General features: G+C 66.9%; 939 protein-coding genes, 13 tRNA genes and 1 riboswitch (2 of these 953 cut by a window edge). Of the genes, 494 read left to right on the top strand and 458 right to left on the bottom strand.

Going from position 1 to position 890224, the window contains the following annotated elements:
- A protein-coding gene (locus NJQ98_RS12070) for a ribonuclease H-like domain-containing protein (RefSeq protein WP_262179023.1) crosses the window boundary here: on the bottom strand, nt 1–377 show its 5' portion. It extends 358 nt beyond the left edge of the window; only the first 377 of its 735 coding nucleotides appear in the window; its start codon is at nt 375–377; its stop codon lies beyond the left edge, outside the window.
- A 172-nt stretch (nt 378–549) separates the two neighbouring features.
- Between NJQ98_RS12070 and NJQ98_RS12075 the strand changes: the two genes are divergently transcribed.
- The gene (locus tag NJQ98_RS12075) at nt 550–927 is read left to right on the top strand and encodes a universal stress protein (protein WP_262179025.1); all 378 of its coding nucleotides are present in this window, start codon (nt 550–552) and stop codon (nt 925–927) included.
- On the opposite strand, the gene NJQ98_RS12080 is transcribed toward NJQ98_RS12075, so the two are convergent.
- Nucleotides 924–1652, bottom strand: coding sequence for an AAA family ATPase (locus tag NJQ98_RS12080; protein ID WP_262179026.1), 729 nt, complete (start codon nt 1650–1652; stop codon nt 924–926). The genes NJQ98_RS12075 and NJQ98_RS12080 overlap by 4 nt on opposite strands.
- A 124-nt stretch (nt 1653–1776) precedes the next feature.
- Here NJQ98_RS12080 and NJQ98_RS12085 point away from each other — a divergent pair, with 124 nt between their 5' ends.
- The gene (locus NJQ98_RS12085) at nt 1777–2604 is read left to right on the top strand and encodes a DUF6517 family protein (protein ID WP_262179028.1); all 828 of its coding nucleotides are present in this window, start codon (nt 1777–1779) and stop codon (nt 2602–2604) included.
- Here the strand turns inward: NJQ98_RS12085 and NJQ98_RS12090 are convergent, their stop codons facing one another.
- The 6 genes from NJQ98_RS12090 to NJQ98_RS12115 all read right to left on the bottom strand — a co-directional run bounded on the left by NJQ98_RS12090 (nt 2605) and on the right by NJQ98_RS12115 (nt 7244).
- Nucleotides 2605–3021 (bottom strand): HIT family protein, encoded by a 417-nt coding sequence (locus tag NJQ98_RS12090; RefSeq protein WP_262179029.1) that lies wholly within the window; start codon nt 3019–3021, stop codon nt 2605–2607.
- A gap of 46 nt (nt 3022–3067) precedes the next feature.
- On the bottom strand, nt 3068–3691 hold the full coding sequence (locus tag NJQ98_RS12095; RefSeq protein ID WP_262179031.1) for a uracil-DNA glycosylase: 624 nt from the start codon (nt 3689–3691) through the stop codon (nt 3068–3070).
- A gap of 8 nt (nt 3692–3699) precedes the next feature.
- A complete protein-coding gene (locus tag NJQ98_RS12100) occupies nt 3700–5031 on the bottom strand; it encodes a glutamate-5-semialdehyde dehydrogenase (protein WP_262179032.1) in 1332 nt (443 codons plus the stop codon).
- The gene (gene proB / locus NJQ98_RS12105) at nt 5024–5863 is read right to left on the bottom strand and encodes a glutamate 5-kinase (RefSeq protein ID WP_262179034.1); all 840 of its coding nucleotides are present in this window, start codon (nt 5861–5863) and stop codon (nt 5024–5026) included. The genes NJQ98_RS12100 and proB overlap by 8 nt, the downstream gene beginning before the upstream one ends.
- Nucleotides 5856–6629, bottom strand: coding sequence for a pyrroline-5-carboxylate reductase (gene proC / locus NJQ98_RS12110; protein ID WP_262179035.1), 774 nt, complete (start codon nt 6627–6629; stop codon nt 5856–5858). The genes proB and proC overlap by 8 nt, the downstream gene beginning before the upstream one ends.
- Nucleotides 6630–6881: 252 nt before the next feature.
- Nucleotides 6882–7244 carry a DUF7344 domain-containing protein gene (locus NJQ98_RS12115; RefSeq protein ID WP_262179037.1) on the bottom strand — a complete coding sequence of 121 codons (363 nt, stop codon included), beginning with the start codon at nt 7242–7244 and terminating at the stop codon, nt 6882–6884.
- 144 nt (nt 7245–7388) lie between these two features.
- Between NJQ98_RS12115 and ileS the strand changes: the two genes are divergently transcribed.
- Nucleotides 7389–10592 carry an isoleucine--tRNA ligase gene (gene ileS / locus NJQ98_RS12120; protein WP_262179039.1) on the top strand — a complete coding sequence of 1068 codons (3204 nt, stop codon included), beginning with the start codon at nt 7389–7391 and terminating at the stop codon, nt 10590–10592.
- Between the two features lie 4 nt (nt 10593–10596).
- Here the strand turns inward: ileS and prs are convergent, their stop codons facing one another.
- The 4 genes from prs to NJQ98_RS12140 all read right to left on the bottom strand — a co-directional run bounded on the left by prs (nt 10597) and on the right by NJQ98_RS12140 (nt 14940).
- Nucleotides 10597–11451 carry a ribose-phosphate diphosphokinase gene (gene prs / locus NJQ98_RS12125; RefSeq protein WP_262179041.1) on the bottom strand — a complete coding sequence of 285 codons (855 nt, stop codon included), beginning with the start codon at nt 11449–11451 and terminating at the stop codon, nt 10597–10599.
- A 270-nt stretch (nt 11452–11721) separates the two neighbouring features.
- Nucleotides 11722–12600: an HVO_0234 family beta-propeller protein gene (locus tag NJQ98_RS12130; protein WP_262179043.1), complete on the bottom strand. Its 879-nt coding sequence runs from the start codon at nt 12598–12600 to the stop codon at nt 11722–11724.
- On the bottom strand, nt 12597–13934 hold the full coding sequence (gene hemL, locus NJQ98_RS12135) for a glutamate-1-semialdehyde 2,1-aminomutase (RefSeq protein ID WP_262179045.1): 1338 nt from the start codon (nt 13932–13934) through the stop codon (nt 12597–12599). Before hemL ends, NJQ98_RS12130 begins: the two co-directional genes overlap by 4 nt.
- 172 nt (nt 13935–14106) lie before the next feature.
- Complete coding sequence (locus NJQ98_RS12140; RefSeq protein ID WP_262179047.1) at nt 14107–14940, bottom strand: formate/nitrite transporter family protein; 834 nt, start codon at nt 14938–14940, stop codon at nt 14107–14109.
- Between the two features lie 549 nt (nt 14941–15489).
- Between NJQ98_RS12140 and cynS the strand changes: the two genes are divergently transcribed.
- The gene (cynS, locus tag NJQ98_RS12145; RefSeq protein WP_262179049.1) at nt 15490–15927 is read left to right on the top strand and encodes a cyanase; all 438 of its coding nucleotides are present in this window, start codon (nt 15490–15492) and stop codon (nt 15925–15927) included.
- A 119-nt stretch (nt 15928–16046) separates the two neighbouring features.
- On the opposite strand, the gene NJQ98_RS12150 is transcribed toward cynS, so the two are convergent.
- Nucleotides 16047–18482, bottom strand: coding sequence for a DUF2309 domain-containing protein (locus tag NJQ98_RS12150; protein WP_262179051.1), 2436 nt, complete (start codon nt 18480–18482; stop codon nt 16047–16049).
- A 270-nt stretch (nt 18483–18752) separates the two neighbouring features.
- Here NJQ98_RS12150 and NJQ98_RS12155 point away from each other — a divergent pair, with 270 nt between their 5' ends.
- Both NJQ98_RS12155 and NJQ98_RS12160 read left to right on the top strand, forming a co-directional pair.
- Nucleotides 18753–20201, top strand: coding sequence for a proton-conducting transporter transmembrane domain-containing protein (locus NJQ98_RS12155; RefSeq protein ID WP_262179053.1), 1449 nt, complete (start codon nt 18753–18755; stop codon nt 20199–20201).
- A 281-nt stretch (nt 20202–20482) separates the two neighbouring features.
- A complete protein-coding gene (locus NJQ98_RS12160; RefSeq protein ID WP_262179054.1) occupies nt 20483–22249 on the top strand; it encodes a nitrite/sulfite reductase in 1767 nt (588 codons plus the stop codon).
- Nucleotides 22250–22494: 245 nt separating this feature from the next.
- On the opposite strand, the gene NJQ98_RS12165 is transcribed toward NJQ98_RS12160, so the two are convergent.
- The 5 genes from NJQ98_RS12165 to NJQ98_RS12185 form a co-directional block, all read right to left on the bottom strand.
- The gene (locus NJQ98_RS12165; RefSeq protein ID WP_262179055.1) at nt 22495–23481 is read right to left on the bottom strand and encodes an arsenic resistance protein; all 987 of its coding nucleotides are present in this window, start codon (nt 23479–23481) and stop codon (nt 22495–22497) included.
- A gap of 77 nt (nt 23482–23558) precedes the next feature.
- The gene (locus NJQ98_RS12170) at nt 23559–24200 is read right to left on the bottom strand and encodes a chemotaxis protein CheC (RefSeq protein WP_262179056.1); all 642 of its coding nucleotides are present in this window, start codon (nt 24198–24200) and stop codon (nt 23559–23561) included.
- Between the two features lie 99 nt (nt 24201–24299).
- Nucleotides 24300–24758 carry an HTH-type transcriptional regulator Lrp gene (gene lrp, locus NJQ98_RS12175; protein WP_262179057.1) on the bottom strand — a complete coding sequence of 153 codons (459 nt, stop codon included), beginning with the start codon at nt 24756–24758 and terminating at the stop codon, nt 24300–24302.
- A 10-nt stretch (nt 24759–24768) separates the two neighbouring features.
- Entirely contained in the window at nt 24769–25131 is a 363-nt protein-coding gene (glnK1, locus tag NJQ98_RS12180; protein ID WP_262179058.1) for a nitrogen regulatory protein GlnK1, read from the bottom strand.
- Nucleotides 25124–26458 (bottom strand): ammonium transporter, encoded by a 1335-nt coding sequence (locus NJQ98_RS12185; protein WP_262179059.1) that lies wholly within the window; start codon nt 26456–26458, stop codon nt 25124–25126. The genes glnK1 and NJQ98_RS12185 overlap by 8 nt, the downstream gene beginning before the upstream one ends.
- 437 nt (nt 26459–26895) lie before the next feature.
- Between NJQ98_RS12185 and NJQ98_RS12190 the strand changes: the two genes are divergently transcribed.
- Nucleotides 26896–28488 (top strand): methyl-accepting chemotaxis protein, encoded by a 1593-nt coding sequence (locus tag NJQ98_RS12190; protein WP_262179060.1) that lies wholly within the window; start codon nt 26896–26898, stop codon nt 28486–28488.
- Nucleotides 28488–29810 carry a sensor histidine kinase gene (locus NJQ98_RS12195; protein ID WP_262179061.1) on the top strand — a complete coding sequence of 441 codons (1323 nt, stop codon included), beginning with the start codon at nt 28488–28490 and terminating at the stop codon, nt 29808–29810. The genes NJQ98_RS12190 and NJQ98_RS12195 overlap by 1 nt, the downstream gene beginning before the upstream one ends.
- On the opposite strand, the gene hemB is transcribed toward NJQ98_RS12195, so the two are convergent.
- Entirely contained in the window at nt 29811–30791 is a 981-nt protein-coding gene (hemB, locus tag NJQ98_RS12200) for a porphobilinogen synthase (protein ID WP_262179062.1), read from the bottom strand.
- 85 nt (nt 30792–30876) lie between these two features.
- Here hemB and NJQ98_RS12205 point away from each other — a divergent pair, with 85 nt between their 5' ends.
- The gene (locus NJQ98_RS12205; RefSeq protein ID WP_262179063.1) at nt 30877–31512 is read left to right on the top strand and encodes a DedA family protein; all 636 of its coding nucleotides are present in this window, start codon (nt 30877–30879) and stop codon (nt 31510–31512) included.
- Between the two features lie 17 nt (nt 31513–31529).
- On the opposite strand, the gene NJQ98_RS12210 is transcribed toward NJQ98_RS12205, so the two are convergent.
- The gene (locus NJQ98_RS12210; RefSeq protein WP_262179064.1) at nt 31530–32459 is read right to left on the bottom strand and encodes a hypothetical protein; all 930 of its coding nucleotides are present in this window, start codon (nt 32457–32459) and stop codon (nt 31530–31532) included.
- Nucleotides 32460–32643: 184 nt separating this feature from the next.
- On the opposite strand from NJQ98_RS12210, the gene NJQ98_RS12215 reads away from it, so the two are divergent.
- Together NJQ98_RS12215 and NJQ98_RS12220 are read left to right on the top strand one after the other, a co-directional pair.
- Nucleotides 32644–33264 carry a conditioned medium-induced protein 4 gene (locus tag NJQ98_RS12215; protein WP_262179065.1) on the top strand — a complete coding sequence of 207 codons (621 nt, stop codon included), beginning with the start codon at nt 32644–32646 and terminating at the stop codon, nt 33262–33264.
- A gap of 42 nt (nt 33265–33306) precedes the next feature.
- A complete protein-coding gene (locus NJQ98_RS12220; RefSeq protein ID WP_262179066.1) occupies nt 33307–33966 on the top strand; it encodes a CRISPR-associated protein Cas4 in 660 nt (219 codons plus the stop codon).
- Here NJQ98_RS12220 and NJQ98_RS12225 read toward each other — a convergent pair.
- The 3 genes from NJQ98_RS12225 to NJQ98_RS12235 are packed head-to-tail and all read right to left on the bottom strand — an operon-like array spanning nt 33963 to nt 35388.
- Nucleotides 33963–34577, bottom strand: a complete 615-nt coding sequence (locus NJQ98_RS12225) for an L-threonylcarbamoyladenylate synthase (protein ID WP_284438605.1) — start codon at nt 34575–34577, stop codon at nt 33963–33965. The genes NJQ98_RS12220 and NJQ98_RS12225 overlap by 4 nt on opposite strands.
- A gap of 32 nt (nt 34578–34609) precedes the next feature.
- Complete coding sequence (locus NJQ98_RS12230) at nt 34610–35125, bottom strand: redoxin domain-containing protein (RefSeq protein ID WP_262179067.1); 516 nt, start codon at nt 35123–35125, stop codon at nt 34610–34612.
- Nucleotides 35125–35388, bottom strand: coding sequence for a glutaredoxin family protein (locus NJQ98_RS12235; protein WP_262179068.1), 264 nt, complete (start codon nt 35386–35388; stop codon nt 35125–35127). Before NJQ98_RS12235 ends, NJQ98_RS12230 begins: the two co-directional genes overlap by 1 nt.
- Nucleotides 35389–35488: 100 nt before the next feature.
- On the opposite strand from NJQ98_RS12235, the gene NJQ98_RS12240 reads away from it, so the two are divergent.
- Complete coding sequence (locus tag NJQ98_RS12240) at nt 35489–36859, top strand: hemolysin family protein (protein ID WP_262179069.1); 1371 nt, start codon at nt 35489–35491, stop codon at nt 36857–36859.
- 39 nt (nt 36860–36898) lie between these two features.
- Here NJQ98_RS12240 and NJQ98_RS12245 read toward each other — a convergent pair whose 3' ends face one another.
- Nucleotides 36899–38098, bottom strand: coding sequence for an inorganic phosphate transporter (locus NJQ98_RS12245; RefSeq protein WP_262179070.1), 1200 nt, complete (start codon nt 38096–38098; stop codon nt 36899–36901).
- 265 nt (nt 38099–38363) lie between these two features.
- Here NJQ98_RS12245 and NJQ98_RS12250 point away from each other — a divergent pair, with 265 nt between their 5' ends.
- Complete coding sequence (locus tag NJQ98_RS12250; RefSeq protein WP_262179071.1) at nt 38364–39608, top strand: inorganic phosphate transporter; 1245 nt, start codon at nt 38364–38366, stop codon at nt 39606–39608.
- A gap of 199 nt (nt 39609–39807) precedes the next feature.
- Here NJQ98_RS12250 and NJQ98_RS12255 read toward each other — a convergent pair whose 3' ends face one another.
- Nucleotides 39808–40518, bottom strand: coding sequence for a DUF5828 family protein (locus NJQ98_RS12255; protein WP_262179072.1), 711 nt, complete (start codon nt 40516–40518; stop codon nt 39808–39810).
- 150 nt (nt 40519–40668) lie between these two features.
- On the opposite strand from NJQ98_RS12255, the gene NJQ98_RS12260 reads away from it, so the two are divergent.
- The 3 genes from NJQ98_RS12260 to upp are packed head-to-tail and all read left to right on the top strand — an operon-like array spanning nt 40669 to nt 42620.
- Nucleotides 40669–41154: a hypothetical protein gene (locus NJQ98_RS12260; RefSeq protein WP_262179073.1), complete on the top strand. Its 486-nt coding sequence runs from the start codon at nt 40669–40671 to the stop codon at nt 41152–41154.
- Nucleotides 41155–41196: 42 nt separating this feature from the next.
- A complete protein-coding gene (locus NJQ98_RS12265; RefSeq protein WP_262179074.1) occupies nt 41197–41889 on the top strand; it encodes a type 1 glutamine amidotransferase domain-containing protein in 693 nt (230 codons plus the stop codon).
- A gap of 53 nt (nt 41890–41942) precedes the next feature.
- Nucleotides 41943–42620, top strand: a complete 678-nt coding sequence (upp, locus tag NJQ98_RS12270) for a uracil phosphoribosyltransferase (protein ID WP_262179075.1) — start codon at nt 41943–41945, stop codon at nt 42618–42620.
- Nucleotides 42621–42817: 197 nt separating this feature from the next.
- Here the strand turns inward: upp and NJQ98_RS12275 are convergent, their stop codons facing one another.
- The 5 genes from NJQ98_RS12275 to hisB are packed head-to-tail and all read right to left on the bottom strand — an operon-like array spanning nt 42818 to nt 45175.
- Entirely contained in the window at nt 42818–43423 is a 606-nt protein-coding gene (locus NJQ98_RS12275; protein WP_262179076.1) for an IMPACT family protein, read from the bottom strand.
- A gap of 32 nt (nt 43424–43455) precedes the next feature.
- Nucleotides 43456–43800 carry a 2Fe-2S iron-sulfur cluster-binding protein gene (locus tag NJQ98_RS12280; RefSeq protein ID WP_262179077.1) on the bottom strand — a complete coding sequence of 115 codons (345 nt, stop codon included), beginning with the start codon at nt 43798–43800 and terminating at the stop codon, nt 43456–43458.
- 41 nt (nt 43801–43841) lie between these two features.
- A complete protein-coding gene (locus tag NJQ98_RS12285; protein ID WP_262179078.1) occupies nt 43842–44042 on the bottom strand; it encodes a hypothetical protein in 201 nt (66 codons plus the stop codon).
- A gap of 41 nt (nt 44043–44083) precedes the next feature.
- A complete protein-coding gene (trpY, locus tag NJQ98_RS12290) occupies nt 44084–44587 on the bottom strand; it encodes a TrpY family transcription regulator (RefSeq protein ID WP_262179079.1) in 504 nt (167 codons plus the stop codon).
- Nucleotides 44588–45175: an imidazoleglycerol-phosphate dehydratase HisB gene (gene hisB / locus NJQ98_RS12295; protein WP_262179080.1), complete on the bottom strand. Its 588-nt coding sequence runs from the start codon at nt 45173–45175 to the stop codon at nt 44588–44590.
- A 111-nt stretch (nt 45176–45286) separates the two neighbouring features.
- On the opposite strand from hisB, the gene NJQ98_RS12300 reads away from it, so the two are divergent.
- Entirely contained in the window at nt 45287–46216 is a 930-nt protein-coding gene (locus NJQ98_RS12300; protein WP_262179081.1) for a hypothetical protein, read from the top strand.
- 57 nt (nt 46217–46273) lie between these two features.
- On the opposite strand, the gene leuS (NJQ98_RS12305) is transcribed toward NJQ98_RS12300, so the two are convergent.
- The 3 genes from leuS (NJQ98_RS12305) to NJQ98_RS12315 all read right to left on the bottom strand — a co-directional run bounded on the left by leuS (NJQ98_RS12305) (nt 46274) and on the right by NJQ98_RS12315 (nt 50185).
- Nucleotides 46274–48955: a leucine--tRNA ligase gene (leuS, locus tag NJQ98_RS12305; RefSeq protein ID WP_262179083.1), complete on the bottom strand. Its 2682-nt coding sequence runs from the start codon at nt 48953–48955 to the stop codon at nt 46274–46276.
- A gap of 65 nt (nt 48956–49020) precedes the next feature.
- Nucleotides 49021–49857 carry an arsenite methyltransferase gene (locus tag NJQ98_RS12310; protein ID WP_262179085.1) on the bottom strand — a complete coding sequence of 279 codons (837 nt, stop codon included), beginning with the start codon at nt 49855–49857 and terminating at the stop codon, nt 49021–49023.
- On the bottom strand, nt 49850–50185 hold the full coding sequence (locus NJQ98_RS12315; protein ID WP_262179087.1) for an ArsR/SmtB family transcription factor: 336 nt from the start codon (nt 50183–50185) through the stop codon (nt 49850–49852). Before NJQ98_RS12315 ends, NJQ98_RS12310 begins: the two co-directional genes overlap by 8 nt.
- Nucleotides 50186–50302: 117 nt before the next feature.
- Between NJQ98_RS12315 and NJQ98_RS12320 the strand changes: the two genes are divergently transcribed.
- Together NJQ98_RS12320 and NJQ98_RS12325 are read left to right on the top strand one after the other, a co-directional pair.
- Nucleotides 50303–50959: a lactate utilization protein gene (locus NJQ98_RS12320; protein WP_262179089.1), complete on the top strand. Its 657-nt coding sequence runs from the start codon at nt 50303–50305 to the stop codon at nt 50957–50959.
- A 129-nt stretch (nt 50960–51088) separates the two neighbouring features.
- A complete protein-coding gene (locus tag NJQ98_RS12325; protein ID WP_262179091.1) occupies nt 51089–52273 on the top strand; it encodes an inorganic phosphate transporter in 1185 nt (394 codons plus the stop codon).
- A gap of 4 nt (nt 52274–52277) precedes the next feature.
- Here NJQ98_RS12325 and NJQ98_RS12330 read toward each other — a convergent pair whose 3' ends face one another.
- The 3 genes from NJQ98_RS12330 to NJQ98_RS12340 all read right to left on the bottom strand — a co-directional run bounded on the left by NJQ98_RS12330 (nt 52278) and on the right by NJQ98_RS12340 (nt 53558).
- Nucleotides 52278–52709: a universal stress protein gene (locus tag NJQ98_RS12330; protein ID WP_262179093.1), complete on the bottom strand. Its 432-nt coding sequence runs from the start codon at nt 52707–52709 to the stop codon at nt 52278–52280.
- 89 nt (nt 52710–52798) lie between these two features.
- Nucleotides 52799–52871 (bottom strand) — tRNA-Gln (locus tag NJQ98_RS12335).
- 90 nt (nt 52872–52961) lie between these two features.
- Nucleotides 52962–53558, bottom strand: coding sequence for a homing endonuclease associated repeat-containing protein (locus NJQ98_RS12340; protein WP_262179096.1), 597 nt, complete (start codon nt 53556–53558; stop codon nt 52962–52964).
- 86 nt (nt 53559–53644) lie between these two features.
- Between NJQ98_RS12340 and NJQ98_RS12345 the strand changes: the two genes are divergently transcribed.
- The 3 genes from NJQ98_RS12345 to NJQ98_RS12355 are packed head-to-tail and all read left to right on the top strand — an operon-like array spanning nt 53645 to nt 55388.
- Nucleotides 53645–54253 (top strand): IMP cyclohydrolase, encoded by a 609-nt coding sequence (locus tag NJQ98_RS12345; protein ID WP_262179098.1) that lies wholly within the window; start codon nt 53645–53647, stop codon nt 54251–54253.
- Between the two features lie 53 nt (nt 54254–54306).
- Entirely contained in the window at nt 54307–55002 is a 696-nt protein-coding gene (locus NJQ98_RS12350; protein ID WP_262179099.1) for a metallophosphoesterase family protein, read from the top strand.
- Between the two features lie 53 nt (nt 55003–55055).
- Nucleotides 55056–55388 (top strand): DMT family transporter, encoded by a 333-nt coding sequence (locus tag NJQ98_RS12355; protein ID WP_262179101.1) that lies wholly within the window; start codon nt 55056–55058, stop codon nt 55386–55388.
- Nucleotides 55389–55621: 233 nt separating this feature from the next.
- Here the strand turns inward: NJQ98_RS12355 and NJQ98_RS12360 are convergent, their stop codons facing one another.
- A complete protein-coding gene (locus NJQ98_RS12360) occupies nt 55622–56797 on the bottom strand; it encodes an aspartate kinase (RefSeq protein WP_262179103.1) in 1176 nt (391 codons plus the stop codon).
- Nucleotides 56798–56933: 136 nt separating this feature from the next.
- On the opposite strand from NJQ98_RS12360, the gene NJQ98_RS12365 reads away from it, so the two are divergent.
- Nucleotides 56934–57335 carry a hypothetical protein gene (locus NJQ98_RS12365; RefSeq protein ID WP_262179105.1) on the top strand — a complete coding sequence of 134 codons (402 nt, stop codon included), beginning with the start codon at nt 56934–56936 and terminating at the stop codon, nt 57333–57335.
- A gap of 204 nt (nt 57336–57539) precedes the next feature.
- Here the strand turns inward: NJQ98_RS12365 and NJQ98_RS12370 are convergent, their stop codons facing one another.
- Together NJQ98_RS12370 and NJQ98_RS12375 are read right to left on the bottom strand one after the other, a co-directional pair.
- The gene (locus NJQ98_RS12370) at nt 57540–58496 is read right to left on the bottom strand and encodes a YndJ family protein (protein ID WP_262179107.1); all 957 of its coding nucleotides are present in this window, start codon (nt 58494–58496) and stop codon (nt 57540–57542) included.
- Nucleotides 58493–59164, bottom strand: coding sequence for a DUF4166 domain-containing protein (locus NJQ98_RS12375; RefSeq protein ID WP_262179109.1), 672 nt, complete (start codon nt 59162–59164; stop codon nt 58493–58495). The genes NJQ98_RS12370 and NJQ98_RS12375 overlap by 4 nt, the downstream gene beginning before the upstream one ends.
- 200 nt (nt 59165–59364) lie before the next feature.
- Between NJQ98_RS12375 and NJQ98_RS12380 the strand changes: the two genes are divergently transcribed.
- Nucleotides 59365–59895, top strand: coding sequence for a type IV pilin domain-containing protein (locus NJQ98_RS12380; protein WP_262179111.1), 531 nt, complete (start codon nt 59365–59367; stop codon nt 59893–59895).
- Nucleotides 59896–59955: 60 nt separating this feature from the next.
- Here the strand turns inward: NJQ98_RS12380 and thrC are convergent, their stop codons facing one another.
- The 4 genes from thrC to NJQ98_RS12395 all read right to left on the bottom strand — a co-directional run bounded on the left by thrC (nt 59956) and on the right by NJQ98_RS12395 (nt 63751).
- Complete coding sequence (gene thrC, locus NJQ98_RS12385) at nt 59956–61335, bottom strand: threonine synthase (protein ID WP_262179113.1); 1380 nt, start codon at nt 61333–61335, stop codon at nt 59956–59958.
- Between the two features lie 304 nt (nt 61336–61639).
- The gene (locus NJQ98_RS19240) at nt 61640–61903 is read right to left on the bottom strand and encodes a PH domain-containing protein (protein WP_489146082.1); all 264 of its coding nucleotides are present in this window, start codon (nt 61901–61903) and stop codon (nt 61640–61642) included.
- A 59-nt stretch (nt 61904–61962) separates the two neighbouring features.
- A complete protein-coding gene (locus NJQ98_RS12390; protein ID WP_262179115.1) occupies nt 61963–62757 on the bottom strand; it encodes a hypothetical protein in 795 nt (264 codons plus the stop codon).
- A 595-nt stretch (nt 62758–63352) separates the two neighbouring features.
- Entirely contained in the window at nt 63353–63751 is a 399-nt protein-coding gene (locus NJQ98_RS12395) for a helix-turn-helix domain-containing protein (RefSeq protein ID WP_262179117.1), read from the bottom strand.
- A gap of 392 nt (nt 63752–64143) precedes the next feature.
- On the opposite strand from NJQ98_RS12395, the gene NJQ98_RS12400 reads away from it, so the two are divergent.
- Entirely contained in the window at nt 64144–64872 is a 729-nt protein-coding gene (locus NJQ98_RS12400) for an SDR family oxidoreductase (RefSeq protein WP_262179119.1), read from the top strand.
- A gap of 141 nt (nt 64873–65013) precedes the next feature.
- On the opposite strand, the gene argF is transcribed toward NJQ98_RS12400, so the two are convergent.
- The 12 genes from argF to NJQ98_RS12460 form a co-directional block, all read right to left on the bottom strand.
- Nucleotides 65014–65907, bottom strand: coding sequence for an ornithine carbamoyltransferase (argF, locus tag NJQ98_RS12405; RefSeq protein WP_262179121.1), 894 nt, complete (start codon nt 65905–65907; stop codon nt 65014–65016).
- A gap of 2 nt (nt 65908–65909) precedes the next feature.
- Nucleotides 65910–66965 (bottom strand): [LysW]-lysine hydrolase, encoded by a 1056-nt coding sequence (locus tag NJQ98_RS12410; protein WP_262179123.1) that lies wholly within the window; start codon nt 66963–66965, stop codon nt 65910–65912.
- A complete protein-coding gene (locus NJQ98_RS12415) occupies nt 66962–68089 on the bottom strand; it encodes an aspartate aminotransferase family protein (protein WP_262179125.1) in 1128 nt (375 codons plus the stop codon). The genes NJQ98_RS12410 and NJQ98_RS12415 overlap by 4 nt, the downstream gene beginning before the upstream one ends.
- Nucleotides 68090–68132: 43 nt before the next feature.
- Nucleotides 68133–68969, bottom strand: a complete 837-nt coding sequence (locus tag NJQ98_RS12420) for an acetylglutamate/acetylaminoadipate kinase (RefSeq protein WP_262179127.1) — start codon at nt 68967–68969, stop codon at nt 68133–68135.
- A 19-nt stretch (nt 68970–68988) separates the two neighbouring features.
- Nucleotides 68989–70026, bottom strand: a complete 1038-nt coding sequence (gene argC / locus NJQ98_RS12425; RefSeq protein WP_262179129.1) for an N-acetyl-gamma-glutamyl-phosphate reductase — start codon at nt 70024–70026, stop codon at nt 68989–68991.
- The gene (gene lysX, locus NJQ98_RS12430) at nt 70023–70919 is read right to left on the bottom strand and encodes a lysine biosynthesis protein LysX (RefSeq protein WP_262179131.1); all 897 of its coding nucleotides are present in this window, start codon (nt 70917–70919) and stop codon (nt 70023–70025) included. The genes argC and lysX overlap by 4 nt, the downstream gene beginning before the upstream one ends.
- A 69-nt stretch (nt 70920–70988) precedes the next feature.
- Nucleotides 70989–71153, bottom strand: coding sequence for a lysine biosynthesis protein LysW (gene lysW, locus NJQ98_RS12435; RefSeq protein WP_262179133.1), 165 nt, complete (start codon nt 71151–71153; stop codon nt 70989–70991).
- A gap of 162 nt (nt 71154–71315) precedes the next feature.
- A complete protein-coding gene (gene argH / locus NJQ98_RS12440) occupies nt 71316–72803 on the bottom strand; it encodes an argininosuccinate lyase (RefSeq protein ID WP_262179135.1) in 1488 nt (495 codons plus the stop codon).
- A 4-nt stretch (nt 72804–72807) separates the two neighbouring features.
- Nucleotides 72808–74091, bottom strand: a complete 1284-nt coding sequence (locus NJQ98_RS12445; RefSeq protein ID WP_262179137.1) for an argininosuccinate synthase — start codon at nt 74089–74091, stop codon at nt 72808–72810.
- Between the two features lie 315 nt (nt 74092–74406).
- The gene (locus NJQ98_RS12450) at nt 74407–75138 is read right to left on the bottom strand and encodes a DUF7345 domain-containing protein (RefSeq protein ID WP_262179139.1); all 732 of its coding nucleotides are present in this window, start codon (nt 75136–75138) and stop codon (nt 74407–74409) included.
- 3 nt (nt 75139–75141) lie between these two features.
- On the bottom strand, nt 75142–75888 hold the full coding sequence (locus tag NJQ98_RS12455; RefSeq protein ID WP_262179141.1) for a hypothetical protein: 747 nt from the start codon (nt 75886–75888) through the stop codon (nt 75142–75144).
- A 111-nt stretch (nt 75889–75999) separates the two neighbouring features.
- Complete coding sequence (locus NJQ98_RS12460) at nt 76000–77049, bottom strand: helix-turn-helix transcriptional regulator (RefSeq protein ID WP_262179142.1); 1050 nt, start codon at nt 77047–77049, stop codon at nt 76000–76002.
- A gap of 89 nt (nt 77050–77138) precedes the next feature.
- Between NJQ98_RS12460 and NJQ98_RS12465 the strand changes: the two genes are divergently transcribed.
- The 5 genes from NJQ98_RS12465 to NJQ98_RS12485 all read left to right on the top strand — a co-directional run bounded on the left by NJQ98_RS12465 (nt 77139) and on the right by NJQ98_RS12485 (nt 82676).
- Nucleotides 77139–77327: a DUF7554 family protein gene (locus NJQ98_RS12465; RefSeq protein ID WP_262179143.1), complete on the top strand. Its 189-nt coding sequence runs from the start codon at nt 77139–77141 to the stop codon at nt 77325–77327.
- 91 nt (nt 77328–77418) lie between these two features.
- Entirely contained in the window at nt 77419–77931 is a 513-nt protein-coding gene (locus tag NJQ98_RS12470) for a 2'-5' RNA ligase family protein (protein ID WP_262179145.1), read from the top strand.
- Nucleotides 77932–78125: 194 nt separating this feature from the next.
- Nucleotides 78126–78548 carry a PPC domain-containing DNA-binding protein gene (locus tag NJQ98_RS12475; protein WP_262179147.1) on the top strand — a complete coding sequence of 141 codons (423 nt, stop codon included), beginning with the start codon at nt 78126–78128 and terminating at the stop codon, nt 78546–78548.
- Complete coding sequence (locus NJQ98_RS12480; protein WP_262179148.1) at nt 78549–82163, top strand: DNA polymerase II large subunit; 3615 nt, start codon at nt 78549–78551, stop codon at nt 82161–82163.
- Nucleotides 82164–82466: 303 nt separating this feature from the next.
- Nucleotides 82467–82676, top strand: coding sequence for a hypothetical protein (locus NJQ98_RS12485; protein ID WP_262179150.1), 210 nt, complete (start codon nt 82467–82469; stop codon nt 82674–82676).
- Nucleotides 82677–82681: 5 nt separating this feature from the next.
- Here the strand turns inward: NJQ98_RS12485 and serA are convergent, their stop codons facing one another.
- The gene (gene serA / locus NJQ98_RS12490; RefSeq protein WP_262179152.1) at nt 82682–84268 is read right to left on the bottom strand and encodes a phosphoglycerate dehydrogenase; all 1587 of its coding nucleotides are present in this window, start codon (nt 84266–84268) and stop codon (nt 82682–82684) included.
- 88 nt (nt 84269–84356) lie between these two features.
- The gene (locus NJQ98_RS12495; protein ID WP_262179154.1) at nt 84357–84524 is read right to left on the bottom strand and encodes a DUF7556 family protein; all 168 of its coding nucleotides are present in this window, start codon (nt 84522–84524) and stop codon (nt 84357–84359) included.
- A gap of 367 nt (nt 84525–84891) precedes the next feature.
- Between NJQ98_RS12495 and NJQ98_RS12500 the strand changes: the two genes are divergently transcribed.
- The 5 genes from NJQ98_RS12500 to NJQ98_RS12520 all read left to right on the top strand — a co-directional run bounded on the left by NJQ98_RS12500 (nt 84892) and on the right by NJQ98_RS12520 (nt 91251).
- The gene (locus NJQ98_RS12500; RefSeq protein ID WP_262179155.1) at nt 84892–85737 is read left to right on the top strand and encodes a CBS domain-containing protein; all 846 of its coding nucleotides are present in this window, start codon (nt 84892–84894) and stop codon (nt 85735–85737) included.
- A complete protein-coding gene (gene glyS, locus NJQ98_RS12505; protein WP_262179157.1) occupies nt 85734–87506 on the top strand; it encodes a glycine--tRNA ligase in 1773 nt (590 codons plus the stop codon). The genes NJQ98_RS12500 and glyS overlap by 4 nt, the downstream gene beginning before the upstream one ends.
- A gap of 1 nt (nt 87507) precedes the next feature.
- Nucleotides 87508–88098 carry a diacylglycerol/polyprenol kinase family protein gene (locus tag NJQ98_RS12510; protein ID WP_262179159.1) on the top strand — a complete coding sequence of 197 codons (591 nt, stop codon included), beginning with the start codon at nt 87508–87510 and terminating at the stop codon, nt 88096–88098.
- A 75-nt stretch (nt 88099–88173) separates the two neighbouring features.
- The gene (locus NJQ98_RS12515) at nt 88174–90618 is read left to right on the top strand and encodes a DEAD/DEAH box helicase (RefSeq protein ID WP_262179161.1); all 2445 of its coding nucleotides are present in this window, start codon (nt 88174–88176) and stop codon (nt 90616–90618) included.
- Nucleotides 90619–90705: 87 nt separating this feature from the next.
- Nucleotides 90706–91251 (top strand): redoxin domain-containing protein, encoded by a 546-nt coding sequence (locus NJQ98_RS12520; RefSeq protein ID WP_262179163.1) that lies wholly within the window; start codon nt 90706–90708, stop codon nt 91249–91251.
- Here the strand turns inward: NJQ98_RS12520 and NJQ98_RS12525 are convergent.
- Nucleotides 91248–92036: an Sjogren's syndrome/scleroderma autoantigen 1 family protein gene (locus NJQ98_RS12525; protein WP_262179165.1), complete on the bottom strand. Its 789-nt coding sequence runs from the start codon at nt 92034–92036 to the stop codon at nt 91248–91250. The genes NJQ98_RS12520 and NJQ98_RS12525 overlap by 4 nt on opposite strands.
- A 172-nt stretch (nt 92037–92208) precedes the next feature.
- Between NJQ98_RS12525 and mdh the strand changes: the two genes are divergently transcribed.
- Complete coding sequence (mdh, locus tag NJQ98_RS12530; RefSeq protein WP_262179167.1) at nt 92209–93123, top strand: malate dehydrogenase; 915 nt, start codon at nt 92209–92211, stop codon at nt 93121–93123.
- Between the two features lie 12 nt (nt 93124–93135).
- Here the strand turns inward: mdh and NJQ98_RS12535 are convergent, their stop codons facing one another.
- From NJQ98_RS12535 to NJQ98_RS12545, 3 genes are read right to left on the bottom strand one after another with little or no spacing between them, the layout of a single operon-like run.
- Nucleotides 93136–93792, bottom strand: a complete 657-nt coding sequence (locus tag NJQ98_RS12535) for a Zn-ribbon domain-containing protein (protein ID WP_262179168.1) — start codon at nt 93790–93792, stop codon at nt 93136–93138.
- Nucleotides 93792–94175: a DUF2073 domain-containing protein gene (locus NJQ98_RS12540; RefSeq protein WP_262179170.1), complete on the bottom strand. Its 384-nt coding sequence runs from the start codon at nt 94173–94175 to the stop codon at nt 93792–93794. The genes NJQ98_RS12535 and NJQ98_RS12540 overlap by 1 nt, the downstream gene beginning before the upstream one ends.
- A gap of 4 nt (nt 94176–94179) precedes the next feature.
- Entirely contained in the window at nt 94180–94821 is a 642-nt protein-coding gene (locus NJQ98_RS12545; protein ID WP_262179172.1) for an Era-like GTP-binding protein, read from the bottom strand.
- A gap of 1227 nt (nt 94822–96048) precedes the next feature.
- Between NJQ98_RS12545 and NJQ98_RS12550 the strand changes: the two genes are divergently transcribed.
- Nucleotides 96049–97593, top strand: a complete 1545-nt coding sequence (locus NJQ98_RS12550; RefSeq protein WP_262179174.1) for a Cdc6/Cdc18 family protein — start codon at nt 96049–96051, stop codon at nt 97591–97593.
- Between the two features lie 76 nt (nt 97594–97669).
- Here NJQ98_RS12550 and NJQ98_RS12555 read toward each other — a convergent pair whose 3' ends face one another.
- Nucleotides 97670–98323 carry a S26 family signal peptidase gene (locus tag NJQ98_RS12555; RefSeq protein ID WP_431357502.1) on the bottom strand — a complete coding sequence of 218 codons (654 nt, stop codon included), beginning with the start codon at nt 98321–98323 and terminating at the stop codon, nt 97670–97672.
- Between the two features lie 104 nt (nt 98324–98427).
- On the opposite strand from NJQ98_RS12555, the gene NJQ98_RS12560 reads away from it, so the two are divergent.
- The 3 genes from NJQ98_RS12560 (at nt 98428) to NJQ98_RS12570 (ending at nt 101955) form a co-directional block, all read left to right on the top strand.
- Nucleotides 98428–99996 carry a DNA-directed DNA polymerase II small subunit gene (locus NJQ98_RS12560; protein WP_262179176.1) on the top strand — a complete coding sequence of 523 codons (1569 nt, stop codon included), beginning with the start codon at nt 98428–98430 and terminating at the stop codon, nt 99994–99996.
- 347 nt (nt 99997–100343) lie between these two features.
- The gene (locus NJQ98_RS12565; protein WP_262179178.1) at nt 100344–101636 is read left to right on the top strand and encodes an O-acetylhomoserine aminocarboxypropyltransferase/cysteine synthase family protein; all 1293 of its coding nucleotides are present in this window, start codon (nt 100344–100346) and stop codon (nt 101634–101636) included.
- Nucleotides 101637–101817: 181 nt separating this feature from the next.
- On the top strand, nt 101818–101955 hold the full coding sequence (locus tag NJQ98_RS12570; RefSeq protein ID WP_262179180.1) for a hypothetical protein: 138 nt from the start codon (nt 101818–101820) through the stop codon (nt 101953–101955).
- 3 nt (nt 101956–101958) lie between these two features.
- Here NJQ98_RS12570 and serB read toward each other — a convergent pair whose 3' ends face one another.
- The gene (gene serB / locus NJQ98_RS12575) at nt 101959–102591 is read right to left on the bottom strand and encodes a phosphoserine phosphatase SerB (RefSeq protein WP_262179182.1); all 633 of its coding nucleotides are present in this window, start codon (nt 102589–102591) and stop codon (nt 101959–101961) included.
- 174 nt (nt 102592–102765) lie between these two features.
- On the opposite strand from serB, the gene NJQ98_RS12580 reads away from it, so the two are divergent.
- Nucleotides 102766–103320 carry a DoxX family protein gene (locus NJQ98_RS12580; protein WP_262179184.1) on the top strand — a complete coding sequence of 185 codons (555 nt, stop codon included), beginning with the start codon at nt 102766–102768 and terminating at the stop codon, nt 103318–103320.
- Nucleotides 103321–103457: 137 nt separating this feature from the next.
- Here NJQ98_RS12580 and NJQ98_RS12585 read toward each other — a convergent pair whose 3' ends face one another.
- From NJQ98_RS12585 to NJQ98_RS12595, 3 genes are all read right to left on the bottom strand, one after another.
- Entirely contained in the window at nt 103458–104081 is a 624-nt protein-coding gene (locus NJQ98_RS12585) for a hypothetical protein (RefSeq protein ID WP_262179186.1), read from the bottom strand.
- A gap of 83 nt (nt 104082–104164) precedes the next feature.
- Nucleotides 104165–106360: an ATP-dependent DNA helicase gene (locus tag NJQ98_RS12590; protein WP_262179188.1), complete on the bottom strand. Its 2196-nt coding sequence runs from the start codon at nt 106358–106360 to the stop codon at nt 104165–104167.
- Nucleotides 106361–106415: 55 nt separating this feature from the next.
- A complete protein-coding gene (locus NJQ98_RS12595; RefSeq protein ID WP_262179189.1) occupies nt 106416–107390 on the bottom strand; it encodes a cation diffusion facilitator family transporter in 975 nt (324 codons plus the stop codon).
- Between the two features lie 66 nt (nt 107391–107456).
- Here NJQ98_RS12595 and NJQ98_RS12600 point away from each other — a divergent pair, with 66 nt between their 5' ends.
- From NJQ98_RS12600 to NJQ98_RS12610, 3 genes are read left to right on the top strand one after another with little or no spacing between them, the layout of a single operon-like run.
- Nucleotides 107457–107966 carry a metallophosphoesterase gene (locus tag NJQ98_RS12600; RefSeq protein WP_262179191.1) on the top strand — a complete coding sequence of 170 codons (510 nt, stop codon included), beginning with the start codon at nt 107457–107459 and terminating at the stop codon, nt 107964–107966.
- 59 nt (nt 107967–108025) lie between these two features.
- On the top strand, nt 108026–108157 hold the full coding sequence (locus tag NJQ98_RS12605; protein WP_262179193.1) for a DUF7859 family protein: 132 nt from the start codon (nt 108026–108028) through the stop codon (nt 108155–108157).
- Nucleotides 108158–108200: 43 nt separating this feature from the next.
- Nucleotides 108201–109280, top strand: a complete 1080-nt coding sequence (locus NJQ98_RS12610; RefSeq protein ID WP_262179195.1) for an aminopeptidase — start codon at nt 108201–108203, stop codon at nt 109278–109280.
- 24 nt (nt 109281–109304) lie between these two features.
- On the opposite strand, the gene NJQ98_RS12615 is transcribed toward NJQ98_RS12610, so the two are convergent.
- Nucleotides 109305–111671: a methyl-accepting chemotaxis protein gene (locus NJQ98_RS12615; protein ID WP_262179197.1), complete on the bottom strand. Its 2367-nt coding sequence runs from the start codon at nt 111669–111671 to the stop codon at nt 109305–109307.
- Between the two features lie 167 nt (nt 111672–111838).
- Between NJQ98_RS12615 and NJQ98_RS12620 the strand changes: the two genes are divergently transcribed.
- Entirely contained in the window at nt 111839–112213 is a 375-nt protein-coding gene (locus NJQ98_RS12620; protein WP_262179199.1) for a YccF domain-containing protein, read from the top strand.
- Here the strand turns inward: NJQ98_RS12620 and NJQ98_RS12625 are convergent.
- The gene (locus NJQ98_RS12625) at nt 112210–113052 is read right to left on the bottom strand and encodes a DUF1109 domain-containing protein (RefSeq protein WP_262179201.1); all 843 of its coding nucleotides are present in this window, start codon (nt 113050–113052) and stop codon (nt 112210–112212) included. The genes NJQ98_RS12620 and NJQ98_RS12625 overlap by 4 nt on opposite strands.
- 100 nt (nt 113053–113152) lie before the next feature.
- Nucleotides 113153–114181 (bottom strand): radical SAM protein, encoded by a 1029-nt coding sequence (locus NJQ98_RS12630; protein WP_262179203.1) that lies wholly within the window; start codon nt 114179–114181, stop codon nt 113153–113155.
- Nucleotides 114182–114323: 142 nt separating this feature from the next.
- Here NJQ98_RS12630 and NJQ98_RS12635 point away from each other — a divergent pair, with 142 nt between their 5' ends.
- From NJQ98_RS12635 to NJQ98_RS12655, 5 genes are all read left to right on the top strand, one after another.
- Nucleotides 114324–115646, top strand: a complete 1323-nt coding sequence (locus NJQ98_RS12635; RefSeq protein WP_262179205.1) for an MFS transporter — start codon at nt 114324–114326, stop codon at nt 115644–115646.
- 103 nt (nt 115647–115749) lie between these two features.
- The gene (locus tag NJQ98_RS12640; RefSeq protein ID WP_262179207.1) at nt 115750–116850 is read left to right on the top strand and encodes a DUF373 family protein; all 1101 of its coding nucleotides are present in this window, start codon (nt 115750–115752) and stop codon (nt 116848–116850) included.
- On the top strand, nt 116850–117146 hold the full coding sequence (locus NJQ98_RS12645; RefSeq protein WP_262179210.1) for a hypothetical protein: 297 nt from the start codon (nt 116850–116852) through the stop codon (nt 117144–117146). The genes NJQ98_RS12640 and NJQ98_RS12645 overlap by 1 nt, the downstream gene beginning before the upstream one ends.
- Before the next feature lie 153 nt (nt 117147–117299).
- The gene (locus NJQ98_RS12650) at nt 117300–119057 is read left to right on the top strand and encodes a sensor histidine kinase (RefSeq protein WP_262179212.1); all 1758 of its coding nucleotides are present in this window, start codon (nt 117300–117302) and stop codon (nt 119055–119057) included.
- Nucleotides 119058–119187: 130 nt separating this feature from the next.
- A tRNA-Arg gene (locus NJQ98_RS12655) sits at nt 119188–119262 on the top strand.
- Between the two features lie 310 nt (nt 119263–119572).
- On the opposite strand, the gene NJQ98_RS12660 is transcribed toward NJQ98_RS12655, so the two are convergent.
- Complete coding sequence (locus tag NJQ98_RS12660) at nt 119573–121141, bottom strand: globin-coupled sensor protein (RefSeq protein ID WP_262179215.1); 1569 nt, start codon at nt 121139–121141, stop codon at nt 119573–119575.
- 164 nt (nt 121142–121305) lie between these two features.
- Between NJQ98_RS12660 and NJQ98_RS12665 the strand changes: the two genes are divergently transcribed.
- Nucleotides 121306–121758 (top strand): TRAM domain-containing protein, encoded by a 453-nt coding sequence (locus NJQ98_RS12665; RefSeq protein ID WP_262179217.1) that lies wholly within the window; start codon nt 121306–121308, stop codon nt 121756–121758.
- Nucleotides 121759–121798: 40 nt separating this feature from the next.
- A complete protein-coding gene (locus NJQ98_RS12670) occupies nt 121799–122581 on the top strand; it encodes an SDR family oxidoreductase (RefSeq protein ID WP_262179219.1) in 783 nt (260 codons plus the stop codon).
- Between the two features lie 262 nt (nt 122582–122843).
- Here NJQ98_RS12670 and NJQ98_RS12675 read toward each other — a convergent pair whose 3' ends face one another.
- Entirely contained in the window at nt 122844–123071 is a 228-nt protein-coding gene (locus tag NJQ98_RS12675) for a hypothetical protein (protein WP_262179221.1), read from the bottom strand.
- Nucleotides 123072–123119: 48 nt separating this feature from the next.
- Entirely contained in the window at nt 123120–123407 is a 288-nt protein-coding gene (locus NJQ98_RS12680) for a DUF7091 family protein (protein WP_262179223.1), read from the bottom strand.
- Nucleotides 123408–123576: 169 nt separating this feature from the next.
- Between NJQ98_RS12680 and NJQ98_RS12685 the strand changes: the two genes are divergently transcribed.
- Nucleotides 123577–124518 (top strand): replication factor A, encoded by a 942-nt coding sequence (locus NJQ98_RS12685; protein WP_262179225.1) that lies wholly within the window; start codon nt 123577–123579, stop codon nt 124516–124518.
- The gene (locus NJQ98_RS12690; protein WP_262179227.1) at nt 124519–125127 is read left to right on the top strand and encodes an RPA family protein; all 609 of its coding nucleotides are present in this window, start codon (nt 124519–124521) and stop codon (nt 125125–125127) included. It abuts the gene before it with no gap.
- A gap of 21 nt (nt 125128–125148) precedes the next feature.
- On the opposite strand, the gene NJQ98_RS12695 is transcribed toward NJQ98_RS12690, so the two are convergent.
- Nucleotides 125149–125565, bottom strand: a complete 417-nt coding sequence (locus NJQ98_RS12695) for a VOC family protein (RefSeq protein ID WP_262179229.1) — start codon at nt 125563–125565, stop codon at nt 125149–125151.
- A 111-nt stretch (nt 125566–125676) separates the two neighbouring features.
- Here NJQ98_RS12695 and NJQ98_RS12700 point away from each other — a divergent pair, with 111 nt between their 5' ends.
- Complete coding sequence (locus NJQ98_RS12700; protein WP_262179231.1) at nt 125677–126114, top strand: DUF8146 domain-containing protein; 438 nt, start codon at nt 125677–125679, stop codon at nt 126112–126114.
- 88 nt (nt 126115–126202) lie between these two features.
- Here the strand turns inward: NJQ98_RS12700 and NJQ98_RS12705 are convergent, their stop codons facing one another.
- The 3 genes from NJQ98_RS12705 to NJQ98_RS12715 all read right to left on the bottom strand — a co-directional run bounded on the left by NJQ98_RS12705 (nt 126203) and on the right by NJQ98_RS12715 (nt 128045).
- Nucleotides 126203–126658 carry a DUF5814 domain-containing protein gene (locus tag NJQ98_RS12705; RefSeq protein ID WP_262179233.1) on the bottom strand — a complete coding sequence of 152 codons (456 nt, stop codon included), beginning with the start codon at nt 126656–126658 and terminating at the stop codon, nt 126203–126205.
- Between the two features lie 231 nt (nt 126659–126889).
- Nucleotides 126890–127360, bottom strand: a complete 471-nt coding sequence (locus NJQ98_RS12710) for a DUF3592 domain-containing protein (protein WP_262179235.1) — start codon at nt 127358–127360, stop codon at nt 126890–126892.
- A 127-nt stretch (nt 127361–127487) separates the two neighbouring features.
- Nucleotides 127488–128045: a sugar O-acetyltransferase gene (locus tag NJQ98_RS12715; protein ID WP_262179237.1), complete on the bottom strand. Its 558-nt coding sequence runs from the start codon at nt 128043–128045 to the stop codon at nt 127488–127490.
- Nucleotides 128046–128170: 125 nt separating this feature from the next.
- Here NJQ98_RS12715 and NJQ98_RS12720 point away from each other — a divergent pair, with 125 nt between their 5' ends.
- Nucleotides 128171–128326 (top strand): hypothetical protein, encoded by a 156-nt coding sequence (locus tag NJQ98_RS12720; RefSeq protein ID WP_262179239.1) that lies wholly within the window; start codon nt 128171–128173, stop codon nt 128324–128326.
- 265 nt (nt 128327–128591) lie between these two features.
- On the top strand, nt 128592–128849 hold the full coding sequence (locus tag NJQ98_RS12725) for a hypothetical protein (protein WP_262179241.1): 258 nt from the start codon (nt 128592–128594) through the stop codon (nt 128847–128849).
- Nucleotides 128850–129047: 198 nt separating this feature from the next.
- Here the strand turns inward: NJQ98_RS12725 and NJQ98_RS12730 are convergent, their stop codons facing one another.
- Complete coding sequence (locus tag NJQ98_RS12730; RefSeq protein ID WP_262179244.1) at nt 129048–129854, bottom strand: aldo/keto reductase; 807 nt, start codon at nt 129852–129854, stop codon at nt 129048–129050.
- 102 nt (nt 129855–129956) lie between these two features.
- On the opposite strand from NJQ98_RS12730, the gene NJQ98_RS12735 reads away from it, so the two are divergent.
- A complete protein-coding gene (locus NJQ98_RS12735) occupies nt 129957–130685 on the top strand; it encodes a competence/damage-inducible protein A (RefSeq protein WP_262179246.1) in 729 nt (242 codons plus the stop codon).
- A gap of 264 nt (nt 130686–130949) precedes the next feature.
- On the opposite strand, the gene NJQ98_RS12740 is transcribed toward NJQ98_RS12735, so the two are convergent.
- Nucleotides 130950–131243: a hypothetical protein gene (locus tag NJQ98_RS12740; RefSeq protein ID WP_262179248.1), complete on the bottom strand. Its 294-nt coding sequence runs from the start codon at nt 131241–131243 to the stop codon at nt 130950–130952.
- Between the two features lie 154 nt (nt 131244–131397).
- Between NJQ98_RS12740 and NJQ98_RS12745 the strand changes: the two genes are divergently transcribed.
- Nucleotides 131398–131799 (top strand): DoxX family protein, encoded by a 402-nt coding sequence (locus NJQ98_RS12745; RefSeq protein ID WP_262179250.1) that lies wholly within the window; start codon nt 131398–131400, stop codon nt 131797–131799.
- A gap of 117 nt (nt 131800–131916) precedes the next feature.
- Here NJQ98_RS12745 and NJQ98_RS12750 read toward each other — a convergent pair whose 3' ends face one another.
- The 7 genes from NJQ98_RS12750 to NJQ98_RS12780 are packed head-to-tail and all read right to left on the bottom strand — an operon-like array spanning nt 131917 to nt 140135.
- Entirely contained in the window at nt 131917–133911 is a 1995-nt protein-coding gene (locus tag NJQ98_RS12750; protein WP_262179251.1) for a beta-galactosidase, read from the bottom strand.
- The gene (locus tag NJQ98_RS12755; protein WP_262179253.1) at nt 133908–134684 is read right to left on the bottom strand and encodes an SDR family NAD(P)-dependent oxidoreductase; all 777 of its coding nucleotides are present in this window, start codon (nt 134682–134684) and stop codon (nt 133908–133910) included. Before NJQ98_RS12755 ends, NJQ98_RS12750 begins: the two co-directional genes overlap by 4 nt.
- A 1-nt stretch (nt 134685) precedes the next feature.
- Nucleotides 134686–135834, bottom strand: a complete 1149-nt coding sequence (dgoD, locus tag NJQ98_RS12760; RefSeq protein ID WP_262179255.1) for a galactonate dehydratase — start codon at nt 135832–135834, stop codon at nt 134686–134688.
- A 1-nt stretch (nt 135835) separates the two neighbouring features.
- Nucleotides 135836–136960: an ABC transporter ATP-binding protein gene (locus tag NJQ98_RS12765; RefSeq protein WP_262179256.1), complete on the bottom strand. Its 1125-nt coding sequence runs from the start codon at nt 136958–136960 to the stop codon at nt 135836–135838.
- A gap of 3 nt (nt 136961–136963) precedes the next feature.
- A complete protein-coding gene (locus NJQ98_RS12770; protein ID WP_262179258.1) occupies nt 136964–137809 on the bottom strand; it encodes a carbohydrate ABC transporter permease in 846 nt (281 codons plus the stop codon).
- Nucleotides 137802–138926 (bottom strand): carbohydrate ABC transporter permease, encoded by a 1125-nt coding sequence (locus tag NJQ98_RS12775; RefSeq protein WP_262179260.1) that lies wholly within the window; start codon nt 138924–138926, stop codon nt 137802–137804. Before NJQ98_RS12775 ends, NJQ98_RS12770 begins: the two co-directional genes overlap by 8 nt.
- A gap of 18 nt (nt 138927–138944) precedes the next feature.
- Nucleotides 138945–140135, bottom strand: coding sequence for an extracellular solute-binding protein (locus tag NJQ98_RS12780; protein ID WP_262179261.1), 1191 nt, complete (start codon nt 140133–140135; stop codon nt 138945–138947).
- A 444-nt stretch (nt 140136–140579) separates the two neighbouring features.
- On the opposite strand from NJQ98_RS12780, the gene NJQ98_RS12785 reads away from it, so the two are divergent.
- The 3 genes from NJQ98_RS12785 to kdgK1 all read left to right on the top strand — a co-directional run bounded on the left by NJQ98_RS12785 (nt 140580) and on the right by kdgK1 (nt 144804).
- Nucleotides 140580–141305, top strand: coding sequence for an IclR family transcriptional regulator (locus tag NJQ98_RS12785; protein WP_262179263.1), 726 nt, complete (start codon nt 140580–140582; stop codon nt 141303–141305).
- 279 nt (nt 141306–141584) lie between these two features.
- Complete coding sequence (locus NJQ98_RS12790) at nt 141585–143723, top strand: alpha-galactosidase (RefSeq protein ID WP_262179265.1); 2139 nt, start codon at nt 141585–141587, stop codon at nt 143721–143723.
- A gap of 127 nt (nt 143724–143850) precedes the next feature.
- Nucleotides 143851–144804, top strand: a complete 954-nt coding sequence (kdgK1, locus tag NJQ98_RS12795; protein WP_262179266.1) for a bifunctional 2-dehydro-3-deoxygluconokinase/2-dehydro-3-deoxygalactonokinase — start codon at nt 143851–143853, stop codon at nt 144802–144804.
- A gap of 18 nt (nt 144805–144822) precedes the next feature.
- Here kdgK1 and NJQ98_RS12800 read toward each other — a convergent pair whose 3' ends face one another.
- The gene (locus tag NJQ98_RS12800) at nt 144823–145473 is read right to left on the bottom strand and encodes a bifunctional 4-hydroxy-2-oxoglutarate aldolase/2-dehydro-3-deoxy-phosphogluconate aldolase (protein ID WP_262179267.1); all 651 of its coding nucleotides are present in this window, start codon (nt 145471–145473) and stop codon (nt 144823–144825) included.
- A 110-nt stretch (nt 145474–145583) separates the two neighbouring features.
- Entirely contained in the window at nt 145584–145793 is a 210-nt protein-coding gene (locus NJQ98_RS12805) for a hypothetical protein (RefSeq protein WP_262179268.1), read from the bottom strand.
- A 133-nt stretch (nt 145794–145926) separates the two neighbouring features.
- Between NJQ98_RS12805 and NJQ98_RS12810 the strand changes: the two genes are divergently transcribed.
- Complete coding sequence (locus NJQ98_RS12810; RefSeq protein WP_262179269.1) at nt 145927–146604, top strand: class I SAM-dependent methyltransferase; 678 nt, start codon at nt 145927–145929, stop codon at nt 146602–146604.
- 14 nt (nt 146605–146618) lie between these two features.
- On the opposite strand, the gene NJQ98_RS12815 is transcribed toward NJQ98_RS12810, so the two are convergent.
- Nucleotides 146619–147386 (bottom strand): outer membrane protein assembly factor BamB family protein, encoded by a 768-nt coding sequence (locus NJQ98_RS12815; protein WP_262179270.1) that lies wholly within the window; start codon nt 147384–147386, stop codon nt 146619–146621.
- On the opposite strand from NJQ98_RS12815, the gene NJQ98_RS12820 reads away from it, so the two are divergent.
- From NJQ98_RS12820 to NJQ98_RS12830, 3 genes are all read left to right on the top strand, one after another.
- Nucleotides 147387–147929, top strand: a complete 543-nt coding sequence (locus NJQ98_RS12820) for a hypothetical protein (protein WP_262179271.1) — start codon at nt 147387–147389, stop codon at nt 147927–147929.
- A gap of 176 nt (nt 147930–148105) precedes the next feature.
- Nucleotides 148106–148849, top strand: a complete 744-nt coding sequence (locus NJQ98_RS12825; RefSeq protein ID WP_262179273.1) for a ZIP family metal transporter — start codon at nt 148106–148108, stop codon at nt 148847–148849.
- Between the two features lie 125 nt (nt 148850–148974).
- Entirely contained in the window at nt 148975–149694 is a 720-nt protein-coding gene (locus NJQ98_RS12830) for a halocyanin domain-containing protein (RefSeq protein ID WP_262179275.1), read from the top strand.
- Nucleotides 149695–149781: 87 nt separating this feature from the next.
- Here the strand turns inward: NJQ98_RS12830 and NJQ98_RS12835 are convergent, their stop codons facing one another.
- Entirely contained in the window at nt 149782–153519 is a 3738-nt protein-coding gene (locus tag NJQ98_RS12835; protein ID WP_262179276.1) for a PAS domain S-box protein, read from the bottom strand.
- Between the two features lie 224 nt (nt 153520–153743).
- Here NJQ98_RS12835 and NJQ98_RS12840 point away from each other — a divergent pair, with 224 nt between their 5' ends.
- The 3 genes from NJQ98_RS12840 (at nt 153744) to NJQ98_RS12850 (ending at nt 155394) form a co-directional block, all read left to right on the top strand.
- A complete protein-coding gene (locus NJQ98_RS12840) occupies nt 153744–154049 on the top strand; it encodes a DUF7344 domain-containing protein (protein ID WP_262179278.1) in 306 nt (101 codons plus the stop codon).
- A gap of 165 nt (nt 154050–154214) precedes the next feature.
- On the top strand, nt 154215–154832 hold the full coding sequence (locus tag NJQ98_RS12845) for a class I SAM-dependent methyltransferase (RefSeq protein ID WP_262179279.1): 618 nt from the start codon (nt 154215–154217) through the stop codon (nt 154830–154832).
- Nucleotides 154833–154881: 49 nt separating this feature from the next.
- Entirely contained in the window at nt 154882–155394 is a 513-nt protein-coding gene (locus NJQ98_RS12850) for a DUF8108 domain-containing protein (RefSeq protein ID WP_262179281.1), read from the top strand.
- Here the strand turns inward: NJQ98_RS12850 and NJQ98_RS12855 are convergent.
- Both NJQ98_RS12855 and NJQ98_RS12860 read right to left on the bottom strand, forming a co-directional pair.
- Nucleotides 155391–156242, bottom strand: a complete 852-nt coding sequence (locus NJQ98_RS12855; RefSeq protein ID WP_262179282.1) for an eIF2B alpha/beta/delta subunit family protein — start codon at nt 156240–156242, stop codon at nt 155391–155393. The two genes, NJQ98_RS12850 and NJQ98_RS12855, sit on opposite strands and share 4 nt — an antisense overlap.
- A gap of 59 nt (nt 156243–156301) precedes the next feature.
- Complete coding sequence (locus NJQ98_RS12860; protein WP_262179284.1) at nt 156302–157483, bottom strand: site-2 protease family protein; 1182 nt, start codon at nt 157481–157483, stop codon at nt 156302–156304.
- 97 nt (nt 157484–157580) lie between these two features.
- Here NJQ98_RS12860 and NJQ98_RS12865 point away from each other — a divergent pair, with 97 nt between their 5' ends.
- The 12 genes from NJQ98_RS12865 (at nt 157581) to NJQ98_RS12920 (ending at nt 169756) form a co-directional block, all read left to right on the top strand.
- A complete protein-coding gene (locus NJQ98_RS12865) occupies nt 157581–159614 on the top strand; it encodes a DEAD/DEAH box helicase (RefSeq protein ID WP_262179286.1) in 2034 nt (677 codons plus the stop codon).
- A gap of 161 nt (nt 159615–159775) precedes the next feature.
- A complete protein-coding gene (locus tag NJQ98_RS12870) occupies nt 159776–161314 on the top strand; it encodes a hypothetical protein (RefSeq protein WP_262179287.1) in 1539 nt (512 codons plus the stop codon).
- Nucleotides 161315–161386: 72 nt separating this feature from the next.
- On the top strand, nt 161387–163246 hold the full coding sequence (locus tag NJQ98_RS12875) for an SLC13 family permease (protein WP_262180992.1): 1860 nt from the start codon (nt 161387–161389) through the stop codon (nt 163244–163246).
- A gap of 56 nt (nt 163247–163302) precedes the next feature.
- Nucleotides 163303–163375: transfer RNA gene (locus tag NJQ98_RS12880), tRNA-Pro, on the top strand.
- A gap of 126 nt (nt 163376–163501) precedes the next feature.
- Nucleotides 163502–164068, top strand: coding sequence for a metal-dependent hydrolase (locus tag NJQ98_RS12885; RefSeq protein ID WP_262179289.1), 567 nt, complete (start codon nt 163502–163504; stop codon nt 164066–164068).
- A 136-nt stretch (nt 164069–164204) separates the two neighbouring features.
- Nucleotides 164205–166301: a minichromosome maintenance protein MCM gene (locus tag NJQ98_RS12890; RefSeq protein WP_262179290.1), complete on the top strand. Its 2097-nt coding sequence runs from the start codon at nt 164205–164207 to the stop codon at nt 166299–166301.
- Entirely contained in the window at nt 166301–166573 is a 273-nt protein-coding gene (locus NJQ98_RS12895) for a DUF7854 family protein (protein ID WP_262179292.1), read from the top strand. The genes NJQ98_RS12890 and NJQ98_RS12895 overlap by 1 nt, the downstream gene beginning before the upstream one ends.
- 39 nt (nt 166574–166612) lie before the next feature.
- A complete protein-coding gene (locus NJQ98_RS12900) occupies nt 166613–167167 on the top strand; it encodes a DUF7504 family protein (protein WP_262179293.1) in 555 nt (184 codons plus the stop codon).
- A gap of 44 nt (nt 167168–167211) precedes the next feature.
- A complete protein-coding gene (locus NJQ98_RS12905) occupies nt 167212–167547 on the top strand; it encodes a DUF7855 family protein (protein WP_262179295.1) in 336 nt (111 codons plus the stop codon).
- Nucleotides 167544–168362, top strand: coding sequence for a DUF7856 family protein (locus NJQ98_RS12910; protein ID WP_262179297.1), 819 nt, complete (start codon nt 167544–167546; stop codon nt 168360–168362). Before NJQ98_RS12905 ends, NJQ98_RS12910 begins: the two co-directional genes overlap by 4 nt.
- Before the next feature lie 33 nt (nt 168363–168395).
- On the top strand, nt 168396–169094 hold the full coding sequence (locus NJQ98_RS12915; protein ID WP_262179300.1) for a DUF7857 domain-containing protein: 699 nt from the start codon (nt 168396–168398) through the stop codon (nt 169092–169094).
- The gene (locus tag NJQ98_RS12920; RefSeq protein WP_262179303.1) at nt 169091–169756 is read left to right on the top strand and encodes a MinD/ParA family ATP-binding protein; all 666 of its coding nucleotides are present in this window, start codon (nt 169091–169093) and stop codon (nt 169754–169756) included. Before NJQ98_RS12915 ends, NJQ98_RS12920 begins: the two co-directional genes overlap by 4 nt.
- Here the strand turns inward: NJQ98_RS12920 and NJQ98_RS12925 are convergent.
- Complete coding sequence (locus NJQ98_RS12925; RefSeq protein ID WP_262179305.1) at nt 169735–170595, bottom strand: transcription initiation factor IIB; 861 nt, start codon at nt 170593–170595, stop codon at nt 169735–169737. The two genes, NJQ98_RS12920 and NJQ98_RS12925, sit on opposite strands and share 22 nt — an antisense overlap.
- Before the next feature lie 170 nt (nt 170596–170765).
- Between NJQ98_RS12925 and NJQ98_RS12930 the strand changes: the two genes are divergently transcribed.
- From NJQ98_RS12930 to NJQ98_RS12940, 3 genes are all read left to right on the top strand, one after another.
- Nucleotides 170766–171260: a DUF7858 family protein gene (locus NJQ98_RS12930; protein WP_262179307.1), complete on the top strand. Its 495-nt coding sequence runs from the start codon at nt 170766–170768 to the stop codon at nt 171258–171260.
- A gap of 91 nt (nt 171261–171351) precedes the next feature.
- A complete protein-coding gene (locus NJQ98_RS12935; RefSeq protein WP_262179308.1) occupies nt 171352–172872 on the top strand; it encodes a glutamate-cysteine ligase family protein in 1521 nt (506 codons plus the stop codon).
- On the top strand, nt 172872–173099 hold the full coding sequence (locus NJQ98_RS12940; RefSeq protein WP_262179310.1) for a hypothetical protein: 228 nt from the start codon (nt 172872–172874) through the stop codon (nt 173097–173099). The genes NJQ98_RS12935 and NJQ98_RS12940 overlap by 1 nt, the downstream gene beginning before the upstream one ends.
- Here the strand turns inward: NJQ98_RS12940 and NJQ98_RS12945 are convergent.
- The 5 genes from NJQ98_RS12945 to NJQ98_RS12965 are packed head-to-tail and all read right to left on the bottom strand — an operon-like array spanning nt 173085 to nt 176498.
- Entirely contained in the window at nt 173085–173528 is a 444-nt protein-coding gene (locus NJQ98_RS12945; protein WP_262179312.1) for a TIGR00725 family protein, read from the bottom strand. The two genes, NJQ98_RS12940 and NJQ98_RS12945, sit on opposite strands and share 15 nt — an antisense overlap.
- 42 nt (nt 173529–173570) lie before the next feature.
- Nucleotides 173571–175055 carry a class III poly(R)-hydroxyalkanoic acid synthase subunit PhaC gene (gene phaC, locus NJQ98_RS12950; RefSeq protein ID WP_262179315.1) on the bottom strand — a complete coding sequence of 495 codons (1485 nt, stop codon included), beginning with the start codon at nt 175053–175055 and terminating at the stop codon, nt 173571–173573.
- Between the two features lies 1 nt (nt 175056).
- A complete protein-coding gene (locus tag NJQ98_RS12955; protein ID WP_262179317.1) occupies nt 175057–175599 on the bottom strand; it encodes a poly(R)-hydroxyalkanoic acid synthase subunit PhaE in 543 nt (180 codons plus the stop codon).
- 43 nt (nt 175600–175642) lie between these two features.
- Complete coding sequence (locus tag NJQ98_RS12960) at nt 175643–176194, bottom strand: hypothetical protein (RefSeq protein ID WP_262179319.1); 552 nt, start codon at nt 176192–176194, stop codon at nt 175643–175645.
- A gap of 7 nt (nt 176195–176201) precedes the next feature.
- Nucleotides 176202–176498, bottom strand: a complete 297-nt coding sequence (locus NJQ98_RS12965) for an AbrB/MazE/SpoVT family DNA-binding domain-containing protein (RefSeq protein ID WP_262179321.1) — start codon at nt 176496–176498, stop codon at nt 176202–176204.
- Nucleotides 176499–176797: 299 nt separating this feature from the next.
- On the opposite strand from NJQ98_RS12965, the gene NJQ98_RS12970 reads away from it, so the two are divergent.
- A complete protein-coding gene (locus NJQ98_RS12970; protein WP_262180993.1) occupies nt 176798–177346 on the top strand; it encodes a MaoC family dehydratase in 549 nt (182 codons plus the stop codon).
- Between the two features lie 7 nt (nt 177347–177353).
- Here the strand turns inward: NJQ98_RS12970 and NJQ98_RS12975 are convergent, their stop codons facing one another.
- The 3 genes from NJQ98_RS12975 to NJQ98_RS12985 form a co-directional block, all read right to left on the bottom strand.
- Nucleotides 177354–178205: an alpha/beta fold hydrolase gene (locus NJQ98_RS12975; protein ID WP_262179323.1), complete on the bottom strand. Its 852-nt coding sequence runs from the start codon at nt 178203–178205 to the stop codon at nt 177354–177356.
- Nucleotides 178206–178607: 402 nt separating this feature from the next.
- Nucleotides 178608–179099 (bottom strand): KEOPS complex subunit Cgi121, encoded by a 492-nt coding sequence (gene cgi121 / locus NJQ98_RS12980; RefSeq protein WP_262179325.1) that lies wholly within the window; start codon nt 179097–179099, stop codon nt 178608–178610.
- Nucleotides 179099–181510 carry an ATP-dependent DNA helicase gene (locus NJQ98_RS12985; RefSeq protein ID WP_262179327.1) on the bottom strand — a complete coding sequence of 804 codons (2412 nt, stop codon included), beginning with the start codon at nt 181508–181510 and terminating at the stop codon, nt 179099–179101. The genes cgi121 and NJQ98_RS12985 overlap by 1 nt, the downstream gene beginning before the upstream one ends.
- A 110-nt stretch (nt 181511–181620) precedes the next feature.
- Here NJQ98_RS12985 and NJQ98_RS12990 point away from each other — a divergent pair, with 110 nt between their 5' ends.
- The 7 genes from NJQ98_RS12990 to NJQ98_RS13020 all read left to right on the top strand — a co-directional run bounded on the left by NJQ98_RS12990 (nt 181621) and on the right by NJQ98_RS13020 (nt 188886).
- Nucleotides 181621–181866, top strand: a complete 246-nt coding sequence (locus NJQ98_RS12990; protein ID WP_262179329.1) for a ferredoxin — start codon at nt 181621–181623, stop codon at nt 181864–181866.
- A 47-nt stretch (nt 181867–181913) separates the two neighbouring features.
- A complete protein-coding gene (locus tag NJQ98_RS12995; RefSeq protein WP_262179331.1) occupies nt 181914–183392 on the top strand; it encodes an MATE family efflux transporter in 1479 nt (492 codons plus the stop codon).
- A 241-nt stretch (nt 183393–183633) separates the two neighbouring features.
- Entirely contained in the window at nt 183634–184182 is a 549-nt protein-coding gene (locus tag NJQ98_RS13000; RefSeq protein ID WP_262179334.1) for a KH domain-containing protein, read from the top strand.
- A 178-nt stretch (nt 184183–184360) separates the two neighbouring features.
- Entirely contained in the window at nt 184361–185356 is a 996-nt protein-coding gene (locus NJQ98_RS13005; protein WP_284438613.1) for an ATP-binding protein, read from the top strand.
- Between the two features lie 182 nt (nt 185357–185538).
- Entirely contained in the window at nt 185539–187221 is a 1683-nt protein-coding gene (gene thsA / locus NJQ98_RS13010; RefSeq protein WP_262180995.1) for a thermosome subunit alpha, read from the top strand.
- Between the two features lie 279 nt (nt 187222–187500).
- On the top strand, nt 187501–187920 hold the full coding sequence (locus tag NJQ98_RS13015) for a hypothetical protein (protein WP_262179338.1): 420 nt from the start codon (nt 187501–187503) through the stop codon (nt 187918–187920).
- 87 nt (nt 187921–188007) lie between these two features.
- Nucleotides 188008–188886: a DMT family transporter gene (locus tag NJQ98_RS13020; RefSeq protein ID WP_262179340.1), complete on the top strand. Its 879-nt coding sequence runs from the start codon at nt 188008–188010 to the stop codon at nt 188884–188886.
- A gap of 52 nt (nt 188887–188938) precedes the next feature.
- Here NJQ98_RS13020 and NJQ98_RS13025 read toward each other — a convergent pair whose 3' ends face one another.
- Complete coding sequence (locus tag NJQ98_RS13025; protein WP_262179342.1) at nt 188939–189430, bottom strand: pyridoxamine 5'-phosphate oxidase family protein; 492 nt, start codon at nt 189428–189430, stop codon at nt 188939–188941.
- Nucleotides 189431–189547: 117 nt separating this feature from the next.
- On the opposite strand from NJQ98_RS13025, the gene NJQ98_RS13030 reads away from it, so the two are divergent.
- Entirely contained in the window at nt 189548–190498 is a 951-nt protein-coding gene (locus NJQ98_RS13030; protein ID WP_262179344.1) for an AEC family transporter, read from the top strand.
- Here the strand turns inward: NJQ98_RS13030 and NJQ98_RS13035 are convergent.
- The 3 genes from NJQ98_RS13035 to lrp (NJQ98_RS13045) form a co-directional block, all read right to left on the bottom strand.
- Nucleotides 190495–192015 (bottom strand): MATE family efflux transporter, encoded by a 1521-nt coding sequence (locus tag NJQ98_RS13035; protein ID WP_262179346.1) that lies wholly within the window; start codon nt 192013–192015, stop codon nt 190495–190497. The genes NJQ98_RS13030 and NJQ98_RS13035 overlap by 4 nt on opposite strands.
- Entirely contained in the window at nt 192012–192608 is a 597-nt protein-coding gene (locus NJQ98_RS13040; protein WP_262179348.1) for a TetR/AcrR family transcriptional regulator, read from the bottom strand. Before NJQ98_RS13040 ends, NJQ98_RS13035 begins: the two co-directional genes overlap by 4 nt.
- Before the next feature lie 120 nt (nt 192609–192728).
- Nucleotides 192729–193184, bottom strand: a complete 456-nt coding sequence (lrp, locus tag NJQ98_RS13045; RefSeq protein WP_262179351.1) for an HTH-type transcriptional regulator Lrp — start codon at nt 193182–193184, stop codon at nt 192729–192731.
- A gap of 126 nt (nt 193185–193310) precedes the next feature.
- On the opposite strand from lrp (NJQ98_RS13045), the gene glnA reads away from it, so the two are divergent.
- Nucleotides 193311–194663: a type I glutamate--ammonia ligase gene (gene glnA / locus NJQ98_RS13050; protein WP_262179354.1), complete on the top strand. Its 1353-nt coding sequence runs from the start codon at nt 193311–193313 to the stop codon at nt 194661–194663.
- Nucleotides 194664–194673: 10 nt separating this feature from the next.
- On the opposite strand, the gene NJQ98_RS13055 is transcribed toward glnA, so the two are convergent.
- Complete coding sequence (locus tag NJQ98_RS13055) at nt 194674–195564, bottom strand: phosphatase PAP2 family protein (protein ID WP_262179357.1); 891 nt, start codon at nt 195562–195564, stop codon at nt 194674–194676.
- Nucleotides 195561–196790: a YihY/virulence factor BrkB family protein gene (locus tag NJQ98_RS13060; protein WP_262179360.1), complete on the bottom strand. Its 1230-nt coding sequence runs from the start codon at nt 196788–196790 to the stop codon at nt 195561–195563. The genes NJQ98_RS13055 and NJQ98_RS13060 overlap by 4 nt, the downstream gene beginning before the upstream one ends.
- 194 nt (nt 196791–196984) lie before the next feature.
- On the opposite strand from NJQ98_RS13060, the gene NJQ98_RS13065 reads away from it, so the two are divergent.
- Nucleotides 196985–197392: a hypothetical protein gene (locus tag NJQ98_RS13065; protein WP_262179363.1), complete on the top strand. Its 408-nt coding sequence runs from the start codon at nt 196985–196987 to the stop codon at nt 197390–197392.
- Between the two features lie 13 nt (nt 197393–197405).
- On the opposite strand, the gene NJQ98_RS13070 is transcribed toward NJQ98_RS13065, so the two are convergent.
- Together NJQ98_RS13070 and NJQ98_RS13075 are read right to left on the bottom strand one after the other, a co-directional pair.
- Nucleotides 197406–198509, bottom strand: a complete 1104-nt coding sequence (locus NJQ98_RS13070; protein ID WP_262179366.1) for a tRNA (guanine(26)-N(2))-dimethyltransferase — start codon at nt 198507–198509, stop codon at nt 197406–197408.
- 127 nt (nt 198510–198636) lie between these two features.
- Nucleotides 198637–200316 (bottom strand): sensor histidine kinase, encoded by a 1680-nt coding sequence (locus tag NJQ98_RS13075; RefSeq protein ID WP_262179368.1) that lies wholly within the window; start codon nt 200314–200316, stop codon nt 198637–198639.
- 235 nt (nt 200317–200551) lie between these two features.
- On the opposite strand from NJQ98_RS13075, the gene NJQ98_RS13080 reads away from it, so the two are divergent.
- Nucleotides 200552–200899: a hypothetical protein gene (locus NJQ98_RS13080; RefSeq protein ID WP_262179370.1), complete on the top strand. Its 348-nt coding sequence runs from the start codon at nt 200552–200554 to the stop codon at nt 200897–200899.
- Nucleotides 200900–201181: 282 nt separating this feature from the next.
- Here the strand turns inward: NJQ98_RS13080 and NJQ98_RS13085 are convergent, their stop codons facing one another.
- From NJQ98_RS13085 to NJQ98_RS13100, 4 genes are all read right to left on the bottom strand, one after another.
- Entirely contained in the window at nt 201182–201895 is a 714-nt protein-coding gene (locus NJQ98_RS13085; protein WP_262179372.1) for an acetoacetate decarboxylase family protein, read from the bottom strand.
- Nucleotides 201895–202737: an SDR family NAD(P)-dependent oxidoreductase gene (locus tag NJQ98_RS13090; RefSeq protein WP_262179374.1), complete on the bottom strand. Its 843-nt coding sequence runs from the start codon at nt 202735–202737 to the stop codon at nt 201895–201897. The genes NJQ98_RS13085 and NJQ98_RS13090 overlap by 1 nt, the downstream gene beginning before the upstream one ends.
- A gap of 75 nt (nt 202738–202812) precedes the next feature.
- Complete coding sequence (gene hisH / locus NJQ98_RS13095) at nt 202813–203463, bottom strand: imidazole glycerol phosphate synthase subunit HisH (protein WP_262179376.1); 651 nt, start codon at nt 203461–203463, stop codon at nt 202813–202815.
- 72 nt (nt 203464–203535) lie between these two features.
- The gene (locus tag NJQ98_RS13100; RefSeq protein WP_262179378.1) at nt 203536–203664 is read right to left on the bottom strand and encodes a hypothetical protein; all 129 of its coding nucleotides are present in this window, start codon (nt 203662–203664) and stop codon (nt 203536–203538) included.
- 129 nt (nt 203665–203793) lie between these two features.
- Here NJQ98_RS13100 and NJQ98_RS13105 point away from each other — a divergent pair, with 129 nt between their 5' ends.
- Nucleotides 203794–203943 carry a hypothetical protein gene (locus NJQ98_RS13105; RefSeq protein ID WP_262179380.1) on the top strand — a complete coding sequence of 50 codons (150 nt, stop codon included), beginning with the start codon at nt 203794–203796 and terminating at the stop codon, nt 203941–203943.
- A gap of 68 nt (nt 203944–204011) precedes the next feature.
- Here the strand turns inward: NJQ98_RS13105 and NJQ98_RS13110 are convergent, their stop codons facing one another.
- The 4 genes from NJQ98_RS13110 to NJQ98_RS13125 form a co-directional block, all read right to left on the bottom strand.
- A complete protein-coding gene (locus NJQ98_RS13110) occupies nt 204012–204599 on the bottom strand; it encodes a uracil-DNA glycosylase (RefSeq protein ID WP_262179383.1) in 588 nt (195 codons plus the stop codon).
- Nucleotides 204600–204653: 54 nt separating this feature from the next.
- Nucleotides 204654–205208 carry an endonuclease dU gene (locus NJQ98_RS13115; RefSeq protein WP_262179385.1) on the bottom strand — a complete coding sequence of 185 codons (555 nt, stop codon included), beginning with the start codon at nt 205206–205208 and terminating at the stop codon, nt 204654–204656.
- Nucleotides 205205–205396 (bottom strand): DUF5786 family protein, encoded by a 192-nt coding sequence (locus NJQ98_RS13120; RefSeq protein WP_262179387.1) that lies wholly within the window; start codon nt 205394–205396, stop codon nt 205205–205207. Before NJQ98_RS13120 ends, NJQ98_RS13115 begins: the two co-directional genes overlap by 4 nt.
- Before the next feature lie 127 nt (nt 205397–205523).
- Nucleotides 205524–206243 carry a ThuA domain-containing protein gene (locus tag NJQ98_RS13125; protein ID WP_262179389.1) on the bottom strand — a complete coding sequence of 240 codons (720 nt, stop codon included), beginning with the start codon at nt 206241–206243 and terminating at the stop codon, nt 205524–205526.
- Between the two features lie 558 nt (nt 206244–206801).
- On the opposite strand from NJQ98_RS13125, the gene NJQ98_RS13130 reads away from it, so the two are divergent.
- Together NJQ98_RS13130 and NJQ98_RS13135 are read left to right on the top strand one after the other, a co-directional pair.
- Entirely contained in the window at nt 206802–207410 is a 609-nt protein-coding gene (locus tag NJQ98_RS13130) for an MBL fold metallo-hydrolase (protein ID WP_262179391.1), read from the top strand.
- Nucleotides 207411–207460: 50 nt separating this feature from the next.
- A complete protein-coding gene (locus tag NJQ98_RS13135) occupies nt 207461–207706 on the top strand; it encodes a hypothetical protein (protein ID WP_262179393.1) in 246 nt (81 codons plus the stop codon).
- A 22-nt stretch (nt 207707–207728) separates the two neighbouring features.
- On the opposite strand, the gene NJQ98_RS13140 is transcribed toward NJQ98_RS13135, so the two are convergent.
- Nucleotides 207729–207878, bottom strand: coding sequence for a 50S ribosomal protein L40e (locus NJQ98_RS13140; protein ID WP_262179395.1), 150 nt, complete (start codon nt 207876–207878; stop codon nt 207729–207731).
- An 84-nt stretch (nt 207879–207962) separates the two neighbouring features.
- Here NJQ98_RS13140 and NJQ98_RS13145 point away from each other — a divergent pair, with 84 nt between their 5' ends.
- Complete coding sequence (locus NJQ98_RS13145) at nt 207963–209027, top strand: enolase-like domain-containing protein (RefSeq protein ID WP_262179397.1); 1065 nt, start codon at nt 207963–207965, stop codon at nt 209025–209027.
- A gap of 159 nt (nt 209028–209186) precedes the next feature.
- Here NJQ98_RS13145 and NJQ98_RS13150 read toward each other — a convergent pair whose 3' ends face one another.
- On the bottom strand, nt 209187–209702 hold the full coding sequence (locus NJQ98_RS13150) for a DUF367 family protein (protein ID WP_262179399.1): 516 nt from the start codon (nt 209700–209702) through the stop codon (nt 209187–209189).
- Between the two features lie 127 nt (nt 209703–209829).
- On the opposite strand from NJQ98_RS13150, the gene NJQ98_RS13155 reads away from it, so the two are divergent.
- The 3 genes from NJQ98_RS13155 (at nt 209830) to NJQ98_RS13165 (ending at nt 212396) form a co-directional block, all read left to right on the top strand.
- Entirely contained in the window at nt 209830–211416 is a 1587-nt protein-coding gene (locus NJQ98_RS13155; RefSeq protein ID WP_262179401.1) for a redoxin domain-containing protein, read from the top strand.
- A complete protein-coding gene (locus tag NJQ98_RS13160) occupies nt 211409–211795 on the top strand; it encodes a nuclear transport factor 2 family protein (RefSeq protein ID WP_262179403.1) in 387 nt (128 codons plus the stop codon). The genes NJQ98_RS13155 and NJQ98_RS13160 overlap by 8 nt, the downstream gene beginning before the upstream one ends.
- A gap of 178 nt (nt 211796–211973) precedes the next feature.
- Nucleotides 211974–212396: an NUDIX hydrolase gene (locus NJQ98_RS13165; protein ID WP_262179405.1), complete on the top strand. Its 423-nt coding sequence runs from the start codon at nt 211974–211976 to the stop codon at nt 212394–212396.
- Here NJQ98_RS13165 and serS read toward each other — a convergent pair.
- On the bottom strand, nt 212393–213775 hold the full coding sequence (serS, locus tag NJQ98_RS13170) for a serine--tRNA ligase (protein WP_262179407.1): 1383 nt from the start codon (nt 213773–213775) through the stop codon (nt 212393–212395). The genes NJQ98_RS13165 and serS overlap by 4 nt on opposite strands.
- Before the next feature lie 171 nt (nt 213776–213946).
- Here serS and NJQ98_RS13175 point away from each other — a divergent pair, with 171 nt between their 5' ends.
- The 4 genes from NJQ98_RS13175 (at nt 213947) to NJQ98_RS13190 (ending at nt 217934) form a co-directional block, all read left to right on the top strand.
- Entirely contained in the window at nt 213947–214192 is a 246-nt protein-coding gene (locus NJQ98_RS13175) for a hypothetical protein (RefSeq protein ID WP_262179409.1), read from the top strand.
- Nucleotides 214193–214260: 68 nt separating this feature from the next.
- A complete protein-coding gene (locus NJQ98_RS13180; RefSeq protein ID WP_262179411.1) occupies nt 214261–215163 on the top strand; it encodes an MBL fold metallo-hydrolase in 903 nt (300 codons plus the stop codon).
- Between the two features lie 157 nt (nt 215164–215320).
- Entirely contained in the window at nt 215321–217267 is a 1947-nt protein-coding gene (locus tag NJQ98_RS13185; RefSeq protein WP_262179414.1) for a cation:proton antiporter domain-containing protein, read from the top strand.
- A 79-nt stretch (nt 217268–217346) separates the two neighbouring features.
- Entirely contained in the window at nt 217347–217934 is a 588-nt protein-coding gene (locus tag NJQ98_RS13190; RefSeq protein ID WP_262179416.1) for a DUF5789 family protein, read from the top strand.
- Nucleotides 217935–217997: 63 nt separating this feature from the next.
- Here NJQ98_RS13190 and NJQ98_RS13195 read toward each other — a convergent pair whose 3' ends face one another.
- From NJQ98_RS13195 to NJQ98_RS13205, 3 genes are all read right to left on the bottom strand, one after another.
- Entirely contained in the window at nt 217998–219131 is a 1134-nt protein-coding gene (locus tag NJQ98_RS13195) for a thiolase family protein (RefSeq protein ID WP_262179418.1), read from the bottom strand.
- Between the two features lie 74 nt (nt 219132–219205).
- Nucleotides 219206–219676, bottom strand: coding sequence for a pyridoxamine 5'-phosphate oxidase family protein (locus NJQ98_RS13200; protein WP_262179420.1), 471 nt, complete (start codon nt 219674–219676; stop codon nt 219206–219208).
- 80 nt (nt 219677–219756) lie between these two features.
- On the bottom strand, nt 219757–221319 hold the full coding sequence (locus NJQ98_RS13205; RefSeq protein ID WP_262179422.1) for an HVO_2922 family protein: 1563 nt from the start codon (nt 221317–221319) through the stop codon (nt 219757–219759).
- 117 nt (nt 221320–221436) lie between these two features.
- On the opposite strand from NJQ98_RS13205, the gene NJQ98_RS13210 reads away from it, so the two are divergent.
- Nucleotides 221437–222786 carry an ATP-binding protein gene (locus NJQ98_RS13210; RefSeq protein ID WP_262179424.1) on the top strand — a complete coding sequence of 450 codons (1350 nt, stop codon included), beginning with the start codon at nt 221437–221439 and terminating at the stop codon, nt 222784–222786.
- Between the two features lie 18 nt (nt 222787–222804).
- On the opposite strand, the gene NJQ98_RS13215 is transcribed toward NJQ98_RS13210, so the two are convergent.
- Entirely contained in the window at nt 222805–223239 is a 435-nt protein-coding gene (locus NJQ98_RS13215) for a universal stress protein (protein WP_262179427.1), read from the bottom strand.
- Nucleotides 223240–223344: 105 nt separating this feature from the next.
- Here NJQ98_RS13215 and NJQ98_RS13220 point away from each other — a divergent pair, with 105 nt between their 5' ends.
- The 3 genes from NJQ98_RS13220 to NJQ98_RS13230 all read left to right on the top strand — a co-directional run bounded on the left by NJQ98_RS13220 (nt 223345) and on the right by NJQ98_RS13230 (nt 224974).
- Nucleotides 223345–223632 carry a hypothetical protein gene (locus NJQ98_RS13220; RefSeq protein ID WP_262179429.1) on the top strand — a complete coding sequence of 96 codons (288 nt, stop codon included), beginning with the start codon at nt 223345–223347 and terminating at the stop codon, nt 223630–223632.
- An 85-nt stretch (nt 223633–223717) separates the two neighbouring features.
- Nucleotides 223718–224593, top strand: coding sequence for an MBL fold metallo-hydrolase (locus NJQ98_RS13225; protein WP_262179431.1), 876 nt, complete (start codon nt 223718–223720; stop codon nt 224591–224593).
- Between the two features lie 78 nt (nt 224594–224671).
- The gene (locus NJQ98_RS13230; protein WP_262179433.1) at nt 224672–224974 is read left to right on the top strand and encodes a hypothetical protein; all 303 of its coding nucleotides are present in this window, start codon (nt 224672–224674) and stop codon (nt 224972–224974) included.
- On the opposite strand, the gene NJQ98_RS13235 is transcribed toward NJQ98_RS13230, so the two are convergent.
- Nucleotides 224975–225919: a DUF5787 family protein gene (locus NJQ98_RS13235; protein WP_262179435.1), complete on the bottom strand. Its 945-nt coding sequence runs from the start codon at nt 225917–225919 to the stop codon at nt 224975–224977.
- A gap of 120 nt (nt 225920–226039) precedes the next feature.
- On the opposite strand from NJQ98_RS13235, the gene NJQ98_RS13240 reads away from it, so the two are divergent.
- The 6 genes from NJQ98_RS13240 to NJQ98_RS13265 all read left to right on the top strand — a co-directional run bounded on the left by NJQ98_RS13240 (nt 226040) and on the right by NJQ98_RS13265 (nt 229456).
- Nucleotides 226040–226444, top strand: a complete 405-nt coding sequence (locus NJQ98_RS13240) for a response regulator (protein ID WP_262179437.1) — start codon at nt 226040–226042, stop codon at nt 226442–226444.
- A 72-nt stretch (nt 226445–226516) separates the two neighbouring features.
- On the top strand, nt 226517–227749 hold the full coding sequence (locus NJQ98_RS13245) for a translation initiation factor IF-2 subunit gamma (RefSeq protein ID WP_262179439.1): 1233 nt from the start codon (nt 226517–226519) through the stop codon (nt 227747–227749).
- Entirely contained in the window at nt 227746–228123 is a 378-nt protein-coding gene (locus tag NJQ98_RS13250; protein WP_262179441.1) for a PIN domain-containing protein, read from the top strand. Before NJQ98_RS13245 ends, NJQ98_RS13250 begins: the two co-directional genes overlap by 4 nt.
- Before the next feature lies 1 nt (nt 228124).
- A complete protein-coding gene (locus NJQ98_RS13255; RefSeq protein ID WP_262179443.1) occupies nt 228125–228703 on the top strand; it encodes a DNA-directed RNA polymerase in 579 nt (192 codons plus the stop codon).
- On the top strand, nt 228703–228900 hold the full coding sequence (spt4, locus tag NJQ98_RS13260; RefSeq protein WP_220588471.1) for a transcription elongation factor subunit Spt4: 198 nt from the start codon (nt 228703–228705) through the stop codon (nt 228898–228900). The genes NJQ98_RS13255 and spt4 overlap by 1 nt, the downstream gene beginning before the upstream one ends.
- A 1-nt stretch (nt 228901) precedes the next feature.
- Complete coding sequence (locus NJQ98_RS13265) at nt 228902–229456, top strand: GTP-dependent dephospho-CoA kinase family protein (RefSeq protein WP_262179447.1); 555 nt, start codon at nt 228902–228904, stop codon at nt 229454–229456.
- Nucleotides 229457–229572: 116 nt separating this feature from the next.
- Here NJQ98_RS13265 and NJQ98_RS13270 read toward each other — a convergent pair whose 3' ends face one another.
- Together NJQ98_RS13270 and NJQ98_RS13275 are read right to left on the bottom strand one after the other, a co-directional pair.
- Nucleotides 229573–229728: a rubrerythrin-like domain-containing protein gene (locus NJQ98_RS13270; RefSeq protein ID WP_262179449.1), complete on the bottom strand. Its 156-nt coding sequence runs from the start codon at nt 229726–229728 to the stop codon at nt 229573–229575.
- Between the two features lie 116 nt (nt 229729–229844).
- Nucleotides 229845–230876, bottom strand: coding sequence for a methyltransferase domain-containing protein (locus tag NJQ98_RS13275; protein WP_262179451.1), 1032 nt, complete (start codon nt 230874–230876; stop codon nt 229845–229847).
- A gap of 227 nt (nt 230877–231103) precedes the next feature.
- On the opposite strand from NJQ98_RS13275, the gene NJQ98_RS13280 reads away from it, so the two are divergent.
- The 3 genes from NJQ98_RS13280 (at nt 231104) to NJQ98_RS13290 (ending at nt 233429) form a co-directional block, all read left to right on the top strand.
- Nucleotides 231104–231664, top strand: coding sequence for a TATA-box-binding protein (locus tag NJQ98_RS13280; protein WP_262179453.1), 561 nt, complete (start codon nt 231104–231106; stop codon nt 231662–231664).
- Nucleotides 231665–231761: 97 nt separating this feature from the next.
- The gene (locus tag NJQ98_RS13285; protein WP_262179455.1) at nt 231762–232151 is read left to right on the top strand and encodes a DUF7473 family protein; all 390 of its coding nucleotides are present in this window, start codon (nt 231762–231764) and stop codon (nt 232149–232151) included.
- Nucleotides 232152–233429, top strand: a complete 1278-nt coding sequence (locus NJQ98_RS13290) for an MFS transporter (RefSeq protein WP_262179457.1) — start codon at nt 232152–232154, stop codon at nt 233427–233429. It abuts the gene before it with no gap.
- Nucleotides 233430–233455: 26 nt separating this feature from the next.
- On the opposite strand, the gene hisG is transcribed toward NJQ98_RS13290, so the two are convergent.
- Both hisG and NJQ98_RS13300 read right to left on the bottom strand, forming a co-directional pair.
- Nucleotides 233456–234304, bottom strand: coding sequence for an ATP phosphoribosyltransferase (gene hisG / locus NJQ98_RS13295; protein WP_262179459.1), 849 nt, complete (start codon nt 234302–234304; stop codon nt 233456–233458).
- Between the two features lie 43 nt (nt 234305–234347).
- The gene (locus NJQ98_RS13300) at nt 234348–235547 is read right to left on the bottom strand and encodes an MFS transporter (protein ID WP_262179461.1); all 1200 of its coding nucleotides are present in this window, start codon (nt 235545–235547) and stop codon (nt 234348–234350) included.
- Nucleotides 235548–235652: 105 nt separating this feature from the next.
- Between NJQ98_RS13300 and NJQ98_RS13305 the strand changes: the two genes are divergently transcribed.
- The 5 genes from NJQ98_RS13305 to priL all read left to right on the top strand — a co-directional run bounded on the left by NJQ98_RS13305 (nt 235653) and on the right by priL (nt 240695).
- Entirely contained in the window at nt 235653–236957 is a 1305-nt protein-coding gene (locus NJQ98_RS13305) for an amidohydrolase (protein WP_262179463.1), read from the top strand.
- Between the two features lie 125 nt (nt 236958–237082).
- Nucleotides 237083–237874 (top strand): carboxypeptidase-like regulatory domain-containing protein, encoded by a 792-nt coding sequence (locus NJQ98_RS13310; protein ID WP_262179465.1) that lies wholly within the window; start codon nt 237083–237085, stop codon nt 237872–237874.
- Between the two features lie 44 nt (nt 237875–237918).
- Nucleotides 237919–239196 (top strand): adenosylhomocysteinase, encoded by a 1278-nt coding sequence (locus NJQ98_RS13315; RefSeq protein WP_262179467.1) that lies wholly within the window; start codon nt 237919–237921, stop codon nt 239194–239196.
- A 153-nt stretch (nt 239197–239349) separates the two neighbouring features.
- Entirely contained in the window at nt 239350–239535 is a 186-nt protein-coding gene (locus NJQ98_RS13320) for a DUF7534 family protein (RefSeq protein ID WP_262179470.1), read from the top strand.
- An 83-nt stretch (nt 239536–239618) separates the two neighbouring features.
- Complete coding sequence (gene priL, locus NJQ98_RS13325; protein ID WP_262179472.1) at nt 239619–240695, top strand: DNA primase regulatory subunit PriL; 1077 nt, start codon at nt 239619–239621, stop codon at nt 240693–240695.
- Here the strand turns inward: priL and NJQ98_RS13330 are convergent.
- On the bottom strand, nt 240692–240901 hold the full coding sequence (locus NJQ98_RS13330; protein ID WP_262179474.1) for a DUF7472 family protein: 210 nt from the start codon (nt 240899–240901) through the stop codon (nt 240692–240694). The two genes, priL and NJQ98_RS13330, sit on opposite strands and share 4 nt — an antisense overlap.
- A 134-nt stretch (nt 240902–241035) precedes the next feature.
- On the opposite strand from NJQ98_RS13330, the gene NJQ98_RS13335 reads away from it, so the two are divergent.
- Nucleotides 241036–241668 carry an SWIM zinc finger family protein gene (locus NJQ98_RS13335; protein ID WP_262179476.1) on the top strand — a complete coding sequence of 211 codons (633 nt, stop codon included), beginning with the start codon at nt 241036–241038 and terminating at the stop codon, nt 241666–241668.
- 200 nt (nt 241669–241868) lie between these two features.
- Here the strand turns inward: NJQ98_RS13335 and hjc are convergent, their stop codons facing one another.
- The 4 genes from hjc to NJQ98_RS13355 are packed head-to-tail and all read right to left on the bottom strand — an operon-like array spanning nt 241869 to nt 244794.
- Nucleotides 241869–242387, bottom strand: a complete 519-nt coding sequence (hjc, locus tag NJQ98_RS13340) for a Holliday junction resolvase Hjc (protein WP_262179478.1) — start codon at nt 242385–242387, stop codon at nt 241869–241871.
- Nucleotides 242388–242438: 51 nt separating this feature from the next.
- Nucleotides 242439–243089, bottom strand: coding sequence for a cell division protein CdpA domain-containing protein (locus tag NJQ98_RS13345; protein ID WP_262179480.1), 651 nt, complete (start codon nt 243087–243089; stop codon nt 242439–242441).
- Nucleotides 243090–243125: 36 nt separating this feature from the next.
- Nucleotides 243126–243998 (bottom strand): alpha/beta fold hydrolase, encoded by an 873-nt coding sequence (locus NJQ98_RS13350; protein ID WP_262179482.1) that lies wholly within the window; start codon nt 243996–243998, stop codon nt 243126–243128.
- A gap of 52 nt (nt 243999–244050) precedes the next feature.
- Nucleotides 244051–244794, bottom strand: a complete 744-nt coding sequence (locus tag NJQ98_RS13355; RefSeq protein WP_262180996.1) for a DNA polymerase sliding clamp — start codon at nt 244792–244794, stop codon at nt 244051–244053.
- 144 nt (nt 244795–244938) lie between these two features.
- Between NJQ98_RS13355 and NJQ98_RS13360 the strand changes: the two genes are divergently transcribed.
- From NJQ98_RS13360 to NJQ98_RS13370, 3 genes are all read left to right on the top strand, one after another.
- The gene (locus NJQ98_RS13360) at nt 244939–245550 is read left to right on the top strand and encodes a hypothetical protein (RefSeq protein WP_262179485.1); all 612 of its coding nucleotides are present in this window, start codon (nt 244939–244941) and stop codon (nt 245548–245550) included.
- Nucleotides 245551–245810: 260 nt separating this feature from the next.
- Nucleotides 245811–246791 carry a hypothetical protein gene (locus NJQ98_RS13365; RefSeq protein WP_262179487.1) on the top strand — a complete coding sequence of 327 codons (981 nt, stop codon included), beginning with the start codon at nt 245811–245813 and terminating at the stop codon, nt 246789–246791.
- A 194-nt stretch (nt 246792–246985) separates the two neighbouring features.
- A complete protein-coding gene (locus NJQ98_RS13370; protein ID WP_262179491.1) occupies nt 246986–247780 on the top strand; it encodes a 23S rRNA (uridine(2552)-2'-O)-methyltransferase in 795 nt (264 codons plus the stop codon).
- Between the two features lie 107 nt (nt 247781–247887).
- On the opposite strand, the gene NJQ98_RS13375 is transcribed toward NJQ98_RS13370, so the two are convergent.
- The 3 genes from NJQ98_RS13375 to NJQ98_RS13385 are packed head-to-tail and all read right to left on the bottom strand — an operon-like array spanning nt 247888 to nt 250992.
- Complete coding sequence (locus tag NJQ98_RS13375; protein WP_262179494.1) at nt 247888–248574, bottom strand: queuosine precursor transporter; 687 nt, start codon at nt 248572–248574, stop codon at nt 247888–247890.
- Nucleotides 248561–248737 carry a CopG family ribbon-helix-helix protein gene (locus NJQ98_RS13380; protein WP_262179496.1) on the bottom strand — a complete coding sequence of 59 codons (177 nt, stop codon included), beginning with the start codon at nt 248735–248737 and terminating at the stop codon, nt 248561–248563. Before NJQ98_RS13380 ends, NJQ98_RS13375 begins: the two co-directional genes overlap by 14 nt.
- A gap of 44 nt (nt 248738–248781) precedes the next feature.
- Entirely contained in the window at nt 248782–250992 is a 2211-nt protein-coding gene (locus tag NJQ98_RS13385) for a twin-arginine translocase subunit TatC (protein WP_262179498.1), read from the bottom strand.
- A gap of 108 nt (nt 250993–251100) precedes the next feature.
- Between NJQ98_RS13385 and tatC the strand changes: the two genes are divergently transcribed.
- Both tatC and NJQ98_RS13395 read left to right on the top strand, forming a co-directional pair.
- Nucleotides 251101–252513 carry a twin-arginine translocase subunit TatC gene (gene tatC / locus NJQ98_RS13390; protein ID WP_262179500.1) on the top strand — a complete coding sequence of 471 codons (1413 nt, stop codon included), beginning with the start codon at nt 251101–251103 and terminating at the stop codon, nt 252511–252513.
- Nucleotides 252510–253121, top strand: coding sequence for a histidine phosphatase family protein (locus NJQ98_RS13395; RefSeq protein WP_262179503.1), 612 nt, complete (start codon nt 252510–252512; stop codon nt 253119–253121). The genes tatC and NJQ98_RS13395 overlap by 4 nt, the downstream gene beginning before the upstream one ends.
- A 243-nt stretch (nt 253122–253364) precedes the next feature.
- On the opposite strand, the gene NJQ98_RS13400 is transcribed toward NJQ98_RS13395, so the two are convergent.
- The 3 genes from NJQ98_RS13400 to NJQ98_RS13410 form a co-directional block, all read right to left on the bottom strand.
- Entirely contained in the window at nt 253365–254177 is an 813-nt protein-coding gene (locus tag NJQ98_RS13400) for a twin-arginine translocation signal domain-containing protein (RefSeq protein ID WP_262179505.1), read from the bottom strand.
- A 202-nt stretch (nt 254178–254379) separates the two neighbouring features.
- Entirely contained in the window at nt 254380–255240 is an 861-nt protein-coding gene (larE, locus tag NJQ98_RS13405; RefSeq protein ID WP_262179507.1) for an ATP-dependent sacrificial sulfur transferase LarE, read from the bottom strand.
- 95 nt (nt 255241–255335) lie between these two features.
- A complete protein-coding gene (locus NJQ98_RS13410) occupies nt 255336–256598 on the bottom strand; it encodes an outer membrane protein assembly factor BamB family protein (RefSeq protein WP_262179510.1) in 1263 nt (420 codons plus the stop codon).
- A 186-nt stretch (nt 256599–256784) separates the two neighbouring features.
- Between NJQ98_RS13410 and NJQ98_RS13415 the strand changes: the two genes are divergently transcribed.
- The 3 genes from NJQ98_RS13415 to NJQ98_RS13425 all read left to right on the top strand — a co-directional run bounded on the left by NJQ98_RS13415 (nt 256785) and on the right by NJQ98_RS13425 (nt 261024).
- The gene (locus tag NJQ98_RS13415) at nt 256785–258764 is read left to right on the top strand and encodes a MutS-related protein (RefSeq protein WP_262179512.1); all 1980 of its coding nucleotides are present in this window, start codon (nt 256785–256787) and stop codon (nt 258762–258764) included.
- A gap of 257 nt (nt 258765–259021) precedes the next feature.
- The gene (locus NJQ98_RS13420; RefSeq protein ID WP_262179514.1) at nt 259022–260149 is read left to right on the top strand and encodes an ORC1-type DNA replication protein; all 1128 of its coding nucleotides are present in this window, start codon (nt 259022–259024) and stop codon (nt 260147–260149) included.
- Between the two features lie 44 nt (nt 260150–260193).
- Nucleotides 260194–261024: a hypothetical protein gene (locus NJQ98_RS13425; protein WP_262179516.1), complete on the top strand. Its 831-nt coding sequence runs from the start codon at nt 260194–260196 to the stop codon at nt 261022–261024.
- A gap of 1 nt (nt 261025) precedes the next feature.
- Here NJQ98_RS13425 and NJQ98_RS13430 read toward each other — a convergent pair whose 3' ends face one another.
- The 4 genes from NJQ98_RS13430 to eif1A form a co-directional block, all read right to left on the bottom strand.
- Nucleotides 261026–261811: a DUF7089 family protein gene (locus NJQ98_RS13430; protein ID WP_262179519.1), complete on the bottom strand. Its 786-nt coding sequence runs from the start codon at nt 261809–261811 to the stop codon at nt 261026–261028.
- Nucleotides 261812–261907 carry a hypothetical protein gene (locus tag NJQ98_RS19150; protein ID WP_431357503.1) on the bottom strand — a complete coding sequence of 32 codons (96 nt, stop codon included), beginning with the start codon at nt 261905–261907 and terminating at the stop codon, nt 261812–261814.
- Between the two features lie 121 nt (nt 261908–262028).
- Nucleotides 262029–263003 carry a serine/threonine-protein kinase Rio1 gene (gene rio1 / locus NJQ98_RS13435; protein ID WP_262179523.1) on the bottom strand — a complete coding sequence of 325 codons (975 nt, stop codon included), beginning with the start codon at nt 263001–263003 and terminating at the stop codon, nt 262029–262031.
- Between the two features lie 41 nt (nt 263004–263044).
- Nucleotides 263045–263332, bottom strand: coding sequence for a translation initiation factor eIF-1A (gene eif1A / locus NJQ98_RS13440; protein WP_220588516.1), 288 nt, complete (start codon nt 263330–263332; stop codon nt 263045–263047).
- A 114-nt stretch (nt 263333–263446) separates the two neighbouring features.
- Between eif1A and NJQ98_RS13445 the strand changes: the two genes are divergently transcribed.
- Together NJQ98_RS13445 and NJQ98_RS13450 are read left to right on the top strand one after the other, a co-directional pair.
- Nucleotides 263447–263860 carry an SCP2 sterol-binding domain-containing protein gene (locus NJQ98_RS13445; protein ID WP_262179527.1) on the top strand — a complete coding sequence of 138 codons (414 nt, stop codon included), beginning with the start codon at nt 263447–263449 and terminating at the stop codon, nt 263858–263860.
- A 115-nt stretch (nt 263861–263975) separates the two neighbouring features.
- Entirely contained in the window at nt 263976–264164 is a 189-nt protein-coding gene (locus tag NJQ98_RS13450; RefSeq protein WP_262179529.1) for a DUF7470 family protein, read from the top strand.
- An 82-nt stretch (nt 264165–264246) separates the two neighbouring features.
- Here the strand turns inward: NJQ98_RS13450 and NJQ98_RS13455 are convergent, their stop codons facing one another.
- Both NJQ98_RS13455 and NJQ98_RS13460 read right to left on the bottom strand, forming a co-directional pair.
- On the bottom strand, nt 264247–266640 hold the full coding sequence (locus NJQ98_RS13455; protein ID WP_262179532.1) for a bacterio-opsin activator domain-containing protein: 2394 nt from the start codon (nt 266638–266640) through the stop codon (nt 264247–264249).
- A 513-nt stretch (nt 266641–267153) separates the two neighbouring features.
- Nucleotides 267154–267224, bottom strand: a tRNA-Gly gene (locus tag NJQ98_RS13460).
- A gap of 151 nt (nt 267225–267375) precedes the next feature.
- Between NJQ98_RS13460 and NJQ98_RS13465 the strand changes: the two genes are divergently transcribed.
- The 4 genes from NJQ98_RS13465 (at nt 267376) to NJQ98_RS13480 (ending at nt 272349) form a co-directional block, all read left to right on the top strand.
- On the top strand, nt 267376–268209 hold the full coding sequence (locus NJQ98_RS13465; RefSeq protein ID WP_262179534.1) for an NAD+ synthase: 834 nt from the start codon (nt 267376–267378) through the stop codon (nt 268207–268209).
- Nucleotides 268210–268387: 178 nt separating this feature from the next.
- A complete protein-coding gene (locus NJQ98_RS13470) occupies nt 268388–268777 on the top strand; it encodes a DUF7383 domain-containing protein (protein WP_262179536.1) in 390 nt (129 codons plus the stop codon).
- A 176-nt stretch (nt 268778–268953) separates the two neighbouring features.
- Entirely contained in the window at nt 268954–270627 is a 1674-nt protein-coding gene (gene thsB / locus NJQ98_RS13475) for a thermosome subunit beta (RefSeq protein ID WP_348533576.1), read from the top strand.
- 393 nt (nt 270628–271020) lie between these two features.
- Nucleotides 271021–272349 carry a glycerate kinase type-2 family protein gene (locus NJQ98_RS13480; RefSeq protein ID WP_262179538.1) on the top strand — a complete coding sequence of 443 codons (1329 nt, stop codon included), beginning with the start codon at nt 271021–271023 and terminating at the stop codon, nt 272347–272349.
- Here the strand turns inward: NJQ98_RS13480 and NJQ98_RS13485 are convergent.
- The gene (locus tag NJQ98_RS13485; RefSeq protein WP_262179540.1) at nt 272346–272534 is read right to left on the bottom strand and encodes a hypothetical protein; all 189 of its coding nucleotides are present in this window, start codon (nt 272532–272534) and stop codon (nt 272346–272348) included. The genes NJQ98_RS13480 and NJQ98_RS13485 overlap by 4 nt on opposite strands.
- Between NJQ98_RS13485 and NJQ98_RS13490 the strand changes: the two genes are divergently transcribed.
- Nucleotides 272533–273519, top strand: a complete 987-nt coding sequence (locus NJQ98_RS13490) for an ornithine cyclodeaminase family protein (RefSeq protein WP_262179542.1) — start codon at nt 272533–272535, stop codon at nt 273517–273519. The two genes, NJQ98_RS13485 and NJQ98_RS13490, sit on opposite strands and share 2 nt — an antisense overlap.
- A gap of 5 nt (nt 273520–273524) precedes the next feature.
- Here the strand turns inward: NJQ98_RS13490 and NJQ98_RS13495 are convergent, their stop codons facing one another.
- Nucleotides 273525–273731, bottom strand: coding sequence for a DUF7535 family protein (locus NJQ98_RS13495; protein WP_262179544.1), 207 nt, complete (start codon nt 273729–273731; stop codon nt 273525–273527).
- Between the two features lie 97 nt (nt 273732–273828).
- On the opposite strand from NJQ98_RS13495, the gene leuS (NJQ98_RS13500) reads away from it, so the two are divergent.
- A complete protein-coding gene (gene leuS / locus NJQ98_RS13500; RefSeq protein WP_262179547.1) occupies nt 273829–276498 on the top strand; it encodes a leucine--tRNA ligase in 2670 nt (889 codons plus the stop codon).
- 76 nt (nt 276499–276574) lie between these two features.
- On the top strand, nt 276575–277852 hold the full coding sequence (locus tag NJQ98_RS13505; RefSeq protein WP_262179549.1) for a DUF7282 domain-containing protein: 1278 nt from the start codon (nt 276575–276577) through the stop codon (nt 277850–277852).
- On the opposite strand, the gene NJQ98_RS13510 is transcribed toward NJQ98_RS13505, so the two are convergent.
- From NJQ98_RS13510 to pheA, 3 genes are all read right to left on the bottom strand, one after another.
- Nucleotides 277831–278301: a peroxiredoxin gene (locus NJQ98_RS13510; protein WP_262179552.1), complete on the bottom strand. Its 471-nt coding sequence runs from the start codon at nt 278299–278301 to the stop codon at nt 277831–277833. The genes NJQ98_RS13505 and NJQ98_RS13510 overlap by 22 nt on opposite strands.
- A gap of 1 nt (nt 278302) precedes the next feature.
- Nucleotides 278303–278704 carry an Hsp20/alpha crystallin family protein gene (locus NJQ98_RS13515; RefSeq protein ID WP_262179554.1) on the bottom strand — a complete coding sequence of 134 codons (402 nt, stop codon included), beginning with the start codon at nt 278702–278704 and terminating at the stop codon, nt 278303–278305.
- 62 nt (nt 278705–278766) lie between these two features.
- A complete protein-coding gene (gene pheA, locus NJQ98_RS13520) occupies nt 278767–279579 on the bottom strand; it encodes a prephenate dehydratase (RefSeq protein ID WP_262179556.1) in 813 nt (270 codons plus the stop codon).
- A 142-nt stretch (nt 279580–279721) separates the two neighbouring features.
- Between pheA and NJQ98_RS13525 the strand changes: the two genes are divergently transcribed.
- Nucleotides 279722–280117: a hypothetical protein gene (locus NJQ98_RS13525; protein WP_262179559.1), complete on the top strand. Its 396-nt coding sequence runs from the start codon at nt 279722–279724 to the stop codon at nt 280115–280117.
- A 31-nt stretch (nt 280118–280148) separates the two neighbouring features.
- Here NJQ98_RS13525 and NJQ98_RS13530 read toward each other — a convergent pair whose 3' ends face one another.
- The 7 genes from NJQ98_RS13530 to NJQ98_RS13560 form a co-directional block, all read right to left on the bottom strand.
- The gene (locus NJQ98_RS13530) at nt 280149–280979 is read right to left on the bottom strand and encodes an aldo/keto reductase (RefSeq protein ID WP_262179561.1); all 831 of its coding nucleotides are present in this window, start codon (nt 280977–280979) and stop codon (nt 280149–280151) included.
- 50 nt (nt 280980–281029) lie between these two features.
- Complete coding sequence (locus NJQ98_RS13535) at nt 281030–281653, bottom strand: hypothetical protein (protein WP_262179563.1); 624 nt, start codon at nt 281651–281653, stop codon at nt 281030–281032.
- Nucleotides 281654–281758: 105 nt separating this feature from the next.
- A complete protein-coding gene (gene lpdA / locus NJQ98_RS13540) occupies nt 281759–283174 on the bottom strand; it encodes a dihydrolipoyl dehydrogenase (RefSeq protein WP_262179565.1) in 1416 nt (471 codons plus the stop codon).
- A gap of 54 nt (nt 283175–283228) precedes the next feature.
- Nucleotides 283229–284239: a lysylphosphatidylglycerol synthase transmembrane domain-containing protein gene (locus NJQ98_RS13545; RefSeq protein WP_262179567.1), complete on the bottom strand. Its 1011-nt coding sequence runs from the start codon at nt 284237–284239 to the stop codon at nt 283229–283231.
- A 1-nt stretch (nt 284240) separates the two neighbouring features.
- Nucleotides 284241–285116 carry a polysaccharide deacetylase family protein gene (locus tag NJQ98_RS13550; RefSeq protein ID WP_262179568.1) on the bottom strand — a complete coding sequence of 292 codons (876 nt, stop codon included), beginning with the start codon at nt 285114–285116 and terminating at the stop codon, nt 284241–284243.
- Complete coding sequence (locus NJQ98_RS13555) at nt 285109–285465, bottom strand: DUF2304 domain-containing protein (protein WP_262179570.1); 357 nt, start codon at nt 285463–285465, stop codon at nt 285109–285111. Before NJQ98_RS13555 ends, NJQ98_RS13550 begins: the two co-directional genes overlap by 8 nt.
- A gap of 2 nt (nt 285466–285467) precedes the next feature.
- On the bottom strand, nt 285468–286145 hold the full coding sequence (locus tag NJQ98_RS13560; RefSeq protein ID WP_262179572.1) for a glycosyltransferase family 2 protein: 678 nt from the start codon (nt 286143–286145) through the stop codon (nt 285468–285470).
- A 95-nt stretch (nt 286146–286240) separates the two neighbouring features.
- On the opposite strand from NJQ98_RS13560, the gene NJQ98_RS13565 reads away from it, so the two are divergent.
- Nucleotides 286241–287779, top strand: a complete 1539-nt coding sequence (locus NJQ98_RS13565) for an alkaline phosphatase family protein (protein ID WP_262179574.1) — start codon at nt 286241–286243, stop codon at nt 287777–287779.
- A gap of 42 nt (nt 287780–287821) precedes the next feature.
- Nucleotides 287822–288436, top strand: coding sequence for a DUF309 domain-containing protein (locus NJQ98_RS13570; protein WP_262179576.1), 615 nt, complete (start codon nt 287822–287824; stop codon nt 288434–288436).
- Nucleotides 288437–288513: 77 nt separating this feature from the next.
- On the opposite strand, the gene NJQ98_RS13575 is transcribed toward NJQ98_RS13570, so the two are convergent.
- The gene (locus NJQ98_RS13575) at nt 288514–289584 is read right to left on the bottom strand and encodes a type II glyceraldehyde-3-phosphate dehydrogenase (RefSeq protein WP_262179578.1); all 1071 of its coding nucleotides are present in this window, start codon (nt 289582–289584) and stop codon (nt 288514–288516) included.
- A 177-nt stretch (nt 289585–289761) separates the two neighbouring features.
- Between NJQ98_RS13575 and NJQ98_RS13580 the strand changes: the two genes are divergently transcribed.
- Complete coding sequence (locus NJQ98_RS13580) at nt 289762–290715, top strand: aminopeptidase (RefSeq protein WP_262179580.1); 954 nt, start codon at nt 289762–289764, stop codon at nt 290713–290715.
- A 75-nt stretch (nt 290716–290790) separates the two neighbouring features.
- On the opposite strand, the gene NJQ98_RS13585 is transcribed toward NJQ98_RS13580, so the two are convergent.
- On the bottom strand, nt 290791–291201 hold the full coding sequence (locus NJQ98_RS13585; RefSeq protein ID WP_262179582.1) for a DUF1648 domain-containing protein: 411 nt from the start codon (nt 291199–291201) through the stop codon (nt 290791–290793).
- 112 nt (nt 291202–291313) lie between these two features.
- On the opposite strand from NJQ98_RS13585, the gene NJQ98_RS13590 reads away from it, so the two are divergent.
- Nucleotides 291314–291967, top strand: coding sequence for an HVO_0476 family zinc finger protein (locus tag NJQ98_RS13590; RefSeq protein WP_262179584.1), 654 nt, complete (start codon nt 291314–291316; stop codon nt 291965–291967).
- A 66-nt stretch (nt 291968–292033) separates the two neighbouring features.
- Entirely contained in the window at nt 292034–292762 is a 729-nt protein-coding gene (locus NJQ98_RS13595) for a protein-L-isoaspartate O-methyltransferase family protein (protein WP_262179585.1), read from the top strand.
- Here NJQ98_RS13595 and NJQ98_RS13600 read toward each other — a convergent pair.
- The 3 genes from NJQ98_RS13600 to NJQ98_RS13610 all read right to left on the bottom strand — a co-directional run bounded on the left by NJQ98_RS13600 (nt 292759) and on the right by NJQ98_RS13610 (nt 294053).
- A complete protein-coding gene (locus tag NJQ98_RS13600; protein ID WP_262179587.1) occupies nt 292759–293205 on the bottom strand; it encodes a DUF7382 domain-containing protein in 447 nt (148 codons plus the stop codon). The genes NJQ98_RS13595 and NJQ98_RS13600 overlap by 4 nt on opposite strands.
- A gap of 99 nt (nt 293206–293304) precedes the next feature.
- Entirely contained in the window at nt 293305–293670 is a 366-nt protein-coding gene (gene crcB / locus NJQ98_RS13605; RefSeq protein ID WP_262179589.1) for a fluoride efflux transporter CrcB, read from the bottom strand.
- Entirely contained in the window at nt 293664–294053 is a 390-nt protein-coding gene (locus NJQ98_RS13610; protein WP_262179590.1) for a CrcB family protein, read from the bottom strand. Before NJQ98_RS13610 ends, crcB begins: the two co-directional genes overlap by 7 nt.
- 3 nt (nt 294054–294056) lie before the next feature.
- Nucleotides 294057–294140: riboswitch (Fluoride riboswitch) on the bottom strand.
- Between the two features lie 82 nt (nt 294141–294222).
- Between NJQ98_RS13610 and NJQ98_RS13615 the strand changes: the two genes are divergently transcribed.
- Together NJQ98_RS13615 and NJQ98_RS13620 are read left to right on the top strand one after the other, a co-directional pair.
- Nucleotides 294223–295329 (top strand): aminotransferase class V-fold PLP-dependent enzyme, encoded by a 1107-nt coding sequence (locus NJQ98_RS13615; RefSeq protein WP_262179593.1) that lies wholly within the window; start codon nt 294223–294225, stop codon nt 295327–295329.
- Nucleotides 295330–295374: 45 nt separating this feature from the next.
- Complete coding sequence (locus NJQ98_RS13620; RefSeq protein WP_262179595.1) at nt 295375–296658, top strand: eIF2B alpha/beta/delta subunit family protein; 1284 nt, start codon at nt 295375–295377, stop codon at nt 296656–296658.
- Between the two features lie 47 nt (nt 296659–296705).
- Here the strand turns inward: NJQ98_RS13620 and NJQ98_RS13625 are convergent, their stop codons facing one another.
- Nucleotides 296706–297404, bottom strand: coding sequence for a cyclase family protein (locus tag NJQ98_RS13625; protein WP_262179598.1), 699 nt, complete (start codon nt 297402–297404; stop codon nt 296706–296708).
- A gap of 39 nt (nt 297405–297443) precedes the next feature.
- Nucleotides 297444–298190, bottom strand: coding sequence for an MBL fold metallo-hydrolase (locus tag NJQ98_RS13630; protein ID WP_262179599.1), 747 nt, complete (start codon nt 298188–298190; stop codon nt 297444–297446).
- 234 nt (nt 298191–298424) lie between these two features.
- Here NJQ98_RS13630 and NJQ98_RS13635 point away from each other — a divergent pair, with 234 nt between their 5' ends.
- A complete protein-coding gene (locus NJQ98_RS13635; RefSeq protein ID WP_262179600.1) occupies nt 298425–299975 on the top strand; it encodes an alpha,alpha-trehalose-phosphate synthase (UDP-forming) in 1551 nt (516 codons plus the stop codon).
- On the top strand, nt 299972–300772 hold the full coding sequence (gene otsB, locus NJQ98_RS13640) for a trehalose-phosphatase (protein ID WP_262179601.1): 801 nt from the start codon (nt 299972–299974) through the stop codon (nt 300770–300772). The genes NJQ98_RS13635 and otsB overlap by 4 nt, the downstream gene beginning before the upstream one ends.
- 133 nt (nt 300773–300905) lie before the next feature.
- Here the strand turns inward: otsB and NJQ98_RS13645 are convergent, their stop codons facing one another.
- The 7 genes from NJQ98_RS13645 to NJQ98_RS13675 form a co-directional block, all read right to left on the bottom strand.
- The gene (locus NJQ98_RS13645; RefSeq protein WP_262179603.1) at nt 300906–301943 is read right to left on the bottom strand and encodes an AbrB/MazE/SpoVT family DNA-binding domain-containing protein; all 1038 of its coding nucleotides are present in this window, start codon (nt 301941–301943) and stop codon (nt 300906–300908) included.
- Nucleotides 301944–301948: 5 nt separating this feature from the next.
- Nucleotides 301949–302833, bottom strand: coding sequence for a phosphate ABC transporter ATP-binding protein PstB (gene pstB, locus NJQ98_RS13650; protein WP_262179604.1), 885 nt, complete (start codon nt 302831–302833; stop codon nt 301949–301951).
- 4 nt (nt 302834–302837) lie between these two features.
- Nucleotides 302838–304541 carry a phosphate ABC transporter permease PstA gene (pstA, locus tag NJQ98_RS13655; RefSeq protein WP_262179606.1) on the bottom strand — a complete coding sequence of 568 codons (1704 nt, stop codon included), beginning with the start codon at nt 304539–304541 and terminating at the stop codon, nt 302838–302840.
- Nucleotides 304541–305473: a phosphate ABC transporter permease subunit PstC gene (gene pstC / locus NJQ98_RS13660; protein ID WP_262179608.1), complete on the bottom strand. Its 933-nt coding sequence runs from the start codon at nt 305471–305473 to the stop codon at nt 304541–304543. Before pstC ends, pstA begins: the two co-directional genes overlap by 1 nt.
- Before the next feature lie 23 nt (nt 305474–305496).
- Entirely contained in the window at nt 305497–306498 is a 1002-nt protein-coding gene (locus NJQ98_RS13665; RefSeq protein WP_262179610.1) for a PstS family phosphate ABC transporter substrate-binding protein, read from the bottom strand.
- Nucleotides 306499–306692: 194 nt separating this feature from the next.
- Nucleotides 306693–307181 carry a DUF8154 family protein gene (locus tag NJQ98_RS13670; protein WP_262179612.1) on the bottom strand — a complete coding sequence of 163 codons (489 nt, stop codon included), beginning with the start codon at nt 307179–307181 and terminating at the stop codon, nt 306693–306695.
- Nucleotides 307174–307857 carry a nucleotidyltransferase domain-containing protein gene (locus tag NJQ98_RS13675; RefSeq protein ID WP_262179614.1) on the bottom strand — a complete coding sequence of 228 codons (684 nt, stop codon included), beginning with the start codon at nt 307855–307857 and terminating at the stop codon, nt 307174–307176. Before NJQ98_RS13675 ends, NJQ98_RS13670 begins: the two co-directional genes overlap by 8 nt.
- Nucleotides 307858–308151: 294 nt before the next feature.
- Here NJQ98_RS13675 and NJQ98_RS13680 point away from each other — a divergent pair, with 294 nt between their 5' ends.
- From NJQ98_RS13680 to NJQ98_RS13710, 7 genes are all read left to right on the top strand, one after another.
- Entirely contained in the window at nt 308152–309375 is a 1224-nt protein-coding gene (locus NJQ98_RS13680) for an FAD-dependent oxidoreductase (RefSeq protein WP_262179617.1), read from the top strand.
- A 159-nt stretch (nt 309376–309534) separates the two neighbouring features.
- On the top strand, nt 309535–310098 hold the full coding sequence (locus NJQ98_RS13685; protein WP_262179618.1) for a GNAT family N-acetyltransferase: 564 nt from the start codon (nt 309535–309537) through the stop codon (nt 310096–310098).
- A gap of 88 nt (nt 310099–310186) precedes the next feature.
- Entirely contained in the window at nt 310187–310885 is a 699-nt protein-coding gene (locus NJQ98_RS13690) for a CDP-alcohol phosphatidyltransferase family protein (RefSeq protein WP_262179620.1), read from the top strand.
- Nucleotides 310882–311559: a CehA/McbA family metallohydrolase gene (locus NJQ98_RS13695; RefSeq protein ID WP_262179622.1), complete on the top strand. Its 678-nt coding sequence runs from the start codon at nt 310882–310884 to the stop codon at nt 311557–311559. The genes NJQ98_RS13690 and NJQ98_RS13695 overlap by 4 nt, the downstream gene beginning before the upstream one ends.
- A gap of 10 nt (nt 311560–311569) precedes the next feature.
- Nucleotides 311570–312271, top strand: a complete 702-nt coding sequence (locus tag NJQ98_RS13700; RefSeq protein WP_262179624.1) for a TVP38/TMEM64 family protein — start codon at nt 311570–311572, stop codon at nt 312269–312271.
- Nucleotides 312272–312330: 59 nt separating this feature from the next.
- Nucleotides 312331–312987: a metal-dependent hydrolase gene (locus NJQ98_RS13705; protein WP_262179625.1), complete on the top strand. Its 657-nt coding sequence runs from the start codon at nt 312331–312333 to the stop codon at nt 312985–312987.
- A 181-nt stretch (nt 312988–313168) separates the two neighbouring features.
- The gene (locus NJQ98_RS13710; protein WP_262179627.1) at nt 313169–313507 is read left to right on the top strand and encodes a hypothetical protein; all 339 of its coding nucleotides are present in this window, start codon (nt 313169–313171) and stop codon (nt 313505–313507) included.
- Here NJQ98_RS13710 and NJQ98_RS13715 read toward each other — a convergent pair.
- From NJQ98_RS13715 to cmk, 8 genes are all read right to left on the bottom strand, one after another.
- The gene (locus tag NJQ98_RS13715) at nt 313504–313929 is read right to left on the bottom strand and encodes a rhodanese-like domain-containing protein (protein WP_262179629.1); all 426 of its coding nucleotides are present in this window, start codon (nt 313927–313929) and stop codon (nt 313504–313506) included. The genes NJQ98_RS13710 and NJQ98_RS13715 overlap by 4 nt on opposite strands.
- Nucleotides 313930–314001: 72 nt before the next feature.
- A complete protein-coding gene (locus NJQ98_RS13720) occupies nt 314002–314544 on the bottom strand; it encodes an NUDIX hydrolase (protein ID WP_262179631.1) in 543 nt (180 codons plus the stop codon).
- On the bottom strand, nt 314541–315011 hold the full coding sequence (locus NJQ98_RS13725) for a hypothetical protein (RefSeq protein WP_262179633.1): 471 nt from the start codon (nt 315009–315011) through the stop codon (nt 314541–314543). Before NJQ98_RS13725 ends, NJQ98_RS13720 begins: the two co-directional genes overlap by 4 nt.
- Entirely contained in the window at nt 315011–315424 is a 414-nt protein-coding gene (locus NJQ98_RS13730) for a DUF5809 family protein (RefSeq protein WP_262179636.1), read from the bottom strand. The genes NJQ98_RS13725 and NJQ98_RS13730 overlap by 1 nt, the downstream gene beginning before the upstream one ends.
- Before the next feature lie 24 nt (nt 315425–315448).
- A complete protein-coding gene (locus NJQ98_RS13735) occupies nt 315449–315850 on the bottom strand; it encodes a DUF5810 domain-containing protein (RefSeq protein WP_262179639.1) in 402 nt (133 codons plus the stop codon).
- Nucleotides 315851–315882: 32 nt separating this feature from the next.
- The gene (gene rimI, locus NJQ98_RS13740; protein ID WP_262179641.1) at nt 315883–316383 is read right to left on the bottom strand and encodes a ribosomal protein S18-alanine N-acetyltransferase; all 501 of its coding nucleotides are present in this window, start codon (nt 316381–316383) and stop codon (nt 315883–315885) included.
- Between the two features lie 214 nt (nt 316384–316597).
- A complete protein-coding gene (locus tag NJQ98_RS13745) occupies nt 316598–317680 on the bottom strand; it encodes an aminopeptidase (RefSeq protein ID WP_262179644.1) in 1083 nt (360 codons plus the stop codon).
- 43 nt (nt 317681–317723) lie between these two features.
- Nucleotides 317724–318341 (bottom strand): (d)CMP kinase, encoded by a 618-nt coding sequence (gene cmk, locus NJQ98_RS13750; RefSeq protein WP_348533577.1) that lies wholly within the window; start codon nt 318339–318341, stop codon nt 317724–317726.
- Nucleotides 318342–318429: 88 nt separating this feature from the next.
- Between cmk and gnd the strand changes: the two genes are divergently transcribed.
- From gnd to queC, 6 genes are all read left to right on the top strand, one after another.
- Nucleotides 318430–319329, top strand: a complete 900-nt coding sequence (gnd, locus tag NJQ98_RS13755) for a phosphogluconate dehydrogenase (NAD(+)-dependent, decarboxylating) (protein ID WP_262179646.1) — start codon at nt 318430–318432, stop codon at nt 319327–319329.
- Between the two features lie 136 nt (nt 319330–319465).
- Nucleotides 319466–320047 carry a 2Fe-2S iron-sulfur cluster-binding protein gene (locus NJQ98_RS13760; protein WP_262179648.1) on the top strand — a complete coding sequence of 194 codons (582 nt, stop codon included), beginning with the start codon at nt 319466–319468 and terminating at the stop codon, nt 320045–320047.
- Nucleotides 320048–320293: 246 nt separating this feature from the next.
- Entirely contained in the window at nt 320294–320692 is a 399-nt protein-coding gene (locus tag NJQ98_RS13765; RefSeq protein ID WP_262179650.1) for a helix-turn-helix domain-containing protein, read from the top strand.
- 87 nt (nt 320693–320779) lie between these two features.
- On the top strand, nt 320780–321229 hold the full coding sequence (locus tag NJQ98_RS13770) for a 6-pyruvoyl trahydropterin synthase family protein (protein ID WP_262179652.1): 450 nt from the start codon (nt 320780–320782) through the stop codon (nt 321227–321229).
- The gene (locus NJQ98_RS13775) at nt 321229–322014 is read left to right on the top strand and encodes a 7-carboxy-7-deazaguanine synthase QueE (RefSeq protein ID WP_262179654.1); all 786 of its coding nucleotides are present in this window, start codon (nt 321229–321231) and stop codon (nt 322012–322014) included. Before NJQ98_RS13770 ends, NJQ98_RS13775 begins: the two co-directional genes overlap by 1 nt.
- Nucleotides 322015–322035: 21 nt before the next feature.
- A complete protein-coding gene (gene queC, locus NJQ98_RS13780; RefSeq protein WP_262179657.1) occupies nt 322036–322731 on the top strand; it encodes a 7-cyano-7-deazaguanine synthase QueC in 696 nt (231 codons plus the stop codon).
- Here queC and NJQ98_RS13785 read toward each other — a convergent pair.
- The 4 genes from NJQ98_RS13785 to NJQ98_RS13800 all read right to left on the bottom strand — a co-directional run bounded on the left by NJQ98_RS13785 (nt 322725) and on the right by NJQ98_RS13800 (nt 324895).
- Nucleotides 322725–323108 (bottom strand): methylglyoxal synthase, encoded by a 384-nt coding sequence (locus NJQ98_RS13785; RefSeq protein WP_262179659.1) that lies wholly within the window; start codon nt 323106–323108, stop codon nt 322725–322727. The two genes, queC and NJQ98_RS13785, sit on opposite strands and share 7 nt — an antisense overlap.
- Before the next feature lie 39 nt (nt 323109–323147).
- Nucleotides 323148–323414, bottom strand: coding sequence for a HalOD1 output domain-containing protein (locus NJQ98_RS13790; protein ID WP_262179661.1), 267 nt, complete (start codon nt 323412–323414; stop codon nt 323148–323150).
- A 116-nt stretch (nt 323415–323530) separates the two neighbouring features.
- Nucleotides 323531–324193 (bottom strand): helix-turn-helix domain-containing protein, encoded by a 663-nt coding sequence (locus NJQ98_RS19085; protein ID WP_262179663.1) that lies wholly within the window; start codon nt 324191–324193, stop codon nt 323531–323533.
- 234 nt (nt 324194–324427) lie between these two features.
- Nucleotides 324428–324895 carry a deoxyuridine 5'-triphosphate nucleotidohydrolase gene (locus tag NJQ98_RS13800; protein ID WP_262179665.1) on the bottom strand — a complete coding sequence of 156 codons (468 nt, stop codon included), beginning with the start codon at nt 324893–324895 and terminating at the stop codon, nt 324428–324430.
- A gap of 134 nt (nt 324896–325029) precedes the next feature.
- Between NJQ98_RS13800 and NJQ98_RS13805 the strand changes: the two genes are divergently transcribed.
- Both NJQ98_RS13805 and NJQ98_RS13810 read left to right on the top strand, forming a co-directional pair.
- Nucleotides 325030–327006, top strand: a complete 1977-nt coding sequence (locus NJQ98_RS13805) for an aconitate hydratase (RefSeq protein ID WP_262179667.1) — start codon at nt 325030–325032, stop codon at nt 327004–327006.
- A gap of 101 nt (nt 327007–327107) precedes the next feature.
- On the top strand, nt 327108–327302 hold the full coding sequence (locus NJQ98_RS13810) for a DUF8144 family membrane protein (protein ID WP_262179669.1): 195 nt from the start codon (nt 327108–327110) through the stop codon (nt 327300–327302).
- A gap of 246 nt (nt 327303–327548) precedes the next feature.
- Here NJQ98_RS13810 and arlJ read toward each other — a convergent pair whose 3' ends face one another.
- The 18 genes from arlJ to NJQ98_RS13900 all read right to left on the bottom strand — a co-directional run bounded on the left by arlJ (nt 327549) and on the right by NJQ98_RS13900 (nt 343586).
- The gene (gene arlJ, locus NJQ98_RS13815) at nt 327549–329297 is read right to left on the bottom strand and encodes an archaellar assembly protein ArlJ/FlaJ (RefSeq protein ID WP_262179671.1); all 1749 of its coding nucleotides are present in this window, start codon (nt 329295–329297) and stop codon (nt 327549–327551) included.
- 2 nt (nt 329298–329299) lie between these two features.
- Nucleotides 329300–330973, bottom strand: coding sequence for an archaellum flagellar ATPase motor FlaI (flaI, locus tag NJQ98_RS13820; RefSeq protein WP_262179673.1), 1674 nt, complete (start codon nt 330971–330973; stop codon nt 329300–329302).
- A 14-nt stretch (nt 330974–330987) separates the two neighbouring features.
- The gene (gene arlH / locus NJQ98_RS13825; protein WP_262179674.1) at nt 330988–331749 is read right to left on the bottom strand and encodes an archaellum protein ArlH; all 762 of its coding nucleotides are present in this window, start codon (nt 331747–331749) and stop codon (nt 330988–330990) included.
- Nucleotides 331746–332195: an archaellum stator protein ArlG gene (arlG, locus tag NJQ98_RS13830; RefSeq protein ID WP_262179675.1), complete on the bottom strand. Its 450-nt coding sequence runs from the start codon at nt 332193–332195 to the stop codon at nt 331746–331748. The genes arlH and arlG overlap by 4 nt, the downstream gene beginning before the upstream one ends.
- A 1-nt stretch (nt 332196) precedes the next feature.
- Nucleotides 332197–332628, bottom strand: a complete 432-nt coding sequence (gene arlF, locus NJQ98_RS13835; protein ID WP_262179676.1) for an archaellum stator protein ArlF — start codon at nt 332626–332628, stop codon at nt 332197–332199.
- The gene (locus tag NJQ98_RS13840; protein WP_262179678.1) at nt 332612–334192 is read right to left on the bottom strand and encodes a FlaD/FlaE family flagellar protein; all 1581 of its coding nucleotides are present in this window, start codon (nt 334190–334192) and stop codon (nt 332612–332614) included. Before NJQ98_RS13840 ends, arlF begins: the two co-directional genes overlap by 17 nt.
- A gap of 244 nt (nt 334193–334436) precedes the next feature.
- A complete protein-coding gene (locus NJQ98_RS13845) occupies nt 334437–334958 on the bottom strand; it encodes a chemotaxis protein CheD (RefSeq protein ID WP_262179681.1) in 522 nt (173 codons plus the stop codon).
- Nucleotides 334958–336175, bottom strand: coding sequence for a chemotaxis protein CheC (locus NJQ98_RS13850; RefSeq protein WP_262179683.1), 1218 nt, complete (start codon nt 336173–336175; stop codon nt 334958–334960). The genes NJQ98_RS13845 and NJQ98_RS13850 overlap by 1 nt, the downstream gene beginning before the upstream one ends.
- The gene (gene cheY / locus NJQ98_RS13855; protein WP_262179684.1) at nt 336176–336535 is read right to left on the bottom strand and encodes a chemotaxis protein CheY; all 360 of its coding nucleotides are present in this window, start codon (nt 336533–336535) and stop codon (nt 336176–336178) included. It lies immediately after the preceding gene.
- A gap of 152 nt (nt 336536–336687) precedes the next feature.
- Complete coding sequence (locus NJQ98_RS13860) at nt 336688–338628, bottom strand: hypothetical protein (protein WP_262179687.1); 1941 nt, start codon at nt 338626–338628, stop codon at nt 336688–336690.
- On the bottom strand, nt 338625–339092 hold the full coding sequence (locus NJQ98_RS13865) for a hypothetical protein (protein ID WP_262179689.1): 468 nt from the start codon (nt 339090–339092) through the stop codon (nt 338625–338627). The genes NJQ98_RS13860 and NJQ98_RS13865 overlap by 4 nt, the downstream gene beginning before the upstream one ends.
- A 41-nt stretch (nt 339093–339133) precedes the next feature.
- A complete protein-coding gene (locus NJQ98_RS13870) occupies nt 339134–339691 on the bottom strand; it encodes a DUF7500 family protein (RefSeq protein WP_262179691.1) in 558 nt (185 codons plus the stop codon).
- Nucleotides 339692–339767: 76 nt separating this feature from the next.
- Nucleotides 339768–340406 (bottom strand): flagellin, encoded by a 639-nt coding sequence (locus NJQ98_RS13875; protein WP_262179693.1) that lies wholly within the window; start codon nt 340404–340406, stop codon nt 339768–339770.
- Between the two features lie 240 nt (nt 340407–340646).
- On the bottom strand, nt 340647–341291 hold the full coding sequence (locus NJQ98_RS13880) for a flagellin (RefSeq protein ID WP_262179697.1): 645 nt from the start codon (nt 341289–341291) through the stop codon (nt 340647–340649).
- Nucleotides 341292–341504: 213 nt separating this feature from the next.
- Entirely contained in the window at nt 341505–341780 is a 276-nt protein-coding gene (locus NJQ98_RS13885) for a DUF7521 family protein (protein ID WP_262181002.1), read from the bottom strand.
- A gap of 93 nt (nt 341781–341873) precedes the next feature.
- Nucleotides 341874–342209 carry a winged helix-turn-helix domain-containing protein gene (locus NJQ98_RS13890; protein WP_262179699.1) on the bottom strand — a complete coding sequence of 112 codons (336 nt, stop codon included), beginning with the start codon at nt 342207–342209 and terminating at the stop codon, nt 341874–341876.
- A gap of 144 nt (nt 342210–342353) precedes the next feature.
- Entirely contained in the window at nt 342354–343079 is a 726-nt protein-coding gene (locus NJQ98_RS13895; protein WP_262179701.1) for an RAD55 family ATPase, read from the bottom strand.
- A gap of 72 nt (nt 343080–343151) precedes the next feature.
- Entirely contained in the window at nt 343152–343586 is a 435-nt protein-coding gene (locus NJQ98_RS13900) for a chemotaxis protein CheW (RefSeq protein ID WP_262179703.1), read from the bottom strand.
- 170 nt (nt 343587–343756) lie between these two features.
- On the opposite strand from NJQ98_RS13900, the gene NJQ98_RS13905 reads away from it, so the two are divergent.
- From NJQ98_RS13905 to ddfA, 7 genes are all read left to right on the top strand, one after another.
- Nucleotides 343757–344830 (top strand): protein-glutamate methylesterase/protein-glutamine glutaminase, encoded by a 1074-nt coding sequence (locus tag NJQ98_RS13905; RefSeq protein ID WP_262179705.1) that lies wholly within the window; start codon nt 343757–343759, stop codon nt 344828–344830.
- On the top strand, nt 344830–346806 hold the full coding sequence (cheA, locus tag NJQ98_RS13910; RefSeq protein WP_262179707.1) for a chemotaxis protein CheA: 1977 nt from the start codon (nt 344830–344832) through the stop codon (nt 346804–346806). Before NJQ98_RS13905 ends, cheA begins: the two co-directional genes overlap by 1 nt.
- Nucleotides 346803–347609 carry a CheR family methyltransferase gene (locus NJQ98_RS13915; RefSeq protein ID WP_262179709.1) on the top strand — a complete coding sequence of 269 codons (807 nt, stop codon included), beginning with the start codon at nt 346803–346805 and terminating at the stop codon, nt 347607–347609. Before cheA ends, NJQ98_RS13915 begins: the two co-directional genes overlap by 4 nt.
- Nucleotides 347606–348838 carry a HEAT repeat domain-containing protein gene (locus NJQ98_RS13920; RefSeq protein WP_262179711.1) on the top strand — a complete coding sequence of 411 codons (1233 nt, stop codon included), beginning with the start codon at nt 347606–347608 and terminating at the stop codon, nt 348836–348838. The genes NJQ98_RS13915 and NJQ98_RS13920 overlap by 4 nt, the downstream gene beginning before the upstream one ends.
- Nucleotides 348839–348909: 71 nt before the next feature.
- Nucleotides 348910–349776: a CheF family chemotaxis protein gene (locus NJQ98_RS13925; RefSeq protein WP_262179713.1), complete on the top strand. Its 867-nt coding sequence runs from the start codon at nt 348910–348912 to the stop codon at nt 349774–349776.
- Nucleotides 349777–349897: 121 nt separating this feature from the next.
- Nucleotides 349898–350563 (top strand): helix-turn-helix domain-containing protein, encoded by a 666-nt coding sequence (locus NJQ98_RS13930; protein ID WP_262179714.1) that lies wholly within the window; start codon nt 349898–349900, stop codon nt 350561–350563.
- A 223-nt stretch (nt 350564–350786) separates the two neighbouring features.
- Entirely contained in the window at nt 350787–351056 is a 270-nt protein-coding gene (gene ddfA, locus NJQ98_RS13935) for a DdfA family disk-determining factor (protein ID WP_262179716.1), read from the top strand.
- A 40-nt stretch (nt 351057–351096) separates the two neighbouring features.
- Here the strand turns inward: ddfA and NJQ98_RS13940 are convergent, their stop codons facing one another.
- Both NJQ98_RS13940 and tenA read right to left on the bottom strand, forming a co-directional pair.
- Entirely contained in the window at nt 351097–352605 is a 1509-nt protein-coding gene (locus NJQ98_RS13940) for a sodium:solute symporter family transporter (protein ID WP_262179718.1), read from the bottom strand.
- A gap of 94 nt (nt 352606–352699) precedes the next feature.
- A complete protein-coding gene (tenA, locus tag NJQ98_RS13945) occupies nt 352700–353365 on the bottom strand; it encodes a thiaminase II (RefSeq protein ID WP_262179720.1) in 666 nt (221 codons plus the stop codon).
- Nucleotides 353366–353471: 106 nt separating this feature from the next.
- On the opposite strand from tenA, the gene NJQ98_RS13950 reads away from it, so the two are divergent.
- Entirely contained in the window at nt 353472–354398 is a 927-nt protein-coding gene (locus NJQ98_RS13950; protein ID WP_262179721.1) for a thiamine-phosphate synthase family protein, read from the top strand.
- A gap of 246 nt (nt 354399–354644) precedes the next feature.
- On the opposite strand, the gene NJQ98_RS13955 is transcribed toward NJQ98_RS13950, so the two are convergent.
- The 4 genes from NJQ98_RS13955 to NJQ98_RS13970 all read right to left on the bottom strand — a co-directional run bounded on the left by NJQ98_RS13955 (nt 354645) and on the right by NJQ98_RS13970 (nt 357020).
- Nucleotides 354645–355523, bottom strand: a complete 879-nt coding sequence (locus NJQ98_RS13955; protein ID WP_262179723.1) for a CheF family chemotaxis protein — start codon at nt 355521–355523, stop codon at nt 354645–354647.
- Between the two features lie 98 nt (nt 355524–355621).
- Nucleotides 355622–356050 carry a DUF7112 family protein gene (locus NJQ98_RS13960; protein ID WP_262179726.1) on the bottom strand — a complete coding sequence of 143 codons (429 nt, stop codon included), beginning with the start codon at nt 356048–356050 and terminating at the stop codon, nt 355622–355624.
- A 25-nt stretch (nt 356051–356075) separates the two neighbouring features.
- Nucleotides 356076–356462: a 30S ribosomal protein S6e gene (locus NJQ98_RS13965; RefSeq protein ID WP_262179728.1), complete on the bottom strand. Its 387-nt coding sequence runs from the start codon at nt 356460–356462 to the stop codon at nt 356076–356078.
- Nucleotides 356463–356597: 135 nt separating this feature from the next.
- Nucleotides 356598–357020 carry a dCTP deaminase/dUTPase family protein gene (locus NJQ98_RS13970; RefSeq protein ID WP_262179730.1) on the bottom strand — a complete coding sequence of 141 codons (423 nt, stop codon included), beginning with the start codon at nt 357018–357020 and terminating at the stop codon, nt 356598–356600.
- A gap of 121 nt (nt 357021–357141) precedes the next feature.
- Here NJQ98_RS13970 and NJQ98_RS13975 point away from each other — a divergent pair, with 121 nt between their 5' ends.
- Nucleotides 357142–357573, top strand: a complete 432-nt coding sequence (locus tag NJQ98_RS13975) for a DUF5807 family protein (RefSeq protein WP_262179732.1) — start codon at nt 357142–357144, stop codon at nt 357571–357573.
- A gap of 2 nt (nt 357574–357575) precedes the next feature.
- Here NJQ98_RS13975 and NJQ98_RS13980 read toward each other — a convergent pair whose 3' ends face one another.
- The 3 genes from NJQ98_RS13980 to NJQ98_RS13990 are packed head-to-tail and all read right to left on the bottom strand — an operon-like array spanning nt 357576 to nt 359687.
- Entirely contained in the window at nt 357576–358025 is a 450-nt protein-coding gene (locus NJQ98_RS13980) for a hypothetical protein (protein ID WP_262179734.1), read from the bottom strand.
- 58 nt (nt 358026–358083) lie between these two features.
- On the bottom strand, nt 358084–359157 hold the full coding sequence (locus tag NJQ98_RS13985) for a DHH family phosphoesterase (protein ID WP_262179736.1): 1074 nt from the start codon (nt 359155–359157) through the stop codon (nt 358084–358086).
- A gap of 59 nt (nt 359158–359216) precedes the next feature.
- The gene (locus NJQ98_RS13990; protein WP_262179738.1) at nt 359217–359687 is read right to left on the bottom strand and encodes a universal stress protein; all 471 of its coding nucleotides are present in this window, start codon (nt 359685–359687) and stop codon (nt 359217–359219) included.
- A 103-nt stretch (nt 359688–359790) separates the two neighbouring features.
- Between NJQ98_RS13990 and NJQ98_RS13995 the strand changes: the two genes are divergently transcribed.
- Nucleotides 359791–360228, top strand: a complete 438-nt coding sequence (locus NJQ98_RS13995; RefSeq protein ID WP_262181005.1) for a universal stress protein — start codon at nt 359791–359793, stop codon at nt 360226–360228.
- Here the strand turns inward: NJQ98_RS13995 and NJQ98_RS14000 are convergent.
- On the bottom strand, nt 360225–360746 hold the full coding sequence (locus NJQ98_RS14000; protein ID WP_262179739.1) for a GNAT family N-acetyltransferase: 522 nt from the start codon (nt 360744–360746) through the stop codon (nt 360225–360227). The two genes, NJQ98_RS13995 and NJQ98_RS14000, sit on opposite strands and share 4 nt — an antisense overlap.
- Nucleotides 360743–361114: a universal stress protein gene (locus tag NJQ98_RS14005; protein WP_262179742.1), complete on the bottom strand. Its 372-nt coding sequence runs from the start codon at nt 361112–361114 to the stop codon at nt 360743–360745. The genes NJQ98_RS14000 and NJQ98_RS14005 overlap by 4 nt, the downstream gene beginning before the upstream one ends.
- 116 nt (nt 361115–361230) lie before the next feature.
- Between NJQ98_RS14005 and NJQ98_RS14010 the strand changes: the two genes are divergently transcribed.
- Both NJQ98_RS14010 and NJQ98_RS14015 read left to right on the top strand, forming a co-directional pair.
- A complete protein-coding gene (locus NJQ98_RS14010; RefSeq protein WP_262179743.1) occupies nt 361231–361881 on the top strand; it encodes a DUF5806 family protein in 651 nt (216 codons plus the stop codon).
- On the top strand, nt 361871–362287 hold the full coding sequence (locus NJQ98_RS14015) for a hypothetical protein (RefSeq protein WP_262179745.1): 417 nt from the start codon (nt 361871–361873) through the stop codon (nt 362285–362287). Before NJQ98_RS14010 ends, NJQ98_RS14015 begins: the two co-directional genes overlap by 11 nt.
- Nucleotides 362288–362337: 50 nt before the next feature.
- Here the strand turns inward: NJQ98_RS14015 and NJQ98_RS14020 are convergent, their stop codons facing one another.
- Nucleotides 362338–363753 (bottom strand): dihydroorotase, encoded by a 1416-nt coding sequence (locus NJQ98_RS14020; protein WP_262179748.1) that lies wholly within the window; start codon nt 363751–363753, stop codon nt 362338–362340.
- 24 nt (nt 363754–363777) lie between these two features.
- A complete protein-coding gene (locus NJQ98_RS14025; RefSeq protein ID WP_262179751.1) occupies nt 363778–364458 on the bottom strand; it encodes a lipoyl protein ligase domain-containing protein in 681 nt (226 codons plus the stop codon).
- Nucleotides 364459–364651: 193 nt separating this feature from the next.
- On the opposite strand from NJQ98_RS14025, the gene NJQ98_RS14030 reads away from it, so the two are divergent.
- Nucleotides 364652–365473: a DUF8155 domain-containing protein gene (locus NJQ98_RS14030; protein WP_262179752.1), complete on the top strand. Its 822-nt coding sequence runs from the start codon at nt 364652–364654 to the stop codon at nt 365471–365473.
- 5 nt (nt 365474–365478) lie between these two features.
- On the opposite strand, the gene NJQ98_RS14035 is transcribed toward NJQ98_RS14030, so the two are convergent.
- Nucleotides 365479–366051 carry a cysteine hydrolase family protein gene (locus NJQ98_RS14035; RefSeq protein WP_262179754.1) on the bottom strand — a complete coding sequence of 191 codons (573 nt, stop codon included), beginning with the start codon at nt 366049–366051 and terminating at the stop codon, nt 365479–365481.
- A 75-nt stretch (nt 366052–366126) separates the two neighbouring features.
- Between NJQ98_RS14035 and NJQ98_RS14040 the strand changes: the two genes are divergently transcribed.
- From NJQ98_RS14040 to NJQ98_RS14085, 10 genes are all read left to right on the top strand, one after another.
- On the top strand, nt 366127–367584 hold the full coding sequence (locus NJQ98_RS14040; RefSeq protein ID WP_262179755.1) for an Hvo_1808 family surface protein: 1458 nt from the start codon (nt 366127–366129) through the stop codon (nt 367582–367584).
- Complete coding sequence (locus tag NJQ98_RS14045) at nt 367577–368896, top strand: Hvo_1808 family surface protein (RefSeq protein ID WP_262179757.1); 1320 nt, start codon at nt 367577–367579, stop codon at nt 368894–368896. The genes NJQ98_RS14040 and NJQ98_RS14045 overlap by 8 nt, the downstream gene beginning before the upstream one ends.
- A gap of 149 nt (nt 368897–369045) precedes the next feature.
- Nucleotides 369046–370197, top strand: coding sequence for a nicotinate phosphoribosyltransferase (locus NJQ98_RS14050; RefSeq protein ID WP_262179758.1), 1152 nt, complete (start codon nt 369046–369048; stop codon nt 370195–370197).
- Nucleotides 370198–370506: 309 nt separating this feature from the next.
- A complete protein-coding gene (locus NJQ98_RS14055) occupies nt 370507–371778 on the top strand; it encodes a sugar ABC transporter substrate-binding protein (RefSeq protein ID WP_262179760.1) in 1272 nt (423 codons plus the stop codon).
- Between the two features lie 27 nt (nt 371779–371805).
- Nucleotides 371806–372744 carry a carbohydrate ABC transporter permease gene (locus NJQ98_RS14060; protein ID WP_262179761.1) on the top strand — a complete coding sequence of 313 codons (939 nt, stop codon included), beginning with the start codon at nt 371806–371808 and terminating at the stop codon, nt 372742–372744.
- Nucleotides 372741–373661, top strand: a complete 921-nt coding sequence (locus tag NJQ98_RS14065; protein ID WP_262179764.1) for a carbohydrate ABC transporter permease — start codon at nt 372741–372743, stop codon at nt 373659–373661. Before NJQ98_RS14060 ends, NJQ98_RS14065 begins: the two co-directional genes overlap by 4 nt.
- Before the next feature lie 5 nt (nt 373662–373666).
- Nucleotides 373667–374800 (top strand): ABC transporter ATP-binding protein, encoded by a 1134-nt coding sequence (locus NJQ98_RS14070; RefSeq protein WP_262179765.1) that lies wholly within the window; start codon nt 373667–373669, stop codon nt 374798–374800.
- Nucleotides 374801–375189: 389 nt separating this feature from the next.
- A complete protein-coding gene (gene glpR, locus NJQ98_RS14075) occupies nt 375190–375960 on the top strand; it encodes an HTH-type transcriptional regulator GlpR (RefSeq protein WP_262179767.1) in 771 nt (256 codons plus the stop codon).
- Between the two features lie 113 nt (nt 375961–376073).
- The gene (locus NJQ98_RS14080) at nt 376074–376358 is read left to right on the top strand and encodes a DUF6360 family protein (protein ID WP_262179768.1); all 285 of its coding nucleotides are present in this window, start codon (nt 376074–376076) and stop codon (nt 376356–376358) included.
- 58 nt (nt 376359–376416) lie between these two features.
- Entirely contained in the window at nt 376417–376716 is a 300-nt protein-coding gene (locus NJQ98_RS14085) for a CPCC family cysteine-rich protein (protein ID WP_262179771.1), read from the top strand.
- Here NJQ98_RS14085 and NJQ98_RS14090 read toward each other — a convergent pair.
- Both NJQ98_RS14090 and NJQ98_RS14095 read right to left on the bottom strand, forming a co-directional pair.
- Entirely contained in the window at nt 376713–377567 is an 855-nt protein-coding gene (locus NJQ98_RS14090) for a ZIP family metal transporter (RefSeq protein WP_262179772.1), read from the bottom strand. The genes NJQ98_RS14085 and NJQ98_RS14090 overlap by 4 nt on opposite strands.
- A gap of 56 nt (nt 377568–377623) precedes the next feature.
- Nucleotides 377624–378760 (bottom strand): site-2 protease family protein, encoded by a 1137-nt coding sequence (locus NJQ98_RS14095; protein ID WP_262179775.1) that lies wholly within the window; start codon nt 378758–378760, stop codon nt 377624–377626.
- 139 nt (nt 378761–378899) lie between these two features.
- Between NJQ98_RS14095 and thiE the strand changes: the two genes are divergently transcribed.
- Nucleotides 378900–379547: a thiamine phosphate synthase gene (gene thiE / locus NJQ98_RS14100; protein WP_262179776.1), complete on the top strand. Its 648-nt coding sequence runs from the start codon at nt 378900–378902 to the stop codon at nt 379545–379547.
- A 6-nt stretch (nt 379548–379553) separates the two neighbouring features.
- Here thiE and NJQ98_RS14105 read toward each other — a convergent pair whose 3' ends face one another.
- Entirely contained in the window at nt 379554–379802 is a 249-nt protein-coding gene (locus tag NJQ98_RS14105; protein WP_262179777.1) for a glutaredoxin family protein, read from the bottom strand.
- A 78-nt stretch (nt 379803–379880) separates the two neighbouring features.
- Between NJQ98_RS14105 and NJQ98_RS14110 the strand changes: the two genes are divergently transcribed.
- Entirely contained in the window at nt 379881–380813 is a 933-nt protein-coding gene (locus NJQ98_RS14110) for an oxidoreductase (RefSeq protein ID WP_262179778.1), read from the top strand.
- A 48-nt stretch (nt 380814–380861) separates the two neighbouring features.
- Nucleotides 380862–381947, top strand: coding sequence for a CNNM domain-containing protein (locus NJQ98_RS14115; protein WP_262179779.1), 1086 nt, complete (start codon nt 380862–380864; stop codon nt 381945–381947).
- A gap of 172 nt (nt 381948–382119) precedes the next feature.
- Here NJQ98_RS14115 and NJQ98_RS14120 read toward each other — a convergent pair whose 3' ends face one another.
- On the bottom strand, nt 382120–382422 hold the full coding sequence (locus NJQ98_RS14120; RefSeq protein ID WP_262179780.1) for a cupin domain-containing protein: 303 nt from the start codon (nt 382420–382422) through the stop codon (nt 382120–382122).
- Between the two features lie 106 nt (nt 382423–382528).
- Here NJQ98_RS14120 and NJQ98_RS14125 point away from each other — a divergent pair, with 106 nt between their 5' ends.
- Nucleotides 382529–382687 (top strand): ribbon-helix-helix protein, CopG family, encoded by a 159-nt coding sequence (locus NJQ98_RS14125; protein WP_262179781.1) that lies wholly within the window; start codon nt 382529–382531, stop codon nt 382685–382687.
- A 39-nt stretch (nt 382688–382726) separates the two neighbouring features.
- On the opposite strand, the gene NJQ98_RS14130 is transcribed toward NJQ98_RS14125, so the two are convergent.
- The 4 genes from NJQ98_RS14130 to NJQ98_RS14145 form a co-directional block, all read right to left on the bottom strand.
- Complete coding sequence (locus NJQ98_RS14130; RefSeq protein WP_262181006.1) at nt 382727–383959, bottom strand: MBL fold metallo-hydrolase; 1233 nt, start codon at nt 383957–383959, stop codon at nt 382727–382729.
- Between the two features lie 61 nt (nt 383960–384020).
- The gene (locus tag NJQ98_RS14135; RefSeq protein WP_262179783.1) at nt 384021–385970 is read right to left on the bottom strand and encodes a PAS domain S-box protein; all 1950 of its coding nucleotides are present in this window, start codon (nt 385968–385970) and stop codon (nt 384021–384023) included.
- A gap of 405 nt (nt 385971–386375) precedes the next feature.
- On the bottom strand, nt 386376–386657 hold the full coding sequence (locus NJQ98_RS14140) for a WNWW family protein (RefSeq protein WP_262179785.1): 282 nt from the start codon (nt 386655–386657) through the stop codon (nt 386376–386378).
- 308 nt (nt 386658–386965) lie between these two features.
- A complete protein-coding gene (locus tag NJQ98_RS14145; RefSeq protein ID WP_262179787.1) occupies nt 386966–387820 on the bottom strand; it encodes a sulfurtransferase in 855 nt (284 codons plus the stop codon).
- Nucleotides 387821–388077: 257 nt separating this feature from the next.
- On the opposite strand from NJQ98_RS14145, the gene NJQ98_RS14150 reads away from it, so the two are divergent.
- Nucleotides 388078–388857 (top strand): sulfurtransferase, encoded by a 780-nt coding sequence (locus NJQ98_RS14150; protein WP_262179789.1) that lies wholly within the window; start codon nt 388078–388080, stop codon nt 388855–388857.
- Here NJQ98_RS14150 and NJQ98_RS14155 read toward each other — a convergent pair.
- Together NJQ98_RS14155 and NJQ98_RS14160 are read right to left on the bottom strand one after the other, a co-directional pair.
- The gene (locus NJQ98_RS14155; RefSeq protein ID WP_262179791.1) at nt 388854–389855 is read right to left on the bottom strand and encodes an AI-2E family transporter; all 1002 of its coding nucleotides are present in this window, start codon (nt 389853–389855) and stop codon (nt 388854–388856) included. The genes NJQ98_RS14150 and NJQ98_RS14155 overlap by 4 nt on opposite strands.
- Before the next feature lie 107 nt (nt 389856–389962).
- Nucleotides 389963–390643, bottom strand: a complete 681-nt coding sequence (locus NJQ98_RS14160) for a class I SAM-dependent methyltransferase (RefSeq protein ID WP_262179793.1) — start codon at nt 390641–390643, stop codon at nt 389963–389965.
- A gap of 78 nt (nt 390644–390721) precedes the next feature.
- Between NJQ98_RS14160 and NJQ98_RS14165 the strand changes: the two genes are divergently transcribed.
- From NJQ98_RS14165 to NJQ98_RS19155, 4 genes are all read left to right on the top strand, one after another.
- Nucleotides 390722–391111, top strand: coding sequence for a hypothetical protein (locus NJQ98_RS14165; protein WP_262179795.1), 390 nt, complete (start codon nt 390722–390724; stop codon nt 391109–391111).
- A 32-nt stretch (nt 391112–391143) separates the two neighbouring features.
- On the top strand, nt 391144–391584 hold the full coding sequence (locus tag NJQ98_RS14170; protein ID WP_262179796.1) for a DUF2391 family protein: 441 nt from the start codon (nt 391144–391146) through the stop codon (nt 391582–391584).
- 103 nt (nt 391585–391687) lie between these two features.
- The gene (locus tag NJQ98_RS14175; protein WP_262179798.1) at nt 391688–392266 is read left to right on the top strand and encodes a DUF7090 family protein; all 579 of its coding nucleotides are present in this window, start codon (nt 391688–391690) and stop codon (nt 392264–392266) included.
- A gap of 63 nt (nt 392267–392329) precedes the next feature.
- Nucleotides 392330–392485 carry a DUF7563 family protein gene (locus NJQ98_RS19155; protein ID WP_220588552.1) on the top strand — a complete coding sequence of 52 codons (156 nt, stop codon included), beginning with the start codon at nt 392330–392332 and terminating at the stop codon, nt 392483–392485.
- A 40-nt stretch (nt 392486–392525) separates the two neighbouring features.
- Here NJQ98_RS19155 and glmM read toward each other — a convergent pair whose 3' ends face one another.
- Nucleotides 392526–393842: a phosphoglucosamine mutase gene (gene glmM, locus NJQ98_RS14180; protein WP_262179800.1), complete on the bottom strand. Its 1317-nt coding sequence runs from the start codon at nt 393840–393842 to the stop codon at nt 392526–392528.
- Between the two features lie 102 nt (nt 393843–393944).
- Between glmM and rpiA the strand changes: the two genes are divergently transcribed.
- The gene (gene rpiA, locus NJQ98_RS14185) at nt 393945–394625 is read left to right on the top strand and encodes a ribose-5-phosphate isomerase RpiA (protein WP_262179802.1); all 681 of its coding nucleotides are present in this window, start codon (nt 393945–393947) and stop codon (nt 394623–394625) included.
- A gap of 73 nt (nt 394626–394698) precedes the next feature.
- Here the strand turns inward: rpiA and NJQ98_RS14190 are convergent, their stop codons facing one another.
- On the bottom strand, nt 394699–394866 hold the full coding sequence (locus NJQ98_RS14190) for a DUF1931 domain-containing protein (RefSeq protein ID WP_220588548.1): 168 nt from the start codon (nt 394864–394866) through the stop codon (nt 394699–394701).
- Between the two features lie 304 nt (nt 394867–395170).
- Here NJQ98_RS14190 and larB point away from each other — a divergent pair, with 304 nt between their 5' ends.
- From larB to NJQ98_RS14210, 4 genes are all read left to right on the top strand, one after another.
- On the top strand, nt 395171–395941 hold the full coding sequence (gene larB / locus NJQ98_RS14195) for a nickel pincer cofactor biosynthesis protein LarB (protein WP_262179805.1): 771 nt from the start codon (nt 395171–395173) through the stop codon (nt 395939–395941).
- A gap of 109 nt (nt 395942–396050) precedes the next feature.
- Complete coding sequence (locus tag NJQ98_RS14200; protein ID WP_220588546.1) at nt 396051–396200, top strand: DUF7563 family protein; 150 nt, start codon at nt 396051–396053, stop codon at nt 396198–396200.
- Between the two features lie 27 nt (nt 396201–396227).
- Nucleotides 396228–396542 (top strand): GIY-YIG nuclease family protein, encoded by a 315-nt coding sequence (locus NJQ98_RS14205; RefSeq protein WP_262179809.1) that lies wholly within the window; start codon nt 396228–396230, stop codon nt 396540–396542.
- Nucleotides 396543–396621: 79 nt separating this feature from the next.
- Nucleotides 396622–398010 carry a phosphohexomutase domain-containing protein gene (locus NJQ98_RS14210; RefSeq protein WP_262179811.1) on the top strand — a complete coding sequence of 463 codons (1389 nt, stop codon included), beginning with the start codon at nt 396622–396624 and terminating at the stop codon, nt 398008–398010.
- Between the two features lie 7 nt (nt 398011–398017).
- Here NJQ98_RS14210 and NJQ98_RS14215 read toward each other — a convergent pair whose 3' ends face one another.
- The 3 genes from NJQ98_RS14215 to NJQ98_RS14225 all read right to left on the bottom strand — a co-directional run bounded on the left by NJQ98_RS14215 (nt 398018) and on the right by NJQ98_RS14225 (nt 399486).
- A complete protein-coding gene (locus NJQ98_RS14215) occupies nt 398018–398302 on the bottom strand; it encodes a HalOD1 output domain-containing protein (protein WP_262179813.1) in 285 nt (94 codons plus the stop codon).
- 66 nt (nt 398303–398368) lie between these two features.
- A complete protein-coding gene (locus tag NJQ98_RS14220) occupies nt 398369–399034 on the bottom strand; it encodes a helix-turn-helix domain-containing protein (RefSeq protein ID WP_262179815.1) in 666 nt (221 codons plus the stop codon).
- Between the two features lie 77 nt (nt 399035–399111).
- Entirely contained in the window at nt 399112–399486 is a 375-nt protein-coding gene (locus NJQ98_RS14225; RefSeq protein ID WP_262179817.1) for a GNAT family N-acetyltransferase, read from the bottom strand.
- Nucleotides 399487–399660: 174 nt separating this feature from the next.
- Between NJQ98_RS14225 and NJQ98_RS14230 the strand changes: the two genes are divergently transcribed.
- Entirely contained in the window at nt 399661–400065 is a 405-nt protein-coding gene (locus NJQ98_RS14230; protein WP_262179819.1) for a DUF5788 family protein, read from the top strand.
- An 8-nt stretch (nt 400066–400073) separates the two neighbouring features.
- On the opposite strand, the gene samp2 is transcribed toward NJQ98_RS14230, so the two are convergent.
- Nucleotides 400074–400274, bottom strand: a complete 201-nt coding sequence (samp2, locus tag NJQ98_RS14235; protein WP_262179821.1) for a ubiquitin-like small modifier protein SAMP2 — start codon at nt 400272–400274, stop codon at nt 400074–400076.
- Nucleotides 400275–400463: 189 nt separating this feature from the next.
- On the opposite strand from samp2, the gene NJQ98_RS14240 reads away from it, so the two are divergent.
- On the top strand, nt 400464–400850 hold the full coding sequence (locus NJQ98_RS14240) for an SHOCT domain-containing protein (protein ID WP_262179823.1): 387 nt from the start codon (nt 400464–400466) through the stop codon (nt 400848–400850).
- Between the two features lies 1 nt (nt 400851).
- On the opposite strand, the gene NJQ98_RS14245 is transcribed toward NJQ98_RS14240, so the two are convergent.
- From NJQ98_RS14245 to NJQ98_RS14255, 3 genes are all read right to left on the bottom strand, one after another.
- Nucleotides 400852–402630: an ArnT family glycosyltransferase gene (locus NJQ98_RS14245; protein WP_262179825.1), complete on the bottom strand. Its 1779-nt coding sequence runs from the start codon at nt 402628–402630 to the stop codon at nt 400852–400854.
- A 90-nt stretch (nt 402631–402720) separates the two neighbouring features.
- On the bottom strand, nt 402721–403488 hold the full coding sequence (locus NJQ98_RS14250; RefSeq protein WP_262179827.1) for a DUF7537 family lipoprotein: 768 nt from the start codon (nt 403486–403488) through the stop codon (nt 402721–402723).
- A 357-nt stretch (nt 403489–403845) separates the two neighbouring features.
- A tRNA-Arg gene (locus NJQ98_RS14255) sits at nt 403846–403918 on the bottom strand.
- A 134-nt stretch (nt 403919–404052) separates the two neighbouring features.
- On the opposite strand from NJQ98_RS14255, the gene NJQ98_RS14260 reads away from it, so the two are divergent.
- The 4 genes from NJQ98_RS14260 (at nt 404053) to NJQ98_RS14275 (ending at nt 407628) form a co-directional block, all read left to right on the top strand.
- The gene (locus NJQ98_RS14260; RefSeq protein WP_262179829.1) at nt 404053–404556 is read left to right on the top strand and encodes a hypothetical protein; all 504 of its coding nucleotides are present in this window, start codon (nt 404053–404055) and stop codon (nt 404554–404556) included.
- 133 nt (nt 404557–404689) lie between these two features.
- Nucleotides 404690–406129, top strand: a complete 1440-nt coding sequence (locus NJQ98_RS14265; RefSeq protein ID WP_262179831.1) for a single-stranded DNA binding protein — start codon at nt 404690–404692, stop codon at nt 406127–406129.
- Between the two features lie 53 nt (nt 406130–406182).
- Nucleotides 406183–406620: a histone gene (locus NJQ98_RS14270; protein WP_262179832.1), complete on the top strand. Its 438-nt coding sequence runs from the start codon at nt 406183–406185 to the stop codon at nt 406618–406620.
- Complete coding sequence (locus NJQ98_RS14275) at nt 406621–407628, top strand: histone deacetylase family protein (RefSeq protein WP_262179834.1); 1008 nt, start codon at nt 406621–406623, stop codon at nt 407626–407628.
- On the opposite strand, the gene cca is transcribed toward NJQ98_RS14275, so the two are convergent.
- Nucleotides 407607–408995 (bottom strand): CCA tRNA nucleotidyltransferase, encoded by a 1389-nt coding sequence (cca, locus tag NJQ98_RS14280; RefSeq protein ID WP_262179836.1) that lies wholly within the window; start codon nt 408993–408995, stop codon nt 407607–407609. The genes NJQ98_RS14275 and cca overlap by 22 nt on opposite strands.
- Before the next feature lie 93 nt (nt 408996–409088).
- Here cca and NJQ98_RS14285 point away from each other — a divergent pair.
- The 4 genes from NJQ98_RS14285 to NJQ98_RS14300 all read left to right on the top strand — a co-directional run bounded on the left by NJQ98_RS14285 (nt 409089) and on the right by NJQ98_RS14300 (nt 411702).
- Nucleotides 409089–409161: transfer RNA gene (locus NJQ98_RS14285), tRNA-Asn, on the top strand.
- Nucleotides 409162–409332: 171 nt separating this feature from the next.
- A tRNA-Ile gene (locus NJQ98_RS14290) sits at nt 409333–409407 on the top strand.
- Nucleotides 409408–409761: 354 nt separating this feature from the next.
- The gene (locus tag NJQ98_RS14295; protein WP_262179837.1) at nt 409762–410604 is read left to right on the top strand and encodes an alpha/beta fold hydrolase; all 843 of its coding nucleotides are present in this window, start codon (nt 409762–409764) and stop codon (nt 410602–410604) included.
- 171 nt (nt 410605–410775) lie between these two features.
- Complete coding sequence (locus NJQ98_RS14300) at nt 410776–411702, top strand: hypothetical protein (RefSeq protein WP_262179839.1); 927 nt, start codon at nt 410776–410778, stop codon at nt 411700–411702.
- Here NJQ98_RS14300 and NJQ98_RS14305 read toward each other — a convergent pair.
- A complete protein-coding gene (locus tag NJQ98_RS14305) occupies nt 411699–412619 on the bottom strand; it encodes a M48 family metallopeptidase (protein ID WP_262179840.1) in 921 nt (306 codons plus the stop codon). The genes NJQ98_RS14300 and NJQ98_RS14305 overlap by 4 nt on opposite strands.
- A gap of 37 nt (nt 412620–412656) precedes the next feature.
- Nucleotides 412657–412854 (bottom strand): hypothetical protein, encoded by a 198-nt coding sequence (locus NJQ98_RS14310; RefSeq protein WP_262179842.1) that lies wholly within the window; start codon nt 412852–412854, stop codon nt 412657–412659.
- Nucleotides 412855–413089: 235 nt separating this feature from the next.
- Here NJQ98_RS14310 and NJQ98_RS14315 point away from each other — a divergent pair, with 235 nt between their 5' ends.
- Nucleotides 413090–413770, top strand: a complete 681-nt coding sequence (locus tag NJQ98_RS14315) for a helix-turn-helix domain-containing protein (protein WP_262179844.1) — start codon at nt 413090–413092, stop codon at nt 413768–413770.
- Nucleotides 413771–413779: 9 nt separating this feature from the next.
- Here the strand turns inward: NJQ98_RS14315 and NJQ98_RS14320 are convergent, their stop codons facing one another.
- The 3 genes from NJQ98_RS14320 to NJQ98_RS14330 form a co-directional block, all read right to left on the bottom strand.
- Nucleotides 413780–414112 (bottom strand): DUF7344 domain-containing protein, encoded by a 333-nt coding sequence (locus tag NJQ98_RS14320; protein WP_262179846.1) that lies wholly within the window; start codon nt 414110–414112, stop codon nt 413780–413782.
- Between the two features lie 344 nt (nt 414113–414456).
- Entirely contained in the window at nt 414457–416190 is a 1734-nt protein-coding gene (locus NJQ98_RS14325; RefSeq protein WP_262179848.1) for an excinuclease ABC subunit C, read from the bottom strand.
- Between the two features lie 33 nt (nt 416191–416223).
- Nucleotides 416224–416832 carry a hypothetical protein gene (locus tag NJQ98_RS14330; protein WP_262179850.1) on the bottom strand — a complete coding sequence of 203 codons (609 nt, stop codon included), beginning with the start codon at nt 416830–416832 and terminating at the stop codon, nt 416224–416226.
- A gap of 79 nt (nt 416833–416911) precedes the next feature.
- On the opposite strand from NJQ98_RS14330, the gene NJQ98_RS14335 reads away from it, so the two are divergent.
- The 4 genes from NJQ98_RS14335 (at nt 416912) to ligA (ending at nt 421396) form a co-directional block, all read left to right on the top strand.
- On the top strand, nt 416912–417400 hold the full coding sequence (locus NJQ98_RS14335) for a hypothetical protein (RefSeq protein WP_262179851.1): 489 nt from the start codon (nt 416912–416914) through the stop codon (nt 417398–417400).
- Between the two features lie 78 nt (nt 417401–417478).
- A complete protein-coding gene (locus NJQ98_RS14340; protein WP_262179853.1) occupies nt 417479–418588 on the top strand; it encodes a pyridoxal-phosphate-dependent aminotransferase family protein in 1110 nt (369 codons plus the stop codon).
- Nucleotides 418589–418643: 55 nt separating this feature from the next.
- Nucleotides 418644–419213 carry a hypothetical protein gene (locus NJQ98_RS14345; RefSeq protein ID WP_262179855.1) on the top strand — a complete coding sequence of 190 codons (570 nt, stop codon included), beginning with the start codon at nt 418644–418646 and terminating at the stop codon, nt 419211–419213.
- 38 nt (nt 419214–419251) lie between these two features.
- The gene (gene ligA / locus NJQ98_RS14350; RefSeq protein WP_262179856.1) at nt 419252–421396 is read left to right on the top strand and encodes an NAD-dependent DNA ligase LigA; all 2145 of its coding nucleotides are present in this window, start codon (nt 419252–419254) and stop codon (nt 421394–421396) included.
- On the opposite strand, the gene NJQ98_RS14355 is transcribed toward ligA, so the two are convergent.
- Genes NJQ98_RS14355 through NJQ98_RS14365 form a run of 3 tightly spaced genes read right to left on the bottom strand, consistent with a single transcriptional unit; the run spans nt 421397 to nt 423862 of the window.
- Nucleotides 421397–422617, bottom strand: a complete 1221-nt coding sequence (locus NJQ98_RS14355) for an ABC transporter permease (protein ID WP_262179858.1) — start codon at nt 422615–422617, stop codon at nt 421397–421399.
- Nucleotides 422614–423537: an ABC transporter ATP-binding protein gene (locus NJQ98_RS14360; RefSeq protein WP_262179859.1), complete on the bottom strand. Its 924-nt coding sequence runs from the start codon at nt 423535–423537 to the stop codon at nt 422614–422616. The genes NJQ98_RS14355 and NJQ98_RS14360 overlap by 4 nt, the downstream gene beginning before the upstream one ends.
- Before the next feature lie 52 nt (nt 423538–423589).
- The gene (locus NJQ98_RS14365; protein WP_262179860.1) at nt 423590–423862 is read right to left on the bottom strand and encodes a DUF7967 family protein; all 273 of its coding nucleotides are present in this window, start codon (nt 423860–423862) and stop codon (nt 423590–423592) included.
- Nucleotides 423863–423978: 116 nt separating this feature from the next.
- Between NJQ98_RS14365 and NJQ98_RS14370 the strand changes: the two genes are divergently transcribed.
- From NJQ98_RS14370 to NJQ98_RS14380, 3 genes are read left to right on the top strand one after another with little or no spacing between them, the layout of a single operon-like run.
- Nucleotides 423979–425265, top strand: coding sequence for an O-acetylhomoserine aminocarboxypropyltransferase/cysteine synthase family protein (locus tag NJQ98_RS14370; protein WP_262179861.1), 1287 nt, complete (start codon nt 423979–423981; stop codon nt 425263–425265).
- A 1-nt stretch (nt 425266) separates the two neighbouring features.
- Entirely contained in the window at nt 425267–426463 is a 1197-nt protein-coding gene (metX, locus tag NJQ98_RS14375; protein WP_262179862.1) for a homoserine O-acetyltransferase MetX, read from the top strand.
- Nucleotides 426464–426497: 34 nt separating this feature from the next.
- A complete protein-coding gene (locus tag NJQ98_RS14380; protein WP_262179864.1) occupies nt 426498–426803 on the top strand; it encodes a DUF7130 family rubredoxin-like protein in 306 nt (101 codons plus the stop codon).
- Nucleotides 426804–426837: 34 nt separating this feature from the next.
- Here NJQ98_RS14380 and NJQ98_RS14385 read toward each other — a convergent pair whose 3' ends face one another.
- Nucleotides 426838–427284, bottom strand: a complete 447-nt coding sequence (locus NJQ98_RS14385) for a hypothetical protein (protein ID WP_262179866.1) — start codon at nt 427282–427284, stop codon at nt 426838–426840.
- Between the two features lie 80 nt (nt 427285–427364).
- On the opposite strand from NJQ98_RS14385, the gene NJQ98_RS14390 reads away from it, so the two are divergent.
- Nucleotides 427365–428243, top strand: coding sequence for a ketopantoate reductase family protein (locus NJQ98_RS14390; protein ID WP_262179868.1), 879 nt, complete (start codon nt 427365–427367; stop codon nt 428241–428243).
- On the opposite strand, the gene NJQ98_RS14395 is transcribed toward NJQ98_RS14390, so the two are convergent.
- From NJQ98_RS14395 to NJQ98_RS14405, 3 genes are all read right to left on the bottom strand, one after another.
- Nucleotides 428240–429265, bottom strand: a complete 1026-nt coding sequence (locus tag NJQ98_RS14395; protein ID WP_262179870.1) for a lysylphosphatidylglycerol synthase transmembrane domain-containing protein — start codon at nt 429263–429265, stop codon at nt 428240–428242. The two genes, NJQ98_RS14390 and NJQ98_RS14395, sit on opposite strands and share 4 nt — an antisense overlap.
- 1 nt (nt 429266) lies before the next feature.
- Nucleotides 429267–430769, bottom strand: coding sequence for a sulfatase (locus NJQ98_RS14400; RefSeq protein ID WP_262179872.1), 1503 nt, complete (start codon nt 430767–430769; stop codon nt 429267–429269).
- Nucleotides 430770–430854: 85 nt separating this feature from the next.
- Nucleotides 430855–431232: a NifU family protein gene (locus NJQ98_RS14405; RefSeq protein WP_262179874.1), complete on the bottom strand. Its 378-nt coding sequence runs from the start codon at nt 431230–431232 to the stop codon at nt 430855–430857.
- Between the two features lie 209 nt (nt 431233–431441).
- Here NJQ98_RS14405 and NJQ98_RS14410 point away from each other — a divergent pair, with 209 nt between their 5' ends.
- From NJQ98_RS14410 to ribB, 5 genes are all read left to right on the top strand, one after another.
- The gene (locus NJQ98_RS14410; RefSeq protein WP_262179876.1) at nt 431442–431588 is read left to right on the top strand and encodes a hypothetical protein; all 147 of its coding nucleotides are present in this window, start codon (nt 431442–431444) and stop codon (nt 431586–431588) included.
- A gap of 87 nt (nt 431589–431675) precedes the next feature.
- The gene (gene twy1 / locus NJQ98_RS14415) at nt 431676–432659 is read left to right on the top strand and encodes a 4-demethylwyosine synthase TYW1 (RefSeq protein ID WP_262179878.1); all 984 of its coding nucleotides are present in this window, start codon (nt 431676–431678) and stop codon (nt 432657–432659) included.
- An 82-nt stretch (nt 432660–432741) separates the two neighbouring features.
- Nucleotides 432742–433647, top strand: coding sequence for a DMT family transporter (locus NJQ98_RS14420; protein ID WP_262179880.1), 906 nt, complete (start codon nt 432742–432744; stop codon nt 433645–433647).
- A gap of 72 nt (nt 433648–433719) precedes the next feature.
- Nucleotides 433720–434418, top strand: a complete 699-nt coding sequence (locus tag NJQ98_RS14425; RefSeq protein ID WP_262179882.1) for a DUF120 domain-containing protein — start codon at nt 433720–433722, stop codon at nt 434416–434418.
- Nucleotides 434405–435073 (top strand): 3,4-dihydroxy-2-butanone-4-phosphate synthase, encoded by a 669-nt coding sequence (ribB, locus tag NJQ98_RS14430; protein WP_262179885.1) that lies wholly within the window; start codon nt 434405–434407, stop codon nt 435071–435073. The genes NJQ98_RS14425 and ribB overlap by 14 nt, the downstream gene beginning before the upstream one ends.
- Nucleotides 435074–435101: 28 nt before the next feature.
- Here ribB and NJQ98_RS14435 read toward each other — a convergent pair whose 3' ends face one another.
- Nucleotides 435102–436136 (bottom strand): hypothetical protein, encoded by a 1035-nt coding sequence (locus NJQ98_RS14435; RefSeq protein WP_262179887.1) that lies wholly within the window; start codon nt 436134–436136, stop codon nt 435102–435104.
- A gap of 211 nt (nt 436137–436347) precedes the next feature.
- Between NJQ98_RS14435 and NJQ98_RS14440 the strand changes: the two genes are divergently transcribed.
- The 3 genes from NJQ98_RS14440 (at nt 436348) to NJQ98_RS14450 (ending at nt 440832) form a co-directional block, all read left to right on the top strand.
- Complete coding sequence (locus tag NJQ98_RS14440; protein ID WP_262179889.1) at nt 436348–437370, top strand: hypothetical protein; 1023 nt, start codon at nt 436348–436350, stop codon at nt 437368–437370.
- Between the two features lie 178 nt (nt 437371–437548).
- A complete protein-coding gene (locus NJQ98_RS14445) occupies nt 437549–439732 on the top strand; it encodes a DUF7282 domain-containing protein (RefSeq protein ID WP_262179892.1) in 2184 nt (727 codons plus the stop codon).
- Between the two features lie 167 nt (nt 439733–439899).
- Complete coding sequence (locus tag NJQ98_RS14450; RefSeq protein WP_262179895.1) at nt 439900–440832, top strand: branched-chain amino acid transaminase; 933 nt, start codon at nt 439900–439902, stop codon at nt 440830–440832.
- On the opposite strand, the gene NJQ98_RS14455 is transcribed toward NJQ98_RS14450, so the two are convergent.
- The gene (locus NJQ98_RS14455) at nt 440829–441485 is read right to left on the bottom strand and encodes a DUF502 domain-containing protein (protein ID WP_262179898.1); all 657 of its coding nucleotides are present in this window, start codon (nt 441483–441485) and stop codon (nt 440829–440831) included. The genes NJQ98_RS14450 and NJQ98_RS14455 overlap by 4 nt on opposite strands.
- Before the next feature lie 236 nt (nt 441486–441721).
- On the opposite strand from NJQ98_RS14455, the gene NJQ98_RS14460 reads away from it, so the two are divergent.
- From NJQ98_RS14460 to NJQ98_RS14475, 4 genes are all read left to right on the top strand, one after another.
- Complete coding sequence (locus NJQ98_RS14460; RefSeq protein ID WP_262179901.1) at nt 441722–442267, top strand: CDP-2,3-bis-(O-geranylgeranyl)-sn-glycerol synthase; 546 nt, start codon at nt 441722–441724, stop codon at nt 442265–442267.
- A 68-nt stretch (nt 442268–442335) separates the two neighbouring features.
- Entirely contained in the window at nt 442336–443481 is a 1146-nt protein-coding gene (hemC, locus tag NJQ98_RS14465) for a hydroxymethylbilane synthase (protein WP_262179904.1), read from the top strand.
- Nucleotides 443478–444263 (top strand): uroporphyrinogen-III C-methyltransferase, encoded by a 786-nt coding sequence (gene cobA, locus NJQ98_RS14470; RefSeq protein WP_262179906.1) that lies wholly within the window; start codon nt 443478–443480, stop codon nt 444261–444263. Before hemC ends, cobA begins: the two co-directional genes overlap by 4 nt.
- Nucleotides 444263–445015, top strand: a complete 753-nt coding sequence (locus NJQ98_RS14475; protein WP_262179908.1) for a uroporphyrinogen-III synthase — start codon at nt 444263–444265, stop codon at nt 445013–445015. The genes cobA and NJQ98_RS14475 overlap by 1 nt, the downstream gene beginning before the upstream one ends.
- A gap of 24 nt (nt 445016–445039) precedes the next feature.
- On the opposite strand, the gene NJQ98_RS14480 is transcribed toward NJQ98_RS14475, so the two are convergent.
- On the bottom strand, nt 445040–445765 hold the full coding sequence (locus NJQ98_RS14480) for a PspA/IM30 family protein (protein WP_262179911.1): 726 nt from the start codon (nt 445763–445765) through the stop codon (nt 445040–445042).
- 315 nt (nt 445766–446080) lie between these two features.
- Between NJQ98_RS14480 and NJQ98_RS14485 the strand changes: the two genes are divergently transcribed.
- The 4 genes from NJQ98_RS14485 (at nt 446081) to NJQ98_RS14500 (ending at nt 448848) form a co-directional block, all read left to right on the top strand.
- Nucleotides 446081–446611 (top strand): hypothetical protein, encoded by a 531-nt coding sequence (locus NJQ98_RS14485; RefSeq protein ID WP_262179914.1) that lies wholly within the window; start codon nt 446081–446083, stop codon nt 446609–446611.
- A 49-nt stretch (nt 446612–446660) separates the two neighbouring features.
- Nucleotides 446661–448115, top strand: coding sequence for a RecJ family nuclease (gene recJ / locus NJQ98_RS14490; protein WP_262179917.1), 1455 nt, complete (start codon nt 446661–446663; stop codon nt 448113–448115).
- Nucleotides 448116–448229: 114 nt separating this feature from the next.
- Nucleotides 448230–448466 (top strand): hypothetical protein, encoded by a 237-nt coding sequence (locus tag NJQ98_RS14495; RefSeq protein WP_262179919.1) that lies wholly within the window; start codon nt 448230–448232, stop codon nt 448464–448466.
- Nucleotides 448467–448527: 61 nt separating this feature from the next.
- Nucleotides 448528–448848 (top strand): DUF5783 family protein, encoded by a 321-nt coding sequence (locus NJQ98_RS14500; protein ID WP_262179921.1) that lies wholly within the window; start codon nt 448528–448530, stop codon nt 448846–448848.
- A 21-nt stretch (nt 448849–448869) separates the two neighbouring features.
- On the opposite strand, the gene NJQ98_RS14505 is transcribed toward NJQ98_RS14500, so the two are convergent.
- Nucleotides 448870–449895 carry a hypothetical protein gene (locus tag NJQ98_RS14505; RefSeq protein WP_262179923.1) on the bottom strand — a complete coding sequence of 342 codons (1026 nt, stop codon included), beginning with the start codon at nt 449893–449895 and terminating at the stop codon, nt 448870–448872.
- Nucleotides 449888–450820, bottom strand: a complete 933-nt coding sequence (locus NJQ98_RS14510) for a S49 family peptidase (RefSeq protein WP_262179924.1) — start codon at nt 450818–450820, stop codon at nt 449888–449890. The genes NJQ98_RS14505 and NJQ98_RS14510 overlap by 8 nt, the downstream gene beginning before the upstream one ends.
- Before the next feature lie 132 nt (nt 450821–450952).
- Between NJQ98_RS14510 and NJQ98_RS14515 the strand changes: the two genes are divergently transcribed.
- Complete coding sequence (locus NJQ98_RS14515; RefSeq protein ID WP_262179926.1) at nt 450953–452926, top strand: heme-binding protein; 1974 nt, start codon at nt 450953–450955, stop codon at nt 452924–452926.
- Nucleotides 452927–452957: 31 nt separating this feature from the next.
- Here the strand turns inward: NJQ98_RS14515 and NJQ98_RS14520 are convergent, their stop codons facing one another.
- Both NJQ98_RS14520 and sufU read right to left on the bottom strand, forming a co-directional pair.
- Nucleotides 452958–453725, bottom strand: a complete 768-nt coding sequence (locus NJQ98_RS14520) for a class I SAM-dependent methyltransferase (RefSeq protein WP_262179927.1) — start codon at nt 453723–453725, stop codon at nt 452958–452960.
- Nucleotides 453726–453779: 54 nt separating this feature from the next.
- Nucleotides 453780–454208, bottom strand: a complete 429-nt coding sequence (gene sufU / locus NJQ98_RS14525; RefSeq protein WP_262179929.1) for a Fe-S cluster assembly sulfur transfer protein SufU — start codon at nt 454206–454208, stop codon at nt 453780–453782.
- Nucleotides 454209–454398: 190 nt separating this feature from the next.
- On the opposite strand from sufU, the gene NJQ98_RS14530 reads away from it, so the two are divergent.
- Nucleotides 454399–454833: a hypothetical protein gene (locus NJQ98_RS14530; protein WP_262179930.1), complete on the top strand. Its 435-nt coding sequence runs from the start codon at nt 454399–454401 to the stop codon at nt 454831–454833.
- Nucleotides 454834–454894: 61 nt separating this feature from the next.
- Here NJQ98_RS14530 and NJQ98_RS14535 read toward each other — a convergent pair whose 3' ends face one another.
- Nucleotides 454895–456142 (bottom strand): aminotransferase class V-fold PLP-dependent enzyme, encoded by a 1248-nt coding sequence (locus NJQ98_RS14535; RefSeq protein ID WP_262179932.1) that lies wholly within the window; start codon nt 456140–456142, stop codon nt 454895–454897.
- 229 nt (nt 456143–456371) lie between these two features.
- Between NJQ98_RS14535 and NJQ98_RS14540 the strand changes: the two genes are divergently transcribed.
- Nucleotides 456372–456890, top strand: a complete 519-nt coding sequence (locus tag NJQ98_RS14540) for a carbohydrate-binding protein (protein WP_262179934.1) — start codon at nt 456372–456374, stop codon at nt 456888–456890.
- Here the strand turns inward: NJQ98_RS14540 and NJQ98_RS14545 are convergent.
- On the bottom strand, nt 456887–457177 hold the full coding sequence (locus NJQ98_RS14545; RefSeq protein ID WP_262179936.1) for a DUF424 domain-containing protein: 291 nt from the start codon (nt 457175–457177) through the stop codon (nt 456887–456889). The genes NJQ98_RS14540 and NJQ98_RS14545 overlap by 4 nt on opposite strands.
- Nucleotides 457174–457905 carry a tetratricopeptide repeat protein gene (locus NJQ98_RS14550; RefSeq protein WP_262179938.1) on the bottom strand — a complete coding sequence of 244 codons (732 nt, stop codon included), beginning with the start codon at nt 457903–457905 and terminating at the stop codon, nt 457174–457176. Before NJQ98_RS14550 ends, NJQ98_RS14545 begins: the two co-directional genes overlap by 4 nt.
- Before the next feature lie 82 nt (nt 457906–457987).
- Between NJQ98_RS14550 and thpR the strand changes: the two genes are divergently transcribed.
- Nucleotides 457988–458551: an RNA 2',3'-cyclic phosphodiesterase gene (gene thpR / locus NJQ98_RS14555; RefSeq protein WP_262179940.1), complete on the top strand. Its 564-nt coding sequence runs from the start codon at nt 457988–457990 to the stop codon at nt 458549–458551.
- 81 nt (nt 458552–458632) lie between these two features.
- The gene (locus NJQ98_RS14560; RefSeq protein ID WP_262179942.1) at nt 458633–459445 is read left to right on the top strand and encodes a ZIP family metal transporter; all 813 of its coding nucleotides are present in this window, start codon (nt 458633–458635) and stop codon (nt 459443–459445) included.
- Here NJQ98_RS14560 and NJQ98_RS14565 read toward each other — a convergent pair.
- Nucleotides 459438–459953 carry a hypothetical protein gene (locus NJQ98_RS14565; protein WP_262179944.1) on the bottom strand — a complete coding sequence of 172 codons (516 nt, stop codon included), beginning with the start codon at nt 459951–459953 and terminating at the stop codon, nt 459438–459440. The genes NJQ98_RS14560 and NJQ98_RS14565 overlap by 8 nt on opposite strands.
- A gap of 140 nt (nt 459954–460093) precedes the next feature.
- On the opposite strand from NJQ98_RS14565, the gene NJQ98_RS14570 reads away from it, so the two are divergent.
- The 4 genes from NJQ98_RS14570 (at nt 460094) to NJQ98_RS14585 (ending at nt 461412) form a co-directional block, all read left to right on the top strand.
- Nucleotides 460094–460246, top strand: coding sequence for a 50S ribosomal protein L39e (locus NJQ98_RS14570; RefSeq protein ID WP_220588816.1), 153 nt, complete (start codon nt 460094–460096; stop codon nt 460244–460246).
- Nucleotides 460246–460524, top strand: coding sequence for a 50S ribosomal protein L31e (locus NJQ98_RS14575; RefSeq protein ID WP_262179948.1), 279 nt, complete (start codon nt 460246–460248; stop codon nt 460522–460524). Before NJQ98_RS14570 ends, NJQ98_RS14575 begins: the two co-directional genes overlap by 1 nt.
- A gap of 3 nt (nt 460525–460527) precedes the next feature.
- Nucleotides 460528–461193, top strand: a complete 666-nt coding sequence (locus tag NJQ98_RS14580) for a translation initiation factor IF-6 (protein WP_262179950.1) — start codon at nt 460528–460530, stop codon at nt 461191–461193.
- 90 nt (nt 461194–461283) lie between these two features.
- Nucleotides 461284–461412, top strand: a complete 129-nt coding sequence (locus tag NJQ98_RS14585) for a zinc ribbon-containing protein (protein ID WP_262179952.1) — start codon at nt 461284–461286, stop codon at nt 461410–461412.
- A gap of 16 nt (nt 461413–461428) precedes the next feature.
- Here the strand turns inward: NJQ98_RS14585 and NJQ98_RS14590 are convergent, their stop codons facing one another.
- A complete protein-coding gene (locus NJQ98_RS14590) occupies nt 461429–461761 on the bottom strand; it encodes a DUF5658 family protein (protein WP_262179954.1) in 333 nt (110 codons plus the stop codon).
- A 149-nt stretch (nt 461762–461910) separates the two neighbouring features.
- On the opposite strand from NJQ98_RS14590, the gene rpl18a reads away from it, so the two are divergent.
- The 4 genes from rpl18a (at nt 461911) to NJQ98_RS14610 (ending at nt 464948) form a co-directional block, all read left to right on the top strand.
- Nucleotides 461911–462084, top strand: a complete 174-nt coding sequence (rpl18a, locus tag NJQ98_RS14595) for a 50S ribosomal protein L18Ae (protein WP_262179957.1) — start codon at nt 461911–461913, stop codon at nt 462082–462084.
- The gene (gene pfdA, locus NJQ98_RS14600) at nt 462081–462545 is read left to right on the top strand and encodes a prefoldin subunit alpha (protein WP_262179959.1); all 465 of its coding nucleotides are present in this window, start codon (nt 462081–462083) and stop codon (nt 462543–462545) included. The genes rpl18a and pfdA overlap by 4 nt, the downstream gene beginning before the upstream one ends.
- A 7-nt stretch (nt 462546–462552) precedes the next feature.
- Complete coding sequence (gene ftsY / locus NJQ98_RS14605; protein ID WP_262179961.1) at nt 462553–463863, top strand: signal recognition particle-docking protein FtsY; 1311 nt, start codon at nt 462553–462555, stop codon at nt 463861–463863.
- 164 nt (nt 463864–464027) lie between these two features.
- The gene (locus tag NJQ98_RS14610) at nt 464028–464948 is read left to right on the top strand and encodes a DUF4397 domain-containing protein (protein WP_262179963.1); all 921 of its coding nucleotides are present in this window, start codon (nt 464028–464030) and stop codon (nt 464946–464948) included.
- A 99-nt stretch (nt 464949–465047) separates the two neighbouring features.
- Here NJQ98_RS14610 and NJQ98_RS14615 read toward each other — a convergent pair whose 3' ends face one another.
- The 5 genes from NJQ98_RS14615 to NJQ98_RS14635 form a co-directional block, all read right to left on the bottom strand.
- The gene (locus NJQ98_RS14615) at nt 465048–465698 is read right to left on the bottom strand and encodes a bifunctional 4-hydroxy-2-oxoglutarate aldolase/2-dehydro-3-deoxy-phosphogluconate aldolase (protein WP_262179965.1); all 651 of its coding nucleotides are present in this window, start codon (nt 465696–465698) and stop codon (nt 465048–465050) included.
- Nucleotides 465699–465753: 55 nt separating this feature from the next.
- On the bottom strand, nt 465754–467520 hold the full coding sequence (locus tag NJQ98_RS14620; RefSeq protein WP_262179967.1) for a methyl-accepting chemotaxis protein: 1767 nt from the start codon (nt 467518–467520) through the stop codon (nt 465754–465756).
- A gap of 97 nt (nt 467521–467617) precedes the next feature.
- Nucleotides 467618–467992, bottom strand: a complete 375-nt coding sequence (locus tag NJQ98_RS14625) for a cupin domain-containing protein (protein WP_262179969.1) — start codon at nt 467990–467992, stop codon at nt 467618–467620.
- 47 nt (nt 467993–468039) lie between these two features.
- Nucleotides 468040–468948 (bottom strand): AEC family transporter, encoded by a 909-nt coding sequence (locus NJQ98_RS14630; RefSeq protein ID WP_262179971.1) that lies wholly within the window; start codon nt 468946–468948, stop codon nt 468040–468042.
- A gap of 62 nt (nt 468949–469010) precedes the next feature.
- Nucleotides 469011–470261, bottom strand: coding sequence for a DUF7096 domain-containing protein (locus NJQ98_RS14635; RefSeq protein WP_262179973.1), 1251 nt, complete (start codon nt 470259–470261; stop codon nt 469011–469013).
- 155 nt (nt 470262–470416) lie between these two features.
- Between NJQ98_RS14635 and NJQ98_RS14640 the strand changes: the two genes are divergently transcribed.
- From NJQ98_RS14640 to NJQ98_RS14670, 7 genes are all read left to right on the top strand, one after another.
- On the top strand, nt 470417–471505 hold the full coding sequence (locus NJQ98_RS14640) for a helix-turn-helix transcriptional regulator (protein WP_262179975.1): 1089 nt from the start codon (nt 470417–470419) through the stop codon (nt 471503–471505).
- 332 nt (nt 471506–471837) lie between these two features.
- Complete coding sequence (locus NJQ98_RS14645; RefSeq protein WP_262179976.1) at nt 471838–473400, top strand: ABC transporter substrate-binding protein; 1563 nt, start codon at nt 471838–471840, stop codon at nt 473398–473400.
- Nucleotides 473397–475271, top strand: a complete 1875-nt coding sequence (locus tag NJQ98_RS14650; protein ID WP_262179978.1) for a HAMP domain-containing protein — start codon at nt 473397–473399, stop codon at nt 475269–475271. Before NJQ98_RS14645 ends, NJQ98_RS14650 begins: the two co-directional genes overlap by 4 nt.
- An 84-nt stretch (nt 475272–475355) precedes the next feature.
- Nucleotides 475356–476198, top strand: coding sequence for a polyprenyl synthetase family protein (locus tag NJQ98_RS14655; RefSeq protein WP_262179980.1), 843 nt, complete (start codon nt 475356–475358; stop codon nt 476196–476198).
- 109 nt (nt 476199–476307) lie between these two features.
- Nucleotides 476308–476868, top strand: a complete 561-nt coding sequence (locus tag NJQ98_RS14660) for an AAA family ATPase (RefSeq protein ID WP_262179982.1) — start codon at nt 476308–476310, stop codon at nt 476866–476868.
- A complete protein-coding gene (locus NJQ98_RS14665; protein ID WP_262179984.1) occupies nt 476865–477281 on the top strand; it encodes an RNA-binding domain-containing protein in 417 nt (138 codons plus the stop codon). The genes NJQ98_RS14660 and NJQ98_RS14665 overlap by 4 nt, the downstream gene beginning before the upstream one ends.
- Nucleotides 477278–477886 carry an HAD family hydrolase gene (locus NJQ98_RS14670; RefSeq protein WP_262179986.1) on the top strand — a complete coding sequence of 203 codons (609 nt, stop codon included), beginning with the start codon at nt 477278–477280 and terminating at the stop codon, nt 477884–477886. The genes NJQ98_RS14665 and NJQ98_RS14670 overlap by 4 nt, the downstream gene beginning before the upstream one ends.
- Here the strand turns inward: NJQ98_RS14670 and NJQ98_RS14675 are convergent.
- From NJQ98_RS14675 to NJQ98_RS14685, 3 genes are read right to left on the bottom strand one after another with little or no spacing between them, the layout of a single operon-like run.
- A complete protein-coding gene (locus tag NJQ98_RS14675; RefSeq protein WP_262179988.1) occupies nt 477883–478437 on the bottom strand; it encodes a hypothetical protein in 555 nt (184 codons plus the stop codon). The genes NJQ98_RS14670 and NJQ98_RS14675 overlap by 4 nt on opposite strands.
- A gap of 39 nt (nt 478438–478476) precedes the next feature.
- Nucleotides 478477–479532 carry a molybdopterin-dependent oxidoreductase gene (locus NJQ98_RS14680; RefSeq protein ID WP_262179991.1) on the bottom strand — a complete coding sequence of 352 codons (1056 nt, stop codon included), beginning with the start codon at nt 479530–479532 and terminating at the stop codon, nt 478477–478479.
- A gap of 24 nt (nt 479533–479556) precedes the next feature.
- Nucleotides 479557–480495, bottom strand: a complete 939-nt coding sequence (locus NJQ98_RS14685; RefSeq protein WP_262179993.1) for a lamin tail domain-containing protein — start codon at nt 480493–480495, stop codon at nt 479557–479559.
- 102 nt (nt 480496–480597) lie between these two features.
- On the opposite strand from NJQ98_RS14685, the gene NJQ98_RS14690 reads away from it, so the two are divergent.
- A complete protein-coding gene (locus NJQ98_RS14690) occupies nt 480598–481461 on the top strand; it encodes a CBS domain-containing protein (RefSeq protein ID WP_262181008.1) in 864 nt (287 codons plus the stop codon).
- A gap of 13 nt (nt 481462–481474) precedes the next feature.
- Here NJQ98_RS14690 and NJQ98_RS14695 read toward each other — a convergent pair whose 3' ends face one another.
- Entirely contained in the window at nt 481475–482515 is a 1041-nt protein-coding gene (locus tag NJQ98_RS14695) for a nucleoside recognition protein (RefSeq protein WP_262179995.1), read from the bottom strand.
- 123 nt (nt 482516–482638) lie between these two features.
- Here NJQ98_RS14695 and NJQ98_RS14700 point away from each other — a divergent pair, with 123 nt between their 5' ends.
- Nucleotides 482639–482965, top strand: coding sequence for a DUF7130 family rubredoxin-like protein (locus NJQ98_RS14700; protein WP_262179996.1), 327 nt, complete (start codon nt 482639–482641; stop codon nt 482963–482965).
- Between the two features lie 74 nt (nt 482966–483039).
- On the opposite strand, the gene NJQ98_RS14705 is transcribed toward NJQ98_RS14700, so the two are convergent.
- Both NJQ98_RS14705 and NJQ98_RS14710 read right to left on the bottom strand, forming a co-directional pair.
- Nucleotides 483040–483558 carry a magnesium transporter gene (locus NJQ98_RS14705; RefSeq protein ID WP_262181010.1) on the bottom strand — a complete coding sequence of 173 codons (519 nt, stop codon included), beginning with the start codon at nt 483556–483558 and terminating at the stop codon, nt 483040–483042.
- A 43-nt stretch (nt 483559–483601) separates the two neighbouring features.
- A complete protein-coding gene (locus NJQ98_RS14710; protein WP_262179998.1) occupies nt 483602–484180 on the bottom strand; it encodes a magnesium transporter in 579 nt (192 codons plus the stop codon).
- A 157-nt stretch (nt 484181–484337) separates the two neighbouring features.
- On the opposite strand from NJQ98_RS14710, the gene surE reads away from it, so the two are divergent.
- Nucleotides 484338–485225 (top strand): 5'/3'-nucleotidase SurE, encoded by an 888-nt coding sequence (gene surE / locus NJQ98_RS14715; RefSeq protein WP_262180001.1) that lies wholly within the window; start codon nt 484338–484340, stop codon nt 485223–485225.
- A gap of 66 nt (nt 485226–485291) precedes the next feature.
- Here surE and NJQ98_RS14720 read toward each other — a convergent pair whose 3' ends face one another.
- The 4 genes from NJQ98_RS14720 to NJQ98_RS14735 form a co-directional block, all read right to left on the bottom strand.
- Complete coding sequence (locus NJQ98_RS14720) at nt 485292–487109, bottom strand: bacteriohemerythrin (protein ID WP_262180003.1); 1818 nt, start codon at nt 487107–487109, stop codon at nt 485292–485294.
- Nucleotides 487110–487170: 61 nt separating this feature from the next.
- A complete protein-coding gene (locus NJQ98_RS14725; RefSeq protein WP_262180005.1) occupies nt 487171–488556 on the bottom strand; it encodes a signal recognition particle protein Srp54 in 1386 nt (461 codons plus the stop codon).
- Nucleotides 488557–488940: 384 nt separating this feature from the next.
- Nucleotides 488941–489753, bottom strand: coding sequence for a manganese catalase family protein (locus tag NJQ98_RS14730; protein WP_262180007.1), 813 nt, complete (start codon nt 489751–489753; stop codon nt 488941–488943).
- A gap of 226 nt (nt 489754–489979) precedes the next feature.
- Complete coding sequence (locus NJQ98_RS14735; RefSeq protein WP_262180008.1) at nt 489980–490600, bottom strand: methyltransferase domain-containing protein; 621 nt, start codon at nt 490598–490600, stop codon at nt 489980–489982.
- Between the two features lie 134 nt (nt 490601–490734).
- Between NJQ98_RS14735 and ahaH the strand changes: the two genes are divergently transcribed.
- The 11 genes from ahaH to NJQ98_RS14790 all read left to right on the top strand — a co-directional run bounded on the left by ahaH (nt 490735) and on the right by NJQ98_RS14790 (nt 501038).
- Nucleotides 490735–491067 carry an ATP synthase archaeal subunit H gene (gene ahaH, locus NJQ98_RS14740; protein ID WP_262180010.1) on the top strand — a complete coding sequence of 111 codons (333 nt, stop codon included), beginning with the start codon at nt 490735–490737 and terminating at the stop codon, nt 491065–491067.
- Nucleotides 491054–493291, top strand: a complete 2238-nt coding sequence (locus tag NJQ98_RS14745; RefSeq protein WP_262180012.1) for a V-type ATP synthase subunit I — start codon at nt 491054–491056, stop codon at nt 493289–493291. The genes ahaH and NJQ98_RS14745 overlap by 14 nt, the downstream gene beginning before the upstream one ends.
- A 203-nt stretch (nt 493292–493494) precedes the next feature.
- Nucleotides 493495–493746: a F0F1 ATP synthase subunit C gene (locus NJQ98_RS14750; protein WP_262180016.1), complete on the top strand. Its 252-nt coding sequence runs from the start codon at nt 493495–493497 to the stop codon at nt 493744–493746.
- A gap of 22 nt (nt 493747–493768) precedes the next feature.
- Entirely contained in the window at nt 493769–494353 is a 585-nt protein-coding gene (locus tag NJQ98_RS14755; protein ID WP_262180018.1) for a V-type ATP synthase subunit E, read from the top strand.
- Nucleotides 494350–495426 (top strand): V-type ATP synthase subunit C, encoded by a 1077-nt coding sequence (locus tag NJQ98_RS14760; RefSeq protein ID WP_262180020.1) that lies wholly within the window; start codon nt 494350–494352, stop codon nt 495424–495426. The genes NJQ98_RS14755 and NJQ98_RS14760 overlap by 4 nt, the downstream gene beginning before the upstream one ends.
- Nucleotides 495423–495749, top strand: a complete 327-nt coding sequence (locus tag NJQ98_RS14765) for a V-type ATP synthase subunit F (RefSeq protein WP_262180022.1) — start codon at nt 495423–495425, stop codon at nt 495747–495749. The genes NJQ98_RS14760 and NJQ98_RS14765 overlap by 4 nt, the downstream gene beginning before the upstream one ends.
- Before the next feature lie 3 nt (nt 495750–495752).
- Nucleotides 495753–497513 carry an ATP synthase subunit A gene (locus NJQ98_RS14770; protein ID WP_262180024.1) on the top strand — a complete coding sequence of 587 codons (1761 nt, stop codon included), beginning with the start codon at nt 495753–495755 and terminating at the stop codon, nt 497511–497513.
- Nucleotides 497513–498928 carry an ATP synthase subunit B gene (locus NJQ98_RS14775; RefSeq protein WP_262180027.1) on the top strand — a complete coding sequence of 472 codons (1416 nt, stop codon included), beginning with the start codon at nt 497513–497515 and terminating at the stop codon, nt 498926–498928. Before NJQ98_RS14770 ends, NJQ98_RS14775 begins: the two co-directional genes overlap by 1 nt.
- Before the next feature lie 100 nt (nt 498929–499028).
- Nucleotides 499029–499778 carry a bacteriorhodopsin gene (locus NJQ98_RS14780; protein WP_262180029.1) on the top strand — a complete coding sequence of 250 codons (750 nt, stop codon included), beginning with the start codon at nt 499029–499031 and terminating at the stop codon, nt 499776–499778.
- Between the two features lie 159 nt (nt 499779–499937).
- Complete coding sequence (locus NJQ98_RS14785; protein WP_262180031.1) at nt 499938–500627, top strand: V-type ATP synthase subunit D; 690 nt, start codon at nt 499938–499940, stop codon at nt 500625–500627.
- Between the two features lie 18 nt (nt 500628–500645).
- Nucleotides 500646–501038: a DUF6276 family protein gene (locus NJQ98_RS14790; protein WP_262180034.1), complete on the top strand. Its 393-nt coding sequence runs from the start codon at nt 500646–500648 to the stop codon at nt 501036–501038.
- 197 nt (nt 501039–501235) lie between these two features.
- Here the strand turns inward: NJQ98_RS14790 and prf1 are convergent, their stop codons facing one another.
- Entirely contained in the window at nt 501236–502492 is a 1257-nt protein-coding gene (prf1, locus tag NJQ98_RS14795; protein WP_262180036.1) for a peptide chain release factor aRF-1, read from the bottom strand.
- Between the two features lie 319 nt (nt 502493–502811).
- Between prf1 and NJQ98_RS14800 the strand changes: the two genes are divergently transcribed.
- Nucleotides 502812–503639 carry a MinD/ParA family ATP-binding protein gene (locus NJQ98_RS14800; protein WP_262181012.1) on the top strand — a complete coding sequence of 276 codons (828 nt, stop codon included), beginning with the start codon at nt 502812–502814 and terminating at the stop codon, nt 503637–503639.
- Between the two features lie 132 nt (nt 503640–503771).
- On the opposite strand, the gene argS is transcribed toward NJQ98_RS14800, so the two are convergent.
- From argS to pyrH, 5 genes are all read right to left on the bottom strand, one after another.
- A complete protein-coding gene (argS, locus tag NJQ98_RS14805; RefSeq protein ID WP_262180038.1) occupies nt 503772–505508 on the bottom strand; it encodes an arginine--tRNA ligase in 1737 nt (578 codons plus the stop codon).
- 49 nt (nt 505509–505557) lie between these two features.
- Nucleotides 505558–507327 carry a site-2 protease family protein gene (locus tag NJQ98_RS14810; RefSeq protein ID WP_262180040.1) on the bottom strand — a complete coding sequence of 590 codons (1770 nt, stop codon included), beginning with the start codon at nt 507325–507327 and terminating at the stop codon, nt 505558–505560.
- A gap of 89 nt (nt 507328–507416) precedes the next feature.
- Nucleotides 507417–507827 (bottom strand): DoxX family protein, encoded by a 411-nt coding sequence (locus NJQ98_RS14815; RefSeq protein ID WP_262180042.1) that lies wholly within the window; start codon nt 507825–507827, stop codon nt 507417–507419.
- Between the two features lie 54 nt (nt 507828–507881).
- Complete coding sequence (gene lysS, locus NJQ98_RS14820; RefSeq protein ID WP_262180044.1) at nt 507882–509525, bottom strand: lysine--tRNA ligase; 1644 nt, start codon at nt 509523–509525, stop codon at nt 507882–507884.
- Nucleotides 509526–510212: a UMP kinase gene (pyrH, locus tag NJQ98_RS14825; protein WP_262180047.1), complete on the bottom strand. Its 687-nt coding sequence runs from the start codon at nt 510210–510212 to the stop codon at nt 509526–509528.
- 335 nt (nt 510213–510547) lie between these two features.
- Between pyrH and NJQ98_RS14830 the strand changes: the two genes are divergently transcribed.
- The 3 genes from NJQ98_RS14830 to NJQ98_RS14840 all read left to right on the top strand — a co-directional run bounded on the left by NJQ98_RS14830 (nt 510548) and on the right by NJQ98_RS14840 (nt 512351).
- Complete coding sequence (locus NJQ98_RS14830) at nt 510548–510796, top strand: DUF7123 family protein (RefSeq protein ID WP_262180049.1); 249 nt, start codon at nt 510548–510550, stop codon at nt 510794–510796.
- A gap of 82 nt (nt 510797–510878) precedes the next feature.
- Nucleotides 510879–512087 carry a site-2 protease family protein gene (locus tag NJQ98_RS14835; RefSeq protein ID WP_262180051.1) on the top strand — a complete coding sequence of 403 codons (1209 nt, stop codon included), beginning with the start codon at nt 510879–510881 and terminating at the stop codon, nt 512085–512087.
- 141 nt (nt 512088–512228) lie between these two features.
- On the top strand, nt 512229–512351 hold the full coding sequence (locus tag NJQ98_RS14840) for a hypothetical protein (protein ID WP_262180054.1): 123 nt from the start codon (nt 512229–512231) through the stop codon (nt 512349–512351).
- A 6-nt stretch (nt 512352–512357) separates the two neighbouring features.
- Here the strand turns inward: NJQ98_RS14840 and thiL are convergent, their stop codons facing one another.
- Complete coding sequence (thiL, locus tag NJQ98_RS14845; RefSeq protein WP_262180056.1) at nt 512358–513224, bottom strand: thiamine-phosphate kinase; 867 nt, start codon at nt 513222–513224, stop codon at nt 512358–512360.
- A gap of 93 nt (nt 513225–513317) precedes the next feature.
- Here thiL and NJQ98_RS14850 point away from each other — a divergent pair, with 93 nt between their 5' ends.
- From NJQ98_RS14850 to hisS, 5 genes are all read left to right on the top strand, one after another.
- Nucleotides 513318–514355, top strand: a complete 1038-nt coding sequence (locus tag NJQ98_RS14850) for a lysylphosphatidylglycerol synthase transmembrane domain-containing protein (RefSeq protein ID WP_262180059.1) — start codon at nt 513318–513320, stop codon at nt 514353–514355.
- A gap of 99 nt (nt 514356–514454) precedes the next feature.
- Nucleotides 514455–514916, top strand: coding sequence for a 30S ribosomal protein S19e (locus tag NJQ98_RS14855; RefSeq protein ID WP_262180061.1), 462 nt, complete (start codon nt 514455–514457; stop codon nt 514914–514916).
- 50 nt (nt 514917–514966) lie between these two features.
- On the top strand, nt 514967–515314 hold the full coding sequence (locus NJQ98_RS14860; protein ID WP_262180063.1) for a DNA-binding protein: 348 nt from the start codon (nt 514967–514969) through the stop codon (nt 515312–515314).
- On the top strand, nt 515315–515905 hold the full coding sequence (locus tag NJQ98_RS14865; protein WP_262180065.1) for a DUF7411 family protein: 591 nt from the start codon (nt 515315–515317) through the stop codon (nt 515903–515905).
- Between the two features lie 72 nt (nt 515906–515977).
- Nucleotides 515978–517276 carry a histidine--tRNA ligase gene (gene hisS, locus NJQ98_RS14870; protein WP_262180068.1) on the top strand — a complete coding sequence of 433 codons (1299 nt, stop codon included), beginning with the start codon at nt 515978–515980 and terminating at the stop codon, nt 517274–517276.
- Here the strand turns inward: hisS and NJQ98_RS14875 are convergent.
- Nucleotides 517271–517780 carry a GNAT family N-acetyltransferase gene (locus NJQ98_RS14875; RefSeq protein WP_262180070.1) on the bottom strand — a complete coding sequence of 170 codons (510 nt, stop codon included), beginning with the start codon at nt 517778–517780 and terminating at the stop codon, nt 517271–517273. The genes hisS and NJQ98_RS14875 overlap by 6 nt on opposite strands.
- Nucleotides 517781–517879: 99 nt before the next feature.
- On the opposite strand from NJQ98_RS14875, the gene truA reads away from it, so the two are divergent.
- The 5 genes from truA to NJQ98_RS14900 all read left to right on the top strand — a co-directional run bounded on the left by truA (nt 517880) and on the right by NJQ98_RS14900 (nt 523152).
- Nucleotides 517880–518695 (top strand): tRNA pseudouridine(38-40) synthase TruA, encoded by an 816-nt coding sequence (gene truA / locus NJQ98_RS14880; RefSeq protein WP_262180073.1) that lies wholly within the window; start codon nt 517880–517882, stop codon nt 518693–518695.
- Between the two features lie 69 nt (nt 518696–518764).
- Nucleotides 518765–520555, top strand: coding sequence for an oligoendopeptidase F (pepF, locus tag NJQ98_RS14885; RefSeq protein ID WP_262180075.1), 1791 nt, complete (start codon nt 518765–518767; stop codon nt 520553–520555).
- 92 nt (nt 520556–520647) lie between these two features.
- The gene (pan2, locus tag NJQ98_RS14890; protein WP_262180077.1) at nt 520648–521868 is read left to right on the top strand and encodes a proteasome-activating nucleotidase Pan2; all 1221 of its coding nucleotides are present in this window, start codon (nt 520648–520650) and stop codon (nt 521866–521868) included.
- Between the two features lie 362 nt (nt 521869–522230).
- Nucleotides 522231–522701, top strand: coding sequence for a pyruvoyl-dependent arginine decarboxylase (locus tag NJQ98_RS14895; RefSeq protein WP_262180080.1), 471 nt, complete (start codon nt 522231–522233; stop codon nt 522699–522701).
- 97 nt (nt 522702–522798) lie between these two features.
- A complete protein-coding gene (locus NJQ98_RS14900; RefSeq protein WP_262180082.1) occupies nt 522799–523152 on the top strand; it encodes a DUF5811 family protein in 354 nt (117 codons plus the stop codon).
- Nucleotides 523153–523223: 71 nt separating this feature from the next.
- Here the strand turns inward: NJQ98_RS14900 and NJQ98_RS14905 are convergent, their stop codons facing one another.
- The 10 genes from NJQ98_RS14905 to infB all read right to left on the bottom strand — a co-directional run bounded on the left by NJQ98_RS14905 (nt 523224) and on the right by infB (nt 532004).
- Nucleotides 523224–523544, bottom strand: coding sequence for a hypothetical protein (locus NJQ98_RS14905; protein WP_262180085.1), 321 nt, complete (start codon nt 523542–523544; stop codon nt 523224–523226).
- Between the two features lie 354 nt (nt 523545–523898).
- A complete protein-coding gene (locus NJQ98_RS14910; RefSeq protein WP_262180088.1) occupies nt 523899–524432 on the bottom strand; it encodes a hypothetical protein in 534 nt (177 codons plus the stop codon).
- A gap of 273 nt (nt 524433–524705) precedes the next feature.
- A complete protein-coding gene (locus NJQ98_RS14915) occupies nt 524706–525755 on the bottom strand; it encodes a hypothetical protein (protein ID WP_262180091.1) in 1050 nt (349 codons plus the stop codon).
- 37 nt (nt 525756–525792) lie between these two features.
- Nucleotides 525793–526065, bottom strand: a complete 273-nt coding sequence (locus NJQ98_RS14920) for a hypothetical protein (RefSeq protein WP_262180094.1) — start codon at nt 526063–526065, stop codon at nt 525793–525795.
- A 13-nt stretch (nt 526066–526078) separates the two neighbouring features.
- Nucleotides 526079–526261 carry a DUF8015 family protein gene (locus NJQ98_RS14925; protein ID WP_262180096.1) on the bottom strand — a complete coding sequence of 61 codons (183 nt, stop codon included), beginning with the start codon at nt 526259–526261 and terminating at the stop codon, nt 526079–526081.
- A 74-nt stretch (nt 526262–526335) separates the two neighbouring features.
- Nucleotides 526336–526512, bottom strand: coding sequence for a DUF7987 family protein (locus tag NJQ98_RS14930; protein WP_262180098.1), 177 nt, complete (start codon nt 526510–526512; stop codon nt 526336–526338).
- Between the two features lie 76 nt (nt 526513–526588).
- Nucleotides 526589–528274: a GMC family oxidoreductase gene (locus tag NJQ98_RS14935; protein ID WP_262180099.1), complete on the bottom strand. Its 1686-nt coding sequence runs from the start codon at nt 528272–528274 to the stop codon at nt 526589–526591.
- Nucleotides 528271–528849, bottom strand: coding sequence for a gluconate 2-dehydrogenase subunit 3 family protein (locus tag NJQ98_RS14940; protein WP_262180101.1), 579 nt, complete (start codon nt 528847–528849; stop codon nt 528271–528273). The genes NJQ98_RS14935 and NJQ98_RS14940 overlap by 4 nt, the downstream gene beginning before the upstream one ends.
- A complete protein-coding gene (locus NJQ98_RS14945; protein ID WP_262180103.1) occupies nt 528842–529762 on the bottom strand; it encodes a hypothetical protein in 921 nt (306 codons plus the stop codon). Before NJQ98_RS14945 ends, NJQ98_RS14940 begins: the two co-directional genes overlap by 8 nt.
- A 436-nt stretch (nt 529763–530198) precedes the next feature.
- On the bottom strand, nt 530199–532004 hold the full coding sequence (gene infB / locus NJQ98_RS14950) for a translation initiation factor IF-2 (protein WP_262180104.1): 1806 nt from the start codon (nt 532002–532004) through the stop codon (nt 530199–530201).
- Nucleotides 532005–532242: 238 nt separating this feature from the next.
- Here infB and NJQ98_RS14955 point away from each other — a divergent pair, with 238 nt between their 5' ends.
- Together NJQ98_RS14955 and NJQ98_RS14960 are read left to right on the top strand one after the other, a co-directional pair.
- Nucleotides 532243–532482 carry a PRC-barrel domain-containing protein gene (locus tag NJQ98_RS14955; RefSeq protein WP_262180106.1) on the top strand — a complete coding sequence of 80 codons (240 nt, stop codon included), beginning with the start codon at nt 532243–532245 and terminating at the stop codon, nt 532480–532482.
- Nucleotides 532483–532941, top strand: coding sequence for an NOB1 family endonuclease (locus NJQ98_RS14960; RefSeq protein ID WP_262180108.1), 459 nt, complete (start codon nt 532483–532485; stop codon nt 532939–532941).
- Here NJQ98_RS14960 and NJQ98_RS14965 read toward each other — a convergent pair.
- The 3 genes from NJQ98_RS14965 to NJQ98_RS14975 all read right to left on the bottom strand — a co-directional run bounded on the left by NJQ98_RS14965 (nt 532938) and on the right by NJQ98_RS14975 (nt 535344).
- Complete coding sequence (locus tag NJQ98_RS14965) at nt 532938–533084, bottom strand: CopG family transcriptional regulator (protein ID WP_262180110.1); 147 nt, start codon at nt 533082–533084, stop codon at nt 532938–532940. The genes NJQ98_RS14960 and NJQ98_RS14965 overlap by 4 nt on opposite strands.
- A 74-nt stretch (nt 533085–533158) precedes the next feature.
- Entirely contained in the window at nt 533159–533953 is a 795-nt protein-coding gene (locus NJQ98_RS14970) for a CPBP family intramembrane glutamic endopeptidase (RefSeq protein ID WP_262180111.1), read from the bottom strand.
- Nucleotides 533954–534048: 95 nt separating this feature from the next.
- Nucleotides 534049–535344 (bottom strand): glucose-6-phosphate isomerase, encoded by a 1296-nt coding sequence (locus tag NJQ98_RS14975; RefSeq protein WP_262180113.1) that lies wholly within the window; start codon nt 535342–535344, stop codon nt 534049–534051.
- A gap of 91 nt (nt 535345–535435) precedes the next feature.
- Between NJQ98_RS14975 and NJQ98_RS14980 the strand changes: the two genes are divergently transcribed.
- The 4 genes from NJQ98_RS14980 (at nt 535436) to NJQ98_RS14995 (ending at nt 539107) form a co-directional block, all read left to right on the top strand.
- Nucleotides 535436–535957, top strand: a complete 522-nt coding sequence (locus NJQ98_RS14980; protein ID WP_262180115.1) for a DUF8056 family protein — start codon at nt 535436–535438, stop codon at nt 535955–535957.
- 100 nt (nt 535958–536057) lie between these two features.
- Nucleotides 536058–536525, top strand: a complete 468-nt coding sequence (locus NJQ98_RS14985) for a DUF5812 family protein (protein WP_262180117.1) — start codon at nt 536058–536060, stop codon at nt 536523–536525.
- A gap of 150 nt (nt 536526–536675) precedes the next feature.
- Nucleotides 536676–537545, top strand: coding sequence for a protein translocase subunit SecF (secF, locus tag NJQ98_RS14990; protein ID WP_262180119.1), 870 nt, complete (start codon nt 536676–536678; stop codon nt 537543–537545).
- On the top strand, nt 537542–539107 hold the full coding sequence (locus NJQ98_RS14995; protein WP_262180121.1) for a preprotein translocase subunit SecD: 1566 nt from the start codon (nt 537542–537544) through the stop codon (nt 539105–539107). Before secF ends, NJQ98_RS14995 begins: the two co-directional genes overlap by 4 nt.
- Before the next feature lie 120 nt (nt 539108–539227).
- Here NJQ98_RS14995 and rnhB read toward each other — a convergent pair whose 3' ends face one another.
- The 4 genes from rnhB to NJQ98_RS15015 form a co-directional block, all read right to left on the bottom strand.
- Nucleotides 539228–539863, bottom strand: a complete 636-nt coding sequence (gene rnhB / locus NJQ98_RS15000) for a ribonuclease HII (protein WP_262180123.1) — start codon at nt 539861–539863, stop codon at nt 539228–539230.
- A 132-nt stretch (nt 539864–539995) separates the two neighbouring features.
- A complete protein-coding gene (locus tag NJQ98_RS15005; protein WP_262180125.1) occupies nt 539996–540388 on the bottom strand; it encodes a DoxX family membrane protein in 393 nt (130 codons plus the stop codon).
- A gap of 124 nt (nt 540389–540512) precedes the next feature.
- Nucleotides 540513–541790: a tRNA pseudouridine(54/55) synthase Pus10 gene (locus tag NJQ98_RS15010; RefSeq protein ID WP_262180127.1), complete on the bottom strand. Its 1278-nt coding sequence runs from the start codon at nt 541788–541790 to the stop codon at nt 540513–540515.
- Nucleotides 541791–541928: 138 nt separating this feature from the next.
- Nucleotides 541929–543083: a mechanosensitive ion channel family protein gene (locus NJQ98_RS15015; RefSeq protein ID WP_262180129.1), complete on the bottom strand. Its 1155-nt coding sequence runs from the start codon at nt 543081–543083 to the stop codon at nt 541929–541931.
- Between the two features lie 94 nt (nt 543084–543177).
- Between NJQ98_RS15015 and NJQ98_RS15020 the strand changes: the two genes are divergently transcribed.
- From NJQ98_RS15020 to NJQ98_RS15030, 3 genes are read left to right on the top strand one after another with little or no spacing between them, the layout of a single operon-like run.
- Nucleotides 543178–543990: an undecaprenyl-diphosphate phosphatase gene (locus tag NJQ98_RS15020; protein ID WP_262180131.1), complete on the top strand. Its 813-nt coding sequence runs from the start codon at nt 543178–543180 to the stop codon at nt 543988–543990.
- 37 nt (nt 543991–544027) lie between these two features.
- The gene (locus tag NJQ98_RS15025) at nt 544028–544684 is read left to right on the top strand and encodes an HAD family hydrolase (RefSeq protein ID WP_262180132.1); all 657 of its coding nucleotides are present in this window, start codon (nt 544028–544030) and stop codon (nt 544682–544684) included.
- A gap of 55 nt (nt 544685–544739) precedes the next feature.
- Nucleotides 544740–545606 carry a CheF family chemotaxis protein gene (locus NJQ98_RS15030; protein ID WP_262180134.1) on the top strand — a complete coding sequence of 289 codons (867 nt, stop codon included), beginning with the start codon at nt 544740–544742 and terminating at the stop codon, nt 545604–545606.
- Nucleotides 545607–545971: 365 nt separating this feature from the next.
- Here the strand turns inward: NJQ98_RS15030 and NJQ98_RS15035 are convergent, their stop codons facing one another.
- From NJQ98_RS15035 to NJQ98_RS15065, 7 genes are all read right to left on the bottom strand, one after another.
- Nucleotides 545972–546202 carry a DUF8119 family protein gene (locus NJQ98_RS15035; protein ID WP_348533582.1) on the bottom strand — a complete coding sequence of 77 codons (231 nt, stop codon included), beginning with the start codon at nt 546200–546202 and terminating at the stop codon, nt 545972–545974.
- 7 nt (nt 546203–546209) lie between these two features.
- The gene (locus NJQ98_RS15040) at nt 546210–546671 is read right to left on the bottom strand and encodes a universal stress protein (RefSeq protein WP_262180138.1); all 462 of its coding nucleotides are present in this window, start codon (nt 546669–546671) and stop codon (nt 546210–546212) included.
- 2 nt (nt 546672–546673) lie between these two features.
- Entirely contained in the window at nt 546674–548353 is a 1680-nt protein-coding gene (locus NJQ98_RS15045; RefSeq protein ID WP_262180140.1) for a VC_2705 family sodium/solute symporter, read from the bottom strand.
- Complete coding sequence (locus NJQ98_RS15050) at nt 548350–548787, bottom strand: DUF4212 domain-containing protein (protein WP_262180142.1); 438 nt, start codon at nt 548785–548787, stop codon at nt 548350–548352. The genes NJQ98_RS15045 and NJQ98_RS15050 overlap by 4 nt, the downstream gene beginning before the upstream one ends.
- Nucleotides 548788–548844: 57 nt before the next feature.
- Entirely contained in the window at nt 548845–550815 is a 1971-nt protein-coding gene (acs, locus tag NJQ98_RS15055) for an acetate--CoA ligase (protein ID WP_262180144.1), read from the bottom strand.
- Between the two features lie 64 nt (nt 550816–550879).
- Nucleotides 550880–552571, bottom strand: a complete 1692-nt coding sequence (locus tag NJQ98_RS15060) for a bacterio-opsin activator domain-containing protein (RefSeq protein WP_262180146.1) — start codon at nt 552569–552571, stop codon at nt 550880–550882.
- Nucleotides 552572–552717: 146 nt separating this feature from the next.
- Nucleotides 552718–554658, bottom strand: coding sequence for an acetate--CoA ligase (locus tag NJQ98_RS15065; RefSeq protein WP_262180148.1), 1941 nt, complete (start codon nt 554656–554658; stop codon nt 552718–552720).
- A gap of 137 nt (nt 554659–554795) precedes the next feature.
- On the opposite strand from NJQ98_RS15065, the gene NJQ98_RS15070 reads away from it, so the two are divergent.
- From NJQ98_RS15070 to glmS, 3 genes are all read left to right on the top strand, one after another.
- On the top strand, nt 554796–555656 hold the full coding sequence (locus NJQ98_RS15070; RefSeq protein ID WP_262180150.1) for a CheF family chemotaxis protein: 861 nt from the start codon (nt 554796–554798) through the stop codon (nt 555654–555656).
- Nucleotides 555657–555973: 317 nt separating this feature from the next.
- The gene (gene glmU / locus NJQ98_RS15075) at nt 555974–557164 is read left to right on the top strand and encodes a bifunctional sugar-1-phosphate nucleotidylyltransferase/acetyltransferase (RefSeq protein ID WP_262180152.1); all 1191 of its coding nucleotides are present in this window, start codon (nt 555974–555976) and stop codon (nt 557162–557164) included.
- Nucleotides 557164–558954: a glutamine--fructose-6-phosphate transaminase (isomerizing) gene (gene glmS / locus NJQ98_RS15080; protein WP_262180154.1), complete on the top strand. Its 1791-nt coding sequence runs from the start codon at nt 557164–557166 to the stop codon at nt 558952–558954. The genes glmU and glmS overlap by 1 nt, the downstream gene beginning before the upstream one ends.
- Nucleotides 558955–558961: 7 nt before the next feature.
- Here the strand turns inward: glmS and NJQ98_RS15085 are convergent, their stop codons facing one another.
- The 6 genes from NJQ98_RS15085 to NJQ98_RS15110 form a co-directional block, all read right to left on the bottom strand.
- On the bottom strand, nt 558962–560077 hold the full coding sequence (locus tag NJQ98_RS15085) for a DUF4330 domain-containing protein (RefSeq protein ID WP_262180156.1): 1116 nt from the start codon (nt 560075–560077) through the stop codon (nt 558962–558964).
- Nucleotides 560078–560151: 74 nt separating this feature from the next.
- Complete coding sequence (locus tag NJQ98_RS15090; protein WP_262180159.1) at nt 560152–561573, bottom strand: sugar transferase; 1422 nt, start codon at nt 561571–561573, stop codon at nt 560152–560154.
- A gap of 206 nt (nt 561574–561779) precedes the next feature.
- On the bottom strand, nt 561780–562892 hold the full coding sequence (locus NJQ98_RS15095; protein WP_262180162.1) for a glycosyltransferase family 4 protein: 1113 nt from the start codon (nt 562890–562892) through the stop codon (nt 561780–561782).
- A complete protein-coding gene (locus NJQ98_RS15100) occupies nt 562889–564517 on the bottom strand; it encodes an alkaline phosphatase family protein (protein ID WP_262180163.1) in 1629 nt (542 codons plus the stop codon). Before NJQ98_RS15100 ends, NJQ98_RS15095 begins: the two co-directional genes overlap by 4 nt.
- Nucleotides 564518–564846: 329 nt before the next feature.
- On the bottom strand, nt 564847–566001 hold the full coding sequence (locus tag NJQ98_RS15105; protein ID WP_262180165.1) for a hypothetical protein: 1155 nt from the start codon (nt 565999–566001) through the stop codon (nt 564847–564849).
- Between the two features lie 122 nt (nt 566002–566123).
- Nucleotides 566124–567263, bottom strand: coding sequence for a glycosyltransferase family 4 protein (locus NJQ98_RS15110; RefSeq protein ID WP_262180167.1), 1140 nt, complete (start codon nt 567261–567263; stop codon nt 566124–566126).
- Nucleotides 567264–567299: 36 nt separating this feature from the next.
- Here NJQ98_RS15110 and NJQ98_RS15115 point away from each other — a divergent pair, with 36 nt between their 5' ends.
- Nucleotides 567300–568874, top strand: coding sequence for a flippase (locus NJQ98_RS15115; protein WP_262180169.1), 1575 nt, complete (start codon nt 567300–567302; stop codon nt 568872–568874).
- A 52-nt stretch (nt 568875–568926) separates the two neighbouring features.
- Here the strand turns inward: NJQ98_RS15115 and NJQ98_RS15120 are convergent, their stop codons facing one another.
- Together NJQ98_RS15120 and NJQ98_RS15125 are read right to left on the bottom strand one after the other, a co-directional pair.
- Nucleotides 568927–569841 (bottom strand): sulfatase-like hydrolase/transferase, encoded by a 915-nt coding sequence (locus NJQ98_RS15120; RefSeq protein ID WP_348533578.1) that lies wholly within the window; start codon nt 569839–569841, stop codon nt 568927–568929.
- Nucleotides 569842–570026: 185 nt separating this feature from the next.
- The gene (locus tag NJQ98_RS15125) at nt 570027–570233 is read right to left on the bottom strand and encodes an alkaline phosphatase family protein (RefSeq protein ID WP_262180173.1); all 207 of its coding nucleotides are present in this window, start codon (nt 570231–570233) and stop codon (nt 570027–570029) included.
- A gap of 134 nt (nt 570234–570367) precedes the next feature.
- Here NJQ98_RS15125 and NJQ98_RS15130 point away from each other — a divergent pair, with 134 nt between their 5' ends.
- Nucleotides 570368–571255, top strand: a complete 888-nt coding sequence (locus tag NJQ98_RS15130) for a glycosyltransferase family 2 protein (protein WP_262180175.1) — start codon at nt 570368–570370, stop codon at nt 571253–571255.
- A gap of 2 nt (nt 571256–571257) precedes the next feature.
- Nucleotides 571258–572196: a hypothetical protein gene (locus NJQ98_RS15135; protein ID WP_262180177.1), complete on the top strand. Its 939-nt coding sequence runs from the start codon at nt 571258–571260 to the stop codon at nt 572194–572196.
- Between the two features lie 11 nt (nt 572197–572207).
- Here NJQ98_RS15135 and NJQ98_RS15140 read toward each other — a convergent pair whose 3' ends face one another.
- The 3 genes from NJQ98_RS15140 to NJQ98_RS15150 form a co-directional block, all read right to left on the bottom strand.
- On the bottom strand, nt 572208–573194 hold the full coding sequence (locus NJQ98_RS15140; RefSeq protein WP_262180178.1) for an SDR family oxidoreductase: 987 nt from the start codon (nt 573192–573194) through the stop codon (nt 572208–572210).
- 113 nt (nt 573195–573307) lie between these two features.
- Nucleotides 573308–574063, bottom strand: coding sequence for a UTP--glucose-1-phosphate uridylyltransferase AglF (aglF, locus tag NJQ98_RS15145; RefSeq protein ID WP_262180180.1), 756 nt, complete (start codon nt 574061–574063; stop codon nt 573308–573310).
- A gap of 41 nt (nt 574064–574104) precedes the next feature.
- The gene (locus NJQ98_RS15150) at nt 574105–574677 is read right to left on the bottom strand and encodes a metal-dependent hydrolase (RefSeq protein ID WP_262180182.1); all 573 of its coding nucleotides are present in this window, start codon (nt 574675–574677) and stop codon (nt 574105–574107) included.
- Between the two features lie 216 nt (nt 574678–574893).
- Here NJQ98_RS15150 and NJQ98_RS15155 point away from each other — a divergent pair, with 216 nt between their 5' ends.
- The 3 genes from NJQ98_RS15155 to NJQ98_RS15165 are packed head-to-tail and all read left to right on the top strand — an operon-like array spanning nt 574894 to nt 577281.
- Nucleotides 574894–575169 (top strand): DUF8044 family membrane protein, encoded by a 276-nt coding sequence (locus NJQ98_RS15155; RefSeq protein WP_262180184.1) that lies wholly within the window; start codon nt 574894–574896, stop codon nt 575167–575169.
- Entirely contained in the window at nt 575170–576252 is a 1083-nt protein-coding gene (locus NJQ98_RS15160; RefSeq protein ID WP_262180186.1) for a DUF4350 domain-containing protein, read from the top strand.
- A gap of 6 nt (nt 576253–576258) precedes the next feature.
- Complete coding sequence (locus NJQ98_RS15165) at nt 576259–577281, top strand: AAA family ATPase (RefSeq protein WP_262180187.1); 1023 nt, start codon at nt 576259–576261, stop codon at nt 577279–577281.
- A gap of 393 nt (nt 577282–577674) precedes the next feature.
- Here the strand turns inward: NJQ98_RS15165 and NJQ98_RS15170 are convergent, their stop codons facing one another.
- From NJQ98_RS15170 to NJQ98_RS15180, 3 genes are all read right to left on the bottom strand, one after another.
- Complete coding sequence (locus NJQ98_RS15170) at nt 577675–578589, bottom strand: DUF7982 domain-containing protein (protein WP_262180189.1); 915 nt, start codon at nt 578587–578589, stop codon at nt 577675–577677.
- Nucleotides 578582–578959 carry a DUF8163 family membrane protein gene (locus tag NJQ98_RS15175; protein WP_262180191.1) on the bottom strand — a complete coding sequence of 126 codons (378 nt, stop codon included), beginning with the start codon at nt 578957–578959 and terminating at the stop codon, nt 578582–578584. Before NJQ98_RS15175 ends, NJQ98_RS15170 begins: the two co-directional genes overlap by 8 nt.
- Nucleotides 578960–579020: 61 nt before the next feature.
- Nucleotides 579021–580430 (bottom strand): DUF58 domain-containing protein, encoded by a 1410-nt coding sequence (locus tag NJQ98_RS15180; protein WP_262180192.1) that lies wholly within the window; start codon nt 580428–580430, stop codon nt 579021–579023.
- 94 nt (nt 580431–580524) lie between these two features.
- On the opposite strand from NJQ98_RS15180, the gene NJQ98_RS15185 reads away from it, so the two are divergent.
- The 6 genes from NJQ98_RS15185 to NJQ98_RS15210 all read left to right on the top strand — a co-directional run bounded on the left by NJQ98_RS15185 (nt 580525) and on the right by NJQ98_RS15210 (nt 588606).
- On the top strand, nt 580525–582648 hold the full coding sequence (locus NJQ98_RS15185; protein WP_262180194.1) for a hypothetical protein: 2124 nt from the start codon (nt 580525–580527) through the stop codon (nt 582646–582648).
- A gap of 69 nt (nt 582649–582717) precedes the next feature.
- Complete coding sequence (locus NJQ98_RS15190; protein ID WP_262180196.1) at nt 582718–583737, top strand: DUF1616 domain-containing protein; 1020 nt, start codon at nt 582718–582720, stop codon at nt 583735–583737.
- Nucleotides 583738–583830: 93 nt separating this feature from the next.
- Nucleotides 583831–585126 (top strand): glycosyltransferase family 2 protein, encoded by a 1296-nt coding sequence (locus NJQ98_RS15195; RefSeq protein WP_262180197.1) that lies wholly within the window; start codon nt 583831–583833, stop codon nt 585124–585126.
- A gap of 11 nt (nt 585127–585137) precedes the next feature.
- The gene (gene wecB, locus NJQ98_RS15200) at nt 585138–586253 is read left to right on the top strand and encodes a non-hydrolyzing UDP-N-acetylglucosamine 2-epimerase (RefSeq protein WP_262180199.1); all 1116 of its coding nucleotides are present in this window, start codon (nt 585138–585140) and stop codon (nt 586251–586253) included.
- A complete protein-coding gene (locus NJQ98_RS15205; RefSeq protein WP_262180200.1) occupies nt 586250–587551 on the top strand; it encodes a nucleotide sugar dehydrogenase in 1302 nt (433 codons plus the stop codon). Before wecB ends, NJQ98_RS15205 begins: the two co-directional genes overlap by 4 nt.
- A gap of 8 nt (nt 587552–587559) precedes the next feature.
- Nucleotides 587560–588606: a DUF354 domain-containing protein gene (locus tag NJQ98_RS15210; RefSeq protein ID WP_262180202.1), complete on the top strand. Its 1047-nt coding sequence runs from the start codon at nt 587560–587562 to the stop codon at nt 588604–588606.
- 42 nt (nt 588607–588648) lie between these two features.
- Here the strand turns inward: NJQ98_RS15210 and NJQ98_RS15215 are convergent, their stop codons facing one another.
- Together NJQ98_RS15215 and NJQ98_RS15220 are read right to left on the bottom strand one after the other, a co-directional pair.
- On the bottom strand, nt 588649–589563 hold the full coding sequence (locus NJQ98_RS15215; RefSeq protein ID WP_262180203.1) for a glycosyltransferase family 4 protein: 915 nt from the start codon (nt 589561–589563) through the stop codon (nt 588649–588651).
- 60 nt (nt 589564–589623) lie between these two features.
- Entirely contained in the window at nt 589624–590742 is a 1119-nt protein-coding gene (locus tag NJQ98_RS15220) for a glycosyltransferase (protein WP_262180205.1), read from the bottom strand.
- Nucleotides 590743–591480: 738 nt separating this feature from the next.
- Between NJQ98_RS15220 and NJQ98_RS15225 the strand changes: the two genes are divergently transcribed.
- The 5 genes from NJQ98_RS15225 (at nt 591481) to NJQ98_RS15245 (ending at nt 598967) form a co-directional block, all read left to right on the top strand.
- Nucleotides 591481–592710 (top strand): hypothetical protein, encoded by a 1230-nt coding sequence (locus tag NJQ98_RS15225; protein ID WP_262180207.1) that lies wholly within the window; start codon nt 591481–591483, stop codon nt 592708–592710.
- A 993-nt stretch (nt 592711–593703) separates the two neighbouring features.
- A complete protein-coding gene (locus NJQ98_RS15230; RefSeq protein ID WP_262180210.1) occupies nt 593704–594336 on the top strand; it encodes a hypothetical protein in 633 nt (210 codons plus the stop codon).
- 6 nt (nt 594337–594342) lie between these two features.
- Nucleotides 594343–595584 carry a BNR repeat-containing protein gene (locus NJQ98_RS15235; protein ID WP_262180212.1) on the top strand — a complete coding sequence of 414 codons (1242 nt, stop codon included), beginning with the start codon at nt 594343–594345 and terminating at the stop codon, nt 595582–595584.
- 1620 nt (nt 595585–597204) lie between these two features.
- Nucleotides 597205–597510, top strand: a complete 306-nt coding sequence (locus NJQ98_RS15240) for a hypothetical protein (RefSeq protein WP_262180214.1) — start codon at nt 597205–597207, stop codon at nt 597508–597510.
- Nucleotides 597507–598967 (top strand): hypothetical protein, encoded by a 1461-nt coding sequence (locus NJQ98_RS15245; RefSeq protein ID WP_262180216.1) that lies wholly within the window; start codon nt 597507–597509, stop codon nt 598965–598967. Before NJQ98_RS15240 ends, NJQ98_RS15245 begins: the two co-directional genes overlap by 4 nt.
- Nucleotides 598968–599019: 52 nt before the next feature.
- Here the strand turns inward: NJQ98_RS15245 and NJQ98_RS15250 are convergent, their stop codons facing one another.
- Entirely contained in the window at nt 599020–601389 is a 2370-nt protein-coding gene (locus NJQ98_RS15250; RefSeq protein WP_262180218.1) for an STT3 domain-containing protein, read from the bottom strand.
- A 139-nt stretch (nt 601390–601528) separates the two neighbouring features.
- Between NJQ98_RS15250 and NJQ98_RS15255 the strand changes: the two genes are divergently transcribed.
- Complete coding sequence (locus NJQ98_RS15255) at nt 601529–602521, top strand: transposase (RefSeq protein ID WP_262180219.1); 993 nt, start codon at nt 601529–601531, stop codon at nt 602519–602521.
- Nucleotides 602522–602553: 32 nt separating this feature from the next.
- Here NJQ98_RS15255 and NJQ98_RS15260 read toward each other — a convergent pair whose 3' ends face one another.
- The 5 genes from NJQ98_RS15260 to NJQ98_RS15280 form a co-directional block, all read right to left on the bottom strand.
- Nucleotides 602554–604065 (bottom strand): oligosaccharide flippase family protein, encoded by a 1512-nt coding sequence (locus tag NJQ98_RS15260; protein ID WP_262180221.1) that lies wholly within the window; start codon nt 604063–604065, stop codon nt 602554–602556.
- Nucleotides 604066–604070: 5 nt separating this feature from the next.
- Nucleotides 604071–605369 (bottom strand): polysaccharide pyruvyl transferase family protein, encoded by a 1299-nt coding sequence (locus tag NJQ98_RS15265; protein WP_262180223.1) that lies wholly within the window; start codon nt 605367–605369, stop codon nt 604071–604073.
- Between the two features lie 46 nt (nt 605370–605415).
- The gene (locus NJQ98_RS15270) at nt 605416–606510 is read right to left on the bottom strand and encodes a nitroreductase family protein (protein ID WP_262180225.1); all 1095 of its coding nucleotides are present in this window, start codon (nt 606508–606510) and stop codon (nt 605416–605418) included.
- Between the two features lie 113 nt (nt 606511–606623).
- Nucleotides 606624–607130, bottom strand: a complete 507-nt coding sequence (locus NJQ98_RS15275; RefSeq protein WP_262180227.1) for a histidine kinase — start codon at nt 607128–607130, stop codon at nt 606624–606626.
- A 28-nt stretch (nt 607131–607158) separates the two neighbouring features.
- A complete protein-coding gene (locus NJQ98_RS15280; protein ID WP_262180228.1) occupies nt 607159–607302 on the bottom strand; it encodes a hypothetical protein in 144 nt (47 codons plus the stop codon).
- A 38-nt stretch (nt 607303–607340) separates the two neighbouring features.
- Between NJQ98_RS15280 and NJQ98_RS15285 the strand changes: the two genes are divergently transcribed.
- From NJQ98_RS15285 to NJQ98_RS15295, 3 genes are all read left to right on the top strand, one after another.
- Nucleotides 607341–608654, top strand: coding sequence for an RNA-guided endonuclease InsQ/TnpB family protein (locus tag NJQ98_RS15285; RefSeq protein WP_284438595.1), 1314 nt, complete (start codon nt 607341–607343; stop codon nt 608652–608654).
- Nucleotides 608655–608856: 202 nt separating this feature from the next.
- Nucleotides 608857–609093 carry a hypothetical protein gene (locus tag NJQ98_RS15290; RefSeq protein ID WP_262180230.1) on the top strand — a complete coding sequence of 79 codons (237 nt, stop codon included), beginning with the start codon at nt 608857–608859 and terminating at the stop codon, nt 609091–609093.
- Nucleotides 609090–609443, top strand: coding sequence for a type II toxin-antitoxin system PemK/MazF family toxin (locus tag NJQ98_RS15295; protein WP_262180232.1), 354 nt, complete (start codon nt 609090–609092; stop codon nt 609441–609443). The genes NJQ98_RS15290 and NJQ98_RS15295 overlap by 4 nt, the downstream gene beginning before the upstream one ends.
- A gap of 78 nt (nt 609444–609521) precedes the next feature.
- On the opposite strand, the gene NJQ98_RS15300 is transcribed toward NJQ98_RS15295, so the two are convergent.
- The 3 genes from NJQ98_RS15300 to NJQ98_RS15310 all read right to left on the bottom strand — a co-directional run bounded on the left by NJQ98_RS15300 (nt 609522) and on the right by NJQ98_RS15310 (nt 613175).
- Nucleotides 609522–611177: a histidine kinase N-terminal 7TM domain-containing protein gene (locus tag NJQ98_RS15300; RefSeq protein WP_262180234.1), complete on the bottom strand. Its 1656-nt coding sequence runs from the start codon at nt 611175–611177 to the stop codon at nt 609522–609524.
- Between the two features lie 197 nt (nt 611178–611374).
- Complete coding sequence (locus NJQ98_RS15305) at nt 611375–612298, bottom strand: UbiA family prenyltransferase (protein WP_262180236.1); 924 nt, start codon at nt 612296–612298, stop codon at nt 611375–611377.
- A 94-nt stretch (nt 612299–612392) separates the two neighbouring features.
- Nucleotides 612393–613175 carry a formate/nitrite transporter family protein gene (locus NJQ98_RS15310; RefSeq protein WP_262180238.1) on the bottom strand — a complete coding sequence of 261 codons (783 nt, stop codon included), beginning with the start codon at nt 613173–613175 and terminating at the stop codon, nt 612393–612395.
- 192 nt (nt 613176–613367) lie between these two features.
- Between NJQ98_RS15310 and NJQ98_RS15315 the strand changes: the two genes are divergently transcribed.
- Together NJQ98_RS15315 and NJQ98_RS15320 are read left to right on the top strand one after the other, a co-directional pair.
- Complete coding sequence (locus NJQ98_RS15315; RefSeq protein WP_262180240.1) at nt 613368–615206, top strand: ArnT family glycosyltransferase; 1839 nt, start codon at nt 613368–613370, stop codon at nt 615204–615206.
- A 136-nt stretch (nt 615207–615342) separates the two neighbouring features.
- Nucleotides 615343–616308, top strand: a complete 966-nt coding sequence (locus NJQ98_RS15320) for an AAA family ATPase (RefSeq protein ID WP_262180242.1) — start codon at nt 615343–615345, stop codon at nt 616306–616308.
- Here NJQ98_RS15320 and NJQ98_RS15325 read toward each other — a convergent pair.
- The 4 genes from NJQ98_RS15325 to NJQ98_RS15340 are packed head-to-tail and all read right to left on the bottom strand — an operon-like array spanning nt 616280 to nt 619627.
- Entirely contained in the window at nt 616280–616966 is a 687-nt protein-coding gene (locus NJQ98_RS15325) for a DUF7519 family protein (RefSeq protein ID WP_262180243.1), read from the bottom strand. The two genes, NJQ98_RS15320 and NJQ98_RS15325, sit on opposite strands and share 29 nt — an antisense overlap.
- Nucleotides 616954–618243 (bottom strand): DUF58 domain-containing protein, encoded by a 1290-nt coding sequence (locus tag NJQ98_RS15330; protein ID WP_262180245.1) that lies wholly within the window; start codon nt 618241–618243, stop codon nt 616954–616956. The genes NJQ98_RS15325 and NJQ98_RS15330 overlap by 13 nt, the downstream gene beginning before the upstream one ends.
- Nucleotides 618240–618818 carry a DUF7269 family protein gene (locus NJQ98_RS15335; protein WP_262180247.1) on the bottom strand — a complete coding sequence of 193 codons (579 nt, stop codon included), beginning with the start codon at nt 618816–618818 and terminating at the stop codon, nt 618240–618242. Before NJQ98_RS15335 ends, NJQ98_RS15330 begins: the two co-directional genes overlap by 4 nt.
- Nucleotides 618815–619627 (bottom strand): DUF4129 domain-containing protein, encoded by an 813-nt coding sequence (locus NJQ98_RS15340; RefSeq protein WP_262180249.1) that lies wholly within the window; start codon nt 619625–619627, stop codon nt 618815–618817. The genes NJQ98_RS15335 and NJQ98_RS15340 overlap by 4 nt, the downstream gene beginning before the upstream one ends.
- Nucleotides 619628–619785: 158 nt before the next feature.
- On the opposite strand from NJQ98_RS15340, the gene aglM reads away from it, so the two are divergent.
- The gene (gene aglM, locus NJQ98_RS15345; protein ID WP_262180250.1) at nt 619786–621090 is read left to right on the top strand and encodes a UDP-glucose 6-dehydrogenase AglM; all 1305 of its coding nucleotides are present in this window, start codon (nt 619786–619788) and stop codon (nt 621088–621090) included.
- 1 nt (nt 621091) lies between these two features.
- On the opposite strand, the gene NJQ98_RS15350 is transcribed toward aglM, so the two are convergent.
- From NJQ98_RS15350 to NJQ98_RS15360, 3 genes are read right to left on the bottom strand one after another with little or no spacing between them, the layout of a single operon-like run.
- Nucleotides 621092–622060: an NAD-dependent epimerase/dehydratase family protein gene (locus tag NJQ98_RS15350; protein WP_262180252.1), complete on the bottom strand. Its 969-nt coding sequence runs from the start codon at nt 622058–622060 to the stop codon at nt 621092–621094.
- Complete coding sequence (locus NJQ98_RS15355) at nt 622053–622988, bottom strand: NAD-dependent epimerase/dehydratase family protein (protein WP_262180254.1); 936 nt, start codon at nt 622986–622988, stop codon at nt 622053–622055. The genes NJQ98_RS15350 and NJQ98_RS15355 overlap by 8 nt, the downstream gene beginning before the upstream one ends.
- The gene (locus tag NJQ98_RS15360; protein WP_262180256.1) at nt 622985–624157 is read right to left on the bottom strand and encodes an NAD-dependent epimerase/dehydratase family protein; all 1173 of its coding nucleotides are present in this window, start codon (nt 624155–624157) and stop codon (nt 622985–622987) included. The genes NJQ98_RS15355 and NJQ98_RS15360 overlap by 4 nt, the downstream gene beginning before the upstream one ends.
- 158 nt (nt 624158–624315) lie before the next feature.
- Between NJQ98_RS15360 and NJQ98_RS15365 the strand changes: the two genes are divergently transcribed.
- The 4 genes from NJQ98_RS15365 (at nt 624316) to NJQ98_RS15380 (ending at nt 627592) form a co-directional block, all read left to right on the top strand.
- Nucleotides 624316–624388, top strand: a tRNA-Pro gene (locus tag NJQ98_RS15365).
- Between the two features lie 109 nt (nt 624389–624497).
- On the top strand, nt 624498–626111 hold the full coding sequence (locus NJQ98_RS15370; protein WP_262180258.1) for a hypothetical protein: 1614 nt from the start codon (nt 624498–624500) through the stop codon (nt 626109–626111).
- A gap of 153 nt (nt 626112–626264) precedes the next feature.
- Nucleotides 626265–627032, top strand: a complete 768-nt coding sequence (locus tag NJQ98_RS15375) for a Nif3-like dinuclear metal center hexameric protein (RefSeq protein WP_262180260.1) — start codon at nt 626265–626267, stop codon at nt 627030–627032.
- Nucleotides 627029–627592 (top strand): SprT-like domain-containing protein, encoded by a 564-nt coding sequence (locus NJQ98_RS15380; protein WP_262180262.1) that lies wholly within the window; start codon nt 627029–627031, stop codon nt 627590–627592. The genes NJQ98_RS15375 and NJQ98_RS15380 overlap by 4 nt, the downstream gene beginning before the upstream one ends.
- Nucleotides 627593–627596: 4 nt before the next feature.
- Here the strand turns inward: NJQ98_RS15380 and NJQ98_RS15385 are convergent, their stop codons facing one another.
- Both NJQ98_RS15385 and NJQ98_RS15390 read right to left on the bottom strand, forming a co-directional pair.
- Nucleotides 627597–627764 (bottom strand): hypothetical protein, encoded by a 168-nt coding sequence (locus NJQ98_RS15385; RefSeq protein ID WP_262180265.1) that lies wholly within the window; start codon nt 627762–627764, stop codon nt 627597–627599.
- Between the two features lie 73 nt (nt 627765–627837).
- The gene (locus NJQ98_RS15390) at nt 627838–629025 is read right to left on the bottom strand and encodes an MFS transporter (protein ID WP_262180267.1); all 1188 of its coding nucleotides are present in this window, start codon (nt 629023–629025) and stop codon (nt 627838–627840) included.
- A 90-nt stretch (nt 629026–629115) separates the two neighbouring features.
- Between NJQ98_RS15390 and NJQ98_RS15395 the strand changes: the two genes are divergently transcribed.
- Complete coding sequence (locus NJQ98_RS15395; RefSeq protein ID WP_262180269.1) at nt 629116–630120, top strand: deoxyhypusine synthase; 1005 nt, start codon at nt 629116–629118, stop codon at nt 630118–630120.
- Nucleotides 630121–630126: 6 nt separating this feature from the next.
- Complete coding sequence (locus NJQ98_RS15400) at nt 630127–630960, top strand: glycerophosphodiester phosphodiesterase (RefSeq protein WP_262180270.1); 834 nt, start codon at nt 630127–630129, stop codon at nt 630958–630960.
- A gap of 60 nt (nt 630961–631020) precedes the next feature.
- On the opposite strand, the gene NJQ98_RS15405 is transcribed toward NJQ98_RS15400, so the two are convergent.
- Nucleotides 631021–631269 (bottom strand): hypothetical protein, encoded by a 249-nt coding sequence (locus NJQ98_RS15405; protein ID WP_262180272.1) that lies wholly within the window; start codon nt 631267–631269, stop codon nt 631021–631023.
- 225 nt (nt 631270–631494) lie between these two features.
- Here NJQ98_RS15405 and NJQ98_RS15410 point away from each other — a divergent pair, with 225 nt between their 5' ends.
- Nucleotides 631495–632682: a redox-regulated ATPase YchF gene (locus NJQ98_RS15410; protein ID WP_262180274.1), complete on the top strand. Its 1188-nt coding sequence runs from the start codon at nt 631495–631497 to the stop codon at nt 632680–632682.
- A 316-nt stretch (nt 632683–632998) separates the two neighbouring features.
- On the top strand, nt 632999–633808 hold the full coding sequence (locus NJQ98_RS15415; RefSeq protein ID WP_262180275.1) for an alpha/beta fold hydrolase: 810 nt from the start codon (nt 632999–633001) through the stop codon (nt 633806–633808).
- A 210-nt stretch (nt 633809–634018) separates the two neighbouring features.
- Here the strand turns inward: NJQ98_RS15415 and NJQ98_RS15420 are convergent, their stop codons facing one another.
- Nucleotides 634019–634975 (bottom strand): TIGR03557 family F420-dependent LLM class oxidoreductase, encoded by a 957-nt coding sequence (locus NJQ98_RS15420; RefSeq protein WP_262180277.1) that lies wholly within the window; start codon nt 634973–634975, stop codon nt 634019–634021.
- A 278-nt stretch (nt 634976–635253) separates the two neighbouring features.
- Between NJQ98_RS15420 and NJQ98_RS15425 the strand changes: the two genes are divergently transcribed.
- Nucleotides 635254–635745 (top strand): YciE/YciF ferroxidase family protein, encoded by a 492-nt coding sequence (locus tag NJQ98_RS15425; protein ID WP_262180279.1) that lies wholly within the window; start codon nt 635254–635256, stop codon nt 635743–635745.
- 2 nt (nt 635746–635747) lie between these two features.
- On the opposite strand, the gene NJQ98_RS15430 is transcribed toward NJQ98_RS15425, so the two are convergent.
- The gene (locus NJQ98_RS15430) at nt 635748–636980 is read right to left on the bottom strand and encodes a hypothetical protein (protein ID WP_262180281.1); all 1233 of its coding nucleotides are present in this window, start codon (nt 636978–636980) and stop codon (nt 635748–635750) included.
- A gap of 107 nt (nt 636981–637087) precedes the next feature.
- On the opposite strand from NJQ98_RS15430, the gene NJQ98_RS15435 reads away from it, so the two are divergent.
- The 3 genes from NJQ98_RS15435 to NJQ98_RS15445 all read left to right on the top strand — a co-directional run bounded on the left by NJQ98_RS15435 (nt 637088) and on the right by NJQ98_RS15445 (nt 640010).
- Nucleotides 637088–637819 carry a 5-formyltetrahydrofolate cyclo-ligase gene (locus tag NJQ98_RS15435; RefSeq protein ID WP_262180283.1) on the top strand — a complete coding sequence of 244 codons (732 nt, stop codon included), beginning with the start codon at nt 637088–637090 and terminating at the stop codon, nt 637817–637819.
- Between the two features lie 53 nt (nt 637820–637872).
- Entirely contained in the window at nt 637873–639762 is a 1890-nt protein-coding gene (locus NJQ98_RS15440; protein ID WP_262180285.1) for an ATP-binding protein, read from the top strand.
- A 71-nt stretch (nt 639763–639833) separates the two neighbouring features.
- Complete coding sequence (locus NJQ98_RS15445) at nt 639834–640010, top strand: hypothetical protein (protein WP_262180287.1); 177 nt, start codon at nt 639834–639836, stop codon at nt 640008–640010.
- A gap of 7 nt (nt 640011–640017) precedes the next feature.
- Here the strand turns inward: NJQ98_RS15445 and NJQ98_RS15450 are convergent, their stop codons facing one another.
- The 4 genes from NJQ98_RS15450 to NJQ98_RS15465 form a co-directional block, all read right to left on the bottom strand.
- A complete protein-coding gene (locus tag NJQ98_RS15450; RefSeq protein ID WP_262180289.1) occupies nt 640018–641424 on the bottom strand; it encodes a dihydrolipoyl dehydrogenase family protein in 1407 nt (468 codons plus the stop codon).
- Nucleotides 641425–641523: 99 nt separating this feature from the next.
- On the bottom strand, nt 641524–644034 hold the full coding sequence (locus NJQ98_RS15455) for an efflux RND transporter permease subunit (protein WP_262180291.1): 2511 nt from the start codon (nt 644032–644034) through the stop codon (nt 641524–641526).
- An 85-nt stretch (nt 644035–644119) separates the two neighbouring features.
- Complete coding sequence (locus NJQ98_RS15460) at nt 644120–646597, bottom strand: efflux RND transporter permease subunit (protein WP_262180293.1); 2478 nt, start codon at nt 646595–646597, stop codon at nt 644120–644122.
- 6 nt (nt 646598–646603) lie between these two features.
- Complete coding sequence (locus NJQ98_RS15465) at nt 646604–648187, bottom strand: COG1361 S-layer family protein (protein ID WP_262180295.1); 1584 nt, start codon at nt 648185–648187, stop codon at nt 646604–646606.
- Between the two features lie 276 nt (nt 648188–648463).
- Between NJQ98_RS15465 and NJQ98_RS15470 the strand changes: the two genes are divergently transcribed.
- The 3 genes from NJQ98_RS15470 (at nt 648464) to NJQ98_RS15480 (ending at nt 650770) form a co-directional block, all read left to right on the top strand.
- On the top strand, nt 648464–648637 hold the full coding sequence (locus NJQ98_RS15470) for a hypothetical protein (protein WP_262180297.1): 174 nt from the start codon (nt 648464–648466) through the stop codon (nt 648635–648637).
- Nucleotides 648638–648639: 2 nt separating this feature from the next.
- On the top strand, nt 648640–649764 hold the full coding sequence (locus tag NJQ98_RS15475) for a DUF7973 family transport facilitator (RefSeq protein ID WP_262180299.1): 1125 nt from the start codon (nt 648640–648642) through the stop codon (nt 649762–649764).
- Between the two features lie 229 nt (nt 649765–649993).
- Nucleotides 649994–650770 (top strand): TetR/AcrR family transcriptional regulator, encoded by a 777-nt coding sequence (locus NJQ98_RS15480; protein WP_262180301.1) that lies wholly within the window; start codon nt 649994–649996, stop codon nt 650768–650770.
- Between the two features lie 68 nt (nt 650771–650838).
- On the opposite strand, the gene NJQ98_RS15485 is transcribed toward NJQ98_RS15480, so the two are convergent.
- Nucleotides 650839–651417, bottom strand: a complete 579-nt coding sequence (locus NJQ98_RS15485; protein ID WP_262180303.1) for a response regulator — start codon at nt 651415–651417, stop codon at nt 650839–650841.
- A 117-nt stretch (nt 651418–651534) separates the two neighbouring features.
- Between NJQ98_RS15485 and NJQ98_RS15490 the strand changes: the two genes are divergently transcribed.
- The gene (locus tag NJQ98_RS15490) at nt 651535–652140 is read left to right on the top strand and encodes a hypothetical protein (protein WP_262180305.1); all 606 of its coding nucleotides are present in this window, start codon (nt 651535–651537) and stop codon (nt 652138–652140) included.
- On the opposite strand, the gene NJQ98_RS15495 is transcribed toward NJQ98_RS15490, so the two are convergent.
- The gene (locus NJQ98_RS15495) at nt 652141–652716 is read right to left on the bottom strand and encodes a response regulator (protein ID WP_262180307.1); all 576 of its coding nucleotides are present in this window, start codon (nt 652714–652716) and stop codon (nt 652141–652143) included.
- Nucleotides 652717–652844: 128 nt separating this feature from the next.
- On the opposite strand from NJQ98_RS15495, the gene NJQ98_RS15500 reads away from it, so the two are divergent.
- Nucleotides 652845–653132 carry a DUF8006 family protein gene (locus NJQ98_RS15500; protein WP_262180309.1) on the top strand — a complete coding sequence of 96 codons (288 nt, stop codon included), beginning with the start codon at nt 652845–652847 and terminating at the stop codon, nt 653130–653132.
- Here the strand turns inward: NJQ98_RS15500 and NJQ98_RS15505 are convergent, their stop codons facing one another.
- A complete protein-coding gene (locus NJQ98_RS15505) occupies nt 653133–653984 on the bottom strand; it encodes an NAD(+)/NADH kinase (RefSeq protein WP_262180310.1) in 852 nt (283 codons plus the stop codon).
- A gap of 106 nt (nt 653985–654090) precedes the next feature.
- Here NJQ98_RS15505 and NJQ98_RS15510 point away from each other — a divergent pair, with 106 nt between their 5' ends.
- The gene (locus tag NJQ98_RS15510; RefSeq protein WP_262180312.1) at nt 654091–655233 is read left to right on the top strand and encodes a KaiC domain-containing protein; all 1143 of its coding nucleotides are present in this window, start codon (nt 654091–654093) and stop codon (nt 655231–655233) included.
- Nucleotides 655234–655305: 72 nt separating this feature from the next.
- A complete protein-coding gene (locus NJQ98_RS15515; protein WP_262180313.1) occupies nt 655306–655749 on the top strand; it encodes a universal stress protein in 444 nt (147 codons plus the stop codon).
- A gap of 62 nt (nt 655750–655811) precedes the next feature.
- Here NJQ98_RS15515 and NJQ98_RS15520 read toward each other — a convergent pair whose 3' ends face one another.
- Together NJQ98_RS15520 and NJQ98_RS15525 are read right to left on the bottom strand one after the other, a co-directional pair.
- The gene (locus tag NJQ98_RS15520) at nt 655812–656243 is read right to left on the bottom strand and encodes a universal stress protein (protein WP_262180315.1); all 432 of its coding nucleotides are present in this window, start codon (nt 656241–656243) and stop codon (nt 655812–655814) included.
- 131 nt (nt 656244–656374) lie between these two features.
- On the bottom strand, nt 656375–658189 hold the full coding sequence (locus NJQ98_RS15525; protein WP_262180317.1) for an ATP-binding protein: 1815 nt from the start codon (nt 658187–658189) through the stop codon (nt 656375–656377).
- 89 nt (nt 658190–658278) lie between these two features.
- Between NJQ98_RS15525 and NJQ98_RS15530 the strand changes: the two genes are divergently transcribed.
- Both NJQ98_RS15530 and NJQ98_RS15535 read left to right on the top strand, forming a co-directional pair.
- On the top strand, nt 658279–659070 hold the full coding sequence (locus NJQ98_RS15530) for an endonuclease/exonuclease/phosphatase family protein (protein WP_262180318.1): 792 nt from the start codon (nt 658279–658281) through the stop codon (nt 659068–659070).
- A 55-nt stretch (nt 659071–659125) separates the two neighbouring features.
- Nucleotides 659126–659458, top strand: a complete 333-nt coding sequence (locus NJQ98_RS15535; RefSeq protein WP_262180320.1) for a DUF7113 family protein — start codon at nt 659126–659128, stop codon at nt 659456–659458.
- Here the strand turns inward: NJQ98_RS15535 and NJQ98_RS15540 are convergent.
- The gene (locus NJQ98_RS15540) at nt 659455–660705 is read right to left on the bottom strand and encodes a DNA double-strand break repair nuclease NurA (protein ID WP_262180322.1); all 1251 of its coding nucleotides are present in this window, start codon (nt 660703–660705) and stop codon (nt 659455–659457) included. The two genes, NJQ98_RS15535 and NJQ98_RS15540, sit on opposite strands and share 4 nt — an antisense overlap.
- Nucleotides 660706–660831: 126 nt before the next feature.
- Between NJQ98_RS15540 and NJQ98_RS19090 the strand changes: the two genes are divergently transcribed.
- Complete coding sequence (locus NJQ98_RS19090; protein WP_262180323.1) at nt 660832–661746, top strand: sodium:calcium antiporter; 915 nt, start codon at nt 660832–660834, stop codon at nt 661744–661746.
- Here NJQ98_RS19090 and NJQ98_RS15550 read toward each other — a convergent pair whose 3' ends face one another.
- Nucleotides 661747–662136 (bottom strand): DUF7522 family protein, encoded by a 390-nt coding sequence (locus tag NJQ98_RS15550; RefSeq protein ID WP_262180325.1) that lies wholly within the window; start codon nt 662134–662136, stop codon nt 661747–661749.
- 120 nt (nt 662137–662256) lie between these two features.
- Between NJQ98_RS15550 and gpmI the strand changes: the two genes are divergently transcribed.
- Complete coding sequence (gpmI, locus tag NJQ98_RS15555; RefSeq protein ID WP_262180327.1) at nt 662257–663816, top strand: 2,3-bisphosphoglycerate-independent phosphoglycerate mutase; 1560 nt, start codon at nt 662257–662259, stop codon at nt 663814–663816.
- Here the strand turns inward: gpmI and NJQ98_RS15560 are convergent, their stop codons facing one another.
- The 4 genes from NJQ98_RS15560 to nadA are packed head-to-tail and all read right to left on the bottom strand — an operon-like array spanning nt 663817 to nt 667977.
- Nucleotides 663817–664470 carry an RNA 2'-phosphotransferase gene (locus NJQ98_RS15560; RefSeq protein ID WP_262180329.1) on the bottom strand — a complete coding sequence of 218 codons (654 nt, stop codon included), beginning with the start codon at nt 664468–664470 and terminating at the stop codon, nt 663817–663819.
- 38 nt (nt 664471–664508) lie between these two features.
- The gene (nadC, locus tag NJQ98_RS15565) at nt 664509–665354 is read right to left on the bottom strand and encodes a carboxylating nicotinate-nucleotide diphosphorylase (RefSeq protein WP_262180331.1); all 846 of its coding nucleotides are present in this window, start codon (nt 665352–665354) and stop codon (nt 664509–664511) included.
- Nucleotides 665354–666859 (bottom strand): L-aspartate oxidase, encoded by a 1506-nt coding sequence (locus NJQ98_RS15570; protein WP_348533579.1) that lies wholly within the window; start codon nt 666857–666859, stop codon nt 665354–665356. The genes nadC and NJQ98_RS15570 overlap by 1 nt, the downstream gene beginning before the upstream one ends.
- Nucleotides 666856–667977: a quinolinate synthase NadA gene (gene nadA, locus NJQ98_RS15575; protein WP_262180334.1), complete on the bottom strand. Its 1122-nt coding sequence runs from the start codon at nt 667975–667977 to the stop codon at nt 666856–666858. Before nadA ends, NJQ98_RS15570 begins: the two co-directional genes overlap by 4 nt.
- A 238-nt stretch (nt 667978–668215) precedes the next feature.
- Here nadA and hmgA point away from each other — a divergent pair, with 238 nt between their 5' ends.
- The 6 genes from hmgA (at nt 668216) to NJQ98_RS15605 (ending at nt 675475) form a co-directional block, all read left to right on the top strand.
- Nucleotides 668216–669427 (top strand): hydroxymethylglutaryl-CoA reductase (NADPH), encoded by a 1212-nt coding sequence (gene hmgA, locus NJQ98_RS15580; RefSeq protein WP_262180336.1) that lies wholly within the window; start codon nt 668216–668218, stop codon nt 669425–669427.
- An 84-nt stretch (nt 669428–669511) separates the two neighbouring features.
- Complete coding sequence (locus tag NJQ98_RS15585; protein ID WP_262180338.1) at nt 669512–670000, top strand: Lrp/AsnC family transcriptional regulator; 489 nt, start codon at nt 669512–669514, stop codon at nt 669998–670000.
- Between the two features lie 151 nt (nt 670001–670151).
- Entirely contained in the window at nt 670152–670613 is a 462-nt protein-coding gene (locus NJQ98_RS15590) for an NAD-binding protein (protein WP_262180340.1), read from the top strand.
- A complete protein-coding gene (locus NJQ98_RS15595; RefSeq protein WP_262180342.1) occupies nt 670610–672784 on the top strand; it encodes a universal stress protein in 2175 nt (724 codons plus the stop codon). The genes NJQ98_RS15590 and NJQ98_RS15595 overlap by 4 nt, the downstream gene beginning before the upstream one ends.
- A 41-nt stretch (nt 672785–672825) precedes the next feature.
- Nucleotides 672826–673338 (top strand): gamma carbonic anhydrase family protein, encoded by a 513-nt coding sequence (locus NJQ98_RS15600; RefSeq protein WP_262180344.1) that lies wholly within the window; start codon nt 672826–672828, stop codon nt 673336–673338.
- Nucleotides 673339–673540: 202 nt separating this feature from the next.
- The gene (locus NJQ98_RS15605; protein ID WP_262180346.1) at nt 673541–675475 is read left to right on the top strand and encodes a glutamate-cysteine ligase family protein; all 1935 of its coding nucleotides are present in this window, start codon (nt 673541–673543) and stop codon (nt 675473–675475) included.
- Here the strand turns inward: NJQ98_RS15605 and NJQ98_RS15610 are convergent, their stop codons facing one another.
- Nucleotides 675476–676267, bottom strand: a complete 792-nt coding sequence (locus NJQ98_RS15610; protein WP_262180348.1) for a hypothetical protein — start codon at nt 676265–676267, stop codon at nt 675476–675478.
- A gap of 30 nt (nt 676268–676297) precedes the next feature.
- On the opposite strand from NJQ98_RS15610, the gene NJQ98_RS15615 reads away from it, so the two are divergent.
- The gene (locus NJQ98_RS15615) at nt 676298–676771 is read left to right on the top strand and encodes a redoxin domain-containing protein (protein ID WP_262180350.1); all 474 of its coding nucleotides are present in this window, start codon (nt 676298–676300) and stop codon (nt 676769–676771) included.
- 38 nt (nt 676772–676809) lie between these two features.
- Here NJQ98_RS15615 and NJQ98_RS15620 read toward each other — a convergent pair whose 3' ends face one another.
- The 4 genes from NJQ98_RS15620 to NJQ98_RS15635 form a co-directional block, all read right to left on the bottom strand.
- Nucleotides 676810–677859, bottom strand: coding sequence for a dipeptide epimerase (locus tag NJQ98_RS15620; protein ID WP_262180352.1), 1050 nt, complete (start codon nt 677857–677859; stop codon nt 676810–676812).
- Nucleotides 677856–678866, bottom strand: coding sequence for an N-acetyltransferase DgcN family protein (locus NJQ98_RS15625; RefSeq protein ID WP_262180354.1), 1011 nt, complete (start codon nt 678864–678866; stop codon nt 677856–677858). Before NJQ98_RS15625 ends, NJQ98_RS15620 begins: the two co-directional genes overlap by 4 nt.
- Before the next feature lie 312 nt (nt 678867–679178).
- On the bottom strand, nt 679179–680072 hold the full coding sequence (locus tag NJQ98_RS15630) for a Vms1/Ankzf1 family peptidyl-tRNA hydrolase (RefSeq protein WP_262180356.1): 894 nt from the start codon (nt 680070–680072) through the stop codon (nt 679179–679181).
- A 50-nt stretch (nt 680073–680122) separates the two neighbouring features.
- A complete protein-coding gene (locus tag NJQ98_RS15635) occupies nt 680123–680482 on the bottom strand; it encodes a DUF5802 family protein (RefSeq protein WP_262180358.1) in 360 nt (119 codons plus the stop codon).
- 259 nt (nt 680483–680741) lie between these two features.
- On the opposite strand from NJQ98_RS15635, the gene NJQ98_RS15640 reads away from it, so the two are divergent.
- From NJQ98_RS15640 to NJQ98_RS15655, 4 genes are all read left to right on the top strand, one after another.
- Nucleotides 680742–680912, top strand: a complete 171-nt coding sequence (locus NJQ98_RS15640; protein WP_262180360.1) for a hypothetical protein — start codon at nt 680742–680744, stop codon at nt 680910–680912.
- Between the two features lie 137 nt (nt 680913–681049).
- Nucleotides 681050–681685 (top strand): DUF1405 domain-containing protein, encoded by a 636-nt coding sequence (locus NJQ98_RS15645; RefSeq protein WP_262180362.1) that lies wholly within the window; start codon nt 681050–681052, stop codon nt 681683–681685.
- A 94-nt stretch (nt 681686–681779) separates the two neighbouring features.
- The gene (locus NJQ98_RS15650; protein WP_262180364.1) at nt 681780–682925 is read left to right on the top strand and encodes a hypothetical protein; all 1146 of its coding nucleotides are present in this window, start codon (nt 681780–681782) and stop codon (nt 682923–682925) included.
- 50 nt (nt 682926–682975) lie between these two features.
- Nucleotides 682976–683623 carry an ArsR/SmtB family transcription factor gene (locus tag NJQ98_RS15655; RefSeq protein WP_262180366.1) on the top strand — a complete coding sequence of 216 codons (648 nt, stop codon included), beginning with the start codon at nt 682976–682978 and terminating at the stop codon, nt 683621–683623.
- Here the strand turns inward: NJQ98_RS15655 and NJQ98_RS15660 are convergent.
- Nucleotides 683620–684078: a DUF8526 domain-containing protein gene (locus NJQ98_RS15660; protein WP_262180368.1), complete on the bottom strand. Its 459-nt coding sequence runs from the start codon at nt 684076–684078 to the stop codon at nt 683620–683622. The two genes, NJQ98_RS15655 and NJQ98_RS15660, sit on opposite strands and share 4 nt — an antisense overlap.
- Nucleotides 684079–684211: 133 nt before the next feature.
- On the opposite strand from NJQ98_RS15660, the gene gatD reads away from it, so the two are divergent.
- The 4 genes from gatD to NJQ98_RS15680 all read left to right on the top strand — a co-directional run bounded on the left by gatD (nt 684212) and on the right by NJQ98_RS15680 (nt 688397).
- A complete protein-coding gene (gatD, locus tag NJQ98_RS15665; protein WP_262180369.1) occupies nt 684212–685459 on the top strand; it encodes a Glu-tRNA(Gln) amidotransferase subunit GatD in 1248 nt (415 codons plus the stop codon).
- A gap of 116 nt (nt 685460–685575) precedes the next feature.
- Entirely contained in the window at nt 685576–686808 is a 1233-nt protein-coding gene (locus tag NJQ98_RS15670; RefSeq protein WP_262180371.1) for a potassium channel family protein, read from the top strand.
- On the top strand, nt 686805–688073 hold the full coding sequence (locus tag NJQ98_RS15675; protein ID WP_431357504.1) for a TrkA C-terminal domain-containing protein: 1269 nt from the start codon (nt 686805–686807) through the stop codon (nt 688071–688073). The genes NJQ98_RS15670 and NJQ98_RS15675 overlap by 4 nt, the downstream gene beginning before the upstream one ends.
- A 48-nt stretch (nt 688074–688121) precedes the next feature.
- Nucleotides 688122–688397 (top strand): ubiquitin-like small modifier protein 1, encoded by a 276-nt coding sequence (locus NJQ98_RS15680; protein ID WP_262180373.1) that lies wholly within the window; start codon nt 688122–688124, stop codon nt 688395–688397.
- Between the two features lie 107 nt (nt 688398–688504).
- Here NJQ98_RS15680 and icd read toward each other — a convergent pair whose 3' ends face one another.
- Nucleotides 688505–689767 carry an isocitrate dehydrogenase (NADP(+)) gene (gene icd, locus NJQ98_RS15685; protein ID WP_262180375.1) on the bottom strand — a complete coding sequence of 421 codons (1263 nt, stop codon included), beginning with the start codon at nt 689765–689767 and terminating at the stop codon, nt 688505–688507.
- A 152-nt stretch (nt 689768–689919) separates the two neighbouring features.
- On the opposite strand from icd, the gene NJQ98_RS15690 reads away from it, so the two are divergent.
- Nucleotides 689920–690771 carry an isoaspartyl peptidase/L-asparaginase gene (locus tag NJQ98_RS15690; RefSeq protein WP_262180377.1) on the top strand — a complete coding sequence of 284 codons (852 nt, stop codon included), beginning with the start codon at nt 689920–689922 and terminating at the stop codon, nt 690769–690771.
- A 51-nt stretch (nt 690772–690822) separates the two neighbouring features.
- A complete protein-coding gene (gene map / locus NJQ98_RS15695; RefSeq protein ID WP_262180379.1) occupies nt 690823–691719 on the top strand; it encodes a type II methionyl aminopeptidase in 897 nt (298 codons plus the stop codon).
- 285 nt (nt 691720–692004) lie between these two features.
- Here the strand turns inward: map and NJQ98_RS15700 are convergent, their stop codons facing one another.
- On the bottom strand, nt 692005–692202 hold the full coding sequence (locus NJQ98_RS15700; RefSeq protein WP_262180381.1) for a DUF7835 family putative zinc beta-ribbon protein: 198 nt from the start codon (nt 692200–692202) through the stop codon (nt 692005–692007).
- 237 nt (nt 692203–692439) lie between these two features.
- Here NJQ98_RS15700 and NJQ98_RS15705 point away from each other — a divergent pair, with 237 nt between their 5' ends.
- The 3 genes from NJQ98_RS15705 (at nt 692440) to NJQ98_RS15715 (ending at nt 694440) form a co-directional block, all read left to right on the top strand.
- Nucleotides 692440–692997 carry an HIT family protein gene (locus tag NJQ98_RS15705; RefSeq protein WP_262180383.1) on the top strand — a complete coding sequence of 186 codons (558 nt, stop codon included), beginning with the start codon at nt 692440–692442 and terminating at the stop codon, nt 692995–692997.
- A gap of 24 nt (nt 692998–693021) precedes the next feature.
- Entirely contained in the window at nt 693022–693936 is a 915-nt protein-coding gene (locus tag NJQ98_RS15710) for a cation diffusion facilitator family transporter (RefSeq protein ID WP_262180385.1), read from the top strand.
- Nucleotides 693937–694053: 117 nt separating this feature from the next.
- Entirely contained in the window at nt 694054–694440 is a 387-nt protein-coding gene (locus NJQ98_RS15715; RefSeq protein ID WP_262180387.1) for a DoxX family protein, read from the top strand.
- Nucleotides 694441–694454: 14 nt separating this feature from the next.
- Here NJQ98_RS15715 and NJQ98_RS15720 read toward each other — a convergent pair whose 3' ends face one another.
- The 3 genes from NJQ98_RS15720 to deoC form a co-directional block, all read right to left on the bottom strand.
- A complete protein-coding gene (locus NJQ98_RS15720; protein WP_262180389.1) occupies nt 694455–695738 on the bottom strand; it encodes a tRNA (N(6)-L-threonylcarbamoyladenosine(37)-C(2))-methylthiotransferase in 1284 nt (427 codons plus the stop codon).
- A 101-nt stretch (nt 695739–695839) separates the two neighbouring features.
- Entirely contained in the window at nt 695840–696091 is a 252-nt protein-coding gene (locus NJQ98_RS15725) for a hypothetical protein (protein ID WP_262180390.1), read from the bottom strand.
- Nucleotides 696064–696705 (bottom strand): deoxyribose-phosphate aldolase, encoded by a 642-nt coding sequence (deoC, locus tag NJQ98_RS15730; protein WP_262180392.1) that lies wholly within the window; start codon nt 696703–696705, stop codon nt 696064–696066. Before deoC ends, NJQ98_RS15725 begins: the two co-directional genes overlap by 28 nt.
- A gap of 83 nt (nt 696706–696788) precedes the next feature.
- On the opposite strand from deoC, the gene NJQ98_RS15735 reads away from it, so the two are divergent.
- Entirely contained in the window at nt 696789–697622 is an 834-nt protein-coding gene (locus NJQ98_RS15735; RefSeq protein WP_262180394.1) for a DUF63 family protein, read from the top strand.
- A 6-nt stretch (nt 697623–697628) separates the two neighbouring features.
- Here NJQ98_RS15735 and NJQ98_RS15740 read toward each other — a convergent pair whose 3' ends face one another.
- Nucleotides 697629–697853, bottom strand: a complete 225-nt coding sequence (locus NJQ98_RS15740; protein ID WP_262180395.1) for a hypothetical protein — start codon at nt 697851–697853, stop codon at nt 697629–697631.
- 80 nt (nt 697854–697933) lie between these two features.
- Here NJQ98_RS15740 and NJQ98_RS15745 point away from each other — a divergent pair, with 80 nt between their 5' ends.
- Nucleotides 697934–698659, top strand: a complete 726-nt coding sequence (locus tag NJQ98_RS15745; protein WP_262180398.1) for a guanosine phosphorylase — start codon at nt 697934–697936, stop codon at nt 698657–698659.
- Between the two features lie 43 nt (nt 698660–698702).
- Nucleotides 698703–700157: an HPP family protein gene (locus tag NJQ98_RS15750; protein WP_262180400.1), complete on the top strand. Its 1455-nt coding sequence runs from the start codon at nt 698703–698705 to the stop codon at nt 700155–700157.
- A 54-nt stretch (nt 700158–700211) separates the two neighbouring features.
- Here the strand turns inward: NJQ98_RS15750 and NJQ98_RS15755 are convergent, their stop codons facing one another.
- Nucleotides 700212–701381 carry an NAD-binding protein gene (locus tag NJQ98_RS15755; RefSeq protein WP_262180401.1) on the bottom strand — a complete coding sequence of 390 codons (1170 nt, stop codon included), beginning with the start codon at nt 701379–701381 and terminating at the stop codon, nt 700212–700214.
- Nucleotides 701382–701493: 112 nt separating this feature from the next.
- Between NJQ98_RS15755 and NJQ98_RS15760 the strand changes: the two genes are divergently transcribed.
- Both NJQ98_RS15760 and NJQ98_RS15765 read left to right on the top strand, forming a co-directional pair.
- A complete protein-coding gene (locus NJQ98_RS15760; protein WP_262180403.1) occupies nt 701494–702018 on the top strand; it encodes a DUF5817 domain-containing protein in 525 nt (174 codons plus the stop codon).
- Nucleotides 702015–702359, top strand: a complete 345-nt coding sequence (locus NJQ98_RS15765) for a hypothetical protein (RefSeq protein ID WP_262180405.1) — start codon at nt 702015–702017, stop codon at nt 702357–702359. The genes NJQ98_RS15760 and NJQ98_RS15765 overlap by 4 nt, the downstream gene beginning before the upstream one ends.
- 34 nt (nt 702360–702393) lie before the next feature.
- On the opposite strand, the gene NJQ98_RS15770 is transcribed toward NJQ98_RS15765, so the two are convergent.
- The 3 genes from NJQ98_RS15770 to NJQ98_RS15780 all read right to left on the bottom strand — a co-directional run bounded on the left by NJQ98_RS15770 (nt 702394) and on the right by NJQ98_RS15780 (nt 704983).
- Complete coding sequence (locus NJQ98_RS15770; protein WP_262180407.1) at nt 702394–702951, bottom strand: DUF7504 family protein; 558 nt, start codon at nt 702949–702951, stop codon at nt 702394–702396.
- Nucleotides 702951–704480: a DUF7125 family protein gene (locus NJQ98_RS15775; RefSeq protein ID WP_262180408.1), complete on the bottom strand. Its 1530-nt coding sequence runs from the start codon at nt 704478–704480 to the stop codon at nt 702951–702953. Before NJQ98_RS15775 ends, NJQ98_RS15770 begins: the two co-directional genes overlap by 1 nt.
- A 71-nt stretch (nt 704481–704551) precedes the next feature.
- Nucleotides 704552–704983, bottom strand: a complete 432-nt coding sequence (locus NJQ98_RS15780; protein ID WP_262180409.1) for a universal stress protein — start codon at nt 704981–704983, stop codon at nt 704552–704554.
- Nucleotides 704984–705131: 148 nt separating this feature from the next.
- On the opposite strand from NJQ98_RS15780, the gene NJQ98_RS15785 reads away from it, so the two are divergent.
- The 3 genes from NJQ98_RS15785 to NJQ98_RS15795 all read left to right on the top strand — a co-directional run bounded on the left by NJQ98_RS15785 (nt 705132) and on the right by NJQ98_RS15795 (nt 713252).
- Entirely contained in the window at nt 705132–705704 is a 573-nt protein-coding gene (locus NJQ98_RS15785) for an HTH domain-containing protein (RefSeq protein ID WP_262180411.1), read from the top strand.
- A gap of 56 nt (nt 705705–705760) precedes the next feature.
- Nucleotides 705761–707689 (top strand): threonine--tRNA ligase, encoded by a 1929-nt coding sequence (gene thrS, locus NJQ98_RS15790; RefSeq protein WP_262180413.1) that lies wholly within the window; start codon nt 705761–705763, stop codon nt 707687–707689.
- 235 nt (nt 707690–707924) lie between these two features.
- Nucleotides 707925–713252, top strand: coding sequence for an Ig-like domain-containing protein (locus tag NJQ98_RS15795; RefSeq protein WP_262180415.1), 5328 nt, complete (start codon nt 707925–707927; stop codon nt 713250–713252).
- A 97-nt stretch (nt 713253–713349) separates the two neighbouring features.
- On the opposite strand, the gene NJQ98_RS15800 is transcribed toward NJQ98_RS15795, so the two are convergent.
- The gene (locus NJQ98_RS15800) at nt 713350–714189 is read right to left on the bottom strand and encodes a PspA/IM30 family protein (protein ID WP_262180417.1); all 840 of its coding nucleotides are present in this window, start codon (nt 714187–714189) and stop codon (nt 713350–713352) included.
- A 94-nt stretch (nt 714190–714283) separates the two neighbouring features.
- On the opposite strand from NJQ98_RS15800, the gene NJQ98_RS15805 reads away from it, so the two are divergent.
- The 5 genes from NJQ98_RS15805 to NJQ98_RS15825 all read left to right on the top strand — a co-directional run bounded on the left by NJQ98_RS15805 (nt 714284) and on the right by NJQ98_RS15825 (nt 718129).
- Complete coding sequence (locus NJQ98_RS15805; protein ID WP_262180419.1) at nt 714284–714862, top strand: dienelactone hydrolase family protein; 579 nt, start codon at nt 714284–714286, stop codon at nt 714860–714862.
- A 52-nt stretch (nt 714863–714914) separates the two neighbouring features.
- Nucleotides 714915–715112, top strand: coding sequence for a hypothetical protein (locus tag NJQ98_RS15810; RefSeq protein WP_262180421.1), 198 nt, complete (start codon nt 714915–714917; stop codon nt 715110–715112).
- 124 nt (nt 715113–715236) lie between these two features.
- A complete protein-coding gene (gene pyrG / locus NJQ98_RS15815; RefSeq protein ID WP_262180423.1) occupies nt 715237–716904 on the top strand; it encodes a glutamine hydrolyzing CTP synthase in 1668 nt (555 codons plus the stop codon).
- Nucleotides 716904–717821, top strand: a complete 918-nt coding sequence (gene guaA / locus NJQ98_RS15820; RefSeq protein ID WP_262180425.1) for a glutamine-hydrolyzing GMP synthase — start codon at nt 716904–716906, stop codon at nt 717819–717821. Before pyrG ends, guaA begins: the two co-directional genes overlap by 1 nt.
- Nucleotides 717818–718129 (top strand): DUF7126 family protein, encoded by a 312-nt coding sequence (locus NJQ98_RS15825; protein ID WP_262180427.1) that lies wholly within the window; start codon nt 717818–717820, stop codon nt 718127–718129. Before guaA ends, NJQ98_RS15825 begins: the two co-directional genes overlap by 4 nt.
- Nucleotides 718130–718148: 19 nt before the next feature.
- On the opposite strand, the gene NJQ98_RS15830 is transcribed toward NJQ98_RS15825, so the two are convergent.
- The 4 genes from NJQ98_RS15830 to NJQ98_RS15845 all read right to left on the bottom strand — a co-directional run bounded on the left by NJQ98_RS15830 (nt 718149) and on the right by NJQ98_RS15845 (nt 721929).
- Nucleotides 718149–718823, bottom strand: a complete 675-nt coding sequence (locus NJQ98_RS15830) for an MBL fold metallo-hydrolase (protein WP_262180429.1) — start codon at nt 718821–718823, stop codon at nt 718149–718151.
- 45 nt (nt 718824–718868) lie between these two features.
- Nucleotides 718869–719693, bottom strand: coding sequence for an aldo/keto reductase (locus tag NJQ98_RS15835; protein ID WP_262180431.1), 825 nt, complete (start codon nt 719691–719693; stop codon nt 718869–718871).
- Nucleotides 719694–719743: 50 nt separating this feature from the next.
- Nucleotides 719744–720706: a WD40/YVTN/BNR-like repeat-containing protein gene (locus tag NJQ98_RS15840; RefSeq protein ID WP_262180433.1), complete on the bottom strand. Its 963-nt coding sequence runs from the start codon at nt 720704–720706 to the stop codon at nt 719744–719746.
- Between the two features lie 197 nt (nt 720707–720903).
- The gene (locus NJQ98_RS15845; protein WP_262180435.1) at nt 720904–721929 is read right to left on the bottom strand and encodes a molybdopterin-binding protein; all 1026 of its coding nucleotides are present in this window, start codon (nt 721927–721929) and stop codon (nt 720904–720906) included.
- 120 nt (nt 721930–722049) lie between these two features.
- On the opposite strand from NJQ98_RS15845, the gene NJQ98_RS15850 reads away from it, so the two are divergent.
- The 3 genes from NJQ98_RS15850 (at nt 722050) to NJQ98_RS15860 (ending at nt 724572) form a co-directional block, all read left to right on the top strand.
- A complete protein-coding gene (locus NJQ98_RS15850) occupies nt 722050–722211 on the top strand; it encodes a hypothetical protein (protein WP_262180437.1) in 162 nt (53 codons plus the stop codon).
- Between the two features lie 173 nt (nt 722212–722384).
- Complete coding sequence (locus NJQ98_RS15855; protein WP_262180439.1) at nt 722385–722687, top strand: DUF7977 family protein; 303 nt, start codon at nt 722385–722387, stop codon at nt 722685–722687.
- 112 nt (nt 722688–722799) lie between these two features.
- Nucleotides 722800–724572 carry a histidine kinase N-terminal 7TM domain-containing protein gene (locus NJQ98_RS15860; RefSeq protein WP_262180441.1) on the top strand — a complete coding sequence of 591 codons (1773 nt, stop codon included), beginning with the start codon at nt 722800–722802 and terminating at the stop codon, nt 724570–724572.
- A 19-nt stretch (nt 724573–724591) separates the two neighbouring features.
- Here the strand turns inward: NJQ98_RS15860 and idi are convergent, their stop codons facing one another.
- From idi to NJQ98_RS15885, 5 genes are all read right to left on the bottom strand, one after another.
- Nucleotides 724592–725152, bottom strand: coding sequence for an isopentenyl-diphosphate Delta-isomerase (idi, locus tag NJQ98_RS15865; protein WP_262180443.1), 561 nt, complete (start codon nt 725150–725152; stop codon nt 724592–724594).
- A gap of 123 nt (nt 725153–725275) precedes the next feature.
- Nucleotides 725276–726157 carry a DUF4013 domain-containing protein gene (locus NJQ98_RS15870; RefSeq protein ID WP_262180445.1) on the bottom strand — a complete coding sequence of 294 codons (882 nt, stop codon included), beginning with the start codon at nt 726155–726157 and terminating at the stop codon, nt 725276–725278.
- A 315-nt stretch (nt 726158–726472) separates the two neighbouring features.
- A tRNA-Ile gene (locus NJQ98_RS15875) sits at nt 726473–726546 on the bottom strand.
- 101 nt (nt 726547–726647) lie between these two features.
- Complete coding sequence (locus NJQ98_RS15880) at nt 726648–727196, bottom strand: FxsA family protein (protein ID WP_262180447.1); 549 nt, start codon at nt 727194–727196, stop codon at nt 726648–726650.
- Between the two features lie 216 nt (nt 727197–727412).
- Nucleotides 727413–728783 (bottom strand): cytochrome P450, encoded by a 1371-nt coding sequence (locus NJQ98_RS15885; RefSeq protein ID WP_262180449.1) that lies wholly within the window; start codon nt 728781–728783, stop codon nt 727413–727415.
- Nucleotides 728784–729021: 238 nt separating this feature from the next.
- Here NJQ98_RS15885 and NJQ98_RS15890 point away from each other — a divergent pair, with 238 nt between their 5' ends.
- Nucleotides 729022–730635: a DUF255 domain-containing protein gene (locus NJQ98_RS15890; protein ID WP_262180451.1), complete on the top strand. Its 1614-nt coding sequence runs from the start codon at nt 729022–729024 to the stop codon at nt 730633–730635.
- A 49-nt stretch (nt 730636–730684) separates the two neighbouring features.
- Nucleotides 730685–731491, top strand: coding sequence for a TrmB family transcriptional regulator (locus NJQ98_RS15895; protein ID WP_262180453.1), 807 nt, complete (start codon nt 730685–730687; stop codon nt 731489–731491).
- A gap of 14 nt (nt 731492–731505) precedes the next feature.
- On the opposite strand, the gene mptA is transcribed toward NJQ98_RS15895, so the two are convergent.
- From mptA to ahbB (NJQ98_RS15910), 3 genes are all read right to left on the bottom strand, one after another.
- Nucleotides 731506–732438, bottom strand: coding sequence for a GTP cyclohydrolase MptA (gene mptA, locus NJQ98_RS15900; protein ID WP_262180455.1), 933 nt, complete (start codon nt 732436–732438; stop codon nt 731506–731508).
- A 109-nt stretch (nt 732439–732547) separates the two neighbouring features.
- Complete coding sequence (locus NJQ98_RS15905) at nt 732548–733162, bottom strand: response regulator (RefSeq protein ID WP_262180457.1); 615 nt, start codon at nt 733160–733162, stop codon at nt 732548–732550.
- A gap of 78 nt (nt 733163–733240) precedes the next feature.
- The gene (gene ahbB, locus NJQ98_RS15910; RefSeq protein WP_262180459.1) at nt 733241–734329 is read right to left on the bottom strand and encodes a siroheme decarboxylase subunit beta; all 1089 of its coding nucleotides are present in this window, start codon (nt 734327–734329) and stop codon (nt 733241–733243) included.
- Nucleotides 734330–734438: 109 nt separating this feature from the next.
- Here ahbB (NJQ98_RS15910) and NJQ98_RS15915 point away from each other — a divergent pair, with 109 nt between their 5' ends.
- From NJQ98_RS15915 to NJQ98_RS15940, 6 genes are all read left to right on the top strand, one after another.
- Nucleotides 734439–735524, top strand: coding sequence for an anthranilate phosphoribosyltransferase (locus NJQ98_RS15915; RefSeq protein ID WP_262180461.1), 1086 nt, complete (start codon nt 734439–734441; stop codon nt 735522–735524).
- A 46-nt stretch (nt 735525–735570) separates the two neighbouring features.
- Entirely contained in the window at nt 735571–736488 is a 918-nt protein-coding gene (locus NJQ98_RS15920) for an alpha/beta fold hydrolase (RefSeq protein ID WP_284438643.1), read from the top strand.
- A gap of 208 nt (nt 736489–736696) precedes the next feature.
- Nucleotides 736697–737245: a peptidylprolyl isomerase gene (locus tag NJQ98_RS15925; RefSeq protein ID WP_262180465.1), complete on the top strand. Its 549-nt coding sequence runs from the start codon at nt 736697–736699 to the stop codon at nt 737243–737245.
- A 43-nt stretch (nt 737246–737288) separates the two neighbouring features.
- Nucleotides 737289–738062 carry an MOSC domain-containing protein gene (locus NJQ98_RS15930; protein WP_262180467.1) on the top strand — a complete coding sequence of 258 codons (774 nt, stop codon included), beginning with the start codon at nt 737289–737291 and terminating at the stop codon, nt 738060–738062.
- An 87-nt stretch (nt 738063–738149) separates the two neighbouring features.
- Nucleotides 738150–738491 carry a ferredoxin gene (locus tag NJQ98_RS15935; protein ID WP_262180468.1) on the top strand — a complete coding sequence of 114 codons (342 nt, stop codon included), beginning with the start codon at nt 738150–738152 and terminating at the stop codon, nt 738489–738491.
- 111 nt (nt 738492–738602) lie between these two features.
- Nucleotides 738603–738687: transfer RNA gene (locus NJQ98_RS15940), tRNA-Leu, on the top strand.
- An 82-nt stretch (nt 738688–738769) separates the two neighbouring features.
- On the opposite strand, the gene NJQ98_RS15945 is transcribed toward NJQ98_RS15940, so the two are convergent.
- Nucleotides 738770–739558 carry a DUF4397 domain-containing protein gene (locus NJQ98_RS15945; RefSeq protein ID WP_262180470.1) on the bottom strand — a complete coding sequence of 263 codons (789 nt, stop codon included), beginning with the start codon at nt 739556–739558 and terminating at the stop codon, nt 738770–738772.
- A 302-nt stretch (nt 739559–739860) separates the two neighbouring features.
- On the opposite strand from NJQ98_RS15945, the gene NJQ98_RS15950 reads away from it, so the two are divergent.
- From NJQ98_RS15950 to NJQ98_RS15960, 3 genes are read left to right on the top strand one after another with little or no spacing between them, the layout of a single operon-like run.
- Entirely contained in the window at nt 739861–740139 is a 279-nt protein-coding gene (locus NJQ98_RS15950; RefSeq protein ID WP_262180472.1) for an ArsR/SmtB family transcription factor, read from the top strand.
- Between the two features lie 54 nt (nt 740140–740193).
- Nucleotides 740194–740478, top strand: coding sequence for a DUF8036 family membrane protein (locus NJQ98_RS15955; protein ID WP_262180474.1), 285 nt, complete (start codon nt 740194–740196; stop codon nt 740476–740478).
- Between the two features lie 42 nt (nt 740479–740520).
- Nucleotides 740521–741033 carry a DUF5813 family protein gene (locus NJQ98_RS15960; protein WP_262180476.1) on the top strand — a complete coding sequence of 171 codons (513 nt, stop codon included), beginning with the start codon at nt 740521–740523 and terminating at the stop codon, nt 741031–741033.
- Nucleotides 741034–741091: 58 nt separating this feature from the next.
- Here the strand turns inward: NJQ98_RS15960 and NJQ98_RS15965 are convergent, their stop codons facing one another.
- Nucleotides 741092–741322, bottom strand: coding sequence for an Lrp/AsnC family transcriptional regulator (locus NJQ98_RS15965; protein ID WP_262180478.1), 231 nt, complete (start codon nt 741320–741322; stop codon nt 741092–741094).
- A gap of 2 nt (nt 741323–741324) precedes the next feature.
- Nucleotides 741325–742011, bottom strand: a complete 687-nt coding sequence (locus NJQ98_RS15970) for a potassium channel family protein (protein ID WP_262180480.1) — start codon at nt 742009–742011, stop codon at nt 741325–741327.
- 136 nt (nt 742012–742147) lie between these two features.
- On the opposite strand from NJQ98_RS15970, the gene NJQ98_RS15975 reads away from it, so the two are divergent.
- Together NJQ98_RS15975 and NJQ98_RS15980 are read left to right on the top strand one after the other, a co-directional pair.
- Entirely contained in the window at nt 742148–742378 is a 231-nt protein-coding gene (locus tag NJQ98_RS15975; RefSeq protein WP_262180482.1) for an Lrp/AsnC family transcriptional regulator, read from the top strand.
- 52 nt (nt 742379–742430) lie between these two features.
- Nucleotides 742431–742748 (top strand): DUF7991 family protein, encoded by a 318-nt coding sequence (locus tag NJQ98_RS15980; RefSeq protein ID WP_262180484.1) that lies wholly within the window; start codon nt 742431–742433, stop codon nt 742746–742748.
- On the opposite strand, the gene tmk is transcribed toward NJQ98_RS15980, so the two are convergent.
- Nucleotides 742749–743333 (bottom strand): dTMP kinase, encoded by a 585-nt coding sequence (tmk, locus tag NJQ98_RS15985; protein WP_262180486.1) that lies wholly within the window; start codon nt 743331–743333, stop codon nt 742749–742751.
- Nucleotides 743334–743495: 162 nt separating this feature from the next.
- Between tmk and NJQ98_RS15990 the strand changes: the two genes are divergently transcribed.
- The 8 genes from NJQ98_RS15990 (at nt 743496) to NJQ98_RS16025 (ending at nt 751041) form a co-directional block, all read left to right on the top strand.
- Complete coding sequence (locus NJQ98_RS15990) at nt 743496–744398, top strand: complex I NDUFA9 subunit family protein (protein ID WP_262180488.1); 903 nt, start codon at nt 743496–743498, stop codon at nt 744396–744398.
- A 244-nt stretch (nt 744399–744642) separates the two neighbouring features.
- A complete protein-coding gene (locus tag NJQ98_RS15995) occupies nt 744643–745827 on the top strand; it encodes a tubulin/FtsZ family protein (RefSeq protein ID WP_262180490.1) in 1185 nt (394 codons plus the stop codon).
- The gene (locus tag NJQ98_RS16000) at nt 745805–746590 is read left to right on the top strand and encodes a hypothetical protein (RefSeq protein ID WP_262180491.1); all 786 of its coding nucleotides are present in this window, start codon (nt 745805–745807) and stop codon (nt 746588–746590) included. Before NJQ98_RS15995 ends, NJQ98_RS16000 begins: the two co-directional genes overlap by 23 nt.
- A complete protein-coding gene (gene cofC, locus NJQ98_RS16005) occupies nt 746590–747201 on the top strand; it encodes a 2-phospho-L-lactate guanylyltransferase (protein ID WP_262180493.1) in 612 nt (203 codons plus the stop codon). Before NJQ98_RS16000 ends, cofC begins: the two co-directional genes overlap by 1 nt.
- Nucleotides 747202–747253: 52 nt before the next feature.
- Complete coding sequence (locus NJQ98_RS16010; protein WP_262180495.1) at nt 747254–747817, top strand: J domain-containing protein; 564 nt, start codon at nt 747254–747256, stop codon at nt 747815–747817.
- A gap of 42 nt (nt 747818–747859) precedes the next feature.
- On the top strand, nt 747860–748537 hold the full coding sequence (locus NJQ98_RS16015) for a phosphoglycolate phosphatase (RefSeq protein ID WP_262180497.1): 678 nt from the start codon (nt 747860–747862) through the stop codon (nt 748535–748537).
- A gap of 215 nt (nt 748538–748752) precedes the next feature.
- Nucleotides 748753–750378 carry a GTPBP1 family GTP-binding protein gene (locus tag NJQ98_RS16020; RefSeq protein ID WP_262180499.1) on the top strand — a complete coding sequence of 542 codons (1626 nt, stop codon included), beginning with the start codon at nt 748753–748755 and terminating at the stop codon, nt 750376–750378.
- Nucleotides 750379–750426: 48 nt separating this feature from the next.
- Nucleotides 750427–751041 (top strand): NAD(P)-dependent oxidoreductase, encoded by a 615-nt coding sequence (locus NJQ98_RS16025; protein WP_262180500.1) that lies wholly within the window; start codon nt 750427–750429, stop codon nt 751039–751041.
- On the opposite strand, the gene NJQ98_RS16030 is transcribed toward NJQ98_RS16025, so the two are convergent.
- The 3 genes from NJQ98_RS16030 to NJQ98_RS16040 are packed head-to-tail and all read right to left on the bottom strand — an operon-like array spanning nt 751035 to nt 752803.
- Nucleotides 751035–751514 (bottom strand): double winged helix-containing putative transcriptional regulator, encoded by a 480-nt coding sequence (locus tag NJQ98_RS16030; RefSeq protein ID WP_262180502.1) that lies wholly within the window; start codon nt 751512–751514, stop codon nt 751035–751037. The genes NJQ98_RS16025 and NJQ98_RS16030 overlap by 7 nt on opposite strands.
- Nucleotides 751514–752449 carry a methenyltetrahydromethanopterin cyclohydrolase gene (mch, locus tag NJQ98_RS16035; RefSeq protein WP_262180504.1) on the bottom strand — a complete coding sequence of 312 codons (936 nt, stop codon included), beginning with the start codon at nt 752447–752449 and terminating at the stop codon, nt 751514–751516. The genes NJQ98_RS16030 and mch overlap by 1 nt, the downstream gene beginning before the upstream one ends.
- Nucleotides 752450–752473: 24 nt before the next feature.
- Nucleotides 752474–752803, bottom strand: coding sequence for an MTH1187 family thiamine-binding protein (locus NJQ98_RS16040; RefSeq protein ID WP_262180506.1), 330 nt, complete (start codon nt 752801–752803; stop codon nt 752474–752476).
- A gap of 101 nt (nt 752804–752904) precedes the next feature.
- Between NJQ98_RS16040 and NJQ98_RS16045 the strand changes: the two genes are divergently transcribed.
- Nucleotides 752905–753465, top strand: coding sequence for a response regulator (locus NJQ98_RS16045; RefSeq protein WP_262180508.1), 561 nt, complete (start codon nt 752905–752907; stop codon nt 753463–753465).
- A gap of 313 nt (nt 753466–753778) precedes the next feature.
- Here NJQ98_RS16045 and NJQ98_RS16050 read toward each other — a convergent pair.
- Nucleotides 753779–753850, bottom strand: a tRNA-Gly gene (locus NJQ98_RS16050).
- Between the two features lie 286 nt (nt 753851–754136).
- Here NJQ98_RS16050 and NJQ98_RS16055 point away from each other — a divergent pair.
- From NJQ98_RS16055 to NJQ98_RS16195, 29 genes are all read left to right on the top strand, one after another.
- Nucleotides 754137–754982, top strand: a complete 846-nt coding sequence (locus NJQ98_RS16055) for a putative RNA uridine N3 methyltransferase (RefSeq protein ID WP_262180510.1) — start codon at nt 754137–754139, stop codon at nt 754980–754982.
- A gap of 4 nt (nt 754983–754986) precedes the next feature.
- Nucleotides 754987–756003: a 50S ribosomal protein L3 gene (gene rpl3p / locus NJQ98_RS16060; protein WP_262180512.1), complete on the top strand. Its 1017-nt coding sequence runs from the start codon at nt 754987–754989 to the stop codon at nt 756001–756003.
- A 3-nt stretch (nt 756004–756006) separates the two neighbouring features.
- Nucleotides 756007–756747: a 50S ribosomal protein L4 gene (gene rpl4p, locus NJQ98_RS16065; protein WP_262180514.1), complete on the top strand. Its 741-nt coding sequence runs from the start codon at nt 756007–756009 to the stop codon at nt 756745–756747.
- Complete coding sequence (locus tag NJQ98_RS16070) at nt 756744–757001, top strand: 50S ribosomal protein L23 (protein WP_262180516.1); 258 nt, start codon at nt 756744–756746, stop codon at nt 756999–757001. The genes rpl4p and NJQ98_RS16070 overlap by 4 nt, the downstream gene beginning before the upstream one ends.
- A gap of 2 nt (nt 757002–757003) precedes the next feature.
- Nucleotides 757004–757726 carry a 50S ribosomal protein L2 gene (locus tag NJQ98_RS16075; RefSeq protein WP_262180518.1) on the top strand — a complete coding sequence of 241 codons (723 nt, stop codon included), beginning with the start codon at nt 757004–757006 and terminating at the stop codon, nt 757724–757726.
- The gene (locus NJQ98_RS16080) at nt 757723–758145 is read left to right on the top strand and encodes a 30S ribosomal protein S19 (RefSeq protein ID WP_262180520.1); all 423 of its coding nucleotides are present in this window, start codon (nt 757723–757725) and stop codon (nt 758143–758145) included. Before NJQ98_RS16075 ends, NJQ98_RS16080 begins: the two co-directional genes overlap by 4 nt.
- A 2-nt stretch (nt 758146–758147) precedes the next feature.
- Entirely contained in the window at nt 758148–758609 is a 462-nt protein-coding gene (locus NJQ98_RS16085) for a 50S ribosomal protein L22 (RefSeq protein ID WP_262180522.1), read from the top strand.
- Nucleotides 758609–759529, top strand: a complete 921-nt coding sequence (locus tag NJQ98_RS16090) for a 30S ribosomal protein S3 (protein ID WP_262180524.1) — start codon at nt 758609–758611, stop codon at nt 759527–759529. Before NJQ98_RS16085 ends, NJQ98_RS16090 begins: the two co-directional genes overlap by 1 nt.
- The gene (rpmC, locus tag NJQ98_RS16095; protein ID WP_220589132.1) at nt 759529–759747 is read left to right on the top strand and encodes a 50S ribosomal protein L29; all 219 of its coding nucleotides are present in this window, start codon (nt 759529–759531) and stop codon (nt 759745–759747) included. The genes NJQ98_RS16090 and rpmC overlap by 1 nt, the downstream gene beginning before the upstream one ends.
- Nucleotides 759747–760034 (top strand): ribonuclease P protein component 1, encoded by a 288-nt coding sequence (locus tag NJQ98_RS16100; protein ID WP_262180527.1) that lies wholly within the window; start codon nt 759747–759749, stop codon nt 760032–760034. The genes rpmC and NJQ98_RS16100 overlap by 1 nt, the downstream gene beginning before the upstream one ends.
- A complete protein-coding gene (locus NJQ98_RS16105) occupies nt 760025–760351 on the top strand; it encodes a 30S ribosomal protein S17 (RefSeq protein WP_262180529.1) in 327 nt (108 codons plus the stop codon). The genes NJQ98_RS16100 and NJQ98_RS16105 overlap by 10 nt, the downstream gene beginning before the upstream one ends.
- Nucleotides 760351–760749 (top strand): 50S ribosomal protein L14, encoded by a 399-nt coding sequence (locus NJQ98_RS16110; RefSeq protein ID WP_262180531.1) that lies wholly within the window; start codon nt 760351–760353, stop codon nt 760747–760749. The genes NJQ98_RS16105 and NJQ98_RS16110 overlap by 1 nt, the downstream gene beginning before the upstream one ends.
- Before the next feature lie 4 nt (nt 760750–760753).
- The gene (gene rplX, locus NJQ98_RS16115) at nt 760754–761116 is read left to right on the top strand and encodes a 50S ribosomal protein L24 (protein ID WP_262180533.1); all 363 of its coding nucleotides are present in this window, start codon (nt 760754–760756) and stop codon (nt 761114–761116) included.
- Nucleotides 761113–761817 (top strand): 30S ribosomal protein S4e, encoded by a 705-nt coding sequence (locus NJQ98_RS16120; protein WP_262180535.1) that lies wholly within the window; start codon nt 761113–761115, stop codon nt 761815–761817. Before rplX ends, NJQ98_RS16120 begins: the two co-directional genes overlap by 4 nt.
- The gene (locus tag NJQ98_RS16125) at nt 761814–762347 is read left to right on the top strand and encodes a 50S ribosomal protein L5 (RefSeq protein WP_262180537.1); all 534 of its coding nucleotides are present in this window, start codon (nt 761814–761816) and stop codon (nt 762345–762347) included. The genes NJQ98_RS16120 and NJQ98_RS16125 overlap by 4 nt, the downstream gene beginning before the upstream one ends.
- Entirely contained in the window at nt 762344–762505 is a 162-nt protein-coding gene (locus tag NJQ98_RS16130) for a 30S ribosomal protein S14 (RefSeq protein WP_262180539.1), read from the top strand. The genes NJQ98_RS16125 and NJQ98_RS16130 overlap by 4 nt, the downstream gene beginning before the upstream one ends.
- 2 nt (nt 762506–762507) lie before the next feature.
- Complete coding sequence (locus NJQ98_RS16135; protein WP_262180541.1) at nt 762508–762900, top strand: 30S ribosomal protein S8; 393 nt, start codon at nt 762508–762510, stop codon at nt 762898–762900.
- 2 nt (nt 762901–762902) lie between these two features.
- Nucleotides 762903–763439 carry a 50S ribosomal protein L6 gene (locus NJQ98_RS16140; protein ID WP_262180543.1) on the top strand — a complete coding sequence of 179 codons (537 nt, stop codon included), beginning with the start codon at nt 762903–762905 and terminating at the stop codon, nt 763437–763439.
- A complete protein-coding gene (locus NJQ98_RS16145; RefSeq protein WP_348533580.1) occupies nt 763439–764146 on the top strand; it encodes a 50S ribosomal protein L32e in 708 nt (235 codons plus the stop codon). The genes NJQ98_RS16140 and NJQ98_RS16145 overlap by 1 nt, the downstream gene beginning before the upstream one ends.
- A complete protein-coding gene (locus tag NJQ98_RS16150) occupies nt 764146–764595 on the top strand; it encodes a 50S ribosomal protein L19e (protein WP_262180544.1) in 450 nt (149 codons plus the stop codon). Before NJQ98_RS16145 ends, NJQ98_RS16150 begins: the two co-directional genes overlap by 1 nt.
- Nucleotides 764595–765158: a 50S ribosomal protein L18 gene (locus tag NJQ98_RS16155; protein ID WP_262180546.1), complete on the top strand. Its 564-nt coding sequence runs from the start codon at nt 764595–764597 to the stop codon at nt 765156–765158. The genes NJQ98_RS16150 and NJQ98_RS16155 overlap by 1 nt, the downstream gene beginning before the upstream one ends.
- A complete protein-coding gene (locus NJQ98_RS16160; protein ID WP_220589145.1) occupies nt 765155–765793 on the top strand; it encodes a 30S ribosomal protein S5 in 639 nt (212 codons plus the stop codon). The genes NJQ98_RS16155 and NJQ98_RS16160 overlap by 4 nt, the downstream gene beginning before the upstream one ends.
- Nucleotides 765793–766257, top strand: a complete 465-nt coding sequence (gene rpmD, locus NJQ98_RS16165; protein WP_262180548.1) for a 50S ribosomal protein L30 — start codon at nt 765793–765795, stop codon at nt 766255–766257. Before NJQ98_RS16160 ends, rpmD begins: the two co-directional genes overlap by 1 nt.
- A complete protein-coding gene (locus NJQ98_RS16170) occupies nt 766257–766751 on the top strand; it encodes an uL15m family ribosomal protein (protein ID WP_262180550.1) in 495 nt (164 codons plus the stop codon). Before rpmD ends, NJQ98_RS16170 begins: the two co-directional genes overlap by 1 nt.
- A 9-nt stretch (nt 766752–766760) precedes the next feature.
- On the top strand, nt 766761–768236 hold the full coding sequence (secY, locus tag NJQ98_RS16175) for a preprotein translocase subunit SecY (protein WP_262180552.1): 1476 nt from the start codon (nt 766761–766763) through the stop codon (nt 768234–768236).
- Between the two features lie 78 nt (nt 768237–768314).
- Complete coding sequence (locus NJQ98_RS16180) at nt 768315–768911, top strand: hypothetical protein (protein ID WP_262180553.1); 597 nt, start codon at nt 768315–768317, stop codon at nt 768909–768911.
- On the top strand, nt 768908–770038 hold the full coding sequence (locus tag NJQ98_RS16185; protein ID WP_262180555.1) for a tyrosine-type recombinase/integrase: 1131 nt from the start codon (nt 768908–768910) through the stop codon (nt 770036–770038). The genes NJQ98_RS16180 and NJQ98_RS16185 overlap by 4 nt, the downstream gene beginning before the upstream one ends.
- Nucleotides 770039–770078: 40 nt before the next feature.
- Nucleotides 770079–770411 (top strand): hypothetical protein, encoded by a 333-nt coding sequence (locus NJQ98_RS16190; protein WP_262180556.1) that lies wholly within the window; start codon nt 770079–770081, stop codon nt 770409–770411.
- On the top strand, nt 770395–770643 hold the full coding sequence (locus NJQ98_RS16195; RefSeq protein WP_262180558.1) for a DUF433 domain-containing protein: 249 nt from the start codon (nt 770395–770397) through the stop codon (nt 770641–770643). The genes NJQ98_RS16190 and NJQ98_RS16195 overlap by 17 nt, the downstream gene beginning before the upstream one ends.
- 610 nt (nt 770644–771253) lie before the next feature.
- On the opposite strand, the gene NJQ98_RS16200 is transcribed toward NJQ98_RS16195, so the two are convergent.
- The 3 genes from NJQ98_RS16200 to NJQ98_RS16210 all read right to left on the bottom strand — a co-directional run bounded on the left by NJQ98_RS16200 (nt 771254) and on the right by NJQ98_RS16210 (nt 775607).
- Nucleotides 771254–771667, bottom strand: coding sequence for a hypothetical protein (locus tag NJQ98_RS16200; protein ID WP_262180560.1), 414 nt, complete (start codon nt 771665–771667; stop codon nt 771254–771256).
- A 30-nt stretch (nt 771668–771697) separates the two neighbouring features.
- A complete protein-coding gene (locus tag NJQ98_RS16205; RefSeq protein WP_262180561.1) occupies nt 771698–772291 on the bottom strand; it encodes a hypothetical protein in 594 nt (197 codons plus the stop codon).
- 784 nt (nt 772292–773075) lie between these two features.
- Nucleotides 773076–775607, bottom strand: a complete 2532-nt coding sequence (locus NJQ98_RS16210) for a hypothetical protein (RefSeq protein ID WP_262180563.1) — start codon at nt 775605–775607, stop codon at nt 773076–773078.
- A 625-nt stretch (nt 775608–776232) separates the two neighbouring features.
- On the opposite strand from NJQ98_RS16210, the gene NJQ98_RS16215 reads away from it, so the two are divergent.
- On the top strand, nt 776233–776742 hold the full coding sequence (locus NJQ98_RS16215) for a hypothetical protein (protein WP_262180564.1): 510 nt from the start codon (nt 776233–776235) through the stop codon (nt 776740–776742).
- Nucleotides 776743–776854: 112 nt separating this feature from the next.
- Here NJQ98_RS16215 and NJQ98_RS16220 read toward each other — a convergent pair whose 3' ends face one another.
- Nucleotides 776855–777052, bottom strand: coding sequence for a hypothetical protein (locus NJQ98_RS16220; protein ID WP_262180566.1), 198 nt, complete (start codon nt 777050–777052; stop codon nt 776855–776857).
- 71 nt (nt 777053–777123) lie between these two features.
- On the bottom strand, nt 777124–777390 hold the full coding sequence (locus tag NJQ98_RS16225) for a hypothetical protein (RefSeq protein ID WP_262180567.1): 267 nt from the start codon (nt 777388–777390) through the stop codon (nt 777124–777126).
- A 287-nt stretch (nt 777391–777677) separates the two neighbouring features.
- On the opposite strand from NJQ98_RS16225, the gene NJQ98_RS16230 reads away from it, so the two are divergent.
- Together NJQ98_RS16230 and NJQ98_RS16235 are read left to right on the top strand one after the other, a co-directional pair.
- The gene (locus tag NJQ98_RS16230; protein WP_262180569.1) at nt 777678–777917 is read left to right on the top strand and encodes a hypothetical protein; all 240 of its coding nucleotides are present in this window, start codon (nt 777678–777680) and stop codon (nt 777915–777917) included.
- A gap of 153 nt (nt 777918–778070) precedes the next feature.
- Nucleotides 778071–778586: a hypothetical protein gene (locus NJQ98_RS16235; RefSeq protein WP_262180570.1), complete on the top strand. Its 516-nt coding sequence runs from the start codon at nt 778071–778073 to the stop codon at nt 778584–778586.
- A gap of 372 nt (nt 778587–778958) precedes the next feature.
- Here the strand turns inward: NJQ98_RS16235 and NJQ98_RS16240 are convergent, their stop codons facing one another.
- Nucleotides 778959–779243, bottom strand: coding sequence for a hypothetical protein (locus NJQ98_RS16240; RefSeq protein ID WP_262180572.1), 285 nt, complete (start codon nt 779241–779243; stop codon nt 778959–778961).
- A 251-nt stretch (nt 779244–779494) separates the two neighbouring features.
- Between NJQ98_RS16240 and NJQ98_RS16245 the strand changes: the two genes are divergently transcribed.
- The gene (locus NJQ98_RS16245) at nt 779495–779737 is read left to right on the top strand and encodes a DUF433 domain-containing protein (RefSeq protein ID WP_262180574.1); all 243 of its coding nucleotides are present in this window, start codon (nt 779495–779497) and stop codon (nt 779735–779737) included.
- Between the two features lie 255 nt (nt 779738–779992).
- On the opposite strand, the gene NJQ98_RS19095 is transcribed toward NJQ98_RS16245, so the two are convergent.
- The 3 genes from NJQ98_RS19095 to NJQ98_RS16255 all read right to left on the bottom strand — a co-directional run bounded on the left by NJQ98_RS19095 (nt 779993) and on the right by NJQ98_RS16255 (nt 781429).
- On the bottom strand, nt 779993–780586 hold the full coding sequence (locus tag NJQ98_RS19095; protein ID WP_348533581.1) for a site-specific integrase: 594 nt from the start codon (nt 780584–780586) through the stop codon (nt 779993–779995).
- A 313-nt stretch (nt 780587–780899) separates the two neighbouring features.
- The gene (locus NJQ98_RS16250) at nt 780900–781211 is read right to left on the bottom strand and encodes a hypothetical protein (RefSeq protein WP_262180575.1); all 312 of its coding nucleotides are present in this window, start codon (nt 781209–781211) and stop codon (nt 780900–780902) included.
- A 2-nt stretch (nt 781212–781213) separates the two neighbouring features.
- Complete coding sequence (locus tag NJQ98_RS16255) at nt 781214–781429, bottom strand: hypothetical protein (RefSeq protein WP_262180577.1); 216 nt, start codon at nt 781427–781429, stop codon at nt 781214–781216.
- Nucleotides 781430–781508: 79 nt separating this feature from the next.
- On the opposite strand from NJQ98_RS16255, the gene NJQ98_RS16260 reads away from it, so the two are divergent.
- Complete coding sequence (locus NJQ98_RS16260) at nt 781509–781982, top strand: hypothetical protein (protein ID WP_262180578.1); 474 nt, start codon at nt 781509–781511, stop codon at nt 781980–781982.
- Between the two features lie 186 nt (nt 781983–782168).
- On the opposite strand, the gene NJQ98_RS16265 is transcribed toward NJQ98_RS16260, so the two are convergent.
- The 8 genes from NJQ98_RS16265 to NJQ98_RS16300 all read right to left on the bottom strand — a co-directional run bounded on the left by NJQ98_RS16265 (nt 782169) and on the right by NJQ98_RS16300 (nt 787397).
- Nucleotides 782169–782747: a hypothetical protein gene (locus NJQ98_RS16265; protein ID WP_262180580.1), complete on the bottom strand. Its 579-nt coding sequence runs from the start codon at nt 782745–782747 to the stop codon at nt 782169–782171.
- Between the two features lie 31 nt (nt 782748–782778).
- A complete protein-coding gene (locus NJQ98_RS16270; protein ID WP_262180582.1) occupies nt 782779–783264 on the bottom strand; it encodes a Cdc6/Cdc18 family protein in 486 nt (161 codons plus the stop codon).
- Between the two features lie 135 nt (nt 783265–783399).
- Entirely contained in the window at nt 783400–783663 is a 264-nt protein-coding gene (locus NJQ98_RS16275) for a hypothetical protein (RefSeq protein WP_262180583.1), read from the bottom strand.
- Nucleotides 783664–783804: 141 nt separating this feature from the next.
- The gene (locus tag NJQ98_RS16280; protein ID WP_262180585.1) at nt 783805–784071 is read right to left on the bottom strand and encodes a hypothetical protein; all 267 of its coding nucleotides are present in this window, start codon (nt 784069–784071) and stop codon (nt 783805–783807) included.
- A 141-nt stretch (nt 784072–784212) separates the two neighbouring features.
- Nucleotides 784213–784431: a hypothetical protein gene (locus NJQ98_RS16285; RefSeq protein WP_262180586.1), complete on the bottom strand. Its 219-nt coding sequence runs from the start codon at nt 784429–784431 to the stop codon at nt 784213–784215.
- 89 nt (nt 784432–784520) lie between these two features.
- Complete coding sequence (locus NJQ98_RS16290) at nt 784521–785072, bottom strand: TATA-box-binding protein (protein WP_262180588.1); 552 nt, start codon at nt 785070–785072, stop codon at nt 784521–784523.
- A gap of 131 nt (nt 785073–785203) precedes the next feature.
- Nucleotides 785204–786184 (bottom strand): hypothetical protein, encoded by a 981-nt coding sequence (locus NJQ98_RS16295; RefSeq protein ID WP_262180591.1) that lies wholly within the window; start codon nt 786182–786184, stop codon nt 785204–785206.
- 55 nt (nt 786185–786239) lie between these two features.
- The gene (locus NJQ98_RS16300; RefSeq protein WP_262180593.1) at nt 786240–787397 is read right to left on the bottom strand and encodes a site-specific DNA-methyltransferase; all 1158 of its coding nucleotides are present in this window, start codon (nt 787395–787397) and stop codon (nt 786240–786242) included.
- A 317-nt stretch (nt 787398–787714) separates the two neighbouring features.
- Here NJQ98_RS16300 and NJQ98_RS16305 point away from each other — a divergent pair, with 317 nt between their 5' ends.
- Nucleotides 787715–788635 (top strand): hypothetical protein, encoded by a 921-nt coding sequence (locus NJQ98_RS16305; protein ID WP_262180595.1) that lies wholly within the window; start codon nt 787715–787717, stop codon nt 788633–788635.
- Nucleotides 788636–789240: 605 nt separating this feature from the next.
- Here NJQ98_RS16305 and NJQ98_RS16310 read toward each other — a convergent pair.
- The 5 genes from NJQ98_RS16310 to NJQ98_RS16330 form a co-directional block, all read right to left on the bottom strand.
- On the bottom strand, nt 789241–791784 hold the full coding sequence (locus NJQ98_RS16310) for an extracellular solute-binding protein (RefSeq protein WP_262180597.1): 2544 nt from the start codon (nt 791782–791784) through the stop codon (nt 789241–789243).
- Between the two features lie 166 nt (nt 791785–791950).
- A complete protein-coding gene (locus NJQ98_RS16315; RefSeq protein ID WP_262180599.1) occupies nt 791951–794188 on the bottom strand; it encodes an amino acid permease in 2238 nt (745 codons plus the stop codon).
- On the bottom strand, nt 794181–794621 hold the full coding sequence (locus tag NJQ98_RS16320) for a universal stress protein (RefSeq protein ID WP_262180601.1): 441 nt from the start codon (nt 794619–794621) through the stop codon (nt 794181–794183). The genes NJQ98_RS16315 and NJQ98_RS16320 overlap by 8 nt, the downstream gene beginning before the upstream one ends.
- Nucleotides 794622–794679: 58 nt before the next feature.
- Nucleotides 794680–796368 (bottom strand): potassium transporter TrkG, encoded by a 1689-nt coding sequence (locus tag NJQ98_RS16325; RefSeq protein ID WP_262180603.1) that lies wholly within the window; start codon nt 796366–796368, stop codon nt 794680–794682.
- Between the two features lies 1 nt (nt 796369).
- A complete protein-coding gene (locus tag NJQ98_RS16330) occupies nt 796370–797053 on the bottom strand; it encodes a potassium channel family protein (protein WP_262181017.1) in 684 nt (227 codons plus the stop codon).
- Between the two features lie 131 nt (nt 797054–797184).
- On the opposite strand from NJQ98_RS16330, the gene trkA reads away from it, so the two are divergent.
- From trkA to phoU (NJQ98_RS16350), 4 genes are all read left to right on the top strand, one after another.
- On the top strand, nt 797185–798516 hold the full coding sequence (gene trkA / locus NJQ98_RS16335; protein ID WP_262180605.1) for a Trk system potassium transporter TrkA: 1332 nt from the start codon (nt 797185–797187) through the stop codon (nt 798514–798516).
- A gap of 63 nt (nt 798517–798579) precedes the next feature.
- On the top strand, nt 798580–800118 hold the full coding sequence (locus tag NJQ98_RS16340) for a TrkH family potassium uptake protein (protein ID WP_262180607.1): 1539 nt from the start codon (nt 798580–798582) through the stop codon (nt 800116–800118).
- A gap of 48 nt (nt 800119–800166) precedes the next feature.
- Nucleotides 800167–800832: a phosphate signaling complex protein PhoU gene (gene phoU / locus NJQ98_RS16345; RefSeq protein ID WP_262180609.1), complete on the top strand. Its 666-nt coding sequence runs from the start codon at nt 800167–800169 to the stop codon at nt 800830–800832.
- Nucleotides 800833–800939: 107 nt separating this feature from the next.
- Nucleotides 800940–801620 carry a phosphate signaling complex protein PhoU gene (phoU, locus tag NJQ98_RS16350; RefSeq protein WP_262180610.1) on the top strand — a complete coding sequence of 227 codons (681 nt, stop codon included), beginning with the start codon at nt 800940–800942 and terminating at the stop codon, nt 801618–801620.
- Nucleotides 801621–801683: 63 nt separating this feature from the next.
- Here the strand turns inward: phoU (NJQ98_RS16350) and radB are convergent, their stop codons facing one another.
- Nucleotides 801684–802403 (bottom strand): DNA repair and recombination protein RadB, encoded by a 720-nt coding sequence (gene radB, locus NJQ98_RS16355; RefSeq protein WP_262180612.1) that lies wholly within the window; start codon nt 802401–802403, stop codon nt 801684–801686.
- Between the two features lie 45 nt (nt 802404–802448).
- Complete coding sequence (locus tag NJQ98_RS16360) at nt 802449–803279, bottom strand: hypothetical protein (RefSeq protein WP_262180614.1); 831 nt, start codon at nt 803277–803279, stop codon at nt 802449–802451.
- A 115-nt stretch (nt 803280–803394) separates the two neighbouring features.
- Here NJQ98_RS16360 and NJQ98_RS16365 point away from each other — a divergent pair, with 115 nt between their 5' ends.
- Nucleotides 803395–804165 (top strand): hypothetical protein, encoded by a 771-nt coding sequence (locus NJQ98_RS16365; protein ID WP_262180616.1) that lies wholly within the window; start codon nt 803395–803397, stop codon nt 804163–804165.
- A 15-nt stretch (nt 804166–804180) separates the two neighbouring features.
- Here the strand turns inward: NJQ98_RS16365 and larC are convergent, their stop codons facing one another.
- Both larC and NJQ98_RS16375 read right to left on the bottom strand, forming a co-directional pair.
- Nucleotides 804181–805482, bottom strand: a complete 1302-nt coding sequence (gene larC, locus NJQ98_RS16370; RefSeq protein WP_262180618.1) for a nickel pincer cofactor biosynthesis protein LarC — start codon at nt 805480–805482, stop codon at nt 804181–804183.
- A 101-nt stretch (nt 805483–805583) separates the two neighbouring features.
- Nucleotides 805584–806000 (bottom strand): universal stress protein, encoded by a 417-nt coding sequence (locus NJQ98_RS16375; RefSeq protein ID WP_262180620.1) that lies wholly within the window; start codon nt 805998–806000, stop codon nt 805584–805586.
- A 282-nt stretch (nt 806001–806282) separates the two neighbouring features.
- Between NJQ98_RS16375 and NJQ98_RS16380 the strand changes: the two genes are divergently transcribed.
- Complete coding sequence (locus tag NJQ98_RS16380) at nt 806283–808508, top strand: CDC48 family AAA ATPase (RefSeq protein WP_262180622.1); 2226 nt, start codon at nt 806283–806285, stop codon at nt 808506–808508.
- Between the two features lie 393 nt (nt 808509–808901).
- Complete coding sequence (locus NJQ98_RS16385) at nt 808902–809498, top strand: twin-arginine translocation signal domain-containing protein (RefSeq protein ID WP_262180624.1); 597 nt, start codon at nt 808902–808904, stop codon at nt 809496–809498.
- A gap of 3 nt (nt 809499–809501) precedes the next feature.
- Here the strand turns inward: NJQ98_RS16385 and NJQ98_RS16390 are convergent, their stop codons facing one another.
- Nucleotides 809502–810638, bottom strand: coding sequence for a CBS domain-containing protein (locus NJQ98_RS16390; protein WP_262180626.1), 1137 nt, complete (start codon nt 810636–810638; stop codon nt 809502–809504).
- A gap of 108 nt (nt 810639–810746) precedes the next feature.
- Here NJQ98_RS16390 and NJQ98_RS16395 point away from each other — a divergent pair, with 108 nt between their 5' ends.
- Together NJQ98_RS16395 and NJQ98_RS16400 are read left to right on the top strand one after the other, a co-directional pair.
- Nucleotides 810747–811046 (top strand): lycopene cyclase domain-containing protein, encoded by a 300-nt coding sequence (locus NJQ98_RS16395; RefSeq protein ID WP_262180628.1) that lies wholly within the window; start codon nt 810747–810749, stop codon nt 811044–811046.
- Between the two features lie 112 nt (nt 811047–811158).
- Nucleotides 811159–811644, top strand: coding sequence for an HTH domain-containing protein (locus tag NJQ98_RS16400; RefSeq protein ID WP_262180629.1), 486 nt, complete (start codon nt 811159–811161; stop codon nt 811642–811644).
- Here the strand turns inward: NJQ98_RS16400 and NJQ98_RS16405 are convergent.
- Both NJQ98_RS16405 and NJQ98_RS16410 read right to left on the bottom strand, forming a co-directional pair.
- Nucleotides 811641–811988, bottom strand: coding sequence for a hypothetical protein (locus tag NJQ98_RS16405; protein ID WP_262180632.1), 348 nt, complete (start codon nt 811986–811988; stop codon nt 811641–811643). The genes NJQ98_RS16400 and NJQ98_RS16405 overlap by 4 nt on opposite strands.
- Nucleotides 811989–812243: 255 nt before the next feature.
- Nucleotides 812244–812318: transfer RNA gene (locus tag NJQ98_RS16410), tRNA-Val, on the bottom strand.
- Between the two features lie 174 nt (nt 812319–812492).
- Here NJQ98_RS16410 and trpD point away from each other — a divergent pair.
- Genes trpD through trpG form a run of 4 tightly spaced genes read left to right on the top strand, consistent with a single transcriptional unit; the run spans nt 812493 to nt 816356 of the window.
- Nucleotides 812493–813488, top strand: a complete 996-nt coding sequence (trpD, locus tag NJQ98_RS16415; protein ID WP_262180635.1) for an anthranilate phosphoribosyltransferase — start codon at nt 812493–812495, stop codon at nt 813486–813488.
- Nucleotides 813485–814132, top strand: a complete 648-nt coding sequence (locus NJQ98_RS16420) for a phosphoribosylanthranilate isomerase (protein WP_262180636.1) — start codon at nt 813485–813487, stop codon at nt 814130–814132. The genes trpD and NJQ98_RS16420 overlap by 4 nt, the downstream gene beginning before the upstream one ends.
- Nucleotides 814129–815742 carry an anthranilate synthase component I gene (trpE, locus tag NJQ98_RS16425; protein ID WP_262180638.1) on the top strand — a complete coding sequence of 538 codons (1614 nt, stop codon included), beginning with the start codon at nt 814129–814131 and terminating at the stop codon, nt 815740–815742. Before NJQ98_RS16420 ends, trpE begins: the two co-directional genes overlap by 4 nt.
- A complete protein-coding gene (trpG, locus tag NJQ98_RS16430) occupies nt 815739–816356 on the top strand; it encodes an anthranilate synthase component II (protein WP_262180640.1) in 618 nt (205 codons plus the stop codon). Before trpE ends, trpG begins: the two co-directional genes overlap by 4 nt.
- Here the strand turns inward: trpG and NJQ98_RS16435 are convergent.
- Nucleotides 816353–816541 (bottom strand): DUF8029 family protein, encoded by a 189-nt coding sequence (locus NJQ98_RS16435; RefSeq protein ID WP_262180642.1) that lies wholly within the window; start codon nt 816539–816541, stop codon nt 816353–816355. The genes trpG and NJQ98_RS16435 overlap by 4 nt on opposite strands.
- A gap of 582 nt (nt 816542–817123) precedes the next feature.
- Here NJQ98_RS16435 and NJQ98_RS16440 point away from each other — a divergent pair.
- Nucleotides 817124–820258: an adenosylcobalamin-dependent ribonucleoside-diphosphate reductase gene (locus NJQ98_RS16440; protein WP_262180643.1), complete on the top strand. Its 3135-nt coding sequence runs from the start codon at nt 817124–817126 to the stop codon at nt 820256–820258.
- A 67-nt stretch (nt 820259–820325) separates the two neighbouring features.
- Here the strand turns inward: NJQ98_RS16440 and NJQ98_RS16445 are convergent, their stop codons facing one another.
- The gene (locus tag NJQ98_RS16445; protein WP_262180645.1) at nt 820326–820616 is read right to left on the bottom strand and encodes a DUF7526 family protein; all 291 of its coding nucleotides are present in this window, start codon (nt 820614–820616) and stop codon (nt 820326–820328) included.
- Between the two features lie 80 nt (nt 820617–820696).
- Nucleotides 820697–822214 carry a molybdopterin-dependent oxidoreductase gene (locus NJQ98_RS16450; RefSeq protein ID WP_262180647.1) on the bottom strand — a complete coding sequence of 506 codons (1518 nt, stop codon included), beginning with the start codon at nt 822212–822214 and terminating at the stop codon, nt 820697–820699.
- 96 nt (nt 822215–822310) lie between these two features.
- Here NJQ98_RS16450 and NJQ98_RS19100 point away from each other — a divergent pair, with 96 nt between their 5' ends.
- Both NJQ98_RS19100 and NJQ98_RS16455 read left to right on the top strand, forming a co-directional pair.
- Nucleotides 822311–822430 (top strand): HVO_2523 family zinc finger protein, encoded by a 120-nt coding sequence (locus tag NJQ98_RS19100; RefSeq protein WP_324663887.1) that lies wholly within the window; start codon nt 822311–822313, stop codon nt 822428–822430.
- A gap of 131 nt (nt 822431–822561) precedes the next feature.
- Nucleotides 822562–824784, top strand: coding sequence for a PAS domain S-box protein (locus NJQ98_RS16455; RefSeq protein ID WP_262180649.1), 2223 nt, complete (start codon nt 822562–822564; stop codon nt 824782–824784).
- Here NJQ98_RS16455 and NJQ98_RS16460 read toward each other — a convergent pair.
- Both NJQ98_RS16460 and NJQ98_RS16465 read right to left on the bottom strand, forming a co-directional pair.
- A complete protein-coding gene (locus tag NJQ98_RS16460; RefSeq protein ID WP_262180651.1) occupies nt 824759–825421 on the bottom strand; it encodes a TVP38/TMEM64 family protein in 663 nt (220 codons plus the stop codon). The genes NJQ98_RS16455 and NJQ98_RS16460 overlap by 26 nt on opposite strands.
- A 79-nt stretch (nt 825422–825500) precedes the next feature.
- Nucleotides 825501–825680 (bottom strand): DUF7317 family protein, encoded by a 180-nt coding sequence (locus tag NJQ98_RS16465; RefSeq protein ID WP_262180653.1) that lies wholly within the window; start codon nt 825678–825680, stop codon nt 825501–825503.
- A 182-nt stretch (nt 825681–825862) separates the two neighbouring features.
- On the opposite strand from NJQ98_RS16465, the gene NJQ98_RS16470 reads away from it, so the two are divergent.
- Entirely contained in the window at nt 825863–826276 is a 414-nt protein-coding gene (locus NJQ98_RS16470; RefSeq protein WP_262180655.1) for a DUF5830 family protein, read from the top strand.
- Between the two features lie 114 nt (nt 826277–826390).
- On the opposite strand, the gene NJQ98_RS16475 is transcribed toward NJQ98_RS16470, so the two are convergent.
- Nucleotides 826391–827314 carry a DUF7115 domain-containing protein gene (locus NJQ98_RS16475; RefSeq protein ID WP_262180657.1) on the bottom strand — a complete coding sequence of 308 codons (924 nt, stop codon included), beginning with the start codon at nt 827312–827314 and terminating at the stop codon, nt 826391–826393.
- 108 nt (nt 827315–827422) lie between these two features.
- Here NJQ98_RS16475 and NJQ98_RS16480 point away from each other — a divergent pair.
- A tRNA-Met gene (locus NJQ98_RS16480) sits at nt 827423–827567 on the top strand.
- A 136-nt stretch (nt 827568–827703) separates the two neighbouring features.
- Here NJQ98_RS16480 and NJQ98_RS16485 read toward each other — a convergent pair.
- Together NJQ98_RS16485 and NJQ98_RS16490 are read right to left on the bottom strand one after the other, a co-directional pair.
- Entirely contained in the window at nt 827704–829416 is a 1713-nt protein-coding gene (locus NJQ98_RS16485; RefSeq protein WP_262180659.1) for an FG-GAP repeat protein, read from the bottom strand.
- A 238-nt stretch (nt 829417–829654) separates the two neighbouring features.
- The gene (locus NJQ98_RS16490; protein ID WP_262180661.1) at nt 829655–830035 is read right to left on the bottom strand and encodes a nuclear transport factor 2 family protein; all 381 of its coding nucleotides are present in this window, start codon (nt 830033–830035) and stop codon (nt 829655–829657) included.
- Between the two features lie 105 nt (nt 830036–830140).
- Between NJQ98_RS16490 and NJQ98_RS16495 the strand changes: the two genes are divergently transcribed.
- Nucleotides 830141–831181 (top strand): zinc-dependent alcohol dehydrogenase family protein, encoded by a 1041-nt coding sequence (locus tag NJQ98_RS16495; RefSeq protein WP_262180663.1) that lies wholly within the window; start codon nt 830141–830143, stop codon nt 831179–831181.
- Between the two features lie 123 nt (nt 831182–831304).
- Here NJQ98_RS16495 and NJQ98_RS16500 read toward each other — a convergent pair whose 3' ends face one another.
- The gene (locus NJQ98_RS16500; protein WP_262180665.1) at nt 831305–831874 is read right to left on the bottom strand and encodes a response regulator transcription factor; all 570 of its coding nucleotides are present in this window, start codon (nt 831872–831874) and stop codon (nt 831305–831307) included.
- A gap of 157 nt (nt 831875–832031) precedes the next feature.
- Here NJQ98_RS16500 and NJQ98_RS16505 point away from each other — a divergent pair, with 157 nt between their 5' ends.
- From NJQ98_RS16505 to NJQ98_RS16520, 4 genes are all read left to right on the top strand, one after another.
- Nucleotides 832032–832445: a DUF8009 family protein gene (locus NJQ98_RS16505; protein ID WP_262180666.1), complete on the top strand. Its 414-nt coding sequence runs from the start codon at nt 832032–832034 to the stop codon at nt 832443–832445.
- Between the two features lie 204 nt (nt 832446–832649).
- Nucleotides 832650–832892, top strand: coding sequence for a DUF8028 family protein (locus tag NJQ98_RS16510; protein ID WP_262180668.1), 243 nt, complete (start codon nt 832650–832652; stop codon nt 832890–832892).
- A gap of 99 nt (nt 832893–832991) precedes the next feature.
- The gene (locus NJQ98_RS16515) at nt 832992–833654 is read left to right on the top strand and encodes a ribonuclease H family protein (RefSeq protein ID WP_262180670.1); all 663 of its coding nucleotides are present in this window, start codon (nt 832992–832994) and stop codon (nt 833652–833654) included.
- 224 nt (nt 833655–833878) lie between these two features.
- Nucleotides 833879–834130, top strand: a complete 252-nt coding sequence (locus NJQ98_RS16520) for a DUF8015 family protein (protein WP_262180671.1) — start codon at nt 833879–833881, stop codon at nt 834128–834130.
- A 21-nt stretch (nt 834131–834151) separates the two neighbouring features.
- Here NJQ98_RS16520 and NJQ98_RS16525 read toward each other — a convergent pair whose 3' ends face one another.
- Nucleotides 834152–836407, bottom strand: coding sequence for an NADP-dependent malic enzyme (locus NJQ98_RS16525; RefSeq protein WP_262180673.1), 2256 nt, complete (start codon nt 836405–836407; stop codon nt 834152–834154).
- A 196-nt stretch (nt 836408–836603) separates the two neighbouring features.
- Between NJQ98_RS16525 and NJQ98_RS16530 the strand changes: the two genes are divergently transcribed.
- From NJQ98_RS16530 to NJQ98_RS16550, 5 genes are all read left to right on the top strand, one after another.
- Nucleotides 836604–837095, top strand: a complete 492-nt coding sequence (locus NJQ98_RS16530; RefSeq protein ID WP_407045726.1) for a COX15/CtaA family protein — start codon at nt 836604–836606, stop codon at nt 837093–837095.
- A 77-nt stretch (nt 837096–837172) separates the two neighbouring features.
- Nucleotides 837173–837955, top strand: coding sequence for a basic amino acid ABC transporter substrate-binding protein (locus tag NJQ98_RS16535; RefSeq protein ID WP_262180676.1), 783 nt, complete (start codon nt 837173–837175; stop codon nt 837953–837955).
- Nucleotides 837956–837959: 4 nt separating this feature from the next.
- On the top strand, nt 837960–838634 hold the full coding sequence (locus tag NJQ98_RS16540; RefSeq protein WP_431357505.1) for an amino acid ABC transporter permease: 675 nt from the start codon (nt 837960–837962) through the stop codon (nt 838632–838634).
- Nucleotides 838631–839374 carry an amino acid ABC transporter ATP-binding protein gene (locus tag NJQ98_RS16545; RefSeq protein ID WP_262180680.1) on the top strand — a complete coding sequence of 248 codons (744 nt, stop codon included), beginning with the start codon at nt 838631–838633 and terminating at the stop codon, nt 839372–839374. Before NJQ98_RS16540 ends, NJQ98_RS16545 begins: the two co-directional genes overlap by 4 nt.
- A complete protein-coding gene (locus tag NJQ98_RS16550) occupies nt 839371–840342 on the top strand; it encodes an amino acid ABC transporter permease (protein ID WP_262180682.1) in 972 nt (323 codons plus the stop codon). The genes NJQ98_RS16545 and NJQ98_RS16550 overlap by 4 nt, the downstream gene beginning before the upstream one ends.
- 7 nt (nt 840343–840349) lie before the next feature.
- On the opposite strand, the gene NJQ98_RS16555 is transcribed toward NJQ98_RS16550, so the two are convergent.
- Nucleotides 840350–841825 (bottom strand): replication factor C large subunit, encoded by a 1476-nt coding sequence (locus NJQ98_RS16555; protein ID WP_262180683.1) that lies wholly within the window; start codon nt 841823–841825, stop codon nt 840350–840352.
- Nucleotides 841826–841940: 115 nt separating this feature from the next.
- Here NJQ98_RS16555 and NJQ98_RS16560 point away from each other — a divergent pair, with 115 nt between their 5' ends.
- The 3 genes from NJQ98_RS16560 to NJQ98_RS16570 are packed head-to-tail and all read left to right on the top strand — an operon-like array spanning nt 841941 to nt 843897.
- Nucleotides 841941–842507 carry a DUF7978 family protein gene (locus tag NJQ98_RS16560; RefSeq protein WP_262180685.1) on the top strand — a complete coding sequence of 189 codons (567 nt, stop codon included), beginning with the start codon at nt 841941–841943 and terminating at the stop codon, nt 842505–842507.
- 51 nt (nt 842508–842558) lie between these two features.
- On the top strand, nt 842559–843134 hold the full coding sequence (locus NJQ98_RS16565; RefSeq protein ID WP_262180686.1) for an archaellin/type IV pilin N-terminal domain-containing protein: 576 nt from the start codon (nt 842559–842561) through the stop codon (nt 843132–843134).
- 55 nt (nt 843135–843189) lie between these two features.
- Entirely contained in the window at nt 843190–843897 is a 708-nt protein-coding gene (locus NJQ98_RS16570; protein WP_262180688.1) for a helix-turn-helix domain-containing protein, read from the top strand.
- A gap of 89 nt (nt 843898–843986) precedes the next feature.
- Here NJQ98_RS16570 and hmgB read toward each other — a convergent pair whose 3' ends face one another.
- Nucleotides 843987–845324, bottom strand: a complete 1338-nt coding sequence (hmgB, locus tag NJQ98_RS16575; protein WP_262180690.1) for a hydroxymethylglutaryl-CoA synthase — start codon at nt 845322–845324, stop codon at nt 843987–843989.
- A 308-nt stretch (nt 845325–845632) separates the two neighbouring features.
- Between hmgB and NJQ98_RS16580 the strand changes: the two genes are divergently transcribed.
- Nucleotides 845633–848461 (top strand): BGTF surface domain-containing protein, encoded by a 2829-nt coding sequence (locus NJQ98_RS16580; protein WP_262180691.1) that lies wholly within the window; start codon nt 845633–845635, stop codon nt 848459–848461.
- A gap of 89 nt (nt 848462–848550) precedes the next feature.
- Nucleotides 848551–849930 carry a hypothetical protein gene (locus NJQ98_RS16585; RefSeq protein ID WP_262180693.1) on the top strand — a complete coding sequence of 460 codons (1380 nt, stop codon included), beginning with the start codon at nt 848551–848553 and terminating at the stop codon, nt 849928–849930.
- 1 nt (nt 849931) lies between these two features.
- On the opposite strand, the gene NJQ98_RS16590 is transcribed toward NJQ98_RS16585, so the two are convergent.
- From NJQ98_RS16590 to pdxS, 4 genes are all read right to left on the bottom strand, one after another.
- The gene (locus NJQ98_RS16590) at nt 849932–852037 is read right to left on the bottom strand and encodes an Ig-like domain-containing protein (protein WP_262180695.1); all 2106 of its coding nucleotides are present in this window, start codon (nt 852035–852037) and stop codon (nt 849932–849934) included.
- 43 nt (nt 852038–852080) lie between these two features.
- The gene (locus tag NJQ98_RS16595; protein WP_262180697.1) at nt 852081–852662 is read right to left on the bottom strand and encodes a DUF2150 family protein; all 582 of its coding nucleotides are present in this window, start codon (nt 852660–852662) and stop codon (nt 852081–852083) included.
- Nucleotides 852663–852858: 196 nt separating this feature from the next.
- The gene (locus NJQ98_RS16600; protein ID WP_262180698.1) at nt 852859–854058 is read right to left on the bottom strand and encodes a mechanosensitive ion channel family protein; all 1200 of its coding nucleotides are present in this window, start codon (nt 854056–854058) and stop codon (nt 852859–852861) included.
- A 61-nt stretch (nt 854059–854119) separates the two neighbouring features.
- Nucleotides 854120–855028: a pyridoxal 5'-phosphate synthase lyase subunit PdxS gene (gene pdxS, locus NJQ98_RS16605; protein ID WP_262180700.1), complete on the bottom strand. Its 909-nt coding sequence runs from the start codon at nt 855026–855028 to the stop codon at nt 854120–854122.
- Between the two features lie 155 nt (nt 855029–855183).
- Between pdxS and NJQ98_RS16610 the strand changes: the two genes are divergently transcribed.
- The gene (locus NJQ98_RS16610) at nt 855184–855951 is read left to right on the top strand and encodes a DUF1405 domain-containing protein (protein ID WP_262180702.1); all 768 of its coding nucleotides are present in this window, start codon (nt 855184–855186) and stop codon (nt 855949–855951) included.
- A 9-nt stretch (nt 855952–855960) separates the two neighbouring features.
- Here the strand turns inward: NJQ98_RS16610 and NJQ98_RS16615 are convergent, their stop codons facing one another.
- The 10 genes from NJQ98_RS16615 to NJQ98_RS16660 all read right to left on the bottom strand — a co-directional run bounded on the left by NJQ98_RS16615 (nt 855961) and on the right by NJQ98_RS16660 (nt 866862).
- A complete protein-coding gene (locus tag NJQ98_RS16615) occupies nt 855961–856752 on the bottom strand; it encodes a hypothetical protein (protein WP_262180704.1) in 792 nt (263 codons plus the stop codon).
- 68 nt (nt 856753–856820) lie between these two features.
- Nucleotides 856821–857621 (bottom strand): hypothetical protein, encoded by an 801-nt coding sequence (locus NJQ98_RS16620; protein WP_262180705.1) that lies wholly within the window; start codon nt 857619–857621, stop codon nt 856821–856823.
- A 70-nt stretch (nt 857622–857691) separates the two neighbouring features.
- Entirely contained in the window at nt 857692–860355 is a 2664-nt protein-coding gene (locus tag NJQ98_RS16625) for a valine--tRNA ligase (RefSeq protein WP_262180707.1), read from the bottom strand.
- Nucleotides 860356–860668: 313 nt separating this feature from the next.
- Nucleotides 860669–862195: a sodium:solute symporter family protein gene (locus NJQ98_RS16630; protein ID WP_262180709.1), complete on the bottom strand. Its 1527-nt coding sequence runs from the start codon at nt 862193–862195 to the stop codon at nt 860669–860671.
- A complete protein-coding gene (locus NJQ98_RS16635) occupies nt 862188–862406 on the bottom strand; it encodes a DUF3311 domain-containing protein (RefSeq protein WP_262180711.1) in 219 nt (72 codons plus the stop codon). The genes NJQ98_RS16630 and NJQ98_RS16635 overlap by 8 nt, the downstream gene beginning before the upstream one ends.
- Before the next feature lie 115 nt (nt 862407–862521).
- Entirely contained in the window at nt 862522–863430 is a 909-nt protein-coding gene (locus tag NJQ98_RS16640) for an HFX_2341 family transcriptional regulator (RefSeq protein WP_262180712.1), read from the bottom strand.
- Nucleotides 863431–863505: 75 nt separating this feature from the next.
- Nucleotides 863506–865398: a choice-of-anchor I family protein gene (locus NJQ98_RS16645; RefSeq protein ID WP_262180714.1), complete on the bottom strand. Its 1893-nt coding sequence runs from the start codon at nt 865396–865398 to the stop codon at nt 863506–863508.
- 199 nt (nt 865399–865597) lie between these two features.
- Complete coding sequence (locus tag NJQ98_RS16650; RefSeq protein WP_262180716.1) at nt 865598–865867, bottom strand: DUF7571 family protein; 270 nt, start codon at nt 865865–865867, stop codon at nt 865598–865600.
- A gap of 76 nt (nt 865868–865943) precedes the next feature.
- Entirely contained in the window at nt 865944–866339 is a 396-nt protein-coding gene (locus NJQ98_RS16655) for a YgaP family membrane protein (RefSeq protein WP_262180718.1), read from the bottom strand.
- Between the two features lie 40 nt (nt 866340–866379).
- Entirely contained in the window at nt 866380–866862 is a 483-nt protein-coding gene (locus NJQ98_RS16660) for a peroxiredoxin family protein (RefSeq protein ID WP_262180720.1), read from the bottom strand.
- A 220-nt stretch (nt 866863–867082) separates the two neighbouring features.
- On the opposite strand from NJQ98_RS16660, the gene dnaG reads away from it, so the two are divergent.
- On the top strand, nt 867083–868369 hold the full coding sequence (dnaG, locus tag NJQ98_RS16665) for a DNA primase DnaG (RefSeq protein ID WP_262180721.1): 1287 nt from the start codon (nt 867083–867085) through the stop codon (nt 868367–868369).
- On the opposite strand, the gene NJQ98_RS16670 is transcribed toward dnaG, so the two are convergent.
- Both NJQ98_RS16670 and NJQ98_RS16675 read right to left on the bottom strand, forming a co-directional pair.
- Entirely contained in the window at nt 868366–868788 is a 423-nt protein-coding gene (locus NJQ98_RS16670; protein ID WP_262180723.1) for a GNAT family N-acetyltransferase, read from the bottom strand. The two genes, dnaG and NJQ98_RS16670, sit on opposite strands and share 4 nt — an antisense overlap.
- A complete protein-coding gene (locus tag NJQ98_RS16675; RefSeq protein WP_262180725.1) occupies nt 868785–870134 on the bottom strand; it encodes a DUF92 domain-containing protein in 1350 nt (449 codons plus the stop codon). Before NJQ98_RS16675 ends, NJQ98_RS16670 begins: the two co-directional genes overlap by 4 nt.
- A 162-nt stretch (nt 870135–870296) precedes the next feature.
- Here NJQ98_RS16675 and NJQ98_RS16680 point away from each other — a divergent pair, with 162 nt between their 5' ends.
- Nucleotides 870297–870905: an undecaprenyl diphosphate synthase family protein gene (locus NJQ98_RS16680; protein ID WP_262180727.1), complete on the top strand. Its 609-nt coding sequence runs from the start codon at nt 870297–870299 to the stop codon at nt 870903–870905.
- Nucleotides 870906–871029: 124 nt separating this feature from the next.
- Here NJQ98_RS16680 and uppS read toward each other — a convergent pair whose 3' ends face one another.
- The gene (uppS, locus tag NJQ98_RS16685; protein WP_262180729.1) at nt 871030–871944 is read right to left on the bottom strand and encodes a polyprenyl diphosphate synthase; all 915 of its coding nucleotides are present in this window, start codon (nt 871942–871944) and stop codon (nt 871030–871032) included.
- Between the two features lie 105 nt (nt 871945–872049).
- On the opposite strand from uppS, the gene NJQ98_RS16690 reads away from it, so the two are divergent.
- From NJQ98_RS16690 to NJQ98_RS16725, 8 genes are all read left to right on the top strand, one after another.
- Entirely contained in the window at nt 872050–872244 is a 195-nt protein-coding gene (locus NJQ98_RS16690; RefSeq protein ID WP_262180732.1) for a cold-shock protein, read from the top strand.
- A 73-nt stretch (nt 872245–872317) separates the two neighbouring features.
- On the top strand, nt 872318–872728 hold the full coding sequence (locus NJQ98_RS16695) for a DUF5778 family protein (protein WP_262180734.1): 411 nt from the start codon (nt 872318–872320) through the stop codon (nt 872726–872728).
- 129 nt (nt 872729–872857) lie between these two features.
- On the top strand, nt 872858–873919 hold the full coding sequence (ahbB, locus tag NJQ98_RS16700) for a siroheme decarboxylase subunit beta (protein ID WP_262180735.1): 1062 nt from the start codon (nt 872858–872860) through the stop codon (nt 873917–873919).
- Complete coding sequence (locus NJQ98_RS16705) at nt 873919–874566, top strand: precorrin-2 dehydrogenase/sirohydrochlorin ferrochelatase family protein (RefSeq protein ID WP_262180737.1); 648 nt, start codon at nt 873919–873921, stop codon at nt 874564–874566. The genes ahbB (NJQ98_RS16700) and NJQ98_RS16705 overlap by 1 nt, the downstream gene beginning before the upstream one ends.
- Nucleotides 874563–875897, top strand: a complete 1335-nt coding sequence (hemA, locus tag NJQ98_RS16710; RefSeq protein WP_262180739.1) for a glutamyl-tRNA reductase — start codon at nt 874563–874565, stop codon at nt 875895–875897. The genes NJQ98_RS16705 and hemA overlap by 4 nt, the downstream gene beginning before the upstream one ends.
- Nucleotides 875898–876358: 461 nt before the next feature.
- The gene (locus NJQ98_RS16715) at nt 876359–876637 is read left to right on the top strand and encodes a 4a-hydroxytetrahydrobiopterin dehydratase (RefSeq protein ID WP_262180740.1); all 279 of its coding nucleotides are present in this window, start codon (nt 876359–876361) and stop codon (nt 876635–876637) included.
- A 1-nt stretch (nt 876638) separates the two neighbouring features.
- Nucleotides 876639–877022 carry an LWR-salt protein gene (lwrS, locus tag NJQ98_RS16720; RefSeq protein ID WP_262180742.1) on the top strand — a complete coding sequence of 128 codons (384 nt, stop codon included), beginning with the start codon at nt 876639–876641 and terminating at the stop codon, nt 877020–877022.
- A 49-nt stretch (nt 877023–877071) separates the two neighbouring features.
- Entirely contained in the window at nt 877072–877701 is a 630-nt protein-coding gene (locus tag NJQ98_RS16725; protein WP_262180744.1) for an HAD family hydrolase, read from the top strand.
- A gap of 86 nt (nt 877702–877787) precedes the next feature.
- Here the strand turns inward: NJQ98_RS16725 and NJQ98_RS16730 are convergent, their stop codons facing one another.
- Together NJQ98_RS16730 and NJQ98_RS16735 are read right to left on the bottom strand one after the other, a co-directional pair.
- The gene (locus NJQ98_RS16730) at nt 877788–878294 is read right to left on the bottom strand and encodes an arsenate-mycothiol transferase ArsC (protein ID WP_262180746.1); all 507 of its coding nucleotides are present in this window, start codon (nt 878292–878294) and stop codon (nt 877788–877790) included.
- A gap of 207 nt (nt 878295–878501) precedes the next feature.
- Nucleotides 878502–879431: a molybdopterin-binding protein gene (locus tag NJQ98_RS16735; protein WP_262180748.1), complete on the bottom strand. Its 930-nt coding sequence runs from the start codon at nt 879429–879431 to the stop codon at nt 878502–878504.
- Nucleotides 879432–879522: 91 nt separating this feature from the next.
- Here NJQ98_RS16735 and NJQ98_RS16740 point away from each other — a divergent pair, with 91 nt between their 5' ends.
- The 4 genes from NJQ98_RS16740 (at nt 879523) to NJQ98_RS16755 (ending at nt 883216) form a co-directional block, all read left to right on the top strand.
- A complete protein-coding gene (locus NJQ98_RS16740) occupies nt 879523–880296 on the top strand; it encodes an E3 ubiquitin ligase family protein (protein ID WP_262180750.1) in 774 nt (257 codons plus the stop codon).
- Between the two features lie 78 nt (nt 880297–880374).
- Nucleotides 880375–880731 (top strand): Hsp20/alpha crystallin family protein, encoded by a 357-nt coding sequence (locus NJQ98_RS16745; protein WP_262180752.1) that lies wholly within the window; start codon nt 880375–880377, stop codon nt 880729–880731.
- Between the two features lie 88 nt (nt 880732–880819).
- On the top strand, nt 880820–882520 hold the full coding sequence (locus NJQ98_RS16750) for an ABC1 kinase family protein (RefSeq protein WP_262180754.1): 1701 nt from the start codon (nt 880820–880822) through the stop codon (nt 882518–882520).
- A gap of 45 nt (nt 882521–882565) precedes the next feature.
- Nucleotides 882566–883216 carry a DUF3267 domain-containing protein gene (locus NJQ98_RS16755; RefSeq protein WP_262180756.1) on the top strand — a complete coding sequence of 217 codons (651 nt, stop codon included), beginning with the start codon at nt 882566–882568 and terminating at the stop codon, nt 883214–883216.
- Nucleotides 883217–883224: 8 nt separating this feature from the next.
- On the opposite strand, the gene NJQ98_RS16760 is transcribed toward NJQ98_RS16755, so the two are convergent.
- The 3 genes from NJQ98_RS16760 to NJQ98_RS16770 are packed head-to-tail and all read right to left on the bottom strand — an operon-like array spanning nt 883225 to nt 885888.
- Nucleotides 883225–883776, bottom strand: coding sequence for a hypothetical protein (locus NJQ98_RS16760; RefSeq protein ID WP_262180758.1), 552 nt, complete (start codon nt 883774–883776; stop codon nt 883225–883227).
- On the bottom strand, nt 883777–885117 hold the full coding sequence (locus NJQ98_RS16765) for an NRAMP family divalent metal transporter (RefSeq protein WP_262180760.1): 1341 nt from the start codon (nt 885115–885117) through the stop codon (nt 883777–883779).
- Nucleotides 885118–885888 carry a phytanoyl-CoA dioxygenase family protein gene (locus tag NJQ98_RS16770; RefSeq protein WP_262180761.1) on the bottom strand — a complete coding sequence of 257 codons (771 nt, stop codon included), beginning with the start codon at nt 885886–885888 and terminating at the stop codon, nt 885118–885120.
- Between the two features lie 126 nt (nt 885889–886014).
- Here NJQ98_RS16770 and NJQ98_RS16775 point away from each other — a divergent pair, with 126 nt between their 5' ends.
- The 6 genes from NJQ98_RS16775 to NJQ98_RS16800 form a co-directional block, all read left to right on the top strand.
- Entirely contained in the window at nt 886015–886395 is a 381-nt protein-coding gene (locus NJQ98_RS16775; protein WP_262180763.1) for a translation initiation factor IF-5A, read from the top strand.
- On the top strand, nt 886395–887198 hold the full coding sequence (speB, locus tag NJQ98_RS16780; protein ID WP_262180765.1) for an agmatinase: 804 nt from the start codon (nt 886395–886397) through the stop codon (nt 887196–887198). Before NJQ98_RS16775 ends, speB begins: the two co-directional genes overlap by 1 nt.
- Nucleotides 887199–887234: 36 nt before the next feature.
- On the top strand, nt 887235–887996 hold the full coding sequence (locus NJQ98_RS16785) for a LolA-like protein (protein ID WP_262180767.1): 762 nt from the start codon (nt 887235–887237) through the stop codon (nt 887994–887996).
- Between the two features lie 38 nt (nt 887997–888034).
- Nucleotides 888035–888700 carry a DUF8528 domain-containing protein gene (locus NJQ98_RS16790; RefSeq protein ID WP_262180769.1) on the top strand — a complete coding sequence of 222 codons (666 nt, stop codon included), beginning with the start codon at nt 888035–888037 and terminating at the stop codon, nt 888698–888700.
- Between the two features lie 40 nt (nt 888701–888740).
- Entirely contained in the window at nt 888741–889337 is a 597-nt protein-coding gene (gene trmY, locus NJQ98_RS16795; RefSeq protein WP_262180771.1) for a tRNA (pseudouridine(54)-N(1))-methyltransferase TrmY, read from the top strand.
- Between the two features lie 171 nt (nt 889338–889508).
- On the top strand, nt 889509–890224 hold the 5' portion of the coding sequence (locus NJQ98_RS16800; RefSeq protein WP_262181019.1) for a hypothetical protein. The gene runs 1330 nt beyond the window's last position; the window shows 716 of its 2046 coding nt (coding positions 1–716); its start codon is at nt 889509–889511; its stop codon lies off the right edge, out of view.

An 890224-nucleotide genomic window follows, 5' to 3' on the forward strand; every position in this document is an offset into this window, starting at 1 on the left:
AGGTTCCCGGCGGTGAGGTCGTCGCCGGCGACGAGCGTCTCGGTCTCGCCGGCCTGGTGCAGTGAGACGGTCGTCACCTGATTGCGGCGCTCGTCCAGCCCGGTGGTCTCGATGTCGAAGAAACACGCGCGGTCGTCGAAAGTCTCGTAGAGGCGCCACTGCTCGCTGCTGGGGAACTGCCGGTCGAAGTAGGCCACGTCTGCCGCGTCGAGGTACTCGCGACCCTCGGCGATGAACTGGTCGATACGGTCGCCCCGCTTCCCGCCGACGACACCCGGTTCGAACTCGTCCCAGTGGGTGACACCCTGCTCCCAGATGGACCGCTCTGTCTGCTCGCCGACGCCGTCGACCCCGATGAAACTGTTCTCGACGCGCACGTGCTCCGGTAGTGGCGGGTGCGTATGTAAACCTCTCGGGTAGCGGGGAAACGACCGCAGGGAGCTTCCCCCGAATCGCGAGCGGGGAGGAACGACCCGCGAGCAGCGGCGAAGCGCCCTCGAAACCGAGCGGGCCGAAACCCCGAAAGGCTCGGGCCGCCCAAGGGGAGCCATGACCGACTACCTCGTCGCCACCGCCTCGGTCCACGTGACCGCCGCGGCGGCCGACTACCTGCAAGCGCGCCTCGACCCGAGCGAAGACAGCGTCGTCGTGGTCGGCGTTCGGGAACCCGGGCGCCACGAGCGCGACGCCGGCGACGCGGCCAACGTCGCCCGGTCGCGGCTGGCGGCGGCGATACCCGAAACCGAGGTCCGGGAGGGCGACGCGACGACCGAACTGCTGGCGGCACTCGACGACCACGACCCCGACGTGGTACTCGTCGGGGCCAACGCCGGGACCGAGGGGGCCAGCGGCGTGGGCTCGACGGCGACGGCGCTGCTTGCGGACGCCGACCGGCCCGTGGTCGTCGTGCCGCTGCCCGAGCTCTAGCCGAGGCGGTCGAGCAGCCCCGGCTCCTCGAAGTCCAGGTCCAGGTCGACCTCCAGCAGTGCCTCGACGGCAGCGGCGACGGCGGGAGCGAGCGCCGACTCCGGGTCGAGCGCGTCCGGCCCGACCGGGTCGCCGGCGGGGAGGGCGTGGTCGGCGCCCTCGACGCTGACCGCGTCGGGGGCGTCGGTTCGGGTGGCGACGACGGCGTCGGCAGGGGCGTCGAGGTCCCGCAGCCGCCCGCGCTGTCTGGGCAGCAAGTCGGCGCCCCGCCGGGTCGCGGGAGCGACGAGCGCGTGCCGGTCCACCGCCGTGAGCGCTTCGACGGCCGGATTGGCCGCGACGGGCGGAACGTCCACCAGTACGTGGTCGAACCGGTCGGCGGCGTCGGCGACGGCGGTTCCGAGGGCCCGCGCGGCGTCGGGCGCCTTCGCGCGGGCGAGGCGTTCGAAGGGCGCGTGGGCCGGGCAGAACGACACCCGCCCCGGCACGTCGTAGTCGGCGTCGTACAGCGCGGTCTCGAAAGCGGTCTCGCCGACGGCGACGGCGGTCACGTCGTCGGTGATTCGGCCCCTGACGTGGGTCGCGAGCCCCTGTGTCCCGAAGGCGGCGTCGAGCACGGCGACCGAGCGGCCGGCCCGGCCCAGCGTCGCCGCCATCTCCACGGTCGTTCTGGTCGTCCCGGCGCCGCCGGCAACGCCGACCAGCGCGAGCGTCGGTGTGCTCATACTATAGTCGAGACTCCCCCTGAAATAAAAAGTTCAGTACGGCGGCGCGTATGGTTGTGTTCCTGATTGATAAGAATACTTATCATATACTCGGCCGTATAGCGGTATCAAGTGGAAACCAAACATGACAGGTGAGCAAAATAGCGGTACGTGGGACCGACGGACGTTTCTCCAGCTGACGGGCGCCGCGGCCGGTGCGGGGCTGCTCGCGGGCTGTAGCGAGGTGACAGACCAGGAGTTCGTCGCCGACGCGGTCGTCCTCCCGGAAGACGACCAGGAGGCACTCGGGTTCGCCCCGGTCGCCGAGCGGACCGAGCGCCGGGAGTTCTCGGAGACCGTCGGCGGACAGGACGTGACGGCGACAGTGGAGAGCGCCGTCTCGGTGTACGTGTCTGCCGACGTCGATATCGATTTCACGACCGAAACCGGGACGGCGACGGGGACGGCGACGAACGGGACCGGCTCGGTGGACGACGTGAGCGCCGAAACGCTCTCGGGTGGCCAGCTCAGCGTCGGCGTGCTCAGCACGCCCGCCGCGACCATCGCCGGCGAGTCGCTGAACCCGCTGGCCCGGCTGGGGCTGGCGGACCTGCTGACCAGCGACCAGGCGGAGTCGTTCCTGACCGCCGCCGGCGTCGGCGAGGGCGACGGCGTCGACTGGCAACGGGGCCCGACAGAGCTCTCGACGGCCGATGGGACCCTGCTGGAGCAGGACGTGACGGTCGAGACCCACGCCGGCGTCATCAGCGGCGAGACGCCCAACGCCACCTACCTCCACATGGCCCGCGTGGAAAACGACAACAGCGTCGTCATCGCGGTCGGCATCCAGAGCTTCGACGTCGAGGACACCTCGAAAGAGCTCGTCGGCCCGGACGGCTACATGAGCGAGAGCGAACTCGAAGAGGCCCGCTCGACGGTGGTCGGCGTCGACGAGGCCCTGGTCGTCGAGTAGCTACCCGCTGATTTCGGCCGCGATGTCGTCGAGTTCCTCGTCGCTCAGGTCGGGCCGGTCGCTGACCAGCGCGTGGATGGGGCGGCCGCCGTCGTCCTCGAACCGGGGGACTATGTGGCCGTGGACGTGGGGAACCTCCTGACCGGCGGCCTCGCCGTTGTTGAACGCCACCGTGCTCGCGGGCGCGTCGACGGCGTCCTCGACGGCCGGCGTCAGTCGGTGCAGCACCGACATGACCTCGCTACCCAGTTCTTCGGGGAGAGCGTTCAGCGACTCGTGGTGGTCCTTGGGGATGACGAGCGTGTGCCCCGGCGCCAGCGGGTTCGCGTCGAGGAAGGCGAGCACGTCGTCGTCCTCGTACACCGTTCTGCTGGGGATGTCACCGGCGACTATCTGACAGAAGATGCAGTCGTCCATGGTCGTCGGTGCGGCCGGCGCGGCCATGAAAGTTTCTCCGCGGCGGTCACCCGTCCGTCGCCCGCTTGACGGTCGCCCCTATCGCCTCGACGTACCCCTCGTAGCTGTACCCCAGCCGCGAGAGCCACACCTCCTGATAGCTCGGGTGGAGCAGGGGAACGACCGGAACACCGAGCGCGTCGCTCCCCCGCGGTTCCAGCACGCTGTCGAGAAAGCCGTCCAGTTCGTCGCCGTCGAGGGCGAAAACCGTCTCCGTGGCGTGCTTGCCGGTCGTGACCACCGCCTGCGGCGTGACGGCCTCGACTTCCGCGACGAGATAGGGCCGGCAGTTGGCCAGTTCCTCGCCCGTCGGGTCCCGGTTCCCCGGCGGATGGCATTTGACGGCGTTCGTGTAGTAGCAGTCCTCGTGGCCGAAGCCGGCGTCCGAGAGGAGAGACCGTATCTTCCGGCCCGAGGCGCGGGAGGTGTAGGCCATCCCCGTCAGGTTGCCGCCCCGCCACTGGTCGGCTCCGGGGTCGCCCTCGGCGGGGGCCTCACCGACGACGACCACGTCGGCGTCGAGCGGTCCGTTCCCCCAGGAGAGACAGGTCCGGCTCTCGACCAGTTCCGGACAGCGGCGGCAGTCGGCGGCGAGGGCGTTCCGGCTGTCGTCGTCGGGAAACGGCGGCATCCAGCGAGTTATTCGTCGGCCAGCTGTCCCGGCGTCCACTCGCCGTCGAACTCCCGGTGGGTAAAGGGCAGCGCGTCCTCGCCGGCGTAGCTGGCGACGAGCTGGCCGTCGCCCTCCAGGTAGTACTTGTAGGTCGTCAGCCCCTCCAGGCCGACGGGCCCGCGGGCGTGAATCTTGCCCGTCGAGATGCCGACCTCGGCGCCGAGGCCGTAGCGGTAGCCGTCGGCAAAGCGGGTCGAGGCGTTGTGGAAGACGCTGGCGGCGTCGATGCCGGTCATGAACGTCTCGGCGGCGTCGGCGTCCTCGGTGACGATGGACTCGGTGTGTTTCGAGCCGTTCTCGTTGATGTGGTCGACGGCGTCGTAGACGTCCTCGACGACCTTGATGGCGAGTTCGAGGTCGCCGTACTCCGCGCGCCAGTCGTCGTCGGTGACAGGGTCGACGTCGACGACCTCGCGGGTCGCTTCGTCGCCCCGAAGGGTAACGCCCTCCTCGCGGTAGCGCTCCACGGCGCCCGGGAGGAAGTCGGCGGCCACGGCCTCGTTGACCAGCAGCGTCTCGACGGCGTTACAGACCGCGGGGTACTGGACCTTCGCGTCCAGCGCGATGTCCTCGGCCATCGCCAGGTCGGCCGCCTCGTCGACGTAGACGTGACAGACGCCCTCGGTGTGTCCGAGCACCGGAATCTGTGTGTTCTCCTCGATGTAGGAGACGAACTCAGAGGAGCCACGGGGCATCACGAGGTCGACCATGTCGTCCATCGAAAGCAGGCGGTCGACCTCCTCGTGGGCCTCGATGAGGGTGGCCCAGCCCTCGGGCAGGTCGGCCGCGGCGTCCATGATGGTCTCGTACAGCACCCGGTTGGACTCGCTGGCCTCGCTGCCGCCCTTGAGGATGACGGCGTTGCCGGATTTGAGCGCCAGGGCGGCTATCTGGACCAGCGCGTCGGGCCGGGACTCGAAGATGGTGCCGACGACACCGATGGGGACCGAGAGCTTGTACAGTTCGAGGTCCTCGTCCAGTTCCCTGGCAGCGAGGGTCTCCCCCAGCGGGTCGTCCTGTCCGGCGACGGACTCGACCATCCCGGCGATGCTTTCTAGCTTCCCCTCGTCGAGTTTGAGCCGGTCGACCAGCGCCTGCGTGTACTCGCCCTCGGCGAGCATGGCCTCGGCCTCCTCGACGTCGGTCTCGTTGGCCGCGAGGATGGCCTCGCTGTTCTCGCGGATGGCGTCGGCGATGTCGGCGAGGGTGGCGTTTCGCCGCGCCTCGTCGACGTTCGCGAGCCGCAGCGCGGCCCGGTTGGCCTGTCGAACCTGTTCGTGTGTGTCTGTCTCAGTCATCTACCTCTCCGTTGATAGGGACGAATATTGTGCCCACCGATTCCGCGTCGGCGACCCTTCGGAGCACGTCCGGCTCGGCCGACCCCGCGATGACCGCGGGGATGCCGTGTTCGGCCACGTCGCGGGCGCCGCGGACCTTGGTCCGGATGCCGCCGAAGCCGCCGGTGGCGCTCTCGCTGACGATGTCCTCGACGGCCCCGTAGTTGCGGCCGACGGCCTCGATGCGCTCGGCCCCGGAATCCTCCTTCGGGTTGCCGGTGTAGACGCCGTCGACGTCGGTGAGCGTCACCAGCAGGTCGACCTCGACGCCGACGGCGATAGAGGCCGATATCATGTCGTTGTCGCCGATGCGGAGCTCCTCGGTGGCGATGGCGTCGTTCTCGTTGATTATCGGGACGATGCCCCAGTCCAGCAGGGTCTCGACCGTGTTGCGGAAGTTGGTGAACCGCTCGGGGTTGTCGAGGTCGTGTTCGGTGATGAGAATCTGGGCGACTTTCCGGTCGTAGCGCTCGAAGCTCTCGGTGTACCGGCGCATCAGGTGGCTCTGGCCGACCGTCGAGAGCGCCTGGGACTCCTCCAGGGTCCCAGTGTCCTGACCCACCCCGACGCGACCGATACCGGCCCCGACCGCGCCCGAGGAGACCAGCAGGACCTCCTTGCCCCGCGAGAGCAGGTCCTCGATGTCGTCGACCAGCTTGTCGAGCTTGGCGTCGTCGAGGTTCGACTCGTCGTCGGTCAGGGAGTTCGTCCCGGCCTTGACGATGACCCGCTCGGCGTCGGCGGCCAGCGTCCGGGTCGCGGCGAGCGTCCCGTCGGAGACGCCGTCACTCATCGTCGAAGTCGGCCGCCAGCTCCTCCGAACGGCGTTCGGCGGCGGCGACGGCGTCTTTCAGCGCCGTGTCGGCGTCGCTGTCCCACAGCACTTCCATGCCCTCGATGGTCGTCCCGTTGGGCGAGCAGACCGCGTCGATGAGCTCGTCGGCCGAGCGGTCGTCCCGCAGCACCGTCTCGGCGGCGCCCTTGAACGTCTGGGCGGCCAGTGTCTGGGCCTCCTCGTGGTCGAGTCCGCCCGCGACGCCGGCCTCGGTCATGGCCTTGATGAAATAGAAGACGAAGGCCGGCCCGCTCCCGTTGACCGCCGTGGCGATGTCCATCCGCGACTCCTCGATTTCGGCGAACTCGCCGACGTCCGCCAGCAGGGCGCGGACCTCGTCGGTGAGGTCACCGGTCGCGGCGGCGGCCATGTCGCGCGTCTCGGCTGCGAGGTTCGGCATGATGCGTACGACGCGGGCGTCGGTGCGGGCCTGGACGAAGTCGGTGGGGACGCCGGCGGCGATGGTGACGAGCGTCTGGTCGGCCGAGAGGTCGAGGTCCGCGAGGACGGCCTCGACGATGTCGGGCTTGACCGCGACGAAGACCACGTCCGCCTCGGCCGCTTTCGAGATGTCGTCGGTCGTCTCGTCGGCGTAGTCGGCCACCGCGGCGAGCGCGTCCGGGTCCAGGTCACACGCGACGATAGTGTGTCCCCCGGCCTTCGAGAGCCCGGTGACCAGCGCACTGCCCATGTTCCCGCAACCGATGACGCTCGTATGTACCATTGGTAGTAGCTCAACACACGAACGACAGATAGTAACTACGTTTTCCTCCGGCGACGTGGCGCGAACCAGCCGGAGTGGTGTGCCACGGTCCGTACACGGTCGGGACGAGCTCCGAGAGCCCGTCTCACCCGCCCGCCGGCGCGGCCGCGCTGGCGAGCCGGCAGTGTACGGCGTCGGTTCCGCCGCCGGAACCGCGCGTGGTCCCGCCAGCGGTCGACGGGTAAGCGGGGGCGCCGCTCCGTCCGGGTAGCGTTACCGACCGTTCCAGTCTTCCAGGGCCTCGACGACGGGCATATCGAGCCACTCCTGGCCTTCCAGAGGCAGGTCGTCGCTCGAAACCACCCGCCGCTGTGGGTCGTACCGGACCAGTCCGGCGGCCGAGAGCGGCGGGATATCGACGTGGTGGAGCCGTACCTTGGCGCGCTCGCGCTCGGACTCCGTGACCGCCTCGGTCGACTGCTCCGCCCCGTCCGCGGCGAGTTGGCCGGCGAGCCAGTCGAGCGGGACCGCGCCGTCGGCCTCGCTTACCCGTGCGAGCAGGACTCGTCGGCGGCGGCTGCCAAGGAGGTCGAACGGGTTACCCGCGTCGTCGGCGAGTGGCGGTTTTGATAGCATCACATAGAGGGACGCCGCGTATCGGCATGAGTTCCCTGCCGGAAGAATCAGAGCCGCAAGTGGTACCGACGGTCGGCACCGCTGGTCCGTGCCGCGGGCGGTGTAACCGATTCCCCTTTAATGCCGGCGGCGAATAAGCCCGGTATGGAACGGTTCGCCGCGGTCGACGACCAGTACGACCCCGAGAGCGTGGAGTCGGGGGTCTTCGACTACTGGGACGACGTCGACGCCTACGAGCAGACCAAGCAGCACCGGGCCGACGGGGAGGACTTCTTCTTCGTCGACGGGCCGCCCTACACCTCCGGGGCCGCCCACATGGGGACGACCTGGAACAAGACGCTGAAGGACTGCTACATCCGCTATCTCCGCATGCAGGGGTACGACGTGACCGACCGGCCGGGCTACGACATGCACGGCCTCCCCATCGAGACCAAGGTCGAGGAGCGCCTGGACTTCGAGAACAAGAAGGACATCGAGGAGTTCGGCGAGGAGAACTTCATCCAGGAGTGCAAATCCTTCGCCAACGAGCAGTTAGAGGGACTCCAGAGCGACTTCCAGGACTTCGGCGTCTGGATGGACTGGGACGACCCCTACAAGACGCTCTCGCCGGAGTACATGGAGTCGGCCTGGTGGGGGTTCCAGCAGGCCCACGAGCGCGGGCTGGTCGAACAGGGCAAGCGCTCCATCAACCAGTGTCCCCGGTGTGAGACGGCTATCGCCAACAACGAGGTCGAGTATCACGACGTCGGCAAGCCATCTATCTACGTGAAGTTCCCTCTGGCCGAACGTGACGGCTCCCTCGTCATCTGGACGACGACGCCCTGGACCATCGTCGCCAACACGTTCGTCGCCGCCGACGGCGACCTCGAATACGTCGGCGTCGACGCCACGAAAGACGGCGAGACAGAGCGCCTCTACCTCGCCGAACCCTGCGTCGAGGACGTGCTGAAGGCCGGCCGCTACGACGACTACGAGGTCGCCGAGGAACTCACCGGAGAGGACCTCGTCGGCTGGGAGTACGACCACCCGCTGGCCGAGGAAGTGCCCGACCACGCGCAGGCCGAGGGGTCCGGCCAGGTGTACACGGCCGACTACGTCGAGGCCGACCGCACGGGGCTGGTCCACTCCGCGCCGGGCCACGGTGAGGAGGACTTCGAGCGCGGGCAGGAGCTCGACCTCGAAATCTTCTGTCCGGTCGACAGCGACGGGACCTACACCGACGCTGCGGGGAAATACGCCGGCGCCTTCGTCCGCGACGCCAACGACGACGTCATCGCCGACCTCGACGCGAACGGCTACCTGCTCTCCAGCGAGCAGGGCCACACGGTGCGAGAGGGACAGTGCTGGCGCTGTGACACCGATATCGTCCGCATCGTCACCGACCAGTGGTTCATCACGGTCACCGACATCAAAGACGAGCTGCTTGAGAACATCGAGGATTCGGAGTGGTACCCCCAGTGGGCCCGCGACAACCGCTTCCGCGATTTCGTCGAGGAGGCGCCGGACTGGAACGTCTCCCGGCAGCGCTACTGGGGGATTCCCATCCCCATCTGGCTCCCGGAAGACTGGAGCGGCGACATGGACGACGCCATCGTCGTCGGCGACCGCGAGGAGCTCGCCGAGCGCGTCGACCAGGACATAGCGCCCGAGGACGTGGACCTCCACAAGGGGACCGTCGACGAGCTGACCATCACCGAGGACGGCACCACCTACAGCCGCGTCGGCGACGTCTTCGACGTCTGGCTCGACTCCTCCGTCGCGACGTGGGGCACTGTCGACTACCCCGCCGAGACCGAGGGCTTCGAGGAGCTGTGGCCCGCCGACCTCATCATGGAGGCCCACGACCAGACCCGCGGCTGGTTCTGGTCCCAGCTGGGCATGTCGACGGCGGCCACCGGCGAGGTTCCCTACAAGCAGGTGCTGATGCACGGCTACGCCAACATGCCCGACGGCCGCGGGATGTCAAAGTCAAAGGGTATCCTCGTCGACCCCCACGAGGTCATCGAGAAACACGGCCGGGACCCGATGCGGCTGTTCCTGCTGTCGGTGAACGCCCAGGGCGAGGACATGAACTTCTCGTGGGAGGAGACCGGCGAGATGCAACGGCGGCTCAACATCCTCTGGAACGTCGCCCGCTTCCCGCTACCGTACATGCGGGCGGACGGCTTCGACCCCGAGGAGACGACGGTCGAATCGACGCGTGACTCGCTCGAACTCGTCGACGAGTGGGTCCTCTCGCGGCTCCAGACCGTGAAGTCGGCCATGACCGACCACATGGACGACTACGAGAACGACAAGGCCGTCGGCGAGCTGCTCGATTTCGTCGTCGAGGACGTCTCCCGCTTCTACATCCAGGTCGTCCGCGAGCGGATGTGGGAGGAGGAAGACAGCGGTTCGAAGCAGGCCGCCTACGCCACGCTGTACCGCGTGCTTGAGGAAGCGGCCGCGCTCTTTGCGCCCTTCACGCCGTTCGTCGCCGAGGAAGTGTACAGCTCGCTGACCGGCGACGCGGGCCACCCGACGGTCCACATGTGCGACTGGCCCGAGGCCGACGACTCGCTCCACCAACCCGAACTGGAAGACGAAATCGAGGTGGTTCGGGAAGTCGAGGAAGCGGGCTCGAACGCCCGCCAGCAGGCCGAGCGGAAACTGCGCTGGCCCGTCACCCGCGTCGTGGTCGACACCGACAGCGACGCCGTGGCCGCGGCCGTCGAGTCCCAGTCGGCCATCGTCGCCGACCGGCTCAACTCGCGTGCAGTCGAAGTGGTGGGCGCCGGCGACCAGTGGGGCGAGCTCCGCTACTCGGCCGAGGCGGACATGAGCGAACTCGGTCCCGCCTTCGGCGACGACGCCGGCCGCGTGATGAACGCCATGAACGAGGCCAGCATCGACGAGCCGTCCCTGGCGACGCTCCAGGAGTCGGTCGTCGATACGCTGGGGGAGGAGGTCGAGCTGACCGAGGAGATGGTCACCTTCCGCCGGGAGACGCCCGAGGGCGTCACCGGCACGGAGTTCGAGGCGCTGGACGGCGGCGGCGTCGTCTACGTCGACACGGCGCTGACCGAGGACATCGAGAGCGAGGGGTACGCCCGCGAGGTCATCCGCCGCGTCCAGGAGATGCGCAAGGACATGGAGCTGGACATCGAGGCCCGCATCGTCGCGGACCTCGCCATCGACGACGAGCGCGTGGACGGTCTCGTTCGGGAACACGAGGACCTCATCAAGGAGGAGGTCCGGGCCGACGAACTCGACGGCGTCGAGGGCGGCCACCGCAAGACGTGGGACGTGGAGGGCGTGGAGATGGAGATAGCGATTGCGCCCGTCGCGGCGGCGGAAGCGTCCGAGTAGGGCGTTAGAGTTCTCCTGCGACCACGGGCGCGGCGCTGACCTCGCTGACCGCCCGCTCCAAGGTATCGGTGCCGTAGACGGCTTCGACGCCGGCGCTCGATAGCTTCGTCAGGGCGTTGCTCGCGAGCATCGGGTGGACGCAGGTGACGAACACGCGCTTGGCGTCGCGGTCGCGCAGGACGGCGACGGACTCGCTCATGGTCGAGCCGGTCGCGATGATGTCGTCGACCAGCACCACGTCCCGCCCCGCGACGGCGGCGTCGCTCGGGCGTATCTCGATGTCGCCGCTGTCGTAGTCGCGGTCCTTCTCGAAGAAGTCCGTCTCGCCCCCGCCGTACTCGTCGCGGACGGTCGTGGCGAGTTCGACGGCGCCCTCGTCGGGCGAGAGAAAGAGCGGGTCCGTGAGGTCGGCCGGCAGGGGGTCGGCCAGCACCGACGCGGCGTCGACGTGGGTCGTCGGCACGGTGAAGAAATCACAGACAGCGGGCTCGTGTGGGTTGACCGTAATCACGCGGTCGGTCCCCGTCGAGACGGCGCGGGCCACCGCCCGCGAGGAGACCGGCTCGCCCGGTTTGAACGCCTGGTCCTGGCGGGCATAGCCCATGTACGGCAGGACGGTGACGACCTCGCTGGCGCCGGCCTCGCGGACCGCGTCCTGGAGCTGGAGCACCTGGACGTGGGCGTCCGAATCGACCGTCGAGGCGACGACGACCGCGCGCTCGCCCGCGACGGCCTCGGGGACGCGGACGACGTGCTCCCCGTCGGCGAACTGTTCGTACTCGACCCGTCCCAGCGGCTCGTCGGCCGCCTCGGACAGCGCCGCCGCAAAGGCCTGTGTCTCCGCGCCGGGGATAATCATGTGTGGGGGGTAACTGGCCGGGCTAAACCGCTTTTCGATTCTCGGGCCGATAACCGTGTGGAGGTTCGTCGGTATGAACTCCAGCGCCACTGCAAACAGACAGAAAGCCCCACGGCACTGGCGGCCGCTCAGCGACATCTCCTCGCTTCGCTCGGAGAGGGGTCGCTGAGGCGACCACGGCACGCGCCAGCGCCGTGCCTCTTTCGGTCCCGCCCAATCGGTTGTGTCAACAGCAGAGACCCGTCGGCCGATTCACCGACTGAAAGCCACTCAGGCCACCGCCACGCCGACGACCTCGGGCACACCCAGCGACCGGGACCGCCAGCCGCCCCGACCGTCGGCGGTGGCGTCGTCGGCCGTGTTCACGAGGAAGGTGCCGTCCGCCGTGATGGCGTAGGTGTCGTCGCCGTAGGCCACGTCGACGACCCGCTCGCGAACCGGGAGGTCGCAGGGCTGCCAGTGTGGCTCCGGGCCGGCGCCGGCGCGGTCGGTCAGTTCGTAGAGCGTGTCCACGTCGGCGGCGTGTACACGCCCCACGTCACTTGCTTCGGGGGGCCGGCTCCGGCCGTCGTCGGTCGCGACGAGGCCGTGAGCGCCGGACCGAACGGCCGCCCAGTTCTCCCTGGGGCCGACGGTGCCCTCCTGGGGGTCGCGCCTGTAGAGCCCGTCGGCGGTGGCGGCGAAGGGACCGGCCACGTCGGCGGCGTCGTGGAGCCCCAGATACGCACAGCCGGGCAGCCCGTAGACGCCGTCGGCGGCCGCGACGAGGTCGTCGGAAAGGGCCCGCACGTCGGCGACCTCGCCCATCTCCCACCACTCGCCGTCGTCGTAGCGGGCGACCCGTCCCTCGCCCGCGGCGACCAGCCCGTCGGCGTCGTATCCCACGGCCGTCGCTGGGCCAAAGCCCGTCGGCTCGAAGCCCTCGTCGGTCGATATCAACACCGCCTCCTCGGTGGCGACCGCTATCTCGCCGTTCGCGCCGGCGATGTCACGGGCCGCACAGCGGTGGGCGAGGGTGAACCGGCCTATCTGCCCGCCGGCGGTCTCGACGCGAGTCACGCCCAGGCCGGAGCCGACGTAGGCGTGGGTCTCCGGGCGCGTCTGGCCGTACATCCGCTTTTCGGACAGCGTGAGGACGTCGTCGGTCATATGGCCGTTTTGTAGGCTTCCAGCGTTTCCTCGATGTCTTCCTCGGTGTGGGCGTCACAGACGAACTGGGACTCGAACTGGTTGGCGGTGAGGAACACACCCTGCTCTTTCATCGCGGGCCAGAAGAGCCGCTCCCAGCGCTCGGTCTCGGCGCGTTTCACGTCGCCGCCGTTCTTCGGGCAGTGGTCGTAGCGGGGACAGGACTCGCGCTGTCGGCAGCCGGCCTCGCAGTGGCCGTCGAAGCTGTCCGGGGCGTCGCGCGTGAAGATTACCTTGAACATCGAGTCCGTCCCGACGACCGTGTACTGTGGCGCCTGGTCTTCGAGGATGTCCTGCAGGCCCGAACGGAGCCGGTCGGCCAGCCCGTTGACGTGGTCGTACACGTCGTTTTCGGCCGCGTACCGCAGGGTTTCGAGGCCGGCGGCCATCCCGACCGGGTGGCCGGAGTAGGTGCCGGACTGGAACACGTCGCCGGCGGGGGTGAACTGCTCGATGATCTCGCTTTTCCCGCCGACGGCCGCCACCGGGAAGCCGCCGCCGACTATCTTCCCGAGGGTGGTGATGTCGGGGTCGACGTCGAACTTGCCCTGGGCACACTGGAGCCCGCCGACGCGGAAGCCGGTGATGACCTCGTCGAAGATGAGGAGCGAGCCGTGGTCGTCACACAGCTCTTCGAGCGTCTCGTGGAACCCCTCGACGGGGTGGACGATACCGTAGTTCCCGAGGATGGGCTCGGTGAGGACGGCGGCGATGTCGTCGCCGTGTTCGGCGAACACCTCCCGGGCGGCCTCGCTGTCGTTGAACGGAATCGTCAGGGTGTGGTCGGCGAAGCTCTCGGGAATCCCGGGACTGGAGGGGGTGGTGTGGTCGCCCTCGCCCTCGACCAGCGTGGACTCCTGGGCGCCGTGGTAGCCGCCCTGCATCACGACGATCTTGTCGCGGCCGGTGTACCCCCGGGCCAGCCGGACCGCCGAGACGGTCGCCTCGGTGCCGGAGTTGACGAATCGGGTCATCTCGACGCTCGGGACGTGGCGGGCGACGAACTCCGCGAGTTCGACCTCGACCTCCGTGGGCGCGCCGTACATCGGCCCCTCGGCGGCCCGCTGTTGGACCGCGGACTGGACGGCTTCGGGCTGGTCGTGACCCAACAGCAGCGGGCCGTACCCCATCACGTAGTCGATGTAGCGGTTGCCGTCGGCGTCGACGACGTAGCCGCCGTCGCCCTTCTCGACGAAGAAGGGGTAGGGACGGATGGCCCGCACGGAGGAGTTGACGCCGCCGGGCATCACGGAGAGCGCCCGGTCGTACAGGTCGCGTGACTGCTCGTGGTTCATACCGCCGGCTTTGGCGGCAGGGTGAAAGAAACTGTTGGGTCAGCGGGCCGTCGTGTCGTGGTCGGAGCGGACCGGTTCGCGGGCAGTTCGTCGTCGGTACTTCGCGACGCCGGGCCCGTCAGTCGGACCGGTCGTCGCCACAGCGCAAAAGGCGTCCGCGCCGAAGCGGCGGTCAGTCGTCGCTGATAGTCGTCCCGGTGACGACGTTGTCGTCCATGCTCCAGTCCCACTCGAAGCCGTACGAGGAGGAGATGTAGTAGTACGCAGCGCCCATGAACAGGACGCCGCTGGCGACGTTGCCGACGGTGACGACGGCCAGGTTGTACCCCATGCCGGCCCAGGAGACCGCTTCGGCGCCCGGGGCGGCGACGTTGGCGGCGAACAGGATGGTCATGTTCGCGACGCTGTGTTCGTAGCCCGACCCGATGAAAGCGAGCAGGCACCACCAGATCATGATGAGCTTCGCGGACGTGTTCTCCAGCTGGAAGTTGCTCCAGACGGCCAGACAGACGAGCCAGTTACACAGCATCGCCCGCAGGAACAGCGGGACGAGGTCGCGGGTCATCTTCGCGCCGCCGACGGCCTCGAGCAGCGGTGCCGCACTGCCCAGCACGCCGGCCTGCCAGGCCATCGCGCCCACGAGGATAGAGCCCAGGAAGTTCCCGACCCAGGACCAGGTCCACACCTTCAGGGTGCCGGACCCGTCGACGCGGCCCGAGAGCAGCCCCATGGTCATGATCATGTTGTTCCCGGTGAACAGCTCGGAGCCGGCGACGATGACCAGGCTCAGTGCTCCGCCGAAGACGGCGGCCATGACGAACCCGCGCATGGGTTCGAACGCGGTCTCGAACATTGCACCGCCGAAGAGGAACGTCATGACCACGATGAGCCCGAGATACGCCCCGGCCATCGCGGAGTGAATGATGTACGCCGGAAGGCTCTTCTCTATCAGTTCTACCTGTGCCGCAGCCGCCTTGCTAATCGAAGTGACGCTCTCCTGGTACATCTACGCTCCCCCCTCGGGCGTGTATGAAAAAGTCGAATTTTTCTCGCTTATATCTGGGCGTTCATCTGAATTTGATGCCGATAACCCATCGATGAGATGGCTAACTCCGGTCATTGTGCAACAAAAGTCTCTTCGGAAGAGGTGATATATAAACGTAGTTCTTCGATAGGGTTTCAGACTTTAGAATATACTAGGAGTATGGTCATATATACCGCCAACCTCAGCCAGATAGGGCCTGAATTTCTGTTTTATCCATATTTCTCTCCAAAGAGAGTAAATATAGATATTCTAAGTCAATCCACAGCGTCGCTTCCCATCTCGGCCCGTCTCGCGGCTGTGAGAGAGCGTTTCGGATGATAGGCATCCATTTCTATCTAGTTCGCTAGTATAATATGGTTAAACTGTGCCCATGTGTTGTCTGTATTTCCACCGCTATTAGGAGAATTCTTTAATATCACCAATCTCACCCTCCACCCGGGACATCGTCCCAGAACGCAACCTATGACAGTAGACCGCACTGATATGGAGCCGTACTCGGACCGTGGGGAAATGCGAAGCAAGATTATCGCCGCCAAGGAGGAGGAGGGGCTCAAGTTCTCCGACCTCGAAGAGATAACCGGAATCGACAAGACGTACATCGCCTCTGCCGTCTACGACGGCGCAAGCACAACGGAGGACGAGGCGCTGGCCATCGCCGAAGCGCTCGGTCTCGAAGGTGACAAAGACGTCGTCAACGGTCTCCAGATGCCGCCGATGAAAGGCGAGGAGGAGCCGACCATCCCGTCGGACCCCGCGCTGTACCGATTCTACGAGGTCCCACAGGTGTACGGGCCCGCGATGAAGGCGATCATGCACGAGGAGTTCGGCGACGGTATCATGAGCGCGATCGACTTCGAAGTCAGCGTCGACAAGGAGATTCAGGACGGCGAGGAACACGTCGTCATCACCTACGACGGCAAGTTCCTCCCGTACAAGAAGTTCCCGTAACCGAACAGCTGAGCAGTTTTTTCGGCTCGATACGCGGCCGGACAGCGGCGTCGCTGTGCGGTATCGACTGCAAAACGGCGTGAGACGCGTACTACGATAGTCGGAGCCGGCGTCCCGTCTCAGTCCGTACTCGGGACCGTTATCCTGGTCGTGAGCGTCGCGTCCAGCGGCTCCCACTCCATGCCCGGCTGGTACCGGAAGGTGGTGTCGTCCTGCGTGGGGTCGATGACCAGCAGGGAGAGCCAGTTGTTGTCGAGCAGCGCCGCCAGGTCGGCGTTGCGGTCGAGGATGTCGGTGACGGTGTCGACCGGCGCGTGGATGACCGTCGAGAGCCGGACGGGCGTGTGGTAGGTCGTCCGGTCGTCGGCGTACAGCGACTGGAGGGGCAACCCCATCTGCAGGTCGCCGCCGTTGCCCTGCAGGACGCCGACGTTGCCCACGGCGTTGTGGGTCGTCTTCGAGCCGCTCCCGTAGGTCTCGTTGTCGACCGTCGAGAAGTAGTACTGGGCGTTTATCATCTGGCAGACGACCAGCGGCCCCGCCATGATGTTCTCCAGGGCCTCGCCCTCCGGGTCGTTGTTCCAGTCGTAGGAGTGGAGGAACGACCGACCGTCGAGGTCGACATCGGCGGTCAACGCCCGGGGCCCGATGACGAAGCCGGCGTTGCCGGACAGCCCGATTTCGGGCCGGGGCTGGGCCCAGTCCTCCGTGCGGGTCTCGACCTCACGGACGCCGTCGTCAGCGTCGACGTCCAGCGTCTCCAGTCGCTCCTCGGCCGCGCCGGCCTGGGCCCGTTCGAGGTCCTCGCGGAGGTCGCCGACGACGGTCCGCTGGCGCTCGGTGAGGTCGTGGCCCTCGGTGTAGACGGTCACCTCGTCGGTCGTGGTGTTGTGCCGGCCGGCGAGGAAGACGGTGTCGTCCGGGACCTCGATACCGCGTTCGGCGAGCCGCTCGCGGACCTCGGGGTCGTTGCAGATGCTCGCGAGCACGCGCGCGTTCGGCGTGCCGGGGCTTCCGGAACAGGCCCCGCAGTCGATGCTGGACTTGTAGGGGTTGTTGACCGTCTCGCTCTCGTGGCCGGTGAACACGACCACGGGGGCGAAGTCGTCCCAGCCCATCAGGTCGAAAGCCGCCTCGGCGTAGAAGACCTTCTGGTCGGTGGAGATACCCATGGCGGGGGAGCGCTCGTCGTCGTCGTCCGGCTCATCGAGCGTCACCGACGAGAACCGCGCGGGGTGGTCCGGGCCGAGGCGCCCCCGCGCGTCGTGGACTTTCGACGGGAACAGCGTCCGGGACGCGAGCGCGGCCCCGAAGAACGTCCCGGAGGCCTCGACGAAGCCGAAGGCCGCGGCCAGGTCGTTTTTCAGGGCCTTGAGGAACTTGTTGCCGTCCGCCTTCAGCCGGTGCCAGCGCTCGTAGGACGCCGTCGCCGGGTCCTCGGCCGGCGGCCGCTCGGTGACGTGGTGTTTCGGGTCGACCATCACCGGGCAGGAGTCGGTCTGGACCTTGGACTCGTGGCCGCTGTACTCGATGGGGACGCCGAAGAAGCCGGCGTACCCGTGGGTCTCGTAGGCCCCGGTCGCTTCCAGGTGTCGCCGGATTATCTCCGACCGGGTGTCGATACAGAAGACCAGCTGGGCGTCGGGCCGGTCGGCGTCCAGTTCGGTGTTCGACGCCGCCAGCCCCTTGTTGATGTCCTCCAGCAGGTCCTCCTGATAGCTGCGCTCCCAGGCCGTCAGCCATATCTCCTGGAGGCGGAAGTCCGCCTGTTTGGGCCGCTCGGCGCCGTCGGTCTCGGGCAGTATCTCCGCCCCCATGTGCTTTGCCAGAATCAGCCGGACGGCGAGGTAGTCCGTCAGCGTGACCGGGTACTCGTCCTGCCAGGGGTTGTTGTTCGCCTCGGCCCGCTGTTTGATGAGACCGACCCAGCCCGGCAGCGCGGCCAGGTGGTGCTCGAAGATGGCCTCCCACTCGTCCTCGTCGTAGGCGCTGAGGACGGCATACAGGGCCTCCATGGCCGTCTCGGGCGCGTCGCTCAGCTGCTCGCGGTAGTACGTCGCGACGCTGGTCTCGGACTCCGGTATCCGCCTGTCGTAGGGCGCAATCTGACGCCAGGACTGGTAGAAGCCTCGCTCGCGGTCGGGCATCGGCCAGCCGGCCTGCCCCTGGTCGAGGAAGGCCGCCAGCCACTTCGAGCACAGTCGGTTCAGCCGCTCGTCGTGGACGTCGGCGGTCGAGCGCTCCGCCTCCTCGTGGGCCATCCGCCGCAGGAGCATCCCGGGTTCGTCGTCGATACCGTGTTCGTCGAGCAGGTCGTTGAGGACGGTGGCGTCTATCTCGCCCGACTCCCAGGCCCGCCGGAACTGGTCGGCTGTCGGGTAACCGCGCCCGTCGAACAGCGCCTCGGCGTCCTCGACGGCCTGCCGGAAGGGCCTGTCCTCGAACCCGGAGAGGGGGTTGGCGGCCACGTCGGAGTACAGCGGCCAGACCCGACCCAGGCGGTCCGCCGCGTTATCTATATGCGTCCGAACGGTCGTCGGGTCGATATCAACCATCGTATAGATTACACCAGTTGTACTTGGAAACCGTGAGCCGTATCTTAATATCTTCGCATATATGTAGTCGTATCCGGCTGAATTCCTAAAACAACTCAAAGGCACTAGAGTGCCTTCGAACCGGGAACACCGCCGAGACACACGTCGCACAGTCTGTACAATGGTCGTCCACCGTTTCGGCCAGATACCTCCCATTTTAGGAATTATATCACCATATGCCAGTCAGGTACAGAAATTTTAAACGTATAAGTGGTTATCCTCCGATATCTGATGACCAGTACTAGTCAACAGTACAGCGCCGTCCCGGTCGTCTCGACGACCCTCGTCTGGACGCTGTTTGTCGGGAGCGTCGTCCTCGTCGCAGCCACCAGCTGGTTCAGCATCGAACTCGCGGCCGAGCCGCTGGTCCGCATCGACGGCCTGACGAAGGTGATGTGGGTCGCAGTGACATTCTTCAGCGGTATCGTCCAGAGCTTCTCGCGCCGGTACATGGCGGCAAACAGGGACGTGGACCTGTTTTTCGCGCGCATCATGCTGTTTACCGTCGTAGTGATGGGGCTGGTCGCGGCCGACCACGTCGTTCTGTTTCTGGCGCTGTGGACGATAATGGGCCTGCTGATGGCGGAGCTCATCGGACACGTGGACGCCTGGCCCCAGGCGCGGGCGGCCAAGCGCCTCTCGCGGCGGTACTTCCTCGCCGGGAGCGTGCTGCTGGGCGTCGGCCTGCTCGCGCTGTCGGCGGGGGCCGAGAGCGGAACTATCTCGGGGATACTGGCGTCGGTCGACTCGCTGCCGCGGTCGACGCTGCTGTTGGGCGCGGCCCCCATCCTGCTCGGTGCGCTCGTCCAGTCGGCGCTGGTCCCGTTCCACGGCTGGCTGCTCTCCTCGATGACGGGACCGACCCCGGCCTCGGCCATCATGCACGCCGGCTTCGTCAACGCCGGCGGCGTCCTGCTCGCGCGGCTGGCCCCGGTGTTTGCGGTACAGCAAAACCTCATGTTGCTCATCGTCGCCCTGGGCGCGATAAGTTCCATCGCCGCGCAGGCGATGATGCTCGTCAAAGCCGACTACAAGGGTCGGCTGGGCTGTTCGACCGTGGCCCAGATGGGATTCATGATACTGCAGTGCGGGCTGGGCTTTTTCGCCGCGGCGGTGGCCCACCTCATCATCCACGGGTTCTACAAGGCGTATCTGTTCCTCTCGACCGGTTCACAAGTGGTCAAGAAAGCGCCGAAAAAGAAGAAACACGGCTACCCCGCCGTCGTGACCACCGGCGTGGCGCTGCTGACGGCCGTCGCCGGCGGCGCGCTGTTTGCCGTCCTCACCGGGAAAGGGACCGCGCTCACCGACACCGGCATCTTCCTCGCCGTCATCGTCGTCGTGAGCGTGTTCCGCGGTGCGACCGAGCTGCTGGAGAACAAATCGCTGCCGGCCATCGTCCGGCTGGGCGGGATGCCGCTTGTCATGCTCCCGGCGCTGACGCTGTACGCGGGCGTGTACAACGGCGTCTACACCCTGTTGCACGACCTGCCGATGGTCAAGACGGGCATGGCGATGACGCCCGCTCACTGGGGGCTGTTGGGCCTGTTCCTGCTGGGCCACCTCGCGGTCCAGCTCGGCTGGCTCCAGCGGAGCCGGCGCCTCTACGTCACGCTGCTGAACGCGGCACAGGCCGACCCCGCCACGATTCCGGGCCAGGCCGGCGAGTACGAGAACTGAGCGCCCCGAACGGGGTCGTCGGTCCGCAGACGTCCAGTCTCCTACCGTTTTCATCGCGAACAGCCGCGTCAGCACCGAATGGACGTATTTCACACACTACCCCCATATACCTTAAACACTCATAGGCCGCTATAATTTTGAAAAATCAGATGAATGCCCGAATTAAATTACGAATGTGTTAAGGGATAGGTTTTTACTTAGTTGGACAGATGGTTGAGTCGAGAATAGTCGCACAGAGTTAAACACCGCTGTGCCAGATTTCACTTCCGAGGTCACCAATAATGGGAAACAAATCCGAGCTAATCAAAGACGAGATGTACGGCGACGAGGTGCGGGAAAAGCTAGAGGAGTTCGCGGCGGAAGGGTGGGAGAACATCCCGGAGGAGGAGCGCGACAAGTGGTTCAAGCGGTTCAAGTTCTGGGGCGTGTTCCACCACCGCGGCGGCCAGGAGTCGTACTTCATGATGCGGCTGACAAACTGCGGCGGCGTGCTGGAGCCGGGTCAGCTCCGCGCCGTCGGTGAGGTCGCGGAGGAGTACGCCAGCGGCCCCGTCGACAACCCCGAGTTCGGCGACGCGTGGATCGATTTCACTACCCGCCAGTCCATCCAGCTCCACTGGCTCAAGCTCGAAGACATCCCCGAGATATGGGAGAAGCTCGAAGGCGTCGGCCTCTCCTCCCGGTCGGCTGGGGGCGACACGATGCGGAACATCTCGGGCTGTCCGGTCGCGGGCAAGGGCGAGGAGTACATCGAGTCCCGGCCCATCCTCGACGAGATTCAGGAGACCATCCGCGGGGACGACGACCTCTCTAACATGCCCCGGAAGTTCAACATCTCGGTGTCGGGGTGCAAGCAGGGGTGTGCCCAGGACGCCATCAACGACATCGGCCTCGAACCGGCCCGCAAGTTCATCGACGGGGAGGAGGTCAAGGGGTTCAACATCCGCGTCGGCGGGGGGCTGGGCGGCCGCGAACCGCGCAACGCCCGCCCGCTGAACCTGTTCATCGAGCCCGAACACGCCGTCGAGACCGTCCGTGAGTTCGTCGAGTACTACCACGAGAACGGCGACCGGACCAACCGCTCGAAGAACCGCGCTCGCTTCTTCGTCGACGAGCACGGCACCGAGAAGATCCGCGAGGACTTAGACGAGCGCCTCGACTTCGAGTTCGAGACCGCCGGGACGGACTTCCGCGGCGAGTACACCTACAACGCCGGCAAGAACACGGAGTACGGTGCCCACGACCACGTCGGCGTCTACGACCAGAAGGACGACAAGAACTACGTCGGGCTCTCGGTTCCGGTCGGTCGGCTCCCCGCCGAAGACGTCGTCGAACTGGCCGACCTGGCCGAGGCCTACGGCTCGGGCGCGGTCCGGCTCACCCGCCGGCAGAACCCGCTCATCATGGACGTGCCGGACGGCAACCTGGCGAACCTGCTGAACGAGCCGTTCCTGGACAAGTACTCCCCTGAGCCGAACCCGTTCACGCAGGGCGCCGTGGCCTGTACCGGGACGGAGTTCTGCTCGCTGGCGCTCACCGAGACGAAGGCCCGGATGGCCCGGATGCTGCGCTGGCTGGGCGACAACGTCGAACTGCCGAGCGACGTCGACCGCATCAAGATGCACTACTCGGGCTGTACCGCCGACTGCGGGCAGGCCATGACCGGCGACATCGGGCTCCAGGGGATGCGCGCCCGCAAGGACGGCGAGATGGTCGAAGCCCTGGACGTCGGCGTCGGCGGCGGGATGGGCGAGGAGGCGGAGTTCACCGAGTGGGTCCGCCAGCGCGTCCCGGCCGACGAGGTCCCCGGCATGATTCGCAACATCGCCGAGGCCTACGCGGCGCTGCGCTCGGAGGGCCAGACCTTCAGCGACTGGGTCGCCGCCACCGGCCACGAGACGCTCGTCGAACTCGCCGAACCCGAGGAGGTCGAGGGGTACGAGGACCCCTGCCTCAACGACGCCAAGCAGTCGTGGTACCCCTTCGAGGACGGCGAGAGCCCCGCACCGACGGACGCCAGCGGCGACCCCATCTCGGCGGACGACTGACCATGGACGAGCCCGAGTCACCCGAGGCGGAGCCGGACGGGCCGGCGACACACGCCCAGGAGGCGGCCTACGACGCCGCGCCGGAACTCATCGAGTAGACGGGCCATCGCGGCCCGTCAGCGCGGTCACCGGTCCGACACCGGAACCCCGGCGAGACAGCTCGTGTCCACCTGTGCCGTCGGTACGTCTTTTCGCGGTTCAGTCGAACCAGCCCCACGCTCGTCTACAGCCCGATAGCGACGCTTTCAGTCTCCCCGGTTCACAACGGTGTCGGGGACCAGATAGCGGGGCACGACCCGCGTCAGCACCACCATCCCCGACAGTTCGACGAGCGTCTGGGTCACGACGACGGCCGGGGCGAGCGCGTATCCCGGGGGCAGGGCGAGCGCGAGCGGCAACACGACCAGCGAGTTCCGCGTCACCGAGGTAAACAGGAGCGCGCGACTCTCGCCGGCGTCCATCCCGAGAGCGCCGGCGGCGAGTCGCCCGAGCAGGGGCATGATGACCAGGAACGCCACGTACACCGGGACGACGGCTGCTATCTGCCCGATGGCGTCGCGGACGCGGGGGAGCTGGGAGGCGATGACGACGAACAGCGTCGCGCCCATCATCGGCACCGGGAGCCACTCCATGGCGTCCTGCCACGCCGCGCCGCGGGCGGACCGCTCGGCGACGGACTCGGTGGCCCACGCGAGCGAGAGCGGCAGGGCGATTATGACGACGAACGCCTCGACGAAGGGGCCGGCCTCGATGAACTCGGCGACCCGCTGGCCCATGAACAGCCAGAGGTACAGCGGGAGCACGAGCAGTTGCACGACCATCAACACCGGCGTCGCGGCGGTTATCTGCTCGGCGTCGCCGCCCGCGAGCTCGGTGAAGGTGATGACGTAGTCGATACACGGCGTCAGCAACACCATAAAGACCCCGACGAGAACGACCGGCTCCTGCGGGAGGAGCCGCGTGAGTCCGAACACGACGGCCGGGACGACGAGGAAGTTCATGCCCAGCGCCGCGAGCATGAACCGGCCGTTCCGGAACGCCCGCCGGATGCGGACGAACGGAATCTCCAGGAACGTGACGTAGAGCAAGACGGCGAGAACCGGATTTATCAGCGGTTCCAGCCGCCCGCTCGCCCCGAGTCGCCCGAGACCAACCCCGATGGCGAGGACGACGGCGACGGCGTACAGCGGGACCTGATTGTGCTGAACCCACTGCTTGGAGAGCCGTGTCATGTGTGACCGGGGCCTCGCATACACCGGCGACTAGCCGTGGAGCGGCAAAGTCACACTGATATCCGCGTTCGGTCCCGTCAGACCAGGTCGTCGGCCTTCGTGTCCGCGGCCACGTCCGTATCGAGGTCGATGCCCTGGATGAGTTCGACGAGGTCCTCGAGTTCGGGGAAGGTGTAGACGGTCATCCCCAGGTCGCCGCCCTCGACGGTTATCTGTGAGTCGATGACGAAGACGAGTTCGGAGTCGGGCCAGCCGCCCATCTTCTCGATGATGTTACCGGCCGGACCGAGCACGAAGGTCGGCGTCCCCATGTCGATGGTCGTATCGAGGACGTTCGCCCAGCCGTCGATGAAGCCGCTGGTCATGATGTTGCCGATCTCCTGCATGGCCGACCGCTCCATCTCGGAGAACCCCTCGTCGTCGCCGTCCCCGCCCATGCCGCCCATCATCGCCCCCGCCAATCGCTTGCTGTCGGCCGGGTCGAGCATGAACAGGACGTAGCCGTAGGGCGGCTGGTTCAGCTCGACGTAGATGCCGACCTGCCGCTCGTCGCCGATGTGTGTCGTGACGTCGTCGATGTCGAGAAAGTTAATCTGAGAGGTGTGGACCGAGGCGTCCAGTCCCGTCAGCTGCCCGAGGTGGTCGGCGACGGTCTCCGACCCCTCCTTCGCCATCTGATTGAAGAGGTCGAGCTTTCGCACGTCGACTTGCAGGCCCATACCCCCACCGAACGGGGCGACCGGCTTAATCCCACCGTCGTCGCTATCAGGACTGGAAAACGGAGAACACACGTTGCCGGCGCGCTGGCGCCGGCACCGTTACTCGCCGGTGTCGTCGACCGGGAACTGTTCGTGTTCGCGGACCGTGTTCAGCACCACCGACGTAGAGGCGGTACGGATGTCCGGGTCGGTCAGCAGTTCCTTGATGTGTGCGTTCATCTCCTCGGTGTCTCGGAACTTCCCGACGGCGACGATGTCGTGGCTACCGGTCACCTCGTACACCGCGACCATGTTGTCGAGGTCGCGGAGCCGCTCGGTCACCGTCTCGAGCCCGCTGCCATCGACCGACAGCTGGAAGACGGCAGTCACGTCGTACCCCAGTGCCTCGTAGTCGACGCGAGCGGTGTACTCCTCGATGATACCGGTCTCGACCAGCTGGTCCATCCGTCGCGACACCGTCGTCGCGGCGACACCGGTCTCGGCGGCGACATCGCGGGCACTCGCCCGACCGTCGCGGAGTAGGGCGTTCACCACCTGTCTGTCGATATCGTCGACCATCGACCGCCGCTCAGACTGCCTCGGGACCGGTCTTCCCTGTTCGGACCTGGTAGGCGTCGTCGACCGGGAGGACGAATATCTTCCCGTCGCCTTTCTCGCCCGTGTGAGCGCCGTCGGCGATGGCTTCGACCACGTCGTCGGCGGGGATGTCCGCGACGACCGTCTCGATTTTGACCTTCTGGTGGAGGTCGACGACGTACTCCTCGCCGCGCCACTGCCCCTTCTTGGCGGGCTGGGAGCCCCGCCCGGAGACGTTGGTCACTGTCAGCGAGGGCGCGCCGACCTCCGCCAGCGCCTGCTTCACGTCGCCGAGTTTGTCCGGCCGAATCATTGCCATTACCATCTTGATTTCGGATTCGTCAGTTTCAGTCATCGTTGGAACCTCCGTCAGTTCGCACGTCTTCAGTCATCATACCACCGTCGGCGACGACGCTGTCACCGGAGCCGAATTCGGGGTACGTCTCGACGCCGTGTTCGCTGACGTCGAGCCCTTCCTGTTCGTGTTCGGGCGTGACTCGGGCCTGGCCGATGGCCTTGAGCACTGCCCAGACCGCAGCGGTCGCGACAATCGTCCAGGCGGCGATAGCGGCGACGCCGATGAGCTGGGCGATGAAGGCGTTCGCGACGGAATCGACGGCGCTTGGCACGGCGACGAAGGGGAACATGAGCGTCCCGAGCACGCCGGCGCTCCCGTGGACCGGGAAGACGGCACAGACGTCGTCGATCTTGAGGCGCTTCTCGACGAAGCTGAAGACGATGGGGAGCTGCGCGCCGGCCAGCCCGCCGACGAGGAACGCGCCCCACCAGGTGGTGGTGTCCGGAATCGCGGTGATGCCGACCAGCCCGGCCAGCAGCCCGTTTGCGACGTAGAGGGTGTCGACCTTGCCGGTTCGGGCCCAGGCGACGGCGGCGGCGCCGATGGCACCGCAGGCCATCGCGATGGTCGTCGTCATGGCGACGCGACCGACAGTGGCGAAGGCCCCGAGCGTAAGTTCACCCGCGTCGTTCAGCGCGAACACCGTCGCGGCGGTCCCGACGTTGAAGCCGTACCAGCCGAACGCGAGGATGAGCGTCCCCAGCACGGCGAAGGTCAGCGAGTGACCGGGGATGACGTTCGCGCTCCCGTCATCGTTGTACCGGCCCATGCGCGGCCCGAGGACGTAGGCGGCGGTGAGGCCGGCGATGCCGCCCATGCCGTGGACGATCATCCCGCCGGCGAAGTCGTGGAACGCCTCGCCGCCGTAGCTGATGTACGCGCCGGACCACGTGATACCCGTCACGAACGGGTAGATGACCGCGGCCAGCAGGAACGTGTAGGTCACGTACGCGCGGAGCTTCGCGCGGCCGGCGACGGCCCCGGAGACGATGGTCGCCGCCGTCATCGCGAAGACGGCGCCGAACAGCCAGCTGACCCAGCTGTTGGGGTCGGAGGTCTGGAAGGCCGGGACGAAGCCGCCCCCGCCGACCAGCGACGAGAAGCCGGCGCCGATGAGGAAGAACACCGTCACCCCGACCGACCAGGTGAGCAGGTTCTTCGTGAGCTGGTTCGCGACGTTCTTCGAGCGCACCTGCCCCGCCTCGAGCATGGCGAAGCCGGCGTGCATGAAGAAGATCAGGAACGTTACGACTAGGACCCACAGGAGGTTCACTCCCGTGACGAGCGTTTCGAGTTCCGCCGTTTGCAGTGGTTCGAGTACCATGATTTCTGTGTTATTGCGTTTGAACGTCCAACTTTATCGGCGCAAGCACCAACTTCGTCAAGTCGTTCACGAGAAAACCTCTGGCCAGAACACTACATAAAGATTTGCTTTACGAAATAGCAGTTTGAGCTGTTTAGGTAGACAAACGTCCGGACTATCACATGATATAATGCATTTAAGGTTGTTCTCCGTCAAGAAACTCGGTATCTGTCTACTTGGAATTTGGACGTTCGTAAACCGCGATTTCTCCGGTTCGAGGCCATAGCGGGGTGTTTCGCTTGCGCGCACCGGGGGACGGATGTTGCCAGCACCACCAGCGTTATGCCAGTAGAAAAGTCTGTTTCTTTTGAGGAAATGCCCGGATTGGACCCACATCGCTCGGAAATTCCGCCGTACAGTGACGATATAGGGCACATCTACCGGGTAGGATTGGAAAAATGGATGGAACTGTTGCCGACGATACGGTAGAGTCGAACGACGAGCGAACTGTCGCGAACGCACAGGGCGCACTCGACGTGGTACAGACCGCCTCGGTGACCGTCGACGAGGAGCTTGCGGCTATCGACCAGCGGGCGAGCGAGCAGGCGAGCGACGCGGCGTGGGTCGTCGAGGAGATATCCACGCTCTCGGCGACCATCGAGGAGATAGCGGCGACCAGCCGGGAGGTCAGCGAGCAGAGCGAGCAGGCGGCCACGGAGGCCGCCGAGGGCCGGGAAGCGGCGGCAGCGGCGATAGATACCATGTCGGACGTGCAGGCGGTAAGCAGTGCCGTCGCCCAGGAGGTCGAGTCGCTCCGGGAGCGTATCGACCGCATCGCCGACGCGCTGGCCGGTATCGACCGCATCGCCGACCAGACGAACATGCTGGCGCTGAACGCCTCGATCGAGGCCGCCCGGAGCGACGGCGACGCCGACGGCTTCGCCGTCGTCGCCGACGAGATCAAACAGCTCGCAAGCGAGTCCCAGCAGCAGGCCGAGGAGATAGAGGAGGCGCTGTCGGCCGTCCGGACGGCGACCGACGAGACGGTCTCGGAGCTGGAGACCGCCGCCGAGGAGATAGAGAGCGGCGCCGACCAGGTCGCGGACGCGATGGCGAGCCTCGACGCGGTCGCCGACACCGTCGAGGAGACCGCGGACGGCATCACCAGCGTCTCCGACGCGACCGACGAGCAGGCCGCCACCAGCGAGGCCATCGCGGAGCGCTGTGAGACGCTGTCCGAGCGCGCGACCGCCATCGACGACGACCTCGCCTCGATACGTGGGGCCCGCTCCGAGCAGACGGCGATGCTCGGGGAAATCGACGGGCTGCTCGACGATATCGACGCCGACCGCCGCGCCGGGCTGGCCGAGCGCCCGCGGCTGGCGACCGGTATCCCCGGGCTCGACGACTGCTGTGGCGGCGGGCTTGTCGTCGGGGGGCAGGCGGTGCTGCGGTACGGCCCCGAGGCGGACGTCGACGGGGCGCTCGCACAGCTCTGTGCGACGGCCGTCGCCGCCGGCACCGGCGTGTCGCTGATGCCGACGCCGACCCTCGACAGGGAGACGCTGGCGAGCGCGTTCGGGGGGACCGACCGCTCGCTGGCCGACGCGCTGTCCGACGACCGCCTGTTCGTCCTCGACGCCTTCGGGACGTGGCGCGACGAGTACAACGTCTTCGACATCGAGCGCCGGTCGCTGGCGTCGGTCAACGAGACGACCGTCGAGCGGCGGACCGCCCCGCTGCTGGTCGTCGGCAACATCGAGGGGGAGGTCGCCACCGTCGGCGAACAGGCCGCACGGGAGGCGCGCTACGAGAACGACGACGGCGTCTTCGCGGCCGAGGACACCGTGCTCAACGTCGTCGCCGACGACGCCGTCCCGGAGACGCTGTCGGCCTTTTACGTCGGGTCGGCCGACCAGACGCTCACGCTCGCCCGGGCGGACGGGCAGCTGTCGGTCGAACTCGACGCGGGGTCGGTCGGAGCGGACGGCACCAGACGGCCGGCCTCGACCGTCCCCGAGCCGCCGTTCCTCCGCGTCGAGGCGCAGTGATGTTCGGCGTCGACGGGGCGGGCACCATCGGCTTCGCGACCGAGTCGTTCGCGTCGCGGCTGGACACGACGCCGGCCCGCCTCGCGGGGACGCGGTTCGGGGCCGTCGTGGCGCCGGACAGCGACGACCCGCTCGCCGACGTCGAGACGCTGCGCGGGCGGCCGGCCGGCGAGACGCGGCGCTGTCGGGCGTTCGTCCGCCGGGGCGAAGAGCCGGTCGCGGCGACCTTCGAGTTCGCCGCCACCGAGGGACGGCAGGTCGTCGGCACCGTCCGGGAACGGACCGAGCAGTACCGACACCTCTTCGAGCAGAGCCACGACGCCATCGTGCTGTTCGAGATAGTCGACCGGTGTCCGGTCGTCCGCGCCGTCAACGCCGCCTTCGTCACGACGTTCGGGTACGGCCGCAGCGACATCGTCGGGGAGTCGCTCAACGAGTTCATCGTCCCGGACGAGCGCTGGAACGAGGCGACCGACTACGACCGGCGGACCGCCGCCGGCAAGACGAACCACGCCGTCGTCAGCCGGAAGACCGTCGACGGCCGCCGGGAGTTCGTCTACCGCGGACTCACCTACACGACGGCCGACGACCGCCGGTACGGCTTCGCCATCTACAGCGACGTGACCGACGACCGCCGTCGCCGCCGTCGGCTACAGGTGCTGCACCGGGTGTTGCGCCACAACATCAGAAACGACCTCTCGGTGGTCATCGGGACGGCCGACTACATCGAGCGGGCGAGCGGCGAGGCGAACCACCGCGAGGCCGCCGCGCGCATACTCACCGCCGCCGAGCGAATCGCCTCCATCAGCGAGCAGGCCCGCGCCGTCGAAGTCGCGCTGTCGAATCGGTCCGACAGGGCGATAGACGCCGCGGAAGTGGTCCGGTCGGTCGTCGAGACCTACGACGGCATCCGGACGACCGCGCCGACGGCCGCGCCGGTCACCGGCGGGGTGGCGGTGTACAGCGCCGTCGAGAACCTCGTCGAGAACGCCGTGGCCCACACCCCCGAGGGGACGGCCGTGCGGGTGACCGTCGCCGACGAGGGCGACGAGTGGCGCATCCGAATCGCCGACGAGGGACCGGGAATCCCGGCCATCGAGCGGGGCGCGGTCTTCGACGACGAGGACATCACGACGCTCAGCCACGGCACCGGGCTGGGGCTCTGGCTGGCCCGCTGGGTCGCCGAGTCGGCCGGCGGTGCGCTCCGGTACGACCGCGACGACGGCTGGACGGTCGTGACGCTGGTGCTCCCGCGGGCCGACGATAGCGACGACGTGCTCAGCCCGCACAGCGTCGAGTTCGACCCGAACGCGACGTACTGATTACAGCCGGTCGGCGATGTCCTCGGCGAAGTAGGTGAGGATGAGGTCGGCCCCGGCCCGCTTGATGGAGAGCAGTGACTCGTAGGCCACCTCGTCGAGTTGCAGCCACCCCTTCTCGGCGGCGGCGTGTAGCATGGCGTACTCCCCGGAGACGTTGTAGGCGGCCACGGGGTGGTCGTAGTCCTCGCGGACCTGGGCGACCACGTCGAGGTACGGCAGGGCGGGCTTGACCATCAGCACGTCCGCGCCCTGGGAAACGTCGAGTTCAACCTCGCGGCGGGCCTCCCGCGCGTTGGCGGGGTCCATCTGGTAGTGGCGCCGGTCGCCGAAGGCGGGCGCGCCGTCGGCGGCGTCCCGGAAGGGGCCGTAGAAGGCCGACTCGAACTTCGCGGCGTAGCTCATGATAGGCACCTCGCTGTGGCCGTCGGCGTCGAGCGCCTCGCGGATGGCGCCGACCATCCCGTCTAGCATCCCGGAGGGAGCGACCATGTCCGCCCCCGCGCGTGCGTGACTCACCGCGATGTCCCCGAGCAGGTCGAGGGTCTCGTCGTTGCGAACGGTCAGGTCGGGGTCGTCCTGTGCGTCTTCCTCCAGCAGTCCGCAGTGGCCGTGGCTGGTGTACTCACAGAGGCAGACGTCCGTGATGACGTAGGCGTCGGTCGAGTCGGTGATTCGACGGACCGCATCCTGGACGACGCCGTCCTCGGCCCAGGCCCGCGAGCCCCGCTCGTCTTTCGACTCGGGGATGCCGAAGACCATGACGGCCTCGACGCCCGTCTCTATGACCTCCTCGACGCGGGCGACGCTCTCCTCGACCGGCACCCGTTCGTGGCCCGGCATCGTCTCGATGGGGACCCGCTCGTCGGCCGTCGCGTCCACGAACACCGGGGCTATCAGGTCCGACGCCGATACCTCCGTCTCCCGCACCAGGGGCCGCACGCCGTCGGTCCGGAGCCGGCGTGGGCGACGCGTCATATCCATGTGCGGGTGTGTGGCCCTGAGAGGCATGAACCCACCGCTCGCCGGAACGCAACTGATATGTCGCCGACGGGATATGTTCCGGTCGATGGTACCCGACAGCCCGGCGGCCACCGCCCGGGGCCCGGTCAGAGCGGCCGTCGAGGACTACGGCCTGCTGGTCGTCGCCGGCCTCTTCGCCGCTCTGGGCGTCGCCGGTATCGCGCTGTACGTCGCCGACCCGGGCGCCGCCGAGTCGCTGTTGGAACGGTACGGGCTGGTGGCGCTGCTGTTTGCCTTCGTCCTCGAAGGCGCGATGTTGCTGTATTTCGCGCCCAGCGAGGCGCTCGTCCCGGCGGCGGTCACGGTCCTCGCCCAGCGGGGCGAGGGGTACCACCTCCCGACGGTCCTCGCCATTCTGCTGGTGGCCGTCGTCGGCGCTACCGTCGGCCAGACCACGCTGTTCCTGCTGGCGAAGCGGGGCGGTCGGGAGTGGCTGCTGGAGCGCCCGTGGTTCCGGGTCGACGAAGCGCGACTCGACCGCTTCGGCGAGGCCTTCGACACCTACGGTGTGCTCGCTGTCCCCGCGAGCAACACGCTGCTTTTCACCCGCGGCATGTTGACCGTGCCCGCGGGGATTGCGGGCATGACGACCCGCCGCTTCGTCGCCCTCTCGGCGCTGGGAACCCTCTCGTTCGAGCTGTTGCTCGCGGGGGCCGCGATGGGCGTTCTCGAACTGCTCTAGGCGCGGTGCGTACCGGCTCAGGCGCCGCCGTAGTACTCGCCGGCGTCGCGGGTGCCGGTGATGATGCCCTTCCGGCCCTCCTTGGCGTAGTCGACGCCCTCGACCGCCGCAAACCGGGCGCCCACCCCCTCGGAGCTGTTGTCGTTGGCTTCCACGTACGCCTCCAGCGCCGCCGTGTCGACGTCCCGCGGGCGGTCGTAGAGGTAGACCCACTTCTCCTCGACGGTCGCCCCGTCGACGACGCTGCGGGCGCCCTCGGCGACCAGGTTCTCGAACCGGCCGCTCCGGGCGGCGGCCGACTCGGGTTCGTCCATGGTTCTGCCGCCGACCAGCGTGGCCGCCCCCAGTTCCGCGACGAGCGTCGCCATGTCCTCGTTCGCCTCGGCGTAGCGGTCCACGTCGCCGGTCGCCGCGTCGACCACCGCCTCGATGCGGCTCGTGGGGTCGACCGACTCCGTGCCGTACCGGTCCACCGCCGAGACGAGCAGCGTCCCGTCGGTGACGGCGACCACCCTCCCCGCGTCGGCGTTGCGGTACCGGGCGTACCCCTTGTACTCGCCCGCGCGGTCGTACCCCGCCCCCTGCAGGTCCGAGACGGCGGCGTCGCGGTCGAACTCGGCGGTGACGACGTCGACCGGTCCGGCGGTGACGACGGCCGTGGCCTCGTCCCAGCGCATATCGACGGGCTCCCACGTCCGCTCGAAGACGGTCGGTTCGCCGCCGAGGTTCTCCAGCTGGGCCGCGAGGGCCCCCAGGTCGTAGTAATCAAAGGAGTAGTGGGCCACCTCGTCGACGGCCGACGGCGCCGGGAGCCACTTCGTGAACACGTCCGTGTCGCCGCCGTCGGACCCGAGCAGCGCCGAACAGCCGGCGCTGGCCGCCGCGGCGCCGGCCGCGGCCACACTCCGCCGGAGCATCGCCCGCCTCGTCAGCGTACCGCGGGACATAGCCTGGAGGATAGCTGCGAGCCAGTTGACGCTTGTGATACGGCGAGGACCGTCCCCGGTGGTCCGCTCCCGCCGTTCGGCCCGCGCCGCCGCCCCGACAGCGTCGGACCGGAGGGAGCCGACGGGACGGGCCCGCCGAGCTACCAAACAGGTATATATGCCGGCGTGGCAAGTTCAAGGTCGAATGGACGAGAAAACCGAGCACCTCCGAGATATCTTCATGGACGTCTCCGACGAGGGGTCGGTGACGGAGTCACAGACGGCCGGACGGGGGTCGCTGACCGACGCCGACGAGGCGACGGTCAGGGCGCGGCTGGGCGAGACCGTCGCGCGGATGCGCGAGCGCTACGAGTTCCGGACCGACCTCGACGACGAAGCGCTGGTCACGCTGGTCCGGGAGTTCTACGGCGGCAGCAGCGACGGGGCGATGGCCGACGAACTCGGCGTCGACGAGGCGGCCGTCGTTGAGGCCCGGCTGGACTTGCATCTCCTTCGGGAAGCCGACGACGACGTCACCTTCGACGCGGCCGCGTTCCGGAAACGCGTCGTCGAGGGAGACGCGACCGACGACGACCTGGCCGCGGCGTTCGACACCGACGCCGAGACTGCCGCCCGCTATCGCCGCGTGGTCGAGGCCCAGCAGGCCGCTCGGCAGGTGAGCCGGCGCTTTACCAGCGCGTTCGAGGACGCGCTGGCCGAGGCGGGCCTGGCCACGCAGCTGACCGCAGCCACCCGGGAGACGGGGCTGGACGAGGCCACCGAGGACATCGACTCGCTCGACTCCGACGCCGACGTGTCGATGTGAGCGGGCGAACTTTTTTGACCCATCGTGGGACCAGCCCGGGCCATGGCCGACCACACCTTCCGCGAGCTGGAGACAGCGGCCTACTGCCCGCGAAAACTCTACTACCGCCGCCGGGACGGGGCGCCCGACGTGCCGGCGGAGGTCGAACGAATCAGACGGCTGGCCCGCGAGTACGAGCGCCTGCTGACCGACGACGCGGCGCTACTCGCGGCGCCCGTCGAGCCCGACCCCGCCACCGTCCGCGAGCGGTTGCGGGCGGCGCGGGACCGCCTCGACGAGTGGGACGGGCTGGCCGACCCCGCCGAGACGGACGTCTACCTCGGGGGCAAGGACGCCCGCGGCGTCGCTCACAAGCTCGTCGAGACCGACAGCGGGACCGTCCCCTCGCTGGTCTTCACCGGCCGTCCGCCCGAACAGGGCATCTGGGAACCCCAGAGCGTGCGGCTGGTCGCCGCCGCGAAGGCGCTGTCCTGGGAGCGCGAGCGGGCGGTCGAGCGGGCCATCGCCGAGTACCCGGCCTACGGCGTCGTTCGAGCGGTGGAGGTGACGGCGAGGCGAAGCGGGCAGTACCGGCGGGCCCTGCGGGTCGCCGAGAGCATCGACGGCCCACCCAGCAGAGCCGACAGCGACGCCAAATGTGACCCCTGTGAGTTCCGCGAGAGCTGCGGCGTCACCACGCGGTCCCTGCGGTCGCTCCTCTAGTGGTCGGCCAGCCACTGCTCGACGGCGTCGGCCTCGGCTCCCCGGCGGTGAATCGTGTCCGCCTCGACGTCGACGACGGTCGAGCCGGTTCCGCCGGTCTCGCCGCCGTCGAGGACCACAGCCGCCATCTCGGTGATGGCGTCCAGCTCGCCGACGGTGGTGGCGCTTGGCTGTCCGCTGACGTTCGCGCTGGTCGCGGTCAGGGGCGCGACCGCTTCCAGCAGCGCAAGCGCCACGAGGTGGTCGGGGACGCGGACGCCGACGCGGGGGGCGCCGGCGGTCAGCGCGTCGGGCACCGACGCGCGGGCCTCGGTGACGACGGTGACCGGCCCGGGGAGGAACGTGCGCATGAACCGCTCCTCGCGGTCGGTCGGGTCGACGTAGTCGAGCGCGCTCGCCACGTCCGGCACCGCGAGCGAGACGGGCTCGTCGCGGTCCCGGCCTTTCGCCTCAAACACCCGCTCGACGGCGTCGGGGTCGGTCGCGTCGGCGGCCAGCCCGTACACCGTCTCGGTCGGGTAGACCACGAGCTCGCCGTCGCGGATGGCCGCCGCCGCGTCGTCGATGTCCGCGGCCGCGTCGAACGCGGCCGGGTCGACGGCGTCCGTCAGGTCGCTACCGTCGCCCGCTCCGCTGTCGTCGCTCACAGCTGCGCTTCGACGGCGTCGTAGTCGGGGAAGGCGGGCCACTCCTCGCCCACCCACGCGTACTCGACTGTGCGGTCCGAGTCGAGGAGGAAGACGGCGGGCCGGGGCTCGGCGAGGCCCTCCATCCCGTCGATGTCCATGTCGATGCCGTAGGCCTCGGCGACTCCGTTTTTCGGGTCGGAGAACAGCCGGGCCTGCCCAGCGACGCCGCGTTCCTCGAGCAGGTCCTTGTGGGCGTAGGGCGTCGAGATGGAGACGCCGACGACGGTGGCGTCCTCGTGCCACGCCCGGTCCCGGACCTCGTTCCAGAGGTACGTCGCCGGGAACGCCCCGTCCATCGGGTGAAAGAGGACGAGAACGGGGTCGTCGCTCTCGGCACAGACCGCCGAGAGCGAGGTGTCAGCCCAGTACTCGTCGTTGACCAGCGGGCGGGTGAAGTCGGGCGCCTGTTCGCCCTCCTCGGGGTGGTCGGCCGGCCCCAGTTCCACCACGTCGAAGTCGAATTCGGCCATCAGGCGACCCCCTCCTCGGCCTGTCCGTACGTCCGCTCCAGATACGCGACGATGTTGGCGCTCTCGCTCATCGTCACGCCCGTGGATTCGTCGACGATAGCGGGAACGGTCCGCTTACCGGTGAGCCGCTTGACCGCGTCGCGCTCGGAGTGCATCGGTTCGATGAACCGCGACCGGTAGGAGAGCCCGAGGTCGTCGAGCGTCCGGACCACCCGCTCACAGAACGGACAGGCCTGCAGCCGGTAGAGTGTGATGTCGCTCATACGGCCACAGGTAGGAGCGAGACACCCCTAAGGGCTTCGCCACGGAGCGCAAGCGGTGACGACAAGGCTTAATCCCCGGCGAGGACAACTCCGACCGTTGATGGCCTCACCCACGGCGGTCACGTTGTCAGCGGTGCCGCTCCAGACGTTCGACGTCGTCGGCGTCGCCGTTCCCGAAAGCGCCGTCCTCGTCGGCGGCATCGTCACCATACTCCTTCTCATCGTCCTGTCGGCGTTTTTCTCCTCCTCGGAGATAGCGATGTTCTCCCTGCCGGCCCACCGGACCGAGGCGCTTGTCGAGGACGGCGTCCCCGGCGCACGCACGCTCAAGGCGCTCAAATCCGACCCGCACCGTCTCCTCGTGACGATTCTCGTCGGGAACAACCTCGTCAACATCGCGATGTCCTCCATCGCGACGGGGCTGCTCGGCTTTTACCTCTCGCGGGGGCAGGCCGTGCTCGCGGCGACCTTCGGCGTCACCGCCATCGTCCTGCTGTTCGGCGAGAGCGCCCCCAAGAGCTACGCCGTCGAGAACACCGAGTCGTGGGCGCTTCGCATCTCGAAGCCGCTGCAGGTCTCGGAGAAGGTCCTGCTCCCGCTCATCCTCTTTTTCGACTACCTGACCCGCGTCGTCAACAAGATAACCGGCGGCCGGTCGGCCATCGAGACCTCCTACGTCACCCGCGAGGAGATACAGGACATCATCGAGACGGGCGAGCGGGAGGGCGTCCTGGACGAGGAGGAACGGGAGATGCTCCAGCGCACGCTCCGGTTCAACGACACCATCGCCAAGGAGGTGATGACCCCGCGCCTGGACATGACCGCCGTCGCCAAGGACGACTCCATCCGTGAGGCCCTCGAAACGGCCATCCAGAGCGGCCACGCCCGCCTGCCCGTCTACGAGGGGAGCCTGGACAACGTCATCGGCGTCGTCCACATCCGCGACCTCGTCCGGGACTTAGACTACGGGGAGACGTTCGCCGAGGACATCGTCCTCGAAGACCTCATCGAACCCACCCTCCACGTCCCCGAGTCGAAGAACGTCGACGACCTGCTGACCGAGATGCGGGCCGAACGCCTGCATATGGTCATCGTCATCGACGAGTTCGGCACCACGGAGGGGCTGGTGACGATGGAGGACCTCACCGAGGAGATCGTCGGCGAGATACTCGAAGGCGAGGAGGAAGAGCCGATCGAGTACATCGGCGACGACACGGTCACGGTCAAAGGCGAGGTCAACATCGAGGAGGTCAACGAGGCGCTGGAGCTTGAGCTCCCCGAGGGCGAGGAGTTCGAGACCATCGCCGGCTTCATCTTCAACCGCGCCGGCCGGCTCGTCGAGGAGGGCGAGACCATCACCTTCGAGGGCGTCGAGATACGCATCGAGCAGGTCGAGAACACCCGCATCATGAAGGCCCGCATCGTCAAGCTCGATTCCGAGGAAGGGACAGAGGAAGCCCAGGTCGAGTAGGGACGGCGCCGCGAGCGCTCGATACTCGTGAGGTACTAGTCAGACGACCGAATCGACGGCGAAGAAGACGCCGTACGAGAGCGCGAACGCGAGGACGAGCGAGCCGAGCCACGCCAGCACCGTCTTGCCCATCTTCCCGCGGCTGACCTCGCCGTCGCCGGCCGCGGCGCCGGAGCCGACGATGGCCGAGACGATTATCTCGTTGAAGGAGACCGGCAGCCCGAAAAACACCGCCGTCTGGGCGATGAGGAAACTCGGGATGAGCGCGGCGATAGAGCGCCGGGGGCCGAGCGAGGAGTAGTCCTGGGCGATGGCCTTTATCATCCGCGGGGCGCCGGTCCAGGAGCCGATGAGCAGGCCGAGCCCGCCGAACAGCAGGACGCCGGTGATGGGGATGACCGACGCCGGCCCGGTGTCCAGCAGCGGGAGCAGCGGGCCCAGCGCGAGCCCGACCTGGCTCCCGCCCGCGGAGAACGCGACCAGGCCGCCGAGTACGAGCAGGAAGTGCCGCTGGCCGGCCGCGGTGTCGGCTTGAACATCTCGGTAGAGCAGGCCTCCGCCGAGCAGCGCCGCCAGGAGCGTGACGGCGGCTATCGTCGGTAGTATCGGCGTCCCGAGCGTCCGGCCGACCGCTCGCGCGACGGAGGCCTGCGCGGAGCCCGGCGCGAGCAGGACGAAGCGGACGTTCGCGAGCAGCGCGGCGACGAGCGCTCCCAGCAGTGGGACCACCACGTCTTCGGGGACGGACTCGTTGCGCAACAGCGAGGCCGTCGCGTAGGCGATGCCGCCGCCGACGAAGGGGACCGCGACCCACAGCGAGACGATTTCGACGTACTTGGCCGTCGCCGGCTGGCCGCCCATCGCCAGCCCGACGCCGACGACGGCGCCGGTGACGGTAAAGGCCGTCGCGATGGGGTAGCCGGTGAAGATGCCGAAGGCCACCAGCAGCGCCGCGGTCACGAGCGCGACGATGGCCGCTATCGCGGAGAGCCCGCCGCCGTCCGGGAAGAGGACGAGGCCGCCGCCGACGGTCTCGGTGACGTTCGCACCCTGTAACACCGCGCCGGCCAGCCCGAGGATACCGACCAGAAAGCCGGCCCGCATCACGGATATCGCGTTGGCGCCGACCGCCGGCGCGAAGGGTGTCGAGCCGGAGGAGCCCGCCCCGATAGCCCAGGCCATGAACAGGCTCGCCGCCGACGCCACGATCAGCGTCACTAGTACGCTCGTCGCTACCATCTACACCGGCGTTTGCCCTACCGACGCATCAGCCTACCGTTCCCTGCATCATCTCCACCCGAAGCGGAGGGGTGAGAGGTGGTGACATGCCACAGTCGAAGAGTGGCACCGGTCGGTGTACTGCCGCGGTGGGAGTCTGCGCGATGACGGCCACCAGGCGCCGCCCGGCATCCGTGTGTATGAGACAGCGGCCAACGGAGACCGCCTGTCGGTCGGTGGTGTCAGAAACTATAACACTGAGTCCGATGATGTTGACGCAACTACGATGGTAGAACTTCTGACCGTCGTCGGTATCGCCGTCGCTGTGTTTGTCGGGTTCAACATCGGCGGGTCATCGACGGGCGTCGCGTTCGGTCCGGCCGTCGGCTCACGCCTCGTTCGGAAGACGACTGCGGGCGCCCTGTTCGTTGGCTTTGGCTTTCTCGGAGCGTGGACCGTCGGCCGGAACGTCATCGCGACGATGAGCAGCAGTATCGTGCCGGCGACGCAGTTCACGCCCATCGCAAGCGTCGCCGTTCTGTTTTTCACCGGCGCGTCGCTGCTGGTGTCGAATCTTTACGGCGTCCCCGCCTCGACCTCGATGACCGCTGTTGGCGCCATCGTCGGACTCGGGCTGGCCTCGGGCACTCTCAATCAGGCGCTGATGTTCGTCATCGTCTCGGCCTGGATCGTCGCCCCGCTGGTGTGTCTGGTCATCGGGGTCGTGGTCGGCCGCTATCTGTACCCGTATCTCGACCGCTATATCGCGTTCACGACGTTCAGGCTCCACTTCATCCAGCTCGACCGGTCGGGCGTCGTTCCCCGGCCGTACGTAAACCGGAACGCGTCGCTGCAGGATACAATCGGCTCCCTATCGGTGGTCGTCATCGGCTGTTATATGGCGTTTTCGGCGGGGGCGTCGAACGCGGCAAACGCCGTCGCCCCACTGGTCGGTACGGGAGGGTCGCTCACCGTCGACCAGGGCGTCCTGCTCGCGGTGGCGGCCTTCGGGCTGGGGAGTTTCACAATCGCCCGGCGCACGCTGGAGACGGTCGGGGACGATATCACGGAGCTGCCGATTCTCGCGTCGCTGATAGTCTCCGTGGTCGGTGGGACGGTCATCACAGTGCTCTCGTACTTCGGAATTCCAGCGAGTCTGGCAGTCAGTACGACATCGACAATCATCGGGCTCGGCTGGGGCCGGGCGAGCCGTGCGGCGACACTGGCCGAGCTAGCGAAACCAGCGCCTGAGGGGCCGAGTCTGGACGTGACGACCGGCGCGCTAGTCACGTCGCGGGCCGAGGACGCCCCCGCCGGGCCGACGATCGGGGATATCGCCCGACACGAGCAACCGGCCGAGAAGCCAGACGAGACGCCGGCGGTCCCGGATGTCGGCGCGGAGGGGCCGGCAGACCTCGACGAGCGGAGCCTCTTCGACCCGGCGGCGGCCAAGCGTATCGTGCTGATGTGGGTGTTGACGCCGTCGCTGGCGATCGTCGCCTCGTATCCGGTGTTTGTGTTCTTGCTGTGACGGACGGTTCGACAAAACGACGGCGGCGAGCTTCGTACGATATCGCTTCTCGGACCCCAGACCGATGCCGGCGGCACAACCGCCGCTTAGTTCGATTTGGCGTCGGCGATGCCGGAAGCCGACGTTGCTCGCACGGCGACGAGCTTAGTTCGACTTCGCCTCTCGAACACCAAACCGACGCCGAACAGATGAACTGCTCTTAGTTCGACTTCGCATCGGTTTCCTCGCCCGGCTCGACCGCCTCGACGCCCTCGGCGGCCTCGACCGCGTCGGTCACCTTCTCGGTGTCGACGTGCCAGCGGTCGACGTCGGAGTCGTAGTCGGCCAGCCGGTTCGAGACGCGCACCTTCAGGTCGTCGTCGTTGACGTTGACCTCGAAGACGTACTCGGGTGCCTCCTCGTCGCCGATGCGCTGGAGGTTCGCGCTCACGAGTGGGTTGTCGAAGTAGTAGGGCGCAATCTGGGTCATCACGTTGCGATAGACGGTGTCCTCGACCTTGCGCAGCGCCTTCCGGCCCGCGGAGTCGGCCGCGCGGGCGACGTAGTCGACCGATTCGCCCCACTTGTCGATGGCCTCGTCGGGCTCGTCGAGGCTCTCGTAGGACTCGGTGAGCTTCTCGCCGGCCTTCTGGAGGTCCTCGTCGGGGTCTTTCCCCGCCCGCTCCCCCTTGCCCTCGTCGATGCTCGCCTGCTCGGCCGTCTTCTCGTTGACGTCCTCATCGAGGCGCTCGTGGCTCTTCGGCCGCCACTCGTCGAACTCTTCGAGGGCCTCGTCGTCGATGTCCGTCTCGACGGAGTCGTCCTCGAACAGCTCCTTCAGTGCCTGCGTGATGCGCTCGCCGTGCTCGACGACGTCGACCCAGCCGCCGTGTGTCTTGAATCCAGAGACGCTCTCTTCGATATCTGCCATTGTAGAAGGTACGGACGGTGTGGTACCGTGTGGTCGGTAGTTGACGCTGGGGCTGGTTAAGCGTTTCCGCCGTCGCCCGGGCGGTCGACGCGACGGAGGAGTCAGCGGTGCGTGCGAACACTTATCCGACAGATATCGGTATGCAGTCGCATGCTTCCGCGTCGTCGACTGCTGGCACTGACCGGGTCGTTGATAGTCGGAGCGGGCTGTAGCGGGACGAGTTCCGAGAGCGGTCCGCAAGTGGTGTGTGACTCCGGCGTCCTCGCCGGCGGCGGGGAGGTCGTCTTCGGGCTGACGCCGCAGGTGTCCAGCTACGGGCGAAGCGACAGCCCGGTCGTCGAACTGACCGTGCCGGTCCGGCAGTCGGTGCTGACCGAGGAGAACGTCGACCGCATCGAGATTCGGCGCGGCGGGGAGACCGAGTACATCGTTCCGGTCAACCCCGAGAACGACGAGCCGGTCGGCGACAGCGGGCGCTACGACGTCGACGACGTCGTCGAGTACACCCAGTCGCTGGGCCACGTCCCGCAGAACGGCCGGCCATGGTTGGTCGCGTTCGACGCCGAGGGCGAACAACTGGACGAGCTCCGAATCGAGTTTCGCTGTTACCGACGGCCCGAGCGACAGACGAGCTAGAGGTTGTTGCGCTTATCAGTCTCGCTCCCATATCCGATAGCGATGCCATCCGCACTGTTCGTAGTCAGCGAAGAGGGGTACTGGGGCGAGGAATGTATCGAGCCGCTCACGACACTCACCGACGCCGGCGTCGACATCGAGGTCGCGACGCCGAGCGGGTCGCCGCCGGTCATCGACGAGCGCTCCGTCGACCCCGAGGAGGTCGGCGAGGAGACGGCCGAACACGTGATGGAGGTCCACGAGAGCGACGAGCGGCTCAACGACCCCTCCCCGGTCGCACAGGTCGACGCCATCGACTACGACGCCGTCGTCTTCCCCGGCGGCCACGGCACCGCGTGGGACGTCAACCAGGACCGGGACGCCCGCCGGCTGCTGCGGGACGCCGTCGCCCACGAGGACGGCAAGGCGCTGGTCGTCTGTCACGCCGTCGGGATTCTGGCCTTCACCCGGGAGAGCGCCGGCGACTTCCTCGTCGACGGGCGCTCGGTCACCGGCTTCCCCAACGAGTGGGAGGAGGGCATCGTCGACGACAACGGCGTGATGCCCGACGGCCGCAAGCTCCCCTACTGGGTCGAGGACGAGGTCATCGCCGCCGGCGGCGACTGGGACGCCGAACTCGACGACGACACCAGCGTCACCGTCGACGGCGACCTCATCACGGCCCGAGGCCCCCCCTCCTCGGCCGAAGCGGCGCGGACGCTGCTCGAGGAGCTGGGCGTCGAGCAGCCGGCCTGAGGCTGGCGCGTCGCTGTCGTCAACGTTTACTTCCCACCCGTCAAGGCCACCGTATGGCACTCGAACAGCGCGGTGACGCCTCGATAGTCACCCACGCGCTCGCGCAGGACGAACTTTCCCGACTGCGCGAGAAGGAGACCGAACAGGTCGAGTTCCGGAAGGGGCTCGTCCGGCTGGGACGGCTCTGTGGCTACGAGATCATCGACGGGCGCATGGAGACCGAGTACGTCGAGATAGAGACCCCCCTGACCACGACGATGGGCGAGCGGGTGACGGGCCTGGACGACGTGGTCATCGTCAACGTCCTCCGGGCGGCGACGCCGTTCGTCGAGGGGCTCCTGAAGGCGTTCCCCCGCGCCCGCCAGGGCGTCATCTCGGCGAGCCGGGACGAGTCCGCGGGGATGGACGACGACGGCGAGTTCCCGATCTCCGTCGACTACGTCAAACTGCCCGACATCGACCCCGAGGACACCGTCATCGTCGCCGACCCGATGCTGGCGACGGGGTCGACGATGTCCACCGTGCTCTCCTACATCACCGAGCAGGAAGCCGACCCCGAGCGTCTGATTGCGCTCTCGGCGGTAGCCGCTCCGCCCGGTATCGTACGGGTCTCGGAGTCCGTCCCCGAGGCCGACCTGCTGACCGTCGCCATCGACGACGAACTCAACGAGGACGGCTTTATCGTGCCGGGACTGGGCGACGCCGGGGACCGAGCGTTCCGGACGACCTGAGCCGTCGAGCACTGCGAGGCCCGCGCGGCGGGAGTCGAAACGTCTTTGAGGCGGGTCGGACTACGGATAGCACTGCGACGGTTCGCCGACCGTACAACCCCCTTGCTTCTGCTGGAAACCGATAGACTGCGGACGTATTTCTCTCCAGTTGAAACAATTGTCGTGACCGAGACGGGTGTGGCGGCGACCGGCCTCGGTCAAACGTCGACGTCGATGTCGGCCCGGCCGCTGGTCGCGCTGCGGACGCGGTCCCGCAGTTCGCTCCCCTCAGCTGTCGGTACCCGGACCGCGAACGTCACCTCGGCTCCGTAGTCCGCGGTGAACTCCACGTCGGCCGACTCCAGCAGTCCGCGGACGCTGCCGGAGTCGTCGTATTCGACGGTTATGTCGAACCGCTCGTGGGGGACCGACTCGACGACGCCGGCGGCGTCGACCCCCTCCTTGACCGCCCGCGAGTACGCCCGTGCCAGCCCGCCGACGCCGAGGTTCGTCCCGCCGTAGTAGCGGGTGACCACGGCGGCGACGTTCTCTATCTCGCGTTGCTGGAGGACGTTCAGGGCCGGCTTGCCCGCGCTGCCGCTGGGTTCGGCGTCGTCGCTCGAATACTCCCGGAACGGGGAGGCCCGCACCCGGTAGGCCGGGACGTTGTGGGTCGCGTCGGCGTAGTCGGCGCGAATCTCGTCGACGAACGCCTCGGCCGCGTCGACCGTCTCCGCGGGGGCGACGTGGCCGATGAACTGAGAGCCCTGCACCTCGAAGCTCGCGGCGGCGCGCTCGGCGACGGTCCGGAAGCGCTCTGTCACACCGGCCGGTTGGGCCGGCGGGCGAATAGCCCTTACCGTTGGGCGCTCCCGCCGCGCTCCCGGCTCCCCCACACCCGCTTGTCGAGCAGCCGTACGGCCATCCCGTCGCGTACCCGGAGCTGGCAGGACAGCCGGGGATAGCCAAAGCGGTCGGCCAGGTCGTCGTGCCAGTGGTCGGCCTCGGGCGGCTCGGCCAGCCGGACGCCGCAGGTCGCACAGAGCCCGCGGCCGCCGCAGTTGAGCCCCCGGGCGTAGCGGCCGTGCGGGGTGATGTCGGCGTCGAGGAGGACGTCACGGAGGACAGCCCCCTCGGATGCCGTCAGTTCGACCCGCTCGCCGTCGGGCGTCTCGACGGTGATGGTGACAGGGACAGACACATCAGACGGTGGGCCCGCGAGCGGCAAAAGCCCACAGGTCGCTATGGCTCGAAGCGGTCGTCTTCCAGTTCCTCGACGCGGCGTTCGAGTTCGGCGATGCGCTTCTGATAGCCGCGCTTGCCGTCGAGGAAGTTGTAGACGACGACGATGAGCAACACGGGCAGGGCGAGGTAGACGACAAGCACCAACAGCAGGATGACGAGCTCGGGACCGCCGGGCAGTCCCATCTGGAGGAGGGCCATAGGCGGCCTACCGACAGAGCGCGAATAGGTCTTGTGCCCGGTCAGGCCAGTTCGATGGTCCGGACGAACGACATCTCGCGCAGTTCGTTGATGAGGTCGCCGGGGAGCACTTCCTCGGTGATGACGTAGAGCCGGGGGTCGTCGGTGAACTCCGGGTCCTCGCTGAGGACCTGCCGGATGGAGATGTCCCGCTCGGCGATGGCCGCCGTCACCCGCGAGACGATGCCCGACTCGTCGGCCGCCCGCACGGAGATGGTGACGGCGGTGAGGTCGAGCACGGGCGCGAGGTCGAGGAGGCTCGGCACGGCGGAGATGTTGCGGAAGATGCGGCGCAGTTCGTCGTCGGCGAGGATGGCGTCGGTCGTGGCGTTGACCACCCGGCGGTCGACGCCGGCCTCGCGGGCGATGCCCGTGTTGGGAATCTCGATGCCGCCCGAGACGACGCGCCCGTCCTCGTTGACCGAGAACCCCCGTTCGAGCAGCAGGCGGATGACGGCCTGCTGGCCCGGGGAGTCCTCGAACTTCCCCATTATCTCGTCGAACATCTACAGCTCGCCTTTCGTGCTGGCCACGTCGCCGCGGCGTTCGTCGAGTCGGGTCGCGTCGTCCAGGGCCCGCGCGAGCCCCTTGAACAGCGCCTCTATCTCGTGGTGGGCGTTCTCCCCGGAGACGCCACAGTGCAGCGTCAGCCCGGCGTTCATCGCCAGCGAGCGCCCGAAGTGTTTCGCCATGTGGCTGGTCATCCCGCCGACCTCGGCCTGGGAGAACGCCCCCTCGAACTCGTAGTACGGGCGCCCGGAGATGTCGACGACGACGCTGGCGACGGCCTCGTCCAGGGGCACCTTCCGGTCGGCGAAGCGGACGATGCCGCGTTTCTCACCCAGGGCCGTCTCGAAGGCCTCCCCCAGCGTGATGGCCACGTCCTCGACGGTGTGGTGGTCGTCGATGTCCAGGTCGCCGTCGCACTGCACGGTGAGGTCGAACAGGCCGTGCGTCGAGAACGCGTCCAGCATGTGGTCGAAGAAGCCGATACCGGTGTCGACGGTCGAGTCGCCGTCGCCGTCGATGTCCAGGGTCACCTCGATGTCCGTCTCGGCCGTCTCCCGGGTGACGGCCGCCGTGCGGTCGGTCATACCCGGAGTTGTGCGGGCCGCCTATTTGGGGATTGTGTCCCACAGAGAGTCACAAGCTATATTCGGTGCGCAACAAATTACGGACGTAGTTACGGGAAATATTGTAGCAAGATGGTGCCACGAGACTCCGTGAGCGACCGGCGCCTCCTGGTCGCCGGCGCCCTCGCCGCCCTGGCCGTTACCGCCGCCCACAGCGTCGTCTACACCGGTGTGGCGTCGTTCGGCCCGAGCGAGTTCGTGGTGCCGGGCGAGGGCGGGCCCGCGGGGGTCGCCCTCGCCGTCCTCGGAACCTGGGTTACGGGAGCGTTGTGGTACGTGCCGTATCTGGCGGTCGTACTCCGGTTCCTCGCCGAGCCGAGCGGAGAGAGCGCCCTGACCGGAGCCATCATCATCTACGCCGCGGGGCTGCTGTTCGCCTGGGTGCCGACGCGGGTACTTGGTACCGAGGCGACGCTCGCGACGGCGGTTGTCCCGCTGGGCGACGTGGCCGCGTATCTCGCGGTTGTGGCGGCGGTGTGGCTCGCCTACCACGGCGGCGCCGAGCGGGTCGTCGAGGGCGTCTCCCACCCTGTCGCGGCAATCGGTTCGGACGCGCGGCTGACCCCCGACCTGCCCCTCCAGCGCGGCCTCTTCGCCGCGACGGCCGCCGCAGCGCTCGGGACCGGCGGACGGGTGCTGACCGGCGTCCTCCACGAGCAGGTACGGGCCGCAACGACGACGGGGTTCGGGGTCAGTTTTACCACGGGCGTCGGCGTCCCGCCCGAACGAGTCCCCGTGGAACTGGCGTTCGAGGCGGCGTTCCTGCTCGGGGTCGTACTGGTCACCGGCCCCCGGCTGAAGTGGCGGACCGTACTGAAAGCGGTAGGCGTCGTCGTCGGCGTGCAGGTGACGGCGGCGCTCCTGAACGCCCTGTTCGTCGACATCGAACTCGTGGCGAGTGGGCTGCTGTTGCGACCGGTGGCCGGAGCGGGCACGCTCCTCGCCGTCGCCGCCGCCGTCTGGCTCGCCTTTCACGACGGCCTCGAGCGGGTCGGGCTGTAGCGGGCGGCCGCGACAGCAGGACCGGACGGGGGCGGCCGGGCCGCGGACGGCGAGAGCTCAGGAGATGTGAATCGCGGGCTTGTTCGGTTTGGCCTTCGCGGCCAGGTCGTCGTCCTCGGTCGCCCGCCGCACCGTCACCTCGGCGCCGAACTCGTCCTCGAAGAGCCAGGCGGCCTGCTGTAGCACGTCGAGTTCCCGCTCGCCGTCGACGATGGGTTCGAGCCCCTCGCTCCGGTCGGCGAGGTCGGCGGCGTAGTCCGCTGCGGCGTCGCCCCGTTCCTGCATCGACTCCCGACCCATGATTTCGCCGACGATGGCGTCGTCGGGGTCGGCGGCCTGGGCGATGCGGTAGGCCTCGTACTTCCACTCGGCGGCGACGGCGAGCTCGATGTGGTCGGGGTCCGAGATGTCGACGACGTCGGTGATGTCGCGCACGTCGGCCAGCGTCGTCCGGACGAGCCCCCGCTCGATGCGGTGGTCGTCGACGTCCCGGAGCGGCTCGGGCCAGTCGGCCTCGGCGACGAGCCCGTCCTCCTCCAGCAGGTGCCACAGCTCCTCGGCCAGATAGGGGGCGATGGGTGCGAGCAGTTTCGCCAGGGTCCGCAGGCCGCGGCTGTAGGCGAACAGGTAGGGAGGCTCGTACGCCGCGTACCGGCGCAACAGCCGGGCGAAGCGCTGGAGTTCGCCGACGACCCGGTGGTATCGGAAGCGGTCGTACTCCTCGGTGACGGCGGCGACGGTACGGTCGATTTCGCGTTCGAGATAGGCGTCGTGGGGGTCGCTCTCGGTGCGGACTGGCGCGGTCTCCTGGGAGCGTCGGCGTCGCTCGCGCCCCTCGGCGAACTCGGCGACCATCCCGTAGACGTCCTGCTGGAACTCGTAGGCCGTCGAGACGTCCTTGACCGTCCACTCGAAGTCCTGGGCGGGGTGGGCCGCCGAGAGGACGAACAGCCGGGTGGTCTCGGCGCCGTACTCGTGGGGCGCGACGGCGTTGCCCGCGGACTTTGACATCTTCTTTCCGCTGTGGAGGACGGTTCCCTGGTTGATGAGCCGCTCGACCGGTTCGCGCCGGTCCAGCAGGCCGAGGTCCGCGAGCGCCCGCGCGAAAAAGCGGATGTACAGCAGGTGCAAGACGGCGTGTTCCTCGCCGCCGACGTAGACGTCGACGGGGAGCCACTCGTCGGCGACCGCCTGGTCGAAGGGCGCGTCCTCGAAGTGCGGCGAGAGAAAGCGCAGGAAGTACCACGACGAGTCGACGAAGGTGTCCATCGTGTCCGTCTCGCGGGTGGCCTCGCCGCCACAGTCCGGGCACGCGGTCCGCTTCCACTCCTCGGCGGCGTCCAGCGGGTTCCCGGTCGTCTGGACGTAGTCGGGCAGTTCGACGGGGAGGTCCTCGTCGGGGACAGGGACAGCCCCACAGTCGTCACAGTGGACGATGGGAATCGGCGTCCCCCAGTAGCGCTGGCGGGAGATGAGCCAGTCCCGGAGCCGGTAGGTCGTCGCCTCCTCGACGCCGTCGTGGTCGAGCAGGCGCTCCCGGGCGGCCGTGCTGGCCAGTCCGTCGTACTCGCCGCTCGCGGTCAACATGCCGTCCTCGGTGTAGGGGTCGTCGGGCAGGTTCGTGCCGCTGCCGTCGACGGGTTCGACGACCTGCGAGAGGGACAGGTCGTGGCGGTCGGCGAAAGCGTGGTCCCGGTCGTTGTGGGCGGGCACGCCCATCACCGCGCCGGTGCCCACGTCGTCCAGCACGTAGGCGGCGACGTAGACGGGAATCTCCGCGCCGGTGAAGGGGTGGGTCGCGGTCACGTCCGTCTCGACGCCGGAGAGCCCGGCGTCGTCGGTGTTGGCCACTTCCTCCAGGTAGGTCGCCACGTCGTCGTCTCTTTCCGCGAGGTCGCTCACGAGGTCGTGTCCCGGCGCCAGCGCGAGGTAGGTCGCGCCGTAGACGGTGTCCAGCCGCGTGGTGAAGGCCGAGACCTCGCCGTACTCGCCCACGTCGAAGGCGACGCGGGCGCCCTCCTGACGGCCTATCCAGTTTCGCTGGCTGTCCCTGACGCCGTCGGGCCACCCGTCGAGGTCATCCAGCCCGTCGTAGAGCTCGTCGGCGTAGTCGGTGATGGTGAAGAACCACTGGTCGAGGTCGCGCTGGGTGACGGGGGTGCCACAGCGCCAGCAGACGCCGCCGGCCGCGTGGGCGTGGGCAGCCCCCTCGTCGGTCTCGACCTGCGCGTCCGCGAGGACGGTCTCGCAGTCCGGACACCAGTTGACCGTCGCCGAGTCGTACTCGACGAGTCCCTCGTCGTGTAGCCGGGTGAAGAGCCACTGGTTCCAGCGGTAGTAGTCGGGGTCACAGGTCGTTATCTCGCGGGACCAGTCGTAGCCAAAGCCCATCTCCGCCAGGTCGTCGCGCATCCGCTCGATGCAGGCGCGGGTCCACGATTCGGGGTCCGTGTCGCGCTCGTAGGCCGCATTCTCGGCCGGGAGGCCGAAGGCGTCCCACCCCATCGGGTGGAGGACGTCGTCGCCGGCCATCCGCCGGTAGCGGGCGTGGGCGTCGGTGATGGCGTAGTTCCGGACGTGGCCCATATGCAGCGAGCCCGAGGTGTAGGGGAACATCCCCAGGACGTAGGTCGTGTCCTCGCCCCCCGCTCCCCCCGAGGGCGTCCCGTAGACCCCCTCTCGCTCCCAGACGTGCTGCCAGTACTCCTGGACCCGTGCGTGGTCGTAGCGGCGCGACATTCGATAGTGGGAGTGGGTCGTCGTGCCACATGAGTGTTCGGCTCACGGCGGCGCCGACCCGCCGCTCACTCGGGCTTTCGCGCCTCGATGGTCGCGGAGACGAGGTAGTCGCTGGGGTCGTAGTCGTCGGCCCACTCGCGGATGAACCGCTCGCTGTCGTCCTTCGGGGCGATGTCGACGGCCTCGAAGCCGGCCTCGGCGAGCATCCGTTCGAGCGCGTCGACGGTCGCCGCGCCGGCGACACACGCCGACAGCGAGTCCGGGTCGCGGGTCACGTCCGGGGGGAACGGCGCCGTCTGCACCACGTCGGCGATGGCGAGTCGCCCGCCGGGGCGGAGCACCCGGAACGCCTCGCGGAACACCTGTGGTTTGTCCGGCGAGAGGTTGACGACGCAGTTCGAGATGACCACGTCGACGCTGGCGTCGGGGACGGGGAGGTGTTCGATTTCCCCGAGGCGGAACTCGACGTTGGCGGCGTCGTTCTCCCCGGCGTTCTCGCGGGCTTTCTCGACCATGTCGGGCGTCATGTCGACGCCGACGACGCGGCCCTCGGGCCCGACGGCGTCGGCCGCGAGGAAGCAGTCGAAGCCGGCGCCGGACCCGAGGTCCAGCACCGCTTCGCCGGGGTCGAGGTCCGCGATGGCCTGCGGGTTCCCACAGCCGAGCCCGAGGTTCGCGTCGCCGGCCACGGCGTCGACCTCGTCGTCGTCGTAGCCGAGTTCGCGCGCCGTCGCGTCGGCGTCTCCGGCGGTGCCGTCCGTTCCGTCACAGCACCCATCGCTGTCGTCGGGTTCGGGGTCACAGCAGCCGCCGCTGTCGGTGGCGATGTCCGCGTATCGCTCGCGAACGATACGGCGCTGTTCGCCGTCGGTTCTGTCGGTCGGGGTGTCGGTGTCAGTCATCGGTGTGTAGGGTTTCCAGCAGCGCCTCGGCCGCCGGAGTCAGGTCGTAGTAGCGCCAGCGGCCGTCCTTCTCGCGGGTGACGAGGCCGGCGTCGAACAGTTTCGACAGCGCGTGGCTCACGGCGCTCTGGCTCAGCCCGACGGCCTCGGGGAGCTCACAGGCACAGACGGCGCCGTCGGCGGCCGAGAGCAACAACAGCAGTTCGTATCTGGTGTCGTTGGCGGCGCCGGAGAGCAGGCGCACGTCGGCGGCGAGTTGCTCGTCGGCCACGTCGTGTGTCAGCGGACCACAGCAGCTTCGGGCGTCGGGCGGTTCGGTCGTTCCCATCGAGTGTATGTATGAGCATATGTTCATATAACGTTTCGCCCCGATGGTGGCGTCAGTGTTACCCGGTAACAGCGGTGTCCGGGAGCGCTTATCGGCCGGGGACGCCATTCTCACCACATGGCATCGAACAAGGACGGCTACGCCGAGACGGTCGACTACGACGAATCACTGGACCAGCACCCGACGGACGAGGAGCTCGACGCCGCCGTCGAGAGCCTCGAAGAGCGCGGCTTCGACGTGGTCGTCGTCGACGACGCGGACGCGGCACTGGATGAACTCACATCGCAGATTCCGGCCGGTGCCGGCGTGATGGACGGCCACTCCACGACGCTGGAGGAAATCGGCTTCATGGACCACCTCATGGAGGGGGACCACGACTGGGACAACCGCCACGCCGAGGTGTACGGCATCGACGACGACGCCGAGCGCCAGCGCGCCCGCCGCGAGGCCCAGGCCAGCGACTACTTCGTCGGGAGCGTCAACGCCATCGCCGCCACCGGCGAGCTCGTCGCCGCCGACGCCTCCGGCAGCCGCGTCGGGGCCTACCCCTTCGCCGCCGCGAACCTCCTGCTCGTCGCCGGCACCAACAAAATCGTCGACGACCTCGACGCCGCGCTCGACCGACTGGAGAACGTCGCCTACCCGCTCGAAGACGCCCGCGCACAGGACGCCTACGGCGCCGGGAGCATGATAGGCAAGCAGCTCATCTACCGGCAGGAAGCCGAAGAGGGCCGCACGACGCTGGTCCTGGTTCGGGAGTCGCTGGGGTACTAGACGGGGAGCTCCCCACTCTCCGGACAGCAGGGTGACAGGGACCCAGCCGTAGCGAGGCGCGAACGCTTATCGGGCCCGCGCGTGAACGAAGCCCATGCAGCGCCGGCACGCTGGGAGCCCTGACTTGCCGTGGTAGATATCCTCTTCTGGGCGCTCGTCGCCGTCGCCACGGTGACGGGGCTGGTCACCGCGTGGACGCTGGGCGCAAACAGCAACTCCCCGCCCTTCGCACCGGCCATCGGCGCCAACGCCATCTCGACGATGCGAGCGGCCTTTCTCATCGGTATCCTCGCCGCGCTGGGGGCGCTGACTCAGGGCGGCGCCATCTCCGAGACCGTCGGTGCGGGACTAACCGAGGGGGTCACAATCACCTCGCTTGCGGCCACAGCCGGTCTGCTGACCGCGACGCTGTTCATGGCCTTCGGCATCTACAGCGGCTACCCCGTCCCCGCCGCGTTCGCCACGACCGGCGCGATGGTCGGCGTCGGGCTCTCGCTCGGCGGCGAACCCGTCTTCGGCACCTACCGGCGCATCGCCCTCTTCTGGGCGCTCGTCCCGCCGGTGTCGGGCGGACTGGCCTACCTCACCGCCACGATACTGCGCCGGGACGACATCCCCGAGACCGTCGGGGTGCCGCTGCTGGCGGCCGTCGTCGGCGGCATCGTCGCCAACGTCCAGTTGAGTATCGTCCCCGCGCCGCCGGGCGAGACGCAGAACTCCCTGGCCGGCCTGGCGGCCATGGTGGTCCCGCTGCCCGGCGTCACGGTCGCCGCGACGCTGCTGCTGGCCGCCGTCAGTTTCGCCTACATCCGACGCAAGACGCAGGCCTCCGTCGACGACGGCATCAGGACCTTCCTCGTGGTGCTTGGCAGCGTCGTCGCCTTCTCCAGCGGCGGGAGCCAGGTCGGGCTCGCGACCGGCCCGCTGGAGAACCTCTACACGGCCGAACTGGGGGTGCCGGGTGTCCTCCTGCTCGGGCTCGGCGCCGTCGGGATTCTGGGCGGCGCGTGGATGGGCGCGCCCCGCCTCCTCCAGGCCACCGCGCGTGAGTACGCCCAGCTGGGCGTCCGTCGCTCCATCGCCGCTCTGGTGCCCGGCTTCATCATCGCCCAGACCGCCATCGCGCTGGGCATCCCCATCTCGTTCAACAACATCATCATCTCCGGCGTCATCGGCGGCGGGCTGGCCGGCGGCTCGGCGGGCGTCTCCCGGCGGAAAATCGGCGTCACCGTCGGCTTCTGGCTCGTCACGCTGGTCACCTCCATCGTCGTCGGCTTCGCGCTCTACCGGGCGCTCGCGCTGGTGCTCGCGTGACTCGCTACCGGACGACCGTCACCGTCACCGGCGCCTCGCCCACGACGGCCGTCGCTACCGTCCCGAGGAGCCGCCGCGCGATGGCGTTCCGGGCCCCGCCGTGGCCACCCATCACCACGTGGTCGACGTCGGTGTCGTCGACGTACCCGAGGATGGCGTCGGCCGGGTCGCCCGTCTCCACGGCCGTCTCGACAGTTCTGTCGACGGCGGCGGCCTGCTCGCGGGCCCGTTCGACGAGCCGGTCGGCCCGTTCGCTCGCCGCCCCGCGGCGGGCCTCGCCCGGCTCCAGTACGCCCCCCTCGCTCATCGAGCCGTCGAGCGGCACGACGACGTTCAACACGGTGACCCGACAGTCGAACGTCTCCAGAGCGTGTTCCAAGGCGTCGTCGGCCAGCGGCGACCCGTCCAGCGGGACGAGTACGTGAGCGGGCGGCATGGGTGTACTGGGTCGGCGAGGGACAAGTAGCCGATGGCTGGCGTGGGACGCCAGCGCCGTCACTCGGGGATTCGTTCGCGGAAAGAGAGTAGTTCCACCAGGATTCGAACCTGGGTCGAAGCCCCCAGAAGGCTTCAGGATTGGCCGCTACCCCATGGAACTTTGACAGGTTCGTCGCCGGCCGCAGTTGGCGACGTGTATACCAAAATACCCGTGTGTCGTATTTCAGTGTTGCGGAGTGGTCGGGTTGTGTCATTCGTCGGCATTCCGCATCTCGTTGCCGCCTGTCCGAACGGCGTCGGGAACCTCGTAGTGTTCCTTTCTGTGGCAGTTCGCACAGAGGAGGTCGCACTTTGCAATCTCGGTACGGAGTTTCTCCTTCGAGTAGCCGTGTGTGACCATCTCGCAGATAGTCATCTCTTTCTCGGTGTCGTCGCGATGGTGATAGTCGAGACACGCCGGGTCATCTTCACCACAGCGTACACACCCAGTACTCTCGTACTTCCGTTCGTACACCCAGGCACGATGACGGGCGCGCCTGTCCAATGTCCGTTCGCGGTTCCAGTCCCGGTTCCTGTAGTGCCAGCGCTGGTCCTGGCTGAGTTCGGCCCACTCTAGACCGTCGGGCAGGTCGACATCGTCCGGTTTCGGGTCGACACGTGTCCCCGTCGAGGTGTTCGTCGCCAGCCCGGCCGCCTCCTTCGCGGCGTTCCACCCGCCCATCACGCGCTGGATGGTCGCCGAGGCGGGCGTCAGCCCCAGGTCCTCGTAGGCCGCTTTGCTTGGGGACTCGTCCAGCCGGTCGGCCGCCTCGCGCAGCGCCCGGATGCAGTCGTCCTCGCTCGTCACGGCGGGGGTGGGCTCGCCCCCGTACTTCAATATTCGGCGCGAAACACATCGACACGGCTTTGCCACGCTGGGCGCGAAAGCCCTGTATGTACGTCGGACGCTTCGTCGTCGTCGGCCCAACGGTCGGCGCGTACCGTGTCTCCTCGCGCTCGTTCCCGAACCGCCAGGCAGTGCGGCGAGCGGATACCGTCACCGTCGAGCCGACGCCGGACGCCCCCGAGACGGACAACCCCTACATCTCCTACAACGGGGTGCGACTCACCGAGCGGGGCGCGGTCGTGGGCAACGGCTCCCACGTCGACCCCATCGCGGAGAAGCTCGAACTGGGGTACCCCGCGCGGGACGCCATCGCCGAGGCGCTGCTCGCGCTGGACTTCGAGAAGGACGACTACGACACGCCGCGCATCGCGGGTATCGTCGGCGTCGACGCGTCGGACCCGACGACCCGGGCCGACGGGCCGGGCGCGGTCATCGGCACCGTCCGCCGGGACGCGCTCCTCGTCGAGGAGGTCACCGAGCCGACGCTCGTGGCGACCTACGAGGAGGACAGCCCGACGGCCTTCGACCTCGGGGCAGAGACCGCCGAGGCGGTCGCCCGCGAGGTGTACGACCACGAGTTCGAACACGCCGTCTGTTCGGCCGGCGTCGCGGGCGAGGCGGGCGAGTTCGACCTCTCGGTGTACAACGGGGCGTAGGTCGCCCGAACGATGGCGGACACTCAAGGCCCCACACCGGGTAGTGACACAGTATGAAGGTTGGCGTCGTCTCCGACATCCACGGCAACCGCGTCGCCCTCCGGGAGGTGCTCGCCGATATGCCCGCGGTCGACCAGCTGGTCTGTGCCGGCGACGTCGTGGGGTACAACCCGTGGCACGCCGACTGCGTCGACGCGATGCGGGGCGAGCCGGCGGCGCTGCCCGACGACCCCTGGCCGACCGTCCCCGTCGCGACGGTGATGGGCAACCACGACCGCGCGGTCGCCGGCGAGACGCCGTTCGCGTTCAACGGGATGGCACAGGCCGGCGTGGAACACGCGAAAGCCCAGCTTGACGACGAGCAACTGGCGTGGCTCGCCGACCTCCCGGACGAACGGCTGCTGTTCGAGGACCGGGTGAAAGTCGTCCACGGCCACCCCGATGACCGCGACCACTACACGTACCCCGGGGAGTTCGGGCCGGAGCTGCTCGACGGCGAGGCGCTGTTGATTATGGGTCACACCCACCACCAGCACCACGAGGTGTACGACGAGGGCATCGTCTGCAACCCCGGCAGCGTGGGCCAGCCCCGCGACGGCAACTACCGGGCGGCCTACGCCGTCGTCGACCTCGACGAACGGGTCGTCCACGAACACCGCGTCGACTACGACACGACGGCGGTCATCGACGCCGTCGAGGACGCCGACCTCCCGCAGGAAATCGGCTTCCGACTGACGCAGGGTCGCTGACCCACTGGACCGACATATTTACCCTTTCGGCGGAAGCATCGGCCGGCTGACGGATGAACCCGTACGCCCTCCTCCTCGCCGCGATACTGTCGGAACTGGCCGGCACGACCGCTCTGAAACTCTCCGACGGCTTCTCGAAGCCGTTGCCCAGCCTCGTCGTCGTCGCCGGCTACGGACTGGCGTTTTACCTCCTCTCGCTGACGCTCGAGGAACTGCCCGTCGGCCCCGTCTATGCGACCTGGGCCGCGCTGGGCATCGTCGGCGTGACGGTCGTCGGCGTCGTCGGCTTCGGCGAACGGCTCGACGGGCCGGCCATCGTCGGGCTCGCGTTCATCCTCGCCGGCGTCTACTGCCTCAACGTCGTCTCGGAGATATCCGTACACTGAACGCGTGGCGTCTGGCCGTGAGCGGCCTGCGTGCCGCGAAGACGGGGGAGGGCAGGCAGTCGGCGGGTTTTGAAACGTCAATCGGTGGTGGACATCCGGCGGCGAAGCCGCCGGTTCGAACGCAACGTGCGGACTGGAGCACCGCTTTGTGGCGCGAGAGGAGCACGCAGCGATTGTCCCCTGTTTTTGACGAGTGAGAGCGCCGTCGGCGCTGAGAGGTCGCAGAAAGTGGCCTAGAAGACGCCCTGGACGAGTTTCAGGGCCTGCTCGCGGTCGTCCCACGGGACGAACACGGAGACGGAGGTCGCGGAGGTGACCACGTCGTAGATGTGGATGTGGGCGTCGGCGAGCGGGTCGATGACGCGGTAGGGGAGCGCGTGCTCGCTCGGGTCGCCGCCGGTGACGCGGATGACGGCGATGCCGTCCTCGACGGTGACGGAGGAGAGGGTGTCGTCGTCGACGATGCGGTCGTGCAGCAGCGTCTCGACCTCGTCGGCGTCGTCCTCGCCGACGTAGAAGGTCAGCGAGTCCATGCCCGAGGAGTTGGCGTCGATGTTGATGCCTGCGTCGCCGATGGCGGAGGCGAGGTCGGCGAGGATGCCGGGGCTGTTGCGGATGGCGCGACCGGCGACGGTGACACAGGCGACGGGCCCCTCGTGGAGGTCGATGAGGTTCTCGAACTCGCCCTCGATGGAGGTGCCGCCGGTGAGGAGGTCGCCGTGCTGGTAGTGGGCGACGCGGACCACGAGGTCGGCGCCCTTGTACGAGAGTGCGGAAGGAGCGACGACTTCGGCCCCGCGGAAGGAGAGCGAGCGGAGCTCGTCGACGCTGATTTTGCCGACGTTGCGGGCGCCCTCGACGACGCGGGGGTCGCCGGTCATGACGCCCTCGACGTCGGTGACGATGACGACCTCGTCGGCGTCCATGTAGTTGCCCAGCATGACGGCGGTGGTGTCGGAGCCGCCCCGTCCCAGCGTCGTCACGTTGCCCTCGTGGTCCTCGGCGAGGAAGCCGGTGATGACCGGGACGACGTCTTTCATCTGGCCCGCCAGCGCGTGGGCCCGTTTCTTCGTCTCCTCGACGTCGACCTCGCCGTACTCGTCGGTGATGATGGGCCAGTCCTCGCTGCCGGGTTCGAGGAAGACGGCCTCGATGCCGCGGGCGTTCAGCGCGCCCTTGAGCATCCGGACGGAGATGCGCTCGCCCATTGAGACGATCTCCGCGCGGTCCTCGTCGGCGGCGTTGTACTCGATGTCGTCGAGCAGTTCGTCGGTCGTGTTACCCATCGCCGAGGCGACGACGCCGACCTCGTGGCCCTGCTGGACTGCGGCGGCGATGGAGTCCGCGGCCCGGTTGATACGGTCGCCGCTTCCCAGACTAGTGCCGCCGAACTTCGCGATTACGCGCATTCGACCACCCTGTGTCCGTGAGTCATGCACGCGGGTTTGCCGTCGCTCGGGATAACTGTGTTCATCTTCCTTGCCCCCGGTCAGCATGGGACCGGGCGACACACCGTTTATTTGCGTGGGGCACACAGTGTCTGGCATGGAGATACGTGACGCCGTCGAGGCCGACGCCGGGCGTCTCGCCGAACTCGCGGACAGTCCGCCCGACGTGATGCGTAACCTCGTCCACGACCGGACGGTCCGGGTGGCGACCGAGGGCGAGGAGGACGTCGTGGGCTTTGTCAGCTACGACGCCAAGCAGGGGACGGTCCACGTGACACAGCTCGCCGGCTCGACGGAAGTCTGTGAGCGCTTGCTAAAAGAGCCGATAACCTTCGCCCGGCGGGAACACATGGCCGTCGAGTTGCTCGTCCCGGCCGACGAGTCCGATGTCGAGGCCGCCGTCGAAGCCACCGGCTTCACCGATTCGGGGTCGGGGCCGAAGTTCGCCGGGGAGTCGACGGTCCGGTATCGGCTGGAGCCCGAGGCCGCGGAGCAGTAGCGAGACGCCGACCAGCGGGAGGCGTCTCCGAAACAGCGAGCGGGGAGAGCGAGGGGTGAGCGGGGCGAACGCCTCGAAAGCGAACGGTGAAACCGTGAGCGGAACGACCCGCGAGTAGCGAGGACCCGAACGGAGTAAGGGACCTCGAAGTGATGCGGCGAACATAGTGAGCCGCGGAACAGCGGCGAGGAAGCGACGGTACCCCTACGGAACTTCGAGTCGCCAGCCGACCAGCCCCAGCAGCGCGAAGCCGAAGGCGTTGAGCGAGCCGTGCAAGGCGACCATCGTGGCGATGTCGAGACCGAGGGCCAGTCCGGAGAAGGTGGCGACGCCGTAGCCCAGCGCCAGCGCCATCGACAGCGGGAGCGCCACCGCCGACGCGCCAAGCAGGACGGCCTGCCGGCGGGACCGAGTCGGCGCGATACGGAGCAGGACAAACCAGCCAAACAGCGCGACGGCGACGGTGAAGCCACCGACGGCAACCACCTCGATGAGCGGCGAGAAGGAGATGCCGATGGCGATGATGGCCGGCCCGGCGAGAATCACGCCGACGAGAGAACGCCACAGTGGGGAGTCGAGATGGCCGCTGCGACCGGTGAGACCGGTGACAACGGGCAGGACGAAGCCGGCGTAGTGGAAGTGGACGGCCGTCAGGAGGATGATGGTCGGGCCGAAGTAGAAGGTGATATCCAGGTGGTACAGCAGCAGGGCGACGGCGGCGACGGAGACGTACGCCAGCCCGGCATCGATGGCCGTCTCGGGCAGCGCGACGCCGCCCCGCTCCGCGGTCCGAGCGAGCGCGGCCAATCCCAGCAGGCCGGTGACGAGGAGCCACGGGGCGGCCAGTGCGGCGGCCACGGGGCCGACCACATCGAGCGCGAGCGAGGCGGTGAGGAGGAGCGCGCCGACGGGCTGGCACCACACCGCCGCGCGGAGGCAGCGGCCGGCGGGACCCGGGAACGGGCCGTGGCCGGCCATGCCGACACCGAGCGGGACCAGCACCAGTGGCGCGAGTGCGAGCGCCCGCGGGACGGTGCCGAGCGCACCGGCGGCCACGGCCGCGACCCAGACGACGGCGCCGAGGCCGGCGCTCAGGTCGGGGACGGCGACGCCGCCGATAGTCGGAACGGCCCCGGTGTCGTCCCGCCGGACGACGCTCATACCGGCGGGAGTTTCGGGAGCCCCGCCATCGGTTTGAGCCGCTCGACGGCGGAGTCTTCGCGGGCCTCGCTGGCCTGTGTGAACGTCCCGCGGTAGCTGAGGACGTGGCCCGCGAGCGGGTTCTCGACGGTCGCCAGCACGTGGTAGCGCTCGCCGGCCTCGTCGTAGCGGTCCCGGACTTCGACGCCGGCCGCCACCGCGTCGGGCAGCGCGACGTAGCGGCCCTTGCGGTGGAGCCACTGCCGGCCGGCCTCGACGACGAGCGCGCCGTCCTCGACGCGGGGGTGCAGTTCCGTCGCGACGAGGCCGCCCCTGCCGAGGTAGTCCAGCAGCCGCTCGTTTTCGGCGTCCCAGACGGTCACGCTGTCGAACCGGCGGCGGGTACCGTCGAAGTTGAACACCCTGCGGGTCGTCATCGCCTCGTGCCCGCTCAGTTCGTAGCCGGCCGTGGTCACCGCAAACCGGATGTCGTGGCCGGCCTCGGGGAACAGCATGTCCCGGCTCGTCATCGCGTACAGCGCGGGCAGCGTGTGGACCCCGCGGGTGATGTCCATCCGGCCCCGGCCGACGGTGACGCCGTCACCGGGGCCGAGACTGTACCGCTCGCGGACCTTCGGATGGAGGTCGTCGGCCGCCGCGCCCAGCGCCCGCTCGTAGACGCCGGTCATACGTCCGTCCAGGTGCCGGCGGCGGTCGTCGACGTGGCGCTCCGCGGACTGGTGTGTGGGACCATCGTACGCCTTGATTTCGGTCCGGCGGCGGATAAAATTGTGTGAGGAGACACCGCAGGGCCTCGTGGCCGGCCGCCACGGTCAGACGGCTGTCGAAAGTTATTTTTCGGCATATGACAGATTATGCATGAGAGCTAATGCGTGAGGGGGACTCGCGGGGCGTGGCGTCGCTTATCGGAGTGTTGCTGATGGTCGGGGTCGTGGTCATCGTCGCCGCGGCGATGACAGTCTTCGTCTTCGACATCGGCTCCGGGGTGGAGTCGCCGGCCCCGAAGATGGACACCGACTACGAACTCGTGGCCGACGGCGGCGAGCGGACCGTCGCGATTACGCTCACGACCGGCGACGCGGTGGCGACGGAGAAACTCTACGTTGTCGGTTCGAAGGATATCGACATCGGCGGGGCGCCGGGGAGTTCCACGCCGGCACAGGAGCGGTACTCGTCGGAGCGGGAGACGTTCACGGAGTCCAGCGGCGGGAACCCGCCACAGGTCGGCATCGGGGAGACGTGGGACGCCGGCGAAACGGTGTACGTCGACCCGGACGGCGGCATCGATGGGGTCAGGATTACGGTCTACTGGACGAGCGAGTCGGTCGAGGGCATCAATCCGGGCCAGCCGGAGGGCGAGTACTCCTACAAGGTCAGCGAGTTCACGGTCGAGGGGTGACCGGCCCGGGTCGTCCCGACGGCGACACGTGCGACGGGACGCCACGCCGACGCAGAACCGTCACTCCTTCGAGCGGAGCTTCCGGTAGAGGTACGCGACGCCGAGCCCGCCGGCGAGCAGCGCCAGCGGCGAGGTAGCTGCCTTCGACGCCCGTTCGCGAACTGACCGGCCGACGGAGGACGACGCGCCGATGTGGTCGAGCACCGCTTCAGTGCTGTTTGCGACCGGTTCGGGGTCGTTGCCGGCCGCGGCGGCCGCGTCGGGGTCCTTGAGGAGATGGCCCGTCGTCAGGCAGACGACCGACTCGTCGGCCCCGATAACGCCCTCCTCGCGGAGCTTGTGCAGGCCGGCGATGGAGGCCGCGGAGGCCGGTTCGACGCCGACGCCCTCTCCGGCTATCTCGCGCTGGGCGTCGGTTATCTCGTCGTCGGAGACGGCGACGGCGGTGCCGCCGGTCTCCCGAATCCCGGGCAGCGCCTTCGGGGCGTTGACGGGGTTGCCGATGCGGATGGCCGTCGCGATGGTTTCGACGTCGTCCCAGCGGCGGACCTCGTCGTTGCCCTCCTCGACGGCCTCGACCATCGGCGCCGCGCCCTCGGCCTGGACGCCGGTGAGCTTGGGCACCTGGTCTTCGGTGATGGCGCCCGACTTGACGAGCTCGCGGAAGCATTTGTACAGCGCGGCGGTGTTGCCCGCGTTGCCGACGGGGAGGACGATGCGGTCCGGGTACTCGCCGTAGTCCTCGTAGTGTTCCTCCATGATTTCCAGGCCGATGGTCTTCTGGCCCTCCAGACGGAACGGGTTCAGCGAGTTCAGGAGGTAGGCCTCGCCGCGCTCGGCGAGGTCCTGGACGATGTCGAGACACTGGTCGAAGTTGCCGTCGACCTCGAGGATGCGGGCCCGGTGGAGAGCCGCCTGGGCTATCTTGCCTGCGGCGACCTTCCCCGCCGGCAGCAGGACGAGCGTCTCGAGCCCGGCGCGGGCGCCGTAGGCCGCAAGCGCCGCGGAGGTGTTGCCCGTCGAGGCACACGCCAGCCGGTCGACGCCGACCTCCTGGGCGACCCGGACGCCGACAGTCATTCCCCGGTCCTTGAAGCTCCCGGTGGGGTTCATCCCCTCGTGTTTCACGCGCAGGCTGTCGACGCCGGCCGAGTCCTCGATACGCGGGACGCGATGCAGCGGCGTGTTCCCCTCCGGGAGCGTGACGCCCACGTCGAAGGGCAGGGCGGCGTGGTAGCGCCAGACGCCCGACCCCTCGCCCTCGAAGTCCTCGAAGGTCGGCAGGTCGCCGTAGCGCACTTCCAACAGCCCGTCGCAGTCGTCGCAGGTGTAGCGGATGTCGTCGAACGGGGCGAACGTCTCCCCACACTCGATGCAGGTGAGCCAGACGCCGTCGTCGGCCTCCGGGGGTACGTCGTCGGTGAGTTGCAGGTCGGCCATTACCGGAGGGACGGCCCCATCGGGCAAAAGTCGGACGGTTACGGGCTGGAAGCGTCGGTCTCGTCGGGCGGCGATGAACAGGCGGAACACTGGTAGCGACGGCTCCGCCGGCACATCGCCTCATAGTGATCCGTGTGCCGATTTACCGGGATGCGCCGACCCCGAGGTCAGTGCTATCCGGAAATAGTTAACAATAACCATAATCACGGTGCATCTGGCTACCACCACACGCCAAATGCACGGCGAAGTTCCGGATTTCGACGGGTTACTTGAAGCCGGTCTCGACCCCCAGCACAGGACTGGACTACCGCATAGACGGACTTCGGTCAGCAACATCGGCAAGTCGAATTTTACCGAGCCCCTGGTTCAGTGAGAGGGTCCCAAATCTAAAGACTGATTGAATAGGGTTCTGCCGGAATTGGTGATTCCGGAGTTTGTCGAACCGTATCGCTTTCGAATAGGCCCGGAAGAAGAGTTGATACTCGCGCTCGGTGTGGGTTTCAGTAATAATATAGGCCGTCTTCTCTCGAAGGAATATCCGCACTATAGCGGATAGACAGGAGTGCACCGGCCGATAGCCGAACAGGTTTCCTCACCAAGCAGCGGCCCGGACTAATCGTGATAGTCTCAGGCTGGGTCGAAGGTCAAAGAGCTTCCCCTGGTGTGGTTATTGATTCTAAACTGTCGGTTTGTCTCCGAACCGAAAGCCTGTGCCGGAGTAGCTTGAACGCTAACGTCTCTTGTCAGGAATCGCCCGGCCGTGCTACCACTCGTCCCTCCGCCATGACCACTTGACTCTATACTCAGTCCATTACCAGACAACTGTTGGGGGTCAGTCACCTGTGTTGCGGACGTATTAGCAATTACCCCCGCAGTTTGGATCGCTTCTTCGCTGCTCGGGAATCCGCTTTCGTCGTTCGGGTCAACAGATATTAGCGTCTCGTTGAATGTCCCGATTTCAATCGTGTAACTGTTCGGCGGGGTGATCTCTAAAATCCATTCATACCGACCGGGCTCGATATCTGAATCGGAGAAATTGAATTCGAAGACGCCATCATCTGGCCGAATTGTCGGCGTGACTGTCTCTTCGCTATTTGGATAAGATAACCGCAGTGTACGGTCCCACTCCGGTTGAACTGACGGGTGGTAGGTAATATACGCCGCCTCCGCTGATTGTTGGAGTTCGTATTGATATCCATATATGAGTATTTCTTCGTCACTTGAGGCGATTTGTGACCCATTTTCGAGGAGATCAAACGAGTATCTCGCACATGCCTGCTCCGACATTATATTGACGTTTCCGCGCCACGTACCCGGAATCTCTACTCTCTTGTCTGTTTGCGCGTTTAGCAATGAATCATCTTCAAGCTCCCCGTCGTCAAAGTAATCCATGTAGAATTTCCTGATATCGTATGTGCCCACCGAGTCCTCACCCGAGGACGGTTCTCTTTCTTCATCAGTGGCGGTTGGGGTATCGTCATTTTGAGCGCCAGGAGTTCCGGTACTACTCTCGCCCTCACTGTTGAAACGGAGACAGCCAGTAAGTCCAGCTATCCCAGTGGCGCCTCCTAAACGCAGGAAACGCCTCCGTGTAGAATTAGTCACTATGCACCGGTATTCAATACCAAAACACAATATACTTTTTCATCTTCCAATTCAATTACATAGATAGAGTGGCCGTAACTGAGGTTCACAGTACACTCGTCGGCCTTCGGATTCACATCTATCCGCTGTATCTTGCACGGCGATTCTGATGGTTTACTGAGAGTAAGCGCTCTTCGCCAGCCACTATATTACAGGTGCTGACCTAACCACGACTAATTGGATAAGTCGTTACTGTTGAAATTGCTTTGTATCAAATTTGTGTGGGAAACCTGCCGCTCACTAGACCTGCGCAGCGAGCGGTTGGTTCATGAAAACGTGTCCGGAACGAATGAAGCTGTTACGCTGATATGAAAGCTGGATTCAACACGGTGTCCGTAGTGGCTAAGGAGCGGTGTGACAGGGCTAGCCCCTATTAGGTGCCGTCGACAGGCGTCCCACCATCGAAGGCATCGATTCGGTCGTGGACCGCCGACGCCCACGCTTCCAGGGCCTCGTGCAGCAGCTCGCGGGCCTCGTCGAGCGGCGTCGCGGTGTACTGGTAGACGTGGCCGCCGCCGTCGAGCAGGCGGCGTTCGCGCTCGGCCAGCCCCTTCTCCCGCAGCGTCGACAGCGAGCGGTTGACGTTCGACCGGTCCCGCTCCAGCGCGGACGCGAGCTCCGCGACGGTGCTGCCCGGCGCGGACAGTAGCGTCCGGTACGTCCGGACCTCGTGGCGGTGGACGCCGAAGACACACGCCATCACCTCCGCGAGGTCCGGCTCCTCGGTGGCCATCAGGTCGCGGAACTGCTCGGGCGAGGGGTCGAGGCTCATATGCGGGCCGGTAGGGCCGCCGGGCGCATAAACGGGGCCGTTACTTCGGGCTCACCCGCTCTCGGCGCGGTTGCGCTGTCGCCACAGCCACCGTCGCATCGCCTCGCGCGTGCGGGTTCCGTGACAGCGGGGCCGAGAGCGTAGCCGCGGAAAAGTGTGCTGAAATGTCACATCAATAGCAAAAAGGGTAGTGTTTCGACTGGAACACCCGTGAGTCCCGGTCCCGAACGGCGTGGCGCGGGAACTGTTTCGAGTGGAAACGGAGGGTTGGGCGGCGAATCCGTGCCGTCTCGTGTGAGAGTCACTCACAAACGTAGCCGAAAGGGCAGCGTTTCGGGTGGAGACGCCGCGCCGACAGAAGTTCTATGGGCGTCTCGGTCGGGGATGGGACCATGGGAGACCAGACTGTGCTCGTGACCGGCGCGAGTTCGGGTATCGGCGCGGCGACGGTCCGTCGGGTGGCCGCGGACGGGGCCGACGTGGCCCTGCTGGCGCGGAGCGAGGCCCGGCTGCGGGAGCTGGCCGACGCCGTCGCCGCCGACCACGGCGTCGAAACCCACGTCGTTCCGGCCGACGTGCGCGAGTCGCCCGAGGTCGCGGCCGCCGTCGAGTCGACGGTGGAGGCGCTCGGCCCGCTCACCGGCGTTGTCGTCAACGCCGGGTTGGCCCGGGGGAGCGAGGTCGAGAGCATGACCGACGACGAGTTCCTGACGATGCAGCGGGTCAACGTCAACGGCGCGTTCTACACCGTCCGCGAGGCGGTGCCCCATCTCCGCGAGACGGCCGGCAACGTCGTCTTCATCGGGAGCTTCGCCGGCAAGTACCCCCGGCCGTTCAACCCGGTCTACGCCGCGACCAAGTGGTGGGTCCGCGGGTTCGCGATGAGCCTCGCCGCACAGGTCGGCGAGGAGGACATCGGCGTCACCGTCGTCAACCCCGCGGAGGTCCGCACGGAGTTCGAGAGCGCCGACGGCACCCCCTTCGCCGAGGTGTTCGAGGAAGGCGAGGTGACCGAACCGGAGGAGGTCGCCGACGCCGTCGCCTTCGCGCTCGGGCAAGCGCCGCCGACGACGGTCAACGAACTCGACGTGTATCGGCGCGACAAGTTCTCGCACTTCTAAAGAACCTTTTTCTGCGTCGGGTGCGCTCGCTTCGCTCGCGCACCACTCCTTGAAAAACGTTCGCGAAAAAGGCCGGAATCTCGCTACGCTCGATTCCGGTGAAGCGCGGCGCGAAGCGCCGCGTATGCTCTGTCAGCAGTGCTAGTCCTGCTCAGACAGCCACGCCAGCAGCCCCTTCTGGGCGTGCAGGCGGTTCTCGGCCTGGTCCCAGACGACAGCGTTGTCGCTCTCGATGGCGTCGTCGGTGACCTCCTCGCCGCGGTGGGCGGGCAGGCAGTGCATCAGCGTGCGGTCGCCCAGTAGCTCCGTCGTAATCTGGAACCCGTCGAACTCCGCGAGTTTCTCCTCGCGCTCGTCCTCCTCGCCCATGCTGACGAAGACGTCGGTGTAGACCACGTCGGTCCCGGAGACGGCCGCCTCGGGGTCGTGGGTCGTCTCGGGGGCGGTGCCGAGGTCCCCGGCGCGGGCCAGCACGTCGTCGTCGACCTCGTACCCCTCGGGCGTGGCGACGGTGAGGTCGAGGCCGACCATCGCCGCGCCCAGGACGAACGACTGACAGACGTTGTTGCCGTCGCCGACCCAGGCCACCGAGACGTCGTCGAACCCGCCGAACCGCTCCCGCACCGTCAGCAGGTCCGCCAGCGTCTGGCAGGGGTGGGCGTCGTCGGTCAGGGCGTTGATGACCGGCACGTCGCTGTATTCGGCCAGTTCCTCGACGTCCCCGTGGTCGTAGACGCGGGCCATCACGAAATCGACGTACCGGGCCAGCGCCCGGGCGGTGTCCTTGACGGGCTCGCCGTGACCCAGGTGGATGTCGTCGGGGCCCAGGAAGATGGCGTGTCCCCCAAGCTGTGTCATCCCGGTCTCGAAGGACACTCTGGTCCGGGTCGAGGGCTTCTCGAATATCATCCCCAGCGTCTGCTGGTCGAGCAGGTCGCTGGCGTCCTCGCCGTCCGGGCCCTTTATCGCGGCGGCGCGGTCCAGGACGGCGGTCAGTTCATCGGTCGTGAGGTCGTCGACATCGAGCAAGTGCATGGTTACAGCAGGCGTTCGGTCACGTCCGTGAGGACGCTCACCGCGCGGTCGTACTCCGCGAGGCGGATGTGTTCGTTCGGCGCGTGGTCGAGGTCGGAGTCGCCCGGCCCGTAGGTGACCATCGGGCAGTCCCAGGCCTTCGCGTAGACGTTCATGTCGCTGGTCCCGGTCTTGCGAAGGAGCGTCGGGTCGCCGCCGTGGTCGCGGATTGCCGTCCGGAACGCCCGGCCGACGCTGGTCCGCGGGCTCTGCATCACGGGTTCGATTTTGTCGTCCCAGTTGACGGTGCCGTTGTCCAGATGGCCGTCGGCCATCTCGCGTATCTCGTCGGTCGAGTACTCGGGGGGGACCCGCAACTGGACGCGCATGGTTGTCTCAACCGAGAGGCCGTCGTCGGAGATCCCGCCGCGGAAGTCGACGGGCTTGCAGGTGACCCGCTCGAAGACGGGGTGCCACTCGTCCCTGGCGAACTCGTCCTCGACGGCGGCCCACCAGTCCATCGCGTCCTGGATGGCGTTGTTCTCCGGGCGCGAAGAGTGACCGGACTCGCTCGTGGCGACGTAGGTGCCACCGAGCAGGCCCCGGTAGCCCAGCGTGATGCCCTCCCAGCCGGAGGGTTCGCCGTTGATGACCGCGCCGGGCTCGCTGTCGCGGTCCTCGACCAGGTAGTGTCCGCCCTTCGAGTCGACCTCCTCGCCGACGACGCCGACGAAGGAGGCCCCGGTGCGGACGGCGGCGACGGCCATCGAACACAGCGGCCCCTTCGCGTCGACGGAGCCACGGCCCCACAGCACCTCGCCGTCGTCGGTCTCCTCGACCCGCACCGGGATGTCGCCCGGGACGGTGTCGATGTGGGAGGTCAGCAGGACGCCGTCGTCGGCCGGCGCGCGGACGTTGCCGACCCCGTCGAGCCACACCTCGCGGTCGTGGGCCTCGAAGAAGGCCACGAGGCGCTGGGCGGCCTCGCGTTCCTCGCGCGAGACGGAGGGGATGCGGACCACGTCCTCCAGCAGGTCCCGGGCCTCCGTGTCGGCCTCGTGGGCCTGGGCTTCGCTCATCCCACCACCTCGGCCATGGCCTCGACCACCTCGTCGGCGTGTGACTCGTCGATGGTCAGCGGCGGGAGCAGGCGCACGACCGTGCGGCCGGCCGGCAGCGCCAGGATGCCGTGGTTCAGCGCGAGCTGTTTCAGGGCCTTGTTCGCGCCCCGACCGACCTCGACGCCGACCATCAGCCCCTCGCCGCGGATGTCGCGGACCTCGTCGCCGATGGCGGCCGTCAGCTCCGTCTGGAGGTAGTCGCCCACCGCGGCGGCGTTCTCGGGGACGCCTTCTTCGACGATGGTCGAGACGGTCGCGCCGGCGGCCGCGGAGATGACCGGCCCGCCCGAGAACGTCGAGGCGTGGGAGCCGTAGTTCTCGGCGATCCAGTCCCGACACAGCGTCGCGCCGACGGGCAGGCCGTTTCCGAGTCCCTTGGCGGACGTTATCATGTCGGGGGCCACGTCGGCCCGCTGGGAGTTCCACAGCGCGCCGGTGCGGCCCATCCCGGTCTGGACCTCGTCGAAGATGAGCGCCGCGCCCGCGTCCTCGGTTATCTCGCGGGCGGCTTCGAGGTAGCCGTCGGAGGCGGGGTTGATGCCGCCCTCGCCCTGGACCGGCTCGACGATGAAGGCCGCCGTGTCCTCGTCGACGGCCTCGTCGAGCGCCTCGCTGTCGTCGTAGGGAACGAACTCCACGTCGCCGATGAGCGGCTCGTAGGGCTCCTTGTACTTGTTCTTCCAGGTGGTCGCGAGCGACCCCATGGTGCGGCCGTGAAAGCCCTGCATCGTGGCGACGATTTTGGAGTTCCCAGTGGCCGACCGGGCGAACTTCAGCGCCGCCTCGTTGGCCTCCGTCCCGGAGTTACAGAGCCAGGTCTTGTCGATTGGGTCGGGCGCGGTGTCGGCGAGCAGGTCGTACAGCGCCGTCCGCTCGGCGTTGGGGTAGGAAGCCTGGACGTACGTGATTTGCTCCAGTTGCTCGGCAACGGCGGACTGGACGGCCTCGTGGCCGTGGCCCAGCGGGACGCAGGCGTAGGACGCGCCCATGTCCAGATACTCCGTGCCGCTGTCGTCGTAGACGTAGGCGCCGTCGCCGCGCTCGATGCGAATCGGCTTCTCGTTGAAGACGAAACCGCTCACAGCGACGCACCTCCGGCGGCGTCGACACGTGTCGTGTACACAGTCATTGTTCCTCCGTTACAGCCCCGGCCTTGATATGTGTCCCGTCACCGTCCAGCGCCGACAGAATCGGCTCGTCGGCGTTGGCGTCGGCGACGACCACCTCGCCGGCCCCGCCGGTGAGGGCCTCCCGGGCGGCCATAATCTTCCGGCCCATGAACCCCTCGGCGGCGGCCTCCAGGTCGGCCCAGTCCTCGCCCGTCTCGACCGATTCGATGAGCGTCGACGGGTCGTCGGGGTCCCCGTAGACCCCCTCCACGTCGGTCAGCAAGACCAGCGTCGCGTCGAGTTCGCCGGCTATCGCGGCCGCCGAGCGGTCGGCGTCGGTGTTGACGGGAACGATTTCCCCGTCGTCGTCTCCGGCCATGGGCGGTGCGGCAACCGGGGTGTATCCGTCACCGAGCAGCGACCGGAGCAGGTCGCCGTTGACCCGCTTGATGGTGCCGGAGTGGTCCCCGCGGCGGATTTTCTTCTTGCCGTCCTCGACCACGCGGACGGCGGATTTGCGGGGGCCGTAGAGCAGCTTCCCGTCGACGCCGTTGAGGCCGACGGCGTCGACCCCCTCGCTCTGGAGGCCCGCGACGAGCTGGGTGTTGAGGTGACCGAAGGCCATCTCGAACACCTCCATCGTCGCCTCGTCGGTGAAGCGGCCGACGACGCCGCTCGGCGTCTCGACGTACTCCGGGTCGATGCCGAGCCGTTCGAGCGTCTCGTCGACCTTGGTGGAGCCGCCGTGAACGACGACGACCTGTTTACCCTGCTCGACGAGCGATGCGACGTCCGCCAGCGCGCCCGCGGGGTCGACCGCACGAGCGCCGCCTACCTTGATTACTACGGTCATGAAAAGCTCTGTCCAGGTGTCAGGGTGCGCCGACGGGGTGGAGCCCCTGGAACTCCAGCCCCGCCGTCTCCTCGATGCCGAGCGCGACGTTCGCGGCGTGGACGGCCTGGCCGGCCGACCCCTTCATCATGTTGTCGATGGCCGAGAAGACGACCAGTCGCTTGTTGCCGGGGTCGAGTTCGAAGCCGACCTCCGCGCGGTTCGTGCCCGCGACGGCCTTCGGCTCGGGGTAGCGGTAGACGCCGCCACCGCCGGAGACGAGTTCGACGAACGGTTCGTCCTCGTACTGGCCGCGATAGGCGCCCCAGAGGTCCCCCTTCGAGACCGGGCCGTCGGGGAAGACGTGGCAGGTCGCGCTGGCGCCGCGGACCATGTCCACCGCGTGGACGGTAAAGGAGACGTCGACGCCGAGGAACTGCTGAATCTCGGCCTCGTGGCGGTGGCCCGTCGGGGCGTACGGGCGGACGACGCCCGAGCGCTCGGGGTGGCTGGAGGCCTCGCCGCCGCCGGCGCCGCCCTCGCTGGAGCCGACCTTCACGTCGACGACTATCTGCTCGTCGCCGCTGAGGACGCCGTGCTCGAACAGCGGCAGCAAGCCCAGGATGGTCGCCGTAGCGTTGCAGCCGCCCGACGCGATGAGGTCCGCGCCTTCGAGGTTCTCGCGGTTGAGTTCGGGCAGCGCGTACTCGCTGTCGGCCAGCAGTTCCGGACGGACGTGGCCGTCGTACCACTCCTCGTACTGGGCCTCGCTGTCCAGCCGGAAGTCCGCCGAGAGGTCGACCACGGTGTCGGCGGCGTCCTGGAAGTCGTCTATCTGTTCCATCGAGACGCCGTGGGGCGTCGCCGCGAACAGGACGTCGACGCTCTCCAAGTCGCTCGGGTCCGAGAAACGGAGGTCCGAGTGCCGGAGGTTCGGGTGCTGGTGCCCGATTGTCTTGTTCGCCTTCGAGCGGCTGGTGGCCTGTACGAGTTCGAACTCGGGGTGGCCGTCCAGCAGGCGAAGCAGCTCGCCGCCGGTGAAGCCCGAGCCCCCGACGACGCTGGCTGAGTAGGTCATGCTGTCGTCTCTGTACCGCTCTCGCTTCCCGCCTTCGATTCGAGCCAGTCGACGACCTTCGCGGGCACGTCGACGTCAGCGACCTCGTTGAGCGCCTTGAACTCGACGGTGTGGTTGACTTCGTGGACGGTGTAGTCGTCCGGCTCTGGGTCGTCTTCCGACACCCCGACCTCCATCAAGTCGATACCGAGCAGGCCGCCGCCGACCGCGTCGGAGGCTTTCTCGACCAGTTCCAGCGCGCGGTCGTCCAGTTCGAAGGGGTCGGTCTCGGCGCCCTTCGCCGCGTTGGTGAGCCAGTGGTCCGACGAGCGGACCATCGCCGCTATCGGCTCGCCGTCGACAGCCAGCACGCGGATGTCGCGGCCGGGCTTGTCGACGAACTCCTGGACGTAGAATATCTTGTGCTCGTAGTGGCCGAGCGTCTCCTTGTGTTCGAGGATGGCCTCGGCCGCGTCGCGGGAGTCGATTTTCGCCATCAGGCGGCCCCACGAGCCGACGACCGGCTTCAGGACGCAGGGGTAGCCGAAGTCCTCGATGGACTCCAGCGCGGCGTCCTTGGTGAATGCCACGTCGGTGTCGGGCGTCGGGACGCCCGCCTCGACCAAGGCGAGGCTGTTTTTCACCTTGTCCGAACAGACCTCGGCCACGTCGGGCCCGTTGACCACGGGCACGTCGTAGGCCCGCGCGAACTTCGTCGCGTAGACGGACCGGGAGGTCGAGAGACAGCGGTCGACGACAAGGTCGAGGTCCTCGAAGGCCTCGGGGGCCTCGCTGATGTTGAACTGCTGTTTGCGGACGTCTATCTTCTCGATGTCGTGGTCGCGCTCGCGCAGTTCCGAGAGCAGGAGCTTCTCGTCCTTGCGGATACGCGAGTAGAGGAGGCCGATGTTCATGCTGTTGGCTCCGTGAAGTCGTGGGTCACGGTGTCACGGCGATTGGTCGGCCGCGCCACCGGGGACACCTCACTCACCCCAGTCCTCTTCGAGCTCGGGAGCGCTGTCGAGCTCTACGGGGTCGGTACCGATGACTTCGAGCTCGGCGCCGCAGGTGGAACAGTCGACGATCTCTCCGACTTCGAGGCTGTCGTGCAGGGAGACCTCCGCCCCGCACTCGATGCAGTCTGCCATTGTACCTGTCTATGACCCACGTACCCACTTAAATCCACCGGACTTGTCAAGTAAAATTACACACCTACACGCCGCTCTAGAGGAGTAACAAGCCCGTCATCCGCATGTGACCGAATTCAATATCAGGTTTCTGGTATAATTGCCCCGAGGAGGGGTCGTCGTTTACACATACGTCTCGACCTCCGCCTGTAGGCGGTCGCGTGCGCCCGAAACCGTCGCCTCGGCCGCGTCGAGCCGGTCGCCGTGGTTCGCCAACACGTCGTCGGCGGCCGCCAGCTGGTCGGCGACCGCCTCGGGCGCCGGCCCGCCCCGGGAGTCCCGCATCGCGACACTCTCGGTCGGGTCGAGCGCGCGTTCGACGGCCTCGCGGTCGACGTACTGGTCGAGCGGGGCGTCGAGCACGCCCTGGGCGACCGCCGAGAGGGCGTCGTAGTCGGGGGCGTCCGCGTCGGCGTCGAGGTCGGCCGCGGCCTCCGCGACGACTTCGTGGGCCGTGCGGAACGGGACCCCGGCCATCGCCAGCAGGTCGGCGACGCCGGTCGCGGTGGCAAAGCCCGCCGTGGCGGCGGCTTCCAGCCGTTCGGCCGGCCAGTCGGCCGTCGCGACGGCGCCCGCGGCCACCTCGACGCTCTCCGTGGCGCTGTCGATGGCGTCCCAGGCGTGGCGCCCGGCCCGCTGCAGGTCGCGGTTGTACGCGCGGGGCTGGCCCTTGAGGTTGGTCAACAGCCCGTTGAGCCCGGCGGTCGCGTCGCCGGTGCGTCCGCGGACCAGTTCCAGCGTGTCCGGGTTCTTCTTCTGGGGCATGATGGAACTGGTCGAGGCGTAGTCATCGTCGAGTTCGACGTGGCCCTTGCTGGCCATCACGACCACGTCCTCCGCTAGCTGGGAGAGCGTCGTCGCCAGCCCGGCCACGGCGCTCGTCGTCTCGACGAGGAAGTCCCGCGTCGCGGAGGCGTCCATCGAGTTCTCCGCGACCGAATCGAAGCCCAGCAGCTCGGCGGTGCGCTCGCGGTCCACGTCGAAGGGCGTCCCGGCGAAGGCCGCCGCCCCGAGCGGGTTCTGGTTGATTCGCCCGTAGGCATCGAGCAGCCGCGCCGTGTCCCGCTGGAGGGCCTGCTCGTAGGAGAGCGCCCAGTGGGCGACGGTCGTCGGCTGAGCGGGCTGGAGATGCGTATATCCCGGCATCACCGTCCCGGTCTGTGCGCGGGCCACGTCGAGCAGCTGTTCGCGGGCGCCCAGGAGCGTCCCGACCAGTTCGAGCACGTCCGAGCGCAGGCGGTAGCGGATACAGGCCGCCACCTCGTCGTTGCGCGAGCGGGCGGTGTGCATCTTCCCGCCCTCGGGCCCGACGCGGTCGATGACCGCGCTCTCGATGGCCTCGTGGACGTCCTCGCCGTCGGCCAGTGCGCCGTGGCCGGCGTCCTCGATGTCGTCGAGGGCAGTCAGAATCTCGCCGGCGGTGTCGGCCTCGACGACGCCCTGCTCGACGAGCATCACGACGTGGGCGCGGTCGACGGCCAGGTCGGCCGCGAAGATGCGCTCGTCGTCGGCGAGCGAGGAGAGAAACGAGCGGGCGGGGCCGCCGCTGAAGCGGTCGCGGCGGACGGCCCCGCTCGCGGCGTCGCCGCCGTCCGTTTCGTCCTCGCTCATCCGTCTAGTCCTCCTGTCCGGTCTCGCTCGCGGTTTCCGGGGTCGTCCCCTCGGCCTCGCTACCCCCGTCCGCGGCGGCCTTCCCCGACTTCGCGTCTTCGAGGATATCGTTGGCCAGGCGGGACTGGAAGCCGTGGTACTTCGCGACGCCGGTGGCGTCCTGCTGGGTGATGCCGCCGGAGACCGCTTCCTCGTTGAACGAGGCCGCGGACTCGCTGTAGACGGCGTAGTCGGACTCGCGCGAGACCGGGCGGCAGTGGCCGCCCTCCATCTTCACCGTCACGGTCCCGGTGACGCGCTCGTTCGTGTCGTCGATGAAGGCCTCAAGCGCGCTGACGAGCGGGGCGTCGACGAGCCCCTGGTAGGCCTTCTGGGACCACTGCTGGTCGACCTGGACCTTGAACTGGCGCTCCTCCTGGGTGAGGACGAGCCCCTCAAGGGCCTCGTGTGCGGTGAGGAGGACGGTCGCCGCGGGGTGTTCGTAGTTCTCGCGGACCTTCAGGCCGAGCATGCGGTCCTCCATCATGTCCGTGCGGCCGATGCCGTGGGCGCCGGCCCGCTCGTTGAGCTGTTCGACCAGCTCGACCGAGCCCAGCTCCTCGCCGTCGACGGCGACGGGCTCGCCGTCCTCGAAGGCGATGTCGACGAGTTCGGGCTCCTTCCCGGAGGGGTTCTCGGTCCACTTGTAGATGTCGTCGGACGGTATCTCGGCGGGGTCTTCGAGTTCGGAGCCCTCGATGGAGCGGCTCCAGAGGTTCGTGTCGATGGAGTAGCGGCCGCCGTCGCCGCCCTCGACGGGGAGACCCTTCTCGCGGGCGTACTCGTTCTCCCACTCGCGGGTCAGACCGAGTTCGCGGACCGGGGCGATGACCTCCAGGTCCGAGTCGCGCCAGATGGCCTCGAAGCGCAGCTGGTCGTTGCCCTTGCCGGTACAGCCGTGGGCGATGCCGTCACACCCCTCTTCCTCGGCGACGGAGAGGATGGCCTTGGCGATGACCGGGCGCGCGAGCGCGGTCCCGAGCGGGTAGCCCTGGTAGTCGGCGTTGGCCTTCACGGCCTGCAGGCAGAGGTCCGCGAACTCCTCTTTGGCGTCAACGACGTACTGCTCGACGCCCAGCGCCTCGGCGGTCTCCTCGGCCTCCTCGAACTCGTAGTCGGGCTGGCCGACGTCGACCGTGACGCCGATGACCTCGTCGTAGCCGTACTCCTCTTTCAAGAGCGATACGCAGACCGTCGTGTCGAGCCCGCCCGAGAAGGCGAGCGCGACGGTGCCGTTTCCGTCTGTCATGGATGGGTAGTCGTTTGTTACCGTGGTGTGACTGTCGGTTTGGAGTGACGAGCCGGACAGCCGACCGGCCGTAGTCTGAGACGAACCGAACCGTCGAGAGGAGAAGTAGTAGTGGGCCTAACGGAGGGCCCGCCGTCGGGTCGGGAGAGAATGGGACCCGGCGCTGGCGGCTGCGAGCGCGCCAGTGTCGAACGGCCGCGTCATATACCAGCGACTACCGTAGTTCGCGTACAAATAGCTTCCGAGTCCGCGAGGCCGTGTCTCTAGTTCACACACGGACCGTCAGAGACGGGACCGGGTCGACACTGTGCCGTCTCAGTCGCGACGGCCGGCAAACAGCCCGGCCGCCGCCAGGGCCGCAAGCGCGCCGACGGCGCCGAACCCGGGTCCGCTCCCGCCGGTCGTCCCGGCCGCAGTCGCCGTCGGGCTCGGCGCGGGCGTCCCGTCGGGCGCCGTCGACGACGTGGCGACGACGCTGAGACCGTCGAGCTCCGCGTCGGCGGCGTAGACGAGACGGCCGTCGCTGCTGTTGGCCGGCCCGGGCGAGACGCTCGTCACCTGATACCCCGCCGGGAACACGACGACGAGCGGGCGGTCGAGCCCGTCGCTGCTGGCGAAGGGCTCGCCGAACGTCAACAGCCCGTCTTCGGCCGCCGCGAGCCCCGTCCACGTGACCGAGTAGGTCGCGACGCCGGTCGCGTTCGTCCGTGAGAGCGTCAGCGAGCTGTTGGTCACGGCCATCTCGCGGTCGGTCCGGGCGGACGTGTTCTCGGCGAGCGACTGCCAGCGGGCCGTCTGTCGCTGCTCGTAGGCGTCTCGGGCCGTCTCGTTGCTTCGGAGGTCGTCGAAGGCCGCCTGCTCGCTCTCGTCGTCGAGGTCGTACGTCGAGACGAGCGTCAGCCGCGCGTCGCCGTCGGCGGCGAGGTCGACGGTCAGCGACGGCTCGGGCGGCGCATCAGTCTGGGCCGCCGCGGCCGGCCCCGCGACTGCACCGACCAGCAGCGCGCTCAGAGCGACACTCGTCAGCAGTGTGTGGCGGCCGGACATTAGCTAGTCTTGGCCGTCCGGACTGGTAGTCTCATTGGTTCCGGTGGAACTGTCGCCGTCGGCGGGCCCCGGCTCGTCGGGGGTCGACGGCGCCGTGTCGCCAGTCCGGTCCGCTCCGTTTTCGGTCCGGTTGCCGGGCGCCCCGGTCCGGTCGTCGGGGCCGCCCGCCTGTCCGACTCCCTCACCGGCGATACCGCGCGCGATTTCGGCCGTCTCCGGTCCCGTGAGGTTCGCGGTGCGGTCCGAGAGCGTCCGGATGGCGGTGGCGTTGACGCCGTTGGCCTCGAGCGTCTCGGCGGGCAGCCCGCTCGCCGTCTCGTTGGTCCGGTCGACCATGCGCTCGGCGTTCCGGCTCTCCGCGACCAGTCCGGCGATGCGGGCGCGGTACTCACCCTGGCTCAGGGTGCCGTTCGCGCGGGCCTGTTCGAGCGCCTGACGCCGGTCTTCGAGGGCCGCGACGCGCTCGCTCGTCCTGTTGAGCTGGTCGGCCACGACGGCGGCTTTCGCGTCCGAGCTGTTGGCCCGGGCGACGCGGATGCCGTAGGCGCGGTCCGCTATCTCGCCGTCGAGTTCGGCCTCGCCGACGGCGACGACGCCCGAAAGCTGGGCGCCGGGCGCAACGCTCTCGTTGCCGGTCGTGTTCTCGCTTGCCTGTTCAGTGTCGGTCTGTTGGGCCATGACGAATGGCACCGCCGTGAGCGCACCCACCACGAGTACCAGCGCGACCACGGTCGAAATCGTCCGTCTCATCTCACTCGGGCATTGGCCCCGTATCAGTATATAAACCGCCGACGGTCAGCCCGGTTTGCGGACGATTAAGCCGAATTAAATCGCCCGACAGCGGCGAGTCGAGGGACGGTGTTACGAGTCGTCGTCCACGTCGGTCAGGTCCGTGTCCGGGAGCGTCACGACGTTCTCCCGGCCGATGCGGAACGTCTCCAAGTCGCCGTCCTCGCGGAGGCCGCCGACGACCTGGCTGGTCTTTGCGGCCGTCCAGTCCAGTTCGCTCGCGACGCGCTGTTGCTTGATGCGGCCGCCGTTCTCGCGGAGGAGTTTGAGCACCTGCTCCTCGTTGCTGAGCAGCTCCGCGGGCGGTGTCTCGTCGGTGTCGGCGGTTCCGCCCGCGCCGTCGTCCGTCGCTGGCGTGTCCGCGGCCGTCTCGTCGGCGACCGCGTCGTCGCGGACGTACCGGTAGACGCCGTAGCCGCCGGCGGCGAGTATCAGAACCGCGACCACGGCGAGGAGCGCGTCCACCAGCCCCGAGCCGCCGACAGCGTCCCCGAAGGGCTTGGACTCGTTGGTGACGACGACGCGGGGTTCGTCGTCGCCGAATGACTGGGGCCCGCGCCACGTGACCGACCGGTCGCTCCGCTCGTCGGCCGACGGGCGGACGCTCGCGCGCCGGTACTCGTCGGGCCACTGCATCGTCAGGGTCGCGTTGCGGTCGAGATACAGCCCGGCGACGGCGTCCCCGGCCCGGATGTGGGTGTCGTTGACCGCCGCGAAGTTCGTCCACCGGAACTCGTAGGTGACGACGCCGTAGGACTGGCCGACGTCTTCCCGGGTGGTCTCGACGGAGACGTTGTCGACGGCCATCTCCCGCCCGGTCGCGTTCTCGCCGGCCCGGGCAGTCCGGGTCATCCGGTCGCGGAACCTGTCGGTGTAGACCGATTCGTTCGCCCGGATGTCCGCCCGCAGGTCCTCGAAGGCCTGCGTCTCGTTGTCGTCGGTCAGACGGACGCGGTAGTCGATTGTCCACACCGCGTCGCCACTCGCCGTCACGTCGGCGGTCATCACGACCACGTCGGCGTCGACGGACTGCTGGGCGAGGCCGCCGAAGGCGGCGCCGGCCGCCGTCGGCGCCAGCGCCGCCGCCAGCAACAGCCCCAGGACGATACCCACTCGTCGCATTCGTGTTCCCGTTTTCCCGTCACCGACTATATGGCTTGTTGCCGCGAGCGGGCCACAAGGGGTTTGCCCGTCTGCCGGAAAGACCCTGTATGGACCGTGGGAAACTCGACGTCGACACGCTGCTCAAGATTCTGCTCGTGCTCATCGTCGTCTGGATAGCGCTGGAGGTCATCGGCGAAGTGCTCGGACTGTTCGCTGCGGTGCTCGGGCCGCTCCAGCCGCTACTGGGCCTCGTGTTGATTGTCCTTATCGTGCTCTATCTGACCGGCCGGCTCTGAGCGGAGCCACCGGCACGGCGAGGGTCGGGAGACCACAGCGTCTCCAGAAACTGAACGCGCTCCTTTTGTCCCCGCCGCGCCTGCCCCCGGTGTGTACAGTCTGAACGTCTCGCTGCCGTCGTCGGTCACCTCGCTCGCGGGCCGGCTTGCGCGTGACCTCCCGCGGGCGCGGTCCAGACCGCGCGGGGAACACACGCTGGTGGTCAAGCGACTGGGCAGTGGCGACCACGCGGCCTACGCCCGCATCGAGGCCCGCGCCCGCGACGCCGTCCGGGGGACCGATCCCTTCGGCGTCCGCGTCACCGGCGTCGACTGCTTCGAGACGGCCGAGACCGGCCCCTCGCCGGTCGTCTATCTGGCCGTCGAGAGCCCGCAGTTGCGGGCGCTCCACCAGCGGCTCTGCGACGAGTTCGACCCCGTTGCGGGGATGGAAGGCCCGGACGACTACGTTCCCCACGTGACGATAGCCCGGGGTGGCGACCCCGAAGCGGCCCGGCGGCTGACCGAGCGGGAGATAGAACCCGTCGAATGGGCCGTCGAGGAACTGGTCTTTTTCGACGCCGAGCGGGGCCAGTCGGTGAGTCGGGTGTCGCTCCCGGCGTGAGCCGATTTGTCGGAGAGTCGGTCCGGGCTGTGGCGAACAGGCGGCACACGAGGACCCGGAGCGTCGTGCCGCGCACCCGCGTTCCGCTCCGGGGCAGTGGTCAGCGCATAGTCGGAGGTGGTCCCGCCATCACCCATGAACCTCCGGAGGCGACGTAGCAACGCTTTTGCCGCCGCCCACCCTCGGCATCACGTATGGATTATCGGTCCGTCGAGACTTCGGAGGAGTACGTCTGCCGGCTGGACCACGGCGCGGACTGGCGCGCCGAAATCGAGTCGCTGGCCGACGACGAAGGAATAGACGCCGCGTTCTTCTACGGCCTGGGGGCCGTCAAGGACGCCGAGGTGTGGTTCTACGACCAGGACCGGATGGAGTACGACTCGATGGTCTTCTCGGAGCCGCTGGAGGTCGCCGCCTGTATGGGGAACGTCTCGTGGCTCGACGGGGAGCGGTTCGCCCACACCCACGCCGTCCTCTCCCGTCCCGACGGCGAGGCCATCGCGGGCCACCTCAACAGCGCGACAGTCTGGGCCGGCGAGCTGTACGTGCGCGCGTTCGACGCGGAGCTGGAGCGAGTCCACGACGAGCCGACCGACCTGGACCTCTGGGAGCTGTAGATGCGCGAGGCCGACGAGCGCTACTTCGAGACGCTCGAAACGGAGCTCGACTCGGCCATGCGCGTCGCCGAGCGCGCCCGCGAGCGCGGCGGCGACCCGAAGCCGGAGGTGGAGATTCCGACCGCCCGCGACATGGCCGACCGCGTCGAGAACATCCTCGGCATCGACGGCGTCGCCGAGCGGGTCCGCGAACTCGAAGGCGAGATGTCCCGCGAGGAGGCCGCCCTCGAACTCGTCGACGACTTCGTCGAGGGCACCGTCGGCGACTACGACACCCGCGAGGGGAAAGTCGAGGGCGCGGTCCGCACCGCGGTCGCCCTGCTGACCGAGGGCGTCGTCGCGGCCCCCATCGAGGGCATCGACCGCGTCGAGTTGCTCGAAAACGACGACGGGACGGAGTTCATCAACGTCTACTACGCCGGCCCGATTCGCTCCGCCGGCGGGACGGCACAGGCGCTCTCAGTCCTCGTCGCCGACTACGCCCGTGCGCTGCTTGGCATCGAGCAGTACAACGCCCGCGAGGAGGAGGTCGGCCGCTACGCCGAGGAGATAGACCTCTACGACAAGGACACCGGCTTGCAGTACTCGCCCAAGGAAAAGGAGACGAAGTTCATCGCCGAGCACATGCCGATTATGCTGGACGGCGAGGCCACCGGCGACGAGGAGGTGTCGGGCTACCGGGACCTCGAACGGGTGGACTCCAACTCCGCCCGCGGCGGCATGTGTCTGGTGCTGGCGGAGGGTATCGCGCTGAAGGCGCCCAAGATTCAGCGCTACACTCGCAACCTGGACGAGGTCGACTGGCCCTGGCTCCAGGACCTCATCGACGGCACCATCGGCGAAGACAGCGAGGCCGACGAGGGGGAGGACGCGGACGACGGGGGCGACGACGCGAGCGAGGATGGGGCCGACGATACTGACGAGCGGGCCGGCCCGCCACGGGTCGACCCGGCCAAGAAGTACCTCCGGGACCTCATCGCCGGCCGCCCCGTCTTCTCCCATCCCTCCAAGTCCGGGGGCTTCCGCCTGCGCTACGGCCGCGCCCGGAACCACGGCTTCGCGACCGCCGGGGTACATCCGGCGACGATGCATCTCGTCGACGACTTCCTCGCCACCGGGACGCAGATAAAGACCGAGCGCCCGGGCAAGGCCGCCGGGGTCGTCCCCGTCGACAGCATCGAGGGGCCGACGGTGCGGCTTGCCAACGGCGACGTGCGCCGCATCGACGACGTGGAGACGGCCCGCGAGATCGGCAACGGCGTCGAGAAGATTCTGGACCTGGGGGAGTACCTCGTCAACTACGGCGAGTTCGTCGAGAACAACCACCCGCTCGCGCCCGCGTCCTACACCGTCGAGTGGTGGGAGCAGGACTTCGAAGCGGCGGGGGCCGACGTACAGGCGATGCGGGACGACCCGGGCGTCGACCTCGCAGAGCCCAGCGCCGCCGAAGCGCTCGACTGGGCCAGCGACTACGACGCGCCGCTGCACCCCAAATACACCTACCTCTGGCACGACGTGACCATCGAGCAGTTTGAGGCGCTGGCCGACGCCGTCGAGTCGGCCGACGTGACAGCCACCGACGGGGCCGTCGTCGAGTCCCCGGAAGCGAGCGATGGCGACCTCGTCCTCGAAAACACCGACCTCGTCCGGCAGGCGCTCGAACGCCTGCTCGTCGAACACACCCAGGAGGACGACCGCCTGGTCGTCTCCGACTGGCTCCCGCTGGTCCGGACGCTGGGGTTCTCGCGGTCGCTCTCCCGGGACTGGACCCCCGACGACATCTCCGAACACGCCCGGACCTACGGCGAGCAGGAGGCCGCCGACGCCATCGGCTACGTCGACGACGAGCTGGGCGACACGGCTGGTCGCAACGCCATCGAGGCGGTCAACGAGATATCCCCGTTCGAGGTCCGCGAGCGGGCGCCGACCCGCATCGGCAACCGGATGGGTCGGCCCGAGAAATCCGAGCGCCGGGACCTCTCGCCCGCGGTCCACACGCTCTTTCCCATCGGCGAGGCCGGCGGGGCACAGCGAGACGTGGCCGCCGCGACGAAGCACTCGGACTCGATGACGGAGACGCCGGGCCGCGTCGAGGTGGAAGTGGCCAGACGGCGCTGTCCCGACTGCGGCACCGAGGGCTACGAGGCCCGCTGTCCCGACTGCGACGCCATCGCCGAGACCGTCTACGTCTGCCCGGACTGCGAGATGGAGGTCGAACCCGACGAGTCGGGTCGCGCGGAGTGTGACCGCTGTGAGACGCTGGCCTCCCCGACCCAGTACAGGGAACTGGACCTCCAGGAGAGCTATCGGGACGCGCTACAGAACGCCGAGGAGCGCGAGACGGCCTTCGAGACGCTGAAGGCCGTCAAGGGGCTCACGAGCGAGACCAAGCTCCCCGAGCCGATGGAGAAGGGCATCCTCCGGGCGAAACACGACGTCTCCGCGTTCAAGGACGGCACCGTCCGCTACGACATGACCGACCTGCCGGTGACGGCGCTCAGACCCGCGGAGCTCGACGTCGAACCCGAGCGCCTGCGGGCGCTCGGCTACGAGACCGACATCCACGGCGACCCCCTGACCCACCCCGACCAGCTGTTCGAGCTGAAGGTCCAGGACATCGTCCTCTCGGAGGGGGCGGCCGAGCACATGCTCCAGACCGCCGCCTTCGTCGACGACCTGCTGGAGCAGTACTACGGTCTCGACCGCTACTACGAGTTCGACGACCGCGACGATTTGGTGGGCGAGCTCGTCTTCGGGATGGCCCCACACACCAGCGCGGCGACAGTCGGCAGAGTTGTCGGATTTACGTCAGCTGCCGTCGGGTACGCGCATCCGTACTTTCACGCGGCTAAGCGGCGCAACTGCGACGGAGACGAAGACTGTGTGATGCTTCTCATGGATGGTTTGTTGAATTTTAGTAAATCCTATCTTCCTGATAAGAGAGGCGGCCGCATGGACGCCCCGCTCGTGATGTCCTCGCGTATCGACCCGAGCGAAATCGACGACGAGGCCCACAACATGGACATCATGGAGCGGTACCCGCGGGAGTTCTACGAGGCGACCCGTGAACTCACAGACCCGGCGGAGGTCGAGGACATCATGACCATCGCCGAGGAGACGCTTGGCACCGACCGCGAGTACACCGATTTCCGCCACACGCACGACACCTCGGACATCGCGGCCGGACCGGACCTCTCGGCGTACAAGACGCTGGGGTCGATGGAGGAGAAGATGGACGCACAGCTGCATCTCTCGCGGAAACTGCGAGCGGTCGTGGAATCGGACGTGGCCGAGCGCATCATCGAGTATCACTTCCTGCCCGACCTCATCGGGAACCTCCGGGCCTTCTCCCGCCAGGAGGTCCGCTGTCTGGACTGCGGCGAGAAGTACCGCCGGATGCCCCTGACCGGCGACTGCCGGGAGTGTGGCGGTCGCGTGAACCTCACGGTGCATCAGGGGTCGGTCAACAAGTACATCGACACCGCGATTCGGGTCGCAGACGAGTTCGGCGCCAGAGACTACACCAAACAGCGGCTCAAGATTCTGGAGACGAAAATCGAGTCGGTGTTCCAGAACGACCACAACAAGCAGTCCGGCATCGCCGATTTCATGTGAGCGGGTCAGGAGGTGAGCGCGGTCCGGCGTTTATACCTCATGTTGGAGACATGAGCATGTATCAAACCGGTTCACGCGACGGCGCTGCCTGCTCGCGCTCGGGGTGAGCGGACTGGCGGGCTGTGCACAGTACAAGGTGGGGTCGGGCGGGACGACGGAGCTCCGACTGGTCGTCCCCCAGACGCTATCCGGCGCCGAGGCCGTCGCGCTCTGATACGGCGGCTTTCCAGGTCAGGCCGCAAGACGGGCGTCTGCCGGTCGTCCGATGGGTGCTTTTGGCGGTCCAATCGCATCGTAGTTGGTATGACAACGCATCCCGAGCGAGTGGCGACGCCCCGGTCACCGGGCCTCCCCGAAAACCGCGAACGGCCGTCGGTTTCGACCGCCGTCAGAGAGCTACAGATAGCTCTCCTGGAGTGTCGCGTGGCCGCCTTAGAACAGCAACTCGAAGCCGAACGGGAGAAACGCCAGGCCGTCGTCGACCGGTACGAGCGACTGCTGGCGGAGCGGTGACCGCGTTACTCGTCGCCCAGGGCGACGTAGGTCGTCTCGATGATGCGGTCGTCGGCGTTGAGTCGGTCGATGAGGTCGACGGCGGGCTTCTCGTCCAGGTTGTAGATGGAGAGCGCCTCCCCGCCGATGGTCTCGCGGCCGTTGAACATCCCGGCGATGTTGATGTCGGCCTCGCCTAGGGCGGTGCCGATGAAGCCGATGGTACCCGGTTCGTCACGGTTGCGGACGACGAGCATGTGCCCGTGGGGGACGGCCTCGATGCGGTGGCCGTCGATGCGGACGATGCGGGACTCCTCGCCGCCGAACTGGGTCCCACAGACCGACACCGACTCCTCGCCGTCGGAGACGGTGACGGTGATGAGGCTCTGGTAGTCCTCCGCCGAGGAGGTCTTTGACTCGGTCACGTCGATGCCGCGCTCCTCGGCTATCTGGGGGGCGTTGACGGCGTTGACCTGGATGTCCGAGGGGGTGAAGACGCCCTCCAGCGCGCTGGCGGTGACGTACTCGACGTCCTCGTCGGCGATGTCGCCGGCGTAGGTGACCTCGACGGAGCTCATGTGGCCGTCGAACAGCTGGACGGCGATGCGACCCGCCGTGGAGGCGAGTTCGAGGTACGGCTCGACGGCCTCGAAGGTGGCCCTGTCGAGCGAGGGGGCGTTGAGCGCGTTGGCGACGGGCTGGCCGTTGGCCGCGGCGATGATCTGCTCGGCCGTAGAGGTGGCGACGTTCTCCTGGGCGGCCTCGGTCGACGCCCCGAGGTGGGGTGTGACGATGACGTCGTCGACATCGAGCAGCGGGGAGTCCTCGGCGAGGGGCTCCTCGGCGAAGACGTCCAGGGCAGCGCCGTTGAGGATACCGTCTTCGACGGCTTCGGCGAGGGCGGGCTCGTCGATGATACCGCCGCGGGCGCAGTTGACGACGTAGCCGCCTTCGAGCAGGGCGAGCTCCTCCTCGCCGATCATGTTCTCGGTCTCGGGGGTCAGCGGCGTGTGGATGGTGACGAAGTCGGCCGCCTCCAGGCAGTCTTCGAGGTCGTCGGCGAGCCTGGCACCGAACTGCTTGGCCCGCTCCTCGCTGATGTAGGGGTCGAAAGTGACGATGTCCATCCCCAGGCTGCCGAGTCGCTTGGCGACCTGCTGGCCGACGCGGCCGAAGCCGACGACGCCGAGGGTCTTGTTGTTGACCTCGGTGCCGAGGAACTCGCCTTTGGCCCAGTCGCCGCCTTTGAGGCGGTCGTGGGCCTGTGGGATAGAGCGGGCGGTAGCGAAGGCCATCGCGACGCTGTGTTCGGCGGCGGCGCGGACGTTACCGTCGGGGGCGTTGGCGACGATGACCCCGTGGTCGGTGGCGGCGTCGATGTCGATGTTGTCGACGCCGATGCCGGCCCGACCGACGATGATGAGGTCGGGCGCCGCGGCGAGCACCTCGTCGGTGACCTCGGTGCCCGAGCGGACGATGAGCGCGTTGGCGTCCGAGACCGCATCGAGCAGCGCCTCGCCCTCGACGTCGTAGGCTGTGACTACCTCGTGGCCCGCCTCGCGTAACCGGTCGAGCCCGGCGTCTGCGATGGGGTCCGTGACGAGTACCTTCATACCGGACCGAACTTACTGGGGCGGCATAACGCTTGTTTTCTCGGCGCGGCGTGGCCACTGTCGGCGAGCAAATCGGAAAAGTCCGGAGCTACCGCCACTCGGGGAGCGAGGCGGCGTCCGCGAGCGGGAGTGTCATGTACGCGTCGTCGGTCGAGACGTCCGCGATGACGAACGTATCAGTCGGCCCTTCCTCGACGGAAGCCATGACCTCCGATTCGGCAGCAACCTGCGTTGGGGCAACCGTATCCGGCTCCATGCATGTGAATATGTAACACCCGTATATAAAAACTACGAAATCCGCGGAAGGCGCGGCGGTAGTATCAGGGTTTTGAACAGTCCCGGGGGAGGCTCAGCAACCGAAGCGGGGGCGTGTTTCGACCCCACACGCCCCCTATCGGGCGTTACAGGCGGCCAGCCGTTCCCAGCGAGGATATTCATCCCTGCGTCTGCGTGCCCGCCGTCACGTCGACAGCGCAGCTTACCGTTCGAAACGCCGGCGGACGAGCGGCGCTGTCGTGTGGATTCCCACACGTAGCCGGCGCCGACGGGACGGGTTCGAGCGCGACGGCCCGACGAGCCCGATGTTAACTACTTAGTAGGTGCGGGGCGGAGCTTTGGCCAGTATGAACGTCGCAGACGCTATGACGCCGCGCTCGGAGGTCGTCACGGTGGAAATTCCGGGCACCCGTGACGACGTGCTGGAGTATCTGCAGAAGCGGGCTTTCTCGTCAGTTCCCGTGATCAAAGAGACCGACGACGGCGAACAGTTCCGCGGACTCGTCTCCCGGGACGCCCTCATCAACCGGCCCGACGAGGACCAGCTGGCCCTGCTGGTCGATGAGGTCCCGACCATCACCGCCGACGCCACCATCGAGGCGGCGGCCGAGCTGATGCTCGCGGAGGGGGAACGCCGGGTGCCGGTCGTCGACGGGCGCCTGGAGGGAATCATCACGGTGACTGACATCGTCCACGCCATCGCCAACGGCGACACCGTCGGCGACAGCGAGGTCGGCGGCCTGGCCCGCAGCGATATCAACTGTCTCTACGCCGGGAGCCCGCTGACCGTCGCCGAACGGGAGCTGTCCTACGCCGAAGTGCCCTACGGCGTCGTGCTCGACGACGACGGGGACATGGCGGGGATGCTCACCGTGGTCGACATCATCGAGGTCGCCCGCGTCGTGGAGGGCGAGGACGACACCGGCGACTCCATCGCCAACCAGGACGACGACTGGGCCTGGGAGGGTATCAAGGCCGTCGGCGGGCGCTACATGCCCACGCGCAACGTCGAGATACCGGTCGAACCCGTCCGGGAGTTCATGACCGGCGACGTCGTCACCGTCAGCAAACGGCGCACCGCCAAGGAGGCCGCACAGCTGATGATAGAGCACGACATCGAGCAGATTCCGCTCGTCTCGGGCGACGAGCTCGTCGGTATCGTCCGTGACGTCGACCTGCTGGAGGGGCTATGAACGAGGGCGAGCGCCTGACCGAGCTGGCCAAGCGGCGGGGCTTTTACTTCCCCGCCGCGGGCGCCTACGGCGGCGCCGCCGGCTTCTGGACCTACGGGCCACAGGGCGCCGCCCTGAAGGACAACGTCGAGGACGCCTGGCGCGACCGCTTCGTCGTCCAGGCCGGCCACCAGGAAATCTCGGCCCCGGACGTGATGCCCGAACCCGTCTTCAAGGCCTCGGGCCACCTGGACGGCTTCGACGACATGATAATCGAGTGCGGGGAGTGTGGCGCGACCCACCGGGCCGACCACATCGTCGAGGACAACACGGATATCGAGGAGGCCGAATCGCTCCCCAACGAGGAGGTCATGGAGATCATAGCCGACCACGACATCCCCTGTCCCTCCTGTCAGGCGTCGCTGGCCGACGAGCCGGTCGATAACTTCAACCTGATGTTCGAGACGAACATCGGGCCGGGCACGTCCTCGCCGGGCTATCTGCGCCCCGAGACCGCCCAGGGCATCTTCGTCGAGTTCCCCCAGCTCTCGGAGTACGCCCGGAACCAGCTCCCCTTCGGCGTCGCACAGATAGGCAAGGCCTATCGCAACGAGATATCCCCCCGGAAATCTCTCGTGCGCGTGCGCGAGTTCACGCAGGCCGAACTGGAGCACTTCGTCGACCCCGAGGAGGACGAGCCGCCCCTCGAACAGGTGGCGGACGTGACCCTCCCCCTCTACTCGGGCGAGAGCCAGGAGGCCGAGGACGGCGGCGTCGAGCGACTGACGGTCCGCGAGGCCGTCGACGAGGGGGTCATCACCAGCGACTGGGTCGCCTACTACCTGGGCGTCGCCCGTGACTGGTACGAGCGCATCGGTATCGACATGGACCGGTTCCGCTTTCGCCAGCACCTCCCCGGCGAGCTCGCTCACTACGCCTCGGACTGCTGGGACGCCGAGGCCGAGATCGACGGCGACTGGATAGAGATAACCGGCTTCGCCTACCGCGGCGACTACGACCTGCAGAAACACGCCGAGCACTCCGGCGAGGACTACACCGTCTTCAAGCAGTACGACGAGCCGGTCACGGTCGAGCGCCCGACCGTCGACCCGGACATGAGCTATCTCGGGCCGGAGTTCGGCGGCGACGCGGGCGCGGTCGCGGACGCACTCGAAGCGCTCGCCGAGACCGACCCCGATGCCTTCGACGGCGAGGACGTGACGGTCGAAGTAGACGGCGAGGAGGCGACCGTTCCAGTCGAACAGACCGGCTTCAGCGTCGAGGAAGTGACCGAGAACGGCGAACACATCACGCCCCACGTCGTCGAGCCGTCCTTCGGCGTCGGCCGGCTCATCTACACCGTGTTGGCCCACGCCTACCGGGAGGACGAGGTCGACGGCGAGGAGCGGACCTACCTCGAACTGCCGCCCGAGCAGGCCCCGACCACGGTCGGCGTCTTCCCGCTGATGGACCGGGACGGACTGGGCGAGTACGCCCGGGAACTGGCCGAGGCGCTCCGGCGGGCCGGCCACTCGGTCACCTACGACGACTCGGGCGCCATCGGCCGGCGCTACCGGCGCCAGGACGAAATCGGCACGCCCTACTGTGTCACCGTGGACTACGAGTCCATCGGCGAACCGAAAGACGGCGAGGACCCAGACGACCTGCGGACCGACACCGTCACGCTCAGGGAGCGCGACTCCACGGCACAGAAACGGGTCTCCATCGACGGGTTGGCCGAGACCGTCGGGCGTCTCGTCGACGGCGACGTCGCCTTCGACGACCTGTAAGATGGCCGACGAGGTCGCCCGCCGGCTCGTTCACGTGACGGGGTCAGCGGTGCCGCTTGGCTACCTGTTCGGCGGCGACCTCGTGGGCTGGCGGGTCGTCCAGCTGTTTCTCGCCGTCGCGCTGGTCCTCGTCGTCGTGCTGGAGTTCCTCCGGCTGTCGGTCGGGCTCGACTGGGCCATCTACGACCGGCTCACCCGCGAGTACGAACAGGACAACCCGGCCGGCTACGCGCTGTACATCGTCGGCATGGCCGCGGTGGCCGGCGCGGTCGACGTCGGGCTCCCGACAGACGTCGCCGTCGCCGCGATGTTCATGCTGGCCATCGGGGACCCCATCAGCGGCCTGCTCGGGTCGGCCGACGCCAGCAACGTCAAACAGGCGTGGGTGTTGCTCGTGATGTTCGGGGTCTGTACGCTGCTTGCCGCCCCGTTCGTCCCGACCGCGGCGGCGGTGCTCGGCGGGGTCGCGGCCACCTTCGCAGACGGGGTCAAACCGACCGTCGCCGGCTACGTCGTCGACGACAACTTCTCGATTCCGGTGTTCGGCGCCGCCGCGATGTGGGTCGGTGTCGTCGCCGTTCCGGGGCTCTGAGGCCCGACAGCGCCCCGCTTCAGTTCCGCCGCGGTACCTGAACCCTTAACCTCCGGCGGGGACTACGCCACGCCAATGGCGACCACCGTCGACGGCGAGCACCTTGAACACCCGCTGGTCACCGATGGGTTCCTGGAGAACCGCCGGTACCAGGTCGAACTCGCCGACACCGCGAGCCGGGACCACACGCTGGTCTGTCTCCCGACCGGGCTGGGCAAGACGGCCGTCTCCCTGCTGGTCACGGCCCGGCGGCTCCACGATGTCGGCGGGAAATCCCTGCTGCTCGCGCCGACGAAACCCCTCGTCCAGCAACACGCCGAGTTCTACCGCGAGGCGCTGACGGTTCCCGACGACGAAATCGTCGTCTTCACCGGCGAGGTCCGCCCCGACGACCGCGCCGCCCTCTTCGAGGACGCCACCGTGGTCATCGCGACCCCGCAGGTCGTCGAGAACGACCTCGTGGGCAACCGCATCGACCTCACACGGGTAACGCACTGCACCTTCGACGAGTGCCACCGGGCGACCGGCGACTACGCCTACAACTACATCGCCGACCGCTACCACGCCGACGCCGCCGACCCGCTCGTCACCGCGATGAGCGCCTCGCCCGGGGACGACGAGGAGGGGATACTGCAGGTCTGTGAGAACCTCGGGCTCTCCGAGGTCGCGGTGATGACCGAGGACGACGCCGACGTCGCCGAGTACACCCACGACACGGACGTGGACTGGAAGCGAATCGACCTGCCGGAGGTCGTCGTCGAGATACGGGACGGCATCAACGAGGTGGTCGCGGACCGGCTGGACCAGCTCCGGGAGCTCGGCGTCACCAACAAGTCATCGCCGGACCTCTCCGAGCGGGACATCCAGGGGATGCAGGCCGAGCTCCGCAAGCTGATGAACAACGACCAGAGCGAGGGGTACCAGGGGATGAGCCTGCTGGCCGAGATCCGGAAGCTGCGGACCGCCGTCACCTACGTCGAGACCCAGAGCGTCGAGTCGCTGCGCCGCTACTTCGAGCGGCTGAAGGAGGCCGCCCGCTCCTCGGGGGCCTCGAAGGCCGACCAGCGCCTCGTCAGCGAGCCCAAAATCCGGGAGGCGATGCGGAAAGCCGAGAGCTACGACGACCTCCACCCCAAGTTCCGGCGGACCCGGATGCTGCTTGCCGAGACGCTGGGCATCGAGAACGGCGAGCGCGTCATCGTCTTCACCGAATCCCGTGACACCGCCGAGACGCTGGTCGATTTCCTCTCGGACCACTTCACCACACAGAAGTTCGTCGGACAGAGCGACACAGACGGCAGCGAGGGGATGACACAGACCGAACAGCAGGAGACCCTAGAGCGGTTCCGGAACGGGGAGTTCGAGGTGCTAGTCTCGACCTCCGTCGCCGAGGAGGGACTGGACGTACCGGAGGTCGACCTCGTCCTCTTCTACGAGCCGGTGCCGACGGCGATTCGGGCCATCCAGCGCAAGGGCCGGACTGGCCGCCAGGCGGAGGGTCGCGTCGTCGTCCTGCTCGCGAACGACACCCGTGACGAGGCCTACTTCTGGAAGGCCCGCAACGACCAGAAGCGGATGGCCAAGGAGTTAGACGAGCTCAAGAGCGTCGCCGGGGAGCTGTCGGCCGAGCTGGACCAGACCGGGCTGGACGACTACGAGGACAGCGAGGGGGACGGAAGTGGTACCGCGACGGAAACGGCCGCGAACGGTACCAGCGCCGACGACGGCCAAGCGGGGCTGGACGCGTTCGCCGGCCAGGACATGACCGCAAGCGAGAGCGACGACGCCGAGGCGACCGAAGCTGACGCTGCCGACGGCGATGACGGCGAGAGCGACGGGGTCGTCGCCAAAGCCGGTGGCGACGCCGACGATATCGAAATCGTCGCCGACCAGCGCGAACTGGACTCGACCATCGCCCGGGACCTCTCGACCCGGGACGGTGTCGAGACGCGCCTGGAGACGCTGGCCGTCGGGGACTACGTGCTCTCGGACCGCGTCGCCGTCGAGCGAAAGACCGTCTCGGACTTCCTCGATACGCTGACCGGCGGCGACCGATCGATGTTCGAGCAGGTCGGCGACGCCGCCCGCAACTACGCGCGGCCGGTGGTCGTCATCGAGGGCGGCGACCTCTACGGCGAGCGCAACGTCCACGCGAAATCCATCAACGGCGCGCTGGCGTCGCTGGCCGTCGACTTCGGCGCGAGCGTCCTCCGAACCGACGACCAGGACGAGACCGCCGACCTGCTCGAGACTATCGCGACCCGCGAGCAGGACGACGGCGACCGAACGGTCAGCGTCCACGGCGAGAAACAGGCAAAGACCGTCGCGGAACAACAGGAGTACGTTGTCGCCTCGGTCGCCGAGGTCGGTCCGGTGACCGCCCGCAGCCTGCTCGAACAGTTCGGCAGTGTCGAGGCGGTGATGACCGCGACCCACGACGAACTGCTCGACGTCGACGGCATCGGCGAGGTGACGGCCGAGCGAATCCGCTCGGTCGTCGGCGGCACGTACGACCCCTGATTTCCATACCGGAACGCCGCGCCGTCCGCCGGCTGATGGGAACGTTGATTTGACAGCGCGAGCCACTCGAACGCGGAGGAGTAGACCGTGGGCGAACGCGAGAACCATCGACTCGACTTCGAACTTCCGAACGTCGGGCGCGGGAGCGAGACGGTACAGTCCTGCGAACTGCTCGGCGACGGCGACTCCCTGCTCGTGGTGTTGCTGGGCAGCCACTACTGTTCACGGTCCCGAAAACTCGTCCGGGCGCTGTCCGAACGCCACGACGCCTTTTCCCGGCGAGCCACGACGGTTGTCCCCGTGTTGCCCGACATCCGCGAGCGTGCCAGGCTGTGGGACCGGCAGTACGGCCTGCCGTTCCCGATGTTGGTCGACCCGAAACCCGACGGGGAACGCGAGACGACGAGCCGGGGCGGCGCCGACGGGTTCGGGGCGTTCGGACCGCTCCAGGAGTCGGTCGAATCGCTCCCGGCGGTTGCGCTCTGTCGCGGCGACGACGGCGGACTCTCCGTCGTCGCGACCGAAACCGAAGCGACGCTGGACGTGCCGGTCGTCGAGTCGCTGCTGGGCTTCGTCGACCGTCACCGGCCCGCGGACCCAAGGCCGGCCGACGACGCGGCAGTAGACAGCTAGAACCGGACGGCGTCGAGGGCTTCGGCTGCCTCGCGGGCCGCACCGAGATGTTCGCGGGCGGTCCGCGGGTCGTCGCTCTCTGCGGCCCGCTGTGCGAACCGGTGGACCGTCTCCGCGAGCAGCGACTCGGCCGCCGACAGCTCCGCAGTCACCGAGTCGTCGGCGCTGCCACGGCGTCGGAACGGGGCCGAGGAGCGGGCCGTTGGTGAGGCGCCCGGCTCCGTCGCCGAGTCAGCCGAGCGAGTGTCGGTCCCTTGCGACCCGACGTCGCCCGCCGGCGCCCGGTTGGGGTCGGCCGAAGGGACCTCCCGCGTGGCGTCCCTGTCGGCGGCCGGCGGGTGTCCGGCGGCGTCGGCGGTTTGCTGGTCGGCAGCCGACGGCTCTCCCCCGGCGTCGCCGGCCGCGTCCGCAGTGTCGGCGCTCGCGTCCGCAGCACCGCTCGCCGGGGCCGCTGGGTCCGTCCCGTCCTGCGCAGCGGCGGCCCCGTCCTGCCCGTCGCCGAACTGGACCGTCGCGTCGTCGCTCGGGTCGGTCACCTCGATGTGGTCGCCGTCGGCGTCCGCCCCCGACTGGTCGCGAGCGACCGGTTTCTGGCAGGTGGGACAGAACTCCTGGCCGTCGTAGCGGAAGATGGGGTCCCCACAGTCCGTGCAGTGGGCGTTGGTCATCGTCGCGCCCTTCAGCAGCAGCTCGCTCATCTGCTCGGTCGCCTCGCGCTTTTGCTCGTCCTCGCCGTACTTCTCGCGGAGTTTCTCGCGTTCGGCTTCCTTGTCGAAATCGCTCATGTACGTGGACAGACGGGCGAACGGATTAGGGCTTGCGGGGGACGGTTGCGGCCAGCGGTGGAGGGGTCGGTTGAGCCGGCGCGGGCGAAGGCGACTGGGACGCATCGGACGGGTGCAACAAGGGAGAGAAAAAGAAGCGTTTACCTCCCCGCGGCCCCGAATCCGACTCGGTATGACAAAGGTAAGCATTGTCGGTGCGGCCGGAACCGTCGGTGCCGCCGCGGGCTACAGTATCGCGCTACGGGACATCGCCGACGAGCTCGTCTTCGTCGACATCCCGGACAAGGAGGAAGACACCGTCGGACAGGCCGCGGACACGAACCACGGCATCGCCTACGACTCCAACACCACGGTCCAACAGGGCGACTACGCCGACACCGCCGGCTCCGACGTGGTCGTCATCACGGCCGGCATCCCGCGCCAGCCCGGCCAGACCCGCATCGACCTCGCGGGCGACAACGCGCCCATCATGGAGGACATCCAGTCCTCGCTCGACGAGCACAACGACGACTACGTCTCCCTGACCACCTCCAACCCCGTCGACCTGCTTAACCGCCACCTCTACGAGGCCGGCGACCGGTCGCGCGAGCAGGTCATCGGCTTCGGCGGCCGGCTGGACTCGGCCCGTTTCCGCTACGTTCTCGCCGAGCGCTTCGACGCGCCGACGACAAACGTCGAGGCGACCATCCTGGGCGAGCACGGCGACGCACAGGTCCCCGTCTTCTCGAAAGTCCGGGTCGACGGCCGCGACCCCACCTTCTCCGCCGACGAGCGCGAGGAGATTCTCTCCGACCTCCAGGAGTCCGCGATGGACGTCATCGAGCGCAAGGGCGCGACCCAGTGGGGCCCGGCACGGGGCGTCGCCCACATGGTCGAGGCCATCCTCCGGGACACCGGTGCGGTGTTCCCGGCGTCGGTCAAGCTAGAGGGGGAGTTCGGCCACGAGGACACCGCCTTCGGCGTCCCGGTCCGGCTTGGCAGTGACGGGGTCGAGGAGATAATCGAGTGGGACCTGGAGGACTACGAACAGGAGCTGATGGCCGAAGCCGCCGAGAAGCTCGAAGAGCAGTACGACAAAATCTCGTAGGGCGGTCGGCGGCTACTCCCGGATGGTCTCGGGCACCTGAATGGAGTAGTGGCCGTCCTCCTGCAGGGCGACGATGTACTCCTCGCGGTCGTACAGCTCCATCAGGTTCAGCTCGTACTGGCCGGGTTCGACGACCTTGATGGACTCGAACTGGTCGTTGAGCTCCTCGCGAAGCTCGCTGAGGTCCGGCCGGTCGCCGTCGTCGTCGGTCGGCGGTTCGACCGACGCCGCCGAGTCGGCGCCCGCCGGCTCGAACTCGCGGTCGCCCTCGCCCGTGTGGTCGGGCAGTTCGTCCGGGGAGACGACTTCCCCGCGAGCGCTCGCCTGCGCGGAGTTCTCCGTTCCGGCCGCGCCGGCGTCTATCTGGCCGTCCGTCCCGGTCGGCTCGGGGTCGGTCCCGCTATCGGTGTCGGCGCCGACTGTGGGTTCGCCGCTCGAACCGCCGACGATGTCCCGCACCGTCGCCGCCGTCTGCCCGACCGTCTTGGCGACGGTGCTGTTTCCGCCGGGAGGCTCCGGCGGCTCGGGCGGCTCCTCCGCCGTGGGCGAGCTATCGCTCCCCTCAGGCCGGAACTGGAACTTGTTGCCGCCGCAGTTCGGACAGCCCGACAGCATCTCCTGTGAGCCGTCCTCGAACCCGCGGCCGCAGTTCGTACACTGATGTGGCATTATTTCCGGGAGACCAGCGCGCTGATGAGGTTCTTGTCCTTGTGGAGGGTCTCTATCTGGTTGGCCGGCCCGATGACGGTGAGTTTCTTCGTCGACTCCTTGCCCATGATGCGGTCAAGCAGACTCGCGTCGGCCGCCTCGGATTTGGGGTAGGTCTCTATCTCGATACCGTTGAACTCGTCGGGGCTTATCTCGGTCATCGTGACCTCGATGAGTTTGGACTCCTCGTCGGGCGAGAGGCCCTCTTCGAGGATGACGATGTTCCCGTCGCGCACGCCGTCGAGAATGAGCCGAATCTTCTCCATGGAGGTCAGGCCGTCCATGCGCTCCCCGCTGATGAGGTCGATCTGGACGCCGTCGCTTGGGTCTTTGACTTCTGCCATTATATCACCCGAAGTACTCCGCTATCTTGTCGTAGACCTCGTCCATGTTGTCCCCTTCCAGGGCCGACAGCGGGATGGTCTCGTGCTGTGGGTAGGCGTTGCGGATGCGCTGGACCGACGAGTCCTCGAGGTCTATCTTGTTCGCGAGAATCAGGACCGGGAGGTCCTGGCTCTCGATGATACCGATGAGCATCGTGTTGACCTGCGTGAACGGGTCCGTCGCCGAATCGAGCACGTAGATGACGCCGTCGACGTCCTCGCGGAGCCAGTGCATCGCCTCGGCGACGCCTTCGGTGGCCTCGCGGGAGCGACGCACCGCGTCGTCTTTCTCCATGTCGTGTTCGAGGAACTCGGTGTAGTCGACCTTCGTCGTCACGCCCGGCGTGTCGACGATGTCGATTGTCACCTTCTTGCCGTCGCGCTCGATTTCGACGTTCTCCTTCCGGCGGGCGCGACGGGTCTCGTGGGGCACGTGGCTCTCCGGGCCGACGGCGTCGCCGGTCCAGTCGCGCGCGATGCGGTTCGCGAGGGTCGTCTTGCCCGCGTTGGGCGGTCCGTAGATGCCGATACGCTTCGGGTCTTCCTCCGAGAACAGCGTCGATGCCGCCCTCGAAATGCTGTCTTTGAGATTTGTGAGCAGTCCCATCCTATCCTCCCGCCGCCCGGACGTGCCGGTATGGCGGCTTCTACCTCCAAGAGATGCGGGAATTCACTTAAGACTACGTCAGACAAATAAAACTTAGTTGACAGTACTTGTGGCGGGGAACAACGAAGCAGGTAGGGGCAGCCGAGACGGCCGTTCCACGCGAAACAGGGGGTGAACTGGTACGTAACTGGCGGCAGCGCTTCGGGTAGAACGGCTCGTCTGGAATCCAGACCTGAGACCAGTCAGCTGCGGACGTGAAATCAGCGGTGCTGGAAAGGACCGAGACAGCGGCTGGGAATTCACGGCCACCTGGCACACGATAGGGAGCGATGCGGTGGAAATATCGAGCCGGACGGGAAACGGGGGAGTCAGGTGCCGGGAGGGGTCGGACGAGAGATAGTCCCTCGCTGTCACGGGCGAGGCCGATACAGTACGGGAAACGCCAGCCGCAGACCGGGAGGGAGCCGTGACCGGCCGGGACGGATAGAGAGGGATGCCCCCCACCCCTTCGTTTCAGGTGGAACGGGGAACAGGCCCGGGAGGGGTCCGGCGCGACAGCAGTTTAGGGGGAGTGATGAGTCGAGCGGACGCGAGCGAAACTATGGATTACAGGCTGGAAACTATCTCTAGGAATAGTCTAGAATAAGAAGAGTAGAATGAGTGTTCTTTTCTTTCTAGTACGGTTTTGGTTGTGTAGTATGTGTTATAAATCTTTCCTAGACTAGACGGACACTGCAGTTCACGCTGACCCCCACCCACCCTTCTTCTCCGTTCCACCCGAAACGAAGGGGTGGGGGGGTCTAGTGGATATCGTGGTCATCGTTTCCATCTCTCATTCAGACACGCCGGAACAATCCCCTACTGACGAACCTGCGGCGATGCCGGTCTCCCCACTCACTGGTTCGACCCGCCCCGAGTTCCAGTGCAACCACATATCGAACTGAACCGGGGATGGTACTGGTATCGCTCCCCGGAACGGCGCGGGTAACCCGCTAGTGGTCCGTCTAGCGGCGCTGAGCGGTTCTGAGACCCCCGTTTCCCCTCCAGTCGAACTGTGGCTTGGACCGAAATATTTAATATCTATTCAGCCACGGGTTCATGTGGTTCAACTGGACGCACCTGCGCGCGTGGTCACTCCCAGAGGGTGGCCGAAACGCGCTCCTCACGTCCGATACAGCGGTTCGCAGGCCTCACTCCACCTGAAATGGTGGGGTCAACTTCCCGAGTATGACTGATTCAAACGACGACCCGGAGGCGACTATCGATCCGGACGAGGACGGCGGCGATCCGACAGCGCTCGGTTCGACAGACGACCAATCGGTGCCGGACCTCGACGATGTCGTTCTCGACAATCTCGACACGGGCACGGGCGAGGCCTCCGACGAGGCCTCCCGCGGCCTCTTCGACGACCTGCTCGAGGGCGAACCGATATTCGAGAACAAGGAGGTCCTGCGACCGTCCTACACGCCCCACAAGCTCCCACACCGAGAGGAGCAGATAAACAACATGGCGACCATCCTCGTCACCGCGCTCCGCGGGGACACGCCCTCGAACATCCTCATCTACGGGAAGACCGGGACGGGCAAGACCGCGAGCGCAAAGTTCGTCAGTGAGGAACTGGAGACCACGTCACAGAAGTACGAGGTCCCCTGCGAGGTCGAGTACATCAACTGCGAGGTGACGGACACCCAGTACCGGGTGCTCGCACAGCTCGCGAACAAGTTCATCAACAAGAACATAGACGTCATCGACGAGCGCATCGACGAGCTTGAAGACCTCCGGTCCCGGGCGCGGGAGGACGCGAGCGAACTCTCCGACACCGACTACGACTCGCTGTCGGCCCTCGATGCGGCCATCGACGACCTCGAAGCGGAGAAAGACGAGTTCGAGGAGGTCCCTATGACCGGGTGGCCCACCGACCGCGTCTACAGCTCCTTCTTCGACGCCGTCGACTACCACGAACGGGTCGTCGTCATCATGCTCGACGAGATAGACAAGCTCGTCGAGAAGTCGGGCGACGACACCCTCTATAACCTCTCGCGAATGAACTCCGAACTGGAGAACTCCCGTGTGTCCATCATGGGCATCTCGAACGACCTGAAGTTCACCGACTTCCTGGACCCGCGGGTCAAGTCCAGCCTCGGCGAGGAGGAGATCGTCTTCCCGCCCTACGACGCCAACCAGCTGCGGGATATCCTCCAGGCCCGTGCCGACGTGGCGTTCAAGGGCGACGCGCTCACCGACGACGTCATCCCGCTGTGTGCGGCCTTCGCCGCACAGGAACACGGGGACGCCCGCCGGGCGCTGGACCTCCTCCGCACCGCCGGCGAACTCGCCGAGCGCGACCAGATAGACGACGTCGAGGAGGACCACGTCCGCCAGGCCCAGGAGAAAATCGAACTGGACCGCGTGGTGGAGGTGGTCCGCACCCTCCCCACCCAGTCGAAAATCGTCCTCTTTGCCATCATCCTGCTGGAGAAAAACGGCGTCCACAACATCAACACCGGCGAGGTGTTCAACATCTACAAGAACCTCTGTGCGGAGATCGACGCCGACGTGCTGACACAGCGCCGCGTGACCGACCTCATCTCCGAACTCGACATGCTCGGCATCGTCAACGCCGTCGTCGTCTCGAAGGGCCGCTACGGCCGGACGAAGGAGATATCGCTGTCAGTCCCGACCGAAGAGACCGAGGCCGTCCTGCTCAGCGACTCCCGACTCGGCGATATCGACGACGTCCAGCCGTTCGTCCAGGCCCGCTTCGACAACTGACGCCCGGTCGAGCTGAAACCTCACGCGCCGATTGCACCGCTGTTGTAAATCGGCTACGCTTGCGTTCCACAGAACCCTAGCCGGCCGTCGCGGTGGTCGGCTGTGCGGCCTGATTCCAGCCCAGTCGAATCTCGCCGAGCAGCGGGACCCGGTACTCGGCGGTACCGATGACCCACTCCGGTTTCACGGGCTCGCTGATAGGGTTCGAACCAATCTGGTCGTACTTTCTGTTCGACAGCTCGTTGTCCCCTTTCGTGATGAACCCGGCGTGTGGTGCCGGGCAGTTAGTCAGCTCCGAGCAGTTGTCCGCGTCCCCGATGAACTCGGGTTCGGCGCGGCTGTACCAGTTTTCGCCGTCTTCGACGTACAACATCGCCCGGTGGATGATCGGCGTCCGCCGCTCGCTTCCGTCGGGCTTGTAGACGATAACGTCCCCCCGCTGCTCGAAGCGAACGTATTCCTCACCGCGCTGGTTCGTCACGACGCCGTGGACCGCGTTCGGGCCCGCGAATCGCTCTTCCTCCATCACGAACACGAGGTCGCCCTTCTCGATGTGAGGGTCCATACTCGGGCTCTCGATGGCGACGAGCGGCGGCCAGACCCCGCTGACGGCAAAGAGCAACAGACCGACGAGGAGCACGGCGCCGGCGCTCCCGACAATATCCATCCCGTACTGGACGAACTGCGGGGGCTCCTCGCCACTCGAAGGCGGCCCGTCGTCGCCGGACATTCGTACACGCCCGTAGCGGGAGGCGAGCAATCAACGTTCCGTTGTCGCAATCCGCTCCGGTACCGTCCGCTAGTCTTTTGCTGACCGACGCGTTGAGAGCTACTGTGCCACTCTCGACCCCGGCCCGTATCGTCAGCGAGCTGGCCAGCCGCGGCTACAACGCCGAGCCGGAGGCCGTCACGCGGCTGGCCGGGGCGCCGGAGTCCGAGACAGCGCTCGAACGCGCACTGGAAACGATGCCCGACGACGCGCTGAAGCTCACCGCCGACCACGTCGATTCGGTCCTGGACCGGTCGGAGTCGCGGGCCGATGCCACATCTACACCCCGGAGCGATGTCGATAGTGGGGCCGAGAACCTCACTACCGAAGACCCCTCTGTTTCAACTGGAGCCGCGGGCCCGGAGTCGACAGACAGCGGAAACGTCGCTCCAGTTGAAACGAAGGGGTCTCGCGACGTCGACGTCTCCCAGCGGGCCATCGAGGTCGCCAACGACATGACCGGCGACTCGACGGGGACCGGGGAGTACAACGATTTCGTCCAGGTGTTCCGTGACCGCTACGAGAAGCTCGCGAGCAAGCTTCGGGGCCGGGTCAACCACCGGCCGACCGACGCCATCGAGAACATGGGCGGGGGAAGCGAGGCCGCGCTCATCGGGATGGTCTCCGATATCCGCTCGACGGCCAGCGGCCACTGGCTGGTCGAACTGGAAGATACGAACGGCACCTTCCCGTGTCTCGTGATGAAAGACCGCCCCATCGCCGACCTCGTCCAGCAGCTACTGCTCGACGAGGTCATCGCCGTCGACGGGACCCTGGCCGACGACGCCGGAATCCTGTTCGTCGACTCGCTACATTTCCCCGACGTCCCCCGGACCCACTCCCCCTCGACCGCCGACCGGCACGTCCAGGCCGCGCTCATCTCCGACGTCCACGTCGGCAGCCAGGAGTTCATGGCCGACGCCTGGCACCGGTTTACCGACTGGCTCCACACCCCCGAAGCCGAGCACGTCGAGTATCTGCTCATCGCCGGCGACATGGTCGAGGGCGTCGGCATCTACCCCGAGCAGGACGAGGAACTGGACATCATCGACATCTACGAGCAGTACGAGCAGTTCTCGGAGTACCTCAAGGAGGTGCCCGCGGACATGGAGATACGGATGATTCCGGGCAACCACGACGCCGTCCGGCTGGCCGAACCCCAGCCCGGCTTCGACGAGGAGCTCCGCGATATCATGTCCGCCCACGACGCCTCCATCCACTCGAACCCGGCCCTCGTCACCGTCGAAGGGGTCACTATCCTGATGTACCACGGCGTCTCGCTGGACGAGGTCATCGCGGAGCTCCCCGACGAGAAGGCCAGCTACGAGGAGCCCCACAAGGCGATGTACCAGCTCCTGAAGAAGCGCCACGTCGCCCCCCAGTACGGCGGCCACACTCGGCTCGCACCCGAAGACAGGGACTACCTCGTCATGGAGGAGGTCCCCGACGTGTTCCACACGGGCCACGTCCACAAACTCGGCTGGGGGAAGTACCACAACGTGCTGGCGCTGAACTCCGGGTGCTGGCAGGCCCAGACGGAGTTCCAGAAGTCCGTCAACATCGACCCCGACGCCGGGTTCGCCCCGATTCTCGACCTGGACACGCTGGATATGACGGTCCGTAAGTTCACCTGAACCTTTTTCCTCGTCGCCCTTCCTTGCGAGCCTTCGGCTCGCTGCGGGAGGGCTCCTCGAAAAACGTTCGCGAAAAAGGCCGGAATCGGCGTGTGGCGCCGATTCCGGGGAAACCGCTCGCTGGTGACGAGCGGTATGCTGGTGGACAGCCTGCCTTTCCCCGTCTTCGCGCGATGGAACGCGCTCACGGCCACAGCGTCGGTGTCCCAGTACGGTCGTCGTCACCCGTGGATGCCCCGGCCGAGTGTTGTCATCAACTGACCCGCAAATTCGCCGCAATCGGCGACCACCGGCCGCTGTCGCCGCCCAGTAGGGAATTAAGGGGGTAGCCGTTCAACGTCCGCTGTATGAGCGACGACGACCACGGATTCGAGACGGACGCCCTGCACGTCGGCCAGGAAGAGCCGGACAGCGAAGCCCGCGCCCGGGCGCCGCCCATCTACCAGACGACCTCCTACGTCTTCGAGGACGCGGAAGACGCGGCCGCCCAGTTCGCACTCGAAAAGCCGGGCCACATCTACTCCCGGCTGATGAACCCCACCGTCGGGCAGCTTCAGGAGCGACTGGCCGCACTGGAAGGCGGGGTCGGTGCCGTCGCCACCGCGTCGGGGATGGCGTCGCTCAATCTGGCGACGTTCCTGCTCGCGGACGTGGGCGACAACGTCGTCACCGCCTCCTCGCTGTACGGCGGGACGTACACCTACTACACCCACACCGCGCCCCGAAACGGCGTCGAGACCCGCTTCGTCGACACGCTCGACTACGACGCCTACGAGGAAGCCATCGACGACGACACGGCCTACGTCCACTGTGAGACTATCGGCAACCCCGCACTGGTAACCCCGGACCTCCAGCGCCTGGCCGACATCGCCCACGACCACGGGGCGCCCTTCTTCGTGGACAACACGTTCGCGACGCCGTATCTCTGCAACCCCCTCGAACACGGCGCCGACCTGGTCTGGAACTCCACGACCAAGTGGATTCACGGCCACGGCACCACCGTCGGCGGCGTCCTCGTCGACGGCGGCTCGTTCCCCTGGGACGAGTACAGCGACAAGTACCCGGAAATCGCCGGCGACAACCCCGCCTACCACGGCGTCAACTTCGAGGAGCGCTTCGGCGACGCCGCCTTCACCTACGCCGCCATCGCCCGCGGACTGCGCGACCTGGGCTGCCAGCAGTCCCCCTTCGACGCCTGGCAGACGATGCAGGGCTTGGAGACCCTGCCCGCGAGAATGGACCGCCACTGCGACAACGCCATGGCCGTCGCGGAGTTCCTCTCCGACCACCCCGAGGTCTCGTGGGTCACCTACCCAGGCCTCGACGACCACGAGACCCACGAGGCCGCAAGCGAATACCTGGACGGCGGCTACGGCGGCATGATAACGTTCGGCCTCGACGCCGGCTACGACGCCGCCCGCTCGACCGTGGAGTCGACCGAGATAGCGAGCCTGCTCGCCAACGTCGGCGACGCGAAGACGCTCATCATCCACCCCGCGAGCACCACCCACCAGCAGCTCACCGAGGAGGAACAGGCCGCCGCCGGGGTCACCGACGACATGGTCCGCCTCTCCGTCGGGACCGAAGCCGTCGACGACATCATCGCCGACCTCGACCAGGCTATTACCGCGTCGTCGTAGGCGGGCCCGCCTTCTCGCTGCCGCCGTTTCCCGCGTCGAGCGGTCTGCTACGCTGTCTCATCTCACCAGAATCGGGTCTTTTTGTGTCTATGCGTACAACTCGGCCCATCGGAATCTGTGGTACCAAAGAAATAAGTCGAATTAGGCCCAAATATTGTCACACAAATCGGAGCTGTCTCCCATGCCCGTGCTCGAACGCCTCACGAACACGCTGGGCCGGAGTAAGTCCTACGTCTGTCGGTTCTGTCGGCTCACTTTCGACCGGGAGCGACGCAACTGTCCGGCCTGTGGCTGTGGCCCGATAGAGCCCGACCGCTGAGAGTTACAGCACGCCCCGCTCTTCCAGCAGCACGTACAGTTCGTCCATCGTCGAGACGGTCACGTCACACGCCGGTTCGACGGCCGGTTTCGGCTCGAAACCGATAGCCAGGCCGGCCACTTCGAGCATCGGCAGGTCGTTCGCCCCGTCGCCGACGGCGATGGTGTCCTCGCGGTCCTCGCCGACGATGGCCGTCGCCACTTCTAGGGCGTCGTCTTTCGTCCCCTCGATGAGCGGGCCGCGGACGTTCCCCGAGAGCTTCCCGTCGACGACGGGCAGGCGGTTCGCGACGATGGCGTCGACCTCGACCCCCTCCTTTTCGAGTGCGGCGTCCACCCCGCGGTCGAACCCGCCGGTGAGGATGGCGACGTAGTGGCCCGCCTCGCGCAGCGCCGCGATGACCTCGGCCGCGCCGGAGCGGAGCTCCACGTCGTCGAAGGCGGCCTGGGCCTGCTCGTCGGGGAGGTCCGCAAGCAGTTCACACCGCTGGCGCAGGCTCTCGGCGTACTCGATTTCGTTGTTCATCGCCCGCTCGGTGATGTCGGCCATGTCCTGGGCGGTGCCGTTCTGGTTGCCCAGCAGCACGGTCATCTCCGAGTCGGAGAGGGTGCCGTCGAAGTCGAAGGCGACTAGCATTGCCCGGTGATTACGCCCCGGGGGTTTCAAACTATCCGGTTTGCCCCGCTCGTACGGACCGTTGTAGCGATGCACCGGCCTGTGTCGACGCTCGCTAACAGCGCCTAGTCAACTCTCGGATAGTTAAAATATAGCTACCAACATTTATTAGCTCCCGTGTTAGTCCATACCACAATGTCGTCACAGGAAGTCCAACTCCGGAGCACCGTCGCGGGATTCACCGCGGAGGGGAAGCTACACACACTGAGCGTCTGGTTCATCCTCGCGCTGCGGTTGATGATGGGACTCGCGTTCTTCCAGAGCGGTTTCGATAAGGTGGTCTCCGGAAGCTTCAGTGCCGCAGGCTATCTACAGAACGCGCCGCCATCCAACGGCAGCCCCGCGGCTGACCTCTTCGTTTCGATGGGGAACACGCCGTGGTTCGTGGACTTCGTCAACGTCGCCGTCCCGTGGGGAGAGGTTCTCATCGGCCTCGGCCTCGTATTCGGCGTACTGACGCGTCTCGCGGCGTTCTGGGGCGCGTTCCTGATGCTGCTGTTTTACCTCGGGAACTGGGATATCGCCCACGGCTACATCAACGGTGATTTCGCGTATATGCTCGTCTTCCTCTCGGTCGCCGCCTTCGGTGCCGGCCGCGTTCTCGGCCTCGACCAGTACATCGAACAGTACGACATCGGCGGACAACCGCTCGTCGAACGGTATCCGTGGACTCGGTACCTCCTCGGGTAACGGGTACTCTCCCCCTTCAAAACGGTCTCCAGGAGTGACCAGCGTTAGATACGCGGCTCTGCTTGCCGATTCAGCCGCGCCAGTTCGGGCCGTAATTCTGTGTCGAGAAATCCCGCTCCCGAGTCCCGCTTCCCGTCTCAGAGGAACAGTCCGAACGGCGCGGCGACCACGCCGAACAGCGCGAAGGCGTAGACGGCGTCTATCCAGAGGAACTCCAGTGCGTTGAACAGCATGGAGACGGCGACAAGCGGGTAGCCGACGAACCGCAGGAGGCTGTCCGTCTCCTTCGACCGGTCCCACAGCGCGTCGGTCGGTTCGGCGTTCGGGAAGGCGTGTGCTGCGACCGCGAAACCGGGGTAGAACCCGGCCCACCAGGCCAGCCCGCCCGTTCCCTCGACGATACCCGCGAGCTGCAAGGCGACGAACCCGCCAAACAGGCAGAGAGCCAGCAGCGTCGTCACGAAAAAGGGCCCCAGAACGACGCCGAACAGGTCCGAGTACTGCCCGACGGCCCCGTGGTTCGTGAACGCCTCGACCCGCTCGTCCTCTCCGGGCGACTCGCCGGGGTCGAGAACCCGCGAGACCTCCGCCAACGCCGCTTCCGTGTCCGGAATCTCGTCCAGATTCACGTCGTCGTCGACGGCCAGCCGCGCGGACGGCACGCCGTATGACTCGTCGAACCGCTCCTGGACGATGCCGTTGACGATCATCCCGGGGAAAGTTACGATATTGAACACGAGACCGACGAGCCCGAACACCATATGGCCTGCCTAATCAGGCCCGACTGTATTAATATTTACTATGGAAACAAGATGAAAAATGGCGCTCGGCTCGTCGGGGGCGACTACGGCTTCGGCGGCGGGCCGTCGTAGGCGTCCATGTCCTGATAGAAGTTCAGCAGCGCGAACTTGAGTTTCTCGGGGCCGATGTCGACCATCTCCGTGCGCTCCTCGGGCGGGAATCGCCCCCGGACGGCGTAGTCGTGCATCTCCATCTCGGCGGCCTCGGTGTAGCGCTTGTCCAGCAGGATGCGCGCGCCGAAGTCCTCGGGCGAGCGGACTACCCGGCCGACGGCCTGGCGGGTCTTGCGGACGGTGGGTATCTCGACGGCGTAGCGCCAGCCGGCGTCATCGCCGTCGACGGGTTTCCCGTGGTCGGTCTCCCCGAACGCGGTCTGGTAGGCGTCCTGAACCGCCTCCATCCGGTCGTCGAGGTGGGGGTAGGGGACCCCGAGGACGACGACGGTCCGGGCGTCGTCGCCGTCGTAGCTCACGCCCTCGCCCAGGGTGCCCCACAGCGAGGTAAAGAGAACGGCGCCGTCGTCGTCGGTGAAAGCCGACCGCAGGTCGCGGGCTTGCTTGCCCGGTTCGTCCAGGTAGCGGGTCCCGCTGACGGCGACCATCTGGTGGTAGCGTTCGGCCTCGCTGTAGGAGGGGCAGAACACGAGCGTGTTGCCCGGCGTAAAGCGGATGATGTCTTCGAGCGTCCGCGCTATCGTCCGCTGGGTCTCGGGGTCGTCGCGTTCGCTGGAAAACAGCGCGGGCCCGGAGACGGCGTAGGTCCGCCGGCGCTCCTCGGGGAACTGGTCGCCGTAGGCCATCGTCACGGGGTCGTCCAGCCCGACGACGTCCTCGGTCACGTCGAACGGGCGCAGCGTCGCGCTCATCAGGACGGCGGCGTGTAAGTCGTCGAACAGCTCGCGGGTCACCCGCTCGGGGATGCAGGTGTAGAGTTCGGCGCGGCCGTAGACCTCGCCCGAGGATTCGTCCCGGCGGACGCTGACGACGGGGTACTGCCCCGTGGCGTCCGACTCCGAGAGCCAGTCGGACAGAAAGCCGGCGGCCTGGAGCGTCTGGCACTCCTTGCGGGTGTCCAGCTCCCCCTCCTTGAACTGCTCCTCGTAGCGCTCGTCCAGTTCCCGCCCCAGGTCCAGCGCGTGGTCGACCTCCTCGTGAAAGCCCGGCCCGCTGTAGTTCCGGAAGAACGCGAGCGTCAGGTCGTCCTTCCGGTCGTCGTTGGCGATAGTGATGTCGTCCCAGTGTTCGTCGACGGCCTCGCGGTCGCCGAAGCCGAAGCTGTCCTCGTAGGTCTCGGCCAGCGCGTCCCGGAACGTCCCCAGCACGTTCACGGCGTTCTCCGCGCGGGCGTCCTCGACGCCCGACAGCTCCTCTATCGCCTGGTCGAGCGTGTTCTCGGTGAGGGTCCGTCGGGCGTGGTCCCGCGCCGCGGACTCGACGTTGTGGGCCTCGTCGAAGACGGCGATGATGTCCTCGGGGTCCCGGCCGATCCAGCGGAAGAACTGCTCGCGGATGGTCGGGTCCAGCAGGTGGTGGTAGTTGCAGACGACGAGGTCGACGCCCTCCATCCCCTCCTTGAGCAGCTCGTAGCCACACATGCCGCGGTCGCCGGCGTACTCGTAGACGTCGTCGGGCGTGCGCACGTCGTCGTAGAGCCAGGCGTAGAAGTCGCTGGTGTCGACGGTGAGGTTGCGGTAGTAGTGGTCACACGTCGAGCGCTCGGTTTCGAGTTCCTCCATCTCCTCTTGGAGGTCCCGCAGCTCCTCGACGACGGCGTTTCTGGCCTCCATCGCCTCGCTGTCACCCTCTTGGCCCGCCGCCAGCAGCTCCCCCTCGCGGTCCTCAAGCTGGGCGATGTCGGTCTCGACGTCGACGAGTTCCCGCGTGGTGTCCCGCAGCGCCTGACACTCCTCGTAGTCTACATCGATGTGACACATCGACCCCTTTCCGCGGAAGACGACCGCGCGCAGTCGCTCCTGCTGGGTTATCGCGCGGGCGTCCTCGACGAACTGGCGCATCTGCTGGTGGACGTTGGTCGTGATGACGACGGTCTTGCCGGTCTCGCGGGCGTGTTCCAGCGCCGGCACGAGCGAGGCGAGCGTCTTCCCCGTCCCGCAGGCCCCCTCGAAGAGGACGTCGTCGCCCTCGTCGAGGGCCTCGTAGATGGTGGCCATCGCCTCCCGCTGGTGGTCGTAGGGCTCGTCGTAGGGGAAAAAGCGCAGATAGCCGTCGTCGGTCGTCACTGGAGATGGGTTGGCCGTTCTCGGGCAAAAGGGTTCGGCTCGGGACGGCGGCAGTTCAGGCCGCTTCCGGCTCGATGTACACTTTCCGGATGTCGCCGTTCGCGGCCGTCAACTCGTCTTCGATAGCCGTTATCGCGTCGTCCATCGCCCCGGTTTCGAGCCCGTCGACAAAGGCGATGTCCGCCGAGACGATTACCTCGTTGGGGCCGAAATACACCGTCCGGAAGTCGACGATGGAGTCGACGTGCTCGTTGGCGGTGATGATGTCACGGAGGCGCTTGCCCTCGTCGGCCGGGAGGCTCTCGCCAAGCAGGAGCCGCTTGTTCTCCCAGGCCAGCGCCAGCGCAAAGCCCATCAGCATGACGCCGATGAGGACCGCCGAAATCTGGTCGTAGACGGGGTTGTCGGTCATCTGTGCGAGGACGAGCCCGACCAGCGCGATGATGATACCCACGAGTGCGATGGTGTCCTCGGTCAGCGCGGTCAGGGTGGTCACGTCGCTGGTCTTGCGGAACGCCTCGCGGTAACTGTCCCAGTCGTTGCGGTCCATCTGGCGTTGCATCTCCGCGCGGGCCTTTATCAGCGCGTAGGTCTCGAAGGCGAAGGCCCCCAGCAGGACGGTGTAGTTGACCCACAGCGGGTCGAGCCACGCCGGCGGCGTGAAGCTGAGAAAGAGGAACTCGACGGCCTCGCCCGCCTCGGGGCCGGCGTGGCCGCCGTGGGCCGTCAGTTCGTTGTACCCGTGTTTCAGGCTCTCCCAGCCCGCGATGCCGAACAGGAACACGGAGACGAGAAAGCTGTAGAAGAACTGCGACTTGCCGTAGCCGAAGGGGTGCTGTCGGTCGGCCTCCCGGCCCGAAAACCGGATACCGATGAGGAGGAACACCTGGTTGCCGGTGTCGGAGATGGAGTGGTAGGTCTCCGAGAGCATCGCGGCGCTCCCCGTCAGCAGGAAGCCGAAGAACTTCAGGATGGCAATGGCTCCGTTGGCGACGAGCGCGGCCATGACGACTGATTTGCTGCCTGCCATTACTCCCGACTCACGAGGACGAGTGAAAGTGGTTCTGGATTTACGTCTCCAGCCGAAAGGAAGCGCATGCTCACCGTCATCTCCGACACCCACGGCACCGACGAGCACCGTCTGACCGGGCGCACGCTCGATGCGGTCCGGGACGCCGACCGCGTCGTCCACGCCGGCGATTTCACGACCAAAGCCGTCTACGACGCCATCGACGCCGAAGCGAGCGCGCTCACCGCCGTCGCCGGCAACAACGAACGCCCGGCGCTTCGCGAGCGACTGCCGACCGAGGCGTCCGTCGAGTGGAACGGCTACCAGATTCTCGTGGTCCACGGGCACCGACACTCCGACACCGCACTCGGCGTGCTGGCCCGACAGGAAGCCGCCGACATCGTCGTCGTCGGCCACTCCCACCGCCCCGAAATCGGCGAGCTGGACGGCCGCCTGCTGGTCAATCCCGGGAGCTACGCCGACCCGCGCCGCTACCGCCCGGCACACGCCGAACTCGACACGGAAGACGGCACCCTCCGGGTCCGACTGCGTTCGCCCGACGGCGAGAGCTTCGAGACGGTCACGCGGCCGCGCTGAGAGACGGCCCCGGGGCGCTCCCCGAAACCTCTTTGTCCGGTGGCCGTCAACCGCCGGCTATGATAGAGGTCGGGCTGCTCACCTGGGTGCTTCTGGCCCTCGTCCTGGGCTTTTTCTTCTTCATGTACCTGATGGTCCGCCGGACCATCCTCGGGTTCAAAGAGGGGATGCGGGGCGACCGCGAGAAGTAGCCGCCGTCGAAAACGGTTTGGGCCCGTCGCCGGACTCACACGTATGGACCCGCGAATCCGCGAACACGCGTCCGTCATCGTCGACCACTCCATCGACCTGGAGGCCGGCGACGACCTCGTCATCGACGCCCACCCCGTCGCCGAGGACCTCGTCGTCGCGCTCCACGAACTCGCCGCCGACCGCGGCGCGAACCCGCTGGTCGTCCAGGACCGCCTGGGCGAGCGCTACCAGCGGGCCTTCCTCCGGAACCGCGAGGAGTTCGAGACGCCCGGCCACATGGAGGCGCTGTACGAGGCCATGGACAAGTACATCGCCATCCGGGCGAACGCGAACGTCACCGAGACCAGCGACGTCGACCCCGAGACCAACGCCGCCTACCAGCAGGCGATGCAACCGCTGCTCTCCGAGCGGCTCTCGAAGCCGTGGTGTCTCACGCAGTACCCCGCCGCGGCCAACGCCCAGCTGGCGGGCATGTCCACCGAGGCCTACGAGGACTTCGTCTGGGACGCCGTCAACAAGGACTGGGACGCGGTCCGTGAACACCAGTCCCAGATGGTCGACATCCTCGACCCCGCCGACGAGGTCCGCATCGTCTCCGGCGAGACCACCGACGTGACGATGTCCGTCGCCGGCAACCCGACGCTCAACGACTACGGCGAGAAGAACCTCCCCGGCGGCGAGGTGTTCACCGCGCCCGTGGCCGACAGCGTCGAGGGCGAGGTGCTGTTCGACAAGCCACTCTACCACCAGGGACGGGAGGTTACCGACGTGTTCCTCCGCTTCGAGGCCGGCGAAGTCGTTGAGCACAGCGCCGGCAAGAACGAGGCCCTCCTGTCGGAAGTGCTCGACACCGACGAGGGCGCGAGCCGCCTGGGCGAACTCGGCATCGGGATGAACCGCGCCATCGACCGTTTCACCTACAACATGCTGTTCGACGAGAAGATGGGCGACACCGTCCACATGGCCGTCGGGCGGGCCTACGAGGACACCGTCGGCGAGGACAACGAGCAGAACGACTCCGCGGTCCACGTCGACATGATAGTGGACATGTCCGAGGACTCCTTTATCGAGGTGGACGGCGAACGCGTCCAGGAGGACGGGACGTTCGTCTTCGAGGAGTAGTCTCCGCGCGACCAGTGGCGCGGTTCAGTCGCCGCTCCCGTCACCGACTATCCGGGTAGACTCGTCGGTGCCGTCTCCGTCGACCGTTGCCGCCTCCGGGCCCGTCTCGGCCGCGGCCGGGTCGAACACGTCTGTCTCGGCGGTTGTCGTCCCGTCGATTTCGAACGTCGCCAGCAACTGCGTGAGTTCGCTCGCCCGCTCCGAGAGCTGTTCCACGTCCGATTCGACGCGTTCGACGGCGCTCGCCTGTTCGGTCGTGGTGTCGGCGACCCGTCCGGCCTGCTCGGCGGTCCGGTCGCTGATGTCGCCGACCGTCTCGACCATCGAAACGACTTCCTGCGTGGAGCCGGCCTGTTCGTCGGTCACGCCGTCTATCTCCCGCATTCCGCTCGTCGCCGCTTCGATGTCGTCCACGATACCGTCGAACGCGGTCAGGGCGTCACCGACCGTCTCCGTCCCGGTGTCGACTTTGCGCTGGGCCTCGTGCATCTCCTCGACGGTTCGCTCGACCTGCCCGCGCATCCGTTCGATGGACGACTCGATGTCCCCAGTCGCCTCGACCGTCCGGTCGGCCAGGGTCTTCACCTCGTCGGCGACGACGGCGAACCCGTCGCCGTCTGTCTCCGCACGGGCCGCCTCGATGTTGGCGTTGAGCGCCAGCATCGTCGTCTGGTCGGCGATATCGGAGATGAGGTTTGTGACTGTCTCGATGTCGCTCATCGCCGCGTCCAGTTGCTCGACCTCCGCGACGGCCTGGTCGGTCGAGGCCGCTATCTCGTCGAGCGTGTCGGCCGCGCTGGTTGCGGCGGTTCGTCCCTCGCGACTCCGGTCGAGCGCCTCGTCGGCGCGCCGCCGGACCGTGTCGGCGGTCGAGGCCATCTCCTCGACGGTCGCCGAGAGCGACTCCATCTCGCTCCAGACGGTCTGGAGCTCCTCTGACTGGTGGTCGGCCTCGTCGGCCATCTCGACGACGGCGCTTCGGGCGGCTTCGCTGTGGTCGTGGACCGACGCGACGGTGGCCGAGACGTCGCTGCTCGCCGACTGGACGGCCTCGCTGAACGACCGCACCTCGTGGATGGTCGCCTCCCACTCGTCCATCATCTCGTTGTACGCGGTCGCGATTCGGGACATCGCGTCCGTCTCGGCGTCGGTCGGCAGCCGCCGGGTGAGGTCACCGTCGGCACAGGCCGCCATTACCTCGCTGTACTGGCCGGCCTGTGATTCCAGTCGCTCGTTCAGTTCTACCGCCTCCTCACGGGCCTGCTCGGCGTTCGAACGCGCGTCCTCGGCCCGCTCGCGTTCGACCTCCGCCTCGTCGATTTTCTCCCCGAGGGACCGGCGCATCTCGTCGAGACCGGTGTACACGGCCCCGAACTCGTCCCGCCGGCTACTCTCGATGGCGCTGTCGAGGTCCCCGTCACGGAGTGTCTCCGTCTTCTCGGCGAGGTCGTTGACCGACCGAATCGTGTTCCGGCCGATAGTCACGCCGATAGCAGCGAGACCCACTAACAGCGCACCGACCAACCCGAGTATCTGCCTGGAGACGGTGTTTCGGAGCGCGTACGCCTCCGATGTCGGCTGTCTGTTGGTTACGACCCACGGCATCTCGCTGACCTGCGCGTGCGCGACAGCCACGTCTTCCCCGGCCGTCTCGGTGTGGAAGCCGGACGCCTCTTGGCCGAGATTCGCACCGATTGGGTCCCGGGTGAGCAGCGTCTCCCGGTCTGACGATAGGATGACCGTCCCGCTGGCGTTGACGACCGTTACCGTCGTTTGCAACTCGTTTTCCTCGTGCGTCCCGACGGTCTGTTCGGAGAGTCGGGCCAGGTCCACGACCGCGAGGACCACCCGACTGTCGTGGCTGGGCGTCGTCGCCGTGACGAGGACCGCGGGGGTCCCGTCCGCCGTCCGGAACGGGTCCGAGTACGTCGTCCCGGTCTGGCTTCCGTCCCGATTTGCTGTCGCTCTCAGCTGTTCGGAGACGTTCGCCTCCAGTGTCCCACCGGATGTGACACCCGTACCGTCGCCGGTACTGACCACCACTGTCCCCGATGTCGTATTCACCAGATGGGTCCCCGCAATCGCGTCGCGCTCGGATATCCGGGTGAGGAGATCTGACGTTTGGTGCGCGTCGCCCGACCGAACAGCCGCCGTCCGCGTGACGGAAACGAGCTGCTGGTCGGTCAGCTTGTGCCAGTTGTGTAACTGGTCCGCTTCGCTATCGGCGGTCGCTGTCAGATGCTGCTGGGTCTCCGTCGTAATCTTCGCATCAACGGTCGTGTATATCGTCAGACCGATTCCGCTCGTCAACAGCGCGACTGTCACGAGCGCGAGTACGAACTTCGCTCCGTAGCTCCCACGTATATCCAGCGTTCCTCGTAACGAGCTCACAGATGCGACTGTGCGAAGCCGTTATATTATGGTTGATATTACAGGTATTTATCTCTCTATATCCGGTACGTACCGCCGTCGTATCCCCGGAATAACGGAGGCTATTTCGCCTGTTTACCGCCGTAGCTGACAGGAAGCTTATGCGCTCTGGTCGTCTACTGCCCGGTATGAGCGACTCCCCCTCACTGCTCGTCCGCGCCGTCTGGTTCGTCTTCGTTGGCTGGTGGCTGACCGGCCTCTGGCTCTCCGTCGCCTGGTTCCTGAACGTCACCATCGTCGGCATCCCGCTGGGTATCAAGATGATAAACAAAGTGCCGTTCGTCCTCTCGCTGAAGCAGCGCGACCGGCTCGTCGACGGGGCCGAGCGCCGGTCGCAGTACTCCGTCCCCGTGCGAGCGGTGTGGTTCGTCTTCGTCGGCTGGTGGGCCAGCGGCCTCTGGACCGGCGTCGCCTACGCCCTGACGCTCTCTATCGTCGGCATCCCGCTGGCGGTGTGGATGTACAACAAGCTCCCCTTCGTGGTCTCGCTGTACAGCTACTAGTCCAGCCGTCGGTCCTCGCTGTCGACCGAGACCAGCAGCGTCGGCCGGTCGCGCTGGGCGCTGCAATCGCTGCCCCGCTCGACGGCGTAGGTCATCGGCTCGGTCCGGTTGCGGTCTATCTGGAGGTCCGCGACGATGGGGAAGGTCCGCGTGGTGTCGCCGGCGATGGTGTCGGGCTGTGCGTAGCCCGGGTACTCGTAGGAGAGGTACGGTTCGCGGTCCGGCATGGTGTCGCCGCCGACCAGACAGCCACTGAGCGACGGGAGCGAGAGCGCCCGGGTGAAGACGAAGTTGTTACTCGCTGTCAGCGTCCCGACCCGTCGTTCCCGCTCTCCGTACGGGTTTGGCCCATCTTCGACCGGTTGGACGGTGACCGACGACTCTGTCGTCAGGTCGTACGTCACGTCGCCCCCGACGGCGTCGACGCCGACCAGCGCGACGCTGACGAGCAGGAGTCCCACCGCGACGCCGACGGCCTGCCGGCGCGGGACTGTTATTATCCCCTCCCGAAGCAGATACCCCAGTGCGACGAACAGGGCGGCCGAAAACGCCAGCAGCGCGAAGGTTCCCGTCTCGCTCGGCCCGTATCGGATGACGACGTAGCCCACGAAGACGATGTAGCTGACCCCCGCCAGGGCGAAGGCCACCACGTCCAGTACGTCGCGCTTGACCGTGAGGCCGGCGAGGAACAGGGCGACGAACAGCAGGAACAACAGCGCCGCCTTGACCGTAATCGAGAGTGTGAACACGACGTCGCGCGAGAAGTACAGGAGCGCCGCGGCGGCGAAGACCACGCCCAGGGCGTACAGTAACTTCCCGCTGTCGATTGCGAGTTTCATGGAGGGTTCGTTTCGAGGTAACGAACCGCTAACATATCAAGGCCACTGCTCCCGCCCCCGGTACGCGAGTCGCTGCTCACGGCGACGAAGCGCAGTACAATCAGTCGTCGGCGGTCGCCCGGCCGCTACCGGTTCCGCCCGACAGCGGAGTCCGTTCGACTACGGTCCCGTCGTAGGTCGGGTACTGCTCGACGAGTTCGCCCTTGGGCACGTCGCCGTCCTCGACCATCTCCTCCAGCAGCCACCAGGCGAGCTCGACGTGGTCGCTCTTGACGGCGTAGAACTCCTCGGGGACGCCCAGCTCTTTCAGTCGGGCCTCGCCGACCCACGCCTTCCCGTAGACGAGCGTGCCGTCCTCGGTGACATCGTCGAACTCCCGGCGGATGTTCTTGGCCATCCGTTTGAGCCGGGAGCGGTGCTGGGCGGCGTCCTTGAAGACGCTGGTACAGAAGTACACCTTCTCGTGGTCGCCCATCTGTTCGAGGATGTCGTGGGAGCCCTCGACGGCGCTCATGTGGTCCTCCTTGAGCTCGAACCCCTCCTCCTGCATCCGGCGGTAGTTCCCGTCGGACATCTCGAACTCGTTGATGTTACAGAAGTCCGCGGCGCCCTCGTCGAGGAACTCCAGGAACTCCGGTTCGGCGCGGATACCGGGAATCTCGAAGGCCGGCGTCAGCCCCTCCTCGCGGGCGATATAGAGGATCTCCTCCCACTCGGTCCCGTGCATGTCGCCCCACAGTTCCAGGGGCGGGTGGAAGCGAATCTCGTCCAGTCCCGCCTCGGAGAGCCGGCGCATGTTCTCGCGGCCGCCGGTGATACCCGTGTACAGGTGGGTGTGGTGGTCCCCGCCGAACTCGTCTTTCAGCAGTTCCAGGTAGTGACAGGTCCGGTCGAGCACCTCCTGTGGCTCGCCGCCGGTGATGGAGGTCCCCAGCGCGCTCATGCGCTTTGCCTCCTCGATGACGTCGCTGTCGTCCTCGACGGGACGCTCGTTGGCGTACATCTGGGTGACGTTCTTGCGGTTCTCCCCGAGGGGGCAGTAGAAGCAGTCCCGCTGGTCGCAGTAGCCGTAGACGAACAGCACCATCTTCCCGCCTTTGGCGCACTGTTCGCAGCCCTCGGAAATCATCGTATACGGCTAGAACCGCGCCCAGCGGGAAAAAGCGTGCGCATCGTCCCGGCCGTGGTGTGGGTCGGCATGGGACGGCAGCGGTACCCGCCACCGCTCGCCTTCCCGCGGCCTTATTCCGACAGCACTCCCATGCACCCGCATGGACGCCGCCGCCCGCAGACGCGGGCTCGCCATCGTGCTGGCCGTGGTCTTTCTGGACCTGCTCGGCTTCGGCATCATCATCCCCATCCTCCCCTACTACACCCGCTCGTTCCCGGGCGGGACGGAGTTCGTCATCGGCCTGCTGGCGGCGTCGTACTCGGCGACGCAGTTCGTCTTCGCGCCGCTTCTGGGGTCGCTGTCGGACCGCGTCGGCCGCCGACCGGTGCTGGTGGTCTCGCTGCTTGGCTCCGTCGTCGCCTGGACGGTCTTCGGGCTGGCCGAGGCGCTGTGGCTCCTCTTTCTCGCCCGGATGCTGGCCGGCGCGATGGGCGGGAACCTCTCGACGGCACAGGCCTACGTCGCCGACGTGACGCCGCCCGAGCGACGGGCCACGGCGCTCGGCTACATCGGCGCCGCGTTCGGGCTGGGGTTCATCTTCGGGCCGGGCATCGGCGCAGTGTTGAGCTTCGACGCGACCATCGCCGCCGTCGACGCGCTCGCGCCCGCCGCCGTTCCCATCACCCGCTTCTCGCTGCCGAGCTTCGCGGCCGCCTTCTTCAGCCTCTGTGGCGTGGTCGTCGCGCTGGCCTTCCTGCCCGAGTCCCGCACGCCCGACGGCGGAGCGCCCCGCGGCGACCGCACCTCCGCCGTCGCCCAGCTCCGGGCCGCCGTCGCTACGCCGGGCCTGCGGGAGCTGTTGACCGCCTTCTTCCTCGTCTCCGTCGCCTTCTCGGGCGTCACGGTCATGTTCATCCCCTACGTCGCCGACATCTACGGCTACACGGCGGCCCAGAGCGCGCTGCTGCTCACGTACATCGGGCTGCTCGCGGTCCTCACACAGGGCGTGCTCATCGGGCGTCTGACGGCTCGCTACGGCCCGGTCCCGCTGGCTGTCGCGGGCGCGATGCTGCTCGCCGTCGCCACCGGCCTGCTCCCGTTCTCCCGGCCGCTCGGCGGACTGCTGCCGGACCTCTCGGGGCTCGTCCCCGTCCTCACGCCCGACCTGCTGGGGCTGCTGGCGGTGTTGACTCTGCTCCCGGTCGGCAACGGCGTCCTCTCGGTGACGCTGACGGCGCTGGTCTCCCGGCGGGCCAGCGCGGACCTGCAGGGGAGCGCCTTCGGCGTCACGCAGGGCGCGGGCAGCCTCGCCCGCACCGTCGGCCCGCCGGTGATGGGCGGGCTCTACGCCGGCGTCGGCTACTGGGCGCCCTTCGTCGTCGGGGCCCTCCTGCTTCTCCCGGTCGTCGCGCTGGTCGCCCGGCTGGGCAGGGACGCGGCCGCGGCCGACGCCCGGCCGGCCGACCCGGGCCACGTCAGATAGACACGCCGTCGGCGTGTCGCCGGTCCAGAGCGGCGCGGCGTCGCGAATGCGAACGCGTGGCGCGCCCGAAGACAGTTAAACGACGCCGGCGTACAGCCGACCAATGCTGCTGGTGCTGTGTGTGGACCTGGACGACGACCTCGGTCGCAAGACCGACATCGAGACGCCCGTCGTCGGTCGCGACAACGTCGTCGACGCAGCCGTCGCACTGGCCAGCGCGGACCCGGAGGACTCGGACGTGAACGTCCTCTTCGAGGGGGTCCACATCGCCGACGAGATAGACGACGAGCCGGTCGAGGTCGCGGCCGTCACCGGCGTCGACGCCGGGGACGTGGCCGCAAACCGGGCCGTCGGCGAGGAGGTCGACACCGTGCTGGCCTCGCTGACGGCGAGCGAGGACGTCCGGGCCCTGGTCGTCACCGACGGGGCCCAGGACGAGTCCGTGGTGCCGGTCATCCGCTCGCGCATCCGCATCGACGGCGTGCGCCGCGTCGTCGTCCGCCAGGCACAGGACCTCGAATCGATGTACTACACTATCAAGCAGGTGCTCGACGACCCCGAGACCCGCGGGACGATTCTCGTACCGCTCGGTATCCTCCTGCTCATCTACCCGATGACCATCGCCGTCGAGTCGCTCGGCTATCCGGGGTCGGCGCTGGGCATCATCTCGGGGCTGCTCGGGCTGTACGTCCTCGGGCGCGGGCTCGGCGTCGAGCGCATCCTGGACAAGGCCGTCAGCCGCGCGACGTCGGGCTTTTACGGCGGCCGCGTCACCATCATCACCTACGTCGTCGCCGCGGCCCTGCTCGCCATCGGCGGCGTCAGCGGCGTCAACACCTACGAGGCCCAGCCCAAACCCCTCTCGGCCGTCGAGGTGCTCGCGTCGCTGGTCAACGGCGCCGTCCAGTGGTTCGCCGCCGCGGGTATCACCTCCAGTCTGGGCCGCGTCACGGACGAGTACCTCCACGGCGTCTTCGAGTGGCGCTATCTCAACGCCCCCTTCTACGTGCTCGCCATCGGCGGCGTGCTCCACGGGCTCTCGGCCTTCTTCCTCGGCAGCCGCACGCTGGAGTACCTCGCCGTCGTCCTCACCGGCGGCACGCTGCTGGGGCTCGCGAGCACGCTCGCGTTCGCCATCGCCGAATCCCGGCTGGAGGGCGCCAAGCGCCACAACCAAGGCCCCAGCGGCCCCTCCTCCGAGTGATGTACGTCTCCCGTGCCGTCAGGAGCCTCCGCGAGGACCCCATCGAGGGCGAGTCAGTCGCGCTCGCGCTGACGACCGCCGACGACGCCGACGTCGAGGCCGTGGCCGCGGCCGCCGAGGCGGCCGGCGCGACTGTCGAGCGCCGCCTCCAGTTCGACGACCTCGCCGTCTCGGTGGCCCACGAGGGGATAGCCGACGTCTGTGCCATCGACGGTATCGACGCCGTCGAGACGACCGACGCCATCGCCATCACGACCGAGGCGGCGACCGACGAGGACGTCGAACTCGACGGCTGACCCTCGGCCGTCTCGTCCCCGCGACCGTCGCAGTATACCGGCCCCTGGCGCCCGATACGCCGGTATCGTGCCGTTGTTTAGCTCGGTAACCGGTGATAACTCACCGCGCTCCGAAGTCGCAACTAATTCATATTCGTTGACTAATAATGCCGTATGAGCGCGCTCACCCATCCCGTCGTGGTGCTGGGGGGACTCTCGACGGCGCTCGCGCTGTGTCTCGCCGCGGTGACGTGGCACCAGCGCGAGACGCGGGGCGCGCGGACCTACACGCTGTTGCTGGTCGCGCTTGCGGTCTGGACGGCGCTCTACGTCGGGCAACTGCTGGTGCCCACGGCGGCGGGCAAGCGCCCCTGGTTCGTCGCCCGCCACGCGATGGGGCCGCTGTTTGCCGTGGCGTTCTGGCTCTTTACCGCCCGGTACACCGACCGCCACGAGATGCTCGACCGCCGGCTGCTGGGCCCCATCGCCGCCGCCGGACTGGCCTTCGTCGGCCTGGTCCTCCTGAACCCCGGCGGGCTGTACTGGTCGGCGCTCTCGCTCGACCCGATGGGACCGCTCCTCCTGCTCGAACTCACCCTCGGCCCGCTGTTCTGGCTCAACTGCGTCTACATCTTCGGCGTCGTCGCTGCCGCCCACGTCGTCATCGTCTCGGCCTGGAAGCGGACGTTCGACAGTTACCGCCCGCAGCTGCTCGTGATGACCGCCATCGGCTGCGTCGAGTTTGCCCTCGCCGTCCTCTTTCTCTCGGAACACACCGCGCTGCTACCGGCGCTGAACCCCTGGCCCAACGTCCAACTCATCAGCTACGGGGCCATTATCGCCGCCCTCCCTATCGGCTGGTCGTACGTCAACGGCTTCTTCTTCGACCGCCGGCCCCTGGCCCATCGGGCCGTCATCGAGAGCATGGACGACGCCGTCTACGTCGTCGACCGCGAGGGGACGATTCGCTACACGAACCCGCTGGGGAACCGACTGGTGGGGCGCCCGCCCGACGCCGACGCCCCGACCGCCCCCGCCGCCGAGGTCTTCGCGGCTCGGCCGACGCTCCTGTCCTGTTACGAACAGGCCGGCGACGCCGTCGACGACGCGACCCTGGCCTGCGAGATAGACGGCGAGCAGCGCTTTTACGACATCCGCGTCTCGACGATTACCGACTCCATCGGGGAGCCGTCCGGCGCCGTCGTCGTCGGCCGCGACATCACCGAGGAGCGCCGCCAGCGCGGGCAGCTCCGCGTCCGCACCGCGCAGCTCGAACGCCAGAACGAACGGCTGGACCAGTTCGGCCAGTACGTCTCACACGACCTGCGCAACCCCATCCAGGTCGCCTCGGGCTACGTCGAACTCGCCCGCGAGACGGGGGACCTCTCGCGGCTGGACGACATCGACCGCGCCATCCGCCGGATGAGCGAGATGGTCGAGGACCTCAGGGAGCTGACCGCCGTCGACCGCGACACCCTCGACGTGGAGCGGGTCAACGTCGCCCGGGCCGCCCACACCGCCTGGGCGCACGTCGACACCGACGGCGCCACGCTCCGGGTGCCCGAAAACGACATCATCCTCGCCGACAGCGACTACCTGCTCCACGTCTTCGAGAACCTCTTCCGGAACTCGATAGACCACGGCCGCCCCGACGAGGCCGCCGACGCAATCGGCGACGGCGGCGCGCTCACTGTCACCGTCGGCCCGCTCGATAACGGCTTCTTCGTCGCCGACGACGGCGTCGGCATCCCCGAGAGCGAGCGCGACGCCGTCCTCGACCACGGCTACACCACGGACGACGGCGGCACCGGCCTGGGGATGGCTATCGTCCGCACTGTCGCTGACGCCCACGAGTGGGCCGTCACCGTCACCGAGAGCGAGTCCGGCGGCGCCCGCTTCGAGTTTCACCACGTCGAGGTGCCGGGAGAGTGATGACACGTTCGACTGCGGTCCATCTGCCCGCACGCCGGGCCAGTGCCCCGGCGTACGCGCTACCCGAACTGTCCGACGCAGCCGCCCGATTCGCACGGTTTTTGACGGTGCCCCGTTTTGTCCTCCGTGTGGGCACATAGCTCAGCCCGGATAGAGCGTCGGACTTCTAATCCGACGGTCGTGGGTTCGAATCCCACTGTGCCCGTCGACCTTTTTCGGCGTCGGGTTCGCGCTCCACGCGAACCACTCCTTGAAAAACGTCGATGAAAAAGGCCGGCATCTCGCTCCGCTCGATGCCGGTGAACCGCGCTCGCTTCACTCGCGCGGACATCCCGGCGGGGATTCGGTACCGTGTTTTGAACACTGTGGTACGGTACAACTTGACGAGTACACCGGTTGGATGGGGACAGCAGTGACGCGGGCGATCGGCGTCGACCAATCGTCGTTTGACCAACTGACACGACACTTCTGACGGAGGAGCGATACCCCGTCTCCCCCTCGGAGTTCGGCTACTGTCACTCCGTCAGCCGCCGCACGGTCTGGGACACCTCCTCTATCGTGGCGGCCTGTTCCTCGTTGGCGGCGGCGATCTGCTTGGCCTCGTCGGCGACGGTGTCGGCCTGTGCGACGAGTTCGTCGAGCATACTCGCGACCTCCTCGGTGCTCGCGGCCTGTTCGTCGGTCGCATCGGAGACCTCGCGGATGCCCTGGGCGGTTTCCTGGACGGCCTCGGCGATGTCGTCGAGCAGTTTCATCGCTTCTTCGACGCGCTCGATGCCGGCCTCGATCTGCTCGGTCGTCTCGTCTAGGCTCTCGACGGTGTCTTCGGTGTCGTCCTCGATGGCGCCGACGAGGGTCTCTATCTCCTGGGCGCGCTCCTGGGAGTCGCCGGCCAGTGACTTGACCTCGTCGGCGACGACGGCGAAGCCGCTCCCGGCCTCGCCGGCGCGGGCGGCCTCGATGGAGGCGTTCAGCGCGAGGATGTTGGTCTGCTCGGCGATGTCATTGATGACCTCGACGACGGCGTCGATTTCCCCGACGCGGTCCTGCAGTTCGTCGACGTCTTCCGAGACCTCGTCGACGGCCTCGCCGACGTCGTCCATCACGCCCATCGCATCGTCGGCGGCGTCCTGGCCGTCCTCGGCGAGGTCGCGGGCCCGTTGGCTGCTACCCTCGACCTCGTTGGCGCTGGCGGCGACCTCCTCGACGGTGGCGCTCATGTTCGACACCTCGCTCGCGATGGACTGGATGCGCTCGGACTGGTCGTCGGTCAGGTCGGATATCTGCTGTGAGGACCGGGTGACGTCGCCGGCCGAGTCACGGAGCTCGGCCATCGGGGTTTCGAGGTCCTCCTCGACCTCCGTGGCGAGCTTTTGGTGGCGCTCGATCTCCGCTTCGAGCTGCTGGCTGTAGGAGTGGATGTACGTGTCCGCGACGACCTGCATGTCCAGATTGATGATGCGCAGGACCGACATGATGTCCTCGCGGAGATCGGCGATTCCCTCGTCGACCACGTCCTGGACGATATCCAGGGTGTCTCCGGGCGCGCCCGCTTCGGCCGTGGCGGTACCGCCGTCCGTCGCGGCGTCGCCAAGCGCCGCTTCGACCTGCTCCGTGATGTGCTCGCTCGCCCGCTCGGTGAGCAAGGGGAGGATGAGGTCGTAGTAGACCCCGTACTGACCGATGTACTGTTTCATCGGCATCTCGAGGATGTCGTGGAGCTTGCCGATGCGGGCGCGGTTCTTGAAGTACTCCTCGTCGTACTCGCCGTCGGTGAGCGTCACGAAGTACGCTCGCTGAGTGTCTTTCAGGGCGTCGACGGCTTTCGGCGACCGGCCGATGACCTCCACCGTCTCGTCGTACTGTGTGAGGTTCTCGTAGAACGCGTCGGCGATGGCGTCCGCGTTGTCCTCGAACAGCGGTTGGAGGGACTCGAGGCGCCGTCTGTCGGCCGCGTCGAAGTTGATGAACTCTTTCCGCCAGTCTATCTCGCTGCGGTCCAGGCCGATCTCCTCGACGAGCGAGTCGATGTCGACCTGGTCGTTCAGCCCGCCCTGCCCGAACATCGCCGTGTAGTCTGTCATGGGGGCACAGACTGGCCTCCGATATTTATACCTGCGTCGCGGATATTCACGATTGATACCGACGGGGGGTTCGACGGCGGGGCCGGCGTGGCCCTCTCCGCGGCGATATCCGTCCCGTCTGGCAGGTCGCAAGCGTTTTGCCGGCGGCCGGTGTACGCCGGGATATGGCCGATTGTCCGCTCGCCGACGACTGCCCTAGCTTCACAGAACGCATCGAGGGGATGGGGTGTACGCACTACGGCGATCGCGGGGGTGCCGAGTGGTGTAACCACTACAACCAACCCATCTCGGACCTGAAGAGCCAGCCCGTCAAGCCGGGCCAGGAGGTCGTCGTCGAAGTGGACGATATCCACGAGAGCGGGGCCGGCGTCGGCCGGACCGAGGACGGCTTCATCGTCATGGTCGACGGCGTCCTGCCGCCGGCCAGGTCGAAGGTCCAGATAACCAAGGTGCGGTCGAACCACGCGCGAGCGGACGAAATCGAGCGGCTGGAGCTCGAGGACGGCGAGGGTAGCGAAGACGCCGACGACGCGGACGAGGAGGGCGGCTACCAGGGCGACGATGACGACGAGGACGACGAGCGGCTGGGCAGCCGCGACAACTTCTGGGGCAGCTAGGGCACGGACTTTTTTGCCCGACTCCCCCGTCTATGCGGACATGGACCTCGAACTGGCGGGCAATGCGGTGTTGTGTACGGCGGCGACGAGCGGACTCGGACGGGCCAGCGCCGAGCGGTTCGCACGCGAGGGCGCGGACGTGGCGGTCTGTGGAACGACACCGGAACACGTCGCGGAGACACGCGAGGCCCTCGAAGGCATCGGTGACGGCGACGTCCTGGCCGTCGAGGCCGACATCACCGACCCCGACGAGATAGAGGCGCTCGTCGAGGAGACCGTCGACCGGTTCGGCGGGCTGGACCACGTCGTCACGAGCGCGGGCGGCCCCGCACCCGGCCCGTTCATGGAGACGACCGAGCGCCAGTGGTACACCGCCTACGACCTGCTGGTGATGAGCGTCGTCTGGACGACGCGGGCGGCCTACCCCCACCTCGAGGCCTCCGACGCCGGGACCGTCGTCAACATCACTTCGAGCTCGGTCCGGGAGGTCATCGACGACCTCGTCCTCTCGAATGCCGTTCGGCGAGCGGTCATCGGTCTGATGAAGACCCAGGCCCGCGAGTTCGCCCCCGAAGTGCGGGTCAACGCCGTCCTCCCGGGCACCCACGAGACGCCGCGAATCGAGGAAATCGTCGAGTCCGGCGTCGAGCGCGGCGAGTACGACTCCTACGAGGAGGGCCTCGAAGCGTGGTCCGACGCGCCGCTGGGGCGGGTCGGTCAGCCCGAGGAACTCGGCGACGTGGTCGCGTACCTCTCGTCGGCCCGGTCGTCGTACGTCACCGGGACCGCGCTGGCCGTTGACGGTGGCATGATGCGGAGCTAGCGAGGAAGCGACCGAAGGGAGCTTCCTCGTAGCGGAACGGGGAGCGTAGCGACCCGTGGAGCAGGCGGGAGACCGAAGGGAGCTTCCTCGTAGCGGAACGGGGAGCGTAGCGACCCGTGGAGCAGGCGGGAGACCGAAGGGAGCTTCCTCGTAGCGGAACGGGGAGCGTAGCGACCCGTGGAGCAGGCGAGACCAGCAGCTCTGCGGCTCACTCCGTTCACCGCGTCGCTTTCGAGGGTCCTCCCGGTGGTCGGACCCTCGCCTACTCCGGCGGCTGGAACCGGTCGCGGGCGGCGCCGTCGCCGGTCGCGAGCTGCCACACCAACAGTCCGAGACAGACCAGCGCGACGGCGGCTGTCGCGATGTAGCCGGCGCTGCCGACGGCAAACAGCTGGTCGGGAAAGAGCGCGGCGAGGACGAGCAGGCCGACGGCAGCGAGCCCGGACAGCAGCGGCACGACCGTGAGCCAGAACTGCCGGAGGACACCCATACCCGCCCACTCGCCGGCGACTGTAATGTCAGTTTTGACAAGAAGCTGTCACCACGTCTCGATGGTACCCTCGTCGATGTCCTCCACACAGCCCTGGCAGTCGGGGTGGTCGGGGTCGAAACACTCCGGCCGGGCCCGCTCGTCGAGCGAGACGGCGCGGCGGTCGGCGTGGCGGCGACAGACGATGCGCGCCCGCCCGTCCTCGTCCCGCGGGAGTCCCGCCATCGCGGCCCGTTTCCCGTCGCTGAAGGCGCGTTTGGCCTCCGAGAGCTGGTTTCCGACCGACCGGAGGCTCCCGCTGATGAAGCGTCCGAGGCGGTCGTCGTCGTCGGCCATACCCACGCTATCGGCCGCCGGCAAATCAATCTTCCCGACGGGGCCAGCTGCTCACCAGTTGGCCGTCCCCGGCTTTCACTTTCACCACGCTAAACGAGAGTTTATAACCGAAGCCGACCAACCTTCGGGTGTCTCCCACCGAAAAACAAAGCGGAGACAGTGAAAGCCAATGTCAGAGACAGATTTGCGTACCCACGCCGAAGAGATACACGAGCAGTTTTCCGACCAGCTAGATATCGACGTCGACGACGTCGAGGAGCGACTTGACACGCTGGTCAACGAGTACAAGGTACCCGCGACCGAGGCCCGGCGCAGCGTCGTCAACACCTACCTGGACGAGGCCGGGATGGAGCGCGACCAGCTCGGCGGCGGGAACGGCGGCAACGAACAGGTCGACCTCGCGGACGTCGACGCCCCCGAGGAGTGGGTCGACATCCGCGCGACCGTCGTCGAGCTATGGGAGCCCCGCGCCGACGCCGTGGCCCAGGTCGGGCTGCTGGGCGACGAGACGGGCACCATCAAGTTCACCAAGTGGTCGAAATCCGACCTGCCGGAACTGGAGGAGGGCAAGTCCTACAGCCTCCGAAACGTCGTCACCGACGAGTACCAGGGCCGGTTCTCGGTCAAACTCAACCGGACGACGACCATCGAGGAGCTGGACGAGGAGATAGCGGTCGGCGACGACAGCGTCGAGGTCGAGGGCGCGCTGGTCGACATCCAGTCGGGCTCGGGGCTCATCAAGCGCTGTCCGGAGGAGGACTGCACTCGCGTCCTCCAGAACGGCCGCTGTAGCGAACACGGCGAGGTCGAAGGGGAGTTCGACCTCCGAATCAAGGGCGTCTTAGACGACGGCGAGGAGGTCACGGAGGTCATCTTCGACGAGGAGGCCACGGAGAAACTCACCGGCATCACCCTCGAAGAGGCCAAGGAGATGGCGATGGACGCGCTCGATACGACCGTCGTCGCGGACGAGATGCGCGCCGACATCCTCGGGCGCTACTACAGGGTCACTGGTCCGACCTTCGGACGCTACGTCCTGGCGGACGAGCAGGAGCGGCTGCGCGGGCCCGTGGATGCGGACGAACTACTCATCAAAGCGAGGTCGATATAGATGGCTACTACCCCAACCCGCGAAGTCGCCCGGCGCGTCTTCGCACGAGAGTTCAACGACGCGAGTTACACGTTCAAGGAGTCCGACGACGACCGAGCGCCGGTGTACGTCCTCCTGCCGACTGGCCAGCGGGCCAACCGCGTGTTCCTCGTCGGCACCCTCACCGAGACCGAGGACGTCGGCGAGGACAGCGAGTACTGGCAGGGGCGGGTCGTCGACCCGAACGGCGACACGTTCTTCATGTACGCCGGGCAGTACCAGCCCGACGCCGCCTCGATGCTGCGCGAGCTGGAGCCGCCGGCCTACGTCGCCGTTGTGGGCAAGCCCCGAACCTACGAGACCGACGAGGGCGACGTGAACGTCTCGGTGCGCCCCGAGTCCATCTCGGAGGTCGACGAGGCGACGCGTGACCGCTGGGTCGTCGAGGCGGCCGAGCGGACCCTCGAACGCATCCGACGCTTCACCGACGCCGACCCGGAGGGCCCGGACGTCGACGAGTACGTCCGGATGGCCCACGAGGAGTACGGCGACGACGTGGAGCCGTACCGCCAGTCCGTCGTCGGCGCCTTAGAGAGCATGGAAGACGCCGCGGAAGCCAGCGCCGACTGACGGTCCGTCGCGCTCGGTTTTTCAGAGTTCGAGCAGCTCGAGCAGCGTGCCGTCGGGGTCCCGGATAAAGCAGATACGGGTCCCGCTCTCGGTGGTCTGTGGATCGGCGATGGGCTCGACGCTCTCGGGCAGCGAGTCGTACACCGCGTCGAGGTCGTCGACCTCCAGCCCGAGGTGGTTCGCTCCGGGCTGATTGAGTTCGGTCTCGGCGGCCCGCTCGCCTTCGGGCGTGTACTCGACGAGTTCGATGCGGGCGTCGCCGGCCTCCAGGTGGGCAAACTGCGCGCTCGCGCCGTCGATACCCACGCCGGTGGCGAACGCCTCCCCGCCGACGGCGAACTCGCTCAGCACCTCGAGGCCGAGCGTGTCGCGATAGAAGGCGATAGCGCGGTCGAGGTCGCTCACGGTGACGGCGAAATGGTGTGCGGTCGGGTCCATACCGTCGCGTCGTGGCGGCGCTGGTAAACCGTTTCGCGTGTCGTTGCCTGCTGTAGCGTGCGAGCGTCTGACAAACGATTATATACCAGGGGAGACGAGTAGGACACAACGATGGGGAACAAGAACAAGACTATCTCGTTCCGGGTCAGCGAGGACAAGTTCGAGACCCTCCGGGAGATAGCGGAGGAACGCGACATCTCGCTGTCGGCGGTCTTTCGCGACTACGTCGACACGCTCGTCGACCACGACGGGCAGGTGACTGTCGCGCCGGACCACGAGATCGAGGCCGCAAACGCCGAGGAGACCAACGCCGAGAGCTTCCCGCCGAAAGTCGAGGTGCCAAAGAGCTTCGTCCGCGAGCACGAGCGCCTCGAACTGGAAGCAGAACACCTCCGCGAGCAACTGGAGGAACACAAGCGCTACGTCACCAAACTGCGCACGCAACTGGACGAGATGGACCAGGACGAGGTCATCCACCTCGAGGACTTAGACGAGGGCGAGGAGGAGGACGCCTCCTACCGCATCGGCAGCTTCGACGACGAGTACTAGCTCGGGTTGACTGGCTGTTTTCGGCCGTCACTGGCCTGTCGATTCCGGATTCCTTCTCGGCCGTCTCCACAGGCCCACGCGACGGCGCCTATCTGGCCAGGTTGTTTCGGCGCTCGCCGGCCAGTCGCTCCATCTCGCGGTTGCCGTCCACGCCCGCGAGCGTCTCGATGGCTTCCAGCGTTCGGATGCTGTTGTCCAGAAAGGAGAGGACGTCGCCGGGGTAGGCATACAGCATGTAGTCGTCGGTCATCACGTCGACGATGGCGTCCGGCCCGAGCCCCTGTTCGCGCAGTTCCAGCAGGTAGGTCATGAACTTCCGCTCCGGGCAGCCACAGTGCGGGGCGGCCTGGCACTCACAGTCCATGAAGTCCTCCGCGAAATCCAGCACCCGCTCCCGGGAGGCGTCGTCGAGCTTCGCCAGCCCCTCGCCCTGGAAGAGGATGTCGAGCGTCGCCCCCTTGAACGCCCCTTTCGGGAAGCTCGTCTCCAGCTGGGAGGCGAGCTGCTGGTGGTTCTTGACGTATATCTTGTCCGTGATAGCCACGCGTAGCCGTCCGTAGTCGCCGGGCGAGTAAAAGCGTCCCGGGACGGCTCACCGGCGTCACGACCGCGGAACGGAGACGTACCGCAGGCGACACCGTAGGAGCTCCGCTCTCGCTCGCGCGGGGCACTATCTACACGCCTCCTGTAACGCGGCACCGGTGGGGCAGGCGCCCGCCACTGAATCGACCGGGGTTCCCCGTGACCGGGCGGGGACAGCCGAATACCGGTCACCCTAGTTCCTGACCACGGAGACCGCGGTCCCAAGCAGGAAGAGTGCGCCGAACCCCATCACGAGCAACGGCTTGTCGCTCTGCTCGTGTTTGAGGTACGCGTTTCCGGGGGCCGACGGTCGGACGTAGGCGTCTACGGTCTGGCCGGCCGCGTACCCGTCGAGTTGTGCTCTCGCCTCGGATTCGCTGTCGAACTCCCGTGGCAACTCACCGGGATAGACGTTCGTGGAGGTGTATCGCTCGCCGTCGTAGGTGTAGTTGAACGTCACGCGCGGGGTGTAGCTCGTCCCGTGTTGCTTCTTGGTAGACTCGACCCCGGTCGAGATGACAGTCGCTTCGACCGTCTCCGACGAGCCCAGTGCGGTCGATTGCGCCGCGTAACTGTACCCCCCGTAGCCGAGCGTTCCGAGTCCGAGAAGCACCGCGAGCGCGACCTGAAGCGTTCCGGACGGGCCGTTGAAGCTAAGCTCCATGTATGGGCGGGGACGCGATGGGACCGTAAAACCGGCTGCTGTTTCCCCGCTGCAACGACAGCCCAGTCTCCGGTCGTGGTGGCGTCACGCTGTGGGGTGGACACGCCACTCGTCGCGGGGCCGTTCGTCAGTCCAGCTCTCTGACGACTTCCGCGGGGTTTCCCCGAACGACGACGTCGTCCGGGACGTCCCGGGTGACTACGGCCCCCGACGCCACCACCGACCGGTCGCCGACCTCGACGCCGGGATTGAGGACGGCCTGGCCCCCGATCCAGACGTCGTCGCCCACGGTGACCGGTTTGCCGTACTCCTTGCCCTCGGCTCGCTCGACCGCGTCGAGCGGGTGGGTCGCCGTGTAGACGTGGACGGACGGTCCCAGCAGACACCGGTCCCCGAACTCGATGGCACAGACGTCGAGGAAGACACAGCCGAAGTTCGCGAAAAAGCGGTCACCGACGCTGATCTGGTCCCCGTAGTCACACCGGACGGGCGGCTCGACGGTCGGCTCCTCGCCGACCTCGCCGAACAGCTCGTCGAGGAGCAGCAGTCGGCTCTCCCGGTCGGTCGCCGCCGTCCGGTTGTACAACCGGACCAGTTCCCGCGCGCGCTCCCGTGCGGCGACGAGTTCCGGGTCCCGCGGGTCGTACAGCTCCCCGGCGAGCATCTTCTTTTTCTCGGTGGGCATACGAGTCATTTCGGCGACGAACGGATAGCACTGGTGTCCGCTATCCGGTCCCGTGCGGAGCGGTCACGCACAAACCGCTGTCTGAGCCTCTTGAGCCCTTACCCAATACCCAGTTGACAGTCGACATGATGACACGAAGACTGTCTGTCTCCCTCGTTCCGGTCTCGGTGACGATAGCGGGCTGTTCCGTCGTCCAGAGCCAAAGCACACCGACGGCGGAACCGACTGGTGTTTCACCCGACGAGATACCGGGCGTTTCGGACGGGACGATGACGACGTGAGGTGCGTGCTGGTCTGAGGTCGGCCGCTCCCGGCCGACTGTCCGAGAACTGCCGTTGCGGGGCCTCGTTGGACGCCGCTTCTCGTGTCTTCTATGAGATTCGTGAGTGTCGCCCGCCACCCATGTCTGACAGGTACTGGACACTACGTTCGGACTCTTGACATTCAGTTGTCTGGTCAGCGACCGACTCTACGGTCTGTTTTTAATTTTTACTCGAATTCGTGTCAGAGCACGTTTATTACCCTCTGGCCTCCAGTGGGAGGTAGATGCCACAGTACCAGATCGAGGAAGACATCCTCGACTACCTCTCGACTGCGGGACCCGCGAACAAACGATTCATCCGCCGAGCGCTGGCCCAGCAGTGGGAGGTTCGAATTACGTACTCGATGCTTGAACCCCTGCTGGAAAAGCTGTGCGAAGAGGGCGTCCTGTCCGCCGACCAGTCCGGCTCCATGGTCAGATACGACGTCAGTTACGAACGGAAACGCGACCTCTCGGCCAGCAAGGGTCGCATCAACGCCTGACAAACGGGACCTCTCTGGTTCAAAGCGGGCACTCCTTTCTCGCCGGCCGCCAGTCGCTTTCGTCTACCAGTCGCCCTCGCCGCCACCCCGCCGTCTCGTACAGCTGCGCGCCCGTGTCCGTGCGGGGACGAGGGACCCGACCGTGATACCTGGCCCCCACCTGCTGGCGCTGTCAGCGCACCGCCGTCGCCCCGGTACTCACCACGGCGCGAAGTCGGGGTCGATGAGCCGCTCGTCGTAGTCGAGACCGTCGATTCGTGACAGCTCCTCATCGTCGAGCGTGAGCTGCTGGCTCTCCCAGTTCGCCCGGATGTGGGCCTCACTGGTCGCCTTCGGAATCGCGACGATGTCGCGCTGGCGGAGCCACGCCAGCGCGACCTGCACCTCGCTGGCGTCGTGCGCGTCGGCGATTTCGGTCAGCTCCGGCACGTCGGCCACCTTCCCCCGGGCGATGGGCGCGTAGGCGACGACGGCGACGTCCTCGTCCTCGCAGTACGCCCGGAGCTCGTCCTGCTGGAGGAGCGGGTGCAGCTCGACCTGGTTCGCGACGATGGGCGCCGCGGAGTGCTCCTGTGCGGTCGCCATCTGCTCGGGCGTGAAGTTGCTCACGGCGACGTTCTCGACAAGCCCCTCGTCGTAGAGCTCGTTGAACGCTGCCATCGTCTCGTCGGCCTCGTAGCTCCCCGCCGGCCAGTGGACGTAGAGCACGTCGACGTAGTCCAGCCCGAGCCGGTCGAGGCTCGCCTCCGCGGCGGGGACCACGTCGTCGCCGGCGAGGTCGTCGTACCAGAGCTTCGTCGCGACGACGACCTCCTCCCGGGGCACCGACGCGGCCTCGATGCCGGCGCCGACCGCCGCCTCGTTGTCGTAGTACGCCGCGGTGTCGATGTGACGATACCCCATCTCCAGGGCCGTCCTGACGCTCTCGGTCGCCTGCTCGCCCGTGTTCTTGTACGTGCCGAGACCGAGCGCCGGCAGCCCGTTCGTGACGGTTGGAACGTCCATAGCCGATGGTCGGTACGGAGGCCCGTTAGCCCCTCGATTTCGACTCGAACCGACGGCCACCCGGCCAAACGCTTACCACTGCCAGACCCTCAGAACGAACGGATGGATGTCGCACTGCTCACCGTCGGCGACGAACTGCTGGCCGGTGACACGGAGAACACGAACGCGTCGTGGCTGAGCCGCCAGCTGACGGCGGCGGGGGCGACCGTGACTCGCGTGCTGACCGTGCCCGACAGCGAGCCGGTCATCGCCGACGCCGCCGCCCGGTATCGCGAGGCGTTCGACGCGGTCATCGTCACCGGCGGTATCGGCGGGACGCCCGACGATGTGACGAAAGCCGGCGTCGCACAGGCCTTCGGTCGCGACCTCGTCGTCCCCGCGGACGTCCGGGCGCATCTCGAAGCGAAGGCCGACCAGTTCGCCGCCGACAACCCCGAGATGGTCGACCGCTACGACATGGACCTGGACCTCGACGCGTGGGCGTCGGTCCCCGAGGGCGGCCAGGCGCTGCTGACCGACGAGAGCTTCGCCGTCGGCTGTGTCGTCGAGAACGTCTACGTCCTCCCCGGCGTCCCCGAGGAGCTGAAAGCGATGTACGCGACCGTCGCCGACGCGTTCGGCGGCGACCGCACGACGGAGACCATCTACACGCCGGCGCCGGAGGGCGCCCTGGTCGGGGCGATTACGACCGCCCGCGAGCGGTTCGACGTCGCCGTCGGGAGCTACCCCCGGAAAGCCGACGCGCCGGGCCGGGTGAAAGTGACCGGCGACGACCCGGCCGCCGTCGCCGACGCGGCGGCGTGGCTCCGCGAGCGAATCGAGACGGAGTGAGCGGCCGCTCCCGCCCCCAATCGGGGACTCGGCCGTGTCGCTGGTGGCGGGTCTCGTGCGATGGCGGCGCACAGGGGGGTCCGTTCCGTAACGTATTTCTGTGCCAGCGAAGTACCTCAGAACGCCTTAGCCAGCGTGTCCGGGCTGGGGTAGTGGCATCCTTTAGCCTTGTGGTGGCTAAGAGGCGGGTTCAATTCCCGCGCCCGGACCTCCTACTGTTTCACACCGATAGCCTCCGGTCTCGCATGCGACCGCTCGTCGGGATTACCCCGAGTCGGGCGCCTCGTGTTCGCTGACGACGGTGACGACCTGCAGCGCCTTCCGGGAGGCGTCGTCCTCGCCGTCGACGAGGGTGACGGGCACGCGGACGCTCTGGATGAGCCACTCGTCCGTGTCGTCCTGGCCCATCCGGACGCTGCTCCCCGGCACTTCCGACTCGGCGAGTTCTGCCGCCCAGTCCGGCGTTTCGAGGTCGTCCAACTCGTCGCCGTCCCGAAACCGCACGTGGTAGTGGTCGCCGTGCTCCTCGACCGCTTTCACCGTCAGCTGTGAACTCATGTCAACACAGTGGCGCTCCGCGCGGATAGCCGGACGACTTGCGAGTGCAACCCCGCCGCCTGCCCCCGACAGCGCTCCCGGACCGCGGGCGCGACACGCACAGCCGACGGACGCCCCAAACTGCCTTCACTGCCGTCGCCGTAGCGGCCGACAGATGTCCCGTCGCCTGGCGCCGCTCAAACGCCCGCTACTGTATCTGATGGCTCCCGCGTACGTCGTCGCGGGGCTCCTCCATTTCGTCGTCCCCGGGCTGTACGCCCAGATTGTCCCTCCGATGTTGCCCGCGCCGCTCGCGCTCGTCTACCTCTCCGGACTCGCGGAAGTCGCGGTCGGTCTCGGGCTCCTGTGGCCGCCCACCCGGCGGTACGCGGCGTGGGCGACAATCGCGCTTCTCCTCGCTGTCTTCCCCGCGAACGTCTACATGGCGACCAGCGGAGTCGTCGTCTCGGGGATGCCGGGCGGGGGCGACCCGTCCCCGCTCGTTCGCTGGGGACGGTTACCGCTCCAGGGCGTCCTGATACTGTGGGCGTACTGGTATACGGACGCGGAGTCCTGACGGGCCTGTCGTCTGTGCTAGTCGAGTTCAACGGGCACAATGCTCCAGATACTGGATTCGTCCGTTTCGAACATGGTGTTCGAATCCGGTGGACCCGCCGGCGAGGCGGGGCTCTCCTCAGTCGAGTGAGAGTTCCGCCGTCGTTCCCTCGTATATCGCCGCGTCGAAGGCGCCGACGGTCTCGCTACCGACGACCCAGCGGGCGTCGTCGGGGACCGAGACGGTGACCGGGTCGCTCGTGAAGTTCGTCACCCAGGTGTAGCCGTCGCGATGGGCGGCCCTGACACCGCTGGGCAGCCGCTCGGAGTGGGCCACGTCCGCCCGCTCCAGCATGTCCGAGACCACCGCGTCGGCGAGCCCGCTCTCGGGCCAGACGCCGCAGTAGGCGGCGTGACCCGCGCCGAACTCGTGTTCCGTGACCGCCGCACGACCGTCGCCGACGCCGCCGACGTGTGAGCCGACGGCGCTGGCGTCGTCGGGGTCGAGCCACTCGGCGAAGGTGCGGTAGCTGTAGGTCTCCCCGTCGTAGGCGACGCGCCGGTCCAGCTGCTCGGGGACGGACTCGTGCTGGTCGACGGTCGCGCCGACGAGGTCCGAAAGCGGGCCGGGCGCGGGCGCGTCGGGGAGCTTGTTGAAGCGGTCCTTGGCGCCCGAACGGACCGTGAGCAGGAGCTCCGTCCCGTCTTCGACCTCGGCTTCGAGCGCCCCGGCGAGCTCCTCGTCGACGAGGTGGAGCGCGGGTGCGACGATGGCGTCGTACCCCGAGAGGTCCCGGTCGGGGTGGACGACGTCGGCCTGGACCGACCGGGCCCGGAGCGCGGCGTAGAACTGGCGCATGTGGGTCCAGTACTCCCAGTCGGGGGCGTGGGGCTGGATGTTCGTCGCCCAGAGGTTGTCGTACTCGTGCAACACGGCGACGTCGGCGTCGACCGGGTCCAGGTCCAGCTCGGCAAGCTCCGTGGCCGTCCGGTCGGCGTCGTGGTAGCCCCTGTCGGGCGAGCCGTCCTGCTTGCGGAGGCCCGCGTGGTACTGCTCTTGGCCCTCCCGGCAGCGGCGCCACCGGAAGTACAGCACCTCGTCGGCGCCGTGGGCGACGGCGTGATGGGCCCACAGCCGCATGGCTCCCTCGCCGGGCTGTGGGGCATAGGGCGGCCAGTTCACGTCGCCTGGCTGTTGTTCCATCACCCAGAACGGCTGCTGTTTGGCCCCGCGGTAGAGGTCGTGGTTCATCCCGACCTGGTCCGGGTCGCCGGCCCGCAGTTCGTCGGCGCTGGCGGCCCCGGGCCGTCGGTCCTGGGCGAACCCGGTGGGGTAGGAGTCCCACGTCATCAGGTCCAGGTCGTCGGCAAAGCGGTAGGCGTCACAGGAGTCGAAATCGCCCATGAAGTTGTGGGCGACGAACCAATCGTCGTTTGCCTCCCGCAGTAGCTCCGAGTGGATGGCGTTGTAGTCGACGGCGCTCTCGGCGCTGAACCGGTAGTAGTCCAGCAGCCGCGAGGGGTGGTGTTCGGCGGCCGTGTGCCGCGGCGGGTCGACCTCGTCGAACGACCGGAGGTGCTGGCTCCAGAAGCTCGTCCCCCAGGCCTCGTTGAGCGACTCGACGTCGCCGTAGGTGTCGCCGAGCCACTCCCGGAACGCGGTCGCGCAGTCGTCACACCAGCACCGAATCGTCTCGTGACAGCCGTACTCGTTGTCGGTCTGCCAGCCGGCGACGTGGGGGTTGTCCGCGAACCGCTCGGCCATCGTCGAGACGATACGGCGGGTCTGGTCGCGGTACTCCGGGGAGTTGAAGCAGTAGTGCCGGCGGCTCCCGTAGTGTCGGGTAGTCCCGTCGGGCTCCTCCTGGAGTATCGAGGGGTGCTCGTCGACGAGCCACTTCGGGGGCGTCGCCGTCGGCGTACACAGCACCGCCTCCATCCCGTGGTCGCCGATTATCGAGACCGCCTCTTCGAGCCACGAGAGGTCTATCTCGCCGGGCTCGGGCTCGATGCGGGACCAGGAGAACTCGCCCATGCGGACGTAGTCGAGGCCGGCCTCGGCCATCTGCTCGACGTCCCGCTCCCAGCGCTCCCGGGGCCAGTGCTCGGGGAAGTAACAGACGCCGACAGTCATCGTTCCTCCCGGTAGTCCGGCAAGAAGTCGTCCTGGAGGACGGCCGTGCGCCCCCCGTCGACCGTTATGGTGCTCCCCGTGACGAACGCGGCGTCGTCGCTCGCGACGAACGCGACGGCGCCGGCGACGTCCTCTGGCGTTCCCAGTCGTCCTGTCGGGTGGATGCTCTCGAGTTCCCGGCGGCGCTCCGGCTCCATATCGCCGGTGGTCCGGTCGACTTCGACCCACCCGGGCGCGACGGTGTTGACCCGGATTCGCGGGCCGAAGTCGACGGCCATCGCGCGGGTCATCCCGTTGATGCCCGCCTTGACGGCGTTGTACGGGAAGATGTCGGGCGTGGTCGCCATCGAGTGGTTCGAGGACATGTTGACGATGGCCCCCGACTCCATGTGTTCGTAGGCGTGTTTCGCGGCCAGCCAGAACGCCCGGAAGTCCGTCTCGACGACGAACGACCAGTCCTCTATCGTCGCCTCGTCGGCGCCGGTGTAGGTCTCGACGCCGGCGTTGTTGACCAGCACGTCCAGGCCGCCGAACTCGGCGACGGTCGCCTCGACGAGCGTCTCGATGTCGTCGGGCTCGCGCATGTCGGCCCGGACGAAGCGGGCGGTTCCGCCGGCCTCTCGGATGGTCTCGACGACGTCTTCGCCGTCGTCCTCGGAGCGACCCGAGACGACGACGCTCGCGCCCTCGGCCGCGAGCCGTTCGGCGACGCCGGCGCCGATGCCTCTGGTCGAGCCCGTGACGATAGCGGTAGTATCTTCGAAGCGGTTCATCTTACCACTCCGCGACGCTCCCGTCGTCGTGACGCCAGACCGGGTTGTGCCAGTTGACCTCGCCGGCCTGCATCCGGACGTAGCTGTGGTCGATATCGATACCCAGTCCCGGCCCCTCGGGCAGGTCGACGTAGCCGTCACGGTAGTTGAACACCGAGGGGTCCTTGAGATAGTCCTGCACGTCGCTGGTCTCGTTGTAGTGGATATCGAGGCTCTGCTCCTGGATGAGCGCGTTCGGCGAGCAGGCGTCGACCTGGAGACAGGCCGCCAGTGCGATGGGGCCCAGCGGGCAGTGGGGCGCCATCGCCACGTCGTAGGCCTCCGCCATCGAGGCTATCTTCTTGACCTCGGTGATGCCGCCGGCGTGCGAGAGGTCGGGCTGGATGATGTCCACACAGCCGTCCTCGAAGACCTCCTTGAAGTCCCACCGGGAGAACATCCGCTCGCCGGTCGCGATGGGGGTGGTCGTGTGACGCGCGAGCTCCGGGAGCGCGTCGTTGTGCTCGGGCAACACCGGCTCCTCGATGAACATCGGGTCGTACGGCTCCAGGGCCGCGGCGAGTTTCTTCGCCATCGACTTCGAGACGCGGCCGTGGAAGTCGACGCCGATGTCTATCTTCTCGCCGACGGCGTCCCGGACAGCGGCGAGGCGGTCCTCGGCGGCACGGACGGCCGACGGGGAGTCGACCCGGCGGAGTTCGGCCGTGGCGTTCATCTTCAACGCGGTAAAGCCCTCCTCGACTTTCTCGCGAGCGGCGTCGGCGACGCCTTCGGGCCGGTCCCCGCCGACCCACTGGTAGACCCGCATCCGGTCGCGGGCCTTCCCGCCGAGCAGTTCGTAGACGGGCATGTCGTGGTGTTTCCCCTTGATGTCCCACAGCGCCTGGTCGATACCGGCGATGGCGGACATCAGGACGGGACCGCCGCGGTAGAACCCGCCGCGGTACATCGTCTGCCAGTGGTCCTCGATGCGCATCGGGTCCTTCCCCAGCAGGTAGGTGTCGAGCAGTTCTTCGACGGCCGTTCTGACGGTGCGAGCGCGGCCCTCGACGACTGGTTCGCCCCAGCCGACGATTCCCTCGCTCGTCTCGAGACGCAGGAACAGCCATCGCGGCGGCACTTCGTAGAGGTCGTAGTCAGTGATAATCATGTTACTCAGGTTGTGCGACGTAGTCTTGGACGGAGACGTCGGTCTCGTCGGTCATCGTCTTCAGCGACTCCCCGGTCTCGGGGTCGAAGAGGTACAGCGCCGTCTCCTCGAAGCCGAACTGGACGGTCTCGTCGGGGCTCGGCCGCAGGCTGGCGTCGATTCGGGCGGTCAGGTCGACGTCGCCGAGCTCCATGTAACAGAAGTTCTCGTTGCCCATCTGCTCGACGACGGTCACCGACGCCGCGATGCCGTCCTCGACGAGGGTCATGTCCTCGGGCCGGATGCCCACGCGGACGCGGTCGTACCCCTCGACCGGAGTCGGGTCGTCGAGCTGGTAACTGAATCCGCCGGGCCCCGTCAGGCGGCCGTCCTCGACGGTCGCGCTCATCAGGTTGATCGACGGGGAGCCGATGAAGTTCGCGACGAACTCGTTGTTCGGGGTGCGGTAGACCTCCTCGGCGGTGCCGACCTGCTGGAGCTCGCCGTCGTCCATGATGGCGATGCGGTCGCCCATCGCCATCGCCTCCGTCTGGTCGTGAGTGACGTAGACGGTGGTGACGCCGAGCTCGTGTTGCAGCTCCTGGAGCTCGGTCCGCATCTGGGCGCGAAGCTTCGCGTCTAAGTTACTCAGCGGCTCGTCCATCAGGAACACCTCGGGGTCCCGGACGATGGCCCGCCCCAGCGCGACGCGCTGTTGCTGGCCGCCCGAGAGCGCCTTCGGCTTCTTTTCGAGGAGTTCCTCGATGCCGAGCATCTCCGCGGTGTCCCGGACCCGGCGGGTTATCTCCTCGGAGTCGAGCTCCGTCGAGAGCCGCAGCCCGAACCCGATGTTGCGCTCCACGTTCATGTGGGGGTACAGCGCGTAGTTCTGGAACACCATCGCCACGTCGCGGTCACGCGCACGGAGGCCGGTGACATCCTCGTCGTCGAACGTGATGGTGCCTGACGTTACCTCTTCGAGTCCGGCGACGCTGCGCAGCGTCGTCGTCTTGCCACACCCCGAGGGACCGACCAGGACGAGGAACTCCCCGTCCCGGATGGTCAAATCGAGGTCGTTGACGGCGACGATGGTGCGCCCGTTGTCGCTGAACTCCTTTCGTACCGTGTCGAGATTGATTTGTGCCATTGATTACTCCTTGACCGAGCCTGCGAGAATCCCGCTGACGAAGTGGCGCTGGAGGAACAGGAACACCAGGAACAGCGGGATGATGCTGAGCGCCGCCGCGACCATGATCTGGTCGTAGTAGACGCGCTGGGCGCCGACCAGTTCGTTGATAGCCACCGGAATGGTGTACTTGCCCTGTTCGAGCACGACCAGCGGGTACAGAAAGAGGTTCCACTGGAACAGGAACAGGACGATGGCCAGGGCCGCCAGCGACGACTTCATCGTCGGGAGCGCGATACGGTAGTAGAGCTGGAACTCCGTCGCCCCGTCGATGCGCGCCGACTCCAGCAGGGCGTCGGGAATCTGTCTCATGTTCTGGCGCATCAGGAAGATGCCCAGCGGGTTGGCCGCCCACGGCAGGATGATGGCCCAGTAGGAGTTCGAGAGCCCCATCTGGGAGATCATCAGGAACAGCGGGATGACGAGCAGCTGGATAGGCAGCGTCAGCGTCGCCAGAATCGAGTAGAATATCGGCTCCTTGAACTTGAACTCGTACTTCGCGAAGGCGAACCCGCCCATCGAACACAGCACGAGCGACAGGAGGGTGTAGACGACTGCGATGAACACCGAGTTCCCGATGCTCTGGATGAAGTCGACGCTCTCGCGGGACTGCAGCGCGTCGAGATTCGCCAGGAAGTTCGAGCCGGGCAACAGCTGGATGTCGGTTCCGGCCGAGAGGAACGCCTGTTCGGGTAGCGTCGAGGCGACGACAATCCAGTAGATGGGAACGACCATCAGCAGCGTCGCCAGCAACACGAAGGTGTAGCCGAGGAACCGCCAGGCGGCCTCGTCGCGACTGAGATTACGCATCGGAATCACTCCCGATGCGGAGCTGCGCGATAGACAGCAGGGCGACGATACCCACCAGCACGACGGTCATCGCGCTGGCGTAGCCGAGCTGGAACTGCTGGAACGCGATGTTGTAGATGTACACCACCAGCGTCCGGGTGGCCGACAGCGGCGCGCCCCCCTGGGAAATTATCAGCGGTTCGGAGAACAGCCGGAAGGTCCCGATAGTCGAGGTGACGACCACGAACAACAGGACCGGGCGCAGCTGCGGGAGCGTGACGTAGCGGAACTTCTCCCAGCGGCTCGCGCCGTCTATCTCGGCGGCCTCGTAGAGCTGCTTCGGGACGCTCTGAAGCCCCGCCAGCAGGATAATCATGTTGTAGCCCGTCCAGCGCCAGGTGACTGCGCCGACCAGCGATACGCGCGGCCAGAAGCCGGTGCCAAGCACCGACTTGAGCGGGCCGGGCAACAGCGCCGTCCCGCCACTGAGCCACGGTATCGTCGGGAGCCCGACCATCTGGAAGACGCTGTTGACGAGCCCGTTGTCCTGCAACAGCAGCAGGAAGACCGTGGCGTACGCGACGAGGTTGGCGGCGACCGGTAGCGCGATAGTCGTCCTGAACAGCCCCTTGAACCGCATCCAGGAGGCGTTCAGCGCGAGCGCGAGCGCCAGGCCGAGAACGATCATCAGCGGCACCTGCACGAGGAGGATAAACGTCGTGTTCGCCAGGGCGTTTTGGAACAGCGTATCGCCTAGCAGCCGCTGGTAGTTCTGGAGCCCGACGAACTCCAGTTGGGCCATCCGCGTCAGCCGGTACTGTATCGGTCCGACGTCGATCCAGAACAGCGTCGTAGTGCTGATTCCCTCGTAGGTGTGAAAAGACAGGAACACCGTATAGAGGACCGGGAACAGCAGGAACGCGCTGAACAGCACGAAAAACGGTGCCAGGAAGAGGTACGGGACGCCGACCGAGAACGGCAGCTTGTCGGCGGCCGCGCGCGTCCGGCGTATCTGTCGCTGTCGGAGCGGACGGACGGCGTCTATCACCGACTCCCACACCGGGGCGACGGCCTCGCCGGCCCGCTCGCGGACCGCGTCGAATTTGTCCCTAACCGGGTCTGAATACTTGGTTGACATGAAAGGGTGGTGTCGGTGTTACGCGAGGTCCCGACCGGTCCGGTCGGCGACCTGCTGTGCTGCCGTGTCGACAGCCTCTTTCGGTGAGATCTGCCCGTTGATCATGCGGTCGAACTCGCTGTTGATGGCCTTGGTGATCTCGGGGGTGTCGGTGGTGTATTTGTAGGTGGGGATGTTCGGCGCGATTTCGGCGAACAGCCGACCGGCGGCCTGTCCGCCGAGGAACTCCGACCCCTGGTCGAAGACGTCCGACTCGTAGGCGGGCTTGTAGGCCGGGAAGAGGCCGTACTCCTCGTACATCGTGACCTGCTGTTCCTTCGTGCCGAGCGCGAACTGCATGTAGTCCCAGCCTCGCCGGGCCTTGGCCTCGCTGACCTGGTCGGCGATGATGAGGTTCGAACCGCCCCAGTTGGTGGCGCGATTGCCGCCGGACTCGTAGGCCGGCGGGCGCATCACTCGCCACTTCCCGGCGGTGTCCCCGACTTCGGATTTCAGTGTCCCCTCCAGCCACGCGCCGCTCAGTATCGTGGTGATTGTCCCCTCGCTGGCGCGGCTGAACCACTCGCTGGACCAGGAGGCGACGCTGGACGTGATTCCGGCGTCGTGTGCCTCCTTCATCTGGCGAGCGACGCGGAGGGACTTCTCGGAGTTGATGTTGACCGCACCGCTGTCGGTGAAGGGAAGCCCGCCCAGTTGACGGAACATCATCCGCCAGACGCCGTCGTAGTCGTTGGGCGGTAGATTCAACATCGCGACGTCGTCGGGCAACTTCTCGCCCTCCGCGATGAACTCGTCCCACGTCTCGATACCGTCCATGTCCAGTCCGTGTTCATCTGCCACGTCGTTGCGGTAGAACGCGGCGACCGGGCCGACGTCCCACGGGAGCGCGTACGTCCCCCCGTCCTTGGTGAGCGGCCCCCACTTCCCGGAGACGAACTCGTCCCGGATACCGGCGTCGTCGATCCAGTCGCCGATGTCGCGCAGGCCGCCCGTGTCGACCCAGGCGGCCGCGTCGACGCTCTCCATCGTGGCGACGGCCGGCGCGCCCGACCCCGAGAGAACACGCGACCGGAACTTGTCTTTCATGTTCGAGCGACCGAACTGCTCGACGGTGATGTCGCCGCCGTGTTCTTCCTCGTAGGGTTCGTCGACGGTGTCCAGGGCCTTCGCTGCCACGTCCCAGCTCCAGGCCGTGGCGCTCGAGGCCATATCCCCGTTGGAACCGTCAGGGCCTGACTGGTCGCCCGTACCACAGCCGGCCAGGCCCGCGAGTCCAGCCGCACTCAGTTGTAAGACGCGTCGTCGGTCGAGTCCGCTATTTGAGTCAGTCATCGGCGCTAGTCTCATCCATGATAGTACATTATTTAAGAGTTTTGCTAATTAGGTAGTGGGCAGGTAATCCCGACGCCGTATGGCACTTTTCGTTAATTTGGGCCCGGTGATTATCGATATAGATAATATTTCTTATCATTCGTGTTGTTCACCGATAGTGAACAAACGGTCTGTCGACCCAGCGAAGATATGGGTGTATCGGGACATAAAGTCGCTCACGCGGCGTTTCTCGGGATTTCACCGAGTCTATGGGCACGGCGGCGGACAGCACTCCGTTCACTCTTGACGAACAATTATCCCTCACGCCGCCTATAGCCGACTATGGACGAGTCGTACCCAGTACAGGCGACCGCGACGACGATACGGGTCACCGAGGCGCTGCTCGAGCGAAATCAGGCGGGCGTGACGGAACTCGCCACGGCGCTCGACCTCTCGAAGGGGGCCGTACACAACCATCTCCAGACGCTCCACCGCATGGAGTTCGTCGTCCGCGACGGCCGTCAGTACCGGGTCAGCTCCCGGTTTCTCGACGTCGCCTCGCGCGCCCGCGATGGGAACCCGGTGTACCGCGCCGCCCGGGGCGAGGTCGCCCAGCTCGCCCGCTCCAGCGGCGAGGTGGCATCGCTGGTCGTCGAGGAACACGGGAAGGCGGTGTACGTCCTGGTCACGGGCGGGGAGGACGGACAGACCGCCATACGCGAGGGCCGTCGGCGCCCGCTCTACACCGACGCCGCCGGGAAGGCGATTCTGGCACACCTGCCCGAAGACGAGGTCCGGGACCTCACCGGCACCATACCCGAGGACGAGACGGCGCTGTCCAGGGAACTGCGGACGGTCCGTGAACAGAGCGTCGCCTTCGACCGCGAGGAGCGGGCGGACGGGACGCGGAGCGTGGCCGCTGCCGTGACGACCGAAGACGGGCGGCCGGTCGGCGCGGTGTGTGTCTCCGGGCCCGCCAATCGGATGAGCGGGAAACGGCTCGAAGAGGACATTACCGGCCTTGTTGTCAGCAGCGCGAATAGTATCGCAGTCGACCTATCGAAATAGCTAGTTGTGTAGATATTTGCCGATATACGGCGGCCCACTGAAAGCCTGTTCAGCAGTTCTGAACGAAGCTGATATAACAATACTTGAGATGCCTACGGACACTCTAGCTAACGCTGTCGAACCCTATGAGACGGACCCGGAGAAAAGCGTTCACGTATACTGAACGAATTCGATTATTTTCCCGGCGAACGCTGATATCAGTCTGACTACGCAAATATCCGAAAACCGGAGGCATACGCCCTCCAAACAGCTATTACGGTTCGACTACGGTGGTGGCGTATGGTTCAGGTCGACGTGGGCGGGACGGTCCTTCAGTTCGCGCCCGAGACGGCTCGCGTATCGCTCCGTGCGGACGGGACGACACTGGCGTCCGGCCGGGTCGTCGCCGAACTCGGCACCGACCGGTATCCGCGTACCGATAGCTATCACGTACAGACCGACGGGGACGGCGCGCGGGTGCGCTACGACGACGCCGCCGGGACGACGGTCCGCCTCGGCGAGGCGGCCAGAGGGGCCACCCTGACCGTGAGCGTGGCCAACGAAACCGAGACGCCGCGGTCGGTCGGTCGGCTGTGTCCGCTCGCGGCCGACGACCTGTCGTTCGGGCCGGAGACCCGGCTCTACCGGCACGGCTACCAGTCGTGGACGCCGACGGCGACGCTCCCGGTCGAGGCGTCTTTCGCGCCGATCGAACCGGCCGACGTCCCGATGATGACCGACGTCGACGCGCCGCGGACGACGAGCCACTGCCACATCGGCCTGGCCGACGGCGAGCGCCGCCTGACGGCGGGGTTCCTCGACCACTCCGAGTACGTCACCCGATTCGACTACGAGCGCGGGGACGGCGTCGAGTCGCTGACGGCGGTTTCCCCGGGCGACGGCGTCTCGCTGGCCCCGGGCGAGCGCGCGACCAGCGCGCCGCTGTGGGTCGACGCCGCCCGGCCGGTCGACGACGCGCTGGCCGCGCTGGCCGAGCGGACCGGCGAGCGGATGGACGCCCGCGTCGGCGAGTGGGTCCCGACGGGGTGGTGCTCGTGGTACCACTACTTCACCGAGGTGACCGCGGACGACGTCCGGTCGAACCTCGCCGAACTCGACGAGTGGGGGCTCCCGGTGGACCTGGTCCAGCTCGACGACGGCTACCAGACCGCCTTCGGGGACTGGCGAACGCTGGCCGATGGGTTCGAAGATATGGCGGCGCTGGTGGGGGACGTCCGCGACGGGGACTACACGCCCGGGCTCTGGCTCGCGCCGTTTTTCGTCCAGGAGGACGCCGACCTCGTGGCGTCTCACCCCGAGTGGCTCGTCACCGACGGCGACGGTGAGTTCGTCTCGGCCGGCGAGCGCCACGGCGAGATGTACGGGCTGGACCTGACCCACCCCGAGGTGCAGACGTGGCTCCGGGAGACGTTTCGGACTATCGTCGACGAGTGGGGGTTCGAGTACCTCAAACTCGATTTCCTCTACGCCGGGGCGTTGCCCGGCGAGCGGTTCGCCGACGTGACGCGGGCCGAGGCCTACCGCGAAGGGCTGGCGGCGATTCGGGAGGCCGTCGGCGAGGAGACGTACATCCTGGGCTGTGGGGCCCCGCAGGGCCAGAGCGTCGGCCTCGTCGACTCCATGCGCGTCGGTCCCGACACGGCCGAGTACTGGGCCCGCGAGGGCGAGTCCGATAGCGAGCCGGCTCACGAGAACGCTATCCGGAACGTACTCAACCGTGATTACCTCCACCGGCGGTGGTGGGTCAACGACCCGGACTGTCAGCTCGTCCGGGAGACGACCGAGCTGTCGCCGGCCGAGCGGGAGTCGTTCGCGACGCTGGTCGCACTGACCGGCGGCGCGAACGTGTTCAGCGATAGGATAGCCGACATCGGCGCCGACACCCGCTCCCTACTGGAACGCTCGCTCCCACCGGTACGGGCGGGCGCGGTCGAGGGCGTCGGCCGGACGGAGTTCCCCGACAGACTCGTCTGTGAGCGGGCGGCCGACGGCGGCCGCGCGGTCGCGCTGTTCAACTGGACCGACTCCCCCGAGACGCTGTCGCTGTCGCTGACCGACGACGAGCGCGGCTGGGACGCGTTCGAGGGCGAGGCCGTCCCCGCCGGCGGGACGGTCGAGCGGACGGTCCCGGCCCACGGCTGTCTCCTCGTCCACGTCGCGCCCGCGAGCGACCGCCCCCACCTGCTCGGCGCCGACCACCTCGCCGGCCTGGGCTCGCGCCTGGAGCGGGTCGCCTGGAGCGCCGACGGCGCGGCGGGACAGCTCTCTCTCACAGTCGACGCGGCGACGCCGCAGTCGGTCACGGTCGCGGTCCCCGACGGCTGGACCCGCGCCGGCGTCGACGGTGCGGGCGCGGCGGACACGTGTACGGTCACGGTCGGGCCGGGGCCCGCGACGCTCTCCTTCGAGCGGAGCTGAGCGCCTGCCGCTCGACCGGGCGATTCCGCCCGCGCCGGGGCCCCGCGGTGTCCCGTACCGCTCCCGACGGGCGCGCCGAGAACCGGAACCGGGCAGTTTTATACGCGGTCTGCTGTCCCTCATTACTATGGTCGACCTAGTGACGTTCGGCGAGACGATGCTTCGCTTCTCGCCGCCGGACGACGAGCGCATCGAGACGGCAGACCGGTACGGCGTGCGTGCCGCGGGCGCGGAGAGCAACGTCGCCGTGACGGCCCAGCGGCTGGGCCTCGACGCGGCCTGGACCTCGAAACTGCCCGACTCGCCGGTCGCCCGACGTGTCACCGGGGAGCTTCGCAGCCACGGCGTCACCGTCGACGTGGCCTGGAGCGACGACGGCCGCCAGGGGACGTTCTACCTCGAAACGGGCGAGCAGCCCCGCGGGAACACCGTGATTTACGACCGCACCGACGCCGCCGTCACGACCGCGACGCCACCGGAACTCCCCGTGGCGGGAATCGAAGACGCGGCGGGATTCCACACGACCGGCATCACGCCGGCCCTCTCGGACACGCTCTCGGAGACGACGGCGACCCTGCTTGAGACCGCGCGCGAGGCGGGGACGACGACGAGTTTCGACTGCAACTACCGCTCGAAGCTCTGGTCGCCCGCGGAGGCCAGGGAGACCCTCACCGGGCTACTGGACGACGTCGACGTGTTCACCGTCGCGGAGCGGGACGCCCGCGAGGTGTTCGAAAAGTCGGGGGAGCCCGCGGACATCGGGCGCGAATTCGCGGAGACGTACGACCTCGACGTGGCGATTCTCACCCGCGGGACCGACCCGGCGCTCGCGGTCACCGGGGACGCCGTCTACGAGCAGCCGACCTTCGAGTCGACGGACGCCCATCCGGTGGGGACCGGCGACTCCTTCGTCGGCGGGTTCCTCTCGCAATACCTCGACGGACAGAGCGTCCCCGACGCGCTGGAATACGCCGCGGCGACGGCCGCGTTCAAGCGGACCGTGCCCGGCGATATCGCCGTCGTGAGCCCCGAGGAAGTCGAATCGGTCATCGGCGGCGACACCGCGGATATCTCCCGGTAGCGAAGCGGGGGAACGATATCAGTTCCGCGCGTCTTCGACGGCCCGGACGAACGCGGCCGCCGACTCGCGGACGCCGTCCATGTCGCCGTTCTCGATGGCCTCGTAGTCGACCAGCGCCGAGCCGGCGCCGACGGCCATCGCGCCGGCGTCGAAGTAGCCGGCGACGTTGTCCGTCGAGACCCCGCCGGTCGGCATGATGGGCACGTCGCCCAGCGGGCCCTGCAGCGCGCCGACGTGGTCCGGACCGACGGTCGACGCGGGGAACATCTTCAGCACGTCCGCGCCTGCGGCCATCGCCCGGTCGGCCTCGGTCGGCGTCATCACGCCGGGGATGGCGACGACGCGCTCCCGATTGCACACCTCGATGACCTCTTCGCTGACGTTCGGGGCCAGCACGAACTCCGCCCCGGCTTCGATGACGTTTCGGGCGGTCGCGGCGTCCCGAACCGTTCCGGCACCGACGACCGCGTCGGTGTCGGCCAGCGCCCGGTCCACGGCGGCGATTAGCTCCGAGCACCGCTTCGCGTCCGCGGTCAGTTCCAGCGCGGAGACGCCGCCCTCGTGGATTGCACGCGCGACTTCGACCACGTCGTCCTCGGGGATATCACGCATAACGGCGACCACGCCGCTATCGACGATACGTTCCATTACGTGCTGTTTAGTCGGCACGTCTGGGCGGATGCGTAGCAACAGTAAAGCTTCCCCGCTCTCCGCCTACAGGGGCCCTGTCGGCCCGTACCGTCGGTGTGGCGCCCCGTACTCGGCGGCGATGGCCCGTTTCAGTCGCTCTCGAACTCCTCGTTGAGCGCTTCGAGCCTGGCCTGTAGGTCCCACACGTCCTGGGTGAGCGCCTCGATGGACGCGCTGACCTCCTCGCTGTTGCTCTCGGTCGCGGCGGCCCAGAGGAGGTCTTCGGCCTCGTCGAGATACCCGTCGGCCAGCTGGAGCGCTCGAAGCACGTCCGGGTCGGGCGGTGGCGGGTCCCCCATGAACAGTACAGTGGACTCCGGGGTCAAGTCCGTTCAGGTAGGCCCGATATTTGTCGGCTCGGTCGCGGCCGCGGTGTGGCGCCACGGCGGGCACGGACAGCCTATATGTCCCCGGCGAACGGGGATACGACCGATGGTCCCACAGCGCCGTTCGAACGGTACGACGGACAGCCACGCGGGCGGGCCGGCCCGTCCGCTGTCGAGCGAGGACGTCGCCGCCCTCTACGACGGGCTGGCCGCCCAGTACGACCGGTGGGACTGGGCCAACCGGCTGTTCTCCGGCCCGCTCCGGAAGCGGGCGTTCGCCGACGCGGGCGGGCGGGTCCTCGATGTCGCCTGCGGGGCGGGGACGAACTTCCGGTATCTCCCCCCTACCGCCCAGCTGGTCGGCGTCGACATCAGCGACGAGATGGTCGAGGCGGCGCGGGACGAACTCGACGCTATCGGCCGCGGCGGGACGGTGTACCGGATGGACGCCGAGGCGCTACAGTTCCCCGACGACAGCTTCGATACGGTCGTCTCGGCGCTCTCGACGTGTACGTTCCCCGACCCGGTGGCGGCCCTCTCGGAGATGGCGCGCGTCTGTCGCCCCGACGGGCGGGTGTTGCTGCTCGAACACGGCCGCAGCGACGTCGAACTCGTCGGGCGATTTCAGGACTGGCGCGCCGACGCCCACTACGAGCGACACGGCTGTCGGTGGACCCAGGACCCGCTCGCACACTTCGAGGCGGCGGACCTGACCGTCGTCGAGAGCGAGTCGTTCCTCCTGGGGATGATTACTGTCATCGAGGCCCGGCCCGGGTCGGCGTGAAGACGACGGCGCCCTCACGCCCCGCCGTCGCCGACCCGGAACGTCTGCAATCCCCGTGAACTGGCGACGAACAGGTGGCCCGCGGCGACGACCGGTGAGGCGTACGCCGAGACGGCGCCCGTCGTGTTCTCCCAGCGCGTCCGGTCCGGACCGAACAGCCCGCCGGTCTCCCGGCGGAACGCGCGAACGTCGTCCGACGCGACGACGACGCTGTCGTCGGTGACGACCGGCGCGGCGGTGCCCTCGCTCGGGAGGTGGACCTGCCAGTTCGTCTCGCCCGTCTCCCCGTCGAGTTCGTGGAGGTCGCTGTCGATGACGTAGACGTCGCCGGCGTCGACGGCGGCGGCGGCCCGGCTGTGGAGGTCCCGGCGCCAGCGGACCGAGCCGTCGGGCCCGGCGGCGACGGTCTCCTGCCACCCGGTCTGGATGACGCCCCCGTCGTCGGCGACCGACGCGGCGTACGGCGTATCGACGGCGACGCGCCAGCGTTCGGAGCCCGTCTCGCGGTCCAGTTTCACGAGGGCGTCCCGGTCGGGGACGTAGACGGCGTCGGCGGTGACGGCGGGCGCGACCTGTGTCGCGGTCTCGTCCCCGAGGTTGTACTCGTCGTAGACGAGCGGCTCCAGCGACTGTCGCCACCGTTCGGTCCCGTCGGGAGCGAGTCTGACGCAGGTGGTCGAACTCCGGGCGTAGAGGTCGCCGCCGGCGACGGTGACCCCGTAGGTCAGCTCGCCGCCGAGACGGTACGTGTCGAGGACTGCCCCGCCGGCGAGCGCCGCCACGTGTACGCTGGCGCGCCTCCGGTCCTCGTCGCCCGCTGGCTCGGCGCTCGTCGGGACGTAGAGGCGGGCGGGTTCGGGGGCTATCGCCGGGACGCCACACGCCTCGCCGTCGAGGTCCCGGGACCACTGTTCGGTGCCGTCGGCCGCGACGGCGACGACGCGCTGGTCGGTGGCGAAGTACGCGACGCCGTCGTGGACGACCGGGGGACGTACGCCCAGTTCGCGGGTTCGAGGAGCCGGGCGTCACCGGGCTCCGGGGCGCCGCCGGGGACCCGGTTCGCGTTCGTCGGCCCGTTCCCGTACGAGTGCCAGTCGCCGCCGTGGAACGCCGCGGTGTCGTCCTCGCGGAGGGCGTTACATCCGGCGAGCGACCCGGTCAGCGCGGTTCCGAGGGCTGTGAGAGCGGCCCGACGCGACGGCCCCCGTCGGGACGGTTCGGAGTCGGTGGGCGGCGGGCGTGCGGGCGACAGGTGGGGCGAGGGCACGGGGTACCCGTCAGGTGCCGTGAACAAAGGACTTCCCGTCGATTCGATCGCGATTTGACCGACGACTGGGCCGCCGCGGCCGACGCTGTTGCGCGCCGGGACGCCGCTGTCGGTCGGGATACCGTCGGCGCCGCCAGAATTATTGGATAACAATGATTAATTCATAAACATGAATCTCCCAGCCGACGGTGTCGTCGCCCATCACCGCCGACCGCTCGCCCGCCGGACGGACCGATGACCGGCCCGCTCGCGGCGCTGCTCGCACAGTCCGGGGGGACGACCGGCCTGCTCGCGAACCCGTGGTTCTACGCGGCGTTCTCGGCGCTGTCGCTCGTCGCCGGCGCCGCCGTGGGTATCTGGATGGCCCCCGAGCAGCGGTGGCAGGCGGCGCTGCTCGCCGTCGGCGGGGGGTCGCTCGTCGTCTCGCTCGCCTTCGAGCTGTACGACCCCGCGGTCCGGAACATCGGGCCGTGGCAGGCCTCCGGATACTTCCTCGTCGGCGTCGCCGTCTTCGGTACTCTCGACATCCTCATCGACGACCGCTCCAGCGACCAGACCGAGGAGCGGGGCTGGGGGCTGTGGGCGAGCGTCACGACCGACGGGATTCCGGAGAACGCCGCCATGGGGTCGCTGCTGGTCGGGAACGTCTCCGGCGCGCTGTCGTTCCTGTTTGCCCTCTCGGTCACGAACACCTCCCAGTCGATGATGTCGGGGACGAACATGTCGAAAAACCGGGGCGATTGGCGGACGATGGGCGCGTGGGCCGTCACCGCCGTCGTCGTCGGCGGCGCCGTTCTGGTCGGCTACTGGGTCCTGCCGCCCCTGCCGGACTACTGGATAGGCGCGACCCGCTCTTTCGCCGGCGGCGCCATCCTGGCGTCGCTCGCGGCCGAAATCTACCCCGACGCGTACGAGGAGGCCGGGCCCTACATCACGCTGGCGACGGCCCTGGGGTTCCTCGGAACCTTCCTCCTGTGACCGCCGTCCATGATGGCTGTCTCCGGGGCCGGGCGTTCGATGCGGTCGCCATCGGCCTAAACACTACCGCGAGGAATAGTTAACTATCCAACATATACAGGGCGGTCGGAACCCTACCGATGCGCATGGCATCCCGGACGACGACTGTGTCCCGGCGGGCGTTCCTGCTGACCAGTGCGGGCGCGACGGCGACCGCTGTGACCGGTTTCGCGGCCGCACAGGCGGAGTCACCCACGGACGGCACCACTCCGACAGGCACCGAGGGCGGCGGGAACGCCACCGAGGCCGGCTCGCCCGGCGGCGGTGGGGGTGGCCCGCCGGACTTCGGCGGCTTCCTCGACCCGGTGGGGAACTTCGACGGCAGCGTGGTCGACGCCCGCGGGCAGGGGCAGGTGTCGGTGACCGTCGGCGCCGAGGGCAACGGCGGGAACTTCGCCTTCGACCCGCCCGCGGTCCACGTCGACAACGGCGCGACGGTGGTGTGGGAGTGGACCGGGGAGGGCGGCGGCCACAACGTCGTCTCGGATGGCGAGGGCCCGCTCGACTCGGGCGACCCCGTGAGCGACGAGGGGGAGACCTACGAGTACACGTTCGACTCCGACGGCATCTACAACTACGTCTGTGTCCCCCACGAGGGACAGGGCATGAAGGGGTCGGTCGTCGTCGGCACCGACTACCCGACGGCCAGCGCCGGCGGTGGCGGCGGGGGAAGCGGCGTGCCACAGCTCCCGGACGGCGCGAAGACGCTGGGCGTCGCGACCACCGTCGTGATGGCGGCGACGCTGGGGCTGACCTACGTGTTCATGCGCTTTGGCGGCGACTACGAGATGCCCGGCGACGAGTAGCCACACAGCGGTCCCGGGGTCGACAGACCCGTCCGCTCGCGGCGTACCGAGCCGGTGGCGTCCCGATATGCTACCCGCTTCGCGCGCTCAGGTCGCTGTCTCACCCGGGGTGAACACCCGCGCGAACACCTTCCGCTGGGCCTTCCGCATGTGGCTGTGGAACGTCGCCGCGGCGATGTCCAGCGACGAGGCGACCTGCTCGCCCGAGGCGGCTCGCGGCCACTCGAAGAACCCGGCGTGGTACGCGGTCTCCAGCACCGTTCGCTGCCGGTCCGTCAGGTCGGCGAGCAGTTCGCGCTGCATCCTGTCGCTTGCGTCCCGTCGCCTGGTTATCTGCTGGCGTTTGCGTAGCTGGACCGTGGGGTAGGCGCTCTCGAGCCGCTCGACGACCTGGCGAACGTCGACGCTCGTCGGGATGTGGACCGTCATCCGGTAGTCGTCGTCCTCGATGACCGCCGCTTCGACCGAGCCGCCGACCGAGGCGATGGTCGAGAACGCCGGCGGCGCCGACAGCAGGAGTTCGAACGGCTGCTCGGCCCCGGTCCCGTCCTGTACGGTGAGGCGCTCCCAGTGGGGCACCCTGTCGACGAGCGACCGCAGGTAGTCGACCGAGTCGTCCGTCACGCTGCCGTAGACGATGAACTCGTCGTCGCCGAGCGATATCGAGTGGCGGAGCCGCGCCGCCCCAGACGGCTGGCTGTCGACACCAAACGCCTCGGAGACGTCCGGCACGAGGAAGTGGAGTTCCACCATCTCGTCGCTCATCAGCGCCTGCTTTCGCTCCGTCGCCGCGATGGCGTGGCCGACGATGTCGCCGAGCTGTTCGATGACCGCCCCCTCCTGGCCGGCGAAGGCGTTCGGGCGGGCGGCGTAGACGTTCAGGGTCCCGTACATCGTCCCCTCGTGGCTGATGGGGATGGCGGCCGACGACTGGAAGCCGTACTGTTCGACGTGGTCCCGCCACGGGTCGTAGCTGGGGTCGGACCCGACCGCTGTGGTCGCCTGCATCTCGCCCGTCAGGAAGGCCCGCCCCGTCGCGCCCCCGCTCCGCTCGTCGTCGGGGTCGACCGAAATGACGGTCTCGTCGAGGTACCCCTCGATGCCCGCCTCGGTTCGGACGGCGACGGTCTCCGAGGGGGCGTCGACTTCGCCGACCCAGGCCAGCACGTACGACTCCGAGTCGACGAGATACTCACACACCGTCGCTTCGATTTCCTCGCGCGAGGACTGGTCGATGACGGCGGCCGTCACCCCGCGGACGACCTCGTTGAGGCTGTTGAGCGCGGCCAGCTGTTCGCGCTGGCGTTCGAGCTCCCGCTGGCGTTCGACGTGGTCCGTGATGTCCCGGACGACGCCGACACGCTCCGGGCCGGTGGCCGTCGCGAGCGTGTTGAACCTGGCCTCGGTCCGGATAGTGGTTCCGTCCGGGCGCACCACCGACGTCTCGATGCTGCCGGTCTCGCGCTCGCCCACCCGAATCTCGGCGTCGATTTCTCTGGCCCGCTCGATGACCGACGCGTCGAGGATGTCCGCCTCGACGAGCGACTCGACGGTCCGGCCGACGAGCTCCGCCGCCGGGACGCCGACCAGGTCGCCGTAGGCGTCGTTGACGAAGGTGAACTCGCCGTCCTCGGCGACGGTGTAGATGCCGTCCTCGACGGCCTCGACGATGCCCTCGTAGCGTCTGAGTTCCCGCTCGCGCTCGCGGCGCTCGGTCACGTCCCGGACGACGCCGACGCTCCCGGACCCCGCCCGCCCGGGGTCGAGCAGGGCGAATCGCGCCTCGACGGGGACCGTCCCGCCGTCGGCGGTGGTGAGTTCGGTCGCCAGGGTCGCGACCGATTCCTCGTCGCTCCGGAGTTCCTCGCGCAGTCGGTCACCGCTGTCGAGTGCCGACTCCCCGGCGACCGTCGACACGTGGGCCCCCAGCAGTTCGTCGCGGTCGTACCCCGTCAGTTCGCAGTAGGCCTCGTTGACGAGGACGAACTCGCGGGCCTCGTCGATGACGTAGACGCCGTCGCCGATGGTCTCGATGGCGAGTTCGTACTGTTCGAGCTCCTGTTCGCGCTCGCGGCGCTCGGTGACGTCGCGGAAGTACACCGACAGCCCGCTCTCGGAGGGGTACGCCGACACCTCGAACCAGGTCGAGAGCGGCGGGTAGTACTCCTCGAAGGTGACCGACTCCTGTGTCGACACCGCCCGCTCGTACTGCTCCTGAAAGGCGGTGTCGACGGCCTCGGGGAAGGCCTCCCAGAGACTGCGCCCGAGCAGTTCGCCGACCGACTGGTCCAGTAGGGCCGTCGCCTGCTCGTTGGCGTGGACGAACCGCCACTCCTCGTCGACGGCGAAGAAGGCGTCGTCGATGCGACCGAACACCTCGCGCAGTTCGTGGTCGAGTTCGTCGCGCTGGCGCTCCAGCTCCCGCATGGTCAGTTTGAGTTCCGTGATGTCCTCGCCGACGACGATGACGCGCTCCAGGGCGCCGGACTCGTCGGTGAGCGGCGTCGCGCTGAGCCGTACCCACCGGCGTTCGCCGTCGGGCGTGTCGTGGCCCACGAGCCGGTCGGTGGCCGGTTCCCCGGTCTCCAGCACGATGTTGACGGGGTGGTCCGCGGCGGGCAGGGGGCCTCCGTCGGCGTCGTAGAACGCTTTGTCGGCCGGGCTAAACGTCGAATCCTCGCTGACGCCGAGCATCTCCCGGCTCTCGGCGTTCATGCGGTCCAACGAGCCGTCGGCGTCGAAGACAGCCAGCCGGACCGGCGCGGTCTCGAACAGCCGCGCCGTGAGGTCCCGCTCGCGGCGCAGCGCCTCCTCGCGCTCGCGGCGCTCGGTCATGTCGCGGGTAATCTTCGCGTACCCCTCCAGCGTCCCGTCGTCGTCCCGGATGGCCGTGATGGTCACGTTCGCCCAGAACCGGGACCCGTCGGCGTGCAGGCGCCACCCCTCGTCCTCGACGGCCCCCGCCTCGGCCGCGGCCGCCAGGTTCGCCTCGGGCACGCCCGCGGCGCGGTCCTCGGGGGTGTAGAACGTCCCGACGTGTTCGCCCAGAATCTCGGCGGCGTCGTACCCCTTGATGCGCTCGGCGCCGGCGTTCCACGTCCGGACGCGGCCGGTCGCGTCGAGCTTGAAGATGGCGTACTCCTCGACGGCGGTCACGAGCGAGTCGAACTGCCGCTCCCGCCGCTCGTGGGCCCGCCGGAGACGCGCCCGCTCGGTGACGTCCTCGTACAGGTCGACGCGGCCGCCGGCGACGACCCCGGTCTCGACCGGTTCGCTGTGGTGTTCGACCCGCCGCGCCTCGCGGCCGTCCGCGGCCGTCACCTGCCACTCGGAGCGCTCGCCGGTGTCGTCGGGCGCGAGCGCTCGTTCGGCGAACGCCCCGCCGTCCTCGACGGTCGGCGCGATGACTTCCTCGACCAGCGTCCGGTAGCTCGTCCCGAGGGCGCTGTCGTGGTCGAACCCGAAGTATCGCTCGGCGGCGTCGTTCACCCACACGACGTGGTCCCCCGAGTCCCGGACGACCACGCCCACCCCCGTCCGGTCAAGTACGTCCGCCGCGATGGAGCTGACGACTGCCGGCCAGTCCCCGGCGGAGCCCCCGCCGGCCGTGGCCGGGGCCGGTCGCCACCAGACGCGCCCGCTCGCGCCGACCTTCTTCGTCTCCAGTCGGCCGTGTTCGACCAGTCGCTCCAGGCGCTCGTACGTGCTCCGCCGCCCCAGTCCGACCCGCTCTGCGACCTCGCTCGTGGCGAGGGGCGCCCCGGCGACGTCGAACAGCGCGAGCGTCTCCCGGAGCGTCTCGGTCAACGGTTGGCCTCTCATCATGAAACAAATGTTACTGCTGCGACAAGTACTCTCCGGCGACGGAGGCCACGCAGCCGGTGTCTCCGGGTACGGAACTGGCGTGCAACGGTAACCAAGTTCCTGTCATCCGAACGTAAGTACGGTGGACCGACCGGCCGGCGCGCCGCCGCGGCCCCCTAGTATCTTCTAGGCTACCCTTAGGCCCGCGGCGGCCTTCGATAGAGGTACGGTAAACACATCACACCATGAACGACGCTTCCCTGCAGCAGACGACTGGTATCAGCTACGACGACGCCGGAACGGCCGCCATCACGACGCACGGCCGGCACAAACTGCTGTCCGACGAACGCCGACACACCGCGCTCCGGGTGCTCGACGAGGGGCCGCTCCCGATGGCTCTCGGGGAGCTGGCCGACGCCGTGGCAACGGACGAGGCCGCGGACGCGGACGCTGTCGGCGTCGCGCTCCACCACAAGCACCTGCCGCTGATGGCCGACCTCGGCGTCGTCGACTACGACCCTGCCACGCGGCGTGTCAGCGGCCCGCGGTAGGCCACGCTGTCGCCGATTGCTGCCCGTCCCCGACACACCGGCCGCCGAGCGAGCCACCCGCACTGAAGACGACCGACGCACGTGCCCCTTTTTCTTCCCGGACGCGCGAGCGATTCGCCCGCCGGGACCGCCAGCTTATTTAGCGCCAGCGGCCTCCCCGACGGTATGGACCCCGAGGACGTGCGTCGGGACTGGGCCGAGCGGACGGGCAAGTACTCCCCGGAGTACTACGCCGACATCGGACCCAACGAGGTCAGCGAGACGCTGCGGGACGTGCTGGGCCACTACGTCACCGAGGACGCCGCCATCCTGGAGGTCGGCTGTGGCTCCGGGCGCCACCTCGAACGGCTCCGCCGGCAGGGGTACGGGAACCTCACCGGCATCGACATCAACGAGGACGCATTCGACGTGTTGCGCGAGCGATACCCCCGCCTCGCCGAGACCGGCCAGTTCCACGCCGGCGCCGTCGAGGACCTTGTCGGGGAGTTCGACGACGGCGCCTTCGACGTTATCTACACCGTCGAGACGCTCCAGCACATCCACCCCGAGGACACCTGGGTGTTCGAGGAACTCGCCCGACTCACGTCTGACCTGCTGATAACGGCCGAAAACGAGGGCAACAGCCCCCAGCGCGGGCGGGGCGAGACCGCCGTGAGCTACGTCGACGACGAGTTCCCGCTGTACCACCGCAACTGGAAGACCGTCTTCTCCGAGCTGGGGCTGGCACAGCTGATTCGGGAGCCGACCGACCGGGACACGATTCGCGTGTTCCGGACGGTGTGATACGGGGCCGGCGTCAGGGTTTATGCATTCGCCGTGACAACCGGCGGGTATGTCGCCCTCCAGTACCGTCGAACTCGCGGACGCGGTCTCCGAGGTGCTCTACGCGCTCGCCGGCTGGCTCCTCGTCGGACTGGGCGCGGTCGGCGTCGTCGTCGCCGTCCTCTCCGTCGCCAGCGGCACCGCGTCGAGCCTCATCCTGTCGTCGATTGTGGTGTTGCTCTCGCTGTGTCTGGTCGCTTTCGGCGTCTTCGTCAACCCCGGGTTCCGCCGCCGGCTCGACCGCCGCCGCTCGCTCGGGCAGTTCGGCCGCTCCCGCGTGGTCGAACACCGCGTTCTGCGTCCCGGCGAGGACAGGACGGACCGCTGTGTCGACTGTGGTGCCCGTGTGACCGAAGGGGAACTCAGGCGCTACCGGGAGGAGTTCTGTCTCGCCGGCCTGCCGGTGTACACCCACAGCGAGGGGGAAAACGCGTACTGTCTCGACTGTGCGACGACCGATTCGTCGGACGCGACGGCGCCGGCGGACGAGCGGGCGCGGGCGGAGCCGCTGACGGAGTCCTAGAACTCCATGACGGCGTTCTCGGTGACGACCGAGTCGATGAGCCGCGTCGGCGTCGCGTCGTAGCCGGGGTTGGCGATATCGAACCCCTCGGCCGGTTCGAGCATGACCTCGCTGCCCGGGCGGAACGTGTTCTCGAAGTTGAAGCCGCTGCCGATGAACTTTGAGGAGGACCCGACCGCCGTGACGGGGACGCCGTGGCTGGCGGCCGAGGCGACGACCGAGTGGGTCCCGATGCGGTTGTACAGCACGTCGTCGATGAGGCAGTTCATCCCGATGAGGACGCGGTCGACCTCCTCCAGGTAGTGGCCCGCGGCGCCGTCGGTGATGAGCGTCACGTCGACGCCGTCGCGCTCGGCGAGCTGTCGGGCGGTCTTTCGCCCGAGAAACCGGGGCCGCGACTCGGTGACGAACGTCTCGACCGTCTTCCCCGCACCCACTATCTCGTCGAAGGTGGTCATCACCGTCGAGGAGTTCTCGTGGGTCAACAGGACGTCCCCGTCCTCGACGAGGTCGGCCGCGCGCTCGGCGGCGCGTTGCTTGCTCGACTCCACCTCTTCGACGATGTCGTCGATGGCCCCGACGAGCGCCTCCTTTGCCGCCTCGACGGTGTCGGCGTCGGACCCCTTGACGGCCTCGACGATGCGCTGCTGGGTCGTATAGAGGGGGGCGTGGGAGCGGTTGGCGCGCTGGAGGGCGCTGGAGTTGCGCTCGACGACGCGGTAGAAGTCCTCGACGGTGTGGCACTCGCGCTCGGTCAGCTCGCGCAGCGCACGGGCGGCCTTGACGGCGACGATAGAGGAGCTCTGGGTCTGCATCTCCTCTATCTCCCTGACTGTTTCGTCTATCATGCACGTACATGCGGCTGTCGGGAATAAGGACCTTCCCCCATCGCTTGCCGAGCGTCTACCTATGACTCCGTCCGGCGCGGACTTCTCCCGAGCCCGGCGTCCTCGCTGGACCGCAGGATAGACAGCGCGGTCATGATGTCAGAGCGGGTGAGCAGCCCCTGGAACTCGCCGGCGGCGTCGGTGACGACCAGCCGGCCGACGGAGTTGTCCTGTAGCTCGCTCAGCGCGTCCATCACGTCGAGTTCGGGCGCGACGGTCACGAGGTCGGTGGTCATCACGTCGCCGACGGTGTAGGCGTCCCGCTCGACGTCCCGGACCGCGCGGGCGTCCTCCAGCGTGACCAGGCCCACCACCTCGCCGTTGACCTCGACCGGATAGCCGGTGTGGCGCTCCCGGAACATCGTCTCGATGAGCTCGCGGACCGACACCCTCGGCGTGACCGTGGTGACGTGGGCCGCCGGCGTCATCACGTCCCTGACCTGCACGCCCTCAAGGTCGGCCCGCATCGTCGTCTCGCGGGCCTCGCCCGCCGCGCCGACGTAGATGAAGAAGGCCAGCCCGGCGAGGAAGATGTTGCCGGCGACGAACAGGCCAAACAGGCCCAGGAGGATGGCAAACACCTTCCCGACCTCCGCGGCGATTTCGGTCGCGCGGGCGTAGGGGCGGGTCCGGGCAAGCAGCGCCCGGAGCACCCGCCCGCCGTCCATCGGGAACCCCGGGAGCATGTTAAAGGCCGCCAGCGCGACGTTCATCACCGCGAGGTAGGCGAAGACGAAGCGGGCGGACTCGACGACGGCCGACCCGGTGCCCGGCAGGACGGCGAAGGCGGCATACGAGAGCGCGCCCAGGGCGACGCTGACGACGGGGCCGGCGACGGCGATGGCGAGCTCCTGTCGCCAGTCCTCGGGCATCTCGGTCAGCTGGGCGACGCCGCCGAAGAGCCACAGCGTGATGGAGTCGATGGGGAAGCCGTAGCGTATCGCCACCAGCGAGTGGCCCAGCTCGTGGAGGACCACGCCGGTGAAGAGACCGACGGCGGCGACGACCCCCAGCACCCAGACCAGGCTCCCGCCGGTCAGCACGGCCGGGTCCAGCCCGGCCCCGAGCGAGTCGTTCAACAGCCCCGCCGTCTGCTCTATCTGCGTGCCGATAATCCACGCAAAAAGCGGCAGGACGAGCAGGAAGGTGAGGTCGAGCTGGATGGGGATGCCGAAGGCGCGCCCGATGCGGAACCGTCGCATAGCTGTCCGTTGGCGGCGGATAGTGATAAGCGCCGGTGGCCCGCCGGGCCGACTCGTCCCGAGCCAGTAAAGTAGCTCCCCCGCCGTAGTGACACCCGTGTCGAAGCAGGCTGCGGAGGTCGAGACGCTCTTCCTTCACGAACACGGCGACGACGTCCGTGTCGTCGCCCAGCGCGACGGCTCGCGGCTCTTTCGCGCGGTCCTCGAACTGAAGGAGACCGACGCGGGCCCCCGTCCCCGCCGGCTCCGCATCGAGGACGGCTCCGGCGAGCAGCTGCGCTCGCCCGACCAGTTCGTGGAGCTGGCCCGCCGGGCGACCCGCATCCGCATCTCCCAGCAAACCGGTTCTATCGCCCGCGAGCGCATCAAAGAGATGCTCGACGGCTACCAGCTCGACGCGAAGGTCGTCCGGACCTGTCGGTTCTGTGCCTCGGCGGGCCGGTACTCGCCGATTACGAGCGAGACGGCTATCGAGGCCGACGGGGAGTCGATTTGCCCCGAGTGTGCCAGCCAGGAACTCGACCGGCAGCTGGCGTTCGACGGCCAGATTACCGGCGACGCCCGCGAGCGGCTGGAGGAGCTCCTGCTGGAGGTCCAGGACTTGGACCGCATCACGAACCTGCTGTCGGGCCAGCTCGACCCCGACCTGACGAAGTTCGACGAGATATCCGCGACGACCGAGGACGTAGAGCCCGTCCGCGTCGACTCGCTGGGGCTGCACCCGGGCATCCAGGACCACCTGGAGTCCCGGTTCGAGACGCTGTTGCCGGTCCAGAGCCTCGCGGTCGAACACGGCGCGACCGACGGCGAGGACCAGCTCGTCGTCTCGGCGACGGCCACGGGGAAGACGCTCGTCGGCGAGATGGCCGGGCTCGACAGAGTCCTCAACGGCGAGGGGAAGATGCTCTTTCTCGTCCCGCTGGTCGCGCTGGCCAACCAGAAGTACAACGACTTCCAGGACCGCTACGGCGACATGGTCGAGGTCTCCCTGCGCGTCGGCGCGAGCCGCATCGCCGACGAGGGCGGCCGCTTCGACCCCGACGCCGACATCATCGTCGGTACCTACGAAGGCATCGACCACGCGCTCCGGACCGGCAAGGACCTGGGCAACGTCGGCACCGTCGTCATCGACGAGGTCCACACGCTGGGGGAGGACGAGCGGGGCCACCGGCTGGACGGGTTGATTTCCAGGCTGAAGTACTACTGTGAGGAAGCACAGACCGACACCCAGTGGATTTACCTCTCGGCGACGGTCGGTAACCCCAGCCAACTGGCGAAGAAGCTCCGCGCGAAACTCATCGAGTTCGAGGAGCGCCCGGTCCCCATCGAGCGCCACGTCACCTTCGCGGACGGCCGCGAGAAGATAGAGACCGAGAAGAAGCTGGTCAAGCGGGCATTCGACTCGAAATCGAGCAAGGGGTACCGGGGCCAGACCATCATCTTCACCAACTCCCGGCGGCGCTGTCACCAGATATCCCGGAAGCTGAACTACTCCTCGGCGCCGTACCACGCCGGGCTCGACAACCGGAAGCGAAAGCGGGTCGAGAAGCAGTTCGCCGACCAGGAACTCGCCGCCGTCGTAACGACTGCCGCACTCGCGGCCGGGGTCGACTTCCCGGCCTCGCAGGTCGTCTTCGACTCGCTGGCGATGGGTATCGAGTGGCTCACCGTCCAGGAGTTCAGCCAGATGCTCGGCCGCGCCGGCCGGCCCGACTACCACGACAAGGGGACCGTCTACGTCCTGGTCGAACCGGACTGCACCTACCACAACAGCATGGAGATGACCGAGGACGAGGTGGCGTTCAAACTCTTGAAGGGGGAGATGGAGCCCGTCATCACCCGCTACGACGAGGGCGCCGCCGTCGAGGAGACGCTGGCGAACGTCACCGTGGCCGGCAAGGCGGCCAAGCGGCTCAACGACCGGATGGTCGGCGAGGTCCCCACGAAACACGCCCTGGGGAAGCTCCTCGAATACGAGTTCATCGACGGGCTGGAGCCGACGCCGCTCGGCCGGGCCGTGACCCGACACTTCCTGGCGCCCGACGAGTCGTTCCAGCTGCTCGACGGCATCCGCAAGGGGAGCGACCCCTACGACATCGTCGCGGAGATGGAGCTGCGCGACGAGCACTGATGCGCAGGTCGTCGACAGTCGGCAGTGTTTAGTTACGAGATAGAGACAGCAAACAGCCAGCCGGGGCTTTCTGGCTCTTTGAGTCATTTCCTGCTAAAGTAAACACTGACCGTCGACAGTCGGTCCGTACCTTCATGTGGCCCCGCAGTCTTGCGGTGTGCATGGGGCTGTTCGATAGCATCCGGCGCGTGGTCGGCGGCGGAGACGACGACGCCGACGACGCGGCGACCCAGCCTGACCTGGTCGACACGCGCGACATCGACGTCTCGGCGCTCCGCGAGCGGGCCGAGAGCGTCGCCGGCGAGGTCGGGGTACTCGACTTCTCGCTTTCCTCCCTGGCTCGGTTCGACGACGCCATCGACGAGGGCTACGACGAGGACCTGGCCACGTCAGACCGACCGGGGGCCTACGCCACCGACACCGTCCGCTTTGGCTGTTATCTCGGCGAAGTGCTCGTCCGGGTCTACGACGGCGAGTGGACCCGCAACCCGGACTGGGGGGTCACCATCGCCGGGCCCGGCGGCACCACGACCGTCGACGTCTTCGACGTGGCGGAGCGGTCGATAACCACCGGCGCGGTGTTCGCCGCCGTGGCCGACCGGGCCGCTACCGCGGCCGGGCTCGACACAGCCGACGCCGCTCCGTCGGCCGGCGACGACGGCACGGACGCGACGCCGGCCAAGGGCGATACCGACGGCGAGCCGGCGGCTGGGGAACCGCGTGTAGACGACCGGACTGTGGACACACCGGGCGACGACACCCCGGAAGTCGGGACCCCGGACGGCGATGGACCGACGGCCGAGGCGTCCGGCAGCGACGAACCGATTTCCGAGGCGTTCGAGGACAATGAACCGCCGGCCGACAGCCCGGACACGGGCGTCGGTCCCGACCCGGCCGAGGCCGACCCGACCCCGAGCGACGCGGCCGATGGCGACGATGCCGAGCCGCTCATCGAGGAGGCGGAACCGGGCGACACCGCGGCGGACGAGGCGACCGACACGGCGGCCGCGAACGGCGAGACGGCGACCGGTGACGGGCCGTCCACCGCCGACGGCTCGCCGTTCGGGGACGACGCCAACTCGGGCGACGGGACCGACCGGGATACCTCGCCGTCGCTGTTTGACGACGCGGCCGCCGGGGCGGGCCCGACGGTCGACGACGCCCCATCGGCCGAGGACGGGCCATCGCTCTCCGAGGTCGACGACGCAGACCGGGACGACGGGGCGACCGCCGACGCCGACAGCGACGAGGCGACCGCCGACAGCGCCGATACGGGGCCGGCGGCCGGCGACGACCTCCGGGAGCCCTACGCCGAGGCGGCCGAGGAACTCGCCTCCTTCTGGACGGAGTACGACCTCGACTACACGCCCGAGTCCTTAGAGCGGCTCGACGCCCTGGTTAGCGCCGAGTGGGACGACGACCGGTTCGACGACGCCGAGTTCGGCAGCGACGACTCCTTCGACGACCGCGTGTTCACGAGCGTCTCCACGGAGCTCGGCGGCTACTTCGGCGAGGTGCTCGTCCGGGAACTCGACGCCGAGTGGAGCGACGGGACGGCCACCGACGCCGTCGTCGTCGAGGGTGCCGACGGCCCGCTGGCCATCCCGGTGTTCAAGGTCGCCGGCACCTCCATCACCCAACAGCCGGTGTTCGCCCGGAGTTACGCCTCGCTGCTCTCCGACCTGGACGCCGACGGGTAGCCGACAAACCCCACGTTTTTCCCCCAGCCTGCCGAGCCCAAACCTGTGTCGCTGCCACCGATTACGCCCGCGATGGCGTTCGTCTTCGCGCTGATACTCGCGGCGCTCGTGCTCTTTGCGACCGAACTCGTTCCCGTCGACGTGACGGCTATCGCGGTGATGGTGGCGCTGCTTTCGGCCGAGCCGGTGACGGCGACGTTCGCCGACCTCGGGCTGCTCGCCGAGCCGCTCTATGTCCTCCACCAGCCCGGCGACGACATCTCCCCGCTGGCCCAGGGGCTGTCGGGGTTCGCCTCGACGGCGACGATTACGGTCCTGGCGATGTTCATCCTCTCGGACGGCGTCCAGCGGACCGGTATCGTCCAGCTGCTGGGCGCGAAACTCGCCGCCCTGACCGGCGACAGCGAGACCAAACAGCTGGGCGCGACGGTCGGTCTCGTGGGCCCTATCTCCGGGTTCATCAACAACACCGCCGCGGTCGCCATCCTCCTCCCGATGGTGACCGACATCGCACACGAGGGGAAGACCTCCCCCTCGAAGCTCCTCCTCCCGCTCTCCTATGCCTCGATGTTCGGCGGGATGCTCACGCTCATCGGCACCTCGACGAACATCCTCGCCTCCCAGCTGTCGGCGGAGCTGCTCGACCGCCCGTTCTCCATGTTCGAGTTCACGCAGCTGGGGCTCATCGTCACCGCCGTCGGCACCGTCTACCTGCTCACGGTCGGCCGGTGGCTCGTCCCGAGCCGAATCCCGGTCCGCGAGGACCTCACCGAGGAGTTCGAGATGGCGGACTACCTCACCGAGGTGGTCGTCCGCGAGGACTCGCCCATCGTCGGCCAGACGGTCCGGGAGGCCCTGGCCGAGACCGACCTCGACGTCGACGTAGTCCAGCTGGTCCGGGACAAACGGACCTTCCTCGAACCGCTCGACCAGAAGACGATACGCGCCGGCGACGTCTTCGCCGTCCGAATCGACCGGGACACGCTCGTCGAACTCCTCGACCTGGACGGGCTCGACGTGATTCCCGACGTGACCGTCGACGACGCCGAACTCGAACGGGCAAGCGACCGGCAGAACCTCATCGAACTCGTCATCGCGCCCGGCTCCGCCCTCGTCGGCGAGACGCTGGCCTCGTCGAACTTCCGCCAGCGCTACGACGCCACGGTGCTCGCGCTGCGACGCGGCCGCGAACTGTTCCGCCAGCGGATGGACCGCGTCCGGCTGAAGGTCGGGGACACGCTGTTGGTCCAGGCGACGGTGGACAGCATCGACCGCCTCGACGTGAACCGCGATTTCATCGTCGCCCAGGAGGTCGAACGCCCCGACTACCGCAAGTCGAAGATCCCCGTCGCCGTCGGCATCGTCGCCGCCGTCGTCGCCGTCGCGGCCCTGACCCAGGTCCACATCGTCGTCTCGGCGCTGGCCGGCGCGCTCGCGATGGTACTGACCGGCTGTCTCCGGCCCGGTGAACTGTACGACGCCGTCCAGTGGGACGTCATCTTCCTGCTGGCCGGGGTCATCCCGCTCGGCATCGCCTTACAGGAGACCGGCGGCGCCGACCTCATCGCCGACCTGTTCGTCCTGGCCGCACCGGGGCTGCCCGCAATCGTCGTCCTCGGGCTGATGTACGTCGTCACCGCCCTGTTGACCAACATCATCTCGAACAACGCCTCGGTCGTACTGATGATTCCCGTCGCCGTCCAGGCCGCGGGCCAACTGGAAGCCAACGCCTTCGCGTTCGTCCTCGCCGTCACCTTCGCCGCCTCGACGGCGTTCATGACGCCCGTGGGCTACCAGACCAACCTCCTGGTATACGGCCCCGGCGGCTATCGGTTCACCGACTACCTGAAGGTCGGCGCGCCGCTGCAGGCGGTCTTTGCGGTCGTGACGACGCTCGGCATCGCCTACTTCTGGGGCCTTGCCCCGGCGTGACACGGCAGGGAAGGCAACGAAACCCTTTACTCGCTGACGGGCACACGTCCGAGTACGGGATCGTGGGGTAGCTTGGTAACCTTCGGGCCTTGGGTGCCCGTGCCCCTAGTTCAAATCTGGGCGATCCCATCCACTTCTCGGAGCCACGAACAGCCGGGAGCGGTGTGGCCGGCAATCGTGTCGGAGCTGAGCGACACCGGCGCAATTGTGTTGGAATAACAACACGTTTCTACGTGCGCCCCCTCGTCGGTACCAATGGTAGACGTCCTCGGCCACCTCGGAATGGCGCTGCTCTGGCTCGCACCCGTCTGGTACTTCATCGGCCACCGCCGGACCGCGGCGCTGGTCATCGGCGGCGGGTTCTGGTTCGGTATGCTCCCGGACATCGACCTCCCGCTTTCGGCCTGGGTCGACGGGATTCACCACCACGGTGTCGTTCACACGGTGCTCGCGGTCGCGATACTCGCGGCGGTCATCGGGCCGCTGCTGGGGCTGGTGTTCGCTCGCATCGGGACCCGAACGGACTCGACGTGGTTCTACGCGCCGGCACGGGAGCGGGCAACGGCTATCGGCGTCCTCACCGTCCTGGTCACGGGGCTCGCCCACCTCTTTGCCGACATCCTGTCGGCGCCCGACGTCTCGACGCGAATCGAGCCGCTCTGGCCGGTCGTGGAGGGCCCCATCGTCATGGTGGACGTACTCTGGTACCAGTCGTGGTGGGCGACCTGGGGGCTGTTCGTCCTCGGCGTCGCGGTCAACGGGCTGGCGTGGTACCTGACTGACGGCCGGGACGAGCCGCCGGCCGGGACGCCCGTCAAGTGACCGCTGGCCCGCCGTAGCGGCCCATCGCTCCGAGGGTCCCACTCACATTTCGGCTCCGGAGTCGGGCCCGACACACCACTTTCACCCCGGCATACCAACCTTCTTAGGTCATCCCGCACAAACCCTGTACACTCAGATGGCGACCGCCGAGAACACCGAACTCATCGACCGTTTCGAGGAGTTCTACCGCAACTACTACCGCAACGAGATCGGTGAGCTCGCCCAGAAATACCCCAACGACCAGAAGTCGCTGTACATCGACTGGGACGACCTCTACCGCTTCGACCCGGACCTGGCCGACGACTACCGCACGAAGCCGAGCCAGCTCCAGGAGTTCGCCGAGGAGGCGCTGCGCCTCTACGACCTGCCCGTCGACGTCTCGCTCGGGCAGGCCCACGTCCGTGTCCGAAACCTCCCCGACTCGGAGGACATCCGCGACATCCGACACGAACACCACGGCAACCTCATCTCCGTACAGGGCATCGTCCGGAAGGCGACGGACGTGCGGCCGAAAGTGACCGAGGCGGCCTTCGAGTGCCAGCGCTGCGGGACCCTCACCCGGATTCCGCAGGCCGCCGGGGACTTCCAGGAGCCCCACGAGTGCCAGGGCTGTGAACGACAGGGCCCCTTCCGGCTCAACACCGACCAGTCGCAGTTCATCGACGCCCAGAAGATTCGGGTCCAGGAGTCGCCGGAGGGGCTGCGCGGCGGCGAGACGCCCCAGTCCATCGACATCAACGTCGAGGACGACATCACCGGCGTCGTGACCGCGGGCGACCACGTCCGCGCGACGGGCATCCTCAAGCTCGACCAGCAGGGGTCGGACCAGGACAAGTCCCCGATGTTCGACATCTACATGGACGGCGTCAGCGTCGTCATCGAGGACGAGCAGTTCGAGGACATGGACATCACCGACGCCGACAAGAAGGAGATCGTCGAACTCTCCAACGAGTCCGACATCTACGACCAGATGGTCGGCGCCATCGCGCCCTCCATCTACGGCTACGAGAAGGAGAAGCTCGCGATGATGCTCCAGCTCTTCTCGGGGGTGACAAAGGAGCTTCCCGACGGCTCGCGTATCCGTGGGGACCTCCACATGTTGCTGATAGGGGACCCCGGGACCGGGAAATCGCAGATGCTGTCCTACATCGAACAGATCGCGCCCCGCTCCGTCTACACCTCGGGGAAGGGCTCTTCCAGCGCCGGGCTCACCGCGGCCGCGGTGCGCGACGACTTCGGCGACGGCCAGCAGTGGACGCTGGAGGCCGGCGCGCTGGTCCTCGCAGACCAGGGTATCGCCGCCGTCGACGAGCTGGACAAGATGAGCCCGGAGGACCGCTCGGCGATGCACGAGGCGCTCGAACAGCAGCGCATCAGCGTCTCGAAGGCGGGTATCAACGCGACGCTCAAGAGCCGCTGTTCGCTGCTGGGCGCGGCAAACCCCAAGTACGGCCGCTTCGACCAGTACGAACCCATCGGCGAGCAGATAGACCTCGAACCCGCCCTCATCTCCCGGTTCGACCTCATCTTCACAGTGACGGACAAGCCCGACGAAGAGAAAGACCGGGACCTCGCGGAGCACATCGTCCAGACCAACTACGCCGGCGAGTTGCACACCCACCGAACGAACACCCCGACCTCGAACTACTCCGAGGAGGAGGTCGACACCGTCACCGACGAGGTGGCCCCGACCATCGAACCGGAACTGCTGCGGAAGTACATCGCCTACTCGAAGCGCAACTGCTTCCCGACGATGACCGAGGAGGCCAAGACGCGCATCGAGGACTTCTACGTCGACCTGCGGATGAAAGGCCAGGACGAGGACGCGCCGGTGCCGGTCACCGCTCGAAAACTGGAGGCGCTCGTCCGGCTGGCCGAGGCGTCGGCCCGCATCCGCCTCTCGGACACCGTCGAGGAGTCAGACGCCGACCGCGCGGTCGACATCGCCCACTACTGCCTGAAGGAAATCGGCGTCGACCCCGAGACCGGCGAGTTCGACGCCGACGTGGTCGAGACGGGGACCTCCAAGAGCCAGCGCGACCGCATCCAGAACATCCGCGGCATCATCAACGACATCGAGGACGAGTACGACGAGGGCGCGCCCATCGACGTGGTCGTCGAGCGCGCCGAGGAGGTCGGCATCGACGAGTCCAAGGCCGAACACGAGATAGAGAAGCTCAAACAGCGCGGCGAGGTGTACGAGCCCCGCACCGACCACCTCCGGACCACCTGATGGACCGCATCAGCGCACTCCGGAACGTCGAGGACGCGCTGGCGGCCTTCGAAGACGGCGAGTGCTCGCTGTCGGAGCTAGAGGCAGACGTTCGCGCGATTCTCAGGACCTACGCGGCCGACTTCGAGGGCGACCTGCGGGCCTACCGGGCCAGCGACGACGGCTCGGCGGACGGGCTGGTCGTCCTCGCGCCTTCGGCGCCGGAGGCCCGCGACAGGGTCGCCGCGCTTGTCGACGAGCCCGGCGACTTCTCCGTCTCGCCGGTCGAGTAGGGAAAGCTGTTTTACTGCCGGACGGCGAGCCCCTATCCGATGAGTTCGCTCCGCGAGGCGGTCGGTGACGCCGCCGTGACGCTGGTGTGTACGTCGTCGATGGGACCCGTGCGTCGCGTCGACCCGCTCTCGACGACACCGGAGACGACCGTCCTCTGGGTCACCTACAGCCGCCCGCCGGCGGACTGTGCCGAGCAGTTCCGCGCGGCCGGCGCGTCCGGGTCGCTGTCGGTCATCGCCGTCGGCGATATGCCGGCTGACGCCGACGACGTGTCCGTCAGGTCGGTGTCGACGCCCGATGACCTGACCGGGCTGGGAATCACGCTCAGCCAGGCGGTCTCGGCCCACGAGGCGCCTGTCGTCTGCTTCGATTCGCTGACCGCCCTGCTCCAGCACGTGGCGGTGGAGACGGCCTACGAGTTTCTCAACGCCCTCACCGGCCACCTCTATGCGGCCGACGTCGAGGCGTACTTCTATCTCGACCGCGCGCCCTACGACAGCCGAACCGTCGACGCACTCGCGTCGCTGTTCGACGCTGTCGTCGAGGGCGGGGACGGGGCGTGGTCGGCCCGGCGCCGCCGATTGTTGCAGTAGCGAAAAACTAAATTTTAACTTCCCTTCGACACACACTCCAGTTCGTGCTGCTGGTCGTCACGTATACGCGCGAGGCGCGCCGCGACCTGCGAAACGTCTGTCGGGCACACGAGGGGTCGGTCGTTCGCCACTTCGGACGGGCCGCGCTGCTGTCGGCGACGGAGTTCGGGGCGTTCCAGGCGCTCAGGCTCCGCGAGAAACACGGTCTCGACGTCCAACTGGAGCGCGTCCGCCCGTTCGAGCCCGAGGACGCCCCGGCCCGCGTCCGAGCGGCGGCCCGGGCCTACGAGGCCCGCGAGGCCGACTCGACTCCTTACCGACAGTTCGCCGCGGGGCGGGACCTCCCGACAGCCGAACAGCTGCGCGGTGAGACGCTGTGAAGCTCTACGTCCGCGGGACGACATACGAGGGGCGGGCCGTCGACCTGCGCTGTCGGCCGGTCGCGGGCGGGGACGTGGCCGGGGCGGTTCGGGGCGTCCGGTCCCTGCCGGCCGTCGACGCTCCCGCCCCCGGGCCGGTGTACGACTACTGCGGCCGCGTCCACCCGGCGATGGGACTCCGGACTAAGACGGCAGTGGCCGCGGCCGCCCGGTCGCGGGGCCACCGGACGACTCACGACGACGCGCTCGCCGAACTGCGGGAGCGGCTGGCCGACCTCGACCGGGCCGAGCCGACCCTGCCGCGAGCGCGGGAGCCGATAGACGACGACGCCGTCGCCACGCTCCGAGAGCGGGTCGCGGCGACGCGCGGCCGGCTGGAGGCGCGGGAGGCCCTGGGCGCGGAGACGGAGGCGGTCGAACAGCGGGTGCGAGAGGCCGCGCGGACGCTGGCGGAGCGGGAGACCGAACGCGCCGCCGCCGAGCAGAGCCGCCGGCAGCGACGCGACCGGGCCCGCGAGTACAGGGACCGGCAGGCACGGCGCCGGCGGCTGGCCGACCGGCTGGCGAACCGCCGGCGCGACGCCCGCCGTGAGCTCCTCGAGCGCGTCAGCGACGCGTTCGCGGCCGCCCTCGACGCCGTCCCCGGCCCGGTGCCCGCCGATACCGACGACCCGCTCGACGCGCCGCCGGTCCCGGCCGCGCTGGCGACCCTCCGGCTCGCCCGTACCGACGCCCCGGTCGTCGTCGAGACCGACCGCTTCCCGAGCCCGACGGCCGCCGCCGACTGGCTCGATGCGCCGGTCGTCCGGTGCTGAGATTTAAATCCGAGCGGGCGACCACCGCCCGCCATGGTTACGTTCGACTGTTCGGCCAGCCGCCACGACGGGGTGACGCTGGTCACCGTCCATCTCCGGCGTCTCGACGTCCCGACGCGGGTGACCGTTCGGAACTGCCTCGACGGCCCGGTGTGGCCCCCGCGGAGTGAGGGGCTGCCCGAGGCCGGCTGGTCGGAGACCGGGTTCTCAGGCGTCCTCGCGCCCGGGGCACACGCGCTCGGGTACGCGACACCGGCTCAACCCGAGGGACAGCCGGCCGAGCTCGCCGACGCCGTCGCGGTCCCTGAAGCGGACCCAATCGGAGCGAGGTCGGGCGGTCCAGCCGACGTGGTCCGCGAGCTGGGTGACCCATTGCCGCCGGCCGACGCCGTGCCGGCCGTCGAACCGAGGGAGTCGCCGGTAGCCACGGCGGAAGCGTCGTCGGCTCCCGGCGCCGAGGGAGACCACCCCGTACGGCTCCCGTCGGCGGTGGAGCCCTGGCTAGCCGAGATGGAGCGCCGGGTCGACAGCGCCGAGGCGCTCGCGGCCGCCGAAACCCTCCCCGAGGCGACGGCGGCGGTACGGGGCGCGGGCGGGCTGGCCGAGGTGCGGGCGCTCGCCGACGACGGGGACGAGCGCCGGCTCAGGCTCGTCGCCCGGCGGGCGCGACGGCTGGCCGACCGGCGCGCGGGGGCGACGATACCGGTCGAGACGCTTTCGACGCTCGCATGATCGTCGCCGTCACCGGGGGCAAGGGCGGCGTCGGCAAGTCGACGGTCGCGTACAACCTCGCGGCCCAGCTCGACGGCTGCGTCGTCGACGGTGACCTCGCCATGGCGGACCTGCCGGCGAGTCACGGGCCGGACCTCCACGACGTGCTGGCGGGGCGAGCCACGCCCGCCGAGGCCGTCTGCGAGGACGGGCCAGTGACGATACTCCCCTGTGGCCGGACGCTCGCCGGCGCCCGGGCGGTCGATTCGACGCGACTGGCCGACGTGCTCGAAACGCTCGACCGCGCCCACCGCTGGGTCGTGGTGGACTCGCCCGCCGGACTGCGCGCGGACGTGGGTCTCCCGCTCGCAGTCTCCGACGCGGCGGTGCTGGTGACGACCGGCTCGACGGCGGCGCTGGCCGACGCGTTGCGGGTCCGCGAGCTCGCCAGGGAGCTGGACGCCGGGCTCTGCCGGGTCGTCCTCAACCGAGCCGGTCCGGAACCGGCGACTGCCACCGTCGCCGACCGGTTCGGGGCGCCCGTCGTCGCCGTTCCCGACAGCGAGGCCGTCGCGACGGCCCAGCGACACGGCCACCCCGTCAGCCGGACTGCGCCCGACTCCACCGCCGCCAGCGCTTTCGAGGCGCTCGCGGCCGCCGTCTACTCCTGTAGCTCCGTGTAGGTCGCCCGCAGCGTCACCGGCGTCACGTCGGCCACGCCCGCGGCTTCGGCCTGGGTCAGCTCGCCGCCCCGTTCCTGTGCCGCGGTGTAGAGACACGCCGCGGCGACGCCCGCGGGGTTGCGCCCGCCGATGAGCCCGCGGTCCCGGGCCTCGCCGACGAGGCCTTCGGCGCGACTACGGGTCTCGTCGGGTAGAGACAGCTCGCTCGCAAAGCGGGGGACGTACTCCCGCGGGTCGATGGGGCCGGTCGGCAGCCCCAGCTCGCGGTTCAGGGCGTCGTAGGCCGCCCGAAGCTCGTTGGGCTCCGCCCGGGCGGCCCGACACAGCTCCTCGACGGTCCGGGCGACGCCCTCGGTGCGGCAGGTGGCATACACTGCCGCCGCGGCAAACCCCTCCAGCGACCGGCCTTGGAGCAGGTCCTCGGTCTGGGCCGACTCGAAGAGGACGCAGGCCCGGTCGCGGATGGCCGCCGACAGACCCAGCGAGCCGACGATGCGGCGAATCTCCGTGAAGGCGTACACCTGGTTGCGCTCGCGCTTGGAGCTGACCTGGGCTCGCCGGTGTTGGCGGCGCAGTCGAGCCATCTGCCGTCGCTTGCGCCCCTTGAGCCGCGTCGACCGGCCGATTTCCGTCGAGAGCCCGCGGTCGTGGCGGGACCGAGTCAACGGCGCGCCGGTCCGGGCGCTGTCGGTCTCGTCGTCCTCGAAGCTTCGCCACTCCGGGCCGCGGTCGATGCTGTCCTCGCTGACGACTAGCCCACAGTGGACACACACCGTCTCACACCCGTCCTGTTTCAGCGACCCGTCGCATTCGGGACACCCTGACGTTACGGTAGCCATACTCGAAGCTACGGCAGCCAGGTGGGTTAAAAAACCGACGCTGATGGCGGTCTCGGGCCGATTTCGCCTCGATGCACCTACCGGTTACCGGTAGGTAAATCCCCCTGCCGGCTCGGGTCTCGCCCGCGCGAACGCCACCGTTAAATTCCGCGCCGCCGAACGAGATACCAATGGGGCTCGCCGACATTGCCGCCGGCATCGAGGTGACCGACAGCCAGCGCGACCGCGGCGTGGCGGCCGTCGACGACACCGACGACTCCCTGGCCGAGCGGCTGGCGCCCTTCGCCGACCGGCTCCCGTGTTCGCCGGCCGACGCCGCGACTATCGTCGACGCGTACGCGAGCGGTCGGGCGGTCGACGACTGTGGCCACGTCGCCGAGGTGCCGCCCGTGACTGCCGCAAAGACGCTGCATCTACTCGGCGAGCGGGTCTCGCCGGTCGGCCCGACGGGGCGTGACGTCGTCGCCGACTGGCTCGACGGCCGGCTCTCCCGCAGCGACGCGATGGCGCTTGCCGGCGTCGGCGAACGCACCTTCGCCCTGGCGGCCTACGTCGAGAGCACGGACCGGCTGCCGGAGGCCCGGGACGCGGTCGAAGGGGCGCTGGAGACGGAGGAGGCGGACCCGCTGGGCGAGGCGCGCAGTGACGTCGGCGAGCTACTGTGACTTCTCGTGGGAACGCCGCCCCGTTTCGTCTCGGTTGTGTAACTCTCGCGACTGGACCACGTTTTTGACCCCCCGCCGAGAATCCGGTGGTATGTCGGCATCCGAACTGGCAGCGGCGGTGGGTCGGGCCCTCGACGTGGACGGTGAGGCGTTCCACGAGCGGGCACGCGAAGAGGCTGCTCAGCTCAAAGAGGAGGTCCGTTCGGGCACGTTCGACAACTCCGAGGCCATCGTCGGGATGGAGCTTGAGCTGTACGCCGTCGACGACCGGACCGACGCCCTGCGGCGGATGCCCCGCCATCTGCTCGAGCTCATCGGCTTCGAGAAGGAGCTCGGGCTCCACAACGCGGAGATGCAGACCAGCCCGCAGCCGCTGAACTCCCACGGACTGGCCGCCCAGCGCAACGAGCTGAAGGCGTCGTTGCTGCCGGCCCAGCAGCGCGTCCAGAGTGAGGGCATCCGGCTGGTCTCGGACGGGATGTGGACGGTGCCGCCGAACGGCGAGACCGCCCGCGAGTACCTCTGTGACTGTGTCGAGGAGGACGGAATTCGCATCGGGACGAACATGACCGACGCGGTGCGGTACCACACGATGGCCAACACGGGCTACCCGTCGGCGTTCGAACTCGACGCCCCGCACGTCTCGCTCTCGGCCGAGACCGTCATGCCGGAGTCGCTCATCACCTCTATCCAGCCCCACTACCAGATTCCCCACGCGCCGGACCTGCCGGAGTACTTCACCTACGCCCTGCGCATCGCCGCCCCGGTGCTCGCGCTGAGCGTCAACTCCCCCTTCTTCCCGCCGGACCTCTACGACGACGCCCCCGACGCTGACATCGTCGCCGACGCCCACATGGAGAACCGCGTCGGCGTCTTCGAGTCGGTGCTGAACCCGGCCGAGGGGGACTCGACGCCGCCGAAGGTGTGTTTCCCGCCCGACTTCGACACCGTCGAGGACGTCATCGACGACATCGTCGAGGACGACACCATCGTCCCCCGGCGGCTCCAGTCGGGCACCCGATTCGACGACGACTTCGTCCACTTCCGGCACAAACACGGCTCCTACTGGCGGTGGGTCCGTCCCGTCTTCGAGGGGCCCACGCGGTCGGCGGCCAACGCCCGTATCGAGTTCCGGCCCTTGCCGGCCCAGCCCACCGTCGACGACGCCGTCGCCTTCGAGGCGCTGGTCGCCGGCCTGATGGAGAGCCTGGTCCAGTTCGAACACCCCATCCAGTCACAGGACTGGGAGACCGCGCGGGAGAACTTCTACGCGGCCACCCGAGACGGACTCGACGCGGACATCGAGTGGATAACCGCCGACGGCACGACGACCACGTCGACCGACGAGATATACGGCGAACTGTTCGAACACGCCCGCGATGGGCTGGAGGGGCGCGGGCTCTCGACTGAGGCCGCCCACGAGTACCTCCGGCCGCTTCGCGAGCGCGCCGACCGACGGATGACGCCCGCCCGCTGGAAACACGACTACGTCCGAAAGCGCGTCGAGGAGAACGTCCCGCTGGCGGAGGCCATCTGGGGGATGCAGGCCGCTTACATCCGCCAGCAGGAGGAGACGCTGCTCGATGGCACCTTCCTCGACTGGTTGGAGTGATGAGACTCGCCGACACCGAACGGACCGCCCTGTGGGTGGCGAGCGGGCTGGCCGGCGTCGTCCACCTGCTCGCTCCGGGCGTCCTGCTCCGCCTCGCCAGCCGGGCCTACCGGCTGGTGCTGGCCGTCGAGTTCGACCCGAAACCGGGGGCGAAACGACGCGTGCGGCTGGTTGGTGTCGCCTTTCTCGCCGTCGCCGTCGCGCTCCGTCGACTACTGGAGCGCTGATTCGACGTAGTCGACGGCCTCATCGGCGGTCTCGACGTGTTCGATACCTTCGAGGGAATGAGTACCGATGCCGGCCACGGGCCGGTCCATATCCAGGGCGTGGCCCAGCTCCGAGAGCGTCCCGGTGCTGCCGTCGACGGCAATAACGGCGTCGCCGTTCAGCACGACCAGCACGTTCCGGGCGTTGCCCATCCCCGTCGCGATGGCTGTCTCGACGTGGTCGTTGGCGGTTGTCCGGTCTTCGTTCGGGAGGATGCCGATGGTGTGTCCGTCCGCCTCGCGGGCGCCCGCACAGACCGCTTCCATCACGCCGCCGAAGCCGCCACAGACGACCTCGTGCCCCCGCTCGCCGAGCAACCGACCCACCTCGCGAGCCTGTTCGTACTCCTCGTCGGTAACTGTCGAGCCGCCGATGACGGAGACGCGCATGCGTCGGCTACCGGACGGGAGATAGAAAAGAAACCGCTTCGCCTACAGTTGGTCGAGCCAGTCCTGGGCCTGGGACGGTGAGGCGTTGGTGATTTCGGCCAGTTCGGCCGGGTCGTACTCCGACAGGTCCTCGACCGTCTCGATGCCGGCGTCGCGGAGCCGGTCGGCGTAGGTCGGCCCGATGCCGGAGACGGTGTCGACGCCGTCGGAGAGCTCCCCGCTCTCGGCGGCCGCGGCCTGGTCGACCGCGTCCTCGGAGTCCGCTTCCTCGGCTTCGGTGTCCGCGTCGTCGTCCACTTCGACCTCGACGGCGTCGTCGGCCGCTTGGGCCGCCTCGCTGGCGGCGTCGGCGACCTCCTCGACGGCGGACTGGGCCTCGTCCTCGGGGGACTCGACCTCGATGTCGACCTCCTCGCTGTTGCGCTCGCTGTACCACTCGGCCACGTCGGGCCACAGTTCGGCGTGGGTCGAGGAGGAGACCGAGAGGCCGATGTGGCCCGTCGAGAACTCCATGATGGTCGTGTCGTCGCTGGGGATGACGTCGTTGAACGGCTTCGAGGCGTCCGCCGGGACGAGGTGGTCGTACTCGCCCATCAGCTGGAGGACTGGCATGTCGATGTTCTGAATGTCGACGTGCTTGCCGTCGAGCTCCAGCTCGTTCCTGTAGAGCTTGTTGTCCTGGTAGATGTCTTCGAGGAACTGGACGTAGGTCTCGCCGGCGACGTCGATGCCGTCGCCGAGCCACTTCTCCATCCGGCCGAAGTTCTCCACGAAGTCCTCGTTCTCCATGTTCTCGGCGAAGCGGACGTACTTCGAGACGTAGTTCTCGACGGGGTCCATCAGCGCGAAGCCGATGTCGAGCATCTCCGCGGGGACGTTGCCGAAGGTGTCGGTCACGTCCGAGGGCTCGTAGTACTCGCCCGCGCCCCACTCTTCGAGGACGCCGCCGGTCTGGTCGAAACAGAGGCCGGCGGCCATCAGCCCGAGGGTGTTGACCTTCTCCCCGTGGAGGGCGCTGTACATCACCGACATCGTTCCGCCCATGCAGTAGCCGAGCAGGTTGATGGCGTCCTGGCCCGAGCGCTCCCGCACCACGTCGACGCAGTTGTCGATGTAGCGGTTGACGTAGTCGTCGAGCGTGAGGTGCTTATCGAGCCGCGAGGGCTCGTTCCAGTCGATGAGGTAGACGTCGTGACCGCCCTCCAGCAGACGCCGCACTACCGACCGCTCCTCCTGGAGGTCCAGGATGTACGGGCGGTTGATGAGCGCGTAGACGATGAGGATGGGGACCGACTCCTTCTCGTCCTCGTCGACCTCGATGCCGGCGGCCTCGGCGTCGTAGTGGAGGAGTTCGAGCTTGTTCTCCTCGTAGACGACCTCGCTGGGCGTCTGACCGACCTCGACGGACTCCATCAGTTCGAGCCGCTCGTCGGCGATAGACGACTTCTCGACGGTGTCGGTCATCGCTTCGAGGGACTTGCGCTGCCAGTCGAGCGCGGCCGTAAACGGGTTGTAGTTGCTGGACATGTTACTCCAGTTGCTCGATGATGCGGTCGAGCTTCTCCTCGACCGCGTGCTGTCGGCGTTCGAGTTCGACCAGGCGCTCGGCTACCTCGTCCATGTTCTCCTGTGTGGGAAAGCCCATCTGAGCGATGGCGTCCTGGGAGAGCTCCTCGGCCTCCTGTTGCATCTCCATCATCGACTCGACGAGCTGGCCGTTGGCCGCGGCGAAGGCCGACGTGCCCATCACCTGCTTGAACGCCTCGTTGGCGGACTTGAGCCAGATGTCGCGGAACTCGGCCGGGTCGACGTCCTCGCCCTGCGCGGCGGCCGTCGACCGCTCGACCATCTGTTCGGCGGCGTCGACCCACTCCTCGTAGGCCCGGTTGTACCCCTGCAGCCCCTCGGACATCTCCTCTTCCTTCGGGATCGAGTCCTCGACGGCGTCGGCCCACGACTCGACGAAGGCGGCCTGTGCCTCCATGTTCTGCTCCATGGAGTCGGCGACCGCCGTGTTCATCTCCTCGACCATCTCCGCCCACTCCTCTTGCATCTGGTTTGTATCGCTCATTGGTGTACTATGGTCCTGTAACGCACAAAAAACGGCTGGTTGGTTACGCCTCGACGGCGTCGGCGGCCTGGGCCTGCACTTCCTCGACCTGCTCCTGTATCTCCTCGACCTGCTCCTGGACCTCCTCGAGCTGGTCGCCGAACTGCTCGGCGACCTCGACGGACTGGGACTCCAGCTCCTCGTGGGCCTCGACGAGCATGCCGACCTGCTCGTCGACGGCCGCGACGTAGTCCTCGGTCATCTCGTCGTAGGCCTCGACGCCCTCGACCATCTCGCTCTCGACGTTGTCGAAGACCTCGGCGTGGTTCTCCAGCAGGAAGTCGTACTGCTCGTCGACGGTGGCGCGGAGCTCGTCGATGGTGCCGGTCATGCCGGGGACGGTGGCCTCGACGGCGTCGAGGTAGCTGTGGAAGGCGGTCTTCGAGAGCTCGACGCTGCGGCGCTGGGCCGACTCCTGGGTGTCGAGGCTGTCGATGAGCGCCTCGTTGACGTTCTGCTGGAAGCTCACTGTCTGCTCCAGGGCCTTCTGGCTCTGCTCGATAGTCGCGCGCTGCATCTCGAAGGCTGTCGTGACGGGGGTGGTGTAGTCTACCATTGTTGTGTTACTCCGTGTTGTTGCTGACCGGGAGGACGACGGTCTGGACGATATCGCCTTCCTCGATGCCGAGCGCCTCGCGCTCCGCGTCGGGGATGCTGATTCGGCCGCCGCTCTGGACGCGGGTTTTGAACGTCGCCATCTGGCTCATCGCGCCCAACTGATTCATATCGAACGTCGGCATGCCGCCGTTGGCGAACAACTGCTTCATCATCTGTTGCTGCTGTTCCATCGCGTTCTCGCTCGCCTGCTGCATCCCCTTGAACATCGGGGGCCACATCAGACCATCGTCCTCTTCGGCCATCGGTATCAGACACTACTCCGTTCAATGACTTAAAACTTTCCGTGATTTACCATCTGCTACCATTGAATGGTACTGAGTGGTAAGCGGTAAGCTGCGGCCACGAACGCCCCGCTCGCCCTCGCAGCAGGCGTTATCTGAAAACAATACTGCCGTTGAGGCGCGGTAGAAGCCGTCTCCTGGCCGTCGAGTGAAATCTATCACCAAGGTTTAATAGCCCGACCGCTAAACAGGATTCATCAATGAGTTCTGAACCGTTGCGGAACCCACTGCTCGATACGTGGACAGAGACCTCTTCTCACATGTTCAACAGCGTCGTCGCGGCCAACCGAGCGGCGTTTGCGGCGTTCGGCGTCAACCCCGACGAGGACCTCCCGTCGCCCGCCGAGCGCATCGAACCCGACGAGGACCTCCCGGAGTGGCACGTCGCCATCTCGGAGGACCACCCCGACCGGCTCGGCGTCGGCGACACCGTCGAGTTCACGAAGACCATCTCGGACAACGACGTCAAGCAGTTCGCCGCCGCCAGCGGCGACACGAACCCGCTCCATCTGGACGACGAGTTCGCCGAGGGGACCCGCTTCCGTGGCCGCATCGCCCACGGCACGCTCGTCGGGAGCCTCATCAGCGCCGCGCTCGCGCGCCTGCCCGGCCTGACCATCTACCTCTCCCAGGACCTGGAGTTCCACAACCCCGTCCGCATCGGCGACCGCCTCACCGCCGAGTGCGAGATTGTCGAGGACCTGGGCGACGAGCAGTACCGCCTCACCACGCGCGTCAAAGAGGACGACACGGTCGTCATCGACGGCGAGGCCGTCGTGCTCATCGACGAACTCCCGGACGACAGCTAACTACGTCTCACGTTCCCGCACAGAACGACCGCACCGTCTCGTTGAACCACTCCGGGCGCTCCCGGGGCGGGCAGTGGCCGCAGTTTTCTACCAGTTCGAGCCTGCTGTTCGGTAGTTTCGACGCCGCCCGCCGGGACCACGACGGCGGAAACAGCGGGTCCTCGTCGCCGTGAATCAGCAGCGTCGGCGCCGTCAGCTCCCCCAGCCGGTCCGCGTAGTTCGTCCGGAAGCCGCTCGTCAGGAACTCGCTGCGCTGCCAGCGCCGCATCGCGCGCACGGTCCGGCGGTCGACGACGCTGTCCACGTCGTCGACCAGTTCCCCGGGCGGCTCGGTCGCACCCATGCTCCGGAGGCCTGTCCGAATCGCCGGCTTCGACGTGCTCACGCCCTGCCAGACCATGTTCCCCAGCAGCGGCGTCTGAAACAGCCCGCTCGCCGCCGTCCGCCAGTAGGCGTCCCCGCCCAGCCCGTAGCTGTTGACCAGCACGAGCCGCTCGACGCTCCCGCCGTCCAGCGCGTGGCCCAGCGCCAGCGCCCCGCCCATCGACAGCCCCGCTATCGCGGGCTCGTCCACGTCTATGGCGTCCAGAAACGCCTTCACGGCCGCCAGGTAGTACGGCGTCGTGTAGGCGCGGTCCGGCTTGTCGCTCTCGCCGTGCCCCGGCAGGTCCGGCGCGTAGACGGTCCGGTCGCCGGCCAGCGCGGGCAGTGCGTGGCGCCAGGAGACCGACGCGGCGTCCAGCCCGATTCCGTGCAGAAAGACCAGCGGCGGCCCGCTCCCGCCGGTCCTGTAGTGTATATCCACGTCGTCGCCATCGACGGACAGCTCGACGCGCTCCGATGCGATCTGGGAACTCATTGCTCAACTTCGGGGGCCGCGTCGGATGAGACTTTCTGGAGTGTGGCTAGCACAACACATATAAGTCAAACGAACGACAGGTACGCTGACGCTCAGACACTGTGCCCACCTCGGTCGCCGGCCGAACGCTAGGGCCGCTTCCGATTATTTCTTCCGTGGGTATTATTTGCCGAGGTGCTATTTCCCCGGTTTACGACGGTTCTCGCCGTTCGACTCTAGATTGCGGTCGCATCGCGACCCGTGAACGGCATCGCAGGCTAACAAATTCCTTTGAGAGAATCATTTGAATAGGCATGCTATCTCTCTCACCGGAACTACGCTACCGCCGTGTTCGCGGACGCCGTGGAACTGCGGTTCGGGGAACCGCGCCCCCCGGTCGCCGAGCGGTCCGCCGTAGCACGCTCACTTCTCCACGACCAGCAACGCCACCCGCTCGCGGACGGCGTCGGCCAGCGTCCCCTCCGTCGCGGCCAGTTCGTCGTCGCTCACGCCGAAGAAATCGCGTACGCGTCCGTCGTCGTAGTCCCCGAGCGTCTCGGCGGCGGTGAGCCGTTCGCGGAGGTCGTCGGCCGCCCGCTCCTCGTCCCCCTCACCCACGACGACCGCCACGACCGGACACTCGCCCTCGCCGACGCCCATCTCCAGCGCCCGGTTTATCTGTCGGCGGCCGGCCGCGTACAGCAGTATCTCGACGCCGAAGTCGTCGGCAATCGTCTCGCCACGCTCGCGGGCGCGGGCGGCGAGGTCGACCGCCCGCTCCAGATGCGCGCGGTCCACGACGTAGCGGGCGTCGAAGGCCTGGACCGTTACGCCGTGGGCCTCGCCGATGGCGTCGAGTTCGCCCACGAACGCGCCCACGTCGTCGATGTCGGCCCGCCCCTCGACGACCTCCATCAGAAGTCCCCCAGGCTGGACTGGTCTTCCTCCGGCTCGTCCTCGTAGTCCTCCTCGCCGTCGCGGGCCGACGGCTCGTCGACTTCGACGTTCGGGTCGGGCTCGACGCCCTCCATCGAGGGGTCCCGGTGGCCGGCGTTCTCAAGGACGTTCTCGGCGGTCTTGCGGCGCCCGCGCAGCGCGGCCAGCACGACCGGTTTCGCGGCGTCGCGCAGCGCGGCGCGGTCGCCGATGCCGGCCTCGAACAGCCGACGGGCGCGCTTGCGGCCCACGCCGCGCACGCCGGCGAGGTCGACCAGCTCCTCGCGGACGCCGTGTTCGACGCGGATGCGGGCCTCGCTGATGGCCCGGGCGGCATCGGAGTCGACCTCGCCGGCCAGCGACTCGGCGGCCCCCAGCAGCCACTGGGCCGTCTCGACCTTCCCGCGGATGTCGCCCGGGCCGACGCCGTAGCGGTCGGTGATGGTCTCCTCGTCGACCTCGCTGGCCCAGTCCTCCAGCAGGCGGGCCGTCTTCAGCGCCGAGAGCCAGTCCTCGAAGCGTTCGTCCTCGAACTCGGAGGGCGTCGGTCCGAGGAGTTCGTCCTCGCGCTCGTACAGCTCCATCTCGTACTCCTCGCGGTCGCCCGACCGCAGGTAGAGCTGGTACATGTCGGGGGTCCGCGAGACGAGGTGGTACAGCCCCAGCGCCGAGATGTCGTCGGGGTCGATGTCGGCGTCGCCCTCGCTCTCCCCGGCGAGCTCGCTCGCCGTGGTGAACGCGCCGTCGGCGTCCTCCGTGTCCGGCCCGTCGCTCGCCTCGGGCTCGCCGCCGTGGCGCGCCCAGTACTCCAGCCCGTCGACGATCTCCGCGGCGCTCATCGGGTCCAGATACAGCCGCGAGACGGTGTGGCCCAGCGAGGTGGCATCGAGTTCACCCGCATCGACGTCGAGGAAGCCGTTGCGCTCCAAATACGTCAGCACGTCGTCGACGACCCGCTCCAGCCGGCCGCTCTCGTCGGTCTGGCTGGCATAGAGGGTCTGTTCGAGGAACTCCAGGAGCCCGCTTCGCGACCGCGCAAAGCCGGAGGAGACGGTCGCGAGGATGTGCGTCCTGAGGGCGGGCTCGGCGGCGAGTTTCGAGCGGACCGGCTCGGGGTCTGCCCAGACGTACCGCTCGAACAGCTCGTCGAGTTCGTCGTGACTGCTCGCCACCAGCACCGCTTCGCCGTAGGGGTCCAGCCCCGGGCGGCCGGCCCGCCCCATCATCTGGTGGACCTCAAGCACCGAGAGGGGGGCCATCCCGCCGGCGCTCCCGTCGTAGCGGCGCCAGTCCCGGACGACGACGCGCCGGGAGGGGGTGTTCACCCCGGCCGCGAGCGTCGGCGTCGCACAGACGACCTTCACGAGGCGGTCCTGGAAGGCCTGCTCGACGAGTTCGCGGTGGCCCCTGGCGAGACCGGCGTGGTGGAACGCGGCGCCGTCCGCGACGGCGTCGGCCAGGTCGTCGCTCGTCTCCGTGTCGCTCACGTCCCGTATCTCGTCGGCGATGTCGGCGAGCTGTGCCCGCTCGTCGCTCGTCAGGTGCGGCCGGACCGTGCTCCCGAGCCGGCCCGCGGCGGCCTCCGCGTTCCGGCGGGAGTTGACGAACACGAGCGTCGAGCCCCCCTCCTCGACGGTCCCGTCCTCGCCCTGTTTGTCCTGTAACGTGTCCCGGACGATGGCCGCGGTGGGCTTCTCGTTGTTCTGGACGGCGAGCCGTTGCTGGCTCCCGTCCTCAAGATGCAGGGCCTGCCCGTAGTGAACCCCCTTCTGGAGCTCGATGGGCCGCCAGTCCGAGTCCACCAGCTCGGCGTCGAGCCAGCCGGCGAGCTCGTCGGCGTTGCCGATTGTGGCCGACAGCGCCACCGTCTGCAGGTCCGGATTGAGCCGCCGGAGTTTGGCCAGGGTCACTTCGAGCGTGGGGCCGCGCTGGCTGTCGTCCACCAGGTGTACCTCGTCGCTGACGACACAGGTCAGGTCCTCGAGCCACGGCGCGTCGTTACGTACCAGGGAGTCGACCTTCTCGCTGGTGGCGACGACGATGTCACAGTCGCCGAGCCAGCCGCCGTCGGACTCGTAGTTGCCCGTCGAGACGCCCACAGAGAGCCCGTACTGCTCGAACTGCTCGAACTCGGCCTGCTTCTCGCTGGCCAGCGCCCGGAGGGGGACGATGTAGAGGGCCGTCCCGCCGCGGGCGACGGCAGACAGCATCGCCAGCTCGGCGACGAGGGTCTTGCCACTCGCCGTGGGGATGGCCGCGACGATGTTCTCGCCCTCGGTCACCCCGCGCTCGACGGCCTCGGCCTGGGGTGGGTACAGCTGTTCGATGCCGCCGGCGCGTAGATGCTCGGGGAGCCAGTCGGGCACGCCCGGCAGGTCCGCAACGTCCATTGGTCCGTCGTTGGGCCCCGCTCCGATTTAAACTGTCGTCATCAGTTGCGGCCCGGTCCCGCCCGAGCCCCGAGGATAACGCCTTTGTCTGTCACCGGCAAAGCCAGCGTATGCGAATCGAGTACGACCGGGACACCTGCATCGGGATGTTCCAGTGTGTCGCGGAGTGGGACGCGTTCGAACGCGACGAGGACGCCGGCAAGGCTGTCCTGGCCGGCGGCGAGGAGACCGACGAGGGCCTCGTGGTCCGCGACGTGCCCGAGGACGCCGAGTTCGACGCGAAGTTCGCCGCGCGGGCCTGTCCGGTCGAAGCCATCGCGGTCTACGACGACGACGGCGAGCAGCTGATTCCCTGACACCGGAGCCGAAAGTCATTGGTGGCTGTCGGCCCCAGCACCGATAGATGGACAGCCGTTCGCTCGGCTCGCTGCTTGCCCGACTCGTTCGCGCCGTCCCGGCGCTGCTTTCCCGCGCCGGCCTCGTCGACCGCCGGAAGGCCACGGAGGCGACGGACCTCGCCGCGCCGGTGATGGTCACCGGCGGGTTACGCATCCTCCTTCGGCTCGCGGACTTCCTGATGGTCGGCATCGCGCTGGGTGACGCGGCCATCGCCGGCCTGGAACTGGGCTTTCAGTACTACTTCGTCGGCTTCGGGCTCTCGCTCGCGGTCTCCTCGGGGACGATTAGCGTCGTCTCGCGGCTCCAGGGGAGCGACCGGCCGGGGCGTGCGAACCTGGCGGTCAAGCAGTCGCTGTGGCTGGCGCTCCTGATTTCGGTGCCGCTGACGCTGGTCTCGTGGCTCTACCCCGAGGCGCTGGTGGGCGTCCTCTCGGGGGACCGGACGACGGTCGACTACGGCGCGACCTACCTCTCCATCGTGATGCTGTCGATGGCGCCGCGGTTCTGGAGCATGGTCGCCTCGCGGGCGCTGGCCGGCAGCGCCGACACCCGCACGCCCATGTACGTCCGCCTGTTGACGCTGCCGACGAACATCGCCCTCAACGGCCTGCTCATCTTCGGTCCGGGCCCGTTCCCCGAACTCGGCATCGCCGGGGCCGCCTGGGGCACGGCCATCGCCAACACGCTCGCGGCGGCCATCTTCATGGGGCTCCTGCTGTCGGGCCGCTACGCGGTCCAGCTACCACTGAGCGGCCCGCAGGTCGACCTCTCCTTGCTCCGGGAGATAGTTCGGGTGGCCCTGCCGCTGTCGGGGATGCGGCTGCTCCAGACGTTCGCGCGCTTCCCGTTCCTCTTCATCCTCGGCGTGCTCGGGACGCCGACGCTGGCGGCCTACGCCATCGGCCGGCGCGTGATGCTGCTCGCGCTCATGCCCGCGTGGGGGTACGCGACGGCCGCCTCGACGCTGGTCGGCCAGCACCTCGGCTCCGGTGACGCCGAGTCCGCCACGGAATACGGCTGGCAGACGCTCAGAGTGGCGCTGGCGGTCCAGCTCGCCGTCGCCGTCGTCCTCGTGGTCTTCGCCCGCCCCATCGTCTCGCTCTTCGGGACGGAGTACCCCGCGCTGGCCGCCCAGTTCGTCCGCGTGTTCGGCCTGCTCGTCGCCGGCTTCTCGGTCTCCCGGACGATGCGCGGGAGCCTCCGGGGCGCCGGCGACACCCGCTGGCCGCTCTACGGCACGATTCTGGGTGGCTACTGCTTCCGGCTCCCCGTCGCGATGCTCGCTCTGCCCGCCGGCTTCGCCGTGACCGTGCCGCTCGTCGGCCTCTCGGTCTCGCCGGGGCTGGGACTCGGGCTTCCGGCCATCTTCGTCGCGCTCGTGGGCGACTTCTACCTCAAAGCCGCGGTGAACACGGGCCGGTTCTGGACCGGCAAGTGGCGCGACGTGGCCCGGCAATCCGCTGTGGGTGCCGGTGACGATTAGTGCTGCTCCTCCCGGAGCCATCCCCTCCTTCTCGGCAGCGACAGACAACCAGAAAGCCCCGCCGTCGGTCGGCTGGTCCACGGGGCGGGACTGAAAAGGGGCTTTCCGGCCGTTCTGAATCAGATTCTTGGTCCCGAAGCAACTGTCTCTGTTCGCACCTCCGACACAGACACACCCACGCACAGGCGGCGCCAGCGCCGAAGTCTTAAACAGGCAGAACCCCCTATCCGTAGGCATACTTATGAAACACGTGAAGATTCCGCAGGACCGTATCGGTGTGCTGATCGGCGAGGGCGGTGCGACGATGCGGGAGATAGAGGAGCGCGCGGAGGTGCGTCTGGACATCGACTCCGAGGACGGCACCGTCAAGGTCGACACCGTCGGCGACCCCGTGACGGCGCTGAAGGGGCCGGACATCGTCAAGGCCATCGGCCGCGGGTTCAAGCCCGAGGACGCGCTGGCGCTGCTGGACGACGACATGATGATGTTCGAGCTGATAGACATCGAGGCCGCGGCCAGGAACCAGAACGACCTCCGGCGCCAGAAGGGGCGGCTCATCGGCGAGGGCGGGCGGACGCGCGAGCTGATGCAGGAGCTGACCGGCGCCGCGGTCGTCATCTACGGCTCGACGCTGGGTATCATCGGCGGCCCGGAGCAGGTCGACGCGGTGCGGGAGGCCGTCGAGATGCTCCTTGACGGAGCCCCCCACGGCTCGGTGTACTCGTTCCTCGAACGCAAGCACAACGAGATGAAGCGCAACGAGATCGAGTACCACCAGTTCACCGGGTGAGCGGCGGCCGGCGCCGTCGAACTGACAGCTCAGCGCCTCGCCGGCGTTTTTTCGCGAACCGGGCGTAACATATAACCCTCCGAGCGGCCAACACTTTTGCCAGACAACCGTGGCCAAGGACACAGACGGGGAGGGCGGGACCACCGAGACGGAGGGCGGCCGGACCGTCACCGAAGTGATGGACCGACTGGAGACGCTCCGCGGCGAGGAAGACGACCGCTCGGTCTCGACGGACGAGGGCATCCTGCTCGACCAGCTAGAGGAGGTCGAGAGCCGGCTGCTGGCCTTCGGCCAGGGGCTGGGCGGGGAGCCCGACGACGTCACCGACCTCCCCTTCACCGAGGAGGCCGGGCTGGACCACATGCCGGAACCGCTCTACGTCCGCCACGACACGGAGATGCTGAACCAGGTCACCTCGTGGCTGCTACAGGACCAGCATATCGGGCTGGTCAGCCCCTACGGAACGGGGAAGTCGGCCTTCCGCGAAATCGTCCTCCGGGACCTCGCGAAACACGACGACTTCGTCGTCACGCATCTGGACAACCCCCGGGAGACGACGGCCCGGTCGCTGTACCAGACCATTCTGGAGGCGGCCTACTCGGCGGGCTACTCGGTCAACGCGGGCCATTACTCCCAGGTCCGCAACGGCATCCCGTGGGCGACGGCGGAGGCCAAACAGGCCGTCCACGAAGTCGTTGGTCGCGTGCGGGAAGACGGGAAGACGCTCCTCCTGGTCGTCGACGAGATAGAGGTCCTCACCGCCGACCTGCTGTCGCCGCTGCAGGTGGCCGGCGACGCCGGCGTCCGGCTGTTCCTGACCGGGACCCCGGAGGGCAAGCGCCGCGTCGCCGAGATCCGCGGGACGCTGGACTCGCGGCTGCGTTACTACGAGAACATCGACCCCTTCTCGCCCGACGACATCGCCGAGTACGTCGCCCGCTCGCTGGCCTACTTCCGGGACGAGCCCTACACCGGGCAGGCGCCGGACCTCTTCACCCGCGAGGCCATCGAGGACATCCACGAACGGACCGAGGGCAACCCCCGCGAGGTCCGCATCGAGTGTCGCGAACTCTTCACCCGCGCCGCCTTCGTCTGGTACCGGACCGGCCAGGACATCGACCGGATTCAGGTGACGCCCGAACTCCGCCACCGCCGCTTCGGGATGGGATACTGAGCCCGTTCGCGGTGACATTCCCGAAACCGGGCCGACAGACCGCACAGATGGCTATATAAATAGGGTGAGACAATCCCTCTCACACCACACCTCGGGGCCGCAGTGCCGGGGTTGCCCATCCGCCACCACAACTTTTATATAGAATCACTTTCAATCATCGTGTGACTATGGCTCAACAGCAGATGGGCAACCAGCCCATGATCGTACTTTCCGAGGAGTCCCAGCGGACATCCGGAAAGGACGCCCAGTCGATGAACATCACGGCCGGCACGGCCGTCGCCGAGGCCGTTCGGACCACGCTCGGTCCGAAGGGTATGGACAAGATGCTCGTCGACAACTCCGGGTCGGTCGTCGTCACGAACGACGGCGTCACCATCCTCGACGAGATGGACATCGAGCACCCGGCCGCCAACATGATCGTCGAGGTCGCCCAGACCCAGGAGGACGAGGTCGGGGACGGCACGACGACGGCGGTCGTCATCGCCGGTGAACTGCTGTCGAAGGCCGAGGAGCTCCTCGACCAGGACATCCACGCCACCATCCTGGCCCAGGGGTACCGCCAGGCCGCCGAGAAGGCGAAGGAAATCCTCGAAGAGAACGCCATCGACGTCGACGCCGACGACACCGAGACCCTCGAGAAGGTCGCCGGCACCGCGATGACCGGCAAGGGCGCCGAGTCCTCGAAGGACCTGCTCGGCGAGCTCGTCGTCCGCGCGGCCCAGGCCGTCGCCGACGACGACGGCACCGTCGACACCGACAACATCCAGATCGAGACCGTGGTCGGCGGCGCCACCGACGAGTCCGAACTCGTCGAGGGCGTCATCATCGACAAGGAGCGCGTCCACGACAACATGCCCTTCGCCGTCGAGGACGCCGACATCGCCCTGCTGGACACCGCTATCGAGGTTCCCGAGACCGAACTCGACACCGAGGTCTCGGTCACGGACCCCGACCAGCTCCAGGAGTTCCTCGACCAGGAGGAGAAACAGCTCAAGGAGTACGTCGACCAGATCGCCGCGACCGGCGCCGACGTCGTCATCTGCCAGAAGGGCATCGACGACATGGCCCAGCACTACCTCGCACAGGAGGGCATTCTGGCCGTCCGACGCGCCAAGAAGTCCGACATCGAGGCGCTCTCGCGCTCGACGGGCGCCCGCATCGTCTCGAACATCAACGACATCGAGGCCGACGACCTCGGCTTCGCGGGCTCGGTCGCCCAGAAGGACATCGCCGGCGACGAGCGCATCTTCGTCGAGGACGTCGAGGACGCCAAGGCCGTCACGATGATCCTCCGCGGCGGCACCGAACACGTCGTCGACGAGGTCGAGCGCGCCATCGAGGACTCGCTCGGCGTCGTCGCCGCCACGCTGGAGGACGGCAAGGTCCTCCCCGGCGGCGGTGCCCCCGAGACCCAGCTCGCGCTCGGTCTGCGTGACCACGCCGACTCCGTCGGCGGCCGCGAGCAGCTCGCTGTTGAAGCCTTCGCCGACGCCATCGACGTCATCCCGCGCACCCTCGCCGAGAACGCGGGCCACGACCCCATCGACTCCCTCGTGGACCTCCGCAGCAAGCACGACGGCGGCAACCAGACCTTCGGTCTCGACGCCTACACCGGCGAAGTCGTCGACATGGAGGAGGACGGCGTCGTCGAGCCGCTCCGCGTCAAGACCCAGGCCATCGAGTCGGCCACCGAGGCCGCCGTGATGATTCTGCGCATCGACGACGTCATCGCCGCGGGCGACCTCAAGGGTGGCTCCGGCGACGACGACGACGAGGAAGGCGGACCCGGCGGACCCGGCGGTGCCGGCGGCATGCCCGGCGGCGGCATGGGCGGCATGGGCGGCGGCATGGGCGGCATGATGTAAGACCACTTTTTGCAACTCCCTCGGGCGGCTTCGCCGCCCTCGGTCGTGCAAAAACGTGGGGAAAAATCGCAGCGTGCTCCCTTCGCGCCTTCGGCGCGGCGGTCCGCGCGCTGCGGTTGAACCGCGGCCTTCGGCCGCGGACATCTGCCCTACCGCAGTCCGCACCGCTCGCTAACCGATTTCTCTCTTTGCGCTTCGATACCCCCTCGCTAGTCGCTGAGTTCGCCTACCAGTCGCTTCACCGACACCGATTTCATCGCGGCGAGCCATCGGCCGGCTATGAGCGGAGTCCCGGACGCGGGCAGGTACTTCCCCGAACGGCCGCCGACGTGGCTCGAAGTCGGGCTCACCCTGCTCGTGATGGCAACCGTCGGGCAGACACTCCTCGCCGGTGACGTGACCTCCTGGCCCGCCTTCGCCGTCGGCTTCCTGCTGTTCGCCGTCGCGGTCGGTCCCGTGGCGAACAGTCCCGTCGGCGACCGCGTCGGGCAGTGGTTCCGGGCCATCGGACTGGTCGGTCGCGTCGTCGTCATCGGGCTGTTCCTCGCTGTCGTCACCGTACTGTCCCGCACGGCGTGGGTCCCGTACGCGCTGGTGAGCGATGCGGGAACCGGTGGCCTCCTCGCCCTCATGCTGTACATGGTGGGCTATCTGGCCCGGGCCGGCGGGGTCGAGGGGTGGACGAGCGGGACCGACTGAGGACGAGTCCTCGCACCTCGACACATGGGGGCCGGTTCGGCAAACAGCAGGTTCAAGCGCGGGACACACCTGTCACGACGCAGGTAGATGGCTGTCGACCTACTCGGTGCCGGACTCGCGGCGCTGGCGACGGTCGGGCTCGCGGGCCAGAGCATCGCTGTCCGGCAGGCCGCCAAAGAGCGGTCCATCACCGACCTCGTCGCCGTCGTCTTCGTCGTCAACCTCCTCGTCTTGCTCCCGGCGACCGCCGTGTTGTCCTACCCGGACTTTGGCTTGACGCCGCGGGCCGTCGCCGCCTTCGCCGTCGCCGGGCTGTTGGGGTCGCTGCTCGCCCGGGCCGCGCTCTTCGTCGGCATCCACCGGCTGGGGGCGAGCCGTGCCGAGCCGCTGAAGTCGACGTTTCCGCTGGTGGCCGTCGGCTCGGCCGTGCTGGTGCTTGGCGAACCGCTGACGCCGCTACTCGTCGTCGGCGTGGGGCTGCTCGTGGCGGGAGCCGCCGCGGTGTCGGGCGACGCCCGCGCCAGCGTGGCGACTGCCTCGGGGGCCGACATCGCCTTCCCGCTGGCCGCGGCGCTCTTGCTCGGCATCGACCCGGTGTTCACCAAGGTCGGCTTCGCCGAGGGGACGCCGCCGCTGGTCGGCGTGACCGTCCGCGTCCTCGCGGCCGCGGGCGGTTTCGCCGGTTATCTCCTCTGGCGGCGGCTCCGCGGCCGGGGGTACCGTCCGGCGCGACCGACCCGCGCCGCGCTCCTCGCCGGCGTCGCCAACACGGTGTACCTGTCGGCGTATCTGGCCGCCCTCTCACGCGTGTCCGTCTCGCTCGTCGCGCCGGTGCTGGGTGCGAGCCCGCTGCTCGTCCTGCTTGGCTCGCTGGTTCTGACCCCGGACGACGAGCAGGTGACCCCGCGGCTCGGCGCGGCGGTCGCGGTCCTGGTCGCCGGTGTCGTCCTCGTCCTGCAGGCGTGACCCCCGCGTATCGCGATAGTCGCGCCGAAGCGGCCCAGCGCGGACGACGGGCTCACTCCATCTGTCCTTCGGAGGACGGCTCCCGAAGCTCGGGCGGCAGTTCGAGCTGTTTGATACCCGCCCGCTCCTCGATGTCGAACCGGTAGATTGCGGTGGTCCGGGACTCGGCGGCGCGCTCGAACAGGTCGGGGCGCCAGGAGGGGTCCATCCGCTCTTCGAGGGCCTCGCGTTCGGCGTCCGAGACCGCCTCGACGGTCCCAGTCAGGAGCACACTGCGCCAGTTGAACGTCGTCTCGACGCTGTAGACCAGAAACCGCGCGGCGTCGGCCGCCTCAGTCAGCCGCCGTTTCTCGCTCTCGCCGGCCAGCACGTAGACGAAGTACAGCGCGTCCTCCCCGTCGTACCAGTAACTCAGCGGCCGCATGCTCGGTGCGCCGTCGGTCGGGAGCGCGAGCACGCCGACGCTTCGGGACGAGAGCGTCCGCCGGATATCGTCGTCGTCCATCCGATGCATGCCGAACGTGTCAAGTTCGTCAACAGTCATGGGCCGATGTTCGTGTTACGCTATGATAAGCTCTAGCGGGCGGGACGGCGGTCGTGCCTCACGGGTGGGCGCAGTCGAGTCGAAACTGTTCTGCCCCTCGCCGTGGGACAGTCACCAGTGTCGCTGCTTGGCATCTTCGGGACGGCTATTCTCCCCATCGTCGCCGTCGCGGGCGTGGGCTACGCGCTGGGCCGGTTCAAAGGCGTGGATGCCGACGCCCTGAACACCGTCACCGTCTACGTGCTCGCGCCGGCGCTGGTCATCCACAGCCTGGCCACGTCCGAACTGGCCGGCGGGACCATTCTCGCCGTCGCGGGGGCCGTCGGGCTCTTCACCGCCGCGATGATTGCCGTCGGCGAGGCGGTGGGGCGGCTCTTCGGCCACCGGGAGCCGATGCTGGGCGCGTTCGTCCTCGTCACCATCTTCCCCAACACCGGTAACTACGGCATCCCGCTCGCGGACTTCGCCTTCGGGCCGTCCGGGCGCAGCGTCGCGGTCCTGGTCACCGCTATCGAGGCCGTGTTGATGTACACTGTCGGCATCTACATCGCGGCCAGGGGCGGCGAGAACGCCCCGCTCACGGACATGAAGCGGGTGTTCGGCGTGCCGCTGGTGTACGCCGTCGTCGTCGCGCTGGCGGCCCGCTACGCGGGTGTCGTTCCGCCCGCGGACTCGGCGCTGATGCAGACCCTGGAGATGGCCGGCAACGCCTCGATTCCCGTGATGCTTCTCATCCTCGGGATTCAGCTGGCCGGCGTCAACCTTGAGGGGACGCTTCGGCCCGTGGCGGCCGCGGGCGCCCTGCGCTTGCTGCTCGCGCCGCTGGTCGCGAGCGCGGCGGTCCTGCTTGCCGGCGTCTCGAACCCGACTGTCGCCCGCACCGTCGTCCTCCTGCTGGCGACGCCGACCGGTGTGACGACCATCATCCTCGTCGGCGCGTTCAGCGGTATCGGCGACGGGCTGGCGCCCGGCGAGTTCACCAGCGCGACCGTCTTCGTCACGACGGTCCTCAGCGTCGTCACGGTGACCGGCCTCGTCGCGGCGCTGGAAGCGGGCTGGCTCGTCTAGTCGTCCGCGACGGCGGCCTCGGGGTCGGCTCGCGGGTCGGCGTCGCGCCAGGTGCCCCGGGTGAACCACGCGACGGCGATGACCGCGGCGACGACGTTCGAGACGCCGAAGGCAAGCCAGATACCCCGCTCGGCCAGCGAGAACGCCAGCGCGTCGACGACGGCCGTCCCGAGCGCGGCCGACACCGCAAACAGCGGGTCGGCCGCCCAGGCCGGCACGGCGACGGGGCGGGACATGACCCACGCGACGGGGAGCCGAACGACTCCTAGCATCGTCACCGCGAGCGCCGCCGCGGTGAGGGTCTTCCCGGCGCCGCGGAACCCGCCCGAGTAGGCCCGCACGATGCCGATGAAGCCGAACGTCGGGGCGACCCACTGGAGGAACTCGGCGCCGATACGGACCACCTCGGGGTCGTCGCTGAACACGCTGACGACCGCGGGCGCGGCGAAGATGGTGGCCACGCCCAGGACGGAGAGCAGGACGAAGGAGACCTTCGCGGCGAAGTGGTTCGCCGTCGCCGCCCGGTCCGGGTGGTCGGCCCCGAGGTTCTGGCCGGTCATCGTCTCGACGCCCCGGTCCATCGCGATGGCGGGCATGAACACGAGCGAGAACACGCGGATGCCGACGCCGAAGGCCGCGACGACCGTGACCGAGAACGTCCCGACGATAAAGAGCATCGCGTTGACCGACAGCGCGCGGCCGGTCCCCTCGATGGAGGCGGGGATGCCGATGGAGAGCAGCTTCTTCAGGTAGGTGAAATCGGGCACCATGTCCCGGAGGTTGACCTGGATGCCGCGGTCCCCGCGGAGCATGATGGCGATGCCGACGGCGAAGGCCAGCCCCCGCGAGAAGATGGTCGCGACGGCGGCCCCGACCACGCCCAGCTCGGGGAACGGCCCCCAGCCGAAGATGAGGAACGGGTCGATGACGATGTTCAGTATCACCGTCCCCAGCATGACGAGCATCGGCGTGATGGTGTCGCCGGCGCCCCGCATCAGCGCGATGAACACGAAGAAGCCAAACATCGTCGTCAGCCCCAGCGAGACCACCTGCAGGTAGCCCGTCGCTCCCGGGAGCACCTGCTGGGAGGCCCCGAGCACGCGCAGGAAGTCCTCGACGAAGAAGTAGCCGACCCCGCCCAGAACCAGTGAGCCGACGACTGCGAACGTGAGCGTCTGTGAGGCGACGTATTCGGCTTCGTCGTGCTCCTCGGCGCCGGTGTGTTGGGCCACGAGGACGCTCCCCGCCACCGACAGGCCCATCCCCAGCGAGATGAGCAGGAATATCATCGGGAACGCAAAGGAGATGGCCGCCAGCGCCTCTGTGCTGTACTGGCCGAGCCAGAAGGTGTCGGCGAGGTTGTAGGCGACCTGCAGGAGGTTCGTGATGACGATGGGGAAGGAGAGATACAGCAGCGGCTTCCCGATGGGGCCGCTGGTCAGCTCCAGCTCGTCCTGGCCCTTGAACAGGCCGTCAAGCCGCTCGACCAGGGCGCTGAGGCGTTCGCGGGCTGTCATGCCGACAGCTCCGCCGGGTCGGCGAGTAGGTTCGTCTCCACGTAGTCGGCGAGCATCCGCTGGCTACACTCGACCGGCCGGCCGGCGGTGACCCGCCGGGTCGACGTGCCGGTCAACACCGTCACGATGAACCCCGCGGTGTCGGCCGGGTCGATACCCGGGTCGAAGGTCCCGTCCGCGACGCCGGCCTCCAGAATCCCGGTCAGTTCGGCGACGAGGTGGTCGTCGAGCCGCCGCAGCCGCTCGCGAAATCCCTCTTCGTAGGGCGCCTGGGCGCGGATTTCGAGGACGGCCGTCTCGAACTCCTCGCGGTCGTCGTCGGGGTTTTCGAGCACCGCCTCGATGAGGGCCAGCAGCTCCTCGTGGGGGTCGTCGCCCTCGACGTCGTCCGTGAGCGCGACGAATCGGTCGTAGAGGTCATCGAGGAACGCACACAGCAGGTCATGTTTGCTGTCGTAGTGGTAGTGGAGCGCGGCTTTGCTCTTCGAGGACTCGTCGGCGATGTCCTGCATCGTCAGATCCGCATAGCCGTACGAACAGAGCGCGCGATAGGTCGCATGCATTATCTCCGTGGCGGCGTCTCCGTCACTCATTGTTCTCACTAACTGACTGGTCAGTCATGTACCCATTGATTCCCCGCGACCGCGGGCTCGGTCACGGACAGCGTCGCCGCTCTGTGGTCGGCGTCGTCCCCGGCCGGCGGCCGGCTCGCCCTATCGCATGTCGAGGTCGAACTGCTCGTGTTCGCTGGCGGTGTTCAACACGACGGAGGTGTTCGACTCGTTGATCTCGGGGTCGGTGAGCAGCTCCTTGATCTGTGCGTTCATCCCGTCGGTGTCGCTGAACTTGCCGACGGCGATGATGTCGTAGTCGCCGGTGACCTCGTACACCGATATCATCTGCTTGTGGTCTTTGAGGCTCTCGGTCACGTCGGGCAGGGACGACCCCTCGACCTTGAGCTGGATAATCGCCGTGACGTCGTAGCCCAGCGCGTCGTAGTCCACCTTCGGGGTGTAGCCGTTGATGATGCCCTCGTCCTCCAGGTCGGAGAGGTGGTTCGAGACGGTCGTCACCGACACGTCGAGGTCCTCGCCGAGGCTTCGCAGGCTGGCGCGGCCATCGCCCAACAGGGCATTCACTAACTTGCGGTCGAGATTTTCATACGTCATTACATCCACTCACGGTAGCGGGGGATTAGAATTTTACGAATGTCCAACTGCGGCCGAGCAGGCCGAAATCCTTGCGCATAACGGCAGGGTTTTAGTATTAGCAGTGTTCCTTCCCGGTGTCCAAGCATGACAAGCGAACTTTCCGCTGAGGCAGAGGAGGTACTCGACGAGATCGAAGAGAACAACGTCGATTTCCTGCGCCTTCAGTTCACGGACATCCTCGGTACAATCAAGAACGTCTCGATTACGGCCGAACAGGCCGAGAAAGCATTCACGGAGGGCATCTACTTCGACGGCTCCTCCATCAATGGTTTCGTCCGCATCCAGGAGTCCGACATGCGTCTGGACCCGGACCCGTCGACGTTCGAGATTCTGCCGTGGAGAGAGAACGTCGAGGGCGGTTCCAGCGCACGGCTCATCTGTGACGTCATCGACACCTCGACCGGCGAGCCGTTCTCGGGCGACCCGCGACGCGTCCTGAAAGACGCCGTCGCCCGCGCCGACGAGATGGGCTTCGACGTCAACGCCGCGCCCGAGCCGGAGTTCTTCCTGTTCGAGGAGGACGAAGACGGCCGCGCGACGACGAAGACCAACGACGCCGGCGGCTACTTCGACCTCGCGCCGAAGGACCTGGCCTCCGACGTGCGCCGTGACATCATCTACGGCCTCGAAGACATGGGCTTCGACATCGAAGCGTCCCACCACGAGGTCGCCCAGGGCCAGCACGAGATCAACTTCACCTACGACGACGCCCTGTCGACGGCCGACAACGTCGCCACCTTCCGGTCGGTCGTCCGCGCCATCGCGGCCGAGCACGACCTGCACGCGACGTTCATGCCGAAGCCGATTCCGCGCATCAACGGCTCGGGCATGCACACCCACATCTCGCTGTTCCAGGACGGCGAGAACGCCTTCTACGACGAGGACGGCCAGTTCGGCCTCTCGGAGACGGCACAGAGCTTCATCGCCGGTATCCTCGACCACGCGCCCGCCATCGCGGCTGTCACGAACCCGACGGTGAACTCCTACAAGCGACTGGTCCCCGGCTACGAGGCGCCCGTCTACGTCGCCTGGTCCGACCGGAACCGCTCGGCGCTCATCCGCAAGCCGGCCGCCCGCACGCCGGCCGCCGCGCGTATCGAGGCCCGCTTCCCCGACCCGTCCTGTAACCCGTATCTGGCCTTCGCGGCGCTCATCCACGCCGGGCTGGACGGTATCGAGCGTGACCTCGACTGCGACGACCCCGTCCGCGAGAACATCTACGAGTTCGACGAGGAGAAACGCGAGGACTACGGCATCGAGACGCTGCCGACGAACCTCGGCGAGGCCATCGACGAACTCGAAGAGGACGAGGTCATCAGCGACGCGCTGGGCGAGCACGTCTACGAGAACTTCGTCGAGGCGAAGCGCCAGGAGTACAAGGACTACCTCGTCGACGTCTCCCAGTGGGAGCTCGACCAGTACCTCGAGACGTTCTAACGCGGCAAACTCACGCCTTTTTTGCGACGCGCTCGCCGACCAGCGGCAGCGCCAGCGCCCCCGCCGTCCCGACGGCGACGAGACCGCCCACCACCGGGTCCGGCGGCCCGACCAGTACGACGCCGGCGGCGATAGCGCCCAGCCAGACGGCCCCCAGTACCGACGTGACTGCCCCACCACGGCGGGTCGGCTCCGGGACTGGCTCTAGGACCGTCCACGCGACCAGCCCGCCCACGCCGAGCCCGACGGCCCCGGCGGTGTCGCGGGTGAGCCCGCCCGCGACGACGCCGGCGACGGCCACGACCGTCACGAACGCGAACAGCCGCGCCGGCGTCCGCAGCCGAGTCACGGCCAGCCAGAGGGCCCCGGCGGCGATGGCCGCCCCCGCGACCACGTCGACGAGGTAGTGGACCCCGAGGACGAGCCGCGAGAGCGAGATGACTGCGACGGCCGCGGCCGCGACCGCGTAGCGCTGTCGGCGCCGGCCCACCCGCAGCGCCCACGCGAACCCGCCCCAGACGAGCACCGCCGAGGTCGCGTGGCCGCTCGGGAAGCCGTAGCCGCGGCCGGTGACGACCGACTCGTAGAACGGCCTGACGGGCCACGGGAGGTCGGCGGCCGCCGCCACCACCGCGGCGTTCGGCGGCCGCGGGAACGCGAAGACGGCCTTCAATCCGAGGCCGACGGCGGCGGCAGTGGCCACCAGCCCGACGACCATCGCGCCCCGCTCGCGGGTGAGGCCACGGCCCAGCCACGGTGTGGCCGAGCCCAGCCAGTAGGCGAGCAGGCTCGCGACCGCCAGAAACCAGAAGTCACCGAGTTGGGTGAGGACGGCAAAACAGACGAGGACCGCAGTCGGCAGCTCCGTGAGCAGTTCCGTGACGCCGACGCCGCGGCTCATCCACGCCAGTCTCGCACCTTGTCCACCGCGATGCCCGGCAGCCCGGTGACGCGGATGCCCAGGCCCACGACCACCATCACGACGTACAGTCCCAGCGTCGACAGCCAGACGACGAGCATCGCGAGCACCGCCCAGACGCTCTTCAGATAGTAGAACGCGCCCAGCGTCATAATCGTCCCGTACAGCAGGACGAGATAGGGGCCCCAACCGCGAGCGTGTCCCCGACGCATCCGCCGGCGGACGTACTGTTTGAGGTCGCTCTCGACGTCGTCGCGGTGGAGCGTCCGCTCCTCGACGTCGTCGCGGAACGCCTCGAACTCCTCGCGTAGCTGTTCGAGCTCCTCGTCGGTCAGGTCGTCGACCCCCCCGGTCTCCGCGGGCGGGGGCGTCTCGCTGTCGTCGTCCTCGCTCATCGCTTTGTCGGACAGTCGAAGGGACTCCTGTTGTAATTGCCGGTCCGCCCCGCCGCTCAACACGGCGTTGAGGACGGCGCCGAGCAACAGGAGCTGGCCGGCGAAGTAGAACCACGTCACGAGCAGGAGGACGCCGCCGATGACGCCGTAGAGCTGGAAGCTACCGGCGACGGAGGCATAGAGGCCGAAAACCGTCGCGAGTACCGTCCAGCCGACGGCCGCGAACACCGTTCCGGGGAACACCCCTCGGACCGTCGTCTTCGTGTCGGGAAAGAGGTAGTACAGCGGGAGGAAGGCGACGACGAGGATGGGGACCAGCGCCAGCCCGCCCAACGCGACGGTGACCCCGAAGACGGCGCCGAGCGAGCCGACGACGGCAAACCCCACGAGCGCGAGCGCGATGCCGCCGAGGGCCGCGGTCGCGTCGACGACGCTGTCGAGAAACCCCCCGACATCGTGGGTCCCGTAGATGCGCGAGAAGGCCGTATCGACGCCCCGGAACACCTTCAGCGCCCCCCAGACCATCACGACGAGGCTGACCAGGGTCGCCCCGCCCCGACCGGTCGCGTTCGTGAGCGCCGTCCCGAGCAACCGGGCCGCCTGGGGCGTCAGCGCCTCGCCGACGGCCGAGACGACCTGGTTCGCGAAGGCGGTCCCGCCGAGGAAGGTGGCGACGGCGAGCCCGAGCAACAGCAGCGGCAACAGCGAGACGAACATGTAGTAGGCGATGCTGGCGGCCAGAAAGGAGACCTGTTGGGTCCGGACGGCACTCACGAGCTCCCGGCCGACGGAGACGGTGCGGTTCCGGTTCACAGTTGTCCCACGAACGGCCGGCACATATATCGTGACAATCGAACCGCTTACATGGGACGCTGTGACCGGAGCTGTCGCGTTTCGACGGCGCCGCCTGTCTCGGTGTCCGTGGCTGCCCTCGTCGGACGCGTCGGAGCGGCGGGTCCGACTGCAGTTTACACAGCGCTTATGTCCCGCCGCGCCGACCTGAACCCATGGAGACGGCGATACGAACGGGGGCGATGCAGGTGACGGTGCTGTGTCTCGTCGCCGCCGGGACGCTGCTCGCGCTGGGCGCCGCCGGGGTCCCGGCCTCCCCGGCGCTGGTCGTCTTTCTGGTCGCGCTGTCGGCCGGGCTGTACTACACGCGGCCCGACGCCACCGCGGGACGCGTCCTGGGTCTCGACGTCGACAGCCTGCTGTCGGCCCTGTGGCTGACCCCGGCGCTCGCGGCGGTTCCCGTCCTGCTGGAACCGACCGCTTCGGCCGAGGAACTCGGGGCGCTGGGCGGGGTCATCGGGCTGGTCGGCATGCTGAACTACTTCCTCCGTCCGGTGTATCTGCTCGGCTACTCGCTCGTCGAGACGGTCCGTCGGTGGGGAGGCAAGTCGGTCGAGCGCTGACGGGCGCGGGGGGTCACTCCGCCGTCGACTCGCGTATCTCGGCCACGTCGGCGTCGGTCTTGAACGTGGTCCCGCCGTAGTGGGTGCGGGAGGCCGAAAAGCCCGCGTCCCGCAGTTTCTCGTTGAACGTCTCCATCGCCTCGGCGCCCCGACCCCAGCGCTTGCAGAGGCGGTGCTGGTCGTAGTGGGTCGGCGTGTCGAGTTCGCCCGCGAGCGTGGCACACAGCTCCCGCGCCTTCTCGGCGGTCCCCATCTCCTCGGTGACCCGCTCGGCCACCGACCGGACGAACTCCGGCTCGCACGTGCGGGCCAGCCAGATGGGGCCGGCGGTCTGGACGTGTTCCCCGCAGTGGGGACAGTCGTCGGGGGCGTCGGCGATGAGGCCGCGCTCTGCCTCGCGCCAGAGACAGCGCTGGCAGTAGTAGACGTGGCCCAGGTCGTCGATGCAGTCGTTGGCGACTTTCGCCCCGTGGTCGAACTCCAGGTAGGTGCGGACGTAGTGGTTCGTCGCGTGGCTCATAATGGGGCGGGCGGCGATGTCGTAGCGGGCGGCGGTCCGGACCATCGCCGACAGCAACACGCGCATCCCCATCTCGGGGTGGAACTCCGTGTTCCGCGGGACGGCCCCGTAGCTGCGGACGCCGCTCTCGAAGTGGGCGCCACACAGCGGCGCGGTGTCGGTTGCCGTGACACAGAGCAGGTGTTTCGTCCCCTGGACGGCGGCGTCGGCAAAGGGAATGGGCGTCCCGAAGGGGTCCAGGTCGACCACGTCGAAGGCCTCGCTGTGCATGAGCACGTTGGCGTTCTCGTGGTGGACCGTCCCGTCGAGGTCGTTGGCATCGAGGTTCGACCGACAGAGCGCCACCGCTTCGTCGTCGATATCACACAGGCTCGTCTCCCAGCCGTCGGCCGCGGCCCGCACTCCGCGGATACCGCTGGCCGCGGTGGCGTCGAGATACGACCCGACCCGCGGCGTCCGCTCCCGGTAGGCCCGCAACGCCGCCACGGTCAGGTCGCGGTTCAGCTCCTGGACGGGGTTGAAGAACACGTCCGCGCCCTTCCCCGCGTCGGGCTGTTCGGGGACCGTAGCCGTCACTTGCCCTTCGCTCACTCGCATACCTGAGCGTGCCCGCGGCGACCGTTAAGTCGTTCGAAGGTGCGCTGGGCGTGGGTGTGCCGGGCGCGGCCGGCTCGGTCGGGCGCGATGCGTACAGCCGGCCGGCTGTGCGCCTCGCTCGTTGTACCTAGCGAGTGGACGCAGTAACTTCCTCACCCACCACCGGCAGCCGGACGGTCACCCTCGTCCCGTCGCTCACGTCGAAGTCGAGGTCGGCACCGAGCGTGGTCGTCGCCCAGCTGACCAGCCAGAGCCCCATCCCGCTGCCGTGGGACAGGGGCGTCTCCTCCCCTCGGTCGAGCACGCCGAGCTCGTGGTCGGGGATTCCGCTACCGTCGTCCGCGATGGACAGGGCCACCTCGTCGCCGTCGACCGCCGCCCGCACCGTCACGCTGGCGTCGGGGACGTGCTGGAGGGCGTTCTCGACGAGGTTCTCGACGACGACGCCGAGCAACACGGGCTGGCTCCGCACGGTCAGCCCGTCCGGGACCTCGACCGTCACCGTCCCGCCGTAGTCCGCCGACAGCGAGTCGACGGTCTCGGCGACGAGCCCGGCCAGGTCGACCGGTTCGAGGTCGGCGTCGTCGGTGCCCGCCTCCGAGAGCGTGCGGGCCTTATCGCCCGAGGCGACGAGCCGGTCGACGGCCCGCTCGATGGTCGCGGCGTGGTCGGCCGCGTCGCCGTCGAGGGTCTCCGAGAGCAGTTCGGCGCGGGCCTGGATGACGACGCTCTCGTTGCGGACGTTGTGTCTGAGAAAGCGGTTGAGCACCTCCAGGCGGCGCTCCCGTCGTATCTCGTCGGTGATGTCCTGGAAGACGGCGGTGTACCCCAGGCGGGTCCCGCCGCCGTCGGTCAGCTCGGTCTGGCCGAGCTTGTACTCCCGGCGGCGGCCGCCGTTTGCCACCCCGAAGCGGTCGTCGTCCTCGCCGGGGACGAACCGGTCGCCGTCGATGCGGTCGTCCAGCCTGTCGGTCAGCGTCGCCCGCTTACCGACCCCGAGCATCGCCTCCGCGGCGGGGTTGAGGTTGACGATGCGGCCCGCCACGTCGACGATGGCCACCGGCGTCGCGATGTCGTCGATGGCCGCCCGCTCGCCCGCTCGGCGGGTGGCGGGGTGGAACTCGAACATGTCGCTGCGGACGAACGCGTAGGTGTCGAGCGCGATGTGGGGCAGGAAGGCCAGCGTCGTGAGGTTGACCGCCGGCCCGATGCCGAGCGCCCACGCCAGGACCGCAAGCCCCGGCGGAATCGGGCTCAGACCGACCGCGATGGCCTCCCGGCGATACAGGGGCCCGTAGCTGAGGACGGTGTCGAAGACGAGCATCGTCCCGAACGTGACAAAGAGCATCGCCGCGAATATCGCGAGATAGCCCAGCGGCGCAATGGTGTAGTCGACGACCGTTCCCGCGTCGGCCGTCGCCACGGCGGCGTCGGTCCACAGCAGCGAGTGCGCGCCGTTCGAAAGCGCCAGCACCGTCACCGCCGCCGGAACGAGCCCCAGCCCCCGGAACGTCACACTCTCAAGCGTCGCCCGGCGTCCGGTGTACCCCAGCGCGAACCCGACGAAGACGTAGCCGAGCCACACCAGACAGCCCCACGTCGTCGCCTCCAGCGCGAGCCGAACGACCGGCCTCGACACCAGCAGCGCCGCGCCGTAGACGGTCGACCAGACGGTGATGATGCCGATGGTGGCGACGAACCACTTCGCGCCCGGCTTCGCCCAGTGTTCGCGAAGCTGGGCCAGCAGATACAGCGACCCCACCCCCGACGCGAACGACCCCAGCGCTACCCACGGGACGTCGGCCATGAGCTATCCACGTGTTCTCGACTGTTTACCCTTCCGGGCTAGCAACCAGGCCTGAAAACGGCCGGACGAACGCGGACAGCCGGATAGCAACGCCGGTCGACACAACGGCCGGAAAGCCACGCTGAGCCAAAATCGGGCCTTCTGGCTGTATTCGCTCCGAGCACCCCTACCCGCCGGAGACTCCGCCCTTTCCCGGAGACGACGCTGTTTTGTCGGGGCTATCCGTAGCGAGCGTGTGACCGCCGTCGAGGAGTGGGTAGACCGGCTAGCCGACGCCGGGGAGCTGACCCCCGACGTAGTGACGGCCATCGTCGACGTCCACGGCGAGCGCGGCCGCCGGGCCATCGAGGCCGTCGGCGAGAGCCGCGTCAAGCGGTACCGGGACTTCACGGTCGTCGTCGGCTACGAGGACGAGTACATCGTCGAGGACGGCCAGTGTGACTGCGCCGACGCCGAGTACAACCTCGATAGGGACGACCCCGAGCAACTGTGCTGGCACGCCATCGCCGTCCGCGTCGCCGACGCCATCGACGCCGTCGACCACCACGACATGTGGTACTCCGACGTCAGGGACTTCCTATAGTACCTTTTTGCTGCGGGGGGTGTCCTCGGGCCCTCGGCCCTGTGGGCACCCCAGCTTGCAAAAATCTACGCTAAAAAGGCCGGAATCGCGGACTCACGGCTTCGCCGTTCGTCAACGCGGTCGCAAGCGACCGCGCTTGCGGCGATTCCGGTGAAACCGCTCGCTACGGCGAGCGGTATGCTCACCGCGACGGCCTTCCCTTCCCCGTCGACGCTCGGCTGCGACAGCCGTCGCAGCCCTCGCGCCCGGCCGCTACGACCGCAGACCCCCTCCAAAACCTTCTCACGTAACCGGCTGCCCGAAGCCGTAGGTAACCGTGCCCTCGAAGGCAAACATGGCGATAGCGCGGTCGCCGAGGTTCAGGTCACGCAGCGTCGCCGACCGGTCGTGGGTTCCGACCAGCAGCTCGAAGTCCTCCGACAGCGGTCGGACGCCGAAGCGACCGTCCACCCCGACGGCGAACTGTTCGAGCCGCCCGTCCCGGACGGCATAGCCGGTCGTTTCGAGAGACGCGGGCCAGCTCCGCGGACGGGCGATATCGACCGTCAAAACGTGGTCGCCGTCCTCGATGACGCTGGTCGTCCGGCGGCCGCCCGCGTCGTGGTGGGCGATGCGCGCGACGGTCTTCGGAAGCCCCCACACGTCGTCGCCGAGCGCGCGGGCCGGCTCGGTCGTCACCGGCAGCGAGTGGACGTAGCCACCGTAGTCGCCGGTCGCGAGCGGGACCAGCGGCGGGGACGGCTCCCGGGGCGTCGCGGCAAGCACCACCGCGAGCTCGTCGTAGGGACGTACCGCGCCGTCGCCGATGCGGTGGTACTCGACGGCCAGCACGGTGACGACGCCCCGGCCCGGCGTGACGCGGACGGGGGCGAGCCCGTCGGGGAGCAGACTGCCGACGGCGTCGCTGTCAGCGGGGAGCACGAGCCCGGTTACCGTCGCCGCCGTCTCCAGCGGAACCGTCACCGTCTGGCCCGTCGAGAGCGTGGTGTGGCTCATCACAACCACCTGTCGAGCCGCGCGGTCACGCGGCCGAACCGGCGCGTTATCGGGTCGACGACCCGCTGGGGGAGCCACTCGGTCCACCGGACGAACTTCGCGAACCGGCCCACCGGATAGCGAGCGCTGGGGTTCTCGTCCGTCGCCGCGTCGAGAACCGCCGCCGCGACGGCCTCGGGCGCCGCGGCCAGCGGGCCGCCGTCGAGGGTCCACCCGTCTTCCAGCGACTCGTACACCCCGTCGTAGTCGGGCGTCCGGTCGTCGGGGAGCCCCGAGCGCGCGCTGTCTGCGAAGGCCGTCTCGACCCACGCCGGCTCGACGAGCGCCACGTGGACCGGCGTGTCCGCCAGCTCCATCCGGAGCGCGTCGCTCATCGACGACAGCGCGGCCTTGCCGCCGCTGTAGGCGCCCAGCCCCGGACAGGCCCGCCGCGCGAGGACGCTGGAGACGTTGACGATGCGGCCGCCGCCGTCGCGCATCTCCGGCAGGACGGCCCGAGAAAGCCGGTGTGGGCCGTGAACGAGCACGTCGAAGACGTCCCGGCCCGCCTCGACCGGCACGTCCTCCAGCGGTCCCGACGCCGCGTAGCCGGCGTTGTTGACCAGACAGTCGAGTCGCCCCGCCTCGGCCAGTATCCCGTCGACGACAGCCTGGCACTGCTCGTCGCTGGTCACGTCGAGCGCCCGCGTCCGACAGCGCTCGCTCACCCGGTCCGGGAGCGGCGTCTCGATATCGGTCGCGTAAACGGTCCACCCGTCGTCGGCGAAGGCGAGCGCCGTCGCCGCGCCGATGCCGGAGCCGGCACCGGTCACCAGGACGACGGGGTCGGCGTCGGCTGTCATACCCGGACCGAGTCCCGGCCGACACAAGAATCCATCTCCGTCACCGGCCGCGACCGCCCCCCGCAGCCGACGTGACTACCGCCGGTCGAGACAGTAGTCGACGTAGTTCTGGAGAATCCGCAGCCCCGTCTCCCCCGATTTCTCGGGGTGGAACTGGGTCCCGAAGACGTTGCCCTCCTCGTTGGCGACGATGGAGGCGAAGTCGGTCCCGTAGTCGGTGGTGGCGACGACCGCCTCGTCGTCCTCGGGGACCGCGTAGTAGGAGTGGACGAAGTAGGCGTACTCCCCGTCGACGCCCTCGACGAGGGGGTGGTCCCGTTGCACGTCGAGCTCGTTCCAGCCCATGTGCGGGACCGTCTGGTCCCGCGAGAAGCGGACGTTCTTCCCGGGGACGAGGTCGAGACCCTCCGCGTCGCCCTGGCCCTCGTGGTCCGCCTCCTCGCTCGTCGTCAGCAGCATCTGCATCCCGAGACAGATGCCGAACAGGGGCGTCCCCGCCTCGGCCTCCGCTTCCAGTGCCTCGCGGAAGGGGCCGGCGTTGTCCATCCCCTCGGCGAAGGCCCCGACGCCGGGCAGGACGATGCCGTCGGCGCTGTCGAACTCCTCGGGGTCCGCCGAGAGCGTCACCTCGGCGCCGGCCCGTTCCAGCCCGCGGGTCACGCTCCGGAGGTTCCCGAGCCCGTAGTCGACGACGACCACCTCCGCGGCCGTCTGTCTGGCGTTCATGCGCGTAGGTACGCCGAGGCCGGCTAAGTGGCTTCCCCTTCGGACAGCACTTGCAGTGCGCCGTCGACCCGTTTAGCACGCAGTCGATTCGACGACTTCGACGGTCCGGTCGCCGTCTGGCTGGTTGCACCCAGCCACCACGGCCAGCCCGACCGGGAGCAGCAAGCGGAGAAGCTGCCGGCGGGAGTGTGTGGTCCTCATATACCGGACAGTGACACGGTGAGAATATGTCTTCTTGCGGGGCGAATCCAGCACGTAGCGGTGGACGGTACGTCTGCTTACTGCCCGAAACAGATGACTAACGATATTCGCCGGTGCCGAGTGGAGGGTATGGCGATTCGAACGACGATAGGATGGTCGCTCATCACGTCCGGAATCGTGACGCTCCTGCTCGCGTATCTGCCGTACCCGTCCGTCTATTGGGGTATCGGCCTCCTCGTCGTCGGCATCTTCATCTTCGTCACCCGCCGGCTCTACTGACAGCGGGTGAACGGACTCGGAGAACGGCCGCACGGTCCGTCCCACGGACCCCGTCTCGACGCCTGGGCTCAGAAGTCCCCGAGCCGCTTCTGTCCGCTCTCCCCGTCGGTGAACTCCGCGGCCTTCTCCAGGGTCGAGCGGAACGTCTCCTTCTGGCTCGGGTCGTACAGCGTCGCGGCCGGGTGGACACAGACCATCACCGGCTGCGGGCACCCGGCGACGGTCATATCCGTCACGTCGCCGGCCTCGCCCGTGACCGCCACGTCCCGCTCCAGCAGGTGTTCGCCGGGGACTTTCCCGAGCGTGACGACGAGTTCGGGGTCGACCCGCTCTATCTCTGTTTCGAGGTAGCCCCGGCAGTTCGCCAGCTCCTCCTTGTGGGGGTCGCGGTTCTCCGGCGGACGACAGCGGACGCAGTTGGTGATGCGCACGTCGCCTCGGTCCAGCCCCACGTCCCGGAGCGTCTCGTCCAGTACGTCGCCGCTCCGGCCGACGAACGGCTCGCCCTGCTCGTCCTCGTTGGCGCCGGGGGCCTCGCCGACGAACAGCAGGTCGGCGTCGGCGGGACCGACGCCGTTGACGATGCGCGAGCGCGACTCACACAGCGCCTCGCAGCGCCGGCACTCGGTCACGGTCAGCCCGTCCATGTTGCTCATGGGTGGCGGTTGGGGCCGGGCGGTATCAAGCTCCCGGGAACGTTACAGGCGCTCTCAGCGCTCGCGCTCCGCCGCCGCCCGCGCCGCCAGCCGGGCCACCCGGAGCGGTTCCGGCCGCCCGCCCTCGGGCGTGTAGGCTCGCACGATATCTGCTGTCTCCTCCGGGTCGAGACCGACGCTGCGGACGAACACCGCCTCGCCGTTGACCGACAGCTCGCGGCGGTCGGGCAGGGCGCGGTAGGTCGCCAGCCGGTCCTCGACGACCGCGTCGCTGTCGAAGGCGTCGCGAATCGCGTCGGCGAGCCCCGGCGAGGGCTCGAAGGATACCGACACTACCGGCAGTCCGGTGTGGTCGGCGACGGCGTCGAGGTCGAACAGGTTGAACCACGCCGGCGCGATGCCGGCCAGGAACACGTAGCGCAGGTCCTCGCGGTCGAGGCGGTCGAAAAGCTCACAGACGGCGGCCGTGGCGTCGCTCCCGCCGACGGCGCAGGTCCCGAAACGGAAGCCGTCGACTACCCGGTCGGCCCGGACGACGGCCCCGGCGAGGTGACTCAGCCGCTCCCGGTCCGACGCCGCGATGCCCAGCGCGCGTCGGCCCGGTTTCACGTGTTCGTCGTTTCGTCCTCCTTGATGTCCTTCAGCCGGTCGAGCAGTTCGTCGTTCGACGCGGTGAACTCGAACTCGACGTCCCCTTGATGGGCGTCGCCCTCCGTGTCGAGCCCATCGTCATCGTCGAAGTCCGTGTCGTACTCCTGGTTTTCCTGTTCCGACTCGTCGTAGCTCCCGAACCCCATTGCATGTACAACTATGCAGTTCAGGGTCAAAAATCGCTCGCCGAACCGCCTGACGGCGCTCGCGTGTGCGCACGCGGACGCGAGCGGCCGCCGCCGAACGACCGGACTACCCCGTCGAATGGGCGGACTACCGCGACTCCGGGGCCTCGACGTTCCGGTTGCCGCCGTGGGCGTCGGCGCCCTCGCTCGGCGCGGCCCAGCGGACGGCGTTGTCCAGTACCGTCTGGATGTCCTCGCGGTGGTAGATGGGGTAGGTCTCGTGGCCCGGTCGGAGGTAGAACAGCTTCCCGCGGCCGCGGCGGTACGTACAGCCGCTGCGGAACACCTCGCCGCCCTCGAACCAGGAGGTGAAGACGAGCCGGTCCGGTTCCGGGACGCCGAAGGGTTCGCCGTAGGTCTCGGTCTCCTCGATGACGACGGACTCGCCGAGCCCGTCGACGATGGGGTGGCCGGGGTCGGTCACCCAGAGCCGCTCGCGCTCGTCGCCCTCGCGCCAGGTCAGGTCACAGGGCGTCCCGAGCAGGCGTCTGAAGGGTTTTGAGGCGTGGGCCGAGTGGAGGACGAGCAGCCCCATCCCCCCGTTGACGCGCTCGACGACCCGGTCGACGACGGCGTCGTCGACGGCATCGTGGGCGGTGTGGCCCCACCAGACCAGCACGTCGGTGTCGGCGAGCACCGACTCGGTGAGACCGTGTTCGGGCTCGTCGAGCGTCGCCGTCCGCGTATCGTGGCCCCGCTCGGCGAGTGCGTCCGCTATCGCCATGTGGATGCCGTCGGGGTAGACCTCGGCGACCGCGTCGTCCTCGCGCTCGTGGATGTACTCGTTCCAGACTGTGACTGATGGCATGGCTACGCTTGGGCCGGTGTGTGGCTAAAGGTAGTGCTTGCCTGTGGTGGCAGCTACTGTGACACTCGGCCCTACTCGCTTGCTTGTAACTGTCTGTGACCGCAACGCTACGCTTCCTTCTCTCTCGGAAGCCCTCACCCGCTCGGCGCGGCTGTGCGGGATATCCTCGCGGCGCTCGGATAGGGCCCGCGCAGCCGCGCCGACCGCGTTCGCCCTTCCAGTCCGCCAGGCACAGCGGGCCTGCCCTTCCCCGACTCAGCCGATGAAACGGCTTCGCGGCCGGGAGTGCGCTCCGTCGCACGACTCGGGGAAAGGCAGGCTATCGGGGTCGTCCCTGGCGGACTGAAAGGGCGAGACGGCTGGCGGGCGCTGTGGCGGCACTACCGAGCGAGGTATCCGTCACAGCGCCCGCGAGCTGTCGAGGGCTTTCTAGCGGTAAGTAATCGCAGTATCGACTGAGGCTACGTCGGTTCCTAGCGAGCAGTCGGGAGTCCGAACAGCCACGAGCGCCCCGAGACGTGCTAGACACTCAAGCGCGTCCCGCCACACGGATTGGACATGGAGGTCCACAACGTCACCGCCGACGCAGAGACGTTCACCTGTAACGCTTACCTCGCGCTGGGCGAGCGGACCACGCTGGTCGACGCGGGGGCCTGGGGCGGCGTCGTCGACGCCGTCCGCGACCACACCGACGACCTCGACGCGGTCGTCCTGACCCACCAGCACGGCGACCACGTCCAGGAACTCGACGGCGTCCTTTCGGCCTTCGACGCGGAGCTGTACGCCTACGCCGAGCACCCGCGCCGGGACCGCGCTATCGACGACGGCGACGAACTGCTCGTGGGCGACGAGACCTGCGAGGTGGTGTACACGCCCGGCCACGCCGACGACCACGTCTCGCTGGTCTCGGCGAACTCGCTGTTCTCGGGCGACGTGGTGGTCCACGACGACGGCGCCTTCGAGGGCGGGTCCTTCGGCCGGACCGACCGGCCGGGCCAGTCGCGCGAACGCGAGATAGAGAGCATCGAGCGGCTGCTCGACCGGATGCCCGACGGCGTCGAGGGGATGTACTCGGGCCACGGCGGCGTCTTCCACGGCGACGTCCGGGGCATCGTCGAGAAAGCGCTGGAGCGGGCCCAGCGCCGCGAGCCGAAGTACCCCGAGTGACGGCTCGATATCGGCGTAAGCTTCTACATATCGGAAGAGAAGGGTCGCCCATGTATCGGCGGACACTCGCCGGCTCGGGCCTGGCCGCCGCCGGGCTCGTCCTGGCCGATATCCAGCTCGTCCACGCTATACAGCGGACGGACATCGCGGTCGACGCCGCCCCCCTTCGCCGCGATGGGGCTGGCCTACGCCGGCTACTGGCTGGCGCGCGAGACACCGTCGAGGAGACGGCGGCGCGGGTCGTCGCTCACGCGACGGTTCGGCTGGGCGAGCTCGCCGCTCGGCCGGAGGGGTAGCGGGAAACAGAGAACGGGAAAATCAGGCGGAGCGGGTCTCTTTGGCCTTCGGACGGAGGTTGCCGTAGCCGCACTTCCGGCACTGCTGGGCGCGCTGTGGGTTGCGGGCGTTACATCGCATGCAGATCTGCTTGTTCAGGATTCGGTCTGACGCTTGCTCGAAACTGGCCATATCCTGGGTTCCCTGTCCGTGCGTTTAAGCTTTGAGTTTCGGGCCGACGCAGTTTTTTACCCGGTCGGTCCCTCTCTCCTGGCTATGTACGACCGCGTTTCGGACCTCCCCCTGACCGTCCGGGACTGTGCCTTCGAACTGCGCGAGCGGGCGACCTCCAGCGGGTTCGACCGCGCGACGACCACTATCGCGCTCTCGGGCGACGGCGAGACGGGGCGGGGCGAGGACGTGACCTACACGAACGAGGCCCACCACGCGCTGGCCGACCACGCGGTCGACCTCTCGGGCGAGTACACGTTCGACGAGTTCTCCGATACGCTCGACGACGCCGACCTCTGGCCCGAGCCGCCCGACGAGGAGCGCTTCCGTCACTACCGCCGCTGGGGCTTCGAGAGCGCGGCGCTGGACCTGGCGCTCAAACAGGCCGACACGTCGCTGGGCGAGGCGCTCGGGCGGGCCTACGACCCCGTCGACTTCGTTGTCTCGACGCGTCTGTCGAACCCACAGGACGACGAGCCACCGACGACCGACCGGCTCGACGCCCTGCGCCGGATTCACGACGACCTGGCGTTCAAGCTGGACCCGACGCCCGACTGGGACGGCGACCTGCTCGCCTCGCTGGCCGACTACGACGTTCGCGTGCTGGACCTGAAGGGGCTCTACGAGGGGACCGAGGTCGACATCGAGCCGGACCCCGATTTCTACCGCCGGGTCGCCGACGCACTGCCCGACGCGCTGCTGGAGGACCCGAACCTGACCGACGACACCCGCCCCGTCTTCGAGGGCCGGGAGGAACGCGTCACGTGGGACGTGCCCATCACCGGCGTCGAGAGCATCGAGGCGCTCCCGTTCGAGCCGTCGGTCCTCAACATGAAACCGTCCCGCTGTGGCACCGTCGAGTCCGTACTCGACACCATCGCCTACTGCGAGCGCGAGGGCATCCAGCTGTACGGCGGCGGGCAGTTCGAACTCGGCGTCGGCCGGGACCACATCCAGGCGCTGGCGTCGCTTTGCTACCCGGACTCGCCGAACGACGTCGCCCCGGGCGGCTACAACGACCCCGAGGCGGGCGCGGGGCTGCCGTCCAGTCCGCTGGCACCGCCGGCCTCCCCCAGGGGTATCGGGACCGGTTTCGGCCCTGACACGTGATGGGTGGGTTACATTACTTCCGGCGTGGTACTGTCTCACATGTACTGTCCAGACTGCGACAGGAAAATCGAGGACGAACTCGAAGCCCACGCCCGCCACGCGTGTCCGTACTGCGGCGCGGGGCTGCTCGAACCGACGGCGCGATAGCCCAGCGGGCGGCTACTCCTCGACGAGGTAGTCGTCCTGCACCGCGACGACCTCGGCCGAGTCCGCGCAGTCGGCGTACCGTTTGAGGGGCTCCTCGTTGAGTTCGAGGAAGGTGTGGCCCCAGGAGAACTTCGAGAGTATCTCCTCGGCCTGGGCCCGCTCGCCGAGGATACAGAGCGCGCCGGCGAACGCCTCGACGGTGTTTAGCTGGAACGGGGTCCCGTAGTTGACGGGGTTGCCCGCGACGAGGAAGGGCAGCGACCGGTGGACGCCCTGGAGGTCGAACGCCTCCCGCTCGGCGGTCTCCCAGGAGCAGTCCAGCGCGACCAGCCGCCCGTGGCGGGCGCCGTCGCCCGCGGTCGGCGCGTCGGCGGGCGAGAGCGCCTGGTCGGCGAAGGGGTTGAGGACGATGCCCGGCGGCGTCGAGCGGGTCGCTCGGTGGAGTTCGGCCAGGTCGAACCGGGCCAGCTTCCGGGCGCTGCATTTGTCGGGGTCGTCGTCGCCCTCGTAGCGAACGTGCAGGTCCACGGTGGCCCTACTGCGGCGGCGGGCAAAAGCCGCTCGGTACCCCGACGGCCGCCCAGCGCCGTCGAGGACCGTTTTCTCGCTCGATTTCGCACCAGCGCTTAAGTGTCGACGGACCGATTGTCGTCGTGTGCTTTCCGAGGGGGCGGACGCTCCGGGGTTCGAGCTGCCGGCACTCGTCGACGGCGAGGAGCGACGCGTCGCGCTGTCGGAGTATCTCGGCGACGACGCCGTCATCCTCGCGTTCTACCCGGCCGATTTCAACCCCGCCTGCGACGAGGAGTCCTGTGACCTGGACCGGCTCGACCTCTTTACGATGCAGAAGGACGTACGCATCCTCGGTATCAGTCCGGACTCGGTGTACAGCCACCGGGCCTTCACGGCCCAGTACGACCTCACGGTCCCGCTGCTGGCCGACACGGACGGCGAGGTCGCAAAGCGCTACGACGTCGACTTCGTCGACGACATCGGCCAGTCGCTCATCGAGCGGGCCGTCGCCGTCGTCGGCCACGACGGGACCATCACGTACAGCTGGTCCACCGACGACATGACGGAGCTGCCCGCGGTCGAGGAGATAACGGACGCGCTGGCGGAGACGGGCGGCGACGACACCGCCTTCGCCCGTTATCGGGTCGGCCACGCCCACTACACGGAGGGGCGTCGGGCCTTCACATCGGCGATGGAGGCCTTCCGGCAGACGGAGTGGGTGATGGCCCAGCACGACTTCCAGCAGGCCCGCGAGGAGTTCGAGGCGGCCGCCGACCGGTTCGACACCGCCGTCCGCTTCGTCGACGACGGGTCGCTGACCCCCATCTACGAGGGGGCACACGAGAAGGCCACCGCCCTGTGGCAGGCCGCCGACTGGCTGGTCCAGTCGGCCAGCGCCTACTCCAGCGGCAGCGGCAGCGAGGGCGAGGAGCTACGAGACGACGCCGAGATTCCCCTCTCGACGGTCCGGGAGTACCGGGAACCCCCCGACCCCGACGGCGAGTGGCCCCCCGAGATGGAGACTCTGGAGAAAGACGAGCCCGACGACGCCACCGTCCTGCCGACGGAGGCCGACGACGAGGACGCCGCGCTGACGGTCGACATCGACGCGGCGGCCGAGGCGACCGACGCCGAGGCGACCAGCGACGAGACGGGAGCCGAGCCGGCGCCGGACCGGCGGCGCGAGCCCGGGACCGCCGACGGCGCGCCGACAGCCGCAGCCGACGGCGAGCCGGTCGAGGACGACATCGACGACGAGGAACTGGCCGAGATTCAGGCCGAACTCGCCGCCAACCACCCCGACTCGGAGCCCTCGGCGGCGGAGGTGACCGAGGAGTCGACCGCCATCGTCGAGGCGCCGCCGATGGGCGACGCCGACGACGAGACTGACGAGAGCGACGGCGTCCCCGAGAAATCCACGTCTATCGTGGACCCGCCCGCGGGCGCGTCGGCCGACGAGGCGGATACGGCGTCGGAGCATGGCGACGAGCCCGGGGCGGCCGGCGACACGACTGACGGCCCGGCTCCCGACGCCGGGGACGGCCGCGCCGACGAAGCCACTGCGATGGAGTCCGAGGGGCCGGACACCGACGACGCGCCCGACCTCTCGCTCGAACTGGCCGAGCCCGACCCCGAGCCCATCGACGCTGACGACCCGCCGGCCGACGAGTCGGAGGCGGCGTCGGACGAACCGAGCGAGGCCGACGGGGGAGCCGGCGCCGATGAGTGACCCGCCGACGGCGCCGACCGCCCAGGCCCGGGCGTACTACCGCGCGCTGGACGAGGCCGACTACGACCTGCTCGCGGCCCTGCTCGCCGAGGAGTTCGTCCACGACCGACCCGACCGCACTATCGAGGGCCGGGAGCGGTTCGTCCGGTTCATGCGCGAGGAGCGGCCCCAGACCGACACCACCCACCCCATCGACGCGGTGTTCGAGGCCGAGGGCGCCGGGCGCGGACCGGGCGACCACTCCGACCGACGGCCGGACGGCACCGTCGCAGTGCGCGGGCGCCTGCTCGATGCCGACGGCGTGCCCATCGTCGGCTTCGTCGACGTCTTCGCGTTCGCCGCCGGGGGGATTAGGCGGGTCGAGACCTACACGCGGTGACGGGGACAAGACATATATCGGACTGGCCGCGATTTCAGACACCACATACCATGCGTACCGACAGCATACCCCGCTCGGTAGGGGGACGATGGCGGCGGCTGCGGTCGTTCAGGCTCCCAATAACTATCTCCTACTCCCCGGAGTAACGGCCATGGTGAACGGGTCCGCGTCGCGACAGATGGGTGAGCCACTCGCCGGGCGGTTCGAGCCGCGAACGGGCGCGAAGGCGCTGGTGACCGCTGAGGACGCCGTGTTGCTCGTACAGGAGCGCCACGCCGACGGCTCGCCGTTCTGGACGCTCCCCGGCGGCGGCGTCTGCGACCACGAGTGCCCCGCCGAGGGACTCGAGCGGGAGCTGGCGGAGGAACTCGACTGTCGGGCGCGAATCGACGACCCCGTCTCGACGTTCTGGTACGCCCACGACAGCCTGGCCGCGCCGCTGTCGGTGTACACGGTGTTCGACTGCTCGCTGCTCTCCGAGCCGGCGCCAAACCCCGACGAGGGGGTCTTCGAGGCCAAGTGGGTCGAGCCCGAGGCGCTGCCGCCGGCGACGCTCCCGCAGGTCCGCTATCTCTGTTCGGACGCCGTCGCGAGCGACTAGTCCCGCTCGCCCGACCCGACGGCGCTCTCGCCGATTGGCGCCGACCCCTCGATTACTTCCTGACCGCCCATGTAGGGCCGGAGCGCCTCCGGGACGGTGACGGTGCCGTCCTCGTTCTGGTAGTACTCCAGAATCGCGACCATCACGCGGGGCACGGCCAGCCCGGAGCCGTTGAGCGTGTGGAGGTAGTCGGCCGACTCGTGGCGCTCGGGCCGGTAGCGCAGGCCGGCCCGCCGGGCCTGGAACCCCTCGAAATTCGACACGGAGGAGACCTCGAGCCAGCGCCCGCCCACGTCGGGCCCGTCGTCCATGTCGTCGCCGGGCGCCCACACCTCGATGTCGTACTTCTTGGCCTGGGTGAAGCCCATGTCGCCGGTACACATGTCCAGCACGCGGTAGGGCAGGTCGAGTTCGTCCAGCACGGCGCTCGCTTCGTCGAGCAGCCCCTCCAGGCGGTCGTAGCTGTCCTCGGGTCGGACGAAGTTGACGAGTTCGACCTTGTGGAACTGGTGGACCCGGACGTAGCCGCGGGTCTCGGTGCCGTGTTCGCCGGCCTCCCGCCGGAAGTTCGGCGAGAAGGCCTGGTGTTTCACCGGCAGGTCGTCGTCCAGCAGAATCTCGTCGCGGTACATGTTGGTGACCGGGACCTCCGCCGTCGGCAGCAGCCAGAGGTCGTCCTCGTCGATGTCGTCGTCCTGGCGGGCGCCGACGCGGTAGGCGTCCTCGTCGAACTTCGGGAGCTGGCCGGTCCCCTCCATCGACGCGGAGTTGACGGGAATCGGCGGCAACACGTCCGAGTACCCCTGCTCGCGGTGCACGTCGAGCATGAACTGGACCAGCGCGTGTTCCAACCGGGCGCCCTCGCCCTTGACGAACTGGAAGCCGCCGCCGCTGACCTTCGCGCCCCGCTCGAAGTCGAGGATGTCGAGCTCCTCGCCGAGGTCGTAGTGGGGAACCACGTCCTCGGGCAGGTCGCGCAGGTCGGCAAAGCCCTCGCGGTAGCGCTCGACGTTGTCGCTCTCGTCCTCGCCCGTCGGCACCGACTCGTGTGGGACGTTGGGAATCTCAAGTAGCGCGTCTTCGAGTCGCGATTCGAGTTCGTCCGCCCGCTCCTCGACCTGCTGTAGCTCCTCTTTCAGCTCGCTGGACCGTTCGATGGCCTCCTGGGCGGCCTCCTCCTCGCCCTCCTGTTTCAGCTCCCCGATTTTCGAGGACACTTCGTTGCGTTCCTGTCGCAGCCCGTCGCCTTTCGCCTTCAGTTCGCGCCACTCTTCGTCGATGGCCAGAACCTCGTCGAGGTCCACGCCCGTGACGCCCTTGCGCTCGATGGCGTCACGCACCGTCTCGGGGTTCTCCCGGACGAACTGTCTCGATAACATGGTCGCCGGTTCTCGACGGTCGAAATTAGGCGTGTCGGTCCTAGCAGGAGCCGTGTGAGTCGGCCGTGCTCCCGGATTCGTTTGTTGCCTCTGATGGTGGCACTCGGCCGCCGTCGCACGCAGCCCCAAACCGGATACGTCTGGCCGTCGACTGTTCACCGGAAACGTTCAATGAGTGTACTGGATTCGTTCGGTGCGTTGGTCAGTAGTATCATCGCGTCAATCGTCCTGCTGGTGTTTGCCATCGTGAGCTTCTTCGTCACGGTGTTTATCGTCCAGGTCGGCGCCGGGCTGGCCGGCTACTCGCCGAGTGGCGACTTCATCGTTCTCTCCGCGGCGATTCTGGCGACCGGCGCCATCGTCGCCGGTGCGACGCCGATGTCGAGCCTCGCCGGCGTTGAAGAGAGCGAGCGGTAACGGCCGACGCTCCCGCCGGAGTGCTGGCGGGACACAACCGTTTTCCACCCCGGCAGCCACGTTTCGGTATGGCAATCGGTGACGTGTACGACGCCGAGGACTGTGCGGACGTCCACTACGTCGACACAGGGATGTACGACGCGCCCGAATACGGCTCGGTGTATATTATCGACGCCGAGCGGCCGGCGCTCGTCGATACGGGTATCGGCACCAACTACGAGACCATCCTCGATGCGATGGACGAGGTCGGTATCGCCCCCGAAGCGCTCGACGTGATGGCGCTGACACACGTCCACCTCGACCACGCCGGCGGGGCGGGCTACCTGGCGGAGGCGTGTCCGAACGCGACGGCGTACATCCACGAGTTCGGCGCCTCCCACCTGGCGGACCCGACGCGGCTCTGGGAGGGGACCAAGGAGGCCGTCGGCGACCAGGTGCAGTACTACGCCGAGCCGAAACCGGTGCCCGAGGACCGCATCGTCGAACTCACTGACGGCGACGAAATCGACCTGGGCGACCACACGCTCGAAGCCCACCACGCGCCGGGCCACGCGCCGCATCAGGTGATATATCACGACCCCGCCATCGACGGCGTGTTCGCGGCCGACGCCGCCGGCCTCTTTACCCCCTCGGTGGGCGAGATAAACGTAACGAGCCCGCCGGTGAACTTCGACCTCGACGGGGCGCTCGCCGATATCGAGACGATTCGGGAGCTCGACCCGTCGACGCTGCTGTACGGCCACTTCGGGGCCGAGCGGACGGGCGACCGGCTCGACGAGTACGCCGAGAAGCTGGACGCGTGGGTCAGTGCCGTCCGCGAGAAACGCGCCGAACTCGGCGACGACGCGGCGGTCGTCGACCACTTCATCGAGACCCTGGAGATGCCCGCCGTCTGGGGCGACCACAAGGCCCGCGAGGAAATCGCGTTGAACGTCCGCGGCGTGCTCGTGATGCTCGACCGCGCGGAGTGACCGCCGGCCCCTGATTCGTCCTGGCGGTTTCTGCGACACTGACGTGGGCGACCGTGGGATACTCCCAGCACGAGCCCTGTCGCTGGGTTTCGGGTTACCGGAAGTGAGTGCGTTTATAAGTTCCGCTGCCGTTGGGCCGAACAGATGGAGGACAGTAGTGGCTGGTAGTTCCGGACTCCTGATTCCGCTGGTAGCCGGCATCATCGGCCTGGGCGTGGTGGCGCAGGTGCTGGCCGCACGCCTGCAGGTGCCGAGCATCATCTTCTACCTGCTGGTCGGTGTCACTATCGGGCAGCCGGGTCTGGGTATCATCGGTCGGGGCACCTTCGGCAACGCCTTGCCAGGTATCGTCGGGCTGGCGGTCGCTATCATCGTCTTCGAGGGGGCCTACCACCTCCGCTTCGAGCGGATTCGTGAGGCCCCGGCGGCGACCTTTCGGCTGGTGACGCTGGGCGCGGCCATCGCGCTCGTCGGCACCGCGGTCGCCGTCTACTTCGCCTTCGACTCCCCCGCGGTCACCTGGGAACTGGCCTTCCTCATCGGCGCCCTGCTGGTCGCGACGGGGCCGACGGTCATCACGCCAATCCTGCAGGTCGTCCCGGTGCGGGACCGCGTGGCGACGGCGCTGGAGACCGAGGGTATCGTCAACGACGTGACCGCCGCCATCATCGCCGTCGTCGTCTTCGAGACTATCAACCCCGCCACCGAGAGCGACGGCCTCCTGCTCGCCTTTACCGAACGGCTGGGGACCGGGCTGCTCATCGGTCTCATCGTCGCCGGCGTCCTCTACTACGCGCTGCAGTACGTCGACCTCTCGCCGGGCGACGCGCCCCGCAACGCCCGCTTGCTGACGCTCGCCGGCGCGCTCATCGCCTACGCCGCCGCAAACACCCTGGCGACCGAGGCGGGCGTCGCGGCGGTCGCGACCGCCGGCATCGCCCTCGGCAACACCGACCACCCCTACGAGGCCGACATCGAGTCGTTCAAGGGCGACATCACGCTGCTTGTCCTCTCTTTCGTCTTCATCGCGCTGGCGGCCCAGCTCAGCCTCCAGTCGCTCATCGACGTGGGGCTTGCGGGTATCATCGTCGTCGTCGCGGTGGCGCTGGTGATACGCCCGCTGCTCGTCTTCGTCTCGACCGTCGGTGACCGCTTTACCCGCCCGGAGAAGCTGTTCATCAGCTTCGTCGGGCCGCGGGGTATCATCCCCGCGTCGGTCGCGACGCTGTTCGCCGTGGAGCTGAACGACGAGGCCGCCGTGCTTCGCGAGGAGGCGGCGGAACTGAGCGGTGCGGAGGCGGCGCGGCTCACGGCCGAGGCCAGCACGCTGTCGAGCCAGGCGGATATCCTGCTCGGGACCGTCTTCCTGGTCATCTTCGCGACGGCGATGCTGGAGGGCGGGCTGGCGCGGACGATCGCGGAAAAACTGGATGTAATACCAATGCGAGTCATCATCGTCGGCGGCGGAAAGGTGGGCCGGTCGCTCGCCACGCGCCTCGAAGACCGGGGCGAAAACGTCGTCATCATCGAGGAGGACGAACAGGCAGTCGAACGCGCCCGCAACGAGGGGTTCGCCGTCGAAATCGGCGACGGCACGGACACCGACGTCCTCCGCTCGGCCGGGGCGGAAAACGCAAAGACAGTCGTGGCCGCGACCGGCGACGACGACGCGAACCTGCTGGTCTCGCAGCTGGCCAGCTCGAAGTTCGACGTCGAGCGGATCATCGCCCGCGCGAACAACCCGGACAACGTCGAGGCCTTCGAGGACCTCGGCGTCCGTACCATCTCCTCCGCCATGGCGACGGCGTGGGCCATCGACAACCAGATCGAACGCCCCGCCATCGCCCAGTGGATGACCGACGTCGGACGCACCGGCGACGTCCAGGAGGTCGAGGTGAAAAACCCCGACCTGCTGGGGAAGCCGGTCCGCGAGGTCGGGCCGATGCTGCCCGAGGCCTGTCTCATCGCCCTGGTCAGCGGCGACGACCACGAGGAAGCCGAGGTCCCCACCGCCGACTACGTCCTGCAGGAGGGCGACATGGTGACGCTGCTGGGCCGTCGCGAGTCGGTGCGTGACGGCATGACGCTGGTCTCACAGACGTAGCGGCCGGAGTTTTCTGCCGTCGCCCGCGGCTTGCATATCCAGCCACAGGGTTATCAGGTTGGGAATCCAAAAGTTCAGGATGGCAGACAATAAAGACGGGCGAGACAAGCAGGCCGACGACGAGCGGCGACGACAGCGCAAGCGCGACATCGTCGCGGAGCTGGAACGGGGCGACGAGACGGAGCCGCCGCTGGAACCCGAGGCGCTCGACGAACTCGAACCGGAGCTGGAGACGCTGACGTTCCCGGCGACGGGGGCCGACGTTGTCGACGCGGTGGGGGACCGACCGCTCGGACCCGCGACTATCGCGGACTTCCTCCCCGAGACCGACACCGAGACGTTCGAGGACCCCGAGGCGGTGCAACTGCGTCTCCAGCGCCCCACCATCGCGGGCGCGATGAAGCGGGTCATCGAGGCCAACGCGACCGTCTCGAACGACCGGCTGCCCGACTCCCAGCGGGAGGCCTACGAGCGGACCTTCCGGGAGCTCAGGGACATCGACGCCGTCGACGAGGACGAGGCCATCGGGACCGTCGCGGACTGGGCCGTCGAGCAGATAGACGAGAAGGGGAAAACCCCCGGGTCGCGGGCGGTCCGCCGGCAGGCCGCGAAGGTCTGCCGGGCGAACGGTTACGAGGTCCGGAACGACGAGTGGCTGGGCGTCTGAGCCGCGGGCACTCGTCGTAGACTGTTTCGGGCTATCGCCGATTCCGGCGTCGGCGAATAGGTATCAGTTCCGGTGGAACTCGATGGCCGCGCCCTGTCCGAAGCCGACGCACTCGGTCGCCAGTCCGAGTTCGGCGTCCCGCCTGTTCATCTCGTGGACCAGCGTCACCGGGAGCCGCGCGCCCGAGGCCCCCAGCGGGTGGCCGATGGCGATGGCGCCGCCGTTGACGTTGAAGCTGTCGTCGTCGAACCCCAACTCACGCTGGCAGTAGACGGTCTGGGCGGCGAAGGCCTCGTTGAGCTCGACGAGGTCGTAGTCGCCGGGCGCCCGGCCGGTCCGCTCCGTGAGCTTGCGAACCGCCGGCACCGGGCCGATGCCCATCACCGTCGGGTCGACGCCGACGACCTCGTGGGCGCCGACTTCGGCCAGCACGTCCAGCCCGTTCTCGTCGGCGAACGCCCGGCTGGTCACGACCAGGCCGGCCGCGCCGTCCGAGACCTGCGAGGCGTTGCCCGGCGTCACCGTGCCGTCGGACTTGAATACCGTCGGGAGGCCGGCGAGCGTTTCCAGCGACGTGTCCCGGCGGATGCCCTCGTCCTCGGTGACTTCGCCCTCGTCCGTCTCGATTTCCACCAGCTCGTCGTCGAAGCGACCCGAGTCCGTCGCGTCGGCGGCCCGCTCGTGGCTGCGTAGCGCGTACTCGTCCTGGCGCTCCCGGCTCACGGCCTCGGTCTCGGCGACCTTCTCGGCGGTCATCCCCATCTGGAGCTCGCCGACGTTGTAGTGTTCGGCCAGGCGCGGGTGGACGTTGTGGGTGTTCTCGCCCATCGGGACCCGCGACATCGACTCGACGCCGCCCGCGATGAGCACCTCCCGCTGGCCGGCCGCGATGGCGTCGGCGGCCCGCATCAGCGCCTCCGCGGAGGAGGCACACCAGCGGTTGATAGTCGACGCGGGGACGCGCTCGCCGAGGTCCGACAGCAGGGCGATGACCCGGGCGACGTTGTTGCCCTGTTCGCCCCGCTGCTGGGCACAGCCCCACAGCAGGTCGTCGACGGCGTCGGGGGCGACGCCCGTGCGGTCGAGTAACTCGTTCACCAGCGGAACCGAGAGGTCCTCGCTGCGGACGCCCGCCAGCGCCCCGTCTTCCTTGCCCTGTGGGGTCCTGGCGGCGGCGACGATAACCGGTGTTGACATGGCCGCTACAACGACCGCGGTCGTGTTAAACCCTCACAAACTCGGCGCCACGGGGGAGCCGTTGTCGGCCCGCCTCAAGCGTCCGTGGCCGGGTCGAACCCGGGCGGGAGCCCGGTGTGTTTGTAGCCGCTCCACTCCTCGACGCCGAACCGGTAGACGGCCACCGCCTCGGTCTCCATGGCGGCCTCGACGACCGCCGGGCGCCACGCCGTCGCAAGCACCGAGTCGATGTCGTCCCACTCGCTTTCGGGGACGGCCTCGACGGTTCCGGAGAGCAGGACGCTCTCCCAGTTGAACGGGCTCTCGGCGGCATAGACCAGAAACCCGGCGCGGTCGGTCGCCTCGATGAGCGTCCGCTTGCGGCTGTCGGGACCGCCGACGAACGCGAAGTACAGCGTCGACCCGTCGTCGTACCTGAACGACATCGGGAGCAGATACGGGGTGCCGTCGGTCGGGAGCCCCAGCACGCCCATCTTTTGGTTCGTCAGGAACGCCCGAATGGCGCCGTCGTCCATCTCGGTCAGCTGCATCCTTTCAATTGTCATATGAATGGAACTTCGGCGCAACGGAGAATAAGTGGTTCGGCGGTTCCCGGCCCGCGGGAGCCGACACCGCAAACGTCGATTTACTCGGACTGCTCGGCGCCGGGCCCGTGGCGCTTGACCCGCTCGATGCTCTCGACGGCGGCGCTTCGCTTCGGGAACCCCTGGCCGCCGTCGGCCATGATCTGCCCGTTTCGGTGGCGCAGGCGCCAGCGCCACTTCCCGCCGTTGTCCTCGTATATCTCGAAGGCGGCGTTGCCGACGGTCAGCAGGTCCGCGTCGGCGGCGTAGCTCTGGACTCGCTCGACGGCCCTGACGGCCTTGTTACGCTCGGTGTACCCCTCGCCGCTGTCGGCGACGATACCCTCGTCGTCGGTGAGCCGCCAGCGGAACTCCCCGCCGCTGTCCTCGTACACCTCGAAGCCCTCCCCGACGGTCGCGTCGGGGGCGAGCGTCCTGACTTCGTCGGCGGCGCGGCGGGCCGCGGCCCGCGTCTCGTACCCCTCGCCGCTGTCGCCCAGAATCTCGCCGTTCTTGTGGAGCAGGCGCCAGCGATAGCGGCCGGCCCTGTCAGCGTACACCTCGAAGGCGACCGGGTCGACTCGCAGGTACGCCGCGCCGGGGACGTAGGCGCGGACGCCCTTGAGCGCCCGCCGGACGTTGGACTTCGAGGCGTACCCCTCGCTGCCGTCCGCCAGCACGTTCCCGTTGTCGTGACGCAGCCGCCAGCGGAACTCCCCGCCAGCGTCCTCGAACAGTTCGAAGGTGGCCTGGCTCTCGGGAGCCGGCACTTCGGGGACGTCCTCGACCGTGTCGTCCTCCGTGGCGTCCTCCAGCAGGACGACGGCGCCGCCGGCGGCGTTGGTCTGGACGCTTCGCAGCCCCTGCATCGCCTTCTGGCGCGAGGCGTACCCCTGTGCGCTGTCGGCGATGACGTTGCCGTTGCGGTGGCGCAGGCGCCAGCGGTACTTCCCGGCCTTGTCCTCGAACATCTCGAAGGTGGCCTTGCTCTCCATCGCGGCGGCGATGGCCGCCTGTGCGGTGTCGAGTTCGGCCTCGGTCGCGTCGACCAGCGCCGAGAGGTCCTCCCGGGCCGACTCGCTGGCGGTCAGCTCCTCGGCCAGTTCCGCCCGCTCGACCTCGGACTGGGCGGCCGTCTCAGTGGCCTGTTCGGCCGCCGCCGTGGCCTCGGCGGCGGTCTCCTGGGCGCGCTCGTAGGCCTCCGCTCGCCCTGTCAGCAGGGGCGCGACGACGGCGCCGACCGCCGCCAGCGCCAGCCCGCCGATGTACAGCGTGACCGCGGGGTTCCCCTCCGGGCCGGACCAGCCGGCCGGGTAGATGAGAGAGAACCACAGCGTCGCGGCCAGACAGACCAGCGCGGCCGTATACGAGACGAACAGCGCCGTCCGCGACAGCGGCAGCCGCATCGTCGGGCCGACGAAGAGCGCGACCACGCCGACCGCGGCGAAGACGTAGCCGAACTCCCGGAGCCCCGACCGCGAGGGCGAACCGTAGAACAGCGCCAGTCCGAGGACGCCCAGCACGATACCCACCACGAACAGCCAGTAACCGTACACTTCGTCGTCCGTGGTCGGTGTCCCGATACGACCGCGATACACCCTAGATAACGGTCCATCTGATGCCATAGTTCCTTTTTCACACACCAGGGATATAACTACTACTGTTGTCATGTCAACACAAAATACTGTTCGCGCGGGACGCTTCGAGTCACTTATGCCCATCCCGGGGTAACATGCGTGGGAATGAGCAATCCGGAACTGGACGTCGTGGAGTTCCTGCTGACGACGACTATCTACAGCGAGCGACGGGACCTCGACCCCGACGACCTGCCGCCGGCCTACCGGGCGGTGTTCTGGAGCGACGGCGACATCGAGCGGCCGCTGTCGGCGACGACGTCGACGGCGCGGGAAGCCACCGGCGTCGAGCGGCCCTGGAGCGCCGTCTCCGGGCTGATGTTCACCGACCGGGACGACTTCTCCGGCACGCTCTCTTTCACCGACCGGGACCTCGCCGAGGAGTGGTTCTTGGAGCGGGCGGACGCGGCCGCTATCGAGGCGAATCCGGTGCTCGCGGCCGAGTACGGCGACGACTACGACATCGACTACGATGCCGCCCGCCAGGGGAACCGCCCCGCGCGAGCGGACCGCGCCTTCATCGACGCGATGCTCGAAGAGGCCTTCGACAGCGACGACGAGGACGACGAGGAGATGCTGGACCTCGTCGACGTCCGCGCTCCCGCTGAGGTCGAGACCACGCTGCACGACCTCGTCCTGACTCCCGACCAGGAGGGCGAGATACAGAAGATCGTCAAGGCCATCGAACACCGCGACTACCTGGCCCGTATCGGCCTGCGCGAGATCGGCAAGCTCCTCTTTGTCGGCCCGCCGGGCACCGGCAAGACCAGCGTCGCGCGGGCGCTGGCCCACGACCTCGACCTCCCCTTCGTCGAGGTGAAGCTGTCGATGATTACGAGCCAGTACCTCGGCGAGACGGCGAAAAACGTCGAGAAGGTCTTCGAGGTGGCAAAGCGGCTCTCGCCCTGCATCCTGTTCATGGACGAGTTCGACTTCGTCGCCAAGACCCGCTCGTCGGACGAACACGCCGCCATCAAGCGCGCGGTCAACACCCTACTGAAGAGCATCGACGAGATATCGCTGATTCAGGACGAGGTCCTGCTCATCGGCGCGACGAACCACCCCGACCAGCTCGACGCCGCGGCGTGGCGCCGCTTCGACGAGATCGTCAACTTCCCCAAACCGGACCGCGACATGCGCGCCGACATCCTCCGCATCGTCACCCGGCAGATGGACATCACCGACTTCGACCCGAAGACGCTGGCCGACCTCACCGAGGGCCTGACCGGCAGCGACCTCCGGATGGTGCTGCGCGAGGCGGTGCTGGAGGCCCTGACCGAGGAGCGGACCACGCTCACCCAGGCGGACCTGGAGGACGCCATCAAGGACTTCGAGGAGCGTGACAACCTCAAGAACATGGACATGATAGACGGTGACCACGACGCCCTGGTCGCGGGCGGGGACTTCACCGACGGGGAGGGCGCGGCCTCCGACGGCGGACACGACCACGACCACTGACGGCGATACCGACCGTCGCTACTTGCTTCTGACCAGAACCACATCGTAGCTGCTGTCGGTGGCGATGCGGTTGCCGACGCTCGACGCCGTCGTCGTGAGGCGGCCGGCGCTGTCGGAACCGACGAACACCATGTCGGCGCCGTTTCGCTTGGCTATCTTCCGGACCGGCTTTGCGATGCGGTTGGCCGTGACGCTCCGGCTGCAGCTCTCGTACTCGAAGGCCGCGTCGGGCGCGATATCGGCGACCTGCTCGCGCAGCGCCGTCACGACCGTCGCCATATCGAAGGGCTCGCCGGCGGCCAGCCAGCCGCGCTCCCGGGCGTAGGCGGCGTTGTTCTGTGGGATGACGCTCACCACGAGCAGGTCCTCCCCGAGCGCGTCGGCGAACTCGCGGGCGCGTTCGAGCGCGGCGACGGTGCGCGGCGCGCCGTCGAAGGGCACGACGAAGGTCATATTCGCCGGCACGGCGAGCACCGAAATATATCCCTCGGCTCGCGCCGTGGCGGCTGTGTGCTCGCCTCAGTCGTAGCTTATCTCCCCCCGCGACGAAATACTGGTATGACAGACGACGCAGCGACCGAGGACGTGTTCACGGAGCCCGACGACACCAGCGACGACTGGGTCGACGTGCGCATGACCGACCCCGAGACCGGCGAGTGGGACATCGACGTGGTCGTCGCCGAGGGGCGGGTGGCGTTTGTCGACCTCCGAATCGAACCGTCGCTGCTCGCCGGCTTTATCGACTGCCTCGTCGACGACGTCTCCGACGCGCGTGCCCGGGAGATTCTGGTCGAGGCGGTCCGAAAGCGCGGTATCGAGCCGGCCGACCTGGCGACCGAGGAGTGACCATGGAGAATCCGCCCGCCAGGCGGACGTTTCCACGAGCGTACAGCCGGCAGTATTAGGGGCGTCGCCCCGGGAGTGTCCACCGATGGAGGTCACGCTGTTGGGCACCGGCGACACGACGGGCACGCCGACCGTCGGCTGTGACTGTGACACCTGCGAGCGCGCTCGCGACCCCGACGACCGGCTCCGCGACGCGCTGGCCGCCCGGGGCGTGGACGCGAGCGACGGCGTCGAGCGGTCGCGCTTTTCGGTCTACGTCGAGAACGAGGCGACCGGCGAGACGCTGCTCGTCGATGTCGGCCCCGACTTCCGCCACCAGTTCCTGCGGGAGGGGGTCGCCCTGCCCGACGCCGCCGTCGTCACGCATGTCCACTTCGACCACCTCGACGGGCTGGGCAACGCCTATCGGCTGTTCGACGACCTGCCGGTGTACGCGGCCGACGAGACCGACCCCGTGACCGGCGAGAGCGTCGCCGGCGGTATCAGAAGCCGCTACGACTACCTCGACACCGTCTCGGTTCACCCACAGACCCCGTACGAGCCCTTCGAGGTGGCCGGCTTCGAGGTGACGCTCGTCCCCGTGGCCCACCCGCCGCTGCTGTGTTACGGCCTGCGCATCGAGGAGCCCGGGACCGGCGCCGTCCTGGCCATCTCGGGCGATACCTGCTACGACGTGCCCGACCGCTCCCGCGAACTGCTGTCGGGCGCCGACCTGGCCCTGGTCGAGGGACTGATTCACGCCGAGGCCTGCGACCACCACCCGAAAGGCGGTGCCCACCACGACGAGAACGGGGTCCCGCGGACTTTCGGCACGAAACACATGACCCTTGAGGGCGCCCGCGACTTCGCCACCGGTATCGCGCCAGACGACTACCGCATCGTCCACACGGCCCACTTCGTCCCGGCCGAACGGGCCTTCGCCGACGACATCGCCGTCGACGGCGAGCGCTTCTCGCTGTGACTCCGGCCACCGGACCGGTCGTATCGGTCGGTGAGCCGTCCCCGGCACCTTTGTACGATGCTCGGTAAACACCACGCCATGGAACGCCGTGGAATCGCGGAGGCGGGCGGTGCGGCGCTTGTAAGTGCGCTACTCGCCATCGCGGCGCTGTGGCTAGCCGTCGGCTACGTCGACTGGGTACTGGTCGCCAGCACCGCCATCGGGGTCGCCATCGCGGCCGCGGCCAACTACCGCGCCCGGACCGGCCACGCCGACGCCGTCGCAACGGAGGCGCCCGAGGTGACCGCCGACAACTTCGAGGACCACACCCCGGTCACGGCCGGCGACGGCGGTACCGAGGGAATCGAAGCGGAGCCGTCGGTCGAGGACGGCCGCACGTAGTCAGGTGAACCGGTCCAGCCCCGACTGCCGACGCCGGAACCCGTCGGGGTCGGGCTCCCACGGCGAGCGCTGGGCCCGTAGCTCGTCGGCGTCGACCGCCGGCGGGTCGGCCGCCTCGTACCCGCCACAGTCGGCGCCACACTCCTCGCTCGCCCGGACGGGGCGGCCCTTCCACGCACACTGCGGGAGCCCGTCCCCGTCGGGCGAACACTGGGCACACGCCGGATAGTCGAAGGTCCGCCACCCCTTCGCGTAGGCCCGCTCGGCCAGCCGCGTCCGGGCGCTCGCTTTCTCCGCAGTGGTCACCGGGCGCACGTCGGTCCGGCCGGGGTGGCCCTCGATGCGCTCGACGCCCGGCCCGTCGGTCGGGAGCTGCGTCGCCTCCCGGACCACCTCCCGCTCGCCGCTGTCGGGGTCGAACCGCCAGATGCCGACTTCCTCGGGGATGCGGTTGAGGTGGGCGCGGGTGACGTAGTCGGCCGTCGCCAGCACCACCGAATCGACCAGCGCCAGCGACACGTCGGTCCGGAGCTGGGCTTCGAGGTCGCCCGGGCGGTCGAGGTCGGGCTTGTTCTCGACGGCGGTGACGCGGTCGACCCAGTCCGGGTAGCGGGCGGTCTGGCGGACGTACGTCCGCCCTCCGCGACGCTCCCGCTCGAAAAAGCCCCGCTCGACGGCGAGTTCGACGGCCCGCTCGGCCCGGTCGGGGTGGCAGTCGAAGGCCGCCTTCCAGTACCGGGCCCGCCCCGTCCCCGCGTCGGACTCGATGGCCGCCGTCGGGATGCGGTCGGGCGTGATGGCGGCCCGTGCCGGAACGTCGCCCTCGACGACGACGGTGTCGAGGATGCGCCGCCCGTGGACGTGGCCGCCGAGCTGGCGACTCACCAGCCGCTCGTCCCTTTCGAGGGACGCACACAACGCCAGCTCGAATCCGAACTCCCGCACGGGGGGAGAGAGGGGCCGCCCGGGCAAAAGCTGTGCGCTCACCCCGCCGACCGCACGCAGTTTCAGCGCGTGAATGCGCCGGGGACGGTTTATACTTCCACGCTCCCGACCCCCGAACGAATGGGGGAGAGCGGACAGGCGGACGGGACACAGGCGGCCCCGGCGCACCGCGTGCTGGTCGTCGACGACAGCGAGGCGCTCGCGGCCGCCGTCGCGGAGTCGCTGGAACACGTCGACGGCGGGCTCCGGACCGCCTACACCACCGAGCCGGCGGCGGCGGTGTCGCGGCTCCGGGAGGGCCGTTTCGACTGTCTCGTCACGGACTACGAGATGGGCGACACCGACGGGCTGGCGCTCGTCGACCGGGACACGACCGACACGCCCTTCGTCGTCTTCACGCAGCGCCGCGATGAGCGCCTCCGGACTGCCGTCGCGGACCGCGGGGGCGCCTACCTGCAGAAGGGGGCCGGCCGCGAGCAGTTCCGCCGTCTGGCGACGCTGGTCCGCGGGCAGCTTCCGGACTGACCCCGAACGGCGGGGCGAAACAGCAGGTTTATCAGTCGCACGGGGCGAATCTCCACCAAGATTACTCCCGAGATGACATCAAACAACCAACCGGAGGTGAACATCGGACTCGTCGGCCACGTCGACCACGGGAAGACGACCCTGGTACAGGCGCTGTCCGGCGAATGGACCGACCAGCACTCCGAGGAGATGAAGCGCGGAATCTCTATCCGGCTCGGCTACGCCGACGCCACTTTCCGTCGCTGTCCCGAGGAGGACGAACCCGAGGCGTTCACCGTCTCCGAACACTGCGAGGACCACGACGTCGACACCGACCATCTCCGGACGGTGTCGTTCGTGGACGCGCCCGGCCACGAGACGCTGATGGCGACGATGCTGTCGGGGGCCGCTATCATGGACGGCGCCGTACTCGTCGTCTCCGCGACCGAGCCCGTCCCGCAGGCCCAGACCGAGGAACACCTCTCGGCGCTGGACATCATCGGCATCGACAACATCGTCATCGCCCAGAACAAGGTCGACCTCGTCGACGAGGAGCGGGCGATGCAGAACTACGAGCAGATTCAGGAGTTCGTCGAGGGCACCGTCGCCGAAGGCGCGCCGGTCGTCCCCATCAGCGCGGGCCAGGAGGCCAACATCGACCTGCTCATCGACGCCATCCAGCGGGAGATTCCCACCCCCGAGCGCGACCCCGACGCGGACGCCCGCATGATGGTCGCCCGCTCGTTCGACATCAACCGCCCGGGCACCACCTACGAGGACCTGCTGGGCGGCGTACTGGGCGGCTCGCTCGTCGCCGGCAAACTCGAAGTCGAGGACGAACTCGAACTCCGCCCCGGCCGCGAGGTCGACGAGGGCGGCAAGACGGAGTGGCGCCCGGTCGAGACGGACGTCCGCTCCCTGCAGGCCGGCGGCGACTTCGTCGACGAGGTCACGCCCGGCGGACTGCTCGGCGTCGGGACCGGGCTCGACCCCTCGATTACGAAAGGCGACGCGCTGGCCGGTCAGGTCGCCGGCCCGCCCGGCAGCCTGCCGCCGACCCACGAGCAGTTCACGATGGACGTCGACCTGCTCGAACGCATCGTCGGCGACGACGGCGGCGAGGTCGAGAAGATATCGACCGGCGAGCCGCTGATGCTCACCATCGGCACCGCGACGACCGTGGGCTCGGTCACGAGCGCCCGCGACGAGGAGTGTGAGGTCGCGCTCAAACGGCCGGTGTGTGCCGAGCCGGGCGCGAAAATCGCTATCAACCGTCGCGTCGGCACCCGGTGGCGGCTCATCGGCGTCGGCACACTGCGTGGATGATAGTGCTGGACACGAACGCACTCATGATGCCGGTCGAAAGCGAGGTTCGTCTCTTCGACGAACTCGACCGGCTGCTGCCCACCGCCGACGGCTATCTCGCTCCCGAAGCGGTCCGTGACGAACTCGACAAACTGGCCGACGGGGCCGGGAAAGAGGCGACGGCGGCGTCGGTCGGTCGGGACCTGCTCGACCGCTGTACGCTCGCCGCGACCGGGGCCGACTACGCCGACGACGCCGTGCTCGAACTCGCACGGCGAGACGACGTGACACACGCCGTAACGAACGATAACCCCCTCAAACGCCGCCTGCTCGACGCGGGGATTCCAGTAATTAGTTTAAGGGGCCGGAACAAACTGGATATCACTCAACCATAATATGTACAAACGGGTACGCCTACGCGATACAGTCGAAGTGCCGCCGCGCCACCTCGCGGACGTCAGTCCGGGGATGGTCAAGAAGCTCCTGCAGGACAAACTGGAGGGTCGGATGGACGAGGACGTCGGCAGCGTCGTCTCCGTCATCGAGGTCCACGACATCGGTGACGGCGCGGTCCTGCCGAACAAGCCCGGCGTCTACTACGAGGCCGAGTTCGACGCCCTGACCTTCGACCCGCAGATGCAGGAGGTCGTCGACGGCGAGGTCGTCGAGGTCGTCAACTTCGGGGCCTTCGTCGGCATCGGTCCCGTCGACGGCCTGCTCCACGTCTCCCAGATTTCCGACGAGTATCTGGCCTACGACGAGGAGAACCAGCAACTCGCCTCCAGAGAGTCCAACCGCACGCTCGGCGTCGGCGACGCCGTCCGGGCCCGCATCGTCACCAAGAGTATCGACGAGCGCAACCCGCGGGACTCCAAGATCGGCCTCACGGCAAAGCAGGTCGGCCTGGGCAAGCACGGCTGGCTCAAGGAGGAGCGCAAGAAGCGAGAGGGCCCAGCGGAAGCCGGTGATAGCTGATGGCCGATAGATTGGTCTGTCGCGACTGTCACCGCGTCCAGGGCGCCGAAATCGAGAGCCAGTGCGAGGCCTGTGGCGGCACCTCGCTCACGGAGGACTGGGCGGGATACGTCGTCATCGCCCACCCCGAGGAGTCCGACATCGCCGCCGAGATGGAAGTGACGAAACCGGGCCAGTACGCGCTGAAAGTCCGCTAACGTGGCCGACGTTCTCCTCGACCTGCCCCGCGAGCTTCGGAGCGAACTCAAGGAGCCGATGGGCGACATCTACACCGACACAGCGGCGCTGCTTTCCGATGCCGGCGCCCCGCTCGTGGCCGTGGGGGACATGGTCACGTATCACCTCCTGGAGGCCGGGCGAGTCCCCGACCTCGCCTTGGTCGACGAGCGGACCAAGCGGTCGGCGGTCGAGGACGACGTGACCGCCGCCATCACCGGCTTCGACCGGACCGTCGCGGTCGACAACCCGGCGGGGACGCTGACCCACGAACTCCTGGCGGCGATGCGCGACGGCCTGGACGGCGACGGGACGACGCTCGTCGACGTGGAGGGCGAGGAGGACCTGGCGGCGCTGCCGGCCGTCCTCATGGCCCCGGGGACGGCCAGCGTCGTCTACGGACAGCCCGACGAGGGGATGGTGCTGGTCGCGCCCGACGGGGGCGTTCGTGAGCGTGCGCGGTCGATTCTGTCGCGGATGGACGGGGACCCGGACGCCGTTTTCGAACTGGTCGAGCGGGCCGGCGAGGACTCCTAGCCGCGGTTGTCCGCCCACCGATGGGGACTGCTTTTCCACTTAGCGGGGCTTCCGGCGGATAGCGTAGGTAGAGCGCAAAAACTTCGGGAGAACCGGGCGACCGGAAACGGGTCCGATTACTGCGGGCGGGGGACCGAGAGGTTCTGCATCTCGACCCCACACCGGTCACAGCTCACCGTCGAGCGCTCGCTACAGAGCCGACTGCCGCAGTCCGGGCATTCGAACAGCTGTTCCTCGTCGTCACAGGGAGCGGGGTCTGACCACCGTGGCATACTCACTCACACATGTCCGGTCCGGAAGCTTAAACATTGTTACCATTCCGCAACGGTGGACGTTCGTCCAGGAAAATTGAACGGACGGTCACTCCCGGCCGCCGGCGGCCGTGTAATCACGCCAGCACGTGGACGTGCCTGACCAGCGACCGGTGGACGCGGCGTTCGAACCGGTCGGTGACGGTCCAGCCGGCCTCGCGCGCGAGGTGGGACCAGTCGCGGTCGGCCACCAGCACGCACCGGGGAGCGATTCGTCGGGATTCGGCGAGCGCGCCGGAGACGAGGGGGGCGAGGTCCCCCTCGATGCGGGACTGGCGGCCGTAGGGGGCGTCGAAGACGACGGCGTCCGCGGCGCCGTCGGCGAGGGGCAGGCGGGCGGCGTCCGCGCGGACGAGGTCCCAGCCGCCCGGGTCCGGATACGCGCCGCCGGGATGGCCCGGACCGTCGAGGACATGCCGGAGGTTCTCCCGGGCGCCGCGGACCATCTTGGCCTGTGCGTCGCCGCCGACCGCGCGGGCGCCGACGAGGCCGGCCTCCAGCAGGAGCCCGCCGGTGCCACACATCGGGTCGACGACGGTCGCCCCCGGTCGCGCGCCGGCGACGTTCACGAGCGCCCGGGCCTCCAGCGGGGCCATGCTGCCGGGCTGGAAGAAGGGGCGGTCGGTGGGCCGGCGGCTCCCGAAGTCCCGGCGCGACTCGACGGCCTGCCAGCCGAGCGCACAGCAGGGCCCGCCCGCGTCGCCGGTCTCGTCGTCGCCGGCGGGGTCCGCGAAGTACGCGTAGAGGGTGTGGTCGGGGCGCTCCAGGTCGACGGCGAAGCCGCGGTCGGTGAGGACGCCGCCCAGCGCTCGCTCGGCCCGCTGGGTGTCGATACCCGCGCTGGCCCGCACGTCGACGGCCCGGACCGCGACGGTGCCCTCGCGGTCGAGCGCGGCCGCTTCGAGGACGGCTTCCGCGCTCCCGATATCGGGGTCGCCGGTCCCGACGAGCTCGCAGGCCCGGTGTGTGTAGGCGAGGTGGCGGGCGCGGTCGGTGACGCCGCGGGCGGTGGCGAGGCCGGGCGCGAGCGGGGCCACGTCGCTCGCCGCGCTCGCGGCCTCGCGTCGCGCGAAGGGGTCGTCCTGTCCGCCGAGTTCGAGGACGTACACGCTCTGGCACTGTTCCCGGGGCGGTATCAGCGTGCCGGTCCGCCGCGGTCGGCGCCCGAACCCGGGGACGGCGCGTGGTCCAGCCGACGGGACGGCCCGTCTGCCGACGTGGCACCGGCCGGAATGACTGTCGTATTTAAAACGATTTATTATAGGGGATACCCTGATAACTGGCAATCCATGCCATGAACCTTTATAAAGGTTAAATACGTGTTTTAAGTCGAGATATGGTTGACCCCAAGGAGACCATCAACATCGAAAACGTCGTCGCCTCGACCGGTATCGGCCAGGAGCTCGACCTACAGAGCGTGGCGATGGACCTCGAGGGTGCCGACTACGACCCTGAGCAGTTCCCCGGACTCGTCTACCGCACGCAGGACCCCAAATCCGCGGCGCTAATCTTCCGTTCGGGCAAAATCGTCTGTACCGGTGCGAAGTCGACGGACGACGTCCACCAGAGCCTGCGCATCGTCTTCGACAAGCTCCGTGAGCTACAGATTCAGGTCGACGACGACCCCGAAATCGTCGTCCAGAACATCGTCACGAGCGCGGACCTGGGTCGGAATCTGAACCTCAACGCCATCGCCATCGGGCTGGGCCTGGAGAACATCGAGTACGAGCCCGAGCAGTTCCCCGGCCTCGTCTATCGACTCGACGAGCCCGACGTGGTCGCCCTGCTCTTCGGTTCGGGCAAACTCGTCATCACCGGCGGCAAGAAGCCCGACGACGCCAAGGAGGCCGTCGACAAGATCGTCTCCCGGCTCGAAGAGCTCGGCCTGCTGGACTGAGACCGCGAGACGCCACGACGGACGACGCCACACGGTGCGCGGCGTCAGTCGGCGCCGTAGCACAACGCACAAACACTGGCGTGCCCAACCGTCGGGTATGCTCCAGGCCGGAACGCCGAGTCTGACGGGCGGCGGCGTCCTCGCAGTCATCGTCACACTCCTGCTGACGTGGCTGTTCTACGCCGTCACCCTCCATCTGGCGGCGACTTTCTTTATCGGGGAGACACCGACACAGCTGGCTGCGAAAGCCGCCCTCGTCCCCGCCGTCGTCTCGATGTTGCTCCAGCAGTGGGGCGTCGCCTCGGGACTGGTCTCGCCCAGCGTCGGCGTGCTCGTGGTCGTCGTCGCCACGCTCGTCGCCGACGGCATCGCTATCAGCCTCTCCTATCGGCTCTCGACGAGTTCGACGGCGCCGCTCGTCGCGCTCCACCTGGCCTTCGCCGCGGTGCTTGGCTTCGCACTGAACAACATCTTCGGGCTCATATAAATGGACAGCAACGACCGCGCTATCGTCTCGTTCACCGGGCTGGCCCACGCGCTGGTCCACACCTACGAGCTCTCCGTCCCAATCTTCGTCGTCGTCTGGCTCACCGAGTTCCCCGTGACGACCGCCACGCTGGGCACCGCCGTCGCCGTCGGCTACGGCCTGTTCGGCGTGGGGGCGCTACCCGGCGGCGTGCTGGCGGACCGCTACGGCTCGAACACGCTCGTCACCGCCTGTCTGGTCGGGATGGGCGCCTCGTTCCTGTTGCTCTCCGTCGCGCCCTCGGTCCCGGTCATCGCCGTCGCGCTCGGCCTGTGGGGCCTCGCGGCCAGCGTCTACCACCCGGCCGGGCTGGCGCTCATCTCGAAGGGCGTCGAGGCCCGGGGGACCGGCTTCGCCTACCACGGGATGGCCGGCAACGCCGGCATCGCGCTGGGACCGCTCGTCACCGCCCTGCTCCTGCTGGTGGTCGACTGGCGCGTCGTCGCCGCCCTGCTCGTCCTCCCGGCGGTCGCCGCCGTGGCCTACGCCCGCACCGCCGAGTTCGACGAGACGGCCGCCGTCGACGCGGCCCCGGAACCCGCGAGCGACGGCGGCGACTCGACGACCGGCGCCCCGGACTCGCTCGCGGAGTTTCTGACCGACAGCCGCGCGCTCTTCACCGCGGGCTTTACCCTCGCGATGCTGGTCGTGATAGCCAACGGGCTGTTCTATCGCGGCGTGCTCACCTTCCTCCCGGACGTGCTCGGGGACTTCCTCCCGCCACTGGGCGACGTGGTCGGGCTGTTCGCCGACAGCCCGCTCGCCGCGGAGTTCGACCTCGCCTCGTACCTGTACGTGGCGCTGTTGACCGTCGGTATCGGCGGCCAGTACGCGGGCGGGAAGCTCACCGACCGCATTCCGACGGCCGCCGGGATGGTGGCTGTCTTCGCCGGTCTCGCGGTGGTCGCTGTGTCCTTCGTCCCCGCCGCTCGGATCGGGGTGGGGCCGCTGCTCGCGGTCAGCGCCGTGCTTGGCTTCCTGCTCTTCGCCCTCCAGCCGCTCTATCAGGCGACCATCGCCGAGAACAGCCCGCCGGGCGGCCGGGGGCTCTCCTACGGCTACACCTACCTCTGTTCGTTCGGGGTGGGCGCGGCCGGCGCGGCCGTCTCGGGATATCTGCTGTCGACCGTCGGCGTGAACGGGACCTTCCTCGGGCTCGCGGTGTTCCCCGCGCTCGGGTTCGGCTTCGCGCTGGCGCTGTGGCGGCTGGGCCGGCGCGACACCGGGCGCTCAGCCTGAGTCCCGGACCGGGGCGACAGGCGCCGTCACTCGACTAAGCGTTCGATTTCGGTCACCAGCACGTCGCGCGCGCCGACCTGCTTGAGGTCGTTGATGGTCTCGAAGACGTGGCTGTCGTCGACGACGGCGTGGACGGCCACGTCGTCGCTGCCGGCGATGTCCATCACCGTCGGGCCGCCCATCCCCGGGAGGACCTCCTTCACGTCCGACAGCGCCGACTCGGGGACGTTCATCATCAGGTACCGCTTGCCCTCCGCCGACAGCACCGACTGCAGCGCCATCCGGACCTGCTCGACCTTCTCGTCGTCGGCCACGTCCTCGCGGGCGAACAGCCGCACGGAAGAGGCGAGCACCTCGTCGATGATGCCCAGCTTGTTCATCCGCAGGGTCGTCCCCGTCGAGGTGATGTCGATGATGGCGTCGGCGATGTCGACGTGGGGCGTCAGCTCCGTCGCGCCGGAGACCTCGGTGAGTTCGACCGACACGTCGAGGTCGTCGAAGTAGCGCCGGGCGATGTTGGGGAACTCCGTGGCGACGGTGCCGCCGTCCAGGTCGTAGACGGTCTCGATGTCGCCCTCCTCCGGCGCGGCCAGGACGAGCCGACAGCTCCCGAACTCCAGGTCCAGCAGCTCCGCCAGGTCGCCGACCTCGGACTCCCTGACCTGGTCCAGCCCGGTGATGCCGATGTCGGCGGCGCCGTCCGAGACGTACTCCGGGATGTCGGCGGCGCGGGCGTACAGTATCGTCACCTCGGGGTCGACGGTGTCGGCGTACAGTTGACGGTCGGCCCCGTCGACGATGTGGAGGCCGGCCCGTTCGAGCAACTCTTCGGCCGGCTCGTGCAAGCGACCCTTGTTGGGGACGGCGATTCGCATACTGTGACTGGGAGGGGGCGGGTCTACTGTCTTTCCCTCTCCGCTAGTCGCGCCGCGGCAACAGGAGAAAGAGCCCGCCGGCCAGCAGCGTCAGCCCGGCCATCACGTAGAACGAGAGGTCGAACAGCCCGCGGTCGGCAAAGAGGCCCACGAGCGTCGACCCGGTCGCACCCACCGAGAAGAAGCCCGTTCGCAGAAGCCCCCAGCCGGTGCCCTCCACGGCGTCGGGGAGCAAATCGACGATGTAGGCGTTGGTCAGCGGTCCCGAACACATCCGGACGCCGATAGCCGCGGCGGCCAGGCTCAGGACGGCCCGCCCCGAAAGCAGGGGCAAGAGCGCCAGCGGGACGGCGCTGACCACCGCGATGCCGACGAGGACCCTGGGCGAGCCGTAGCGGTCGGACAGCCGGCCGGCCACTGGCTGGGAGACGGCGCCGCCGACGAACAGCCCGGAGAGAATCGCCCCGGCGGTCCCCTGCGTGAGACCGTGCGTAGTGACGAGATACGTCGTCAGAAACGCCGTGACGGCCTGAAAGACGAGCAACATCACCATCGCGCCGCCGACGGCCAGCGCCAGCCGCCGGTCGCCGAGGCCGGCGACGACCGCCCGGAGGTCGGCCCACAGCGACCGTTGCTCCGTGGCCGTCTCCCGGTCCGAGACGCTGAGCCACAGCGCGCCGGCGACGAGCAGAAAGAGCGGGGCGACGGCCGCCAGCCCGGCCCGCCAGCCGTAGCGGGTCGTGACGACGGCGGCGGCGAGCGGGAGGACGGCCGAGCCGACGGAGCCGGCGGCCATCACGGTCCCGAAGGCGACCCCCTCGCGGGCGTCGAAGGTCCGAGAGAGCAGGGTCCCGCGGGGCGGCCCGTAGAGCCCGGTCCCGATGCCGAAGCCGGCGGTGGCGAGGACGAACAGCGCGTACGTCGGCGCGACCAGATAGCCAAGCAGTCCGATGCCGGACAGCAGCGCCGACCCGACCAGCAGCGTCCGCTCGCCGACGCGGTCGATGTACACCCCCGCCGGGAACTGCATCGCCGCGTAGGTGAGCCAGAGGACGGTGACCGCGATGCCGGCCCGCGTGTTCGAGATGCCGAACTCCGCGCGGATGGTCGGGAGGACGGCGGGGACGACAAAGCGCATCCCCAGCACGAGGAACCACCCGGCGGAGACGGCCGCGAGCAGGCGGTAGGGGTTGCCGGCCCGCGAGTCGCTGACGACGCCACGAACTCGGTCGGTGACACCCATCGGATAGCCACGGGGCTTCGACCGGAAAGACGCTGACGAAAGGGACGTGACGCCGACAGCGCGGAACCCGGCCGAACTAAGAGCGGCCGTTCCCAACCTCGCCCCATGACGGAGCTCCTCGTCACCGGCGGCCAGGTCCTCAGACCGGATATGACCGTAGAGCGCGCGGACGTACTCGTCGACCAGGACCGCGGCGACATCGTCGCCGTCGACGACCCCGGAGAACTGTCCGGCGACGACGAACTCGACGCCGGCGACGGCCTCGTCGTCCCCGGGCTGGTCAACGCCCACACCCACGTCGCGATGACCCTGCTTCGGGGCTACGCCGACGACAAGCCGCTCGACGCCTGGCTCCAGGAGGACATCTGGCCCGTCGAGGCCGAACTGACGGCCGAGGACGTCCGCGTCGGCGCGGAACTCGGCCTGGTCGAGATGATTCGGTCGGGGACGACGGCCCTCTCGGACATGTACTTCCACGTCGACGAGATAGCGGCGGCCGTCGAGGACGCGGGCCTGCGGGCCTTGCTGGGCCACACCGCCGTCACCGTCGCCAAGGACGACGAGGGGGCGCGGGCGGACATGCAGGCGAGTCTCGATACGGCGCTGGAACTCGACGGCGCGGCCGGCGGCCGCATCAGGACCACGTTCCAGCCCCACAGCCTGACGACCGTCGGGGAGGAGTACCTCCGGGAGTTCGTCCCGGAGGCCGTCGAGGCCGGTCTGCCCATCCACCTGCACGCCAACGAGACGACCGACGAGGTCGACCCGCTCGTCGACGACCACGGCGTTCGGCCGCTCGAATACGCCGACGACGTGGGGCTCATGGGGGCGGACACCTTCCTCGCCCACTGCGTCCACGTCGACGAGACGGAAATCGACCTGCTGACCGATACCGGGACGGGGGCGGTCCACTGTCCGGCCTCGAACATGAAACTCGCGAGCGGGATGGCGCCGGTTCAGGAGCTGCTCGACGCCGGCGTCACCGTCGGGCTGGGAACCGACGGCGCGGCCTCGAACAACGACCTCGACATGTTCGACGAGATGCGCGACGCCGCGATGGTCGGCAAGCTCGCCGCCGACGACGCGAGCGCCGTCCCCGCCGAGACGGCCGTCGAGATGGCGACCGCAAACGGTGCCGACCTGCTCGGCTTCGACTCGGGGCGCATCGAGGCCGGCGCGAACGCCGACCTCGCGGTCGTCGACCTCGACGCCACGCACCTGACGCCGGCCCACGACCTCGTCTCGCATCTGGCCTACGCCGCCCGCGGCAGCGACGTGTGCCACACGGTGTGTGACGGCACCGTGCTCATGCGGGACCGCGAGGTCACCGTCCTCGACGAGCGGGCGGTCCGCGAGCGGGCGAGCGACCACGCCGCGGCGCTGGTCGAGCGGGCGGCCGAGGAAGGTTAAACGCTCATAACTGTCGATAAACGCTCTAACGGCTTTTGAACGGTTCATACCTGGACGGCAAACCGGGTGAACGGACTGAACGGGATTGGGGGTTTAATCAGATGTCCGTCCAGCGTAGACGTGTGATGCATACCAGACTGTTCGCAGTTATGGCCACGATGGGGTTGGTCCTGTTCGCGCTGGGACCGGGGGCGGCGACCGTCGCGGCCGACACCGCCGGCAACGACGCGCTCGACGTGTCGGTCGACCAGACCGACGCCGAGCCGACCGTGACGGTGACCGACAACGGCACCGCGGTCGAGAACGCCACCGTGACCGTCGAGGCGCTCGACAACGGTACGTACGAGGGCACCAGCGGTAACTACTCGACCGACGCGAACGGGACGGCGACACTTCCCGAGCCGACGGAGAACGTCTCCGTCGAAGTGACTGCGACTGCCGAGGGGGCGACCGGCTCGACGACGGCCGACCTGACCGTCTCTGCGGGCAACGAATCCGTCGGCTTCGGCGCCCAGGTCTCGGCGTTCGTCGAGTCGCTGCTCGCGGGCAACACGACCGGCGTCGGCCAGCAGGTCGCCGACTACGTGACCGAGAACAACCCGGGCAACGCGCCGGCGTGGGCCGGCCCGCCCGTCGATGACGACAAGCGCGGCCCGCCCGAGCACGCCGGTGGGAACGACAACGAGACCGAGGGCGACAAGCGCGGCCCGCCCGAACACGCCGGTCCGTCCGAAGATAGCGACGACGCGGACGACAACGAGACCGAGGGCGACGAGCGCGGTCCGCCCGAGCACGCCGGCCCGTCCGAAGATAGCGACGACGCGGACGACAACGAGACGGATGCTGACGACGACAGCGGGACGGAAGACGACGACAGCGGCGGGCCGCCGGAACAGGCTCGCGGCAACGGCAACTGACTGGCTTCGGTAGCGTTTTACGAACTCTCTCCTTCCTTCCGGGCATGACAGCGCCCATCTCTGAGCGACTCGACGACGTCGACGCGGCCCGCGAGTCGGGCCGTCGGAAGATGGACTGGGCAGCCCAGCACATGCCCATCTGCGACGCACTCGCCGCCGAGTTCGAGGCCGACCAGCCCTTCGCCGGCGAGCGAATCGGCATGGCGATGCACGTCGAGGCGAAGACGGCCATCCTGGCCGAGCTCCTGGCCGCCGGCGGCGCGGAGGTCGCCATCACCGGCTGTAACCCCCTCTCGACGCACGACGACGTGAGCGCCGCGCTCGACGCCGTCGACGGCGTCACCTCCTACGCCGAGCGCGGCGTCGACGACGAGGCCTACTACGACGCTATCAAGGCCGTCATCGACCACGAGCCGACCATCACCGTCGACGACGGGATGGACCTCGTCGCGGCCATCCACGAGGAGTACCCCGAGCTCATCGACACCATCGTCGGCGGCGCGGAGGAGACGACGACCGGCGTCCACCGCCTGCGTGCGATGGACGAGGACGGCCAGCTCGACTACCCCGTCTTCGCCGTCAACGACACGCCGATGAAGCGCCTCTTCGACAACGTCCACGGCACCGGCGAGTCCTCGCTGGCGTCGATTGCGATGACGACGAACCTCTCGTGGGCCGGCAAGACCGTCGTCGTCGCCGGCTACGGCCACTGCGGCAAGGGCGTCGCCAAGAAGGCGAGCGGCCAGAACGCCGACGTCGTCGTCACGGAGGTCGAGCCCCGCCGCGCCCTGGAGGCGCACATGGAGGGGTACGACGTCATGCCGATGGCCGAGGCCGCCGCCGAGGGCGACGTGTTCATCACGACGACGGGCAACCGCGACGTCATCGTCGAGGAGCACTTCGAGGCGATGCAGGACGGCGTCCTGCTGGCCAACGCCGGCCACTTCGACGTGGAGATTGACCTCGACGCCCTCTCGGACCTCGCGGTCGACAGCTACGAGGCCCGCGACGGCGTCCAGGCCTACGAGCTGGAAGACGGCCGGCGGCTGAACGTGCTCGCCGAGGGCCGACTCGTGAACCTGGCGACCCCCATCGCGCTCGGTCACCCGGTCGAGGTGATGGACCAGAGTTTCGGCGTCCAGGCCGTCGTGGTGCGCGAACTGGTCGAGAACGGCGGGGCCTACGAGGCCGGCGTCCACGACGTGCCCGACCGGCTGGACAAGGAGGTCGCGGAGATCAAGCTGGAGGCCGAGGGCGTCGAGTTCGACGCGCTGACCGACACGCAGGCGGAGTACATGGACTCCTGGCAGCACGGGACGTAGGTGCTCGCGCTTGGCGCGAGCACCGAACAGCCGAACGGGAACAGCGTGACCCGCGGAGGGGCCCGGCGAGACGCGCACGGGGAGCGACCGTCTGCCCGTTCAGCGGCGTCGTCGCGGGAACACATACGGTTCGGCGCCCGACTGAACGTATCAATGGCCGGAAAACTCCTGGTCGAATTCTTCGCGGTCGAGTCCCTCCTGATTATGGGTGGGTTCTTCGTCGCCGCGTTCCTGCTGCCGCCCGACCCGTACTCACAGCTCCTCTCGACGGTGGTGATTCTGGCGGTGACGCTCCCGCTCTCGTACTGGCTGGTCTACAGGCGAGGAATCCCGTCCTGATGTCGCCCCGAAAGCGGACCCGCTGTGCTGACCGCTGACCCCGGGACGGCAATTTTATTCGGCCCGGCGCGCAAGCGGTGTCCATGCAGCCCCTCCACGCGCGTTACCCGTTCCTGGCCGCCGCCCGCGAGGCCGTCGAGACGGCGGCGGTCGACCTGGGCGAGGTGGTCGCGACCGACGACGCCGTCACCCAGCGGGCCGTGGAGCGGGTCGAACACGCCATCACCGACGGGACGGTCGGCGAGCCACACCGGCGGACCCGCGTGGAACTGCTCTCCTATCCGGTCGCGCGGGTGCTCGTCTCGCTCGTCGATACACACGTCTGTACCCGCAAGTACGCCCAGGCCGAGGCCGAGACGGCCCAGGAGCGGTTCAGCGAGGAGTTCGCGGCGACGACGGAGTTCAAGTCCACGAGCACCGAGCGGGTGAGTCTCGACCAGCTGCTCGCCGAGTTCGACCTCGCCAGCGCCGTCACCGACGCCGACGGCGGCTACTGGGTCGAGGTGGGGACGTATCTGGACCTGGCGGCCGACCAGCGCGGGGACCGCTGGCGGCTGGTCAACCGGCCGCTGGCCGACGGACGGGTCCGCATCGCCGCCGACGAACTCCACGTCCTGTTGAAGCAGGCCATCCGCCACCGGGTCGCGGAGGGGCTCCCGTTCCAGGTGCCCGACCCCATCGCCGACGAGCTCGGCGACGAGGTCGAACGCTTGAACGAGGTGCTCGCGGAGCTCGACCTCACACGGGAGATAGACACCGTCGTGCCGGAGCTGTTCCCGCCGTGTATGCAGGCGCTGCTGGACCAGGTCCAGAAGGGCGAACACCTCGAACACCACTCCCGCTTCGCCATCGCCGCCTTCCTGACGAGCATCGGGATGACGACCGACGAGATCGTCGACCTGTTCAACGTCAACCCCGGGTTCGGCGAGGAGGCGACCCGCTATCAGGTCGACCACATCCGCGGGGACACCAGCCCGACCGAGTACTCCACGCCGGCGTGTTCGACCATGCAGTCCTACGGCGACTGTGTCAACATGGACGACCTCTGTGAGCAAATCTCACACCCGATGGCGTACTACGAGCGGAAGATAGACGACGCCGACGACGAGGAACTGGAGGACTGGCGCGACGAGAACAGCGACGACGAGGCCGAAGCTTAGAACTGCTGGCGTTCCAGCCAGATACCCGCTCCGAGCATCACGACGACGAAGAGCCCGATAGCGCCGACCAGTGCGGTGCCGCCCTGCGGAGTCAGCCCCCCGTTCGCCGAGTAGGTCGAGGCGACGTAGACGGTTGCGCCGACGAACGTCACGAGGGCGATGGCCGAGATGACGACCTGTACGATTGCCTCCCGCTCGATTTCCATATCCGGCGATATCCCCGGGGCGGGCAAAAGGGTGTCGAAGCGCCCGACCCCTCCGTACCGCCGAGAGATTTAGGGTCGTTCGGGCCCTACGTTTCGACTGGACACACCGCGAAAAACAGCCGTGTCCGCCCGCTATGACCCTGATTCACCCCTCGGACGACACCGAGCCGACTGCACTGGCACCCGACCCCGAGAGACTCGACGCCCGGTCCCGCCGCGCCTGGACCGAGCGGATGGCCGTCGACCGTCGCGAGGACGACACGTACGCCGTCACCACCGAGAGCGGCCACACCTACCGCGTCGACCTGCGCGAGCACAGCTGTAGCTGCCCGGACCACCGTATCCGCGGCGAGCAGTGCAAACACCTGCGGCGGGTCGCCATCGAGATAACCGCCCGCAGCGTCGCCCCGCCGGGCCGCGAGCGGGCGCGCTGTGATGTCTGTGGCCGTGTCACGTTCGTCCCCGAGGCGGCGTCCCCGCCCCACCGCTGCCGGCACTGCCGGCTCGTCGCCGGCGATATCGTCCTCGACCGCGAGACGGGCAAGCGCCTCGTCGTCGCCCGCGTTCTCGACGAGCGGGCCGACGAGCGCGTCGTCGAGGCCACCGGGGAGACCGTCGCGGAGTACGAGCGAAACGACGGTTACCCCGCCGACGACCCAGTCGTCGAGGCGACGTATCTGAGCGACGCCCGGGGCTCGAACCCCTCCCGGCGCTACGCGTTCCCGCGGTCGCGGCTGGAGCGGACCGACGAACAGCGCATCGAGTGATACCGACGGCTGTCTCAAACTGAGGTAAGTCACTACCGATTATCTTCACGAGCCGCCAGCATGACCGCTCGACACGGGGACGCCGCCGTCGGCGCGTCGACGCTTCTGGGCGGTTCGACGCACCACGAGTCGGTTCGGCCCACCCCCGCGACGGCGGCATGCGTTCTGGCACCGGTATCCCGGATAAACCTTCGTCGGCGCTACAGCATCTCGGCCGCCTCGTCCTTCGAGAGGTCGCCCCGCTCGAACGCCGAGAGGACGTCCAGGACGGCCTGGTCCGGGCCGCTCTCCTCGGCCACCTCGTCGAGCGTGACCTTCTCCGTGTTGCCGACGAACTCCTCGAAGTCGGTGCCGTCGGCCAGCGCCGTCTCCTTCTTGACCCGGTAGTTCCCGCCGTCGGTCGTGTAGAGCTCGCCCGGGTGGAAGAAATACCAGTCCTCGCGGTCGAAGCGGGCGGCGACGCGGGGTTTCGCGCCGAAGTTCCGCGCGAAAAAGAGCAGCGCCTCTATCTCCTCCCCGTCCAGGTAGATGGGGTCGCCGGCGCTTGATTTCGCCTCGATAGCGTAGAACGTCTCCCCGTCGCCGGTCAGCACATCGGGCAGTTCCCGCTCGGTGGCGCTGCCGCTCGCCGGCGCCCGCATCACCGCGAAGCCGGCCTCGTCGAGTGCGTTGACCAGTTCCCGCTCGCGGCGGTCCCCCTTCGCGTTCGAGTTTGCCATTGCCCGTCGTTTCGTCGTGGCACGTAAAAACGCCTCGCGGTTCCGTCCGGCCTACGACGGTCCGTCCGCGTCGTCGCTGTCCCGCTCCGACCGGAGTCCCGCCCGGGACTCCAGTTCCCGAATCACCTGCTCACTCTCGCCGCCGTCGCTGCGAATCGCCGCCGCGTAGCGCTGGTACTCCTCGCGGGAGACGGTCACGGTCTTCGACTCGCCCCGGCGGGTCAGCTCCAGCCGGACCATCCCCTGTGGGTTGTTCCGGGTGCGGAAACTCGCCATCGCGGTGAAGACGAACCAGAACGCCAGGGCGGCCCCGAGGAAGTACGCCATCGCCGTCTCGAAGGCGAGCGTCTCCGCGCCGGTGGTCCATCGCTCCGGGTAGGCCACCTGGAAGAGGGCGACGCCGACCAGACAGAGCCCGGCGCCGACGAGGACGCCAACGTTTTCGCGCCGCGAGGACGGGAGGACGGCCACGACGCCGAGAAACATCGCCGGGATGCCCAGCCCGCCCAGCGTCCCGGCGAGCTTCTCGGCGGCCCGGAGGTCGCTCGCGCCCAGCCACCCGCCGACGGGCGTCGTCACGACCAGCAGGCCGAACACGACCGCGAGCGCCCCCACGACACAGAGCGTGGCCCCGGCGAAGACGCGACGCGGGTCCCGCCCCTCCCAGCGGCGGCCGCCGTACGCGTCTCCGAGCTGCTCCATGCGAATTCGTTGTGTCCCATCCCACAAAACGGTACGTCAGACGGGCGTCGGACCCCGGAGCGCGCGCCCCGCGGCCAGACAGAGCGTCCCCAGGTGGTCGCTGTCGACCCGTTCGAGCGTGGCGTCGGGGAGCCGGTCGGCGAGTGCCTCGCCGGTGGCCGGGGCGACGTTGGTGTCCCGCCGGCCCTGCAAGACGGCGACCGGGACCGAGACCGCGTCGAGTTCGAACGGCCACGGCTCGGCGAGCAGACCGAGTTCACGGACGACGCCGCCCGGCCCGCGGCTCGTCGCCGCCAGCACGTCGGCCTGGACCAGCTCGGCGACCTCGTCGGTCGTGAGCGCCTCGGTTTCGGGCGGCGTGTCCGCGACGAGGTCCAGCGCCGCGTCGGGGCCCTGTCGACCGAGCGCCCACCGCTGGAGCCGGACGAGCGGCGCACACAGCCGCGGGACGTGTCGGGCCAGTGCCCCCATCGCTCGCTGTGCCCGGCCCCTGTCCCCGACGCCGGGCGGCCCGCTCCCGCTGACCACCGTCACCGACTCGACGGCGTCCAGCCGGTGACAGGCAAGCGCGAAGGGAGCCCCGCCGGAGAAGCCCACCACCCCGGCCGCGTCGGCGTCGAGACGGGCCAGCAGCGCGGCGGCGTCGTCGGGCCAGTCGGCGATGCCCCTATCGGCGTTGTCGGAGTCGCCGATACCCGGCCGGTCGGGGGCGATGAGGCAAACGCCGCGCTCGGCGGCGGGGGCGTCGAGCAGCCGCCCGAGCAGCCGCGAGCCGGGCGTCCCGTGACAGAAGAGGACGGGGCGGCCGGTCGGGTCGCCGTAGGTCTCGTAGGCGAGCCGCCGGCCGTCGAGAGCGAGATACTGTGGGTCGGTCGACCAGTCGCCGGCAGTCGGTTCGGCGGGGACCATACGTCGTCGTACCGGAGAGCCGCGGAAAAAGCCTGAGCCTCGGTGGTGCGGGTTACTCGCTCTGGATGCGCGGCGCGAGCATGTAGGTGACCCGCCCCTGGCCCTCGGCGAAGTCGAAGTGCATCTTGACGGGGAACTCCTCGCCCAGTTCCATCTCGACCTCGGCGTCTTTCGGGATGGCCTTGTTCATGTTCTTCAGGTAGTCAAGGGAGAACAGCGAGTGGGCGTCACCGGGCGTGAGGTCGATGAGGTCCTCCTGTGTGAGTTCGAGGTGGACGTCGTCGGTGTCGCCCTCGGCGTCGACGTAGAACAGCTCGTCGGTCGCGTCGACGCCCAGCGCGATGTGGTCGCTGACCATGTCCGCGGCGGTCACCGAGCGGTTGATGTCTTTCCCCTCGATGACGATGTGGGCGGAGAGGTCGAGGTCGGGGAGGTCGGGCTCCTGGCGGATGGAGTCGGGGTCGATGAGTGCGAGCGTGTACTCCAGGCCGTCGATGGCGATGTGGAGCTTGCGCGTCTCCTCGTCGAGTTCGAGGTGGACGAGCTGGCCCGAGTCAGCCATCCCGGCGATGTCCTCCAGCCGGGAGAGGTTGACCCCGATGAGGCCGCCGTCGGTCTCGTAGGACTCGAAGGCCGCCGCGTCGAGTCGCAGATCGACCATGCCGACGTTGGCCGGGTCGACCGCCCGAATCTCCAGCCCGTCGTCTTCGAGGTGGATCTTGCACTCGTCCACCAGCACGCTCACTGAGTCGAGAGCCGACTTGAGCGTGTCCGCACTCACGATGGCGTTGAACATCTTGAACCGGGCTACGCCCCCATGCATTAAAAAGTCCCTCATTGAATCCGCGTGCGCGCGGGGGCGGGCCGGACACAGCGGGCGACGGGGTGGTTGCGACTGCAGGCACCGCCCGTATCCGACCGGCACGACAAGCGAGAGTGAATGACCGACCCAGTCGACGAGAGGACGCGCCGGTGGAGCCGTCGGGCAGTGCTCCGGTCAGTCGCTGTCGGCGCTGGGGCGCTCGGAACTGCCGGCCTCGCCGCGGGCCAGACGGAGACGGACGGCGGCGGCGACCAGGGCGGGCAGCAACGGGCCGTCATCCCCGAACAGCAGCAGTACGACCAGACGGTGACGGGCTTTTTCATCCACATCGGTCCCGGCGTCGACCCGACGGAGGCCGGCGTCGCCGACCAGTGCGATTTCGTCGACTGGGCCGACGACGAGACGCTGGCCTACGACGCCCAGCTCATCGACCGGAAGGCCGACCCCGAACAGACGCAGATAACGCTGTATCTCCACGAGCGCGTCGAGGTCGAGCCCGGGGCGCTGTTTATCATCAACAACCGCGAGCAGTGCCGGAGCGGGTACCTCGGCATCTACCTCGAACCGGTCGGTATCAACCTGGCACAGCTCCGGAGCCGGGACTTCACGCCGAACCCCGAGACCCAAGATGGCGGGGGCGGTGTCGGCGCCGCAGGCCCCGGCATGGGCGTCGCCAGCGGGCTGGCGGGACTGCTCGGGACGGGCTGGCTGCTGGGTCGGCGGCGCTGACACCGGCGAAGCGACACCGAGAGCAGAGTATGATACTCCCCTGGCCCGCCGGGGGCGACGGCCACTGTTTGCGAACAGAAAGCTGAGGTTTGTTATGTCAGCTCCCACTCACTAACTGGCGTTCTCAGCCGGTAGGCGTTTGTTTTTATCAGTAAATCTAGTGCAAACAGTAATATCTAAGCCGATGATTTTCCACCAACTATCCGCAGACGAGTACCGAACCGCATGCAAGCGGTACGTACATAGATAAGATACGTATCATGACTCGACGAAGTTCCACGACGGACGAGAATAGTCTCAAACGACGGACATTCTTTACGACGGCTGGGGCCGCAGCGATATTCGGCCTCGCCGGGTGCAGCGGCAGCAGCCCCGACGAGACCGGTTCCGACTCCGGCGACGGTGACAGCAGCGGCGGCGACGGAAGTACCGACGCCCGCGCTGACGGTCCGTTCGGCGATATCGGGTTCGAGGACGGCGAACTGACCGTCGGTATCAGCGACGACGCGGTCGCCGCGGTGAACGCGTTCTGGGAAGACGAGCTAATCGGGAGCGAGGAGGTCCCCACGGGTGCCTCCGAAATCACGGTTTTCAGTGCCGACCGGACCTTCCACGGCGAAGCGGTCAGACTGGTCGCCGTCGACGACGAGGACAACGAAATCGACTCGACGACCGAGTCTTTCGCCGCCGACCCGTCGGTGAGCCGCGTGCGGTCGCAGGCAGCCAAGAACGACCGTCCGATGACCGAGGAGGCCGCCAACGAGTACAGCGGGGAGTTCACTACCGCGCTTGTCACCATAGAGAACGCGGGCGACGGCCCCCTGTTCGTTCCACAGTGGGGCTTCAAACCGGACACGAGCGTCTACCTCACCGACGGTGTCGCGACCGTCGCGCCCGCCGGCGCGGCCGACGACCGGCTGTCGGACCCCTCCGACCACGTGCTCGTTCCCGCCGGCGGCACCGCCGAAGTCGTGCCGTTCTTCCCGAACCCCCGACACCTCTACTTCGAGCCCGACAGTGGCGGGGAGAACGAGGAGTGGCCCGAGTCCATCCGGAGTATGGGCGAGTGGCCGGACGGGTATGCCGACGGCGACGAGGTCGACGTCCCGGTGACCATCGAGGACGACCGCGGCGAGCGAGTCACGGACACCGTGACCGTGACCTACAGCGGCGGGATGTTCGACATCGGCGGCCCGGCCGCAGCGGCGTATACGCCCGGAAGCGTCACCACCAGTAACTGACTCCGTTTTGCACGGGTCCCGACGGCCCGTCCCGCAATCGTAGCAGGGAACGCCCGTCCCTGCCGTGTTGCCCCGCTCACGTTCGGAGTTGAGCGCCAGCCCCCATCCGATGTACCTTTCCGGTTCCGCGGCGTCATCTCCAGTATGAACTGGAATTCGCCAGCAGTTTCGACAGGGGATTCGGTGAAGTAACGATGTCCGGTAAGGACGAATACTACAACAAAGCCAAACAGCAGGGGTACCGCGCCCGGTCGGCCTACAAGCTCCAGCAGCTGGACGACACCGCCGGCCTGCTCGGCGAGGGCCGCACGGTCGTCGACCTCGGCGCGGCTCCCGGGGGCTGGCTGCAGGTCGCCGCCGAACGCGTCGGCGAACGCGGCACCGTCGTCGGCGTCGACCGCCAGCGCATCGAGGACCTGGAGAACCCGGAGCCGACCGTCGAATACGTCCGCGGGGACATGACGGAAGAGTCGACGAAACAGAAGGTCCGCGACGCTGTCGGCGGCAGTTCGGACGAACTCGGCGGTCCCGTCGACGTGGTCGTCTCGGACATGGCGCCGAACATGAGCGGCGACTACGACCTGGACCACGCCCGCTCGGTCCACCTGGTCCGACAGGCCTTCGAGGTCGCGACCGACCTGCTCGGCTCGGGCGGGGACTTCGCGGCGAAGGTGTTCGACGGGCAGGACCTGCAGGACCTGAAGGCCGACATCGAACCGGAGTTCGAGTACGTCCGCGAAGTGCGCCCGGACGCCTCGCGTGACTCCTCTTCGGAGCTGTATCTCGTCGCCAAACACCGACTGACCGCGCCGGTCCGGGCCGGCGACGTGGTCGAGGTGACCATCGACGACATCGGCGAGGAGGGCGACGGCATCGCGAAGGTCGAGGACTTTACCGTCTTCGTCAGCGGCGTCGAGGAGGGCGAGACGGTCGAGGTGCGCATCGACGACGTGAAACCGCGCTTTGCCTTCGCGCAGCCGGCAGAATAGTCTCGCCACTTCTCTGCGGTCCGTTATCGAGGGTCTTCGCTACTGCTCGCGGGTCGCTTCGCTCCCCGCTCGCAATCCGAGACATCTCCCTCCGGTCGATGTCTCGCTTACCACGGCGACGGGCGGGCGGCCTGGTCGCGGGCACGGGCCGCGGCGACGACGGCGTAGACGAAGGGGGTGTCACCCAGCGCGATGGCGAGTTTCAGGAGGTACTGGCCGACGACGAGCGACAGCGCCGCCGGGAGCGAGAGCCCCTGTAGCAGCACGAACCCCACGCCGACGAAGATGACCGTATCGACCAGCTGGCTGGTCGCCGTCGAGCCGATGTTGCGCAGCCAGAGGTGGTCACCGCCCGTCGCGTCGCCCAGCGCGTGAAAGAGGACGACGTCGAGGTTCTGGCTGACGACGTAGGCGGCGAGGCTGGCGGCGACGATGGCGGTGCTCGAACCCAGCACCGCGCGGAACGCCGCGGGGTCGACCTGCTGGCCCGGCAGCCCTGGCGCGAGGATGGTGGACCAGACCAGCGCCAGCAGGACGAAGTTCATCGCGAAGCCGACGTTGACGACGATGGTCGCGGCCCGTCGCCCGTACAGCTCCGCGTAGCAGTCCGACGCGAAAAACGTCAGCGCGTACGCCAGCGCCGCCCCCGGAAGGACCAGCCCGTCGCCGACGACCGGCAGCGCGACGGGCAGCGAGAAGGCGAGCAGCTTCGAGGCGGTGACCTGGGCGACCACCAGCGACGTGACGAAGAGGCCGACCAGGCCCACGCGCAGGGGGTCCTCACTGCTCGTCATCGAGGCGCCCCTGTCGCTCGTCGATGTCGTCTAGCAGGTCCAGCGTCTTGCGGACGGAGGCCCGAATCGCCTCGCTGCGGTTGACGAACTTCCCGTCCTCGCCGACGTGGCCGTCCAGGTCCTCGAGGAGTTCAGCGGGCACTTCGACGCTTATCTTGGGCATATCTGGAGAATACTGCCGGCCGGCTTAAATCAGTCGAAGCGGTCCTAATCGGCCGGTTCGCCCCGTCCCTTCGGGGTCCGGCGACCGCCCAGCGTGTACACCCACAGGATTGCCAGGCCGAGCAGGTACGCGAGCGAGACGGGGATGCCGACCAGGAACATGGTGAAGATGCCTTTCGGCGAGAACAGCGCCGAGAGCGTGACGATGCCGATGACGACCTCGCGCCAGCGGTCGTACATCAGGCTAAAGGGGACGATTCCGCCGCGGTGGAACAGGAACATCGTGATGGGTATCTCCGCGAGCAGACCGATGCCGACCGTGAGGAAGAACACGAGCCAGCCGAAGCTGCTGATGCGGTAGGAGATTATCATGTTGGCCTGCAGCTGGTCGCGGGCGATTGCCGAGATAGTCACCGGCGCGACGTAGAGGAAGCCGACGAGGCTGCCGACGGCGAGCGCGCCGAAGAGCGACCCGCCCCAGACCAGCAGTATCTTCCGGTCGCCGACGACGAACCCGCGCTCTTTCAGCGCCGGCCACGCGAAGTAGGCCACGAGCGGGATTATCGAGACGGCCCCGACGATGGTCGAGAACTTCACGATGAAGACCAGATGTTCGACCGGGTGCAGCGTCACGATGTTCACGCCGGCCTGCATCTCCTCGGGGAGGCGGCCGACGAACACTTCCCGGATGACCCCGATGCCGCCCTGGTAGAGAAAGAGGAAGACGCCGGCCAGCACGGCGCCGAACAGCCCCAGTATCCAGAACGCCTTCGAGAGCAGCGAGTCGAGGATGAAGCGGATGTCGTAGTAGTAGCCGCCGATGTCGTCCTCGGTGGTCTCCTCCTCGGTGAAGGCGTCGGCCATCCCCGCCGTGGTCGAAGCGAGGACGTTGTCGCTGTCCTCGGACTGGTCGTCCGCCGTGTCCCCTTCGCCGCCCGTCTCGGGCGCGTCGGGCCCGCCGTCCTCGTGGACGGCGTCCCAGCGGTCGAGGACCGCCTGGGCCTTCTCCTCGTCACCGCTCGACAGCGCCCGGTCGGCGTGGCCCAGCGCTTCCTCCTCAGTCATGACCTCGAAGGCCTCCTCGGGGGCGACCCTGACCGCCGAGGCGTCAAGTTCGCCGATGTCGATGGCGGTCGGGTCGCCGTGGCGCCGGCCGGCGGGGACGGCGCTTTCCGAGAGCGCCTGCAGGACGTGGTAGTACAGCACGACCGCCGCGCCGGCGAGCCCGATCACGGCGCCGATGGCGACCGCGGTCTCCGCCGTCGAGAGGCCGAGCAGGTCGGGCCTGGCGAGGTTCCCTTTCAGGCTCTCCGAGTAGGGCGCGGCGGCGGCGTCGATGGCCCGGAGCGCGTCGAAGGCCGACGTGGTCAACAGGAGGTATATCCCGCCGCCGACGGCCACGAACGCGCCCAGGATGGTGTTCCACTGCTCGCGGGCGACCCGGCGGGTGCTGATGAGGTCGCCCGACCGTTTGACCGTCACCGCGAGCTTCGAGAGCGCGAGGCTGAAGCCGTAGAGGCCACACAGCGGCATGGCCCACATAATCTGCGTGAAGGGGTCCGGCGGGGAGAAAAGCGCCCCGAACCCGAAGATAGCGAGGACGGCCAGGCGCCACTTCTCCCGGAACGTCTCGTAGGGGACGATACCCGTGTACGAGAGGATGGTCATCATCAGGGGGAGCTGGGCCGCCAGGCCGAACGAAACCGCGAGCAGGAAAACGAACTGGAACCACTTGACGATGGAGTACTGCGGGGTGAACCCGGCGGCCAGCGCGTTGCCGGCCAGGAAGTTGAACATTATCGGGAAGAACAGCTCGTAGGCGTAGGCGACGCCGACGGCGAACAGCCCAAGGCTGATGACGACGAACAGCGCGCCCTTCCAGGCGGGGATATGTTCGGTGGGCCACCAGCCCCGGCGTCGGAGCCCGTCGCGGCCGAAGAATATCAACAGCGGCACCGCCATGAGAATCCCGATGACGGCCCCGATTTTCACCTGCAAAAGGATGACGTCGAAGGGCGTGATAGCGGCCGTGCTGGTAGCCTCCCGGGTCGCTGCGTTCATCTGGGAGTACAGCAGGTCCGAACGGAGTCTCTCCCACCCCCCGTACTGCAGGGCCATGATGGTCCCTATCATGCCGACGACGAAGACGATGAACACCTTCTGGAGGTTCGACTGGGCGGCCGATAGCATCGAACCCAGCGTCTCACGGCCGCTCTGGACCGTGCGAACGGTGTCCTCGTCGATAGCGCTCGACATCTCTCGTGTGGGTAGCCGACTGACCGTTATCAATTTGTTCATGGCCCGCGCGGGCCGGCTTCGCTCGAAAAGAAAGTTTACAACGACCTCCCGCTAAACGCGTCCCAGATGGGTAACGACGTGGACCGCTCGGGCTTCGACGGGGACATCTCACGCCACGAGAGCGATATCTACCCGAGCCTGGACCCCCGCGGGGCCCCGGCGCCCGCCGGCGACGCGGGAGCGACCGGCCCCGAACCTGCGCCGGAACCGGGCGCGTCGGACGGGGCCTTCGACGGCGCCCCGGACGACGAGGAGATGCCCCTTGCGGACCACGTCGAGGAGATGGCGACCCGGCTGTTCATCGTGCTCGCCGTGATGGCCGGGGTTGCCGTGCTCGCCCTGCCGGCCTCGGACGAGCTCATCAACTTCCTGTGGTACTCCTTCCTCGACGGGCCGGCCGAGAACTGCGCCCGCGTCGCCGTCGACGCCCAGCCGGGCGGTCAGGCGGCCGGTCCCGCCGGCGCCGACTGCCCGCACGTCTACAGTCCGCTCGCGCTCATCCTCGCGCGGCTGAAGGTGGCCTCGCTGGTGGGGCTCGTCGTCGGGCTGCCGGTGTTCGTCTACGAGACGTATCTGTTCATGCGCCCGGGGCTGTACCCCAACGAGCGCCGCTACTACCTGGCCGCGGTGCCCACGAGCCTGGTGCTCGCGGCCGTCGGCGTCGCGTTCGCGTACTTCCTCGTCCTGCGGGCGATGTTCGACTACTTCATCACCTACTCCGACCGGGCGGCCGACCTCGCGTTCGGCCTGGGTGAGACGTTCAACCTCATCATCCTGATGCTGGGCTTCTTCGCCATCGTCTTCCAGATTCCGCTGTTCGTCATGCTGGCCATCATGATGGGTATCGTGACCCGCCGGTGGCTGGTCCAGCGCCGGCTCTACTTCTGGGGCGCCTTCGCGGCCATCGCCTTCGTCTTCAGCCCGGACCCGACCGGGATGGCGCCGCTGATGGTCGCGGTGACGATGATCGGCCTCTTCGAGGGGACTCTGCTCCTGTTGAAGTGGACCGGCACCAGCTCCCCGATGCCGACCGCCGGGGACGTGGCCAAGCGCCGGCCCTACGCCTATCTCCTCTTTGCCCTCGTCGGCTACGTCCTCAGCCCGCTCCCGGTGCCGACGGGCTACTACGGCGCCCTGCCGAGCTCGGTCACGGGCCCGCTCGCCGAGGTCGGCTTCGCGCCCTCCATCCTGGTCGGCGGCGGGCTCATCCTCCTCTTCGAGCTGACGGCCTACCTCAACAAGAACTACTACGGCAGCGCGCGGCTGTGGCGGGGCCTCCGCCGGGTCCGCCTGCCGGTCTGGACGGTCGCCATCGTCGTCGGCTACCTCTCGACGCCGGACCCGACCCTGTTCCGGCTCGTCGACCAGTTCGGCCTGGCGCCGACCGCGGCCGCCGGGGTCGCCCTGGCGCTGCTCCTCGTCTTCGAGGGCGGCCTGCTGGTCGCCCGGCGCAGGTCGAGCGGGGGCGCCGAGCGATGACGACGCTGCTGCTCGTGCGCCACGGCGAGACCCCCTGGAACCGCGAGGGGCGGGTCCAGGGGTGGGCCGCTACGGGGCTGACCGACCGGGGCCACGAGCAGGCCCAGGCGCTGGGGGCGTGGCTGGCCGACGAGTACGACGTGGACCGCGTCGTCGCCTCGGACCTGCGACGGACCCGCGAGACGACCGACCACCTGCGTGCGGCCGGCGACGGCCTGCCGGACCCGACCGTCGACCGGGCGTGGCGTGAACGGGGCTTTGGCGTCTACCAGGGCTTTCTCGCCGAGGAGCTGTTCGAGCGCGAACCGGACCACGCGTCCGGCGACAGCGTCTCCGCGCTCGCCGCCGCCCCCGAGGGCGCCGAGGGCATCGACGAGTTCTGTGCCCGCGTCGAGTCGGCGTGGGCGGGACTCCGGGAGCGGGTCGACGACGGCGAGACCGCCCTGCTGGTGACCCACGGCGGCGTCGTCAAGGTCGTGCTGTCGCTCGTCACCGGACGCTCGCGGGCCGCGGCGCTGACCGCCCACTCCCCGCCGAACTGCTCCGTGACGGAGATACGATTAGACGACGGGGACGCATCTGTCAGTCCAGTACGGAACGGTTTCTAGGAGCAAGCACGGTGTCACGGGACGACAAACGGGTTGACGTGTGCTACCGGTCTCGCTTCGCAAAGATGGTAGAATTACAGCTTTGTTGTCATCTATGCGCTTGTTGTTCAGCTTGTGACAAATGATGTGTTCAGCGACGAATCCGATGCGGTGTAAAACCGAACTAGCGACTCACTTCTGTACGCAGATTATCCACAAACTATACCCAAACGAAATCATTTTGATTATACACAGCGCGACTGATTACTCCTCTTTGGCTTCCCAGACGGCGTTGTCCTTGTTCTGTCCAGTATCGAGGTTGACGCTCAGGCCGGCGGCGCTAATGCCTATATTACTGATACCTTCTAGGTTGGCGATAGAACGCGTGTGGGTCCAGTCTGCAAATATCCGACGCGTTTCGACATCGTCGTCGTCAATGTTCATATTACAACCGACCGTCACCTCCCATCCGTCACCGACTGGGTCACCAGCGTTGTCCTCGTTGTGAGCGACATCGTCATATTCGACTGCGACACCATTTCCACTGATGTCTCCCTTCGTCGGGTTATCCGTCGGCGTGTAAATGTACGTAAGCGGATAGCCGTACTCACTTTCGGGCACCCGGTCGAAGTGATCGGTCGGCCAGTACAGACCAATAACGTCGTTAGGTGGCTCGGCTTCCCCCGCATATCCGTCTTCGTGAATCGTTAGTTCCAAATCACACCACGCGTCGTCTGTCGACTCATACGTGTAGAGGTCGAGATCACCATGACATTTAGTCAGGTCGTAGCTTTCGCGGTCGATTTCTTTCTCCGAGTCGCTTTTCGTGGGCTGAACCTCTTTGGTTGCACTAGTGTTGTAACCCTTGAATCCGCGTTCTTTCAGGTACTCGTCGAACTTTTCGCTGTCGCCGGTCTCTTTTCGCAGTTCTAGTGCTTCTTTATAGATCTCTTCTGGCTTTTTCGAAGTTTGGCGACGTCGGCCAAACGCCGAACCTGCAGGAACCGTAACAGTCGCTGCACCGACTCCGAGACCTTTGATGAACTGTCGTCGATAACTCTTGCCCTTATCGGACATTGCAATTACATTATGAGATAGAATGTTATTTAAAACTTACTGTGAAAAATACAATTAATACACGATAACATATATACTACCGTCTTTGATAGACTAATTTTACGGTGTAGAACACTGTAACAATCTACGTTCAACAGATAGGGGAAGTCGAAAACGGCTACAGTCAGAGACGAGAAATTGTGGTTGGCTGGCAGTTGGTTCACTACTCCGCGCTCGGATACTCCTGGCCGAACACGTCGCTCACCACGTCCTCGCCTCGCTGCTCGTCCGCCGGACTGACACTTCCCGTCCGATAGCCGTGCAGGTCCAGCGTCACGTGGTCGAACCCGCAGTCTTCAATGTGGTCGCGGGCGGCACGGACGAAGTCGGGGTCGAGCGCGGCCTCCAGCTCGCTTTCCCCCACTTCGATACGGGCCAGCCCGTCGTGGTCCCGGACCCGGAACTGCTCGAATCCCCACGTTCGCAGCAGGCGCTCGGCCTTCTCGACGCGGGAGAGGCGTTCCTCGGTCACGTCCAGCCCCGTGGGGATGCGCGAGGAGAGACAGGCCATCGAGGGTTTGTCGGCGACCGAGAGGTCGTACTCGCGAGCGATTTCCCGGACCTCGTCTTTCGCGATACCGTGTTCCAGCAGCGGGGAGTACGCGTCCAGTTCCTCGACGGCGCGCAGGCCCGGCCGGTGGCCCTCGCCGGCGTCGGAGGCGTTGGTGCCGTCACAGACCACGTCGATGCCGAGTTCGCGGGCGCGGTCGTACATCGCGCCCAGCCGCATCGAGCGGCAGTGATAGCAGCGCTGGTCGTCGTTGGCGACGAAATCGTCGCTGTCCAGCTCCGAGAACTCCACGAGCTCGTGGCGGATGCCTATCTCCTCGGCGACCCGCACCGCGTCGTCGAGCTCCGCGGCCGGCAGCGTCTCGGACTTGGCGGTACAGGCGACGGCGTCGTCGCCGAGGGCGTCGTGGGCCAGCGCCGCCACCACGCTGGAGTCGACGCCCCCGGAGAAGGCTATCAGGACACCGTCCCGGGCGGCGAGGTCCTCACACACGGTCTCGGCGACAGCAGTCATGGGCCACGCTACTCGGCCAACGGCCAAAACGCCTTCGCGTTCGCGGTCGACGCGTCGGGGGCCGTCCCGGCCGGCGAGCGGGCCGTGGGCGACGACTAGGCGTCCTCGGCCGCGATGGCCGAGAGCGTGTCGTTGTAGTTCCCGACGTAGACGACGCCGTCGACGACCGCCGGCGGCGACCGAATCATGTTGCCCGTGTCGACGGTCCAGCGCTCGGCGCCGTCGCCGGTCGCCAGCGCACGGACCTTCCCGTCGCCACAGCCGGCGTAGACGGTGTCACCGACGACGCTGAGCTCGGCCATCAGCCAGTCGCCGGGCCGGTATCGCCACTGCTCGCCGGCGGTGGCGGCGTCGAGCGCGAAGATGTTGTCGTGGCTGGTCCCGAGGTACGCGGTGCCGTCGGCGACCGCGACCGTCGGTCCGTGGGGGGTATAGCTCTGGTAGCGCCACTGCTGGGTCCCGTCGGCGGTGTCGAGCGCGTGTAGCGTCCCTTCGGTCCGATTCGTCGTGCTGATGTAGACGAGTCCGTCTGCCACCGTCGGCGCGTTGTAGACGTAGCGGCCGGTCCCGAACTCCCACCGCTGGGTCCCGTCGGCGGCGTCGAGCGCGTACGCCCGCTGGTCGAGGCTACCGACGTAGACGGTGCCGTCGGCGACCGCCGGCGAGGCCTGGACGCGCCCCCGGGTCCGGAAGCGCCACTGCTGGGTCCCGTCGGCGGCGTCGATAGCGTAGACGTGCCTGTCGTCGCTGCCGACGTAGACGGTGCCGTCGACGACCGCCGGCGAGGACTGGACGGCGTCGCCCGTCTCGAAGCGCCACTGCTCGGTGCCCTCGGCGGCGTCGATAGCGTAGACGTGCCCGTCGTCGCTGCCGACGTAGACGGTGCCGTCGACGACCGCCGGCGAGGACTGGACGACGGTGCCCGCGCCGAAGCGCCACTGCTCGGTGCCCTCGGCGGCGTCGACGGCGTAGACGTTCCCGTCGTAGCTCCCGACGTAGACCGTGTTGTCGACGACCGCCGGCGACGTCGCGATGATGTTGTCGGCCCGGAACTCCCACCGCGTGGTGACGGGCGCCGTGGGCCCCGTCTCCCCGGCCGCCGCCCGGGTACGCGCGGGGTCGGCGCCGAACATCGGCCACCCGCTTATCGTCGCCTCGTCGATGGGCCCTGGCTCCGGCGTCTCCTCCGGGGGGTCGGTCGGTCCCTCGGTCGGCGTCTCGGGTCCCGACGATGTCGCGGTGCCGGCATCGGTCCCCGACGGCGTCCCCGTCTCGGTCGTGTTACAGCCCGCGAGCCCTGCCCCGCCGGCGACGCCCAGCGATAGCAGATATTCGCGCCTCGTCGGTCGTCGTGCCATGCGGGCCCTCAGTCGGCCGCCCGCTTAAACTATCTGTCTAGAAATAGATATTATCCCGCGCTCGGCGGCACCCCCTCGCATCCACTGCCCGTCAGTCCGACGCTCACGGCAGCGAACACCGACGAATCGTTCCACTGGCGCCCGTCACGCGAGGTTTTTTCTCGTCGGCCGCGAATGGCCCGACAGATGGAGCTCGAATCGGTACCGGGGGTCGGGGCGAAGACGGCCGAGGCGTTGCGCGAACTCGACGACCCCGAACGCGCACTCAGCGAGGGCGACGTGGCCGCGCTCTCGCGGGCGCCGGGCATCAGCGAGGGGCGGGCCGCCCACATCGCCCGGGGCGCGATTCGGGCCGAACACGACGACCCCGGCGGCTTCGCCGCCACGCCGCGGGCCCGGGAGCTGTACGAGACGGCGCTTTCCCTGTTACAGGAGCGCACCGTCACCGACTACGGCGCCAAGCGCCTGGAGACGCTGTATCCCAGCGGCGCCCGGAGCCGCATCGACGAGGTCCGCGCGTTCACCGAGCGGGCGCTCGCCCGCGAGCCGACGCCCGCGGTCCGCGAGGCCCTCGCCGGCGTGGCACCGCTCGCAGAGCCCGGCGACGTGCGGGTCCGGGACCGCTGTCTGGCGACCGGCGACGCCGAGACCTACGCCGCCGCCCAGTCCGCGATTCCGGAGGTGAGCGTCGAACTCGTCGACGACGCCCGCCAGCTCGCCGAACTGGCCCGCTCGTACGCGACCGTGGTGGTGCTGGACGAGGCCTTCGCCGGCGTCGACGTCGAGGGGGACGTACGCGTCGAACCAGACGCGCTGGAGGAGCCGGCCTCGGTCGTCCCCGAGCGCGTGCTCACGTTCTTCGCCCGGAACCGCGACGCGGTGCGGGCGGCCATCGCGGTCCACCGCGCGGCCGCCCTCGAACCGCCCTGTGACCTCGACGCGCTCGACGACGCGCTGGACCAGCTCGACGCCGACGGGAGCGTCCGGGGCGACGAGGAACTGGACCGGCTCTCGACGGCAGTCGACGACCTGGACGCCGCCGTCTCGACCGCCGAGAGCGTCGCCAACGACTACCTTCGGGAGGCCATCGAGGAGCGGGACGTGACCATCGAGGGGACGGACCTGCTGTCGCTGGTCGAACGCGGCGCGGGCGTGGACTCGCTGCTCGACCGGGAGCTGGCCGACGAGTACGCCGCCGCCGTCTCCCGGGCCCGAGACCACCTCGTCGACGCGCTCGACCTCCGGGAGACGGAGTCGATGGCCCGCCGGGCGTTCCCCGACGAGCCTACCTACCCCGTCGAACGCGAGGAGCGCGTCGTCTCGCGGCTGCGCGAGGAGCTGACGGCAGCGCGTGACCGGCGGGCGACCCAGCGCAAGCGGGAGCTCGCGGACGACCTGGCGGCGCTGCGGCCGGACGCCGAGGCGCTCGTCGAGGCCGCGCTCGAACTCGACGTGGAGCTCGCGGTCGCCCGCTTCGCCACCGACTTCGACTGCACGATGCCCGAACTGACCGACGAGCCGGGCTTCGCCATCGAGGGTGGCCGGTCGCCCCTGCTGGATGTCCCCTTCGACGAGGTCGAACCCATCGACTACGGCGTCGACGGCGTCACCGTCCTCTCGGGGGTCAACAGCGGGGGCAAGACCTCGACGCTCGACCTCGTGGCGCTGGTGACCACGCTGGCCCATATGGGGCTGCCCGTCCCCGCCGAATCGGCCCGAGTCGGACGTATCTCGGAACTCCACTACCACGCCAAGACGCAGGGGACACTCGACGCCGGGGCCTTCGAGACCACTCTCAGGGACTTCGGCGAACTCGTCACGGAGATAACGGCCGACCGCCCCGTCCTCGTACTCGTGGACGAACTCGAATCGATTACGGAGCCCGGCGCCGCGGCGACCATCATCGCCGGCATCCTCGAATCCCTGGCCGAGCGGGAGGCCGCCGGCGTCTTCGTCTCCCACCTCGCCGAGGACATCCTCGAAGCCGCCGAGGCCGACCTCTCCGTCGACGGCATCCAGGCCAAGGGGCTCGTCGACGGCGAGTTGCGCGTCAACCGCTCGCCGGTGAAGGGGGAGCTGGCCCGCTCGACCCCGGAGCTCATCGTCGAGAAACTCGCCGAGGACGGCGACGGGTTCTACGGCGGGCTGTTAGAGAAGTTCGAGTAGTGCGAGGGATTGAGCGAAGCGAAATCCCTCGGATGAGCGAGCGGCGAAGCCGCGAGCAGACCGAGGAATCTCCCTGCGGTTGATTCTTCCAAAACGACCCGGTGAGCGACCCGCGGGACCGACGCCACGCATTCCTCGCGCAGACGACGTTGCCCGGACGGCAGGCCCGGCTCCTTGGGACCCCGCTGCCCCCCATCAGCGCCACGTTCTCGTTCGGTGGCAAATGGTTAAGTGGGCAGCGAAGCTCGGTGAAAGTGATGAGCGACAATCCTGAGGAGGACATGCTCGGGTGGGACGAGTCCGTCTTCAGGGACGAACACGTCTTCGAGATAGACTGGGTACCGGAGACGTTCAGACACCGCGAGACGCAGATGGAGACGCTGAAGTACGCGCTCCGTCCGGCGGTCCGCGGGTCCCGTCCGCTGAACGTCATCGCCCGGGGCCCGCCCGGCACCGGCAAGACCACCTCGACCCAGATACTCTTCGACGAGCTGACCGCCCAGACTGACGTCCAGGCGGTGCGGGTCAACTGCCAGGTCGACTCGACGCGCTATGCCGTCTTCTCCCGCCTGTTCGCGGAGATATTCGACTACGAGCCCCCCTCCTCGGGCATCTCGTTCAAGAAGCTCTTCTCCCAGATAACGGACAAGCTCGTCGAGCGCGACGAGGTGCTCGTCGTGGCGCTGGACGACGTGAACTACCTGTTCTACGAATCGGAGGCCAGCGACACGCTGTACTCGCTGCTGCGCGCACACGAGGCCCACTCGGGCGCCCGCGTCGGCGTCATCTGTGTCTCCTCGGACCTCGAACTCGACGTCATCGAGGAACTGGACACCCGCGTGCAGTCCGTCTTCCGCCCCGAGGAGGTCTACTTCAACAAGTACGGCCAGGCCGAGATCGTCGACATCCTCGACGAGCGGGTCGAGCGCGGCTTCAACGAGGGCGTCGTCGGACCCACGGTGCTCGACCGCGTGGCCGAACTCACCGAGCAGCAGGGCGGCGACCTGCGGGTCGGTATCGACCTCCTCCGGCGGGCCGGGATGAACGCCGAGATGCGCGCCTCCCGTTCCGTCGAACTGGAGGACGTGGAATCGGCCTACGACAAATCGAAGTACGTCCACCTCTCGCGCCGACTGCGGGAACTGTCGGACTCGGAGCGGGCCTTGGTCGAGGTCATCGCCGACCACGACGGCAAGCAGGCCGGCGACATCTACGACGCGTTCAACGACAAAAGCGGGCTGGGCTACACCCGCTACTCCGAGATAATCAACAAGCTCGACCAGCTCGGCATCATCGACGCCGACTACACCGAGGTGGAGGGGCGCGGCCGCTCGCGCCAGCTGACGCTCAACTACGACGCCGACGCCGTGCTGGAACGACTCTGAGAACGTACATTTAAGTACGATACCGCGGCCAAGCCCGGCCCACCATGGACCGGCGAACGTATCTCACCGCGCTGGGCGCAACCGTAGCGGCCGTCAGCGGCTGTAGCGAGGGAAACAGTACGGAGACGCCAGACGGGGACACGGCGGCCGACGGGACACCGACCGAACGGGGAACGCCCCAGCCCGACCCGGCGCCGACCGTGACCGACGCGGGACTCCTGCTCGACCGCGGGGAGTACGACTCCCTCGGCGATGTCGACAGCGTCGGTCGGGGCGCCCCGCTCGTCGTCGGCGTGGAGTACGACCTCCCGGCCAGCGGGGGCAGCGCCCGCGGACTCGCCGAAGCGCGTATCTTCGACGCCGACGGCACCCGTCTCGACACCTCCACGAACGAGGTGGACATCGTCGCCGACGGCGACAGCGTGAGCCGCCGGGCCTGGTTCAGCTTCGGCACCGCTGACTGGGAGCTGGGCAGCTACACCGCGGAGGTGGTCGTCAACTCCGAGAACTACGGAACCTCGACCTCGACCGAGGTGGCCGCCGAACTCGTCGAGCCGCTCGGCGAGGGGGAGGTCGAGATGGCCATCGCCGAGTTCCCGGACGACGCCGCCGCCGCAGAGGAGTTCGACTGGACGCTCGAGTTCCGGAACCTGAGCGACCGCGACAGCAGCGTCGTCACCGATACCGTCACGGTCGGCCCCGTCGGGGCTGACCCCGTCGACCTCGATATCTCGTACCGCGAGACCGTTCCGGCCGGCGGGGCGACACAGGTCGAGCGGGCGGCTGTCCGAATCAACTATCCGGGCACGTACACCTATCGCATCGACGCACTCGACGCCGAAGTCAGTTTCACCCTCCAGCCGCCGGAGGAGTGACCTACTCCAGCTGTTCGAAGGTCTTCTCGGCCCACCGGACGGCGTAGTCGGCCCCGTGGTCGTCGTAGGCCGCGGTGTCCAGCGCCGCGAAGGGGGCGGGAATCTCCAGTCCGTGTTTGACGGCGCTACAGGCCAGCTCCGCGGCGGCGGCGAAGTCGGTCCGGCCCTGGGCCAGCTCCGTCGGCAGGTCCGACAGTCGGGGCTTCAGGCGCTCGCCGGCGTCGACCCAGGCGTCGTGCAGATCGGGGTAGTCCTCGGTCCACGTCTCGAAGGCCGCCCGCGTCTGTCGCCCGAGGTAGGCGTCGTACAGCGCCACCGCGAGCTGGTAGGTGCCGCTGGGGCCCAGCCGGGAGTCGGTGAGCGCTGCGAGCTCCTGATACCGGTCGCCGAAGAACTCGATGAACTGCTCGGGCTCGCCGAGGCTCGCCTCCACGATGGCCTCCGCGACGAGGAAGTCCACGAAGGCGTCGGGGGACGTTTCGAGGCGGGGCTTGACGATGACACAGGCCGGCTCGGTCTGGGTCGTCCAGGCGACGCCGCCGTCGCCGGGCAGCCCGATAGTGAAGTCGCTCCCGGCGTAGCGATGGAGCTGGTCCGGGGCGCTCTCGGGGACCCACGACGGGTCGAGCGCGAGCGGGTCGACCGAGTCGGTCACCAACAGCAGGTCCTCGGCGGCCCCGGGGTCCAGCGTCTCGAAGTCCGTCGCACTGTTCAGGACGACGGTCTCGGGCGCGTAGGCGTCACGGACAGCGGCCACGTCCCCGTCGAGGGCGCGCTCGCTGAACATCTACGCCGAGAACACGACGAGGTTCGCGACGATGGCGACCGAGAGCAGTGCGGCGATAGCGATGGTACCCAAGACGATTTTCGTTGCCGTACTCATGTGGATGGCTATCGCAGGCCGGACATTAAACCTTGAGAAAACCGTCTCCCTTGCGACTGTTCGCAAACGCTCCCTCCCGCGGGACCACAGGCCCCACGACCCTCGCGGAGCCGCTGCCCGCTCACTCCCGTTGCTCTTCGAGCGTCCCCTGCGGGACGGCGTCGTCGTCGCTGCCGGGCGCGGTGCCCTCGCTGTCGTCGGGGGTCGCGTACTCGCGGACGTACGCGAGCAGCTCCTCGGGGGTCGTCTCGACGCCCTGGCGGGCGAAGAAGTTCGCGACGTTGCGGCAGTCCCGTTCGAGGAAGTCGTCGGCGTTGGGGTGGTGGACGGTGACGGCCTGCCCGAGGTCGATGATGTACAGCTGTCCCTCGTGGAAGACGATGTTGTACTCCGAGAGGTCCCCATGGACCAGCCCGGCGTCGTAGAGCCGCCGGAGGTACTCCTTGACGACCTCGTAGGCGGTGTCCGGGTTCTCGATGTGGACCTCGCTGAGCCGCTTGGCCCGCCCCGCCTCGGTGCCCAGATACTCCATGACGAGGACGTTGCGCTCGACGGCAATCGGCTCCGGCGTCCGCACTCCGGCCCGGCGGGCGCGCTTGAGGTTCGAGGACTCCTTGCGGACCCACGCGGTGACGACCTTCTTCTTGTCCGAGCCGATGCCCTCGAAGCGCGGGTCGCCGTCGAGGTAGCCGCGCATGTCCTTGAAGTCGGAGGCGTTGATGCGGTAGACCTTGACCGCGACCTCGTGGCCCTGTGGCTCCTCGCTCTCCCCGTCCGAGGCGCCACGCGCCTGGCTGCCCGCCAGCGCGGTGTAGACGTTGGCTTCCTTGCCGGTCGAAATCGGGCCCCCGAAGGCGTCGATGTGGCCGTCCTGGACGAGCTTGTACAGCGCGCCGTAGGTGGCGTCGTCGAAGACGCTGGCCTCGACCTTGAACTGGTCGGCGTCCTTGATCCGCTCCCGGAACTCGCTGAACTCCCGGTCGCGCTTGCGGGCGATCCGGTCGGCGTCGGTGTCGCTGACATCTATCTCCTCCCACTCGTCGCCGACGCCGTCGACCTCGTCGGTCTCGAGCAGCCCGAAATCGCTGTCTGTCACGTCCGGTCACCCGTCGACGCTGTGGCGCGGTGCATTCGGCGCTACTCCTTGATGTGTCCCTCCTCGCGGAGTTGGTCTGCGTCCTGTTTCTCGTAGCGCCAGGTGATGTCGGCCTTCTCGTCCTGCCAGTCCCACGGCTCGACGAGGACCACGTCGTCCTCGCGAATCCAGATGCGTTTTTGCATCTTGCCCGGAATCCGGGCTGTGCGTTCCACCCCGTCCATACAGCGCACTTTCACGCGGTTCGCCCCGAGCATGTTGGTGACGACGGCGAACACCTCGCTGTCGTCCGGCATCCGCAGGTCCTTCCGGCCCTCGTTGTCACTCATACGCGGGTGTTCGGTCCCGGGAGGGTTAAGTTTTGTACGATTGCGTGTGGCGCCCGCTCGATGGGTCGGCGGGATGTCAAAAGGCCCAAGACCCGGCCAACAGAACGGCTGTCAATGACACTGACACTGCCGGCTGACGCCGCCGCGTGGGCCGACACGTGGCGCGGCCGCATCAACGACCGGGAGGACTTTGCGGCCGCCGCCGCCGACTTCGAGGCGACCTTTCTGTTCGAGATACGGGCCGACGACCGCTACGACGGCGACCCCGTTCGCTTCCTCGTCAGGCTCGCGGACGGCGCCTGCACCGAGGCGGCGCTGGCTGCGGCGGACGCCGACCACGACTTCGCCATGCGTGGCCCCTACGACGCCTGGGTCGACCTGCTCTCGGGCGAACTCGACGTCTCCGAGTCCGTCATGGACGGCACCTTCGACGTGGCCGGCAACACGATGACGCTGCTGCGCCGCCAGGACGCCGTCTCGGAGATGGTCGCCGCCGCCCAGTCAATCGACACCGCCTTCGAGTATTAGCGGCGCTTCAGCGCGGCACCGCAGCCGCGCTGAGCCACTGTCCCGTGTGGCTGCCCTGCCGCCCGGACCCGACGCCCTTCGACGGGCTTTTTCGACCGACGGTCGGAACTCGGGTATGCTTGACAAACTCGGAGTCGCCGGCGTCGCCGGCATCGTCGTCCTGTTTGCGGGTATCGGTCTCGTCGCCTGGGAGAGCCTGATTCTGGCCGCCGGGCTCGCGCTGGTGGTGAGCGGGCTGGGGCTGGTCGTCTACGGACTGGTGACCAGCCTGCTGTCCTCGTTCGGGCTGGGCGGGATGCCCTGACGTTCGGTCCCCGTCGCACGCCCCACGGCTCCGGCGGTCGCCGTTCCGCATGGAGGTTCTTCACTGCGTTCAGAACCTCGCGCTACTCGAACAACTCCTCGTACACCTTCTGCTGTGCGGCCCGGAGATGCTGGTGGTAGGTGGGCCGGGAGATATCCATCGCCTCGGCGAGTTCGTCGCCGTCGACCTCGCGGGGCCAGTCGAAGAAGCCGCCGAGATACGCGGTCCGCAGCGCCGTCTCCTGTCGGTCGGTAAAGCGCTCGGAGAGCGAGGCCTGGAACTCCTGTTGGGTCTGGACCGGCCGCTCGTGCTCGTGATAGCCGACGAGGTCGGTGCCGTCGTAGTTGTCCTCGACCAGCGAGAACACCTCGCGGGCGTCGCCCTCGTAGGGGAGTTCGATGGTGTAGCGGGTGACGCCGCTCTCGCCGGTTATCTCCTTTGGCACCGCGCCGTGGTCGACCAGCGTGGCCAGCAGCGACTCCCCCGTGGTGACCTCGAACAGCGCCGACCCCTCGTGTTCCGCCACCTTCGTCGCGCTGCGGACGGCGCTGTCGTCTTCGAGCGCCGTCAGGAGGGCCTCGCTCTCGCCGCCCTCGGCGTCGAGATACATCCGCAGCGAGCCGTCGGCCTGCGTGACAGTCCCGACAGAGGTCAACACCGCATCGGTCGACGCCGAGAGCCGGCTCAACAGCAGCTCCCGGTCGTTGACGGTGAACTCTAGCTCGATTACCTTGTCCGCCGACAGTATCTTCCCGCTCTCGATGGCGTTGATGGCGTTGGCCACGGCCCGCCCCAGCGCCTCCAGGACGACCTGTTCGCGGTCGTCGAAGGCGTCGGGGCGGTCCGAACAGACGAACAACACGCCGTAGGTCGAGTCGGTGTAGGAAAGCGGGACGGCCATCAGCGACTCGACGCCGGCCTCGCGTGCCCGCGAGACCCACTCGCTGTCGACCGCGCCGAGGTCGTCGATTATCTCGCTGTCGCCCTCGGCGAGCGCCGTCGCGCCCGGCGCGCCGTCGTCGAGCGCCAGCGACTCCTCGGCCAGCGTCGCCTCGCCGGCCCACTCGCTGACGTCGAGGCGACTGCCCCGCACCGCCGGACGGCCGATACAGGCGAATGTGTACGGCTCCGTCGCGGCGAGTTCCGCACAGACGCCGGCCTCGACGGCCTCCCGCGTCGTCGCCTCGACCAGCACCTCGACGGTGTTCTCGATGAGGCCGTTGATGCGGTCGAGGACGGTCGCGATGCGCTCTCTGGTCTCCCGGACCTCCTGTTCGCGCTTCGCGCGGTTGCAGGCGGCCGCGGCGTTGGTCGCAAGCAGCGCGACGACCTGCCGGTCGATGTCGTCGAAGGCGTCCTCGTCGGTCGAGAACACGCTCAGGGTCCCGTGGACACCGACCGGCACGTACAGCCCCGAGCCGACGGTCGTCCCGCTCCCGTCGAGTTCGTGGGTCGTCCCGTAGTTCGCCGTCTCGCCGGAGGCGAACACTTCCCCCGCCTCCCCCTCTTCGAGGCTGTACACCGGCCGCTCACCCAGCGTCTCGACGACCGCGTCGGTGGCCGCTTCCGGCCGGAGGACCTCCTCGTCGGCGTCGTACAGCCGGACGACGGCCATCTCCAGTCCGAGCACCCGTTCGGTCGCGGCGGCGACGATGCTCGAAACGGCCTCGCGGCTCGGCGCCTGCATCAGGCTCCTGGAGGTCTCCTGCAGCGCCGAGAGCAGCTCTTCGCGGCGCTTGCGCTCGGAGATGTCCCGGATGACGCCCGCCGTCCCGCGGAAGTCGCCGTCGGGGCCGTACAACACCGTCATGTGGTCCTCACAGGCGACGGTCTGTCCGTCGGCTCGCCGAAGCTCCAGCTCGAAGGTCGTCTCCACATCGTCGCCGCCCGACGACGAGAGCAACTCCCGGAGCTGTGACTCGGCGAACGTGACCGTCTCGCGGTCCTTGATGAGGATGGTGTGTTCGCCCAACAGCTCCTCGATGTCGTAGCCCGTCAGCTCCGCCAGCGCCTCGTTGGCGAAGACGAACTCCCCCTCGTCGTCGAGGGCGTACACCCCGTCGTCGAGCGCGTCGATGACCTCGCTGTGGCGGTCGAACGCCCCCATCGCCGTCGGGGTGTTCTCGCTCGTCACCGACGCGATGCGGTGGGCCAGCACGTCGTACTGCGCGTCGCCGCCCGGCCGGACGTACGCCAGCGTCTCGTCGGCCAGTACCTCGCGAACGCGCTCCGGGCTCCCGTCGGCGAACACCACCACCGGCAGCGTCGGCCGTTCCGCCCGCAGGGCCGTCACCAAGTCGGGCAGGTCGAACACCAGGCTGACGACACAGTCGACACTGCCGACCGACTCGGCGGCCGTCCCGCCGGTCGCCGTCCGGACGTCCAGTCCGTCCTCGGTGCCGTCGAGACCCGCCGCCGTCTCCGCAACCCACTCTTCGCCGTCCCCACAGACGAGGACGGTTTGCCCGCGGTCCATGCCTAACTGGTTAGCTACTCTGCCACAAGAATGTGCGGGTCAGGCCCCGCTTCGGACACTCCTCTCGGGTATCCGCGGATGACAGCCACCACAGAGCCACTCCTCGCGCCGAAACGTCATCGTCTCGGTCGGTCGCCGGTGTTTCCAGAGCTGGCCCGATTCGTCGTTGCAGTTGTCACAGCCTACCATGAGTGTAGTTACCGTGTGCGGTGTTATTTGGCATAAATCTCCCGTCTAGATATGTTTAAGCACTCCTAACTGGGCGGGCGCCCGTTCCGTCGACAGGCGTGAACAACCGCTGCGTGGTCGCGACTATCGGACGGTAGACGGCCGCCGGGAGTGCGCCGTCCGGGAATTGAACCCGATGCCAGACCTCGCTTCGCTCGGTCTGCCGTGCTTCAATTCCCGCGGACGAGTTCGCTCGTCGCGTCCGTTTCTCGCAGAAATGCGCCGTCCGGGAGTGAGCAACCGCTGTGCGGTTGCGAACATCGGACGGCAAACGACCGCAGGAAATGCGCCGTCCGGGAATTGAACCCGGGCTCTAGCCTTGGGAAGGCTATGTCCTACCACTGGACCAACGGCGCGCTTCACCCGAAACGTCACACGGCGCGCACTTGAACGTAGCGTTTCGGCCGCTGTGGACACTGGGGCCGAAACCGGCCGGGTCACTGGACGCGCGTCCGAAAATACCGCCCCGACAGGTGGCTATTTGTCGGCTGCGGCCCAGGTTTCGGTATGGCTGACGCCGAAACCGTCATGCGAGCGACGGACCCGCTCGACCTCACCTTCTCCGAGGCCGAACTCGAGGCGCACCGCGAGCACATCACCGCGTTCATCGAGGACCAGCTCGACGCCGCGGGGGTCGACCGTGTGGTGATGGGGCTGTCGGGCGGTATCGACAGCACGCTCGTCTCCCACCTCGCCGTCGAAGCGCTGGGGGCCGAGGCCGTCCACGGGCTCGTCATGCCCAGCGAGGTCAACGCGGCCGACAACATGAGCGACGCCGAACGCGTCGCCAACGACCTGCTGGGCATCGACTACGACGTCATCGAAATCAATCCGCTCGTCGACGCCTTCCTCGACGCCTACCCCGACGCCGAGGGCGACCAGCTCGCCGTGGGGAACCTCCGGGTGCGCTGTCGCGCCGTCCTGAACTATCTCGTGGGCAACCACGAGAACGCCCTCGTGTTGGGGACCGGCAACCGAAGCGAGGCGCTGGTGGGGTACTACACGAAGTACGGCGACGGCGCCGTCGACTGTCACCCCATCGCGGGGCTGTACAAACAGCAGGTCCGACAGCTGGCCAAACACGTCGACGTCCCCGACGACCTCGCCGAGAAGACCGCGAGCGCCGAGATGTGGTCGGGCCAGACCGACGCCGGCGAGATGGGGATGACCTACGACACGCTCGATTCGATTCTGGCGCTGCATATCGACGGCGGCGTGCCGAAGGACGCCACCGCCGACCACATCGGCGTCCCGCCCAGCGTCGTCGACCAGGTCCGGGAGATGTACGAGTCCAGCGCGCACAAGCGTGCGATGCCGCCCGGCCCCGACCCGCTGTACTGAGCTGTTGCTGACGGATTCGTCGCTTCCGTTGTGAGTAGTTGGGGGCTTTCTGGCTGTTCGCAGTGCTGTCAGCATCCACTGCTGACGTGGCTTTCCTGGCCGATCACAGCGTCACTTGCGTCCGGTTGTTCCTGCTAGCGCCACCGTCCTTTATCTGCCAGCGCTCCGACGCTCCGGTATGTCACATCGCGCGAACTACGCTCGCTGCTCGTTCCAGCAACTCCTCGGCCCGTCGGCGGACTCGCTCGACGTGTCGTGGGCGGAGTTTTCCGGCGACAGCACCGACCAGGTCACGTTCACCGTCCCGACCGACGCGCCGGTCGAACCGTACGTCGAGATGCAGGTGTACGATGTCGGCGAGTTCAGCCACGAGATACGGATTAACGGGACCGAACTGACCGGTTTCGACATCGCGCCGGGGGAGGGGTGGCAGTACTGGATGGACACCGTCGCGGACACGCAGCTCCAGCAGGGGGAAAACACCCTCCAGTTCCGGCGCGACCGGGACACCGACGACGCGTTCATCGTCGGGACGGCCGTCGTCAACTGGAAGGAACCCGTCGAGTGAGTACTTAAAACGACGCCGCCGGGGACCCCGAACTGTGATATGCTGTCACACGGGTTCCCGTCGGTCCGGCCGTAGTGTCGCGGTTTTCGGGTCAGTGACGGGCTCCCTGACGCCAGTCCGCTCGGCCCGATAACCCCTACTTTTATATAGAACCACAGACAATCAATCAGTTGATTATGAGTCAGCGCCAGATGCAGGGCCAGCCGATGATCATCCTGGGAGAGGACTCCCAGCGGATGAAGGACAAGTCTGCGCAGGAACACAACATCTCGGCCGCCCGAGCGGTCGCCGAGTCCGTACGCTCGACACTCGGGCCGAAGGGGATGGACAAGATGCTCGTCTCCTCGACGGGCGACGTCACCGTCACGAACGACGGCGTCACCATCCTCCAAGAGATGGACATCGACAACCCGACGGCCTCGATGATCGTCGAGGTCGCCGAGACCCAGGAGGACGAGGCCGGTGACGGCACCACCTCCGCCGTCGCCATCGCCGGCGAGCTCCTGAAAAACGCCGAGGACCTGCTCGACCAGGACATCCACCCGACGGCCATCATCAAGGGCTTCGACCTGGCCGCGACGGAGGCCAAGGCCGCCGTCGAGGACATCTCGACCGAGGTCGACCCGGACGACGAGGACCTGCTCCGGAAGGTCGCCGAGACCTCGATGACCGGCAAGGGCGCCGAGCTCAACAAGGAACTGCTCGCACAGATTATCGTCGACGCGGTCAACGCCGTCACCGTCGAGACCGAGGACGGCGAGCACGTCGTCGACCTCCAATACCTGAACATCGAGACACAGACTGGCAGCGCCGCCGGGGAGTCCGAGCTGCTCGAAGGCGCCGTCGTCGACAAGGACCCCGTCCACGAGGAGATGCCGACCAGCGTCGACGACGCGAAGGTGCTCCTGATGGACACCGCCATCGAACTCGAGGAGACCGAGGTCGACGCCCAGCTCTCGGTCGACGACCCGAGCCAGCTCCAGAACTTCCTCGACAAGGAAGAGGAGCAGCTCAAGGAACTGGTCGACCAGGTCGAGGCCACCGGCGCCAACGTCCTGTTCTGCCAGAAGAACATCGACGACATGGCCCAGCACTACCTCGCCCAGAAGGGCATCCTCGCCGTCAAGCGGGCCAAGAAGTCCGACATCGAGTTCCTGAAGGAGGTCCTGGGCGCCAACGTCGTCTCGGACCTCGACTCGGCCAGCGAAGCCGACCTCGGGCACGGGTCGGTCCGCCGTGACGAGGCCGACGGGCTGTTCTACGTCGAGGGCTCCAACGAGGACGCCCACGGCGTCACCCTCCTGCTGCGGGGCTCGACCAACCACGTCGTCGACGAGCTCGAACGCGGCGTCCAGGACGCGCTGGACGTCGTCGCCGCCACCGTCACGCAGGGCCAGGTCCTGGGCGGCGGCGGCGCCCCCGAGGTCGAGGTCGCGCGGCGGCTGCGCGACTTCGCCGACGGCGTCGAGGGCCGCGAACAGCTCGCCGTCGAGGCCTTCGCCGACGCGCTGGAAATCGTCCCGCGCACGCTGGCGAAAAACGCCGGCCTGGACGGCATCGACACGCTGGTCGACCTGCGGGCCGCCCACGAGGACGGCGAGGTCAGCGCCGGCCTGAACGTCTTCACCGGCGACGTCGAGGACACCCTCGAAACCGGCGTCGTCGAGCCGGCCCACGCCAAGCGACAGGCCATCTCCTCGGCTGCGGAAGCCGCGAACCTCGTGCTCAAGATCGACGACATCATCGCCGCGGGCGACCTCTCGACCTCCGGTGACGGGGACGAGGGCGGCCCCGGCGGCCCAGGCGGCGCCCCCGGCGGTATGGGCGGCGGCATGGGCGGCATGATGTAGGCGAATCGCGGTAACGGGATTCGTCGAACAGTCGAACGGCGAAGCCGCGAGCAAAGCGGGGGTTCCCCCGAACCCTCAAATCTCGCACTCCGCCGTCGTAGCACGGACCAATCTCTTCAAACGAGCGCACTCTAACCCGCGACGGTGCCGGGTCTACGCGCTGTCTCCGGTGGTCGCTCTCTTCGTGACCACTGCGCTTCTCGTCAGCGCCGGCACGCTCCCCAGCGACCCGTACTCCGGACCCAAGTATTACCAGTTCTAGGAGTATATCTCGACTATGAACGCAACAGGGCGCCCCGACTGGCCTGTCGACGCCGTCCCGGTGGGGCGAGAGCCCCCGTTTTCCGGCCGGGACTGCTCGAACAGCGACGCCACGACAGTGGGTAGCGACCTATGATCGAGGACGCCGAGCGGCTCGCCGAAAACGAGGACCGCGAGACCGCGCTCCGGTGTATCGAGGCCGGCATCGAGGCGGGCCACCCCCGGACGGTCGTCCGGGAGGCGGTCACGCTCGACGGCGACGTCCTCCGGGTGGCCGACGCGACGTACGACCTCGGCGACTACGAGGAACTCGTCGTCCTCGGCGGCGGCAACGCCGCGGCTCACGTCGCCGTCGCGCTCGAAGGCGAACTCGGCGACCGGCTCGACCGCGGCGTCGTCGTCACGGACGACCCCACGGAGACGGAGCGTGTGACGGTTCTGGACGGTGACCATCCCGTGCCGAGCGAGCGCGGCGCCGACGCGACCCGGGAGCTGCTCGCGGCGGCGGACGCGGCGGGCGAGGACACGCTCGTCCTGGCGGCGATAACCGGCGGCGGCAGCGCGCTCATGGTCGCGCCGGCCGGGGACGTCTCGCTCTCGGACCTCCAGGACACGACCGATGCCTTGCTCGCGAGCGGGGCCGACATCCACGAGATAAACGCGGTTCGCAAACACCTCTCGGCGCTGAAGGGCGGTCGGCTGGCGCGTCGCGCCGCCCCCGCGACGGTCGTCTCCCTGATTCTCAGCGACGTGGTCGGGAACGACCTGAGCGTCATCGCGAGCGGCCCCGTCGCCCCCGACGAGTCGACGTTCGCCGACGCCCTCGGTGTCCTCGACCGGTACGACGTCGACGCGCCCGACGCCGTCAGGGCCCGCCTCGAGCGTGGCGCCGCGGGCGAGCTAGACGAGACCCCGACCGCGGACGACCCCGCGCTGGCGGCCGTCTCGAACCACGTCGTCGCCGACGGCATGACGGTCCTCGATGCGGCCCGGTCGGCGGCGGCCGAGCGCGGTTACGACCCGCTCGTGCTCTCCTCGCGGGTCCGCGGCGAGGCCCGCGAGGCGGCTACCACCCACGTCGCCATCGCGGAGGAGATACGGGCGACCGGCACGCCCGTCTCGCCGCCGGCCGTGGTGCTGTCGGGCGGCGAGACGACGGTGACGCTCCGCGGGGACGGGTCGGGCGGTCCGAACCAGGAGTTCGCGACGAGCGCGGCGCTCGAACTCGCCGGCGGCGAGGGGAAAATCACCGTGGCGGCCGTCGACACCGACGGCATCGACGGCGCGACGGACGCGGCGGGCGCACTGGTCGACGGGACGACCGTCGACGACCCCAACGCGGCCCGGGAGGCCCTCGCGGAAAACGACGTGTATCCGTATCTCGAATCCCGTGGGGCCCTCCTCATAACGGGGCCGACCGGGACGAACCTCAACGACCTGCGGGTCGTGGTCGTCGACTAGAGGACCAGCCCCGCGGCGTTCCGGAGGACGACGATCCAGACGATACTCGAGACGCCGAGTACCAGCGTCGCGAGCGTCCACGCCTGGTAGGCCGTCGCCGTCTCCATGTCGGAGAACTCAGTGATGATCCAGAAGTGGGAGCCCTCGTCGGAATTTAAGTACGACCGTTCCCCACACTCACCCATGCAGACGCTGTTGCTCGGTCCCGACGACGTGAGCGAGTACGCCGACCTCCCGTCGGTCATCGACGCCGTCGCCGACGCGTTCGCCGCCGATTGGCGCGGCGACACCGTCATGCCGGCGAAGTCCTACATCGACCTCCCCGAGTACAACGGGGACTTCCGGTCGATGCCGGCCTACGTCCACGCCGGCGACTGGGACGCCGCGGCGGTCAAGTGGGTCAACGTCCACCCCGACAACCCCGTCGACCACGACCTGCCCACGGTGCTGGGGACGCTCATCTACTCCGACCCCGAGACCGCGTTCCCGCTCTCGGTGATGGACGGGACCAACCTGACCCGCTTGCGGACCGGCGCGGCCGCCGCGGTGGCGACCGACCACCTCGCCGTTCCGGACGCGGACTCGCTGGGGCTGGTCGGGGCGGGCGTGCAGTCCTACACGCAGCTGGAGGCCATCACCACCGTCCGGGACATCGACCGGGTGGTCGTGGCCGACCGCGACGCCGAGAGACAGCGCGCGTTCGTCGACCGCTTCGACGACCGGTTCGACGCCCGTGCGGGCTCTATCGCCGACGCCGCGGCGTGTGACGTGCTCTCGACGATAACGCCGGTGGAGTCGCCTATCGTCGACCGGGCGTGGCTGGGCGACCGCACCCACGTCAACGCCATCGGGGCCGACGCCGCCGGCAAGCACGAACACGACGACCAGACGCTGCTGGACGCCAAACTCGTCATCGACGACTACGAGCAGTGTACCCACTCGGGCGAAATCAACGTCCCGTGGAGCGAGGGCGCGCTCACCGGGGACGACATCTACGGGGAACTGGGCGCTATCGTCGCCGGCGAGCTCCCGGGCCGCGAGCCAGGGGACGGCATCACGCTCTTTGACTCGACCGGGCTGGCGGTTCAGGACGTGGCCGCTGCCCACGTCGCCTACGAGAACGCCCGCGCGGCCGGCGCGGGAACCGACTTCTCGTTAGTCGGGCGCTGACGCCGCTACTGTCCCAGCGACCCGCGGACCGTGTCGATGAGCCAGACGACGACGAGGACGGGGAGGACGGGCAGTAACAGCACGAGCAGGCCGAGGAGTATCACCCAGCCGATGGCGTCCATCTGCGCGTCGGGATGGGTGCCCGACGGCGGCGTCACCGTTCGGAGTGGCTCCGGGAGCCGGGACCCGTCCGCGTTGTCGGCATCACTCATACTAGGTGATATGTCTGTAGTACTGATAAGACTGCGGCCGACCGCCCGGGTCCCGTGAAGGGAAAGCTATAGCAACGTCGGTGTCCGACCCACTATCATGACTACGACCGGCGAGGAACCCGAGCGGACGTTCGACCACGCCGAGGTCGAGCCCCGCTGGCAGTCGGCCTGGGACGAGGCCGACGTGTTCCGCATCGACGACGACGCCACGGACCCCGAGTACGTGCTGGCGATGTTCCCTTACACCTCGGGGCAACTGCACATGGGCCACGTCCGCAACTACACCATCACGGACGCCTTCGCCCGCTTCGAGCGGATGCGCGGGGAGGACGTACTCCACCCGATGGGGTGGGACTCCTTCGGGCTGCCCGCCGAGAACGCCGCCGAGGAACGGGACACCAACCCCCGCGACTGGACGATGAAATGCATCGACCAGATGCGCGACCAGTTCGTCGAGATGGGCTTTGGCTACGACTGGGAGCGCGAAATCGCGACCTGCGAACCGGAGTACTACCGGTGGAACCAGTGGCTGTTCAAGCGCTTCCGCGAGGAGGGGCTGGTCGAACGGCAGGGCGCGGAACTGAACTGGTGTCCCTCCTGTGAGACCGTGCTGGCCGACGAGCAGGTCGAAGGCGAGGCCGAGCTCTGCTGGCGGTGTGACACCCCCATCGAGCACCGCGAGATGGACCAGTGGTTCCTCACTATCACCGACTACGCCGAGGAGTTGCGGTCCGACCTGGACGACCTGGAGGGGTGGCCCAACAACGTCCGGGAGATGCAGCGCAACTGGATCGGCAAGCAGGAGGGCGCCAGCGTCGCATTCGAGGTCGGCAACTACGGCGCGGTCGACATCTTCACGACCCGGCTGGACACTATCCACGGCGCGACCTACTTCTCGCTGGCGCCGGGCCACCCCGTCGCCCAAGAGATTGCCGAGGACAACGACGAGGTCGCCGACTACGTCGAGATGGCCCAGGCGGCCGACGAGGACGACCTGGACGTGACCTCCGGCGTCTTCACCGGCGAGTACGCGACGAACCCGGCCACCGGCGAGGAGATTCCGGTGTACGTCGCCGACTACGTCCTGACCGACGTGGGGACGGGGGCGCTCTATGCCGTCCCGGCCCACGACGACCGCGACCACGAGTTCGCCACCCACCACGACATCGACATCCAACAGGTCGTCGAGCCCGCTCCCGACGCCGACGTCGACCCCGAGGACGTGGACGTACAGGAGGAGGCCTACACCCCGGACGGCGTGCTCGTCAACAGCGGCGAGTTCGACGGGCTCGAAAGCGCCGAGGCCCGCGACCGCTTCGTCGAGGAGTTCGACGGTGAACACCGCACGGAGTACAACCTCCGGGACTGGGGCATTTCCCGCCAGCGCTACTGGGGCACCCCCATCCCGATGATTCACTGCGATGACTGTGGCTACGTCGAGGTCCCCGACGAGGACCTCCCCGTGGAACTGCCGGAGTTCGTCCACACCACCGGGAACCCGCTGGACGCCGCCGAGGAGTGGAAACACGTCGACTGCCCGGCGTGTGGGGCCGACGCGGTCCGGGAGACCGACACTATGGACACGTTCGTCGACTCCTCGTGGTACTTCCTGCGGTACGTCTCCCCCGACCTCGATTCGGCTCCCTTCGACACCGAGCGGGCCAGCGACTGGATGCCCGTCGACCGCTACGTCGGCGGCATCGAACACGCCGTGATGCACCTGCTGTACGCCCGCTTCTTCACGAAGGTGCTCGACGACATCGACCTCGTCGAGGGGGTTCGCGAGCCGTTCCTGAACCTCACTAACCAGGGGATGGTGCTGGGGGAGGACGGCAACAAGATGTCGAAAAGCGGCGACAACGGCGTCTCGCCACAGCGCATCATCGACGAGTACGGCGCCGACACCGCCCGCCTGTTCATCATGGAGGCCGCCCAGCCAGAGAAGGAGTTCGCCTGGAGCCCCGAGGGGGTCCAGTCGGCCCACAGCTTCCTGCAGAACGTCTACCGGCTGACCGGCGAGTTCGCCGAGGGAGAAATCGAGTTCGGGACGGACGGGGAGATAGCCGACTACGTCGCCCGCGAAATCGACGCGACGGCCGCCCGCGCCACCGAGGAGTACGAGCGGTTCCGCTTCAACCACGCGCTGCAGGCCACCCGCGAACTGGTCTCCTTGCTGCGGCGCTACCGGGAGGCCACCGACCCCGACGAGGCCACCTTCGAGCGCGGGCTCGTGACCGCCGCCAAGCTGCTGGCGCCCGTCGCGCCCCACGTCGGCGAGGAGCTGTGGGAGCGCCTGGACGGCGACGGGCTCGTCGCCGAGGCCGACTGGCCCAGCGCCGACGCGCCCGACCAGTACGCCATCGAGCGCCGCCTGGTCGAGAACACCCGCGAGGACGTCCGCGACATCGTCGACACCGTCGGCATCGCGGACCCCGAGACCATCACGCTCGCGGTGGCGCCGGCCTGGAAACACGACGTCGTCTCGATAGCCCGCGAGGCCGACAACGTCGTCCCCGCCGTGATGCAAAACGAGGAGCTCCAGCGCCACGGCGAGGCCGCCGCCGACTTCGCGAAGACCCTGGCAGGGCGGGCCAACATCGACGAACACCTGCCGCCCGAGCGGGAACTGGCCACACTGGAACGTGCGGCGTGGCTCATCGAGCGGGAGTTCGGTGCCGAGGTGGTCGTCCAGTCGGCCGACGCGGCCGACGACAGCCTCGCCGCGAAGGCCGAGCCCGGCCGGCCGGCCATCGACATCCAGGAGTAGAACGGCTGTCGGGCGGTCCGGCTTCGGCCTGCTCCCTCCCACCAGACACTTTACCGACGAGTTAGTTACCAGGCATGTGCTCAACAAGCGTCAGTCCGTGCCGATTCTTCTCGCTGTGGTCCTCGTGGCGACAGTCGCCGTCGGTACCGTGCTCGCACAGCAACAGTCCGTGACCGTCGATGCGACACCGTCCGGCCCGAGCGAGGCCGAGTCGACCCACGCCGTCACGTTCTCCGTCGGTGACAGCGCCGTCGCGGGCGCGGCGTGGGACGACGTCCGCATCGACTACAGCGTCGACGCCCCGAGCGCCGACGTCTCGAACGTCGGTGCCAGCTCCATCGAGCGGGTCGGCATCGACCGCAACGACGACGCCCCCGGCTCGCAGGTCGACGTCCGCGCCGAGACGATTTCGGAAGTCACCGGCCAGGCGGACGGTAACGCCCTGCAGATAGCGCTGGGCGGGGCGCTCACGCTCCGGCAGGGCGACGAACTCGTCGTCGTCATCGGGCCGGTCCAGAACCCCCAGAACGCCGGGACGGCCGACGTCGAGGTGACGGTCAACACGCAGGCGGCGGCCGTCTCCCGCACCGGCTCGGTCACGTACGAACAACACGACGCCACCACGACGCTCACCGACCAGTCGAGCGCCGGCGACACTGTCGTCGTCGACCGGGTGAACCTCTCGGAGGGCGGCTTCGTCGCGGTTCAGAACACCACCGGCGCCACCCCCGGCGCGGTCCGGGGCACGTCGGCGTACCTCGAACCCGGCGTCCACGAGGACGTCGAGGTGACCCTCGACACGCCGCTGGACGGGACCCAGGACCTCGTCGCACAGCCCTACACCGACAGCAACGCCGACCGCGACTTCGACTACGCGTCCTCCGGCGGCGAAGTCGACGGACCGTACCGCAACGGCGACGACAACGTCATCGGGTCGTCGACGGCGACGGTGACGTACGACCCCGACGCCGCGGCGACCGAAACCGCCACCGACGGCGGTACGAGCGGCGGCAGCACCGACGACGGTACGAGCGGCGGCAGCACCGACGACGGAACGACCGAAACCGCCACCGACGGCGGTACGAGCGGCGGTAGCACCGACGACGGCACGACCGATAGCGGCACCGACGACGGTACCAGCGACGGGACCGCGACCGACAGCGCCACCGCCACTGGGACCTCAGACGGGTCGACGACGGCCGCCTCGCCCGCCGGTACGCCCCAGATGTCCGCGACCGACGCGGGCGGGGTCCCGAGCGGGAGTTCCATCGGCGGCGTGTCGGTCCTCCTCATCGCGGCCGCCCTCCTCGCGCTGCTGGGGGCCGCGGCGACCTATCTCTCCCCGTCCGACTGAGCCGTCTCCAGCAGTCCGGTTTCGCCTAAATCGCGGAGCACGTCCTCCGCGTGGCCCTCGGGGCGGACCCCTTCGTACAGCCCGACGACCTGGTTGTGGGCGATGACGAACGTCGTCCGCCGGGCGTGGCCGTCGGTCAGCTCGACGCCGAAGGCCTCGGCGACGTTCCCGTCGGGGTCCGCGAGCAGGTCGAAGGAGAGGTCCTCGCTCTCGGCGAACTCGCGGTGGCTCTCGACGCCGTCGGTCGAGACGCCGTAGACCGAGACGCCGTACTCCTCGTAGCGCTCGGCTTCGGCCTCGAACTCCCTGGCCTCGGTGGTACACCCCGGAGTGTCGTCTTTCGGGTAGAAGTACAGCACCGTCGGCGTCGCGAAGTCCGGCCGGACGGCGTCGCCGTGCTGGTTGTCCGCGATGACGTCGGGGACGCTCTCCCCGGGTTCGAGCGCCATCTCAGTTCACCGGGATGTCCGTCCCGCTCTCGTCGTCGGTGGCCTTGGGGAGCGTGACGGTGAGGACGCCGTCCTCGTAGCTCGCGGCCGTCTCGCTTTCGGTGACCGGCTCCGGGAGGCTGACGGTCCGTGAGACCGACTGCCGTCGCCGCTCGCGCTGGACGAAGCTCCCGTCGCTCACTTCGCCCTCCTCGGTCCGGTCGGCGCTGATGGTCAGCGTCCGTCCCTCGGCGAGCTGGACGTCGATGTCGTCGCTGTCGTAGCCCGGGAGGTCCGCGCGGACGACGAAACTGTCGCCGTCGTCTATCACGTCGGTCGGGACGGTCCCGGCAGCGACGCCGAACTGGTCGCCCAGCACGTCGAAGGCGCGCTCTATCTCCGATAGCGGGTCGCGGTCGCTCATGAACGGGCGTAGACGCTCGCGGAACTTAAGCGCTGGAGCGCCACGGACCGCAAACGCCCGGCCTAGTCGATGACGGTCTCGGTGTCGTAAGACCCGAGATGGCGGACCCAGCCGTTCTCGGCCAGCGTCTCGATGTCTTCGAGCGCCTTCTGCGTGCGCTCCTCGTAGAGGCCGGCGGCCACGTCGATGTGGAAGACGTAGTCGCCCAGCCGCTCGCCGCTGGGGCGGGATTCGACGCGGGTGAGGTTGATGTCGCGGTCGGCGAAGGGTTCGAGCAGCTCCAGCAGGAGGCCGGGGTAGTCGGCGTTCGGGTAGACGATGAAGGAGGTCTTCCCGCCGCCCTCGGCGCGCTCGCTCGCCGGCGCGACGGCGACGAAGCGGGTCGCGTTCGAGGACTGGTCCTGGATGTCCTCGGCGAGCAACTGCAGGCCGTCGCCGGCGTTGTCGGGGTGGCCGATGGCGGCCACGTCGGGGTCCTCGCGGGCGCGCTCGACGCCGCGGGCGGTGGAGGCGACGGCCTCGACGTCGACGCCGGGGTAGTGTTCGTCCAGCCAGCCCCGACACTGGGCCAGCGCCTGGGCGTGGCTGGTGACCAGCGAGAACGAGTCGTCCTGTGCCAGCAGCGCGTGGCGGATGGGCGTGATTATCTCGCGGACGACGGCCACGTCGTGGGCGGTGAAGGCGTCGAGGGACTCCGTGACGGAGCCCTCGATGCTGTTCTCGACGGGGACGACGCCGCGGTCGGCCTCGCCGTCGGCGACGGCCTCGACGATGGCGGTCATCGATTCGGCGAAGTCGATGTCGCCGTCGTCGGCGACCGCCCGGGCGGCCCGGTGGGAGTAGGTCCCCGAGGGGCCGAGCGTGATAGTCGTCATGTGAGCCGCTACTTCGCTCGGGGACAAAAGAGCGGTGGTAGCGCGCCTGCTGCCCGCGTCGACGGCGTCCCGTCTGTCGGGGGCGAGATACCTACTCTGTAAGGTGGCGCATGCATATTCATGTACGGAGTACGCTACTCGTATGTCTGAATCCACGGGCAGTCTCCCGAATCCCAGCGAGTACGAGTGGTCGTTCGAACAGCGCGGCGGCGTCGGCGTCTGGTTCATGCAGGGCTGGCGGGGCTTCGCCGACGAGGACCTCGACGCGGCGAGTACCCACTACCGCGAGCGCGGGAGCCGGGCCGACATCGAGGCGACGCTCGCGGTGTTTGGCGACGACACGAACCTCCCCCGCGAGACCCAGGAGTACATGGCCGAGGCGTGGTCGGAGAACGGCGAGTACACTGACGTCGACAAGGTCGGCTTCGTCTCCGAGGGCACCACGGCGATGGCGGTGAAATCGAAGATGGACATCCCCGACGCCGACATCGAGAGCTTCGGCGACCTCGACGCCGCCGTCGAGTGGGCGCAGGGATAGCCCGTCGGGCCGGCGGCGGTGGGGAGCCGAGCTACCGCAGCGTCGCCAGCTCGTCGTCGCTCAGCTCGATGTCGGCGGCGGCGACGTTCTGTTCGAGATGTTCGAGGCTCGCGGTCCCCGGAATCGGGAGCGTCACGTCCGACGATTCCAGGAGCCACGCCAGCGCGATCTGGTACGGCGTCGCGTCGTGGCGCTCGGCGATACCGTCGATGCCGTCGACGTCGTCCAGTTCCCCGGCCGCGAGCGGGAACCACGGGATGAAGCCGATGCCGTAGTTCTCACAGGCGTCGAGTACGTCCTGTGTGTCCCGGTTGGCGACGTTGTACTGGTTCTGGACCGTCGCTATCTCGACGATGTCGCGGGCCCGGTCCAGCTGGTCGACGCTGACGTTCGAGAGGCCGACGTGTTCGACCAGCCCCGCGTCCTTGAGTTCGGCCAGCGCGTGGACGGAGTCCTCGAAGGCGGTGTCCGAGTCCGGGCGGTGCAGCTGGTAGAGGTCGATGGTGTCGACGCCCAGGCGGTCCCGCGAGCAGAGGTACGCGTTGCGCAGGTAGTCGGGGTCGCCGTGGGGGAGCCAGTCGGCGTCGGTGTTGCGCAGCAGGCCTCCCTTGGTCGCTATCACGAGGTCGTCGCGCTCGGTGTCGAGGGCCTCGCCGATGAGCCGCTCGGAGACGCCGGGGCCGTAGGAGTCGGCCGTGTCGATGAAGTCCACGCCAAGCTCCACGGCGCGGCGGACCACCTCGCGGGCGTTCTCCACGTCGTCGGGCTCGCCGATGACGTCCTCGCCGGTGATGCGCATCGCGCCAAAGCCGAGGCGATTGACCGTCAACTCGCCGCCGATGTCGAAGGTATCGTCGGTCATCGCTTCGGTGTAGGCGGGACGGCCTGAAATGCGGCCGGGTCGGTACGCCGTCAGTCGCGGCGCGCCTGGGACAGCCGGACGGAGAGGTAGCCGCCGGCGTAGAAGAGGACGACGCTGGCGACGAAGGCCACGAGCGAGACGGCGACGACCGGCAGCCCCATTCCGGAGGCCACGAACGGATTGGCGCCCACCGTCTCGACGTAGGCCCCGACGGCCGGTCCGCCGCCCAGCCCCACCGCGAAGAGAGCGACGGTAAGCAGGATGGCCAGGCCGCCGGTACCCAGGCCGACGTACCGCGCGAAGTCCTCGATGTCGAGCATCGTGTGGGCCTGGGACTCGGTCAGGGGCCTGCGCCGGATGCGGTACAGCGCCGTGCCGACCAGCAGCGCCGCCCCGAGTAGCTCCAGGACCCCGCCGAAGACGCCGAGCAGCAGGACCTTCGGCGAGGCGACGGCCGGGTCCGTCGCGGGGAGGTAGCCGGCGACGCTCGTCGGAAACAGTCCGTACATCGGTAACAGCGCGACCAGCGTGGCCAGCAGCGCGCTCTGGAGCATCAGCGTCCGCGGGACCGACTGGCGGAGAAACGAGTGCCGCTGGTAGCGGACTCGCTCGTACGTGCTTCCCGAGAGGATGGCGCTCGCGATGTGGTCGTGGGTCTCGGTGTCGGTAGTCATAGGTGTTGCCGGTTCTGGCAGAGCTTTTTCAAGCGTGATTATAACCTTTGTGTCTGGCCCGGAAAACGCCGTCGTGGGGCCTGTACGGTGGGTTCCGCCTGGCTACTACCTGGTATGAATCGCCTCGCCGCGGGCGTCCCTGGCGGCCTCGTGGACGGCTTCGGAGAGCGTGGGATGGGTGTGGACGGTCCCCGCGATGTCTTCGAGCCGGGCGCCGAGCTCGATGCCCAGCGACAGCTCCGCGACGAGTTCGGAGGCCTCTGGGCCGACAATTTGGGCGCCCAGCAGGAACTCCGTGTCCGCGTCGGCGACGATTCGGACGAACCCCTCGCGCTCGTCCAGCGTCAGGGCCCGGCCGTTGGCCCGCAGGGGCATCCGGCCGACGACGGGGTCGAAGCCGGCCTCGCTCGCCTCGGCCTCGGTCAGCCCCACCGTCCCGATTTCGGGGTCGGTAAACACCGCCGCCGGAATCGCCTGGTGGTCCAGCGCCGCCGGCTCGCCCGCCGCGACCTCGGCGGCCACCTCGCCCTCGGCCATCGCCTTGTGGGCCAGCATCGGCTCGCCGGCCACGTCGCCCACGGCGAAGACGCCGTCGAGCTCGGTCCGCGCCCGCTCGTCGGTCGCCAGGAACCCGTTCTCGTCCGGGTCGAGGCCGACGTTTTCGAGGCCAAGGGTGTCGGTCACCGGCTCGCGGCCCACGGCGACGAGGCAGCGGTCGGCGTGGTACTCCGTGACCGCGTCGTCCTCGTCGGTCGTCGCCACGCGGATGCGCCCGTCGTCGAGGTTCTCCCAGTCGCTCGCGGCCTCGCCGAAGGCGAAGTCGACGCCCAGCGCCTCGGCCCGCTCCCGGACTATCGCCGAGATGTCGTCCTCGTAGCCCGGCAACACGTCTTCCAGCATCTCCACGACGGTGACCTCGGCGCCCAGCTTCGCGAACACCGTCGACAGCTCCATGCCGATGTAGCCCGCCCCGACGACGAGCAGCTCGTCGGGCACCGTCTCCAGGGCCAGCGCCTCCCGCGAGGAGAGGATTCGCTCCCCGTCGAACGCGAAGCCGGGGACCTCGATGGGCCGGCTCCCGGTAGCGACGATAGCGTGCTCGAACGCGATGGGTTCGGGGTCCCGGTCCTCGCCGCCGTGGGCAACCCGTACCGTTCCCTCGTCGACGAACTCGGCGGTCCCCTCGACCAGCGTCACGCCCGCCGACTTGCACAGCGACTCGACGCCCCGTGTCAGCCGCGTGACGACGCCGTCCTTCCACTCGGCCATCGCCGTCATGTCGACGGCCGGGTCCGCGAAGACGCCCATCTCCTCCGCGGCCCGGGCGTCGTGGGCGACGTCGCTCGCCGAGATGAGCGCCTTCGAGGGGATACAGCCGTGGTTCAGGCAGGTCCCGCCGTAGGCGTCCCGCTCGACCAGCGTCGTGTCCAGGCCGAGCCTCGCCGCCCTGATGGCGGCGACGTACCCGCCCGGACCCCCGCCGATGACCAGTACCTCCGTCGTCTCGTCTCCGTCGACCATACTCGAAGCTGGACGGCTAACGGGATAAAAGAGGCGAGGGCGGTACGCCCCGTCTCACAACACGGACAGGTCCATATCTAGCGTGGGGTACCAGCCGGCGAGGGCGGGCAGGTAGACGCCGAGGAAGCGGTCGAGGAAGATGACGGGGATGACGACCGCCTCGGGGACGCCCAGACCGACGAAGACGGCGGTAGCGGTCGCCTCCGTGACGCCGATGCCGCCGGGCGTCAGCGGGAGGAGCGTGATGCTGTAGGCCGTCACCAGGTAGAGCGGGAGCACGAGCGGGTCGACCGTCGCGCCGAAGGACAGGAACAGGAGCCACACCCGAACCCCGGGGGCGACGACCAGCGCCCCGGCCCACCCGGCCCCGTAGCGCAGCCATATCTTCGGGTCCGTCGAGATACGACCGAACGCGTCGGCGGAGGCCTCGGTCACCTCGGGGAGCGCGCGGATGCGGTCGGCCAGCGCCGGGCCGACGCGGGGGACGCGCCCGGCCAGCGAGGCCAGGACGCCGACCAGCCGGTCCAGCGCGGTGAGGTTCATCCCGGCCAGCAGGACGACGAGGCCCGCTCCGAGATACAGCGCCGTCGACAGCCCGAGCAGGAGTAGGAGACCGGTCGGGACCCGGCCCGCGATAGCGACCAGCCCGACGGCCGAGACGAGGCCGTAGTAGACGGCGTAGATGCCGGTGTGGGCGCCCGCGGCGGCGGTCGCGTCGCCGTAGCCGATGCCCGTCTCGGCCTTCAGGATGAAGGGGGCGGCCAGCCGGCCCGAGAGCCGCGAGGGGAGGAGCTGGTTGACGAAGTTCACCGCCAGGTCGACGCGGCCGGCGGTCAGCAGGGACACGCGGGCGAAGGGCGCGACGACGGCCCGCCAGGTGTCGAACCGTGAGACGACGCCGCCGACGGTGACCACCATCAGGGCGACGAGGACGGCGGGGTCGGTCGCCCGGAGCCTGGTGGCGACCGTGTCGAGGTCGACCTGCGAGAGGAGGAAGGCGAGCGCGGCCAACCCGACGCCGTACTGCAGGGCCGACACCGCGATATCTCGCCGGCTCGTCGACACGTCAGTCCTCCCGTCGGCCCGCTCCGCGAGTCGCTGGGGCCCAGCCGGGGACGGCGTCGTCGAGGACCGACCGGGCAGTGACGAAGTCGAAGGGCTGGTCGAGGATGTAGGAGACGGCGTCGCGCATCCACTCGCCGGTGTGGTAGTAGACCCGCGAGGGGACCCCCTCGACCCGCGGGAGGCCCACGAGCTCCCACGGGTGGACGTACAGCACCGGAGCGATACCGCGCCGGGCGAGCAGGCGCATCCCGAGCGCGGTGTACCGGGGGCCGAAAAAGCGGAGCCACGTCCCCGTCAGCGGGAGCCGCAGGCCCGGCATCACGCTGGCGGGCAGTTCGGCCAGACCGGCGGGGGCGTCGGGGTCGACGGCGGTCGCCGGCGCCGGGCTTTCGAGTTCGTACTCGCCCCCGTACCAGCCCGGAATGGCGCGGCTCGCGACGATACTGGAGTCGTAGCCATACCCCGTTTCGGCCAGCAGGTCGAAGTGGTCGTCGGTGATGTCGAAAGCCGGCGCGCGAAAGCCCGTCACGGACCGGCCGGTGAGCGATTCGAGCCGGTCGCGCGACGTTTGCAGCTCCTCGCGGCGCCGGTCGGCGTCGAGGTCGGAGAGGAGCTCGTGTGAGGTGGTGTGTGAGCCGATTTCGAAGCCGGCGTCGGCCAGCGCTTCGATGTGGTCGGGGTAGCGGTCGACGAGCGAGGCGACGACGAAACACGTCGTGCTCGCGTCCCGCTCGGCCAGCGTCTCCCGGAACCACTCCAGCCCGTTCAGGCCGATACCCTGTTGGTCGGTCGTCCCGGACGCCGAGCGGTAGGCGGGCGTCTGGTCGAACAGCTCGACGTCGATGGAGAGGACCGCGCGGCCGACGGTGTCACTCATCGCGGAGTTCCTCGACCTCGCTGCGCAGCAGGCTGACCTCCTCGTTGAGCCGCGAGAGGCGGTCGTAGAGCTTCCCGATGCGGTTGAACAGGTAGGTCGCGACCACGAACAGCGTGAGATTCGAGATGACCAGGATGGCGCGGGCCTTCAGCTCCAGCCCCAGGACCGTCGCGACGACCTGGAAGACGTTGGGGAAGACGGCGACGAAGATGAGGCCGCCGCCGATGGCGAGCGAGACCACGAAGAGGGCGATGGCCTCGCGGCCCTGTTTTACCAGCATGTAGCCGTTGACGAGGAAGGCGATACCGACGACCAGCGCCATGAAGTTGACGAGGGTGTACTCGGCCATAGTTAGCGAAAGAGCAGCACGCGGAGGATGGTGTCGGTCATCCGAATCGGGTACAGCGCGAAGGTGTCGAGGGTGAACTGGGACTCGCCTTCCTCCCGTGTGGGCATCTCCGTGGACACCTCGGTGATGCGGTAGCCGCCTTTGGCGGCCTCCAGGGTCTGTTCGATGGCCCAGTGTTTGTCCCCGCGGTGGAGGATATCGGCGAGCATCGACACCCGGTAGACGCGGAACCCGCTGGTCACGTCCGTGATTTCGATGTCACCCAGACGGTTGACCAGCCGGGTGAAAAACTGGATGCCGACGTTGCGGGTCGCGGAGTAGTCCTGATAGCTCTCGTTGAGATAGCGGCTGGCGATGACCATGTCGTAGCCGCCGGTGGCCACGTCCACGAGTTCGGGAATCTTGGCCGGGTCGTGCTGGCCGTCCGCGTCGACCTGGACGACCCAGTCGTAGTCGTGTTTGATCGCGTACTGGTAGCCGGTCCTGACCGCGCCGCCGACGCCCGTGTTGAAGACGTGCTCGACGACGGCGGCGCCGTGGTCGCGAGCGATAGCGGCGGTGTCGTCGCTCGACCCGTCGTCGACGACGACGACCTTGTCGACGTACTCCCCGGTCTGGTCGATGACCGGTCCGATGGTCTCGGATTCGTTGTACGCGGGAATGACGGCGACGGTACGCACTATTTGCCCGGTATTCAGCAGCCGTATATATGCGTTGTGTCATGCCGTCGTCACAGACGGAAAGACCTATTGGCGCGCTCTCGGGGAGTTTGGATATGACGCGGACGTTCGTCGTCGGGCTCGACGGCGCGAGCTGGCGGCTGCTGGACCCGTGGATAGCGGCCGGCGACCTGCCGAACCTGGCCGAGTTACGGGCCGACCACACCTGGGCAGAGACCGAGAGCTGTCTCCCGCCCGTGACCTTCCCCAACTGGAAGTGTTACTCCGCCGGGAAGGACCCCGGCGGGCTGGGCGTGTTCTGGTTCGAACACATCGACCTGGCGAACGAGCGCATCGACGTGGCCAAGGGCGGCGACTTCAAGACGGCGGAGCTCTGGGACTATCTGGCCGACGACGGCCAGACCCCCGGCGTCGTCAACATGCCGACGATGTACCCGCCACGCGATATCGGCGGCCCCGTCGTGGCCGGCGGCCCCGACGCCGTCCAGGGGGAGTACCGCTCCATCGACAGCGGCTACGCCGCCCCCGAGGGGCTGGAAGCGGAGTTAGAGGAGCTGTTCGACTACCGGGTCCATCCGGACCCGCTGCTGTCGGGCAACGACGAGCGCGGCGCCGAGGTCGACGCCATCCTCGACGTCATGGAGAGCCGCTTCGAGGTGGCACTGCATCTCTTAGAGGAGAAGGACCTGGAGTTCGTCCACGTGACGCTGTTCTACCTGAACGTCCTCCAGCACTTCTTCTGGGACGACGAGCCGACCAAGCGGGCGTGGGAGCTGGTCGACGAGTGGCTCGGCGAACTCGCCGCGATGGACGACCTGAACCTCGTCCTGATGTCCGACCACGGGAGCGGCCCGACGACGACGGAGTTCTACATCAACGAGTGGCTCGCCGAAAACGGCTACCAGGCCCACGAGCGGACCGTCGAGGACTTCTTCCGGCCGCTGGGACTCACCCGCGAGAACGTCCTCGGGGTGGCGAAGAAGGCCGGCGTCGTCGACCTGCTGGCCAAGACCGTCCCCGAGTCCATCCAGCAGTTGGTCCCCCAGAGCGCGGGGGCCAAACGCGCCCGGAAACTGGAGGCCATCGACCTCGAACACACGCAGGCCGTCGCCAGCGGCCAGGGCCCCATCTACCTGATGCCCGGTACGCCCGAATCCGTTCGCGACCAACTCATCGAGGACCTGCGGGCCGTCGAGGACAGCGAGGGACCGGTGTTCGACGGCGTCTACCGCGGCGAGGAGGTCTACAGCGGCGAGTATGTCGACGAGGGCCCCGAAGTCGTCGTGGACATGCGCGACGGCGTCCACGTCAACGACGGCATCGGCGGCGGAGAGATACAGACCGCGCCGGACCGCTGGGCCGCCGAAAACACCCGCAACGGCATCTTCCTCGCCAGCGGGCCCGACTTCACCAGCGAGGGCGAAATCGACCAGATCAGCATCACGGATATGGCGCCGACCATCCTGGCCGCCCACGGCGTCGACATCCCCACCGACATGGTCGGCGAAGTGCTGCCCATCCACAGCGAGACGCCCGAGGTCGGCGAGCGCGACCCGATAGACATCGGCGCCCGCGGCGAGGGGACCAGCGAGGAAGTCGCCGACAGGCTCCAGCAGCTGGGCTACATGGAGTAGCAGAGCCGGGGCTTTTCAGCGCGCACCCTCTTATCTTCGGACATGCACGCCCCCCTCCGGGCCGGCCTCGCCGTCTACAACGCCGGCCGGTACCACGCCGCTCACGACGCCTGGGAGGACCACTGGCTCGACCTCGACGAGGGCGACGACGAGCGCCTCCTCCACGGGCTCATCCAGTTCACCGCCGTCGTCCACCACGGGACAGACGGGAACCGCTCGGGGGCCGAGGGGTTGGCCGAGAGCGCCGAAGAGTATCTGGCGGCCCTGCCCGCCGACTACCGCGGCGTGAACCTCGACGACGTGCGGTCGTTTCTCGCGCGGGTGACAGCGGACCCGAGCGCAATCGACTGGGACGACCCGCCGACGCTGACACACGAGGGCCGCGTCGTGGGCTACGAGAGCCTCGATTTCGAGGCGTCGGTCGTCGCCGCCCGCGTGCTCGCCGAGGCCGAGGGCTACGACGAGAGCGTGGTCGAGGACGCCGTCACGTACGCCCGCCGGGAACTCGACGACCGGGGCGAGGGGCACTTCGTCGGCCAGCTGTTCGCGTTCGTCCAGGAGACCGAGAACCGACCGTTCGTCTACGCCCACCTCTCGAACCACGTCGAGCGGGAGCACCAGAAGGACGACGACGTGGCCGGGCTGTTCGACTCGTAACCGCTGGCCGGAGTACAGTGAGCGCTCGTTACACGTCCCGCGCGTAGCCAAAAGACCGAGAGAGCGACCGGGAACAGCTAGTCGTCCGCGGTCCCCTCGACCCGTGGAGCCCCGGCGTCGTGCTGGACGAGCCCCTGGCCCACCCCGAGCGCCTCGTCGGTGCGCCGGACGCTCTGTTCGGCGCTCGCGGTCCGCCCGGAGAGCGCCCTGACGGCGTCGATGTTCTCGGGGACCACGTCGGCCTCCTGGTGGATGGCCTGGAACAGATACAGGTCCCGGCCCTCGACGGTGACGGACTCCGCCCAGATGCAGTTCTCCCAGACGTCCCCGCGCGGGCGGCCGGCGTCGCGGGTGTACTCCTTGAGTTTGCCGGCGCCGTCGATACCGAGCGTCTCGGGGATGAGAAACAGGCGGGATTCGTCGGCCAGCAGGTCCCGGACTTCGGCGGCGGTGGGTTCGGACTCCAGCGTGACGTTGACCGAGTGGGTGTGCATCTGCGTCGTCGGCACCTTCATCCCCATCGTGTCGATGGCGAGGTCGGGAAACACCGTCTGTACGTCGGGGCCGTGGTGGGAGGGAATCTCGACGGGGTCCGGGAGGGTGTCGTTGATTGGGCCGCGGCCGGTCTGGCCGGGGTCGCCCCCGCGCCGGACCAGCGTCACGCGGGCCTTCTCGATGCCGTACGACTCCGAGAGCGGCGCGAACAGCCGCGAGAGCCCGGTCGTGTTACAGGAGACCACGCGGGCGGTGTCGGCGCCGACGGCGGCGTCGTAGTTGGCCCGCGCGTTGAAACTCACGTCGGCCACGTCGGCCGATTCCCCGCCCTGGAAGATGGCCGGGGTGTCGTGGTCGGCGTAGAGAGCGGCGTTGGTCTCGCCGACGCCGCCGGGCGTGGTGTCGACCACCACGTCGCTGGCCTCGACCATGTCCCGGACCGTGCCAGCGGTGTCGAGCCCCGCTACGTCGAAGGGGCCGCCGCCGTCCTCGCCGGCCGCGAAGAGGTCGTAGCCGCGGTCTGCGGCGATGGTCGCCTCGAAGTTCGGCGACCGTTTGGCGACGCCGGCGACCGTCATATCTGGCTGGACACGCACCGCGTCGGCGACCCGTTTGCCGATCGTGCCGAAGCCGTTGACGCCCACATGGAGCATGGAAGTGGGTTGCGGGCGGGAGGATATATTATTTGTGATTAATAATGATATAAACTTACTCGGTTTGTTGTACCCGACGCACGGAACACCGCCAGCCCCATCTTTTGTCCATAAACCGATAGTTTCTTGCGGGTCGCTCCCACCAAGAGTTAATCCGTCAGGGGACAACCCCTCTGCATGGACAACTCCTCGCTCCGTCGACCCGCAGAAACCGCCATCAAGCAGTGTCTGGACCTCCGACCCGGCGAGTCGTGTGCGGTCATCACCGACGACAAGCGCAAGGCCATCGGCGAAGCGCTCTATCGCGTCGCCGGCGAGATCACCGACGACGCCGTCTTCGTGCGCTACCCGCCGGGCGAGCAACACGGCGAGGAGCCCCCGCGCCCCGTGGCCGGTGCGATGCGGACCGCCGACGTGGTGTTGGCCCCGACGACGAAGAGTCTGACCCACACCGAGGCCCGCAGCGACGCCAACGCCGCCGGCGCCCGCGTCGCGACGCTCCCGGGCATCACCGAGGGCGTCTTCCTGATGGGACTGGACGCCGACTACGAGGCCATCGAGGGCCACTGTCAGGACGTGCTCGCCCAGGTCGACGGCGCCGAGGAGATACGGGTCACGACGCCCCAGGGTACCGATATCACCTTCGGTCTCGGGGCCCGCGAGTGGCACCTGGATACGGGTATCGTCCACAACGCGGGCGAGATGTCGAACCTCCCCGCCGGCGAGGTGTTCATCGCGCCCGAGACCGCCGACGGCACCTTCGTCGTCGACGGGACGATGCGTCCCCACGGGAAACTCGACGACAAGCTCCTCTCTTTCGAGGTCGAGGACGGCTACGTCACCGACATCTCGGACCCGGAGATACGCGAACAGGTCGAGACGGCCGCCGAGGAGGTGGGCCGGGACGCCTACAACCTCGCCGAACTGGGCATCGGGACCAACGTCGCCGTCACGGACCTCGTCGGCTCCGTGTTGCTCGACGAGAAGGCGGGAGGGACTGTCCACATCGCTGTCGGCGACGACCACGCCATCGGCGGGGACACCCACGCGCCCATCCACCTCGACGGCATCCTGACGGAGCCGACGGTGTACGCGGACGGCGACGAAATCGAACTGCCCCGCGGCGAATAAGCCGCCGCGGATGCCCCACCGCAGCTGAACGGCGAGCGGCCCGGGCTTTGCGTTTGCCGGCGAGGTTGCTCGCGGTCATCCCGGGGCGTACCTCTCGCGCCAGAGCGTGTAGCCGACCAGCAGCGCCGCGAAGACGAGCGACCCGGGGAGGAGCCCGTCGAGTGGGACCGCGTACCCGGCGTTCCAGGCGAGGACGAGGACGTGGACGACACCCAGAAACGCCGTCGTGGCGAGGACGACCACGGGGCCGGTCTGTGGGTCCGAGGGCGGGTCCGCCGCCATGGCGGCCCGCATCACGATTACCGTTGCCAACATGACGGCCGGGAGTACGGCGACGCCGACGGCTTTCGGGACGTAGTTGTCGGGGGCGCCCGACGCCGAGAAGTGGATAGCGACCTCGGCGGGCAGCCGAGGCCAGAGGGCGACCCCGGCGGGGGCGACGAGTCCGACGGCGAGCCCGTCGGCCCGGGACCATGACGGCGACATCACCGGGGGTTCTCGCGGCACGGGCAAATGGATTACCCCGGACAGTGGGAAGGCAAACCACGCGCAGCGCCGGTGCGACGACCATTTAGGCCCGCGCTGAGAAGGGACGTACATGAGCGACGCCACACCCGGGGAGCGCATCGGGCTCCCCTGTCCGGCCTGTTCGCCGGATATCGAGACCGTCCACGAGGTACTGAAGCCCGGCGGCCACGTCACCGTGCGCTGTACGGAGTGCGACCACGTCCACAAGGAGGCGCTGCCAGACGACACCACCCTCCAGCGCGATGTCGTCGTCTCCCAGGACGGCGAGTCCTTCAAAGCGCAGGTCGACGTGCCGGAGGGCGAACAGCTGGCCGTCGGCGAGGAGTTCCTGCTGGAGACCGAGGAAGCGGTCGTCTCCGCCCGTATCACGAGCCTCGAGACCGACGAGGGGCGCACCGAGGAGGCCCCGGTCGAGGACGTCGGGACCATCTGGTCGCGCGCGGTCGGGAACGTCGCGGTCAACGTCACGATGCACCCGAAGGACGGCCGCCACGACGAGACCGAGAGCTTCAAGCTCCAGGTCCCCGGCGACTACGAGTTCACCGTCGGCGAGACCGAGGAGTTCCGCGACGAGGAGTTCACGGTCGAGGGCATCCACGTCCGCGACGACGCGACGGGCTACGAACACGAGAAGCTGGATTTCGACGGCGACATGGTGTTCGCCAAGGACATCAACCGCCTCTACGTCCGCGACGAGTCCTCGACGGCCTGGTCGGCCTGGTAATCGACTGGTTGCGGGGTAATCGCCGTCGGGCGCGCCATTCTTATAGCTCCGGCGGGAACCCAGACCATGGACCCAGCGGTGCTCCGGGGCGACATGGTCGACAGCCTGCAACACGAGAGCAAGGGCGTCGTCCAGAGCGAGTGGCTCTCGGCAGCGATGCGGTCGGTCCCGCGCGAGGCCTTTGTCGGCGAGCAGCAGGCGTATTCGGACCGCCCGTTCGAGCGACTCGGGACCCGCGTCCTCTCGCCCAGCACCGCGGCGCGACTGCTGGAGGCGCTCGCCCCGGAGGACGACGACGAGGTGCTCGTCGTCGGCGCCGGCGTGGGGTACACCGCCGCCGTGCTGGCAGAGCGGGTCGGCGCCGCCCGCGTACAGGCCGTTGACATCACCCGCCGGCTCGTCTACGACGCGCGGTCGAACCTCGCCGAGGTGGGACACGAGGCCGTTCTGGTCGACCGGCGCGACGGCGCCGAGGGGCTCCCGGAGTACGCCCCGTACGACCGGATTCTGCTGGAGGCGGCCGCCGTCGAGCCGCCCCGGGCCCTGCTCGACCAGCTGGCGACCGACGGCCGGCTCGTGATGCCGCTGGGCACGAACGAGCAGACGCTCGCTATCGTCGACGCCGACGGGCGGGCCGAGCGCCTGGGCACTGTCGCCTTCCAGCCGATGCTCGTCGAGGGCGAACAGGCCGACACGGTCGAGCGCAACCGGACCCGCCGCGAGGACCGTGAACACGCCCAGCGCTCGGCCCAGTCCCGGGCCGGCTGGGAGCAGGACTGGATCGACTGGGACTAGCCGTTTCTCACCACCAGTAGCTCCGTGTTGGACTGCTCGTCCCGGTAGTTCCCGCTGGAGGGCGGTTTCACCGAGAACGTCACCGTCCCCTCCTGCTGGTTCGGTCCCAGCGACGGGTCGACCGACAGCGCCGCCTCGCCGTCGTCGCCCGTCGTGGCCGTGGTAACGCTGTCGAGGGTCGCGGTACCGCTCTTTGCGACGACCGTCGCGTCCGCGACCGGCGACCCCTTCGGGTCGACGACGGTGACGGTCACGTCGGTGTCGCCGGGCCCGGTCACCTCGGGGTCGGGTTCGACGTCCACCTCGGTCACCTGAATCGTCCCGAGCCCCGAGATGGTGCTCATCATCACCCCGAGACAGGCGACGCCGACGACCAGCGCGATGACCAGCCTGATGGGGAGTCCCTCTATCGCCCGTTCGTCACGCCACAGTGAGTGAGGCATGGGCCGGGCTGGTCGCGGGTTGGTACTTGAACCGTCGGGCGAAGGCCCAAGGGCGATGGCGGGACCAGACGAAGGGCTACGAACGGCCCGCGCGGCGGCTTACAGCCCGGCGAGGGCGACGACCCCCCACGCCAGCCCGATGGCCGCCATGGCGCCGACCAGGTTCGCGGCCGCGTTGACCCCCGCCCGCAGTCGCTCGCCCGACTCCCACAGGCGGACGGTGTCGAACGAGAACGAGGAGAACGTCGTGAACGAGCCGCAGGCGCCGGTGCCGACGAGGAGGAGGAGCTCGGTGTCGAGGCCGGCGAACGTGACCAGCCCGAGGACGAAGCTCCCGACGACGTTGACGGTGAGCGTCCCCAGCGGGAACCCCTCGACGTCGACCGCCGACCCCAGATAGTGCCGGCAGAGGGCGCCGATAGCGCCGCCGGTCCCGACGAGGTGGGCGGGGTCGATAGTCACCATCGCTGCTCCCTCCGTTCGACGGCGGCGACCGCTTGGCGAGCGACGAGCACGCCGCCAAAGCCCAGCGCGTAGCTCGCGAGGACGTTCGCCACGGCCCACTCCGGGGTCAGCGCGGTCTCGACGGCGAACGTGCTGTAGGTGGTAAACGAGGAGAGGAAGCCGGTCGTCGCGGCGAGTTTGGTCTCGTCGGCCAGGACGCCGAGATGTATCGCCTCGTACAGCAGACAGCCCAGCGCGAAGCTCCCGAGGGCGTTCACGATGAGCGTCCCCTGCAGCCCGGGGACCAGCGAGCCGACGAAGTACCGGAGGTTCGAGCCGGCGAAGCCGCCGATGCCTATCAGCACGACCGTTTCGACCGTCAGCAGTGGATGTGACTCTGTCATGGGCGGATAACAGGAGTCATCAGCCGGGTCCGGCGACGGGAGCGGTCCAGGCGGTTGGGGCGGGCGGACTCCATCGCCCGTGTGGGCCCACTGTTTCGCGAGTCCGCGTTTAGCCGTTCCGGAATCGAGGGGACACAGCGCTGAAGGCCCCATGGCGCGACGTTCGGATATGGACCCCGCGGAGCTTCGCGCGGCGATACCCGCACTCGACCGCTGTACGTACTGCAACACGGGCGCGAGCGGCCCCAGCCCGCGCACCGTCGTCAGGGCGGCGACGGACTTCCTGGAACACCACGCCTTCGAGGCGCCCGGCGGCGAGGGACCCTACACTGTCGCCTTCGACGCCCTCGAAGCCGCTCGCGAGGTCGCCGCCGGCCACCTCGGCGCCCGCCCCGCCGACGTGGCCTTCACCCGCTCGACGGCCGACGGCATCAACCTCGTCGCCGGTGCTATCGACTTCCAGCCCGGCGACGTGGTCGTCCGCACCGACCTCGAACACCCCGCCGGGACGCTGCCCTGGGACCGGCTGGCAGACACCCACGACATCGAGGTCCGGGTGCTGGAGACCGAGGCCGGACGCGTAGACCTGGACGAGCTGAAAGCCGCCGTCGACGGCGCCCGACTGCTTCTCACCAGTTCGCTGACCTGGAGCCACGGCACCCAGCTACCGGTCAGCGAGATGGTGGACATCGCCCACGACGCCGGGGCGCAGGTGCTCGTCGACGCCGTCCAGTCGGTCGGGCAACACCCGGTCGACGTGGGCGAGTGGGGCGCCGACTTCGTCGCGACGGCGGGTCACAAGTGGCTGCTGGGCGTGTGGGGCAGCGGCATGCTGTACGCCGACCCCGACGCCCTCGACTCGCTTCGCCAGACCCGCATCGGCTACCGCAGCGTCCAGGAGATGGGCGCCGACGACTACGCCTACCACGAGGGCGCCCGCCGCTTCGAGGTCGGCACCACGTCGCCGGCGCCCTACGTCGCGCTCGCGGAGGCCATCGAGACGATGGAATCGGTGGGGCTCGACACCGTCGAATCGCGCGTCGCGGGCCTGACCGACCGGCTGAAGGAGGGGCTCGGCGACCGGCTCTTGAGCCCCGAAGGGTACGAATCCGGGCTCGTCACCTTCGAGGCCGACGACCCCGAGGCGACCGTCGAGCGCCTGGGCGAGCAGGGTATCGTCGTCCGGTCGCTCCCCTACCCCGAGGCCGTGCGGGCGTCGATTCACGTCTTCAACACTCCCGGGGAAATCGACGCGATACTCGACGCAGTGGCGTAGCCGGCGGGCCCGTAGCTTGATTGATGCGCCGGCCCTCGCGGCTGTATGGACGGACCGGTCGTCACCTGCTTCCTGCGCAACGACGGCGAGATACTGCTCCTGCGCCGGAGCGACGGCGCCGGGCGCTCTCGGGGCCAGTGGGACGGGGTGGCCGGCCCAGTCGAGCGCGACGACGGCACCGAGCGCGACCCCGAGACGGCCGCACGCGCCGAAATCGCCGAGAAAACCGGCTTGGCCGACGCCGTCACGCTCGTCCGGCCGGGCGAGCCCGTCCCCGTCGAAGACGGCGAGCGACGCTTTCCGGTTCACCCGTTCCTGTTCGACTGTGACTCGCGGGCCGTCGAAGCCGACGACGGGACCGCCGAGTACGAGTGGGTCCACGCGCCCGAAATCCTGCGCCGCGAAACGGTCCCGTGGCTGTGGGCCAGCTACGACCGCGTTCGGCCCCGGGTAGCGACCCTCGCCGACCGGACGCACGGCTCGGCGTGGCTCTCCCTGCGCGCGCTCGAAACGCTCCGCGACGAGTCGGCGCTGGCGGGGCTGAACCGAGACGGGGCGGGAGAGACGAGCGAGCGCGACGGCGACGGCTGGTCGGCGCTGGCCGACCTCGCCCGCCGCCTGCGGGGCTCTCGCCCGTCGATGGCGGTGCTCGAAAACCGCGTGAACCGCGTGATGACCGCGGCGATAGACGAACGGACTGCCGAGGCCGTCGAGCGGGCCGGCCGCGGCGCCATCGCCCAGGCCGTCGACGCCGACAGCGAGGCCGCCCGACTGGCCGTCGACGCCGTTGGCGAGCGGGTGGCGACGCTGTCGCGGTCGGGGACCGTCGCGGCGGCGCTCCGGGCGGCCGACCCCGAGGCCGTGCTGGTGGCCGAGTCCCGGCCCGGCGGCGAGGGCGTCGGTGTCGCCGAGTCACTGGCCGACGCGGCGGCCGTGACGCTGACCACGGACGCGGCCTTCCCGTTCGAACTCGACGAGTGGGACGCCGACACGCTGGTCGTCGGCGCGGACCGGGTGTTGCCCGACGGGCGCGTCGTCAACAAGGCGGGCACCCGCGGGGCGGCGCTGGCGGCGGCCGAGGCGGGCGTCGACTGTCTGGTCGTCGCGGCCAGCGACAAGGTCGCCGCCGACGGCGAGTACGACCTGGAGCCCCGCGACCCCGACGAACTGTACGACGGAGACGCCGACGTGACCGTGGCGAACCCGACCTTCGACGTGACGCCGGCCGACGCGGTCGCGTCGGTCGTGACCGAGCAGGGACAGCTCTCGACGGACGAAGTGGCGGCCGTCGCGGCCGCTCACCGGGAGTGGACGGCGTGGGACCGGTAGCCCCCGGCGAGGCGACAGCGACGAGCGCACCTGTCGCGCCGACGCCGTCAGTCCCAGCGGGCGACTGCTCGCACGGGCCCGCCGTCGCCCTCGGCGAGCGCGAGCGGGAGCGCGGTGAGTTCGAACCGCGCCGGAACGCTGTCGAGGTTCGTCAGGTTCTCCGCGATGAGCCGGCCGTTCCCGAGCAGTTCGTGGTGGGCGGGGACGCCCGCGTCGGGGTGGTCGGCGGGAATCTGCGGGTCGTTACTCGCCCCGTCGGTCGCGTGCGGGTCGTCACTCCCGCTCGCACCGTCTGCCGGCGTCGGGTCGACGTTGAGCGCGTCGGTGGCCACGTCGTACCCCTGCTCGACGCAGTGGCGGGCCGCGTCAGGCGTGAGGTAGGGGTGGTCCAGATACTTGGGTTCGCCCCAGTGGCGGTCCCAGCCGGTCCACAGGACGACCGCACCGGCGTCGACCGTCGGCAGGTCCGCGGGCCGAATCGGTTCGCGCGCGCCGCGGTCCCGGAGGTCCACGCGCACGGCGTCCCGGACGAACCGCGAGACGGGCAACTCGTCGAGCGTGGCGCCGTCGGGTTCGGTGTGGCTGGGCGCGTCGACGTGGGTGCCGGTGTGGCTGCCACACGAGAGCGCCGAGACGCGGTAGCCGTCGGCGGCCATCGTCGCGTGGCTGTCGATAGTGACAGCGGGGTCGCCGGGATAGACTGGCATCCCCGACTCGATAGGGTGAGAGAGGTCGGCAACGGGCATACGGGACGTGGCGGGGCCGGGCGGGTAGGTGTGGCGGGTTCAGCGCTCGTCCAGCACGACGGGAATCCCCGATTCGGCCACGTCCGCGGCGAACTCGCGGGCGTCCGCTTCGAGGTTGGAGAAGGTGTTGTAGTGGACCGGCATGACGAGGCGGGGCTCGATGGTCGCCGCCAGCCCGGCGGCCTCGTGGCGGTCCATCGTCGCCCGCGGGCCGATGGGCGGACAGAACACCGATGTCTCCAGGGTGCGATGGCCCGGCAACACGTCGCTGTCGCCGGGGTAGTAGACGCGGGTCCCGTCGACCTCGACCATGAACCCACAGCCGAAGCCCTCGGGGTGGTAGGGCGTGCCGTCGGGCAGCGTGTGCTTGCCGTCGGGCTCGTTGTGGGCCGGCGAGGTCCAGATGGGGACGCCGTCGACCTCCAGCTGTGACTTGGCGTCGACCTCGCGGACCTCGTAGGGGAGGTCGACGATAGAGGGCAGGTCCCGCTCGACGTCGCGGCCGTCGATGCCCTCGAAGGCGACGATAGTGGTGTCCTCGTTCGCGACCCGCTCGATGCCGTCGGGGTCGTAGTGGTGGATGTGGGTCACACAGACGATGTCGGCGTCCTCGGCGCGGTAGTCGGTCGACGGCGGGTGGCCGATGCCGTCGGCGTGTGGCTCCCACTCCCCCGTGAGGACGCCGTAGCGCCCGGGGTCGGTGTACACCACGCGGTCCTCGCCGGCGATGCGTATCGTGGCATACCCCAGCCAGTCGATAGTCAGGCCCTCGTGGCGGACAGTCATTGCCGGTAGTTCGTGGTGCCACCGTCATAAACCGGTGGTTTTGCCGCTGCCGGCTGTACCGCACTTACGGCACGAACGGGCGGCCGGCAGCGCGGCGCGGTGGGGAAGGTAGCGCGCCGGTTTCCCCCGGCTGGCGACGCTGTGGACGGTAGCGGAACGCTACCGGGTGTCTGGCCGATGGTGGCAGCTGCAAGCCGTTCGTATATATCAGCTCGCCTCCACAACTTACGTCAGATGACTAACAGTAAGGCCGGCTCGGACACGGACTCCGACCCGGAGGCGACCACGTCGACCGACTGGGCGAACGCCATCGGCGACGGTGGACTCGTCGTGGTCTCGAACCGCCAGCCGTACAGCCACACATACGACGGGGACGACATCGCCGTCGAAGTCCACGCGGGGGGCCTGACGGCCGGGCTGGACCCGGTGATGCAGGCGGTCGGCGGGACGTGGATCGCGTGGGGGGACGGCGACGCCGACCGGGAGGTCGTCGACGAGAACGACTGCGTGCCGGCCCCGCCCGACGACCCCGGCTACACGCTCCGCCGCGTCTGGCTTGACGACGACGAGGTCGACGACTACTACTACGGCTTCAGCAACCAGGTGCTCTGGCCCATCTGTCACTCGGCGCTGACGAACGTCACGGAGTGGGAGCGCTACTGGGAGCAGTACCAGTCGGTCAACGAGCGGTTCGTCGACGCCGTCGCGGACCACGCCGACCCGGGCGACATCGTCTGGTTCCAGGACTACCACTTCGCGCTCGCGCCGGCTATCGCCCGCGAGCGGCTCGACGACGACACCGTGTTGATGCAGTTCTGGCACATCCCCTGGCCGGCCTGGGACACCTTCCGGGGCTGTCCCCACGGCGAAGCGATAGTCGAAGGGGTACTCGGCAACGACCTGCTCGTCTTTCACGTCCCCCGCTACCGGGAGAACTTCCTGCACTGCGTCGAGCGGGTCCTCGACGACGCGACCGTCGACCACGAGACCGGGACGGTGCGCTACGACGGCGGGACGACGCAGGTCACGGAGTTCCCGATGGGCGTCGAAGTGGACAAGATAGCCCGGCGGGCGCGCTCCGCGGAAGCCGACGAGTTCTGGGCCGACTTCACCGAGAAGTATCAGGTCGCGGACACCGTCGCCCTCGGCGTCGACCGGCTGGACTACAGCAAGGGCATCCCCGAGCGGCTTCGGGCCCTGGAGCAGTTCTGGGAGCGCAACCCCGAGTGGCGGGGGAAACTCACCTACGTCGAGAAGGGCAGCGAGACACGCTCGCGGATTGACTCCTACCAGCAGGTCCAGGACCAGATAGAGGCCGGCGTCGAGCGCGTCAACGACCGCTTTGGCACCGACGACTGGACGCCGGTCCTCTCCTTCGACGAGTACATCTCGCCGACGGCGCTGGCGAGCCTCTACCGTCACAGCGACCTGGCGCTGGTCAGTCCGATTCGGGACGGGATGAACCTCGTCGCCCAGGAGTACGTCGCGGCCCAGGTCGACGACGACGGCGTGCTCATCCTCAGCGACCAGGCGGGCGCGGGCAGTATACTCGACGCCGCGCTGCTGGTCACGCCCCAGAACACCGGCGCCTTCACCGACGCCATCGAGCGCGCTCTCACGATGCGCGGCGCGGAACGGCGCGCCCGGATGCAGCGCCTCCGCGAGCAGGTATCCGAGAACGACCTCGCGACGTGGACGGGGCTGAACCTGCGGGCGGCGATGGCGCTGCGGGACGGCGACGGCTCCGCGACCGAACCGGGGCTCCCGACCGGAGGCCAGCCGTGACGGCCCCGGTCGCGGACGCCAACAGTGTCGACCGACGGCTCGGCGGGGCCGACGGGCTGCTCGTCGCGCTGGACTTCGACGGGACGCTCGCGCCCATCGAGGACGACCCGGACGCCCCCGAGATAACGCCGGCCAACCGGCGAGCGGTCGAGCGGCTCGTTTCCCGCCCGGACACGCTCGTCGCCGTCGTCTCCGGCCGCCAGCTCGCCGACCTCCGGCCCCGAGTCGGCATCGAGGGGGTCCGCTACGTCGGCAACCACGGCCTGGAGTACACGGTCGACGGGGAGCGGGCGGTCCACCCCGAAGCCGAGGCGCGGACGGACGACCTGCGGGCCGCCCGCGAGGAGATAACGGCCCGGCTGGCCGACATGGAGGGGGTCCACGTGGAGGACAAGGCGGTCACCCTCACCGTCCACTACCGGCGCGCACGGACCGCCTCGCCCGGGGACGTCGCGGCCGTCGTGGACGACGTGGTCGACCCAATCGAGGGGCTGGAGACGGGCAGCGGCAAGATGATAGTCGAGGTCAAGCCGACCGTCGACTGGCACAAGGGCGCCATCGTCGAGCGCCTGCGCGACGAGGTGCCAGAGAGCTGGGGGACGGTGTACGTCGGCGACGACACCACCGACGAGGACGCCTTCGAGGTGCTCGGTGCGGGTGATCTCGGGGTGGTGGTCGGCGAGCACGCGACCGCGGCCGACTACCGCGTCCCGACCCAGTCGGCGGTGTCGGAGCTGCTGACCCGGCTCGCCGGCGTCCTCGACGGCGAGACGCCGGACGAGGTGTCCACAGAATAGCGCCTGTCGAGGTGGTTTTCGGAGAACGAGCGGAGAACTCCGCGTCAGCGGACGCGTATCACTCCGCCCGGACAGTCGGAAAACCCACGCCGGGGACGGGCGGGGCGGTTACTCCCGACGCCACACTCGCTGGCTACTCGACGTCCATCCCGGCCGACGAACACCGCTCCCGAAGCAGCGACTGCAGGCCGACCTCGGCTATCTGTCCGGCCGCCTCGGCCGTCCCTCGGACGGCGTCGACGGCGTGTGTGAGCCGGTAGTCGGCGGCGTCGGTCTCGAACAGCCGCCGGTCGAACTCGTCGATGTCGGAACACAGCCGGTCGCGCTCGTCGAGGAGCCCCTGGACGGCCTCGGGCGCGTCGTCGGCCCCGCCCGCGGTCTCCCCGTTGCCGTCGAGGACCACGCCCACCGCGTCCTGGACCAGGTCGCGGCTGCGGTCGGCGAGGGTCTCGACATCGTCAATTACTTCGGCGTCGACGGGCTCGTCCAGCCGGTCGGCGACGGCCTCTATCCGGTCGGCGTGGTCGGCGACGCGGGCGAGTTCGCGGGCGGTGACCCACCGGTCGAACAGCTCCGGCCGGGTCAGTCCCAGCGCGTCCATCACCGACAGCGAGTCCAGCCCGCGCTGGAAGTAGTGGTCGACCATGGCGGCGATGCGGTCGGTGCCGTCGGCCTGTCCGGCCGGGGCGTCGGCCGACGCGGTCGTCAGCGCGGCCGTGGCCTCCCGGTGGGCCGACAGCGCCGCGAACTGGAGCTGTCGGACCGACTGCGTTATCGACACCTCCTCGACGTCGAGCAGCGAGCGGACCTGCATCCCGTCGTCGCCCGACTCGGTGACGGTGACGCCGGTCAGGGTCCGGGTGACCCGGTCGACCCGGCGGTGGGTCGACTCGGTGACGCCGTCGGAAGAAACGAGTTCGACGCTGTCGACGCCGGCGGTGTAGGCCGCCCGGAGCGTCCGTTCCAGCGCCGCCGGGTCGGCGTCGTCGACCGACAGCGTCAGCGGCTCGCTCTCGCTCTCGACGCCCGTCTGGACGACGAGCGTGCCGTCGATGTGGCTGTGCAGGGCGACGACCGCACCCGGTTCGATGTCGGCTGCGGTGGCCCACTCCTTGGGCAGGGAGACGGTGTAGGTGCCGCCGCCGACCTGCTGTATCTTGCGTGTCTCCATCGCGCTCATCCGAACTTGCCGGTGATGTAGTCCTCGACGCGCTGGCTCTCGGGGTTCTCGAATATCTTGTCCGTGTCGTCGAACTCCACCAGCTCACCGCCGGTGAGGAACACCGCGGTCGTATCCGATATCCGGGCGGCCTGTTGCATGTTGTGGGTGACGATGACGACGGTGTACTCCGCGGCCAACTCCTCGATGAGGTCCTCGATTTTCGAGGTGGCGATCGGGTCAAGCGCCGAGGCTGGCTCGTCCATCAGGATGACCTGCGGGTCGACGGCGATGGCACGAGCGATGCAGAGACGCTGTTGTTGCCCACCCGAGAGGTCCAGCGCGGACTCGTCGAGGCGGTCCTTGACTTCGTCCCACAGCGCCGCCTTCTTCAGGGACTCCTCGACCACCGCGTCCATGTCGACATCGCGGTCCTGTATCCGGAGCCCGTAGGCGACGTTGTCGTAGATGCTCTTGGGGAAGGGGTTGGGGTGCTGGAACACCATCCCGATGCGTCGGCGCAGCGCGACGGGGTCGACGTCGTCGTCGTAGACGTTCTTACCGTCGAAGGTGAGGTCGCCGTCGATTCGGGCCACGTCGATGAGGTCGTTCATGCGGTTGATACACCGCAGGAACGTGGACTTGCCACAGCCCGACGGCCCGATCATCGCAGTGACCTGGTTCTCCGGAATCTCGAGGTTGACGCTCTGCAAGGCCTGTGTCTCGCCGTAGAACACGTCGAGGTCTTTCGACCTGATGACGGTCTCTCCGTTCATTGTCGGCCGGTCACTGGTGTTATCGACCGAGATGGACTGCTCGACGAGCGGTTCGCTCGTCGGGTCCTCGGTCTCGGACGGCTGTGTCTCTGTGCTTGCGGCCGCGTTCGCGTTTTCGTTTGTCATGATGTCAGGCCTCCCGCTGGTACTTGTTCCGGATGAGAATCGCCGTCCCGTTCATTATCAACAGGACGACGAGCAGCGTAACGACGCCGGCGGCCAGCACGCCGTGTCGGATTTCGGGTTCGAGATTCGTCGACCACGCGAATATCTGCCGGGGCATCGCCGGGAGCAGGTCGAAGAAGCCACTCGGTGCGAGTCGGACCGACGAGGCCGCACCAATCATCAGCAGGGGGGCCGTCTCACCGATAGCGCGCCCGACCGCGAGGATAGTCCCGGTCAGGATACCGGGTATCGCCTGCGGGAGCACGACCGACCGTGTCGTCTGCCAGCGGGTCGCCCCCATCCCGTAGGCGGCCTCCCTGTGGGAGTCCGGAACGGCCCGGATGGCCTCCTGTGCTGAGATGATGACGATGGGGAGGATGAGTATCCCGATGGCCAGTCCGCCGACTATCACCGAACCGGTCGGCATCGTCAGCACCCGGACGAAAAGCGTCAGTCCGAGCAGCCCGTAGACGACCGACGGGACGCCGGCGAGGTTGCCGATGTTGATTTCGATGAGCGTGATGAATTTCCCCATGAGACCGCTGTCGGGCGCGTACTCCTCGAGATAGATTGCAGCGCCGACACCGACGGGGAACGTCGAGAGGGCGATGACGATGAGCATCATCACGGAGCCCACGATAGGCGGGTAGAACCCGGCCTCGGCCGGCGTCCGCGAGTGCGCACTGGTGAGAAAGCTCCAGTCGAGCCAGGGGTCCGGCGGGGCGAAGCCGAACAGGTCGACCAGCAGCGCCCCCAGCACCACCCCGCCGACGAGTATGAGTGGGAAGGTGAGCCCGGCGATGCCCTCGCGACGACGAACCACGCCCTCGACGTAGACGGCGACCGGGAGCAGACAGAACGTGACGAGCAGCACCCACCCCGTCGCACCGATACCGGACACCGGCCCGACGAGCGGGGCGAGCGCCGAGGCGGCGACAGCACCGCCGACGAACGCGAGTCCCGCCTTCCGATTCGCCCGCTCTCTGGCGACGTAGCCGCCGAGGGCGGCGCTAACGGGCACGGTGATCGACAGCATGACCATAATCCACTGGAGGGGGACGACCGGCGTCAGCAGGATAGCCTCGCGGAGACTCAGGAGCCGAAAACCGAACTCGACGGGGAGTCCCAGCGCCGACAGTGCCATGTTGAGCGCCATCGTGACCTCTGCCGGCGGCACGCCGAGTATCGTCACGACCGGGGCGCCGAACAGCACGGCCATCCGCTCGGCCGCGGCCCGCGGTCGGTACCGGGCGTGGGCGACGATGATGCCGGCGGCCACGAGCACCGACACCAGCAGCGCGAACATCTCGACTGCGGTAACCAGTCCGATGTCGAGCACGACGGCGAAGACGGCGGCACCCAGCACGCCCACGACCGGCAGTCCGGTCGTCGCGTACGCGACCTCGCCCGCCGGGTCGTCGCGCCGGTAGTAGAAGAGCGCGGCCGAAACCGACGGGACGACCAGCGTCAGGAAGAAAACCAGATGCCAGCCGGGGTCGGCCGAGAACGGCCGCAGCGCGTCCGCGGAGACGTACAGCAGCAACACGAGCACCGAAACGAGTGCGAAGGAGACGGCCGCCAGACAGGTGGCCTCGAAGGCGACGCCGCGGAGGCGACTGACCTGGCCCGTGTCGCCGGCCCAGTCGACCCCCTGTTCGGGCGTCGCCATCAGTTGTACTCCTCCCGGTACCGCGCGGCGATTCTGTTGCTAGCGAGGTTCATGAGGAACGTGATGACAAACAGCGTCAGCCCGATGGCGAACATGCTCTTGAAGCCGGGGCCGCTGACGTTGTCCGCGGAGTTAATCTGTATCATCGCGGCCGTCATCGGCTGGTTCCCCTGCCAGAGGTTCTGGAGCGGGTTCGCGAAGTCGAAGAGCCGCGACCGGCTCCCCATCGCGACGGCGACGATCATCGTCTCGCCGATGGCCCGCGAGAGCGCGAGGATGAACGACGAGAAGATGCCCGAGACCGCGGCGGGGATGACCACCCCGGTCGAGACCTCGTACTTCGTGGCTCCGATGCCGTACGCGGCCTCCCGCAGCGAGTCCGGGACGGCGCTCATCGCGTCCTCGCTGAGGCTGGAGACCATCGGGATAATCATGATACCGACCATCAACGACGCGCTGAGGACGTTGAACGTGTTCAACGGCAGGCCAAAGATTCGCAGGAACGGCGTCACGTAGACCAGCGCGAAGATACCGTAGACGACCGTCGGAATGCCGGCCAGTATCTCCAGCGCGGGTTTGAGTATGGAGCGTGCCCGCTCGCTGGCGTACTCGCTGAGGTAGACAGCTGCTGCGACACCGATCGGGAGCGCGATGGCCGCTGCGATTATCGTCACGAGCAGCGTCCCGGTCAGGAGTGGCAACACACCGAACTCGTTGCGCGGGAGCAGCCACGTCGTCCCGGTGAAGAACTCGACCGGACTGACCATCGTGAAGAAGTCGATGGCGTCTTTCGCCAGCAGGAAGACGATACCCACGGTTATGAAAATGGAGGTGGCCGCACACGTGAACAACAGATATCGGTACAGTCGCTCACGCGCCTCTCGGCCCGCGGGTCTGGACGTAATTGCGTCGGCGGTCGTATCTGTACTCATAATAAATGCGGAAAGGAGCGCGCTTACTCGCCGTCGGTGCTGGTGCCGCTGGTGTTGTACTCTTCGAGTTTCGAGAGGTTCTCGTCGCGCAGGTCCGTGCTGGACGGGACGTAGCCGATCTCCTGGACCGTGTCAGTCTCGGCGTTCTCGAGGAAGTACTCGACGAAGGCGTACACCTGGTCTTTCTCCTTCAGCGACGACTCCGAGGCGTAGATGAACAGGGGCCGCGCCATCGGGTAGGAGCCGTCCTTGGCGTTGGCCAGGCTCGGCTCGGTGCAGCCACTGCCGCCGTCAACCTGAAGTGCTTTGACGTCGTCGGAGTTGGACTTGTAGTAGGCGTAGCCGAAGTAACCCATCGCGTACTCGTTGTCCTGAATCCCCGCGACGATGGTCTCGTCGTCCTCGGTCGGCTGGTGTCGGGCCGTGTGCTGGTAGTCCTCGCCGACGATGTTCGAGTTGAACCAGTCGTAGGTCCCCGACGTCTCGGCCGGACCGTACAGCACGATCTCCTCGTCGGGCCACTCGTCACGCACGTCGGACCAGTTCTGGGCGCCGCCGTCTCGCCATATCTGGGACATCTCCTCGGGTGTCACGCAGTCGACCCAGTCGGCGTTGTTGTTGACCGCCATGGTCAGCGCGTCGCCGGCGACCTGGAACTCGACGGGCTCGACGTTGTTCGAACCACACTGCTCGACTTCGCTGTCCTTGATGGGACGGGAAGCGCCGTTGATGTCGGACTCGCCGGGACAGAAGAAGTTCTCGAACCCGCCACCGCTCCCGGTGGAGTCAACCGTGACGTTGACCTCGGAGTGTTCCTCCATGAAGCTCTCGGCGAAGGTGTCCGAGATGGGGAAGACGGTACTGCTCCCTTTGACGATAACGTCGCCGGAGAGCCCTTCGGACGACTCCTCACCGCTCGTGTTTTCGGTACACCCGGCCACTGCTCCGGCGCCAGCGACGCCGGTTGCCGCGATAAATTTCCGCCGTGAAATGCTGTCTGAGAGCCGCTGTGGGTCCTGCGTCATCACCAGAAACAGGCGCAAGGAGTATTAAACTCGTTTATAATAGGGGTATAGTAGGGTATGAGGGTACAGTAACAATAGTGAGGGATACGAGCGGTACAGTCCCCTCAATAGTGTACAGACCTCTCCCGATAGCTATTGAGACGGCGCCGGTCGAACGCGGCCTGTGCGTGATGTGCCGAGGACCAACGGCCGTGCTACTTACAGAGGCACTCGTGTCGCTGTGAAGACCGGCCGACAACGAAGGCGTGGACCTCCTGTGCGAGTGCGTACATCGTCTCGGCACGCTCCGCCGCCGCGAGACCGTCCTGATAGTACGTCTTCGCCCGGTGGTTGCGCCACAGGTCAGCGAGGTCGTTCGCTACCGACTCGTCGAAGATACCGGCTGAAGCCGCCTCCCGATACACGCCTGGATGCGTACCGGGCAAGTCTGTCGGCTCGATCGTCCCGCGTTCGAGAAGTCGAAACTCCACCGTACGCTCCATGGCTACAAAGGAAGCCTCGATGACGAGCGTGTAGTAGTCCTGCTCCTGTAGCGCCTCCGCACCCGCGAGTAGCCGACACGCCTTCCGGAGTTGGAGCAGCGCGGCGTCGGACACATTGAGCCCCGTTTCGATGTCGGTCGGACGCCGGTCGAACGCGGCCTGTGCAGTGTCGAGGAGCTGTTCGATACGCGTGCTACTCATCGCTGTACACCGCCTTGCGAATCGCCTGGAGCCGCTCGCTACTGACCACCGTGATACCCTCATCGAATATCTCACGGAGCTTCGAGCCCGCTCGGGTGGCGCTGTCGACGGACTCGACGTACGGCTCGAAGGCGAATCGGTCGCCGTCGAACCGTTCCTCGGAGAGCTCACTCACCACGTCGGTTGTGTGTCGGCGGGCACTCGTTCGGTCGCCGTCGACGACGACGAACAGGTCGATGTCGCTCCGCCTGTCGGCCTTGCCACGGGCGACGCTGCCGAAGACGACGACACCGACGAGGTCGTTGATGTCGTCACTCGCATCGAATGCATCCCGTACGTGCTCGACGAACGCCCGAATCGGGTCGTGGAACTCGGTCTGTTCGATAGCCAGTATCGGGTCGTCCTTCTGCAGGCGCTCGGGATCGATAGAGACGTAGTTGCGCTGTGGCGTCTCACGGACGCGAACGACGCCGAGGCCATCGAGCAGGTCGACAGCCCGCCAGACCGTCGAGCGGGCGGCACCCGTCGCGTCGACGAGTTCGGGAATCGAAAACTCCGTCTCGTGGGCAGCCACCAGAAGATCGAGTATCTCGTCGGCCGCACTGAGGCGGAACACGTCGGTCTCAGTGCCAACGTCGATACAGACCGTAGCCGGCTGTTTCGTTAGCTCGGACACTGTCCGATTATATGCAGCGACATATAATGTAAGTTGCGTTGGCTGCCGTCGAACTACTGGTCGGCACCATAATCTGCGTTCTACACATCTGCCAACAGACGAGTTTTTCACGGGGGACGGTGTACAACGCAACGGTGGCGATGACGAGCAGTTACCCCCGCTGAGCCCCTTGTGACGATAGTTTCAACTGAGCCACCATTCCGAGACCGGACAGCGGCGCCCTCGCCGGGAGACCTACTCGATGGTCGCCATCCCGTCGGTAGAGTGATGTGTCAACTACACTAATTAGACGCTATGCCACACGAAACAGACGTACTCGTCGTCGGTGGCGGCGCCACCGGGACCGGTATCGCCCGTGACCTCGCCCTGCGGGGGGTCGACACGACACTGGTCGAACGGGGCGGCATCGGCAGCGGGACGTCGGGGCGCTCCCACGGGCTGCTCCACAGCGGCGCTCGCTACGCCGAGGCTGACCGGGTGGGCGCCGAGGAGTGCCTCCAGGAGAACGATATCCTCCGGGACATCGCCGGGGCCTGCATCCGCGACACCGGCGGGCTGTTCGTCCAGCTCGAAGGCGACGACCCCGACTACTTCGAGGCGAAGCGGGCGGCCTGCGAGGACATCGGCATTCCGACCGAGACGCTCGACGGCGACGAGGCCCGCGAACTGGTCCCGGACCTCAGCGAGGCGACCGTCCGGGCGATGACCGTCCCCGACGCGGTCATCTATCCCTCGCGGCTCTGTGCGGCCAACGCGGCCGATGCCCGCGACCGGGGCGCGACGATACACACGCACGCGCCCGTCGAAAATATACAGCGCGACGACGGGACCGTCACTGGCGTCGAGGTCGGCGGGAGCGTCGACGACACCGTCGCGGCCGACTACGTCGTCAACGCGACCGGGGCGTGGGCGGGCGAACTGGCCGGGATGGCCGGTCTCGACGTCGAGATGCAACCCAACCGCGGCGTGATGGTATCCGTCGAGTACGACGGCCTCGACCCGGTGTTGAACCGCTGTCGGGACCCGGACGACGGCGATATCGTCGTCCCCCACGGCGGCGAGGTGGTGCTGGGGACGACGAGCATCGATGTCGACGACCCCGACGACTACGAGACTGACCGGACCGAGGTCGAGCGGACGCGAAGCGAGTGCGGGGCCATGCTGCCGCCGGTGGAAGACGCGCCCGAAATCCGGACCTGGTGGGGGGTTCGGCCGCTGTACGCGCCCGACGAGCAGGCCCGGGGCGGCCGCGGCATCTCGCGTGGCTTCTTCCTGCTGGACCACGCCGAGGACGGCGTCGAGAACATGGCGAGCATCGTCGGCGGGAAGCTGACCACCTACCGACAGATGGCGGCGGCGGCGGCCGACCTCGCCTGTGTGCGGCTGGGCGTCGACGCCGAGTCCACGACCGCCGACGAGCGGCTCCCCCACGTTGAGGACCCCGAGCGGTTGGACGCGGTCGTCGCCGAGTTCGACGGCCAGGGACCGACCGACGAGGACATCGTCGGCGCCGGGTGAGTACGACGAGCCCCGCCCGATACCGGCGAGGGCTGGACTACGCGTCGGGGAGCGCCTTCGACACCGAGCGCGGGACGCATCTACGACACCGACGGGCAGGGGGCGCGAGCGCCGGTCCACCCGAGCGCTTATCAGCCGTCCCGCTGAGCGCCCGGGTAGATGGTGGAACTCTGGCGGCTGACGCGGAACCGCTACGGACGGGCCTGCTACGACCGGCTCCAAGCGATGGGTGTGACCGCCACGGTCATGACCGAGTACGTCGCCGCACTCTCCGGCGAACCGGGGGCGGCCGACGGCGGGTCGCCGACCGTCGAAGCGTGCGACCCCGACCGGGTGACACCGCTCGACGCCCCGACCGACGACCTGGTCGACGGAGAGGCGGTACTCGCCGCGTTCGACGGGGCGACGCCGCTTGGCTACCTGTTCTACTCCGTCGACGCGACCCACCACATCCACCCGCTCGAACGTGACCTCGAATTCGAGGGGGCGTATCTCCGGCGGGTGTACGTCGCCCCGGAACACCGACAGCGGGGCGTCGCGTCGGCGCTCGTCGCCGCGGCCTGCGAGCGCGCCCGGCAGCAGGATGCCCGGCGGGCGACCGCGCTGGTCGCCAGGGACAACGTCCCCTCCAGGGCGCTGTTCGAGGCCCACGGCTTCGAGGCGGTCCGCGACCGGCGATACGTCCGTGTCGGTCCGTTTGCATACCGCTCGCAACCCGCATAGAGCGGACAGTAGATATATAGATATCTCCTAAGTAAATATTTCTCAGAGTGGTTTTATAGTTGAGGGGTACGGAGCATCGGACACGCCGATGTCAGGGGAACTGCGAGAGGCGATCCGCGGCGCGAGAGAGCGAGTCGAAGCCACTGACCGGGTCGTCGTCGAGCGCGGCGAGCGGACGAACGTGGTGGCACAGCTTACCGGTGCGGACTACATCAGCCTCGCTGCGCTGTTCGTGGGGTGGGCCAGCGCGCTCCTGTTCCTGCGGGGGGAGCCCAACCTGGCGCTGCTGGCGATGTTCGGGGCGTTCGGGCTGGACAAGGCGGACGGCTGGTACGCCCGCCGGGCCGGCGTCTCCTCGCCGTTCGGCCGGCGCGTCGACTCCTTCATCGACATCTTCGCCTACCTCGTCCCCGGCGCGTTGCTCTACCACGTGGCGATGGCCCCCAACGACCTCGCGAGCCTCGTCGTCGGCTTCCTGGTGCTCGCCTTCGGCGGGCTCAGACTGATTCGCCACAGCAGCGAGGGCTTTGGCTCCGACGAGGGGACGAGCTACTACCACGGGACGACCGTGGTCCACACGAACTTCGTCGTCGTCGCCAACTACTTCCTGCTCTCGCTTGTCGGCCCGTGGAACGGCTGGCTGGCGGGACTGCTCGTCTGTGCCGTCTGCCCGCTGATGGTTTCGGACTACAAGGCCTACAAGACGACGGCCAGCCACGTCCTGGCCGGCCTCGGCGCGGCGTCGGCCGCCGGCCTCGCGGTGGCGCTGGAGTGGGGGCTCCTGTGAGCCGGACCGTCACCGTCGACACGCACCTCCACACGGTCGCCTCCTACGACAGCGAGATGTTGCCCGAGCAGCTGCTGCGCCGGGCCGAAGCGGTGGGGCTCGACGGCGTCGTCGTCACCGACCACGACACGGTCGAGGGCGCCCACGTCGTCGCCGACCTCGCGGCCGACTCGCCGGTGACCGCCATCGTCGGCTGCGAGGTGTCGACCGCCGATGGCCACCTGCTCGCTATCGGGGTCGAGGAGGCGCCGGCCTCGGACGAACCGCTGGCGGCCACGGCCGAGCGAATCCGAAAACGGGGCGGCGTCGCGGTCGTCCCGCACCCGTTCCAGCGCTCCCGCCACGGGGCGAGCGCGGACGCCATCGACGGCGTCGACGGCATCGAGGTGTACAACGCGCTCACGCTGGTCAACCTCCGCAACGAGCAGGCGACGCGGTACGCCCGGGCGGCGGACTATCCGGCCTTCGGCGGGAGCGACGCCCACCGCCCCGGCGGCATCGGGCTGGCGGCGACGGAGGTCGAGCTTCCGACGGGGTCGGGCTGTACCGCCGACGCCGTTCTCGACGCGCTCCGGGCTGGCCGAACGGCCGCCGTCGGCCGGCGCACCTCCACGTGGCAGTACGTCACGCGACTGGTCGCCACCGCCCGGTACAACGCCTCCTCGCCGCTGTGACCAGCCACGGATGACCGACGGCGATAGGGAGCGGACGGTCGTCTTCGACTCCGCGGCCGCCCGCCGCGGCGCGCTCCTCCGGGCCGGCGCGCTCGCGGTCGGTGTCCTCCTCGCGGCCGCCGCCGTCCACGCCGTCGTGCCGGTGGCGGACCCGGCGTGGGTCCGGACCCGCGTCGCCGCGCTCGGCCGGCTCGCCCCGCTGGCGTTCGTCGCCCTCCAGGCGGCACAGGTCATTTTGGCCCCTGTCCCCGGACAGCTACTGGGCGGCGTCGGGGGCTACCTGTTTGGCACAGCCCACGGGACCCTCTACAGCATGACCGGCGTCCTGCTGGGCAGCGCCGCCGTCTTCGTCGCGGCCCGGTCGTACGGTCGCCCCTACGTCGAGCGGGTGGTCGACGCCGACGCGCTCGACCGCTGGGACGACCTGGTCGGGCGGACCGGGGTCGCGGGTCTGTTCGTCCTCTTTCTGTTCCCGACCTTCCCCGACGACCTGCTCTGTTTCGTCGCCGGCCTCACCGACATCCGCCTGCGGACCTTCCTCGCCGTCGTCCTCGTCGGCCGAACGCCGTCGTTTCTCGCCGTGGCCTACGCCGGCGGCGAGCTATCGAGCGGACAGCTCCTGCCCGCGGGGGCCGCCCTCGCGCTGCTCGGCGTCGCCACAGCGGCCGTCTACGCGCTCAGGGACCGACTCGGGCTCGCCGACAGCGGCTAGGGTGAGGGCGCTGCCGGTTGTTTATATCTATCGAGCCGTACGTAGTACTCGATAGCCGAATGATGGCCCTGACCCACGGCGCCGCGAGCGTGGCGCTGGTCGCGCTCGCCACGCCGATTTTGGGCGACTACGCCGGTCCGCCGCTGCTGCTGGCGGCGCTGGTCGGCGGACTGGCCCCCGACGTGGACCTGCTGGCCGACCACCGGAAGAGCCTCCACTACCCCGTGGGCTACAGCGTCTTCGCGCTCGGCGCGCTGGGCGGCCTGCTCGCGACCGGCGCGGCGCCGCTCGCGCTCGCCGCCGTCGCCGTCGGGGCGGCGGCGCTCCACGCGTGGTCGGACGCCCTCGCCGGCAGCGTCGAGGCCGAACCCTGGAACCCGACCACCGAGCGGGCGGTGTACAACCACGCCCTCGGTCGCTGGCACCGGCCCCGCCGGTACGTCCGCTACTCGGGCGCGCCGGAGGACGGCCTGCTCGCGCTCGCGGCCGCCGGGGTCGCTATCGCGTCGCCCGCGACCGGGCCGACCGCCGAGGCCGGGCTCTGGTGGCTCGCCGCCGTCGCCGCCGGCTACGCCCTCACGCGGCGACGGCTGGCGGGCCTCCCGGGCAGCGTCGCCTCGCTGCTCCCGCCGCGGCTGGTCGGGGCGCTCCCGTCGGTCCGCGTCGACGAGACCGACAGCGGCGCGACGACGCTGTCTATCCGATTCAGGCCCTGAACCCGCCCGCTTCGGGTGGAGAACCGCCGGACGCGGACGCGGTCCCGGTCCGCTTTCACGGTGACGAAACCGCCCCCAGTTCCCTATTGAGCCGTCCGAACCGGACCGGAGTAGAAAATAATGGCATGGGAGGAACGATTATATGCGCCCATCATAGTGCACTACACAGATACATACTACTATGATACGGATTGAGCACAGCGACGTGCGAACGGTCCCCTCGTTCGAGGGGATTCAGGTGGAAGACGACGAGTGGCGCCTCGACCCCGAGAAGTACCGGGCGTTCACCGAGTCGGTCACCGGTATCGCGCTGACCGAGGAGCTCTCCGCGGCGGACTGTTATCGCATCGGCAACCTGCTGGAGGCGTTCGTCGCCGAGCGAAAGCGCGACGGCGAGTGGAACGACTCGCTGGTCGAGCGGTATCCGGATATCGACTCGCTCGAAGAGATAGTCACCCTGGCCCAGTTTCTCCGGACCTGCCACGACCAGTGTCCGGACGCCCGGGCCCGCTGTAACTAAAACGGCGCGTCCGGCCCCTCGTCGGCGTTCTCGCCCTCCCCGCTGTCGGCGCGCGTCGTGTCTGCGCCCGCCCCGCTGTCGGCGCGCGTCGTGTTTGCGTCCGCCCCGTTATTACCGTCGTCGAACGGTCCGTCCCAGCCCGACAGCCCGGGCTCGAAGCTCTCGACGCGGCCGGTAAAGCCCTCGTACGACGCGATGAGCCGGGCGGCCTGGACGCTTGACTTCCCCTTCGGACAGACCGTGACGACCCGCTCCACGTCGTCGAACCGCTCGACGCTGTCGACCAGTGAGCCGAGCGGGACGTTCTCGCTCCCGGGGATGTGGCCCCGTCGGAACGCCGCCGGCGAGCGGATGTCGATTATCCGCGCGTCGTCGGCGTCGAGCAACTCCCGCATCTCCTCGGTCCCGATTTCGCCGTCCATGTTCGTTCGTGGCCGTCGAGCGGTAAATCCGCTCCGGAGTGGACCAGCGCCCGGTAGCCGACAGCGGACGGGTCAGATGAGTCCCTCGGCCTGTGCGAGCAGGACGCCCTCGATGGTGGCGTCGTTGGCCGGCTCGCGCCTGGCGACGGCCAGCGCGTCGTCGATGGGGACCGTCGTCACCGAGAGGAACTCGTTGTCGTCCAGCTCCTGTTCGGTCGGCGTGAGCCCCTCGGCGAAGACGATGGCCCGCCGGTGGCGCATGACGCCGGTCGCACAGTCGAACGACTCCAGCAGCGAGACGCCCGCCGGCTCGAAGCCGGTTTCCTCGCGGAGCTCCCTGGCGCCGGCGGTCGTGTAGGACTCCCCGTCCTCGACGATGCCGGCGGGGAGTTCGAGACACTGCTGGCGGACGGTCGGGCGGTACTGGTCGACGAAGACCAGCTCGTCGCCGGTGCGGGCGACGACGACGACGGCGTCGGGCAGGTCGGCCCAGTAGTACTTCTTCTCGGAGCCGTCGGGCTGGCGCACGCGGTCGTAGCCGCCGGTGTACCAGCCGGTCTCGTACTCGGCCGCCGATTCGAGAACGGGCCACTCGTGGGTCGGGTCGCGGCTCATGGGCTCTGTGTTACCGCCAGCCGGTAAACGGTTCCGTCGCTGCGCACGCGGACCGCGTCGCCGTCGGCGGCCCCGGGGTACTGCTGGACGAGGGAGTCGTACTCGTCGAAGGGCGAGTGGGTGAACGCGCCCTTGAAGCCGACGGGGCCCCGGTAGTAGGCGCTCGACCGGCCCGCGCTGTCGGCCGTCGCGTTGGCCAGCGCCTCGGTCGCGTAGGGGTAGCGCCGGTCCGAGATGTTGGCGGCGTCGACGGCGCTGGAATCGTTCGTAGCAGTTGCGGTGCCGTCCGGCGTGGCAGCCCCACCGCCGGCGCCCGTCGCGTTCGCCGCGGTGTCGTTGCCGACCGGCGTCGCGGTCATGTAGTAGGGGTCGCCGCTCTTGAGAAAGCCCGGGAGCGCACCCAGCGCCAGCAACAGGACGGCGACGGCGCCCATCGCCAGCAGGAAGTTCCGGGTGACCCGGCGCATCAGACGACCTCGCTGTAGATGCGCCCGAAGGCCTGCCGCCGGAGGGTGCCGACGGCGGCCTCGCGCTCGGACTGGTAGGTCGCCGCGACGGCCTCGTCGGCGAAGTCGGGCGCGTGCCAGACGACGTTGTCGACGTTCTCCGACCCGATCACCTCGACGGCGTGGTCGGCGTCGGCCCGCCACGCCTCGAACTCCTCGCGGCTGCCGACCGTGACCGAAAGCGACTCGGCGAAGAGCACGTCGCGGGCCGTCTCGACGACCTCGCCGGTGACCCGCTCCCGGTACTCGTCGGCGTCGAGCCCCATCGCCTTCGCGACTTCCTTGACGACGACCTGTGCGGTCGAGCCAAGCGACTCGTAGCGGTCACGCGCCGCGGCGGCTGTCGTCGGCGAGAACTGCCCCTCGGTCTCCATGCCGGGGCGTAGGCGCTCGCGGGATTACTCGGTTTCGTCTTCGGCGTCGTCGCCGTCCGTCTCCGCCGGTGCCCCGGCGTCGTCCAGCATCTCCTTTGTCAGTTCGCGGGCCTCCTCCAGCACCGCGGCGTCGTCGTCGCTCATCGACCGGTCGCGGTGGCTGTCGGCGCCCGGCGGCAGGTCGTCGGCGTGGTCGTGGTCCGCCACGCCGCTCTCCTCGAACACCTGCGGGAACTCCCGCTCGTCGGCGTGGTCGACCACCCGCTCGGCCAACTCCATCTCGCCGAGCTGGCCCCACTCGGTGACGTGGTCGTCCAGCCACGTCTCGTGGTCGCCGCCGCCGGTCAGCGCGGTGAACGCGAGGTGGTTCGCGAGGTGCGTGGCGTCGGCCTGTGGGTCGTCACAGACCGGGCAGGCGTATCCCATGCTACCGGACCCCAGGCGCCCGAGCCGTATAATCAGGTCGAATTCGATAGCAGCCGGACCATCACCAGGGCGTCCTCGCCGTTGCTGTAGTAGTTCGGGATGGTCCGGCGGTGTTCGAAGCCGAACTGGCGATAGAGGCGGAGCGCGCCCTCGTTGTCGGCCCGCACTTCCAGCTTGACTGACGCCACGCCGACCGACGAGAGCAGTTCGAGCGCCCGCCGCAGGAGCGCCGTCGCCACGCCCTCGCGCCGACAGTCGTCACGGACAGCCAGGTCCTTGACGTGGCCCAGCGGCGTCCCGTGGTTCGGCACCGTGTCGGCGATGACGTAGCCGGCGACCCGAGCGTCGTCGGCGTCGGTCTCGGCGACGAGAAAGCCCGCCTCCCCCAGATAGCTCTCCAGCGCCGAGAACGGCCAGGGCTGTGGAAACACCGACTGCTCGATGCGGTGTACCCCCAGCAGGTCCGCCCGTTCGGCCGTGCGAATCCGGATGTCGGAGGGGGTCTCGGGCCCGTCCGACGACACCGTCGTCACGAGCGGTGGTATGTGTCGCCGGCACATATGTGTTATCGCCGTGGGGCGATACGACCCGGCCAATCGGCCGGAACCTTCTTTACTACCACTGTCGAAAGTCCGGGCGCACCCGTTTTGGGTGCCACCACCCCCCACCCCCACCCCTTTCGCGGACCGTTCGAGTTACCACCTGAGCCACAGCGTCGCCCGTCGCACGGACGGCCCACGCCGCCGCTCACTCCCAGACGAACCGCCCGTCTTCCTGTACCGTCTCGCCGTCGACCTCCAGCAGCGACCCCTCCCCCATCGTCGTGATGAGGTCCTCGTGGACCGCGCTGTCGTTGCCCGCCTCGCCCGCCGGCAGGCAGGCGTCGTAGGCCCGGCCCAGCGCGAGGTGGACGGTCCCGCCCATCTTCTCGTCGAAGAGGATGTTGTCGGTGACGCGGTCGACGCCGCGGTTCATCCCGATGCCGAGTTCGCCCAGCCGGCGCGAGCCGCCGTCGGTCTCCAGGACCTCCTCGACGACGTCGGCGCCCTGCTCGGCCTCGAAGTCGACCACGACGCCGTCCTTGAAGGTCAGCTTCACGTCCCGGACCCGGCGGCCCTGTATCGTCATCGGCACGTCGAAGGTGACGACGCCGGCGGTGTCGGCGGGCGCGGTGAAGACCTCCCCCGACGGGAGGTTATGCGAGTCGTAGGCGACGCTGGCCGCGGAGTTGACCGCGGTTCGTCCGCCGATATCGAGCGTGAGGTCCGTCCCCGCCGAGCGGATGCGGACCGTCTCGCCCGCGTCGAGGATGTCCTTCAGTCGGGCTTGCTCGTCGGCCAGCGCTTCCCAGTCGCGCAGGGTCGCGTCGTAGACGAACTCCTGATACGCCTCGTAGGACATCCCGGCCTGCTGAGCCATCGCCCGCGTCGGATGTTGCGTGGAGACCCAGTCGGTGTCGAGGCGGGCCTCCCGGATGTCCTGTCGGGCCTTCGAGTGGGCCCGGCGAACGTCGCCGGGCACGTCGGCGCTCCCGGCGGTGTTGTTCGACCCCTTCAGAATCAGAACGCTGTCGGCGCGTTCGTACAGCGCCAGTTCGTAGGCCGGGTCGCGCTCGAACTCGCCGTCGTGAGCGGTGAGGTAGGCCCGCTGGAGCTCCGGCGAGCGGTACGTCGACAGCAGGTTCGCGTCTTTCTCGCCCAGTTGCTCGGCCACGGCGACGCCCAGCTCGTGGGCGCCCTCGCCGACCTCGACGACGACGTCGTCGCCGGCCTCGATGCGGGCGCTCCACTCGACGAGCGTGCTGGCGTGGTCGCGTACGCGGTCGTCCATGTGGGACCGAGCGGTCGCGGGCCCGAAAGCGTACCGCTCCGATTTACGCTTCGATGTCGACCGGGGTGGTCCCGAACGCGCCCTCGTCCGCCTCGGGGTCGTACTCCTCGATGGCCGTCCGGACGAGTTCGAAGACGCCGCCCTGGCTCCACCGGGCGGTGTTCAGGTGGAGGTCGTACAGCTCCAGGTCATCCACGTCTATCTCGTAGTACGACTCGTAGCGCCCGGCCTCGCCGACCTCGCGGACGCCCATCTCGGCGGCGGTCTCCTCGCGGTCCCTGATGCGGTCCATCCGCACGTCTTCGGGGGCGTCGAGGTAGATACGCAGGTCCGCGCGGTCGCCGGCCAGCCAGCCGGCCAGGCGCGATTCGAGGATGAAGGGTTTGTTCGCCGTCCCCCACTGCTCGGCGATGCTCCGGAGCCGCTGGTCCAGGGCCCGGTCTATCTCGTCGGACTCCTGTGCTTCCGCGCTCAGCTGGGTGATAGTCATGTCCCGCTCCTCGGCGATGTCCCGGAAGATGTCGCCGCCGGCGACGTACGGGCAGTCCATCGCCTCTGCGAGGCGGGTACACAGCGTCGACGCGCCACAGCCGGGCGGGCCCGACACGGTGATGAACAGGTTCGTGTCTATCAGCGGTGTCCCGTAGCCTTGTTCGCTCATGGGCGCTCCATCGACGTGTACAGTGAAAGAAGACGCGGTTTCGGAGCCGAATCGCAACCCCTACCTGCCCGGTCGCTGAGTCCCCGGTATGGAACTCGGCGTCATCGGACTCGGACGGATGGGGCGTATCGTCGTCGACCGCGCGCTCGGGGCGGGACACGACGTGGTCGTCTTCGATATCGACGAACAATCCGTGGCGGACGCGGCCGACGCCGGCGCGCGCCCGGCCGACTCTATCCCGGACCTCGCCGAGTCGCTGTCGGGCGACAAGCGCATCTGGCTGATGGTGCCGGCGGGCGACCCCGTCGACGCGGCGCTGGACGAGCTCGACCCCTACGTCGACCGCAACGACATCGTCGTCGACGGCGGCAACTCCCACTTCGAGGACTCGATTCGGCGGGCGGCGAAGACCGAGGCGGCGTATCTCGACTGTGGCACCTCCGGCGGCCCCGCCGGCGCGGAACTGGGCTTCTCGCTGATGGTCGGCGGCAAGCAGTGGGCTTACGACGAGCTCGTTCCCGTCTTCGACGCCGTCGCCACCGGACCGGACGGCCACGACCGCATGGGGCCGTCCGGGTCGGGCCACTACGTGAAGATGGTCCACAACGGCGTCGAGTACGCGCTGATGCAGACCTACGGCGAGGGGTTCGAACTGCTGGCCAACGGCCGCTACGACCTCGACCTCGAAGCGGTCGCGAACACCTGGAACAACGGCGCGGTCATCCGCTCGTGGCTGCTGGAGCTGTGCGAGGAGGCGTTCCGCGAGGAGGGCAACGACCTCGGCGACGTGGCCGACCGCGTCGAGGGCGGTTCGACGGGCACCTGGACCGTCCAGGAGGCGCTCGAACAGGAGGTTCCGGTGCCGCTCATCTACCAGGCGCTGGGCGAGCGCTTCGGCTCGCGGGCCGACGACGGCCGCTTCTCCCGCCGGCTGGCCAGCCGGCTTCGGTACGGGTTCGGGCGCCACGAGGTCCCGCGTCGGGAGTGAGCACTCCGGATGCGGTTGTGAACGCCGACGGTCGCCCGGCGCAAGTGGCACAGACGCCGGACCCACACCGGTCTCGGGACAGTGTGGCGACCGAAAAAACAACAGCTAATTAAATCAGTACTCCAAAGCCACCGGTATGGTATCATTCGTAGGCGTCCTTTCCGGGCTCTCGCTTACCCTCATCGTCGTAGCCCTACACTACGCGAAGGGGACCGGCTGGGAGGCTTCGGAGGACATCTCGCAGGAGGTCCTCGAACAGCGCGCCGCGACGGTGCCGGAGACCGACTTCCCGGAGCCGTACAACCGTTCCATCGGCGGCGGCGGCGCGGCGGCCATCCCGGCCGGCGAGGCCGAGGGCGAACTCGGCGAGGCCGAGGAAGCGGAGGAAGACGCCGGCTTCGACCCGGACGACATCGCCGAGGACGAGGTCGAGTACTACGAAATCGAGTTCGCGAAGGAGGGCGAGACCATCGAGGTCGCCAGCAACGAGAACCTGCTGGAGGCCGGCGAGGACGAGGGCTGGGACCTCCCCTACGCCTGCCGCGAGGGCCAGTGTATCTCCTGTGCCGGGCAGATATCCGACGGGCCGGCGGAGGAGTACGTCCGCCACAGCAACAACGACTCCCTGATGGACGACGACATGGAGGAGGGCTACTGCCTGACCTGTGTGGCCTACCCCACCCAGGAGTTCACGCTCGAAACCAGCGAGTCGCCGTAACTGCGGGCCGCTCTTGGGGGACTGCAGCGACAGTCTACCCGGCGGCTTCGCCGAAGCGATACCCGGATAGCCGGCGTTCGCGCGACTTTGCCACAATCTGCCGGAGGATACTGACACCGAATAGCGACTGCGCTGTGCCAGCGCCCGGGCGGTGTACAAGAGTGTGCATCAGCAAGTTCATACTGTATTAATTGTTTTTGAAAAACATATATTAGGGGTGTCAGCGAAGGGAGAAACAACGAGTACATGACCGCTCCAGAGAACCAAGCGGCCTGGTTAGACTGTTTCGCCGGCGAGCCCGACATCGACTATCCGCCCCCCGACGACCTGTTCAGGGCGCTGGCCAACCGCAAGCGCCGACGGCTGCTGGCGGCGCTCCCGGCCGAATCGACGACAACGCTCGACGAACTCACGGACATCATCCTCGGCTGGTACGACGCCGGCGACGGTCCCGCCGACGCCGACGAGCGGGCGAAAGTCAGAATCGAACTCGTCCACGCGCATCTCCCGCTGCTCGCCGACGCCGGGCTGGTCACCCGCGAGGACGGGGGGATAACGCGTCCCGCGTATTCGGAACCGGTCGAGAAACTGGTGGCGTTCGCCGACGAGTACGACGCGGTGGTGGAACCCGAGTCCCGTTGTTGAGCTTCGGGCGGACCCAGCCGGTTGTGTCGAACTCCCACACCGTTGGCCTGCCGAACGACTTATACCGGCGTCGGATAATCACGGGATATGCCCCAGCGAATATCACAGTCGGCCGACCCGGTCGCGGCGGCGGGCGAGCGGGCGCTCGTCGTCGGTGGCGACCGGCCAATCCGCATCTCGGCGGGCCACCGGCTCATGCACCACGACGGGAAGTGCTCGCGCCCGCACGGCCACAACTACGAGGTCACCGTTCGTGTGACGGGCGAACTCACCGACGAGGGGTGGGTCGTCGACAAGGGCGACGTGACGACCGTCATCGACGAGTGGGACCACCGGTTCCTGGTCGAACGGGGTGACCCGCTGGTCGAGGCCTTCGAGGCGAGCGGCGACGGCGACGCCCTGGTGGTGCTCGACCACCCGCCGACGGCGGAGGTGATGGCCGCCATCCTCGAAGAGCGGCTGACGGCCCGGCTCCCCGACACTGTCTCCGATGTGCGCGTGACGGTGCGGGAGACGAGCGAGCTCTGTACCCGCTGATGCCGGTCGCCAGCGACACCGACGGGCTGGACGGAACCGCCGACCGGGACAGCGAGTCGGCCGACGGGGACCTCCCCGTCAACGAGCTGTTCTGCTCGCTGCAGGGCGAGGGGCGGCTGTCGGGCGTCCCGAGCGTCTTCGTCCGCACGAGCGGCTGTAACCTCCGCTGTTGGTTCTGTGACTCCTATCACACCTCCTGGGAACCGACCGGCGAGTGGTACGGCGTCGCGGACCTCGTCGCCGCGGTCGGCGAGTACGACGCCGACCACGTCGTCCTGACCGGGGGCGAACCGCTGGTCCACGAGTCGAGCGTCGACCTGCTGGAGGAACTGGCCGCCCGGGGCTACCACACCACCGTCGAGACCAACGGGACCATCTATCGGGACGCCCCCATCGACCTGGCGAGCGTGAGCCCGAAACTCGACTCCAGCACGCCGACGCCCGACCGCGACCCGAAAGGCGACGGCGAGTGGGCCGACCGCCACGCGGACCGGCGGCTGGACGTGGAGACGCTCGCGAGGTTCGTCGAGGCGTACGACACGCAACTGAAGTTCGTCGTCACCGGGCCTGAGGACATGGCCGAAATCGAGGGGCTGGTCGGTCGCGTCCGTCGCGCGGCCGACGTGCCGGTGCCTGACAGCGCCGTCCTGCTGATGCCCGAAGGGCGGACCCGCGAGCAACTGGACGAGACCCGCCGCGTCGTCGCTGACCTGGCCCTGGAGCACGGCTACCGGTACACGCCGCGGCTCCACGTGGACCTCTGGAACGACGCGCCGGGCACCTGACTACCCTTTGCTACCGCTACGATGACAACCAACGACACCCGCGCTGTCGTGCTCGCCTCGGGCGGCATGGACAGCGCCACGGCGGCGTACGAGGCACAGGCACGCGGCTACGAGGAGCTGTATCTCCTGCATACGAGCTACGGCCAGAACACCGAACAGCGCGAGTTCGAGTGCGCCCGCGCCCTGGCCGACCACGTCGACGCGGCCGACTTCTGTCACGTCGAGACGAGCCACCTCCAGCGGATAGGGGGGTCGTCGCTCACCGACGACGGGATGGACGTCGCCGAGGCCGACACCGACAGCGACGAGATACCCAGCTCCTACGTCCCCTTCCGGAACGCGAACCTGCTGTCGATGGCGGTGTCCTACGCCGAGGCCAGCGACTGCGGCGCGGTCTTCATCGGCGCCCACAGCGAGGACTTCTCGGGCTATCCCGACTGCCGACCCGCCTTCTTCGAGGCCTTCCAGCAGGTCGTCGACGTGGGGACGAAACCGGAGACGGACATCGAACTGGTCGCGCCCTTCGTCGAGTGGTCCAAGACCGACATCGCCGAGCGGGGCCTGGAACTGGGTGTCCCCTACGCCGACACGTGGAGCTGCTACCGCAGCGACGAGCCCGCGTGTGGCACCTGCGATGCCTGCGCGTTCCGGCTGCAGGCGTTCCAGGCGCTCGGGGAGCGCGACCCCATCGAGTACGAGCGGCGGCCGGACTACTGAACGCCGTCGTCGCGGGCGAGTCCCTCGATGATGTACTCGCCCGCGGACCGGCAGGTGGCCAGGGGAACGTCGTGGACGTCACAGATACGCACCAGGGCGCCGATGTCGGGCTCGTGTGGCTGGGCCGTCATCGGGTCCTGGAGGAAGACGACGCCGTCTACCTCCCCCTCGACGACCTCCGCACCGATCTGGGTGTCCCCGCCGATGGGGCCGCTCTCCTTGCGTTCGATGTCCAGGCCCGTCTCGGTCGCGATGCGCTGGCCTGTCGTCCCCGTCGCGACCAGGTCGAACGTCGCGAGCACGTCCTCGTACTCCTCGACGAGGTCTATCATCGTCGGCTTCTCGTCGTCGTGGGCGATGAGCGCGACTCGTGTCACGTTTGACGGGTCACCGCGTGGCGATATAGGCGTGCTGGATTATGCCACCGTCACGTCGCCGCCAGCGGTCACGGTGACCTCCCTGCCCTCGATGTCGAAGGTAACGGTGTCGTCGTCGCCGTCGCCGACGACCGCTCGCAGCTTCGCCGCGTCGACGTACGACCCGATGTAGTCGATGTCGTCCTCCGTGAGGTCGGTCGCGTCGAACAGCGCCTCGGTGATGACGGCCTCGGCCGGCTCGGGGCTGACCCACTCGTCGCTGTCGTGACCCCGTATCATGTACACTGTCCCGTTCTCCGAGTTCATGTACTGGACTACACACCACACTCACATAATTGGAGACGAGCGGATTCACAGCGTGAAACAGCCCGTGAGGGGCGCGGCGGCTGGTGACCCCCGCTCCGACGACAACCTCTCTCCGGTCAGTGCTGGCGCGAGCCGATGGAGGGACGGGCGGGCGCGGCGAGCGTGTTCGCGACGAGCGTCTGTGTGCCCCGCCGGAGTCGCTCGGAGGCGGCCTGGCTGGAGATGTCAAGCTGCGCGGCGAGGTCCGACAGCGAGGCGTTGCGCGGGACGGTGTAGTAGCCCCGTTCCAGCGCGAGCAACAGGACCTCCCGCTGTGGGTCGGTCACGCCGAACTGCGTCGACGCCTCGTCCTCGTCCTCGCGCATCCGCTTTACTTCCACGTCGAAGCCGTCGGCGACGAGGTCCTCGCGGAACGTGAGCAGGGAGCTCCGGTCGGGGAACCGGGCCTGGACGACCCACTCGCCGTCGACCAGGTCCGCCCGGACCAACATCCCGTCGGCCGTGAGGAGACCGCGGCTCATGGCGTCCAGCGGCTCGTCGGCCGTCGTGATAACGTACCAGTGACCCTCTGCTTCCGGCCCCAGATGCGACGTCGGGCCGGCGGTGTCGTCGCCGGCCAGCGCCGCGTCGACGGTGTCGCGGTCGGCCACATCGACCCAGACCGACGCCCGGCAGCCGCCGTCGATGCGGTGGAGGCGCTGTATCGAGACGGCGCCGTCGGGTAGTCGACCCGCGGCCGCTCGAAGGAACCCTGTCTCTATGTGAAATGTGACTATCACGTAACAGATTGCGACTGCGACTTATATAAAACTCTGGCAAACGGCGACGGCCGAACCGGCCGTGTGGGGCGAGCCGAAACGGGTTATGTCAGAGGCACCAATCGCCCGACTCCGCCGCCACCAGTCGATTATACTCGTCGATAGTACTTAAATTAGCGGCCCGGGGTGGCACCCAGTCACACGGCGGAGCGGGCGGGAGACGGGCGCACAGCCGCGCTGGTCGTCCTTCCTCGCTCACTCCTCGATATTTTCCCCCTGATAGCTCCCCTCGTAGGTCTCTTCGTGGGCCGCTTCGGCGAGGACTAGCTGGGCGATGCGCGCGCCGGCTTCGAGCTCGATGGGGTGGTGGACCTGCAGCAGTCCCTCGCCGCGGCCCTCGTAGCCCGCGTCCCAGACGGCGGTGTTCAGCATACAGGAGTTACGCAGCAGCGACGACCGGGGGTAGAGAAAGCCGACGTGCCCGTCGGGGATGACCACGCGGTCGCCGTACTCGACGACGTAGCCGCCGGTATCGAGGGCGTAGACGCCGTCCTCGGGCTCGATTTCACGCCGGCTCCCGACCGTTTTCCCCTCCCGGCCGACGCGGCCGGGCTCGACCTGTTCGTACACCGCGCCCAGCGTCAGGTCGACGCCGTTTGGCTGTATCTGTGCGTCAGTGAGGTCGTCGAGCCTGTCCGCGACGAACCGTCCGCTCTCGAACATACCGTCGCTGACACCGCAACGGCGAAAACGCTACCGTTCGACATCCGGAAACCACCGCCGGGGGTTGTCGGATGATGAAAAATAGGGAGGGATACGCGGGATTTATACCGGCGCGCCGTCGATTGGCGGACGTTATGGGACAGACGCTCACGGAAAAGATTCTCGACGACCATCTCGTCGAAGGGGAACTCACCCCCGGAGAGGAGATCGGTATCGAAATCGACCAGGTGCTGACACAGGACACGACGGGAACGCTCGTCTGGCTGCAGTTCGAGGCCCTCGGCCTCGAAGAGGTCCAGACCGAGCTGGCCGCCCAGTACTGTGACCACCAGACCTACCAGTTCGACTTCAAGAACACGGACGACCACCGATTCCTGCGCTCGGCCGCCGGTACCTTCGGTGCGCACTTCTCGCGGCCCGGCAACGGTATCTGTCACAACGTCCACAAGGAGAACTTCGCCGCGCCCGGCAAGACGATGCTCGGCTCGGACTCCCACACGCCGACGCCCGGTGGCCTGGGCGAACTCGCCATCGGCTCCGGTGGCCTCGACGTGGCCGTCGCCATGGGTGGCGGCGCCTACTACATCGAGATGCCCGAGGTCGTCAACGTCCGACTCGAAGGCGAGCTGCCCGAGTGGGCCACCGCCAAGGACGTCATCCTAGAGCTGCTCCGTCGCCTCTCGGTCAAGGGCGGCGTCGGCAAGGTGCTCGAATACACCGGCCCCGGCGTCGAGACCCTCTCGGTGCCCGAGCGGACCACCATCACCAACATGGGGACTGAACTCGGCGCGACCTCCTCGATCTTCCCGACCGACGAGAACACGAAGGACTACCTCGAACGGCTCGGCCGCGAGGACGTCCACGTCGACATCGGTCCGGACGAGGACGCCGAGTACGCCGACGAGATCGTCGTCGACCTCTCGGAGCTCGAACCCCTCATCGCCAAGCCCTCCATGCCGGACAACGTCGTCCCGGTCAGCGAGGTCGCCGGTGAGGACGTCGACCAGGTGATGATCGGTTCCTGTACGAACGGCGCCTACGAGGACATCCTCCCGGGCGCGAAGATGCTCGAAGGGCGCAACATCGACAAGAAGACCGAGATGATCGTCGCCCCCGGCTCCAAGCAGGCCTCCGAGATGCTGGCCCGCGAGGGCTGGACCGCGGAGATGATGGCCGCCGGCGTCAACTTCTCGGAAGCGACGTGTGGTGCCTGTATCGGCATCGGCCACGTCCCCGCCTCCGACTCGGTGTCACTGCGGACCTTCAACCGCAACTTCGAGGGTCGCTCCGGCATCGAGGACGACAACGTCTACCTCTGTTCGCCGGAGGTCGCCACCGCGGCGGCAATCAAGGGCGAAATCGTCGACCCGCGCGACCTCGCCGAGGAACTGGGCGACCTCGAGGCCCCCGGCCTGGAGATGCCCGACCAGTACATCGGCAGCTCCGAATCGGACCTCATCGCGCCCGACGAGGCCGTCGACGACGAGCTCATCAAGGGCCCGAACATCGGCGACGTGCCGCTGAAAGACCCCCTCGAGACCGAGGTCGGCGGTGAGGCCCTCCTGAAGATGGAGGACAACATCACCACGGACCACATCATCCCGGCCACGCAGGACATCCTGATGTACCGGTCGAACGTTCCGAAGCTCTCGGAGTTCACGCTCTCGCGAGTCGACGACACGTTCGCCCAGCGCGCGCTCGACGCCGACGGCGGCGTCCTCGTGGCAGGCGAGAACTACGGGCAGGGCTCCTCGCGCGAGCACGCGGCGCTGTGTCCGATGTATCTCGGTATCGAGACCGTCCTCGCACAGAGCTTCGCCCGCATCCACAAGGCGAACCTCTTCAACTTCGGTATCGTCCCGCTCACCATCGACGAGGACACCTACGAGAAAATCGAGCAGGGCGACGACGTCGAAATCGTCGACGACGCCGCCGAAGCGGTGCGCTCCGGGCAGGAGGAGTTCACCATCCGCGTCAACGACGACTGGGAAGCGTCGGGCTACCTCGATGCCTCCGACCGCGAACGCGAGATTCTGGCCGCCGGTGGGAAGCTCTCCCACACGAAGGCCCAGCACGAGGACGAGGGCGGCGCCGCGCCCGCGGACGACTAACGGCGGAACTCACAGCTTCGATTTTTCTTTCGCAGAATTCGTGAGCGTCGGCGCTGTCGGCTGACCGAATCTATTTGTAGCGGACCGGATAACCGACTGGTATGGCCGAGACGTTCGTCGAACTCGTCGAGGAGTGGCAGACGGGCGCGCTCTTCGTATTCGCCACCGTCATCGGCGGCGGCGTGCTGGGTATCGTCGCCGCGTCTTCTTTCGGACCTGTCGCCGGCCTCGTCGGCTTCGTCGCCGGGGCTGTCGTCGTGTTCGCGGTAATTTCCTATCTGCTGTACGGTCGCTGACTGCTGTGGCCGTGCGCGAGTGGCATGGCACTGCCACGCCCGAGCGAAGACGGGGAAGGGCAGGCTGTCGCGGAGCGGGAAGTACCCAGAGCATCCAGCGGCTGTGCCGCCGGTTCCACCGCGGCGAGCCGACTACCGCGCCAGCGGCGCGACAGGAGGCGAAGCCGCGATCTTTCCCCACGTTTTTGCCGTGGAGGCGTGTCGAGCGCCGCCGCGCTCGACCGCTGGAGCGTGCAAAAAGTGGTTTCAGATTTGCAGGAACTGCGTCACCAGCCACTTCGTGAAGGTCCCGGTGACCCCGCCGATCCAGGCCAGCAGGACGAAGTGGAGGTAGGTGTTCGCCTTGTGGCCGCCGTCGATGGTCCGTATCATCAGCGCCGACAGCATGGCCGAGAACATGATGATGACGACCAGGAGAAACTCGATGAGGGGGATGTTGTAGACGCTGGTGTTGATGAGGGAGTTGACGTCCAGCCGGCTGCCGGCGTTGAGGTCCAGGGACATCTCGGCGAGGATGTTGACGACCTGGAGCCCGATGAAGAAGGCGAAGGTCGAGGCGGCCGTAATCCCGTACAACAGCCCGACCATCGTCGTGGTCGCCTGTTTGCGCTTCTGGCGCAGCTGCAACACCTGGTTCATGTTGGCGGCGATGAGTTCGCCGAGCTGCTTGGGCGACCCACCCATCTCGCGGCCGATGAGATACATCTCCGAGAACGTCTGGATGAGGTAGGAGCGACAGTCGGCGGTGAAGAACCGCCACGCGGCGGTTGGCTCTATCCGCATGTTGAGCCGCTTGTAGAGGTTGTCGATGTCGGGGGTCAGCGCGCCGAAGTCCTTCTTGCGGAGCGTGCGAAGCACCTGTCCGGTGGTGGACTGTTTGGCCCCCTCCGTCGCCCCCAGGGCGCGGATGAAGCTGGGGAACGCCTCGTCCCGGCTCTTGACACGCTGTTCCTCCTGCCGGAAGACGATACCGGGGATGAGCATCGGGGTGATGGGGACGACGGCGTAGAACGGTAGCGGGACCGAATCGAGGAAGAAGAAGAGGTCCCCGAGCGTGACGGGGGAGACGCCGAACATCCCGCCCACTGTGACAAAGAGCAGGACTGCCGAGAGCCCGACCCCGGCGTACATCGATTTGTTGAGACGCTCCTCGATGGGCGAGGGGTACTCCTCGGGGTGGAACCACACCGGGTCGTAGGGGGCCATCGACCGGATGGCCAGGTAGAACCCGGACTGGACGAAGATGTACATCACGATGACGGCGCTGACGGTCATCGTCGGGTTCGTCCCGGTCAGCACCGGCAGGACGACGGCGAAGACGAGCGCGAACGTCATCGAGAGGATCATCGACAGGTAGAGGTCCTTCATCACTTCCAGGCTGTCGAGCGAGGAGCGATAGACGGTGGTGTAGTGCTGGATGATCTGCTCCTGCTCGGAGAGGAGATAGTCCTCCAGCGACTGGCCGGCCCCGAGCGTGTAGGCCAGCCGGTCGAGGAAGTCGGCGAAGGCGTCGCTTGGCACTTCCTTTGCGCGGCGGCGACAGGCGTCGTCGAGGCTCTGGTTCCACGTGTCGACGAGCTGGACGATGCGGTGCATCTCCATGGCGAGTTCGCCGTACTCGTCCTCCTTCGCGAGCGTGCGGAACACCTCCATCCGGTCGATTTTCGTGGTCGCCAGCACCGTCATGTGGGTGATCATGAGGTGAAAGCGGTTGTTGAGTTCGCGCTTGCGCTGGGAGAGCAGAATCTTGGGGTAAAACAGCGCCGAGGTCATCGCCAGGAAGCCAAGCAGCGGAATCGGCGCCCGTATCATCATCGACAGGTCGAGCAGCACGGCCGCCACGATTGAGAGGAGGAAGAAGACGATAGAGGGAATCAGTATGAAAAAGAGGTACCGCTCCAGCGGAATCGTCATCTGGCGGTACGACTCGAGCAGGCCCTGGACGGTCTCGGTGATAGTCAGCTCGATGCCGCTCTCGGCTTCGCTCTGGGCCATTGTCAGTCCGGTCGGGCGATGTTGAAGGGGAGCCCTTCCATCCCGTCGCGCTGGAAGTCCGAGATGAAGTCGTTGACCTCGTGGTACCCCAGAATCCCTTCCTGAATCGCTCGCTCTATCAGGTCGGCGCGGAAGCGGAGGTCGTCGTAGATGTCACGGGTGTCCTCGTACCCAAGCAGCGTCGCTATCTGCTCTTCGAGGACGAAGGAGTTGTTCATCCCCTGGAAGACGATTTCGTCCTCGACGGGGTCCCAGTTGAACACCTGTCGGGTGACGACCCCGTCCATCTCCTTGGAGTACCCCTCGATTTCCTGCACGCTCGTGACGCGGCGCAGGACGTTGTCGCCCTGTTTGACGCGGTTCTGGAACAGCGCCACGTCGGCGACGTCCATGAACGTCTCGGGGACGTTGATGGGTTCGCCGGTGAAACGCTGAATCATGGAGACGATGTCGCTGGCGTGGAAGGTCAGCATGACGGGGTGGCCGGTCTGGGCGGCCTGGAACGCCATCCGCCCCTCCTCGCCACGGACCTCACCCACGATGATGTAGTCGGGTCGGGAACGCAGTGCCGCGGCGACCAGGTCGAACATGTCGATGCTGGTCCCCTCGTCCTCGCCCTCACGGGTGAGCAGTTGCTGCCAGGTGTTGTGCGGGGGCAACACCTCGGCGGTGTCCTCCGCGGTGTATATCTTGGCGTCGTCCGGGATGAACGAGGTGATGGCGTTCAGCGTCGTCGTCTTCCCCGAGGCGGTTTCCCCGACGACGAAGACCGTCTGTTCGTTCTCCAGACAGAGCCAGAGATACGCCGCCAGTTCCGGCGAGAGGGTCATCCACTTCGTAATCTGGAAGATGGAGAGGGGAATCTCGTCGCCCTGGCGGATGGTGAGAGAGGGCCCTTTCAGGCTCACGTCGTCGGAGTAGATGAGGTTCAGACGCGACCCGTCCGGCAGCGTGGAGTCGACGATGGGGTCGGAGTCGGAGACGGGGTCGCCCATCCGCTCGCCCATGTTGCGCAGCCACTGGTCGAAGGCCTCCTCGCTCTGCCACTCGACGGTGGTCTGGAGCATCCCGTAGACCCCGTGGTCGACGTGGCACTCGCTGCGGCCGATGACGTGGATGTCCTCGTTGGCCGGGTCCCGCATCACCGGCTCCAGGGGACCGAGCCCGACGATGTCCCGGTTGAGCCGGTAGAGGATGTTCTCGTAGGTGGACTCGGTGACCTCGACGCTGCTCACGTCGGTCATGTTCGACAGCCGCGTGAGGACGCCGCTGTCGCTGTCCTCGTTGCGGATCCTGGTCGTCTCCTGGAGCAGTTCTTCGATGCGGTCGTCGTACTCGGACTCGCTTTCGGGCGCCGGCTTGTTGACGCTCTTCTGGAGGAGCCGGTTGCGCACCTTGTCGAAGACGACGCTCTCGTCCTCGTCCAGTTCGGGTTCGATGGCGTAGTACTTCGTGTCCTGCCCGATGTCACCGTAGACGTGACAGAAGATGGGGCCCCCGACCGGGTAGAGGACGTTGGGGCGGTCGGACTCGTAGTCGTCGTCGGCCTCGTCGATGAGCATCGGGAACTCCCCGGTAATCTGCTTGAACTTCTTCAGGTGGTCCCGCAGGTGGGGCCGCCGGGCCGCGATCTGTCGCAGTTCGTCCGATGGTTTCGCGCGTCCGTGGTCTGTCATATCGTGGATACCCCCTAGGCGACGCTCCGCGATTCGATGACGATACCGGTGCCCGACCGGACCGAGAACCCGATGGTATCGCCGACCTGTTCGCCCATCCCGGCAAAGCGGAGGACGTTTATCTGGCGGCGGGTGTCGTTGCCGACCTCTATCATCTCCAGTTCGATGAACACGTCGGCGATGGCCCGGAAGGGACCGATGGCCTCCTCGTCCAGCGTCGACGGGTCGACCGTCAGCATGATGCATTTGCCCTCCGAGATGATGTCCCGGAAATAGGAGATAATCTCGAGGGCGGCCTGTCGCTCGTCGTTCTGGCGGACCAGGGCCTCGAACTTGGGGTCGTTGCGGAGAATCGCGTCGAAGGTATCGATGACGATGACGTCGGCGTCCCACATCACCTCGGCCTCCATCAGCCGGCGCAGCAGCTCCTTGCGGTCCTGCTCCTCGTCGTTGCCCGAGAACGTGTTCGAATCGCCGATGTCGGCGTGGAGGAAGAGGACGTTCTCGTCCAGCATGTGGTCGACCATGTCGTAGGAAAGCGAGTGCATCTGGTCGAGGAAGCTCCCCACTGTAAGCTCCGTCGAGAGGTAGGTCACGTCGTGGCCCTCCTCACAGAGCCCGTAGGTGAAGCGCTGGCTCATGGCGGACTTGCCCGCCCCGTAGTCACCCTCGACGAGGATGATACTCCCCGGCGGGATGCCGCCGCCGAGTTCCTTGTTCAGTCGGTCGTGGTCGTCCAGTCCCAGAGAGAACAGGTCGGTAGTAGCGATGCTCATGTTCGGAACTCAAACACCTCCTCGTCGCCGTTGACGGTGAGCTGGACGCGGTGGTCCCCCCCGTCAAGCGACTGCTGGATGTCCAGCCGGACGACGGTCCCGGGCTGCCAGGCCCCGCCTCCCTCGGCCCGAGTCACCGTGTAGTCGGTGACGAACTGGCCGTCGACGAGGATATCTAGCACCCCCGGGTCGGCCGCCAGCCGCTCAGTGCCGGTGTTTTTGACGTACAGCGTAATCGTTTCGGTCGTACTGTTGTAGATGGCGTTGCTCCCGCTGTCGGATATCACCTCTACGTCGGTCCGGACGTCGCTGCTGACATCGAACCCCTGCTCGGAGATGGCGCCGCTGAGCTGGCCGATACTGCTGGTGAAGACGCCGGCGACGCTCGCGGCTATCATCATCGACGCGATAAACAGGATGAGGTGGGAGACGGAGACGCTCGCCACGTCAGACCACCTCCGCCGTCGCGGCGACGCCCGGTCCGGTGACGATTTTCACCTGGCTCGGCTGGGGCGTCGTCGTGGTGTTGATAGCCAGCGTCTCCCGCGGGAGCCAGAGGTCCGTCTCGGTATCCCCATCGACGGCCGTGCGATACCCCGTCTGGTAGCTGTTGTCCGCGAGGACGTCGACGTCGCTGACCGACAGCTCCGTGGCGCCGGTGTTCTCGACGGTGACGTTGAGGTAGTCGGACGCGGTGTTGTAGTTCACAGTGGTGATCTCTATTTCGGTGTTGGTCCGTTCGAGCTGCCGGTCCGACTGGGTCTCGCGGGCGTCGTTGACCATCTCGGTGCTGTTTGCCGCCGCCGAGTAGAACATCCCGAAGCCGATGAAGGCTGCCACGAAGATGAGCGCCGCCGAGCCGCTAACGCTGAATCCCATCCGAGCCACCTCCCACGAGCTTCGAGAGCGCGACGGCCTCGGCGCCGCTGTCCTCGTCGAGTTGCGAGATGTAGCGCAGACTCTCGGTGTGGTGGTCGATGGTGAGACCGTCGCCGGCGTCGGCGACGTCGTCGAAGCCCCGCAGGTAGTCCGCGAGGTCGTCGGCCACGTCGGCGTCTATCCAGCCGATGGTCTCGTAGTAGTCGATGGCACGGGACGCCTCGCGGTAGCCGGCCTGGCTCACCAGGAACTCCAGCCACTCGATGATTATCAGGTCCGCCGCGAAACCCTCCGGCATCGTCGCCAGGTAGGGCTTGCCGTCGTCGCTGTCCGCGGTCGGCTCGGCCGTCTTGTCGGCCGTCGGTTCGGGTTCCGGTTCCGGTTCCGGTTCGGTTTCGACGGCCGGTTCGGGTTCCGGCTCGGGCTCCGGTTCGGCTTCGACAGTCGGCTCCGGTTCCGGCTCGGGCTCGGCCATCCCGCCCGCTTCGTCTCCCTCCTCATCGATGACCTCGTCGAAGAGGTCGTCGTCTTCGAGACCGCTCTCGCCGTCGTCGAACCCGTCGCCGTCGAGCATCTCGTCGCTGTCGTCAAGCATCTCGTCGTCATCGAGCATTTCGTCGCCGTCGTCGAGCATCTCGTCTTCCTCGCCTTCGGCCCACTCGGCGTCGCCCGACTCGTACTCGTCTTTCAGTTCCGCGAACGACTTGCCGCCGTCTGAGTCGTCGTCGCTGTTCCCGTCGTCCGTGTCGAGCCCGTCGTCCATACTCATGTCGTCTTCCTCCTCGAACTCCTCGTCGAACTCGCCGCCGTCGTCCTCGAACCCGTCGTCGAGGTCGTCGTCGAACATATCGTCGCCGTCGTCCATGGACATCTCGTCGTCCATCGCCATTCCGTCGTCCTCGACGAGGTCCTCGTCGAAGAACCCCTCGGCGTCGGCTGAGGCGACGTCGTCGTCGATGTCCTCGCCCTCGTCGTCGCCGCCGTCGTCGTCGAAGAGGCCGAAAGAGCCATCGCCCATGCCGCCACCGCCGCCGCCCATCCCGGCGTCGACGTCGTCGGCGAAGGGGTTCACGCCGCGGGTGACCATCTCGTAGATGTCCAGCAGCTTCCGGACGTTCTCCTGTACCTCGTCGACGGACTCGGAGATGGATTCGTTCTCCGTTCGGACGGTGTTGACCGTCGAGGAGAGGCTTCCGACCTCGTTTTCCAGCTCGTCGATTCGGTGTTCCAGCTCGTCGGTGTCGGGGCCGGTGGCGTCCTCCATGTCGCCGAACTCGTCGTCGCCGAAGCCGCCCATGTCGTCGCCGTCGTCGTCCAGCCCGCCGAGCCCGCCGAGGTCGTCGCCGCCACCGCCGCCGTCGTCGCCCATCAGCCCGCCGCCGCCCATATCGTCACTGCCGCTGTCGTCCTCGTCGCTCTCGTCGTCCGACATGATCGAGTCGAACATGTTCTTGATGCTCATCCCGACCAGGCCCCCGGACAGCAACACGACGAGCGCTGGGACCAGCGCGGCCACGTCCGGAGCGAGTGCCTGTAACGTCGGCACGAGAGCGAAACTACTCATCGTTTAGAATGATTCCCGCAGATACCCTTGAATATTCCGTCTAGCTTATCATGGCTGATAACAAAGAGGCTATTTGAAATCAGAAAAGTATTAAATGAAGTCTTTTCGCACCGCATCCCCGGATTCGGCCACCGTTTCATCTGGAGATGTAGCGATAGCGGGTCTGAACGCCGCGCTCCCGACAGACACGTGACTGCCGCCCGTCTGACGCCGTACGGCGCGTGGCCAGTTTCAACAACGGAAATCAGAGCGTGACCGAGTCCATGTTCGCGCTCTTGACGACGAGGTCCCCGGAGTCGGCCTCCAGCCGGAGCGACCGACCGTGGTCCCCGCCGACGTCCTCGCCCGCGATGGGGATGTCGTACTCCGCGAGGGTCTCCCGGACCTGTTCGAGGTTGCGCGAGCCGATGGAGGAGCCGTTCTCCGAGAAGTCGAGCATGTCGCTGCCGCCGGCTATCTTGGCCTGCATCGTCGCCGTCGAGGCGCCGACGGCTTCGAGCGCCTCGACCAGTTCGGTGACGCCGGTGTCGGCGAACTTCGCCCGGTTGCCGCCCTCCACGTCCTTGGCGGTCGGCAGCATGACGTGGACCAGCCCCGCGGCGCCCGTCGGTTCGTCATACAGCGCGATGCCGATACAGGAACCCAACCCGCTGGTCGTCAGCACCGCCGAATCGGTCGTCACCTCGTACTCCGCGATGCCGACTTTCAGCCGCTCGGGCTCGGTCTTTTGCTCCGTCTCCGTCTGGCTGCCGTCGTAGACCTTCATTATTCGAATATCTGTTCGATGTCGGCCTCGGTCTCGTCGGCGCGGTCGACATCGAGGTCGTCAAGCGCCGCCCGGAGCTCCTGCTCGTTGGGCAACGCGTGAATCTCGGCGCTGAACTCGATGTCGTCGGTCCGCATCGTCGAATCGATGATGAAGGCGTGTTCCTGATGCTGGCCGACCTGTGCCGCCAGGGGGTCCACGATGGACCGTCCCATATCGTGGACCAGCTTCGGGGGCGTGTGGTCGACCGACGTCTGGAGCACGTTCGCCCACCCGTCGACGAAGCCGCTGGTCATGATGTTCCCGAGCTCCTCGATAGCGGCCTCGTGTTGCTCGGTCAGTTCGTCGCTCTCCATCTCGACGGGCATCATCGCCTCGGCGACGTTCACGGCGGAGACCTCGTCGAAGAGCACCATGAGGTAGCCGCTGGGAACCCCGGTGAACTCAACGACCGTCCCGACGTAGGTGTCGGTGCCTATCTGTTTCGGGACGTCCTCTATCGGCGCGAAGCTAATCTGGGTGACCTCCGCGTCGGTCGGTATCCCCGTCATCATCTCGACGTTGTCGGCGGCCTGCTGGGTCCCCTTCGTCGTCATCTCGTTGAACGTCTGGAGCTTGTCGATGGGGATGGCGTCGCCCTCGGTGTCGACGCTTTCGACCATCGCCTCCGCGAGCGGTTCGTACTCGGGAAGCATGTAGATGTAGAAGTTCACCGACTCCCCCACCCACTCGATCTCCGACTTGAAGACGAACACTTGGTGGTGGTCCTGTGCCTCCGGCGCTTCCGGCAACACGTCCGCGCCGGACTTCTCGATGTACTCGGGCGGTGAGTGGTCGATAGTCGAGTCCAGGTAGTCGGCCCACCCGTCGATGAACCCGCTCATCATGATGTTGCCGATCTCCTTGACGGCGCTCTGGGCCATCGCGGGGTCCTCGCCGGCCCCGGGCATCATCGAATCGGCGATGGTGTCGGCCGACTCGGCGTCGAACACGAGCACCGTGTCGCCCTCCAGGACGCCATCGTACTCGAACTGCACGCCGACGAAGTCCCGCCCCGCGAGGTCCTCGCCGATGTCCTCGCGGTCCAGCAGCGTTATCTTCGTCACGTCGACGGCGGCGTCGATGCCGGTCATCTGCGCCAGCGACTGGGTGGCCTGCTTGGCTCCCTCGTGAGCGAGTTGGTTGAACGTCCCCAGCGACTGGATATCGACGTTCATCTATGAGGGGACGACGTCCTCGATTGCCTCCATCACGCTGGGTTTCTGGAAGGGTTTGGTGATGTAGCCGTCGGCGCCGGCCTTGACGGCCTCTTTCATCTTCTCCTCCTGGCCCACGCTGGTACACATGATGACGTTGGCGTTCGGGTTCGAGGACTTGATTTCGCTGGTCGCCTCGATACCGTCCCGGATGGGCATCACGATGTCCATCATCACAAGGTCCGGCGTTTCCTCCTTGTACACCTCGACCGCCTCGACACCGTTCTCGACCTCACCGACGATGGTGTGGTCCTCCTCTAGAATCTCCCGCAGGAGGTTCCGCATGAACTCCGAGTCGTCGGCAATTAGCACGTCTGGCATGCCCGCTACTACCGTGATGACTGGGATAAATGTGACCCGTAAATTATCGCGTGTGATACCACCGACTGCGAGCGATTGAGTCGAGCTAGCTCGGCTGTCGCGTCGGGTGCTATCGACCACCGCGCCATCGCTCACGCGAGTCCGCGTTCCTCTCACAGCGCCGGGACGTGGTCGGCCAGGACACGGACCACGTCGAAGGCGTAGCTGCCGTACCGGAAGTAGACCAGCCCCGAAAGCAGGAGATACCCGGTCGTGAAGCCGGCCGGTAGCGCGACGGCGACCGCGACGAGGCGGTCGGGGACCCGGTCCGAGACGGTCCAGCCGGTGACGGCGGCCCCGCAGACGGCCGCGGCCGCCAGATTCCAGAGGGCGTTGTACTGGACCGCCTCGCCGACTGCCAGCCCCAGCCCGCCGACGCCGCCCAGTAGGACGGCCACCGCGAGCGCGAGGCTGGCGAGATACGACCCGACGGCCCACCGGGCGTCCGATAGCGCGGCGCGGACGGCCGGCACGCGCCAGACGCCGTACGCGCCGAGCGCGATGACCGGATGGAGATACCGGACCGTGAGCGTACTGAAAAGCGGGAGTCGGGGGAGGTAGACGACGGTCAGGACCGCGACCAGCGCGACCACGAGCAGGTCGGTCTGGCGAACCGGCCGCCAGTCGCGCGGATTCCGTGGCGGCAGGGTCCGGTCGGCCGCGGCCCGGAGCCGGCGCCCCGCCAGCACCGGGAGCGCCGCCAGCGCCCCCAGCAGGGGCGTCGCTTCGAGTACCGTGAGGTCGATGGCCTCGAAGTTGTTGGTCCCGTAGTTGACGCCCGGAATCGTCCCGCTCCGGACGAACGTGTGCCAGAGTCGGTCGGGCTGTGTGAGCGCCGCGAGCCCGCCAACGACAGCCCTTCCGGCGAACGCCGAGACCGTGTCGGTGCCGTCGCGGATGGTGTCGAGCAGCGACGGGGGTGTCGAACCGTCACCGCCGATACCGGTCGCCGTGGCCCCGGGCGTTGCGGTGGCCCCGCCCTCGGCAGTGGTGCTGTTCGGCATGGGGGTCCCGTTCCCGGACGGTGTCTCACCCGCCGCCGGCGCGAACTCCGCGTCGGGACCGACGCTGGGGAGCAACCGCGGCGGCTGGGCCGGGTTCCCGCTGATGGCGTAGTTCGTCGCCAGCATCGGCGTCGACGCGACCAGAAGGACGAGACCAAGGACGGCCAGCGTCCGAGCGCTCCGGTCCCGCGCCGTCAGCAGGTCGACGGCCCCGAGGACCCCCACGACGAACAGCGCCTCGAACGCGTGTATCCAGGTGATGTAGCCGGCCAGCGCGTAGGCGCCGGCACGTGCCCTGAGGGCCGCGTCCCCTTCGCGGGCTCGACTCACCGCGAAGGCATACACCACGCCGACCACCAGCGCGACCACGAGCGTGTGACGCTTGGGCAGTGTCGCCCAGAACCCGACCGGCGTCGCCACGCCCAGCGTGGCCCCGGCGGCCAGCCCCGCCCGGCGCCCGTGGAAACGGGCAACGAGGCGATACAGCACCAGCCCGGCCGTCGCCGCCGCCAGTACCGTCGAGAGCTGGAGCGCCACGAGGGCGAGCCGGTCGGTCGGGAGGTCGGTCGCCGTCAGCACGCTGGCGACGAACAACGCCATGACGAGGAGCGAGCCCGCGGCGCGGGTCCGGCCCCGGTCGAACCGGTCGAACTCGGCTACCTGTGTCACGAGAACCAGCCCGAGACCGGCCCAGAGGCCGGCGAGTAACAGCCGCGGCGCCACGACTGCCGCCCCGGCTTCCAGCGCCCAGACCAGCGGCACCGCCAGCGCGAGCATCCCGTAGTTCCGGCCGTAGGCCCGCCCCTGGTACTCGTACAGTCCCGGCTGGGAGCCAAACGTCAGCGAGTAGCGCAGCTCGGTCACGTGGAGCTGCCCGTCCGCGAGCGCGACGAGCGTGTTGGCCATCGCGTAGGTGTCCTGGATGAAGAAGCCGACCCGCCAGGTCAGCCCGAACCAGCAGACCAGCCCGAGCCACAGCACCAGTCCGCGCCGGTCGCCGAAGCACCACCGACCGGCGGCGACCAGCCGGTCCCGGGGAGCGCCGTTCACCGTCTGGCCCCCACGGTCATCGTCGTTCGGGCCACTGTCCGGTCGGTCGTGAAGCTCTGGATGCGGACCGAGAGCACGGCGTCGTAAGTACCGTCGGCCCGACCCGGCGGTATCGCCCGGTCGTCGGGCGCGATTCGGTACGTGCCCGGCCCGGTGACAACCTCCCGTTCGACAAGCTGGAGGTCCAGTCCCGGGACCGAGACGATATAGAGCAGTTGCGGCCGGCCGGTCACGCCGTCGACATCGACCGCGGCCGTCGGTACGCGGAGGTAGGTGACGTTAGTCCCGAATCGGCCGGGCGTCAACGTGAGCCCAGCGCGGTCGACGCCGACCTCGGTCACGGTCGCGTTCCCGTCGCCGAACGTCGACGGCGAGGCGGTGGTCACGTCGAGCCCGGTCAGCGGCCCGGTGCCCACGAGGACGAAGGCGACGAAGAGGCCGACGACGGTCACCCAGCGGTCCATCGGGTTACCAACGGCTGCCCCGTGGCTTAAACCCCTCGCCGTTACAGCTTCGCCCCGTCGCGGTCCTCGACGGCCTCGATGAGGTCCGCGATGGAGTCGTCGGGGCTGAGTCCGGCCGAGCGAGCCAGCGTCTTGACGCTGCCGGGCGGGTACTTCACCGGGACGTTCGACTCGGAGAGCAAGATACCGAGCACGTCCTGGACGTCCGTCGACCCGTCCATCTGGCGGCCGTACCAGAGCATGAGCGTCTCGAAGACGGTGACGATATCGTTGGAGGTGAGCCGCTGTTGGTCGACCTCGCCGTCGAACTTCGCGGTCACGTCGAACCCGTAACGGGCGTTCGAGTCGGCCATCTGCTCGGCGAGCCACTCGTGGACGTTCGCGTCGGTGAAATCGGGGGCCTGGGGCTCGGGCTCGGGTTCCGGCTCCGGCGCGGAGGGCTGGCCGCCGTAGTCGTCATCGTCGTCGCGGACGTCCGGCGAGACCACGTACCGCCCCTCGTCTATCTGAGTGACGTGTTCGTCGTCCTCCAGCTCAAGCTCTTCGGGGGAGAGAATCTTGCCGTCCTCGGGATTCGGTTCGTCGGGCCCCCGGTCCATATCCTACTGTGTGTGAGGAAGGGGTATAATACCGTCGCTGGTCGCGGTCGAAAACAGAAGAAAAGGGGGCGCAGGCTTAGAGGCCGACTGCGGAGTCCCCGGAGAGCGTCTGGGGAACCACGAGCCGGACTTCGGTAGTGCCGCCGGACTGGGTGTTGATTCTGACCGTTGCCGTATCGCCCTCGCCGAAGCCGTCAGTGACACCGCTAGGACTGGTATCAATGACTATCTGTGCGCGGTCCGCGGGGTCGTTTAGTACGACACCATCGGTGGACAGTGAGTCTCCACCCTGATCCTGGACCTCAACCACACCGAACTGGGTGCCATCCAGAGTCAAGGCGCTCGTATCGCCAGAGTCGAATTGATCTTGGTACGTAAGATCACTTGAGCCGCTGGAGTGGACAAACTGGAGCGTCGTTGACGACAGGTCGATGTTGTTCGCACCGGGGGCCTTTTTGACCGTGATAACGGCACGGTCAACTTCGCTGTTGGCTGCATCGATATTCTCTCCGATAACGCTCACAACGTCGAGCCGGTTGGTCACTTGGTCGCTACTCTGCTGTCCGGTCTCCTCGGCACCGCTCTGGAGGAACCCGGCCGTGTTGATTAGGACGCCCGCAGCGATAGCCGCCACCAGCACCATCGCGATGAACACGATGAGCGTGCCGATACCGACCTGCCCGCGGTCGTCGTCTCGTTTGAATGTTTCGAGCATGGATATTCCAGGTCTGTCTGACCCTAGTCGAAGCTTGCTTTCACCAGTAATAATACCTCCCCTCAAAATATCTCTACTGATAATACATGTTTGAGTGGCTCTACAGCAGTGTGAGTGATTACGCTTCAGTTGACGACCAACAGACATCTGATCGCGTAGACGACGCGAACAGTAGCCACGCCGTCATTTCCATAGCTGGTACTCATCGGTAATCGACACAGAAAAGAAGGAGGCGCAGGCTTAGAGGCCGACTGCGGAGTCCCCGGAGAGCGTCTGGGGAACCACGAGCCGGACTTCGGTAGTGCCGCCGGACTGGGTATTGATTTTGACTGTTGCCGTATCGCCCTCGCCGAAGCCGTCAGTGACGCCAGTGTCGGGGCTGGTATCAATGACTATCTGTGCGCGGTCCGCGGGGTCGTTTAGTACGACACCATCGGTGGATAGTGAATCTCCGCCCTCGTCCTGGACCTCTGCCACACCGAAGTTAACGTCGTCGCCCGGATCCGCACCGCTCGCATCAGTCGCAGAGAAGTCACCGTCGTAGGTGAGATCGCTTGAGCCGCTGGAGTGGACAAACTGGAGCGTCGTTGACGACAGGTCGATGTTGTTCGCACCGGGGGCCTTTTTGACCGTGATAACGGCACGGTCAACTTCGCTGTTGGCTGCATCGATATTCTCTCCGATAACGCTCACAACGTCGAGCCGGTTGGTCACTTGGTCGCTACTCTGCTGTCCGGTCTCCTCGGCACCGCTCTGGAGGAACCCGGCCGTGTTGATCAGGACGCCCGCAGCGATAGCCGCCACCAGCACCATCGCGATGAACACGATAAGCGTGCCGATACCGACCTGCCCGCGGTCGTCGTCTCGTTTGAATGTTTCGAGCATGGATATTCCAGGTCTGTCTGACCCTAGTGGAAGCTTGCTTTCACCAGTAATAATACCTCTCCCCAAAATATACACTCTGATAACGGGCCTTAGAGCCCTACTATGGCTAATATTCAGTAGTTTGGGGTGTGTCGAACTAGCCACTACAACGGGAATCGGACTGACAGCATCGGACGCGTCAAAAGCCGGTCGGGCAGTGTAAGCCGGAGTCGTTCACTCGTAGGTCACGAGGCTGTACATCACGAACAGGAAGCCGAACGTCGTCAATCCGCTGTTGACCAGCAGGAGCGACCGCACGCCTTCGAAGTCGTTGATAAAGGCGCTGATCATCGTCGCAGCGGCACCCGCGACGGCAAGCGAGAAGCCGACGGACAGGTGTAGCATCGCCTGCCGGGAGGTTTGGACGTACGCCCGCACTGCCATCCCGACCATGGTGAGTCCAGCGACGACGAACACGAGCGTCGAGATGGCATAGAGGAGTTCTATCATCGGCACTGAGAGTAGGTATGCGAACCCCCGTATTAAATCCACGCTCGTAAATATTTCAACTGATAATCGCTCGGTAGGCCGGCGTCCGGGGCGCTATCTGTCCGAGAGCGTTCGCCAGGCCTCGTCGAGCTTGTTCGTGACTTCGGAGCGCTCCTCGACGTGGATGGACAGCCCCTCGTCGAAATCGACCCGGACCTCGTCGACGTTGCGCCGGTAGACCTTGATGCGTCGGCGGTCATCGGAGAGAATGTTGTCGTGGAGTTCGAGCAGGTCGTGTTCGGTGAGTTCGTCGATTCGCCGATAGCATGTCGCGATTGGGATCTCGAGTTCGTCGCTCAGGTCCTGTGCCGAGATGGGTTCATCGGTCGCATCGAGTATCTCAGCGCTGTATTTGTTTCCCAGCGTCTGGAGAAGATCCGCTGATGCCATCGTTATCAAATCATAAATTCAGACTTTAATAAAGCTATCGGCAATGATACTGGCCGATTCGGCCGATGAAAGAATTTGTCCCCAGGTGGTTATTTTAACGGGTACAGCCAGCCGGACCGCCATTTCGCGTCGTAATAACGCCGTTCAGAGGGGGGACTCCTCTTCGCTCATCATGGAGAACGCACTGGCGTTCTGGTGGACCTTGATACCACCCCAGTCTATCTCCATCGGGTAGATGTCCGTCTCGATGTTCTGCTTGCGCATCTTGGCGACCCAGACGTACCGGCTGACGCCGGAGTCGGTCGGCGTCTGGATGAGATAGATGTTCCCGTCGGTGAGGTAGTTCTCCAGGCCGATTTCGGTGTCGGGGAAGACCGCGCCCTGCTCGTTGGTCAGCAGCGTCGTCAGCCCGTTGGCCTTGAGGATGTCGGTGAGTTTCAGGAGGTAGGTGCGTTTCTCCTTCTCGTCGTCGAAGAAGAGCTGGAACATCGCCAGCGAGTCGAGTACGAGCCGGTCGTAGTCGTCGTCTTCGAGGTCTTCGAGCAGGATTTCCAGCGAGGAGGAGAAGTCGTTCTCACGCAGGAGGACCTGCTTGTCGTACACTTTGATATCGCCGCTGTCGACGTATTCGGGCCACTTGTCGAAGCCGATCGACTCGGCCGCCTCCCGGATGTCTGCCTCGTTTTCCTCGAAGGAGAGGTAGATGCCCTTCTCGTCGAACATGTCGACGCCGTTGTAGATGTACTGCAGACAGAGAATCGATTTCCCGGCGCCGGGGTTCCCGCTAATCAGTGTCGTGGAGTCCTTCACGATGCCGCCGTTGAGGATGTCGTCGAGGCCGTCGATGCCGGTTTTGGTTAGCTGTATCATTCTCTTTGCAGTTAGCTATCTGTTCGTCGTGCTCTGGTGTTAAAAACTCTTGTTGCCCGACACGCACGGGGGCTACTGCGAGCTGTGGACGATAGCCGGGTCGACCCAGATGACGAACTCGTCGTCGCGTTTGACGACGCCGCGAATCGAGCCCGAATCGTTGGCGGGGGACTGGTCTATCTGGTCGGGGGTCACCTGGACGACCTGATACACCTCGTCGACGACCCAGCCGGCCGCGCCCTGGTCCTGTACGATGTCCGGGTCGAAGACGATTATCCGCTGGCCCTCGCTGTCGTCGCGGATGCCGAAGACGGTCTTCGGGTCCACGATAGACGTCGTCCGGCCACGGAGGTCCATCACGCCTTCGACGTGGGCCGGGGCGTTGGGGACCTGAGTCAGCTCCCCGACGTCGACGATTTCGGTCACGTAGCCGATGCTGACACAGTACGTCTCTTCGCCGAGTTTGAATTCGAGCACCTGGCCGGTTGTGGTAGACTGGGCTGACATGGCTGCCGGATACCTGAACGTGGTCCGTTGGTGTATAAAAGGCTGTGTACTGGGCTATCAACTTTGATTACGTGGGCGGAGTCTTTATTTTGGGCCGGCGGGGAGTTCGGCGTAGCTATGCAGATGTTTCGCCCACACACGAACCCCGGCCCACAGGGACCGAACTGACGATGCCCGGTGGGACGCGTGCAGTGGTGGCCGACGACTCTCACTTCATGCGGAGTGTCATCTCGGACATCCTCGAAGAGGGGGGTATTGAGGTCGCTGCCCAGGCAAAGAACGGCCGGGAGGCCGTCGAGGCCGTCCGCACGCACGAGCCCGACGTCGTGACGATGGACGTCGAGATGCCGGAGATGAACGGCATCGAGGCCACCGAAATGATAATGGCCGAACACCCGACGCCGGTGCTCATGCTCTCGGCGCACACGGACGAGAACGCCGACGTGACCTTCGAGGCACTGGACAAGGGTGCGGTCGACTTCTTCCGGAAGCCCGGCGGTGAGGTGTCCATGGAGATGTCGCGGCTGAAAGACCAGCTCGTCGACATCGTCACCTCGGTCGCACAGGTCGACGTCGGCGAGCGGGGCGCCCGGTCGTCGCCGTCCCGAGCGGCCGGCGGGCAGAGCGGGACGGGGACCGGGAGCCGGTCGTACGTCGGCGACCCCACGCTCGTCATCGGCTCCTCGACCGGGGGACCGAAGATGGTCGAGCAGGTGATGGCCGAGCTCCCCCGGGAAGCGGACTTCCGGGTTCTCATCGTCCAGCACATGCCGGAGGGGTTCACCGGCCGCTTCTCCGAGCGCATCGACGACCGGAGCGACTACGACGTGCTGGAGGCGACCGACGGTGCCCGCCTCGGCGGGGGCGAGGCGCTCGTCGCCGCCGGCGACCGCCACATGGAGGTGAAGAACTACCGGAACGGCCGGCTCCGGGTGAAACTGACCGAGGACCGGCCGGAGAACAGCGTCCGCCCGGCCGTCGACGTGACGATGCGGACGGCCGCCGCGGTCATCGACGACCCGCTAGTGGGCGTCATCCTCACCGGGATGGGCGGCGACGGCGCCGACGGTATCGTTCGAATGAAAGACGCGGGGGCACGCACCATCGCACAGGACGAGGCGACGTCCGCGGTGTACGGCATGCCCAAGCGGGCGGTCGAAACCGGCTGTGTCGACAGCGTGCTGCCAATCGACGAGATCCCGAACGGGATTCTCGACACGATAACGACTGAGGTGACCTCATAATGGACGACCAGTATCTCGACGCATTCATCCGTGAAAGCGAGGAGGCGATAACCGAGCTGAACAACTCTCTGCTGGACCTGGAGTCAGACCCCGCCGACGAGGCGGCGATGGACTCCATCTTCCGCACCGCCCACACGCTGAAGGGGAACTTCGGCGCGATGGGCTTCGACGACGCGGCGAACCTCGCCCACGCGATGGAAGACCTGTTAGACGCCATGCGACAGGGCGAGATGGAGGTGACGCCCGACGTGATGGACCTCATCTTCGCCGGCGTCGACCGGATCGAGGTCATCGTCAACGAGATCGAGGAAGCGGGCGAGTCGACGACAAACTCCGACGAGCTGGTCGACCAGCTGCGGACCGTGCTCGAAGAGGGGGCCGACGCCGCCGGTGGCGGGGCGCCAGCGGCCGACCAATCGACGGAGAGTGCCGACGCCCCGACCGGTGACCTCGACCTCGACATCGACGCGAGCGCCGCGGACGGGCAAGTCGTCCATGCGGTCGTCGGCGTCGGTGACTCCGACATGTTCGGCGTGGACGCGATGCTGGCGCTGGAGGCGGTCGAGGACGTCTTCGACATCCTCGCCTTCGAGCCCAGCCGGGCCGACATCGAGGACGGCGAGTTCGAGGACACCTTCGAGCTCTATCTCGACGCGGGCGACGCCGCGACGGTCGACGCCGAGCTCGGCTCTATCGGCAAAATCGACTCCTTCAGTGCGACCGATGTCACGGACAGTCTGACCGCGGCGGCGCCAGACACCGACCCGGCGGCCGGAGCGGACGATGGCGCCGACGGCGTCGGTGCGGCCGACAGCGGCGGCGAGGAGGAACACAGCGTCGACGAGATAAAGTCGGTGCGGGTCGACGTCGACCAGCTCGACGACCTGCACGGGCTGGTCGAACAGCTGGTGACCAGCCGTATCAAGCTGCGCCGGGCCGTCGAGACCGAGGACCTCGACTCGGCGGGCGAGACGCTGAACGAGCTGGACAAGATAACGGCGAACCTCCAGAACACGGTGATGGACATGCGTCTCATCCCGCTGAAGAAGGTCGTCGGGAAGTTCCCGCGGCTGGTCCGTGACCTCGCCCGGGAACTCGACAAGGACATCGACTTCGAGATCGAGGGCGAGGACATCGAGCTCGACCGCACCATCCTCACGGAGATATCCGACCCGCTGATGCACATCCTCCGGAACTCGGTCGACCACGGCATCGAACCGCCGGCCGAGCGGGAGGCCGCGGGCAAGGAGCCGACGGGGAACATCACCCTCCGCGCCTCCCGGGAACGGGACCACGTCGTCATCGAGGTCGTGGACGACGGCGCGGGCCTGGACGTCGAGGGCATCAAGAACAAGGCCATCGAGAAGGGGGTCCGCTCGCCCGAGGAGCTGGACGCGATGGACGACTCGGCCATCTACGACCTCATCTTCCACCCCGGCTTCTCGACGGCCGACGAGGTGACCGACACGAGCGGGCGCGGGGTCGGGATGGACGTCGTCCACGACACCGTCACGCAGCTCGACGGGTCGGTCAACGTCGACTCGACGCCCGGCGAGGGGACGACCGTCGGCCTGCGGCTGCCGGTGACGATGGCCATCGTGAAGGTGCTGTTCGTCGAGGTCGGTGACGAGGAGTACGGGGTCCCCATCAAGAACGTCGACGAGATAACGGGCACCTCGTCGGTCAAGCAGGTCAACGGGACCGAGGTCATCAAACACAACGACGACATCTACCCGGTCATCCACCTGGACGACACCTTCGACGTGCCCGGCGAGACGACCAACGGCGACGGGATGCTGGTCCGCATCCGGGAGTCGGAACGACAGGTCGCCCTGCACTGTGACTCGGTCAACAGCCAGGAGGAGGTCGTCGTCAAACCGCTGGAGGGCATCCTCTCGGGGACCCCTGGGCTCTCCGGGACCGCGGTGCTGGGCGACGGCAACATCGTCCACATCCTCGACGTGGTGACGCTATGAGCGCCGAGAACCGCCAGTTCCAGCAGCTGCTTGGCTTCATCGAAGCGGAGATGGACTTCGAGTCGGGCTTTTATAACGACGCCTACCTCGACCGACGCATCAGCGCCCGGATGCGCCGGACCGAAACCGACAGCTACCGGGCGTACAAGCAGCTGCTGCAACGCGAGGACGAGGAGCGCGAGGCCCTGCTCGACTCCCTGTCTATCAACGTCACCGGCTTCTTCCGGAACCCCGAGGCCTGGGAGGCGCTGCGGCCCGTGTTGCGTGACCTGGCCGAGAACAACCGCAAGGTGCGGCTCTGGTCGGCCCCCAGCGCGGACGGGCGCGAACCGTACTCGGCGGCGATGCTCGCGCTGGACGACCCGGACACCGAGGCCCGCCGGGTCGATATTCTCGGGACCGACATCAACAGCGACATCCTGGAGGTGGCCCGCAAGGGGACCTACGAGACCTCCCACACGACCGACATCGCCGAGGAGCTCGCCCCGCTTTCGGACTACACGGAGTACGTCGACGAGGACGAAAACACCTTCACGGTCAAGCAGGCAGTCAAGGACATGGTCACCTTCGAGCAACACGACCTCATCCGCGGCGAGGCCAAACGGGACTTCGACCTCGTCTTCTGTCGGAACCTGCTCATCTACATCGACGCGGAGTTCAAGGTGCCCATCTTCGAGACGATACGGGGGTCGCTCAAGGAGGGCGGCTATCTCATGATCGGGATGACAGAGACACTGCCCTCCGAGTGTCGCGACGACTTCGAACCGGTCGACAAGCAGCACCGTATCTACCGTCGGGTATGAGCCTCTACCAACTCGAACGCGACGGCGATGTCCAGGAACTCATCCGCGTGTTGCGCGAAAGCGACAAGGAGCGGGTGCAGCTCCGGGCCGCCGAACTGCTCGGGAACTTTCCCGACCACGACGACCGACGGGACGTGGTCAACGCGCTCGTGGACGCCGCGGAGAGCGACAGCGACGCGGTGACCGCGGCGGCCATCGACTCGCTCGACGAACTGGGCGGCGAGGCCATCGAGCAGCTCATCGGGAGCATGGCCGGCGTCGACCTCGAAGCCGACGCCGCCGACTGGGTGAAGGCCAAGGCGTTCATGCAGGCTCTCGACGCGGAGGTGCCGGAGCTCCGAATGGCCGCCGCAAACGGGCTGGGGCGGCTGGAACAGTCCGACAGCGTCCCGAAACTCGCGGAGCGCTTCGAGGACTCTGACCCCCGCGTGCGGGCCCGGGCCGCCCGCTCGGCCGGGAAGATCGGGGACTCGCGGGCGACCAACCCGCTTGAGTCCCTGCTCACGGACCCGAAAGCCGCGGTGCGCCGGGAGGCCGCCGAGGCGCTCGGCAACATCGGGAACCGGCAGGCCCTCCAGACCCTGCTGCCGATGTACGAGGACGACAACGAGCGGGTCCGCCGCATCGCCGTCGGCGCCTTCGGCAACTTCGAGAACGACAACCCCGTCGACTACCTCGTCGAGGCGCTCTCAGACGACTCGGCGGCGGTCCGGCGGACGGCCGTCTACTCGCTCATCGAACTGCTGTCGAACGTCCCGAGCGACCGGAGCCACGACATCCGGGAGACCGTCGTCGAGAAGCTATCGAGCGAGGACGACCAGAGCGTCGTCGTCCCGCTGGTCGAGATTCTCGACGAGAGCACCCAGGCCGCCCAGCGGCGCAACACCGCCTGGCTGCTCGGCCGCGTCGCCGGCGAGGACGGCCGCCAGCGCGTCATCGATACGCTCGTCGAGGCCCTGCAGGACGACGACCAGATGCTGCGTCAGTTCGCCGCCACGAGCCTCGCCGAACTCGGCGGGGAGGATAACATGGTCGAGCGCCGGCTGTTGAAACTCGTCGAGGACGACGGCGTGGACCCCCAGGTGAAAGGGCAGGCCATCTTCACGCTCGGGAAGGTCGGCGGCGAGCGCTCCCGGAAGGAACTGGACAGGCTCATCGACGAGACCGAACACGACATCGTTCGGAAGAAGGCGTTCTCGGCCATCTCGAAGCTCGGGGGCCGGATATGAGGCGCCTGGGACCGAACCGCCGGTCGGGGCGATTAAGTCCCGTCGGGGCGTACATCCACCACTCCGGGTAGATGAGCGGGGAACACGCACTGGTCGACACCAAGGGAAAGTTCGTCCAGGTCGTCAAGGACGGGCGCAAGCGCAACGACATCGAGTGGCTACCCGGCCGTATCCTGCTGTCGAACAAGCGGCTCGTCCTCGCGACCAACGACGGGAAACGCACCATCCCGCTGTCGAAACTCACCAGCGTCACCGCCAGCCAGATGAACCAGCCCCTGGCTCAGGTCGACGGCTACGTCAAGCTCCAGGCCGGGCGGGACGCGTGGCTCGTCTCCCCGAAGGCCGACGAGTTCGAGGAGGAGCTCTACCGGACGCTGCTGGACCAGATTGTCGTCCTCGTCAAACACCCCGCGGTGAAGGGGGGCGTCGTCACGGAGGCCACCTGGGAGAAGGCCCGCTTTAAGATAGACGAGGAGCAGGAAGACACCGTCAACATCGCCATCTCCAGTGGCACCTTCGTCGAACTCGACATCGACGACGTGGGGACCGTCGAACAGAAGGAAAAGGAGATTCGCGGCAAGGAGCGGCCGCTGCTCGAAGTGGAACACACCATCGACGGGACCAGCGTCGAGACCCACATCTCCGGGTCGCCCCGGCACGTCTCGCTCATCGGCGGGCTCGTCCGGCAGGGCGAGCAGCGCAACGCCGCCGACGACGTCGACCTCTCGGACGAGGAGACGCAGGTGCTGATGGCGCTGTACTCCGGAATCTCACCGTTCAAAATCCCCGAGTTCGTCGACATGGACATCGACGAGGTCGAGGACGTCTACGACCGGTTGATGGAGGCCGACATCCTGGAGCCGGTCCGGACGCGACGGGAGGTTCAACTCGAAGCGCGGGGCCGCTCCATCGCCGGCGACGCCATCGCGGACCAGTGACTGAGCCGGGCCGTCTCGACACCGGGACTGTGGCTGGGGATACACAGACGGGTCCGCGGGTCGTCCGGCCGTCATGACACTAAGGCTACTGTTTTATCCCCCGTTCGGGTGAAGCCCACGTATGAGCGTCATGGCGGAGTTCACCGTTCCGGCGGCCGAGTTCGTGCTGGCGGAGACGCTGACTGCCACACCGGACATGCGTATCGAAATCAAGCGCGTCGTCGGCGGCAGCGGCCTCGTGACGCCGTACTTCTGGGCGGCCGGCGGTGATTTCGAGACGTTCGAGCGGGCGCTTCGCGACGACGAGACGATTCGGGACGTGCTCACGCTGGAGGAGTACGCTGACGGGGAGACCGACGACGAACGCTTCTATCGCGTCACCTGGGAGGCCGGCCTGCCGAATCTCATCACGGCCGTTGCGGACGCGAAAGCGACCGTGCTGGAGGCCACAAGCAGCGACGGGCAGCGCTGGCGGGTGACGGTGTTATTTCCGAGCGAGGGCCGGCTCTCGGAGTTCCACGACTACTGTCTCGACCACGAGTTCACCGTCCAGCCCGAGCGGATATACCGGCCCGAGAACCCCCAGGAGCGGGGCCAGTACGACGTGACGGAGGACCAGCAGGAGGCGCTGGAAGCGGCCTTCCGCGCCGGGTACTTCGAGGTCCCCCGCGAGACGACGCTCGTCGAACTCGCGGCCGACATCGGTATCTCCCAGAACGCGCTCTCCGCTCGGCTCCGCCGTGGTACGGCGAACGTCCTCGAAAACACCATCATCCACGAACAGTGATGGGCCGCACGGCCCCGCGGGTCCCGCCCGACAGCACGTATAAGTAGTGGTACATCTACGGCCGCGGGTTTAGCAGCCGTCGGGCTGTACCACTGCACGGGTTATGAGTGACACTGCATTCGGTGTTTCTCGACCGGAGTCCGGTGACGAACCGACGAGTGCCCGAGCTACAGCGTCCCGGAAGGGACTGGGGCGAAACAGCGAGAGCGCGCGGGGTACCTGAATGAGCGCCACGGTCGACTCAGCGGAAGCACGGCCGGTTAGTTACCGTGTTGTCGAGGCCATCTGTCGGGAAGCCGGGGCGGCCCCGGCCGAACTGGCCCCCCTTTACGACAGCATCGACCCGGATGCGTTGGATGCCCTGTTCGCGACGGCCCCGTCAGGTCCCGACCGGACAGGGCTCCGGGTTTCGTTCCGCTTTGCGGGGTACCGGGTGACGGTTTCCGGCGACGGGTCGGTCGACGTCGCCGACGCGGTGGGGACACAGCGATAGCGCGGAAACGCGTGCCGGTGCCATCCCTTCTAAGGCCGCATCAGTCGCCCCGTTCCGAGCCGCCGTCGGCCATCGCCGTCGTCCCCGCATCCGACAGCCGGTCGAAGTCGAACGTCGACGAGGAGAGCCGCACGGCGACGAGCGTACCGACCGTCGAGGCGGCCGCGGCCCCGCCGAAGGCGGACAGATACAGCGGGTCGGCGGCGGGCAGCAGGTCGCCGACGAGCGGTGTCGCGGTCCAGACGCCGCGGAAGTCGGGGAAGTACGCCACTCCGACGGCCAGTCCGAGCAGGCTGCTGACGAGCGCCCCCCGGCCGGTGAGCTGCCGGGAGTAGAGGCCGGCGACGAGGGGCACGGCGACGGCGGCCCCGAGCAGGTCCGCGAAGAAGAACAGCGCCAGGACGCTCTGGGCCCGGACGCTGACGTAGATGGCCGCGACGGCGACGGTCCCGGTCAGCAGGCGCGCGCCCAGCCGGAGCCGTCGGTCGGCGGGGTCCGCGAGCAGCCGCGGGAGGTCCGCGGTGACCAGACTCGCCAGCGCCGAGAACAGCGAGTCGACGGAGCTGACGACTAAGAGGAGCGCCAGTAGGACGACCCCCAGCAGGACGCCCTCGCCGAAGACGCTCTGGACGAGGACGAAGAAGGCGATGCTGGGCGACTCCAGGGCCCCGCCGGCGTGTCCGACGGCGACGACGCCGAGCAAGGTCGCGAGGGCGACGATACTCCCGTTGAGGACGGTCGCCTTCCGGAAGCTACTGGCGACGGTGTCGTCGTCCCGGCCGGCGTAGATGCGTTGCCACCACGTCTGGTTGACCATCTCGGCGCCGAAGATGGCAAACGAGAGCGCCAGCCCGAACCGGAGGCCGGCCGCGTTGGTGGGGTCGACCAGCGCGGGGTTCGACGCCGCCACGTCGGCGTAGACGGCGCCGGGGCCCCCGAGCGCGACGACGAGGCCACCGACCACCAGCGCGAGCAGGGGAGCGACCAGCACTGCCTGGAGGGTGTCGGTGACGATAGTCGCCCGGAGGCCGCCGTAACTCGTATACAGGAGGACGAACCCGCCGACCAGCAGGGCGGTCTGCCACTGCGGGACCCCCGCTACGAGCGAGAGCGCGCTGGCGATACCGGTCAGCTCCGCGGCGACGAAGATGAACATGTAGAGCGCGCTCACGAGGACGACGAAGCCGTAGAACGCCGTCCCGTAGCGGACGTGGGCGTACTCGGTCAGCGAGTGGCCCTCGGGGAGGAGCTTCCGGACTCGCGGGCCGACTCTCGTGTACGCCAGCATCGGGACGGCCTCGCCGATGCCGTAGCCGACCGCGGCGGCGATGCCGAACCCGGCGCCGGCCTCGGGCGCCGAGAACAGAATCCAGACGCCCATCACCGAGGCGACCAGCGTCGCCGTCAGGCCCCGCCCGCCCACGGAGTTGCGCGCGGTGAGGAAGTCGTCGGCCGACGTGTCCCGTCCCCGGGTCCGCCAGACGCCGACGCCGGCGAAGGCGGCGAGGGTCAGGACCGTCAGCCCGAGCGCGAGCGCGCTTCCCACCATCAGTCATCACCTCCCGTTTCGGGCGGCATCCGGGAGATAGAACTCCCGCCGGCGGCGTCGGTGGCCGGCACGTCCGCTCGGGCGTCGCCGCGGCTCATATTCCCCACCTCTCCCCGCGCCAGGCGGCGTCCCAGAAGCGGTACTCGTAGCGGGCGGAGGTCCGGAAGCGGTCCCGGTAGCGCTCGCGGTCGGCCTCGGTGGCGCCCTCGGCCACGTCGTCCATCAGCTCCTTGCACCACCGGGTGAGTTCCGAGAACTCCTCGCCGGCGTAGGTCTCTATCCACTCGGCGTACCCCTCGTGGTCGGGGCGACCCCGCTCGTCCAGCCGCCGGGCCGTCTCGTTGAACCCCCACATACAGGGCAACAGCGCGGCGACGAGGTCACCGAAGCTCCCCGTCGCCGCCACGCGTACCAGGAAGTCCGTGTACGCCCGCGTGGTCGGCGACGGCTCCGTTGCTTCCAGCTCCGCCTCGCCGATGCCGAACTCGGCGGCGTAGGCGCGGTGGAGGTCCATCTCCGTGTTAATGGTCGAGTCGAGCAGTTCGGCGAACGTGCCCATCCGCGCCAGGTCCGGGGCGTTTGCGGCCCCCAGCGCGAACACGCGGGCGTACTCGACGAGGTAGACGTAGTCCTGCCGGACCCAGTAGCGAAACGGCGCCTCGTCCAGCGTGCCCTCACCTAGCTGTTCGACCATCGGGTGGGCGACGATGGCGTCCCAGACGGGGTCGCCCACCTCGGCCAGTTCGTCGGTAAAGCGCATGGCCGAGTGTCCGGGACCCACCGTGATATAAGCTAGTGATATAATCCAATTATACACCGGGGCGGCCGGCCGACATTATAAGCCACCGCTTCCCGAAAGGCGGGGTATGTCGCTCCGGCTGCCAAGCGAAATCGTCGTCGAAGACGTGTTGCCGACGCTGCGTGCGCTGCTCGCCCGCGAGCTCGCCGCCCACGGACTGACACAGGAGGAAGTGGCCGGCCACCTCGGCGTGACGCAGGCCGCCGTCTCGACGTACGTCAGCGGCGAGCCGGAGCTGGCGCCGCCGATTGCCGAACACCCCCGGACCGAGGCGACCGTCGAGTCGGTCGCCGCGGGGCTGGCCAGCGGGGAGATGGACGGTTACGACGCGCTCGCGGCCGTGCTGGAGCTCGTCCGGGCCTTCGAGGACCGGGGTCCCATCTGTGAGCTCCACGAGGAGGCCATGCCCGGTCTGGAGGGACTGGGCTGTGACCTCTGTGTCCGGGGCGAGAACCCCGAGCTTCGGACCGAACGCGCCGTGCTCGACGACGTGCGCGAGGCCACCCGGCTGCTGGCGACCAGCCCCGGCGTCGCCGCCGCCGTCCCCAACGTCGGGACGAACGTCGGCACCGCCCTCCCCGACGCGGCGTCCGTCGCCGACGTGGCCGCTGTCCCGGGCCGAATCTACGAGATGGGCGGCCAGGTCGAGGTGCCGGCCAACCCAGAGTTCGGGGCCTCCGAACACGTCGCGACGACGATTCTGGCCGCGATGGCCGTCGACGGGGAGCGCCGGGGCGCGGTCAACCTCGCCACCGACGACGCCGTGCTCGGGGCGGCCGAGTCACGCGGGCTCGACCGGCTGGAGTTCGAGGCGGGCTACGAGAACCGCGGCGAGCGCCTCCGCGAGCAGTTCGAGGCTCGGGATGCAGTACCCGACGTGCTCTTTCACCGGGGCGCGTTCGGCATCGAACCCATCACCTACGTGCTCGGCGAGACGGGCGCCGACGCCGCGCGTTTAGCTACCGAACTGGTCGCGGACGCGGCCGAGGGGTAGCGGTGGGCCGGGCGAGAGTGGTGCGACGGCTGTCGCACCCGAGCGCTGACGGGGAAGGGCAGGGCTGCCGTCGTAGAAACTAAAGAAGCAGTCAGTTAGCGTCCGGCGAGCGAAGCGAGCCGGTTCCAACGCGGCGAGCCGACTACCGCGCACCTGTGGTGCGCGACAGGAGGCAAAGCCGCGATTTTCCCACGTTTTTGCCCGAACAAGCGCGGCTTTGCCGCGCTCGTTCGGTGTAAAAAGTGGTTAGGCATTAACGTCTTCCAGGTGCCGGCTCGCGACGACCTGCCCGGTCGGAGTCAGCGTCGGGCCGTCGGCGCCGTCCTGGATGAGGCCGTCCTCTTCGAGGTCCTGCAGCAGCATCGACACCTCGGAGGAGTCCTTCCCGAGGATGGAGGCCAGGGGCATCCCGTCCATGTCCCCGGTGGAGTAGATGGCCACGAGCACCTCCTTTTTGCCCTTGGTGAGCTCGACTTTCTTGAGCTGCTCCATCAGCTCGGAGTACTCCCGGCGGAGGTACCGCCCGAGGATGGACATCTTCCGGCTCGAGGCCAGCGCGGCCTCCGTCGTGACGGCGGTGCCGTCCATCATGTGCCGGACGACGAGCACCGGCCGGTCGGCGCCGCGTATCTCGCGCGTGGTGCGCTCGAAGTCGGAGACGGTCTGGAGCTGGATGACGAAGCTGTCGTCGCCGCGGCGGAACTCGACGGAGCCGGGCTTGAGAAAGAGTTTCGCCCGCTTGAACCCCTCGTCGGTGACGCGCCCGCCGACGCGGGCCCGCTCTTTGACCGTGGTCTCGGTCCCGTTGATGATGGCCTTGAACAGGACGGTGCCGAACTTCTCTATCTTCTCGTCGTCGGCTTCGATGGCGGCGACGAGGCGCTTGCCGTTCTTCTCGAAGGCGACGGTCACCGTCGACCGGAAGAAGTCGCCCAGGTCCGGGGGCACCTGGCCGATGGCGATGTCGAAAATCGAGTCGAGGGGAATCGTCAGCTTGTCGTCCTCGCTCGCGGCCAGTACCAACCGCTTCTGGGAGAGGACCACCCGCCCCTTGATGGGGTCGCTACGGCTGGCCACCTCGGAGTTGAACTGGCCGACGAAGTCCGCGATGACGGATTCCGACATTCACTCGGTACCGACACTACAGCGGCCCGGATATTGAGCGTTTCGCGCGAGTATCATCTCGGAAAACCGGGGCCGACCGGCGGGCAGGGACACCGCTATCAGCCGTCCAGGTCGCTTGCGATGTCCGAAAGCGACGAATCTGGGGCCGCTGTCGCGGTGTAGACGACTCGCCGGCCGGGCGTTCGCAGGCCGTACTGGTGGCCCTCGGTGACAACGTCCAGATGGGCCGACCCGGCGATGGAGACGTCCGCGTCGTCGACCCACTCGGCGAGGCGGTTCTCGCCGTCGCGCTCGCGGGCCAGCCGGCGGTTGTCGGCGGCGTGCGTGACGGTCGAGTCGCCGTCTAGGTCGGTCCCGACGCGGGCCTCGTAGTCGTCCCCGTCGAGCGAGAGCGTGACGACATCGCCGTCGGACAGCCCGAGTTCGTCGGGGAGAACGACGCGCGGGCGGCCGGTGCGGCCGACGGCCTCTATCGGGACGCGGTGGGTGTCGACCGCGTCGTGGTCGCTGGCGACGCGCTCACTCATGGGCGCTCCGTTCGCGAGCGGGCGCTCACTCCTCGTCGCCGAGCAGCTCGTCGACGTCGTCGCTGCCGCGCCCGACGATTTTCGCGTTAATCTGGCGGGTCTCGTCGCTGACCTCTCGGCCGCGGACAGTGATGCGCTTTCGCTCGCCGTCGGTGGTCGGCTCGAAGCCGATGCCGCCGTCGGACATGATCGCCTTGGTGCCGACGCCGCGGACGTCGGGCCGCATCGGTCGGCCGGCCGTGTCCGAGCCGCCGGTCAGTTCGAGCGTGTAGCCGTCGAGTCCGACGGCGCCGCCGTCGACCTCGTCGCCGAGCTCTCGGCCGATGAAGCGGTTGGCGTCCTGTCCGTCGACCTCGATCTGATACGTGTGGCCGCTCTCCGGATCGGAGACGGCGACCGTGAATTCAGCCATACGTCAGTTCAATCTATCACGCGCCAAAAACGCATCGAACCGTCCGCGGGACTCCCGGTTCCCTCTCGCCGCGGCTCTCGGCGACGCTAACGCGGAATACTGCCGGTTATCCGTCCTGAGTCCAGTCACCCCGCTTTAGCTGTCCGCGGCGACGACGGTGCTCACCCGCGCGTTCTCCTTGAGTTTCAGCCCCGCGCCCCCGACCGACAGCGGGATTCGCGGCAGTTCGTCGACGTGTACCGTGGGATGGGTCGCTCCGCGTTCGAGCAGCTCGGTCCGGGGCTGGAGGGTGACCGTCGCCGCGCCGGTGAGCGACTCGTTGAACTCGACGAGATACTGGCCCGCGCCGAGCGACCACCACTCGTAGTCGTCGTCCGGGTCGCGCTTGCTGCTCCGGTGTGGCACGGTCGTGGCCGGTTCGAGTTCGCCGCCGCCGAAGTCGATGCGGCCGGGGGCGACGATTTCCGACACCTCGGCGACGGTGAGGTCGACCCCCTTACCCTCGGTCTGGGTCGGTTCGTGGACGATATCCGTGACGTAGTCGCTGAGTTCGGACATACGGCCGGGTTCCGCCGCTCGCCTGAAAACTGTGGGGGCGCTAGCGAGGGTCCGATAGGAGGGAGAATCCTTGAGGCAAGCAGAGCGGGTGACTTTTGGGCGCTGGCCGACTCCCGGACGTATGAGCAACCACGCCGAGTTCCTCGCCGGCGAGCGACCCGACGACGTCCTCTTTTTCCTCCACCAGGACGCCGTCTCGAACCCCGAAGCCCTGGCCGATTATGCCGACCCGGTCGACGACGGGCTGGTGCTGGTGCTGCCCGGCGACGACGGCCGCTCGGCCTTCCAGTCGGCGACCGGCATCGACCCGATGGGGCTGGCCCAGGAGGCCATGCAGACCGAGGGGGTCGTCCACGACGACTGCACCGACGCCAACTGCCCCGTCGCCGAGGAGGAACCCGAGGAGAACCACACGACGAAGTTCATCTTCGCCTTCGCCGAGGAACAAAACGAGGAGGTCGGCGGCCTCTATGGCGAGGGTGATGTCGTCCACGCCTACGCGGTGTGTGCCTGCGGGGAGCGGTACTCCGACAAGTGGGTAATCGAAGGGTAGCGCTACGGCGAGCGGGACAGCAGGAACGGTTCCGCCAGCCGGACGAGCAGGGCCTTCGGGAGGCCCGTTAGGACGCTCCCCTCGTGGCGGTACGGCACGCCGACCTCGTCGCGAGTGACGCCGTGGCGAAGATGCTGGACGCCGTCGAGGAGGAACCAGCCGCCGAGCGCCGCGCCGAGGGCGGGAATCCACAGCGGCGCAGTCAGCGTCGCCGCGTAGCCGGTACCGACGAGGACTAGCAGGCCGAAGACGGCGTTTCCGGCGTAGTCGCCGACGACCGCCTCGGCCAGGTCGGTTCCGAGATTCAGTCCGAAGAAGCCGACCGCCACCGCAGCGGCGTATCCGAGCGGTTCGCCGAGGACGTACAGCGCCGCACCCACAGCCACGGCTCCGACGGCGTTGCCGGCGATAGTGCGGCTCTCCGGCACGTCCCACTGGAGGGCTAGGGACATCGTTTCGCCTGTCGGACGACGGGGATATCAGCGTTGCGTAGCCCCACCGCTCGCGGCGCTATTCGGCCGGCTCCTCGGGCAGCCGTCTGAACGCGTCGACGATGGCCTGTTTCGCCACCGCGCCCTGTGTCGTCCAGTGGTGGGCGTAGTCCATCATGTCGTCGTATATGTCGGGCTTGCAGCCCGCCGCTTTGGGGTGGCCGCCCCCGTTGACCTGGGCGGCGACCTCGTGGGCGCGCTCGAAGTTCTCGGTGCCCCGAATCGAGGCCGAGCCGGCGGGTTTGACGATGACGGCGGCGTCGGCGCCCTGTTCGCGCAGCGCCTCGGCGACCTCGTTCTGCGAGCAGCGGCCGTAGGTGACGCCGACGGTCCACTCGCCGACCTCGCGCAGTTCGGCCCGCTCGACGGCCTTCTCGATGAGCGCTTCCTTCTCGACGCGCTTCTCCGCGAGGAACTCGTGGACCTCCGGCGAGAGGTCGGGACCGTGTTCGGCGACGGCCTCGATGTACTCCTCGGGCTCGGCCCAGTAGGAGAAGTCGGCGAGGTCGTCGCTGCGCTCGTCGTCGCGAATCCAGAGGTCGTGGTCCCGCGTCACCGCCGCGAGTTCGGTCCACTGGTCGCCGAAGTCGGCCTCTAGCTGTTCGAGGGCCACGTCGGCGGTACAGACCTCGTCGCTGTCGCCCACGGTGCGGTCGACGCCGGACTCGTCGACGACCGCGCCCAGTTCGTCGTCCCACTGGTGGTGGTCGAACCACGCGACGCGTTCGACCCGGGCGACGAGGTCGTCGAGGGCCCCCAGGTCGTCCTCGCTGTCGGGACAGAGGTCACAGACGTAGACGGTCGCCTCGGGCTCGGCGTACTCGGCGGCCCAGGCCAGCGCCTCCTGGAGGTTGTGCGGGCCGGCGGGCAACAGCGCGCCCTCGCCGTGGGCCGCACGGACCAGGGCGGTACAGGCCAGTCCGTCGGCGTCCGGGTCGGCGATGACTACGACGCCGGCGCCGTCGAGCGTCTCCGCCGCCTCGGCCTCCCGTTTCTCTTCCTCGAAGGAATCCGGATAGAAAAACCCCTCACCGGGGAGCACTGATTTACGGCCGATAGAGAGGCGGTCGTCGTCGATGAGCCAGTCGTCCATGTCCACACCTGCCAGTCAGCGGCAATGAACCCGACGGTTCGGGGGAGCGGACCCGCGGCTCAGACGGCCTCGCGCTCGGGGTTGGCCTCCCCCTCGAGCTGGCGGACCGACAGCACGGGCATGGCGGCGTTGCGGACGACCTGCTCGGCGACGCTGCCGAGCAGGAAGCCGTGGTCGCCGTGGCGACCGCGGGTCCCGGTCGCGATGAGGTCGGCCTCGACCTCGTCCGCGTAGCGTCTTATCTCCGTGGCCGGGTCGCCGTCCCGGACCACGGTGACGACGTCGGCGTCGGTCTCGCCGCCGTTCGTGGCCGCCTCACGGACGAACGAGAGCGCGCGGCCGCCGGTCGTCGCCAGGGCCCGTTCCAGCACGTCCTGGACGTCCTCGGGGGTGGACTCGACCTCCCCCTCGTCGACGACATACAGCGCGTGGACGGTCGCGTCGAACTTCCCGGCGAGGTCGAGCGCGGCCTCGACGGCCCGCTGTGCGCTGCCGGACCCGTCCGTCGCGATGACCACCGTTTCGAACATACGTCCCGTTGCTCGGCCGACAGTGAAAAATCCCGCCCATCGGACGGGGACGCCTGCGAGCGATGGGATGGCTTTTTGACCGGTCCGTTCACAGACAGTGATGATGGACATCGACCTCGTGCTCGTCCCGGTCGACGGGAGCGACCAGTCCGAGCAAGCCGCGGAGTACGCGACTGCCATCGCAGCGCGGTACGACGCCGACCTCCACCTCCTGTTCGTACTGGACGAACGGCTCCGGCGGGACATCGACAGGGGGACTGTCGACCCCGAGTCAGTCGCACGGGACCACCGGAAGTTCACAGGGCGGGTCCGGGACCGCTCGCACGAACGGGGCCACGACGTCACCCTCGACACCTCGACGGCGACGGCGTTCTCCCAGACGCGGCTGATGCAAAACCCCGGGAGCGTCGTCCTCGACGTGGCGGAGGCCGTCGACGCCGACTTCCTGGTCATCCCGCGGGCCGACAGCAGCGACGACGCCGTCGGTCGGGCCGCGACCTACGTCCTCGAATACGCCAGTCAGCCCGTACTGTCGGTTTAGAGCCGGATACTCATCTCTATCTCGAAGCTCTCGGCCTCGGTCGTCTCGAAGCCGACCTTCCGGTACAGCGCGACCGCGGGGTCGTTCCACCGCTCGACGGTCAGCCACACCTTCTCGAACCCCTCCGACTGGGCCGACCCCAGCAGCGTCTCGACGAGGTTGGTCCCGATGCCCGCCCCCTGGAACGACTGCAGGACGAAGATGGCGAGTTCGTGCTCGCCGTGGTTGTCGGGCACCAGCGTGGCGTGGCCCACGACGGCGTCGTCGTGGACGGCGACGACGTTCAGCGTGTCCTCGCTGAGTATCGTATCGAGCCACTCCTCGATGGCATCCTCCCGGGACGGCGGGATACCCTGTGCCCGGTCGGCCGGGTCGAAGGCGGCGTACATCTCCAGGACGCTGTCGCGGTCGGCCCCGTCGGCCGCGACCAACTCCACGTCGCGTCCCTCGCGGTCGGTGACGGTCCGGGGCGGTCGCGGGAACTCGTCTGCCGGTTCGGCCGGATAGTCGCGCGTCATCGGATGAGAGTCACCGGAATCTGGCAGTTCAACAGGACGAACTCGACGATGGCGCCGAGCTGTATCTTTCCGAGCGTCGAGCGCTTGCCCCCACCCAGGACGATGCGGTCGAACCCTTCGGTCTCGGCCAGCGCGATGAGCTCGCTCCCCGGCGAATCGCCCTCCAACCGTCGTATCGTCGCGTCGAAGCCGCTTTCGGCGAGCGTCTCCTCGACCCGCGCCCGTATCTCGTCGACGCCGGAGCTCTCCTCCTCGCTGTCGAAAATAGCGACTGTCAGCTCGTCACCGGCCGTCTGTGCGCGGTCTATCGTCTCCTCTAGCGCCTGGTACGACAGTTCGCTCCCCCCCACACCGAGTAGAATGTCCATGTAGGCCCATTCCCGGCATCTGTCAAAAATCCCAGTGGCACGTCGCACGGCCCGCGCGACGGGGGCGACCGGTGGCGGGCGATACGCTTTTTCGCCGCGGGCACACAGAGTCGCCCATGACACCGCCGCCCGAGGACGAGGAGCCGACACGGGTCGTCTCGCCTCACGAACCCGACGAGACGGCCGGCGACGACGAACCCGACGCCGCGGACCCCCAGTCGCCGGAGTCCGATGCTATCCCCGAGGACGTCCGGAAGTACGAACGGTTCACCAAGATAGAGAGCGGGACCTACGACCGCGCCAACGAGTTCCTGCGCGAGCGGACCTACATCACCGCTCGGGAGTGGGCCATCGCCCGCCTCTGTGCCGACTTCCGGACCGAGACGGGCGTCGAGATGACCAAAATCGGCGAGAACCTCCCCGAACTCGTCCCGTTCATGACCGACACCTACACGCCCCAGGCGGTCAACCAGGCCCGCGCCTCCTTCGAGGAGAAGGTCCGGAAGGCCGGGGCGACGTTCCTCTACGGGGCGATGTCGGACTTCTTCACCGCCGAGGAACTCGACGACGTGATGTACGAGTCGACGGAGGTCGCGAAGTTCCTGCTGGAGGTGGAGGGCGTCGACCTCGCCGTCGAGGACGAGATGGAGGCCGAGGACCGCATCTCCTCGGTGATGCGGGAAGTGCGGGAACACTCGGCGGCGCTGCGCCACGACGAGGTGTGTTGCCCCGAGTGCGGCCACGAGTTCGGTGTCGATGAGAAGTGAGGAGCGCTCGGTCCTGCAATCCGACCTGTTTCTGGCCGCCATCATGCTCGGGACCGGGCTGTTCAGCGGGGGGAGCGAGGCCGTCCGCGCGGTCCCCGTGGTCGGTCTGACCACCGCCGCGTTCATCGCCGTCTCGGTGTATCTCGCGGAGCACGACGTCGTGCCGGGCGTCTACCCCGAGGTCGCCACGGTGGCGGCCTTCCTCGTCACCGTCGGGGTCGGCGTCGGCTTCGTCCTCACGCTGCCGGCCTCGGCCGCGGTCGTCGGCGCCGCGGCGCTGAGCGGCGGCGGCGCCGGCGTCGCCGTCTATCGGCTCGTCTTCGGCGTTTTCCTGCCGGTGCCGGCGTATCGGCTGGCGAAAGACGAGGACCCCGAAGCGACGGTGGAGACCGAACGGGACCACTAGCCCAGACGTGCCCAGCATGGCCGGGAGGCCGCATCGGCCCGCCTGAGCGCCTACCCGATAAGCTCGCCGTCGGCGTCGCGGGCGTTCTCGCCCGCGTGGTCGTAGAACACGTCGCCCTCGGCGTCGTCTCGCGGTTCCGTGTCGTCGCCGTCATCTCGCGGGCTCCGCCCGCTCGATTGGTCCGCGGAGCTCCGCTCCGCGCCACTCGACCCGTCCGAGGCGCTCCGCGCCTCGCCGCGCTCGAACACCGTCGTTCCCCGGACCATCGTCCACTCCGGGAAGACGGCATCGAACCCCTCGAAGGGCGTCCAGCCGCAGTCGGTGTGGCGCTCGTCGGCCCGGATTTCGGTCGTCTCGGTGGTGTCGACCAGCACGAGGTCGGCGTCTCTCCCGGGCTCGATGGCGCCCTTCTGCGGGATATCGAAGACGGCGGCCGGGTTCGTCGCGGTCAGGTCCCGGACCCGTTCGTAGCCCAGCGCGGTATCGGGGTCGGCGGCCTCCGCGAGCAGGAGCGGCAACGCCGTCTCGACGCCCGGCACCCCGGAGGGGGCGTCCCAGATACTGGCGTCCTTCTCCGCTCTCGTGTGTGGTGCGTGGTCGGTCGCGATCATATCCACGGTGCCGTCGGCGACCCGCTCGTACACTCCGCGCCGGCGCTTCTCGCGGCGCAGGGGCGGGTTCATCCGCCCGTAGGTGTCAAGCTCCCGCAGGTCGCGGCGCGAGAGCAGGAGGTGATGGGGCGTCACTTCCGTCGTCATCCCCGCGTCGGCGGCGATATCGATGCCCTCCGGCGTCGAGGTGTGGGCGATGTGGATGCGGGCGCCGACCTGTTTCGCGGCCTCGCAGGCGCGGCGGACGGCGCGCTCCTCGGCCTCTGCGGTTCGGTAGGCGCTCCATGCGTCGGCATCGTCCCGGACCGTCGCGTCGTCGTTGAAGTAGTCGGCGTCCTCGGCGTGGACCGTCACCGTGACGCCCGCGTCGGTGGCCGCCGCCAGGGCCTCCTCGAACAGCCCGCGCTCGATACCCATATCGCCGGTCGAGTCGGCCAGGAACACCTCGCCGAGCGCGAACAGGCGGCGCTCGAACAGGCTTTTGGGGTCCCAGTCGGCAGTGACGCCGCCGTTGAGGCCCCAGTCGACGAGCGAGTCCGCGGCGAACTCGGTCTTCTCGTCGAAGGCCGTGCCGTCGACGGTCGGCGGGTCGGTGTTTGGCTGGTCGACCACGCAGGTCACGCCGCCGGCGGCCGCCGCGCGGGAGCCGCTGGCCCACGTCTCCTTGTGGGGGTAGCCCGGCTGGCGAAAGTGGACGTGGGCGTCTATCATCCCCGGGAACAGCCGCTTGCCCGAGACGTCGACGGTGCGCTCGTCATCGTCCGAGAGGCCCCGACCGACCTCGGCGATGGTCTCGCCGCGCACCCGGACGTCCCGCTGTCGGCCGTCCGCGAGTGTGGCGTTGCGGATGAGCATACCCACCCTGGACCGGGCGAGCCCCTAAGTGTCTCGGATGCGGTCGCGGGCGGTGACCGTCCGGTCACCGACGAGCGCCGTCGCGAGGGCGTCGAGTACTCCGGCAGTATCGCCGCCGGCGTGGGCGACGCTCCCGACGCTATCCGGGTCGAACGAGACACCCAGCGCGTCGTAGACGGGAGCGAGCACGTCGCCGATGGCGGCGCGGTCACGGACCACGACGATGCCGCCAGTCAGCGCCACGTCCTGCCGGACGCGCTGGGCGATGCCGACGAGCTTGCCGCCGGCCCGCAGCGAGTGGACGCCGGGACAGAACGAGCCGGCCGGTTCCCCCTCACTGGCGTCGACGCCGACGGCCGCGAGGGCGGTTTGGACGGCACCGCTCACGCGGTCGTACCGGTCGCCGATACCCTCGCGACTGTCGGCCGTCGGCTCGGCGAGCGCGAACGCGACGGTCGAACCGGTGTAGGCGACGGCCCGGCCGCCGACCTCGCGTTCGAGGACGGCGTAGCCGCGGTCACGGGCCGCTACACGGGCGCGGTCGTACCCCTCGGCCCGTCGGTCCCGCCGTCCGAAGGCGACCTGTCGGGGCGGGCGCCAGATTCGCAGGGCGGGCTCGGCATCGGTAGCGGTCCGGGCGACCATCTGCCGGGTCCGTTCGTGGTCTCGCTCGTGGTCGTTCACCCGTCCCCGGAGCAGTCGCATAGCGTCGGTAGACGGCCGGGAGACTAAACTCCCGCCGGTAGCGAACAGGCGACACGACAGCTCGCGGCGGGCTGTGTCGCGCTCCCGCGGGACCCGCCGCGGCAGGACTCAGCGCACACGCGGCCGTGGGCTCGGTATCACTGATGAACCCTCGGGCGACAGCCACATACTGACCCGTTCCCAACCGGGGCCAATGGCGGTCACCGTCCCCGAAAGGGTCCTCCGGCAGTACTACCGGTTCTCGCTGTACAACTCCCCGTTCGAGGCCCACGACGATGGGTGTGCCATCGACCTCTACCCCGAGGGGGAGCGAGCGCCGTCACCGGTCGCCGGTGAGGTGCTGGAGACGAAGGCGGTGCGGGCGCCGCCGAAAGCCTACGCCGCCGAGGCGGACTACCTGATTCTCGTCGACACCGGCGACTACGTCGCTCGCCTGCTCCACGTGAAACCGGGGGTCGATGCCGGGGACAGGGTCGCCGTGGGCGACGACCTGGGCGAACTGGTCCGGGCGGGCTTTTTCGCGCCGTGGGTGCCCAACCACGTCCACCTGGGCTTTCGGAACGAGGGGGCAAACCCCTACCGCGCGGCCGGGTCGCTCCCCGTCGAGGCGGGCGTCAACGTCGAGGGGCTGGCGTGGGACGGCACGGGCACGGTCACTGAGGCAGGCGAGACGTGGGCGCGGCTTGACTCGCCGACCCACCCCGCCCCGGGCGAGCGGTTCGTCGGGCTGGCGGCCGGCGGCGGCGTCCTCGACGGCGGTCTCCCACACTACGAGTGGGGCGGGCTACTCGGGGACGACGGCGGTATCGCGCGGCTGGCCGGCCAGCGCGTCGGCGTCGCCGACGGGCGCACTGTCGCCTGGGACGACCTGGCGGTGGTCGCCAACGGCGACCCCGTCACCGGCGTGGCGCTGTTCTGCTCGCGCGACGAGGCCGGCGTGAAGCTGGTCGGCGAGGACGTCGACCTGGCGGTCGGCGAGCGGGTCGAGGTGACCGTCAGCCGCGGCGGGGCATGAGGCCCTCACTCGAAGTCGACCTCGCGGCGCTCGACGACCTCGCCGAAGAGCCAGTCGGCGTGCTCTAAGGCGTACTCCCGGTGGTCTTCCTCGATGAAACCGATGGCGTCCTCGGCGAGGACGGGGCGGTAATCCCGTAGCCCGGCGCTGGAGGCCGTATGGAGCACGCAGACGTTCGCGAGCGTCCCACAGACGACGAGGTCCTTGACGCCGTGGGCGTCGAGCCACCCCGCAAGCTGGGTCTCGTGGAAGGCGTCGTAGGTGTGTTTCTCCACCACGAGGTCGTCGTCCCGGGGGTCGAGTTCCGCGACCAGTTCGGCCTCCCAGGAGCCTTCGAGGACGTGTTCGCCCCAGCGGTCGAACTCGTCGTAGTAGTGGGCGTCCTCGAACTGCTCGGGCGGGTGGACGTCGCGGGTGAAGACGACGCTCGCGCCGGCGCCGCGGGCGCGGTCGACGAGCCCCGTGACGGGCTCGATGGCCGCCTCGCTGTCCGGTGCGTAGAGGCTCCCGTCGGGGTGACAGAAGCCGTTCTGCATGTCGACGACCACGAGGGCCGTCTGCTGTGGGTCCAGTTGCACGGTCCCGCGTTCGTACGCGACCCCTACGAACGTTCGGGCGTGCGACTTTTCACCGTCCCACCCCAGAGACTGGTAATGCGACGTGAGTTCGCGGTCGTCTGCTGTGCTGTGATACTCCTCCTTGCGGGCTGTCAGGGGCTGGACGCGGGGACATCCGCGGAGACGCCGACCGACACCGAGTACGTCAACACCACCACGGTCGTCCTCGACGGCGGGAACCTGACCGACGGGGGGACCACCCGCCCGGACCCCGAACGCGACCGACTGGGCTGGGAGAACGGCTACTGGCACAACGACTCGCTGAACGTCTCGAACGGCGACGGGCTCAACGAGAGCGAACTGTCGGCCGTGGTCAACCGGTCGATGGCCCGCGTCGAGTACGTCCGCGGTCTGGAGTTCGAGGGGGCCGTTCCCGTCAGGACCGTCTCGCGGGCGTCCTACCGGAACCGGAGCGCCAACGCGAGCCACGGCGACGCGCTCCGGACCTTCGACAACGCGAAGTTCGAGGCGCTGTTCCTCGTCGGCGAGGACACCGACTCCATCGAGACCCAGGAGAGCGCGCTCGGTGCCAGCGTCCTGGGGTACTACAGCCCGTCGCTGGACGAAATCGTCATCGTCACCGATTCGGAGACGCCCAGAATCAGCGAGAAGACTCTCTCGCACGAACTCGTCCACGCGCTCCAAGACCAGCGCTTCGACCTGGCGAGCAACGCCAGCACGCGCGACGGCCTGCAGGGGCGAAACGCGCTCATCGAGGGCGACGCCAAGGCGACCGAGACCGCGTACATGGACCGCTGTGGGACGAACTGGTCGTGCGTCACGGTCGGGCAGTCCGGCGGCGCCGCCGGTGACACGCACTTCGGGGTCTCCTACATGCTCTATTTCCCCTACAGCGACGGGTCGTCGTTCGTCGCCACCCTCCGAGAACGGGGCGGCTGGGACGCGGTGAACGACGCCTACGGCGACGTGCCCGACGGCGCGCGCGAGGTCATCACTCCCTCCGACTACCCCGAGTGGGAGCCCCGCAACGTGACGATACCACAGCCCCCGAGCGGCGACTGGGAGCGGGTGCGCCCCTCGACCGACCGCGACCGGCCCGACTACGCCACCGTCGGCCCGTCGGCCATCGCCGCGTCGCTGGCCTACACGACGGGCGACGGCTACAACGACTCCTCGGTCGTCAGCCAGTCACAGCTGGCCGACTACCGGACCGTTCGGTCGGACCCGTACAACTACGACCTGCCGGGGACGAGCGGCTGGGACGGCGGCCGGATGCAGGTGTACACGAAGGACGGCGAGACGGGCTACGTCTGGCGGACGACCTGGAGCGACGACGCGTCGGCCGAGCGGTTCGCGGCCGCGTGGGCGCGCGTCATCCAGCACTGGGGCGGGGAGCGCACCGCGGACGGGAACTGGGTCATCGACGGGGGGAGTCCGTTCGCCGACGCCGTCGCCGTCCGCGTCGATGGCGACACCGTCACCGTGGTGAACGCCCCGACGGAGGCAGAGCTTTCCGAACTGTACGATGCGTAGGGCGCTCGCGCTGGCTCTCGCCTTGCTGGTCGCGCTCGCGGGCTGCTCGGTACCGTTTCTGGGCCATCCCGAGGAGCCCCCCGGCGGGGACACGATCGGCTGGGAGAACGGCTACTGGTACGACGACCCGGTCGACGTGACGACGGACGACGGGCTCAACGAGAGCGAACTGGACGCCGTCACCGCCCGGGCGATGGCCCGCGTCGAGCGGATTCGCGACCGGGAGTTCGAGTCGACGGTCCCCGTTGACGTCATCTCGCGGGCCGAGTACCGCAACCGCTCGCGCTCGAACGGGAGCGCCGGACCCGGCGGGGACCCCTGGAACGACCAGGTGTGGGAGGCGCTGTTGCTCGTCGGCGAGAGCGAGGGGAGCGACGAGGCCATCAGCGACACGCAGGGCAACTCGGTGCTGGGGTACTACTCGTCCGGCGAGGACCGAATCGTCGTCGTCAGCGAGACCGACACGCCGGTCGTCGACCGGAAGACCCTCTCGCACGAACTCGTCCACGCCCTGCAGGACCAGCAGTTCGGGCTCGGCGGGTCGCCCCGGACCCAGGACACGCAGCTGTCACACAGCGGCGTCATCGAGGGCGAGGCGAACTACATCCAGAACACGTACGAACAGCGCTGTGAGAACCGTTGGAGCTGCATCGGGACGCCCGCACGTGACGGCGGTGGTGGCGGTGGGGGCGGCCGCGACAACCCCGGCGTCTTCACCGTCCTCATCCAGCCCTACATCAGCGGGCCGGGCTTCGTCGACAGGGTCTACGAGCGCGGCGGCTGGGACGCCGTCGACGCGCTCCACGGCGACTACCCCGACAGCTCCGAGCAGGTCATCCACCCCGAACGCTACCCCGACGAGACGCCCGTCTCGGTGACTGTCGCCGACCGCTCGAACGCCGAGTGGGACCGCTTCGACCGCGACCCCGTCGGCGACACGGTCGGGGAGGCCTCCGTCTTCGCGACGATGTATCACAACGACCGGACGAGCGCCGACCGTCACAGCTACGTGAGCCGACCCTCGGAGGGGTGGGCCGGCGACACGGTGGTCCCCTACCGGGACGGCTCGGGCGGCGGCGGTTACGTCTGGGAGAGCCGCTGGGACACCGAGCGCGACGCCCGCCAGTTCGCGGACGCCTATCGGGGCGCGCTGACCGAGGAACACGGCGCCAGCAACCCGCGGGGGGACGTCTACGTGGTCCCCGACGGTCCGTTCGCGGACGCCTTCCGCGTCGTCCGCGAGGGGCGGACGGTCCGCATCGTCAACGGACCGACGGTCTCCGACCTGGACGGGATTCACCGCTCGAACTGATGAGCCCGAACGCGTGCGGCGGACTCAGCACCCGTCTATCCAGGTCCGCGCCGTGAGAAATTCTCCGGCGGTGCGCGTCGCTCGCACGACCGGCGCTGCGGGAGCCGCTACCCGCCCGTTTTTTCCACCGCCGCGCTAACACCGCGGTAATGACCGAGACGTTCGACATTATCCCACCGGAAGCGATCACCTCGGGGCGCGCGACGGACGCGTACTTCGAGCGGACGATAGAGGCGCTCGACCACGCCGGCCGGAACCCCGACGTCGTCGCGGAGGTGACGGCCGACCAGTTCCCGACCGGCGAGTGGCACCTGCTGGCCGGCCTGAAAGACGCCGCGGCGCTACTGGAAGGGCGGGCCCTCGACGCCGACGCACTGCCCGAGGGGACGTTGTTCGACGGCGGGCCGGTCCTGCGAATCGAGGGCCCCTACCGCGAGTTCTGCCGGCTGGAAACGGCGCTTTTGGGCTTTCTCTCGCACCCGACCGGCGTGGCGACGCGCGCCCTGGAGGCCCGCCGGGCGGCCCCCGACTCGACGGTGCTGTCCTTTGGCTCCCGGCACGTCCATCCGTCGCTGGGCGCGCTGGTCGAGCGGTCGGCCCTGCTGGGCGGGCTGGACGGGTTCTCGAACATCGCCGCCGGCGACGTCATCGGTCGGGAGGCCGGGGGGACGATGCCCCACGCGCTCATGATATGCTTCGGCCGCGGCGAGCAGGAGCAGGCGTGGCGGGCCTTCGACGAGGCGGTTCCCGAGTCGACTCCCCGCATCGCCCTGGTCGACACCTACTCGGACGAGGTCGACGAGGCGTTGCGGGCGGCCGAGGCCGTCGACGACCTCGACGGCGTCCGCCTCGATACGACGGGGTCCCGGCGGGGCGATTTCCGCCACATCGTCCGCGAGGTCCGCTGGTCGCTCGACGCCGCCGGCCACGGGGACCTCGATATCTTCTGTTCGGGCGGGCTCGGGCCCGCGGACCTGCGCGAGCTCCGGGACGTGGCCGACGGCTTCGGCGTCGGGAGCTACGTCTCGAACGCCGACCCGCTGGATTTCGCCCTCGACGTCGTGGAGGTCGACGGCGAGCTCGCGGCCAAGCGCGGCAAGCTGACCGGGACGAAGTCGGTGTATCGGACCGAGGACGGCGGCCACCACATCGGGCTGGCCGACCGCGCCGGTCCCGACGGCGCCACGTCGCTCATGGAACCGCTTGTCCGTGACGGGGAGGTCGTCCGGGAGTTCGACCTCGACGCGACCATCGAGCGGGCCGCCGCGGACGCCGACCGCGTGGGGTTCGGGGCCGACTAACGCCCGGCCGATAACGGGACTCGTTCTGGGGCTCGGTACGGACCGGTAGTCCCGACGCTGGCGTGTGCATACTTTCGATAAATACTGCGCAGGCCGCGTGAACATCTGCACGATATGAACAGTATTGTTCACGGACGGTGCAGGGGTAGCAGTATAGAATTAGGTGCAATATTTGCTGTAACATCGAAACGGGCTGTTTGAGGCCTTCATGAGTGTGATTAAACGAAATTCGTAGCGCTAACGGTGGGAAAATATACCAAAGGACTATCCCCATGATTTATAATACGTGAACGTTTTGTGAGCGTTTGTATGCAAAAGAAACGCGCTCGGAGTCGACGGCGGTTCCTCAAAGGTGCGGGTGTCGCAAGTACAGTCGGGCTCGCCGGCTGTGGCGGTATCCTCGGTAACGGTTCGGAGACGACGGCTGACGAGATCGTGTTCTACAACGCGGGGTCCCTGGAGTTCGACCCCGGTACGGAGGACAACATCAAGCGGTTCGAGGAGGAGACCGGTATCAGCGTCGAGGTCAACGAAGTCCCCTGGAACAACCTGAAAACGAGCCTCACGACCATCTGGCGGAACCAGGACTCCCAGGTCGACGCGTTCAACGGCCCGACCTGGTGGCTCGCGGACTTCGTCAGCTCGGAGTGGCTCGAACCGCTCGAACTGGGCGACGAGCACATGGGCAAGTTCCCCGACTCGCTGTCCGAGCTGGTCACGTTCGACGGCAGCACCTACATGGCCCCCGAGTTCGGGAAGTGGGGCACCTACCTCTACGACCAGCAGTACCTGAGCGACCAGGGCTTTGACTCCCCGCCGGACACGTGGGACGAGGTGCTCAACCAGGGCGAACAGCTCTCGCAGGGCGATAAGGCCGGCTTCGGGTACACCTGGGGCGGAAAGTCCGTGTTCACGTTCAAGCAGTTCCTCTACCAGGCCGGCGGTCAGCTGTTCAACGACAGCAACGAGCCGGTGTTCCGCGACGCCGGCGTCGAGGCGCTGGAGTTCTTCAGCCAGCTCCGCGAACGCGGCATCAGCCCCGACGGGGTCTCCAGCCTCGGTGAGGGTGGCATCGGCGACAACTTCGTCGCCGGCCAGTACGCCACCGTCGAGTCGTGGACGCCGCTCGGTTCGCGAGCCCTCGACGAGTGGGAGGATGGCCGACTCGGCAGCGCCAAGCCGCCCAAGGGCCCCGAGAGCCGCGCGACCTTCCAGGACACGAACGGTATCAGCGTCTCGGCGTTCTCGGAGCGCAAAGACGCCGCAAAGCAGTTCGCCGAGTTCATGACGAGCCGCGAGTCCGCCAAGAACAACATGCTCGTCGAGGGCAACCCCTGTGTCGTGCCCGACGTCTACGAGGACGACGAGATTCAGAGCGAGTACCCGTCCTGGCTGCTCGAGGACATGCGGTTCAACCTGGAGAACGCGAAGAGCGAGACCTACATGGCACAGCCACAGGTCGACGACTACCTCAACGAGCAGATCACGCCGGCGCTGCTCGGCAACAAGGACCCCCAGACCGCGCTCGACGACGCGTTCAGCAACATCGAGCGGCTCTACCAGGACATCGGCCTCATCTGAGCGTCCCGGGCAGCATCTTTCCACATAATGTCAACAGAAAAACAACCGCTTCGTCGCAAACTCGACAAGCTGTTCATCCCGCTGACCGTCGGGCCGACGCTGTTGTGGATTGCGGCGATAATCGTCTATCCGACGGTAAAGCTGATCATCAACAGCTTCCAGTTCCGGAACCCGGTGACAAACGAGATGGAGTTCGTCGGGCTCCGGAACTTCGAGCGGCTACTGTTCGCACGGGAGGGGGCCAACGCCGCGTTCGGGGGCTTCAGTCAGGAGTTCGTCGCGATCACGAGGAACACGATAGTGTATGTCGGTTTCAGCGTCACTATCTCCTTCGTGCTGGGGCTGGGAATCGCGCTGTTGTTACACAAGGACCTCAAGGGCCGTAGCTGGTTCCGGACGGCGGTTATCGTCCCCTGGATTCTCCCCTACGTGATGAGCGGGCTGATGTGGCGCTGGATGTTCCAGGCCGACTTCGGTGCGATAAACGGGGCCCTCCAGCAGATGGGGGTCATCTCCGGGAACATCCCGTTCCTCTCGAACGGGGCACTGGCGATGGCGGCGCTCATCGTCGCCGACGTCTGGGTGTTTACGCCCTTCATCGTCATCATCCTGCTCGCGGGGCTCCAGAACGTCCCGGAACAGCTGTACGACGCGGCCGAAGTCGACGGGGCCAGCCGCTGGTCGCGGTTCTGGAACGTCACGTACCCGTTCCTGAAGCCGTCGATTATGGTCGCGCTGACTATCCGCATCATCTTCGACCTCCGAGCGCTCGACCTCGTCTGGGTGATGACCGGGGGCGGTCCCGGGAAGGCCACTGAAGTGTGGGCCTCCTGGCTGTACCGCACCGCACAGGTCTTCAACTCGCCCGGACCCGGCGCGGCGCTGGGTGTCGTCCTACTGGTCGTGACGTTCGCCATCGTGGCCACGCTGTACAAGATATTCGGCGAATCACCCTACGAAGCATGAGCACCAAGAAATCGAGACTCGACCGCCTCCGTCGGTCGCTGGGACTGGAGACAGACAACGAGTGGCCGTCCGTCGTACGCGAACGGCTGGGAGCCTACGTGTTGCTCTCGGTGTACCTCGTCGTCATCTGGTTCCCGATCTACTACATCTTCATCACGAGCATCAAGCCCTCGGCTGAAGTGTTGTCGCTCCCGATTACGTTCATCCCGCGGGACCCGACAATCGGGAACTACGTGGACATCTTCACGAATCGTCCATTCGACAACTACACGATAAACAGCGTCATCATCGCGACGACCACCACGGTCATCTGCGTGACGCTGGGGACGCTGACGGGATACTCCTTCTCCCGTTACGACTTCATGGGCAACAAGACGCTCCTGCTGTCTATCGTCGGTGCGCGGATGATTCCGCCCATCGCGCTCATCGTCCCGTTCTTCCAGATCATGTCGAGCCCGCCGCTCATCGGCGGTATCACGGGGAGCCTGTACGACACGCGCCTGGCGCTGATACTCACGTACACCTTCTTCAACCTCCCCTTCGCGGTCTGGATTATGAAGAACTACTTCGACGGCGTTCCCGAGTCGCTGGACGAGCAGGCCCGCATCGACGGCTGCTCGCGGTGGGAGGCCTTCTTCAAGATCATCCTCCCGATGGCCAAGCCCGGTATCGCGGCGACGGCCATCCTCGCCTTCATCTTCTCGTGGAACGAGTTCGTCTTCGCACTGGTCCTCACGTCTTCCGAAACGGCCCAGACGCTCCCCATCGCGGTGTCGCTGTTCGTCGCGGACGACTTCGTTGACTGGGCGCACCTGGCCGCCGGCGGGATGATAGCTGCCGTGCCCGGAATCCTGTTTGGACTGTTCTTCCAGCAGTACATCGTGAGCGGACTGACGCAAGGAGCTGTCAAGGAGTAATAACTATGTCACAGGTAAAACTCACCGAACTCGTAAAGCAATTCGAAGACGTCACCGCTGTCGACGGCGTTTCGCTCGATATTCCGGACGAGAGCTTCACCGTGCTCGTCGGCCCCTCGGGCTGTGGAAAGACCACGACGCTCCGGCTCATCGCCGGGCTGGAGCGGGCGACCTCGGGTGATATCGAAATCGGCGACGAGGTCGTCAACGACAAGCGCGCCTACGAGCGCGACATCGCCATGGTGTTCCAGAACTACGCGCTGTACCCGCACAAGACCGTCCGCGGGAACATGCGCTTTGGCCTGGAGCAACACGACATGGACGAGGACATCATCGCGGAGCGGGTCAAAGACGCCGCCGAGCTGTTGCAGATAGAGGACCTGCTCGACCGACGACCGTCGGAGCTGTCCGGCGGTCAGCAGCAGCGAGTGGCGCTGGGTCGTGCGATCGTCCGCGACCCGGCGGTGTTCCTGATGGACGAGCCACTCAGCAACCTCGACGCGAAGCTGCGCGTGAGGATGCGCGCGGAGCTGAACAAGCTCCACGACGAGCTGTCGACGACGACGGTCTACGTCACCCACGACCAGGTCGAGGCGATGACACTGGCCGACCAGATTGCCGTCATGGACGACGGGGAGATACAGCAGGTCGGCGCGCCGACCGAGGTGTACATGAACCCCCGGAACATGTTTGTCGCCGGCTTCCTCGGTTCGCCGAGCATGAACTTCCTGGAGGGGACGCTCGAAGAGTCCTCCGCCGGGAAGTTCGAACTGGACATCGGCGGCGAGACCCACGACGTCCCCGACGAGTTCATCGACGACCTCGACGCGTATCTCGGCGAGCGGGTCGTCCTCGGCATCCGGCCGGAGAACATCGCGTTGAACAAAGACGGGGTCCCCGCGAACGTCCACCCGGCGACGGTCAACGTCGTCGAGCCACAGGGCGAGAAGACGGTGCTCGAACTCACCCTCGACACCGGTCAGGACATCAAGGCGGCCGTCGACCCGGACACGACAGTCGAACGGGGCGACGAGGTGAACGTCCGCTTCGACCGGGACTCGCTGCAGTACTTCGACCCGAAGACGGGTGAGTCACTGAGCTTCAAATCGGAGTCCGACGAACAACAGATTACCGCGTGATAATGGCAGGAGAGAGGACTCACAGCGTCGTGGCCACACCCGCCGCGTTCGCCCGTGCCCCCGGGCGCGTGGCGGCAGCCGACGACGGCACAGCCGGTGTCGACGGCGGCGTGGTAGCGACGGGTATCGAGGCGTCCGCAGGGACGCCGTTCGAGCCAGTTCCACAGCAATGATACACAGATTTTATCATTGTTACTTCCGTCCACACTCTCACCTGAATCCACGCCGAACACATCACTCTCGATGAACTGTGACGACCGAAGCGGACGGCCACGCGCTGAGGGGCCGCTTCTGCGGGGGCAGGGGAGGCACAATGGAACCCACTGCGAAGACGAGCCCGCCCGAGGCGGGACGGTGTCTGCACGCCGGGAGCGAGAGCTGTGGTAGATATGTTACCTGACAAACGCCGGGAACGAATCGTCCGGATGGTGAACGACAGTGACAGGGTCACTGTCGAGGAGCTCACCGAGGCGTTCGGCGTCTCGGGCGCGACGATTCGCCGCGACCTGGCGTCGCTCGCGGAGGACGGCCGCATCGAGCGGTTCCACGGCGGTGCTCTCCCCGCGCCGGACGAGGGTGACAGCGCGGGGACGCGGGAGACGGCCCCGGACCCGAGCGGGAAGCGAGCGATAGCCGAACGCGCCGTCGACGAACTGAGCGACGGCGACGCGGTGTTTTTCGACACCGGGCCGACGGCAAAGGAGATAGCGAAGGTGCTCCCGGACGCACACTCCCTGCTCGCCGCGACGAACTCCCCGGAGACGGCCTTCGAGCTCCGCGAGACCTGCGGCGAGGTGAAGGTCGTCGGCGACTCGCTTCGCCGCACCTCGGACGCGCTCGTCGGCCCGAGCGCCGAGTCGTATCTCCGGAAGACGAACTTCGATATCGTGTTCCTCGAGACCGACGCCGTCCAGTCCGACGGCGGGCTCTCGGTCTCGAACGAGGACGAGGCCCGGCTCAAGTCCCTGCTGTGTGACGGCGGCCGGCTCGTCATCCTCGTGGCGGACGGGAGCAAGCTCGGGCGCCAGAGCTTCAGGGAGTTCGCGACCGTCGAGGACATCGACATCCTGGTCACGGAGACCGCGCTGGACGACGAGATGCGGGAGCTGTTCGAGCGGGCCGGTGTCCAGATTCTCGACAACCTCCTGCCGACGGCCTGACGCGGTTGTAGGTATCTCCGGGCCCCAAACCGCTACGACCACCGTCTGTGACGACGTGACGGCGGGGATTACCGACGGACAGCCGTTAAGTCGATACACCCGCAAGCGGAGGTATGGTAGACCGAATCATGATGGTCACGGCGTACACCACCTTCGACCTCCTCGACGGCGAAGTCGAGGGTCACGGCTTCGAGGAGGAGGCGATGGCGGTGCTGAACGTCACCTCGCCGAAGAAGGACCCCGACCACGTCTCGGTGCAGCTGGAGATGGACAACACACAGCTTGACCACGTCGAACCGCACGCCGACAAAGTGACCCTGTCGGCCGACCAGGCCCGCGAGATGGCCGCCGAGCTGGAGAAACACGCCGACAAAGTCGAGGCCGCTCAGTCCGGGTAGCCGTCCCGCCGGTGACTGACCCGGTAGTTCTTTGATGTGCCGTGTCATACCACGACACATGTCGACCGACACGCCCGGTAACCCCGCGGCGCGGGAGCTGGGATACTGCCCGTGTTGTGGCTATCGGACGCTGCCGGAGGGACAGCCCGGCTCCTACGAGGTCTGTCCGGTCTGTCACTGGCTCGACGACCCGACGCAGTTCGGCGACGCCGACTGCGTCGGCGACAGCAACCGCGTCTCGCTGTCGACGGCGCGGGAGAACGTCCGGGAGTACGGCGCCTGCACGCCCGAGGAGGCCGACAGCTGCCTCGACGCCGACGAGTTCGATCGGGACCCCAACTGGCCCTACGACCGCTAGGCCGCGAGCGCGATGTCGAGATACAGCATGACGATAGTCCCGGCCATCAGCCCCAGCGTCGCCACCCGCTCGTGGCCGCTGCGGTGGGTTTCGGGGATTATCTCGTCGGAGATGACAAAGAGCATCGCACCGGCGGCAAAGCCCATCGCGTAGGGCAACAGGGGCTCGACGGTGGCGACCGCGACCGCGCCCAGGATGGCAAGCGGAATCTCGACGACGCCGGACCGGAGCCCGGCCACGACGGCGTACAGCCGCCGGTCCAGCCCCGCGTTGATGGCGGCGACCGACACCGCCAGCCCCTCCGGGATGTTCTGGATGCCGATGGCGAGCATCAGCGAGATGGCGGCGCCGAGCTGTGTGGGGTCGCTCGCGGCCGCACCGAAGGCGACGCCGACGGCCAGCCCCTCGGGCATGTTGTGCAGCGTGATGGCCAGGATGAACAGGACCACGCCCGCGAGCCGCTCCTCGTTGACCGGCAGCGACTCGCTCTGTCCGGCCGCGTCCGCCCGCTTGCTGCCGGTCAGCAGGTAGTGGGCGTGGGGGAGAAAGCGGTCGGCCTGGTCGAGAAAGAGCGCGCCCAGTGCCACCCCGAGCAGCGTCGGGACGGGGTTACCGCCGGAGTACTCCTCGATGCCGGGGATGATGAGGCTGGTAAAGGCCGCCGCGAGCATCACGCCCGCGGCAAAGCCGAGCGCGATATCGAGCGCCCGCTCCGAGGGATTGCGCCACACGAGCACCAGCGACGCCCCGAAGAGGTTCATCGCGGCGATGACGAGCCCGCCGAGCAAGCCGAGTATCAGGGGGTCCGTCCCGGTGACCGACGTTACCGTCTCGGCGATGCCTGACTGCATTGTTCCGTCGTGAGAGGCGCTGGGGTTTGTAGCTACCGGCCTGTCGTGGCCCGCCCTCAGAACGGCTCGTCGGCCCGCTCCAGCCGGCGCATCTCCATCGCCGAGGCGAAGTCCTCGCGGGAGACGACGCGGTCCCCGTCGGGGCTCTCGACGACGGCGGCCGCCGCCTTGCCGGTGTCGAGCGCGACCAGCGCGTCGAAGGCCGACATCGCCGCGTCCAGCCTGAGGATGTCGGTCTCCATCAGGTCGGCGACGGTGTCGGCCTCGCGCTGGGCCTTCGAGAGTTCACGGAAGTCCGAGACCGTGACGACGCCGACCACCTCGCCGCCCTGCGTGACGGTGAACTCCGCCGCCCGCTCGGCGAACATCCGGTCGACCAGTTCCTCGACGGTGGCGTCGGCGTCGATAGCGAGCCGCGTCGGCCGGGCGATGTCGCCGGCGGTGAGCCCCTCCAGCAGGTCCGCCAGCGCGACGGTCCGGGACTCGCCGCTGGCGGCCGCGTAGATGAAAAGCGCCAGCAGCAACAGCATCGGCGCGAAGTTGAGCACGCCGAAGACGGCAAAGAGGACGGCGAAGGCGGTCCCGATGCGGGAGGCCGTTCTGGTCGCCGAGGCGTAAGACCGCCTGCGGGCCAGCAGCGACCGCAGCACGCGCCCGCCGTCCATCGGGAACGCCGGCAGCATGTTGAAGCCGGCGAGGACGAGGTTCGTCACCGCGAGCCAGCCGACGACGAAGAGCGGGACCGTCGCGCCGGCCGGCAGGGCCAGCAGGGCGGCGTAGCAGGCCACGCCGGTGAGGACGCTCGTTATCGGGCCCGCCACGGCGATCCAGAACTCCTTGTGCCACTCCCGGGGGAACGACGTGAAACTGGCCAGGCCGCCCAGAATCCACAGCGTGATGGACTCGACTTCGAGGTCGTAGCGCATCCCCGCCCAGGCGTGGCCCAGTTCGTGCAGCGTGACGCTGACGAACAGGCCGACGGCGGCCAGCGTCCCGACGAGCCACGGCGTCGACCCGGCCTGCAGGACCGAGACGTCCAGTTCGGTCCCGACGAGCGAACCGACGATGCCGGCGTAGAGCTCTATCTGGGTCCCGCTGCCGATGAGCCACGCGAGCACCGGCAGGAAGACCAGCAGCGAGACGTTGACCCGTATCGGAATCCCCCAGACCGTCGTGATGTGGAAGTTTCGCACAGTGGGTGAGAGCGGCCGGAGTCCGGTAAAACTTCGGCTCAGGCGCCCGGAGCGCCGGCGCACCGACCGACCGAGTTTCCGTATCAGTGCGCCCGCGTGGAACGCAAGAATCAGGGCCGTGACAGTGCAACGGCCAGTCATGCCCGACTGGAGCGCGTACCTGGTGACTGGCGAGTCGCTGTCGGCGGGACGGACCACCCGCGAGGTCGTCGAGCGGGCCATCGAGGGCGGCGTCGGCGTCGTCCAGTTGCGCGAGAAGGACCGGTCCGTCCACGAGCGCTACGAGATGGGCACAGAGATACGGGAGCTGTGTCGGGCGCGCGGCGTCGCGTTCGTCGTCAACGACCGCGTCGACCTGGCCCAGGCGTTGGACGCCGACGGCGTCCACCTGGGCGACGACGACCTACCGGTCCCGGTTGCCCGGGAGCTGCTGGGCGAGGAGGCGATTGTCGGCCGCTCGGTGTCGACGGTCGCGGCCGCCCGGGACGCCGAGGCCGCCGGAGCGGACTATCTCGGCGTCGGCACCATCTACCGAACGGGGTCGAAATCCGACATCCCCGAGGACGAACACGGCGTCGGGCCCGAGCGGGTGGCGGCGATAGCCGACGCGGTCGACATCCCCCTCGTGGGTATCGGCGGTATCACGGCGGAGAACGCGGACGCGGTCGCCCGCGCGGGGGCCGACGGCGTGGCCGTGATTACGGCGGTTACGCGGGCCGACGACCCCGCGGCGGCGACGGCGGCGCTTCGCGAGGCGGTCGAGCGAGGGACACGGGAGCGGTCGTAGACGCCGTCACTCGGTCAGCTTCCGGCGCAGCCGCGCCTCGTCGACCCGGTACTTGAACGCCGGCGAGCCGTCCAGCAGGACGTAGGGGACCCGCTCGCCGTACTCCTCGCGGAGCCGCTCGTCGGTGTCCACGTCGACCAGTTCCATATCGACCGCGACGCCTTCCTCCGCTGCGACCCGTTCGACGGTGTCGACAGCCTGCTCACAGAGGTGGCAGTTCTCGCGCGTGTAGACCGTGACCGAAACGTCGCTCATCGACCGACAGTAGGCGCCGAGGCGGCAAAGGGACAGTGATTGCGAGGGTTTCTGTACGTGGGGGGCCAAGCTCCGTGCATGTCAGGCTGGACGGCCGACGAGATGCCGCCGATGGAGGGAAAGACGGTGGTCGTCACCGGCGCCAACAGCGGGCTGGGCTACGAGGGAACCAAGGCCTTCGCTGACGCCGGTGCGACAGTCGTGATGGCCTGCCGGAGCGAGGAGCGCGGCGAGGCGGCCGCCACGGACATCCGACGGACCGTCAGGGACGGACACCTGGAGGTCCGGGTCTGTGACCTCGCGGACCTCGACAGCGTCGAGGCGTTCGCCGAGGGGCTCCGTGCGGAGACGGACGGTATCGACGTGCTCTGTAACAACGCCGGCGTGATGGCCATCCCCCGACAGGAGACGGCCGACGGCTTCGAGATGCAACTCGGCGTGAACCACCTCGGTCACTTCGCCTTGACCGGCCGCCTGCTCCCCCTGCTTCGGGCGAGCGAGGGCGAGAGCCGCGTCGTCACCCAGTCCTCGCAGGCTCACACCAGCGGCGAGATGGACTTCTCGGACCTGCAGTCCGAACGGAACTACGGCAAGTGGTCGGCCTACGGCCGCTCGAAGCTGTCGAACCTCCTCTTTGCGTACGAGCTCCAGCGCCGACTCGACGACCACGACGAGAGCGTCGTCAGCGTGGCCTGTCACCCCGGCTACGCCGACACGGAGCTGCAGTTCCGCGGCCCGCGGGAGATGGGGTCGAGCGTGCGGATGGGGCTGATGAAAGTCGCGAACGCCCTGTTGGGCCAGTCGGCCGAACGCGGGGCCCTGCCGATGCTGTACGCCGCCACCAGCGGCGAGGTGATGGGCGGCGAGTACGTCGGTCCCGGCGGCCTCATGGGGATGCGGGGCTACCCCGAGTTCCAGAGCTCGAACGCCGCCTCGCGGGACGAAGCCGACGCCGAGCGGCTCTGGACTGTCTCCGAGGAGCTGACCGGGGTCGAATACGAGTTCGAGTAACCGCATCAGCAGCTTTTCACGCGTCGGCGCGAAACCCCCGACTAGCTCATGCAACCGGTCGAGATAGCGGTGCGGCTGCTGGCCGGTGTCGCGCTCATCCTCGCCAACGGCTTCTTCGTCGCCATCGAGTTCGGGCTGACCCGGGCGCGCCAGTTCACCGAGTCGGAGTTCGTCGGCAATGGGCATCCGGCCCTGGAGCGGGCCTGGGAGATGACCGACGACCTCGAAATCTATCTGACGAGCTGCCAGGTCGGCATCACGGCCTCCTCCATCGCCGTCGGTATCGTCGCCGAACCGGCGCTCGCGGCGCTGTTCGAGCCGGCCGTCGCGGGGTCGCGACTGGCCGGCATCGGTCTGGGGGCCACAATCGCCTTCGTCATCATCAACCTCGTCCACCTCACCCACGGCGAGCAGACGCCGACGTATCTGGGTGTCGAGCGCTCCCGGTTCGTCTGTCGGTACGGCGCGACGCCGCTGTACTACTTCGCGAAGCTCATCTCGCCGCTCATCACCGTCGGCGACAGCATCGCGAAGTGGACGCTGGGGCTGTTCGGCATCGAGATGTCCGGCGCGTGGCTTGAGACCGAAGCGGACGTCGTCGAGAGCCGCGCGGACCTCCGGAACAAGCTCGGTTCGGTGCTCGAAGCGGGGGACCTCACCGAGGAGCGCCGCGAGGAGGTGCTGGCGGCGCTCCACGCCGGCGACCAGCAGGTCCGTGACGTGATGGTCCACGCCGCCGACGTCGTCGCGCTCTCGCCGAACGACAGCGACGCCGAGAACGCCCGGAAGGTCGCCGAGACCCCTCACACCCGGTATCCGCTCATCGGTGCCGACGGCGACGACCTGCTCGGTACCGTCTACGTCCCCGAGCTGCTGCGGGCAGCGACGGAGACGGCGGGCGAGGGAGACCTGCTCTCCGGCGTCGACCTCGAAGTGGTCGCCGCCCCACAGATGACAATCCCGGCGGAGACGAACGTCAGCGACGCTATCGACCGGTTCCAGGCCGAGAGCCAGGAGCTCGCAGTCGTGCTGGACGACGGCGAGGTGGTCGGCCTGCTTACCGTCACCGACGCCCTGGAAGCGGTGGTCGGCGACATCCGGGACCCGATGGACGAACGGGCCGGCGTGGCGTAGCGAGTGACCGAGCGGCGCCAACTCTTTGATGCGACCTGCAGCGCCACGGACGGTCCCAGCAAAAACGGTTGCCATCCGACAGATTCGACTTGGATAATCAGGCAAGCGAAACCGGTGTCTGGTTCTTCGCCACCCCGAGTGTCTTCCGTACTGGTACAGCCGACGGTATGCGCTACCGGGGCGGCGTGTAGAAGTTCACCGTCTCCAGGGGCTCGTCGCCGTCGTTCTCGATACCGTGGCGCTCGCCGGCCTCGATGCGAAGGAGGTCCCCCGCGTCGATGCGCTTTTCCTCGCCGTCGACGGTGGCGAGGCCGCTGCCCGAGACGACGAACAGCCACTGGTCGCTCTCGGTGTGGTAGTTTTCGGGGCCGCCGACACTGCGCCCCGGTTCGACGGTCATCTCCGCGGCCTGTGCCTCGTCGGTCGCCATGACGACATCGAAGTAGCGGTCGAAATCGAGGTGGGTCCGCTCCATACCGGTGTGTCGACCGGGAGCGGGGAGTGGGTTTCGGCGGGTGTCACACGCGCGGGGGACGGCCGTCTGACGAGGGTATTTATCCGTCCGGCACTGTCCGAAACCCATGGACGAAGCGTTCCTCGACCTCGAAGAAGTCGACGTCGAGCTGGACGAGGCGTTGCTGGAGGCCGTCGACGAGAAGGCCTTTGCGGACCACCGCGACAACCGCGACGCGGCGGTCCGTGACCTACTGGACGAGTGGCTGAAACAGCGGGACGAGTGACCCGTCGGGGCTCCCGAGGCGCTCGCGTCGCCCTGCCCGTCAGAGCGTGACCGTGTCGCCGAGTTCGGGCGCACGGGCGTCGTAGCCATCGCCGCGTAGCTCCTCGGCGAATGCGGCGGTCCGGTCGCCGTGGACGGCGAGTACGGGGGTGTCGCGGTAGGGCTCCAGGAACTCGAACAGCCCCTTGCGGTCGGCGTGTGCGGAGAACTCGTGGAGTTCGACCTGCGCGCTGACGGGCATCACGCGGCCGTCGAGTTCGGCGCTGCCGGTGTCGAGCAGCTGTCGGCCGGGCGTCCCCTCGACCTGGTAGCCGGTCAGCGCGACCTTGTTGGTCGGGTGGTGCCGGATAGCGGGGACGTAGGTCATCGCCGGGCCACCGTTGAGCATCCCCGAGGTGGTGATGATGACGGCGTTTTGCTCGGCGATGCGCTTGCGTTGGCCGTCCCGCCCCGTCACGAAGCGGGCGCTGGACGTGGCCCCGCGGAGCGCGTCCGCATCGCGGAGAAATTCGGGGTGGCGTTTCAGTTGCTTGGTCACCCGCTTGCCCATTCCGTCGACGTAGCAGTCGATGTCGTGGGCCGCACAGACCAGCATCGCCTCCTGCGTGCGGCCGATGGCGAACGCCGGAACCACCACGGTGCCGCCCTCCCAGACCGTCTGCTTGACGCTCTCGGCGAACCGCTGTTCGACGGCGTCGCGGGCCTCGTGGCTCACGTCCGAATACGTCGACTCGCAGACGACCGCGTCGGCCTCGGGCCGGGCGGTCGAGGGGGCGACGAGGCGCTGGTCGCCGGTGTGGAAGTCGCCGGTGTAGAGGAGTCTGGTGTCCCCGTCGTCCACCAGCACGTGGGCGCTCCCGGGGATGTGGCCGGCGTTGTAGAGGGTCACCTCGTACCCCGCGGCCTCGAAGGTCTCGTCGTAGCCGTGGGTCTCCGAGGCCTGTGTCAGGCGGCGCACATCAGTGTCGGTGAAGGGACAGCGCGGCGTCGAGCCGTGGAGTTTCAGCGTGTCCTCGGCGAGCGTCGTCGCCAGCTCCCTGGTCGGTGGCGTCCAGTGGACCGGCGGGAGGTCGCCGCTGGACATGAGCGCCGGTACCGCGCCGGCGTGGTCCAGGTGGCCGTGGGAGACGACGACGGCGTCGGGGTCGACGTCGCCGACCGGGTACTGCGGCGGGGACTCGCTGGCCATGCCGTAGTCGAGCAACAGCGAGCCGTCGACGAGGACGGCGCTGCGCCCGATTTCGTCGGCCCCGCCGAGGAAGGTCACCTCCATCTTGCCGAGGGTAGGGGACAGCGGTGTTTCCATGCTCCGGTTCTGGACGGCAGGGCCTTGGCTACTGCAGCAGGGCCGTCGGTCGCCGGGCGGCGTCCTCGACGGATTGGTCGGCCTCGACGACCGGCAGCCGGAGCGTCGCCACGGTGCCGTCGTCGGCCGAGAGCTGGAACGAGCCGCCGTACTGGGTGACGATCCAGTTGACGAGCCACAGCCCGAGCCCCTTGCCGTGTTCCAGCGGCGTCTCCTGACCGGCCTCGACGACCGCGACCTCCATCGGCGGGATGCCGGGGCCGTCGTCGGCGACGGTCACGACCAGCCAGTCGCCGTCGTCGCGGGCGGACAGCGAGACCGTGGTGTGGTCGGCGGGGTCGTGGGCGATGGCGTTGGTCACCAACTCGTCGAGGGCGACCCCCAGCTCGGTGCCGGCACAGATATCGCGGTCGGTATCGACGCCGACTTCGACTATCGCCGCCGGGAACTGCTCGCGGTGGCGGTCGGCGACCCCCGAGAGCAGTTCGGTCGGGTCGAGTCGCGCCGGGTCCCGGGCCTTCTTCGCGATGTTCTCAAGCTCTCGGGCCCGCTCGCTGAGCGACACCAGCCGCCGGAGCGGCTGGCGTATCTTGTCCTGTACGTCCAGCCCCTCCGGCGGGTCGTCGACGAAGTCGGTGTACCCCTCGATGACGGTCAGCTCGTTGCGGAGGTTGTGCCGGAGAACGCGGTTCAGCAGTTCGACGAGCCGCGTGATCCGCTGTTGCTCGGTGACGTCCTGCTGAAAGCCCAGGTAGTGAGTCACCGTCCCCGTCTCGTCTTCGACCGGCGTCACCGTGACGCGGTTCCAGAACGGCGTCCCGTCCCGGCGGTAGTTCAGAATCTGTGTCGTCACCGGCCGCTTGTCCTCGATGCCCTCCCGGAGCACGGCCACGCCGTCGGGGTCTGTTCCCGGCCCCTGGAGGACCCGGCAGTTGGAGCCGACGATAGCCGACCGGCTGTAGCCGGTGACCGCCTCGAAGGCGCCGTTGGCGTAGACGATGGGGTTGTCCGGTTCCGTGGCGTCGGCCATCGTGATGGGTACTTCCGCGGCGTCCATCGCCCTCGTTCGGAGGCGCAGTTCCGACTCGCGCTCCCTGCGCTCGGTGATATCGCGAGCGACGCCCTGGACGGCCGTGACGGCGCCGCCCTCGGTGATGGGCGTGGCGTTGATCTCCATCGCGACCACGTGGCCGTCGCAGTGGGTGAACGTGAGTTCCATTCCCTGGATCGTCTCGCCGCCGAGCAGGCGGTCGAAGGCGTCGAGCGCTCTGTCGGCGTTCTCGTCGGTGAGGAGCGTCGTGAAAGTCTCACCGACGAGTTCGTCGGGCTCGTAGCCCAGCATCCGCTCGACGGCCTCGGAGAGATAGGTCAGTTCGCCGTCGGTGTCGATGCGGTAGAGGAGGTCGAAGCTGTTCGCCGCGATGCCCTCGAACCGTCGTTTCTCGGCCTGGAGCTGTGCCCTCCGCTCGGCCTGTTCGCGCTCGTACTCCCGGCGCTCGATGGCGCGACCGACCAGGCGAGCGACGAGTTCGACGAACAGCTCTTCGGCCTCAGAGAACGGGGCCGGTCGCATCTCACGGTGGGCGAAACACACCGTCCCGTAGGTCGCCCCGTTGACCAGCACCTTGCTCCCGATGTACGATTCCAGCCCGAACGCCTCGTAGGTCGCCGTCGACACCGCCGAGGACGATCGAGCGTCCTGAATGCTCAACAGCCCGTCCTGTTCGACTGTCTGACGGCAGTACGCGTCCTTCAGCGGACACTGCTGGCCGGACTGGAGAGCCGGGTGGTCACCTACCGATTGCTCGATGTACTGTGTCCCGTCCTCGATTCGCGTCAGAAAACCGATTTCGACGCCGAGGCGCTCCGAGCCGGCCGTGAGCGCCGACTCGACGGCCTCCCCGAACGGTCGGTTCCGGTCGGCGAAGGCCTCGTAGACGCGCTGCCGGTAGGCCGACTTTGGCTCCCCTTGGGTCATGAATTATCCGGGTGCTACCTCCCGTTAGGGGCGCACGGCTATAGTCTCATGGGCGCACCGTCAGGCAGGCCGGACGGAGGGAAACAGCCACGAGCGACTGCGTCCGGCCGAAATCCGACGGGTCGTGTCGGCAGGAGTGTCTGGTGACTCCCCTCCGCGTGAGCCTACGTCACGGGGGCTGTTACCACTGCCATTGTGGGCTGATAACACTACCACATAAACAATTATTATGATTGGCGGACAAGGTGTATCTGCTATGGCAACACGCCAGCAACCCACGACCACGTATCACACGTGTACATGCGGCGAGGAGTTCCAGACGACGGAGGCGCTCCTCGAACACGCGCGAGCAGCCCACGGGCGCTCGGTATTCTGAGGCTGGCTGCGCCGCTTTTTTCGGTCGACCTACGACTGCGTGTCCACGTCGGGGCGGACGCTGAAGCGCGCGTATCCGCCGTGTGAGAGGTCCAAGGCCCCGAGCCACCAGTTCCATCGCTCGGTCAGCGTGTACTCGCCCGGCGCGTCCCGCAGGTTCTCGACGACGGTCTCGACGGTGAGTTCGCCGCCGAAGTCCGCGTCGAACTGCCCCCCGTCGGCCAGGTCGCCGGCCTGTCGTGCCACCACCGCGGCCGCCCCCGCGTCGTCGAACGTCTCTCCCAACGTGCGTTCGAGTTCCTGTCGGTCCACACTGGTTGCTTGCTAGCTACGGCCTTGAATCTACGGCTAGCCGCAGTACTATACGGGATAGAAGGCGACACAGCTTCGAAGAACCGAATCGACCACAGCTTGAACAGCCAGAAAGTCCCTCCCGTAGCCGGTCGGCCAACACCTGAGGGGCTTTCTGGCTCTCTACAGTCTCTGTCACTGGGTCACCTATCGTTCACGCATCGCTACCCGGGCAGCACGCGAAAAAATCGGCGTAATTGAGACCGATTAGTTGCCCTTCTCTGCGAGAAGGGAACCGCGGCTCGAAGACGCAGAGCGCTTCTCGCCGGTCAGTTGCCCTTCTCGATGGGGGCGCCGACGAGGTTGCCCCACTCGGTCCAGGAGCCGTCGTAGTTGATGGTGTCGTCGTAGCCCAGCAGCTCGTGGAGCGCGAACCAGGCGACGGAGGAGCGCTCGCCGATGCGGCAGTAGGCGACCGTCGTGGAGTCGCCGTCGATGCCGTACTCGCCGTAGAGCTCCTCGAGCTCGTCGTAGCTCTTGAAGGTGCCGTCGTCGTTCGTGACGGCGGCCCACGAGATGTTCTCCGCGCCGGGGATGTGGCCGCCGCGCTGGGCGGTCTCCTGGAGTCCGGGGGGTGCGAGAATCTCGCCGGAGTACTCCTCGGGCGAGCGGACGTCGACCAGCGGCAGCTCCTTGTCGACGGCGTTCTCGACGTCGTCGCGGTAGGCGCGGATGGACTCGCGCGGACCGGACGCCGTGTAGGTGGTCTCGGAGAAGTCGGGGACCTCGTCGGTCGTCTCGTAGTCGTTCTCGACCCAGTACTCGCGGCCGCCGTCCAGCAGCTTCACGTCGTCGTGGCCGTAGTACTTGAACTGCCAGTAGGTGTAGGCGGCGAACCAGTTGGAGTTGTCACCGTACAGTACGACGGTGTCGTCCTCGCTGATGCCGGCCTCGCCCATCGTGGTCTCGAACTCGTCCTTCGAGAGGATGTCGCGAGTGGTCTGGTCCTGCAGGTCTGTCTCCCAGTTGAAGCCGATGGCCCCGGGCGCGTGGGCCTCGTCGTAGGCTTCCGTGTCGACGTCGACTTCGACCAGCCGCAGGTCGGAGTCGTCGTCCTGGAAATCGTCGAGGTGCTCGCTGGCCCAGTCGGCCGAGACGAGCACGTCGTTGGCGTATTCAGTCATAGTGCATTGAACCGTTGGTCTACCACACATATATTACCACGAGTGTCGGCATGGACGGCCACTCCTCCCCTCTGACGGCATATGTTGCCTCTACAACGGGAGTGGTGGTTGTCAACGTTCCACACTAAACTACCCTGAACTGACAGGCGTGAGGCGTGTCGTCGGGAGCCCGCGAGACAGATGCGGTAACAATTGCTCTTACCTTCGACCGGCCCGTATGGGAGTTTTCAAGCGGCCCGAGCGGCTACGAGCCGGTAATGACCGACATCGTCTCCGCCGACTGGGTGGCCGACAACGCCGAGGGGCTCCGCGTCGTCGACGTGCGCGACGGCTGGGAGTACGACGCGATGGCCCACCTGCCCGGGGCCGTCTCGATTCCGTTCGACAGCTTCCGCACCGGCTCGGGCGACAGCGAGGGGATGTTACCCGCCCGCGGCGAGTGGGCCGACCTGCTCTCGGCGAACGGCATCGGCGCCGACAGCGAGGTAGTCGCCTACGACGACCACCACGGCGTCTTCGCCGCCCGCTTTCTGGTGACCGCGGAGCTGCTGGGTCACGACCCCGCGAAGCTCCACCTGCTTGACGGCGACTTCTCCAGCTGGCAGCTCGAACACCCGACGAGCAACGAAGCGCCCGAGGTGGCCTCGACCGACTACAGCGTCGAGCCGCCCGCGTCGACGCCGCTGGTCGACGCCGACCGGGTGGCCGCCGTCGGGGGCGACCCCGACGCCGTCCTCGTCGACACCCGCGACGAGGACGAGTACGCCGAGGGCCACATCCCCGGGGCCGTCCTGCTGGACTGGCGCGACCTCGTCGACGACGAGACGCGCGGCCTGCTCCCCCGCGAGGAGGCCCTCGCCGTCCTCGAATCGGCCGGTATCGTCCCGGAGAAGCGCGTCGTCCTGTACTGTAACACGGCCCGGCGCATCAGCCACACCTACGTCGTCCTCCGGCACCTGGGCTTTACCGATGTCGAATTCTACGAGGGGAGCCTCACCGAGTGGGAAGCTCAGGACCGTCCCCTCGAATCCGGCTAGCCGAGCTGCTGTTTCGCCGACCGGTCGGCCGACAGCAGGTTCGTCGCCTCGACCAGCAGGGCGATGACGACCGGCCCGGCGATGAAGCCGATGATTCCCAGCGAGAGCACGCCGCCCGTGAAGCCGACGAAGTAGAGGCTGGCCGGCATCCCCGTCGTATAGCGGGCCAGCCGCGGGCGGATGACCGCGTCGGGGAGAAAACCAACGAGCGTGAGCCCGAGCACCGTCACGACCGCCGCGCCGGCGGCGTCGCCGGCGACGGCCTCGGACGCGGCGATGGCGAGGATGACGACGCTCGGGCCGACGACCGGGACGAACTGGAGGACGCCCGCGGCGACCGCCAGCGCGAACGCGCCGTTGTACCCGAGCAGGGCAAACAGCCCCCAGGCCATCACGAAGGTGCCAAACGCCGTCGCCGCCTGCAGGACGTAGATGGCGTACAGCGTCGACCGCAGGCGCCTGTGGAACCGCTTGACGACGTCGTGATACGGCGTCGGGACGGTCCGGTAGACGACTTTCCCCGGGGCGCTTGGCTGCCAGAGCATCGCGTAGACCAGAATCGAGAACAGTACGACCTTGAGGGCGAGAATCGGCGACTCGCTCGCGAGGTCGACCGCCAGGGCCGTGACCCCGTCACGGGCGGTCACGAGCCACGACTGGATGTCGACGGTGTAGCTGAACTCGGTCACGGTGACGGTTATCTCGTCGGGCAGGCGCTGGAAGAAGGCAAAGAGGTCCCGCCGACGCCGGTAGACGACGAAGACCAGCGGGACCAGCACCACCGACCCGGCGACGAAGGCGATAGCCGTCGTCACGGCGGCGGCGATGCGCTTCGAGAGCCCGCGGCCGACGAACCACTCCGAGAGCGGGAAGAGCACGTACGCGACAGTTATCGCGAAGAAGACGGTCGCCAGCACGCTCGACAGCAACACCATGGCGAGCAGTACCAGCAGGACGAGCAACCCCGCGAGGACGTAGGTCCGCTGGCGAGTTGTCACGGGCTACCTTGTCGAGTGGTTACCAAAAGCGTTCCTCCGCTGCCGGCTGCTCGTCTATTCGACGCTACCGCCCACACGACCCACGAACAGACATGCTGTGCGGCGTCTCAGGGTGCGACGCCGACGGTGACGAGCGTCCCGAACTCGCGGTAGCGCTCGACCATCGCCTCCCGCGTCTCCCAGTCGTCGGTGGGGAACTCGCCCGGCGGCGGAATCTCTATCTCACGGTCGGGGACGTTGTCCTGGACGGCGACCGCGAGCCCGGCCTCCCGGAAGGCCTCGCGGTACTCCCGCCCGCTCCAGCGGGTCATCGGCACCTCGACCAGCTCGTCCCAGGAGTGGGAGTGGACGTTCTCCTCGTAGTAGTTCACCGCACAGTGAAAGGTGCCGCCGGGCCGGAGCACGCGGGCGACCTCTTCGAGGACGGCGTGGGGGTCGCCCGCGTAGTAGAACGCCTCCATCGAGAAGCAGTGGTCGACGCTGTCGGTCTCGAAGGGGAGGTGTTCGAAGTCGCCCACCAGAAAGCCCACGTCGCGGTCGTCGGTGTACTCGCGGGCGTTTGCGGCCATCGCCGGCGAGGCGTCGATGCCGTAGGCCCGGCCGGCGTCGGCGGTCTCCTTCAGCGCGCGGCCGGCGTAGCCGCTGCCCGACCCCAGGTCCAGCACGGTGTCGCCGGCCTCGACGGGCATGCGCGCGAGGACGTGCTTCGCGGTGTGCCAGTGGCGGTCCTCCATCCCGCGGTCCTTCCCGCTGGCGGCCCAGTCGTCGAACTCGTCGCTGACGCTCATACCCGAACTGGGGGCCCGCCGCCGAAACCGATTGCGTTTCGAAACGTATTATATCGCCGGGTGTCACTCGCCGGACAGATGCCGTCCGTCGCCGCTCTCGGAACCGCCGTGCTCGTCTTTGGCGGGCCGCTCGCGGCCGGCTACTGGGTCTTCCGCGACGCGGCCGCCCGCGGGAGCGACCGGGCCGGCCCCTACGGCGTGGCCGCGACGCTGCTCCCGATTCCGCTGGTCCCGCTGTACCTGTTCGTCCGACGGACGTGGCCCGAACGACGGCACTGGTCCCGGCGCGACCGGGCGGCCGGGACGGCCGCGGCCGCACTGCTGTCGGCGTGGGCCGTGGCGACGCTGCTCGCGCCGCCGGACCCGGGCTCGCAGTTCTCCTGGGGGGCGGGCGCGGCGGTCGCCGTCGCGGCCGTCGCTCACCCCATCGCCGTGCGATGGGTCGCCGTCCACGGACCAACCCAGTAGCGTTATCCGCGGCGGTGTCACAAAGCGTGAGTATGGCACGCCGTCGCCGCTACCGCGTCGCCGACACCGCCCAGCAGGTCGTCGGGGGGTTCCTGCTGGCCGGCCCCTTCGTCGTCACCGAGGAGGTCTGGGTGCTCGCATCGAACATGACCGGGTATCACGCCGTGCTGGTGGCGGCTATCGTCTTCGCCATCGGCTACGGCGCGCTGTATCAGGCCGACGCCGGCCGCGACATCGAGACGGAGGCGGAGGTGGCCGGCGTCCCGATACGGTTCGTCTCGCTGATGGTCGTCGCCTTCGGCTCCGTGGCCCTGCTCGCGCTGGCGCTGACCGCGCCGAACACCTTCCTCGTCGAGGGCGGCATCCTCACAGAGCCCACGCGCCTGGCCGTCGCACTGACGACGGTAAAGGCCGTCAGCGTCGGCGCCATCTTCAGCGTCGTCGGCGCGGCGACCGCCGACAGCGTGTTCTGACAGGGGCTGTCAGTTCGGGGTTTCACGTTCGCTCGAAGGCTACAACCGGGTCGTCAGGCTGCCTCGCAAAAGTTAAAGCGTGTCGCCCCGCCCTTTGCCTCACATGGAATACACGCTGGCCATCGACAACACGCCCGAGACCGTCGAGGGCGGCACCGGCATTCTGCTGGTCCACCCGAGCACCGGTGCGACCGACCGGCTCGACACCGACTTCCTCTCGACGGATACGGACGCGATGCTGGTCATCTCGACGCGGACCACCGCCCGCGAGGTCAAACAGAAACTGGAGTACTACGAGGTCGACGAGGACCGCGCGACCATCCTCGATACGCTCTCCGTCGAGCGCGGGTACACCCGCCGCCAGTCGGACCAGGTCCGGTACGTCTCCGCGCCCGATGACCTCGACGGCATCGTCGCGGAGACCGAGCAGTTCCTCGCGAGCCACGACGGGAAGCTGCGCGTGAGCTTCGACTCGCTGACTGAACTCATCTACTACGCCGACGAACAGCGGGCCCTCGAAGCCGTCGACGACATCCTCGAACTCCTCGACGAGTACGACGCCGTCGGGATGTTCCACCTCGCCCAGGGGGTCCACGACGACGACACCGTCGCGCGGTTCCGTGAGCTGTTCGACGGCGTCGTCGAACTGGACGAGGACGGGACCGTCACCAGCGACTTCTGAGCGTATTGGTAGCATTTGTCACGACATCACAATTAAGGCGATATACTCCGTTTGTCGAGGTGTATGCCGGAATGCCAGAACTGTGAGAACTTCGTAACTGCCGCATACGCGCGGGTTTTTACGCCCAACGGCGTCGAGAAACCGCGGGTCTGTCCGCAGTGTGAGGACAAGATACGCGACGGGGCCGACATCCGCGAGGCCCGGTCGACACGCAGATAACCGCTCTCTCCCGTGACTGGGTCAGTCACGGGTAGCCCGTCTACTCGCGAGCGGCCGACAGACAGTCCCGCGCCGTCGCCATGACCTCGTCGGCGCGGGCCTCGTCGCGGGCTTCTGCAGTCACCCGGACGAGCGACTGGGTGCCGCTGGCGCGCAACAGGAACCAGGCGTCGCCCAGGTCGACGCGCACCCCGTCCAGCGTCGTCACGTCGTCGTACTCGGCGCGGATTCGCTCGCTGACCCGCTCCATCACCGCGCCTTTCTCCTCGACGTCGACGCTGTCCCGGCGAATCGGGTACGTCGGGACCTCCGCGATGCGCTCGGCCAGCGACCGGTCGGCGTCGAGCGCGGCGATGGTACAGGCCGCGAGCGGGCCGTCCGGACAGAGCGTGTGGGCGGGCCATATCCACGCGCCGCTCGGCTCCCCGCCGAAGGCCACGTCGGGGGCCTCGGCGGCCTCGGCGACGTAGACGTCGCCGACCGGCGTGTACTCCACCCCGACGTCTATCTCGGCGAGGTAGTCCGCGACCGCCAGGCTCGTGTCCACCGGCACGGCGACGCGCTGGCCCGGCTCCGCGGCCGCGCGGGCGAAGAGGGCCAGCGTCACGTCCCCGGTGAGGTAGGTGCCGTCGCCGGCGACCGCCCGCATCCGGTCGGCGTCGCCGTCGTGGGCGATACCGATGTCGGCGTCGCCAGCCCCTACGAGCGTCGCCAGCGACCGGCAGTTCTCCGGCGTCGGTTCGCTGGGCCGGCCCGGGAACGCTCCGTCGGGTTGGGCGTTCAGCGTCTCGACGTGACAGCCCAGCGACTGCAACACGTCGACGGTGACGCCGCCGGCGCCGTTGCCAACGTCGACGACGACGCGGCTGTCCATCGCCTCGCAGTCGAGTTCCGACCGGATGGCCTCGGCGTGGCGGGCGCGGGCGTCCCACGTCTCGATGCTCCCGCTCCCGTCCCACGCGGCCGGCTCGAACGCCCCCGACTCGATGCGGTCCTCGATGCGGCGCTGGCCCTCGCTGTCGAAGGCCTGGCCCGAGGGCTGCCAGAGCTTCAGCCCGTTGTCCTCGGGCGGGTTGTGGCTCGCGGTGATGGAGACGCCGGCGTCGGCGTCGCGCCACCCCACCGCGCGGCCGACGGTGGGCGTCGCCGCCACGCCCACGTCGACCACGTCGGTGCCGCTCTCGCGCAGTCCGGCGACCAGCGCCGACTGGAGGAACTCGCCGCTCGCGCGCGGGTCACGACCGACGACGACGCGGTCGCAGTCGACGCCCAGCGCCCGCCCCAGCGACAGCGCGAGGTCGGCCGTGACCGTCTCGCCCACGGGACCCCTGATACCGCTCGTTCCGAAGAGTGCCATACGTCGACCGCGGGGGCAGCCGAAAAAAGGCTACCGACGTGGGAACCGTTGGCACGACGCTGGAGAACAAACGTTTTGTCCGCATCCGCTGCACGTTCACCCATGAAACAGGGTGGCTCCGACGCGGCGAAACGCGCGGCCGGCGAGTCGGCGGCCGAGGCGGTCGAGGACGGGATGGTCGTCGGGCTGGGCACCGGGTCCACGGCGGCCCACGCCGTCCGGGCGCTCGGCCGGCAGGTCGACGCCGGGCTGGACATCGTCGGCGTCCCGACCTCCTTCCAGTCGCGGGAACTGGCCCGGGAGGCCGGCGTCCCGCTCGCCGAACCGGACGAGGTGCGCGTCGACCTGGCGATAGACGGCGCCGACGAGGTGGCCGGCGGCGACCTGATAAAGGGCGGCGGGGCGGCCCACGCCCGCGAGAAGATAGTCGACGCGAGCGCCGACCGCCTGCTCGTCGTCGCCGACCCGACCAAGACCGCCGAGACCCTCTCACAGCCCGTCCCGGTGGAGGTGCTGTCGGCGGCCCGGACCACGGTTGCAGCGAGCGTCCGCGACCTGGGCGGCGAGCCGACGCTCCGGCAGGCCGAGCGCAAGGACGGCCCCGTCGTCACCGACAACGGCCATCTCGTGTTGGACTGTGCCTTCGGCGACATCGACGACCCGGCGGCGCTGGCCGGGGAGCTGGCGGCGCTGCCCGGCGTCGTCGAACACGGGCTGTTCGTGGGGCTGGCCGACGAAGTCCACGTCGGGCGCGAGGACGGCGTGACGGTCGAGCGGCTATAGGGGCCGTACTCGACCTCGGACGACGCTGTCGCTACGCGGTTTGTACGAATAAAAAACCGACTGAAAATCGACCTTACAGGTCTCGCGGCTGGACTGTCTTCCGGTCGTTGGCGTCGGCTCGGCGGGCGGCGTCGGCGAGCAGCTCCTCGACCTCGGCGTCGAGTGCGTCGTAGAAGTCCGACGCAACGTTCATGTCATCGAGCTCTTCCTTCACGGCGGCTTTGACGATTAGGTCTGCCATACACTGCGCTGTGCGAAGGGATTGTTTAAATACTTTCCCCAATTGGGTCGCTCTCACCGGTACTCACGGGGGTTTCAGGGCGTTTCGGCCAACTGTACCCATATAAATAAGGCACATTTCGGCGTCATCGGGGCGGCTGGGGCCACATAGTTGATATACGAGGAGCTATCGGGCCCCTCACGCACTCTCGCGCGCGCTGCCGGCGGTTTTCCTGTTTGCCGTGTTGACAGGGGACAGGACCCGGTGGCGTCCCGCCCGTGGCGGGAACCGACGGATAGGAGTGGGCGGCCCTCGGACAGGGGGTATGCGCGAGATACTGGAAGCGGTCGCGGCGGGGGACCTGACCCCCGCCGAGGCCGAGTCGGAACTCGCCGGCTACGCGACCACCGGAGCCGGCCGCTTCGACGCGGCCCGGGAGGCCCGCTCGGGCGTCCCCGAGGCTGTGCTGGGCACGGGCAAGACGGCCGGGGAACTCGCCGACCTGGCGACGACCGCCGTCGAGACGACCGGCCGAGCCATCGTCACCCGAATCGATGCGGCCGGTGCGGGCGCCGTCCGTCGAGCGCTGGCCGAGAGCGCCCCGGACGCCACCGTCCGGTGGGACGAGCGGGCGCGGTGGCTCGTGGCCACCGGCCCCGGCTTCGAGCGGCCAGCTATCGACGCGGACATCGGCGTCGTCACTGCCGGCACCTCCGACGCCGTTCCGGCGGGCGAGGCGGCGATGATAGCCCGCGAGATGGGCGCGAACGTGACGCGAATCGACGACGTCGGCGTCGCCAGCCTCGCCCGGACCGTCGACGCCACAGACCGACTGCGCGACCGGGACGTCCTCGTCGTGGCCGCCGGACGGGAAGGCGCCCTCCCCACCGTCGTCGCCGGGCTGGTCGACACGCCGGTCATCGGCCTGCCGGTCTCGACGGGCTACGGTCACGGCGGCGAGGGTGAGGCCGCCCTCTCTGGGATGCTCCAGTCCTGTACGGCGCTCTCGGTCGTAAACGTCGACGCGGGCTTTACCGCCGGCGTCCAGGCGGGGCTCGTCGCCAGACGGGTCGCGGCGGCGCGGGCGGGCGAATGAGCCGGGCCGATACTGTCAGCGCGGATGGATACCAAAACATTTGGGTAAACGAATATAGGACTAGAGCACCTCTGTTTGTCCGTCGGCGGTGGTGTCGCCGACGAACACGATGCCTGAATGCAATCACTGCGGCGCGCACGTCTCGGACCAGTTCGCCCGTGTGTTCGCGGACGAGTACGGACACATCCGGGCCTGCCCGAACTGCTCGGCGAACGCTGGCATCGCCGAGGTCTCGAAAGAGCGTGCCCACGAAGCGTGAGACCGACTGGGTCACCAGCATCGTGCGATGACCACCACGCGGAGCCCTGACCACTACGCCTACGTGCTGCGGTGTAGTGACGGCAGCTTTTACACCGGCTACACGACCGACGTACAGCGCCGGGTGCGTGAACACGACGCCGGCGAGGGCGCGAAGTACACCCGCGGCCGGACGCCGGTCGAACTCGTTCACGTCGAGCGTTTCGAGTCGAAGTCGGCGGCGATGTCCCGCGAGTACGAGATAAAACAGCTCACGCGAACCGAGAAGGAGCGGCTGGTAGCGGACGGTACTGCCGCGAGCGGGGAGCCGGGCGACGGGGACGACCCCTCCGCGGACCGGTGAGCGGGAGCCAGCCCGACGAAGGCGTCACGCGCTGAGACAGGGGATGACCTTTTTGAGAGCCCCACGTGACTGTTCGGTCATGGACGAAGACGATGCCGCAGCGATACGCTTCGGGACGGACGGCTGGCGAGCGACCCTCGACGTGTTCACCGAGCCCCGGGTGCGAATCGTCGGCCAGGCCCTCGCGACGACGTTCCGCGACCGCGGCGAGGACGGCTCCGTGGTCATCGGCTACGACGCCCGGGAGACCTCGCGGGGGTTCGCCGAGGAGCTGGCCCGGGTGTTCTGTGCCAACGGGTTCGACGTACTGCTGCCCGACCGGGACACGCCCACGCCAATCGTCGCCTGGACGGCCAAGGAGGGCGACCACGCCGGGGCGCTCCAGATTACGGCGAGTCACAACCCGCCCGAGTACAACGGCGTGAAGTTCATCCCCGGCGAGGGCGCGCCCGCGCTGCCCGACCTCACAGAGGAGGTCGAGGACAACCTCGCCGAGCCCGAGAGCCTCCCCGAGGACGAACACGGCGAGGTCACCGAGCGGGACCTCGTGGCCGACTACGCCGACCACGCCATCGAGTACGCCGACGCCGACCTCGACGGGCTCACCGTGGCCTACGACGCGATGTACGGCAGCGGCCGCGGCGTCACCGACGCCCTGCTGGAGCGGGCCGGCGCCGACGTGACCGCGATGCGGGACTACCTCGACCCCGACTTCGGCGGCGGGTCGCCCGAGCCCACGGCCGAGAAGGTCGGCGACCTCATCGAGGCCGTGACCGGGGGCGAGGCCGACATCGGCTTCGTCAACGACGGCGACGCCGACCGCCTCGGTATCGTCACGCCCGAGCGGGGCTTTCTCGACCCGAACCTCTTCCTCGCGGCGATGTACGACTACCTCCTTGAGACGCGCGAGGGCGACGTGGTGCGGACGGTCTCGACCTCCTCTATCGTCGACCGCGTCGCCGAGGACCACGGCCAGGCCGTCCACGAGACCGCCGTCGGCTTCAAGTGGGTCGCCGAGGCGATGGCCGAACACGACGCGCTGTTCGGCGGCGAGGAGTCGGGCGGGTTCGGCCTGACCGACCACCTCCGGAACAAGGACGGCGTCCTGCTGGCGTTGGTCGCCGCCGCCGCCGAGTCCGAGCAGTCCCTCGACGCCCGCGTCGACGACCTCATCGAAGCCTACGGGGAGATACACCAGAGCCGAATCAGCGTCGACTGCCCCGACGACCGGAAGGGGCCGGTGCTCTCGGACCTGGAGACCGAACTGCCTGAGACCGTCGCCGGCGTCGACGTAGACGGCATCAACACCGTCGACGGGTTCAAGGTCCGCCTCGAAGACGGGACGTGGCTCCTGATGCGGCCCTCCGGCACCGAGCCGAAACTCCGCATCTACGCCGAGGCCGGGAGCGAGGAACGCGTCGACGAGCTGCTGGCGGCCGGCCGGGACCTGGTCGAGCCGCTGGTGTAGAACGAGATTACGGTTCGAGAACGACGCGACCCGTGCTGTGGGCCGTGACCGTGTAGTCGTGGTAGTCGAACGTCACCGTTCCGGCCGACTCGTCTGCGAACAGCGAGTCGAGGGCGTCGGGGTCGATGGCCGTGTACAGCGGGTCGAGGGCCGAATCGGCGTCCGGACCGGGGACGGCGTCCAGACCGGTGACGGCAGAAACGGCCCGGATAACGGTGTCGCTGAGCGATTCGGATTCGGAGGAAACGAAGTCCCGCGCCGACGTGCGTTGGTCGTATGCGTTGGCTGACATCTGTCCGATATAGGTCTACTGGAGTGTTGGGTGTGGCTGTTACCTATGTAATCTATTTATATGCCGTCAGCTGTTCCCGTCCCGGCCCGAGAGGAGCGTCGACCCGATGAGCGAGCGGTAGCCCCGTCGGAGCCTGGATGCGAACGCCTGCCGCGTGATGCCGAGCTCGGACGCGAGCGCCGTCTGGTCGACAGCACGGGGGTCGTCGTAGTACCCCGACTCGTAGGCCAGTAGCAGCGCCTCGTGCTGTTCGGGCGTGAGGTCGTAGCCGGTGTCGGGCGCCATCTCCGAGAGCTGGCTGAGGCGGGCGAGGGTCACGTCGACGTCCAGCTCCGAACAGCGCTGCTGGAACTGCGAGAGCTGTTCGACCGTCGTCGCGCGAATCTCGAAGTTCCAGCCGTCCGCCGAGCCCGACGCGGCGAGCACCGTCACGCCGGCCGCCGCGATGGCCTCCATGATGCCCAGATACTCCGGCTCCCACTCGGCGCGGAACAGCCCCTTCTCCCCGGTATCGACCAGCAGGTCCGCCGAGCGCAGCTCCGGGAGGCCGTCGAACAGCGCCCGGACGCCCTCCAGGTCCCGGCCCGGGTCCTGTACCCAGAAATACGGCATGACCGTGTCGCCGCTCGGGACGACGCGGTCGAGTTCGAGCGTCGCCTCGGGCCTGTCCTCGAAGATTTTTCCCAGGGGGAAGTCGGCGGCTGGGAGCGTGAAATCGGCGATGGAGACCATACCGGCGCTTGGGTTGCCGGGTGCTTAAGTCCGTATGTGTTGACACTATTGGGGCCGGGCGATAGGCATGGCCCGTCTCAGCGGCGCTGGCCCCACAGGCGACCCGACTCGGCGGCCGGCTCGATGTCGAACCCCAGCCCCTCGTAGAACGGCCGCAGGTCGGCGTCGAACTCGGCGGTCAGGCGGTCCCGGCGCTCGCCGGCCGCCTCGACCAGCGCCGACCCGATGCCCTGACCGCGGCGCCGACGCCGGACCGCGACGGCCTCGACGTGGTCGCCCGAGAGCACCAGCGCGCCCAGCACGCGCTCGCGGTCCGCCGAGACCGCGACGAGCACGTCGCCGCCGTCGATAGCGTCCCCGACCGCGCCGGCGTCGACGGCGAGCGCCGCGCCGTCGAGGACGTTCATCACGTCCGGGAGGTCCCGTCCCGTCGCCTCGCGGACGCCGGTCATCCGTCTCCCGCGTCGTCGGTGGCCGCGGGCTGGTCGCCGAGAGCGGATCGCGGGAGCGCTGTGGCCGTGACGGGCATACCGGACGTACGCGCTCGGCCGTCAAAAACGGGGGGACAGCGCGGTGTCCGGCCGCGACGACGGGCGACTTTTCAGCGTGGCTCCGCTACCGCCGGTATGGACGACGCGACCCGCGAGAAACTCCTCCGACGCGTCAACCGACAGGGTGCGACCGTCGGTGCCTCGCTCCCGGAGACGGTCACGATAGACGGCGAGGCGCTCCCGCTGGCGGAGTTCGTCGTCGAGACCCGGCGGGTCCCGGGCGTCCCGCCGGAGAGCCGGGAGCTGCTCGCGAGCGCGAAGAAGACGCTGCGGAGCGAGCGCGCCCGGCGGCTGGAGCGCCTGGAGTCAGACCCCCTGGACCGGGAAACCGCCGAGACGCTGGCCGACGAAATCGTCGGCATCGACCGGGCGCTGAACGCGCTCGACAACATCCGACAGCCCGACTACGGCGATACGGCCAGGGCGGCCGCCATCGACGACCACAAGCGTTGGACGGGCTTTCTCGACAAACTCAGCTAGGCGGGCGGTCACCCGCCCTTGATGAGCCGGACGACGCGGACGTGGTCGCTCTCGACGGGCTGGTTCGTCGGCACCGTCCGCTCGTCGACCAGCACCGACACCGCGTGGGGCGAGAGGTCGAGCGGGGCGAGCAGGTCGGCGTAGGTGGCGTCCTCGGCGACGGTGACCTCGTGGGTCTCCTCGCCGGCCACCTCGACGGTGACGTCCATGCGCGTGTGTAACCGGATCGCCGGCTTCAGTGTGTCGGCTGGAGGCTGTAGTCCGGACGACTGCGTATCCCTCTCGGTCCCGACGCCGCGAGCCACAGCCGAACGGCGGGGTAGTCGTTCGACCGCCGCGCCGCCGGAACGCCCCGAACGCGGCACAACGACTATCGACGCTCGCGTTGTCGGTTCGATATGACCGCGGACGAGGAGGAAGACCCGCTCGCGTCCATCGTTGCCGGCAGCGTCACGGCGCTGACGTTCCTGGTCGGTTTCGGGCTCATGTTCGTCGGCGTCCCCTACTTCTGGGTCGCCTTCCCCGTCGGCTTCGGCGGGCTGCTTCCGGCGGCGATGGGCGCCACGCGGCTCTACCAGCGCCGACGGGAGGCCGACGGACCCACGAGTGAGGACGACCCGCTGGCGACGCTGCGGGACCGCTACGCCCGCGGCGAGCTCTCCGACGCGGAGTTCGAGCGACAGGTCGAGCGGCTGCTGGAGACCGAGGACGCCGAGACGGTCCGGGATCCGTCGCCACCCGACTCGTCGAGTCCCGCCGTCGAGCCGGACCGCGAGACCGAGTAGGCTAGAAGGGGTGCTCGTGGGGGCTGGTACAGGGTTTGGTGCGCTGCAGGACGAGCGTGTACTGGTTGGCCGCAAGCTCCTGCTCGTCGGCGAACTGGTCGGTGTGAGGGACGACGCCGTAGCGCAGCAGGTCGGTGTAGTCGCCGGGCGTCGCCCGCTGTGGGACGAAGTTCGGGGGCCGCTCGCCGAACTCCGCGACGATTTCGTAGTCCGTTTGCTCCTCGACCAGGTCGCGGACGTAGGTCCGCTGTGCCTCCCCGTTGCGGTAGTAGGTCCCCTGTTTCAGATACAGGAGGTCGCGGTAGCCGAGCTGGATGTACTCGGGACAGGGGTCGATTTGCTCGGGGGTCTGGAACCGATGGTTGATGGGCATCCCGTGAGGGACCGCGGTGTCCTGGAGGTTCACGCGGTACACCTCCACGGTCTCGTTCTGGTCGGCGTTTTCGACCAGCCACTCCTCGGCCTCGTCCCGTGGCATCGAGGCGAAGCCGACCGCCCCCATGCCGGCGTACACCGCTGTCGTGACCAGCAACAGCGCCATCACCGGCCGAGCGACGGCCGGATTCCACGCGCGCAGGTCCCGCAAGGCGTTCGCCGACAACAGCGCGAGCAGCGGGAAGGTCGGCAGCAGGTGGTGGACCCGGAAGTCGTGCCACTGGGAGAACATCCCGACGTAGACGACGAGCATGACGAGTACGAGCGCGATACCGTAGCGACCCTCGCGCCGCTTGCGCAGCCCGATGACGCTCCCGACGACGCCGGCGACCGACGCGAAAAACAGCGGCAGCCCCATCCCGCTGAAGTACCCCCGGAGGAACCACCACGCGATGGGGGCGTCCGGGCCCGTCGGCCAGCTCACCCGCGAGGCCGACCCGCCGAAGATACGCTCGACTAGCTGGTCGACCCCGCCCACGACGAACGTCGGGAAGCCAAGCAGTATCGTCACCAGCCCCAGCGTCGCGCCGATGCCGAGCAGGCGCGGGGCGAGCAGCGTTTTGAGGGTGTCGTCGGCCTTCAGCGCCCGGAGGACGTGGGCGACGCCGACTCCGAGGATGACCGGCGCGGCGGTGAGCTTGAAGGCGATTGCGGCCCCGCCACAGGCCGCGCCGACGTAGAAGGGAAGGCGCTCCCCGCTACGGACGTAGACGTACAGGAAGTTCAGCGCGAGCAGGACGAAAAACAGCGCCGGCATGTCCTCCCCGCCCTCGTGGGCGATAGTGAGAAAGCCGAACGTCAGCGTGAGAAGGGTTGCGGCGAGCCGCCCAGTCAGCCGGTCGACGGCGGCGGCGCCGAGCCGGTAGGTCAGGTAGACCGAACCCAGCGCGAAGGCGACGTTGAACAGCCGCACGAACGCGAGGCTCCACGTCCACACCCACTCGGGCGTCCCCGCCCACAGGTCGTAGTAGCCAAACGCGGGTTCGGGGTAGCCGACGGAGGCGAAGATATCCGCGCGGCCGGTCGCCACTGCGACGACGACCACCGGCAGCAGCGCCAGCGCGAACAGGTACAGCGTCGCGCCGAAGGGGACCCGGCTCCACTGGACGCCGTTCTGTAGCGACTCGACGCTCGGGTCGGCGAGCACCCGCCCGATGGGGACCACAGCGTCTATCAGGCGGTCTTTCTCGTCCCGGGTCGCGAAGTTCGGGACGCGGTGGAAGAACCAGAAACTCGCCAGCAGGGCCGCGGCGACCATGATGTACGGGAGATACGGGTCGGCGCGGAAGTCCTCGCGGACCTGCGACCGCACCCGGTCGAACGGCTCCCGCCCGGGACCGAACATACCCTCACAAACCCCCAGGGACGACAAAAGTTGTCTGGTCTCACCCGCACGACCGACGCCGCACTCCTCGAGACGTTCGGGCCGTATCAGCTACGGCGCCCGGGACTCGTCGACCCAGTCGGGCTGGGACACCGTGATATCGTCGTAGCGGAACGCCATCTCGGTGCCGTAGGTGCCCTCCGGCGTCTCGATTGTGACTGTGAGCGAGTGTATCCGGCCGTCCGGACCGACGACCGCCCGGCCGTCGACCGACTGCACGTCGCTCCGGGCGAAGCCGGACTCGGTGGTGTTGCCGCTCAACTCGCTCTCGTTGAGCGACGCTCCCTCGTAGACGACTGCGTCCTCGCCGTCGACGGTCGTGGTCCCGGTCTCCGTCCACTCCACGAACCCGGTGTACAGGAAGCCCCCGATGACGGCGGCCCCCGCCTTGATGTTCGTCGCGACCCCGACGGTGCTGTTGGTTTCGCCGTACTGCACGTCCCCGGTGGTCCCGTTCCGAGCGGCGACGTAGTCGGCCGTGGAGTACACCGCCGTCGTTCCCGACGGTCGAGTGAGCTCCACGAGTTCCCGGCCGGCAGCCGTATCGTTTCTTATCAGCACGTTCGTCTGGTCGGAGCCGTTGAACACCGTCACGTTGGTCTCGGTGGCGCTGTCGATCAGGTTATCGCCCCCGGCCGTCGACAGCGACCCGGTGCCGCCCGACTCCGCGCCGTCACCGCCCGCCGTCGGTGTCCCCTCGATTTGGGTCCCGGTTTCGGTGCCGTCTGCCGTTCCGGGCTCGGTCGGTGACACGTCGCCGCCGCTACAGCCGGCGAGCAGCAGCAACGCCGCTACCACGATAACTGTCGATTTTCTCATCACCCCGTAATGGAAATGAGATAGCAAATAGCTTCGGCCAACAGCTCTTTAAAACCCTCCGCGGGACCGCCGTTCGGCCCCGTGGGGCTCGCGTGCTCGAAGGTCTGCAGGGGTTACGCAATCGCCTCGCTGTCGCTCGGCGGTTCGCGTCGGTAGAAACGTCCGGACGGAGTTCCACACGAGCGAAGCGAGCGTGGAGCACGTCCGTACGTGCACGAAGTGAACGTCCGAACGGAGATTTGAACCGAGGCGAGAAATGCTCGCTTCGCTGCGCGGTCCTCGCGTGTTCACATATCCGCGCAGAGTTTCACCGACGCGGTTGCCTCGCTGTCGCTCGGCGGTTCGCGTCGGTAGAAACGTCCGGACGGAGATTTGAACTCCGGTCCCTGGCTCCGCAAGCCAAGAGGATAGTCCACTACCCTACCCGGACTCATATTGAAGGAGGGTGGTCGCTTTGAAAAGGGTGACGGTTCGACCCCCACCACGCGAGGGGTGCCCACACCTCGCTCAAAGCCGTCTTTGACTCACCGAAAGGGGCTTTCTTTCAGGGGCTGTACCCCGGATATGGACAGACGAACCCTCCTCGGTACTGTCAGCTCCATCGGCGTCGCCGCACTTACCGGCTGTCTCTCAGACGGTACCGGCGACAGCACCCCGAGTGCTACCGGAACCGGCGCTACCACCGCGACTCCCAGCCCCACGCCGACGCCGAACACGACGCTGAGCGACTTCACGTTCTCGGTCTCCGGAATCGAGAGCGGCATACAGACCGACTCGGCGACCGTCTCGGCCGACGACGGAAACGTCGTCGTCGAGGGTACCATCTGGGGCGCCGACGGCTGTCGGACCGCCGAACTCCCCAGCGTCAACTACGACGGTACGACCGACGGGCTGACCGTCCCAGTCGAGACGACCGAGCGTGCGGACGCCGGCGACGGCTGTACCCAGGCGACCGTAGAAATAGCGTACACGGCAACGATATCCTTCGAGAACGGACTGCCGGACACCGTCGTCGTCACGCACGACCGCGGCGACGGGCCGGCGACGGTCACGACCACCTCGCTGTAGGGCGGACGTTTATATCCGATGCCGGAACCAGCCCGGCGTATGGTGACGCCGAGGACAGAACCGACAGACGGCAGCGGGTCGCTGGGGCAACGACAACGCTTAAGCGCGCCCCTGACCTGGCTCCCATAGATAGATGGGCGAGATAGGGGATATCTACGCGGACCTCGAAACCGACGTCTCCGAGGAGGAGTTCCGCGAGGCCGTCGAGGAGAAGGTCGAACAGATGGGTGGCCTCGCCGACGAGGAGACCGCGGCGATGTTGCTGGCCCACGAGCTGAACGAGGGTGAAGTCGAAACCGTCGCCGATATCGAACCGGGGATGGACGAGGTGAAGTTCATCGCGAAGGTGATGGCCATCGGCGACCTGAAGACCTTCGAGCGGGAGGGCGAGGACGAGGACGGCCGCGTCATCAACGTCGAGGCCGCCGACGAGACCGCGAGCGTCCGGCTGGCCTTCTGGGACGGGCAGGCCGTCGACATCGCCGACGGGATGCTCTCCGTGGGCGACGTGCTACGCGTGAAGGGTCGTCCGAAAGACGGCTACAACGGGCTGGAGGTCTCGGTCGACAAGGCCGAACAGGACGAAGACGCCACCGTCGACGTCGAACCCGGCGACGGCTCGACCGTCGACGCGCTCACGATGGGCCAGTCGGACGTGACCCTGCGCGGGCTGGTGCTCGACACCGACAGCGTCCGGACGTTCGACCGCGACGACGGCAGCGAGGGGAAGGTGTCGAACCTCACACTGGGCGACGAGACCGGCCGCGTGCGCGTCACGATGTGGGACGACCGGGCCGACCGCGCGACCGAAATCGAGCCTGGCACCGCCGTCGAGGTCGTCGACGGCTACGTCCGCGAACGCGACGGCGCCCTGGAACTGCACGTCGGCGACGACGGCGCCGTCGACGAGATCGACGAGACCGTCGACTTCGAGCCCGACGCCGACCCCATCGACAGCGTCGAGCTGGAGGCGACCGTCGACATCGCCGGCGTCGTCCGCTCGGCTGACCCCGTCCGGACGTTCGACCGCGACGACGGCAGCGAGGGGCAGGTACGCAACATCCGCGTTCAGGACGCCACCGGCGACATTCGGGTGGCGCTGTGGGGCGACAAGGCCGACAAGGACATCCAGCCCGGCGACGAGGTGCTGGCCGCCGACGTGGAGATACAGGACGGCTGGCAGGACGACCTCGAAGCCTCCGCGAGCTGGAACTCGACTATCGTCGTCCTCGACGACGGTGCGACCCCCGCGGCCACGCCCGAGGAGGCCGACGACGACCAGCACGCCGGGCTCTCCTCTTTCGCCGACGGCGATGATGGCAGCGATGCGACGGCAGCGGCCGACGCCGACGGCGGGGCGACGACCGACAGCGGTGACGCCACCGGCGGCACACAGGCCGCCGAACAGGTCGAATTCACGGGCACCGTGGTCCAGACCGGCGACCCCGTCGTGCTGGACGACGGGGAGCAGACGATGAGCGTCGAGACGGGCGAACGCGTCCAGTTGGGTCAGGAAGTCACCGTCCGCGGGGTCGTCGAGGACGGCCGACTCGACGCCGACGGCGTGTTCTGAGGGGAAACGACGCTACGGAAACTCTTAAGACCGCAACACTCCCGGTTGTGGGTATGAGCGTCGAGCTTCCGTTCGCGCCCGTGGACGCGGTCATCCGACGGAACGCGGACGGGTTGCGGGTGAGCGCCGGCGCGGCAGAGGAACTGGCTCGCCGAATCCAGGAGCGGGGCGCCACACTCGCCACGGCGGCCGCCGAGGAAGCGACGCGGGACGGCCGCAAAACGCTGATGCCGTCCGATTTCGGCGTCGAGGCCGTCCCCGACAAGGACGGTCTGGAACTCCCGGTCGCACCGGTCGACCGCATCGCCCGCCTCGACATCGACGACGACTACCGCGTCGCGATGGACGCCCGCGTGGCGCTTGCCGACATCCTCGAATCGTTCGCAGACGACGTCGCTGCCGCCGCGGCCGACCTCGCCCGCCACGCCGACCGGCGGACAGTGAAGGCAGCAGACGTCGAGACGTACTTCGAACTCGCCCAGTACTACTGAATGAACTTCGGCTACCGCGAGATATGTCTCGACCACGACACCGGTGAGCGCCACCCCGAGAGCCCCGACCGCCTGCGGGCGGTCCGGCGCGCGCTCAAGGAGTGCCACGGCGTCCAGTACGTCGCGGCCGACGACGCCGACGTCGACCTCATCCGGGCCGTCCACGACGCCGACTACATCGAGGAGTTCCGCGAGTACTGCGAGGACGGCGGCGGCCACTGGGACGCCGACACGGTCGCCGTCGAGGCCACGTGGGACGCCGCGCTGGCCTCGGCCGGCCTGGCCGTCTGGGCGGCCGAGAACGCCGGGACGGACGTCCCGGCCCGCCGGACTCCCTTCGCGCTCGGCCGCCCGCCGGGACACCACGCCGTCGGCGACGACGCGATGGGCTTCTGTTTCATCAACAACGCGGCCGTGGCCGCACAGGCCGCGCTGGACAACGGCGCCGATGGCGTCGCCATCCTCGACTGGGACGTCCACCACGGCAACGGCACGCAGGACATCTTCTACGACCGCGGCGACGTGTTCTACGCCTCAATACACGAGGACGGGCTCTACCCCGGTACCGGCGAAATCGACGAGACGGGTACCGGCGACGGCGACGGGGCGAACTGCAACGTCGTCTACCAGCCCGGCGCCGACACTGCCGACTACCTGGCGGCCATCGACGAGGTCATCGCGCCCGCAATCGCCGACTACGACCCCGACCTGGTGCTCGTGAGCGCCGGCTTCGACGCCCACGAACACGACCCCATCTCTCGGATGCGTGTGAGCACCGAGGGGTACGGGCTGATGACCGACCGGATGGTCGGGCTCGCCGACGACTGCGACGCCGGGCTCGGTTTCGTCCTGGAGGGGGGCTACGGCCTGGACACGCTCTCGGATTCCGTCAAGATGGTCCACGAGGTCTTCGACGGCTACCAGCCCGTCGAGCCGGACGACGGCGTGAGCGAGGAGGCCCGCGAGGTGCTCGACGCGCTCGAACGTCAGGGCTTTGGCTCGAAGTAGGTCGCCAACTCGACACCGAAACCGTCCGCCAGTGCCGCGATATCTTCGCCGACCAGTACCTCGTAACCGTCCTCCAGCGCCGACGAGATGTGGGGGCCGAGGCGGACGTCGAGCAGGGCGTCGCTGTCGAGAAACGCACCGGCCGTCCGGAACTCCCGCGGCCGCTCGACCACGTAGCGGTCGCCCTCGATGAACGGCCCCGTCACGTCCGGGTCGTCGGCGTAGGCGTCGTAGAACCCGCTCGCGTGTTCGCGCACGTGGACCGGCGGCCCCTCGTGGCGCTCGACGGCCGGCCGCTCGAAGACGCTCAACTCGACGAGCAGGGCGGCGCCGTCCGTCCACGTCTCGCCCTCACCACCCTCCTCATCGGTCGCCAGCGCCGTCGACCGGAACACGTCGAACCCGCGGCGGTCGAGTTCCTCGGTCAGCCCCGTCAACGACTTTCGGAGCTGGGGCCAGAGCTGGTCGTCGACGATGTCTGGCCTGTCGAACCGCACCGCGACGGGGGTCGTATCTCGACGCTGGACGGCGGCGGCGACGCGTTCGCCGTCGTGGGCAGCCGGCTCGCTCGGCTCGAACAGCGTCGTCCGGGGCTCGCTCAGCAGCTCGCGGGCGTAGTGTTGCAGGCGGGCGACGTTCTCGGCCGAACACACTGCCGCGACGTTGCGGTCCGGGTCCGTCGGGTCGACCACGACGAGGGGGTCGTCGAACTCGGTGGTCCCGTGGTCCTCCGGGTCGAACGTCACCGGCGGCTGCCAGTCGGCCGCCGCCTCGACGAGCGCCCGGAAACTTCCGTACTCGACCGTGAGCAGTTCCGTCAAATAGCCCGAGAAGCCACGCGTCCGGAGGTCGCTCCCGTAGACGCCGATACCCTTCAGGAACTGTTTGGTGACGCGGACCTCGCCCGCGAGGCCGTCGTCCAGCCGGTCCGCCAGATACCGCGTGTGGAACGGCGTCCGGTCGACGGCCGACTGGATGGCCCTCGCCGACTCGACGGCGTAACACGGCACGAGGTCGACCGCGTACCCGTCCACTTCGCCGACGACGTAGGGGTGCTCGGCGTACTCCTCGTGGCCGTCCGGGAGGACGGCGTGACCCACCGAGAGCCCGTACTCCTCCAGTTCCGACCGCTCCAGGTCGGGCGAAAAGGCGACGAACACGTCCACGTCGCGGTCCCCCGCGGTCCACGTCCCCCGGGCCGTCGAACCGACCTGCAGCACCTCGGCTTCGACCGGCAGGTCAGCCACTGCCTCCCTGGCCCGCTCCATCACCGTAGCTGCGGCCCCCTGTAACCGCTCGCGCTCCCCGTCGTCCGGCGTGACCCGCTCTCGGACCCGCGAGACGACGGCGTCGAACTCCTCACTCATTGCCTGTGGCTTCACCGAGAGTGCGTGAAAGCGTGTCGATGGACGACTGAAACGAAAGCCCTAATTACCAACTCGGGTTACAACCGAGTGCGAGCCGCCGTAGCTCAGTTGGTAGAGCACCTGGTTGTTACCCAGGTTGTCCCAGGTTCGAGCCCTGGCGGTGGCGTACTTCTGCGGCCAATCTGACGGTGAGCACAGCGAGCTGTTCGTGAGCGACGCGGATGTTTCCTGCTTGCACCGGGGTGTCGGAACGTCCGCGTGTGAACCTCCGGCCACGCGTTGTACAACGACTCCGACCCGACAGGCTAAAGATGCGGACCCAAGAAATCCCTCGTGAGGGCCCTTAGCTTAGTCTGGTTAAAGCGATCGGCTCATAACCGATTGAGCGCTGGTTCAAATCCGGCAGGGCCCACTTACTGAACGTGCCATGCCGTATCCGGCAGGCGCCACAACAATATGTTCCGAGAGTCGTGACTAATCTGTTTGACGTGCTCGCTCTCAGCCGACCGTGAGTCATCTATCGTCCGAACGGAAAATTCGGGGCCGCCGCAACGCTCTGTTTTCGCACGGTGTCTTTACGAGTAGCGGCGGCTCGCTGTCTGAGTCGCTCTTCGTCACGCCAAACAGTATCGGTCTCTGGCCAAGTTTGATATAGCAGATAACGATATAACACCGCTCACAGCCGAACTGCGGATTCGACCGGAAACAGCTCCTTCACCTCTCCAATCGGCGAAATCCTTCAGTGGATGGCCAAAATACTGTTAGTATGGAGACAGAACGTACTGTCACGGTCGACGGGTCCCGAATCCGCTACCGCGTTGTCGGCGATGGGGCGCCCGTCGTTTTGCTTCACGGTGGCCGTATCGATGCCGCACGGGTCTCTTGGCCGCCCGTCATCGAGCGACTCGCACCCGACTATCGGGTCCTGGCCCCGGACCTGCTGGGCTACGGTGAGAGCGACCTACCGCCAGGTCCGTACTCGATACCGCGCCACGCGGGGATCGTCGCCGACGTGCTCGACGAGCTCGCTCTCGGACCGGTGACGCTCGTCGGCCTCTCCTTGGGCGGTGGCGTCGCGATGCAGGTCGCGTTGGACCGCCCCGACCTCGTCGAGCGGCTGGTTCCCATCGACCCGTTTGGCCTCGGTCGCGCGCTGCCAAACGGCCAGCTCTCGTACGCGTTCGCGCGCGTGCAACTGTGTAACAAGCTAGCTATCGCCGCTTTCCGACGGAGCCGCCGACTCACGCGGGCGAGCCTCGGCGGTATCGTCCACGACCTCGATAGCCTGTCCCCAGCGGCCGTCGATGCCGTCTACCGAGAGGTCCAGCGACCCACCGCCGGTGCGGCCTTCCGACGCTTTCGGGACAGCGAGGTCACCCGCGAGGGCTATCGAACGACGTTTACCGACCGGTTCGACGAGTTCTCGATGCCGACGCGGTTCCTTCACGGAGCTCACGACGACCTGTTCCCGGTCGGGTGGGCCCGGCGGGCGGCTAGCGAGGTTCCGGACGCCGACCTGACCGTCCTGGACGACTGCGCTCACTGGGCGCCCCGTGAGAACCCCGACGCCGTCGCTACCCATGTCAGCGACGCGATTCCGGACCAGTGAGGGCCTGTCGATAGATGCCACTGTTGTCGGACTGTTCTGCGAACGTGCTACAATAAATCATATAGCGCGATATAGAACGGACTAATCGCGACTGAACCGTATCGCAAGTGGCGTCGTCGACCGGCCGGCAACCACGGCCTGTTTTGCCCGTGACGGTCGAACGGGACGAACATGCAATCGGTCCATTCCCACTGTATGGTCGAGACGGCGCTCCCGTCGGCGGTGGCGGAGTATTTCGCGCCCGAACGGGAGACGCTGGCCGCATATCTCGACCAGGTGCCGGCACGACTCGACCCGACGGCGGGGGACCCTACCGTCGGCCCCGTCCACGCCCTGCCGTGGCTGTACGTCGCGGACCTGACCGGCTGGCGCGGGTTCGCCCTCGCACGGTTGCTCGCGGCCGAAAGGGACTGTCCCTGTTACCGGCTGTCGCCGCTGGCCCGCGACAGCGTCGACACGCTGTGGCGGGTGCTCGACCGGAGTAGCGAGGGGCCGGTCGTGCTCCACGTCGAGCTTCGGGGCGACACCGGCCCGGTGCCGGGGACACTCCGGGAGGCGCTGTGGCGGGGGTACGACCAGCCGGCAGGTGCCGACGACCCCGCCTCGGGCGACCCGGCCAACCTGCACGTCGTCTTCACCGATACGCGGCCGTCGAAGCGGCTCACGTCGCCGCTGCCGGACGCGACCGCGCCGGTCAGCGGGGCCGCGCTCTCGTATGCGCCCAGGGAGAGCATGACGCCCGAACACCCACACGGGACGACGACGCTCGCGTCCCCGCCCCGCCTCTCCGAGCGGACCGACCGGCTTCAGGCGCTGCTCTCGGCCGCCCTCGACGGCGTCGGGACCGACGAGGCGCGGGCGGCCTTCGTCGACAGCGCGGTCGAGGCGCTGGTCATCACCCACTCCACTATCGGTAAGCAGGACCTCCTGTTCGACGTATCGCCCCGAATCGCGCTGCAACACGGTCACCGGCTGGACTCGCTCGGGGTCGAGGGAACGCTCGCGGCGCTGCGGAAGGACCTGCTCGCACAGGTGCCACAGAGCCCGACCACCGGGGAGCTCCGACGGACGCTGGCGTCGCTGCTCGACGCCGACTAGCCGCGCCGTCGGGCCAGCCGCTCCAAGCGCGCGACCCGGTCGTCCATCGGCGGGTGCGTCGACAGCAGCCGCGACAGCCGACTCTCCTCGGTACCGTGAACGTACAGCGGCGTCAGCGGCCCCAGGTCCGGGGTCGAGGCCCGTTCTATCTTCCGTAGCGCCCGAGCCAGTGCCAGCGGCTTCCCCGTCAACGCGGCGGCCCGGTCGTCGGCCGCCCACTCCCGGCGCCTGGAGTACGAGAGGACGAGCAGCGTCACGGCAAAGCCCGCCAGCGCGACGGCGCCCAGCGCCCCCCGGTGGGTCCGCCCGAGCAGCGACTGCGACCACGAGCCGGGGTCGCCACGGAGCAGGGCGACCGCCCGCGCGATGCCGCCGGTCAGTACCACCACCGGAAACAGGACGACACCGACCAGCCCGACGATGCTCTGGGTGAGGCTATAGCCCAGCGTCTGCACCAGCGCGTCCCGGCGCTCGAAGTGCGCCAGTTCGTGGGCCAGCAGCGTCTCCAGTTCGTCGAGCGACAGCAGGGCAAAGAGGCGCCGGTCGACGACGATGGCCCCGCCCGGTCCGCCGACGGCGAAGGCGTTGGGCACCGGGAGCCGCGCGACCAGCAGCGACGGTTCGCCGGCCCGCATCCGCTCGGTCAGGCGGTCGTACCGACGGTACAGCGCCGGGGCCCGGGAGCGGGGCAACTCCACCGCGTCGAGCGACCGCTTGAGCCGCGCCGTTCCGGTCCAGTAGCTGAGGGCGCCAAAGAGCAGGGCCGTCCCGAGGACGGTGGCGACGACGACCATCACCGGTGGCCGCTGGGTCCACAGCGCGCGGAGGAGCCAGTAGCCGACGACGCCGGCGAGGAGGTAGATGACCAGCGTCCCCAGCCCTAACACTCCCAGCACCACCCGCCGACTGGAATTCATGTGGGGCCGTAGGCGACGGGCCGCGAAATTCCTTGGGTCAGCCCTCGTCGTCGGTCCGTTTCGCCAGTTCGGTGACGTTGACCTCCCAGTCGTGGGGCGACCCGCGGGTCCGGCACTCCCAGGCGCCGCGAACGTCGACCCCCTCCTCGACGGCGGTCTCGACGAGCGCTGTGAGCGCTGCTTCGAACTCGGCGGGCGTGGTGATATCGACGGCTGATTTGTAGTTGTCTTTCATGATCGGTGGCGCTCGGCCGCGACCCGAAGAAAGGGCGTCCATCGCCTCGCCGTGCTAATGTACGTGGCTGGTCTCCGCGAAGGGCGTTTATCCGTGTCGTCCTAGCACACCTGTCCACAAAGGTCTGCCGAGGGCATGGTGTATCATGCAAAACCGGAATTCGGGCGTGTCAACTCCGGCCTGGCTGGTGTGCCATGCCGCCGATATTTACGGCACACAGGCGAACCCTCACGTAATGAGCGTCATTGCGACTCTGCGGGTCTCCGCCGACTGCTTCGAACTGGGCCGGATACTCAGCGTCAGTTCCGGGTGTAGCATCGTCCTCGAGAACCTGGTTCCCCTCGGCGAGCAGGCCGTCCCCTTCTTCACTATCTTCGGTACCGACGAGGGAAATGATTTCAGGACCGCGGTGCAGGACCACCCGTCCGTGTCGGATATCCAGCAGGTCAGTTCTCAAAACGACCGGACGCTGTTCGCTCTGGACTGGGACATTTCCGAGGACCGCCTGTTCCGGGGTATCCACGAAATGCAAGCCCACCTGTTGAGTGCCACTGGCGGCCGGGACACGTGGGAATTCGAGCTGCGATTCGCGTCTCACGAGCGTTTGAGCGAGTTCAAGGAGTACTGTTCGGACGCCAACATCGACCTCGAAGTCGGCCACATCTACAATCCGACCCGACCGGAGAGCGGCCCGTTCTACGGACTGACGCAGCGACAGCGGGACACGCTGGTCCGTGCGGTCCAGGGGGGCTACTACTCGCTGCCTCGGGAGCTGTCCACGCAGGACCTGGCCGAGGAGTTCGGCATCTCCGACCAGGCGGTGACCGAGCGGCTCCGCCGGGCCATCGTCGCGCTGGTGGACAACTCCCTGGTCGCGGCGATGGAGGACGGGGAGTTCGAGGTACCCCAGCCGTAACGCGGCCCGTTACAGCCAGTCGGCCGGCAGCTCGTTCCGGTGGTCCGCTATCAGTCTGAGGACGGGTTCGATGTCCGCCCAGTCGGGCCCCTTCGATATTTTCCCGGTGTCCCGGTCCCACTCGATGAACCCCAGCTCTTCGAGCTTCGGCAGGTGTTCGTGGAACAGCTCGACTTCCAATACTTCGGGTTCCAGCGGCGGGTCGATGATGTCGAGCGGGTCGCGGTCGGCGTCGTCCTGTGGGTTGTGTTCGAGCAGGGCCAGTAACAGCTCGCGGCGGTAGCTGTTGGACAACACCTCTAAGGCGTGACCCAGTTTGGTATCGCTCTCTTGGTGTGGCACGGTCGATATATGTGTGGTAGGAGGATAGGTGGCGTAAGGGTTTGCTATGGTACACCATGCTCTGAAACACAAGTGGCAAGAAAAACACGGCATATCGGATATTTTGGAGGTTTGAACCGCTATTTTCGACTGTCTGTGGCGCCAGTCGAGTTTCGACTGGACAGCGTGCTGTCCCTGAGTTGGGGAGAGTTCCGCGACAGCGAACGGATTTAATATAGCGTGATACGATTTACTGCTGCCAGGCGGCGCTGTCTACCGAGGCGGCTGAAATAGCTATTCTCCCGGCTTTCGGCGCCGCTACGCGGCGTCTTACAGCTGCGGATGCGTCGACTATCACGCCCCCCTCAGAGCCGCGTCCGAATCGTGTCGGCGGTGGCGCTCCCGACGCCCTCGACCTCGGTCAGCTCCGCGCTGTCGGCCGCGCGGATGCGCTCGACGCTACCGAACCGACGCAGTAGCGCTTTCCGCGTCTCGGGGCCGATGCCCGGCAGGTCGTCCAGCGGCGTCGACACCTCGTCACGCAGGGTCTGGTGGTACTGCACCGCAAAGCGGTGGGCCTCGTCCCGGACCCGCTGGAGGAGATGCAGATGGGGGGCGTCGTCGTCCCAGTCGTACACCCGGTCCGGCGTTATCACGAGTTCCTCGTCTTTCGCCAGTGCGACACACGGCACGTCCCAGCCGGTCTCGGCCAGGGCGTCCCGGGCCGCGCCCAGTTGCCCGTCGCCGCCGTCGATGAGCAACAGGTCGGGGTCGGGCCGGTCGTCCCGGCCCTCGATAGCGCGTTCGGCCCGCCAGCGGACCAGTTCGCGCATGTTTGCGTAGTCGTCGTTGCGCTCGGTGAGCTTCTTGCGCCGGTAGCCGCTCGTGTCCGGGTCGCCGGAGACGGCGAGGACGTTCGAGCCGACGGCGCTTTTGCCCTGGGCGTGGCTCACGTCGAACCCCTCGATGCGCTCGGGCCTGTCGATGCCCAGCGCGTCGGCCAGCGCCCCGACGCTGTCGTCCTGTCCCCCGCGCTGTCGCGCGTTCTTCAGCGCCAGTTCGACCAGCGTGGCCTCGCGGCCGGCCCCGGGGACCCCCAGCGTGACGCCCTCCGCGTCGAGCCACTGCTCTATCTCGGTGTCGGCGGGGTCCTCGGCACAGAGGATTCGGCTCGGTAGCTCGCGCTCGGCGTAGTACTGGGGGATGAAGGCCCGGTAGACACCGGCGGGCCCCTCGCCGTCGGGGGCGTCCAGCGTGTAGCGGTCCCGCTCGACGAGTTTGCCGCCCTCGGCGTGGAGGCGGGCGACGACCGCCCGGTCGCCCTCGACGACGGCGCCCAGCACGTCCGTCGTGGCCCCGCTTTTGGCGTCGCTGACGGCGGTGTCGCTTTCCCCGTGGAGGGCCTCGACGGCGCCCAGTTTGTCCCGCAGGTTCGCCGCCCGCTCGAACTCCTGGTCCTGGGACGCCCGTTCCATCGCCCGCCGGAGCGGGTCCGCCAGGACGCCGACCTCCCCCTCGAAGAACCGTTTCGCGCTCTCGGCGTCGGCGGCGTAGTCGGCCTCGCTGATTTCGCCGGTACAGGGCGCCGTACAGATACCCATCTCGTAGTCCAGACAGGGCCGCTCGCGGCCGCTGTACTTGTAGTCCGAACAGCCCCGGAGCCCGTAGGTCTCCCGCAGCGCCTTCACGACCGTCTCGACCCGCCCCTTGTCGGTGAAGGGGCCGTACACCGTCGCGCCCTCGTCGGGGTCACGGGTCACCTGGATGCGCGGGACGGGGTGGTCGGTCAGCTGGACCAGCGGGTAGGACTTGTCGTCTTTCAGCCGGACGTTGTACGGCGGCCGGTGGCGCTTGATGAGGTTGGCTTCGAGCAGGAGCGCCTGCGTCTCCGTGTCGGTGACCGCGAAGTCAAGCACCGCCGCCCGCTCGACCATCTTCGCGATGCGGCGGCTCCGCGGGTCGGCGTAGGAGCGCACCCGCTCGCGCAGCGAGACGGCCTTGCCGACGTAGAGGACTCTCCCGTCGTCGTCCTCGAACTGGTAGATACCCGGCTCGTCGGGTAGCTCGCTCGCCCGGCGGCGCACGCCGTCTGTGTCCATCACCGGGGCGTAGTCGCTCGGCGGAGTTGAACGTCACGCCACGGCGTCGTCCGTCGGCGCGTCCGGCCGCTCGGGGGACGAGCCCAGGGCGGCCCGCAACCGGTCGAGTACCGCGTCGTCGTCCGGCGCCGCCAGTTCGATGTCGTCCCCGCCCGCGACGGCGACGACCAGCAGCCGCTCCCGGCTCCGGAGATACACCGCGAGGACGACGGCGCCGAACGCCAGCGCCAGGCCGCCGAACACCCGCATCAGGTCGTCGAGCTGCGCGAGCAGGCCGAGCATCGTCTGTAGCAGTCCCAGCATGCCGCCGATGCCGACGGCGCTCGCGGCCCCGTTGCTCTCGAGCGAGATGCCCTGGACCATCCCGTCGAGGCTGACGGTGAACCCGGCGACGAGGAGGGCGACGCCGACCACGATGGCTTTCACCGATAGTTCGAGGAACCGGAACTCGCCGCCGGTGTCGACCTCGACGCCGTCGACGTTGGGGCGGTCGACCTGGCTGAAGTTCGGCCCGTCCCGGTCGGGGGTAAAGGCCAGCAGCCGGTGGCTCGTCACGACCACGCCGCCGGCGCCGACGGGGACCCGCTCCTGTATCGACTCGCCGTCGTACAGGAGCTCCTCGACCCGTTCGACCCAGTCCATACAGTAGGTAGTCTCGTCTTCGGTTATGAATGTGGCCCCGACCCCAACGGCTAACATAGGGTCCTACCGAACGTATCGTATGGTCTCTGACCCCCGCTGTCCGGAGTGTACCGGGAAGGTCAGCTCGACGGCGACGTGGTGTATGCACTGCGGCGCGGACTTCCCGAACGCTATCGACGCCGACAGCGGGCGCCCCGTCCAGGACCGCGCGGACGGGAAGGCGGCCTACGAGTCGTCGGTCGACGGCGGGAGCAGCGACGCCCAGACGGTCGGCTTCCTCGTCGCCGTCTTCGGGCTGGTGACGCTGCCCTTCGTCACCCCGCCCGACGTGACGCTGCTCTACGTCGCGGCCGCCGTCGGCGCGGGCCTGTACGCCGCCGGACAGTCCTCGCTGGGACAGGCGGCCTCCCGGGGCGGTTTCGCGCTGGCTGTGGCGCCTCTGGCTATCTGGACGCTCTCGCTGGCGCTGTCGGGCCCCGCCGACCTCTCGTTTACCGCGCTGCTGGGGCCGCTGGCGTACGCCCTCGTGGTCTCGGCGCTCGGCAGGGCCGCACAGACCGTCGACTGACACCGCCGACCGGGGGCCAGTGCCGTATCAAAACTACCATGCCACCTGGCCCGAAAGTGCCGCTACAAGGTGGCTCCCGTGACTAAGAAACAGGAATACACAGACGACTACACGGACAAGACGCTGTATATCCCCGGCCCGACCGAGGTGCGCGAAGACGTCATCGAGGAGATGGCCCAGCCGATGTTCGGCCATCGGATGGACCGGATGACCGACCTCTACACGACCATCGTGGAGGACACCAAGGAGTTCCTCGGCACCGACAACGAGGTCGTCATCCTCACGGCCTCCGGCACCGAGTTCTGGGAGGCTTCGACGCTCAATCTCGTCGACGAAAACATCCTCGTCCCGACCTGTGGCAGCTTCAGCGAGCGCCACGCCAACGTGGCCGAACGGCTCGGCAAGGACGTCGACCGGCTCGAATACGAGTGGGGCGAGGCTGTCAAGCCCGAGGACATCCGCGAGGAACTCGAGACCAGCGACAAGCAGTACGACGTGGTCGCCACGGTCATGAACGAGAGCTCCACCGGCGTCCGCAACCCCGTCGAGGAGATCGGCGACATCGTCGACGAGTACCCCGACACCTACTTCGTCGTCGACGCAGTGTCGTGTCTCGGCGGCGACTACGTCGACATCGACGAACACGGCATCGACGTCATCTTCGCCTCCACGCAGAAGGCCTTCGCCATGCCCCCCGGGCTGGCCGTCTGTGTCGTCAGCGACGAGGCCTACGACCGGGAACTCGAACGGGACCAGGCCTCCTGGTACGGCGGCTTCCAGCGGACCCTCGACTACTACGACCGGAAGGGTCAGACCCACTCGACGCCCGCCATCCCCATCATGCTGGCCTACCGCAAGCAGATGAAGTACATGCTCGAAGAGGGCCACGAGGCCCGCGACCAGCGCCACAAGGAGATGACGGAGTACGTCCACGACTGGGCCCGGGAGCACTTTGACCTGTTCGCCGAGGAGGGGTACGAGTCCCAGACGGTGACCTGCATCGAGAACACCCAGGACATCGACGTGGCCGCGACCGTCGAGCAGGTCAGCGAGGAGTACGACATGGCCTTCTCCAGTGGCTACGGCGACCTCAGCGAGGAGTCGTTCCGCATCGGCCACATGGGCGAACACACCGTCGAGTCCATCAAGGAACTGACCGACGCCATCGAGGACGTCGCGGACCTGTAGCGCGCCCGGCCGTCGAGTCCGTACATTGATGTGACCGGTTTCGGTACGTCTCTCTATGCCCTCCGCCACGACAGCCGCTGCCGTCGTCGCCGCCTTCGCCCTCGGCGCGGCCGCCGTCGCCTCCGGCGCGGTGTACGCGCTCCCGCTGGTCAGCGACGAAACCGGTCCGACCGACATCGAGGTCACCGACCTCGAACGGCTCGACGCGGGTTGTCGGGAGGACGTGGTGACCTACGCCAGCAGCCGGAGCGGCCCGAACGGGACACACGCCCGCACGTCGTTCGTCGAGACCGGCGCCCGTGACGCGAACCTCTCGGCGTGGGCCGAGCGCACCTCGCCGGCGGGCGCCGAATACAGCACCTTCCGCGTGAACGTCGAGAGCGCCCGGACGGGCCCGGCAAACGAGTCCTGCGAGGTCGGCGTCCAGTACCGCCTCGAATACCGGACCAGCGGCGGCACCGACGACGGCCTCATTTCGGACGAGAGCGGCCACAGCATCACGCACGTCGAGAACGGGCGATACGCCGGCTGTAGCTCGGTCGGCGAGGGGCGCTGGGCGGACGCCGGCTGTCCGCGCCGCGCCAGCGAGGCGCCGGACCGGACGTGGGCGAACGCGACCGGCTAACCGACGGTTTCTATACCAACTCGCCACAAGCGGCGCTCATGACCACGGCCGCGCAGACGCCCCAGGACAACCCTTACGTCTCGGAGCCGGAGACGGACTTCTCGCCCGTCGACGACCTCACGGACGACGAGGCACACGAGCAGGCCACCGAACTCCGCGAGGCGATTCGCTACCACGACTACCGCTACTACGTCGAGGCCGACCCCGCTATCGGCGACCGGGCCTACGACGCCCTCTTCTCGCGGCTCCGAGACCTCGAAGACGCCTTCGACCTCGACACCGAGGGCAGCCCGACCCAGCGCGTCGGCGGCGAGCCGCTGGACGAACTCGGCGAGGTCGAACACGTCGCGCCGATGGGCTCCATCGACCAGGGCGGGGAGGTCGCCGAGGTCCGGGAGTTCGACGACCGGGTACGGCGCGGGCTCGCCGAGAGCGGGTATGACGGCGGGATACAGTACTTCTGTGAGCCCAAATTCGACGGGCTCTCCGTTGAGGTCGTCTACGAGGACGGCGAGTTCGTCCGGGCGGCCACGCGCGGGGACGGCGAGGTCGGCGAGGACGTGACCGAGAACGTCCGCACCATCGCCAGCGTCCCCCAGCGCCTGCGGGGGGACTACCCCGATTTCCTCGCGGTCCGGGGCGAGGTGTACATGCCGCGGGAGGCCTTTACCGCGTACAACCGCGAGCGCGTCGAGTCCGGCGAGGACCCCTTCGCCAACCCGCGCAACGCCGCCGCCGGGACCCTGCGGCAGCTGGACCCCTCGGTTACGGCCGAGCGCCCGCTCGCCGTCTTCTTCTTCGGCGTACTCGATTCGAGCGTCGAGTTCGGGAGCCACAGCGGTATCCACGAACGCCTGCCCGAGTGGGGGCTGCGGGTCTGTGACCGAACGCGCGTCGTCGGCGACATCGAGGCGGCCATCGACTACCGGGACCGGCAACTCGACGCCCGCGACGACCTGGACTACGAGATAGACGGCGTCGTCCTCAAGGTCAACGACGGCGAGGCCTGCGACGTCCTGGGGGCGACCAGCCGCGCCCCGCGGTGGGCCTTCGCCTACAAGTTCCCCGCCCGGAAGGAGGAGACCACCGTCCGGGACATCGTCGTGCAGGTGGGCCGGACCGGCCGGCTCACTCCCGTCGCGCTCATGGACCCGGTGGAGGTCGGCGGCGTCACCGTGACGCGGGCCTCGCTGCACAACCCCTCGCTCATCGAGGAGCTGGGCGTCGGGGTCGGCGACCGCGTCCGTATCAAGCGGGCCGGCGACGTGATTCCGGACGTGGTCGAGGTCACCGAGGGGTCCGACGGCGGCCACTTCGAGTTCCCCGACAGCTGTCCGGTCTGCGGGAGCCAGGTCGAACGCGACGGGCCCATGGCGTTCTGTACCGGCGGGCTCACCTGCCCCGCCCAGCGGGAACGCTCCGTCGAGCACTACGCCAGCCGCGACGGGCTGGACATCGAGGGGTTAGGCGAGAAGGCCGTCGAGCAGCTACTCGACGCCGGGCTCGTCGAGGACGCCGCCGACCTCTACGAGCTGTCGGTCGCGGAGCTCGCGGAACTGGAGGGGTGGGGCGAGACGAGCGCCGAGAACCTCGTGGCCGAACTCGACGCGGCCCGCGAGCCCGCTCTCGACGACTTCCTCACCGGGCTGGGCATCCCCCAGGTCGGCGGCGTCACGGCCCGGAACCTCGCCCGGGAGTTCGGCAGTTTCGAAGCGATTCGCGAGGCCGCAGAGAGCGACGGCGACACCGGGGGGCAGGTGACGCTGGGCGAGGCCGTCGCCGAGGACCCGAACGCGGCGGCGTTCGAGGCCGTCCCCGACGTGGGTCCCGTCGTCGCCCGCAGCATCGTCGACTTCTTCCGGGGGGAGGGCAACCGCGAGGTCCTCGACCGGTTGCTCGACCACGTCGACCCGCAGGACGCCGAGGGGACCGAGGGCGAGGCCCTGGACGGACTGACCTTCGTGTTCACCGGCTCGCTCGACGACTACACCCGCGGCGAGGCCCAGGAACTGGTCGAGCGAGCCGGCGGCTCGGCCACGAGCAGCGTCTCGGGCAACACGGATTACCTGGTCGTCGGGGAGAACGCGGGCCAGCGAAAGCGTGACGACGCCGAGGAAAACGACGTCGAGACCCTCTCGGAAGCGGAGTTCGTCGACCTGCTCGAATCGAAGGGCGTGCTGTAGTTACAGGTCGACCAGGTCGAAGGTGTAGTAGCTCAGGCCCGCGGCGAGCGCGACCCATCCGAGCATGAACACCACTACTGCGGGGTCCGAGAAGTAGAACGGTATCTCGGTCCCGCCGCCGGTACAGAACGTGGACATCTGCGTCTGATTCGCGGTGATGTTGCCCACGTTCTGGAACGTCTGTGTCTGTTCCGCCGTCGTCACGGTCACGGAGTTCGTCTGGTTGTTGGTCGTGAGCGTGATGTTCTGGAAGGTGCCGCCGGCGACGCTCTCACAGAGGACGCGCTTGTCCTCGGTCGGGAGCCCGGGCGAGAAGAACGAGCCCTGGGTGTTGAACAGGCTGTAGCGGGAGTACTGCTGGGGCCCGAGCTGACTCAGGTCGAGGTTCCACTGGTCGGCGAACTGCTGGAGGCCCGGCTGGACGTTGTCCGAGAAGCTCGCCAGCATGCTGCTCACCAGCGTCTTGTAGGCCTGGGTCGGGGACGCCATCTTGAGGAACAGCACTGCGTTCCACCGCAGGGACCGCGAGACGCCGAGGTCGTTGTAGAGGAACTTGCCGATTCCGTTGGCGATGGAGTTCCAGCCGAAGGTGACGTAGACGTAGAATATCGCGTTCACGATGACCGACCGGAGCGTCGTCGAGACGGCCCCGGAGATGCTGACCGCGATGGCGACCATCACCACCACGAAGAGCAAGGAGAACAGCACGAACAGCGTGTACATCCCCATGTTGAGGCTGAGACTCGAAGCCGCCATGAAGACGGCCGTGATCGCCGCGGCGATGAGGAACGGGACGGCGACGACCGCACACCGGCCGATGACCTTGCCGATGATGACCGACCGGCGCGAGAACGGCAGCGAGAGGAGCAGCTTCAGCGACCCGCTGGTCTTCTCCTTCGTGATGGCCGCGACGCCGACGAATATCGTCACGATCGGCAGGACGACCGTCACGAGGTTGAGGTACACGCTCTCGATGACGAACCGGGTGTCCAGCCCGCCGTCCGGCGGTGACGGCCCGATACCATCGGCGTAGAGCCGGATGGCGATTGGCGCGATGAAGATGACGGTGAATATCGCCGCCAGCACCCAGAGCCCTTTCGACCGGAGCGCGTCCTTGAAATCCTTCTTGGCGACGGGGTACCAGGTGAACTGGTCGTGCAGGGCCCGGTCTACCTGTCGCAACTGTGCTTCGGCGGGACTGTCCGCGCCGCCGTCGCTCATGCTTCGACCTCCTGTTCGGTGTAGGCCGTAAACAGCTCTTCGAGGGACTGGTCCTCGGTCTCGAAGTCCTCCACGTCGACGCCCGCGTCGTTCAGCGCGTTGAGGATGTCCATCTTCTGGGTGCTCTTACAGCTGATTGCGACCTTGGCCCCATCGGTCTCGGTGACGCGGGCGCCGTCGATGCCCTCGACGGTGTCCTCGACGGTGGCCGCATCACCGGCGGGGTCCGCGAGCGTGACCCACAGCGTCATCCCGCCTTGGACGGCGTTGCGGAGCCCCTCGACGCTGTCCTTGGCGATGAGCTGTCCCTTCTGGAGGATACCCACGGTGTCACAGACTGCCTCCACCTGGCTGAGGATGTGCGAGGAGAAAAAGACCGTCGCGCCGCGTTCGCTCTCCTCGTGGATGAGTTCGCGCATCTCTCGGGCGCCGTTCGGGTCGAGCCCGGTGGTGGGCTCGTCGAGGATGAGCAGATCGGGGTCGTCGACCAGCGCCATCGCCAGGACCAGCCGCTGTTTCATCCCCTTGGAGTAGCCGCCGGCCCGGCGGTCGATGGCGTCCGAGAGGCCGACGCGGTCCAGCAGTTCCACCGGGTCGTCGTCGGCGTCCTTGGACTCGATGACGAACTCCAGGTGTTCGCGGGCGCTCAGTCGCTCGTACACGTCGTACCCTTCGGGGAGGACGCCGAGCCGTTCCCGGATGGCCGTAGGGTTCTCCTGGGCGTCGTATCCGAGCACCTCGGCCCGTCCCGATGTCGGACGGACGAAATCGAGCAGGATGTTGATGGTGGTCGACTTCCCGGCCCCGTTCGGGCCCAGGAAGCCAAACACCTCACCCTCCTCGACGGTGAGGTCGACGCCGTCCAGCGCGACGACGTCCTGATACTCCTTTCGGAGGCCGTCCAATTCAATGGCGGTCATATGCGTCGGTTGGACCAGCCTGGTGTATAGTCTTTCATATTAGCCGTCACCTTCACACTTCTTCGTCGGGATTGTGGGCCTCGGCCATCCGGCTGGCTTCGGTCGCGTAGCGCTCGCGGTCGTCTCCGGGCACCGGCTCCAGACGGTCGGGTTCGACGTCGGTGGCCGCCGTCACTCGCTTTCGCCGCAGGAGGTTCGGCGAGAGCTGTTTCATGAGGTGGCGTTCCCCGTCAGTGGTCGCGTAGACGAGCGTCACCATCCGTTCGTCGCCGTAACTCGACCGCTCGACCAGCCAACATCGGACCGTCTCCTCGGACTCTGTCATTACTCCGGCTTGTGGGGCCGCCCGCTTGTATCCACCGAGCGTGGGACCCTTTCACACTGGGAGAGTTTTGCCGTAACTCGTGGTTATAGAAGTCTGGAGATATATGCACAGCACACATGACCGACCGCTACGGATTCGGGACCCGCTGTGTCCACGCCGGCCAGGAGGAGCCGGACCCGGCCACAGGGGCCCGAGCCCCGCCGATATATCAGACGTCCTCCTACGTTTTCGACGACGCGGAGACCGCCGCCGACCGCTACGCGCTGGAGGACGACGGCAACGTCTACTCGCGGTTCGACAACCCGACCGTGCGGATGCTGGAAAAGCGCCTGGCCTCCTTGGAGGGCGCCGTCGACGCCGTCGCCACCGGCTCCGGGATGGCCGCCCTGGACGCCGCGACGACCGTCCTCGCGAGCGCCGGCGACAACGTGGTGTCGGCCGCGTCTATCTACGGCGGCACCCACTCCTATCTCGCCAACACCGCCGGCCAACGGGGCATCGAGACACGCTTCGTCGACACGCTCGACCCCCAGGCCTACGCCGAAGCCATCGACGACGACACGGCCTACGTCCACTGCGAGACCATCGGGAACCCCTCGCTCGTGGTCCCGCCCCTGCAGGAGATAGCCGACGTGGCTCACGAGCACGACACGCCCCTCTTCGTCGACAACACCTTCGGCACGCCGGCGCTCTGTAACCCGCTCGACCACGGCGCCGACATCGTCTGGGAGTCCACGACGAAGTGGATTCACGGCTCCGGGACGACCGTGGGCGGCGTGCTCGCCGACGGCGGCTCGTTCCCGTGGGGCGACCACCCGGAGAAGTACCCCGAAATCGGCGGGGAGAACCCCGCCTTCGGCTTCGACTTCAGCGAGCGGTTCGGCGACCGCGCCTTCGCCATGGCCGCCCGCCAGCGCGGCCTGCGCGCGCTCGGCGACGGACAGAAACCGTTCGACGCGTGGGCGACGCTCCAGGGCACCGAGACCCTCTCGCTGCGGATGGAGCGGCACTGCTCGAACGCCTTGACCGTCGCGCAACATCTCGACGACCACCCCGGGGTGTCGTGGGTCACCTACCCCGGCCTCGACAGCCACGAGACCCACGACCTCGCCCAGCAGTACCTCTCGGGCGGCTTCGGCGGCGTCGTCACGTTCGGGCTGGCGGGCGGCTACGAGGCGAGCAAGGGCTTCTGCGAGGAGACCGACCTCGCGCAGTTCCTCGCGAACATCGGCGACGCAAAGACCCTGGTCATCCACCCAGCCAGCACCACCCACGCACAGCTCTCCGAGGAGGAACAGCGCGCCAGCGGCGTCAGCCCGGACCTCGTCCGGATGAGCGTCGGCATCGAGGACCCGGCCGATATCGTCGCCGACATCGACGACGCCATCGACCGGGTGAGCTGAGATGGACTCGAACGCCGTCTCCGTCGGCGAGTTCGAGTTCCAGTGTGGCGAGACCATCGAGGACCTCGAACTGGCCTACGAGACCTACGGCGACTTCACCGGCGACAACGCCGTGCTGGTCTGTCACGCGCTGACCGGCAGCGCCCACGTCGCCTCGCGGGGCCGGTTCGAGGAGGGCGACCAGGCCTACGCCTGGTGGGACGACATCGTCGGGCCGGGCAAGGCCATCGACACCACGGAGTACTTCGTCGTCTGCGTGAACGTCCCCGGCTCCTGTTATGGCTCCAGCGGCCCCGCCACCGAGGACCCCGAGACGGGCGAGCCCTACGGACCCGACTTCCCGCCGGTCACCGTCGCCGACTGGACCGAGGCCCAGCGCCGGGTCCTCGACGAGCTGGGCGTCCCCGCTCTCTATGCGGTCGTCGGCGGCAGCGTCGGCGGCATGAACGTCTTGGAGTGGGCCAAACGCCACCCCGACCACGTCGAGAAGATAGCGCCCATCGCCGCCGCGGGCCGTCTGGACCCCCAGTGTCTCGCGCTCGACGGCATCGCCCGGCGCGCGATAACGACCGACGAGAACTGGCAGGGCGGCCACTACTACGACGGGGAGCATCCCGACCAGGGACTGGCGCTGGCCCGCCAGATCGGCCACGTGATGTACTTCTCGAAGACGAGCATGGACCGTCGGTTCGGCCGTCGCGCGGCGACGCGGGAGGCCGAGCGGGCCTTCCCCACGGACCCCGCCGGTCGATTCTTCCCGTACCGGGACGTGGAATCCTACCTCGACTACAACGCCTCGAAGTTCGTCGAACGGTTCGACGCCAACAGCTACCTCTATCTCACGCGGGCGATGGACAACTACGACCTCGCCAGCGGGTTCGAGTCCGACGCCGACGCGCTCGCCGCCTTCGACGGCGACGCCCTCGTCATGTCGTTCACCGGCGACTGGCACTTCACCAGCGAGCAGAGCGAGGTCCTGGCCGACGCGCTCCGGGCCACCGACACCGACGTGGCCCACCACGTCGTCGACTCCGACTACGGCCACGACGCCTTCCTCGTCGAGCCCGACAACGTGGGTCCGCCCCTGGCCGATTTCCTCGATGTGGGCCTCTCCGGGAGCGCTATCTCCGACACCGAGGAGTCCGAAGACGACACCTCCGATTTCGCCCCGGTCCACACCAGCCTCTTTTCGCGCTAGTCTTTATCACACTTCGACTCGTCTATATATGTGTATGACTGATATGTTCGCCACAGCCGACCAGGAGGACCTCGCGTTCGGGATGACGGTGTACGACGAGTCGGGCGAGGAGCTCGGGACCATCCGGGGGTTCGACAAGCACGGGTTCTACGTCTCCGTCGAGGACGGCATCCAGTCGCTGACCGACGACCACCGCACCACCGGTGCCGCCGGCGAGGCCGAACTGATGTGGCGCTGCTGGGAGTGTGGCGCTATGGGCGAGATAGACGAGGATATCCCCGAGACCTGTCCCGATTGTGGCGCCCCCAAAGAGGAGATATACTACTGGACCGAGGACTGACCGGCGGCGAACTGCGGCCTCGGCCCCGCGGGGCCTACTCCACTTGCTCGATGCGCTCCGCGTCGACCGCCGCCCGAACCCGCGATACGGCGTCGGACGGGAGCGCGAACCGCAGCCGCTCGTCACGCCACTCGGCGACAGCGACGCCGTCTGCGTCCCGCACGAGGGCACGCTCGACGTCTTCGAACAGCTCCGCCAGGGCGTCGAAGGTCTCGCCCGTGAGCGGGACGGTTCCGGCGGTCGTGCCTGCGTCGACGGTCACGTCGGGATACCCCGACAGCGCTTCGAGGGCCTCGCGCCGCGGCCCGATTACGTCCGTCTGTCGGCCGATACGGAGCTTGACGGTCGCCGTCTCTGGTTGCCGTGGCGTCGCGTCCAGCGCGGCCGCGAGCCCGTCCAGTCCGGCCGACAGGTCGGTGGCCGGGGGACGCAGCCGGTAGGACGGTTCGCGCTCGGGCCACGTCGGCGTCTGCTCGGTCATACGCACCGTTTGCCGCGGGCGCTGTTGTGCGTGGTGGTTCCGACCGGCCGCTTTTGTAGCCCGCTGTCCTCCCCTCGGACATGGACATCGCCGTCGTCGGCGCCGGGAGCCTGGGGAGCCTGCTGGGCGGGCTGCTCGCCCGCGAGCACGACGTGACGCTGGTCGGCCGGGACCCACACATGCAGCGGGTCGCGGCCGAGGGGCTCCGCGTCGCGGGCGTCGAGCAGTTCCGCGTCACGCCGGCGGCTCGAACCGACGTACCCGACAGCGCCGACCTCGCCGTCGTCGCCGTGAAGAGCCACGACACCGCCGCCGTCGCCGACCAGCTCGCCGGCTGCGAACTCGGCGCGTGCCTCTCCGTTCAGAACGGGATGGGCAACGAGGCGACGCTCGCGGCCGCGCTGGACTGTCCGGTGCTTGCGGGCACCTGCACCTACGGTGCTCGACTCGACGAGCCCGGAACCGTCGCGTTCACCGGTCGGGGAGAGGTGGTGCTCGGGCCGCCAGCTGGCGGGCGTTCCGAGACGGCCGAGCGGGTCGGCGCGGCGTTCGGGGGAGCCGGCGTCGAGACGACCGTCGCGGCGGACATGCCCAGCCGGCTGTGGGCGAAACTGGCGGTCAACGCCGCTATCAACGCCGCGACGGCGCTGGCCCGCGTGGAAAACGGCGCGCTCGCCGACGGGCCGGGCGCCGCCCTCGCGGCCGACGCCGCCCGCGAGACCGCCCGCGTCGCCCGCGAACAGGGGGTCGACCTTGCCGACGAGCGCGCCGTCGAGCTGACCCGACAGGTCGTCCGGGACACCGCGGCGAACCGCTCGTCGATGCTGCAGGACGTCGAGGCCGGGCGGGCGACCGAAATCGACGCGATAAACGGCTACGTCGTGGCCGCGGCCGACGGGCCGGTGCCGGTCAACGAGACGCTGACGCGGCTGGTCCGGACGCGGGAGCGGGCCGACTAGTTGCGCCGGAGGACGTACAGCGCCGCCACGCCGCCCAGTACCAGCGCGAACAGGTAGCTGGCCACGCGATAGAGGATGGCGATGACGGCCGCGTCGGTCCCGCCGACGGCGGTCAGGGCCACGACCAGCACGACGAGGGCCGTCTCGACGGCCCCGGAGCCGCCGGGGGAGGGGACCAGCCCGGCCAGCGTCGAGGCCGGAACGATGAAGAAGACGAGCAACAGCGGCAGTTCGGCGCCGACGGCCTGGGCCGAGAAGTACAGCGGCAGAGCGAAGAAGACCCAGCCGATGTAGGAGACGCTCAGCGCCTTCGCCAGCGCCCGGCGGTCCCGCGCGATGCGCTCGAAGGCGCTCTCGGTCTCGCGGATCCGCTCGCGGAGCCCGTCGAGGCTGAACACCGGCAGCCGTCCGACCAGCGGCGCGGCGGCCCGGAGTATCGCGGCCCGGAGCCGGTCGCGATAGCGCCACCCGACGGCGGTGACCAGCGGGACGCCCACCGAGAGGACGACCAGCCCGCCCGCAAGCGGTTCGATGGCCGCGGGGAGCGAACTCCCGTACAGCAGCGCCGCGAAGCCGACCCCGGAGAAAGTGACAAAGGGGAACAGGTTCAGGAGATCCGCGGTGACGACGCTGGCGAGGCTGTCCTGGTAGCTCGCGTCCGTGTCCCGCGAGAGGACGTAGGCGATGAAGGGCTCGCCGCCGGCCTGGCCCAGCGGGGTAACGTAGTTGGCGAAGGTCGCCGCGTAGTAGGTCACGACGAGCTTCGGGAACGACTCCTCGATGCCCGCCACGCCCAGCACGATTTGCCAGGCTTTCCCCCACGCGGTGAGGCAGACGGCCGTCGAGAGACAGGCCAGCGCCAGCCAGCCGAGGTCGGCGCGGCGGAGCCCAGCGAGCACGCCCTCGGTGCCGACGAAGTCGACCAGCAGGGCGAGTACGCCGCCCGCGACCAGAAACCCCAGGAGTATCTGGGCGACGGTCCTGCGGTCGAGCAAGTCCAGGGCCGAGCTGTCCGAGCTCACGCTATTCGAGGTAACCCAGGTCCTGTAGTCTGTCTTTCGTCTCGCCGTCCATCCCGGAGAGCACGTCGCCGTCGGCGCCGTCGGCCTCGTCGGGCCAGGTCGCCCCGACTGCGTCGACGAACTCGAACAGCGCCCGCCGCAGGTGTTCGGGCTCGTCGTCGGTGCCGACGAGGTTCTCGGTCTCGCCGGGGTCCCGGCCCACGTGGTAGGCCTCGTCCGGGATGCGCGTGCAGTGGATGTACTTCTCCTCGGTGGTCCGCGCGGCGCCCATCCGGGAGTAAAAGCGGGACTGCTCGTCCAGTTCGATGCCGGCCCCGCTGGCTTTCCCCTCCAGCTGCCGGAGTTCGACGACGGGCTGGTGGTACTCGACGAAGCCGACGTCGCCGCGGGGTACGCCGCCCGTCTCCTCGGCGAAGTCCCGGTAGTCAGCCGACAGCAGCGAGCGGGCCGACTGCAGGGGCTCGCCCCGGCCCTCGGCGCCCGCCGCGTCAAGAACAGTGTGATAGAGGTCCACGAGTTCGACGGTCGTCTCGTCGTCCCGCTCCGGCTCTATGTCGGGGTGTTTGACCATCAGCGGGACGTTCACCAGCGGGTCGTAGATGCCGAACTCGTGGCCGTAGAGGCCGTGTTCGCCGAACAGCTCGCCGTGGTCGGCACAGACGACGACGGTGGTGTCCTCCCACTGGCCGGTCTCCTTGAGATGCGAGAACAGCCGGTCGAGCTGGTCGTCGATGTGGGCCAGCTCGGCGTCGTAGAGCCCCCGGATGTCGTCCCACTCGTCGTCGTCGATGTCGCGGGCGCCGCAGTTGAACTCCTTGGAGTTCTGGCACACCTCCGTGGGGTCGACGCCGGGGGCGAACCGCTCGGCGTACTCCTCGGGCGGGTGATAGGGGAGGTGGGCGTCCATCAGGTTGATGAAGGCGAAGAAGTCGTCGCTCTCGTCGACGAAGTCGATGGTCTTGTCGATGACCTGCGGGGTTTTCGTGTCGCCGCCGCCTCCCTCGGCGAGGTGTTCGTGTATCTTGTTGCCGACCTGGACCATCCGGTCGGCGACCCCGCGCAGGGTGTCGTTGTCGTTCATCGTCTTCCACAGCGAGGCCAGCGGGCCCGACAGGAGCTCGCTGGGCATAATCTGGAAGAAGTTGTCGTGGTCGGAAAAGCCCGCGGTGAGGTTCGTGTAGCTCGTTATCCAGGCGTTCGAGGAGTAACAGGCGGTGTCGTACCCCGCCGCCGACAGCGACTCCGCGAGCGTCGTGGCCCCCTCCAGATAGGGGTCCTCCTGGGTGGCCTCGTGTTCGCTCGGATAGAGGCCGGTGAACATCGAGGCGTGGACCGGCAGCGTCCACGGCGCCGGCGCGACGGCGCCTTCGAAGACGGCCGCCTCGTCGGCGAACTCGGCGAGGTTCGGTGTCGTCTCGAGCTCGTCGTCGTAGACGGTCAGGCGGTCCTTTCGGACCGTGTCCAGCACGACGAAGAGAACGTTGTCACCGTCCGTATCGCTCATACGCTACCAAAATCCGCCGCCGGGTTAATACAGTGTGTTTTTCGGTCCGGACGGTCGCCCGCTCGACGGAGCCCGAGAACGGCCTCTAGAACGGCGCTTCCGGGCCTTCGTCGTTGCCGCCCACGTCGCCGCCGCGGGAGTCGCCGCCGGGGAAGGAGGGGCTCATGCCGCCGTCGGCGCCGCCGGCCATTCCTTCGCCGCCTTCCATGCCGGTGCGGGCGACGACCTCGCTGATTTCGGGAATCTCCTTCGTCATGCGGGTCTTGATGGCCTGGATGGTCATCGGGGAGATGCCACAGCCGGAACAGGCCCCGCCCAGGCGGATGGTGACGCTGCCCTCTTCGCGGTCTATCTCCTCGATGGCCGCGCTGCCGCCGTGCATCTGAATCTGTGGGAAGTTCCGGCGCAGGAAGTTCGTGATTCGCTCGCGCAGGTCGTCCCCGTCCTCGGTTTCCGTGCTCATAGTAGCAAAACGTGGGGGCCGGGGAGGCTTAGACCTTTGGACTCTGACCACCCCGGGGCCGCAGACGCGCCGCGTCTGGCCGCCGAGCGAGCCGTCGCCCGGCGTCTGACGCAGGGCTGACGCGCCGAGGGGAGCCCCGTCACGTCGGGCGGTTTCACTTCCGGGCCGGTTGGCTGGCGTATATGCGTCACCCGCTCCATCGGACGGACATGTTCCAAGAACTGAAACGCCTCATCCGGCGGGGGACACGGGGTGGGCCCCTCCGGGAGTGTCGCCGCTGTGGCACGACGGTCGAGCACGCGACCGGAGACTGTCCGGCGTGTGAGTCGACCGATATCGCACAGTATGACATCTGAGACGCACGTCTGCCTCCCGTCGAATCTCGGCCGCGCGGTGTCCTTGAGAGGGAAGGATGTTTGCCTCCGGCGCTGTACCAGCACGACATGAGCGACAGCGACTCGGGCGGCCCCAAGCAGGTCTCCGACCCCGACTACCACAGCCAGAACCACACGGCGGCCCAGACCTGCGGCTGGACGGCCAACGCCTTGCGGGGCGAGGGGAAATGCTACAAGTACGCCTTCTACGGCATCGAATCCCATCGCTGCATCCAGATGACGCCCGTGGTCAAGTGCAACGAGCGCTGTGTCTTCTGCTGGCGCGACCACGCCGGCCACGCCTACGAGCTGGGCGACGTGGCGTGGGACGACCCCGCCGCCGTCGCAGACGCGAGCGTCGAACTCCAGCGGAAGCTCCTCTCGGGTTTTGGCGGCAACGACGAGGTGCCCCGAGAGGTGTTCGAGCAGGCGATGGAGCCCCGCCACGTCGCCATCTCGCTGGACGGCGAGCCGACCCTCTATCCCTATCTCCCCGAACTCATCGAGGAGTTCCACACACGCGACATCACCACGTTCCTCGTCTCGAACGGCACCGACCCCGAGATGCTGGCCCGGTGTGACCCGACACAGCTGTACGTCTCCGTCGACGCCCCCGACCGCAAGACGTTCGACAGCACGGTGAAGGCCGTCGAGGACGACGCCTGGCACAACCTCATCGACACGCTGGACGTGCTGGCCGGGAAAGACGACACCCGCACCGTCATCCGGAGCACGCTCGTGCGCGACGAGAACATGCACCATCCGGCGTGGTACGCGGCGATGTGTGACCGGGCCGACGCCGACTTCGTGGAGCTGAAGGCGTACATGCACGTGGGCCACTCGCGGGGCCGACTCGACAGGGAGTCGATGCCCAGCCACGAGGAGATTCTCGACTTCGCCGAGGAGATTGGGGCCTTCCTCCCCGACCACGACACCGTCAAGGAGGTCGAACCCTCCCGCGTGGCGATGCTCGCCCGCGACGCGGACACGTGGGTCCCGAAACTGAACAAGGACAGCGAGTTCTGGGCCGACGACCCGCTGGCCGAGTACTGACCGGACCGCAGTCCCCGACCGCGTCGTGACCGACACTATCCGGAACCGAGAGGTATACTAATCGCCACACCCGAACGGGCGTGTGTCCAGCCGGCTGTACACCGTCGGTCTGTTCGCCCTGCTGGCGACGCTGTGGGGCCTATCCTTCCTGGCTATCGAGGTCGGCCTGCGCTCGCTGGAGCCGGTGCTGTTTGCGGCCTTTCGCTACGGTATCGCCGCCGTGCTCCTGCTGGGGATGGCGCTTGCCCGCCGGGAGGACTGGCGGCCCACGGGGCGGCCGGACGTCGACGCCATCGTCGGCGGCGGCGCCTTCCTCGTGGCCGGCAACGCGCTCCTGTTCGTCGGCCAGCAGACCGTTCCCAGCGGCGTCGCGGCCATCATGCAGAGCCTCGTCCCCGTGTTGACCTCGCTGTGGGCGCTTGCCTTGCTCCCCGAGGAGCGGGTCTCGGCCGTCGGTGCGGTCGGCATCCTGCTCGGCCTCGTCGGCGTCGGCCTCATCGTCCGGCCGGACCCGGCGAACCTGCTCGGCAGCGACGCGGTCGGCCGCCTGCTCATCCTCGGGCAAGCCGCCAGCGTCGCGCTGGGCGGCGTCATCATCCAGCGGGCCGGCCCCACCCTCGACCGGGCCGCGCTCTCGGGGTGGTCCATGGCCGTCGGCGGCGCGCTCCTCTTTGCCGTCAGCGCCGCTATCGGCGAGCCGTTCGCCCTCCCCGCCACCGCGTCCGGGTGGGTCGCCGTCGCCTATCTCGGCGTGTTCGCCACGGCCGTGGCCTTCTTCATCTACTACACGCTGCTTGAGGTCCGCGGGGCGCTCGAGACCTCGCTGGTCGCCTATCTCGTGCCGGTCGTGGCGACCGTCGTCGGTATCGCCGTCCTGGGCGAGTCGATCACGCTGCCGACCGTGGTCGGCTTTCTGCTCGTCTTCGCGGGCTTTGTCCTCCTGAAACGCCGGGCTATCGGCGGCCTCCTCGTCGACGCGCGGCGCTGACGGCCCTGTCCCAATTGTGTGACGAGTTCCATCTTCGATATGCTTATCCGGATATACGCCGTAGACGGTGGTATGGCTGAATCATCGGGACGGGTCGTGGGGCGGGACGAACTCGCGACGCTGAAGCTGCTCGCGCTCGACGGCGCTCTGGACGAGCCGACGAAGGTCTCCTGTGCGGACCTGGCCGGCCGGCTCGACGCGTCCAACCAGACGGCCTCCCGGCGCCTCCAGCGCCTGGAAGACGCCGACCTGGTCGACCGCGACATGCTGGGCGACGGGCAGGTTGTCAGCATCACCGACGCGGGCGAGCGGCGCCTCCAGTCCGAGTACGCCGACTACCGCCGCATCTTCGAGTCCGACGCCAGCGTCCACCTGCAGGGGCTCGTCACCTCCGGGATGGGCGAGGGACGCCACTACATCACGCTGCCGGGCTACATGAAACAGTTCATCGACCGCCTCGACTACGAGCCCTTCGCCGGGACGCTCAACCTGGAACTGACCGACGACAGCGTCCGCAGACGCGCCCGCCTGGGCGCGCTGGAGCCCGTCACCATCGAGGGGTGGGAGGACGACGAACGCACCTACGGCCCGGCCTACTGCTACCCCGTCTCCGTCGAGAGCGGCGACGGCGAGTACGAGCCGGCCCACATCATCGCGCCGGAGCGCACCCACCACGGCGAGGAGAAGGTGGAGATAATCGCGCCGGAGAAGCTCCGCGACATCCTCGAACTCGAAGACGGCGACGAGGTGACTGTCCATGTCTCGGAGTGAGTCCGCCGACGCCGACACCGCACAGGCCGCCGTCGACGCCTTCGCCCGCGGCGAGCCGGTGCTGATTCACGACGCCGCCGACCGGGAGGGCGAGACCGACATCGTCTATCCCGCGGGCTCGGTCACCCCCGAGGCCGTCGCCCGGATGCGCAACGACGCCGGCGGGCTAATCTGTGCCGCGCTCTCGGACGCCGCGGCCGACGCGCTGGAACTCCCCTTCATGCAGGACGTGCTCGACCACCCGACGAGCGCCGACCACGAACTCGCCTACGACGAGCGCTCCTCCTTCTCGCTGACGGTGAACCACCGCGACACGTTCACCGGCGTCACCGACGACGACCGCTCGCTGACAATCACGGAGCTGGCCGCGCTTGCGGCCGACCCGGACCCCGAGGCCTTCGCCGAGTCGTTCCGTTCGCCCGGCCACGTCCACCTGCTGCGGGCCGCGCCGGACCTGCTCGCGGACCGCGAGGGCCACACCGAACTGGGCATCGCGCTGGCGGCGGCCGCCGACCAGCCGCCCGCCGTCGTGGTCTGTGAGATGCTCGACGACGAGACCGGCGGCGCGCTCTCGCCGGCCGACGCGCGGGCCTACGCGCGAGAGCAGGGGCTCCACTACATCGAGGGACGGGCCATCGTCTCCGCGCTGGCGTGACGCACCTGCGAAAACCGCGGTCGACCGGTCAGTAACTGGCCGAGTCGCGCTCGACCAGCGACCGGAGCTCCTCGGTGGTCCGCTCGACGGAGGCCGTCACGGTCGCCCCGTCGCGTTCGACCGCCACGTCGCCGACGATGTCGGCGACTGTCGCGTCCTGTAGCTTCGATTCGAGGCGGTCCCGAAGCCGCGAGACCAGGCTCGTCACGTCGCTCGCGGCAGCGATGTCGCTCGCGTCCAGCGTCGTCTCAAGCCCCCGAACGTCGCCGTCGCGGTAGACGGCGCCGCCGAGCGTGCTGACGTGGTCGAGCGGGGTGAGGTCTATCGACCGCCCGCCGCCGACGTCGACACTCGCGGGGACGGCGTCGTTGTCGCTCGGGTCCGGGAGCCGGCCGGCGAACCGAACGGGGCCGTCGCGGGTGTCCGCGAACGCGCCCTCGAGCCGCTCGCTGGCGGCCGCGGCCTCGCCGTTGCGCACGTCGACCGCGTCGTAGACGGCCGCTTCGGTCCCGACGACGACGCGGTCCGACCCGAGCCCGCCGACCCACGGTCCGTCCGCGGACTCCGGCTCGTACACGACCGTCCCGGACGCGTCCAGCTCGGTAAAGGCGACGTTGTCCAGGTTCGCTATCCCGGACTTGATGTCCTCGGCGCTCAGCTCGGCGTTGAGGACGACGCCGGCGTAGCCGTCGAACAGTTCGCTACCGTCGGCGCCGACGTCGCCGAAGGCGGTCGCGCGGTGGACCTTCTCGGGGTCGGTGTCGAACTCCGCTTTCACGTCGGCGAGCAGCGCGTCGACGTCGCGTGGGCTCTCGGCGGTGACCTCGGCGGACGCGTACTGCGTGCGCTGTTGCAGGGCGGCAGTGGTCAGCGTTCGCAGCCCGTCGTCCTGACGGAGGAGGTCAATGTTCGCGTCAATGAGTCCGTCCGCAGTCGTGGGGACAACGTCGGGCGGAGCAGTCGACGGGGCCGGGTTGTGGCGACCGGCCACTGTACCGATGGCCGTCGCCGACGCGAGGCCGGCGATGACCTGGAGGGTGTCTCGTCTAGCTATCTCTTTCACGACGGCTACTACTCACGCCTAGCCTTCAATTTACTGGAATGTACGGCGCACGGAACTACCCACTGCGGGACGGCTGGGTGGCCGTGTCCCGCCGGCAATCTCCCGTATACCGCCTCACTTGCGTTCGCTTCCGTACCAGCCTGCCGGTCGCTCCGTCCGCTATCCTGTCAGATGGATACTTTCTTGCCGTTCGTCCACTACCGTACGCTCCATGTGTGCTCGCCCGTCCCGCAGACGACTGTTACGAACGCTCGGGCTCGCGGCAGTCGGCGGTCTGGCCGGCTGCTCCGGCGGCGGCCAGGAGCGGACCCCGACGGCGCACACGGACACGCCGGCCGGTCCCCGACGGTCGGTCGACCTCCCCCCGTACGCGACCTTCGTCCCGGACACCACCGACGCCGTGCTGGTGACGATGTCCGACCGCCGGGTCGATTCGGGGCATCAGGTCGGCAGTCCGCCCGAGACGGTTCGGGACCCGCTCCGGTACGCGTCCATGACGGCCGCGTACGTCGGGGCGCTGCTCGAGTTGAGCGTCTACGGGACCGACTTCGGGTTCGAACGCGGCCGGCTCGACGTCTCCGGGCTGAGGCGGGCGCTGACTGTCGATACCGTCGGGGTGCTGGAACTTCCGGTCGACCTCGCCGGGGCGATAGCGGACGCCAAGGACGGGGCCGGGACCGTGCGATTCGAGGGGGAGGGGCGCGCGGTCATCGCGAACGCCGACGGCGCCGTCGCCGGGCTGACGACCGACGCGGTGGTGTTCACGCCCCCGCGGCTCGACACCGAGTCGCCGGACCGCATCCGCGAGATAGTCGACACGCGGGCCGGCGCCAGACGGCCGAAACACGAGGCCGACGACGGGTTCGCGTCGCTGCTCGCCGAGGCCGACGCCACCGGGAGCCTCGCCTGCGGCTACGCGCCCGACAGCGCGGTCGAGACGCTGGCCCGCGGGCGGGCCGCGTCCAGCCCGGTCTCCCTCCCGACCGACGGGTTCGGTTCGGCGACCGGCGCGGTGTTCCGCATCGACCTCGACAACGGCGAGCCGCCCCAGCCCGCGAGCGCCGTCATGCGGTTCTCCGACGGCGCCACGCCCGACTCGTCGGCGACGGCGTCGGTCGGCTCGGCGGCGACGGACCGGGCCGTCAGTCGCGGCGGGGGGACCGTCCGGATAACGGGGACGTACGGCTGGGACGCGCTCAGCGAGTTCGAGGGGAGCCTCCTCGACGGGCTGTAGTCCGCCCGTACCCGCTTCCGCGCCCGCTCGGAGGTGTTCGCGGTGGCGGCGTCCCGGCGTGGTCACGCGTTCCGAGCCGAGTAAGCCCGCGCTGTCGCCGCCGTCGTGCCCCTGTGTCGAGCTTACCGCTCGCTACGGCGGTAATAACAAACCGTATTTGCGACGGTGTTCCGTCCGTATGGAACAGGATTCCAACGGATACCGACGGTCGTATCGTAGACTCGCCACACTGGCAGTCGTTCTGAGTGTCGCTCTGGTACCGCTGAGCGGACTCGGCGCTGCCCAGCAGGCCGACGCGGCGGGGAACCAGTCCTACGTCGCCGTCCAGGGCGAGGAGTGCACTCCCATCACGTCGTTCTCTGACAACAAGTCCGCGCTCGCGTACTACGACTACCGACTCCCGGAGAACTTCTCGGACAACCCCTCGGTGAACCAGACGGGAGACATCTTCGGCTCGGGAGGAACGGCAGCCCTCCAGGAGCCGAACACGAGCGCCGTCTTCCTGTACACCGATACCGCGAACAACACCACGTCTCTCGTGTTCGTCCACGGCGAGGTAGAGGACGGTAGCGGCGGCGCGGCCACGTTCAACATCACCGGCCTGCCGGAGGACGGCAACTGGACGGTCCGCGACGACGACTTCAACGACACCATGAGCCTCGACAACTGGACTGTCAACGGCACGCAGTCCGTCGTCGACTGGGCCTGGCCCTCGGAGACGACTGACGGCGGTGTCTACTCCAACGTCAGCCAGGACACGAACGTCACCATCGAGCCGGCGTTCAACGAAGAGGCCGAACTGTTCGGCGAGGCCAACAACGGCACCGTCGATACGTGGCAGGTAATCTCGAACGAATCGGACAACACCACCATTTCGAACGAATCGGACGGCATGAACGAATCGGACGGTATGAACGAGTCGGTCAACGTCACCCGGACCGACCTGGTGATGAACGAGTCGCTCCAGATTTCGGGCGGTACCTGCGAGGACGTCGCTAATGGTACCGACGGCGACGACGCTGACACCGACGGTGGTGCCACGGACGACGCTGACTCCGATGGCGATGCCACGGACGACACTGACTCCGATGGCGATGACACCGACGACAGCGAGACGAACGAGACCGCGACGGTCGCGTTCGACGACCAGGAGACCGACGGCACGACCGTCACGGTCCAGAACGTGACGGTTCCCGAGGACGGCTACGTCGCCATCCACAACGACAGCCTGCTCGACGGTGACGCAGTCGGGAGCGTCATCGGCGTCTCCGACTACCTCGAAGCCGGCAGCTACGACAACCTCTCTGTCGAACTGTTCGACGTCCCGGGCGCCGACTTCGACGAGTCGGAGCTGACCGAGAACGCGACGCTCATCGCGATGCCCCACGAGGAGACGAGCGGCGACGAGAGCTACGACTTCGTCAGCAGTAACGGCGCCGACGACGGGCCCTACACCGACAACGGAACGCCGGTGACCGACGATGCCAACGTCACTATCGCCAACGATACTGACGACAACGAGACGAACGAGACTGCGACGGTCACGTTCGATGACCAGGAGACCGACGGTACGAGCGTTACCGTCCAGAACGTGATGGTGCCCAACGACGGTTACGTCGCCATCCACAACGACAGCCTGCTCGACGGTGACGCAGTCGGGAGCGTCATCGGCGTCTCCGACTACCTCGAAGCCGGCAGCTACGACAGCCTCACCGTCGAACTGTTCGACGTTCCGGGCGCCGAATTCGACGAGTCGGAACTGACCGAGAACGGGACACTCATCGCGATGCCCCACGAGGAGACGAGCGGCGACGAGAGCTACGACTTCGTCAGCAGTAACGGCGCCGACGACGGTCCCTACACCGACAACGGGACGCCGGTGACCGACGATGCCAACGTCACGGTCGTCAACGATACCGACGACAACGTGACTGAGACGCCAGAAGAGGACACTCCAGTAGACGACACGCCTGTTGATTCCCCGGAAACGGACACCCCAGCAGACGACACGCCGACTGACACGCCGGCAGACGACACGCCAACTGACACGCCGGAAGACGACACGCCGACCGACACCCCGGCAGACGATACGCCGACCGACACCCCGGCAGACGATACGCCGACCGACACGCCGGAAGACGACACGCCAACTGACACGCCGGAAGACGACACGCCGACCGATACGCCGGCAGATGACACGCCGGAAGACGACACGCCAACCGACACGCCGGAAGACGATACGCCAACTGACACTCCAGTAGACGACACGCCGACTGACACCCCGGAAGACGACACGCCGGTGGACGACGATGACGAGGTGACGCCCACCGACGACGGCTCGCCCGCTCCGCTCTCCGGATAGCGGCCGGGCTGTCCCACTCTTTTTTCGTGTCGTCGGGCGGACACGGTTGTGAACGGTCGACACGGACCGTCAACACTCTTAACGGAGGACCGCAATGGGGTAGATATGACACGCGACGAGCCGTTCGCCGGTACTGACAGCCAGCGAGGAACGCGGGGGCCGACAGCATGAGCGGTCGCCCGGAGATGTTCGAGAGTGTCGACGAGATATGGCTCGACGGGGAGTTCGTCGACTTCGAGGACGCCCAGATTCACGTCCTCACCCACGCGCTCCACTACGGCACCGGCGTCTTCGAGGGCGTTCGCTGTTACGGGACCGAGCAGGGGCCGGCCATCTTCCGCTGGGAGGAGCATCTGGACCGCTTCTACGACTCCGGGAAGGTGTACGACATCGACATCCCGTTCTCGAAGGCGGAACTCACCGAGGCCACGGAGGAGCTCATCCGGCGCGAGGGGCTCGACTCCTGTTACATCCGTCCCATCGCGTTCTACGGCTACGGCCCGCTGGGCCTGAACCCGGAGGAGTCGCCGGTGCAGGTCGCGCTCGCTGTGTGGCCTTGGGGCGCCTACCTGGGCGACGAGGCCCTCGAAGAGGGCGTCGACGTGGGCGTCTCCTCCTGGCGCAAGTACGCCTCCAGTCAGATCCCGACCAACGCCAAGACGACGGGCACCTACGTCAACAGCGTCCTCGCCTCCCAGGAGGCAAAGGCCAACGGCTACGCGGAGGCCATCGTCCTCAACAAGGAGGGCAACGTCGCCGAGGGGCCGGGCGAGAACATCTTCCTCGTGCGGGACGGCGAAATCTACACCACCGGCCTCGCCGAGTCCATCCTCGACGGTATCACCCGCCAGACGGCCATCGAACTGGCCGAGGACATGGGCTATGTGGTCCACGACGACGCCACCATCTCGCGGGGCGAGCTCTACACCGCCGACGAGCTCTTCTTCACCGGGACCGCGGCGGAGGTCACGCCCATCCGGAGCGTCGACGACAACCAGATTGGCACCGGGACCAAGGGGCCGGTCACCGACGACATCCAGTCTGCGTTCTTCGATCTCGTGGAGTCGGGCGACCGCGAGGAGTGGTTCCGCTACCTCTAGTCGTCCTCGCCCGCAACCGGAATCGTCTGTTTTCGGTCGTTCGTGTCGCCAAAGCCAGCCGAGAGGATACGCGTCAGCGCGTCCTCGACGCGTTCGTCGGTCTCCTCGTACTCGTCGGACTCGACCTCGATGACGTAGCCGGTGGTGATGTTCGGCGCGGTCGGCAGGAAGAGCACGTCGCGGCCGTCCTCGGTCGTCTGCCCGGTCTTGAACGCCGTCATCCGCAGCCCGTCCCACACTTCGAGCTTGACCGGCGCCTGGAGTTCGTCGGTCCCCCCGACGGCCGTCTCGACCGCCATCTTCGAGGCGTTGTACACCACACGCAACCCCGGCACCTGGTTCATCGCGTCGTCGAGTGTCTGTTCCACGAAGTCGCCGAAGGCCGTCCGCATCAGATAGCCCACGGAGAAGACGATGAGGACGAAAAGGACCATCGCCACGGAGACCCGGACGAACTCGACGGCGGTCGGCGTGGCGGCGCTGGCGGGAACCCCCACTGCGATGAGGAGCTCCTCGTCGACGGATGGGAGAAAGACCGACGCACCGGCGAGGATACTGTAGAGATAGACGATGACGTACGTCGTGACGAGTATCGGCAACAGGATGATGAGACCGCTCGCGAAGTCCCGCTTCCACGACGAACCCGAGGCCATATCTCCACCTGACGGCGACGGATAATCAGCCCTTCCCTTCTACGCGCCCCGAGGGCCCGCAGGACAGACGGCCCGTCTTCACTGTGTTCGCGTCGCCGTCGCCGGGACTTATCGGCCACGAGGGGCTCCGGACTGGCGGGTGACGCTCGCCACACGCCGGACACGGGTGGTCAGATAGCCGGATTTTGCCGCCCGAAGCCACATCCGTTAAGACAGCGCCACGTGACCCCGCGCACATGGACATACTCGGGGTCGTCGTAACCGCGGTCTGGGCGATGTTGCCCGCGTACGTACCTAACAACGTCGCGGTGTTGGCCGGCGGCGGCAAACCGATAGACGGCGGGCGGTCACTGCCCGACGGCCGCATCCTGGGTGACGGCAAGACACAGCGGGGAACGGTTCTGGGGACGGCGGCGGGGACCGCCGTCGCGCTGGGCCTGACAGCTATCGAGCCGGGGGTGAGCGCGCTGCTTGGCTACTCGCTGCCCACCTTTTCGGTCAGGGTCGGGCTCGGACTGGCCTTCGGGGCGATGTTCGGCGACATCGCCGCCTCCTTCCTGAAGCGCCGCACCGGCCGCGAACGGGGCGCGGCGTTTCCCGTGCTGGACCAGCTCGACTTCGCGCTCGGCGCGCTGGCCTGCGTCTGGATACTGGCGCCCGCCTGGACCGAGGCGACGTTCACGCGCCCGGTCCTCCTCGCGGTGGTGGTCCTCACGCCGCTCCTGCACGTCCTGACGAACGTCGTCGCGTACGCGCTGGGGCTGAAAGACGAGCCCTGGTAGGACTGGTGGCTGTCCGATAGTCCGTATGAAGTGATGTGCTTTTCACAGCGGCCCGTCCAAGAGTGGGTATGAGTACCTCAGGGGACACACTGCGACTCGCGACACGCGGCTCCGACCTCGCCCTTCGCCAGGCCGCCACGGTTCGCGACTCGCTCGCGAGCCGACGGCTCACGGTCGAACTGCGGGAGGTCGAGACGACGGGAGACCAGCTCACCGACGAGCTCATCCACCGGCTGGGCAAGACCGGCGCCTTCGTCCACAGCTTAGACGAGAAGGTGCTTTCGGGCGACCTCGACGCCGCCGTCCACTCGATGAAGGACATGCCGACCGAACGGCCCGACGAGCTGGTCGTCGCCGGCGTCCCCGAGCGCGCGGCCGCCGAGGACGTGCTGGTGACGCCCGACGGCGCCGCCCTCGACGACCTGCCGGAGGGGGCCGTCGTCGGCACGTCGAGCCTGCGCCGGAAGGCCCAACTGCTCGCCGAGCGCCCGGACCTCGTCGTCGAGCCCCTTCGGGGCAACGTCGACACCCGCATCGAGAAGCTGCTCGCCCCGTCGCTCCAGCAGGAACACCAGGAGCGCCACGAGGCCGAGGAGGAGCGGAAGGAACACGCGGGCAACGAGGACGACGACTACGAGTTCCCCTACGAGCAGGACGTCGAGGCGTGGTTCAACGAGCTGTCGGAGCTGGAGCGACGGGCCATGGAACGGGACCCGGACACCGAGTACGACGCCATCGTGCTGGCGAAGGCCGGGCTCGACCGAGCCGGGCTGACCCACCACGTCAGTACGGTCGAACTCGACCCGGAGGAGTTCATCCCGGCCCCCGGCCAGGGCGCCCTGGCCGTGACGGCCGTCGACGGCGAGCTCGCGGCGGACATCCGCGACCGCCTCGACGACGACCGGACGCGCGTCGAGACGACCGTCGAACGGACGATTCTGGCGGAGCTGGGCGGGGGCTGTGTCGCCCCGATCGGTATCTACGCCAGGCTCGCCGGCGGGGTCGTCAGAACCGGCGTCCGCGTGCTCTCCCAGGACGGCACCGAGAACATCCAGGTCACCCGCGACCTCCCGGTCGAACGCCACATCGACGCGGCCCGGGACCTCGCGGCGGAGCTCGCCGACCGAGGCGCAGACGACCTCATCCAGGCTGCAAAGCGGGACAGCGGCGGGGCCGACGACGACGCCGCGACCGCGGCGGAGGAAGACGAATGAGCGATGGGGCCCACGAAGGCGAGAGCGAATCGACCGTCGGGAAGGTGTATCTCGTCGGCTCCGGCCCCGGCGACCCGGACCTGCTGACGGTGAAGGCAAAGCGCCTGCTGGAGGAGGCCGACGTGGTGCTCCACGACAAGCTTCCCGGCCCCGAAATCCTGGGGATGATTCCAGAGGAAAAGCGCGAGGACGTGGGCAAGCGCGCCGGCGGCGAGTGGACGCCCCAGGAGTACACGAACACCAGGCTCGTCGAGACCGCCCAGCAGGGCAACGTCGTCGTCCGGCTCAAGGGCGGTGACCCGACCGTCTTCGGCCGCGGCGGCGAGGAGATGGTCCACCTCGCGGAAAACGACATTCCGTTCGAGGTCGTCCCCGGTATCACCAGCGCCATCGCCGGGCCGGAGGCGGCGGGCATCCCCGTCACCCACCGCGACTACGTCTCCTCGGTCTCCTTCGTCACGGGCCACGAGGACCCCACCAAAGACGAGTCGGCGGTCGACTGGGCGGCCCTGGCCGACACCGGCGGTACTATCGTCGTCCTGATGGGCGTCGGCAAGCTCCCCGCCTACACCGGCGAGCTACTGAACTACGGCATGGACCCGGACACGCCGGTGGCGCTCATCGAACGGGCGACCTGGCCCGACCAGCGCGTCGCCACGGGCACGCTCGACACCATCGTCGACGTGCGCGACAGCGAGGGCATCGAACCGCCCGCCATCACCGTCATCGGCGAGGTCGCCGGCGAGCGCGAGCGCGTCGTCGAGTTCCTGGAGGGTGCCTGATGCGGGAGACGCCACGGCTCCGGGTCGCGGCCTTTCGCCCCGACGACGAGCGCCTCGCCGACGCCGTCGAACTGCTGGAATCGCTGGGCGCGGACCCCGTTCCGGACCCGATGCTCGCCGTCGAACCGACGGACGCGACCCCGCGCGAGGACTGTGACTACGTCGTCCTCACCAGCAAGACCGGCGTGGAACTGGCCGCCGAGGCCGGCTGGGACCCCGGCGAGGCGACCGTCTGTGCCATCGGCGAGTCGACCGCCGCGGCGCTGCGTGAGGCGGGCTACACCGTCGACGTGGTTCCAGAGGAGTTCTCCTCGACCGGGCTCGTCGCCACGCTCGAAGCAGAGGTGGCCGGCGCCCGCGTCGAGGTCGCCCGCTCGGACCACGGCTCCGCGGTGCTGACCGACGGGCTCGACGACGCCGGCGCGTACGTCCACGAGACCGTCCTCTACCGGCTCGTCCGGCCGCCGGAATCGGGCGAGTCGGCCGAGCTCGCGGCCGACGGCGACCTCGACGCCGCCCTGTTTACCTCCTCGCTCACCGTCGACCACTTCGTCGACGCGGCCGATGAGCGCGGCGTCCGGGACGATGCCCTCGAAGGACTGAAGGACGCGACCGTCGGAACGATTGGGAATCCCACGAAGGAAACGGCGGAAGCGGCCGGGATACGGGTCGACGTCGTCCCCGACACCGCCGACTTCGAGACGCTGGCCTGCGAGGTTGTCGAGGCGGCCGCCCCCACCCACCGCGAGTAGCCCGGGCTCGGCCAGACGCCGTATTCAGTCGGCGGGTTCGGTCGCCCGGTCCTCGCTCGCCAGCTGGGCCCGGAGGGTGTCGAGTTCGTTCTCGACGGACCGCTCGGTCGAGAGCCGGTCTAGCTCCCGGTCGATGTCGTCGCCCTCCGCCAGGACGCTCTCCAGTTGGCCCGTCTCCTCCAGTTCCTCCAGCGCCTCGGCGCGGGCCTCCATGCGCTCGGTGCGCTCGGTGGCCCGCTCCATCGCTCGGCCCACGTCGTCTATCGTCTCGCCGACGCCGGTGAAGGCCTCGCTGACGCGGGCCGACGCCTCGGCGGCCTCGTAGCGGGCCTTGACGGTCTCCTTGCGCGCGCGGAACTGTTCTATCTGGCTCGCAAGCTCCGCCCGCTTGCCGACCAGCCGGTCCTGGGTCTCCTGGAGGCTCGTTATCTGCTCGCCGAGTTCGGTTATCTGGGAGACGTGGGCCTGTTTCTTCTCTAGGGCGCGCCTGGCGAGGTCCTCCCGGTCCTGGCGCATGGCTTCCCGGGCCTGCCCGTCGTACTTCTCGACGTTCTCGCGGAGCCGCCGGCGGTGTATCTCCAGGCGTTTCTTCTGGGTCGTCACGTCGGCGACGGCCCGCGTGACTTCCTGGAGTTCGTCGCGTAGCTGTTCGTAGGAGTAGTCGAGTTCGCTTCCGGGGTCCGAGCTCCGGTTTATCAGCGCCGACAGCTTCGAGCGGATGGCGAAGGCGAGGCGGCTGAGCAGGCTCATCGACCGACCCCGGCGATAGCGCGGCAGTGATTCATGCGTTCGTATAGGAGTGACGACAAGATAACGCCATCGGGAGAAAAGTGGCGGTCCGCTCGCTCGGCGTTCACGCGTTCCTGTCGGTCTATAAGCCACGCATACCGTAAGTAGCTGCGAGGTTGTTACCAATCTCGGATTATTGATATGATTGCCCAGCGTACGCTGGGTATCGATGGCGAGACCCCGTTCGACGGCCGACGCCCCGCTGGCCGGCCCCTCGCTGCCGACTGTGGGGGCCTGCGGGTCGGCGACTGATGGCGACACGGAGCGGCGGGACTGATGGCCGACGACTGGCCGGTCGTCGGGCTCCTCGCGGTCCTCGGCGTCCTCCTGGTGGTGACGGCCGGCGTGGCGCTGACCGGCCTGTTCGGGCTCTTTGGCTCCGGCGGGACGGGCACTGCGACCGAGTCGGCGGCGGTGCCGACCCCCACGGAGACGCCGCCCGCCGAGCGGGGGACGACCGCGGGCGAGCCCTTCACGCTCGACACCCGCCGGGTCGACCCGTGCGGGATGCTGTGTCGCAACGTGACCTCGACGGTGACCAACGAACAGTCCACAGTCGCACGCGACCTGACTGTCCGGACGCGGCTCTACGCGGGCAACGACACCGACGGCGAGGTCCGCTGGCGGGGGACCGAGCGAGTGGCCCGGCTCGGTCCCGGTGAGACCTACACCGCGACCCAGCGGGTCGAACTCCAACTGGACGCCGCCCTCGCAGTCCGCGACGCCGACGGCTGGGTGACTATACGCACGACCGTCGAGAGCGCCGACCAGTCCGTCACCATCACTGACCGTCGACAGGTCACCTGAGCCGGCGCTCCTGAAGGCTTTTATCCGGGGGCGCTCCTACCTCGCCACGATGAGTGCTCCCGTCCCCGCGCTGGCCGACCGCGCGACGTCGTGTGCCGACCGACTCCGCGCGGCCGACCGCGTGTTGCTCGCCTCCCACATCGACGCCGACGGCCTGACCAGCGCCGCCATCGCCGCGTCGGCGCTGTCGCGGGCGGGGATTCCGGTCGAGACGGTGTTCAAGAAGCAACTGGACGCCGACGAGATAGCATCCATCGCCGCGAGAGACGAGGCGCTAGTGCTGTTCACCGACTTCGGCTCCGGGCAGCTCGACGCCATCTCCGAACACGTCGCCGCGGGCGACTTCGAGGCCGTCGTCGCCGACCACCACCAGCCCGCCGACCCCGAGGACTGTCACCCTGACGCCGTCTACGACACCGACGGCTACGCCGACTTCGACTACCACTGTAACCCGCTGCTGGTCGGCATCAACGGGGCCTCGGAGCTGTCGGGGGCCGGGGCGGCCTACGCGCTGGCCCGGGCGCTGGAGTCCGAGGACGGGGACAACCGCGACCTCGCGGCGCTGGCCGTCGTGGGCGCCGTGGGCGACATGCAGGCCGTCGGCGGCGAACTCGTCGGGGCAAACAGCGGTATCGTCGAGGAGGGCGTCGCCGCCGACGTACTGACCGAGGGGACGGACCTCTCGCTGTACGGCAAGCAGACCCGCCCGCTCCCGAAGCTCCTAGAGTACGCCACGGAGGTCCCGATTCCGGGCATCTCGAACGACCAGGCCGGCGCCACCCGGTTTCTGGAGGAGCTCGGGCTGGACCTGAAACGGGAGGGCGAGTGGCGGACCTGGGCGGACCTCACCGACGACGAGCGCCAGACCGTCGCCAGCGCGCTGGTCCAGCGCGCCGTCAAACGCGGCGTCCCCGCCGACAAGATAGAGTCGCTGGTGGCCACGACCTACACGCTGACTGCAGAGCCGACCGGGACCGAGCTCCGGGACGCGAGCGAGTTCTCGACGCTGCTGAACGCCACCGCCCGCTACGAGCGGGCCGACGTGGGGCTTGCGGTCTGTCTCGGCGACCGCGAGGCCCCCCTCGAACAGGCCCGGAAACTGCTGGCGAACCACCGCCGCAACCTCTCACAGGGGCTCGACCTGGTCAAGGAGCGCGGCATCACCCACGCCGACCACGTCCAGTACTTCGACGCCGGCGACGCCATCCGGGAGACCATCGTCGGCATCGTCGCCGGGATGGCGCTGGGAACCGACGGCGTCGACGCCGACAAACCCATCGTCGCCTTCGCCGACGCCGACGGCGAGACGAAAGTGTCGGCACGGGCGACCGGCCCGCTCGTCGGTCGGGGCGTCGACCTCTCGGTCGTGATGAGCGAGGCCGCCCGCTCGGTCGGCGGCGACGGCGGGGGCCACGACATCGCCGCCGGCGCGACGGTGCCGGCGGGCGAGGAAGAGGCCTTTATCGCCGCCGCCGACGAGATCGTCGCCGACCAGCTCGGCTGAGTCGGCTCGCCGTGGCGTGTCTGGACCGGGTCTGAACGCCCGTCGAACCCCGCTCCCGCTCGGTACCCGTTCGGCAGCAAGAGCTATACGCTATCACGCGAGATACTCCGACACATGGACCGCCGCGTACTGTTCGACGCTCTGCTGGTCGTCGTCGGCGGGCTCGTGGCCTACACCGAGACCTTCGGCTTCGCCGACCCGCGGGCGACTATCCGTGAGATACTGGTCGTCTTCCTGAATCTGGACGTTCGCGTTTACCTCGTTCTCAGCGGTCTCTTCGGTATCGTGTTCGTCGGCTACCTCGTGGTCTACCTGCCACAGAAGGACGCCCAGACCGTCCGCTCGCGATAGCCGCCCCACCGTGTGGCGGGACTCCGCACCACCTTTATTGTGGGCGACCCTCCCCCCGGTCATGACCGACTTCGACCCCGAGCAGTTCGAGGACAAGTACGCCAACTACTTTCCACAGCTCCAGAAGGCGTATCAGCAGGCGTTCGAAGTGATGAACGACCGCTACGACTCCGAACTCGTCCACGCCATCGACCAGCAGATACTCAACGAGTCCGAGCCGTTCTACGACGACGACCAGGGGTTCTACGTCGAGCTTCCCGAGAGCCCGGTCGACCGACTCACGGCGATTATCGTGGACGACGAGAAGCTCTCGACCGTCCTGGAGGAGTACGTCGGCCAGATAGAGACCGAACTCCACGATATCTTCGGCGTCGAGCGCTGAAAAAAGCGACCGCGAGGGTTTCTACGGAGCTATCGGCGTCGGCGTGGTCTCGTCACTGCCGCCGACACTGCCCGTCCCGGTGCCGGTGTCGCCGGTACCGGTGCCGGGTCGACCGCCGAAGCCGCTGCTTCCGGGCGCGTCTTCGGGCGACTTATCGCCGGACACGAGGAAGTCGAGCAGGTTCCCGACCAGCACTTCGTTGTCGGCCCGGTAGAGCCACTCCTGGTCCATGATGCTCGAATCGCCGACCGCGACGAGGTTCCCGGTCCGCGTGAGGACGGGGTAGGTCTCGGAGCGGCGGGTCGTCGACTGCGTCGTCCCCTCGGTGGCGGTCAGCGCCGCCTGACCGCCGTTGACACCGACCGACTCGTGGAGTACGACCCGGTCGACGCCCTCGGTGAGCGAGGAGTCACCGGACGGCGTCGCGTAGACGTTCCGGTAGTTGTTGGAGTTGTCCCCCATGTTGTACAGGTAGCCGTTGTCGTAGGACAGCCCGTACTCGTTGGTCAGGGGCAACAGCGGGTTCGGGGACCCGGCCGCGGCGGAGCCCAGCAGCCCCCCGAGGCTGACGGTCGACCCGCCCTGTGGCTCGTTCAGCAGGACGACGCGGCCACCGGCGTCGGTGAACGCCTGCATCCCCGCGATATCAGATTCGGGGATAGTCCGGCTGGCACCGATGAGGATGTACGCGTCGGCCTCGCTCAGCGTGCTGTTCAGGCCAAAGCCCGAGCCGCCGGAGCTAAACCGGACCTCGGCTCCGTTCTCGGTCAGCGTGTTGGCCATGGGCGTCACCGTCTCCGGCGTGACGCTGGAACTGTAGGTGGTGTCGATGACGACCACCTGTCCCTCGGCGTCTTCGGACATCGTCAACTCGCCACTCTCGTCGGGGACCTCCGCGACCGAGTCGCCGGTGTTGAACGCCGAGGCGTCCGCGTCGTTGGTCGCGGGTGCGGACTGGCCGCCGACCCCGTACGCGAGGGAGCCGACGACGACGGCGAGGACCAGGACCCCGACGAAGACGCCGGCGCGTTTCGCGGCGCTACTCATCGCGAACACCTCCCTGGGCGGTGTCGTTGTACGGGGTCTGTTCGTTCTCCAGCGTGCCGTAGAGCATGAGGAATCTGATTCTGTCGACGCCGCTGTTGCCGCTCGCCGACTCCTCGGCGGTCGCGGTGCTGTTCGCGTCTGTACCGTTCGATGTCAGCAGGCTCAGCGACTGCGTCGGGTCGGCCGGGTCCCGGTAGCTCACCTGGTAGTTCGAGACGCCGGCGTCGTCGGCGGCCGCCGCGATGGCGTCCTCGGTGTTCCCGAGCTCGTCAGCGTAGCCGGCCTCGACCGCGCGGCCGCCGACGAAGACGGTCGCCTCCGCGACCGTCTCGCGGGGGACGGTGAGGTTGTCACCGCGTTCTTGCATCACCGAGCCGACGAACGCGCGCCGCATCGACTCGATTGCGGCGTAGTACTCGTCCTGTGTCATCTGGCCGGCCTTGTCCGGGCCGGTGGTGACGCCGCTCGGGAGGCCACTCGACGGGACCGCCCCGCGGACGCCGACGCTGCCGACGAGGCTGCCCGGCGTGACGAAGATGCCGTCACTGGGAATGGCGGCGTAGTATCCGCCCGAGGCGGCGGCGCCCCCGACGCTCGTGTACACCGGCTTCTCGTTCGAGAGCCGCTTTATCGACATGTACATCGATTCGCTGGCCGGGGCACTGCCACCGGGGGTGTTGATGTCCAGTACGACTGCTTTCACGGAGTCGTTGTTCCGGAGGGCGCGGATTTCCTGGACGGTCTGCTCTGCGGACCCTTCAGTTATCGGTTCGTCTATACTTACCACGACGACGTGGTTCTGATTGCTTTCCGCGACTGCCACCGCGTACGGTGCCACTGCGGCGCCGATGAGGAGGGCGACGATCGCGAGGACTGTGTACGACTGGAGGGCAGTCGCCACATATTCATCAATTTGATTATCCATGGGCACTACATTTCGCCGGTAACGCGTATAGATTATAAAACTACATGACTGGACCAAGCGGCGCACAGCTTCAAACAGCGTCGGTCACGGCGATATGGCAAGGTTCCTTATGCTCGCCCTGCAAGCGCCGATATGGACCAACGGACGCCACCCCAGACCGAGGAGGGCTGGTACGTGCTCCACGACTGTCGCCGCGTCGACTGGGACGCCTGGCGCGACGCCCCCGAGCGGGCGCGTGACCGAGCGCTCACGGAGGGTATCGACTTCCTCGAGGGATACGAATCGGTCGCGGACGCCGAGGAGGGCCAGACGGCTGTCTACACCGTCATGGGCCACAAGGCCGATATCATGATACTGCATCTGCGGCCGACGATGGCCGACTTGGACGCCGCGGAGCGCCACTTCGAGCAGACCGACTTCGCGGCGTTCACCGAGCAGGCCTACTCCTACGTCTCGGTCACGGAGGCGTCGGGCTACACGGAGAAGTCCCGGGAGTACTTCGACGGCGAGGTCGACGACGACTCCGGCCTGGCCCAGTACATCCAGGCGCGGCTCCACCCCGACGTGCCCGACGAGGAGTTCGTCTGCTTCTACCCCATGAGCAAGCGCCGGGACCCCGAACAGAACTGGTACGACACCGACTTCGAGGAGCGGGCCGCCCACATCAAGCGCCACGGCGACATCGGCCGGGGCTACGGCGGGGACGTGAACCAGATGATCTGTGGCTCCATCGGCTTCGACGACTGGGAGTGGGGCATCACGCTGTGGAGCGAGGACATGACCAACATCAAAGAGCTGCTGACGGAGATGCGCTTTGACCCCTCGACCTCCAAGTTCGCGGAGTTCGGCCCGTTCTACGTCGGCCGCCGGTTCGAGCCGGCGGACCTCCCCGCCGTCATGGCCGGGCACAGGGTCCCGACCGACGACGCGGCGGGACAGCCGGCCGGCAACGACCCGGCCCACGCGACGGCGACCGACGGCCACGCGGTCGCCGACTCCGGCCACGCCGCCGGCGACACCGGCAGTCACGGCAACGCCCACCCCGGAAGCGCCGGCGAGGGCGACCACCCACACGGCGACGACACCGCAGATGCGGACCACCCGACGAGCGACGGGACGGACAGCGGCGGGGGCGGCACCGGCGGCCGGCCCGACGTCTCCGGGGACTTTGAGGAGGTCGACGACGCCGCGGGGCGGCTCGGCCGGCTCGGCCTCCACGAGGGCGAGAGCTACGACGCCGGCGACTACGCGCTCGTCTACCACTCCTCGGCCGACGCCGAGGACCTCGTCGACGAGGTCGAGGAGCTCACCGAGAGCTTCGACCACTACGACCGCCACGTGACGACGACCGTGCGGGCCCAGAGCGGCCAGAGCTACGTCGTCAGCATCTGGACCGCCAAGGAGGCCGCCGAGACCGCCGCCGGCTTCCTCGGCGACCTGGCGGGTATCGAGGAGCGCGTCGGCGGCCCGCTCGGGGAAGCGAGCGATGACGCTGACAGCGGCGAACAGGCCGCCGCCTCCTCCCAGTCCATCCGCGAGGAACTGGACGCCGAGGGCGTCTACGCCGGCCAGCCACACGGCGAGGACGTCTACGCCTTAGTCGTGTACTCCGAGACCGACCCCGAGACGCTGGCCGACGAGGTCGCGGACCTGCGGGACGCCTTCGACCGCTACGACACGCACGTGCGGACGACCGTCTACCGGGACGCCGACTCCGACACCACCGCCGTCGCCTCGCTGTGGGACACCGAGGACGCCGCCGGCACCGCGAGCGACTACCTCACCGACCTCCCCGGCGTCGTCCATCGACAGGCCGAGCGCGACGGCTTCGGGACGATGGGGATGTTCTACACCGTCAAGCCGGAGTACCGCGAGGAGTTCGTCGAGAAGTTCGACACCGTCGGCGGCCTGCTCGAAGAGATGGACGGCCACCGCGAGACCGCGCTGTTGGCGAACCGCGACGACGCGAACGACATGTTCATCGCCAGCCAGTGGGACAGCAAGGAGGACGCCATGGCCTTCTTCCGTTCCGACGAGTTCTCCGAGACCGTCAGCTGGGGCCGTGACGTGCTGGCGGACCGCCCGCGACACGTCTTCCTGGCCTGACCTCACACGCCGGCTTTCCGCGCTCCCCGATTCACGCTTTTCGCGCGACGAACCGCAGTCGTCGGTAGTCGGCCGTCCACCTCCCCGTCTCGGGGTCGTACAGGTCCGGCCGCAGTCGCCCCTCGACGCCGTCCAGTATCGCCGTGCGCTCCGCCTCGGACACCCCGTCGAGCAGCTCGTCGCCGAACATCTCGACCCACTCCCGTAGCCCGGACTCACCGCCCTCCAGCTCCGTCGGCCGGTCGAACAGCACGGCCTCGGTGACCTCCAGTCCGTGGCGCTCCAGCCGGGGCGCGTACTCGCCGACACTCGGGAAGTACCACGGGCTGTCGGCGTCGTAGCCCCGGTCGGCCAGTTCGGCCCGGACGGCGTTCTCGACCCGCGAGACGTTTCCACGGCCTCCCAACTCCGCGACGAAGCGGCCGCCGTCGGCGAGTGCCTCGTCGACCATCGCCAGCACCGCGTCGTGGTCCTCGTCGGGTACCCAGTGGAGCGCGGCGTTGGAGAAGACGGCGTCGAACGCGCCGTTGGGCTCGTACTCCCGTGCATCGGCCACCTCGAACGTCAGGTCCGGATAGCTCTCACGGGCCTGTTCGACCATCGATTCGGCGGCGTCGATACCGACCACGTCGACGCCGCTGTCGGCGATAGCCGCCGTCAGGGTCCCCGTGCCACAGCCGAGGTCGAGGACACGCTCGCCGGGCTGGGGGGCCAGCAGTCCGACCACGTCCGCGCCGTACTCCGCCACGAAGCCGTGGCCCTCGTCGTAGTCGTCGGGGTCCCACTCGTTTTCGGGCATGCTTCCCCCGACGGGCGAGCGGCTGTAAAAGGTGTCGCGAGCGTCAGCGCCGTCTCAGTCGTCGTCTTCGGTGGTCGTCCGGTCGATGTCGAGCTCGTCGAAGTAGATGTCGGCGCCGTCCTGGGCGACCTTCTCGGCCAGCACCGCACACTTGATTCGCATCGGGGAGATGTCGACCCCGAGCATGTCGACGATGTCGTCACGGTCCATCTCGCGGAGCTCCTCGACGGCCATCCCGTGGAGCCGCTCGGAGAGCATCGACGCCGACGCCTGGGAGATGGCACAGCCGTCCCCGCGGAAGGCGACCCGTTCGATGGTCTCCTCGTTCTCGTCGAGCAGTACGTCCATCCGTATCTCGTCGCCACACATCGGGTTCTCGCCCACGTGTGTGAACGTCGGATTCTCGAGCTCCCCCGTGTTGCGGGGGTTCTTGTAGTGGTCGAGAATCTGCTGCCGGTACATATCCGAGCCTCCGATACCCATTGTTGAACTTCCATAGGACACTGCGGCGGATAAGGGTTACCTCTGGGCCGGTTTGCCGTGACGGCCGGCCGAACGTACTGGCCCCTGGCCGGGTTCGTGCGGTTCTGGGAGCGGTCGAGACACCCGTCGGCGACGGCCGTTCGTCCGAGTGACCGTAACCAATAAGCCCGGCACCGACCTGGGTTTCCGGATGCAACGCCGCTCACTCCTCGCTACAGTGGGGACGGGTATCGCTACCGCTGTGGCCGGGTGCGCCGACGACGGGTCCGAGTCGCCGACGCCGACACCGACGCCGGGGCCCGCCGAGTCGGAACTGCGTCTCAGCGTGGAAAACACCAGTTCGACAGTCCAGGACGTGGGCTTTCTGCTACGGACGACACGGGGCAACAGCACCACGGTCGAGGCATTCGAACTGACCGACATCGGGCCGGGTGAGACACGGACCCGGGACCCCCAGGAGCTACCCGCCGGGACGTACGAACTGGAGGTAGAGCTCCGGACGCTCTCGATGCGGACGACGAGCGACTGGGCCGGCCGCGACTGTCCGGTGAAAGATATCGACCTCGAACTCAGGGCGGACGGCTTCCGATTCCGGGACGCCTGTCCGGACACCGACGACCAGTAGCTCGCGTCGGCCGCCGGGCGGTGCGGCACTGATTGATGCCTCGGTTACCGCGGGGAGGCCGTCACGCGAACAGCTGTCTGGCGTCGTCTATCGCCTCGACCAGCTTGTCCACTTCCTCTTTGGTGTTGTAGACGTAGAAGGAGGCCCGCGCGGAGGCGGAGATGCCCAGCTTGTCGTGGAGCGGCTGGGTGCAGTGGTCGCCGGCCCGAATCGCCACGGCGGAGTCGTTGAGGATAGAGGAGAGGTCGTGGGCGTGGACCGACTGGAGGTTGAAGGAGACGAGACCGCCCCGCTCGACGCCGGCGGGCGGGCCGAGGATGTCGATGTCGCCCTCGCCCTCCAGCTGTTCGATGGCGTACTGTGCGAGCTCGTTCTCGTGGCGACGGACGGCGTCCATCCCGATGTCGTCCAGATAGTCACAGGCCTCCGCCAGCGCGATGCCCTGGCAGATGACGGGCGTGCCGGCCTCGAACTTCCAGGGGAGGTCGTTCCACTTCGACTCCTCGAAGGTGACCTTCTTTATCATCTCGCCGCCGTAGAGGTACGGCTCCATCTCCTCCAAGATGTGTTTCTTGCCGTAGAGGACGCCGATGCCGGTCGGGCCGGCCATCTTGTGACCGGAAAAGGCGAGGAAGTCGGCGTCGATGGCCTCCACGTCGACGGGGCGGTTCGGCACCGACTGGGCGCCGTCGACGAAGATGTAGGCGCCGTGGTCGTGGGCGATGTCGGCAAGCTCCGAGACCGGGTTCACGGTCCCCAGCGTGTTCGAGACGTGGACGACGCTGACCATCGCCGTGTCGTCGCCGATGAGTTCGCGGGCGTGGTCCATGTTCAGGCTGCCGTCGTCCTCGACCTCGATGTACCGGCAGGTCGCGCCAGTCTTTTTACATATCTGCTGCCAGGTCACCAGCGAGGCGTGATGTTCCATCTCCGTGAGGACGACCTCGTCCTCGGGGCCGAGTTCGTTCAGCCCCCAGGCGTAGGCGACGAGGTTCTCGCTCTCGGTGGTGTTCTTCGTGAAGACGATCTCCTCGCGTCCGCCTGAGGCGCCGATGAACTCGGCGACGCGGTCGTGGGCCTCCTCGTAGGCGACGGAGGCCTCCTGGCTCAGCTGGTGGAGGCCCCGATGGACGTTGGCGTTCGTCGTCCGGTAGTAGTCGGCGATGGTCTCGACGACACACTCGGGGGTCTGTGTCGTCGCGGCGTTGTCGAGATAGACGAGCTGCTCGCCCCCGAACTCCCGCTGGAGGATGGGGTACTCCGCCCGGATGGCCTCCACGTCGAGGGGGTCGATATCGGTTTGTCCCATTAGCTACTGACAGGGGTTGGCCGCAGAACTTTCTTTTGGTTCACCAAAACCACGGTTTGCCCGGCCCGAAATCGGCCGGTACAGCTCGGCCGTCCTTGGCCCCGGACCGCCCTTCCTGTCGGAAAATGCGAACGTTTGTTGATAAATACGCCCCGTTCGAGGCCCCGTTTATCAGCCGCTGAAATATTGACAATCATTTTACGAGAGTACGTGCATAGGTGGCACACCGATGGGGGACCCAGACGACCGACGCTCCGAGCCGGTGAAACAGCCCGATGGGGGCGTGATTCAGCGCGACAGGGGACAGCGCGCCCGCTCGCTCCGACCGACCGGGACCCACGAACAGCCGGGTATTGAGCGCCACGAGGTGCCCGGCACAGTCCGCGTCGGCGACTACCACGAGTACCACCACGCCGACCGGTGGGACGCGGTCGACACCCCGCTGCGCGGGGAAAGCGACATCGACTGGCTCGCCAGCGACGAGTGGCTCGCCTATGACGTCTCCGTTCAGGCGGCCGGGAGCTACGAACTGGCGCTCGCAGTCGCCGCGGCCGACAGCTTCGGCGGCGGCGACCTCGGCGTGGTCGTCGACGACGAGCCGCTCCGGCGGCTCCAGTTCGACGCGACGGGCGGGTGGTACGACTGGGCGGCGGTCACGACCGAAATCGAGCTCCCCCGGGGCGTCCACACCGTCCGGCTGGTCGTCTTCGAGGGCGGCTGGAAGCTCAAACAGTTACAGTTCCGCTAGAGCCAGAGCAGCTGGGCGTGGCGAGTGCCGTCCACGTCCAGGACGTTGTCCTCGTCGACGAAGCCGTGTTCGACGGCCACGTCCACGCTCTCGGTACCGACGATGTTGGCGACGCTACAGCGCGCGAGGCTGTCAACCACCTCGTCCTCGGAGGCGTCGTCGCCGCCGTAGAACTCCTCGGTGACCGTCAGCGAGACGGGGCCGTCCTCGAAGGTCTCGCCCATGACATCGGGGTCACAGACGGAGACGAGCAGCCCCTCGTCGGTCTCGCGCTCGTTGAGTATCATTCGAGCAGCTGCTGTTCGGCCTCGTCGCGAAGCTCCTCGACCTCCTCGGCCAGCTCCTCGGCCTCGTCGTACTTGCCCAGCTCCTCGAGGGCGCGGGCCTTCTCCTCTAACACGTCGGCGTTCCGGAAGCTCAGGCGAATCGCGTTGTCGAAGGCGTCGACGGCGTCCTCGGCCAGCCCCCGCTCCAGCAGGAAGAAGCCGCGGTTGTACCACGCCTCGCCGAAGCGCGGGTCGATTTCGACCGCTCGCTCGGCGTGTTCCAGCGCCTGCTCGGTTCGGCCCGACTCCCACAGGGCGTAGGCGAGGTTCGTCTCGGCGGTGGCGGCGTGGTCGGACTCCTCGTTGAAGTTGAGCGCCTCCTTGTAGGCGCCGATGGCGGCGTCCCACTCCTCAAGCTGGGCGTGGGCCGCGCCCTTGTTTGTCCAGGCCTCCTGCTGGAGCCGCTCGTCCTCGGTGAACTGGGCGACCCGCTCGAACGTCTCGGCGGCCTGCTCGTGGCGGTTGATGTGCATGTACTCCAGGCCGACATCGAGCAACTGCTCGGGGTCGACGGCGTCGGAGCTGACGTTGCGCCGGTCGAGCATGTCCGTCAGCACTCGGGAGTCGACCGGGTCGACCTTGTCGGGGTCCACTTCGAGCTCCGGCGGTTCGAGATTGAACCCCTCGTACGTGTCGTCGAACCCCTGGCCCTCCGAGAACTGGTGGTCCTCGCGCTCGCGGTCTGTCATTACCCTTGATTGACGGTCAGGCGGGTTAAGGGCTACGTCCCGGGCCAGTCAGTTCCAAGTGCGCCCGGACGGTACCGCACACATGGGCAAGCGACTGTTCGTCAGCGTCGACCTCGACGGGCTGGCAGACGAGGTCGGGGCCGTCCAGCAGCGGTTCGCGGGCACCGCCGGCCTCCGCCTCACCGACCCCGAACAGGCCCACGTGACGCTGAAGTTCCTGGGCGAGACCGACCCCGAGGGCATCGACGACCTCGTGAGCGAACTGGAGACCGCCGTCGACGCGAGCGGCGTCGATCCCTTCGAGGCCCGCGTCGGCGGCCTCGGCGTGTTCCCCTCGCTCGACTACATCAGCGTCGTCTGGATCGGGGTCCGCGAGGGCCACGGCGACCGGGAACTGACGGCGCTGCACGAGGCCATCGAGGACCGGACGACGGCGCTGGGGTTCGACGCCGAGGACCACGAGTTCACCCCTCACGCTACCGTCGCCCGGATGGACCACGCCGGCGGGAAAGCGCGGGTACAGGACATCGTCCGGACCCGTGACCCGGACGTGGGTCGGCTTCGGGTCGAGGAGGTCCGCCTGACCGAGAGCGTCCTGCGTGAGGGCGGTCCCGAGTACGCAACTGTCGACTCGATTTCACTCTGAGCGGCCACGTACGGCTCTAGGTCGGCCAAAAATAATCAGATTCGTGATAATTATTATTGGCGTCGGTCCAGTAGCATCGGTATGGTCGTCGTCGAGAACGTCGCGTTCGTCTTCGTCGCCGGACTGCTGACGGCGCTTGCGACCGGGCTGGGGGCCGCCCCGTTCTTTCTGGTCGAGGAGTTCTCGGACCGGTGGAACGTCCTGCTGTGGGGGCTCGCCTCGGGCATCATGGTCGCGGCGTCGCTGTTCGGGCTGGTCCGGGAGGGGCTGAACTACGGGTCGCCGATACTGCTGGTGCCGGGACTGCTCACCGGGGTCGTCCTCGTCGTCGTCGCTCACGAGGTGCTGGAAGGGTTCGACCACGGCCCGAAGAAGTTCGAGGAGGCCGGCTTCAGGAAGCTGGTGCTCATCCTCGGTATCCTGACGGTCCACAGCTTCCCCGAGGGCGTGGCCGTCGGCGTCTCCTTCGCCGAACTCGGGCTGAGCGGGGCCGACGGTGGCGAGACCATCGCCGTCGCCGGCGTCGCGGTGCCGCTGCTGGCGGTGTTCATGACGGCGGCTATCTCCGTCCACAACGTCCCGGAGGGGACGGCCATCGCCATCCCGCTGCGCTCGCTGGGCGTCAGCGAGCCGAAGATGGTGTGGTGGGCGGTGTTCTCCTCGCTCCCCCAGCCCGTCGGCGCGGTGGTCGCCTACTACTTCGTGACGCTGGCCCGGGAGTTTCTCCCCTTCGGCTTCGGCTTCGCGGCCGGAGCGATGATATATCTCGTCGCGACCGAGTTCGTCCCCGAAGCCCTGGAGTACGGCCAGAACCTCGCCGGCGGCGGCAAGCGCGAACTGCTGACCGGCGCGCTCGCGGGCGCGCTGGCGATGGTCCCGCTCGCGTTCATATGAGCGAGCGCTTGCGGATGACCTTCAGGTCCACGAACGCCTGCAGTGAGTCGTCGAACTCCTCGACGCGGTTCTCCATCCGGTAGCTGGAGTGGTCGACGGCGAAGTAGTACGGACCGGTGCTCTCGACTGACTGCCGGTTCCCGCCGTTGTCGGTCGTCGCCTCGTACAGGTCCGACCCCTCGGCCGGCACCGCCGCCTGGCTGAAATCGCTGTTTCCCGGCGGCGTCGAGTCGGGGTCGTCGCCCTTGATATACGCGTTGTACTGCTCGAAGTCGCTCTCGTCGCTGAAAAAGTAGACGTCGAAGGCCTGCTCGGCCCGGACGATGTACTCGATGGCGCCGCCCGACTCCGAGAGGTCGGGAATCTCCGTCTCCATCCACGCGTTGCCCGGCTCGACGGTGACGTCCTGCTGGACGCTCACGATGACCTCCCCGCCACCGCCGAGACAGCCCGACCCGGCGACTGCTAACCCCGCTCCCAGCGTCTGTAGTACGCTCCGACGGTTCACGTGTGGATATCTCCGAATTTCCGTACTTAGTTCTATCCGCCCGCTTATAATCCCTGATAACGAAAGCAGTAAATGGGCGGTCGGGGGAGGGCGACCCGAAAAGGAAGGAATTTAAGCCGTGGCACAGAAGGTCCGACACCATGAGCAAGAAGTCGAAGGCCAAGAAGAAGCGCCTGGCCAAACTCGACAACCAGAACAGCCGCGTCCCGTCTTGGGTCATGCTCAAGACCGACCGCGAAGTCCAGCGCAACCCGAAACGGCGCCACTGGCGCCGGGGCGACACTGACGAATAATGAGCGCCGGTGACTTCGAGGAGCGCGTCGTCACGATTCCGCTCCGCGACGCGAAGGCCGAGGCGAACCACAAGAAGGCCGACAAGGCGATGCGACTCATCCGCGAGCACCTCGCCAAGCACTTCTCCGTCGAGGAGGACGCCGTCCGCATCGACCCCTCCATCAACGAGACGACGTGGGCCCAAGGCCGGTCGAGTCCGCCGAGCAAAATCCGCGTCCGCGCCGCCCGCTTCGAGGAAGAGGGCGATGCGGTCGTCGAGGCAGAGACAGCGGAATAACCCTTGCTCCGCGCGGCATTCTCCGGGTCGTCGTACGTCGGTGTCTTCGCCCGAGCGACCGACGACTGCGTGCTGGTCCGCCCCGACGTAGACGAATCGCTGGCCGAGGACATCAGCGAGGAACTGGACGTGCCAGTCATCCCCACGACGGTGGGCCGCTCCGGGACAGTCGGCGCGCTGGCGACCGGCAACGAGAACGGCCTGCTCGTCTCGTCTCGCGTGCGCGACCGCGAGATAGAGCGCATCCAGGACGTCGTCGACGTGCCGGTGACGGAACTGCCGGGCCGCATCAACGCCGCCGGTAACGTCGTCTGCTGTAACGACTCCGGCGCCTACGTTCACCCAGACCTCTCCCGCGAGGCCGTCCAGGCGGTCCGTGACGGGCTCGACGTGCCCGTCGAACGCGGCGTCATCGCCGGCGTCAACACCGTCGGTACGGCCGCCGTCGCCACCGACAGCGGCGTCCTCTGCCACCCGAAAGCGACCGACGGCGAACTCGACGCCCTCGAAGAGCTGCTCGACGTGCCGGCCGACATCGGCACCGTCAACTACGGCGGCCCGCTGGTCGGCTCCGGCCTGGTGGCCAACGACACCGGCTACGTCTGTGGGACGGACACCTCCGGCCCGGAGCTGGGCCGTATCGACGCGACGCTCGGCTACATCGACTGAGGCTCCCTTCTGCTGCCGGCGGCCCGGCCCCGGCGTCGACGTTCACGAACAGTGTCAACATTTATCATGATAGAGTGCTGACGTACATACATGTCAGACGGAGAACCAACGGTGGCCGAACCGAAACCGCTCGTCTGTCGCCGGTGTGACTACGCGACGGAGGTGCTCAGACCGTCCTGTCCGATGTGTGGCGGGGACATGATTTACGCGCCCGAGTAGGGCGCCGTCGGCCGCGTCACAGCGACGCGAGCGTCATCGCGTTCAGCGCGACCACCACCAGCGAGACCAGCGCGAACCCGACGAGGACGGCCGTCGCCCGACGGTCGTCCAGCCGAGTCCACGCGACGACCACGACCAGCAGGGCGCTGAACTTCAGCAGGCCGATGCCCGGCGTCCCGTAGGTTTCGATGAACGCCCGGGCGACGCCGTTGCCCTCGCCGAGCCCACGCGCCGTCCCGACGATAGTCGTGACGACGTCGAACACCGACGACAGGATAACGACCGTCCACAGCACGGTATCCGACTCGGACAGCTGCCGCTCGCGCGGGAGCCATCCGTCACTGGTCATGTCGAGCTGTCACTCCCCTGTGGTCCCCTCTGTGGGCGGCGGACATAAGCGCTGGTGCCCGGAATTCCCCCGCCGTCCCGGACTCCCGGGGCGCGGATAAAAAACGCCGAAGGGGAAGATACTTCCCTGTCCTGCCCGCACCGGAGGGTATGAGCACGTACACTGTTCGCGGTAGTTTCCCGGCCCGAGACGGGCCCCAGCAGTTCGAGAAGGAGGTCGAAGCGCCAAACGAGGACGTCGCCACCGAGCGCGTCTACAGCAACTTCGGCTCCCAGCACAACCTCAAGCGCACACAGATTTCCATCGACGAGGTGGCAGCATGATGGGCGGCGGTGGCGGTGGCGGCGGCGGGATGCAGCAGCTCCAGCAGGAAATCGAACAGCTCGAAGAGGAGATGCAGGCCATCGACGAGGAAGTCGAGCGCCTGCAGGAGAAGCAGTCCGACATCGACGACGCCATCGAGGCCATCGACGTGCTGGAGTCGGGCTCGACGGTGCAGGTCCCGGTCGGCGGGGACGCCTACGTCCGCGCGACGGTTGACGACATCGACGAGATCGTCGTCTCCCTGGGCGGCGGCTACGCCGCCGAGCGCGACCAGGACGGCGCCGTCGAGACGCTCGAAACGAAGAAGGAGAACCTCGACGACCACATCGAGGGCCTCCGCGACGACAAGGCCGAAGTCGAGGGCGAGATGGACGAGCTCGAACAGCAGGCCCAGCAGATGCAACAACAGCAGATGCAGCAGATGATGCAGCAGCAGGAAGAGCAGCAGTCCGACGAGTAAGGTCCCCATGTTCGATGGACTGAAGGACAAGCTCAGCGGGTTCACCAGCGACGTCGAGGAAGACGTCGACGAGGACGCCGTCGAAGACGACGTCGAGGACAAGGCGGCAGCGGACGCCGCCGAGGGCGAACCCGACGCAGCGTCGCCAGACTCCGGAGACGAATCGCCGGCCGAGACGGAGCCGACCGAGGGCGATGTCACGGACGACGCCGACACAGCGACGGACACCGCCGACGCCGAGCCGGCCGACGACGCGGACGACACCGCGGCCGCCGCAGGTGACGCCGAGTCGGCGGCTGAGGACGGTTCGGAAGACACCGACGCGGCTGCCGAAGCCGATTCCGCGGACGAGACGGCTGACACGGCCGAAGCGTCCGCCGACGAGGACGCCGTTCCGGACCTGGCACCCGACGAGGAGGACGAGGACGACGGCCGTAGCCTCACCGAGAAGGCCAAACTCATGGCCACGGGGAAGACGGTCATCGAGGAGGAGGACCTCCAGGACCATCTGGACGACCTCGAACTCGCCTTGCTGTCGTCCGACGTGGAGATGAGCGTCGCCAACGAGATTCTCTCCGGCGTCGAGGCGAACCTCACCGGCGAGACCCGCCGGCGCCTCTCCAGTACGGGCAATCTCGTCCGTGACTCGCTACGGGAGGCGCTGTACGACGTCATCAGCGTCGGGCAGTTCGACTTCGACGAGCGGGTTCAGGACGCCGAAAAGCCCGTGGTCATCATCTTCACCGGCGTCAACGGCGTCGGGAAGACCACGACCATCGCCAAGCTCTCGCAGTACTTCGAGGACCGCGGGCTCTCGACCGTGCTGGCCAACGGCGACACCTACCGCGCCGGCGCCAACGAGCAGCTCCAGAAACACGCCGAGAACCTGGGCAAGAAGATTATCACCCACGAGCAGGGCTCCGACCCGACGGCCGTCGTCTACGACGCCGTCGAGTACGCGAAGGCCAACGACGTCGACGTGGTACTCGGCGATACGGCCGGCCGGCTCCACACCTCCGACGACCTGATGGCCCAGCTCGAAAAGATAGACCGCAACATCGACCCCGACATGACGCTGTTCGTCGACGAGGCCGTCGCGGGCCAGGACGCGGTCAACCGCGCCCGCGAGTTCGACGACGCCGCCGAGATAGACGGCGCGGTGCTCACGAAGGCCGACGCCGACCCGCAGGGCGGTGCGGCCATCTCGGTCGCCCACGTCACCGGCAAGCCGATTCTCTTCCTCGGGACGGGACAGGACTACGACGACCTCGAACCGTTCGACCCCGAGGAGATAGTCGACAGCCTCTTTTCGGCGTAATCCCGGCCGGGGGCTAGCCGAACGTTACTCGGCCGAACTGCCGGCCCGCAACCGGCACAGCCTCTATCCGCGTCTTTCACCGCAGAGCCGCCTCCGAATTAACTACCGGATTTTCGCCCGTATACTGTCACTTACCATACGGACCGGTGCTGACGGGCCTATCAATGCGACGGAACAGCAAGACTCGACGCGGTGTACTGACGGTCGCCGGCGGTGCGCTGGTCGCGCTCGCCGGCTGTAGCAACAGCGACGGGCAGAGCGGGACGCCGACCGGAACGGGTACCGAGTCCGACGGGATGGAGCTGATGACCGAGACGGACCAGCCACCGGAAACGAGGACCGAGCAGAACACCGAGTCGGGGCAGAACACCGAACCCGAGGGCACCGAAACGACGACCGGTGGCGACGCGATGCTTCGGGTCGCACATCTCGCGCCGGACGCCCCGAACGTCGAGGTCGCTGTCGACGGCACTACCGTCGTTCCGGACGCCGCCTTCGAGTCGGTGAGTGACTACCGGTCGTTGACCACGGGCGAACACCGGCTAACCGTCACGCCGACCGACGGGTCGTACGCTGTCTTCGACGAGACCGTCACGCTGGAACGCGGGCCACAGACCGCCGCGGCCATCGGCGAACTGTCGGGGCAGAGCCAGTCCTTTACCGTGACGCTGCTGACCGACGACGACACGACGGCCGAAGCCGGTAGCACGCGCGTTCGGGCCGTCCACACTATCCCCGATGCACCCACTATCGACGTGACCGCCGGGGAGACAGTCATCGCAAACGGCGTGGCGTTCGGCGAGGCCGGCGACTACGTCACGGTCCCCGCCGACACCGGGGCCATCGAACTCCGGCAGAACAGTCTGGCCAACGACGAGGAGCCGGTCGCGACGTTCAGCGTCAACACGACCGACACGGCCGCCCAGACCGTCTTCGCGGCCGGCTATCTCGACAGCGCCGCCGACCAGCCAGGCGCCCGGCTCGTCGTCACGACGGACGCCGAACCCGACGGTACGACCGGCGGGACCGAGACGGGGACGAGCACCGGGACGGCAACGCCCACCGGAACCGCTTCCGGGATGTAACCCCGCCTCGCTAGCTGGCCGGCCCCGCCGTGACGGCGCCCGGGTCACGCTGTCACGGCACTCCGTGTTTCTCCCGCTCGCGTTCCCGAGGCGCTTCACTCACTCCCTCGCCTGCTCCACCGCTTCGACGAATTCAGCCGCGCTCTCGCGGACGGCGTCCATGTCGTCGTTCTCGATGGCCTCGTAGTCGACCAGCGCCGAGCCGGCGCCGACCGCGACGGCGCCCGCCTCGAAGTAGTCGGCGACGTTGTCCGTCGAGACCCCGCCGGTCGGCATGATGGGCACGTCGCCCAGCGGTCCCTGAATCGCGCCGATGTGGCCCGGACCGACGGTCGAGGCCGGGAACATCTTCAGCATGTCCGCCCCGGCGGCCATCGCGTCGGCCGCTTCCGTCGGGGTCATGATGCCCGGAATGCAGAGCACGCTCTCCCGATTGCACACCTTGATGACGCCCTCGTCGAGGTGGGGCCCGAGGACGAACTCCGCCCCGGCCTCGATGGCGTTGCGGGCGGCCGCGGGGTCCATAACCGTCCCGACGCCGACGACGGCGTCGGTGTCTTCGAGCGCGCGGTCGACGGCCGCGACCTGCTCCGAACATCGTTTGGCGTCGGCGGTCAGCTCCAGGGCCCGGACCCCGCCGTCGTGGACGGCGCGGGCCACGTCGACTATCTTGTCCTCCGGAACGCCCCGCAGGACGGCCGTGACGCCGCTGTCGACGAGCGCCCGTCTGACTTCCTGCTTCTGGGTCATGTCTGCTGGTGAGCGGGCTAGTGGTAAAAAACTGTCACACCTTTCGGTCTGCCCGTCAGTCGTCGGTCGTGTTCCCCTGGTCCAGCGACGGGCCACCGCTGAAGACGAACTCGTGTTCGGCCTCGGCCTCGAAGCTATCGAGGATTTTCTGGAGCGGTTCGACGTACCGGATGAGGTGTTCTGCCCGCGCGCTCACTTCGGTGAGCTCCGCGGCCTGTTCCTCGGCGGCCCCCGCAACGGTCTCGGTCTCGGCCAGCGTGGTGTCGGTGGTCTCGGCCAGTTCGGAGAGCTGTTCCGCGAGCGCGTCGAGACGCTCCTGGGCACGGTCGATGTCGTCCGCTTTGAGGGCGCCGACGGCCTCGTCGACAGCACCGATGGCGTCCCTGAGTTCCTCTCGCTGCCGATAGCTATCGTCGGAGATGCGCTGAATCGATTCGGCGACCTGCTCGGCGGCCTGTTTGACGTTGGCAGCGTTGGTGCCAACGACCTCACCGGACTCCTCGACGTGGGTCGCGAACTGCTTGAGCTGTCCGGTCGTCCGCTCCAGTTCGGCCATCATGACGTTGAAATCCTCGGCGATGGCGTCCATCGCGTCGTTTTCGCCGTCCGGTTCCATCCGGGTCGTCAGGTCGCCGTCAGCCACGCGCTCCATCACCGTCGAGTAGTCGTCGGCCTTGTTCCTGAGATGGGTGTTCGTCTCGATGACCTCCGCGTGGGCGGTCTCGACGCGCTTGCGCTCGCGCTCCAGTTCGTCGATTCGCTGCTTGAGCGACTCACGCATCGCGTCGAAGGAGGCGTACAGCTCGCCGATTTCGTCCTCTCGTCCGGATTCGATTGGCGCGTCCAGGTCGCCGTCCCGGACCGTCTGTGCGCGCTGGGAGAGGTCACGCACGGACCGCACGGTGTTTCGGCCGAGCGTCAGTCCGACGACGAGCAGCCCGCCGAGCAACACCGCCAGCAACGCGAGCAGCTGTGTCGACACCGTCTGCTGGAGCTGATAGGCGGTGTCAGTGGGGACACGCCGGGTCACCGTCCAGCCGCGTTGCTCGCTCCTCGCGTAGCCGATGGACTGTTCCTGTGCCCCGGCTGTCGTGGTGAACGAGCCGTTACCGCCCTCGAAGCGGTCCGTCGCGACGGGGTCGGTCGACAGGAGCGTCGACGGGTCCTGAGCGAGGACGACCGTTCCGGCCTGATTGGTCACGCGGACGTTCGCCGCTCCCCCGTCGCCGAGCATCTGCTCGGAGAGCCGTTCGAGGTCGATGAGGATTGCCAGCGTCTTGGTCTCGTCGCTGGGCGACTTGCTGAGCAGGAGTAGCTGTGGTTTCCCGGTCGCCGAAGGGCGGAACGGTTCCGAGTAGACGACCCGGTCGTCGGTCGCGGAGAACAGCTGTTCGGTGCGCTGGCGCAGGCCGCTCTGTAGCCGCCCGTCGCTTGTCACAGCGGATTCGCTGCCGGCCGTGGCCACGGTCGTCCCGTCGGTCCGGTTGAAGAAGTACGCGCCAGAGACGGCCTCTCGGGCCGTCAGCTGGTAGAGCTGGTCGGTCGCGTGGAACTCGTCGCCGCTGCGGAACGCGACCGACCGGGGGAGCGTCTCGGCCTGTCTGGTCATCACCGCGAACCAGTTGTCCAGCCGCTCTGCCTCCAGGTCCGCGTTCGTCTGTAGTGACGCCTCAGTGTCGGCGCGAATCTCGTTGCCGACCGTCGTGTAGATGACGCCGCCGACCGCGGCGGTCAGCAGCATAATCGCGAGAAGGAGACCGGCGAACTTTCGACCGTAGCTGCCACGGATATCCAGAAGGGAACGTAGCTGAGTGAGGCCCATCACTACGGCTGCCTCGGTGACGGGGATAAACGGTTGCTAATTGTGGAACTTGTCGGTCGGTACCGGTACTGTGACTACGTATCACACGGGGTCGCCCTCAACTGTCCGGGCTGTACGGCAGGCCGGGGTCGCTCTTTGGCGCGCCGACGCCGACGACGCGGGCCGACGAGTCGGCGGTCTCGGGATTGTACGGCCGGTGGGGGCTCTCGGGCTCGGCGACGAACACCTCGTCGGTCCCGACGACGAACTCCCCCTCGGGCGTCTCGACGTGGACGGTCCCCGAGACGACGTAGAACAGCTCCTCGCGTTGCTGGTGGTAGTGATACTCGCGGGGGAGCTGCTCGCCCGGCGCCATCTCGTAGGTCGCCGCGTGCAGCGCCAGCAGCTCCGCCGCGTCGGAGATACCGCGCCGGTCACACGGGTAGTCATCGGTTCCGGGTAGCTCTTCGGGGTCGATGTGGTGGTAGGGCATGACTGGGAGTCGGGTCGGGCGTCGGGAAAAGCGTGTCCCGTTCCGTCTCACCCGAACAGCCAGACGAGCCCGGAGAGCGTCCCCAGCGACGCCACCGTCGTCACGACGACGTTCATCGAGGCGAAGGCGGCGTCGCCGCCGAGTTCGCTGGTGTAGACGTACGTCGAGACCGCGGTGGGGGAGCCGAACATGATGACGGCGGCAGACAGCGCCGTCGGCCCGAGGCTCAGCGCCGAGAACACCGCCCACCCGAGGACGGGCATCCAGACCACCTTCAGCAGAACGACGCCGGTGGCCGGCCGCAGCGCCGACAGCGACAGCCCCGTGTCGAGTTTCGCGCCGACACAGAGGAGTGCGAGCGGGAGCGCGAGCGTCGAGACGGCGTCGAGCCCGGCGACGGCGACGGCCGGCACGCCCAGGCCGCCGACGGAGGCGGCGATGCCGGCGGCGAGCGAGATGAGGACGGGGTTCGTCGCCAGCGCCCGTAGCTCGCCCGACAGCGACGCGTCGCTGTCGTTGATGCGGATGAGGGTAAACACCGTCGCCGGGACGTGAGTCAGCGCGCCCAGCCCGAGGACGACGCTTGCGACCGCTGTGGCCTCGCCGCCCAGTGTCGCCGCCACCAGCGGTAACCCGAGAAACCCCATGTTCCCGTGGTACGACTGCACGATGGCGACGCTCCGGCGGGCGTCGTTGGCCCGGCGCCGGTGGACGACCCAGCCGACGGCGGCGGTCGCGCCGATGACAATCCAGAGGCCGACGAGCAACGCCGGCGAGATGAGCTCGCGCAGTGGCCGGTCGAACGTCGAGGTGAAAATCAACGCCGGCAGGGCGACGTAGAACGCGACGGCCGTCAGCGTCTTGGTACGCCGTTCGGTGAGCAGCGAGACGCTACGTGCGGCCGCGCCGACGGCGAGAAAGACGAGCATGAAGCCGAGCTGTTCGAGAACCGCCATACCTGACCCAGCGGACAGGTGGGTTAATCCCTTTCGTCACCGGAGCGGCGTGTGACGGGCTCTCAGCTCGCCGGGACGGCGACGGTGGTGTTCCCGGTGTCCGTGGAGACAGTGACGGTGTAGGCGCCCCGCGGTTCGACGGTCCAGAGGACGCCGTCGCCCCCGGTCGTCCCGACGGACTGCCCGTTGATGGTGACGGTGCCGTCGACGGTCGCGCCCGTCTCGTCGTTCGCGGCGCTGACGAGCAGCGGCCCGGTCGGACTCGACCGTCGGACCGTCACTGCGAGGGTGTCGTTGACGTTGCGCCGGGTCGCCGTCGTCTGTACGTCGGAGAGCCCGCGGAACTGCTCCTCGTAGAAGATATCGGTCGTCCCGCCGTCGAGATACGCCGTCAGCTCGCCGTTGGGATGGTTGGCCGTCAGCTCGTAGATGCCCGAGGTCCCGTAGTAGGTGAGGCTGGGCCGCTGTCGCTCGTAGAGCCACGGGTACAGGTCCGCCGCCCGCTCGTCGGCGACGTCAAGCCGGTCGGTCCCGGGGTCGCCGTCGTTGACCGCTGTCTGGAGGAACTGGTCGGGCGCGCTCGCGTCGCGTGCCCCGTCGAGGCGCGTCTCCCGGATGTACTCGTCGTCAGTCATCGTCGCGAGCATGTAGCCGTCGTCGGACACCTCGATGTAGTGCGTTCTATCGGCCGTCTCAGCCGACTGGAGCTGGCCGCCGACCGGGCCGGTGAGCGTCCGCAGCTCGCCCTCGACCGAGCGCAGCCGGGCCGTCGTCGACTCGCTCAGCGAGTAGTCGGGGGCGGTGTCGGGGGCGGTGGCGATCCGGTCTAGCGTCTCCAGGAGCTCCGCGGCTTCGGCGTCGACCAGGAGCCGCGTCCTGAGAAACGTCGACGCCGATATCTCGCCGCGTGCGTAGCGGGCCATGGCTCCGTCCTGGCGCTCGTCGAGCGCCTGCTCCTTGGCCTCGATGTCGGCCAGGCGGTCGTTGATGAGCCTCGTCCGCGCGTCGCGGCTCTCGATTTGACGGAACCGCTCCTCGAACGAGAGCGCCTCGTGTCGGTGCTGGAGCTGTGCCGACCAGGCCGCCGTGGCGGTGCCGACGTCGATGCCGGTGCTGTCGTAGCTCGACCGGCGGACGTCGCCGGCCGGGATGGTGAGCTGGTTCGTCGTGTTCGGGACCGTCGCGATACTCGGCAGGGAGGTAGCGGTCGTTTCGCTCCGCTCCTGGGTCTGTGTCGGGTAGGCGCCCGCGACCGGGAGGGCCGCCGCGGTGACGAACAGCAGCGCGACGAGGAGGGCTGAAAGCGGTCGCATTGCCAACTGGTAGACCGCGACCGTACAAAAATCTCTCCCATTACGACATCCGTAACTGCGGGCCGAGAGACGCCGAGACGTTTCACGGCGACATCTGACGTTTTATTCTTCGATAGAAAGGGTTTTGCCGACGGCCTGTCCACTCTTTGGGTGACATGGTCCCGCGGGCATTCCCCGTCCTCCTCGTCCTCCTCTTCGTTGCGTTCCCAGCGGTCTCGGCGGCCACGTCGACCGCCGCCGCCGGAGTCGGACCGGCCGCGCAGTCGGCCCAGAGCCAGGAACTCGACCCGGAGAACACGACGTTTCACGTACAGCTGCGACCGAACGGCGACGCCCGGTGGACGATAATCGAGCGGTTCAACCTGACGGACGAAAACGACACACGCGCCTTCGAGACCACCCGCGATGCGTTCCTCGCCGGCAACAGTGACCGGGCTCTCCTCACCGAGTTCCGGGCGGCCAACGACGCCGCAGCGACCGCCACCGGCCGGGACATGGCGCTCAGGAACGTAAGCCGCGACTACGAAATCGACGGCGACCGCGGCCGCCTCGTGCTTTCGTTCAACTGGACGAACTTCGCGGCCGTCAACGGGAGCCGACTGTCGCTTCAGGACGCGTTCTACACGCCCGACGGGACGTGGCTCACCACCCTCAGATCGGACCAGTCGCTCATCATCTCACCGCCCCAGGGGTACACCCTGACGAACTCCCCACCGGACTCGTACTTCGACAACGGCAACCTCCGAATCGACGGCGGTCCGACCACCACGTTCGAACGGGGCGACCTGGATATCGTCTACGAGGGCGACAGTACCACCCAGCCGGGGCCAAACACCGGGGACTTCCCGCTGTGGACCGGTATGAGCCTCCTGCTCATCGTGGGCCTGGCGGCTGTGTTGCTCTACCTGAACGGACAGGACGAGTTCCCGAGCGTGGGGTCGGTCGGTACCGACAGCGACGACGGCGGCGACGCGCCGGCGCCCGAGCCCCCCGCCGCCGACGGAGCGACCGACGATATCGACGCGGAACTGCTGAGCGACGAGGAGCGCGTCGAACGGCTGCTCACCCGAAACGGCGGCCGGATGAAACAGGCCCGCATCGTCAAGGAGACGGGCTGGTCCAACGCCAAGGTGTCACAGCTGCTCTCCTCGATGGACGAGGACGGCCGCATCGACAAGCTCCGTATCGGCCGGGAGAACCTCATCTCCTTCCCCGACGAGGACGTCACCGAAATCGAGGACTAGCGGTCGGTGTCACCGGCGCGCTGACGCGCCGGCCTGTCTCGTGAGGGCGGAGAGCGTGGCCCGGGTGCGCTCGCGAGCCGTAAACTGGTCCTCCGAATCGGGGTCGCTCGCCTGGTCATTCGGGGGAGCTCCACTCGGTCAGTGACAGAAGCCGGAGCCGACGCACGCCGACGGGAAACGGTTCGCTCACGGCCACTTCTTTACTACCAGGGTCCCTGTTTTCGGTAAACTTATTATGAGTGATTAATGATGTACGTGTCAGCAAGAGGGGTGAGAGTGGACGGGTCGCTCCCCCGGCCGTGCGGGCCTCTCAGCGCAGATGATAGATCACAATGACAGACCGGATTACTGACCGCATATCACGACGAAGCGCGCTCAAATCACTGACCGTCTCGGGGGCGGTCGGTCTCGCCGGGTGTGGCGGCATGTTCTCCGACGACGACGACGAGCCCGAGTACGGTGCGATGGAGATTCCGCCCGAAGAGGCCGGCATCGAGGAGTGGGGCCAGAAGCTAAACGCGCACGCCGAGGAGGCCGGTATCGACTGGCAGCAGTTCGAGGGCGAGGGTATCGAACTCACGTTCGGCAACGCGCTCCACCCGTACGCGACCACGACCAAACAGGTCAAATCGTACTTCGAGGAGCTGACCGGTATCACGGTCAACTACGAGACCGTCTCCGAGGAGCAGTACTGGCGCACGGCGCGTCAGCGCCTCGAACAGGGCGGACGGTACGACGGCATCATGTGCGGGCTGTGGCCGGCGGGGGGCTATCACTACGGGAGCGACGGCACCCCCTGGGTCCGGGACCTCTGGCAGTTCATCGAGGACCCCTCGCTCACCGACAAGGACTGGCTCGCGATGGACGACTTCCGCGACCAGACCATCGAGCTGATGACGTTCCCGAACGGGGACGGCACCAGCGACTTCATCGGCTTCCCGAACGGCATCGAGGCCTACGGCTGTACGGCCATCCACAAGCCGACCTTCGAGAAGCTCGGCCTCCCGGAACCGACGAACTTCACCGAACTGGAGTCCTGTGCGACGAAAATCTCCGTTTCCGACCAGGAACGGGAGGGAATCGTCTCCAGGACCAGCTCCGGCACGCTGTCGGCCGCCAACTGGGGGACCATGTTCAAGACGTACGGCGCGGACTGGATCGACCGCGAGAACAAGGAGGCGGCGCTCAACTCCGAGCAGGGCATCAAGTCCCTGGAGCGGTTCGGCGGGATGCTCCACAAGTACGGGCCCGAGAACCCCGGCTCCTACGACTGGTACAAGAACAACAACGCCTACAGCGAGGGCGACGTCGGAATGATGTACTCGACGCCCCAGACCTCCGGTATCGTGGACACGCAGATAATGGAGGAGACCAAGTGGCTCCCGCCGCTGGAAGGGCCCGACGGTCAGGACCCCGTCGTCGACACCTGGGTCTGGGCGACGGCGATTACCGCGGACACGGACCACCCCGAAGCCGCGTGGCTCTTCCTCCAGTGGGCCAACTCCCGGCAGGCAAACCTCATGCTCTCGACCCGGCAGTGGCAGGGTGACCAGCCGCGTGCGGGCTACGCCCGCCTGGAGTGGGTCGACCAGCAGGTCAAGAGCGGAAACGCGCCGCCGGTGCCTGGCGAGGGATACATGAAGGCGTTCCGCGAGGGGATGAACGGCGTCCCCGGCGGCCGACCGAGCGAGCCCGACGTTTACCCGCCCGTGCCGGTCGACACCAACCAGAACATGAAAATCATGTCGGAAGCCGCGTCCGCGATGAGCAACGTCGTCGCCAACGGTCCGAGTACGGCCGCGGCGGAGCTGGACCGCGTCGCACCGACGATTACTGAACATGCAAAGAATATCCCCGACCGATATGTGGCTGCGGACAGATTCGACAACAAATGAGTGCTGAAGAAACACCAACCGACGCGGACACGGACGACGTCAGCGGTATTCTCCCCGCCTTTCTGGCCAGGAGTTTCCTGGCGAAGTTCGTCGTCGCCCTGTTGCTGGTCACCGTCGTCATCCTCGGCGTGAGCGCGAACACGTACGCCCAGACGAGCTCACAGCTCACGGCGGACACCCAGACGGAGTACGTCAGCGTCGCAAACTCCAGTGCGACACAGGTCGCCGAGTGGCGCCAGTCGCGACGCGACACGACTCGTCGCCTCGGACAGTTCGAAGTCATTCGCAGCGGGACCCAGAGCGAACGACAGGCGTTCCTGGAGGCCGAAGCCGAGCGGCTCCCGAACGACGTCATCAAGGTTCAGGTCGTGAACCGGTCGTCGACGACCGTCACGGCCAGCTCCGACACCACGCGCGTCGGGGAGTCCCAGCTCAGCCGAGAGGCCCCGTGGCGCAACGAGGAACTCGACTACGGCGAGGACGGCGTCTACATCGCGGAGGCGACGAACGCGCTCCAAACCTCGCTGGTCTCGTTCGTCACGCCGATAGAGACCGACGACGGCGACGACCTCGTCCTCGTGATGCAGACGGACCTCAACGCGCTCGCGAGCGACCTGCCACAGCCGTCCGAGGGCGTCTACTCCCAGGTTATCGACTCCCAGGGCCGAATCGTGGCCGGCACGCGCGGCCAGACGTCGCTGGGTGCCAACGCGGGCTCGCTCCAGCAGTACGACGAGAGCTCCGACGGCGCCGACCAGTCGTTCGTCCAGCGCGGGCTCGACGGGGAGAAGGGCTTTCTGGAGCCCGGCGAGGTGAAATCGTCCCTCTCCGGTGAGTACGTCGTCGCGTACCACCCGGTGGCCGACGAGGAGTGGGTCGTCGCGACCCACGTTCCGGTCTCGACCGCCTACGCCCTCCAGAACACCATCCAGAACAACCTCCTCGTCCTCTCGGGCGTCGTGTTCCTCGGCATCGGCGTCATCGGTGTCGTCTTCGGTCGCGGGACTGTGAGCGCGCTGAACCGGCTCACCGAGAACGCCGAACGGCTGGAGGCGGGGAACCTCGACACCGACCTCGAAGTGACCCGGCGCGACGAGTTCGGCCAACTGACCGCCTCGTTCGCGAGCATGCGCGACGCGCTCCGGGACCGCATCCAGGAGGCCGAGTCCGCCCGCAAGGAGGCGGAGGTCTCCCGGCAGGAGGCCCTCGCCATGACCGACTACCTCCAGGAGAAAGCGGAGGACTACAGCGAGGTCATGCAGCAGTGTGCCAACGGCGACCTGACCCAGCGCATGGAGACCGACAACGAGAACGAGGCGATGGACCGCATCGCCGAGGAGTTCAACGACATGCTCGGCGAGCTGGAGAAGACCACCGGACAGCTCAAGACCTTCTCGGAGGAGGTCGCCGAGTCCAGCGAAATCGTGCTGACCAACACGGAGAACGTGCGCCAGTCCGCGGAGCGGGTCACGGCCTCCGTCGAGCGCATCAACGCGGACGCGACCGACCAGGAGGCGCGTCTCGAAGAACTGGCCGGCGACCTCGACGTGGTCATCGAACGGCTCCACTCGCTGAAGGGCAACCCACACGTCGACATCAACGACGAGCTGGACCAGTTCGAGAACGTCGCCGCGGTGCTCGACGAGGCGACCGGGCAGAGCCAGTCCATCCGCACGGAGGCCGAGAGCGCCGGCGAGACCGCCAAACAGCAGGCCGACGAGCTGGACGAGGTCTCCGAACGCGCCGACCGACTCAAGCGCTACGCCAAACCGCTCGGGGGTATCCTCGACCGGTTCGAGACCGCGGCCGAACACGAGTTCGTCTTCTCCGGCGGCCCGAGCCAGCCGGTCCAGGACGACGGCGACGACTGAGGCCGCGGTTCGCGTTTCCGCCGTTCCGAGTGCGCGGACACTGGGTCGTCAGGTACTTTTCCCCCTAGTCCTAAGCCGTCCCTCATGGAGTATCTCGAGGCGCGTCGTGACCGCGTCGAGGCGCGGCTAGAGGCCGCCATCGACGCCGTCGAACCCGACGCCCTCGCCGACCAGGTCGGCCACGTCGTGCTCTCGGGCGGGAAGCGGGTCCGGCCGACGGTGACGGTACTGGCCTGTGAGGCCCTTGGCGGGGACCCGGCCGACGCCGTCGACTTCGCGGTCGGCATCGAACTCGTCCACAACGCCTCGCTGGTCATCGACGATATCATCGACGAGTCCGAGGTCCGCCGGGGCGTACCCGCGGCGTGGGCCGAGTACGGGCACGGCTCGGCCATCATCGCCTCGGACGGGCTGCTCGGGGAGGCCTTCGGCCTTTTTTCGGCCGACGAGCGGGCGATGCAGACCGTCTCCGAGGCGATGGTCGAACTCGGGGAGGGCGAGGCGATGGAGCTCGTCGCCGAGCCGACCAACGAGTCCGAGTACATGGAGCTTGCCCGCCGCAAGACGGGGGCGCTGTTCCGGGCGGCCGCCGAGCTGGGGGCTATCGCCGCCGACGCCGACGCCTACGCCGTCGAGGCGATGGGCGAGTACGCACAGCGGGTCGGGGTGGCCTTCCAGATGCGCGACGACGTGCTGGACGCCACCTCCGACGCGGAGACGCTGGGCAAGCCGACGGGGCACGACGCCGAGATGGAACGGCCCTCCTTCCTCGAAGTGACCGACCTCACGGCCGAGGAGGCAAACGACAAGGCCCGCGCCGAGTCCGACGCCGCCTTGGAGGCCCTGGAGGCCGCCGACGCCCCCGACTCCCAGTCCGTCGAGTACCTCCGGGAGCTGGCGGAGTTCGTCGTCGTGCGTGAGCGATAACTCGCGCCGACGACGCCCCGCTCTGGCCGTGCCCACGACACGCCGTCCCAGCAAACGCCTTCGCTCCGAGAACAGCAGGTCTTTAGCCGGCTATCGACAAGCGACTCCAATGACAGTCATCGGTGTCGTCGGACTCCCCGGCAGCGGCAAGAGCGAGGCGGCCGAGGTCGCAAGCGAGATGGGCGTGCCGGTCGTGACGATGGGCGATGTCATCCGCGCGGAGTGTCGCGAGCGGGGGCTGGACCCGGCGACGGACCACGGGACCGTGGCGAAGGCGCTGCGCGAGGAGAACGGCCCGGGCGCCATCGCCGAGCGCTCGCTGCCGATAATCGAGGACGAACGGGCGGGCCACGACACCGTCCTCGTCGACGGCATCCGCTCGGACGTGGAGGTCGAGGCGTTCCGGCGGGCCTTCGGTGATTCGTTTGCCCTCGTCGAAATCACGGCGCCGTTCGACGTCCGGGCCGAGCGCCTGGACCTCAGGGGGCGGGACGCCGGCGCCGACGAGGGCGGCGAATCGCTCGAAGACCGCGACGAGCGGGAGCTGGGCTTCGGGATGGGCGAGGCGATGGAGATGGCCGACGTGACCGTCGAGAACACCGACTCGCTGTCGGCGTTCCAGCGCCGGATTCGTACGCTGCTGGAGGAGGGCGTGGAGGTCCAGTCGTGAGCAGCGTCTACAGCGTCGACGTCGAGATAACCGCGCCCGTCAACGACACCGAGGTCACCGCGCGGGTGGCCGACGCCATCCGGAACCTCTTCCCGGAGGCCGACCCCGACCACCGCGAGGGCGAGCTCGTCGCGACGGTCCACACGATGGAGGGGTTCTCCGAGGAACTGCACCGCGCGGAGATTCTGGACACGGCCCGCTCGGTGTTCTTCGACGACCTGGCCGGCGACCGCTTTACCTTCGACCTGAAGAAGCAGGCGGCCTTCGAGGGGCGGGTGAACTTCGCCGTCGGCGAGCCCGCCGAACTGGGCGACATCCACGTCGTCGTCACGGTTCGCGAGCCCGACGCCGAGGCGTACATCGACTACGTCGCGCCGGCGACGGAGGACGGCAAGCCCGTCGACACCGAATGACCGAGGCGCTCTGTTTCGCCCTGGACGGGGTACTTGTCCACCGGACCCGGTCGGACGCCGAACTCCTGCGGGACGTGTTTGCCGCACATGACATCGACCCGACCGACGACCTCCTGGCAACGGCCCGACGGACTTTTCGCAACGCGTTCGAGGCCATAGAGCCCGACCCCTACCGGCAGTCGATGGCGGCGGTCGTCTCGGCGGCCGACGCCGAGGCCGACCCGGAGGACGTGGTCGCGACGCTGCGCGAGGAGACCTACGCCGCGACGACCGTGCCCGAGGCCGCCCGCGAGAGCCTGGTCGGGCTGGCCGACGACAGCACGCTCGCGGTCATCACGAACGGTCCCCGGGAGTGGCAGGTCGGCAAGCTCGCCCATCACGACCTTCGCGACCGGTTCGACGCCGTCGTGGCCTCCTACGACGCCGGCGCACACACGCCAGACACGGCCCCGTTCGACCGCCTCCGGGAGCGGCTCCCCGCCGACGAGTACGTGATGGTCGGGGACGGCGACGACGTGGAGGGCGCGCGGGCCGCCGGGTTCGTCTCCATCGAGTACAGCACGGAGGGGGCGGACCTCTGGGCGACTATCGACGCCCTGCTCTAATCTTCCGCCAGATAGACGCCGGCCTTCGGATGCTGGTCGGCGTCCTCGGCGATGCGGTCGTCGTCGCGGGCGGCTTCGATTTCCGCCTTCGCGGCCTCGCGGTCCATCCCGCCGACGACCGCCATGACGTCGATGAGCTGGTCCTCGTTGGCACGCTGGCGGCCGCCCGAGGTGTTCCCGAGCACCGAGGGCGCGGTCGCTTCGAAGAAGCGGAGGTAGGCGGCGGGGTCGCGCTCGCCGCGGAGCCGGTCGTGCCACGCCGCCGGGTACTGGCTGATGCGGCCGTCACCTAGCTCGTAGATGCGGTCGCCGTCGTCGACCCAGCTCTCGGAGCCGGTGCGCCGCTCCCCGACGGCCGCCACGAACCCTTCTCTGTCGAAGCTGCTGTCCTCGCGCTCTTCCAACTCCTGGACGTAGGCGTCGACGGCCGCCTCGGGGACGCCCGGCCGGTCGTCGTGATACCGTTCGAGGATATCCAGCAGCTCCCGGGTTCCCAGTGCGTCGCCCTGGTGGACTATCTCCTCGACCGCCTGCTGGTCGGTGTCGACCATGTAGACTGTATTGTTGGGAGATTGATAAACGAGCGGCTTTTAGACGCCGCTGACGAAAACAGCGACCCACTCGCCGACCTCGCGGCGCTCGGTCACCCGCACTTCTTCGACCCACTTCACCCACTGGAACCCCCGGCGGTCGGGCGCGACCAGCCGGAGCGGGAAGCCGTGCCCGTGGGAGAGCCGCTCGCCGTCGACGCGGGTCGCGAGCAGGGCGTCGCGGGCCTCGTCGATGGGGAGGCTCCAGCGGTAGCCCGTGACGGAGCGGAACTGCACCCACGCGGCGGCGCCGTCGGGGTCGGCGGCGTCGAGCAGGTCGCCCACGCGGACGCCCTGCCAGTCGTGTTCGGAGTACCAGCCGCTCGTGCAGTCGAGCACGGCGCGGCCGCTCGCGCCGGTCGGCAGGTCGGCGAGGTCGTACGACGCCCTGCTCGCGACCCGGCCGGTGACGGCGAGCGTCCAGTCGGCGGCGTCGACCGGCTCGGGGTCGTCGGCGACCCAGCTCGTCACCGGGAAACGGTTGCCGTCGTCGCTGCCGTCCTCCCGGGAGCCAGTGAAGCGGCGGTCGGCGCCGGCGGTCGCCAGCGCGTCGTTGACGGGTCCCTGCAGCCGCCAGACGGCGGCGCCGGTCGCGACGAGTCCGGCGTAGCGCAGCGCGTCCCGGCGGCCGTGTCGGACCGCCGTCTCGGGGGAGTGAAAGCGATAGCGGAGGTGGGCCAGCAATAGCGGCGCGAGGAGCAGGCCCAGCGCGGTGTGGAGGTGAAAGAGGCCCCACGGTCCGAGGTCGAGCGAGCCCCCGAAAACCCACCAGACGCCGGTGGCGAGCGCGCCGGCCGCGTCGACGGCGAGCGCGACCGAGACGATGCGCGCGCCGGTCAAGCGCTCCGGGGCGACCCGGTGGCGGACCCGCCAGAGCTTGACGGGCAACAGGCCGACGAGGACGACCCCCGAGACGGCGTGGAGGTCGATGACCCACGCGGCGGCCGCGGTGCCGGCGAAGATGGTGCCGACGCCGGTGGCAAGCAGCGTCGCGACGGCGACGAACAGCCCCCAGTCGACCGCCCGGGGCGAGGGAGTGTACCGGCGCCAGTCCATACCTCTCGTAGGGCGGGGAGACGCTTAGTAGGCCCGCCGGAGCGCCACGTCGCCCCCGCTCGTCCGGACAGTGACGGCGTCGCCGTCGTTGTTCCAGACCGCCCCGCTGGCCCCCCAGTAGCGCGCCGTTCGGTTGTCGGTCCCGCTGCCGGTGTAGAGAGTGACGCGCTCGCCGGGACCGAGCGAGTAGTTCCGGAAGCTGTACGCCCGGCCCGCGGCGTCGGAGACGGTCCAGCCGGACAGGTTCAGGTCGCCGTCGCCGCGGTTCGCGAAGACGAGGTACTCGCCGTTCAGATTGTGATTGTCGTTGCCGGCGGCGTCCTCGTGGACCTCGACCAGGGCGAGCCCCGAGGGGCTGGCCGTGGCCGTCGGGGTCTCCCAGTCGGCGGCGTCGGGGTCGACACAGCGCCAGAGGCCGCGCCGGGCCTCGCGGGCGCCCGTTTCGGCCTCGGTAAACGACGCCCGTCGGCTGAAGTCGCTGTCGTAGACGCGGGCGCGACCGGACGCCACCAGCTGGTAGTTGAACAGGCGGTCGTCGACGACCACGTAGGCCAGCAGCCGGTCGTAGTAGCCCCGCCGGTCCAGATTGGGGTCCGTGGCGATGCCGACGGTCCGCCCGAGTAACCGGTCTTTCGCGTAGTTCGAGGCGTTCGTCCCCGCCTCGCGGAGACAGTCAGCGCCGGCCGCGGTGTCGGGGACGCCCTCGAACTCCGCCGGGTCGTTCTCGGCGCGGACCTCGGGCGTGTCGACGCCGACCAGCCGGACGGTGTCGCGGGTGCCGTTGCGGTACTCGACGCGGACGGTGTCCCCGTCGACGACGGCGGTGACGCTGACCCGCGTCGTCTCCGTCGGGAGCGAGCCGGCCGTTCCCGGCGCCGTCGGGCCGGCGTCGTCGCCCACGAGGCCGCCACAGCCCGCCAGCACCACCAGCGCGACCACGAGTCCGGCTCGGTACGCTGTCATCGTCGGAGGGAGGGGACCCACCTACACAACCCTTCGGGCGGGGAGTTATGCCGCTGGCCTGAGAGGTTCCAGTCGATGCTCGCCCTGCACGTCAGTGAGGTCATGCAGACGCCCGTCCGCACCATCAGCCCCGAGCGCCCGGTCGTCGAGGCGGCGACGCGGCTCCGCGACGAGGGTATCGGCTCGCTGGTCGTCGAACGCGACGGGGAGTGTGTCGGCATCATCACCGAGAGCGACATCGTCGCGGTCACCGCCGCGGAGGGCGACACGCGAAAGCTGACGGTCGCGGACGTGATGGCGACCGCGCTCGTGACCGTCGGGCCCGACACGGAGCTGTCGGTCGCCGCCGACCGCCTGCGAGCCAACGGTATCAAGAAGCTCCCCGTCGTCGAGGACGGCGAACTCGTCGGTATCGTGACGACGACGGACATCTCGCGGTACGTCCCGCACGTCACTCGCCCGGAGCCGTCGACCGACGCCCGCCCGGAGCGCCGGCGCTTTACCCGCCCCGACACGCAGTACGAGGACGACGACTGGGAGTTCGACAGCTACGGCGTCGCCGACGGCATCGACGTGGGCGACCACGTCCGCTTCTCGAAGACGCTCTCGGCGACCGACGTCGAGCGCTTCGCCGAGATAAGCGGCGACACGAACCGGCTGCATCTGGACGAGCAATTCGCCGAGCGGAGCCGCTTCGGCCGCCGAATCGTCCACGGGACGCTGGTCTCTGGCATCATCAGCGCCGCGCTCGCCCGGCTGCCGGGCCTCACTATCTACCTCTCACAGGAGCTCTCCTATCGGGGGCCGGTCGACGTCGGCGAGCGCGTCACCGCCCACTGCGAGGTCGTCGAACAGCTCCGCGAGGACCGCTTCCGGCTGTCGACCTCGGTCGACGACGGCGAGGGCAACTGCGTCGTCGAGGGCGACGCCGTCGTCATCTCGGACCCGATTCCCGAGGACGCCTGATATCGACGGGCCGCTACGGCACCAGCAAGAGGACGAGCGCGAGCGCTATCCAGCCGATTTTTAGGCCGGTGTTGACGGCGATGACCTTCGAGCCGAACTCACGGCCCCAGATACCGTACTGAAAGGGGATGGAGCGCTTGAACGTCGAGACGGCGAAGGAGACGATACCGCCGACGAGCATCGTCGCGACCGCCGTCCGGGCGGTGAAGGTGCCGTTCTCGATGAGCGGCGCGATGACGACCGCGCCGGAGGTCGTATCGAGCGCGAAGGCCGCGACTACTGGAACGGCCGCGCCCGGCAGGCCCAACAGGCCCGTCAGCCCGTCGGCGGTCGCCGTCAGCGCCTGTCCGGAGCCGCCGAGATAGCCCAGAATCTCTTCGGAGTACGCGACGAGCAGGGCGACGACGACGTAGATGCCGGCCAGCCGCGGGAGAATCTCCCCGAGTTTCTCGCGGGTCTCGCCCAGCGCGTCGCGGACCCGCCCGAGGGTCGTCTCGGGTTCGTCGTCGCTCGTCCCGTGCTCCGCGCCGCCGTCCGTCGTCGCCTCCTCGCCCACCGCCCCGCGGTCGACGTTCGAGCCGTCGAGCAGGACGGCACCGGCGGCGATGCCCGTCAGCGTGATGGCGAGTGCGACCAGCCCCCGCGTCGTGACATACAACACTCCGACGCGAGCGCCCAGAATCGGGATGAGCACGGGGACGTAGAAGGTGACGATGTGCTGTGCGAAGCCGAAGAAGGTGTTTATCGTGACCGCGACCAGCGTCGCGCGGTCGTCCAGCACGCCCGACTCGCGGAAGTCCGCGAGCATCCCGTAGCCGGCCGTCGGCGAGGCCGTCGTCGTCAGGATGGCGGTGCCGACCTCGTCGGGGAGGTTCGCCGGCCCGGTGAGATACTGCGAGACGACGGCTATCTTCTCGACCAGGCCAAAGGAGACCGCGAGGTTGGCCAGAAAGACGCCTACCGAGAGGAAGACGGCGATACGCAGGACCCGGACGAGAACGTCGCCGAGCAGTTCGACGACCGGATGACCCAGCAGTTCGACCAGCGGGCTCACGACCGGTGGTTCGGCCGACACCGAAATAGGGGCGTCGGTCCACGCTCCGTCAGCGGCTGCCCGGCGCCGGACCTTGCAGCTGCAAGCGCCAGAGTTGCCATGCCGGGCCCGGTAGCACCGCCGATGAGCGACAACCAGATGACATCTTCGGACGACGTCTCGGTCCAGCGAAACGAGGAGATATTCAACGACGACGGCACGCTCGTCGGCGTCGTCGGCGACGCGACGGCCGAGGGGTTCACGGTCGAGACGGTCGCGTCGGTGTCCGTCGAACACGGCGACGCCGCGCGGAGCGAGGACCAGGACCCCGGTCAGGAGTTCGGCGAGGGGTACATCATGTGGCGCTGCACCGAGTGCGGTGAGATGGGCGAAATCGACGACGGGCTCCCGGGGACGTGTCCCAACTGCGGGGCGCCCAAGGAGGCCCTCGCGAAACAGCGCGAGGACTGATACGGATTCGCGTAGATTATTTCCGGATACCGGCGACCGGTACATCGCTACGCTAAACCGTATGAGACCGCCGGCTACACGAGCACGCTGACGGCGCCAAACAGCACCAGCACGCCCAGCACGTCACAGACGTTGGTGACGACGGGAATGACGACGTCGTCGGGGTCGAGTTCGAACCGATAGGCCGCGTAGGTCGTGACCGTGGTGACCGCGACCGCGAGCGACGCCAGCACGACGCCGCTCGTGAGCGCGACCGCGACCACCGTAAGCAGGGTGAGTCGGGTCCCGCCGACCACCCGCTGCAACAGCCACGCGCCGGCGCCGACCAGCGGGAACACCGTCACTGCGAGGGCGATGGTGGCCGCGGCGTTGCCCACCAGCCGGTCGTCGTCGGCGTCGAACGAGAGCAGCCCGAGGTGCAGGGCCGTCGAGAACCGCGCCGCGAGGATGCTCCCCAGGTTCCCGGCCATCCCGATGGTGACCGGCACCAACACGAGCAGCGTCGGGTACCGGAGCAGCGTCGACTCGAAGGTGTCGAGGACGATGCCGCTGCCCAGTTCGATGGCCGTCAGGACCACGAGCACGGGGAGCATCCGGCGGACGATGCCCCGGACCGTCCACTCCGACGCCGCCACGCTACCCACCCCCCAGCGCGAGGACGATACGGGTCGCCACCAGCAGGGTCGCGACCCCGACCACGTCGCCCGTCGTCGTCACCACCGGCCCCGCCAGCGTGTCGGGGTTCAGGCCGCGGCGGTACCCCACGAAGACCACGGAGACGACCGCGACGGTCAACAGGACGCCCGAGATGAGGCCGGCGAGCAGGGCGATAGCCACGAGCGTCGATATCGGGGCCGAGGGCCGTTCCAGGGCTCCCAGCAGGGCGACCGCGAGCACCGCCGCGATGCCGCTGACCATCACGCCGTTGGCCAGCGCCGCGGCCACGGCCGCGTTCACCCGCTCGTCGTCCGTCGAGAACGTCGGCTCGACCAGCCCCTGATGCAGCGCCGAGCCCAGCCGCGCCCCCAGCGAGCCGTAGACGTTCCCCCGCGTCGCCAGAAGCGCCGGCACCAGCACGAGCAGGCCCGCCACCCGCTCCAGCTCGGCGTCCATCCCGCCCAGTACGACGCCCGCGAAGAGGCCGCCGACCGCACTGAGTGCCAACACGGGGAGTGACTCCCGGTAGGCCTCCTCGGCCACCTCGCGGACGGTCATTACCGGAATCAACCGTATCCAGTCGCAAAAAGTACCCGTGTTTGCTCCCCCGACGCCAGCGCGGTCTGCCGTCCCACCGTGATGGATACGGACAGCCGGAAAGCCCCGGTTGCCAGGGACCGAAGTGTTCACACTCGCTCACCCCAACACACGCCCAATGGACGAGCCACGGGTGCTGCTGACGAACGACGACGGCATCGACGCGCCGGGGTTGGCGAGCTGTTACGAGGAACTGACGGCGGTCGCGGACGTGACGGTGGTCGCGCCGATGGAGAACCAGAGCGGGGTCGGGCGGACCCGCAGCCACCGCACCGCCCGCGAGAGCCACCCGTGGGGGTACGCATTGGACGGGACGCCCGCCGACTGCGTCGCCTACGGGCTCCGGGGGCTCGATATCGACTTCGACCTCGTCGTCTCGGGCTGCAACCACGGGCCAAACGCCGGCAACTACGTCGTCGGCCGTTCGGGAACCGTCGGGGCCTGCATCGAGGCGGGCTTTCTGGGCACGCCGGGCATCGCCGTCTCGGCGTACCACTGCGAGGACTTCTTCGTCTCGCCCGCGGCGGAGTACGACTTCGACCGCCCCGCCCGCGTCATGAGTGAGGTAGTCGTCCGGGCGCTGTCGGGCGATATCTTCGAGACCGCGGACTTCCTGAACCTGAACGTCCCGGTCGACGTGGCCGACCCCGAGATGCGCCTGACCGAGCCCCACCACGACTACGACCTGCTGGTCGAACACGACACCGACGGCGAGGTCGACGAGCAGGCAAACCAGGGGACCGTTGGCGATATCGCCCTGCGCGACGTGGTCTGGCCCGACACCGCCGGGTGGGAGAACCCCTTCGACGGCGACGCCGACCTGGCCGAGCGCTACCCCGCCGGGAGCGACCGGCGGGCCATCATCGACGGCGCGGTCAGCGTCTCGCCGCTGACGGCGCCCGCCGTCGGCGTCGACGCCACCGCTTTCGAATCGATGGTCGAGGAGTTCAACGAGAGCGAGCGAATCCGACGGCGGGCCGACGGCGAGACGGCGGACGAGCAGTAGTAGACGGGCAGCGCTGTCACGCCGGCGGTCGGCGGCCGTCGAACCGACGCGACTGAGCCCCCGGACTCACTCGCTCGGAACGAGCGTCTCGCCGTCGAACTCGCCGTAGACGCCGGTGCGGAACCAGTCGCCGCTGGTCGCACTGGCCATGACGTCGCTCGTCTCCCAGTACCGCTCGACGACGTGGGGCCCGCGGAACACGAGTTCCCCCTCGTCGGTCACGGCGACCTCGGTCCCCGGTAACGGCTCACCGAACGCCGACGGGAGCGACGACCCGTACGAGGTCACACAGCCGACGCCTGTCAGCCCCGGTTCGCCGAACACCTGGCTCACCGGGACGCCACAGCCCCAGAGGAACTCGACTCGCTCGGTGTCGAGGGGGTCGGTGCCCGACAGCGCGTAGTCGAGTTCCGAGAGCCCGAACGACTCCTGGAGCGGCGCGAACACGACTCTGGCGGCCGCGGAGTCGGTCAGGGACCCGCTCTTGCCCTCGGTGAAGGCCTTGCCGCGGTCCCTGGCGGCGCCGTCGGCGAGACGCCCCTTCAGGCCGCCCAGGTCGTCTATCTCCGCCTGCAGTTCGTCGGCTATGTGCTCGTACACGCGCGGGACGCCGACCAGGACGTCCGGCTCGACCGCCCGGAGCCCGGCGACGATGTCGTCGGTCGGGACGTAGGCGGCCGCGGCGCCGTTGTCCCACAGGTAGTACGTCGCCACGCGCTGGAAGACGTGTGCCTGTGGCACCAGACAGGCGCCGGTCGAGTCCCGGGTGAGCGGGAACTGCTCGCCGAGCATCGCCACGGCCGCGAGCAGGTTCCGGTGTGTCACGGCGTAGCCGAGCGTCTCCATGTCCCCGCTCAGCGGGGAGACGACGGTGGCCACGTCGGTGGCGGCGTCGTCGAACCCCGGCAGGGACTCCCGCTCCGCGGTGGGGAGCGCGTCGATGTCGAACACCGTCCCCGCGGCCTCCCTGACGGACTCGCTCGCGCTGTCGTCGACGACCAGCGCGTCGACGCCGGCCGTCGTCTCGATGGCCACGGCCCGCTCGCTGCTCTGGTCGGGGTATATCGGGACCGAGACGATACCGGCGAGGTGGCAGGCGACGTCGACGACCGACCAGACGTACGAGGACCGCGCACAGATGCCCAGCGACGTCCCGGGCTCGATGCCCGCTTCGAGCAGGCCGCCGGCGACCGCCCACGCCTGGTCGTACAGCTCCCGGAACGTCCGCGAGGTGTACCCGTCCCCGTTCGGGACCAGCGCGACCGGCCGGTCGCCGTGGCGGTCGACCAGCCGCGCGAGCCAGTCGGCCATCGACCCGTAGGGAATCGAGATGTCGCCGCCGACGTGGACGTCGCTCCCCAGGGCCACCGCCGTGTCGTCGGCCTCGTAGGTCCGTGTCGACTGTCGCGTCTTGTTCAGCTTGCCGGGCTGATACTCGTAGTCGTCGGGGACCGACTCGGCGTAGTACTCGCTGTAGTTCTGGTCCACGTCGTCGCCGCCGATGTGGGCGTCCAGCCACTCCTTGGTGAACTCCAGAATGTCGAGCGTGATCTCCTCGCCGTTCTCGTGGCGCTCGCGGAACTCCCCCACCGTCTCGACGAACTCCTCGTGGAAATCGCGGTGGTCGTAGAAACAGTCGGCACAGTCCATCGCGTAGCCACAGTCCTGCATGAACTCCTCCTCGTCGCCGAAGTGATACTCCGTGTAGCGTTCGAGTTCCTGGAGGATGTCGCCGACTGTCTCCTCGGAGTGGCCCTCATCGATAGCGACGTACAGGTCGTTCAGGAGACCGAACAGGTGTTTGTGCTGTTCGTCGAACCGGTCGATATCGGTGCTGTACCGCTCGTCCACCCACTCGATGAAGGCTCCGCTCGACTCGGCCATACCGCCTGGTAAGCACTACGTACGAAAAGCGAAACCGACGATTCCCAGCCAGTGAAAACCCTCAGAACGGGCCCATACCGCCCATGCCGCCCATGTCGCCGTCGCCCTGTTGCATCTGTTTCATCATCCGCTCCATGTCGCCGTCGCCCATCCCCTGGAACTGCTTGAGCATCTGGGACATCTGCTTGTGCTGTTCGAGCAGTTCGCGAACGCGCTCCTCGGGCTTGCCCGACCCCGCACAGATGCGCTCGGTCCGGGACTGGCCGATGATGCGCGGGTTCTCCAGTTCCTCCTCGGTCATCGAGTCCATGATGACGTCGAAATCCCGCATCCGCTCCTGGGTGACGTCCATCGCGTCGTCGGGCAGCTGGTCCATCAGCCCGCCGCCCATCCCCGGAATCATGTCCATCACCTGGTCGAGGGGGCCCATGTTGTTCATCGTCTCCATCTGCTTGCGCATGTCCTTGAGCGTGAAGCTCCCCTCCAGCATCTGCTCGGGGTCCCACTCCTCCTCGTCCTCGCCCGTCTCCTGCATCGCCCGCTCGACGCGCTCGGTGAGCTGTTTCAGGTCGCCCATCCCGAGCAGCCGGGAGATAAAGCCCGACGGCTCGAAGCGCTCGATGTCCTTGACCGTCTCACCCGAGCCCAGGAAGGCGATGGTCGAGTCGGTCTCGTCGACGGCGGCGAGTGCGCCCCCACCTTTGGCCGTCCCGTCGAGCTTGGTGATGACGACGCCGTCGATGCCGATGGCATCCTGGAAGTCGGCGGCCTGGCTCTTTGCGCTCTGGCCCATCGCGGCGTCGAGCACCAGCAGGTTCCGGTCGGGCTTGACCTCGTCCTCGATGCGCTCTATCTGCTCGATGAGCTCCTCGTTCAGCCCGTCGCGACCCGCCGTGTCCACGATGCGAACGTCGGCCTCGTCGGTCGCGTCCAGCCCGTCGCGGGCGATTTTCACCGGGTCGTCCTCGTCGGGGTCGCCGTAGAAGTCGACCTCGGCGCGGTCGGCCATCTCCTTTGCCTGGTCGTAGGCGCCGGGGCGGTCGGTGTCGGTCTGGATGATGGCCGGCCGCAGCCCCTTCGTCGAGAACCACCACGCCATCTTGGCGGCGGTGGTCGTCTTCCCCGAGCCGTAGAGGCCGGCGAGCATGATGGTCTGCTCTTCGAGGGGCAGGTCCGTCGACTCGCCGACCATATCGACCAGCTCCTCGTAGACGATTCGCAGCACCCAATCCCGCGGTGTCGTGCCCGCTGGCGGCTCTTCCTCCAGGGCGCGGGTCTCGATGTTGTCCGACAGCTCCTGGACCAGCGCCACGTCGACGTCCGCCTGCAACAGCGACCGCTGAATCTCCTTGACGATGTCCTCGATGTCCTCCTCGGAGATGCGGGACTTCCCCCTGAGGTTGTCTAAGGTCCCCCGAAGGGAGCTTCCGAGATTGTCGAGTACCATTGTTACCACCCGCTAGACGACCACGCGGGTAAAACACTGCGGTCCGACCTTTTTCCCGGTCGCCCTTCCTCGCGCGCTCTCCGAGCGCGCTGTGGGAGGTGCGTGGCGGCTCTGCCGCCACGTCGTTCGGTTGCGGGCCACGGCCCGCAACCGGCTCCCGGCAAAAACGTCGATGAAAAAGGCCGGAATCGCCGACTCACGGCTTCGCCGTTCGTCAACGCGGTCGCAAGCGACCGCGCTTGCGGCGATTCCGGGGAACCGGCGGCTCCGCCGCCGGATGCTCTCACCGACAGCCTGCCCTCCCCCGTCGGAGTGGCCCGGAGGCCGCTCCCGGCCACCGCGACCACGAAGCTACTGTCGGGTATCGCTCCGCTCCCAGCGCCCTCAGTTGACCTCGTTGTACATCTCGTCTATCATCTCGTCGAGGTCGGGGTTGCCGCCGCCCGGTTGCTGGGGCGTGTAGCTGAACTCGCCCTTGCCGTCGGGGGCCTCGCCCTGGGTCCACGGCTGTTCGGGGTCCGCGCGCTCCTCGCGGGCGGTGGACATGAACGCGTAGTTGAACTCCTGGTTCTCCTTTGACTGGTCGAAGCTGTTCGGGACGGGCCGTTGCTCGCCGAGCGCGTCGAGGGCGGCGTGCCACTGGTTCTGGTGCATCGTGTCCCTGGCGATGAGGTATTCGAGCATGTCCTTCATCCCGGGGTCGTCGGTGAACTCGTAGAGCCGCGTCGCGAGCAGCCGACCGGTCGATTCGGCCATGATGTTCGCGTACATGTCGGCGGCGAGGTTGCCCGAGGCGACGACGTACCCCCCGGTGAAGGGGACGCCGTTGCTGTCGACCGGCATGGCGTGCAGTCCCGAGGAGAGCGCCTGTCGGGGCTGTCCGGAGCGCATCATCTCGTCGATGACGGCGTCCTCGCGGGCGGCCTCGCGGGCCTCGTCGGAGGCCCCTTCGAGGTTCTTCGCGACTGCCGTCGCGAGCATCTCGATGTGCCCCAGCTCCTCGGTGGCCGTCTCCATCAGGAACTGCCGCATCTCCGCTTTCTCGGCGGGGACGGCGAAGGCCTGGAACATGTACTGCAGGGCGACGCGCATCTCCCCCTCGGCGCCGCCGATGGCCTGCTGGAGCATCTTCGCGAACTGTGGGTCGGGCTCCTCGACCTCGACCTCGAACTGGAGTTCGTCGTCGTGGTAGAACACGTATCAACTGACGGAACGGACTGGAAAAAGCGGGTTGCCTGCATTTACCGGCGACAGGAGTCGGGACACCGCCGTGTGTGGCTACTCGGGCACTTTGGCGATAGTCGTGATTGCACGCGGACTGCCCGGCATCGACTGCGAGACCACCTTTTTCCGCCTCGGGTGCGCGTAGCGCACCGCTCGGCGCAAAAACGTGGGCGAAAAAGCGCCCGCTCGCGGTCGTATCTTATTCCGGAACCGTCGCGATAGTCGTAATTGCACGCGGACTGCCGGGCATCGACTGCTGGATGTGGTGTTCGAACTCCTCGAAGCCCGCTTCCCGGAACATCCGGTCGGCCTCTTCCTCGTCGTAGAACAGCATGATGGCGTCGGCCATCTTCTGGAAGACGCTGGAGTTGGGGTAGTCGGGGCCGACGATGAGGACCTTCCCGCCGGGCTTCGTGATGCGGCGGGCCTCTTCTAAGGCGTCGACGGGGTTGGGCCAGTACTCGATGGAGCCCGACGACCAGACGGCGTCGAAGCTGTCGTCCTTGAACGGCAGCCGCTCGGCGTCGCCCATGTGATACTGGACGCGTCCGAACCGGCCGAACTTCTGAAACGCCTTCGAGAGCTGGTGGGGGCTCTGGTCCAGCCCGTAGATGGTGTCGACGTGTTCGAGCAGTCCCTCGGTGGCGAAGCCGGTGCCACAGCCCACGTCCAGAACGCGGTCGTCCGGGTCGAGGTCCAGCATGTCGATGGCCTCGTCGCGCATCTCCTCGTTCCAGACGAACGGGTTGATCTGGTCGTACACCTTCGAGAGGTACTTGTAGAACGTCCGCGCCCGGGCTTTGTTCTCGAGGACTCCCATTGCCTACGGTTGGGTCTTACTGGTCATAATTCCCCGGTTTTCCCGCTGATTCTCTCCGTCGAGGCGGCTTTCGACACCGCGAAAACTTCGCAACTACCAAATAGCCGCTTGGGTTACGTTCGGACGATTAGAGAATGCCACGGCCAGAAGTTCTAGACCGGATAAAGGAGGCCGAGCAGGAGGCCGACGATATCGTCGCTGAGGCCGAGGAGGACCGCGAGGAGACTATCGCGGCGGCCCGAGAGGAGGCCGACGAGATTCGCGAACAGGCACGCGAGGACGCTGAGGCGTCGGCCCAGGAGCGCCTCGAAGACGCTCGCGAGGACATCGAGTCCGAGCGCGAGGCGCTCATCGAGGAGGGCGAATCGGCCCGCGAGGAGCTCGAACAGCAGGCCGAAGGCCGCGTTGACGAGGTGGTTGACTACGTGACAGACCTCTTCGAGGAGGCGGTACATGCTCAGACCTGAGAAGATGTGCCGCGTCTCGGTGGCGGGGTCGAAACGCGTCATGGGCTCCGTCGTCGAGGCGGTCCACGACCTCGATATGCTCCACGTCACGGAGTACGACGGCTCGTGGGACGGGTTCGAACCCGGCGACCCGGACGCGGGCGCCGACGAGGCCTCGGACCAGCTCGTCACGGTCCGTGCGCTCGAATCCATCCTCGACGTCGACGAGGACGACGCCGGCCCGACGCGGCTGGTCACCGACGAAGCGCTCGACGAGGACCTGGAGGAGGTCCGTTCTGAGGTCAACGAACTCGACGACCGACGCGACGCTATCCGCGACGACCTCCGCGAGGTCGAAGACGAGATAGCCACGATGGAGCCGTTCGTCCGGCTCGGCATCGACCTGGACCTGCTCCGGGGCTACGACACGCTCGCCGTGGCGGTCGGCGAGGGCGACGCCGAAGAGATCGAGGCCGCTCTCGACGAGAGCGAGATCGACGACTACGGGACCTTCGACGAGGACGGCATCGTCGCCGTCTTCGCGCGGGCCGACGAGGGGACGCTTCAGGACGCACTGGTCGGGGCGACGTTCTCCGCGCTGGTCGTCCCGGAGGGCGAGGGCGACCCGGCCGAGTACTTGGAGGAGCTGAACCACCGCAAACAGCAGCTCGAATCCAAGCTCACCACGGTCGAGAACGAGCTCGACGAGCTCCGACTGGACTACGCCGGCTTCCTGCTGGCCGCCGAGGAGAAGCTCTCCATCGAGGTCCAGAAGGCCGAGGCCCCCCTGACCTTCGCGACGACGGACAACGCCTTCATCGCGGAGGGGTGGATTCCCGACGACGAGTACGAGCTGTTCGAACAGCAGGTCGGGGCCGAGGTCGGCGAGGCCATCGACATCGAGAAGCTCGAAGTCGCAGAGTACGACAGCGACGGGCACGTCCACTCCCACGAGGAAGTCGAGGGTGAGGGCGGCCACGAGGACGAGACCGAAGACGACGCCGCCTTCGCCGACGAGGACGACAGCCGCGAAGCCGTCGCGGACGGCGGACACACGGCGTCGGCCGGCGGTATCGTCACGATGGGCGACCCCAGCCCGCCGGTCATCCAGGACAACCCCGGCGCGGCGAAACCCTTCGAGGCGCTCGTCGAGGTCGTCAGCCGTCCGAAGTACGGCGAGTTCGACCCGACGGTGTTTTTCTTCCTGACGTTCCCGGCCTTCTTCGGCTTCATGATCGGTGACCTCGGGTACGGGCTCCTGTATCTCCTGGCCGGCTACGGGCTCTACGCGACGATGGACAGCGACGTGCTGAAGAGCCTCGGCGGCGTCGCCATGTGGGCCGGCGGCTTCACGGCCCTATTCGGCGTGCTGTACGGCGAGGTCTTCGGCCTGCACCAGCTCGGCGAAATCGTCTGGGGCGGCCACCCGCCGATGCACAAGGGGCTCCAGCCCGCCTACGCCAACTACGGCCTGGCGTGGCTCACCATCGGCCTCCTGGCCGGCGTCGTCCACCTCGCCATCGGGTGGGTCCTCGACTTCATCGAGAACCTCGGCCACGGGCTCTGGGACGCGGTCACCGAGAGCGGGTCGTGGCTGCTGATGCTCTTTGGCCTGTGGGCCTGGGTGTTCTCGGGCGCCAACGGTACGGCACCCGACTTCCTCTACACGGCCGAGAGCGGCGTCTTCGCCGGACACCCGTACGCGCTGGGCTTTACCGGCGTTCCGGCCTTTGACCTGTTTACCATTCCGGTCATCGGCGCCCCGTTCTCCGCGTGGCTGGTGCCGTTCTTCGTCGGTGTCGTCCTGCTGTACCTGGCCGACCCGGTCGAGGTCGTCGAGTTCCTCAACGTCCTCGTGAACGTGCTCTCGTACACCCGACTGGCGGCGGTGTTGCTCGCGAAGGCCGGGATGGCCTTCGTGGTCAACCTGCTGTTCTTCGGCGCCTACGAGCACCACGGGGAGTGGCACTTCCTCATCAACCACGGTCCGGAATACGCCATCGCCGAGTACGGCGCAGAAGCCATCGTCTTCCCCGGGCTGATGCACTCGGGCATCGCCGGCGTCGTCGGCGGGCTGCTCGTGCTCGTCATCGGTCACGTGCTGGTGCTGGTCCTCGGCGTCACGAGCGCCGGACTGCAGGCCGTGCGTCTCGAGTACGTCGAGTTCTTCGGGAAGTTCTTCGAGGGCGGCGGAAAGCAGTACAACCCCTTCGGCTACGAACGGACGTACACGACCGACGACTGACCCTTTAGCACGGTTTTTTCCTTCGAGCGGACGAGCGGGAGGTATCCGACGACAACACCGGTTGCGAGTTATTACCAACCACCGATGGAAGCGGGCAGAACCGCCGGATAGCCTGCTGACGAACCGTTTTGGGAACCTTTATGAACTCCGTGGCGTCAGTTACGCCTGTTCGGACACGAGCAACTCCACAGAGGACTTCAACAATGATCGATACTATCGCACCCCTCGTCGGCACTGTACTACAAGAATCTTCGCCTGCAATCACGGGTCCCGGTGCTGCCGCACTCGCCGTCGGACTGGCCGCACTCGGTTCGGGCTACGCAGAGCGAGGTATCGGCTCGGCCGCGGTCGGCGCTATCGCGGAAGACGACAGCCTGTTCGGCCAGGGGCTCATCCTGACAGTCCTGCCGGAAACGCTCGTCATTCTCGCGCTGGTCGTCGTCTTCGTCGTCTAAACCACATCCCCTTTTTCAAACAATGAGCCTTGAAACAGTCGTAGAGGACATCCGAGACGAGGCCCGCGCACGTGCAGAGGAGATACGGGCGGACGCCGACGAGCGCGCCGAGGAGATTCGCGCCGAGGCCGAGGCCGACGCCGAGGAGATTCGCGAGGAGCGCGAGGCCGAGGTCGAGCGCGAAATCGACCAGGAGCGCGAACAGCGCCTCTCCTCTGCGAAGCTCGAGGCCAAGCAGGCCCGTCTGGGCGCCCGCAGGGACGTGCTCGAAGACGTCCGTGCGGACGTCGAGGCAGCCATCGCCGATCTCGAGGGCGACCGCCGCGAGGAGCTGACCCGCGAGCTGCTCGACGGCGCGGTCGCCGAGTTCGACGACGGCGCCGAGCTCCGGGTCCACGGTCGCGCCGATGACCGCTCGCTCATCGAGGATATCCTCACCGACTACGACGACGCGACGTTCGCCGGTGAACGGGAGTGTCTCGGCGGCGTGGTTGTCGAGAGCGAGACCTCCCGGGTCCGTGTGAACAACACGTTCGACTCCGTCCTGGAGTCGGTCTGGGAGGACAACCTGAAAGCAATCAGCGACCGCCTCTTCGACGACCAATGAGTCTGTACGGAACGGCATCGGGCGGCCGAAGCAGCAACTACGAGTACGTCATCGCCCGGGTGCGCTCCCGGCGCGGCTCGCTGTTCGACGACGACGACTACCGGAAACTGGTCCGCATGGGGACGAGCGAGATCGCTCGCTTCATGGAGGAGACCGAATACGAGACCGAGATGAACGCGCTCGGGGCCCGGTACAGCGGCTCGGACCTCGTCGAGTACGCGCTGAACCGCAACCTCGCGAAGCACTTCGACGACCTGCTGCGGTGGTCCGAGGGTGCGCTGTACGACTACGTCGCCCGCTACCTGCGGAAGTTCGACGCGTGGAACGTCAAGACGGTCATCCGCGGGCTGTACGCCGGCGCCGAGTCGGCCGACGTCGAGGACGACCTCATCCGCGCCGGTGAGTTCAGCGAAACACGCATCGACCAGCTGCTCGCCGCGAGCTCCATCGAGGAGGTCGTCGAGTCGCTGGACGACACTATCTTCGGGGACTCGCTGGCGGAAGCCTACGAGGTCTACGAGGCACAGGACGTCCTCGTGCCCTTGGAGAACGCTGTCGACCGCGCCTTCTACGAGACGCTGCTCGATGGCCTCCCCAGCAACCCGGAACGGGACAGCCCGACGGGGCTGTACATCCAGTTCCTGCGGACCGAAGTGGACTTCCGGAACCTCCGGAACGCCCTTCGGCTGGCCCGCAGCGGGGCCGACACGGACCCCGCGGAGTACTACATCGACGGCGGGAAGCTGTTCGACGAGCAGTCGCTCGCACAGCTCGCCACGAACGTCGACGGACTCGTCACCGCGGTGCGCGAGAGCACGTACGGTAGCGACCTCGACTCGGCGCTTTCGGACCTGGAAGACGCCGGAAGCTTGGTCGAGTTCGAGCGCGCGCTGGACGCGGCGCTGCTGGAGTACGCCGACACGCTGTCGAACCGCTACCCGCTGTCGGTGTGTCCGGTGCTGTCGTACGTCCTCGCCAAGGAGCGCGAGGTCGACAACATCCGGGCCATCGCCCGCGGCCGCGAGGCGGGGCTCGCCCCCGAGGAGATCGAACAGGAGCTGGTGATACTATGAGCCAGGAGATAGCAGTGGTCGGGAGCCCGGAGTTCACGACGGGCTTTCGGCTGGCGGGGGTCCGCAAGTTCGCTGACGTCCCCGCCGAGGAGAAAGACGAGCAGCTCGACGACGCCGTCTCGGAGATGCTCTCCGACGACGACGTCGGCATCGTCGTGATGCACGACGACGACATGGACCACCTCTCGCGTGGCGTTCGCAAGGACGCCGAGACGAGCGTCGAACCCGTGCTGGTGACGCTGGGTGGCGAGGGCGCCGGCAGCGGCGGGCTGCGTGAACAGATCAAACGAGCCATCGGAATCGACCTGATGGACGAGGAGTAAACTATGAGTCAAGCAACAGAATCCGACGTCCGTGAGGACGGCACAATCGAAAGCGTCTCGGGACCGGTCGTAACGGCTCGGGACCTCGACGCCCGGATGAACGACGTCGTCTACGTCGGTTCGGAAGGGCTGATGGGCGAGGTCATCGAAATCGAAGGCAACATCACCACCATTCAGGTGTACGAGGAGACCTCCGGGGTCTCCCCGGGCGAACCGGTCGAGGGGACCGGCGCCCCCCTGTCGGTGGACCTCGGGCCGGGCATGCTCGACGCCATCTACGACGGCGTCCAGCGCCCGCTCGACGTCCTCGAGGAGAAGATGGGCTCGGCGTATCTCGACCGCGGTGTCGACGCGCCGGGTATCGACTTGGAGAAGACCTGGGAGTTCCAGCCCGAGGTCGAGGAAGGCGATTCGGTCGAGCCCGGCGACATCGTCGGTATCGTCCCCGAGACGCCCAGTATCGACCACAAGGTGATGGTCCCGCCCGACTCCGAGGGCGGCGAGGTCACGGCCATCGAGTCGGGTAACTTCACCGTCGAGGAGACGGTCGTCGAACTCGACTCCGGCGAGGAGATCCAGATGCGACAGGAGTGGCCGGTGCGCGAGCAGCGCCCCTCCGTCGACAAGGAGACCCCGACCGAACCCCTCATCTCGGGCCAGCGCGTGCTGGACGGCCTCTTCCCCATCGCGAAGGGCGGGACCGCGGCGATTCCCGGCCCCTTCGGCTCGGGGAAGACCGTCACCCAGCACCAGCTCGCCAAGTGGGCCGACGCGGACATCGTCGTCTACGTCGGCTGTGGCGAGCGCGGCAACGAGATGACGGAGGTCATCGAGGACTTCCCGGAACTGGAAGACCCCATCACGGGCAACGCCCTGATGGACCGGACCTGCCTCATCGCGAACACGTCGAACATGCCCGTCGCGGCGCGTGAGTCCTGTGTCTACACGGGTATCACCATCGCGGAGTACTTCCGCGACATGGGCTATGACGTGGCGCTGATGGCCGACTCCACCTCCCGGTGGGCCGAGGCCATGCGCGAAATCAGTTCGCGGCTGGAGGAGATGCCCGGCGAGGAGGGGTACCCCGCGTACCTCTCCGCTCGCCTTTCCGCCTTCTACGAGCGGGCCGGCTACTTCACGAACATCAACGGGACCGAGGGCTCCGTCAGCGTCATCGGGGCCGTCTCGCCGCCGGGCGGCGACTTCTCGGAGCCGGTGACCCAGAACACGCTGCGTATCGTCAAGACGTTCTGGGCGCTGGACGCCGACCTCGCCGAACGCCGGCACTTCCCCTCTATCAACTGGAACGAGTCCTACTCGCTGTATCGGGAACAGCTGGACCCGTGGTTCGTCGACAACGTCCGCGAGGACTGGCCCGACACGCGCCAGTGGGCCATCGACACGCTGGACGAGGAGGCCGAACTGCAGGAGATCGTCCAGCTCGTCGGGAAGGACGCCCTGCCCGAGGACCAGCAGCTGACCCTGGAAATCGCCCGCTACCTGCGTGAGGCGTGGCTCCAGCAGAACGCGTTCCACCCGACGGACACCTACTGCGAGCCCGAGAAGACGTACCGCATCATGGACGCCATCAAGACGTACAACGACGAGGCCTTCGAGGCGCTCGACGCCGGCGTGCCCGTCGAGGAGCTCACCGACATCGAGAGCGCCCCGCGGCTCAACCGCATCGGCGTCCAGGAGGACTATAACGAGTACATCGACGAGCTCGAGGACGACATCGCCTCCGAGCTCCGGGAGCTATACTAATGAAAGAGTACCAGACAATCACCGAGATAAGCGGCCCGCTGGTGTTCGTCGAGACCGACGAGCCGGTCGGCTACGACGAGATCGTCGAGATCGAGACCAGCGACGGCCAGATGCGCCGCGGCCAGGTGCTCGAATCGGCGAGCGACTACGTCGCCATCCAGGTGTTCGAGGGGACAGAGGGTATCGACCGCGAGGCCTCCGTCCGCTTCCTCGGCGAGACGATGAAGATGCCCGTCACCGAGGACCTGCTCGGGCGGGTCATGGACGGGACCGGCCAGCCCATCGACGGCGGCCCGGAGATCGTCCCCGACGAGCGCCAGGACATCGTCGGCGCGGCCATCAACCCCTTCTCCCGGGAGTACCCCGAGGAGTTCATCCAGACCGGGGTCTCGGCCATCGACGGCATGAACACGCTCGTGCGCGGCCAGAAGCTCCCCATCTTCTCGGCGTCCGGGCTCCCGCACAACGACCTCGCGCTCCAGATCGCGCGACAGGCGTCCGTGCCGGAGGAAGAGGAGGGCGACGACGACGAAGGGTCCGAGTTCGCCGTCATCTTCGGCGCGATGGGTATCACCGCGGAGGAGGCAAACGAGTTCATGGACGACTTCGAGCGCACCGGCGCGCTGGAACGCTCGGTCGTCTTCATGAACCTCGCGGACGACCCCGCCGTCGAGCGGACGATTACGCCGCGACTCGCGCTCACCACGGCCGAGTACCTCGCCTTCGAGAAGGACTACCACGTGCTGGTCATCCTGACGGACATGACCAACTACTGCGAGGCGCTGCGAGAGATCGGCGCCGCGCGTGAGGAGGTCCCGGGCCGGCGTGGCTACCCCGGTTACATGTACACGGACCTGGCCCAGCTCTACGAGCGGGCCGGCCGCATCGAGGGCCGCGAGGGCTCTGTCACGCAGATTCCCATCCTCACGATGCCGGGCGACGACGACACGCACCCCATCCCGGACCTCACGGGGTACATCACCGAGGGCCAGATCTACATCGACCGCGACCTCAACAGCCAGGGCGTCCAGCCGCCGATCAACGTCCTGCCGAGCCTGTCGCGGCTGATGGACGACGGCATCGGTGAGGGGCTCACCCGCGCCGACCACGCCGACGTGAAAGACCAGATCTTCGCCGCCTACGCGGAGGGTGAGGACCTCCGGGACCTGGTGAACATCGTCGGCCGCGAGGCGCTGTCGGACCTCGACAACAAGTACCTGGACTTCGCGGACCGCTTCGAGGACGAGTTCGTCGACCAGGGGACGGACACGGACCGCGACATCGACGAGACCCTCGAACTCGGCTGGGACCTGCTCTCGATGCTCCCCAAGGACGCGCTGAACCGCATCGACGAGGAGCTCATCGAGGAACACTACCGCGAGGACGAGACGGCCGAAGAAGTCGCCGCGGACTGAGCGGCCTCTCCGGTTCGGCTTCGCGCAACCTTTGCTGCTTCCTACCCAATTGATTGGGTGTGGCAAACTTCACTTGTCGAACCCAAAGTACAGATGCACTATGCCACAACCAGGGAGCGAACAGATATGGCTATGGCTCGGCACAGCAGGCATGTTCCTCGGCATGCTGTACTTCATCGGCCGAGGCTGGGGTGAGACCGACGACCGCCGTCAGAAGTTCTACATCGCCACGATACTGATAACGGCGATAGCGTTCGTGAACTATCTGATGATGGCGCTCGGGTTCGGGCTGACCTTCATCGACCTGCCGAACGACCCGGAGGCCCCCATCTACTGGGCCCGCTACACGGACTGGCTGTTTACCACGCCGCTGTTGCTGTACGACCTCGCGTTGCTCGCGGGGGCGGACCGCAACACCATCTCGACGCTGGTCAGCCTCGACGTGTTGATGATAGGCACCGGCGTGTTGGCGACGCTGTCGGCCGGGAGCGGCGTCCTCTCGGCGGGCGCGGAGCGGCTCGTCTGGTGGGGCATCAGCACCGCCTTCCTGCTCGTGTTGCTGTATTTCCTGTTCAGCACGCTGTCGAGCAGGGTCACCGACCTCCCCAGCGACACCCAGGGGACCTTCCGGACGCTGCGGAACCTCGTGGCCGTGGTCTGGCTGGTCTACCCCGTCTGGTGGCTCATCGGCACCGAAGGGCTCGGACTGGTCGGCATCTTCTCGGAGACGGCCGGCTTCATGGTCATCGACCTGGTCGCGAAGGTCGGCTTCGGGTTCATCCTCCTGCGCAGTCACAGCGTCCTCGATGGCGCGGCCGCCCCGACGGGCGCGACGCCGGCGGACGACTAGCGAGGTTCTGACCGAAGGGAAGAACCTCGAACGTCGAACGGGGAACGCAGTGACCCGTGAGACACGACGGCTGTCCGTTTTTTCCGACCGCGAAACCGATAGCGCCGGCCCCGAGCCGACTGAAAACGGTTAACTGGCTACGCCCGAAACGGCCCTGTAATGGCGAAGGACGTCAAACCGACTCGGAAGAACTTGATGCAGATAGAGGACCGCATCGAGCTCTCCGAGCGCGGGCACGATACGCTGGAGAAGAAGCGTGACGGCCTCATCATGGAGTTCATGGATATTCTCGACCAGGCACAGGACGTCCGGGAGGACTTGGACGACTCCTACGACCGCGCCCAGGACGCCATCAACATGGCCCGGGCGATGGAGGGCGACGTGGCGGTCCGCGGCGCCGCGGCCGCGCTCAAGGAGCACCCCGAACTGACGACCCAGTCGAAGAACATCATGGGCGTCGTCGTTCCCCAAATCGACTCGACGGGCGTCAAGAAGTCCCTGGACGAACGCGGCTACGGCGTGATGGGCACCTCCGCCCGCATCGACGAGGCCGCCGACGCCTACGAGGAACTCATCGAGAACATCATCCTCGCCGCCGAGGTGGAGACGGCGATGAAGAAGATGCTCGAAGAGATCGAGACCACGAAACGCCGCGTCAACGCCCTGGAGTTCAAGCTCCTGCCCGACCTCCACGACAACAAGGAGTACATCGAGCAGAAGCTCGAAGAACAGGAGCGAGAAGAGATTTTCCGCATGAAGAAAATCAAGGCCAAGAAGGAAGAGGAGGAGGACGCCATCGCGGCCGAGGAAGCCAACGAGGAAGCCGAGCCGCTCACGGCCGACGACTGACGGACCTATTTCTCCCCTATGTCCTGCCAGAGCTGCGGTGGCGAGACCGTCGCCGTGCCGGTGTCCGCGGAGCTACGCGAGTACCTGCCCGGCGACGCGCCGGCCGTGGCGGTCTGTCGGGCCTGCCTGGCGATGGAGCCGACCGACGACGCGCCCGAGGCCGTCCCGGACCTGACCGTCCTCGACGACGCCGTCCCGTCCAGCCCCGAGGCCGCCGTCCCGCTGGTGTTGCTCGTGGGGTTGCTCGACTCGCTGGCGGTCCATCGGCCGGAGATAACCGCCTTGCTCGAACGGGTCGAGCAGGCCGGGACGGACCCGCTGCTCGCCGTCGACCGCCTCGCGGACGGCTACGGCGCCGACGCCCACGTCGACCTCGCCGCCCGCCGCCGGCAGCTCGAACAGCTCCTCTGAGACGCGTTCCTGTCGGTCAGGGCCGGATATCGGCACCGGCAAACCGCTACGAGACCCTGTACGAGGGGTTCCTAACGAGTTAGGCACCGAAATTTTATACGTCCCGTCGCTTGCACGAAACGCGGCAGACACAAGCGTGTGTCCGCTCGTGGACTGACACTCTGCCCACCCTCCCCACCCATTCCCCATTTTGCCGCCTACACGCCCGTCGAGTAGCGAAGCAGTCCGGCGACACCGCCGAAGGCGGTCAGCAGCTGCTCGCCCTTCTCGAAGTCCGTAGAGATAAACACCGTCTCGGTGCCCCGCTGGTCGGCCAGCTCCATCAGGTGGTCGATGGCGTCCTCGCGCTCGCCCTCCTCGGCGTCGACCGTCGCGCTACAGCGCGTACAGTCGTGGTCGGGGGTTGCCTTCGCGCTGTCGATGAGGTCGTACTCGTCGTGGCCGTTCTCGCAGGTGTAGGCGACGACGTCCTTCCGGAGGTCCTCGGAGATGAGCAGCTCCTCGACGGCGCCCATGTTGAGGTTCTGGCGGGTCTGGTCGAAGCCGTAGGTGGCCTTGTCCCCGTCGTGGAGCTGTTTGAAGAACTCCTCCATGACCTGCTTGTCCTGGAGCATCTCGTGTTCCTCCAGGACGTCCTCGGCGGCGTCGACCAGGTCGTAGAGGCCGGACTCGTCGGTGTAGGCGATGTCGAACTTCCCCAGCACCATGTCCTGTAGCTCGTGGTGGAGGTAGTCGCCGTCGAGGAACTCGTCTTTCGTCGGCGAGGGGCCGCCCACGAGGACGCCGTCCATCTCGTGGCGGTCCGGGACCATCAGGTCGTTGGCCATGCCGGCGACCTCCTGGTAGAAGTTGTCGATGGCCTCCAGGCGAAGCCGGGCGAATCGCTGGGCGGACTGGCCACCTTTCCGCTGCTTGCCGGGGACCAGTGAGGAGGCGGACTTGACGGGCTCGACGCGTTTGCCCTTGAGCCAGCCGACGTTTGCCTCCCGCCGGTCCAGCACGATGAGGCCGAAGAGGCCCTTATCCGCCAGCATGTTCTCCAGTGGCTCGGTGAGGAAGGCCGAGTCACAGTGGTAGCGGAAGGACTCGATGGGGTCGGGCGGCGACTCTAAGACCTTCGTCACCATGTCGGTCCGGCCGCCGCCGGAGTCGATGGCGCCCGAGAACAGCACCATCCCGTTCTCCGGCGGGCGCACGTCGTAGTAGCGCAGGCGGTCCTTGAGGGAGGTCAGGGCGTCCTGGACCGCCGTTCGGGTGGCCTTCGATTTGATGTTCGAGGCCTCGGAGTGTTCCTGCGTGACGTGGGCGACCACGTCGCTGAGGAGTTTGTCCTCGGGCACGTAGATAGAGACCAGCTGGGTGCCCGACCCCTCGTACCCCTTGAGTTCCTCTATGACCTTCTTGAACTCGTACTTCTGTTTGTCCGACTGCTCCTGTTCCTGGGGCTCGCTCATTACCACGATTTCGGTAGTGTCGCCTAAGAACCTGTTGACAGAGAGGTTCGAGCTACGTGCGACTCCCTGTCACGCGCATCGAGGGGTGAAACGGCCGGCGACTGGGGGGCCGAGCGATTCGACGGGGTTCGGAGTGGAACGGGGGATACGGGCTGACGCAAGCGTCTCGTCCCATCGAAACGACCGGTAAAGCCCGTGCACTGCTCACACTTGCTACCGCCTTCATCCCGTCACGAATCCCGGTATTGGGCGGCTGTCATGACGGCTCACGGACAGCCGGCTTTATATGATTCCCACTATAGAACACAGACAACAGATTATGGCGGGGTATGTTTGTACCATCGCAGGCGGGAAAGGCGGGGTCGGCAAGACTACCACTGCTGTCAACGTCGGTGCGGGACTGCAGGAACTGGGGTACGACGTCGCCGTCGTCGACGCCGACCTCGGGATGGCGAATCTGGGGTCGATGCTGGCGGTCGAACCCGACAGAAGCGTCCACGAGATTCTGGCCGGCGATGCGGCCGTCAGCGAGGCCCTGACCGACGCTCCCGGCGGCCTGACCGTCATCGCCGGCGAGCAGTCCCTGGACGCCTTCGCCGACGCCGACCCGGCAAAGCTCCGGAAGGTGATAAAGACCCTCCGGGCCGCCTACGACGCCGTCATCATCGACACCGGCGCGGGACTGAGCCACGAGGTGGCCGTTCCCCTGGGACTCGCGGACGGCATCGTCCTCGTCACGACCCCCGACGAGGTCGCCGTCGGCGACACGGTCAAGACCGCCCAACTGGCCGAGCGCATCGACGGCAACGTCGTCGGCGGCCTCATCACGCGGGTGACACGCCACACGGACGTGGCCGACATCAACGAACGGTTCGACTTCCCGCTGCTCGCCGTCATCCCCGACGACCCGCAGGCGACAACCGAGGAGCCGCTGGTCCGCTACGAACCCGACAGCCCCGCCGCGGACGCCTATCTCCGCCTGACTGACGCGCTCGAGGGCGTCTTCTTCGAGGGGGACACCGCCGACGTCGACCTCGACACAATCGTCGACGACGCCTGGTTCATCGACGAGGAGGAGGCGGCGACGGTGGAGGGCGACGAGGCCGACGAGGAGAGCTCCGGCGGCGTCTTCGGGCTGTTCAACTAGGACAGACCGCCGTTTCTTCCGAAATGTGGGCGGTGTTTATCTGAGAGACATAGTGTGCCACCAGCCAGAAAGCCCCGACTGGCTGGTTACAACGCTGACCGCTCCGCAAAGCTGTTGAATCCTGTTGCTAGCTCACATCGAGGTCGGCGCCTCGACCCCGATGGCGTCCAGGGCGTTCGCAACGGTGTGACGGGTGCCGGCGACGAGGGCGAGCCGCGCCGCTCGCGTCTCCTCGTCCGCGTCGAGGACGGGACACTCCCGGTAGAAGGCGTTGAACGTCTCCGCGACGGTGCGGGTGTAGGTAGCGACCGTGTGGGGCTGGAGGTCGTCGGCCGCTTCCTCGATGACGGCGGGGAACCGCGCGAGCACGCGCAGGAGGTCAAGCTCCTCGGGCTCGCCCAGCTGGTCGAAGTCGGGGTCGTCGGGAATCTCGCCGGCATCCTCGGTGATGCCACAGCAGCGCGCGTGGACGTACTGGACGTATGGCGCGGACTGGGCCTCGAAGTCCAGCGCGCGCTCCCACTCGAAGGTGATGCCCTTGGTGGGCTGTTTCGAGACGATGTCGTAGCGGACGGCGCCGACGCCGACCTGGTGGGCGATGCGCTCGATGTCGGCCTCGTCTAGGTCCCCCCGCGTCCGGTCGTCCAGCCGGGACTCGACCTCGTCGCGGGCGCGGGCGATGGCCTCGTCGAGCAGGTCGTCTAAGTCGATACCGGTGCCCTCGCGGGTGCTCATCCCGCCTTCGGGGAGGTTCACCCAGGAGTAAAAGACCTGCTGGAGCTGGTCGGTGTCCTCGCCCAGCAGCTCCAGCGCGGCCGCGAGCTGGTCGGCCTGCAGGTGGTGGTCCTCGCCGAGGACGGTGACCGCGCGGTCGTAGTTGTCGAACTTCCACTCGTGGTGGGCCAGGTCCCGCGTCGTGTACAGCGAGGTCCCGTCCGAGCGCAGGAAGACGAGGTTCTTCTCGAACTCGGGGAGCTCCAGTTGCCAGGCGTCCTCGTCGTAGACCGCACAGTCGAGCTCTTTCAGCCGGTCGACCAGGGCGTCGGTGTCGCCGTTGCGCATGAACCGCGTCTCCTTGACGAACTCGTCGAACTCGGCGGGGAGCCGGGAGAGCGTGGTCTGCATCCCGCCCAGCACGGTGTCGACGACCTCGGCCACCCGGTCGTAGGTGTCGTCGTCGCCGTCTTCGAGCCCCTTGAGGATGGCCTGTATCTCCGCTTCGGCGTCCTCGACCTCGCTTTCCGGACCCTCTTCGAGGAACGCGTTCCCCTTGCGGTAGTAGCGGACCATCTCGTACTCGGGGGAGTCGCGCTCGGGGTCGGGGAGGTCGCTCTCGTCGAAGGTCTCGTAGGCCCAGGTGAACACCGCTATCTGGCGGCCGGCGTCGTTGACGTAGTAGTGGCGGTCGACGTCGTAGCCGGCGTAGTCGAGTACGCGGGCGAGGGCGTCCCCGATGATGGGGTTGCGCGCCCGGCCGACGTGGACCGGCCCAGTCGGGTTCGCGGAGGTGTGCTCGACGACGACGCTGGTCTCGCGGTCGGGGAGGCGACCGAACGCCTCGTCGGTCGCCCCGGTCAGCGTCTCGGCGAAGTAGGTATCGTTCGGCAGGAAGTTCACGTACGGGCCCTGCGTGGTCACGGAACCGACGTAGTCGAGCGCCTCGGTGTCGACGGCGTCGGCGATGTCGGCCGCCACCTTCGGCGGCGGGGCGCCGACCTCGCCGGCCAGGCGGAACGCGGCGCTCGAGGCCAGTACGGCGTCGACGTCCTCCGGGGGCTCCTCGATACCGAGGTCCCCGGTCGGGAGGTCCAGAGCCGTCAACGCCGAACGGAGCGCGTCTTCGGCCTCGGAGCGGAGCTGTCTGAACATACGCCTCTCTCCCGTCGCGGGGAGTAAATGGGTAACGAAACGCCGGGGGCTACGCGAAAAAGCGCGGGCCAAACAGCATCACGAACAGCCCGCCTATCATCGACACTGTCACCGCCAACGTGACGGCCGTCGTGAGGCTCCGGCGACCGGGCACGGGGAGTCTGGAGACCACCGACTCCGTCGACGCCCGGAGGATGTGGCCGCCGTCGAGCGGGAAGGTCGGGATGAGGTTGAACTGGCCGATGACGATGTTTATCCACCCGGTCCAGAACAGGACGTTCGCGAACAGGAAGACGGCCGAGTCCCCGAGGGCGGAGAGCGGTCCGTCGACGGTGTAGAAGTCGACCCAGAAGCCGGTGAAGCCGGGGAAGTTGTACCCGAGGCCGCCGCCGGGGGCCTCACCGATGACGGGGAGGACGAAGGCGAAGTAAATCTGCTGGAAAAAGCCGGTGTCGGCCGCCTGAACGCCAGTCCCGGGGTCCCCGCCGATGGCGTTCAGGAACGCCGCCGCCGGGTACTGGTCGAGGCCGAAGTCGTTGACCTCGATGCCCGACACGCCCGTCTGGGGCGCGATGCCGAGCAGCGCGCCCCCGGTGCCGTCGTCGCCGGCAGTGACGTTGTAGGTCCGTCGCTCGCCGTCGACGTAGGCGGTGACGGCGAGCGTCTCACCGGCCGAGCGGTTGTCCAGCACGTCCCGCAGTTGGGCCGTGTTCACGGTCCGTTCGCCGTCGATTTCCGTGATGACGATGCCGGTTTCGGCGGGCGCACCCTCGCCAGCGAGCGCCCCGTCGGCGCTGACGAGCGCGTAGCTCCCGGTCGGCATCACCACGGTCCGGCCGCCCTCCGTCCGAAGCTCCGCGACGGGGTGGGCCCGCGAGGCGTCGATGAACTGCTCGGTCGTCGAGACGCTCGTTCCGTTGACGCTGACGATGGTCTCACCGCTTTCCAGGGGCGCGCTCTCGATAGCGCTGCTGACGACCGCCGACCGCTGGACCGTCGCGGACTCCTTGTTCCGGAAGTCCACCGTCACGCGCGTCTCGTTGGTCGCTGCGAGCGTCGACTCCAGGTCGCTGGGGCTCTGCACCGCTTGGCCGTTGATGCCCGTTATCACGTCGCCCGACTCGATACCCGCCTGTGCCGCGGGGGTCTCCTCGACGGTGCCGCCGACGTGGTAGCCGTCGACGACGGCGATAGAGCCCGCTATCGGCCCGAACAGCAGGAGGAGCGCGACGAAAGACAGCGCGAAGTTGTTCGTCACGCCCGCGGCGTACATCCGCACCTGCGCGCCCCGGTCCGACTTCAGCAGCTCCGACTCGTCGGGTTCGACGAAGGCGCCGATGGGGATGACCGCGAGCAGCGCCAGCCCCATCGACTCGATGTCGATGTCCTCGACCCGGCAGAACAGTCCGTGGCCGCCCTCGTGGACGATGAGGGCGAGTACCAGCCCCAGGACGATTTCGGGTGCGACCGACAGCGGCAGGAAGTCGTTGACGCCCGGAATCGCCAGGGCGTTGCGGGGCTCGTTCAGCGCCGAGGGCTGTGGGTTGACCACCGCCTGGTAGGCGCTAAAGGCGACCAGCAGAAACGAGCCGACCATCACGACGAGAGCGGCGCCGACGCCCAGGTTCCCCCAGGCGCGCCAGAACCGCTTGGGCCGGGCCAGTCGCGTCAGTATCCGCTTGCCTCGCTGGGTGTGAACCGTCGCGAGCGGGCCACTGAACTTGACGTATTCGGGTATTACGCCGCGGGATTTGAGCGTCATCGCCGCCAGCGTGTACGCGGCGAGTCCGACGAGGACCCACGTCAGCGTGCCGACCATTTACCGAGAGAACGGGCCAGCAAAGCAAGAGGGTTTGGTTTGAACACGCCGACCGCCACGCGGCGCGTGCCTGCCGCCATCGGGCCGGCCTACTCCCGGCTCGCGACGCCCAGCAGCGCCAGCGCCGTCCCGAACAGCGCCGTGTTCTTCAGGAACTGTATCTGCTGTTGCTGGGCCTCCTCGGGCTCGTCGGCCGCCCAGAAGTCGTGCATCATCGGGGTGACGCCCAGGAAGAACGTCGCCACGGCGAGGGCGGCGAGCCTGGGGAGCCGCCACAGCGAGACGCCGACGCCGCCAAACAGCAGGAGTCCGTGGGCGGCCTTGTTCGAGACCTCCGGCATCGGGACCCCCTTGGCCTCTGCGTACTGGGCGCGGGACTCGGCGTTCCGGAGCCCGTCGACGGCCATCACGGCGAGGACGCCGCCGTACAGCAGCCGGCCCAGGCGGAACGAGCTCGATGACTGGTCGCTCGGACCGTCCGTGTCTGACTGAGCTGACATACCCGTGTGAACGGTCGCCACGCACTTAGAGCCACGTCCCGCTGTGGGGCCGTGTCAGGCTTCCCGGCGGAGCCGCCGCACGACGAAGTCCCGGTCGAGTTTCCCCATGAACGTCCCGAGCTGTGGCCCTTCCGTGTCGTCGAACAGCAGCCGGTAGCCCGCGGCGAAGAAGTCGGCGGTGTCGATGCCGTGGCGCTTCGCGGTCTCGTAAATCTCGCTCTGTATCTCGTCGCCGTCGTGGCCCGCGTCGACGAAGTCCGCGAGCTCGTCGAGTGCGGCTTCCATCTCGGGGCCGAACTCGACTGCGGGCATCTCGGCGCGCTTGAGTTCGTAGTCGAACTCGTTGCCGGTGCGACGGGCCCAGTGCTGGGCGCGCTCGACGCGGGCCAGGGCGTCCTCGACGGCCCACTCCGGCGCGTCCTCGGGGATGTGCCCCTCCTTGCGGGCGATCTGTTCCCGGATTTCGGGGTCCTCGGTCATTCCGAGGACGGCGGCGAAGGTGTAGGGGATGCGCACCCGCTCTTCCCGGGGCTCGTCGACGACCATCGGGTAGGCCCGCTCGGCGAGTTCCCGCTCGGCCTCGTCGCGGGGCTCGGCGTCGCCGAAGTATATCCGCTCGAAGCGGTCGAACTCGTCGACGAGCCGGTCCACGTCGGTGACCGAGAAGTCCCGCTGCTTGCGGGGGTTCTTCACGAAGAAGTACCGGAGCACCTCGGGCTCGAGGATTTCGAGGACCTCGTCGACGGTGACGACGTTGCCCGACGAGGAGGAGAGCGGTTCCCCCTCCAGCGTGAACCACTCGTACACCATCGGTACCGGCGGTTGGATGTCCAGTACGTTCTCGGCGATGTCCTCGCCGGAGGGCCAGGACCCCTCGGCGTGGTCCTTCCCGAACGGCTCGAAGTCCACGCCCAGAATCTCCCACTGGCCGGGCCACTCGAAGCGCCAGGGCAGTTTCCCGTCCCGCAGCGTCGCCACGCCCTCGTGGCCACAGCCTTCGATCGTCTCGTCGCCGGCCTCGACGTCTTCACAGACGTAGCGGACCTCCCCGGCGTCGAGGTCCACCTCGGTGACGCCCTCGGTGAGCTTCCCGCACGCCTCGCACTGGGGCAGGAAGGGGACGTAGTCGTCGTCGACCTTGTTCTGGTAGTCGGCGAGCACCTCGCGGGCGCGGTCGGCCCGTTCCAGCACCCGCCGCGTGACGCCCTCGAACTCCCCGTCGGCGTACAGCTCGGTGTTCGAGACGAAGTCGACGTCGACGCCGACCAGGTCGGCGCTTTTCTTCAGGAGGTTGGTGAAGTGGGCGCCGTAGGAGCCACAGTCACAGTCGAACGGGTCCGGGATGTCGGTGTACGGTTTCCCGAGATTGCGCCCGAGCGCGCCGGCGTCGACCTCGCCCAGCCCGACGACGTTCCAGTCGAGGTCGGCGAGCTGTCGGGGCACCGCGCGCAGGCGGTCCTTGTCGTCGGCGGTGAACACCTGCCGGACCTCGTGGCCCCGGTCGCGGAGCGACTCGGCGACGTAGTGGCCACGCATTATCTCGTTGAAGTGGCCGATGTGGGGCACGCCGGAGGGCGAGACGCCGCCCTTGACGACGATGGGGTCGTCGGGGTCGCGGGCCTCGACGGCGTCGGCGACCGAGTCCGCCCAGAACGCCCGCTCGCTGCCGCGGCCGACCTCGTAGGGGTCCTCGGCCATCTACGCCTCCGGGAGGATTTCCGTGCCTTCGAACTCGCCGTCCTGTACCGCGTCGACGACCCGCTGGGGGTCGGTCCCGTCCAGGACGATAGTGCGGATGCCCGAGCGCTCTATGACCTTGGCGGCCAGCAGGTCGACCGGCGCGCTGGAGCCGGCGTTCATCTCGATGTCGGCGATGACGTCGACGAGCTCGCCCGCGGTCAGCTGGTCGAACCGGGTCGCCTCGGAGTCGCTGTCGGGGTCGGCGCTGTAGACCCCGTTGACCGAGGTCGCATACACCAGCAGGTCGGCGCCGACGTACTCGGCGAAGGCGGCGGCGACGGCGTCGGTCGTCTGGGCGGCGACGATACCGCCGAGGACGGGGATGTCCCCGCGCCGGATGGCCTCGCGACCGCTCTCGTAGCTCTCCGCGGGCGCGGCCGCGGCCCGGTCGTCGAGCGCGGCGATGAGCAGCCGGCCGTTCAGCCTGGTGACGGCGATGCCGAGCTGGTCGAGCTCTATCTCGTTTGCGCCCAGCTCGCGGGCGGTTCCGATGTACTCGCGGGCCGTGGGGCCGCCACCGACGACCGCCCCCAGCGTGTGGCCCGCCGAATCCAGCGACTGGATGGCGGCCGCGTAGTCGGCTACCCGGTCCGGTTCGAGGTCGGGGGCGAGAACGCTCCCACCGACGTTGACGACGACTTTCATTGGCCCGGCGTAACCACGAGGGGCGCTTAAGCGTTGTCAAGCGGGGACGCCAAAGCACGGCGACACCGCTGACGGGAGTCTGACGATAATGGGGATGAAATTGCCGCTAAGTGGCCCCGAAACCGGGGGTCTTCGCCGTTTTACGACGCCGATTTCGGCCGGTCTCTGAACACGCTACCATAAGCTGAGAGTGATTTATAAAATGTCTCCGGGCTTTAGAAACCGTCGTAAAACGTACGATTTTGGTTGATTTGGCCTGAAAGCCTCCAAAGCGACGCGAACCTTCCTTCCTTTATATACTCTTGCCGGACCACTACTGAAACGAGGCGACACAGATGAGCGCAACTACGCAGCCCTCCGGTGAGGAAGCGCCCTCGAAAGAACAGCGACTCAAGTCGTTCCTGGCTGAGAAAGCGGCCGACGGTGAGATGTACTTCAAGAGCAAGTTCATCGCGGACGAGGTCGGCCTCTCCCCCAAAGAGATTGGCGCGCTGATGGTCAAGCTCAAGGACAGCGCGACAGAGATTCACGTCGAGAAGTGGTCGTACACGAGCGCGACTACCTGGCGTATCGAACCCGCGTAGTCCCGGTTCCGTCCCCCTGGTCCCCCCTCCATCGTCCGCCGGAACACCGACTATTAATGTCCGCGCCGACTATCCGTAGCCGATGAGTGGCCACGGTGACGACGCGCCGTCCCCCGACGAACTCACAGGTGTGTTCCGCGTGGCAGCCGTCGACCGGACCGACGGCACCGTCCGATACTTCGGTGAGCCGCTGGTCCGACCCGACGCCGCCGTCGAGACGCTCCGGCCGCAGTTCGCCCAGTCGGGCTACTCGTTGTCGCTCGAACGCCAGCCGACACCGCCCTCTGCCGGCCAGTCCGGTTCGAACCCGCCCGTGCGGCCGGCGGGCGGCGGGGCCGGGTCCCCCCGGACACAGCAGTACGCGCTGGTGGCCGAACCCAAAGACAGCGGCGGGATTCCCTGGCTCAACGTCGGGCTGCTGGTCGCGACCGTCGCTTCGACGCTGTTCGTCGGCGCGAGCAGCTGGTACTACATCCCGGTGGCCGACCAGCCGCTCCGTATCTTCGAGGCGTGGCCCTTCGTCGTCGCGATGCTCGGGGTCCTGGGCATCCACGAACTCGGCCACTACGCCGCCGCCCGCTACCACGGGGTCGACGTGACGTTGCCGTACTTCATTCCGTTTCCATCCCTGCTCGGGACGATGGGCGCTGTCATCAACATCCGCGGGCGTATCCCCTCCCGCCGCGCCCTCTTCGATATCGGCGTCGCGGGACCGCTCGCCGGGCTGGTCGCGACCGTCGCAGTCACGCTCGTCGGCTTTACGCTCGACCCGATATCGGTCCCCCAGCACGTTCGGGAGGGCGGCAGCCAGTACGCCATCAACTTCCACGACCCGCTGCTCATGCAGGCCATCGAAGGGTTCGTCAGGACGCTCGGTGTCGGAACCGCCGTCGGGCCCGCGGAGGCGGTCCACCCCGTCGTCTTCGCCGGCTGGGCGGGGATGTTCTTCACCTTCCTGAACCTCCTACCAGTGGGCCAGCTTGACGGGGGACACATCGTCCGTGCCATCGTCGGCCAGCGCCAGGAGACCGTCGCTGCCGCCGTCCCCGGCGGCCTCTTCGCGCTCGCGGGCTTTCTCTATCTCACCCAGGACGCCCCGCCCATCGGCTTCGGCGTCTGGACGCTGTGGGTGTTCTGGGGCCTGCTCGCGGCGGGGATGGCCTACGCCGGGCCGGCCAGCCCGACCGTCGACGAGCCGCTGGACCGGCGACGCGCCGTACTGGGCGTCGCCACGTTCGGTTTGGGCCTGGCCTGTTTCACGCCGATTCCGTTCGAGATTGTCGCGGCCTGATGGCCCGGCGTAAGCCGGTTTTACTCGGACGCCGATGAGACGTGTCCGCGGCTCCCGAACGTAAAATCGGCCCAATAGTGTAAAACAAATTGAACTATCGCTCGGTTATAGGTGGACGCGGGGTCTCCGCCCCGATACGATATGCCCGCCGAACCCAGGCAGTCCACCGACGAGCCCTCGCCGGGGTTGACCGTCGAGGAGCGGGAGGGCGCTGCGGCCAGAGCCGTCGAACTGGTGGCGGCGACACTCGCGGCGGACGGGTGACCGCTCTCAGTGCGAGTAGCCGCGGTCGGGCAGGGGCTCCCCGTCGAGGGTGACACCCGCCTCGATGACGGACCCGACCCGGTGGAGCGGGCAGGGCGTCGCGTCCCGGGCCGCCGCCAGGTCGCTCTCGGGGACCGTACACACCAGTTCGAAGTCCTCGCCGAAGAAGAGCCCCAGCTCGCGCCGGTCGCCGGCGTCCTCGGCCACCGCGTCGACCCGCTCGTCGACGGGGAGCGGTTCGGTCAGGGCCGCCCCGCAGCCGCTCGCCCCGGCGAGCTGGTGGACTGACCGCGCCAACCCGTCGCTGGAGTCGAGCATCGCCGACGCGTAGGGGGCAAGCGCCAGGCCCGCGGCCACGCGGGGTTCAAACCGGAACAGCTCGTTTGCCGCCTCGACCTCGCCCCGGTCGAACAGCCGAATCGCCGCGGCCGTCCGGCCCAGCGTGCCGGTGACACAGAGGGCGTCCCCGGGCTCGGCCCCGGAGCGCCTGACGGGGTCGTCGGTCTCGCCCAGCGCGGTCGTGGCGACGGTGAACTCGTCGTGCCCGTCGAGGTCGCCGCCGACGTACTCCGCCCCGACCGCCTCACAGACGGCGGTCGCCCCGTCGAGGAAGGCCGACAGCTCCGACTCGTCGAACGTCGGGGCCGCGTACACCGCGACCGCGGCCGTGGCCTCGGCCCCCATCGCCGCCACGTCCGACAGCGACGCGCCGACGGCCCGCCAGCCGGCGGTGTAGCGGGTCGTCCCGTCGGGGAAGTCCGTCCGCTCGTGGAGCATATCCGTCGTGATGACCTGCCCGTCGACGACCGCACAGTCGTCGCCGGCGGCCGCCAGCCGGTCGCCGACGAGCCCCAGGGCGGTCTGTTCGTCCATACGCACCCGTCGGCCCCGCTCCTCAAAACGACCGTGGATGTCGGGCGCCCGCTGGTCGGTACGTTCAAACCTCGGACGGCCCACGCATCTCGTATGGACGGCAGACGCACGGCGACGCTCGCCGGGTTCGTCGGCGCCCTCGCCGTGCTCGCGGTGCTGGTGTGGGTCGTCGGCGTCGACCGGACCCTCACCGCGTTGCTGTCTGCTGACCCCGTCGCCCTCGGCCTCGTCGGCGCCGTCGCGGTCGTCTGGCTGACCGCGTGGGGGCTGGCGCTGTGGTCCGTGTTGCGGGCGCTGGGGAGCCCGGTCCGGCCCTACGTGGCGGTGCTCGTCTACGCCGGTGCCGTCTTCGCGAACAACGTCACCCCCTTCGGTCAGGCCGGCGGCGAGCCGCTCTCGGCGCTGCTCATCTCCTCGGCGGCCGACACGGAGTACGAGACCGGGCTGGCCGCCATCGCCAGCGTCGACACGGTCCACTTCGTCCCCTCGGTGGGCTTTGCCATCGCGGGGTTCACGTTCGTCACCGCGGGGGCCGTCCAGCTCGGGCGGAACCTCGCCTTCGCCGCGGTCGCCGTCGCGGCGCTTGCGGTCGGGCTCCCGGTCGCCGGGTTTCTGGGCTGGCGCTACCGCTACGAGCTTGAGGCCGCCGTCGTCAGACTGCTCACGCCCGCCATCCGCTGGTTCGGTCGAACGGTGCCGAAGTGGACGCCGCCGACGGCCGACACCATCGCGGCCCGCATCGAGAGCTTCTTCGCGGCCATCGAGCGCATCGCCACGGACCGGAAAACGCTGCTGCAGACGCTGGGGTTTTCGGGGCTTGGCTGGGCCTCGCTCGCCTGTTCGCTATGGCTCTCGCTGTACGCCGTGGGTCACGCGGTCCCCGTCTCGGTCGCCCTGCTGGTGGTGCCTGTCGGCTCTATCGCGAGCCTGGCGCCGCTCCCCGGCGGTTCTGGCGCCATCGAGGCGGTGCTGGTGACGCTGCTGGTCTCGACGACCGCCGTGCCGGGGGCCGTGGCCGCCTCGGCGGTGCTCATCCACCGCGGGGCGACGTATCTGTTCCCGCTGCTGCTCGGCGCCGCCGTCGCCAGCGCACTCGGCGCCGACCGCGCCACGGCGAGTGAACAGGGGTAACCCGCCGCTACGCCCCGGGACGCCCCGTGCGTGTCGACCGTTCACGTCCCGGACCGGACAACGATGCGCTTAAATGACGCCAACGGGAAGCAAGGGCCAATGACGACACTCTACGACGTGCCTGCAGAGGACCTCATCGAGGCCCTCACCGAGACGCTCAAGGACGAAGACGACATCGAAGCCCCCGAGTGGACCGCCGTCGCCAAGACCGGCGTCGACCGCGAGCTCCCCCCCGAACAGCCCGACTTCTGGGCGCGACGCGCCGCCAGCCTCCTCCGGAAGGTCGCCGTCGACGGCCCGGTCGGCGTCAACGACCTCAAGTCCGAGTACGGCACCTCGAAGCAGGGCACCACCCGCTACCGCGTCCGCCCGCACCAGAAGGCCGAGGGCTCCGGTTCGATTATCCGCACCGCGCTCCAGCAGCTCGAAGAGGCCGGCTACGTCGAGACCAGCGAGGCCGACGGCCGACGCGTCACCGGCGACGGTCGCAGCCTGCTCGACGACACCGCCGGCGAAGTCCTCGAAGACCTCGACCGCCCCGAACTCGAACGCTACGCCTAACTACGGCTCCGAAATCGTTTTCCGGCCCAACCCGGTAGCTGTTGGTATCCATGAGTGGTGACCCCAGCGAGGAGGAACTCGACGAGCTCCGCAAGAAGAAGATGGAACAGCTCAAGGAGCAACAGGGCGAGGGCGACGCCGAGGCCCAGCAGGCCGCCCAGGAGCAGGCCGAGGCCCAGAAGAAGGCCATCCTCCGCCAGCACCTGACCGACGGCGCCCGCAAGCGGCTCAACACGGTCAAGATGTCCAAACCCGAGGTGGGCGAACAGGTCGAACAGCAGATCGTCGCCCTGGCCCGCAGCGGCCGCGTCGGCGACACCATCGACGAGGACCAGATGAAACAGCTCCTCTCGGAGCTGACGCCCGACTCGAAGAGCTTCGACATCAAGCGCCGGTAGATGCGCGCGGCCCTGCTGTACAGCGCCGGGAAGGACTCCACACTGGCGGCACTCCTGCTCGAAGACTTCTACGACGTGACGCTGGTCACGACCAGCTTCGGCGTCGTCGACCCCGAGCCCGCCCGCGAGGCCGCCGCCGCGCTCGGCTTTCCCCACGAGACGGTCGAACTGGACCGCGCTGTGGCCCGCGAGGCCGTTTCACGGATGTACGACGACGGCTACCCCCGAAACGGCATCCAGCGGGTCCACGAACACGCCGTCGAGCAGGTGGCGGCGGCGACCGACGCCGACGCGGTCGCCGACGGGACCCGGCGGGACGACCGCGTCCCGACCGTCGACCGCCCGCTGGCCCAGAGCGTGGAGGACCGGTTCGGCGTGGACTACCTCGCCCCGCTGGCCGGTATCGGCCGGGGCGCAATCGACGACATGGTGGCCGAGCGGCTCGTCGTCGAGACGGGCCCGAGCGCCGAGATTCCGAAGGCCGACTACGAGGTCGAACTCCGTTCGCTCCTGCGGGCGGAGCACGGGGCGGGCGCCGTCGACGAGGTGTTCCCCGAGCACACCCAGTCCCGGGTACGCGGCCGGCGGTAGCCGTCCAGCGCCGCCCTCGGCGGGGCGACCCGAACGAACAGTTTCAAGCGCACCCTCGCTGTAGCTGCAGTCATGTACGACTCCGTCAAGGGATTTCGAGATTTCTACCCCGAGGAGATGGGTTCCCGCCGCTGGGCGATGGACACCATCGAGGACGCGGCCCGGCGCTACGGCTTCCGTGAGATAGCCACGCCGGCGCTGGAACCGACCGAGATGTACACGGACAAGAGCGGCGAGGAGATAGTTGAGGAGCTCTACAGCTTCGAGGACAAGGGCGGGCGCTCGGTGGCGCTGACCCCCGAACTCACGCCGACGGTCGCGCGGATGTTCGTCGCCAAACAGCAGGAGCTCTCGAAGCCCATCAAGTGGGTGTCGACGCGGCCGTTCTGGCGCTACGAGCAGGTCCAGCAGGGCCGGTTCCGGGAGTTCTACCAGACCAACGTCGACATCTTCGGGTCGTCGGAGCCGGACGCCGACGCCGAGATTCTGGCCGTCGCCGTCGAGATGCTCACCGACCTCGGGCTCGACGACGCGGACTTCGAGATTCGGGTCTCCCACCGGGACATCCTCTCGGGCCTGCTGGAGTCGTTCGAGGCCGGCGTCGACACCCGCGAGGCAATCCGCGCCGTCGACAAGCGCGCGAAGGTCGACCGCGACGAGTATCTGGACCTGCTGTACGAGGCCGGCCTCTCGTACGACGACGCCGAGGCGTTCGACGACCTGCTCGACACCGGCGAGGACGACCTCGACACGCTGGCGGACCGCTCGGAAGCCGTCGCGGACGCCACGGGGAACCTCCGGGCGGTCCTCGACGCCGCGGCCGACTTCGGGGTGCGCGACCAGCTCACGCTCTCGCTGTCGACCGCCCGCGGGCTGGACTACTACACCGGCGTCGTCTTCGAGTGTTTCGACGCGACCGGCGAGGTCTCCCGGTCGATATTCGGCGGCGGGCGCTACGACGACCTCATCGAGGGCTTCGGCGGCCAGCCGACCCCGGCGGTCGGCTTCGCCCCGGGCCACGCGACGCTGCAGTTGCTCTGTGAACGCGCCGGCGTCTGGCCCGAGGAGTCGCTCGCGACCGACTACTACGTCCTGCAGGTGGGCGACACGCGGCCGACCGCCGCGCGAATCGCCCGCGACCTGCGGGCGGCGGGCCACGTCGTCGAGACCGACATCGCGGACCGCTCGTTCGGCGCGCAGATGGGCTATGCGGATGGTGTCAACGCCGAGACGGTCGTCATCGTCGGCGAGCAGGACCTGGCAAACGACGAGGTGACGCTCAAGGAGATGGACGGGGGCGAGCAGGTCAGCGTCCCCGTCGCCGAGTTCCCGGGCGACCGCGACCGGCCGACCGTCGGGGACTTCCTATAGGTCCCGTTCCATCTCGATTTCGACTTGTTCGCGCAGGCGGGTCTCGAAGCCCGCCGCGCGGTAGACCCGTATCGCGACGTGGTTGCGCTGGGAGACCGCCAGCCAGACGTGTTCGATGCCCTCCTCCTGACCGTGGCCCAGCAACACCTTGATGAGCCGCGTGCCGATGCCGGCCGACTGGTACTCGGGGTGGACGAAGATGGCCAGTTCCGCGCTGCCGTCCCCGACGGGCACGAGGACGGCGTGGCCCACTGCCCGGTCGTCGTGCCAGACGACGACGTTTACCCCTTCGCTCAACAGCCCCTCGGCCCACTCGCGGATGGCGGGCTCCTTGCGCGGGGGGACGCCCTGGGACCGCGAGTCCGCGTCGAAATCGGCGTACATCGCCACGAGCGGCTCGACACCGCCATCGTAGGCCACCATCCGGACCGTCCGTTCCTCGCTGTCGGTGAACTCCTCTGGCGGACGGGGGAACTGGTGGCCGTCCTCGGCGGATGTTGCCATTCTGGGCCTAGCTACGGCCCCGGTGTTGGTAAACCCCCCTCTCGTTCCCACGCTGTGAGAGTCGGACGCCACAAGTACGACGGCGTCTAACGGCGGCGCATGCGCGCTTACCGGGTCGCTTACGACGGCCGACCGTACAACGGCTTCCAGCGCCAGCCGGACGTGCCGACCGTCGAGGGGACGCTGCTTTCCGGACTGGCTCGTCTGGACTGCGGTGGCCCCGAGGACGGGCCGCCAGCGGGCTACGCCGCGGCGGGTCGCACCGACGCCGGCGTCTCCGCGGTCGCCCAGACCGTCGCCTTCGAGGCCCCGGACTGGCTGACGCCCGCGGCGTTCAACAGCGAACTGCCCGCCGACGTCCGCGTCTGGGCCAGCGCCGACGTTCCCGGCGACTTCCACGCGACCCACGACGCGACCGAGCGCCGCTACACCTACTTCCTGTACGCGCCCGAGGCCGACGACGACCTGGCCGCCGAGACGCTCGAAGCCGTCTGCGGCCGCCACGACTACCACAACCTCACGCCCGACGACGAGGGGACGGTGCGTGAGCTGTCGGGCGCTATCGAACGGGACGGCGACCTGCTGGTCGTCGAGCTTCGGGCCGGCGGCTTCGCCCGGCAGCTGGTCCGGCGCGTCGTCGGCCTGCTCGACGAGATTCTCCGGGATGGGGCGCCCCGTTCGAAAGTCGAGCGGGTCTTCGACGACGCCCCCCTTCCGGGGCCCGAGGGGGTTGCCCCAGCCCCGGCCTACCCGCTGGTGCTGACCGGCGTCGACTACCCCGGCGTGGCGTTCGAGCCCGACGAGGACGCCGTCGACGGCGCCCGCTCGGTGTTCGAGGCGTTACGGGTCGAACGTCACACCGCAGGGCGGGTCGCGGGCCGTATGGTTTCGGGACTCTCCGGCTCCCGGCAGTAACGGCCACGAGACGGACCCACACGCCGCTCGCCCGGAAAGGCTTACTTCGGGCCTTCCCTACGGCGAGCCATGAGTTCGGTACCCGCACGCGACGACATCGACGAGGCGTACAAGTGGGCCCTCGAATCGCTCTATGCCGACGACGAGGCCTGGGAGCGCGCCTACGAGGAGGCCGAGGAGCTGATTGCGGACCTCGAAGCCTACGAGGGCCGCTGTACGGACGACGCGACCACCCTCCTGGCGACGCTTGAGACCTACGAGCAGTTGATGCGGACCGTCTCGAACGTCGCCTCCTACGCCCGGATGCGCCGGGACGAGGACACGACAGACGACACCTATCAGGCGCTCACCGCTCGCTCGCAGTCGCTCTCCTCCGAGGCGAGTTCGGCGGCCTCCTTCCTCGAACCCGAACTGCAGGCGCTGACCGAGGACGACATCGCCGACCTGGTCGACGAGGAGCCCGCGCTCGCCGAGTACGAGCACTACTTCGACGACGTGTTGCGGATGAAACCCCACACCCGCTCGACGGAGGTCGAGAACCTGCTGGCCGAACTGGGTGAGGTCACCGGCGCCGCCGGCGAGGTGTACAACATGCTCGCCAACGCCGACATGGAGTTCCCCACGGTCGAGGGGCCCGACGGCGACGAGCGACCCATCACGCTGAACAACTTCACGACGCTGCAGAAACACCCCGACCGCGAGTTCCGAAAGCGCGTGTACGAGGCCTTCTACGACGAGTGGGCGGGCGTCCGAAACGCCGTCGGCACCGCCCACAAGAACGCCGTCAAGACCGACGTGAAGCTGGCGAACGCGCGCAACTACGACACCGCCCGCGAGGCCGCGCTGAACGGCCCCAACGTCCCCGTCGAGGTGTACGACACGCTCGTCGACACCGTCCGCGACAACCTCGATAAGCTCCACCGCCACGCCGAGCTGAAACGCGAGAGCATCGACGGCGACGACCTGCGGATGTGGGACCTCTACGTCCCGCTCGTCCAGGAGGAGTCGCCCGAAATCGAGTACGAGCAGGCCTGCGAGTACGTCACCGAGGCCGTCGCGCCGCTGGGCGAGGAGTACCAGTCCCGGCTGGCCGAGGGGCTGGACTCGCGGTGGGTCGACGTCTACGAGACAAAGCACAAGCAGTCCGGCGCGTATTCGGGCGGGACCTACGACTCCCAGCCGTTCATCCTCATGAACTACCAGGACGACGTGGAGTCGATGTACACGCTGGCCCACGAACTCGGCCACTCGATGCACTCGGAGTACACCAGCGAGAGCCAACCCTACGTCTACTCGAACTACGAGATATTCGTCGCCGAGGTCGCCAGTACGGTCAACGAGACGCTGCTGACACACCACCTGCTCGACACCGTCAAGGACGAGCGGCTGCGCCGACACGTCCTCAACGAGTATCTCGAACGGTTCCGCTCGACGCTGTATCGCCAGACGATGTTCGCGGAGTTCGAACACCGGACCCACGAGATGGCCGAGGCGGGCGAGCCGCTGACGCCCGACAGGCTCGACGACCTCTACGCCGAGCTGAAAGGCGACTACTACGCGCCCGCCGAGCTCGACGACCGCATCGCCCACGAGTGGATGCGTATCCCGCACTTCTACCGGGCCTTCTACGTCTATCAGTACGCGACCGGCATCTCCGCGGCCGTCGCGCTCGTCGACGGGATTCTCTCGGAGGGCGAACCCGCCGCACAGCGCTACACCGACTTCCTCGCCAGCGGCTCCCGCGAGTACCCGCTGGAGCTGCTGCGGGGCGCCGGCGTCGACATGGCGACGCCCGCCCCGGTCGAATCGGCGCTGGACACCTACGGCGAGTACCTCGACGAGTTCGCCAGCCTGCAGTAGCGACCCGCGGGCCAACAGCCCTGTGGGCTGACATGCCCGGTGTTGTGACCCAAAGGCACTTTTAGTCTCAACCGGTAGTATCGGGTAGTCAAATGTCGCGCAGTCCCTCTCTTCCGGAGCGACCACGCCTGGACCTCGACCCAGAGATGACGCCAGAGGAGCGTCTGGAGGCCCTCCGGGACCACTTCGAAGAGATAGTCCGTGTCAACGAACAGCTCACCGACCAGCTCGACAGCGCCCAGGAGCGCCAGGCCGATCTCTCCGACGACGTCGACCAGCTCGAACGGGAAAACGAGACGCTGAAGACCTCGTCGCTGTACATCGCGACGGCCGAGGAGCTGACCGACGACGGCGTCGTCGTCAAACAGCACGGCAACAACCAGGAGGTCCTGACCGAGGTCTCGCCGTCTATCCGCGACACGCTCGAAGCCGGGGACCGCGTCGCCATCAACGACTCCTTTAGCGTCAAACAGATTCTGGAAGCCGAGACGGATTCGCGCGCCCAGGCGATGCAGGTCGACTCCTCGCCGGACGTGACCTACGAGGACATCGGCGGCCTGGAGGAGCAACTCGTCGAGGTCCGCGAGGCCGTCGAGGAGCCGCTCCTCAACGCACAGCAGTTCAAAGACGTGGGCATCGAGCCGCCTAGCGGCGTCCTGCTGCACGGCCCGCCTGGCACCGGCAAGACGATGCTGGCCAAGGCCGTCGCCAACGAGACCGACGCCACCTTCATCAAGATGGCCGGCTCCGAGCTGGTCCGGAAGTTCATCGGCGAGGGGGCGCGCCTGGTGCGTGACCTGTTCGAACTCGCCTCCGAGCGCCAGCCCGCCATCATCTTCATCGACGAGATAGACGCCATCGCCGCCAAGCGGACCGAATCGAAGACCTCCGGCGACGCGGAGGTCCAGCGGACGATGATGCAGCTGCTCTCGGAGATGGACGGCTTCGACGACCGCGGCGAGATTCGCATCATCGCCGCCACGAATCGCTTCGACATGCTCGACCGCGCCATCCTCCGACCCGGCCGGTTCGACCGCCTCATCGAGGTGCCAAACCCCGACGCCGAGGGCCGCGAGCGCATCCTGGAGATTCACACCGAGGAGATGAACCTCGCCGCCGACGTGGACCTGGGCGCCTTCGCCGCCGAGACCGACGGGCTCAGCGGGGCCGAAATCGCTTCCCTGACCACGGAGGCCGGGATGTTCGCCATCCGGGACGGCCGGACCACGGTCGAGCAGGCCGACTTCTACGACGCCCTGGAGAAGATCGACCAGGACGAGGAGACGGGCAGTCAGCCGGTCGCCTTCGCCTGAACCTTTTTCATCGTCGGGTGTCCTCGCGCCGCTTCGCGGCGCTGTGGGTACCCTCCTCGAAAAACGTTCGCGAAAAAGACCGGATTCGCGACTTCTAGCCGCGAATACGGTGAAACCGCTCGCCGACGGCGAGCGGTATGCTCACTCTGGACAGCCTGCCTTCCCCCGTCTTCGCTCGGGAACGGCTGGCTCCACGGCTCGCTGCGCTCGCCGTTACGCGTCGAGAGTCCTCCCCACGGTCGGACTCTCGCTTGCCGTTCCACTCGCTTACGGCCACTGCACAGCTCTCGCCTGGCCACTGACCCACCGCTCGCGACCGCCGAAACGAAACCCCTTAGCGGCCGCGTCGTCCACGCTCACACATGAGTACCATCCGCGTCGTCTGGGGGACAGCCAGCGGGCCGACAGCGCTGGCTTCCTACGACGCGGCGCTGGCCGAGGCGGGCGTCCACAACTACAACCTGGTGACGCTGTCGTCGGTCATCCCCGCCGGCCCCGACATCGAACTCGCGGGGACGGCCCCCGACCTGGGCCCGCCGGGAGAGGCCCTGGAGGTCGTCCAGTCGGCCGCGACCGCGGCGCCCGGCGAGCGGGTCGCCGCGGGCATCGGCTGGGCGCGCAGTGAAGACGGCCCCGGCATCTTCTACGAGGTCGACGGCACCGACCCCGACGCGGTGCGCGAGGAGATACGCGAGGGGCTGGCGGCCGGCCGGGAACTCCGTGACTGGGAGTTCACCAAGGAGACGGTTCACGTCGAGTCGGTCGCGCCGGAGACGACCCACGCGAGCGCGGTGGTCATCGCCACCTACGGCGAGAGCCGTCCGGTCGTGTGAGTCGCCGGCGTGTTCTGGCCCCGGCGGTCCGACGGCAACATTGCCACAAAGCCACTGGGTTTTTACCGGTAAGCGACTTATCGGAGAGAGAACCTACATGTACGGAAATTCGCCGCTCGGTGGCGAGACGGAGAAAGTGACGCTCTCGCGCGAACAGCGCCAGGCGCTGCGTCGCGACCTCGCGACCGTCGCGGCTCGCACGCGGGAGCTGCTCCCCGGGGAGTTCGTGGTGGGGTCGGAAGTCAGCGACGGCGAGACGGGCCCGCGGGCGACGATCGCGGTCCAGCCGCCGGTCGGCTCCGTCGTCAGCGCCGACTACCAGCCGGAGGACCCGGAGTCGGCGACCATCTCGGACGAGGAGCGCGACGACCTCGCACAGGGTATCGCCGCCTCGGCGGCCCTGCAGGTCAAGCAGGTCATGGGCGAGGACCGCTCCCCGACAGCGCAGTAACGGCGCCCGGTCCGGCGCATCGATAGCGGTCGACAACGACGCTCGCGGTGATATTTTCCCGGCAGCGTAGTTCAGCAGTCGCCGCTCGGCCGTGTCAGTGTCCAGCCGTCGTCGGCGAACGCCTCGCGGGCGGCCTCGTAGTCCCGGTCGGCCATCCCGTAGAACGACTCGCGACCGACCGGCGTCCGCACCCGGAGCACGACGGTGTGGTCGGTGACGTCGAAGGCGGTCACCGACTGTCGGCCCGTCCCGTCGGTCCACGTCTCGCGGGGCCGGCCCTCCCGCGTGACACAGGTGTGACCGTACTCCCAGCTGTGTGACTCCGCCCGATTCAGCGCCGCCGGGAGGTCGACCCCCAGCACGCCTGACGGTGACTTGTCTGACGTTGCCATGGGGGTAGCTACACCGAACGACGCAAAAAATCGTGTGATTCTGTCGGCGGGTCAACTCCCCGGTAGTGCGGTCCGTACCGGGAAAATTTCACAGATACGACAGTAGCAGTCGGGGTGAATACGACGAGTCCTTTCGCGTAACAACAGCGGTCACTCGGTCAGTGCAGGCGAAGGATATATCGAGCCGAACGGACCGACCTCGACTATCTGGTAAGAACCGCATACGAGATATGGCGGATAGAACACATTACGCACAGAATTCCTGTCCCAAATTAATTCTGTCACATAATATTGTTATCCGCTTACCAAGACCGATTCACGAGATATCTAGGGGTGAGTATCGCTATCGGCAGGTCACTGCGGGGAGTAATCAGAGGCACTGCTCCACAACTCGCCGCTGACCCCGTCCTCGGTGACGAACGCGATGTATGCGGTACAACCGTCGAAGGTGGAATCGCGAGACGCGTCCGCCGTGTCGTACGTCGCGGGCTCCGACGCCACTGCTGTGGAGATCGTGATCTGGTAGCGTGTCCGATCGCCGAGCCAGTCAACTCCCTCGTCGTCTGCGAGGCGAAACCCCTCCTCGACTTTACGGGTGTCATCGTACACTATCTCGCCGTCCCGCTGGACGGTTACCGTCACGTCAAACTGATACGGATCCGCGTCGGCAGGCGTAAGCACCTGAATTTCGCAGAACCTCGGCAGCGCGTTGGCTGTGCCTCCCTCACCTGACTCTCTGTCAGTCGCGTTCTCGGGGAGAACCGCTCCGCAGCCAGCCAATCCGACCATTCCGGTACTACCGAGTATCCGGAGCAGACGGCGTCGGGTGACCCGCTTCCCGTTTCGTTCCGGGGACATGTTATTTAAGCTTGACAGCTTCAACGACACCAGATTTGTGATATTGTCACGTGAGATACGTGCCCCGTCTCTTGCGTGATGATTAGAAATAGATGAACCCGGTAGCTTGGTCGACTGCGCATTCGCAGGTCGGTTGAGCACCGAATTCTCCCAGCCGACACTAGAACAAAGCGACTTCCACAGTACCGACTTCTCACACAACCCGTGAATCGGTCGATACAGGCGAACCAACGAACAACGAGAGCTCGAATCATCACAAGACAAATCGCCGTGCGAGATACAGCGGGGCGAGTCAGACCGAGTCTACAGCGCCGTTTGCACCGTCATCTGTAGTAGTTGCGGGAGCAGGACGCTAATCGCAATCTGACTCCACATCGTGAACGTCGCCGGGTAGACCCGTGTATTCCGCACGTGTTCCAGTCGCTCCCGAGCGTCGTCGAACTGTTCTCTATCGACCACCTTCGCATTCCTGATGTCGTACGGGTTCTCTAACGCTTCGTGTAGGTCCGCTTCGAGTTCGCGGATTCGTTGCTCCTTCTCCGCGGACATGATCTGATGCATCGTATACATCGAATAGCCGATCGAGAGCAGTCCGACGAACCAGGCCGTCGAAAAGAAGACTAACTCGAACAACCCGGGCTCGTAGCCGCTCACCGGGAGTAGCACCGGCCCGTAGACGAGAACAAAGAACAGCACCAGACCGGCGGTGTAAATGTAGTACGACCGCTTCAACAACTGCCCGACGGCGGCGAACCCACCCATGTTACGCGGGTCGTAGAAGAACAGATTGAACTCGATGTTCTTGATCCGCCGCGGAAGCAGGAAGTGGATGCCGTAGTAGGTGAGCGCGAACTCCACGATGACCGGCAGGAAGACGAACTCCCAGGTGAAGAGGTAGTTAATCGCCGTAACTCGGTTCGGAACCCCGACGTTGAGGAAGGTGTTCGCGTATAACACGACCACGGCAACGAGATAAATGGCGACTTTCACCCGCCAGCTGAATATCCGCCGGAACTGGTCCATGTCCGCGGAGCCAACCCGCTCTTGTGTCCGGATTGTCGCGAGCGCCTCCTCATATCTACGCGACATATACCTGGTTCCGTACACGCCCAACAGAACCGCAACGTACCCGGCGGCAATGTTCGGAGTTACGAGCAGTATGTGGGTTCCGCCGGTGAGATGAACGTAGACCTGCAGAACGGCCACGTCTAAGAAACTAAAGAAGCCAACGAGCAGGAACGGTGGATAGATATCTCTCCCGGGAAGTGCCGCTGAGAGGCGGGAAAAGCCGAACAACGTGGCGATGTACTCGACGAGATTTCTCTCATCCCTTGCCTCGAACTCTCCCGACATAGCGGGACGGTCGGGTAGCTGCTTCTTAATTGTGTCGTCAGATTGTTATAGAAGCCGTGAACCCGGACGTACAGATTTCGCTGTGGACAACCGTTGGGATTAGAAGCCCCCACCGCATCCCGGACATGGTCGCAACGATAGCGACCATGAGCACGAGTTCGACTAGACTCAACATGCCGTACTTCTTGTTCAACTCGGCGAGTCGCTCGTGGTCAGTATCGTCGGCCGCAATCTCGTCGAACGTCCCGGCTGTGAATTTGTGAAGCGGGCCGACTCCGAGGACGAGGAATACACAGCCCGCGTTCACCAACTGACGATGCGTATCAGGCGTCGGTCGGCGGGTTGTAAAACAGCGCGTAGCCGATAGAGCCGGTCGCGGGTATCGAGCCCGCGGCCATGGCGACGGCAACGCTGAGCGAGGTCGCGACGGCGCCAAACGCCGCAAGCGCCATCGTTATGGCGATACTCGCAAGCACGAGGTCGGCCGTCGAGAGCGAGTCGGTCATCGTGTCCGTTCGAAGACACGCCGTCTAATTAAATATTATTACTCGTGCCGAACTCGCCTCGTCGCAGTGTCGGCCTACAGCGTTTCGCCGATATCGGTTCGCTCGTTGACCACAAGCGGCAGGATGACGCCGACGCCCAGCAGGAGCGCCAGTACGAGCGGCCCGGGGGCATCGAGCCACGCGGCGGTGTAGCTCAACACCAGTGCGAGGGCGCCACAGCCGAGGATAATCTGATTCTCGCGGGAGACCATGCGGCGGCGATTCAGGCCGGCCGAGCAAAAGGATACCGTTCCCCGGTGTCCCTTCCGGAGGCGTCTCGCACGCCTCTCAAGCCGACGAGAGCGTCTCGTCGATGTGGTCAGCCGTCTTGAGCGCGAGAGCGGCGATGGTCAACGTCGGGTTGTTGGCACCACCGGTCGGGAAGACGCTCGAGGAGGCGACCCAGAGGTTCTCGAGGTCGTGGGTTCGACACTGCGCGTCGACCACGCTCTCCGCCGGGTCGGTCCCCATCCGCGTCGTCCCCATGTGGTGAGTGCTCATCTGCCGGTCCGAGAGTGTCGAGACGTCCGTTATCTCGGCGCCGAGTTCCGCCATGATGTCTGCCTGAATCTCGAGACAGTGTTCCATGGTCCGCTGTGCGTACTCACCGTCGGAGAGTTCGATAGAGGGGACCGGCCGCCCGTGGTTGTCCGTCGTCGACCGGTCGAGCGTCACGCGGTTCTCCGCCCGCGGGAGCATCTCTCCCGCGCCCCGTATCGACAGCGGGTATGGCGGGCCGTCCGTCGTGGGGGGTTCGAGGCCGTCACCCAGCGACGTCTCGTTAAGCGGGTCCGTGGCCACGTCCGCCAGTCCCGCCGGTGTCGGGGCGGTGATGGCCCCGAGCAGCCGGGTCGACGCCGGCTGCCGCACCTGTGCGCCGCCCGACGCCGCCCGGGCGCTGTTGTCGAAGGTGAGGTGGAAACTCCCCGGCCCCGCTGCGCCTGGGTCGTAGAACTGGTCGGACCGGCTCGAAACCCACCCGACGTTGTTCTGCTGTGTCTGCTCTTCGAGCGCGGCGTTGGTCGTGACGTTCGGGTGGTCCATGAGATACCGACCGACCGCCCCGCTCGAGTTGGCCAGCCCGTCCGGATACTGCGACGAACTCGACAGCAGGAGCAACCGCGGGGTCTCGATGCCGCCACAGGCGACGACGAACTGGTCGGCCTCCTGTCGATGCGTGCTACCGTCCGGCGTCGCGTACAGGACCGAATCGACGCTGTCGCCGCTGGCGTCGTGTTCGAGGCGCAGCACCTGTGCCCGGTCGACGATTCGGGCACCGTGGTTCTCGGCCCTCCGGACGTGGACCTCGGCGCTGTATCTGGCGCCCGACGGACAGGCGTTACAGACGCCGTACCCGACGCACTCGGAGCGGCCGTCGTACGCTTCGGCGTTTATCGCTTTGGGCTGTGTCGCCATCGAGATGCCGAGGGCGGCGCAGGCCTCGGCGAACAGCGAGTCGCTGTAGGAGCGCGGAAACCCCTCCTGTGGGTACGGGTCCGTCCGTGGCGGCCCGTGGGGGTTGTCGTCGACGCCCGAGACGCCCATCTCGCGCTCGGCCTGTGCGTAGTACGGGCGGAGGTCGTCGTACTCGATGGGCCAGTCGCGCCCGCGACCGTACCGGGACCGCATCTCGAAGTCCTTCGGATGGAGTCGCGGCGTGTTCCCGTCCCAGTGAACCGAGGTCCCCCCAACCGCCTTCAGGCGGGTCTCGTTGAGGCGCGCGTAGATGTCGCCGGTCGACGTGAACGCGTCCCGCTCGTCGTCTCGCCAGAAGGCGTCGCGGTCGAAGCCCGGCCGCAGCCACATCTCCATCCGCCGGCGGTGGTCCGCCGGCTCCAGGCGCTCTCCGGCCTCCAGAACGGTGACGTCGTGGCCGCGCCGCGCCAGCGAGTAGGCGGTGATGGCACCTGCCGGACCCGACCCCACGATACAGACCTCCGTATCCGACGGCGTGCGGTCGATGCCGTCCGTCATTCGTCCTCCGGTGCTCGGCGATACGCCTCCAGGCCGCCCGGGTGCCCCGGCGGGTTCTCGATTCCGGTCAACGGTCGACTTCGCGGCGAGGTAAAGAGCGCGTACAGCAGGTCGTTCACCAGGTAGAACCGGACCCGCTCGGCGGTAGTGCCGTCCGGCATCGGATGGACCGCCGTCACGCCCATCGACGTGAGGACCCGCCGGCGCGTGGCCGGCGACAGCTTGGTCACCGACCCGCCGAACCTCGCTCTGGCGTGACTATCGACGGCCTCGATGCTGTCGACGAGCGCCTCGAAGTGGCCGGAGGCAGGTTCCACTCGGCGGAAGACGGCGTTCTCCACGAACGACTCCTCGACCGCCACCGACGTCGGATAGATTGCGGCGGCGACCGCGGTCGCGGTCTCGACGTGCACGCGGGACGCAGGGTGGCCCTCGGTCAGTGTGTCCGTTCCCGACGACCGTCCGCCGTACCCGTAGGCACCGGCACCGACGGCGGCACCACTCAGCGCCGCGAGCATCTGCCGTCGTGTCGGTTCCGACATCGCGGCCCGTTCCTCGCCGGGTCGCTCAGTCATCGGTCGGCCTCCGGTCGAGCGTGTCGGTGCCACGGTTCGGGCGTCGGCGTCTCCGGACCAGCCAGCGGAGGCTCAGTAGCACACAGCCGACCAGAAGCGCTGACAGCCGGACGACCAGGTCGCCGTACCGGTATACCCAGACGAGCACGGACGCCCCGGCGGTGGCGAAGGCCGTCCCCGTCCCGAAGAGCGTGCCGGCGTAGTTCCGTAACTGGGTCTCGCTGTCGAACAGCGCCAGGTCGTGCGCGAAGGCATCGAGCCCCATCGCGCCGACCAGCCAGAGGACGCCGATTGCGAGCAGTCCGAGCAGCGCGGCCCCGCGTCGGCGGTCGAACCGGCGCGTCCGCGTGGTCCCGCTGTCGGGATCTGCCAGCCCCGGGTCACGACCGGCGTCCGCCTCGAAGAGGGACGGAACGGTCTCGCGGAACCGACCCCCGGCGAGCGCGCCGACCACGGCGACGACGAGGACCCCGGGGAGGAAATCCATGCCGCTGGCGTAGAACCGCTCGCCGCCGAGGACCATCGCGAACCACGCCGCCGCTGCCGTCGCGTACACGCCAGCGACGGCACACGCGAGGAGCCTGGACCCTGCTCCCCACGCTGGCGCATCCGGGGAGTCGTCGGAGTCGAGCCAGGCGACCACTCCGGCGAAGGCGAGCAGCCAGACGGCGAGTTCGGCCGTCCACGGGCCGACCGCGCCCCGGAACAGGTCGTGGATGACCACGCCCGCGGCCCCGCCCAGCGTGACCGAGGGGCCGACGACGAACGCCGCCGCCACGAGCAGTGCACCCGAATAGACGGCCGGTACTGTCGCTGTCGTCGAGCCGAGCAGAAGCACGAAACCGGCGCCAGCCCCGACTGTGACCTGGCCCGACGAGACAACTCTACTACTGACGTGAAAGGGCACGACCATCTCTCCTCCGTGAACTCTGGGCAGTTAGAGTTAGTAAGCAGCCATCTAAACAAACCCCGTTCGAGGATACGGGCCGTTGAACGATACGGCAGTCGGTAAAATCCAGATAAAGCGGTGGGAGATGGAGTTAGTCACCGCCTTCGGCGCCAGGGGAGACGACCGCTGAATTCGGGGTTCGACTGTGGGGCACTACTGGCTCGCGGTTGCACCGCTCGCTTTCGAGGCGCATCGTGCTCGCTCCCACCGCTGTGCCTTTTCGAGGCCCTCTCCGGTTACCGCGTCGCTTTTCGAGGTCACCCGCAGGCTCGTGACCTCGCTACTGCTCCACGGCTCCCTGCGGTCGCCGTCGTCGGGCGGCAAAGCCGCCCGACTGCCTGCGGGACCACCGGTCCCGCTCCGTTTCGCTTCGAGACCCCTCGCTTCGCTCGGGCTCTCGCTACTTCCCCCAGAAGGGGTCCCGATTCCGGTGCTTTTCGAGATACATCGACAGAGCCTCGCGCTCGTCGACCGATATCTCCTCTTTCAGCTCCTGTTCGAGTATCTTGGCGTGTTTCTCGGGAATCTCGACCCAGAGGTCGTCGCCCTCCTCTATCTGGCGGCCGACGGTCGGCCCGTCGATGGAGGCCGCGAGCTGCTCGCCCGTCCGGGCCGAGTCGACGTCTTCACCCGCGTCCTGCAGCGATTTCAGCCGGCCGACCCGCGTCGGCTCGTTGCCGTCCCACTTGACGACGTTGACGTTCCGGCGGAGTTCGCCCGAGAGCACCTCGATACCGACGACGGCGGGGTCGTTCTGGCGGAAGGTGTGGTCGGGCAGCACCCGGAACTTCGCCGGGCGGGTGATGTTCTCCAGAATCTGTTCCTGCTGGGACTCCTGGATTTCGGTGACGTGGTCGTCGTACCCCTCGACGAGCTGGTAGATGACGTCGTCCTCGAACAGCGTCACGTCCTCCTGTTCGGCCAGGTCCCGGGCGTCGTCCAGCACGTCGACCGAGAAGGCCAGTATCGCGCGGTGGGTCGGCTCGTTGGCGGTCTCGGCGACGCGGATGTCCCGGGGCGCGACGGCCCCGACCTCGGCGCGCATGATGGGGATTTCCGCCTCTTCGAGCGTACTGGAGATGGCTTCGAGCGAGCCGAGCGTGTCGGCCTTGACCACGACGCCTTCCTCCCCCGTCGTCACCTCTATCTCGGAGAGCTCCTCCTCGACCTCGGCGATGACCTCGGCGCGGTCGCGGTCGCGGAGCACGCGAATCGGCGCGCCGGCGATGGCGCCGTCGAGGTCCGGTGCGGCGATTTTCACCCCGTCTGCGGCCGCGACGGCGTCGACCTGCTCGAACTGCTGTTCGGTGCGTATCTCTTCGAGGGGCCGCGGACGGAGCAGGGCGCGCACGTCGGTGACGATGGGGCCCTGGAGCCCGCCGACGACGATGGTGTCGTCTGCTCGAATCGTCCCGTCGTAGATGATGGCGTCGAGGGTCGTCCCGAAGCCCTGGGTGTCCGTGACTTCGAGCACCGTCCCGACGCCCGGGCCGGTGGCGTCTATCTCCATCTCCTCTTTCATGTACCGCTGGGACAGCCCCATCATCACGGTCAGCAGGTCCGGGATGCCCTCGCCGGTCTCGGCGGAGACGGGGACGACGCCGATGTTGGCCTGGAAGTTCTGGACCCGCCAGTACATGTCGGCCGAGAAGCCGTTGTCCGAGAGCTCGCCGATGAGTTCGTACAGCTGCTCGTTCAGGTCCGAGGTGACCCGCTCGGACTGGGCGTCCATCGTCTGCTGGACGGGCTGGTTCTCGTTGGGGTTCCAGCCCGGCACGGTGTCTATCTTGTTCGCGGCGACGATAAAGGGCGTCTGGGTCCGCTTGAGGATGTCTATCGCTTCGAGCGTCTGCGGCTGGAAGCCGTCGTTGACGTCGACGACGAGGATGGCGATGTCGGCCAGCGCGCCCCCTCGCGAGCGCAGCGTCGAGAAGGAGTGGTGGCCGGGCGTGTCGATGAACAGCAAGCCGGGCAGGTCGAAGTCGGTGGGGTCGACCAGCTCCCCGGCGATGTCCGAGATGACCTCCAGCGGGACCGCGGTGGCCCCGATGTGCTGGGTGATGGCGCCGGACTCGCCCGCTGTCACGGCCGAGCCGCGGATGCGGTCCAGCAGGCTCGTCTTCCCGTGGTCGACGTGGCCCAGTACGGCGACGATGGGTGTCCGTAGGGTGTGTTCCGTCTCCGTGGTGGCGTCCTTATCAGACATAGATGGCCTCAGAAGTTACTGGAAGGTGTCGGGCACAGTAGTTAAGTTCGTCGTCATGGCCGTCTCCGGCTGCCGGCCCGCTCCCGTTGTGGCGCCGGTCAGTTCGGGTTCAGGCGGGGTAGACGGCAGTCGCCGTCGGCGTTCCGGTACCGGGTCCGCTTCGGACTCCGAGGGAACGGCGTGTTTCGCACGTCTGACACCCCGTGGCGTTTATGTAAGCTCGCTCAGAAGGGGAGGTATGGCCGACATACTCGCCGAGAACCTGAAGGACAAGGACGTCATGGGCAGCGACGGGGCGGAACTGGGAAGCCTCTACAACATCACGATGGACCTCTCGTCGGGGGCGCTCAACCACCTCGTCATCGACCCAGCCGAATCGGTCCGAAACACCGACTTCGAGTACAGCGATCAGGGCCGGCTGCTGGTTCCCGTCGAGCGGGTCAAAGCCGTCAAAGACCACATGATCGTCAAACGTTAGATGTACGTTCTCGATTCGTCCGCGTTTATCAACGAGTATCACACCGACGAGCGAATAGCGACGATTCCGCTCGTCCAGGAGGAGCTGGAGGGCGAGGCCGCCTACCGCTTCGACGCGCTGGAGGGCTCGGGGATGCACCTGCACATCCCCGAGGACGACACCGTCGAGCGCATCGAGCGGGCCGCCCGCGAGACCGGCGACCTCGCGGAGCTGTCCGAGACCGACATCCGCCTCATCGCCGCCGCCTTCGAGCTCGACTGTCCGCTCGTCACCGACGACTACGCGATGCAAAACGTCGCGGAGAAACTGGACGTCCGCGTCGAGGTCATCGCCCGCGAGGGCATCAGCGAGCAACGTGAGTGGCAGTTCCAGTGTGCGGGCTGTGGCCGCGAGTTCGACGAGAACCACGACCGCTGTCCGGTGTGCGGGAGCGACCTCTCGCGGAAGAACCCCGCCTAGACGGTCCGCTCCTCGATGTCTTCGAGCCCGGCCTCGATGAGCTGTTTCACCACTTCCTCCTCGGTGATGCCGTAGCGACGGGCCAGCACCTGAATCGCCCGGGCCTGGCCGTCGTCGCATACGACCGTGAACCGGGTTGACATACCATGGAAATGGACCCCTGTCAGTTTAAACACCCGTCAGACAGCCGTCGCACGGCGGTCCTCCGACCGCGCTGTTACCCCGGCAGCGTGGCGGCGGTGGTCGCGACGTAGTAGTTCGCCACGAACAGCCCGGCGTTCCAGAGCCCGTGGGCCAGCGCCGGAACGACGATGCTCTCGGTGTGCTCGTACACCGCGCCCAGTACCAGCCCCAGCGCGCCCGCGGTGAGGATGTACGTCCAGGCGCTCCCGGAGCTGATGGCGAGGTAGTGGCCCAGTCCGAACAGCAGGCTCGCAAACACCAGCCCGGGGACCACGCCGAACGCGCGCCTGAACAGCCCCTGGACGACGCCGCGGAAGACGAGTTCCTCGGCCGGCCCGACGAAAAAGAGCGCGACCGGCACCATATACAGGAAGAGGACGGGGTTCTCACGGCCCTGCGTGACGATGCTGTTCTGGCCGCTCTCGACGGTCACGCCGAACAGCGTCTCGGCGAGCGCGGAGAGCAGTTCGACGACGGCGCCCATCACCAGCGAGCCGAGCAGGATACCGACCAGCCCGACCACGGCCCACCCGAGGTCCGACGGTCGGGGCCGGCGGAGGTGGACCAGCGACCGGTCGTCCCTGACCCGGAGATATCCCACGGCCGCGAGGATGAAGCCGACGAAGGAGATGGCGTTGACCGCCGCGTACAGCCCGGCTGACGTCGAACTCGCGTCGAGGGGGACGGGGACGCCGAGCAGCGTCGCGCCGAGCGAGGAGAAGACGCCGGCAAAGAGGAACGCCCCGGCGACGACGGCCAGCGCCCGAATGACGCTCTCTGTTATCGTGCGGCCGTCGGCGACCGAGACGTACGGCGGGGAGAGTGCCATAGCGGTTGGCGGAGGTACGCGAGCGGGATTCAAGACCCCACCGATTGGGGCCCGGCTCAGGCCGCCCTGTCGCTGCGGGCGGTCGTGTCGCGGCTCTAGTCGATGCGGTAGCTGGGACGTTCGGCGACGGTCCTGGTCTCCTCGGTCTCCTCGCCCGACAGCAGGCCGCGCGCGGCGCGCTTGCCCCACTCGACGGCGGGCTGTGTGAACGTCTCGATGTCGGCCAGCTCGCCCACCAGCACCGTCGCAGCCTCCATCGCGTACAGCAGCTCGCCAAGCCCCTCGGCGTCGAGCCGGTCAAGTTCGAGCTCGACGGCGGGCCGGCCGGCCTCGGCCAGGCTGGCGACCGTGGCGTCGTACTCCGCGTCGAGCAGCTGGCCCAGGTCCGCGCCCGCGAAGTAGGACAGCGAGTCGTGGTCGGACTCGGGGATGGGCACGTCGGCCCGCTCGCTCGGCCGGACGACGGTGACCATCTTGTCCCGCGGGCCGGCCCGGTAGAGCTGGAGCTGGGAGTGCTGGTCGGTCGCGCCCAGGGCCCGCGCGGGCGTCTGGCCGCGCCCGTCCTTGCCGAGGCTCTCGGCCCACAGCTGGGCGAACCACTCGGCGAAGTACTCCAGGCGCTCGGCGTAGGGCATGACGGCGTTGACCGCGGCGCCCTCCTCTTCGAGCGCGTAACAGACGGCCCCGTAGGCGTAGCCCGGCGAGTCAAAGAGAGAGGGACCCAGCCCGTCGGCGGCCGCGCTCGCGCCGTCCAGCAGCCCCTCGATGTCGACGCCGAGGACGGCGGCCGGGACCAGCCCGACCGACGACAGGGCGGCGAAGCGGCCGGGGACGCCGTCGGGGACCGGCAGCCGCGGCAGGCCGTGTTCCGCGACCAGTTCCGACAGCGGCCCGGACTCGCCGGTCGTGACGACCGTCAGCTCGGTCCAGTCGACGCCCCGGTCCTCGTAGGCCTCCCGGACGACGAGGAAGTTCGCCAGCGTCTCGGCCGTCGTGCCCGACTTCGAGACGACGTTGATGGCGGTGTCTTCCAGCGGGAGGCCGTCGAGCGTGCGTTCGACGTGCTCCGGGTCGACGTTGTCGAGGACGACGTGGCGGTCGGGCTCGTCGGCCAGCGCCGCCGTCACCGTCTTCGCGCCGAGCGCGGAGCCGCCGATACCCACCGTGATGACGTACTCGGCGTCTCCGACCGGCTCGACGGCCTCGCGGATAGCCGCCGGGTCCGTCTCGTCGGGCAGGTTGAGCGCGGCGTAGCCGAACTCGCCGTTCTCACGGCCCGCGGCGATGGTCTCGTGGGCCGTCGCCACCCGTTCGTCGAGCGCGTCCAGTTCGTCTTCGTCGACGCCGGGGTCCGCCACGTCCCCCAGCGCCGCGCCGATATCCAGTTGCATGCGGGTACCGTCGCCCGCCTCGTACATATTTACGGGGGAGTCGCCGCTCGACAGCGTGGCGCTTAACCCCGTCCTGGCCTTACGCCGACCGATGACAGACGCGCAGCCGGCCGAGAGCGAGCGGAGCTACGACGGCTTCCCCGGCGCCTTCCCCTACGCGCTCCGGACCAGCGAGTCGCTACTGTTCAAGGGGTACGTCGTGGTCGCCGTCCTGCTCTCGGTCGCCATCGGGCTCATCTTCACGTTCGGCCTCATCGGCGTTCTCGCGGCGAGCACTGGCGTCCGCGGCGGGACGTTCACGTTCTCGCGGACGTTCTTCTTCTTCGTCGGGCTGCTCGTCGTCGCGCCCCTGCTCGCGCCGGTGTTGCTCGTCGCGCGGCGCCACCGCCGCACCGCCTCCTCGGTGGCCTACGACCGCGGGCTGGCCCTCGCGGCGCTGGGGTTCGTCGCCTCGCTGTACGTCGGGCTGATTATCTCGGTACCCCCGGCCCTGCAGGAGCCGACGAACAGCGGCGTCGTGCTGGCGCTGTACGGCTTGCCACAGATCGCCGGGTTCGTCCCCCCCTTACTCGCCGTCGGGCTGATGTACGTCGTCCACCGCGTTCTGAAGTGACGGCGCTCTTTGGCCCTTACACCGTCGCGATATCGCTGACTGCCCAAAGCCGCTGTAGCCAGTCGAAACCCCGAAAAACGCGCCTGACCTACCCGACTCCATGACCCGAAAAGAGGGGACGTTCCTCGTCACCCACGCCGACTCGGACTCGGCGACACTGCGCGACGTGGTCGACTCACAGGTACTGACGCTGTCGGAGAACCCCGGCCTCGAAGCCGGGGCCGTCGTCGAGGCCACGCTCGAAGCGGAGCCGCCGATGGAGGTTACCTACGCGGTGGCCGACCTCGCGGCCGAACACGAGATACCCGTCGAGGTTGTGGACCTGGAGCCGACGGCACAGGCGAAAGACGTCGCCGCCGACCAGCCGGTCGGCGAGGTCACCACGCGAGAGCGGGCGGGGACCGGCGAGGTCCACGTCCTGACCGTGCCCGACGGCGAGGCCGCGGCGACGGCCGAGGAGGTCGCCGCCGACGAGGAGACGGTCGCACGGGCGGGTCGGCTGGGCGTCGACCGCGTCGAGATTCGGACGGCGGACGGCGTCGTCAGCGTCCGGTATCTGCCGGACTGAACGGGCGGAGTTCCCCCGCCGGTCCGCGCTGCGACACTGTCGGGAGTCACGAACTCGAATGGTTCGCCGGGCCGGGGTGGCGAATATATCCGCGACTGCACGGCCGGCAGTATAAGAAGGCTTATTCGGTGGCGTGCCACACCCACGGCCATGGTCGCGTTCGAGGTCCCGGAAGTCGACTACACGCAGTACTCCAACCGGCAGCTCATCGCGGTCCCGCTCGCGGTGCTGGCGGTCGCCCTGGGGGTACTCGCGGTCACCTTCGCGATGACCGGGTCGCCGGTCGCGCTGGGGAACGACTTCACAGGGGGATCAGAGCTCACGGTGCAGTCGTCCGACTCGATTTCTCAACAACAGGCTACCGACATCTTCGGTGACTCCGTGGTCTCGGTCCAGCAGGTCTCCGGACAGGACCAGTACATCATCACGTTCGACGATAGCGCGGAGATATCGACGCTCACGTCCCAGGCCGAGCAGGCCGAGGGCATCACCGTCCTCCAGAGCGGCACCACGTCGCCGGTCTTCGGGGCGGACAACCAGCGTCTCGCAGTCATGGGCGTCGGCGTCGCCTTCCTCGGAATGAGCCTGCTCGCGTTCGCGCTGTTTCGGTCCTTCGTGCCGAGTATCGCCATCGTCATCTCGGCCTTCTCGGATATCGTCATCCCGGTCGCCATCATGAACCTCGTGGGCATCAAGCTCTCGCTGGGGACCGTCGCGGCGCTGCTGATGCTCATCGGGTATTCCGTGGACTCCGATATCCTGTTGAACAACCACGTCCTCCGTCGGTCGGGCGGGTTCTACGAGTCCACCTACCGGGCGATGCGGACCGGTGTGACGATGACGATCACCTCTATCGCGGCGATGACGGTGATGGCCATCGCGGCGACGCTGTTCGGCATCGAGCTGATGGCCTCCATCGGCCTCGTGCTGGTGCTTGGACTGACGGCTGACCTGATGAACACCTACATGCTCAACGTCACGCTGCTTCGCTGGTACAAGTACGAGGGGGTCAACCGATGAGCGTCCTCCGCGAGAACTGGCGGGTCGTCGTCCTCGTCGTCCTCCTGCTGGGCAGCACGGTCGCGCTGTTCGTGCCCGGGGCGCCGCCCGGCACGACGGCCAACGAGACCGCCGGCGGCGACCAGCTCACGAACCTCCAGTACGGTATCGACCTCTCGGGCGGCGCCCGTATCCAGGCGCCCGTCGTGGGGATGACCGCCGAGGGCGTCGCCGTCGGACCGAACGAGGAGGCGGCAACCCAGCAGGCCATCGCGGACCGCCTCGGCGTCGACCCCATCGACGTCGAGGTCCGCGCGGCCCAGCAGGAAAACCAGAACGGCACCGTCGAGGTGTTGAACGGGACCGTCACGAACGAGGAGTTCCGGACCGCGCTCCAGGCCGAGGGGTACCAGCCCTCGACGATTCGTGACGGCGTCACGCAGGCCACCCGCGACCGGATGGTGACGAGTATCCGGGACAAGATCACCACCTCGGCGCTCAGCGGCGGCCGGGTCCAGGAAGTCAACTCCCCCGGCGGCCAGAGCTTCATCAGCATCACCGCGCCCGGACGTGACGCCCAGGAACTCATCGACATCCTGGAAGAACGGGGCGTGGTCCGCGTCTACGCCGTCTACCGGAACGACACGACCGGCAACTGGACCCACCAGCAGGTCCTCAGCCAGGACGAGTTCGCCTCCATCAGCAACGCACAGAACCCGAACAACGGCGGCCCACAGGTGCCCGTGACCATCGAACAGAGCGCCGCCGAGCGGTTCCAGTCGGACATGGCCGCGGCCGGCTTCGGCAACGGGGCGTCCTGTAACGTCGAGGCCAGCGACCACGACTCCGTCGAGAGTATCAACGGGACGTGTCTGGTGACGACGCTCAACGGCGAACCCGTATTCATCGGCGGCGTCCGTCCGTCGCTCGGGCAGTCCTTCGCGGACGGCTCGTTCGCCAACGACCCGCAGTTCGTCATGACCACCACCTCGATGGACGAGGCCCGCGAACTCCAGCTCTCCCTGCAGGCCGGCCGGCTGCCGGCGGACCTGGACTTCGAGAACGGTAACCAGAACACCCTGTCGCCGGCGCTGGCCGACCAGTTCCGGACGAACTCGCTCATCACCGGACTACTCGCCGTGCTCGCGGTCAGCCTCGTGGTCTATGGCCGCTACCGCCGCCGCGAGGTCGCCCTGCCGATGATCGTCACCGCGCTCTCGGAGGTGTACATCCTGCTGGGCTTCGTCGCGCTGGCCCAGTACCCGCTGAACCTCTCACATCTGGCCGGCTTCATCGCCGTCATCGGGACGGGGGTGGACGACCTCGTCATCATCGGTGACGAGATTCTCCAGCAGGGGGAGGTCGGGACGGCCCGCGTGTTCCAGAGCCGCTTCCGCAAGGCGTTCTGGGTCATCGGCGCCGCCGCGGCGACGACCATCGTCGCGATGGCACCCATGGTCGCGTTCCCGCTGGGTGACCTGTCGGGCTTTGCCATCATCACCATCGTCGGCGTCCTCATCGGCGTCCTGATAACCCGACCGGCCTACGGTGACATCCTCCGGAGCCTCGTCTTAGACGAGTAAGACCGTTTTCATACGGCCGACTCCACACCACTGTCTCTGTCAACAGCCAGAAAGTCCACCCTAGCGGCTGAACGGTCGGTTACAAACGCGGGTTTGGTCCCGTCTCCCGAAACTCCGTTTTCAGAACTCCCCGAGCGTCGACTGCCGGGCGGCGGCGAGGACGTCGTCGCAGGTCGACCACGAGGCGCGGGCGCAGTCGGGCAGGCCGCCGTGTTCGGCCACGTAGTCAGCCAGAAACCCCCTGGTCGTCGGGTCGCTCGGGTAGCCCGACCCCACGTCGCCGTGGGTCGCCGCGAGCGCTTCGACGTGGCCGTCGCGGGCCACCTTCGCCACGATGGAGGCCGCGCCCACCAGCGGGTCCGTCTCGTCGGCGCCGTGTTCGGCCGTGAGGTCGACGGCGGCGTCGACGCGGTCGGCGACCCGGCGGCCGAACCGCTCGGCGTCGGTGTCGCCCGCGTCGACGGTGCCCGCGAGCCCGTCGCGGGCCACCCCCGACAGCGCCTCGGCGTGGGCCGCGACGGTCAGCGTGTTCATGTCGGTCTCGGGGTCGTCGATTCGGGAGACGGATATCTCCGCGACGGCGACGGCGTCCGCGGCGGCCCGGATTTCCTCGTCCAGTCGCTCCCGTTTCGCCGGCGCGATGCCCTTCGAGTCGCCCACGCCGTCGGGGAGGGCGTCGGGGGCGGCGCACACTGCGGCGGCGAACATCGACCCCAGCACCGGCCCCTTGCCGGCCTCGTCGGCGCCCATTCGCATGGCTGGTGGGTTCGCGCCGTCGAGTAAAGCGGTTGTGGTCGGTGTCGACTGTACGGCCGCGAAACGGTTCGACAGCCGAGCTTCGTGTCCGGTAGTTCGTTACGGCCGGCACAAAGCACGTGGCCGACCGAGCTACTCCCGGCTGGCCCGTCTGAAGAACGCTATCGCCGCGCCCAGCAGCGTGAGGTTCTGGACGAACGAGGTCAGCTCCTCGCCGCGGGACTCCGCGTCGACGTTCCAGAAGTCGTGCATTATCGGCGTGACGCCGAGCAGAAACGCGGCGACGCCGGCCGCGGCGACCTTCGGTAGCTTCCAGAGCGCGATACCGATACCGCCACCCAGCAGGAGCCCGCTCGACGCGGGCACGAGCTGCTTCGCGAACGGGACCCCTTTGGCCTCCGCGTAGCCGATACGACCGTCAAGATTCGTGAGATTTCGAACGGCGAGCACCGCCAGACCGCTCCCGAAGAGGAGCCGCCCGAGCAGCGACGGCGGGCTGTCGCCGTCCGTATCTATATCAGACATGCATACAGTCAAGTCGGTGCACCCGGATAACCACCCGCTTTACCGACGCCGCTACCGGTATCTCGGACGCGCTCTCGACCAACTGGCCTGTTCTGCTACGGCCGAGAGTTACACCGCCGCGTAGCTACTGCCGGAAGAATTCCTCGTCGGCGAACGGTTCGTCCTCGCCTTGCACGTCCACCACGTCGAGCGCAGTGACCACGGCGTCGACGCCCAGCAGGCCCGTCAGACTCGGCTCGGTGCGGCCCTCGTCGCTCGAAATCAGCTCTTTCACGTAGAGCCCGCCGGCGCCGTGGATACGGACATCGGCGTGGGTCGAATCGACCAGGTCGCCGCTGGCGTCGTACACGTCACGCGTCCGCGTGAGGTCCGCCCTGCGGTGGGCGACGCGCTGTGGCGTCTCCTGGTGGACGGTCGCCCCTTCGAGCTCGTCGAGCGCGGCCTGCAGGTCGTCGTCGCTGACCGGCTCGGCGAACTCCACGTCCATCCGGTAGGTCTTCGAGGCGTCGAGTTCCTTGACGCGTTCGACCATCTCGTGGGTGGCCAGCCGGAGCCCCTCGACCTCGACTTTCCCGTCGGCGAACTCGTTGATGTCCGCTTCCAGCGCCTCGACGTCGACATTCCGCGTCCGGGGCTCGTCCACTTCGATGACGAACGGCCGACCGGACTCCAGCATCAGCGCGTCGACGTCCTCGCGGCCGGCGCCGTGGAAGGTGCCGGCCTCGCCGTCCATCGCGTCGACCACGACGGGCGCCGAGAGCTGCTCGACGCTCTCGTCGTACCGGTAGCCCGTGCCGTCACAGCCGTCACAGGGCTCGCCCTGCCAGCGGCCGGTGCCGTTGCAGTCGTTACAGGGCCACTTCGTCTGGGGGATGTCCCGCTGTAGTTTGCGGTAGCGGCCGTAGACGAACGCGGAGTTGACCTTGGCGTCGACCTCGTCTGTCGCCAGGTCCAGCGTGAACTGCACGTCGGGCCGCCCGAACTCCACCTCGGCGCCGGTGATGTCGCCGATTTGCTTCCCGACCTCCCGATTGAGCTCGGTCTTCAGCGCCTCGCCCGCGTCCGCCTCGAAGCCGATGTCCTCCCGGAGCAGCGTGTCGTTCTCTTCGAGCAGGGGCGGCACCTTCGTCCCGACCTGGTACGTCTCGAAGTCGTAACCCCGAACCGCGGTCGCGGCCTGCTCGGCCCACCACTCGACCCGCTCGCTCTCCAGTTCGCAGACCCAGCAGTCGTCGTCCGGTTCGTACGGCTCGTCGTCCTCCAGGGCCACCGACACCCGTAGTGCCTCCCCTCGCTCGGCGTTGGCCAGTCCGAAGCTCCGCTCGGCGAACAGCCGGCCGAGACAGGAATCACAGAGCGGCCCCGTGGCCAGCGCGGCCCGCGCGTCGTCTAGAACGGTCATTGTCGATGTGAGGAGGGGGGCCGGTAACTGCGTTTCGACCTAGGTGTAGTAGGAACGGCGGTGACTGATTGGTATCTCCACCGCCAGAGAGTCCCGCCCGCGTGGTTTGTCCCGCTGGCTACCTGAACGTGGATTGCCTCACCGCTCGTCTCGCCCGCCGTCGGAGCGGCGCTCAGATGCCGGTGACGCCCCGCCGTCCGCCGGGAACGGGTCGCCGGGTGACTCGTCGGGCTGGCCGAACAGCTCCCCGGGCACGTCGGTGACGGACACCGTCACGTCCCGCTGTGGGAACGGGATTTCGATGCCCTCGGTCCGGAATCGCTTGTAGATGGCGCTGTTGAGTTCGTGGGTCACACGAGCTCGCTGGGACGGGTTGTTGACCCAGCACAGCAGTTCGAAGTCGAGGGCGGAGCCGCCGAACTCCCGGAAGCGGACGCGGGGCTTGGGCCGGTCAAGCACCAGCCCCTCGGCCCCGGCGATTTCCAGCAGGACATCTTCCAGCCGGTCGATGTCGGTGCCGTAGGCGACGCCGATGGACACCCGGATGCGGCGTTTCGTCTTCGGGGTGGACTCGTTGACGATAGCGGCGTTGGACAGTTTGGCGTTGGGAACGGTGACGAGGATGTCGTCGCGGGTCCTGATGACCGTCGACCGGACCGAGATGTCCTCGACGCGGCCGCGCTCACCGGTTTCGAGGACGACGTAGTCGCCGACCTTGTAGGTCCCGTCGAGATACAGCGACAGCGAGCCGAAGAAGTTCGCCAGGGTGTCGCGGGCCGCCAGCCCGACGATGATGCCGGCCACCCCCGCGGAGGCCAACAGCGGCGTCACGTCGACGTCCCACAGCACCAGCAGGAGGAAGACGCCGACGGCGGCGACGACGGCGCTCCAGACGTTCTGGAGGATGGGCACTATCTGTCGGTCGATGTAGCGGCTGTCGGTCACCACCGCCGAGGCCTTCCGGCCCACCCGGAGCAGCGTCACCATCCAGATGACGATGACGAGCGACAGCGTCCCCGACTCCAGCGGGACGGCGATATCCGGCGAGACGTTGTACACCTGTGTTCCCACGTACGCCCCGGCGAGACCGACGGTGAGATACACCGCGGTGTGGATGCCGCCGAAGACGATTTCGTCGACGTTCCCGTCGATTCGGTCCGTCAGCCGTCTGAGATACCGGTCCCCTACCTCCCGGACGGCGATGGCCGCCACGAGTCCGGCCGCGATGAGCAGCGCGAACCCCTGCCAGGCGGGGAGCCCGCCCAGCCAGTCGACGATTCCACCCAGTTGCATGCCAGCCGTTAGACAGGGAGTATATAAATACTGATAGCTCCTGTCCCATCCCCGGACCGATTCGATTTTACCCCTGGCTGTCGGCCGGGCGAGTATGAACCCCGTCGTCGTCGCCGTCCTGCTGGGCGTCCTGCAGGGGGTCCTGGAGTGGATTCCCGTCTCCAGCGAGGGCGGGGTCGCACTCGCCTCGACGGTGCTCGCGGGCGTCTCGCCGGCGGACGCGACGCGGCTGGCGCTCTTTCTGCACGCCGGGACCGCCGTCGCCGCCGCCGCGTACTACCGGGCCGACGTGGGCGACCTGGCCCGGTCGGTCCGTGAACTCACCCGTCGTCCCTTCGCCGACGAGACGGCGGACCTCTCCTTTCTGGCCGTCGCGACCCTCGCCACCGGGCTCACCGGGGTGCCGGCGTATCTCCTGCTCGACGCCGCCGTCTCCGGGCTCGAAGGGGGGCTCTTTCTCGCGCTGGTCGGCGGTCTGCTCGTGTTGACGGGGCTGCTCCAGCGCTTTGCGGTCGCGCTGTCGCTGGGCGAGCGCCACAGTCCGGACTGGGTCGACGCCGCCGTCGTGGGCGCCCTGCAGGGCGTGGCCGTTCTCCCCGGCGTCTCCCGCTCGGGCACCACCGTCAGCGCGTTGCTCCTGCGGGGCCACGGGGGCGAGTCCTCCCTGCGGCTCTCCTTCCTGCTGTCGATTCCGGCGGCACTGGGGGCCAACGCGCTCGTGCTGGCCGACGACGGCGTGCCGGCAATCGACCCCCTGAGCGCCGTGGTCGCGCTGGCGGTCAGCGCCGTCGTCGGCTATCTGACCGTCGGCGCGCTGGTCCGGCTGGTGCGGCGGGTCCCGTTCTGGACGGTCTGTGTCGCCTTCGGCGGGCTGGGCGTCGTCGGCGGGCTCGGCGTCGCGCTGTGAGCGACGCGCTCAGGTGTCTCCGACGCTATGGCCCGCTATGGCCGACTACGACGGATTACTGCTCGACCACGACGGCGTCTTGCTGACGCTCACCGACCGCGCGACGCTCCGGGAGGCCGCGCTGGCGGCGCTCCGGGACGCGGGCATCGAGCGCCCGTCGGACGCGGACGCCGAGGCGCTCAGCATCCGCGTTACGTCGGACGATCTGGTCGCACTGGCCGACCGCCTCGCGGTCGAGCCCCAGCGGCTCTGGCGCTGTCGGGAGGACCGCATCGCCGCGCTCCTGTGCGAGGAACTCGACGCCGGCCGAAAGGCGCCCTACGACGACGTCCCCGCGCTCGACGGCGTGGCCGTTCCGGCCGGCGTCGTCAGCAACAACCAGCGGCGAATCGTCGAGGCCGCCCTCGATGCCCACGGCCTCACCGGCCGGTTCGAGACGGTGGTCGCACGCGGGCCGACGGTCGAGAGCCTGACCGAAAAGAAGCCCGAGCCGACGTATCTTGAGAGCGCGATGGCCGATATCGGCTGTGCGAACCCGCTGTACGTCGGCGACAGCGAGTCGGACGTTGTGGCGGCCGACCGCGCGGGCGTCGACGTGGCCTTCCTGCGCCGCGACCACAACGCCGACACCGCGCTCGACAGCCGCCCCACCTACGACGTCGGGAGCCTCCACGCCGTCGTCGACCTGCTCTGACGCCGGTGGTGGAACTTATATAGGATTCGGCGACAACTCTCGGACGACTGCGGCTATGAGTGGTGACGAACACAAAGTACTGGACACATCCGGCGACTTCCAGTACGTCGTCCGCGGCGGCCAACCGGTCACCGACCCCCGGTGGCAGTCCTGCCGCCTCATCGTCACCAACAAGCGGCTGATACTCGCGACCAGCGACGGCAAGACGCCCATCCCGCACACGAACATCTCCCTGCCCGACGACCCCGCGAGTGCAGTGCCCGGTGACGTCCCGTCGGGCGCGACGGTGCTCGCCGTCGGCGACAACGTCCTGCTTGTGGACGCGAGCAACGTCTCGGACTTCGCGTTCGAGTACCGGCGGGCGACCCTGCAGGGCGAGGTCATCCTCGCGCGCAGCCCCGCCGTCGTCGGCGGCGTCATCCAGGACGACGCCGAGTGGAGCAAGGCCCGCTTTCGGCTGGACGACGACGAGGTCCGCCTGCAGTTCCCCGGGGGCGGGTCGACCCTCTTCGACATCGACGACGTGGGGACCATCGAGACGAGCGAGAGCACCGTCCTGGGCGACCAGCGGACCGTCGTCGAGGTCGAACACACCGACGAGGAGGACCGCAGCGTCGAGACCCACCTCTCTGGCATGCCCCACCACACCGACGCCCTGGAGGCGCTGTTTCGCGCCGTCGTCGAGGACCGCGGGGACGACTACGAGCTCTCGGAGATGGAGAGCCAGGTGTTGATGGCGCTGTACTCGGGCGTCTCCCCCTTCGAGATGGCCGACTTCGTCGGGACGACGCCCGACGACGTCGAGGAGATATACCAGAAGCTACTCGACGTGGGCGCGGTGGACAAAGTCCGGACGCGGACCGAGGTCAGCCTGAACGCCCAGGGTCGGAACATGGCGTCCGAAGCGATGAGTGGGGAGTAGCGAGGTCGGAGCGTAGCGACGACCTCGGATAAGCACAGCGGGGAGCGATAGCGACCCGCGAGCAGAGCGTGGTTTGAACGAACGCAGTGAGTGAAAACCACGACACGGAACGGCGACGGAGCGAGCCGTGGAGTAGGAGACATCGAGCGGAGCGAGATGTCTCTGAACGAGCGAGCGGCGATAGCCGCGAGCAGGAGAACGGTCTGAACGAACGCAGTGAGTGAAAACCACGACACGGAGAGCCGTGGCGTAGGAGACACCGAACGGAGCGGGTGTCTCCGAAACGTGAACGGAGAACGAGATAGCCTACGAGCGCAGCGGCGTCGGTCTTTCAGCCGCGGCCTCGAAGGGGAACGCCCGGGTCGCTACTCGCGCTTGCGCACCGCCTCCAGCGACCAGAAAAAGCCGTAGTAGGCGACGACGCCGCCCAGCAGCGTCAGGTAGTAGAGCCACTGTGGCCCGCCGGGCAGGAGGTCGAAGATGACGGTGACGACGGTCACCCACGCCAGCGCGAAGACGAAGTCGACGACCATCCCGCCGCGGTGCTCGTCGACGTGCCGGCCGACGGTTTCGAGCAGCCCCTTGGGCGACGTCATTGCCATCTCAGGCCTCCTCGTGTTCGTCGACCACGAGGACCGGGACGTGCGTCGACCGCAGGACCCGCTCGGTGACGCTGCCGAGCAAGGCCCGGCGGACGCCCGACCGGCCGTGGCTCCCCATGACGACCAGGTCGATGTCCTGGTTGTCGGCGTAGCCGGCGATGACGTCGTGGGGCGTCCCGACGCGGACTTCCTCGTGGACGGCTACGTCGTGTTCGGCGGCGGCGTCGACGACGGCGCCGGTCGCGTCGTCGGCGTCCTCCTGCAGTTCGTGCATCTCGCCGAAGTTGCCCTGCCTGATGCGGTCGATCTGTTCGGTGCCGAGGCTGAGGTTCACCGCGTCGACGTCGACGACGTACAGCGCGTGCAGGCGGGCGTTGTACTTCTTCGCGAGGTCCACGGCGTGGGACACCGCGACGTTTGCTGTATCGCTCCCGTCAGTCGGAATGAGGATGTTCTCGTACATTGTTAGTCGTCCGCAGGGGCGTCACCGCCGCTGTTCGAGACGATGTCCTCGGCGGTCTGTTGCTGGCCCATCGGCTCGGGGCTGTGACACTGGCGGACCATCTTCTTGGTCTCCAGTGGCGGCTCCGGCGTCACCAGCGAGACGGCGATGGTGACGATGAAGACCAGCGGCGTCCCGACCAGCGCGGCTCCGATGGGCGGGACGTACTGGGCGTATATCGGGATGAGCGCACCGCTCTCACCGGCGGCCGCACCGAGGGCGCCGATGTAGGCCGGCAGCACGCTGTTGATGATAGACGTGATCCACAGCAGGAGGCCGACGGTCATGCCGGCCAGGGCCCCCTGTCGGTTGGTGTTCTCCCACCAGAGTCCGAGGAAGAACATCGGGAACAGGACGACGCCGGCCAGCGAGAAGGCGTAGGCGACGAGTTCGCCGATGAGCGCCGGCGGGTTGAACGCGGTCACCGTGACCAGGGCGCCGATGCCGACGATGGTCGCACGCCCGATGAGCACCTGCTGGCGCTGGGTCGCGTCGGGGTTGATGAGCTCCGAGTAGATGTCGTGGGCGACGGCCGAGGAGGCTGTGATGAACAGGCCGGCCGTCGTCGCGATTGCTGCGGCCATCCCGCCGGCGGCGACCAGCCCGACGAACCACGTCGGGAGGTCGGCGAACTGGGCGGCCAGCACGACGATGACGTCGCCCTCCGCGCCGGACATCGCCTGCTGACCGTTGTAGACGGCGTCAGGCGAGAGATTGTTGACCGCGGCGAACAGGTCGACGCCGAAGGCCGCCATCGCGGGGGCGGCCCAGTACAGCAGCATGATGAAGAACAGCCCGGAGACGGTCGACCAGCGGGCCGTTCGCTCGTTTTTCACCGTGTAGAACCGGACCAGGACGTGCGGGAGCCCGCAGGTCCCGAAGATGAGCGAGAACGCCGTCGCCACCCAGAGGTAGTAGCCGTTCCCGCCGATGAAGGGTTCGGAAAACTGCCGGCTGAGTTCGCTGAACAGGGCGCCGTACTCGATCTGCGGGAGTACCGTCGAGTAGCCGCCCGTGAACCCGACGACGTAGACGCCAGCGAGGAACGCGACGATGAGGATGACGTACTGGACGGCCATGTTCTTGGTCGCGCCGAGCATCCCCGAGAGCGCGAGGTAGCCGACCGTGATGGTCATCATGACGACGATCATGGGGATGATGTCGAGCCCGAAGACGTACTGGGCGACGAGCCCCATCCCGCGGGCCTGGCCCACGGAGTAGACGTACGCGATGAGCAGCGTGGTAAAGGCCGCAAGCGCCCGCGCCATCGGCGAGTTGAACCGGTCGGCGACGAAGTCGGGCGCGGTGTACTTCCCGAAGCGGCGCATCTGTGCCGCGAGGAAGATGAGCAGGACGAAGTAGCCGGTCGTCCAGCCGACGATGAAGGCCAGGCCGTAGAAGCCCGAGAGGGCGACCAGCCCGGCCAGCCCGAGATACGACGCCGCGGACATCCAGTTGGCCCCGATGGCCATCCCGTTCTCGATGTTCCCGATACCGCGGCCAGCGACCCACATCCCCTCGGCGTCGGCTACCTTGAACACGTAGCCGATGACGAGGAAGGAGGCCATCATCAGGAAGACGATGATTGCCGGGACGAGCTTGAACGAGATGTCGAGCGCCTCGGCCTGCAGCGGGACCGTCATTGCTCGACGCCCCCGTCGGTGGCCGCGGCCTCACCGCTGTCACCGTGCTCGCCCGTCTCGGGGTCGCCGGTGGTGTGTTCGATGCCGTACTTCTCGTCGAGCTTGTCGCGCTGGCGGGCGTAGATGGCCGCCAGGACGAGCGCGCCCGTCGGCCCACAGAAGGCCACCAGGAAGTAGTGCCACGGGAACCCGAGGACGGGCATCGTCGTCGTCATCATCTCCGGCGCGATGGCCGTCATGGTCACCGGACCGAACACGATGAGCGCCCAGGCGACGAAGCCGGCCCAGACGATTCTGAGGTGGTCGCGCATGTAGGCGGTGCTCGGTTTCAGCAAGTTCACCTCCTCGTTGAGGTAGTCCGTGTTCTGATGGCGCTGTGCGGCTCGGGTCGCCCCGCCGTCTGTCGCCGTTTCGTGCGTGTTTTTGTCTGACATAGTTGCGTTTGTCGTGCCCACCGTAGCCCCTCTTTTGTTCGAAAACGGTTCGCCGACTCAGTCGCCGCTCATCTTCGACTGGATTTCAGTCACCACGTCGGGATTGCGCAGCGTGCTGGTGTCGCCCAGCTCCTCGCCGTTGGCGATTTCCTCCAGCAGCCGCCGCATGATCTTCCCCGAGCGGGTCTTGGGGAGTTCCGGCGTGAAGATGACTGCCTCCGGACGGGCGATGGGCCCGATGGCGTCTTCGACGCCCTCGATGATCGCCTGCCGGAGTTCCTCGTTCTCCTCGGCGCCGTCCTCGGTGATGATGTAGGCGTACACCGCCTCGCCCTTGATTTCGTGGTCCCCGCCGACGACGGCCGCCTCGGCGACGCCTTCGACGCCGACGATGGCGCTCTCTATCTCCATCGTTCCCAGGCGGTGGCCCGAGACGTTGAGCACGTCGTCGACCCGACCCAGGACGGTGATGTACCCGTCCTCGTCGAGCTTGGCGCCGTCCTCGGGGAAGTACACCCACTGGTCGCGGTCGGGGTCGGAGTACTCGCGCCAGTACTCGTCGAGGAACCGCTCGTCGTTCTTGTACAGCGTCCGGAGCATCCCGGGCCAGGGCTGGTTGACGACGAGGTAGCCCGCTCGCCCGGCCCCGACGGGGTCGCCGCTTACGTCGACCACGTCGGCGCTGATGCCGGGCAGCGGCCGTCCGGCGGTCCCCGGTTTCATCTCGCCGATGGCCGGCAGCGTCGTCACCATCATCCCGCCGGTCTCGGTCTGCCACCAGGTGTCGACGATGGGACAGGACTCCCCGCCGATGTGTTTGTAGTACCACTTCCACGCGCGGGGGTTGATTGGTTCGCCGACAGTCCCCAGCAGCCGGAGGCTGGAGAGGTCGTGGCTGTCGGGGTACTCCGTGCCCCACTTCATGAACGCGCGGATGGCCGTCGGTGCGGTGTAGAGCTGGGTGACCTCGTACTCCTCGACGATGTCCCAGAGGCGGTCCTTGTCGGGGTAGTCGGGGGTCCCCTCGTACATCACCGTCGTGGTCCCCAGGGACAGCGGCCCGTAGACGATGTAGGAGTGGCCGGTAATCCAGCCGATGTCGGCCGAACACCAGTAGGTGTCGTCGGGCTTGACGTCCAGGACGGCGTGGCTCGTCCAGGCCGCGTAGGACAGATAGCCGCCGGTCGTGTGTTTGACGCCCTTGGGCTCTCCGGTGGTCCCGGAGGTGTACATGAGGAACAGCATGTCCTCGGCGTTCCGGGTGACCGGCTCGACCTCGGCGCCCTCGTGTTCGCCGACGAGTTCGTCGTAGTCGTGCTCGTCCGCTTTCATGGGGTGGTCGTAGTCGTCGTCCAGCCGGTCGACGACGACGGTCTCGACCTCGTGGCCCACGTCGTCGAGGCCCTCGTTCGCCTTCTCCTTGTGCGGGAGCGGGTCCCCGCGCCGGTAGTAGCCGTCACAGGTCACGAGGAACTCGGAGTCGGCCGACTCCATCCGGGTCGCGAGCGCGTCCGCGGAGAAACCAGCAAAGACCACAGAGTGAGGTGCGCCGATGCGGGCACACGCCAGCATGGCGACCGGCAGCTCCGGAATCATCGGCATGTACATCGTGACCACGTCGTCCTCCTCGACGCCCAGGTCGCGCAAGGCGGCGGCGAACTCGTTTACCTCTCGGTGGAGTTCGCTGTAACTGTAGGTGCGTTTCTCCCCGAGCTCGCCGATCCACTCGATCGCGGCCTCGTCACCGCGGTCGTCGAGATGCCGGTCGAGACAGTTCGCCGAGGCGTTCAGTTCCCCGTCTGTGAACCACTCGTAGAAGGGGGCGTTGCTGTCATCAAGTACCTGGTCCCACTCGCTCTCCCAGTCGAGCAAGTCCGCTGCCCGTTCCCAGGCTTCGGGCCCCTTCTCCTCGAACTCTTCGTAGATGCCGGGGTCGGCAACGTTGGCCTGCTCGACGAACGACTCCGGTGGCTCGAAGACGTCCTGTTCTTCGAGTCGCGCTTCAAGTTGGACCTCTTCATCTGACATGGTCTATCATAGACAATCCCGTGGCGGTTGATAAACGGGGGGTCTAACTATCGAAACAGCGAAATTACACTTCGCCCTTCACTTCTCTCGACGGCGTTTCGGACGCCTCGGCGAAGAACGCGGTCAGGACTTTCTGTTGGGCCTTTCTGAGATGGTTGTGGAGCGTCGGGGCGGAGACGGCGAGCGAGTCGGCGAGTTCCTCGGCGGTCGTCCCCCGGGGCCACTCGAAGTAGCCGCTGTGGTAGGCCGCTTCTAACACGGTCGCCTGCCGGTCGGAGAGGTGGTCCGACAGGTGCTTTCGGAACCCGGTGTCGGTCTCGACCGGGCGCTCGGTCTCGTGTTTCGCGCTCAGCGTCGTCCCGGGGTAAGCGCCCACGACGGTATCGACGACCCCGCGGAGGTCGGTGTCGGTGGGGAGTTCCGCGGTGATGGTCGCCTCGCCGCTTTCGGCCGTCAGGTCCCGGATGCGGCCCCCGTTCTCCACGAGCGAGAGCGTGGGCGCCGCCGTGACGACGACCTCCAGCAGCGCGCCGTCGCGGTAGTCCTCGATGAGGCGGGCGTCGACGGTCGCGGGGTCGTCGGTGACGTAGTCGAGGACGGCGTCGGTCGATGCCCCGTCGACGACGAGGTAGTACAGCAGCGACCGCCCGCCGACCGGCACCACCCCCGAGAGTTCGACCCGGCAGTCCAGCGTCGCCGAGAGCCCGACGGTCACGGCGTCGGCGTCGGTGCTCTTGAAGGTGAGTTCGGTGACCGTATCCGCAAGCAGCAGTCGCTTTCGCTCGACGGCCGACAGCGCCGCGCCGACGTGGGCCCCGAGCGCCCCCAGTGCCTCCCGTTCGGCGTCGCCGATACCGGCGGTCGTGCCGACGGCCAGCGCGCCCGAGACGGCGTCTTCGCGGACGAGCGGGACGAACACGACCGGGCCGTCCCGACCCTCGACCGAGCGGACCTCGTTGCCCTCTATCGCGTCGGTCGCCACGTCCCCGTGTGCCCGCCGCTGTTCGGTGACGCGTTGCTCGCCGGTCCCGGCTATCGCACGCGGCGTGAGGCCGTCGCCGGTGTGTTCGGCCAGCCACGCGAACCGGAACCCCTCGGTCGCCGCCAGCCGGTCGCACACGGTCTCGGCTATCTCCTGGCCGGTCGCGGCCTCGGACAGCGCCGCGCCGACCTCGCTGGCGACGCCGATGGTCCGGCGGAGGCGGGCCGGCGCCGTGTCGGTCTGTGCGGTATCGACGGCGCTGACGACGGCTTCGCGGTCGGGCTCGTCGAGGAGGGGCGCGAGCCGGTCGAGGCGCTCCCAGCCGCCCAGCGCACAGACGACGTGGGCGGGGACGCCGTCGGCGAGGAGGTCCGCCGCGAACCGCCAGCGCAGGTCCCGCGAGGAGACGTCGGCCAGCCGCGGCTCCGTCTCGGCGGCGCGGTCGGCCACCTCGCCGACGAGCATCTGGAGGCGGCGGGCCGAGACCGACAGCAGCGGCTCGTCGTCGTCGCGGCCGGCCGCGCTGGCGAACTTCCGCACGTCGTGTTCGACGCCCGAGGGCAGGTAGGTCTCGCGGGTCACCGTTTCGCCGTCGCGGACGGCCAGGAAGTGGTGGTTTCCGACGGTCTCGACGTCGGCCACCCGGAGCTGTGCCATCTCGGCCGGCCGCAGGCCGACTTCCCCGCCCAACCGGACGACCAGGTCTTCGCGGTGGGTCTCGGCGGCGCGGCGGAGCCGCTCGTACCCGCGGGCGCCGAGCACGTCGGTAGTCATGTTTCGGTTATTCGTGGTCTAGCGAAATAAGTATGCGGTTCCGAAACGCGGTTCGAGCGGACTCGCTCCGTCAACCGATACTTGTTCGGCTGGATTTCCCCAAACCGTTTCGCTTATCTCTATCTTTCCGAAACGTGTGGGCCGTCTCATTCAGGTGTCGCCGACCGCAACTCCCCGAGTATCTCGGGGTTACGCAGCGCGCTGATGTCGCCGAGCTCGTCGCCGTTGGCGACGGCGGTCAACAGTCGGCGCATCACCTTCCCCGATCGGGTCTTGGGCAGCTCCGGGGTGAACACCACCGTTTCGGGGACCGCGACGCTGCCGATAGCGGACTCGACGGCCCGTTCGATTCGCTCCCGGAGCGCCGCCTCGGCGCAGTTGCTCGTCGGCGAGACGTAGGCGTAGACGGCCGTTCCGGTGGTCGCGTGGTCCGCCCCGACGACGGCGGCCTCGACGACCCCCTCGACGCCCGCGATGGCCGACTCCAGTTCCATCGTGCTGAAGCGCCGTCCCGCGACGTTGATGGCGTCGTCGATGCGGCCCAGCAGCGTGAGATAGCCGTCGCTGTCGACTATCGCCCCGTCCTCGGGGGCGTAGCGCCACTCCTCGCCGCGGTCGGCGGCTTCCCCCCACCCCTCGCCGGTGCGAAGCGACTGGGGCATCCCCGGCCAGGGGCTGGTGACGACGAGTTCGCCGGCGGTGCCGGCCCCGACCGACTCGCCGACGGGGTCGACGACCGACATCTCGACGCCGGGCAGGGGCTTTCCCGCCGCTCCCGGCTTCATCGCGTCGACGCCCGGGAGCGTCGAGAGCAGTATCGCGCCCGTCTCGGTCTGCCACCAGGTGTCGACGATGGGACACTCCCCGCCGCCGATGTGTTCGCGGTACCACTGCCAGGCCGGCTCGTCGATGGGTTCGCCGACGGTGCCGAGCAGGCGCAGGCTGGAGAGGTCGTGGCTCTCGGGGTGTTCCGTCCCCCACTTCATGAACGCGCGGACGGCCGTCGGCGCGGTGTAGAACACGTCGACGGCGTACTCCTCGACGATGTCCCAGAGGCGGTCCTTCTCGGGGTGGTCGGGCGTGCCGTTGTACAGCATCGTCGTCGTCCCCAGGGCGAGGGGCCCGTAGACGATGTAGGAGTGGCCGGTAATCCAGCCGATGTCGGCCGAACACCAGTAGGTGTCCTCGGGCTTGACATCGAGGACGGCGTGGCTCGTCCACGCGACGTGGGAGAGATACCCCCCCGTCGTGTGGTCGACGGCCTTTGGCTCCCCGGTCGTCCCGGAGGTGTAGATGCGAAAGAGGGTGTCCGTCGCGTCCCGCGGGACCGGCTCGACCGTCTCGCCGTCGTAGGCCTCCCGCAGGCGGTCGTAGTCGTGGTACCCCTCGCCGAGGTGGACGTCCCGTCCCAGCCTATCGAGCACGACCACGTCGATGTCGTGGTCGACGGCGAGGCGGGCGTTGTCGGCCTTGTTCTTCTGGGCAACGGCGCTGCCCCGCCGGTAGTAGCCGTCGCAGGTGACAAGCAGCGACGAGCCGGTCCGCTCCAGTCGCTCGGCGAGCGCGTTGGCCGAAAACCCCGCGAAGACGACGTTGTGAATCACGCCCAGCCGGACGCAGGCGAGCATCACGACCGGGAGCTCGGGCACCATCGGGAGGTAGATTGTCACCACGTCGTCGGCCTCGACCCCCTGTGCCCGAAGCGCGGCCGCGACGGCGTTGACCTCGCGGTACAGCTCCCGGTACGTGTAGCTGCGGGACTCGCCGACGTGGCCCTCCCAGATGAGCGCGAGCTGGTTCTTGCGCTCCGGGAGGTGGCGGTCGATACAGTTGTAGGAGGCGTTCAGGCGCCCCTCGGGGAACCACTCGAAGGGCGGGCCGTCAGCCCCCCGAAGCACGTCGGCGGGCGGGTCGTGCCACTCGAGCAGGTCGGCCGCCCGCTGCCAGCAGTCGGGCCATTCGCGTTCGAACTGGTCGTACACCGCCGGGTCGGCGACGTTCGCCTGTTCGACGAACCACGCCGGCGGGTCGATGGCCGGGCGGTCGTCCAGTGCGGTGGCTCGACCGGACCCGTCACCCGTTGTCATCGTTCACACCTACGGCGGTGTGGGCATAATACTGCCGGCTATTCACCCCCGACTCGCCGCCGTCCCGTTCTCAGTATCGACACTCGCAGCGGAACCTATTTGCGCCGCCCTCGACAATCAGGCTACGAGAGCGGCCCATGAGCGACACAGAGAAGAAAATCGCCGACATGCAGGGTCAGTTCCTGCAGGCGGTCTCGCAGGGCCAGCGGCTCACCGACGCCGAGTGGCAGAACTGCCGCATCATCCTCACGACCCAGCGCATCGCGCTCATCGCCGACGACAAGCGACAGATCGCGCTGACTGACATCGACCGCATCGCCGACCGGTTCGACGTGAACCAGCGCAGCGCCGGCGTCTCCGAGTACGTCGCCCTCCACGTCGGCGAGGACGTCGTTCTGGTGTCGGCGTCGGACCACGAGGCCTTCGAGACGGACTTCTACCGGGCGAGCCTGGACGGGGCGGTCATCCTCGTGCAACACCCCGCGGTGAAAGGCGGCGTCGTCAAGAGCAACGAGTGGACGAAGGGCCGATTGAAAATCTCGGACGAGGCCGTCCGCCTGGCGATGGCCGACGGACAGGCCGTCGACATCGAGCGGACCGACATCGGCGACCTGACCGTCGAGGAAAAGCAGGTCAACGGGGAGGAACGGACCGTCATCCAGGTCGAACACAGCCAGGGCGACATCAGCGTCGAGACCCACCTCGCCGGCGAGGAGTTCCACGCCACCGTCCTCCGGACGATGCTCGAGGACAGCGCCGAGCAGAACCGCGCCGACCTCGACCTATCCTCGACCGAGAAGCGGGTCATCATGGCGCTGCATTCGGGCGTCTCACCCTTCGATATCCCGAACTTCGTCGGCATCGACGTCGAGAAGACCGAGGCCATCTTCGACCGCCTCATCGAACTCGACGTCATCAGCGTGCTCCGGGAGCGCACCGAGGTCGCGCTGACGACGAAGGGCCGGCGGGTTGCCGGGGACCGGATGGGAGAGCAGTAGCGTGGTTCGAGCGAGCAAAGCGAGTAAGAACCACGGAAAGCGACGCGGTGACCGAAGGGAACCGCCGAGCAGTAGCGAGGAAGCGACCGAAGGGAGCTTCCTCGGATAGCGAACGGGGAACGAAGCGACCCGGGGAGCAGTAGGGAGGCTTCGAACGCAGTGAGACGCCTCGAAGCCGACCGTTGGGGAACCGCCGGCTCCGCAGGCAGTCGGGCGGCACAGCCACCATCGCCCGGTAAAGTTCCAGGCAGTTGTTTACGCAAATATTGCACCGTTAGTCCCGCCATATTCAAATCCCTACTAGTTGTGCTACCGGTATGGACATCGATACCGCGGTTGTACTCGCGGCTGGCGAGGGGACCCGACTGCGGCCGCTGACCCGCAATCGGCCAAAGCCCATGTTGCCGGCCGGGAACCGGCCGATTCTCGAATACGTCTTCGACGCGCTAGTGGAGGCAGGCATCGAGGAACTCGTCGTAGTCGTCGGCTACAAGCGCGACCGCGTCCAGAACCACTTCGGTCCGACCTACCGCGACGTGCCGGTCACCTACGTCACCCAGAGCAAGCAGCTGGGCAGCGGCCACGCGCTCTTGCAGGCCCGCGAGGCCGTCGACGGGTCGTTGCTCGTGCTCAACGGCGACCGGCTCATCGACGCCGGCACGGTGTCGGCCGTCGCCGACAGCTTCGCGGAGACGGGCGACCCGTCGCTGGCCGTCGTCGAGCGCCAGGAGACGAGCCGGTACGGGGCCGTCGAGATGCACGGCGACCACATCGAAGAGCTGGTCGAGAAACCCCGCGACGGCGACTATCGGCTCATCAACGGCGGCGTCTACGCCTTCTCCTCGGACATCTTCACCGCGATAGAGGAGACGCCGCGACAGGAGGGCGAACTGGCCCTGACCGACACCCTGGAGCGCATCATCGAACGCGACCGGGTCCGCGGCGTCGAGGTCGACGGGATGTGGGTCGACGCCACCTACCCCTGGGACCTGCTGACCGTCGCGAGCGAGGTGCTGACCCGCGGCCGGGTCGTCGAGGCGGCCCGCAGCGACGGGGTCTGGATCGCCGACTCGGCCCGGGTCCACCGCGAGGCGGTGTTGCAGGGGCCGGTCGTCGTCGGGCAGGACTGCGAGGTCGGGCCCGACGCCGTCGTCGGCCCGAACACGGCGCTCGGTAGCAACGTCACCGTCGGCTCGAACGCCGTCGTCCAGGACAGCGTCATCGACGCGGACACGCGCATCGACCCCGGCTCGACGCTGATGGACACCGTCACCGGACAGGACGTCCACCTGGGCGCGAGCACGGTGGTTCCCTCCGGCCCGGCCGACGTCCAGGTCGGGACGCGGATATTCGAGGAGCAACGGCTGGGCGCGGTCATCGCTGACCGGGCCCGCGCCCGGGGGAACGTCAGCTTCACGCCCGGCTCGCTCGTCGGGCCGAAGGCCCGCCTCGACGTGGGCGTGACCGTGCGTGGCAACGTCGACGAGGGCGCGGAGGTGACCCGCTGATGTGCGGCATCATCGGCTGTGTCGGCCGGGGCGACGAGACCCTGGACACGCTGGTGCACGGCCTCTCGAAGCTGGAGTACCGCGGCTACGACTCGGCGGGCGTGGCGATGTCCGGCGACCGGCTGTCGCTGTGCAAGAAATCGGGGAAAATCGACGACCTCCGCGAGGCCCTCTCGAAGACGTCGCTGTCGGGCTCGGTCGGTATCGGCCACACCCGCTGGAGCACGCACGGGCCGCCCACCGACGCGAACTCCCACCCCCACCAGGACTGCAAGGGCGACGTGGCCGTCGTCCACAACGGCATCATCGAGAACTACCAGAGCCTGCGTGACGAACTGGTCGCCGCCGGCCACACCTTCACCTCCGACACCGACACCGAAGTCGTCCCCCACCTCATCGAGGACGCGCTGGCCGACGGCGCCGACCCCGAAGCGGCCGTCCGCCGGGCCATCGCCCAGCTGGAGGGGAGCTACGCCATCGCGGCCGTCGTCGCCGGCACCGACGCCATCTTCGCCGCGCGCAACGACTCCCCGCTGGTGCTGGGACTGGACGGGGGCGCGACCTACCTCGCCAGCGACGTTCCCGCGTTCCGCGATTTCACCGACAAGGTCGTCTATCTCTCCGACGGCGAGTTCGCTCGCCTCGACGCGAGCGGCTGGGAGGTCACCGACTCCGACGGCGTCCGCGTCGAGAAGGACGTCGACACCGTCGAGTGGGACCCCGAGGAGACCGGCAAGAGCGGCTACGACCACTTCATGCTGAAGGAGATTCACGAACAGCCCCGCGCGCTCCGGCAGTGCCTGCGCGAGCGCGTCGACGAGATGGCCGGCGCCGTCGACCTCGACGACCTGGGGGACCTCTCGCCGACCGGCGTCCAGTTCGTCGCCTGTGGGACCTCCTACCACGCGGCGCTCTACGGCGCGCAGCTGTTCCGCGAGGCCGGCATCCCGGCCCAGGCGTTCCTCGCCAGCGAGTACGCCACCTCGGTCCCGCCCATCGGGGACGCGCTGGTCGTCGGCGTCACCCAGAGCGGCGAGACGGCGGACACCCTCTCCGCGCTCCGTGCCGCCCAGAAACGCGGCGCCCGCACGCTCGTGGTGACGAACGTCGTCGGGTCGACGGCCGCCCGCGAGTGCGACCACGCCTTCTACATCCGGGCCGGCCCCGAGATCGGCGTCGCCGCCAGCAAGACCTTCTCCTCGCAGCTGGCCGCCTTGAACCTGCTCACGCTGGGGATGACCAACTCCGACGACGCCCGCGAGGTCATCAACGGCCTGCGGGAGCTTCCCGGCGACCTCCAGCGCGTCCTCGACGAGTCCCGGGCCGAGGAAGTCGCAGAGATGTACACGGACGCCGGCGCGTACTTCTTCATCGGCCGCGGGCTCCAGTTCCCCGTCGCCCTCGAGGGCGCACTGAAGATGAAAGAGATCACCTACAAACACGCGGAGGGCTTTGCTGCCGGCGAACTCAAACACGGTCCGCTGGCGCTCGTGACGTCGGAGACGCCGGTCTTCGCCGTGGTCATCGGCGACGACGAGAAGGCCCGCAAGACGGTTGGCAACGTCAAGGAGGTCGAGGCCCGCGACGCGCCCGTGGTGGCGATCACTGACGGCCAGACCGACGTACATCGGTACGCCGACCACGTCCTGGAGGTCCCCGAGACCCACGAACGGGCGGCGGCCGTGTTGGCCAACGCCCACCTGCAGCTACTGTCCTACTACACCGCAGCGAAGCTCGGACGCAACATCGACAAGCCGCGGAATCTGGCGAAAAGTGTGACTGTGGAGTAGCTCGACATCACTCCGACAGCCCGACGACAGTCGTCTCTACGGTCACCGTCTCAAGGTCGAGGACGACTGTCGACCCGTGCTGTAGTCGTTCCCCTCTGAACCGCGGGCCGGTCGCCGTCTCGCTTACCTGTAGTTCGGTCGTCAGCGTGAGGTCGCGTCGGGTCGGGTGGTCGCCGGTGATGACGGTCCCGTTTGCGGTCGTCGCGACGACCTGTGAGGGTGTTATGGCGATGTCTGTCACGTAGGCGGTCGTCCGACCGTTGGTTCGCTCGGTCAGTCCGGGCCGGACGACCGCTGCAGTCTCTTCGGAGACGCCCGTCGCCACCAGTCGAACCGTCCGGTTGGTCCGTGACGCACGGTCCAGCCCCGTACCGACCCGCTCGATTCGGCCGTCAATGACTGTGGTTGTCGTCGAGAACCGCAGGTTCTGTCCCCTGCTGACCTGCATGTCGCCGAAGTATCGGTCATCTCGCTGCATGTGAGTCGGGAGCTCGGACTCCACGAGTACGACCCGTTCGCTCGCGTTATTCGTGGGGTAGACGGCGACGGCCGAGACTGAACCGATGGTTCGACCAGCGACAGCTATCTCATCACCCGTCGCGATCTCTTCGGCCTCTCGCGGTACCATCCGTTCCCGGACGACGACAGTCGTACGGTTTGCGCCCAGTGTGGGTTCCCGACTGAACTCGGTGACGTTTCCGGTCGCCTTGTATGTCTGGGTTCTGATGGTTATCTCCTGCCCGAGGCGGATTGGGTCGTCCTCGTACCGGAACTGGTCGTTGCGGGTGACACCGCTGAGCTCGGCCCCGACGACAACGTGTGTTCCGGTATCTGCTGGAGCGACGCGGACGCCGGTGACAGTGAGATTCGAGTTCTCGGTCGGGCTGTAACTGTCACCCTCATTGATAGCGGCCGCGATGTAGGTCGGCTGCGTGTCGAGATTGAGCGTGACGTGAACCGTAGCACTCTCCGGCGGAGTCCCCACCTGGTCGCTCATAAGCGCGACACCTGCGATGCCGGCTACGATAACGATGAGTATGACAAGTGCGTCGAAGACATTGACAACCCCGAGGAAGGTCCCCTCTTCGTCGATGAGCCTATCGAGGGACTCATGCGGGTCCATACGCTTCTATTTCCGGGGTTTGGTATGGCCTTTTCGCTCACTGGTGCCGTCCGCTGGGCTAAGAACCGGTGCAATCATGGGGACCTTCGAACTAACTCGACCGTATCCTGAAAGACGTTGTAGAGCTGTCGCAGGACTATTTTGGTGTCGAACCAGAACGAGCGCTTGCGGATGTACTGGATGTCGTACCGGACCTTCTGGGCCGGCTGGCTCCCCGTTACGCCATTTATCTGGGCCATCCCGGTCAGTCCGGGTTTCACGAACCAGCGACTCCGCCACTCATCGACGTTCGCCTCGATGTCAGTGTCGATTTCGGGACGCTCTGGTCGGGGACCGACGACGCTCATATCGCCCGTCAGGACGGCCCAAAGCTGCGGTATCTCGTCGAGGTGCGTCCGTCGGAGTATCCGTCCGACCCGCGTCACTCGTGGGTCAGTACCGCCGGTGTCCTCGCGGCTGATTGTCGCACCCGTCTCCGATTCAGCATCTGTGACCATACTGCGGAACTTGTAGACGGTGAACGTCTCTCCGAACGCGGCAGTGCGTGTCTGGCTGTACAGCAGCGGCCCAGGGGAGTCTAGCTTGACCGCCACAGTGATGAGGGCGACGACTGGCGTCAGACAGATGAATCCAGTGACCGAGAACGCGATGTCGAACGCCCGCTTGACGACGTAATCCTGCCAGTCCCACGGTTCAATATTTGTATCGACCAGCTCACCTCCTGTGGCGTTCGCGACGAGCACGCTGTCTGCGTGGTCCCGGTGGACTTTCGCCTGAATTCCGTGCTCGAAACAGGTGGAGAGCGCGCCGAAGAACTCACGCCGGTCAGGCTCTTCGAATGCGAGTAACACAGTGTCGATGTCGTGCTCGATTAGCACGTCATCGAGCCGTGAGAGTCCACCGAGATGTGAGATCCCGGCGGAGTGGTCGATGGTCACGCCGCCGTCGGCGATATGTCGCTGTTTCTCCACAGCGAGGACGCTCGACGGGGCGACCAGACCCAGTATCGGCATGCCGACACTCGCATAGAGTCTTTCGATAAGCTCCGTGTTGTCGCCCACGATAATGGCTCGCTCGGAGTTGTTGGGCTGTCGCCGGATACTGACGAACCATAGCGGGAGCGCAACGCCCAGAAGCAGTACCGTTCCGACAAGTGTCGTTCGGGGGAGCCGCGAGGACCAGTCGAAGTAGCCGATGGTCGCGAGAACGGCAGCGGTGAGAAACAGACGTCGTTGAGTCAACGATATCGTGTCCAGAATTCGTCGCGGACGGGGTTTATACAGAGGCCACAGGATGACAAGCGTGATGGTGACTGTGATGGCTGCCTGGTCCAAGAGATCGTCGTTGGTCAAAGTCGTTGACTGGAGGTTGTTGAGCGGTGGGACTGCGGTCAGCAACAGCTGGATGGGTGGCGTATTCGCGAGGGCAACCGCTGCAGTGACCAGTAGTGTGGATCCGAGAACGGCCACACCACGGTACTGCCAGCCTGTCTGCATATGTTATAGATTTCGATGCTGTTATAAAATCTAACGGTCCGGAGTATCTTTCGTGATAACAAGACCTAGACCCGCTCGATACTGCTCTTTGGCCGCTATCCAGTATTATCTACAGATTCGCCGCTGATCGGAATTCACACTGCAAACTGTACGTTCGTCCCAATACTCGTTATCGTAATTCTGTCAACCTGGTACAGCCGGTAGTATCAGTCGGCGAGAGACCGATAGAGGTCCCCGTATCGGGCGACCATTCGGTCTTCGGTAAAGCGCGCACCCGCTACCTGCTGTGCCCGTCTGCCCATGTGCCGTCGCCACTCGGGGCGTCCCAGCAGTGTCTCGACAGCATCGGCGAACCGCCCCCCTCCTGACGAGACGACCATCCCGGTCACCCCGTCGTCGATAGCCTCGGCAACTCCGCCCACGTCGTAAGCGACGACAGGGACGCCAGCGTGGAGAGACTCTAGAACAGTCAGTGGGAGCCCCTCGAACCGAGACGGGAGGAGGAACACGTCAAATGCCGGCAATAGCTCGAGCGCGTCCTCCCGGAATCCCGGAAGGAAGGTGTTCTCCATGCCGTGGTCCTCGACGAAGGACTGGCAGTCCGAAGAAAGCGGACCGCTGCCGATTAGGACCGTTGCGAACTCGTGTCCGCGGTCCCGGAGTTGACATGCAGTGCGAAGTATCTTGAGGGGGTTCTTTTGTTCCGCGAGCCGCGCGACCGCCCCGACTATGGGCATCCCGGAGTTGATACCGAACTCCTCCCGGAGCCGTGCCCTGTCCGGTGTTCCTCCGTGTGGCTGGATGCCGTTGTGGATTACTGTCCCTGCCTTGGGGGACAGAATCCCGTGTGCTCGACCCTGCCGGCGATCGTTCTCTGACACGCAGACGATTCGGTCCGTGTGTCGGGCGAGCCGTCGCTCACCGCGAACGACGAGCGGTCGAAGCACACTGTATTCGGTGTTGTAGAACCCCCATCCGTGGACGGTAAAGACGCTCGGGACCCCGGCGCGGGCTGCTGCAGTCCGTGCGAGAACTCCCGCTTTGGTGCTGTGGCTGTGAACAATATCGAAATCCCCGTCCTCGAGGAGATGACGGAGGTCACGATAAGCCAGCAGATCCGAGGGCTGTGGTCTACTCTGGAGATGTGGCTGCAGGTGGACGGTCACGTCTGAGTCGGTGAGCCGGTCGATCAGGCGGCCACCCGGGCCACAGGCGACGTCGGTCACGCCGTCGAGCCGCCTGGACAGCGATTCGACAACTCGCTGGGCACCGCCCCAGTCTGAGCGCGTGATGACCTGTAGGATGCGGTCTGCGCTCATTCGAGATACCCCATCTCTGAGAGCCGGTCAGTTACGGCCGCTGACGGTTCGGTGTCAGTGTCCGACGGGTAGTACCGTGCGCCCGGTGTTGGCGCCGGATGCAGAGATGCCTCGTTAACGGATAGCAGTTCCGCCGGTACCTCCCCTTCCATCACGGGCGCGGGCCGGTGGCCAAACAGTGCCAGTATTGTTGGTGCGATGTCTGTAGCGTGTACGTTCCCGGGGGCGTCAGTCACTATCGACGGGCCGGCCGCGGCAAAGAGTCCATCGTAGGTGTGGCTGAACTCCGTCGTCGCGTCGAACATGGGCTCACGGACAACGTCCGTCACTTTCCATCGCATCTCCGTCGGACAGACGACGATATCCGGTGCGGACGCCTCGTTGGCCACGTCACTACCGTGGCGCTCGTGTCTGTCGTACACGTCCTCAAACACGGCTGTCCCGTCGGGGCCCCGTACCGCTCGCAGGGCCTCGATGAGCTGTGTTCTGACTCCATCGAAGTCCGCGGATGGCACTACCCCGTCTGGTTCGCGTCCCTCGACGTTACAGCGGATTCCCAGTGAAGAGACTGACCGGCAGTAGGCCTGTGATGCCCCCCAGTCGACGTGCGCCATCGAGTCAATCAGCAGTTCATCGGGGAGCCGCTTTCGGACCGGATCGGCCAGCCCGACGAACCGCAGTGCACGCTCCGTCCGCTGTGGCGTGAGACCCAGTCGCTGGAACACCGAGAGCCCAGCCCCGACAAGCCGATGAGAGACGGCCGTCGAACCCGTCTCGTCGGTTGCGGTAGGTTTGGTAGTCTCTCCCCACGAGTACCGTTCGGCATCACCCGACGTTTGCACCCATCCTCGGTCTCGGAGCCACGTGTTACAGCGGAATATTCCGTCGTACTCGTGGATTCCGTGATCAGACACGACGAGTACCGTCGTCTCGTCTCCGACCAACTCCAGCAGAGTGCCGACGGCCTCGTCGACCGTCTGATAGACCCGGCGTACTGCCTCCTCGTCGTGGCCCATCGTGTGGAAAATCGAGTCGGTCCGCTGGAACTGAACCATCATGAACGACCAGTCGTGGCGACCGGCTAGTGTCTCGGCGGCTGCGACCCGCGAGCGTATCAGCCGCTCGTTTTCGTCGATTCTCGCCGTTCTGTCGGTCCGGTCGCGGGCGTAGATTCGGTAGGTGTCGTTGAGTGTCGATTGGTCGGACACCTCGCCGTCGATTAGTACCTCGGCACTTTCGGGGGCGAGATACCCGGGGACGATACTCCCAGATATCTGGTGGACCGGATGGGTCACCGGTACGTTGACCACAATCGATTTGTGGCCCGCGGCGTCGAGATATTCCCAGAGGTACGGCACTTGGAGGTCGGTTGCACTGACGAGGTGGGGCGCTGTCCCGGTGTAGTCGTAGAAGTCGTAGATGCCGTGGGTCCAGGGCGTGGTACCTGTCGTGATAGACTGCCACGCCGACGGCGTCCACGGCGGCGTTGTTGTCGTCAGCGTCCCCGCTGTCCCCCGGTCGAACAGCGCGGGGAGATGTTCCAGTTCACCGGCCTCGATGAGTGGTGAGAGCTGCTCGAAGCAGGCGGCATCCAGGCCGATACAGAGGACGCGTGAATCTGTCATAGCTGGGAACCGAGCGTAGCGTACGTCTCGCGAGAACGTAAAAATAGATGCCGGTAGGGGAGGCCGATGGATTGTTTACCACGCGAACACATACGTAGCCCGTGAAGGTTCGCCGGATTGTGCGCAACTCGACGCTGTACGCCGCCCTTGAAACAGCCTGGCGCTATCTGCAACACAGCCGCGTATACGCTGTGGCGGGCAATGAGCGTGCCCTCGCGGTCCTGATTCTGGTAGTGGTCGGAGTGAGCGTCGCGCGCATACTGGTCGCGGACATGACTGCAGGTGTCAAATTTCTGAGCTTCGCAGTACTGTTTCTGCTTCTCGTGTGGCTAGCTCGTCCAGCTGTCAGCCTCTCTGAGCCGTGACCACCAGCGGTCCAGGACGGGGCTGGAGAAGACAACGAGCAGCAACACGAACGGGACGCGATGACGGATTGTCGTCCCGAAGTTCGAGTCAATTAGCCCGTAACCCAACACACCACCCAAGTACGTCGTCACCAGAAACACCAGCACAATCCGGTCGCCCTCAAACTCAGACAGCGACACCGCGCTGGCCAGCGCGAGCACGATGAGCACCGGCAGTGAGAGCGCCCCCAGCAGATGAAACGTCTGTTGGACCTGCAGGGGGAACGGAGCGAACTGGAAGTATAGGCCCCGAACCGGGGCCGAAAGGAAGACATCGGCCCAGGAGTGGTACTGGAACGACGTGAGATACCCCGCGCTGCCGTGCGCTCGAGCGGAGACGATATAATTCAACCGGGTCAGGGGAAACCGGTCTGCGAACAGCACGAATCCCAGAAGACCGACCGGGACCGTCACCACCAGCATCGACGACAACGGCAGCGGCCGCCCAGTAATTGAATCGACTGCCAAGACCGCAGCTGCGGCACCGGCGCCGACGAGGACGACGAGTGCCAGCTCTGTGCGAAGCAGGTACAGCATCCCCAGTAGCGGGAGCCCAGCGATGGCGGGCCACAGAGACTCCTCTGTCACTGTCGCGACAAAAAGCGCCAGTACCGTCGCGAACACGAGGACACTCAGTGCGTCCCGCATCGGGACTGTCAAAATAAAAAAAGGAAGCGGGAGAAACAGAACCGCGAGCGTCGCAAGCTGCGTGGTCCGAAGTTCAGGATATAGCCGCTGCATCAGGTATCGAAGAGGAATCGGGACCAACACAGCGAGCAGTCCGTTTACCACCGATAGTGACATCGGCGTCCGGTCGGACAGTAGGTAGACAATTGACTGGAAGGCGGCGAACGACGCGACCGTGTGCTTGTACTCGGGGGCTCCGCCGGCGAGCACCACAAGCGCCGCCTCGTGGAACTTCGCGATGTCCCAGCTGTAGGGTACGCGAGGGATGACGACAACCGCGACCAGGACGTGACCGACCAGTGCGACCGCTCCTGCCCGTCGGTAGTCGCGGTCTAGCCTATGAGATACCAGCAGGAACAGCAGTGTCACCACCCCTATAGCCAGCAGCACCATCGGGTAAATTCTCTCCGGGACCATACTAAGTGTTCTGTCTGTGTGACTGGTACTACTAATGAGCGGTCAGTAGGATTACACTCGGCCCTCAACGCGAGGGTCTGGAGAGTTACAGGGTCCGCTCAGTTTCCGGCCGCCACGCCACGTCCGGTCGCCGATGACCAGCAATCGATGTGTGTACAGAGCGTCTCAAACCGATCCGCCCAAGTGTTTTCCAGCGCCTGCTCCCGGGCACCAGCCGAGAGCTGCGAGCGGTACGCCTCATCACCCACCAGCCGGGCGAACGCATCGGTCATCGAGTCGACATCTCTCGACGGGACCAGAATCGCACACCCCTCGTCGAGGATCCGTCTGTGGGGCGTGATGTCGGTAGCGACGACCGGCAGCCCGAGTGCGAGGTACTCGTACACCTTCGCGGGTGAGCTTACTTCGAACGACGCAAGCGGTGGGAGCGGTGACACTGCGATGTCGCATGCGGCCACCTCGTCGGATAGTTCGTCGTGGTCCAGGTACCCGTGCCACTCTATCGCGGGACCGTCCGGGGCGAGTGCTTCGAGGGAGTCGATCAACTCCTTGTCGGCGCCGCCATATAGGTCCAGTCGCACCTGTGAACGGAGTTCGGGCTTGAGGGCTGCGAGGGCCCGGACGACATTGTCGAGCCCGCGATACTTGGTCAGCGACCCGACGTACGCGATGCGGACCCTATCCATGTTCCCAGACGCCGGCGTGAACGCGTCGGGGTCCGCGGCTAGGGGGACCAGTCCGATTTTTTCCTCGGGAACGCCGTAGTCAGTCTGCAGGCGCTCGGCGAGGGGGTCACTGAGCGTCACGACGCCGTCGGCTCGGGGCAGTGTGATTTGGTGAAGCTGTCGCCCAACGCGGAGAAATGCGTGATAGAGCAGGCCTTGCGGGTCGAATTCCGCGAACTCCTTTGCCTGCTCGTATGGGTCCGCCCGGATGTCGTAGACGACGACCGCGTCGGTACACAGCCGCACAACCAGCGCTGGCACGAAGATGTTTTTGTAGATGATGACGACATCAGGTGGGCGGCGCAGCGCCAGCCAGACGAACCACGGCGTCAACACTGTGTTGAACATGAGGACCGCGCCCAATGATGCCAGGGGCAGGCAGTGCCTGTGGACCGACTCGATAGGGCCCTCGAGCGGGGCGAACACGTGAGTGTCCCAGTTTTCGGCGAACTTCTGGACTAGATAGTACGCTTCGGTGGTCCCCGGTGCGGTAGAGATATCGAAGGTCGTCAACACCCATACCCGCTGTCGCTCACGCGCTGTCATGGCTTGTCCTGCCGGCCCGTTTGGGCAACATTTAGGCTACAGTACCGGAGTGTGTGCTATATGCCTGATGATTCCGACGGTTTCGTCGGATTACTGCTGGGAAGCGGGGTGATTGTCTTTTTCGGCTGGATTATCGACCGCGCCGTTCTGTTCGGTGCCCGGTTAATACTCGCTCGCGGGTTCGGCAAGGTCGACTACGGCGCGATTTCGTTGGGTGCTACGATGCTCGCGATGGGGTCGACGTTCGCCCTCCTAGGCCTGCACGTCGGTGTCAGCAGGTATCTCCCTCGTAACGATTCCCCGACGTTCAAAAGAGGCGTCATCCTGTCAGCGATTCAGGTAGTTCTGCCGGCCTCGTTGCTTGTCGGCGGACTGACGGTATTTTTCGCCGAACCGCTCGCAGTTACCTTCCTTGACGGGGCCGAACAGGCACCCCTCCTCCGTGTGTTCGGGTTCGGTATCCCATTTGCGACCACGGTAAAGCTGGCCATCAACGTCGTCAGAGGACAGCAACACAGCGATGCCAAGGTGGTCATCGAAAACGTCGCGATTCCGGTCTGTCAGTTCGCCGGAATCGGACTCGCCTTCGTAGGCGCGTTTGGCCCGGTGGCCGTCGCGTGGGCCTACACCGCATCGTACGTGGCCGCGACGGTCTTGGCACTGTACTACGTGCGAAAGCACACGCCACTGTTCGAGTCGGTCGGCTCGACGCGGCTTCGCCGGGAGTTACTCAGTTTCTCGCTCCCGCTCCTGTTCACCTCTGTAATGTTTATGCTCTTGACAGACATCGATACCATGATGCTCGGGTACTTCGACACGCCCACCGCCGTCGCGGAGTACAACGTCGCGTATCCGCTCTCGTTTCTCCTGCTGGCGGTGCTTGAATCGTTCTCGTTTCTTTTTGTCCCAGTGCTATCACAACTACATGCTGACAATCAGCAAGGACGGATGCGCTCGGTCTATCAGCTTCTGACCAAGTGGGTCATCTTCCTGACGACGCCGCTGTTCCTTTTGGCCGTCAGCTACTCACACGAGATTATCGCGCTTACGTTCGGTGAAGCCTACGTGGCGTCGGCGACCGCACTCGTCGTTTTGTCCATCGGGTTCTTTTTCAGGGCTGTCGTCGGGCCAAGTGGTTCCACCCTGACGGCTATTGGTCGGACGAGCCTGCACGTCTACGACACCGCCGGCGTGACCGCGCTGAACATTGTCCTGAATCTCCTGCTCATCCCACGGTTCTCGTATCTCGGTGCCGCCGTGGCGACGACCGTGTGCTACGTGGTTCTCAACATCCTCTACGCCTCGCAAGTGTACCTCGAAACGGGCATCGTTCCGGTGTCGCGCCGGACGCTCCGTCCACTTGCTGGACTCACGATTGTCTCTGTCGCTGCCTACGCTATCTCTGGCGTTCCGACCGCCCTATGGCAGTATCTCGTGCTGTTTGTCGGGTACGGCGTCGCCGTCCTTGCGGTTATCGCGCTGCTTGGCGGCATCACCGACGACGAACTGGTGTTGCTGGAAAACGTCGAGGAGCGTCTCAGTCTCGACCTGACAGCGGTGAAACGCATTCTGGAGTGACTCAGACGGAGCGCCATTGCTTGCCTGACCGGGTCGGCGGATACCCACCGTATCAGGCGTACCCCAGGTCTGACAGTTGCTGGCGGACGCTCTCTGGCACCCCTTCGGTATCCTCGTCGACTCGGCGTTCGTCCAAATCCTCGACCAGCGTCGACAGGGCCGACTGTGGGTCGGCCGTATCACTTTCTCCGCCCTCGGTGAACCCGTCGTCGGTCTCGTAGCCGTAGTACGACGGGGGCAGTGCCAGGCCGCGTCTGTGACCGTCCAGCTTTGCACGCCGACGCTCGGGGATGTTGAGCCGACGGAGTTTCTCACGAACGGTCTCTGTGAGCCTGTGGGACTCGGTGAGCAGCAGGCGTCCCGCCGGGTCGGACAACAGCGAGACGCCCCGCGAAGGGTAGTCCACACCGGCGAAATCGGCGACTGTCGCCGGCACGTCAAGCAGGCTGACCGGCACATCAACCGACTCGTCAGCGTCGGTACCGGCGTATACGGAAAGCGGGATATTCGTCAGCTCCGGGTAGGGGCCGTGGAAATGTGTCCACTCTCCGTACTCACCTAGCAGTTCGCCGTGGTCCCCTAGCGTGAACACATAGTCGAAGTCACCTGCTAGGAGTTCGAAAATATCTTGGTGGATATCCGCGAGATACCGAACGCTGTCGTGGTAGGCCTGCCGATGCACATCGGTCTCGACCGCTGTGTCGGTGACGGCAGCCAGTATCGAGTTGAAGCCGGAGCCGACCTCGACAATCCGGTATGCGGCGGGCGGCGAGTACGGCGCGTGGGACTCCATGACATTCAAAAAGAGAAACTCGTCGTCGCCCCAGGATGTGTCACCGACCCACTCACGGACCGCCCTGCTCCGCCGTTCTCGGCCCGTTTGAGACGGTAACCGTGCTGTATCGATGCGACGAAAGCGGCGTTGCTCCGGAAGCACTCGATAACGCTCGATGTGTATAGACACCACTGTGGCCCGCGGCTTTCGAGCACGGTTCTGGACCAGTCAAATATTTCCGGACGTGCCGACGCAACCCGCCACCCCTCCGCATAGCGGTCGAAGCCGCAGTCGAAGTCGTACTGTTCGGAGAGGTACGGGTTACAGGAGTACGCGCTCGTCCGGTAGCCCGCCTCTGATAGCGCCTCGACGATCGACTATCCGGAGATATCGAATCGTTCGGCCCTAGCCCGAACGCCGGTCTCGCTGGGATACTGGCCGGTAAACAGCGACCTGTGGGCTGGGACCGTCCAGTGGCTCGTCGACCACGCGTTCTCGAAGGACACGCTGGGAGGCCAGTCGAAGTGCCCGTCGAAGGCGTCTTTCCGGAGCGTGTCGAGGACGACGACTGCGATGTTCGGCATCTCTGTGTTCACGTGGGTTTCCAGACGTAAATCACCCGCTGTCGGGAGCGACGCTAGGGAAGTCAACCACTCACCGTGCACAGGTAATCTCGAGCGCTGGTCTTATTTTCCTCTCGGTAAATCGTAGGGACAGCATGCCCGACATCGCGCTCGGAACGACTGTGTTCAAGCGAACGGAGAAGCTTGCACGGCTCATCGAATCCGTTCCTGACCACGTCGACGTGGTGTACGTATCGGACGACGGCGACACCGAGGAGCGCCGGCACCTCTACGAGCGCGACTACCCCTTCCGGCTGGAGGTGATTGACCTTGAGTACGATGCCGGGCTTGGCAGGGGTCGACACGAAATCGTCGAACGGCTCACCGAGCCGTATCTCTACATCGTTGACTCCGACAACCAGATGCCGACTAACGCGGAGATACTGGTCGACCAGCTCAAAGCCAATTGCGACCTCGGTGGTATCAGCGGCCTCTACGACGAGGGTGACGCACTCAACTGTGGCTCCCATGACCTGTTCGACGAGGGGTCGTATCTCGTTCGCGATCTCCGAACGACGAAGTCACCGGTCGACGTCGCCGGGCAGTCTCTCTACACGTTCGATTTCGTCCCTAATGTCGCCTTGTTCCGTGCGGAGTGTCTCCGTGACTACTCCTGGGACCCGGAGTACGTCATCGGCATGGAGCACCTCGATTTCTACCTCGGTCACAAGCGCCAGACCGACTGGACCTTCGCGACGAACCCACGCGTCATCTTCCCGCACGACAGGGGCGGTTCCCCGGCGTATCTGACGAACCGGACGGACAGCGAGAAACTCAGGGCGAGCCGGGAGTACTTCCTGCGCAAGTGGGACCTCGACGGTATCGTGAACATCCCGAACCGGTGGCTCCACACGTACGACCCGGACCGAGAGCGGACTCGTGCGCTCAAGTCGGTGTTCAGCACCGTCCTCCGGACTCTCCCACCAGCACTCAGTGTGGAACTCATCTCGCTGATCAACGACCACACCGGCTACCACCTGTGAAGATGCTTCCCAAGCGCTATCGCCTCGAGAACTTCAACAAGGCAATCAGGAACCCGCGGGTCGTTCTCGGTGAGCTGTCGAAACTCGCAATCGCGCTCAATACGCACTACTACCGACACAGGCACGCCGACGGGATAGACGTTCTCGAACGCGACTGGGACAACCTCGTTATACTCGACGGTTGCCGGGCCGATACCTTCCGGGAGGTCAGTACGCCCGAGGGTAAACTCCAGACAGTGCGGTCGGGTGGAAGCGAGAGCTGGGAGTTCATGCGCCATAATTTCCTCGGTCGGGCGCTTCACGATACGGTGTACGTCACGGCGAACCCGTACGCGACGAAGCTCCCCGCCGGAACCTTCCACGCTGTCGAAAATCTCATCGAGTCCGACTGGGACCCCGACCTCCGGACGGTGCCACCTAGACCAGTCACGCAAGCGGCGATAGACGCGGCGGCCGCGTATCCCGACAAGCGCCTCATCGTCCATTACATGCAACCGCACTACCCGTTTATCGGGCCGGCCGGTCAGCGTATCGAACACGGTGGGTTCGGCCCGGATCGCGACGACGAGACGGACAGCGGCGGACACGTCTGGACGCAACTCCAGTACGGCCTGCTCGAGGAAGCGCCAGTCAGAGCGGCCTACCGGGAAAACCTTGAAATCGTCCTGAAAGACGTCACCACGCTCCTGAATACGCTCGACGGGAAATCGGTCATCACCTCTGACCACGGAAACCTGCTCGGGGAGCGCATCGGGCCGATCCCCGTCAAGGCTTACGGGCACCCCCCGGGGTTATACGTCGACGAGTTGCTCCGCGTGCCGTGGCTCGTCCGTGACGGAGGTCGACGACGGACGATTCGTTCGGACCCACCGAAAGAGCGCACCGAAATTGGGGCAGAGGTCGTCAGTGACAGACTCGAAGCGCTCGGATACAAACCCTGATCCTCGGGGCCTCACGACCGCCGAACCAGCGGCTCGTACCACTCCCGATTGGCCTCGTACCAGTCGATGAACGCTGAGACCCCCTCCCGAATCGTATGCGTCGCCTCGTACCCCAGCAGCTCCTCGGCCAGTTCGGTATCGGCGTGGGTGTGCTCCGAATCAGCGTCGTGGCGCTCCGAATACTCAAGTTCCAGCTCGGGCGCCAGCTGGTCGCGAATCTCCTCGGCCAGCGTCTTGATTGCGATGTTGTCCGTCGAGCCGATATTCACGGCCTGCCCGTCGGCCCCGTCTTCGTCCAGCAGCGTTACGTTCGCCTCCACAACGTCGTCGATGAACGTGAAGTCCCGCGTCTGCGTGCCGTCCCCGTATATCACGGGCGGCTCGCCGTTCATACACCGGGAGACGAAGTTCGAGATGGCCATGTTCGGGCGCATCCGCGGGCCGTACACCGTGAAGTACCGAAGCGCGACGACGGGGAAGTCGTACACCTCGCCGTACGAACAGGCGTAGCGCTCGGCCGACAGTTTCGAGGCGCCGTAGGGGCTCACGGGCGTCGTCGGATGCTCCTCGTCGTAGGGGAGATACCGGGGCTTCCCGTACACCGACGACGAGGAGGCCATGACGAACCGCTCGATGCCCGTATCGCGGCAGGCGTCGAGCAGGTTCAGGGTCCCGTCGACGTTGACCTCGTCGTACTTCCGGGGGTTCTGGACGCTCGGGCGCACGCCCGCCTGTGCCGCCTGGTGGTAGACGTAGTCGGCGTCGGCGACGAGCTCTTCGACCAGCTCGGCGTCGCGCACGTCGCCTTCGACGAGTTCGTAGCTGCCGCCGCCCTCGCTGGCCGCCTCGCGGCCGGTTTCGACGTTGTGCTCCTTGATGTCGAGGTCGTAAAACGGGTCGAAGTTGTCCAGGGCGACGACGCTGTGTCCGTCGCGGGCGAACCGCTCGGCGAGGTGGCCGCCGATGAAGCCCGCGCCGCCGGTGACGAGGATTTCCATTATCGGAAGGGGATGGCCAGTGTACAAAAAATGTCGGGTGTGGTATATCTTCACACCCTCTCCGACGCTCGGACCACGGAAGGACAGCTACGCTCTCGTCCGTCCCCCGCGGATTACTCGCTCGCGGCGAGGTTCTCGGCCGCCAGCTCCGCGTCGACCTCGCCCTGCAGGCGCTCCTCCGCTTCGTCGCGGTCCTCGGGGTAGCCGATGTCGTTGCGCCAGCCGTCCATGCGGATGGCGTCGATGGTCCGGCCCGAGTGCAACAGGAGGTCGATGGCGTCGCTGATCTCGTACTCGTTCCGGTTGGAGGGTTGGACGAGGTGACAAGCGTGGAAGATGGCGGGCGTAAAGGTATAGAATCCCGTCATCACGAGGTTCGAGGGCGGGTCCTCGGGCTTTTCGATGACCTCGGTTATCTCGCCGTACTTGTTCGTGTCACAGACGCCGTAGCGGGACGCTTCCTCCCAGGGCACCTCCTCGACGAGGAACGCCGCGTCGGCCCGCTCTTCCCGCTGGCGGTTGACCACGTCGCTGAGGTTCGCCTGGAAGATGTTGTCCCCCAGCATCAGCATGAAGTCGTCGTTGACGTCGTCCTCGACTGTCAGCAGGGCGTGGGCCAGCCCCAGCTGCTCGCGCTGGTGGGTGTAGGTGATGGGGACCCCCTCGAACTCGTCCTCGTAGTAGTTGATGATGGCCTGTTTCTTGTAGCCGACCACGACCAGCAGCTCCTCGGCGCCCAGCTCGATGAGCTGCTCGAAGCAGTGTGTCAGGATGGGCTTGCCGGCGACCTCGACCATCCCCTTGGGTTTGTCCTCGGTGAGCGGGCGGAGTCGGGTCCCCTCACCGGCGGCGAGTACAACAGCTTGCATGTTTTTCTGTCATTCGCCCCTGGGTAAAACTCTTATCGCATCTAGCGACCCGACAACCCCGCCGTCGCGCCGTCGGCCCGCCGCTTGCACCACCGCCCGACCGCCCGCAACCCCGGGGCGCCGTCGACGGCCCACAGCAGCGTTGCGGCGGCAAACAGGATGAGTTCGGCTAGGAGCTCTGGGGTCGGTTCCGCCGCGAGGAAGTGTGCGAGGATACCCATCGATTCGTCGTAGGCCGGCAGCGAGAGGACGGGCCAGAACAGATAGGCGAGCCCGGCGAACTCACCCGCGATGAGCGCGTAGACGCCGTCGGTCACGAGATGGACGAGATAGCCGAGCGCGAAGCCGGCCCAGGCGCGGCGACCGGCGGGGCCATCGAAGCGCCACCAGAGGACCGCCAGCAGCGGGACGGCGACCAGCAGGGAGTGGGCGCCGGCCCGCCCCGAGGGGAGGACGCCGAACGTCCACGCCAGCGGCTTGTCGACGAGGTCGGGAAACTGGCTTCCGACGGCCAGCGGGACGACGACGCCGGCCGTCGGCACCCGGCCGTAACGTGAGCGGAGCCAGAGCGAACAGAGGAGGTAGGCGACGGCCGCGTGTCCCCAGGGCCACATGTTCCCGTCTCCGTCGGTGGCCGAAAAGAGCCTTCTGTTGTGGGGCGGTGGAATGACCAGTCTGTTATGCGACTCGGGTAGCTGATTGCTAATGCTCCGATCTCGTCGACGAGAGTAGTTCAATCAGACACCCGCACTGCGCAGACCGCCTGTAACTGTGAACACATCGAGTCCGTGTCGATACTTTCTAACCGTTCGCTTGGCAACGGAGCCACAATGGCTACCAGGCGCCGCCAGCAGTTCATCCACGGGCAGGCACTCTGGATGCTCGCAACGGTGCTCATGCTGGCGGCGCTGAACGCGTTGACACTGGATCTTTTCTTTGTCGTCTCGCTCATCGGCTTTCTCGTTGTGGTCGAACTCACCGCGGCGGTTAACGTCACCCCACGGTGGCGCTCGCGGCTGAAGTGGCTGATTCTCGCCGGACTGGTCGGGTTTGCCTACATCGTCGTCCGGCGCATTCTCGAAATCCTGCCGTCGGGGCTGATATAGATGGAGTGGCAGGACTACCCCCGCGTCGCCCTCATTATCCTCTTTCTTGTAACGAACGTCGGGCTGGTGACGGCGATGAGCACGTCGACGGCCGCGTACGGACCGTACAATTCCGCTTGGGACGGCGGAACCGAGCTGCGGGACCAGACACGGTCGGCCGGCGCGGAACCGAAAATTGCCACCAGTACGTCGGCGTACGTCGACTCCGGGGCGGACTCGGTCGCTTTTGTCATCGCCCCGACGGCGACCTACAACGCGGCTGATATCGCCCGCCTGCGGCAGTTTGTTTCGCGTGGCGGCACGCTCGTGGTCGCTGGCGAGGGTACAAACGCGACAAATGACCTGCTTGGCGGGCTCGATGTGGAGACGCGGCTGAACGGCACGAGGGTTCGGGACGACCAGAGCAACTACCGAAACGCCTCGCTGCCGAGAGCGACAAACGTCTCCGAGCACTCGCTTGTCAATGACACGGACGCCTTGACGCTGAACCGAGGGACAGTACTGGACGTTCCCGAACGGGACGTAACAGACAACCCGGCCGACCGGCCGACGGTGCTGATCCGAACGGCTTCGTCGGCGTATCTCGACACGAACGGCAACGGGACACTCGATGACACCGAATCGGTCGGTTCCTATCCGGTCGCAGTGACCGAGCCGGTGGGTTCGGGCCGGGTTATCGTGGTTAGCGACGCCAGCGTCTTCACCAACGCGATGCTTGAACAGGAGGGGAACGCGGCGTTTACCCGTGCAGTCAGTCGCAATGCGACGACGGCGCTGCTCGATTACTCTCACCGGCCGCCGCTGCCGGCGCTGACCTATGTGTTGCTCGTTATCCGCTCAACCCCTGCTGCACAGGCCTTACTCGCGGCCGTCGTTCTCGGTATAATAGCGCTGTGGGCCCGCCGGCCGGCAGTTCGCGTACCTGAATCCCTTCGCTCGCTGGTTGGCGATGACCAGCCCGCCGTCGATACCACCCTCACGGAGGCCGACGTTACCGAATTCGTCCGCGAGCGACACCCGGAGTGGGATGGGGACCGTATCGAGCGTGTGTCGCAACACATTATACGCCGGCGCGAGGAGTGAACCTGAATGACCGATCCGGCCGCCCTCTATACGACTATCAGAGACGAGATGGGGCAGGTCCTCATCGGCAAGGAGACCCTCGTCAAGGGTATCACTATTGCCCTCCTGACAGACGGCCATATCCTGCTTGAAGGAGTTCCGGGCGTCGCGAAGACGACCGTTGCGAACCTGTTTGCCGTCACTACTGGACTCGCCTACAACCGCATCCAGATGACCCCTGACATCCTCCCGGCGGACATCACCGGTAACTCCATCTATCGCGAGCAGACCGGCGAATTCGAACTCCAGAAGGGGCCGGTGTTCTCGAACGTCGTCGTCGCCGACGAAATCAATCGTGCGACCCCGAAGACCCAGTCCGCCCTCTTGGAGGCGATGCAGGAACGAACCGTCTCTATCGAGGGAGAAACCCTCAACTTACCCGACCCCTTCATCGTGATTGCCACGCAGAACCCCATCGAGATGGAGGGAACCTACGAGCTCCCCGAGGCACAGCGGGACCGCTTCCAGTTGAAACTCACCGCGGACATCCCCGGCCGCGACGAGGAGTCCGAACTGCTCGATCGGTTCGACAGCGATCCGGACCTCGACCCAGCAAACGTCCAGCAGGTCGTCGACCGCGAGGATGTCAAAGCTGCTCAAGAGGCTGTCACTGAGGTGTATATCGACGATACAATCAAAGCGTACATCCTCGATATCGTCGCAGCGACCCGAGACACGCCGGACCTCGACCACGGGGCCTCGCCTCGTGCATCGCTTGCCTTCCTCAATACGAGCAAAGCGCGGGCCGCCATCGAGGGGCGTGACTATGTCATTCCCGAGGACGTGAAGGTCCTCGTGGAACCCATTCTGGCCCACCGTGTCGGCCTGAGCACGGACGCGGAACTGAGCAATCGGACAGCACGCGACGTTATCAGTGACCTCGTTGCCGATATCGAACCGCCGGGGAGCAGTTTCGAGGCCGAACCCGATGCCGCGACCGCCGTTCAGGACGGCGGGCAACCTGAAGACGACACGACGGACGCTTCCTAGCAGTAGTGGTGTTCAGTCCTCACTGCGCATTTCGCTCAATTATTCTCTGTCCGGACCCGGGCTTTCGAACTGAACTGTGATTTTGTTTAGCTCACCCACTCCTCGAAGTCATCACAATCTTCACAGGTAGCACGCGTACACCACCCACTCCCCTGTTCATGGTTTTCCGGCGCCACTTTGGCGACTTTCACCGATAGTGACCCACAGTGCGGACACTGTGACGGTATCGACATCTATGCTTTAGGACAATGTCTATACTGAGACATTTCCTGTTGAGAAGTCACTTTCTGTGACAGCAGTTAGCTTTATCTATCATGCTAAAGGCTATCGATATGAATTGCACCTGCCGTACTAACTCCCGATAGTCCGATTCCTACACTGCTCTTGAAGTTGCTACTCCGAGGTTTCGCGGTCTTGAGACGGTGTGTCGCTGTCCGCGTTCTCCTCCGCAGGGTCCCATGTCAGCGTAATCCGGCAAGTATCGTCTTCCCCAGTCGTCTCGGATTCGGCTGTGACTGAGGTATCCAACTGCCGGGCGGTGACGCTCGCAAGGAAGGAGCTGGCAGGGTGGTCAAACCGCGTGATGTCGCCGTAGACGCTTCCGGTGACGGCGACGGTCAACCGTCCCCCGGACGAGTTCACGTCCGTCGTCGCGCTCTCGACCAGTTCGAACTGCTCGACGAGTGCGTCGCTTGCCTGTGTGGCGATACTGTCGGCGTCGGCACCGGGACTGCCGGTCACTGCCCGCTCGAACTCGTCGGCGAGTCCATCACCGGTCGGTTCCAGCGAGAGCCCCCGCGGGTCGGTATCTGACGTGACAACAAAGACATCAGCCAGCGCTCCTGCGTCCGGGACAACGTACTCCTGGTGTTGGGGGACAAACAGACGGACACCGTCGTCAGTCGGGACGTACACTCGGTCGTCTCGCAGGCCGAGCTCGGCGACCATCGCGGCCTCGTTGGCTGCAAGAGCACTGTAGATAGTGCGTCCGAGTGATGCCGGGAGGAACTGCTCGGGCGTCAGATAGTGGGTCAGGACGGCGAGGAACACACCCGTCCCAGCCAGTGCAAACAGCACGGTCTGTGCCGCTGGGAATAGTAGCCCACCCAAGGCGGAAACGACACCGAGACCGCCGAGAGCGAGTGCCGTCCGACGGTACTGGCTCTGGCGGGCTCGGGCGTACTCTGTCCGGAGTCGGTCGTTTTCCTCCTCAAGCAGTTCGAGTTGCGTTTTGAGCGTCGCCGGGTCAGCGGTGTCGGCCGGTGTCTCCGGTTCCCCACGCTGTTCGTCACTAGTGGCCCTACTCATCGGTCGCCTCCACGAGGTCGAGCATGACCAGTTCGTACCGGTGGACACCGTATCCGGCCACCGTGAGAACAGCGACGACACCCAGTGTCGCAGCCGTCGTCGACCCGACGGTCAGCCAGGCCCACGTGAGTGCCGTACAGAGGGTATAGACTGCAACCACGAGGAGTGCAGGCCGTCCGATACCGTCACTGACCGCCACGAGCGCGACGACGAGAACGAGGAGCATGGCTTCCAGAAGCGCCAGGGTCGTGACCGGCGGGAACGACGGGAAAGCCAGTAGCGCGCCGACGTGGCCGAGGGCGACGAGACCCACCGCGAGGACGGGCCACGCGACACCAGCGACAGTCCGTGTTTCGGTCCCGGCTGTCATTACTCGGTATGGTGTGAGTCTACGTGTTACGTGTTCTGATTTCATGTATCCCGCGTGTCGCCTACCGCCCCGCGGAGAGCACGGCTTCGAGGCGGTCACCCGGGCCAACCTCGTAGACGGTGACCCGGTCCAGCGCCGCGAGATCCCGGCGGAACGACTCGAAATCGGCGTACCGCTCGTAGGCGGCGTCCAGGCCGCTGAGGCCGCCGGATTCGAAGAGGACGTGTGGCGTCAGGAAGACGACGACGCTGTTGCCCCCCTGTCGGGCGACCTTGACTGTCTCCCGGAGCTCCGTCCGGTGTTGGTCGTCGGTGAACACGACCGTCAACGCCGTTCCACCGAGCGCCGAGAGATGGGTGCGTGCGGCCGCGAACAGGGGGTCAGACGCAATCTGGGTCACGTACCCCTCGCGACTGTCGAGATACGGTCTGAGCGTCGTTCCGAAGGCCGACCTGTCCCCCTGGAGCCGTGTACTCGCGCGCCGGGCCGTCCCCGGGCTTCGTGTCTCCTCAAGCTCCTCTCCGTGTCCGCCTGTCGCCTGCAGGTCGTACAGGGTGTCCTGTATCAGGCGGAACCGCTTTTCGTCCAGTGAGGGGTCCTGTTCGGTTGTCAGCCCCTCGTCGCCGACCGTGTACAGTCCCAGCGGGTCGTCGAAGGCCCGTGCCTGCTCGGCGAGTGTCAGTGCAACTTCGCGGATGTAGTCGAGTTTCGTCTCGCCGTCTGGGCCGGTTGCCAGTCCGGCACGGTGGTCCACGAACAACACTGTTCGTCGGTCCGTCTCGACCTCGTGTTCGCGGATATACGGCTCGTTCAACCGCGCGGTCGCCTTCCAGTCGATATCGCCAGCCGAGTCCCCGGCCACGTACTGCCGGAGTTCCGCGGGGTCGACACCGTCACCGAGTTCGTCGGTCGCGTGCTCGCCAAACGTCGCCAGCGCTGTGTCGCCACCCTGCCCAACGTGAAGCGTTCGTGTGACGTGGGGCTCGACACGGACCGCCGGTGTCGGGCCGCGCGTAAACGTCTCACCGAACAGTCCATATGGGTCGGTTACACGCACTATCGGCGCGTCGAACTGTGACTGACCGACGACCGGCCATGTCGTGTCGAAGGTCACTGTGGACGGTTCGGGACCGTCGATTTCGATTCGACGGGCGTCCTCGCCGGGGCCTTCGGCACTGGCCGGCACGGGTGCCGTGACAGTGACCCCAAGCGGCGTCTCCGCTGTTGCGCCGCTGAGAGTGACTGGGACCGTCTCGTCGGCCGTGATGGTCGTCCGTGGCACGTCGAGGTCGACGGCGAGGCTCGCATCGAGGCGTCGCAGCCGCCCGACGAACATGAGCTGTGTGGCCAGCAGTATGCCACCGATACCGGCTGTGCTGACGAGCAACACCGGGCGTTCGAACAGTAGCGCCAGCGCTGCAAGCGCCAGACCGGTTCCTGCGAGCGCGGTGAACCGCCGCGTCACCTCCATTGCTCGTTGCCAATACCGGTCCCTAATTGAAGGTAGCGGTCTCGCCTTCGGTGGAACGAAAGAGTGTTTATACTGCCACGACCGATGCTCTGTCGTGCGCGGATCCGACGCCGGTGGCAGCCGCATGCTGTTTGCCCTCGTCGCCCTGAGTATCTGTCTCGTCGTCACCGGCACGGTGGTCGGAACAGTTGTCCCCGGTGCTGCTGTCGGTGGTACCAGCAGCGACGGGAGTGCTCACGCAGATCCAGACACCGTCGACGACGGGCGCGACCTGAGCGCCCTCGAACGGCAACTAGCGGAGCGGCTGGCCTCGCGGGCAAGAAGCGGTTCGGTGAACATCAGCCGCGAGGACGCGGGGCGGGCCCGCGAGGCGCTCAACAATTCCGAATACGCCTCCTTGCTGGACCAGTATGCGGATGTCGCCAACGAGACGGGTGACCGCGAGCGTGCGCTCGCGTTCCAGCGTGTGCGAGACGACCAACTAGCGCTCTCGACTGCTGTTGAGGAGTATTGGGAGACACACGAACTGTATCGGACTCTCGTTACTGAGGGGCATGTCGAGACACACGTACGACAACGGACCATCCACAACGGCAGCCGCAAGAAACAGATACTGTACGACAACGAGACGGACGAACGCACGCTGGCACGCCAACTTGAACGGGAGTGGCAGACAGTCAACGACAGCCACGCGTCGCTCGTCCGGTCCCAACGTGAGCTTTCGAACAGGACTGACGAGAACGTCACGGCGTCACTGAACAGCCTCAACGCATCGGTACAGGAAATCGAGACGGCCCAGCAGGACGTGCGTGACGAGCAGTTCGTCGCGACGAACCTAACTATTGAGGCTAACGGGGCACAGGCATCGTTCCGGTCCCCACTCACTATCGATGGGCGACTGACGACGGCGTTGGGTAATACTGTCTCGGCCGACACCGTTCGGTTCGCGGTCGGTAACCAGACGATTCAAACTCGACTCTCCGAGACCGGCGACTTCGACCTGCGCTATCGGCCGACGACGATTACCGCGAACACGTCGAACCTCACGGTTCGATATCGGCCCGAAAACGAGTCCATCTATTTCGGTGACCAGCGGACCACCCCAGTCACTATCGAACAGGTTCGTCCGGATATTACTGTCAATGCGACACCGACAACGGTCCGATACAACGATACGATTGCGGTCTCGGGCCGCGTCGGGGCTAATTACGGCGGTGCGGCCGAAGTTCCCTATCTCGTCTCGCTTGATGGGCGGGTACTGGCGAACGGAACCACCAAGACGAACGGGATGTACAATTCAACTGTGGCTGTCCCCGCATCTGTTTCCGAGGGGGACCGCACGGTCCGCGTCGACGTGCCCCTCAACGGGCAGGCACTGTTGAGTACTAACCGTACTACTGCAAGCAGTATTCGGGAGACGGCGACGACCCTTGATGCGAGCGCAGTCCACACAAGTGGTCGGTCCATCAGGGTGTCCGGATCCTTCCTGACTGACAGCGGTCAGCCGGTCATCAACCAGGACATTGCAGTGGTAGCCAATGGTACGACGATCGGGCGTGTTTCGACGGGCCCCAACGGTACCTTCGAGACGACGCTGACCGTTCCACAGAGTGTTGGGTCAACGGCGGTGTTCGAGTCATCACTCCCGATTGCCATCGAGTTCCGCTATGACGGGAGTGCGACAAACCTCCAGAGTGCACAGGCTGGGGCAACCGTTATCCTCCCGACGCTCCCTTGGGGACTCATCGGTGGGGCTATGCTGGCGATCATCGTTGTACTCGCTGGTGGCGTCGTCATCGGGCGGAAACTGCTCGCAGGCCGGTCCCAGCATGTCCCTGACCCGGCCGTCGACATTGACTCGCTGACCGCCCAGCGAACCGGCTCACGTGTCGACAGCACCTCGCTGCTCGATACTGCCCGAAGATATCTCGACGCCCAACAGTCGGCGGCAGCCGCGAGAGTGGCCTACATTGCCCTTCGGCAGCAGCTCAGTACCGATGTCGGGCGGAGTGCAGGCCAGACGCCGTGGGAGTTCTACCGGGACTGTGCCGACAGCGATATCGACGAGACGACCCGGGAAACGCTCCAGCGGGCGACGGAACTGTACGAACAGGCGCGGTTCAACTCGACTGCGTCGATACCTGCGGATGCCGTCGATGAACTACTCACGGAGCTTGGACCAATGATGGGGGAACCACAGGCGTCGGATGGAGAGTAAGTCCGGAGTTTGCCGTGAGTGGTGTGGAGACCGAGTGACTTTTCAGCGGTTCTGCTGTACGAGACGAGCATGAGTGGTCCGCCAGCGAGGGAGTCGACGCTCTGGTTGCTGCTTCCCCGACCAGTCAGAGAACTCCCCGCTGACCTGGCCGCGACGCTCGTTCTCGTCGTCCTCATGACGCTGTCCGCGACCGTCCCGTTCGTCAGCGAAACGCCGCTTCGAATCGTGTTTGGATTGCCACTGGTCCTGTTTTTGCCCGGATACGCCCTCATCGCCGCGCTGTTCCCCGAAGCTGGCTCGTCCCCGGACGCGGATGATGACAGCGAGACTGATAGCGGTATCGACGGTATCGAGCGTCTCGCGCTTTCCTTCGGGTTGAGCATCGCCGTCGTCCCGCTCATCGGTCTCGCGTTGAACTTTACCCCGTGGGGGATTCGACTGGTCCCCATTCTCGTTGGCGTCGGTGGGTTCACCACCGTGGCGACGGCTGTCGCGGCACGGCGGCGACGAGCACTCCCCGAAGATGAGCGCTTCGAAGTCCCGTACCGCGAGTGGGTCGCCGAAAGCTATGCGGAGCTCAGGTCGCCTGAGACCCGTCTCGATTCCGCACTGAACGTCTTACTGGTCTGTAGCCTGCTATTGGCCTCGGGTTCTATCGTCTATGCTGTTGCCGTCCCGGCACAGGGCGAGTCCTTCAGTGAGTTCTATCTGCTGACGGAAAACGACGACGGCGAACTCGTCGCCAGTGACTACCCGACCGAACTCACGGTCGGCGAGACCGAGGAGCTTGTCGTCGGCATCGGGAACCAGGAGAACGAACAGACGAGCTACACCGTCATCGTCGCGCTTCAGCGGGTCGACACTATCGACAACGAGACGGTTGTCAGGGAGTCGACCGAACTGCAGCGCTACTCGCCGACAGTTGGCGACAACGAGACGTGGCAACAACCACACGAGATAACGCCGACGACCACTGGGACGAATCTTCGCCTGACGTATCTGCTGTACAAGGGCGACCCCGCGCCACAGCGGGATATCGACTCGGCGTATCGGTCGAACTACATCTGGGTGAACGTCACCACTCAGTGATGGTCGTCCGGTCCGAATTCCACGGTGCGAAGTCAAACCATCTAGTATTTAACCTTGGACAGTAACATATCTGCAACCCGTACACAGTGACCAATGACCGAGGCAACGAACCGGGAACACGATTCGTCGCTGCAAACTGCCCACGACACGGCTGCCGTCGTCGTTTCGACGGCTGAGGCGGACGGCGACGAGGGAGTTCTCAGGACGATTCTTCGGGCCGAAGAACACGGTCACCACGTCTTCGTCTATTGTGTTGACCGTGACTCCGAGATAGCCCAGTTCGCCCGCCGACTCGACGCGACGGTCGTCGAGCTTGACCCAGGCCTGACGATTGAAGAGCAGTCCCGTTCGCTCGCTCGCGAGCACGGCTTTCCCGGCGTTATCCATCTCGAGTCGCCCGAACAACACCTCGATTTCGAGTCAAGCCGCACAAAACTCCGGAACAGTTCGGAGTATATGATCCCGGCCCGAATCGAGTACGAGGTCGAATCGAACCTACTTATCGGCGTTCCGGCGTATAACGAGGAGGTCGGTATCGGCAGCGTCATCCTGTCGGCGAAATCGGTCGCCAGTGAGGTAATCGTCGTCGACGACGGGAGCTCCGACGACACGGTTGAAGTCGCGAAAACGGCCGGCGCGACGGTTATCGAACATGAGGAAAACAAGGGAAAAGGCGCGGCCATCCAGACACTGTTGGAGACCGTCCGGGAGCGGGAGTTCGACACGTTCGTGTTGTTGGACGGCGACGGCCAGCACGATCCCGACGAGATTCCACTGGTCGCGGAGCCAATCCACGACGGTGAAGCGGACCTGGTCATCGGCAGTCGGTATCTGGACGATTCAGCGGAGGACGAGACACCCGCGTATCGACGCGTCGGCCAGCGGATTCTGGACCTCCTGACGCTCGGTCCGTCCAAGACTCGTGTGACTGACTCCCAGAGCGGCTTCCGGGCGCTGTCCCCCCGTGCGGTTGACGAACTGGCCGTCACGACGGACAACTTCGGTGTCGAGACGGAAATGATAGACCTCGCCGCCCGGAACGACTTGACCATTGCCGAACAACCGATCGAAGCGCGCTATGAGGGAATCGACGGCCAGACCCAGAACCCGCTCCGACATGGTCTGACAGTCGTTGTCTTCATCCTCCAGCTCGTTCGTGACCGCCACCCGATGCTCTTTTTCGGTCTGCCGGGACTCATCTTTCTCGCTATCGGGGCGTACTACGGCATCGACGCCGTTCTGGTCTATCAGAATTCCGGTCTGTTCTACCCGGCGAAAGTCCTCGTCAGCGGCTTCGCAACGGTAATCGGGTCCATTGGCGTCTTTGTCGGGCTGGTCCTGAACCGCATTAGCAACATGCTGCAACGTCTCGACGATTCGACACTCTGACTCGCTCAGCCATGAATACAGCAACCCACGTCACCATTGTCCTCGGTACACGACCGGAAATTATCAAGCTCTCGCCGGTGATTCGTGCGTGCGAACGTGAGGGCGTTCCGTTTACACTCGTCCACACCGGACAGCACTACTCCGAGTCGCTCGACAGCGTCTTTTTCGACCAGCTAGAGCTTCCGGAACCGGACTACCAGCTCGATGTCGGCTCGGGGTCACATGGTGAACAGACTGGGGCGATGCTCGCCGAGATAGAGCGGGTAATCCTTGATGTCGAACCCGATTTGGTGCTCGTGCAGGGAGACACAAACTCGGTACTGGCTGGCGCGCTCGCGGCGAGTAAGTTGCCTGTCGAAATCGGCCACGTTGAGGCCGGCCTTCGGAGCTTCGACCGGGAGATGCCCGAAGAGACAAACCGTGTCCTCGCCGACCATGTCGCGGACTACCTGTTCGCCCCGACCGAAACGTCGGCCGACTACCTCCGGGACGAGGGGCTGGACAACGAGCGGATACACGTGACCGGGAACACGGTCGTCGACGCCGTCCAGCGACACAGCGACTTCGCGGCCGAGAAGAGCGCAGTTCTCAAAGGCTTTGAACTCGAACCGGACGAGTTCATACTGTTGACGGCCCATCGAGCGGAGAACGTCGACGACCGGGACCGGTTCGCCGACCTGCTCGACGGTGTCGCACGGGCCGCCTCGGCACTCGACCGCGAGGTGGTGTACCCGATTCATCCACGCGGTCGGCAGCGACTCGACGAGTTCGACCTGATGGTCCCCGACTGCGTGCGGCTGGTCGACCCGCAGGACTATCTGGACTTCCTCGAGCTGGAACGAGCCGCGTCGGTGATTCTCACTGACTCCGGCGGCGTCCAAGAGGAAGCCTGTATCCTCGGTGTCCCCTGTGTGACACTCCGGGACAACACCGAGCGTCCCGAGACCATCGATGTCGGTGCGAACCGACTGGTCGGTGTTGATTCGGACGCAATCAGAGACGGAGCTGTTGAGATGTACGAAAGGACAACCGGGTGGGAGAACCCGTTTGGCGATGGAACGGCATCGGAACAGATACTTACAGCGGTGTGTGAACGGTCGACTGACGACCAGCAGGTCTCACAATGAGCACGATCTACGTCCACGGACTCGGATACATTGGGTTGCCGACAGCAGCGATGTTCGCGAACTATGACCATGAGGTCACCGGGTACGACATTGACGAGGCGATTATTGAGGGCCTCGACAATGGTGACGTCCACATCGATGAACCCGGTCTCCGAGCGTTCGTCACGCAAGCGCTAGAATCCGGCAACCTAACCGTGAGCAACGAGGTTGGCGAGGCAAAGTATCATATTATCGCCGTCCCGACGCCGTTTGACGACGAGACCAAGGAGCCAACACTCGACTACGTCGAGGCCGCCGGCGAGGCTATCGCACCGCATCTCCGCACTGGCGACACGGTCATCCTCGAATCGACCGTTCCACCGGGTACGACTGTCGAGACGTTACAGCCGGCCCTCGAACAATCCGGGCTGGACGCGGGCGCCGATTTTGCACTCGTCCACTGTCCCGAAACCGTTCTTCCGGGCGATATAATCACGGAACTCAAGCAAAACGACCGTATCATCGGGGGCGTAAACGGTGTTTCGACTGAGGCCGCCGTTCGCCTCTACAAGTCCTTCGTGGAGGGTGAGATTTACACGACAGAAAACGCAACAACGGCTGAGTTCGTCAAGCTCATCCAGAACACCTATCGGGATGTCAATATCGCACTGGCGAACGAACTGGCGCTCATTGGAGAGGACTACGATATCGACTCCCGCGAGGCCATCGAGATGGCGAACACACATCCACGCGTCGAACTCCACCAGCCCGGGCCGGGCGTCGGTGGCCACTGTCTCCCGATAGACCCGTGGTTCCTCGGCCATGACTCAGACCAGCTTGACCTGATTAGCACCGCGCGAGCGATTAACGACGGGATGGCCGGCTACATCGTTGACATCCTCCGTGAGGAACTCGGGACGCTGGATGGCAAACAGATTGCGCTGTTCGGTGTTGCATACAAGGGGAACGTCGGCGACATCCGAGAGAGTCCGGCGCTGGACCTGGCTACCGAACTGCAACAGGCCGTCGCCGAGCCGCCGGAAGCGACAGCCGACGGCGGGATACAGTCGGACAGCGGTGGCGTCGATGTCCGGCTCCACGACCCCCACGTCGACGACCAGGTACTCGACCTCGTCGGCTTCGAGGCGGCCGTCGGCAGCGCGGACGCCGTCGTCATCACGACCGACCACGACGAGTTCGCCGAACTCGACCCCGAGAAACTGCGCGAATCGATGACCGGTGACCTGGTCGTGGACACGAAGGATATGCTCCCCGAACGCGAGTGGATATCAGAAGGGTTCTCACTGCGGCGTATCTGAACACCAGTATGTCAACCACGACGACCGGATGGATAGACCTCGCGAGTCCGTCCCATCCGTTCTTTTTCCACGCGCTGGCGTCGGAGATTCCACACGTCGATTTTCGGACTACAGTCCGAAACAAGACGGAGACTGTCGACCTGGCTGCTGAAGTTGGCTTCGACTACACCGTCGTCGGACGGGATTTCGACAACCCACTGTTGCGGAAGGTCGGGATCCCACTCCGGACGGGCCAGCTCACACTCTCTGCGCCAGACGCCGACGTGTCGTTGTCCTCGCGGAACGCGATGTGCGTACTCGCGTCGAGGGCCCGTGGGATTCCGTCGATTCACTTCACGGACAACGATATCACCGCCCACGTTGACGGGCTGCGATACGAGAAGCTATACAACCGGCTGGAGGCGATGGCGACCCACAACGTCGTTCCGGCTGCCTTCGAGACCGAGGAGCTGACCAAGCGCGGCGCAGGCCCCGACAGCGTCCACACTTACGACGGGTACAAGGAAGATATCTATATCGCCGACTTCGAACCTGACTCGAATTTCACGGACCAGTTCCCCTTCGAGGAGTATATCGTGATCCGCCCCGAGGCGTTGGACGCGGCCTACGTCGACGCAGAGCGCTCGCTGGTGCCCGACCTGCTGGAGGGTGCCGCCGAGCGTGACCTCTCGGTGGTGTATCTGCCCCGTGGACGCGGTGACGAGGCGCATGCCAACCCGTACGACAAGACGCAAGTCTATGTCCCCGACGGCGCGCTCAACGGGCTGCAGCTGGCCTGGCACTGTCGCTGTATGCTCACCGGCTCTGGAACGATGGCACGCGAAGCGGCCTGTATGGAGAAGCCGGCCGTCTCCTTCTTCCCGAACACGCTGCTGTCTGTCGACCAAGAGATGGAAGCCGAGGGCCGGATCTTCCATTCGCGCGAGTCGGAGGCGATACTTGACTACGTCGACTCGATTGACCAGCAGAATGTCGCTCCCGATCGCGGACGAGCCCAGAGTGTTCGTAACGAGGTTGTGGACTTGGTGACCCGGTTGCTCGCCCAAAACACATGAGCTCCGATACCTGAAACGCAAAACTCGTTGGGTGTGTTACGGTTACAGTAAAGACTGGTACAACGACACAAGCTGTTCACCCATCCGTGTCGTCGACCATTCCTTCGATTTCTTTGACCCATCTGATCGAACATTCGTCTCTACGATTCTATCTAGTTTAGCTGCGAACTCAGGTGGCGACGTACAGATATACGAGTGCGTGATATCTTCGAGCACTTGTGCAGTGAATCCAACATCTGCGGAGACCACGGGAACGTTACACGCGGCAGCTTCCTTAACGACCATCGGGCCCGTTTCCCGTCTTGACGTGATCAAAACAGCGTCGCTAGCGTTCATATAGTACGGCACCTTGTCGTGGGGAACGTTAGACAGTGTACGTAACTCTACGTCTTGGTCCATCTCTTTGATAACTTTCTCAGCGAGGGCGTAGTTTTTTACTGGCCGCGATTTCGCAGCCGGAAAGAGGACTACTGATTGATTATCGTCCCAATTGACAAACTCTCTTGCCTTGTGACGGGGAATCGGACGGAATTTTTCGGTATCGATAGGAAAGGGCACAGTTGCGTGTTGGCGGGGAAGCGATGATGACATATTCTCTGATGGAAGTATGACTTCATCAAAAAAATATGAGAGCCGTCGGCTCACTGGGCCGAGTTTTCCAACGAGGTCAGATCCCCAGAGTGTCAGTACGATGGGGCGGTGTGGCTGTCCGATGGCATACGGTGCAGTTAATCCGTGGTTCGCATGTATTATGTCGTATGACTTTGTTGCATGTTGAAGTACATCCGGGTAGAACTGAAAATAATCGGCAATCGAACGTCGGTCAATGGCCTCGTTGTCGGCAGTGTGTTGACCGGGGACACAGAGGGTTGTGATCTCGATATCCTGCTTACGGAGAGAATAAATCTGATTGTTGAAGAAAGGGCGAAGAGAATTAGTCAGCTGGAGTACGTGCATAGTCTCTCTATATGTAACCGAAAATATTAGCTCTTGGTTTTGATCTATTCGTACTGTTCCTCAGGGTTCAGATTGTACTATATCTGTTAACACCTGGTGAAGTTCCTCACCGCGGCTACGAAAGGAGTAATCTGTCCGGTCGACCCCTTTTGTCAGCGATTGTTCTACCCGAAGTGCGAGTGTCGTTTCAGCGATACGTTCTGGTGTCGGATTTTCGACGAAGCCGGTTCCTTCGAATTTCTGCAAGACATCTCCTATCGAACTGTCCTCGGAACATAGCGCCAGTACGGGCGTGTCTGCCGCGATGTAGTCGTATGTCTTCATCGGAATCTGTGCCGGGTCTCGATTCGTTAACAGGCCGATATCTGCTTCTGCAATGAGATCCATGAGCGTGTCATGATTGACGTAATCCATTGATTCGTACTCGGCCTGTTTGCTACCGTCGGTAATTCGCTCGATAGTGGAAGAATGCTTTCCAATCTGGGTGAAAGTGACTGAAGATGTTGGTTGATCAGCAAGGTGAACAAGGGCTTTAGCAAATACCGACTCGCCCTGATAAATTTTCCCCGGACATACGATTTTGATTGTCTCCTCTGTTGACTCTCCCGATCGTCTCACTGTTCGGGTTTCCCGGAAGCCATTTCGGACCGTTCTGAAATTAGTTCCGTGGTAGTGCTGTCTATATCGCTCAGATGTTCGTTCGGATGTTGTCGTCACCGCTCTTGCATTCTCAATGACAGTACGTTCCATCGTCTTTAGAAACCAGCGTTGCGCTCGTGACGGGATATCTTTGTACGGGGCAAGTACCCATGGATCACGCATATCGAGCACGTAGGGAACGGACGAAAGACGTTTCAACAACGGAAGTACGATTGCTGGGGGAAACGGGGCTCCAGTAAACCAGATCAGGTCTGGTTGTCGTTCTCGAACATGTCGATACAGTGTGTGAGCCAGTGTTGGCGTCCAACCGAGGCGCCCGAAATCGACTCGCTCTGGAAGTACGGATTGGGTCGAAAATAAACTGTCCTGCTGCTCTCGATTCGACTCTGGAGTAGTGAGAACCTCGATAGTCCAGCCCGCCTTTCTGAGTACTTCGGCAAATATGCTTGGTCTGATAGCACCAACGGTTTCTCTGGGTGGGAACGCGTGTGAGATTATGAGAAGGTCGTTATCGCTCATTTCTTCAACAGGTTTCTCTTACAGTCAATGGCAAAATAACCCTGTCTGTTTGGTTCTGTACACCCGAAACAAGCGTTTAGAAAAGGTATGACGAGAAAAACATCTTCTGTATGTCTCACAGACAAACATAACTACGATGATGCTGTGATCTATAGAGTGCGTAGGTAATCCGTCAAGCGTAAAGAATCACAATATATTTTCTAACTGAGAGAGTACCAGATTTCAGTGGTAATTCAGAGGGCAAAATTCTGGCTCATCCTCGGTAATATAGCTATTGCTGCAGCCGTTTTGCTGAGCCACTTGAATCCCGCTACATCTTACGAATATAATCTCTACACAGCGACACCAGTAATAGTCTGGGTACTGCTATTCTGTTCAGTGGTTATTGCTGTTAATGTATCATTATCCCGTCAGTATTCTCTTCATTGGGCATCAATGTCGACACTCTTGTTGGTTGGAATTGTCGTCTTGTTACTCCCGCTTCTCAGAGGATATTATATATATGGGGTGGGCGATTCGTTTACCCATCTTGGATGGTTGAAAGACTTAGAGACGAGTACTCTTGATCCCTCACAATTCAGGTACCCTATTCTACATCTCCAATCTCTCGGTCTGAGTCTCGTGGGTGATTTCGCTCTCCGTCACGGTATCTATCTCGGGGCTGTTAGCTACACGTTAGTCTTGGTCGCAATATGTCCGCTGTTCGCACGAGCCATAACCGGGCGTCATCGGCCTACTATGATTGTCGCGATTGCCGCGACAAGCTTCTTCCCCATAATTAATATTCTTGTAGCCAACGTAAGTGCCCAACCCGCCTCACAGTCCGCTATATATTTCGTTTTGCCGGCTTACCTTTTATACAAGACCATCTACGAACCATCGTACCGGAATTACGCACTGGTCATCTGTAGCAGCTTTGTACTCACACTGCTACATCCACATCGTGGAGCGACATTATTATTATATGCGGTTGGTTTAGTTGTAAGCATCCATTTTGTTAATATTAACAATTTATTAAGGCGCGGAAAAATGCGAATTATCTCTTCAATATTAGTTGTCGGTCTCGTACTCTGGCTATGGATTGAGGGACAACTTGTTCGATCGCTAGGGATAATTCTAGTGGGACTCCTTTCTATTGATGTGGGTAGCACAAGTGCAGGTGCTGGCCTCGCTAGTACGGCCACTCAAGCAGGGATCAGCCCAATCTCTATCATCCTACGGGCGTTCGCTACACCGATTATCTTCGCACTTGCCTCGATAGCGTTCATTTTCTATGTGCTCAGTGATTTATCAAGCGAGATATCGAAGCGCTCACTTGGGCTGCTCGGTGGAATGGCAGCACTGTTTGCGTTTCTAGTGTTTGCAGTTGTGGCAGGGGTATTCCTGTCGTTCCGCAATCTGACACCACTACTAGTTCTCGGGGTTATCACCGGTGGCATTGGCCTATTCCAACTGAGTGAAAGTCGATATCTATCGGGGCGTGTGATTAAGAATGCCATCGTTGCAACTGTCTTGATACTCGCCCTGACACTCTCCGGAGCAACTATCCACGATTCAAGTTACATCACCCAGCGAAGCTCGCACGTCACTCAAGCCCAAATGGAAGGTTACAGTACTTCTTTCGAGTACTGGGACGAGGAGAGTCACTTCGCTGCGATACGTGCACAACCTCAACGATACAAACATGCACTATATGGGGTTGAAGAGACACGTGAGTTGAATTATTCCGGCATGCCGTATCGACTACCACGGTACTCGTTTGTCCCTTCTCACATGGCGAACCATAGCCTCAACAGTGCCTACCCGCGTGGACAAAAGATCGTTGTGACACAGATGGACAGACAGTATTACCGTAAAACGCTCGATGGGTTTAGATACAATGCGTCCGATTTCGCTTACCTTAATTCGACCAACCACGTCGGTAGGACGTATTCGAACGGTGAGTTCGTCGTTTATACTGTAATGTAAATTCAGTACTTCACAAAGCGGTTAGCTGACAATGACATTAGACTCTCCAACTGGCCGGCCGGCAGGACACGTGTCGGCCGTATCGTAAGCGAGGAACACGAACCTAACCAGTTGACTATCGAGTGGCAGGCGGTCATCGATCATCTCCGGCCACTGACTCCGGTTCGTTCAGTTGTCATCTCCACGGATGGCCCCTATGAGGCGTTGGATCGGACTGTATCGCGCTCAAACACCCATACGCCGACGGCACCGACCGGACACGACATGCTACGAGAGAGCGGGAACTGTTGCGTCATCTCGGGTGATGTGATAATATCAGATTATCTCGTTTGAACAACTGTCTATACTGTAGGAAGCCGCATCGGGTTCATTCGAGTGATGACAAATAACAAATTCCACACTTATACTGTTCCAACGGAAAACTGTAATGGCAAGATAGTTGCTATCAATACAAGCTCAGGCAATCTCGTTCCAATCAAGTTCGTGACCGTGTACCAGAACTAGTTGACAGCGACGGTGATGACACAGTCAATGGTTCGACAGCTCTGTACGATCTGTTGACTGACACTGTTAACAATGGAACAATCTCCGCGACTCACTTGGGCCAGTACTGAGGGAATCGTGCTTGAGAACACATCAAATTAAGATAATTATGTATGAAGGGTTATTACAAATCGGAAAATAGAGTGGCTATGGACAGTTGCTCCCGGTTCTCGCGACGCAAGTTTTTGTCCGCAGTAGGGTCAGCTGTTCCACTTGCAGCGTGTCCCCATCCAAGGAGATCGGGCTGTGGATCCAGAACAAAAACAGTCACCACACCAAGTACACTCGAAATTCCAGCAAATAGTATATGGCTGTCTCTTCAATATCTACGGACACAACATCCGAGGTAGGAGACATCAATTTAGCTCACACTTACAAATCCATCATGTGGGAAACAAGTGGCCAACTCATTGTTGAAGATGGCGCCTCGCTCAACATAACTGATACAGCATGAGTGATATCGAACTTCGGAATGAAAACGGCACAATTGTTGCATACGATAGTGGCGAGAATAAAGTCCCAATCAGGTTCGACGAAGGGATCTTCGATTCGGTCAGTACAACAGAGCAGTATATCAACAACAAGCAGCTCTACGTCCAAGACGGCCAGCCCAATGACCTGACAGATGCCGTCTGGTTGGATTCGGACGCCCAACCGTTCTCCTCTGTCAAAGTCCATCTCACAAGCGACCAGAGCATTTCCGCTGATACCTCGTCAGCCACGGTCGAATTTAATGATGTCGTCGAGGACAACCGTGAGGAGTATGATGGGGCTGCGTATGAGTGGACTGCGGACGAGGCAGGGGAATCTGATATCAGCGGGCAAATTGGCATTGCTCAAAAGGCAGGGGGCGACCAGATAACCACATTTGTGTGGGTCAACGGACAGGTCGAAAGACGTAACAATGGGCAAATTGCCGACCTGAGTACTGGCGACCCGACAACTGACCACGCGCTGCCGGACGGGACCTACGACCTCAGCGCTGGCGACACTGTCTATGTGACGTTCCGCAATGTCACCTCCCCCTGTACAATCGTGTCAGACACTGACCGCACGTATCTCAAAATTCAGCGGGTTGACTAACCGGCGATGATACCTGATAGAGATGCTTCTTGGACGTGGCATCAGGACCCCCGTGCGGTCCACATCGAGGGCAAGACGTATCTGGGCTACGTTGACCAGCGGGGAAACATCAAAGCATACAGTTACAACCACGATGCTGACGAGGCCCGCGAAGCTATCCTCCACGCCAACCTCATTCGCGACGACCACGTCGCCCCCATACTCTACGAGCGCGACGACGGAAGATTCATTTGCCAGTACGCACGGAACGAGACAGGGCTATTGCAGCGTATTAGTGCCCGACCACACGATATCCGGAACTGGCGGCCCGAGCAAACAATTGGCAATGGGGACTGGAACTATCCGAATCCAGTCTGCTACGACGGTGACATCCATCTGTTGGCTCGCGCCGGCATTGAAGGGTTGAGCGACTACGAGCAGTATAGATTCATCTCCTCCGATGGCGGCGAGACATGGTCGTCGCCGACGCAGGTGACGTTGTTCGACGACCGCGCATATCTCAAAGTCGCGTCATTCGACGACACGCGATACTATCTTGCACTCACATCAGCAACAGACACCCAGCCAAATCAGGCGTTCTGCATCTACTACGAGGACGGGGCGTACTACGAGCTGGACGGCACACAGGTCGGAACCTCGGGCCTACCACTGACCGAGTCCGACCTCTCCAGCCTGTACACGGTCGATGGCGATGCATTCGGTGGGCTTCGTATCTGGGACATCGTCACGCTGGCTGCCGATGACGTCCGGATACTGCTCGCAGATGTTGACGACACGAGCAACCACATCTACAAGGAGGCTCGCTGGGATGGCAGCTCGTGGGCCGTCGAGACCATCGTCGAATCGGGAGCGTCGCCGGTTGCAATCGCGTATTACTCCGGCGGCCTGTGTTATGCTGGCGGCGATACCGACACAGTCTACCTCTCCCAAAACGACGGCGGGACGCATGAAGTGTACACGGCGACGCGCGACGGGGGGTCGTGGCCGACGACTCAGGTCACATCTTCGTCTGCTGATGACCAGTGGCGACCGATGCGAGTGCGAAACGGGCGCAGTGATATGCCCGCAGTCTGGTTATCTGTCCAAGATTTCCGGACCTTCACAAAATATCGACAGACAGTGACAAGCGAGTTAGCTGGGACAGAGCAGCCACCGACGCCAGTCCCGCCTCGAAAAAACCCTGCAAGGGATGTCTTCGGTCAGACTGCCAGCGGCGAGATAATCAGGTTGCGGTCAGTCCGTCGATAGGTCCTGAATCCCAGAACACAACTGGGACCCCAATCCTTGTTAGCATCAATGCTCGCATCACCCCCGGCGGCGCGGATGAGTTGTTTGAAGCCGCTTTACTCACTTCTGGCCTGTCTGGTATATCTGGGAGCGATTTGTATAAATTCGGGACCAAGTTTACCAGACCGACGACTCTGAACTTCGGGCAGTCTTAACAGCCATTGTTCCGCCAAATAATCATTACACCCTATCATCTTCGTCTTCGAACTTTGAAATTCTCCGTTGGATGGAGCGCGAGTTCATCGGAGGGAGCTAATGCTTCCGGCAGAGTTTGCGACTGTGACCCGAGACAGCGCGTGGACAATCCACCAGTGTCCGCGGGCGATACGGGTGGGCGACAAGACGTTTGTCGGCTCAATTAGTTCCAACGGCGTCATCCAAGTCACCTCGTACAACCACTCGGTGGACACGTTTCAACACACACAGTTAGCGACCATCTATATCCACGACCACAGTTCTCCGTCAATATACGCCCGCGACGACGACTGTCTCGTGGTATTCTGGACCACTCGACGGGACAGCAAAGACCATATAATGTCCTGAAGGGTCAGCGATGCGGCGCTCGATATCTCCGCATTTGGAGATGTGAAGATGTTCACTTCCGACGCGGCAATAGATTACCCACAGCCCCTATCGTGGAATGGCAATCTCCGCGTGTACTACCACTATGGCAGCGGCTCGACTGCGAGCTGGCGATATCGTGTTTCAACAGACGAAGGCCAGACCTTCGGTGCTGAGCAGACTGCTATCAAGGACAGCGACGGGTAATGGGTCTATACCCATTACCATCGGGAGGGCGACAAGCTGCACTTCGCCCTTGGCGACCACCGCATGACCGAGACAGGCATCTACCACGGATACCTCCAGAACGGGGACTACTACCAATCGGATGGCACGCAAATCCAGAGCTCCACTTCGGAGATTACGGACGTAGCGCCCCTCACACAGATATTTGACGGCGCTGCGAACAATCCTGCCAAACAGTACGTTTGGCGACGGATGCTGACGGCAATCTTGTCGTCGCGTTTACCAAACACGTCGCAACGGGCACTGGCGGCGGTGATGGGGATTACCGTGTGCGGTGGGCGCGGTGGGACGGCTCGCAGTGGGTCGTTGGTAGCGAAATAACTGCTATGGGTGACTCCTTGCCCGAGAACCATTACTACGAGGGTGGGCTGTCACTCGACAGCGCCGACCCAACCAGTGTCTATGTGTCCGTGGAGCAGCCTAATCGCAATTACGAAATCCAAGAGTGGCAGACGAGTGGCAACGGGTCATCGTGGACGAAGCAGCGGGACGTGTCCGCGGCGGATGCGACGTTTGCCAGCCCGACAAAACGTGGCCGGCCAATTAGTCCGAGGGGGCATCAGGGAGACTTGCCTATCCTCTGATGGTCGAGCTCTTACTACGGCTTTGAGAGTTATGAGACTCAATCACGGCGCGATGGCTGATGAGCCTGATTTGCCGGTGAAATATGCCTCAAAGTTGCTTCAAATTAGAGATGGGTATGACCAAATACTTTTCAGCAGGTGAAGATCAATACTTGGTAAACAAATGGTCCCATGGCTTTCTCGACGAGAGATGTTGGCTGCTGTCGTAGTGGGGTCGACCGTTGGACTTGCTGGTTGCAGTAAATCAGATAACATCACCACACCAACCGCGACAGACACGCTCACCCTCTCTGCGAACACTTCTACGACAGTTTCACCGACCGATACACCTACGCAAACACCGACGGCCAAGAGAGTACAGTCAGACCGGCTCGTTGTCGAAGGCGGGGAGACCGTGGCCGAGGCGGCCGGAGTCTACGACCGCATCGTGTGGGAAGACACTGGCCAGCTCGTCATCGAAGACGGCGCCGGTCTCGAACTCACGGAGGCAGAATGACTGACATCGAACTACGGAACGAGAACGGCAAGATCGTCGGCTACGATAGTGACGGAAACAAAGTCCCGGTCAGCTTCGAAGACGGGGTGTTTGATTCGCTCAGTGCAGAGCGCATATACCCCAATCCGGCTGAGTCGTCCAAACATACGTCAACAGAGCGTCCTCAGATTTCCTCGGAGTCCCACACTTTCTACGTGGACCCTGACAGCGGCAGCGACTCAAATCCGGGGACTGATACCGAACCACTTCAGACTATCGGCGAGTTCCTAAATCGCCTTCCAGAGTTCACATACCACCAGTACAAGTGCCTACTCAAGCCCGGCACCTACAACGAGGGTGGCACAATCATCGGGGCGCCGGTTAATATCATCGGGAGTGACCCGCACAACGACTCGTTCGTCATCAAGTCGACAACAGGTACACCATCGGACGTGGTAATCGAAAATTCGTTGGCCCTTGGAACCATCACCAATGAAATGGATGACGCGTTTATAAGCAACATCACGTTCGCAGACTCTTTCCAACTGCTCTCTGGCAATATAAAGTTGGGGAACGTTACATTCACTGGAGCTGAAAACTCTCTCAACGGTATCGCTGCCCCGATCCACCACACGGGTTCAATCACATTCCAGGACTGCAATTTCCAAACGGGGCTCACTCATGCAGCCCAACTTCGTCAGGGGGCCCAAGCCTACTTCTCAAACTGTGATGGAAGGGTAAGCGGGTATGTCGCTGTTGCCCGCCACAATGGTCAGGTTTCTGAGGACTCGCAAAACAATGTTATTGGGAAGATTGGTTTCGCTTACCAAGGCCGCGGTGGGCGCTATATCAACTATGATGGCGAGCCGTACAGCCGAGATGCCCGCGTCTATGATGACTGGGGGGACGGGCGTCTCAGTAATCGCCTTCGCCCCGCGACAGCGGGTTATCGTCCCGAGTGGACTAACGATCACGGTTCGCCAACAGCCCGAGAAGGAGGAGCGGTCCTCCCTACAGGCGACTCAAACTACCAATCAATTATCTCGCCGTACAAGAAATCGAAAATGACAACAGGAACGTGGACTGTTGAGTTTTCTTGTCAATCCACGCCGACGGCAGGCGAACTCTGGCTGGAGCTCATTCGACAGGGCAACAATAACCGGTACTACGTTGATTTCGCTGGCGACGGTAATCTTGCGTTGGCAAAGGTTGAGGGAGGAGTGGCCTCTGCTCCTATTACAAGTTCGTGGACGCCTGACACCGCAACGCGAGAGGTCAAATTTGTGCGGACGCAGGATGTGGATGGCAATGGGAACACTGGTCTCGAACTCATCGTTGACGGAAACTCGCAAGGGACTGAGACAGAGACGTTCCTTCCTGATCCGAACTACATCCGTCTAACGAATCTGCTTGATGCAGAAGTTCACATTGAGTCAGTCCACGAACGCCCTGAGATGGGTTCGCAAAACCTCTTGTGAAAATAACTCTTCTTGGGATTTTTTCGGCATGATGGCCTCTTTCCCTGGGAACTCATGTACCGACTGTTTTATTCAAAGACTTGGTCCGGCCGTTGACGACCATTTTTTCGGTCACGTTCAGAGACTGATTTCCGACACGGTATTGACCGGTATATGGGACGATGACACTGAACCCCCCAGAGGGGCCAGCCGATACCGTTCTGTTGTATGCGAACTCCCTCCCTTCAATTGAGACGGATGTAGAGATATTGATGGACGATTCTGGTTCCGCTTGTCCCACGATTCGAGTGCCTGGAACGACTTCGAAGACCTTTATTGAGGAATCTTTAGATATGTAGACTGCTCGGAAGTACTGTGTCCCGGGGGAGTCTCCTTGTCGACTCCCATGTCGGTTGTGGAGGATCTGGAATCCGGGCTCCTGTGCGAACCTAGACGTATTTTCAGTCACCACAAACCCCCTCACCATGAATAGTTCTTGTCCTGAGCCGTCAATGGTTGACTGCTCCACCCAGGCGTCTGGATTTTCCGACTGTATTAGCTCTGAATAGTAAACTGTTGAAAATGAATACGACCGCGACTCGCCGTTGACAAAGTAATTATAAATTCTACTCTTGTCCCATTCAGTGAGCACGTAGTTTTCCGGATATTCGATTCCTTTCTCTGTTGCATATTGGTCGATCCAAACTGCGGTCTCGTAGGTATCTTCACCCGTTGTGATCTGGCTCATTTTGACTGGTGTCTGGACAAGTCCCATACTGGCAACGAGGAGGAAGAGCGCAACGAGTATACTGACCGTTTTTTTCTCGGGGATTTGGACCGACACTGAAGCGCGGTCACTGAAATCAATCGGTCGTGCACTCTCGATGGTTCCTGCTATATGTACTAATCCCATACCGGCGAAAATCGAGATGAACACTGATCCCTCACCAGCGAACCGGATTTGATTGATTGTTAGTACGGATATACTCAATGCAAAGATGCAGGTGACCAGCCACTGTGGCTGGTACTCTTGTACAGCACGCCAACTGAACCATGCGAGGTGTGGGAGTGCAAGGAAGAAGAAAAAGCCGTAGACGAATACGGGCCCTATTATCGACCCCAACTGACCTGAGAAAATAGAGCTCGTTTCGGCTACAGTCCCAGACTGTGAGAGGAATTGTCTGAACGTCAACACTGCCGGTCGAAGTTCTGGGAGGAGATACCATACGGATATAGTGCCCCCGAGTACAGCAGCGGTTGTGACTGCAGTTAGTTCCCGTGCTGATCTACCCCTCCTGTGCCATAGCTCGGCGCTTCCGACGGAACCAACTGCACCGATTAAGAGGAGGAGTGGTGTGATACCTCGATAAAGCCCCATCCAACCCAATAGAGCGTGTAGCGAATATGTCAGCAACGAACCGATTGCGATACTACCAAGTAGCCAAATAGTCACCTCGGCGGGGGATCGGTCTGCCCTGACAGCCCCGATGGCCAGCGCAGGAACGCAAATCGCAATCGGGAGTAGTAGGATCGGTCCGCCGCGCCATGCCGCGGCCTGTGCAGTAAGGCCCAATCCGAGTCCCAGCGCGGTCAACGGTTGTGCCCAGCGGTGGGATGGCTGACTATCTCCTATCCGGACCAGCTCCGTCATTGTGAACACGACGAACGCTAATACGAGGAAGTCGAACGCATGGTGATCACCGAATCCTAGTGCAGTTCGGTATGCGTGTGCAGGTGTGACTGCGAGTATCAATACTGAGGCTATTCCAATTCTTCGGTCACGAGTCAGACGTGTTGCGAGGAGATATACAATTGCGCTCGTCACAGTAGCGACTATTACAGGATACCAGGCGACCACTAGTCCCGACGCAATCTGTCCGCTTCCCAGTAAACTACCGACCCACCACAGCGAGACGATCAACAGTACGTCGTCGTTCGCGACGCCGTCGGGCAGCTGCGTCAGCGACCCGATATCGAACGCCTGCAGGTCGCTCGCCAGCAGTGTATCGACCCAGTACCGGTAGAAGTAGGGGTCGTTGCCAGCCAGCACGATGTCGCTGCCGCGGAACACACTGGACCACATAAAAACAATCCGAACCAGCGCCACGAACGCCAGTGCACTGGCGACGATCAGCGCATTCCGCTTTCCGATTTCGGGAAGTCTGATTGACGATAGGTCGAAGCTGCTCGTGTCACTTTCGCTCTCTATCGTCTCGTCATTTAGTGCTGCTTGGACAGCGCTCCGGTCAGCCACCCGGTAGCTATCGCCCTTCTTCTCGACAATGTTGCGCGAGACAATTTCGCCGAATGTACCGGAGTCGATAGAGACGTCGTCGTATGTCCAGGGGCCGTTTTCGTCGATGTCAAGAATCTCTTCGAGTGCGGATTCGATGTCGGGTCTGTCCGCGAGGAGGTCGTCTGTTGCCTCGCGTACGTCGTCCATACGATGTGTAACCGTAGAGGCGCGAATAAACCCACCGGAAAGATAGTTGCTCTCTTCTCGGTGCCTCAGATTAGTGTTACACAAAGAGGGTGTCATAGAACAGTTGCCACACCAAAGAGCAGGGTGAACGCTGAGATGGATGAGTCCAGCGACCCTGCAAGATGAGCCTTCGGTAGAGTCGTTCTTCAATGTCGCGGAGACTGAAACGCTAGCGCTGTTTGAGCATCTCTCTTTCGGGTTTCTTGAGGAGTTCGACGTGTTCGCCCCGGCGGAGACGGGGCGAACACGAGAGCATGAGCCACCAGAGATGATGCGTGGGTTTCTCCATTGCTACTACCACGACATCTACGGCATTCGTCCCGTTGAACGGGAGCTTCGGAACACGGTCGTTTGGGTGAGCTGCGGCTTCGATCGACCGCCGTCGAGAGACGCGGTCGATCGCTTCCTCACTGATCTTGAACACGTTGTCGACGAAGTCTTTGACCACCTCGTCGAGCAGGCCGCCCGCCGCGGCCTGCTCGACTTGACCTACTGCATCGATTCAACAGATGTGAGGGCGATGCCCGCCGACCAAGACGCCTCAAAGTGCTACGACCCAACCGACGATGAGTACTATTACGGCTACGGCTGTACGATTGTCTCGACTGGACAAAAGATTCCGATTGCAGCGGAGTTCACCGAGAGCAAACAAGCGCCAGAGGAGACGGCGATGCGCGTCACGTGTGACGCGCTCGCCGTCGCAAAGCCGATTTGGATGGTTGGTGACAGTGCCTACGACACGCTTGACTGGCACGACCACCTGCTGGCCGCAGGGGTCGTGCCAGTCGCTCCGTACAACGCGCGAAACACCGACGACCCGAAAGATATCGAGTACAGGGTCGAAGACCACATCGGACAACATAGTGAGGACGTTCAGCTGAAGCAGTCCACGTTAGATGAGACGTACAACCGCCGTACTGGAGTCGAACGAACCAACGAATCAGTGAAGGACTGCGGCCTCGGGCGAACGCACGCCCGAGGCCGCGTCCATGCACGAGCACAGGTGTTTCTCACTTTGTGTCTTCGTCTCGTCGTTGCAATCACCAATTACGAACGCGGAGACAATCCGGGCAGCACGATCATCACGGTGTGAGAAGACTTCTATGACACCCTCTTACACAAATTCTATACTGACAGGTCATGGATTGTATACACGATTTTATCGACTGGAGACGGCATACGCGTGGCAACGGCTTCTATTTCATCGGGTTGAATCACGCCAAGTTTAATCGAAATTGCGGTGTACAGCAATAAACCGACAGTAGGTACGATAGTCAACGATAGTACTATATTGGTGATGATTTGTGCAAGACCGAAAATAACCGGCGCGGTGAGTAGGACCGTAGCCAGTATCCGAAAGAACCGGAGTTCCTTGAGCGGGTCGAATCCGATTCTGCGAGCGCACCAAACGTGAAAAAAGAGCATCGAACCGTACCCGATACTCGTTGCAACTGCTGCTCCGTACATCCCGTACCGAGGAATCAGTATCAGGTTCAAGACCAGATTAACTATCGAAGCTGATGCTGTGGCATATATAATTTGTCGCAGATCGCCGATTCCTTGTCCGATTGCAAAGATAGGTCGGGCGATCGCGAACCCCAAAACACCGGGTAACAACAACAGTAGAGGATCGACTGCGACGGAAAACTCAGAACCAAAGTATAGCGGTACGAACTCATCAGCGAGCGCTGCAAGTCCAATAATCAGTAGGAGAATAAACGCAAGCGAGTAGCGAGTCACGTCGCTGGCAATCTCTGAGACACGATCGTACTCGCCATCCGACCACATCTCTGAAACGGATTGGACGAGCGTATACTGTATCGCCATTGGCACAAACCAGAGAAATTCGGCAATTACCAGCGCTGCTTTGTAATACCCTGTCTGCTCAGATCCAGCTATCGGCTGTAGTAGTATTATGTCCACATGATACAGTGACACCGTAAGCAGTGCTAACAATATGCTATTGAGATTGAACGTTAGCAGCTCACGTCGGGGAATATTTTCCGGTAGTCTCTGGAACACTGTTCTGAACGAGATATTCGATCGGGTCGCATAGAAAGCAATGAAGCCGACGACGGTAATGGCGATAATTTTACCGATTAGTGCGCCTTTGACTCCCCACCCTAAATAAATGAGACCAATAGCAACACTCCCAAATAGAAATTTATCTAGAATTTGGAGTGGCTCTGAATAGTGTTCCAGTCCAAACCCCATGAGTGATCCTCTCGCCACAGAGTACAGTTGGTTTGCAATAACTAGCACAGCGAGTAATACGAAGTATTGTTCGAACTCCGGGCCGAACCATTCGGTAACGAACTGCGTAGTACTCGCTAAATAGATTAGTAGCCCTACTGTAATTGATGTGAAAACTGCAACCCGTACGTAGAACGTGAAAATATAATCTTCCCATCCCTCTAGTTCTCGGTTTTCGGCGATATACTTACGGAGCCCGTTAAATATCCCAGAATGGACAACAGTAGATAGCAGACCAAATATAGACAGAATTAGCGCGTAGTCCCCATAGTTACTGTTCCCGAGTAGTCGAACGATAATCGGTGTTATCAGGACTGCAAGAGCCAGCTTTCCGATCCGTGTACCCAGAATTGAGGCGAATGCTCGAAGCGTGTTTCGTCCCATTGTAATCAGACCGAACCGAACAGCTGGGTGAGTAAATCTCTCTGACGAATTGTGTCAGTATGTCCTTGGATAATCTCACGTTCTTCTTGCTTGTTCGTCTCCATCTGGCGGATTGCCGATTCTACTTTGGAGGCTTCGACTTTGTCCCGACCATCGAAGAAGTACGCCGACTGCTCGAAGTTTTCCAGCAGTTCCCCGTATTTTGTTGCCCATCCGATTGCGATGACGGGCACGCTATTTCGATACGAATGAACCAATGAGTGATATCGAGAGCCGATAAGATAATCGAACTGTTCGATTGTCCGTTCCAGCTCAATCGCGTTCAGATCATCGTCGAGGAGGTGGACACGCTCTCTATTTTCGAACAGGGACTTGATCCATGTACAAATCTCTTTGTCCTCGGAGGAGTGCCGAAGCACGTACACGTCTTTCCCCTGAGCCAGTAACGTTTCAAGTATCGCATTGTATATCTCTCTGAGTTCGTCGCGGTCTTTCCGCTCTGCAAGCCTTGAATTCGGGACAACACCGACTGCATCTCCTTCGACCGTTGGAACCCGAAACTTGGGGACCTCAGTGAATACGTTTTCTAGGTCATACTCTTGATACTGGAGAACTATGTCGTACTCTAACTGGACGTTCTCTGTCGTGTATGGGCGTAAGCACTCAACGCCCTCCTTCTCACGTGGGCAAATAATTTCGGCGGATGGCAGAAGGCTCGAAAACAGCGGCTTGAGAATCGAAGCAGCGACAGGAGTATACGCAAACGGGCCGATAGATTGTGGTAAAATATAGATTGGAATCCGCTTCTGATTAGCTGAGATTAAATTAGACATATACTCCAGTGATTGCTGGAAGCCCCATTGCGATGAGAGAGCGTAACCGTTTATATCGATGATACATGCGCAATCATTGAGTACGCTCTTTACCTTCTCATGGGCGGTTTGTGGATATGGGTCGTCGTACACTGCAGGGACCAGAGAGGACATCGCTTCTATTCGAGCTCCGCCAGACCATGGTAGAATCGTGAAATCGTACTGTTGTTTCTCTGTTTCATTCCGTTGGTAATCTCTGTTCGAAAAGAGGTAAATCGATTTCTCAGGAAACCGTCTCTTTATCCGATCAACAACGGTAAACGTCATAGCTTGGGCCCCTTTATTGAACAGTTCTCCACCGACGATGACGATATTCTCACCACTCAATTCGCTATTTGGAGCGCGGGATGAGAGTGAATTAAATATCGTTTGTTCAGAGACCGCTGCACCGAAGGCGAGTTTTTGCCTAATCGCTTGAATACGACCGCGCATATTGGGTTCGTTGTCCCGTTCCCGCCTCATGTATTGTAGTTGGCGGTTACGTCTCGTTGAACGACGAAACTTCGTCTGCGCTCTTTTTTGCAGAGAACGGGACTTTTTCATCAGGATCCGGATATCCAATTGCCATAAGCATAATTACCTCTTCATCATCATCTAACCCAATAGTCTCTGCCATCTCAACTTCTAATCGATGGATTACTGGCCAATTGATGCAACAGGACGCCAAACCTTGGGTCTCCAAGGCATATTGGAAACTCATTGCTGTCAAACTAGCATCGATATATACCACATTTCTGTCGCGTGCATTGAAATAGGCTCGATGTTTGCCGACAACCACTGCGAGACAGGGAATATTGTCTCGATATCCGGACACACCGATTGGCAGCTCAGTGATCTCTTCTATTAGTTCTTTGTCGTCGTAGAATCGGAACTCGAATGACTGTCTGTTACAGGCACTTGGGGACTGTAACGCTGTTTCCATTGAGTTTTTGAGTAAATCTCGTGGCACTTCACGCTGTTCGAACCACCGTGTGCTGGTCCGTTGCATCGCTAACTCATGGAAATCGTCATACGTTACGGAGCTTGATGCGAGCTCACCCCGCTCTGTTGGATTTTTATCCGTTGGCTTGTAGTCAATTTCGCGGAGCAACTGTTCGTAATTAGATTTGGCTCGCGCAATCGTCTCGGTTTCTTTCACAACGTCAAAATACTCCGATAACACGTCGACAGACCATTGCAGTTGATCATCGATAGTGTTTGATTTATTCCATAATTTCGCCACGTCGTCAACTGTCTGTTCAATATAACTCTCAGCGAACACATCTCGGCGGTCTTTCATCGAGAGCCCCTTTTCTATCCGATGTATTTGACGAATAACTCTGTGTTGAGGGTTGGATCCGCTATCTTCTAGCTCTTGATAAAGAGCTTGGCCGTGGAGGATCGATTTTTGCTCAAATTTAAATGTTCTTTTGAAATAAAAATATAGTGTAGTTACAAAAGATGACCGAGATATTAGTCGTTTTGTTCTTGCTTCCGGAAGAATGTGCCATATTACATAGTGAAATACCGACCGAAAAAGCGATGCAACCCCTTTTTGTTTATAAATAGAAAATGCGGTCTTTAATTTCGACATGAACGTGAGCAAACACTGCAGGTATAAAAAGAGTGAGTTTCACTCACTCGGTTTATTTGCGTTATATCAATATAGAATATACTCATCCCCGCCTGCAACCGGTATCTCCAGTATCATACAGGTCTCCGACGTGTCCGACTCGAACTTAACGGAGCCGCCGACGATGTCGGTGCCCCAGACCACCAGCGCGAGCTTGTAGTTCTCGATACGGACCACAAGGTCTCCTCGCCCGCCTCGACGATGACTGGAACCTCCGGCTCCAAACTAAAATGGTGTTGGGCGGCGTTCTCGATGACGTTCGAACAGACGACATCGAAGAGGCCGTCGACGAGGATCTCTCCCGGCCCGGGGTTGTAGTCGATATTTACCTCGGGGTACCTGCGCGCGGTCGCGTCGACGCACTCCCGGAGAATCGCGTCCAGTCGCAGGTCCTCGCGGTCTGTCCGGCCCTTCTCGAAGACGTCGATAATCTTGCGGACCTTCTCGCCGGTCGCCCCTATCTCGATGGCGTTCTGTTTGAGGGTGTCGGCCTTCCGCTGGCTGTTGTGGGTCGCCAGATAGCCGGCGTGGCCGAGGATGACTGCAGCAAGCGGAAGTCCACCCCTTTGGGGTGGGTCCAAGCGACAGCAGGGCCGCCTCGACCACAGGTTATGTATCGTTTGGATGTTCCACGGCTTCCAGACCGGCTTCGATTACCTCCTGATATGCTTCTGTGAGGTCGATTTCCTGCTGTTCAGCGTAGTCTTTCACCTGTCCGTTCAGTGTGTGGGAAACGTCGATGTTCGGTCGCATCTGACTTGTCCAAAAGACATTTAGACATAGAGTTACTAATGTCTGTTGTCGTGAGGCGAACCAATACGTTCACCGTGCGACCGCTCTCCGAGGGCGACGAGCGGCTACTGCGGGACTTGTTGGACGCCTCTGCAAGCCTGTGGAACGAACTCAACTACGAGCGCCGCCACCAGTTTTTCAACGGCGAAAGTATCTGGGATACCGCCGACTACCGGAAACAGTACGTCGACGTTCTCGGAAGTGCCATAGCTCAGCAGGTGATACGGAAGAACAAATCCGCATGGCAGTCCTTCTTCGCTGCTCGCGAAAACGGCGAAAACACTGCCCCACCCGGCTACTGGGGCAACGAGGATGATGGACGCGAGCTACGCACCTTCATCCGTAACGACCAGTACACCCTTGAAACCGGAGAGCGGTCGCGGCTAGAAATTCCGGTCGGTCAAGACCTGAAAGACGAGTACGGGCTTGGCTATTACGACCGTCTACGGTTGGAGGTGTGCGGCGCTCTGAAGTGGGAGGGAGATCAGAGCCGTTTGGAGATACAGTATGACGAGGTTGACGACATGTTCAGAGCCTTTCAGCCTGTCACCGTACCCGATTCTCGGCAGGATTCACCACTGGCCTCCGAAGAGGCCGCGCTGGACGTGGGCGCTAACAATCTCGTCGCCTGTACTACAACGACCGGCCAGCAGTACTGCTACGAAGGCCGGGACCTGTTCGACCGATTCCGTGAGACGACCCGAGAGATTGCCCGTCTACAATCCGAACTGCATGAGGGGCGATACAGCAGTCAGCGCATCCGGCGACTATACCGGAAGCGAACACGACGGCGCGACCACGCGCAAGAGACTCTGTGTCGTGACCTACTGGAACGGCTCTACCCCGAGGGTGTTGCTACGGTGTACGTGGGCGACCTCACAGATGTTCTCTCGGCCCATTGGTGTGCCGAGGTGAACGAGAAGACCCACCAGTTCTGGGCGTTCCGGGCGTTCATCGACCGATTAGCGTGTACCGCCGAGGAGTATGGTATCTCGGTAGAAGTTCGCTCCGAGGCCGACACAACCCGGATGTGTCCAGAGTGTGGCGAGCGAGAGAACACACAGCGCGACGGCGACGTGTTCCAGTGCCTGTGCGGGTACGAAGGCCATGCGGACCTCGACGCTTCGCGGACGTTGCTCAAACAACAGGCTGGCGAAATCGAAGTCGGGTCGATGGCTCGGCCCGTGCGTCTCAAGTGGGACGACCATGTTTGGTCGGAGCTATCACACTCTCCCGAGAGGGCAAGTCCCAACGAGGAGCGCACAAACCAGAGTACCGGCGACGGGAAAGTTGCCTCCGTGGGAACGGCATAGCCAACATCCCCACCGGAGGAATCCCACGGCTCAGGCCGTGGGAAGAAGTCAACTGGATGTTCGTCCGGATGTCGTGTCGGAAGACACGGTGGAGCACCTCTGGGCGCTGTTCCATCTCGAAGAGGTCGCTGATCCGGGTGTCTGTGGAAATGGGTAATGGTGGGCAAGTCTGATATAGCCGTGGGCAATAGTGGGTTACACGATGAAAGTTGACGCCGAGAAACTCCAGACGAACGAGACCGACGACCGGGGGCGGGTGTATCTTGGGACTGAGTACGCGAACAAGCGCGTTACGGTGGCTGTTGTTGAGGTTGAGTCCGAGACTCCTGACGAGGAAGAACTGGCCGCCGCGTATCGGGAGGCGTCGGAAAGCGCCAGTGAGCTTGCCGACGAGTGGGGCGGGGCTTCGGACGAGGCGTGGTCTGGACTTGATGAATGAGCGAACACACGGAGATTCGGCGCGGTGATGTCGTTATCGTTCGACTCGACCCTGCCGAGGGGCACGAAATGCGAAAAACACGGCCTGCGGTGGTGGTCCAGAACGATGTTGGGAACAGAAACTCGAACACAACAATCGTCGCACCGGCGACAGGGACGCACAGAGGCTATCCGTTCGAGGTACTCGTCGAAGCAGCGGACTCTCCGTTCGAAAAAGATTCCTCGGTGCGGCTCGATCAAATTCGAGTCGTGTCTGTCGAGAAGCGAATCCATTCGGTGGCTGGCAGTCTCGACGACTCGACAATGGGCGAGATCGACGACGCGCTCAAATTGAGCCTCGGACTCGACTGATCGGGAGACGCTTTGCGAAGCAATCAGTGTCAGATCTGTATTCGTTGAGAACGCAAGTATCAGCCACTGAAAACTGTATCAAGGGTTCACCCGCCCAGCTACCGGTATCTCCAGCGTCACACAGGTCCCCGCCGCGTCCGACTCGAATGCAACCGACCCACCGGCGATGTCGGCGCCCCAGACCACCAGCGCCAGCCCGAAGCCGCTGCCGTGTTTCAGCGGCGTTTCGGTCCCGTCCTCAACCAGAGCGAGTTCGTGGGGTTCGATGCCAGGGCCGTTGTCCGCGACGCGGACCTCGACGGTCTCCTCGCTCGCCTCGACGGTGACGCGCACCCACGGCTCCGAACTGGTGTTGTGCTGGGCGGCGTTCTCGATCACGTTCGAACAGACGATATCGAAGAGGCCGTCGACGAGGAGATTCTCGGGCCCGGAGTCGTACTCGACGGTGACCTCGGGGTAGCGCCGTTCCATCGCGTCCACACACTCCCGGAGAACGGCGTGTAGCCGCAGGTTCTCGCGCTCTTTCCGCCCCTCTTCGAAGACGTCGATTATCTCGCGGACCTTCTCGCCGGTCGCCTCGATCTCCAGGGCGTTTCGCTTGAGCGTCTCCGCTTTCGACTGGCTGTTGTGGGTCGCCAGATAGCCGGCGTAGCCGAGGATGACCTGAATGTTGGTTCGGATGTTGTGTCGGAAGACGCGGTGCAACACTTCTAGGCGCTGTTGCATCCGGAAGAGGTCGCTGATGTCGTGGAGCGTGATGATGCGGCCGATGGTCCGGTCGTGGACGTCGGTGACGGGGCTCTCGGAGACGTCGTAGGTCCGTCTGGTGCCCTTGGGCGTGAACACGCGTTTGTGCTGTGTCGTGTCCCCGATGGCGGTCAGCTCCGGACTCACGGTTTCGAGGGACTCCCCGAGCGCTCGCTCCGTCGTCGTCCCGAGGACGGTCGCCGCCCGGTCGTTCATGTCCACGATGGTCCCGTGGGTGTCCAGGACGAGGGCGCCTTGGTGCATCTGTTCGTACAGCGACCGGCGGGCATGACGAATCGGCGTCGGACTGGCGCCGAAGAGCTTGAACTGTGTCAGCGCCGAGAGATAGGCGACGCCCGACAGCGTGAACGCGACCGGCGTCGGGTCGATGCCGGCGGTCGGCAGGTAGCCCGACAGGTGTGCCAGATTCGTCGCCCACGGGGCTATCAGGCCGACGAGCAACGTGAGAGACTGGCCGCGGAAGGAACGCACCTGGCTCGTGATGAGTTTAAACAGCGGGACGAGCCCGAGGAAGCCGAGCAGATAGGTGTAGACGGCGATTACCCAGAACCACGGGCCGGGCGTCCGGCTCAGGGTCAGGATGCCGTCCTGGTGGATGAGTGTCGCGTCGAGATAGATGAGGTGGTGAAACTGGTCGGTGAAACCGAGAAACGCGGTGATCGCGGGGACGATCATGATCAACAGGACGTGTCGCCTGGTCGTGTACTCGTTGTAGCCGCCGTATTCGAGCGCGAACAGCAGCCAGGCGGCCGGGATGAGCGCCACGCCGAGCCACGTGCTGTTGGAGAAGAGCACTTTCATCCCGAGCGTCGTCGCCTCAATCCGGAAGATGAGCGTCGCCGACCACCAGCACTGACCGGCCATGAGGAAGACCAGCGGGACAGCCCCCGGCTCCGGGCGCTCTCGCCACGCCAGCAGCCCGGTCGTCACGCCGACGGCAATCGACGCAAGTAGTGCCAACTTCATCAACAGCAGGGTAGACACAACTTACCATAACTGGCAGTTAGTGATACTAATAAGATAGGGGCTACTGACAGTGGCCCATCCAATCGTCATTAATACCCTGTCTGGTACACGGATTGTTCACAATCAGTAGAAAAAATGGACCGGTTGCATCGGGGTGGCCGCGTCGGGTCGGTTACACGGGGCGAGGGTCTACCCGCTCACAGGAGCGGGACGACCACGAGCGCCAACACGGGCAACCGGCTGCACTCAGCGGCGACGGTGAGCCCGCCGTTGTTATCGGTACGGCCAAGGCCGGCGACGATGACGGCCAGATACACCACACTGACGAGGAGCCACGCCAGCTCCGGAAGGGCCAGAAGCCCCTCGACGAACGCGGTGACGAGGAGTGCGCCGGCGAGGCCGGACACTCCGTAGAGGGCGTAGCGCGTGCCCCTGACACCCAGGACGACCGGGAGCGTCTTCACGCCGATTTCCCGGTCGCCGACGCGGTCTCGGACGTTCGGTATCTCCACTCTGATGAACGAACTCAGGAAGAAAAACAGGAAGATGACGCCCGCAGCGGGCGGTATCGGTCCCTCGGCGAACGCCATCGGTAGGAAGACGATGACGAGCGCCCAGGCGCCGGCGACGAGGACCGAATTGAGGACGAACACCTGTTTGAGACGCTTCACCTGGCCGATACTGGGCAGCCAGTCCTGGGCGTAACAGAGCCAGGCGACGCCCGGGACCAGCGCCAGTCCGAAGGCGGCCGGCCCGCCGAGGACGGCCAGTGCGACCGCGAGCCCGTACGCGGCGGCGGAGAGGGCATACAGCAGGCGGTGGTAGCGTTGGACGAAGGCGGTCCGCGCCGGCGTGGTCCGCTCGTCGGTTTCGAGGTCGGCCACCCTGTCGTTGCCGTACACCGCAAAGGTCAACAGCCCCGCGACGAGGGCCGCCGGGGTCAGCGGGAGCGAGAGCAGTTCCGTCACGATGAGCACTTCGGCCGCCGCGATGATCGCGAGATACGCGGAGCTAAACAGGAGGAAGTTCTTCAACAGGGTCCCGAGCCGATACAGCCTCGGCGGAACCGCGCGGAGCAATACTGACGAGTCGTTCGTATTTGTCTGTGGTTTGATTGCCATTACTGCAGATAAATATTTGCAAGAGAGAGTGAAAATCACCCGCTGCGTTCCCAATACTAATACGGGAAATATATGGAAGCCTGTCCAGTTTCGCTCACCCCTCGCTGGCACCGGCGGCCTGGGCGACGTGTGCGAACGTCACCAGCCCCAGGCCGCCGGCGAGGTTGCCCGCGGTGACGGTCCCCATCACGACGGCGAACCGGATGAGGCCGACGCCGGCGCCGAACAGGCCGCCCAGCAGGACGTGTAACGCCGTGACGACGACGTGTTCGAACGGGCCCAGCGCGAGGAAGACGCCGACGAGATAGGCCAGCGTCAGCCGGCTCCCGTCGCTCTCGACCGAGACCAGGAGAAAGGAGAGCAGACTCACCAGCGCGCCCCCCGCGATGGCCCGGGCGAGGGAGGCCGGGAGGCTCCGCGAGGTGCTCTCGGTGGCGACGGCGGCCAGTATCTCGTTCGCCCCCGACGGGAGGGCGCCGCCGACGGCGAAGACGAGCGAGAACAGCCCGCCCCCGACCAGATTGAACAGGAGCGTTACGACCCACAGCCGGAGGAGCGACCAGGCCACGTCGGGGTCGCCGCTGTCGACGGCCGCGGCGACCGGGTCGGAGAAGTTCTCGTTGAACAGCTCCGTCCGGCCCGCGACCAGGAAGACGACGCCGACGCCGAAGGCGAGCGCACCGCCCAGCCTGGCGACGCCGTGGCCGACCGGCTCCAGGGCGCTCTCGACGATGCCCAGCCCGACGAGCCCGAAGACGACGGTAAAGCCCGCGATGAAGCTCGTCGAGACGAGTTCGAGCAGCGACTGGTCGAGCCGTCGTCGCCCCTCCGCGACCGCCCGGTCGAATATCTCCGCCGGCGTCGGCTCGCTCGCCATGCCCGACGCTCGCCCCCGGGCCGGAAAACGACCGCCGGGCGTTCGCGGTCCTAGCCGGTGCTTATCGGCCGGCCGTGTCGAACTCGCGTCCCGTGGCAGGGCGAGAGTACCCGAACGGACAGCCGGCAGTGTGGGAGTGGGCGCACAGCCAGAGTGATTACTTTTTATACACCCTCTCCCAAACCGAATCCAATGGGTCCCCGCACAGACTGGCTCGGTCGCGCGAAGCGCCAGCTGTATCGGGACCTCCGTACCGACCCGTATCTGCCGTATCTCCTGCTCGCGGCGCTGTTGCTCTCCGGATTCGGTTTCTGGCATCGCATCCCCGTCTTCGCGACCTGGGACGAACACGACCGGGTGTTAGACGCCCTGGTGGCCTACGCCGAAATCGTCAACGACCCCAGCATCGAGGGGGTCCGCGAGGGGATTTCTTGGAGTCGGGCCCCCTTCGGCGGCACGCTGTGGGTGTACCTGCTGGCGGTGTTGCCGGTCGTCCTGGTCGCCCTCGCAACCGGTCAGGGCGACGCCATCGCGGCGATGCGGGACCCGGTCTACACCTACGGCCACTACCAGGTGTGGGCGGAGACGCCCCGATGGATCTGGACGTGGAGCCTCGCCTTCGTCCGCCTGACGAACGTCGCCTTCGCCGTCGTCACCGTCTATCTGCTCTACCGGCTGGGGACTCGCCTCGAAGACCGCGCTACCGGTCGGTGGGCCGCGCTCCTGCTGACGCTGACCTTCGGCTTCCTCAAACTGGCCAAGGAGGGCGGCGAGGACATGCCGGCGACGATGTGTTTCGTGGCCGCGCTCTACTTCCTGGTCGGCTACGTCCGGACCGGCGACCGCCGCCAGTTCTACGCCGGCAGCGCCGCTGGCGGGCTCGCTATCGCGTTCAAACTCACGCTCGGGCTGGCGGTACTGATTATCCTCCTCGCGTTCCTGCTGCGTGCCCGCGTGGCAGACGGTCCGCTCCGGCGGGTACTGTGGCAGCCCCGGCTGCTGGTCGGCGGGGCGGCGCTGGGGGCGCTCATGATAGTGGTCGGTCACCCGACGGCGCTGGTCGGCGATTTCGAGGCGGTGGGGCATCGTTGGTTCGGCCGCATCGGCCGGCCCAATCGCGTCGTCGGGCCCACGGCGCCGACGTGGTGGTGGTTCCTGCGGACCTACGGCAGCGCCTTTGGCTGGCCGCTGTTGCTCGGCGCCGTCGGCGGGCTGGTCGCGAGCGCCGTGCACCTGGCCCGCCTCGCGCCGGACCGGACGGCCCTCCGGGAGCGGGTCCCGGGGTTCGACGAGCGGGCGCTGGTGGTCGGGGCGCTGCTCGTCTTCCTCCTCTTTTTCGCGCGGTGGCACGACTGGCGGGTCCACCACATCCTCCCTACCTTCCCGCTCGCGGCGCTGTTGCTCGCCGATTCGCTCCGGCGGCTCTCCGCCCACCGCCGGCGGGTCGCCCGCGCGGCGATGGCGTTCGTCGTCGTGACCTCGGCCCTCTACGCCGGCGTCGGCGTCGGTCAGTTCGCCTCGATGCCCCGCGACGAGGCGACCGAGTGGCTCACCGAGAACGCCGACGAGGACGCCACGATGGAAGTGTACTTCCACGCGTTCTTCGAGAACGCCGTCCCCCACGGGATGGACCTCAACATCCCTCCCGAGGAGACGGGCGAGCTCGACCCCTGCCCCGACTACATCCAGGTCGGCGACAAGGAGCTGCTGTATCTCCAGGACATCCCCGAGTCCCAGCGTAGCTCGGAGGTCGACTTCTATGCGGAGCCCCGCCAGGAGTACATCCGGGCGCTGGTAGACGGCGAGTACGACTACGAGATAGTCGCGGAGTTCGGCGAGCGCCCCCCGAACTTCGCCCCCCACCGCCCGGAGCCGGGGTCGCTCCGCGAGCTGGCGCCGCTGGGCGTCTACCCGCATAGCGACCAGTACGGCGACGAACAGGAGCTCGCGAGCGACCAGTACGTCGCGATTCTGCAGCGGCAAGGCGAGTGTACCCAACCGGCCGAGGCGACCCGCGACGCACCGTGGTGAGTCACTCGCCCCACGTAGACGCTCATCGCAGCGTTGTAGCACGCTGGGGGCCATCAGGCCCTCGCACCGGCCGGTACCGCGCTCTCGGCCGGTAGGGCGGCGATAACAAACCACCGTAGCCGCCCACCCTCGCCCGATGAACACGGACACTCCTGCGGACCACTGCGACGCCGTCATCGACGCCGTCTCCGGCGCCGTCATCGTCGACCGGGAGACGCTCGAAACCGTCCTCTCGGGGTTTCTGGCGCGCGGACACGTCCTCCTGGAGGACGTCCCTGGCACCGGTAAGACGCTGACCGCCCGCTCGCTGGCCGGGGCGCTGGGCCTGTCGTTCTCCCGCATCCAGTTCACGCCGGACCTGCTGCCGGCGGACGTGACCGGGACCTACGTCTTCGACGAGCAGTCGGGGGAGTTCCAGTTCCGGCCCGGCCCCATCTTCGGCAACGTGGTGCTGGCCGACGAGATAAACCGAGCGTCGCCAAAGACACAGGCCGCGCTGCTGGAAGCGATGGCCGAGGGGCAGGTGACAATCGAGGGGCGGACCCACGACCTCCCCGAGCCGTTCTTCGTCATCGCGACGCAGAACCCCATCGAGCAGGACGGCACCTTCCCGCTGCCGGAGGCACAGGTCGACCGGTTCGTGGTGAAGACGAGCCTCGGGTATCCGGACGCGGCCGGCGAGCGCGAACTCGTCGACCGCCGGGCCGCCCGCACGGACCGCACGCCCGGCGTCGAGGCCGGGAGCGTCGACCCGGCCGCGCTCCGGCGGGCGCCCGAGGCCGTCCACGTCGCCGACGCGGTCCGGGACTACGTCGTCGACCTCTCCCGGGCGACCCGCGAGGACGCCCGCGTCGCGACCGGCGTCTCCCCGCGGGGGACCCAGCGGCTGTTCGAGGCGGCCCGGGCGCTCGCGGTCGTCCGCGGTCGCGACTACGTCACGCCCGACCACGTCGCCGACGTCGCGCCGGCCGTCCTCGGACACCGCCTCGTCCTGACGCCGGACGCCCGCGTGGAGGACGTGGCCAAGGACGCGGTCGTCGCGGACCTGCTCGACGACGTGGCGGTGCCGACGGTCACCTATACAGCAACGCCAGCAGAGTGACCGCGGCGGCAAGCAGGAGGACGAGCCCGCTCAGGGGCAGGCCGGTCGCCCCGTGGTCGTAGACGAGCAGCGCCGCGGCCACCGTGGCGGCGCCGTAAGCCGACGTGGCCCCGGTGTGTACCAGCTCGACGGTACGGGTCCCGGCGTCGGTCCGGAGCTGTTCGCCGAGGCTGATGCCGTGTTCCGCGGCGTCCCACGCGGCGACGGCGGCGGCGGCCGCGCCCAGCAGGCGCAGCGGGCCGGCGGCCTCGAAGATACCGGCCAGCGACACGCCGACTATCATGACCGCGAGCCCGGCCGAGACGAACCGGCGGGCAAATCGCTGCCGTATCGGGCGGACGCCGAGCCCGACGAGCGCCATCCCGACGAGGCCGGGCACCAGTTCGATGCTGTGGCGGGGGTCGGCGAGCGTCTCGCCACGGAGTATCGCCCCGACCACGAGCGCCGCCCCCAGCGCCGTCCAGAGCCGCCCCTGTGGCACCGGCGCCGAGAACTCCCGGCCGCCGGCGGCGACGAGGCCGGTCCCGGCGAGCGCGGCGAGGACGGCGACGCGCTGGTCGAGCGTCGGCGCGAGTATCGCCGTCGAGGCGGCACAGAGCAGGAGGGCGAGCGCGCTGGCCAGCGGCGTCGGCCGGTGGGCGACGCTCACGCGGACCACCGCCGTCGCCGCTCGTCCAGCAGCACCGCCCCGAGCGGCGTCGCCGTGTCCCAGTCGACGACCGGGATGTCGGCCCCGCGTAGAGCGCGCAGTCGGAGGGTGCGCTCCCGGCGGGCCAGCCGCTGGCCGAGGCTCCCGTCGGCAGTCACGTCGGGGCTGACGACCGTCGTGGTGTGACCGGCCGCCGCGAGGGTCCGGATAGTCTCGACGATTCGCCGGTCCGTGAGCGGCGAGAGGACGACGACCTGCGTGTCGGTCCCGAGCCGCTTCCGCAGCAGCGTCGCCTGCCCGTCGAGGTCGTCCTCGCCGTCGCCGTCCCGACCCGTCCGGACCGCGCCGGGCGGCGTCGCGTCGAAGGCCGGGTGGGTCGCGAGCAGCCGCCACAGCGCCGCCTCGTGGTCCGGTCCGACGCCGGGGGCCCGAAAGCAGGGCTCCCGGCCGAAGGCGGCCAGGCCGACGGCGTCCCGGGTGTCCGAGAGGGCCGAGACGAGCTGCTCGGCGCCGGCGAGGCAGTGGGCGACCGCGTTGGGTCGGTCCTCGGCCGCGGCCCGGTAGGCGGGCGCGCGGGCGTCGACCAGCAGGCAGACCGACGTGGGGCGCTCCTCGCGGAACTCGACGGTGGTGAGCTCGCCGGTCCTGGCCCACCGCTTCGAGTCGATACGGCCTATCGGGTCGCCGGGGCGGTACTCCCGGACGGAGTGGAACTCGATGCCGCTGCCGCCCTCGTCCGTGACCAGCCGGCCCGCGTGGCCGTCCGGGTCCGGCCGGACGGGGAGCTCGGGGACGGCGTCCCCGACCTGTATCTCGGTGCCGGCGGCGACCGTCGTCTCGACCTCGTGGGCGCCCGTGATGTCGCGGGCGACGACCGTCGCCGGGTCGAACTGGTGGCGGCCGGGCTCGGCCGCGACGGCGTAGCTGAACTCGGCGGTCCCGCCCGGCCGGAGCACGGCGGCGTGGCGCGGGCTCCCCTCGGCGACCGAGAGCATCGCCGGGACGCCGTCGATTACGCGGCAGTCCGCGAGCGTCCGGTCGCCGGTGTTTCTCACCCTGGTCGTGACGGGCACCGGCTCGCCGCGGGCGGGTCGGGCCTCGCCTACCTCCCGCTCCAGTTCCAGCTCGACCGTCGGCGGGCGCGAGAGCCGCGGATAGACCGCCAGTCCGGCCCCGACGACGCCGACCAGCAGCGCCGCGGGCCGGTCGGTCAGGACGCCGACGGCGACGAACCACAGCGCGACGGCGACGATACCGCGCCAGCGCCCGGTCGCCCGGACCGTCACTGCCCATCACCGCCGTCGACCAGCGCCCGGACGGTCCGCCGGGCCGCGTACTGGGTCCAGGCGTCCCCCCGCAGCGCGGACCGCAGGCGCTCGGCCACCGTCGGCCCGCTCGCGTCGGTGGCCAGGAAACGGGCCGCCACCGAGTCGTCGGTCCAGGCCCCGGCCTCGACGCGCTCCCTGGCGGCCGCTTTGCTCCGGCTTCCGCCGCGTTCCCCGTAGACGGCCGCGGCCCGGAGCCGCTCGCGCAGGTAGCCGCGGTCGGCCGCCGAGAGTGCCCACGGCCACCGGCCGAGCAGGTCGTCGACCCGCTCGCCCGGCCGCGGGGCGTCGGGGACGGTCTCGGGGTCCGGCGGGGCCGCCTGCTCGACGCGCCCCACCGCACGCCGGGCGACCATCCAGCCGAGGACGGCCAGCGCGACCCCGCCGAAAGCCCCGAGCAGGAAGTAGTCGTTGCCGACGAACGCGACGACCGCCTCGACGGGCAGCAGCGTCGCGACGCCCGGGACCAGCGCCACGGCGACGGCGACGACGCCGAGCCCGACGAGCGCGGCGGCGCGGCGGCCGCTCGCTCTCACGCGGCCCCACCGTCGAGCCGGGCGAGCGTCTCGCGGGCGACGCGGGCCTGTTCGTCCGTCGGGGGCTGGGTCCCGTACCGGACGTCCTCGAAGGCCCGCCGGAGCCGGTCGACCTGCGCCGGGTCGAAGCCCGTCTCGACCGCGCGGCGGGCGCAGTCCCGCGGCGTCCGCGTCCGCGGGCGGTCGACGCCGGCCCGCTCGATGAGCTCGGCCCACGCCCGCTCCACGTCGTTTTGCGGGGCCGACGACAGCGGCTCGGCCGCGGAGTCGCCGGGGTCGCCCTCGCCTGCCCGACGGAGCCGGTCACGGTAGCGGTAGGCGAGGATTACGGCCGCGAGCAGGGGGACGAGCGCCAGGAAGTACCACAGCGGCAGGCCCCCGGGAACGAGCCCGGCCCAACCGGTCGAGTCCGATAGGCCGGTCTGTTCGGGACCGCTCCTATCGGCGCTGTCGGCCCGCTCGCCGCCCGCGTCCCCGCCCTGGGAGGCCTGGTCCCCAGCGCTCTCTCCGGCTTCCCGGCCCTCCGATGCTCCGTCACCGGACTGTGGGTCCGGCCGCTGAGCGTCCCCGCCGTCACCCTGTCCATCGCGCTCCCCGCTCCCGCCCTGGCGGAAGGTCTCGTCGACGGTCTCCGCCGCCGACTCTACCCCGCCCTGGTCGTCCTCGCCCAGCGGCAGGGCGTCCCACTGGACGTCGACCGCGTCGGCCGGGTCAGTCGACATCGACGCCGCCAGCGTCGACGCCGAGAGCCCGATGGCGGCGACGACGACGACGGCCATCCCGGCCGAGAGTAGTCGTTCGGTGTTCATTCGGCTGGTCCCGGCTGGCACGTAGCCGAGCCTTGTTATGGACCGGCTATCGACCCGTAGCGGCCGCGAGCCGCGGCATCTATCGACCCAGACCGGAGGCCATACCCCCCGCCGAAGGACCCGAATTCTCATCACCCGTGACGGCGAAGTCGGGGGCGATGAACGTCAGTATCGTCGGCAGCGGCTACGTCGGCACCACGGTCGCGGCGTGTCTGGCCGACCTCGGACACGAGGTCACGGCGATAGATATCGACGAGGCCGTCGTCGACGCTATCAACGACGGCGAGGCGCCGATTCACGAGCCGGGCCTGGACGAACTGGTCGCCGAACACGGCGGGGGGCGGTTGCGGGCGACGACGGACTACGACGCCATCCGGGACACCGACCTCACGATGCTCGCCCTGCCCACGCCGTCGAACGACGACGGCAGCATCGACCTCGGGTACATGGAGGCGGGCGCCGCGAGCGTCGGCGAGGCGCTGGCCGAGGGCGACGGGCGCGACCAGCCCCATCTCGTCGTCACGAAATCGACCGTCATTCCCCGGACGACCGACGAGCGTCTCGCCCCGCGCATCGCCGAGGCCGGCCTGACACGCGGCGAGGACTTCCTCGTCGCCTCGAACCCCGAGTTCCAGCGCGAGGGCACCGCCGTCGCGGACTTCCTGAACCCAGACAAGCTCGTCTTCGGGGCCGACGACGACCGTGCGTTCGACACCCTCAACGAGCTCTACGCGCCCCTGCGGGAGGCCGCCGACGGCGACGTGCCCGTCGTCGAGACCGGCATCGCCGAGGCCGAGATGATAAAGTACGCCAACAACACCTTCCTCGCCTCGAAGGTCTCGCTCATCAACGACATCGGCAACGTCTGCAAGGAGTTCGGCGTCGACGCCTACGAGGTGGCCGAGGCCATCGGGCTCGACGACCGCATCGGCGAGCGGTTCCTCAGAAGTGGCGTGGGCTGGGGTGGGAGCTGCTTCCCGAAGGACACCGACGCCATCATCGCCGCCGCCCGCGAGCAGGGGTACGACCCGGCGGTGCTCTCCGCGGCGGTCGAGCTGAACGACGCCCAGCCCGAACGCCTGCTCGCCCTGCTTGACGACCACGTCGACGTCTCGGGCAAGCGCATCGCCGTCCTCGGGCTGGCGTTCAAACCCGGCACGGACGACATCCGTAACACGCGGGCGGTCCCGGTCATCGAGGGGCTGCGCGAACGCGGGGCCGAGGTCGTGGCCTACGACCCCGTGGCGACCGAGAACATGCGCGAGCGGTATCCGGATATCGAGTACGCCGACTCGGCCGCCAGCGCCCTCGAAGGGGCCTCGGGCGCGGTCGTCGTCACCGACTGGGACGAGTTCGCGGCGCTAAACGGCGAGTTCGACGCGATGGATGAGCCGGTCGTCGTGGACGGTCGAAGAATCGTCGAGCGCCGGGACGGCATCACCTACGAGGGGCTGACCTGGTAGGCTACGACTCGGCCGCGAACCGCTCCCGGACGACCGATTCCACGTCGTATCTGGTCTCCCAGCCCAGCCGCTCCCGCGCGGCGGTCGTGTCGACGGGGAACTCCGAGACGAGCGTCTCCTCGCCGGCCCGCGGGTTCTCGACGAGTTCGATGTCGACCTCGCGGCCGTGCTCGGCCGCGACGGACTGGACGAGTTCGGCGACGGTCTCGACGCCGGGGTCCTCGTCGCTGGCTATCTCGTACTTCTCGACGCCGGTCTCACCCGCGTCGAGCTGTTCGACCAGCCGCTCGGCGCTGCGCAGGTACGCGCGGGCCACGTCCTTGACGTGGACGAAGTTCCGACACTGGGTGCCCGGTTCGTACACCGTCAGCGTCTCGCCGGCCATCGCCCGCGAGAGGAAGAAGTTGATGACGGTCCCCTTGGATATCTCCCGGCCGCCGACTTCGTGGCCGCCGTAGAGGTTGGAAATCATGAACTGGTGGGCCGGGAACGCGCCGTCGGCGAACTCTTCGATGGCTCGTTCGCTGAGCAGTTTGGTGCGGCCGTACCAGTTCATCGGGTCCCGAGGGTGGTCGACCGTGATGGGGAACTCCGTCGGGTCCCCGAGCACGGCCATCGAGAAGGGGAATATCATCGCGGCGCCGGTCTTGTGGCAGAACCACGCGACGTTTTCGGTCCCCTGGACGTTACACTCGTAGGCGAGGTCCTGCTTTGCCTCGCAGTCGTCGACGCCCGAGATGGCCGCCAGATGCATGACGACGTCGGCGCCGTCCAGCGTCTCCTCCAGGCGGTCGCGGTTCCGGATGTCGACGTGTTCGACGTCGACGTCGCCCACCGAGCGGACGTCGCCGAGATAGAAGTTGTCCAGTGCGGTAATCTCCCAGTCGGGGTGCTGTGCCTCCAGTTCGACGAGGACGCGGCTGCCGATGTAGCCGGCCGCGCCCGTGAGAGCGATGTGTGTCTCAGCCATCGGTGAATCTCCGTGCGATGTCGCGGACCCCCTCGCGGAGGGTCGTCTGCGGTTCGTAGCCCGTGCCCGCCAGCCGGTCGAAGTTGACGTGGTAGGACGGCCCGGGGTGTTCGTCCTCCAGATAGGTGATGTCGACCGCGCCGACCTCCTCGTCGACGATGTCGGCGATTTCGGATATCTGATAGTTGGCGTCGTTGGACCCGACGTTGTAGACCCGTTCGTCCCACGCGCCGGGCTCCAGGGCGGCGTGTTTGTACGCCCGAGCGGCGTCGCTGACGTGGATAAAGGGCCGCCAGTTCGACCCGTCGCCGTAGACGGTGAGGGTCCGCCCGGTCAGCGCCCGGAAGACGAAGTAGTTCACGACGAGGTTGAACCGGATGCCCGGCGAGTAGCCGAAGTTCGTCGCCATCCGCAGCGCCGTCCCGTCCATCCCGAACTCCTCGCAGGCCTCCCGGAGGAGCGCCTCCGAATCGAGTTTCGTCTCTGCGTAGGGGTTGATGGGGTCGGGGTCGACGGTCTCGTCGATGTCGGTGCTGGTCGCGCGGCCGTAGACGTTACACGAGGAGGCGAAGACGACGTTCTCGACGCCGAGTTTCCCGGCGGCCGTCAGGACGTTCTCGGTGCCGTCGTAGTTGACCGCGACGGTCTCCTCGCGGCGGTCGTGGGTGCTTGCGGCGCCCGTTATCGCGGCGAGGTGGACGACGGCGTCGACGCCCCGCATCGCGCTCTCGACGTCGCCGTACTCGCGGACGTCGCCCCGACGAAACTCCAGACTGCCGTTGACAGCGCCCATGAGCGCGCGCGGCGACCCCGACGCGAGGCTGTCGAGGACGACCACCTCGCCCACCCGGTCGTCGTCGGCCAGCCGGGGAATCAGGTCGCTCCCGATGTAGCCACAGCCGCCCGTGACCAGCACGTCGGTCGTCATTCGTCGACGAGCACGCCCGGCAGGAAGCGGTCCTCGTGGGCCTCGATGGTGTCGGCGTACGTGGTCAGCGTCTCGAAGATGTCTTCGACACCCTCCTCGAAGGTCTGGTCCTGGTCACCGATGAGGTCCGTGTACCGGGACTTCTCTATCTCCATCTTGTGTGTCTCGTCCTCGTCGCGCGGGTTCTCGAAGTGTTCGACGGCCACGTCGAGGTCGAACTGCTCGCCCACGTCGGCGATGGTCTCGGCTATCTCGACGATACTGATGGCGCGGGTCACCTGGTTGTACACCGTCAGCCCCTCCGGCCGGTCGTCGGCGTCGCCCAGAGCCAGCTGGGCCAGCCCCTCGACGGCGTCCTCAAGCGAGACGAACGGCTTGCGCTGCTCGCCCTTGCCGTAGACGGTGACGGGGTAGCCCGCGACGGCCTGCGCACAGAAGCGGTGCGTGACCGTCCCGAAGTAGTAGTCGAAGTCGAACCGAGTTTTGAGCCGCTCGTCCTCGCGGGTCTCCTCGGTCTCGGTCCCGTAGGTGATGGCGGTGCGCACGTCCGAGACGGGGATGTCGAACTGCTTGTGGGCCAGCCGCATGTTGGCCGCGTCGTGGGACTTCGTGAGGTGGTACCACGAGCCGGCCATCGCCGGGAACGGCACGTCGTCGGCCTCGCCCTGGTTCTCCATCGTCGCCCCGCCCTCGGGGATGGGGAACTCCGGCGCGCCGTAGACGCCCGTCGTCGTCGTCTCGACGAAGTGGGTGTCCGTGAGGTCGTGCTCTTCGAGCCCCCACAGGAGGTTTCGGGTGGCCTGGAGGTTGTTGTGCTGGGTGTAGTTGGCCCGCTCGCCGTTTATCTGGGAGTACGGCGCGGAGGGCTGGGCGGCGGCGTGGACGACGGTGTCGGGTTCGTGGACCTGGAGCAGCTCGTCGACGAAGTCCTTCTCGACGAGGTCGCCCTCGACGAAGGACATGTTCGAGATGCCGAGCGTCTCCTCGGCGGCGTCGAGCCGCTCGTCGATAGAGGCCACGGGGACGGCGCTGGTCGCGCCGACCTCTTCGACCCACTCGCGGCGGCCGAAGTTGTCCACGAGGAGGACGCGGTCGTCGGTTCGCGACGCGATACGCAGCGCTGTGGGCCAGCCGATGTAGCCGTCTGCCCCGGTGACGAGTATCGTCATTAGTTACTCAGTTCGTGAGTAACTCGCGGGAGATATATATTTTCTGTACTCCGGCCAGCAGAAGTCGGTGTCGAAATGCCAGTCCCCTCCACGTCCTCCGACGGTCGGTTCCGGAAGGGTTAAAAATCGTCCTCGCCATCGTTCAGTTGCTATCGCACGGGCCGGTGGGGTAGCCTGGTATCCTTCGGCCTTCGGGTGGCCGTAACCGCGATTCGAATTCGCGCCGGCCCACTTCTCCAAAACACTGTATTCAGGAGCGAAAGCGCCGATTACGGCGCTATTCGGACCGACCTGTTTCGGACCAACAATATTATGCGTATCCTTACACTGCCGGAAGTATATGCGATTGAACCGGTACTGGAAGCTCTTGCTGGTGGCTCTCTGCGCCTCTGTGGCCGTTCAGGCCGCGTATCTCCACAGCCACGGATTCCCGGCGCTTCTGGGTGGGCTCTTCCTGAAGATGGCGACAACAGTCGCCGATTCGGGGACGTTGCCGACGACGATTCAGGGCTTTACGACCGAGGGTATCCCCTTCGCGTACCCCCCGCTCGCGTTCTACGTCATGGCCGTCTTCCTGAAGCTGGGCGTCGACGGCGTGACGCTGCTGCGCTTTGGCGCCCCGGTCGTCCTCCTCGGTATCGTCGGGATGCTGTACCACCTCACGGTGGTGCTCACCGACAGTCCCGAGACGGGGTGTCTCGCCGGCATCGTCACCGGCACGCACGTCACGCTGAACGTGTTCCTCGTCGGCGCCAGCGGTTTCGTCCGGGGCCTGGGGTTTCTGTTCATGCTGGTCGCGCTGTTGGAGGCCTATCAGTACTTCGCCAACGGCGGCGGTCGGCGGGCCCTGGCGACCGCGACGCTGGGCTGGGGACTCGTCGTGTTGACCCATCCCGTCCACGCCGCGGCAGCGGGGGCGGGCGTCGCCGCCGCCTGGCTCGTCTGGGACCGCACGCCGCGGGGGCTCGCGGTCGGCGCGGGCGTCGCCGTCGGCGGGCTCGCCATCGCAAGCCCGTGGTGGCTCACCGTCGTCTCGAACCACGGCCCGGGCATCTTCTTCAACGGCGCGGGGTCGCACGGCTCGATGAACCACAGTCTCTCCGACCTGCAGGCGCTGGCGAGCTGGTTCCTGGACGGCGGCTACGTCATGAACTGGCCCGCCGTCTTCGCGGTGCTCGGTACCGTCGTGACGGTGGCCCGGGGGGACTGGGAACAGCCCGCCTGGCTCGCCGTCCCCGTCGTCCTCCTGGTACCGCCCCACGACCGTCTCGGGATACTCTTCATCGCGCCGCTGGGCGCGGTGGGGCTCGCGTTCACCTACTCGCTGCTCACGGCCCTCGATGTCGACCGGCTGGACCTGCCCGACTGGGACGGCGCTGTCCCGGACCGTCTGACCCAGCGGTTCGACCTGCCGGACCTGTCCGCCCAGCAGGTGGTCGCAATCGCGTTCGTCGTCGTCCTCGTCGGCCCGTTCGTGGGCCAGAACATGGTCGCGGCGTCGAGCACGAACCCGGACAGCCCGTTGCCGGTGTACGCCGACTCGGACGACCGGACGGCGATGGAGTGGATAGAGAACGAGACCGCTCAGGACACCCGGGTCGCCGTCGTCGGCGGGGCGAGCGAGTGGTTCCCGTATCTGGCGAACCGCACGTCCGTCATCGTGAAGTACGGGACCGAATGGTCGGGCGGTGAGACGTTCGACAGGCACGAGTCCGCCCAGAACCGGCTCACGAGGTGCTGGAACGCGTCGTGCGTGAACGCGACGCTCGGCGAGTACGGGTTCGCCTCGGAGGTCGATTACGTCTACGTCCCCCGAGGGTGGTTCGTCTCCGGCCGGGGCGGAGCGACGATTTCACCGGCGCTCCACGAGTCGATGCGGACCAGCGACCGGTTCACCCGGGTGTACCGTAACAGCGGCGTCGGCGTCTACGAGTACAACCGCACGCGGCGGTGAGGACGCCGGCCGCGGCGGTGATCTCACCTTCGCTCAGCCGTCTACCGGGCCCACGACAGTAGCGAAGAGCCGGTACGCTCACAGTGGTGTCGGTATCCCCCCGCGCTCGCTGCGGGCCGAAAACCTACCACCCCCGACGCCGAAGGGCCGCCAATGCACGCAGGGGACATCGCCAGTCGACTCGACGAGACACTCGACACCGAGGCCTACGCCGACATCGACGCCAGCCCAAACGGGCTCCAGGTCGGGCCCGCCGACCGTGAGGTCGAGACTGTCGCGGTCGCCGTCGACGCCGCCGCCGAGACCGCCGCGCGGGCCAGCGAGGCCGGCGCGGACCTCCTCGTGGCCCACCACGGCATCGTCTGGGGGAGCATCGAGCGCGTGACCGACAGCAACTACCGGCGCATCGCGCCGCTGATAGAGAACGACATCGCGCTGTACGTCGCCCATCTCCCGCTGGACGGCCACCAGCGACTGGGCAACGCCGCCGGGCTCGCGGACCTGCTGGACCTGGTGAACCGGGCGCCGTTCGGGGCGATGGGCGGGGAGTATATCGGCCAGCGGGGCCGTCTGACCGAGGCGACGCCGCTGTCGGCGCTCGCCGACCGGCTCGACGCCGACCTCGACACCGGCGGACAGCCGGTCCAGACGCTGGACTTTGGCCCCGAGACCGTCGAGGACGTCGCCATCGTCACCGGGAGCGGCGCCGACTGGCTCGACGAGGCCGTCGACGTCGGTGCGGACGTGCTCGTCACCGGCGAGGGGAAACAGCAGGTCTACCACGAGGCCCGGGAGGCCGGCATCAACGTCGTCCTCGCGGGCCATTACGCCACCGAGACGTTCGGCGTGGAGGCCCTGGGGGAACTGCTCGAAGACTGGGGGCCGGAGACGACCTACATCGACTGTCCGACCGGGCTGTGACGGGCGATATCGAGCACGCGGCCGTCGAGACCGACGCGGAGGTCGTCGCCTGGTCCCGGGACTACTGCCGCGGGGTCCGCCGCCAGCGGGGCGTCGACGTGCGCTTCGACCTCGTCGAGTGGGACGTTTCCCATCGGGCCAAGCGCCGAGCGGCGGCAGTCAAGCGGCCGAAACTGCCCGACGCGACGGTGGGCGAGCGCTACGACTGGGACGCCCTCGACGGGGCCGACGGGCGCCCGCTGCCGTGTACGCTCTCGTTGACCCGCGAGGCGTTCGACGCCTTCGACCGGGCCGAGTGGGCGGCGACGCTGCGCCACGAACTGATACACGTCGAGCAGTACCAGCGCGACGGGACGACCGACCACGGCGCGGCCTTCCGCGAGCGAGCGGCCGAGCTGGACACCGACGTTCACTGCCCGGTCTTCGCGGACGCGAAGTACGAGCTCGCTTGCGAGGCGTGTGGCGGGCTGGTCGCCCGACGCTACCGGGAGTGTAAGCTGGTCCGACAGCGCGACCGCTACCGCTCTGACTGCTGTGGGGCGCCGCTGGTACTCTCCTGAACCGTCACCGCTTGTGGATAGCGTAGCCGGTCACGCTCAGCCCGAGGCTGGAGACGCCGGCGACCGACGCGAACACCGGGGCCCAGGTGGACGGCAGGAGGACGAATCCGGCGAGACCGGTAAGGAGGGCCAGGCCGAACACGGTGACCATTGCGAGCAATGCGTTTTCCACGTTAGAACTAACTGGTATTCGTTTGATAAGTATTTCGGCCAGTCGCCGGACGGGTCGCTGCGGACGGACCCGGTCACGAGCGACGCGTCGCCGCGGCGAGCGCGAGGGCGGCGACCCCGGCGGCCACAGCGGCGACCGCGAACACGCCGCGGACGCCGACGAGGGGGACCAGCGGGCCGAACAGGAGCGGCGAGAGGAACTGTCCGGTGTAGCCGAAGGAGGCGACGTAGGCGCTGAACTGCCCCTGTCGGTCCGGCGGAGCGAACTGCTCGACCCAGGCGAACGTCGACGGGAACACCAGCCCGACGCCGAGTCCGAAGAGGACGACCGGTACCATCGCGGTCACTGCGGTCCCGACCACCGTCGCCGCCCCGAAGCCGAGCACCCAGAGCAGGAAGGCGACGCCGACGAGCGTGGCTCGCCCGGCGCGGTTCAGGAGCCGGTCGTACACTGCCGCAGAGACGCCGCCGGCGGTGCCGTTGGCGGCCAGATAGAGGCTGATAGCCAGCGAGGAGCTGACGCCCACCTCCGGGAGGAACTGCGGGTAAAACACCACGATGGCATAGAGCAGCGCGTTCGCGCCGAAGTAGAGCAGATACACCGGCAGGAGCGCCGGCTGCCGGCGGAAGACCGCAAGCGTCGCCCGGACCCGGGCGGGGAGGGCGGCCGACGCGTCCGACCCGTCGCCGTCGGCCGCGCCGTCGCGCGTCTCCGGTATCGTCAGGACCGCCACCAGCCCGAGCGGGACGGCGACGAAGTAGACGCCGAAGGGGAGGTTCCAGGCCACCGCGCCGGCCGCGCCGCCGACGAGGGGCCACACCGCGGCCCCGGCGCTGTTGGCGCCGCTGCGGTACCCCAGCGCCCGCTCCATCGACTGGCCCTCGTACAGCTCGTAGATGAGGACCGTAATCGCGGTGTACACCGCCGCCGTTCCGATACCGAGGACGACCCGCGAGAGCAGGAGCGGGACGAAGCTGTCGATGACCAGCCCCGCGCCCCCGCCGACGCCGTAGACGAAGAGGCCCGCGACGAAGGGCCGGCGGGGTCCGACCCGGTCGACGAGCGAGCCCATCAGCGGGCTCGCGAGCACGATGACCCCGCCGTGGGCCGTAATGATGAGCCCCGCGGCGGTCCCCGAGACGCCGAGTTCGTCCTGTATCCGCGGGACGACCGGTCCGAGTATCGCGCCAGCCATCACCGTCAGCGTCGCCGCCGCGACGATGACCCAGAGGGACCGTCGCCGGCTCGTCGAGATGGACACACCGGCCCCCTCGTGAGCCACGGTGTCGACGGTTTCGGTTCCGTTCCGAAACCACGCCGTTGAAGCCCGCCGCCCGACCACACAGTGCCAATGAGCGACCACGAGGACCGAGAGACGTTCTGTCACGACCCCATCGGCCACGCCGAGGCGCGCGCGGGGATGACCGTCGGCGAACTGGCGGACAGCTACGGTGGGGCCGGCATCGGCGCGGCCGACATCCACGAGGCCGTCGACATCTACGCCGAGATGCTCTCCGACGACGTGACGACCTTCGTCGGGCTGGCCGGCGCGATGGTCCCCACAGGGATGCGCGCTATCATCTCCGAACTCATCCGGGACGGCCACGTCGACGTGCTGGTCACGACCGGCGCGAACTGCACCCACGACACCATCGAGGCCATCGGCGGCAAACACCACCACGGCGAGGTCACGGCGGAGGGCCACACCGAGCGCGAACACGACGAGACGCTCCGGGACGAGGGCGTCGACCGCATCTACAACGTCTACCTCCCCCAGGAGCACTTCGCGCTGTTCGAGAACCACCTCCGCGAGGAGGTCTTCACCGTCCTCGAAGACGAGGGCGCGGTCTCGATTCAGCGGATGACCGAGGAGCTGGGCCGGGCCAACAGCGAGGTCAACGAGCGCGACGACGTGGCCGAGGACGCCGGCGTCCTGGCCGCCGCCTACGAGAACGACGTGCCGGTGTACTGCCCCGCCTTCCAGGACTCCGTCCTGGGGCTGCAGGCCTGGATGTACTCCCAGACGAGCGACTTCACCGTCGACGCGCTCGCGGACATGACCTCGATCACGGACATCGCCTACGAGGCCGACAGCGCCGGCGCGCTCGTGGTCGGCGGCGGCGTCCCGAAGAACTACGTCCTCCAGACGATGCTGGTCTCGCCCGACGCCTACGACTACGCCGTCCAGCTGACGATGGACCCCGCAAACACCGGCGGGCTCTCGGGGGCGACGCTGGACGAGGCCCGCTCGTGGGGGAAGCTAGAGAAGGACGCCCGGAACGTCTCCGTCTACGCCGACGCGACCATCACCCTGCCGCTGGTGGTCGCCGCGGCCCGGGAGCGAATCGGGGAGTGAGTCGGTGTGGGCCCGACCAGCGACGACACAACCGTCATCGCTCACCGCGGGTTCGCCGGCCGGTACCCCGAAAACACCGTGGCGGCCGTCGAGGCGGCCGCACGCGGCGGGACGGGAGCGGGCCACGCCCCCGCGGACATGGTCGAGGTGGACGTGGTCCCCACGGCGGACGGCACCCCGGTCGTCTTCCACGACAAAACCCTCGGCGGGCGCGCCGACGGCGGGCTGACCGACCGCTCGGGCACCGTCTGGGAGACCGACACCGAGACCGTGACCGGCGCGCGGGTGCTCGGCACTGCTGAGACGGTCCCGACGCTCGACGAGGTGCTGGCGGCGATTCCGCCGAGTGTCGGGGTGAACGTCGAGTTCAAGAACCCGGGTAGCGACGACCTGGCCTTCGAGACGGCGCTCTCGGAGGCGGCCCTGGCGACCCGGGCGGACATCTGGCGGCCCTTCACCGACGCCGTCCTCGACGTCGTCGACGAGCACGACAACGACGTGCTGGTCTCCTCGTTCTACGAGGCCGCGCTCTCGACCGTCCGCGAGCGGGCCCCGTCGGTTCCGGTCGCCGTCCTCGTCGCTTCGGAGGTCCGAACCGGGTTAGAAATCGCCCGCAGATACGATTGTGAGGCGGTACACGTCGCGCTCGATACTGTGCCGGGGACGCCCTTCGCCGACGAGTCCCTCGCGGTCGACGACCTCGTTGCGCTCGCTCACGGAGAGGACCGCCGGCTGAACGCGTACACCGTCCGGAGCTGGTATCAGGCCCGCCAACTGGTCGAGGCGGGCGTCGACGGTATCATCGCCGAGTACCCCGGGCTGCTCGGTTTCGAGGGCTGACGCCGCCGACGCGGCCGCCGGGGGTTCGCCCGCGAGCGGTCGCCGACGCGTCAGGGGTGCCTACTTCTGTTGCCAGATGCCCTGCTCCTCGTTGACTAGCCCCTCGAACTGTCCCTGCTGGAGATAGCCGCCGAAGACCAGGACGACGACGCCCAGAGCGCCCAGAAGCGCCGCAATCGCCGCGTTCGCGCCGCTGACGACGACCGAGGTCGCCGCAGTGAAACACAGCGCCCCGGTCGCAATCGTAATTGCGAACAGGATGCTCCGGCGCGTCCCCGCCTCCGAGTTGTCGAATAGCTGTCGGTCCATCTGTGTTCGCCGGAGAGATTCGGCCGAAGCGCCTTATTTATAATGGCTCAATTGGCGGGACGCTCCCGCCCTTTCGCGGCCCGTGTGACGCGTTCGCTGTGCCTGTCACGCTTCGTGGTCCGGCCCGGCGATACTGTGGCCGGCGGCGGCCCGCTTGTTTGCGACTCTCACACGCTCTCGGTCCGTTTGACAACTCTTTAGCCGCTCTCTGTCATCCTTTCCCCAATGAGCTACAAGATCGGACTCGTCGGCAAGCCCTCCGTCGGCAAGTCCACCTTCTTCAACGCGGCGACGATGAACGACGTGCCCGAGGGCGCGTACCCGTTCACGACTATCGACCCCTCGATGGGCGAGGCGTACGTCCGCGTCGACTGTGCCGCCCCGGAGTTCGAACACAGCTGTACCCCCAACCACGGCTACTGCGACGACGGCGTCCGCTTCGTCCCGACGAAACTGGTCGACGTGGCCGGGCTGGTCCCGGGCGCCCACGAGGGGAAGGGCCTGGGGAACCAGTTCCTCTCGGACCTCAACGAGGCCGACGTCCTCATCCACGTCGTCGACTTCACCGGCGAGACGGACCTGGAGGGCGAGCCCACCGAGGACCACGACCCCCGCGAGGACATCGACTTCCTGGAGAACGAACTGGACATGTGGTATCTCGACGTGCTGGAGAAGGGCATCGAGCGCTACCGCTCGGGCTACCACGGCGAGGACGGCGACATCGAGGTCGACCTCGCCGAGCAGCTCTCGGCGTTCAAGATTAACGAGGACGAGATCAAGCAGGTCATCCTGTCGCTGGACCTCGAACTCGACCCCGACGCGTGGGACGACGCGGACCGCGAGGAACTCGCCCGCGAGATCCGCATCCGGACGAAGCCGATGGTCATCGCGGCCAACAAGATGGACACCGAGGCCGCACAGGACAACTGGGAGGCGGTGACGACCGACCCCGACTACGAGCATCTCACCTTCGTCCCCGTCTCGGCCCACGCCGAGAAGGCGCTGAAGAACGGCGCCGAACAGGACGTGCTGGACTACCGGCCCGGCGACAGCGACTTCGAGATTCTGGCGGACCTGCCCGAGGCGAAGGCCGCGGGACTGGAACAGATACGGGAGTTCGTCGACGACTTCGGCGGCACCGGCGTCCAGCGGGCCCTCGAAACGGCGCTGTTCGAGGAACTGGAGGCGATTGCGGTGTTCCCCGGCGCCCGGAAACCACAGGACGACGGCACCTTCCTGCAGGACTGTTTCGTCCTCCCCGACGGGTCGACCGCCGAGGACTTCGCGTACTTCTTACACACCGACATCGGTGACGGCTTCCTCCACGCCCACGACGTGCGCTCACAGCGCCAGATAGGGGCCGACACGGAGCTAGACCACCGCGACGTGGTCGAAATCACGACGACGAACTAACGGGGTCGTAGCACAGCAGAGGCACCGAGTCTGGCTCTCTTGTCTCCTTGAGAGAGAGGGGTTCTTGCGTCCCTCGCACGCCCTCGACGGGGACGTGTGGACAACCGAGATAGTCCGGGCATACGGGTCCGGCCGGCCGCCTTACTCCGGATAAGGGTGGGTTTCGCTCCGGCCCGTCACGCAAGGTGCAGATACTTTACCCCCGACCGGCCGGCCCGGTCGGGGAAACGGCCCTATACTAATCCCCGCTCGCCGCCGACGGCCGGCGGATGCTCGGACGCTCGCTCACCGACGCGACTACAGCGGGGCACTGCGAATGAATCGACCCGAGTCGGAGACGCTCCGTCGGGGCGTCGACGCGACCGGCCCGGCGGACGCGACGACGCTCGTGTTCGTTCACGGAGCGGTGTTCCAGCGCCGGATGTGGGCGCCACAGCGGGACGCGCTGGCCGAGCAGTTCCGTGTCGTGACTGTCGACCTCCCCGGCCACGGCGAGCGGGCGGGGACCGACTTCGACCTCGGCTCGTCGGTCGAACTGTTAGAGGGGGTGTTCGACGAGGTCGGCCCGGCGATACTCGTGGGCCTCTCGCTGGGCGGGTACGTGGCGACGGCCTACGCCTACGACAGCCCCGAAGCCGTCGACGGACTGGTGCTCACGGGCAGCAGCGCGAACCCGGTCGGGGCCCTCGACCCCCTCACCCGCGCCATCGCCGGCCTGACCCGACTGCTGACCCGGAGCGACCGCGTCGAGTCGAAACTGGAGGACTTCGCCGCGTGGTGGACCAACAGGCGCGACATCACCGCCGACCACAAGCGGGAGATAATCGACGCCGGCTTCAGCCCGCGGCAGTTCGGCGTCGCCGGGCCGTACCTCGCCGGACAGGACTTCCGGGCCGCCTTCGGCCGCTACGACGGCCCGGCGCTGGTCCTCAACGGCCAGGGCGACCTCGTCAGCAGACTCGGTGCGGGCGACCACGGCGAAGCCGCGCCCGACGCCAGGGTCGAGGTCGTCGACGGCAGCGGTCACACGGCCAATCTCGGCCGGCCGGAGGCCTACACCGAGGCGATTCGGCGGTTCACGCGCCGTGTCCGCTCCGATACCTCGCCGGGGGTCGAACAGCAGTAAGGACGACGGCGTGGACGGCCTGCCCGGAGGGTCCGGGGTCGTTTAGCGCTTCTTCCAACCCGTACCCGAAAGGGACAACCGCCAGCGCCCGGTAGGTGCGTCCGGCCGATGACGAACCGGTGTTCCGAGCCGGGGTGACTCCCCGGCGGTGACGAACCCTATGAGTGCCGAGGCCACCGACTCCCCCAGAGGGACAGCCGCGTTCCGCCCTCACGAGAACGACGGGAGCACTTCCTCCTCGTACAGCTCCAGCAGCGCCCCCTGGTCGTCTCCTATCTGCATGGTGTAGACGTGGTCGTAGCCGGCGTCGATGGCCGCCTCGATGCTGTCGATGTGGGCCTGCGGGTCGGGGTCCGTGATGATGCTGCCCTCGGCGATGTCGTCCTTCGAGACCATTTCCGTCGCCTGTTCGAACAGCGCCGGGGTGGCCAGTTCGGCGCTCAGTTCGCCCGGCAGCGCGCTGTTGGGCCAGTACTTGTAGGCGGTCTCGACCGCTTCGTCCTCGGTCTCGGCCACGCAGGCCTGGAGCTGGCAGAAACGCGGCCCCTCTCCGCCGTTGTCCTCCCAGACCTCGATGGCCTCCTGCGGGCCGACCGACCAGAACCCGTCGCTGAAGTCGGCGGCGGCCGTGGCGGCGCGCTCGCCGTACGCGGAGACGCAGATGGGCGGGGGTTCCTCGGGTAGCGTGAACAGCCGTGCGTTCTCGACGGTGTAGTGGTCCCCGTGGTGGCTGATTTCCCGGCCCGACCAGAGTTTCCGTATCACGCCGACGGCCTCTTCGAGCATCTCCAGGCGGACGGCGTGTTCGGGCCAGCGGTCGCCCAGGACGTGTTCGTTGAGGTTCTCGCCGGTGCCGACGCCGGCGTAGAACGCGCGGCTCTCGAACATCGCGGCGACGGTGGCGGCGGCCTGCGCGTAGATGGCCGGGTGGAAACGCTGTATCGGCGCCGAGACGCCGACACCGACGTCGATGTCTTCGGTCGCGGTCGCGACTCCGCCCAGCGTCGACCAGACGAAGGGCGCCTCGCCCTGCTCGCCGACCCAGGGGTGGAAGTGGTCCGAGATAGAGAGGAAGTCGAAGCCGGCCGCCTCCGCCCGCTGGGCGTAGTCGACCAGGGCCGACGGGTGGTGCTCCTCGCTCGATAGGGTGTAGCCGATTGCTGTCATTGTGGCTCCGGGGCGGATGTAGCCTGTCGCCCGGCCCGGCAGTGGGGCCACTGCCGGCGACTGAAAGGCCACTTAGTGCAGTGTGACGAGACAGTGCCAGCGGGTCGTTCCGGCGCCGACCCTCGCTGTCTCCCGCTGCCGTCGCGGCTGTCGGTGTCGTCCCCGCTGCCGTCTGGCCGCCAGTGTGCCAACTCGGCGCGTCCACGCCCCGGGTGGCGGCCTGCAGCTACAACCAGACAACTGATTGACAGCCCGCGCCAGTTCCCGCTAGAGGCACCATGACTACAGAATCCATAGACGAGCTCCTCCTCGAGGGGCTCCAGGAGATGTACTACACCGAACAACAACTCGTCGACGCACTGGAGACACTCGCCGAGGGGACCGAGAACGCGGACGCCAAGGAGGCGTTCTCGGAACACCGCGCCGAGACGGAGGGACAGATAGACCGGCTGGAGCGGGTGTTCGACCAGCTCGGCGAGGAGCCGACCGCCACGGAGGACGCGGTCGTACAGTCGATGATCTCCGAACACGAGCAGTTCGCTCGGGAGAACGAGGGCGAAGTGCTGGAGCGGTACAACATGGAGGTCGGCCAGAAGACCGAACACTACGAGATAGCGGCCTACGGGAACCTCACGTCGCTGGCGGAGAAGACCGGCCACGAGGAGGCCGCCGACATGCTCGCGGAGTCGCTCCGGGAGGAGGAGGACGCACTCGACAAAGTGACACAGGTCAGCGAGCAGTACGACCAACAGCAGATAGCGGGCGACTGAGGTCAGGGCCGGTCCAGGAACAGCGTCAGGTGGCTGACGATGGTCCGGCTCTCCAGCCCGCCGGCCAGCGCGCCCGACAGGACGCCGATAGTGCTGATGAACGCGCCGGTCCGGACGAGGTCGACGAGGCCCACGACCGGATCTTCGAGGCTCGGCCAGTTCGACATCAGGTTTGGCGGGAAGACGACGAGTTCGATGACGAGCATCACGCTCCAGACGACGGCGAACAGGCCGACCATCGCCCCCAGAAGTATGAGGAAGACAGTCACGTTGACCAGTGCCGTCTGCTCAGTGACAACCCGGTGTCGTTTGCGCGGGAAGGCGAGCTTCTGAGCGAAGAAGACGTACAGCGCGGCGACGAGGACGCTCACCGCCGCGAACAGCGCCGCCGTGAGGTTCCCCATGTGCACGCCCACGTCCCAGGACTCGGCGCTGAAGACGATGACGAGCGTCGGCGCCACCGCCGCTGTCGACAGCTTCGGCAGCGACAGCGGGAGCAGCGGGGCGCGGCTGTTGCCCAGCGCCCGCAGGACCCGACTCGGGTTCCGGGCGGCGCTCGCCCCGTGGAAGGCCAGGCGCCCCAGCGGGCCCCGCGGCGTGGCCTCGTCGGCCGGTATCTCACCCGCAATCCGCCGGAGCTGGGCCGCGACATCGGCGTCTATCGGCGGTATCGACCGCCTGTCGGCAGCGAACTCGAATGGGGCCATGACGCCGCCGTCGGCGTGGCGCGCGCCCAGCACGTGCCCGACCAGATGGGCCAGCAGCGCCGCCCCGTTCCACCGGACCGCGCCGTCGTCGAGTCGGCGCGTCGGCTCGCCCCGTGGCGCCCGCCGGAGGTTCCGCGTCGACAGTACGGCCACCCGCGCCAGCGGCGAAGCCAGCCCCGGGACGAACCGCTCGCGCCGGGAGACGAGCGGGGCGTCGGTCACCACTGCGACCATGTCGTAGGGCCCCTCGGCCATCTCGTCGGTGGCCCTGTCGAGGAACTCCGAGGGCCGGCGCCGGTCGGCGTCGGGGAGCCGCTGGGGCGATTCCAGGAAGCACCGCCACGAGACCTCCGTGGCCGCGCCGAACGCCTCGACGGTGTCAGCGGCGACCTGCGAGGCGAACGACGACAGCCGGTCCGGGTCGGTCCCGGGCGCGTGGGCGACGAACACGCCGACGTCGACCCGCAGGTCGCTCGCCCCCTCCGTCTCGGCGGCCACGAGCGCGGGCTCCGCTTGGGACTTACTCATCGCGAGAAAGTTCACTTCCACGACACTTCTGCGTTTGGTCCGTCGCCGACGGATACCCACGCAGGCGACTGGCCAAACAGTATGTGGCCCCGGCCACACCGTGTCGTATGGACAAACAGGCCATCAGGGAGCGGGTGTGGGACCGGATGGAAGAGGAGGGAATCGCCCGGTTCCCGTTTCCGCCCCACGACCGCATTCCGAACTTCGAGGGCGCCCCCGCGGCCGCCGAGCGGGTGACCGAGACCGACGTGTGGGACGGCGCCGAGACGGTCAAGGCCAACCCCGACTCGCCGCAGCTCCCACTGCGCCGGGCCGCGTTGCGGGCCGGCAAGACGGTGTACATGGCGGTCCCGCGGCTGCGTGACCGACGCTGTTTCTACGAACTCGACCCGGCCGAACTGGACGACATCGAGGCCGCGCCGGCCGTCTCGAACGTCGCCGACCACGCCCGGCAGGTCGGGCCCGAGGCGGTCGGACAGATAGACCTCGTGGTCTCGGGGTCGGTGGCGGTCACCGAGGACGGCGCCCGCATCGGCAAGGGCGAGGGGTACAGCGACCTGGAGTACGCCGTTCTGTGCGAGCTGGGGCTGGTCGACGCGTCGACGCCGGTCCTGACAACGGTCCACGAACGGCAGGTCGTCGACGGGCCCGAAAGCGCCGCTCCGGGGGCGACCGTCCCCGTCGACGACCACGACGTACCGATGGACTACGTCGTCACGCCGGAGCGGACAGTCGAGACCCACAGCCCGTATCCGCGCCCCGACGGTATCGACTGGGCCACCCTCGACGCGGACCGTCTCGCGGAGATACCGGTCCTGGCCGACCGCCGTCCGGAGTGATTCCCGCGACTGTGGTACAACACTGATATAGGGCAGAACGACCTTTAACGACCATGGAAAACCCCGTGGTCGCAGGGGGGCGACCGCTCACCGCGACGGACGGACGCGTTCACGTCCTCTACGTCGATACGGCAGCGACCGCGCCCGAGTCCCTCCGCACCGCGGACGGCGTTCACGAGATTCGGACGTGCAGGTCGGTCGAGGCCGCGCTGGCGGCGCTGGAGACCGAGCGCGTCGACTGCGTCGTCAGCGAGTACACGCTCCCCGACCGCGACGGGCTCGACTTCCTCCGGGAGGTCCGGGACCGGTGGTCGGGGCTGCCGTTCGTGCTGGTGACCGGCGACGGCGACGAGGCGCTGGCCAGCGAGGCCATCGGCGCCGGCGCGACGGACTATCTGTCGAAGGACAACGTCGGGGCGCTGGGCGAGCGCGTCGTCTCGGCCGTCACCGACGCCGCCGAACAGGGAGAAATCCTGGGTCGGATGACTGACGCCTTCTTCGCGGTCGACACCGACTGGCGGTTCACGTACGTCAACGAGGAGGGGCTGTCCATCCTCTGTGAGGCCATCGGCGAGGAGTTATCCGCGGCCGAACTCCTCGGGCGGTCCATCTGGGACGAACTGCCGCCGCTCGTCGGCACGCAGTTCTACGACGCCTACCACCGTGCGATGGACGACCAGGAGCCGGTGTCGTTCGAGGCCCACTACGACCCCCTCAGCACGTGGTTCGCGGTTCGTGCGTACCCGTCGCCGACCGGGCTCTCGGTGTACTTCCGGGACGTGACCGAACGGAAGGCCCGCGAAGAGGAGATGGCCGAACGCGACCGCGTCCTCCGTGAGGTGTACCGGATAATCGCCGACAAGGACCGGGACTTCGAGGAGAAGGTCGACGAGTTGCTCGGCCTGGGTCGGGAGGTGCTCGACACCGATTGTGCCGCGCTCTCGTCGATATCGGACGACAGCTACGTCTTCGACATCGTCCACGACCCCTCCGGACAAATCACGAGCGGCGACGTCATCCCGCTGAGCGCGACCAACTGCGAGCGCGCGGTCGTCGACGAGGAGACGCTCGTCCTCGGCGACGTCGCCGCCGAGGCCCCGGAGCTGACCGACCGGGCCGGCTACACCGAGATGGGGACCTCCTGTTATCTCGGGACGCCGGTGTGGGTCGACGGTGAGATAGACGGGACGTTCTGCTTTTTCGACACCGAACCCCGGACCGACTCCTTCACCGACTGGGAGGTGACGCTCATCGACCTGATGGGCAACTGGGTGAGCTACGAGAGAGAGCGCGAGCGCCACGCGGCACAGCTCACCCGCGAGCGCAACCGGCTCGACGACTTCGCGAGCCTCGTCAGCCACGACCTGCGGAACCCGCTGACGGTCGCGATGGGTCGGCTCGACATCATCCGCGAGGGGTACGACGGCGACCCCGACCACGTCGACACCGTCGAAGCGTCCCTGGAGCGCATGGACGCGCTCATCGAGGACCTGCTGGTGCTCTCGCGGTCGGGCAAACAGTCGGTGGAGCCGGAACCGCACGTCCTGCGGTCGGTCGCGACGGCCGCCTGGGAGGCGACCGGGTCCGACGACGCGACCCTGCACGTAGTGGACGGCGACACAACGCTCTACGGGGACACAGTCTCCACCCAGCAGCTGTTCGAGAACCTCCTGCGGAACGCGGTCGAACACGGCGGCGCCGACGTGACCGTTGAGGTCGGCGCCCTCTCGGACGGCTTCTACGTCGCTGACGACGGGCCGGGCATCCCGCCCGAGGACCGCGGACAGGTGTTCGACAGCGGCTACACGACCAGCGACGACGGCACCGGCTTCGGCCTCCGCATCGTCCGCGGGATAGTCGACGCCCACGGCTGGGCTATCGACGTCTCCGAGAGCGTGGACGGCGGCGCCCGCTTCGAGGTAACCGGCGTCAGAACGGAGTGAGGTACCGAACTGCGGGCGACGACCCCGCCGCCGGACACAGACTTATGAAATTGTAGGATATACAACAAAACATGGCGCACCAACCGGAGCGGCCAACGGAGTACGTCTGTGAGAACTGCAACAACATCGTCGCGGGCGTCGTCGACGGCGAACCGCCCGACCACACGTACCGTGCGCCGAGGGACTGTCGGGCCTGTGGGAACTCCGCCTTCGTCGAACTGGACCGCTATCCGTCGACGCCACAGTGAGGCGCGCTCACCCGTCCAGCTGGGCCACGCAGTCCCTGACCAGCCCGTCGAGGTTCTCGGGGAGCGTCGGATGGTAGGCCCGGTCGGGAATCTCCCGCACGTCAAGTCCCAGCTCGACGACGATTTGCAGCGTCTTCGCGAAGCTGTCGGCGTGGTAGTGTAGTCCCTGCCACCCCAGCACCGTCCCGTCGGCCGCGTCGACGACGAGCTTCGCGAGGCCCTCGGGCACGTCCTTCGATTTGAAGACGCCGTCGTCGCTGGCCTGCCGGGTCGCCGTCACCACGCTGTGGCCGGCCGCTCGGGCGCTGTGCTCGTTGTGGCCGACGCGGGCGAACGGGTAGACGCCCAGCCCAGAGAAGATGACGTGGTGGTGGACGTTCTCGTAGGGCTGGGGGTCGCTGCCCGCCTCCTGACGCCGGATGTTCTCGGCGGCGGTGACGCCCTGCTCCTTGGCGACGTGGAGGATGGGCTCCTTGCCGTTGACGTCGCCGACGGCGTAGACGTGGTCGGCGTCGACCGTCTGCATGGTGTCCCCGACCCACTCGCCGTCCGCCGAGACGGCCGTCCGCTCCAGCCCCAGCCCGTCGAGCGTCGGCCGCCGGCCGGTGAAACAGAACAGCTGGTCGGCTTCGTAGATGTCCTCGCGCCCGTCGTCGAATTCGACGGACAGCCGCACGCCGCCGTCCTCGGTCGGTTCGAGGCGCCGCTCGTGGCAGTTCGTCGGAATCTCCACGTCCCAGTTGTCCTCGTATATGTCCCTGGCGGCGTCCCCGAAGGCCGGGTCGGCCTCGTCGATGGGCCGGTCGTCGTGCTCTATCACGGTAAGCCCCATGCCGCCGGCCTCCGCGAGGTAGGGGACCAGCTCCATCCCGATGTAGCCAAAGCCCATCACGATGCCCGAGTCCGGGAACGCCGTGGCGTCGAGCACGTCGGCGCTCGTCATGTAGTCGACATCGTCGATACCCGGTATCTCGGGGGGGTTTACCGTCGAGCCGGTGGCGACGACGACGTAATCCGCGTCGACGGTCCGCCCGCCCGCCCGGACCGTGTGGTCGTCGACGAACTCCGCGGTCGCGTGGACGAACTCGACGCCCTCGTGCTCGGTCAGGCCGTGGATTCCCTCGCGGCGGTGTTCGGCCCAGCCCAGCACGTGGTCGTCCTTGCGCTCGACGGTCGCCGCCAGGTCCACCTCCGGCGGGTCGCCGACGAGGCGCTCGTCGTGGCGCGCCTGGAACCGGTGGGCGCCGGCCGACAGCACCTCCTTCGACGGCATACACCCCTTGAGGATGCAGAGCCCGCCGCCGGGGTCCCCGTCGTCGATGAGTGTGAGGTCGATTCCGTCCACGGGGGCGAGTTCGCGGGCGGCGGCCGCGCCAGCGCTGCCGTACGCGCCGATGATGACGACGTGAGTCATGGTGGTGACTAGCCACCCGGTCTGATAAAGGCATCCGCGCCGTGTTCGCTCCGAGCACGACCGCCGCGGCCGCTCCGGTGGCCGATGGGTTCCCGACAGCTAGTCGTCGTCGCCCGGAGCGGGGCTCCGGCGGCGCCCGAAGCCGGGGAGGCCGCTGAGGCCGGGCCAGACGTTGGTCGCGCGGTGCCAGAGCACCAGCACCGACGGGAGGACCAGCAGGGAGGTAAAGAAGGCATAGATGATAGACAGCGCCGTCAGGATGCCGAACTGACCGATGGCGGGGAAGACGGCGAGCGCGAGGACGCCGATGCCGAAGACGGTCGTCAGCATGCTGCCAAGCAGCGCGCCCCCGGTGCCACGCACCGTGCGGTCCAGCGCGGTCACGAGGTCGTGGTGGTGGTGCTCGTCGGCGAAGCGGTGGACGACGTGGACGGAGTAGTCCACCCCCAGCCCGATAGTCAGGGCCAGCATCGTCCCCGTGATGGCGTTGAGCGGGATGCCCAGATACCGCATCGTCCCGGCGAGCAGGGCGACGGTGACGACGACGGGGACGATGTTCACGAGGCCCAGCGAGGCCCGACCCTCGATGACCCAGTAGATGAACACCAGGAAGACGGCGGTCCCGGAGAGGGCGATGGCCAGCGAGACGATGGCGGACTCGAAGATGACGTCCGAGACGGCCTGGAAGACGACGGTGCTGCCCGTCGCCGTCGCCTCGAAGCGGAACCGGTCGGCGACGTCCCGCGCGTCGCTGGTCACCTCGCCGTCGCCGGCGTCGGCCTCGACCTCGTAGGTGATGCGGGCGCTCCGGTAGTCCTCGGTGATGTAGTTGAGCGCGGCGTCGCGCGAGGAGGACGACAGCAGGTAGTCGTATATCTCCCCGAGGTCGTCGTCGGGGACGCCGTTGTCGTTGTGGTCGTTGCGGGACACGAGCGCCCGGAACTGCGGGTCACGCTCGGCACGGTCCCGAACGACGGTGACAATCGAGCTCGACTTCGCCCGGCCGTCCTCGCGGACGAACGACTCCGGCGGGTCGTCGCCGGCCCGATATATCTGTTCGAGGGCGTCGTCCTGACGCATCGGCCCTTCGACGTACACCGTCACCCCACCGCCCTGTGTCGTGGTGAACCGCTCCTCAAGGAAGTTCGTCGTCCCGGTGACGGTGTACTCGCTGGGCGCGAACGGCTCGGGCAGTGACTCTATCCAGTCGGGGTTGTCCTCGGGCGGGAGGAAGTCGTCCTGGGAGAACGACGTCGAGATGTCGGTCGCGTACACCCCGGCCCCGGCAGTCACGACCAGCGTCACGAGCAGGAAGGCGACGGGGGCGCGCTCGGCGATGACGACGCCGCCCCGCAACACGCCGCTGAGACGGGACCCCTCGGAGCCCAGCGGGTTCTGGCTGAAGGTGGGAATCGGGTACTCCTCGCGCAGGCGGTCCAGTTCGACTTTCGCGGCGGGGAGGAAGACCCCGAAGATGAGGAAGGTGAAGATGATGCCGACGGCGGCGACGTAGCCGAAGTCGCGGATGGGCGGGAGGTCACTGGAGAGGTTCGCAAGGAAGCCGATGACGGTCGTCCCGGTGACGATACCGAAAGCGACCAGTAGCTGGTCGGTCGTGACGCGCATCGACTGACCGATGTCGGTCCCGCCGTCGCGCTCCTCGCGGTAGCGGTTGACGGCGTGGATGCCGAAGTCGATGCCGACCGCCAGCAACAGCGGGGGCACCGCGATGAGCATCTGGGAGAAGGGGATGCCGGCGAGGCCCATGAAGCCGAACGTCCAGACGATGGCCATAAAGAGGGCGCCCAGCCCCAGCGCCATGTCGGCCAGGTCGCGGTAGGCGATAGCGAGGAAGAAGAGGATGAACAGTATCGCGGCGGGGACCGTCAGAATCAGCGAGTCGGCGACGACGTTGGAGAACTCGTCGGCGAGGATGCCCGACCCGAACACCGTAATCGACCCTTGGCCCGTCGCCTCGACGGTGAACTCGGCCTGGCGCTGGATGTCGGTCAGCGGGCTGGTCCCGCCCTGCCCCGACCCCGAGGAGAGCCCGGCCGGCAGTTCGTGGGTGACGACGCCGATGGTGGCGGACGCCGACGCCGACTTGCGGTTGAAGTCGTTGCTGAGCAGCGCGGTAAACTGCGGGTCGTCGGCGGCCCGGCGGACGGCGGCGTCTATCTCGCTGTCGGTGGCCCGCTCGACGGTCCGTATCTGCGCCTCCGTCGTCGTCGCGTTCGCGTTCAGTTCCCGGGCGACGATAGCGGCCGCGCTCGACGTCGAAGTCACCCTGAGGCCGTCGTGTTCCTCCAGGGACTCCTGTGTCCGGAGCATCCGCAACATCGCGGGTCTGCTGAGTACGTTCGACTCCTCCTGGATGAGCTGGGTGCTCCCGGTGTCCGCCGAGAAGGCGGGTGAGAACTCGGTGTTGACCTGGTCGAAGGCCTCCTCGGCCGGCAGCCCGGTCGTGAACTGCTGGGTGCCGGCGTTCGTCGAGATGTTGCCCAGCCCGGCGCTGAACACCAGGGTCACGACCAGGAAGGCCAGGACGACTTTCCGGGAGTCATCCACGATGCGGTCGTCGGCCCAGTCGATGTATCGTTGGTAGTTCATCTGGTTCGTTCGCTTCCGGCGGTGTCGGTGGTGCGATCGGTACGTTCTGGGTTGGGGGCGGACGTGGATAAACGCCGCCACGCGGTCATTTGTCGCCCTCCGTCGCCGCCTTCGCGGGCCGCTGGTCCGTTGTCACGCCGGGCTCGTCGGTCCACGGGAAGATGGTGTCGGCGACGGTGCCGCTGGCCCCGTCGTACCGGCGGAGCCGGTCCCAGACCACGAGCACCGACGGGAGGATGAACATCGACGCCAGATAGGCGTAGACGACCGACAGCGCCGTCAGGAGCCCGAAGTTCCCGATGACCGGGTTCAGCGCGAGCACCAGCACGCCGATACCGCCGACGGTCGTCAGCATGCTGCCCGTCAGCGCGCCCCCGGTGCCGACGACGGTCCGTCGCAGCGCGGGTTCCAGCGCCATACTCTCCCGCTCGTCGGCGAAGCGGTGGACGACGTGGACGGCGTAGTCTGTCCCCAGCCCGACGGTGATGGCGAGGATGCTCCCGTTGATGGCGTTGAAGTCGATGCCGACGAACCGCATCGTGGCGACGAGGGCGACGACGGCCACCGCGATGGGGATGATGTTCGCGACGCCGAGACTGGGTTTCCCTTCGAGGACCCAGTAGATGCCGACCAGGAACAGCGACGACCCGACGAGCGTTATCAGCAGGCTCTGGATGACCGTATCGAGGATGAGCGCCCCGGCCGCGTTGAACACGATGGCGATACCGGTCGGCGAGGCGTCCGCGCGGTAGTTGCCCGCCACCTCGTCGCCGGCGGCCGCTATCTCGGCGTTCGTCGCGGTGCCGTCGGCCGTGTAGATGACCTGCGTGCTCCGGCGGTCCTCGCTGAGGAACTGGTCCAGCTGGCCGCTCTCGGCGAGCGCGTCGTATATCACCGGGAGGTTGTCGTCGGGGATGCCGTTGTCGTTGTGGTCGTTGCGGGACACGAGCGCCCGGAACTGCGGGTCCTGCTCGGCGCGGTCCCGGACGAGCGTCACGAGGCTCGTGACCTCCGCTTCGCGGCCCTCGCCCTCTATCTCGTCGGGCGGGTTCCGGCTGGCCCGGTTGAGCGACTCCAGGGCGTCGTCCCGGCGCAGGTCCCCCTCGACGTAGACGATTACCTGTTCCTCCTGGTCGAAGTGCCGGTCACGCAGGTTGCGGTTCTCGATAGACTGGAACGACTCGGGCGGCGCGAGCGGGCCGAGATACTGGAGGAAGTCGGGGGTCTCCTCGGCCGGCTGGAGGTCCTCGGCGTCGAACTCGGTGCTGACGCCGGTCGCGTACCCGCCGACGACGGTCGTACTGACGAGCACGACTAGCAGGAAGATGACGGGGGTCCGCTTGGCGATTGAGACGCCGCCCGAGAGCAGTCGTCCGAACGCCGAGTCCTCGGAACCGAGCGGTTCCTGGCTGAACGTCGGGACCGGGTAGCGCTCCCGCAGGCGGTCGATGTACACCTTCGCGGCCGGGAGGAATATCCCGAAGATGAGGAACGTGAAGACGATGCCGACGGCGGCGACCAGCCCGAAGTCCCGGTTGGGCGGGAACGCGCTCACCAGGTTCGAGAGGAAGCCGATGACCGTCGTCCCGGTGACGATGCCGAAGGCGACGAGCACCTGTCTGTTGGTCACGTCCATCGCGTCGACGATGTCCCGCCCCTCGGCGCGGGCCTCGCGGTAGCGGTTGACGACGTGGATGCCGAAGTCGATACCGACCGCTATCAACAGCGGCGGTACCGACACCAGCAGGGGGTTGAACGGGATGTCGGCGAACCCGATGAAGCCGAACGTCCAGATGAGCGCCATCACGATGGCGACGACGCCCAGCGCGAGGTCGACGAGGTCGCGGTAGGCGATGAGCAGGAACGTGACGATGAGGACAAACGCCGCCGGCAACACGATGCCCAGCGACGTGGTGATGGTGTTCGGCGTGCTCCCGAGTACGCGGATGTCACCGCCGACGGTGCCGACGATGTCCCTGGCTCTTTCCTCCCGGTTGTCTATCTCGGCGGCGTCGTGTGTCACGGTCGATTCGGTCACCGAGGCCGACGCGGCCTCCCGGTTGAAGTCCTCGCTGACCGACGAGGTGAACCCGGGGTTGGTCTCGGCGGTCGTCCGGACGGCCTGGGCCACCTCGCGTTCGGTCGCCCCTTCGAGAACCGTTAGCTGTGCGCCCAGCGTCGTGGCGTCGGGGTCGAGCGTTCGCGCGACCTGTCTCGCCGGCGAACTCGTCTCGGAGACGCGCATGCCGTCGGCGTCGGCGAGCCGCTCCTGTGCCCGCAACGACTGCACCAGCGACTGCTTCGACAGCGCGTTGTCGTCCTGCTGGAGCAGCGTCGTCGTGGTCGTCGACTCGCCGAAGGAGGCGCCGAAGTCCCGCTGGATGTCCTGGAACGTCTCGTAGGAGTCCAAGTCCTCGATGAACTGCTGTTGGCCCGTCTCGGTCTCTATCGCGCTCAGGCCACCGGTAAAGGCGACCGTGACGACCAGGAACAGGAGGACGATTCGACCGGGCGAGGTCGCGATGCGCTCGTTTACCCAGTCGATGTAACGCTGGTGGCCCATCCGTGGCTACCGGAACCGCATGTACCCACCCACGGCCAGCACCAGGACGAGCACGACGCCGCCGATGACCAGCAGCGGCAGGCCGCCGCCGTCGTTCGGTTCGGTGACCTTTATCTCTTCCCGGTAGGTGTCGGAGATGCTCGAGTCACCGTCGGGTTCCTCGTAGCGGAAGTCCAGGGAGATGGGGTACCCTTTCTGAAGCGCGCTCCCCTCCGCGCTGACGCTGAAGGTAATCGTCTCGGACTCGCCGGGTTCGAGTTCGTCGATATACGCTTCGTCGTCGTCGGCGCTGATGGGCGAGGAGGTGAACACCTTCGCGGTGATGTCCGAGAAGGTCTGGTTGCGCGTGTTCGTCACCGTGACCTGGATGTTGCCGGACTGGCCGACGCCGATGGTGGTGTTGGCCGAGTCGACGCTGAACTCGTCCTGGCTCGGCCGAACCTGCGCCTGCGCTTCGAGGGTGTCGCTCTCCGCGCGGTCGCCCTCGCTGTTCCGGTAGCTGGCGACGAAGTCGAACTGCTTTGTCCCCGCCTCGGCGCTGTCGGTGGCGTCGACGGTGAAGCTCACGTCAGTCGAGTCGCCGGGCGCTAGGTCCCCGACCGCGACCTGTGTCTCCTGTGGCGAGAGGTCGCTCTTGTCGCTGGCCCAGTTGATGACGACGTTGTCGACGGCGCGTGGCCCGTCGTTCGTCACGGTTGCGGCGACGGTCCCCTCTTCGCCGGCTCTGAGCGAGCTCTCGACCCCGGAGAGCGAGAAGGTCTGCTCGGGGTCGGGCGTGACACTCACCGAGCTGGTGGCTGACTCCTTGCGGACCCCGTCGGGGTTGTCGAAGGCGACCGAGAGCTGGAACGGATAGCTCTCGACCTGGGCGTCGTCGGTCGCGGCGATGTCGTACCGGAACGTCCGGCTCTCGCCCGGTGCCCACGAGTCGACCGAACGGGTGCTCTCGGTCCGCTCGCCGAACGTCAGCTCCCCGTTCTGGCTCGCCAGCGTGACGTCGCTGTTGTTCGCGGCGGTCTGTCCGGTGTTTTCGACGGTGACGGCGACGGTCCCGCTGGAACCGACCTGCGCGTTCGAGTCGACGTTCGTCACGTCGAAGGTGGCGTCGTCGCTGACGGTGACGGTGACGGTGCGGGTCCGCGTGACGCTGCTTTGCTGTCGCACGCCGTCCGAAATCTGGCTGTAGTAGTCGTAGCTCAGCTCCACCGGCACGTTGTAGGTGCCGGGCTCGGCGTTCTCGTCGACGCTGATGTCGAAACTCGTCGTGGTCGGCGATCCCGTCGGGAGGCTCCCGAGCGACCGCGTGCCGGTCGTAACCGATATCGGAGCCTTGCCGTCTTCGATGTCGACGGTCAGCCCGCGGGCGGTCGTCACCTCGCTGTTCAGGGACGGGTTCTGCTGGTCACCGATGTCCAGGTCGCCCTTGTTGACGAGCACTACCTCGAGCGTGCCCTCCTCGCCTGCGGCGACGGTGTCGTCCTGCAGTGTCGCGGTGATGTCCGGGCTCCCCCTGGTGACAGCGGTGGCGGTTCCGGCGGCGAGCACGAGCGCGGCAGCGACCAGTAACATCGCGAGTGAGCGTTTTTTCATTGATAGCGGATAGGGCAGTCTCGGGGGTCGTTCTACAGCGACCGACGGTCCCCCCGCGGTTCGTCGGCCTCCGAATTTGAGCGGCTACTCAGTCAGCTAAAACTCAGGCGCAATTCACTAATTAGCCTTGTGATTTCTCACGTCCACACCGCCGTTTCAGCGGGTCGACGGTTCGACCCGGCGTCTGCCGGCACCGAGGTCCTACCCTAACGTTAATGTACTAAACGAACGTTCGTTCGTCCACGTGGCCGAACGAACGTTCGGCTACTGGACACAATGATAGTAGACACACACGCCGGCGCGAACACGTACGAGAAGCACGCACAGACTCATCCCGAGCCCGTCGGGGTCGAACACGGCACGATAGGTAGCCGGGAAAGCACCGAGGACGTCGTCACGACCGGTCTCGACGGGGCCGCTCACGAACGGCCCGAGGACGGGGGTGACTGACGATGGCGCTCATCTGGGGGTTCGAGGCCGCCCAGCTCGCCGCCCTGCTCATCTGTGGGTTCGCCGGCGGGGCCTTCGGCGCCGCTATCGGCGCGCTCCCGGCGTTCTGTTTCACCGGCTTCATGGTGCTCGTCGGCGAGGCCGGCAACGTTCTGGGTATCACCGCCGCCGCCGACGGCGCGGCCAACGCCGCCGGCTTCGCCATCTCGGGCGGCGGTGTCACCGGCAGTCTCGCCTTTGGCCCGGTCTTCGGGCCCCACGTCGCCTTCGCGGGCGGTGTCGCGGCGGCGGCCTACGCCGCGAAGAACGACGGGATGCCCGAACCGGACGAGGGCGAATACCACCCCGCGAAGGACATCGCCTACGCGCTGGGTACCCGCCCCGACATCCTCGCCGTCGGCGGCGTCTTCGGCGTCCTCGGCGTCGCCTTCCGGTGGACCTCCCAGGCGACGCTGGTCCTGCCTGTCGACCCGCCCGCGGTCGGCGTCATCGGCACCGCCGTCGTCGCGCGCCTCGTCTTCGGCTACCCGCTCATCGGCTCGGCACGCGGCAGCGGCCTGCTGGACATGTCGCCGTTCGAGAACGGGACGATGCGGACCGCCACCGACGGCGGTGAGGTCCGGACCGACGGCGGCGCGGCGGAGTCCTACCGGCTCGCCGTCGAGCCGTGGCTCCCCCACCAGTACAAGTGGTCCGGCGTCGCGATGCTCGGTCTCGTCGCCGGCATCCTCGGGGGGTACATCGGCATCATCACCGGCAGCCCCGTGCTGGCGTTCGGTGTCTCCGCGGCGAGCCTGCTGTTTCTCAACCTCGGCGTGGCGAAGTTCCCGGTGACCCACCACATGACCCTGCCCGGGAGCTTCCTGGCGATAATGCTCACCACGCCCGCGAGCGAGACGTCTGCGTCGCTGGCCGGCTTCTCCGACCCGGTCGCCCTCCTCGCCGCGGGCGCTATCGGCGCCCTGGGGGCGCTCGTCGGCGAGGCGGTCCAGCGTGTCTTCTACGCGCACTCGGACACCCACTTCGACCCGCCTGCGGCCGCCATCATCGTGACGACGCTGCTGCTGGGACTGCTGTCCTACGCCGGCCTCCTGGCGGGCATCGGCAACATCCCCGGCACGGTGTGAGCGGCTCCGTGACGCACAGCTGACCGACCGACCCTTTCCGCACACAATGTCACCCGACCACCAACCGACGTGCCCATGACAGCGACGCCTCTCCGAACGCGGACGGACCGCCGACACCGTCACCAGTCGGGGGATATCGGGGCCCGACGCCCGTCCGCTCGCCCGCCCGTTCACCGCTCCCGGCCCCCATCACGAAAGTATTTCACTGTCAGTGGAATAAGGCATGAACATGGCCGGTGACGTTGCGTTCGGTGGCGAGGCCGCCGATACGCGCGAGAAGATAATGCACGCCACCTACGCCGCGCTCCGGAAACACGGCTACGCGGGCATCTCCATCTCCAGGCTCGCAGCGGAGGCCGACCTCTCGAAGTCCTCGTTTTACCACCACTTCGACGGGAAAGACGACATCCTGCTGTCCTTCGCGGAGTACACCATCGAGGAGTTCAACCGCGGGTTCGATACCGAGTCCACCGGGGACCCGATAGAGGACCTCTACGCGTTTCTCAACATCCTCGTCGGCGTCCACCCGACGGAACGGGACTCGCGCGATGCCGTCGAGCGGATGGGTATCTGGCTGGAGCTTCGCTCCCAGGCTATCCACGACTCGGCCTTCCGGGAGCAGTTCACGGAGACCACCGACAGGTACATCGAACAGCTCACCGGGATTATCGAGGCCGGCGTGGAACAGGGGGCCTTCCGGGACGTGGACGCGGAGCAGACCGCGATATTTCTGCTGACAACCGTCGAGGGCGTGTTCGTGACCGCGACGACGCGGACCGACGACCTCCGGCCGGTCATCTGGGAGGCGATGGAGGCGTACATCGACTCCCACCTCATCAGCGACAGCGTCCGGCCCGTGGAGGGGTACCAGTTCGGCGACACCGCCAATTCGCGGGACAGCCGTCCGAGCCGCTGGACCGCCCGACGACCGACCGGCCAGCCGTACGCCTCCCGGGACACGCTGGAGAAGAACCTGCGCGAGCCCGGCGACGACGGCACTGAGTAGCCGGTCGCCGGCGCTCGGTTCGCGCTGCTCGCGGTCTGGTGCTTCCCGTCGCCGGTCTCACCGCGGCATCAGTCGCCGCTGCGCTCGATGGACCTGTAGGTCTCGTAGATGGTCTCGAACTCGTCCAGCTCGTCCCGGAGCGCGTTTTCGAGCTCCTCGGCCCGCGCTTCCAGCGCCGCGTACTCCCTGCTGTCCGCGAGCCCCTCGGCGGACCGCTGTGCCTCCAGCACCTGTAGCTTCGACGTTATCTGGAAGAACTCGTTCAGCCGGTCGTCCCCGTCTCGCCCGCCCAGGTGCTGTTCCAGCGTCGAGAGCAGCAACTCCCCGTCGACGGGTTTCTGGAGGTAGTCGTCGAAGTCCATCTCGATGATGTTGAGGTCCGGGTCGACGGCGGTCAGCATGATGACGACGCCCTCGTACCCCCGGTCCCGGAGCCTGGTCAGGACCTCGTCGCCGTGGCAGTCCGGCATCCGGCGGTCGAGCAGTATCGCGTCGACGCCCGGACCGGCCCGTTCGAGCGCCTCCTCGCCGCCGTGGGCGACACTGGTCTCGTAGGTCGTTCCGATTCTGAGCGCCTGTGTCTCAGCCACGTCGGGCTCGTCGTCGACCACGAGGACGTGCGCCCGCCGGTCCGTATCGTGTGGCACCGGTCGTCATTGTGCCCGCAGGAAGTTACCTCTTTGCGAGGAACCATCCCGAGCGTCGCCAGTCCCGCCACTCCGTCCCGAAAGAAGTTAACAGATGGGCTGCCGACTCCCACTCGAATGAGCGAGCAGTCAGACAGGGGGGCCGGCGGGAGCCCGCAGCTCGGTAGCCTCCTGACTGTCGTCGGGTGGATTGCGGTCGGGGCGGTGTCGCTCGCCATCGGGCTGGCCGTGCTCGATACCGTCGTCGTACTGCCTTTCTCCCGGGAGGTGGCCGTCGGGCTCGGCCTCGCGCTGGGCGGCGGCGTCGGCGGTGTCGCCCGGCTCTTCCGGCCCGGCGCCCTCGCCGAATCGCCCGACCAGACGATGACGGTCGATGTCGACACCGACGCCTCGGAGACGCCGACGCCCGAGCCGGCGGACCTCTTCGCCGGTCACCCGGACCCCGTGCTGTACTACGCGGCCGAGGGCCACGGGCCGGTCGTTCGGGCGGTCAACACGGCGTTCGGCGAGACCTTCGACGTCCCGACCGACCGGCTCGAAGACACCCCGCTTCCTGAGGCCCTCCTGGTGACCGGCGAGGAGACGGTCGACGCCGAGGCGGTCACGGCCGGTGGGCTCGACCGCATCGTCGACTGCGAGACGACGGTCGGGACCGCACGGTTCCGGCTCAGAACGGTGGCGAACGGCGAGACCGGCTATCTGCTGTACACGCCGCAGAACTAGTCAGCTCGGCCGGCGCGTGATGTCCTGGAACGCGGTGTCGATATCCTCGAAGTCCGAGAGCGCGTCGTCCATCTCCGCCTGGAGCGTCTCGGCCCGCCGTTCGAGCGACTCGACGCCCTCGTTGCCGTCGAGCGTCTGGGCCGTCTTCTCCCCTTTCAGCAGGGCGAGTTTCGACGTGACCTCCAGATACTCCGTGAGCCGGTCGTCGTACCGCCTGGCGGCGAGTTGCTGGTCGATGGCAGCCACCAGGTCCGCCTTCTCGACGGGCTTGCAGAGGTAGTCGTCGAAGGGCATGTCGATGATGTCGAAGTCGGGGTCCACCGCCGTTATCATGATGACCCGCGTCGAGATATCCCGGTCCCGTATCTCCTCTAACACCTCGTCGCCGCCGATGTCCGGCATCCGCCGGTCGAGCAACACCACGTCGATTTCGTCGTCCAGCCTGTCGAGTGCGGCCCCGCCCCCGTAGGCCGTCTCCGTCTCGTACCGGTCGCGGAGGCGCAACGCGTAGACGTCAGCCACCTCCGCCTCGTCGTCGACGACGAGGACGGTTGCGTCCGCAGTAGACTCTGACACAGTAGTCTATACTGTCACGAGCGGGCATATAATTATTGTGTGGCGAGCGATTCCGGCCCGTCAGCCGGTCTTCACGAGGCACGTAACGGAACTTTAAAGATTGCGTCACGGCCAGATTGATAGTAGGAATGCTCGCGCCACCGCTGCAAGTCATCGACAGCTTTCTGCTGAACTACACCATCGGTGATGTCCTGTTGCTCGGGTTCGTCCTCGGTGCCGTCGGCATCCTGCCGACGCGCTCGCTCAAGACGCTGGGCCTCCACACCGTCTCAATCGGCGTGTTGTTGCTGTTGTTGCCCTCGTCGATGCTGGCACCGAACGCCGGTAGTCTGCTCACGTCGTCTTTCGCGTACAAACTGGTCGGGCTCGTGCTGCTGGCGCTCGCGCCGGTTATCTACTCCGTCGGACGGAAGTAACTACCCCAGTTTCTCCAGGGCGGTGAAGAAATCGAGCGGTGGGCCGGCCAGCCGAATCGGCTCGCTCGCCCGCGTCACTGTCACTTGCTCGGGCGGCGATAGCTCCGCTCTGATGCGGCCGTCGCTGACGACACACCCTTCGTCGGTGGCCGAGACCGACACCGTCACGTCGCTGTCGACGTCGGCGACGAGCGGCGGCATCCCGTCGGCCTGTGCCATCCCCGAGATGACGATGCCCCCCACTGCGGGGTGGACGAGCGGCCCGCCCTCGCTCAGGTTGTAGGCGGTAGAGCCCGTCGGCGTCGCGACCAGCACGCCGTCGGCGTGGCCGCTGGTGTACAGCGAGCCGTCGATACGGACCTCGAACTCGGCGCCGCCGCCGCTCCCGCGGTGCGAGCCCTGGACGACCACTTCGTTGAGCGCGGGCGACAGCCCCCAGCCGTCGCCCGTCGCCCGCAGCCGGGGCATCGCCCTGGTCCGTGCGCTGCCGGTCCGCTGGATGTGTTCGACCTCGGCGACGACCGTCTCGACGGCCTCCTCGGGCGCCAGCGCGTTCAGGAACCCGACTTCGCCCAGGTTGACGCCCATGATGGGGGTCGAGCCGGCGCCCCGGGCCGCATAGAGGAAGGTCCCGTCGCCCCCGATGCTGACGACCAGGTCACACGCCCGCATCTCCTCGACCGGCCGCGTCAGCGGCGTGGCGGCGTCCCAGGCCTCGTGGTCCGACAGCGCTCCGCCAGTGGTCTCGTCGACGGCGACCGTCGCCGAGACGTCGTGGAGCCGGTCGGTCAGCGTGCTCGCGAGCGCCATCGCTCGGTCGTTGTCCCGCTGTGCGACGATACCGACAGTCATTGGGGGCGGTTCCCGCCGGGCGACCATAAACCCTCCACGACGGCAAGCTTATATTCGTCCCCAAGAGTTTGGAAGCCATGGCTGTCTGTGGCCGGTGGTCGCGCGAATGAGCGACGGCGAGGACGACCGCGACGACGACTGGTTCGAGAGCGCGTTCGAGGACGACTCGGACGGGTCCGGCGACGGGGCCGACGACCCCGACAGCGACGCGGACAGTGAGACGCCGTTCGCGAACGAGGACGACGGCGGTGACAGCCCCTTCGACGATGGTGGGAGCAGTCCGTTCGACGACGAGGGCGGTGACAGCCCATTTGACGACGACAGCGGTGGCAGTCCTTTTGACGACGATGGCGGTGGCAGTCCTTTTGATGACGACGGCGGAAGCCCCTTTGACGACGACGCCGGTGACAGCCCCTTCGACGATGACGGCAGCGAGTCCGGCTCGGACGACGGCGGGAGCCTCTTCGGCGACGACTTCGCGACGGCGTTCGAGTCCGCCGGCAGCCCCGGCGGCGGCTCGGGGACCGAGTTCGAGGAGGAGGACTTCGACTCCGACATCCCCCGCATCGACGTGGGTATCGAGGGGTTAGACCGGATGATACAGGGCGGAATCCCGCGCCGCCACCTCATCGTCTCCATCGGCTCGGCGGGGACCGGGAAGACCACTTTCGGCCTGCAGTTTCTCCACCACGGGCTGGAGAACGGCGAGAACTGCGTCTTCATCACGCTCGAACAGTCCCACGCGGCTATCATGGACACCGCCAACGACCGCGACTGGGAGTTCGACAAGTACGAGGACAACGACCAGCTGGCCGTCGTCGACCTGGACCCGGTCGAGATGGCAAACAGCCTCGACAACATCCGCGGCGAGCTCCCCGGACTCATCGAGGACTTCGACGCCGACCGCCTCGTCCTCGACTCCGTCTCCCTGCTGGAGATGATGTACGACAACCCCGCCAACCGGCGCACCGAGGTGTTCGATTTCACCCGGTCGCTGAAGGCCGCCGGCGTCACGACGATGCTCACCTCCGAGGCCAGCGAGGACAACCCCTACGCCTCCCGGCACGGCATCATCGAGTATCTGACCGACGCCGTCTTCGTTCTCCAGTACGTCCGCTCGGAGACCCGCGAGACCCGCCTCGCCGTCGAGATACAGAAGATACGCAACGCCAACCACTCACGCGAGACCAAACCCTACGAGATAACGATGGACGGCATCAGCGTCTACCAGCAGGCCAACATCTTCTGAGGCTGGTGGACACGGCCATCGAGACGTTTGTCGAAACTACCATTTATTTGGCCCACCGGCGAACTCCCGGGCATGACCTTGCTCGTCCCATTCGACGGTTCGGAGCTCTCGGAAGCCGCCCTCGAACGCGCAACTGAGTTCGCGGAGTTCACCGGCGAGGACGTGCTCGCGTTGACCGTCGTGCCCGACCAGCCGGAGTACGCCCTCTCGCGGAACTGGGTCGACGCCGAGGAGCCGTTCGACCCCGGGGCGGTCGCCGAGCGGTTCCGCGAGCGCGTCGCCGACATCGCTCCCGAGGCCGAGTTCCGCTACGAGGTCCCCGAGGACGTGAGTTCGATGGCCTCCATCACGACCGACGTGACCCGGACCATCCGCGCGGTCGCCCACGATGTCGGCGCCTCCGTCGTCTTCATCGGTAGCGAGAACGCAGGTCGCGTCTCCTCGCCGGTGTCGAGCGTGGGCGCGCCCGTCTCCGAGGACCCTGGGTACGACGTCTACATCATCAGGCACGCGTGAGCGCGGCAGTCCAGCCGGCCTCGGCACGCCCAAGTCGGCAATCCAGCTCTTTTCCGTCCCGCTTATCGCACGACAGTCACCGGAACGTTCGCCCGCCGGACGACGGTTTCGGCGACGCTGCCGAGCAGGATGCGGGACATCCCCGACCGGCCGTGGCTCCCCATCACGAGCTGGTCGATGTCGTTGTCGTCGGCGTAGTCGACGATGGCCGTGGTCGGCCGGCCGACCTCGATGACCGTCTCGACGGTCTCGACGCCGGCCTCGCGGACGACGGCCTCCAGCTCGTCGAACCGCTCTCGGGCCTCCGTCTGTCGCTGCTCGTACCACTCCTCCGAGAAGGAGGGGACCGACGCCTGTGCGCTGTAGCCGGCCTCGGCGGGGTTGATGACGTGTAAGAGTACTATCGCGTCGTCGGGGAAGGTCTCGGCCGCGAACTCGGTGGCCGTTCTGGCCTGGTCCGAGCCGTCGACCGGGACGAGGATTCGTCTGCTCATACGTACCATGGCAGTACCGCCGGGCTTGAATGTTCGGCCGAGGGGCTCACTCGCTCGGCGTTTCGGTGTACACTCTCACTCCGTTCGCCACAGCTCCGCGGGTCGCTATCCGAGCTGGTGACCAAACCTCGCTAATCCCGGCCGTGTCGCGTCACACACGTCGAGAGCCCGATGAGTTCGACCGGTTCGGAGTTGTCCGGCGAGTAGACGACCCGCTGGCCCTTCTCCATGTAGGGCACCTTCGATTCGAGGTTGCTGGGGATGTTCACGGCCTTGATAGCGTCCTCGTCGCCGAGGTTCAGGACCATCGTCGTGTTTATCTGCTTGAACACGGGGTCGGCGATGTCCTGTGGGTCCTGCGTGATGAGATAGAGGCCCAGCCGCTCCTTGCGGCCCTGCTTGGCCGCTTCGGTGAACTTCCCGATGACCTTCCGGCCCTGAACGCTGTCGGCGTCGGTGAGGAAGTTGTGTGCCTCGTCCATCCCCAGGACGAGCGGCGTCTCCTTGATGCGGTCGTAGGCGGGGTCGTTCGAGAGCTTCTGGTCGATGAGCAGGCTCGACACGGCCAGGACGATAGTCGAGGCCGTCCGCGAATCGGTGATGTGGTAGGTGGGAATCACGGTCAGCCCGCCGGCCCGCACCAGCTGGGATATCTGGTCGGTGATGGGGCGGGCGTCCTGGTCGAAGACGCCGCCGAAGCCCCGGACCCGGCGTTTCACGGCGTCGAAGGTGGCCTCGTGGATGTCGCCGGTCTCGTCGAGTTCCTCCTTGAGCGCGGGGTCGGAGAGGAAGGTCGTGAACTGGTCGTAGGTGCCGCCCCGGCCGAACTCCCGCTTGAACCGCGGGAGCAGGGTGTTGACCAGCGCGCCGTACTGGTTGTCGTTGAGGCTGGAGCCGGCGATGAGCCACGGGTTCGAGTGGACAAGCGAGAAGGGGATGGTGAACTCGACCTGTTCGGCGCGGTGGTGGCTGGCGCTGTAGTCGGCGCCGGCGACCTTCGGCACGAAGGCGATGGTGTCGTCGTGGCCGCCGGTCTTGACGCCCTCGCGCTCACAGCGGCGGGCGAACTCCTCGTCCAGCTTCGGGTTGTCGTCGTGCATCTGGGCGTACTCGTCCTGGGGGTCGAACTGGACGACGGCGAGTTCCGGCGTGCGGCCGTCACCCATCTCGTAGGTCCGCCCGAGATACTGCCGGAGGACGTTCTTCGAGCTGTGGGTCTTCCCGGAGCCGGTGCCGCCCGCGACCAGCGTGTGCCGGAAGACGAGCGGGTCGCCCGACTCGTAGTCGTCTTTCAGCCGGTAGTCGATGGTCGGAGGGCGGGCCCCGGTCCTGACCTTCTCGCCGCCGACCGAGAGGTGACCCAGGAAGACGCCGTCCTCGGGAATCTTCAGCCCGGTCTTTATCTCCGATTTGTCCGTCGCCTCGCGGACGACGGTCTCGGGCTTGGGGACGCGGTCGGTCATCCGGCGCTTGAGTTCGTCGCCGTCCTGGTAGAGGACCGCGATGGGGTCCAGCGACGCCATGAACTTGAAGTCCTGCTCGTCGATGCCGGACTCCCGCATCGCGCGCCGGGCGTGTATCTCGGTGGCGTCGTCGGCGCGGAACTCCTGGGCGTACTCCAGGGCGGAGATGCGACAGAACAGGCGCTCGCCGTCGGGGTAGGGGACCAGGAGGTACTTCCCGAGGCGGACCCGCGAGCGGTTCTGGACGGTGACGTAGGCCCGGAGGTTGCACTCGTCGTCGTCCTCGCTGATGCGGAGCCCGTCGGCCGCCGAGAGGACGCCCAGCCCGCTGTCGCTCCCGGCCGGCGCCACGTCCACGTCCTGGAAGTCGTCGTCCGTGGCGGACTGGGCGTCCCCGCTGGCCCCGCTGTCGGCGCTCGCGGGCGACTCGTCGCTGTCATCGCCCCCGCCGTCGAAGTCAGTGAAATCCCCGAGGTCGGACATACAGCCACCCACGGTAGCCGGGGATTAACACCTTTCCCCGGCGCGGCGGAAGTGGAACGCTTACCCTTCTGGCCCACAGACCGACCCACATGAACCCGGTGCGGCTGATGTCGTTCAACGTTCGGTACGACACCGCCATCGACGGGCGCCACAACTGGGCCCATCGGCGGCGGCTGGTAGCCGACACCATCCGGTATCACGACCCGGACGTGGTGGGCGTCCAAGAGGCGATGACCCACCAGCTCCGGGAGCTGGAGACCATGCTCCCGGGCTACGAGTGGGTCGGCGACGCCCGCGATACGGTCGCACCGAGCGGGGAACACACCGCCGTCGGCTACCGGCGCGACCGTTTCAGCGGGCTGGGGACCGACACGTTCTGGCTCTCGGAGACGCCCGAGGCGGCCAACTCCGTCGGCTGGGACGCCCGCCACCCGCGGGTCGCGACCTGGGTCCGCCTGCGCGAGGCCGGGACCGACCGCGCGCTGGTCGTGCTGAATACCCATCTCGACCACCACGGCGAGCGCGCCCGCCGGGAGGGTATCGAACTGGCCCTGTCCCGACTCGCCGGGCTCGTCGACGACGAGGCGGTCGTCGTCTGCGGGGACTTCAACTGCGTCGTCGGCGGGCCGGCCCACGCCGCCGCCACCGGCTACGACCTGGGCGGCGGGCGCCGGCTCCGCGACAGCCGCGAGCTGGTGTCGAGCCGTCACGGGCCGACGACGACCCGGACCGACTTCGAGGACCTGCTGCCGGGGATGGGCATCGACCACGTCTTCGTCAGCGACGACGCCGCGGTCACCGGCTGGTCGGCCGTCACCGACCGGGACGACGACCACTACGCCTCCGACCACCTCCCGGTCGTGGTTGACTGCGAGTTCTGAGACCGGGCTATCCGAGGGAGTGACGCTTTTGCCGCTCGGAGGCCTACTCTCGGCTATGTTACTCGTTTCCGGCACTGCCGGCGAGGCGGGCCTGACCGGGACGCTGTACGAACCCGGCGAGGAGCCGCCGTCGTACCGCGGCGCGCCGGAGGAGGGGGCGCCGTACGTCTGGGTGTGCGATGCCTTCTACGAGGTCGAGAGCGGCGGGAAACCACAGACTATCGGCGACCGGACACTCCGCATCGCCTTCGAGTCGCCGGCGCCCCGCGGCTTTCCGGACCAAGCGGCGGCGCTGTCGGCCGCGAAAGACCACGTCCGAACCCAGTTCGCCCGGCTGGGCGTCCCCGAAAGCGAGGTCGACATTACCGTAGAGCGGCCCGACGGCTAGAACTTCTCCTCGATGGCGCCCCACCGGAGGTCGTTGTAGGAGGCGTCCCGGTCCATCCCGAACTCCCGCTCGATTCGGCGGGTGAGCTCCTCGCTGCCCTGGCGGTCGATGCTGGCGAGTTCGTCGGCCTTCGAGACCGCCAGCGGCGGCCCCTGTTCGGCGGCCACGTCGTGTAACAGCTGGCGCGTGAGCCGGTCCCGCCGCTCCGGGTCCCGCGTGAACGCGTAGGGCGCCTCCACCCGGAAGACGAGGTCCGTCCGCGGGTCGTAGACGACGAAGAAGGTCACCTCGTAGGCCTCGGGGTCGAGTTCGCGGTCGATGCCCAGCGCGTCGCCGTCGGCGGCCAGCATGCCGTCGGTGCCCGCCCGCGAGCGGAACCAGTTAGTGCAGGTCAGCGCGTCCGTCAGTCGCTCGCCGTCGTCCCGGCGTTCGAGCACGTGCCGGAAGAATGCGCTGTCGCTGTTCCAGGGCGCCGCCGTCTTCTTGCGGACGACGCGGGTCAGCGGTTTGCGCGAGGAGGTCTTCACGAACCCGACCAGGGGGATGTCACGCTCGACGAACCGCTCGACGAGTTCGACGTAGTTGCCCACGACGGACTTCGGTCGGTCGTCCTCGGCCAGCAGGTCGGCGAGTTCGCTGTCGCGGTCGGCCCACCGGAGCAGGCCGGTGGGGTAGATTGGGCCGTCGAGGACGAACAAATCATCGACGGCGTCGGCGTTCAACAGCGCGTGTTCGCTCTCGGCCAGATACAGCGCCAGCGCGTGGACGACCCGCTGTTCGAAGCGGTCGACTTGCGGGGCGTCGAGCACCCGGCGGCGGGCGTAGCCGCGGTCGTCGGCCCGCCACTCGTCGTCGAAGGCGAGCGTCGCGTCGTTCGAGTGGACCGCCATGATGATGGTCCGGCCGCGGTGGAGCTCCACGTCCGAGGGGGTCGCGCTCATCGCGGCCTGGGCCACGTCCAGTACCAGCCCGTTCTTGAACGTCGTGGGGTTGATGGTCCCCGAATCCAGCCCGTGCTGGGTCGGGAACGGCGGGTCCGCCAGGGCGATGTCCTCGATTGGGACCTTCCGGCGGCGTTGCTCGCCCAGCGGGGCGAGTATCTCGCGGCCGTCGGTGTCGTACAGCGGGTCCAGAAACGACGCCCACACGTCCTCGGCGGCGGCCCCCTGGTCGCTCGTCTCGACGGTCGCTCCCACCTGTCCGGCCAGCTGGGCGATACCGTCGACGTGCACCGGGTCCAGCGTCATGTGCGAGGGTTCGCCGGTGGCGGCATAACTCTGGTGGGCTGGGGAAACAGTTAGGGGTGTCCTGTCGCTACGCGGACACAGTGCTGTCGAAACTGCGCCCGCGCCGTCCCGCCGGAGGCGACTGACGTGGTCGTCTTCGACGTGCTCTACGTCGGCGTCTCGGTCGTCGCGCTGTGGTTCGGCGCCGACCAGTTCGTCACCGGCGCCTCGCGGGTCGCCCGCCGGCTCGGCGTCCCGGGGCTCGTCGTCGGGCTCACCGTCGTCGCCTTCGGCACCTCGGCCCCGGAGTTCGCGGTGACGATAGACGCCGCACTGGCCGGCCAGTCGGACATCTCAGTGGCCAACGTCGTCGGCTCCAATATCCTGAACCTGGGGTTCATCCTCGGCGGCGTCGCCCTGGTCCGGGCCATGGCGATGTCCCGGACCCTCGTGGCCCGCGACGGCCTCCTGCTCGTGGGCTCGACCGCGGTCCTGCTGGCCGTCGCCGCCGACGGCCGCCTCTCCGCCGTCGAGGGCGCGGTGCTGTTCGCGTCGCTGCTCGCGTACCTGCTCGTGCTCTCCCGGGCCGGCTCGACCGACGCGGAGACGGCGGCCGACCCGTTTCACCCGCCCGACGCCGGTCGGCTGCTCGTCGGCCTCGCGCTGGTCGTCGGCGGCGGGCACCTGCTTGTGGTCTCCGCCGTCGACATCGCCCGGGTCGCCGGTGTCTCCGAGTGGGTCATCGGGCTCACTATCGTCGCCGCGGGCACCTCGCTGCCGGAGTTTGCCACCTCGCTGGCCGCCGCCAGGGCCGGCCGGACCGGCATCTCCGCGGGGAACCTGGTCGGTAGCTGTATCTTCAACGTCCTCGGTGTGCTGGGGCTGGCCGCGCTCGTCCGGCCCCTCGCCGTCTCCCCGGCCGGCGTCGAGGGAGCGGCGTGGCTGCTGGGAACCACCGTGCTGGTCGTCGTGTTGTTCTACACCGAAGAAACGCTCACTCGGCTAGAGGGTGGCTTGCTGGTCGTCCTGAACGCCGCGAACTGGCTCCTGAACCTGCTGTGACTACTCCTTGGTCGACTCGCGCAGGAGCCGCTCGATGGCCTCGGCTATCTCCTCGTAGGAGCCCATCGAGAGGCCGTCGGTGGTGATGAGGACGCCCTGTCGGTCCGTGGTCGCCCGGAGCAGGTAGCCGTTCTCGAAGGCCCGGACGGTGAACCGGTAGTCGCCGAGCTCGGACTCCTGGTAGGCGTTCTTCGTCTGTTTGTACCCCTGCCACTCGTGGCCGACGAAGTCGTTGAGGTCCGCGTCCCGCTGCAGATCGTCCCGCAGATAGAGTTGCTCGAAGTTCGCCCGCGTGAAGTAGGTCACGGACCGCAGCGAATCGCCAGTCGCTGTCCGCGCTGTTGTGACGATGCTGTCGGCCAGATCGTCCGAGAGGATGTTACGCGTCATGCCGGAAAGGTGACGGGCCACCCTCTTAACCTCCGGGTTCCAGCTATCGAAGGTGAGAGCCGGTCCCCCGAGACCCTCCGGACCGAAGGGCTATTACCCCGCTCGTGAGACCGTCCGAATATGCAAGTCGGGCTCGTAATCCTCGACGGCTGGGGGCTGAATCCGGACGAGAACGCACGGGACGCCGTGGCCGCGGCCGAGACACCGAACTTCGACCGGTACCGCGAGGCCGGCGCGGACTCGACGCTTACGACCCACGGCCGCCGGGTCGGACTGCCGGAGGGCCAGATGGGCAACAGCGAGGTCGGCCACCTCAACATCGGCGCCGGGCGCGTGGTCAAGCAGGACTCGGCTCGGGTCTCCGACGCCGTCGCCCGCTCGCGCGGCAACAGCCCGCCGGACGCCGACGACCAGGACCCGCCCTTCTTCGAGAACGAGGAGCTGCTGTCGGCGTTCGACTACGCCGAGACCAACGACGGGAAAGTCCACTTCATGGGGCTGGTCTCGGACGGCGGCGTCCACTCCTATCAGGACCACCTCCACGCGCTCATCGAACTCGCCGACGAGCGCGGGACCGAGGCCGTGACCCACGCCTTCACCGACGGCCGTGACACCTCGCCCAAGGGCGGCGAGGGGTACCTCTCGGAGCTTTCCGCCCACGCCGAGACACACGGTACCGGCCACGTCGCGACGGTGACGGGTCGGTACTACGCGATGGACCGCGACCAGAACTGGGAGCGGACCCGCCGGGCCTACGACGCCGTCGTCGACGCCGAGGGGGACCACAGCGTCGACACCGCCGTCGCCGCGGCCACCGAGTCCTACGCCCGCGACACCACCGACGAGTTCATCGAGCCGACCGTCGTCGGCGACTACGAGGGAATGGACGACGGCGACGCCGCTATCTTCTTCAACTTCCGGTCGGACCGCGCCCGCCAGCTCTCCCGGATGCTCGCGGACATCCGCCCCGACGCCTGGGGGGCCGACACCGAGCCGCCCACGGTTCGGCTGGTAACGATGACCCAGTACGACAGCACGTTCGACCTCCCCGTCGCCTTCCCGCCCAACCAGCCCGCCGACACCTACGGCGAGGTGCTCTCGGCGGCCGGCCTGACGCAGTTACGGCTGGCCGAGTCCGAGAAGTACCCCCACGTCACCTACTTCCTCAACGGCGGCCGCGAGGTCGAGTTCGAGGGCGAGCGCCGGGAAATCGTCCGGAGCCCCGACGTGCCCACGTACGACCTCCAGCCGGAGATGAGCGCCCCCGGTGTGACCGACAAAGCGCTCGAAGTCATCGACTCCGACGACCCCGACGCGCTCGTCCTGAACTACGCCAACCCCGACATGGTGGGCCACACCGGCGACTTCGACGCCGCCGTCGAGGCCGTCGAAGCCGTCGACGAACAACTGGGCCGGCTGGTCGAGGCCATCCACGGCGCCGGCGGCCACGTCCTCGTCTGTGCCGACCACGGCAACGCCGACGACATGGGCACCGAGGACGACCCCCACACCGCCCACACGACGAACCCGGTACCGTTCATCTACGTCGCGCCGGACGGGACCGCGGCCGGCCTGCGCGCCCGCGACGGCGGCACGCTCGCGGACCTCGCGCCGACCATGCTGGAGCTCATCGACGTGGACCGGCCCGAGGCGATGACCGGCGAGCCGCTGGTCGAGTAATCAGCCGTCGCTTTTGCTGAGATACCGCGACGGCACGCGGTCCGTCGTGTACGTCGCCTCGCCACGTTTGGCGATGTCGCGGCCGTCCCGCTCCATCGCCGCGGCGTCGACTTCGAGAATCACGGGGTCGCTGGCGTGGCGACTGCCCACCGCTCGGGCCGTCTCGACGCTCGCCGAGAGGTGGACCCGCTGGCGGTTCATCGGGCGGAGCCCCTCGGCGAAAATCGAATCGAGGTCGCGGGGCGCGGTGCCGTGATAGAGCGTCTCCGGTACCGGACCGCCGTCGTCCTCGATGGTCACGTCGACCGAGTGGCCGTAGGCCGCCCGCACGCGGTCGGGCTCGTCACTGGTTCCGGGGTCCCGCTCGAACCGGCCCTTCGGGTCCGTCGCCACGACGGCGGTGACGGTCGCCCGGTCGGCCCACCCGTATTTCGACTCGACGGCGTCGACGAGGTCGGGAAACGGCGTCCAGCCCGCCCCGTCGAGCGCCACACCGGCGTCGTCCGGGAAGTGCCGCAGCGCGCCCGACATGAACTTCGAGAGCTGTCGGCGCCGGCTCCCGTCGATGACCCGCTCGCCGACCGCCCCACAGCGCGGGCACTCGCCGCCCTCGAAGAAGCCGTGGTCGCTACACCGTCGAACGTTCTCGGGCATGGTGTCCCGTCGGTCGGTGTCGGTGAAAAGCCCCCTGCTCACCCCGTCCGAAACGACAGGTCGAGCGTCGGCGCGGAGTGCGTGAGCGACCCCATCGAGACGATGTCGACGCCCGTCGCGGCGTAGTCGGGCACCGATTCGACCGTGATTCCGCCGCTGGCCTCGGTGAGCGTCCCGCCGTCGGCCTCTGCCACGAGTTCGACGGCCCGCTCGGTCTCGGCGGGTGTCATGTTGTCGAGCAGGACGATATCGGCGCCCAGCTCGGCGGCCCGGGGGGCGTCCTCGACTGACTCGACCTCGACGTCGAGCTTGGTGGCGAAGGAGGTCCGCTCGCTGAAGTGGTCGATAGCGCCGGCCAGCCCCATCTCGGCGACGTGGTTGTCCTTGACCATCACCATGTGCGAGAGGTCGAGGCGGTGGGTATCGCCGCCGCCGGCCGCGACGGCCCGCTTCTCGACGCCGCGGAGCCCGGGGGTGGTCTTGCGGGTGCCGGCGATAGCGGTGTCCGCGGAGACGCTCCGGGCGGCGTCGACGGCCGCCGCCGTCCTCGTGGCGATACCCGACGCGTGGCCGACCACGTTGACGGCGACGCGTTCGCCGCGCAGCACGTCGCGAGCGGGCCCCGCGACTTCGAGGACCACGTCGCCGGGCTCGATTCGGTCGCCGGCTTCGACCCGCTCGGCGGTTCCACCGCCCCGCTCCGGGGCGCTTCGCACCTCGCAGCCGAGATAGTCGAACACCGCTCGCGCGGCGTCCAGCCCGGCGACGGTTCCGCCCTCCTTCGCCACCAGACGGCCCTCGGTCTCGCCCGGCACGTCGTTGGTCACGTCGTGGTGACCCACGTCCTCGCGGAGCCACCGTTCGACGTCGGCGTCGGTGATCATCAGTCCGCGGCGGGCTCCGGGGCGCTCCCGACGAGGTTGTGGGTCCCCACGGACTCGCCGTTCTCGCTGGCGTGGCGCGCGACCAGCAGCGCCGTCACGCTGGCGTGACGCAGCTCGTACAGCGACCGGCTGGTCCGGGTGCGGACGTAGGCGTCGACCTCGCCCTTGAGCCGGCGGAGCAGCGCCATCGCCGTCCCGAGTTCGTCGGGGTCCCGTTCGACGCCCAGTTGCTCGTCCATCACGCGGCGCAGGCGGTGCATCTTGTCGGCCGCGAACCGGTCGGGGAGGTCGGGGTCCCGCTCCAGCAGGTCGGGGGCCTCTATCGGCTCGACGGACCTGCCGGCGGCGTCCTCGCCGGCCCGGAGGCCCCAGACCAGCCCTTCGAGCAGGGAGGTCGAGGCGAGGCGGTTCGCCCCGTGGACGCCCGTCCGGGAACACTCCCCGACGGCGTAGAGGCGGTCGAGCGTGGTCCGGCCGCGGTCGTCGACCGCGACCCCGCCACAGAGGAAGTGTTCGGCGGGCGCGACCGGGATGCCCCGGTCGTAGTCGATGCCGTGTTCCTCGCACCGTTCTGCCAGCCCGGGGAACGCCGCGGCGAAGTCGAGCGGCGAGACGTCGAGCAGTACCTCGCCGGTGGCCTCGCGTTCGGCCGCCACCGCGCGGGCGACCACGTCGCGGGGCGCGAGCTCGGCGTCGTCGTGGTACTCCGGCATGAACCGCTCGCCGTCGCCGTTGCGGAGCAGTCCGCCCTCGCCGCGGACGGCCTCGCTGACGAGGAACACGCCGCCGTCGCTCCCGTCGGGGAGCGCGACGGTCGGGTGGAACTGGACGTACTCCATGTCCGCCACGTCCGCGCCCGCGAGCGCGGCCATGGCGATGCCGTCGCCGGTGGCCATATCGGGGTTCGTCGTCCGCGGGTAGAGCTCGCCGATGCCGCCGGTGGCGAGGACGACGCTCCCGGCGTAGTGGGGACGGACCTCGCCGTCGGATTCCAGCATCGCGCCGTGGACCCGGCCCTCGTGGCGGACGAGTTCCAGGGCGGCGGTGTCGTCCCGTATCTCGACGCCGTCGTGGGCGTCGAGGTAGTTCAGGAACGGGACGTGGATGTGCTTGCCCGTCGCGGCGTCCACGTGGAGGATGCGGTCCTCGCTGTGGGCGGCCTCGCGGGCGAAGTCGAGCCCGTCGCCGTCCGCGTCGAAGTCGACTGCCAAGGTGTCAAGCAGCACGTCCTCGACGGCGTCGTTGGCGTTCTCGACGAGCACGTCGACGGCCTCGGGGTCGGCGGTGCCGTCGCTCGCGGCGACGATGTCCTGTTTGAACTGCTCGGGGTGGTCCCGCGAGACGGCGATGCCGCCCTGGGCCCACCACGAGGAGGCCCCCTCGGGGCGGGTGGCCTTCGTCGCCACGGTCACGTCGCTGCCCTCGCGTACCGCGCCCAGCGCGGCCGCCAGCCCGGCGATGCCGGAGCCGACGACGAGCACGTCTGACGTTTCACTCATGGTCATATCTCCAGCATCCTATCGAGCGCGACCTGTGCCAGTTCCTTCTCCTCGGGCGCGACCTCGATGACGTTGCGCTCGCGCCCCTCGACGAGTTCCTCCAGCACCCACGTCAGGTAGTTGGGGTCTATCTGGCGCATCGCGTTGCAGTCCATGCAGGCGTCGCCACAGAGCGGCACGACGTTCACCTCGGGGTGCCACCGCTGGAGGTGGTGGGTGAGGTGAATCTCGGTGCCGATGGCCCACGTCTCGCTCGGTTCGGCCTCGGCCACTTTCTCGCAGATGGTCGCCGTGGACCCGCTCACGTCCGCGGCCTCGACGACCTCGCGGCGGCATTCGGGGTGGACGATGACGTTCGCCTCGGGGTGCTCCTCGCGGATTCCCTCGACGTGGCTCTCACGGAACCGCTCGTGGACCTGGCAGTATCCCTCCCAGAGGATGACGTCGTTCTCGACGGCCTCGGCGGCGGTGGTCCCCTCGGGGTCCCAGGGGTCCCAGTCGACGATTTCCTCTTCCATCCCCAAGCGGTGGGCGGTGTTCTCCCCCAGGTGTTTGTCCGGCAGGAACAGGACCTTATCGCCCCGCTCTAGGGCGTACTCGAAGGCCTCGTGGGCGTTCGAGGACGTACAGACAAGCCCGCCCTGCTCGGCGCAGAAGGCCTTCAGGTCGGCGTAGCTGTTCATGTACGTGACGGGGATGATGTCCTCGTCGGTCTCAGCGGTGAGTTCGGCCCACGCGGCGTCGACCTGGAGCGCCTCGGCCATCCCGGCCATGGGACAGGACGCCTCCATCGACGGGAGGATGACGCTCTGGCTGTCGTCCGTGATGATGTCGGCGGACTCGGCCATGAACGTCACGCCGCCGAAGACGACGTAGTCGGCGTCGGCGGCCGCGGCCTCCTTGCTCAGCTGGTAGGAGTCCCCGACGAAGTCCGCGTGTTCGACGATTTCCCGGCGCTGGTAGTTGTGCCCCAGGATGACCACGTCGTCGCCCAGTGTTTCGAGCGCCGCCTCGATGCGCTCGGTCCGTTCGTCGTCCCCGAGCTCCCGATAGGCCGGTGGGAGCTGTTCGAGGTTGTCGTATTTGAAGAGACTGAGGTCGGTATCGAACTCAGCCGTTTCCATTGCGGGCAAAGTGGACCCTCCTATAGGTGGCTAGTCGTTCGGACCCCTCTATTGAAAAATTTTTGCCTTCAATACATTCCGATGGGGAAAATCCTAGGTCGGTATCGGCCTTTGTCGAATTTTGGTATGTGGTAGCAACTGACACGATGCCGTCGCCGAGCACCTCCGGGCCGGCCGTCTCCCCGGATCGGCCACCGGCAAGAGCAACTGTTAGGGGGCCGGCCCGCAACCGGCCTGTATGACAGACGCCGAGACGCTCGCCCGGCAGGTACGGGACGGCGAGTTGCGCCTCTACGAACTGGAAGACCACGCCGACGCCGAGACGGCCGCCGCCGCTCGCCGGCGGCTCTTGCGGGAGGAAACCGGCGCCGACCTCTCGACGGTGGGGGAGTACGCCTTCGACGCCGCCGACGCCGACAGCAACATCGAAAACATGGTCGGTGCGGCCCAGATACCGATGGGCGTCGTCGGACCGTTGCCCGTCGACGGCGGGGCCGCCGACGGCGAGCACTACCTGCCGCTGGCGACGACGGAGGGGGCCCTGCTCGCGAGCGTCAACCGCGGCGTCTCGACGATTCGCCACGCCGGCGGCGCGACGGCGAGGGTTCTCAAGTCAGGGATGACGCGCGCGCCGGTGTTCAAGGTAGACGACGTGGCGGCGGCCGGCGAGGTGTCTGCGTGGGTCCGCGAACACGTCGACGAACTGGCCGAGGCCGCCGAATCGACGACCAGTCACGGCGAACTCCAGGACGTGACGCCCTACGTCGTCGGCGACAGCGTCTTCCTCCGGTTTTCCTACGACACGAAGGACGCGATGGGGATGAACATGGCCACCATCGCCACCGAGGCGGCCTGCGAACTCGTCGAAAGCGAGACGCCCGCCGACCTCGTCGCCCTCTCGGGTAACCTCTGTTCGGACAAGAAGCCCGCCGCCATCAACGCCGTCGAAGGCCGCGGGCGGACGGTGTCGGCGGACGTGCTGATTCCCCACGAGCAGGTCGAGGAGCGCCTGGACACGACGACGGCGGCCATCGCCGAGGCGAACACGAGAAAGAACCTGGTCGGGTCGGCGAAAGCGGGCGCGCTGGGGTTCAACGCCCACGCCGCGAACGTGGTCGCCGCCGCCTTCCTCGCGCTGGGCCAGGACGCCGCCCAGGTCGTCGAGGGGTCGAACACCATCACGACCGTCGACGCCCGCGAGGAGGGGCTGTACGCCTCGGTGACGCTGGCGTCGCTGGAGGTGGGTACCGTCGGCGGCGGCACCTCGCTGCCGACCCAGTCCGAGGCCCTGGACGTGCTGGGCTACGCCGGCGGCGGCGACCCGGCCGGGAGCAACGCCGACGCGCTCGCGGAGGTCATCGCCGCGGGCGTCCTGGCCGGCGAGCTCTCCCTGCTCGCGGCGCTGTCCTCGCGGCATCTCTCCTCGGCCCACGCCGAACTCGGCCGGTAGGTCACGCCACTGTGCCGGGTCGCCGGCCGCTGTCGGTGTACCACGAGTGCGAACTTTTGTGCCATCCCCCGCAAACGGACGTATATGGCCGATTCGGAGTATCCGATAGACGACCTCGACAGACAGATTATCCACGCGCTCCAGCGCGACGCGCGCCACACGTCCGCGAGCGAGATAGCGGAGTCACTGGACGTCTCGGCCCGGACCGTCCGGAACCGAATCAGCAACCTGGAGGAGGCCAACGTCATCCGGGGGTACGACGTCGACGTGGACTACGAGGCCGCCGGCTACCAGCTACACACGCTCATTGTCTGTACGGCGCCGATTCACGAGCGCGAGGAGATAACCCAGCGGGCCCTCGACGTGGACGGCGTCGTCGCCATCCGCGAGGTGATGACCGGCGCCGACAACGTCCACGTCGAGGTGGTCGGCGTCGACGGCAACGACCTCAGCCGCATCGGTCGCGACCTCAACGATATCGGACTGGAGGTCGTCGACGAGGACCTCATCCGCAACGAGTACACGCGGCCGTTCCACCAGTTCAGCACGGAGTCGGATGTCGATGATAAATAGGGATATATTTCCGACAATCTTCCTATAGAGCACGTCTATTTCTGAAACGGAATTCAAACCCAACTCTTTATCCGCTTCCGGAACCTATGCTGGGTACTGACTGCGCGGTGCGACGGCCCCGGCCGTCCGACGCCGCCGGTTCCCACACAATATGACGCTCCGAACCCGCCTCGAAGGACCCCTCGCCGGCTCGCCAGCGCCGTCGCTGCTCGTCGTCACCGACAGCTACGTCGGGACCACGCTCGCCGCTGACTACGAGTCCGTGGCCGACGTCGGCCTCGTCACTGACAGCGAGCGCGTCGCCAAACGCGCTCCCGACGGCGTCAGGACCGACGTCGGCGACCTGACGGCCCCCGAGACACTCGCTGCCGGCTCCGAGGCGACCGTCGCGGTGGTCGCCGTCGGGCGGGACCGACGGGCACTGCTGGTGACACAGCTGCTCCGGACGCAGTTCGATATCGGTTCCGTCGTCGTCCTGCTCAACGACCCCGAGCGACACGACGTCGTCGACGACGTGGCGACCCACGTCGTCTGCGGGTCGAGCTGTCTCTCCGGCGAACTCGGTGCCGCTCTCGAACAGACGCTCCCGGAACCATCGGAATCCCATTCATGACGAAAAATCTCGAACGCGACCTCGGCCTCCCCTCAGTTCTGGCTATCAGCATCGGCGCGATGATCGGCAGCGGCATCTTCATCCTCCCGGCACTGGCGCTGAAAATCGCCGGCCCGGCCGTCATCGTCGCCTACGCGCTGGCCGGTCTGCTCGTCGTTCCGGCCGCCCTCTCGAAGTCGGAGATGGCGACAGCGATGCCCGAAGCCGGCGGGACCTACATCTACATCGAGCGCGGCATGGGGCCGCTGCTTGGCACCATCGCCGGCGTCGGCACGTGGTTCTCGCTGTCGTTCAAGGGCGCGCTGGCGCTGGTCGGCGGCGTCCCCTATCTCCTCTTGCTCTTTGACCTCCCGCTGAAACCGGTCGCGCTGGCGCTGGCTGGGGCGCTCATCCTCATCAACATCGTCGGCGCCAAACAGACGGGCCGGCTCCAGGTCGGCATCGTCATCGTGATGCTCGCGGCGCTGGGCTGGTTCGCCGCCGGCAGCGCCCCCAGCGTGCAGTCGGCCAACTACGCGAACTTCTTCGCGGACGGTATCGGCGGCCTGCTGGCGGCGACCGGGCTGGTGTTCGTCTCGTATGCCGGCGTCACCAAGGTCGCGAGCGTCGCCGAGGAGGTCGAGGACCCGGGCAAGAACATCCCGCTCGGCATCCTCGGCTCGCTCGTGTTCACGACGCTCCTGTACGTCGCCATCGTGGCCGTCCTCGTCGGCGTGACCGACCCCGGCAGCGTCGCCGGCTCGCTCACCCCGGTCGCGGTCGCCGCGGAGGCGACGATGGGACAGCTCGGCGTCATCGCGGTCATCCTCGCGGCCATCCTCGCGCTGGTCTCGACGGCCAACGCGGGCATCCTCTCCTCGTCGCGGTACCCCTTCGCGATGAGCCGGGACAAGCTCGCGCCGCCGTCGCTCTCGGAGGTCAGCGAGCGGTTCGGGACGCCCCTGAACTCCATCACGCTCACCGGCGCGGTGTTGCTAGTACTCATCGCCTTCGTCCCGATACTGGACATCGCAAAGCTCGCGAGCGCGTTCCAGATAATGGTATTTGCGCTCATCAACGTCGCCGTCGTCGCCTTCCGCGAGGGGTCGGCGGAGTACGAACCGGAGTTCACCTCGCCGCTGTACCCGTGGATGCAGATATTCGGCGCCGTCACCGGCGCGCTGTTGCTCACGCAGATGGGGACCGTCGCGCTGGTGGGCGCCGTCGTCATCGTCGTCGGCAGCGTCGCCTGGTACTTCGCCTACGTCCGCCAGCGGGTCGACCGCGAGGGCGCGGCGACCGACGCCATCCGCCGCCAGGTCGGCCGTGAGGCGCTGACGGACGTCGAATCGGCCATCGAGACCAACCCCAACGAGGTGCTCGTCGCCCTGACGAAAAACGACGGCAGCGCACGCGAACGGGCGCTGGTCGCGCTGGCTGCGGACCTCGTCCGGCCCGACGACGGGCGCGTCGTTGCGGTCCGGTTCCAGGAGGTGCCCGACCAGGTCCCCCTGACCGACGACATGACGGCCCAGTCCTCGGCCGACATCTCCTTCGAGACGCGGACGGAGGCCCTGGCCGACGAACTCGACGTCGAGGTCGAGGCCGACGAAATCGTCAGCCACGACACGAAACACGCCATCGTCAACTACGCGGACCACCGCGGGGTCGACACCATCGTGGCCGAACACGAACCCCTCAGGCTCCGGTCCCGAATCGGCGGCGACCCCATCGACTGGGTCGTTCGACACGCCCACTGTGACGTGTTGCTCGTCGACAACCTGGGGTATAACGGCCCGAAGGAAATCGCACTCTCCGGCGACGGCGGTCCGTACCCGCCGCTGGCCGTGAAAGTCGCCGGCGACATCGCCCAGGCCAACCGCGGCAGCGTCTCGCTGTGGCACCCGGGCAACGGGAGCGACGTGCAACAGCAGACTGTCACCGACTACCAGTCCGAACTGTCGTCGATGCTCTCGGTCCCGGTGCGGTCGGAGGCGTTCCGGACCGACGGGGGCGCCCCGCCCCGACCGGACGTGTTGGTGCGCCGCGGCGCCGACCAGCGCCTCCGCAACGCCGTGCTGGACGACGGCCCGACCGTCCCGAACCCCGGCTGTACGACCGTCACGGTGTACCCCCACGAGTCGCGCCGCCCCGGCCTCGGCCGGCGGCTGCTCGAACGGCTGACCTATTAGACGACCGGTATCTTTTCGGACGCGCCACTCCCGATATCCGTATGGACAGTCGCGAGTACGAGTTCGAGGGAGCCGAACCCGATATCCACGGATACGCCCACGTCAGCCGCGAATCGACGGTCGTCGGTGACGTGCGTATCGGCCCGAACGCCAACGTCTGGCCGGGGGCGGTGCTCCGGGGCGACGTCGGCGCCGTGGAAGTCGGCCGCGAGTCGGCCATCGGCGACGGCGCCGTCCTCCACGCGTCGACCGTCGGCGAGAAGGTGATGGTCGGCCACGGGGCCGTCCTGAACGACACCGAGGTGAACGACGGCGCCCTCATCGGGTTCAACTCCACGGTCAGCGACGCTATCATCGGCCGGGGCTCCATCGTCGCGATGGGGACCGTCGTCCCGCCGGGCTACGAGGTGCCCCCCGAGTCGTTCGTCCGGGGGAGCCCCGCACAGGTGACGCCCCTGTCGGAGACGACAATCGACCCCGACGAAGTGTTCGAGGCCTTTTCCTCGGGGGACTACGCGAATCTGGCTGCGCGACACGGGGACCTATTTGAGTAGTGCGAGGCGTCGAGCGCAGCGAGACGCCTCGAAACGGAACGGCGAACAGCGTGAGCCGTGGAGTCGGGTGAAGTACTGAGCGCAGCGAGACGCCTCGAAACGACGCAGGACCGGGGGGAACCGCGGGTCCGCCGCCGGTGCCCGCCCGCACTCCGATTGCTGGACGGGGCACTTATAATGCAAGAGCCGCCACAGTTGCTCCATGGACGATATCGTCGACCTGGTGCGCCGCTCGCTGGCCGATGCGACTGACGAGGAGTTCACCGACCGGGTCGACGCACAGGCCGCGGAACTTCGCCGGGCTATCGCCGCCGGCGAGTTCGACAACGAGGCCTTCTCGGTCGGCCTGGAAGTCGAGCTGTACGCGATAAACAGCGTGCCGGAGCCGCCCGAACCCGAGGGCGATGAGGACGAGGAAGACGACGCGGACGCTTCGGAACGGGACGAGAGCGACCTCGACGACGACCTCTCGGGCGGTGGCGGCGGGTCGTCGTGGGACGGCTCGCTGGAGCCGCAGTCGTCGTCCGGCGGGAGCGGTGCCTCCCTGGAGCCGGACAACGAGACGCCGCCGCCCGAGGAACCCGGCGGTGGGGCCGACGACGGAAGCGCGGACGACGCCACTGACGACGACTTCGGCCCCGGCGAGGGCCCATCCCTCGACGTGGACCCGGACAGCCCGCTCGCGCCTGACGACCCCGAGGACGTCGACCCCGAGGAACCCGAACCGGCGGTCGAGGCCGAAGCCGAGAGTGAGGACGACGAGCCGTACATGGACCCCGAGGCGTGGGAGGGGCGGCTCACCCGGCTCCCGGACGTGGTGTTCGAGGGCGAGGCCAACAAGGAGCTGGGGCTGCACAACGCCGAGATAAACACCGAGCCCAACAGCTTCGACGGCGCGGGGATGGAGGTCCAGACCACGGCCGTCGAGATGCACACCAAGCAGGCCCGACAGCAGGCGAGCAAGCACAACTGCGAGCTGGTGTTGGACGCGATGTGGACGATTCCGCCCGAGGAGGGCGGCGAGGAATACCTCTCGGCCCACGAGGAGCGCGACGGCGTCGTCCTGGCGGACAACATGCGCCAGGCGCCGCGGTACGTCGCGCTGGATAACGAGGCGCTCCAACACGCCGGCGGGTCTATCGACTTCTCCGTGCCGGGCTACGAGGGGGACTTTCCCACGATTCTGTTCGAGTCGCTGGCCACCTCGATTCAGCCCCACCTCCAGATTCCCGACAGCGACGCGTTCCCGACGTACTACAACGCGGCTATCCGGACACTGGGGCCGCTGCTCGCGCTGTCCGTGAACTCGCCGTTCCTGCCCGCCGACTTCTATCCCGACGACACCGACGGCGAGTGGCTCTGTGCCAACACCGACCACGAACTGCGCATCGCGGCGTTCGAGCAGTCGGTCAACACGAGCGAGAGCCCGAAGGTGCGGGTCCCACGGGACATCGACACCGTCGAGGACGTGGTCGACCGGGTCGTGGCCGACGACCTCTTTGGCCCGTTCCTGCGGGAGTGGCTCGACGACAGCGAGCGCGGGAGCCTCGAGGACCGCATCTGGGAGTTCGACCACAAGCGGGGGACCTACTGGCGGTGGCTCCGCTGTGTCGTCGGCGGGACGCCGGTCGAGGGCGCCAGCGACGAGCGCTCCCTGCGCATCGAGTACCGCCCGCTGCCGACCCAGCCCCACGTCAAGGATATGATCGGCCTACAGGCGCTGACGGTCGGACTCATCCGCGGGCTCGTCGTCGCGGACCACCCGGTGACGGAGCTGCCCTGGCGGGAGGCCGAGCGGAGCTTCTACGCCGCCGCCGCGGACGGGCTCGACGCCGACCTCTCGTGGGTGACCGTCGACGGCGAGCGCACCACCGACCACGGGGTCATCTTCGACGAGCTGTTCCGGTTCGCCCGGCTGGGACTCGAAGAACAGGGGATTCCCGGGGCCCGCATCGACGAGTACCTCGAACCCATCGAGGAGCGCTACGCCGCCGGTGAGACGCCGAGTTCCTGGAAGATAGACCGCGTGCGGGCGGGGCTGGACGACGGGCACGACCTCGATACGGCTATCGCCGAGATGCAGCGGGCGTACTTCGAGCGGTCCCGCGACCACCACGCCTTCGCGGAGTGGCTGTGACTACGTCTCCCGCTCGGTGAACCACTCGGGCATCACCGCGGTCCCCTCGCCGGTCCAGACCCGAAAGCGCACCGTCCGGACGGTCCCGCCGGCGTAGCGCTCCCGGTGGTCCATCGCGCGGACGATGCCGTTCCCGTCGACGTACAGCGTCGAGTTGGCCGCCACTATCGTCCGGGACCCCGGCCGCGAAAGGGTCGAGTCGGTCGTGTTCGCCCGCAACACCGCCATTTCGGTCCCGTTGCGGGTGACCGTGTCAGTCCGTTCGTAGACGAGCCCGGCGACGTGGCGCTGGAGGACGAACCGGCCGGAGGCGCTGTCGACGTATGGGAGCTCCCAGCCGCCGGGGCTGACCCGGACGCTCCCGTCCGCGCGGCGCTCGTACCGGCGGCCGTCGGCCACCACCGCTTCGTCGGTCGTGTCAGTCACATGCCGGACCCGGGTCCGCTTCCCGTCGCGGTCGACCCACACGTCGGTCGTTGAGAGGTTCCCGCCGACCACCACGCGCCGGTGGAAGTCCCGGGTCGACAGCGCTGCCCGGTGGTCCGCGATGATGCGGCCGACCGCGGGCGTGCCGTCGGCCGTCACCGGGAGCGAGAGCTCCGGGGCCGACGCCGTCGGTACGGGCGCCGGCGTGAGCTCCGGGGTGTCGGACGACGTGTCGCCGCCGAAGGCGCCGCTACAGCCGGCCAGGACGACGACGGCGAGGACGAGCATCCGACGCACGCGTGCTTCTTCGGGCCGGCGTGACAAGTAGACCGAGGAATCGGGCAGCCCGCGCCGACGGACCACCATTTATCCGGTGCCCGCCCGTATGCAACATCGATGGTATCCACAGGCGATTCCGCACCCGACATCTCCGCGACGGTCGCGAACGGAGAGGTAGAGGCGTTCGAACTGTCCGACCACCTGGGCGACGGCCCGGTCGTGCTCGCGTTCTTCCCCGGCGCGTTCACCCCGCCGTGTTCCAACGAGATGGTGGCGCTGCAGGAACACCTCGACGACTTCGAGGCCGCCGGCGCGACGATTCTGGGCGTCAGCGCCGACTCGGCGTTCTCGCAGAACGCCTTCCGCGAGGAACACGGGCTGGAGTTCTCGCTGGTCAGCGACATGGGCCGCGACGCCATCGACGCCTACGGCGTCCGAATCGACATCGAGGACCTCGGCCTGCTGGGCGTCGCCAACCGCTCGGTGTTCGTCCTCGACGACGACGGCGAGGTCACCTACAGCTGGGTCGCCGACGACCCGACCAACGAGCCGGACTACGAGGAGCTGCTCGACGCCGCCGAGAGCGCCTGAACGCGAGCGAGAGCGCTTTTCTGTGCCGTTTTGACGCGTCAGTGGCGACTATCCCAGCCCGGAGCGGGCGAGACGCCGGTCCCGGACTCGACCGCCCGGAGGTCGAAGCGGTCGCCGTCGATGGGGACGCCGTCGAAGGGGTCCGAACCGAGCAGGAGCGCCCCGTCCAGGTCGGCGTAGTCGACCAGCGGCGCGAGGTGGACGGCGGCGGCCAGCGAGGCGCTGGACTCGACCATACAGCCGAGCATCGTCCCGAGGCCGTGCGCGTCGGCCGCATGGACGAGCCGCCGGGCCGCCCGCGGGCCGCCGCATTTCACGAGCTTGACGTTGACGACGTCGCAGGCCTCGGCCAGCCGGGGAACGTCCGCGGCGGTCCGGCAGGCCTCGTCGGCACACACCGGTGTCGCCGTCGCGTCGGTGACCCGGCCGAGGCCCTCGATGTCGGCGGCGGCGACGGGCTGTTCGAGCAGCGTCACGCCGCCTGCTTCCAGCCACCCGGCCTTCTCGACGGCCTCGTCGGCGCCCCAGGCGCCGTTGGCGTCGACCCGCAGCTCCGCCTCGGGTGCGGCCTCGCGGACGGCGTCGAAGCGGGCCCGGTCGTCGCCGCCGCCGAGCTTCACCTTCAGTATCGGGAAGCCCGCCTCGACGGCCGCTTCCGCTTTCTCGGCCATCCGCGCTGGCGGGTCCAGACCGACAGTGTAGGTCGTCGGCGGCACCCCGTCGGGGTCCAGTCCCCACTGGCGATACAGCGGGACGCCCAGGTCGCGGGCGGCGCAGTCGGCGACGGCGACAGTGACCGCGCTGCGGGCCGCCGGCTGGTCGGGCGCTTCCTCGCGGAGCCGTCGCTCGATTCGCTGGCCGGCGTGGGGAGTCCCGGCTTCGGCGACGGTGTCGAGCAGGTCGGGGAGCGCCGCCGCGACCGACTCGGCCGTCTCGCCGAAGTACGGGGACGGGGCGACGCCGCCGTACCCCGTGGTCCCCTCGCCGGTCAACTCGACGACGACGGACTCGGAGACCGCGCTGGTGCCGCGGCTGATACCGAACGGCGTCGACAGCGGCAGGTCGTGGCGGGTGACGGTCCAGTTCACAGTACCGCGTCCAGTACGTCGTCGGGCACCCCGTCCCGGACCGGGTCGGTCGCCGGCGCGCCGATAGCGTCGCCGTAGGCCGCCACGGCGTCGGTGGCCGCGTCGTCGTCGAGCCCGCGGGTGTTCAGCGCGCCGGCGGCGACCGAGGCCCCGGAGACCGGCGCGGCCATCCGCTCGTAGAGGTCGGCGTAGTCGGCGGACGGCGGCAGTTCGAACGACTCGTAGCCGTGGACGGCCTCCCGGCCGGCCTCGTGGCACATGACCAGCGCGTCGGGTGCCGACCCGTGGAGGACGCTCGTCGTCACGCCGGAGTAGGCGGGGTGGGCGAGCGCCCCCTGGCCCTCGACTACTATCAGGTCCAGCCCGACCGGCGTCTCGACCAGCCGTTCGACCGCGCCGGCGGCGTAGTCGGCGACGACGCGGTCGACGACGATGCCCCAGCCCTCGATGACGACGCCGGTCTGGCCGGTCGGCACGACGGCGGCGTCGAGCCCGCGCTCGCGGGCGGCGTCCCGGAGCTCGTAGGCCGTGGTCATCTTCCCCGTCGAGCAGTCGGTGCCGACGGTGGTGACGACGGTCGCGTCGACCTCGGCGGCGGTCCCATCGGCCACGGAGAGGTCCTCGGGCGGCCTGCGCACGTCGACGAGCCCCCCATCGTGTTCCGTGGCAAGGCTGGCCAACTCCTCGTCGTCGGCCAGAAAGTAGTGCAGTCCCGAGAGGACCTGACAGCCACGTTCCAGCGCGGCGCGAACGTCGGGCCGCCAGGACTCGTCGAACTCGCCGCCGATCGGCGCGATGCCGATGACGAGGGCGTCGACCTCGGGTACGTCGGCCATCGAGGCGACGATAGGGGCGTCCTGTACGTCCGGGACGTGGTCGGCGACCCGCGTGCCCGCGCCGGCCCGGTCCAGCACCGCGCGGACCTCGTGGTCGCCGTAGCGGAGCAGTCCGACCGCCGTCTTGGCGCGGTCGGGGAACGACTCGTGAGCGAGGACGGCGACCTGCATAGGGGTTCGGTCGCGTGGCGAGCGCCTAAAGCTAGGGTCTACGGTCATGGTTGTGTTTAGTTACGTGGTAAGAGTGGCAAACAGCCAGAAAGCCCCCGCGTTCTCAGCTTTGACTCGCGGCTTTGCCGCTCGTCAAGACGTGGGACCGAAGGTCCCACGCGACCCGCGGCTCGCTGCGCTCCAGTAGGTGCTTGCGTCGCCGGGGGTCGCTGAGAACGCGGACCCTTTCATTCCACCCAAAGCCAGTTGACCAGCCGGCACGGGTGGGGCTTTCTGGCTCTCTCAGTCAGTTCCTGCTAAAATAAACCCCGGTCACGGCACGACCAGCCGCACGGTCCACAGCGACCGCACGGCGTCGGAAAGCGCTGCTTCCGGGTCGCCGGTCGCATCGACCGCCTTCGTCACCGCCGCGCGCTCGTCGAACTTGTGGATGACCGACCCCTCGCCGACGACGTACAGCCGCTCGGGGTCGACCTCGTCGATGGCGGCCCGACAGCGGTCGACGTGGCTGGCTATCTGCTGGTCGCGCAGGCGCTCGAACCGGGACTGGGAGAAGCCGCCCTTCGAGTGCTGGCTCTTGAGTTCGGAGTCGAAGCCGTGAAACGCCGTCCGCTCGCGGCCGTCGTACTCCCCGAGCGCGAACAGGTCCGAGCGGACCAGGGCGACGGTGTGTTCGCCGGCGGGTTCGAACCACGACCGCTCGAACTGGACGTGGTCGTCCCAGCCCGCGAACGGTTCGGGTGGCGCGGGCACCGAGAGGCAGGCCGACAGCAGCCCCGCGTCGTCGGTGACCGCGAGGCACGGGGCGGCGCCGGCGACGGTTTCGCTCCGGTCGCCGAAGGCCTCGCGGACCGCGTCGGGCACGTCGTGCTCGCCGGCCACGTAGGCGGTGAAGACGCCCTCCCGCTCGGTCTCGAACGACGCCAGCCGGTCGAGGACTTCGCGGACACGCGCCCCGTGGAGGCGTTCGGCCTCGCGGTCCCCGGCGGCGCCGTCGGCCGACTGCAGGCGCTCGACGCGGTCCTCCAGCTCGGCGACGCGGTCCTCCAGTCGGTTCTCCCGCTGCTCGGCCCGCTGGCGAGCCGTCGACGCCTCGGCGCGGCGCTCCTCCTCCGCTTCGAGCTGGCGTTCGAGGTGGCGATTTGTCTCTTCGAGCTCGGCGACGCGCTCCTTCAGCGACGCGCGCCCCAGCAGCCGGTCAAGCATGGGAGCTACTGGCTCCGGCGACCGGCTTAAAACTGGCTGCCGGCGACAGGCTACACCGCGCTGTCGGGCACCGCGTCGGCCGTGTCCGCGACCGACAGCAGCTGGGCCGCGTGGTCGGCCTTCGCGAGGAACACCTCGCTGAGGCTGGGCGGGTTCCGGATGTCGGCGGACTCCAGGACCGCCTCGGGGACCGCGAGCGTGTCCGCCGGCACCTCCTCGTCCCCGCGGACGGGGAAGTGACGCCGGCCCAGCTTCATCACCAGGGGCATGTCTGTCCGTGTTACCCCCTCGTCGCCGTACAACTGCTGGTTCACTCGCTCGTGCTGGTCCCGACACATCGCGGCCCCGCCCTCGCGTGGCTCCACGTAGAGGCGGCCGAGGTAGTAGCCGCGTGAGAACTGTTCGAACATCGGTACGCGTGAACGATGCACATACATATATAAAAGCCTTCGGCGAAATCCTCTTGTCGGCGGGCTATTCTACCGCTAACAGCCTCCTCTGAATCCGCCGCGGGTCCCGGCCACCGGGATACCCGCCGTGGTGACCGGACACGGATACGGGCCGCCCGGCGTGGCTACTTGAATCACCGGCTCTACTTTTATAGCGGTATCATGAATGGTAATGGAAGATACCGGAACATTTGAGTGAGAAACCCCCAGGGTATGGTGTATGGACGGTACCGAACCCAGATACTCTGTCCCCGAGTCAGTCCTCGAACACCTGTGGGCTGCTCACGACACGGCCGGAGACGAGGACGCGCTGTATCACCTCCGCGAAGCGATACAGATCGCCGAGAGCGAGGTCGAGGCCGTCGCCGACATCGAGGAAGTCGTCGAGTAGTCCCGTCCGCGGTCCGATGCCCGTTCCGGGGGGACGGTCCATCGCGGCTGGTGACCGACACGGCTGTGCCGCATCCATCGCTCGGTAGGGGGCGAGTGAACCGACAGTGTTTCCGACCGCGCCATCGCAGGGACTGTATGGACAAGCGGGGACCGCTCCCACGGACGTACGCGCGATACTACTTGGAGAACGCGCCGAGCCTGGTGTGGCTGGTCGTCGTCAACGCCGTGGCCGTCCTCGTCGGAGTCCGCTACTACGTCGAGACGATGCCCGGCGTCTCGACCTTTCTCTGGCCGCTGTACGCCGACTCGCCGACCGCCCTGTTCCTCATGACGCTGTCGCTGGTGACGCTGTGGCCGGCTCTCGGTGGCTCGCTGGACGACATGCCGATGAACCGCCCGCTGGCCTACCTCCACACCATCGCCCTGGTGTGGCTGGTGAAAATGGGCGTCTGGACGGTCGTCGCGCTGAACCTCGGGTTCGACGTGTACTTCCCCGCGCTGTGGGCCTACTTCGGGATTATCGTCACGCACGTCGGCTTCGTCGCCGAGGGGGCCTTAGTCCCACACTACGCGCGGACGACCCGCGGCGCGCTGGCGACGGCGCTGGTCCTGGCGCTTGCCAACGACGTGCTGGACTACGGCTTCGGCTACTACCCGCCGCTGCGCTACGACCCCGGCCCCGCGCTCGTCGTCGCCACCGTGGCCCTGTCGGTCGGTTCGGTGGCACTGGCGGCCCGTTGGTTGCCCCGACTCGACGAGAGCGGTGTATAAACGCTCTTGGACTAGCTCGGACGGTTTCGAGCGGACGTGAACGACACGAACGAACGGGCCGGTTTTTATTTCAGGGACGCTCATAGGTCGGTAGATGACTCACCGGCACACGCTGCTCGTCGTGTCGGTCGCCCTCGCCATGCTGGTCTCGCCGACCATACTGGCCCAGGAGACCGCGACGGCGACCCGGAACACGACCAACGAGAGCGGGGAGACCGCTGGGATGGGGGCGCAGTTGACGGCGTTCACTCAGTCTACGTCCTCGGCGGTGAACGACTCCGTCGAGAACGGGATGTGGAAGGCGGGGTTCAATCAGTCAAACGCCAGCGACAGGGCCCGTCTTGTCCGGGACCGGACGGGGACCCTGGAGCAACGGCTGGACCGGCTCCAGTCCCGGAACGAGAGCCTGACGGAGCGCTACGAGAACGGCTCGCTCCCGGAACCGGCCTACATCGCCCGGCAGAGCCGACTCAACGCCCGCATCGACGCGCTGCGGACGGCGGTCAACGACACCGACGAGGCCGCGACCCGGGCCGGCGTGAACGACAGCCGGCTGGAACACCTCAGGCGGAACGCGTCCGACCTGACCGGTCCGGAGGTCGCGGCCATCGCCCGCGGGCTGGGCGGCGGGCCGCCGGACGACCGGGACGAGCGTGGGCCCCCAGTGAACCGGACGGGGGGTGACCAAGCCGGCGAGCGCGGACCGCCAGCGAACCGAACCGGGGGCGACCAAGCCGGCGAGCGCGGACCGCCAGCGAACCGGACTGAGGGCGGGGACACACCGGGCTCGGGCAATGCTCCGGACGGCAGACCATCGGGTCCCTCGGACTCCGATGACGGCAGTGATTCAACGCGGGCCGGGAACGGCGGTTCGGAGGGTGGAAATGATGATGGTTCCGACGACGGTGACAGCGACGACTCGGACGCCGGGAACGGCGGCTCGGACGCCAGTGACCGCGGCGGTTCGGGCGCAGGGAACGGTGGCGGTCCAGACGCCGGAAACAACGACGGTTCGGACGCCGGGAACGGTGGCGGTTCAGATGCCGGGAATAACGATGGTTCGGACGCCGGGAACGGTGGCGGTTCAGATGCCGGGAACAACGACGGTTCGGACGCCGGTGGCAGTGACAACTCGAACGCTGGGAACGGCGGCGGCTCGGACGCCAGTGACCGCGGCGGTTCGGGCGCCGGGAACGGAGGCGGGAACGGCGGCGGTGCGCCCGGTCGCTCCGGAAACTGACGGATAGTTGAGGGTCACCCTTTTTTACCACGGCCCATTACGTCAGGTGAATGGACTCCGCCGAGTTGCTCGACTTGCTTGGAAACGCCAACCGCCGGCGGATTCTGCGCCTGCTCGCGCACAAGCCCTGCTACGTCACCGAGATAAGCGAGTATCTCGGCGTCAGCCCGAAAGCCGTCATCGACCACCTCAAGAAGCTGGAGGCGGCGGGGATGGTCGACTCGCGGACCGACGACCAGCGACGGAAGTACTTCTCTATCGCGCGGAACCTCCGGCTCGAGGTCCGCGTCTCGCCGTACGAGTTCGGGACCAAGAGCGCCTACCCGTCCAACACTGGGCTCGACATCTCCACGTGTCGGCACCTCTCCATCGAAGTGGAGGACGAGGACGGCGGCGACCTCCGGGACATGGCCCGACAGCTCGCGCGGCTCGAACAGCTGGAAAACGAGCTGTCGCTGGCACAGCGATGGGTCCAGGGCCGAGTGACCGACATCCGCGACCGGTTCGACGACGCCGTCGAGGACGGCGAGGGACGGCTGTACGCGGAGCTCGTGAGCGCGCTCACCCCCGGTCCGGCGTCCGTACAGTCGCTGGCCCGCGAGATTGAGGCCCCGCCGGAACTCGTCGAGAAGGCACTCGGTGACCTGGCCGACGAGGGCGTCGTCGAGCGGACCGACGACGGCTGGCAGCTGCGTTAGAGCTCGCGGGTCAGTCCGGCACGGAGGTCCCGGCCGAAGTAGTGGCCGCCCAGCGAGAGCACCAGCCCGACGGCGGCGGCGATGGCGAACAGCCGCGTCCCGTTCAGGCCGGCGAGCAACTGCGGGAGCAGCGAGGTGACGACCGACAGCCCGGCCAGCAGGCCGCCGGCGACGGCCGTCTCGGCGTAGCGGCGTTCGCGGTCCAGCAGGCCGTGGACGAACGCCCCCACGGGGATACCGGCGAACGCGGTGAACGGAATCATCGGGATGAGACTGCCGAGCGTCATCCCGCCGCCGATGGCGACGAACGCGACCACCAGCGCCCGGACCGAGAAGTAACTGCCGCCGGACTCGTCGGCGCTCTCGTCCGTCAGCGGGCCGGTCGACGCCTCCGTCACGTCGGTGACCGGGTCGGCGTCCGAGTCGCGGCTTCGTTCCGCCGTCTGTTCGGACATACGTCCACTGTGCTCGCTGGACCTATGTCTGTTGTGGGCGCGTCTGACACGCGTCAGCCACCGGGACACCGCGGCACCGGCCCGGCCGGGGCGAACGAGTGGGTTCAAGTCACACCGGCCAGAACTGGCGGATATGAACGCAGGCGACCGGGTCCGCGTCGACCGCGCGGACCAGCGCTACGAGGGCGTCTTGCTCCCCTCCAGCACGGACGACCACCTCGTGGTCAAGCTCGACGGGGGGTACAACGTGGGTATCGACCGCGACGCCGCGAGCGTCGACGTACTCGAGTCCGACGTCTACGACGTCGAGAGCGCACAGGACGAGGAGGCGAGTTCGGAGATAGAGTTCGACGACGACCTCCCGACGGTGTCGCTCATCTCGACCGGCGGGACCATCGCCTCGACCGTCGACTACCGCACCGGCGCGGTGACGGCACAGTTCGACGCCGAGGACGTCCTCCGGGCGGTACCGGACCTGGCGGGGATGGCCAACTACCGGGGCCGGGTCGTCGCCAACATCCTCTCGGAGAACATGACTCCGGACGTGTGGCAGGACCTCGCGAGCGCCATCCGCGACGAAATCGAGGCCGGGGCCGACGGCGTCGTCGTCATGCACGGCACCGACACGATGCAGTTCACCGCCTCGGCGATGGCTTTCATGCTCGATACGCCGGTCCCCATCGTCTTCACCGGCAGCCAGCGGTCGGCCGACCGCCCCTCTTCGGACAACGTGATGAACGCCGTCTCGGCCGTCGAGGCGGCCAAAAGCGACTGCGCGGAGGTGCTGGTCTGTATGCACGAGACCGAGGCCGACGACCGCTGTGCGCTCCACCGGGGCACCCGCGTCCGGAAGAACCACACCTCCCGCCGGGACGCCTTCGAGACGGTGGGCGCAAAGCCCCTGGGCGTCGTCGACTACGACACCGACGGCGAGAGCGCAGTGTCGTTCCGCCGGGAGTACGAGTCCCGCGGCGAGGCGGAGCTGGCGCTGCACGACGACCTGGCGACCGACGTGGAGCTCGTGAAGTTCACGCCGGGGATGGACCCCGGACTGCTGGAAGCCGCCGCCGAGGGAAGCGACGGGCTGGTAATCGAGGGGACCGGCCTGGGCCACGTCAACACCGACTGGATATCGGTCATCGAGGACCTCGATATCCCCGTCGTGATGACCAGCCAGTGTCTCGAAGGCCGGGTGTGTGACCGCGTCTACGACACGGGCCGCGACCTGCTCGACGCCGGCGTCGTCGAGGGCGAGGACATGCTGCCCGGCACCGCGAAGGTCAAGCTGATGTGGGCGCTCGCAAACAGCGACGACGCCGCCGACACGATGGCGACGCCGCTGGCCGGCGAGATCCAGCAGCGGTCGACGCCGTGGCTCTGACGCCGTTGCGCCCGGCGGCGGGCGGCCAGCGGTAGACGCCGAGCCACCGGCGGCCGCGCCGAACGCACACGGACCGCGCCGGAAACCATTTATCAGCGGACCGGCACGGTGGAGACATGGCTTCCCTCCCCGTCGAGATTCTGCTGGGCATCTATCTGGGGCTGCTCGTTGGCGTCATCCCGGCGCTGGTCTCGTGGGCCCTGGGATTTACGTTCAAGTACTTCACCGGGGTCTCCATCCCCGGGCTCGGTGTCGTCGTCCTCGCCATCGCGCTGGCCGGCGTCAGCGGCGGCCTGCTGGCCCTTGCCGACAAGTCCATCACGTCGGCGCCCAACGCCGAGCGCGTCGTCACCGCCATCCTCCTGGTCGGGATGGTGTCGCTGTACGCCCACAGCAAGGGCGACAAGATGGGCGCGGAGTTCCCGCGGCGGCTCTCGCTGCGGGGACTGCGGGACAAGCGCCTCTCGGCCGACGTGGTGGAGCTGGTCGGTGGGCGCGACGAGGTCCGGATTCGCGTGGCCGGCGACGTGGCCGACATGGAGGGGTATCCGCCCCTGCCGGAGTCGCTGCGGGCCGAGATACGCGACGGGGAGTGGACCTTCCCCGTCGACCTCCGCATCGGCGAACTCGAAGCGCGACTCGAGGAGCGCCTGCAGACGGAGTTCGACCTCGGCGACGTGGCCGTCAGTATCGACGAGAAGGGGCGGGCGACCGTCGTCGCCGCGCCGCCGTTCTCGGGGCTCTCGAAGCGAATCACCGACGGCCGCCACGCGGTGTCGGTCGACGCCCTGCTCCCGACCGGGCTCGCCCGCAACGACGAGGTGACGGTGCTGACGCCCGACGCCGAGGTGCGGGGGACCGTCATCAGTGGACGGACGAAAGACGCCGAGAAAGGCGTCGAGAAAGCCGCCGAGACGCCTGACCCGCCGTCAGTGGCCGACGCCGACGCGCCGCCGGCGGCCGTGCGGGCACCGACGACGACCGGCGGCGAGGGCCGGCTGACCGTCGCGGTGAACCGGACCGACGCGGGACCGCTCCTGCGGGCCGACAGCGCGAAGGTAATCGTCGAACCCCGGGGCACCCGCCGCGAGTACGAACTCATCTCCCTGCTGCGTCGCGCCGGCAACCGCTTCCGGCGAGTGACCCTCGACGCCGAGAGCGAACTCGCCGGCAGTACGCTCCGCGCGGCGCGCGTCCGCGAGAGCTACGGCATCGCGGTCCTGGCCGTCCGGAAACCGGGCGGCTGGCGGCTGGCACCCCGGGGCGACACCGAACTCGTGGCCGGCGAGGAGCTGTACGTCGTCGGGACGAGGGACGCGCTGGACGCGTTCGAGGAGGTGGCCCGATGACCCTCCTGCAGGTCAACTGGGCGATCAGCGACCCGGTGATACTCGCCGCACAGCTGGTCGGCACCGGGGTCGCCGCCGCGGCGGCCGCCGCCCTCGTCGCTCTCGTCTACCGCTGGTACGTCCGCGAGCGGGTCCCGACGGGGCTGGGCGTCCTCTTCGGGCTGACCGTCGTGACGGCGTATCTGGGGACCAAGGGCGCGCTGGGCGCCGTCATCTCTGACCCGGGGTCACAGAGCGCCATCCTCCGGTCGAGCGACGTGTTGCCGAACCTCGCCGCCTTCGCGCTGGGGGCGCTGGGCTCCTCGGTCGGCATCCGCGTGGGCGACGTCGTCGGGACGGACCTCTTTGCCGCGACCGGCGGCCGGACCGTCGACGCCGACGTGAGCGAAATCGTCCAGACTGTCGGTCGGGTCACCTCGGTGAAGCTCCCGGAGGACGTCGACGATATCGTCGGCTACGACCCGATGCCGGCGGCGACGAAACAGACGTTCGCGGGCAAGCGGTTCCTCTTCCCCCGCCGGCTGACGAAGACCGAACTCAGAGAGCGCCTCGTCAGCCGGCTCAAGACCGACTACGGCGTGGGCCACGTCGACCTCGAACTCGAGGACGACGGCACCGTCGAGTACATCGCCGTCGGCTCGCGGGCCGCCGGTATCGGCCCCACGCTTCCGCCGGCGACCAACGCCGTCGCAGTGCGGGCCGACCCGGCCCACGCCGCCAGCTCGGGCGACCTCGTGCAGGTGTGGGACACCGACCCCGCCGAACGGGTGTTGACCGGCGAACTGCGCGGTGTCGCGGGCGACGTGGTCACCATCGCCGTCGACGCGGACGACACGTCGAAGCTCGACCCGACCCGGGAGTACAAACTGGTGACGCTCCCCGTCCAGGACCGTCCCGACCGGGAGTTCGCCTCCCTGCTCCGGGCCGCCGACGAGACGATGGGGACTATCGCCGTCCCCGCGGGCAGCGAACTCGTCGGCACGCCCGTCGGCGAGCTCGGCGTGACTGTCGCGGCCATCACCGGGCCGGACAGACAGCCGGAGCCGATTCCCTCGCGGGACAGAGTGCTCGACGACGGCGACGTGGTCTACGCCATCGCGACGCCGGAGGCGCTCCGACGGGTCGAGGCGGCCGCAGGCCGGACGCGGCCGCCCGAGGTAGCCGACGCGGCCACGGACGAGTCGGGCGCGACCGACGGCGACCTCGTCGGGGACAGCGCCGGCGGAGACGACGCCGAACTGACCGACGAGGACGCGCGGAACTGACCGCCACAGCGGCACAACGCTCAAGTCGGACGCTCTCCGGGGTCCCGTATGGAGTGGAAACTGTTCGCGCACCTCCGCGACGCCGCCGGCGACGAGACGGTCAGTGTCGATGTCGAGCCCGGCGCGACCGTCGGGGAGGCCCTCGCCGCGCTGGTCGAGACCGAGCCGGCGCTGCGAGCGGCGCTGTTCGAGGACGGCGACCTGGCCGACCACATCCGCCTGCTGGTCGACGGCGAGGACGCCTTCGCCGACGCGGCGGGGCTGGAGACGGTCGTGACCGAGGAGACCGAGTTAGCGCTGTTTCCCCCGGTCAGCGGCGGCTGAGGGCTCTGTCCTGACGTAGCGGTCAAAAAAGGTCGGGGTCGGACGTTCGCTTCCGCGGGCGTCTCGATTGCCGCGCGGTTACACCGCGCGAATCGGAGACGGTGGCTTCAGGCCAGCTTCTCGATGTTCTCGACCACGGCCTCGGCGTACTCGGAGGTCGAGAGCTTCTCGCCGCCCTCGATCTGTCGCTCAAGGTCGTAGGTGACCTTGCCGCTGGAGATGGTCTCCTCGACGGCGTCGCGAACGAGCTGACCGGCGTCCTTCCAGCCCATGTATTCGAGCATCAGCCGGCCGGAGAGAATCATCGCGGTCGGGTTGACCTTGTTCTCGCCGGCGTACTTGGGGGCCGAGCCGTGGACCGGCTCCGCCAGACAGCGGGCCTCGCCGAAGTTCGCGCCGGGGGCGATGCCCAGACCGCCAATCTGTGCGCCGGCGGCGTCGGACATGTAGTCCCCGTTGAGGTTCATCGTCGCGATGACGTCGTACTCGTCGGTCCGGGTCAGGAGCTGCTGGAGCATGTTGTCCGCGATGCGGTCGTTGACGACCAGCGTGCCCTCGGGGGCCTCGCCGTCGTACTCCTCCCAGAGCTCGTCCTCGGTGATGACCGAGTCGTCGTACTCCTCTTCGGCGACCTCGTAGCCCCAGTCGCGGAAGGCGCCCTCGGTGAACTTCATGATGTTGCCCTTGTGGACAAGCGTGACCGAGTCGCGGTCCTCCTCGATGGCGTAGTCGATGGCCTCACGGACCAGCCGCTTGGTCCCGTACTCGGTAATCGGCTTGATGCCGATGCCGACCGGACCGTCGTGGATGGTCGAATCGTAGCCCATGTCCTCCTCGACGAACTCCTTGACCTCCTGGACCTCGTCGGTGCCGGCCTCCCACTCGATGCCGGCGTAGACGTCCTCGGTGTTCTCCCGGAACGTGACCATGTCCATCTCGCCGGGGTTCTTCACGGGGGAGGGGACGCCGTCGAGGTGGTAGGTCGGTCGGACGTTCGCGTAGAGGTCGAGCGTCTTCCGGAGCGCGACGTTCAGCGAGCGGAAGCCGGCGCCGACGGGGGTCGTCAGCGGCCCCTTGATGGCGACGTTGAACTCCTTGATGGCCTCGACGGTGTCGTCGGGGAGGTTCTCGTCGTACATCTCGCGGGCGCTGGAGCCGGCGTAGACCCGCATCCAGGAGATGTCACGACCGGTGGCCTCGGCGGCCGCTTCGAGGACCTTCTGGGCGGCCGGGCCCACGTCCGTCCCGATACCGTCCCCGTGGATGATAGGTATAATCGGGTTCTCGGGAACGTCGAGTTCGTCGTCGTCTGTCACTTCAATCTGCTGTCCCTCGTCCGGGACGTCCACTTTGTCGTAGTCGTAGCCCATATCGTCGCCCATGATAGTTGTGCCTAAATTACTGCCGCTTTCTCACAAACTTGGTAACGCACCCCACCCGCCGGTCGGGTTCGACGTTCTCGGCGCCGGCGGCGTCCAGCGGCGGGGAACATGCTTTCCGTCCGACAGTCGAACCGGACAGTATGCACGTGGCAGTCCACGGCGGCGCCGGGAGCCCGTCCGAGGCGCCGGCCGACCGACAGCGGACACTCGCTGACGCGGCAGCGACCGCCAGCAGCGCAGACACGCCCCTCGACGCCGTCCGGGCGGCCGTCCGCCCGCTGGAGCGGGACCCCGCGTTCAACGCCGGCGTCGGCGGCGCGGTCCAGAGCGACGGCGTCGTCCGCACCGAGGCCGGCGTGATGACCGACGACGGGGTCACCGGGGCCGCGGCGGGGCTGACGGGCGTGGCCCGCGCCGCCGACGTGGCCGCCGTCGTCGCCCGCGAGACGCCCCACCTGCTGGTGGCCGGCGACCCGGCGGTCGAGCTGGCCGCCGCGAGCGGCATCGAGACGGGCGTGGAGCTGCTGACCGACGGGACGCGCCGCCGCTACGCGGAGGCCGACCCGCCCGACCACGGGACCGACGCCCACCTCGACTGGGTCCGGGACCGCTTTGGCGGCACCGACACCGTCGGCGCGGTGGCGACCGACGGCGAGCGGCTGGCGGCGGCGACCTCGACCGCCGGTCGCTGGTTCGCGCTGGCGGGCCGCGTCGGCGACGTGCCACAGCGGGGAGCCGGCTTCTTCGCCGACGACCGCGGCGGCGCCAGCGCCACCGGCGAGGGCGAGGCCATCGCCAGGTTCGGACTGGCCCGGCGAGCGGTCGAACTGCTCGACACCTTCGGTCCGCGGAACGCCGCCGACACGGCTATCGCCGAGTTCGAGGCCGAAACCGGCGGCCGGGCCGGCGTGCTCGTGTTGGACCACGAGGGCCGGGTCGGCAGCGAACGCAACACCGCCGTGATGCAGACGGCCCGCGGGTCGGCCGACTGAGCGCCGGCCCGATGGAAATTCATTTGCCGGCCACACCCGAACCAGTCGGATATGAGTGACGTGGACTTCGACGCCGAGCAGTACGAGAAGTGTCGCGAGGCCGGGAAAATCCTCGCACAGGTGCGCGACGAGGCCGCCGAGCGCGTCGAGGTGGGCGCCTCCCACCTCGAAGTCGCCGAGTGGGCCGAAAACGAGATTCGGGAGCTGGGCGGCGAGCCCGCCTTCCCGGTCAACATCTCCATCGACGAGGAGGCCGCCCACGCCACGCCCGAACGGGACGACGACAGCACGTTCGGCGAGGAGATGGTCAACCTGGACATCGGCGTCCACGTCGACGGCTGGCTCGCCGACACCGCCGTGACGGTCGACCTCTCGGGACAGGACGAGCTGGCCGACGCCTCCGCCGAGGCGCTCGACGCCGCACTGGAGGTCGCGGGGCCGGGCGTCGACGTGGGCGAGATAGGTGCCGCGGTCGAGGACGTTATCGAGGGGTACGGGTTCAACCCCGTCGTCAACCTCACCGGCCACGGGCTGGGCCACTGGGAGCAACACACCGCGCCGAACATCCCGAACCGCGAGGTGGCCCAGGGGGCGACCCTGTCGCCGGGCGACGTGGTCGCCATCGAGCCGTTCGCGACGGACGGCCGCGGCAAGGTCAAGGAGGGGTCCAGCGAGGAGATTTTCGCGCTCGAACGCGAGGGCAACATCCGGGACCGAACCGCCCGGCAGGTGCTCGACCAGGTCACCGAGGAGTTCAAGACCCTGCCGTTTGCCGCCCGCTGGCTCGACTCCCCGCGGGCGAAGATGGCGCTGCGCCGGCTCACACAGCAGGACATGGTCCACGGCTACCCCGTGCTGAAAGAGGCAGACGGAAAGTACGTCAGCCAGAAGGAACACACCGTCATCGTGACCGACGACGGCGTGGAAGTGACGACGCGCTCGCGGTAGAGTCTCCGTTCGTCCGAGCGCGGTTCGCGGGACCGAACGAAGTGAGGTCCCGTTTTTTCGCCCACGTTTTTCGAGGAGCGGTCCGCGAGTAGAGCGAGCGGACCCGACGACGAAAAAGGTGGGAGGACGGCGTGGAAGTGACGACGCGCTCGCAGTAGCGCGGTCGCTTGCGGTACCGATTTGTCCGTAGGTCCGGGGCAGTCTCCCGACGGCGAAAACGTGGAGGAATCGCTCGCGTATTTTAACGGAACTCGACGGCGGGGCGTTCCCGACGAACAGGGCGGCTCAGGCGTTGTTCATCCGCGTGCTCGTCGTCGCGCCACAGACCTGGCACTCGCTGACCCGGTAGGGCTCGCGCGAGAACTCGGCGTTCTCGGCTTTGGTGCTCTCGGTCTGTATCTGGACGCTGACCGCGTGGGGCGTGTCGCGCCCGCAGTCCGAACACGCCTCCGACATATCGACCCCGTCGTTTGTCGTAGCCATTCTACCCGATACTCCCGCCGATAATAGCATAAAAACCCTCTACCGTTCCGTCCGTTCAGACCGTTTATCCCCCTAATAGGGGCCGATTGCTGCGGTCGTCGGTTGCCGCGGTCGACAGCCCATTTCGGCGCTGTTCTCAGCCACTGATATTCGGTTCAACCCGTGAACGGCCGAAATATTTATATACTATGTTCGGCCGGTCGAAGTGGTTTTGCACCGGGAACCGGAGCCACCTGTATGGACAGCGTCTTCGCGCCGTGGCGCATCGAGTGGGTCGAACGAGAGGAGCGAAACCCCGACGAGGACTGTGTCTTCTGTGCGTTCCGTGACGACGGGGCCGACCGCGAGAACCGCGTCGTCGCCCGTAGCGACCGCGCGTTCGTCCTGCTGAACAACTACCCGTACAACCCCGGCCACGTGATGGTCATCCCCCACGACCACACGGGCGAGTACGGCGACCTCGACGACGAGACGCTGCTTGACCACGCCCGGCTGAAACAGCGGGCCTTCGACGCGCTGGAGCGGGGGCTTGGGCCGGACGCGTTCAACGCCGGCCTGAACCTGGGCGGGTCCGCCGCCGGCGGGTCCATCGACGACCACCTCCACACCCACGTCGTCCCGCGCTGGGAGGGCGACACCAACTTCATGCCCGTGGTCGGGGACACGCAGGTCATCGTCGAGGCCGTCGACGACAGCTACGGCCGGATACACGAGGCGTTCGCCGAGCAGGACGGGACCACCGTCCCCGGGCCCGACGCCGCCGTCCGGGTCGAGGCGCCTCCGAAGGGGCTTTAGCCGCCACCGACAACTCCAGGATAGATGTCGCGACGGGGCACACTCCGGCGGGTCGGCCTGCTGGTCCTCGGCGTCAACCTCGCGCTGGCGGCGCTGAAAGGCGTCGTCTGGCTCACGACGGGGAGCCTGGCCGTCCAGGGCGAGGCGGTCAACAGTGCCGCCGACACCGCCTACTCGCTGGTCATCGTCGCCGGGCTCTACCTGACGACCCGGCCGCCGGACTTCGAACACCCCCACGGCCACGAGCGCATCGAGCCGTTCGTCTCGCTGTTTGTCGCCGCGGGCATCTTCTTGGCCGGCGGCGTCGTCCTCTGGCAGGCGATAGGGGCGCTGGCGGCCGGAACCGTCGCCGTCACGCAGGGCCCCTACGCCGTGGGCGTCCTCCTGCTGTCGGCGGTCGCGAAGTACGGGCTCTACCGCTACTGTCTGGCCGCCGGCACCGAGACCAACTCCCCGGCGCTGGTCGCGACGGCCAAGGACAACCGCAACGACATCCTCACCGCCGGGGCGGCGCTGGTGGGCGTCGCCGGCGCGACCGCCGGCTACCCGCTCGCGGACCCGCTGGCGGCCATCGTCGTCGCCGTCGGCATCCTCTACACCGGCTACGAGGTGGTCCGGGACAACGTCGCCTATCTGGTGGGGGCGGCCCCGCCGGAAGACCTCCGGCGGGAGATTCTCGAACGCGCGCTGGCCCACGACCAGGTCCGGGGCGCCCACGACGTCATCGCCCACTACGTCGGCCCCGAGATAGACGTGAGCCTCCACATCGAGGTCGAGGGCGAACTCACGCTGTACGAGGCCCACAACATCGAGACGGAGGTCATCAAGTCGGTGCAGGCGTTGCCGGAGGTCGACGACGTGTTCGTCCACGTCGACCCGAAGGAACTGGGCGAGTGGAAGGACGACGACGAGGTCGAGCGGCTCGCGGACCTGGAATGACGGGACGAGGGGGTCGTCGCGGGTTCCCGCGGCGGCCACCTGACGAAGGAAGTTAAGACCATCAGCGCCGCGCGGTTCGCGGCGGACTTTATGGCGGATGCGGCCGTCCGGTACGGTATGACGGACGACAGCGACGGTACGACGTTCAGGCTCGGACGGCTCGTCTTCGGCCTCGGGATGGCGCTGCAGGCCTCCGAGGACTTCCGGGACATGGACGACACCGTCGAGTACGCCGAGTCGGCGGGGGTGCCGCTCCCGGACCTGCTCGCGCCGCTGGCCTCTGGGATGATGTTCGTCGGGGGTCTGGGCGTCGCCTTCTGGCGGCTCCCCCGTCTCGCGACGGGTGCGGTCGCCAGCTTCCTGGCGGTGGTGACCCTGACGATGCACGACTTCTGGAACGCCGACCCGGAGGACCGGGACGGCGAACGGCTCGCCTTCTTCGGCAACATGGCGATGTTCGGCGCCGCGCTGGCGTTCCTGCGGGAAGCCTGGAGCGGCGACTGAACGCTAAAACCGTATCAGTCGGCCAGCGGCGCCCGCTCGACCGGCTCGCCGAAGGCGTAGACGGTGCTGTGGCTCGTGATCTCGACGTCGACGAAATCGCCAACTTCCAGCCCGCGTTCCTCGGCGTCGACGATGACGACCTGCCGGTAGGCCTCGTCGTAGCCCACCAGCGACTCGTCGGTCCCGTCCTCGACCAGCAACACGGAGGAGGTCCGGCCGACCATCTCCTCGTGGGCCGCGCCGACCACGTCCATCTTCAGTTCGCTCATGGCCTTCGAGCGGTCCTTCTTGGTCTGGCCGCCCAGCCCCTTCATGTCGGCGGCGTCGGTGCCGGGCCGCTTCGAGAACCGCGTGACGTTGATCTTCTCCGGGGTCGTCTCCCGGAGCAGCGCCATCGACTGCTCGTGGTCTTCGCCGTCCTCGGTGGGGAAGCCCACGATGAAGTCCGTCGAGAGGGTCCAGTAGTCGAGCGCGTCGTCGAAGGCGTCGACCACGTCGAGGTACTCGTCGACGCTGTGCTGGCGGCGCATGTCCGCGAGCACGTCGTCGCTGCCGGACTGGACCGGCGCGTGGATGAAGTTGTACAGCTCGTCGTGTTCAGCGAAGACCGCCGCGAGCTCCTCGCGCACGCCGTGGAGGCCCTTCGGGTTCGCCATCCCGACCCGGACCCGGAACTCGCCGTCTATCTCGGTACAGATGCGGTCCAGTAGCTCGGGCAGCAGGCTCGTCCCCTGGTTGGTGTCCCAGCCGTAGACGCCGGTGTCCTGGCCCGTGATGCGGATCTCCTTCGCGCCGGCGTGGACCAGCGCGCGGGCCTTCTCGACGTTCTCGGCGACCGACGGCGACTCGATGCGGCCCGTGGCCTGCTTCGTGATGCAGTACGAGCAGTCGCTCATACAGCCCCGGGCGATGGGGAGGATGCCGACGACGCCGTTGATGACCGTCTCCGTGTCGGGTGTCACCGTGGGACACTCCCCGTTGAGGACGTACTGGGGCACGTCGTCCCAGTGCAGCACCTCGGCGTCGAGGCCGGCCTCGCGGAACTCGTCGCCCTGGGCTAACGCCATACACCCCGTGACGACGAGGTCGGCGGGGGTCTCCGAATCCAGTTCTTTGGCCCGGCTGAGCATGTTGCGCTCGGTCTTCTCCAGCACCGTGCAGGTGTTGAGGATGGCCACGTCGGCCGACTCGGCATCGTCGGCCGGGTGGTGGCCGCCCTCGCGGAGCGCCTGCTCTATCTGCTGGGTCTCACCTCTGTTGGAGGTGCACCCGTACGTCTCGATGTGATAGCGGGCCATCGGTTAGTACGATTCAGTGGGCTGAGAGCAAAAAGGGCGACGGATTGGCCGCCGAGCGCGCTCGGGGCGCCACGACCCGACACTCGCTGCTGTACTCCCGCTCACGACACCGAAATGAGTTCGAACACGACCCGGAGGAGCGGGAACCGTCGCTCGTCGGTCTGGAACCACAGACTCACCGCCGTCCCGGCCGCGAGGGCGGCCAGCCCGGCGAGCGGCCCGACCAGCAGGGACAGCGCCTCGCCGACGGGCGCGGCCCACGTGGCGGCGACGGCCACGACCACGGCGAGCGGGGTCGCGTCCGCGAGCGCGGTCAGGAAGCCCATCAGCGTTCCGACCGCTGGTCGTGCCACTCCTCGACGATGGTGTCGCCGCTCGACGCGCCGATACGCTCGGCCCCGGCCTCGAACATCGCCTCGGCCTCGGCCCAGGAGCCGATGCCGCCGCTGGCTTTGACCGGCCGGTACTGGCTGAGGAGTTCGACGTCCTCGACGGTCGCACCGCCCTCGGAGAAGCCGGTGGCCGTCTTGCAGTAGGCGGCGCCGGCGTCCGCCACCAGCCCCCCGACCCGGTGGAGTTCCGACTCCGAAAGCAGCGGCGCTTCGACGATGACCTTCACCGGAATCGGGACGGCGGCGACGACCTCCGAGAGGTGGTCGCGGACGGCCTCGTCCTCGCCGGCCTTGAGCCGGCCGACGTTACAGACCACGTCGAGTTCGTCTGCCCCCTCGTCCCAGGCGGTCCGGGCCGCCGAGCAGACGGCGTCCGTCGCCCCCTGGCCGTGCGGGAAGTCGACGACCGCGGTCACGGGGACGTTCGCGTACTCGGTCGCCAGCGGGAGCGCCCACGGCGGGAGACAGGCCCGCATCCCGTACTGCAGCGCCGCGTCCAGGCAGTCGCGGACCGCCTCGGGGCCCGTCGTCGGTCCCAGCACCGTGTGTTCGATGCGGTCGGGTACGTCGTCCATACCCGGTATGCAGATGGCACGCACCTAAACGTCCCGGCACGGAGGCCGGAAGCTTTTCCTCGCCCCGGAGCGCCGTGGGGGATATGATATTGCCGTCGGGGTTCGGGTTACCGCCGCTGCCGTATCTGGTCGCGCTCGTCGGCGGGGCGTTCCTCATCGCCGCGCTGCTGGTCGCGCTGGAACCGCCCGTCGACCAGCGGACCGTCGTCGCGCTGGCCCCGTGGATGGCGCTGGGGGGCGCCCTGCACGCGCTCAACCAGCCGCCAATCGAGCTGTACGACGCGGCGCTGGTCCCCCTCTTTGGCACGCCGTCGGTGTATCTCACCACGTTCAACCTCATGGGCGCGGTGTGGCTCCTGCTCTCGTTTTTCGGCGTCCGCACCGGCAACAGCGGGAACATCTCGCGCAACCTCGGGCTGGTCGGGACGGGCGTCCTGACCGTCATCCTGCTGCTGTCCGCCGTCACCGCCCTCCGGTCCGGCCTCGTCGACCCGGTCTGGCCCGCGCTGTCGGTGCTGCTCTCGCTGTTCGTCGCCGCCATCGCCGTGCTCGCCGTTGCGCTCTGGCGGACGCCGCTCATCATCCGGGCGCGCTACGCCGCCCCGACCGTCGTCTTCGCCCACGTCTTCGACGGCATCTCGACGGCTATCGGGACCGACGTGCTCGGCGTCGGCGAGCGCTCGCCCGTCCCGCGGGCCATCATGGAGTTCGCCGCGGGGCTGCCGACGGCATCGGCCATCGGGAGCGGGTGGCTGTTCGTCCTCGTGAAGCTGCTCGTCGCGGTCGCCGTCGTCGTCCTCATGGACGACTACCTGAACGACGAACCCGTCGAGGCGAGTCTGGTCCTCTCGCTCGTGACCGCCGTCGGCCTCGGGCCGGCGACGAACAACGTCGTCCTGTTCCTCTTCGCCGGCTGACTTCGGCTACTCCTCCTCGGACAGCCGTTCCGAGAGGTTGCGGTACATGATGCCGTAGAGAAACGCCGCCGCCAACAGCCCGAGCCCGATACCGAGAACCGGGGACTGGCCCGTCCCCCCGGCGATGCGCTGGGCGCCTACCGCCAGAAAGCCGAGTAGCAGGCCGAACACCAGGGCGATGAGCCCCGGCTTTCGCATCCGCGGGTGGAACAGGGAGATGTCGTCGCTCATGACTGGGCTGTCGCGACGGACCCACGTCATTGTTCCGGAGAATCCACCGCGGTTTTACCCCCCGCCACCGAACGGCCGGCATGGCCAAACAGCCCCACCTGCTGGTAGAATCGGGCGACCTGCACGACGTCGTCTTGCTGCCCGGCGACCCCGGCCGCGTCGACCGCATCGCCGGCCACTGCGAGGACAGCGAGGTCGTCGCACAGAACCGCGAGTACAAGCTCGTCAACGCCACCTACAAGGGGCGGGACCTGACGATCTGTTCGACCGGCATCGGCTCGCCGTCGGCCGCTATCGCCGTCGAGGAACTGGCCGCCGTCGGCTGCGAGACGTTCGTCCGCGTCGGCACGACCGGCGCGCTCCAGTCCGGTATCGAAATCGGCGACATGGTCGTCGCCACCGGCGCCGCCAAGGACGAGGGGACCACCGAGCGCTACGAGGACACGGCCGTCCCGGCGGTCCCGTCCTACGACGCGCTGACCGCCCTGGTCGATGCGGCCGAGGCGAACGGCGAAGACGTCCACGTCGGGCCGGTCGCCACGGACGACGCCTTCTACGCCGAGACCGACGAGTACGTCCGGGACTGGGAGGCCGCGGGGCTGCAGTGCGTCGAGATGGAGGCCGCCGCCATCTTCTCGCTGGCCCGACGGAAGGGCCTCTCCGCCGGCGCTATCTGTACCGTCGACGGCAACCTCGTCGAGGGGACACAGAAGGGAGAGACCGACGACGAGGAACTCCCCGAGAAGGCGAGCAACAACGTCGAGCGGGCCATCGACATCGCGCTGACGGCCGCGGCCTCGCTGTGAGGCGGCCGGGAAGCTTAGGGGCCCGTCCGTTCACCCGTTAGCTATGCTCAAGGAGTTCATCCAGCGGCTCCGCGCGCTGGCGCTTCGCCTCCGTCGGGTCGAGCGCCGGGAGCTGCGGGAGTTTCGCCGCTGGGCCGAGACGACCGACCGGCTGGTCCACCTCTCGGTGCTCGTGTTCGTCCCGCTGCTCATCGGGCTGGTGACGCTGCTGTCGAACGCCGTCCCGGCGCTGTCGTTCCTGCTCTTTCCGCCGCTTGCCTCCGGCAGCTACACGCTGTTTGCGAACCCGCGCGGGAAGTACGCCGACCCCGGGCAGTTCGTCGCCGGGCTGACCATCGGCGCGGCCTGCGGGCTGGGGGCCCTGTGGGTGTCGAGCGCGTTTCTCACGGTCCCCGCGGGACAGCTCCGCGTCGCCGCCGGCGCGGCCGTCCTGGCGACGCTCGCCACGGGCCTCATCACCTGGCCCTTCGACATCGAGGAGCCGTCGGCGTACTCGACGGCGCTGCTGGCGCTGCTGGTCCAGCCGGCCCAGCGGCTGGCCTTCCTGGGAAGTATCTTCCTCGCGAGTTCCCTCGTCGCCGTCGTCTTCGTCGTCTGGCGCAACCGGTTCTACGACCGGCGGGCGACGGTGCTGTACGAGTCGACGACCGGCGACGACCACGTGCTGGTCCCGATGCGCGGCGACCACGCCCACGCGACGGCGATGCTCGCCGCCCGCCTGGCCGCGGCCCACGAGGCCGGCAAGGTCGTCCTGCTCGATATCGTCCCGGACACCGAGGCCGCCGAGGCCGAGCGGGCGATGCTGAACGGGGGCGCGGGGGCCGGCGGCGTGGAAGCGGCCGGCGTCGACCAGGCGGACGAGGTGAGCGACGCGCTCCGCGAGCGGGTCGACCGGCTGGAGTCGCGGGCCGCGACCGTCGAGACGCGGGTCGGCGTCCCCTGTCAGGTGGTCGTCGCCGCCGGGGAGGAGCCGGCGGCGGCGACGCTGCAGGCGGCCGAGTCGACGAACTGCGACCTCATCGCCGCCCCCTACGAGAGCGAACACGGCGCCCTGACGGCGTATCTCCGCCAGCTGTTCCGCGGGCGGACGGACGTGCTCGTCCACCGCTCGCGCAACGGCCGGACCCGCTGGCGGCGGGTCCTGGTCCCGGTCAGGCGGGCCAGCGACGTGGCCCACCACATGGTCGATTTCGCCGTCCGCCTCGCCGGCGGGAGCGGTCGCGTCGCGGTCGCGACCTGCATCGGCGACGGCGGGGACAGGCGGCGCGCCGAGTCGATGCTGGCCGACCTCGTCGAGCCGTTCGCGGGCGCCATCGAGACGCGCGTCAGCGGCGCCGACATCCGCTCGTTCCTCGCCGGCACGGCCGAGGCCTACGACCTCGTCGTCATCGGTGCGAGCCGGGACCGGAGCGCGGCCTCCCGACTCATCGCGCCGCCGACCTTCGAGCGGCTGGACGACATCGAGACGGACGTGGCTATCGTCGACCGGAGCCACTAGAGACTGCTCGCCGCGTCCGCTGTGGTGCCCGAGCGGTCGCTGACGAAACCGGTCCTACAGGTCGCTCTCGTCCTCGACGTCGAGCAGGTGGTCGGCGACCGATTCCATGCCCTCGCGGCCCAGCGCCGACTGGACGAGCAGGTGGCCGCCGATGACGGCCGGGCTGATGACGGTGTCGGCCCCCGCCCGGCGGAGCTTCTCGACGTTCTCGCGGTCGGTCGCGGCGGCGACGATGTTGAGTTCGGGGTTGAGCGCGCGGGCCGTCAGGATGGCCAACGCGTCCTGGGCGTCGTCGTTCGTGGCGGCGACGACCGCCCGCGCCTCGTGGATGCCGGCCCGCTCTAGGGGGGCCTCGTCGCTGGGGTCGTCGGTCAGCACGGCGATGTCGCGCTGCTGGAGCCTGGCCGCCTTATCCGGGTCCGGCGTCACGACGACGAAGTCGGTCGCCCCGGCCAGTTCGTCGAGTATCGGTTCCGTCAGGTCGCCGTAGCCCAGAACCACCACGTGGTTCTCGAGCAGGTCGAGTTGAGCATCAGTCATGTTGCCGAGTGCCTCCGAGAGGCGTTTTTCGATGGCGGGCCCCAGCAGGGTCCCCAGCGCGATGGCGAAACTGGCCGTCCCCAGCACCACCACCGTCATCCCGAACAGCGTCGCCCGGTCGGTCGCCGGCGTCACGTCCCCGTAGCCGACCGTGCTGGCGGTTACGAGCGTGTAGTAGAACGCGTCGGTCAGCGTCGAGACGCCGTTGAACTCCTCGCGAAGCGCCCACGTCCCGACGGTGCCGTACACCTGCGCGCCAAGCAGCGCGGCGCCGGCGGCGAGCTGGGCCGTCGAGAGGTCGAGGTCGCGGTCGAACCGGTGCCGGTTGACCAGCAGCGTCGGCAGCGACACGAGCGAGAGGACGACAAGCGGCAGGGAGAGCACGGAGAGCCGCGAGGTCTGAACCACGCCCTGGACCGCCGCCACCGGGAGTAGGGCGACCATCAGGTACCAGGCCACACGGAGCCGGCGGCGCAGCCCGGTCACGCCGACGAGCAGCGTGAACCCGGTCAGCGCGCCGGTAAACCCCACCGCGAGCTGGAAGCTCTCGGGGATGTACCGCGTGAGGAACCCGCCCACCGGCGCGGTGATGTTGGCCACGCCAGTGGCGAAGGACAGCACCGCGACGAGCGTCGGTAACAGTATCGTCGCCCGGGCGCTCAGCCAGTCCCGCGACCAGTCCATACCACCCCGTCGCTACCGTCGGCTGTAAATGTACTGTCCCCGAAGCCGGTGGGACAGTCGTTGGCACGCACCAATCCGAACGTTCAACCGCGAACCCGCCCTACCAGGATGTATGTACGCGGTCGTCGGCTGTAGCGAGTGCAGCGCCCTCTGGGTCGTCGAGGGGCGGCCGGAGACGAGCCAGTGTCCCCGCTGTGGGAGCCGGCGCCAGCACGCCAAACGCCGGACGTTCGTCGAGACCGACGATGAGGACCACGCCCGCGAGGTGCGGGCGTCGATGCTCGCCAACCGGCAGGACCACGGGGAGGCCTTCGCCGAACTCGACTCCTTTGCCGACATGGACCGCCAGGTCGAGACGTCGGGCGTCGACGACGACACCTACCTGGAGGCGTCGGGCGTCGACAGCGACGCCGTCGCCGCTGCCGCCGACCGCGCCGGGCAGGGGGCCGGCGGCGGTCGGAGCCGCAAGGAGACCGTCCTCGCGGCCCTTCGCGACCTGGAGGCGCCCACGGAGGCCGACGTGGTCGCCTACGCCGAGGAACGCGACGTGCCGGCCGACTACACCCGGCGGGCGCTGGCGAAGCTCGTCCGGGCCGGTCGGGCCAGCGAGTCCGGCGGGAGCTACCGGCTCCTATGACCGGCCTGGACCTCGAAGCCGGGCCGGTCGCCGTCGGCTCGCTCGTCGGGCTGGCCGGGCTCCTCTTTCTCGCCGCGCCGGTGGTCGCCCCGGTCCCCGTCGGCGGGCTGACCGTCAGCCCGGTCGCGCTCTCGGCCGTGACGCTGACCGCCGGCTTCGCGCTCGGGACCGTCGTCTTCGCCCTGCGCGGCCGGCGGCTGTTCGCGATAGCTCACGGCGTCTTCGCCGTCGCCTGGGCGCTGCTCGTGGCCGGTCCCCTCCTCGGGAACGGCGACCTGCTGCTGGCCGGCGTCGTGGTGCTGGTCGCCGGCGTCGGCTTCCTGCTGAGCCAGACTCGCTGACAGCGCCGCGGGGTCTCGGAGACGGGGCGGTCGGCTACATCAGGTCGACGGCGTCGTCGAACAGCGGCTTCAGGCGGCTGATGGTCTGTTCGTCGTGGGCGCCCGGGTCCAGGTGGAAGTGGGAGACGGCGTCGGCGTCCCGGAGCTGTCCGGCGAACATGTGGAGGAACTTGAAGACGGGTTTGAGCTCAGCGAACTGGAGCATCTCCGTCATCGAGTCGAAACAGGCGACGAGCTGGCTGTCGTCGTCGTGGTCGTTGAGGTAGTTGTTGAGCCGCATCCCGAGCCCCGTGATGTCGTTGGGGTTCGCCGTCGTGACGAAGACGTTCTCGGGGACGCCGTCGTCGCCCGAACGCCCGCCGGGCTGGTCGCCGACGACGACGATGCCCATCCGGCCCGGCAGGCCGCCGTGGTGGTCGCGCCACCGGCTGACGAGTTCCGTCGGGGTGTCGGAGTAGGTGACGTGTAACACGTCGAGGCGCTCGGGCGGGCCGGCGTCCTGCAGGTCGAGGCATATCTCCCGCTTCTCGTCGCTGAGCGAGGGAGCCATCACGATGACGTTCGAGCCGGGCGGCGGGGCGTCGGTCGCCATTACCGGCCCCCGTCACCGAGCGTCGATTCGGCGCTGCCCGCGCCGGGCGGTTGCTGGACCCGCATGTACGGCTCCCGCTCGATGTACTCCACGAGGCGGGTCGACCCCATGAACCCGCTCGGCGACTTCTGGAGTTCGATGTACTGCAGCCCCTTGTCGGTCACCCACGTTTCGAGGGTCTGCCAGGCGCCGTTCTCGTAGAACGCGGCGAGTTCGTCGTCCAGTGTCGCGGGGTTGAACAGGTACAGCGAGGTGTCGCCGGGCCGGTAGAGGTTCTCCTCCTCCCAGAACCGTATCTGTCGGAGCTCGTCGTCGGACAGCACGGGGAGCTGGGCCTCGACGTTGAGGGCGCTGAACATCGGCCGGTCGCCCCGACGGTCGTCGATGGTCCGGAAGACCGCGGCGGGGTTGTCGGTGTCGTGCTCCTGGGGTTTGAACACGTTCCGTTTGGTGTTCTCCCAGATGTTGGCGAAGTCGACGAGGAAGAGGTCGTCGTCTGCCAACATCTCCTCCATGTCGCCGATACGCTCGTCGATGATGGTCCGTAGCCGCTTGGGCGGCAGTTCCACGGGCGGGATGATGGTTATCGGCATCCCCGCCTCGTGGGACTGGACCAGGAGGTTCGTCAGGATGGAGTGGGGGCTGGCCTGCCCGTCGTGTTCCAGCAGCAGGGTGCCGCCCTTGACGATGCCGCCGCCCATGAGGTGGTCGAGGCCGTCGATACCCGTCGACATGTGGTCCGAGGGGACGAACTCACCGGGGTGGGTCCGCAGCCGCGGCGAGATGCGCAGCCCCTCGTGGGTGAACGTTATCTCGTGGACGCGGGTGTCGTGGTCGACGCCGCGCATCTTCACGACCTCGATGAAGCGGTGGTAGTCGCCGCCGACGTTCTCCCGCCAGAGCCGGAGGACGCCGTGGGTGTTGAACTGGACGGCGTCGCTGGCGGCGACGGTCTTTACGTCCTGCTGGCTCACGTCGGGCTGGGACTCCTCGGCGGTGAACAGCGCCGTCGCGCCGAACTCGTCGTTCAGCAGTCGGATGAAATCCAGCAGCGTCCGCCGGAACGTGTCCTGGTCCTCGCCGATGGCCGACAGTCCCGAGACGGAGTCGAGCACCACGCGGTCGGCGGGCGCGAACCGTTCGAGGTACTGCGTGATGTACTTCGACTCGAAGGGGGCGGAGTAGTCGCCCCCGAGCATCTTCCCGCCCTCCAGGGTCTCCAGCGTGAGCTCGCGCTCGTCGCCGCTATCGACGGTCTGGCCGGGCGTCGCGTGCAGCGACGTAACGGTGAGGTTCTCGTGTTCGAGGTCGAACGCGAAGTCGGCGAAGGCGTCGTCGAGCTCCTCGAAGGTCTGTTCGGTGCTGATGTAGAGACAGTCCTCGTCGCGGGCCAACCCCTCGGCGAGGAACTGCATGGCCAGCGTCGACTTCCCCGTTCCCGGGCCGCCGGTGACCAGCACCGTCCGGTTCTCCGGGAGTCCGCCGTCGAGGATGCTGTCTAGGGTCTCACTGCCGGTCGGGACGGGCATGGGTGTTCTGTCCTACCTCCGTGGCCCCGTGGTAAATCTGTGCTGCCGGCAGTATCAGTCGTGAGACTCCACTAGTCGATGTGGACCACGAGAACGGGGACCGGCGAGTTCTCGACGACCCGCTCGGTGACGCTCCCCAGGTTGGCCACGCGGTCGCGGCCGGTGCGCCCGTGGGTCCCCATCACGACGAGGTCGATGTCGGCCGTCTCGGCGTACTCCACGATGACTTTGTGCGGGATTCCTTCCTCCATCCGCGTCTCGACCGACAGGCCGGCCTCCTCCCCGCCGACGGCGATGTCGTCGAGCGCGACCTCGCCCTCTTCCTCCAGGGACTGGCGCACGTCGTCCTGCGTGTCCTTCTCGGCGGCCAGCACCAGCCGCCGGTCGACGACGTAGAGCCCGTGTACCACCGCGTCGTTGTCGCGGGCGATGGAGACGGCGTGGCTGAGCGTCTCCGTCGTCCCGGCGCTCCCGTCGGTCGCGACCAGTACGTTGTCGTACATCCCGTGGAACTGTGTCCCGACGGTACATAGTACTCCCTGTTGGCACACCACACGAAGCCCGTCCGTCCGCTTCGAGGCCCCCGACCGACGGGGCTTCGCTGGTCATGGCACACACTTTTGCGCCAGCCAGTCGTCATTTCTGATTGTCATGAACGGTGAGCGACAACTGGTGGCCGACCGGGCGGAGCTGTACGTTCGGTCGCTACTTCCGGAGGGATACAGCAAACAACAGGGGGCGACACTGGAGGCGGTCAGCGACCTCGTCGAGGACGGCGTCATCGGGGAACGGCGCGTGCAGGTGTGTGGACACCAGATACCGGTCTCTATCGCCGCGACCCGGACCGCGGTCGGCGAGCGCCTCGTCACCAGACTGGCCGCCTTTCGGGAGTGGGCGCGGCACAACGACTGCTCGCTCGCGCCCGCGATGGAGGTCCGCGAAGTGGACGGGTCGTTGACCGGCGACAGCTACCGGGCGCTACGTCTCCCGTCGGTACTGCTCGCGGAGTACCGGGACGGCGAGCTCAGCTGTGTCACTCCCCACCACGACGGCGACACCTTCTGCTGTGTCGAGGACCGCCTCGACGGGCTGGCGTCGGGGGAACAGCGGGCCTTCGAACCGGTGGAACACACGCCGCCGCTCGCTCCCGCGGGAGCGCTCGAAACCGCGTCCGGGACGGACGACGCCGACGCTGGGGAGTCCACCCCCCTCCAGCGGCGGTAGTGTCCCCTCGCCCCCATCTCAATACACTTATCCCCGGCCGCTAACGTAGCGTGGGTATGAGCACGGTCACGGTCACTCTGCCGGACGGGTCCACGCTCTCGATGGACGAAGGCAGTACGGTCGAGGATGTCGCCTACGAAATCGGACCGGGACTCGGTTCGGACACCGTCGCGGGCGTCGTGGACGGAGACCTGGTGGACAAACACACCCCTCTCACCGAGGATGTCGAACTCGTCATCGTCACACCCCAGAGCGACGAGTACGTCGACGTGCTGCGCCACTCCGCCGCCCACGTCTTCGCCCAGGCGCTCCAGCGGGAGTTCCCCGAGGCGACACTGACCATCGGACCGTGGACCGACGACGGCTTCTACTACGACGTGACCGGCGTCGACCTGGACGAGGACGACCTCGAAGACGTCGAGGCCGAGGCCGAACGCATCATCGAGGCCGACTACGACATCGTCCGCGAGGAGGTCTCCCGCGAGGAGGCGTTCGACCGCTACGAGGACAACCCGTTCAAGCAGGACATCCTCGAAACCGAGGCCGCCGACGAGGACCCGGTCTCCTTCTACAGCCAGGACGACTTCTACGACCTCTGTCAGGGCCCCCACGTCGAGTCGACCGGCGAAATCGGCGGCTTCGCGCTGCTGGAGATATCGGCGTCGTTCTGGCGCGGCGACGAGGACAACGAGACGCTGACCCGGGTGTACGGGACGGCCTTCCCGACCGAGGACGGCCTGGAGGAGTACCTGGAGATGCGACAGCAGGCCCAGGAGCGGGACCACCGGAAGATCGGCCAGGAGATGGACCTCTTCTCCATCGACGAGACCACGGGACCGGGGCTCCCGCTGTACGAGCCAAACGGCAAGAAGATACTCAACGAGCTGTCGGACTACGTCGGCCAGCTCAACCGGGAGGCCGGCTACGATGAGATAGAGACCCCCCACGTCTTCCGCACCGAGCTCTGGAAGAAGTCGGGCCACTACGAGAACTACGTCGACGACATGTTCCTGCTCGACGTCAACGACGAGGAGTACGGCCTGAAGCCGATGAACTGCCCGGGACATGCGACCATCTTCGACCAGAAGTCCTGGTCCTACCGCGACCTCCCGGTGCGGTACTTCGAGGACGGGAAGGTCTACCGCAAGGAACAGCGCGGCGAGCTATCGGGTCTCTCCCGCACCTGGGCCTTTACCATCGACGACGGCCACCTGTTCGTCCGGCCCGACCAGATAGAGCAGGAAGTGCTGGCGACCGTCGACATCATCCTCGATACGCTGGACACGTTCAACCTCGACTACACCGTCCAGTTCGCCACCCGCCCCGAGAAGAGCGTCGGCGGCGACGAGATATGGGAGAAAGCCGAGAACCAGCTCGAATCGGTCCTCGACGAACAGGACATCGACTACGTCGTCGAGGAGGGCGACGGCGCCTTCTACGGCCCGAAGATCGACTTCGCGTTCGAGGACGCCCTCGGCCGCAACTGGGACGGCCCCACGGTCCAGCTGGACTTCAACATGCCCGAGCGGTTCGACCTCACCTACACGGGCGAGGACAACGAGGACCACCGCCCGGTGATGATTCACCGCGCGCTGTATGGCAGCTACGAGCGGTTCTTCATGGTGTTGACCGAACACTACAACGGGAAGTTCCCGCCGTGGCTCGCCCCCGAACAGGTCCGCATCCTCCCCGTCTCCGACGACAACATCCCCTACTGCGAGCAGCTGCGGGACGAGCTCGACGACTACCGCGTCGAGATAGAGGACCGCTCCTGGACCGTCGGCAAGAAGATTCAGGTCGCCCACGACGACCGCGTCCCGTACATGCTCATCATCGGCGACAACGAGGAAGAGGCGGGCAACATCTCCGTGCGCGACCGCAAAGAGCGCGAGGAGACCGACATCCCTCTCGACGAGTTCGCCGACCATCTGGAGACCGAAATCGAGCAACAGCGGACCGCCGTCACCTTCCTCGCCGGCCGGTAACGGGCGTTTCTGTCGATTTCACGCGAACTGAATCTTACGCCTGAGAACTGGGCCATAACGGCTTTTATCTGATACTCCCGCGGTGTTAGTGAACCGTCGCTTGCGGGGCTGTCGGTGACAGTGGAGCTTTACGATGAAATTGGTACAGGGCCGAGGCGGGACCGGGTCGCACGGTGAACAGAGCTATCAACTGCGTCGTCTTCGGGCATTGTGTCTGTCGGTGCTGCTTTTGGGGATGACACTGGCTATCGCCCCGGTCGGGACGGCGGCGGCCGCGGGCAACGTGAGCGACCCGGCGTTCGTCTACGTCCAGGATTCGGCGCCGGGCGAACTAACAATCGTCGCAAACGACGGGACGAAAGTCGGCACCGGCGTCGACGAGTCGACCTACGCTATCCGTGCCATCGGTCCATCGGTCGACTACGACGGCGACGGGAACCTCGAGGTGCCGTACACGCAAGACGACGGGACGAACGGGCCGGCACTGAAGGTCGTCGACGTCGAGACCGGAACTGTCGATGTACTAGTCAAAGACACGATAGCCAAGGATAACAAACTGGCTGTCGGGGACTGGGACGCCGACGGTAACCCCGACATCTTCTACGTGACACACAGCAACCTCGCCACGGGCAACGGGGTCGGCCGGGTCGACGCGGACACGTCGCCGACGGAGATAATCCAAAACGACGGGGAGTTCGACGCGAAGCCGAAGGCGTACATGGGGACCGCCGACGTGACCGGCGACGGGGTCAGGGACCTCGTCTGGTTCGACGACAGCTCGGCTATCAAGTACACGAACAACAGCGCCAAAAACGGCGGCACGGACATCGAGAAACTCGACACCAGCAACACGCCGGGGAGTGGGGCGAACGCCGGTGTCGGCGAACCAGTCGACCTGGACGATGACGGGAAAGTTCGGTTCCCGGTTATCGACAGCTCCGGCTATCCGGCCCTCCTCGACCTGGCCGGGGGCACGAAGATAAGGCTCGGCGACAACAAGGCCGGCGAGAAGACCGGTGTCGCGACCGGCGATTTCTACGGCGACTCGCGAGAGGAACTGGTGTACGTCGACGGCAGCGGAACCGTCAGGTACGTCGAGACGACGGACAGTAACCAGGCCACGGGCGACATCGAAATCGGCGGGAACACGTACAATGCGCGGGCGAGTGAGGGAATCGCCGTGGGGCAGACGACCGTCACACAGCGACTCGACAGTCTCGACTCCACGAGCCCCACTCTCGATGGCGCTACCGCCGTCGGTGACAACAGCTACGTTGAGGTAACGTTCAGCGAGGGCGCGTACGCGAACGCGGACGGCTCCGGCGGGCTCTCAGCGAACGATTTCGACGCGACGCTGAGCCAGAACGGCGGGTCTGCGACCGGCGTCACGGTCGATAGCGTCACCGATACGGGCGGTGCGGCGACAACTGGGGGCGAGCGGACCGTCCGGCTCCAGGTGACGGTCTCTAACGGTCCGGCGAGCGGTGACGAGACCGTCGATGTCGCCCCGGCTGACGGAAGCGCCATCTACGACAGCGCCGGAAACGCGATGTCAAGCAGCGCGACCACGACCGCGACGCTGTCCGACCGGCAGGCCCCGAGCGACCCGGCCAGCACGTCGCCGAGCGACGACGCGGACGGCGTCGCGGCTGACGCCGCCGTCGACCTGACCTTCGCCGAGGACATCCGAGCGGGAACCGGCGCTATCGCCATCAAGCAGTCGAGCGACGACGCGACCGTCGAGTCGGTAGACGTGACTTCGCAGCAGGTGACCGTGTCCGGCAAGACGCTGACGGCCGACCCGTCGACGACGCTAGACGGCGGCACCGACTACTACGTCACCGTCGATTCGGGCGCCGTCACGGACACGGCCGGTAACGCCTACGCCGGCTTCACCGACCCGACGACGCTGAACTTCACTACCGCAGACACCGCGGTGCCGACTGTCACCGGCGGGACGGTGTCGTCGGACAACAGCTACGTCGATGTCACGTTCAGCGAGGGCGTCTACGCGAACGCCGACGGCACCGGCGGTCTCACCGCGGCCAACCTCACGGCGACGCTCTCCGGCGACAGCGACGGTTCCGTGAGCGGTGTCAGCGTCGACGCAGTCACCCGGACGGACGGAACTGACGCCACGGGCGGTGAGTCCACGGTTCGGGCCTCGCTGTCTATCTCCGGGACGCCGTCGGGCGACGAGTCCGTCGACATACAGCCGACTGACGGGCGGTCGGTGTACGACGCTGTCGGCAACGCGATGAGCGACACCGAGTCGACGGGGTCGCTCTCGCTGGCCGACCAGCAGGCCCCCTCGTTCAGCGCCGGTCCGTCGACGAGTTCCGTCGGTGTGAGCGGGTTCGACATTGACTTCACCGCTGACGAGAGCGGCACCGGGTACTACGTCGTCGTAGACGACGGGGCGGCCGCGCCCTCGGTGTCGCAGGTGAAAGCCGGCGTCGACGGGAACGGGAACGCCCCGGCGGACAGCGGGAGCGGCAGTATCTCGGCCGGGGTCCAGACGACGTTCTCGGCCTCCGGTCTCAGCGAGGCCACGTCGTACGACGTGTACGTGGTTGCGGACGACGGTGGCAACGCGAAGCTGGCCCCGAAACTCGACCAGACGACCGCGGACACGACGGCACCGACCGTCACCGGCGGGACGGTGTCGTCGGACAACAGCTACGTCGATGTCACGTTCAGCGAGAGCGTCTACGAGAATGCCGACGGCACCGGCGGGCTCGTCGCCGGCGACTTCGAGGCGACGCAGTCGGGTGACAGCGACGGCTCGGTGAGCGGTGTCAGCGTCGACGGCGTCACCCGGACTGACGGCAGTTCGACGACCGGCGGGGAGACCACGCTCCGGGTCTCGCTGTCGGTTTCGGGCACTGCCTCTGGCGACGAGTCGATCGATGTCGGGCCGGTCGACGGGAGTGCAATCTACGACGGCGCCGGCAACGCGATGGCCGGCGGCGTGACGGTGACCACGACGCTGTCCGACCGGCAGGCCCCGAGCGACCCCGCGAGTAGCTCACCGACCGACGGCGCCGGCGGAGTGGCAAACGACACCACGATAGAGCTGACCTTCGGTGAGGACGTACAGACTGGAAGCGGCGCTATCGCGGTGAAAAGCGCCAGTGACGACACGACCGTCGAGTCGATAGACGTGACCACGAGTCGGGTGAGCGCATCGAGCAAGACGATTACGGCCGACCCAACGACGACGCTAGACGGCGCCACCGATTACTACGTCACCGTCGATTCGGGTGCCGTCATGGACACGGCCGGCAACGCCTACGCCGGTTTCACCGACTCGACGACGCTTAACTTCACTACTGCCGATGTCACCGCACCGACCGTCGACGCCCTCTCGGCGACGAACCCGACCGGCCGGGACGTGACCGTCACCGTCGAGAGCGACGAGCAACTGGCGACCGTCACGGCCGACCTCAAGGGCCCGGAATCGACCACCCTCTCGACTGGCGCGTTCAGCGAGGCTGTCGACGGGGACACGTACACCTACACGGCCACCTACGGCGCGAGCAGCGACGGCGACTACACCACAGCGCTGACCGCGGCGGTCGACGCGGCCGGCAACGACGGTGCGGGCGGACAGACCGATACCGTCACCGTCGACACCGCCTCGGCCAGCACTGTCTCGTCCAGCACCGACGACGGTGACACCAGCGAACCGAATATCGACGGGTTCGCGGCGTCCGCAACGAACGGGTCGGTCGAACTGACCGTCCGGAGCGACGTACCGCTGGCGTACGTCGAGGCCACTCTCGACGGGCCCGAGGTGGCGACGCTCACGACGGACGCGTTCACCGAGTCCGATCGCGTCTTCGGCTACACCTACACGACCCGCTACGACCCCGCGATAGGGGGCGAGTACACCGCCGAGCTGACGGCCGCGACGGACGATGCCGGCAACGATGGGGCCGACGGGCAGTCAACCACCGCCACCGTCGAGTCGGTCGTCCCGCCGGAGCAGTTCACGCTGTCCGAGACGGCCGACGGACTGCGTGTCTCGGTCCGTTCGCGAGCCGCGCTTGACGTGCTCAACGTCAGTGTCGAGGGCCCCGAGAACGCCACACGCTCGCTGTCGACGTTCGACGCGACGACGACGGCCGACGGTGATACGGTGTACGCGGCGACCGTCGCTGTGACTACCGAGGGGAGCTACACGGCGACCTTGACCGACGCGACGGTCGACGGTCAGCCGATATCGACCGGGCAGACGGACACCGCTGCGGTGGCGAACGGGTTCACGCTCGACCCGCGGGCAAGCAGCAACGACGTGGTCGTCGGCAGCAACGTCACGCTGACCGCCGGCGGCGATTTCCCGACGGACGCCAAGCCGACCTACGAGTGGGACCTCGACGATGACGGCGAGGGCGACCGGAGCGGGCGGACCGTCACTGCGGCGTTCGACGAGCCCGGACGCCACTACGTCGACCTCGTCGCAGTGGCCGACGGGCGCACGCTGACCGGGTCGGTGACGGTGAGCGTCCGCAACCGAACCGGGCCCAAGCCGGGCATCGACCGTCGAAGTCTCGACTTCGGCCGCGTCGCGGTGGGCGAGACGGTCCGAATGAACCTCACGGTGTACAACCCCGACAGTTCCGGGACCGGCTACACCATCTCGTCGTCCGATCTCGTCGGGGAGACGCCCGGAGCCTTCGCCGTCGGCAGCGACTTTCCGGTGACACTCGAACCCGGTGAGCGTCACACGATACCCGTCTCGTTCACGCCGACCAGTCGCGGGGACAAACAGGCCCAGCTCCAGCTGTTGCCCGCAGCCCCGTCGAGCCCGCAGCTCACCGTCTGGCTATCCAGCGAGCGAAGCTACATCCTCGTCCAGGAGGTATCCACGAACAGCTCCGTGAACGCCACCGTCAGCGTCGACGCGTTCAATGTGGACACCGACGGGCAGCTCGAAATCAACGTCTCACAGCCCGGCTCGCGCCGGCAGGCGGTGACCGTCGACGAACTCGGGATGGTCACAGCGGGCGACGACACCTTCGACATGGCCATCACCCACGCGCCGACGCCGATGTCGGCGGTCCACGAACCGGCACCGGGCCGACAGAACCTCCAGTACATCCGGCTGACCCACCGCAACAACGACTCGCTACGCTTTGCGGACACCGCGGTCCGGTACCGTGTCGACAGGCGCGCGCTCCCGGAGAGTACCGACCCGGGGGCCGTCGAGTTCTCCCGCTGGAACGGCACTGCCTGGAACTTCTCCGCGACCGGGACCCTCGTCGACCGGACGGCGACGCACTACGTCTATCGGGTCGAGACCCCGGGCTTCTCGCAGTTCGTCGTCACCGGCCCGACGGAAGACGCCGTGGCAGCCGACGGCACTACGACGGCTGGACCGGAGCCTGATGGCGGTGAGACTCCTGCAGATGGCGGTGTCACGACGACTGACAGCGAGGGGCTGCCGGCTTCCTGGCCGGGTCTCGCCGTCGGCGGCGGACTGAGTGCCGTCTTGCTACTGTTGTTCGTCTTGAGACGACGCGATGAGGACGAGACGGTCGAGGACGACCGGAAGCCGTGAACAGTCGGAGTCCGACGGCCACCTCGGAACCGAGGTCGAACAACAGCGGACCGCCGTCACCTTCCTCGCCGGCCGGTAACCGCGCTCGCCGAGCCGGTTACGTCTCCTCGTCTTTCAGCTCGTCCAGCTCCGCCTCGACCTCGCTGTCGTCGACGCTGCCGACGGTATCGTCCTCTAGCTCCGCTTCCAGTTCCGTTTCGACGGCCTCGCTCGCGTCGTCGGTGTCGTCGGTCGCTCCCCCCTCGCCCATCTCGGCTTTCAGCGTATCCAGCTCAGCGTCGACCTCGCCGTCCTGCTGGAGCTCATCCAGCTCCTTGTCCAGCTGGCTGCGGTCGTCGAGCTGGTTCTCCAGGGCGCCCTCCTCCCGGAGTTCGTCCATCGCCTGCGAGCGGGCCTCCATGTCCTCGGTGCGCTCCTCCGCGCGCTCGATGGCTCGGCTCACGTCCTCCATCTCCTCGCCCGCCCCGGTCATGGCCTCGTTGACCCGCACGGAGGCCTTGGCGGCCTCGTGGCGGGCCTTCATCGTCTCCTTTTTCGTCCGGAACTGCTCTATCTGGCGCTGGAGTTCGTCCTTCTGCTCGACCAGCTGGTCCTGCTGGGACTGGAGCTGCGCTATCTGGCCGTCCAGTTCCTCTATCTGGCTCATCTTCTGCTTTTTCTTCTCCAGGGCCTTCCGGGCCAGGTCGTCGCGGTCCTGCTCGACGGCCTGGCGGGCCTGGTCGTTGTGCTTCTCGACGTTCTCCTCCAGGCGGCGCTTTTGAATCTCCAGGCGCTTTTTCTGGGTCGTCAGGTCCGCGATGCCCTGCTTGACGTCCTGTAGCTCGTCGCGGAGCTGTTCGTAGCTGTAGTCGAGCGTCTCCGTCGGGTCTTCCGACCGGTTCAGGACGGCGTTGACCTTCGACCTGATGACGTACGATGCGCGCGAGAGGATTCCCATGTCCCACAGTTCGGGTCTCTGACCTTAAACTTCTTTCATGGGTGTGGGTCGCCGTGTCGACAGCTACACGGTCCCTGTGGCCGACAGTCCAGCCGTGAGCGACCCCGTCGTCGTCCCCGGCGGCCGCGAGGTCGCCGGGCGCCTGGACCGCCCCGACGCCGACACCGCCGTCGTCGCCTGCCCGCCCCATCCCCAGCACGGCGGCTCCCGGTCGGACCCGCGGCTCCGGGCCGTGAGCGACGCGCTGGCCCCAGACGCGGCCTGTCTCCGCTTCGATTACGGCCCCTGGGACGACCAGCGCGGCCCGGCGCTGTGTACGACCGACGCCGAGCGAACCATCGCCTGGGCCGCCGACCGCTACGACCGCATCGGCCTGTTCGGCTACAGCTTCGGCGGCGGTGTGGCGTTGCGGGCGGCCGCCCGAACCGACGCGTCGCTCGTCGCCTGTTCGGTCCTGGCGCCGGCCGTCGAGGCCGAGGCGCTCGACGCGGTCGGCTGTCCGTGTCAGGTCGTCGTCGGCGAGCGCGACACCACAGTCGACTGGGCGCCCGTGGCCGACCGCGCCGCGGCGCTGGGCCACGCAGTCGAGCGGCTCCCTGAGACCCACCAGTTCCGCGGCGGCCTCAATCGGGTCGGCCACCTCGTCGGACGGTTCCTGGCGACCCGGCTGTGACCCGGCAGCTGCCGGCCCTATATTTATACTACATACCGCACAATAGTCACGTATGGCAACGGCCGGCCCAGCGCCGCTCGCCCGGCGTGCCAGCCACGGCGCCGTCTCCCTCGCCGCCGGCTTTCTGGCCGGTCTCGCGCTGTTTCTCGCCGTCGGCGCCTCGGCGGGTGACGCGGTGTTCTCAGCGCTGGCGCTTGCGGCCCTGGTCGCGGTCACCCGGACGCTGTTACGGCCGGCCGTCCGCCCGTAGCGGGCGTCGTCGCCCCCGCCGGCCCGGGACGGTCGGCTCGGGGCTTGTGCCCGTACCAGTGACACTCGCTGGCGAAGATAGCGCGCTCCGAAACCGTTTTGAGGGCACGGGAGCCACCGACAGTATGCCGACCGAACCCGAAACGGACTACGACCCGGAACTGGGTCGGAAGTTCATCTTCGTCACCGGCGGCGTGATGTCAGGCCTGGGGAAAGGCATCACTGCCGCCAGCACGGGCCGCCTTCTGAAAAACGCCGGGTTCGACGTGACCGCGGTCAAGATTGACCCGTATCTCAACGTCGACGCCGGGACCATGAACCCCTTCCAACACGGCGAGGTGTACGTCCTCAAGGACGGCGGGGAAGTCGACCTCGACCTGGGGAACTACGAGCGGTTCCTGGACATCGACATGACGTTCGACCACAACGTCACGACGGGCAAGACCTACCAGCACGTCATCGAGAAGGAACGCTCGGGCGACTACCTGGGTCGCACCGTCCAGATTATCCCGCACATCACCGACGACATCAAGCGCCGCATCCGGGAGGCCGCCGAGGGCAACGACGTCTGTATCATCGAGGTCGGCGGCACCGTCGGGGACATCGAGGGGATGCCCTACCTGGAAGCGCTGCGGCAGTTCGCCCACGAGGAGGACGAGGAGGACATCCTCTTCACCCACGTGACGCTCGTCCCGTACTCGAAAAACGGCGAACAGAAGACCAAACCGACCCAACACTCCGTGAAGGAGCTCCGGAGCATCGGGCTCCAGCCGGACGTGCTGGTCGGCCGCTGTTCGGACAAGCTCGACATCGACACCAAGGAGAAGATAGCGCTGTTCTGTGACGTGCCCACCGACGCCGTCTTCTCGAACCCCGACGTCGACGACGTCTATCACGTCCCGCTGATGGTCGAGGAGGAGGGGCTAGACGAGTACGTCATGGAGCGACTCGACATCAAAGACGAGGCCCTGCCCGAGGGCGAGCGCGAGAACCGCTGGCGCGAACTTGTCACCCAGCAGACCGACGGCGAGGTCGACGTGGCGCTCGTCGGCAAGTACGACCTGGAGGACGCTTACATGTCCGTCCACGAGGCGCTGAAACACGCCGGCCTGGAGAAGAACGTCGACGTCAACGTCCACTGGGTCAACTCCGAGAAGATGCCCGACCACCACGAGAGCCGGATGCGCGATGCCGACGCCATCGTCGTCCCCGGCGGCTTCGGCACCCGCGGGACCGAGGGCAAAATCGAAGCCATCCGGTACGCCCGCGAGAACGACGTGCCCTACCTGGGTCTGTGTCTGGGCTTCCAGCTCGCGGTCATCGAGTACGCCCGCAACGTCCTCGGGCTTGAGGGCGCCCACTCCGCGGAGCTCGACGAGGACACCCCCCACCCCGTCATCGACATCCTGCCCGAGCAGTACGAGGTCGAGGACATGGGCGGGACGATGCGGCTCGGCGCCCACGAGACCGACATCGAGCCCGGGACGCTGGCCGCGGCGCTGTACGGCGGGGACTCCTGTACGGAGCGACACCGCCACCGCTACGAGGTCAACCCCGAGTACTTCGACGAACTGGAGTCCGCCGGGCTGAAGTTCTCCGGGCGCTCTGCCAACCGTATGGAGATACTCGAACTCGCGTCCGAGGAGCACCCCTACTTCATCGGGACGCAGTTCCACCCCGAGTTCCGCTCGCGACCGACGCGTGCGAGCCCGCCCTTCGTCGGCCTGCTGGAGGCCGTCCTCGGCGACGAACCACACGCGCCCGACGACACGGGGACGGAGGTGAGCCACTGATGGTGAACCCCGAGGAGTTCATCGAGGAGAAAATCGAGGAGATTTCCGAGGCGGTCGGCGACAAGAACGCCGTCATCGGCCTCTCCGGTGGGGTCGACTCATCGACGGCCGCGGCGCTGGCCTACGAGGCCATCGGCGACCAGCTCACCGCCGTCTACGTCGACACCGGCCTCATGCGGAAAGGCGAGACCGACGAGATTCGCGAGACGTTCGACTACATGGACTCGCTGCGCATCGTCGACGCGAAGGACCGCTTCCTCGAGGAACTCGGCGGCGAGACCGACCCCGAGGAGAAGCGCCACATCATCGGCGAGCAGTTCATCCGGGAGTTCGAACAGGTCGCCCGCGAGGTCGACGCCGACTACCTCGTCCAGGGGACCATCTACCCCGACCGCATCGAGTCGGAGGGGACCATCAAGTCCCACCACAACGTCGGCGGGCTCCCCGAGCGCATCGACTTCGACGGCATCGTCGAGCCGATGCGGGACCTCTACAAGGACGAGGTCCGCGAGGTCGCCCGCGCGCTCGACCTGGAGGAGATTATCTCCGAGCGGATGCCGTTCCCCGGCCCCGGCCTCGCGGTGCGAATCATCGGCGAGGTCACCGAGGAGAAACTCGAAGTCGCTCGCGAGGCCAACCACGTCGTCGAGGAGGAACTGGAGGAGTACGAGCCCTGGCAGGCCCTGGCCGCCGTCATCGGCAAGGCCACGGGCGTCAAGGGGGACAACCGCGTCCACGGTTGGGTCGTCGCCGTCCGCTCCGTCGAATCCCGCGACGGGATGACCGCCCGCGCCCAGGAACTCGACTGGGACACCCTCCAGCGGATGCAGAGCCGTATCACGGGCGCCCACGAGAACGTCGCCCGCGTCGTCTACGACGTGACGCACAAACCGCCCGCGACCATCGAGTACGAATGAACGTCGTGCTCGTCGGGGACGACCCCGAACGGATGCGTGAGGCGCTGGAGAGCGAGGGCCACACCGTCGCCGTCGCCGACGTGGGCAACCGCCCCGGGCTGGAGGACGCCGGCGTGATGGACGCCGAGGTGTACCTGCTGACCGAGATGTCCCAGGCCACCTCCATCGTGGTCGCGAAGGACCTCAACCCCGAGCTACGGGTGGTCGTCTACGCCGAGGGCTCGCTGCCCGACTTCGCCTCCCGGCAGACCGACCTCGTCGTCGACCCCGACCTGCTCGGGCCCGACGCGGTCGCGGAAGAGCTGTAGCGACTCGCCGCGCCTGTTTTCAGAGCCGTCCCACCGCGTCCGCCAGCCGCTCGCTTCCGCCCGTCTTGAACGGGACGCCGTGGCCCATCCCGGCGACCTCGTAGTCTGGCGCCCGCTCGGCCAGCGAGCGGATGCTCTGTGCGACATCGCCCGTGTCGTAGCTCAGCAGCCACGGCGAGGGGTGAAAGCGCCCGTCGCCCCGCTCGACGACGAGGTCCCCCAGAAACGCCGCCGACAGCGTCTCGCTGACGTAGCAGACGTGACCCGGCGTATGGCCGGGCGTGTCGTAGACGGTGAACGAGCCGACGGTGTCGCCGTCGTCGAGCGGCTCGACGGGGTTGTCGGGCGTCGAGATGAGGGGGCGGCCGAGTCGCTGGACGAACCCCTTGTGGTTCGACAGCGGCGCCTTCCGCTCGCCGGCGACGAAGGGGGCGTCCCTCGCGCCGACGTGGATAGTCAGCTCGACGCCGTCGAAGGCCGAGAGGCCGCCGACGTGGTCCACGTCGTAGTGCGTGAGGAGGATACGGTCGAGGTCCCGCAGCTCGAAGCCCGCGTCGCGGAGCCCGCCGATGAGGTCGCTGGCGTGAAAGCGCGTCCCGGTGTCGACGAGCGTCAGGGCGCCGTCGTCGACGAGGTAGGCGTTGGTTCCTCCGAGGTCGTACCACCAGATATCGTCGGCCAGCGGAGTGACCATAGCGGGGGTTCGGCGCCCGGGTGGAAAATTCGCTCGAAACGACGGTCAGAACGGCAGCTGTGACCTGAGGAACTGGCCGGCCGTCTTCGACTTCGAGGGGTTGCGAATCCACGCCATCTCGTCGTCGGTCAGCTCGAAGTCGAAGATAGCCATGTTGGCTTCCAGGTGGTCGCGGCTGGAGGCCTTGGGGATGGCGGCGACGCCCGCTTGCTGGACCAGCCAGCGCAGCGCGACCTGTGCGGGGGACTTGCCGTGGCGGTTCCCGACCTGGACCAGCGCCGGGTCCGAAAGCACGCCGCCCCGCGCCAGCGGGCTGTACGCCGTCAGGAGCACGTCGTGGATGCGACAGTAGTCCAGCAGTTTCCGCTGGTCCCAGTAGGGGTGGTACTGGACTTGGTCGGTGAGGATAGGGGCCTCGGAGAGCTCGCGGGCCCGGTCCAGGCGGTCGGGCGAGAAGTTGCTGACGCCGATATGCTCGACGAGCCCCTCCTCGACGAGGCCGTTCATGGCGTCGAGGGTCTCGGAGAGCGGCGCCATCCACGGGGTGTTGGGCCAGTGGATGAGCAGGCAGTCGAGGTAGTCGGTGCCGAGCTTGTGCAGGCTCTCGCGGGTCGACTCCCGTACCGACCTCGCGTCCCGGTTCGAGCCGTCGAGCTTGGTGACGAGAAAGAGGTCTTCGCGGTCGACGTCGGCGGCTTCGAGGCCCAGGCCGACCCGGCGCTCGTTGCCGTAGGCCTGGGCGGTGTCGACGTGGCGATACCCAAGCTCCAGGGCCGTTTCGACCGTCTCGGTGCATCTCGGGCCGGTCAGCTGCCAGGTACCCAGCCCGAGCGCGGGGACCGAGGTGCCCTGAACCTCGATGGTTTCCATACCTGAACTACGCCCGCCACGGGGATAACGGCGACGCCGAAGCGCGGGCGCTATCGCTCGAGGATGGCCCCGCCCGCGCCGACGGCGATGTCAGTGGCGCCGCGGACGACGGCTTGCAGGTTCGCGCCGGTCGGGGTCTGGCGCTGCGTCCAGCCGTCGGCCAGTTCGTACACCGCGCCGCCCCCGCCGACCGTGAGGCCGGCGCCGTCGGCGTCGGTCACTTCGATGTCCCGCAGTCCGGCGTCGCCGGTGTCGGTCGGGGTCCACTCGACTCCGTTCCAGTGGAAGACCATCCCGCCGCCACCGGAGACCCAGACGTCGTCGAAGCCGTCCGAATCGACGCCGTAGAAGTTGACGTTGGCGTCGGCCAGGCCGGTCTTGTTCCACGTCGAGCCGTCCTGTGTCCGGAAGACGGACTTGTTGCCGTCGACGATGTGGCCCGAGCGGACGCCGAAGAAGTCGACGGCGTTGATGGCCGACCCGGAGCCCGGCGTCACGTAGTCCCAGGGCTGGGTCGCGCCGTTCTCGAAGGAGTAGTACAGCTTCCCGGAGTCGCCGGCGACGTAGACGTTCGCCTCGCCGGCCGCGCCGGTCACCGAGATGTCGTTGAAGTTGTTGGTCGCGTCGTTGGGCGCGCTGTGGTCGGTGACGACGCCCGTCGAGATGTCGTACTCGCCGATGGCGCCGGAGCTACCGACGAACCAGAGCGCCTGGCCGTCGTCGGTGACGTCCGCGCCGTAGATGTTGTTGCCGTTTCCGGTCGGGCCGCCGTCGAGGACCTTCTCCCACCCTTCGGTGGTGCGTTCGAGGACGATACCGCCGCCGCCGACGGCGTAGGCGCCGGCGTCGGCGTACTCCACGTCGTGGAGCGTGTTGCCCGTGGGGGCGCTGACGGACTCCCAGCCGCTACCCGCCATGGCGCTCCCGGAGAGGGCCGTGGTGCCTATCGCCGCTGTCAGTGACGCGCCGATACCTCGGAGGACGTTGCGTCGGGTCGCAGAGCGGTCGGACATTGCAATCGGTCCATCTGCCGAGAGGCACTTGAAGGGGGGTCGTGGTTAACGCCGATTTAGACCGTTTGTACGGTTTGAAACCGGATTTTTGCCGACGTAAAACGGACGAACGGCCGGAACTGGGCTCGATTCGCTCGCCGGGAAAAATCGGGTTAAAACGAGTGAAACGTAAGGGCGTAAACGAGATTGAGCGACGGTTACCCGTCGAGCTGGTCGACCAGTACCGGCGCTTCGGTGGCCAGAATCTCCCTGACAGCCAGCGCCGCCGCCTCGGCGTCGCCGGGCAGACAGAAGACGAGCGTCCCGTCGCTGACGCCGGCCGCCGACCGGACGCCCACGATACCGGTGCCGACGTGGTCGGCCAGCCGGGAGCGAAACGCCTCGCCGAAGCCCGGCAGCGCCTTCTCCAGCAGCGGGTGGACCGCCTCGACGGCCATCTCGTCGGCCGACAGCCCGACGCCCCCGACCGTGACGACGACGTCGACGGCCTCGCGGCCGACCAGCGTGTCGACCATCTCCTGGATGCCGTCGTAGCCGCCACGCAGCCGCTCGCGCCGCACGACCGCGTGCCCGGCCGTCTCGAAGGCCGCCGCCACGGTGTCTTCGAGGGATTCCCGGTCGCCGGACACCGTCACGACGGCCACGTCGACGGACCGGGCGGGTGCGGCCTGTGGCGCCGCGTCGGTCGCTGGCTGTTCCGGCCCGCTCCCCGTGGCGTCCGCCTCGGTCCCTGCCGACTCGTCTCCCCCGGCCGGCTCCCCGAGCGGGTCGGCCGCCTCCGCGTCGGTCACCTGTGCAGCGGCGTCTGTTGACCCGGACCTGTCCGCGCCGGTATCGGCCGCCCCCGCCTCGTCCGGTCTTGCATCTCCGGCCAGCGGGTCCGCCGCCGTAGCGTCGTCCGTCTCGGTGGTGGCGTCCTCGGCCAGCGGGTCCCCGACACCTTGCTCCGTAGCGTCGGCCGTCTCGGTGGTGGCGTCCTCGGCCAGCGGGTCGTCGGCTTTCCCTACCCCAGCGTCGTCCATCTCGGTAGTGCCGTCTTCGGCCAGCGGGTCGCCGGCTCCGTCCGCCCCAGCGTCGGCCGTCTCGGTGACGGTGTCCTCGTCCGGCTCCGAGGGCTCCTCGTCCGCATCCGCGTCGTCCTCGCTTGCGTCTGCGGTCTCCGACGACGAGTCCGCGTCGTCGGTGGGGCCACGGCGCGTATCGCGGGACTGGAAATCGACCATGTCGGGACAACGGGCCACGCCGAGTAAACAGTTCCCCCGACGCGCTGGGCGCTCCTGACGGCCGATAGTTGTGGCGAATAATACGGAAAATTTATGCGAACTTCGGCAGAGAAATGTGGTATGGAAGGGGTAATCCACGTGGTGTGTCACGAATGCCCGTTCGAGGGGCTCTACACGTCTCCGAGGGCCGCGGCGGGGAAACGCGAGACCCACAAGCACCGGCACGACCACCGTGTCAGCCGCCTCGAAATCAGCCGGCCGGAGCCGCTGACAGACGTCTGAGCGGCGCTGTTCCGACACGGGACCGTCCTCCGCAGGTGTGTCTCGGACCGCCAGTGTTTTGCGCCCGCTGACCCGACGGTGAGCCATGCAGGCAGTTCAGGTCGCTGTCCGGGAATCGGAGTTCGCGCGGCCCCCGCGCTCGCGCGGGCCCGCCGCGCAGGCAGGTGCGTTCGATGGATAGCGACGCGGCCGACGACGGTGACCGCGATAGCTACGTCCACCGGCCGAGCGGTGAACCGCCCCGCCAGGCCGAGACCGGCGAGGAGTTCGGCACCGAGGGGTGGATACTCGTGGGTATGGTGCTCGTGGGCTTTCTCGTCGTCCCCGTCGCCATCCTGCTCCTGCCGGCCGCACAGTCCGTCGTCCGCTCGCTCGGGCTGACGCTCCGTGCGGCCTATCTGGCCCTGCCGCTGGTCCCGGCGTTCCTGCTGGGGGCCGTCGCGGTGTGGTCGGCGCTGCGCTCACGCCGGTCGTAGCCGGGTCGTCGCGGTGCCCGTCCGACAGATGTCCCGGGACCGCCGTCCGTAGTATCGGAGTCGATACTGGGCCGCGAACGTTTATACAGGCGTCCTCCCACCTCCGAATCAAATGGTTTCGGCCTCCCTCGCGGTGGTTCTGCTGGCCGCGGTGGTCGGGATGGGCGTGGCCGCTCTGGTCTGGCTCCACCGCGACCGACCGGGCGCCGGCCCGCTGGCGGCCTTCGTCGTCGCGGCCAGCCTCTGGGCCGTCGCACACGGGCTCGAACTCGCGGTCCCCGGCGTGGTGTTGATGGAGCGTCTGCTCCAGATACAGCTCACGCTCTCGGTCGTCATCCCCGTCGCGTGGCTCGTGACGGTCCTCGAATACACCGGGCACCCCCACTGGCTCACCCGCAGGCGGGTCGCGCTGTTGCTGGTAGAGCCCGCAGTCTTCGTCACGCTGGTGTGGTCGAACGCCGCCCACCGGCTCGTCTGGCGCGGTGGGTCTGTTGTGACAAGCGCCGAGACCTCCACGCTCGTGCCGGTCTGGGGGCTGACCCGCTGGGGGCATCTCGCGTACATGCTCGTGTTGATACTGGCCGGCGGCGCGCTCCTCATCCGGACGATGCTGCGGACCACCGACCGCTTCCAGGGGCAGGTACTCGCACTGCTCGCCGCCATCACCGTCCCGACGGTCGGTCACTCCGTCCACGCGCTGGACCTGGTGCCCGCCCGCTTCGACCCGACGAGCCTGGGCTATGTCGTCTCCGGCGTGGTGCTGTCGGGGGCGCTGTTGCGGGGGCAGCTCCTGGACGTCGCCCCGGTCACACGCGACCTGGGGCAGGAAGCGGTGTTCACCGAGATGGACGATGCGGTCGTCATCGTCGACGAGGCGGGCCGTATCGTCGACGTCAACGACGCCGCCACCGCGTTGTTCTCGGCGGACCCGGCCGCGCTCTCGGGCCGTGAACTGGCCGCCGAACTGCCCGACCTGGCCGAGACGGTACCTGAAGCGGGCGAGCGCGCACAGACGGAGACCCGCCTGGAACACGACGGCGCCGTCCGCTACTACGACGTTCGCATCACCCCGCTGTACCGCTCCTACGGCGTCGTCTCGGGCCACCTCGTCAGCCTCCGCGACGTGACGGACCGCCGCCAGCGCGAGCAGCGCATCGACGTGCTCAACCGACTGCTCAGACACGACATCCGCAACGAGATGAACGTGGTCCGGGGCAACGCCGACCTGCTCGCCGACAGCGTCGACCCGGCCGAGCGGGACCGCATCGACCGCATCGTCCGGACCGTCGACGGCATCGTCGACCGGAGCAACAAGATCGGCCGCGTCTCCGAGGCGCTCGAACGCGAGCGCGCCGAGCCGGTCCGACTGCCGGAGTTACTGGGGACCGTCGTCGCCGAGGCCCGGAACCGCTACCCCCGGGCGGATGTCACACTTGATTGCCCCGATGCGTGCTGGGTCGACGGCTCGCCGGCGCTCTCACTCGCCTTCGAGGAACTGCTGGACAACGCTGTGGAGCACAGCGATGGGGCGCCGAACGTCGATATCGCGGTCTCCGTGCGGAACGAGGGGGTCGTCGTTCGGGTCAGCGACGACGGGCCCGGTATCGCCGACCACGAGCGGGACGTCATCCTGGCCGGCGAGGAGACGCCCCTCCAGCACGGCTCCGGGGTCGGCCTCTGGCTCGTGAAGTGGGTCGTCCGTAACGTCGGCGGTACGCTCTCCTTTGTCGACGGCCCGGGGACGACCGTCGAGATAGAGCTCCCGGCGGCGACGGGGCCGTCGACCGTCGACGACCGGTCGGCGGGCGAACCACCGCGAGACGGGTCGACGGCGACCGACTCAGTGACCGACGACTCGGCCGCGGACGGTTCGCCGACGGTCTGACGCTGTCGGACGGACCGGGCTACCGTTCCTCGTCGCGGCGCATCGCGATTTCGAACCACGGGCAGAGCCGGAGCTGTCGGTAGTACTCCGGGTGCTGGTCCAGGCGGTCGTAGGGGACCCACATGAGCCCGTCGACCTCCTCGGGGTTCGGTGACAGCGACGTGTCCGTCAGCGTCGCCTGCAGGACCGCACACACTTCCCACTCCAGGCCGGCATTCTCGTAGTACCGCTTGTACTCGAAGCGGTCGGTCACCCGGAGGTCGTCGTACTGGTCCGGGGTGACGCCGAGTTCCTCTTCGAGGCGCTCCTCGGTCGCCTCGACCTGCGTCTGGCCCTCCACGGGATGGGACGCGACGGTGCCGTCCCAGTGGGTGTCCCAGAGGCGCTTGTCGGCGGCCCGCTGGGCCAGCAAGACGTTCCCGTCCTCGTCGAACAGCAGGGCGGTGAACGCGCGGTGACGGATGCCGTCGCCGGTGTGGGCGTCCAGACGGTTGACAGTCCCCTGCGGGTTGTCGTCGGCGTCGACCGCGATGACGTCCTGCTCGGCGTTCCTGTGTGGCTCGGCGGCGTCGGAGGTCATAATTGCCACCACACCCGGTGGTGTCTTACGCGCTTCGACTTGCTACCGGACTCGGGCGGTCAAATAACGGTAGCTCGCTCGTAACTGGGCGTGACGGGGTCGCGATAACTGCCTTCGCTGCCTTCAGTCCCAGCGTTCGTCGTCGGTCGGGTCCGGTCCCCTGTCCTCGTCCGTCCCCTCGGACTCGTTGTTCGTGTCGGCGATGTCGGCGGGCGTATCGGCGGTCGTCGCCGCGTCCTCGTCCGCGGCGGTCGGTTCCTCACTGGCCGCCGTGGTGCCGGCCGCAGTCTGCTGTTCGACGCCCGGCTTGACCGGGCCGTCCGGAATCTCCGGGAGTTCGCCGATCTCCTCGCGGTAGGCGTCGGCGAAGCCGGTCGCCCAGACGAAGACGATGGCCGAGAAGCCGACGAAGAAGATGAACGGGACGACGAACAGGCCGATGATGGTGATGCCGACGATGGCGCTGACTATCTGCATGAGGATGCTGACGACGATGGCGAGCCCGACGGCCCGCAGCATCGTCCCGCTCGTCCCGACCTGCCTTAGCACGTCGATGTCGAAGCCGGCCGCGATTTCGTCCTTGAGGACGAAGTTCGACAGCACCACCGGCGCCACGATGGCCACCAGGAGGCTCGCGACCAGATTCAGCACGAACCCGAGCAAGGACCCCAGCAGGGAGAAGATCTGGCTGCCGATCAGGGCCCCGATGAACGAGAGGACCGCCGACGGAATCCCGGCGACGAGGCCGACGACGATACCGTAGGCGAACAGTATCGCGAACGCCTTGGCCCCCTGGATTGTGAGGCTGACCATGTCGAAATCGCCCCATTTCGGCGGGTTCGACTTGTCACCGCGGAGGACCTGCCGGATGACCTCCATCATGTAGCCGTACACGGTGAGAATCGGGATGAACAGCCAGAAGAAAAACAGGAGTACGCCGCCGATTCCGACCCGTTTGATCCAATCCTCGCCCTGAGTCTGGTACCGAAGTGCTGCTTCTATCATGTCACCGTAGCAATTCTCGGATACCTGTAAATAACTTATGACTGTCGGAGAACAAAATCCGACCCAGAACGGGACTTCCCGGACCAGACGTGGCATCGTGATGGGTCCGTCGCAACCGAACCGCGCCCCTACCGACACCACTGATTTTGTGCTGTCCGTCGGCGCTCCTATCGCCGCTGTTTCCCGCTGCCCCTGCAATCACACGAGGCCTGCTTGGCTGGTCGTACCACGGACTAGCCACTCAGAACAGTTCGGACCGAAGATGAATTGGCCGGGGAGTTTTGACCCCAATGACGGCCGAGCCGTCGGTTGGAGTGGGCCAACTCGGATTTGAACCGAGAGCCTCCCGGTTATCAGCCGAGCGCTCAACCTGATTGAGCTATTGGCCCTGGTGAGCGCGTTCGATTATTCCCGAGGGGTATAGAAAAGGGTGACGTTTCACCACCGGCAGTGTGAAACCGCCCCAGGGGAGTCTACTGTCGAGCGCGTGTCAGCTGTCCTCTCGCTCCTCGAAGTCCACGTCGGTCGCCTCGTCGGGGTCGAAGCCGCTGCCGTCGCCGCCGGTAGAGCCGCTCGGGCCGCCAGCGCCGGTGTCGGCCGCGCTGTCCTGGTTGGGGAACCCGCCGATGTACACCTGGCCGGAGGCGAAGCCGCCGGTCTTGGCGTCGATGTAGGGGCGGACGACCCACCGACGCACCGCCGCGCGAATCGGGATGCGGGTGATGGGGACCGCGAGCAGCAGGCCGACGAAGTCCGTGACGAGGCCGGGCGTGAGGAAGAACGCGCCGGCGGCGACCAACAGCCCGCCGTCGATGAGCTCGTCGGTCGGCACCTCGCCGGTCGCGAGCTTCTGCTGTATCTTCCGGAGCGTGGTCCGGCCCTCCGCCCGCACGAGTAGCATCCCCACCAGAGCCGTGAGGACGACCAGCGCCACGATGACCAGCGGCGAGACCGGATAGATGACGCCCGTCGCGAGCGCGACGAGCAGCACCGCGTCGAACAGCGGAATGAGCAACAACAGGGCGATTGCCCGGAGCATATCCCCGCTTGCAGGGCCGGGCTCAAACGCTTTTGGATAGTGAGACCAGCCGGCGGGAGGTCTCGACAAAGCGCAGCGGCGAGTGTAACGAGCCGCGAGCAGCGAGGTCGCGAACGGAACGAGCGCCTCGGAAACGCGCAGTGGGGAGCGTACCGACCCGCAAGCAGCAGGGAGTCGACCGGCTGGAGAAACCGCGACGCGAAACGGCGGCCGCCGCTACCGCTCGTGAACCCGGACCTCGACTGGTTTGGTGGGCGAGAGCGTGATGCGCATCGCGAGGTCCAGCGGCGGGTCGGTGACGGTCTCGAAGCGGTAGCGCCCGGCGAGGGTCGCGATGGCGAGTTTCGCCTCCATGCGGGCGAACCGCATGCCGATGCAGTGGCGGGGGCCGCCGCCGAAGGGGTAGTAGGCGTAGTCGGGGAGTTGCGACTCGAAGGCGTCGGTCCACCGCTCCGGGCGGAAGGCGTCGGGGTCGTCGTACCAGCGTCCGTCACGGTGGACGAGCCACTGGGGAATCGTCAACTGGGCGTCCTGGTCGATGTCGTATCTCCCCAGCGTCACCGACTCTGTGGGCTGGCGGAACGTGGTGAACGCGGGCGGATACAGCCGCAGTACCTCCGTCAGTACGTCGTCGAGATACGGGAGCTCGAAGAGGTCCGCTGGGGTCGGGTCCGCCCCGCCCAGCACCGAGTCGAGTTCGTCGTGGAGTTTCCGCTGGCGCTCGGGGTGGTGGCCCAGCAGGAACCACGCGTAGGTCAGGGTCAGCGCCGTCGTGTCGTGGCCCGCCACCAGGAAGGTAAGTAGCTGGTGTCCGAGCCGCTCCCGGCTCATCGTCGCCTCGTCCAGCGACAACAGCAGCGAGAGGACGTCGTCGCGGGCCTCGCGGTCGGCGGCGCTCTCGGCCCGGCGCTCGGCGATGATGTCGTCCAGCGTCGCCTCGAAGTCCGCGCGGGCCGAGCGGACCCGCCGGTTCGTCGGAGTCGGCACGGCCAGCGGGACGTAGGCCGACAGCGAGCGGGGGTCCAGCCGCGCCCGGAGCGCCGACAGCAACGGCTCCAACGCGGCCGCGGTGCGGTCGATGTCCACGTCGAGCAGCGTCTTCCCGAGGACGCGCAGGGTGTACTCGCGCATCGCGGGCAGGACGTCGACCCGCTCACCGTCGGTCCAGCCTTCACCGGTCGCGGCGGCGAAGTCCGTCATCGAGTCGCCGTAGGCCGCTATCTTCTCCCGGTAGAAGGCGGGCTGGAGGGCGGTGCGTTGCTCCTTCCACTCCTCGCCCTCGAGCAGAAAGAGCCCCTCGCCGATGTACTCCCCGAGCGACCGCTGGAGCAGGGCGCCCTTCTCGTAGTTGCCCTCGTCGGTGACGAGTATCCGCTCGACGAGGTCCGGATGGGTGACGAAGTAGCCCGTCGTCCCCGCGACGTTGTACCCCACCACGTCGGCGTCCATCGCGCCCACGCGGTCGTAAAACCCCAGCGGGTCCCGCAGCATCGAGAGCGTGTTGTCGACGACCGGGACGCGGCCCGGGCGCGGCGGCTCGTCGCCGGGCGTGACCGGGCCGGGGTGGTCCGCCTCCTGGCTTGCCATTACACGGCGTTCGTGTGGCCGACAGTTCGGTCTTTCGTCGCTCAGTCGACGGCTGACTGGCGGCGGTTACTGACAGCCGGGAAGGCCCGCCGGGGCTTTCCAGCTATTGTGCGCAGTGTTCACATGGGCGGTCCGTACTGCATACCGCCTCGCAGTAGTACGTCCGCCAGCCGCTCGGACACCTGGCAGAACTAGTCGGAGTGACAGCCCCTATGTGTGCCCACCACCGACAGCCGGTATGGACGAATTCGTGGCGGAGACGAAAGTGGAGTGGCGCGAGTGGGGGCCCGAGGCGTTCGAGCGGGCCGCCGACGGCGACAAGCCGCTCTTGCTCTCGCTGTCGGTGCCCTGGAGCCCGGAGTGTCGGGCGATGGACCGGGGCGTCTTCGGCGAGCCACGCATCGCGGCCAACATCAACGACGGGTTCGTGCCGGTCAGAGTCGACGCCGACCGGAACCCGCTGGTCAGGGAACGCTACACGATGGGCGGGTTCCCGTCGACGGTGTTCCTGACGCCGTCGGGCGAGGTCATCAGCGGCTCGACGTTCCTCGGACCCGACGGCTTTCGCGGCATCCTCGACTCCGTGCGGGAGTCGTGGGACGCGAAGGGGGCCGCGGCGGGCTCGGTCCCGCGCCAGCTCCAGGACGAGGCGCCGCCGGCCGGCGAGTTACGCCCGCGCATCGAGGAGCACATGGTCGAACAGCTGTTGGGCTCGTTCGACGACGAGTTCGGCGGCTGGGGGTCGGACGTGAAGTTCCCGCTGGCCCGGACCGTCGAGTTCGCCCTCGTCCGGGCTCGCGACCAGGCCACGCGTACCCTCGAAGCCATCCAGACCCACCTGCTCGACACCTACGACGGCGGCTTCTACCGCTACGCGACGGGGCGGGACTGGTCGAACCCGCGCCGCGAGAAGCTGTTGGACGAGAACGCCGCGCTCGTGCGCGCGTTCGCCCACGGATACCGCTACACCGGCACCGAGGCCTACCGGGACACGGCCATGCGGACCGTGGAGTACCTGACGACCGACCTCTGGACCGGGGACGCCTTCGCGGGCAGCCAGGCCGGCGACGACGACTACTACCAGGCGAGCCCGACCGACCGGGAGGACGCCGACGCCCCGCACGTCGACGAGACGGTCTTCGCAGACCGGAACGGCCTCGCCGTCGACGGCCTGCTGTGGGCCCACGCTTACACGGACGACGAGCGGGCCGAGCGCCACGCCCGACGCGCGCGTGAGTACGTCTGCACACAGCTCGTCGACGGGGACGGCGCGGTGATTCACGACGACGCCGCCGACAGCCACCGCGGGCTGCTCATCGACCAGGCCGGGGTCCTGCAGGGGCTGACGACCAGCTGGCAGGTGCTGGGGGAGGCCGGCCCCGCCGCGGCCGTCGCCGACTGGACTATCGAGCACCGCCAGCAACCGAGCGGCGCGTTCCGCGACGGGCCCAACACCGGTGTCGGCCTCTGTGGCCGGTCGCTCCATCCGCTTGACACCACGGTGGAGCTGGCCGACGCCCTCGTCGACCTCGCGGCGCTGACCGGTGAGGAGCGATACCGCCGAGCCGCCCGCGACGCTGTCGAGTCCTTCGCGGGCGCGGCCGAGCGGATGGGCGTCGAGGTGGCCGGATACGCGAGCGTGGCCGCCCGGCTCCGGGACCCACAGCGGCTCGTCGTCGGCACCGAAGCGGGGACGGACCTCCACCGGGCCGCGCTCCGCCTGGCCGACCACGAGACGACCGTGGTGCCCGACCCCGACGGCGACGGCGTCGCCCGCCGGTACGAGGACGGGACCGTCACCGCCGAGGGCGAGACGCCCGCCAACCTCGAAACGGCGCTGACCACTACCTAAAACAGTAAACCTCCGATTCGTTTTTGTCTACCGGCCGATAGGGTTGCGTATGGCAAGCCTGCGCGATCTGGGTCTCTCGGAGTACGAGGCCCGCGCGTTCCGGTCGCTGCTCGACACCGGGCCGACGACGGCCAAGGAGCTCTCTCGCGCCAGCGACGTGCCGATGGGGCGTATCTACGACGTGCTCAACGGCCTGGAGACCTACCGGCTGGTGCGCAGCCAGACGGCCAGCCGGCCGAAGAAGTACGTCGCTGTCGAGCCCGAGACGGCGCTGGACCGGCTGCTAGACGACAAGAAGGCGGACCTCGAAGCGAAGGCAAAGCAGTACGAGGACATCGTCTCGGAGCTGAACGGTCAACTGGAGGCCGGCAACCACGTCGAGGAGCCCTTCTGGACCGCCGCCGTCGGGTCCGAGGAGACGCTGAACCTCCTGCTGGAGCGGCTGGCCGCCGCCGACGACCGCATCGTCGTGGTCGGCGCCCCGCCCGCCCAGCAGCTCGACATCGTCGAGGCGACCGAACGTGTCGTCGACGAACTGGTCGCCGCCCTGGAACGGGGCGTCGACGTCTCCCTGCTCGTCGAACGGGACCTCTTCGACCGGCTCCCCGAGGGGGCCAACCGCGCGTACTACGAGCGCCTCTCCGCCTACGACAACTACAGCGCCCGCTACAGCCAGCGCGTCTCGACGACGTTCGAACTCATCGACGACACCGAGGTGTGTATCGAGGTCCCGCACCCGCTCGGGCGGGACGAGACGTTCGGCGTCATCGACCTGAAAGACCCCTCCTTCACCGCCGATGTCAGCGAGGCCTTCGCCGAACACTGGGCCGAGGCGACGCCCGTCGGCCCGCCCTGAGAAGAACGCCGCCGCTACCCCTCGTCCGTCACTTCTTCGCGCAGGTCCGCCAGCTTCGCGACGCGCTCGGCGTGGGCGTTGTGCTGGTGGATGGACTCGTCGTTGGACTGCTCCATGTAGACGACGGCCTCGTCGGGGAGGTCCGGGAACCGCTCGACGACGCCCTCGGCCAGCGCCCTAACACAGTCCTCGACGAACTTCGCGTCCTTGTGGGCCTCGAAGGTCATGTGGTCCTCGTCGGGCCGTTTCGCGAGGTTGTAGATGCGGGCGCTCATGGAGTCGCGGGCGACCTCGATGAGCTCGTTGAGGTCGACCTCGGGGGCCCCGTCGCTCTCGACGGTCAGCGTGGCGTGGCCCCGCTGGGAGTGACCGGCCTGGGGCATCTTCTCGAGGAACTCGTCGATGACTTCGTCCTCGACGGCCATCTGCTGGAGCGTCTCGCGGGCGCGGGCCGCCGACATCCCCTGCGAGCAGGGACAGACGGTCATCCCGGTGACCTGTGCGCCGATCTCCTCGCTGGTGCCGTCGTCGGTGGCCGTCGCCGAGGCGATGATGGTCGCCGTCGACTGGGTGGCCATCTCGCTGGCCGGCGTGGACTCGTGTGTGACGTAGTCGGCTTCCATCCGGACTTCCGCCTTCGTGGTGTAGTCGTGTTTCTCCAGGAGAAGCTCGGCGGCGTCCCCACAGACGTCCTCGACACGGTAGGCCTGCTCGGAGACCGCGGTTTCGAGCGTCTCGTCGATGACTTCCATGTTCCGGGACATGTCCGCCCCCTTCCGCCAGGAGGGGAGGTCCACGAACACTTCGAACTCCGCCATGAGCACGATCGGGTCCCGGTCGCGCCGGCCCAGCTTGACGAGCTTCTCGACACCGGTGACACCGACGCGGTTGAGACCGACCGTCACGTCCGGACTCGTCGCCTGCACGTCCGGGAGTTGCTGACTCATTGGCCCCGCTTAGGACGAGACTCGGTTAGTGCTTTCGGAACCCACAGGCCGCGAATAGACGGCTCTGCCGGCCGCCGGGGGAGCGGGGCGACCGGGTCCGGGCGCGGGTTCACCCCGTCTCCGCTCGCGGTCGGGACCGCCCGATGTCCCGGAACGCCCGGTCGAAGTCCGTCGGGTCGAAGCCGGCCACCAGCTCCGACAGCGCCGCTTCCGCCGCCTCGATGTCGGCTTCGAGCTCGCCGAACTGCTCGCTCTCGGCCAGCTCTTCGAGGGACTTGCTCTCGACGAGGGCGGCCCGTTTGGCCGTCAGCGCGTAGTACTCCCGAACCCGCTCGTCGTAGGTGAGACACCGAACGAGACGGGCGACCGTCCCCCGAAGCGCCTTCTCGGTGACCGGTTTCTGGACGTAGTCGTCACAGGGAATCTCGATGATATCGAAGTCGGCCTCCTCCCCGGTCACCATCGCGACGCGCGCCGCCAGCCCGCGTTCGCGGATGGCGTCCAGCACTTCACAGCCCGACAGCTTCGGCATCCGCCGGTCAAGCAACACTACGTCGACCGACGGCGAGAGCGCTTCGAGCGCCGCCGGTCCGCTGTAGGCCGTTTCGACCGCGTACTCACCGTCCAGCTGCGATGCGTACGTCTCCGCCACGTCGACATCGTCGTCGACGACGAGTATCTGTGCCCCCCGGGTTCTGACATTGTCTCGGCTTACAGGAGACACAAGGGTCGCAAAAACGTTATGGCGAACACCACGGCGTGACGCTACCGTTCGGACTCCTCCCCCTGTCGTCCCGCTGGGTCACTCCCCCACGATATCGTCGTAGCGGGCGCCCGTCTGTTTGAGCGTGGCCGTGGAGTAGAGCCGGTCGTGGTCGACGGGCAGATACGCCGTCGAGAGCTCGTCTATCTTCTCGTCGACGGCGTCGGCGTCCCGGCCGTGAATCATGGTAAAGAGGTTGTAGGGCCAGTCCTGTTCAGGGCGGCGCGGCCGGTGATAACACAGCGTGACGTAGGGCAAGGTCCCGACGCGTTCGCCGAGCTCGTCGAGCCGGTCGTCGGGGACGTCCCAGACGACCATGCAGTTGTTGTCGAACCCGGTGGTGATGTGGTTGACCACGCAGCCGATTCGCTTGACACAGCCGTCGTCCAGAAGCCCCTCGATGGCCGCGAGTACGTCGTCTACGTCGGCGCCGACGGCGGCCGCGATGTCCCGGTAGGGCGTCGCCGAGAGCGGGAACCCGTCCTGTATCTCGAGCAGGAGCCGGCGGTCGAGCGGGGAGAAGTCGGCCGCGGCGTCCTCGCTGATGCGGGTGGCGCTGGCGTCGGTGCCCTCCATCCGGGCCTGGGGGTCCCTCGCTCGCTCGTCCGGCGAATCGCCCTCCGGGCGTGTCTCCCGGGCGAACCTGTCGCTGTTGACGACGGGGAACTCAAGGTCGATGTAGTAGTCGGTCAGCATCGGGAGCACGAGCACCGAACAGCCGGTCCGGGCCTCGATGTCGGCGAGAATCTCGTCGCGCTTCTCGCGGGAGCCGGCGGTGACGACGAACCACATGTTCCACTCGTGGTCGCGGGCGTAGTTGTGGTTGACCTGCCGGTAGTCGTTGACGACGGCGGCGACCTCGTCGAAGCGGGCCTCGGGGACCGACACCGCGGCCAGCGTCGAGGAACCGATGACCGGCGGGTTCAACACGGCACCGAAGCGCCGGAAGATACCGTCGTCCCGGAGCGACTCGACGCGGTCGAGGGCCTCGTCGGCCGGTATACCGAGCCGCTCGCCGACGGCGTCGAAGGGGCGTTCACGAATCGGAAACCCGCTCTGGAACCCGTCGATGAGTGCGGCGTCGATGTCGTCGATACGCTCCCGCCAGTCACCCGCCCGGAGACTCATTGGCACGGCTTAGGAGTCGACGGGTGTATCGTTTTCGGGAGCGAGCGCCGTTCCCGCAAAATGAGAACGAAACGGAGGGGCTTTGAAAGCGCGGTCCCAACCCGCCCGCATGGCACAAGCGACCCGCGAGTACGGTGACTGGCCGCTGAAGCGGCTGATGACCGAGGTCGTCGGTTCGGGCCACAAGTCCGCCGACGACATGACCCGCGCGCAGTCCCGCGAGGCGTTCCAGCGCATCCTCGACGGCGAACCGGACCACACGACGCTTGGCGCGTTCTGGCTGGCCAACCGCTGGAAGCGCAACACGCCCGTGGAACTGGGCGCGTACGTGGACGTGATGGCCGAGGAGTCAGTCGTCACAGCCGAGCCCGAAGCCGACCCCGTCGACTGCGGCGCGAACTACGACGGCAAGGGCCGCTCGGCCATCCTCGGTGTGGCCGCCGGGCTCGTGGCCGCCGCCGCCGGCACTCCCGTGGTCGTCCATTCGGGCGACCGCGTCCCCACACAGAAGCAGGACGCCTACAAGCACGTGCTCGACGAACTGGGCGTCCGGACCGAACTCGACCCGTCCGAGAGCGCCGACATGGTCGACGACGTCGGCTTTGGTTTCTACTACCAGCCCGCGTTCAACCCCGGCGTCGACGCCCTCTTCGAGCGGCGTGACCAGGTGGGCGTCCGCTGTTTCGTCAACACCGTCGAGACGCTCGCGAACCCGTCCGGGGCGAGCGTCCACCTCGGCAGCTTCTATCACCTGCCCTTCGCCAAGAAGATGGTCCGCACGCTCGTCGAGTCGGAGACGACGGACCTCGAACGCGCGCTCTTCTTCCAGGGGATGGAGGGGTACGACGACGTCCGCCCCGGCGAGACCATCGTCGCCGAGTGGCCCGCCGAGGGCGACGACGCGGACGACGACGGCATCGCCGACTTCGAGATTCGCACGGGCGAATACGGCATGGACGTGACGGGCGACGACCTCGCCGTCGAGGACGTGGCCGGCGAGTCCGCCGAGATCACCGAGGCGGTGCTGACCGGCGACCGGACCGGCGCCTTCGCCGACGCCGTCACGCTCAACGCCGCCCTGCGAATCTACGCCCGGGACGACGCCGAGAGCATCGCTGACGGGCTCGAACAGGCCCGCGCGGCCATCGACGACGGCAGCGCCGCCGCCGCGCTCGACGACCTCCGCGCGTTCTGAGCGTCGGAACCGATTTTCCGCGCCCGTCCCTAGCTTCGGTGTGACTCTGTCAGAGACCGCCGAGGAGTGGACGGTTCCGGCTGACGACGGCCCCTGGCGCCACGACACCGTCGAGACGAACGGCGTCCGACTCCACGCCGTCACCGCCGGCCCCGAGGACGGTGACTTGGTCGTGCTTTTGCACGGCTTCCCCGAGTTCTGGTACGCCTGGCGCCACCAGATTCCGGCCCTGGCCGAGGCGGGCTATCGCGTCGTCGCGCCGGATATGCGCGGCTACAACCGCTCCGAGAAGCCCATCGGCGTCGATGCCTACCACATCGACGAACTCGTGGGCGACGTGGCCGGCCTGGTCGCCGCCTTCGACCGAACGTCGGCCCACATCGTCGGCCACGACTGGGGCGGGCTGGTGGCCTGGCAGACCGCTATCGACCGCCCCGGGACCGTCGACCGGCTGGCTGTTCTGAACGCGCCCCACCCGGCGGCCTACGAGCGCGCGCTGCGGTCGAACCCGGTCCAGCTCGGCAAGTCCTGGTACGTCGGCTTCTTCCAGCTCCCGGGCCTGCCGGAGTGGAGTCTGGGCGCGCGGGACTTTGCGGCCATCGAGCGGCTGCTCGGCGACGGAACGGTCCGGCCCGGCGCCTTCTCCGAGACGGACATCGAGCGCTACAAGGCGGCGCTTGGACAACCGGGCGCCCGGACGGCAGCGCTCAACTACTACCGGGCGATGGCCCGGCGGACGGCGAAACTGACGCTGACTCGGGGCGGCGTCGGCGACCAGCCGGTGCGGGCGCCGACGCTGCTCATATGGGGCGAGCGGGACGCGGCGCTCGACGTGTCCCTGACCGAGGGCCTCGACGAGTGGGTCCCCGACCTTCGCGTCGAGCGGCTCCCCGACGCGAGCCACTGGGTGCAGTCCGACGCGCCCGAGCGGGTGAGCGAGCTACTGCTCGACCACCTCGCGTAGAGCGAACAGCCCACACTCCCGCTGCTCCCCGTTCCGCATCGAGGGTTCCCTTCGGTAACCCTCATACCGCCCGCGAGGCGACGTGTGGGACTCTCGCGACACGCCTCGCGGTCGCTTGTCAGACCATAGCGGGCTCTGGTCTCGTCCCCGTACAAGAACGCTCGGTCACAGTGGGCAAGTTTTTCCCCGCCGGTGCCTTCCTTCCTGTATGAGCGACCTGACAGCGACGCTCCACACGACAGAGGGCGACATCGAAGTGGAACTGTACGAGGAGAAGGTCCCGAACACCGTCGAGAACTTCGTCGGGCTGGCCGAGGGCGCCGACGACTACGACTCCGCGGAGGTCGGCCCCGGCACCGGCGCCTGGGAGGACCCCGACTCGGGCGAGAAGCGAATCGACCCGCTGTACACCGACATCGAGATCCACCGCGTCATCGACGACTTCATGATTCAGATGGGCGACCCGACCGGTACCGGTCGCGGCGGCCCCGGCTACACCTTCGAGGACGAGTTCCACGACGACCTGACCCACGACGAGGCGGGCCTGCTCAGCATGGCCAACCGCGGCCCCGACACGAACGGCTCGCAGTTCTTCATCACGCTGGGTCCCCAGCACCACCTCAACGGCAAGCACGCCGTCTTCGGCGAGGTCATCGACGGGATGGACGTCGTCGAGACGATCGGCAACACCGACACGGACCCGAACGACGCCCCGACCACGCCTATCGTCCTCGAATCCGTCGAGATACACCGATAGCCCGGGGTAACGGCTTTGTCGCCGGCGCTTCTCACCCGAACTAGTGGCACACATCGACCGACTCACGGTCTATCCGGTAAAGGGGCTTGACCACCTCGACGTCGAGCAGTCGCGGCTCCTCCCGGGCGGAACGCTCGAACACGACCGGGAGTTCGCGCTGCTGGACGATGGCGAGCGGGTCAACGCGAAGCAGTCCGACCGCTTTCACGCGCTGTCGACCACCTACGACCCGGAGACGGTGACGCTCCGCGTCACCTCGCCCGAGCGCCGCGAGTTCGCCCTCGACACCGAGTCGGGGCGGGCCGAGGCGGCGACGTGGCTCGCGGACGCACTCGAACTCGACAGCGACCCCCGGCTCGACCGGCGCACGGACCTGGGACACGTGGACCGGCAGTCGATGGGGCCGTCGGTCGTCAGCACCGCGACCCTGGAAGCGGTCGCCGGCTGGTTCGATGAGATGACAGTCGACAGCGCGCGGCGGCGGCTGCGTGCGAACATCGAAGTGGGCGGCGTCCCGGCGTTCTGGGAGGACCGCCTCGTCGGCGCGGACGCGCCGGCGTTCCGGGCCGGCGACGTGAATATCGAGGGGGTCACGCCCTGTGGCCGCTGTGTCGTTCCCTCGCGGGACCCCGACACCGGCGAGCCGACCCCGGAGTTCCGCGAACAGTTCATCACGAAGCGCCGCGAGACGTTCCCCGAGTGGGCCGACCGGGACGCGTTCGACCACTTCTACTCGCTGATGGTCATCACCCGCGTGCCGGAGACCGACCGCGGGAAGACCATCGCCGTCGGCGACGACGTCGAACTCCTCGAGTAGCTTCGGGGCCGAGCCCCGGCACCATCGTTCCCCCGAAATGCCGCGGAAACCGACACCGGAAAGAACGTCGACGCGCTACGTGCAGGTATGACAGAGGCCGACGAACCTGTCGACCCCAGCGAGTTCGGTGAGCAGAACGCGCCGCCGGTCGAGGAGATGCCCTACAAGCTCATCTTCGAGGCCAACAAGTGCTTCGGCGCGGGCAAGTGCGCCGAGGTGTCGGTGAACTGGTCGCTGGACCTCGATACGGGCATCGGCAAGCCCGAGACCTACTTCTTCGGCGAGGACGACCTAGAACACAACATCGCGGCCGCCGACGCCTGCCCGGCCAAGAAGGACCGCGGCGTCATCCACGTCGTCGACCGCCGGACGAACGAGGAGATAGCGCCCGATCCGGCCGGCGACGGCAGCCTCTCCGTCGACTGGTGATACTGTCGGCAGCGCCTTCGTGACGGTAGTTGTCACCGCGAACACGGCCACGTGAGTGTGGCCGACAGCAACCGAAACCCGTTTTCCCCCGCAGTGTGCAAGGTGAGACGCGCGAGGGTAGCCGAGCTTGGCCAAAGGCGGTGGGCTTAAGACCCGCTCCCGTAGGGGTCCGCGCGTTCAAATCGCGTCCCTCGCACTCCCACACTTCTGGTGGCGTCACGTCGCTTCATCTCCGGAAAAAGACGCCCGGACTCGCCGTTAGCGGCCGGTCAAGTGTCTCAGCTCGAATCCTGGGCCACGAACAGGTCGAAGCCGGTGTCGGCCGGTTCGTCGCCCGGCGAGAGATAGCCCGCCGCGAACGCGGTGTAGGCGGTGCCGCCGTTCAGGCTCACGTCGAAGTCGGCGACGACCTCGCCGTCGTTGCTCTCGGTGTCGCCCCGGACCTCGACCGTGTAGTCGTTTGCTTGCACCTCGGTCGAACCCGACTCCGTGTAGTCGACCCCGTCGAACAGTACGACGTCGCCGCCCGCGGCGGTGATATCGACCGCCGGCGCGTCGGGGGAGACGTGGACGACACGCAGGCTGGCCATGTCCTCGCTCGGCGCGCTCGTGTCGTCTTCGAGGATGAGCGGCGCGAACGGCTCGTCGGCGCCCTCGCTTATCTCGCCGGCCGCGACGACGCTGTAGGCCGTGTCGGCTTCGACGGTAATCGAGTCGTCGAACACCGACGTGCTCTGGTCGCCGGCGGCCGTGATTTCGACGTCGTGGTCGCCGGCGTCGACTTCGAGGTAGTCGCTCGTGTCTCCGAAGGGAACGTCTTCGAGCACGGCCGACCCGTCCACGTAGACGTCGACGTTGGGCGCGTCGGGCGACATGTGGGCCACACGGACCATCGCCGTTTCCGACATCCCGCCGCCGTCAGTTTCGGTCTCCGTTTCCGGGTCCATGCCGTCCGCAGTGCCCGTGGGCGTTCCGTCCCCCTCGCTTCCCCCGCAACCGGCGAGACCGACAGTCGCTGCAGTGCCGATACCGAGCAAGACTCTCCGTCGGCTTGTATTCGATGACATCACTCGACCCGAGGCGTGTCACCGACATAACGTATTTCGCAACTCGGACTAGAATGTCCACCAAATTCGGCTAAAATGTGTCGAGAGTCTCTATCGGTCGGGTTTTCGGCGTGTGGCCGAAATGGTTTTATCGGCTATTCCCCGAGTGTGTGATATGGTTGATAGGCGGGCAGTCGAGCGCCGCGCGCCCCGGGGTCGGCCCGTTGTGGCGACAGGTCCCGCCGCTGTGACGGAGGCGATGTCTGCACTTCCGCCCCCGATGTCGGTAGATTCTTTTCGTGCCGTCGGGAACCACGTATCGAATGGATACGGTCCTCTGGCAGACGCTTGCCGGCACGCGAGGGGGACCGAACCGCGCCCGTGTCCTTCGTGCGCTGGACGCACAGCCGCGCAACGCCAACCGGTTGGCCGACGACCTCGACCTGGCGTACAACACGGTGCGACACCATCTGGAGGTTCTCGAGGAGAACGGTGTCATCACCAGCAGCGACGCCGACTACGGCGTCATCTACCTGCCCAGCGAGCGGGCGAGGGACAACTGGGACACGGTCGAACGGATACTCACACAGGTGGACGACTGATATGAACCAACCACGACGACGGACCACGGACGGCACCGGAGGGCACGAAGCGCGATGAGTCTCGTCCTCGACGTCGCGAGAATCGCCGCCGCTATCAACATCGTACTGCTGGGTGGCGTCATCGCCATCTGGGTCCGGTCCTACCGGGAGATACGCGCGCCGATGACGTTGGGCTCTATCGTGTTTGCGGCCTTCCTGCTCGCCGAGAACGCCGTCGCGCTGTACTTCTATTTCAACGCGCCCGCCGGGATGCCCGCCCTGGCGGTCGAGGTGATGGCCGTCCTCCAGATTCTGGAGGCCGTCGGTATCGCCGCGCTGAGCTACGTCACCTGGAAGTAACGAACGACGCGCTTTTGCGGCCAAGCGCCCTATCGTGGTCAAATGACCGACGTTCCCGACGATGTCGCGGCCGCGTTCGACGCCCGCGAGACCTTCGTCCCCGGCGGTAGCGGTTACGTGGTCGAGACGACGAGCTTCGAGGGCCACGTCACCGCGAGCGAGGGCGAGAAGTGGCGCACCGACTACGAGGTGACCGTTCGAGCGCCGACGCTTCAGGCCGCGACGGCCGACGAGGTCGGCCCCGCCGTTCGCGATGGCTGGCTCGAAACGCTGGAGCGCCGGCTCGAAGACGCCCCCAAGGCCACCCGCGTCGCCGTCGACCTGGACGACTACACCGTCGAGGTCGACGACGAGGAGGTCGTCGTCACCTACCGCTTCAGCCTGGGCGGGGAACGGGAGGCCGCAGACGTGGCCAAGGCCTTCGTCGAGTACGTCGAGGGGACCTACGTCGAGGGCATCATCCCCGGCTACGAGTACGTCGGCGTCGTCGCCGACCTCATGAGCGCCGCGAGCTCGGGCGGTAGCGAGGGGAGCCGCGGCGGGACGCCGCTGTAGGGGAAGGGAAACCAGACGGCGAGCGAAGCGAGCGGCCTGTGCTGGGAAAAGTGGTCGCCTAGTCCATCGCGATGTACGTCTGCGTGGACTCGACGCCCTCGATGTCCTGGACGTGGGTCGCGGCCACGTCCTTGACGGCGGCGGGGGTGTCGACGCTGACCTTCGCGATGAGGTCGACGTCGCCGGCGACGATGTGGGCCTCCTCGACGCCGTCGATGTGCTCGATTTCCTCCCGCAGCCGGTCGGCGTCGCCGGTGTGGGCCTTGACCATGACGTAGGCGGTGACCATCCTCAGGCACCTCCCAGCGCTTTGGCGGGGCCGCTCTCCCCGACGACGATGCTCCGGACGTCAGAGAGGGTGTCGAAGTCGGCCAGCACCACGAGGTGGTCCCCGGCGTCAAGGGTCTCGTCGGGGTCGGGGATGTCCAGCGGGTCGTCCCCCTTCCCGTGGGCGAGCAGGCGGGTGTTGGCAGGCAGTTCGAGTTCCGAGAGCGAGTAGCCTTTCATGGGTGCGGAGTCGGTGATGGTGAACTCGACCAGCTGGAGATGCTGGGCGATGTCGGCGATAGCGCGGATGTTTCCGCCGAGCAGGGCGTTCTTCGCGGCGATGGCGCCGAGCCGCTCGGGGTAGATGACCTCGTCCACGTCGGACGCGTAGCGCCGGTATATCTCCTCCCGGTAGTCCTCGTCGATGCGCATGACGGTGCGACAGCCGTGTTCCTTGCCGATCATACAGGCGACGAAGTTGTCGTTGAGGTCGCCGGTGAGCGCGCCGATGGCGTCGGCCTCTGCCAGGTTGGCCGATTCGAGCGTCTCCTCCAGCGCGCCGTCGCCGGCGATGACGTCGAACCCGGCGGCCCGCGCCCGCTCGACGGCGGCTTCGTCGCTTTCGATGAGCGTGACGTCGTGTCCGCTCTCCCGCAGCACCCGTGCGGTCCGGAGCCCCACACGGCCGGCACCCACGATAACGTATAGCATAGACGGCAGTACGCAACGGGGATGAATAAAACTACCCCGCCGGTCGGCCCGTTTCGCCCGGTGACCCGTCCCGCGTGTGACTCCCCGCTGTGGACCGCGGGAACGTTTTTGATACTGTGGTACAACATACCATAGTATGGCATCCGCGTTCATCATGATAAAGACGGTCGCGGGCAAATCCGAGGAGCTGCTCGCGGCCGTCCGGGAGACGGCGGGCATCACCGAGGCGCACATCGTCGCCGGTCAGTACGACATCATCGCCGAGGCCACCGGCGAGGAGGTGTACGACGTGATGCAGTCGGTGTCGACGCGCGTCCGTGACCTGGACGGGGTCGCGGACACCCGGACCTACATCAGCCTGGAGTAGCGCGACGGCGCCGTTCCGACACGGCAAAGGTCGTCGGCCCGCTAGGGGCGGCATGGTCAGCGTCGTCGGACTCGCCGGACTGCTCGTCATCGTGCTGCTCAACAGCGCCGTGACAGCACTTATGACCCGCTTTTTCAGGGTTCGGCTGAAAACCAGGTGGGGCGGATTCCTCTACTCCGTCCTGCTCTGTCCGTTCGCGATGTTCGTCGTGTTCATGCTGTTTGCGGTGCTCGGGTTCGGCTCCGGACTGGCACTCAGCAACGGGGCGGCTATCGCGCTCACGATACTCGTTCCGCTCGCGCTCGGGATGACCTTCGACTACGTCTGGATGCCCTCGCCCGATGAGGTCGAACTGCCGACCTCGGCGTAGCTACCGACACACGACGTCTCGGACCCGCTCGTAGACCGTCTCCGGGTCCTGTGTGGCGTCCACCCGGACGAAACGGTCGGGGTCGTTCTCGATGAGGCGCTCGTAGTTCGACCGGACCTCGGCGAGGTACTCGGCCGTCTCGAACTTGTTCGTGGCGCCGCTGCGGCGGGCGGCCGTCTCCGGGTCGAGGTCGAGATACACCGTTCGGTCGGGCGGCCGGGTCCAGGGCTCGTGGACCCGCTTGACGTACGCCAGCGGGTCGTCGAAGTGGTCACTGGCGGCCAGCGTGGCACCCTGGTAGGCGTATCTGGAGTCGGAGTAGCGGTCGGAGACGACCAGCCCTCCCTCGTCGAGCGCGGGACGGACCGTGTCGGACAGGTGGGCCGCGTGGTCGGCGGTGTACAGAAAGAGCTCGGCCAGCGAGTCGGCGTCGTCGTCGCCGATAGAGCGCATGACGGCCTCGCCGTACCAGCTGTCGGTCGGTTCGCGGGTGAACGTGGCATCGGAGAGCGCGTCGTCGGCTCGCAGGCGCTCCCACACCGTCGTCTTCCCGCTGCCGTCGAGCCCCTCCAGCGTCACGAGCATACCGGTGCGTCGGCGCCGGGGTACGTAAGCGCCCCGAACCCGCCACCGGCCGGTGGGGGCACCGCCCCGTCGCGGTCGACGATACCGGGACGACAACAGCCCGCACGTACACCAAACTGGTTTCGCCCTATCTTTACGGTCGTTCGGCGGAAAGGACGCCGTATGGACGTACTTGTAGCCGGCGGGACTGGGTTCGTTGGACAGCACCTCTGCCGGGAACTCGACGACCGCGGCCACGACGTGACCGCCATGTCACGGAACCCACACGACGCCGAACTGCCCGACGGCGTCGCTCGAAAGGAGGGAGACGTGACCGACTACGACAGCATCGAGGGCGCCTTCGAGGGCCGTGACGCCGTCGTCTTCCTGCCCGCGCTCTCCCCGCTGTTCAAGCCCGACGGCGGCGACGAGATGCACGAGGTGGTCCACCTGGGCGGGACCGAGAACTGCGTTCGTGCGGCCGAGGAACACGGCGTCTCCCGGTTCCTCCAGATGAGCGCGCTGGGTGCGGACCCCGACGGCGCCACCCACTATCTCCGGGCGAAGGGGAAAGCCGAGGAGGCCGTGCGGAACTCGGACCTCGACTGGGTCATCTTCCGCCCGTCGGTCGTCTTCGGCGACGGCGGGGAGTTCGTCTACTTCACCAAGCGACTCAAGCAGATATTCGCCCCCGCGGTCCCGCTCTACCCGCTCCCGGGCGGCGGTAAGAAGGCCCACTTCCAGCTCATCTGGGTCGACGACCTCGTGCCGATGCTGGCCGACGCGCTGGCGGGCGAGGAACACGTCGGGCAGACCTACGAGGTCGGCGGGCCCGAGACGCTGACGCTGCGCGAGGCCACGGAACTGGTCTTCGCGGCAGAGGGCAAGTCCATCACCATCGTTCCCCTGCCGATGCCGCTCGCGAAAATCGGGCTCCCGGTGCTCGGCTCGCTCGGGTTCCCCATGGGCAGCGACCAGTACGAGGGGCTCGACTTCGACAACACGCCGGCGACCAACGACGTCGACGCGTTCGGCCGCGACCCCGCGACGCTGCGGACGTTCGGCTCGTATCTCGGCGTCGAGTAGGTGCTTGCGTAGTCAGGGAAGATAACGGCCGGTACCGTTCCTGTCGGCTTTCAGCGCTGTCGGGGGTTGCATCGAACAGCCACAGAACACCTATAGGGGGACTTCTCCGCCCCGTCTGGCATTTTTCGCTCCGACCGAACGTCAGCGAGCTTTTATTTCCTGCTCGAACTTTCATGGATGAGATTTGGGCAAAAAACTTATACGCGCTATCCTACTTACCACTTTTAACCGGAGAACTATATCAATGAAACTCGCGATGATCGGCTTCGGGCAGGCCGGTGGCAAAATCGTGGACAAATTCCTCGAGTACGACGAGCAGACAGGCTCGGGAATCGTCCGCTCGGCCGTAGCCGTCAACACGGCCAAGGCCGACCTGCTGGGGCTAGAACACATTCCGGAGGAGAATCGAGTGCTCATCGGCCAGGCCCGCGTCAAGGGTCACGGCGTGGGCGCGGACAACGAACTCGGCGCCGAAATCGCCGAGGAGGACATCGACGAGGTGCAGGGGGCCATCGACAACATCCCCGTCCACGAGGTCGACGCCTTCCTGGTCGTGGCCGGGCTGGGCGGCGGGACCGGCTCCGGCGGGTCGCCGGTCGTCGCGAAACACCTCAAACGCATCTACACCGAGCCCGTCTACGGGCTCGGCGTCCTGCCCGGCAGCGACGAGGGCGGCATCTACACGCTCAACGCCGCCCGGTCGTTCCAGACGTTCGTCCGTGAGGTGGACAACCTCATGGTGTTCGACAACGACGCCTGGCGCCAGACCGGCGAGTCCGTCGAGGGCGGCTACGACCACATCAACGAGGAGATCGTCCGACGGTTCGGGGTCCTCTTCGGCGCCGGCGAGGTAGAGGCCGGCGACAACATCGCCGAGAGCGTCGTCGACTCCTCGGAGATCATCAACACGCTCGACGGCGGCGGGGTCTCGACCGTCGGCTACGCCTCGGAGGACGTCGAGGTCAGTTCCGGCGGCGGCGGGCTGCTCTCGCGGTTCAAGGGCGACAGCGGCGGTGGCGACGACGCGATGGACACGGCCAACACGACCAACCGTATCACCTCGCTGGTCCGGAAAGCGGCGCTGGGCCGCCTGACGCTCCCCTGCGAGATCGAGGGCACCGAGCGCGCGCTGCTCGTCATGGCCGGGCCGCCCAAACACCTCAACCGGAAGGGTATCGAACGCGGTCGCAAGTGGCTCGAAGAGCAGACCGGCTCCATGGAAGTCCGCGGCGGTGACTACCCTACCAACGCGCCGAAGGTCGCCGCCTCCATCCTGCTGGCCGGCGTCCACAACGTCCCCCGTATCAAGGAGCTCCAGCAGGTCGCCATCGAGGCCCAGGACAACATCGACGACATCCGCCAGGAAAGCGAAGATAACTTAGAGAACTTGGTTGAAGACGATGAGGATGAACTCGATCCGCTATTCTAGGGCGACCGTTGCGCTGCTTTGCGTCGTCGGACTGCTGGCCGTCGCGGGCACAGCGAGTGCCTTCACGGTCTCGACAGCCAGCGACGTGCCCAACGAAACCGCCGTCGGCAGCGAGGTGTCGGTGACGTACGTCATCGAGGACCCGTACGACGGCCCCCCGAACGAGTACACGCTCGAAGGGGAGACCGAACTGGAGAACGTGAGCTGGACCGTCGAGGTGTTCGACCAGGGTGACAGCGTCGACCAGACGACCTACGGCGACCAGTCGTTCAGCCAGCCGATGGACCGCGACGGCGACCAGAACGGTGACGAGGTCCGCATCACGCTCGAAGGGACCGTCCCGGCCGTCGGGAACTACACCTACGAGCCCGCGGAGAACTACACCGTCGCTGAGTTCACCCGCACGGCCGGGAGCAACGAGAACCAGTTCCGTAGCGACTCGGCACATCACTACACCGAGGAGAGCCGCGAGGCCCGACAGGCTATCGACGCCGCTGGCACGGCCATCGAGGAGGCAGGCGGCAACAGCGAGGCGGAGAACCTCCGGAGCAACGCCATCTCCTCTTACGAGAACGGCAACTTCGAGAACGCCATCGACCTCGCTAACGAGGCACAGAACACGGCCCAACAGGCCCAGCAGAGCCAGCAGACCACGCAGACGCTGCTGTACGCGGCCGGCGCCGTCGTGCTCCTCCTCCTGCTCGGTGGCGGCGGGTACTACCTCTACAGCCAGTCCAAAGACGACGACTACAGCAAGCTGTAATGCGGCTCGTCGTCCCCGTCTCGGGGTCCGACCCGAAAACGCGCCTCTCTCCCGTTCTCACGCCCGACGAGCGCCGCGAGTTCACCGAAGCGATGCTCGCGGACGTAGTGACGGCGCTCGACGCGGCGGGCCACAGTCCCGAAGTCGTCGCGACGGCACCCGTGGCGTGTGACGCGCCGGTCACCGTCGACGAACGCGGCCTCGACCCGCTGGTCAACGACTTGCTCGCCGAGGCAGACGGCCAACTGGCGGTCGTGATGGCCGACCTCCCGCTGCTCACGCCCGCGGCCGTCGAGACGCTGTTCGAACCCGACGCCGACGTGGTACTGGCCCCGGGGCTGGGTGGCGGGACCAACGCGTTCGTCTCGCGCCACCCCGAGTTCCGCGTGGACTATCACGGCGCGTCGATACGGGACCACCGACAGATTGTCCGCGAGGCGGGCGCGACTCTCGCCGATATCGACTCCCGGCTGTTGGCGACGGATATCGACGAGCCGGGCGACCTATCGGAGGTCCTGCTCCACGGCGACGGGGCCGCCGCGGACTGGCTCCGCGACGCCGGCTTCGAGTTGGTCGTCGACGACGGCCGCGTGGCCGCTCAGCGGACGTGAGCGGACCGCCGGAGGCGAGACGCTTACGGTCCTCTGGCCCGAACCGGAGAGCGTGCAGTACGACCGGCTCACCAAGGGAATCGCGGTCGTCTTCGGCGCTCTCACAGCCGTGCTGACCGTGGTCGGTTTGCTGACCAGTCCGGCCGTGCTTTTTCTGGCGCTGATGTTCGGGGCCTCGACGTACCTGATGTACTACCACCTCAGCGGGAAGATGGCCGCGAGCGTCTACGAGCGCGTCGAGCGGCGCGCTGCGGCGGACGCCCGCGGCGACGGACGCGGTGGCTTCGGCGCGGGACCGCGCGAGGAGTGGGAACCGCCCCGCGATAGCCGGGCGGGCCGGGCCGCCGAGCGCGTGCGACAGGAGCGGGCCCGCCGACAGCGGACCCGACGCGGCCGCCAGCAGGCGGGGCGGCGCCGCCAGCGCGTTCAGCAGTCCGCCGGTCCGAGTCCGGCGGAGGCCTACGACAGGCTCGGGCTGACCCCCAGCGCCGACGAGAGCGAGGTCAAACAGGCCTATCGCGACCGGGTCAAGGACGCGCATCCCGACACCGACAGCGGGAGCGAGCGGGAGTTCAAGCGGGTGCAAGCGGCCTACGAGACGCTCACCGAGGACTGAACGGACCGCAACGACCAAACCCGTGCCGGCGCCACTCCCTGTATGACAGAGACGCCGCCGCTGGTGGTCGATATCGACGGTACGCTCACCGACGACTCCCGCGCCGTGGACCCGCGGGTGTTCCCCGTCCTCTCGGAGTGGCCCGAACCCGTCGTCGTCGCGACGGGCAAGGCGATGCCCTACCCCATCGCGCTCTGTGAGTTCATCGGCATCGACTACACCGTCATCGCGGAGAACGGCGGGGTGGTGTTTGTCGAGGCCACGGACACGCTCCAGATTGAGGGCGACAAGGCGGCCTGTCTCGCCGTCGCCGAGGCGTACCAGGAGCTGGGATACGAGCTGGGATTCGGCGAGGTCGACCTGGCGAACCGGTGGCGCGAGACCGAGGTCGTCGTCGACCTCTCCCAGCCCGGCGAGCCGTTGCGACGGCTGGCCGAGGAGCACGGGCTGGAGTTCCTGGACACCGGCTACGCGTACCACGTCACGGACGCAAGCATCAACAAGGGAACGGGACTGACGGCCGTCTGTGCCGAGCTAGGGCTCGAACCGTCGTCGTTCCTCGCGGTGGGCGACTCCGAGAACGACGTGGAGGCCTTCGACGTGGCGGGCGAGTCTGTGGCCGTCGCAAACGCCGACGAGACGGCCCTAGCCCGGGCCGACCGCGTCACCGAGGCGAGCTACGCCGACGGGTTCCTCGAAGCGGTCGAACCGTACCGGTAGGGGCGAGCTGGCGACACCGACGCGCCGACCGGCAGCGGGGCTGGTGTCACACGACGGCTGGACCCCGCTGATACGTTGGCTACATAGCTCTCCGTGGCCCCGGCTTTACGTATGAACCTTCGCTGTGAGAGATAGAGACAACCACCGTACTCAACAGGGAGAAGGGACCCCATACCCGGGGAAAGCTTTTATCTGCCCCTCCGTAACGGACCTCCATGAGCCCCGACCGGGCCGTCCTCCAGCGCGCGCTGGACCGCGGCGAACAGGAGGGCGGCAGCGTCGAGTTCAAAGAACGGCTCACTGAGGACCTCCACCTCTCGGAGGGACGGCTGGAATCGCTGGCCGCGCAGCTTCGCCACCGGGTCCTCTCCGGGGACGGCGAGGCGACCTACGTGGTCGGCGTGACCGACGACGGCGGGCTGGCCGGCATCTCCCCCGACGACTTCTCCGAGTCGATGGACGTGCTGAGCCTGCTGGCCGAGGAGGCCGGCGCCCACATCGAGGAGGTCCAGACGTGGGGCATCGACGACGGGAACGAGGCCGACGGGGAGACGACCCAGGGCATCGTCGGCGTCGCTACCATCCGCGAGGGCGCGGTACTGGAGGACGACGACCACATCGTCGTCGGGACCGCCGGCCACGTCGACCACGGCAAGTCCACGCTCGTGGGCTCGCTCGTCACCGGGGAGGCCGACGACGGCGAGGGCAGCACGCGGGGCTTCCTTGACGTCCAGCCCCACGAGGTCGAACGCGGGCTCTCGGCCGACCTCTCGTATGGCGTCTACGGCTTCGACGCGGACGGCCCGGTCCGGATGGACAACCCCCACCGCAAGACCGACCGGGCCCGCGTCGTCGAGGAGTCCGACCGCCTGGTGAGCTTCGTCGACACCGTCGGCCACGAGCCCTGGCTTCGCACGACGATTCGCGGGCTGGTGGGACAGAAGTTGGATTACGGCCTGCTCACCGTGGCTGCCGACGACGGCGTCACCGAGACGACCCGCGAGCACCTGGGTATCCTGCTGGCGACCGAACTCCCGACCATCGTCGCGCTGACGAAGGCCGACCTGGTCACCGACGAGCGGGTCACCGAAGTCGAACGCGAGGTAGAGCGCGCGCTGCGGGAGGTCGACAAGACGCCCCTCCGGGTCGCGCGCCACGGCGTCGACGCGGCCATCGAGGAGATATCCGAAACGGTGGTCCCCGTGGTGACGACCAGCGCCGTGAGCGAGCGCGGCCTGGACACGCTCGACGAGATGTTCGAACGGCTGCCCAAGACCGGCGGCGAGGTCGGCGAGTTCCGGATGTACATCGACCGGACCTACAACGTCCAGGGCGTGGGCGCCGTCGCGTCCGGCACCGTGAAATCCGGCGAGGTCGAGGCCGGCGACGAACTCCTGCTCGGCCCGATGCAGGACGGGGGATTCAGAGAGGTCGAGGTCCGCTCCATCGAGATGCACTACCACCGCGTCGACGAGGCCAAAGCGGGCCGCATCGTCGGCATCGCGCTCAAGGGGGTGCGCGAGGCCGACATCGAGCGCGGGATGGTGTTGCTCCCCCGGGACGCCGACCCCGAGCCGGTCCGGGAGTTCGAGGCCGAGGTGATGGTGTTGAACCATCCGACGCGGATCGGCGACGGCTACGAGCCGGTCGTCCACTTGGAGACGATCAGCGAGGCCGCGCAGTTCTACCCTGAAGGCGGCCAGTTGCTCCCGGGCGACGCCGGCGGGACGACGGTCCGGTTCAAGTTCCGACCGTATCTGGTCGAGGAAGGCCAGAAGTTCGTCTTCCGCGAGGGCCGCTCGAAGGGGGTCGGCACGGTCACCGACGTGGGGACCGAGTAGCCGCCGTTAGGTACCCTCTCTTTATCAGCCGGGCGCTTCGGTAGTGGCATGGAGTTGCTCGTCTTCGGTGCCGGGGGCCGCGTCGGTCAGCGTCTCTGTGGGTGTGCGGTGTCCGACGGCCACGGTATAACGGCGTTCGTCCGCGACGCCGCTCGGGCGCCCGACGGAGTCTCGGTCGTCGAGGGGGACGTGACCGACCCCGGAGCCGTGGCCGACGCCGTCGGCGGCCACGACGCCGTCTGTAGCGCGCTGGGCCCGACCGACGGGGCCGACCTGGCTCTGTTCGATACCGGTATCGAGAACCTCGTCGCGGCGATGGAAGCCAGCGGCGTCGAGCGGTTGGTCGCCGTCGCCGCCGCGGGTATCCTCCAGGCCACGCCGGGACGGCTCCGACTCGATATGGCCGGCTTCCCCGAGACGGAACGACCTCTCGCCGCCGCCCACAGAGCGGTGTACGACCGGCTCCGCGAATCGGCGCTCGACTGGACGCTCGTCTGCCCGCCCCGGATGCCGGACGGCCCGCCGACGAACCACTACCGCATCGCGGTCGACTACCTCCCCGAGGGCGGCCAGTCGGTGTCGACCGGCGACGTGGCACGGCTCGTCTACGAGGCGGCCGTCGACGGTCGCCACCGCCGCGAACGGGTCGGTATTGCCTACTGACTCGGGACGAAGCGGTCGTCCGCACGCACGAGCGAACCAAACACTACCGCCCACCCGAGGAGATTCTCGACCCGCGCCCGCCAGTTGCGCTCCCACTCCGGGTCGCGCTCGCGCTCCCAGCGCGGGACCCGCTCGCGGACCGCCTCGAACGCCGTCGCGGGGCTGTCCGCACCCCCCTCGACGGCTTCGTGCAACTCGGCGACGAGGAACACCTCTTCCCGGTAGGCCGTCGCGAGCGCGTCGCGGTCCGGGTCCGCCCGCGTTCGATGGTACCCCCGGTCGGTCTCGGCGACCAGCCCGAGGGCCTGCAGGAACGTCAGGTACTCGCGGGCCCGCTCGCGCTCGCTCACGTCGGTCGCCCGCTGGATGGCCAGACAGCAGTCCGCGGCACCGTCCGGAACGAGCGGTATCGCCCCCCGGGCCGTCCGGAGAAAGTCCAGCGAGCGGGCCGGCGGGGCGACCTTGTACCGCATCAGAGCCCGAAGCTCTCGGCCAGCACGTCCTCGCTCGTCCCGCCGACGACGTGGGTGTCGCCCCCGACCACGTCAACCGTGACCTTCGCCGGCCCGAACAGCTCGACCGGGAGCTCGGCGAAGTCCCAGTCGACGTCCTCGAAGACGCCTTCCAGCGGGCGGCCGTACTCCGCGCCCGCGACGGAGGGGACCTCGTCAATGACTTCGCTGACCGGCTCGTCGACGGTCAGGTGGACCTCGCTCCCGTAGGCCAGGGCGTCCGTGGTCCGGGCCATCGCCGTCGGCTCGTCGGCGGCGACGGGGGCGACCGGCGCGCGCCCGTTCGCCGAGAGCACCTCCGCCGGGTCGTAGCCCAGCTCGGCCAGCCGGAAGACGGCGAGCTCGGCGGCCCGCGCCGCGCTCACGACGCTGCCCGTGACGCTCGCGGTGGCGAAGACGGGCAGGAAGACGCCGGTCTCCGGGACGCCGGTGCGCTCTGCGACCTGCGCGGCGACGGCCTCGTCCGGTAGCTGGTCGGTCTCGACCGCGAGAACGGCGAACTGCTCCTCCTCCCGGTAGCCGATGCGCCCGAAGATGTCCTCCTCGGCGACCAGCGCGCGGGCCGGCCCGCTCCCGAGCCCCTCGAAGTCGTCGGTCGCGAGCTCCCAGCCGCCCTTCTGCGAACAGAGTAGCGCCAGCGCCGGGTGGTCCGTCGCGAGTTCGACGTGTGTCAGGGGGGCGTCCCCGACGCGTTCCATCCCGGTCTGGACCGTCGCCAGCCCGGCCGTCTGCAGTTCGGCGAGCACCAGCCCGGCCTCGACGGCGCCGGGGACCTCGACGCCGAAGTCGAGCACCGCGGCGTCGCCCTCCAGGGCGTGGACGTCTATCGTCAGTTCGTCGGCGAAGTCGATGGCCTCGTCGACCAGCTCCGTGGCCATCCGATTGAGCGTGTTCATACCCCGCTTTCGCCAGCCGGCCTTTTAATTGCCGCCTTCGGCGTCGCTCCGTGCTTCCCGGCCCAGCTCGGACTCGACCCTGTCGACCTTCTCGCTCGCCCGCTGGTCGACCCCGCGCTTGTCGTCTATCTTCAGGAACGTCTCGACGCGGTCGGACTGGGCGCCGACGGCCTCGTGGGCGGCGTGGGCGGCCGCGAACAGCTCCTCGCTGTCGTCGGCCTCGATGACGGTGCCCATCGGCGTCGTCTCGTACTCCACGTCGAACTCGTCCAACGCGGCGACCGCGTCGGCGACGTAGGGCGCCATGCTCTCCTCGACGACCGGTGCGACCGACAGGAACCCGATGCAGGTCATACGCCCGCCTGGGTCCGGCTTCACCCTAACGCTGGTGTTTGCCGGCGCCCGAACTGTCCAGTCTGAACATTTATTGTCACTCCATACACACGCTGTGGCAAATGTCGGATGGGGGAAATGTCCTCGTCGTCGAAGGCGACGACGAACTCCGGGCGGCCTACGACCGGGTACTCGCTGAGTTCTACTCGGTTTCGACGGCGGCGTGTGGGGAGCGGGCCTTCGAGACGATGACTGACGACACCGACGCCGTCGTGCTTGACCGACCGCTCCCGAAGATGTCGGTGGCCGCGCTCGTCGGCGAGCTCACGGCCCGGTACGACCGCTGCTGTGTGGGGATGGTGACCAGCAGCGAACCGCACTTCGATGTCACCCGGTGGCTGGGCATCGACGACTATCTCGTCAAACCCGTGACCACCGAACAGTTGCGAGCCACCGTCGACCGACTCATCGCGCTGGCCGAGTACGGCGCTATCTACTGGCGACTGAGCCAGAAGCGCGTCAGAAAGAGTGTGCTGGTCCAGGAGAAATCGGCCGCCGAACTCGAACGGAGCGGCGAATTCCAGCGTCTCGAGGACGAAATCGACCGATTGGAGGCCGAACTTGACGACATCGTCGACGAAGTGAGCGAGACGGCGCGCGGTCTGAAGCACCACGACAGCTGAAACGGCCAGGAGCGCGCTCTGTCGCGCGACTCGGGGAAGGGCAGGCAGTCAAGATGAGCATACGCCGAGCGAAGTGAGGCGTTTCGCAGGCCGCGAACGGAGTGAGCGGCCTGTGTTTTTCCCATGTTTTTGCGAGGAGCGGGTTGCGGGCCGACGGCCCGCAACCGAACGACGTGGCGGCTGTGCCGCCACGCAGCGCCCACAGCGAGCCGAAGGCTCGCGAGGACACCCGACGTGGTTCGAGAGAGCGCGTCGCGCTCTCTCGTCATGCCGAGACGGCTCTGCCGTCTCGTAGCAAAGTAAAAAGTGGAAATGCGCTGGCTGGGATTTGAACCCAGGTTGTGACCATGGCAAGGTCACGTGATACCAACTACACTACCAGCGCGCACCGTTTCGCACGTCGCCTCTCTGCATTCCAAAGTGGCGGGGGTGATAGTAAAAAGCCTTCCGCTTCGCGGGGAAATCACGGGGCCGGAGCGGGGCCTTCGTGTGGAAAGTCACCACGGGACGGGCTTTTGGAAGCGGCAATCCGTGGGCTGGGAATTCAGGTGGGAGGGGGTCCGTAGTGGCGTGTGAACGCGTCTCAACGCACGCGCGAAGCGGGGTCTTTTTACCGTAGGGGCGGAGTAGTATCGCTACAGTCTAGTGGCGTGACGTGGAAGCGTCACGGCATGACGACCAGCGTACTCGTGCCCGACTCCCTCACACGGGAAGCCGAGGACCGCCGCGAGGCGACTCGGAAGCTCGGATACGTGGCCCGCGCGGCCACGGTGTTCCGGGTGGACCGGCTGACAGTGTATCCCGACCCGGACGGTCGGGGCAAGTGGGAAGACGGGTTCGTCGAAACCGTGCTGCGGTACGCCGCGACGCCGCCGCACCTCCGAAAGGAGATGTGGGGCAAGCGGGACGAACTAGAGTACGTGGGCGTCCTGCCGCCGCTCCGCGTGCGTTCACAGACCGGCTCCGGATCCGAGGGTTCGGGGTCGTTAAGACAGGGAATCGTGACCGAGGTCGGAGCTGATGGGCGCGTACGGGTCAATTGCGGAATGCAACACCCGATCTCCCTTCCCGTCCCAGCGGATATGGACGTGGAAGTCGGGGAGCGCGTGACCGTCAGGGTCTCTTCGCGACGGCCGGTCCGGGCGAAACTCGTCGACGCCCCCACATCGGGGTTCGACGTCGTTTCCGCGGACCTCGATACGGCACTCTCGCGTGACGACGCCGGACTCACCATCGCGTCATCGCGGTACGGTGAGCCGGCGACGACTCGTCGCCTGGGCGAACTGGCCCAACGACGGACCCGCGAGGGCGACATGACGGTCGCCTTCGGGGCACCCGAGCGTGGGTTACCGTCCATACTCGACGTGGACCCGGACGCCGTCCGGGGAGACCAGCAGAACGACGAATCCACAGGGTTCGACCTCTGGCTGAATACGGTTCCGAACCAGGGCAGCGAGGTCGTGCGAACGGAAGAAGCACTGTTCGCCTCCCTCGCCTGTCTAACCCTCACGGAGTAAACGAATGCCACAACCAAGCAGACCACGCAAAGGCTCGCTGGGCTTCGGCCCGCGCAAGCGCTCGACGAGCGAGACGCCTCGCTTCAACAGCTGGCCGTCCGACGACGGGCAGCCGGGCGTCCAAGGGTTCGCCGGCTACAAGGCTGGCATGACACACGTCGTGCTCGTCAACGACGAACCCAACTCCCCCCGCGAGGGGATGGAGGAGACTGTCCCGGTGACAGTCGTCGAGACGCCGCCGATGCGCGCCGTCGCCCTGCGTGCGTACGAAGACACGCCGTACGGTCAGCGTCCGCTGACGGAGGTATGGACCGACGAGTTCCACTCGGACCTCGATCGGACCCTCAACCTGCCGGAGGACCACGACCCGGACGCTGCTGAGGAACAGATCCGCGACGCTCTCGGAGACGGTCGACTGGGCGATGTGCGTCTCATCACGCACACCGTCCCCGACGCCGTCCCGAGCGTCCCGAAGAAAAAGCCCGACGTGATGGAGACTCGCGTCGGCGGTGGGTCCGTTTCGGACCGCCTCGACCACGCCCTCGAGCTCGTCGACGACGGTGGCGAGCACGCGATGAACGACATCTTCCGCGCCGGTGAGTACACCGACGTGGCGGGCGTCACCAAGGGTAAAGGGACACAGGGTCCCGTCAAGCGGTGGGGCGTCCAGAAGCGGAAGGGCAAACACGCCCGTCAGGGCTGGCGCCGACGCATCGGCAACCTCGGCCCGTGGAACCCATCCCGTGTGCGCTCGACGGTCCCCCAGCAGGGGCAGACCGGCTACCACCAGCGCACCGAGCTCAACAAGCGCCTCATCGACATCGGCGAGGGCGACGAAGCCACCGTCGACGGCGGCTTCGTCAACTACGGCGAGGTCGACGGGCCCTACACGCTCGTCAAAGGCTCGGTCCCCGGCCCGGACAAGCGCCTGGTGCGCTTCCGGCCCGCGGTCCGACCCAACGACCAGCCGCGCCTCGACCCCGAGGTGCGCTTTGTCTCCACAGAATCGAACCAGGGATAATCCATGCAGGCAACTATCTACAATCTGGACGGCGAGGCCGACGGCGAGGTCGAGCTCCCCGGTGTCTTCGAGACAGCGGTCCGCTCGGACCTCATCGCCAAGGCCGTACACGCCGCCCAGGCAAACCGAAAACAGGACTACGGAACCGACGAGTACGCCGGCCTGCGAACGCCGGCAGAGTCGTTCGGTAGCGGCCGCGGGCAGGCACACGTCCCCCAACAGGACGGCCGTGCCCGCCGCGTCCCGCAGGCGGTCAAGGGCCGCGCGGCCCACCCGCCCAAGGCCGAGAAGGACCGCTCCGTCGACATCAACGACAAGGAGCGCCAGCTCGCCGTCCGGTCGGCACTCGCCGCCACGACGGACGCCGAACTCGTCGCCGAGCGCGGCCACGAGTTCGACCGCGAGGAGCTCCCCGTCGTCGTCTCCGACGACTTCGAGGACCTGGTCAAGACCCAGGAGGTCCTGGGACTGCTCGAGGCGCTCGACATCGCGGCAGACATCGAGCGCGCCGACGAGACCAAGATCAAGGCCGGGAAGGGCTCGATGCGCGGTCGGAAGTACCGCCGCCCGTCCTCCGTCCTCTTCGTGACGAGCGACGAGCCGTCGAAGGCGGCCCGCAACCTCGCGGGCGTCGACGTGGCCACGGCCCGTGAGGTCAACGCGGAAGACCTCGCGCCCGGCGCCACGCCCGGTCGGCTCACCGTCTTCACCGAGTCCGCCGTCGAGGAGGTGGCCGAGCGATGAGCTGGGACGTCATCCGATACCCGCACGTCACCGAGAAGGCCATGAACGACATGGACTTCCAGAACAAGCTCCAGTTCGTCGTCGACGACGCCGCCGGCAAGCCGGAAGTCGCCGAGGCCGTCGAGGAACAGTACGACGTGACCGTCGTCGGCGTGAACACGCAGAACACGATGGACGGCGAGAAGAAGGCCGTCGTTCGCCTCTCAGAGGACGACGACGCGCAGGAAGTCGCCTCCAGAATTGGGGTGTTCTAACCATGGGACGACGAATCCAGGGACAACGACGCGGTCGCGGGACGTCCACGTTCCGGGCGCCCTCGCACCGCTACAAGGCGGACCTTCAGCACCGAAAAGTCGAAGACGGCGACGTTATCGCCGGGACCGTGGTCGACATCGAACACGACCCGGCCCGCTCGGCGCCCATCGCGGCCGTCGAGTTCGAGGACGACGACCACCGCCTCGTGCTCGCGCCGGAAGGCGTGGGCGTGGGCGACGAACTGCAGGTCGGCGTCAGCGCCGAAATCGCCCCCGGGAACACGCTCCCGCTCGCGGAGATTCCCGAGGGTGTGCCGGTGTGTAACGTCGAGTCCAGCCCCGGTGACGGTGGCCGCTTCGCCCGCTCGTCGGGCGTCAACGCCACGCTGCTCACCCACGACCGCAACGTCGCGGTCGTGAAGCTCCCCTCCGGGGAGATGAAGCGACTGGACCCGCAGTGCCGCGCGACCATCGGCGTCGTCGCCGGTGGCGGCCGGACGGACAAGCCGTTCGTCAAGGCCGGTAACAAGCATCACAAGATGAAAGCCCGCGGGACGAAGTACCCACGCGTCCGTGGTGTCGCGATGAACGCCGTCGACCACCCCTTCGGTGGCGGCGGCCGACAGCACCCCGGCAAGCCCAAGTCCATCTCCCGCAACGCCCCACCGGGCCGCAAAGTCGGGGACATCGCCTCGAAGCGGACCGGTCGAGGTGGTAACGAATGAGTTCGGAATACCAGATCGGCCACGAGGGGGACTTCACCTTCCGAGGCCACACGCTCGACGAGCTGCAGGACATGGAGCTCGAAGAAGTCGCGGAACTGCTCCCCGCTCGCCAGCGGCGAAGTATCGAACGCGGTCTGACCGAGGAAAAGCAGAAGCTCCTCGCGAAGGCCCGCGACGCCGAGGAGGAGGAGACGGCCAACAACCCCATCCGCACGCACCTGCGCGACATGCCGGTGCTGCCGGTGATGGTCGACCTCACCTTCGCCGTCCACAACGGTCAGGAGTTCGAGCGCGTGCGCGTCGAGCCCGAGATGCTCGGCCACTACCTCGGTGAGTTCCAGCTCACCCGCAGCTCGGTCGAACACGGTCAGGCCGGCATCGGGGCGACACGCTCCTCGAAATTCGTACCGCTCAAGTAATCATGGGAATCAGCTACTCAGTCGACGCCGACCCGGAGACCACCGCGAAAGCGATGCTTCGGGAGCGGCAGATGAGCTTCAAGCACAGCAAGGCTATCGCCCGCGAGATCAAGGGCAAGACGGCCGGCGAGGCCGTCGAGTTCCTCGATAGCGTCATCGCCGGCGACCAGCCGATCGCGTTCAAACAGCACAACTCGGGCGTCGGCCACAAGTCGAAGGTCGACGGCTGGGACGCGGGCCGGTTCCCCAAGAAGGCCAGCGAGGCCTTCCAGGACCTGCTCACGAACGCCATCGGCAACGCCGACCACCAGGGATTCGACGGTGAATCCATGGAGATCATGCACGTCGCCGCCCACAAGGTCGGCGAGTCGCAGGGTCGCAAACCGCGCGCGATGGGCCGGGCTTCCGCCTGGAACACGCCGCAGGTGGACGTCGAACTCGTCCTTGAGGAGGTCGAAGGCTAATGGCCGACGAACAGCAGTTCATCGAGGACGGGCTCCAGCGGACCCAGATAGACGAGTTCTTCGCAGAGGAACTCGGTCGCGCCGGCTACGGCGGCATGGACGTCGCCAAGACCCCGATGGGCACGCAGATCGTCCTCAAGGCCGAAAAGCCCGGGATGGTCATCGGCAAGGGCGGGAAGAACATCCGGAAGATCACGACGGAACTCGAGGAGCGGTTCAACCTCGACGACCCGCAGATCGACGTCCAGGAAGTCGAGGAGCCGGACCTCAACGCCCGCATCGTCGCGGACCGCCTGGGCAACGCCCTCGAACGTGGCTGGTACTTCCGCAAGGCCGGCCATACCACCATCGACCGCATCATGGAGTCGGGCGCGCTCGGTGCCGAGATCGTCCTCTCCGGGAAGGTCACGGGTGCACGCTCGCGCGTGGAGAAGTTCAACCGCGGCTACATCAAGCACAACGGCGAACCCGCCGAGGACATCGTCGACAGCGGCGTCGGCGTCGCCGTGATGAAGCTGGGCACCATCGGTGTCCAGGTGCGCATCATCCCGCCGGAGGCGGAGCTCCCCGACGACTTCGAGGTCTACGACGACGTCGAGGTCGAGGACTACGTCGCCGACACGGACGGGGAAAGCGTCGAGGAACTCCTCGAAGGCGAACCCGAAGAGGCCACCGAGGCCGAGGAAGCGGCCGACGACGCCACCGAGGCCGACGCGGCCGCGCCCGACGAAGAGGTCATCGAGGAAGAGGTCGACGTCCCCACTGACGACGACGTGGAGGACGTCGACGTCGACGAACTCGAAGAGGCCGTCGACGAGGAACTCGACGAGGAGACTGAGGCCGAAGCGGAAGAGCTCATGGACGAGATGGACGACGCGGACGACGAGTCCGCCGACGACACCGAGGAGGCTGAGCAGTAATGGCTGTCCTCCACGTCCAGGAGATCCGCGACATGACCCCCGCCGAACGCGAGGCGGAGCTCGAGGACCTCAAGACGGAGCTGCTCAACGCTCGCGCCACGCTGGCGGCGGGCGGCGCCCCGGACAACCCGGGCCGCATCAAGGAACTGAAGAAGGCCATCGCCCGAATCAAGACGATTCAGGGCGAAGAAGGCGACCTCCAGTCGGAGGACGAATAATGCCACTGACACCCGAGACGCTCACACGACACGAACTCGTCGGCCTCGACGTCGAGGTCGTCGCCGCGTCCAACCCGGACGCAGTCGGTATCAGCGGCTCGGTCGTCATGGAGACGACCCAGCTGCTGACGGTAGAGCGAGACGCTCGGGTGTGGCACGTGCCGAAGGCGGACGCGACGTTCGCGTTCACGCTCGACTCGGACGAGACAGTCCGTGTCGAGGGCGAGCGACTCGTCGACCGTCCCGCCCGACGCACAGCGAACGCAGGTGATTCCAAATGGCGCTAGGACTGAACGTACAGGAACCGGAGACGGCCTGTTCCGACCAGAACTGCCCCTTCCACGGAGAGCTCTCCGTGCGCGGGCAGACACTGGAAGGAGAGGTCGCCTCCACTGACATGGAGAAGACCGTCGTCGTCGAACGCGAGTACGACGTGAAGGTGCCCAAATACGACCGCTTTATGAAGCGGCGGAGCCGCGTCCCGGCTCACGCACCCGACTGTCTCGACCTCGCGGTCGGTGACACGGTCACGATAGCAGAGTGTCGACCGCTCTCGAAGACAAAGAGCCACGTCGTTGTGGCTATCGAGGACGGTGAGCAATAATGGAGGCGCTCAACGCCGACGTCACCCAGGGCCTGGAGAAGGGCTCGCTGATCACGTGTGCCGACAACACCGGCGCACGCCAGCTGAAAGTCATCTCCGTTCACGGCTACTCGGGGACGAAGAACCGCCATCCGAAGGCGGGGCTGGGCGACAAGATCACGGTCTCGGTCACCAAGGGGACACCCGAAATGCGTCGCCAGGTGCTCGAAGCCGTCGTCGTCCGCCAGCGCAAACCCATCCGCCGTCCCGACGGCACCCGCGTCAAGTTCGAAGACAACGCGGCCGTCATCGTGGACGAGAACGAGGACCCGCGCGGGACCGAGCTGAAAGGCCCCATCTCGCGGGAAGTCGCCGAACGGTTCGGGAGTGTCGCCTCCGCAGCGACGATGATTGTATAGAACCATGACAACACAACCAGACAAACAGCGAAAGAGCGATCGAGACGCCCCGCTGCACGAGCGACACAAGCAGGTGCGGGCCACGCTGTCGGCCGACCTCCGCGAGGAGTACGGCCAGCGCAACGTCCGCGTCAACGCCGGGGACACCGTCGAGGTGCTCCGTGGCGACTACGCCGGCGAGTCGGGCGAGGTCCTCACCGTCGACCTCTCGGATGCCGTCATCCACGTGGAGGACGTCACCCTGGAGACCACCGACGGCGAGGAAGTTCCCCGCCCGCTCGACGCCTCGAACGTTCGGGTCACGGACCTGAACACCGAGGACGAGCGCCGCGAGGCGCGTCTCGAATCGGAGGATGATTCCGCATGAGCAAGCATCAGAAGCGCCTGTCGGTGCCAAACAGCTGGCCCGTCGAGCGCAAGACGGCAACGTTTACGGTCAAGGCCGGTGCCGGCCCGCACGGTGAGTCGGGGGTCCCCCTGCTCATCGTCCTGCGGGACGTGCTGGGCTACGCCGACAACCGCAAGGAAGCGCGCTACGCGCTCAACGAGGACAACGTCCTCATCAACGGGAAGGCCGTCTCCGACGAGGAACGGCCCGTCGGGATGTTCGACATCATGGCCTTCACCGAGCGCGAGGAGTACTACCGCGTCTTCCCCGGCGAGGGCGGACGGCTGGCGCTGACGGCCATCGAGGCCGACGCCGCCGAGTCCAAGCTCGGGAAGATCGCCACCAAGACCAACGTCGCCGGCGGCGACGTCCAGCTCGGTCTCCACGACGGTGAGACGCTCATCGTCGAGGACGGCGACCAGTACTCGGGCGGCGACTCCGTCGTCGTCGACAACGAGACCAGCGAGGTCATCGCCCACTTCGAGTACGAAGAGGGCGCGCTGGTCACGGCCGTCGACGGCGCCCACGCGGGCGAGATCGGCACCGTCGACGAGATTCAGGTCACCCCCGGCTCGGCCCAGAACAACGTCCTCGTCGAACAGGACGAGGGCGAGGGCTTCGAGACGGTCGAGGAGTACGTCGTCGTCATCGACGAGAACTTCACGGGTGATGACGAATGAGCTCGGATAGCGAATCCGGCGCCGACTTCCACGAGATGCGCGAACCGAGCATCGAGAAGGTCGTCGTCCACATGGGCATCGGCCACGGTGGCCAGGACCTGGCTAACGCCGAGGACATCATCACCGAGATTACGGGACAGAGCCCGGTTCGAACCCGGGCCAAGAAGACCGTCGGCGAGTTCGACATCCGGCAGGGCGACCCCATCGGTACGAAGGTCACCCTCCGCGGTGACGACGCCGAGGCGTTCCTCGAGACCGCGCTGCCGCTCGCCGAACTGGCCGCGAGCCAGTTCGACGACACCGGCAACTTCAGCTTCGGTATCGAGGAACACACCGAGTTCCCGAGCCAGGAGTACGACCCGAGCATCGGAATCTACGGGCTGGACGTGACGGTCAACCTCGTCCGCCCCGGCTATCGCGTCGCCAAGCGGGACAAGGCGTCCCGCTCGATTCCGTCGAACCACCGACTCAACCCGGCGGACGCAGTCGCCTTCATCGAGTCGACCTTCGACGTTGAGGTGAGCGAATGAGCGAAAGCGAGACCCAACAGACCGAACGGACCGGCCAGCTCGAGTCCTGTCAGCGCTGCGGGCGCGAGCAGGGACTCGTCGGCAAGTACGACATCTGGCTGTGTCGCCAGTGCTTCCGGGAGATCTCCCGAGGCATGGGCTTCAGGAAGTACAGCTAACAATGACAGGAAACGACCCATTCGCCAACGCACTGTCGGCACTCAACAACGCCGAGAGCGTCGGGCATCTGGAGCAGACGGTATCGCCCGCCTCGAACGAGATCGGTAGCGTACTCGAGGTCTTCTACGACCGCGGGTACATCGACGGGTTCACATTCGTCGACGACGGCAAAGCCGGTGAGTTCGAGGTCGAACTGAAAGGAGCCATCAACGAGTGTGGCCCGGTCAAGCCCCGCTACTCTGCGGGCGCAGACGAGTTCGAGAAGTGGGAGAAGCGGTTCCTCCCCGCCCGTGACTACGGGACCCTCGTCGTGACGACCAGCCACGGAGTCATGAGCCACTACGAGGCTCGTGAGGAAGGCGTCGGTGGCCAAGTAATCGCGTACGTGTACTAACAATGCCACGAGTAGAACTGGAGATTCCGGAGGACGTGTCCGTCTCCCAGGACCATCTCGACCTCACGGTCGAGGGTCCCAACGGGGCGGTCACACGTCGGCTCTGGTATCCCGACATCGACGTCACAGTCGCGGACGACGTCGTCGCGGTCGAGTCCGACGAGGACGACGCCAAGACGATGTCGACCATCGGGACCTTCGAGAGCCACATAGAGAACATGTTCCACGGCGTCGTCGAGGGGTGGGAGTACGAGATGGAAGTCTTCTACTCTCACTTCCCGATGCAGGTCGACGTCAACGGTGACGAGGTCGTCATCGAGAACTTCCTCGGCGAGAAGGCCGCCCGTCGGACCACCGTTCACGGTGACACCGACGTGTCGGTCGACGGCGAGGAACTGACCGTGACCGGCCCCGACATCGAGGCCGTCGGCCAGACCGCCGCGGACATCGAACAGCTCACACGCATCAACGACAAGGACGTGCGCGTGTTCCAGGACGGGGTGTACATCACCCAGAAACCGTCCCGAGGTGACGCCTGATGGCGGACAACGACGAATACGACGAACTCACCGATATCAGCGGCGTCGGCGAGGCAAAGGCCGACGCACTTCGCGAAGCGGGCTTCCAGACGGTCGACGACATCCGCGGGGCCGACCAGTCGGAACTGGCCGAAGCCCAGGGTGTCGGCAACGCGCTGGCCGCCCGAATCAAGGCCGACGTCGGCGGGCTCGAAGTCGAGACCGAGACCGACGCCGAAGTCGAAGAGGAAGGCGAAGACGAGTCCGAGGCCGACGAGGACGTGGAGACGGAGCTCCAGCCCCGCGGTCTCGCCGACAAGACGCCGGACCTGGACGACGAGACGGCCCGACTGCTGGCCCAGCGACACCGCGTCGGCGGCCCGCAGTTCAACCGGCAGGACCACCACAAGAAAAAGCGCGTCCCGACCTCCTGGCGCAAGCCGCGCGGCGACCTCTCGAAACAGCGCCGCGGTATCAAGGGGAAGGGCGACACCGTCGAGGCGGGCTTCCGCTCGCCGAAGGCGGTCCGTGGCAAACACCCCTCGGGCTTCGAGGAAGTCCGTGTCCACAACACGGACGACCTGGAGGGCGTCGACGGCGACGTCGAGGCCGTCCGCATCGCCTCGAAGGTCGGCGCCCGCAAGCGCGAGCGCATCGAGGAGGAAGCCGAGGACGCGGGTATCCGCGTGCTCAACCCCACCTACGAGGAAGTCGAGGTGAGTGAGTAATGACGGATCTGTCCGCACAGAAGCGACTCGCATCGGACATCCTCGACGTCGGGAAGAACCGCGTCTGGTTCAACCCCGACCGCCAGGGTGACATCGCCGACGCCATCACTCGCGAGGACGTTCGCGAGCTGGTCGAGGAGGGTGCCATCACGGCCAAGGACAAGAAGGGCAACTCCCGCGGTCGCGCCCGCGAACGCAAGGAGAAGCAGGCCTACGGCCACCAGAAGGGAGCCGGTTCCCGGAAGGGCAAGGCCGGCGCCCGACAGAATGAAAAGGAGAACTGGGAGTCCCGCATTCGCGCACAGCGAAAGAAGCTCCGCGAACTGCGTGACGACGTCACGCTCTCGACCTCCGCCTACCGCGACCTCTACGACAAGGCCGGCGGTGGCGAGTTCGACAGCGTCGCCGATCTCGAACGATACATCGACGCAAACCACGGTGACGAATAATGGCGACAGGACCACGATACAAGGTGCCGATGCGGCGACGCCGCGAGGCCCGAACGGATTACCATCAGCGGTTGCGCCTGCTGAAATCCGGCAAGCCCCGCCTTGTCGCTCGAAAGAGCAACAAGCACACCAGGGCGCAGCTGGTGACTCTCGGACCAAACGGCGACCGCACGCTGGCGGCAGCACAGTCGGGCGACCTCGAGGAGTACGGCTGGGAGGCGCCGACGGGCAACATGCCCGCGGCCTACCTCACCGGTCTGCTCGCCGGGCTTCGCGCGCTGGACGCTGGCGTCGAGGAAGCGGTGCTCGACATCGGCCTTAACACCCCGACCCCCGGAAGCAAAGTGTTCGCAATACAGGAAGGCGCTATCGACGCCGGCCTCGAAATCCCCCACAACGACGACGTGCTCGCGGACTGGCAGCGCACGCGCGGTGCCCACATCGCCGAGTACGACGAGATGCTGGACGAGCCGCTGTACAGCGGGGACTTCGACGCTGCAGACCTCCCGGAGCATTTCGACGACATTCGGGAGACACTACTGGAAGGTGACATCGAACTATGAGTGGTAACAACGGCTGGGAACCCCGCACACGCCTCGGCAAGCAGGTCGTCGAGGGCGAGATCGACTCCATGCAGGAGGCGCTCAACTCCGGGCTTCCCCTGAAAGAATCGGAAGTCGTCGACCAGCTCGTTCCCGACCTGGAAGACGAAGTGCTGGACATCAACATGGTCCAGCGGATGACCGACTCCGGCCGGCGGGTGAAGTTCCGCTGTGTCGTCGCGGTCGGTAACCGCGACGGGCTGGTCGGCTACGCCGAGGGGCGTGACGACCAGGTCGGCGGCGCCATCCAGAAGGCCATCGACGTGGCCAAACTGAACATCATCGACGTCTCCCGCGGCTGTGGGTCCTGGGAGTGTGGCTGTGGCCGTCCGCACACGGTCGCGCTGCGCACCGAGGGCAAGGCCGGGAGCGTCGAGGTCGAGCTCCAGCCGGCCCCGCGCGGGCTGGGCCTTGCCGGCGGGGAGACCGTCCGCAAGGTGCTCGAACTCGCCGGCATCGAGGACATCTGGACCCGTTCGAGCGGGAACACCCGGACCACGGTCAACTTCGCGAAGGCTACCTTCAACGCCCTCCAGAACACGGCCGAGGCCCGCGTCCCCGAGCGCACCTTCGAGAAACGAGAGGTGATTGAGTGATGCAAGCACTCGTCCAGATCCGCGGCGACGTGAACATGGATACGGACATCCACGACACGCTGAAGATGCTGAACATCCACCACGTCAACCACTGTACGTTCGTCCCGGACACGGACGCGTACAACGGCATGGTGTCGAAGGTCAACGACTTCGTGGCCTTCGGCGAGCCCAGCCAGGACACCGTCGAACTCCTGCTCGAGACCCGCGCCGAGCCCGCCGAGGGCGACGCCGACGTCGACGACGAGTGGATCGCCGAGAACACCGAGTTCGACGACATCGAGGGGCTGGCCTGGGCGCTGGTCTCCGAGGAGACGACGCTGCAGGAGCAGGGTCTCTCCCCGACACTCCGTCTGCACCCGCCGCGTGGCGGCCACGACGGCATCAAACACCCGACCAAGGAGGGCGGTGAACTCGGGCGACACGACACCGAGGGCATCGACGCGCTCCTGGAGGCGATGCGATAATGACGAGCAAGAAACGACGACAGCGCGGTTCGCGCACGCACGGTGGCGGCTCGCACAAGAACCGACGCGGCGCCGGACACCGCGGTGGCCGCGGGGCCGCCGGCCGCGACAAACACGAGTTCCACAACTACGAGCCGCTGGGCAAGAGCGGATTCAAGCGCCCCGAACAGGCTCAGGAAGAGGTCGCGACGGTCGACGTCCGCGAGCTCGACGAGAACGCCGTGCTGTACGCGGCCGACGGGCTCGCCGAGGAGGACGGCGACGGCTACGTCATCGACGCCCGCGAGGTCGTCGACGAGGCCGAGGACGCCGACCTGGTGAAGGTACTCGGTGCGGGGCAGGTCCGCAACGAGCTCACCCTCATCGCCGACGAGTTCTCGGCCGGCGCAGTCGAGAAAGTCGAGGACGCCGGCGGCACCGCAAAGTTGACGGACCTCGGTGAGGAACGGCAGGCAGATGCCGACACCGAAGGCGAATCGGACGACGAGGAATAAGGAACAACAATGAGTTGGAAGGACACCGCCGAACCACTGCTCGTGCGGATGCCGGCAGTCCGCCGTCCGGAAGGACACGTCCCGTTCAAGCGCAAACTCGCGTGGACGGGGGGCGTGTTGGTACTGTATTTCTTCCTGACGAACGTGAAGCTGTTCGGCCTCGACATCGACGCGAGCCAGCAGGTCTTCGGCCGATTCGGGTCGATTCTGGCCTCCGGCCAGGGGAGTATCATGCAGCTGGGTATCGGGCCCATCGTCACCGCGTCCATCGTGTTGCAGCTACTCGGTGGAGCGAACCTGCTCGGGTTGAACACGCAGGACGACCCGCGGGACCAGATCCTCTACCAGGGGCTCCAGAAGCTGCTGGTGCTCGTGATGATCTGCCTGACCGGCATCCCGATGGTGTTTGCGGCGAACTTCCTGCCGCCGGACGCGGCCGTGGCCCAGTCGCTGGGCATCGGTACGACCGGCGTGCAGGCGCTCATCTTCGCCCAGATGTTCGTCGGCGGTGTCCTCATCCTGTTCATGGACGAGGTCATCTCGAAGTGGGGCGTCGGCTCCGGTATCGGCCTGTTCATCGTCGCCGGCGTGAGCCAGCGACTGCTGGGCGGACTGCTGTCGACCCCCTTCATCGGGAACCAGAACGGGATCGTCTACACGTGGTATCTCTACATCACTGGCCAGCAGGCTACGGGGTCGCTGTTTACCGCGTCTGGTATCCAGACCCTGTTCCTCTCGCCCGGTGGCGGCCGACTGCTCGCGTTGATTACGACGGTGCTCATCTTCTCCATCGTCGTCTACGCGGAGTCGGTCCGCGTCGAGATACCCCTCTCGAACGCGCGGGTCAAGGGCGCGCGCGGTCGCTTCCCCGTGAAGCTCATCTACGCGAGCGTCCTGCCGATGATCCTCGTCCGCGCGCTCCAGGCCAACATCCAGTTCCTGGGGCGTATCCTCGACCAGCAGCTCGCGAACCTGCCGGGCTGGATCGGGACCTACAACAACGCCGGGCAGCCGGTGAGTGGCGTGTTCTACTACCTGGCACCCATCCAGTCGCCCGGCGACTGGATGTGGTTCCTCGACGCGACGACCCAGCCGGTCTGGCAGATACTCGTCCGCATCGGCGTGGACCTCACCTTCATGCTGATCGGCGGGGCTATCTTCGCCGTCTTCTGGGTCGAGACCACCGATATGGGCCCCGAGGCGACGGCGAAACAGATCCACAACTCCGGGATGCAGATTCCCGGCTTCCGGCAGAACGTCGGCGTCATCGAGAAGGTGCTCGAACGCTACATCCCGCAGGTCACCGTCATCGGCGGTGCCCTCGTCGGACTGCTGGCTGTCATGGCCAACATGATGGGTACTATCGGCAACGTCTCCGGGACGGGGCTGTTGCTTACGGTCTCTATCACGTACAAGCTGTACGAGGAGATCGCCGAGGAGCAGCTCATGGAGATGCACCCGATGATGCGCCAGATGTTCGGCTGAGCTTACTACGATTCAGTAAGACTGACAATTTTGCCGCTTTACTTTTTCTCTAGTAACTCCCGCCGATAGTTGTACGTAATGTCTGATTCTGATGAGTCACTCCCATCGCCTCACACATCACTAAAAATCGATAGAGAAGAGAAGAAAGAGTGGATGGAGGCAGTTGACGATGGAGATTACGACACCCTAAGTGACTTAATCAAAACTTCTGTTCGTCACGAATTAGACGATAATTTCGGGTTCGTTGAGAACCATACAGAGCAAAGCAACACCCAAGAAGTCGACGTAGACCTCTCTGGAATCGAAGATAGACTCGATGTTTTAGCTCAACAGATATCTCGTGTTGAATCAGACCTGGGGCGTGTCTCTGACGGTGATGACGAAGATATCATAGACCCCAACTCTGATGAATTTTATCGAATTCAGGGAGAAGTTGAAAACGCGCTACCGTTGGTCGAAAGTGAAGAGCAAATGAAAGACTTGGAATTGGCTATGGAGCTTCCTATCTCCGAGAGAGCACGTGTTACAGGGTATGTCAGTGATATCGCTGCTGCCTTGGATGAACCTGAGGATGCCGTCAGACAAGCGTGCATGAACCTCAAAGAACAGAAGACTCGTGTGCAGGTGATAGTGGATGATAGTGGTAAGCGTCGATTCTTCGAGGTGGAGCGATGAGCGACAAAAACGCACCTCCTGAGTCCACCACTACTATTCCAGAAGCCCACGAGCTCAATGAGAATCACGAGAGCTTGTTCACGGATTTTTTCGAGGCTAGAAGTTACGAAGACACGTCTGTTGGAACGCGAGAAAGCGATATACGAGCATATCTCGACTGGTGTGAAAGGAATGATGTAGAAGCTGATGATGCAGATGATAGTGATATCCACCAATACATCACATCGATAAAAGACGAGAAAGCAGGGCAGACTGTCATCAGTCGAGTCAACAGTGTCTCTATCTTTTACGTGGTCTTGGGGAACGTCGGAGAAGTTGATATCGAGAACCCGTGTGCCTCAATCAACTTACGAGAAGACTACGAGATTAAATCTAACCAGACCAAGCAACTCCAGGTCATCGTAGATAAAACTCGTAGCACAGACGACCCAGGAGCAAAATTAGCACTCAAACCAGAGCAGTTCGAGAAAATATTCGACCACGCTCCGAACCCCAAAATTCGAAACGAATTGATGATGAGACTCGCGTTTGAATGTGGTTTGAGGCCTATAGAAATCAGCCGTCTCAAGGTCAGAGACGTAGATAGAGAGAATCAACATCTTACGGTTGACAGTGCGAAAATCAAGGACCAAGAGGATGAGTTGTACTTCAGGGACCAGTGGTGGACTTCCGACCGAACAGATTATCTGATGTATCGATGGTTGGCTGAGAAACGGCCAGACCTACCGACTGCAAGTGACCCTGATGACCCTCTGAACCTCGATTATGAGGACGATGATAGCAACGATGAATATCTGGATGAACAGTTGTTCCTAACTTCGCACAATGATGAACTCCGACCGTCTTATTTCGGTCGGCTCATACGTGAGACTGCCTGTAAGGACGAAGTTGGTTTGAATGAAGTCTTGTACATAGATGGTAACGGAAAGAAGCGATGGTTGGTATCTGGGCACTCTGCTCGTATTAGCTACATCACGTATATGGCTAATCACTCACCTGTGAAAATCCCAGTATTAGCCTCTCTCTGCGGACATAAGAAGGTTGAGACGACGTATAGCTATGTCTATACTGATGATGACACGCTAGAGCTGAACCAGAAAGAGTACGCTCCACTCTCTGACGATTGAGACCAGTAGTTTCTAGTTCTGACTGACCGAATTTTCAGACATGAACAACGAAGAGCATCTGCGCCACCAAATCCGACAGTTGCGCGAGGCCATAGTCTCGATAGAAAACAAGAACAACGGGAGGACTGGCATGCGCCCATCTGAGCTGTGGACTATGATTGCATCAGGTAATGACCCGCTTCACCCGCGATTAGAACGGATGCTTCAGGGACACGTGAGCGTTCAGTCGCTGAAGACAGGACTGGCACGTCTTGAAAATGACCTGGACGACCTTCAACAGAATTCTCTATCACACAGTCCGAAATACACATTTGAGGAGACTGACGAGAGCGACGAGACCGAAGGATTTGGTCAATATGAAAGAACTGACTGACGATACCAGTCCACGGCTTCGGGGGACTGGAATCACTGTTCTCGATATTTACAGAGCGTATGCGAGAGACGGATACGAGCCGCCAGAGATAGCCCACGCATACGGTCTCGGATTAGACGATGTGCACTACGCGCTGGCACATTACTATTCTCACGCTCCTGATTTGCGCGATTTAGATTACGAAGAGTACACTGTTGACGAAGCACTTTCTGAATCTGGAAGAGAGCGCTGAAAACGACGAGTGGGGTGGTGAAAGAAGGCTTGACAGAGATAGAATCCTATCTGGTCTGTTGTTCCTGTGTCCATATACATAATCCCCGCTAGCTGATGACGCTAAGGGAATAGCGTCAAATCAGTAGAATTGGTATCTGACTCGACCATCTGAACCTATCCTCTTGACGCAAATATCTGCATCTAAGCTACTCTGGAGATACGTCTCTGTAGTTGATAATCCGCCTGAAATAATGTCATTCCACTGTTGCCGCAACAAGGGCTCGTCGATTCTGTGAGTGACGAGATTGAAACGCTCACCAAAGGCTAATTGTCTATTTAAATTGCCCTCAGTCGTGTCCACGATATCCCTATATCCCTCATACATCACCGACCACCCGTACTTTCCTGTATATCGAATTTTTCGTCTTTGTTTACTCTGTGTGATGCGACTGAAACTGTAGCGGTATGGGACTCGCTTCGCCTATCTTGTACGTTCATAGTTTCTATCGTGTATTTTGTCAGTTTGAAGTATCACCTCCGCCGCAGTGGGCCCCGTGGCCCGAAGACCGTCAATGGGAATCGAACCTATTTGAAGCACCAGTATAGTTGTGTTCTCACTGAATCTAATCTCAAATGAACTTCTCAGCAGCCACCCAATCGAACACAGTCTCCCATTTCGCTTCGCTATGCTCAATCGCAGTACCTGTGTCGATAGGCCAGTTTTTCAATCGGTCCTCCAAACACTTCTGAGCGGCTTCATCAATATCTTCAATATCTACAATATTTGTGAATCGCTCGTGGTAACAGTCTTCGACAATAATTGCATCCTCTCCTTCTTTATCTAATATGACTTTTATAAACGCTCGTGTATCTTCTTCAAATCTGTCTTCAGGTGGTTTTCCAATTTTAACTGTCTCTATTTCATCAGAATCTCGGTTCTGAATTATCTCTCGGACAAAACTATCTGTTAGCTGTGCACCGCCAGAGTGGGGACTTGTTAAACCCATAGGACCGTCGAGAGAGTCGAACTCCCGTATCGCCATCGCTCACGGTCGTTGTGTTCGGAAATCTGCTCAGATGAATTCAACAGTAGCCGCAAATTCACCTCGTTCAGTGCCGTTTATCGACGGAACGCAAACTGAGAATTCTTCTGTACCCTCATCGACATATGCAGGAAAATAGTCATCGTTACCCCATGATATCGTCTTTTTACCTGTCATTGATGTCGTGTAATCACTGTGTAGTTCATCAGGTGCTCCTTCCTCACACCAGATTTCTATTTGCTCCGCTGTTGTCTCTAAGATTTTATTTGCCGTCACATCAATATCCTCAGCCAGTTCTTCGGCATCGACACGATGATGGTCTAAGTCATCAGCATCGATATTTCGGGCGTTAACAAATCGTAATTCACCACCAACGTCAGTCACGTGGTAGCGCAATCGTCCAGGTCGTGTCGCCTGTGTATCTCCTGCGCTAAGATGTGCAAACCGCCCGTCATCCATCTTCACGATGGTATATCTGCCATTAGCAGGACCAGTACCACTTGTAGCTGCTAATAACTCCCACGAGTCTGGAATCTGGTCATCAAAGTAGTCGCCTTCTTCGATTTCAGCAGTGTCTATCTGTGTATCCTGTGCGTCGTCATCAGCGTTTTTTGTTGCGTTCATCGTATCTAAATAGAGGGGTGCAAGTTATAAAAGTTTAATCCTGTTTGAAATAGCTAGAATTTCTGGACAATCGGGCGTGTGTATAATTTGATTGGGCTCCAATCTTCAGGAAAGTGCACTAAATTGCTTTGTCAGCACGAAGCTATTAGATACGGATGTCTGAATCTGTAGTACGCAAGAAATGATTCTATGAGTCAATATCTATGGTCTGCTAATTCGTGCATCTTGTCGATTTTCTCACTGGGGAAGATGAAATCGGCTAATTTCGCTTCTCCGTTGAAATCTGATGGGCTATGTAGCCACAGCTCGTCTTTGTGATAGGCCGCGACTAATGTTCCCTGCATCCATACTTCTCTATACGGTTCTTCTGAGTCTGATTTAATTCGTCTCATGCATATCTAGAATATATCCAGAATCCTAACTGTGGTACGGTTCAACAAGAAGTCAGCCTGAATTACACCTGTGTTACGTCAAAATCACACCAAAATAACACCCCTGTAACCACCAGAAGGCGCTAGGAATACTACACATGCTACACCAAATCTGGGGGTGTGTAGGTGCATGAAGACAAATTTAGAGAGATGTCCATAATATACACCCCCCTAAATTAAGTGTAGTAAGTGTAGTACTTCTACCCCCGTCTTTCGATTATAGGGGTGTAAATCTGGTGTAGTACTACTACACTTACTACACCTGGGAGTTGAATCAGATAGATGTCACTCAGGAACGAGCGTTCAATTCTAAAATAGTACTGCGAGAAAGTGAATCAGTCAGAAGGTAGAATCTATCGTTCAAAAGCTTTGTAGTCGAATCCATCTACCTGCTCTGCTGCTTTTTCGGTTGATATTGCTACGCAACGGTTGAGGTCGTTGTGAACCTTGGAAGTGTCCTCGACATAGCTATCAGAGTCCTTCTCAGCTTCCTTGAGTCGGTCTCTGTAGTCTCTGTGGTTGTCGAATACGTCTGCACTGATATCGTGCTCACGGATGTACTTACGGACAGCGTGATGCACCTGGTCGAGCTTGATACAGAGCTGTTCATCTGGCTTGCCTGCGTTCACGATAGCGTAGTGAGTTTTCGCTTCAGCGTCGTTCACACGTGCTGCAGACGAGATGAATGAAACGAATTCATCAAGATGACTCTCTCTGTTCTCCAAGCCACTGTTTCCAGCGATATAATGCAGACTTCGGTCTATATCTTCATTTTCGATATCTGGCTCAGCTCCGACTGAATCTGCGAAGTGCTGGTAGATAGCGAGGCCAAATTTGACCATCGCAAGAGCAACGATTTCGAGATTCTCAAGGTCTTCTACACCTGATTCAGACGCAATCTCATAGGCGTACTCTTTCGAATCTCTCCACACACTTCGGACCATCTCTTTGTCCAACCCAAGGATATAATTCCAGTATGCAGGGGCGTGCTCTGAGAGCTCGTGACCATCGTAATGCGTGATTTCACCGTTGTCTTCGATGGTTCCGCCAACCAACTCCATCCATTTCTCCTCAGTCTCTCCTTCTGTTGATGCCTTACGTAGCTTGATGGGTATCATACGACGGTTTTCAGCACCCCCGTGAATCACTTGTTCACCGCTCACGACAACAGGTGATTTGAAAATGAAACTATCTTCAGATTTGTCTGGATTACCTGAATTTGCTACGCCGCCTTTCGTGGCTGTTCTGATAAATTCGTGGAGCATATCTACCTTCCAATTCTTCATCTTAGATGGCTTGTATTCGTCAATCCACAGAGGGATGTTAGTCGTCGCTGCAAAGTGCTGCTCGTGACTAAATTTCGATGATGATGTTGTTGAGAACGGCTCTGGACTCATTCCTATCATCCTCGACAGAGTCTCTAGCGTACTGGTTTTACCACTCCCAGTTTCCCCGAATACTCCAAGGAACGGTATCTCATTATCCCAGTTGCGAATATATGGCGTCAGCATTGATGCGTACCACCAGCCGATGACAGGATAGAAACGCTCCGCATCTCGCACCTCAGGCAGTAATTCGAGGATTTGAGCGACCTCTTCTTCATCGTATTCTTCGACCTGTTCGAGCTGGAACTTCGACTCCATAGCGATGTTCTTCTTCACATATCTGTGACTCTGCTCGTCAGCCCCTAACACACCATCTTGCGTAATTATCTCGTCGTCGTGGAGACCGAGCTTAGTAGTCTTCTGGAGTTTATCTGCAGCTTGATGACCGACGATAAGACGTATATCACTGAGGTCATGAGATGACCCTGTGAACGTCGTTGTCCTCCCCGTGACAACGTGTTTCTTGAACTTCCGCTTCTCGTTGAACACAGTCCACGGGACTACTACATCATACGATTCTTCAGCATCTGATGAAGGATATACCCGTAGGTCCACGTGTTCATCCCCGTGTCCATCTATCACGAACGCGCGAGCATCAAGCGTGAATGTTGTTACATTCTTCCAGATGCGCTCGTCGTCTTCGGTAAACTCCCAGTGACCGTACTGGTCGTATGCTTCTTCGATATTCGTTTCAACACTATCAGGGATGCTTGTGATGAAAACCTCGTATCCTCGCCCCCGAGCAGCTTTGAATATTTCTTCCCACTCATCATCAGAAATTTCGTTATCTCCAACCCAGTCACCACAGCTTATAATTTCCTCTTGCATCCCAATCATGTGCATCGCGTTGCCTGTACACCCGTGATTCCAGCAACGCCACGTTTCATCAGCTCTAATTCCTGCTTCTTCATCTCTATCGTTTATCTGGAAGTTCTTCCCAGTAGAGCTCCCATGGATTGGATGAGATAATTTTTCTCCTACTGGATATCCTTCTACAACGTCAGATACAGCGATATCGATATCATCATATTCACCGTCGTGCTCATCTATTTCACTCGAATCTGACGAACTCGAACCTCCATCGTACCACTTGTTGTATAGACCTCTGACTGCGATTCCCTGTTGTCTTATCTCACCAGATGACTCTTCGATTTCATCGGCAGTGAAGGTAAAGTATTGACCATCTTGGTACATTTCGAAATGCTCCTCATCCACCGTGTCAACTGTGTCCTGAGGGATATCCATATCAGCAATAACAACCCCATGAAGCCCTGTACCGCTTGGACTGATTTCCCAATAGGTGTCTATCTCATCAATAAATTCCTGTGCCCAGTCGGATACCTCTCCAGTTTTCTTGTTTCGACAGTCATCAAGGTCTATACCCATGATAGCGTCGTTTGGTGAAAGACCTAATCCGACACCCTCCAATTCATCGACTTCTTCTGTTGCTTCCTGAGCTCTTTCGAGAGTATACCAGTTTTCAGGGTCTGTACCGTCCATTCGGTAGCCTTCAAAATGACGAGGCGCTTTGTCGTCTACGTTGCTGTAATTCAGCCACCGCTCTTCGTTCCTAAATTGCGATACTACACCGTTCGTACCACCGTCTCTGGTGGTGGGAGATGGTTGTTCCATCTGTGACATAAGATTGGTAGCTAATACCCTTTATATTCTTCCTCGATTTGTTGAGGAAATCTATAATATCGCTATAATTGTGTTATAACCGAACTACAAAGAACTTATAACCTTACAGATGTTAGTAACTAGTGGGAGATGGGTGTTCTGCAGTGCGGTCTTTTCACCCTTCTTGATAACTTCTGAGCGCCAGCTCTAAGCTCACCCAACAAGCCAGAAGAAAATCAATCCGAGCACCACGAACTGTATCACCAGGACTCCGTAGACCAGTAGAAATACTGCTGAGAAAAAGTACCCAACAAGCTTCAGAGCTGTCTTAGAGCTAAAAATCAGCGCGATAGGACCAAGCAGTATAACAGCTTGAACCAACCATCTGATGACCCAATGTTGCGTAGCAAACCAAGTCTCTAGAAACATACATATAAATCGCTAGTGAGGAACCTAGAAAGCTTGGATTTGAAATACTGATAAGATGATAGCCTTTAATAATTAGGTGCTAGTCATAACCATGCGACGACGTACTTTCGTCGGCACGCTGGGTGTTGGGGCAGTGACCGCAATTGCTGGCTGTGGTGGTACGGACGATACTGGGCCTAGTCCTACTCCGCCTGAAGAGAGTGATACGCCGTCTGGAGATACGCCATCTGGTGATACTCCGTCTGGTGAGAGTGACACTCCTGAAGGACAGACGACGGATACTCCAACTGAGGGGACTGGAGACGAGCAGGCGTCCTATGACTCGTATCCGTTCAGCATCCTGACGGACAATCAGGAGGACCTCATGACGGGCCTCCCTCATTTCGATGGGTTCGATGACCGACGTGGTGATGGGACTGTGACTGTCGAGCAGGGTCGAACTGGTGAGGGTGAGACGTACTCGTTCTTCTACCCGCCTGCTGTGTGGCTTGATGTGGGTCAGACGGTTGACTTCACTGTGGGCGATGATGAGAGCGGTGATTACAACGTCCAGCACAGACAGGTTCGTGTCTGGGGACCACGATGAGGGAGGCGAGTTCTCTCATACCTTCGAGACTGCAGGTGTGTACCTGTATGAGTGTGCCGCCAATCAGACTCTCGGAGGTTTCGGCATTATCGTAGTCAGTCGTCCAGAGTAGTCAAATTAAAATCAACGACGTATCTCCTGCTGAAACCCTTCTCTCTCCTCTGTAAATACCGCTCCTGATGGCTCTTGACCAGCGTTGGAGGTTTACCTGTTGTAACTCGAAAAGACGCTCAAATAGCGTTGAAACACGATTGTCGGCTCCCTGGTCATCGCGGTCTTTGGTGTCGGCCAGCTCCTGCTCGATGCCCATTATGCAACGCTCGTGTGTATTGTATACGTGTGAATCAGTTCATTTGAGTTCGGGGCCAGTATCTAAAGAACTCATCTTGATGACTCACCTGTGATTTGCTCCGTTATGGTTCCAACGTCGTAATCGTCTTTCTGTGGTGATTTTACTAAACCCAAATCCGATTTTTCAAGCAAATGAAGAAGTATTTCTTCTTTCAAGTCTCTCGAACTTATGTGACGATGCTCTCTCTGTATCAACTGCTCAATCGCAGTTTTAGCCGTACAGTCTCTGTCTTCCAGTATATCGCGTAATTTTTCTCTCGATTCTGTCGAAATCGTAATGGTTGATTTGTCAGACATTACGGTATTATAATATATCGTGTATCCTATCACTCCGTCGCTGATTCGATTGGATTTTATCGACTCTAAGGGTAGTGGTAGCGGTGCGTATAGTCCGTTCGTGTGGCAAGGATATGTTATCGACTGAATGGGGTCGGTACACAGGTGATTCTCAGCCATGACTGACTACGACCAATGTGCGTACTGTGGTAAATGTGATATCCTACGGTACACGCCTGAAATCGTGGATTATTGCCTAATATGTAATTACGCATTCGAGAAAATCAGATGGCGCAAGGGTGGTGAGAATGGGTGCTGACTTATCTGACTTCACCTCTGAAGAAACCCAGGTCTACTACGAACGAGAGTTCGAAGGCCACAGTATCACTGTGACCGACACTGAAGACGGTATCAAGACGGTTGTCTCGACGGAACACAGTTCCATTTCACTCGACGGCTCCGACGTTCTTGAGCTGGATTACAGTGTATCCAAGGCGTGTGATGTAGTGGTCGATAAGCAGCAGTCTCGATTGGATGGCTGGTCTTGAGACTGAATTCTCCTCTCTTCTTTTTCTCCTAGAAATTACCATCAGTTATAGCTAGCGAGATTACAGCAGTGAAACCTATACGCTGATGCGTATTGTCGGCAGCAGCCTGTTCCACGGATTAACCATATAACCATTGAATATCTTATATAAGATATGCAACAGAAAAATAATGCATATCAACGGTTGAGTAAACGCCAAGATTCGCTATTGATTAATTTGTTCGCTTTCGGGCGTCAGAAGCTTGCTGAGATAGATGAGACAGGAGAGTTTGAAGTTAGCAAGGATACGCTTCGGGCAGACCTCAATGAAATGGAAGGCATCGGTTTCGTTGAAATTTCTGAAGAGAGAGTCGGTGGCGAGGCCAATGACGCGTTCGTGTACGAGCTCACAGACCGAGGAACACAGCACGCGTACGCCATCCAAGTGAGTGATGATGACAAGTCCGTACAACGGCGTCTCGATGATTTAGAGCGTGAATTAGCGGAGATTCGGGCAGAGAGAAACCAACTTAGAGATGAACAAGAAGAATTGCTGGAGAACCAGAAGGTGCTAAAAAAAGACATCAGAAAGTTACGAGACTACTTCAAGCACCAACTTGACCAGATTACCTATGCTCTGGACAAACTGGGACACCCGATTGTACCGTACCTTGAAGAAGATGAGAACTGAGAACGGAACTTTCTAGTTACCTATCTTCGAAATTTCACCTATGACCGTCCTGGTGTCTGATGGTGTGTGCGCTAATACACGAGAGTGCCCAGATTGCTCACCTGGGAAACTTAATCTGAAGGACGCACACGGCAACAAGGTCCAGTGCGACTGCTGTGGCTCCGAGTTTGAGATTGACTCTCTCACGTATTTGAAACGCGCATGATGGAAAGAAGCGAAGTGGAAGACCTCGCTCGAAAGAGCGGAATGACGGCTGAGGAATACTGCTTAGCTCGAATTGACGAATGGGAATCGATGTTGGCTAACTACAGAGATGACTATCGTTCCCTTTCTGACCAGGAGTTCGAGGAGCTGGCTAATGGCGATTCGTGACTACTCTTTTCGACCTACTTCAACTGGAATATCGCTATCTTGGTGATAGTCCATAATCCGTTTTATCGCTCCCTCTAACGTATAGTGCTCGTATACTTTATCTTCGATTTCGAAGACCTCACCAACTTTATTACCGTATTCGACTGTCACCCAATAGCGACCATCTCCATATTCTGATAGTTTAATTGTCCGTCCGACTGGTTTCCCGTATTCTACGGCAACATCGTCTCGGCGGAACTTTAGCCCATCTTCATCAGGGTACTGCTCATCAGTTAGTATTGACATCACTACTAGTTCGGTTTGTAATAGTTTTAAAACTCCCGATTTGAATTTACAAACAAAACAATTTCTAGCTCTTAGTGAGCATATGTTTTATTCAGACATCTGAATTAGCGTCTCTCACATATCTGAATTAGAATAGAGAGATTGTGATGTCATCAAGGTGTGAGCCACTACCTCGCTCCTCTCAACAGGCGGTCCTAGACCACCCCGAACCCTACCTCAGACATTTGTATCTCTGACTTCATATATGAAACATGGACCAGAACCGCCATTTGGACCTAAACGGCAGTGAACCCATGATATATGGTATGCGTATCAGCGTCCTTGACGTATATTATGTAGATTCAGAATTAGAGCCTGAGGAAGCAGAAAAGACGTTATTTGACGATTGGGATTTGAACGAAGAGCAGGTTGATGCAGCTCTCGAATACTACCGAAATAACGAGGCCGAAATGAAGCATATACAAGCTCGGAAAACCGAAATCGCCAATTCATAATCAGCCATGGATACTGACAACATTACGGAGCATCCGCCAGATATAGATATCGACCAATATGTCCCCAATACGAATTTTCGGATTGAACGGATGTCTGAGTCCAGTATATGGGTTTGCGCATATACTGATGATGACGAGGCCGACCATCACTACGACATCAGCGTAACAGACGATGGAGGTCTAAAAATCACACACCGCCGAGAAGACTGAAATCGTCTGCCCACGGAATTGATTTTTGAAATCTACAATAAACCACTACAGCCAGTCTACTTTGCTAATCTCTCGACTCTGTTTCTCAGCAGTGAACTTCTGGAGATAGTGCTCTCGAAAGGTAATCCAATCGTCCCAAGACCCCCATTCCATCACCTGCAACGGAGAAACATCGTTATCAAGTAGACTGTTTGCCCACGTACGCCGACCGTCGTGAAGCCGAACATGCTGCCACCCTTCATCTCCGTTTTCTTCTTGCAGCTCGGCGGCTGCTTGCTTCAGATGCCGCGTACAGGTGCGCATCGATTGTTGGATTATAGTATCGTCAGGATTCACTTCACCTGTCTCCTGGACTGTGTTAATCCGAACAGCGACAGAATGGGGAATAGGTGTCTCTCGGTACTTCCCTCTCTTAGCCCCATCTTCCCAGACTCTCAGAATCCAGTCTCCAGTCTCTCTCTTCCGAACGTCTCTGAAACGCACGTGCTCGATTTCTTGTCTGCGTAGGCCACAGTACGAAGCTAATTGCCAACTGATACTGCTATGAGTATTTTCTATCTCTTCTGCCAAGTCTGACCGTTCAGTCGTAGTGAGAACAACTCGATATCCATCTTGATTGTCGTAGTTTTCTAATTGCATCGTAGTCCATAATACAATCTTTACAGACAAATAACTATTGGATTGTTGTCATTTTTGGCTATATGCGAGATTTGAATCGTCTCAGAAGACTCTGAACCCTACCTTCAACAAGATATAGTCCAACAATACAGGAAACTTAGACAACGCTAATCGGACAGATACGAGGCGACAGCATCCACCAAATTCCCAAGCGCCTCTTCTCTTGTCGTTCCACTGGAAGAAATGGGAGTGCCAAACCCTGAATAGTGCGAAGACCACTGCTCACTATCTGAATCGAATTCCAGCTCGACGTTCGAATTGATTCGGTCACTCATCACCAATCAACTCCATCAATCCCTTGCTCACTCACCTCTCTCGTGTGTTTGTAGATATCCTCAGAGACAGGCAGACCCTTGTTTTTAGCGACCTCGACGGCATGCTCCGCAGCTTCTTCTCTCCTCATATATCCATGGACATCAGGGCGACGATTAGCGTCATAAATGACCACATCGTGTGCTCTGTCCAGACCAGCGATATCAGCACCTGGAAGCCAAAAAATGATTATAAAGCCACTATCAGTCGGCTCTCCGATGGTCTCGATATCGCTCGTCTCAACGAAATCCGATATCTTAGCTACTCGTTTCATCGTTAGTTATCCTCGACGACCTCGTATTCTCCGTCTTCTCCGATGTTGTCCAATGGTACCAACAGCGTATCGGGGCTCAATTCAGATTTGACGATATACGCAAATCTCTCTCCTGAAGCCTCATCTCGCAAGATTTTGTCAACTATTCCCTCGACGTAGCTATGTTCATCATCCAGCCAATCGCTGTTGTATCTGAGTCTGTCTCCGACCTGTACCATGCAGGAACAACGAACGCCAACGGTCTAGGTTTTGTGGTCTCTCCGACAGAACTAATTGATGACAATCTAGTAAATGACCATGAGACGTAGACAGTATATCACAGCTATTTCTGCTGGTTCAGTGCTCAGTATATCTGGCTGTTCTGAAATATCTTCACTCACCGATTCTGAACCAGAAAATGAGATTAAGACTATAGAGCCAGAGGACTCATACTTCACGAAAATTGCACTCTACGAAAACGGAGATGCGGAAATCACGCTAACAGAAGACCACGGTGAATGGGCTCGTATTGCAATCACACACGCTAATAACGAGCTGACTTACGATTCCAGTGGACAGGACGAAGATGCATATGCTGTCTGGGATGCACCGCAGTTTGAAGGTCCAGTAACTGTCGATATGAAATCTGCAATCCAAGACAATGGTCCGTATCCGTCCCCGACATTTAAACTGAAACTCCGACCACCAGAAGGAGAGAATATCATCGATATCGGTGGTGGTCCATCGATTGCAACGGAATTTGAGGTCCCAAAGTCATACATGCCTGAATAAATCTATTGACAAACTAGCGTTGGATTCTTGATTCTACAGAAGGCATTTATATTATAAAACCATACAATATCAATATGCAACAAGGTTACTTGCCAGACTGGGCTTTCATAGCAGCAGTTCTAATCGTGTTGGGAGCTGCAGTGTTCTTCTTAGTTGGCTAAGATTGGTGCGAGATTCAGAAGTCTCTCAATCTAGTTCTTGTGGTCTATACTGTTTTCCCAATGAGAACCCATCAATGTTCTCTAACGCGTAATCCATAGTCTTCATCATATATGCAATGGACTTCATCAGTTCATCTTTGTCTGCAGTATCGATGACTAACATTATTTGAACGTCTTCTTGGTTGAGAACTTCCACATCCCCTATTTCTATGTTATATCCTAGCTCTGCAACTGGTTCAAACAGATTAGTGTCTCTCAGTCCTTCATCAAAAGTGAAGTTTGCTATGACTGAAACAGAAGATTCCCCCTCAAACCGACCGAGACCATACTTTTTGAACGCATAAAATATCCCAGAGGATTCAATAACACGGATATCATCGCATTCCATCTTCAACGGTCGTTCGAACCATTGTCGGCCAGATAGTCGGTCATTGAGGTACTGCTCTCTATCTGTTTTCGATTCAAGATTGCTGAGTCTATAGTATACTGCTCCAAGGCAGATACCCAAAGCCGTGAGCGTCACCGACGGGTTCTCTACTGATTTATCTACTATGGCAGTAGCATTTGTAGGCACTTGTAACAGCTCTGCGAACAGCGATATCATCTCAGAGGTCACAATTTAGGATATGAGAGAGCTAGTCGTGTATTCCGACACGGTTGAGTTCTTCTTGCCCATAGCCGTTCATACTGTACACATAGTGGTGGTTCGAGCCTTCTTTGATGCGCTCGCGTTCCACAAGACGGCGGTCGTACAGATTCGACAACGCCGCGTATACCGACTCTTCCTTGATTTGGTCGGACTTGTGGTTATAGATATCATTACTACTCGCAGGGGTCTTATCCGCTTCATCTAGCTCCTTGAGCCCTGTCAAGACGATATGGTGGTTCGTGTTCGCACGAATTTGCTTCAACTCTCTATCGTCCGTGGGGTCCGCAGACTTCTCATTTCCCTCGTCTTGTACCTCTTGCTCTTCGACTAATTCCACGGAAATACGTTTTACTGAGCCCTGTATTTCATAATTACTGAGAATGGTCTTTGCGGTCTCAAGTGCTCTATCTCCCTCGAACTCGAACGACTGCTTTGCAGTGGGCATGGCGACTAGTCTTTCCGCGAGATTCATACTTAGTCTTTGGGGGCCAACTCTACAAAATTTACAAAACTGGCGTATGAGGTAGCATATAGACAGAGCAAGAGGTATTAGGTGAAAAACTATTTAAATACCTTATCAATATATCGTGCTAGCATACCATATGATTCAGCGCCTTGTAGTCTCTGTCAGTATGATATCGTAGTCAACACTCCCGTCTTCATTAGCACCATTATATAACGGGCGGAATTCGATTTTATCGAATCCGTTGATATTATGCTCAGGGCTGAGTTCATCTGGTGCATGAGTTATTGAACAACCAATTAGGAAATCATCATCACCACTGACTTCGGAGATTTCCCAATCTGCAACGCCAGACTTGTCGTCTAATACCTGTTCAACGGCGTCTATCGCATCTTGTCGTGTAGGCACAAGTTAAACCTAAGTCGCCTTTACGTATAAACCGTCCTTCGGAACTAAATACGCGTACAGCTCGCCTGTCTCCGTATCTTCGAGTATCTTGTCTATAGTGCCCTCGATGACACCTTCAGAGTCTTAAGACACACTGCAAATCTAAATTTCTCTGGCAGTCAGCTTGTCCCCATTTGGGGTCTGAACACGGAACTCATCACCACTCCCTTGAATATCGTAGCCTCTCTTTTTTAATAATCGAACAGCCATCCCTTCGGTGCTAATCGAACCAAAATCACTTGTGTCAATTTCTTCTCTGCGATAGCTGGCTACCAATTTGAGGAGTTTTTGGTCGTCAGCATCCTGCAGCATCTCAAAATCGAGTTTGGTTTGACCGAATATCTCATCAGGAGATAGGTTATCATCCATAGGACAAATGTTTATGGAATAGTAATATATTTATCCATCGTTTCATTCGAGAACCGATAGAAAATCTCCGACAGCGAGAGTGAGAGTGAACTCAATGCCCATATCGTAATGTGTTCGTTCAGTTCCTCAGTGAGTATATCATCACCTATCCTCGACGACCTCGTATTCGCCCTCCATTCCGATATCGCTAATCGGTATCAGCTCTGTCTTAGGATTATTCGACACAGGAACTAAGTATGCGTATCTGATGCCCGTATTCTCGTCTCGCAGTATCTTATCGACTCTTCTAGGGGTTCGTTCAATTCCATCAGTAGTCCACTGAGATGAGTCTCGAACCTTGTCTCCGACTTGAATATCCATACTAAAACTATGGACGCCAGATGTCTAGTTGTTATGTTCTCACGGCTCATCAGATGTGTTCCATGTTCCGAAGAACCCGACTAACTGAGTCACGTCGATTCAATCACCTCCTGAAGCTTTTGATAGAGTGATTCAAATTCATCTTCAGCATTTTCGGGGTCTGTTACCCCTGAGAGTGTTACTTTTCCTGTCGCAAATATCTTAAAAAGCCCTTCATATTCGGGAGGACGGTAGTCCAGTGCAGGAAAAGACTCAGGCTCATACTCGATATTCTCTATCCCAAGGAAGGGTATTAACGCTTCAAGCCGTAATTTAGAACCGAAGTCACCTCGATAGACAAGATTTCTCAACTCGCATGTATTTTTGACCTCAATTTCTCTCTCAAGCATATTTGACACTTGTCTCACAAATTTTCTATGGGTAGCATACAACTCAACAATCGACTCTGCCCCCGCAATATTGTATTTCCCAGAAGAGAATACCATGATAGTTGCGCCGTCTTCCTCAAATTGAAGACATAATCCAGGGTATGATGCTGGCTCGTATTTTTTATTTTTAGCCTCGATATCAGCATAAAGAGAAGGAAGATTCAACTCAATACCGAGGTCGTCACCCCCAACAACACTCACTACTTCAGGCATTAATAGGGTTCAAGCGTCGAGACACTTTGCTGTTTCTTGGGGGACTCAAGATTCCAATCTTGAGAAAATCACCTTTGATAAGTTAGATATTCTCTCATCTGGAGGCCAGAACAAATCTTGACTCCCTTTGACTATTTAAATTGGTCAAAGCCTGACTGTGACTCACCACCATCAGAAGATGCTTGCGGCTCTTTTTCGCCTTCTAACGCTTCTTCGTCAATCACATCGTCGGATTCACTTACAGGGTCAGAAAGCACCCAATCTTCAGAGATTCGAGCGTCCAGCATGTCCAACGTGCAGACTTTCACATTTTCTGCTGATTCTTCGATGCGGGCATAGTCGTCCCACATGCTCCCAAGAAGAAGGCCAGGACCATCATTGACAAAAAGCACTTTCAAGTCCAAGTTGTGTTCTTGGCTGTACTCGGTGATTCTGGTCACAGTGTTGGCGTTGCCACCCGTTCGGTCATCTTCTTGTGCTCCACCTCTGTCGGAGTCATACCGTGCGAAACCTACCAGTTCGGGGTCGCCTGTTGGTCCGTAGAGTACAAAATCGGCAGGTGTCTTATGCTCGTAGCCTTCAAGTACGTCATTCAGTTCAATATCTCGTCCCGCTCCTCGGGGTCCTTTCAGCTCGTAGTCGTCGCTGAAATTCTCTTCGAACCACTTGAATACTTGCTCTTCTACCCAATATCCTTTGAACCCCCTATCGGAGTGCTGGTCTAGTAAAGCAGCAAGGGTACCGTCGGGCTGTGGACGACTATTCCAGTTATCACGCACATCTTCTATATCACGGAATTTGTGTCCGAAGTCATCGATAACCATTGACTCGTTCTTTTTCTTCTTCATCATCTCTACGCTGGTGTCTGGAGAGATATATCGGCGGAAGATACGGAGGAGTTGAGTGCGTTGCTTCTCCGTCGTAGTCCATTCATTGTTTATGATACGAAGAACGTCGGCGGAGGAGTCAGCTCGCTCTATGAGTTTACCGAACTGTTCCATATCCTCCTTGTACTTCTCTTTCGCAGGTATGAGATAGTCGGGGTAGTAATCGGCTTCAACGAAGGTAATCCAGTCTTGGCCTTCGTCTTTGTAGTCACCGAAAGTTGGCATTATAACCTAGGCATAGTTCATGCCTTCATAAACCCTCGGGGAGTATCGCTAGAAATTACTGCATTTCGTAGACTTCGAACGGTGAGTGTCCGCTACCCTCTTTCATTCGCTCCTGAGTAACCTCAAACGCCTCATCTCCCTTGTCCATTCCCAACCAGTTCCGATTGAGTTTATCTGCTGCTGCGAGCGTCGTTCCACTTCCCATAAACGCATCCATCACCAAGTCACCCTCGTTCGAAGAAGCCTCTACAATCCGTTCAAGCAGGTCAATATTCTTCTCGGTGGGGTATCCCGTGATAGCCTGTTGTTGGTTGTAGTAATCGCGTTTATCGAGCCACATATCGGTCACAGGAACACCATCCCGCTGGTCGTAGTAGACTTTCTTTCTCGGGTTGCCGCTGTCCGAGAATACAATCAGTCCCTCCTCAGCCATCTCCTCCAGTTTCTCGGGCGGGTACGTCCAGTGTTTACCCTCAGGTGGTTCCATTTCACGCCACGGTTCGCCTGTTTCACCGTCTCTTTCCCCAGGGGCGTGGATTGGAACTTTCATATATTTCCTTCCTGTCTCCTCTTCTTCATACCGATATTCCTTCATGGCTCGTTCCTTCTCCTCCTTGGTCGGCGGTCGAGACGGTCGCTCCCAGGTCTTTTTATCGCTGTTTTTAGCGTAGAAGAAGATGAAGTCCTGAACATTCCCGTATCGCTTCTTCGTGGCATTCTTTGAGTGGCACTTTTTACGTGAGATGGTATTCTCGTAGTTCTCCCGCCCGAACACATCGTCAAGAATAATTTTGACGTGAGCCATCATCTCCTCACCAATATGTACATAGATGGACCCGTCTTCAGCAAGCAACTCGTGGATAAGCACTAAACGCTCCCGAAGGTATTCGAGATACTCAGCGTCCTCAAAACTATCTCTATAAGTCGGATTGGTTCGGCCACCACCACGGGATTCAAAAGCGTGGTCAGCGGCGTATGGTGGGTCAATATAACAGAGTGTGACCTCGCCAGCCATATCCTGCTCTTTAATGAGATAATTCATTACATCAAGATTGTCACCGTGGTAGAGTTGGTTCGGTCGGTCACGCTCCCCCGAAGAGTACTCGTCAAGTCCAATAGTGCCAGAAATGTCAGCAACTAGTTCGACATCAGGCGGCTCTTCATTCAGCAGCTCTTGCTTCAGTGTTTCAACAGAATCTGGCCGAGCTAACATCCTTGTCCTCCGTTTCTTCGTAATACCCTAAGTACCCTGTGTTCTGAGATATTTGATTAAGATGTAGCGGAACCAGTCAGATAAGCACCCTTTCTGAGAAAGGATTCTATGCCCAAAATCCCCTCAATGGCTTGCTAGCGGTTTTCTACTCGGACTCTCTCATTAGTTGAATTTTTCCTCTCCTCCATTCATGGTTTTTGAGAAGAACACGACACTCAATTTTCCCTGGTAGCTAACTGTGGTTCTGTTTTCATTTCGACTTTTCATTTTGTAAGTAAGCCGCAAGAGTTACTCCCGTTTGACCTGCATTCGTTGTCATGCCCAACTTCGCCGATTTTGAAGATGAAGGAGTAGATTGGATTACCATTCTTGAAGAGGATTATTATCCCGATTACTTGGAGGATGCAGTTGAGCGTCATGAGGAAGACCTCCGAAAATTTAAACAGATTGTACATAAGGTAGATTCGTCCGCTAAAATTCTAACATATATTAATAGCAACTGGAAGACGACAGGAGATGAAGGCAAGGAGAGAAGACAACTTCTCCGAATTTTCCGCAGATACGTCTTGCCTGTCGCATCTGTCGAAATGACCTCAGTCAAAAGTAATCATGATATGGTAGTAAATGACTTTGCTGAATTCATTAGGCCGATAGACGAGGTAAGGGAAGTATTGAACGGTCGAGAGTTCCCTGACGAGGCTCTGGCAGGTATTCTAGACCAGCACGATGACCGTGGTGAGAAAGGCTATTGGGTGGAAGACAAAATATTTGAATGGTTTGAAACCAACTTTGGGGACGAATTCAACATCGAGGGTCCAAGAGGGGCGGGCTCGGATATTTACCTGAATGAAGAATTCAGTGGGTACGAGCACGAAACGCCTGCAGATTTTATTGTATACGGGCCCACGGACGAACCCGAAATAATTGGCTTTGCACGGTATGACTCAGATAGAGGCGGAGGACAGGAGGACGACAGAACAGGTGGAAATGATGATAAGGTTCAGAAAATAACGGAGTACAGTAAGGAACACGACTATGATATAAAAATACTGTTTATAGCTGAGGGTCCAGGTCTTCTTCTCGGTGATATGTGGCAGAGTAATGCAAGAACTGAACAGAAAGCGCAGAATGTCAAGGTTTGCACTCTTAAAATGATGGACGAGCGTATCTCTGAGGATTGGGTTACTTCGGACCCGATTTCTGAATCAAGCGGACCAATTATTCAAGGTGAAAAATAGTAGAGGTTACTGAAAAAGTGACAATGGATAGAAATTCGGCTTTCTAGGCCAGCACAGAGCCAGAATATATTGCCTCTATATTACTAATGTAGTAATACTTGCGTAACATGCGCCAGATGTTCGGCTGACCCGGCGGCCCGCTTTTTCGTCTTTCGGCGTGTAGCGGCTGCACCGTTCGGCCGCGACACGCGGGCGTCTCTTCACTGGAGACGGTAGCTGGCGATGCTGTCGCTCTCACAGGTCGGGCACCGCGTCGCTGTCGCTGGGACAGTAGTACCACAGCGGCGACACTCGTGGACCGTCTCGGACGGGGACAGACAGTGTCGAAATATCTCAAGCATGTGTTTCGGAACAGCCAGTGTTGAGCGCGACCGGTGTCTGGTCGCCGTCCATGGGCCGTTGCCTGTCGGTCGGTGAGACGCGAAGCGGTGACATGACGGACGATAGCCTATCCGTGTGCCGGCTCCGTTAGTAAACGGCACCTTCCGGGTAGCCGGCTGGAGAGAAGCCGTCGCGCGGCGCGTTTCACCAGGTGATAACTGACGTATCGCGGCCTGAAAACGGGGGACGGCGCCGGGTGGAGTCGTTGAAACTGGACGTGGGGCTCAGCTCTCGGCTTCCCAGCTGAACAGCTCAGCCTCGACCTCGTTGTTCAGCGCCCGCAGGCTGTCGCCGACGTCCTCGCCGACGGGCATCTCCGCGCGGGCCCGCTCGATGATACCGCGGACTTCCGGGAACGGTCCCATCTGTGCGCCGTTGGTCGCGGGCGTGTCCGAAGAGTCCTGGAACTGGTCGAACGCGGTGGCGAAGTGCGGGTTCTCGTCGAACCATCCCTCGCTGCGAAGCAGGTCGGCGGCGCCGTCACAGACCGGGAAGTAGCCGGTCTCGCGATGCCAGCGGGCCTGCTGTTCGGGCTGGAGGAGCCACGCGAGGAACTCGCCGACGGCCTGTTCGACCGACGGGTCGAGGTTGTCGCCGATCCACAGCGAGGCCCCGCCGACGAGGACGCCGTTGCGGTCGTCCAGCACGGGGAGGTAGCCTGTCTTCAGGTCGAACTCGGCGCCCGACTCGATGGAGCCCAGCGACGACGTCGAGCCGATGAGCATGGCGGCTCGCCCGTCGTGGAAGGTCTTCTTGGCCGTCCCGCGGGCCTTGATACCGGTGTTGTGATAGAGCCCGTCGGCCTCCATGTCGGTCCACCACTGGAAGAGCTCGTGGGCGAAGTCGCTATCGAGGTAAGCCTGGTCGGGGACGCCGCTGCGGCCGTTGTCCTCGTTGACGAGCTCCTGGCCGGCTTCGGCGAACCACTGTTCGACGAACCAGGAGTAGTTCGCGAAGGTGATGCCGTAGTCGACGACGCCCGCGTCGACGAGCTGTTGGCTGGCCTCGCGGACCTCCGCGAAGGTCTCGGGCGGGTTCTCCGGGTTCAGCCCGGCGGCCTCGAAGGCGTCCCTGTTGATACACAGCACGGGGTTCGAGGAGTTGAACGGCACCGATTGTAGCTCCCCGTCGACGGTGTAGTAGTCCGAGACGGAGTCGGTCAGTGACGCTTTCGCCGACTCCGGGATGATGCGTTCGGCGGGCTTGAACGCCCCCGACAGCCGGGCCTTCATGCTCCCTATCTCGTTTATCTGGGCGATGGCCGGCATCTCGTCGGTTCCGGACGACGCCAGACTCTCGTCTAAGACCCCGTCGTAGCTGCCCAGCGAGGAGAGCCGGAAGTGGACGGAGCCGTGTTCCTCCTCGAACTCGCGTGCGAAATCGTGCAAGAGCAGGGACTTCGCGCCGCCCATCGCGTGCCAGAAGTCGACGACGGTGTCGCCTTTCGACATCGTGTGTTTCTGCCGCTCGCCGGTCGTGAACTGCGCGGCCGTCGAGCCCAGCTCCTCGGCCCGCTGGGACATCACGCCGACCTCCTGGGTGACGTCCGTGAGCGAGTCGGCCTGGCTCTCGGCCGCCTCGGCCACCGTCTCGGCCTCCGTGGTGGTCTCCTCGCTGACGGCGCTGACCTCGTCGACCATCGAGACGACCGACTGCGTGGTCTGGGCCTGCTGGTCGACCGCGTCGTCTATCTCCTTGATGGAGGTGTTGACCTGCTCGATCATGTGTACCACGTCGTCGAGCCCGTCGATGGTCGAGTCGACCGCGCTGCCGGCCTGGGAGACGACCTCCTGGGTCTCGTACATGTTCTCGACGGTGGTCTCGGTCTGCTCTCGCACCTCGGAGACGGTCGAGCTTATCTCGTCGGTCGCTTCCTTGGTCTCGTTGGCGAGGTCCTTGACCTCGTTTGCGACGACGGCAAAGCCCGAGCCCGCTTCGCCCGCCCGCGCCGCCTCGATGTTGGCGTTCAGCGCGAGCATGTTCGTGTCGTCGGCCACGTCGTTGATGAACTCGGTAATCTCCTCGATGTCGCCCATCAGATTCGAGAGCTGTTCGACCTGCTGGACCATCTCCTCGGTCTTTGCCTCCATCGCTTCGAGGTCCTCGATGGCCTTGGTCGCGGCCTCCTGTGCGTTGTCGCCGCTCTCGACGGAGTCCTCGGCGGTGTTTGCCACCTCGGTCGCCGAGGCCGCAACCTCCTCGATGGTCGCGGAGATAGAGCGCATCTCGTCGCCGACCTGCTGGAGGTGTTCGTTTTGCTCGTGGGCCCCGTCGGCGATTTCGCTGATGGACTGGCTCACCTGTTCGCTTTCCCGCTCGACGTTCTCGACCTCCGACTCGACGTCGGAGGTGGACTCGTCGACCGACGTGCTGACCTCCTTGACCTGCTTCAACATCGTGTTCCACTCGTCGAGCATCCGGTTGTAGCTGGAGACAAAATCGACGACGGAGTCGACGTTGGAGTCGATGTCGGCCCGGCGTGTCAGATCGCCCGAGGCGTTGGCGTTGACGACGCCCTGTAGCTCGGCGAGGGACCCTTCGAGGTCGTAGAGGCGATGTTGCTGGTCCTCGACGGTGTCTTCGAGCTCATCGACGCGGTCGCGGGCCTGGTCGCGCTCGTTTCGCACCTCCCGGAACTTCGCACGCAGCTCGCTGTCCGACAGCGACTCGACGTCGACGCTATCGTCGGGCTCCGCCTCCGACTCGACTACACCGCCGTCGGGAGCCGCGTCGGCCCCTGCGCTCTCGTCACTGCGGTTATCGCTCATACCGGTATATCTCTAATGTGCGTATTAAGGCTCGCGTTCGCATTTCACGGATTAATAATCGGACGCGACACATGCTGGAGAAACCCCTGAATCGTGAGGCTTCGACCTCGGGGCGAGCCCGTCCCGTTTGACTCTCCCTCGAAGGCAACGCGGTCGGCCCGAGGCCTTAGAACAACCGTTCGAGCAGTCCGCGGTCGCGGTGTTTCTCGGCCAGCAGCACCGAACACTCCACGTCGTCGACGACGTCCAGGACGAGCGAGTCCGAGACGAGCCGCCGAAGCAGACCCTCCTCGGTCGCGCCGATGATGAGCAGCGTCGCGTCCGCGGCGGCGTCCTCGATGGCGGTCTCCACGTCGCCGGACTCCACGAGCAGTTCGGCGTCGCCGAGCCCGTTGTCGGCGGCCCATTCTTCGAGGAAGGCTTGACCGGTCGCTCGGTCGTCGGCGACGTTGAGCAGCGTTATTTCCGAGCCGTACTCGGCCTGGAGCAGTTTCGCAATCGATGCCGACAGCTCCGAATCGGGACCGCCGGCGGTCGGCAGCAGTATCTTCGAGGGGTCGAGGTCGCGGTCCCGGAGTACGAGGAAGTCACAGGGAACCGCTTCGGTGAGCTCGTCTATGGCCGACTCCGCCCGGCCGGGCGAGCCGTGTGCGTCGGGCCCCCACCCCATCACGACCTGGTCCGCGTCGTGGGTGCGGGCGGCGTCGAAGATGGCCTCGTAGGACTTGTGGGAGATGATGGTGTGGGTCTCGACGTCGACGCCGAACGTCTCGGCGTCCTCGCGGGCGCTCGCCAGCAGGCGTTCGGAGCTCGCGTCGATTTCGCCGGTCTTCTCGGCCGCTCCGGCCAGGGCCGTCTGGTCGGGCACCGTGACGATATGGGTCGCGACGACCGTCCCGCCGCGCTGCTTGGCGATGGCGCTGGCGAGCGTGATGAGTTGCTGCTCGTTTTCCGGATTGGCCAGGGGGACCATCACGCGGTACTGTCCGCCGTCGGGCTGTACGCCGGCGGCCGCGCTGACGGCGGCGTCGGGCAGCTCCTCGGAGCGAGAGAGGACGTGTTTCGAGAGGATGCCCTGCTTTTCGGTTCGGGTGCGGGCGTAGAGCCCGTACCACAGTATCGCCGCGGCGGCGATACCGAAGGAGAGCAAGAGCGCGTCACCCGCGACGAACACGAGCAGGGCAAAGGAGAGGACGACGCCAAGAATCGGCATGAGCGGGTAGAGCGGCACGACGAAATCGGGGGTGTACTCCTCCGGGTTCACATAGCGCATCACGAGCAAGGCGAGGTTCAGCAGGCCGTAGATGATGAGGTGGAGCCCCGAGGCCGCGCCCGAGAGCAGCGTCAGGTCGCCGATAACGATGAAAAGGAGGATGAGCCCGCCGGTGATACCGATGGCCCGGTAGGGCGTCCCGAACCGGGGATGGATTTCGTTGAGCGCCGGCGCTACGATCCGGTCCCGCCCCATCGCGAAGTTGATGCGGGAGGACGCGAGGATGGAGGCGTTCGCGCTGGAGGCAGTGGCGAGCAGGCCGCCAAACAGCAGCGCCCCGCCCATCGCGGCCCCCTGGAGGTACTGGCCGACCTCGACGACGGCGATGGGGTTCTCGGCGTCGGAGGTGATGACGTCGGCGATAAAGCCCTGCGGGACGGCCGCGCTCATGATGACGAGCACCAGCGCGTAGATGACCGTCACGATGACGACGCTGCCGATGACCGCCCGCGGGAGGTTCTTGCCGGGGTCCTTTATCTCCTCGGCGACGCTCGTAATCTGGACGAAGCCGAGATAGGAGACGAAGATGAGCCCCGTCGTCTCCAGTGTCGTGATGACGCCGCGGGCCTCGGGGAGGTTCCCCGGCTCGGCCCGCAGCGTTCCCAGAAAGGTAAATACCGCCAGAATCGCCACCAGCAGGACGACGATGATATTCTGTAGCCGCCCGGTCTCTTTCGCGCCCACGTAGTTGATGAGAACGAAGAAGGCGCCCCCGACCAGTGCGATTATTTTCACGACGGTTATCGAGACGGGCCCGAGCCCGACCGACCCCGAGAGCCCGAAGATACGGGCGATGTAGCGCCCAAAGCCGACCATGTAGAAGGCGCTGGCGAAGGCGAGTCCGAGCCAGTTGGCCCAGCCGGCGACCGAGCCAAAGAGCGGGCCCAGCGCGTGGTTGACGTAGTAGTACGCCCCGCCAGAGCGGGGCATCGCGGTCCCGAGCTCGCTGGCCGACAGCGCGGTGAACATCGCGATGACGCCGCCGAGCACGAACGCAACCGCCGCCATCGAGCCGGCGTTGAGGATGGCCTCCCCGGGCAGGACGAAGATGCCAGCCCCGATCATCGTCCCGACGCCGATGGTCAGGGCCGCGAGCGGACCGAGGTCCTTCGCGAGGTCCTCCTCACTCATCGGTGTCCTCGTGGGGGAGCGCGATTACGGGGATGTCGGCGTTCGTGACCAGCTTCAGGGAGAGGTCGCCCGAGAGGAACTGCATCAGCCGGCCGCCGCCGCGCGAGCGGTAGGCGATGGCGCTGGCCTCGACTTCTTCGGCGGCCTCGAATATCTCGGCCGCGACGTCGCGCCCGTACGCGGTGTGGTCGTCGGCGTCGGGGAACACCGACCGGACGGCGGCGTAAGACGCCTCGGCCAGCTCTTCGGACTGCTTGACCGGCGTCTTGTCGGGAACGCCAGCCCCTTTTTCGACGACGTGCAGCGCTGTCACGCGCGCCGGCTCGTACGGTTCGAGCGCCGTGGCCGTGGCCTGGGCGTCGTCTTCGTTGGCGACCGGGAGGAGGACGTGCGCCAGAAGGTTGCGGTTCCCGTCTCTGGGGCCACTGTTCATACTGTGGCCTTCGGGTACTATCTGTTAAGCGTGTATGTCTCGATTCCGGCCGCCGGCGTTACGGGTTCAGCCCGTACACCGCCGACCGGACGAACACGAGCACCGGGATGATTTCCAGCCGACCGATCCACATGTTGAACAGGAACATCGTCTCCGCCACCGGGTGCATCGACGGGCCGGTGATACCCGTCGACAGGCCGACGTTGCCCTGGGCGCTGGCGACCTCGAAGAGGGCGTCGGCGTAGCCGAAGTCGGGCCCGGCGAGGTTGACGAGCACGAGGCTGGTGACGCCGAGGAACAGCACCCACAGCAAGGTCACGATAGCGGCCTCGCTGAACTCGTGTTCCATCTCCTCGCGGTCGAGTATCCGGCCGTCGATGCGCGCGGTGACGACCGCGTTCTTCGGGAGGAACACCCGGGAGAACTGCCAGATGATACCGCGGACGACGGTGTACCCCCGGATTATCTTGATTCCGCCGACCGTCGACCCGGCTGCCCCGCCCAGCGTCATCGCACCGACGAGCATCACCTTGCCACCGGCGACCCAGCGGCCGATGGGCGCCGACTGGAACCCGGTACAGGACAGCGCCGACACCCATTGGAAGACGGAATCGCGAACCGCGTCGAACTGCCCGCCGCTGACCAGCGGCACCGAGACGGGGAGAACGGACTCCGCGGCGAAGGCGTCGGCCGTTGCCGAGACCGTCAGCGCGTTCTGCAGCGAGAGGACGACGACCCCCGCTCCGAGCAGCAAGAACAGCCAGCGCGTCTGGAGGTCGGTGACCAGTTCACGCCACTGCCGGTCGTGAAGCACCAGGTAGTGGACGGGGAAGGCGACGGCGCCCAGTATCATGATAGGCAACAGGACGAGCTCGACCAGCGGCGAATCGTACGTCGCGATGGAGTTGTCCGTAACGGAGAACCCGCCCGTGGTGAGCCCGGTCATCGCGTGGTTGAGCGCCTGCCAGGCGGCCTCCCACAGCGGGAGCGTGCTCCCGTAGTCGCTGGCGGTAATCGCCCAGAAGAGGAGGAGGAAGGCAAACAGGGTGTAGCCGACGACGAGCTTCCAGACCGTCCGCACCGTGGAGACGATGCTCGGGTGTATCTTCTCCTCGCGGGCCTCGCTCCGGTAGAGCGCGTAGCTCCCGCTCCCGGGCCGTGCGAGAATCGAGACCGTCAGGACGATGACGCCGACGCCGCCGACCCACTGGATGAACGAGCGCCACCACTGGACGGCGCGGGGCAGGGAGGGCTCGTGAATGGCCATGGTCAGCCCGCTGCCGGTCCAGCCGCTCATGCTCTCGAAGAGGGCGTGCAGCGGGTTCCGGAAGTACGCGAGACTCGACACCGTCGTCGTCCCGCCGACGCTGATTGGCTCCCAAGCGCTCGTGTCCGTGCCGGCCGGGACGAACGTCGCCATCACCTCCGGCGGCGTGAACCACGCCGTCAGGAAAAACGGGAGCCCCCCGAAGACCGCCACCATGAACCAGCCGCCCGCGGCGATGACCATCCCGTGTTTCAGCCCCGGAACCGGAGCGTCGGCAAAGCGGTGGTTCGCCAGCCCGCCGACGCCCGCGGTGAGCCCGCCGGCCGTGATGAACCCGAACGCGGCGTGGAACTCCCGGAACCCCAGCGCTATCACCGCGGTGATGACCATCAGCCCCGCCTCCATCAACAGGAGCGAGCCGATGTCGCGGGCGATTATTCGGAGGTCCGTCCGAGACGCCCAGTCGGTCCGTCGGGTCATCTCAGTTGCGGTCCTCGGTGTGGCCGAACACGTCCGTCACCTCGGGCGTCGCTCCCGTCGCGGAGTAGACGGTAAGCAAGTCGTCGGCTTCGATACGCGTGCCCCCTCGCGGCGTTATCGGCTCGTCAGTCCCCTCCCGCTCGATGGCGACGATGAGTACGTCCGGACCAAGGAGGTCGCTTGCAGTGGCTTCCTGGAGCGTCTTGCCCGCTATCGGTGCCGACTGCTTGACCGTTATCTCGAACACCTCGGCCTGTTCGCCGATACGCATGAAGTCGACGATAGACGGGCGCTTGACGGCTCGGTAGAGGTACTCCGCGATGAGCCGCTGTGGGTTCTGCATCGTGTTCACGCCGATCTGAGCGAACAGCCCCATGTGTTCGGGGTTGTGGACCACCGAGACCACCTCGGGCACGTCGAGTTCCTGGGCCAGCAGACAGACCATGATGTTGGTCGCGTCCTGGTCGGTCGTCGAGATGAGCGCGTCGGCCCGGTCAGCGCCGGCGTCCGCGAGGGTCTCCTTCGACGTCGCGTCGTCGTTGATGACCAGACAGTCGAACGCCCGCGACGCCTGCTCGGCCTTGGCCGTGTCCCGCTCGATGACGACGACCTCGTTGCCCCCGGCCGTCGCTATCTCGATGAGCGGCGTACCGATGTCACCAGCCCCAACGATGACGATGTACATTCGTCCCATCGTTCCGAACCGACCAATGAAAGAGTACCGCTCTCCGCGGCTCCGAGCCCGTCCGGCAGATGGAAATACACTTGTCCGGTCCGACGGAACGGGTCAGACATGAATACGGCAGAGGGTCCCCGATGTACGTCGTAATCGTCGGTGCCGGGGAAGTCGGGTCGGCCATCGCCGAGAGCCTCGCGGGGAATCACGACGTCGCCGTCATCGACATCGACGGCGACCGCGTGGAGCAGCTGATGTACGACGCCGACGTGCTGGGCATCGAGGGGGACGGGGCGGACCTCGACACCCTCAGGGAGGCGAACATCGGCCAGGCCGACATCGTCATCGCCAGCACGGACGACGACGAGACGAACATCGTCACCTGCGGGACGACGATGACCGTCACGGACGCCTTCAGCATCTCGCGGGTCAAGAGCGCGAAGTTCCTCCGGACCTGGCAACAGTCAGAGCGGGCCTTCGGCGTCGACCACATGGTCGCGACGAACCTGCTGACCGCCGAGTCCATCGCCCGCGTGGTCGGGCTGCCGGCGGCACAGGACGTCGAGACCTTCGCCGACGGCGCGGTCCAGATGGCGGAGTTCGAGATTGCCGAATCGAGCCCGGTCGCCAACCTGACCGTCGAGGAGGCCGACCAGTACGAGTCGCTCACCTTCGCGGCCGTCCTCCGGGAGGACAGCGTCGTCATCCCCGACGGCGATACGGTGCTGGAGCCCGGGGACGACGTGGTCGTCATCGGGAGTCCCGAGAGCGTCCAGACCTTCTCACACGAACTCGAACCCGACAGCGACGGTGCACGCAACATCCTCATCGTCGGCGGGAGCGACGTCGGCTATCACACCGCTCGACTGCTCCAGAACCGGGGACTGAAACCCCGACTCGTCGAACGCGACCCCGAGCGGGCCCGGGAAATCGCCGAGGAGCTCAGCGGGACCACCGTCCTGGAGAGCGACGCGACCGACCGGGAGTTCCTTGAACGGGAGCACATCGAGGACGTCGACATCGTCATCACGGCCCTGGAAAACGACGAGAAGAACCTGCTTGCCGGACTGCTCGCCAAGCGTCTGGGGGCGGAGCGCGCCGTCGCCGTCGTCGACGCGGGAGAGTACGTCCCGCTGTTCGAGGCCGTCGGCGTCGACGTGGCCGTCAACCCGCGCGAAGCGACCGCCGAGGAGATAACCCGCTTCACCCGCGAGCAACACGCCGAGAACGTCGCCATCATCGAGTCCGACCGCGCCGAGGTCATGGAAATCGAGATAGACGCGGAGAGCGTCCTCGTCGACCGTCCCATCCGCGAGTCGGTCGCCGACCTCCCCGACGGCGTGGTCATCGGCGCCATCACCCGCGACGGCGGGCGTATCATCCCCCGCGGTGACACGGTCATCGAGCTCGGGGACCACGTCGTCGTGTTCGTCGACGTGACGGACCTGGACGAGGCTACCGCCAAACTCTGAACCGAGAACGGGAAGTTTTTCGCAGTCGCGCCTGGAGTGTCCGCCAATGGACGGTGTTCGGTGATGTCGGTCCGCGTCGACTGGCGCCAGAGCGTCGCGTTTACCGGCACGATAATCAAGTACCTCGCCGTCGCGATGCTGATTCCGCTGGCCACCGCCGTCATCTACGGCGAGGGCGTCCCGACGTTTCTCGCCTCTATCGCCATCACGGTCGCAGTCGGCGTCGCGCTGGAGCGCCTCGACGACGACCACCAGCTCGGCACCCGCGAAGCGCTGTTGCTCGTGGCGCTGTCGTGGGGTGCCGTCGCCGTCATCGGTGCGGTCCCGTACGTCATCGCGGGCTACGGCACCGAGTCGACCCTTCGCCATCCGATAAACGCCCTCTTCGAGTCGATGTCCGGGTTTACGACGACCGGGGCCACTGTCACCGGGGAGATATCCTTCCAGCGCCACTCCCACGCGCTGTTGATATGGCGCCAGCTCACTCAGTGGCTGGGCGGGATGGGTATCATCGTCCTGATGGTCGCTATCCTCCCGGAGGCCGCGGTCAACGGGGCCCAGCTCATCGACTCGGAGGCGCCCGGGCCGGAACTCCAGAAGCTGACGCCGAAAATCGCCGAGACGGCGCGGCTGCTCTGGCTGTTCTATCTCGGTTTCACGGTTCTGTACGCCGTTCTGTTGGTGGGACTCCACTACGCGGGGCTGGCCCCGGAGATGAACCTCTACAACGCTATCGCCCACGCCTTCACGACCCTGCCGACCGGCGGGTTCTCACCGCAGGCCCAGAGTATCGCCTACTTCTCCCCGGCCGTCCAGTGGCTCGTCATCCCGTTCATGCTCATCGCCGGGATGAACTTCGCCCTGTTCTATTTCCTGTTGCAGGACGACTACGCGGCCTTCCTCAAGGACCGCGAGCTTCAGGCGTATCTCGGTGCCAACGCCGGGATGGCGCTCATCCTCTGGGGCTTTCTCTTTACCGGCTCGGCACCGCCGCTCGGCGACCTCGGCGGCGTCACGCAGGGCGCCGTCGAAAACGCGCTGCGTCAGGCGACGTTCCAGGTCGCGTCGCTGCTCAACTCCACCGGTTACGCGACGAGTGACTTCGCCCAGTGGGACACGACGTCGCAGGCGCTGCTGGTGTTTGCGATGTTCATCGGCGGCTCGGCCGGGTCCACGGGCGGCGGGGTGAAGGTCGTCCGCTGGCTGGTCGTCCTGAAGTCCATCCGCCGGCAACTGTTCACCACTGCCCACCCCAGCGCCGTCAAACCGGTCCGGCTGGGCGGGCACGTCATCGACGAGGACGTCATCGGCGCCATCTACGGGTTCACGCTGCTGTACCTGCTCACCTTCGGGGTGGCGACCATGCTTCTCATGCTCGATGCGAGCCGCGTCGGCCTGGAGATGACGCTGCTCGAAGCGCTCAGTGCGAGCCTGGCGACCATCGGGAACATCGGTCCCGGCTTCGGATTCCTCGGGCCGTTCGGGAGCTACGTCGAGTTCCCGACGACGAGCAAGCTCCTGATGATATTCCTGATGTGGATCGGCCGTCTGGAGATAATCCCGGTCTTCGTGATGTTCACCGGGGCGTTCTGGAACGAGTAACGACCCCACCGGTACGCCTATACACCGTCTCTCCCACACTGCAGATACATGTCGCGTGACACGTTCGAAGCGAGACTCGACGCCCTTCAGGCCGACGTCTGCGAGATGGGCCGCGACGTGACTGACCGGCTCGACCGCGTCGTCGTCGCCTACGAACAACGCGACCCCGCGGCGGGTCGGGCCGTCGCCGCGACCGACGACGAGATAAACGAGCGCTATCTCGCCCTCGAATCGGAGTGTATCGACCTGCTCGCGCTTCGACAGCCGGTCGCGTCGGACCTCCGGCTCGTCGTCGCCTCGTTCAAGATACTCACCGACCTCGAACGCGTCGGCGACCTGGCGACCAACCTCGGCGGCTACGTCGACGCGATGGCCGGCGACGCGGTCCCGTCGGTGCCAATCACCGACATCGGCGAGATGGCGCTGGCCCAGCTGGAGGGGGCCCTCGACGCCTACGAGTCGGGCGACCCGGAGCGCTGTCGCGACGTCGCCGCCGCCGACACCGACCTCGACCAGCGCTGTGGCGCCGCCGCGGACGACCTCGTGCGTTCGCTGGTGAACCGCCCGCCCGACGACGACGTGGCCGCGACGCTCGCCGACACCAAGCGGTATCTGCTGACCGTTCGGGACCTCGAACGCGTCGGCGACCACGCCGTCAACATCGCCGCCCGCACGCTGTACATGGTCGAAAACGACGCCGCGCTCATCTACTGAACCGGTTCGCCGCAGGACACCGCCCCTGAACGGCTGTGGCCGCCAGAACGACGGCGGGTATTGAGAAAAGGGAAAGGCTGATACGGCCGGCCCGGGGAGTCCCGACAATGGCACGCGAATCGTATCAGGACCTCCTGGAGTCCCTCCGCGAGGACGTTCTCTACATGTCCGAACTCGTCTTGGACCGACTCCGCCTGGGTCTCTCCGCGCTCGAACAGAAAGACGAGGAGCTCGCCTGGGAGGTCATCGAGGGCGACGACGAGATAAACCAGCTCTATCTCGACCTCGAACAGGACTGCATCGACCTGCTCGCGCTCCAGCAGCCGGTCGCGTCGGACCTGCGCTTTATCGCCGCCTCGTTCAAGATTATCACCGACCTCGAACGAATCGGTGACCTGGCGACGAACCTCGGAGAGTACTCCCTGGAGGCCGAACGCGACGTCTTCCCGGAGGTCGACATCCAGGACATCGCGGAGGTCGTCATCGAGATGGTCGAAGACTCGATGGCCGCTTATGACGGTGAGGACCCGGAGCTGTGTCACGCTATCAGCGAGACCGACGACGTGGTCGACGACCGCTGCGAGGCGGCCTCGGAGGCCGTGGTCCGTGACCTCATCGAACGGGAGATAGACGCCGACTCCAGCGGCGAGGAGATAGAGCAGCTGATGACTGATGTTTCCAGGCTCCTGCTGACGATTCGGGACATCGAGCGCGTCGGCGACCACGCCGTCAACATCGCCGCACGCACGCTGTACATGGCCGAGAACGACGCCGAACTCATCTACTAAACCCCCTCGAACACTGTCGCCGCGCCACGGGGGCGTGTCAGCGCGCGCCGACTGCTGTCGTTGTCAGTCCAGATTTCGCGTCGGCTCGGCGGTCTCCTCGCCGGCCAGTCCCGCGTCGGTAATCGAGAACTGGACAGTGTCGCCGGCGGCCTTGGCGCGGTGTTTCTCCAGTGTGGCCCGGCGGTTGCCGCCCCGGAACCGGTCGAGCCGGAGGATAGCGCCGGACCAGTGGTTCAGCGTGTGGCCGCCAAGCGCCGTCGAGCGGTCGCTGTCGGGGTCGGTGAACACCTGGTTCGTGAAGACGACGGCGATGTCGTGTTTGCGGGCCAGCGAGAGCAGGTGGGTGATCTGTCGGGCCACGTCCCGCAGTGTCTCGCCGCCGTCGTCGTCGTCGCGCCGGAGGCGATAGAAACCGGTCGCGCTGTCCAACACGATGAGTTCGACCTCCGCGGCGAACTCGGCGGCGTCCTGGACGGCCTCGGTCTGTTCGTCGTAGTCGTAGGCCTCCGAGACGATGAGCCGGCCGGCGAGGTCGTCGACGGTCTGGTTCGTCCCCTCGGCCCGGCCCCGCGCAATCTGGGCCATCCGGTCGGGCGAGAGCCCCTCCGTGTCGATGTAGAGGGCGGCGTCGCCCGCTGCCGCGACCTCGATGGCCGCCGACAGCGCCAGGTTCGTCTTGCCGGCGGCCGGCGGGCCGTACACCTGCGTGACGGCGCCGCGTTCGAGCCCCCCGCCCAGCAGCTCGTCGACCGGGCTACAGCCGGTCGGCACGTAGTCGCTCACGGCCGCCGATTGGGCGTATTCGGGTATAAACGCTCGCACCCGCGGTCAGGCCGCTCGGAGGTACTGCCCGAGGGCGGCCTCGACGGCTTCGGGGTCGTCGAGGTCCGCGAGCGCGAACCGGATGTCCACTCTCCGGGGGCGGTGGAGGACGAGCGCGTCGTCGGTCCGGCTGTACCCGCGGAAGGCGTCCCAGGTGGTGAGTCGCCGCGCGACCGGCAGCCGCTGTTCCAGGCCGGCGGGGCTGACGGTGTAGTCCCGCTCCTCGGTCGAGCTGTAGCTGACGACTCCGAGCGGGAGCAGTAGCTGGCCGGCGAGCTGGAGCGCGAACCAGTCGGCCAGGAGACCGACGACGAGACAGGCGCCCGTGACGAGCGTGAACGCGCCGACAGCGAGGGCCAGCCGCTTCCGCAACGGGGCCGGCCAGCCCGCCCGAAACTCGCACGCGATGTCGTCGCTGTCGAGGACCGAATCGGTGTGGCGGGTGCGGGCCATCACCCCGAGGACGAGGCCGACGACCATCGCACCCAGCCCGCCGAAGAACGCCAGCACGCCGGCGGTACCGGTGGCAGACCGGCTGGCGAAACCACCGAGCGCGTAGGCCACGGGTATCGCAGCCGGAAGCCACCGTACTCGTGTCGCGCCGAGTCGGATAGCCGCTCTGTCCCAGTGTACCGTCGCCAACCAGCCGAGTCCCACGGCGCCGGCGAACACGACGACGGAGGCACCGTACAGCACACCCGCTCCGTCCATCCCGAGACCCACGGCTCCGAACACCGCGAGCGGCGCGACCAGCAGGCCGAGGTACGTTCCGACGAGGACGCCCCAGAGCGGGTCACCCGACTGCTCGGACGCAGGCGATTCGGTGGAGGGACACATGGGTTCGACTTTACAGCGGGGCGAAAAAACAGTTGTCTGTCAGGCGGCGTCTATCTCGGGCTGCTGGGCCCGAAAAGCCAGCAGTCGTAAGTGGTCACCGGCCCAACTTCGATGCGTGATAGTCGTCGCCACGGACGATTTCGAGCTCTACCACGGCGTGGTCACGGAGCTGCGCGACCGCGGCGTCGAGTTCACCACTATCGAACCCGGCGACGAGTGGCCCGACGGCGCCGCCGTCGCCGTGGCGGCGGCCGGCGAGCGAGTCGAGATTCCCGACGGCGTCGAACTCGTCTCGGCGGACCCCGAGCGGCCCCGGCGCGCGGTCGAGGCCGCTATCGAGGCGCTGCGTGGGGAGTCGGGCCGGACCGTCGTCGGTATCGACCCCGGCGAGCGGCCGGGCATCGCAGTGTTGCACGGCGAGACGGTCGTCGCGGCCTTCCAGGTGCCCGCGGCCGACACCGCCGAGGTGGTCCGCCGCGAGGTCGGGGACGCCGCCGACCCGCTCGTGCGTATCGGCGACGGCGCCCGGCTGGTCGGCTCGCGGGTCATCGACGACATCGCGGACCTCCCGGTCGAACTGGTCGACGAGACCGGGACGACGCCGTATCTCGGCAGCGGCGCCCGCGGGATGGGCGACGTGCTGGCGGCGGCCAACATCGCCCGCCGCGAGGGCGAGGCGATAACGAGCCGGGACATCGAACCCACGGCGGGCGAACTCCAGCGCATCAAGGACCGCTCCCGCGCGGCGAGCGACACCAACCGGGAAATCGACGCCGACCTCGCTCGTCGGGTCGCCGTCGGCGAACTCACCGTCGAGGAGGCGCTGGCCGAACACGGCGGAACGCCGGTCGACGAGGGCGGCGGCCCGGACCCGACCGACCGCTGACGCGGTTGGGCGGACTCACTTTCGGACCAGCTCTTCGGCCCGGCGCACGAGTTCCCGGACCGGCACGTCCGTCTCCGCCGCGACGGCCGCCGCGTCGTCGAACTCACAGCTCACGTCGTACACCTCGCCGTCGGCGTCGCTCGCGACCTTCACCGTCACCTCGTAGCTGTCGCCGTCGACGGCGAGCGTGACCGTCTCGAAGGCCCGTTCGGCGACCCACCGGTGGCCCGCGCCGTGCTCTCGAATCCCCAGCGTCCCCGTCTCCTCGGCGAGCCGCCGGGCCACCCGGTCGGCGTCGTCGGGCTTGCAGATGACCTTCACCAGGTGGCCGGGACGGGACTTCTTCATCGTCAGCGGGACGACGGAGATGTCACGCGCGCCCACCGACGACAGCGAGCGCTGGAGGTCGCCCAGTACTTCCGGCGGTGCGTCGTCGAGGTTCGTCTCCAGGACGGTGATGTCGTCCCGCCGGAGCCCGCCCGCGCCGTCGCCGACCACTGCCCGCAGGACGTTCGGGTGGTCGGGGAACTCGCGCGCCCCGGCACCGTAGCCCGACGCGTCGACAGTCAGCGACGGGAGCCGCTCGACGCCCTCGGCCAGGTGGGCCAGAATCGCGGCGCCGGTCGGCGTCAGCAGTTCGGTCTCGACCGGTCCGCCCCGCAGCGACCAGTCGGCCCGCTCGGCGATTTCGACGACCGCCGGTGTCGGCACTGGGTAGGTACCGTGACTCATTCCGACGGTCCCCCCGCCGGTCGACACCGGCGTCGTCACCACCCGCTCGACGTCGAGGTCCGCACACAGGAGCGCCGCGCCCACCACGTCGGCGATGGCGTCGTCGGCCCCGACCTCGTGGAAGTGGGTGTCGTCGAGGTCGGTCCCGTGGACTGCCGCCTCCGCTTCACCGAGAATCTCGAAGATGGCGAGTGCGTCGGCCCTGACCGGGTCGGGAAGGTCCATCCCCTCGACGATGTCGACGACCTCCGTGTAGCTCCGGTGTGGCCCGTGACCCTCCGCGTGGGTATGGTCGGTTCCGTCATCGTGGCTGTGGTCGTGGCCTTCGTCGCCGTGGTCGTGGTCACCGGCGTGACTGTGCGTGTGTTCGTCGTCGTGTCCGCCGTCCGTCGCCGGGTCGGTGAGTACGACTTCGACGCCGGTGGCGCTGATACCGTTTCGGTCGACCGTCGAGACGACGTACTCTACGTCGAGCGCCCGCTCTACTGGCTCCAAGGCGTCGCGGTCGGCACCGGCGGCGAGTAAGGCACCGAGAATCATGTCGCCGGCAGCGCCCATCCGGCCGTCGAAGGCGAGTGTTCGCATACCCGCACCTCGCCCTATAGGCTGAAAAATCTACCACACCGGCTCTCCGGATGTCTCTGCAACGAACGGAACTGCAATCACTCAACCGGACACCGCAACTCCTAGGTCCGGCGGACGATGTGGACGTCGTAGGCGTCCGCGTCGTCGAGTTCGGAGATGGGGACGACGACGTCGTCGGTGTCGGCGCTGCCGAGGAACACGACCTCGGCGTCGACGTCGCGGGCCACCTGACGGATGGTCTCGGAGAGCTCGCTGGCCGAGTAGGCGCTGACGTCCTCGTAGTTGAGTTCGGCGTCGTCGGTCGCTTCCTCGATTTTCCGCCGGAGGTCGCTCGCCGCGGTCTCGGCCGCGAAGTCCTCGCTGGGGTCGACCCGCAGCCGGCGCACGGCGTAGTCCGCACCGGTCGGGACGAGACTGACCGCCACCACGTCGGTGTCCATCGCGGCCGCGTAGTCGACTGCGCGGTCGAGCGCTGCGTCGGCCAGCGGCGAACCGTCGAAGGGGACGAGAAATACCATACCGCCGCTTCCGTGTCCAGCCTTATCAAACGCGGCGGTGGCGGCAGTCAGTGTCGCCTTTCGGGCCCGGGCGGGGTGACGGGACGACCCGCGACTGCCGCCCGGAAATCCGGCGCGCCGGGACGGTCCCCGGCGGACGCGAACGGCAAGTAGATGGCCTATAGGTGCCCTGAACGTGACGTGTGATAGCAGTACCCATATAAACCCGTCGCTGCTCGTCGCACCCGCCGGTAGCATAAAGCATATCTCCCGCGGTGACGGACCTCTTGGTAGTCTCACTCTATGAACGAAGTGCAACTAGAAGTGGCGAAAGCGTACCCGAACGACTCGGGTCGTGGCATCGCCCGTCTTGACCCCGATACGTTGTTGCATCTCAAGCTCTCGCCCGGTGATATCATCGAAATCGAGGGCAGCGATACGACGGCTGCGAAGGTGTGGCGTGCGGACCGGCAGGACTGGAACACGGACACGGTACGCATCGACGGGTTCACGCGACAGAACGCCGACGTGGGCATCGGCGAGCGCGTGACCATTCGGAAAGCGGAGGCCGAAAAGGCCGACAAGCTCGTGCTGGCACCGCCCGAGGAGGCGTCGGTGCAGTTCGGCTCCGACGCCGCGGGCATGGTCAAACGCCAGATTCTCAAGCGGCCGGTCGTCGAGCGCGACATCGTTCCCGTGATGTCCAGTACGAACCACCCGTTCATGCGCTCGCCCGGGCAGGCGATTCCGCTCATCGCCGTCGAGACCGAGCCCGACGGCGTCTGTCTCATCACCGAGGACACCGAGGTCGAGCTACGGGAGGAGCCGATTTCGGGCTTCGAGAAGACCGGCGGCGGCATCACCTACGAGGACATCGGCGGGCTCCAGAACGAGATTCAGCGGGTCCGCGAGATGGTCGAGCTGCCGATGAAACACCCCCAGATATTCAAGAAGCTCGGCATCGAGCCGCCACAGGGGGTCCTGCTCCACGGTCCGCCGGGCACCGGGAAGACCCTGCTCGCCAAAGCGGTCGCCAACGAGACCTCCGCTAGCTTCTTCTCTATCGCCGGCCCCGAAATCATCTCGAAGTACTACGGGGAGTCCGAACAGCAGTTACGCGAGATATTCGAGGACGCCAGCGAGGAGTCCCCCGCTATCATCTTCATCGACGAACTGGACTCCATCGCGCCCAAGCGCGAGGACGTCACCGGCGAGGTCGAGCGCCGCGTCGTCGCCCAGCTGCTGACGATGATGGACGGCCTGGAGAGTCGGGGCCAGGTCATCGTCATCGCCGCCACTAACCGCGTCGACAGCGTGGACCCGGCGCTTCGCCGCCCGGGTCGGTTCGACCGCGAAATCGAAATCGGCGTCCCCGACGAGGTTGGCCGCGAGGAGATTCTCCAGATTCACACCCGCGGGATGCCCCTCTCGGACGACGTGACTCTCTCGAAGCTCGCGACCGACACCCACGGCTTCGTCGGCGCCGACATCGAGAGCCTCACGAAGGAGGCGGCGATGAAGGCGCTGCGCCGCTACCTCCCGGAAATCGACCTCGACGAGGAGGACATCCCGCCGAGCCTCATCGACCGGATGATAATCAAGCGCGAGGACTTCAAGGGCGCGCTCAACGAGGTGAGTCCATCGGCGATGCGGGAGGTGCTAGTCGAGCTCCCGAAGATGTCCTGGGACAGCGTCGGCGGCCTCAACGAGGCCAAAGAGCAGGTCCAGGAGGCCGTCGAGTGGCCGATGAGCTCCCCCGAGAAGTTCGAGCGGATGGGCGTCACGCCGCCCTCCGGCGTGTTGCTGTACGGCCCGCCCGGCACCGGGAAGACGCTGATGGCCAAGGCCGTCGCCAACGAGACCGACGCCAACTTCATCTCGGTGCGTGGGCCGCAGCTGCTCTCCAAGTGGGTCGGCGAGTCGGAGAAGGCCATCCGCCAGACCTTCCGCAAGGCGCGGCAGGTCGCCCCGACCATCATCTTCTTCGACGAGCTCGACTCCCTGGCGCCGGGCCGGGGCGGGGAGATGGGGTCGAACGTCTCCGAGCGCGTCGTCAACCAGCTCCTGACGGAGCTCGACGGCCTGGAGGAGATGGAGGACGTGATGGTCATCGGTGCCACCAACCGCCCCGACATGATAGACCCCGCGCTGATTCGCTCGGGTCGGTTCGACCGCCTCGTCATGATCGGCGAACCGGACGTCGACGGCCGCGAGCAGATTCTGCGCATCCACACCGACGACACCCCGCTGGCACCCGACGTGAGCCTGCGGGAGCTGGCCGAACGCTCCAGCGGCTTCGTCGGGTCGGACCTCGAATCCATCACCCGGGAGGCGGCCATCGAGGCCCTGCGCGAGTCCGACGACGCCGAGGAAGTGGAGATGCGCCACTTCCGGCAGGCGATGGAGGGCGTCAGACCGACCATCACCGACGACATCCGCGAGTACTACGAGCAGATGCAAGAGGAGTTCAAGGGCGGTTCAAGTCCGCAGCGCCAGCCCGGCGGGAGCGGCCGCATCGGCTTCCAGTGACCCGTCTTCACTCGTCCGAGAGGGCGTAGCGCTCTCCTGATGCCGGACGGCGCCGTACGCCGTCCGAACTCCGTCGGATTTGCCCGTACGGTGCGACCCACTTCTCGAAACGGACGGTGATATCGGTCGCCGACCTCGCCTCCCGTGAAACGGCAGCGGCGCTGCCGGACGCTCACAGTTGCAGCCCTGTCCGTGTCGCCCTGCGATTCTCCTGGCAGTCCCCTCGAGTGTACGTAACAGCTGCGGATACAGTCCGGTAGCCGGTCCACTGTCGTCCCGGCGGTGTGGGCGTCCGCCGGGGTACCGGGCAGTTGGCACACGCTCCAGTGGTGGCAAGCGCAAGGCCAGCGTTTACGCACATGTCCTGATTACGACCTGACGGAGCAAACTAGTATGTCAGATGACAGTAGCCAGACACTGCTCGACCGTATCGGCGACTCCAGACGTAATTTCCTCCAGAAAGGCGCGGTCGCTTCGGGCGCCCTTCTGCTGGGGTCCTCGGGAACTGCCATGGCCCAGCAAGACGACGACGGGGCCCTGGAGGACAGCTGGAAAGCGCTCGTCTTCATCGACAACTTCCACCCCAACGCCCGGTTCACGTTCGTCTCGGGGGTCATCGAGTGGGTGCCGAACTACGGGGACGTCCGGGACAGCTTCTTCAGCGACTACAACACCTACCAGATTCGCTGGCTGAACACGGACGAAGTCGTCCCGCTGTTTGTCGCCCAGGACGCCCCAGTCGGCGAGTACGACGCGGACCTCGGGTTCATTCCGGACGAGGACGGCGACTCGAACCAGCCCCAGGTTTACGAGATGAACCGCGAGTACACGCCCTTCGGCGACAACGAGCGCCTCATCACCGTCAACGCCAGCCCAGTCGGTGAAGAGGTAGAAGACCAGATTCTCGAAAACGAGGACTGGTGGCGGGAGTCCGATACCGCGCCATCCGGCGACGGGACGACGCCGACCGGCAACAGTACGTCGAACTGAGCGCTACAGCTCGCCGAGCTTCCGCAGCAACTGGCCGCGATACTCCTCGTCGGCCTGGACGCCTTTCCGTTCGAGGACGTTGCGCTCTAGCTTGTCGAGCGCGACGTTGAAGGCCATCTCGGCGCCGTATCCTTCACCGGAGCCGGCGGCCTGTCCCTTGTTGGTCCGCAGGCGGATCTGGCACTGGATGAGCGGGGTGCCACGGAGCTTCTCCTTGTGCTCGTGGAAGCGGACGTGGGCGTGCTGGACCTGCATCGCCTGGTACTTGTCCGCAACCTGGCTGATGTCGGCGCGGATGTCCTCCCGGGAGATGGTGTCCAGCAGGGAGATGTTCGTGATCTGGACGTCCATGTGGTCCTCCTCGGTGAACGTCAGCGCCCGGAGCACGTCGGTCTTGGTGACGATACCGATGACGTGGTTCCCTTCGTCGGTCACCACCAGGCCGCCGAAGTCCCGCTCCAGCATCCGGGCGACGGCGTCCCGAACGGAGTCGCTCGGCTCGGCCGTCTCGACCGGGCTGCTCATGATGTCGTAGACGGGCATGTCCAGCACCCGCTCGATTTCGCCCGAGCGGTCCCCGCGGGTGGCCTTGTCCATGTCCCGGACCACGACGTCGACGATGTCGTGGCGGGTGACCATGCCGGTGAGGCCGTCGGCCTCGTCCAGCACCGGCAGCCGGGAGATGCTGTGTTTCCGGAGCAGATTGACGATCTGTCCGACGTTGGTGTCTTCCTCGATAGTGATGACGTCCTCCGTGTAGATCTGCTCGATAGTCAGCGCGTCGAGGTTTTCGAGGACGGCCTCCAGAATGGCGTCCTCGGTGATGATGCCCCACAGCTCCTCGCCCTGGAACACCGGTGCCACCTTGGTCCCGCCCTCGACGAGGACGCGGGCGACCTTGCGCACGTCGGCCGTCCGCTCGACTTTCGGCGCCGAACGGACCATCGCCCCCGCCTTCGCGTCGTCCTCGACGTGGGACTGCACCAACTGTTTCTGCGTGATGACGCCGGCGTACTCGCCGCCCTCGGTGACGATGATGCCCTTCGGGTTCTCCCGCTCGAAGATGGCACGCACCTTCCCGAGCCGCTTGTTGGCGTCGACCTCGACAAACTCTCTCGTGGCAATGTCAGAAATATCCATCGTGCCTCACAACTTGGAGGTAATACGTGAAGGGTTATCAAGGTTGGTTTAGTTCCCGCCGTACGAAAGCGGGGATAACGTTTAGGAGCGCCGAGCCGTCTGTGAGTTATGCTCCCCGACATCGGCGTGTTCGGTCCCTACACCTACCTGGTGACGGAAGTCGTCTGGGGAACCGTCGCGCTGGCCCTGCTGTGGCGAGTCGACGCGCTGGAACGGGCCGGCAAGACCATCCTCGCGCTGTACCCTATCGCCTACGTCTGGGACTGGTACACGCTGGAAGTCGGCGTCTTCGCTATCGAACTCCGGACCGGCGTCGACCTGCTCGGCATCCCCATCGAGGAACACATCTTCATGGTCGTCGTCCCCGCGCTCGTCATCGGCCTCCACGAGACGCTCCACGGCGACTAGGGGCGCCGTCGGCCCCCTTCCACACCAGGTTTAAGGTGATTATATCCTCCGGAGAGGTCCATACAGTACCCACGGAACGTATATGTAGGTCTGTAATCACGTTTCCGATAGCATGACCCAGACCGAGCCCTACGTCGAACTGTACGTCCGCTCGATGCTCCCCGACGGCGCCGGGTCGCGCCAGGAGGCCGTCATCGACCGGCTGGAGGAACTGGAACGCCGCGAGGAGATAGCCGGCTACAACGTCGTCGTCTGGGGCAAGCAGATTGCCCCCGAGTCCGCCGCCGCCAACACGGAGGAGGGCCGCTACATCCTCAACCGCGTCGCCGAGTTCAAGCAGTGGGCCCTCTCGAACAACGTCTCCCTGGAGTCGTTCTACCAGCGGACCGAGGTCGACTCCGAGGCCGCGGACTCGGCCCACGAGGCGATGGTGCTTCCGGTGATGGGGCTGGCGGAGTACGACGGCGACGAACTGGCACACGTCGCGCCGTGTGCCGACGGCGAGGACGTCCACACCGTCACCGACCGACTGGAGACGCTCGAGGCCGGCGAGCCGTCGACGCTCGAACAGCGGTCGGCCAGTGCGAGTTTCGTCTAGCCGAGCGACTGTGCGTAGGAGCCGACCGCGTCGTCACCGGTCAGCGCGGACACGACTTCGTCCGCCTCGACAGCCAGTTCGTAGGCCGGTCGGCCCTTGCCGACCGCGTCCTCGGTCTCCGCCTTCGCCAACAGCCCGGTCTCCGATAGCGACCCCAGCGCCGAGATGACTTCCTGGCGCTCGATACCGCCGAAGGCGTCGCGTTCGATGTCGTCGAGGCGCTCCTTTGCCGTCTTGGTCACGTCGTAGGAGTGGGCCGGGGTCTCGTCAGCCGACGACAGCTCGGTGACGGAGAGCAGGACGAACTGCTCGAACGACTGGACCGAGTCGAGTGCCGTGTCCATACGTGTAACTCCGCTGGCCGGTGTAAGAAAGTACTGAATCGGAACAACGTGGCGGCCATCTGAACATTCATACGGGATGCCGGGACCACCCTGGGCCGGGGATGGACTCTGTCACTGTTTGCCGAACTCTTCGTCCGGATACGCCCGGAACGACAGAGAATATGATGATACTTATTCTGACACTGAAGCCCAGCCTTGGCTAAAGAACGACTCTACCCTGCCTAGAAAACAAGAAGAAACGTGTAAAACTGCGTATGGGTTCGGGCGGATTTGAACCGCCGGCCTCCTCCATGTCAAGGAGGTGTCATAACCGACCTAGACCACGAACCCTCGCTGCCTCGTGCAACCATTGCTTGCCGGGGGGTACAATTGAAGGTTTCGAATTCGAACCCGCACGTCGTCTGTTGGTTCGGCCCACACGAGAGGGGGACAGCGACCCCGGTAGGCTTAAGTCAGTGTGCAGATTTGTACATCACAACACGAAAGAGAACATTGGTGACCACTATGCAGGATTACATCGAGCGCGTTACGGACGGCGAGGACCTGACACAGGGCGAGGCACGCGAGGTCGCGACGCTCGTCTTCGAGGAAGCAACCGAGGCCCAGATCGGGGCGCTGCTGTCGGCGCTGCGGGCGAAAGGGGAGACGGAGGCCGAAATCGCGGGCTTCGCCCAGGGGATGCGGGACGCGGCACGGACCATCCAGCCCGACCGCGAGGGGCTGGTCGACACCTGCGGCACGGGCGGCGACGACTACGACACCATCAACGTCTCGACGACCAGCGCCATCGTCGCGGCCGGTGCGGGCGTCCCCGTCGCCAAGCACGGCAACTACTCCGTCTCCTCGTCGTCGGGCAGCGCCGACGTGCTGGAGGTCGCGGGGGTCGACGTGGACGCCGAGCCGCCGGCGGTCGAGGAGCGCATCGAGCGCGACGGCATCGGGTTCATGCTCGCGCCGGTCTTCCACCCGGCGATGAAGGCCGTCATCGGCCCGCGTCAGGAACTCGGGATGCGAACCGTCTTCAACATCCTCGGGCCGCTGACGAACCCCGCGGGGGCGCGTGCGCAGGTGCTCGGGGTGTACGACCCCGACCTCGTCCCGGTGCTGGCGGAGGCGCTTGCCCGCCTCGACACCGAGCGGGCCCTCGTCGTCCACGGGAGCGGGCTGGACGAGATCGCCATCCACGGCGAGACGACCGTGGCGGAAGTCACCGGCGACTCCATCTCCGAGTACACCATCACGCCGGCGGACCTGGGGCTCGAACAGCGCGACATCGAGGCCGTCGCCGGCGGGTCGCCCGAGGAAAACGCCGAGGACCTCCGCGGTATCGTCTCCGGCGAGGTCACCGGCGCGAAGCGGGACATCATCCTCGCGAACGCGGGCGCGGCTATCTACGTCGCCGGCGTCGCCGAGAGCCACGAGGAGGGCGTCGACCTGGCCCGTGAGGCCATCGAGTCGGGCGACGCGGCCGCGAAGCTGGAGGACCTGATAGGGGCATGACGCGCGTGAAAATCTGTGGCGTCACCACGGGCGAGGACCGCGACGCCGTCGTCGCGGCCGGCGCCGACGCCGTCGGCGTTATCCACGGCGTCCCGGTGGATACCCCCCGAGCGGTGGACGAGGCCACCGCCCAGTCACTCGTCGCCGGGGTGCCGCCGCTCGTCACGAGCGTGCTGGTGACGATGCCGACGACGGTTCAGGAAGCCGTCAAGCGCATCGACGAAATCGAACCCGACGCCGTACAGGTCCACGACGGGCTGGCGCCGGCGGAGCTGGGTGCGCTCTCCCGGCGCGTGAGCCAGCGGCTCATCGCGGTCGTCGACCCCGAGGCTGACGCTATCGCGGACTACGCCGACCACGCCGACGCGGTGCTGGTGGACTCGCTCGACGCTGACGGCGCCGGCGGCACCGGCGAGACCCACGACTGGGAGCGCGCCCGCGACCTCGTTGCCGACCTTGCTGTCCCCGTGATTCTGGCCGGCGGGCTCACCCCGGAGAACGTCGCCGAGGCGGTTCGGACCGTCGAGCCGTTCGCCGTGGACACGGCGAGCGGTGTCGAATCGAGCGGCGGTGTGAAAGACCACGACGCGGTCCGTCAGTTCGTCGCGAACGTCGCGGCCGCCGACGGGGAGGCCGCGGTATGACCCTCGACATCTCCCGCGAACAGTTCGTCGAACACGCCGAGGCCGACCGGCCGGTGGTGGTGCGGGCCGCGGCCGACCTCGCCGTCGACGTCGAACCGCTGTTGGCCTACGCGGCGCTGTCGGGCCGGACCAGCGACACCGTGGGGAGCGACTACACCTTCCTGCTCGAGAGCGCCGAGAAGGTCGCCTCCAGCGACCCGGACGGCGCCTTCGCTCCCGAGACTGACGACCGCCACGCCCGCTTTTCCTTCGTCGGATACGACCCGCGTGCGGTCGTCACGGTCACGGGCGACGACACCGAGGTCGAGGTGTTCGACGACCGCTACGCGGACCTCGTCACGACCGACGGCGGCGACGCCCTCGACGACCTCCGTGCGGCGATGCCAGACGTCGAGCTTCGGGGGTTCCCCGAGATGGACCGCCAGCACCTCGACGGCGGGCTCGTGGGCTTTCTCGCCTACGACGCCGTCTACGACCTCTGGCTCGACGAGGTCGGGATGGAGCGGCCCGACTCGCGGTTCCCGGACGCGCAGTTCGTCCTGACCACGTCTACCCTCCGATTCGACCACGTCGAGGACGCCGTCGAGCTCGTCTTCACCCCCGTCGTCCGCGCCGACGAGGACGCCGGCGAACGCTACGACGAACTGCTCGCCGAAGCCGAACGGGTCGAGTCGGCGCTGGCCGGGGCCGACGAACTCGACACCGGCGGCTTCACCCGCGAGGCCGAGGTGGCCGGACCCCAGGACGAGTACGAGGACGCCGTCGAGACCGCAAAGGAGTACGTCCTCTCGGGCGACATCTACCAGGGCGTCATCTCCCGGACCCGGGAGCTGTACGGCGACATCGACCCGCTGGGACTGTACGCGGCCCTCCGGGACGTGAACCCCTCGCCGTACATGTATCTGCTCGGCCACGACGACCTGAGCATCGTCGGCGCCAGCCCGGAGACGCTGGTCTCGGTGGCCGGCGACCGCGTCGTCTCGAACCCCATCGCGGGGACCTGCCCACGGGGGAACTCCCCCGTCGAGGACCGCCGGCTGGCCGGGGAGATGCTCGCCGACGGGAAAGAGCGGGCCGAACACACGATGCTGGTCGACCTGGCCCGAAACGACGTGCGACGGGTCGCCGAGGCCGGTTCAGTCCGCGTCGAGGAGTTCATGAACGTCCTCAAGTACAGCCACGTCCAGCACATCGAGTCAACCGTGACGGGGACGCTCGCGCCGGAGGCTGACGCCTTCGACGCCGCGCGGGCGACCTTCCCCGCGGGGACGCTCTCGGGTGCGCCCAAGATACGGGCGATGGAGATAATCGACGAGCTGGAACGCTCCCCGAGGGGTCCCTACGGCGGCGGCGTGGGGTACTTCGACTGGGGCGGGGACACCGACTTCGCCATCGTCATCCGGTCGGCGACGGTCGAGGCGGGGGTCGCGCTCCCCGGCGGCGACGGCGGCCCGGACCACGACCGCGTCACCGTCCAGGCCGGCGCCGGTATCGTCGCGGACTCGGACCCCGAGAGCGAGTACGTCGAGACCGAACAGAAGATGGACGGCGTGCTGGCGGCCGTCGAGCGAATCGAGCGCTTGCCTGACGGCGCGGAGGTTGAGCGATGAGCGCCGACGCCGCGTCCGGGGCGGCCGACGACCAGCCCCGCGTCCTCTTTGTCGACAACTTCGACTCCTTCACCTACAACCTCGTCGAGTACGTCTCCGAACACGCCCGGACCGAGGTCGTCCGAAACACGGCTTCCCTAGAGGACGTACGCGCCTTCGAGCCCGACGCAATCATCATCTCCCCTGGGCCGGGTCACCCAAAGAACGACCGGGACGTGGGCGTGACGATGGACGTGCTTCGGGAAGTCAGTCCCGAGGTGCCGACGCTCGGCGTCTGTCTCGGCCTGGAGGCGGCCGTCTACGCCTACGGCGGGACCGTCGGCCGTGCGCCGGAGCCGATTCACGGGAAGGCCTTCCCCATCGACCACGACGGCGAGGGGGTCTTCGCCGGGCTGGAGCAGGGGCTACAGGGCGGGCGGTATCACTCGCTGATAGCCACCGAGGTCCCCGACGAGTTCGAGGTAACGGCCACGACGACGACCGAGGAGGGGACCGAGCTCGTGATGGGCGTGCGCCACCGCGACTACCCCATCGAAGCTGTCCAGTTCCACCCCGAATCAGTGCTCACGGCGGTCGGGCACGACGTCATCGAGAACTTCCTCGCGGACCTCTAGAGGACGCCGAAGCCGAGCAGGCTCAGCAGCCACAGCACCGCGACGGCGATGATGGCGATGATGACGAGCCGCCACGCGACTTTCATCACCAGGCGACCGACGAGCAGGACGACCGCGAGCAGGACGAGACCGATGAGTACCGCCGGAACGGTGCCGATCCCACCGAGTTGTAACAGGCCGAGCATACTCCCCATGACACGAACCGGACACAAATACTTCGTGGCTCGCTCGGCGGCCGTGCAACCAACCTGATTCGCCACGCGGCGCGCACCGCAAGACGGCGCCGGTCCGCACAACAAACCGCAAGACGGCGTCGCGTCTGACGGCGCCGCGGCTGGCAACATTTGCCGAAACTCGGCCGCGAATCTCCACCCGAAACCCCCGCTAGTTTCCACTGGATTTCCGGGCTCTATCCGGCGGTTTTCCTCCCCGGAGCTCCACTTTCACTGCGGTCTGCTCACCATTATTAGCTAACCTACGTTGCTAGTGGTTACACGCGGCTCTGCCGGACGGGTCGCCGCGTACGACTCACGCGGGGCGTTGTAGATTACACCCACACCGACACACCGGTATATCGCTACAGCGACCCGTATCACACTGACCGTAGTCGCGACTCTCCGCCGACTGCGGCCGCCACCGAGCGCAGAAAAACAACCATTATACGATACCGATGAATACGTATTCGCCGTCAGAAATGACCGGAACATGGAACACGCCAGAACGGGGTATAGCCCGACAGCGCCACGCTGTCGCCGGAGGACAGACGCATGAGTAAGGGCGAACTCGGCGCCGACGACCTCACGCTTCCCATCAAGCGAACCGAGGGGGACACGCTCGAAGACCGGCTGACAGGAAACGCCTACAACAACATCCTGCCCGCCCGGTACCTTCGCAAGGACTCGAACGGGGACCTCGTCGAGGAGCCCGAGGACCTCTTCGAACGGGTCGCGAAGAACGTCGCCCTCGCCGAGGCCGTCTTCGAGGCGGACAAGCAGGACCTCGAAATCACGGTCACGCCCGACCAGGTCAAACCCGACCACCCGCGCCGGGACGAGCTCGCGGCCGAGGTCTTCGGTAAGGGGACCACCGTCGACGACGACGCCGAGACGACTCTCTCTGTCTACAACGTCAACAAGTTCGCCTACGACACCGTCGTCCCGGAGCTGCCCGACTCGGTCCGGGACCACGTCGAGACGACGGCCGACACGTTCCAGACGCAGATGGAGCACCTCTCGTTCATGCCGAACTCGCCGACGCTGATGAACGCCGGCGACGAGCTCCAGCAGCTCTCTGCGTGTTTCGTCGACTCGCCGGCCGACGACATCGACGACATCCACCAGACGGCCAAGGAAGCCGCCCAGGTGTTCCAGTCCGGCGGCGGGATGGGCTACGCGTTCTGGAAGCTGCGCCCCTACGGCGACCCCGTCGGCTCGACCGGCGGCATCGCCTCCGGTCCCATCACGTTCATGCGGACCTACGACCAGATGTGCGAGACCATCGCTCAGGGCGGCGCCCGACGGGGCGCCCAGATGGGCGTCATGCGCGTCTCCCACCCGGACGTCATCCAGTTCATCCACGCCAAGAACAAGGACGTCTCCCTGGCCGAGACGCTGCGCCTGAACGACCCCGACGACTTCACGCACAACTCCTTCGCCGAAGCCCTCGAAGAGGCCCGCGACCTCATCGACGACGACGGGAAGGTCCCGAAACACCTCCGCAACGCCGTCGAGGGCCACCTCTCGAATTTCAACATCTCTGTCGGTATCACCGACGACTTCATGGAGGCCTACAAGAACGGCGAGGAGTTCACCTTCACCAACCCGCGCACGGAGGAGCCCCACATCGCCACCGCCGAGACCAAGGAGCTGTACGACATGTTCGACCTCGGCGAGTACGTCGAGGTCGGCGAAGTGCTCTCGATTCCGGCGGAGAAGCTGTTCGAGCGTATCGTCCAGGGCGCCCACGAGAACGGCGAACCGGGCGTCATCTACCTCGAACGCGTCAACAAGCAACACTCCTTCGACGTCGAGGAACACCCCGAGCACCAGATTCTCGCCACGAACCCCTGCGGCGAGCAGCCCCTGGAGGAGTACGAGGCCTGTAACCTCGGCCACATCAACCTCTCGACGCTCGCGTCGCTCGACGCCCCAGACTACCGCGTCTGGGCCGACGAGCACGGCGACGCGTACGACTCCCGGGAAGCGGCCATCTCGGCGTTCCTCGACGAGGCGCTCGACATGGACGAACTCGACGACCGCATCGAGACCGGGACGCGCTTCCTCGAGAACGTCGTCACGATGTCCGACTTCCCGGTCGAGAAAATCGAGCAGAAGGTTCGCGAGATGCGGAAGATCGGCCTGGGCATCATGGGGCTGGCCCAGCTGTACATCCAGCTCGGCGTCGAGTACGGCTCCCCCGAGGCCAACGAGATCGCCCGCCAGGTGATGCGCCACATCAACCACGGCTCCAAGCAGGCCAGCCACGAACTGGCCGAGGACCGTGGGACCTTCGAGGAGTGGGACAACTCCAAGTACGCCGACCCCACCGAGTACGCCGAGTGGTTCGAGAAACAGACCGGCGAGGACGCCGAGGACTGGGCCGACGGCTACCCCATCCGGAACCACAACACGACGACCATCGCGCCCACCGGCACCACGTCGATGATCGGCAACACCACCGGCGGGTGTGAGCCCATCTACAACGTCGCCTACTACAAGAACGTCTCCGACGACGTCCAGGGCGACGAGATGCTCGTCGAGTTCGACGACTACTTCCTCCGCGCGCTGGAGGAGAACGGCATCGACGTCGAGGCCGTCAAGGAGGAGGCCCAAGAGCAGATGGCCAACAACGAGTTCGACGGCGTCGACGGGCTGACGACGGTGCCCGACGCGCTGGGTGAGCTGTTCGTCACCACCGGCGACCTCTCGGCGCGGGACCACGCCGGCATCCAGGTCGCCTGCCAGGAGGGCGTCGACTCCGCCATCTCGAAGACGGTCAACGCCCCCAACGACTCGACCATCGAGGACGCCGCCGAGGTGTTCCAGTACATCTACGACCACGGCGGCAAGGGCGTCACCTACTACCGCGACGGCACCCGCAGCAAGCAGGTGCTGACCACGCGGGCCCAGAACACCGAGTTCTCCGACATGGACACCGAGGAACTGGTCGCCCAGCTCGAGGAGATGTTCGGCGACATCGAGGGCTTCCTCGAGGACGACGCGGTCCAGGCCGCCCTCGACGAGTCCGTCCAGGGGATGCTGTCGGCCGCCGACGGCGAGGAGAGCGAGTTCGCCCGCAAGCGCTCCCGCCCCGACGTGCTCCACGGCGTCACCCAGCGCATCGACACCGGCTACGGGAAGCTGTACGTCAACATCAACGAGGACCCCGAGGCCGAGCGACCGTTCGAGCTCTTTGCCAACATCGGGAACTCCGGCGGCTTCACCGCCTCCTTCACCGAGGCGCTGGCAAAGACCATCTCGACGGCGCTGCGCTCGGGCGTCGACCCCGAGGAGATAGCCGACGAGCTACAGGGCATCCGGTCGCCGAAGGTCGCCTGGGACAAGGGCGAGCAGATTCAGTCCATCCCGGACGCCATCGGCACGGCCCTGCGGCGCTACCTCGACGGCGACGTCGACAAGGCCTACCCGCAGCAGGTCACGCTTGAGGAGACCGCCGGGGAAGATGAGCGGAAGGCCAGCAGCCGCCAGACCGACGGCGGCCCGCAGGCAGGCGACGCTAACGTACAGACGGACGCGGGCCCGCAGGCCGACGCCGGGCAGGACGCCCAGCAGGACCTCATCGACGCCGGCGAGAGCCCGGAGTGTCCCGAGTGTGGCTCGATGTCGCTGTACTACTCGGAGGGGTGCAAGACCTGCGAGTCCTGTGGCTGGTCCGAGTGCTGACGTAGCCACCGCCGCGGCCAACTGGAGCGTGTGACACCGGAGCCGTACTTCGCCGCCGCCCGCTTTTCTATTCCATTTCGACGACTTCGTAGACGCCGTCGACAGTCGTGAACTCGACCGTCGCCTCGATTTCGCTCCCCTCCTCGGCGCCCTCGTCAGCGACGAGCGTCACCGGCGTGATGGGGTCGCGCTTGAAGAAGGCGACCACCCGCTCGATAACCGACGGTTTGCCGCCCTCCCGGCAGACGAGGAGGTAGCGGGACTCGGCCAGTTCGGCGACGGTCCCGTCGAGTTCGTAGTCCCCGTGTTCGTCGGGCCCGACGACGTGGATGACCTCCCCCGTTATCTCTCTGGGCATACTCGCTGCTCGTGGCCGAGGCGGATGGGTGTTTCTGGTCGGGGGCGCCGTCGTCGCGCACGGGCCGACTGCGGCCGCGACTACGACTGGAACTCCTTGGACACCCACCCGGACGGCCCGGTCGGCGGCGGGTTGGTCTCCTCGCTCGTCTGGACGTTGCCGTCGCGGTCGACCATCCGGACGACCGCCGTGTGTGCGGAGCCGGGCGTGTCGTAGCTGTATTTCCACTGTCGCCAGGCGTCCTCGGCGGGGCCGTCGCCCTCGGCGGCGGGGAGGGGGGCAGAGAGGGTCGCCTCGGACCACGAGGCGCCGCCGTCGGTCGAGACCTCGACCGCCGAGACGCCGCGGAGGCCGGCGTAGGCGTGGCCGGCCAGCTGGCGTCGGCCGTCATCGAGCACGGCGTCGTGTTTGAGCGTGGCCGTGGGTTTGACCGGGCCGGTCCCCTCCCAGCCGCGCTGCTCCCAGTAGCCGTCGACCTCGCGGTTCAACAGCTCGATTTCGGTGAGCCACTTCGTGTTGACCTCGCCCCAGTGACCCGGAATCACGGCGCGGACGGGGTAGCCGTGGCCGCGGGGGAGCTCGTTGCCGTTCATCCCGTAGACGGCGAGGCCCCGGTTGAACGCCTCCAGGGGGAACTCCACCTCGTAGCCGTCCTCGGCCCTAAGGAGGACACAGTCACAGTCGCTCTGTGGTCCGGCCGCTTCGACCAGTCGCCGGAGCGGGACGCCGGTCCAGAGCGCGGTGTCTATCTTGTTGCCGTTGAGTCGGTCCCCGACACAGCGAAGCGTCGAGAACTGGTTGACGGCCGCCATCTCCGTGAGCTCGTCGTAGCCGACGGTCACCTCCGACTCGACGGCGCCCGTTATCGAGAGCGCGTAGTCGCCGGTGTCGGGCTTCGGGTCGATGGAGTTGATGTCGACCTCGTAGAAGTTCTCGCTCACCAGCGGCTCGATGCCGTCGATGTCGAAGGAGTCGCGCTCGGCGATGTCCAGCTTCGTCCGGATGTCCTCGTTGTCCACGCCCGCCCCGTCGAGCGGCGGGGCCGCCTCCTCCGTCGACGACTGGCGCCGACCGACGCCGGCACCGACCGCGGTGGCGCCAAGCGCCACGCCGACCGTCGAGAGCGCGCGGCGACGCTTCGAGGATATCGGCTCCGCGGCCCCCCGGTAGGCGTCGAGCGCCTGTGCGAGCCCGACCACGGCGACCGCGGGGACGACCGGTCCCAGCGCCGGGAGGAGCGTCCGCGTGAGCCCGGCAGTGACGAGCCACGTGACCGCCGCCGTCCCGACTGTCGGAAGCAAGCGGTTGTGTGCCGCCCGACCGACGAGCACGGCCGCGGTGATTCCCGCGGCAAACAGCAACCACGTCAGTACGACGGCCGCGGCCAGGTTCAGCTGCTGGCCGAGGCTGCCGAGATACGTTATCGCCAGGGTGACTATCTCGCCCGGCATCGTCCGCGAGAGCGTTCGCTCGACCGGCGAGGCGACGAACGTCGGCGCGTAGCCGGTCGCGGCGTAGGAGCCGGCGACGCCGGCGGCCCCGGCGGCGAGACCGACCAGCAGCCGCCCGCCCCGGCTGTCGAGCAGCGCGTCGTTCACGCTCACTCGTAGGGGGCCCCGCTGAAAAGCTGTTTTTCCAACACTGTTCCAATTTCGTCCCAAAGAGCGATATAGGGACGGCCCGTTCGCGGTGGTATGAGCGACGACGCCGGCCGGCCCTGCCCGCGCTGTGACCGGTCGATGTACCACCGACACTGCAAGTACGTCTGTCCGGAGCACGGCGTCGTCTACGACTGCGCCGACACGTTCTACTGAGGCTGGTAGCTGGCCTCGTCCCGATGTTCGCGGCGCCGACGCCGGCAGTTCCGGACAGCCGCCCGTGGCGTGGCAGTCGGCCGAACCTGTCTGTTAACGGATTTATAGGGCTGGGACCGTAGTATTGGGCAATGAATAGCGACGGCGACATCCGCGTGCTCCACGTCGACGACGAGCCGGAGTTCGCGGAGGTCGCCGCACTGCATCTCGAACGGGCCGACGACGGCCTGGACGTGGTCACCGAGTCCTCGGCCCGTGACGGGCTGGCGCGGCTCCGGACGACACCGGTAGACTGTGTCGTCAGCGACCACGATATGGCCGGGATGAACGGACTGGAGTTTCTGCGGGCCGTCCGCGAGGAGTTCGAGGCGCTGCCCTTCATCCTCTTTACCGGGAAGGGCAACGAAGAGATAGCGAGCGACGCAATCAGCGCCGGGGTCACGGAGTACCTCCAGAAGGACGTCGGCACCGACCAGTACACGGTCCTGGCCAACCGCATCAGGCGCGCTGTCGGCGAGACCCGGGCCAAGTCGGCGCTACAGGAGTCCGAGCGCCAGCTCTCGACGCTCATCTCGAACCTCCCGGGGATGGTGTACCAGGCGCGCAACGAGCCCGGCTGGCCGATGGCGTTCGTCAGCGACGGGGCCGAGGACCTGGTCGGCTACAGCGCCGAGGCCATCGAGTCCGGGGAGGTGGTGTGGGGGTCGCTCATCGACGACGAGGACGCCGACCGCATCGACCCGCAGGTCCAGCGGAGCATCAGTGACGGCGAACCGTTCGAGGTGACCTACCGGGTCACGACGGCGGACGGCGAGCGGCGCTGGCTCTGGGAACGGGGGCGGGTCGTCGGGCACGACGGCGACGTCGAACTACTGGAGGGGTTCGTCACCGACATCACCGCCCGCAAGGAGCACGAACGGGAGCTGAAACGGGAGCGGGAGTTCACCGAAACTCTCGTCGACACGCTGGACGACCTGTTCTACGTCATCAGCCCGAACGGCAAAGTACTGCGCTGGAACGACACCGCCAGTGAGGTACTGGGATACAGCGACGAGGAACTCTCGACGCTGACGGCGTACGACCTCGTCCCCGAGACGTTCCACGACCGGCTCGACGCGGCTATCGAGCAGTCCGTCCGGACGGGCCAGGCCTCCTTCGAGGCCCCGCTCGTTACGAGCGACGGCGACCTGATACGCCACGAGTTCCGCGGGTCGCTCATCGAGGACGGGAGCGACGCTCCGCTCGGCGTCGCCGGTATCGCCCGCGATATCACCGACCGGAAGCAGCGCGACCGGGAGCTGGGCCGGTACGAGACCATCGTGGAGGCGGTCGGCGACCCGGTGTACGCCCTCGACGAGGACGGCGTGTTCACCTTCGTCAACGAGGCCATCGAGCCGATGACCGGCTACACGACCGACGAGCTCGTCGGCGAGCACATCGGGAGTATCATGACCGACGAGGACCTCGCCCGGGGCAACCAGCTTATCCGGGACCTGCTCGCCGACCCCGAGACCGACAGCGGCACCCTGGAGATGGACGTGGTGACGAAGTGGGGCGAGCGAATCCCCTCGGAGAACAACCTCGCGCTCCTGCCGTCCGACGACGGCTGTTTCACCGGCACCGCCGGTATCATCCGGGACATCCAAGAGCGAAAGGCCCGCGAGGAGCGCCTCTCGGAGTTCGCCTCCGTCGTCAGCCACGACCTCCGGAACCCGCTCAACGTCGTTCAGGGGCGTATCTCGCTGGCCCGGGAGAGCGGCGACGTGGGCCACCTCGACGCCGCGGCCGGGGCCGCCGACCGGATGGAGAAGCTCATCGAGGACCTGCTCACGCTCGCTCGGCAGGGCGACGCCGTCGGGACCGTCGAGCGGATAGATATCGCGACGGCCGCCGAGGAGGCGTGGGACAGCGTCGACACCGTTGGGGCGACGCTCGAACTGGCCGGCACAGCGACCGTCGACGCGGACCCCGACCGGTTGCGGGAGCTCCTCGAGAACCTCTTTCGAAACGCCGTCGAACACGGCGGCTACCGGCAGAGCCCGACCTACGAGACGATATCCCGCCGCCCGCTCGACCAGTCGGCGCTCCGGGAACTGACGGTGACCGTCGGGACGATACCCGAAGACGGCGACGCCATCACCGGGTTCTACGTCGCCGACGACGGCCCCGGCATCCCGGCCGAAGACTGTGAGAAAGTGTTCGAGCGGGGCTTCACCACGTCCACGGGCGGCACCGGCTTCGGGCTCGCAATCGTCGAGGACATCGCGACGGCCCACGGCTGGTCGGTGCGGGCGACAGAGAGCGACGCCGGCGGCGCTCGCTTCGAGTTCACGACGAGTCGGGCCGACCGCTGAAGTGCCGGTACGTGGGGCCGGCAAGCACCAGTATCGCCAGGGCGCCCAGCAGCACGAGCAGCTGCGGGAGCGCCTCGATAGAGAGCCCCTGCAGCGTCAGCGAGCGCATCGACGCGCCGGCGATGACCTCGACGACGACCCACGGTATCTCGCCGACGAAGGTGCCGACGACGAACGCGCGGGTCGAGACGCCCGCAAAGCCCGCGCCGTAGGAGACGGGGTCCGCGGGCACGGGCGAGAGCCGGGCCGCGAGGACGCCCCGCGTCTCGCCGGTCACCTCGATGATACGCCGGCCGGACTCGCCCAGCCAGCCGAACATCCCGCCCTGCTTGCCGGCCCGCTCGGCGAAGCGATAGGGGATGAGACAGGTCACCAGCGCGCCCATCAGCGCGACCGGAATCCCGTAGCCGATACCGAGCACGAAGCCGACGAAGGCCGACAGCGGCATCGTCGGCCACGCGAAGAAGGGACGGACGAGATACAGCGCGACGATGACGCCCGCGAGATACACCGGGTGGTCGGCCAGGTGCATGGCCTCCCGGATGAGCCGCGCCGGGGAGAAAAAGACCGCGACGGCGGCCACCACGGCGACGAGGACGGCCGAGCCCAACAGCTGCCGCTTCGCGAGACGGTCCATCTACCACGTGTGAGCGGGTCGGGTCGGCAAACCTCTTGTGGTCGCCCGCGGCGCGAATCCGTATAAAATGGCGGGGGTGTCAGTTACGCGTCGTCGTCGCCACGGCGCCCCGGTCTTCCGACCGGAGGGTGATACCGCGGGAGCGCAGCTCCGACGCGAGTTCGCTCTCGTCGACCCCTGCTCGTGCCGCTATCCGGGAGAGGCCCAGCTCCGTGGTTCGGTACGTCTCGACCGACTCGCCGAGTGGCGTGTATGTCATAGCAACTGAAGGAAATCGCTCTACTGTTGTAAATCTTGTCCGGAAATTGATGTGTATGTCACGATTGTGCCGGAAAATCAACCGATTATCGGCATATATAGCGCTACAGATGGACAACCGTCATACTCAGTTACTCGCCAGCTACGAGCTATCGGTAGCGACTGTGACCAGTACGCCGGTCGATGGCGTCGGTAAGGATTAATCCGGTCGCCCGCGTCGTGACGGGTGTGCCCGACGACGAGCGCGACCCCGTGGCACTCGGGGTCGAACTGCTTGCCCATCTGGAACACGAGTCGCTGTCGGTCGCCGAGGCGATGGACCGAATCGAAGCGGTGACCACGAACCCCGGCGTCCAGCGCGAGATTCTCGACACCGCCGCGATGCGCGGGGTCATCGACCGCGAAGACGGGCTCGTTCGACCGACCTCGGGGGGTACCTACGTCAGCTTCGAGTCCGACGTGACGGTCCGGGAGGGCGAGTTCTCCTGTGAGCGCTGTGGGGCCGCCATCACCACCGGCCACTTCGTCCAGCTCGACGGCGGCGAACTCGGCCCCTTCGGCTCGACGTGTATCCGGAAGGTACTCGGGCGGGAGTAGCGGGGCGTGACCGTCGGACACGCCCGGAAGCGACCCGTGACCGCAGCAGACCCGGGCCCGGCGTCACCGGAACGCAGTGGGGGCGACACTCCCGACGGCGCCGGAACGACCGCCTCAACGACCCTGGCGTAGCTCCTCGATGAGCGCCTGAATCGTCTCGTCCTGTGCCGCGATGCGTTCGTTCTGTCGCTCGACGGCCGCGGTGAGTTCCGCGACCTGCTGTTCGAGCGCGGCGATATCGCCCTGCCCATCGCCGCTGTCGGTCGACGGGGTGTCGGGCTGGCGACCGGCGTCAGCCGATTCTACCGTCTCCGTCTCCTCGCCGTCGTCGCTCACCAGCGGGTCGATACCGGTCTCCAGGTCCAGCTCCGAGCTGTCGCCGTCGGCCTCGTCCCCGTCGTCGCCGGCCACCTTCGCGTTGAGGTCGGCCAGCGACGACACCTCGTGGAAGGCAAACAGCGCCTCCTGGAGCGTCTTGCGGACCGCGGGCGCCTGGTCGCTGGGCGCCTTGATTCGCTCCGGTCGGTCGTTGACGGCGAGGACGATGGCCGTCGCGACCGACCCCTTCTCGAACTCCAGCCCGGTGACGGCGTCGAACGGGTATGTCTCGAAGTCGCTGTCCCAGGTGACACTGCCCAGGTGTTTCAGCAGGCGCTCCTCGGTGATAACGAGCGTGAGCTCGCTGAAGCGGAAGACGCCGGTGACGCGCTCCTCGGCGCCGATAGCGTCAGAGACCCGCAGTGCCCCCTCGATGAGGCGTTCGAGGACGGCGTCGGCACGGTTCCCCGGGACACCGAAGTCCCGCTTTTCGTCGGTGTAGACGAGCGTGAACTTCGTCTTCCGACGGCCGGTCGAGATAGTCAGCCGCTCGAAGTCGTAGGGGTAGGACTCGACTTTCTCGTCGCTCAGTAGGCCCTCGCCGCGGTAGACGAGCGTTCTGGTCGGTGTGAAACAGACCGCGTCCTCGTCGCCGAGCGTGACGCCGGCCTGAATCTCCTCGTCTCCGAGTTCCTGTTTGACGAGGTCTGGTATATCCATGGAGGGGGATACCAGCGTGGTGGCTTAAATCCCCCGACCGTGTGAGGACGACACAGCCTCCGGGGAGATGAGAACCTTCAATACGGCGAGTGGCAAATCACCGAGTGCGCCCGGGTGGCTTAGCTGGACATAGCGCCGCACTCATAGGGTCACACGACTCATGCGGTACCACACCGGCATGACCCGTGGGGTGCTCGTCACACCCCGGACCTGGGTTATGCGGAGATCGAGGGTTCGGAGCCCTCCCCGGGCATTCTCAAACCGTCGCGAACGTCCGTGAGCGGTAGCCCTGTGAATGCGCTGCGGTGGGCGGCGCAGGGATTCACGCGAACGCCGGCGAGCGTGAAGCAGGCCAAACGGAGTCTGGCCGTGGTTCGAAGCCCCACGAATCACCGCTGGAAGAGATACGTCGCCCCCGTCCTTGCGGCGCTTCCGCCCCGTTCGTCGACGGCACAGACGAACGCTGTGTCGCCGTCGAGCGCGACGTCGTACCCGAACTTGTCGTAAGGGTCGCCGTCGTCGGCGGTAAGCTTCACCAGCTGGTCCCACTCCTGACCGTCGCGGGTGAAGATGTACGCCGCGCCGCGGGCGTCGTTGCCCACCCCGTCGAAGATATCGGCGCCGACGATGAGGCGGTCGCCGTCGAGCGAGACCGAATAGCCGAACCAGTCCCGGGTGTCCCAGTCGTCGGGGGTGAGCTTCGCCTGCTGCGTCCAGTCTGCCCCGTCCCGGGTGTAGACCCAGGCGGCCCCGGCGTCGGCTCCGGCGACGTCCTCCTTGTGTGCGTCGTGGCTCGCCACGACCGCCGTGTCGCCGTCTATCGCCACCGACTGGCCCTGTCGGTCCTCGTCGATGACGTCCTCGCTCCGGAGGAACGCCTGCTGGGTCCACCCACCGCCGGAGCGGCTGAAGACGAGCGCGCCGCCGACCGAGGCGTAGCCGAAGTCGTAGTAGATGGTGTAGGGGGCGCCGGCGACGATGGTGTCCCCGTCGACCGCCACGTCGTAGCCCAGCCCCTCGGCCTCGTCGTTCACGTCGGTGCGGGTCTCTTCGAGCGTCGTCTCCCGGGTCCACGTCCCGTCGGACCGCGTGAAGACGTGGACCGTCCCTTCGCTGTCCCCGCCGGTACCGTCGTCTTCGGGCGCGCCCACGGCGATGGTGTCGCCGTCGATGTCGAACGCGCTGGCGAACCCGTCGTCGGGGGCGAGGTCGTCGGGCGCGAGCGTCGCCTGTCTCTCCCAGCGCCCGTCCGAACGCGTAAAGACACTGACGGCGTCGTTCTGTTCGGTCGTGCCGGGCGCGTCGACGAGTATCGTCTCCCCGCTGACGGCCACGTCGTTTCCGGTTATCTCCGTTTCGTCACCGAGTTTCGCCTCCGTGACCCAACCGTAGTCGGTGAGCGTGAGGACGTACGCGGCCGCCTCGCCGTCGGCGCCGATAACCGCCGTGTCGCCGTCGATTGCGGTGGACACACCGAAGCCGGCGTCTAGCCCGCCCCTGACCAGTTTTTCCACCTGCATCCACTGTTCTCCGGGTGACAGCCGCTCCAGTGAGACGCGCACGAGGTCCATCGGCGAGCCGAGCGCCGCGCCGTCGCTGTCGACCGCCGTGACGTCCTCGAAGTCGGCGCCCAGCGACTCGGTACTCTCACTCCCGGTAACCCGATAGACGCCGCCGGTCGCCAGCGTCGTGTCGGACCCGACGAACAGCCAGCTACCACAGGGCTGCCCCCAGGGACCGTGGCCGCTGGGCCCGCCGGCGAGGTCGACGTCTTCCGAAGCCGTGACAGTGTAGGCCCCGAAGCGCTCGGTCTCGCCCGCGGTCGCCGACGGGCCCGGGACCTCGACGGCGACGCCGGCCTCACCGTCGCTATCTTCGGCAACCCGCGCCACGTAGAAGGTGTCACCCCACCCCTCGACGTTCGGGACGCAGGCCACGTCGTCGGACCCCGTCAGTTTGCGGTACGACGAGTGGCTGATGTAGCCGTCCACTTCCTCGCTGTCGCCGTCGGTTCGCGCGCTGACGCCCCCGCCGGACATCGCGGCTGCCACCAGTCCCCCACCGACGACCGCGCCGCTGCGAAGAACGCCACGCCGGTTCATCAGTCTCTCTCCGGTCTCTTCTGTCATCTGTCTGGCCTCGCTACGACCCGGCATCGATTAGTTACGGACAATGTACATACCAGTTCGACGGGAGTAGTCAGTGATACACCACAGGTAGATACGCCCTACCGTCGGCTCCGGGGCAGTTGTGGCCCAACTCCCTACGACCAGACCCCGCCGCCGGGGGACCAGGCCGGTCCGCTCGGCTCCGGGTCCCCTCTTTTCCCGGCCGGTGTCGCTACAGTTCGGTCGCGGCGCTGACGTGCATCCCGACGAAGGCCCAGTCCCCGTCGCGGCGTTCCAGGACGCCGCTCCAGCGGCTGTCGAACTCGTGGCGCTCGCCCCCGTCGGTCCAGGCCATCGCCACGTCGTCGCTGAACCACGCGACCGAGTCACGCTGGGTGACGCGCAGGTCGCGGCTGTCGACGGACCAGTCGCTCGTCGAGGCGGTCTGGTCGCGCAGTCCCGCCCGGACGCGGTCGGAGCCGACCAGCCGCTCGCTGATGCCGACCTTCACGATGGCGTCGTCCCCGGGACGGTCGTCGGCGAAGAAGGTATCGAGCGGTGCCCCGTGGCGCAGCGAGTCGTAGTACTCGTGGATGGTGGCTCGCGCGTCCATACCGGGAGATTCGCCCGGAGGAACTTATACTGCCGGCCGTCCGGCACTCCCGTCCCCCTCGCCGTGGGGCGAACGGATTTCAGGGCCCCGGTCCAATCAGGGCGTATGCGCGCTGCAATCTACAACGGCCCCGGCGACATCGCAATCGAGGAGGTCCCGAAGCCGACTCTCGACTCCCCCACCGACGCCATCGTCCGGGTCACACACACGGCCATCTGTGGCTCGGACCTGTGGTTCTACCGCGGCGAGAGCGACCGCGAGGAGGGGTCCCGCGTCGGCCACGAACCGATGGGCATCGTCGAGGCGGTCGGCGAGGACGTCACCTCGGTCGAGCCCGGCGACCGCGTCTTCGCCCCCTTCGTCATCAGCTGTGGCCACTGCGAGTTCTGCCGGAAGGGGCTGCACACCTCCTGTGTCAACGGCGACTCCTGGGGCGGCGAGAACGGCGGCTGCCAGGGCGAGTACATCCGGGCGACACAGGCCGACGGGACGCTCGTCAGAGTGCCCGACCGGCACGCCGACGACGAGGAGACGCTCAGGTCGATTCTGCCCCTGACCGACGTGCTGGGGACGGGCCACCACGCCGCTGTCAGTGCGGGCGTCGGCGAGGGCGACACCTGTATCGTCGTCGGTGACGGCGCGGTCGGGCTGTGTGGCGTGCTCGCGGCCCGGCGGCTGGGCGCCGAGCGCATCATCGCGATGGGCCACCACGAGGACCGACTGGAAATAGCCGAGCAGTTCGGCGCGACCGAGACCGTCGCCGCCCGCGGCGAGGAAGCGGTCGAGCGCGCGACGGAACTCACCCACGGCGGGGCGAACCACGTCATAGAGTGCGTGGGCGCCGCGTCGGCGATGGACACCGCCATCGACGTCTGTCGTCCCGGCGGCACCGTCGGCTACGTCGGCGTCCCCCACGGGGTCGACGAGTCGGGTATCGACGTCTTCGGACTCTTCCGGCAGAACCGCACGCTCCGGGGCGGCGTCGCACCGGTTCGGGCCTACGCGGAGGAACTGCTCGCCGACGTGTTGCAAGGGACGCTGGACCCGTCACCGATATTCACCAAGACCGTCGACCTCGACGGCGTTCCGGAGGGGTACCAGGCGATGGACGAACGGGAAGCGATCAAAGTCCTCGTGACGCTCTGAGCTCGGTGACACGGCCGGACGGGCAGATACCGCTTCCTCACGAGAAACCCTCTCCGAGACTGGCTGTCGTCGCCGGTGCGGCAGACAGAGCGACGCGGACGCCGAGACGCTTCGCGACCGGTGTTATCCGCCCGGGAAGTCCCTGAACGCCGACTCGAAATCGTCGAGTTCGTCGACGGCGGAGTCGGCCCGCTCCCGGAGGGCCTCGACCCGCTCGCTCACCTCGCGGTACTCCTCGTGTGCGTCGAGTTCGACCGGGTTCTTCTCGGATTCGAGCGTGGCTTTCTTCGAGGCCATCGCGAAGTACTCCTGGAGGTGTTCGTCGTAGGTGTCCCGGGTCCGCATCGCCTCGACCGTCTCTAGCAAATCGTTCCGGTCTACCGGTTTCGTCAGGTAGTCGTCGAAGGGCATCTCGACGATGTCGAAGCCCGGGTCGACCGCTGTGACCATAACCACGCGGCAGTCGACTCCCCGCGCCTCGATTTCGTCGAGTACTTCGTCGCCGGACATCGCCGGCATCTGACGGTCCAGAAACACGACATCGACGCCGTCGACGCGGTCCAGTGCCTCCTGCCCGCCGTTGGCACTCCGCACGTCGTGGTCCGTCCCGAGCCAGGTCGCGTACAGCTCGGCGACGTCCCGCTCGTCGTCGACGACGAGAACGGTCGTTTCCTCTGTTGCTGTTGTTTGCACCGTTTACCTCCTCTCGGTCACCGCGGACACGTTTCGGAGTGTTTCCCAGCCACCATGATAAACCCACGCACGAGATTATCAGCGCTGATTGCTCAGGTCACCGCGTTTCGACCGACAGTCGTTCCGTCTTTGTATCGTGCGTCCCTGGGTTTCGGTGATGACTACCGACCCGTCGGTGCTTCGCTCGCTCGCTGTCAGCGCGGAGGACCTGCTCGCGGCGATGGAGGCCGACGCTCGCGGGGGTCCCCGGACCGTGCTTCGCGTTACCCCGCCGTTCAGCGGCCGGATGCGTGCCCGCCTGCACGTCGTCCGGACGGCAGACGACGAGGGGACAATCAACGTCCCGCCGCGGGCGTTTCTCGACGACGACGCGCCGCCCTACCCGACACCGGACGAGACGGCCGACGAACTCCGCTCGCGGGCGGACCTCGACTACTCGGTCGACCGCCACCGCGAGTACCACGAGGAGCGGGTCGACGACTGGCGGTCGGCGCTGCTCGACCACGTCGCCGAGTCGGTCACCCTCCCCGATGTCGACGGCGAGATAGACGTCTCGCTGCTGGGTCCATAGTCTCCGGAGACGACCCCAGTGCTACGTAGTTTTGCCCGTACACGCGTGACGGGGCCAGGAAGACGGATAAAAGCTCTCGGCGCCTCTGAAGCGGTTGTAAAACGTTCGCAAGGCGTCTTCTAGGGCCGTGAAACGGGGTGAAACATACCGAAACCTCTCGCGGTTATAAGATGATGACCTCTGTACGTAGTGACAAGTAACACAATGCCAAGTTCGTCAGTCAACGAACTGTTCGCCACCGTCGACGACGCGGTCCCCAGTGTCGGGCGGTCGATCGTGACCCCCATCCGCGGGGTCGCGTTCTGGACGGCAGTCGCCCTCCCGTTCCTCTACCTGCCGCTGCTCGCGACCGGGCTGCAGTCCTCGGCCGTCCGGACAGCGTTCGGGGCGCTGTTGCTCGCCAACGCCGTGTCCCTGCTCGTCGGCCACTCCTACGCCAGAGACTAGTCGGGGACCGTCGCCGGGAGCGGTAGCGAGCCGGCGGTGTGTCGGTTTTCCCGGAATTTCGGACCACATATTTAATATCCCGCTTGTCCTACCTGTCCCATGGCCGCTTATGGCCGGCCGACGTTACGAGACCTGTTCGATGAGTCACCCACTCCGCATATCGCTCACCCGCCTCGTAGCCACCATCGGGACTTCTACATCGCTACCGACGGCTCGTTCCGACCCCACAGCGGCGGGCCGGTAAACGGCGACCGGACACCGACCGAGTCCGGCGGGCTGGGCGTCGTCATCGAGACGCTCGACGGCGAGCGCGTGGTCCGGCTCTCGGTTCCGGACAGCGCCCCCGACAACAACGTCGCGGAGTATCGCGCGCTCCACCTGGGGCTGGACGTCCTCGCCACGCGAGCGCCCGACGACGCGCGCGTGGGGCTGCTTATCGACCACGACCAGTTGGCGGAGAACGTAAACGCCGAGTCGCTCGCGACACACGGCTCGGCCTACGACCCGCCACACGGCGTCAGCGTGCCGCCGGCGACGGGGCTGCACTGGCGGGGCATCCAGGCCCGCATCAACGGCTTCGACGAGGTCAGGGCCGCACGCATCTCCGGCGACCGGAACCCCGCCCACCCGCTCGCCAACGCGCCCGACCAGTACGACCACGTCAACACCGAGGCGGACCGCTGTCTCCGGACGGAGTCCGCGAGTAGCGACGAGCGGGTCCCCCCGCCGTCGCGTGCCGACCGCGGCGAGGCGATAGACTGACGCTCCCCCGCGCCCCGTTTTCCCTCACCGTCTCTCACTCGACCGGGCAGTGTCGGTATCGATAACTCCGGCCGTAGTAGCCACTCATAAGTTATGGCATAGTTACAACGCGATTCTCTCGCGGTTCTGATAACGTTCGTTCAACGTTCCCCCAACGTCACTCAGGCAAATTTTAAGTGGGGGGGGGGGGGGATACATACACTCGAACGAGAGGTGACAGTGACATGAACACTGGACGCCAAACGCACGGCCCAGACGGACAGTCCTGGAACCGTCTCCTCCGGCCGGGGTCGGTCTCCCGGTACGACCTCGTGCTGGCCGTCATCCCGGTGGCGTTCCTGCTTACGGCCGTCGCGAGCGGGCTTCTCGGCGTGACGATGCGGACTGCCCTCGCCGTCGGGGCGCTGCTGGGTGCGGCCGTCGTCACCGACGCCCTCTTTCTGAACCCGCCCACCGGGGGCGGACGAAGAAACTGAGTCCCTTCGGCGGCGCCGACGCTACTCCTGCTGTGCGTCGACCACGGCGACGCCGGCCAGGTTGACGATGTCCTTGACCTCGTCGCCGCGCTGGAGGACGTGGACGGGTTTGTCCATCCCGACGAGCATCGGCCCGATGGCCTCCGCGCCGCCGAGCCGCTGGAGGAGCTTGTAGCCGATGTTGCCGGATTCGAGGTTCGGGAAGACGAGGACGTTCGCGGGGTCTTCGAGTTCCGAGAACTCGTAGGTCCCGGTGAGGATGTCCTCGACGACGGCGGTGTCGGCCTGCATCTCCCCGTCGACGGGGAAGTCGACGCGGTCGTCGGCCTGCAGCTGGGAGACGGCGTCGCGCGGCTTGCGGGTCCCGGCGTTGTCGACGCTGCCGAAGTTCGAGTACGAGAGCATCGCCGCCCGCGGCTCGACGTTGAACCGGCGAGCGAGCTCGGCGGTGTGGCGGGTCACCTCCGCGAGCACGTCGGCGTCCGGGTCCTGATTGACCGTCGTGTCCGCGCAGAAGATGACCTGGTTCTTGAACGTCAGCATGTAGACGCCGGCGGCGTAGTCGGCGTCCTCGGTGGTGCCGATGACCTGCAGCGGCGGGCGCAGCGCCCGCGGGTAGTGGTTGGTCAGACCGGTGAGCATCGCGTCGGCGTCCCCCATCTCGACCATCACGCTGCCCAGGTAGTTGCCGTCCCGGCACAACTCCTCGGCCTCGCGGCGGGTGACGCCCTTGCGCTTGCGAAGCTCGTAGAGCCGGTCGGCGTAGGCGTCGATGTCGGCCGTCTCGGGGTCGACGACGACCGGGTCGAACTCCAGGCCGAAGCGGCGGCGCGTGGCCTCAATCTTCTCGGCGTCACCGAGCAGGACCGGCTCGGCGATGCCCTGCTCGACGAGCTGGTAGGCCGCCCGAATCATCTTCTCGTCGTCGCCCTCGCTCAGCACCACGCGCTTGGGGTCGCTCTTTGCCTTGTTCAGGACGACCCGCATCATCTCACGGGACTTGCCCAGCCGGGCCTCCAGCTCCTCGACGTAGCTGTCGGTGTCGAGCTGGGTACGGGCCGCACCACTCTCCATCGCGGCCTGTGCGACGGCGGGCGTCACCTCGAAGAGGACCCGCGGGTCCAGCGGTTTCGGGATGATGTACTCGGGACCGAACTGCAGGGGCTGGTCGCCGTAGGCCTTGACGACGGCGTCGGGGACGTCCTTGCGTGCCAGCTCCGCCAGCGCCTCCGCCGCCGCCACCTTCATCGCCTCGTTGATTTCGGTGGCGCGCACGTCGAGGGCACCACGGAAGATGAACGGGAAGCCGAGGACGTTGTTGACCTGGTTGGGGTAGTCCGAACGGCCGGTGGCCATGATGACCGCGTCGTCGCGGGCGTGCTTGGCGGTCTCGTAGTCGATTTCGGGGTCGGGGTTGGCCATCGCGAAGATGATGGGGTCCTCGGCCATCGACTGGACCATCGTCTCGTCGACGATGCCGCCCACCGAGAGCCCGACGAAGACGTCCGCGCCGGCCATCGCGTCGGACAGGTCGCCCTCGGGTCCGTCGCGGGCGAAGGCCGCCTTGAACTCGTTGAGGTCCTCGTGGTTCGCTCGGTCCTCGGTGATGATGCCCGAGGAGTCACACATCGTGATGTTCTCCCGCTGTGCGCCGAGCGAGACGTAGAACTCCGCGGTCGCGATGGCGCTGGCCCCCGCGCCCGAGAAGACGATGTCGAGGTCGGCGAGCTCCTTGTCGGCGATGTCGGCGGCGTTGACCAGTGCCGCCCCGGAGATGATGGCGGTGCCGTGCTGGTCGTCGTGGAAGACGGGGATGTCCATGGTCTCGCGGAGCCGGCGCTCCACCTCGAAACACTCCGGGGCCGCGATGTCTTCGAGGTTGATTCCGCCGAAGGTCGGTTCCATCGCCCGGATGGCGTTGACCATCACGTCCACGTCCTCGTCGGTGTCGAGTTCGATGTCGAAGACGTCGATGTCGGCGAACCGCTTGAACAGGACGCCTTTGCCCTCCATTACGGGTTTCGAGGCCTCGGGGCCGATGTCGCCCAGCCCCAGGACCGCCGACCCGTCGGAGACGACGCCGACGAGGTTCCCCTTCGCGGTGTAGCGGAAGGTCTCCTCGATGTCCGCGGCGATCTCCTCACACGGCGCGGCCACGCCGGGCGAGTACGCGAGCGAGAGGTCCCGCTGGGTGTTTGTCGGTTTCGTCGTGGCTATCTCAATCTTGCCGGGGGGGTCCTGGCTGTGATACTCAAGCGCGTCCTCGTCGAGTCCCATAGCGAATAGCTGTCAGGCGTGCGTATAAAGGTACCCTGACTCGGGTGTGAGTTCCTGTCCTCTCGCGGCTGTACCGGGGGTCGGGCGGCGAAACCGCGGACAGTTCGAGCGTTCATCTCACGGCGCGGAGCCACGACGCCGGTCGCAGCGACCGCAAAGAGCGGGGCATAAGTACATCCAGTTCGCATCGCTAGCTATGACCACCCGTTTCCGCCAGCTGCTCACGGGGACGACGGCGCTGACCTTCCTGCTCATCCTGCTCGGTGTGTACACCGGGGCCATCGGTGCCGGTCTGACCTGTGGCGCGCGCTGGCCGCTGTGCGACGGCTGGATGGGGCTGTTCCCGGCCAACTGGGCGAGCTTCGTCGAGTGGTTCCACCGCCTCGTCGCGATGATAACCGGTTTCGCCATCATCGGCTCGGCTGTCGCCGCCTGGCGGGGCGAGTACTCGTCGCGAATCAAGTACGCCACCGCCGTCGCGACGGTGGTGCTGCCGGTCCAGATACTGCTGGGCGCGAACACGATCATCAACTTCGGCGCTCTCGCGCAGGTGCTTCACCACGCCGCCGCGCTGACTATCCTGACCGCGATGGTCGCCGCGACCGCGTGGTCGTTTGCCGCCCCCGCGACGGCCGCCGCCGATGCCGCGGCGGGGACCGACACCGACGCGACGCCGGGTTCGGACTGACCCCGTCGAGTTGGCCAACTTACTACACGCGTTAGCTGGTTCGTAACACTCATTTCGGCATACCCCGATTGACGGGTATGTTTGAGAGTGAGCTCTCGCGTCGACAGTATCTGACGACCGTCGGCGGAACCGCGGTCACGCTTTCGGTGGCCGGCTGTTCCGGCGACGACGGCGACAGCGCACAGACCATCACCGCCGGAACCGCGCCCAGCTTCCCGCCCTTCGAGATGAAACAGGACGGCGAAATCGTGGGCTTCGACGTCGACCTGCTGGAGGCCGTAGTTGAGCAGACCGACTACGAGTTCGACGGCTGGGAGGAGTACGAGTTCGACTCGCTCACGCCCGCGCTCGTCAACGAGAACATCGACGTCATCGCGGCCGGGATGACCATCAACGATGACCGCGACGAGACCATCGACTTCAGCGACCCGTACTACTCCTCGAACCAGGCCATCGTCGTCCGCACCGACGGGGACTTCTCGCCGGGTAGCCTCTCGGACCTGTCCGACCGACCCGTCGGGGCCCAGAAGGGGACCACGGGCGAGGGCGTCGTGCAGGACGAACTCGTCGGCGACGAGATTACCCAGGACCAGTACAACGCCTACGACAACTACGTCCTGGCCATCCAGGACCTCCAGAACGGCAACGTCGACGCCGTCGTCATCGACGTCCCGGTCGCCGAGACGCTCACCGCCGACCGACCTGTCGAGTCGGCGTTCGTCCACGAGACCGGCGAGAAGTTCGGCTTCGGCGTCCGCGACGGCGACGAGGCGAGACAGACGGCGCTCAACGACGGGCTCTCGACGGTCCGGGAGTCGGGCACGTACGAGGAACTGACCCAGACCTGGTTCGGCGAGTAGACCGATGATGCAGGCTGGCGACTGGGCGTTCGTCCTCGGCAATCTGAACTACCTGCTGTCCGGCGTGGTGGTCACGGTCGGACTGACAGTGGCGGCCCTCTCGCTTGGGTTCCTGCTCGGCTTCCCCGCGGGCGCCCTCGAAGTGTACGGCGGCGGGGTGTCGCGCTGGGCGGTACAGACCGCCGGCGTCGTGCTCAGGGGGACACCGATTGTCGTCATCATGCTGGTGCTCTACTTCGTCGTCTCCATCTCGGAGTCGGCGTTCGTCACCGCCACTGTCGGCCTGGGGCTCCGGAGCGCGGCGTACCAGTCCCAGCTGTTCCGGGGGGCACTCCAGAGCGTCGACGACGGGCAGGTAGAGGCGGCCCGCGCGGTCGGGATGAGCCGCTTCGAGGCCATCCGTCACGTGGCCGTCCCACAGGCGCTCCGGCGCAGCATGCCCGGGTTCCAGAACGAGTTCACCATCGTCCTGAAAGACACCAGCATCGCGTTCGCGATCGGGCTCGCGGAGCTGCTGACGCGGGGGTACGACCTGTTCACGCAGTCGGGCGGGTCGACCGCCGTCCTCGAAGTGATACTCGTCATCAGCGCTATCTACTTCGTGTTGACGTTCGCGACCAACCGCGGGCTGGACCGGCTGGCCGACTACTACGCGATTCCGACCGGAGAGGACAGATGACACTGCTACGAGTAGAGGACGTACACAAGTCCTACGGCGACGAGGAGGTACTGCGCGGCGTCAGCTTCGAGATGGACCGCGGCGACGTCGACGTGTTGATGGGGCCGAGCGGAAGCGGGAAGTCCACGATGTTGCGCTGTATCAACAGACTGGCCGAAATCGACAGCGGCGACATCTGGCTCGGCGACACGCACGTCACCGACGCGGGGACGGATGTCAACGACCTCCGACAGCGGGTCGGCATGGTGTTCCAGGATTTCAACCTCTTTGCCCATCTCACGGCCCTGGAGAACGTCACGCTCGGGCTCAAGCGCGTCCGCGGGATGGCCGAGGACGACGCCGTCGAGGCGGCCACACACCGGCTCGAACAGGTCGGGCTGGCTGACCAGGGCGGCTCCTACCCCGCCGAGCTCTCCGGGGGCCAGAAACAGCGCGTCGGCATCGCCCGCGCGCTCGCGATGGAGCCCGACCTGATGCTGTTCGACGAGCCGACCAGCGCGCTCGACCCCGAACTCGTCGGGGAGGTCGTCAGCGTGATGCGCGACCTCGCGGAGCAGGGGATGACCATGCTCGTCGTCAGCCACGAGACGGGGTTCGCTCGCTCGGCCGCCGACGACATCCACTTCCTCGACAGCGGCCGAATCGTCGAGTCCGGCCCCCCGGACCAGCTGTTCGACCGCCCGGAACACGACCGAACCGCGTCGTTCCTCAGCGGCCTCGAGTCGAACCCAGAGCGATGAGTACCGAAGACCAGACGCTCGGCGACCAGATGCGGACGACGGTCGACGTCGACCGGCCGGTCGCCCTCGCGGGACTCGCGCTGTTCTGGGGCTGGCTCGCGGTCCGGCTGGCGAACGACTACCTGCTTCCGGCCGGCGTCGCCGTCCCCCAGGACCGCTCGTTTTTCCCCGTCTCCCCGTTCGAGTCGGCGGCCGACTCGCTTTCGAGTGTGGCCGCGTCTGCCGGCGTCGTCGGCGCGCCGCTTGACGTGGCCGCCGGCCTCCTCTCGTTCGTGGCCGGCGCCATCCCCTCGCTCCCCGCCCTGGCCCGGGGGGCGTGGCTCACCGTGATTCTCACCGTCGCCGGCATCACGCTCGGCTTCCTGCTGGCGGTGCCGCTCTCGGTCGCCCGGGTGTACGGCGGCCGCCTCCTCAGGTGGCTGTCGCTCTCCTACACCGAGCTCGTCCGGGGGACGCCGCTGCTGGCCCAGCTGTTCGTGCTGTACTTCGGGCTCCCGCTGACCGGTATCCTCCGCGAGCTCCCCGGCGTCGGGACGGGCTTTGTCCCCGGGACGGCCGCCCTGGTCGCCATCCTCGGGTTCACGCTCAACAGCGCGGCCTACCAGGCCGAGTACATCCGCTCGGCGCTCGAATCGGTCGACGCCGGACAGCTCACCGCGGCCCGCTCGCTCGGCCTCACGAAGCTCGAGGGCATCCGGTTCGTCGTCCTCCCGCAGGGGCTTCGGTACGCTATCCCCTCGTGGTCGAACGAGTTCGTCTACCTCATCAAGTACTCCTCGCTGGCGGCGTTCATCACCGTCCGGGAGCTGTTCTTCCAGGCCGAGTCCATCGCCAACGACACGTTCCGGTACACGGAGCTGTACGTGCTCGCGGCGCTGTTTTACCTGGCGCTTGTCGTCTCGGCCTCAGTGTTGATGGGGGTCGTCGAGGAGCGGACGGCGATTCCGGGACTGGGCGGGACTCGGTAGTCCCGAGCTACATGAAATCCGAGAGGCCCGACTGCTGGTCGTCCTCGTCGGCGCTGTCGCTGTCGGGCGTCTCCGCCGGGTCGTCGCCCGCCGTGTCGTCCCCATCGAGCGTCGCCTGCGGGTCGTCGTCCGACGCGTCGGTGTCCGCCTCGCCATCGTCGGCCCCGTCCGCCACTGCGCCCTCGAAGGCCCCGCCCGAGTGTTCGACGGCCGCTTCCTCCCGCAGGCGCTCGGCGTCCTCGACGATGGACTGGACTTTGTTCGTCGACTCGCCCGAGCCGGTGATAAAGGAGACGTGGTCGGCCTCCAGTTCGTAGGTCGCGGCCATCGCCACCGTCAGCTCGCGGTTGGTACAGTGGTGAGTCATCGTCGCGAGGAAGGGCATTATCTCCCGGCGGGCCGTGCGCATCGAGACGCCGTCGATGGCCGCTATCTTCCGGGCGACGTAGTCCCGCGTGTTGCGCGCCCCCTTCGACCGGCCCAGCTTCGACCAGTAACTCGGCGGCCCGTAGCGGGTCCAGCCGCCCTTCTCGCCGTCGCGGGCGGCCGCCACCCCGGCGGTCATCGCGTCGCCGGCGTAGCGCCAGAAGGAGTAGTTCTGACTCGCACGCACGCGCCCGAGCCAGCGGTCGGCGTCCGAGAGCGACCGGTAGGCCCGCGCGAGTTCGGCGCCCTCGTAGTCCTTGGGCATGTTGTCCTCTATCCAGTTGATGAGGTCGTCGGGGGTCTCGTCGACGTCGTAGCTCCCCTTCAGGGCCTCCTCGGCGGTGCCCTCCTTGAGGACGACGTCGAGGTACTCGAAGATGCCCGACGACGTGTCCCGCTCGCCCGAGACGTAGTCGTCGGCCTCGATGCGGTCCCGGCCCTCCGCCGTCGTCTGGAGGTCCTTGATAGCGCCCCGCAGGTCGCCGCTGTTCTGCTCGGCGATGTCCTCGATTGCGGCGTCGGTGTACTCGATGCCCTCCTTCCGGCAGATGTCCCGCAGTACCGGCACGATAGAGCGCTTCTGGACCGCGGAGAACTCGATGTCCTGGCAGTTGTTCCGGAGGCTGTTCGACATCTCGTAGTACTCGTTGGCGATGAGTATCATCGGCTGGCCAGCCTCCTTGACCAGCGAACCGATGGCGCGGGCCCCGCCGCGGTCGGAGTTCCCGTGGATGTTGTCGGCCTCGTCCATGATGACGAGTCGACGGCCCGCCCCGCCGGCGGTGAGCGTCCCCGATTTGGCGGCCTCGCCGGCCACCTGCTCGATGATGTCTTTCGTCCGGGTGTCGCTGGCGTTCAGCTCGATGGTCGGCCAGTCCATGTCGCTGGCGAGCGCGTGGGCCGCGGAGGTCTTGCCCACCCCCGGCGTGCCGTGGAGGATGACGGCCTCGCGGTGGTCGTCCCACGTGTCGGCCCACTCCTTCAGGCTGTCGCGGGCCTTGTTGTTCCCCCGTACCTCCGAGAGCGTGCTCGGGCGGTACTTCTCGGTCCAGTCCATTGGTCCGTGGTTGGCGCGACCGTCGTTTAGGGGTTGCGGAGCAACACTCACGGGTAGGCGGCCGGAGCCGCCGGCCCGAAGACCTATCCCGGTGCCGCTCCGGGTCCAATCCGCTATGACCCTGAACAGTCGTCGCTACGGTACCGCCGCAATCGCGGGCGTCGCCGCGTTCGCGCTCTCCTACGTACTGATATACGCATTGACCATCTCGACGGTCCGTGACTCCCTGCTGACCGGGGTCGCCGAGGCCTTCGGTGACGAGGGCGCCGACTGGAAAATCGTCGGCTGGCTCTTCTTCAACGCCCAGTTCGTCACGACGACGCTCACCGTCGATATCCCGCTGTTCGGCGGGACCGACGCGGTGAACTTCATCACTGAGAGCGACTCGCTGTCCCCGGTTCTGTACCTGCTCCCGCCGGCGCTCCTGACCGCCGCCGGGCTCGCGACGGCGCGCCTGAACGGCGTGACTGAGACGGCGGACGCGCTCAAGGTCGGGCCCGCGGTCGCGCTGGGCTATCTCCCGCTTTCGGTCGTCGGCGCGCTGGTGTTTGCCATCAGCCTCGGTGAGAGCAGCGGCGGGTCGCCGACCCTGCTGACCGCCGTCGTGCTCGCGGGCGTCGTCTACCCGGTCGTCTTCGGGGCGGTCGGGGCCGTCGCCGGGGCGGTGCTGGCCGACGACTGACACTGCCGGCCGTCCGACCGTTTTTATCCGAAGGCGAGGCCAGCGCCGGTCGTGCAACGAGTGGACCCACCGGACGACCGAGCGGTCTCGCCCGTCGTCGGGAGCGTCGTGCTCGTCGGCCTCGCGCTCCTGCTGGCCGCCACCGCATCGGCCACGGCGCTGGGGTTCGCTGACGGGCTCGCCACCCCCGCGCCGACCGTCGCCCAGTCCAGCGGGACCTACGACCGCTACGCCGCCGGCGGCGGGCGCTACACCGAGCAGGTCGTCCGGCTCACCCACGAGGGCGGGGACACCCTGACCGTCGCCGATATCGAACTCGTCGTCGACGCGAGCGACGCCTGCGGGCAGACCGGTCGGCTGGTGAACCTGCCGGCCGAGGGGGACGACCCGCGGCCCACCAGCAGATACGTCCGCGGCGACGACATCTTCGACAACTCGGCGGACTCGGTGGAAGGGCCCATCGGCACCGGCGACGTGGACGACGACGGCGAGTGGTCCGCCGGCGAGACCGCTCAGTTCCGGCTCGCGACGCGGGTCTGTCGCGTCGACAGCGGCGACCGGCTCGTCGTCCGCGTCGTCCACACGCCCACTGACGCCGTCGTCGTCGACCAGCGGATTACGGCCTGACACCGCCACGCCGCTCCGGTACCCTTTTGTCCGCGACCACCTTTCCCGTCAGGTAATGGCACGCGGTGTCCGCGACGAACTCGCCGAAAAGATAGCCGGCGAGGTCGCGCTCAGCGACGACCCGGGAGCGACCCTCCGGAAGTGGCGGACGGACTTCGACGTCGCACAGACGGCGCTGGCCGAGCGGCTGGACGTCTCGCCGTCGGTCGTCTCGGACTACGAGAGCGGCCGCCGTGACAACCCCGGCATCGGCGTCGTCCGCCGGCTGGTCGACGCCTTGCTGGACATCGACGAGGACCGCGGCGGCGACCGCATCCGGCAGTACGCCCGCGTCCTCTCGTCGGGCTTCGACAGCGAGGTGGTACACGACCTCCGGGAGTACCCGGCGACCGTCGGCGTCGAGCGGGTGTACGACGCCATCGACGCCGAGGAGCTCCACCGCGGCGGCGCCGACACCGTCGCCGGCCACACCGTCATCAACTCGCTTGCGGCCATCACCCGGCTCTCCTCCGACCAGTTCCACCAGCTCTACGGGCAGTCGACCAACAGGGCGCTCGTCTTCACCGGCGTCACCCGCGGCGAGTCGCCCCTGGTGGCGATGCGGGTGCTCTCGCCGACCCCCAGCGCCGTCGTTTTGCACGGGCTCGACGGCGACGACATCTGGGAGTACGCCCCGGAGTTGGCTCGCATCGACGACGTCTCACTGGCGGTGACCGACGCGGACCTCGAAACCGTGCTGGACGGGCTGCGCGGGCTCCCGTAGGCCGCGTCTCTCCGGCATCGACGCCGGACGGTCGACTCTCTGTGGTCGAGTTCGGCGTATTCGCGCCGTCGCCGCTCGCTCGGTATCGCCTACGAGACGTACGTGTACGTCCGCTCGCCCATCCGGCCCCAGCCGTCGAAGACGAACTCCTCGCTCGGCTCGGTGAAGGCCTCGGCGTCGGCCTCGGCGTCGTGGTTGTGGACGTCGTGAATCTGCTCGTACTCCTCGAAGGACATCTCGTAGCGCTGGCGAATCTGCTCGTCGACATTGAGCTGGGCGATTTCGTCTTCCCAGCCCTCGACGACGGTCTCGGCGTGGACCTCGGCCTGGGCGCCCGAGCCGTAGGAGGCCACCAGCAGCTGCTTCCCGTCGAGGTCGCGACCGTTCTCGCGGGCGTGTTTCAGCCCGGCGGCGCGGGCGATGTGGACCGAACCCGTGTACCAGTTGCCGACGTGGCGTGAGATTTCCAGCGTCGGGTCGATGGTCTCGGCGTACCACTCCTGGTAGCGCTCGGTCTCGGTCAGCGCGCCGGTGTACTCCCGGATGGCCTCGTAGAAGGCCTCGTCGGAGTCGTAGGCGTCGGGAACGGGCTGGTAGCCGATTTCCTCGGCGAGTTCGTCCTCTATCTCCGTATCGCGGGTGATGTGGCGGTAGCCAAGCGCCGCGGCCTTCCGGACCATCCCCGGGAACGGGGTGTGGAACGGGATGAGCGGGTAGTCGTCGGGGTGGATGTCGCCCGAAACCGACGCGAAGTCGTCCAGCGCCTCGCGCATCCGCGCGAGGTAGACGTTCACCGACCGTTTCCCGTCGACGGAGGGGAACTGCTGGTTCGGCTTGAGGAAGTCCGTCTCGTCGGCGCTCCCGAAGCCCTGTTCGGTCGAGAGTTCGACGAGGTCGGGGTCCTCGTCGACGAGCATCGCCACCGCGCCGGCGCCCTGGGTGGCCTCGCCGGGGTCGTCACGCGCGTACAGCGCCGTGTCCGTCGCGATGACGATGGCCGCCCGGTCCCGGTTGCGACCGGCCCGAATCCAGTTGTACGCGTCGTCTAAGCTCTGGGTGCCGGAGATACAGGCGAACTTCCGCTCGCCCTTGTTGGCGTGGTGGAAGTCGCCGTCGTAGACCTTCTCCAGACAGCCAGCGACGTAGGTCGAGACGGGCTTTGAGTTGTCGAAAGAGGACTCCGTGGCCACGTCGATGCGGCCGATGTCCTCGGGTTCGAGGCCCTTGCGGTCCATCAGCCGGTGGGCGGCGTTGGCCGCCATGGTCACGATGTCCTCGTGGACGTCCGGGAACGAGGAGGCGTGCAGTCCCAGCCCCTTCGTGTACTTGCCGGGGTCGTCGCCCTGAGCCGGCGCGAACGTCTCGGCGAGGTCCAGTTTGAGCTTTCCAGTCCAGATTTCCATCGCGTCGATGCCGACTGCAGTCATTGCCGGAGGGTCAGTTCGCACGTATATATGGCTGTCGACCACTAGTTCGATGAACGTCGAACTGGCGTGCGACCGAACGCGGCAGGCGACGGACGGCCTGACACAGCGCTTACAATCGCTGAACATAGCCGGTGCTTTCATATCGACTCACGCTAAGGTTATAGCCATCAACGCACCACGCAACAGCCGGTTGTGGGACGGGACGACCCCGGAACTGTGGTGGAACTAGCAAGGATGCACGTGAGCAACCCAGTGGATAGAACGCACGCCGGGCCAGGCGGGGACACGCCCGGCCAGGGGCGATACCGATGACAGCTCGGTCCCGGAAGTGTCGAAGTGTCTTCCTGACGATGCTGCTCGTGTGTTCGCTCGTCGCGATGGCGGGGCCGCTGGCCGGAAGCGCAAGCGCGATACAGACCGCGGGGAACACGTCCGTGCTGACGGCCGGACCGAACTGGTACGGCCAGGAGTTCACTGTCGACGTCACACAGGGCTCGGGCGGCGAGTTCACCGCACAGAGCGGTGACACGGTGTATCTGCTGGAGGTCGACGAGGGGACGGACAGCGTCAACCGCACCGCGCGGGTCCTGACAGTCAACAGCAGCGGCTACATCAACCTGGAGACGGAGGAGCTCGAAACCGACGGCCGGCAAGCCTACGCGCTCAACGACGACAACGAACTCAACAGCGGCGCGGTCAACTTCACGCTGGAACCCCAGACCCTCGACCTTGAGTGGGAGCGGGACTCGATTGCGACCGACAGCGAGTCGGTCGCGCTCGAAACCGTCGAGAGCAACCGCGGCGCCGGCGAGTACAACGTGACGATACGCGCGGACGGGTTCGACTACGAGCAGCTCCGGGCCCTGTTTGTGCATTCCGGGACGGACCTCACCGAGGTGACCGACCGGAGTCATCTCCCGCTGGAGAAGCTTGGCTTCGACCCCGACGACGGCGACGGGCTGGACGACATGCGCTCGGCTGGGTACATCACGCTGAACTTGAGCACGTCGACGAACTTCCGGCAGGACGGGGAGATAATCGCGAACTTCTCGAACCTGGAGGCCAACGAGACGCTCCCGAGCGACGGCGAGTACCAGTTCGACATCGCGGTCACCGACGCGACGACCGAGGACACGGCCGCGATTACCATCGGCGGCGCCGAGGCCGACTTCGAAAAGCCGCTGTACACGCGGGCCGCCGGGGACGTCGCCGCCTTTACCGTCGACCTCGGTTCGACGGACCAGACCTGGGTGCAGCTACGGGACAGAAACTCCGAGTTCGTGGACGTACTCTACGTGGAAGACGACGACGGGGACGGGCGGGTCACCTTCTACGCGAACACCCGCCTCATGGGAACTGACCACTCGGAGCTGAGCGGCATCAGCGAGGGCGACGCCGAGGTGGTCTATCACTCCAACGACACGGTCCAGAGCTACATCCACCACGAGACGATTCCGTCGGTCAGCGGGACCAAAGTCGGCGACGCCAAGTTCTACGACGCCGAGACGGCCAACAGTTCCAACGAAGTGACGTTCAGCCAGTACACGCAGGCGGTCAACGGCGCCACGCCGACCAACCAGCTATCCAGTCCGCTTGCGACGACGACGTACGAACTCGTTGCTGACCGACGGGGGCGGTTCACGGTCGACGACGGCGAAGCGGCCGTCGACCGGCCGCTCGGCGAGACCGAACTGGACCTCGTCCAACCGACGGTTCGGGAGTCTAACACGTACGTCGCGCCCGAGAAGGAGGCCGACAGTCAGCGGTCGATAGACGAACTGGAAGCCAACCTCACATCCAGAGACGCTGCCGCTATCGGCGACCGTCTCGTTTTCCGATTCAACACGACCGGCATCGCGGGCGCGCTCGCCGCTATCGACTACGCACAGAACAGACACAGCATCGACACCGGGCTGTCCGAAGGGTACGGCGTCGACGTGTTCGCCGAACTCGCAATCGACTCCGAGGGGACCGACTGGGAGGGCGAGGGCGTCAATTTCACGCTGCTCGGCGAGAACCCGCTCAACGGGCCACGCGACCGGTTGGCACTCGAAGACGGGGAGAATCAGGACGCCTACTTCCTCCTGGACCAACAGACGGCTGAGGGCGACCCGGGGACCCTGTACGCGGTCGTCGACACCGGGTCGACGGCCTACGACGGCTCGATCACCGACGACGAGCAGTACGACGCCGCGTTGAGTTACATCGCGGGCGGCCGATTCAAGTTCAGCGGACAGGGCCCACAGGGGGGCAAGGGCGGCGACGCGACCGACCCCACGTTCCCGTACTACGACAGCGTAATCACCGAGAACGTGACCGAACGGCGGACCGTCTCCTTCGAGTCGACCACCCTGACGTTCGATGCAGTCGACGACGGGACGGTGGCCCTCGAACCGACCCGGAACGCGCGGGTCTCCGGGGACACGAACCTGGCCCCCGGGACATCGGTGACCCTCGGCGTTCGACTGGCCCCGCCGTCGGACGCGCTCCCCGACGAGGACCCCAGCTTCCTCGCCCAGCGGGAGATAACGGTCAACGCCGACGGGACGTTCAACGCGACGTTCGACCTCAGTGACCGCACCGTCGGCGAGGCCGCCACGGTTCGGGTCGAACGGGGGCAAACGACCGTCGGGTCTTCGGACGCTGAGTTCGCGAACGTCGACGCCGTGCAGGGCCCGTACTTCGAGACGGACCTCGACGTGCCCCCGTCGGCACAGCGAAACGAGACCGTGAGAATCACCGGGACGGTCACCAACACCGGCGAGGAAGCCGGGACAGCGGACGTGACCATCACCGCCACCGGGACGAACCCCGTCAGAGGTATTTTCGACCTCGACACCGGCGAGTCGCGGCGAGTCAACCACTCGGTGCGGATGGAACAGACCGCCATCGACGTTCGTTTCGAGTCCCAGGACACCAGCCAGCAGAGCACGGTCGAGTACGAGGACCCGACGGCGCCGGCCACACCGACGCCGACGCAGACGCCGACCTCGACCTCAGCGACGGCCGTGGACGGCCCACAGTCGACCCCACCGCCCGCTGACGCCGGTGGCGGGGGCTTCCCGTGGCTCCTCGGCGGCGTCGGCGCGGCCGTGACTCTGACCGGTGCCGCACTACTGGTGATTCGATGGTTGTGATGCGTGCTGCGACCGGAAACCACAGGAACATGTTTATGACTGCGCCCGGACCTAGCGACCACTTAAGCGGCGAGGGAGGTGACCGATAGATGGGATACAGCCGCCGAACCGTGCTCGGATTGCTCGGCGCCAGCGTCGGACTCGGCGCCGTCGGCGCGGCGCGACACTCGACGCTCGCACAGTCCGAGGTCTCCGAGCAGCAGCCGACGACGTCGGAGGCCGCCCGACAGACGAACGACGGCGAATCCGGTACCGCCGGCGACGGGACGCCCTCCGCGCTGTCGCGGCGCACCGAGGACGTGATGGACGAACTGTCGTGGTTCGCGGGCGAGTACGACGACGCTATCGCCGCCCTCCGGGACTCGGCCGACGACGTACTCGCGGCCGTCAGTGACCACGGCGCGACCATCCAGCTGTCCGACACCGTCGTCGAACGGCTCGACGGGGAGACCGACCGACCGCGGCTCGACCGCGGCTGGCCGTACGACATCTGGTGGGACGAGGGCCAGCGGCGCTGGCGCTACGTCGACGTCGCGTGGCAAGACCCCACCGACGAGGTGACCGACGAGACGCCGCTTTCGGCGAGCGCCGTCGCCGATATCCGGGCCCGGACCGACGCGTTCGTCGACACCTTCTCGGCGGAGCTGGACCCGCATTTCACCGGCCTCGCGGCGGAGGAGTCGTTCGCGACGGCGACGGTGGACACCATCGCGGAGTTCAACCGCCGTGGCGACATCGCGATGGTCGTCGCGGGGCTGGTCAGGCTGTACGAACACTACGAGGCGCTGTCGAGCGCGGCGTACGTCGACGACTCGCTCTCGGACGACCCGGTCCGCAATCGACTCGCCGGCTATCTCAGCGCACCGGCTCCGACGAACACGCCGGCGCTGTTCGAGGTGGAGTACTGGGGACGGTCCGGTGACACCCACCGAGCGTTCGTCTACGGCGACAGCGTCGGCGGGGCCCGCCGCGACGAGCTGTACGACGGCGAACCGCTGGCTACCATCGACGGGTCGACCGGCGACGCCGGCGGCATACGGCTACAGGACGCCGTCAGCGAACTCAGCGTGTCCGCCGGCCGGGTCGACCGCTGTTACGTCCTCGTCAACGAGTGGGACCGGCCCGACAGCGGCTACTACAGCGCGGAACTGACCTCACAGCCCATCTTCGTCCAGCGCTACGAGTCCGCGGCGGCCGCCAGCGACGTGTACGAGCGGCTCCTGGACCGGACGGACATCTCCGAGGCGGCCGCCGACGTGACACTGGGCGCCGCGGACCCGGACGCGTGGACGCCGCTCCGCTTCCCCCACCAGGGACAGCCCTGGAGCGCGGTGATGCGACAGACCGGGCGGCACCTGCTCGTCGCCGGCGTCGCTCGGCGGCCGTTCGAGCAGCGGGAGACCGAGGTCCCGTCGACTCGGTGGACAGCGCCGCTTGAGCTGTCGTGGCTGTGGACCACGACTGCATAGATTACGTACTGTCGACGCTGGTGAACTCGTACGTCCCCGTCGAGCCGTCCTGGAACCCGAGTTCGACGGTCACGTCCTTGCCAGCGACGCTCTTCGCTTTGTTGTTCTTGTAGAACTGGTACATGTACACCGTGGCGAGATTCCCCGAGTTCACGACCGCGTTTTCGTTCAGTTCCTGGACCGTGTCTAGTGGCATCTCAGTACTGTCCTCGTCGTAATACGGTTCACCGGACATCTCGACGACGCCATCGGAGCCCGAGCTCGAATCGATCCACACCTCGTGTTGATACGGGTCGTACTCCCCGCCGTTCTGCTCGAACAGGGAGGCGACCGAACTATCGCCCACCGAGACGCTGATGTTGGTAATCGTTACCGACCGGCTGTTCCGGTTCTCTATCGTGAACTGGAAGCCCTTGTCCCCGTCGTACGTCTTGCTCCCCGTCGAGACCACGCTGTCACCGGCTTTCCCGCCACCGCCGCCGCCCACGTTGAACGACGCCGTCTCACTGTCACCGGTGTCCTCTCTGACGAAATCGACGTCCAGCGGGCCGGCCTGGCTCCCGGTATCGACACCGACGACGGTAAACGAGACAGTGTCCGCTGTCGCAATCGGATTGTCAGCCGAGAGCGTCACGGTAAACGTGCCAGTACCAGTGTCGACGTTGCTGTCCTCGACACTGACGCCCGCCGGGAGGTCCGCTATCTCGTAGTTCTCGTAGTTCACCGTCGACTGCTGGGCGTCGTCGAAATTGATGTAGACCGTTTCACCGGCGCCGATAGACTGGTCCGCCGGTGAGAACGAGACGGTCTGGTTGAGCCCGCTGCTGTCCGCTTCGAGGTTGCTGACGCTCGTCGAGGAAAACCCGTTCACGCTGCCACCGCCGCCGCCGTTCGCCGTCACTCGCACGTCCATCGTGACGTTCTCGGGCTCCGACGCGCTGAAGCCGTCGCCCAGCCCGCGGTAGCTGAAATTGATATTCTGGATGCCCGTACTCGCGCTCTGTGTGGTCGTGTACTCGAAGGTCACCCGGCCGTCGCTCCCCGAGACCTTCTCGGAGTCCGTCAGTGACCCGTCGCTGCCGGGGTCGACGCCGCCATGGACGGTCACGCCCTGGACGGGGTTGTTGTACTCGTCGCGGACTTCGAGGACCAGGTCGGCGCTGTCCCCTTTCGCGACCGACCCGTCGCCGCCCACGTCAGTCAGATACGCCGCCTCCTCGCTGGAGACGCCGTCCCCGACGCCGGCCTTGGCCATCCGGAGGCGGTAGTCCGCGCCCCGCTCGAACGTTATCGTGAGGTTGTAGTACGGACCGGGGCCGTCGGTCGCGGTGACGTCGGCGACGTATCTGTCGTTGCTGAGGTCGCCCGGATTACTGTCGATTTCGTCTGCGAGCAGCTCCTTCCACTTCGACTCGGGGAGCCGCGTTGGCACCGAGACCGAGACGTTGCTGGTCGACGCGTCGTTGCTCACGATGATGGGGTCGTTCGACCGGCTCACCGGCCGGACGTCGACGGTGGTGGAGCCGCCCGAGCTACGGCGCAACGACCCGTTGAGAGCGACGAGGGTGATATCTCTCCCGTTGACCATCGTCTGTTCGGAGAGCGTGAGGTTGGCGGTCGGGAACTGGTTGTACGCGACCGAGTGGCCGTAGTAGGTCGTCGGCGGGTTGCTGTAGACGTTGTAGTTCGGGCTGTAGGCGATAGTGCCGGTGTTGTAGGGCCTCGCCGTTCCGTTCCAGACGTCCCCGGTCTCCCCCGCCGCGGCCGCGTTCCGGACCGTGATGTTGTACCGCATGTCGGTCGTCCCGTTGGTCCGCACCGACCCCGACGGGGGCCCGGGGTTTCTCGCGACCAATCGGCTCGGGTACCGGGTCGCGAGGCTCACGGAAACCGCCCGCGAACTGGTCGAGCCGGGGACGGAGACGATGGCGTTGCGGAGGTCCTGCATATCGGACTGGACCTCCTGGTTGTGATTGAACTCCACCTCGCGGTTCTGGTCGGGGACGACGAAGGCCTGGTAGCTGGAGAAGGCGATGATGAGGACGCCAAACAGCAGTACGGCGCCGATCTGGATAGATTGCCCTCGCCGGTCCCCGACCAATTCCATGCCGACTACTTACGTACTGGTACGTAAAAACCTACCCGCCGGGTTACTCGTCGTCCTCTTCGACGACTTCCGGGTCCGACAGGGCCGTCTGGAGGCTGTCCAGCCCGTTGACCCACTCCGAGACGAGCCCGTATTCGAGGTCCTCGACGACCTCCATGGGCAGTTCGTCGCCGTCGATGACGCGCGTCCCGGCCTGGACGCAGTAGCCGAGCGCCGCGTCGAGGTCCTCCTCGGCCTCGGCGTCGGCGGCCGCCCCGACGTAGTCGGTGACGGTCGCCTCGTCGGCGACCCCCTCGGCGGTGTACTCCTCGGCGGCGTAGAAGACACAGACCAGCGAGGTCTGGACGCCGTCGATGAGCATCAGCGTCTCCTCGTCGTCCATCTCTATCTCGTCGAGGACTATCTCGCGGACCCCCGACAGCTCCGACAGCGCCGCCTCCTCGTCCAGTTCGCCGTCGTCGTAGTCGGTGAGTATCTTCGCGACCGCGATGGCGGCGTCGTCCTGCAGGTTCAACAGGAGGCGCGCCGAGTCCTCGTCTTCGGGGTCGATCCCCTCGTTTTCGATGCGGTCGAGCCAGTTCTGCCAGCGTTCGTCTGTGTAGTACTCCCCCGGCGGCGTGCTCATATCTCCCCGTACGTGCGCCTGGGGATAATAGCTTCGACAGCCACTTGCGCCCGTAGTCAGGGTCGTAACCGCGATACGGGAACGGGGCTTGCCGGTTCAGGCTCCCGGGCGTCACGACCGATATCTCGGCCGGGACCGGTGTGGCGTTCCGCTCACGGAGACGGGCGGTAGCGGGCTCCTCTCGCCCGGTTCGGTACTAGTCTTCGGTCCGGATGCCGCCCGCGGCCTCGCTGCTGGCCTGCTCGTCGCGCATCGTGAGCGTGCGCTGTGGGAAGGGGATGTCGATGCCCTCCTCGTCGAACGCCGCCTTGACCGACCGCACCACTGCCGAGACGGCCCGCCACTTCCGGGGCGGCGTCGGGTGGTCGATCCAGAACCGAAGCTCAAGCACCACGGCGGAGTCGCCGAAGGACTTGGGAATGACCTGTGGCGGCGGGGAGTCGACCACGTCGCCGACGCCGACCATCGCCTCGCGGGCCAGTTCTTTCGCGGTATCGACGTCGGTGTCGTAGTCGACGCCGACGTCGAGGGTCAGTCGCAGGAGCCCCTTCCGGCTCCGGTTGGTGATGGCGCTGTCGCTCACCCTGTCGTTCGGCAGCACGACGAACTCCCCGTCGAAGTTCTCCAGACGCGTGTTGAAGATGGTGATGTCCGTGACGATGCCCTCCTGGTCGCCGATGACGACCCAGTCACCGATGGTGAAGGGTCGGGAGAACATCAACACGAAGCCGGCGATGAGCGACCCCAGCGTCTGGCGGGCCGCGAGGCCGACGACGATACCCAGGAAGCCGGCCCCGACGAGCAGGCCGCCGACGTTTATCTGCCACACCGCGAAGATGGTCGCACCGATGGTGACGAAGATGGTGACCTGTCCCACCCGGAGGAGTATCTCCTCCTGATGGTCGGTGAAATCCGAGAGGGCGGTGCTAAAGCGCTCTATCCACCGCTGGAGCTGGTCCGACGCGACGAACGCCAGCATGATGAGAACGATAGTCTGTATCGTCGGGACGAGCGTCGGGTCGCGGTTCTCCAGGAACGGCCGGAGCGTCGCCGCTACGTCCGCGACTCCCCAGACGACGAGAAACGAGACGACGACGACCGACAGTACGGTAAGCTGGGCCGTCCGCAGCAACAGCCCGCGAAACGTCGTCGGCGTGTACGCCGCGACCGCCTGGAGCCAGTTGCCGTCCCCCATCCGGTCGGTCGCGGCGGCGCGGAGCCGCGAGAGAACTGCCGGGATGACGACGACGGTGAGAACCAGAACGGCCACCAGCAGGGCCGTCGCGACGACCCGGCCCTGTGACGCGGCAAGCCCCTCCAGTATCTCCTGGAACGTCCGTACGAGGTCCAAAAGTCCCTTGTTCGCGTCGGTCGCGGCGGTTTCCGTCTGCTGCACACTCCCAGTCACTCGTCGACTGACTTGGTTCTTCGTCTTTGGCTAGGCGGGGAGACCGGTCTCAGACGCCGCGGCCCTGAAGCTTCTCTTCCTCGGGGAGGTCTGCGTTCGCGTCGCCTTTCATCCCCTTGCCGACGTTCTTGGATATCTCGGTCAGTTTCTCGGCGTCGTCCCAGTTGTTGACGGCCTCGACGATGGCGGTGCCCATCGCCTCGGGGTCCTCGGCGCCGAAGATGCCCGAGCCGACGAAGATGCCGTCACAGCCGTGGTGCATCATCAGGGCGGCGTCGGCCGGCGTCGCGATGCCGCCGGCGGCGAAGTTCACGACCGGCAGGCGGCCCATGTCGGCGGTCTCGTGGACGAGGTCCGCGGGCGCCTCATGCTCGCGGGCCCACTTCTCGCGCTCCTCGTGGCTCATCCCTTCGAGCTTGCGAATCGACCCCTTGATGTTGCGCTGGTGGTGGACGGCCTGGTTCACGTCGCCGGTGCCGGCCTCGCCCTTGGTCCGAATCATCGCCGCGCCCTCGTCGATGCGGCGCAGCGCCTCCTGGAGGTTGCGCGCGCCACAGACGAACGGCGCGGTGAACTCGCGCTTGTCGATGTGGTAGCGGTCGTCGGCCGGCGTCAGGACCTCGCTCTCGTCGAGCATGTCCGCGCCCGCCGCTTCGAGAATCTCGGCCTCCTTCCGGTGGCCGATGCGGGCCTTGCCCATCACCGGGATGGAGACCTCGTCGATGACCGCCTCCAGCGAGGCCGGGTCGGCCATCCGCGCGACGCCGCCCCGCTTCCGGATGTCCGCCGGCACCGCTTCGAGGTTCATCACGGCCACCGCGCCGACGTCCTCGGCGATGCGGGCCTGCTCGGGCGTGACGACGTCCATGATGACGCCGCCCTTCTGCATCTTCGCGAAGCCGCGCTTGACCAGGTCAGTGCCGCGGCGGAGGTCCTCCAGATCGGTAGCTTCAGGCATTACGCCGAGCTTAGGACTGGATTAACTTAACCCGTGTCCTTGGCGACAACGGATACCCATACGGGGTCCGACGTGCGCGCATCCGATGCGAGTGCAGTCGACGCGGCGACCGCTGGACCGCTATCGGTTTACCGCGGGAACTCACACAGGGAGATATGTCGGTTCTGGGCCGGACCGGTGAGCGAATCGAGTCGCTCGTCGCCCGGTACTTCGACGCACCGCTGCCCGAATCGGAGGGGCTCCCGGCCTACGTCGCGCCGCTGCCCGAGTGGCTCGAAAACATCGGCCTGCGACTGGCCTGGCCCATCGCAATCGTCAACCTCGTCGGGACGCTGTTTGGCTTCTGGTACTACGCCGGCCGGCCGCTGAACCTCTCGCCGCCGCTGCTGGGCGGGCAGCTGGGCGCCGCCACGCCGCTCGCGTATCCGCTGATTCCGGACTCGCCGGTCGCGACGCTGTTCATCGGCCTCTCCTTTGCGGCGTGGAAGCTCGACTGGGACCTCCAGTGGCTCCACGCGCTGGCCTTCTTCGGCTGTATCAAGCTCGGCCTCTGGACCCCCTACGTCCAGCTGGTCATCAACGGCCCGGGGGATATCCCGGTCTGGCTCTACTGGTTCCTGATTCTCTCCCATCTGGCGATGGCCGTCGAGGCGTTTCTCATCCACCGCTACGCGTCGTTTTCGGTCCCGGCAGTCGCAGCGGCCGCCTTCTGGTACGGCTTCAACGACGTCGTGGACTACTTCGTCCCGGTCCTGGGCGGCCCGCATCACACCTGGCTGCGCGCCGAACCGCTCGTCGGTCCGCTGACCTTCGACCACACCGTCCCCGCCCACGACCTCGCGGCGGGCTGGGCGGTCGTGTTGACGCTTCTCGCCACCTTCCTGGCGCTCGCGACGCGGGTCGAGAAAGTCAGGCGGTCCTGAGCCCCGGACTCAGAGCCGGGGCACATGGTCGTCCAGCACCCCGAGGACGCGCTCGGCGTCGTCGAGGCGCTCGCGGTCGTAGACGATGTCGGCCCCGAACTCCGTCCCTATCGTGAGCCACTCGTCGGTCGCCTCGTAGCCGTACACCCGCGCCCACGGGGTCCGGGACTGGTCGAACGGGACCACCCAGCAGACGTAGCGCGTGGTGACCAGCCCCGAGTCGGTCAGCCGGACCTGCGAGCGCGTCCCGGGGAGGAACACGACCATGAAGAGGCCGCCGAAGAGCCAACTGGAGGCGTCGCCGCGGACGGCCGCCCGGTACCAGAAGTAGGCGACGACGACGAGCACGCCCACGTCGGCCAGCAGCGTGAACTGTCGCCGTCGGCCGTCGCCGGCGGACGTGCCGTCGGTCGTCCGCGGGAGCACGGCGAGCGTCTCCATGTCGCCCGCCGGCCCGCCCGTCCGTTCCCCTCCGACCATCACGGCCCAGCCGACGACGGCCACGAAGACACTGCCGATGGCGAACTGATAGCGGCCGCCGGCGCCGCTTTGCACCCCGGTCCAGGTCACCCAGACGCCCAGCCCCGCCAGCGCGCCGCCGGTGAACCGCGCCGCGATTCTGTGGCCCAGCAGCCGGGTGCGGGTGACCAGCAGGCCCCCCGCGGCGATACCCAGACACGACCCCCCGACGGCGACGGCGGCGACCGTGGCGTCGGGGGACTCGCCCAGCAACAGCACGGCGGCGGCGACGCCGGCGACGTAGGCGCCACCCCCCAGCGCGGCCGGCGGTTTCCCCTGCATAGCCGGTGGCACACTTCGACGGAAAATAAAGCCGTGCGGTCGGGACCTCGGTTTCGTGCGGTGTGTGGTCACGAACCAGTGGCGTATTCGTCGAGAACGCTTTGGACACGGTCTAAGTCGTCGATTGCAGCGGTATCGTAGGTGAAGTTCAGTCCCAGCTTTGTGGCGATGGTGAGCGTCCCGCCGTCGACTTCACACCCCGTGATCTCGTCCCACGACGTGAACTTCGTACCGATTGGCAGCGGGCCGAGGTAGTTCTCCGAGACGAGCCCTTCCTCGGTCACACGGGTCGTGTGTTCGGGGGAGGGCGCAAGATACGCAAGCCCGGCTAGCACGAAAAAGAGGAAGAACACGCTGCCGGAGTTGAGATATCCCCAAGCGCCGGCGACGACTCCGAGCAGTCCGGTGACCGGACCCAGGAGCGACCAGGGCCACGGGAGGTCCGTGCCGAACACCAGACTCGTCCGCGGGAGTTCGGCGAGTGTCTCTCCCCGTCGGATGGCCGTGGCGCTCGCCGCGTTCTGCCCGGCCTGCACGACGGTGACCCAGCCGATTAACGCAAGTAGGATGCCGCCCATCGCGACGGCGTACCGGCCGTTCAATCCGTTCTGCCAGCCGACCCACGACGCCCAGCCGATGAGCCCGAACAGCGGGAGTATCGTCGCGGCGACGCTCACACGCCGTGACATCCGGTCGGCGAGTCCGTTGAGAGGCAGGAGCGCGCGCCCGCCCACCGCTCCTGCTGCCAGGCCGCCGACCGTCGTTACCGCCGCTGATTCATTCGCGAACCCCGCCAGTACCGCGACGACACCCGCCATCGACCCGACGAAGATGGCACAACCCAGTACGAATAGTGTCCGGCTCACCATATTCACAGCCGAAACACGAACGGAAATAAAATGCCAGGCTCTGCTACAGCGAAGCAACTGCCGCTCTGCCTTACCGCACCACGACGACCGCGCTCTCGGTCTCGGTCATCTCGCCCTCGCCGGAGTAGGTGCGTGACTCCTCGACCTCGAAGAGGTCGGCGCCGAGTTCGAACTCGTCGGCGACGACCAGCGTGTCGCCGTCTATCTCGTAGTCGCCCGACTCGATACCCGAATCGATGGCGCCCACGTCGCTACCGAACTCGGGGCCGACGACGGAGTAGTCGAGGTCGATACCGCTTATCTCGGTCGTGATGTCGGGGTCGTCCTCGAAAACGTCCAGTCGCTCGACGTGCATCGCTTCGGCGATGGCGTCCTCGAACCCTGCGACGTGGCCGTACACCTCGACGTGGTCGAGGTCGGCGTTCAGCGGCAGCCCGTTCTCGGTCTTGTACCGGCGTAGCGCGGAGACGACTTCCATGGCCGTCTCGCCGGCTTCCAGATCGGCCTCGTAGCCGCCCGCGACCGGCCAGTCGGTGGTGTGGACGGAGTCGCCATCGCCGTAGAGGCGCTCCCACAGCTCCTCCGTGATGTGCGGGAGGAACGGCGCGAACAGCTTGAGGAACGTCCGGTGGGCCGTCAGCAGCGTGTACTCGGTGGACGCGTCGCCGCCGTCGGAGAGGCGCTGTTTCGCGATCTCGAGGTAGTCGTCACAGAAGGTGTTCCAGAAGAACGAGCGCAGTTCGTTGCGGGCCTTCGAGAAGGCGTAGTCCTCGAACTTCTCGGTGACCGACTCGACGGTGTCGTCAAGCTCCGCGAGCAGCCAGCGGTCGACCGCCGAGAGCTCGTCGGGCTCGGCGGGGCGCTGGGCCGGCGTGAGCTGGTCGACCAGCCGGGAGGCGTTCCAGAGCTTCTGGAGCAGGCGCTCGCCGGCTTCGAGGTCGCCCTCCTTGTACGGGAAGTCGTCGCCGATGGAGGTGCCGGCGGCCCAGTAGCGGGCGGCGTCGACCGGGAAGTTCTCCAGCACTTCGCTGGGCGGGATGACGTTGCCCTTCGACTTGGACATCGCCTCGCGGTTCTCGTCGAGGACCATCCCGTTTATCATGACCGACTCGAACGGGACCTCGCCGGTGTGCTCGTAGCACTTGACGACGGTGTGGAACAGCCAGAAGGAGATGATGTCGTGGCCCTGCGGGCGGAGGTCGAACGGGTAGAGCTCGGGATTGTCCCAGGTGAAGTCCTCGCTCCCCTCGTCCCAGTCCCAGCCGGCGTTGACAAGCGGCGTCAGCGAGGAGGTCGCCCACGTGTCGAAGACGTCCTCCTCGGGGGTCAGGTCGTCGTGGCCACACTCGGGGCAGGCGTCGACCGGCGGGTCGTCCGACAGCGGGTCGACCGGGAGGTCGGCCTTCCGGGCCATGACCGGTTCGCCACAGTCCGCGCAGTACCAGACGGGGATGGGGATGCCCGAGTCGCGCTGGCGGGAGATACACCAGTCCCACTCCAGGCCCTCTATCCAGTGCTGGTAGCGGCTGAACATCTTCTCCGGGAACCAGTCCATCTCCCGGCCCGCCTCCAGGTACTCGTCTTTCTTGTCGAGCATCTCGATGTACCACTGCTCGGTGACGAGGTACTCGACCTCGACGCCACAGCGCTCGTGGACCTGGACGGTGTGGTCGTGGTCCCGGGATTCGAGCAGGTAGCCCTCGTCGTCGAGGTCCTCGATGATGGCCTCGCGGGCCTCGGTCGTGTGCATGCCCTCGTACTCGCCGGCGACCTCGGTCATCGTCGCGGACTCGTCGATGGCCAGCCGCAGGTCCAGGTCGTGGGCCTGGTACCACTCGATGTCGTTCTGGTCGCCGAAGGTACAGCACATCACGAGGCCGGAACCGGTCTCCATGTCGACGCGCTCGTCGGCGATGATGGGGACCTCCTGGCCGAACAGCGGGACCCGCGCGGTGCCGCCGACGAGGTGCTGGTTCTCGTCGTCGTCGGGGTGGACGAAGACGGAGACGCAGGCGGGCAGCAGCTCCGGGCGCGTCGTGGAGATGGTGAACGTCTCGTCCCACGTGATGGGGCCCTCGCTGTCGGCCACCAGTTCGAACTCGATGTCGTTGAACTTCGTGGCCTTGTCCTCGTCCTCCTGTTCGACCTGCGAAATCGCGGTCTCGCAGTCGGGACACCAGATGGTCGGCGCGCGCTGGCGGTACTCCCGCCCCTTCTCGTAGAGGTCGAGGAAGGACAGCTGGGAGGCCCGCTGGACGTCCGGCGCGATGGTCTTGTAGGTGTTGTCCCAGTCGACCGAGATAGCGAGCGACTGGACGTCCTCTGTGAACTCCGCCTCGTAGGTGTCACAGACGTCCCGGCACTTCTTCTGGAACTCCCGGCGCTCGAAGTCCTGGTGTCGGATGTCCAGTTCCCGCTCGGTCAGGCGCTCCGAGGCGATGCCGTTGTCGTCGTAGCCGAAGGGGAAGTAGACGGTGTCCTCGGCCATCCGCCGGTAGCGGGCCACGAAGTCCTGCAGGGTGAACTGGTAGAGGTGGCCCATGTGGAGGTTGCCCGACACCGTCGGCGGCGGCGTGTCGATAGAGAAGCGGGTGTCGGCGTCCCCGTCGTAGGCGTAGGTGTCCTCGGTGACCCAGTGGTCCTGCCACTTGGATTCGATGTCGTCGGGGTCGTACTCCCCGGTGAGCTGGTCGTCGGTCGGTTCCTCGGTCGGTGGGTCCTGTGTGTCACTCATGTGGGTTCTGCGGTCCGCGGGTAGTCGAAAACGGTGCGGGCGTCGAGGGGTGGTGTTAGTGGGGCGTGGGGACCCCTACTACGGGTACGACAACGGACGGACGCCGGACTCGACGCGCCATTAGGTGTGTATGTGCCAAGCGGAGGCTAAACGACTTCGGTTTGCTGTGGCCGATAGCGGGAGAGAAACGGAGACCGTGAACGGCCGGAACGGACCCGGAGTGTGGCTGGCCGGGCCGCTCCGGCTCTCCACCCTGCTACTGTCAAACCACGCACCGGTCACCGGCCGCGTCTGGCCGGAATTTGGCCGCCGTTCAGTCGCCCTCAACGCCGGAGACGGCGTAGGCGCTCCGGTCTTCGGTCGCGCCGGGCGCCGTCACCAGCGAGACGCCGACCGTCAGCAGGGCGCCGACGAGGATGCCGACGACGCCGGGCGTCCAGCCGAGATACGTCGCCGGGAGGGCGACGCCGACGCCGGCCAGCCCCGAAAGCGTCGAGAGGACGGGAAAGACGTGCAGGACGTAGAACAGCTGGCTGCCGAGGACGCCGGCGAACATCCCGCTCCGGGTGGTCCCCTGCCAGTACAGCGCCAGCGCGACCGGGACGGTGAGCTGTGCGAAGCCGCTGAAGGCGGTGTCGCCGATCTGGACCAGCGTCCCCGGCGTGTATAGGCTCGCGACGAAGGAGCACGTGGCGAAGGCGACCACGCCAACGCGGGCGACGAGCGCCTCGCGGCGGTCGGTCCGCTCGTCGCTGTCGTCGTCGCGGCCGGTCAGGGGCCGGTAGAGGTCCCGTGTCAGATACGACGACCCCGACAGCAGCATGGAGTCGCTGGAGGACATCATCGCGGCCATCGCGCCGGCGATGACCAGGGCGGCGAACCACGTCGGCGTGTACTCGCTCAGTATCGCCGGGATGACGTTGCCGCCCTCCGGGACAGCCACGCCCAGCCCGGCCGCCCACGCCCCGAGCATGAAGGCCGGGACGAACAGCAACACGACCAGTATCGGCCACAGCGCGAACGTGCGCTTGAGGACCTTCTTCGAGCCGGCGGCGAAGAAGCGCTGGTTTATCTGGGGGAACATCGTCACGCCGAAGCCGATGCTCACCGCCGACGAAACGATGTACTGGGGGGTGTAGAGCCCGCCGCCCAGGCCGAGGAAGTCCGGCTGTTCGGCCGCGAGCAGGGCTGTGGCCTCGCCGGCGCCCCCGACGGCCGAGAGGACCCAGGCGACCGCGACCCAGACGAGCGAGAGCATAAAGAGCCCCTGGAGCGTGTCGGTCCAGGCGACGCCGCGCATCCCCGAGAGGGCGACGTACAGCACCATGAACAGGGTGATACCACCCGCGCCGACCCAGAACGGGACCGCGCCGCCGGTGAGCCCGACGATGGCCTGGCCCGCGCCCTTCTGCTGGAGCATCACGTACGGGAACAGCCAGACCAGGCTGACGCCGGCGACGACGATCCGGAGCCGCGTCGAACCGAACCGGTCGCCGAGCATCTCGCCCAGCGTCACGTAGCCGTGGCGCTTGCCTACCAGCCACTGCTTGTACCCCAGCACGTACCAGAGGACGGCGAAGATGACGCCGTCCATCAGCCCCATGACGAGAATCCACTCGGGACCCGCGCTGTAGGCGAGGTTCGGGCCGCCGAAGAAGGTAAACGCCGACAGCAGCGTCGCGAAGGTCGTAAACAGGAGGACGACGGTCCCCAGCGTCCGGCTCGCGAGGTAGTAGTCCTCGGCGGTCCGGTCGGTCAGGCGGTAGGCGACGACGCCGACCGCGAGCGCGACGACCATGTACGCGCCGACGATGCCCAACTGGAGCGCCGTCTCAGCCACGCGGGCCCACCTCCTCGATGCCGAGGCCCCAGTCAGTGCGCGCGAAGACGGCGAAGACGACGCTTGTGAGGGCCATCCAGCCGATGTGCCACCACAGCCACACCGGGAGCCCGGCGGCGGTTCCCGCCTCGCCCCAGAGGAACCACGGCACGGCCAACGCCATCAGCACCAGCGCGACGACAGCCCACCCGACGGTTCGAACGGTACTCATTCTGGTCTCGGCTAGCCACTGCCGCTACTAATGCGTAATGTTTGTTCACAGCCAGTTCGTGAAGAACTATTCTCTTCAGATTGTCGTGGCCCCGCGGAGAGCCAGACACGGGCGGTTACGGCAGGTCAGCGTCGCGGTCCTCCGCGGAGTGGGCCCGGACCCACAGCTCCCCGATTCGCGATAGCTTGGTCCGGTAGGACTTCCCGTGGTCCTCCTGTTCGATGTACCCCTTGCCGCCGGGGCCCAGCCGGTCGACGTTGTAGATGACCTTCGAGCGGAAGGAGTCTGTGTACTCCTCGCCCATGTCGCGGGCCAGCGCCTGCGCGAGTTCGGAGACGGACTCGAACTCCCCGTGCTCGCCCAGGGTGAAGAGGATGACCTCCTCGAAGGGTTTGACGTTCGAGAAGGAGGCCACGGGCAGTTCGACGATGTGGGAGCCGTCTATCTCCTTGGCCCCGATGGTCGTCCCGCGCTCGTCGAACTCGTCCAGCAGGTCCAGCGCCGTCGAGAGCCGGTCGTCGATTCGGTCGTCGACGGCCCCGCCCTCCCGGAGCTCCTCCAGCAGGTCGACCTGCCGGCGAAGCTCCTCGGCGAGTTCGGTCTCCAGGTACTTCTCGGGGACCGTGTAGTAGGTGTGGATTCGCTCGCGGTCGCCCTCCCGCTCGACCATGATGGAGTGGGCCGCCGTAGCGAAGGCAAACGAGACCGTCCGGGGCATCGCCGAGACGTTGACCCACACCTCGCTGCCCGAGTCGAGTTCGGCGTTGATGAGTGCGAAGGCCTGCTCGAAGGCCTCGTCGTAGTCGTAGACGTCGGCGACCACGACCCGCTCGGTCTCGGCCCCGAGCAGGTTCTCGTAGTCCTTCTCCAGCTTCTCCGCGAGGTTGCGCGAGTACTCCACGTTGGCCTCGGACCCGACCGCCCCCTCCAGCAGGATGACGCGGTCCACGTCGAGTTGCTCGCGCACCAGCGGCGCGATGAGCCGGTCGTAGTCGAAGCCGACCGGGACGATGTGGGTCTGCATAGTTGTCGGTCGACCCGCCGACTGAAAAAGGGTCGTAGTCCGTCTCGCCGCCGACTCACCCGGTCGAGCGCGGCCTCACTCCGTGTCGTCGCGCCGCCGGTCGGCCAGCCAGCCGCCCACGCTCAACCCGCCCAGCGTCGCGATGGTGCCGAAGCCGGGGCCGGACCCGCCGGAGGTCCCGGTCCCCGTCGGCGTGCCCGCGGGAGTGTCCTCGGCCTGGGCCATCGCGTCCTCGTCGGTCGAGGCCGGCGTCGACTGGCCCGTCTCGCTGTCGCCCTCACTCCCCTGTCCTGCACTCACGCGATACAGCGACGTCGTTCCGCTGACCTCGTAGCTGACGGCCAGCATCGCGTCGTCGATGGGGCTGTCGGCCGCGGGGACGAACGCGAGTCCCTCCGGCGAGAGGTCCCCGGCCGCGTCGGCGGCCATCGACCCCTCCTCGATGTCGTCTTCCGGGCCGACGTCGAAGTTCCTGGTGTTGGTGTAGTCGACGTTCTCCGGCGCCTGCGGGTCGCTCACGTCGAAGGTCGTGACGGCACTGACCTCTTCGAGGCCGACGAACGCGTGGGGCGTCCCGCCGACGGAGCCGACGGTTATCCCTTCGGGTTCGGGGCCGCTGGCGACGCTCTCGGCGTCCCGGCCGTTCTCGTCGTCGTCGCTGTTGAACTGCTCGGGCTGTTCGGTCGCGACCAGTTGCTCCAGCGTGTCGCCGCTCTCGTAGACGCGGTTCCCGTCTGTGTCGTGGACCGAGAACGACCGCGCCCCGAAGAGGTGGAGCTCTTCGAGCACGCCGTCGCCGTCGGTATCACCGTACTCGGTCGTCACCTCTAGCCCGGCCAGGGATTCGAGGACGCCGTCGGCGAACCCGCTGGCGTCGACCTCGACGTCGATGTTGTCGCCGTCGTCTTCCGTTGCGTCGAGGCCCCACTGACCGTCGACCTGTTTCAGGACGCCGGTCTCGAACATCGCGGCGTACTCGCGGGCGTCGCCCTCGTTGGCCGCGACGAGATACGTCTCGCCGCCGGTCGAATACGCCTCGATGGCGTCGGGCTGGTACATCCCGTACAGCGGCTGGGTCGCGATGTCGATACTGTCGTCCTCGATGGCGTCGAGCGCGTTCTCCGGGGCCGAGAAGTCCTTGTAGCCAAGCGCCTTGAGCTCCGAGACTTCGGCGGCCGCGATGTCGACGATGGCCAACGCGTTGTTCTCCTGGAGCGTGACGTAGGCCGTCGTGCCGTCGGTGGCGATGTACTCCGGTTCGAGGTCCTCCGAAGCGCTGGCGTCGGGGCCGTAGATGCGGATGCCGCGGTCGCGGAGCGACTCCTCCTGCCCGTCGAACGGCGTGAACGACGCCGTTTGGGCGGTGGCGGCGTCGACGCCGCCGGAGACGTCGACGACGCTCACCGAGCCGGCGGGGTCCCTGCTGTAGTCGTCGTTCGGTTCCCCCTCGTTGGCCGTCAGCACGTAGTCGCCCCCGTCGGCGAACGTGACCATGTCCGGCAGCGGGCCGACTTCGACGCTCCCAAGCTCGGTCAGGTCCGACGCGTCGTAGAACGCGACCGACCCGTTGTCCTGTGTGGTCTCGGCCTCGACGGCCGCGGCGAGAGTCCCATCGTGGACGGAGACGTTGTTCGCGCCGCCCATGCCGACGCTGATGGTGTCCTCTTTCGTGGGGTTCGCCGGGTCGCTCACGTCAAGTACGTCGATGCCGGCGACGCTCCCGTTGACGACGAACAGACGCTGCGTGTCCGGGTCGTACGTGGGGATTTCCGCGGCCCCTTCGTCGTACATGCCGGTGCTGTAGCGGCCGAGATGGGACAGCGAGACGCCGCTTCCCGTCTGGCTCGCCGACGCAGCTCGGCCGGAGAATAGCTCCGCTCCGGAGACAGTTCCGGCAGCGGTGACGGCAGCTGTGCCGCCGAGCAACCCCAGAAACTCCCTGCGATTCGTTTCCGTGTCTTCGGACATGACAGTCCGACACTCACCGACGGTCGGTATCAGAGCTTATATGAGATATACTGTGGTCACGGTGGGCGCATATATGCTACATAGACGTATCATTCGACAGCCGCGTGCGTACGACTCGCGTTGCGGGCGCCTCACGTGTACTCGTCAGCGTTCGGGCTCCGAGCGGCCGGGAAAAGGGGGGGGGGGGGTCGCTGCCGTCTCAGCTCGACGCCGCGTCGGCGACCCAGCCCGGGTCCCGACCGGTCCGTTTGAGCAGGTCCGCCCGACACGCCGGGCAGTAGTCCGGCGTCTCGGTCTCGCCGCGTGGCACGTAGACCGCGCCGTCACACTCCACGCACGCATCCTCGACGATGGTGGTACAGTCGACACAGAGGTTGAAGTCGTCGACTGTCAGCTCCCGCAGGGGTTCGAGTTGTTTATCCAGGATGTACTCGTCGATGACCGCCTGACAGTTGTGGCACGGTTGCATGTCGATCCGTTTTGGTCCATGTGACCATGTCACAAGTATCTGCCGGCCCGGGCAACGACTGCACCGGCCGACGGTGTCAGGGGCAGTCGTCGTGGACGATGTCGTCGTCCTCGTTCGGCCCGCGGGACTGGCCCGCGACGATGGGCTCGCCACAGGCTGCACAGGTGAGGTAGTGTTCCCGGACCTGCGTCGCACCCGCATCGGCGGTCGTCTCCGACTTCCCACCGTCCGACTCGTCGAAGTCGATGCTGACTTCCTCGCTGTCGGCGGTCGTGTCGATGTCCAGCGCGTCGTTGACGCCGCAGTAGCCGGTGGTGGCGTTGAACCCAAAGCCCAGCGCCCCGACGCCGGCCAGCAGCCCGCGGAGCCGCTTTCCGCCACGTAGCCATCGGACCGCGGCGATACTCAGCACGGCAGCAACCAGGAAACGACCGAGGCGGTCTCGGCCGCCGACGTTCTTGGATTCGTCCATACTCGATTTTCGGTCCGGACGCCCTTGTAGCTTGACCTCCCTATGCCCCGAAGGGGTCCTCGAAGTCGTCGCGGACGAAGTATCGCACCCAGTTCCCGTAGGTCCGGTCGGCGGGGTGGTCGGCCACTTGCTCGTAGCGGACGACCCCATCCGTGTCGACGACGTACGTCGCGGCGATGCCGGTGAGCCCGTGGCTGGTCTCCTCGGTGCCGCTGTACTGGTCAGCCACCTCGCCGTCGGGGTCGGCGAGCAATTGGAAATCGTAGCCGAACCGGTCGCGCATCTCGACGAGGTCGGCGACCGGGTCGGTGACTACGGGGAGAATGTCCACGTCGTCGTTGAACCAGAGGTCGTAGGATACCTCGCTGAACGTCCCGAGCTGTTCGGCACAGAAGCTACACCAGTGGCCGCGGTTGATGAGGACGACTGCGGGACCGTCCTCGAGGCGATTCGACAGCGTGACCTCGCCGCCGGCGGTGCTTTCGAGCGTGAACTCCGGGGCCTCCTCATTTTCGAGTGACATGTTTCCTCTCGGCGCTTGAGCCTGATAACCGCTCGGGACTGTGCGCCCGGGGTAGATGTCCCAGCCGGGAACGCCGACAGCCCGGCCCGTCGATTCGCTCGTGGGCACGACGACGGCGACCGCCGAGCGGACAGGTGACAGGTTATTTGGGCCGTCGCCGCGTACGTAACGTAGTGGCAGTGGCCCGTCGGGCCGTTCTCGACGGGTCGGGAAGCAACCAATGGACGAGACAGCAAAGTATCTGATACACGCAGAGATAACCGCCGCCGGGGTCGTAGAGCGCAGCGACGTCGTGGGGGCGGTGTTCGGTCAGACGGAGGGGCTGCTCGGCGACGAGCTCGACCTCCGGGACCTGCAGGACTCGAAGAAGGTCGGCCGAATCGACGTCGAGATTCACTCCGAAGGGGGGACCTCCCACGGGGAGATGACGGTCGGGAGCGGACTGGACAAGGTCGAGACGGCCATCCTGGCGGCGGCACTGGAGACTATCGAACAGGTCGGCCCCTGCAGCGCCGAAATCGCCGTCACCGACATCGAGGACATCCGAAGCGCCAAGCGCCGCGCCGTCGTCGAGCGGGCGACGGAGCTGCTCGCCGACTTCGACGCCGACGCGGTCCGGACCGAGGACATCGTCGAGACGGTCCGACAGCGCGCTCGCGTCGACGATATCACGACCTACGAGGGGCTGCCGGCCGGACCGCGGGTGGCCGATTCGGACGCCATCGTCGTCGTCGAGGGCCGCGCGGACGTGCTCCAGCTCCTGAAACACGGCGTCAAGAACGCCGTCGCTGTCGAGGGGACCGACGTGCCCGAGGCCGTCGCGGCGCTGACCCGGGACCGGACCGTCACCGCCTTCCTCGACGGCGACCGCGGCGGCGACCTCATCCTCGAGGAGCTCTCCCAGGTCGGCGACGTGGACTACGTCGCGGTCGCGCCGCGCGGCCGCTCGGTCGAGGACCTCCCGCGGGAAGCCGTGATGTCGGCGCTCCGGGACAAAATCCCCTACGAGACGGTCGCCGAGGCCGGGAGCCCCGAGGCCGCGCTCGACGCCGACGGCGGTGAGTCGATAGCCCTCCGGCCCGGCGCCGGCGAGAGCGACGCCACCGCCGCCGTCGCCGGCGTCGAAAACGAGGCGACGGCGGAGGCGGCCGGGAGCCGCCCGGATACAGCGTCGCCGGAGGAACCCGAGAACGAGTCGGCGGTGACCGACGCGGCCGGGGACGGCCCGACCGCCCTCTCCGACCACATCGACGCCGTCATCGGCGCCGGTAGCGGTACCGTTCGCCTCCTCGACGCCGAGTTGAATGTCCTCTCGGATGGCGACGCCGCCGATGCGGTCTCGCTCATCGAGGACTGTGACCCCGCGCCCCGAACGGCCGTCCTCGACGACACCTGCTCGCAGAAGGTCCTGGACGTCGCCGCCCAGCGCGGCGTCGAGGTAGTCGTCGCGACCGGCGACGGCGAGTACGTCAAACAGCCCACGAGCGTGCAGGTCCGGACGGCCTAGAGGTCACGGACCAGCAACACGCCGTCGCCACCGTCGTCGTAGTGGTCGGGAAGCTCGTCCGCGGCCCTGAATCCGAAGCCGTCGTAGAACGACCGGACGCGTGCGTCGTCCGTGCGGGCGGTGAGCCGCACAGTCTCGAAGCCCCTCTCACGGAGCTCTCCGAGCAGCGCGTCGAGCAGTTCGCTCCCGTACCCCTGCCCCTGCATCCCCGGCGCAACGGCGAGTTCGGCGACGTAAGCGACCGGTCGGTCGGGGACCGTCAGCGCGTACCCGATGGGGCCCTCGCCCTCGTCGCAGACGAACACGTGGGGCGGGCCGTCGATGGCGACGTTCAGTAGCTCCGGCCAGGGGTCGGAGAGCGCCGCGGACTGGATGGCCCGCAGACGCGACTCGTCGGCCGGACGGGCGGGGCGAATCATACCAGGCTGGCCGCGAGCGCGGCGCCGACGCCGGTCAGGGCCGCCGCCAGCGTCGCCAACGCGTTGACTCCCTGGTTGCCGACGACGGTCCCCTCGACCGTCGCGCCCAGCACGCTGTCGACGGTCATGCCGACGAAGCCACAGCCGACGATGAGCGCCGCGCCGGTCGGTCCCACGGCCTCCAGGGTGGCGGCGGCGATGCCGGCGATGATGGCGGCGCCGACGAGCCCGGCGACGATGCCCTGCCAGGTGACGCCGCCGTCGGTTCCCGGTTCGACGCGCTCGAACGTGGTGATGAGCCGCGGGTTGTCGTAGAGGCCGCCGAACTCGCTGGAGAAAGTGTCGGTCATGGCCGCGGCGACGGCGCCCGCGAAGGCGTACAGAAAGAGCGTTGGGTCGACGCCGATGTGGGAGGGGCTGGCGGCCCACAGGAGGACCGCGACGAGGGCGACGATGGAGTTCGCGAGCACGTTCCCGCTTCCCCGGGCGCCCTCGTTCTCCTCGGCGATGCCGCGGTCCTGTTTGGCCTCGTACTGGTACTTCGTCGAGAGCCCGCCGAGCCCGAAGAAGGTGATGAGCATGGCGAACCAGCCATACCCTCCGAGGACGATGGTGAGCAGGGACAGCAAGACGCCGGTCAGCATCCCCGGGAGCGAGGCCGTATCGAGCGCGTAGGCGACGTACCCGAGTACCGCCGAGATAGCCAGCGCGACGAGGACGCGAGTCGTCCCCACGCCGCGGTCGGCCGCGAGCACGAAGAACAGCCACAGCAGGAGACCCACCGACAGCAGGACGAGCGGGTCGTCGCGCTCGAAGAGGACGGAGCGAAACAGCGCGGCGACGAGCGCCCCGGTGCCCGCCAGGAAGAGGGCGGTCGCGGGGGCGACGCTCCCGGCGCCCATGCGGGCGGCGACAACGGCGGCGACGGTGCCACAGGCGAAGCCGGTGACGACGAAGCCGGCGGTCGCCACCACCTCGTCGCTGTGAAGCCGGTCGGCGACGCGCTGGCCGAAGTTACCGTAGGCGACGATGACGACGGTGCCGACGAACACCCAGACGGGCAGGTCGAACCGTATCGCCAGGAACGCCAGGCTGGCCGCGGCCAGCGCGAAGGCGGCGAGCCCGTAGAGGCGGCCGTCCTCGTAGTCGCCCGGCCGCGCGAAAACGTCGAACACCGGCGTGTCGGGGCCGATGGCGAACATTGCGAAGAAGGCGACCGCGAGGAAGGGCGCGGTCGCGGCGACAGTCGCAGCGGCGGGCGAGGCGAGGCCGGCGGCGACCGGGACGGCGAAGGCCAGCGTGCCGACCGCGGCGAACGCGCCCGCCCGTCGGACTGTCGATGTCACGTCCCGCCGGTATCCCCGAGAGCCACTTACTCTTTCCGAACTGTCCGGGCCGGGAACGGTCGTCGGTTCCGCACTGACCGCTGGTGTACACCCCGTCTCTCGGTCGCTCCGATACTTCCCCGGACCGTGGGTTTTAGGCGCGGCGTCGGTGTACACGACGCCGTGGGACTGTACGACCGGTATCTCGCCCTCCGAATCCGGCGGAGCGACGCCGCCCTCCCCGAGACGGTCGCGCTGGTCATCACCGAGCGGGACCTGTTGACAGACGGCGCCTACACCACTCTGGAGCGGTTCTTCGAGTGGGCGGTCCAGTACGGCGCCGAGACCATCGTCGTTTACGTCTCCGTCCTGGACGAGGAGGTGGTGCCGACGCTCCGGCGGGAGCTGTCGGCCCTCCGCGCGCCGGCGGCCGTTGCCGTCCGCGGACCGGGCGACCAGCGAGCGGCCGACGCCCCCATTCAGATTTCCATCGGGCTGGGCGGTCAGTCGGAGTTCGCGACGGCGGTCCGCAAACTCGCCGAGCGCGTCGATTCGGGCGAGCTCGCCCCCGCGAGCATCGACGAGGCGGCCGTCGAGGAGCATCTCGTCTTCCCGACCGCGCCGGACCTGGTCATCAAGACCGGCGCCGAGCGCCTCTCTGACTTCATGATATGGCAGTCGGTGTACTCGGAGCTGTACTTCACCGACGTGAACTGGCAGAACGTGCGCAAGCGCGACTACCTCCGGGCGTTACGGGACTACCAGGAACGGCAGCGTCGGTTCGGACGCTGAGCGAAACGACCCAGACATCGACGACCGATGTGAACGCCGGACGACGACAGCACTCCCCGCCGGTCAGCTGGCCGTTCGGCGGCGGGCTCGACGCGGTTCGCGGTCACCAGTCCGCTCGGGGCCCTCAATCCGCCGTCTCCAACTCGCCGTTTAGCTCCTCGCGCTCCTTGCTCGGCAGGGCGTCGCGGAACCGACCCAGCGCCCGCCGGGCCTGTGGGAGGTCGGCGTCCTCGACGGCCTGGACGAGCGACATCGCGCGTCGGGCGCGGGTAGTCCGCCAGGAGGCCTCGCGGTTCTGGTAGGTACGGATGGCCCGCAGGAAGTCGATTTTCCGGAACTCCGGCCAGTAGGGGGCACAGAAGAACGTCGCGGCCTCGTTGCCGTTGGCGTGCCACGGGAGGAAGTTCGAGGTGCGCTCGTCCCCGCCGGTCCGGACGATGAGGTCCACGTCGCGGGTGGGCCCCTCGTAGAGGCAGCGTTCGATGGTGTCGGCGTCGATGTCGGCGGGGGCGAGCTCGCCCGCGTCGACGCGCTCGGTGACGTCGCGGGCCGCACCGAGCAGTTCCGCGCGGCCGCCGTAGGCCAGCGCGATGTTGAGGTTGAGGCGGTCGTAGCTCCCGGTCCGGGCCTCGGCGTAGTCGATGGCGTCCCGGACCCGCTCGGGGAGCATGTCTATCTCGCCGATGGCGCGGATGCAGACCTCGGCCTCGTGGACGCGGTCGGCGTCGGCGAAGCTGCGGAGCTTCTCCTCGACCAGGTCGAAGATGTACTCGCGTTGCTCCGGGGGCCGGTCGAAGTTCTCGGTCGAGAAGGTGTACAGCGTCACCTCGTCGATGCCGAGGTCGTCACACCAGTGTAACAGCGCCTCGGTGGTCTCGGCGCCCTCGCTGTGGCCCTGTGTCGTCTCGACGCCCTGTTTGCGGGCGTAGCGTCGGTTCCCGTCCTGAATGACCGCGACGTGGCTGGGCGTTCCCGACAGTTCCCGCTGTAGTACCCGCTCGTATGCCCCGTAACCCAACTGCACGATCCGCTCTCGCATCATCTGTAGCATATCAACGAGCCGATAAGGGGTTTGTGGCTCGGCGGCCGGCGTGGCAAGGGGCCGCATAGATTTAATAGGGGCGAGCGAGAACTGTCGAGCGCAATGGCGACCGGTACGGTAGACTTCTTCAACGATACGGGCGGGTACGGCTTCATCGATACCGAGGACGCGGACGAGGACGTCTTCTTCCACATGGAGGACGTGGGAGGTCCGGACCTGGAGGAAGGTCAGGAGGTCGAGTTCGACATCGTCCAGGCCGACAAGGGTCCGCGGGCGGAGAACGTGACACGGCTGTAACGCGCAGAGAGCGGACTTTCCGCCGGCCACGCAATCCGAAGCGCCTTAGGACGTGCCCCGCCCAGCCACGGGTATGAGCGACGGCGAGGCACTCGACGACGACCTCTACCGACGGACAAAGCAGCTGCTAGAGCCCGGCGAGATACAGCTCAACGGCGCCGTGGTCCACACGGAGTACGACGGCAGCGACGAGATAGAGATGATGCAGGCGACCATCGACGTCGGCGAGCGAATCGCCGAGGGGTACGGGATGGACCCGACCGACACGTTCGTCTACTCGGGTAGCGACGACCCGGAGTTCGCCTCGAACCAGCACCAGGGGCTCACGCTCGACGGCGAGGAGTTCGTCTGGGAGTGCCAGCAACTGCTGCGTGACGGCGCCTTCGACCTCGTCTTCTACTACGAAGCGAGCGCCGACCACGAGGCGATTCTCGACGCTATCGAGGACGAGGGCTTCGCCGTCACCGGCGTCCGCGGGGAGTAACGATATCAGGCCCGTCGCGGCCGTTCCCACATTGACTCCAGCGGCGTGTTCGGCCGACGCCGTAGGCCGAACCGCGAGAGCGACACTGCGTCCGCGCCGTTTTTATCCGCCGAGTCCCGACTGTCGCTCATGACCAACGAGCTCGGGCGGGTGGACAGCGCGATCTGTAACGCGTTCCAGGGTGGGTTCCCCGTCGTCTCCCGGCCCTTCGAGCCGGCCGCCGCGGCGCTTTCCGACCACGGTATCGACGTGACCGGCGCCGAATTGCTCAACCGCGTCCAGCACCTCGACGAACGCGGCGTGCTCAGCCGCTTCGGCGCGCTCATCAACGCTCAGGAAATCGGCGGGACGGCGACGCTTGTCGCGACCCACGCCCCCGAGGACAGCTACGAGGAACACGCCGACCTCGTCAACGCCCATCCCGAGGTCGCCCACAACTACGAGCGCGAGCACCCCTACCTCAACATGTGGTTCGTCCTCAGCGTGGTCGACGAATCGCGCGTCGAGGAGGTCCTGGCCGATATCGAGGCCGAGACGGGCGAGCCGACCTACAACCTGCCCAAACAGCAGGAGTTCCACGTCGGCGCGAAGTTCCCCGTCGAGGGGCCACAGACCCAGGCCGTCGACTGCAGCGACGCCGGCCCCGAGGTCGAGCCGACCGACCGACGCTCCCTGACCGCCGACGAGCTGGACCTCGTGCTGGAAATCCAGGGCGGGCTGCCCATCACCGAGACGCCCTACGCCGACGTGGCCGACGCCATCGACGCGGACACCGAGTGGGTCGTCGAGACGATAAAACGGTTCAACCAGGAGGGGAAGGTCCGCCGCGTCGGCGCCATCCCGAACCACTACGCCCTGGGCTACTCCGAGAACGGGATGACCGTCTGGGACGTGCCCGACGAGGTCATCGACGAGGTCGGGCAGGCCGTCGCCGAGTTCGACTTCGTCACGCACTGCTACGAGCGGCCCCGCCACGAGGGGGTCTGGCCGTACAACTTCTTCGCGATGACACACGGCCGCAGCGAGGAAGAGAGCGAGCGGCGCATCCAACAGGTCCACGACCGGATGACCGAGTACTGGGACGTCGAGGACGGGGACTGGGACACGCTGTTCTCGACGCGCATCCTGAAGAAGACGGGTATCAGACTGGACGAACGCGCACAGGCGAACGCGGAGCCCGCCGGGGACTGATGATTCCCCTTCTCCACGATTTCACGGGCGAGACGGTCCTGATATTCGGGGGCGGCCCCGTGGGCGCCCGCAAGGCCCGCCGCTTTGCAGCCGAGGCCGACGCTATCGTCGTCAGCCCCGACTTCGTCGACCGGGCGTTCGGCGGGGCCGAGCGGGTCCGGGAAGCGCCCGACGCCGACGGCGTCCGGGAGTGGGTCGACCGGATCGACCCGGCGCTGGTGGTCGCCGCGACCGACGACGCCGAGCTGAACGCGGCCGCCGAGGCCGCCGCCCGCGAGGCCGGCGCGCTGGTCAACCGCGCCGACGACCACGGCGAGCAGGACGCCGGCAACGTCGTCGTCCCCGCGACGGTCCGGGACGACCCCGTCGTGATGGCCGTCGCCACGGGCGGCCGCTCGCCGGCCCTGTCGAAGTACCTCCGGGAGGCGTTCGAGGAGCAGTTCGCCGGCGCGGGGGCGATGGCCGAACTGACCGGCGACCTCCGCGAGGAGCTGAAATCCGCTGACATGACGGCGGCCGAACGCCGTGACGCGGTCAGGACCGTTGTCAGAACCCGAGAAGTTTGGAAGGCTTTAGATAGTGGCAGGTCCAATGCCAGACAAGTAGCAGCAGACGTGATTGGATACCAAATGGGTGATACGTCGTGAGAGAGCAGACAGGCGTCATCGTCGGTGTGCGAGTGACCCACGAACGGGCCAGCGTGGACCAGCTGGAGACGGCCGCCGCGGACAGCCCGCGCCACGCCGTCGAGTCGTTACTCACCGAGCCCGGCGTCTCGGAGGCTTTCGCCCTCCAGACCTGCAACCGGACCGAGGGGTACGTCGTCGCGCCGGACCACGAGACGGGGCTTGACGCGCTCGACCTCTTTACCAGAGCGGTCACCGACGAGGTCGTCGTCGAGATGGGCCACGAGGCGAGCCTGCGCCACATCATGCGCGTGGCGGCCGGCCTCGAATCGATCGTGCTCGGCGAGGACCAGATCCTCGGCCAGCTCCGCGACGCCTACGAGGACGCCCGGGGCGTCGGCGGCATCGGACAGTTGCTCGAAGACGGAATCACGAAGGCCATCCACGTCGGCGAGCGCGCTCGGTCGGAGACGGCCATCAACGAGGGCGTTGTCTCGCTGGCCTCGGCCGCGGTCCGCCTCGTCGACCGCGAGGCCTCCCTGGAGGGCGAGACCGCGCTCGTCGTGGGCGCCGGCGAGATGGGACAGCTGGCCGCGAAGGCGCTCGCCGAACACGTCGACCGGCTCATCGTCGCCAACAGGACCGTTCCCCACGCCGAACACGTCGCCGAGACCGTCGACGTCGAGGCGAGCGCGGTGGCGCTCGACGCGATAGAAGCCGCCGTCGGCGAGTCCCGCGTCGTCGTCTCGGCGACCGGGAGCAACGACCAGGTGTTCGACGTCGGCACCTTCGCCGACGCGGGCGAGACGGCCGTCGTCGACATCGCCCAGCCCCGAGACGTGCCCGCGGGGGCCGACCGGCTCCCCGCCGTGTCGGTGTACGACCTGGACGCTCTGGAGTCGGTGACCGAGGAGACCAGACAGCAGCGACAGCGGGCCGCCGAGGCCGTCGAGCAGCTGGTCGACGAGGAGTTCGACCACCTGCTGACCCAGTACAAGCGCAAGCGGGCCGACCGCGTCATCTCGGCCATGTACGAGAGCGCCGAGCGGGTGAAAACGGCCGAACTCAGCACCGCGACGGCCCGGGCCGACTTCGACGAGGACCAGCGCGAGGTGCTGGAGGCGATGGCGGACGCCATCGTCTCCCAGCTGCTCGCCGCTCCGACCAAGAGCCTGCGCGACGCCGCCGAGGAGGACGACTGGGGGACCATCCACACCGCGCTCGAACTGTTCGACCCCGAGTTCGGCCCCGACGCCCCCGAGATAACCGAGGACATGACCATCGAGGACATCCCCGACGGGATGCGCGACGACATCCCCCCGGCGGTGCTCGAACAGCTCGCCGACGACTAGTCCCCGTTTGATTCGCTTCTGGTAACGCTTTTTCACTCACAAGCGACCCTGCTAGGGCAGTGTTTAGTCAAGCGGTGGGGACGGCAAACAGCCAGAAAGCCCCGACCAGCTAAACTCGGGGGCCTTGCTGCGGTCCTCACTGCGTTGCGGTCCTTACGGCGGCCGCCTTCGTTTAGCTGGCCGCCCCTTTCAGCCCCACCCATGCTGGCTGGTCAACCGGCTTTGGGTGGAATGAAAGGGGCCGCGTTCTCAGCGAACCCCGGCGACGCAAGCACCTGCGGGAGCGCAGCGAGCCGCGGGTCGCGTGGGACCGAAGGTCCCACGTCTTGACGAGCGGCAAAGCCGCGAGTCAAAGCTGAGAACGCGGGGGCTTTCTGGCTCTCGATACCAGGCACTGCTAAACTAAACACTACCTTTCCTAGCGGCCAAACCACTTTCAGGCTGGCAAGCGACTCTCCGATATGGCAGACCTGCTTTCCGACGACGAGATTCGCGACCGGCTCCCCGACGGCTGGGACCGCGAGGGCGACGAAATCGTCCGCGTCTACGACTTCGACGACTATCTGGGCGCGTCGGGCTTTCTCGGCGCCGCGGCCGGCGTCGCCGAGGCCGCCTGGCACCACCCCGAGATGACGGTGCGGTGGGGCGAGTGTAGGGTGCGGCTGACGACCCACGACGCCGGCGGCATCACCGACAAGGACATCGACATGGCCGAGCGGCTGAACGACCTCTACGAGTAGCGTGACCGGGAGCGACGACCCCGAGGCGAGCTACCTCTTCCGCGTGACCGTCCGGCTCGACCCCGACCCGGGGTATCGGGCGGAGCCCGACACGTTCGAGACCGTCCTCTCGCGGGCGGCCGACCCGCCGGGCGAGGCGGGGTGGCTGTTCTTCCGGGACACGCTCTGGCGGGGGGAGCTTGGCGACGCCGCCCACGGGCGCCGGCTGGCCGCGGACGCCCTGGGCGTGCCGGTCGAGTCCGTCTCGTTCAGCGAGCTCCGGACGAGCGAGGCGTATCTCGACGCGCTGAAGGCCGCTATCGCCGCGGACCTCGACGCGTTCAACGCCGACAGCGTCAGCGAAGTGCTGAAGAAGTATCTGGGCAGTTCTATCCACGTCCGGTGACCCGTCCGGGCGGAAGGGATTTATTGGCCACGACCCTATCTCCGCCCCAGTGGCTCGTGACTACGATTTCTGGCTGTTCGACCTCGACGGGACCCTCGTCGACGTGGACCCGGCGTATCCGGTCGCGGTGATGGAGCGGGTCGGCGACCGGCTCGGGCAGGGGTTCAGCGAGCGCGAGGCGGCGCTGCTGTGGTACGGCCAGGGCGAGGCCAGGCGCGACCTGCTCGCCGAGCGCGGCGTCGACCCGGCGCTGTTTTGGGACATCTTCCACGAGGAGGAGGACCCGCTCACTCGGGCCGAGGCGACCTATCTGTACGACGACGTCGAAGCGTTCCTCAGCGAGCGACCCGAGCCCGTCGGGCTGGTCACCCACTGCCAGCCGTATCTCACGGAGCCGATACTCGACCGGCTGGACATCGGCGACTGGTTCGACACTGTCGTCTGCTGTGACGACGACATCGGCTGGAAGCCCGACCCCGCGCCGGTCCGCCGAGCGATGGCTGACCTCGGCGTGGGCCACAACGGCCACGCCGGCGTGCTGGCCGGTGACAACCCCGGCGACATCGGCGCGGCACGGAACGCGGGGCTGGACGGCATCCACGTCGAACGCGGCTCGCCGATAAGCGAGGACCGCTGTGTCTGGGGCGACCACCGCGTCGAATCGCTGCGTGAACTGTAGGCCGGGGAACTGCGTCGTTTTCGGCGATGTAGCTGACTGGTACGTCTGCGAAGTAATCGACGTGAGTCTGACCAGCTAAGCGGGAGTCAGAGGGATAGCGAATCCCGAATCTTCGTGATGATTCCGCCCGAGGAGCCCGCGCCGGCTCGCTTCTCGTCGGCGAGCCGTTCGAGTTCGTCGAACAAGGTCTCTACTTGACGTTCAATTTCGTCCCGGACTTCACGGACGGTCTCCATGTCTTGTCCGTCCGGGTTCACGAGATCCCACTCGTGCGACTCGACGCCATACTGTTCGGGATTGAATTCCGTGATGGAGCACCCCATCGTGACCAGATAGTCAGTGTCCTTGAGGTCATTGAGGTCGGCGACGTACTTGGGAGTCTTGTCCGCGATGTCAACCCCGACCTCTGCCATGGCTTCTACCACCTCTTCGTGGACCGCGTCGGCGGGGTCCGTTCCTCCTGAGTGGATCTCGACGATGTCTCCCAAGCCGCGCTCGGCGCGCTCGCGCTCGGCGAATGCGGCTGCCATCTGGCTCCGTCCCGCGTTGTGAACACAGACGAAGTCGAGCCGAATATTGTCGATTGTTGCCATACTTCACACTCTCTCGGGTCCGGACAAGAGGTCTGCTATGTCAATTATATAGGCGAACGTATCCTCGCGGAACGAAGACTAAGTACGGATTGCTCCTTCACGGCCGTCTCGGGGGAAACAGAGCAGTGACGAAGTGGAGGTGTCTCTTCTGTACTGACCGACGACCCACTGCAAACCGTGGTCCCCGAGCGGCCCGGTGGTACCGTCCTACGGTAGATAGTCCCAGTCCTCGACAGCGACGGTATCGCCGGCCGCCGGGTCCAGTGTGTCCGCCGGCACCGTCACCCAGCCGTCGGCCCGCGTCGCCGTCGCGAGGTCCGTCCCCGACAGCGGCGTCGCCCGCCCGCCGTCCAGTGCGACCGGGACGAACGACCGCACGGCGTCGTCGGTGTCCAGTGGCTCTTCCAGGGTCGCCTGTCGGCTCGGGTGGGGCGACAGCGGGGCGTCGCCGAACCCCTTCAGCAGCGGGCGGAGCAACTCGACCGCGCCCACGCGGGCGGCGACGGGCGACTCCGGCATCAACAGCACCGGCCGGTCCTGAACCACGGCCAGACCCGTCTCGCGTCCGGGGGCGACGGCGACGCGGTCGGCGACGATATCGCCCAGCTCCCGGACGACCTCCCGGAGCGTGTCGCCCGGCTCGGTGCCGGTCAGGACGACGACGTCCCGCGTCAGGTCGCGCTGGACCGCCATCCGAAGGGCGGGCGCGTCGTCGGCGACGGCGTTGCGATAGGTGACCTTCCCGCCCCACCGGTCGACGTACTGGGAGAGGGTGAAGCCGGCCGTCTCGATGCGTTCGTCGGGCCCGGGGTCCCGTTCCACCAGGCCGTCGCCGGTCGGGACGATGCCGACCTGCGGGCGCTGGCGCACCAGCAGCTCGTTCACGCCGGCGGCCTTCAGCAGGCCCACGTCCGCGGGGCGGAGCCGGTGGCCCCGCTCGAAGACGGTGTCGTCGGGGGCGATGTCGGCGCCGGGAATCGGGTCGGCGGCCGTCACGTCTGTCGCCAGGACGCGCCCGACGGCAACCGACAGCGGGATGCGGTCGGTCCGGTCGACCGGCACCGCGTAACTGCCCAGCTGTCGGCGGGCGGTCTCCAGCGTACACTCCTCCAGGTCGCTCGGCGGGGCCCCGGCCATACCCGCCGTTGGCGCTGCTGGGGCAAAAGCGCCCGGAGTCCGGTCACACACATCGGCAACGTTTTTGCTCCGGCCAGACGCGACGGACCGTATGGTCCTTCCGCAGCTGGTCGCGCTCGCGTTCCTCGCCGTCGGTGGGTACCTCCTCTATGCCGGCGGCCGCCGCCTGACGACGGTCTTTCACATCCTCCGCTCGGACCCGCTCCCGGTGCGGGAGCTCCACGGCCACCGCGGGCCCGTCGAAATCGAGGGGCGGGCCGTCGAAGGTGACGACGGGACCGTCGAGGCCCCGTTCACCGGCTCGCGCTGTCTGGCCTACACTTACGAGGTCGAGGAGCTGCGCTCGTCGGGCAAAAGCGAGTCTTGGGAGACGCTCGACACCGGGATGGCCGGCGTTGACTTCGTTGTGGACGACGGCACCGGGCGGGTGGTCGTCGACCCCGAGGGCGCGGACATCCACCTCGAACCACAGTCGGTGACCGTTCCGCCGGGGACCGAACTGCCGGAACGCCTCGCGAGGTACGTCGCGGCCACCGACGGCGTCGACCCGCAGGACAGGGTCATCGACCTCAAGGTGACGCAGCTCAACGTCGGCAACGAGCAGCGGTTCACCGAGCGCCGCCTCGACGTGGGCGAGGCAGTGTACGTCTACGGACAGGCCACCCGCGGGCCGAGCGTCGAGTGGGGGAGCAACCTCGTCGACGCGCTCGTCGGCGACGGGGCGGCGACGCCGATGTTCGTCATCTCCGACACGGACGAGCGCGGGACGGCGTGGCGAATCGCCCGCGGCGGACTCTGGCGGGCCGGCCTGGGGCTGGTCCTCGTCGCCGCCGTCGCGGCCGTCGCCGCCGGGGCCCTGCTGTAGGCGCGGACGCGGCGCCGCCACGCCCCCGAGACTGTCGGAACCGCCGGGTTTACCATGCCGCCAACCCTAGACCGGCCCATGTCAGCCCTGCGTGAGGCGCTGGGGTCGCTCCCCGACGCCGTGTTCGCGGACGTGCTCGAATCCGAGGAGGGGTACCTGCTCGTGTTGGACCTGCCGGGCGTGACCGCCGACACCCTCGAAGTCACGGTCGAGGCGGGTCGTCTCGTCATCGAGGGCCAGCGCAGCAAGGACGTGCCCCGGGAGTTCCGGTTCGTCCGCGAGGACCGCTCCGTGTTCCTGGACGTCGAGCTGCCGCTGCCGCCGGACGCCACCGGCCAGGGCGCCGAGGGGACCGTCTCCCGCGGGGTCCTCGAACTGTCGATTCCGAAGGCGACGGCCGCGCCGAGTACGACCGTCCCCATCGACGAGGCCTGATAGTGAGTGCTGTAGCGATGTATCGGCGTGGGCCGACCCGTGGACGACGCGCTGTGGGAACGAACGGCCGCGGCGGGGTGGCGAGCCGGTGAACCTCCGCGCGTACTGGCGGTTCCTCCGCGTCGCCCGGCAGTTCCTCCCCCTGTTGCTCGCGTACGCCCGCGACCGGAAGCGGTTTCTCCTGTTTGGCTCCGGCCGACAGGTGACGAGCGAACAGCGCCGCAGGCGGGCCCAGTCGCTGCTCGATTCGCTGCTGACGCTTGGCCCGACGTTCATCAAGCTGGGACAGCTGCTGTCGACGCGGCCGGACGTGCTCCCGCCGGAGTACATCGACGAGTTCGCGTCCCTTCAGGACCAGGTACCCCCCGCGGACTGGGACCGGGCGAAGGTCGTCCTCGAAGAGGAGCTGGGGCCGGTCGAGGAGCGGTTCGCCGAGTTCGACACCGACGCCATCAGCGGCGCGTCGCTGGGCCAGGTGTACCGGGCCCGGGTCGACGGCCGTGACGTGGCGGTGAAGATTCGCCGGCCCGACATCGAGGACCTCGTCGAGGCCGACCTGCGGGTCATCCGCTGGTCCCTGCCGATTCTGATGTACTTCATCGACGACGCCCGCTCTTTCTCCCTGGAGACGCTGGCCGACGAGTTCGCCAAGACCATCCGCCAGGAGATGGACTACGAGCGCGAGGCCGAGATGCTCCGCGAGATTCGGGCCAACTTCGCCGACAACGACCGCATCCGCATCCCCGATGTCGTCGGGAGCCACTCCACGCGGCGGGTGCTCGCGATGGAGTACGTCCCCGGCACGAAGATAAACGACATCGACGACCTCGACGCGCGGGGGGTCGACCGGACCGAACTGGCCGAGACGCTGCAGACGGCCTATCTCCAGATGATAATCGACGACGGCGTCTTCCACGCGGACCCCCACCCCGGGAACCTGGCCGTCCAGGACGACGGGACGCTCGTCTTCTACGACTTCGGGATGTCCGGGCGGGTGGACCCGTTCGTCCAGGAGAAGATAATCGACTTCTACGCCGCCGTCGCCGACCAGAACATCCAGGCCATCCTCGACGCCCTCATCGAGATGGGCACCCTGAGCCCGGAGGCGGACCGGGAAGTGATGGGCGACGTGATGGAGCTGGCCATCGCCGACGCCCGCGGCGAGGACATAGAGCAGTACCGCGTCCAGCAGATCGTCCAGCAGGTCGAGGACACCATCTACGAGTTCCCCCTGCGCCTGCCGGCGAACCTCGCGCTCGTCCTCCGCGTGGCGACCGTCGTCGAGGGGGTCTGTGTGACGCTTGACCCGGAGTTCGACTTCATCTCCGTGGCGACGGAGTTCCTGCGCGAGGAGGGGTATCTCACCGCCGGCGTGAAAAACTACGTCCAGGACCGCGCGACCGAGGTCCAGGACGCCGCACAGTCCGCGGTCCGCATCCCGCCCAAACTCGAATCCGTCCTCGACCGCGTCGAGCGCGAGGAACTGACCGTCCGCGCCGACATCGAGGACTCGGACAGGCTGTTGGCGACGATGACCAAACGGCTCATCCTAGGCATGATGCTCGCGAGCACGCTGTTCTCGACGGCGTTCCTCTACGCGGAGGCCGGCCTCCTCGTGGCCGGCGGCGCCGGCCTCGCGGTCGTGGTCCTCGGGCTGTCGCTGTGGTGGTCGTTCCGGCGGAAGAAGGGCGTCCGCGCGAAGCCGCAGTTCACCCGCCAGAGCATGCGCGACCGCGACGGCGGCAACGTCGGGGCGATGGGGCTCCCCGACGAGGGCGAGGACGGCTGACGCGGCTACCAAAACCTGACATGCCGGCCGGCCGAGTTCGGAGCTATGACCGGCGACCGCCCCGACAGCGACTACGCGCCCTCCGACGCGCTCGTCCCGGCCACGCCCGAGGGGTATCACGACCCGGCACCGTTCGAGTATCCGGCCTGGCTCCTCATGATAGGCAGCGCCCTCCTCTTCGTCCCCGCAGTGGTGCTGTTCGGGGGCGTGCTCTGGGCCGTCCACGGCGTGGCGGTCTACGAGTCACTCGCCGTCGTCACCGAGACGGGGACCGGTATCACGTTCGAGTTCAACCTCGCGCTCATCGTCGGCCTGACGCTGCTCGCGGTCGGCGTGACCGTCGTCGTCCACGAACTCGTCCACGGGCTGGTCTTCGGTCGGTACGGCTACCGGGTCTCCTACGGCGCGATGCCGCAGATAGGCGCGTTCTACGCGACCCCGTTCCACCAGTTCGTCACCCGCGAACATGCCTTCCCGGTCGCGCTCGCGCCGCTGGTGGTCATCTCGCTCGTCGGGCTCCCGCTGCTCGCCGTCCCGGTGCCGCTGTTTGCCGTCTTCGTCTTCCTGGTCCTGCTCGTCAACGCCGCCGGCGCCGTCGGGGACCTCTACATCGTGGCGTATCTGCTCCGGAAGCCGCCCGGAACGCTACTGTACGACAGCGACATCCGCCACTCCTACGTGTTCGAACCGGAGTGACGGACGAACTACGGCAGTTCGACCACGCGGTCGGCCCACGCTCGGAGCCTCTCCAGGGCCTGCCGCTCGTTTTCCGATACCGGGTTGTCGACCCCGAGTTCGTCGCTCTCGAAGGCGTTTACGACGCTACAGTCGGCCCGGTCGCAGTAGCCCGTGAGCCGCTCGGTCGGCGCCCGGTCGCTCTGGAGCGCGATGGTCGCGTCGTTGACGAACACCGCTCGGGGCTCGACCGGCGCGGCGTCGAGTCGGTCGACGGCCGCCGCGGTGTTGGCCGCCGCCAGCGCGAGCGCCTCGGCGTCGGTATCCCCCTCTGACCGCGGCGCGTGTGCGTCGACGACGCCGTGGTAGGCCCTGTCGGGTACCGTCGTGAACTGTGTCAGCGGCCCGCCCAGTATCTCGCCGTCACGCTCGATGGCGGGCGCGAAATCGAGGACGACACAGCCGTCGGGTCCGTGTGCGTCGAGCCAGCGGTCGAGCGCTTGCGCCGTCAGCCGGGTCTTTCCGGCGTTCGACGGCCCCACGGCGAGCGTGGTCCCGTCGAGCGGTACGGGCGGCGACATTCAGTCGGCTGCCACTGCCGGCTCGCTGTCCTCGGCCAGCCAGTTCCGCGCCGCCAGCCCGAGCAGCCCGGCCATCGCCGCGCCAAGCACGGCGGCGAAGGTCAGTATCGCCAGGGAGACCGGGTCGGTGACACCGCCCGACGCTACGCGCTGGAGCCACTGGCCCGCGACCACGGTGCTGACGCCGATCAGCAGGAGGCCGCCGACGTTCTCGACGACCGAGCTCGTCTGCGGGACGGCGGTCGGGTCGTTCAGCAGGTAGAGCACCAGCGCCAGCACGAACGGCGTGCCGACGAAGCCGACGGCCAGAGCCTGGACGAGCAGCCCGAAGACGGCGCCGGGGATGAACACGCCCAGGGCGCTGAGGAGGGCGAAGACGGCCACAGTCGCCTGGTATCGGGAGTCGGAGGTGTCCTGGTCCCACCCCATCTTGTCCGCGACGAGATACGGCGGGACGACGGTGTTGGCGCCCAGCGTCGTCACGGCCGCGCCCCACAGCCCCAGCAGGAACAGCCACTTGGCGTTGCTCCCGGCGAGGGGGCCGAGCGCGTTCGCGGCGCCGACGACGCCGAGGCTCGGGTCCGAAAGCACCGAGGCGGCGACGAGGAAGATGGACAGACTGGCGATACCGAAGGCGACGAGCATCGACGCGCCGATGTCGAAGCGAGCGAGCGCGCTGTCGTCGGTCGTCCAGCCGCGCGCTCGCATCGTGTAGGACTGCATCGTCACCAGTGCGATGTGGACCGCGCCGCCGAGGATACCGGCCGCCAGCAGCGCGCCCTCGACACCGGCCGGGATGGACGGGACCAGTCCCGCCGCGGCCGCACCGACGTCGATGGGAACGACGAAAAGCGACGCGACAAACAGCAGGACGGCCAGCGAGACGAGCACTTTGGCGCCGAGCTCGGCGTAGCGGTAGCCGCCGCCGGCCAGGCCGACCGCGAGGACGACGCTCCACGCGACCGCCCAGACGACGGGGCTCTGGCCGGTGACCTCGGCGGAGACTCCAGCCAGCGTCTTCATGATGACCAGCTGTGCGAGCCCCGCCGCGATGACGGCGTCGACCACCAGCAGCCACGCCCACGACGAGCCGAGGTTGTCCTCGACGGCGGAGACGATGCCGGCCTCGGTCAGCAGGCCAAGCCGCATCGCGAGATACTGCGCGGCCGCGCCCATCACCGCCGAGAGGACGACCACCCACAGCAGGGTGTAGCCATAGCCCGCCCCCGCGGTCACGAGCGCGCCGATGGTCGCCGGGCCGGTGGCGATGGCCCCGGCGAGCCACGTCGGGCCCATGTTCGAGAGCTTCCCGACCAGTCCGCTGGCGTCCGTCGCCGCCATCTACACACACCCCGGGAACGTCTCGCCGCTGACGTGGTAGCTGTCGACCCACTCGGGCGGGTCCGGGTCGGTAAAGCGCGAGCGGTTGCGCATGTAGGCGGCGATGTAGGCCCGGCGCCAGTCGTCGGTCTCGTTGGGTGCGGTGTAGTGGGGAGCCAGGCAGTGCTGGAAGAGCACGTCGCCGGGCTCCATCGGCAGGGCAACGGCGTCTTCCGGCCCGTAGTCGCCCTCGGCGATGGTGATGTCGGTGTCGTACTCGATGGCTTCGTGACCCAGGAGCCCGTCCCTGTGGGCGCCGGGGACGACCTGCATACAGCCGTTCTCGGTCGTGGCCTGGTCAAGCGCCATCCACACCGTGACGTGGTCCATCGGGTGGATGGGGTAGTAGGCGGCGTCCTGGTGGTACTTCTTCTCGCTGCCGACCCGTGGCGGCTTGAGCATGGCGGCGCTCCGGAGCAGGGAGAGGTTCGGCCCCTGGAGCTGTCTGACGACTTCGAGGACGTTCTCGTCGGTCACGAGGTCGGCGAAGACGTCGTCCTCGCGGACCATTCCGATTCCCTCGAACTTCCGGACCGGGTCGGCGTCGCCGAGCGCGTCCTCGGCGGCGTCGGGTTCGAGCATCCGCTCGAACCCCGCCTCCTCGCGGTCGTTCCGGACGTAGGACTCGATGCGTTCGCTCACTGCTTCGACGACGGCGCTGTCGAGGCAATCCTCGACGACGACGTAGCCGTCGCGCTGGTACTGTTCGAACTGCGCGTCGGAGAGAGCCATACCACTGACTACTACCTGTCGGTAATAAAGCGTTCGACTCCGTCGGTACCTGCCACTGCGTCGGCAGATTCCGTCGGCGCCCCCGATTCCAAACCGTTTATACTACAACACGGGTTAAACGGCCGTATGGCTCGACAGCAGACGGAAGTCCGAGAACTCGACGAAGGAAGCTACGTGATGATAGAGGATACGCCGTGTAAGATCGACTCCTACAGCACGGCCAAACCGGGCAAGCACGGGAGCGCGAAGGCGCGTATCGACGCCCGCGGCGTCTTCGACAGCAAGAAGCGCTCGCTCTCCCAGCCCGTCGACGCGAAGATCTGGGTCCCCATCGTCGACCGGAAGCAGGGCCAGGTCGTCTCGACCGACGGCGGCGACGCTCAGGTGATGGACCTGGAGACCTACGACACGTTCACGATGCTGATGCCCGACGACGTGGACCTCGAACCCGACGACGAGATCGAGTACCTCGAATACGAGGACCAGCGCAAAATCACACGGTCGTAATGACGTTCCCCGGCGCGGTCGCCGACCGCGAGGGAGCGGCCTACGCCCTCGTGGGGGCGCCGCTGGACGCCTCGACCTCGTTCCGTCCGGGCGCCCGCTTCGGCCCGCGCCGCGTTCGCGAGTTCGGCGAACAGTTCGACGACTACGACCACCACACCGGGCGACGGTTCACCGACCTCGGTGTGTACGACCACGGCGACGTCGGCCCCACGGCCGACACCGCCGAATACCTCACTTTCCTGGAGAGCGCCATCGGCGAGTTCGCGAGCGACGGCGCCGTCCCCCTGCTGGTCGGCGGCGAACACACCGTCAGCGTCGCCGCCGTCCGCGCACTCGACCCGGACGTGTTCGTCTGTGCCGACGCCCATCTGGACCTGCGGGCGTCCTACGCCGGCGACGACCTCTCACACGCCACGGTGACCCGCCACGCCCTCTCGGTCGCCGACCGCGCGGTCGTGCTGGGCGCCCGCACCGGCAGCGAGCGCGAGTGGGAGCGCGCGGGCGAGGGCGACGTGACCGTCGTCCCCCCCGAGGACGTGGCCGACTGGACGCCCGACCTAGGCGACGAGCGGGCCTACCTCTCGGTGGATATCGACGCCGCCGACCCCGGCTTCGCGCCGGGCACGGGCACGCCGGAACCCTTTGGATTGACGCCCCGCGAACTCCGTGACGTGGTTCGGGCCGTCGCTCCCCACGCCGTCGGGTTCGACGCCGTGGAGGTCAACGACCGCGACGACGGCCAGGCCGCGACGCTGGCCGCGAAGCTACTCAGGGCCTTCGTCTTCGCCCACGCTGTGGCATAAGAAAGGTTCTTTTTGCCGACTGTGCAACGTGGATTTATGCGCCGCCCTTCCCTCCAAGTAGCGCTTGCGGTGTTGCTCGTACTCGCCGGGTGTTCGATGTTCGGCTCTGAGCCCGTCCGGGAATCGGACGCTGTCGATCGGCTCGACGCGGCCGGAGAGCGCGTCGACGCCGTCTCCTCCTACCGGTACAACGTAACGATCGACGCGTCCACGACCGCCGGCGACGAACGCGTCACCGGCCACGGAGTCGGAGCGGTCAACGCCACGTCACAGCGACAGGTCGCCAACATGAGCTTCGACGGCGAGCGGAGCGTGAACTACCTCGACAACAGAACCGGCTTCACCGAGTGCCGGGGGCCCTTGGGGGACGGGCTCTGGGGCCGACAGCAGCGCTCGACCGAGTCAGAGTGGGTCGCGTTGACGCCCGTCGGTCGGCAACTCGACCTGCTTTCGACCGGCGACCTCTACTACAACGGGACCGAGACCGTCGGCGGGCGGGACGTGACCCACATCTCGGGTGAACCGTCCGATGAAGTGCTGTCAGAGCGCGGCGTCGGCTCCCGGAACGCACCGGTATTCGGTTCCTCGAACGTCGATAGCGTCACCGTCGACCTCTGGCTCGACACCGCGACGGACCGGCCGGTTCGGAGCGCCATCCGCGTAGTCGTCAGTGCCGACGGCGAGACGGCCACCGCGACGCTCACGTTCCGGTATCGCGACTACGGCGACCGGGTTCGGGTTTCGGTTCCCGACAGTGTCCGGGAGGACGCCCTCTCGACCGGCTGCCCCGGTAGCTGAGAGCGGGATTTAATACGACGCCCCATCCAGTCGCCAGTATGGACCGACTGGCCTCGTGTTACTTCTGTGGGGACGCCTTCGACGCCTCGCTCTCCGAATACCCGGTCGTCCCGAAGGAGCTCCGGCCGCCCGAGGACGGCCCGACGGTCGTGCTCTGTGGGGACTGCCGGCGCAAACTCGGCGCCGTCGTCGAGGAGGTGGTCGCGGCGACCGAGGGCGCCTCGGCGGCCGACGACGCGGCGGCTGACGGGCGGAACGAGCGGGCCGACGCCGCGCTGGCGAACGGCGCCGAGTCGGCTGACTCGCCCCGCGGGTCGCCGCTCGACGACGGCACCGACGACGAGCCGACCACCGACGCCGACGAGTGGGAGTCGCCGACGCGCGACGGCGCGGACGAGGAGGCGTCGACTGCCGGCCCCGACGCGGACGCGACGGGGACCCCGTCGGACGGGGCGACCGAGGACGACGACGGGAGCGACGCCGAGACGACCGACGGTTCCGAGCCGACGCTGACGAAACTGGAGTACAACAAGGTGATGCGGCTGCTCAAGAACAGGGCGTTCCCGGTCGACAGGACCGAGATACGCGAGGTGGCCACGAGCGCCTACGACATCGACCCGGCGGAGTTCGACGCCGTCATCGAGGCCGCCGTCTCCCGGGACCTCATCGCCGTCGAGGACGGCCAGTTCGTCGACCCCGAGTGAGCTTCGACAGGGCTAACCCGGCCCGGCGACAGTGAGCGATATGCGCCAGTTCGTCGTCATCGGTCACGACGCGCCCACTACGCCGGAGTTCTCGCTCGACGACCTCGCCGGGGCCGCCGGCCGCCTCGACGTGCTATGTCGGTGTGTCACCAGCGCCTTCTTCCTCTCCCACGCCATCCGCGAGGCCGTCCGGGTCCACCTCGTGCTGGCCGACGAGTACACCGTCACCTTCGACGGGAGCGAGCTCCGCCGGCTCAACCCCGACGAGCGCTCGACGGCCGCGCTGATTCGCAACGCGCTCGACGAGCGCGAGGAGGCCATCGGCCACGTCCCGGTCGAGAGCTCGCCGGGGGTCTCGCTGACCCGGCGCGGGTTCGCGCCGACCCTGGAGGACGTGGCCCGCGAGGGGACCGTCGTCCAGCTCCACGAGGACGGCGACGCCGCCGCCGAGGTCGAGCCCCCGTCAGACCCCGTTTTCGTCCTCTCGGACCACCACGACTTCGGTGACGAGGAGACAGGTCACATCGAGTCCCACGCGGACCGGCGGCTCTCGCTGGGCCCGGAGCCGCTCCACGCCGACCACGCCATCACGGTCGCACACAACTACCTCGACACCGACGGGTTCCAGCGGTACTGAACGCGGACGGGCGCTCGATGCCCCGGCCGCCAGAACACCTTTGTCCCGCGATGGCGTCCCTGCGGTATAATGCAGCTGTATCGCCCTGTCGATGGCCGTGCCGGACACAGCGAGCGACACGTCCGAGGGGGCCGGTAACGCGTGGCCGAGCCGACGCTGAACCGGCGCGCGATGCTCGGCGCGCTCACCGCCGCCGGCGCCGCGTCGCTGGCCGGCTGTCCGCTGTTCGCGCCCGGGCAGGACGGAACGCCGACGCCGGTCGGCGCCGAGCGGTCGCGCCGGCTCGCGACGCAGTTCGCGCCGACGGTGTACTTCGACCGGAACGAGCCGTGGTTCCCGACGGACCCGCGGCCCTACACCAGTAAGCGGGACGGCGAGACCATCGTCACCGGGTTCGACGCGTTCGACGGCTACCACGACCGGTTCACCGGCGACCAGCCCCCGGAGCCGACGGTGTTCTACAACGCCGTGGAGTACCAGGAGTCGCCGCTTGCGGTCGTCCAGTTCTGGTTCTACTCCGTGTTCGACCAGTTCACCACGAACTTCCACTGGCACGACTGGGAAGTGTTGCACGTCTTCGTCGACACGGACACCGACGAGCCCCAGCTCTACGTCGCCAGCTCGCACTCCCGGAAGGTCCCCAACAACGAGTTCCTGGACCCGGACCCGGAGACGGTGCCCCGAATCCTCTCGGAGCTGGGGTCACATTCGAGTGCGCTGTCGCTCAACGACGCCGAAGACGAGTTCGAGCGGCTCTCGGAGAGCGGTGGGCTGGCCGACATAACCAACAGCGCCATCGAGACGATAGAGGACATCGCGGCGATACCCTTCGCCTACGGGCTGCCCCGCGACGAGGGCTCCAGGCTCCCCTATCTCGTGCCCGAGTA

It is taken from the genome of Haloarcula laminariae, from assembly GCF_025457605.1.
In the GTDB taxonomy this organism is placed as follows: domain Archaea; phylum Halobacteriota; class Halobacteria; order Halobacteriales; family Haloarculaceae; genus Haloarcula; species Haloarcula laminariae.

Coding starts and splice junctions, on each gene's coding strand:
- NJQ98_RS12075 (WP_262179025.1), top strand. CDS start 550: ATGACCGACTACCTCGTCGCCACCGCCTCGGTCCACGTGACCGCCGCG.
- NJQ98_RS12080 (WP_262179026.1), bottom strand. CDS start 1,652: ATGAGCACACCGACGCTCGCGCTGGTCGGCGTTGCCGGCGGCGCCGGG.
- NJQ98_RS12085 (WP_262179028.1), top strand. CDS start 1,777: ATGACAGGTGAGCAAAATAGCGGTACGTGGGACCGACGGACGTTTCTC.
- NJQ98_RS12090 (WP_262179029.1), bottom strand. CDS start 3,021: ATGGACGACTGCATCTTCTGTCAGATAGTCGCCGGTGACATCCCCAGC.
- NJQ98_RS12095 (WP_262179031.1), bottom strand. CDS start 3,691: ATGCCGCCGTTTCCCGACGACGACAGCCGGAACGCCCTCGCCGCCGAC.
- NJQ98_RS12100 (WP_262179032.1), bottom strand. CDS start 5,031: ATGACTGAGACAGACACACACGAACAGGTTCGACAGGCCAACCGGGCC.
- proB (WP_262179034.1), bottom strand. CDS start 5,863: ATGAGTGACGGCGTCTCCGACGGGACGCTCGCCGCGACCCGGACGCTG.
- proC (WP_262179035.1), bottom strand. CDS start 6,629: ATGGTACATACGAGCGTCATCGGTTGCGGGAACATGGGCAGTGCGCTG.
- NJQ98_RS12115 (WP_262179037.1), bottom strand. CDS start 7,244: ATGCTATCAAAACCGCCACTCGCCGACGACGCGGGTAACCCGTTCGAC.
- ileS (WP_262179039.1), top strand. CDS start 7,389: ATGGAACGGTTCGCCGCGGTCGACGACCAGTACGACCCCGAGAGCGTG.
- prs (WP_262179041.1), bottom strand. CDS start 11,451: ATGATTATCCCCGGCGCGGAGACACAGGCCTTTGCGGCGGCGCTGTCC.
- NJQ98_RS12130 (WP_262179043.1), bottom strand. CDS start 12,600: ATGACCGACGACGTCCTCACGCTGTCCGAAAAGCGGATGTACGGCCAG.
- hemL (WP_262179045.1), bottom strand. CDS start 13,934: ATGAACCACGAGCAGTCACGCGACCTGTACGACCGGGCGCTCTCCGTG.
- NJQ98_RS12140 (WP_262179047.1), bottom strand. CDS start 14,940: ATGTACCAGGAGAGCGTCACTTCGATTAGCAAGGCGGCTGCGGCACAG.
- cynS (WP_262179049.1), top strand. CDS start 15,490: ATGCGAAGCAAGATTATCGCCGCCAAGGAGGAGGAGGGGCTCAAGTTC.
- NJQ98_RS12150 (WP_262179051.1), bottom strand. CDS start 18,482: ATGGTTGATATCGACCCGACGACCGTTCGGACGCATATAGATAACGCG.
- NJQ98_RS12155 (WP_262179053.1), top strand. CDS start 18,753: ATGACCAGTACTAGTCAACAGTACAGCGCCGTCCCGGTCGTCTCGACG.
- NJQ98_RS12160 (WP_262179054.1), top strand. CDS start 20,483: ATGGGAAACAAATCCGAGCTAATCAAAGACGAGATGTACGGCGACGAG.
- NJQ98_RS12165 (WP_262179055.1), bottom strand. CDS start 23,481: ATGACACGGCTCTCCAAGCAGTGGGTTCAGCACAATCAGGTCCCGCTG.
- NJQ98_RS12170 (WP_262179056.1), bottom strand. CDS start 24,200: ATGGGCCTGCAAGTCGACGTGCGAAAGCTCGACCTCTTCAATCAGATG.
- lrp (WP_262179057.1), bottom strand. CDS start 24,758: ATGGTCGACGATATCGACAGACAGGTGGTGAACGCCCTACTCCGCGAC.
- glnK1 (WP_262179058.1), bottom strand. CDS start 25,131: ATGACTGAAACTGACGAATCCGAAATCAAGATGGTAATGGCAATGATT.
- NJQ98_RS12185 (WP_262179059.1), bottom strand. CDS start 26,458: ATGGTACTCGAACCACTGCAAACGGCGGAACTCGAAACGCTCGTCACG.
- NJQ98_RS12190 (WP_262179060.1), top strand. CDS start 26,896: ATGGATGGAACTGTTGCCGACGATACGGTAGAGTCGAACGACGAGCGA.
- NJQ98_RS12195 (WP_262179061.1), top strand. CDS start 28,488: ATGTTCGGCGTCGACGGGGCGGGCACCATCGGCTTCGCGACCGAGTCG.
- hemB (WP_262179062.1), bottom strand. CDS start 30,791: ATGGATATGACGCGTCGCCCACGCCGGCTCCGGACCGACGGCGTGCGG.
- NJQ98_RS12205 (WP_262179063.1), top strand. CDS start 30,877: ATGGTACCCGACAGCCCGGCGGCCACCGCCCGGGGCCCGGTCAGAGCG.
- NJQ98_RS12210 (WP_262179064.1), bottom strand. CDS start 32,459: ATGTCCCGCGGTACGCTGACGAGGCGGGCGATGCTCCGGCGGAGTGTG.
- NJQ98_RS12215 (WP_262179065.1), top strand. CDS start 32,644: ATGGACGAGAAAACCGAGCACCTCCGAGATATCTTCATGGACGTCTCC.
- NJQ98_RS12220 (WP_262179066.1), top strand. CDS start 33,307: ATGGCCGACCACACCTTCCGCGAGCTGGAGACAGCGGCCTACTGCCCG.
- NJQ98_RS12230 (WP_262179067.1), bottom strand. CDS start 35,125: ATGGCCGAATTCGACTTCGACGTGGTGGAACTGGGGCCGGCCGACCAC.
- NJQ98_RS12235 (WP_262179068.1), bottom strand. CDS start 35,388: ATGAGCGACATCACACTCTACCGGCTGCAGGCCTGTCCGTTCTGTGAG.
- NJQ98_RS12240 (WP_262179069.1), top strand. CDS start 35,489: ATGGCCTCACCCACGGCGGTCACGTTGTCAGCGGTGCCGCTCCAGACG.
- NJQ98_RS12245 (WP_262179070.1), bottom strand. CDS start 38,098: ATGGTAGCGACGAGCGTACTAGTGACGCTGATCGTGGCGTCGGCGGCG.
- NJQ98_RS12250 (WP_262179071.1), top strand. CDS start 38,364: ATGGTAGAACTTCTGACCGTCGTCGGTATCGCCGTCGCTGTGTTTGTC.
- NJQ98_RS12255 (WP_262179072.1), bottom strand. CDS start 40,518: ATGGCAGATATCGAAGAGAGCGTCTCTGGATTCAAGACACACGGCGGC.
- NJQ98_RS12260 (WP_262179073.1), top strand. CDS start 40,669: ATGCTTCCGCGTCGTCGACTGCTGGCACTGACCGGGTCGTTGATAGTC.
- NJQ98_RS12265 (WP_262179074.1), top strand. CDS start 41,197: ATGCCATCCGCACTGTTCGTAGTCAGCGAAGAGGGGTACTGGGGCGAG.
- upp (WP_262179075.1), top strand. CDS start 41,943: ATGGCACTCGAACAGCGCGGTGACGCCTCGATAGTCACCCACGCGCTC.
- NJQ98_RS12285 (WP_262179078.1), bottom strand. CDS start 44,042: ATGGCCCTCCTCCAGATGGGACTGCCCGGCGGTCCCGAGCTCGTCATC.
- trpY (WP_262179079.1), bottom strand. CDS start 44,587: ATGTTCGACGAGATAATGGGGAAGTTCGAGGACTCCCCGGGCCAGCAG.
- hisB (WP_262179080.1), bottom strand. CDS start 45,175: ATGACCGACCGCACGGCGGCCGTCACCCGGGAGACGGCCGAGACGGAC.
- NJQ98_RS12300 (WP_262179081.1), top strand. CDS start 45,287: ATGGTGCCACGAGACTCCGTGAGCGACCGGCGCCTCCTGGTCGCCGGC.
- leuS (WP_262179083.1), bottom strand. CDS start 48,955: ATGTCGCGCCGCTACGACCACGCACGGGTCCAGGAGTACTGGCAGCAC.
- NJQ98_RS12310 (WP_262179085.1), bottom strand. CDS start 49,857: ATGACTGACACCGACACCCCGACCGACAGAACCGACGGCGAACAGCGC.
- NJQ98_RS12315 (WP_262179087.1), bottom strand. CDS start 50,185: ATGGGAACGACCGAACCGCCCGACGCCCGAAGCTGCTGTGGTCCGCTG.
- NJQ98_RS12320 (WP_262179089.1), top strand. CDS start 50,303: ATGGCATCGAACAAGGACGGCTACGCCGAGACGGTCGACTACGACGAA.
- NJQ98_RS12330 (WP_262179093.1), bottom strand. CDS start 52,709: ATGCCGCCCGCTCACGTACTCGTCCCGCTGGACGGGTCGCCGCTGGCC.
- NJQ98_RS12345 (WP_262179098.1), top strand. CDS start 53,645: ATGTACGTCGGACGCTTCGTCGTCGTCGGCCCAACGGTCGGCGCGTAC.
- NJQ98_RS12350 (WP_262179099.1), top strand. CDS start 54,307: ATGAAGGTTGGCGTCGTCTCCGACATCCACGGCAACCGCGTCGCCCTC.
- NJQ98_RS12355 (WP_262179101.1), top strand. CDS start 55,056: ATGAACCCGTACGCCCTCCTCCTCGCCGCGATACTGTCGGAACTGGCC.
- NJQ98_RS12360 (WP_262179103.1), bottom strand. CDS start 56,797: ATGCGCGTAATCGCGAAGTTCGGCGGCACTAGTCTGGGAAGCGGCGAC.
- NJQ98_RS12365 (WP_262179105.1), top strand. CDS start 56,934: ATGGAGATACGTGACGCCGTCGAGGCCGACGCCGGGCGTCTCGCCGAA.
- NJQ98_RS12370 (WP_262179107.1), bottom strand. CDS start 58,496: ATGAGCGTCGTCCGGCGGGACGACACCGGGGCCGTTCCGACTATCGGC.
- NJQ98_RS12375 (WP_262179109.1), bottom strand. CDS start 59,164: ATGACCGGCGTCTACGAGCGGGCGCTGGGCGCGGCGGCCGACGACCTC.
- NJQ98_RS12380 (WP_262179111.1), top strand. CDS start 59,365: ATGCGTGAGGGGGACTCGCGGGGCGTGGCGTCGCTTATCGGAGTGTTG.
- thrC (WP_262179113.1), bottom strand. CDS start 61,335: ATGGCCGACCTGCAACTCACCGACGACGTACCCCCGGAGGCCGACGAC.
- NJQ98_RS12395 (WP_262179117.1), bottom strand. CDS start 63,751: ATGAGCCTCGACCCCTCGCCCGAGCAGTTCCGCGACCTGATGGCCACC.
- NJQ98_RS12400 (WP_262179119.1), top strand. CDS start 64,144: ATGGGAGACCAGACTGTGCTCGTGACCGGCGCGAGTTCGGGTATCGGC.
- argF (WP_262179121.1), bottom strand. CDS start 65,907: ATGCACTTGCTCGATGTCGACGACCTCACGACCGATGAACTGACCGCC.
- NJQ98_RS12410 (WP_262179123.1), bottom strand. CDS start 66,965: ATGAGCGAAGCCCAGGCCCACGAGGCCGACACGGAGGCCCGGGACCTG.
- NJQ98_RS12420 (WP_262179127.1), bottom strand. CDS start 68,969: ATGACCGTAGTAATCAAGGTAGGCGGCGCTCGTGCGGTCGACCCCGCG.
- argC (WP_262179129.1), bottom strand. CDS start 70,026: ATGACCTACTCAGCCAGCGTCGTCGGGGGCTCGGGCTTCACCGGCGGC.
- lysX (WP_262179131.1), bottom strand. CDS start 70,919: ATGAACATCGGCCTCCTCTACTCGCGTATCCGCAAGGACGAGAAGCTC.
- lysW (WP_262179133.1), bottom strand. CDS start 71,153: ATGGCAGACTGCATCGAGTGCGGGGCGGAGGTCTCCCTGCACGACAGC.
- argH (WP_262179135.1), bottom strand. CDS start 72,803: ATGAGCGAGGACGAAACGGACGGCGGCGACGCCGCGAGCGGGGCCGTC.
- NJQ98_RS12445 (WP_262179137.1), bottom strand. CDS start 74,091: ATGACAGACGGAAACGGCACCGTCGCGCTCGCCTTCTCGGGCGGGCTC.
- NJQ98_RS12450 (WP_262179139.1), bottom strand. CDS start 75,138: ATGTCCGGCCGCCACACACTGCTGACGAGTGTCGCTCTGAGCGCGCTG.
- NJQ98_RS12455 (WP_262179141.1), bottom strand. CDS start 75,888: ATGAGACGGACGATTTCGACCGTGGTCGCGCTGGTACTCGTGGTGGGT.
- NJQ98_RS12460 (WP_262179142.1), bottom strand. CDS start 77,049: ATGCGACGAGTGGGTATCGTCCTGGGGCTGTTGCTGGCGGCGGCGCTG.
- NJQ98_RS12465 (WP_262179143.1), top strand. CDS start 77,139: ATGGACCGTGGGAAACTCGACGTCGACACGCTGCTCAAGATTCTGCTC.
- NJQ98_RS12475 (WP_262179147.1), top strand. CDS start 78,126: ATGGATTATCGGTCCGTCGAGACTTCGGAGGAGTACGTCTGCCGGCTG.
- NJQ98_RS12480 (WP_262179148.1), top strand. CDS start 78,549: ATGCGCGAGGCCGACGAGCGCTACTTCGAGACGCTCGAAACGGAGCTC.
- NJQ98_RS12485 (WP_262179150.1), top strand. CDS start 82,467: ATGACAACGCATCCCGAGCGAGTGGCGACGCCCCGGTCACCGGGCCTC.
- serA (WP_262179152.1), bottom strand. CDS start 84,268: ATGAAGGTACTCGTCACGGACCCCATCGCAGACGCCGGGCTCGACCGG.
- NJQ98_RS12495 (WP_262179154.1), bottom strand. CDS start 84,524: ATGGAGCCGGATACGGTTGCCCCAACGCAGGTTGCTGCCGAATCGGAG.
- NJQ98_RS12500 (WP_262179155.1), top strand. CDS start 84,892: ATGAACGTCGCAGACGCTATGACGCCGCGCTCGGAGGTCGTCACGGTG.
- glyS (WP_262179157.1), top strand. CDS start 85,734: ATGAACGAGGGCGAGCGCCTGACCGAGCTGGCCAAGCGGCGGGGCTTT.
- NJQ98_RS12510 (WP_262179159.1), top strand. CDS start 87,508: ATGGCCGACGAGGTCGCCCGCCGGCTCGTTCACGTGACGGGGTCAGCG.
- NJQ98_RS12515 (WP_262179161.1), top strand. CDS start 88,174: ATGGCGACCACCGTCGACGGCGAGCACCTTGAACACCCGCTGGTCACC.
- NJQ98_RS12525 (WP_262179165.1), bottom strand. CDS start 92,036: ATGAGCGATTTCGACAAGGAAGCCGAACGCGAGAAACTCCGCGAGAAG.
- mdh (WP_262179167.1), top strand. CDS start 92,209: ATGACAAAGGTAAGCATTGTCGGTGCGGCCGGAACCGTCGGTGCCGCC.
- NJQ98_RS12535 (WP_262179168.1), bottom strand. CDS start 93,792: ATGCCACATCAGTGTACGAACTGCGGCCGCGGGTTCGAGGACGGCTCA.
- NJQ98_RS12540 (WP_262179170.1), bottom strand. CDS start 94,175: ATGGCAGAAGTCAAAGACCCAAGCGACGGCGTCCAGATCGACCTCATC.
- NJQ98_RS12545 (WP_262179172.1), bottom strand. CDS start 94,821: ATGGGACTGCTCACAAATCTCAAAGACAGCATTTCGAGGGCGGCATCG.
- NJQ98_RS12550 (WP_262179174.1), top strand. CDS start 96,049: ATGACTGATTCAAACGACGACCCGGAGGCGACTATCGATCCGGACGAG.
- NJQ98_RS12555 (WP_431357502.1), bottom strand. CDS start 98,323: ATGTCCGGCGACGACGGGCCGCCTTCGAGTGGCGAGGAGCCCCCGCAG.
- NJQ98_RS12565 (WP_262179178.1), top strand. CDS start 100,344: ATGAGCGACGACGACCACGGATTCGAGACGGACGCCCTGCACGTCGGC.
- NJQ98_RS12570 (WP_262179180.1), top strand. CDS start 101,818: ATGCCCGTGCTCGAACGCCTCACGAACACGCTGGGCCGGAGTAAGTCC.
- serB (WP_262179182.1), bottom strand. CDS start 102,591: ATGCTAGTCGCCTTCGACTTCGACGGCACCCTCTCCGACTCGGAGATG.
- NJQ98_RS12580 (WP_262179184.1), top strand. CDS start 102,766: ATGTCGTCACAGGAAGTCCAACTCCGGAGCACCGTCGCGGGATTCACC.
- NJQ98_RS12585 (WP_262179186.1), bottom strand. CDS start 104,081: ATGGTGTTCGGGCTCGTCGGTCTCGTGTTCAATATCGTAACTTTCCCC.
- NJQ98_RS12595 (WP_262179189.1), bottom strand. CDS start 107,390: ATGGCAGGCAGCAAATCAGTCGTCATGGCCGCGCTCGTCGCCAACGGA.
- NJQ98_RS12600 (WP_262179191.1), top strand. CDS start 107,457: ATGCTCACCGTCATCTCCGACACCCACGGCACCGACGAGCACCGTCTG.
- NJQ98_RS12605 (WP_262179193.1), top strand. CDS start 108,026: ATGATAGAGGTCGGGCTGCTCACCTGGGTGCTTCTGGCCCTCGTCCTG.
- NJQ98_RS12610 (WP_262179195.1), top strand. CDS start 108,201: ATGGACCCGCGAATCCGCGAACACGCGTCCGTCATCGTCGACCACTCC.
- NJQ98_RS12620 (WP_262179199.1), top strand. CDS start 111,839: ATGAGCGACTCCCCCTCACTGCTCGTCCGCGCCGTCTGGTTCGTCTTC.
- NJQ98_RS12625 (WP_262179201.1), bottom strand. CDS start 113,052: ATGAAACTCGCAATCGACAGCGGGAAGTTACTGTACGCCCTGGGCGTG.
- NJQ98_RS12630 (WP_262179203.1), bottom strand. CDS start 114,181: ATGATTTCCGAGGGCTGCGAACAGTGCGCCAAAGGCGGGAAGATGGTG.
- NJQ98_RS12635 (WP_262179205.1), top strand. CDS start 114,324: ATGGACGCCGCCGCCCGCAGACGCGGGCTCGCCATCGTGCTGGCCGTG.
- NJQ98_RS12640 (WP_262179207.1), top strand. CDS start 115,750: ATGCTGCTGGTGCTGTGTGTGGACCTGGACGACGACCTCGGTCGCAAG.
- NJQ98_RS12645 (WP_262179210.1), top strand. CDS start 116,850: ATGTACGTCTCCCGTGCCGTCAGGAGCCTCCGCGAGGACCCCATCGAG.
- NJQ98_RS12650 (WP_262179212.1), top strand. CDS start 117,300: ATGAGCGCGCTCACCCATCCCGTCGTGGTGCTGGGGGGACTCTCGACG.
- NJQ98_RS12660 (WP_262179215.1), bottom strand. CDS start 121,141: ATGACAGACTACACGGCGATGTTCGGGCAGGGCGGGCTGAACGACCAG.
- NJQ98_RS12665 (WP_262179217.1), top strand. CDS start 121,306: ATGGCCGATTGTCCGCTCGCCGACGACTGCCCTAGCTTCACAGAACGC.
- NJQ98_RS12670 (WP_262179219.1), top strand. CDS start 121,799: ATGGACCTCGAACTGGCGGGCAATGCGGTGTTGTGTACGGCGGCGACG.
- NJQ98_RS12675 (WP_262179221.1), bottom strand. CDS start 123,071: ATGGGTGTCCTCCGGCAGTTCTGGCTCACGGTCGTGCCGCTGCTGTCC.
- NJQ98_RS12680 (WP_262179223.1), bottom strand. CDS start 123,407: ATGGCCGACGACGACGACCGCCTCGGACGCTTCATCAGCGGGAGCCTC.
- NJQ98_RS12685 (WP_262179225.1), top strand. CDS start 123,577: ATGTCAGAGACAGATTTGCGTACCCACGCCGAAGAGATACACGAGCAG.
- NJQ98_RS12690 (WP_262179227.1), top strand. CDS start 124,519: ATGGCTACTACCCCAACCCGCGAAGTCGCCCGGCGCGTCTTCGCACGA.
- NJQ98_RS12695 (WP_262179229.1), bottom strand. CDS start 125,565: ATGGACCCGACCGCACACCATTTCGCCGTCACCGTGAGCGACCTCGAC.
- NJQ98_RS12700 (WP_262179231.1), top strand. CDS start 125,677: ATGGGGAACAAGAACAAGACTATCTCGTTCCGGGTCAGCGAGGACAAG.
- NJQ98_RS12710 (WP_262179235.1), bottom strand. CDS start 127,360: ATGGAGCTTAGCTTCAACGGCCCGTCCGGAACGCTTCAGGTCGCGCTC.
- NJQ98_RS12715 (WP_262179237.1), bottom strand. CDS start 128,045: ATGCCCACCGAGAAAAAGAAGATGCTCGCCGGGGAGCTGTACGACCCG.
- NJQ98_RS12720 (WP_262179239.1), top strand. CDS start 128,171: ATGATGACACGAAGACTGTCTGTCTCCCTCGTTCCGGTCTCGGTGACG.
- NJQ98_RS12725 (WP_262179241.1), top strand. CDS start 128,592: ATGCCACAGTACCAGATCGAGGAAGACATCCTCGACTACCTCTCGACT.
- NJQ98_RS12730 (WP_262179244.1), bottom strand. CDS start 129,854: ATGGACGTTCCAACCGTCACGAACGGGCTGCCGGCGCTCGGTCTCGGC.
- NJQ98_RS12735 (WP_262179246.1), top strand. CDS start 129,957: ATGGATGTCGCACTGCTCACCGTCGGCGACGAACTGCTGGCCGGTGAC.
- NJQ98_RS12740 (WP_262179248.1), bottom strand. CDS start 131,243: ATGAGTTCACAGCTGACGGTGAAAGCGGTCGAGGAGCACGGCGACCAC.
- NJQ98_RS12745 (WP_262179250.1), top strand. CDS start 131,398: ATGTCCCGTCGCCTGGCGCCGCTCAAACGCCCGCTACTGTATCTGATG.
- NJQ98_RS12750 (WP_262179251.1), bottom strand. CDS start 133,911: ATGACTGTCGGCGTCTGTTACTTCCCCGAGCACTGGCCCCGGGAGCGC.
- NJQ98_RS12755 (WP_262179253.1), bottom strand. CDS start 134,684: ATGAACCGCTTCGAAGATACTACCGCTATCGTCACGGGCTCGACCAGA.
- dgoD (WP_262179255.1), bottom strand. CDS start 135,834: ATGATTATCACTGACTACGACCTCTACGAAGTGCCGCCGCGATGGCTG.
- NJQ98_RS12765 (WP_262179256.1), bottom strand. CDS start 136,960: ATGGCACAAATCAATCTCGACACGGTACGAAAGGAGTTCAGCGACAAC.
- NJQ98_RS12770 (WP_262179258.1), bottom strand. CDS start 137,809: ATGCGTAATCTCAGTCGCGACGAGGCCGCCTGGCGGTTCCTCGGCTAC.
- NJQ98_RS12775 (WP_262179260.1), bottom strand. CDS start 138,926: ATGTCAACCAAGTATTCAGACCCGGTTAGGGACAAATTCGACGCGGTC.
- NJQ98_RS12780 (WP_262179261.1), bottom strand. CDS start 140,135: ATGGCCTCGAGCGCCACGGCCTGGAGCTGGGACGTGGCAGCGAAGGCC.
- NJQ98_RS12785 (WP_262179263.1), top strand. CDS start 140,580: ATGGACGAGTCGTACCCAGTACAGGCGACCGCGACGACGATACGGGTC.
- NJQ98_RS12790 (WP_262179265.1), top strand. CDS start 141,585: ATGGTTCAGGTCGACGTGGGCGGGACGGTCCTTCAGTTCGCGCCCGAG.
- kdgK1 (WP_262179266.1), top strand. CDS start 143,851: ATGGTCGACCTAGTGACGTTCGGCGAGACGATGCTTCGCTTCTCGCCG.
- NJQ98_RS12805 (WP_262179268.1), bottom strand. CDS start 145,793: ATGGGGGACCCGCCACCGCCCGACCCGGACGTGCTTCGAGCGCTCCAG.
- NJQ98_RS12810 (WP_262179269.1), top strand. CDS start 145,927: ATGGTCCCACAGCGCCGTTCGAACGGTACGACGGACAGCCACGCGGGC.
- NJQ98_RS12825 (WP_262179273.1), top strand. CDS start 148,106: ATGACCGGCCCGCTCGCGGCGCTGCTCGCACAGTCCGGGGGGACGACC.
- NJQ98_RS12830 (WP_262179275.1), top strand. CDS start 148,975: ATGGCATCCCGGACGACGACTGTGTCCCGGCGGGCGTTCCTGCTGACC.
- NJQ98_RS12835 (WP_262179276.1), bottom strand. CDS start 153,519: ATGATGAGAGGCCAACCGTTGACCGAGACGCTCCGGGAGACGCTCGCG.
- NJQ98_RS12840 (WP_262179278.1), top strand. CDS start 153,744: ATGAACGACGCTTCCCTGCAGCAGACGACTGGTATCAGCTACGACGAC.
- NJQ98_RS12845 (WP_262179279.1), top strand. CDS start 154,215: ATGGACCCCGAGGACGTGCGTCGGGACTGGGCCGAGCGGACGGGCAAG.
- NJQ98_RS12850 (WP_262179281.1), top strand. CDS start 154,882: ATGTCGCCCTCCAGTACCGTCGAACTCGCGGACGCGGTCTCCGAGGTG.
- NJQ98_RS12855 (WP_262179282.1), bottom strand. CDS start 156,242: ATGATAGACGAAACAGTCAGGGAGATAGAGGAGATGCAGACCCAGAGC.
- NJQ98_RS12860 (WP_262179284.1), bottom strand. CDS start 157,483: ATGCGACGGTTCCGCATCGGGCGCGCCTTCGGCATCCCCATCCAGCTC.
- NJQ98_RS12870 (WP_262179287.1), top strand. CDS start 159,776: ATGGGGCTGTTCGATAGCATCCGGCGCGTGGTCGGCGGCGGAGACGAC.
- NJQ98_RS12875 (WP_262180992.1), top strand. CDS start 161,387: ATGGCGTTCGTCTTCGCGCTGATACTCGCGGCGCTCGTGCTCTTTGCG.
- NJQ98_RS12885 (WP_262179289.1), top strand. CDS start 163,502: ATGGTAGACGTCCTCGGCCACCTCGGAATGGCGCTGCTCTGGCTCGCA.
- NJQ98_RS12890 (WP_262179290.1), top strand. CDS start 164,205: ATGGCGACCGCCGAGAACACCGAACTCATCGACCGTTTCGAGGAGTTC.
- NJQ98_RS12895 (WP_262179292.1), top strand. CDS start 166,301: ATGGACCGCATCAGCGCACTCCGGAACGTCGAGGACGCGCTGGCGGCC.
- NJQ98_RS12900 (WP_262179293.1), top strand. CDS start 166,613: ATGAGTTCGCTCCGCGAGGCGGTCGGTGACGCCGCCGTGACGCTGGTG.
- NJQ98_RS12915 (WP_262179300.1), top strand. CDS start 168,396: ATGGTTACGTTCGACTGTTCGGCCAGCCGCCACGACGGGGTGACGCTG.
- NJQ98_RS12920 (WP_262179303.1), top strand. CDS start 169,091: ATGATCGTCGCCGTCACCGGGGGCAAGGGCGGCGTCGGCAAGTCGACG.
- NJQ98_RS12925 (WP_262179305.1), bottom strand. CDS start 170,595: ATGGCTACCGTAACGTCAGGGTGTCCCGAATGCGACGGGTCGCTGAAA.
- NJQ98_RS12930 (WP_262179307.1), top strand. CDS start 170,766: ATGGGGCTCGCCGACATTGCCGCCGGCATCGAGGTGACCGACAGCCAG.
- NJQ98_RS12935 (WP_262179308.1), top strand. CDS start 171,352: ATGTCGGCATCCGAACTGGCAGCGGCGGTGGGTCGGGCCCTCGACGTG.
- NJQ98_RS12940 (WP_262179310.1), top strand. CDS start 172,872: ATGAGACTCGCCGACACCGAACGGACCGCCCTGTGGGTGGCGAGCGGG.
- NJQ98_RS12945 (WP_262179312.1), bottom strand. CDS start 173,528: ATGCGCGTCTCCGTCATCGGCGGCTCGACAGTTACCGACGAGGAGTAC.
- phaC (WP_262179315.1), bottom strand. CDS start 175,055: ATGTCCAGCAACTACAACCCGTTTACGGCCGCGCTCGACTGGCAGCGC.
- NJQ98_RS12955 (WP_262179317.1), bottom strand. CDS start 175,599: ATGAGCGATACAAACCAGATGCAAGAGGAGTGGGCGGAGATGGTCGAG.
- NJQ98_RS12960 (WP_262179319.1), bottom strand. CDS start 176,194: ATGGTAGACTACACCACCCCCGTCACGACAGCCTTCGAGATGCAGCGC.
- NJQ98_RS12965 (WP_262179321.1), bottom strand. CDS start 176,498: ATGGCCGAAGAGGACGATGGTCTGATGTGGCCCCCGATGTTCAAGGGG.
- NJQ98_RS12970 (WP_262180993.1), top strand. CDS start 176,798: ATGTTCAACAGCGTCGTCGCGGCCAACCGAGCGGCGTTTGCGGCGTTC.
- NJQ98_RS12975 (WP_262179323.1), bottom strand. CDS start 178,205: ATGAGTTCCCAGATCGCATCGGAGCGCGTCGAGCTGTCCGTCGATGGC.
- cgi121 (WP_262179325.1), bottom strand. CDS start 179,099: ATGGAGGTCGTCGAGGGGCGGGCCGACATCGACGACGTGGGCGCGTTC.
- NJQ98_RS12985 (WP_262179327.1), bottom strand. CDS start 181,510: ATGGACGTTGCGGACCTGCCGGGCGTGCCCGACTGGCTCCCCGAGCAT.
- NJQ98_RS12990 (WP_262179329.1), top strand. CDS start 181,621: ATGCGAATCGAGTACGACCGGGACACCTGCATCGGGATGTTCCAGTGT.
- NJQ98_RS12995 (WP_262179331.1), top strand. CDS start 181,914: ATGGACAGCCGTTCGCTCGGCTCGCTGCTTGCCCGACTCGTTCGCGCC.
- NJQ98_RS13000 (WP_262179334.1), top strand. CDS start 183,634: ATGAAACACGTGAAGATTCCGCAGGACCGTATCGGTGTGCTGATCGGC.
- NJQ98_RS13005 (WP_284438613.1), top strand. CDS start 184,361: ATGGACCGACTGGAGACGCTCCGCGGCGAGGAAGACGACCGCTCGGTC.
- thsA (WP_262180995.1), top strand. CDS start 185,539: ATGGGCAACCAGCCCATGATCGTACTTTCCGAGGAGTCCCAGCGGACA.
- NJQ98_RS13015 (WP_262179338.1), top strand. CDS start 187,501: ATGAGCGGAGTCCCGGACGCGGGCAGGTACTTCCCCGAACGGCCGCCG.
- NJQ98_RS13020 (WP_262179340.1), top strand. CDS start 188,008: ATGGCTGTCGACCTACTCGGTGCCGGACTCGCGGCGCTGGCGACGGTC.
- NJQ98_RS13025 (WP_262179342.1), bottom strand. CDS start 189,430: ATGACTGTTGACGAACTTGACACGTTCGGCATGCATCGGATGGACGAC.
- NJQ98_RS13035 (WP_262179346.1), bottom strand. CDS start 192,015: ATGACAGCCCGCGAACGCCTCAGCGCCCTGGTCGAGCGGCTTGACGGC.
- NJQ98_RS13040 (WP_262179348.1), bottom strand. CDS start 192,608: ATGAGTGACGGAGACGCCGCCACGGAGATAATGCATGCGACCTATCGC.
- lrp (WP_262179351.1), bottom strand. CDS start 193,184: ATGACGTATGAAAATCTCGACCGCAAGTTAGTGAATGCCCTGTTGGGC.
- glnA (WP_262179354.1), top strand. CDS start 193,311: ATGACAAGCGAACTTTCCGCTGAGGCAGAGGAGGTACTCGACGAGATC.
- NJQ98_RS13055 (WP_262179357.1), bottom strand. CDS start 195,564: ATGAGCCGCGGCGTCGGCGTCACGGAACTGCTCACGGAGCTGCCGACT.
- NJQ98_RS13065 (WP_262179363.1), top strand. CDS start 196,985: ATGGAGACGGCGATACGAACGGGGGCGATGCAGGTGACGGTGCTGTGT.
- NJQ98_RS13070 (WP_262179366.1), bottom strand. CDS start 198,509: ATGCGAGTGAGCGAAGGGCAAGTGACGGCTACGGTCCCCGAACAGCCC.
- NJQ98_RS13075 (WP_262179368.1), bottom strand. CDS start 200,316: ATGGCCGACGTCCCGTGGGTAGCGCTGGGGTCGTTCGCGTCGGGGGTG.
- NJQ98_RS13085 (WP_262179372.1), bottom strand. CDS start 201,895: ATGAGCCACACCACGCTCTCGACGGGCCAGACGGTGACGGTTCCGCTG.
- NJQ98_RS13090 (WP_262179374.1), bottom strand. CDS start 202,737: ATGACAGCCGACGCCGACCCCGTCGTCCTGGTGACCGGTGCCGGCTCC.
- hisH (WP_262179376.1), bottom strand. CDS start 203,463: ATGAACGCCAGACAGACGGCCGCGGAGGTGGTCGTCGTCGACTACGGG.
- NJQ98_RS13100 (WP_262179378.1), bottom strand. CDS start 203,664: ATGAGGACCACACACTCCCGCCGGCAGCTTCTCCGCTTGCTGCTCCCG.
- NJQ98_RS13105 (WP_262179380.1), top strand. CDS start 203,794: ATGGCGATTCGAACGACGATAGGATGGTCGCTCATCACGTCCGGAATC.
- NJQ98_RS13110 (WP_262179383.1), bottom strand. CDS start 204,599: ATGAGCAACATGGACGGGCTGACCGTGACCGAGTGCCGGCGCTGCGAG.
- NJQ98_RS13120 (WP_262179387.1), bottom strand. CDS start 205,396: ATGGGGTTCGGGAGCTACGACGAGTCGGAACAGGAAAACCAGGAGTAC.
- NJQ98_RS13125 (WP_262179389.1), bottom strand. CDS start 206,243: ATGCCATCAGTCACAGTCTGGAACGAGTACATCCACGAGCGCGAGGAC.
- NJQ98_RS13130 (WP_262179391.1), top strand. CDS start 206,802: ATGGAGGTCCACAACGTCACCGCCGACGCAGAGACGTTCACCTGTAAC.
- NJQ98_RS13135 (WP_262179393.1), top strand. CDS start 207,461: ATGTATCGGCGGACACTCGCCGGCTCGGGCCTGGCCGCCGCCGGGCTC.
- NJQ98_RS13140 (WP_262179395.1), bottom strand. CDS start 207,878: ATGGCCAGTTTCGAGCAAGCGTCAGACCGAATCCTGAACAAGCAGATC.
- NJQ98_RS13145 (WP_262179397.1), top strand. CDS start 207,963: ATGTACGACCGCGTTTCGGACCTCCCCCTGACCGTCCGGGACTGTGCC.
- NJQ98_RS13160 (WP_262179403.1), top strand. CDS start 211,409: ATGAGTGACCCGCCGACGGCGCCGACCGCCCAGGCCCGGGCGTACTAC.
- NJQ98_RS13165 (WP_262179405.1), top strand. CDS start 211,974: ATGGGTGAGCCACTCGCCGGGCGGTTCGAGCCGCGAACGGGCGCGAAG.
- serS (WP_262179407.1), bottom strand. CDS start 213,775: ATGTTATCGAGACAGTTCGTCCGGGAGAACCCCGAGACGGTGCGTGAC.
- NJQ98_RS13175 (WP_262179409.1), top strand. CDS start 213,947: ATGAGTGTACTGGATTCGTTCGGTGCGTTGGTCAGTAGTATCATCGCG.
- NJQ98_RS13180 (WP_262179411.1), top strand. CDS start 214,261: ATGGCAATCGGTGACGTGTACGACGCCGAGGACTGTGCGGACGTCCAC.
- NJQ98_RS13190 (WP_262179416.1), top strand. CDS start 217,347: ATGGCAGACAATAAAGACGGGCGAGACAAGCAGGCCGACGACGAGCGG.
- NJQ98_RS13195 (WP_262179418.1), bottom strand. CDS start 219,131: ATGTCAACACCGGTTATCGTCGCCGCCGCCAGGACCCCACAGGGCAAG.
- NJQ98_RS13200 (WP_262179420.1), bottom strand. CDS start 219,676: ATGACAATTGAAAGGATGCAGCTGACCGAGATGGACGACGGCGCCATT.
- NJQ98_RS13205 (WP_262179422.1), bottom strand. CDS start 221,319: ATGGCATCAGATGGACCGTTATCTAGGGTGTATCGCGGTCGTATCGGG.
- NJQ98_RS13210 (WP_262179424.1), top strand. CDS start 221,437: ATGAGCAATCCGGAACTGGACGTCGTGGAGTTCCTGCTGACGACGACT.
- NJQ98_RS13215 (WP_262179427.1), bottom strand. CDS start 223,239: ATGACCTTCGTCGTGCCCTTCGACGGCGCGCCGCGCACCGTCGCCGCG.
- NJQ98_RS13220 (WP_262179429.1), top strand. CDS start 223,345: ATGACAGACGACGCAGCGACCGAGGACGTGTTCACGGAGCCCGACGAC.
- NJQ98_RS13225 (WP_262179431.1), top strand. CDS start 223,718: ATGGAGGTCACGCTGTTGGGCACCGGCGACACGACGGGCACGCCGACC.
- NJQ98_RS13230 (WP_262179433.1), top strand. CDS start 224,672: ATGGAACGCCGTGGAATCGCGGAGGCGGGCGGTGCGGCGCTTGTAAGT.
- NJQ98_RS13240 (WP_262179437.1), top strand. CDS start 226,040: ATGGGGGAGAGCGGACAGGCGGACGGGACACAGGCGGCCCCGGCGCAC.
- NJQ98_RS13245 (WP_262179439.1), top strand. CDS start 226,517: ATGACATCAAACAACCAACCGGAGGTGAACATCGGACTCGTCGGCCAC.
- NJQ98_RS13250 (WP_262179441.1), top strand. CDS start 227,746: ATGATAGTGCTGGACACGAACGCACTCATGATGCCGGTCGAAAGCGAG.
- NJQ98_RS13255 (WP_262179443.1), top strand. CDS start 228,125: ATGTACAAACGGGTACGCCTACGCGATACAGTCGAAGTGCCGCCGCGC.
- spt4 (WP_220588471.1), top strand. CDS start 228,703: ATGGCCGATAGATTGGTCTGTCGCGACTGTCACCGCGTCCAGGGCGCC.
- NJQ98_RS13270 (WP_262179449.1), bottom strand. CDS start 229,728: ATGCCACGGTGGTCAGACCCCGCTCCCTGTGACGACGAGGAACAGCTG.
- NJQ98_RS13280 (WP_262179453.1), top strand. CDS start 231,104: ATGGTTGACCCCAAGGAGACCATCAACATCGAAAACGTCGTCGCCTCG.
- NJQ98_RS13285 (WP_262179455.1), top strand. CDS start 231,762: ATGCTCCAGGCCGGAACGCCGAGTCTGACGGGCGGCGGCGTCCTCGCA.
- NJQ98_RS13290 (WP_262179457.1), top strand. CDS start 232,152: ATGGACAGCAACGACCGCGCTATCGTCTCGTTCACCGGGCTGGCCCAC.
- hisG (WP_262179459.1), bottom strand. CDS start 234,304: ATGCGAATCGCCGTCCCCAACAAGGGTCGCTTGCACGAGCCGGCCGAA.
- NJQ98_RS13300 (WP_262179461.1), bottom strand. CDS start 235,547: ATGGGTGTCACCGACCGAGTTCGTGGCGTCGTCAGCGACTCGCGGGCC.
- NJQ98_RS13305 (WP_262179463.1), top strand. CDS start 235,653: ATGACGGAGCTCCTCGTCACCGGCGGCCAGGTCCTCAGACCGGATATG.
- NJQ98_RS13310 (WP_262179465.1), top strand. CDS start 237,083: ATGCATACCAGACTGTTCGCAGTTATGGCCACGATGGGGTTGGTCCTG.
- NJQ98_RS13315 (WP_262179467.1), top strand. CDS start 237,919: ATGACAGCGCCCATCTCTGAGCGACTCGACGACGTCGACGCGGCCCGC.
- NJQ98_RS13320 (WP_262179470.1), top strand. CDS start 239,350: ATGGCCGGAAAACTCCTGGTCGAATTCTTCGCGGTCGAGTCCCTCCTG.
- priL (WP_262179472.1), top strand. CDS start 239,619: ATGCAGCCCCTCCACGCGCGTTACCCGTTCCTGGCCGCCGCCCGCGAG.
- NJQ98_RS13330 (WP_262179474.1), bottom strand. CDS start 240,901: ATGGAAATCGAGCGGGAGGCAATCGTACAGGTCGTCATCTCGGCCATC.
- NJQ98_RS13335 (WP_262179476.1), top strand. CDS start 241,036: ATGACCCTGATTCACCCCTCGGACGACACCGAGCCGACTGCACTGGCA.
- hjc (WP_262179478.1), bottom strand. CDS start 242,387: ATGGCAAACTCGAACGCGAAGGGGGACCGCCGCGAGCGGGAACTGGTC.
- NJQ98_RS13345 (WP_262179480.1), bottom strand. CDS start 243,089: ATGGAGCAGCTCGGAGACGCGTACGGCGGCCGCCGCTGGGAGGGGCGG.
- NJQ98_RS13350 (WP_262179482.1), bottom strand. CDS start 243,998: ATGGTCCCCGCCGAACCGACTGCCGGCGACTGGTCGACCGACCCACAG.
- NJQ98_RS13355 (WP_262180996.1), bottom strand. CDS start 244,794: ATGTTCAACGCCATCGTGAGTGCGGACACGCTCAAGTCGGCTCTCGAC.
- NJQ98_RS13360 (WP_262179485.1), top strand. CDS start 244,939: ATGACCGACCCAGTCGACGAGAGGACGCGCCGGTGGAGCCGTCGGGCA.
- NJQ98_RS13365 (WP_262179487.1), top strand. CDS start 245,811: ATGACTCGACGAAGTTCCACGACGGACGAGAATAGTCTCAAACGACGG.
- NJQ98_RS13370 (WP_262179491.1), top strand. CDS start 246,986: ATGTCCGGTAAGGACGAATACTACAACAAAGCCAAACAGCAGGGGTAC.
- NJQ98_RS13375 (WP_262179494.1), bottom strand. CDS start 248,574: ATGACGAGCAGTGAGGACCCCCTGCGCGTGGGCCTGGTCGGCCTCTTC.
- NJQ98_RS13380 (WP_262179496.1), bottom strand. CDS start 248,737: ATGCCCAAGATAAGCGTCGAAGTGCCCGCTGAACTCCTCGAGGACCTG.
- NJQ98_RS13385 (WP_262179498.1), bottom strand. CDS start 250,992: ATGTCGAGCGCTATCGACGAGGACACCGTTCGCACGGTCCAGAGCGGC.
- tatC (WP_262179500.1), top strand. CDS start 251,101: ATGGGTAACGACGTGGACCGCTCGGGCTTCGACGGGGACATCTCACGC.
- NJQ98_RS13395 (WP_262179503.1), top strand. CDS start 252,510: ATGACGACGCTGCTGCTCGTGCGCCACGGCGAGACCCCCTGGAACCGC.
- NJQ98_RS13400 (WP_262179505.1), bottom strand. CDS start 254,177: ATGTCCGATAAGGGCAAGAGTTATCGACGACAGTTCATCAAAGGTCTC.
- larE (WP_262179507.1), bottom strand. CDS start 255,240: ATGACTGCTGTCGCCGAGACCGTGTGTGAGGACCTCGCCGCCCGGGAC.
- NJQ98_RS13410 (WP_262179510.1), bottom strand. CDS start 256,598: ATGGCACGACGACCGACGAGGCGCGAATATCTGCTATCGCTGGGCGTC.
- NJQ98_RS13415 (WP_262179512.1), top strand. CDS start 256,785: ATGGAGCTCGAATCGGTACCGGGGGTCGGGGCGAAGACGGCCGAGGCG.
- NJQ98_RS13420 (WP_262179514.1), top strand. CDS start 259,022: ATGAGCGACAATCCTGAGGAGGACATGCTCGGGTGGGACGAGTCCGTC.
- NJQ98_RS13425 (WP_262179516.1), top strand. CDS start 260,194: ATGGACCGGCGAACGTATCTCACCGCGCTGGGCGCAACCGTAGCGGCC.
- NJQ98_RS13430 (WP_262179519.1), bottom strand. CDS start 261,811: ATGTTCAGCGAGCGCGCCCTCGACGGGGACGTGGCCGCTGTCCGTGAC.
- NJQ98_RS19150 (WP_431357503.1), bottom strand. CDS start 261,907: ATGAGTACGGCAACGAAAATCGTCTTGGGTACCATCGCTATCGCCGCA.
- eif1A (WP_220588516.1), bottom strand. CDS start 263,332: ATGAGTGACAACGAGGGCCGGAAGGACCTGCGGATGCCGGACGACAGC.
- NJQ98_RS13445 (WP_262179527.1), top strand. CDS start 263,447: ATGACACTGACACTGCCGGCTGACGCCGCCGCGTGGGCCGACACGTGG.
- NJQ98_RS13450 (WP_262179529.1), top strand. CDS start 263,976: ATGCTTGACAAACTCGGAGTCGCCGGCGTCGCCGGCATCGTCGTCCTG.
- NJQ98_RS13455 (WP_262179532.1), bottom strand. CDS start 266,640: ATGGACCGCGGGCAAACCGTCCTCGTCTGTGGGGACGGCGAAGAGTGG.
- NJQ98_RS13465 (WP_262179534.1), top strand. CDS start 267,376: ATGGCTGACGCCGAAACCGTCATGCGAGCGACGGACCCGCTCGACCTC.
- NJQ98_RS13470 (WP_262179536.1), top strand. CDS start 268,388: ATGTCACATCGCGCGAACTACGCTCGCTGCTCGTTCCAGCAACTCCTC.
- thsB (WP_348533576.1), top strand. CDS start 268,954: ATGAGTCAGCGCCAGATGCAGGGCCAGCCGATGATCATCCTGGGAGAG.
- NJQ98_RS13480 (WP_262179538.1), top strand. CDS start 271,021: ATGATCGAGGACGCCGAGCGGCTCGCCGAAAACGAGGACCGCGAGACC.
- NJQ98_RS13490 (WP_262179542.1), top strand. CDS start 272,533: ATGCAGACGCTGTTGCTCGGTCCCGACGACGTGAGCGAGTACGCCGAC.
- NJQ98_RS13485 (WP_262179540.1), bottom strand. CDS start 272,534: ATGGGTGAGTGTGGGGAACGGTCGTACTTAAATTCCGACGAGGGCTCC.
- NJQ98_RS13495 (WP_262179544.1), bottom strand. CDS start 273,731: ATGAGTGATGCCGACAACGCGGACGGGTCCCGGCTCCCGGAGCCACTC.
- leuS (WP_262179547.1), top strand. CDS start 273,829: ATGACTACGACCGGCGAGGAACCCGAGCGGACGTTCGACCACGCCGAG.
- NJQ98_RS13510 (WP_262179552.1), bottom strand. CDS start 278,301: ATGGCGCTCGAACCCGGGGAGAGCGTCCCCGACGTCATCGCGGACAAC.
- NJQ98_RS13515 (WP_262179554.1), bottom strand. CDS start 278,704: ATGAGCGACCGCGACCCGCTATCGGAGATAGAGCGCGCCTTCGACGTG.
- pheA (WP_262179556.1), bottom strand. CDS start 279,579: ATGACGACTATCACGCTCGGCCCCTCGGGGACCTACTCCCACCGGGCC.
- NJQ98_RS13525 (WP_262179559.1), top strand. CDS start 279,722: ATGTCTGAATCCACGGGCAGTCTCCCGAATCCCAGCGAGTACGAGTGG.
- NJQ98_RS13530 (WP_262179561.1), bottom strand. CDS start 280,979: ATGACCGACGATACCTTCGACATCGGCGGCGAGTTGACGGTCAATCGC.
- NJQ98_RS13535 (WP_262179563.1), bottom strand. CDS start 281,653: ATGACTACCGACACCGAGACCCACGACCACATCGCGAGCGCCATCCTC.
- lpdA (WP_262179565.1), bottom strand. CDS start 283,174: ATGGTCGACGGAGACGAGACGACGGAGGTACTGGTCATCGGCGGGGGT.
- NJQ98_RS13550 (WP_262179568.1), bottom strand. CDS start 285,116: ATGAGTGACACCGTCGGCCGCGCGGTCCTCTCCATCGACGTCGAGCTG.
- NJQ98_RS13555 (WP_262179570.1), bottom strand. CDS start 285,465: ATGGCCGAGTACACCCTCGTCAACTTCATGGCGCTGGTCGTCGGTATC.
- NJQ98_RS13565 (WP_262179574.1), top strand. CDS start 286,241: ATGACGCGGACGTTCGTCGTCGGGCTCGACGGCGCGAGCTGGCGGCTG.
- NJQ98_RS13570 (WP_262179576.1), top strand. CDS start 287,822: ATGCACGCCCCCCTCCGGGCCGGCCTCGCCGTCTACAACGCCGGCCGG.
- NJQ98_RS13575 (WP_262179578.1), bottom strand. CDS start 289,584: ATGCTCCATGTGGGCGTCAACGGCTTCGGCACGATCGGCAAACGGGTC.
- NJQ98_RS13580 (WP_262179580.1), top strand. CDS start 289,762: ATGGACAACTCCTCGCTCCGTCGACCCGCAGAAACCGCCATCAAGCAG.
- NJQ98_RS13585 (WP_262179582.1), bottom strand. CDS start 291,201: ATGTCGCCGTCATGGTCCCGGGCCGACGGGCTCGCCGTCGGACTCGTC.
- NJQ98_RS13590 (WP_262179584.1), top strand. CDS start 291,314: ATGAGCGACGCCACACCCGGGGAGCGCATCGGGCTCCCCTGTCCGGCC.
- NJQ98_RS13595 (WP_262179585.1), top strand. CDS start 292,034: ATGGACCCAGCGGTGCTCCGGGGCGACATGGTCGACAGCCTGCAACAC.
- NJQ98_RS13600 (WP_262179587.1), bottom strand. CDS start 293,205: ATGCCTCACTCACTGTGGCGTGACGAACGGGCGATAGAGGGACTCCCC.
- crcB (WP_262179589.1), bottom strand. CDS start 293,670: ATGGTGACTATCGACCCCGCCCACCTCGTCGGGACCGGCGGCGCTATC.
- NJQ98_RS13610 (WP_262179590.1), bottom strand. CDS start 294,053: ATGACAGAGTCACATCCACTGCTGACGGTCGAAACGGTCGTGCTGATA.
- NJQ98_RS13615 (WP_262179593.1), top strand. CDS start 294,223: ATGGACCCCGCGGAGCTTCGCGCGGCGATACCCGCACTCGACCGCTGT.
- NJQ98_RS13620 (WP_262179595.1), top strand. CDS start 295,375: ATGGACGGACCGGTCGTCACCTGCTTCCTGCGCAACGACGGCGAGATA.
- NJQ98_RS13625 (WP_262179598.1), bottom strand. CDS start 297,404: ATGCCCGTTGCCGACCTCTCTCACCCTATCGAGTCGGGGATGCCAGTC.
- NJQ98_RS13630 (WP_262179599.1), bottom strand. CDS start 298,190: ATGACTGTCCGCCACGAGGGCCTGACTATCGACTGGCTGGGGTATGCC.
- NJQ98_RS13635 (WP_262179600.1), top strand. CDS start 298,425: ATGACTAACAGTAAGGCCGGCTCGGACACGGACTCCGACCCGGAGGCG.
- NJQ98_RS13645 (WP_262179603.1), bottom strand. CDS start 301,943: ATGGAGACACGCAAGATACAGCAGGTCGGCGGCGGCACCTACACCGTC.
- pstB (WP_262179604.1), bottom strand. CDS start 302,833: ATGACAAACGAAAACGCGAACGCGGCCGCAAGCACAGAGACACAGCCG.
- pstA (WP_262179606.1), bottom strand. CDS start 304,541: ATGGCGACGCCCGAACAGGGGGTCGACTGGGCCGGCGACACGGGCCAG.
- pstC (WP_262179608.1), bottom strand. CDS start 305,473: ATGAGTACAGATACGACCGCCGACGCAATTACGTCCAGACCCGCGGGC.
- NJQ98_RS13665 (WP_262179610.1), bottom strand. CDS start 306,498: ATGACGCAGGACCCACAGCGGCTCTCAGACAGCATTTCACGGCGGAAA.
- NJQ98_RS13670 (WP_262179612.1), bottom strand. CDS start 307,181: ATGAGTAGCACGCGTATCGAACAGCTCCTCGACACTGCACAGGCCGCG.
- NJQ98_RS13680 (WP_262179617.1), top strand. CDS start 308,152: ATGCCACACGAAACAGACGTACTCGTCGTCGGTGGCGGCGCCACCGGG.
- NJQ98_RS13685 (WP_262179618.1), top strand. CDS start 309,535: ATGGTGGAACTCTGGCGGCTGACGCGGAACCGCTACGGACGGGCCTGC.
- NJQ98_RS13690 (WP_262179620.1), top strand. CDS start 310,187: ATGTCAGGGGAACTGCGAGAGGCGATCCGCGGCGCGAGAGAGCGAGTC.
- NJQ98_RS13700 (WP_262179624.1), top strand. CDS start 311,570: ATGACCGACGGCGATAGGGAGCGGACGGTCGTCTTCGACTCCGCGGCC.
- NJQ98_RS13705 (WP_262179625.1), top strand. CDS start 312,331: ATGATGGCCCTGACCCACGGCGCCGCGAGCGTGGCGCTGGTCGCGCTC.
- NJQ98_RS13710 (WP_262179627.1), top strand. CDS start 313,169: ATGATACGGATTGAGCACAGCGACGTGCGAACGGTCCCCTCGTTCGAG.
- NJQ98_RS13715 (WP_262179629.1), bottom strand. CDS start 313,929: ATGGACGGCGAAATCGGGACCGAGGAGATGCGGGAGTTGCTCGACGCC.
- NJQ98_RS13720 (WP_262179631.1), bottom strand. CDS start 314,544: ATGAGCCGCGACCCGACCCACGAGTGGCCCGTTCTCGAATCGGCGGCC.
- NJQ98_RS13725 (WP_262179633.1), bottom strand. CDS start 315,011: ATGCGCCGGGTCACCCGGAACTTCCTGCTGGCGATGGGCGCCGTCGCC.
- NJQ98_RS13730 (WP_262179636.1), bottom strand. CDS start 315,424: ATGGAGACCGAGGGGCAGTTCTCGCCGACGACAGCCGCCGCGGCGCGT.
- NJQ98_RS13735 (WP_262179639.1), bottom strand. CDS start 315,850: ATGGGATACGCCTGCCCGGTCTGTGACGACCCACAGGCCGACGCCACG.
- NJQ98_RS13745 (WP_262179644.1), bottom strand. CDS start 317,680: ATGGACGACCGCGTACGCGACCACGCCAGCACGCTCGTCGAGTGGAGC.
- cmk (WP_348533577.1), bottom strand. CDS start 318,341: ATGAGCGAACAAGGCTACGGGACACCGCTGATAGACACGAACCTGTTC.
- gnd (WP_262179646.1), top strand. CDS start 318,430: ATGGAACTCGGCGTCATCGGACTCGGACGGATGGGGCGTATCGTCGTC.
- NJQ98_RS13760 (WP_262179648.1), top strand. CDS start 319,466: ATGGTATCATTCGTAGGCGTCCTTTCCGGGCTCTCGCTTACCCTCATC.
- NJQ98_RS13765 (WP_262179650.1), top strand. CDS start 320,294: ATGACCGCTCCAGAGAACCAAGCGGCCTGGTTAGACTGTTTCGCCGGC.
- NJQ98_RS13770 (WP_262179652.1), top strand. CDS start 320,780: ATGCCCCAGCGAATATCACAGTCGGCCGACCCGGTCGCGGCGGCGGGC.
- NJQ98_RS13775 (WP_262179654.1), top strand. CDS start 321,229: ATGCCGGTCGCCAGCGACACCGACGGGCTGGACGGAACCGCCGACCGG.
- queC (WP_262179657.1), top strand. CDS start 322,036: ATGACAACCAACGACACCCGCGCTGTCGTGCTCGCCTCGGGCGGCATG.
- NJQ98_RS13790 (WP_262179661.1), bottom strand. CDS start 323,414: ATGAACTCGGAGAACGGGACAGTGTACATGATACGGGGTCACGACAGC.
- NJQ98_RS13800 (WP_262179665.1), bottom strand. CDS start 324,895: ATGTTCGAGAGCGGACGGTTCGTCGCGGACAGGCTCGACGACCTCACT.
- NJQ98_RS13805 (WP_262179667.1), top strand. CDS start 325,030: ATGGGACAGACGCTCACGGAAAAGATTCTCGACGACCATCTCGTCGAA.
- NJQ98_RS13810 (WP_262179669.1), top strand. CDS start 327,108: ATGGCCGAGACGTTCGTCGAACTCGTCGAGGAGTGGCAGACGGGCGCG.
- arlJ (WP_262179671.1), bottom strand. CDS start 329,297: ATGGCCCAGAGCGAAGCCGAGAGCGGCATCGAGCTGACTATCACCGAG.
- flaI (WP_262179673.1), bottom strand. CDS start 330,973: ATGACAGACCACGGACGCGCGAAACCATCGGACGAACTGCGACAGATC.
- arlH (WP_262179674.1), bottom strand. CDS start 331,749: ATGAGCATCGCTACTACCGACCTGTTCTCTCTGGGACTGGACGACCAC.
- arlF (WP_262179676.1), bottom strand. CDS start 332,628: ATGGGATTCAGCGTTAGCGGCTCGGCGGCGCTCATCTTCGTGGCAGCC.
- NJQ98_RS13840 (WP_262179678.1), bottom strand. CDS start 334,192: ATGAGTAGTTTCGCTCTCGTGCCGACGTTACAGGCACTCGCTCCGGAC.
- NJQ98_RS13845 (WP_262179681.1), bottom strand. CDS start 334,958: ATGAAGGTCTACGACGGCAGCCAGACGGAGACGGAGCAAAAGACCGAG.
- NJQ98_RS13850 (WP_262179683.1), bottom strand. CDS start 336,175: ATGAACGTCGATATCCAGTCGCTGGGGACGTTCAACCAACTCGCTCAC.
- cheY (WP_262179684.1), bottom strand. CDS start 336,535: ATGCCAGACGTGCTAATTGCCGACGACTCGGAGTTCATGCGGAACCTC.
- NJQ98_RS13865 (WP_262179689.1), bottom strand. CDS start 339,092: ATGGACCGCTGGGTGACCGTCGTCGGCCTCTTCGTCGCCTTCGTCCTC.
- NJQ98_RS13870 (WP_262179691.1), bottom strand. CDS start 339,691: ATGGACCGGGGGCCCGACGAACCGAATCCCGAGGACGGCAAGATTCTC.
- NJQ98_RS13875 (WP_262179693.1), bottom strand. CDS start 340,406: ATGCTCGAAACATTCAAACGAGACGACGACCGCGGGCAGGTCGGTATC.
- NJQ98_RS13880 (WP_262179697.1), bottom strand. CDS start 341,291: ATGCTCGAAACATTCAAACGAGACGACGACCGCGGGCAGGTCGGTATC.
- NJQ98_RS13885 (WP_262181002.1), bottom strand. CDS start 341,780: ATGATAGAACTCCTCTATGCCATCTCGACGCTCGTGTTCGTCGTCGCT.
- NJQ98_RS13890 (WP_262179699.1), bottom strand. CDS start 342,209: ATGGCATCAGCGGATCTTCTCCAGACGCTGGGAAACAAATACAGCGCT.
- NJQ98_RS13895 (WP_262179701.1), bottom strand. CDS start 343,079: ATGATACAGCTAACCAAAACCGGCATCGACGGCCTCGACGACATCCTC.
- NJQ98_RS13900 (WP_262179703.1), bottom strand. CDS start 343,586: ATGTCAGCCCAGTCTACCACAACCGGCCAGGTGCTCGAATTCAAACTC.
- NJQ98_RS13905 (WP_262179705.1), top strand. CDS start 343,757: ATGCCCGGTGGGACGCGTGCAGTGGTGGCCGACGACTCTCACTTCATG.
- cheA (WP_262179707.1), top strand. CDS start 344,830: ATGGACGACCAGTATCTCGACGCATTCATCCGTGAAAGCGAGGAGGCG.
- NJQ98_RS13915 (WP_262179709.1), top strand. CDS start 346,803: ATGAGCGCCGAGAACCGCCAGTTCCAGCAGCTGCTTGGCTTCATCGAA.
- NJQ98_RS13920 (WP_262179711.1), top strand. CDS start 347,606: ATGAGCCTCTACCAACTCGAACGCGACGGCGATGTCCAGGAACTCATC.
- NJQ98_RS13925 (WP_262179713.1), top strand. CDS start 348,910: ATGAGCGGGGAACACGCACTGGTCGACACCAAGGGAAAGTTCGTCCAG.
- NJQ98_RS13930 (WP_262179714.1), top strand. CDS start 349,898: ATGAGCGTCATGGCGGAGTTCACCGTTCCGGCGGCCGAGTTCGTGCTG.
- ddfA (WP_262179716.1), top strand. CDS start 350,787: ATGAGCGCCACGGTCGACTCAGCGGAAGCACGGCCGGTTAGTTACCGT.
- NJQ98_RS13940 (WP_262179718.1), bottom strand. CDS start 352,605: ATGGTGGGAAGCGCGCTCGCGCTCGGGCTGACGGTCCTGACCCTCGCC.
- tenA (WP_262179720.1), bottom strand. CDS start 353,365: ATGCGCTTTACCGACGAACTGGCCGAGGTGGGCGACCCCGTCTGGGAC.
- NJQ98_RS13950 (WP_262179721.1), top strand. CDS start 353,472: ATGTCGCTCCGGCTGCCAAGCGAAATCGTCGTCGAAGACGTGTTGCCG.
- NJQ98_RS13955 (WP_262179723.1), bottom strand. CDS start 355,523: ATGTCGGAATCCGTCATCGCGGACTTCGTCGGCCAGTTCAACTCCGAG.
- NJQ98_RS13960 (WP_262179726.1), bottom strand. CDS start 356,050: ATGAGTGAGCGCGTCGCCAGCGACCACGACGCGGTCGACACCCACCGC.
- NJQ98_RS13965 (WP_262179728.1), bottom strand. CDS start 356,462: ATGGCTGAATTCACGGTCGCCGTCTCCGATCCGGAGAGCGGCCACACG.
- NJQ98_RS13970 (WP_262179730.1), bottom strand. CDS start 357,020: ATGTCCGAACTCAGCGACTACGTCACGGATATCGTCCACGAACCGACC.
- NJQ98_RS13975 (WP_262179732.1), top strand. CDS start 357,142: ATGAGCAACCACGCCGAGTTCCTCGCCGGCGAGCGACCCGACGACGTC.
- NJQ98_RS13980 (WP_262179734.1), bottom strand. CDS start 358,025: ATGTCCCTAGCCCTCCAGTGGGACGTGCCGGAGAGCCGCACTATCGCC.
- NJQ98_RS13985 (WP_262179736.1), bottom strand. CDS start 359,157: ATGGACGACTGGCTCATCGACGACGACCGCCTCTCTATCGGCCGTAAA.
- NJQ98_RS13990 (WP_262179738.1), bottom strand. CDS start 359,687: ATGTTCGAAACGGTGGTCATCGCGACGGACGGGTCCGGCAGCGCACAG.
- NJQ98_RS13995 (WP_262181005.1), top strand. CDS start 359,791: ATGGACATCGACCTCGTGCTCGTCCCGGTCGACGGGAGCGACCAGTCC.
- NJQ98_RS14000 (WP_262179739.1), bottom strand. CDS start 360,746: ATGACGCGCGACTATCCGGCCGAACCGGCAGACGAGTTCCCGCGACCG.
- NJQ98_RS14005 (WP_262179742.1), bottom strand. CDS start 361,114: ATGGACATTCTACTCGGTGTGGGGGGGAGCGAACTGTCGTACCAGGCG.
- NJQ98_RS14010 (WP_262179743.1), top strand. CDS start 361,231: ATGACACCGCCGCCCGAGGACGAGGAGCCGACACGGGTCGTCTCGCCT.
- NJQ98_RS14015 (WP_262179745.1), top strand. CDS start 361,871: ATGAGAAGTGAGGAGCGCTCGGTCCTGCAATCCGACCTGTTTCTGGCC.
- NJQ98_RS14020 (WP_262179748.1), bottom strand. CDS start 363,753: ATGCTCATCCGCAACGCCACACTCGCGGACGGCCGACAGCGGGACGTC.
- NJQ98_RS14025 (WP_262179751.1), bottom strand. CDS start 364,458: ATGCGACTGCTCCGGGGACGGGTGAACGACCACGAGCGAGACCACGAA.
- NJQ98_RS14030 (WP_262179752.1), top strand. CDS start 364,652: ATGGCGGTCACCGTCCCCGAAAGGGTCCTCCGGCAGTACTACCGGTTC.
- NJQ98_RS14040 (WP_262179755.1), top strand. CDS start 366,127: ATGCGACGTGAGTTCGCGGTCGTCTGCTGTGCTGTGATACTCCTCCTT.
- NJQ98_RS14045 (WP_262179757.1), top strand. CDS start 367,577: ATGCGTAGGGCGCTCGCGCTGGCTCTCGCCTTGCTGGTCGCGCTCGCG.
- NJQ98_RS14050 (WP_262179758.1), top strand. CDS start 369,046: ATGACCGAGACGTTCGACATTATCCCACCGGAAGCGATCACCTCGGGG.
- NJQ98_RS14055 (WP_262179760.1), top strand. CDS start 370,507: ATGCAAAAGAAACGCGCTCGGAGTCGACGGCGGTTCCTCAAAGGTGCG.
- NJQ98_RS14060 (WP_262179761.1), top strand. CDS start 371,806: ATGTCAACAGAAAAACAACCGCTTCGTCGCAAACTCGACAAGCTGTTC.
- NJQ98_RS14065 (WP_262179764.1), top strand. CDS start 372,741: ATGAGCACCAAGAAATCGAGACTCGACCGCCTCCGTCGGTCGCTGGGA.
- NJQ98_RS14070 (WP_262179765.1), top strand. CDS start 373,667: ATGTCACAGGTAAAACTCACCGAACTCGTAAAGCAATTCGAAGACGTC.
- glpR (WP_262179767.1), top strand. CDS start 375,190: ATGTTACCTGACAAACGCCGGGAACGAATCGTCCGGATGGTGAACGAC.
- NJQ98_RS14080 (WP_262179768.1), top strand. CDS start 376,074: ATGGTAGACCGAATCATGATGGTCACGGCGTACACCACCTTCGACCTC.
- NJQ98_RS14085 (WP_262179771.1), top strand. CDS start 376,417: ATGTCGACCGACACGCCCGGTAACCCCGCGGCGCGGGAGCTGGGATAC.
- NJQ98_RS14090 (WP_262179772.1), bottom strand. CDS start 377,567: ATGCAGTCAGGCATCGCCGAGACGGTAACGTCGGTCACCGGGACGGAC.
- thiE (WP_262179776.1), top strand. CDS start 378,900: ATGCCCGACTGGAGCGCGTACCTGGTGACTGGCGAGTCGCTGTCGGCG.
- NJQ98_RS14105 (WP_262179777.1), bottom strand. CDS start 379,802: ATGAGCGACGTTTCGGTCACGGTCTACACGCGCGAGAACTGCCACCTC.
- NJQ98_RS14110 (WP_262179778.1), top strand. CDS start 379,881: ATGTCAGGCTGGACGGCCGACGAGATGCCGCCGATGGAGGGAAAGACG.
- NJQ98_RS14115 (WP_262179779.1), top strand. CDS start 380,862: ATGCAACCGGTCGAGATAGCGGTGCGGCTGCTGGCCGGTGTCGCGCTC.
- NJQ98_RS14120 (WP_262179780.1), bottom strand. CDS start 382,422: ATGGAGCGGACCCACCTCGATTTCGACCGCTACTTCGATGTCGTCATG.
- NJQ98_RS14125 (WP_262179781.1), top strand. CDS start 382,529: ATGGACGAAGCGTTCCTCGACCTCGAAGAAGTCGACGTCGAGCTGGAC.
- NJQ98_RS14130 (WP_262181006.1), bottom strand. CDS start 383,959: ATGGAGGTGACCTTCCTCGGCGGGGCCGACGAAATCGGGCGCAGCGCC.
- NJQ98_RS14135 (WP_262179783.1), bottom strand. CDS start 385,970: ATGACCCAAGGGGAGCCAAAGTCGGCCTACCGGCAGCGCGTCTACGAG.
- NJQ98_RS14145 (WP_262179787.1), bottom strand. CDS start 387,820: ATGACTGAATACGCCAACGACGTGCTCGTCTCGGCCGACTGGGCCAGC.
- NJQ98_RS14150 (WP_262179789.1), top strand. CDS start 388,078: ATGACCGACATCGTCTCCGCCGACTGGGTGGCCGACAACGCCGAGGGG.
- NJQ98_RS14160 (WP_262179793.1), bottom strand. CDS start 390,643: ATGAGCGTCAGCGACGAGTTCGACGACTGGGCCGCCAGCGGGAAGGAC.
- NJQ98_RS14165 (WP_262179795.1), top strand. CDS start 390,722: ATGCCGTCCGTCGCCGCTCTCGGAACCGCCGTGCTCGTCTTTGGCGGG.
- NJQ98_RS14170 (WP_262179796.1), top strand. CDS start 391,144: ATGGCACGCCGTCGCCGCTACCGCGTCGCCGACACCGCCCAGCAGGTC.
- NJQ98_RS14175 (WP_262179798.1), top strand. CDS start 391,688: ATGGAATACACGCTGGCCATCGACAACACGCCCGAGACCGTCGAGGGC.
- NJQ98_RS19155 (WP_220588552.1), top strand. CDS start 392,330: ATGCCGGAATGCCAGAACTGTGAGAACTTCGTAACTGCCGCATACGCG.
- glmM (WP_262179800.1), bottom strand. CDS start 393,842: ATGGCACTCTTCGGAACGAGCGGTATCAGGGGTCCCGTGGGCGAGACG.
- rpiA (WP_262179802.1), top strand. CDS start 393,945: ATGAAACAGGGTGGCTCCGACGCGGCGAAACGCGCGGCCGGCGAGTCG.
- NJQ98_RS14190 (WP_220588548.1), bottom strand. CDS start 394,866: ATGGCAGACCTAATCGTCAAAGCCGCCGTGAAGGAAGAGCTCGATGAC.
- larB (WP_262179805.1), top strand. CDS start 395,171: ATGCGCGAGATACTGGAAGCGGTCGCGGCGGGGGACCTGACCCCCGCC.
- NJQ98_RS14200 (WP_220588546.1), top strand. CDS start 396,051: ATGCCTGAATGCAATCACTGCGGCGCGCACGTCTCGGACCAGTTCGCC.
- NJQ98_RS14205 (WP_262179809.1), top strand. CDS start 396,228: ATGACCACCACGCGGAGCCCTGACCACTACGCCTACGTGCTGCGGTGT.
- NJQ98_RS14210 (WP_262179811.1), top strand. CDS start 396,622: ATGGACGAAGACGATGCCGCAGCGATACGCTTCGGGACGGACGGCTGG.
- NJQ98_RS14215 (WP_262179813.1), bottom strand. CDS start 398,302: ATGTCAGCCAACGCATACGACCAACGCACGTCGGCGCGGGACTTCGTT.
- NJQ98_RS14220 (WP_262179815.1), bottom strand. CDS start 399,034: ATGGTCTCCATCGCCGATTTCACGCTCCCAGCCGCCGACTTCCCCCTG.
- NJQ98_RS14225 (WP_262179817.1), bottom strand. CDS start 399,486: ATGACCGGCGTCCGCGAGGCGACGGGACGGGACCTCCCGGACGTGATG.
- NJQ98_RS14230 (WP_262179819.1), top strand. CDS start 399,661: ATGGACGACGCGACCCGCGAGAAACTCCTCCGACGCGTCAACCGACAG.
- samp2 (WP_262179821.1), bottom strand. CDS start 400,274: ATGGACGTCACCGTCGAGGTGGCCGGCGAGGAGACCCACGAGGTCACC.
- NJQ98_RS14240 (WP_262179823.1), top strand. CDS start 400,464: ATGACCGCGGACGAGGAGGAAGACCCGCTCGCGTCCATCGTTGCCGGC.
- NJQ98_RS14245 (WP_262179825.1), bottom strand. CDS start 402,630: ATGTTCGGTCCCGGGCGGGAGCCGTTCGACCGGGTGCGGTCGCAGGTC.
- NJQ98_RS14250 (WP_262179827.1), bottom strand. CDS start 403,488: ATGAGAAAATCGACAGTTATCGTGGTAGCGGCGTTGCTGCTGCTCGCC.
- NJQ98_RS14260 (WP_262179829.1), top strand. CDS start 404,053: ATGGACAGACGAACCCTCCTCGGTACTGTCAGCTCCATCGGCGTCGCC.
- NJQ98_RS14265 (WP_262179831.1), top strand. CDS start 404,690: ATGGGCGAGATAGGGGATATCTACGCGGACCTCGAAACCGACGTCTCC.
- NJQ98_RS14270 (WP_262179832.1), top strand. CDS start 406,183: ATGAGCGTCGAGCTTCCGTTCGCGCCCGTGGACGCGGTCATCCGACGG.
- NJQ98_RS14275 (WP_262179834.1), top strand. CDS start 406,621: ATGAACTTCGGCTACCGCGAGATATGTCTCGACCACGACACCGGTGAG.
- cca (WP_262179836.1), bottom strand. CDS start 408,995: ATGAGTGAGGAGTTCGACGCCGTCGTCTCGCGGGTCCGAGAGCGGGTC.
- NJQ98_RS14295 (WP_262179837.1), top strand. CDS start 409,762: ATGGAGACAGAACGTACTGTCACGGTCGACGGGTCCCGAATCCGCTAC.
- NJQ98_RS14300 (WP_262179839.1), top strand. CDS start 410,776: ATGCAATCGGTCCATTCCCACTGTATGGTCGAGACGGCGCTCCCGTCG.
- NJQ98_RS14305 (WP_262179840.1), bottom strand. CDS start 412,619: ATGAATTCCAGTCGGCGGGTGGTGCTGGGAGTGTTAGGGCTGGGGACG.
- NJQ98_RS14310 (WP_262179842.1), bottom strand. CDS start 412,854: ATGAAAGACAACTACAAATCAGCCGTCGATATCACCACGCCCGCCGAG.
- NJQ98_RS14315 (WP_262179844.1), top strand. CDS start 413,090: ATGAGCGTCATTGCGACTCTGCGGGTCTCCGCCGACTGCTTCGAACTG.
- NJQ98_RS14325 (WP_262179848.1), bottom strand. CDS start 416,190: ATGGACACAGACGGCGTGCGCCGCCGGGCGAGCGAGCTACCCGACGAG.
- NJQ98_RS14330 (WP_262179850.1), bottom strand. CDS start 416,832: ATGGACTGGGTCGAACGGGTCGAGGAGCTCCTGTACGACGGCGAGTCG.
- NJQ98_RS14335 (WP_262179851.1), top strand. CDS start 416,912: ATGGTCTCTGACCCCCGCTGTCCGGAGTGTACCGGGAAGGTCAGCTCG.
- NJQ98_RS14345 (WP_262179855.1), top strand. CDS start 418,644: ATGCCCTCCGCCACGACAGCCGCTGCCGTCGTCGCCGCCTTCGCCCTC.
- ligA (WP_262179856.1), top strand. CDS start 419,252: ATGACCACGGCCGCGCAGACGCCCCAGGACAACCCTTACGTCTCGGAG.
- NJQ98_RS14355 (WP_262179858.1), bottom strand. CDS start 422,617: ATGAGCGACGGCGGCGCGGACAGTCCCGCCGAAGCACAGTTGCGACAG.
- NJQ98_RS14360 (WP_262179859.1), bottom strand. CDS start 423,537: ATGACCGCCATTGAATTGGACGGCCTCCGAAAGGAGTATCAGGACGTC.
- NJQ98_RS14365 (WP_262179860.1), bottom strand. CDS start 423,862: ATGACAGAGTCCGAGGAGACGGTCCGATGTTGGCTGGTCGAGCGGTCG.
- NJQ98_RS14370 (WP_262179861.1), top strand. CDS start 423,979: ATGACCGACCGCTACGGATTCGGGACCCGCTGTGTCCACGCCGGCCAG.
- metX (WP_262179862.1), top strand. CDS start 425,267: ATGGACTCGAACGCCGTCTCCGTCGGCGAGTTCGAGTTCCAGTGTGGC.
- NJQ98_RS14380 (WP_262179864.1), top strand. CDS start 426,498: ATGACTGATATGTTCGCCACAGCCGACCAGGAGGACCTCGCGTTCGGG.
- NJQ98_RS14385 (WP_262179866.1), bottom strand. CDS start 427,284: ATGACCGAGCAGACGCCGACGTGGCCCGAGCGCGAACCGTCCTACCGG.
- NJQ98_RS14390 (WP_262179868.1), top strand. CDS start 427,365: ATGGACATCGCCGTCGTCGGCGCCGGGAGCCTGGGGAGCCTGCTGGGC.
- NJQ98_RS14400 (WP_262179872.1), bottom strand. CDS start 430,769: ATGAGCGATACGGACGGTGACAACGTTCTCTTCGTCGTGCTGGACACG.
- NJQ98_RS14405 (WP_262179874.1), bottom strand. CDS start 431,232: ATGAGCACGGAAACCGAGGACGGGGACGACCTGCGCGAGCGAATCACG.
- NJQ98_RS14410 (WP_262179876.1), top strand. CDS start 431,442: ATGTTCCAAGAACTGAAACGCCTCATCCGGCGGGGGACACGGGGTGGG.
- twy1 (WP_262179878.1), top strand. CDS start 431,676: ATGAGCGACAGCGACTCGGGCGGCCCCAAGCAGGTCTCCGACCCCGAC.
- NJQ98_RS14425 (WP_262179882.1), top strand. CDS start 433,720: ATGGCTGAATCATCGGGACGGGTCGTGGGGCGGGACGAACTCGCGACG.
- ribB (WP_262179885.1), top strand. CDS start 434,405: ATGTCTCGGAGTGAGTCCGCCGACGCCGACACCGCACAGGCCGCCGTC.
- NJQ98_RS14440 (WP_262179889.1), top strand. CDS start 436,348: ATGTGTGCTCGCCCGTCCCGCAGACGACTGTTACGAACGCTCGGGCTC.
- NJQ98_RS14445 (WP_262179892.1), top strand. CDS start 437,549: ATGGAACAGGATTCCAACGGATACCGACGGTCGTATCGTAGACTCGCC.
- NJQ98_RS14450 (WP_262179895.1), top strand. CDS start 439,900: ATGAGCGGTCGCCCGGAGATGTTCGAGAGTGTCGACGAGATATGGCTC.
- NJQ98_RS14455 (WP_262179898.1), bottom strand. CDS start 441,485: ATGGCCTCGGGTTCGTCGTGGAAGCGGGACTTCGCGAGCGGTCTCATC.
- NJQ98_RS14460 (WP_262179901.1), top strand. CDS start 441,722: ATGGACATACTCGGGGTCGTCGTAACCGCGGTCTGGGCGATGTTGCCC.
- hemC (WP_262179904.1), top strand. CDS start 442,336: ATGAGTACCTCAGGGGACACACTGCGACTCGCGACACGCGGCTCCGAC.
- cobA (WP_262179906.1), top strand. CDS start 443,478: ATGAGCGATGGGGCCCACGAAGGCGAGAGCGAATCGACCGTCGGGAAG.
- NJQ98_RS14475 (WP_262179908.1), top strand. CDS start 444,263: ATGCGGGAGACGCCACGGCTCCGGGTCGCGGCCTTTCGCCCCGACGAC.
- NJQ98_RS14480 (WP_262179911.1), bottom strand. CDS start 445,765: ATGAGCCTGCTCAGCCGCCTCGCCTTCGCCATCCGCTCGAAGCTGTCG.
- NJQ98_RS14485 (WP_262179914.1), top strand. CDS start 446,081: ATGGCCGACGACTGGCCGGTCGTCGGGCTCCTCGCGGTCCTCGGCGTC.
- recJ (WP_262179917.1), top strand. CDS start 446,661: ATGAGTGCTCCCGTCCCCGCGCTGGCCGACCGCGCGACGTCGTGTGCC.
- NJQ98_RS14495 (WP_262179919.1), top strand. CDS start 448,230: ATGGACCGCCGCGTACTGTTCGACGCTCTGCTGGTCGTCGTCGGCGGG.
- NJQ98_RS14500 (WP_262179921.1), top strand. CDS start 448,528: ATGACCGACTTCGACCCCGAGCAGTTCGAGGACAAGTACGCCAACTAC.
- NJQ98_RS14505 (WP_262179923.1), bottom strand. CDS start 449,895: ATGAGTAGCGCCGCGAAACGCGCCGGCGTCTTCGTCGGGGTCCTGGTC.
- NJQ98_RS14510 (WP_262179924.1), bottom strand. CDS start 450,820: ATGGATAATCAAATTGATGAATATGTGGCGACTGCCCTCCAGTCGTAC.
- NJQ98_RS14515 (WP_262179926.1), top strand. CDS start 450,953: ATGGACCAACGGACGCCACCCCAGACCGAGGAGGGCTGGTACGTGCTC.
- NJQ98_RS14520 (WP_262179927.1), bottom strand. CDS start 453,725: ATGCCCGAAAACGAGTGGGACCCCGACGACTACGACGAGGGCCACGGC.
- sufU (WP_262179929.1), bottom strand. CDS start 454,208: ATGGGTATCGGAGGCTCGGATATGTACCGGCAGCAGATTCTCGACCAC.
- NJQ98_RS14530 (WP_262179930.1), top strand. CDS start 454,399: ATGCAACGCCGCTCACTCCTCGCTACAGTGGGGACGGGTATCGCTACC.
- NJQ98_RS14535 (WP_262179932.1), bottom strand. CDS start 456,142: ATGGGACAAACCGATATCGACCCCCTCGACGTGGAGGCCATCCGGGCG.
- NJQ98_RS14540 (WP_262179934.1), top strand. CDS start 456,372: ATGGGGGACCCAGACGACCGACGCTCCGAGCCGGTGAAACAGCCCGAT.
- NJQ98_RS14545 (WP_262179936.1), bottom strand. CDS start 457,177: ATGATACTCAACGAGCGCGAGACCGACGAGGGGCTGCTCGTCTCCGTC.
- NJQ98_RS14550 (WP_262179938.1), bottom strand. CDS start 457,905: ATGACAGACCGCGAGCGCGAGGACCACCAGTTCTCGGAGGGCCAGGGG.
- thpR (WP_262179940.1), top strand. CDS start 457,988: ATGGGCAAGCGACTGTTCGTCAGCGTCGACCTCGACGGGCTGGCAGAC.
- NJQ98_RS14560 (WP_262179942.1), top strand. CDS start 458,633: ATGGTCGTCGTCGAGAACGTCGCGTTCGTCTTCGTCGCCGGACTGCTG.
- NJQ98_RS14570 (WP_220588816.1), top strand. CDS start 460,094: ATGAGCAAGAAGTCGAAGGCCAAGAAGAAGCGCCTGGCCAAACTCGAC.
- NJQ98_RS14575 (WP_262179948.1), top strand. CDS start 460,246: ATGAGCGCCGGTGACTTCGAGGAGCGCGTCGTCACGATTCCGCTCCGC.
- NJQ98_RS14585 (WP_262179952.1), top strand. CDS start 461,284: ATGTCAGACGGAGAACCAACGGTGGCCGAACCGAAACCGCTCGTCTGT.
- NJQ98_RS14590 (WP_262179954.1), bottom strand. CDS start 461,761: ATGACCAGTGACGGATGGCTCCCGCGCGAGCGGCAGCTGTCCGAGTCG.
- rpl18a (WP_262179957.1), top strand. CDS start 461,911: ATGAGCACGTACACTGTTCGCGGTAGTTTCCCGGCCCGAGACGGGCCC.
- pfdA (WP_262179959.1), top strand. CDS start 462,081: ATGATGGGCGGCGGTGGCGGTGGCGGCGGCGGGATGCAGCAGCTCCAG.
- ftsY (WP_262179961.1), top strand. CDS start 462,553: ATGTTCGATGGACTGAAGGACAAGCTCAGCGGGTTCACCAGCGACGTC.
- NJQ98_RS14610 (WP_262179963.1), top strand. CDS start 464,028: ATGCGACGGAACAGCAAGACTCGACGCGGTGTACTGACGGTCGCCGGC.
- NJQ98_RS14615 (WP_262179965.1), bottom strand. CDS start 465,698: ATGACCCAGAAGCAGGAAGTCAGACGGGCGCTCGTCGACAGCGGCGTC.
- NJQ98_RS14620 (WP_262179967.1), bottom strand. CDS start 467,520: ATGGGCCTCACTCAGCTACGTTCCCTTCTGGATATCCGTGGCAGCTAC.
- NJQ98_RS14625 (WP_262179969.1), bottom strand. CDS start 467,992: ATGCCCTACCACCACATCGACCCCGAAGAGCTACCCGGAACCGATGAC.
- NJQ98_RS14630 (WP_262179971.1), bottom strand. CDS start 468,948: ATGGCGGTTCTCGAACAGCTCGGCTTCATGCTCGTCTTTCTCGCCGTC.
- NJQ98_RS14635 (WP_262179973.1), bottom strand. CDS start 470,261: ATGCGACCGCTTTCAGCCCTCCTCGTCGCGCTGCTGTTCGTCACCGCG.
- NJQ98_RS14640 (WP_262179975.1), top strand. CDS start 470,417: ATGGTCCCGCGGGCATTCCCCGTCCTCCTCGTCCTCCTCTTCGTTGCG.
- NJQ98_RS14645 (WP_262179976.1), top strand. CDS start 471,838: ATGACAGACCGGATTACTGACCGCATATCACGACGAAGCGCGCTCAAA.
- NJQ98_RS14650 (WP_262179978.1), top strand. CDS start 473,397: ATGAGTGCTGAAGAAACACCAACCGACGCGGACACGGACGACGTCAGC.
- NJQ98_RS14655 (WP_262179980.1), top strand. CDS start 475,356: ATGGAGTATCTCGAGGCGCGTCGTGACCGCGTCGAGGCGCGGCTAGAG.
- NJQ98_RS14660 (WP_262179982.1), top strand. CDS start 476,308: ATGACAGTCATCGGTGTCGTCGGACTCCCCGGCAGCGGCAAGAGCGAG.
- NJQ98_RS14670 (WP_262179986.1), top strand. CDS start 477,278: ATGACCGAGGCGCTCTGTTTCGCCCTGGACGGGGTACTTGTCCACCGG.
- NJQ98_RS14675 (WP_262179988.1), bottom strand. CDS start 478,437: ATGGTCGACACCGACCAGCAGGCGGTCGAGGAGATAGTCCACCAGGGC.
- NJQ98_RS14680 (WP_262179991.1), bottom strand. CDS start 479,532: ATGGACTGGCGCCGGTACACTCCCTCGCCCCGGGCGGTCGACTGGGGG.
- NJQ98_RS14685 (WP_262179993.1), bottom strand. CDS start 480,495: ATGACAGCGTACCGAGCCGGACTCGTGGTCGCGCTGGTGGTGCTGGCG.
- NJQ98_RS14690 (WP_262181008.1), top strand. CDS start 480,598: ATGCAGACGCCCGTCCGCACCATCAGCCCCGAGCGCCCGGTCGTCGAG.
- NJQ98_RS14700 (WP_262179996.1), top strand. CDS start 482,639: ATGAGCGACAACCAGATGACATCTTCGGACGACGTCTCGGTCCAGCGA.
- NJQ98_RS14705 (WP_262181010.1), bottom strand. CDS start 483,558: ATGCTCCCCGTGCTCGTGGTCCTGACGGCCATCGAACTGGGCAGCGGC.
- NJQ98_RS14710 (WP_262179998.1), bottom strand. CDS start 484,180: ATGACCGTCCGCGAGGTGGCCGAGGAGGCCTACCGGGAGTCACTCCCC.
- surE (WP_262180001.1), top strand. CDS start 484,338: ATGGACGAGCCACGGGTGCTGCTGACGAACGACGACGGCATCGACGCG.
- NJQ98_RS14720 (WP_262180003.1), bottom strand. CDS start 487,109: ATGGCCGAGTCGAGCGGAGCCTTCATCGAGTGGGTGGACGAGCGGTAC.
- NJQ98_RS14725 (WP_262180005.1), bottom strand. CDS start 488,556: ATGGTACTCGACAATCTCGGAAGCTCCCTTCGGGGGACCTTAGACAAC.
- NJQ98_RS14735 (WP_262180008.1), bottom strand. CDS start 490,600: ATGGGAGTCCTCGAGAACAAAGCCCGGGCGCGGACGTTCTACAAGTAC.
- ahaH (WP_262180010.1), top strand. CDS start 490,735: ATGCCACGGCCAGAAGTTCTAGACCGGATAAAGGAGGCCGAGCAGGAG.
- NJQ98_RS14745 (WP_262180012.1), top strand. CDS start 491,054: ATGCTCAGACCTGAGAAGATGTGCCGCGTCTCGGTGGCGGGGTCGAAA.
- NJQ98_RS14750 (WP_262180016.1), top strand. CDS start 493,495: ATGATCGATACTATCGCACCCCTCGTCGGCACTGTACTACAAGAATCT.
- NJQ98_RS14755 (WP_262180018.1), top strand. CDS start 493,769: ATGAGCCTTGAAACAGTCGTAGAGGACATCCGAGACGAGGCCCGCGCA.
- NJQ98_RS14760 (WP_262180020.1), top strand. CDS start 494,350: ATGAGTCTGTACGGAACGGCATCGGGCGGCCGAAGCAGCAACTACGAG.
- NJQ98_RS14765 (WP_262180022.1), top strand. CDS start 495,423: ATGAGCCAGGAGATAGCAGTGGTCGGGAGCCCGGAGTTCACGACGGGC.
- NJQ98_RS14770 (WP_262180024.1), top strand. CDS start 495,753: ATGAGTCAAGCAACAGAATCCGACGTCCGTGAGGACGGCACAATCGAA.
- NJQ98_RS14775 (WP_262180027.1), top strand. CDS start 497,513: ATGAAAGAGTACCAGACAATCACCGAGATAAGCGGCCCGCTGGTGTTC.
- NJQ98_RS14780 (WP_262180029.1), top strand. CDS start 499,029: ATGCCACAACCAGGGAGCGAACAGATATGGCTATGGCTCGGCACAGCA.
- NJQ98_RS14785 (WP_262180031.1), top strand. CDS start 499,938: ATGGCGAAGGACGTCAAACCGACTCGGAAGAACTTGATGCAGATAGAG.
- NJQ98_RS14790 (WP_262180034.1), top strand. CDS start 500,646: ATGTCCTGCCAGAGCTGCGGTGGCGAGACCGTCGCCGTGCCGGTGTCC.
- prf1 (WP_262180036.1), bottom strand. CDS start 502,492: ATGAGCGAGCCCCAGGAACAGGAGCAGTCGGACAAACAGAAGTACGAG.
- NJQ98_RS14800 (WP_262181012.1), top strand. CDS start 502,812: ATGGCGGGGTATGTTTGTACCATCGCAGGCGGGAAAGGCGGGGTCGGC.
- argS (WP_262180038.1), bottom strand. CDS start 505,508: ATGTTCAGACAGCTCCGCTCCGAGGCCGAAGACGCGCTCCGTTCGGCG.
- NJQ98_RS14810 (WP_262180040.1), bottom strand. CDS start 507,327: ATGGTCGGCACGCTGACGTGGGTCCTCGTCGGACTCGCCGCGTACACG.
- NJQ98_RS14815 (WP_262180042.1), bottom strand. CDS start 507,827: ATGTCAGCTCAGTCAGACACGGACGGTCCGAGCGACCAGTCATCGAGC.
- lysS (WP_262180044.1), bottom strand. CDS start 509,525: ATGGCCGAGGACCCCTACGAGGTCGGCCGCGGCAGCGAGCGGGCGTTC.
- pyrH (WP_262180047.1), bottom strand. CDS start 510,212: ATGAAAGTCGTCGTCAACGTCGGTGGGAGCGTTCTCGCCCCCGACCTC.
- NJQ98_RS14830 (WP_262180049.1), top strand. CDS start 510,548: ATGAGCGCAACTACGCAGCCCTCCGGTGAGGAAGCGCCCTCGAAAGAA.
- NJQ98_RS14835 (WP_262180051.1), top strand. CDS start 510,879: ATGAGTGGCCACGGTGACGACGCGCCGTCCCCCGACGAACTCACAGGT.
- NJQ98_RS14840 (WP_262180054.1), top strand. CDS start 512,229: ATGCCCGCCGAACCCAGGCAGTCCACCGACGAGCCCTCGCCGGGGTTG.
- thiL (WP_262180056.1), bottom strand. CDS start 513,224: ATGGACGAACAGACCGCCCTGGGGCTCGTCGGCGACCGGCTGGCGGCC.
- NJQ98_RS14850 (WP_262180059.1), top strand. CDS start 513,318: ATGGACGGCAGACGCACGGCGACGCTCGCCGGGTTCGTCGGCGCCCTC.
- NJQ98_RS14855 (WP_262180061.1), top strand. CDS start 514,455: ATGACGACACTCTACGACGTGCCTGCAGAGGACCTCATCGAGGCCCTC.
- NJQ98_RS14860 (WP_262180063.1), top strand. CDS start 514,967: ATGAGTGGTGACCCCAGCGAGGAGGAACTCGACGAGCTCCGCAAGAAG.
- NJQ98_RS14865 (WP_262180065.1), top strand. CDS start 515,315: ATGCGCGCGGCCCTGCTGTACAGCGCCGGGAAGGACTCCACACTGGCG.
- hisS (WP_262180068.1), top strand. CDS start 515,978: ATGTACGACTCCGTCAAGGGATTTCGAGATTTCTACCCCGAGGAGATG.
- NJQ98_RS14875 (WP_262180070.1), bottom strand. CDS start 517,780: ATGGCAACATCCGCCGAGGACGGCCACCAGTTCCCCCGTCCGCCAGAG.
- truA (WP_262180073.1), top strand. CDS start 517,880: ATGCGCGCTTACCGGGTCGCTTACGACGGCCGACCGTACAACGGCTTC.
- pepF (WP_262180075.1), top strand. CDS start 518,765: ATGAGTTCGGTACCCGCACGCGACGACATCGACGAGGCGTACAAGTGG.
- pan2 (WP_262180077.1), top strand. CDS start 520,648: ATGTCGCGCAGTCCCTCTCTTCCGGAGCGACCACGCCTGGACCTCGAC.
- NJQ98_RS14895 (WP_262180080.1), top strand. CDS start 522,231: ATGAGTACCATCCGCGTCGTCTGGGGGACAGCCAGCGGGCCGACAGCG.
- NJQ98_RS14900 (WP_262180082.1), top strand. CDS start 522,799: ATGTACGGAAATTCGCCGCTCGGTGGCGAGACGGAGAAAGTGACGCTC.
- NJQ98_RS14905 (WP_262180085.1), bottom strand. CDS start 523,544: ATGGCAACGTCAGACAAGTCACCGTCAGGCGTGCTGGGGGTCGACCTC.
- NJQ98_RS14915 (WP_262180091.1), bottom strand. CDS start 525,755: ATGTCGGGAGAGTTCGAGGCAAGGGATGAGAGAAATCTCGTCGAGTAC.
- NJQ98_RS14925 (WP_262180096.1), bottom strand. CDS start 526,261: ATGACCGACTCGCTCTCGACGGCCGACCTCGTGCTTGCGAGTATCGCC.
- NJQ98_RS14930 (WP_262180098.1), bottom strand. CDS start 526,512: ATGGTCTCCCGCGAGAATCAGATTATCCTCGGCTGTGGCGCCCTCGCA.
- NJQ98_RS14935 (WP_262180099.1), bottom strand. CDS start 528,274: ATGACGGACGGCATCGACCGCACGCCGTCGGATACGGAGGTCTGTATC.
- NJQ98_RS14940 (WP_262180101.1), bottom strand. CDS start 528,849: ATGACTGAGCGACCCGGCGAGGAACGGGCCGCGATGTCGGAACCGACA.
- NJQ98_RS14945 (WP_262180103.1), bottom strand. CDS start 529,762: ATGGTCGTGCCCTTTCACGTCAGTAGTAGAGTTGTCTCGTCGGGCCAG.
- infB (WP_262180104.1), bottom strand. CDS start 532,004: ATGTCTGATAAGGACGCCACCACGGAGACGGAACACACCCTACGGACA.
- NJQ98_RS14955 (WP_262180106.1), top strand. CDS start 532,243: ATGGCCGACATACTCGCCGAGAACCTGAAGGACAAGGACGTCATGGGC.
- NJQ98_RS14960 (WP_262180108.1), top strand. CDS start 532,483: ATGTACGTTCTCGATTCGTCCGCGTTTATCAACGAGTATCACACCGAC.
- NJQ98_RS14965 (WP_262180110.1), bottom strand. CDS start 533,084: ATGTCAACCCGGTTCACGGTCGTATGCGACGACGGCCAGGCCCGGGCG.
- NJQ98_RS14970 (WP_262180111.1), bottom strand. CDS start 533,953: ATGGCACTCTCCCCGCCGTACGTCTCGGTCGCCGACGGCCGCACGATA.
- NJQ98_RS14975 (WP_262180113.1), bottom strand. CDS start 535,344: ATGCAACTGGATATCGGCGCGGCGCTGGGGGACGTGGCGGACCCCGGC.
- NJQ98_RS14980 (WP_262180115.1), top strand. CDS start 535,436: ATGACAGACGCGCAGCCGGCCGAGAGCGAGCGGAGCTACGACGGCTTC.
- NJQ98_RS14985 (WP_262180117.1), top strand. CDS start 536,058: ATGACCCGAAAAGAGGGGACGTTCCTCGTCACCCACGCCGACTCGGAC.
- secF (WP_262180119.1), top strand. CDS start 536,676: ATGGTCGCGTTCGAGGTCCCGGAAGTCGACTACACGCAGTACTCCAAC.
- NJQ98_RS14995 (WP_262180121.1), top strand. CDS start 537,542: ATGAGCGTCCTCCGCGAGAACTGGCGGGTCGTCGTCCTCGTCGTCCTC.
- rnhB (WP_262180123.1), bottom strand. CDS start 539,863: ATGCGAATGGGCGCCGACGAGGCCGGCAAGGGGCCGGTGCTGGGGTCG.
- NJQ98_RS15005 (WP_262180125.1), bottom strand. CDS start 540,388: ATGTCTGATATAGATACGGACGGCGACAGCCCGCCGTCGCTGCTCGGG.
- NJQ98_RS15010 (WP_262180127.1), bottom strand. CDS start 541,790: ATGACCGTTCTAGACGACGCGCGGGCCGCGCTGGCCACGGGGCCGCTC.
- NJQ98_RS15015 (WP_262180129.1), bottom strand. CDS start 543,083: ATGCAACTGGGTGGAATCGTCGACTGGCTGGGCGGGCTCCCCGCCTGG.
- NJQ98_RS15020 (WP_262180131.1), top strand. CDS start 543,178: ATGAACCCCGTCGTCGTCGCCGTCCTGCTGGGCGTCCTGCAGGGGGTC.
- NJQ98_RS15025 (WP_262180132.1), top strand. CDS start 544,028: ATGGCCGACTACGACGGATTACTGCTCGACCACGACGGCGTCTTGCTG.
- NJQ98_RS15030 (WP_262180134.1), top strand. CDS start 544,740: ATGAGTGGTGACGAACACAAAGTACTGGACACATCCGGCGACTTCCAG.
- NJQ98_RS15035 (WP_348533582.1), bottom strand. CDS start 546,202: ATGACGTCGCCCAAGGGGCTGCTCGAAACCGTCGGCCGGCACGTCGAC.
- NJQ98_RS15040 (WP_262180138.1), bottom strand. CDS start 546,671: ATGTACGAGAACATCCTCATTCCGACTGACGGGAGCGATACAGCAAAC.
- NJQ98_RS15045 (WP_262180140.1), bottom strand. CDS start 548,353: ATGACGGTCCCGCTGCAGGCCGAGGCGCTCGACATCTCGTTCAAGCTC.
- NJQ98_RS15050 (WP_262180142.1), bottom strand. CDS start 548,787: ATGTCAGACAAAAACACGCACGAAACGGCGACAGACGGCGGGGCGACC.
- acs (WP_262180144.1), bottom strand. CDS start 550,815: ATGTCAGATGAAGAGGTCCAACTTGAAGCGCGACTCGAAGAACAGGAC.
- NJQ98_RS15060 (WP_262180146.1), bottom strand. CDS start 552,571: ATGACTACCGACGTGCTCGGCGCCCGCGGGTACGAGCGGCTCCGCCGC.
- NJQ98_RS15065 (WP_262180148.1), bottom strand. CDS start 554,658: ATGACAACGGGTGACGGGTCCGGTCGAGCCACCGCACTGGACGACCGC.
- NJQ98_RS15070 (WP_262180150.1), top strand. CDS start 554,796: ATGAGCGACACAGAGAAGAAAATCGCCGACATGCAGGGTCAGTTCCTG.
- glmU (WP_262180152.1), top strand. CDS start 555,974: ATGGACATCGATACCGCGGTTGTACTCGCGGCTGGCGAGGGGACCCGA.
- glmS (WP_262180154.1), top strand. CDS start 557,164: ATGTGCGGCATCATCGGCTGTGTCGGCCGGGGCGACGAGACCCTGGAC.
- NJQ98_RS15085 (WP_262180156.1), bottom strand. CDS start 560,077: ATGGACCCGCATGAGTCCCTCGATAGGCTCATCGACGAAGAGGGGACC.
- NJQ98_RS15090 (WP_262180159.1), bottom strand. CDS start 561,573: ATGCAGACAGGCTGGCAGTACCGTGGTGTGGCCGTTCTCGGATCCACA.
- NJQ98_RS15095 (WP_262180162.1), bottom strand. CDS start 562,892: ATGAGCGCAGACCGCATCCTACAGGTCATCACGCGCTCAGACTGGGGC.
- NJQ98_RS15100 (WP_262180163.1), bottom strand. CDS start 564,517: ATGACAGATTCACGCGTCCTCTGTATCGGCCTGGATGCCGCCTGCTTC.
- NJQ98_RS15105 (WP_262180165.1), bottom strand. CDS start 566,001: ATGGTGCTGCTGGCTATAGGGGTGGTGACACTGCTGTTCCTGCTGGTA.
- NJQ98_RS15125 (WP_262180173.1), bottom strand. CDS start 570,233: ATGCCGAACATCGCAGTCGTCGTCCTCGACACGCTCCGGAAAGACGCC.
- NJQ98_RS15130 (WP_262180175.1), top strand. CDS start 570,368: ATGCCCGACATCGCGCTCGGAACGACTGTGTTCAAGCGAACGGAGAAG.
- NJQ98_RS15135 (WP_262180177.1), top strand. CDS start 571,258: ATGCTTCCCAAGCGCTATCGCCTCGAGAACTTCAACAAGGCAATCAGG.
- NJQ98_RS15140 (WP_262180178.1), bottom strand. CDS start 573,194: ATGGAAATCCTCGTCACCGGCGGCGCGGGCTTCATCGGCGGCCACCTC.
- aglF (WP_262180180.1), bottom strand. CDS start 574,063: ATGCAAGCTGTTGTACTCGCCGCCGGTGAGGGGACCCGACTCCGCCCG.
- NJQ98_RS15150 (WP_262180182.1), bottom strand. CDS start 574,677: ATGTGGCCCTGGGGACACGCGGCCGTCGCCTACCTCCTCTGTTCGCTC.
- NJQ98_RS15155 (WP_262180184.1), top strand. CDS start 574,894: ATGGCTACCAGGCGCCGCCAGCAGTTCATCCACGGGCAGGCACTCTGG.
- NJQ98_RS15160 (WP_262180186.1), top strand. CDS start 575,170: ATGGAGTGGCAGGACTACCCCCGCGTCGCCCTCATTATCCTCTTTCTT.
- NJQ98_RS15165 (WP_262180187.1), top strand. CDS start 576,259: ATGACCGATCCGGCCGCCCTCTATACGACTATCAGAGACGAGATGGGG.
- NJQ98_RS15170 (WP_262180189.1), bottom strand. CDS start 578,589: ATGAGTAGGGCCACTAGTGACGAACAGCGTGGGGAACCGGAGACACCG.
- NJQ98_RS15175 (WP_262180191.1), bottom strand. CDS start 578,959: ATGACAGCCGGGACCGAAACACGGACTGTCGCTGGTGTCGCGTGGCCC.
- NJQ98_RS15180 (WP_262180192.1), bottom strand. CDS start 580,430: ATGGAGGTGACGCGGCGGTTCACCGCGCTCGCAGGAACCGGTCTGGCG.
- NJQ98_RS15190 (WP_262180196.1), top strand. CDS start 582,718: ATGAGTGGTCCGCCAGCGAGGGAGTCGACGCTCTGGTTGCTGCTTCCC.
- NJQ98_RS15195 (WP_262180197.1), top strand. CDS start 583,831: ATGACCGAGGCAACGAACCGGGAACACGATTCGTCGCTGCAAACTGCC.
- wecB (WP_262180199.1), top strand. CDS start 585,138: ATGAATACAGCAACCCACGTCACCATTGTCCTCGGTACACGACCGGAA.
- NJQ98_RS15205 (WP_262180200.1), top strand. CDS start 586,250: ATGAGCACGATCTACGTCCACGGACTCGGATACATTGGGTTGCCGACA.
- NJQ98_RS15210 (WP_262180202.1), top strand. CDS start 587,560: ATGTCAACCACGACGACCGGATGGATAGACCTCGCGAGTCCGTCCCAT.
- NJQ98_RS15215 (WP_262180203.1), bottom strand. CDS start 589,563: ATGCACGTACTCCAGCTGACTAATTCTCTTCGCCCTTTCTTCAACAAT.
- NJQ98_RS15220 (WP_262180205.1), bottom strand. CDS start 590,742: ATGAGCGATAACGACCTTCTCATAATCTCACACGCGTTCCCACCCAGA.
- NJQ98_RS15225 (WP_262180207.1), top strand. CDS start 591,481: ATGATTGTCGCGATTGCCGCGACAAGCTTCTTCCCCATAATTAATATT.
- NJQ98_RS15230 (WP_262180210.1), top strand. CDS start 593,704: ATGAGTGATATCGAACTTCGGAATGAAAACGGCACAATTGTTGCATAC.
- NJQ98_RS15235 (WP_262180212.1), top strand. CDS start 594,343: ATGATACCTGATAGAGATGCTTCTTGGACGTGGCATCAGGACCCCCGT.
- NJQ98_RS15240 (WP_262180214.1), top strand. CDS start 597,205: ATGTTGGCTGCTGTCGTAGTGGGGTCGACCGTTGGACTTGCTGGTTGC.
- NJQ98_RS15245 (WP_262180216.1), top strand. CDS start 597,507: ATGACTGACATCGAACTACGGAACGAGAACGGCAAGATCGTCGGCTAC.
- NJQ98_RS15250 (WP_262180218.1), bottom strand. CDS start 601,389: ATGGACGACGTACGCGAGGCAACAGACGACCTCCTCGCGGACAGACCC.
- NJQ98_RS15255 (WP_262180219.1), top strand. CDS start 601,529: ATGAGTCCAGCGACCCTGCAAGATGAGCCTTCGGTAGAGTCGTTCTTC.
- NJQ98_RS15260 (WP_262180221.1), bottom strand. CDS start 604,065: ATGGGACGAAACACGCTTCGAGCATTCGCCTCAATTCTGGGTACACGG.
- NJQ98_RS15265 (WP_262180223.1), bottom strand. CDS start 605,369: ATGCGCGGTCGTATTCAAGCGATTAGGCAAAAACTCGCCTTCGGTGCA.
- NJQ98_RS15270 (WP_262180225.1), bottom strand. CDS start 606,510: ATGTCGAAATTAAAGACCGCATTTTCTATTTATAAACAAAAAGGGGTT.
- NJQ98_RS15280 (WP_262180228.1), bottom strand. CDS start 607,302: ATGCGACCGAACATCGACGTTTCCCACACACTGAACGGACAGGTGAAA.
- NJQ98_RS15285 (WP_284438595.1), top strand. CDS start 607,341: ATGTCTGTTGTCGTGAGGCGAACCAATACGTTCACCGTGCGACCGCTC.
- NJQ98_RS15290 (WP_262180230.1), top strand. CDS start 608,857: ATGAAAGTTGACGCCGAGAAACTCCAGACGAACGAGACCGACGACCGG.
- NJQ98_RS15295 (WP_262180232.1), top strand. CDS start 609,090: ATGAGCGAACACACGGAGATTCGGCGCGGTGATGTCGTTATCGTTCGA.
- NJQ98_RS15300 (WP_262180234.1), bottom strand. CDS start 611,177: ATGAAGTTGGCACTACTTGCGTCGATTGCCGTCGGCGTGACGACCGGG.
- NJQ98_RS15305 (WP_262180236.1), bottom strand. CDS start 612,298: ATGGCAATCAAACCACAGACAAATACGAACGACTCGTCAGTATTGCTC.
- NJQ98_RS15310 (WP_262180238.1), bottom strand. CDS start 613,175: ATGGCGAGCGAGCCGACGCCGGCGGAGATATTCGACCGGGCGGTCGCG.
- NJQ98_RS15315 (WP_262180240.1), top strand. CDS start 613,368: ATGGGTCCCCGCACAGACTGGCTCGGTCGCGCGAAGCGCCAGCTGTAT.
- NJQ98_RS15320 (WP_262180242.1), top strand. CDS start 615,343: ATGAACACGGACACTCCTGCGGACCACTGCGACGCCGTCATCGACGCC.
- NJQ98_RS15340 (WP_262180249.1), bottom strand. CDS start 619,627: ATGAACACCGAACGACTACTCTCGGCCGGGATGGCCGTCGTCGTCGTC.
- aglM (WP_262180250.1), top strand. CDS start 619,786: ATGAACGTCAGTATCGTCGGCAGCGGCTACGTCGGCACCACGGTCGCG.
- NJQ98_RS15350 (WP_262180252.1), bottom strand. CDS start 622,060: ATGGCTGAGACACACATCGCTCTCACGGGCGCGGCCGGCTACATCGGC.
- NJQ98_RS15355 (WP_262180254.1), bottom strand. CDS start 622,988: ATGACGACCGACGTGCTGGTCACGGGCGGCTGTGGCTACATCGGGAGC.
- NJQ98_RS15360 (WP_262180256.1), bottom strand. CDS start 624,157: ATGACGATACTCGTCACCGGGGCAGACGGCTACATCGGCTGGCCCACA.
- NJQ98_RS15370 (WP_262180258.1), top strand. CDS start 624,498: ATGCGATTGAACCGGTACTGGAAGCTCTTGCTGGTGGCTCTCTGCGCC.
- NJQ98_RS15375 (WP_262180260.1), top strand. CDS start 626,265: ATGCACGCAGGGGACATCGCCAGTCGACTCGACGAGACACTCGACACC.
- NJQ98_RS15395 (WP_262180269.1), top strand. CDS start 629,116: ATGAGCGACCACGAGGACCGAGAGACGTTCTGTCACGACCCCATCGGC.
- NJQ98_RS15405 (WP_262180272.1), bottom strand. CDS start 631,269: ATGGACCGACAGCTATTCGACAACTCGGAGGCGGGGACGCGCCGGAGC.
- NJQ98_RS15410 (WP_262180274.1), top strand. CDS start 631,495: ATGAGCTACAAGATCGGACTCGTCGGCAAGCCCTCCGTCGGCAAGTCC.
- NJQ98_RS15415 (WP_262180275.1), top strand. CDS start 632,999: ATGAATCGACCCGAGTCGGAGACGCTCCGTCGGGGCGTCGACGCGACC.
- NJQ98_RS15420 (WP_262180277.1), bottom strand. CDS start 634,975: ATGACAGCAATCGGCTACACCCTATCGAGCGAGGAGCACCACCCGTCG.
- NJQ98_RS15425 (WP_262180279.1), top strand. CDS start 635,254: ATGACTACAGAATCCATAGACGAGCTCCTCCTCGAGGGGCTCCAGGAG.
- NJQ98_RS15430 (WP_262180281.1), bottom strand. CDS start 636,980: ATGAGTAAGTCCCAAGCGGAGCCCGCGCTCGTGGCCGCCGAGACGGAG.
- NJQ98_RS15435 (WP_262180283.1), top strand. CDS start 637,088: ATGGACAAACAGGCCATCAGGGAGCGGGTGTGGGACCGGATGGAAGAG.
- NJQ98_RS15440 (WP_262180285.1), top strand. CDS start 637,873: ATGGAAAACCCCGTGGTCGCAGGGGGGCGACCGCTCACCGCGACGGAC.
- NJQ98_RS15445 (WP_262180287.1), top strand. CDS start 639,834: ATGGCGCACCAACCGGAGCGGCCAACGGAGTACGTCTGTGAGAACTGC.
- NJQ98_RS15450 (WP_262180289.1), bottom strand. CDS start 641,424: ATGACTCACGTCGTCATCATCGGCGCGTACGGCAGCGCTGGCGCGGCC.
- NJQ98_RS15455 (WP_262180291.1), bottom strand. CDS start 644,034: ATGAACTACCAACGATACATCGACTGGGCCGACGACCGCATCGTGGAT.
- NJQ98_RS15460 (WP_262180293.1), bottom strand. CDS start 646,597: ATGGGCCACCAGCGTTACATCGACTGGGTAAACGAGCGCATCGCGACC.
- NJQ98_RS15465 (WP_262180295.1), bottom strand. CDS start 648,187: ATGAAAAAACGCTCACTCGCGATGTTACTGGTCGCTGCCGCGCTCGTG.
- NJQ98_RS15470 (WP_262180297.1), top strand. CDS start 648,464: ATGATAGTAGACACACACGCCGGCGCGAACACGTACGAGAAGCACGCA.
- NJQ98_RS15475 (WP_262180299.1), top strand. CDS start 648,640: ATGGCGCTCATCTGGGGGTTCGAGGCCGCCCAGCTCGCCGCCCTGCTC.
- NJQ98_RS15480 (WP_262180301.1), top strand. CDS start 649,994: ATGGCCGGTGACGTTGCGTTCGGTGGCGAGGCCGCCGATACGCGCGAG.
- NJQ98_RS15490 (WP_262180305.1), top strand. CDS start 651,535: ATGAGCGAGCAGTCAGACAGGGGGGCCGGCGGGAGCCCGCAGCTCGGT.
- NJQ98_RS15500 (WP_262180309.1), top strand. CDS start 652,845: ATGCTCGCGCCACCGCTGCAAGTCATCGACAGCTTTCTGCTGAACTAC.
- NJQ98_RS15505 (WP_262180310.1), bottom strand. CDS start 653,984: ATGACTGTCGGTATCGTCGCACAGCGGGACAACGACCGAGCGATGGCG.
- NJQ98_RS15510 (WP_262180312.1), top strand. CDS start 654,091: ATGAGCGACGGCGAGGACGACCGCGACGACGACTGGTTCGAGAGCGCG.
- NJQ98_RS15515 (WP_262180313.1), top strand. CDS start 655,306: ATGACCTTGCTCGTCCCATTCGACGGTTCGGAGCTCTCGGAAGCCGCC.
- NJQ98_RS15520 (WP_262180315.1), bottom strand. CDS start 656,243: ATGAGCAGACGAATCCTCGTCCCGGTCGACGGCTCGGACCAGGCCAGA.
- NJQ98_RS15525 (WP_262180317.1), bottom strand. CDS start 658,189: ATGTCCGACCTCGGGGATTTCACTGACTTCGACGGCGGGGGCGATGAC.
- NJQ98_RS15530 (WP_262180318.1), top strand. CDS start 658,279: ATGAACCCGGTGCGGCTGATGTCGTTCAACGTTCGGTACGACACCGCC.
- NJQ98_RS15535 (WP_262180320.1), top strand. CDS start 659,126: ATGTTACTCGTTTCCGGCACTGCCGGCGAGGCGGGCCTGACCGGGACG.
- NJQ98_RS15540 (WP_262180322.1), bottom strand. CDS start 660,705: ATGACGCTGGACCCGGTGCACGTCGACGGTATCGCCCAGCTGGCCGGA.
- NJQ98_RS15550 (WP_262180325.1), bottom strand. CDS start 662,136: ATGACGCGTAACATCCTCTCGGACGATCTGGCCGACAGCATCGTCACA.
- gpmI (WP_262180327.1), top strand. CDS start 662,257: ATGCAAGTCGGGCTCGTAATCCTCGACGGCTGGGGGCTGAATCCGGAC.
- NJQ98_RS15560 (WP_262180329.1), bottom strand. CDS start 664,470: ATGCCCGAGAACGTTCGACGGTGTAGCGACCACGGCTTCTTCGAGGGC.
- nadC (WP_262180331.1), bottom strand. CDS start 665,354: ATGATCACCGACGCCGACGTCGAACGGTGGCTCCGCGAGGACGTGGGT.
- NJQ98_RS15570 (WP_348533579.1), bottom strand. CDS start 666,859: ATGACCATGAGTGAAACGTCAGACGTGCTCGTCGTCGGCTCCGGCATC.
- nadA (WP_262180334.1), bottom strand. CDS start 667,977: ATGGAAACGGCTGAGTTCGATACCGACCTCAGTCTCTTCAAATACGAC.
- hmgA (WP_262180336.1), top strand. CDS start 668,216: ATGACAGACGCCGAGACGCTCGCCCGGCAGGTACGGGACGGCGAGTTG.
- NJQ98_RS15585 (WP_262180338.1), top strand. CDS start 669,512: ATGGCCGATTCGGAGTATCCGATAGACGACCTCGACAGACAGATTATC.
- NJQ98_RS15590 (WP_262180340.1), top strand. CDS start 670,152: ATGACGCTCCGAACCCGCCTCGAAGGACCCCTCGCCGGCTCGCCAGCG.
- NJQ98_RS15595 (WP_262180342.1), top strand. CDS start 670,610: ATGACGAAAAATCTCGAACGCGACCTCGGCCTCCCCTCAGTTCTGGCT.
- NJQ98_RS15600 (WP_262180344.1), top strand. CDS start 672,826: ATGGACAGTCGCGAGTACGAGTTCGAGGGAGCCGAACCCGATATCCAC.
- NJQ98_RS15605 (WP_262180346.1), top strand. CDS start 673,541: ATGGACGATATCGTCGACCTGGTGCGCCGCTCGCTGGCCGATGCGACT.
- NJQ98_RS15610 (WP_262180348.1), bottom strand. CDS start 676,267: ATGGTGGTCCGTCGGCGCGGGCTGCCCGATTCCTCGGTCTACTTGTCA.
- NJQ98_RS15615 (WP_262180350.1), top strand. CDS start 676,298: ATGGTATCCACAGGCGATTCCGCACCCGACATCTCCGCGACGGTCGCG.
- NJQ98_RS15625 (WP_262180354.1), bottom strand. CDS start 678,866: ATGCAGGTCGCCGTCCTCGCTCACGAGTCGTTCCCCGACCGCGCCAAG.
- NJQ98_RS15630 (WP_262180356.1), bottom strand. CDS start 680,072: ATGCTTGACCGGCTGCTGGGGCGCGCGTCGCTGAAGGAGCGCGTCGCC.
- NJQ98_RS15635 (WP_262180358.1), bottom strand. CDS start 680,482: ATGTTCGAACAGTTCTCACGCGGCTACTACCTCGGCCGCCTCTACGTG.
- NJQ98_RS15640 (WP_262180360.1), top strand. CDS start 680,742: ATGGACGGTACCGAACCCAGATACTCTGTCCCCGAGTCAGTCCTCGAA.
- NJQ98_RS15645 (WP_262180362.1), top strand. CDS start 681,050: ATGGACAAGCGGGGACCGCTCCCACGGACGTACGCGCGATACTACTTG.
- NJQ98_RS15650 (WP_262180364.1), top strand. CDS start 681,780: ATGACTCACCGGCACACGCTGCTCGTCGTGTCGGTCGCCCTCGCCATG.
- NJQ98_RS15655 (WP_262180366.1), top strand. CDS start 682,976: ATGGACTCCGCCGAGTTGCTCGACTTGCTTGGAAACGCCAACCGCCGG.
- NJQ98_RS15660 (WP_262180368.1), bottom strand. CDS start 684,078: ATGTCCGAACAGACGGCGGAACGAAGCCGCGACTCGGACGCCGACCCG.
- gatD (WP_262180369.1), top strand. CDS start 684,212: ATGAACGCAGGCGACCGGGTCCGCGTCGACCGCGCGGACCAGCGCTAC.
- NJQ98_RS15670 (WP_262180371.1), top strand. CDS start 685,576: ATGGCTTCCCTCCCCGTCGAGATTCTGCTGGGCATCTATCTGGGGCTG.
- NJQ98_RS15675 (WP_431357504.1), top strand. CDS start 686,805: ATGACCCTCCTGCAGGTCAACTGGGCGATCAGCGACCCGGTGATACTC.
- NJQ98_RS15680 (WP_262180373.1), top strand. CDS start 688,122: ATGGAGTGGAAACTGTTCGCGCACCTCCGCGACGCCGCCGGCGACGAG.
- icd (WP_262180375.1), bottom strand. CDS start 689,767: ATGGGCTACGACTACGACAAAGTGGACGTCCCGGACGAGGGACAGCAG.
- NJQ98_RS15690 (WP_262180377.1), top strand. CDS start 689,920: ATGCACGTGGCAGTCCACGGCGGCGCCGGGAGCCCGTCCGAGGCGCCG.
- map (WP_262180379.1), top strand. CDS start 690,823: ATGAGTGACGTGGACTTCGACGCCGAGCAGTACGAGAAGTGTCGCGAG.
- NJQ98_RS15700 (WP_262180381.1), bottom strand. CDS start 692,202: ATGGCTACGACAAACGACGGGGTCGATATGTCGGAGGCGTGTTCGGAC.
- NJQ98_RS15705 (WP_262180383.1), top strand. CDS start 692,440: ATGGACAGCGTCTTCGCGCCGTGGCGCATCGAGTGGGTCGAACGAGAG.
- NJQ98_RS15710 (WP_262180385.1), top strand. CDS start 693,022: ATGTCGCGACGGGGCACACTCCGGCGGGTCGGCCTGCTGGTCCTCGGC.
- NJQ98_RS15715 (WP_262180387.1), top strand. CDS start 694,054: ATGACGGACGACAGCGACGGTACGACGTTCAGGCTCGGACGGCTCGTC.
- NJQ98_RS15720 (WP_262180389.1), bottom strand. CDS start 695,738: ATGGCCCGCTATCACATCGAGACGTACGGGTGCACCTCCAACAGAGGT.
- deoC (WP_262180392.1), bottom strand. CDS start 696,705: ATGGACGACGTACCCGACCGCATCGAACACACGGTGCTGGGACCGACG.
- NJQ98_RS15735 (WP_262180394.1), top strand. CDS start 696,789: ATGATATTGCCGTCGGGGTTCGGGTTACCGCCGCTGCCGTATCTGGTC.
- NJQ98_RS15740 (WP_262180395.1), bottom strand. CDS start 697,853: ATGAGCGACGACATCTCCCTGTTCCACCCGCGGATGCGAAAGCCGGGG.
- NJQ98_RS15745 (WP_262180398.1), top strand. CDS start 697,934: ATGGCCAAACAGCCCCACCTGCTGGTAGAATCGGGCGACCTGCACGAC.
- NJQ98_RS15750 (WP_262180400.1), top strand. CDS start 698,703: ATGCTCAAGGAGTTCATCCAGCGGCTCCGCGCGCTGGCGCTTCGCCTC.
- NJQ98_RS15755 (WP_262180401.1), bottom strand. CDS start 701,381: ATGGACTGGTCGCGGGACTGGCTGAGCGCCCGGGCGACGATACTGTTA.
- NJQ98_RS15760 (WP_262180403.1), top strand. CDS start 701,494: ATGTACGCGGTCGTCGGCTGTAGCGAGTGCAGCGCCCTCTGGGTCGTC.
- NJQ98_RS15765 (WP_262180405.1), top strand. CDS start 702,015: ATGACCGGCCTGGACCTCGAAGCCGGGCCGGTCGCCGTCGGCTCGCTC.
- NJQ98_RS15770 (WP_262180407.1), bottom strand. CDS start 702,951: ATGGCGACCGACGCCCCGCCGCCCGGCTCGAACGTCATCGTGATGGCT.
- NJQ98_RS15775 (WP_262180408.1), bottom strand. CDS start 704,480: ATGCCCGTCCCGACCGGCAGTGAGACCCTAGACAGCATCCTCGACGGC.
- NJQ98_RS15780 (WP_262180409.1), bottom strand. CDS start 704,983: ATGTACGACAACGTACTGGTCGCGACCGACGGGAGCGCCGGGACGACG.
- NJQ98_RS15785 (WP_262180411.1), top strand. CDS start 705,132: ATGAACGGTGAGCGACAACTGGTGGCCGACCGGGCGGAGCTGTACGTT.
- thrS (WP_262180413.1), top strand. CDS start 705,761: ATGAGCACGGTCACGGTCACTCTGCCGGACGGGTCCACGCTCTCGATG.
- NJQ98_RS15795 (WP_262180415.1), top strand. CDS start 707,925: ATGACACTGGCTATCGCCCCGGTCGGGACGGCGGCGGCCGCGGGCAAC.
- NJQ98_RS15800 (WP_262180417.1), bottom strand. CDS start 714,189: ATGGGAATCCTCTCGCGCGCATCGTACGTCATCAGGTCGAAGGTCAAC.
- NJQ98_RS15810 (WP_262180421.1), top strand. CDS start 714,915: ATGGCAACGGCCGGCCCAGCGCCGCTCGCCCGGCGTGCCAGCCACGGC.
- pyrG (WP_262180423.1), top strand. CDS start 715,237: ATGCCGACCGAACCCGAAACGGACTACGACCCGGAACTGGGTCGGAAG.
- guaA (WP_262180425.1), top strand. CDS start 716,904: ATGGTGAACCCCGAGGAGTTCATCGAGGAGAAAATCGAGGAGATTTCC.
- NJQ98_RS15825 (WP_262180427.1), top strand. CDS start 717,818: ATGAACGTCGTGCTCGTCGGGGACGACCCCGAACGGATGCGTGAGGCG.
- NJQ98_RS15830 (WP_262180429.1), bottom strand. CDS start 718,823: ATGGTCACTCCGCTGGCCGACGATATCTGGTGGTACGACCTCGGAGGA.
- NJQ98_RS15835 (WP_262180431.1), bottom strand. CDS start 719,693: ATGGAAACCATCGAGGTTCAGGGCACCTCGGTCCCCGCGCTCGGGCTG.
- NJQ98_RS15840 (WP_262180433.1), bottom strand. CDS start 720,706: ATGTCCGACCGCTCTGCGACCCGACGCAACGTCCTCCGAGGTATCGGC.
- NJQ98_RS15845 (WP_262180435.1), bottom strand. CDS start 721,929: ATGGTCGATTTCCAGTCCCGCGATACGCGCCGTGGCCCCACCGACGAC.
- NJQ98_RS15850 (WP_262180437.1), top strand. CDS start 722,050: ATGGAAGGGGTAATCCACGTGGTGTGTCACGAATGCCCGTTCGAGGGG.
- NJQ98_RS15855 (WP_262180439.1), top strand. CDS start 722,385: ATGGATAGCGACGCGGCCGACGACGGTGACCGCGATAGCTACGTCCAC.
- NJQ98_RS15860 (WP_262180441.1), top strand. CDS start 722,800: ATGGTTTCGGCCTCCCTCGCGGTGGTTCTGCTGGCCGCGGTGGTCGGG.
- idi (WP_262180443.1), bottom strand. CDS start 725,152: ATGACCTCCGACGCCGCCGAGCCACACAGGAACGCCGAGCAGGACGTC.
- NJQ98_RS15870 (WP_262180445.1), bottom strand. CDS start 726,157: ATGATAGAAGCAGCACTTCGGTACCAGACTCAGGGCGAGGATTGGATC.
- NJQ98_RS15880 (WP_262180447.1), bottom strand. CDS start 727,196: ATGCTCCGGGCAATCGCCCTGTTGTTGCTCATTCCGCTGTTCGACGCG.
- NJQ98_RS15885 (WP_262180449.1), bottom strand. CDS start 728,783: ATGGCAAGCCAGGAGGCGGACCACCCCGGCCCGGTCACGCCCGGCGAC.
- NJQ98_RS15890 (WP_262180451.1), top strand. CDS start 729,022: ATGGACGAATTCGTGGCGGAGACGAAAGTGGAGTGGCGCGAGTGGGGG.
- NJQ98_RS15895 (WP_262180453.1), top strand. CDS start 730,685: ATGGCAAGCCTGCGCGATCTGGGTCTCTCGGAGTACGAGGCCCGCGCG.
- mptA (WP_262180455.1), bottom strand. CDS start 732,438: ATGAGTCAGCAACTCCCGGACGTGCAGGCGACGAGTCCGGACGTGACG.
- ahbB (WP_262180459.1), bottom strand. CDS start 734,329: ATGAGTCTCCGGGCGGGTGACTGGCGGGAGCGTATCGACGACATCGAC.
- NJQ98_RS15915 (WP_262180461.1), top strand. CDS start 734,439: ATGGCACAAGCGACCCGCGAGTACGGTGACTGGCCGCTGAAGCGGCTG.
- NJQ98_RS15925 (WP_262180465.1), top strand. CDS start 736,697: ATGAGCGACCTGACAGCGACGCTCCACACGACAGAGGGCGACATCGAA.
- NJQ98_RS15935 (WP_262180468.1), top strand. CDS start 738,150: ATGACAGAGGCCGACGAACCTGTCGACCCCAGCGAGTTCGGTGAGCAG.
- NJQ98_RS15945 (WP_262180470.1), bottom strand. CDS start 739,558: ATGTCATCGAATACAAGCCGACGGAGAGTCTTGCTCGGTATCGGCACT.
- NJQ98_RS15950 (WP_262180472.1), top strand. CDS start 739,861: ATGGATACGGTCCTCTGGCAGACGCTTGCCGGCACGCGAGGGGGACCG.
- NJQ98_RS15955 (WP_262180474.1), top strand. CDS start 740,194: ATGAGTCTCGTCCTCGACGTCGCGAGAATCGCCGCCGCTATCAACATC.
- NJQ98_RS15960 (WP_262180476.1), top strand. CDS start 740,521: ATGACCGACGTTCCCGACGATGTCGCGGCCGCGTTCGACGCCCGCGAG.
- NJQ98_RS15965 (WP_262180478.1), bottom strand. CDS start 741,322: ATGGTCACCGCCTACGTCATGGTCAAGGCCCACACCGGCGACGCCGAC.
- NJQ98_RS15970 (WP_262180480.1), bottom strand. CDS start 742,011: ATGCTATACGTTATCGTGGGTGCCGGCCGTGTGGGGCTCCGGACCGCA.
- NJQ98_RS15975 (WP_262180482.1), top strand. CDS start 742,148: ATGGCATCCGCGTTCATCATGATAAAGACGGTCGCGGGCAAATCCGAG.
- NJQ98_RS15980 (WP_262180484.1), top strand. CDS start 742,431: ATGGTCAGCGTCGTCGGACTCGCCGGACTGCTCGTCATCGTGCTGCTC.
- tmk (WP_262180486.1), bottom strand. CDS start 743,333: ATGCTCGTGACGCTGGAGGGGCTCGACGGCAGCGGGAAGACGACGGTG.
- NJQ98_RS15990 (WP_262180488.1), top strand. CDS start 743,496: ATGGACGTACTTGTAGCCGGCGGGACTGGGTTCGTTGGACAGCACCTC.
- NJQ98_RS15995 (WP_262180490.1), top strand. CDS start 744,643: ATGAAACTCGCGATGATCGGCTTCGGGCAGGCCGGTGGCAAAATCGTG.
- NJQ98_RS16000 (WP_262180491.1), top strand. CDS start 745,805: ATGAACTCGATCCGCTATTCTAGGGCGACCGTTGCGCTGCTTTGCGTC.
- cofC (WP_262180493.1), top strand. CDS start 746,590: ATGCGGCTCGTCGTCCCCGTCTCGGGGTCCGACCCGAAAACGCGCCTC.
- NJQ98_RS16015 (WP_262180497.1), top strand. CDS start 747,860: ATGACAGAGACGCCGCCGCTGGTGGTCGATATCGACGGTACGCTCACC.
- NJQ98_RS16020 (WP_262180499.1), top strand. CDS start 748,753: ATGAGCCCCGACCGGGCCGTCCTCCAGCGCGCGCTGGACCGCGGCGAA.
- NJQ98_RS16025 (WP_262180500.1), top strand. CDS start 750,427: ATGGAGTTGCTCGTCTTCGGTGCCGGGGGCCGCGTCGGTCAGCGTCTC.
- NJQ98_RS16030 (WP_262180502.1), bottom strand. CDS start 751,514: ATGCGGTACAAGGTCGCCCCGCCGGCCCGCTCGCTGGACTTTCTCCGG.
- mch (WP_262180504.1), bottom strand. CDS start 752,449: ATGAACACGCTCAATCGGATGGCCACGGAGCTGGTCGACGAGGCCATC.
- NJQ98_RS16040 (WP_262180506.1), bottom strand. CDS start 752,803: ATGACCTGCATCGGGTTCCTGTCGGTCGCACCGGTCGTCGAGGAGAGC.
- NJQ98_RS16045 (WP_262180508.1), top strand. CDS start 752,905: ATGTCGGATGGGGGAAATGTCCTCGTCGTCGAAGGCGACGACGAACTC.
- NJQ98_RS16055 (WP_262180510.1), top strand. CDS start 754,137: ATGACGACCAGCGTACTCGTGCCCGACTCCCTCACACGGGAAGCCGAG.
- rpl3p (WP_262180512.1), top strand. CDS start 754,987: ATGCCACAACCAAGCAGACCACGCAAAGGCTCGCTGGGCTTCGGCCCG.
- rpl4p (WP_262180514.1), top strand. CDS start 756,007: ATGCAGGCAACTATCTACAATCTGGACGGCGAGGCCGACGGCGAGGTC.
- NJQ98_RS16070 (WP_262180516.1), top strand. CDS start 756,744: ATGAGCTGGGACGTCATCCGATACCCGCACGTCACCGAGAAGGCCATG.
- NJQ98_RS16075 (WP_262180518.1), top strand. CDS start 757,004: ATGGGACGACGAATCCAGGGACAACGACGCGGTCGCGGGACGTCCACG.
- NJQ98_RS16080 (WP_262180520.1), top strand. CDS start 757,723: ATGAGTTCGGAATACCAGATCGGCCACGAGGGGGACTTCACCTTCCGA.
- NJQ98_RS16085 (WP_262180522.1), top strand. CDS start 758,148: ATGGGAATCAGCTACTCAGTCGACGCCGACCCGGAGACCACCGCGAAA.
- NJQ98_RS16090 (WP_262180524.1), top strand. CDS start 758,609: ATGGCCGACGAACAGCAGTTCATCGAGGACGGGCTCCAGCGGACCCAG.
- rpmC (WP_220589132.1), top strand. CDS start 759,529: ATGGCTGTCCTCCACGTCCAGGAGATCCGCGACATGACCCCCGCCGAA.
- NJQ98_RS16100 (WP_262180527.1), top strand. CDS start 759,747: ATGCCACTGACACCCGAGACGCTCACACGACACGAACTCGTCGGCCTC.
- NJQ98_RS16105 (WP_262180529.1), top strand. CDS start 760,025: ATGGCGCTAGGACTGAACGTACAGGAACCGGAGACGGCCTGTTCCGAC.
- NJQ98_RS16110 (WP_262180531.1), top strand. CDS start 760,351: ATGGAGGCGCTCAACGCCGACGTCACCCAGGGCCTGGAGAAGGGCTCG.
- rplX (WP_262180533.1), top strand. CDS start 760,754: ATGACAACACAACCAGACAAACAGCGAAAGAGCGATCGAGACGCCCCG.
- NJQ98_RS16120 (WP_262180535.1), top strand. CDS start 761,113: ATGAGCAAGCATCAGAAGCGCCTGTCGGTGCCAAACAGCTGGCCCGTC.
- NJQ98_RS16125 (WP_262180537.1), top strand. CDS start 761,814: ATGAGCTCGGATAGCGAATCCGGCGCCGACTTCCACGAGATGCGCGAA.
- NJQ98_RS16130 (WP_262180539.1), top strand. CDS start 762,344: ATGAGCGAAAGCGAGACCCAACAGACCGAACGGACCGGCCAGCTCGAG.
- NJQ98_RS16135 (WP_262180541.1), top strand. CDS start 762,508: ATGACAGGAAACGACCCATTCGCCAACGCACTGTCGGCACTCAACAAC.
- NJQ98_RS16140 (WP_262180543.1), top strand. CDS start 762,903: ATGCCACGAGTAGAACTGGAGATTCCGGAGGACGTGTCCGTCTCCCAG.
- NJQ98_RS16145 (WP_348533580.1), top strand. CDS start 763,439: ATGGCGGACAACGACGAATACGACGAACTCACCGATATCAGCGGCGTC.
- NJQ98_RS16150 (WP_262180544.1), top strand. CDS start 764,146: ATGACGGATCTGTCCGCACAGAAGCGACTCGCATCGGACATCCTCGAC.
- NJQ98_RS16155 (WP_262180546.1), top strand. CDS start 764,595: ATGGCGACAGGACCACGATACAAGGTGCCGATGCGGCGACGCCGCGAG.
- NJQ98_RS16160 (WP_220589145.1), top strand. CDS start 765,155: ATGAGTGGTAACAACGGCTGGGAACCCCGCACACGCCTCGGCAAGCAG.
- rpmD (WP_262180548.1), top strand. CDS start 765,793: ATGCAAGCACTCGTCCAGATCCGCGGCGACGTGAACATGGATACGGAC.
- NJQ98_RS16170 (WP_262180550.1), top strand. CDS start 766,257: ATGACGAGCAAGAAACGACGACAGCGCGGTTCGCGCACGCACGGTGGC.
- secY (WP_262180552.1), top strand. CDS start 766,761: ATGAGTTGGAAGGACACCGCCGAACCACTGCTCGTGCGGATGCCGGCA.
- NJQ98_RS16180 (WP_262180553.1), top strand. CDS start 768,315: ATGTCTGATTCTGATGAGTCACTCCCATCGCCTCACACATCACTAAAA.
- NJQ98_RS16185 (WP_262180555.1), top strand. CDS start 768,908: ATGAGCGACAAAAACGCACCTCCTGAGTCCACCACTACTATTCCAGAA.
- NJQ98_RS16190 (WP_262180556.1), top strand. CDS start 770,079: ATGAACAACGAAGAGCATCTGCGCCACCAAATCCGACAGTTGCGCGAG.
- NJQ98_RS16195 (WP_262180558.1), top strand. CDS start 770,395: ATGAAAGAACTGACTGACGATACCAGTCCACGGCTTCGGGGGACTGGA.
- NJQ98_RS16200 (WP_262180560.1), bottom strand. CDS start 771,667: ATGGCGATACGGGAGTTCGACTCTCTCGACGGTCCTATGGGTTTAACA.
- NJQ98_RS16205 (WP_262180561.1), bottom strand. CDS start 772,291: ATGAACGCAACAAAAAACGCTGATGACGACGCACAGGATACACAGATA.
- NJQ98_RS16210 (WP_262180563.1), bottom strand. CDS start 775,607: ATGGACGGTACAGACCCTGAAAACTGGTATACTCTCGAAAGAGCTCAG.
- NJQ98_RS16220 (WP_262180566.1), bottom strand. CDS start 777,052: ATGGGCATCGAGCAGGAGCTGGCCGACACCAAAGACCGCGATGACCAG.
- NJQ98_RS16225 (WP_262180567.1), bottom strand. CDS start 777,390: ATGTCTGACAAATCAACCATTACGATTTCGACAGAATCGAGAGAAAAA.
- NJQ98_RS16230 (WP_262180569.1), top strand. CDS start 777,678: ATGGGTGCTGACTTATCTGACTTCACCTCTGAAGAAACCCAGGTCTAC.
- NJQ98_RS16235 (WP_262180570.1), top strand. CDS start 778,071: ATGCAACAGAAAAATAATGCATATCAACGGTTGAGTAAACGCCAAGAT.
- NJQ98_RS16240 (WP_262180572.1), bottom strand. CDS start 779,243: ATGTCAATACTAACTGATGAGCAGTACCCTGATGAAGATGGGCTAAAG.
- NJQ98_RS16245 (WP_262180574.1), top strand. CDS start 779,495: ATGGACCAGAACCGCCATTTGGACCTAAACGGCAGTGAACCCATGATA.
- NJQ98_RS19095 (WP_348533581.1), bottom strand. CDS start 780,586: ATGCAATTAGAAAACTACGACAATCAAGATGGATATCGAGTTGTTCTC.
- NJQ98_RS16250 (WP_262180575.1), bottom strand. CDS start 781,211: ATGAAACGAGTAGCTAAGATATCGGATTTCGTTGAGACGAGCGATATC.
- NJQ98_RS16255 (WP_262180577.1), bottom strand. CDS start 781,429: ATGGTACAGGTCGGAGACAGACTCAGATACAACAGCGATTGGCTGGAT.
- NJQ98_RS16260 (WP_262180578.1), top strand. CDS start 781,509: ATGAGACGTAGACAGTATATCACAGCTATTTCTGCTGGTTCAGTGCTC.
- NJQ98_RS16265 (WP_262180580.1), bottom strand. CDS start 782,747: ATGATATCGCTGTTCGCAGAGCTGTTACAAGTGCCTACAAATGCTACT.
- NJQ98_RS16270 (WP_262180582.1), bottom strand. CDS start 783,264: ATGAATCTCGCGGAAAGACTAGTCGCCATGCCCACTGCAAAGCAGTCG.
- NJQ98_RS16280 (WP_262180585.1), bottom strand. CDS start 784,071: ATGGATGATAACCTATCTCCTGATGAGATATTCGGTCAAACCAAACTC.
- NJQ98_RS16285 (WP_262180586.1), bottom strand. CDS start 784,431: ATGGATATTCAAGTCGGAGACAAGGTTCGAGACTCATCTCAGTGGACT.
- NJQ98_RS16290 (WP_262180588.1), bottom strand. CDS start 785,072: ATGCCTGAAGTAGTGAGTGTTGTTGGGGGTGACGACCTCGGTATTGAG.
- NJQ98_RS16295 (WP_262180591.1), bottom strand. CDS start 786,184: ATGCCAACTTTCGGTGACTACAAAGACGAAGGCCAAGACTGGATTACC.
- NJQ98_RS16300 (WP_262180593.1), bottom strand. CDS start 787,397: ATGTTAGCTCGGCCAGATTCTGTTGAAACACTGAAGCAAGAGCTGCTG.
- NJQ98_RS16305 (WP_262180595.1), top strand. CDS start 787,715: ATGCCCAACTTCGCCGATTTTGAAGATGAAGGAGTAGATTGGATTACC.
- NJQ98_RS16310 (WP_262180597.1), bottom strand. CDS start 791,784: ATGAGCGATAACCGCAGTGACGAGAGCGCAGGGGCCGACGCGGCTCCC.
- NJQ98_RS16315 (WP_262180599.1), bottom strand. CDS start 794,188: ATGAGTGAGGAGGACCTCGCGAAGGACCTCGGTCCGCTCGCGGCCCTG.
- NJQ98_RS16320 (WP_262180601.1), bottom strand. CDS start 794,621: ATGAACAGTGGCCCCAGAGACGGGAACCGCAACCTTCTGGCGCACGTC.
- NJQ98_RS16325 (WP_262180603.1), bottom strand. CDS start 796,368: ATGACCCGACGGACCGACTGGGCGTCTCGGACGGACCTCCGAATAATC.
- NJQ98_RS16330 (WP_262181017.1), bottom strand. CDS start 797,053: ATGTACATCGTCATCGTTGGGGCTGGTGACATCGGTACGCCGCTCATC.
- trkA (WP_262180605.1), top strand. CDS start 797,185: ATGTACGTCGTAATCGTCGGTGCCGGGGAAGTCGGGTCGGCCATCGCC.
- NJQ98_RS16340 (WP_262180607.1), top strand. CDS start 798,580: ATGTCGGTCCGCGTCGACTGGCGCCAGAGCGTCGCGTTTACCGGCACG.
- phoU (WP_262180609.1), top strand. CDS start 800,167: ATGTCGCGTGACACGTTCGAAGCGAGACTCGACGCCCTTCAGGCCGAC.
- phoU (WP_262180610.1), top strand. CDS start 800,940: ATGGCACGCGAATCGTATCAGGACCTCCTGGAGTCCCTCCGCGAGGAC.
- NJQ98_RS16360 (WP_262180614.1), bottom strand. CDS start 803,279: ATGTGTCCCTCCACCGAATCGCCTGCGTCCGAGCAGTCGGGTGACCCG.
- larC (WP_262180618.1), bottom strand. CDS start 805,482: ATGCGAACACTCGCCTTCGACGGCCGGATGGGCGCTGCCGGCGACATG.
- NJQ98_RS16375 (WP_262180620.1), bottom strand. CDS start 806,000: ATGGTATTTCTCGTCCCCTTCGACGGTTCGCCGCTGGCCGACGCAGCG.
- NJQ98_RS16380 (WP_262180622.1), top strand. CDS start 806,283: ATGAACGAAGTGCAACTAGAAGTGGCGAAAGCGTACCCGAACGACTCG.
- NJQ98_RS16385 (WP_262180624.1), top strand. CDS start 808,902: ATGTCAGATGACAGTAGCCAGACACTGCTCGACCGTATCGGCGACTCC.
- NJQ98_RS16390 (WP_262180626.1), bottom strand. CDS start 810,638: ATGGATATTTCTGACATTGCCACGAGAGAGTTTGTCGAGGTCGACGCC.
- NJQ98_RS16395 (WP_262180628.1), top strand. CDS start 810,747: ATGCTCCCCGACATCGGCGTGTTCGGTCCCTACACCTACCTGGTGACG.
- NJQ98_RS16400 (WP_262180629.1), top strand. CDS start 811,159: ATGACCCAGACCGAGCCCTACGTCGAACTGTACGTCCGCTCGATGCTC.
- NJQ98_RS16405 (WP_262180632.1), bottom strand. CDS start 811,988: ATGGACACGGCACTCGACTCGGTCCAGTCGTTCGAGCAGTTCGTCCTG.
- trpD (WP_262180635.1), top strand. CDS start 812,493: ATGCAGGATTACATCGAGCGCGTTACGGACGGCGAGGACCTGACACAG.
- NJQ98_RS16420 (WP_262180636.1), top strand. CDS start 813,485: ATGACGCGCGTGAAAATCTGTGGCGTCACCACGGGCGAGGACCGCGAC.
- trpE (WP_262180638.1), top strand. CDS start 814,129: ATGACCCTCGACATCTCCCGCGAACAGTTCGTCGAACACGCCGAGGCC.
- trpG (WP_262180640.1), top strand. CDS start 815,739: ATGAGCGCCGACGCCGCGTCCGGGGCGGCCGACGACCAGCCCCGCGTC.
- NJQ98_RS16435 (WP_262180642.1), bottom strand. CDS start 816,541: ATGCTCGGCCTGTTACAACTCGGTGGGATCGGCACCGTTCCGGCGGTA.
- NJQ98_RS16440 (WP_262180643.1), top strand. CDS start 817,124: ATGAGTAAGGGCGAACTCGGCGCCGACGACCTCACGCTTCCCATCAAG.
- NJQ98_RS16445 (WP_262180645.1), bottom strand. CDS start 820,616: ATGCCCAGAGAGATAACGGGGGAGGTCATCCACGTCGTCGGGCCCGAC.
- NJQ98_RS19100 (WP_324663887.1), top strand. CDS start 822,311: ATGAGCGACGACGCCGGCCGGCCCTGCCCGCGCTGTGACCGGTCGATG.
- NJQ98_RS16455 (WP_262180649.1), top strand. CDS start 822,562: ATGAATAGCGACGGCGACATCCGCGTGCTCCACGTCGACGACGAGCCG.
- NJQ98_RS16460 (WP_262180651.1), bottom strand. CDS start 825,421: ATGGACCGTCTCGCGAAGCGGCAGCTGTTGGGCTCGGCCGTCCTCGTC.
- NJQ98_RS16465 (WP_262180653.1), bottom strand. CDS start 825,680: ATGACATACACGCCACTCGGCGAGTCGGTCGAGACGTACCGAACCACG.
- NJQ98_RS16470 (WP_262180655.1), top strand. CDS start 825,863: ATGGCGTCGGTAAGGATTAATCCGGTCGCCCGCGTCGTGACGGGTGTG.
- NJQ98_RS16475 (WP_262180657.1), bottom strand. CDS start 827,314: ATGGATATACCAGACCTCGTCAAACAGGAACTCGGAGACGAGGAGATT.
- NJQ98_RS16485 (WP_262180659.1), bottom strand. CDS start 829,416: ATGAACCGGCGTGGCGTTCTTCGCAGCGGCGCGGTCGTCGGTGGGGGA.
- NJQ98_RS16490 (WP_262180661.1), bottom strand. CDS start 830,035: ATGGACGCGCGAGCCACCATCCACGAGTACTACGACTCGCTGCGCCAC.
- NJQ98_RS16495 (WP_262180663.1), top strand. CDS start 830,141: ATGCGCGCTGCAATCTACAACGGCCCCGGCGACATCGCAATCGAGGAG.
- NJQ98_RS16505 (WP_262180666.1), top strand. CDS start 832,032: ATGACTACCGACCCGTCGGTGCTTCGCTCGCTCGCTGTCAGCGCGGAG.
- NJQ98_RS16510 (WP_262180668.1), top strand. CDS start 832,650: ATGCCAAGTTCGTCAGTCAACGAACTGTTCGCCACCGTCGACGACGCG.
- NJQ98_RS16515 (WP_262180670.1), top strand. CDS start 832,992: ATGGCCGCTTATGGCCGGCCGACGTTACGAGACCTGTTCGATGAGTCA.
- NJQ98_RS16520 (WP_262180671.1), top strand. CDS start 833,879: ATGAACACTGGACGCCAAACGCACGGCCCAGACGGACAGTCCTGGAAC.
- NJQ98_RS16525 (WP_262180673.1), bottom strand. CDS start 836,407: ATGGGACTCGACGAGGACGCGCTTGAGTATCACAGCCAGGACCCCCCC.
- NJQ98_RS16530 (WP_407045726.1), top strand. CDS start 836,604: ATGACCACCCGTTTCCGCCAGCTGCTCACGGGGACGACGGCGCTGACC.
- NJQ98_RS16535 (WP_262180676.1), top strand. CDS start 837,173: ATGTTTGAGAGTGAGCTCTCGCGTCGACAGTATCTGACGACCGTCGGC.
- NJQ98_RS16540 (WP_431357505.1), top strand. CDS start 837,960: ATGATGCAGGCTGGCGACTGGGCGTTCGTCCTCGGCAATCTGAACTAC.
- NJQ98_RS16545 (WP_262180680.1), top strand. CDS start 838,631: ATGACACTGCTACGAGTAGAGGACGTACACAAGTCCTACGGCGACGAG.
- NJQ98_RS16550 (WP_262180682.1), top strand. CDS start 839,371: ATGAGTACCGAAGACCAGACGCTCGGCGACCAGATGCGGACGACGGTC.
- NJQ98_RS16555 (WP_262180683.1), bottom strand. CDS start 841,825: ATGGACTGGACCGAGAAGTACCGCCCGAGCACGCTCTCGGAGGTACGG.
- NJQ98_RS16560 (WP_262180685.1), top strand. CDS start 841,941: ATGACCCTGAACAGTCGTCGCTACGGTACCGCCGCAATCGCGGGCGTC.
- NJQ98_RS16570 (WP_262180688.1), top strand. CDS start 843,190: ATGGCACGCGGTGTCCGCGACGAACTCGCCGAAAAGATAGCCGGCGAG.
- hmgB (WP_262180690.1), bottom strand. CDS start 845,324: ATGACTGCAGTCGGCATCGACGCGATGGAAATCTGGACTGGAAAGCTC.
- NJQ98_RS16580 (WP_262180691.1), top strand. CDS start 845,633: ATGACAGCTCGGTCCCGGAAGTGTCGAAGTGTCTTCCTGACGATGCTG.
- NJQ98_RS16585 (WP_262180693.1), top strand. CDS start 848,551: ATGGGATACAGCCGCCGAACCGTGCTCGGATTGCTCGGCGCCAGCGTC.
- NJQ98_RS16590 (WP_262180695.1), bottom strand. CDS start 852,037: ATGGAATTGGTCGGGGACCGGCGAGGGCAATCTATCCAGATCGGCGCC.
- NJQ98_RS16595 (WP_262180697.1), bottom strand. CDS start 852,662: ATGAGCACGCCGCCGGGGGAGTACTACACAGACGAACGCTGGCAGAAC.
- pdxS (WP_262180700.1), bottom strand. CDS start 855,028: ATGCCTGAAGCTACCGATCTGGAGGACCTCCGCCGCGGCACTGACCTG.
- NJQ98_RS16610 (WP_262180702.1), top strand. CDS start 855,184: ATGTCGGTTCTGGGCCGGACCGGTGAGCGAATCGAGTCGCTCGTCGCC.
- NJQ98_RS16615 (WP_262180704.1), bottom strand. CDS start 856,752: ATGCAGGGGAAACCGCCGGCCGCGCTGGGGGGTGGCGCCTACGTCGCC.
- NJQ98_RS16620 (WP_262180705.1), bottom strand. CDS start 857,621: ATGGTGAGCCGGACACTATTCGTACTGGGTTGTGCCATCTTCGTCGGG.
- NJQ98_RS16625 (WP_262180707.1), bottom strand. CDS start 860,355: ATGAGTGACACACAGGACCCACCGACCGAGGAACCGACCGACGACCAG.
- NJQ98_RS16635 (WP_262180711.1), bottom strand. CDS start 862,406: ATGAGTACCGTTCGAACCGTCGGGTGGGCTGTCGTCGCGCTGGTGCTG.
- NJQ98_RS16640 (WP_262180712.1), bottom strand. CDS start 863,430: ATGCAGACCCACATCGTCCCGGTCGGCTTCGACTACGACCGGCTCATC.
- NJQ98_RS16645 (WP_262180714.1), bottom strand. CDS start 865,398: ATGTCCGAAGACACGGAAACGAATCGCAGGGAGTTTCTGGGGTTGCTC.
- NJQ98_RS16650 (WP_262180716.1), bottom strand. CDS start 865,867: ATGCAACCGTGCCACAACTGTCAGGCGGTCATCGACGAGTACATCCTG.
- NJQ98_RS16655 (WP_262180718.1), bottom strand. CDS start 866,339: ATGGACGAATCCAAGAACGTCGGCGGCCGAGACCGCCTCGGTCGTTTC.
- NJQ98_RS16660 (WP_262180720.1), bottom strand. CDS start 866,862: ATGTCACTCGAAAATGAGGAGGCCCCGGAGTTCACGCTCGAAAGCACC.
- dnaG (WP_262180721.1), top strand. CDS start 867,083: ATGGACGAGACAGCAAAGTATCTGATACACGCAGAGATAACCGCCGCC.
- NJQ98_RS16670 (WP_262180723.1), bottom strand. CDS start 868,788: ATGATTCGCCCCGCCCGTCCGGCCGACGAGTCGCGTCTGCGGGCCATC.
- uppS (WP_262180729.1), bottom strand. CDS start 871,944: ATGCGAGAGCGGATCGTGCAGTTGGGTTACGGGGCATACGAGCGGGTA.
- NJQ98_RS16690 (WP_262180732.1), top strand. CDS start 872,050: ATGGCGACCGGTACGGTAGACTTCTTCAACGATACGGGCGGGTACGGC.
- NJQ98_RS16695 (WP_262180734.1), top strand. CDS start 872,318: ATGAGCGACGGCGAGGCACTCGACGACGACCTCTACCGACGGACAAAG.
- ahbB (WP_262180735.1), top strand. CDS start 872,858: ATGACCAACGAGCTCGGGCGGGTGGACAGCGCGATCTGTAACGCGTTC.
- NJQ98_RS16705 (WP_262180737.1), top strand. CDS start 873,919: ATGATTCCCCTTCTCCACGATTTCACGGGCGAGACGGTCCTGATATTC.
- NJQ98_RS16715 (WP_262180740.1), top strand. CDS start 876,359: ATGGCAGACCTGCTTTCCGACGACGAGATTCGCGACCGGCTCCCCGAC.
- NJQ98_RS16730 (WP_262180746.1), bottom strand. CDS start 878,294: ATGGCAACAATCGACAATATTCGGCTCGACTTCGTCTGTGTTCACAAC.
- NJQ98_RS16735 (WP_262180748.1), bottom strand. CDS start 879,431: ATGGCCGGGGCCCCGCCGAGCGACCTGGAGGAGTGTACGCTGGAGACC.
- NJQ98_RS16740 (WP_262180750.1), top strand. CDS start 879,523: ATGGTCCTTCCGCAGCTGGTCGCGCTCGCGTTCCTCGCCGTCGGTGGG.
- NJQ98_RS16745 (WP_262180752.1), top strand. CDS start 880,375: ATGTCAGCCCTGCGTGAGGCGCTGGGGTCGCTCCCCGACGCCGTGTTC.
- NJQ98_RS16755 (WP_262180756.1), top strand. CDS start 882,566: ATGACCGGCGACCGCCCCGACAGCGACTACGCGCCCTCCGACGCGCTC.
- NJQ98_RS16760 (WP_262180758.1), bottom strand. CDS start 883,776: ATGTCGCCGCCCGTACCGCTCGACGGGACCACGCTCGCCGTGGGGCCG.
- NJQ98_RS16765 (WP_262180760.1), bottom strand. CDS start 885,117: ATGGCGGCGACGGACGCCAGCGGACTGGTCGGGAAGCTCTCGAACATG.
- NJQ98_RS16770 (WP_262180761.1), bottom strand. CDS start 885,888: ATGGCTCTCTCCGACGCGCAGTTCGAACAGTACCAGCGCGACGGCTAC.
- NJQ98_RS16775 (WP_262180763.1), top strand. CDS start 886,015: ATGGCTCGACAGCAGACGGAAGTCCGAGAACTCGACGAAGGAAGCTAC.
- speB (WP_262180765.1), top strand. CDS start 886,395: ATGACGTTCCCCGGCGCGGTCGCCGACCGCGAGGGAGCGGCCTACGCC.
- NJQ98_RS16785 (WP_262180767.1), top strand. CDS start 887,235: ATGCGCCGCCCTTCCCTCCAAGTAGCGCTTGCGGTGTTGCTCGTACTC.
- NJQ98_RS16790 (WP_262180769.1), top strand. CDS start 888,035: ATGGACCGACTGGCCTCGTGTTACTTCTGTGGGGACGCCTTCGACGCC.
- trmY (WP_262180771.1), top strand. CDS start 888,741: ATGCGCCAGTTCGTCGTCATCGGTCACGACGCGCCCACTACGCCGGAG.